The 922,746-nt window shown below is 49.6% G+C and carries 825 protein-coding genes, 19 tRNA genes, 1 other RNA gene and 7 pseudogenes (1 of these 852 running past the window's edge); 519 read left to right on the top strand and 333 right to left on the bottom strand.

Annotation, left to right across the window (positions count from 1 at the left end; all coding sequences use genetic code 11):
- The 11 genes from rpsE to AC6I1F_RS11445 all read left to right on the top strand — a co-directional run.
- On the top strand, positions 1–312 hold the 3' portion of the coding sequence (gene rpsE, locus AC6I1F_RS11495) for a 30S ribosomal protein S5 (protein ID WP_160335515.1). It extends 207 nt beyond the left edge of the window; only the last 312 of its 519 coding nucleotides appear in the window; its start codon lies beyond the left edge, outside the window; the stop codon is at positions 310–312.
- Between the two features lie 13 nt (positions 313–325).
- Positions 326–505, top strand: a complete 180-nt coding sequence (rpmD, locus tag AC6I1F_RS11490) for a 50S ribosomal protein L30 (protein ID WP_160335516.1) — start codon at positions 326–328, stop codon at positions 503–505.
- Positions 506–518: 13 nt separating this feature from the next.
- The gene (gene rplO, locus AC6I1F_RS11485; RefSeq protein ID WP_160335517.1) at positions 519–965 is read left to right on the top strand and encodes a 50S ribosomal protein L15; all 447 of its coding nucleotides are present in this window, start codon (positions 519–521) and stop codon (positions 963–965) included.
- Positions 966–985: 20 nt separating this feature from the next.
- Complete coding sequence (gene secY / locus AC6I1F_RS11480; protein ID WP_160335518.1) at positions 986–2,314, top strand: preprotein translocase subunit SecY; 1,329 nt, start codon at positions 986–988, stop codon at positions 2,312–2,314.
- A gap of 152 nt (positions 2,315–2,466) precedes the next feature.
- Entirely contained in the window at positions 2,467–2,580 is a 114-nt protein-coding gene (rpmJ, locus tag AC6I1F_RS11475; RefSeq protein WP_008810441.1) for a 50S ribosomal protein L36, read from the top strand.
- A gap of 11 nt (positions 2,581–2,591) precedes the next feature.
- On the top strand, positions 2,592–2,957 hold the full coding sequence (gene rpsM / locus AC6I1F_RS11470; protein WP_160335519.1) for a 30S ribosomal protein S13: 366 nt from the start codon (positions 2,592–2,594) through the stop codon (positions 2,955–2,957).
- Positions 2,958–2,971: 14 nt separating this feature from the next.
- Positions 2,972–3,385 carry a 30S ribosomal protein S11 gene (gene rpsK / locus AC6I1F_RS11465; protein WP_008810443.1) on the top strand — a complete coding sequence of 138 codons (414 nt, stop codon included), beginning with the start codon at positions 2,972–2,974 and terminating at the stop codon, positions 3,383–3,385.
- 68 nt (positions 3,386–3,453) lie between these two features.
- A complete protein-coding gene (rpsD, locus tag AC6I1F_RS11460; protein ID WP_160335520.1) occupies positions 3,454–4,077 on the top strand; it encodes a 30S ribosomal protein S4 in 624 nt (207 codons plus the stop codon).
- Positions 4,078–4,230: 153 nt separating this feature from the next.
- Positions 4,231–5,268, top strand: a complete 1,038-nt coding sequence (locus AC6I1F_RS11455) for a DNA-directed RNA polymerase subunit alpha (protein ID WP_160335521.1) — start codon at positions 4,231–4,233, stop codon at positions 5,266–5,268.
- A 155-nt stretch (positions 5,269–5,423) separates the two neighbouring features.
- A complete protein-coding gene (rplQ, locus tag AC6I1F_RS11450; protein ID WP_251452020.1) occupies positions 5,424–5,822 on the top strand; it encodes a 50S ribosomal protein L17 in 399 nt (132 codons plus the stop codon).
- Between the two features lie 71 nt (positions 5,823–5,893).
- Positions 5,894–6,313, top strand: a complete 420-nt coding sequence (locus tag AC6I1F_RS11445) for an RNA-binding S4 domain-containing protein (protein WP_160335523.1) — start codon at positions 5,894–5,896, stop codon at positions 6,311–6,313.
- Between the two features lie 58 nt (positions 6,314–6,371).
- Here AC6I1F_RS11445 and AC6I1F_RS11440 read toward each other — a convergent pair.
- Positions 6,372–6,485, bottom strand: a pseudogene (locus AC6I1F_RS11440) (porphobilinogen synthase); the annotation flags it as partial.
- A 66-nt stretch (positions 6,486–6,551) separates the two neighbouring features.
- On the bottom strand, positions 6,552–7,226 hold the full coding sequence (locus tag AC6I1F_RS11435; RefSeq protein WP_497801784.1) for an IS1634 family transposase: 675 nt from the start codon (positions 7,224–7,226) through the stop codon (positions 6,552–6,554).
- A gap of 65 nt (positions 7,227–7,291) precedes the next feature.
- On the opposite strand from AC6I1F_RS11435, the gene AC6I1F_RS11430 reads away from it, so the two are divergent.
- The 4 genes from AC6I1F_RS11430 (at position 7,292) to istB (AC6I1F_RS11415) (ending at position 11,336) form a co-directional block, all read left to right on the top strand.
- A complete protein-coding gene (locus AC6I1F_RS11430) occupies positions 7,292–7,720 on the top strand; it encodes a helix-turn-helix domain-containing protein (protein WP_160336441.1) in 429 nt (142 codons plus the stop codon).
- Positions 7,702–8,664: an IS3 family transposase gene (locus AC6I1F_RS11425; protein WP_353653788.1), complete on the top strand. Its 963-nt coding sequence runs from the start codon at positions 7,702–7,704 to the stop codon at positions 8,662–8,664. Before AC6I1F_RS11430 ends, AC6I1F_RS11425 begins: the two co-directional genes overlap by 19 nt.
- Before the next feature lie 343 nt (positions 8,665–9,007).
- Positions 9,008–10,579 (top strand): IS21 family transposase, encoded by a 1,572-nt coding sequence (gene istA / locus AC6I1F_RS11420; protein ID WP_497801711.1) that lies wholly within the window; start codon positions 9,008–9,010, stop codon positions 10,577–10,579.
- Positions 10,551–11,336 (top strand): IS21-like element helper ATPase IstB, encoded by a 786-nt coding sequence (gene istB, locus AC6I1F_RS11415; RefSeq protein ID WP_281523620.1) that lies wholly within the window; start codon positions 10,551–10,553, stop codon positions 11,334–11,336. Before istA (AC6I1F_RS11420) ends, istB (AC6I1F_RS11415) begins: the two co-directional genes overlap by 29 nt.
- A 421-nt stretch (positions 11,337–11,757) precedes the next feature.
- Here the strand turns inward: istB (AC6I1F_RS11415) and AC6I1F_RS11410 are convergent, their stop codons facing one another.
- The gene (locus AC6I1F_RS11410) at positions 11,758–12,888 is read right to left on the bottom strand and encodes an IS1634 family transposase (protein WP_497801783.1); all 1,131 of its coding nucleotides are present in this window, start codon (positions 12,886–12,888) and stop codon (positions 11,758–11,760) included.
- 140 nt (positions 12,889–13,028) lie between these two features.
- Between AC6I1F_RS11410 and AC6I1F_RS11405 the strand changes: the two genes are divergently transcribed.
- Positions 13,029–14,825: an IS1634 family transposase gene (locus tag AC6I1F_RS11405; RefSeq protein ID WP_497801627.1), complete on the top strand. Its 1,797-nt coding sequence runs from the start codon at positions 13,029–13,031 to the stop codon at positions 14,823–14,825.
- Positions 14,826–15,063: 238 nt separating this feature from the next.
- On the opposite strand, the gene hemB is transcribed toward AC6I1F_RS11405, so the two are convergent.
- The 6 genes from hemB to lptM form a co-directional block, all read right to left on the bottom strand.
- Positions 15,064–16,077 (bottom strand): porphobilinogen synthase, encoded by a 1,014-nt coding sequence (hemB, locus tag AC6I1F_RS11400; RefSeq protein ID WP_289163078.1) that lies wholly within the window; start codon positions 16,075–16,077, stop codon positions 15,064–15,066.
- Between the two features lie 68 nt (positions 16,078–16,145).
- A complete protein-coding gene (gene yihA / locus AC6I1F_RS11395) occupies positions 16,146–16,784 on the bottom strand; it encodes a ribosome biogenesis GTP-binding protein YihA/YsxC (RefSeq protein ID WP_160335525.1) in 639 nt (212 codons plus the stop codon).
- Positions 16,785–16,905: 121 nt separating this feature from the next.
- Positions 16,906–18,039 carry a polyphosphate kinase 2 gene (ppk2, locus tag AC6I1F_RS11390; RefSeq protein WP_251569755.1) on the bottom strand — a complete coding sequence of 378 codons (1,134 nt, stop codon included), beginning with the start codon at positions 18,037–18,039 and terminating at the stop codon, positions 16,906–16,908.
- A gap of 138 nt (positions 18,040–18,177) precedes the next feature.
- Positions 18,178–19,218 carry a GMP reductase gene (locus AC6I1F_RS11385; protein ID WP_289163080.1) on the bottom strand — a complete coding sequence of 347 codons (1,041 nt, stop codon included), beginning with the start codon at positions 19,216–19,218 and terminating at the stop codon, positions 18,178–18,180.
- Between the two features lie 135 nt (positions 19,219–19,353).
- Entirely contained in the window at positions 19,354–20,634 is a 1,281-nt protein-coding gene (lysA, locus tag AC6I1F_RS11380) for a diaminopimelate decarboxylase (protein ID WP_289077393.1), read from the bottom strand.
- Between the two features lie 42 nt (positions 20,635–20,676).
- Positions 20,677–21,078 carry an LPS translocon maturation chaperone LptM gene (lptM, locus tag AC6I1F_RS11375; RefSeq protein ID WP_289163083.1) on the bottom strand — a complete coding sequence of 134 codons (402 nt, stop codon included), beginning with the start codon at positions 21,076–21,078 and terminating at the stop codon, positions 20,677–20,679.
- Between the two features lie 16 nt (positions 21,079–21,094).
- Here lptM and cyaY point away from each other — a divergent pair, with 16 nt between their 5' ends.
- The 9 genes from cyaY (at position 21,095) to AC6I1F_RS11330 (ending at position 26,261) form a co-directional block, all read left to right on the top strand.
- The gene (gene cyaY, locus AC6I1F_RS11370) at positions 21,095–21,388 is read left to right on the top strand and encodes an iron donor protein CyaY (protein ID WP_160335528.1); all 294 of its coding nucleotides are present in this window, start codon (positions 21,095–21,097) and stop codon (positions 21,386–21,388) included.
- The gene (folP, locus tag AC6I1F_RS11365; RefSeq protein ID WP_289077395.1) at positions 21,385–22,230 is read left to right on the top strand and encodes a dihydropteroate synthase; all 846 of its coding nucleotides are present in this window, start codon (positions 21,385–21,387) and stop codon (positions 22,228–22,230) included. Before cyaY ends, folP begins: the two co-directional genes overlap by 4 nt.
- Complete coding sequence (glmM, locus tag AC6I1F_RS11360) at positions 22,227–23,564, top strand: phosphoglucosamine mutase (protein WP_289163086.1); 1,338 nt, start codon at positions 22,227–22,229, stop codon at positions 23,562–23,564. The genes folP and glmM overlap by 4 nt, the downstream gene beginning before the upstream one ends.
- A 20-nt stretch (positions 23,565–23,584) precedes the next feature.
- The gene (locus AC6I1F_RS11355) at positions 23,585–24,292 is read left to right on the top strand and encodes a response regulator (protein ID WP_160335531.1); all 708 of its coding nucleotides are present in this window, start codon (positions 23,585–23,587) and stop codon (positions 24,290–24,292) included.
- The gene (phoR, locus tag AC6I1F_RS11350; protein WP_251451976.1) at positions 24,289–25,653 is read left to right on the top strand and encodes a phosphate regulon sensor histidine kinase PhoR; all 1,365 of its coding nucleotides are present in this window, start codon (positions 24,289–24,291) and stop codon (positions 25,651–25,653) included. The genes AC6I1F_RS11355 and phoR overlap by 4 nt, the downstream gene beginning before the upstream one ends.
- 15 nt (positions 25,654–25,668) lie before the next feature.
- On the top strand, positions 25,669–25,818 hold the full coding sequence (locus AC6I1F_RS11345; RefSeq protein ID WP_290432609.1) for a hypothetical protein: 150 nt from the start codon (positions 25,669–25,671) through the stop codon (positions 25,816–25,818).
- A gap of 179 nt (positions 25,819–25,997) precedes the next feature.
- Positions 25,998–26,074 (top strand) — tRNA-Pro (locus AC6I1F_RS11340).
- Positions 26,075–26,098: 24 nt separating this feature from the next.
- Positions 26,099–26,175 (top strand) — tRNA-Arg (locus tag AC6I1F_RS11335).
- Positions 26,176–26,185: 10 nt separating this feature from the next.
- Positions 26,186–26,261 (top strand) — tRNA-His (locus tag AC6I1F_RS11330).
- 199 nt (positions 26,262–26,460) lie between these two features.
- Here AC6I1F_RS11330 and AC6I1F_RS11325 read toward each other — a convergent pair.
- The 7 genes from AC6I1F_RS11325 to AC6I1F_RS11295 all read right to left on the bottom strand — a co-directional run bounded on the left by AC6I1F_RS11325 (position 26,461) and on the right by AC6I1F_RS11295 (position 36,716).
- The gene (locus tag AC6I1F_RS11325) at positions 26,461–27,033 is read right to left on the bottom strand and encodes a hypothetical protein (protein ID WP_251569760.1); all 573 of its coding nucleotides are present in this window, start codon (positions 27,031–27,033) and stop codon (positions 26,461–26,463) included.
- A 1-nt stretch (position 27,034) separates the two neighbouring features.
- A complete protein-coding gene (locus AC6I1F_RS11320; protein WP_251569761.1) occupies positions 27,035–29,194 on the bottom strand; it encodes an AAA family ATPase in 2,160 nt (719 codons plus the stop codon).
- Position 29,195: 1 nt separating this feature from the next.
- Complete coding sequence (locus AC6I1F_RS11315; RefSeq protein WP_251569762.1) at positions 29,196–29,441, bottom strand: hypothetical protein; 246 nt, start codon at positions 29,439–29,441, stop codon at positions 29,196–29,198.
- Entirely contained in the window at positions 29,434–31,458 is a 2,025-nt protein-coding gene (locus tag AC6I1F_RS11310; RefSeq protein ID WP_353956747.1) for a DEAD/DEAH box helicase family protein, read from the bottom strand. The genes AC6I1F_RS11315 and AC6I1F_RS11310 overlap by 8 nt, the downstream gene beginning before the upstream one ends.
- 227 nt (positions 31,459–31,685) lie before the next feature.
- Positions 31,686–32,528: a phosphoadenosine phosphosulfate reductase family protein gene (locus AC6I1F_RS11305; protein WP_251569764.1), complete on the bottom strand. Its 843-nt coding sequence runs from the start codon at positions 32,526–32,528 to the stop codon at positions 31,686–31,688.
- A complete protein-coding gene (locus AC6I1F_RS11300) occupies positions 32,518–35,763 on the bottom strand; it encodes a hypothetical protein (RefSeq protein ID WP_251569765.1) in 3,246 nt (1,081 codons plus the stop codon). Before AC6I1F_RS11300 ends, AC6I1F_RS11305 begins: the two co-directional genes overlap by 11 nt.
- A gap of 2 nt (positions 35,764–35,765) precedes the next feature.
- Complete coding sequence (locus tag AC6I1F_RS11295; protein ID WP_251569766.1) at positions 35,766–36,716, bottom strand: DUF4007 family protein; 951 nt, start codon at positions 36,714–36,716, stop codon at positions 35,766–35,768.
- A gap of 299 nt (positions 36,717–37,015) precedes the next feature.
- Here AC6I1F_RS11295 and AC6I1F_RS11290 point away from each other — a divergent pair, with 299 nt between their 5' ends.
- From AC6I1F_RS11290 to AC6I1F_RS11260, 7 genes are all read left to right on the top strand, one after another.
- A complete protein-coding gene (locus AC6I1F_RS11290) occupies positions 37,016–37,816 on the top strand; it encodes a 2,3-bisphosphoglycerate-dependent phosphoglycerate mutase (RefSeq protein ID WP_251569767.1) in 801 nt (266 codons plus the stop codon).
- Positions 37,817–37,935: 119 nt separating this feature from the next.
- A complete protein-coding gene (locus AC6I1F_RS11285; protein WP_251569768.1) occupies positions 37,936–39,138 on the top strand; it encodes an MFS transporter in 1,203 nt (400 codons plus the stop codon).
- A gap of 342 nt (positions 39,139–39,480) precedes the next feature.
- A complete protein-coding gene (locus AC6I1F_RS11280) occupies positions 39,481–40,188 on the top strand; it encodes a GDSL-type esterase/lipase family protein (protein ID WP_237178840.1) in 708 nt (235 codons plus the stop codon).
- A 14-nt stretch (positions 40,189–40,202) separates the two neighbouring features.
- On the top strand, positions 40,203–40,622 hold the full coding sequence (locus tag AC6I1F_RS11275) for a cyclophilin-like fold protein (RefSeq protein ID WP_160336348.1): 420 nt from the start codon (positions 40,203–40,205) through the stop codon (positions 40,620–40,622).
- Between the two features lies 1 nt (position 40,623).
- Positions 40,624–41,574, top strand: a complete 951-nt coding sequence (locus AC6I1F_RS11270) for a DUF362 domain-containing protein (protein WP_160336349.1) — start codon at positions 40,624–40,626, stop codon at positions 41,572–41,574.
- Positions 41,575–41,609: 35 nt separating this feature from the next.
- Positions 41,610–42,185, top strand: coding sequence for a flavodoxin family protein (locus AC6I1F_RS11265; protein ID WP_160336350.1), 576 nt, complete (start codon positions 41,610–41,612; stop codon positions 42,183–42,185).
- A 28-nt stretch (positions 42,186–42,213) separates the two neighbouring features.
- Positions 42,214–42,552 (top strand): carboxymuconolactone decarboxylase family protein, encoded by a 339-nt coding sequence (locus AC6I1F_RS11260; RefSeq protein WP_237178841.1) that lies wholly within the window; start codon positions 42,214–42,216, stop codon positions 42,550–42,552.
- Between the two features lie 30 nt (positions 42,553–42,582).
- On the opposite strand, the gene AC6I1F_RS11255 is transcribed toward AC6I1F_RS11260, so the two are convergent.
- Complete coding sequence (locus tag AC6I1F_RS11255) at positions 42,583–43,059, bottom strand: AEC family transporter (RefSeq protein ID WP_160336351.1); 477 nt, start codon at positions 43,057–43,059, stop codon at positions 42,583–42,585.
- Between the two features lie 4 nt (positions 43,060–43,063).
- Between AC6I1F_RS11255 and AC6I1F_RS11250 the strand changes: the two genes are divergently transcribed.
- The gene (locus AC6I1F_RS11250) at positions 43,064–43,402 is read left to right on the top strand and encodes a type 2 periplasmic-binding domain-containing protein (protein ID WP_251569773.1); all 339 of its coding nucleotides are present in this window, start codon (positions 43,064–43,066) and stop codon (positions 43,400–43,402) included.
- Positions 43,380–43,505: a hypothetical protein gene (locus tag AC6I1F_RS11245; protein ID WP_255453170.1), complete on the top strand. Its 126-nt coding sequence runs from the start codon at positions 43,380–43,382 to the stop codon at positions 43,503–43,505. The genes AC6I1F_RS11250 and AC6I1F_RS11245 overlap by 23 nt, the downstream gene beginning before the upstream one ends.
- Positions 43,506–43,551: 46 nt before the next feature.
- On the opposite strand, the gene AC6I1F_RS11240 is transcribed toward AC6I1F_RS11245, so the two are convergent.
- The 3 genes from AC6I1F_RS11240 to AC6I1F_RS11230 all read right to left on the bottom strand — a co-directional run bounded on the left by AC6I1F_RS11240 (position 43,552) and on the right by AC6I1F_RS11230 (position 46,948).
- The gene (locus AC6I1F_RS11240) at positions 43,552–45,012 is read right to left on the bottom strand and encodes an FAD-dependent oxidoreductase (RefSeq protein ID WP_251569774.1); all 1,461 of its coding nucleotides are present in this window, start codon (positions 45,010–45,012) and stop codon (positions 43,552–43,554) included.
- A 365-nt stretch (positions 45,013–45,377) separates the two neighbouring features.
- Positions 45,378–46,202: an SGNH/GDSL hydrolase family protein gene (locus tag AC6I1F_RS11235; protein ID WP_237178770.1), complete on the bottom strand. Its 825-nt coding sequence runs from the start codon at positions 46,200–46,202 to the stop codon at positions 45,378–45,380.
- Between the two features lie 131 nt (positions 46,203–46,333).
- Positions 46,334–46,948: a hypothetical protein gene (locus AC6I1F_RS11230; RefSeq protein WP_160335571.1), complete on the bottom strand. Its 615-nt coding sequence runs from the start codon at positions 46,946–46,948 to the stop codon at positions 46,334–46,336.
- Between the two features lie 178 nt (positions 46,949–47,126).
- Here AC6I1F_RS11230 and AC6I1F_RS11225 point away from each other — a divergent pair, with 178 nt between their 5' ends.
- Positions 47,127–47,582: a MerR family transcriptional regulator gene (locus AC6I1F_RS11225; RefSeq protein WP_160335572.1), complete on the top strand. Its 456-nt coding sequence runs from the start codon at positions 47,127–47,129 to the stop codon at positions 47,580–47,582.
- 19 nt (positions 47,583–47,601) lie between these two features.
- Positions 47,602–48,564, top strand: a complete 963-nt coding sequence (locus tag AC6I1F_RS11220) for an NAD(P)-dependent oxidoreductase (protein ID WP_160335573.1) — start codon at positions 47,602–47,604, stop codon at positions 48,562–48,564.
- A gap of 48 nt (positions 48,565–48,612) precedes the next feature.
- On the opposite strand, the gene AC6I1F_RS11215 is transcribed toward AC6I1F_RS11220, so the two are convergent.
- From AC6I1F_RS11215 to AC6I1F_RS11205, 3 genes are read right to left on the bottom strand one after another with little or no spacing between them, the layout of a single operon-like run.
- Entirely contained in the window at positions 48,613–49,470 is an 858-nt protein-coding gene (locus AC6I1F_RS11215; RefSeq protein WP_255453150.1) for a GntR family transcriptional regulator, read from the bottom strand.
- Positions 49,451–50,734: an amidohydrolase gene (locus AC6I1F_RS11210; protein ID WP_160335575.1), complete on the bottom strand. Its 1,284-nt coding sequence runs from the start codon at positions 50,732–50,734 to the stop codon at positions 49,451–49,453. The genes AC6I1F_RS11215 and AC6I1F_RS11210 overlap by 20 nt, the downstream gene beginning before the upstream one ends.
- A gap of 11 nt (positions 50,735–50,745) precedes the next feature.
- Positions 50,746–52,005 (bottom strand): OFA family MFS transporter, encoded by a 1,260-nt coding sequence (locus AC6I1F_RS11205; protein ID WP_160335576.1) that lies wholly within the window; start codon positions 52,003–52,005, stop codon positions 50,746–50,748.
- Positions 52,006–52,229: 224 nt separating this feature from the next.
- On the opposite strand from AC6I1F_RS11205, the gene dcuC (AC6I1F_RS11200) reads away from it, so the two are divergent.
- Both dcuC (AC6I1F_RS11200) and AC6I1F_RS11195 read left to right on the top strand, forming a co-directional pair.
- A complete protein-coding gene (dcuC, locus tag AC6I1F_RS11200; RefSeq protein ID WP_160335577.1) occupies positions 52,230–53,492 on the top strand; it encodes a C4-dicarboxylate transporter DcuC in 1,263 nt (420 codons plus the stop codon).
- Between the two features lie 28 nt (positions 53,493–53,520).
- Entirely contained in the window at positions 53,521–54,618 is a 1,098-nt protein-coding gene (locus tag AC6I1F_RS11195; protein WP_160335578.1) for a porin, read from the top strand.
- Positions 54,619–54,822: 204 nt separating this feature from the next.
- Here the strand turns inward: AC6I1F_RS11195 and AC6I1F_RS11190 are convergent, their stop codons facing one another.
- A complete protein-coding gene (locus AC6I1F_RS11190) occupies positions 54,823–55,533 on the bottom strand; it encodes a dihydrofolate reductase family protein (protein ID WP_160335579.1) in 711 nt (236 codons plus the stop codon).
- A gap of 307 nt (positions 55,534–55,840) precedes the next feature.
- On the opposite strand from AC6I1F_RS11190, the gene AC6I1F_RS11185 reads away from it, so the two are divergent.
- The 3 genes from AC6I1F_RS11185 (at position 55,841) to AC6I1F_RS11175 (ending at position 58,364) form a co-directional block, all read left to right on the top strand.
- The gene (locus AC6I1F_RS11185; protein ID WP_160335580.1) at positions 55,841–56,179 is read left to right on the top strand and encodes a P-II family nitrogen regulator; all 339 of its coding nucleotides are present in this window, start codon (positions 55,841–55,843) and stop codon (positions 56,177–56,179) included.
- Positions 56,176–57,438 carry an ammonium transporter gene (locus AC6I1F_RS11180; protein WP_277612583.1) on the top strand — a complete coding sequence of 421 codons (1,263 nt, stop codon included), beginning with the start codon at positions 56,176–56,178 and terminating at the stop codon, positions 57,436–57,438. The genes AC6I1F_RS11185 and AC6I1F_RS11180 overlap by 4 nt, the downstream gene beginning before the upstream one ends.
- A 164-nt stretch (positions 57,439–57,602) precedes the next feature.
- The gene (locus AC6I1F_RS11175) at positions 57,603–58,364 is read left to right on the top strand and encodes a basic amino acid ABC transporter substrate-binding protein (RefSeq protein ID WP_251569778.1); all 762 of its coding nucleotides are present in this window, start codon (positions 57,603–57,605) and stop codon (positions 58,362–58,364) included.
- 45 nt (positions 58,365–58,409) lie between these two features.
- On the opposite strand, the gene AC6I1F_RS11170 is transcribed toward AC6I1F_RS11175, so the two are convergent.
- On the bottom strand, positions 58,410–59,387 hold the full coding sequence (locus AC6I1F_RS11170; protein ID WP_160335583.1) for a LysR family transcriptional regulator: 978 nt from the start codon (positions 59,385–59,387) through the stop codon (positions 58,410–58,412).
- A 598-nt stretch (positions 59,388–59,985) separates the two neighbouring features.
- On the opposite strand from AC6I1F_RS11170, the gene AC6I1F_RS11165 reads away from it, so the two are divergent.
- Genes AC6I1F_RS11165 through AC6I1F_RS11145 form a run of 5 tightly spaced genes read left to right on the top strand, consistent with a single transcriptional unit; the run spans position 59,986 to position 65,854 of the window.
- Positions 59,986–61,059 (top strand): porin, encoded by a 1,074-nt coding sequence (locus AC6I1F_RS11165; RefSeq protein ID WP_202074588.1) that lies wholly within the window; start codon positions 59,986–59,988, stop codon positions 61,057–61,059.
- A 38-nt stretch (positions 61,060–61,097) separates the two neighbouring features.
- Positions 61,098–63,800, top strand: coding sequence for a molybdopterin-containing oxidoreductase family protein (locus tag AC6I1F_RS11160; RefSeq protein WP_160335584.1), 2,703 nt, complete (start codon positions 61,098–61,100; stop codon positions 63,798–63,800).
- 2 nt (positions 63,801–63,802) lie between these two features.
- The gene (locus AC6I1F_RS11155) at positions 63,803–64,399 is read left to right on the top strand and encodes a 4Fe-4S dicluster domain-containing protein (RefSeq protein WP_160335585.1); all 597 of its coding nucleotides are present in this window, start codon (positions 63,803–63,805) and stop codon (positions 64,397–64,399) included.
- A gap of 12 nt (positions 64,400–64,411) precedes the next feature.
- Positions 64,412–65,194, top strand: a complete 783-nt coding sequence (locus tag AC6I1F_RS11150) for a hypothetical protein (RefSeq protein WP_160335586.1) — start codon at positions 64,412–64,414, stop codon at positions 65,192–65,194.
- An 18-nt stretch (positions 65,195–65,212) separates the two neighbouring features.
- The gene (locus tag AC6I1F_RS11145) at positions 65,213–65,854 is read left to right on the top strand and encodes a TorD/DmsD family molecular chaperone (RefSeq protein WP_160335587.1); all 642 of its coding nucleotides are present in this window, start codon (positions 65,213–65,215) and stop codon (positions 65,852–65,854) included.
- Between the two features lie 62 nt (positions 65,855–65,916).
- On the opposite strand, the gene AC6I1F_RS11140 is transcribed toward AC6I1F_RS11145, so the two are convergent.
- Positions 65,917–68,244: a penicillin-binding protein 1A gene (locus AC6I1F_RS11140; RefSeq protein ID WP_370528059.1), complete on the bottom strand. Its 2,328-nt coding sequence runs from the start codon at positions 68,242–68,244 to the stop codon at positions 65,917–65,919.
- A gap of 261 nt (positions 68,245–68,505) precedes the next feature.
- Here AC6I1F_RS11140 and AC6I1F_RS11135 point away from each other — a divergent pair, with 261 nt between their 5' ends.
- The 4 genes from AC6I1F_RS11135 to AC6I1F_RS11120 all read left to right on the top strand — a co-directional run bounded on the left by AC6I1F_RS11135 (position 68,506) and on the right by AC6I1F_RS11120 (position 71,767).
- Entirely contained in the window at positions 68,506–68,931 is a 426-nt protein-coding gene (locus tag AC6I1F_RS11135) for a DMT family transporter (protein WP_160335589.1), read from the top strand.
- A 78-nt stretch (positions 68,932–69,009) separates the two neighbouring features.
- Positions 69,010–69,546: a shikimate kinase gene (locus AC6I1F_RS11130; RefSeq protein WP_289163103.1), complete on the top strand. Its 537-nt coding sequence runs from the start codon at positions 69,010–69,012 to the stop codon at positions 69,544–69,546.
- Positions 69,543–70,625, top strand: a complete 1,083-nt coding sequence (gene aroB, locus AC6I1F_RS11125; RefSeq protein ID WP_160335591.1) for a 3-dehydroquinate synthase — start codon at positions 69,543–69,545, stop codon at positions 70,623–70,625. Before AC6I1F_RS11130 ends, aroB begins: the two co-directional genes overlap by 4 nt.
- A complete protein-coding gene (locus tag AC6I1F_RS11120) occupies positions 70,622–71,767 on the top strand; it encodes a deoxyguanosinetriphosphate triphosphohydrolase (protein WP_160335592.1) in 1,146 nt (381 codons plus the stop codon). Before aroB ends, AC6I1F_RS11120 begins: the two co-directional genes overlap by 4 nt.
- 50 nt (positions 71,768–71,817) lie before the next feature.
- Here the strand turns inward: AC6I1F_RS11120 and AC6I1F_RS11115 are convergent, their stop codons facing one another.
- Positions 71,818–71,973 (bottom strand): hypothetical protein, encoded by a 156-nt coding sequence (locus AC6I1F_RS11115; RefSeq protein ID WP_237178771.1) that lies wholly within the window; start codon positions 71,971–71,973, stop codon positions 71,818–71,820.
- 15 nt (positions 71,974–71,988) lie between these two features.
- Positions 71,989–72,198, bottom strand: coding sequence for an NrfD/PsrC family molybdoenzyme membrane anchor subunit (gene nrfD / locus AC6I1F_RS11110; protein WP_237178772.1), 210 nt, complete (start codon positions 72,196–72,198; stop codon positions 71,989–71,991).
- Here nrfD (AC6I1F_RS11110) and AC6I1F_RS11105 point away from each other — a divergent pair.
- The 11 genes from AC6I1F_RS11105 (at position 72,137) to AC6I1F_RS11055 (ending at position 84,010) form a co-directional block, all read left to right on the top strand.
- The gene (locus AC6I1F_RS11105) at positions 72,137–72,601 is read left to right on the top strand and encodes a molybdopterin-binding domain-containing protein (RefSeq protein ID WP_160335593.1); all 465 of its coding nucleotides are present in this window, start codon (positions 72,137–72,139) and stop codon (positions 72,599–72,601) included. The two genes, nrfD (AC6I1F_RS11110) and AC6I1F_RS11105, sit on opposite strands and share 62 nt — an antisense overlap.
- Positions 72,602–72,673: 72 nt before the next feature.
- Positions 72,674–73,387, top strand: a complete 714-nt coding sequence (locus AC6I1F_RS11100) for a transposase (RefSeq protein ID WP_160335594.1) — start codon at positions 72,674–72,676, stop codon at positions 73,385–73,387.
- A 131-nt stretch (positions 73,388–73,518) separates the two neighbouring features.
- Entirely contained in the window at positions 73,519–78,210 is a 4,692-nt protein-coding gene (locus tag AC6I1F_RS11095; RefSeq protein WP_160335595.1) for a glutamate synthase-related protein, read from the top strand.
- Positions 78,210–79,691 carry a glutamate synthase subunit beta gene (locus AC6I1F_RS11090; protein WP_160335596.1) on the top strand — a complete coding sequence of 494 codons (1,482 nt, stop codon included), beginning with the start codon at positions 78,210–78,212 and terminating at the stop codon, positions 79,689–79,691. Before AC6I1F_RS11095 ends, AC6I1F_RS11090 begins: the two co-directional genes overlap by 1 nt.
- Positions 79,692–79,714: 23 nt before the next feature.
- Entirely contained in the window at positions 79,715–80,170 is a 456-nt protein-coding gene (locus AC6I1F_RS11085) for an acyl-CoA thioesterase (RefSeq protein WP_160335597.1), read from the top strand.
- A 73-nt stretch (positions 80,171–80,243) separates the two neighbouring features.
- Positions 80,244–81,053, top strand: a complete 810-nt coding sequence (locus AC6I1F_RS11080; RefSeq protein WP_160335598.1) for an ABC transporter ATP-binding protein — start codon at positions 80,244–80,246, stop codon at positions 81,051–81,053.
- Positions 81,050–81,838 (top strand): lipid asymmetry maintenance ABC transporter permease subunit MlaE, encoded by a 789-nt coding sequence (gene mlaE, locus AC6I1F_RS11075; RefSeq protein WP_160335599.1) that lies wholly within the window; start codon positions 81,050–81,052, stop codon positions 81,836–81,838. The genes AC6I1F_RS11080 and mlaE overlap by 4 nt, the downstream gene beginning before the upstream one ends.
- A 14-nt stretch (positions 81,839–81,852) precedes the next feature.
- Entirely contained in the window at positions 81,853–82,338 is a 486-nt protein-coding gene (gene mlaD, locus AC6I1F_RS11070; RefSeq protein ID WP_160335600.1) for an outer membrane lipid asymmetry maintenance protein MlaD, read from the top strand.
- A 14-nt stretch (positions 82,339–82,352) separates the two neighbouring features.
- The gene (locus tag AC6I1F_RS11065; RefSeq protein ID WP_160335601.1) at positions 82,353–83,126 is read left to right on the top strand and encodes an MlaA family lipoprotein; all 774 of its coding nucleotides are present in this window, start codon (positions 82,353–82,355) and stop codon (positions 83,124–83,126) included.
- Positions 83,123–83,749 carry an MlaC/ttg2D family ABC transporter substrate-binding protein gene (locus AC6I1F_RS11060; RefSeq protein ID WP_160335602.1) on the top strand — a complete coding sequence of 209 codons (627 nt, stop codon included), beginning with the start codon at positions 83,123–83,125 and terminating at the stop codon, positions 83,747–83,749. Before AC6I1F_RS11065 ends, AC6I1F_RS11060 begins: the two co-directional genes overlap by 4 nt.
- Positions 83,750–84,010, top strand: coding sequence for an STAS domain-containing protein (locus tag AC6I1F_RS11055; protein WP_160335603.1), 261 nt, complete (start codon positions 83,750–83,752; stop codon positions 84,008–84,010).
- 43 nt (positions 84,011–84,053) lie between these two features.
- Here the strand turns inward: AC6I1F_RS11055 and AC6I1F_RS11050 are convergent, their stop codons facing one another.
- Positions 84,054–84,536, bottom strand: coding sequence for a hypothetical protein (locus AC6I1F_RS11050; RefSeq protein ID WP_160335604.1), 483 nt, complete (start codon positions 84,534–84,536; stop codon positions 84,054–84,056).
- A gap of 21 nt (positions 84,537–84,557) precedes the next feature.
- Positions 84,558–85,073, bottom strand: a complete 516-nt coding sequence (locus AC6I1F_RS11045; RefSeq protein WP_160335605.1) for a glycine zipper 2TM domain-containing protein — start codon at positions 85,071–85,073, stop codon at positions 84,558–84,560.
- A gap of 795 nt (positions 85,074–85,868) precedes the next feature.
- On the opposite strand from AC6I1F_RS11045, the gene AC6I1F_RS11040 reads away from it, so the two are divergent.
- The 27 genes from AC6I1F_RS11040 (at position 85,869) to AC6I1F_RS10910 (ending at position 116,611) form a co-directional block, all read left to right on the top strand.
- Positions 85,869–89,615, top strand: coding sequence for an autotransporter outer membrane beta-barrel domain-containing protein (locus AC6I1F_RS11040; RefSeq protein ID WP_497801782.1), 3,747 nt, complete (start codon positions 85,869–85,871; stop codon positions 89,613–89,615).
- A 46-nt stretch (positions 89,616–89,661) separates the two neighbouring features.
- Positions 89,662–90,126, top strand: a complete 465-nt coding sequence (locus AC6I1F_RS11035) for a hypothetical protein (protein WP_251452740.1) — start codon at positions 89,662–89,664, stop codon at positions 90,124–90,126.
- Entirely contained in the window at positions 90,127–90,408 is a 282-nt protein-coding gene (locus AC6I1F_RS11030; RefSeq protein WP_251569785.1) for a hypothetical protein, read from the top strand. It begins immediately after the preceding gene.
- A gap of 224 nt (positions 90,409–90,632) precedes the next feature.
- The gene (locus AC6I1F_RS11025) at positions 90,633–92,309 is read left to right on the top strand and encodes an IS1634 family transposase (RefSeq protein ID WP_251569786.1); all 1,677 of its coding nucleotides are present in this window, start codon (positions 90,633–90,635) and stop codon (positions 92,307–92,309) included.
- An 822-nt stretch (positions 92,310–93,131) separates the two neighbouring features.
- Entirely contained in the window at positions 93,132–95,804 is a 2,673-nt protein-coding gene (gene bcsA, locus AC6I1F_RS11020; RefSeq protein WP_160335828.1) for a UDP-forming cellulose synthase catalytic subunit, read from the top strand.
- Between the two features lie 87 nt (positions 95,805–95,891).
- The gene (bcsB, locus tag AC6I1F_RS11015) at positions 95,892–98,162 is read left to right on the top strand and encodes a cellulose biosynthesis cyclic di-GMP-binding regulatory protein BcsB (protein ID WP_160335829.1); all 2,271 of its coding nucleotides are present in this window, start codon (positions 95,892–95,894) and stop codon (positions 98,160–98,162) included.
- A gap of 13 nt (positions 98,163–98,175) precedes the next feature.
- Positions 98,176–99,267 carry a cellulose synthase complex periplasmic endoglucanase BcsZ gene (gene bcsZ, locus AC6I1F_RS11010; protein ID WP_160335830.1) on the top strand — a complete coding sequence of 364 codons (1,092 nt, stop codon included), beginning with the start codon at positions 98,176–98,178 and terminating at the stop codon, positions 99,265–99,267.
- A gap of 14 nt (positions 99,268–99,281) precedes the next feature.
- The gene (gene bcsG, locus AC6I1F_RS11005; RefSeq protein ID WP_160335831.1) at positions 99,282–100,916 is read left to right on the top strand and encodes a cellulose biosynthesis protein BcsG; all 1,635 of its coding nucleotides are present in this window, start codon (positions 99,282–99,284) and stop codon (positions 100,914–100,916) included.
- A gap of 197 nt (positions 100,917–101,113) precedes the next feature.
- Positions 101,114–102,367, top strand: coding sequence for a UDP-N-acetylglucosamine 1-carboxyvinyltransferase (gene murA / locus AC6I1F_RS11000; protein ID WP_251569788.1), 1,254 nt, complete (start codon positions 101,114–101,116; stop codon positions 102,365–102,367).
- Positions 102,364–103,002 carry an ATP phosphoribosyltransferase gene (hisG, locus tag AC6I1F_RS10995; RefSeq protein ID WP_160335833.1) on the top strand — a complete coding sequence of 213 codons (639 nt, stop codon included), beginning with the start codon at positions 102,364–102,366 and terminating at the stop codon, positions 103,000–103,002. Before murA ends, hisG begins: the two co-directional genes overlap by 4 nt.
- Positions 102,999–104,309: a histidinol dehydrogenase gene (gene hisD, locus AC6I1F_RS10990; RefSeq protein WP_160335834.1), complete on the top strand. Its 1,311-nt coding sequence runs from the start codon at positions 102,999–103,001 to the stop codon at positions 104,307–104,309. Before hisG ends, hisD begins: the two co-directional genes overlap by 4 nt.
- Before the next feature lie 8 nt (positions 104,310–104,317).
- Entirely contained in the window at positions 104,318–104,908 is a 591-nt protein-coding gene (gene hisB, locus AC6I1F_RS10985) for an imidazoleglycerol-phosphate dehydratase HisB (protein ID WP_160335835.1), read from the top strand.
- Positions 104,905–105,543, top strand: a complete 639-nt coding sequence (gene hisH, locus AC6I1F_RS10980; RefSeq protein ID WP_160335836.1) for an imidazole glycerol phosphate synthase subunit HisH — start codon at positions 104,905–104,907, stop codon at positions 105,541–105,543. Before hisB ends, hisH begins: the two co-directional genes overlap by 4 nt.
- A gap of 17 nt (positions 105,544–105,560) precedes the next feature.
- Positions 105,561–106,313, top strand: a complete 753-nt coding sequence (gene hisA / locus AC6I1F_RS10975; RefSeq protein WP_160335837.1) for a 1-(5-phosphoribosyl)-5-[(5-phosphoribosylamino)methylideneamino]imidazole-4-carboxamide isomerase — start codon at positions 105,561–105,563, stop codon at positions 106,311–106,313.
- Between the two features lie 5 nt (positions 106,314–106,318).
- Complete coding sequence (gene hisF, locus AC6I1F_RS10970; protein ID WP_251569789.1) at positions 106,319–107,080, top strand: imidazole glycerol phosphate synthase subunit HisF; 762 nt, start codon at positions 106,319–106,321, stop codon at positions 107,078–107,080.
- Between the two features lie 2 nt (positions 107,081–107,082).
- Entirely contained in the window at positions 107,083–107,469 is a 387-nt protein-coding gene (gene hisI / locus AC6I1F_RS10965) for a phosphoribosyl-AMP cyclohydrolase (RefSeq protein WP_202074611.1), read from the top strand.
- A gap of 10 nt (positions 107,470–107,479) precedes the next feature.
- Positions 107,480–107,806: a phosphoribosyl-ATP diphosphatase gene (locus AC6I1F_RS10960; protein WP_251452527.1), complete on the top strand. Its 327-nt coding sequence runs from the start codon at positions 107,480–107,482 to the stop codon at positions 107,804–107,806.
- Positions 107,807–107,898: 92 nt separating this feature from the next.
- The gene (locus AC6I1F_RS10955; protein WP_160335840.1) at positions 107,899–108,243 is read left to right on the top strand and encodes a histidine triad nucleotide-binding protein; all 345 of its coding nucleotides are present in this window, start codon (positions 107,899–107,901) and stop codon (positions 108,241–108,243) included.
- A 9-nt stretch (positions 108,244–108,252) separates the two neighbouring features.
- Positions 108,253–108,483: a Sec-independent protein translocase subunit TatA gene (gene tatA / locus AC6I1F_RS10950; RefSeq protein ID WP_160335841.1), complete on the top strand. Its 231-nt coding sequence runs from the start codon at positions 108,253–108,255 to the stop codon at positions 108,481–108,483.
- Positions 108,484–108,498: 15 nt separating this feature from the next.
- Positions 108,499–109,320 carry a Sec-independent protein translocase protein TatB gene (gene tatB, locus AC6I1F_RS10945; protein ID WP_160335842.1) on the top strand — a complete coding sequence of 274 codons (822 nt, stop codon included), beginning with the start codon at positions 108,499–108,501 and terminating at the stop codon, positions 109,318–109,320.
- The gene (tatC, locus tag AC6I1F_RS10940; RefSeq protein ID WP_160335843.1) at positions 109,317–110,102 is read left to right on the top strand and encodes a twin-arginine translocase subunit TatC; all 786 of its coding nucleotides are present in this window, start codon (positions 109,317–109,319) and stop codon (positions 110,100–110,102) included. The genes tatB and tatC overlap by 4 nt, the downstream gene beginning before the upstream one ends.
- Positions 110,103–110,153: 51 nt before the next feature.
- Positions 110,154–110,843 carry a BUD32 family EKC/KEOPS complex subunit gene (locus AC6I1F_RS10935; RefSeq protein WP_160335844.1) on the top strand — a complete coding sequence of 230 codons (690 nt, stop codon included), beginning with the start codon at positions 110,154–110,156 and terminating at the stop codon, positions 110,841–110,843.
- Between the two features lie 29 nt (positions 110,844–110,872).
- On the top strand, positions 110,873–112,534 hold the full coding sequence (gene ettA, locus AC6I1F_RS10930; RefSeq protein WP_160335845.1) for an energy-dependent translational throttle protein EttA: 1,662 nt from the start codon (positions 110,873–110,875) through the stop codon (positions 112,532–112,534).
- Entirely contained in the window at positions 112,534–114,369 is a 1,836-nt protein-coding gene (mnmC2, locus tag AC6I1F_RS10925; protein WP_290432851.1) for a tRNA (5-methylaminomethyl-2-thiouridine)(34)-methyltransferase MnmC2, read from the top strand. Before ettA ends, mnmC2 begins: the two co-directional genes overlap by 1 nt.
- Positions 114,370–114,428: 59 nt before the next feature.
- Positions 114,429–115,334 carry an EamA family transporter RarD gene (gene rarD / locus AC6I1F_RS10920; protein WP_251569790.1) on the top strand — a complete coding sequence of 302 codons (906 nt, stop codon included), beginning with the start codon at positions 114,429–114,431 and terminating at the stop codon, positions 115,332–115,334.
- A gap of 84 nt (positions 115,335–115,418) precedes the next feature.
- Positions 115,419–115,766: a hypothetical protein gene (locus AC6I1F_RS10915; protein ID WP_160335847.1), complete on the top strand. Its 348-nt coding sequence runs from the start codon at positions 115,419–115,421 to the stop codon at positions 115,764–115,766.
- A 17-nt stretch (positions 115,767–115,783) separates the two neighbouring features.
- Positions 115,784–116,611 carry an undecaprenyl-diphosphate phosphatase gene (locus tag AC6I1F_RS10910; RefSeq protein ID WP_160335848.1) on the top strand — a complete coding sequence of 276 codons (828 nt, stop codon included), beginning with the start codon at positions 115,784–115,786 and terminating at the stop codon, positions 116,609–116,611.
- Here the strand turns inward: AC6I1F_RS10910 and AC6I1F_RS10905 are convergent.
- From AC6I1F_RS10905 to AC6I1F_RS10880, 6 genes are all read right to left on the bottom strand, one after another.
- Entirely contained in the window at positions 116,602–116,994 is a 393-nt protein-coding gene (locus AC6I1F_RS10905) for a fluoride efflux transporter FluC (RefSeq protein WP_160335849.1), read from the bottom strand. The two genes, AC6I1F_RS10910 and AC6I1F_RS10905, sit on opposite strands and share 10 nt — an antisense overlap.
- A complete protein-coding gene (locus tag AC6I1F_RS10900; RefSeq protein ID WP_160335850.1) occupies positions 116,991–117,359 on the bottom strand; it encodes a fluoride efflux transporter FluC in 369 nt (122 codons plus the stop codon). Before AC6I1F_RS10900 ends, AC6I1F_RS10905 begins: the two co-directional genes overlap by 4 nt.
- Positions 117,360–117,365: 6 nt before the next feature.
- Complete coding sequence (gene trmB, locus AC6I1F_RS10895) at positions 117,366–118,085, bottom strand: tRNA (guanosine(46)-N7)-methyltransferase TrmB (RefSeq protein WP_160335851.1); 720 nt, start codon at positions 118,083–118,085, stop codon at positions 117,366–117,368.
- Between the two features lie 126 nt (positions 118,086–118,211).
- Positions 118,212–118,285: transfer RNA gene (locus AC6I1F_RS10890), tRNA-Gly, on the bottom strand.
- A 107-nt stretch (positions 118,286–118,392) separates the two neighbouring features.
- Positions 118,393–119,298 carry a LysR family transcriptional regulator gene (locus AC6I1F_RS10885; RefSeq protein WP_160335852.1) on the bottom strand — a complete coding sequence of 302 codons (906 nt, stop codon included), beginning with the start codon at positions 119,296–119,298 and terminating at the stop codon, positions 118,393–118,395.
- A gap of 1 nt (position 119,299) precedes the next feature.
- The gene (locus tag AC6I1F_RS10880; RefSeq protein ID WP_160335853.1) at positions 119,300–120,226 is read right to left on the bottom strand and encodes a LysR family transcriptional regulator; all 927 of its coding nucleotides are present in this window, start codon (positions 120,224–120,226) and stop codon (positions 119,300–119,302) included.
- 102 nt (positions 120,227–120,328) lie between these two features.
- On the opposite strand from AC6I1F_RS10880, the gene dcuC (AC6I1F_RS10875) reads away from it, so the two are divergent.
- Together dcuC (AC6I1F_RS10875) and AC6I1F_RS10870 are read left to right on the top strand one after the other, a co-directional pair.
- Positions 120,329–121,597, top strand: coding sequence for a C4-dicarboxylate transporter DcuC (dcuC, locus tag AC6I1F_RS10875; protein ID WP_160335854.1), 1,269 nt, complete (start codon positions 120,329–120,331; stop codon positions 121,595–121,597).
- A 17-nt stretch (positions 121,598–121,614) separates the two neighbouring features.
- A complete protein-coding gene (locus tag AC6I1F_RS10870) occupies positions 121,615–122,883 on the top strand; it encodes an amidohydrolase (protein WP_290432850.1) in 1,269 nt (422 codons plus the stop codon).
- 484 nt (positions 122,884–123,367) lie between these two features.
- On the opposite strand, the gene AC6I1F_RS10865 is transcribed toward AC6I1F_RS10870, so the two are convergent.
- Together AC6I1F_RS10865 and AC6I1F_RS10860 are read right to left on the bottom strand one after the other, a co-directional pair.
- A complete protein-coding gene (locus tag AC6I1F_RS10865; RefSeq protein WP_160335856.1) occupies positions 123,368–124,021 on the bottom strand; it encodes a methionine ABC transporter permease in 654 nt (217 codons plus the stop codon).
- On the bottom strand, positions 124,011–125,069 hold the full coding sequence (locus AC6I1F_RS10860; RefSeq protein ID WP_160335857.1) for a methionine ABC transporter ATP-binding protein: 1,059 nt from the start codon (positions 125,067–125,069) through the stop codon (positions 124,011–124,013). Before AC6I1F_RS10860 ends, AC6I1F_RS10865 begins: the two co-directional genes overlap by 11 nt.
- Positions 125,070–125,570: 501 nt before the next feature.
- On the opposite strand from AC6I1F_RS10860, the gene AC6I1F_RS10855 reads away from it, so the two are divergent.
- Positions 125,571–127,367 (top strand): IS1634 family transposase, encoded by a 1,797-nt coding sequence (locus AC6I1F_RS10855; RefSeq protein ID WP_497801781.1) that lies wholly within the window; start codon positions 125,571–125,573, stop codon positions 127,365–127,367.
- Positions 127,368–127,498: 131 nt separating this feature from the next.
- Here the strand turns inward: AC6I1F_RS10855 and AC6I1F_RS10850 are convergent.
- Positions 127,499–127,574: transfer RNA gene (locus tag AC6I1F_RS10850), tRNA-Lys, on the bottom strand.
- Between the two features lie 4 nt (positions 127,575–127,578).
- Positions 127,579–127,654: transfer RNA gene (locus AC6I1F_RS10845), tRNA-Lys, on the bottom strand.
- A 252-nt stretch (positions 127,655–127,906) separates the two neighbouring features.
- Between AC6I1F_RS10845 and recA the strand changes: the two genes are divergently transcribed.
- The 5 genes from recA (at position 127,907) to AC6I1F_RS10820 (ending at position 132,354) form a co-directional block, all read left to right on the top strand.
- Positions 127,907–129,016 carry a recombinase RecA gene (gene recA / locus AC6I1F_RS10840; protein ID WP_160336299.1) on the top strand — a complete coding sequence of 370 codons (1,110 nt, stop codon included), beginning with the start codon at positions 127,907–127,909 and terminating at the stop codon, positions 129,014–129,016.
- Positions 129,013–129,489 (top strand): regulatory protein RecX, encoded by a 477-nt coding sequence (locus AC6I1F_RS10835; RefSeq protein WP_288319423.1) that lies wholly within the window; start codon positions 129,013–129,015, stop codon positions 129,487–129,489. Before recA ends, AC6I1F_RS10835 begins: the two co-directional genes overlap by 4 nt.
- An 87-nt stretch (positions 129,490–129,576) precedes the next feature.
- Positions 129,577–130,740 (top strand): ADP-forming succinate--CoA ligase subunit beta, encoded by a 1,164-nt coding sequence (gene sucC / locus AC6I1F_RS10830; RefSeq protein WP_160336300.1) that lies wholly within the window; start codon positions 129,577–129,579, stop codon positions 130,738–130,740.
- 3 nt (positions 130,741–130,743) lie between these two features.
- Positions 130,744–131,640 (top strand): succinate--CoA ligase subunit alpha, encoded by an 897-nt coding sequence (gene sucD / locus AC6I1F_RS10825; protein WP_160336301.1) that lies wholly within the window; start codon positions 130,744–130,746, stop codon positions 131,638–131,640.
- 6 nt (positions 131,641–131,646) lie between these two features.
- A complete protein-coding gene (locus AC6I1F_RS10820) occupies positions 131,647–132,354 on the top strand; it encodes a TerC family protein (RefSeq protein ID WP_160336302.1) in 708 nt (235 codons plus the stop codon).
- A 48-nt stretch (positions 132,355–132,402) separates the two neighbouring features.
- On the opposite strand, the gene mnmA is transcribed toward AC6I1F_RS10820, so the two are convergent.
- Positions 132,403–133,488 carry a tRNA 2-thiouridine(34) synthase MnmA gene (gene mnmA, locus AC6I1F_RS10815; RefSeq protein WP_160336303.1) on the bottom strand — a complete coding sequence of 362 codons (1,086 nt, stop codon included), beginning with the start codon at positions 133,486–133,488 and terminating at the stop codon, positions 132,403–132,405.
- A 173-nt stretch (positions 133,489–133,661) separates the two neighbouring features.
- Here mnmA and AC6I1F_RS10810 point away from each other — a divergent pair, with 173 nt between their 5' ends.
- Together AC6I1F_RS10810 and pncA are read left to right on the top strand one after the other, a co-directional pair.
- Positions 133,662–134,732, top strand: a complete 1,071-nt coding sequence (locus AC6I1F_RS10810) for an NAD(P)H-dependent flavin oxidoreductase (RefSeq protein WP_160336304.1) — start codon at positions 133,662–133,664, stop codon at positions 134,730–134,732.
- Entirely contained in the window at positions 134,733–135,353 is a 621-nt protein-coding gene (gene pncA, locus AC6I1F_RS10805; RefSeq protein ID WP_160336305.1) for a bifunctional nicotinamidase/pyrazinamidase, read from the top strand.
- Here pncA and AC6I1F_RS10800 read toward each other — a convergent pair whose 3' ends face one another.
- A complete protein-coding gene (locus AC6I1F_RS10800) occupies positions 135,354–136,082 on the bottom strand; it encodes an LrgB family protein (protein ID WP_160336306.1) in 729 nt (242 codons plus the stop codon).
- Complete coding sequence (locus AC6I1F_RS10795; RefSeq protein ID WP_160336307.1) at positions 136,075–136,455, bottom strand: CidA/LrgA family protein; 381 nt, start codon at positions 136,453–136,455, stop codon at positions 136,075–136,077. Before AC6I1F_RS10795 ends, AC6I1F_RS10800 begins: the two co-directional genes overlap by 8 nt.
- 196 nt (positions 136,456–136,651) lie before the next feature.
- Here AC6I1F_RS10795 and AC6I1F_RS10790 point away from each other — a divergent pair, with 196 nt between their 5' ends.
- Together AC6I1F_RS10790 and AC6I1F_RS10785 are read left to right on the top strand one after the other, a co-directional pair.
- Positions 136,652–137,767 carry a M20 family metallopeptidase gene (locus AC6I1F_RS10790; protein WP_160336308.1) on the top strand — a complete coding sequence of 372 codons (1,116 nt, stop codon included), beginning with the start codon at positions 136,652–136,654 and terminating at the stop codon, positions 137,765–137,767.
- A 140-nt stretch (positions 137,768–137,907) separates the two neighbouring features.
- Positions 137,908–138,123: an RNA-binding S4 domain-containing protein gene (locus AC6I1F_RS10785; protein WP_160336309.1), complete on the top strand. Its 216-nt coding sequence runs from the start codon at positions 137,908–137,910 to the stop codon at positions 138,121–138,123.
- 124 nt (positions 138,124–138,247) lie between these two features.
- Here the strand turns inward: AC6I1F_RS10785 and AC6I1F_RS10780 are convergent, their stop codons facing one another.
- On the bottom strand, positions 138,248–139,657 hold the full coding sequence (locus tag AC6I1F_RS10780) for an ISAs1 family transposase (RefSeq protein ID WP_160336432.1): 1,410 nt from the start codon (positions 139,655–139,657) through the stop codon (positions 138,248–138,250).
- A 194-nt stretch (positions 139,658–139,851) separates the two neighbouring features.
- Here AC6I1F_RS10780 and AC6I1F_RS10775 point away from each other — a divergent pair, with 194 nt between their 5' ends.
- A complete protein-coding gene (locus tag AC6I1F_RS10775; RefSeq protein WP_497801780.1) occupies positions 139,852–141,528 on the top strand; it encodes an IS1634 family transposase in 1,677 nt (558 codons plus the stop codon).
- Positions 141,529–141,702: 174 nt separating this feature from the next.
- Here the strand turns inward: AC6I1F_RS10775 and infA are convergent, their stop codons facing one another.
- Entirely contained in the window at positions 141,703–141,960 is a 258-nt protein-coding gene (gene infA / locus AC6I1F_RS10770) for a translation initiation factor IF-1 (RefSeq protein WP_160336248.1), read from the bottom strand.
- Between the two features lie 250 nt (positions 141,961–142,210).
- Between infA and hemG the strand changes: the two genes are divergently transcribed.
- The 9 genes from hemG to AC6I1F_RS10725 all read left to right on the top strand — a co-directional run bounded on the left by hemG (position 142,211) and on the right by AC6I1F_RS10725 (position 155,307).
- Positions 142,211–142,756, top strand: a complete 546-nt coding sequence (gene hemG / locus AC6I1F_RS10765) for a menaquinone-dependent protoporphyrinogen IX dehydrogenase (protein ID WP_160336247.1) — start codon at positions 142,211–142,213, stop codon at positions 142,754–142,756.
- A gap of 80 nt (positions 142,757–142,836) precedes the next feature.
- Positions 142,837–144,543 (top strand): AMP-binding protein, encoded by a 1,707-nt coding sequence (locus AC6I1F_RS10760; RefSeq protein ID WP_290432608.1) that lies wholly within the window; start codon positions 142,837–142,839, stop codon positions 144,541–144,543.
- A 290-nt stretch (positions 144,544–144,833) separates the two neighbouring features.
- Positions 144,834–146,099, top strand: coding sequence for a C4-dicarboxylate transporter DcuC (gene dcuC, locus AC6I1F_RS10755; RefSeq protein ID WP_160336245.1), 1,266 nt, complete (start codon positions 144,834–144,836; stop codon positions 146,097–146,099).
- Between the two features lie 14 nt (positions 146,100–146,113).
- Positions 146,114–147,361: a M20/M25/M40 family metallo-hydrolase gene (locus tag AC6I1F_RS10750; RefSeq protein ID WP_160336244.1), complete on the top strand. Its 1,248-nt coding sequence runs from the start codon at positions 146,114–146,116 to the stop codon at positions 147,359–147,361.
- Positions 147,362–147,682: 321 nt separating this feature from the next.
- A complete protein-coding gene (locus tag AC6I1F_RS10745) occupies positions 147,683–148,849 on the top strand; it encodes an efflux RND transporter periplasmic adaptor subunit (protein WP_160336243.1) in 1,167 nt (388 codons plus the stop codon).
- 15 nt (positions 148,850–148,864) lie between these two features.
- Positions 148,865–151,993 carry an efflux RND transporter permease subunit gene (locus AC6I1F_RS10740; RefSeq protein ID WP_160336242.1) on the top strand — a complete coding sequence of 1,043 codons (3,129 nt, stop codon included), beginning with the start codon at positions 148,865–148,867 and terminating at the stop codon, positions 151,991–151,993.
- A complete protein-coding gene (locus AC6I1F_RS10735; protein ID WP_160336241.1) occupies positions 151,990–153,438 on the top strand; it encodes an efflux transporter outer membrane subunit in 1,449 nt (482 codons plus the stop codon). The genes AC6I1F_RS10740 and AC6I1F_RS10735 overlap by 4 nt, the downstream gene beginning before the upstream one ends.
- Positions 153,438–154,046, top strand: a complete 609-nt coding sequence (locus AC6I1F_RS10730; RefSeq protein WP_160336240.1) for a TetR/AcrR family transcriptional regulator — start codon at positions 153,438–153,440, stop codon at positions 154,044–154,046. Before AC6I1F_RS10735 ends, AC6I1F_RS10730 begins: the two co-directional genes overlap by 1 nt.
- A complete protein-coding gene (locus AC6I1F_RS10725; protein ID WP_160336239.1) occupies positions 154,036–155,307 on the top strand; it encodes an amidohydrolase in 1,272 nt (423 codons plus the stop codon). The genes AC6I1F_RS10730 and AC6I1F_RS10725 overlap by 11 nt, the downstream gene beginning before the upstream one ends.
- 68 nt (positions 155,308–155,375) lie before the next feature.
- On the opposite strand, the gene aroG is transcribed toward AC6I1F_RS10725, so the two are convergent.
- Together aroG and AC6I1F_RS10715 are read right to left on the bottom strand one after the other, a co-directional pair.
- Positions 155,376–156,446, bottom strand: a complete 1,071-nt coding sequence (gene aroG / locus AC6I1F_RS10720) for a 3-deoxy-7-phosphoheptulonate synthase AroG (RefSeq protein ID WP_277612792.1) — start codon at positions 156,444–156,446, stop codon at positions 155,376–155,378.
- Positions 156,447–157,077: 631 nt separating this feature from the next.
- Positions 157,078–158,190, bottom strand: a complete 1,113-nt coding sequence (locus AC6I1F_RS10715; RefSeq protein ID WP_290432607.1) for an IS110 family RNA-guided transposase — start codon at positions 158,188–158,190, stop codon at positions 157,078–157,080.
- Between the two features lie 549 nt (positions 158,191–158,739).
- Here AC6I1F_RS10715 and AC6I1F_RS10710 point away from each other — a divergent pair.
- Entirely contained in the window at positions 158,740–163,500 is a 4,761-nt protein-coding gene (locus AC6I1F_RS10710) for an autotransporter outer membrane beta-barrel domain-containing protein (RefSeq protein WP_290432606.1), read from the top strand.
- 62 nt (positions 163,501–163,562) lie between these two features.
- Entirely contained in the window at positions 163,563–164,255 is a 693-nt protein-coding gene (locus AC6I1F_RS10705) for a hypothetical protein (RefSeq protein WP_251450923.1), read from the top strand.
- 423 nt (positions 164,256–164,678) lie between these two features.
- Here AC6I1F_RS10705 and AC6I1F_RS10700 read toward each other — a convergent pair whose 3' ends face one another.
- The 4 genes from AC6I1F_RS10700 to AC6I1F_RS10685 are packed head-to-tail and all read right to left on the bottom strand — an operon-like array spanning position 164,679 to position 169,329.
- The gene (locus AC6I1F_RS10700; protein WP_497801779.1) at positions 164,679–165,725 is read right to left on the bottom strand and encodes a porin; all 1,047 of its coding nucleotides are present in this window, start codon (positions 165,723–165,725) and stop codon (positions 164,679–164,681) included.
- 18 nt (positions 165,726–165,743) lie between these two features.
- Positions 165,744–167,384 (bottom strand): HAL/PAL/TAL family ammonia-lyase, encoded by a 1,641-nt coding sequence (locus tag AC6I1F_RS10695; RefSeq protein ID WP_251450928.1) that lies wholly within the window; start codon positions 167,382–167,384, stop codon positions 165,744–165,746.
- A gap of 38 nt (positions 167,385–167,422) precedes the next feature.
- Entirely contained in the window at positions 167,423–167,785 is a 363-nt protein-coding gene (locus tag AC6I1F_RS10690) for a cytochrome c3 family protein (RefSeq protein ID WP_251450930.1), read from the bottom strand.
- A gap of 23 nt (positions 167,786–167,808) precedes the next feature.
- On the bottom strand, positions 167,809–169,329 hold the full coding sequence (locus tag AC6I1F_RS10685; RefSeq protein WP_251450932.1) for a flavocytochrome c: 1,521 nt from the start codon (positions 169,327–169,329) through the stop codon (positions 167,809–167,811).
- A 184-nt stretch (positions 169,330–169,513) separates the two neighbouring features.
- On the opposite strand from AC6I1F_RS10685, the gene AC6I1F_RS10680 reads away from it, so the two are divergent.
- On the top strand, positions 169,514–171,049 hold the full coding sequence (locus AC6I1F_RS10680; RefSeq protein ID WP_289163041.1) for a sigma-54-dependent Fis family transcriptional regulator: 1,536 nt from the start codon (positions 169,514–169,516) through the stop codon (positions 171,047–171,049).
- Between the two features lie 45 nt (positions 171,050–171,094).
- Here AC6I1F_RS10680 and AC6I1F_RS10675 read toward each other — a convergent pair whose 3' ends face one another.
- The gene (locus AC6I1F_RS10675; protein ID WP_160335346.1) at positions 171,095–172,051 is read right to left on the bottom strand and encodes a phosphatidate cytidylyltransferase; all 957 of its coding nucleotides are present in this window, start codon (positions 172,049–172,051) and stop codon (positions 171,095–171,097) included.
- A 2-nt stretch (positions 172,052–172,053) separates the two neighbouring features.
- A complete protein-coding gene (locus tag AC6I1F_RS10670) occupies positions 172,054–172,647 on the bottom strand; it encodes a lysophospholipid acyltransferase family protein (RefSeq protein WP_160335386.1) in 594 nt (197 codons plus the stop codon).
- Positions 172,648–172,922: 275 nt separating this feature from the next.
- Here AC6I1F_RS10670 and AC6I1F_RS10665 point away from each other — a divergent pair, with 275 nt between their 5' ends.
- Complete coding sequence (locus AC6I1F_RS10665) at positions 172,923–174,089, top strand: MFS transporter (protein ID WP_290432604.1); 1,167 nt, start codon at positions 172,923–172,925, stop codon at positions 174,087–174,089.
- Here AC6I1F_RS10665 and tldD read toward each other — a convergent pair.
- From tldD to AC6I1F_RS10650, 3 genes are read right to left on the bottom strand one after another with little or no spacing between them, the layout of a single operon-like run.
- Positions 174,079–175,527, bottom strand: a complete 1,449-nt coding sequence (gene tldD, locus AC6I1F_RS10660; RefSeq protein WP_251450938.1) for a metalloprotease TldD — start codon at positions 175,525–175,527, stop codon at positions 174,079–174,081. The genes AC6I1F_RS10665 and tldD overlap by 11 nt on opposite strands.
- On the bottom strand, positions 175,517–176,341 hold the full coding sequence (locus AC6I1F_RS10655; protein ID WP_160335349.1) for a carbon-nitrogen hydrolase family protein: 825 nt from the start codon (positions 176,339–176,341) through the stop codon (positions 175,517–175,519). Before AC6I1F_RS10655 ends, tldD begins: the two co-directional genes overlap by 11 nt.
- Positions 176,342–176,359: 18 nt before the next feature.
- The gene (locus tag AC6I1F_RS10650; protein ID WP_290432603.1) at positions 176,360–180,346 is read right to left on the bottom strand and encodes a YhdP family protein; all 3,987 of its coding nucleotides are present in this window, start codon (positions 180,344–180,346) and stop codon (positions 176,360–176,362) included.
- Between the two features lie 283 nt (positions 180,347–180,629).
- On the opposite strand from AC6I1F_RS10650, the gene glnE reads away from it, so the two are divergent.
- The 9 genes from glnE (at position 180,630) to AC6I1F_RS10605 (ending at position 191,952) form a co-directional block, all read left to right on the top strand.
- The gene (glnE, locus tag AC6I1F_RS10645; RefSeq protein WP_290432602.1) at positions 180,630–183,509 is read left to right on the top strand and encodes a bifunctional [glutamate--ammonia ligase]-adenylyl-L-tyrosine phosphorylase/[glutamate--ammonia-ligase] adenylyltransferase; all 2,880 of its coding nucleotides are present in this window, start codon (positions 180,630–180,632) and stop codon (positions 183,507–183,509) included.
- Positions 183,509–184,486, top strand: a complete 978-nt coding sequence (locus AC6I1F_RS10640) for a YheT family hydrolase (RefSeq protein WP_160335352.1) — start codon at positions 183,509–183,511, stop codon at positions 184,484–184,486. The genes glnE and AC6I1F_RS10640 overlap by 1 nt, the downstream gene beginning before the upstream one ends.
- A 44-nt stretch (positions 184,487–184,530) precedes the next feature.
- Complete coding sequence (locus AC6I1F_RS10635; protein ID WP_160335353.1) at positions 184,531–185,109, top strand: VUT family protein; 579 nt, start codon at positions 184,531–184,533, stop codon at positions 185,107–185,109.
- A 9-nt stretch (positions 185,110–185,118) separates the two neighbouring features.
- Complete coding sequence (gene hemH, locus AC6I1F_RS10630) at positions 185,119–186,105, top strand: ferrochelatase (RefSeq protein ID WP_290432601.1); 987 nt, start codon at positions 185,119–185,121, stop codon at positions 186,103–186,105.
- 121 nt (positions 186,106–186,226) lie between these two features.
- Positions 186,227–186,874 carry a nucleotide exchange factor GrpE gene (gene grpE / locus AC6I1F_RS10625; protein ID WP_289184229.1) on the top strand — a complete coding sequence of 216 codons (648 nt, stop codon included), beginning with the start codon at positions 186,227–186,229 and terminating at the stop codon, positions 186,872–186,874.
- An 87-nt stretch (positions 186,875–186,961) separates the two neighbouring features.
- On the top strand, positions 186,962–188,869 hold the full coding sequence (gene dnaK / locus AC6I1F_RS10620) for a molecular chaperone DnaK (RefSeq protein ID WP_290164408.1): 1,908 nt from the start codon (positions 186,962–186,964) through the stop codon (positions 188,867–188,869).
- 141 nt (positions 188,870–189,010) lie between these two features.
- Positions 189,011–190,159: a molecular chaperone DnaJ gene (gene dnaJ / locus AC6I1F_RS10615; protein WP_289184228.1), complete on the top strand. Its 1,149-nt coding sequence runs from the start codon at positions 189,011–189,013 to the stop codon at positions 190,157–190,159.
- 40 nt (positions 190,160–190,199) lie between these two features.
- Positions 190,200–190,931, top strand: a complete 732-nt coding sequence (locus AC6I1F_RS10610; RefSeq protein ID WP_290432600.1) for a pseudouridine synthase — start codon at positions 190,200–190,202, stop codon at positions 190,929–190,931.
- Between the two features lie 232 nt (positions 190,932–191,163).
- Entirely contained in the window at positions 191,164–191,952 is a 789-nt protein-coding gene (locus tag AC6I1F_RS10605) for a transporter substrate-binding domain-containing protein (protein ID WP_289185182.1), read from the top strand.
- Positions 191,953–192,006: 54 nt separating this feature from the next.
- Here the strand turns inward: AC6I1F_RS10605 and AC6I1F_RS10600 are convergent.
- A pseudogene (locus AC6I1F_RS10600) lies at positions 192,007–192,321 on the bottom strand (efflux RND transporter permease subunit); the annotation flags it as partial.
- Positions 192,322–192,450: 129 nt separating this feature from the next.
- On the opposite strand from AC6I1F_RS10600, the gene AC6I1F_RS10595 reads away from it, so the two are divergent.
- On the top strand, positions 192,451–194,493 hold the full coding sequence (locus AC6I1F_RS10595; RefSeq protein ID WP_251570937.1) for an IS1634 family transposase: 2,043 nt from the start codon (positions 192,451–192,453) through the stop codon (positions 194,491–194,493).
- Between the two features lie 220 nt (positions 194,494–194,713).
- Here AC6I1F_RS10595 and AC6I1F_RS10590 read toward each other — a convergent pair whose 3' ends face one another.
- The 8 genes from AC6I1F_RS10590 to AC6I1F_RS10555 form a co-directional block, all read right to left on the bottom strand.
- Positions 194,714–197,803 (bottom strand): efflux RND transporter permease subunit, encoded by a 3,090-nt coding sequence (locus AC6I1F_RS10590; protein ID WP_290432599.1) that lies wholly within the window; start codon positions 197,801–197,803, stop codon positions 194,714–194,716.
- A gap of 33 nt (positions 197,804–197,836) precedes the next feature.
- The gene (locus AC6I1F_RS10585; RefSeq protein ID WP_290432598.1) at positions 197,837–198,937 is read right to left on the bottom strand and encodes an efflux RND transporter periplasmic adaptor subunit; all 1,101 of its coding nucleotides are present in this window, start codon (positions 198,935–198,937) and stop codon (positions 197,837–197,839) included.
- A 124-nt stretch (positions 198,938–199,061) separates the two neighbouring features.
- Positions 199,062–200,279, bottom strand: coding sequence for a multidrug effflux MFS transporter (locus AC6I1F_RS10580; RefSeq protein ID WP_290432597.1), 1,218 nt, complete (start codon positions 200,277–200,279; stop codon positions 199,062–199,064).
- A gap of 99 nt (positions 200,280–200,378) precedes the next feature.
- The gene (locus AC6I1F_RS10575; RefSeq protein ID WP_290432596.1) at positions 200,379–201,398 is read right to left on the bottom strand and encodes a YeiH family protein; all 1,020 of its coding nucleotides are present in this window, start codon (positions 201,396–201,398) and stop codon (positions 200,379–200,381) included.
- Positions 201,377–203,206 (bottom strand): aminopeptidase P family protein, encoded by a 1,830-nt coding sequence (locus AC6I1F_RS10570; protein WP_202074575.1) that lies wholly within the window; start codon positions 203,204–203,206, stop codon positions 201,377–201,379. Before AC6I1F_RS10570 ends, AC6I1F_RS10575 begins: the two co-directional genes overlap by 22 nt.
- A 30-nt stretch (positions 203,207–203,236) precedes the next feature.
- Positions 203,237–203,593: a hypothetical protein gene (locus AC6I1F_RS10565; RefSeq protein ID WP_160335364.1), complete on the bottom strand. Its 357-nt coding sequence runs from the start codon at positions 203,591–203,593 to the stop codon at positions 203,237–203,239.
- Positions 203,586–204,686 carry a 3-deoxy-7-phosphoheptulonate synthase gene (locus tag AC6I1F_RS10560; protein ID WP_202074572.1) on the bottom strand — a complete coding sequence of 367 codons (1,101 nt, stop codon included), beginning with the start codon at positions 204,684–204,686 and terminating at the stop codon, positions 203,586–203,588. Before AC6I1F_RS10560 ends, AC6I1F_RS10565 begins: the two co-directional genes overlap by 8 nt.
- A gap of 87 nt (positions 204,687–204,773) precedes the next feature.
- On the bottom strand, positions 204,774–206,036 hold the full coding sequence (locus AC6I1F_RS10555; RefSeq protein WP_290432595.1) for a DEAD/DEAH box helicase: 1,263 nt from the start codon (positions 206,034–206,036) through the stop codon (positions 204,774–204,776).
- Between the two features lie 133 nt (positions 206,037–206,169).
- Between AC6I1F_RS10555 and AC6I1F_RS10550 the strand changes: the two are divergent.
- Positions 206,170–206,514: pseudogene (locus tag AC6I1F_RS10550) on the top strand (FKBP-type peptidyl-prolyl cis-trans isomerase); the annotation flags it as partial.
- Between the two features lie 135 nt (positions 206,515–206,649).
- Here AC6I1F_RS10550 and pdxY read toward each other — a convergent pair.
- From pdxY to rsfS, 6 genes and pseudogenes are all read right to left on the bottom strand, one after another.
- Positions 206,650–207,513 (bottom strand): pyridoxal kinase PdxY, encoded by an 864-nt coding sequence (gene pdxY, locus AC6I1F_RS10545; protein WP_289163054.1) that lies wholly within the window; start codon positions 207,511–207,513, stop codon positions 206,650–206,652.
- A gap of 88 nt (positions 207,514–207,601) precedes the next feature.
- On the bottom strand, positions 207,602–208,135 hold the full coding sequence (locus tag AC6I1F_RS10540) for a chromate transporter (RefSeq protein WP_251450945.1): 534 nt from the start codon (positions 208,133–208,135) through the stop codon (positions 207,602–207,604).
- Positions 208,132–208,734 (bottom strand): chromate transporter, encoded by a 603-nt coding sequence (locus AC6I1F_RS10535; protein ID WP_289163056.1) that lies wholly within the window; start codon positions 208,732–208,734, stop codon positions 208,132–208,134. Before AC6I1F_RS10535 ends, AC6I1F_RS10540 begins: the two co-directional genes overlap by 4 nt.
- Before the next feature lie 70 nt (positions 208,735–208,804).
- The gene (locus AC6I1F_RS10530; RefSeq protein ID WP_308645412.1) at positions 208,805–209,404 is read right to left on the bottom strand and encodes a Maf family protein; all 600 of its coding nucleotides are present in this window, start codon (positions 209,402–209,404) and stop codon (positions 208,805–208,807) included.
- Between the two features lie 5 nt (positions 209,405–209,409).
- Positions 209,410–209,877, bottom strand: a complete 468-nt coding sequence (gene rlmH / locus AC6I1F_RS10525) for a 23S rRNA (pseudouridine(1915)-N(3))-methyltransferase RlmH (protein ID WP_251450947.1) — start codon at positions 209,875–209,877, stop codon at positions 209,410–209,412.
- 50 nt (positions 209,878–209,927) lie between these two features.
- Positions 209,928–210,266: pseudogene (rsfS, locus tag AC6I1F_RS10520) on the bottom strand (ribosome silencing factor); the annotation flags it as partial.
- A 215-nt stretch (positions 210,267–210,481) separates the two neighbouring features.
- Between rsfS and AC6I1F_RS10515 the strand changes: the two are divergent.
- Positions 210,482–211,606: a metallophosphoesterase gene (locus AC6I1F_RS10515; protein WP_160335371.1), complete on the top strand. Its 1,125-nt coding sequence runs from the start codon at positions 210,482–210,484 to the stop codon at positions 211,604–211,606.
- A 45-nt stretch (positions 211,607–211,651) separates the two neighbouring features.
- Here the strand turns inward: AC6I1F_RS10515 and nadD are convergent, their stop codons facing one another.
- Genes nadD through AC6I1F_RS10495 form a run of 4 tightly spaced genes read right to left on the bottom strand, consistent with a single transcriptional unit; the run spans position 211,652 to position 215,059 of the window.
- Positions 211,652–212,290, bottom strand: a complete 639-nt coding sequence (gene nadD / locus AC6I1F_RS10510) for a nicotinate (nicotinamide) nucleotide adenylyltransferase (protein WP_289163059.1) — start codon at positions 212,288–212,290, stop codon at positions 211,652–211,654.
- A 2-nt stretch (positions 212,291–212,292) separates the two neighbouring features.
- Positions 212,293–213,018 (bottom strand): hypothetical protein, encoded by a 726-nt coding sequence (locus AC6I1F_RS10505; RefSeq protein ID WP_160335373.1) that lies wholly within the window; start codon positions 213,016–213,018, stop codon positions 212,293–212,295.
- Positions 213,019–213,023: 5 nt separating this feature from the next.
- Complete coding sequence (purD, locus tag AC6I1F_RS10500) at positions 213,024–214,301, bottom strand: phosphoribosylamine--glycine ligase (protein WP_160335374.1); 1,278 nt, start codon at positions 214,299–214,301, stop codon at positions 213,024–213,026.
- 35 nt (positions 214,302–214,336) lie between these two features.
- Positions 214,337–215,059 carry a YebC/PmpR family DNA-binding transcriptional regulator gene (locus tag AC6I1F_RS10495; protein WP_160335375.1) on the bottom strand — a complete coding sequence of 241 codons (723 nt, stop codon included), beginning with the start codon at positions 215,057–215,059 and terminating at the stop codon, positions 214,337–214,339.
- A gap of 601 nt (positions 215,060–215,660) precedes the next feature.
- Between AC6I1F_RS10495 and AC6I1F_RS10490 the strand changes: the two genes are divergently transcribed.
- Complete coding sequence (locus AC6I1F_RS10490; protein ID WP_290432594.1) at positions 215,661–216,932, top strand: nickel-dependent lactate racemase family protein; 1,272 nt, start codon at positions 215,661–215,663, stop codon at positions 216,930–216,932.
- Between the two features lie 44 nt (positions 216,933–216,976).
- On the opposite strand, the gene larE is transcribed toward AC6I1F_RS10490, so the two are convergent.
- Genes larE through larB form a run of 3 tightly spaced genes read right to left on the bottom strand, consistent with a single transcriptional unit; the run spans position 216,977 to position 219,299 of the window.
- Positions 216,977–217,798 (bottom strand): ATP-dependent sacrificial sulfur transferase LarE, encoded by an 822-nt coding sequence (larE, locus tag AC6I1F_RS10485; protein WP_237178758.1) that lies wholly within the window; start codon positions 217,796–217,798, stop codon positions 216,977–216,979.
- Positions 217,788–218,630: a nickel pincer cofactor biosynthesis protein LarC gene (gene larC, locus AC6I1F_RS10480; RefSeq protein WP_160335378.1), complete on the bottom strand. Its 843-nt coding sequence runs from the start codon at positions 218,628–218,630 to the stop codon at positions 217,788–217,790. Before larC ends, larE begins: the two co-directional genes overlap by 11 nt.
- 6 nt (positions 218,631–218,636) lie before the next feature.
- Entirely contained in the window at positions 218,637–219,299 is a 663-nt protein-coding gene (larB, locus tag AC6I1F_RS10475; protein WP_251569342.1) for a nickel pincer cofactor biosynthesis protein LarB, read from the bottom strand.
- A 377-nt stretch (positions 219,300–219,676) separates the two neighbouring features.
- Between larB and AC6I1F_RS10470 the strand changes: the two genes are divergently transcribed.
- A complete protein-coding gene (locus AC6I1F_RS10470; RefSeq protein WP_160335380.1) occupies positions 219,677–221,038 on the top strand; it encodes an anaerobic C4-dicarboxylate transporter in 1,362 nt (453 codons plus the stop codon).
- 44 nt (positions 221,039–221,082) lie between these two features.
- Here AC6I1F_RS10470 and AC6I1F_RS10465 read toward each other — a convergent pair whose 3' ends face one another.
- The 4 genes from AC6I1F_RS10465 to tyrS all read right to left on the bottom strand — a co-directional run bounded on the left by AC6I1F_RS10465 (position 221,083) and on the right by tyrS (position 225,391).
- Entirely contained in the window at positions 221,083–222,873 is a 1,791-nt protein-coding gene (locus AC6I1F_RS10465; RefSeq protein WP_497801579.1) for an IS1634 family transposase, read from the bottom strand.
- Between the two features lie 164 nt (positions 222,874–223,037).
- A complete protein-coding gene (locus AC6I1F_RS10460; RefSeq protein ID WP_160334569.1) occupies positions 223,038–223,682 on the bottom strand; it encodes a YbhB/YbcL family Raf kinase inhibitor-like protein in 645 nt (214 codons plus the stop codon).
- Positions 223,683–223,686: 4 nt separating this feature from the next.
- Positions 223,687–224,136, bottom strand: coding sequence for a D-aminoacyl-tRNA deacylase (gene dtd / locus AC6I1F_RS10455; RefSeq protein ID WP_160334570.1), 450 nt, complete (start codon positions 224,134–224,136; stop codon positions 223,687–223,689).
- Positions 224,137–224,146: 10 nt separating this feature from the next.
- Positions 224,147–225,391 carry a tyrosine--tRNA ligase gene (gene tyrS, locus AC6I1F_RS10450; RefSeq protein WP_497801778.1) on the bottom strand — a complete coding sequence of 415 codons (1,245 nt, stop codon included), beginning with the start codon at positions 225,389–225,391 and terminating at the stop codon, positions 224,147–224,149.
- Between the two features lie 205 nt (positions 225,392–225,596).
- Between tyrS and AC6I1F_RS10445 the strand changes: the two genes are divergently transcribed.
- Both AC6I1F_RS10445 and AC6I1F_RS10440 read left to right on the top strand, forming a co-directional pair.
- Positions 225,597–226,922, top strand: coding sequence for a M23 family metallopeptidase (locus AC6I1F_RS10445; protein ID WP_288319247.1), 1,326 nt, complete (start codon positions 225,597–225,599; stop codon positions 226,920–226,922).
- 41 nt (positions 226,923–226,963) lie between these two features.
- Complete coding sequence (locus AC6I1F_RS10440) at positions 226,964–228,070, top strand: anhydro-N-acetylmuramic acid kinase (RefSeq protein WP_202074532.1); 1,107 nt, start codon at positions 226,964–226,966, stop codon at positions 228,068–228,070.
- Between the two features lie 70 nt (positions 228,071–228,140).
- On the opposite strand, the gene erpA is transcribed toward AC6I1F_RS10440, so the two are convergent.
- On the bottom strand, positions 228,141–228,494 hold the full coding sequence (gene erpA, locus AC6I1F_RS10435; RefSeq protein ID WP_160334572.1) for an iron-sulfur cluster insertion protein ErpA: 354 nt from the start codon (positions 228,492–228,494) through the stop codon (positions 228,141–228,143).
- Between the two features lie 175 nt (positions 228,495–228,669).
- Between erpA and glyA the strand changes: the two genes are divergently transcribed.
- The 10 genes from glyA (at position 228,670) to AC6I1F_RS10385 (ending at position 236,572) form a co-directional block, all read left to right on the top strand.
- Positions 228,670–229,938 carry a serine hydroxymethyltransferase gene (glyA, locus tag AC6I1F_RS10430; RefSeq protein WP_277612588.1) on the top strand — a complete coding sequence of 423 codons (1,269 nt, stop codon included), beginning with the start codon at positions 228,670–228,672 and terminating at the stop codon, positions 229,936–229,938.
- Positions 229,939–229,953: 15 nt separating this feature from the next.
- Positions 229,954–230,409, top strand: a complete 456-nt coding sequence (nrdR, locus tag AC6I1F_RS10425; protein WP_160334574.1) for a transcriptional regulator NrdR — start codon at positions 229,954–229,956, stop codon at positions 230,407–230,409.
- Positions 230,410–230,422: 13 nt separating this feature from the next.
- Positions 230,423–231,514 carry a bifunctional diaminohydroxyphosphoribosylaminopyrimidine deaminase/5-amino-6-(5-phosphoribosylamino)uracil reductase RibD gene (gene ribD / locus AC6I1F_RS10420; RefSeq protein ID WP_237178703.1) on the top strand — a complete coding sequence of 364 codons (1,092 nt, stop codon included), beginning with the start codon at positions 230,423–230,425 and terminating at the stop codon, positions 231,512–231,514.
- An 18-nt stretch (positions 231,515–231,532) separates the two neighbouring features.
- On the top strand, positions 231,533–232,138 hold the full coding sequence (locus tag AC6I1F_RS10415; RefSeq protein WP_251452826.1) for a riboflavin synthase: 606 nt from the start codon (positions 231,533–231,535) through the stop codon (positions 232,136–232,138).
- Between the two features lie 90 nt (positions 232,139–232,228).
- Positions 232,229–232,723, top strand: a complete 495-nt coding sequence (gene ribH, locus AC6I1F_RS10410; protein ID WP_160334576.1) for a 6,7-dimethyl-8-ribityllumazine synthase — start codon at positions 232,229–232,231, stop codon at positions 232,721–232,723.
- Between the two features lie 4 nt (positions 232,724–232,727).
- Positions 232,728–233,210 (top strand): transcription antitermination factor NusB, encoded by a 483-nt coding sequence (gene nusB, locus AC6I1F_RS10405; RefSeq protein ID WP_290432622.1) that lies wholly within the window; start codon positions 232,728–232,730, stop codon positions 233,208–233,210.
- A complete protein-coding gene (thiL, locus tag AC6I1F_RS10400; RefSeq protein WP_290432623.1) occupies positions 233,200–234,234 on the top strand; it encodes a thiamine-phosphate kinase in 1,035 nt (344 codons plus the stop codon). The genes nusB and thiL overlap by 11 nt, the downstream gene beginning before the upstream one ends.
- The gene (locus tag AC6I1F_RS10395; RefSeq protein WP_160334579.1) at positions 234,221–234,754 is read left to right on the top strand and encodes a phosphatidylglycerophosphatase A family protein; all 534 of its coding nucleotides are present in this window, start codon (positions 234,221–234,223) and stop codon (positions 234,752–234,754) included. Before thiL ends, AC6I1F_RS10395 begins: the two co-directional genes overlap by 14 nt.
- Positions 234,755–235,249, top strand: a complete 495-nt coding sequence (locus AC6I1F_RS10390) for a CinA family protein (RefSeq protein ID WP_290432624.1) — start codon at positions 234,755–234,757, stop codon at positions 235,247–235,249.
- Between the two features lie 3 nt (positions 235,250–235,252).
- Positions 235,253–236,572, top strand: a complete 1,320-nt coding sequence (locus AC6I1F_RS10385) for a hemolysin family protein (RefSeq protein WP_160334581.1) — start codon at positions 235,253–235,255, stop codon at positions 236,570–236,572.
- A 288-nt stretch (positions 236,573–236,860) separates the two neighbouring features.
- On the opposite strand, the gene AC6I1F_RS10380 is transcribed toward AC6I1F_RS10385, so the two are convergent.
- The 6 genes from AC6I1F_RS10380 to dacB form a co-directional block, all read right to left on the bottom strand.
- Positions 236,861–237,844: a LysR family transcriptional regulator gene (locus tag AC6I1F_RS10380; RefSeq protein WP_160334582.1), complete on the bottom strand. Its 984-nt coding sequence runs from the start codon at positions 237,842–237,844 to the stop codon at positions 236,861–236,863.
- 113 nt (positions 237,845–237,957) lie between these two features.
- Complete coding sequence (locus AC6I1F_RS10375; RefSeq protein WP_160334583.1) at positions 237,958–238,614, bottom strand: carbonic anhydrase; 657 nt, start codon at positions 238,612–238,614, stop codon at positions 237,958–237,960.
- A 137-nt stretch (positions 238,615–238,751) separates the two neighbouring features.
- Entirely contained in the window at positions 238,752–239,135 is a 384-nt protein-coding gene (locus AC6I1F_RS10370; RefSeq protein WP_160334584.1) for a hypothetical protein, read from the bottom strand.
- Complete coding sequence (locus AC6I1F_RS10365; RefSeq protein ID WP_251452863.1) at positions 239,122–239,589, bottom strand: phage holin family protein; 468 nt, start codon at positions 239,587–239,589, stop codon at positions 239,122–239,124. The genes AC6I1F_RS10370 and AC6I1F_RS10365 overlap by 14 nt, the downstream gene beginning before the upstream one ends.
- Before the next feature lie 27 nt (positions 239,590–239,616).
- Positions 239,617–239,919: an ElaB/YgaM/YqjD family protein gene (locus tag AC6I1F_RS10360; RefSeq protein ID WP_160334586.1), complete on the bottom strand. Its 303-nt coding sequence runs from the start codon at positions 239,917–239,919 to the stop codon at positions 239,617–239,619.
- A 44-nt stretch (positions 239,920–239,963) separates the two neighbouring features.
- The gene (gene dacB, locus AC6I1F_RS10355) at positions 239,964–241,397 is read right to left on the bottom strand and encodes a D-alanyl-D-alanine carboxypeptidase/D-alanyl-D-alanine endopeptidase (protein ID WP_160334587.1); all 1,434 of its coding nucleotides are present in this window, start codon (positions 241,395–241,397) and stop codon (positions 239,964–239,966) included.
- 212 nt (positions 241,398–241,609) lie between these two features.
- Between dacB and AC6I1F_RS10350 the strand changes: the two genes are divergently transcribed.
- From AC6I1F_RS10350 to pyrF, 4 genes are all read left to right on the top strand, one after another.
- Entirely contained in the window at positions 241,610–241,897 is a 288-nt protein-coding gene (locus tag AC6I1F_RS10350) for a co-chaperone GroES (protein ID WP_160334588.1), read from the top strand.
- Between the two features lie 47 nt (positions 241,898–241,944).
- Positions 241,945–243,585 (top strand): chaperonin GroEL, encoded by a 1,641-nt coding sequence (gene groL / locus AC6I1F_RS10345; RefSeq protein ID WP_160334589.1) that lies wholly within the window; start codon positions 241,945–241,947, stop codon positions 243,583–243,585.
- A gap of 109 nt (positions 243,586–243,694) precedes the next feature.
- Positions 243,695–244,897 (top strand): MFS transporter, encoded by a 1,203-nt coding sequence (locus AC6I1F_RS10340; protein WP_289077013.1) that lies wholly within the window; start codon positions 243,695–243,697, stop codon positions 244,895–244,897.
- 70 nt (positions 244,898–244,967) lie between these two features.
- A complete protein-coding gene (gene pyrF, locus AC6I1F_RS10335; protein WP_289077014.1) occupies positions 244,968–245,780 on the top strand; it encodes an orotidine-5'-phosphate decarboxylase in 813 nt (270 codons plus the stop codon).
- Here the strand turns inward: pyrF and AC6I1F_RS10330 are convergent.
- The gene (locus AC6I1F_RS10330) at positions 245,777–246,745 is read right to left on the bottom strand and encodes a LysR family transcriptional regulator (protein WP_289077015.1); all 969 of its coding nucleotides are present in this window, start codon (positions 246,743–246,745) and stop codon (positions 245,777–245,779) included. The two genes, pyrF and AC6I1F_RS10330, sit on opposite strands and share 4 nt — an antisense overlap.
- Before the next feature lie 177 nt (positions 246,746–246,922).
- Here AC6I1F_RS10330 and AC6I1F_RS10325 point away from each other — a divergent pair, with 177 nt between their 5' ends.
- Genes AC6I1F_RS10325 through AC6I1F_RS10315 form a run of 3 tightly spaced genes read left to right on the top strand, consistent with a single transcriptional unit; the run spans position 246,923 to position 250,588 of the window.
- Positions 246,923–248,353 carry a lyase family protein gene (locus AC6I1F_RS10325; RefSeq protein WP_251569851.1) on the top strand — a complete coding sequence of 477 codons (1,431 nt, stop codon included), beginning with the start codon at positions 246,923–246,925 and terminating at the stop codon, positions 248,351–248,353.
- Between the two features lie 2 nt (positions 248,354–248,355).
- Positions 248,356–249,726, top strand: coding sequence for a C4-dicarboxylate transporter DcuC (dcuC, locus tag AC6I1F_RS10320; RefSeq protein WP_160334594.1), 1,371 nt, complete (start codon positions 248,356–248,358; stop codon positions 249,724–249,726).
- Between the two features lie 52 nt (positions 249,727–249,778).
- A complete protein-coding gene (locus AC6I1F_RS10315) occupies positions 249,779–250,588 on the top strand; it encodes an SGNH/GDSL hydrolase family protein (protein WP_160334595.1) in 810 nt (269 codons plus the stop codon).
- 55 nt (positions 250,589–250,643) lie between these two features.
- On the opposite strand, the gene AC6I1F_RS10310 is transcribed toward AC6I1F_RS10315, so the two are convergent.
- From AC6I1F_RS10310 to AC6I1F_RS10290, 5 genes are all read right to left on the bottom strand, one after another.
- A complete protein-coding gene (locus tag AC6I1F_RS10310) occupies positions 250,644–250,937 on the bottom strand; it encodes a hypothetical protein (RefSeq protein WP_160334596.1) in 294 nt (97 codons plus the stop codon).
- Positions 250,938–251,024: 87 nt separating this feature from the next.
- Entirely contained in the window at positions 251,025–251,663 is a 639-nt protein-coding gene (locus tag AC6I1F_RS10305; RefSeq protein WP_290432625.1) for a serine/threonine protein kinase, read from the bottom strand.
- 103 nt (positions 251,664–251,766) lie between these two features.
- Positions 251,767–253,833: a protein-disulfide reductase DsbD family protein gene (locus AC6I1F_RS10300; protein ID WP_251569849.1), complete on the bottom strand. Its 2,067-nt coding sequence runs from the start codon at positions 253,831–253,833 to the stop codon at positions 251,767–251,769.
- A 47-nt stretch (positions 253,834–253,880) separates the two neighbouring features.
- Entirely contained in the window at positions 253,881–255,173 is a 1,293-nt protein-coding gene (hemL, locus tag AC6I1F_RS10295; protein WP_251569848.1) for a glutamate-1-semialdehyde 2,1-aminomutase, read from the bottom strand.
- 95 nt (positions 255,174–255,268) lie between these two features.
- Complete coding sequence (locus AC6I1F_RS10290; RefSeq protein ID WP_497801777.1) at positions 255,269–256,441, bottom strand: outer membrane beta-barrel protein; 1,173 nt, start codon at positions 256,439–256,441, stop codon at positions 255,269–255,271.
- Between the two features lie 159 nt (positions 256,442–256,600).
- On the opposite strand from AC6I1F_RS10290, the gene rnpB reads away from it, so the two are divergent.
- The 18 genes from rnpB to lpxC all read left to right on the top strand — a co-directional run bounded on the left by rnpB (position 256,601) and on the right by lpxC (position 276,749).
- Positions 256,601–256,905: RNase P RNA component class A (rnpB, locus tag AC6I1F_RS10285), an RNA gene on the top strand.
- Positions 256,906–257,056: 151 nt separating this feature from the next.
- Positions 257,057–257,485 carry a division/cell wall cluster transcriptional repressor MraZ gene (gene mraZ / locus AC6I1F_RS10280; protein ID WP_160334601.1) on the top strand — a complete coding sequence of 143 codons (429 nt, stop codon included), beginning with the start codon at positions 257,057–257,059 and terminating at the stop codon, positions 257,483–257,485.
- Positions 257,486–257,500: 15 nt separating this feature from the next.
- Positions 257,501–258,463, top strand: a complete 963-nt coding sequence (rsmH, locus tag AC6I1F_RS10275) for a 16S rRNA (cytosine(1402)-N(4))-methyltransferase RsmH (protein WP_160334602.1) — start codon at positions 257,501–257,503, stop codon at positions 258,461–258,463.
- Between the two features lie 2 nt (positions 258,464–258,465).
- Complete coding sequence (ftsL, locus tag AC6I1F_RS10270) at positions 258,466–258,771, top strand: cell division protein FtsL (protein ID WP_160334603.1); 306 nt, start codon at positions 258,466–258,468, stop codon at positions 258,769–258,771.
- Positions 258,768–260,663, top strand: a complete 1,896-nt coding sequence (locus tag AC6I1F_RS10265; protein WP_160334604.1) for a peptidoglycan D,D-transpeptidase FtsI family protein — start codon at positions 258,768–258,770, stop codon at positions 260,661–260,663. The genes ftsL and AC6I1F_RS10265 overlap by 4 nt, the downstream gene beginning before the upstream one ends.
- Positions 260,656–262,122, top strand: a complete 1,467-nt coding sequence (locus AC6I1F_RS10260) for a UDP-N-acetylmuramoyl-L-alanyl-D-glutamate--2,6-diaminopimelate ligase (protein ID WP_497801776.1) — start codon at positions 260,656–260,658, stop codon at positions 262,120–262,122. Before AC6I1F_RS10265 ends, AC6I1F_RS10260 begins: the two co-directional genes overlap by 8 nt.
- A complete protein-coding gene (locus AC6I1F_RS10255; RefSeq protein ID WP_288319249.1) occupies positions 262,115–263,488 on the top strand; it encodes a UDP-N-acetylmuramoyl-tripeptide--D-alanyl-D-alanine ligase in 1,374 nt (457 codons plus the stop codon). Before AC6I1F_RS10260 ends, AC6I1F_RS10255 begins: the two co-directional genes overlap by 8 nt.
- Before the next feature lie 2 nt (positions 263,489–263,490).
- Positions 263,491–264,654, top strand: coding sequence for a phospho-N-acetylmuramoyl-pentapeptide-transferase (mraY, locus tag AC6I1F_RS10250; protein ID WP_497801775.1), 1,164 nt, complete (start codon positions 263,491–263,493; stop codon positions 264,652–264,654).
- A 4-nt stretch (positions 264,655–264,658) separates the two neighbouring features.
- Positions 264,659–266,092 carry a UDP-N-acetylmuramoyl-L-alanine--D-glutamate ligase gene (gene murD / locus AC6I1F_RS10245; protein ID WP_288319250.1) on the top strand — a complete coding sequence of 478 codons (1,434 nt, stop codon included), beginning with the start codon at positions 264,659–264,661 and terminating at the stop codon, positions 266,090–266,092.
- Positions 266,086–267,315, top strand: coding sequence for a putative lipid II flippase FtsW (gene ftsW / locus AC6I1F_RS10240; RefSeq protein ID WP_160334609.1), 1,230 nt, complete (start codon positions 266,086–266,088; stop codon positions 267,313–267,315). Before murD ends, ftsW begins: the two co-directional genes overlap by 7 nt.
- Positions 267,312–268,400, top strand: coding sequence for an undecaprenyldiphospho-muramoylpentapeptide beta-N-acetylglucosaminyltransferase (gene murG, locus AC6I1F_RS10235; RefSeq protein ID WP_497801774.1), 1,089 nt, complete (start codon positions 267,312–267,314; stop codon positions 268,398–268,400). The genes ftsW and murG overlap by 4 nt, the downstream gene beginning before the upstream one ends.
- The gene (gene murC / locus AC6I1F_RS10230; RefSeq protein ID WP_289077025.1) at positions 268,397–269,791 is read left to right on the top strand and encodes a UDP-N-acetylmuramate--L-alanine ligase; all 1,395 of its coding nucleotides are present in this window, start codon (positions 268,397–268,399) and stop codon (positions 269,789–269,791) included. Before murG ends, murC begins: the two co-directional genes overlap by 4 nt.
- On the top strand, positions 269,788–270,741 hold the full coding sequence (locus AC6I1F_RS10225; protein WP_289163845.1) for a D-alanine--D-alanine ligase: 954 nt from the start codon (positions 269,788–269,790) through the stop codon (positions 270,739–270,741). The genes murC and AC6I1F_RS10225 overlap by 4 nt, the downstream gene beginning before the upstream one ends.
- A 2-nt stretch (positions 270,742–270,743) precedes the next feature.
- Positions 270,744–271,547, top strand: coding sequence for a cell division protein FtsQ/DivIB (locus tag AC6I1F_RS10220; protein WP_289163844.1), 804 nt, complete (start codon positions 270,744–270,746; stop codon positions 271,545–271,547).
- Complete coding sequence (ftsA, locus tag AC6I1F_RS10215; protein WP_160334614.1) at positions 271,537–272,859, top strand: cell division protein FtsA; 1,323 nt, start codon at positions 271,537–271,539, stop codon at positions 272,857–272,859. Before AC6I1F_RS10220 ends, ftsA begins: the two co-directional genes overlap by 11 nt.
- A gap of 43 nt (positions 272,860–272,902) precedes the next feature.
- Positions 272,903–274,039 carry a cell division protein FtsZ gene (gene ftsZ / locus AC6I1F_RS10210; RefSeq protein WP_290432628.1) on the top strand — a complete coding sequence of 379 codons (1,137 nt, stop codon included), beginning with the start codon at positions 272,903–272,905 and terminating at the stop codon, positions 274,037–274,039.
- Between the two features lie 190 nt (positions 274,040–274,229).
- The gene (gene ftsZ / locus AC6I1F_RS10205) at positions 274,230–275,834 is read left to right on the top strand and encodes a cell division protein FtsZ (protein WP_497801773.1); all 1,605 of its coding nucleotides are present in this window, start codon (positions 274,230–274,232) and stop codon (positions 275,832–275,834) included.
- Between the two features lie 9 nt (positions 275,835–275,843).
- The gene (gene lpxC / locus AC6I1F_RS10200) at positions 275,844–276,749 is read left to right on the top strand and encodes a UDP-3-O-acyl-N-acetylglucosamine deacetylase (RefSeq protein ID WP_289163842.1); all 906 of its coding nucleotides are present in this window, start codon (positions 275,844–275,846) and stop codon (positions 276,747–276,749) included.
- Positions 276,750–276,784: 35 nt separating this feature from the next.
- Here lpxC and AC6I1F_RS10195 read toward each other — a convergent pair whose 3' ends face one another.
- A complete protein-coding gene (locus AC6I1F_RS10195) occupies positions 276,785–277,360 on the bottom strand; it encodes an orotate phosphoribosyltransferase (protein ID WP_160334616.1) in 576 nt (191 codons plus the stop codon).
- A gap of 244 nt (positions 277,361–277,604) precedes the next feature.
- On the opposite strand from AC6I1F_RS10195, the gene secA reads away from it, so the two are divergent.
- The 4 genes from secA (at position 277,605) to AC6I1F_RS10175 (ending at position 282,868) form a co-directional block, all read left to right on the top strand.
- Positions 277,605–280,274 carry a preprotein translocase subunit SecA gene (gene secA, locus AC6I1F_RS10190; protein WP_289185287.1) on the top strand — a complete coding sequence of 890 codons (2,670 nt, stop codon included), beginning with the start codon at positions 277,605–277,607 and terminating at the stop codon, positions 280,272–280,274.
- 86 nt (positions 280,275–280,360) lie between these two features.
- Positions 280,361–281,590, top strand: coding sequence for a bifunctional glutamate N-acetyltransferase/amino-acid acetyltransferase ArgJ (gene argJ, locus AC6I1F_RS10185; protein WP_289171960.1), 1,230 nt, complete (start codon positions 280,361–280,363; stop codon positions 281,588–281,590).
- Between the two features lie 4 nt (positions 281,591–281,594).
- The gene (locus AC6I1F_RS10180) at positions 281,595–282,476 is read left to right on the top strand and encodes an ATP-binding protein (RefSeq protein WP_160334619.1); all 882 of its coding nucleotides are present in this window, start codon (positions 281,595–281,597) and stop codon (positions 282,474–282,476) included.
- The gene (locus AC6I1F_RS10175; protein WP_160334620.1) at positions 282,473–282,868 is read left to right on the top strand and encodes a (deoxy)nucleoside triphosphate pyrophosphohydrolase; all 396 of its coding nucleotides are present in this window, start codon (positions 282,473–282,475) and stop codon (positions 282,866–282,868) included. Before AC6I1F_RS10180 ends, AC6I1F_RS10175 begins: the two co-directional genes overlap by 4 nt.
- Before the next feature lie 44 nt (positions 282,869–282,912).
- On the opposite strand, the gene AC6I1F_RS10170 is transcribed toward AC6I1F_RS10175, so the two are convergent.
- The 8 genes from AC6I1F_RS10170 to istA (AC6I1F_RS10135) form a co-directional block, all read right to left on the bottom strand.
- Positions 282,913–283,149, bottom strand: coding sequence for a DNA gyrase inhibitor YacG (locus AC6I1F_RS10170; RefSeq protein WP_160334621.1), 237 nt, complete (start codon positions 283,147–283,149; stop codon positions 282,913–282,915).
- A 15-nt stretch (positions 283,150–283,164) separates the two neighbouring features.
- Positions 283,165–283,938 (bottom strand): cell division protein ZapD, encoded by a 774-nt coding sequence (gene zapD, locus AC6I1F_RS10165; RefSeq protein ID WP_160334622.1) that lies wholly within the window; start codon positions 283,936–283,938, stop codon positions 283,165–283,167.
- 229 nt (positions 283,939–284,167) lie between these two features.
- Positions 284,168–284,788 (bottom strand): dephospho-CoA kinase, encoded by a 621-nt coding sequence (coaE, locus tag AC6I1F_RS10160; protein WP_289171959.1) that lies wholly within the window; start codon positions 284,786–284,788, stop codon positions 284,168–284,170.
- Between the two features lie 5 nt (positions 284,789–284,793).
- Positions 284,794–285,792 carry an ABC transporter substrate-binding protein gene (locus AC6I1F_RS10155; protein ID WP_160334624.1) on the bottom strand — a complete coding sequence of 333 codons (999 nt, stop codon included), beginning with the start codon at positions 285,790–285,792 and terminating at the stop codon, positions 284,794–284,796.
- Positions 285,793–285,965: 173 nt separating this feature from the next.
- Positions 285,966–290,942 (bottom strand): type ISP restriction/modification enzyme, encoded by a 4,977-nt coding sequence (locus tag AC6I1F_RS10150; protein WP_497801772.1) that lies wholly within the window; start codon positions 290,940–290,942, stop codon positions 285,966–285,968.
- A gap of 208 nt (positions 290,943–291,150) precedes the next feature.
- Complete coding sequence (locus AC6I1F_RS10145) at positions 291,151–291,864, bottom strand: GIY-YIG nuclease family protein (RefSeq protein WP_497801771.1); 714 nt, start codon at positions 291,862–291,864, stop codon at positions 291,151–291,153.
- A 457-nt stretch (positions 291,865–292,321) separates the two neighbouring features.
- On the bottom strand, positions 292,322–293,107 hold the full coding sequence (istB, locus tag AC6I1F_RS10140; protein WP_281523620.1) for an IS21-like element helper ATPase IstB: 786 nt from the start codon (positions 293,105–293,107) through the stop codon (positions 292,322–292,324).
- A complete protein-coding gene (gene istA / locus AC6I1F_RS10135; RefSeq protein WP_497801770.1) occupies positions 293,079–294,650 on the bottom strand; it encodes an IS21 family transposase in 1,572 nt (523 codons plus the stop codon). Before istA (AC6I1F_RS10135) ends, istB (AC6I1F_RS10140) begins: the two co-directional genes overlap by 29 nt.
- Positions 294,651–295,105: 455 nt before the next feature.
- Here istA (AC6I1F_RS10135) and AC6I1F_RS10130 point away from each other — a divergent pair, with 455 nt between their 5' ends.
- A complete protein-coding gene (locus AC6I1F_RS10130) occupies positions 295,106–296,902 on the top strand; it encodes an IS1634 family transposase (RefSeq protein ID WP_497801627.1) in 1,797 nt (598 codons plus the stop codon).
- A 145-nt stretch (positions 296,903–297,047) separates the two neighbouring features.
- Here the strand turns inward: AC6I1F_RS10130 and AC6I1F_RS10125 are convergent.
- A tRNA-Pro gene (locus AC6I1F_RS10125) sits at positions 297,048–297,124 on the bottom strand.
- An 18-nt stretch (positions 297,125–297,142) separates the two neighbouring features.
- Positions 297,143–298,123: a polyprenyl synthetase family protein gene (locus tag AC6I1F_RS10120; RefSeq protein WP_160335825.1), complete on the bottom strand. Its 981-nt coding sequence runs from the start codon at positions 298,121–298,123 to the stop codon at positions 297,143–297,145.
- A 436-nt stretch (positions 298,124–298,559) separates the two neighbouring features.
- Between AC6I1F_RS10120 and rplU the strand changes: the two genes are divergently transcribed.
- The 4 genes from rplU (at position 298,560) to proB (ending at position 301,589) form a co-directional block, all read left to right on the top strand.
- The gene (rplU, locus tag AC6I1F_RS10115; RefSeq protein ID WP_160335824.1) at positions 298,560–298,871 is read left to right on the top strand and encodes a 50S ribosomal protein L21; all 312 of its coding nucleotides are present in this window, start codon (positions 298,560–298,562) and stop codon (positions 298,869–298,871) included.
- A 28-nt stretch (positions 298,872–298,899) separates the two neighbouring features.
- Entirely contained in the window at positions 298,900–299,157 is a 258-nt protein-coding gene (gene rpmA / locus AC6I1F_RS10110; RefSeq protein ID WP_160335823.1) for a 50S ribosomal protein L27, read from the top strand.
- A 119-nt stretch (positions 299,158–299,276) separates the two neighbouring features.
- On the top strand, positions 299,277–300,374 hold the full coding sequence (gene obgE / locus AC6I1F_RS10105) for a GTPase ObgE (RefSeq protein ID WP_160335822.1): 1,098 nt from the start codon (positions 299,277–299,279) through the stop codon (positions 300,372–300,374).
- An 84-nt stretch (positions 300,375–300,458) separates the two neighbouring features.
- A complete protein-coding gene (gene proB / locus AC6I1F_RS10100) occupies positions 300,459–301,589 on the top strand; it encodes a glutamate 5-kinase (RefSeq protein WP_160335821.1) in 1,131 nt (376 codons plus the stop codon).
- 156 nt (positions 301,590–301,745) lie between these two features.
- Here proB and AC6I1F_RS10095 read toward each other — a convergent pair whose 3' ends face one another.
- Together AC6I1F_RS10095 and AC6I1F_RS10090 are read right to left on the bottom strand one after the other, a co-directional pair.
- On the bottom strand, positions 301,746–303,557 hold the full coding sequence (locus AC6I1F_RS10095; RefSeq protein ID WP_497801769.1) for an IS1634 family transposase: 1,812 nt from the start codon (positions 303,555–303,557) through the stop codon (positions 301,746–301,748).
- A 194-nt stretch (positions 303,558–303,751) separates the two neighbouring features.
- Entirely contained in the window at positions 303,752–304,300 is a 549-nt protein-coding gene (locus tag AC6I1F_RS10090; protein ID WP_160335820.1) for an RNA pyrophosphohydrolase, read from the bottom strand.
- Between the two features lie 119 nt (positions 304,301–304,419).
- Here AC6I1F_RS10090 and AC6I1F_RS10085 point away from each other — a divergent pair, with 119 nt between their 5' ends.
- Positions 304,420–306,168 carry a proline--tRNA ligase gene (locus tag AC6I1F_RS10085; RefSeq protein ID WP_160335819.1) on the top strand — a complete coding sequence of 583 codons (1,749 nt, stop codon included), beginning with the start codon at positions 304,420–304,422 and terminating at the stop codon, positions 306,166–306,168.
- Positions 306,169–306,264: 96 nt separating this feature from the next.
- Here AC6I1F_RS10085 and AC6I1F_RS10080 read toward each other — a convergent pair whose 3' ends face one another.
- From AC6I1F_RS10080 to ybgC, 5 genes are read right to left on the bottom strand one after another with little or no spacing between them, the layout of a single operon-like run.
- Positions 306,265–307,770 carry a mechanosensitive ion channel family protein gene (locus AC6I1F_RS10080; protein WP_160335818.1) on the bottom strand — a complete coding sequence of 502 codons (1,506 nt, stop codon included), beginning with the start codon at positions 307,768–307,770 and terminating at the stop codon, positions 306,265–306,267.
- Between the two features lie 22 nt (positions 307,771–307,792).
- Positions 307,793–309,004, bottom strand: a complete 1,212-nt coding sequence (gene tolA / locus AC6I1F_RS10075) for a cell envelope integrity protein TolA (protein WP_251570490.1) — start codon at positions 309,002–309,004, stop codon at positions 307,793–307,795.
- On the bottom strand, positions 309,004–309,429 hold the full coding sequence (locus tag AC6I1F_RS10070; RefSeq protein WP_160335816.1) for a biopolymer transporter ExbD: 426 nt from the start codon (positions 309,427–309,429) through the stop codon (positions 309,004–309,006). The genes tolA and AC6I1F_RS10070 overlap by 1 nt, the downstream gene beginning before the upstream one ends.
- Positions 309,430–309,438: 9 nt before the next feature.
- A complete protein-coding gene (gene tolQ, locus AC6I1F_RS10065; protein WP_160335815.1) occupies positions 309,439–310,122 on the bottom strand; it encodes a protein TolQ in 684 nt (227 codons plus the stop codon).
- A gap of 9 nt (positions 310,123–310,131) precedes the next feature.
- Positions 310,132–310,548 (bottom strand): tol-pal system-associated acyl-CoA thioesterase, encoded by a 417-nt coding sequence (gene ybgC, locus AC6I1F_RS10060; protein WP_160335814.1) that lies wholly within the window; start codon positions 310,546–310,548, stop codon positions 310,132–310,134.
- A gap of 312 nt (positions 310,549–310,860) precedes the next feature.
- On the opposite strand from ybgC, the gene AC6I1F_RS10055 reads away from it, so the two are divergent.
- The 4 genes from AC6I1F_RS10055 to AC6I1F_RS10040 are packed head-to-tail and all read left to right on the top strand — an operon-like array spanning position 310,861 to position 317,274.
- Positions 310,861–313,059: an ABC transporter substrate-binding protein gene (locus AC6I1F_RS10055; protein ID WP_160335827.1), complete on the top strand. Its 2,199-nt coding sequence runs from the start codon at positions 310,861–310,863 to the stop codon at positions 313,057–313,059.
- Positions 313,056–314,033, top strand: a complete 978-nt coding sequence (locus AC6I1F_RS10050) for an ABC transporter permease (protein ID WP_160335813.1) — start codon at positions 313,056–313,058, stop codon at positions 314,031–314,033. Before AC6I1F_RS10055 ends, AC6I1F_RS10050 begins: the two co-directional genes overlap by 4 nt.
- Complete coding sequence (locus AC6I1F_RS10045; RefSeq protein ID WP_160335826.1) at positions 314,033–315,448, top strand: ABC transporter permease; 1,416 nt, start codon at positions 314,033–314,035, stop codon at positions 315,446–315,448. Before AC6I1F_RS10050 ends, AC6I1F_RS10045 begins: the two co-directional genes overlap by 1 nt.
- The gene (locus AC6I1F_RS10040; protein ID WP_160335812.1) at positions 315,448–317,274 is read left to right on the top strand and encodes an ABC transporter ATP-binding protein; all 1,827 of its coding nucleotides are present in this window, start codon (positions 315,448–315,450) and stop codon (positions 317,272–317,274) included. The genes AC6I1F_RS10045 and AC6I1F_RS10040 overlap by 1 nt, the downstream gene beginning before the upstream one ends.
- A gap of 49 nt (positions 317,275–317,323) precedes the next feature.
- Here the strand turns inward: AC6I1F_RS10040 and AC6I1F_RS10035 are convergent, their stop codons facing one another.
- The 10 genes from AC6I1F_RS10035 to ffh all read right to left on the bottom strand — a co-directional run bounded on the left by AC6I1F_RS10035 (position 317,324) and on the right by ffh (position 332,385).
- A complete protein-coding gene (locus tag AC6I1F_RS10035; protein WP_160335811.1) occupies positions 317,324–318,484 on the bottom strand; it encodes a UxaA family hydrolase in 1,161 nt (386 codons plus the stop codon).
- A 2-nt stretch (positions 318,485–318,486) separates the two neighbouring features.
- Positions 318,487–318,795 carry a UxaA family hydrolase gene (locus AC6I1F_RS10030; protein ID WP_160335810.1) on the bottom strand — a complete coding sequence of 103 codons (309 nt, stop codon included), beginning with the start codon at positions 318,793–318,795 and terminating at the stop codon, positions 318,487–318,489.
- 92 nt (positions 318,796–318,887) lie between these two features.
- Complete coding sequence (locus AC6I1F_RS10025) at positions 318,888–320,810, bottom strand: ATP-dependent DNA helicase (protein WP_160335809.1); 1,923 nt, start codon at positions 320,808–320,810, stop codon at positions 318,888–318,890.
- Positions 320,807–324,388 (bottom strand): UvrD-helicase domain-containing protein, encoded by a 3,582-nt coding sequence (locus AC6I1F_RS10020; RefSeq protein ID WP_497801768.1) that lies wholly within the window; start codon positions 324,386–324,388, stop codon positions 320,807–320,809. The genes AC6I1F_RS10025 and AC6I1F_RS10020 overlap by 4 nt, the downstream gene beginning before the upstream one ends.
- Positions 324,381–328,013: an exodeoxyribonuclease V subunit gamma gene (locus AC6I1F_RS10015; protein ID WP_497801767.1), complete on the bottom strand. Its 3,633-nt coding sequence runs from the start codon at positions 328,011–328,013 to the stop codon at positions 324,381–324,383. Before AC6I1F_RS10015 ends, AC6I1F_RS10020 begins: the two co-directional genes overlap by 8 nt.
- Positions 328,014–328,062: 49 nt before the next feature.
- Complete coding sequence (locus tag AC6I1F_RS10010; RefSeq protein ID WP_160335806.1) at positions 328,063–328,785, bottom strand: hypothetical protein; 723 nt, start codon at positions 328,783–328,785, stop codon at positions 328,063–328,065.
- Positions 328,778–329,809, bottom strand: a complete 1,032-nt coding sequence (gene ruvB, locus AC6I1F_RS10005; protein ID WP_160335805.1) for a Holliday junction branch migration DNA helicase RuvB — start codon at positions 329,807–329,809, stop codon at positions 328,778–328,780. Before ruvB ends, AC6I1F_RS10010 begins: the two co-directional genes overlap by 8 nt.
- Before the next feature lie 6 nt (positions 329,810–329,815).
- Positions 329,816–330,388 (bottom strand): Holliday junction branch migration protein RuvA, encoded by a 573-nt coding sequence (gene ruvA / locus AC6I1F_RS10000; RefSeq protein WP_160335804.1) that lies wholly within the window; start codon positions 330,386–330,388, stop codon positions 329,816–329,818.
- Positions 330,385–330,999, bottom strand: coding sequence for a crossover junction endodeoxyribonuclease RuvC (ruvC, locus tag AC6I1F_RS09995; protein WP_160335803.1), 615 nt, complete (start codon positions 330,997–330,999; stop codon positions 330,385–330,387). Before ruvC ends, ruvA begins: the two co-directional genes overlap by 4 nt.
- Before the next feature lie 3 nt (positions 331,000–331,002).
- Entirely contained in the window at positions 331,003–332,385 is a 1,383-nt protein-coding gene (ffh, locus tag AC6I1F_RS09990; protein WP_160335802.1) for a signal recognition particle protein, read from the bottom strand.
- A gap of 63 nt (positions 332,386–332,448) precedes the next feature.
- Here ffh and AC6I1F_RS09985 point away from each other — a divergent pair, with 63 nt between their 5' ends.
- From AC6I1F_RS09985 to AC6I1F_RS09970, 4 genes are read left to right on the top strand one after another with little or no spacing between them, the layout of a single operon-like run.
- Complete coding sequence (locus AC6I1F_RS09985; protein WP_160335801.1) at positions 332,449–333,276, top strand: cytochrome C assembly family protein; 828 nt, start codon at positions 332,449–332,451, stop codon at positions 333,274–333,276.
- Between the two features lie 9 nt (positions 333,277–333,285).
- Complete coding sequence (locus AC6I1F_RS09980) at positions 333,286–333,540, top strand: PP0621 family protein (protein WP_160335800.1); 255 nt, start codon at positions 333,286–333,288, stop codon at positions 333,538–333,540.
- Between the two features lie 5 nt (positions 333,541–333,545).
- Positions 333,546–334,112 carry a 1,6-anhydro-N-acetylmuramyl-L-alanine amidase AmpD gene (gene ampD / locus AC6I1F_RS09975; RefSeq protein WP_497801766.1) on the top strand — a complete coding sequence of 189 codons (567 nt, stop codon included), beginning with the start codon at positions 333,546–333,548 and terminating at the stop codon, positions 334,110–334,112.
- A gap of 51 nt (positions 334,113–334,163) precedes the next feature.
- Positions 334,164–334,694: a YggT family protein gene (locus AC6I1F_RS09970; protein ID WP_160335798.1), complete on the top strand. Its 531-nt coding sequence runs from the start codon at positions 334,164–334,166 to the stop codon at positions 334,692–334,694.
- Between the two features lie 169 nt (positions 334,695–334,863).
- Here AC6I1F_RS09970 and AC6I1F_RS09965 read toward each other — a convergent pair whose 3' ends face one another.
- Positions 334,864–336,660, bottom strand: a complete 1,797-nt coding sequence (locus AC6I1F_RS09965) for an IS1634 family transposase (RefSeq protein ID WP_497801765.1) — start codon at positions 336,658–336,660, stop codon at positions 334,864–334,866.
- A gap of 82 nt (positions 336,661–336,742) precedes the next feature.
- Here AC6I1F_RS09965 and AC6I1F_RS09960 point away from each other — a divergent pair, with 82 nt between their 5' ends.
- Both AC6I1F_RS09960 and AC6I1F_RS09955 read left to right on the top strand, forming a co-directional pair.
- Positions 336,743–336,967, top strand: a complete 225-nt coding sequence (locus tag AC6I1F_RS09960; RefSeq protein ID WP_497801794.1) for a YggT family protein — start codon at positions 336,743–336,745, stop codon at positions 336,965–336,967.
- A 53-nt stretch (positions 336,968–337,020) separates the two neighbouring features.
- Positions 337,021–337,242: a hypothetical protein gene (locus AC6I1F_RS09955; RefSeq protein WP_497801764.1), complete on the top strand. Its 222-nt coding sequence runs from the start codon at positions 337,021–337,023 to the stop codon at positions 337,240–337,242.
- A 187-nt stretch (positions 337,243–337,429) separates the two neighbouring features.
- On the opposite strand, the gene AC6I1F_RS09950 is transcribed toward AC6I1F_RS09955, so the two are convergent.
- The 6 genes from AC6I1F_RS09950 to AC6I1F_RS09925 form a co-directional block, all read right to left on the bottom strand.
- Positions 337,430–339,070, bottom strand: a complete 1,641-nt coding sequence (locus AC6I1F_RS09950) for a carbon starvation CstA family protein (RefSeq protein WP_160335796.1) — start codon at positions 339,068–339,070, stop codon at positions 337,430–337,432.
- A gap of 40 nt (positions 339,071–339,110) precedes the next feature.
- Positions 339,111–339,608, bottom strand: coding sequence for a DUF8052 family protein (locus AC6I1F_RS09945; protein ID WP_160335795.1), 498 nt, complete (start codon positions 339,606–339,608; stop codon positions 339,111–339,113).
- Positions 339,609–339,938: 330 nt separating this feature from the next.
- Positions 339,939–340,014, bottom strand: a tRNA-Asn gene (locus AC6I1F_RS09940).
- A gap of 53 nt (positions 340,015–340,067) precedes the next feature.
- Positions 340,068–340,143, bottom strand: a tRNA-Asn gene (locus AC6I1F_RS09935).
- Between the two features lie 54 nt (positions 340,144–340,197).
- Positions 340,198–340,273 (bottom strand) — tRNA-Asn (locus AC6I1F_RS09930).
- 163 nt (positions 340,274–340,436) lie between these two features.
- Positions 340,437–341,639 (bottom strand): amino acid aminotransferase, encoded by a 1,203-nt coding sequence (locus tag AC6I1F_RS09925; RefSeq protein WP_160335790.1) that lies wholly within the window; start codon positions 341,637–341,639, stop codon positions 340,437–340,439.
- Positions 341,640–341,891: 252 nt separating this feature from the next.
- Between AC6I1F_RS09925 and AC6I1F_RS09920 the strand changes: the two genes are divergently transcribed.
- Positions 341,892–342,137 (top strand): hypothetical protein, encoded by a 246-nt coding sequence (locus AC6I1F_RS09920; RefSeq protein ID WP_251452299.1) that lies wholly within the window; start codon positions 341,892–341,894, stop codon positions 342,135–342,137.
- 185 nt (positions 342,138–342,322) lie between these two features.
- Here the strand turns inward: AC6I1F_RS09920 and potE are convergent, their stop codons facing one another.
- Together potE and speF are read right to left on the bottom strand one after the other, a co-directional pair.
- Entirely contained in the window at positions 342,323–343,630 is a 1,308-nt protein-coding gene (gene potE / locus AC6I1F_RS09915; RefSeq protein ID WP_160335788.1) for a putrescine-ornithine antiporter, read from the bottom strand.
- Between the two features lie 63 nt (positions 343,631–343,693).
- On the bottom strand, positions 343,694–345,883 hold the full coding sequence (speF, locus tag AC6I1F_RS09910) for an ornithine decarboxylase SpeF (RefSeq protein ID WP_160335787.1): 2,190 nt from the start codon (positions 345,881–345,883) through the stop codon (positions 343,694–343,696).
- 519 nt (positions 345,884–346,402) lie between these two features.
- Between speF and uvrB the strand changes: the two genes are divergently transcribed.
- The 10 genes from uvrB to iscX all read left to right on the top strand — a co-directional run bounded on the left by uvrB (position 346,403) and on the right by iscX (position 354,621).
- Positions 346,403–348,451, top strand: a complete 2,049-nt coding sequence (gene uvrB, locus AC6I1F_RS09905; RefSeq protein ID WP_251452303.1) for an excinuclease ABC subunit UvrB — start codon at positions 346,403–346,405, stop codon at positions 348,449–348,451.
- A gap of 153 nt (positions 348,452–348,604) precedes the next feature.
- The gene (locus AC6I1F_RS09900; protein WP_160335785.1) at positions 348,605–349,102 is read left to right on the top strand and encodes a low molecular weight protein-tyrosine-phosphatase; all 498 of its coding nucleotides are present in this window, start codon (positions 348,605–348,607) and stop codon (positions 349,100–349,102) included.
- Between the two features lie 150 nt (positions 349,103–349,252).
- The gene (locus AC6I1F_RS09895; RefSeq protein ID WP_160335784.1) at positions 349,253–349,732 is read left to right on the top strand and encodes an Rrf2 family transcriptional regulator; all 480 of its coding nucleotides are present in this window, start codon (positions 349,253–349,255) and stop codon (positions 349,730–349,732) included.
- 24 nt (positions 349,733–349,756) lie between these two features.
- Positions 349,757–350,965 carry an IscS subfamily cysteine desulfurase gene (locus AC6I1F_RS09890; RefSeq protein WP_160335783.1) on the top strand — a complete coding sequence of 403 codons (1,209 nt, stop codon included), beginning with the start codon at positions 349,757–349,759 and terminating at the stop codon, positions 350,963–350,965.
- Positions 350,966–350,983: 18 nt separating this feature from the next.
- Complete coding sequence (iscU, locus tag AC6I1F_RS09885) at positions 350,984–351,379, top strand: Fe-S cluster assembly scaffold IscU (RefSeq protein ID WP_160335782.1); 396 nt, start codon at positions 350,984–350,986, stop codon at positions 351,377–351,379.
- On the top strand, positions 351,379–351,702 hold the full coding sequence (iscA, locus tag AC6I1F_RS09880; protein ID WP_289163129.1) for an iron-sulfur cluster assembly protein IscA: 324 nt from the start codon (positions 351,379–351,381) through the stop codon (positions 351,700–351,702). The genes iscU and iscA overlap by 1 nt, the downstream gene beginning before the upstream one ends.
- Before the next feature lie 17 nt (positions 351,703–351,719).
- Entirely contained in the window at positions 351,720–352,220 is a 501-nt protein-coding gene (gene hscB / locus AC6I1F_RS09875) for a Fe-S protein assembly co-chaperone HscB (RefSeq protein ID WP_251452305.1), read from the top strand.
- Complete coding sequence (gene hscA / locus AC6I1F_RS09870; RefSeq protein WP_289185220.1) at positions 352,220–354,079, top strand: Fe-S protein assembly chaperone HscA; 1,860 nt, start codon at positions 352,220–352,222, stop codon at positions 354,077–354,079. Before hscB ends, hscA begins: the two co-directional genes overlap by 1 nt.
- 3 nt (positions 354,080–354,082) lie before the next feature.
- Positions 354,083–354,421 (top strand): ISC system 2Fe-2S type ferredoxin, encoded by a 339-nt coding sequence (fdx, locus tag AC6I1F_RS09865; RefSeq protein WP_160335778.1) that lies wholly within the window; start codon positions 354,083–354,085, stop codon positions 354,419–354,421.
- Positions 354,421–354,621, top strand: a complete 201-nt coding sequence (gene iscX / locus AC6I1F_RS09860; RefSeq protein ID WP_160335777.1) for a Fe-S cluster assembly protein IscX — start codon at positions 354,421–354,423, stop codon at positions 354,619–354,621. Before fdx ends, iscX begins: the two co-directional genes overlap by 1 nt.
- Positions 354,622–354,682: 61 nt before the next feature.
- On the opposite strand, the gene AC6I1F_RS09855 is transcribed toward iscX, so the two are convergent.
- The 6 genes from AC6I1F_RS09855 to AC6I1F_RS09830 form a co-directional block, all read right to left on the bottom strand.
- Complete coding sequence (locus AC6I1F_RS09855) at positions 354,683–355,513, bottom strand: NUDIX hydrolase (protein WP_289163132.1); 831 nt, start codon at positions 355,511–355,513, stop codon at positions 354,683–354,685.
- 11 nt (positions 355,514–355,524) lie between these two features.
- The gene (gene lysS / locus AC6I1F_RS09850; RefSeq protein ID WP_160335775.1) at positions 355,525–357,060 is read right to left on the bottom strand and encodes a lysine--tRNA ligase; all 1,536 of its coding nucleotides are present in this window, start codon (positions 357,058–357,060) and stop codon (positions 355,525–355,527) included.
- Positions 357,041–357,814: an SDR family NAD(P)-dependent oxidoreductase gene (locus AC6I1F_RS09845; RefSeq protein ID WP_160335774.1), complete on the bottom strand. Its 774-nt coding sequence runs from the start codon at positions 357,812–357,814 to the stop codon at positions 357,041–357,043. Before AC6I1F_RS09845 ends, lysS begins: the two co-directional genes overlap by 20 nt.
- Positions 357,815–357,817: 3 nt before the next feature.
- A protein-coding gene (prfB, locus tag AC6I1F_RS09840) for a peptide chain release factor 2 (protein ID WP_160335773.1) occupies positions 357,818–358,922 on the bottom strand; the annotation gives its coding sequence in 2 pieces (ribosomal slippage) (positions 357,818–358,840 and positions 358,842–358,922; 1,104 coding nt in all).
- 48 nt (positions 358,923–358,970) lie between these two features.
- Positions 358,971–360,689 (bottom strand): single-stranded-DNA-specific exonuclease RecJ, encoded by a 1,719-nt coding sequence (recJ, locus tag AC6I1F_RS09835; RefSeq protein ID WP_160335772.1) that lies wholly within the window; start codon positions 360,687–360,689, stop codon positions 358,971–358,973.
- A gap of 15 nt (positions 360,690–360,704) precedes the next feature.
- A complete protein-coding gene (locus AC6I1F_RS09830; RefSeq protein WP_160335771.1) occupies positions 360,705–361,751 on the bottom strand; it encodes a hypothetical protein in 1,047 nt (348 codons plus the stop codon).
- Positions 361,752–361,858: 107 nt separating this feature from the next.
- Here AC6I1F_RS09830 and AC6I1F_RS09825 point away from each other — a divergent pair, with 107 nt between their 5' ends.
- The 9 genes from AC6I1F_RS09825 to AC6I1F_RS09785 all read left to right on the top strand — a co-directional run bounded on the left by AC6I1F_RS09825 (position 361,859) and on the right by AC6I1F_RS09785 (position 369,923).
- Positions 361,859–363,094: a lipoprotein-releasing ABC transporter permease subunit gene (locus tag AC6I1F_RS09825; RefSeq protein WP_160335793.1), complete on the top strand. Its 1,236-nt coding sequence runs from the start codon at positions 361,859–361,861 to the stop codon at positions 363,092–363,094.
- Positions 363,087–363,773, top strand: coding sequence for an ABC transporter ATP-binding protein (locus AC6I1F_RS09820; RefSeq protein ID WP_160335770.1), 687 nt, complete (start codon positions 363,087–363,089; stop codon positions 363,771–363,773). Before AC6I1F_RS09825 ends, AC6I1F_RS09820 begins: the two co-directional genes overlap by 8 nt.
- 3 nt (positions 363,774–363,776) lie before the next feature.
- A complete protein-coding gene (locus AC6I1F_RS09815; RefSeq protein WP_160335769.1) occupies positions 363,777–364,595 on the top strand; it encodes a TatD family hydrolase in 819 nt (272 codons plus the stop codon).
- Positions 364,596–364,768: 173 nt separating this feature from the next.
- The gene (locus tag AC6I1F_RS09810) at positions 364,769–365,356 is read left to right on the top strand and encodes an ACT domain-containing protein (RefSeq protein ID WP_251570480.1); all 588 of its coding nucleotides are present in this window, start codon (positions 364,769–364,771) and stop codon (positions 365,354–365,356) included.
- A gap of 25 nt (positions 365,357–365,381) precedes the next feature.
- Entirely contained in the window at positions 365,382–366,755 is a 1,374-nt protein-coding gene (locus AC6I1F_RS09805) for a PFL family protein (protein ID WP_160335768.1), read from the top strand.
- 9 nt (positions 366,756–366,764) lie between these two features.
- Positions 366,765–367,115: a RidA family protein gene (locus AC6I1F_RS09800; protein ID WP_289163140.1), complete on the top strand. Its 351-nt coding sequence runs from the start codon at positions 366,765–366,767 to the stop codon at positions 367,113–367,115.
- Positions 367,116–367,566: 451 nt separating this feature from the next.
- The gene (locus AC6I1F_RS09795) at positions 367,567–369,669 is read left to right on the top strand and encodes a RelA/SpoT family protein (RefSeq protein ID WP_289163142.1); all 2,103 of its coding nucleotides are present in this window, start codon (positions 367,567–367,569) and stop codon (positions 369,667–369,669) included.
- Positions 369,670–369,736: 67 nt separating this feature from the next.
- Positions 369,737–369,813 (top strand) — tRNA-Val (locus AC6I1F_RS09790).
- A gap of 33 nt (positions 369,814–369,846) precedes the next feature.
- Positions 369,847–369,923, top strand: a tRNA-Val gene (locus AC6I1F_RS09785).
- Positions 369,924–369,973: 50 nt separating this feature from the next.
- On the opposite strand, the gene AC6I1F_RS09780 is transcribed toward AC6I1F_RS09785, so the two are convergent.
- The 3 genes from AC6I1F_RS09780 to AC6I1F_RS09770 are packed head-to-tail and all read right to left on the bottom strand — an operon-like array spanning position 369,974 to position 372,628.
- Positions 369,974–370,918, bottom strand: coding sequence for an SPFH domain-containing protein (locus AC6I1F_RS09780; RefSeq protein ID WP_160335765.1), 945 nt, complete (start codon positions 370,916–370,918; stop codon positions 369,974–369,976).
- On the bottom strand, positions 370,918–371,355 hold the full coding sequence (locus AC6I1F_RS09775; RefSeq protein WP_160335764.1) for an NfeD family protein: 438 nt from the start codon (positions 371,353–371,355) through the stop codon (positions 370,918–370,920). Before AC6I1F_RS09775 ends, AC6I1F_RS09780 begins: the two co-directional genes overlap by 1 nt.
- 16 nt (positions 371,356–371,371) lie before the next feature.
- Complete coding sequence (locus AC6I1F_RS09770; protein ID WP_290432741.1) at positions 371,372–372,628, bottom strand: M20/M25/M40 family metallo-hydrolase; 1,257 nt, start codon at positions 372,626–372,628, stop codon at positions 371,372–371,374.
- 78 nt (positions 372,629–372,706) lie between these two features.
- Between AC6I1F_RS09770 and AC6I1F_RS09765 the strand changes: the two genes are divergently transcribed.
- The 9 genes from AC6I1F_RS09765 (at position 372,707) to AC6I1F_RS09725 (ending at position 380,596) form a co-directional block, all read left to right on the top strand.
- Complete coding sequence (locus tag AC6I1F_RS09765; protein ID WP_160335762.1) at positions 372,707–372,991, top strand: hypothetical protein; 285 nt, start codon at positions 372,707–372,709, stop codon at positions 372,989–372,991.
- 176 nt (positions 372,992–373,167) lie between these two features.
- Complete coding sequence (thrS, locus tag AC6I1F_RS09760) at positions 373,168–375,093, top strand: threonine--tRNA ligase (protein ID WP_290432742.1); 1,926 nt, start codon at positions 373,168–373,170, stop codon at positions 375,091–375,093.
- A gap of 4 nt (positions 375,094–375,097) precedes the next feature.
- Positions 375,098–375,631 carry a translation initiation factor IF-3 gene (gene infC, locus AC6I1F_RS09755; protein WP_251452339.1) on the top strand — a complete coding sequence of 178 codons (534 nt, stop codon included), beginning with the start codon at positions 375,098–375,100 and terminating at the stop codon, positions 375,629–375,631.
- A gap of 145 nt (positions 375,632–375,776) precedes the next feature.
- Entirely contained in the window at positions 375,777–375,974 is a 198-nt protein-coding gene (gene rpmI, locus AC6I1F_RS09750) for a 50S ribosomal protein L35 (protein WP_160335760.1), read from the top strand.
- A gap of 17 nt (positions 375,975–375,991) precedes the next feature.
- The gene (gene rplT / locus AC6I1F_RS09745) at positions 375,992–376,348 is read left to right on the top strand and encodes a 50S ribosomal protein L20 (protein WP_160335759.1); all 357 of its coding nucleotides are present in this window, start codon (positions 375,992–375,994) and stop codon (positions 376,346–376,348) included.
- Positions 376,349–376,460: 112 nt separating this feature from the next.
- Complete coding sequence (pheS, locus tag AC6I1F_RS09740) at positions 376,461–377,477, top strand: phenylalanine--tRNA ligase subunit alpha (RefSeq protein WP_160335758.1); 1,017 nt, start codon at positions 376,461–376,463, stop codon at positions 377,475–377,477.
- Between the two features lie 16 nt (positions 377,478–377,493).
- Positions 377,494–379,899 (top strand): phenylalanine--tRNA ligase subunit beta, encoded by a 2,406-nt coding sequence (pheT, locus tag AC6I1F_RS09735; protein WP_290432743.1) that lies wholly within the window; start codon positions 377,494–377,496, stop codon positions 379,897–379,899.
- 181 nt (positions 379,900–380,080) lie between these two features.
- The gene (locus tag AC6I1F_RS09730; protein WP_289163149.1) at positions 380,081–380,488 is read left to right on the top strand and encodes a MerR family transcriptional regulator; all 408 of its coding nucleotides are present in this window, start codon (positions 380,081–380,083) and stop codon (positions 380,486–380,488) included.
- A 31-nt stretch (positions 380,489–380,519) separates the two neighbouring features.
- A tRNA-Pro gene (locus AC6I1F_RS09725) sits at positions 380,520–380,596 on the top strand.
- A 254-nt stretch (positions 380,597–380,850) separates the two neighbouring features.
- On the opposite strand, the gene AC6I1F_RS09720 is transcribed toward AC6I1F_RS09725, so the two are convergent.
- On the bottom strand, positions 380,851–382,659 hold the full coding sequence (locus AC6I1F_RS09720; RefSeq protein ID WP_290432744.1) for an IS1634 family transposase: 1,809 nt from the start codon (positions 382,657–382,659) through the stop codon (positions 380,851–380,853).
- A gap of 701 nt (positions 382,660–383,360) precedes the next feature.
- Between AC6I1F_RS09720 and AC6I1F_RS09715 the strand changes: the two genes are divergently transcribed.
- From AC6I1F_RS09715 to AC6I1F_RS09705, 3 genes are all read left to right on the top strand, one after another.
- The gene (locus tag AC6I1F_RS09715) at positions 383,361–386,765 is read left to right on the top strand and encodes an autotransporter outer membrane beta-barrel domain-containing protein (protein ID WP_290432745.1); all 3,405 of its coding nucleotides are present in this window, start codon (positions 383,361–383,363) and stop codon (positions 386,763–386,765) included.
- A gap of 52 nt (positions 386,766–386,817) precedes the next feature.
- The gene (locus tag AC6I1F_RS09710) at positions 386,818–387,312 is read left to right on the top strand and encodes a hypothetical protein (RefSeq protein ID WP_160336333.1); all 495 of its coding nucleotides are present in this window, start codon (positions 386,818–386,820) and stop codon (positions 387,310–387,312) included.
- Positions 387,313–387,646: 334 nt separating this feature from the next.
- On the top strand, positions 387,647–387,886 hold the full coding sequence (locus tag AC6I1F_RS09705) for a hypothetical protein (RefSeq protein WP_497801763.1): 240 nt from the start codon (positions 387,647–387,649) through the stop codon (positions 387,884–387,886).
- Between the two features lie 320 nt (positions 387,887–388,206).
- Here AC6I1F_RS09705 and istB (AC6I1F_RS09700) read toward each other — a convergent pair whose 3' ends face one another.
- Together istB (AC6I1F_RS09700) and istA (AC6I1F_RS09695) are read right to left on the bottom strand one after the other, a co-directional pair.
- The gene (gene istB / locus AC6I1F_RS09700; protein ID WP_277612818.1) at positions 388,207–388,992 is read right to left on the bottom strand and encodes an IS21-like element helper ATPase IstB; all 786 of its coding nucleotides are present in this window, start codon (positions 388,990–388,992) and stop codon (positions 388,207–388,209) included.
- Positions 388,964–390,535, bottom strand: a complete 1,572-nt coding sequence (gene istA / locus AC6I1F_RS09695; protein ID WP_251453080.1) for an IS21 family transposase — start codon at positions 390,533–390,535, stop codon at positions 388,964–388,966. The genes istB (AC6I1F_RS09700) and istA (AC6I1F_RS09695) overlap by 29 nt, the downstream gene beginning before the upstream one ends.
- 146 nt (positions 390,536–390,681) lie before the next feature.
- Between istA (AC6I1F_RS09695) and AC6I1F_RS09690 the strand changes: the two genes are divergently transcribed.
- The gene (locus AC6I1F_RS09690; RefSeq protein WP_497801762.1) at positions 390,682–391,272 is read left to right on the top strand and encodes a Fic family protein; all 591 of its coding nucleotides are present in this window, start codon (positions 390,682–390,684) and stop codon (positions 391,270–391,272) included.
- Positions 391,273–391,324: 52 nt separating this feature from the next.
- On the opposite strand, the gene AC6I1F_RS09685 is transcribed toward AC6I1F_RS09690, so the two are convergent.
- The 4 genes from AC6I1F_RS09685 to istA (AC6I1F_RS09670) form a co-directional block, all read right to left on the bottom strand.
- Entirely contained in the window at positions 391,325–392,707 is a 1,383-nt protein-coding gene (locus AC6I1F_RS09685; RefSeq protein WP_160336431.1) for an ISAs1 family transposase, read from the bottom strand.
- A 292-nt stretch (positions 392,708–392,999) separates the two neighbouring features.
- A complete protein-coding gene (locus tag AC6I1F_RS09680; RefSeq protein ID WP_497801761.1) occupies positions 393,000–394,193 on the bottom strand; it encodes an IS4 family transposase in 1,194 nt (397 codons plus the stop codon).
- A gap of 367 nt (positions 394,194–394,560) precedes the next feature.
- The gene (locus AC6I1F_RS09675) at positions 394,561–395,313 is read right to left on the bottom strand and encodes an ATP-binding protein (protein ID WP_290432945.1); all 753 of its coding nucleotides are present in this window, start codon (positions 395,311–395,313) and stop codon (positions 394,561–394,563) included.
- Positions 395,306–396,895, bottom strand: coding sequence for an IS21 family transposase (gene istA / locus AC6I1F_RS09670; protein ID WP_290432946.1), 1,590 nt, complete (start codon positions 396,893–396,895; stop codon positions 395,306–395,308). The genes AC6I1F_RS09675 and istA (AC6I1F_RS09670) overlap by 8 nt, the downstream gene beginning before the upstream one ends.
- A gap of 716 nt (positions 396,896–397,611) precedes the next feature.
- Between istA (AC6I1F_RS09670) and AC6I1F_RS09665 the strand changes: the two genes are divergently transcribed.
- Both AC6I1F_RS09665 and AC6I1F_RS09660 read left to right on the top strand, forming a co-directional pair.
- Positions 397,612–398,388 (top strand): radical SAM protein, encoded by a 777-nt coding sequence (locus AC6I1F_RS09665; RefSeq protein WP_290448832.1) that lies wholly within the window; start codon positions 397,612–397,614, stop codon positions 398,386–398,388.
- 74 nt (positions 398,389–398,462) lie between these two features.
- A complete protein-coding gene (locus AC6I1F_RS09660) occupies positions 398,463–398,609 on the top strand; it encodes a hypothetical protein (RefSeq protein WP_290448831.1) in 147 nt (48 codons plus the stop codon).
- A gap of 168 nt (positions 398,610–398,777) precedes the next feature.
- Here AC6I1F_RS09660 and AC6I1F_RS09655 read toward each other — a convergent pair.
- Positions 398,778–399,344 (bottom strand): annotated as a pseudogene (locus AC6I1F_RS09655) (IS1634 family transposase); the annotation flags it as partial.
- 45 nt (positions 399,345–399,389) lie between these two features.
- Between AC6I1F_RS09655 and AC6I1F_RS09650 the strand changes: the two are divergent.
- Both AC6I1F_RS09650 and AC6I1F_RS09645 read left to right on the top strand, forming a co-directional pair.
- Complete coding sequence (locus AC6I1F_RS09650; protein WP_160336441.1) at positions 399,390–399,818, top strand: helix-turn-helix domain-containing protein; 429 nt, start codon at positions 399,390–399,392, stop codon at positions 399,816–399,818.
- Positions 399,800–400,762 (top strand): IS3 family transposase, encoded by a 963-nt coding sequence (locus AC6I1F_RS09645; RefSeq protein WP_353653788.1) that lies wholly within the window; start codon positions 399,800–399,802, stop codon positions 400,760–400,762. Before AC6I1F_RS09650 ends, AC6I1F_RS09645 begins: the two co-directional genes overlap by 19 nt.
- A gap of 152 nt (positions 400,763–400,914) precedes the next feature.
- On the opposite strand, the gene AC6I1F_RS09640 is transcribed toward AC6I1F_RS09645, so the two are convergent.
- Complete coding sequence (locus AC6I1F_RS09640; RefSeq protein WP_497801760.1) at positions 400,915–402,165, bottom strand: IS1634 family transposase; 1,251 nt, start codon at positions 402,163–402,165, stop codon at positions 400,915–400,917.
- Between the two features lie 154 nt (positions 402,166–402,319).
- Here AC6I1F_RS09640 and AC6I1F_RS09635 point away from each other — a divergent pair, with 154 nt between their 5' ends.
- The 20 genes from AC6I1F_RS09635 to hflX all read left to right on the top strand — a co-directional run bounded on the left by AC6I1F_RS09635 (position 402,320) and on the right by hflX (position 419,889).
- Positions 402,320–402,469 (top strand): hypothetical protein, encoded by a 150-nt coding sequence (locus tag AC6I1F_RS09635; RefSeq protein WP_497801759.1) that lies wholly within the window; start codon positions 402,320–402,322, stop codon positions 402,467–402,469.
- 74 nt (positions 402,470–402,543) lie between these two features.
- Positions 402,544–402,690 carry a hypothetical protein gene (locus AC6I1F_RS09630; RefSeq protein WP_290448831.1) on the top strand — a complete coding sequence of 49 codons (147 nt, stop codon included), beginning with the start codon at positions 402,544–402,546 and terminating at the stop codon, positions 402,688–402,690.
- Between the two features lie 191 nt (positions 402,691–402,881).
- Positions 402,882–404,288 carry a 3-isopropylmalate dehydratase large subunit gene (gene leuC, locus AC6I1F_RS09625; protein ID WP_290432620.1) on the top strand — a complete coding sequence of 469 codons (1,407 nt, stop codon included), beginning with the start codon at positions 402,882–402,884 and terminating at the stop codon, positions 404,286–404,288.
- Between the two features lie 2 nt (positions 404,289–404,290).
- Positions 404,291–404,908, top strand: a complete 618-nt coding sequence (leuD, locus tag AC6I1F_RS09620; RefSeq protein WP_290432619.1) for a 3-isopropylmalate dehydratase small subunit — start codon at positions 404,291–404,293, stop codon at positions 404,906–404,908.
- A gap of 6 nt (positions 404,909–404,914) precedes the next feature.
- A complete protein-coding gene (gene surE / locus AC6I1F_RS09615) occupies positions 404,915–405,667 on the top strand; it encodes a 5'/3'-nucleotidase SurE (RefSeq protein ID WP_289163009.1) in 753 nt (250 codons plus the stop codon).
- Positions 405,668–405,747: 80 nt separating this feature from the next.
- Positions 405,748–406,521: a M23 family metallopeptidase gene (locus tag AC6I1F_RS09610; protein ID WP_289163007.1), complete on the top strand. Its 774-nt coding sequence runs from the start codon at positions 405,748–405,750 to the stop codon at positions 406,519–406,521.
- 24 nt (positions 406,522–406,545) lie between these two features.
- Positions 406,546–407,994, top strand: coding sequence for a 23S rRNA (uracil(1939)-C(5))-methyltransferase RlmD (gene rlmD / locus AC6I1F_RS09605; protein ID WP_290432618.1), 1,449 nt, complete (start codon positions 406,546–406,548; stop codon positions 407,992–407,994).
- A gap of 5 nt (positions 407,995–407,999) precedes the next feature.
- Complete coding sequence (locus tag AC6I1F_RS09600) at positions 408,000–408,557, top strand: hypothetical protein (RefSeq protein WP_289163004.1); 558 nt, start codon at positions 408,000–408,002, stop codon at positions 408,555–408,557.
- Between the two features lies 1 nt (position 408,558).
- Complete coding sequence (locus AC6I1F_RS09595; RefSeq protein ID WP_289163002.1) at positions 408,559–409,161, top strand: hypothetical protein; 603 nt, start codon at positions 408,559–408,561, stop codon at positions 409,159–409,161.
- Between the two features lie 104 nt (positions 409,162–409,265).
- The gene (locus tag AC6I1F_RS09590; protein ID WP_289163001.1) at positions 409,266–409,682 is read left to right on the top strand and encodes a hypothetical protein; all 417 of its coding nucleotides are present in this window, start codon (positions 409,266–409,268) and stop codon (positions 409,680–409,682) included.
- 146 nt (positions 409,683–409,828) lie between these two features.
- The gene (gene ndk / locus AC6I1F_RS09585) at positions 409,829–410,257 is read left to right on the top strand and encodes a nucleoside-diphosphate kinase (protein WP_160335693.1); all 429 of its coding nucleotides are present in this window, start codon (positions 409,829–409,831) and stop codon (positions 410,255–410,257) included.
- A gap of 26 nt (positions 410,258–410,283) precedes the next feature.
- Entirely contained in the window at positions 410,284–411,465 is a 1,182-nt protein-coding gene (gene rlmN / locus AC6I1F_RS09580; RefSeq protein ID WP_251452352.1) for a dual-specificity RNA methyltransferase RlmN, read from the top strand.
- Positions 411,422–412,525, top strand: coding sequence for a helix-turn-helix domain-containing protein (locus AC6I1F_RS09575; protein ID WP_289162998.1), 1,104 nt, complete (start codon positions 411,422–411,424; stop codon positions 412,523–412,525). Before rlmN ends, AC6I1F_RS09575 begins: the two co-directional genes overlap by 44 nt.
- Before the next feature lie 4 nt (positions 412,526–412,529).
- Complete coding sequence (gene ispG, locus AC6I1F_RS09570; protein ID WP_289168523.1) at positions 412,530–413,753, top strand: flavodoxin-dependent (E)-4-hydroxy-3-methylbut-2-enyl-diphosphate synthase; 1,224 nt, start codon at positions 412,530–412,532, stop codon at positions 413,751–413,753.
- A 2-nt stretch (positions 413,754–413,755) separates the two neighbouring features.
- Positions 413,756–415,033 (top strand): histidine--tRNA ligase, encoded by a 1,278-nt coding sequence (hisS, locus tag AC6I1F_RS09565; RefSeq protein ID WP_290173007.1) that lies wholly within the window; start codon positions 413,756–413,758, stop codon positions 415,031–415,033.
- An 82-nt stretch (positions 415,034–415,115) separates the two neighbouring features.
- On the top strand, positions 415,116–415,757 hold the full coding sequence (locus AC6I1F_RS09560) for a YfgM family protein (protein ID WP_160335697.1): 642 nt from the start codon (positions 415,116–415,118) through the stop codon (positions 415,755–415,757).
- Between the two features lie 2 nt (positions 415,758–415,759).
- Positions 415,760–416,878: an outer membrane protein assembly factor BamB gene (gene bamB, locus AC6I1F_RS09555; RefSeq protein ID WP_290432617.1), complete on the top strand. Its 1,119-nt coding sequence runs from the start codon at positions 415,760–415,762 to the stop codon at positions 416,876–416,878.
- Positions 416,879–416,884: 6 nt separating this feature from the next.
- Positions 416,885–418,216 (top strand): ribosome biogenesis GTPase Der, encoded by a 1,332-nt coding sequence (gene der / locus AC6I1F_RS09550; RefSeq protein ID WP_289162993.1) that lies wholly within the window; start codon positions 416,885–416,887, stop codon positions 418,214–418,216.
- A gap of 251 nt (positions 418,217–418,467) precedes the next feature.
- Complete coding sequence (hfq, locus tag AC6I1F_RS09545; RefSeq protein WP_251452376.1) at positions 418,468–418,716, top strand: RNA chaperone Hfq; 249 nt, start codon at positions 418,468–418,470, stop codon at positions 418,714–418,716.
- Positions 418,717–419,889, top strand: a complete 1,173-nt coding sequence (hflX, locus tag AC6I1F_RS09540; protein ID WP_289162991.1) for a GTPase HflX — start codon at positions 418,717–418,719, stop codon at positions 419,887–419,889. It begins immediately after the preceding gene.
- Positions 419,890–419,982: 93 nt separating this feature from the next.
- On the opposite strand, the gene AC6I1F_RS09535 is transcribed toward hflX, so the two are convergent.
- Positions 419,983–420,360, bottom strand: coding sequence for a lysozyme inhibitor LprI family protein (locus tag AC6I1F_RS09535; protein ID WP_289162990.1), 378 nt, complete (start codon positions 420,358–420,360; stop codon positions 419,983–419,985).
- 206 nt (positions 420,361–420,566) lie between these two features.
- Here AC6I1F_RS09535 and rnr point away from each other — a divergent pair, with 206 nt between their 5' ends.
- The 17 genes from rnr (at position 420,567) to AC6I1F_RS09450 (ending at position 439,581) form a co-directional block, all read left to right on the top strand.
- On the top strand, positions 420,567–422,921 hold the full coding sequence (gene rnr, locus AC6I1F_RS09530) for a ribonuclease R (protein WP_290432616.1): 2,355 nt from the start codon (positions 420,567–420,569) through the stop codon (positions 422,919–422,921).
- On the top strand, positions 422,918–423,661 hold the full coding sequence (gene rlmB / locus AC6I1F_RS09525) for a 23S rRNA (guanosine(2251)-2'-O)-methyltransferase RlmB (RefSeq protein ID WP_277612806.1): 744 nt from the start codon (positions 422,918–422,920) through the stop codon (positions 423,659–423,661). The genes rnr and rlmB overlap by 4 nt, the downstream gene beginning before the upstream one ends.
- A 139-nt stretch (positions 423,662–423,800) precedes the next feature.
- On the top strand, positions 423,801–424,211 hold the full coding sequence (gene rpsF, locus AC6I1F_RS09520) for a 30S ribosomal protein S6 (RefSeq protein ID WP_160335704.1): 411 nt from the start codon (positions 423,801–423,803) through the stop codon (positions 424,209–424,211).
- Positions 424,212–424,223: 12 nt separating this feature from the next.
- Complete coding sequence (locus AC6I1F_RS09515) at positions 424,224–424,511, top strand: single stranded DNA-binding domain-containing protein (RefSeq protein WP_251452366.1); 288 nt, start codon at positions 424,224–424,226, stop codon at positions 424,509–424,511.
- A gap of 11 nt (positions 424,512–424,522) precedes the next feature.
- The gene (rpsR, locus tag AC6I1F_RS09510; protein ID WP_160335705.1) at positions 424,523–424,795 is read left to right on the top strand and encodes a 30S ribosomal protein S18; all 273 of its coding nucleotides are present in this window, start codon (positions 424,523–424,525) and stop codon (positions 424,793–424,795) included.
- 14 nt (positions 424,796–424,809) lie between these two features.
- A complete protein-coding gene (gene rplI / locus AC6I1F_RS09505; RefSeq protein WP_160335706.1) occupies positions 424,810–425,259 on the top strand; it encodes a 50S ribosomal protein L9 in 450 nt (149 codons plus the stop codon).
- A 127-nt stretch (positions 425,260–425,386) separates the two neighbouring features.
- On the top strand, positions 425,387–426,835 hold the full coding sequence (gene dnaB / locus AC6I1F_RS09500) for a replicative DNA helicase (protein WP_160335707.1): 1,449 nt from the start codon (positions 425,387–425,389) through the stop codon (positions 426,833–426,835).
- Positions 426,836–426,839: 4 nt separating this feature from the next.
- On the top strand, positions 426,840–427,322 hold the full coding sequence (locus AC6I1F_RS09495) for a DUF456 domain-containing protein (protein ID WP_290432615.1): 483 nt from the start codon (positions 426,840–426,842) through the stop codon (positions 427,320–427,322).
- A 45-nt stretch (positions 427,323–427,367) separates the two neighbouring features.
- Positions 427,368–429,035 carry a PhoH family protein gene (locus tag AC6I1F_RS09490; RefSeq protein ID WP_289162985.1) on the top strand — a complete coding sequence of 556 codons (1,668 nt, stop codon included), beginning with the start codon at positions 427,368–427,370 and terminating at the stop codon, positions 429,033–429,035.
- Positions 429,036–429,203: 168 nt separating this feature from the next.
- Entirely contained in the window at positions 429,204–430,553 is a 1,350-nt protein-coding gene (alaC, locus tag AC6I1F_RS09485) for an alanine transaminase (protein WP_160335710.1), read from the top strand.
- Between the two features lie 18 nt (positions 430,554–430,571).
- Positions 430,572–431,882 carry a homoserine dehydrogenase gene (locus AC6I1F_RS09480; RefSeq protein ID WP_289162983.1) on the top strand — a complete coding sequence of 437 codons (1,311 nt, stop codon included), beginning with the start codon at positions 430,572–430,574 and terminating at the stop codon, positions 431,880–431,882.
- Positions 431,882–433,318 carry a threonine synthase gene (gene thrC / locus AC6I1F_RS09475; protein ID WP_289162981.1) on the top strand — a complete coding sequence of 479 codons (1,437 nt, stop codon included), beginning with the start codon at positions 431,882–431,884 and terminating at the stop codon, positions 433,316–433,318. The genes AC6I1F_RS09480 and thrC overlap by 1 nt, the downstream gene beginning before the upstream one ends.
- Positions 433,319–433,362: 44 nt before the next feature.
- Positions 433,363–433,884 (top strand): molybdopterin-guanine dinucleotide biosynthesis protein B, encoded by a 522-nt coding sequence (gene mobB, locus AC6I1F_RS09470; RefSeq protein ID WP_251452370.1) that lies wholly within the window; start codon positions 433,363–433,365, stop codon positions 433,882–433,884.
- Positions 433,878–435,071, top strand: coding sequence for a molybdopterin molybdotransferase MoeA (locus AC6I1F_RS09465; RefSeq protein WP_251452371.1), 1,194 nt, complete (start codon positions 433,878–433,880; stop codon positions 435,069–435,071). The genes mobB and AC6I1F_RS09465 overlap by 7 nt, the downstream gene beginning before the upstream one ends.
- Before the next feature lie 8 nt (positions 435,072–435,079).
- Positions 435,080–435,526 carry a molybdopterin synthase catalytic subunit MoaE gene (gene moaE / locus AC6I1F_RS09460; RefSeq protein ID WP_289162979.1) on the top strand — a complete coding sequence of 149 codons (447 nt, stop codon included), beginning with the start codon at positions 435,080–435,082 and terminating at the stop codon, positions 435,524–435,526.
- 123 nt (positions 435,527–435,649) lie between these two features.
- Positions 435,650–438,241, top strand: coding sequence for an ATP-dependent chaperone ClpB (gene clpB, locus AC6I1F_RS09455; RefSeq protein ID WP_289168516.1), 2,592 nt, complete (start codon positions 435,650–435,652; stop codon positions 438,239–438,241).
- 104 nt (positions 438,242–438,345) lie between these two features.
- The gene (locus tag AC6I1F_RS09450) at positions 438,346–439,581 is read left to right on the top strand and encodes an MFS transporter (protein ID WP_289162975.1); all 1,236 of its coding nucleotides are present in this window, start codon (positions 438,346–438,348) and stop codon (positions 439,579–439,581) included.
- On the opposite strand, the gene dinB is transcribed toward AC6I1F_RS09450, so the two are convergent.
- Positions 439,578–440,678, bottom strand: a complete 1,101-nt coding sequence (dinB, locus tag AC6I1F_RS09445) for a DNA polymerase IV (protein WP_289162972.1) — start codon at positions 440,676–440,678, stop codon at positions 439,578–439,580. The two genes, AC6I1F_RS09450 and dinB, sit on opposite strands and share 4 nt — an antisense overlap.
- Positions 440,679–440,862: 184 nt before the next feature.
- On the opposite strand from dinB, the gene AC6I1F_RS09440 reads away from it, so the two are divergent.
- A tRNA-Leu gene (locus AC6I1F_RS09440) sits at positions 440,863–440,947 on the top strand.
- Positions 440,948–441,207: 260 nt separating this feature from the next.
- On the opposite strand, the gene AC6I1F_RS09435 is transcribed toward AC6I1F_RS09440, so the two are convergent.
- The gene (locus AC6I1F_RS09435) at positions 441,208–441,516 is read right to left on the bottom strand and encodes a hypothetical protein (protein ID WP_289168515.1); all 309 of its coding nucleotides are present in this window, start codon (positions 441,514–441,516) and stop codon (positions 441,208–441,210) included.
- A gap of 447 nt (positions 441,517–441,963) precedes the next feature.
- Between AC6I1F_RS09435 and AC6I1F_RS09430 the strand changes: the two genes are divergently transcribed.
- From AC6I1F_RS09430 to AC6I1F_RS09370, 13 genes are all read left to right on the top strand, one after another.
- The gene (locus tag AC6I1F_RS09430; protein ID WP_289162969.1) at positions 441,964–442,851 is read left to right on the top strand and encodes a hypothetical protein; all 888 of its coding nucleotides are present in this window, start codon (positions 441,964–441,966) and stop codon (positions 442,849–442,851) included.
- Positions 442,852–442,860: 9 nt separating this feature from the next.
- A complete protein-coding gene (locus AC6I1F_RS09425) occupies positions 442,861–444,105 on the top strand; it encodes a hypothetical protein (protein ID WP_497801758.1) in 1,245 nt (414 codons plus the stop codon).
- Positions 444,106–444,111: 6 nt separating this feature from the next.
- Entirely contained in the window at positions 444,112–445,587 is a 1,476-nt protein-coding gene (locus tag AC6I1F_RS09420; protein WP_289162968.1) for a DUF6844 domain-containing protein, read from the top strand.
- A gap of 24 nt (positions 445,588–445,611) precedes the next feature.
- Complete coding sequence (locus tag AC6I1F_RS09415) at positions 445,612–447,150, top strand: COG3014 family protein (RefSeq protein ID WP_289162966.1); 1,539 nt, start codon at positions 445,612–445,614, stop codon at positions 447,148–447,150.
- Positions 447,150–447,650: a DUF1425 domain-containing protein gene (locus AC6I1F_RS09410; protein ID WP_251570116.1), complete on the top strand. Its 501-nt coding sequence runs from the start codon at positions 447,150–447,152 to the stop codon at positions 447,648–447,650. Before AC6I1F_RS09415 ends, AC6I1F_RS09410 begins: the two co-directional genes overlap by 1 nt.
- A 21-nt stretch (positions 447,651–447,671) precedes the next feature.
- Positions 447,672–448,208: an LpoB-related protein gene (locus AC6I1F_RS09405; RefSeq protein WP_160334916.1), complete on the top strand. Its 537-nt coding sequence runs from the start codon at positions 447,672–447,674 to the stop codon at positions 448,206–448,208.
- 521 nt (positions 448,209–448,729) lie between these two features.
- Complete coding sequence (locus AC6I1F_RS09400) at positions 448,730–448,942, top strand: AbrB/MazE/SpoVT family DNA-binding domain-containing protein (protein WP_160334917.1); 213 nt, start codon at positions 448,730–448,732, stop codon at positions 448,940–448,942.
- A 221-nt stretch (positions 448,943–449,163) separates the two neighbouring features.
- Positions 449,164–450,477 (top strand): circularly permuted type 2 ATP-grasp protein, encoded by a 1,314-nt coding sequence (locus tag AC6I1F_RS09395; RefSeq protein WP_289162964.1) that lies wholly within the window; start codon positions 449,164–449,166, stop codon positions 450,475–450,477.
- Positions 450,459–451,133 (top strand): alpha-E domain-containing protein, encoded by a 675-nt coding sequence (locus AC6I1F_RS09390; RefSeq protein ID WP_289162962.1) that lies wholly within the window; start codon positions 450,459–450,461, stop codon positions 451,131–451,133. The genes AC6I1F_RS09395 and AC6I1F_RS09390 overlap by 19 nt, the downstream gene beginning before the upstream one ends.
- Before the next feature lie 3 nt (positions 451,134–451,136).
- Positions 451,137–451,907: a transglutaminase family protein gene (locus AC6I1F_RS09385; RefSeq protein WP_251570113.1), complete on the top strand. Its 771-nt coding sequence runs from the start codon at positions 451,137–451,139 to the stop codon at positions 451,905–451,907.
- 1 nt (position 451,908) lies between these two features.
- Positions 451,909–452,850 carry a M14 family metallopeptidase gene (locus AC6I1F_RS09380; protein ID WP_160334921.1) on the top strand — a complete coding sequence of 314 codons (942 nt, stop codon included), beginning with the start codon at positions 451,909–451,911 and terminating at the stop codon, positions 452,848–452,850.
- Positions 452,847–453,782, top strand: coding sequence for a M14 family metallopeptidase (locus AC6I1F_RS09375; protein ID WP_160334922.1), 936 nt, complete (start codon positions 452,847–452,849; stop codon positions 453,780–453,782). Before AC6I1F_RS09380 ends, AC6I1F_RS09375 begins: the two co-directional genes overlap by 4 nt.
- A gap of 12 nt (positions 453,783–453,794) precedes the next feature.
- On the top strand, positions 453,795–454,436 hold the full coding sequence (locus AC6I1F_RS09370; RefSeq protein ID WP_160334923.1) for a YigZ family protein: 642 nt from the start codon (positions 453,795–453,797) through the stop codon (positions 454,434–454,436).
- A gap of 46 nt (positions 454,437–454,482) precedes the next feature.
- Here the strand turns inward: AC6I1F_RS09370 and AC6I1F_RS09365 are convergent, their stop codons facing one another.
- The 3 genes from AC6I1F_RS09365 to AC6I1F_RS09355 all read right to left on the bottom strand — a co-directional run bounded on the left by AC6I1F_RS09365 (position 454,483) and on the right by AC6I1F_RS09355 (position 458,747).
- A complete protein-coding gene (locus AC6I1F_RS09365) occupies positions 454,483–457,908 on the bottom strand; it encodes a coiled-coil domain-containing protein (protein ID WP_160334924.1) in 3,426 nt (1,141 codons plus the stop codon).
- A 21-nt stretch (positions 457,909–457,929) separates the two neighbouring features.
- On the bottom strand, positions 457,930–458,208 hold the full coding sequence (locus tag AC6I1F_RS09360) for a lysine transporter (protein ID WP_160334925.1): 279 nt from the start codon (positions 458,206–458,208) through the stop codon (positions 457,930–457,932).
- A 125-nt stretch (positions 458,209–458,333) separates the two neighbouring features.
- Positions 458,334–458,747, bottom strand: a complete 414-nt coding sequence (locus tag AC6I1F_RS09355; RefSeq protein WP_160334926.1) for a DUF3597 domain-containing protein — start codon at positions 458,745–458,747, stop codon at positions 458,334–458,336.
- A gap of 242 nt (positions 458,748–458,989) precedes the next feature.
- On the opposite strand from AC6I1F_RS09355, the gene AC6I1F_RS09350 reads away from it, so the two are divergent.
- The 4 genes from AC6I1F_RS09350 (at position 458,990) to AC6I1F_RS09335 (ending at position 463,691) form a co-directional block, all read left to right on the top strand.
- Positions 458,990–459,643 (top strand): tetratricopeptide repeat protein, encoded by a 654-nt coding sequence (locus tag AC6I1F_RS09350; RefSeq protein WP_160334927.1) that lies wholly within the window; start codon positions 458,990–458,992, stop codon positions 459,641–459,643.
- Positions 459,644–459,687: 44 nt separating this feature from the next.
- Entirely contained in the window at positions 459,688–461,559 is a 1,872-nt protein-coding gene (locus AC6I1F_RS09345; protein ID WP_290149155.1) for a heme lyase CcmF/NrfE family subunit, read from the top strand.
- Positions 461,556–461,945 (top strand): cytochrome c-type biogenesis protein, encoded by a 390-nt coding sequence (locus tag AC6I1F_RS09340; RefSeq protein WP_160334929.1) that lies wholly within the window; start codon positions 461,556–461,558, stop codon positions 461,943–461,945. Before AC6I1F_RS09345 ends, AC6I1F_RS09340 begins: the two co-directional genes overlap by 4 nt.
- Positions 461,946–462,044: 99 nt before the next feature.
- Positions 462,045–463,691, top strand: a complete 1,647-nt coding sequence (locus AC6I1F_RS09335; protein ID WP_160334930.1) for a M20/M25/M40 family metallo-hydrolase — start codon at positions 462,045–462,047, stop codon at positions 463,689–463,691.
- Between the two features lie 85 nt (positions 463,692–463,776).
- Here AC6I1F_RS09335 and AC6I1F_RS09330 read toward each other — a convergent pair whose 3' ends face one another.
- From AC6I1F_RS09330 to AC6I1F_RS09310, 5 genes are all read right to left on the bottom strand, one after another.
- Entirely contained in the window at positions 463,777–465,846 is a 2,070-nt protein-coding gene (locus tag AC6I1F_RS09330; RefSeq protein WP_160334931.1) for a glutamine--tRNA ligase, read from the bottom strand.
- Positions 465,847–465,909: 63 nt separating this feature from the next.
- Entirely contained in the window at positions 465,910–467,418 is a 1,509-nt protein-coding gene (locus AC6I1F_RS09325) for a tripartite tricarboxylate transporter permease (protein WP_160334932.1), read from the bottom strand.
- A 15-nt stretch (positions 467,419–467,433) separates the two neighbouring features.
- The gene (locus AC6I1F_RS09320) at positions 467,434–467,904 is read right to left on the bottom strand and encodes a tripartite tricarboxylate transporter TctB family protein (RefSeq protein ID WP_160334933.1); all 471 of its coding nucleotides are present in this window, start codon (positions 467,902–467,904) and stop codon (positions 467,434–467,436) included.
- Between the two features lie 59 nt (positions 467,905–467,963).
- A complete protein-coding gene (locus tag AC6I1F_RS09315; RefSeq protein ID WP_160334934.1) occupies positions 467,964–468,944 on the bottom strand; it encodes a Bug family tripartite tricarboxylate transporter substrate binding protein in 981 nt (326 codons plus the stop codon).
- Positions 468,945–469,318: 374 nt separating this feature from the next.
- A complete protein-coding gene (locus AC6I1F_RS09310; RefSeq protein WP_160334935.1) occupies positions 469,319–470,056 on the bottom strand; it encodes a cyclic nucleotide-binding domain-containing protein in 738 nt (245 codons plus the stop codon).
- A 142-nt stretch (positions 470,057–470,198) separates the two neighbouring features.
- Between AC6I1F_RS09310 and hemN the strand changes: the two genes are divergently transcribed.
- Positions 470,199–471,590 (top strand): oxygen-independent coproporphyrinogen III oxidase, encoded by a 1,392-nt coding sequence (gene hemN, locus AC6I1F_RS09305; RefSeq protein WP_160334936.1) that lies wholly within the window; start codon positions 470,199–470,201, stop codon positions 471,588–471,590.
- Between the two features lie 238 nt (positions 471,591–471,828).
- Positions 471,829–474,456: an alanine--tRNA ligase gene (alaS, locus tag AC6I1F_RS09300; RefSeq protein WP_160334937.1), complete on the top strand. Its 2,628-nt coding sequence runs from the start codon at positions 471,829–471,831 to the stop codon at positions 474,454–474,456.
- A 774-nt stretch (positions 474,457–475,230) separates the two neighbouring features.
- Here alaS and AC6I1F_RS09295 read toward each other — a convergent pair.
- The 21 genes from AC6I1F_RS09295 to AC6I1F_RS09195 form a co-directional block, all read right to left on the bottom strand.
- Positions 475,231–477,297, bottom strand: a complete 2,067-nt coding sequence (locus AC6I1F_RS09295; protein ID WP_497801595.1) for an IS1634 family transposase — start codon at positions 477,295–477,297, stop codon at positions 475,231–475,233.
- Between the two features lie 206 nt (positions 477,298–477,503).
- Positions 477,504–478,085 (bottom strand): cyclase family protein, encoded by a 582-nt coding sequence (locus AC6I1F_RS09290; protein WP_160334410.1) that lies wholly within the window; start codon positions 478,083–478,085, stop codon positions 477,504–477,506.
- A 213-nt stretch (positions 478,086–478,298) separates the two neighbouring features.
- Entirely contained in the window at positions 478,299–478,961 is a 663-nt protein-coding gene (locus AC6I1F_RS09285) for a response regulator (RefSeq protein WP_251449958.1), read from the bottom strand.
- Positions 478,962–479,039: 78 nt separating this feature from the next.
- Positions 479,040–480,089: a hydrogenase expression/formation protein HypE gene (hypE, locus tag AC6I1F_RS09280; protein ID WP_160334408.1), complete on the bottom strand. Its 1,050-nt coding sequence runs from the start codon at positions 480,087–480,089 to the stop codon at positions 479,040–479,042.
- Positions 480,090–480,104: 15 nt separating this feature from the next.
- Positions 480,105–481,214 (bottom strand): hydrogenase formation protein HypD, encoded by a 1,110-nt coding sequence (gene hypD / locus AC6I1F_RS09275; RefSeq protein ID WP_160334407.1) that lies wholly within the window; start codon positions 481,212–481,214, stop codon positions 480,105–480,107.
- Between the two features lie 12 nt (positions 481,215–481,226).
- Positions 481,227–481,448, bottom strand: a complete 222-nt coding sequence (locus AC6I1F_RS09270; RefSeq protein ID WP_160334406.1) for a HypC/HybG/HupF family hydrogenase formation chaperone — start codon at positions 481,446–481,448, stop codon at positions 481,227–481,229.
- A gap of 2 nt (positions 481,449–481,450) precedes the next feature.
- Positions 481,451–483,757, bottom strand: coding sequence for a carbamoyltransferase HypF (hypF, locus tag AC6I1F_RS09265; RefSeq protein WP_160334405.1), 2,307 nt, complete (start codon positions 483,755–483,757; stop codon positions 481,451–481,453).
- 23 nt (positions 483,758–483,780) lie between these two features.
- Positions 483,781–484,452, bottom strand: a complete 672-nt coding sequence (hypB, locus tag AC6I1F_RS09260; RefSeq protein WP_160334404.1) for a hydrogenase nickel incorporation protein HypB — start codon at positions 484,450–484,452, stop codon at positions 483,781–483,783.
- A gap of 63 nt (positions 484,453–484,515) precedes the next feature.
- Complete coding sequence (locus AC6I1F_RS09255; RefSeq protein ID WP_160334403.1) at positions 484,516–484,719, bottom strand: hypothetical protein; 204 nt, start codon at positions 484,717–484,719, stop codon at positions 484,516–484,518.
- Between the two features lie 32 nt (positions 484,720–484,751).
- Positions 484,752–485,102, bottom strand: a complete 351-nt coding sequence (hypA, locus tag AC6I1F_RS09250) for a hydrogenase maturation nickel metallochaperone HypA (RefSeq protein ID WP_160334402.1) — start codon at positions 485,100–485,102, stop codon at positions 484,752–484,754.
- Entirely contained in the window at positions 485,095–486,204 is a 1,110-nt protein-coding gene (locus AC6I1F_RS09245) for a hypothetical protein (RefSeq protein ID WP_160334401.1), read from the bottom strand. The genes hypA and AC6I1F_RS09245 overlap by 8 nt, the downstream gene beginning before the upstream one ends.
- Positions 486,201–486,791 carry a [NiFe]-hydrogenase assembly chaperone HybE gene (gene hybE / locus AC6I1F_RS09240; RefSeq protein ID WP_160334400.1) on the bottom strand — a complete coding sequence of 197 codons (591 nt, stop codon included), beginning with the start codon at positions 486,789–486,791 and terminating at the stop codon, positions 486,201–486,203. The genes AC6I1F_RS09245 and hybE overlap by 4 nt, the downstream gene beginning before the upstream one ends.
- Positions 486,754–487,011, bottom strand: a complete 258-nt coding sequence (locus AC6I1F_RS09235) for a rubredoxin (RefSeq protein WP_237178684.1) — start codon at positions 487,009–487,011, stop codon at positions 486,754–486,756. Before AC6I1F_RS09235 ends, hybE begins: the two co-directional genes overlap by 38 nt.
- On the bottom strand, positions 487,008–487,916 hold the full coding sequence (locus AC6I1F_RS09230) for a hydrogenase expression/formation protein (protein ID WP_160334399.1): 909 nt from the start codon (positions 487,914–487,916) through the stop codon (positions 487,008–487,010). Before AC6I1F_RS09230 ends, AC6I1F_RS09235 begins: the two co-directional genes overlap by 4 nt.
- 27 nt (positions 487,917–487,943) lie before the next feature.
- Positions 487,944–488,390, bottom strand: coding sequence for a thioredoxin domain-containing protein (locus AC6I1F_RS09225; RefSeq protein ID WP_160334398.1), 447 nt, complete (start codon positions 488,388–488,390; stop codon positions 487,944–487,946).
- Positions 488,390–488,710, bottom strand: a complete 321-nt coding sequence (locus AC6I1F_RS09220) for a HypC/HybG/HupF family hydrogenase formation chaperone (RefSeq protein WP_160334397.1) — start codon at positions 488,708–488,710, stop codon at positions 488,390–488,392. The genes AC6I1F_RS09225 and AC6I1F_RS09220 overlap by 1 nt, the downstream gene beginning before the upstream one ends.
- Entirely contained in the window at positions 488,710–489,351 is a 642-nt protein-coding gene (locus AC6I1F_RS09215; protein WP_160334396.1) for a HyaD/HybD family hydrogenase maturation endopeptidase, read from the bottom strand. Before AC6I1F_RS09215 ends, AC6I1F_RS09220 begins: the two co-directional genes overlap by 1 nt.
- A 229-nt stretch (positions 489,352–489,580) precedes the next feature.
- Entirely contained in the window at positions 489,581–489,940 is a 360-nt protein-coding gene (locus AC6I1F_RS09210) for a HigA family addiction module antitoxin (RefSeq protein WP_160334395.1), read from the bottom strand.
- 18 nt (positions 489,941–489,958) lie between these two features.
- Complete coding sequence (gene cybH / locus AC6I1F_RS09205; RefSeq protein ID WP_160334394.1) at positions 489,959–490,705, bottom strand: Ni/Fe-hydrogenase, b-type cytochrome subunit; 747 nt, start codon at positions 490,703–490,705, stop codon at positions 489,959–489,961.
- A 12-nt stretch (positions 490,706–490,717) separates the two neighbouring features.
- The gene (locus AC6I1F_RS09200) at positions 490,718–492,490 is read right to left on the bottom strand and encodes a nickel-dependent hydrogenase large subunit (protein ID WP_160334393.1); all 1,773 of its coding nucleotides are present in this window, start codon (positions 492,488–492,490) and stop codon (positions 490,718–490,720) included.
- On the bottom strand, positions 492,490–493,590 hold the full coding sequence (locus AC6I1F_RS09195; protein ID WP_160334392.1) for a hydrogenase small subunit: 1,101 nt from the start codon (positions 493,588–493,590) through the stop codon (positions 492,490–492,492). The genes AC6I1F_RS09200 and AC6I1F_RS09195 overlap by 1 nt, the downstream gene beginning before the upstream one ends.
- Positions 493,591–493,951: 361 nt before the next feature.
- Here AC6I1F_RS09195 and ccmA point away from each other — a divergent pair, with 361 nt between their 5' ends.
- The 10 genes from ccmA to AC6I1F_RS09145 all read left to right on the top strand — a co-directional run bounded on the left by ccmA (position 493,952) and on the right by AC6I1F_RS09145 (position 501,679).
- Positions 493,952–494,614, top strand: a complete 663-nt coding sequence (gene ccmA, locus AC6I1F_RS09190) for a cytochrome c biogenesis heme-transporting ATPase CcmA (protein ID WP_290373199.1) — start codon at positions 493,952–493,954, stop codon at positions 494,612–494,614.
- A 2-nt stretch (positions 494,615–494,616) separates the two neighbouring features.
- Entirely contained in the window at positions 494,617–495,285 is a 669-nt protein-coding gene (ccmB, locus tag AC6I1F_RS09185) for a heme exporter protein CcmB (RefSeq protein WP_160334390.1), read from the top strand.
- 19 nt (positions 495,286–495,304) lie between these two features.
- The gene (gene ccmC, locus AC6I1F_RS09180) at positions 495,305–496,042 is read left to right on the top strand and encodes a heme ABC transporter permease CcmC (protein WP_160334389.1); all 738 of its coding nucleotides are present in this window, start codon (positions 495,305–495,307) and stop codon (positions 496,040–496,042) included.
- A complete protein-coding gene (gene ccmD / locus AC6I1F_RS09175) occupies positions 496,042–496,230 on the top strand; it encodes a heme exporter protein CcmD (RefSeq protein WP_160334388.1) in 189 nt (62 codons plus the stop codon). Before ccmC ends, ccmD begins: the two co-directional genes overlap by 1 nt.
- Positions 496,227–496,685 carry a cytochrome c maturation protein CcmE gene (gene ccmE / locus AC6I1F_RS09170; RefSeq protein WP_160334387.1) on the top strand — a complete coding sequence of 153 codons (459 nt, stop codon included), beginning with the start codon at positions 496,227–496,229 and terminating at the stop codon, positions 496,683–496,685. Before ccmD ends, ccmE begins: the two co-directional genes overlap by 4 nt.
- A gap of 3 nt (positions 496,686–496,688) precedes the next feature.
- Complete coding sequence (locus AC6I1F_RS09165) at positions 496,689–498,638, top strand: heme lyase CcmF/NrfE family subunit (protein ID WP_160334386.1); 1,950 nt, start codon at positions 496,689–496,691, stop codon at positions 498,636–498,638.
- Between the two features lie 15 nt (positions 498,639–498,653).
- A complete protein-coding gene (locus tag AC6I1F_RS09160) occupies positions 498,654–499,190 on the top strand; it encodes a DsbE family thiol:disulfide interchange protein (protein WP_160334385.1) in 537 nt (178 codons plus the stop codon).
- Positions 499,187–499,684: a cytochrome c-type biogenesis protein gene (locus AC6I1F_RS09155; protein ID WP_251569731.1), complete on the top strand. Its 498-nt coding sequence runs from the start codon at positions 499,187–499,189 to the stop codon at positions 499,682–499,684. Before AC6I1F_RS09160 ends, AC6I1F_RS09155 begins: the two co-directional genes overlap by 4 nt.
- Positions 499,684–501,066, top strand: a complete 1,383-nt coding sequence (ccmI, locus tag AC6I1F_RS09150) for a c-type cytochrome biogenesis protein CcmI (protein WP_251449982.1) — start codon at positions 499,684–499,686, stop codon at positions 501,064–501,066. The genes AC6I1F_RS09155 and ccmI (AC6I1F_RS09150) overlap by 1 nt, the downstream gene beginning before the upstream one ends.
- Before the next feature lie 109 nt (positions 501,067–501,175).
- Positions 501,176–501,679: a Tat pathway signal protein gene (locus AC6I1F_RS09145; protein WP_251569732.1), complete on the top strand. Its 504-nt coding sequence runs from the start codon at positions 501,176–501,178 to the stop codon at positions 501,677–501,679.
- 46 nt (positions 501,680–501,725) lie between these two features.
- Here AC6I1F_RS09145 and AC6I1F_RS09140 read toward each other — a convergent pair whose 3' ends face one another.
- From AC6I1F_RS09140 to AC6I1F_RS09110, 7 genes are all read right to left on the bottom strand, one after another.
- Positions 501,726–502,253: an energy transducer TonB family protein gene (locus tag AC6I1F_RS09140; protein WP_160334381.1), complete on the bottom strand. Its 528-nt coding sequence runs from the start codon at positions 502,251–502,253 to the stop codon at positions 501,726–501,728.
- On the bottom strand, positions 502,250–502,663 hold the full coding sequence (locus AC6I1F_RS09135) for an ExbD/TolR family protein (RefSeq protein WP_160334380.1): 414 nt from the start codon (positions 502,661–502,663) through the stop codon (positions 502,250–502,252). Before AC6I1F_RS09135 ends, AC6I1F_RS09140 begins: the two co-directional genes overlap by 4 nt.
- A 19-nt stretch (positions 502,664–502,682) precedes the next feature.
- Positions 502,683–503,279 carry a MotA/TolQ/ExbB proton channel family protein gene (locus tag AC6I1F_RS09130; protein WP_160334379.1) on the bottom strand — a complete coding sequence of 199 codons (597 nt, stop codon included), beginning with the start codon at positions 503,277–503,279 and terminating at the stop codon, positions 502,683–502,685.
- A complete protein-coding gene (locus AC6I1F_RS09125) occupies positions 503,270–504,973 on the bottom strand; it encodes a CobW family GTP-binding protein (RefSeq protein WP_251569733.1) in 1,704 nt (567 codons plus the stop codon). Before AC6I1F_RS09125 ends, AC6I1F_RS09130 begins: the two co-directional genes overlap by 10 nt.
- Before the next feature lie 45 nt (positions 504,974–505,018).
- The gene (locus tag AC6I1F_RS09120) at positions 505,019–506,167 is read right to left on the bottom strand and encodes an MBL fold metallo-hydrolase (protein WP_160334377.1); all 1,149 of its coding nucleotides are present in this window, start codon (positions 506,165–506,167) and stop codon (positions 505,019–505,021) included.
- Between the two features lie 18 nt (positions 506,168–506,185).
- A complete protein-coding gene (locus AC6I1F_RS09115) occupies positions 506,186–507,586 on the bottom strand; it encodes a hypothetical protein (protein ID WP_160334376.1) in 1,401 nt (466 codons plus the stop codon).
- Between the two features lie 598 nt (positions 507,587–508,184).
- Entirely contained in the window at positions 508,185–508,967 is a 783-nt protein-coding gene (locus tag AC6I1F_RS09110; protein ID WP_251449988.1) for a peptidylprolyl isomerase, read from the bottom strand.
- A 452-nt stretch (positions 508,968–509,419) separates the two neighbouring features.
- On the opposite strand from AC6I1F_RS09110, the gene AC6I1F_RS09105 reads away from it, so the two are divergent.
- Together AC6I1F_RS09105 and ccmI (AC6I1F_RS09100) are read left to right on the top strand one after the other, a co-directional pair.
- Entirely contained in the window at positions 509,420–511,042 is a 1,623-nt protein-coding gene (locus AC6I1F_RS09105) for an ammonia-forming cytochrome c nitrite reductase subunit c552 (protein ID WP_251449990.1), read from the top strand.
- A 60-nt stretch (positions 511,043–511,102) separates the two neighbouring features.
- On the top strand, positions 511,103–511,999 hold the full coding sequence (ccmI, locus tag AC6I1F_RS09100) for a c-type cytochrome biogenesis protein CcmI (RefSeq protein WP_251569738.1): 897 nt from the start codon (positions 511,103–511,105) through the stop codon (positions 511,997–511,999).
- On the opposite strand, the gene AC6I1F_RS09095 is transcribed toward ccmI (AC6I1F_RS09100), so the two are convergent.
- From AC6I1F_RS09095 to AC6I1F_RS09065, 7 genes are all read right to left on the bottom strand, one after another.
- Complete coding sequence (locus tag AC6I1F_RS09095) at positions 511,989–513,854, bottom strand: peptidase U32 family protein (RefSeq protein ID WP_251449994.1); 1,866 nt, start codon at positions 513,852–513,854, stop codon at positions 511,989–511,991. The two genes, ccmI (AC6I1F_RS09100) and AC6I1F_RS09095, sit on opposite strands and share 11 nt — an antisense overlap.
- 41 nt (positions 513,855–513,895) lie before the next feature.
- A complete protein-coding gene (locus AC6I1F_RS09090; RefSeq protein WP_251569739.1) occupies positions 513,896–514,543 on the bottom strand; it encodes an ankyrin repeat domain-containing protein in 648 nt (215 codons plus the stop codon).
- A complete protein-coding gene (locus AC6I1F_RS09085; RefSeq protein ID WP_251569740.1) occupies positions 514,540–515,313 on the bottom strand; it encodes a TatD family hydrolase in 774 nt (257 codons plus the stop codon). The genes AC6I1F_RS09090 and AC6I1F_RS09085 overlap by 4 nt, the downstream gene beginning before the upstream one ends.
- A 1-nt stretch (position 515,314) precedes the next feature.
- The gene (locus AC6I1F_RS09080; RefSeq protein ID WP_251450001.1) at positions 515,315–516,103 is read right to left on the bottom strand and encodes a UDP-2,3-diacylglucosamine diphosphatase; all 789 of its coding nucleotides are present in this window, start codon (positions 516,101–516,103) and stop codon (positions 515,315–515,317) included.
- The gene (locus AC6I1F_RS09075) at positions 516,104–516,595 is read right to left on the bottom strand and encodes a peptidylprolyl isomerase (protein ID WP_497801757.1); all 492 of its coding nucleotides are present in this window, start codon (positions 516,593–516,595) and stop codon (positions 516,104–516,106) included. It abuts the gene before it with no gap.
- Positions 516,596–516,615: 20 nt separating this feature from the next.
- On the bottom strand, positions 516,616–517,173 hold the full coding sequence (locus AC6I1F_RS09070; RefSeq protein WP_290432735.1) for a peptidylprolyl isomerase: 558 nt from the start codon (positions 517,171–517,173) through the stop codon (positions 516,616–516,618).
- Between the two features lie 78 nt (positions 517,174–517,251).
- On the bottom strand, positions 517,252–517,800 hold the full coding sequence (locus tag AC6I1F_RS09065; RefSeq protein ID WP_251569742.1) for a tetratricopeptide repeat protein: 549 nt from the start codon (positions 517,798–517,800) through the stop codon (positions 517,252–517,254).
- A 366-nt stretch (positions 517,801–518,166) separates the two neighbouring features.
- Here AC6I1F_RS09065 and cysS point away from each other — a divergent pair, with 366 nt between their 5' ends.
- The 4 genes from cysS to tilS are packed head-to-tail and all read left to right on the top strand — an operon-like array spanning position 518,167 to position 522,641.
- Positions 518,167–519,573 carry a cysteine--tRNA ligase gene (gene cysS / locus AC6I1F_RS09060; RefSeq protein WP_251569743.1) on the top strand — a complete coding sequence of 469 codons (1,407 nt, stop codon included), beginning with the start codon at positions 518,167–518,169 and terminating at the stop codon, positions 519,571–519,573.
- 10 nt (positions 519,574–519,583) lie between these two features.
- Positions 519,584–520,237 (top strand): DNA-3-methyladenine glycosylase family protein, encoded by a 654-nt coding sequence (locus tag AC6I1F_RS09055; RefSeq protein ID WP_160336178.1) that lies wholly within the window; start codon positions 519,584–519,586, stop codon positions 520,235–520,237.
- A gap of 9 nt (positions 520,238–520,246) precedes the next feature.
- Entirely contained in the window at positions 520,247–521,215 is a 969-nt protein-coding gene (locus AC6I1F_RS09050; RefSeq protein ID WP_289168605.1) for an acetyl-CoA carboxylase carboxyltransferase subunit alpha, read from the top strand.
- Positions 521,199–522,641, top strand: a complete 1,443-nt coding sequence (gene tilS / locus AC6I1F_RS09045) for a tRNA lysidine(34) synthetase TilS (RefSeq protein WP_290432736.1) — start codon at positions 521,199–521,201, stop codon at positions 522,639–522,641. Before AC6I1F_RS09050 ends, tilS begins: the two co-directional genes overlap by 17 nt.
- A gap of 30 nt (positions 522,642–522,671) precedes the next feature.
- Here tilS and AC6I1F_RS09040 read toward each other — a convergent pair whose 3' ends face one another.
- The 6 genes from AC6I1F_RS09040 to AC6I1F_RS09015 all read right to left on the bottom strand — a co-directional run bounded on the left by AC6I1F_RS09040 (position 522,672) and on the right by AC6I1F_RS09015 (position 527,792).
- The gene (locus AC6I1F_RS09040) at positions 522,672–523,469 is read right to left on the bottom strand and encodes an ABC transporter ATP-binding protein (protein WP_251450015.1); all 798 of its coding nucleotides are present in this window, start codon (positions 523,467–523,469) and stop codon (positions 522,672–522,674) included.
- Positions 523,456–524,355 (bottom strand): ABC transporter permease, encoded by a 900-nt coding sequence (locus AC6I1F_RS09035; RefSeq protein ID WP_160336182.1) that lies wholly within the window; start codon positions 524,353–524,355, stop codon positions 523,456–523,458. The genes AC6I1F_RS09040 and AC6I1F_RS09035 overlap by 14 nt, the downstream gene beginning before the upstream one ends.
- Positions 524,356–524,369: 14 nt before the next feature.
- Complete coding sequence (locus AC6I1F_RS09030; protein WP_289168604.1) at positions 524,370–525,371, bottom strand: ABC transporter substrate-binding protein; 1,002 nt, start codon at positions 525,369–525,371, stop codon at positions 524,370–524,372.
- 131 nt (positions 525,372–525,502) lie between these two features.
- Positions 525,503–526,222 carry an amino acid ABC transporter ATP-binding protein gene (locus AC6I1F_RS09025; RefSeq protein WP_160336192.1) on the bottom strand — a complete coding sequence of 240 codons (720 nt, stop codon included), beginning with the start codon at positions 526,220–526,222 and terminating at the stop codon, positions 525,503–525,505.
- A 38-nt stretch (positions 526,223–526,260) separates the two neighbouring features.
- Positions 526,261–526,932 carry an amino acid ABC transporter permease gene (locus AC6I1F_RS09020; RefSeq protein ID WP_160336184.1) on the bottom strand — a complete coding sequence of 224 codons (672 nt, stop codon included), beginning with the start codon at positions 526,930–526,932 and terminating at the stop codon, positions 526,261–526,263.
- 77 nt (positions 526,933–527,009) lie between these two features.
- Positions 527,010–527,792: a basic amino acid ABC transporter substrate-binding protein gene (locus AC6I1F_RS09015; RefSeq protein ID WP_304625213.1), complete on the bottom strand. Its 783-nt coding sequence runs from the start codon at positions 527,790–527,792 to the stop codon at positions 527,010–527,012.
- A 188-nt stretch (positions 527,793–527,980) separates the two neighbouring features.
- Between AC6I1F_RS09015 and AC6I1F_RS09010 the strand changes: the two genes are divergently transcribed.
- Complete coding sequence (locus AC6I1F_RS09010; protein ID WP_497801756.1) at positions 527,981–528,934, top strand: DMT family transporter; 954 nt, start codon at positions 527,981–527,983, stop codon at positions 528,932–528,934.
- Here AC6I1F_RS09010 and rbr read toward each other — a convergent pair.
- On the bottom strand, positions 528,924–529,463 hold the full coding sequence (gene rbr / locus AC6I1F_RS09005) for a rubrerythrin (RefSeq protein ID WP_160336187.1): 540 nt from the start codon (positions 529,461–529,463) through the stop codon (positions 528,924–528,926). The two genes, AC6I1F_RS09010 and rbr, sit on opposite strands and share 11 nt — an antisense overlap.
- A gap of 145 nt (positions 529,464–529,608) precedes the next feature.
- On the opposite strand from rbr, the gene AC6I1F_RS09000 reads away from it, so the two are divergent.
- The 5 genes from AC6I1F_RS09000 (at position 529,609) to AC6I1F_RS08980 (ending at position 535,927) form a co-directional block, all read left to right on the top strand.
- Complete coding sequence (locus AC6I1F_RS09000) at positions 529,609–529,914, top strand: hypothetical protein (RefSeq protein WP_160336188.1); 306 nt, start codon at positions 529,609–529,611, stop codon at positions 529,912–529,914.
- 81 nt (positions 529,915–529,995) lie between these two features.
- Positions 529,996–530,089, top strand: a tRNA-Ser gene (locus AC6I1F_RS08995).
- Between the two features lie 216 nt (positions 530,090–530,305).
- On the top strand, positions 530,306–531,610 hold the full coding sequence (locus AC6I1F_RS08990) for a tyrosine-type recombinase/integrase (protein ID WP_497801755.1): 1,305 nt from the start codon (positions 530,306–530,308) through the stop codon (positions 531,608–531,610).
- Positions 531,611–533,306: 1,696 nt separating this feature from the next.
- Positions 533,307–533,873, top strand: a complete 567-nt coding sequence (locus AC6I1F_RS08985) for a hypothetical protein (protein ID WP_497801754.1) — start codon at positions 533,307–533,309, stop codon at positions 533,871–533,873.
- Positions 533,874–533,935: 62 nt separating this feature from the next.
- A complete protein-coding gene (locus AC6I1F_RS08980; RefSeq protein WP_497801753.1) occupies positions 533,936–535,927 on the top strand; it encodes a restriction endonuclease subunit S in 1,992 nt (663 codons plus the stop codon).
- A gap of 71 nt (positions 535,928–535,998) precedes the next feature.
- Here the strand turns inward: AC6I1F_RS08980 and AC6I1F_RS08975 are convergent, their stop codons facing one another.
- Genes AC6I1F_RS08975 through AC6I1F_RS08930 form a run of 10 tightly spaced genes read right to left on the bottom strand, consistent with a single transcriptional unit; the run spans position 535,999 to position 544,031 of the window.
- Positions 535,999–536,691 carry a nucleotidyl transferase AbiEii/AbiGii toxin family protein gene (locus AC6I1F_RS08975; protein ID WP_237178761.1) on the bottom strand — a complete coding sequence of 231 codons (693 nt, stop codon included), beginning with the start codon at positions 536,689–536,691 and terminating at the stop codon, positions 535,999–536,001.
- Positions 536,684–537,094: a hypothetical protein gene (locus tag AC6I1F_RS08970; RefSeq protein ID WP_160335436.1), complete on the bottom strand. Its 411-nt coding sequence runs from the start codon at positions 537,092–537,094 to the stop codon at positions 536,684–536,686. The genes AC6I1F_RS08975 and AC6I1F_RS08970 overlap by 8 nt, the downstream gene beginning before the upstream one ends.
- Positions 537,091–537,657 (bottom strand): plasmid mobilization relaxosome protein MobC, encoded by a 567-nt coding sequence (locus AC6I1F_RS08965; RefSeq protein WP_160335437.1) that lies wholly within the window; start codon positions 537,655–537,657, stop codon positions 537,091–537,093. The genes AC6I1F_RS08970 and AC6I1F_RS08965 overlap by 4 nt, the downstream gene beginning before the upstream one ends.
- A gap of 46 nt (positions 537,658–537,703) precedes the next feature.
- Complete coding sequence (locus AC6I1F_RS08960; protein WP_160335438.1) at positions 537,704–538,873, bottom strand: ParB/RepB/Spo0J family partition protein; 1,170 nt, start codon at positions 538,871–538,873, stop codon at positions 537,704–537,706.
- Entirely contained in the window at positions 538,870–539,736 is an 867-nt protein-coding gene (locus AC6I1F_RS08955; RefSeq protein ID WP_160335439.1) for a ParA family protein, read from the bottom strand. Before AC6I1F_RS08955 ends, AC6I1F_RS08960 begins: the two co-directional genes overlap by 4 nt.
- A 24-nt stretch (positions 539,737–539,760) precedes the next feature.
- Positions 539,761–540,387 (bottom strand): hypothetical protein, encoded by a 627-nt coding sequence (locus AC6I1F_RS08950; RefSeq protein WP_160335440.1) that lies wholly within the window; start codon positions 540,385–540,387, stop codon positions 539,761–539,763.
- A complete protein-coding gene (locus AC6I1F_RS08945) occupies positions 540,384–540,671 on the bottom strand; it encodes a hypothetical protein (protein WP_289164138.1) in 288 nt (95 codons plus the stop codon). Before AC6I1F_RS08945 ends, AC6I1F_RS08950 begins: the two co-directional genes overlap by 4 nt.
- Positions 540,659–541,987 (bottom strand): hypothetical protein, encoded by a 1,329-nt coding sequence (locus AC6I1F_RS08940; protein ID WP_497801752.1) that lies wholly within the window; start codon positions 541,985–541,987, stop codon positions 540,659–540,661. Before AC6I1F_RS08940 ends, AC6I1F_RS08945 begins: the two co-directional genes overlap by 13 nt.
- The gene (locus AC6I1F_RS08935; protein ID WP_497801751.1) at positions 541,984–542,751 is read right to left on the bottom strand and encodes an ATP-binding protein; all 768 of its coding nucleotides are present in this window, start codon (positions 542,749–542,751) and stop codon (positions 541,984–541,986) included. The genes AC6I1F_RS08940 and AC6I1F_RS08935 overlap by 4 nt, the downstream gene beginning before the upstream one ends.
- Positions 542,748–544,031 carry a hypothetical protein gene (locus AC6I1F_RS08930; protein ID WP_497801750.1) on the bottom strand — a complete coding sequence of 428 codons (1,284 nt, stop codon included), beginning with the start codon at positions 544,029–544,031 and terminating at the stop codon, positions 542,748–542,750. The genes AC6I1F_RS08935 and AC6I1F_RS08930 overlap by 4 nt, the downstream gene beginning before the upstream one ends.
- Before the next feature lie 197 nt (positions 544,032–544,228).
- On the opposite strand from AC6I1F_RS08930, the gene AC6I1F_RS08925 reads away from it, so the two are divergent.
- Positions 544,229–544,531, top strand: a complete 303-nt coding sequence (locus AC6I1F_RS08925) for a hypothetical protein (protein ID WP_288319314.1) — start codon at positions 544,229–544,231, stop codon at positions 544,529–544,531.
- Between the two features lie 9 nt (positions 544,532–544,540).
- Here the strand turns inward: AC6I1F_RS08925 and AC6I1F_RS08920 are convergent, their stop codons facing one another.
- A complete protein-coding gene (locus AC6I1F_RS08920) occupies positions 544,541–545,233 on the bottom strand; it encodes a S24 family peptidase (RefSeq protein ID WP_288319315.1) in 693 nt (230 codons plus the stop codon).
- Between the two features lie 148 nt (positions 545,234–545,381).
- Here AC6I1F_RS08920 and AC6I1F_RS08915 point away from each other — a divergent pair, with 148 nt between their 5' ends.
- Together AC6I1F_RS08915 and AC6I1F_RS08910 are read left to right on the top strand one after the other, a co-directional pair.
- Positions 545,382–545,663 carry a transcriptional regulator gene (locus AC6I1F_RS08915; protein ID WP_304855481.1) on the top strand — a complete coding sequence of 94 codons (282 nt, stop codon included), beginning with the start codon at positions 545,382–545,384 and terminating at the stop codon, positions 545,661–545,663.
- A gap of 13 nt (positions 545,664–545,676) precedes the next feature.
- Positions 545,677–545,964, top strand: a complete 288-nt coding sequence (locus AC6I1F_RS08910; protein WP_290149956.1) for a helix-turn-helix transcriptional regulator — start codon at positions 545,677–545,679, stop codon at positions 545,962–545,964.
- A 1,117-nt stretch (positions 545,965–547,081) separates the two neighbouring features.
- On the opposite strand, the gene AC6I1F_RS08905 is transcribed toward AC6I1F_RS08910, so the two are convergent.
- Entirely contained in the window at positions 547,082–547,411 is a 330-nt protein-coding gene (locus AC6I1F_RS08905) for a hypothetical protein (protein WP_160335449.1), read from the bottom strand.
- A gap of 86 nt (positions 547,412–547,497) precedes the next feature.
- Here AC6I1F_RS08905 and AC6I1F_RS08900 point away from each other — a divergent pair, with 86 nt between their 5' ends.
- Both AC6I1F_RS08900 and AC6I1F_RS08895 read left to right on the top strand, forming a co-directional pair.
- Entirely contained in the window at positions 547,498–547,683 is a 186-nt protein-coding gene (locus AC6I1F_RS08900) for a hypothetical protein (protein ID WP_160335450.1), read from the top strand.
- Position 547,684: 1 nt separating this feature from the next.
- Positions 547,685–548,026, top strand: coding sequence for a hypothetical protein (locus AC6I1F_RS08895; protein WP_290149954.1), 342 nt, complete (start codon positions 547,685–547,687; stop codon positions 548,024–548,026).
- Positions 548,027–548,149: 123 nt separating this feature from the next.
- On the opposite strand, the gene AC6I1F_RS08890 is transcribed toward AC6I1F_RS08895, so the two are convergent.
- Positions 548,150–548,620, bottom strand: a complete 471-nt coding sequence (locus AC6I1F_RS08890; protein ID WP_290149952.1) for a hypothetical protein — start codon at positions 548,618–548,620, stop codon at positions 548,150–548,152.
- Between the two features lie 98 nt (positions 548,621–548,718).
- Here AC6I1F_RS08890 and AC6I1F_RS08885 point away from each other — a divergent pair, with 98 nt between their 5' ends.
- The gene (locus AC6I1F_RS08885; protein WP_497801749.1) at positions 548,719–549,453 is read left to right on the top strand and encodes a hypothetical protein; all 735 of its coding nucleotides are present in this window, start codon (positions 548,719–548,721) and stop codon (positions 549,451–549,453) included.
- Between the two features lie 373 nt (positions 549,454–549,826).
- On the top strand, positions 549,827–550,360 hold the full coding sequence (locus tag AC6I1F_RS08880; protein ID WP_290448955.1) for a hypothetical protein: 534 nt from the start codon (positions 549,827–549,829) through the stop codon (positions 550,358–550,360).
- Here AC6I1F_RS08880 and AC6I1F_RS08875 read toward each other — a convergent pair.
- Entirely contained in the window at positions 550,338–550,553 is a 216-nt protein-coding gene (locus AC6I1F_RS08875) for a hypothetical protein (RefSeq protein WP_118631491.1), read from the bottom strand. The two genes, AC6I1F_RS08880 and AC6I1F_RS08875, sit on opposite strands and share 23 nt — an antisense overlap.
- Before the next feature lie 167 nt (positions 550,554–550,720).
- On the opposite strand from AC6I1F_RS08875, the gene AC6I1F_RS08870 reads away from it, so the two are divergent.
- From AC6I1F_RS08870 to AC6I1F_RS08855, 4 genes are all read left to right on the top strand, one after another.
- Entirely contained in the window at positions 550,721–551,773 is a 1,053-nt protein-coding gene (locus tag AC6I1F_RS08870; protein ID WP_290448954.1) for a hypothetical protein, read from the top strand.
- Positions 551,770–551,967 carry a hypothetical protein gene (locus AC6I1F_RS08865; protein WP_008865049.1) on the top strand — a complete coding sequence of 66 codons (198 nt, stop codon included), beginning with the start codon at positions 551,770–551,772 and terminating at the stop codon, positions 551,965–551,967. The genes AC6I1F_RS08870 and AC6I1F_RS08865 overlap by 4 nt, the downstream gene beginning before the upstream one ends.
- Before the next feature lie 210 nt (positions 551,968–552,177).
- Complete coding sequence (locus tag AC6I1F_RS08860; RefSeq protein ID WP_290448953.1) at positions 552,178–553,746, top strand: ESPR-type extended signal peptide-containing protein; 1,569 nt, start codon at positions 552,178–552,180, stop codon at positions 553,744–553,746.
- Between the two features lie 30 nt (positions 553,747–553,776).
- Entirely contained in the window at positions 553,777–560,004 is a 6,228-nt protein-coding gene (locus AC6I1F_RS08855; protein WP_497801748.1) for an autotransporter domain-containing protein, read from the top strand.
- 78 nt (positions 560,005–560,082) lie between these two features.
- On the opposite strand, the gene AC6I1F_RS08850 is transcribed toward AC6I1F_RS08855, so the two are convergent.
- Both AC6I1F_RS08850 and AC6I1F_RS08845 read right to left on the bottom strand, forming a co-directional pair.
- Positions 560,083–560,358 carry a type II toxin-antitoxin system RelE/ParE family toxin gene (locus AC6I1F_RS08850; protein WP_251451594.1) on the bottom strand — a complete coding sequence of 92 codons (276 nt, stop codon included), beginning with the start codon at positions 560,356–560,358 and terminating at the stop codon, positions 560,083–560,085.
- Positions 560,355–560,627 carry a type II toxin-antitoxin system RelB/DinJ family antitoxin gene (locus AC6I1F_RS08845; protein ID WP_290432781.1) on the bottom strand — a complete coding sequence of 91 codons (273 nt, stop codon included), beginning with the start codon at positions 560,625–560,627 and terminating at the stop codon, positions 560,355–560,357. Before AC6I1F_RS08845 ends, AC6I1F_RS08850 begins: the two co-directional genes overlap by 4 nt.
- Positions 560,628–560,698: 71 nt before the next feature.
- Between AC6I1F_RS08845 and AC6I1F_RS08840 the strand changes: the two genes are divergently transcribed.
- The gene (locus tag AC6I1F_RS08840; protein WP_160335461.1) at positions 560,699–561,076 is read left to right on the top strand and encodes a hypothetical protein; all 378 of its coding nucleotides are present in this window, start codon (positions 560,699–560,701) and stop codon (positions 561,074–561,076) included.
- A 4-nt stretch (positions 561,077–561,080) separates the two neighbouring features.
- On the opposite strand, the gene AC6I1F_RS08835 is transcribed toward AC6I1F_RS08840, so the two are convergent.
- From AC6I1F_RS08835 to AC6I1F_RS08825, 3 genes are read right to left on the bottom strand one after another with little or no spacing between them, the layout of a single operon-like run.
- Positions 561,081–561,377 (bottom strand): addiction module antidote protein, encoded by a 297-nt coding sequence (locus AC6I1F_RS08835; protein ID WP_160335462.1) that lies wholly within the window; start codon positions 561,375–561,377, stop codon positions 561,081–561,083.
- Between the two features lie 24 nt (positions 561,378–561,401).
- Complete coding sequence (locus AC6I1F_RS08830) at positions 561,402–561,740, bottom strand: type II toxin-antitoxin system HicB family antitoxin (RefSeq protein ID WP_160335463.1); 339 nt, start codon at positions 561,738–561,740, stop codon at positions 561,402–561,404.
- On the bottom strand, positions 561,737–561,916 hold the full coding sequence (locus AC6I1F_RS08825) for a type II toxin-antitoxin system HicA family toxin (protein ID WP_356899748.1): 180 nt from the start codon (positions 561,914–561,916) through the stop codon (positions 561,737–561,739). The genes AC6I1F_RS08830 and AC6I1F_RS08825 overlap by 4 nt, the downstream gene beginning before the upstream one ends.
- Before the next feature lie 13 nt (positions 561,917–561,929).
- On the opposite strand from AC6I1F_RS08825, the gene AC6I1F_RS08820 reads away from it, so the two are divergent.
- Genes AC6I1F_RS08820 through AC6I1F_RS08790 form a run of 7 tightly spaced genes read left to right on the top strand, consistent with a single transcriptional unit; the run spans position 561,930 to position 568,768 of the window.
- Positions 561,930–562,643 carry a lytic transglycosylase domain-containing protein gene (locus AC6I1F_RS08820; protein WP_497801747.1) on the top strand — a complete coding sequence of 238 codons (714 nt, stop codon included), beginning with the start codon at positions 561,930–561,932 and terminating at the stop codon, positions 562,641–562,643.
- 35 nt (positions 562,644–562,678) lie between these two features.
- The gene (locus tag AC6I1F_RS08815; protein ID WP_160335466.1) at positions 562,679–562,960 is read left to right on the top strand and encodes a TrbC/VirB2 family protein; all 282 of its coding nucleotides are present in this window, start codon (positions 562,679–562,681) and stop codon (positions 562,958–562,960) included.
- Positions 562,961–563,290, top strand: a complete 330-nt coding sequence (locus AC6I1F_RS08810) for a VirB3 family type IV secretion system protein (RefSeq protein WP_160335467.1) — start codon at positions 562,961–562,963, stop codon at positions 563,288–563,290.
- Positions 563,283–565,745 (top strand): VirB4 family type IV secretion/conjugal transfer ATPase, encoded by a 2,463-nt coding sequence (locus tag AC6I1F_RS08805; RefSeq protein WP_290432782.1) that lies wholly within the window; start codon positions 563,283–563,285, stop codon positions 565,743–565,745. Before AC6I1F_RS08810 ends, AC6I1F_RS08805 begins: the two co-directional genes overlap by 8 nt.
- Positions 565,742–566,341, top strand: a complete 600-nt coding sequence (locus AC6I1F_RS08800; RefSeq protein ID WP_497801746.1) for a hypothetical protein — start codon at positions 565,742–565,744, stop codon at positions 566,339–566,341. The genes AC6I1F_RS08805 and AC6I1F_RS08800 overlap by 4 nt, the downstream gene beginning before the upstream one ends.
- Positions 566,342–567,061: a TrbJ/VirB5 family protein gene (locus AC6I1F_RS08795; RefSeq protein ID WP_497801745.1), complete on the top strand. Its 720-nt coding sequence runs from the start codon at positions 566,342–566,344 to the stop codon at positions 567,059–567,061. It begins immediately after the preceding gene.
- Between the two features lie 9 nt (positions 567,062–567,070).
- Positions 567,071–568,768: a type IV secretion system protein gene (locus AC6I1F_RS08790; RefSeq protein WP_497801744.1), complete on the top strand. Its 1,698-nt coding sequence runs from the start codon at positions 567,071–567,073 to the stop codon at positions 568,766–568,768.
- Between the two features lie 6 nt (positions 568,769–568,774).
- On the opposite strand, the gene AC6I1F_RS08785 is transcribed toward AC6I1F_RS08790, so the two are convergent.
- The 4 genes from AC6I1F_RS08785 to AC6I1F_RS08770 all read right to left on the bottom strand — a co-directional run bounded on the left by AC6I1F_RS08785 (position 568,775) and on the right by AC6I1F_RS08770 (position 570,324).
- On the bottom strand, positions 568,775–569,065 hold the full coding sequence (locus tag AC6I1F_RS08785; protein ID WP_288319331.1) for a helix-turn-helix domain-containing protein: 291 nt from the start codon (positions 569,063–569,065) through the stop codon (positions 568,775–568,777).
- Positions 569,052–569,435, bottom strand: a complete 384-nt coding sequence (locus AC6I1F_RS08780; protein WP_160335474.1) for a type II toxin-antitoxin system RelE/ParE family toxin — start codon at positions 569,433–569,435, stop codon at positions 569,052–569,054. Before AC6I1F_RS08780 ends, AC6I1F_RS08785 begins: the two co-directional genes overlap by 14 nt.
- A gap of 266 nt (positions 569,436–569,701) precedes the next feature.
- Positions 569,702–570,055 (bottom strand): type II toxin-antitoxin system PemK/MazF family toxin, encoded by a 354-nt coding sequence (locus tag AC6I1F_RS08775; RefSeq protein WP_160335475.1) that lies wholly within the window; start codon positions 570,053–570,055, stop codon positions 569,702–569,704.
- Positions 570,052–570,324, bottom strand: a complete 273-nt coding sequence (locus tag AC6I1F_RS08770) for an AbrB/MazE/SpoVT family DNA-binding domain-containing protein (protein WP_290432784.1) — start codon at positions 570,322–570,324, stop codon at positions 570,052–570,054. The genes AC6I1F_RS08775 and AC6I1F_RS08770 overlap by 4 nt, the downstream gene beginning before the upstream one ends.
- Before the next feature lie 66 nt (positions 570,325–570,390).
- Here AC6I1F_RS08770 and AC6I1F_RS08765 point away from each other — a divergent pair, with 66 nt between their 5' ends.
- Genes AC6I1F_RS08765 through virB10 form a run of 4 tightly spaced genes read left to right on the top strand, consistent with a single transcriptional unit; the run spans position 570,391 to position 573,151 of the window.
- Positions 570,391–571,041 (top strand): VirB8 family type IV secretion system protein, encoded by a 651-nt coding sequence (locus AC6I1F_RS08765; protein ID WP_497801743.1) that lies wholly within the window; start codon positions 570,391–570,393, stop codon positions 571,039–571,041.
- Positions 571,038–571,124 (top strand): VirB8/TrbF family protein, encoded by an 87-nt coding sequence (locus AC6I1F_RS08760; RefSeq protein ID WP_497801793.1) that lies wholly within the window; start codon positions 571,038–571,040, stop codon positions 571,122–571,124. Before AC6I1F_RS08765 ends, AC6I1F_RS08760 begins: the two co-directional genes overlap by 4 nt.
- Complete coding sequence (locus tag AC6I1F_RS08755; RefSeq protein ID WP_237178763.1) at positions 571,121–571,966, top strand: TrbG/VirB9 family P-type conjugative transfer protein; 846 nt, start codon at positions 571,121–571,123, stop codon at positions 571,964–571,966. Before AC6I1F_RS08760 ends, AC6I1F_RS08755 begins: the two co-directional genes overlap by 4 nt.
- Positions 571,967–573,151 carry a type IV secretion system protein VirB10 gene (gene virB10, locus AC6I1F_RS08750; RefSeq protein WP_288319332.1) on the top strand — a complete coding sequence of 395 codons (1,185 nt, stop codon included), beginning with the start codon at positions 571,967–571,969 and terminating at the stop codon, positions 573,149–573,151.
- A gap of 4 nt (positions 573,152–573,155) precedes the next feature.
- Here virB10 and AC6I1F_RS08745 read toward each other — a convergent pair whose 3' ends face one another.
- A complete protein-coding gene (locus tag AC6I1F_RS08745; RefSeq protein ID WP_202074582.1) occupies positions 573,156–573,455 on the bottom strand; it encodes a helix-turn-helix domain-containing protein in 300 nt (99 codons plus the stop codon).
- Positions 573,448–573,762 carry a transcriptional regulator gene (locus AC6I1F_RS08740; protein ID WP_160335479.1) on the bottom strand — a complete coding sequence of 105 codons (315 nt, stop codon included), beginning with the start codon at positions 573,760–573,762 and terminating at the stop codon, positions 573,448–573,450. The genes AC6I1F_RS08745 and AC6I1F_RS08740 overlap by 8 nt, the downstream gene beginning before the upstream one ends.
- A gap of 95 nt (positions 573,763–573,857) precedes the next feature.
- Between AC6I1F_RS08740 and AC6I1F_RS08735 the strand changes: the two genes are divergently transcribed.
- The 19 genes from AC6I1F_RS08735 (at position 573,858) to AC6I1F_RS08645 (ending at position 599,259) form a co-directional block, all read left to right on the top strand.
- Entirely contained in the window at positions 573,858–576,560 is a 2,703-nt protein-coding gene (locus tag AC6I1F_RS08735; RefSeq protein ID WP_497801742.1) for a hypothetical protein, read from the top strand.
- 1 nt (position 576,561) lies between these two features.
- A complete protein-coding gene (locus tag AC6I1F_RS08730; protein WP_160335481.1) occupies positions 576,562–577,077 on the top strand; it encodes a hypothetical protein in 516 nt (171 codons plus the stop codon).
- Between the two features lie 2 nt (positions 577,078–577,079).
- A complete protein-coding gene (locus tag AC6I1F_RS08725) occupies positions 577,080–580,478 on the top strand; it encodes an LPD1 domain-containing protein (RefSeq protein ID WP_497801741.1) in 3,399 nt (1,132 codons plus the stop codon).
- Entirely contained in the window at positions 580,475–581,656 is a 1,182-nt protein-coding gene (locus AC6I1F_RS08720; RefSeq protein WP_251451627.1) for an LPD3 domain-containing protein, read from the top strand. Before AC6I1F_RS08725 ends, AC6I1F_RS08720 begins: the two co-directional genes overlap by 4 nt.
- Positions 581,657–581,671: 15 nt before the next feature.
- A complete protein-coding gene (virB11, locus tag AC6I1F_RS08715; protein ID WP_290432789.1) occupies positions 581,672–582,730 on the top strand; it encodes a P-type DNA transfer ATPase VirB11 in 1,059 nt (352 codons plus the stop codon).
- Complete coding sequence (locus AC6I1F_RS08710; RefSeq protein ID WP_497801740.1) at positions 582,727–585,231, top strand: type IV secretory system conjugative DNA transfer family protein; 2,505 nt, start codon at positions 582,727–582,729, stop codon at positions 585,229–585,231. The genes virB11 and AC6I1F_RS08710 overlap by 4 nt, the downstream gene beginning before the upstream one ends.
- Before the next feature lie 24 nt (positions 585,232–585,255).
- On the top strand, positions 585,256–585,678 hold the full coding sequence (locus AC6I1F_RS08705; RefSeq protein WP_290432791.1) for a hypothetical protein: 423 nt from the start codon (positions 585,256–585,258) through the stop codon (positions 585,676–585,678).
- Positions 585,679–585,739: 61 nt separating this feature from the next.
- Complete coding sequence (locus AC6I1F_RS08700) at positions 585,740–585,973, top strand: hypothetical protein (RefSeq protein ID WP_160336195.1); 234 nt, start codon at positions 585,740–585,742, stop codon at positions 585,971–585,973.
- Positions 585,957–587,054 (top strand): ArdC family protein, encoded by a 1,098-nt coding sequence (locus tag AC6I1F_RS08695; protein WP_290432792.1) that lies wholly within the window; start codon positions 585,957–585,959, stop codon positions 587,052–587,054. The genes AC6I1F_RS08700 and AC6I1F_RS08695 overlap by 17 nt, the downstream gene beginning before the upstream one ends.
- On the top strand, positions 587,051–588,916 hold the full coding sequence (locus tag AC6I1F_RS08690) for a DNA topoisomerase 3 (protein ID WP_290432793.1): 1,866 nt from the start codon (positions 587,051–587,053) through the stop codon (positions 588,914–588,916). The genes AC6I1F_RS08695 and AC6I1F_RS08690 overlap by 4 nt, the downstream gene beginning before the upstream one ends.
- Complete coding sequence (locus AC6I1F_RS08685; RefSeq protein ID WP_290432794.1) at positions 588,913–590,022, top strand: relaxase/mobilization nuclease domain-containing protein; 1,110 nt, start codon at positions 588,913–588,915, stop codon at positions 590,020–590,022. The genes AC6I1F_RS08690 and AC6I1F_RS08685 overlap by 4 nt, the downstream gene beginning before the upstream one ends.
- Positions 590,023–590,055: 33 nt before the next feature.
- Entirely contained in the window at positions 590,056–590,814 is a 759-nt protein-coding gene (locus tag AC6I1F_RS08680) for a Fic family protein (protein WP_290432795.1), read from the top strand.
- Positions 590,815–590,823: 9 nt separating this feature from the next.
- Positions 590,824–591,111, top strand: coding sequence for a hypothetical protein (locus tag AC6I1F_RS08675; protein ID WP_160336200.1), 288 nt, complete (start codon positions 590,824–590,826; stop codon positions 591,109–591,111).
- Positions 591,089–591,364, top strand: coding sequence for an HU family DNA-binding protein (locus AC6I1F_RS08670; protein WP_290432796.1), 276 nt, complete (start codon positions 591,089–591,091; stop codon positions 591,362–591,364). Before AC6I1F_RS08675 ends, AC6I1F_RS08670 begins: the two co-directional genes overlap by 23 nt.
- 549 nt (positions 591,365–591,913) lie before the next feature.
- Positions 591,914–593,629: an IS1634 family transposase gene (locus AC6I1F_RS08665; RefSeq protein ID WP_497801739.1), complete on the top strand. Its 1,716-nt coding sequence runs from the start codon at positions 591,914–591,916 to the stop codon at positions 593,627–593,629.
- Between the two features lie 193 nt (positions 593,630–593,822).
- Positions 593,823–595,622: a sensor histidine kinase gene (locus tag AC6I1F_RS08660; protein WP_289175535.1), complete on the top strand. Its 1,800-nt coding sequence runs from the start codon at positions 593,823–593,825 to the stop codon at positions 595,620–595,622.
- Positions 595,623–596,270, top strand: coding sequence for a response regulator transcription factor (locus AC6I1F_RS08655; protein ID WP_290150002.1), 648 nt, complete (start codon positions 595,623–595,625; stop codon positions 596,268–596,270).
- A complete protein-coding gene (locus AC6I1F_RS08650) occupies positions 596,260–597,690 on the top strand; it encodes an FAD-dependent oxidoreductase (protein WP_290174337.1) in 1,431 nt (476 codons plus the stop codon). The genes AC6I1F_RS08655 and AC6I1F_RS08650 overlap by 11 nt, the downstream gene beginning before the upstream one ends.
- Before the next feature lie 90 nt (positions 597,691–597,780).
- Positions 597,781–599,259 carry a flavocytochrome c gene (locus AC6I1F_RS08645; RefSeq protein WP_289184836.1) on the top strand — a complete coding sequence of 493 codons (1,479 nt, stop codon included), beginning with the start codon at positions 597,781–597,783 and terminating at the stop codon, positions 599,257–599,259.
- Between the two features lie 161 nt (positions 599,260–599,420).
- Here AC6I1F_RS08645 and AC6I1F_RS08640 read toward each other — a convergent pair whose 3' ends face one another.
- The 5 genes from AC6I1F_RS08640 to AC6I1F_RS08620 all read right to left on the bottom strand — a co-directional run bounded on the left by AC6I1F_RS08640 (position 599,421) and on the right by AC6I1F_RS08620 (position 605,700).
- On the bottom strand, positions 599,421–600,128 hold the full coding sequence (locus AC6I1F_RS08640; RefSeq protein WP_290150004.1) for a nucleotidyl transferase AbiEii/AbiGii toxin family protein: 708 nt from the start codon (positions 600,126–600,128) through the stop codon (positions 599,421–599,423).
- Entirely contained in the window at positions 600,118–600,447 is a 330-nt protein-coding gene (locus tag AC6I1F_RS08635; protein WP_290150005.1) for a hypothetical protein, read from the bottom strand. Before AC6I1F_RS08635 ends, AC6I1F_RS08640 begins: the two co-directional genes overlap by 11 nt.
- A gap of 848 nt (positions 600,448–601,295) precedes the next feature.
- Positions 601,296–602,081, bottom strand: coding sequence for an IS21-like element helper ATPase IstB (istB, locus tag AC6I1F_RS08630; RefSeq protein WP_277612818.1), 786 nt, complete (start codon positions 602,079–602,081; stop codon positions 601,296–601,298).
- On the bottom strand, positions 602,053–603,624 hold the full coding sequence (gene istA, locus AC6I1F_RS08625) for an IS21 family transposase (RefSeq protein ID WP_251453080.1): 1,572 nt from the start codon (positions 603,622–603,624) through the stop codon (positions 602,053–602,055). The genes istB (AC6I1F_RS08630) and istA (AC6I1F_RS08625) overlap by 29 nt, the downstream gene beginning before the upstream one ends.
- Before the next feature lie 969 nt (positions 603,625–604,593).
- A complete protein-coding gene (locus AC6I1F_RS08620) occupies positions 604,594–605,700 on the bottom strand; it encodes an amidohydrolase (protein ID WP_289174437.1) in 1,107 nt (368 codons plus the stop codon).
- Between the two features lie 897 nt (positions 605,701–606,597).
- Between AC6I1F_RS08620 and AC6I1F_RS08615 the strand changes: the two genes are divergently transcribed.
- The 3 genes from AC6I1F_RS08615 (at position 606,598) to AC6I1F_RS08605 (ending at position 609,526) form a co-directional block, all read left to right on the top strand.
- Positions 606,598–607,662: a porin gene (locus AC6I1F_RS08615; RefSeq protein WP_290432610.1), complete on the top strand. Its 1,065-nt coding sequence runs from the start codon at positions 606,598–606,600 to the stop codon at positions 607,660–607,662.
- A 295-nt stretch (positions 607,663–607,957) separates the two neighbouring features.
- Positions 607,958–608,884, top strand: coding sequence for a ketopantoate reductase family protein (locus AC6I1F_RS08610; RefSeq protein WP_289187331.1), 927 nt, complete (start codon positions 607,958–607,960; stop codon positions 608,882–608,884).
- Positions 608,885–608,947: 63 nt separating this feature from the next.
- On the top strand, positions 608,948–609,526 hold the full coding sequence (locus AC6I1F_RS08605; protein WP_251450889.1) for an NAD(P)H-dependent oxidoreductase: 579 nt from the start codon (positions 608,948–608,950) through the stop codon (positions 609,524–609,526).
- A gap of 66 nt (positions 609,527–609,592) precedes the next feature.
- Here AC6I1F_RS08605 and AC6I1F_RS08600 read toward each other — a convergent pair whose 3' ends face one another.
- The 3 genes from AC6I1F_RS08600 to AC6I1F_RS08590 form a co-directional block, all read right to left on the bottom strand.
- A complete protein-coding gene (locus tag AC6I1F_RS08600; RefSeq protein WP_251450887.1) occupies positions 609,593–610,861 on the bottom strand; it encodes an aspartate kinase in 1,269 nt (422 codons plus the stop codon).
- Between the two features lie 146 nt (positions 610,862–611,007).
- A complete protein-coding gene (locus AC6I1F_RS08595; protein WP_160334353.1) occupies positions 611,008–611,421 on the bottom strand; it encodes a hypothetical protein in 414 nt (137 codons plus the stop codon).
- Positions 611,405–612,085 carry a VOC family protein gene (locus AC6I1F_RS08590; RefSeq protein WP_160334352.1) on the bottom strand — a complete coding sequence of 227 codons (681 nt, stop codon included), beginning with the start codon at positions 612,083–612,085 and terminating at the stop codon, positions 611,405–611,407. The genes AC6I1F_RS08595 and AC6I1F_RS08590 overlap by 17 nt, the downstream gene beginning before the upstream one ends.
- Positions 612,086–612,219: 134 nt before the next feature.
- On the opposite strand from AC6I1F_RS08590, the gene AC6I1F_RS08585 reads away from it, so the two are divergent.
- Complete coding sequence (locus tag AC6I1F_RS08585) at positions 612,220–612,354, top strand: hypothetical protein (RefSeq protein ID WP_255453126.1); 135 nt, start codon at positions 612,220–612,222, stop codon at positions 612,352–612,354.
- Positions 612,355–612,446: 92 nt separating this feature from the next.
- On the opposite strand, the gene AC6I1F_RS08580 is transcribed toward AC6I1F_RS08585, so the two are convergent.
- Positions 612,447–613,022: a flavin reductase gene (locus AC6I1F_RS08580; protein ID WP_160334351.1), complete on the bottom strand. Its 576-nt coding sequence runs from the start codon at positions 613,020–613,022 to the stop codon at positions 612,447–612,449.
- Positions 613,023–613,375: 353 nt separating this feature from the next.
- Between AC6I1F_RS08580 and AC6I1F_RS08575 the strand changes: the two genes are divergently transcribed.
- Both AC6I1F_RS08575 and AC6I1F_RS08570 read left to right on the top strand, forming a co-directional pair.
- On the top strand, positions 613,376–614,347 hold the full coding sequence (locus AC6I1F_RS08575) for a TAXI family TRAP transporter solute-binding subunit (protein WP_251450880.1): 972 nt from the start codon (positions 613,376–613,378) through the stop codon (positions 614,345–614,347).
- Between the two features lie 85 nt (positions 614,348–614,432).
- Positions 614,433–616,625: a TRAP transporter permease gene (locus AC6I1F_RS08570; protein WP_289163726.1), complete on the top strand. Its 2,193-nt coding sequence runs from the start codon at positions 614,433–614,435 to the stop codon at positions 616,623–616,625.
- A gap of 126 nt (positions 616,626–616,751) precedes the next feature.
- On the opposite strand, the gene AC6I1F_RS08565 is transcribed toward AC6I1F_RS08570, so the two are convergent.
- From AC6I1F_RS08565 to argA, 3 genes are all read right to left on the bottom strand, one after another.
- The gene (locus tag AC6I1F_RS08565) at positions 616,752–617,900 is read right to left on the bottom strand and encodes a pyridoxal phosphate-dependent aminotransferase (protein ID WP_160334348.1); all 1,149 of its coding nucleotides are present in this window, start codon (positions 617,898–617,900) and stop codon (positions 616,752–616,754) included.
- Positions 617,901–618,129: 229 nt separating this feature from the next.
- The gene (locus AC6I1F_RS08560) at positions 618,130–618,408 is read right to left on the bottom strand and encodes an oxidative damage protection protein (RefSeq protein ID WP_160334347.1); all 279 of its coding nucleotides are present in this window, start codon (positions 618,406–618,408) and stop codon (positions 618,130–618,132) included.
- 55 nt (positions 618,409–618,463) lie between these two features.
- Positions 618,464–619,795 (bottom strand): amino-acid N-acetyltransferase, encoded by a 1,332-nt coding sequence (gene argA, locus AC6I1F_RS08555; RefSeq protein ID WP_289078015.1) that lies wholly within the window; start codon positions 619,793–619,795, stop codon positions 618,464–618,466.
- A gap of 293 nt (positions 619,796–620,088) precedes the next feature.
- On the opposite strand from argA, the gene hrpA reads away from it, so the two are divergent.
- From hrpA to dusA, 12 genes are all read left to right on the top strand, one after another.
- The gene (gene hrpA, locus AC6I1F_RS08550; RefSeq protein WP_497801738.1) at positions 620,089–624,210 is read left to right on the top strand and encodes an ATP-dependent RNA helicase HrpA; all 4,122 of its coding nucleotides are present in this window, start codon (positions 620,089–620,091) and stop codon (positions 624,208–624,210) included.
- A gap of 150 nt (positions 624,211–624,360) precedes the next feature.
- Positions 624,361–625,461: a D-alanyl-D-alanine carboxypeptidase family protein gene (locus AC6I1F_RS08545; RefSeq protein ID WP_251450874.1), complete on the top strand. Its 1,101-nt coding sequence runs from the start codon at positions 624,361–624,363 to the stop codon at positions 625,459–625,461.
- A gap of 170 nt (positions 625,462–625,631) precedes the next feature.
- Entirely contained in the window at positions 625,632–626,414 is a 783-nt protein-coding gene (gene dnaQ / locus AC6I1F_RS08540; RefSeq protein ID WP_289077521.1) for a DNA polymerase III subunit epsilon, read from the top strand.
- A gap of 143 nt (positions 626,415–626,557) precedes the next feature.
- Positions 626,558–627,628, top strand: a complete 1,071-nt coding sequence (gene rluB, locus AC6I1F_RS08535; protein WP_497801737.1) for a 23S rRNA pseudouridine(2605) synthase RluB — start codon at positions 626,558–626,560, stop codon at positions 627,626–627,628.
- A 188-nt stretch (positions 627,629–627,816) separates the two neighbouring features.
- The gene (gene rimP, locus AC6I1F_RS08530) at positions 627,817–628,380 is read left to right on the top strand and encodes a ribosome maturation factor RimP (RefSeq protein ID WP_497801736.1); all 564 of its coding nucleotides are present in this window, start codon (positions 627,817–627,819) and stop codon (positions 628,378–628,380) included.
- Complete coding sequence (gene nusA, locus AC6I1F_RS08525; RefSeq protein WP_289162840.1) at positions 628,381–629,883, top strand: transcription termination factor NusA; 1,503 nt, start codon at positions 628,381–628,383, stop codon at positions 629,881–629,883.
- A 20-nt stretch (positions 629,884–629,903) separates the two neighbouring features.
- Positions 629,904–632,600, top strand: coding sequence for a translation initiation factor IF-2 (infB, locus tag AC6I1F_RS08520; protein ID WP_497801735.1), 2,697 nt, complete (start codon positions 629,904–629,906; stop codon positions 632,598–632,600).
- Positions 632,601–632,672: 72 nt separating this feature from the next.
- A complete protein-coding gene (rbfA, locus tag AC6I1F_RS08515) occupies positions 632,673–633,047 on the top strand; it encodes a 30S ribosome-binding factor RbfA (RefSeq protein ID WP_160334339.1) in 375 nt (124 codons plus the stop codon).
- On the top strand, positions 633,048–633,968 hold the full coding sequence (gene truB / locus AC6I1F_RS08510) for a tRNA pseudouridine(55) synthase TruB (protein WP_251450868.1): 921 nt from the start codon (positions 633,048–633,050) through the stop codon (positions 633,966–633,968).
- An 18-nt stretch (positions 633,969–633,986) separates the two neighbouring features.
- Entirely contained in the window at positions 633,987–635,837 is a 1,851-nt protein-coding gene (gene typA / locus AC6I1F_RS08505) for a translational GTPase TypA (RefSeq protein ID WP_160334337.1), read from the top strand.
- On the top strand, positions 635,821–636,210 hold the full coding sequence (locus tag AC6I1F_RS08500; RefSeq protein ID WP_289162843.1) for a YchJ family protein: 390 nt from the start codon (positions 635,821–635,823) through the stop codon (positions 636,208–636,210). The genes typA and AC6I1F_RS08500 overlap by 17 nt, the downstream gene beginning before the upstream one ends.
- Positions 636,207–637,244 carry a tRNA dihydrouridine(20/20a) synthase DusA gene (dusA, locus tag AC6I1F_RS08495; RefSeq protein ID WP_370455735.1) on the top strand — a complete coding sequence of 346 codons (1,038 nt, stop codon included), beginning with the start codon at positions 636,207–636,209 and terminating at the stop codon, positions 637,242–637,244. Before AC6I1F_RS08500 ends, dusA begins: the two co-directional genes overlap by 4 nt.
- A 112-nt stretch (positions 637,245–637,356) precedes the next feature.
- Here dusA and AC6I1F_RS08490 read toward each other — a convergent pair whose 3' ends face one another.
- A complete protein-coding gene (locus tag AC6I1F_RS08490) occupies positions 637,357–638,409 on the bottom strand; it encodes a hypothetical protein (protein ID WP_497801734.1) in 1,053 nt (350 codons plus the stop codon).
- Positions 638,410–638,670: 261 nt separating this feature from the next.
- On the opposite strand from AC6I1F_RS08490, the gene AC6I1F_RS08485 reads away from it, so the two are divergent.
- From AC6I1F_RS08485 to nrfD (AC6I1F_RS08470), 4 genes are all read left to right on the top strand, one after another.
- On the top strand, positions 638,671–640,962 hold the full coding sequence (locus AC6I1F_RS08485; RefSeq protein WP_160334335.1) for an inorganic phosphate transporter: 2,292 nt from the start codon (positions 638,671–638,673) through the stop codon (positions 640,960–640,962).
- Positions 640,963–641,272: 310 nt separating this feature from the next.
- Positions 641,273–643,849 (top strand): molybdopterin-containing oxidoreductase family protein, encoded by a 2,577-nt coding sequence (locus AC6I1F_RS08480; protein ID WP_304643103.1) that lies wholly within the window; start codon positions 641,273–641,275, stop codon positions 643,847–643,849.
- A 5-nt stretch (positions 643,850–643,854) separates the two neighbouring features.
- Positions 643,855–644,427: a 4Fe-4S dicluster domain-containing protein gene (locus AC6I1F_RS08475; RefSeq protein WP_251450857.1), complete on the top strand. Its 573-nt coding sequence runs from the start codon at positions 643,855–643,857 to the stop codon at positions 644,425–644,427.
- A 2-nt stretch (positions 644,428–644,429) separates the two neighbouring features.
- Positions 644,430–645,326, top strand: a complete 897-nt coding sequence (gene nrfD, locus AC6I1F_RS08470; protein ID WP_202074519.1) for an NrfD/PsrC family molybdoenzyme membrane anchor subunit — start codon at positions 644,430–644,432, stop codon at positions 645,324–645,326.
- A 243-nt stretch (positions 645,327–645,569) separates the two neighbouring features.
- Here nrfD (AC6I1F_RS08470) and AC6I1F_RS08465 read toward each other — a convergent pair whose 3' ends face one another.
- Positions 645,570–648,548: an Rne/Rng family ribonuclease gene (locus AC6I1F_RS08465; protein ID WP_160334332.1), complete on the bottom strand. Its 2,979-nt coding sequence runs from the start codon at positions 648,546–648,548 to the stop codon at positions 645,570–645,572.
- Positions 648,549–649,282: 734 nt separating this feature from the next.
- On the opposite strand from AC6I1F_RS08465, the gene AC6I1F_RS08460 reads away from it, so the two are divergent.
- Positions 649,283–650,314: an RluA family pseudouridine synthase gene (locus AC6I1F_RS08460; RefSeq protein WP_370528063.1), complete on the top strand. Its 1,032-nt coding sequence runs from the start codon at positions 649,283–649,285 to the stop codon at positions 650,312–650,314.
- Entirely contained in the window at positions 650,301–650,954 is a 654-nt protein-coding gene (locus AC6I1F_RS08455; protein ID WP_160334330.1) for an HAD family hydrolase, read from the top strand. The genes AC6I1F_RS08460 and AC6I1F_RS08455 overlap by 14 nt, the downstream gene beginning before the upstream one ends.
- Here AC6I1F_RS08455 and AC6I1F_RS08450 read toward each other — a convergent pair.
- Together AC6I1F_RS08450 and AC6I1F_RS08445 are read right to left on the bottom strand one after the other, a co-directional pair.
- On the bottom strand, positions 650,932–651,666 hold the full coding sequence (locus tag AC6I1F_RS08450; protein WP_160334329.1) for an SAM-dependent methyltransferase: 735 nt from the start codon (positions 651,664–651,666) through the stop codon (positions 650,932–650,934). The two genes, AC6I1F_RS08455 and AC6I1F_RS08450, sit on opposite strands and share 23 nt — an antisense overlap.
- Positions 651,666–652,262 carry a Maf family protein gene (locus AC6I1F_RS08445; protein ID WP_160334328.1) on the bottom strand — a complete coding sequence of 199 codons (597 nt, stop codon included), beginning with the start codon at positions 652,260–652,262 and terminating at the stop codon, positions 651,666–651,668. The genes AC6I1F_RS08450 and AC6I1F_RS08445 overlap by 1 nt, the downstream gene beginning before the upstream one ends.
- A gap of 79 nt (positions 652,263–652,341) precedes the next feature.
- Between AC6I1F_RS08445 and AC6I1F_RS08440 the strand changes: the two genes are divergently transcribed.
- Both AC6I1F_RS08440 and rpmF read left to right on the top strand, forming a co-directional pair.
- Positions 652,342–652,866 carry a YceD family protein gene (locus AC6I1F_RS08440; protein ID WP_251569919.1) on the top strand — a complete coding sequence of 175 codons (525 nt, stop codon included), beginning with the start codon at positions 652,342–652,344 and terminating at the stop codon, positions 652,864–652,866.
- 92 nt (positions 652,867–652,958) lie between these two features.
- Positions 652,959–653,147 (top strand): 50S ribosomal protein L32, encoded by a 189-nt coding sequence (rpmF, locus tag AC6I1F_RS08435; RefSeq protein ID WP_160334326.1) that lies wholly within the window; start codon positions 652,959–652,961, stop codon positions 653,145–653,147.
- Positions 653,148–653,276: 129 nt separating this feature from the next.
- Here rpmF and AC6I1F_RS08430 read toward each other — a convergent pair whose 3' ends face one another.
- Positions 653,277–653,891: a LysR family transcriptional regulator substrate-binding protein gene (locus tag AC6I1F_RS08430; RefSeq protein WP_497801733.1), complete on the bottom strand. Its 615-nt coding sequence runs from the start codon at positions 653,889–653,891 to the stop codon at positions 653,277–653,279.
- On the opposite strand from AC6I1F_RS08430, the gene AC6I1F_RS08425 reads away from it, so the two are divergent.
- The 12 genes from AC6I1F_RS08425 (at position 653,856) to AC6I1F_RS08370 (ending at position 665,070) form a co-directional block, all read left to right on the top strand.
- Complete coding sequence (locus AC6I1F_RS08425; RefSeq protein ID WP_251569917.1) at positions 653,856–654,185, top strand: carboxymuconolactone decarboxylase family protein; 330 nt, start codon at positions 653,856–653,858, stop codon at positions 654,183–654,185. The two genes, AC6I1F_RS08430 and AC6I1F_RS08425, sit on opposite strands and share 36 nt — an antisense overlap.
- A 231-nt stretch (positions 654,186–654,416) precedes the next feature.
- Positions 654,417–655,403 (top strand): beta-ketoacyl-ACP synthase III, encoded by a 987-nt coding sequence (locus AC6I1F_RS08420; RefSeq protein WP_251569916.1) that lies wholly within the window; start codon positions 654,417–654,419, stop codon positions 655,401–655,403.
- Positions 655,404–655,423: 20 nt separating this feature from the next.
- On the top strand, positions 655,424–656,365 hold the full coding sequence (fabD, locus tag AC6I1F_RS08415) for an ACP S-malonyltransferase (RefSeq protein WP_497801732.1): 942 nt from the start codon (positions 655,424–655,426) through the stop codon (positions 656,363–656,365).
- Positions 656,366–656,370: 5 nt separating this feature from the next.
- Complete coding sequence (gene fabG, locus AC6I1F_RS08410) at positions 656,371–657,132, top strand: 3-oxoacyl-ACP reductase FabG (protein ID WP_289162853.1); 762 nt, start codon at positions 656,371–656,373, stop codon at positions 657,130–657,132.
- Between the two features lie 94 nt (positions 657,133–657,226).
- Positions 657,227–657,466, top strand: a complete 240-nt coding sequence (acpP, locus tag AC6I1F_RS08405; protein ID WP_160334321.1) for an acyl carrier protein — start codon at positions 657,227–657,229, stop codon at positions 657,464–657,466.
- 25 nt (positions 657,467–657,491) lie between these two features.
- Entirely contained in the window at positions 657,492–658,718 is a 1,227-nt protein-coding gene (fabF, locus tag AC6I1F_RS08400) for a beta-ketoacyl-ACP synthase II (RefSeq protein ID WP_251569912.1), read from the top strand.
- Between the two features lie 129 nt (positions 658,719–658,847).
- On the top strand, positions 658,848–660,641 hold the full coding sequence (gene lepA, locus AC6I1F_RS08395) for a translation elongation factor 4 (RefSeq protein WP_289162855.1): 1,794 nt from the start codon (positions 658,848–658,850) through the stop codon (positions 660,639–660,641).
- A 21-nt stretch (positions 660,642–660,662) separates the two neighbouring features.
- Positions 660,663–661,553: a signal peptidase I gene (lepB, locus tag AC6I1F_RS08390; RefSeq protein ID WP_160334318.1), complete on the top strand. Its 891-nt coding sequence runs from the start codon at positions 660,663–660,665 to the stop codon at positions 661,551–661,553.
- Positions 661,554–661,561: 8 nt separating this feature from the next.
- Positions 661,562–662,248: a ribonuclease III gene (gene rnc, locus AC6I1F_RS08385; protein ID WP_160334317.1), complete on the top strand. Its 687-nt coding sequence runs from the start codon at positions 661,562–661,564 to the stop codon at positions 662,246–662,248.
- A gap of 3 nt (positions 662,249–662,251) precedes the next feature.
- Entirely contained in the window at positions 662,252–663,169 is a 918-nt protein-coding gene (era, locus tag AC6I1F_RS08380; RefSeq protein ID WP_251450818.1) for a GTPase Era, read from the top strand.
- A gap of 172 nt (positions 663,170–663,341) precedes the next feature.
- Positions 663,342–663,758 carry a hypothetical protein gene (locus AC6I1F_RS08375; protein WP_251450816.1) on the top strand — a complete coding sequence of 139 codons (417 nt, stop codon included), beginning with the start codon at positions 663,342–663,344 and terminating at the stop codon, positions 663,756–663,758.
- A 136-nt stretch (positions 663,759–663,894) separates the two neighbouring features.
- A complete protein-coding gene (locus AC6I1F_RS08370; RefSeq protein ID WP_251569909.1) occupies positions 663,895–665,070 on the top strand; it encodes a C45 family autoproteolytic acyltransferase/hydrolase in 1,176 nt (391 codons plus the stop codon).
- On the opposite strand, the gene AC6I1F_RS08365 is transcribed toward AC6I1F_RS08370, so the two are convergent.
- Positions 665,067–666,437, bottom strand: a complete 1,371-nt coding sequence (locus tag AC6I1F_RS08365; protein WP_290432613.1) for a dicarboxylate/amino acid:cation symporter — start codon at positions 666,435–666,437, stop codon at positions 665,067–665,069. The genes AC6I1F_RS08370 and AC6I1F_RS08365 overlap by 4 nt on opposite strands.
- A gap of 249 nt (positions 666,438–666,686) precedes the next feature.
- On the opposite strand from AC6I1F_RS08365, the gene recO reads away from it, so the two are divergent.
- The 4 genes from recO to nagZ are packed head-to-tail and all read left to right on the top strand — an operon-like array spanning position 666,687 to position 669,365.
- Positions 666,687–667,391, top strand: coding sequence for a DNA repair protein RecO (recO, locus tag AC6I1F_RS08360; RefSeq protein ID WP_289162861.1), 705 nt, complete (start codon positions 666,687–666,689; stop codon positions 667,389–667,391).
- A gap of 5 nt (positions 667,392–667,396) precedes the next feature.
- Positions 667,397–667,903, top strand: coding sequence for a DUF805 domain-containing protein (locus AC6I1F_RS08355; protein WP_160334311.1), 507 nt, complete (start codon positions 667,397–667,399; stop codon positions 667,901–667,903).
- Complete coding sequence (acpS, locus tag AC6I1F_RS08350; RefSeq protein ID WP_251450809.1) at positions 667,900–668,292, top strand: holo-ACP synthase; 393 nt, start codon at positions 667,900–667,902, stop codon at positions 668,290–668,292. Before AC6I1F_RS08355 ends, acpS begins: the two co-directional genes overlap by 4 nt.
- Positions 668,292–669,365: a beta-N-acetylhexosaminidase gene (gene nagZ / locus AC6I1F_RS08345; protein WP_289162863.1), complete on the top strand. Its 1,074-nt coding sequence runs from the start codon at positions 668,292–668,294 to the stop codon at positions 669,363–669,365. The genes acpS and nagZ overlap by 1 nt, the downstream gene beginning before the upstream one ends.
- Here nagZ and AC6I1F_RS08340 read toward each other — a convergent pair.
- Both AC6I1F_RS08340 and AC6I1F_RS08335 read right to left on the bottom strand, forming a co-directional pair.
- On the bottom strand, positions 669,319–669,783 hold the full coding sequence (locus AC6I1F_RS08340; RefSeq protein ID WP_289162864.1) for a putative toxin-antitoxin system toxin component, PIN family: 465 nt from the start codon (positions 669,781–669,783) through the stop codon (positions 669,319–669,321). The two genes, nagZ and AC6I1F_RS08340, sit on opposite strands and share 47 nt — an antisense overlap.
- 41 nt (positions 669,784–669,824) lie before the next feature.
- Positions 669,825–670,814 carry a malate dehydrogenase gene (locus AC6I1F_RS08335; protein WP_289162865.1) on the bottom strand — a complete coding sequence of 330 codons (990 nt, stop codon included), beginning with the start codon at positions 670,812–670,814 and terminating at the stop codon, positions 669,825–669,827.
- Positions 670,815–670,949: 135 nt separating this feature from the next.
- Between AC6I1F_RS08335 and AC6I1F_RS08330 the strand changes: the two genes are divergently transcribed.
- The 8 genes from AC6I1F_RS08330 (at position 670,950) to yoaA (ending at position 683,594) form a co-directional block, all read left to right on the top strand.
- Positions 670,950–672,761: a sensor histidine kinase gene (locus tag AC6I1F_RS08330; protein ID WP_497801731.1), complete on the top strand. Its 1,812-nt coding sequence runs from the start codon at positions 670,950–670,952 to the stop codon at positions 672,759–672,761.
- Positions 672,721–673,344 (top strand): response regulator transcription factor, encoded by a 624-nt coding sequence (locus AC6I1F_RS08325; protein ID WP_160334305.1) that lies wholly within the window; start codon positions 672,721–672,723, stop codon positions 673,342–673,344. The genes AC6I1F_RS08330 and AC6I1F_RS08325 overlap by 41 nt, the downstream gene beginning before the upstream one ends.
- 100 nt (positions 673,345–673,444) lie before the next feature.
- Positions 673,445–674,851, top strand: a complete 1,407-nt coding sequence (locus AC6I1F_RS08320) for a flavocytochrome c (protein WP_251450801.1) — start codon at positions 673,445–673,447, stop codon at positions 674,849–674,851.
- Positions 674,852–675,099: 248 nt separating this feature from the next.
- Positions 675,100–677,958: a 2-oxoglutarate dehydrogenase E1 component gene (locus AC6I1F_RS08315; protein WP_289162872.1), complete on the top strand. Its 2,859-nt coding sequence runs from the start codon at positions 675,100–675,102 to the stop codon at positions 677,956–677,958.
- Positions 677,959–677,996: 38 nt separating this feature from the next.
- Positions 677,997–679,238 carry a 2-oxoglutarate dehydrogenase complex dihydrolipoyllysine-residue succinyltransferase gene (gene odhB, locus AC6I1F_RS08310; RefSeq protein WP_289162873.1) on the top strand — a complete coding sequence of 414 codons (1,242 nt, stop codon included), beginning with the start codon at positions 677,997–677,999 and terminating at the stop codon, positions 679,236–679,238.
- A 9-nt stretch (positions 679,239–679,247) separates the two neighbouring features.
- Complete coding sequence (lpdA, locus tag AC6I1F_RS08305) at positions 679,248–680,681, top strand: dihydrolipoyl dehydrogenase (RefSeq protein WP_289162875.1); 1,434 nt, start codon at positions 679,248–679,250, stop codon at positions 680,679–680,681.
- Positions 680,682–680,802: 121 nt separating this feature from the next.
- Positions 680,803–681,567, top strand: a complete 765-nt coding sequence (locus AC6I1F_RS08300) for a hypothetical protein (protein ID WP_160334300.1) — start codon at positions 680,803–680,805, stop codon at positions 681,565–681,567.
- 26 nt (positions 681,568–681,593) lie between these two features.
- Positions 681,594–683,594, top strand: a complete 2,001-nt coding sequence (gene yoaA / locus AC6I1F_RS08295) for a DNA repair helicase YoaA (protein ID WP_289162877.1) — start codon at positions 681,594–681,596, stop codon at positions 683,592–683,594.
- On the opposite strand, the gene AC6I1F_RS08290 is transcribed toward yoaA, so the two are convergent.
- Positions 683,591–684,142 carry a hypothetical protein gene (locus AC6I1F_RS08290; protein ID WP_202074517.1) on the bottom strand — a complete coding sequence of 184 codons (552 nt, stop codon included), beginning with the start codon at positions 684,140–684,142 and terminating at the stop codon, positions 683,591–683,593. The two genes, yoaA and AC6I1F_RS08290, sit on opposite strands and share 4 nt — an antisense overlap.
- Positions 684,143–684,205: 63 nt before the next feature.
- Positions 684,206–685,036, bottom strand: a complete 831-nt coding sequence (locus AC6I1F_RS08285; protein ID WP_277612608.1) for an outer membrane protein assembly factor BamD — start codon at positions 685,034–685,036, stop codon at positions 684,206–684,208.
- Between the two features lie 17 nt (positions 685,037–685,053).
- On the opposite strand from AC6I1F_RS08285, the gene AC6I1F_RS08280 reads away from it, so the two are divergent.
- The 10 genes from AC6I1F_RS08280 (at position 685,054) to AC6I1F_RS08235 (ending at position 694,436) form a co-directional block, all read left to right on the top strand.
- Complete coding sequence (locus tag AC6I1F_RS08280; RefSeq protein ID WP_289162880.1) at positions 685,054–686,232, top strand: RluA family pseudouridine synthase; 1,179 nt, start codon at positions 685,054–685,056, stop codon at positions 686,230–686,232.
- A 4-nt stretch (positions 686,233–686,236) separates the two neighbouring features.
- The gene (gene pgeF / locus AC6I1F_RS08275; RefSeq protein WP_289162883.1) at positions 686,237–687,013 is read left to right on the top strand and encodes a peptidoglycan editing factor PgeF; all 777 of its coding nucleotides are present in this window, start codon (positions 686,237–686,239) and stop codon (positions 687,011–687,013) included.
- The gene (locus AC6I1F_RS08270) at positions 686,988–687,572 is read left to right on the top strand and encodes a hypothetical protein (RefSeq protein WP_289077591.1); all 585 of its coding nucleotides are present in this window, start codon (positions 686,988–686,990) and stop codon (positions 687,570–687,572) included. Before pgeF ends, AC6I1F_RS08270 begins: the two co-directional genes overlap by 26 nt.
- Complete coding sequence (locus tag AC6I1F_RS08265) at positions 687,565–687,900, top strand: rhodanese-like domain-containing protein (protein WP_160334294.1); 336 nt, start codon at positions 687,565–687,567, stop codon at positions 687,898–687,900. The genes AC6I1F_RS08270 and AC6I1F_RS08265 overlap by 8 nt, the downstream gene beginning before the upstream one ends.
- A gap of 7 nt (positions 687,901–687,907) precedes the next feature.
- Positions 687,908–689,257 carry a 30S ribosomal protein S12 methylthiotransferase RimO gene (gene rimO / locus AC6I1F_RS08260; protein ID WP_289162886.1) on the top strand — a complete coding sequence of 450 codons (1,350 nt, stop codon included), beginning with the start codon at positions 687,908–687,910 and terminating at the stop codon, positions 689,255–689,257.
- A gap of 1,008 nt (positions 689,258–690,265) precedes the next feature.
- The gene (locus AC6I1F_RS08255) at positions 690,266–692,275 is read left to right on the top strand and encodes a YadA family autotransporter adhesin (protein ID WP_497801730.1); all 2,010 of its coding nucleotides are present in this window, start codon (positions 690,266–690,268) and stop codon (positions 692,273–692,275) included.
- A 186-nt stretch (positions 692,276–692,461) separates the two neighbouring features.
- Positions 692,462–693,250 (top strand): peptidylprolyl isomerase, encoded by a 789-nt coding sequence (locus AC6I1F_RS08250; RefSeq protein WP_497801729.1) that lies wholly within the window; start codon positions 692,462–692,464, stop codon positions 693,248–693,250.
- A 7-nt stretch (positions 693,251–693,257) separates the two neighbouring features.
- Complete coding sequence (locus tag AC6I1F_RS08245; protein ID WP_497801728.1) at positions 693,258–693,548, top strand: hypothetical protein; 291 nt, start codon at positions 693,258–693,260, stop codon at positions 693,546–693,548.
- A gap of 254 nt (positions 693,549–693,802) precedes the next feature.
- On the top strand, positions 693,803–694,063 hold the full coding sequence (locus AC6I1F_RS08240) for a hypothetical protein (protein WP_289187737.1): 261 nt from the start codon (positions 693,803–693,805) through the stop codon (positions 694,061–694,063).
- Positions 694,064–694,256: 193 nt separating this feature from the next.
- Complete coding sequence (locus AC6I1F_RS08235) at positions 694,257–694,436, top strand: hypothetical protein (RefSeq protein WP_289163595.1); 180 nt, start codon at positions 694,257–694,259, stop codon at positions 694,434–694,436.
- A gap of 118 nt (positions 694,437–694,554) precedes the next feature.
- Here AC6I1F_RS08235 and AC6I1F_RS08230 read toward each other — a convergent pair whose 3' ends face one another.
- From AC6I1F_RS08230 to AC6I1F_RS08215, 4 genes are read right to left on the bottom strand one after another with little or no spacing between them, the layout of a single operon-like run.
- Positions 694,555–695,832, bottom strand: a complete 1,278-nt coding sequence (locus tag AC6I1F_RS08230) for an ABC transporter permease (RefSeq protein WP_289163593.1) — start codon at positions 695,830–695,832, stop codon at positions 694,555–694,557.
- Entirely contained in the window at positions 695,822–697,036 is a 1,215-nt protein-coding gene (locus tag AC6I1F_RS08225) for an ABC transporter permease (protein WP_289163591.1), read from the bottom strand. The genes AC6I1F_RS08230 and AC6I1F_RS08225 overlap by 11 nt, the downstream gene beginning before the upstream one ends.
- Positions 697,037–697,042: 6 nt before the next feature.
- Entirely contained in the window at positions 697,043–698,113 is a 1,071-nt protein-coding gene (locus tag AC6I1F_RS08220; RefSeq protein ID WP_289163589.1) for an HlyD family secretion protein, read from the bottom strand.
- A 5-nt stretch (positions 698,114–698,118) separates the two neighbouring features.
- Positions 698,119–699,486 carry a TolC family protein gene (locus tag AC6I1F_RS08215; protein ID WP_160334283.1) on the bottom strand — a complete coding sequence of 456 codons (1,368 nt, stop codon included), beginning with the start codon at positions 699,484–699,486 and terminating at the stop codon, positions 698,119–698,121.
- A gap of 215 nt (positions 699,487–699,701) precedes the next feature.
- On the opposite strand from AC6I1F_RS08215, the gene AC6I1F_RS08210 reads away from it, so the two are divergent.
- Complete coding sequence (locus AC6I1F_RS08210; RefSeq protein ID WP_289077378.1) at positions 699,702–700,661, top strand: LysR family transcriptional regulator; 960 nt, start codon at positions 699,702–699,704, stop codon at positions 700,659–700,661.
- A 79-nt stretch (positions 700,662–700,740) separates the two neighbouring features.
- Here the strand turns inward: AC6I1F_RS08210 and AC6I1F_RS08205 are convergent, their stop codons facing one another.
- From AC6I1F_RS08205 to tnpA (AC6I1F_RS08140), 14 genes are all read right to left on the bottom strand, one after another.
- Complete coding sequence (locus AC6I1F_RS08205) at positions 700,741–701,073, bottom strand: cytochrome c3 family protein (protein ID WP_251450764.1); 333 nt, start codon at positions 701,071–701,073, stop codon at positions 700,741–700,743.
- Positions 701,074–701,088: 15 nt separating this feature from the next.
- Positions 701,089–702,498 carry an FAD-dependent oxidoreductase gene (locus AC6I1F_RS08200; RefSeq protein ID WP_251450762.1) on the bottom strand — a complete coding sequence of 470 codons (1,410 nt, stop codon included), beginning with the start codon at positions 702,496–702,498 and terminating at the stop codon, positions 701,089–701,091.
- Positions 702,499–702,616: 118 nt separating this feature from the next.
- A complete protein-coding gene (locus AC6I1F_RS08195) occupies positions 702,617–703,855 on the bottom strand; it encodes an FAD-dependent oxidoreductase (RefSeq protein WP_289163583.1) in 1,239 nt (412 codons plus the stop codon).
- Positions 703,737–704,021, bottom strand: a complete 285-nt coding sequence (locus AC6I1F_RS08190; RefSeq protein WP_289163581.1) for an FAD-dependent oxidoreductase — start codon at positions 704,019–704,021, stop codon at positions 703,737–703,739. The genes AC6I1F_RS08195 and AC6I1F_RS08190 overlap by 119 nt, the downstream gene beginning before the upstream one ends.
- Complete coding sequence (locus AC6I1F_RS08185; protein ID WP_251450752.1) at positions 704,014–704,628, bottom strand: response regulator transcription factor; 615 nt, start codon at positions 704,626–704,628, stop codon at positions 704,014–704,016. Before AC6I1F_RS08185 ends, AC6I1F_RS08190 begins: the two co-directional genes overlap by 8 nt.
- Entirely contained in the window at positions 704,609–706,411 is a 1,803-nt protein-coding gene (locus tag AC6I1F_RS08180) for a sensor histidine kinase (protein WP_289163578.1), read from the bottom strand. The genes AC6I1F_RS08185 and AC6I1F_RS08180 overlap by 20 nt, the downstream gene beginning before the upstream one ends.
- Before the next feature lie 170 nt (positions 706,412–706,581).
- On the bottom strand, positions 706,582–707,913 hold the full coding sequence (dcuC, locus tag AC6I1F_RS08175) for a C4-dicarboxylate transporter DcuC (RefSeq protein ID WP_289163576.1): 1,332 nt from the start codon (positions 707,911–707,913) through the stop codon (positions 706,582–706,584).
- Positions 707,914–707,923: 10 nt separating this feature from the next.
- Positions 707,924–709,414, bottom strand: coding sequence for a lyase family protein (locus AC6I1F_RS08170; protein WP_289163574.1), 1,491 nt, complete (start codon positions 709,412–709,414; stop codon positions 707,924–707,926).
- A gap of 260 nt (positions 709,415–709,674) precedes the next feature.
- Positions 709,675–710,532, bottom strand: coding sequence for a phosphoserine phosphatase SerB (serB, locus tag AC6I1F_RS08165; protein WP_160334276.1), 858 nt, complete (start codon positions 710,530–710,532; stop codon positions 709,675–709,677).
- Complete coding sequence (mfd, locus tag AC6I1F_RS08160; protein ID WP_289163572.1) at positions 710,529–714,005, bottom strand: transcription-repair coupling factor; 3,477 nt, start codon at positions 714,003–714,005, stop codon at positions 710,529–710,531. The genes serB and mfd overlap by 4 nt, the downstream gene beginning before the upstream one ends.
- The gene (locus AC6I1F_RS08155) at positions 713,983–714,945 is read right to left on the bottom strand and encodes a uracil-DNA glycosylase (protein WP_160334274.1); all 963 of its coding nucleotides are present in this window, start codon (positions 714,943–714,945) and stop codon (positions 713,983–713,985) included. Before AC6I1F_RS08155 ends, mfd begins: the two co-directional genes overlap by 23 nt.
- A gap of 4 nt (positions 714,946–714,949) precedes the next feature.
- Positions 714,950–715,402, bottom strand: coding sequence for a ribosomal protein S18-alanine N-acetyltransferase (gene rimI, locus AC6I1F_RS08150; RefSeq protein WP_160334273.1), 453 nt, complete (start codon positions 715,400–715,402; stop codon positions 714,950–714,952).
- Positions 715,403–715,411: 9 nt separating this feature from the next.
- Positions 715,412–716,119 carry a tRNA (adenosine(37)-N6)-threonylcarbamoyltransferase complex dimerization subunit type 1 TsaB gene (gene tsaB, locus AC6I1F_RS08145; protein ID WP_289163569.1) on the bottom strand — a complete coding sequence of 236 codons (708 nt, stop codon included), beginning with the start codon at positions 716,117–716,119 and terminating at the stop codon, positions 715,412–715,414.
- 87 nt (positions 716,120–716,206) lie between these two features.
- A complete protein-coding gene (gene tnpA, locus AC6I1F_RS08140; protein ID WP_497801727.1) occupies positions 716,207–716,611 on the bottom strand; it encodes an IS200/IS605 family transposase in 405 nt (134 codons plus the stop codon).
- On the opposite strand from tnpA (AC6I1F_RS08140), the gene AC6I1F_RS08135 reads away from it, so the two are divergent.
- Positions 716,612–717,970 carry an RNA-guided endonuclease InsQ/TnpB family protein gene (locus AC6I1F_RS08135; RefSeq protein ID WP_497801726.1) on the top strand — a complete coding sequence of 453 codons (1,359 nt, stop codon included), beginning with the start codon at positions 716,612–716,614 and terminating at the stop codon, positions 717,968–717,970.
- A 1-nt stretch (position 717,971) separates the two neighbouring features.
- On the opposite strand, the gene AC6I1F_RS08130 is transcribed toward AC6I1F_RS08135, so the two are convergent.
- Positions 717,972–718,673 carry a hypothetical protein gene (locus AC6I1F_RS08130; protein ID WP_251452885.1) on the bottom strand — a complete coding sequence of 234 codons (702 nt, stop codon included), beginning with the start codon at positions 718,671–718,673 and terminating at the stop codon, positions 717,972–717,974.
- A gap of 139 nt (positions 718,674–718,812) precedes the next feature.
- On the opposite strand from AC6I1F_RS08130, the gene ompR reads away from it, so the two are divergent.
- Together ompR and AC6I1F_RS08120 are read left to right on the top strand one after the other, a co-directional pair.
- Positions 718,813–719,586 carry an osmolarity response regulator transcription factor OmpR gene (gene ompR / locus AC6I1F_RS08125; protein ID WP_289163655.1) on the top strand — a complete coding sequence of 258 codons (774 nt, stop codon included), beginning with the start codon at positions 718,813–718,815 and terminating at the stop codon, positions 719,584–719,586.
- 24 nt (positions 719,587–719,610) lie between these two features.
- A complete protein-coding gene (locus AC6I1F_RS08120) occupies positions 719,611–721,026 on the top strand; it encodes an ATP-binding protein (RefSeq protein ID WP_160336131.1) in 1,416 nt (471 codons plus the stop codon).
- Here AC6I1F_RS08120 and ispF read toward each other — a convergent pair.
- From ispF to AC6I1F_RS08090, 6 genes are all read right to left on the bottom strand, one after another.
- Positions 721,023–721,511 (bottom strand): 2-C-methyl-D-erythritol 2,4-cyclodiphosphate synthase, encoded by a 489-nt coding sequence (gene ispF, locus AC6I1F_RS08115; RefSeq protein ID WP_370267564.1) that lies wholly within the window; start codon positions 721,509–721,511, stop codon positions 721,023–721,025. The two genes, AC6I1F_RS08120 and ispF, sit on opposite strands and share 4 nt — an antisense overlap.
- Positions 721,512–721,532: 21 nt before the next feature.
- Complete coding sequence (ispD, locus tag AC6I1F_RS08110; RefSeq protein WP_251452907.1) at positions 721,533–722,243, bottom strand: 2-C-methyl-D-erythritol 4-phosphate cytidylyltransferase; 711 nt, start codon at positions 722,241–722,243, stop codon at positions 721,533–721,535.
- A 47-nt stretch (positions 722,244–722,290) separates the two neighbouring features.
- Positions 722,291–723,727, bottom strand: a complete 1,437-nt coding sequence (locus AC6I1F_RS08105; protein WP_289185587.1) for an FAD-dependent oxidoreductase — start codon at positions 723,725–723,727, stop codon at positions 722,291–722,293.
- Entirely contained in the window at positions 723,720–724,352 is a 633-nt protein-coding gene (locus tag AC6I1F_RS08100; protein WP_160336127.1) for a response regulator transcription factor, read from the bottom strand. Before AC6I1F_RS08100 ends, AC6I1F_RS08105 begins: the two co-directional genes overlap by 8 nt.
- The gene (locus AC6I1F_RS08095; RefSeq protein ID WP_288319858.1) at positions 724,345–726,153 is read right to left on the bottom strand and encodes a sensor histidine kinase; all 1,809 of its coding nucleotides are present in this window, start codon (positions 726,151–726,153) and stop codon (positions 724,345–724,347) included. Before AC6I1F_RS08095 ends, AC6I1F_RS08100 begins: the two co-directional genes overlap by 8 nt.
- Before the next feature lie 166 nt (positions 726,154–726,319).
- A complete protein-coding gene (locus AC6I1F_RS08090) occupies positions 726,320–726,976 on the bottom strand; it encodes a nitroreductase family protein (RefSeq protein WP_160336126.1) in 657 nt (218 codons plus the stop codon).
- A gap of 216 nt (positions 726,977–727,192) precedes the next feature.
- Here AC6I1F_RS08090 and AC6I1F_RS08085 point away from each other — a divergent pair, with 216 nt between their 5' ends.
- Together AC6I1F_RS08085 and AC6I1F_RS08080 are read left to right on the top strand one after the other, a co-directional pair.
- On the top strand, positions 727,193–728,176 hold the full coding sequence (locus AC6I1F_RS08085) for an NAD-dependent epimerase/dehydratase family protein (RefSeq protein ID WP_160336125.1): 984 nt from the start codon (positions 727,193–727,195) through the stop codon (positions 728,174–728,176).
- 71 nt (positions 728,177–728,247) lie between these two features.
- Positions 728,248–729,027 carry a ZIP family metal transporter gene (locus tag AC6I1F_RS08080; protein WP_160336124.1) on the top strand — a complete coding sequence of 260 codons (780 nt, stop codon included), beginning with the start codon at positions 728,248–728,250 and terminating at the stop codon, positions 729,025–729,027.
- Positions 729,028–729,118: 91 nt separating this feature from the next.
- Here the strand turns inward: AC6I1F_RS08080 and AC6I1F_RS08075 are convergent, their stop codons facing one another.
- Positions 729,119–729,985: a sulfurtransferase gene (locus tag AC6I1F_RS08075; RefSeq protein ID WP_160336123.1), complete on the bottom strand. Its 867-nt coding sequence runs from the start codon at positions 729,983–729,985 to the stop codon at positions 729,119–729,121.
- A 283-nt stretch (positions 729,986–730,268) separates the two neighbouring features.
- Here AC6I1F_RS08075 and xseB point away from each other — a divergent pair, with 283 nt between their 5' ends.
- The 6 genes from xseB to AC6I1F_RS08045 all read left to right on the top strand — a co-directional run bounded on the left by xseB (position 730,269) and on the right by AC6I1F_RS08045 (position 737,080).
- Positions 730,269–730,538, top strand: a complete 270-nt coding sequence (gene xseB, locus AC6I1F_RS08070; protein WP_237178818.1) for an exodeoxyribonuclease VII small subunit — start codon at positions 730,269–730,271, stop codon at positions 730,536–730,538.
- A 9-nt stretch (positions 730,539–730,547) separates the two neighbouring features.
- Positions 730,548–731,450: a polyprenyl synthetase family protein gene (locus AC6I1F_RS08065; protein ID WP_160336135.1), complete on the top strand. Its 903-nt coding sequence runs from the start codon at positions 730,548–730,550 to the stop codon at positions 731,448–731,450.
- Positions 731,451–731,461: 11 nt separating this feature from the next.
- The gene (dxs, locus tag AC6I1F_RS08060) at positions 731,462–733,342 is read left to right on the top strand and encodes a 1-deoxy-D-xylulose-5-phosphate synthase (RefSeq protein WP_160336122.1); all 1,881 of its coding nucleotides are present in this window, start codon (positions 731,462–731,464) and stop codon (positions 733,340–733,342) included.
- Positions 733,343–734,362: a UDP-N-acetylmuramate dehydrogenase gene (gene murB, locus AC6I1F_RS08055; protein WP_160336121.1), complete on the top strand. Its 1,020-nt coding sequence runs from the start codon at positions 733,343–733,345 to the stop codon at positions 734,360–734,362.
- Between the two features lie 261 nt (positions 734,363–734,623).
- The gene (locus AC6I1F_RS08050) at positions 734,624–736,429 is read left to right on the top strand and encodes a sensor histidine kinase (protein WP_160336120.1); all 1,806 of its coding nucleotides are present in this window, start codon (positions 734,624–734,626) and stop codon (positions 736,427–736,429) included.
- Positions 736,430–737,080: a response regulator transcription factor gene (locus AC6I1F_RS08045; RefSeq protein ID WP_160336119.1), complete on the top strand. Its 651-nt coding sequence runs from the start codon at positions 736,430–736,432 to the stop codon at positions 737,078–737,080.
- A 37-nt stretch (positions 737,081–737,117) separates the two neighbouring features.
- Here the strand turns inward: AC6I1F_RS08045 and argF are convergent, their stop codons facing one another.
- The 3 genes and pseudogenes from argF to tnpA (AC6I1F_RS08030) all read right to left on the bottom strand — a co-directional run.
- Complete coding sequence (gene argF, locus AC6I1F_RS08040; protein WP_160336118.1) at positions 737,118–738,032, bottom strand: ornithine carbamoyltransferase; 915 nt, start codon at positions 738,030–738,032, stop codon at positions 737,118–737,120.
- Positions 738,033–738,043: 11 nt separating this feature from the next.
- Positions 738,044–739,222 carry an aspartate aminotransferase family protein gene (locus AC6I1F_RS08035; protein WP_160336117.1) on the bottom strand — a complete coding sequence of 393 codons (1,179 nt, stop codon included), beginning with the start codon at positions 739,220–739,222 and terminating at the stop codon, positions 738,044–738,046.
- A gap of 140 nt (positions 739,223–739,362) precedes the next feature.
- A pseudogene (gene tnpA, locus AC6I1F_RS08030) lies at positions 739,363–739,647 on the bottom strand (IS200/IS605 family transposase); the annotation flags it as partial.
- A 100-nt stretch (positions 739,648–739,747) separates the two neighbouring features.
- Between tnpA (AC6I1F_RS08030) and AC6I1F_RS08025 the strand changes: the two are divergent.
- Positions 739,748–741,106: an RNA-guided endonuclease InsQ/TnpB family protein gene (locus AC6I1F_RS08025; RefSeq protein ID WP_497801725.1), complete on the top strand. Its 1,359-nt coding sequence runs from the start codon at positions 739,748–739,750 to the stop codon at positions 741,104–741,106.
- Between the two features lie 237 nt (positions 741,107–741,343).
- On the top strand, positions 741,344–742,201 hold the full coding sequence (locus AC6I1F_RS08020; RefSeq protein ID WP_497801724.1) for an NAD(P)H-dependent oxidoreductase: 858 nt from the start codon (positions 741,344–741,346) through the stop codon (positions 742,199–742,201).
- Between the two features lie 208 nt (positions 742,202–742,409).
- Here AC6I1F_RS08020 and AC6I1F_RS08015 read toward each other — a convergent pair whose 3' ends face one another.
- Positions 742,410–743,045 (bottom strand): 4Fe-4S dicluster domain-containing protein, encoded by a 636-nt coding sequence (locus tag AC6I1F_RS08015; protein WP_497801723.1) that lies wholly within the window; start codon positions 743,043–743,045, stop codon positions 742,410–742,412.
- Between the two features lie 2 nt (positions 743,046–743,047).
- Positions 743,048–745,255, bottom strand: coding sequence for a molybdopterin-containing oxidoreductase family protein (locus tag AC6I1F_RS08010; protein ID WP_160336343.1), 2,208 nt, complete (start codon positions 745,253–745,255; stop codon positions 743,048–743,050).
- Positions 745,256–745,714: 459 nt separating this feature from the next.
- Between AC6I1F_RS08010 and AC6I1F_RS08005 the strand changes: the two genes are divergently transcribed.
- Positions 745,715–745,981, top strand: coding sequence for a hypothetical protein (locus AC6I1F_RS08005; protein ID WP_160336342.1), 267 nt, complete (start codon positions 745,715–745,717; stop codon positions 745,979–745,981).
- Between the two features lie 32 nt (positions 745,982–746,013).
- On the top strand, positions 746,014–747,309 hold the full coding sequence (locus AC6I1F_RS08000) for an NCS2 family permease (RefSeq protein ID WP_160336341.1): 1,296 nt from the start codon (positions 746,014–746,016) through the stop codon (positions 747,307–747,309).
- Between the two features lie 800 nt (positions 747,310–748,109).
- On the opposite strand, the gene rpsT is transcribed toward AC6I1F_RS08000, so the two are convergent.
- On the bottom strand, positions 748,110–748,373 hold the full coding sequence (rpsT, locus tag AC6I1F_RS07995) for a 30S ribosomal protein S20 (RefSeq protein ID WP_160335754.1): 264 nt from the start codon (positions 748,371–748,373) through the stop codon (positions 748,110–748,112).
- Positions 748,374–749,045: 672 nt separating this feature from the next.
- Here rpsT and murJ point away from each other — a divergent pair.
- Complete coding sequence (gene murJ / locus AC6I1F_RS07990; RefSeq protein WP_160335753.1) at positions 749,046–750,596, top strand: murein biosynthesis integral membrane protein MurJ; 1,551 nt, start codon at positions 749,046–749,048, stop codon at positions 750,594–750,596.
- A 14-nt stretch (positions 750,597–750,610) separates the two neighbouring features.
- On the opposite strand, the gene AC6I1F_RS07985 is transcribed toward murJ, so the two are convergent.
- Positions 750,611–750,892, bottom strand: coding sequence for a hypothetical protein (locus AC6I1F_RS07985; protein WP_160335752.1), 282 nt, complete (start codon positions 750,890–750,892; stop codon positions 750,611–750,613).
- A 35-nt stretch (positions 750,893–750,927) separates the two neighbouring features.
- Positions 750,928–751,470 carry a GNAT family N-acetyltransferase gene (locus AC6I1F_RS07980; RefSeq protein WP_277612585.1) on the bottom strand — a complete coding sequence of 181 codons (543 nt, stop codon included), beginning with the start codon at positions 751,468–751,470 and terminating at the stop codon, positions 750,928–750,930.
- A 78-nt stretch (positions 751,471–751,548) separates the two neighbouring features.
- On the opposite strand from AC6I1F_RS07980, the gene aroC reads away from it, so the two are divergent.
- A complete protein-coding gene (aroC, locus tag AC6I1F_RS07975; protein ID WP_160335750.1) occupies positions 751,549–752,625 on the top strand; it encodes a chorismate synthase in 1,077 nt (358 codons plus the stop codon).
- Between the two features lie 447 nt (positions 752,626–753,072).
- Here aroC and AC6I1F_RS07970 read toward each other — a convergent pair whose 3' ends face one another.
- From AC6I1F_RS07970 to AC6I1F_RS07930, 9 genes are all read right to left on the bottom strand, one after another.
- Positions 753,073–753,366 (bottom strand): hypothetical protein, encoded by a 294-nt coding sequence (locus AC6I1F_RS07970; RefSeq protein ID WP_160335749.1) that lies wholly within the window; start codon positions 753,364–753,366, stop codon positions 753,073–753,075.
- Between the two features lie 153 nt (positions 753,367–753,519).
- Complete coding sequence (locus AC6I1F_RS07965; protein WP_160335748.1) at positions 753,520–753,708, bottom strand: hypothetical protein; 189 nt, start codon at positions 753,706–753,708, stop codon at positions 753,520–753,522.
- 262 nt (positions 753,709–753,970) lie between these two features.
- A complete protein-coding gene (locus tag AC6I1F_RS07960) occupies positions 753,971–755,380 on the bottom strand; it encodes an alanine/glycine:cation symporter family protein (RefSeq protein WP_160335747.1) in 1,410 nt (469 codons plus the stop codon).
- A gap of 324 nt (positions 755,381–755,704) precedes the next feature.
- On the bottom strand, positions 755,705–757,126 hold the full coding sequence (locus AC6I1F_RS07955; RefSeq protein WP_251569804.1) for a hypothetical protein: 1,422 nt from the start codon (positions 757,124–757,126) through the stop codon (positions 755,705–755,707).
- Between the two features lie 87 nt (positions 757,127–757,213).
- Positions 757,214–758,713: an SLC13 family permease gene (locus AC6I1F_RS07950; RefSeq protein ID WP_497801722.1), complete on the bottom strand. Its 1,500-nt coding sequence runs from the start codon at positions 758,711–758,713 to the stop codon at positions 757,214–757,216.
- 5 nt (positions 758,714–758,718) lie between these two features.
- The gene (locus AC6I1F_RS07945) at positions 758,719–760,617 is read right to left on the bottom strand and encodes an IS1634 family transposase (RefSeq protein ID WP_497801721.1); all 1,899 of its coding nucleotides are present in this window, start codon (positions 760,615–760,617) and stop codon (positions 758,719–758,721) included.
- Between the two features lie 273 nt (positions 760,618–760,890).
- The gene (locus AC6I1F_RS07940; protein WP_160335744.1) at positions 760,891–761,529 is read right to left on the bottom strand and encodes a hypothetical protein; all 639 of its coding nucleotides are present in this window, start codon (positions 761,527–761,529) and stop codon (positions 760,891–760,893) included.
- An 8-nt stretch (positions 761,530–761,537) separates the two neighbouring features.
- Positions 761,538–762,011 (bottom strand): CYTH domain-containing protein, encoded by a 474-nt coding sequence (locus tag AC6I1F_RS07935; protein ID WP_160335743.1) that lies wholly within the window; start codon positions 762,009–762,011, stop codon positions 761,538–761,540.
- Between the two features lie 112 nt (positions 762,012–762,123).
- A complete protein-coding gene (locus tag AC6I1F_RS07930; protein ID WP_497801720.1) occupies positions 762,124–763,080 on the bottom strand; it encodes a LysR family transcriptional regulator in 957 nt (318 codons plus the stop codon).
- 253 nt (positions 763,081–763,333) lie between these two features.
- Here AC6I1F_RS07930 and AC6I1F_RS07925 point away from each other — a divergent pair, with 253 nt between their 5' ends.
- From AC6I1F_RS07925 to AC6I1F_RS07915, 3 genes are all read left to right on the top strand, one after another.
- Positions 763,334–763,828 (top strand): tyrosine-type recombinase/integrase, encoded by a 495-nt coding sequence (locus AC6I1F_RS07925; protein WP_160335741.1) that lies wholly within the window; start codon positions 763,334–763,336, stop codon positions 763,826–763,828.
- 69 nt (positions 763,829–763,897) lie between these two features.
- Positions 763,898–764,506, top strand: a complete 609-nt coding sequence (locus AC6I1F_RS07920) for a master DNA invertase Mpi family serine-type recombinase (protein ID WP_160335740.1) — start codon at positions 763,898–763,900, stop codon at positions 764,504–764,506.
- A complete protein-coding gene (locus AC6I1F_RS07915; RefSeq protein WP_251569806.1) occupies positions 764,507–765,313 on the top strand; it encodes a TaqI-like C-terminal specificity domain-containing protein in 807 nt (268 codons plus the stop codon).
- On the opposite strand, the gene AC6I1F_RS07910 is transcribed toward AC6I1F_RS07915, so the two are convergent.
- Together AC6I1F_RS07910 and AC6I1F_RS07905 are read right to left on the bottom strand one after the other, a co-directional pair.
- Positions 765,297–768,743, bottom strand: coding sequence for an Eco57I restriction-modification methylase domain-containing protein (locus AC6I1F_RS07910; RefSeq protein WP_497801719.1), 3,447 nt, complete (start codon positions 768,741–768,743; stop codon positions 765,297–765,299). The genes AC6I1F_RS07915 and AC6I1F_RS07910 overlap by 17 nt on opposite strands.
- Before the next feature lie 2 nt (positions 768,744–768,745).
- Positions 768,746–772,060, bottom strand: coding sequence for a helicase-related protein (locus tag AC6I1F_RS07905; RefSeq protein ID WP_497801718.1), 3,315 nt, complete (start codon positions 772,058–772,060; stop codon positions 768,746–768,748).
- Between the two features lie 362 nt (positions 772,061–772,422).
- Between AC6I1F_RS07905 and AC6I1F_RS07900 the strand changes: the two are divergent.
- The 18 genes and pseudogenes from AC6I1F_RS07900 to AC6I1F_RS07815 all read left to right on the top strand — a co-directional run.
- Positions 772,423–772,992 (top strand): annotated as a pseudogene (locus AC6I1F_RS07900) (transposase); the annotation flags it as partial.
- A 138-nt stretch (positions 772,993–773,130) separates the two neighbouring features.
- On the top strand, positions 773,131–773,313 hold the full coding sequence (locus AC6I1F_RS07895; RefSeq protein ID WP_160335736.1) for a hypothetical protein: 183 nt from the start codon (positions 773,131–773,133) through the stop codon (positions 773,311–773,313).
- A 3-nt stretch (positions 773,314–773,316) separates the two neighbouring features.
- Positions 773,317–774,129: a DUF362 domain-containing protein gene (locus tag AC6I1F_RS07890; RefSeq protein WP_160335735.1), complete on the top strand. Its 813-nt coding sequence runs from the start codon at positions 773,317–773,319 to the stop codon at positions 774,127–774,129.
- A 174-nt stretch (positions 774,130–774,303) separates the two neighbouring features.
- Positions 774,304–775,737, top strand: a complete 1,434-nt coding sequence (leuC, locus tag AC6I1F_RS07885; RefSeq protein WP_251569810.1) for a 3-isopropylmalate dehydratase large subunit — start codon at positions 774,304–774,306, stop codon at positions 775,735–775,737.
- 12 nt (positions 775,738–775,749) lie between these two features.
- On the top strand, positions 775,750–776,397 hold the full coding sequence (gene leuD, locus AC6I1F_RS07880; RefSeq protein ID WP_289168677.1) for a 3-isopropylmalate dehydratase small subunit: 648 nt from the start codon (positions 775,750–775,752) through the stop codon (positions 776,395–776,397).
- A 50-nt stretch (positions 776,398–776,447) separates the two neighbouring features.
- Entirely contained in the window at positions 776,448–777,518 is a 1,071-nt protein-coding gene (gene leuB, locus AC6I1F_RS07875; protein WP_289163395.1) for a 3-isopropylmalate dehydrogenase, read from the top strand.
- Positions 777,519–777,555: 37 nt separating this feature from the next.
- On the top strand, positions 777,556–778,683 hold the full coding sequence (gene asd / locus AC6I1F_RS07870) for an aspartate-semialdehyde dehydrogenase (protein ID WP_251451893.1): 1,128 nt from the start codon (positions 777,556–777,558) through the stop codon (positions 778,681–778,683).
- A gap of 9 nt (positions 778,684–778,692) precedes the next feature.
- Positions 778,693–779,466, top strand: a complete 774-nt coding sequence (gene truA / locus AC6I1F_RS07865; protein WP_251569812.1) for a tRNA pseudouridine(38-40) synthase TruA — start codon at positions 778,693–778,695, stop codon at positions 779,464–779,466.
- 63 nt (positions 779,467–779,529) lie between these two features.
- The gene (gene accD, locus AC6I1F_RS07860) at positions 779,530–780,405 is read left to right on the top strand and encodes an acetyl-CoA carboxylase, carboxyltransferase subunit beta (protein WP_160335730.1); all 876 of its coding nucleotides are present in this window, start codon (positions 779,530–779,532) and stop codon (positions 780,403–780,405) included.
- Between the two features lie 59 nt (positions 780,406–780,464).
- A complete protein-coding gene (gene folC, locus AC6I1F_RS07855) occupies positions 780,465–781,745 on the top strand; it encodes a bifunctional tetrahydrofolate synthase/dihydrofolate synthase (RefSeq protein ID WP_160335729.1) in 1,281 nt (426 codons plus the stop codon).
- Between the two features lie 13 nt (positions 781,746–781,758).
- Positions 781,759–782,865, top strand: a complete 1,107-nt coding sequence (locus tag AC6I1F_RS07850) for an SPOR domain-containing protein (protein WP_160335728.1) — start codon at positions 781,759–781,761, stop codon at positions 782,863–782,865.
- A gap of 1 nt (position 782,866) precedes the next feature.
- A complete protein-coding gene (locus AC6I1F_RS07845) occupies positions 782,867–783,382 on the top strand; it encodes a CvpA family protein (protein ID WP_160335727.1) in 516 nt (171 codons plus the stop codon).
- Positions 783,383–783,409: 27 nt separating this feature from the next.
- Positions 783,410–784,909, top strand: coding sequence for an amidophosphoribosyltransferase (gene purF / locus AC6I1F_RS07840; RefSeq protein ID WP_160335726.1), 1,500 nt, complete (start codon positions 783,410–783,412; stop codon positions 784,907–784,909).
- Positions 784,910–785,015: 106 nt separating this feature from the next.
- Positions 785,016–786,764, top strand: a complete 1,749-nt coding sequence (locus AC6I1F_RS07835; protein ID WP_497801717.1) for a sensor histidine kinase — start codon at positions 785,016–785,018, stop codon at positions 786,762–786,764.
- The gene (locus AC6I1F_RS07830) at positions 786,761–787,387 is read left to right on the top strand and encodes a response regulator transcription factor (protein WP_160335724.1); all 627 of its coding nucleotides are present in this window, start codon (positions 786,761–786,763) and stop codon (positions 787,385–787,387) included. The genes AC6I1F_RS07835 and AC6I1F_RS07830 overlap by 4 nt, the downstream gene beginning before the upstream one ends.
- The gene (locus tag AC6I1F_RS07825) at positions 787,384–788,757 is read left to right on the top strand and encodes an FAD-dependent oxidoreductase (protein WP_160335723.1); all 1,374 of its coding nucleotides are present in this window, start codon (positions 787,384–787,386) and stop codon (positions 788,755–788,757) included. Before AC6I1F_RS07830 ends, AC6I1F_RS07825 begins: the two co-directional genes overlap by 4 nt.
- 130 nt (positions 788,758–788,887) lie before the next feature.
- Entirely contained in the window at positions 788,888–790,606 is a 1,719-nt protein-coding gene (locus AC6I1F_RS07820; protein ID WP_160335722.1) for an FAD-dependent oxidoreductase, read from the top strand.
- Positions 790,607–790,668: 62 nt separating this feature from the next.
- Positions 790,669–791,010 carry a cytochrome c3 family protein gene (locus tag AC6I1F_RS07815; RefSeq protein WP_160335721.1) on the top strand — a complete coding sequence of 114 codons (342 nt, stop codon included), beginning with the start codon at positions 790,669–790,671 and terminating at the stop codon, positions 791,008–791,010.
- A gap of 104 nt (positions 791,011–791,114) precedes the next feature.
- On the opposite strand, the gene AC6I1F_RS07810 is transcribed toward AC6I1F_RS07815, so the two are convergent.
- The 4 genes from AC6I1F_RS07810 to AC6I1F_RS07795 all read right to left on the bottom strand — a co-directional run bounded on the left by AC6I1F_RS07810 (position 791,115) and on the right by AC6I1F_RS07795 (position 793,697).
- Positions 791,115–791,369 carry a DUF1829 domain-containing protein gene (locus tag AC6I1F_RS07810; protein WP_353889787.1) on the bottom strand — a complete coding sequence of 85 codons (255 nt, stop codon included), beginning with the start codon at positions 791,367–791,369 and terminating at the stop codon, positions 791,115–791,117.
- The gene (locus tag AC6I1F_RS07805) at positions 791,324–791,896 is read right to left on the bottom strand and encodes a DUF1828 domain-containing protein (protein WP_289077708.1); all 573 of its coding nucleotides are present in this window, start codon (positions 791,894–791,896) and stop codon (positions 791,324–791,326) included. The genes AC6I1F_RS07810 and AC6I1F_RS07805 overlap by 46 nt, the downstream gene beginning before the upstream one ends.
- 106 nt (positions 791,897–792,002) lie before the next feature.
- Entirely contained in the window at positions 792,003–792,317 is a 315-nt protein-coding gene (locus tag AC6I1F_RS07800; RefSeq protein ID WP_289171420.1) for a DUF6978 family protein, read from the bottom strand.
- Positions 792,318–792,548: 231 nt separating this feature from the next.
- Positions 792,549–793,697: a hypothetical protein gene (locus AC6I1F_RS07795; protein WP_497801716.1), complete on the bottom strand. Its 1,149-nt coding sequence runs from the start codon at positions 793,695–793,697 to the stop codon at positions 792,549–792,551.
- A gap of 221 nt (positions 793,698–793,918) precedes the next feature.
- On the opposite strand from AC6I1F_RS07795, the gene AC6I1F_RS07790 reads away from it, so the two are divergent.
- From AC6I1F_RS07790 to AC6I1F_RS07780, 3 genes are read left to right on the top strand one after another with little or no spacing between them, the layout of a single operon-like run.
- Positions 793,919–795,115 (top strand): efflux RND transporter periplasmic adaptor subunit, encoded by a 1,197-nt coding sequence (locus AC6I1F_RS07790; protein WP_251451808.1) that lies wholly within the window; start codon positions 793,919–793,921, stop codon positions 795,113–795,115.
- Between the two features lie 17 nt (positions 795,116–795,132).
- On the top strand, positions 795,133–798,639 hold the full coding sequence (locus AC6I1F_RS07785; RefSeq protein ID WP_497801715.1) for an efflux RND transporter permease subunit: 3,507 nt from the start codon (positions 795,133–795,135) through the stop codon (positions 798,637–798,639).
- The gene (locus AC6I1F_RS07780) at positions 798,636–800,237 is read left to right on the top strand and encodes an efflux transporter outer membrane subunit (protein ID WP_290150525.1); all 1,602 of its coding nucleotides are present in this window, start codon (positions 798,636–798,638) and stop codon (positions 800,235–800,237) included. The genes AC6I1F_RS07785 and AC6I1F_RS07780 overlap by 4 nt, the downstream gene beginning before the upstream one ends.
- A gap of 53 nt (positions 800,238–800,290) precedes the next feature.
- Here AC6I1F_RS07780 and AC6I1F_RS07775 read toward each other — a convergent pair whose 3' ends face one another.
- Entirely contained in the window at positions 800,291–801,241 is a 951-nt protein-coding gene (locus AC6I1F_RS07775) for a LysR family transcriptional regulator (RefSeq protein WP_289168668.1), read from the bottom strand.
- A gap of 168 nt (positions 801,242–801,409) precedes the next feature.
- On the opposite strand from AC6I1F_RS07775, the gene argH (AC6I1F_RS07770) reads away from it, so the two are divergent.
- The 6 genes from argH (AC6I1F_RS07770) (at position 801,410) to AC6I1F_RS07745 (ending at position 809,968) form a co-directional block, all read left to right on the top strand.
- A complete protein-coding gene (gene argH, locus AC6I1F_RS07770) occupies positions 801,410–802,921 on the top strand; it encodes an argininosuccinate lyase (RefSeq protein WP_289168667.1) in 1,512 nt (503 codons plus the stop codon).
- A gap of 285 nt (positions 802,922–803,206) precedes the next feature.
- On the top strand, positions 803,207–804,661 hold the full coding sequence (locus AC6I1F_RS07765; protein WP_251569823.1) for a lyase family protein: 1,455 nt from the start codon (positions 803,207–803,209) through the stop codon (positions 804,659–804,661).
- Positions 804,662–804,677: 16 nt separating this feature from the next.
- Positions 804,678–806,045 carry a lyase family protein gene (locus AC6I1F_RS07760; protein ID WP_289168666.1) on the top strand — a complete coding sequence of 456 codons (1,368 nt, stop codon included), beginning with the start codon at positions 804,678–804,680 and terminating at the stop codon, positions 806,043–806,045.
- Between the two features lie 43 nt (positions 806,046–806,088).
- Positions 806,089–807,135, top strand: coding sequence for a threonine aldolase family protein (locus AC6I1F_RS07755; RefSeq protein ID WP_289168665.1), 1,047 nt, complete (start codon positions 806,089–806,091; stop codon positions 807,133–807,135).
- On the top strand, positions 807,135–808,100 hold the full coding sequence (locus AC6I1F_RS07750) for a LysR family transcriptional regulator (RefSeq protein WP_251569826.1): 966 nt from the start codon (positions 807,135–807,137) through the stop codon (positions 808,098–808,100). Before AC6I1F_RS07755 ends, AC6I1F_RS07750 begins: the two co-directional genes overlap by 1 nt.
- Before the next feature lie 557 nt (positions 808,101–808,657).
- A complete protein-coding gene (locus tag AC6I1F_RS07745) occupies positions 808,658–809,968 on the top strand; it encodes an anaerobic C4-dicarboxylate transporter family protein (protein ID WP_251569828.1) in 1,311 nt (436 codons plus the stop codon).
- A 16-nt stretch (positions 809,969–809,984) separates the two neighbouring features.
- On the opposite strand, the gene AC6I1F_RS07740 is transcribed toward AC6I1F_RS07745, so the two are convergent.
- Both AC6I1F_RS07740 and AC6I1F_RS07735 read right to left on the bottom strand, forming a co-directional pair.
- Positions 809,985–810,779 (bottom strand): alpha/beta fold hydrolase, encoded by a 795-nt coding sequence (locus AC6I1F_RS07740; RefSeq protein WP_251569829.1) that lies wholly within the window; start codon positions 810,777–810,779, stop codon positions 809,985–809,987.
- Positions 810,748–811,806 carry a LysR family transcriptional regulator gene (locus AC6I1F_RS07735; RefSeq protein WP_304625106.1) on the bottom strand — a complete coding sequence of 353 codons (1,059 nt, stop codon included), beginning with the start codon at positions 811,804–811,806 and terminating at the stop codon, positions 810,748–810,750. The genes AC6I1F_RS07740 and AC6I1F_RS07735 overlap by 32 nt, the downstream gene beginning before the upstream one ends.
- Positions 811,807–811,960: 154 nt before the next feature.
- Between AC6I1F_RS07735 and argH (AC6I1F_RS07730) the strand changes: the two genes are divergently transcribed.
- The 4 genes from argH (AC6I1F_RS07730) (at position 811,961) to nfsA (ending at position 817,115) form a co-directional block, all read left to right on the top strand.
- Positions 811,961–813,469, top strand: coding sequence for an argininosuccinate lyase (argH, locus tag AC6I1F_RS07730; RefSeq protein ID WP_497801714.1), 1,509 nt, complete (start codon positions 811,961–811,963; stop codon positions 813,467–813,469).
- Between the two features lie 52 nt (positions 813,470–813,521).
- Complete coding sequence (locus tag AC6I1F_RS07725; protein WP_289168662.1) at positions 813,522–814,850, top strand: lyase family protein; 1,329 nt, start codon at positions 813,522–813,524, stop codon at positions 814,848–814,850.
- 16 nt (positions 814,851–814,866) lie between these two features.
- The gene (locus AC6I1F_RS07720; protein ID WP_251569833.1) at positions 814,867–816,288 is read left to right on the top strand and encodes a lyase family protein; all 1,422 of its coding nucleotides are present in this window, start codon (positions 814,867–814,869) and stop codon (positions 816,286–816,288) included.
- 89 nt (positions 816,289–816,377) lie between these two features.
- Positions 816,378–817,115: an oxygen-insensitive NADPH nitroreductase gene (gene nfsA / locus AC6I1F_RS07715; protein WP_289168661.1), complete on the top strand. Its 738-nt coding sequence runs from the start codon at positions 816,378–816,380 to the stop codon at positions 817,113–817,115.
- 859 nt (positions 817,116–817,974) lie between these two features.
- Here the strand turns inward: nfsA and AC6I1F_RS07710 are convergent.
- A complete protein-coding gene (locus AC6I1F_RS07710; RefSeq protein WP_160334694.1) occupies positions 817,975–819,780 on the bottom strand; it encodes an FAD-dependent oxidoreductase in 1,806 nt (601 codons plus the stop codon).
- A gap of 270 nt (positions 819,781–820,050) precedes the next feature.
- Between AC6I1F_RS07710 and AC6I1F_RS07705 the strand changes: the two genes are divergently transcribed.
- The 3 genes from AC6I1F_RS07705 (at position 820,051) to AC6I1F_RS07695 (ending at position 822,586) form a co-directional block, all read left to right on the top strand.
- Positions 820,051–820,653, top strand: a complete 603-nt coding sequence (locus AC6I1F_RS07705; protein ID WP_290150523.1) for a DUF2939 domain-containing protein — start codon at positions 820,051–820,053, stop codon at positions 820,651–820,653.
- 32 nt (positions 820,654–820,685) lie between these two features.
- Positions 820,686–821,399: a fumarylacetoacetate hydrolase family protein gene (locus AC6I1F_RS07700; protein ID WP_160334692.1), complete on the top strand. Its 714-nt coding sequence runs from the start codon at positions 820,686–820,688 to the stop codon at positions 821,397–821,399.
- A gap of 134 nt (positions 821,400–821,533) precedes the next feature.
- The gene (locus tag AC6I1F_RS07695; protein ID WP_160334691.1) at positions 821,534–822,586 is read left to right on the top strand and encodes a type II asparaginase; all 1,053 of its coding nucleotides are present in this window, start codon (positions 821,534–821,536) and stop codon (positions 822,584–822,586) included.
- A 62-nt stretch (positions 822,587–822,648) separates the two neighbouring features.
- Here the strand turns inward: AC6I1F_RS07695 and mltB are convergent, their stop codons facing one another.
- On the bottom strand, positions 822,649–823,833 hold the full coding sequence (mltB, locus tag AC6I1F_RS07690; RefSeq protein WP_160334690.1) for a lytic murein transglycosylase B: 1,185 nt from the start codon (positions 823,831–823,833) through the stop codon (positions 822,649–822,651).
- Positions 823,834–824,009: 176 nt separating this feature from the next.
- On the opposite strand from mltB, the gene AC6I1F_RS07685 reads away from it, so the two are divergent.
- Both AC6I1F_RS07685 and AC6I1F_RS07680 read left to right on the top strand, forming a co-directional pair.
- Positions 824,010–824,945 carry a histone deacetylase family protein gene (locus AC6I1F_RS07685; RefSeq protein ID WP_160334689.1) on the top strand — a complete coding sequence of 312 codons (936 nt, stop codon included), beginning with the start codon at positions 824,010–824,012 and terminating at the stop codon, positions 824,943–824,945.
- Between the two features lies 1 nt (position 824,946).
- Positions 824,947–826,251: an MFS transporter gene (locus tag AC6I1F_RS07680; RefSeq protein ID WP_160334688.1), complete on the top strand. Its 1,305-nt coding sequence runs from the start codon at positions 824,947–824,949 to the stop codon at positions 826,249–826,251.
- Positions 826,252–826,270: 19 nt separating this feature from the next.
- On the opposite strand, the gene AC6I1F_RS07675 is transcribed toward AC6I1F_RS07680, so the two are convergent.
- Both AC6I1F_RS07675 and AC6I1F_RS07670 read right to left on the bottom strand, forming a co-directional pair.
- Positions 826,271–827,920, bottom strand: coding sequence for a formate--tetrahydrofolate ligase (locus AC6I1F_RS07675; RefSeq protein ID WP_160334687.1), 1,650 nt, complete (start codon positions 827,918–827,920; stop codon positions 826,271–826,273).
- A gap of 101 nt (positions 827,921–828,021) precedes the next feature.
- Entirely contained in the window at positions 828,022–828,660 is a 639-nt protein-coding gene (locus AC6I1F_RS07670) for a hypothetical protein (RefSeq protein ID WP_160334686.1), read from the bottom strand.
- A gap of 69 nt (positions 828,661–828,729) precedes the next feature.
- On the opposite strand from AC6I1F_RS07670, the gene AC6I1F_RS07665 reads away from it, so the two are divergent.
- From AC6I1F_RS07665 to AC6I1F_RS07650, 4 genes are all read left to right on the top strand, one after another.
- Positions 828,730–829,140, top strand: coding sequence for a YqaA family protein (locus AC6I1F_RS07665; RefSeq protein WP_160334685.1), 411 nt, complete (start codon positions 828,730–828,732; stop codon positions 829,138–829,140).
- Positions 829,141–829,237: 97 nt separating this feature from the next.
- A complete protein-coding gene (locus tag AC6I1F_RS07660; RefSeq protein ID WP_160334684.1) occupies positions 829,238–830,908 on the top strand; it encodes a putative transporter in 1,671 nt (556 codons plus the stop codon).
- Positions 830,909–830,995: 87 nt separating this feature from the next.
- Complete coding sequence (locus AC6I1F_RS07655; protein ID WP_160334683.1) at positions 830,996–831,421, top strand: hypothetical protein; 426 nt, start codon at positions 830,996–830,998, stop codon at positions 831,419–831,421.
- Positions 831,422–831,494: 73 nt separating this feature from the next.
- Positions 831,495–831,842: a DUF805 domain-containing protein gene (locus AC6I1F_RS07650; RefSeq protein ID WP_160334682.1), complete on the top strand. Its 348-nt coding sequence runs from the start codon at positions 831,495–831,497 to the stop codon at positions 831,840–831,842.
- 67 nt (positions 831,843–831,909) lie between these two features.
- Here the strand turns inward: AC6I1F_RS07650 and AC6I1F_RS07645 are convergent, their stop codons facing one another.
- Positions 831,910–833,427, bottom strand: a complete 1,518-nt coding sequence (locus AC6I1F_RS07645; protein ID WP_160334681.1) for an FAD-dependent oxidoreductase — start codon at positions 833,425–833,427, stop codon at positions 831,910–831,912.
- 194 nt (positions 833,428–833,621) lie between these two features.
- On the opposite strand from AC6I1F_RS07645, the gene AC6I1F_RS07640 reads away from it, so the two are divergent.
- From AC6I1F_RS07640 to rplS, 6 genes are all read left to right on the top strand, one after another.
- Positions 833,622–834,374 carry an electron transfer flavoprotein subunit beta/FixA family protein gene (locus tag AC6I1F_RS07640; protein ID WP_160334680.1) on the top strand — a complete coding sequence of 251 codons (753 nt, stop codon included), beginning with the start codon at positions 833,622–833,624 and terminating at the stop codon, positions 834,372–834,374.
- Between the two features lie 12 nt (positions 834,375–834,386).
- Positions 834,387–835,316 carry an electron transfer flavoprotein subunit alpha/FixB family protein gene (locus tag AC6I1F_RS07635; RefSeq protein WP_160334679.1) on the top strand — a complete coding sequence of 310 codons (930 nt, stop codon included), beginning with the start codon at positions 834,387–834,389 and terminating at the stop codon, positions 835,314–835,316.
- A 189-nt stretch (positions 835,317–835,505) separates the two neighbouring features.
- The gene (gene rpsP, locus AC6I1F_RS07630) at positions 835,506–835,766 is read left to right on the top strand and encodes a 30S ribosomal protein S16 (protein ID WP_160334678.1); all 261 of its coding nucleotides are present in this window, start codon (positions 835,506–835,508) and stop codon (positions 835,764–835,766) included.
- A 15-nt stretch (positions 835,767–835,781) separates the two neighbouring features.
- Entirely contained in the window at positions 835,782–836,306 is a 525-nt protein-coding gene (rimM, locus tag AC6I1F_RS07625) for a ribosome maturation factor RimM (RefSeq protein WP_160334677.1), read from the top strand.
- 7 nt (positions 836,307–836,313) lie between these two features.
- On the top strand, positions 836,314–837,072 hold the full coding sequence (gene trmD, locus AC6I1F_RS07620; protein ID WP_160334676.1) for a tRNA (guanosine(37)-N1)-methyltransferase TrmD: 759 nt from the start codon (positions 836,314–836,316) through the stop codon (positions 837,070–837,072).
- Between the two features lie 64 nt (positions 837,073–837,136).
- Positions 837,137–837,505 (top strand): 50S ribosomal protein L19, encoded by a 369-nt coding sequence (gene rplS, locus AC6I1F_RS07615; protein WP_160334675.1) that lies wholly within the window; start codon positions 837,137–837,139, stop codon positions 837,503–837,505.
- Positions 837,506–837,663: 158 nt separating this feature from the next.
- Here rplS and AC6I1F_RS07610 read toward each other — a convergent pair whose 3' ends face one another.
- The 3 genes from AC6I1F_RS07610 to AC6I1F_RS07600 form a co-directional block, all read right to left on the bottom strand.
- Positions 837,664–838,182, bottom strand: coding sequence for a Crp/Fnr family transcriptional regulator (locus tag AC6I1F_RS07610; RefSeq protein ID WP_160334674.1), 519 nt, complete (start codon positions 838,180–838,182; stop codon positions 837,664–837,666).
- A gap of 603 nt (positions 838,183–838,785) precedes the next feature.
- Positions 838,786–839,694, bottom strand: a complete 909-nt coding sequence (gene rsgA, locus AC6I1F_RS07605; protein WP_160334673.1) for a ribosome small subunit-dependent GTPase A — start codon at positions 839,692–839,694, stop codon at positions 838,786–838,788.
- A 13-nt stretch (positions 839,695–839,707) separates the two neighbouring features.
- Entirely contained in the window at positions 839,708–840,988 is a 1,281-nt protein-coding gene (locus AC6I1F_RS07600; RefSeq protein WP_160334672.1) for a M48 family metallopeptidase, read from the bottom strand.
- A 166-nt stretch (positions 840,989–841,154) separates the two neighbouring features.
- Between AC6I1F_RS07600 and AC6I1F_RS07595 the strand changes: the two genes are divergently transcribed.
- Both AC6I1F_RS07595 and orn read left to right on the top strand, forming a co-directional pair.
- Positions 841,155–841,604 carry a hypothetical protein gene (locus AC6I1F_RS07595; protein WP_160334671.1) on the top strand — a complete coding sequence of 150 codons (450 nt, stop codon included), beginning with the start codon at positions 841,155–841,157 and terminating at the stop codon, positions 841,602–841,604.
- Positions 841,605–841,671: 67 nt separating this feature from the next.
- A complete protein-coding gene (gene orn / locus AC6I1F_RS07590) occupies positions 841,672–842,250 on the top strand; it encodes an oligoribonuclease (RefSeq protein WP_160334670.1) in 579 nt (192 codons plus the stop codon).
- A gap of 30 nt (positions 842,251–842,280) precedes the next feature.
- On the opposite strand, the gene AC6I1F_RS07585 is transcribed toward orn, so the two are convergent.
- Both AC6I1F_RS07585 and cuyB read right to left on the bottom strand, forming a co-directional pair.
- Complete coding sequence (locus tag AC6I1F_RS07585; RefSeq protein ID WP_497801713.1) at positions 842,281–843,201, bottom strand: NAD(P)-dependent oxidoreductase; 921 nt, start codon at positions 843,199–843,201, stop codon at positions 842,281–842,283.
- 53 nt (positions 843,202–843,254) lie between these two features.
- A complete protein-coding gene (gene cuyB / locus AC6I1F_RS07580) occupies positions 843,255–844,718 on the bottom strand; it encodes a cysteate racemase (protein ID WP_289163303.1) in 1,464 nt (487 codons plus the stop codon).
- Between the two features lie 220 nt (positions 844,719–844,938).
- On the opposite strand from cuyB, the gene AC6I1F_RS07575 reads away from it, so the two are divergent.
- From AC6I1F_RS07575 to AC6I1F_RS07565, 3 genes are all read left to right on the top strand, one after another.
- Positions 844,939–846,807 carry a phosphoethanolamine transferase family protein gene (locus AC6I1F_RS07575; RefSeq protein WP_289163304.1) on the top strand — a complete coding sequence of 623 codons (1,869 nt, stop codon included), beginning with the start codon at positions 844,939–844,941 and terminating at the stop codon, positions 846,805–846,807.
- Complete coding sequence (locus AC6I1F_RS07570; protein WP_497801712.1) at positions 846,804–847,544, top strand: hypothetical protein; 741 nt, start codon at positions 846,804–846,806, stop codon at positions 847,542–847,544. The genes AC6I1F_RS07575 and AC6I1F_RS07570 overlap by 4 nt, the downstream gene beginning before the upstream one ends.
- Before the next feature lie 334 nt (positions 847,545–847,878).
- On the top strand, positions 847,879–849,117 hold the full coding sequence (locus AC6I1F_RS07565; protein ID WP_160334665.1) for an O-antigen ligase family protein: 1,239 nt from the start codon (positions 847,879–847,881) through the stop codon (positions 849,115–849,117).
- A 71-nt stretch (positions 849,118–849,188) separates the two neighbouring features.
- Here the strand turns inward: AC6I1F_RS07565 and AC6I1F_RS07560 are convergent, their stop codons facing one another.
- Positions 849,189–850,349 (bottom strand): AI-2E family transporter, encoded by a 1,161-nt coding sequence (locus AC6I1F_RS07560; RefSeq protein WP_251450097.1) that lies wholly within the window; start codon positions 850,347–850,349, stop codon positions 849,189–849,191.
- 113 nt (positions 850,350–850,462) lie between these two features.
- Positions 850,463–850,822, bottom strand: a complete 360-nt coding sequence (locus AC6I1F_RS07555; RefSeq protein WP_290432568.1) for a winged helix-turn-helix transcriptional regulator — start codon at positions 850,820–850,822, stop codon at positions 850,463–850,465.
- 90 nt (positions 850,823–850,912) lie between these two features.
- Between AC6I1F_RS07555 and AC6I1F_RS07550 the strand changes: the two genes are divergently transcribed.
- From AC6I1F_RS07550 to AC6I1F_RS07540, 3 genes are all read left to right on the top strand, one after another.
- On the top strand, positions 850,913–853,699 hold the full coding sequence (locus AC6I1F_RS07550) for a heavy metal translocating P-type ATPase (RefSeq protein ID WP_290432569.1): 2,787 nt from the start codon (positions 850,913–850,915) through the stop codon (positions 853,697–853,699).
- 153 nt (positions 853,700–853,852) lie between these two features.
- Positions 853,853–854,638 (top strand): glycosyltransferase family 2 protein, encoded by a 786-nt coding sequence (locus tag AC6I1F_RS07545; RefSeq protein WP_290432570.1) that lies wholly within the window; start codon positions 853,853–853,855, stop codon positions 854,636–854,638.
- A gap of 79 nt (positions 854,639–854,717) precedes the next feature.
- Positions 854,718–855,479, top strand: coding sequence for an endonuclease (locus AC6I1F_RS07540; RefSeq protein WP_290432571.1), 762 nt, complete (start codon positions 854,718–854,720; stop codon positions 855,477–855,479).
- 42 nt (positions 855,480–855,521) lie between these two features.
- Here AC6I1F_RS07540 and AC6I1F_RS07535 read toward each other — a convergent pair whose 3' ends face one another.
- From AC6I1F_RS07535 to AC6I1F_RS07515, 5 genes are read right to left on the bottom strand one after another with little or no spacing between them, the layout of a single operon-like run.
- Positions 855,522–857,159: an NAD(P)-binding protein gene (locus AC6I1F_RS07535; RefSeq protein ID WP_290432584.1), complete on the bottom strand. Its 1,638-nt coding sequence runs from the start codon at positions 857,157–857,159 to the stop codon at positions 855,522–855,524.
- Between the two features lie 5 nt (positions 857,160–857,164).
- The gene (locus tag AC6I1F_RS07530) at positions 857,165–858,226 is read right to left on the bottom strand and encodes a thiamine pyrophosphate-dependent enzyme (RefSeq protein WP_290432572.1); all 1,062 of its coding nucleotides are present in this window, start codon (positions 858,224–858,226) and stop codon (positions 857,165–857,167) included.
- 3 nt (positions 858,227–858,229) lie between these two features.
- Complete coding sequence (gene porA, locus AC6I1F_RS07525) at positions 858,230–859,486, bottom strand: pyruvate ferredoxin oxidoreductase (RefSeq protein ID WP_290432573.1); 1,257 nt, start codon at positions 859,484–859,486, stop codon at positions 858,230–858,232.
- A gap of 11 nt (positions 859,487–859,497) precedes the next feature.
- Entirely contained in the window at positions 859,498–860,070 is a 573-nt protein-coding gene (locus AC6I1F_RS07520; RefSeq protein WP_290432574.1) for a 2-oxoacid:acceptor oxidoreductase family protein, read from the bottom strand.
- Between the two features lie 42 nt (positions 860,071–860,112).
- Entirely contained in the window at positions 860,113–862,221 is a 2,109-nt protein-coding gene (locus tag AC6I1F_RS07515; RefSeq protein ID WP_290432575.1) for an acetate--CoA ligase family protein, read from the bottom strand.
- A 345-nt stretch (positions 862,222–862,566) separates the two neighbouring features.
- On the opposite strand from AC6I1F_RS07515, the gene AC6I1F_RS07510 reads away from it, so the two are divergent.
- From AC6I1F_RS07510 to AC6I1F_RS07460, 11 genes are all read left to right on the top strand, one after another.
- Positions 862,567–862,881 carry an HU family DNA-binding protein gene (locus AC6I1F_RS07510; protein ID WP_290432576.1) on the top strand — a complete coding sequence of 105 codons (315 nt, stop codon included), beginning with the start codon at positions 862,567–862,569 and terminating at the stop codon, positions 862,879–862,881.
- Between the two features lie 142 nt (positions 862,882–863,023).
- Positions 863,024–864,031, top strand: a complete 1,008-nt coding sequence (locus tag AC6I1F_RS07505; RefSeq protein ID WP_290432577.1) for a glycosyltransferase family 8 protein — start codon at positions 863,024–863,026, stop codon at positions 864,029–864,031.
- Between the two features lie 96 nt (positions 864,032–864,127).
- The gene (locus tag AC6I1F_RS07500; RefSeq protein ID WP_290432578.1) at positions 864,128–865,375 is read left to right on the top strand and encodes an O-antigen ligase family protein; all 1,248 of its coding nucleotides are present in this window, start codon (positions 864,128–864,130) and stop codon (positions 865,373–865,375) included.
- A gap of 18 nt (positions 865,376–865,393) precedes the next feature.
- Positions 865,394–866,485: a glycosyltransferase family 4 protein gene (locus tag AC6I1F_RS07495; protein ID WP_290432579.1), complete on the top strand. Its 1,092-nt coding sequence runs from the start codon at positions 865,394–865,396 to the stop codon at positions 866,483–866,485.
- A 404-nt stretch (positions 866,486–866,889) separates the two neighbouring features.
- Positions 866,890–867,516 (top strand): YrbL family protein, encoded by a 627-nt coding sequence (locus AC6I1F_RS07490; RefSeq protein WP_290432580.1) that lies wholly within the window; start codon positions 866,890–866,892, stop codon positions 867,514–867,516.
- Positions 867,517–867,655: 139 nt separating this feature from the next.
- Positions 867,656–868,438: an LTA synthase family protein gene (locus tag AC6I1F_RS07485; RefSeq protein ID WP_290432581.1), complete on the top strand. Its 783-nt coding sequence runs from the start codon at positions 867,656–867,658 to the stop codon at positions 868,436–868,438.
- Between the two features lie 146 nt (positions 868,439–868,584).
- Positions 868,585–870,417, top strand: a complete 1,833-nt coding sequence (locus tag AC6I1F_RS07480; protein ID WP_290432582.1) for a sulfatase-like hydrolase/transferase — start codon at positions 868,585–868,587, stop codon at positions 870,415–870,417.
- A gap of 281 nt (positions 870,418–870,698) precedes the next feature.
- Positions 870,699–872,270, top strand: coding sequence for an IS21 family transposase (gene istA / locus AC6I1F_RS07475; RefSeq protein WP_497801711.1), 1,572 nt, complete (start codon positions 870,699–870,701; stop codon positions 872,268–872,270).
- Positions 872,242–873,027: an IS21-like element helper ATPase IstB gene (gene istB / locus AC6I1F_RS07470; protein ID WP_281523620.1), complete on the top strand. Its 786-nt coding sequence runs from the start codon at positions 872,242–872,244 to the stop codon at positions 873,025–873,027. Before istA (AC6I1F_RS07475) ends, istB (AC6I1F_RS07470) begins: the two co-directional genes overlap by 29 nt.
- A gap of 638 nt (positions 873,028–873,665) precedes the next feature.
- Positions 873,666–875,633 (top strand): LTA synthase family protein, encoded by a 1,968-nt coding sequence (locus AC6I1F_RS07465; RefSeq protein WP_290448907.1) that lies wholly within the window; start codon positions 873,666–873,668, stop codon positions 875,631–875,633.
- A gap of 514 nt (positions 875,634–876,147) precedes the next feature.
- Entirely contained in the window at positions 876,148–877,488 is a 1,341-nt protein-coding gene (locus AC6I1F_RS07460; RefSeq protein ID WP_497801710.1) for a phosphoethanolamine transferase, read from the top strand.
- On the opposite strand, the gene rfbD is transcribed toward AC6I1F_RS07460, so the two are convergent.
- Genes rfbD through wbaP form a run of 4 tightly spaced genes read right to left on the bottom strand, consistent with a single transcriptional unit; the run spans position 877,485 to position 881,412 of the window.
- Positions 877,485–878,339 (bottom strand): dTDP-4-dehydrorhamnose reductase, encoded by an 855-nt coding sequence (rfbD, locus tag AC6I1F_RS07455; RefSeq protein ID WP_290448905.1) that lies wholly within the window; start codon positions 878,337–878,339, stop codon positions 877,485–877,487. The two genes, AC6I1F_RS07460 and rfbD, sit on opposite strands and share 4 nt — an antisense overlap.
- Positions 878,336–878,878 (bottom strand): dTDP-4-dehydrorhamnose 3,5-epimerase, encoded by a 543-nt coding sequence (rfbC, locus tag AC6I1F_RS07450; RefSeq protein ID WP_160334648.1) that lies wholly within the window; start codon positions 878,876–878,878, stop codon positions 878,336–878,338. Before rfbC ends, rfbD begins: the two co-directional genes overlap by 4 nt.
- Positions 878,875–879,954, bottom strand: coding sequence for a dTDP-glucose 4,6-dehydratase (rfbB, locus tag AC6I1F_RS07445; protein ID WP_497801709.1), 1,080 nt, complete (start codon positions 879,952–879,954; stop codon positions 878,875–878,877). Before rfbB ends, rfbC begins: the two co-directional genes overlap by 4 nt.
- 6 nt (positions 879,955–879,960) lie before the next feature.
- Entirely contained in the window at positions 879,961–881,412 is a 1,452-nt protein-coding gene (wbaP, locus tag AC6I1F_RS07440; RefSeq protein ID WP_497801708.1) for an undecaprenyl-phosphate galactose phosphotransferase WbaP, read from the bottom strand.
- A gap of 163 nt (positions 881,413–881,575) precedes the next feature.
- On the opposite strand from wbaP, the gene radA reads away from it, so the two are divergent.
- Complete coding sequence (radA, locus tag AC6I1F_RS07435; RefSeq protein ID WP_289171624.1) at positions 881,576–883,030, top strand: DNA repair protein RadA; 1,455 nt, start codon at positions 881,576–881,578, stop codon at positions 883,028–883,030.
- 23 nt (positions 883,031–883,053) lie between these two features.
- Here radA and AC6I1F_RS07430 read toward each other — a convergent pair whose 3' ends face one another.
- Positions 883,054–883,890, bottom strand: coding sequence for a DUF805 domain-containing protein (locus tag AC6I1F_RS07430; protein ID WP_289163807.1), 837 nt, complete (start codon positions 883,888–883,890; stop codon positions 883,054–883,056).
- Between the two features lie 187 nt (positions 883,891–884,077).
- Between AC6I1F_RS07430 and AC6I1F_RS07425 the strand changes: the two genes are divergently transcribed.
- On the top strand, positions 884,078–884,740 hold the full coding sequence (locus tag AC6I1F_RS07425) for a hypothetical protein (RefSeq protein WP_251450162.1): 663 nt from the start codon (positions 884,078–884,080) through the stop codon (positions 884,738–884,740).
- A gap of 54 nt (positions 884,741–884,794) precedes the next feature.
- Here the strand turns inward: AC6I1F_RS07425 and AC6I1F_RS07420 are convergent, their stop codons facing one another.
- The gene (locus tag AC6I1F_RS07420) at positions 884,795–885,781 is read right to left on the bottom strand and encodes an NAD-dependent epimerase/dehydratase family protein (RefSeq protein ID WP_289163809.1); all 987 of its coding nucleotides are present in this window, start codon (positions 885,779–885,781) and stop codon (positions 884,795–884,797) included.
- 380 nt (positions 885,782–886,161) lie between these two features.
- Here AC6I1F_RS07420 and AC6I1F_RS07415 point away from each other — a divergent pair, with 380 nt between their 5' ends.
- From AC6I1F_RS07415 to AC6I1F_RS07350, 14 genes are all read left to right on the top strand, one after another.
- Positions 886,162–886,908, top strand: a complete 747-nt coding sequence (locus AC6I1F_RS07415; protein ID WP_289163811.1) for an SIMPL domain-containing protein — start codon at positions 886,162–886,164, stop codon at positions 886,906–886,908.
- A 119-nt stretch (positions 886,909–887,027) separates the two neighbouring features.
- Complete coding sequence (locus AC6I1F_RS07410) at positions 887,028–887,789, top strand: phosphatidylserine decarboxylase (RefSeq protein ID WP_289163812.1); 762 nt, start codon at positions 887,028–887,030, stop codon at positions 887,787–887,789.
- 14 nt (positions 887,790–887,803) lie between these two features.
- The gene (gene pssA / locus AC6I1F_RS07405; protein ID WP_289163814.1) at positions 887,804–888,676 is read left to right on the top strand and encodes a CDP-diacylglycerol--serine O-phosphatidyltransferase; all 873 of its coding nucleotides are present in this window, start codon (positions 887,804–887,806) and stop codon (positions 888,674–888,676) included.
- Positions 888,677–888,820: 144 nt separating this feature from the next.
- The gene (locus AC6I1F_RS07400; RefSeq protein ID WP_289163816.1) at positions 888,821–890,380 is read left to right on the top strand and encodes a 2-isopropylmalate synthase; all 1,560 of its coding nucleotides are present in this window, start codon (positions 888,821–888,823) and stop codon (positions 890,378–890,380) included.
- 377 nt (positions 890,381–890,757) lie between these two features.
- Positions 890,758–891,027 carry a 30S ribosomal protein S15 gene (gene rpsO / locus AC6I1F_RS07395; protein WP_160334638.1) on the top strand — a complete coding sequence of 90 codons (270 nt, stop codon included), beginning with the start codon at positions 890,758–890,760 and terminating at the stop codon, positions 891,025–891,027.
- Positions 891,028–891,206: 179 nt separating this feature from the next.
- On the top strand, positions 891,207–893,375 hold the full coding sequence (pnp, locus tag AC6I1F_RS07390; protein ID WP_251450170.1) for a polyribonucleotide nucleotidyltransferase: 2,169 nt from the start codon (positions 891,207–891,209) through the stop codon (positions 893,373–893,375).
- 185 nt (positions 893,376–893,560) lie between these two features.
- Positions 893,561–894,721: a [FeFe] hydrogenase H-cluster radical SAM maturase HydE gene (gene hydE, locus AC6I1F_RS07385; protein ID WP_290448901.1), complete on the top strand. Its 1,161-nt coding sequence runs from the start codon at positions 893,561–893,563 to the stop codon at positions 894,719–894,721.
- Between the two features lie 56 nt (positions 894,722–894,777).
- Positions 894,778–895,545 (top strand): triose-phosphate isomerase, encoded by a 768-nt coding sequence (gene tpiA / locus AC6I1F_RS07380; RefSeq protein ID WP_289077743.1) that lies wholly within the window; start codon positions 894,778–894,780, stop codon positions 895,543–895,545.
- 13 nt (positions 895,546–895,558) lie between these two features.
- Positions 895,559–895,927, top strand: coding sequence for a preprotein translocase subunit SecG (gene secG, locus AC6I1F_RS07375; protein WP_289077744.1), 369 nt, complete (start codon positions 895,559–895,561; stop codon positions 895,925–895,927).
- A 46-nt stretch (positions 895,928–895,973) separates the two neighbouring features.
- A tRNA-Leu gene (locus tag AC6I1F_RS07370) sits at positions 895,974–896,058 on the top strand.
- Between the two features lie 806 nt (positions 896,059–896,864).
- Positions 896,865–897,422 carry a hypothetical protein gene (locus AC6I1F_RS07365; RefSeq protein WP_497801707.1) on the top strand — a complete coding sequence of 186 codons (558 nt, stop codon included), beginning with the start codon at positions 896,865–896,867 and terminating at the stop codon, positions 897,420–897,422.
- A 4-nt stretch (positions 897,423–897,426) separates the two neighbouring features.
- A complete protein-coding gene (locus tag AC6I1F_RS07360) occupies positions 897,427–898,539 on the top strand; it encodes an IS110 family RNA-guided transposase (protein WP_290432607.1) in 1,113 nt (370 codons plus the stop codon).
- 423 nt (positions 898,540–898,962) lie between these two features.
- Complete coding sequence (locus AC6I1F_RS07355) at positions 898,963–900,075, top strand: IS110 family RNA-guided transposase (RefSeq protein WP_290432607.1); 1,113 nt, start codon at positions 898,963–898,965, stop codon at positions 900,073–900,075.
- A gap of 276 nt (positions 900,076–900,351) precedes the next feature.
- Positions 900,352–901,725, top strand: a complete 1,374-nt coding sequence (locus AC6I1F_RS07350; protein WP_497801706.1) for an IS1634 family transposase — start codon at positions 900,352–900,354, stop codon at positions 901,723–901,725.
- 157 nt (positions 901,726–901,882) lie between these two features.
- Here the strand turns inward: AC6I1F_RS07350 and AC6I1F_RS07345 are convergent.
- Positions 901,883–901,967 (bottom strand) — tRNA-Leu (locus AC6I1F_RS07345).
- Between the two features lie 640 nt (positions 901,968–902,607).
- Positions 902,608–902,692: transfer RNA gene (locus AC6I1F_RS07340), tRNA-Leu, on the bottom strand.
- A gap of 402 nt (positions 902,693–903,094) precedes the next feature.
- Between AC6I1F_RS07340 and AC6I1F_RS07335 the strand changes: the two genes are divergently transcribed.
- Entirely contained in the window at positions 903,095–904,111 is a 1,017-nt protein-coding gene (locus AC6I1F_RS07335; RefSeq protein WP_497801705.1) for a DUF362 domain-containing protein, read from the top strand.
- A gap of 283 nt (positions 904,112–904,394) precedes the next feature.
- A complete protein-coding gene (locus tag AC6I1F_RS07330; RefSeq protein WP_160336073.1) occupies positions 904,395–904,724 on the top strand; it encodes a hypothetical protein in 330 nt (109 codons plus the stop codon).
- A 265-nt stretch (positions 904,725–904,989) separates the two neighbouring features.
- On the opposite strand, the gene AC6I1F_RS07325 is transcribed toward AC6I1F_RS07330, so the two are convergent.
- Positions 904,990–905,583, bottom strand: a complete 594-nt coding sequence (locus AC6I1F_RS07325) for a thioredoxin fold domain-containing protein (protein ID WP_251450182.1) — start codon at positions 905,581–905,583, stop codon at positions 904,990–904,992.
- A 155-nt stretch (positions 905,584–905,738) separates the two neighbouring features.
- Between AC6I1F_RS07325 and AC6I1F_RS07320 the strand changes: the two genes are divergently transcribed.
- Positions 905,739–906,635 carry a formate dehydrogenase accessory protein FdhE gene (locus tag AC6I1F_RS07320; protein WP_290149349.1) on the top strand — a complete coding sequence of 299 codons (897 nt, stop codon included), beginning with the start codon at positions 905,739–905,741 and terminating at the stop codon, positions 906,633–906,635.
- A gap of 42 nt (positions 906,636–906,677) precedes the next feature.
- Here the strand turns inward: AC6I1F_RS07320 and mtgA are convergent, their stop codons facing one another.
- Complete coding sequence (gene mtgA, locus AC6I1F_RS07315) at positions 906,678–907,349, bottom strand: monofunctional biosynthetic peptidoglycan transglycosylase (RefSeq protein WP_251450186.1); 672 nt, start codon at positions 907,347–907,349, stop codon at positions 906,678–906,680.
- A 155-nt stretch (positions 907,350–907,504) separates the two neighbouring features.
- Between mtgA and AC6I1F_RS07310 the strand changes: the two genes are divergently transcribed.
- Both AC6I1F_RS07310 and AC6I1F_RS07305 read left to right on the top strand, forming a co-directional pair.
- Positions 907,505–907,580: transfer RNA gene (locus AC6I1F_RS07310), tRNA-Glu, on the top strand.
- Positions 907,581–907,772: 192 nt separating this feature from the next.
- Positions 907,773–907,955 carry a hypothetical protein gene (locus AC6I1F_RS07305; RefSeq protein WP_251570919.1) on the top strand — a complete coding sequence of 61 codons (183 nt, stop codon included), beginning with the start codon at positions 907,773–907,775 and terminating at the stop codon, positions 907,953–907,955.
- 1,263 nt (positions 907,956–909,218) lie between these two features.
- Here the strand turns inward: AC6I1F_RS07305 and AC6I1F_RS07300 are convergent.
- From AC6I1F_RS07300 to AC6I1F_RS07290, 3 genes are read right to left on the bottom strand one after another with little or no spacing between them, the layout of a single operon-like run.
- Positions 909,219–909,665: a hypothetical protein gene (locus tag AC6I1F_RS07300; protein ID WP_251450192.1), complete on the bottom strand. Its 447-nt coding sequence runs from the start codon at positions 909,663–909,665 to the stop codon at positions 909,219–909,221.
- A complete protein-coding gene (locus AC6I1F_RS07295) occupies positions 909,662–910,213 on the bottom strand; it encodes a hypothetical protein (RefSeq protein WP_290449009.1) in 552 nt (183 codons plus the stop codon). Before AC6I1F_RS07295 ends, AC6I1F_RS07300 begins: the two co-directional genes overlap by 4 nt.
- Positions 910,206–910,442 carry a hypothetical protein gene (locus AC6I1F_RS07290; RefSeq protein WP_251450196.1) on the bottom strand — a complete coding sequence of 79 codons (237 nt, stop codon included), beginning with the start codon at positions 910,440–910,442 and terminating at the stop codon, positions 910,206–910,208. The genes AC6I1F_RS07295 and AC6I1F_RS07290 overlap by 8 nt, the downstream gene beginning before the upstream one ends.
- Positions 910,443–911,549: 1,107 nt before the next feature.
- On the opposite strand from AC6I1F_RS07290, the gene AC6I1F_RS07285 reads away from it, so the two are divergent.
- The 3 genes from AC6I1F_RS07285 to AC6I1F_RS07275 are packed head-to-tail and all read left to right on the top strand — an operon-like array spanning position 911,550 to position 914,113.
- Positions 911,550–912,320 carry a creatininase family protein gene (locus tag AC6I1F_RS07285; protein ID WP_251450198.1) on the top strand — a complete coding sequence of 257 codons (771 nt, stop codon included), beginning with the start codon at positions 911,550–911,552 and terminating at the stop codon, positions 912,318–912,320.
- A 14-nt stretch (positions 912,321–912,334) separates the two neighbouring features.
- Positions 912,335–912,595 (top strand): hypothetical protein, encoded by a 261-nt coding sequence (locus AC6I1F_RS07280; protein ID WP_251450200.1) that lies wholly within the window; start codon positions 912,335–912,337, stop codon positions 912,593–912,595.
- A gap of 12 nt (positions 912,596–912,607) precedes the next feature.
- On the top strand, positions 912,608–914,113 hold the full coding sequence (locus tag AC6I1F_RS07275; RefSeq protein ID WP_251450201.1) for a sodium:solute symporter family protein: 1,506 nt from the start codon (positions 912,608–912,610) through the stop codon (positions 914,111–914,113).
- A 306-nt stretch (positions 914,114–914,419) separates the two neighbouring features.
- Here the strand turns inward: AC6I1F_RS07275 and AC6I1F_RS07270 are convergent, their stop codons facing one another.
- Entirely contained in the window at positions 914,420–915,001 is a 582-nt protein-coding gene (locus AC6I1F_RS07270; RefSeq protein ID WP_251450203.1) for a rubrerythrin family protein, read from the bottom strand.
- A gap of 490 nt (positions 915,002–915,491) precedes the next feature.
- Here AC6I1F_RS07270 and AC6I1F_RS07265 point away from each other — a divergent pair, with 490 nt between their 5' ends.
- From AC6I1F_RS07265 to AC6I1F_RS07240, 6 genes are all read left to right on the top strand, one after another.
- Positions 915,492–916,481 carry a DUF7146 domain-containing protein gene (locus AC6I1F_RS07265; protein WP_289163684.1) on the top strand — a complete coding sequence of 330 codons (990 nt, stop codon included), beginning with the start codon at positions 915,492–915,494 and terminating at the stop codon, positions 916,479–916,481.
- Positions 916,482–916,667: 186 nt separating this feature from the next.
- Positions 916,668–917,690 (top strand): AAA family ATPase, encoded by a 1,023-nt coding sequence (locus AC6I1F_RS07260; protein WP_251450208.1) that lies wholly within the window; start codon positions 916,668–916,670, stop codon positions 917,688–917,690.
- 145 nt (positions 917,691–917,835) lie between these two features.
- Positions 917,836–918,774, top strand: a complete 939-nt coding sequence (locus tag AC6I1F_RS07255; protein WP_289163682.1) for a DUF3150 domain-containing protein — start codon at positions 917,836–917,838, stop codon at positions 918,772–918,774.
- A gap of 64 nt (positions 918,775–918,838) precedes the next feature.
- Positions 918,839–920,473: a vWA domain-containing protein gene (locus tag AC6I1F_RS07250; protein ID WP_290448966.1), complete on the top strand. Its 1,635-nt coding sequence runs from the start codon at positions 918,839–918,841 to the stop codon at positions 920,471–920,473.
- Positions 920,474–920,604: 131 nt separating this feature from the next.
- The gene (locus AC6I1F_RS07245; RefSeq protein WP_160336093.1) at positions 920,605–920,976 is read left to right on the top strand and encodes a hypothetical protein; all 372 of its coding nucleotides are present in this window, start codon (positions 920,605–920,607) and stop codon (positions 920,974–920,976) included.
- A gap of 145 nt (positions 920,977–921,121) precedes the next feature.
- On the top strand, positions 921,122–922,393 hold the full coding sequence (locus AC6I1F_RS07240) for an MFS transporter (RefSeq protein ID WP_289163678.1): 1,272 nt from the start codon (positions 921,122–921,124) through the stop codon (positions 922,391–922,393).
- Positions 922,394–922,746 lie beyond the last annotated feature (353 nt).

Here is a 922,746-nt window from a genome sequence, read left to right as displayed (position 1 = left end):
ATGGATCAGGCTCGCCGCAGCATGGAAAAGATTCCTCTTCGTGACGGAACCATTTACCACGCTGTTGAAGGCCATCACGGCGCTTCCCGCGTGATGCTTCTTCCGGCTCCCGAAGGTACCGGCGTTATTGCCGGCGGTCCGATGCGTGCTATTTTCGACGTAATGGGTATTCGCAACATTGTTGCCAAGTCTCATGGTTCCTCGAACCCCTACAACATGGTTCGTGCCACCATTGACGCTCTCAACAATCTGCGCACCCCGAGCGAAATTGCTGCTAAGCGCGGCAAGACCGTTGAAGAAATCATCGGTTAATCAGGAGTGTTAAATGGAAAAGAAAACAGTTAAAGTGACTCTGGTCAAGAGCCCGATCGGCTGCAAGAAAGCCCATCGCCAGACTGTTCTTGGTCTCGGTCTGAAGAAGATTCGTCAGACACGCGAACTTGAGGACACTCCTGCCGTACGCGGCATGATCAGCACTGTCTCTTACCTTGTTCGTGCTGAATAATTGAGGATTAGAAATGAAACTTAATACCATTCAGCCGGCTGCAGGTTCCAAGAGCGCAGCCCATCGCGTTGGTCGCGGTGTTGGAAGCGGTTGGGGCAAGACTGCCGGCCGCGGTCACAAAGGTCAGAAGTCTCGTGCCGGCGGATTCCACAAAGTTGGTTTCGAAGGCGGCCAGATGCCTCTGCATCGTCGTCTGCCGAAGCGCGGCTTCACTTCCTGGACTCATGAATTCGTTGCTGAAGTTCGCTTGAGCGAACTTGAAAAGCTGGGTCTGGAAGAGATCAACCTCGGCGATCTGATCAATGCAAATGTGATCAAATCCAATTCGAAGGATGCTCGCGTTATTCTCTCCGGAGAAATCAAGCGCAAAGTTATTCTTCGCGGCATTACCGCTACTAAGGGTGCGAAGGCTGCTATTGAAGCTGCCGGCGGATCCGTTGTTGTGGAAGCTGATAAATAATTTGAGATAAGGAATTAAACGTGGCCAAGAACATTCCGGCGAAAGCCAGCAGCAAGTACGGCGATTTATATCGACGAGTAATTTTTCTTGTATTGGCTCTCGTTGTTTATCGTATCGGCACGCATATTCCGGTTCCCGGTATCGATCCAGATACCTTAAAAGAGCTGTTTAATCAGCAGCAGGGCGGCATCTTAGGGCTGTTTAACATGTTCTCGGGCGGCGCCCTGTCCCGTTTCTCCGTTTTCGCGCTTGGTATCATGCCGTACATTTCGGCATCGATTATCATGCAGATGCTTTCTTACGTACTTCCCTCTCTGGAGAGTCTGCGTAAGGAAGGCGAATCCGGAAGAAGAAAGATCACGCAGTACACTCGTTACGGCACACTTCTTTTGGGCACATTCCAGGCGTTAGGTATTGCCGTCGCTTTGGAAACGCAGCCCGGCCTGGTCATTGATCCGGGCTTCTTCTTCCGCTTTGTCTGTGTTGTTTCTCTCGTTACCGGCACCATGTTCCTCATGTGGCTTGGCGAGCAAATTACAGAGCGCGGAATCGGCAACGGCATTTCGATCATCATTTTCGCAGGTATCGTTGCGGGTCTGCCCGCTGCGGTAAGCGGTCTTTTCCAGTTGGTTTCCACCGGCGCGATCGGACCTCTGTCTGCGATTTTCATCATTGCGATCGTGATGCTCGTTACGGCATTTGTGGTCTTTATGGAAAGAGGCCAGCGCCGTATTACAGTTAACTATGCCAAGCGTCAGGTCGGCAACAAGATTTACGGCGGTCAGAGTTCGTATCTTCCTTTGAAGATCAACATGGCCAACGTGATTCCTCCGATCTTTGCTTCTTCGCTGATTCTCTTCCCGGCTACCTTAGCCAGTTGGTTTACCAGCGGAGAGAGCACACGCTGGATTCGTGACCTTGCGGCTTCTCTTTCCCCGGGTCAACCGATTTATACACTGCTCTATGCAGCTCTGATTGTATTCTTTGCTTACTTCTACACGGCTTTGGTTTTCAATCCGCGTGAGACAGCTGAGAATCTTAAGAAGAGCGGTGCCTTTGTACCGGGTATTCGTCCGGGTGAACAGACATCCCGCTATATTGACAAAGTTCTGCTTCGTCTGACACTTGCGGGTTCCATCTATCTGGTCTTTGTCTGTTTGGTTCCTGAGTTCCTCAATCTGCGCTTTAACGTTCCGTTCTATTTCGGCGGCACATCACTTCTGATCGTTGTCGTCGTGACGATGGACTTTATGAGTCAGGTTCAGGCTTATCTCATGAGTCATCAATACGAATCGCTGCTGAAGAAGACAAACTTCCGAGGCTTCGGTCCCGGTTCACTTCCCCGTTAACGGGTTGTAACCAGTCGATAATTTGCAGAAAAGAGCGGGATTAGATATAATCCCGCTCCTTATGCATTACTCTGCGATTTGCACTACATTTTGCAGGGACAGTTCTGTATGAGGTTCTTCGCGAGAGGCCTCGTGCACTTTTGGAGATAACTATGAAAGTAAACGCTTCGGTCAAAAAAATGTGCCGCAAGTGCAAGATCATCAAGCGCAAAGGCGTGGTCCGCGTGATCTGCTCGGATCCTCGTCATAAACAGCGCCAAGGCTAAAGAGGTAAATAATGGCTCGTATCGCCGGTATTAACATTCCGCCGAATCAGCACGCTGAAATCGGCTTAACCGCCATCTATGGCATCGGTCGTCCCCGTGCCCGTGAAATTTTGAATGCGGTTGGTGTTGACACAACTAAGAAGGTCAAAGACCTGACAGACGCAGAACTTGAAAAAATTCGTGATGCGATCAGCAAGCTGACTGTCGAAGGCGACCTTCGTCGTGAAGTTCAATTGTCAATTAAGCGCCTTATTGACTTAGGTACCTACAGAGGTATGCGTCATCGTCGCGGTCTGCCCGTTCGCGGTCAGCGCACCCGTACGAATGCTCGTACCCGCAAGGGACCGAAGAAAGCTGGCGTCGCACTTAAGAAATAAGGTAAAGGACGACTATGGCAGGAAAGATTCCTAACGCGCAGCAGATTGCTGCTCAGCGCGCTCGCAGAAAAGTTAAGAAAGTCGTGACAGAAGGCATTGCCCACGTTCACGCTTCCTTCAACAATACAATCATCACAATTACTGACCGTCAGGGCAACGCGATTGCCGCGTCCAGCTCCGGCGCTCAGGGTTTCAAAGGCTCTCGTAAGTCCACTCCGTTTGCAGCTCAGGTTGCAGCAGAGCAGGCCGGCCGTCATGCCCTTGAATATGGCTTAAAGAACGTTGAAGTCCGTATTACCGGACCCGGACCCGGCCGCGAATCCAGTGTTCGTGCGCTCAACGCTCTTGGTATTCGCGTCACTTCCATTCAGGACGTTACTCCCGTTCCTCACAACGGTGTTCGTCCTTCGAAGCGTCGCCGTGTTTAATAACTAATTCCCGCGTTAATCAGCAAACTGATTAACTGAATGTGGAAGACACAGGATAAGAGAAAAAAATGGCTCGTTATACCGGACCTAAAGAAAAGCTCGCACGCCGTGAAGGCTGCGACTTGAATCTCAAGAGCGCTGTTCGCTCTTTTGATTCCAAATGCAAACACGAATATGCCCCGGGTCAGCATGGCCGCACCTCCGGTGCTCGTCTCTCTGACTACGGTGCTCAGCTTCGTGAAAAGCAGAAAGTTAAACGTATGTACGGCGTTCTCGAACGTCAGTTCAGACTTTATTTCGCTAAAGCCGCCAGAAAACGCGGCAACACCGGCGAGCAGCTCCTCAGCCTGCTTGAAAGACGTCTGGACAATGTTGTCTATCGTATGGGCTTCGGCTGCACACGTGCTGAAGCACGTCAGCTGGTTTCCCACTGCGCTATCAGCGTCAACGGCAACAAAGTCAATATTCCTTCTTACTTAGTTAAAGAAGGCGACGTCATCGCCGTCCGTGAAAAAGCCAAGAATCAGGAACGTATTGTTAACAGCCTGAAACTGGCAGAAACCGGTGGTTTCCCGGACTGGGTTTCCGTTGATGTAAACAAGAAGGAAGGAACATTCAAGCATGTTCCGGCCCGTGACGAAATCGCTCACGACGTCAACGAATCTCTGATTGTTGAATTGTATTCTCGCTAAACTTGCAGTACCGCGGCAGTGTAGTGCGCTGCCGCATAGTTTCACCACGCGATCTCATCCTTTGGGGCTGAGATCGTCGTGTCGTTTAAGGCCCCAACATTCCTACAGCCTTATCGGTGTAACGAGCCGAGGGTATTGTTAAAAGGAAAACTAATGTCTGTTAATGCTCTGCTTAAGCCGCGCAGCATCGAAGTCGAAGCTGTTGACGGCAATCCTTATTCCGCCACCGTAACGATGGAACCGTTTGAAACCGGTTACGCCCATACGCTTGGCAACGCGCTTCGCCGTGTTCTTCTCAGCTCCATGGTCGGCTTTGCTCCGACTGAAGCTCAGATTGCCGGTGTTGTTCACGAATACAGCCAGATTGACGGTGTTAAGGAAGACGTTGTTGACATTCTTCTTAACGTCAAGGGCGTGATTTTCAAACTCGAGAACCGTGATGAAGTCACCGTAACGCTGCGTCGTGAAGGCCAGGGTGTTGTGACAGCGGCCGACTTTGATCTGCCTCATGACTGCACGATTCTCAACCCTGACCATGTGATTGCAAATCTTTCCGGCGGAAAGATCGACATGCAGCTCAAGGTTGAAAAAGGCCGCGGCTATCAGCCGGGCGACATGAGAGCTCTGAAAGACGACTACAGCAAGGGAACGATTGGCCGCATCATTATGGATGCTTCCTTCTCCCCGATTCTTCGCGTCGCCTATAAGGTTGAAAACGCTCGTGTTGAACAGCGTACTGACCTTGACAAGCTCGTTATGTCCATTGAAACGAACGGCGCTATTCTTCCGGAAGAAGCCCTTCGTCAGGCCGCTCACATTCTTCAGGATCAGCTTTCCGTCTTTGGCGGACTGCCGACCATTGGCGCCGAGCCTCCCGCTCCCGCGCCCATCTTCAGCAACACCAGCGGTGTCACTGTTGAAGAGCCTGTTGTCAAACCTCAGCCTCCGGTTGATCCGATCCTTCGCCGTCCGGTTGACGATCTTGAACTCACCGTTCGTTCTGCGAACTGCCTGAAAGCCGAAAACATTTACTACATCGGCGATCTGATCCAAAGAACAGAAAACGAACTTCTCAAGACTCCGAACCTCGGACGCAAGTCGCTCAATGAGATTAAGGAAGTCCTGGCTGCGCACGGTCTGACACTCGGCATGAAGCTTGAGAACTGGCCTCCTGTTGGTCTCGACCACTAAGAACATTTTGTAGTATTTGTTTTACTTCGATATTTTTAAATTTTATTCAGCTCGGCTATAATGCCGAGCTCACCCGCCCGCTCCGAAAGGAGATAGAAGAGACGGGAGATGCCCAAGCGGCACCCTAACTAGACTTTTTATTAAGGAATTTGAAAATGCGTCATAAACTCGGTCTTCGCAAACTGAATCGTACATCTGCCCATCGTCTGGCCATGCTCCGCAACATGACCAATTCTCTGCTGCGTCATGAAGCCATCAAGACAACTCTGCCGAAAGCCAAAGAGCTTCGTCGTGTTGTTGAGCCGATGATCACTCTTGCCAAAGAGCCGACAGTTGCGAACAAGCGTCTCGCATTTAACCGTCTTCGTGATCGCGAAATCGTTGTCAAGCTGTTCAACGAAATCGGACCGATGTTCAAGGATCGTAAGGGCGGCTACACTCGTATCCTGAAGATGGGCTATCGCGTTGGCGACAATGCTCCTCTCGCTTACGTTGAACTCGTTCAGAAGACAACCGACGCTGCTCCTGCCAAGGAAGAAGCCAAGGCTGAATAATCTCTGACATAGAGACGGAACAAGGTAAAGGCTCGCAAATGCGGGCCTTTGCTGTACCTGCAGGATAGAAAATGAAGAAAAACGAGATTGAAGACAGTGACGTTCGCCTGGACAAATGGCTTTGGGCCGCGCGTTTTTACAAGACACGCACGCTGTCTCAGGACAATATTGAGCTTGGCCGCGTACGGATGAACGGCGTACGGCTGAAAGCGAGCAAGACGGTCAAGGTCGGCGAGAAGCTGGAGATTATTCGGGGCGAGGAGCGTTTTGAAGTGATCGTTAAGGCTCTGTCCGGAAAGCGCGGAAACGCAGCCGCAGCGCAGGCACTTTATGAAGAAACGCCGGGAAGCCTCCAAAAACGACTTCTGATACGCGAAAACAGCAAGATGATGCCGATGCCAGGCAGTGACTATCACGGCCGTCCTACGAAGCGTGACGGGCGGAAAATCAGGAAATTCATTGAAGGCTTTAATCCTTCAAAGGACATTTAAAAGAAAAGGAGCGAATCCGTTTTGGACCGCTCCTTAATTTTTTACTGCGCTTGTCGGCTTACCTTCTGCCTTCTTCGGCGAGCCAGCGGGCTGCCTGCGGAGCAAAGTACGTCAGGATGCCGTCTGCGCCTGCACGCTTGAAGCAGACGAGAGACTCCATGATGGCTTTCTCCCGAGTTTTACAGTTTACGACTGCATAAAATCCCTGGAAGCCCCGTGTAGCGGGGCTTCTCCGATCTTACGATTTCCACGCCGTGGTAGCTACAACATTCAGCCCCGGTAAATGAAGTTTCTTTTTTAGGCCTACGGGCTTCTCTACGCGACTTAGGACCTTCAGACCAAAGTGCTTACTCATTTCATCAAACAGCCCCGGTTCGTATAACCTTAGAAATAACGGCAGCTGTGGATTGATATCATCGTAGACGACTTGGGACTGACGTAAGGCAGAGCACATCTTCCCATGAGTGACTTGATCTCCGAGTTCCTGCTTGAGGCTGTAAAGCATATATTTTTCCAGCACCAAGCTTATGAAGCAGCTCAAGAAATGGCCATATATGTGAGAATCTGTCCATACAAAGCATGGCCGAGTCTCCAATTGAGATTTGCTGACCCGGAAACAATCTTCAATTTGCCAGAGCTTTCGATAAATCTCAGTGGCTCTCTCAGGTGATATTTCAAGATTCGTGCAAATAACGTAATACCCATCCCATTGAGATTGTTCTTCTATTTTTTCGGTATCTAATTGCGGTGCACCGTCTTTTCTTGGCATTTTAACCAATGACTTATAGCCGGTTAGACGTAGTTTGCCCGGATTCTTAATTGCATCAAGCGCCTTATCAATCGCTCTATCTCTGTCTGCCCTATCTTTTTTTGCTCTGCGCGGACTGTAAGAGACGATCCAATGCAAATTCATAGTGTCAATTGAATTCTCTCAACCTGTCTTGTCCTGAAAAAAGTTGACTACTTAGGGAGTCAACAATGAAAGTTGAAGAACAGATATCTACACTAATGAAACAAGCAGAGGCAAGAAGGCTTGTTTCGGATTTGTACAATCAGGGGATGCCAATAAAAGAAATTGCAAAGCATGTGCCAGTTTGTTTGGCAACAGTTTATAGGTGGATAGATTTGCCAAAAAGAACGCCGGTTGTTGGGAAAGACCTTGATAGGAAGGGCCTTGATGGAAAACTCCTTAATGCAAGAGCCTGCCCTTCTTCAGATGAGGCTAAACCCGAGAATTTAGATTTGAATAAAGTAAGCGAAATCGCCTTATTGAAAGCTCAAATCAAAGAGCTCAAGGCGCAACTGCGAGCACAAAGCCTAAAAGCACAGGCCTATGAAACAATGGTCCAGCTAGCAGAAGAGCGCTTTGGCATACCTATAAGAAAAAAATCTGGCGCCAAACAATAGAAGTCCTGCAACAGCAGAGCTGTCCGTACGGAAGTGTAACGGCCCTGTGTAAGTTGTTTGGCGTCAGCAAGCAGGCGTACTACAAGGTTCAGAAAAGAGGCTCTTCAGAGGCAGAATCGAGGTATCTAACCGAGGAGATAATCATCGAGTACTGCAAAGAAGTACGCAGTGTTGACCCGAATATAGGCGGAAAAAAGCTGTGGGCGATGTACTCTCAAAACTTTCCCGGAAGATTGCATGTCGGACGAGACCGGTTCGCAGACATTCTTGCAGACAATCATTTAAAGCTGCGACAGAAGAAAAGAAAACCGAGGACAACCGATTCACAGCATAATCTGCCAACTTATCCAAACTTAATTAAGGACCTAATACCATATCGGGCGAACCAGATATGGGTTAGCGATATTACTTACGTACCAATTAAAGTAACGGATTGGGAATCGGAGTTTACATATTTAGCGCTAATCACAGATGCATACAGCCACGAGATTGTAGGCTGGAAACTAGGCTCTGACCTGAGCAATAGAACAGCAATCAGCGCACTAAAAATGGCACTCAGTCTATGCCAAGCAAGAGGGATAGATGTTAAAAAAGAAGGCTTGATCCACCACTCAGATCGGGGGGTTCAGTATGCAAGTAAAGAATATGTTGAATTGCTTCGAGCATCGGGCATATGTATAAGCATGACTGAAAACGGAGATCCAAAAGAAAACGCAATAGCTGAGCGAATCAATTCGACAATCAAAAATGAAATGTTGGGGAGTCGTAGGTTTGAAACCCACGAGCAATTAGAGCAAGCATTGTTTGAAGTGGTCTCTTTCTACAACGAGTGCCGACCGCATTTAAGCAATAACTTACTAACTCCGGCAAAGGCAGCAGCTTTAAGAGGGGAGTTAAAGAAGCATTGGAGATCACGTAGGGAGGAGTATCTAAGAGCTAGATAGTGAAGTAAAATTTGTTTATTCCTGCTTTCGGTTGCCAGTAGGCAACACCTCCTGGCAACCGAAAGCAGGAATAAGATCAACAAGAGGTAAACTAATTTCAGGGATTACTCTTTAAACAGTAAACTTTAACTAGGTTTAACAACATCAAGTAGTCAACCGATTTCAGGAAATGACACCATTCGAACGGTGTTCTCAAGTGTTCGAACGCCCCCTCTCATAATAGTAGCTAGCTAATTGTCCTGCCAGTTGAGTACGGTGTTCTCACTGGTTCGAACGCTTAGCATGTTTCAGTTTTTTCCGTTGGATTGTAGTCTGATGTCCTTAAATTTTTTAGGGACAATTTATGGAACAATCTTCAATGGAAAAGATCAAGAAAATTGCAGCTCTGCTGAACTTGAATCAACCGTATTCGAAAATTGCAGCTTCCGTCAGCGTATCGAAGTCAACTGTCTCAAAATACGCAAACCAGATCAAAGCATCCGGCTTGACGTACACGGAGATCGAAAAGACTGATTCAGCCGTATTGGAAGAGCTGCTGTGTTCTCACATTGACGCAAAGTACCGAGAAATCGATACAGATCAAGTCATAACTCAGCTTGCAAACGTCAAGTATGCAACCAGACAGCTTCTTTACGAAGCATACAAGGCATCTGACCCTAGCAGCGCCTGCTCGTATCCGACGTTCTGCCGTCAAATAGATAAGGCAATGAAAGCTAAAGCTCCGAAGGAGGTTTATACCAACTTGGAGCGAGTACCCGGCGGCTCGATGGAAATCGATTTTGCCGGCGAGCTTATCAATTGGGTCGACAAGCATGGGAAAAGCCGCAAATCCAAACTGTTTGTTGCCACAATGACATTTAGTCAGAAGATGTTTGCCTGCGCTTTTGACGATGAAAAACAGCACTCCTGGATGCAAGGGATTGTCAAAGCCTTGGAGTTCTTCGGCGGCATTCCAAAGACGCTTATAGTCGACAACGCCAGGAGCCTTGTCATGTCGCATAAGCAAAGCAGAATCGATTACTCTCCAATCCTGACCAATCTGTGCGAATACTACCGGATCAACACCTTTGCTTGTCGGCCGCGAAGTCCAAAGGGCAAGAACCGCGTAGAAAACAGCGTTTTACACTTCTATCGGCATGTGATAGCGCCTCTGTCGATGCAGGGTCCGATAAGAGCGTTTGATCTGTCTGATCTGAACGAGCAGATTCTTGAGAAGGTACGTCAGTTCAACGAGCGTCCGTTCACAAAGAATCGCCAAAGCAGTCGCGAAATTGAATTTGCGGCGCACGAGAAAAAAGCGCTGGCAAGTCTTCCCATCCTTGCCTTTGAAGTCGGCAGCTGGAAGTACTTAAAGGTTGACAAAGGGCACTGTATCAGGCTCACTGAGGACTGTGGTCATCGTTACAGCGTTCCTGCCAGCCACGTAGGTAAAAGAGTCTCCGTGCTGAAGACAGCCGAAAATGTCTTCATTTACGACATTGAGACCGCCGTCTGCATTGGCAAGCACAAGAGATTGCTTGAAGCTTCAGGCCAGAAGACGCACATTCTGCCTGAGCATCTGACGGCAAAGGAAAAGCACCAACGGCTCAGTAAGGATGAATGGGCACAAGAGCTGATCGACTGCGGCTACAACGAAAGTACGGTTGTAAACGTCTTGGAGATCAAGTGGGAATCCGATCAAATGAACGCCCGCAGATTCTGCTCCTGCCTAAGGCGGCTTGCAAAAATAGGATCGATCCGGCTCGCCAATGAAGCCCTCGGCGTTGCGCTCGAACAAAAGTTCCTGAGCTACAGCTTTATCGAGAACTTTGTGAATATGCGAAAGAAAGAGCTGCTTATGGGCTTAGATAATTCCGACAAAGACCAGGACTATAGGACTGTTGAACATGAAAACATCAGAAATAACTACTCATGATAAAAAAATTCTGCGTCTCAGCGAGTTGTGCAAGAGGCTGAAAATGCGTGCCGCTTATGAGCGCTTCAGTGCGATTCTTACTGACCCTGACGCCTGTCAAATGCCTTTGCTTGACTGCGTCATCGAAGGGCTGGAATATGAGGTTGAAAAGCGAGACTCGAATGCACTAAACCGTCGTCTTAAAGAAGCAAAAATCTGCTTGCCAAACGCTCGTCCTGACACAATCGACTTCAGCATTGAAAGAGGATTAGATAGAAATCAGGCAGAGGCGCTCCTCACGATGCAGTGGATGGAAAGGCACCAAAACATCATTATTACCGGAGCTGCCGGATGCGGTAAAACCTTCCTTGCGTGCGCCTTAACTAATCAGGCCTGCATGAAAGGGAAAACAGCAAGGGTAGTCAGAATACCCCTGCTGCTTAACCAAATGTCTGCGTCACATCAGATCGTCGAAACATACTTCAAAAAACTCAAGGAGTATAAAAATGTTGATCTGCTAGTCCTCGATGACTGGGGCATCGGACAGTTAGACGCCAGATCCAGAGAGGATCTGCTGGAAATAATAAACGAAAGATACATGTACGCAAGTACTATCGTCACAAGCGTACTGCCGGTCAGTAAATGGGCTGAATATATCAACGACCCGACTTACTCCGACGCAATCCTGGACAGACTCGTCAGTGTCTCCCACAGAATCGAAATGTACGGTGCCTCAGTCAGGCAAATGGAACAATATGGAGGCGTGCAGAAATCCTAAAGGTCAATAGAAGAAGTTAATTGCAGGGCCAAACGCGTTTTAACGCTTGTCGCCGCCTGTTTTTAAGGCCGTTAAGCAGTGTGCTTAACGGCCTTTGTACAGCGTATTAAAGAAGAACGGCGTCAAGCCACTTTCGCGGCATAATGCTGTAACCTCGCTGGCGCTCCGTTACAACTTATCCCACGTTGGCTTGACACCGTACGTGCTCGCAAAATCACTGCAAACAACTATAAAAATAGCTATCACAAAATCTTGTAAACTACAGGTCGGCCCAACGGTTAAAACTGAGCGTTCGAACCTGTGAGAATTTGATTTACCTATCAACGTTGACGCATCAGCCGACACTGAAAATTAGCTCCGTTCGAACGCTGAGAATCGTCGTTCGAACCATTGAGAATACCGTTCGAATCGTTGAGAGAAATCAGTCAATTACTTTTTTTGTCTTGTAGTTGAGTTTTGTCGTAGGGCTGGTTCTGGTTTCGTATAGCGGTTTATTAACCTCTATCGTCTTATAGCGGCAAAATATCTCTCCGTTTTCGTCGCATGTACTCTTCTGCCAATTGTTTTGGTCTAGGATTGCCTTTTTCTCATCGGCTGAGGCATTCTTAAACTTTTGTGCAATTACGAAATCACAGCCTATTTGTCTGAGCGCAAATAGGTTCTCACTTGAATTTAACCCTCGGTCAGCAACTACTATCAATTGATCGATCCCGTAAGTCGTTTTGATCTTCTTAATCAACGGCACCATGGTTCCGAATTCATTAGTGCTTCCGTTGAAGAGCTCATAATCAATGGGAATGCCATTCTCATCCATAACCAGTCCAAGCACCACTTGGACCTCATTGACCTTATGATCCTTGCTCAGACCAAAGTCTTTGTAATCAGAAATGTTGCGGCTTTCAAAACTGTAGGTGGTTACATCGTAGAAGGCGGCAGTGATCTTCCTTTTTGTCCTCTTTTGAATTTCTCGGTTGAGGTGTTTGACGACGCTCTCTTTGTCCTCTTTCAATAGATCAAGAACTCGATACAAATCCTGAAGATGATCAATCTCGGAGTGATCAATAATGCTTGAGTCCTTATTCTTGAAATTCTGAAGCTTGCTGGCCGGAGCCAACAACCGCTGCTCGGTGAGTAGATAGGCAGCTTTGTCATACGAATAGCCAATGTTACGATCCTTTTGAAGATACCGAAAAAACTCCGGCATCTTTAAGTCGCACCAAACTTTACGGATAATCGCGGCTCCAACGTTGTAGAGATGGAAACAACCCGGCAAATCATTGTTTGATCGAGCCAATTCAGAAAGTTTGTCCATCCTTTTACGAGCCTGCAATTCGAGCTCTCGGTCTTTAGCCAACTGTTCCAGACGGTTCTCTTCAGCAATACGAGCCTTGAGCTTGTCAAGAAACTCCGGGTCTTTTTCTAAAACAGTTTCGAGCCTGCCGTGGTTTTCAATTACCCGAGTCCGTGGTTTGCCTTCGGCATTGCGGTAACTGGAGCACACGCGAATGTACTTGTGATTCTTAACAGACACTATGGACACATGCATTGGCATAAGGAACTCCTCATAAGCTGAAAAATTGCAGAACTAGAGAACTAAAAATTTAAAAATCACAAAAAATCATTTTATTTCAGTGGAATAAAATGATTTTTCGTGTTATACTAGATTACCTAATTAGATAATCGATTGTAATTATGAATACGCCAAAACTGCCTCCGCTCATTATTAAAAAGAGCCCTTCGGCTTATTACGTTTACACCTATAAAAATAAGTGGGATTCCGAGAAAAAGAGAAGTTATCGAGTTAGCTTCAAGAAGGTCGGTACTGTTACCTCCGGCCAGAAGGAAGGCCGAATCCGCTGGGACGAACACTTTTTAGCTGAGCGCCCTGAATTAAGGGATTTTATTTGCCAACGCAAGGGCAAAGACTATATCTTCACTGCGGTGAGTGAAGGCGGTTTTACTCTTTCTCAAGCAATGGATGTCAAACAACTGCATGCGGGAGCCACGTGGGCGCTGGATCAGCTCGTTGCGCAATCTCCTATCGGAGAAGCTCTTAAAAGGGCCTTTCCACAGCGCCGAGACTATCTAAAAGTTTTGTCGATTGCCTACTTCATAATCCTCAATCAGGACAACAATATTTCTAAATATCCGACCTTTGCCGAGGCGACTCGTCTTCCATGGGGCGGGGCTTTGCATCCTTCCTCAATAGGCAGAGTTTTTAGGAAAATCAAAAAACAACAAATAGAAAATTACTTTTCTGCCATCCAGGAGGGATTAATAGAGCAGAAGAAAAAAAATGGGGACGACGACAGGCTGACATTGGCTTTAGATTCGACCTCCATTTCGAGCTACGCAAATAAGCTGCCAAATGTAGAAAGAGGCAGGAATAAAGACGAGGACAACCTTCCTCAAATTAATCTGCTGATGTTGGTCGAGTCCAAAAGCGGACTGCCTATCTTCTATCGAGCCTACGACGGAAACGTTCCGGACGTACAAACCGTCAGGCAGGTCATTGCTGACAACTCCAGACTAGGCATCCAAAACGTTGTTCTTGTGTCTGACCGAGGTTACAGCGGTACAAAAAACATCAATGACTGCCTGAGAAATAAAGTTGGCTTTCTGTTCAACATGAAGTGCGGGATATCAGGCAGCCTTACCCAAGAGCTCATTGATGAAGAAAGAGTTAACCTCCAGGACTTAAATCGAATGGATTGGTTTACTCAGGTCTTTCAGGTGACAAAGAAGATCAGCTGGATTTATGAACCTAATCCTGTAACGGGTCAGAGATCCACAAAAAAGACGCAGGAAACTGCGGAGCTTTACTGGCATATCTATTTCGATCGACAAATTGCTGAGAATGCCAGACAAGGGATGTTTGAGAGAATCATTCGTATACGCGAAAAGATGGCCGCCGGTAAGTCTCTCGATGAAAACGAACAAACATTACTAGAAGAGGTGTTTGTAAAACATGAGAAAGACGGCACGGTCAGCTACAGCGTCGACAATAAAAAAGTGGATCAAAAGCTCCGCTACAAAGGCTACCGGGTACTGGTAAGCGACGAAATATCCGATGCTAGAAAAGCTTGGTGCGCTTACCAGGAACGCTGGATAGTCGAAGATACATTTAAAACACTCAAATCCCGCTTGGGCTGCTCAAGAAATCGAGTCTCGGACAACGAATCATTGACTGGTAAAACGTTTGTACAGTTCCTGGCAACCTCTATTGCGATGATTGTCAGAACCAGGCTGAGAAAATACAGTGAGGAGTGCAAAAAGAATAATAGTCTGCCGATGGTGTATGACAGTGACTGCAGAGTTCTGGACTCTTTGAACAATGTAATGCAGACCAGATTCTGCGGAGGTTACTACTTCGGTGAAATCGCAGGGAAAAGACGGATGTTATTTGAAGCCCTCGGGGTTCCGGTTCCTGATGCAGAGCCCGAAAAGGCGCAGGTCTACGAAGACGACGAAGAAGAGACAGACTTCTAAAGAAGATGCCTTCAGATTAAAAGCTGAGCCTCTGCTAGAGGCTCTAGATTCTGCAATATTTCAGCATAAGGTTCTCAATTATACCATAATGTACTACATTAGTGTTACTTAGGTGTTAAAAAAATTTGGCTGTTAAGCCAATGTGGGCCGAGCTTTATTCAAAATTTAACTGTAAAACTCGGGAAAAGGAGCGAATCCGTTTTGGACCGCTCCTTAATTTTTTACTGCGCTTGTCGGCTTACCTTCTGCCTTCTTCGGCGAGCCAGCGGGCTGCCTGCGGAGCAAAGTACGTCAGGATGCCGTCTGCGCCTGCACGCTTGAAGCAGACGAGAGACTCCATGATGGCTTTCTTTTCGTCGAGCCAGCCGTTCTGGATGGCAGCCATCAGCATGGCGTATTCTCCGCTCACCTGATAGACGTAAGTCGGGGCGAGGAACTCCTGTTTGACGCGCCAAAGAACATCAAGGTACGGCATACCGGGTTTCACCATGACCATATCGGCGCCTTCAGCCAGATCAAGACCAACTTCCCAAAGCGCTTCGTTGGTGTTTGCCGGATCCTGCTGATAAACCGCTTTATTGCTTCTTCCAAGGTTGGAAGAGGAGCCGACGGCGTCGCGGAAAGGACTGTAGAAGCAGGAAGCGTATTTGGCGGAGTAAGCCATAATCTTGGTGTAGATCAAACCTCTCTTTTCCAGCTCCTGACGGATGATGCCGATACGGCCGTCCATCATGTCGGACGGAGCAACGATATCGGCTCCGGCTTCTGCCTGAGCGAGGGACTGACGAACCAGCATTTCGATGGTTTCGTCATTGAGGATGAATCCGGTTTCGTCAATCAGGCCGTCCTGCCCGTGTGTTGTGTAAGGATCAAGTGCCACATCGCACATAACGCCGAGTTCCGGGAAATGTTCTTTGAGCGCCCGCACTGTGCGCGGAATTAAACCGTCAGGGTTGGCAGCTTCGGAACCGTCCGGTGTCTTGAGACTGTCTTCTATTGAAGGGAAAAGCGCCATGACGGGAATGCCGAGCTTGACGCATTCTTCAGCCTGTTTCAGCAGAAGATCGATAGAAAGACGTTCCACTCCGGGAAGAGAGGGAACTTTTACGCGGGTGTTTGTCCCCTCTGTGACGAAAACGGGATAGATAAGGTCGTCAACACTCAGCCGGCTTTCACGCATCAGTCGTCTGGAGAAATCGTCGTGGCGCATTCTGCGCATTCTTACGGAAGGAAACTGTCCTAATGTCTGCATAATTTCGAATGAGTTGAAGTTAGAAATAATCTACTCGGTGATCATAGAACCGCTGAGTGAAATGAAAATTAAGGGTAGGGCTGATTAAGCCAGCCGCTCAGGACTTTTTGCAGCTGCTCGACGCCTTCTTTCTTGAGACCGGAGAAAAGCTGTACGGAGACTTGAGGGCCGATTTCCGCGGCTCGTTTCTGAGCGATATTTAAAGCGGCGCGTCTTTCCATGTTCTTGAGCTGATCCGCTTTATTCAGAAGGAAGTGGAGTTTAAGCTCCGGACGGAACGAGATGAAGTCGAGCAGGAATTCGTCGGCCGGCATAAAGGGTCTTCTGGCATCCATCACGACAACCATGCCGGTGAGCTGAGGACGCTGCTGTACGTAGCCGCCGACGAGTCCTTCCCAATTTTTACGTGTTTCCGGAGACGCTTTTGCAAAGCCGTAGCCGGGGAGGTCCACAAAGAAGCCGACCGGTTTTCTTTCTCGCGGCTTAAGTCCTTTGACGGACAGCTCAAAAAAATTCAGCAGCTGAGTGCGTCCCGGAGTTTTAGAAGAGAACGCAAGGCGCACCTGACGTGTTAAGACATTAATCGCTGTCGATTTACCGGCGTTGGAACGACCTGCGAATGCGATTTCCGGAAGATCCGTGTCCGGAAGTCCGTCGAGCTCGGAGACGGACATGACGAACTTTGCGGAATCAAACAAAGCGCTCATAAAAACAAAATTCCTTCTGAAGAGTTGAAGCTCTGCGGCGGTCATGCAGGCAGAGCTTCGATTGATAAATTAGGGAGAGTGTAATTCCAAATTCGGCTTAAAGTCCCATTTACTGCGTAAGCTACTTTTCAATAGAGCCTGTGATGGAATTTGTGCGGTAGACGATTCTCGGATCCACTTCTCCGATGACGCTCAGATCGCGTCCGGTGTAGTCGATATTGCTCAGTACTAATCGGATGGCATTGATACGCGCGCGCATTTTGTCGTCACTTTCAATAACGGTCCAGGGAGCGTCCTGAGTGTCGGTCTCGAAGAACATCTTATGAATGGCTTTGGTGTAGTCATCCCATTTGGAAAGAGAAGCAAGATCGACCGGAGAAAGCTTCCACTGTTTGAGCGGGTCTTTTCTGCGCTGTTTGAAGCGGCGTTTTTGTTCCTTGCGGGAAACGTCGAGCCAGAACTTGAAAAGAATAATTCCGCTCGAAAGGATATTTTTCTCAAAGCTTGGCACTTCCTTGATGAACGTCTCGTACTGATCCTGAGTGCAGAAACCCATTACCGGTTCAACGACGGCTCGGTTGTACCAGGAGCGGTCGAAGAAAACCATTTCTCCGTTGGTTGGGAGATGCGCGACATAGCGCTGGAAGTACCATTGGCCGGATTCCGTTTCTGTCGGTTTAGGCAGAGCCGCGACGCGCGCAAAGCGCGGGTTGAGATGCTCAATGAAACGCTGAATGGTGCCGCCTTTGCCCGCGGCGTCACGTCCTTCGAAGATGAGGACAATTTTTTTGCCTTTTTTCTGTACCCAATTCTGCAGCTTGATCAGTTCAATCTGCAGCTGACGAATCTGTTTGTTGTACAGATCTCTGTTGTAGCCGTTCAGATAAGGATATTCACCGGGTTTGAGATCCGGCTTGAGCGCGTCCATTTCTTTGACGCTGCTGATTTTCTTGTCAAAGCGTTTGGCCTCATGCTGAATCAGGGCGGTTAGAAGCCGCTCTTTTCCTTCCTGAGTTAATTGCTCAAGCAGGTCGTTGGAAAGTTTGTATGCGTCGTTTGTCTGAGTGGTGCGCAGGTACTGCTTGAGGTACTGATAGGGATCCTCGTAGCCTCCGAAGTCGAACCTAGAATCTTCCAGAGAGACGTCGGCCTTTTCCAGCACCTGCGGCGACTCTCCGCCGACGGATTCCTGTGTCGGAGCGTCTTTTGTTTTCGGTGCGGAACGAAAGATTTTGCGTTTAGAAATTTTTACCACGATAGTCCTCTCTCACTATGCTGAGGCGTAATGTGCTGAGCTTAACCTGTGAGAGAGGATCTGCGGGGGCATCTCCCATCAAATCAGGCAGTTAAAAAAAGCGGCCGCATGAATCGGCCGCTCGGGATTCGGAAAGGATTATGACTTACCGAAGACTTCGTTGAGTTGCTGCGTGACGCGTACGAACGTAGTACGTTTGGTCAGCTCCTTGAGTCGGCGCGCCCCGACGTAAGTGCAGGCGGAGCGGACGCCGCCGAGGATATCCTGCACGGCGTGTTCGACCGGGCCGCGGTCTTCGAGCAGAACGGTTTTGCCTTCGGCAGCTCTGTACTTTGCGACGCCGCCGGAGTATTTATCCATTGCGGATTTGCTGCTCATGCCGTAGAAGGCGCGGTAGATTTTGCCGTCTTTTTCGATCGTTTCGCCGCCGCTTTCCGTGTGTCCGGCGAGCATACCGCCGAGCATGACGAAGTCAGCGCCGCCTCCGAACGCCTTAGCGATGTCACCCGGGGTGGTGCATCCGCCGTCGGCGCAGATCAGGCCGCCGAGGCCGTGCGCGGCATCCGCGCATTCGATGATGGCTGACAGCTGAGGATAGCCGACGCCGGTCATTTTGCGTGTGGTGCAGACGGAGCCGGGACCGATGCCGACTTTAACGATGTCGGCTCCGGCGAGAATCAGCTCTTCGGTCATATCACCCGTAACGACGTTGCCGGCCATGATGGCGATGTGCGGGAACTTCTCACGGATTTTGGAGACGAAGTCGACGAAGATTTCCGTATAGCCGTTTGCCACGTCGATACAGAGGTACTGGATCGCGTCCGGAGCTTTTTCCATAACAAAGCTGAATTTTTCCATATCGGCAGCGGTAATGCCCATGGAGTAAAAGGCAGCCGACTTTCTTTTCAGACCATTAAAGAAGGAGATGTACTCTTCCGGTTGGTAATGCTTATGCAGCGCGACGGAAAGGCCGTGTTTTTCAAGGGCTTCGGCCATTTTGAAGGTTCCGGTGGTGTCCATGTTGGCCGCGATGATCGGAATGCCGCTGTATTCCACATGGCTGTTGCGCAGTGTGAAGGGACGGGTCAGATCGACATTGGAGCGGCTGGAAAGCGTGGAACGTTTGGGGCGGATAAGAACATCTTTGAAGTCAAGCTTAACTTCGTTTTCGATATGCATTGGTTAGATCCTTTTAAACCGTTTTTTACGATTCATTTTGTCATTTTTAGGGCCGCCGATACGCTTGAGCGAATCCGGAAAAGATAACAAACGTAACCAAAAAAAGGCAGGTAACTGCGCCTGCCTTTTGCTTTTTTATCGGGTAAGAAGGATTTCGTCCCGGTAAAGATCTTCGTAGTTTTGCCGTCTTCGGATGAGATGCGCTTCTTCTCCGTTTACAAGCACTTCAGCGGGCAGGCAGCGGGAGTTGTAGTTAGAAGCCATGGTCATACCGTAGGCACCCGCGCTCAGCATGGCGAGGATATCTCCCTGTCTGACGGACAGCAGGCGGTCTTTGCCGAGCCAGTCTCCTGTTTCGCAAACGGGGCCGACCACGTCATAGAAAGCCGCGGATTTATCGTTGGAGGGCGTTACCGGAACGATCTGCATCCATGCCTGGTAAAGGGTGGGACGGATCATATCGTTCATGGCCGCGTCGACCATGATGAAATTTTTAAGCTGACCGCTTTTGAGGAATTCGACTTCCGTGAGGAGGGCGCCGGAGTTGCCGACAAGTGAGCGGCCCGCCTCGAAAATCATTTCCAGATCTCCGTAGCCGCGTCTGACGAGCACTCTTCTGAGCGCGGCCATGAGTTCTTTAGCGGTAGGGGGCGTTTCCGTCCCGTATTTGATTCCCAAGCCGCCTCCGAAATCGATATGTTTGAGATTGATTCCGTGCTCGGCGAGCTGATCAAGCAGAGTGCAGAGTTTTTCGCAGGCATCGGCAAACGGCGTTGTTTCCGTGATCTGAGATCCGATATGGCAGTCGATGCCGACGACTTCAAGTTCAGGGGCCTGCGAGGCTTTAATGTAAAGGCTGACCGCGTCCTCGTAGGCGATACCGAATTTATTCTTTTTTAAGCCGGTAGAAATATAAGGATGAGTTTTAGCATCCACATCTGGGTTGACGCGGAAGGAGACTCTTGCGCGCAGTTTAAGTTCGGATGCGACCGCGATGATACGGTCGAGTTCCGCGGGCGATTCGATGTTGAAGCATTTGATATCGGCAAGCAGCGCTTCACGAATTTCGCGAACGGTTTTACCGACGCCCGAGAAGATGACTTTACGGGTGTCGCAGCCCGCGGCCTTGACGCGCTGCAGTTCTCCGCCCGAGACGATATCGAATCCGGAGCCGAGTTCTCCGAAAAGTTTAATGATAGAGAGATTGGAGTTCGCTTTAAGGGCGAAGCAGACCAGATGAGGGTAGTCTGCAAGCGCGGACTGATAGGCATTGAACGCGCTCACGAGCGCGTGTTTGGAGTAAACGTAGAGCGGTGTTCCGAATTTACGGGCCAGTGTCTCAAGCGAGACGCCCTCGCACCAGAGCGAGCCGTCTTTCCAATAGAAATCCTGATCGTTAGGCAAAGTTAAGTTCATGGCGAATTCTCCGAAAGCGATTTGCAGTGATGATGTTTCGCTTTAGATTGGTTTTGTTGTTTCGCTACTTTCAGTTTCGCCGCTTTCCTCGGAAGGTTTTGTTTTAGTTTCCGAGTCGGTGTTTTTCGGGGCGTCTTCCTGAATTTGTTCATCCGCGCTTAAAGAGACGGGTGAGGCAGAAGCGGAGGCACCGCTTTCGCTGTCCTCGGAGGGCTGCAGCTCTTTTTCAGAGGTGCTGCCTTCAGTGCGAAGGGGCTGCTGACGTTCTTCAACCGGAGCGGGCGTCGGGCCGACCATATCCTGTCCCGTCCACTCGTTAATTTGTTTACCGATACGGGAGAGGTACGAGTCATCCGGGTCCGGAGGGAGATATAACGGACCTTTAATACCGCAGCCTGTCAGGAAAAGGCACGGAAAGAATAGAATTAAGAATCTTTTATGCATAATGGATAAATCTAGCATGATAGAAAGTGATTTTCTGCAGTTGACGGAAAAAACCTTCGAAGAAGCGGAGGCGTTTGCCGACGCGAATTATCCGAACAGTGACTCCTACAGAGAGGGCAATGTTTTGACGATTGAGCTTGAAGACGGTCCTTCTGTGGTCATTAATCGGCAGGAGGCGATGCAGGAGATGTGGCTTGCGGCTCCAAGCGGCGGTTTCCATTTCAAACATGACGCGGACGGCTCGCTTCGCTGCACGCGTGACGGCGTGCTGTTTGAGACGTATCTGCAGCGCGCACTGGAGGGCAGATGAAGCGTGTTTGGTTATGCAGAGGCCGAGAGATTGACCTCAGCAGTCCGGTGATCATGGGCATAGTGAATGTGACGCCGGATTCATTTAGTGACGGCGGGAAGTATTACGATCCGCAGCGTGCGATTGAGCATGGCTTTCGTCTGTTAGAGGACGGCGCGTCGATTTTGGATGTAGGCGGCGAGTCCACTCGTCCCGGGGCGCCGGAAGTTTCGACGGAAGAAGAGCTTGAGCGAGTGATTCCCGTGATTGAGGCGCTTGCGGATGCCGGGGCTGCGGTTTCCGTTGACACGAGCAAAGCGGAAGTCATGCGGCAGGCGGCGGAGGCCGGCGCGATCATTATCAATGACGTTTACGCGCTGAGGCAGAAAGGATCTCTGCAGACGGCGGCCGAGAGCGGCTGCGGCGTTTGTCTGATGCATATGCAGGGTGTTCCGAGAACGATGCAGGCTGCGCCCTCCTATCAGAATCTGATTGAAGAGGTTCGTTTATTTCTCAAGGAACGCGCGGATGCGGCGCTTGCGGCGGGCATTGCGGCCAAATCGATTGTTTTGGATCCGGGCTTTGGGTTTGGAAAGACGGTCGGGCAGAACTTTGAGCTGCTTGCGCGCACGCAAGACTTTTTATCGCTTGGCTACTCTCTGCTGTACGGGATGAGCCGCAAATCGAGTCTGGGGGCCGTGACCGGAAAGGCGTCTGCCTCTGAACGCGTCGTTTCGTCGGTCGCCGCGCATCTGTTGGCGGCCGAGCGCGGCGCCTCGATACTGCGGGTGCATGACGCAGCGGAAATGAGAGAAGCGCTGCTGGTTTACGAAGCAATGAAAAACTACAAGGAATGGAAATGAGCAGAAAATATTTCGGGACGGACGGCGTAAGAGGCCGAGTCGGCAATACACCTATTACACCGGAGTTCGCGATGCTTTTAGCGCAGGCCGCAGGAAGAGTGCTGAAGCGCTGGACGCATGACGGAGAAGTCGGTGTATTTATCGGTAAAGACACACGAGTTTCCGGTTATATGCTGGAAGCGGCCATGCAGGCCGGATTTTTAAGTGCGGGTGTCGATGTGATGCTGGGCGGTCCGCTGCCGACGCCAGCAGTTGCCTATTTAACTCGGGCTCAGAGGCTGAACGCCGGTGTTGTGATTTCTGCCTCCCACAATCCTTTTTACGATAACGGCATTAAGTTCTTCTCTTCTAAGGGCACGAAGCTGCCTGATGAGCTGGAGCTGCAGATTGAAAAAGAGATGGACCGCGGCTATCAGTGCGTAGACAGTGCTCAGCTTGGCAAAGCGCGTCGTCTGGATGACGCCTCGGGGCGCTATGTGGAATTCTGCAAGAGTACGTTCCCGAGTGACCGTGATTTGAAAGGACTCAAGATTTATGTTGACTGCGCCAACGGCGCCGCCTATCACATTGCGCCCGATGTTTATCACGAACTTGGCGCGACGGTTGTCTGTGACGGCGATCATCCGGACGGCTTCAACATTAATGAAGGGGTCGGGGCGACGCATACCGATACGCTTCCGCAGCGCGTCGCGAAGGCGGGCTGCGATATCGGCATCGCGCTGGACGGCGACGCTGACCGTCTGATCATGGCGGACTCCGAGAAAGTCTACAACGGTGATCAGCTGCTGTATCTCATCGCCAAGGACCGTTTAGTGAGAAGAGGTCTTGCGGGCGTTGTCGGCACGCTGATGACCAATTTCGCGGTTGAGAAGAAGCTGAAGAGCTTAGGCGTTGCGTTCCACCGCGCCAAGGTCGGTGACCGTTATGTGCTGGAGACGCTGCAGAAAGAAGGTCTGCAGCTGGGCGGCGAGGGTTCCGGCCACCTGATTATTTTAGATAAGCAGACGACGGGCGACGGTATTGTGTCGAGTCTGCAGGTGCTTGCCGTACTGGTTCGCAACCGCACGACGCTTCGGGACGCGCTGGCGGAGGTTTCTCTGACGCCTCAGGTTCTGATTAACCGCAGATATCCGAAAGGTTATGTCTGGACTGATGACGAAAATCTTCAGAGAGCAATTGCCGAGGTGTCTGCCAGGCTTGAAGGCAGGGGCCGTGTTCTGGTGCGCGCCTCCGGAACCGAGCCGCTGGTGCGCGTGATGGTTGAATGCGAAGACGCATCTGAGGCTAAACAGGTTTGCGAGGTGCTTGCCGGACTGATTCCGGCGGGGCAATAAATTTTTATTGAGTCACAGACATGTCGATATCGGTACTGATTGTTGAAGACGAGCCGGCGATTCTCGAGTTGATTTCCTATACGTGTCGTACCTCAGGGTTTCAGGTTCAGAAAGCCTCCAACGTCGGAGAGGCGAGAAGGGCCATTGCGGAGAAGCGTCCGGATTTGATTCTTCTTGACTGGATGCTTCCGGACTGTTCGGGGCTTGACTGGCTGAAGGAGCTGAAGGCGAATCCGACGACGGATAATTTTCCCGTGATCATGCTGACCGCCCGAGGTCAGGAGGATGATCGTGTTAACGGTTTAGAGGCCGGGGCGGACGACTATATTGTCAAACCTTTTTCTCCGCGCGAGCTGATTGCTCGCATTAAAGCGGTGATTCGGCGTAAAGGCGGCAAAGAGGAAGGAGAGGTCATCCGGATTGGGCCGCTTGTCATTGATATTGACCGCTTTGAAGCCCGGGTGAGCGGCGAGCCGCTGCGTTTATCCGCGGTGGAATTTCGGTTTTTAGCGTTATTTGCCAAGCACCCGGGACGTGTTTATTCACGGGCACAGCTTATTGAGCGTATTTGGGGTTTTAGCGCCGACATTGATGAGCGTACCGTTGACGTTCACATGCTGCGGCTTCGCAAGCAGCTTTCGGGAACGGAAGCTGCTGACTTCATTGAAACTGTCCGAGGTTTAGGCTACCGAGCCGCAGCACTTAAATCGTCTCAGGCGAACTCATGATCAACGACTTTTTAAAGTTCGGCTATGCTGCCATTCTGACCGTCATTGTGATTGCTCTGGCGGTGGACTTGGTTTGGGGGTTGGCTGCTGGTCTGGCGGTTGCGCTGTTAGGTCTTTTAGGGCTCTTTCTGCTGCATTTGCGGCGCTTCAAGCGTTTCGTGCTGTGGCTTGAGGGTACGGAGTTGGAAGATTGGCCGAAGTCTGAAGGCGTTTGGGAGAGCATTTACCGCAAGGTATATACCGCACGCAAGAAGACGGAGAAGAATCAAGCGAAGTTGGAAGAAAAAGAGCTCCGCTTTCGCTCCACGCTGAATGATCTTCCGGACGGCGTGGTTCTGATGCGCAAGGACTTTGAGATTCAGTGGATCAATCGCATCGCGGTGCGGGATTTATCTTTAAACAAGCGCCAAGACATCGGGCGCAAGCTTGCTGACGTGATTCATTCGGAAGAGCTGATGACGCATATTCGTTCGGAGAAATGGGGTGAGAGTCTGATGCTTTCTCTTCCGGACGGGCGTACTTTGGAAGTTCGTGTGATTTCCGCCGGGAGCAAGTATACGGTCGTGGTGACGCGCGACATTACAGAGAGCAAGCGCATTGATGATTTCCGGCGGGACTTTGTCGCGAACGTTTCGCATGAACTTCGCACGCCGCTGACGGTCATCAAAGGTTTTCTGGAATTAACGGAGGAGAACTCGACGCTTTCTCAGGAAGATCGTCTGCATTTGAAGATGATGAGCGAGCAGGCTGAGCGCATGAGTTCGCTGGTGGATGATCTTTTGACGCTGTCACGCCTGGAGCGGGACAGTGCGCCCGCGGGGCGAGATCCGATTGACATGCTGGAAGTGATGACGGATGCCGTTGCGGAGGGCCGTATGGTTTCGGGCGGCCGTCATGAGATTCGGATTGACAAAGTTGCCTGTGAGTGGGTTTTAGGCGATCGCAAAGAGCTTCGCAGCGCGGTTACGAATTTAGTGACGAACGCGGTGCGCTATACACCGGAGCATGGCAAAGTTTCCCTCAGCTGGGAGGTGACGGATCAAGGCGGCGTGTTATCGGTTTCTGACAATGGGATTGGCATTGCGCCGGAGGATATTCCGCGCGTGACGGAGCGTTTTTACCGTGTTGACAAGTCGCGTTCGCGCGAGACCGGGGGCACCGGGCTTGGTTTAGCGATTGTGAAGCATGTACTTTTCCGGCATCAGGCTCAGCTGCAGATTGAATCTGAGATTGGCAAAGGCTCCACCTTTAAGATTGTGATTCCGAAGGTTCGTCTTCTTGACGAGGAGGAGGAGCTTTTAGGAGCTCCCGCTGGAGCGGCGGAGCGTTCAGTGATCTCCAAGAGTGATCTGATTCATTAAGAAGGGGACTGAGACATGCCGGATGCAGGCGACATGATTCCATTATCCGACGTTGCGGGTGCGGTTAAGCTTGGTCAGGTGTTTCGGCGCATGGCACTATCAAATGTGCTTGAGACAAGTCTGATTACATTTTTTTCTATCGAGATTTATCCTTCCTTCGAGTAGTACAAAGGGGGAATTCATTCTCAAATAAGGCTATATTTAAGTTTCTTCATTTTTTATTAACATGGTGCTGGCGTAAATTTTTTATATACTGTAGAATAACGCCTCTGCGCTGAAGTTTATTTAGAAGCAGATCTTGAAGCAGATCGAGAAGTTTTGTGTTATAGTCTCGTTTCACTCAACGGGGTGTAGCGTAGCCTGGTAGCGCGCCTGCTTTGGGAGCAGGATGTCGGGAGTTCAAATCTCTCCACCCCGACCAAAAGATTTTAGTCCGCAGGAAAATCTGCCCGTAGCTCAGTTGGATAGAGCATCGGCCTTCTAAGCCGAGGGTCACAGGTTCGAATCCTGTCGGGCAGGCCAAGTTTTAGTGGTACGAGTAGCTCAGTTGGTAGAGTCCAGGATTGTGATTCCTGTTGTCGTGGGTTCGAGCCCCATCTCGTACCCCACCGAATTCGGTGGGAAAAGCCGTCTCAGTTTTGGGACGGCTTTTCTGCATTAGGGCTACTACACAGCGGCATGTTTTGGGATGTGCCTGATTAGTGTAGGAGAGCTAACTTGATGGTTAATAAAAAACGAACTAATTGTCCAAGGGTAAAAAACAAAGAGGCAACCCTCTTCGTTTTAGGACTGCCTCAAAGGCTATATCTAGTCTAGAGGGGGTGGAACAATCTCTTCATTCGTATCTGTAGTTTCAGGGGAAACTATTCGATTAATTACTTTGAAAAAAGCGTCATTTTGAAAGAAATAGCCTGGAGTTTCTTCCTGTAAATCATTAAGGACATAGAATCCATAGTTTGCGTACTCTTCCATTTTAGAGATTAGAATATCGACGGCTTTTCTAAGGGTTATTTCACCTTTATCTAAGGCTAAAAAGTCTATATCTGTTCTTGCAATTAAAGCTGCAAACATATACTCCCGGAGTTTTGAGTATTCTCTCCTTTTACCTCTATCCCCGACATTGCCCCAATACTGAATTGGTTGTCCGAAGTCTGTCACTTTGTCGGGATTTTCGTTTAAGGCTCTGGTTTGCCTTGAATAAAGACCGATGAAGAATGCAATAATGAAAATTTCATATCCACCACCGTATACTTTCGCACGCCGCTCCGCTGAAGCTCCGGATCCATAACGGTAGTTTGTAAATTCTTCAATTATGGGCTCTTGAAATTTTGTTTCCCATTTAGGTGTTCTTCTAGCCCACACATCGTATAGTTTTTCCATTTTAAGCCCTTATAACTTTAATTTCTGATTCGATAGTCGCCAAATCACCAGGTATAAAGTCTGGCTTTTTCTGAATTCTTAGCACACTACAAGTTAATTTTTTGATACGTTCTAGGTCAGGAGAGCCGTCAACGGTCAGTAAATCCTTTGTGAGGATAAGGCACTGCTTATTGAAGTTGGTAACTATTTCATAGAAATTAGATTCTCTTCCCGAGCTGAAGGAAGAAGTCGGAGCATCAAATATTAACGGGTAAAGATCGTCATTTTTCTTTTGTCTAAGTTCAGCGATGGCAAAAAGGATAGCTAGACATTCTGAAGTCTTTTGCGCTCCATTTGGATTTGTAATGATGCCTCCAAGGTTATCTTGCAGTTCAACTATAACTTCATCTTCATTATTTGGCGTTTTATTACGGATTAACTTAATGAAACCATAGAAGTCGTGAGCGCTTAATTTTGAGAGATACTCATTAGATTTTTTTTCTAGCCTTGCTATTAATTGGTCTGCGTTTGCTTCTCTGCCCTCTACAAAAGCTCTTTGTATATCAGATAGAATTTCGTAAACTCTTCTTAGAAATTCTACGTTAGGATCGTCTTTTGTAAGCGAAGATAATTCTTTGTCATAGCCTTCTATTTCGGCGATAACTTTTTCTTTTCGCTTGTTTAGTTGCTCTAGTATTCCCTCTAAACGGTTAGCTTGGCCATATGCATCAAAGAGAGTTTCCTGCATTTTAAGAATGCTCTGTACTGATTCATTAAGGGAATTACGAATAAAAAGGTTTTTAATTTCGCCTTCGATATCCGCCAGTGTCACTGTTTCTTGTTCTAGCTCTTTGCGTTCCGCGATTAATTTTTTCATTCGCTTATCAACTCTGTCCATATTTACGTTGAGTTCTCGCTGAGTTTCGCCAGTGAGTGAGTTGTATATAGCATTGATTTCTTCCGTATGCTTTGAACAGAATAACTGTTTAGAAATTGATGGCTCTTTCTCGCGACCTTCAAGAGCTTTCTTCAATTCCTTCAATCTGTCGCACATGTGCTGATAAGCTTCGGTTCCTTTTTTTGCATCCCTTCCGCATACTTCGCAACGTTCTGCCTTGATTAAGTTTTCGAGCGCAGATTCGTCAGGAGTAAGTATAGAAAGTACAGACTCCTTTGCCTCCTTCATTGCCTCTTCTTTGGCTTCTTCTTTTGCTTTAGCCTCAACACGTGCTGCTCTTTTTTCAGAGTTCCAATAATCAGCTTTTTTGCGGAACTCCTCAAAGACAGGACTAAAACCTTTAAGAATCCATAAATCATCAAGGAGGGAAATGTTTGGATTAATAGAGGTCGTTGATACTTGTAAGCGGTCAAGCTTTTCGACTGTCTCTTCTCTCTGCTTGTTTAACTCGTCAAGCGCCTGAAATACATCTTGATTGGCTTTGAGCCTGTTATATAAAGATTCATATGCTTCATGATTTATTTGAGTGCTAGTGATTTCCTCATCCAAATACTTGAGTTTTTTCTTTGCCTCATCTCTATTTGCATGTATTTTTCCAATTTCAGCGCTATTTTTTTTGCATTTCCTCTCTTCACCTTTAAGCCTTTTGCCCGCAGTGGTTGAGAGTTCATCGACATATTTCTTGAAATCATCAAAAGAAGCGATGTCAGACAAAGTTTTTAAGAGCTCTCCGAAGGCGCCAGCCTTGCTGATTGCATCTAACTCGGACTCTCCTTTGAATAAACAGAATTGTCGTAGTGATGTATCAAATATGCGCTCAATTAGTTTTGAGGCATCCCAATCTACCCTCTCTCCAGAATCTCGCTCAACAAGTGCAGTGTGCAAAATCGTGTCGGGAACACTGAGTACTCCATTCTGCCGAGAAAAAACACAGGATTTTTTTAGTTGGAACTCTTGTCCTTTATGTTCGAAGAACAGCTCCAAAGACATTTCTTTAGAGTCTCCATCCTGAAGCTCCCTTTCGGCTTTTTTTGAAAATCTACTGATAAATAAATTTTTTTGTTCATTACCTTGGTGCTGTAACAATGCACTAAGGGCCTCGAATATGGTTGTTTTTCCGTCCCCGTTGTCACCTATGATAAGAGTGAGGGTAGGACTAAAGGTAATTTCGTGAATCCCAGGGAAACAACCAAAATTTTCTATGACAAGTTTTTTAAGCAGCATCCTATTTCACCGATCTTAAGCTTGAATTGACTTTATCTAATGTTAGAGTTGCTGATCTATCATTTAGCTTTCCAGAAACAACATCATAAAGTACCTTGAGATAAGGGTTATTGCTTTGTGTAAGAAGAGACTCAGAGTAATTATCAAATTTAGCAACTTCTTCCGGAGAGAGATGCTTTTGCATTTCGGGAGTCCTTATTACGGCTTTAATAATCTTCTCGTCTTTTGTTTCGAAGGGTTTAAACATGATCAACATCCAATGGAACGTTATATTTTCTTAACATAGGTAAAATAATTTCGTTGAGAATGGGGTATTTATTCTCTGCTAGTGATGCAAAGTTGTAAACACGCTTCAATTCTGATTTGATTATATTTTTTTCTAATTCCGAAGCTGTGGCGTCTAAGCAATCTGGATCTACCACTAAATCATAAATGACCGCCTGTTTCTTATCAGCACATTTTCTTAAAATTCTTCCTCTTCGCTGAATATATTGCCTAGGATTTCCTGTGCTGGCGCAAAATATTGCAATTTTCGCTTGAGGAACATCTACCCCTTCATCAAGACATTTCATAGAGGTGAGGACTTGTATGGTTCCGTCAGCAAATTTTTTAATTGTTTCCTCACGATTTTCACTTTCACCGGTAAATTGAACCACTGTAATGTCACGGTTTAGATCCCTTACGCTGCGGGTGAATTTATCTATTAAGCGTCTCGAGGAACTTGCATCGTCTGTGTCTGTGAATCCTTCCGGTGTATAAACGAACGTGTGCTTCAGGTCGCCGTTTCTTTTATAAAGTTCCTGAAGAATTTCATTAAAAGCATCTAATTTATTCGCTGCATTATGAATAATCCGTTTTCTCTTAATTAGCAATAGCTCAAGATTTCGATTTTGGGAATCTCCTTCAGTGGAGCTTGAACTTGAAGAAATAGCTGCCGCCTTAGCGATTTGTTTCGAGATTTCCTTGTAATCTTCTAATTCTTCACAAGTTAAATTAACAATTCTTGGATAGTATGTGTAGCGACATAATATTCCATTCTCTATTGCTTCTTTCATGGAATAAGTGAAAGTGGAATTTTTTTCTGCTCCAAAGAACTCTAGTAGTTTTTTTGTCTCTTCGCTTTGAAACTGTCTTTCAGGAGTAGCAGATAAGCCTATTCTGCGAGCGAAATTTATTCGATGCATGTTTTTGATGAGGCAGGGCGCTCCAAAATTATGCGCCTCATCAGCTATTAACAAGATTCTGGAAAGGTCTTTTCTCGAGAAGGAGGTGAGCTCAAAAAACTTGCCTTCCTTTCCAAATGATTGATAGGTACAAATAACTATGAAGGAGGAGCTGAGCCCTCCTATCCCATAATCAGATAAATCTTTATTGTTTTGAAGCTCTCTTTGCCAGGATGAATTATCGCTAACTTGGATGATGTGTTTGAAATTAAAAGCTCTACATTCTTTTTCCCATTGCTCAGCTAAAGCTTTTGAAGGAACAAGAATAATAGCCTTATATGCTTTTTCTCTTTTATAAATTTCTAAGAGGCAATTTAGAGCGGTGATAGTTTTTCCCGTTCCTGTTGCCATCTCGAACAACCCTTTCTGCTTATTGTCTTTCCAGTTGTTGAAAGCTTTTACTTGATAGTCGCGAGGTTCTGAGCCAAACGGGAAACGGGGTTCCGATATCAATTGGTTAAGAAGGACTTTAGATTTCTCAAACACATCAGGTGGGAGCTGAATGTCAGAGGCATTTCTTTCAAACTCTGATTCCTGAATTAATAGCTCTTCTACCTCTTTTGGAGGAAAATTCGCAACAATAGAGTTCTTAAACTCTTTAGCATCAAGCGTTGTCAGAGCTGAGTCTAGGCCACTAAATGCTAGTTCAAAATCTCCCTGTATGTTATCGATCCATTGTTTTGTCCCGGTTTTCCAATCTGGATACACAGAGATGCTTTCAATGTTCTCCAACATTGCATGTCGAGAGAAATTGCAGGAACCCTCAAATGCAACTTTATTTGCTCTATCCGAAAATATTCCGCATTTTGAATGACTAATTCCTGTTTTTCCTTTAGGGGTAACTATTCGAATTTCTATTCTTTTTTTTGCAATCAAAAAGCTTAAGCACTCAAAAAAATGTCTGTCCCTCTTAGACAGAGTTTTGGCGAGTTTACTGATATCTCCAATATCAAAGTCACGTTTCGGGAAAAAACTAGACTTTTCGCCCAAAAAAGCCTCTCCGTCCTCCTTCATAATCGCAGTATTTACTACTAAGCGCATGCGGCCGCCTCTGTATAAAAATACAGCAAAGCCGTTCGCTAGCAGCGAGATGGCGGAAGACGAGAAAAATCCTAGAAATAGATCAAAAGAGAGCGATGAACAGAGAGCTTCTGAAAAGAAACTTATAGGTTCGTCGTCATTCCCAGTTCTGTACCGAAGCGAGCTAGGCAAGCCCAAAAAATTTTTTAGCATTGGAGTCATAACGTAGTTATCGCGCAGTAATAAATCTATTTGGTACAGATTGAACAAGCTCCGTTTCCCTCATCTTCTCCGTATATATCGTCAAAGTCAACAAGCGAAGTAAGACCGGAATGTAACGCATTAAGATCTTTTTTCACTTTGGCGCGTTTTTTTCTTTTTTCATAGTCTTTTTTTATTTCAATGATTCTTTTTGGCGCAGACAGTTCCGCTAGAGATTCTCCCTGAGACCAGGTAAAGGGAGAGCCGCTTTCAATAGCAGTCTTCTCATAGCTCATTGCTTCTCTGAACTTATCCGGGTGCCGTTCCAGAAGATGAATCCACTCGATCTTTTGTTGGAAAAAGCAGAATGAGCAGCCGGAGCGACTTCTCCACTCGTAGTACGAAGGAAGGCCGATGCCCGCATCCTCAAGAATATCTAAGACTCCCGCCTTGTCAATCCCGTCTTCGCGGAATGGAAGCACTACATGAACACCAGGGTCGTTTGTCTGCATAGCAGTTCTATATTCTTCATCTGCCCTTATTGCTACATAGCTATAGACTTCATCACCATTTTGACGGATTTTTGAAATCCAGTTTTTCAAAGGGATGAGTTTTAGCATTCTTGTACACCATCTCGTTTGAGGCGATGGAAGAAAATTATTGTAAAGCTTCAGGTAGAAATCAAAATCCCTAATAGGATTTACTTCATGAATTTCCTTGCCTAAATATCCTTCGAGTCGAGCTAAGAATTCATAGACTTCAGGAAGCTCTTTCCCCGTATCTGTAAAGAAATATTCTATGTCTAGCTCCGGATGATGATTTTTCATGTAGACAGCCAGAGCTGCGGAATCCTTGCCTCCGGAAATTCCTAGAAGATGTCTAATTGCCATTCTTTTCCCCAGCCTTACTGATGCTATCAATCAAAAGCGCTATGGCTTCTTCTTTAGATAAACCTTGCAAAAGGACGTCGATTTTTGGAATAAGAGCCGACACTCTAGAGGATTGTTCGGATGAAATATCGACAATCCATTCTTTCCTTCCAGGAACTCCAGCAGTTACTATTCCCAATAGTTTCCGACCTGGTTCCTCGAGATTTCCTGCTGACAGCGCTTCAAGATGTCTGAATTTGAATGCAAGGTCGCTAATTACTGTTTTTGCACGAATCAGATCTGAGTCATTCCATCGGCCCTTTTGCTTACCAGTGACAAAGGAAAGGAGTTTCTCTATGCATTCATCTTCGTTTTGGGCAATTGAAGAGATGGTATTGATAAAACCCTCTAATTGAAGATTACCCGACCGATTTTTGACGAAACTTGACCTTGCTTTGACCTCTTCTGCATTAGATGCATCGAGCTCTTTCAGTAAAAGGATCTTAATTTCTTCATATAACGAGTTAGTTAAGAGCTCAAGCTCGTTAAAACATCCAATTATTTTCGGAAGAAGTTCTTTTGAAGTTCTTGCATTAAGAAGTTCAGGTATTGAGTTAAAAAGCAACTCGATGGGGTCGGACGCTCTCAGAACAACCTCACAAAATTTCTTGCTTTCGGCCGAGGCTCTCGAAGTCGAGAAGAGCCACTTCGGTAGGAGAAAAACCTTTTTGACTAGAGCTCGCGCGACTGCCAAAGGTGTTTTATCGGTCAGGGTCTTATCGCACTTTTGCAGATATTCAAATAAAGCATTCGTAATATCGGAGTCTTTGGCATTGCTTATATAGTTCTTTATTTGAATCAGCTCCGGCCTAGCTAATAAAAGCTCAATTAATTCGGTAGTAATCTCAGCTTGGTAATTATTTTCAATATAAAAAGTCAAGCTGTTTTTATTCAAACAGTAAAAGAAGAATAAAAGGACCGGCATCAAGCCTTTCTTTATTCCGAAGGGCTCTTGTCCCCACAAGGAGTAAAGGCTTGTGAGTTCCACAGGATTGGAAGCTGATAAAAATTCCGAGGAGGTTTTCCAAAGCTCATTTAAGGAAACGCATTCCTGCGGCAGCGCAAAAGAAAACCGGTCATGTGAATTTCTAACATGCAGTCCCTTTTCCTTGAAAAGAGAAAGGAAAATCATCGCTTCAGCCGGCATGCCTTCAAAACCGAGATCATCTTCCCCCTCATGCGCTAACATGCGATGGATTAAATTTTTTCTCGCAGTTTTAATATTCGGGGAAAGCTCCTCTCTGTTGATGAGTTCATTGTTCAATGCCAGCGCAAATTTATAATGCTCATCACAAAGATCGCTCAGTAATTTGTTGAGTTCAGTTACATCCTTGACCGTTCGAAGGTATTCTCCGCCGATATACCACTTTGAATTATCGAAAGCCTTATCGATAAGAGAATTTAATCGCTCTTTCGCAGAATTAAATATAGCGTCTACTTCTAGGCGTGCAATTCGATCTCCTTCCAGTGCTGGTTCTTGACGCAATTGATTAATCCTTTGCGTTTCAATACTCATCGAAAGGATTTCATCCTTATTGGAGGGGATTCCGATTAAATTAATGCCGGTAGTACCTTCTTTGACGGAACGAAGAGAACGTTTTATTTCGTCCTCTGAGCCTTGTCCCAGCCAAAAAATCAGTTTGCCTGAGGCGCCTTTAGCCGGAGCTTCTAATTCATCAGATACAGTTGCTGCGTCAGCTAATCGACACGGGAACCAATGTAGATTTCCAGTTTTAACGTAGTTTCTTCTTGCTACTAAAACAGGAAGATTCACTAACTCATTAGCGACAGTAGGATTTATTTCGGCAATACTTACTTTTTCATAACTTTGATCAAAGTCAAAATCACTTCCTTCGAATAAGGAGAAAGATTCGGAGTGCCTTTTTTCGACGATAATTTTTCGTTCTTTGAGTAGTTCCAATAGGCTCGATATTTCCTGCTCTTCTAGCTGAGGGAAAGAAGCTTTCAGGACAAGCAAGCTTGGTTTTATTCCCGACGTTCCTGCAAAAATAAACAAAAGTGAGATTGCCTTCACAAGGTTTACTGCATTTTTTTGGTCGAGGGCTTCAGTTCGGGCGATGCAGTCTAATGCTACGGACCAATTTCTACGCTCTGTGGAGTCAGAAGCGATGATGAAGCCATAATTTGCTTCTAGATAGTTCCAAAGCTCAACAGGGCCATAAAGATCTGGGGAATCTTGACTCGTAGTGCCCAAAAAATCTTGAAATCCGAAGGGCTCCTGAGATGTCAGGAAATTGAAAACTGAACGGTTGTTTTGCCAAAAGCCTCGCTTAGCAATGGGACCAAGAATTAAACATACAACAGGATTTAGAGGCCAGCTTTCCCTAAATGTCTGGAGATACTTCTTTTTATCAATCTTTCTCTGAGAAGATAAAAATTTCAGGGTGGAGTTGATTGATTTATCAGAGTAAGCTCGGTTTCCTGAGTTTGGTGAGACAAGAGCTAGCGCAGAAGACAGCATTTTCAAAGTCTCTTCCGAATGTGATACTAAGGGGGTGTCTAGGAAGCGTCCTTGAACTTTTTGCCATTCAAGTTTGTGGACCTCCGGAGATAACTGAGCGTAGGCCGTAAAGTTTTGGTGAAGGATTCCTATGAATACTATTTTTGATCCTTCCTGATTTATTGCTTCGGCAAAATTCTGCAGAGCGGCGCAATTATCAAAAAGATTTTCTGATAAGTATCGTCCCATCTCGTCAAGTATGACGAGTTTATCTTTCTTCTTCGATTTGTTGAATGACTCTATGTTTTCGATTAAAGAACCAGTGGCAGAGGATCCAAATAAAGAATTATTTAGATCGTCCTCTATTGAACCTTGTCTGCCGGTAAGAACATGCAAATCATATCTTCTATCCGAAAACACTGACTTAATTTCAGAATATTCGGAGTATCTCTCTAATTTAGCCAAGGCTTGTTTTTTTATGGCCTCAGTTCTAGAAGCTAAACAGCAAAGATATAGGCCCAATGCAGACTTACCAGAACCAAATGCTCCGGTAATTGTGAAAGCTCTTTGGTTTGTTTGTGATATGTGTTCTGCAATATTGTTTAAAACATTTACTCCGGATGTAAGGAGCTGATACCCCTCAAGTGAGTCTTTGCCTGAGGAGATGTCAGAATTAATGTTTACAGAGCGTTGAAAGCGGCGTTTGACTTCAACTAGAGATTTTAAATTTGACATTTTTATCCTTTAAACGCTCTAATCAGCATGTCTTTTTTGAGTTTGTCAAAATCCACGCTTGCAGTAGAACAAATTAAATTTTTTATCCCGAGTTGGTCGGTCCAAATGGCTTTTCCAGCAGTGAGTTGTTCGAATTGTTCAAGTCTTTCGTTTAAGTCTGATTCACTCAATTTGAAAACTCTGCCAGGGCTGTTTGCAGCAAAGGAAATCTCGTACCAATCAAGTGTTTTCGAAGGGCTTACTTCATTAATACGCTGCCAATGATCTAGCACTGCCCATACGAATAGTGGGGTTGGAAGAGTAGGTCTTTTGGTTCGACAAATTTCAAAATTAGCCGTGGAATCGTCTCGAAGAGCAATTAGGCCCAGACTACCGAAGAAAGAATCAACCTTATCTTCGAAGTTTTCTTTACGATTTTTACCTCCGAAGCAGTAAGCGCGAAATATAACTTCGACGTCCCTTCTAATAGAGGTCTCTGCGACCCTAATATTGTTTTCTTCAGCAAATGCCTCAACCCTTTTTTGGAGAATTTCCCTCGTAACGGTCTGATCGTTATAAATATTGAACAGGTACCAGAGCGCAGTTAACCTATTTGCCTGAGAGCAAAGATTCCAATGCGCTATCCAGGCAGTGGTAAGAGTTTCTCCGAAGGGATCAAGCGGCTCTTTATCAGAGAAAGGAGAACCGAAGATTAGGTTAGCAAGTTCCGTAGGGACTGTCTTGTTATCAATGTTTTCAAGAAAACCTGTTTGATAACCCCACCATTTCATGGAACTGACCATGTTCTTGCCTACACCCAATGAAACAACGGTGTGGCTGTCGTTGAAGTGAACCTGCTTATTCTTTTTTAATGCTTCGTTGCAGAACGTTACGACTTTATAAATCCAATTTTGTCTGAGGGTAAATGTTTCATGTCCTGAAAATTGGAAGTCTCTTTTTTTTACCGAACTCATATTTAATCCTGGATCTTTATTCCAGTTATTTTACTAGATTACGGTCTACAGTGAGGAAGAAAGCGCATAAAGCAACGAATTTCGCGATCATTGATTAGTAAGAAGGAGCCGTTAGTAATACTTAAAATAAGGTATAGCTGCTAATAAGGGGTGATTCGTGCTAATTTGTTTAATTCCTCGAGATAAATCTTTTAAAAACAGTTTGATATAACGAATTTAAAAGGAGATATTTCGTTCTTTAGAGATTTACAATATTGGAGCTGTTCTTTCTTCTAATAACTCAAACCTCGGAGAAGATAATGAAGATTAAGTTCATTTCTGCAGTTATCGGCGCAGCAGTTGGTTTTTCGTGTCTTACTTTTTCCTATGCTGTTCAGGCCGAAGAGGCGGCGTACAAGCTGATTCTTCTGCGTCACGGCGAAAGCCAATGGAATCTTGAAAAGCGTTTTACCGGATGGTCCGACATTGACCTTACGGACAAGGGACGCGCCGGAGCGCTGAAAGCCGGAGAACTTCTCAAGAAAGAAGGAGTCGCCATTGACGAAGTTCACACTTCCAAGCTGAAACGCGCGATCGAAACAGCCCAGCTTGCACAGAAAGGAATGTCTGCAGAATGGCTCCCGATGAGCAAATATTGGCGCTTGAATGAGCGCTGCTATGGCGATCTCGAAGGCAAGAAGCGCGCAGATGTTGCCAAGGAATTCGGTGATGATCAGGTCAAGGTCTGGCGAAGAAGCTTTGATGTTCCGCCGCCCGCATTGTCTATTGAAGATCCTCGCTCTCCGGTGAAAGATCCTCGTTACTCCGACTTAGATCCGCGTGTCATTCCTGCCGGTGAAAGTCTTAAAGACGTGATTGCGCGTGTAGGACCTTATTGGGCGGATCAGCTTTATCCTGCGATCAAATCCGGAAAGACGGTTCTTGTGGTGGGTCACAGCACAAACCTTCGTGCGCTCTCCAGCTGGATCGAACCGAATCTTGACGAAAAGGCTCTGCAGAAACTTGAGATCGGCAACAGCAGGCCGATTGTTTATGAGCTTGATAAGAACATGAAGGTGCTGAGCCGTAAGGTTCTCAAAGACTCTGAAGAGAAGAAATAAGGAAACTCAGGTCCTCTTCTGAACGGGTGCCCAAAACCCTCTGCTTCTGCCTGAATTGAACCCCTTTGAGGAGTGTTCAGCTTATTGGTTTCCTATAGTTAAGGAAAAAAGGAATCAATATGTTCGGACTAACTCAACTAGGTGTAGAAGCTTTCCTTGCGGCAATGGGCATCCAGTTTGTCTCCTCTCTGATGGGGACTGCGGTGGCGAGTATTGCGCCGGAGATTGCTCGCTCGCTTCAGGCCAACAGTACATTTGCGGGTCTTTACATCGGCTTCATGTATGTGGGCGCCTGTATCTCTTCTCTTGTCGGCGGAAATTTTATTCGCCGATACGGCCCGGCGCACATCACTGAATTTGCGCTTGCTTTTGCTGCGGCCGCCGTTATCCTGTGTATGGCGCCGCTGGAATCCATCGTTATCTTTTCCGCCTTTCTTCTTGGTTTAGCCAAGGGACCTCTGATGCCGGCTATCAATACAATGCTGGGTCGTCAGGTCGAGAAAGGCAGATACAACATTATCTTTTCTCTGAAGCAGTGTGCCGGACCGGTCGGCATGGCCGCTTCCGGTCTTGTGATTCCCTTTCTCACGACTCATTTCGGCTGGCGCGTCGGTTTATCCTTCGTCGCGGTGCTGTGCGTGCTGACGGCTTTGTGGAGCCAGTGGATTAAAAAAGATCAGGACAGTTCATTCCAGTTCAAAGATGAACCGATATCGCTCACGCACTTGGCCGACAGTCTGAAATTGGTGCTTGATAATCCGCTGCTGCGCAGACTCTCAGTACTGAGCATTATCTACAAGGGACTGCAGATGTCGGTCCTTGCGTATATGGTCGTATTTCTGGCGGACATGAAGTTTTCTTTGGTGTTCGCCGGTTTGGCGCTGGCTGTGAGCAATTTTGGGGCAATATTCGGAAGAATTTTTTGGGGCGCTTTGGCCGATAAGATCCATTCCTCGAGAGTTGTGCTTGCGATTTGCGGAATTCTCATGGGCATCTTTACGGTTGTGCTGAGTTTTACCCAGGCAGACTGGCCCAAATTTGTTGTTCTAATCGTCAGTTTCCTTTTAGGCATTAACTCGCTGGGCTGGAGCGGCGTGTTTTTTGCGCAGATCGCCGCAGCGGCACCGCATGGCAAGGTTGCCGAAGCGACCGGCGGAGTGGACTTCTTCTCGTTCGTCGGTGCGATCTTTGTCCCGATGGCGTTTGGCTTCCTTGGGCACCATCTGGGTGAATTTACAACCGGTTTTTGGATTGTGTCTGCCGTGACAATGCTTTGCGCGGCTTATCTCCTGCTGGTAAAGGATATTCAGCCTTCTTCATAATTTAATCTGAAGCAAATCGGAAAACACCGCCTCCCGGATTCCACGAAAAGATCAAACAATCCGGGAGGTTTTCTTTTTGCTGCGCGGCGGGATTCAGTCTTTGCCGCCTGTGAGTTTTCGTCTTCAACTCAGCTTTAACTCTCGATTTTTGCAGCCGGCAGAGGTATGAATATTTGTAAGGATTAGGTTGATTTATGCCTAAATTATATGGTGTCCGATGAAGAAATAGTATTGGATTTTGGGCGGCCTCTTTTCTAAGATGAAAGTCTCTTGGAGAAGAAGATGACAATTAATAGAAGATCCTTTCTGCAGTTTCCCTGACTTGCAGCGCTTTGCGCCGCGATGCCGGCAGTATCAGCGGAGTCAGTCCGTCCTAAACGCATCCTTGTTTACGGAGACTCGAACACTTTCGGATGGATTTATGACCCTAAAGTCGGCGTAACCCGTCTTCCGGTTGAGAAGACCTGGGTTCGAGTAATGGCCGAGAAACTCGGCGCCGGCTATGAAGTTGAAGTGAATGCGCTCGGCGGACGGACAATTTGTCGGGACCAACGGACCGGAATTGGAGCCGGAAGCCGGATTCCCTGTCCGCTCTTTAACGGTATGACGTCCCTGCCGGCAGTTCTGTCAGAGAATCTTCCGCTGGATCTGGTCATCGTCATGCTGGGTACAAACGATGCGAAGGCAGCGTTCAAGACGGTAGCCGATCAGCTCGCAGACGATTTAGGTCGTATGACAGAGCTGATTCGCGGGGAAGGGTGGGGCGGAAACACACCGTACCCGAGTCCTCAGGTGCTTCTCATTGCACCGATCTATCAGCCGGACGATACCGCCTACGGAGAGTTTTTTAAGGGCGCCGACGCGATTACGAAAGCATTGCCCGAAGCCTTGCGCAGGAAAACCGCAGAAATCGGAGCGGAATATTTGAATGCCGGAGACTTTGTCACAGGAGTACCCGCTCAGATGGACCGAGTACACATGTCAGAAGAGCAGCACCGTTTGCTTGGGCTCGGTGCGGCAGACAAAGTTAAGGCAATTATGGAGCGATAGATCAGGAGAGCGAGATGAAACTGAAAGCATCAGCCGCAGCAATCGGCCTTATGGCTTGCGGCGTACTCTCAGCCCAAACGATAGAAGTTCAGCTGGGAGAAAAGGCTGGCACAATAGAACTCAATGTAAATGATGCAGCCTGCTCTCTTTTGGAGCAGATGCCGCTGAGGCTTAAGTTCGAGGATTTCGGTTCTGCAGAAAGAATCGCCTATCTGCCTCAAAAACTTAAGTTGGGCTCATCACCTACGTCGTGTGCTCCTTCAGAAGGAGATTTGACCTATTACATCCCTTGGGGGAATCTTGCGGTGTTTGTCAAGGGTTGGCGTCCGTCAAACGATCTGGTTCCTCTTGGCAAACTCAGCGATCAGGCGCTGGAAATTATCAAGTCTAGTTCGAATAGGACGATTGAAATCAGAGCTGTGAGGAGTAAATAAAATGCCGGTTCTTTCGAGAAGAGCAGTTCTTCTTTCCGTCTTAGCCCTTTCTGCAGCACTCAAACAGACTTTGGCTCAAACTCAAGCAGCATCTTCTGATATTTCAGAAGCACGGGTTTACTTTCTAAAAGACATTACGCCGGAGAATTTTATTCGGATGTATGACCGTTTACGGGAGGATTCGGGGATTGAAGTGTCTGGGAAGCGGACCGGAATTAAATTGCATGGGGACGATGTGGATACAAATCGAACGCTTTGGGAGGCACTTCAGGCGCATATTCTCAACAGTCGATTTGTCGAGTGCAACTATGCGTCTATTTATCCTGCGGGCCGCGGCAATACAGAAGGTAATTACAAAGCGATTACTTCTCAAGGTGTGGATCGAAACAAGCTCGATATCCTAGACAGAGATCATGAGTTTACGGAAGTAACAATCACCGGCGGTCAAGAGCTTCGAAAGATATCCGTTCCCACCGCACTGCTTAATGAATACGGCATTGTTGCGGTAACGGCCAACTTTAGGATTCCGAGTTTTGCTGGTTTTTCAGGCGCCTGCAAGAACGTGGGAATCGGTTTGGCAAGCGGGGTTGGCAAAACCCAAGTGCATGGAGAAGGCGTACATCGAGACGCAGGCTTCTTTCGCCGCTTAGCCGATGCGACCAAGGGCATACATGATGCGATGGGAAGCCGTCTTCTCTTCATCAATGTGGTTTCCGGTATTCGGGTTGGGCAGCTGCAAGGGGCCAAGGTGCGTCAGGGCAATCTGGGCATCGTCGGTTCGCTTGATCCCTTGGCGGCGGATCAGGCTGCAACGGACCTTATTTACGGTTTAACGCCGCAACAGTATGACGCTTATTCACCGCGCATCAAGATTGACCGAGGCTTTCAGCAGCTAGAAGACCTGGAAAAAATCGGTGGCGGCAATCGCCGTTACCGTCTCATCGAACTCTAAATTTTTAGAAATAATCTTATTAAAAGGAGAGCACTATGTGGAAAACCGTTGCAGCTTGCGCCTTAGGACTTGGCATGACAGCCGTCTGCGCGAAAACATTAGTTGTCAGTTACAGCTTTACCGGCAATGCAGATCGCATCGCCGCAGCGCTGGTTAAAGAAATTAAGGCGGATCAGATCAAGATTGAACCGGCGCAAAAAGGCATTGATTACGCGGCGAACAACTACTCGATCGGCAGTGACCTTGTCGGGGAGATTCGTCAAAAGCCCGATAGTGAGGCTTCATATCCGAAGATTGATCCGGTTAAGGTTGACTGGTCTCAATACAGCACTGTGATAATCGCGACGCCGCTCTGGTGGAGCAATATGGCGGCTTCCATGCAGACGTTCCTTTTTGAGAACGGAAAAGATATGTCGGGCAAGAAAATCGGCCTCATTGTTACCAGCGCAAGCAGCGGCATCAGCGGTGTAGAGCGTGACGCAAAGCGCCTGATCCCGGGCGGTGACTTCTATTCTCCCAGTCTTTGGATTCGTTCGTCTCAGTCCTCCTCGGCCGGCTCAATGATCGCCGATTGGCTCAAGCGTATTCATTACGATGAAGCGGCAAAGTAGACGGTCTATGACACAAACAGAGGGAATCATGGCAGGAAAAAAGATTGTTCAAACAGCAGGTCGCCAAGCGCTCGGTTCATTTGCGCTGGAATTTGCGCACCTGAATGACGATATTCTTTTCGGTGAGGTTTGGAGCCGCAATGATTTGCTGTCACTGCGCGACAGAAGCCTTGTGACGATCGTTTGTCTTATTGCCCAGGGGATTACGGATAATTCGCTCGTGTATCACTTAAAAACCGCGAAAGAGAACGGCATCACGCAAAAGGAAATCGCAGAGATTCTGACGCATGCGGCCTTTTATGCGGGGTGGCCTAAAGCTTGGGTCGCCTTTAATTTGGCAAAGACCGTCTGGACGGAAGAAGAATAATTTAATTTGAGGCGGCGATGCGGCTTCTTCCTATTGAATCAGGCCGGAGGCCGGCAGAAGAACATAGGCGGTCCAAATCGGAAGCGTCAGCATCGCCGAGAGTGTCTGCATTGTGGTGACATTGGCGACAGCGGGCGCATCGCCGCCCATCGAGGCGGTCATCACATAACAGGATTGGGCCGTCGGGAGTGCGGCAAAAAGAACCAGAACGCCTAAAGACAATTTATCCAGTCCGAACACAAGAGCGGCCGTCCAGGCGATAAGCGGCACGATCAGAAGTCTTTGTACGATGCATGCGGAAATCAAAGCGAACTTCGCTTTCAGATCACGGAGCGTTAAAGAAGCGCCGATGCAGAGAAGCCCTGCCGCAAGAGAGGCGTTTTCCAGGCTTTTAAGCGACGCAGTCAGAAAAACAGGAAGACGAAGACCGAAGACATTGAATAAGAGCCCCAAAAGTGTCGCGATGATGAGCGGATTCTTAAAGACTTGAAGCAGCACTTTCTGCATCCTCTTGCCCAAACTCTTTTCGATTGAATTTGCTTCTCAACGAACAGCGATTCCGTTCCTTTCCTACGAAGAAGATTCGTATGACAGGAGAAAAACGCAGAAGATCCTGAGGCTCTTATCTATGCCGTCCTCAGTCAGTTATCAGCTCGAGAATACCCGCGCTTTGGCGAGCGCTGTATCAAACGGCTTAGGCTGGACGATTGTTCCGCTGATGAGTCTGTGGAGCGTGCGCGAGTGTTTTGATCGATTGAATTTCTTTCCGGTTGAAGGCGTTCATGAGGTTAAACGTCTGGGCATCGGAGTCCGCAGTCCGCAGTCCGATGTATCGATCTCTTGCCAATGACATTAAGGCGCTCTATGCGGGGCGCTGGAAGCAGAAATACGGCCGCAAGATGCAGGAGAGAGCTCCTTCATTAGCGACGCATCTGTGGCCTCTTTTTGCATAAAAATGCCCGCCGTCGGGCGGGCACTCAGCTTACGCTTTAGCGAGGATTATTTACCTTCAACAGCAGCTTTTTCTGCGTCTTCCGGTTTCTGTCCGCGCGGAACGATCACGCCTGTCGGCTGTTCAGCAGCGTTGCGTCCGGCGATACGGCCGAATGTAACGATGTCGGCCATAGCGTTGCCGCCGAGGCGGTTGGCACCGTGAACACCGCCTGTGACTTCACCGGCAGCGAAGAGACCCGGGATAACGTGACCCTTCTTATCGAGAACCTGAGCTTCAGTGTTGATTCTCAGACCGCCCATTGTGTGGTGGACAGCCGGAGTCACCTGAACAGCGAACCAGGGGCCTTCTGTCAGAGGACGCGGCATGTCGGCGCGGCCGAATTCAGCGTCTTTCTTGTCAGCCTGGAACTTAGCATACTGTTCCATTGTGGCCTTCAGGTTGGCAGCGTTGATCTTGAGCTTGTCGGCGAGTTCGTCAAGTGTGGCGCCTTCTGTAACGAGGCCCTTCTTGATGTATGTTTCGATTGCTTTCAGGCTCTTGCGAGTGGCTGTATCGAAAACGAGGTAGCCGACTTTGCCGGGCTGTTTGAGCTCAGCAGCGGAAACAACGTCACGAGTCTGCAGTTCGTTGATGAAGCGCTTGCCGTCCTGGTTGACGAGGATGGCGCCGTTGCCGCGAACCGCTTCAGTGATCATTTCGCCGTTGTTGGGAACTACGGTCGGGTGAGTCTGGATCTGGGACATGTCGACTGTGTCGGCACCGGCCTTTTCACCAAGAGTGATACCGTCACCGGTAGCGCCCGGATGGTTGGTTGTGCCAAAGCCCTTGAGCTTGGGATTGATCTTTGTCAGCAGATCCTGATTGGCGCCGAAACCGCCCGCAGCGATAACGACAGCCTTAGCATTGATGGTCTTAACGCCGTTCTTGCCTTTGTACTGAATACCGACAACCTTGCCGTTCTTAACGATAAGTTTTTCAACTTTGGCGTTGGTTCTGACGTCAATGCCTTTGTCCTTAGCGGCAGTGGCAAGAGCCTTAACAACGTTGGCACCGACGAAGCCTCCGCCCACGGGACGGTGAGCGCGTTTGTTGGTGGCGCCGGCGAGCATGCCGACGTCAGTCAGATCGCCTTCTTTCAGGCTGTTGATGAAGTCAACAGAGTATTTGGCGTTGTCTGTGAGGACGTGTACGAGATCCGGATTGTTCAGGTACTTGCCGCCCTTCATTGTGTCGTTGAAGTGTGTCTCGATGGAGTCTTTGATTCCGGCCTTTTCCTGCGGTTTGGTTTCAGCAGCGTTCAGACCGCCGGCTGCGCGGTTTGTGTTGCCGCCGACAAAAGCCATTTTTTCAAGAACGATGACTTTTTTGCCCAGATCATGAGCAGTTACAGCGGCAGAAAGACCTGCGCCGCCTGCACCGACAACGACGACGTCCGCGTTTTCAGCGGCGACGGCGGGTACAGCGAAAACAGCAGATACAGCAGCAGCCAGAATTACCTTTTTCATTGTTTCTCCTCTTTGAGAATGTGTTGAGAATGGTAATGATTTTAATTACCGCGCTGAGATTAATCCATATGCAGATTGTTGAAAAAACAACAGTTACAGAAGGAATTAGAAGAAAATTTTTGAGAAAAAACGAATATCACGAGGCGGGTGTCATTTACTTTGTGTTCCTCTCATGAGAGGGAGGGTGTTTCTTTTTTGAGACTGAAAAGCGCATCCGCTGCGGCCCTGCTGAGCGGATTGGCGTCGGAAAATAATCAGATAGGATTATTGCTGAGTAGACTGACTGAGCTGCTGAGCAGAAGACATGAAAAAAAGCCGCACTCTGGAGGATAAGTGCGGCTTAATCGGCTGTATCGGATTAAGTGTTACTTTTGCCAGCCGAAGTACTCACAAACCGTGTCCCAAGCCACGTTCTGGAGAAATCTTGCCGTTTTTTCATCGACTTTTTCGATGCCGAAGAAATTCAGCCCGACCGGAGAGCGGTGGTACATAGAAGCAAAGACGACGCAGGCTTCAAGGTAGGTACCTTCCGGAGACGGATGAGTTTTATCCGCGCGGTAGAGTTCCAGTTTCGGATCCTGTTTAATCGCTTCGGCAAAAGCTAGGCCAACCGGGATGACCATGGCGTTAGCCTCGTTGCCGACCTTGGTCGTAGCATCCGCAAGCTGCTGAGTCATTTCCGGCTTGTTCTTGCGCGCCCAAGTCATCATTAAGAGCGGCTGAATGCCGATGCACTGCAGATCATAGGAATGCTGCTTGGCATATTTTTCGAAAATGTCTTTGCGCTGCGGGTTAATCGGTCCGGTGCTGTTGTCCTGAAGCACAACGGCGTCAAAGACTTTTTCCTTGCGGAAATCAAAGGTTTTGATCTTGCCGCCGTCGCTGTGGTCAACATAGGTAGACGCCATGCCGGAGGGACGAACGAGTTCCCAGACATTGAACCAGCCGAGATCGGCTGCACCGATGGTTACCATGCGGTTTCTGCGGACCTTTAAGCCGGCGGCCTTGATCAGTCCGTTAACGTTGCCGGACAGGCCGCTTGAGTAATAGGTATAGGAATTGCCGACAAGCATGTAGCTTTCGGGCGCTTTGATCTCTGTGACTTTAGGTTTAATAGAGCATTCCAGAGATTGTGCGGAAAAAGGCAGAATGCAGGCAAAAGCAACCGCTGCGGCTGTTAGGATTCTCATCATCGCTCCTTAGGAAAGTGTAAGCAGTATGATTGTCGTCACGACAGCCGCGGCAGAAAAGGTCTGATTCACAAACTGATTTTGCAAAGCATGCAAAATTTCAGATCTTTTCGCAAAATATAAAAATCCGGTTATTTTCCGAAAATAATTTTTTCCAAGCCCTTGGTATCCGTTCCGGAGAAGATGGGCAGATATTTGCCGTCGTTGTTTTTGAAGACGCCGAGCGGCACAACTGTCAGACCGCTCCATCGTGCGATTTTGGCATTTGACCATACTTCAGCGCGGAACTTCTTGTCGACCTCTTTGCCGGCAGGATTAATGCCGCGGAAGTCCGGATCCTTAAAGTGTTCTTCATGTTCGGCAAGAGCTGCCCAAGGATTCTTTGAGGAGAGAATCAGCGCGGCCTGATCAAGGCTCAGATCGTTCAGCACGGGAATCGGGAACCAAACAAAATTGACGTTGCCCTGCAGAGGCAGAGAGGCATGCCACAGCTTTGAACACCAGGGACACTGTGTGTCGGACACGATAACGACAGTAGGTTCGTCGGGTTTGGCATCCGGATTTTTGATGCCGAAGCCGTTGGCAAGCATGGACTCGTAGAGATGTTCAATCTGAGTGCCCGCCCTTAACTCTTCGTATTCGGGATGAGACGGCACGCTGTTCGGACGAATACCGACTTTTTCTTCAGCCAAAGCGAAGGGTGATAACAATAGAGATGAAGCAAAAAGACAAGTACGACGAAGCATGGTATTCCTCCAAAAACTGCCTTCATTGTATGCGTATGACCTGACAAAAGACGGGTCGGCGGGTGAAATTTGGGACATCCCAAGGGAAATATTCTTCGATATATGTTTCGTCGGATATTTATTGAAGTAAAAGCTAGCTACAATGCAAAGGTTAAAGTGCGCTTGAGCAGAGGAAAAAATGAGCTATTCCATTGGAGAACTTTCAAAAAAATTTAATATCGCGCCGTCTACACTTCGTTACTACGAAAAGGAAGGGCTCCTGTCTCAAGTGAAGCGCAAAGCATCCGGTGTTCGCGAATTTGGCGTGGAAGACTGCAGAACACTGCTCTTGGTGGACTGCCTTAAACAAAGCGGCATGTCGATCAGAGAGATTTCGCAGTTTTCCGAACTTATGCGATGCGGCGACAGAACACTTCCAGAACGAAACGCGACGCTGCAGACTGTGACGGAAACTGTCAAAGAAAATCTGAAGCGGCAGAAACAAAACCTGAAACGACTGCGCTATGAAGCATGGCTTTACGAAAAAGCCTGCCAATACGGGAGTATGGAGAAAGCGAAAAATCTGCCGCTTTCAGCTATGCCGAAGAAGATTCGCAAAGTGAAGCAGGAGCTTGACGAGCTCCTTGAAGACTAATCGGTTCGGAGACATCAATATGAAAATTGTCATCACCATCGCCAACTTTTGTGACGACGCTTTAAATTACCTCAAGGATAAAGGGTTTGATGTACACCACTACAGCGGGCCTTCGCTCGGTGCGGGCGTCGCTGACGACACGCTCTTTGAAGTCGTGAAGGACGCGGATGTCATTATTGCCGGAACCGAAACGTATCGTCCGTCTCTGCTTGCTCGTCTGCCCAAGCTGAAACTGATTTCCAGAAACGGTATCGGCTATGACGCAATTGATCAGGAGGGTCTTAAGACCAACGGCATTGGACTCACGCACACCAGAGGGTTTGTAGAAGGAGCGGTTGCCGAGCAGATCATGGCTTACATCCTGTATTTTGCGCGCCGCATTGATCAGCAGAATGCACTGATGCACGCGCATCAGTGGAAGAGCAAGCTCGAGCCCGGTGCAAAAAACCATACGCTTGGTCTGGTCGGGTTCGGCGGAATCGGTACTGAAACCGCTAAACGCGCGGTTCCTTTCGGCATGAAGGTGCTTTATTACTGTCGCCATCCCAATCCGCAGGAGCCGACCTACGGAGCTGAGTATGCTGAGCTCGACGAGCTGCTTGCACAAAGTGACTATGTCGCGGCCTGTGTTCCGCTGACGGATGAGACGTATCACTTTTTTGATGCGAAGAAAATCGCGAAGATGAAAAAAGGCGCCTGCCTGATCAATATCGCCAGAGGTCCGGTTGTGGATGAACACGCCCTGGCTGATTCGCTCAAGTCCGGACATTTATCTTCCTGCGCGGTGGATGTCTATCCGAAGGAGCCCTGTACGGATTCTCCGCTCGCTGACTGTCCGACTGCGGTTCTGACGCCGCACACTGCCTCATCGACCGTGGAGAACATGCGTGAAATGAATTTTGCGGCCGCTGACAACGTGATTAATTATCTGAACGGCGCATTAGATCCTAAATATCTGGTGGTGCAGGGCAGTCGCGCGTAAAATCTGTTCTGCGGCACGGGAATAAATGACAGTCCGAGAAAACGTTCGTTAGAACTCGACGTTGTCTTCAAACTGTCCGCTCACTGTGTAGTGGTATTTCCGTGTGACGCAGAGCTGGTGTCGATATTCAATCGGCTTATCATTGACAGAGTAGGCAAGACGATTGATTTCGATGACCGGAGTCGGATCCGGGAGCTTAAACATGAAGCATAGATTGCTTGGCAGCAGCGCTGCCTTGATTGTTTCTTCGACCCTTCCGATTGAGACGCCGAGTTCGCTTTGATAGAAGGAATAAAGCAGTTTCTCTTCGTGCTTCATTAAGTTTTCTTCTGTCAATTTGGAAAATACGGTTTCCGAAGCCCAAATTTCATCAAAAGTCACCAAACCGGAAGACGCAAGAAGTGCTCTGCCGGCGTGTATCACCATATCCTGAGGCTCAAGACAGAGTTTGCTTTGAATTTCAAGCGGCGGTGAAACTTTCACAAAGAATAAAAGTTTTGAGGTTGTCGGCAACGCTTCATCAGTTAGGGGATCATCAGGAACAAATTTGACATAGCGGCGTTGGAAGAGCTTCTCATTTCTCTTGAAATCCGAAACAAAAGTGCCTCGTCCCTGGCGTCGAATCAATATGCCTTTTTCAACAAGAAGATTTAAGGCTCTGCGCATGGTTCCCTGGCTTACAGAGAACTCTTTTGCGAGTTCGGTCTCGCTTGGGAGCATCTCCCCGGGAGTCCACTTTTCCTCAGAAATGAGTTGAGACAAGGCATTGCTGACTTGTAAAAAAAGCGTTTGTTTTTGAGGACTGAAAAAAATATTTTCATTGAGCGAAGTGTTGTTCACATTGTCCTCCCGGGGCAAGGATTGTCGTACGAGGGCTGAATCTATTCTACAAAGCGGCCGCTCCATTGACAATTAGCGCAGTTTCCCTATAGATATCAAACCCGATGGGGAGGCTTTTCTCATCCTGAATATCAAAATTCGAGCGGTGGTGACCTCCGTGGTTGCAGCCGTAAAGGACAAAAGCAGCTTTGCCTCCGTTGTCGATCACACGCTTAAGGAATAGAGCGCAGTCTTCTGATCCCGACGGGCAGTGAACTCTATCCATGACTTTGGTTCCGGGGACTTTTTGCATCGCGCCTTCCAGTGTTTCGAAAAATTCCGGACACGGAGTCAGGCTGGTTGACTCTCCTGCCAGTGTGATGGTGGACTGAACGCCGTAAGCTTTATCAATGCCTTCGAAGATGTTCTGCACTGAGTTTTTCAAAAACTCGTTGATTTCATGGGTTTCGCCGCGTACTTCCATCTGTAGTTTGGCGGTTGCCGGAATCACGTTTCTGCCTTCTCCTGCGTGCAGGGTTCCGACGCAGATGCGGGTTGCGCCTTCTCCGTGTCTGGAAATTCCCTGAATCATCATCGATGCAGCGCACGCTGCCATGAGTGCGTTATTTCCAAGTTCAGGGCAGTTCCCGGCATGAGCCGCTCTGCCTTTGATGGAAACGTCAAATTTTGAAGAGGCGAGGAAACCACCGTCCATAATGGCGATTTCGCCGAGTTTAAGAACGCCGCCGATGTGTCCTCCGACAAAGTAGTCAACATCGTCAACAATTCCGGCAGCGGTCATTGCACGGGCACCTCTGACGCCTTCTTCTGCCGGTTGGAAAATGATTTTGATTTTGCCACAGAATTTATCCTTGTGATCATTGATCCAGTGTGCCAGGGTGAGCCCGACAGCAGTGTGGGCGTCATGTCCGCAGGCATGCATAAATCCGGGGCGTTCGGAACGGAAGCCTAATTTGTTCGGCAGATGCTCCGGGTCGTCAGTTTCGCGAACAAGTACGCAGTCAATGTCGCATCTAAAGGCAGTAGTTGGCCCCGGTCTGCCGGTGTCAATGACTGTGACGGCGCCGGTGTAGCCGCCGCATTCATCGATAAAGGACTGAGGAACTCCGGCTTTAAGCGCACGTTCGATAGCGTCTTTTACCAACGTTTCATCTCGACCGAGCACCTCTTTTTCATTGACGTTGGCGATGCCGACAGTAACTGGCAGTCCAAGTTCGCGCAGAAATTTTGTGATGAAGTAGGTTGTTTCAAATTCAGTCCATCCCTCTTCAGGGCGTTTGTGAAGCTGTCTGCGAATTGCAATCAGTTCTTTTTTATACAGTTCTTCCATTTTTAGTTCCTTTAAGAAAATGAAGCAGCCGAAAGCTGGTGCTTCTTGATGAGCAGATAGATGACGCCGCAGATAATTCCGAGCGCTGCGGCTGTGATACAGATCAAATAGGCTCTGTCGTAAGAGCCGGCCTGCTGAGCCCACTTGAGCAGCTGCGGGCCGCCGAAACCTCCAATGCTGTAGCCGAGCATCATTACGGAGAAATTGACACTGTTGTTCTTATTGCCGTACTCATCAGCTACGAGGCTTGGGTATGTGCCGATAAACGAGCCGTAGCAGATTCCGACGAAGATGGTCCCAGTAAAGAACAGCCATGCACTTGTCGGTGAAGCCCAAAGTAAAAGGACAAATCCGGCAATTGCCAATAGAAGCATGAACATTAAAGTAGGGACTCTTCCGAACTTATCGGAGGCGGTTCCGGAAATAAAGCGGCCAAGGGTATTGGCGATCGAGATGACGGATACAGCCATTGCAGAAGCGGTCATGCCCAGACCGATTTGGTGATTGGCAATGCCGGAAATGCTCGAAATCAGCATGAGCCCCATGGTTGAACCGGTTACAAAGAGAACGAAGAGCGGAATGAAAAGAGTGGACTTAATCATTCCGATCCAGTTTGTTTCAATGCCGGAGACAGATGCTGCTTTTGGAGAGTCGCAGAACTCGTTAGCGAAATCATCAGGGCACTTTGCTGTGAAAAGAGTCAGCAGGCAGATCAGGATGGCGGAGCCCAGTCCAAAGATGATGCATGCGTCACTAATGCCAATGCTGACAACCAGCGCATTGACAAGGAAAGGCAGCGCAGCAGCGCCAATGCCGAGGGAGGCGGTGACGAGTCCGCCGGCAAATCCTCGTCTGTCAGGGAAGAATTTCACGGCGCTGTTGATTGTGCAGCCGTTGACCATCCCGGTGCCGACACCGACAAAGAATCCGTATCCGATATAAAGCAGAGAAGGTGAATCAGCATATCCGCAGATGAGATAGCCGACTCCGATGGCAAGGCCGCCAAGCGCGACGACAAGTTTGGGCCCCATGCGATCGTTTATGTAGCCGCCTGCGAGCATCAGAAATGGAGTTAATCCTGCCGCTAAGCCGAAAACCGAACTTAAGTCCGAAGAGGTCAGCTCAGTTCCGTTGAGCTGATTGAAGTAAGACGCGAACGGAGCAGCGAAAACGCTCCAAATATAAAGCGCTCCGGAAATAAAGTTGATGAGACAGAAAGACAAAAGATAAATCCATCTTTTGTTTTTTAATTGAACGGGGTTATTAGACATTAAATTCTTCCTTTTTATTTTCAGATTGAATTTTGATCTAAAACCTGCTCAAAAATAATCTTGAATTTCCCTGAAAAAGCAATACGTTAAAAGTTATCTTATATCCGATATCCGACATAGGACAAAGATTTTGACGCTTTTCCGAATAGGACTGACACATTTGTTTACCTAGACTGATGAGGATTCTTAATCAATCACTCACCCTCATTCAATCAGGTTTAATTATGTCCTTAAATATTGCATTCGCATTGGTTACAGTGCTGGTGACTATCTATGCCTTGATAAAAAGGTATGAAACTCGCTGCGTGCTTATTGTTGCGGGCTTTGCTATGGCGATCTTTTCGTTAAAGCCCATGATTGCTTTTCAGCAATTCGACGCATCTATGACAAAAGCGTCGCTGATTATCGCGATCTGTTCAGCGATGGGTTTTGCCGCAGCGATTTCGTTAACGAAATGCGACGTTCATTTAGTTGCATTGCTGACAAGACCGTTAAAAAGTTTAGGTGTCTTTCTTTTGCCGGCCTGTATGGCTGTTACCGGCATTTGCGCTGTGGCGATCCCCTCGACTGCAGGTTTGTGTGCAGCGGTTGGTCCTTCGATGATCCCGATCCTGATTCGCTCGGGCTTTAGGCCTGCAATCGCCGCAACTGCTATTGTGTGTTCAACCACCCCAGCGCTTCTTAATCCCGGTGTTGCGCACAATGTGTTTGTGTCCAAGCTCGCCAATATGGAAGTGATGGAATTCATCGGTCAGTTCACACTGCCGCTTGTTTTATTTGCGGCAGCGACGATTGCCGGACTAATGATTGTCTGCGTGGCATATCGCGACTATAAAAAACCCCAGGTTCAAGAGAAAGGAGAGATGCAGACCGCATCAAATCTGCCGGAAAAGGTGAATATCTTCTACGCAATCGCACCGCTCGTTCCGGTTGTCATTCTTCTTTATGTTTCTCTTTACACAACGATGAAGATGAGTGTTGCTACCGCAATGCTTATTGGAACAGCCTATGCTCTGGCTGTCACACGTTCCAACCCGGCTGAAGTTACCAAGAAATTCTTTGACGGCATGGGCAAGGGCTATGCCAACATCTTGGGCATCATCATTGCCGCAGGTGTATTTGCTGCCGGTTTGAAAGCGGCAGGCATCATCGATTTAGTGGTTGAGTCACTGACCTCGGCTAATCATCTCGCACGCATCGGCGGAGCGTTTGGTCCCTACATTATGGGCGTTCTTACCGGTTCGGGAGATGCGGCAGCCTTCGCGTTTAATGAAGCCGTCACGCCGAACGCACCCAATTTTGGACTTCAGATTGCAGACCTCGGCTGGCTGGCCGTCATCTGCGGCTCCTTCGGGCGCCTCTCTTCTCCGCTTGCCGGCGGTGTAATTCTCGTAGCGGGCATGGCAGGCGTCAATCCGATGGAAGTGGTTAAAAGAAGTGCGCCGGTGATGGTCTGTCTGCTGTTTGCTGCTTATTTCCTTCTGTAATTTTCCCTTCTTACCCAAAGAGTAAAAAATGAAAAAATCCCACATCTTTCTTCTCTCGTCCGCTGCGTTATTGTCGATGTCCTCTGCCTGGGCCGGTCCGATTATGATTTACGGCCGTATTGATACCGGCATTGCTTATAACAACTATGGCGGCGATACGCACAAAGACAACACAATTTCCATGAATTCCGGTCTCAATACCGCGTCACGAATCGGTATTCGAGGCTCTGAAGAGATTACCTCTGACTTTTCCGTCGGTTTCCGTTTGGAGAATCGTTTTGATTCCACAACCGGTGAACTTAAAGGCGGTTCCTCCGGCAATAAATTATTTGAAGGTTGTTCATATCTGAGCATGACGAGCAAGAAATTCGGTGAGCTCTCAGCCGGCCGTATCTCAGGTATTGTTTCCGGCTCCGGCGCGTATGACTTGGAGTTCTTTATGGATTCATTCGGAGGCGGCACATACGGTACAGGTCTGGCGCCGGTGAAATCATCCCGCATTGACAATATGTTTACCTATCGTTCTCCCATGCTTTCGGGTGTGCAGGCGACTCTTCAGTACTCCATGAAGACGGAGTCGAGCGAAGAGGGAAATGAAGCAACGAGTGAAGTTGATCGTTTTTATGCCGGCGGACTGAGATACAACCTGGGTAAACTAAACCTGATTGCCGCCTATGAGGAAACTGATTGGGGCTCTAAGCAGAAGGCCAAAGCGACAACAAGCAAAAAGATTGTGACACTTGGCGGAAGCTATCGCTGGGAACCGGTGACTGTTTATCTTCAGGCGCAGTACTTTAACGGTGTGAACAAGCTCGACGGATTCTCATCGGCCGGCAATATTAAAGGCTATGGCTTATACGGAGGCACGCAGTTCTGGTTTGGGCTTTCGTCCTGGCAGTCGATGGTTTACTACCGCGACTACAAAGTCGATACAGATAACGGCATTAAGAATCACAGCGCGTCAATGATTGGTTTTGCAACGAAGTATCTCTATCGTCCGTCTAAGAGTGTTGATATTTATATCGGCGGCGGTATTTCTCGTTGGGACGGCCAGAATAAATCAACGAAGAAATTTACCAAAGACCATGCTTTTAACATTATTACCGGCGTTACCAAGTACTTTTAATTGTGCATTGGCAGCCTAAATAATATTTAATAATTTCATACCCTTCTCCTCCGGGCACTCACAAATCCGATGATTTGTGAGTTTTTTTTGCATGGACGCTAGTCCGGATAAAAGAAACGGCCGAAATTGATTCGGCCTCAAGGTCTTATCCACATGACAAGAGGAAAGCCTCCGTTTCGGAGGCTTTAGCGTTAAGTTCGCGCTTTAGCGGTGCATCTTATAGCGCAGCCACACAAAACCGGAACCTACGGTTTCACAATCAATCAGCTCGAGGCGATTGTTTTTGAGAGGAGACGGCTCTTCGGTACGGCATTCGATAACAGAAGGATGAGCGCTGTTTCCGTCGAGTCCCGGATAAATAATCAGGCTCAGTTCGTCTACAAGGCCCATACCGATGAATGTACCGCAGGTAAGGGCGCCGCCTTCAAGGAGGAGATGCTTGGCATTGAAGTCGGATTCAAGATGTTTTAATGCACTTTCGGTTTCTTCTTTCTTAGTGCCGGGCGTGCGCATGATGTAAGAGACGCCTACGTCTTCAAGTTCTTTCTGATAAGCGCGTGTGACATGGCTGCCCAAAATCGCGACGATATGTTCGCCGCTCGGAAGGGTCGGGGATTTGTAATGGAGGCGTCCCTGAACGTCAAAAACGACTGCGAGCGGGCGGCCTTCGCGTTTGCCGACGAAAGTCATGGTGTGCATGGTCTTCGGACCTTCCATCGGTTCGCGTTCTTCGATCAGATCCTCACCATATTCGGCCATCGTGTTGCGGCCTACGATCCATCCGTCAGCGGGCATCTTGGCAGCGGTCGCTTCGTAAACATCGCCGACGCCGCAAGCGTCGTTATAAAGGGGGCTCCAATATTTAGATAAGAGACGTCCGTCGGCGGACATGATCATGTGGCAGGTAATTTTCATTTTCGGTCTCCTCAATATGCTTGATTGCGCAGGACCTACAAGATAAGCAATTCCGGCTAGGAACTGCGGGGCAGATCCCTATCCTTAGTATGCTCCAAATAGGTTCATAAAGGAAGAGAAAAAAACGCTGAGATCGGTCTTTTTACGGCATTGAGCGCCAGGATGGTGCGTCTTTTCAGTGTGATTTGTTGAGAAATATTTCTAAGAAAGAAAAAAGCTCCTGATTTTCAGTCTTTCCTGAGTTGGCACGGTTTATGCGTGTGAGTGGTTAAGCCCTTACGGGAAACTATAACCATCAGGAGAAATTATGAAACTCATCATTGCGGTGATTAAGCCGTTCAAACTCGACGAGGTGCGCGAAGCGCTGACCGATATCGGTATTACCGGTATGACCGTCTCGGAGGTCAAAGGATTCGGCCGTCAGAAAGGACACACGGAACTGTATCGAGGCGCCGAATATGTGGTGGATTTTCTGCCGAAGATGCAGATTATGGCCGCAGTGCCGGACAATCTTTTGGATCTTGCCTCGGAGGCGATTTCCAAAGCCGCCTACACAGGAAAAATCGGCGACGGAAAAATATTTGTTCTGCCGCTTGAAGAAATCATCAGAATCCGTACAAGTGAAACCGGGGAGGCTGCGATATGAAATGCTTGATTTTCTCTCTAATGCTTCTTTCAAGCCCCGCGGTAATGGCAGAAGAAACAGCGATGAATGCCGCGGATGTGTCCTGGATGCTGGTTGCGACCACGCTGGTGCTATTTATGACAATCCCGGGCATTGCACTCTTTTACGCCGGCATGGTCCGTAAAAAGAATGTACTTTCGGTCGCGATGCAGAGTTTTGCGATTTGCTGCGCATGCACCATTGTTTGGTATGTGTGCGGTTACTCACTTGCATTTACAGAAGGAAGTTTCTTTATCGGCGGTTTAGATCAGGTATTTCTGAAAGGAATCGGCATTAAAACGATGCACGGCTCCATTCCCGAAATGCTGTTTATGATTTTTCAGATGACATTTGCGATTCTGACGCCTGCGCTGATGTGCGGCGCCTTTGCCGAACGAATGAAATTCTCCGCGCTGTTTCTATTCATGGTTCTTTGGTCGCTCTTTTGCTATGTGCCGGTCTGTCATTGGGTATGGGGACCGGACGGCTGGCTTGCTTTGGCGGGAGCACTTGATTATGCGGGCGGTACGGTTGTTCATATCAATGCCGGCGTCGCGGGTCTGGTCGCCTGTATTGTTCTTGGCAAGCGTGTTGGTTACGGACGGGAGGCGATGGCGCCGCACAACCTCATCATTGCATTAGTCGGCGCCTGCTTCCTCTGGATCGGCTGGTTCGGCTTTAATGGCGGAAGCGGTTTGGCTGCGGATGAAAGAGCGGTAATGGCGATTGTGGTTTCTCAGATTGCCGCGGCGGCTGCGGCGCTTACTTGGATGGCCTGTGAGTATGTCCAGAATCGCCGCTTCACCGTTCTTGGCGCGATTTCGGGTGCAATCGCCGGGCTCGTGGCGATTACTCCGGCCTCAGGCTTTGTAGAACCGATGGCAGCTCTCTTAATCGGCATCTGCGGAGGTTTCGTGTGCTATTTCGGTGCAACCTGGCTCAAATTTAAGCTTGGCTATGACGACTCATTAGACGCTTTCGGTGTGCATGGCGTGGGCGGAATTGTAGGTGCGATTCTCTCCGGAGTGTTTGCCACGGAAAGCATTACCGGAGAGGCCATGCGTCCGATGCTTGAGCAGGTCTGGATTCAGGCAGAAAGCGTTATCGCGACGATGGTTTATGCAGCGATCGTAACTTATGTTCTGCTGAAGATCGTTGACAAGCTGATTGGAATTCGAGTTTCTCTCGAAGAGGAACGCATCGGTCTTGACCTTAGCCTTCACGGAGAGCGGGTTGAGTAACTGAGGCGTGGAAATCCGGGGTGCCTTGGGTGCCTCGGATTTCATCCGTTTGTATGAAGTAATTCGTTGGAGGAAAAAGAGTTTTTTTTAATTTTTTTTTCTACACTTTATTTATGCCCTCATTTTTAATCGGGAAAAACCTAACCACAAATTCGGAGATTTAGATGTTTAGAAGAAATTTACTTGCCTGTGTTTCTGCGGCGCTGCTTTTATCCTTCTCTGCGGTACAGGCAAAGTCGCCGACACTTGAAGATGGTGTGCTTCTTGTCGGTACCGATTCAAGCTTTGCACCGTTTGAATTCCTGGCTGAAGACGGCAAAGAATTTACCGGTTTTGACATGGAGTTGATCCGTGCGATCGGCAAGCAGCTCGGCTATAAAGTTGTGATTCAAAACATGGGTTTTGACGCCACGGTTCCCGCGCTGCGCACAGGCATTGTCGACGCGGTGATCGCGGGCATGACAATCAATGAAAAACGTAAAAAATTCGTTGACTTCTCAGACCCGTACTACACCTCCGGTCTGATTATCATGGTTCCGACGACAGACACAACAACAAAGTCGATTAAAGATCTGGAAGGAAAGAAGATTGGCGCTCAGATCGGCACAACCGGCATGTTCCGCGCCGAACAGGTCCCCAACGCCAAGGTCGTCACTTTTGCGAACGCCGCGGAAACTTTCCTGGAATTCCAGAACGGCGGTGTTGACGCCGTGATTCAGGACTTCCCGGTTGTCGCCTATTACGTCGCTCAGGGCGGAAACCGCGGCAGACTGGTCGGACCGAAGATGCAGGCTGAAGAATATGGAATCGCAGTTCCCAAAGGCAATGCAGAGCTTCTGAAGCAAATCAACGGTGCGCTTGCCGAATTGAAGAAGAACGGCGAGTTCGGCCGCATTTATAAGAAGTGGTTTGGTGACGAACAGTAAGCGTTAAACGTTCAGGCGGCTCCTTAATCGGAGCCGTTTCTGTTTTTAAGTCAATAATTCATCCGTCATTCGTCGGACGGCTTCATCGATAATTTTTCTGCCGTTAAAAACTCTCTCAAGCGCTGATGAGGCTTCGCTTTTATTCCACCACAGCGCGAAATTTTTGAGCTCCGCATTCTGAAGTTCCTGATCCTGCCTTGTGACCATTGCCATTACCCAGGGCTCACGCTCCCAGCCGGGCAGAATCGGAACAATATCGCCGCGTTTGATTTCTTCCAGAACGTGTCCGAAATACAAATCAACGGTAATCCCCTGATGGTTCAGTAAAAGACGCTTCAGTGTCAGCTGATCGTGACTCAGAAAGAGCGTTTTCCATTTCAGGATTCCGGATTCTTCTCCTCCTTTGTACAGAAACTGCGTGTTGTGTCGGTTTGCAGTTTTAAGAAGAAGTCCTGTGTGTCTCACCAGATCCGAAGGAGATTTCGGCAGCCCAAAACGGCGGATGTATTCCGGTGTGCAAAGTACCGGCGTTGCGGTCTGCATAAAGGGTCGAATGATGAGATTTGTAGTGTCGGTCGGCCACTGATTGACTACGGCAAGATCCGCTTCGCCCCGCAGCAGTGCGTTGGCAGAGTGCTCCGGAATGATTTCAAACTGTACGCTTGGGTGCGTGCGCGAGTAGGCGAGCAGTTTTTCGCTGTAAAACTCCTGCGCGATTTCAATCGGGGAAGAAATTCGGAAGAGCTGCTTTTGAGCGGTACCTTCTGAAAATTCGATCATCTGTCGAAATCCGCGCACGAGCGGTGTTGCGACACTGACGAGCTGTGCGCCCTTGCGTGTGGGTTTAAAGGGACGGCAGTTTTTTTGAAGCAGGGCGTAGCCGAGTTCTTTTTCCAAGCCGGAAATTAAACGTGAAACTTTTGCGATATCCAAGTCCATTAAAAGCGCTGTCTGCGAAATATTGCCCGATTTTGCCGTATGCAGAAAGGCTTCCCAAGCCTGAAGGTTTTCTAAGTTTCGCATGATGTCGAAGAGATGCCGGATGGTTTTCAAAAACTGCAAGGTCTTCACATTTTATAAAGAATCCCTATTTGTCTCAAAATTTCAATAAATATAGATAAAACCACTAAAACAATGATTTTTAAAGGCATGCCAGATGCCTTGACCGATTTCCGAGGGGCGCAATTTAGACGAAAAAATCCGAGACTCAATTTAAAGATGTCTTAGAAACAAAGTGGTTTTATCTAATATCTATTTGATTATCAATTATTTTGTAGAAACTGAAAATTTCTTTTCAGAAATGCCGGCGGTGGAAAGACGAAATTTCAAGAGAATGGAATTAAAGCTTAAATTTCATCCCACACCTAAGGCTATAAAAATGAAGAACATCAAGAGACATCTGGCCGAACACACACGGACTCTACTCGCCATTTCTCATGAGAAGAAGGCCGCTCTCGGATTCTGATTAAAAGAGGGAGCGTCGCCGCTGAAATCAGCGCAGGGCTAACGCGGCTGAAATCAGCTTTTTTTACACACAACGCAGAGAGCTACGCGCACGCGACTGCTCCCAGTATCCATTGTACGTTGCGCGAGCCTCAACATCTCATGGAGAACTCTCATCATGAAAAAACTTTTAGCTTTGCCGATTCTTTTCGCGGCAGGCACAGTTAGCGCCGCTTCCAGCGTAACGCTTTACGGAATTATTGAAGAAGGCGCCATGGTTATGAAGCCTAAGCACGCTGATACAACCGTGCAGCTTAAAGACGCGTTTGACCTCGGTTCCCGCTGGGGCATTAAAGGCGTAGAAGAATTAGGCTCCGGCACCAGCGTTGGTTTTAACCTGGAAGCGGGGTTCCATCCCGAAGACGGCTCTATTGCCAACAATACGTACGGAGCAAATGCCTTCGGACGAGAATCCGTGCTTTGGATTCAGAATGAAAAGCTCGGACGTTTAGCGATGGGTCGTGCAGCAGCGCTGGGTTCCGGCCTTGGCAGCTATGACATGCAGACCGGTTATGCTTTCATGAACGGCTACGGCCTGATCGGCTGGGACAACTGCATGAATAACTTCCTGCGCGTGAACAACGCCGTCATCTATATGTCTCCGAACATAGCCGGATGGACACTCGGTCTGATGTACAGCAACGGTATCTCAGGCGATACCAACAGATGGTCTCATGATCGTCATTACTGGGGCGCAGGCCTCAAGTATCAGGCGGGCGCGATCAAGTCTTCTCTTATCTTGGAAGCGGAAAACAAAGCGACCTATGCGACGGTGAACGGCGTGCAGGTAAAAGAAGCGCCGATCACAGCTAAATACACAGTGAACTACGGCCTTGAATACAACACCGGCAGCTGGACGCCGATGTTCACTTATCGCTATGTCACACAGGATGAAGGCGTTAAAGCGCATAAATTCGGTTTAAGCGCCCTGATCCCGTATGCGGGCGGAAGATTTAAAGTTGCCGCAGCCTACATGTTCGGCAAGGACGAAAGCATCAAGGCGGGTGAAGACAAGATCAACCATTGGCAGGTCGGCGCAGCGTACGAATATCCGCTCTCCAAGAGAACCGTTATTAAACCCTTTATCGGCTATGCGGGAAGCGGCAAAGGCTGGAAGAACCTCGGATATGCCAACGACGGCAATATCTACAACGCCTGGCAGGCCTACATCGGCATGCACCATTTCTTCTAAACGATCAACACTGATTTTCACCTCTTAGGGAGAATCTCATGGATTTATCTAAATTAACTCGACGAAGCTTCACCAAGAGCTTAGCGGCTGCGGTCGGATCGATTCCTGTTGCCAAACTTGGCGGCGGACTCGTCCGCGACGCTAAAGCTCAGGCACCGCAGGCAGCCGATAAAGATGAAGTCAAGATTGTAAAGACAAGCTGCCGGGCCTGTATTCACAACTGCGGCGTGCTTGCGCATGTTCGCAACGGACGCGTTGTCAAACTTGAAGGCAACCCTGAATATCCGATGACCAAAGGCGCAATGTGCCTGAAGGGTCTTTCCGGAATTAACGCGCTGTACCATCCCAATCGCAACAAGTATCCGATGATTCGTGTCGGCAGCAAGGACGAGAATAAGTGGAAACGCATTTCCTGGGAAGAAGCGATTGACACGATCGCCCGCAAGCTGATGGATACACGCGCCAAGTACGGCGCCGAAGCGGTCTTCTGTTCGACCGGAGGCGGCGGCAACCCTGCGTTCCGCAGTATTTCGCGCTTCTGCAATATCTTCGGCACACCGAACTGGTACGAGCCGGGATGTGCGCAGTGCTATCTTCCGAGAACTCTGGCTTACGGCATTATGTACGGCGGTCCCTCAACGTCAATTGCCGACGAAAGCGCTTTGGAAATCTATGTGCCCAACACGCCGATGAAGTCCTTTGTCTGCTGGGGTACCGATCCGTCTTACAGCTGCCCGGCCGGCGGCGGCCGAGCCCTTGCCGACTTGCGCGCCCGGGGCGCCCGCTCTGTCGTGATTGATCCTCGTCTGACACCGGATGCCGCACGAGCGGATGTTTGGCTGCCGATTCGTCCGGGTACAGACGTAGCGCTGATGCTTGCCTGGATCAAATACATTATTGACAACGACATGTACGACAAGGATTTCGTCATGAAGTGGACGAATCTGCCGTATCTAGTGGATGTCAAGACGAAGATGTTTGTTCGCCCCAATGAATTATTTGACGGCGCTAACCCGAAAGAATACGTGGTCTGGGACGCAAAGACCAATGCACCTAAGACAATGAAGTATCCGTGGGATGACGCGCTGGATCCGAAGCTTGAAGGTGCGTTTAAGCATAACGGCCGCACCTTTAAGACGGGCTTTACGATGCTTCGCGAACAGTGCGAACCGTACACAATTGAGAAAGCCGCAGAAATCTGCTGGCTGGATCCGAAGAAGATCGTTGAAGGCATTAAGATTTTCGCGGACGGTCCTTCAGGCCTTTCTCTCGGCGTTGCGACAGACCAATTCCCGAATTCTGTTGAAGCGGCGATGGGCAGCGTGATTCTGAACAGCATCATGGGCTACGTTGAAAAACCGGGCACGATGATGCAGCGCTTCCCGAATGGCGGTACGGCGCCGGCGGGTTCTCTTGCCCCGCGCGCTCAGAAGTGTCTGCCTCCGAGCCAGCTCGCAAAACGCTTAGGTGGTCGTGAGTTCAAGGGTCTGCTTCAGTGGGATGCGGCTTCGCCTCAGTCTATTCTGAATGCGATTCTGACGGAAAAGCCTTATCCGCTGAAAGTTTGGATTGAACGCTCGGGCAACAAGTTCGGTGTGCTTGGCAACGCTTCTTCGTGGGAGCCTGCAATCAAGAAGCTCGACTTTGTGGTGCATATGTACATGTATCCCACATCGTTTACGACTTATGCCGATATGATTCTGCCGACGACCGAGTGGCTTGAGACCAACATGCTGATCGACTGCTGTAATTACGTCTTTGCCCGTCAGGCGGTCACTCATACCTATGAGACACAGGACGAGACGCTGATTTGGTCGTGGATTCTGCGCCGCTGCGGCGAGCTTGGCCACGAAATGTGCCAAAAAGCGATGGATCCGGAATTCATGGGCGACGATCTGCCGCTTTGGAAGACGATGGAAGAGCTGCTTGACGCCAAACTCAAGCGCCACAATGTCACCTGGGAAGAAGTCAAGAACGGTCATAATCCGATCAAGTTTATGCCGGATGACAAATGGGCCGGTTATTACGTCTACAAAAAGACTGATTCGAAGACCGGTCTGCCGAGAGGCTTCAGCACACCCTCCAAGAAGCTCGAACTTTACGGAGAGGTATTTATCAATCTCGGAAGAACCGGAGCTCCGTATGCTAAGCAGCCGCTCGCGCCCGCAGATAAGGATTACTCGCCTCTGCCGTTCTATATGGAACCGGTAGAAAATCCGAAAGCTGAGATCGCCAAGAAGTATCCGCTTGTGATGACTAACGGTCGTCTTCCGATCTACCACCACGGCACGCTCAGAAACAATCCGTATTCCCGCGAGGTTTATCCGCTTCCGGAAATCTGGGTCAACCCGAAAGACGCCGAGAAGTACGGTGTTTCTCACGGTGACTGGACCTGGGTGGAAAACGATCGGGGCAAGATTCGCGCAATCTGCCGCGTCACGGAAGGTATTCCTCAGGGCATTGTCTATCAGGAGCGCTTCTGGAATCCGGAAACGCTGAATACTCCGACCCGCGGCTGGAAGGAAATGAACGTTAACGTTCTGACAAAGAATACGCCTCCATACAACGATGTTGTCGGAACTTACACGCTGCGCGGCTTCCAGGTCGCTATTTCCAAAGCTGACAAGGGACCGGAAGGTGTGCTGAGAAAACCGGAAGACTTCAGTATTTGGATGCCGGACGCGACCGTCACGGAAAGCGCTGAACCAGTCTATCCCACCTATAAGAACGAGGGCAAATAATCATGACACAGAAGACACTCGTTATCGATTTAGACCGCTGTATCGGCTGTCACGCCTGCGAAGCGGCCTGCAAGCTCGAGAATAATGTGCCGATGGGCGTGTATTACAACAAAGTGCTGACCATCGGTCCTGTCGGGAAGTATCCCGACATGAAGCAGTATTTCCTTCCGACCGTCTGCCAGAACTGCAGAGACGCGCCCTGCGTGAAGGTCTGTCCGACCGGCGCCTCCTATAAGACAGAGGACGGTCAGGTTCTGGTCAACAAAGAGAAGTGTATCGGCTGCAAGATGTGCATTGCGGCATGCCCTTACGGCGCGAGATCGTTCAATCCGGAGAATAAAGTTGTCGAGAAATGCACGCTCTGCCGTCATCTACAGGAGGTTAATGAAGAGCCTGCCTGTGTGAAGGCGTGCTGTGCCGGCGCTCGCTTCTTTGGTGATATTGATGATCCTGAGAGCAAGGCAGCCAAGGCTGTTGCCGCGGCCGGCGAAGAAAACGTTCATTCGATGCCGGATGCGGGCAACCACCCGAGCGTTCGCTACATTCTTCACGCGAAGAACGGGGAGTGGCTTGCTCGTCAGCCGAAGATGATCGAGTAAGGAGGAACTCAGATGGGTACAGAAGCAACGATAGTTTTATTTACCGCCTTCGCCTGTCTGAGCGCCGAGCTGTTCTGTGCGCTCGCAGCGGCTGAGTTTGGGGATCAGCCGCACGGGCGCCGGTTTGCAATGGCTGCTGCCGGAGCTGTTTCTCTTGCAGCAGCGGCCGTTTCCGGTCTGATTAACCTCGGGCGCCCGGAAATGTTCTTTGCGGCGCTCGGCCACCCGGGTACGGGAATTTTTTGGGAACTGACAGGCGCGCTTATTGCTCTCTTTGGCGTAATCGGCTATGCGGCTGCTCAATATCGACAGCTGGAAGGTTCGGCATTGAAGATTTTTGCGTGTCTGGCGGCTGCGGGGTCGGTTTTAATCCTGTTTGGCGTCGGACGAAATTTTTGGATGCCTTGGCGCCCCGCGCTCGACTGCTTTTTAATCCCTGTGATTTTTGTACTTTGGGCTGTGCCCGGCGCTTCTCTTTTGGGCTTTGAGAAAAAGCCGCGGGCTGCCGCTGTGTCTGCGCTGGCTTTGGCAATCGTTATCGCCACTTATCTTATCCGGCTGCAGTGCATGTCGGATCTCTCGTACGCGGTGGATGCGGTGCTGTTGGGAAGTGCCTCGTTTTACTTCTGGAGCAGCGTAGTTTTAGGTGCAGTCATTCCATTTGCCGCCTCCATCCTTCCGCAGAATCTTTTTAAAGGATGGGTTTGCGCGGTCCTTTCCGCTGTCGGGTGTGCCGCTTTCCAATGGGTGATTTATTTCCTTGGGACACCTGCTTGGCAGTTCTTTGAACAATAAAAATCAGGAGAAGAATCCATGGAGAAAACAGAATTAGCTGAAATGATGCAGGCGCGGTCAAACATTTACCGTCTGCTTGATCGTTTGTTCAGACGAGAAATTGACGAAACCTTCCTTGAGGTGCTGCGAAGCATTGCGGCAGAGGATGCGCACTTGCCAGACACAGCCGCAGCCCGGGCTTCTCTCAGGAAAGCGCTCAGCAGCGACTCTCAGGATATCCTGACGGACTTTGCGGTTGATTTTGCCCGCATCTTTTTAGGGGCGGGTATCGCTCAAGGCACGGTCGCGTATCCCTATGAATCCGTCTACACCAGCCGAGATCAGTTAGTGATGCAGGATGCTTATGAAAAAGTTCTGAAGATTTATCGCCGCCACGGAATTACAAAGACGGAAGCCGATTTGTATGAAGATCATATTTCACTGGAGTTGGAATTTATGGCCTTCCTTTGCGATGAGGCCGTGGCTTTTCTGGAGAAGGATGGTCAGGCGTCTTTTGAGGAGAATCTCAAGGAGCAGAGAAATTTCTTTAAGGAGCACCTTGCCAATTGGGTATTTAATTTCACAGCAACGATCCGTGAGGTTGCAGGCGATTCGATATACAGTTCGGCTGCCGACATTCTGGACGGATTCATTGAAGAAGAAAAACAGCTTCTATCTTAATTTCTAAGTAGAGTAAACAAAAAAATCGGGCCCCTCGGGGCCCGGTTTTTTTGCAGAGCCGATTAGAAAATCTGTCCGCGAACGTTCGTGTTCTGGATGATGTTTCCGATCGGATCATCAGCAGACGAATTGTCGTCAACGCCAAGACTCGGGATCGCGTCCTTACGGTTTGTGTAGTACAGGTTGCCGTTGGACTCGGTGACGCCGGCCGGCGCCTTGCGTACGACGTTAGGCTCGTTTTTGATCGCGTCCTTCATATAGTCGATCCACACGGGGAGCGCCAAACCGGCGCCCTGAGCCCTGCGGCCGAGCGTTCTCGGCTGGTCAAAACCCATCCAGACCGCCGCGCACTGATCGCCGCCGTAGCCGACAAACCAAACGTCAAACGAGTCGTTGCTGGTGCCGGTCTTGCCCGCGAGGTCGGTGCGTTTGAGCATCGCGGTCGCTCTTGCGGCAGTGCCGCCCGTGGCGACGCCGTGCAGCATGGAATGCATGATGTAGGCGTTGCGGGGATCGAGTGCTTCAACGCCGGCGACCTTTTCGGCTTCCGCGGTGGACTGCATCAGAACTTTGCCGGACTGATCCGTGACCTTGGAAATCAAATACGGTTCCGTACGGCGTCCGAGGTTGGCGAAAACAGAGAAGCCCTCCACCATCTGCCACGGAGTGACAGAGCCCGCGCCAAGCGCAAGGGAAAGGTGCGGAGGATGCTTGTCCGCGTCAAAGCCGAATCTCTGGATAAAGTCGACCGCATAGCGAGGCGTAATGGCCTGAAGAATGCGGATGGAAACCAAGTTCAGGGATTTTTTGAGCGCGTCCTTCATCATGATCGGGCCGTGGAACGTACGCGAGTAGTTCTTCGGATCCCACTTCTTAAAGCCGGTTTCCGCCGGATCAAGAACGATCGGCGCGTCGTTGATGATGGTCTGCGGGGAGAAGCCCTTTTCAATCGCGGCCGAGTAGATAAACGGCTTAAAGGAGGAGCCGGGCTGACGCCAGGCCTGTGTAACATGGTTGAACTTGTTCAGCGCGAAGTCATAGCCGCCGACGAGCGCCTGAATGGCGCCGGTATCGTATTTCGTCGCGACGAAAGCGGCTTCAGCCTGAGGAATCTGCGTGATTTCCCATGAGCCGTCTTTGTTTGCGGCAATGCGCAGGACCGAACCCGGAACGATCTTCAGATCTTCCTTAGCTTTGGGCTGGAGCGCCTTCTTAACAAAGTCGAGTCCCTTTCCTGTGATGGAGACGACTTTGCCGTGCGCCATCTGCACTTTAACTTCCGTCGGAGAAACGGAGAGCGCGACCACAGCCGGCATGTCGGTTGCGATTAAAGCTTCCTGTAGGGCGTTCTTGATGTTTTGCTCGCGTGTCTGAGGATTGGAGATGTCAACCTTAGCTTCGGGGCCGCGGTAGCCCTGAGAGCGGTCGTACTGCTGCAGGTGCGAGCGAAGCGCGCGGTAGGCATAGCCCTGATCTTCAGAATTGATTGTCGTATAAACGTTCAGACCTCTGGTGTAGGTTTCCTGCTGGAAGATGTCGAACATGAGCGTTCTGACGAGTTCGGCCACGTATTCCGCGTGCAGCGAAGCGTTCATGCGGGTCGGCGTGCCGACCTTTTCCGCGGCGACCGTCAGTCGGGTCTTGATCGGCTCATTGACCTCATGCTCATACTCTTCGTTCGTGATATAGCCGAGATCTCTCATGCGGCCGAGCACGTAGTCGCGGCGAATCTTCGCGCGCTTCGGGCTGGCAAAGGGGTTGTAGACGGAGGGCGCAGCCGGAAGTCCTGCGAGCGTGGCGGCTTCGCCGACCGTGAGCTGCTGAATATTTTTACCGTAATAAGTTCTGCCCGCGGCGGCAAAACCGTAAGCTCGGTTGCCTAAGAAAATCTGATTCATGTAGATCTGAAGAATCTCATCCTTGCTGAGATTGGCTTCGATCTTGAAGGCCATGGCGACTTCATAAAGCTTGCGGATGTAGCTTCGTTCGCTCGAGAGGAAGAAGTTTCGCGCCACCTGCATCGTGATGGTGGAAGCGCCTTGACTTTTCTTGCCGGAGGCAAGATTAGCCAGCGCAGCTCGTACAAAGCCTTTGGGCTCAATGCCGCTGTGCTTGTAAAAACCGTCGTCCTCGGCGGAGATAACCGCCTGCTTAACCCGATCGGGAATTTCGTCAATCGTGACGAAGTCTCGTCTTTCTTCGCCGAATTCGGCAATGAGTTTGCCGTCAGCCGTCCACACACGCATCGGAACTTTCGGTTTGTAGTCAACGACGGTGTCAATCGGAGGCAGCTGCGAATAAACCAGCGCAAATACAAACAGCGCTAAAAATCCGCCGCACAAAAAGAGTGCGATGCACGTCGCGATGACTCCTTTAAACAGGGAGCCGATAAAGCTTCCTGAGGATTTTTTTACCGGCGCTTTGCGTGCCGGACGTTTCGTGCTCTTAGCTGCAGGCTTTTCAGAGGTTGCCACGTTTCTCTCTCAAAATACATACGGGATGGGAACATTAGATTTTACATTTCTGAGTGCGCGATTTCCTTCTTAACTCGGCCTCGTCTTAGAGAATGTCACAAATATGGGCAGAAAACAGTCCTTTTATAAACCGATTTAGTGCATTGGGTTGGATATCATAAAAAGACGGAGGAAAATATGTGGGCGCTTATTTGGCCGATTGCCTTAATCACATTAGGAAACTGTCTTTATAATGTTTGCGCGAAATCGACGCCTCTTCAGGCGGACGCGTACCTTTCCATGTCAGTGAGCTATCTCACGGGGGCGCTCGTTTCTTTCTTCATTTTCTTTTTCTTTCAGCCAAAAGAGGCTTTTTCCTTGGAGCTTTCCAAACTGAATTGGACGGCGCCGGCGCTCGGTTTTTCCATCGTTGCGCTCGAGGTCGGCTATATCTTCGCATACCGAGCGGGCTGGAAAATCAACACGGCTTCACTGGTGACGAATATCGCCTTGGCGATCATTCTGCTTTTCATCGGTCTGATTTTCTATCACGAACCGGTGACTCCGACCAAGCTTGTCGGCGTGGTCATCTGCTGTATCGGACTCTTCTTTCTGGTCAAATAAACTTTTTTCTCCTTCTTTGAAGTCCTTTCATTACAGATGATTAGTTAAAATCAATGAGTTGTAATTGGAAGGATATCCATGTCGAATAAAGAGGCCAATCCGATTTTTCTAGTCGGCATGATGGGCGCCGGAAAATCCACCGTCGGCAGGTGCCTTGCCGAGCGTCTGGGAATGGATTTCGTTGATTTGGACGAAGAGCTCGAACGCCGCTGCGGCGTATCGATTCCGTTTATCTTCCGCGAGGAAGGAGAGGAAGGTTTTCGCCGCCGTGAAAGCGCCCTGATCGAGGAATTTACCCGAGCCAAAGGACTGGTTGTCGCGACCGGCGGCGGAGCGGTCACACAGGAGAAAAATCGGACTCTGCTGAAAAACGCACCGATTTTCACCGTTCATCTCAAGGTCAGCGCCGAGCAGTGCTATCGAAGAACTAAGAATTCAGATCGTCCGCTGCTTCAGTGCGAGAACCCGCTTGAAAAAATAACGCTTCTGCTTGAATCAAGAAACCCGCTCTACGGCGAGGTTGCTTCGCTTACCGTCGATACCGACGGGAAAGCTTCTAAACGTGTGGCAGAAGAACTTAACCAAACGCTCATCAATCTGCAGGTAATCAAATGATCAAAGTTGCTGTAAAAGCTAAATCCCATAGCTACGATATTTTTCTCGGAGAAGGATGCGTCGGTTTGCTTGCAGAAGAGCTGAAGCGGCTTAATCCTTCCTCGGTTCTGATTGTGACGAACGCGACGGTCGGACCGCTTTATCTCCAAGAGGTGAGCAGAATCTGCGCCGAAGCGGCTTCAGTCAGCAGCGTGATTCTGCCCGACGGAGAAAAGTACAAAGACTGGCAGAGCGTCTCTTTGATTTTGGAAAAGCTTGCGGCAAGCGGCGCGGACCGCAAGTCTGTCGTGATCGCGCTTGGCGGCGGCGTGGTTGGCGATTTGGCCGGTTTTGCGGCCGCGATTTACATGCGCGGCATCCGTTTTATTCAGGTTCCGACGACGCTGCTCGCACTTGTGGATTCTTCGGTCGGTGGCAAGACCGGAATGAACATGCGCGCAGGTAAGAATCTGGTCGGCGCGTTTCATCAGCCCGAAGCGGTCATCGCCGATACCGCCTTTTTAAAAACGCTGCCGAAGCGGGAGGTCGCCGCTGGTATCGGAGAAATTATCAAGCACGGCGTTCTTGCCGATAAAGCGTATTTTGAGCGTCTTGAGCGGGATATCGAGAAGCTCTCTGCGCTGGATCATCAGACGGTAGCGGAAGTTGTGGCGCGCTCATGCGAAATTAAAGCCGATGTGGTTTCACGAGACGAAACTGAAAAAGGCGAAAGAGCCAAACTGAATTTAGGCCACACGTTTGGTCATGCGATTGAAAAGCTCTGCGGTTTCGGAACATGGCTGCACGGCGAAGCCGTCGGAGCGGGACTTGTTCTTGCCGCGCAGACCTCAGTGGCGCTCGGAAAAATGAGCGAAGCGGATGCATTAAGAGTTGAAAAGTTAGTTCAGTGCGCGCATCTGCCTGTGAGAATACCCGGTTTATCCGCTCAGGCCGCTATTGATGCGATGAAGGGTGATAAAAAGAGCACGAAGGGCGTTCCTAAATTTATTCTTCCTGAGGGCATCGGGAGCGCTGTAATTCAGGAAGTCCCGGAAGAGGTTATCCGGGAAGTGCTTCTGAAAGAAGGATATGAACCATGATTACTGAAGGCTTTGAGCTTGCCGATTATGCATGTCGGTCCGCCCAGTCGCGCGGACGAGCGATTAAGGAGCAGAACAGTACCTCCCGCACCGAATTCCAGCGCGATCGCGACAGAATTATTCACAGCTCCGCGTTTCGTCGGCTCGAATATAAAACTCAGGTCTTTGTGAACCATGAAGGCGACTTGTTTCGCACGCGGCTGACGCATACGCTGGAAGTTGCTCAGATCGGAAGAACGACCGCCTCTCTTTTAAAGATCAATCCGGATTTAACTGAGGCGATGGCGCTTGCGCACGATCTCGGACATACGCCGTTCGGACACGCGGGTCAGACGGCCCTCAACCGCTGCATGCAGGACTGGGGCGGCTTTGAGCATAACCTTCAGTCGCTCAGAATTGTGGATCTGCTGGAAGAACAGTACCCGACATTTGACGGGCTGAATCTGACTTGGGAGACCCGTGAAGGTATTCTCAAGCATTGCAGCCGGGAGAACGCACTTCGGCTCGGCGCGCTCGGTGAGCGCTTCCTAAAGGGCGAGCAGCCTTCGCTTGAAGCGCAGCTGGTGAACATCGCGGACGCGATCGCGTACAGCACGCATGATATCGATGACGGTCTGCGTGTCGGCTACCTGGATGCGGCCGGTCTCGAATCTTCGGTTCCGCTTTATGAGCGCTTTGCCAAAGAGGTCAGAGCCGAGTACCCGAATATCGCCGAGAGGCGTGTACAGAAAGAAATCGTGCGCCGAATCATCGGCTGCATGGTCGATGATCTGGTGACGCAGAGTCAGAAAAATATCGATGAGGCCTCTCCCAAGAGCGTTGATGAAGTAAGAGCGCTCAGCGAACCGCTTGTTTCCTTCTCGGAGGATATGCTTCAGCAGGTTAGAGGACTCAAGAGTTATCTCATGGACAACCTCTATCGGCACTACAAGGTGCTTAGAGTGACCAACAAGTCGGCAAAGCTGATTAAAGACTTATTTGACGTGTTTTACGCGCATCCGGAGCTGCTTCCGCCCGCGTATCAGAAAAAGGTTAAAGAGCAGGGCGCGCCCCGCGTCATTGCCGACTATATCGCCGGTATGACGGACCGCTACGCTCAGCTTGAATACAGCCGAGTGCTTGATCCGACATTCGAAATGTAAGAAAAAGGCCGAGACCCAAACGGGATCGGCCTTTTAAGTCAGAGAGTCGACTAAACGATCGTGTTCATTTGTCCTGCGTAAAGAATGAACAGACGCAGACACATCATGCCCGCGATGGCGCAGAAGCCGGCAAAGTAGAAGGACATCTTCGACTCTTCCCCTTTTCCTGCGATGATCGACGCGACAAGCGGGATACCAAAGCCCACGAGGACCGCGCCGCCTCAGAACACGACAGCCCAGACGCCGTCCGTAAACGCGCTGAAAGCGAGTTTGGCGGATTCATTGCCGCTCAGAAGCGCGATGGCGATCATGAAGAGACAGAAAGTTTCTGCCGCCATGACGGGCCATTCGGCTTTATGCAGCGCATGCATGTCCGGATCGGACTCTTTCGCGCCGAAGCAGGCTGCGGCCAGAATCTTCGCGGCCGCCATACCGGCAGATGACGGAGCTGCGTTCAGTTCTTCTCTTCCGTTTGTCTGCGCAAGACTTGGAAAATCCTCACTTCAGGGGCTTCCCGGAAATCCGCTCGGGTTTACCGCGCTCTCTCAGCGTCTTGCGCTTCCCCTGGTGTGGCAGGCGTTTCGTACCGCCCCTTATCCCAGACGCTTTGTCTCCGTCATCATGGGGTTTGACGCCGAAGCAAAGGCCGGTGATATCTGCGTGCAGCTTGCGCCGCACGGCGCGGATATCGTTGCGCTGCCGATCCAAAAGGCGACAGGGCGCAGCTGCGTTTTTCGGGACATGCGGGATTTTATCCCGAATGCGGGAGGGCAGGCGCTGCCTGCGGGCGCACGCGTGCAGGCCGAGCTCTTCTTTAACAGTCTTTTGTTCTGAAAATTAGTGACAATATAGTTTTCTGAAAGCGTCGTGTTTTAAACTTCTTCGGACAAACGCCCAAAAATCCCTATGACACGATTAACCCGTTTATCTATCGCAGGACAAGCTCATTACGTTGTGCTTCGCAGCGTTAAAGACATATCGCTGATTCCGTCTGAGCAGGATATTGCCGCGCTTTTTCGGCTTTTTGGCTTTGCTTCTGAGCGCTGCTATGTGGACGTAAATGCCTACGCGCTCTTTACCGAACAGATTCATATGCTTCTGACGCCGCGTGAAAGCGGCGACGATCTCTCGCGATTCGTTCAGATGGTCAGCCGGCTCTACGGCAGATATTTCAATGACGCCTATTCGCGGGACGGAAAAATCTGGCAGAGCCGATTCGAATCCGCGGTACTTCAGGGCGAGGGACGCCTCCTCAAGGCCGTCGTATACATGGAGTGGCTGCCCTTTATTCTGGGTTTTGGAGAACCGCAGTTTTACCATTGGTCGAGTTACTCGCACCACAGCGGCTATCGCAGCGATATCTTCATGATGCCTGTCAGAGAATATTGGCAGCTGGGCAATACGCCTTTTGAACGGCAAAAAAAATATCGGGATATTTTTGAACAGGGACCGGATAAGGCATTTGGTGAGCAGCTGCTTGCGGCGGTGAAGCGAGGCTGGCCGGTCGCTGACAGCGACTTTCTGGATTACTGCGACATCTCCGCTGAAAGGCGCGCGCCCCTCAGAGGCAAGGGAAGACCTAAGAAGACACCATCTGCACATTTATCTGACACTAATTAAATTTTAGGTGAGAAATTTATTTTCTTAATTAGTGTCAGTTTAGAAAAAATATTCTATTTTGTTCGGTTATTTCGCTTTATAAATATCTTCAGTCACTTCATTTTTATAAATCAAATCCTACTGGAGATGTTATGAACGAGCTTTCTCGAGCAAGAGAAAAAGCTTCAGAACTCGGCCTTTATGATCCGGCATATGAACATGATGCCTGCGGCCTGGGTTTTGTGGCGAGCGTAAAAGGGCTGCCCAGCCACGAAATCGTGCAGCAGGGGCTGCAGATCCTGAAGAATTTGGATCATCGCGGCGCGGTTGGCGCCGATCCGCTCTGCGGCGACGGAGCGGGCATTATGGTGCAGGTTCCGGACGAATTCTTCCGCGCCGAAATGGCAAAACAAAATGTCAGTCTCCCGCCGCCCGGCGACTACGGCGTCGGCATGGTATTCCTGCCGCGAGAACATGCTTCAAGGCGAGCATGCGAACAGGAGCTGGAAAGAACCATTAAAGCCGAAGGCCAGATCCTTCTCGGCTGGCGCGATGTTCCCGTAGACAACAATATCAAAATGTCGGGAACCGTCAGAAAAACGGTTCCGGTGATTCGTCAGGTATTTATCGGACGAGGCCCTGACGTCATGGTTCCGAACGCGCTCGAGAGAAAGCTCTATGTGATCCGCAAATACGCGGGTCATAAGATTCAGGCTCTGAAACTCAAGCACGGCAAGGAATTTTACGTGCCGTCCATGTCCACCAAAACTCTGGTTTACAAAGGTCTGCTGTTAGCCGATCAGGTTGGTGCTTATTACAAGGATTTGTCGGACCCGCGCTTTGTCAGCGCGATCGCGCTCGTTCATCAGAGATTTTCAACCAATACGTTCCCGAGCTGGGAACTTGCGCATCCCTATCGCATGGTGGCGCATAACGGTGAAATTAATACGGTTAAAGGAAACTTTAATTGGCTCAGAGCCAGAGAACGCGCGGTGGAAACCGCGGTGCTCGGTGACGATGTCAGAAAACTTCTTCCGATTATTTACGAGGGTCAGAGCGACACTGCCTGCCTGGACAATATGCTCGAACTGCTGGTGATGAGCGGCTATCCGCTGGCCCAGGCCGTCATGCTGGTGATTCCGGAAGCGTGGGAGCAGGCTAAAGAGTCGATGGATCCGTCTCAGCGCGCCTTCTATGAGTATTACGCGGCAATGCTTGAACCTTGGGACGGTCCGGCTGCTATCGGGTTTACCGACGGTGTTCGAATCGGCGCGACGCTTGACAGAAACGGACTGCGTCCTGCCCGATATATTCTGACCAACGACGATATCGTGATTCTGGCTTCCGAGAGCGGCACGCTGCCGGTCCCGCAGAGCCGTATCAAAAAGAAATGGCGCCTGCAGCCCGGGAAAATGCTGCTGATTGATACAGAACAGGGCAGAATTATTCCGGACGAAGAAATCAAACGGACATTGGCGCTCGGCAATCCCTATAAGGAATGGACTAAGAGACTGAACGTGCATCTCTCGGACATCTCGGTTCCGCCGCTCACGCAGAGCGATAATCCGGTTCCGCTTTTAAGACGTCAGCAGGCCTTCGGTTATGGTGAGGACGACATCAAGTTTATTCTTCGTCCGATGGCTGAAAAAGCGACCGAGGCCGTGGGGTCTATGGGCAACGATACGCCTTTGGCGATGCTTTCTCATCGAGCTAAACCGTTCTATCAGTACTTCCGTCAGCTCTTTGCGCAGGTGACCAATCCGCCGATCGACCCCATTCGAGAGCAGCTCGTGATGTCGCTCGTCTCCTTTGTCGGCCCGCGCCCCAACCTGCTGGACATTAATAACGTCAACCCGCCGCTTCGTCTTGAGCTCTCGCAGCCGATCCTCGGATTCGAAGAGATGGCCAAGATGCGCAGTATCGAAAGGTACACGGATGAGAAATTCCGCTCTTACGAGATCGACATCACGTACCGCGCCGAATGGGGGGAAGAAGGCGTTGAGGCTCGTCTTGCCTCGCTGTGCGCCCGTGCGGTGGATGCGATCAAGGACGGCTACAACATTCTTATTCTGACCGACCGCAAAATGAGTAAAGAGCGTGTCGCGATTCCCGCGCCGCTTGCCATCAGCGCGATTCATCAGCATCTGATCGCCAACGGCCTGCGTACCAACGCGGGCATTATCGTAGAAACCGGAAGCGCTCTGCAGACGCACCATATGGCGGTTCTTGCAGCCTACGGCGCTGAGGCGATCCATCCGTATCTGGCGCTCGAAACCATCAAGGAACTCTATCGTGACGGACGTCATGAAGGGCTTGATGTGGAAACCGCGACCAGAAACTACATCACCGCGATCGGCAAGTCCTTCAAGAAGGTGATGAGTAAGATGGGCATCTCCACTTATATGAGTTACCGCGGTGCTCAGATTTTTGAAGCGCTCGGCCTGAAAAAGGAATTTGTGGACCGCTATTTCCAGGGTACCAGCTGCAAAGTCGGCGGATTGGACATCTTTGACGTCATGCGCGAAGCGATCGAGCAGCACCGTGCAGCCTTTGACGAAGAAAATCATCGGCAGAAGCTTCTGCCCACACTTGGCGAGTACCAGTGGAGAGCCAGAGGCGAAGAGCATATGTGGACGCCGGAGGCGATCTCCAAGCTGCAGCATGCGACGCGCGGAAATTCTTACCAGACTTATAAGGAATATGCGGAGATCATCAATGATCAGAGCGAGCGTCAGATGACGCTGCGCGGACTGATGGAGTTCGCGGTGGATCCGACAAAAGCGATTCCGCTTGAAGAAGTGGAGCCCGCAAAGGAAATCGTCAAGCGCTTTGCGACCGGTGCGATGTCACTCGGCTCGATTTCAGCTGAAGCGCACGCGGTTCTTGCTGTCGCAATGAACCGTATCGGCGGAAAGAGTAATACCGGCGAGGGCGGAGAAGATCCGAAACGCTATCGTGAAGAAATGCGTCTCGGTCACTCTCCGATCAAAGCGGGCGATACGCTCAAAGACATTCTCGGCAGCGACCGTATTGTCGCGGACGTCGCGCTTGAGGCGGGCGACTCTCTGCGCTCCAAGATTAAGCAGGTCGCCAGCGGACGCTTCGGTGTGACAGAAGAGTACCTCGCGAGTGCCGATCAGATCCAGATTAAGATGGCTCAGGGCGCTAAACCCGGTGAAGGCGGCCAGCTGCCGGGCCATAAAGTGAGTGAGTACATCGCTCAGCTGCGTTACTCGATCCCTGGCGTCGGTCTGATTTCGCCTCCGCCGCATCACGACATTTACTCCATTGAGGACTTGGCTCAGCTTATTCGCGACCTAAAGATGTCCAATGACAAAGCCGACATCAGCGTGAAGCTCGTGAGTGAACAGGGTGTAGGCACGGTGGCAGCCGGTGTTGCCAAGGCAAAAGCGGATCATATTGTGATCGCGGGCCACGACGGCGGTACAGGCGCCTCTCCGCTTTCTTCAATCAAGTTTGCGGGTACACCTTGGGAGCAGGGGCTTTCGGAAACGCAGCAGACTCTTGTGATCAACAGTCTCAGAGACCGAGTTCGCGTCCAGGTGGACGGTCAGATTAAGACCGGCCGAGATGTTGTGGTCGGCGCGCTCCTTGGCGCGGACGAGTTCGGCTTTGCCACGGCACCGCTCGTTGTCGAAGGCTGCCTCATGATGCGCAAGTGCCATCTGAACACCTGCCCGGTGGGCATTGCCACACAGGATCCGGAACTGCGCAAACGCTTTAAAGGCGAACCCAAGCATGTGGTCAACTACTTCTTCTTTGTTGCTGAAGAAGTTCGTGAAATCATGGCGAGCCTCGGATTCAGAAAATTTGAAGACATGGTGGGCCGTACCGATCTGCTCCGACAGAAGAAAATGCACCCGGCCAAGTGCGGCTATGTTGATCTTTCCCGTGTGCTTTATATGCCAGAGACAGAATCCGCTGAGCTTCGCCGCAACAGCACTGTGCAGAACCATGCGCTGGAAAAAGAGCTCGATTACCAGCTTCTCGATCTCTGCCGCAGCGCGATCGAAAAGGGAGAGCCGGTCAGTTTCCTTTCTCCGATTAAGAACATCCACCGTACGGTCGGTACCAAGATTTCTTCGGAAATCGTCCGCCGCTGGGGCGCTCAGGGACTCAAGGACGATACGCTGCATATTCAGCTGACCGGCACAGCCGGACAGTCCTTCGGCGCGTTCCTGGTGAACGGCGTCACTTTGGATCTGATTGGCGAGGCCAATGACTATGTGGGCAAAGGTCTTTCCGGCGGCCGCATCATTGTGCGCTGTCCGACGGATTTCAGAGGCCGAGGCGACGAAAACATCATTGCAGGCAATACCGTACTTTACGGCGCGACAAGCGGTGAGGCCTTCTTTAACGGCGTCACCGGCGAGCGTTTTGCGGTTCGTCTGTCCGGAGCGAGTGTTGTTGCCGAAGGCTGCGGAGACCACGGCTGCGAATACATGACCGGAGGTACTGCGGTGGTTCTCGGCTCTGTCGGCCGTAATTTCGGCGCCGGCATGTCAGGCGGTATCGCCTTCGTCTATGACGAGGACGGAACGTTTGCCGGACGATGCAACCGAGAAGGCGTTGAACTCGAATCAGTGCCTGAGGATAGAGAGCAGGCCGCGGCCGGTGACCATGCGTCATGGCATCTGGGACGCACCGACGAGAGTCTGCTCAAAGAGCTGGTGGAAAAACATTTCCGCTACACCGGAAGTCTGCGCGCAAGAGAACTGCTCGACGATTGGCCGCACGCTCTGAAGAAATTTGTGAAGGTCTTCCCGAAAGAATATAAGCAGGCGCTCCTTAAGGGACTGACACGCACCGCCGGAGAACAGTAATGGGAAAAATTACAGGATTTATGGAATTTGAACGTCTTGAGCAGGCGCATGAGCCGGTCAAGCAGCGCAAGACGCATTTTCGCGAATTTATTACGCCGCTGAATCCTCAGCAGGCGAAAAAACAGGCAGCCCGCTGCATGGACTGCGGAACACCCTTCTGCACATTCAGCTGTCCGCTGAATAATGTCGCGCCGGAATTTAACGATTTGATCTACAACGAGAAGTGGGAAGAGGCCTACCGCGTTTTAGCCGCTACCAACAACTTCCCGGAATTCACGTCCCGCGTCTGTCCCGCACTTTGCGAAAACGGCTGTGTGATGAATTACACCAATGTCGCGATGGGTGTGAAGTCGATTGAGCGCGCCATTATTACCAATGCGTGGAATCAGGGCTGGGTTAAACCGGAACCGGCAGCCGGCAGCCGCGAAAAGTCCGTCGCGGTGATCGGCAGCGGCCCTGCGGGGCTCGCCTGCGCTCAGCAGCTGGCACGAAAAGGATATGCCGTCACGGTGTTCGAAAAGAACAAACGCCCGGGCGGACTCCTGCGCTACGGCATTCCGGATTTCAAGCTGGATAAGAGCCTGATCGATCGTCGTATCGCGCAAATGGAAGCCGAAGGCGTGCGCTTTAACTGCGGAACCTCAATCGGCATCAAGGAGCACCCGGACGGTGTTTGGTCGGATGCAGAGCGCGTGATCGACCCGCAGGAGCTGCTACGCGACTTCTCCGCGGTGGTTCTTGCGATCGGTTCTGAAACGCCCCGCGATTTGAAGGTAGCCGGGCGCGAACTCAAGGGCGTTCACTTCGCGATGGAGTATCTGCCGTCTCAGAACAAAATTAATGCGGACGAGGCCGCGCACAAAGAGATTTCGGCTCAGGACAAAAAAGTGCTGATCATCGGCGGCGGCGATACTGGCAGCGACTGCTTAGGTACCGCGATTCGTCAGGGTGCTTCTAAAGTTCTGCAGATCGATCTGGGGCCGAAGCCTCCGGAAACTTACGATAAGTCTTCCGTCTGGCCCAATTGGCCTAATGTGTATCGTGTCTCCACTTCCCAGGAAGAAGGCGGAGAGCGTGCTTATGCGATCAGCACAACGGAATTTATCTCCAATAAGAAAGGCTCGGTAAAGGGCGTGAAAGCCGTACGCCTTGAGTGGACATCGGATCCGATCACCGGACGCCGCATGAAAAAAGAAATTCCGGGAAGCGAGTTCGAGATTGAGGCGGACTTGGTTCTTCTCGCGATGGGTTTTGTGCAGCCGAGCGAGCCGGTGCTGAAGGCGTTTGGCGTGCAGACCGATATTCGCGGCAACGCGAAAGCGGCTTATGAAGGAGTCGACGCGTTTAAGACAAATGTGCCGAAAGTCTTTGCCGCGGGCGACTGCCGCCGCGGACAGAGCCTGGTTGTCAGGGCTTTGGCAGAAGGCCGCCGCTGCGCCGAAGCTGTCGACAAATACTTGGAGGAGGAAGATAATCTCTAAGTTTTTTAACTGAGATCAGACCAATGCTGAGAATTTACCGCCTGCCGATTACTGTGACTGAGGACTGCATCGATGTGCTCGGTCACACGAACAACAAAGAGTATCTTCGCTGGATGGAAGAGGCGGCGATTTCTCATTCGGACGCGCTCGGCTGGAATATGGAACGCTACCTGAAGCTGGGCGCGGCCTTCGCAGCAACGGTTCATAAAATTCACTATCTTCGTCCGACGCATGTGGGCGACGAGCTCATCATGAATACATGGGTCGAGACCCTTGAAAAGACAATCAGCCGCCGTGCCTTTTATCTGACACGCGGCGGCAAAGTCTGCATGAACGGGACAACGGAATGGACTTTTATTAATTTGAAGACCGGCCGGGCCGAAGAAATCCCTCCGGAGGTTGCCGAGGCATTCCCAATTGTTCCGAAAGGAGACCCCTTATTGAGGGAAAACGGTATTCGATGGCTGGAAATTCCTTAAATTCTGAACGCCCGGCCGCTGTGGCATAATCAATTATTTAATGGGAACTTATCCCAGGCTGGGTTTTATTTATATGGGAAGCAGCGATTACATTGTCGAAATAAAGGATATGAGTTTTGCCTACGACACGGGCAGACTCATTCTGGACGACGTAAGCCTGAATTTCCGCAGAGGACAGGTAATCGCCATTATGGGCGGATCGGGTATGGGCAAAACCACACTGCTCAAGCTGATCGGCGGCCTTCTTTCCCCGGATAAAGGCTCCGTGACGATTAACGGACAAAAGCTGGATCCGAAGAACCTTCAGTCGCTTTACCGCATCAGACGAAAAATGGGCATGCTGTTTCAGTTCGGCGCCCTTTTTACCGATATGACGGTTTTTGAGAATGTGGCTTTTCCGCTACGCGAGCACACGGATCTTCCGGAAGAGTTAATTCGGGATTTGGTGCTTCTGAAACTCGACGCGGTGGGATTGAGAGGCGCAGCTCCTCTGTACCCGTCAGAGATTTCCGGCGGCATGAGCCGCAGAGTGGCGCTTGCGCGTACCGTTGCGCTGGACCCGGACCTGATTATGTATGACGAGCCGTTTGCGGGCCTTGACCCGATTTCGATGGGCGTGACCGCGCAGCTGATTCGAAATCTTAACGATGTGCTCGGCTCAACGAGTGTCATCGTGACGCACGATGTGCAGGAAACATTCACCATTGCCGATTACGTTTATATGGTGTCGAGCGGCAAGATCGCGGCACAGGGGACTCCGGATGAACTTCGCCAAAGCAAGGACCCGTTTGTGGTTCAGTTTGTGAACGGACTGCCTGACGGTCCTGTGAAGTTCCAATATCCGGCGCCGTCTCTAAATGAAGAACTTGGAATCAAACCATGAATGTCTATGAATTAATCAGCGCGTTTGGCGCATGGTTCCTTGACGTCGTTCGCTCGCTCGGAGCGTTCGGACGGTTCTTCTGCCGGCTTTGCCTGAATTTAGGACCTTCGTTTACGCGATTTCAGGCGACGATCAAGCAGCTCTTTTTTGTCGGCAACTACTCTTTAGTCATTATCCTTGTCAGCGGACTTTTTGTCGGCTTTGTGCTTGGCCTGCAGGGCGACTATGTGCTTTCGAGCTACGGCAGCGAGCAGGCGCTCGGCGTTCTGGTGGCGCTGTCTCTTTTGCGCGAGCTCGGTCCGGTCATAACCGCGCTTTTGTTTGCGGGTCGGGCCGGTACGTCGCTCACTGCGGAAATCGGTCTGATGAACGCCGGAGAGCAGCTCTCCGCGCTCGAGATGATGGGTGTTGATCCAGTTCGCCGAATCCTCGGACCGAGATTCTTGGCCTGCGTGATCGCGATGCCGATTCTTGCGACGCTTTTCTCAGCGGTCGGTATTTTCGGCGGCTGGGTGGTCGCCGTCCCGATGATCGGACTGGATACCGGTGCTTTCTGGGCGCAGATGCAGTCCGGCGTCGAAGTGGTACAGGATATTGGAAACGGACTTCTGAAGGCCTTCTTCTTCGGAATTGCCGTCGGCGCAATCGCGCTCTATCAGGGCTATACGGCTCGTTCGACGCCTGAAGGCGTCTCTAATGCGACGACTAAGACCGTCGTGGTTTCATCACTTGTTGTTTTAGGGTTGGATTTCATTCTGACCGCCATTATGTTTACGAACGGTTAGGAAGGAAAACAGTCATGGAAAATAATAATTCGAGAACTAATTTTTTCGTCGGCCTGTTCGTCCTGGCCGGTATCATCGCGCTGCTTTTTCTGGCTCTTAAAGCCGCGAATTTGAGTACTGTCGGCTCCTCAGGCAATTACGAAGTGTCGGCTTACTTTGACAACATTGGCGGCCTGAAAGCGAGAGCTCCGGTTCGAAGCGCCGGAGTTTTAGTGGGCCGTGTGAAATCGATTACTTACGACAACAATACATTTCAGGCCAAAGTTGTTATGGCCTTGTCCGATAAATACAAATTCCCTGCTGACTCCTCCGTCAAAATTCTGACCGCCGGCCTGATCGGCGAGCAGTACATCGGCCTTCAGCCGGGCGGAGACGATAAGGACTTAAAGGACGGAAGCAGAATAGAATTTACCCAAAGCGCGATCGTTCTTGAGAACTTGATCAGCCAGTTCCTGTTTAACAAGGCCGAGGATAATAATTTCGAAGGCGGAAATAAATAATTTAGAGAATCCCCATGAAAAAAAAGCTTTTAACTTTAGCGGCGGCCGCATCAATTGCGCTCCTTTCCGGCTGCGCTTCTGTTCCTAATGACTCCGGCAAGAATCCTGCGGACCCTTGGGAGTCGTTCAATCGTCAGACATTCGCATTCAATCAGGGACTGGATTTCATTCTGTTCCGTCCGATTGCCAAAGGCTACGAATTTGTGACGCCCAAACCCGTTAGAGAAGGCGTGACACGCGTTTTTAAGAATACGATGGAACCCGCTAACGCGGTTAATAATATCCTGCAGGGCAAAGTAGAAGACGGTATTCTTTCTCTGTTCCGTCTCATGATTAACTCGACCGTCGGCGTGGTCGGTATCTTTGATGTTGCCAAGCAGGTCGATATTCCTCGAATGGAGGAAGACTTCGGACAGACGCTTGCTGTCTGGGGCGTACCTTCAGGCCCGTACTTTGTTATTCCGGTTCTCGGCCCGTCAACGGTTCGTGACACAGCCGGACTGGTTCCGGAACTGTTCCTCGACCCCAATACCTATGTGGGCGAAGCTTGGTTCACATGGCCGTGGTGGGGCGCGAAGTTCATCAACGCCCGCGCAAATCTGCTGCCTGTGACCGACATGCTCGACAACACGGTCGACCCGTATGTGGCAACCCGAAATGCGTACCTGCAGCAGCGTCAAAGCGCGCTTCAGGACGGAGACGGTCCTGCTATGATTCAGGAGCCGACGCTGAACCCGTTCGATGACGAACCAAGTGCAGATGCGGCTAAAAAGGAGAACGCTCAATGAAAAAAATTCTGAATCTCATCTGCTCGGCTGCTGCCGCACTGATGATCAGCGGTACAGCGATGGCCGCTGATATGAACCTTCCGCCGGAGCAGCTGGTTGAGTCGGTTTCTGTTGAAGTTCTGGAACAGATCAAAAAGGATCCGGAACTGAGCAAAGCGGATCCGATGCATGTGAACCGTCTGGTGGACGAAAACATCCTGCCGTATACGGATTTTGAGACCATGACCCGCATGGCGGTCGGTCCGTCCTGGCGCAAAGCGACAGCCGAAGAAAGAAAAGGGATCATGACTTCTTTCCGCAAGCTGCTGACAAACGTCTATTCGGGAGCGCTGAAAGAGGCTTCCGGCTACAGCGTTAAGATGGGTACTGCTCAGAAGGGCGGAGACCCGCGTTTAGTGATCGTCCGTACTCAGCTTGTTTCCTCCTCACACGATCCGATCAAGCTCGATTATCGCCTGATGGATAAGAACGGTCAGTGGAAAATTTTCGATGTGAATGTTGGCGGCGTCTGGCTCGTAGAAAACTATCGTTCACAGTTCGCGTCCGTGATCAGCAACTCCGGGATTAAGGGATTGATCGCGCAGCTCAGTGAGCGAGCATCCAAGGTCGGAACAGGCAAATAAATGATTCTTTCCGAAACAGAAATTCGTTTTGAAAACGCCGGGACGGTTTTAAAGACTGGTCTTAGCGCGATTTCGAACGGCGATACCGTCATTGACATGAAGAATGTCCGCAGGGCAGACAGCTCGGCGGTCGCGGTTGTGCTCGACTGGATACGCAGCGCGCAGAAATCCGGTCAGCCGCTTCATGTGATCAACCGGCCGGGCTCATTTGACAAGCTCGTCAGGCTGTACGGTCTTAGCGGTATCGTTCGGATTGACTAAAAAATAAGCCCGGGAGCAGCCCGGGCTTTTTCTTGCGCTCAAATTACTGTTTTGCTTCTGCTGCGTCTTTCTGCAGCGTCTCTACGGCCTGCTGCTGACGAACTTTGTTCAGCTCGATCTGAGTCTGAACGTTAGAACGCTTAGCTTCAAGATCGAGTCGTTTGCTCTCGAGTTCGATCTGACGCATCTCATCCTGATACTGTTCGGCTTTCAGCTGTTTTGCCTTAGCTTCGGCCTCTGCGGCTTCCTGTTTGTTTTTTTTCTCGGCTGCGGCTTTGGCTCTGGCTTTTGCCTGACGGCTTTCAGCTGCGGCTTTTGCCTTAGCGGCCTGCTGAGCCTGACGCGCCTTTTCGAGAGCGACGGCCTGCTCATTTGCCTGAATCTGCTGCTCTGCGGCTCGGACGTTATAGATCTGCTGGTCAGCCGGAGAGACCGGAGTGAGGGGTGTCACGGTTTCCGTAATCTGTGCGGAAGCGGCTCCGCTAAATGCGAGCGCGCATGCAAACGAAAGTATGCTGAGTTTCATCTGAGGCTCCCGATAAGAGAATTATTTGCATCCGTAAGGATTGTTCGGCTGGATTCGTGTGCTGGAAGGGCCCGTGGAAGTCATGATGGCCGGGCCGTATTTGAATTCACACATCTGGCCGACCTGAGCGGAGTTGAAAATACGCCCGTTCAGTTTAAATGTCAGCTGAACACCGTCCACAAGTGCGTTATCCGGAGAGGCCGCGCTGGAAGCGCCCGCACCGAGCGCCGCGCCTGCGATTGCGCCGATTGTTGTGCCTGAGGAGCCGTGGTGTGTTACCTGATTTCCGATGACAGCGCCCAAGATCCCGCCAAGTGCGGTGCCGACAAGCTGAGAAACCTGGCGGTCAGACTGATTGTTTACTGCGACGCGCGCAGGCTGAATCGCGATAATGTCAACGGTCTGAACCTGCTGGGCCTGGTTGACTTGATTGCTGCCGTACACGTCGGAGCGATATATGTCTCCGCTCGTCTGGCAGCCGGAGAGGATAAGGGCGGATGCCGCGATGGCGGGCAGCAAGATTCTGACTTTTTTCATGATCCCTCTTTCATAAAGATTTTATTTACGACAAGGGAACATGATAAATGAACCCTTAATTAATTCTTCAGGCTAATGCCCCGCCTTGATCATGTGAATTGTTAAAGTGTTCGAATTTGTTATGCAGAATTCCTTTTAGATGTTTGAGTTAGAGCTAAAGGTTCGGTTCACTTCCTCGTTCTCAAGGGCAGTAGCTGCGACTCTATCGTCTAAAAATATTTGGTTTTGATTATCTCTATGAAGTTTCAATAGATTTTAATTGAACAGCTAATAATGGTAGACACTCATTGGGATATCTTCTGGATGAAGCGTTGTTTTATTCTTTATCAGATGACGAATGAAAAATAAGAATTAAGGGTTTCTATGGAGTCATTTGTTTGTTATATGAGTACTTTTTTTTGGTTCGTCAGTAGCATAATACTAACAGAATAAGGCTAAGGAACCCGAGGATAGAATGAAAGGCTTTTCTTTTGATAGTTTCTCGACTCACTTTATACATAGTCATCGATACATTAGTTCATATGGTTAAGGTCGTGGGCTAGCACCTAACCTCAATAAGTTTCTTAGAAAACATAAAGACGTTCGTTATATCTACCGTCATTGAAATTAGTTATCTCAAATTACAGGAAGCCAATTATGTTATGCAATTCTTTCTCAAGAATTGGTACTGTTCGAGTTGCATTACCAAAACGAAATACTAGGTCCTCCGAATCTTCTTTTTATAGATCGCCTTTGCGCAAAAGGGCTGTCACCTGCTCTGCGACATTGTATAGTACAAAAAAAATCCGAGCTGGAATGAAGAAGGGTTATAGTTTTAGCAGAGGTGAGGGGGGGGGTGTTTTGATTATAGCAGCCTCTTTGCTCCCTTTTCTTTCAACACCGGCTATTTCGGCCGAGTTGACTGTAGATAAGCAGATAGAAGAATCCTCTGAAAGCTTTAGGGATTTAGAAAATCTGACAGGAACAATGTCATCGGGAAGTTTTTTCTATTGGAAGAAACCAGGTCAGCAAAATTTAGAATTTGATAATGTTAAGGCAATTGAGTGCACAAATCTAAAGAATACTGCCTCGGAATCAATCTTTAAGACACTTTCATCGGGGAAAACGGAATCTCAAACTCAATTGATTTCTTTTAAAAATTTTGCTCCATCTATTTATTCTTCTTCTGGCGTGATATTTAGCGCTTCAGGAATTCAAGACTCTGTTATAAAAGTACACCAGATCGTCGAGGGGGATATGGGCGATTTAACAGTGCTTGGGAATACGTACACCGCTTCAATAGAGTCCATAGTTAGCCTAAATCCACCTCAAATGGGCGTATTTAATGTAACTCAGGGAAGCGCTCAGTACATCAGAGGAAATATTAGATCAATTACCCCTAAAAATAATGGCAAAGGAACAGTTATCTTATTAAGAGGGGACAATACAGACAGCAATGCATATCCTTATCCTACAGAACAAGCTTTCCTGGGTGCGATTGGAGATGTCGGCGATGATGAACATAGGTTTTATCAAGGAATTGTAATGGTTAGACAGGGGGATCAGTACATAGAAAAAATGGGAACATTGTACGCGACCCTCTACGGGATCAGAACTTCTGAATCAGAAAACGGGAGCGATGAAAAACTAACCTCTCTTGGACTGCCAACGGGGCAATACATAAAGTCGATTGAAAAGATAGACCTGAAAAGTACTGATAGTAGGAATGCGTCGTACGGCATCTACAGTTGGACAGATAATGGAAATAAAGGTTCTGGACGCTCGTATGTAGGTATTCGAGGAAAGAAAAATACAGCGGGTGAATATGTAGGTATTGAGATCAACAACCCTAATCATCTGCAGCCTATTGCAGTACTTAACATGGGAGGAGTGCAAGAGGTAGAAGCACTAAACAGTGAAGGAGTATCCATAATAGCAAAAGGAAAACCTAAAACAGAAGTTGGGAAACCTGATGTAGACTTGGCTTTAACAGCACGCATTCAAGGACAAATCCACAAAGACAGAGCGGTCAGGTCTTCTATTCTTACAAAAACTAAGTTTATCGGTCCCTTCATAATTAACAATAGGGTTCTTGTGCAAGCTTCTGTTCTTCAAGGGAGTGTGACGAACCCGCCGTTAGAAAAAGGTGTCTCAGTCGTAGAATTCTCCTCAAATAGCTATGGAACGGGGAGTGTCTTCAATCCTGGCTCATACATTGAGGTTCAGGCAGGAACCAATAAGACAGCATTAGATGGAGATGTGAATCCGTACAATAACACTCGGTTGCTTTTAACAAACACTAAACTGACTTGGACTTATAACACCTATATTTCCAATCTCGGAGTATTGCGCAGTTCTCCTTTGGTTAATCCTTCGTTAAGCACATCCTATGCAACCTCTGCTTTCGAATTTAATACAGTTCACGTTTCGGATAGACATGTTAGTCCCGAAAACGAACCTAAAAAAGAGTTTGACCCTGTGAAACCTGATCCTGATAAACCAGACCCAGATACACCAGACTCAGAAGATAAAGAGCCAAGTAAAGATATATCCTTGATTACTCCGATTGCTCTGGCTAGCGGTAGCTCTTGGATTAATGCGTCTGCTGGAACTTCATCCATGAACGAGGCGAGTTCTTGGAGTGTTCTTGATAAGCGAGCCCTAACCGATATAACAGATCCAACGAATCCCGATTTGGTTAGCCCAGGCCCGACCGATCCTGATCCGGTTGATCCTGATATTGATAAGCCGGATCAACCGGATGAGCTACCCTATAAGTATCCTTATGGTAATGGTCCATACATGAATTACTGGGCAATAGGATCCACCGATAAGGCTGCTCCATACTTTTATTTTGCAAAAATTGAAACTTCTGATGGTAAAGCCATTCAGTCAGATCGCTCTAATGCATCTTCTCTCGACTTCTACGTCAAACCTACGAATTTTTATCGAAACGGAACTAAGATTACAACCCTTTCCAGCTTAAATGCAGATAACCTCTGTGCAGGAGATAGTTGTGAAGGAGGCGACAGGGAAATTCCACCAGGTTGGAAAGGAGCCCGAAACGATAAACGACTGGCCGCTGCATTTTGGCTTCTTAGAAGTGCTGCCAATTCTATCTATGCAAAGGAAGGTATAGAAAATGTTGGTTCTCAAAGCGATATTATGATTAAAGATGACTTTGAGGACGGTTACAACAAAGGGTTATCCAAAGGAACCAAATGGCACATCCTTAAAGATGCAGACGGTAATGAGTTAAAAGACGATAGTGGAAATCCCATTATTCGCCGCTGGGATCCAAACGATCCGGATGCTGAGTTTGCTAAAGCTGCCGGTTGGGTAGTTATTCCAGAAGGTGTTGTTAATCATGCTCTGAGAGCTCAATGGTATTTCGAAGATATCGAATTAGTGCAGGATTCTGCGAGTGATGTGCCCTCTAGCGTGATCGGAGAAGGCGCCAAATACAGAGGAGAAATTATTGATTTGGCTACTTGGTTCCCGCAGTATCCTTTGGAACCGGGTTTTACTCATCCTCTTCCCTTGTTTCCTGCTACACCAATTCCAAAGCCGAATCCACAGCCGACACCTACAATGAAGTCAATAGAGGCAGTTTCACTCAGTCATTATTTTACATGGCGACAAGAAATTGACACGCTTCATCAAAGATTAGGGGAGGTCAGAGATAATTATGAGCTGGAAGGTCTTTGGGCAAGAGGCTATGCCGGACGTAACCGAATTAATTCGAACGGCTACTATTTCAGAGATAATTACAAGGGGATTCAGATCGGTTTAGATCGGAATTATTACGAATATAAGGACTCATATCGTTGTCGTGAGAAAGATGGAGAAAATTTTCCGTGCAAGCGTGAAAAGAAACATGATTGGACTTACGGAACAGGTTTGTCATATACAGAAGGAGATCTGAAGCTCAGCAGAGGGGGAAACGCTGATAACTGGATGGCAAGCTGGTGGCTGTATGGTGTTAGAAAGTTTTCCAACGGTGGTTATCTAGATCTTGTAGGCAAAGTTAGTCGATTCTCCAACGAATTCTCGGCATGGAGCAGTGACTACTTATTGAATACGAAAGGCCGCGATAAAACTTGGGGCTATACACTAAGTGCAGAGTATGGCAATAAGCACTATCTTTTTGAGAATAAAGACTGGTATTTAGATCCTCAGCTGCAGATCGTCTACGGAAGGATCTTTGGTTCCAGCTTTAGAACCAATAATGATGTGAATGTTCATCACAACGCGGTTAACAGTTTAATCGGTCGGGCAGGTGTCGCTCTTGGGTATGAAGGGAAGAAGGGCTCAGCCTTTGTCAAGGTCGATGGCCTGCGAGAATTCAAAGGGAAACTGGTTACGACTTATAAGCTTGACGACGGTTCCTTCAATGCTTCCCGCTTTAATCTTAAAGAGACGTGGGGAGAGGTTTCCGCCGGAGGAACTTATACCTTCTCACGTAAGAAAGATAAGTTAGCTCACTTTTATGTGAAAAGAAGTTTTGCGTCTAAGCTGAAGACTGACTACAGAGTCGATATCGGATTTGAATACATTTTCTAAGGAGAGACCGCTCTTGCATAAAGTGTAGGGGCGGTCGAAATCTACCATGAGCAATAAATCAATAATATCAATACTGAGTATTATCATTTTTATCGGTCTATCTGGTTGTGCGTCTATTGCAGAAAAGGATATCCAGGAATTGGAGATTACAACGACACCGGAAAGCTGCTCGATTACGGTTACGGATAAAAACGGCGAAAACATCTATCAAGGAAAAACTCCTTTTAAGCAAACTCTCTCAAAAGCAGAGGGTTACTTTACAGGCCAAATCTATAACATTCATATAGAGAAAGGCGGATGTCGTCCTGCTGATTTGGTTGTTAAATCAAAAAATAATCTTTGGTACGTTTTCGGCAACACTGCAAATGCATTTATTCCGGGCTGGATTGGAGTAGATGCGAAAACACATGCGATGTATGAGCTTTCCTCTTCAAAGATTCATGTGAGACTCGTTTGCAGTGATGAAGACGGTTTCCCAGGCGTTGTCAAAAAAGAGGTGTTGGAGAAGTAAATGAAAAAAGCTGTTTGGTTGATGTCACTGCTGTTCTTGATCAGCGGATGCAGTGCAACGGTTGAAAAATCTGCCGTGGAAGAGCAGAAAGACGGTACATTTAAAATCGACTGTATCAAGGAAAATGAGTGGTCCGGTGCATTTTTGTCCTCTGAATTGATAAGAGAGGCGGAAGAGTTCTGCCTTAACAAAGGTAAAAAATTTGAAAGAGTAGAACTGAAAAGTGAAAATGATGGAAGATTCAACTATACGAATGTACACTTGATCTTTAGATGTAACTGAGCTTTCACAGTATATTCACCATCAAGGGGAAGGGAGCGATCACTTCTCCGTGCAGTGTTTGAGTGGACATAAACCTAAATTCTAACCTGAATTCCCAAAAACTAGATCATAAATATTACTAGTAGTTACACACAGTGCCCAAATTGCCCGTAAACCGGGCATTGGGCATTATTTTTAACTGATTTAATAGATTATAATTATATAATCTACCTGGAGGGATTCATATGCTTGCGAAGACCATTGAGCATGTCATCAAGGTAAATATCAAGGGCAAGGACTATCTGTACCAATTTCAAAATGCTTGGGATCCGGTCAAACAGCGTTCTTATAGCAAACACCGAATTACCCTTGGGCGCCTGATTGACGGCAAGGTGGAATTGGGAAGGAAATTTCTTCGAGACAATCCTCAATACAAGGATGTTGAACTAACTTTTACCGATAACAAACTCTGTCCGGTTGGTATTGAAGAAGTCAGCCTTCCGGTGGCACAAATTGTTTTGAACCGGTCGGAAGCACTCAATGCCGGAGCCAGCTATGTATTAGAGCAAATTGCCAAGCAATCGGGAATAACTAAAGCCTTAAAGGTCGTCTTTCCTGAGCATTGGAAAGAGTTACTATCCTTAGCGATATTCTTAGTTATCCATCCTGACGCCACCGTCTCCAACTACGATGTAATAGCGCAAAACTCTCTCTATCCGACTGCCGCTATACCCTCTCAAAGAATCTCCGAAATATTTGAATCCATCGATTATCAACCCTCTGTCGAGCAATATCTGAAGCTGCGTCTTGCCTCCAATAAAGCATTGGACAAGAACAGTTACTGGGCATTTGATACCACTTCAGTGTCTTCTTTCTCACAAACCATTCATAAGGTTGCCTATGGGCATAACAAAGAAGACCCTGACATGGCCACGCTAAAGCTGGCGCTGCTGATCGATGAGAAGACAGCCGAGCCGCTTTACTACAAGGTGCTGGACGGTTCTATTGCTGATGTTGTTTTATTGAAGAACCTGTTTATCCAGCTGGCTAAACTTGATGCGGAAGATGTCAACCTGGTGTTGGATAGAGGGTTCTGCTCTGAACATAATCTGCAAATTATGTTCCGCAATCACGTAGGCTTTGTCTGTGGACTTCGTTCAGAGCTAAAAATTGTTGAGCAAACTTTTAAGGAGGTGGCAGGATCACTCAGACTATGCTTGCCGGCAGCATTTAAAAATAGTGTTAACTGCTTTTGTGCAACGCGCGAAATTCAATGGTATTCCAACACAAGAAAATATGGCGCCGAACAGGACAAGTTGTTTATCCATATCTATTACAGCAAAGAAAGAGAAGCTGACTATGTCATGAATATGACTCAATTAGTCGAAAGTTTTAAGTTGCGTCTGAAAAATGGGAAAGTGCCTAACTCTCCGTATTTCAGGCAATTCTTCAAACGCGGAAAAGATGACGACGGCAAGGTCAAATATGATTTTAATGTTCCGGCTTGGGCTCAGTTCTGCCAGAGTTGTGGTTTCTTCTTTCTTGGTTCTGACAGAATTTCCTTACCGGATGAAGCTCTAAACATTTACCGTCAAAAGGACACCGTCGAAAAAGCGTTTAATAACTACAAAGATAGATGCGGCGGCAGAAGATTGAGGTGTTTGCAGAGAGCTTTAGATGGAAAGGTCTTTGTCACGTATTTAGCTCTGAGTTTAAGACTGATGCTGCATAAGCGGATGCAGGACGCCAACATTGACCCTGAGCAAGCTCCACGCCTGATAAGTGAACTTAATGCATTAACCGTCTATAAGTTCGCTCCTGAGGGCCAAGTCACATATCTCTGGCACGAGATCCCAAAGCGTTACAAGGAACTTATGCAGAAGTTGAAAATAAAAATCCCCGCCCCGATTTTTGTAATCTAGGAGCGGGAATTCAGGTTCTAAATTCGGTATCAACCATTCAAGAAAACGTCGGTATGCGGTTGGTTGGAGGGAAGTAACAAAATCTGAATTATTTCTTACTTTTGTAAAGTTACTCGATATCACATTATGGAAGATAACTTATTGTATTTTATAACTTTATAATGAATGAGTTGGTGTGTGATCTTCAATGTAGGTGATGAATTCTCAGTTCCATTCTTGGATTAAAGGGCGTACACTAGAACAGATGTAATCGAGTAGCGTACATGCCCGTCTTCGGGTCTTTTGTTATCCCAGCTGTTGCATGTCTTTTGTATTCGGGTTTAACTTACCGATGAATTGAACGAGATTCCAGGCCATAGAACTCAGCTGCCTATACTGCGGATCGGAACTTCTCTGTTTCGCAATAGAACTTGCGAAAGTTCGTGACGAAGACTTGCTTAACTATTCCTTCTCTTTCACTGATGGGAAGAGAGGATGGTGCTCTTCGGAAGCAATCCAATCTTTAGTTATGCGAGATTAGCCTTCTCTAAACGCAGAATATCTTTCGGAACCCCCGATAGTTGCTCAATTTCTCGATACTCCTCCATTCCATTGAATAAGTATTGAACCAATCTCTTAGTCTCAAGTGAATGTATCTATCTCACCACGGAACCTTCTTGCCATGTGATGCATTTTTAGAGGTAAGTTCATTGAATAGAATAGGGGCAGAAGAAATATGGTATTTGTGAGCTTGAAACAGTGCAGAGCAACACAGATTTGATTTCTTATACCTCTCAGCACTTATACTTATTAACTAACAAATAACAAAACTTACCGCCTGCTATGCTTCTTTTTGACCTGATTAACGGAGCCAAAGACCGAATATCGCGAGTCTCTAACTATTTGCGGTCAAACACGACCGGCGGCGTCAGTTATTTTATTAACTTGTTGGCTTTGGGAGCCGCCTGGTTGCTTTTTCCAATCGAGTCGCCGGTTTTTCAGAGGCTTAAACGTGGCAAAGATTTCTATTTTCCGCAGATTAACTTTCATCGGCTTCGTCCTCTGGATTCCGTCAGGGTGTTTATCCAGCTGATATTCTTGATGCTTTTTGCATCAAGTAAAGAAGAAACCGCGCTTCGGCAGTCTAAGAATAGTCACTTTTCTACCTTTTTTCTTTTCCGCTGGACCGTCATGGCGGCAAAGAAAGCGAACCGCCTTGTCCGCCGTGTTTCCGAGCGTCTTTCTAAGTCACTGGTATCGGAAAAAATCGATTTGCCTGAGCATAGAGACTCCGCCGGGAAGATTTCTCTGGGGAAAAAAATATTTATTGGCTTCCTTCTTATTGTCGGACTCTTTCTCTATGTGCTCTGCGTGACACAGCCCTTTAGTCTGGACGAACAAATTATCTTTTTGCTGATTCTTGGAACAATCGCGCTCACGCTTTTTCAAGCGCATACTCGTTTGACGCTGCTTATGCTGATCGTGATCTCCGTGATCGTTTCCTCTCGCTATATTTGGTGGCGTTATAGCGAAACTATCAATCCCAACAGCTATACGTCGGTGATTTTCACTTGGCTTCTGATTTTGGCGGAGACTTACGCTTTTATTGTGATGCTTCTGGGCTACTTCCAAGTCTGCTGGGTGTTGGATAGAAAACCCGCTCCGATACCTAAAGAGCCGTCACAGTGGCCGACAGTCGATATTTTTATTCCTACATATAATGAACCGTTGGATGTGGTGAAGCCAACTGTCTACGCGGCGCTCTGTCAGGATTGGGAAAAATCTAAGCTCAACGTGCATATTCTTGATGACGGAAGCCGTAAAGAATTTGAGGATTTTGCTGCCGAAGTGGGCGCTCACTACATTAAACGGGAAAAGCATAATCATGCTAAGGCAGGAAACATCAATCATGCGATGAGCATTACCAATGGGGAATTTATCGCCATTTTTGACTGTGACCATGTCCCTGTGCGTACGTTTCTGCAAAAGACCATGGGCTGGTTTATCAAGGATCCGAAAGTTGCGCTGGTTCAGACGCCGCATCATTTCTATTCTCAGGATCCGTTTGAGAAAAACTTGCACCTGAAAGACAACGTTCCGAATGAGAATTCACTCTTTCATGACTTCATTCAGAAAGGCAATGACACATGGAACGCTACGATGTTTTGCGGCTCTTGCGCTATCATGCGCCGCAAAGCGCTCGAAGAGGTGGGCGGCATTGCGGTAGAAACTGTGACGGAGGATGCTCATACTTCACTGAAGCTCAACCGTAAGGGCTGGAGCTCGGCTTTCCTCAGCACGCCGCTTTCAGCAGGGCTGAGTACGGAGACGCTTGCTGCGCATATCGGTCAGCGCATCCGCTGGGCCAGAGGCATGGTTCAGATTTTCCGACTGGATAATCCGTTGTTTGGGAAAGGTCTCTCGATACCGCAGCGTCTGTGCTTTCTGAATGCGATGATCCACTTTCTGCACGGTCTGCCGAGAATTATTTTCCTGATTGCACCGCTCCCGTTCCTTTTTGCCGATGTCTACGTGATCTATGCAAGCGCAATCGCAATCTTCGTCTATCTGGTCCCACACATGGTGCATTCAACTATGACGACGTACGCGATTCACCGAGGTTACCGTTTTCCTTTTGTCAGCGCACTCTACGAAACCATTCTGTCCTGGTACATCTTTGTGCCGACCCTGGTTGCACTCATTGCGCCGCACAAAGGAAAATTCAACGTAACAGCAAAGGGCGGCGTTATTGATAAAGCGTATCTGGATTGGGCAGTCTCGAAACCGTATCTGCTTTTGCTTTCTTTGAATATGTTGGGTTTCCTGATCGGTATATATCGAATGATCGGCGCGAGCTCCTATGAGGTCATGATGATTCTGATCAACTTAGTCTGGATCGCATACAACCTGGTCATCCTTTTTGCAGCGATGGCTGTTTGCGTGGAAAGCGTTCAGAAGCGAAAGTTCCCGCGTATTGCGTTTAAGACGTCGGTTCAGCTCAAAGTCGGGGAGAAGAATATATCGGCCAAGCTTGCTGCCTTTTCCCAGAAGGACTGTGTGATTACGATCAACCCGCAGGATGTTCAGTTCTTTGAACCGAATCAGGAAATCACGATGACATTTGGTACTAAACATCATCCGGGATACTCATTTCATTGCGTGGTCGACGCGGTATTTGATAAAGGTGTTTTGGAAGTTATCGTTCGACAGGATACACGAGTTGAGGAAATGCACTATGTGAGTGCGACGTTCGGGACGCCGGATATTTGGATTCAGAAGCAGTCGGAAGTCAAGCCCTATGGCATGCTCTCGGGCGCAGAATCGCTCCTGCAGATAGCTAAACTTGGGGCAATTTCTTTTGCAAATTATTCTTCCAACTCCGTCGGTTGGTTCTTTAAGTCTGTCAGCTGGTGCGTGCGCGAAGTGATTAGTTTTATTCCCCGCTTCCCCGAGTTCCGCAAGGACAGTAAAAACTCTCCTTTTGAGGACTCGGAGCATACCCAATTAATGCGCTAAGAAGGGAAGAAACAGGTGAAAACGATAAGAAAGACGTACAATCTTTAAAACATATATAGATAAACCACAGTTCTAGGCCAGAAAAATATGAATTTTACGCAAAGGCTACATTTATCCCTGAAAGGCGCAACGCTTTGTGTTCTCAGTGCGGTCATCGGCTCATTAGGCAACCCCGCCTTCTCCGCCCAGCTCGAGCCGACCTATATTAGAGATGTTCAGCCGAACTTTAGAGTGGATCAGATTCCGGTCATTCGCCGCGATACTCCGCTCTTTAGCTACTCCACCGAGGGCATGATCGATCAGATCAAGATGACGGGCATCTACAACGAGCGCTCCTTTCGTTTTTATTCGCCTAAAAACGAAGTGATTTCCAAGGCGTCTGTAACTCTGCGCTACACCCCGTCGCCGGCACTGATCCCTCAGCAGAGTCAACTGAATGTCTATCTGAACGGTCAGCTTCAGAAGTCTCTGCCCGTGACAAAGGAACAGCTTGGCAGTCAGGTTTCAGCAACCGTTGATTTCAATCCGAAGCAGATTGAGGAGACTAACCGCATTACGCTGGAATTTGTAGGGGCCTATACGAACGTCTGCGGTTCGGTTTCCAACCCCTCGCTTTGGCTGACTGTGGATTCGTCAAGTTTCCTTACGCTCAGCACTCAGATGGTTCGTCTTGCGAATGATCTTTCGCTTATTCCGACACCGTTTGTCAACACGCTGAGCCCGTCGGCTACAACACTGCCGGTTGTGTTTGCTTCGGCTCCAAATAATCTGATGAAGCAGGCTGCCGCAGTGGTCGCTTCCTGGGCAGGTGTTAAGGCGGAATGGCGCGGCATTGACTTTCCGGTTTATTACAACGAGCAGCCGTCGGATCAGAATTTTGTTGCCTTTGTCACCAACGACAGTCGTCCGGACTTTCTGAAGTTCCTGCCGAAGGTTAATGCGCCGACAGTTTCTGTTGTGGACGCGCCCAACACTATGTTCGCCAAGATTCTTGTGATCGCGGGGCGCAATGAGGACGATCTGCTGACGGCCGCGCGCTACCTCGCTGCGCAAGATAAGGGGATCGCTGGCGGTCTTGTGACAATCGAAGGCTTCAGTGCGCTTCCCGATAGAAAAGCGTATGACGCGCCCGCATGGATTCCGACCGGCGAAAAAGTCAGCTTTGACAAAATTGCTAAGTATCGCGGTCAGTTGACAAGCACTGGACTGCACCCGGCTCCCATTAAGCTCGAAGTTAAGCTTCCGCCGGACCTGTTTATGGTGACTAGCAGCAACGTTAATCTCGATCTTCGTTACCGCTACACCAAGCCCACGAACCGCGAAGCGGCTCAGATGCGCTTTTTACTGAACGATCAGCTGGTGGAATCCTACGAGCTGAAGCCGGATACCAACAGCAATTCCTTCGCCTCTCAGTTCTCTATGCTGAACGGATTGGCGAATCTGTGGAATAACACATCGATTCCGAGCCGTCTGCTTTCGGCAGAGAACATGATGACGTTTGATTTCCAGTACGCGCTTAGCGTCTCCGGAGGTACGACGGAAAACTGCAAGAGTGTCGCACTGATTCCGAATCAGGTGGAAATCGATCCGAACTCGACCATTGATTTTTCTGGGTTCTACCACTTTGCGCGCCTGCCGGATTTGAAGCTTTTCACCGTCAGCGGCTTCCCATTCTCCAAGTACGCGGATCTTTCCCAGACGCTTGTTCTGATTCGAGATCAGGCGCCGGCAAACGTTGTTTCAACTATGCTGAACACAATGGGGCGAATCGGTGCTCAGATCGGCTATCCAGCTACGAAAGTCACAGTTGATTCCGCAGTACGCAACGGCAACGCAAAAGATAAGGATATTTTAGTTTTTGCCGAAACCAGTCAGGATCTCTCCGGACTGGAAAAACTTGAGCCGGAGGTGCTTCTTGAAAAGATGCGCGGCAACGACAAAAATCAATTCAGCGAGAAAGCGGACAATACGGGTCGAACACTTGTGACCGAGGATACTGGTATCGCCGCGATGGCGCAGTATGAATCGCCATACAGTAGCGGCCGCTCCGTCGTTACTTTGATGGGAGACGGACAGGACGGAAGTTTTATTCTCAATAAACGTCTGATGAATCCCGGGGATCTCAAGGTTGTCGGCGGGAGTGTCGCAATTTTCAGACCCAACGCAGTGCCCTCAAGCTTTGAGGCGGGCCCCTCTTATTACACCGGGTCGCTCCCTTGGCATCAGCGTGTTTGGTACTCGCTGCTGGATCAGCCACTTCTGCTGGTTCTTTTCACATTACTTTGCGCCCTCCTGTTTGCAGGCGGAATCTACTATCTGATGCACTCAATTATCAGATACCGCAGCCGGCGTCATTAAGGAGCAGATCGACATGAAAAGAAAATTACTTATCGCCTGCCTGCTGTCAGCCGCGTTTTCGACACAGGCTCTGGCTTGGGATCTTTGGGACGAATTTAAGTCGACTAATGTTACGGAAGAAGGCCGTGTCGTTGATTACAGTGAGAAGAACCTGATCACGACTTCGGAAGGTCAGTCCTACGCCATGTTCTACGCGCTTGTCGCCAATGATCGTAAGACGTTTGATCAGGTCTTTGCATGGTCTGAAAACAATCTAGGAAAGGATCAGCCATCCTGGCTTTGGGGCATTCCGGATGGGAAGATGGAAAATCCCGGCAAGATTATGGATACAAATAACGCGACCGACTCCGATATGTGGATTGCGTATTCACTGCTTGAAGCGGCCCGTATTTGGAACGCGCCTGAGTATGAAGCGCGCGCGAACGACTACCTCGCAAAGCTCAAGGAGCTTGTTCGTGATATTCCCAATGTCGGCAAAGTCATCCTGCCGGGGCGGGTCGGTTTTGAAGATAAAGGCATCATCACGATCAACCCGAGCTACTATCCGCCGCAGATCCTTCGTCGCTTTGCCGAGCACGATCCTTATTGGCAGCCGGTTCTGGAAGGGCTGATTAACGCGATGATCCGCAGCTCCCCGGACGGAGCCGCACCCGACTGGGCAAAATTTGACAGCAGCGGCCGCCTGGTCGATCCGAACAAAATGGAAGGCAGCTACAACGCAATCCGCACTTACCTGTGGGCGTCCATGCTTTCTCCGAAAGATCAGAACTACGAACTTCTGGCCAAGCACTACGGTCCTATGATTGATGCGGTCAGACGCACGAATCTGCCGCCTGAAAAGGTGAATCTCGGCGATATGACTTTCAGCGGCTGGGAAGTGGACGCTTTCGGAGCGTGCTTCCTTCCTTACGTCAGCAGCGACAAAGCGGGCGCCATTATTCGCACGGTACTCACATCGACTAAAATGACAGGCGTGAACTACTATCGCAACTGCCTGATTATGTTCGGTCTCGGCTTCGATTACCGAGCGTTTGCTTTTGACGAGAAGGGCCGTCTGATTATTCCGAGCAACGATCTCGTTATCGATACCAAGACTCCGAATTAATTTGAGAAGACAACATGGCGTCGACGGGTAATAAAAAGGAAAAGTGGAAAGGTCTCGGCCTTTGGAACGTCTTTTTCATCGGAGAATTTCTTCTTGCGGGATTCGGCTATCTCACGCTGAATCTTCTGCATAACGTTCTTCTGCTGATTTTTGTCATGTTCCCGCTGCAGAACCGCTGGCTGAGATGGCTTAGAACTCTTGCGGCTGTCTGCGCGGCATTCGCGCTGGTTTACAGCGAGAGCTGGCTGCCGGGACTTGAAAGCATCAAGGGAAACTTCCACAATGTCGCGGCGATGGAGACCGGCTACATTGTGGATTCACTGCTGAACTTCCTTAATTTCGAGATGATCGGTATCGGCTTGGTGCTGATTGTGGTCTATTATGCGATCCGCGATTATGTGCGCGTCACGACCTTCACAATCGGCTATCTGGTGATTTTGCTGCTCGCACCGGTATGGCAGCCGCTGTTTCAGCGGCCCGCTCCGGTGCCGGCGGAAACCGTGGCTGCAGCCGACAGCGCTAAAAAAGAAGGCGCAGAAGAGGTTAAGAGCGATCTGATTCCGCAGACGCTTGATCCGACATCCCGCAATCTTGACGAGTGGCTTAAGACGTTCCACGACACTGAGAAGGATCGCCGTGCGGTATGGCCTGACTCTTTGCCGAAGACCGATACTCCGTTTGATATTCTTCTTCTGAATATCTGTTCGCTCTCCAATTCGGATTTGAAAGCGGTGGGCCTGGACAATCATGAAGTGCTGCAGAAGTTCAATATTCGATTTGAGAACTTTAATTCGGCAACTTCGTACTCAGGTCCTGCAGCGCTTCGTCTGCTGAAGTCCGCCTGCGGACAGCCCTCGCACGAGGATTTGTATGAAGGGCGCAATCCCGACTGCGAAATCATGAGCCGACTCGGTCATCTCGGCTACAACCAGTATGTGTTCATGGATCACAGCGGCAAATACGACAACTTCTATCAGAGCCTCAGACACTTGGCCGGTCTGACGCCGCGTCTTGAAGAAATGAAGTATCCCAAGCGCTATGACTCCTTTGATGAGGAACCGATCGGAGACGCCAGAGCGGTCTTTAAAGACTGGGAAAAGACAGCTGAGAGCAGCGATCATAAGAGCGCGACTTTCGTGAATCTGATTGCGCTGCATGACGGCAACCGTTTTGCCGGCAAACGCCGTCTTGCACCGTTTAAGCCGCGTGCCAAAGCGATGCTGGATGATTTGGATACGCTGATTTCCGATATTGAAAAGAGCGGCCGCAAAGTCATGCTGGTGGTTGTGCCCGAGCATGGCGCCGCCGAGCAGGGCGACAAGGTTCAGGTCGCACATCTTCGCGATATCCCGAGCCCGTCCATTACACATGTGCCCGCGCTCGTGAAGTTCATCGGCATCCAGCCTCAGGGCGGACCGGTCAATGTGACGCAAAAGACCAGTTATCTTGCGATCAGCACGCTGATCGGACGCGTGCTTGAGACGAACTTCTTTGGCAAACCGGAGGGCTCTGAGACGCTCGAAGAGCTGGTGAAGGGGCTTCCTCAGACGCATTCTGTCTCTGAGAACGCCAATGCGAAGGTCATCAATTACAACGGAAAAGACTACGTTAAGCTCGACAGCGGAGACTGGAGAGAATACGCGAAGTAGAAGATCGGGTGAGACCGCGGGATTGGCGGAAAAAAGCTGTCCCGCGGTTTTTCATGTCTTGCTCCCGAGATAAATAAATCTTGAAAAAAAAGCGCTGCAAAGCGCCAATTCGCTTTGCTATCGCTATAAACTCAATGTGTTATGGGTGTGACCGTATTTGTTCGGCGCACTCGAACTGTTTTGTTTGGAGTTGCTCAGTGCAAAAACTAGTTATCACCGGCGGAAAACCGCTGCGCGGGGAAATCAGAGCCTCCGGCGCAAAGAATGCGGCGCTTCCTTTGCTCGCCGCATCGCTTTTAACGGAAGAGCCGATGGTTTTCCATAATCTTCCGGATTTGGCCGATGTCAAAACCATGCTCAGACTTTTGGAAGATCTGGGCTGCAAAGTGACGCGCTCGGACCACGCGGTTACGATCGAAGCGTCGAACATTACATCCACTGAAGCTTCATACGATCTGGTGAAGACCATGCGGGCATCTATTCTTGTGCTCTGCCCGCTTGTCGCGCGCTTTGGCAAGGCCAAGGTATCGCTGCCCGGCGGCTGCTCGATCGGCGCAAGACCGGTTGATCAGCACATCAAAGGCCTGAAAGCGCTTGGAACCGAGGTGACTATTGACCACGGCTATGTCAGCGCCTCGGCCGACAAGCTTAAAGGCACTCTTATCGTGACCGATATGGTGACGGTGACCGGAACGGAAAACCTGATGATGGCCGCGGTGCTCGCCGAAGGTACAACGGTACTGGAAAACGCGGCACGTGAGCCGGAAGTGGTCGACCTGGCCGACTGTCTGAACGCCATGGGCGCAAAGATTCAGGGCGCGGGCACCGATCGAATCATTATTGAAGGCGTTGAGAAGCTGCACGGCACGACGCATACGGTCATGAGCGACCGCATTGAAGTCGGAAGCTTCCTGGTTGCCGCGGTCGCCACCGGCGGAAAAGCCCGTGTGACGCACTGCAATCCGAGAGATCTTGCCGTGGTCATCGACAAACTGAGAGAGTCGGGCGCCGAAGTTACTTTCGGGGACGATTGGATTGAAGCGGGCGCCGGAAAAACTCTGAAAGCGGTTGATATTCGTACTGCGCCGTATCCGGCTTTTCCGACTGATATGCAGGCGCAGTTTATGGCGCTTGACACCATCGCTGAAGGGGCCGCCCGTGTGGACGAAACCATTTTTGAGAATCGATTCATGCATGTGCCCGAGCTGCAGAGACTCGGTGCCGACATAACAATTGACGGACACACCGCGACGGTTCGTGGCGTATCCAGACTTTCCGGGGCGCCCCTTATGGCGACGGATCTGCGCGCGAGCGCGGCGTTAGTCATCGCGGCGCTTGCCGCAGACGGAGAATCCACCGTCGATCGAATTTACCATCTGGACCGCGGATACGAAAAGATGGAGGAAAAGCTCAGAGCGCTCGGAGCTGATATCAAGAGAGTCAAAGAATGATTACGCTCGCACTATCTAAAGGAAGAATTTTTACGGAAACGCTGCCCTTTTTGGCGGCGGCCGGCATCTACCCTCTGGAAGACCCGGAAACTTCCCGCAAACTGATTATTGGAACCAATAACCCGGATCTGCGCATCGTGGTTGTCCGCGCAAGCGACGTGCCGACTTACGTGCAGTACGGCGCGGCGGACATGGGTGTCGCGGGAAAGGATTCACTGTATGAACACGGCGGCTCCGGACTTTATATTCCGCTCGATCTGAATATCGCGAAATGCCGCATGTGCGTTGCCTGTCCCCGCGATTTTGATTACCGAAGCAAGGTCAGACGCGGAGCGCGCCTCAGAATTGCGACGAAGTATATGAAGTATTCGCGTGACTACTACGCGCGAATCGGCGTTCATGTGGATTTGATCAAGCTGTACGGCTCGATGGAGCTTGCGCCGATCGCGGGTCTTTCCGACGCGATTGTTGATTTGGTCAGCACCGGCGCGACGCTCAAAGCGAATGATTTGGTGGAAGTGGAAACAATCGATCACGTGTCTTCTCGACTGATTGTCGGACAGACGGCAATGAAATTAAAGCGGCAGGAGATTTTGCCGCTGATTGAAATTTTCGAAAAAACGGTGAAAAAATGATCATTAGAAGACTGAATACAAAGGATGCGGACTTCGCTGCGAAGTTCTCCGAACTGGTCGCTGTGGACTCCTCGGTTGATCCGGAGATTACGCGCAGAGCCGAGGCGATTGTCGAGGATGTGCGTAAAAGAGGCGACGAGGCGGTGCTTGAATACACCAATCGCTTCGATCATATGGACGCCAAAAGCATGGAAGAGTTCCTTCTGACCGAAGAGGATCTTAAAAAAGCGCTCGAGACGCTTCCTGAAGATCAGAAACAGGCGCTTAAGACCGCCGCTCAGCGAATTCGTTCTTTCCATGAGCATGAAATCGGTCAGAGCTGGTCGATCACCGAAAAAGACGGAACCAAGCTCGGTATTCGTTATATCCCGTTGGACTCTGTCGGTCTGTACGTCCCGGGCGGTAAGGCCGCTTACCCGTCTTCCGTTCTGATGAACGCTATGCCGGCTCACGTGGCCGGTGTCGGCAGAATCGTGATGGTGGTTCCGACTCCGGGCGGCAAACCCAATCAGCTGGTTTTGGCTGCTGCTGCGCTTGCCGGCGTTAAGGAGTGCTACACCATCGGCGGAGCTCAGGCGGTCGCCGCAATGGCCTACGGTACTAAAACGATTCCTGCGGTTGATAAGATTGTCGGACCGGGCAACGCCTATGTCGCTGCTGCCAAACGTTATGTGTTCGGTACGGTCGGCATCGATATGATCGCGGGCCCCTCTGAAATTCTCGTGATTTGCGACGGTAAGACCAACCCCGACTGGATTGCGATGGATCTGTTCAGTCAGGCCGAGCATGACGAGCTGGCTCAGGCGATTCTGCTCACGCCGGACGCCGAATTTGCCGACAAGGTGGAAGAGTCTATTAAACGTCAGCTTCCGAATATGAGCCGTAAGGAAATCATTGAAGCCAGCCTGAAGAATCGCGGCGCCATCATTGTGACGGACTCTATTGATGAGGCCTGCCGTGTCGCCGATACGATTGCTCCGGAGCATCTTGAGCTTTCCGTCGAAGAACCGGAAAAATACGCCGACAAGATTCACCACGCCGGCGCGCTCTTCCTTGGCGCCTACACCTGTGAAGCGCTCGGCGACTACTGTGCCGGCCCGAACCATGTTCTGCCGACATCAAGAACCGCCCGTTATTCTTCCCCGCTTGGTGTTTGGGATTTCCAGAAGCGCATGAGCGTGCTTCAGGTCAGCAAAGAGGGCGCGGAAAAACTTGGTCATGTTGCCGACGTTCTGGCCCGCGGCGAATTCCTCACAGCGCACTCTGCAAGCTCGATGTACCGCGTCAGCGAACTTGAAAAGAAATAGGACGGATTATGAACAGAGCAGCCGAGGTTGAACGCAGGACAGCGGAAACCGAAATTATTGTGAAGATGGACCTGGATGGCTCCGGACAGGCCGACATCCACACCGGTATCGGTTTTTTTGATCATATGCTCCATCAGATCGCCCGTCACGGCATGATCGATTTGTACGTCAAGTGCGAAGGCGATCTGTGGATTGACGGTCACCACTCGATTGAAGATATCGGCATCGCGATGGGCCAGTGTCTTGCTCAGGCGATCGGCAATAAAGTCGGCATCACGCGCTTCGGCCAAAGCTGTGTGCCCCTTGATGAGGCGCTTTCCCGCGTCGTTATGGATTTCTCGGGACGTCCCTATTTGGTCTGGAACGTGGACTTTACCGCTCCGATGATCGGAGAGATGGATACGCAGCTGCCGCGTGAATTTTTCTTTGCGCTCGTCAACAACGCGAAGATTACGCTGCACATTGACAACCTGCGGGGCGTGAACGCGCACCATCAGTGTGAGTCCGTCTTTAAAGCTTTCGGACGCGCGCTGCGTACTGCCGCTGCCCCGGACGAACGAGCAATGGGCCGTGTTCCCTCGACGAAAGGCGTTTTATGAGAATAGCGATTGTTGATTATGGTTCAGGAAATCTGCGCAGCGTCAGCAAGGTGGTCGAAAAAGTTGCGCCGCTTGGCACCACGATTGAAGTGACTGCGCTGCCTGAGAATGTGATGAAGGCCGACCGCGTGATTTTCCCGGGCCAGGGCGCGATGCCCGACTGCATTGCGAATCTTCGCCGCACCGGTCTTGAAGAAGCGGTTCGCGATGCTGTAAAAAACAAACCTTTCTTTGCGGTCTGCATCGGAGAGCAGATGCTCTTCACGCACAGCGAGGAAGGCGATGTCGGCGGTTTGGACATTTTCAAAGGAAACGTGGTTCGTTTTCCTTCTAATCAAACCGACCTGAGCGGAGCTCGTCTTAAAGTTCCGCAGATGGGATGGAACCGAGTTTCTCAGAGAATACCGCACCGCATGTGGAACGGCATTAGTGACGGCGCTTGGTTTTATTTCGTCCACAGCTATTATGTAGTACCCGAAGATCCGAGTCTGATCGCGGGCGTTACTTTCTACGGAAAAGAGGTCACTGTTGCGGTGGCTAAGGACAATGTGTTTGCCACACAGTTCCACCCGGAGAAAAGCGCCGCGGCCGGTCTCGCTCTTTATGCAAATTTCCTGACTTGGAATCCTGACTAAATCTTGAAAGAAATACCATGTTATTAATTCCCGCAATTGATATTAAAGGCGGCCAGTGTGTTCGTCTTCGCCAGGGTGACCTGACTTCCAATATCACCGTGTTTAACACCGACCCGGTCGCACAGGCCAAGCACTGGGTTGATCTTGGCGCGCAGCGGCTTCACTTGGTGGACTTGGATGCCGCTAAGAGCGGCAAACCGGTTAATCTTGCCGTGATCAAGAAAATCATTTCCGAATTCTCCGACGATGTGGAGATCGAGATCGGCGGCGGCATGCGTACGCTTGAGAGAGTTGAGCAGGTACTGGATTTCGGTGCCGACTATGTCGTTATCGGCACAGCCGCGGTTAAAGCGCCGGGTTTCCTTCATGACGTCTGCTGCCAGTTTGGCGGCAGCGTCATTGTTTCCCTGGACGCTAAGGACGGCATGGTCATGACGGACGGCTGGACAAAGACTACCGGTCACAGCGCAGTGGATCTTGCCCAGAGATTCGAGGGCTACGGCGTTGACGCGATTCTCTATACCGACATCAGCCGTGACGGCATGCTGACCGGCTGCAATGTTGATGCGACAGCCGATCTTGCGCGTCATCTTTCGATCCCCGTGATCGCCTCCGGCGGTATTCGTGATTTGGAAGATATTCGCAAACTTCTTGCGGTTGAGGACGACGGCGTCACGATGGCGATTCTCGGCCGTTCACTTTATGAAGGAACTTTGGACTTTACAGAGGCGCTCAAGCTTGTTGAAGAGTCTGAAGGCTCTGAGGACTAACAGTTATGCTCGCGAAGCGAATCATTCCGTGTCTGGATGTGACCGGCGGCCGTGTTGTTAAGGGAACTAATTTTGTTGATCTTCGCGATGCGGGAGATCCGGTGGAAATCGCGCGCCGTTATGATGAACAGGGCGCAGATGAACTGACCTTTCTGGACATTACCGCCACATCCGACGAACGCGATTTAATTCTTAAAGTGATTGAAGACGTGGCCGCCCAAGTCTTCATTCCGCTGACGGTCGGCGGAGGCGTGCGTAAGGTTTCCGACGTGCGCCGCTTGTTAAACAGCGGAGCCGACAAGGTTTCGATTAACTCCGCGGGCGTCAACAATCCCGATCTCATTGGGGAGTGTTCCGCGACCTACGGCAGTCAGGCGATTGTGGTCGCGATCGACGCGAAAGCCCGAGGAGACGGAACGTGGGAAGTCTACACTCGGGGCGGACGCACGCCGACCGGGATTGACGCGGTCGAGTGGGCAAAGAAAGTGCAGGCGCTTGGCGCCGGTGAAATTCTTTTAACCAGCATGGACGGCGACGGGACAAAGCAGGGCTTTGATCTTGCGCTGACGCGCGCGGTCAGCGACTCAGTGACTATTCCGGTTATTGCTTCAGGCGGCGTCGGCAATCTGCAGCACTTGGTGGACGGCATTGTGCAGGGACACGCGGACGCGGTGCTCGCGGCTTCCATTTTCCATTTCGACGAATATACCATTGAGCAGGCCAAGCGCTATATGCAGGCGCAGGGCATTACCGTGAGGCTGGATTAAAGATGAGCATTGCCGACAGTGTTAAGTTCAACGATGCCGGGCTGGTGCCTGTCATCGCTCAGGACGCAGAGGACGGGACGGTGCTCATGCTGGCCTGGGCCAATCGCGAGGCGCTTGAAGAGACCGCGCAGACCGGATACGGAACGTATTTTTCCCGCTCCCGCTCTCGTCTTTGGCGCAAAGGCGAAGAGAGCGGAAACCGTCAGAAGATTGTTCAGATTCTGCTTGACTGCGACGCAGACGCCGTGATTTACCGTGTTGAGCAAATCGGTGGTATTGCCTGCCATACGGGTCACCGAAGCTGTTTTTACCGAACCTGGGAAGCGGACAGCTGGAAAGAGAACTCCGACGTGATTCGCAGCGCCGAAGAGATGTACGGTAAGAAATAAGGAATACAAGATGGAAAGAGTTGCAGTACTGAGCGATGTTGCCGATGTGATTGACAGCCGCAAAGGCGGAGATCCGAAGACCTCCTATGTCGCCAAATTATTTTCCAAAGCTCCGGACGGAGCGCTGAAAAAAGTCGGGGAGGAAGCTGCCGAAGTGATTATGGCCGCCAAAGACGGAAATCGGGATCACCTGATCTACGAGACGGCGGACTTATGGTTTCACTGCATGGTCGTGCTTTCTCAGGCCGGTATTCGTCCGGAAGAAGTGCTTGCCGAACTGGCTCGGCGCGAGGGCACTTCCGGCCTTGTTGAAAAGGCAAATCGTAAAGAATCGTGAAAAAAGAAGAAAAGCAGAGTGTTTCTAAGGGTTATCAAGGTTGAGCCGCTTTGATTTTTCTTGAACAATAATAGAAGTTAACGGAGTAGTGTATGCAAAAGGAAGATTGTCTTTTCTGCAAAATCGCCCGAGGAGAGATTCCCTCTCAGAAGGTTTATGAAGATGATGACGTGGTAGCGTTCAAGGATATTCATCCTGCGGCTCCGGTTCATCTTTTAATTATTCCGAAACAGCATTTTGATTCTTTGGCGGTCATGGGCAAGTCAGAAGAGCCGCTTTTAGGTAAAATGCTGGCCTTAGCGCCTGTTCTGGCTAAAGAAGCCGGTGCAAATAATGGATTCCGCGTTGTCATCAACACCGGTCATGACGGCGGTCAGGAAATAAATCACATTCACGTACATGTCTTGGGCGGCCCGCGCCCCTGGCAGAAACTCTAGGAGTTAAACATGGGTTCCCTCTCTATTTGGCATTGGCTTGTTGTTCTGGTCATTGTTGTTCTGATTTTCGGTACGAGCAAGCTTAAGAACATGGGTAAAGACCTCGGCGGTGCGGTCAAAGGCTTCAAGGAAGGTATGAAAGAAGCTCAGGACGAACCGCAGAAACCGCAGCAGGTTGAACAGAAGGCTGATGCCGCTGCAGCTAAAGAGACTGCTCCTGCCGATCAGAAACAGGCCTAATGGGATTGAGCGCTTATGCTTGATTTCAGTATGGGGGAAATCGGGCTGATTGCGGCTGTTGCTTTAGTCGTACTCGGTCCCGATAAGCTTCCTCAGGTAGCAAAAACCGCTGGCACACTGATGGGGCGTGCTCAGCGTTTTGTTTCACAGGTAAAGAACGACATCGATAAAGAGGTCGAGCTTTCCGAGCTGAAAAAAATTCAGGAAGACGCCCGCAAGATGGCGGCAGATCTTCAATCTAATCTGAAGAACACGACAGATCAGATTGAAAAGCAGGTCAAAGAAGTATCCGACTCTGTGAACAATGCAGGTCAGGATCTTAAGTCGCAGGTGGATTCCGCAACCAAAGACATTAAAGACAGCTGGATGGACTCCACGTCTCCCAAGGCAGAACTCTCGATGGAAAACATTATTGAGCAGAAGCCCGAAGAGGCTGTAAAGCCTGCAGAAGTCGGAGATTGGGGCGATCTGGATCGTCAGATCGATACTTCTTCGCTTGAGAGCGCGTTCAATTGGCATGAAACCGGAATCGAGCAGACTCAGGCCGTGCCTCAGGAGCTGCAGGGTCCTGCGCCGAAGGCGGAAGATATCCAGCCCGTGGCCGCCGCTCAGCCGTCGGAAGATGCGCTTGCCGAACTGAGACGCGAGCTTGCGGATCTGAAGAAACAAATTTCCGCTCGTGCGTCTTTTGCTCCGGCTCAGCGTGTCAGACGCGGTTATTCCCGTGTTGAATCAGAACCGCGCCGCAGGACTCATCCGCGTCTTAACCCCAGAATTCATACGGCCGGACGTTTCGCTCCGAACAGCCACACTAATAGAACTCGCATTTCGTCATGAGTGATAAGGATTTAGCTGAACTGCCGGACGGTCCGGAGGACGACAAAGAGCAGACACTTGTCGCCCATTTGGTAGAACTTCGTTCCCGCCTAGTGCGCATGGCGATTGCTATTCTGCTGGTTTTCGCATGTCTGTCGCCCTTTATGAAGCAGATTTTTGACTATTTGAGCAAACCGCTCATGGTCGCGCTGCCTCAGGGCGCCAAACTTCTGGCAACGGGCGTTATTGCGCCGTTCATGGTCCCGCTGAAGGTCACGCTTTTCGTCGCCTTTGTTATCGCGCTTCCCTACGTGCTTTGGCAACTGTGGGGATTTGTGGCGCCGGGGCTTTACAGAAAAGAAAAGAAACTTGCCGCGCCGATTATTATTTCGAGCCTGGTCATGTTCTTCCTTGGAATGGCTTATTGCTATTTCATTGTTTTCCGTATGGTCTTCCAGTTCATCGCTGGCTTCTCTCCGAACTCGGTGAACTTCGCGCCGGATATTGATTCTTATTTCAGTTTCGTTTTAGCGCTGTTCCTGGCTTTCGGCGTTACCTTTGAGGTTCCGATTGTGGTGGTTGTGCTCAATCGTATGGGCATCACTTCGATTGATAAGCTCAAGAAGGCTCGCCCCTATATGGTGGTCGGCGCGTTTGTTATCGCCGCGATTTTCACGCCGCCGGATGTTCTGTCGCAGATGCTTCTGGCGCTGCCGCTGGTGATTCTTTACCAAGTCGGTATATGGCTGTGTGCCATCTTCGGTAAACCGAAGAGTGAAGAAGATAACGAAGAAACCGCATAAATCAAAAGGAGCAGGCTGTCGAGCTTGCTCTTTTGAATTAATTGGATACGAATGTCAAGCAAGAAAAACTTACCGTTTACCCGTGAGGATCTTAAAAAAGCCGACGTAAAGCTTTTAAGAGACGGCCGTTGGGGAAACGCCTGCGTTTCTGTTGCAGAGGTCAACGGAGAGCGCTGGACAATCAAAGATTTTTCTAATCGGCACTGGCTGGTCAAAAACAGCTTTGCCAAGCTGGTCCTGTGGCGAGAGCTCAAGGCGATCAAAAAGCTGGCGGGTTTGGAAGGCGTTCCCAACAAAGCTTTTATGCTGGACGACTACACGCTTGCGGTACAGTACATCCCCGGAAGAGTGCTTGCCCGCGTGCCGGAAGAAGAAGTCACTGCTGAATATCTTGAGCAGTGCGAAGCGATTATCAATGCGATTCATCAGCGGGATTTGGTACACCTCGATACCCGCGGAACGAGCAATTGGGTCATGACGCCCGACGGGAAACCCGCTCTGATCGATTTTCAGGCGAGTGTGCACACCAACGGCCTGCCTAAAAAACTCCGTTCATTCATGGAAGACATGGATATGGGCGGCGTGTACAAAAAATGGAAGAAATATCTGCCCAAAGAGATGGGCGAGTTTCGAGAAAAGGAAAACGAGCGAATTTCAAAGCTTCGCAAACTTTGGGTCCTCAAGGGATACATGGGCGTCAAAAAACGCCATGCCAAGCACGGCAAGCCGATTGACGACTAATCACGAATTACACAATTAACTTTTTAGATATGGCACAGTTTGTTTACACCATGAACAGGGTCGGAAAGATTGTTCCGCCCAAACGAGAGATTCTGAAAGACATTTCTCTGTCTTTTTTCCCCGGAGCCAAGATCGGCGTGCTCGGTCTGAACGGCGCGGGTAAATCCACTCTGCTGAAAATTATGGCAGGCGTGGACACGGAGATCGAAGGCGAAGCCATCCCGATGCCGGGTCTCAATATCGGATATCTCCCGCAGGAGCCGGTACTGGATCCGGAGAAAACCGTCCGTGAGACGGTTGAAGAGGGTCTTGGCGACGTATTTTCCGCTCAGGAAAAACTCAACAAGATTTACGACGCTTATGCAGAACCGGATGCGGATTTTGACGCGCTAGCCGCTGAGCAGGCCCGTTTGGAAGCCATTATCGCTTCTGCCGGCACAAATGCGGAAACCCAGATGGAAATCGCCGCCGACGCGCTTCGTCTTCCGCCCTGGGACGCAAAGATCGGAAACCTCTCCGGCGGTGAAAAGCGCCGTGTCGCGCTCTGCCGTCTGCTTCTGTCCAAGCCCGACATGCTGCTTCTTGATGAGCCGACGAACCATTTAGACGCGGAAAGCGTGGATTGGCTCGAGCAGTTCCTGCAACACTTCCCGGGAACGGTGGTCGCTGTCACGCACGACCGCTACTTCCTTGATAACGCCGCAGAGTGGATTCTTGAACTGGACCGCGGTCACGGTATTCCTTGGAAAGGCAATTACTCTTCCTGGCTTGATCAGAAGGAACAGCGCCTAGAACTTGAACAGCGCAAGGAAGACGCCCGCATCAAGGCGATGAAGCACGAATTGGAATGGGTCCGTCAGAACGCCAAGGGCCGTCAGGCAAAGAGCAAAGCTCGTCTGAATCGCTTTGAAGAGATGTCGAGCTACGAATATCAGAGACGCAATGAAACCAATGAAATCTTTATTCCGGTGGCAGACCGCCTCGGCGATAAAGTTATTGAGTTCAAGCATGTTTCCAAGGGCTTTGGCGATCGTCTCCTGATTGACGATCTGAGCTTTACGATTCCGCCCGGAGCGATTGTCGGCGTGATCGGCCCGAACGGTGCCGGTAAGTCCACGCTCTTCAAGATGATTCTCGGACAGGAAAAGCCGGATTCCGGTGAAATTGATATCGGACCGACCGTTAAGATCAGCGCAGTTTCTCAGACGCGTGAATCCCTGCCGAACGATAAGACGGTTTGGGAAGCGGTATCCGACGGACTGGATATTCTGAAGGTCGGCAAGTTTGAAATGCCGAGCCGCGCCTATCTCGGCCGCTTTAACTTCAAGGGCGGCGATCAGCAGAAGATTGTCGGTACGCTTTCGGGCGGCGAGCGCGGAAGACTGCATATGGCCAAGACACTTCTTGCGGGCGGCAATGTGCTTCTGCTTGACGAACCGTCAAACGACCTGGACGTGGAAACACTGCGTGCGCTGGAAGAAGCTCTGCTGGAATTTGCGGGCTGCGCGATGGTTATTTCTCATGACCGCTGGTTCCTTGACCGAATCGCTACGCACATTCTCGCGTTTGAAGGAGACTCTAAGGTTGAATTCTTCGCCGGCAACTACACCGAGTATGAAGAAGACAAGAAGCGTCGTCTTGGTGATGACGCGATACCGCATCGTCTGCGCTTTAAACCCTTAAAGAGCTGATGATTTCCTCAGGGAAAATTCAGAGAGATAATCGGGGCTGTCCGTACAGCCCCGAGTTCTCGGATATTTATGCTTCAAGAGACGGTGCCTATCAGCAGGCCCGTTTTGTTTTTTTGGGCGGGTGCGGTCTTCCCGAGCGTTGGCAGGGCAAGGATCAGTTCGTCATATTGGAAAACGGTTTTGGCCTGGGCACGAATTTTCTTACCGTATTAAGAGCTTGGAGAGAAGACCCTCAGCGATGCGAAAGACTGCTCTACACAGCGATTGAAGGCTTTCCGCTTTCCGCGCAGGATTTAGAGCGCTACTGCTCTGTCGAACTTAAGACGGAAGCCAAGGAGCTTGCAGAAAAATGGCCCGTACTCACGCCCGGCGTGCATCAGATTTTCTTTGACGAAGGCAAAGTTGTTCTGACGCTGTATTTTTCTGAAGCGCTTCAGACCGCAAAGCAGCTTGCCTGCAGTTTTGATGCGTTTTTCCCGGATGGTTTCTCTCCCAAAAAGAATCCTGCCATGTGGCAGCCGAAGCTTTTGAAGTCTCTTGCCGCTCATGCGAGAGAGGGTTCAGTGCTGTCTACCTGGTGCGTCGCTTCCGACGTACGTCGAAGCTTTATGGAGTCCGGTTTTGATGTTCAAAAGACGGTCGGATTCGGACATAAGTCGCAGATGACGGTAGGGAGGTATGCGCCGCGTTTTTCGTATCGCCGAGCGGCACTGCCCTTTGATCGTCCGAAGCGTGTACCGCGCTCTGTTCTGGTGATTGGTGCCGGACTTGCGGGCGCTGCCGCCGCTGAACGGCTGCATGCGCGCGGATTGAATGTCACGATTATCGATACGTCTTTCGTGCCCGCGGGCGGCGCATCTGCGATCCGCTGGGGTGTGGCGCACGCGCAGCCTTCGGCAGACGATAACTTTTTGTTCAGACTGTCCCGCAGCGGGCTGTTTATGCTTCAGGACACGTTAAAACGCTATCCTGGCTACAGCGAACTGAACGGACTCTTTCAGATGGCGCGTGACGTAGAAGAGCTTGCGCGCTGGCAGCATTGGTTCGAGCGCGGCAAACCGTTTCATTTTCCGAGAACTTTTCTGCGTTTAGCGGATACGGAAGAAGTCCTTGAGCGGCTCGGTTATCAGCCGCGCTTCGGCGGACTGATGCATGGCGGAGCCGGTATTGTGTCGATCGCAACCTGGGTGCGTGAGCGCGTAAATCGCCTCAGAACTCCGGTGATCTTAAATATGCGTGTTGATCGTTTAGAGCGTCAAAACGGTCTGTGGACCGCCTTTGACACTTTTGGCGCACCGATTGCTTCAGCGGAAAGTGCGGTTTTATGCGCGGCTCATGATTCTGCCCGTTTGTCGGGTCTTCCGATTTCTCTTGATCAGTGGAAAGGAAGACTCACACTTCTTAGCCCCGAGGCGACAGCCGGATTTGAAGGCGCTGTCACCGGTCCCGGTTACCTAATTCATGCGCCGGACGGATGGTGCGGCATCGGGGCGACCTATGAAAGCGCGGATAAGCAGCTTGAGGCGGCTCAGGCGCATTCCAAAAACCTTTCTCATATGCAGGGGCTGTTCCCACAGATACCGAAGGCGCAGGGGCTGGGCTTTTACGAAGGCTTTCGCTGTGTCGCCTCAGACCGCAGACCGGTGATCGGAAAAGTTCCGCATGCGGAAGATTTGTATATGAGCTGCGCGATGGGTTCACGCGGATCCGTCTTTTGCGAGATCGGAGCCCGTCTGATTGAAGCTGAAATGTTCGGTGAACCCGCTCCGATTGAAGCGGATCTGATCAAAGGCCTGCAGCCTGAGCGGCTCTTGTCCGAAGAGAAAAACGTTTAAGCGAACGTTAGGTTGTTAGACTAAGCACAGCTTCAAATCCACCACAGTCTGCGACCCATATGAATAATCAGGTAAAAGGTCTTGCCGCATCGTTCGGCGCTTATCTATGCTGGGGCTTCATGCCTCTGTACTGGGCGCTCTTCGGACATGTCCGAGGCTGGGAAGTCATCGGACACCGCGTTCTTTGGTCGCTTTTAATTATTTCTGCGCTTTTGCTTCTGCTCGGCCGTTTGGAAGTGATTAAAAGTACGGTTAGAGGAGTTGTCCGCAGCAAGATTCAGCTCTTTAACCTCTTTATGGCTGCGGTTCTGGCTGCGGTGAACTGGTGGATCAATGTCTATTCCGTCAGCATTAATCAGGTGGTGGAGCTCGGCATCGGTATGTTTCTTACGCCCCTGATTTCCGTAGTACTCGGCGTCATCTTTTTCCGCGAGACGCTTTCCCGACTTAAATGGGTCAGCGTAATTCTGCCTGCGATCGGAGTGCTCCTTATGATTTACATGTTCGGACGCATTCCCTGGATCGCTCTTGGCGTCTCTTCCACGTGGGCGCTTTATGGTGTATTTAAAAAGCGTCTCGGTATCGATCCGTGGGTCAGCAATTTATTGGAAGCTTCTCTCATGCTTCCGTTTGCGTGCGCATATTTGTACTACCTATGGACGACAGGTCAGGGCGCTTTTATTGCGGGCGGAACGCAGATCACCTGGCTTTTGATCAGTGTCGGTCTTGTCACATCAGTCCCCATGATCTTATTTTCGGCGGCCGCCAATTATCTGCCGATGTCGATCCTCGGGTTTACTCAGTACTTAAATCCGATTCTGACGCTTTTAGTCGGCCTGGTTTTCTTTAATGAACCGTTTGACGAAAGCAGGCTGATTCCGCTGTGTTTCATTTGGAGCGGCATTGTCCTGTTTATTTATGCGGAGCTTCGTTCGCGTCCGAAGGCGGCTTTCCGGATCAGATAACGTACTCTTTGTGACGTTTCTTGTCTCAAGGACGCGATGAGCGCTGTTATCATAGCGGCCTGTATTAATTAGCCGTGTTTTTCCATGCTTATCTTTTCCCGCAGCCGATCCCCATGGGTCGCTTTTGCATTTATTCTCGTTGTTGCCGTGGGCGCCTTCATGCGTTTTCAGCAGAGTGCGGAAAACGAAGAAGCGCAGCTGAAGATTGATCAGGCAGGGTTTGTCGAATTTAAGCAGGACCTGACTGCTTTGAAAATTCCGGAAAAGACCCTGAATTCTCGCACGCTCTTTGAGGTATATCGCTGCGGCATGGGTTCAATTACGGAACGAAACTACTGCGCTCATCTTGGCGATGAGTTCTTCGGTTCTCTCACCGATGAGCAGAAGAAGGCGATTCGGCCGATTCTTGAAAAACACTTCAATAAGCACTGATTAAAGGCTTTGCAGCAATGGACTGGATTCTTTATCTTAAGGCCGTGATTCTCGGCGTTGTGGAAGGTCTTACCGAGTTTCTTCCTGTTTCATCTACCGGACACTTGATTGTCGCAGGCAGTCTTCTGGATTACACCGGAGCGGAGGCCGATACTTTTTATATCGCTATTCAGGCAGGCGCTATATTTGCGGTGTGCTGGCATTATCGCCGTCGTCTGATCGACATTTGTCTCGGTCTCTTTTCCGAAAAAGTGCAGCAGAGGCTTGCCGCCAATACGGTTATTGCGTTCCTGCCTGCGGCTGTAATCGGGGTTTTGGTTGCTAAGTACATCAAAGCCTGGCTCTTCAATCCGGTTTCCGTTGCCGCGGCTCTTGTGATTGGCGGCGTCATCATTTTGATTGTTGAGCGCTATCAGGATAAGAAATCGTATCGTCCGCGCGTCGCTTCAATGGATGACATGAGCTGGAGAGACGCCTTGAAGGTCGGTTTCTTACAGTGCTTAGCCATGATCCCGGGTACCAGTCGTTCCGGAGCCACAATTATCGGTGGTCTTGTGATCGGTCTGTCCAGGACAGCTGCGACCGAGTTTTCCTTCTTCCTCGCGATTCCGACGATCTTCGGCGCGACGGTTTATGAGCTTTGGGAGTCTCGTGAATTATTAACCGCTCAGAGCCTGCCGACGATTGGCGTCGGTTTTGTTGTGTCTTTTTTCTCGGCACTTGCCGTGGTCCGTTGGCTTCTGCACTACGTTGCCAAACATGATTTCTCCGCGTTCGGTTGGTACCGAATCCTCTTTGGCGGTGTCATTCTTCTGACTTGGTGGACCGGGCTGGTTCAGTGGTAGGTGTTCTGCAGCAGCCGCTTTGAGAGCCGCATTGCGGCAAGAGCGGCAGCTGCTCCGAGTGTGATGCTCAGCGCCATATAGCAGGTGCCTGAAACGAAGTCGTGATTCAGGCAGAGCAGTGATAAGGCGGAAAACGTTGTAAAGGAACCGAGCAGTCCGGTGCCGACGCCTTTATTCAGCAAAAAGTTCAGACAAGAGGCAGGTCTTTCTTCGCAATAGACTGTAATGGCGCCGAGGCAGGCAGATCCGACCACATTGATGAGGATGAGCGCGGCTTCGGAAGAAAAGTCTGAGAGCAGATCGTTTTCTGTAAAAACCCGAAGCGCGGCACCGAGCGCGCCGAACAGGGCCGCTGTCAATAAAGTTAAAACACGCAGCTTCATAACGCGCCTGCCCACAATCCGATAAATACAGCCGCAGGGCAAAGCGCTGCGTTAAGGAGCGTCTCGGCTGAAGCGATTTTCCAATTACCTTTGAGGATCGCTTTCGCAAGATCGACCGCGAAGGTGGAGAAAGTCGTCAAACTTGCGCAAAATCCGGCCTGAAGCGCCGCTAAATGATTTTGCGGCAGATCTTCTGCATGAGCAAGAATCCATCCAAGCAGCAGACATCCGATGATGTTGACCGTCAGAGTGGCGGTCGCAAATCCGTTTTTCGGCGTTTTGATCAGCATGTAGGCGAGCGCTCGGCAGCCTGCGCCGAGCGCGCCGCCCGCAAATATGCAGAGCAGAGAGGCGCAGGAGAGCATTTTTCTTTACTGTTTGATGAACACGAAGTCCCAGCAGCCGTGTCCGAGGCGATTTCCGCGCTCATTGAATTTGGTTGTCGGACGGTCGATCAGCGGATTCTTGGGTTCCGGCGCAGCGCCCTCGTGCAGGTTTTTGAGTCCTTCAGTGCGGCTCAAAACCTCCAGCATCTGTTCGGCATAATTTTCCCAGTCGGTGGCGCTGTGGAAGTAACCGCCCGTCTTAATTTTGGGAACAAGCAGTTTCATGAACGCATCGTTGATGAGTCTGCGCTTGTGGTGACGAGCCTTGCGCCAGGGATCCGGGAAGAAGATATGCACGCCTGCGAGCGTGTTGTCTTCAATCATGTCTCTGACGACTTCAACCGCGTCGTGTCGGAAGATACGGATGTTCTTGAGGTCCATGTCGCGGATGCGTTTGGAGAGCGCGCCGACTCCGGCGGCAAAAACTTCGCAGCCGATGAAGTTGATTTCCGGGTGCGCCTGGGCGATTGCGGCGGTCGTTTCGCCCATACCGCAGCCGATTTCAAGAACAACAGGATTGTCGTTGCCGAAAATCTCTTTAGAGGACAGCTTGGTATTCGGATCGTACTGAATTTGGTAGAGCGGCAGGAGTTCTTCTAGAGCTTTTTCCTGTGCGCTGCTGATATGTCCGCGTCTCATACAGAAACTGCGGATATGTTTTTTCTTTAATTCTTCGATTTGTTCAGGCGTCAGCGGTGTTTTCATATTCGGATGCTAAAAATAACTGCGCTCCAATTTTAGGCAATATTTGAAATTAATTACGGTCGGAACGCCTTTGGAAACACAATTTGTGCTCAAAAGCAGAAATTTAAAGGAGGATGCGCAAGAGACTGGAGCGGGTGAGGGGAATCGAACCCCCGTCGTAAGCTTGGGAAGCTTCTGCTCTACCATTGAGCTACACCCGCAAATGACGTGCAGAGGATTGTAACGGATTTTTAAAGCGGAGGAAACGGAAGGAAGTACGAAGAAACGTTTAGTCCGCCGCTCCCTGGCTCGAAAGCACAGCGGAAGGTTAGCGCAGGCGGGCTAATTCCGGTTTTATGCTCCAAATATCCTTGAGAAACGGAATAAGTTTTTCCAGTTGGCTGTCCTGTTTGCCAGGATGTCTCAGAATCCATACTTTTGAGCTTGGCATTTTCCAATCGGGAAGCATACGAACCAACTTTTTCTGCTGGACGAACTCGGCGGCTGCCCAGAGCGGAATGCCGACAGCGACGCCAAGTCCTTCGGCGGCTGAACTGATCATGGCCTGAAGCGAATTCACCAGGATCTGGGGTTCGATTCGAAGACCGATACTTTCTCCAGTGCTCTGAAGCAGAATCTGCGAGCTTTTACTGCCGTGGATCAGGGGAAGCGTTTCCAGAGCCTCCGGTTCGGTTAGAGCGCCGCGCACGGAGATGAACTTCGGAGACGCAAAAATACCGTACTGAATTTCGGCGGCTTCATAAGCGACGAAGTGAACATTGGGCAGATCGTCGATACAGAAAATCAGATCGAAGCTTTCGAGTTCAATGTCGCTGATGCGCATATAAGTTTCGAGTTCGACGCGAAGCCGGGAAGCCGTGCTTCCTTTTTCGAATTCGGCCAGACGTCGAAGAACAAGTCCCGAGAGCGTTGTCGGAATTGCAATTCGGATAGCAGGAGACGCGGCTCCTTCGCCGCTCCGTTGAGAAAGCAGTTCGTCAAAATCCGAAAGAAGCGCTTTTGCCTCCACGTATTTTCTTTCTCCAAGCCAGGTCGGGCGCACACCGCTGGGAGAGCGTTCTAAAAGGGGTTCGCCCAGAACGTGCTCGAGCGCTCGGATTTCTTTTCCGACCTGTGTCACATCTGTTTCGAGGATAGAGGCCGCCGCGAGCATGCTTCCTTTTTCAACCGAGCAGACGAAGTATTTCCATTGCAGCAGAGTGGCTTTTTTCATATCAGTCTGTTGTTGAGAACGTTAGATTTGGATTGGACTGCCATTTTTCCACGATGAAATGACAGAGCGCGATTGTGACCGCTGAAGCTTCCTTCTTGGTCGGAAGAAGCAGGCTCACGGGAGAAGAAGACGGTTCCCACTCGGGCAGTACATGAATGAGCAGTCCTCTTCTGACGAGATCAAGCGTGTCATAGCGGAAGGCGTGTACGGAGATTCCCGCGCCGCAAAGAGCAGCTGTCCTTGCGGCGGTATGGTCCTTCAGCTTCAGTCTTGGGCGGTATGGAATGATCGCTCGTTCATTACCCTTTAGAAGAACCAGAGGAGAGCCGCCGCAGAGGTCGTTGCCTCCGAGAAGTTCATGTCGTTCCAGATCTTTCGGACTTTTGGGATAGCCGTATTTGGAGAGATAGCTGACTGAGGCGACCATCATCCTTCTCATGTCTCCTAGTTTGAGGATTCGGGCGTTCGAGCAGGGATAAAGGCCGTGGTTGATGCGGACATCGCACTCGGGCGGAATGATGTGCATCGGCCCAAGCGTCAGCGTCAGATCCAGAGAGACTTCCGGGTTGATTCTTCGAAATTGGGTGAGCCACGGAATCAGAAGTCCGTTTCCGATCGCGCAGGGGGCGGAGACCCGAATCGTTCCCCTTAGACGGGGACTCTCCTCATCCGGAGCGGCTGAGAGCTTTTGAAACCGGGAAAGCAGAGCGGAGGTTTTCTCAAGAAGCGAGATGCCGGAAGGCGATAAAACCGTTCCGACCGAGCTTCGAACAAAAAGCTTTGTGCCGAGCATGCTCTCAAGCGCGGCAATGCGTCTTGAGACCGTTGCTTTTGAAATTTGAAGTTCTTCCGCCGCCTTTCGGTAACCGCCTAAAACCGCGGTGCGCTCGAAGGTTTCAAGAAGTTCGGCTTTATCTAAGAATCTCATGGTGTTTCGTTATAAACAAAACAATGTCCTGTTTAAATATCTTACCGTAACGATGGTTGAGGATGAGAATAAAACTATAAAAATCACCTCAAGGAGAAATCTATGACCTGGACTTGCTGGGCTGCGGTAGTCATTGTTATTTTGACTGTAGCGGCACTTGTTAAACGGTATGAGACACGGCTGGTACTGATTGCGGCCGGTCTGCTGATGACTTGTTTGGCGCTGGAGCCGATGCAGGCACTTAACGCCTTTGCCAAATCGATGACCAACGGCGGTCTCATTATGGCAATCTGTTCGGCGATGGGTTTTGCTTATGTTGTTCAGATGACCAAATGCGATGTGCATTTGGTGAAACTTCTGGCGGCTCCTCTGAGTAAGCTCGGCTGGTTTTTGATTCCCTGCACGACTGCGATCACATACTTTATTTGTATCGCGATTCCGTCAGCCGCGGGCTGCGCGGCCGCGGTCGGTCCGACCATGATTCCGCTTCTGCGCAAAGCGGGCGTCAGTCCTCAGGGAACCGCCGCAGCAATTCTCGGCGGAACATTCGGATCCATGCTGTCTCCGGGCTTATCTCATAACGCCTATGTCGCCAAAATGGCCAATCTTGACGTTCTTCAGACGATTGCCGTGCACATGAACTACACATTGATTTGCGGTGCTATTGCGGCGGTCGGCATCACGGTTATGTGTCTGCTGCTTGGCGACTACAAACCCGGTTCCGGAAGTCAGGTTGAAACAGAAATCGCCCAGGGCGACGTGGTCAGCGTCAATCCTCTTAAGGCTCTTGCGCCGATCGTCCCGGTTGTCATTCTGGTTGTCGGCAATATGTGGGTTCCGCTCATCAAGATGGGCGTTGCGCAGGCCATGCTGGTCGGTGTTCTTTATACGCTTTTGGTTTCTCTTGCCGATCCCCAGCAACTCTCCAAACGATTTTTCGCGGGCATGGGCAACGGCTACGGCGAAGTGCTCGGCATCATTATCGCTGCGGGTGTTTTTGCTGCCGGCCTTAAGTCCTCCGGTCTTATTTCCGTCTTTATCGATATGCTCCGCGAGTCCAACGAAATCGCGCGCTGGGGCGGCTCTATCGGCCCGTTCGTCATGGGCGTGATTATGGGTTCCGGAGACGCGGCGGCGTTCGCTTTCAATGAGGCTGTCACGCCGCATGCGGAAAGCTTCGGCATGCAGATCCCGACACTCGGAACAATGGCTGCGTTAGCCGGCGCGCTCGGCCGCACGATGAGCCCGATCTCCGGTGTTGCGATCGTGATCTGCGGTCTGACCGGCGTTACTAATCCGATTGAACTGAGTAAACGTCTTGCGCTTCCGATGGTGGTTTCGGTCATCTTTGTTGCGCTGGCAATGGTTTAACAAGTAAGGAGCAGAACATGAACTATGTTGAGAAAGCGGTTTGTCTGAGAAGGGCGCTTCATAAGATCCCGGAGCTCGGATGGGGCGAATTCTGCACGACGGCAAAGATCATTGAGAATCTTGAGCCTCTTGGCTGGAAGCTTTATGTCGGCAGACAGCAGATTTCTGAAGAAGCGGTAATGGGCCGCTCTGAGGAATTCGTGCAGAAGAGTATTGAAAGAGCGCTTTCCGAAGGCGTAGACAAGGCGCTGATTGAGCGGATGGAAGGTTATACCGGCTGCGTCGCGGAATTTGATACCAGAAGACCGGGCCCGGTAACCGCGCTTCGTTTTGATATTGACTGCGTGGGAGTTGAAGAAACCGACAGAAAAGATCATCTGCCGAATTTGGAAGGCTTCAGGTCTCAGCACGAAGGCGCGATGCATTCCTGCGGACATGACGGACACACTGCGGTCGGACTCTCTGTTGCGCAGTGGATCATGGACCATAAGGACGAATTAAACGGCCGGATTAAACTGATTTTCCAGCCGGCCGAAGAGGGCGTACGAGGCGGCGCCGCTCAGGCCGCATCCGGTCTGCTTGACGATGTGAACTATCTGCTTGGTGCGCATTTAGCTATGATGTGCAAGACAGGAGAAGTCTGCATCTATCCGGGCGGAGTTCTCTGCACGACAAAGCTCGATGTTCGTCTTAAAGGCAAGCCCGCTCATCCAACCATGAGTCCTCAGCTTGGCCGCAACGCGCTGGCATGCGCCTGCACCATTGTTTCCGAACTTTTAGGCATGGCGCGTCACGGCAACGGTTTAGGATGCATTAACGTGGGACTCATGCAGGCGGGTGAATGTCGAAATGTGATTCCGGTACATGCTTCCATTCAGCTGGAAGTCAGAGGCGAAACCGCAGAGATCAACGATTTCATGGTTGATCAGGCGAACCGCATTGTTAAGGGAACCGCGCTTGCTTATGACGTTGAATACGAGGTTGAGAAAGTCGGCGAGGCAGGGGAGCTGCTCAATGATCCGGAACTTGCGGATCTCGTCAAAGAGGTTTCCGAAAAGGTGCCGAGCTGCCGCAAAGTGATTGATCACAAAAAACTCGGCTGTTCGGAGGACTTTACGATGCTTGCCGCACGTGTCAGAGCGGTTGGCGGAAAGACGGAGTTCTTTGTTATCGGAGCGGACCGCACGGCAGCGCATCATCAGCGTGAGTTTGATTTTGATGAAAAGGGACTGGAAACCGCGTTTGATATCTTCACCGGATGTCTGCGTCGTCTTAACGGCAAATAATTAAGCGATTCTCATCGCAAAGAGGTGTCCCTAAGGACACCTTTTTTATGGCGAAAAAAAAGCGGCCCAGAGACTGAGCCGCTTCAAAAATTTCACCCCATTTTTCAAGGTTAGACCTTGGAGATATCGACAGAAGAACTATCAACGTGATGACACTGTAACATAAATGAAAATGATTATCAATAACTATAAACATAAAAATGCAAACTAAAAAAAACGGCCGATTTTATCGGCCGTTTGAAATTTCACCCCATTAGCTCTATGAACTATGTCCAAGGAGACATCGATAAGTAACTATCAATATGTGCACTTTAACATAAACAATAATGATTCTCAATATCAGATATAGATTTTACATTTTGTTTCATGAAGCGAGCTCTGTGCGGCGAGGTATTTAAAGCCGGACCGATGATGCTGAACGGTTATCAGGCGTTTTGAAACAAAAGAAAACGGGCCGATAAGGCCCGCCTTAATGACTTCCGGGTTAGCGGTGCGACGCTCTTCTCACTGCCCAATCGCCAAAGCTCTGAAGACTCTGTACGAAAACAATGAGGATGATGACAACCGCGGCCATGACTTCAGGCATGAAGCGCTGATAACCGTAGCGGATGCCCATATCGCCGAGTCCGCCTCCGCCGACGGCGCCGGCCATAGCGGAGCTTCCGACCAGAGCAACAAACGCGATCGTCAGGCCGGCGAGAATGCCGGGCATCGCTTCGGGAAGCAGTACCTTAGTGATGATTTGGACGTTGGTCGCGCCCATGGACTGAGCCGCTTCAACCAGGCCCTTATCGACTTCACGCAGGCTTGTTTCTACCAAACGAGCGATCAACGGAGCGGCCGCTATAGTCAGCGGAACGATCGCCGCGACGGTGCCGATGGAGGAGCCGACGATCAAACGGGTAAACGGGATAATCGCGACAAGAAGAATGATGAACGGTGTTGAGCGAATCGCGTTAACGATCGTGCCGATCACTCGATTCATGAAAGGTTTCGGCATGATGCCTTTCGGAGAAGTCACAAAAAGGAAGACCCCGAGCGGGATACCGATGACTGCGCCGAGTCCGCCGCTGATACCGACCATCAGAAGGGTTTCTAAAAAGGATTCCCAGAGAAGATTGATGATATTAGATGACATTGGTCAGTTCCTCCACGCGTACACCCTTGGATGCAATGTAGTCGACGGCTTGTTTGAAGTTTTCCGGAGTGCCTTCTATGACAAGCGTCAAGGTACCGTAACTTTCATTTTGAATCTCGTCGATCTGCCCGAGGAGGATGTTGAAATCGAGGTTAAACAGGCTGCAGGCCTTTGAAAGAACAGGGTCGGTAGTCGAATTGCCGACGAAGGTCAGACGCATGAGATGCAGTTTGCGGCCGTCGGGGCGTTCCGTCTGAAGCAGCTTTTTCACTCTTGCGATCATCGGCTGCGGGAGCGATCGCGCGGCAAGCGCGCTGCCGAGCATCGCCTGAGTGACTTCGCTCTTGGGGTCGCGGAAGACGTCGATGACGTCGCCTTCTTCAACCACCACACCCTTATTCATGACAACGACGCGATTGCAGATTTGCTTCACCACGTCCATTTCGTGCGTAATCATGACGATGGTAAGGCCGAGTTCCTTATTAATTTTTTTCAAAAGCTGAAGAGTGGCCTGTGTGGTTTCCGGGTCCAACGCGGAAGTTGCTTCGTCGCTTAGGAGAATCTTCGGGTCGGAGGAAAGGGCGCGCGCAATGCCGACGCGTTGTTTTTGCCCGCCGGAGAGCTGAGACGGATATTTATTCGCGTGTTCTGTCAGGCCCACCAGTTCAAGCAGGGGCATGACCTTTTCGCGGGTTTTATCTTTCGGCGTATTCACGAGTTCGAGTGGCAGCGCGACGTTGTCGTAGACCGTGCGGGAGGACAGCAGGTTGAAGTGCTGAAAGATCATGCCTATTTGTCTGCGTTCGGCTCTGAGTTCCGCGTCAGACATCTGAGTGAGGTCTTTGCCGTCAACGATGACTTTGCCCTGAGTCGGGCGGTTCAGAAGGTTGATGCAGCGGACAAGCGTGCTTTTGCCGGCACCGCTTCGGCCGATAATTCCGAAAATGTCGCCAGGCCGGATATGGACGTTTACGTCTTTACAGGCGTAAAACGTGCCTTTTCCATCGCTGGTTTTATATTCCTGCGTGATGTGCTGTAAATCAATCATTTTGTTTCGTTCCCATGAGCGAGGTGCTGAGCCTCGAGGTCCCGCCCTGCGGCAGGACAAATCATTTCTATGCGGACTCGGAAGAGTCAAAGGGACATAATGTGTTGTCTCCAAGCAAAAATTATCCATGATTTTTTAGATATAAACAGGAACTTTCTCAAGAAAATTAAGTCGTAAAAACGATGGAAATTGTTGTGCAGGAGCGTTTATATGTGATTGTTCTGTGATTTCTGGTTATTTTCGGTATTGACAGCGTCTATCGGCTGTACGTCAATAAAATTTCCTTTGGAATTGCTATACGTCAATCTATACGTCAATAAAAATTCCATTGGGAGCCGTTAATTGTCAGCAGGGAAAAACCGCAAAGGCCTCGTACTTCTGAAAAATTGCAGAACTAGAGAACTAAAAATTTAAAAATCACAAAAAATCCATTTATTTCAGTGGAATAAAAGGATTTTTTGTGTTATACTAGATTACCTAATTAGATAATCGATTGTAATTATGAATACACCAAAACTTCCTCCGCTCATTATTAAAAAGAGCCCTTCGGCTTATTACGTTTACACCTATAAAAATAAGTGGGATTCCGAGAAAAAGAGAAGTTATCGAGTTAGCTTCAAGAAGGTCGGTACTGTTACCTCCGGTCAGAAGGAAGGCCGAATCCGCTGGGACGAACACTTTTTAGCTGAGCGCCCTGAATTAAGGGATTTTATTTGCCAACGCAAGGGCAAAGCCTATATCTTCACTGCGGTGAGTGAAGGCGGTTTTACTCTTTCTCAAGCAATGGCTGTCAAACAACTGCATGCGGGAGCCACGTGGGCGCTGGATCAGCTCGTTGCGCAATCTCCTATCGGAGAAGCTCTTAAAAGGGCCTTCCCACAGCGCCGAGACTATCTAAAAGTTTTGTCGATTGCCTACTTCATAATCCTCAATCAAGACAACAATATTTCTAAATATCCGACCTTTGCCGAGGCGACTCGTCTTCCATGGGGCGGGGCTTTGCATCCTTCCTCAATAGGCAGAGTTTTTAGGAAAATCAAAAAACAGCAAATAGAGAATTACTTTTCTGCCATCCAGGAGGGATTAATAGAGCAGAAGAAAAAAAATGGGGATGACGACAAGCTGACATTGGCTTTAGATTCGACCTCCATTTCGAGCTACGCAAATAAACTGCCAAATGTAGAAAGAGGCAGAAACAAAGACGAGGACAACCTTCCTCAAATTAATCTGCTGATGTTGGTCGAGTCCAAAAGCGGACTGCCTATCTTCTATCGAACCTACGACGGAAACGTTCCGGACGTACAAACCGTCAGACGGGTCATCGCTGACAACTCCAGACTAGGTATCCAAAACGTTGTTCTTGTGTCTGACCGAGGTTACAGCGGTACAAAAAACATCAATGACTGCCTGAGAAATAAAGTTGGCTTTCTGTTCAACATGAAGTGCGGGATATCAGGCAGCCTTACCCAAGAGCTCATTGATGAAGAAAGAGTTAACCTCCAGGACTTAAATCGAATGGATTGGTTTACCCAGGTCTTTCAGGTGACAAAGAAGATCAGCTGGATTTATGAACCTAATCCTGTAACGGGTCAGAGATCCACAAAAAAGACGCAGGAAACTGCGGAGCTTTACTGGCATAGCTATTTCGATCGACAAATTGCTGAGAATGCCAGACAAGGGATGTTTGAGAGAATCATTCGTATACGCGAAAAAATGGCCACCGGTAAGTCTCTCGATGAAAACGAACAAACATTACTAGAAGAGGTGTTTGTAAAACATGAGAAAGACGGCACGGTCAGCTACAGCGTCGACAATAAAAAAGTGGATCAAAAGCTCCGCTACAAAGGCTACCGGGTACTGGTAAGCGACGAAATATCCGATGCCAGAAAAGCCTGGTGCGCTTACCAGGAACGCTGGATAGTCGAAGATACATTTAAAACACTCAAATCCCGCTTGGGCTGCTCAAGAAATCGAGTCTCGGACAACGAATCATTGACTGGTAAAACGTTTGTACAGTTCCTGGCAACCTCTATTGCGATGATTGTCAGAACCAGGCTGAGAAAATACAGTGAGGAGTGCAAAAAGAATAATAGTCTGCCAATAGTGTATGACAGTGACTGCAGAGTTCTGGACTCTTTGAACAATGTAATGCAGACCAGATTCTGCGGAGGTTACTACTTCGGTGAAATCGCAGGGAAAAGACGGATGTTATTTGAAGCCCTCGGGGTTCCGGTTCCTGATGCAGAGCCTGAAAAGGCGCAGGTCTACGAAGACGACGAAGAAGAGACAGACTTCTAAAGAAGATGCCTTCAGATTAAAAGCTGAGCCTCTGCTAGAGGCTCTAGATTCTGCAATATTTCAGATTTCAGGTACTTATTGGTCCGGGCAAAAAAATATCCGAGAGTCTTGGAGACTCTCGGATGGTAACTTGGTGGGGGCACAGGGATTCGAACCCGGGACCTACGGATTAAGAGTCCGCTGCTCTACCAACTGAGCTATACCCCCTATTTGGTGGGCTGTGCAGGACTCGAACCTGCGACCAATGGATTAAAAGTCCACTGCTCTACCAACTGAGCTAACAACCCTTTGTCGATCAAGACTTGCGTCTCAATCAATCGAGAAGTGAATACTACACACGTTTTTTTTAATCGTCAAATCAAGTGGACCCAATCCGAAACTGTTACCGTCGAGTAAGACATAAATTGTCGCACTAATTTTTAGAATAACTTCCAACAAGAAAATAATCTGAAATTGAAATCTGCCTTGTCAAATCTGATTTTTTCGCTACTATTACAGAACTTATGCGGCTTGAGCCGCCAAAATTTAGGAAGAATTAAATGGCTGAAAAGAAAAAAGTGAAACCGCCCGTAGAACAGATTGTTGATACGGATGCCCGCAAGAAAGCGCTCAAGGTCGCGTTGGATCAGATTACAAAGCAGTTTGGTAAGGACGCGATCCTAAATATGGGCGACGGTCCGGCCGAGCAGAACCTTGATGTCGTCTCCACCGGCTCTTTCACTCTGGATATGGCGCTTGGCGTCGGCGGTCTTCCCCGCGGACGTATCGTTGAGATTTACGGACCGGAATCTTCCGGTAAAACAACGCTGACGCTGCACATCCTTGCAGAAATGCAGAAACTTGGCGGAACCTGCGCGTTTATCGACGCCGAGCACGCTCTGGATATTAAATATGCTCAGGCGCTCGGCGTGCATATTGAAGATCTGCTCTTGTCTCAGCCGGACAGCGGAGAACAGGCTCTGGAAATCACAGATGCGTTGGTTCGTTCCGGAGCGGTTGACCTCGTCGTCATCGACTCTGTCGCAGCTCTTGTGCCCCGTTCTGAAATCGAAGGCGAAATGGGCGAAGCTCTCCCCGGTCTGCAGGCCAGACTGATGAGCCAGGCGCTGCGCAAGCTCACATCCAGTATTAAAAAATCCAACACACTCGTAGTCTTTATTAACCAGGTTCGTCAGAAGATCGGCATCACTTACGGTTCTCCCGAGACAACGACCGGCGGCAATGCGCTGAAGTTCTACGCCACGATCCGTATGGATATCCGCAGAATCGGCGGCATCAAGAAGGGCGACGAAGTACTCGGCAACGAGACACGCGTTAAAGTTGTGAAAAACAAAGTTGCGCCTCCCTTCAAACAGGCTGAGTTTGAAATCATCTACGGCGAAGGCATCTCCCGCGAAGGCGAAGTCATCGATCTCGGTACCGATATGGATATCTTCGGCAAGTCTGGCGCTTGGTACTCCTATCAGGGCAATAAGATTGGCCAAGGCAAGGCGGCTGCCAGAGAGTGGCTCAAAGAACATCCTGAAGAAATGAAGCTCATCGAAGATCAGATTCGCGCCAAGATCAGCGGTGAAAACGAAAAACATAAGAACGATCCGGTTACAGAGACTTCATCCGTGACCGAAGAGGTCTATGAAGACGCACCATGATGAGTGAGTCTGACGAGCGCAGACAGCAAATCAAATTCAAGGCGGTAGCGGCTCTTGCAGCAAAAGAGCGCTCTCGCCTTGGTCTTTTTAAGAAGCTGTCGGACCAATTTGAAGAGCCCGGAGATGCCGAACTGATTAATTCGGTACTCGATGAGCTTGAGAAACGTAAATATCTTTCAGACGAGCGCTTTGCAAAAAGCCAGGTCATGATCAAAAACTCACGCTTTGGCGATCAGAAGCTTCGCTGGGAACTTCGTAGACAAGGCGTGTCAAGCGAATTGGCTGATGAGGCAATTCGCGAAAACGAAGTGTCCGAACTGGATCGGGCAAGAGTTCTGTGGGAGCGCCGCTTTGGTGAGCCTCCTCAGGATCCGAAAGAAAGAGCCAGACAGGTTCGATTCCTCGCGTATCGGGGATTTTCTTTCAGAACAATCGAAAAGGTTCTTCGCTGTCGACTCGATGAAGAAGAGTAATGCCCGGCAATGCTTAGAGCGGCTCTGGGTTTATACTCGTAAGATTGCTTTTGGAACAATCTCACAATCTCTTTTTCATTTACGCCGATGAAAATTCATGAATATCAAGCGCGTCGTATTCTTCAGAATTTCGACGTGCCCGTTCCCGTTGCGGAAGTTGCCTCCAGTGCTGAAGAGGCAGAACAGATAGCTAAAGAAATCGGAGGCCGCGTTTGGGCTGTCAAGGCTCAGGTTCATGCGGGCGGCAGGGGAAAAGCGGGCGGCGTGAAGCTTGCCCGAAGCCTCGGGGACATCTCCGCTCTGGCTTCCTCCTTAATCGGTTCCCGCCTTGTGACCAAACAAACCGGCGCGCACGGCGCTCCGGTCAGCAAGGTTCTGATTCAGGAAGGGCTTAATATCGCTCAGGAATTCTATGTTGGACTCCTGATTGACCGTCAGGCGCAAAAACCGATTCTCATCGCTTCTGCAGAGGGCGGAGTCGAGATCGAACGCGTTGCGGCCGAATCTCCTGAAAAAATTATCAACACCTATATCGATCCGGAAAGCGGACTGAGCAGAGAACAGGCGCTTGAAGTCGCCACTAAGCTCGGTGTGGAGCCGGCGGTTTGCCCGGAGTGCGCCGATGTTTTGGTGAAACTCTGGAACACGTTCAATTCAATGGACTGCTCGCTTCTGGAAATTAATCCGCTGATCGTAACTGCCGAACATAAGGTCTATCCGCTGGACGTGAAGATGACCTTTGATGACAACGCGCTGATGCGCCATCCGGAACTCGAAAGCCTGCACGATCCCGAACAGGAAGATCCGACGGAACTTACTGCGCATCAGGCCGGACTTCAGTACATTCAGCTTGACGGCAATATTGCGTGCTTGGTAAACGGCGCCGGCTTGGCCATGGCCACAATGGACACCATCAAGCTCTTCGGAGGCGAACCTGCCAACTTCCTTGATATTGGAGGCGGCGCCTCGGTTGAAAAGGTGACGGCCGCTTTCGAAATCATGCTCTCCCGCCCCGAAGTCAAGGTGATTTTGGTCAATATCTTCGGCGGCATTATGAAGTGCGACATTATCGCCGAGGGCATCGTTCAGGCCTGCCATAAAGTCAAACTGACGGTGCCGCTCGTCGTTCGCATGAAAGGAACGCACGAGGAACTTGGCAAACAGATTCTCAAAGACAGCGGACTGCCGATTCTTTCTGCCGAATCACTCGGCGAGGCAGCAAAACTTGCAGTAGAAAAGTCTCGGGAGTAAGCGATGAGTATTTTGGTTAATAAAGATTCCCGTGTGATTACTCAGGGTATGACCGGGAAAACCGGACAGTTCCATACACGTCTGTGCAGAGAGTACGGATTTGGCAAAGACTGCTTTGTGGGCGGCGTGAATCCGCGTAAAGCGGGCCAGGTATGGGAAGGTCTGCCGATTTTTGCCTCGGTGAAAGAGGCTAAAGAAGCTACCGGAGCAAACGTCTCCGTGATTTATGTTCCGCCCGCGGGCGCGGCTGCCGCAATTCAGGAAGCGAGCGACGCAGGAATCGAACTGATTATCTGCATCACGGAAGGAATTCCCGTTCTCGATATGGTCCGCGTTCGTGACCATATGAAGAAGACCGGCTCCAAATCACTGCTTCTCGGACCGAACTGCCCGGGCGTCATGACGCCGGGAGAAATTAATGTTGGCATTATGCCTGAGCACATCCATCGCAAGGGTCATATCGGTGTGGTTTCCCGCTCCGGAACTCTGACATACGAAGCGGTTGCGCAGCTTACCGCGCTCGGTTACGGACAGTCCACCGCCATCGGTATCGGCGGCGATCCGATTAACGGAATCAAGCACATCGACGCGCTCAAACTGTTCAATGACGATCCAGATACAGAGGCCGTGGTCATGATCGGAGAGATCGGCGGAAGCGACGAAGAGACCGCCGCAGAATGGGTGCGTGACAATATGAAGAAGCCCGTAGTGGGCTTTATTGCCGGTGTGACAGCGCCAGCGGGTAAGAGAATGGGGCATGCGGGCGCCATTATCTCGGGCGGCAGGGGAACAGCCGAAGGCAAACTCGCGGCGCTGGAAGCCTGCGGGATTCGTACGACGCGCAATCCCTCCGAGATCGGCGAGCTTCTTAAATCTGTGCTGACATCCGTCAAGGAGTAATTTATTTTGGAAACATTGATTGTCTGGTTTAACGAAATACACTGGGTCGCCGTTCTTCAGATCATTATGATTGACATCCTGCTTGGCGGAGACAACGCCGTGGTCATTGCATTGGCCTGCAGAGATTTGGATCCACATCTGAGACGGAAAGGGATTTTCTACGGCGCGGGCGGTGCGATTGCGCTTCGGGTGATTCTGATCGCGTTTGCCGTGACGATCATGACGATCCCATACCTGAAGTTCTGCGGCGGACTCCTTCTTCTTTGGATCGGTATCAAACTGATCGTTCCTCATGACGAAGGAGATCAGGAGGTACACGCAAGTAAAAAACTTTGGGGCGCGGTTAAGACAATTATTATCGCCGATCTGGTGATGAGTATCGACAATGTCATCGCGATCGCAGGCGCAGCCGAACAGGCACCGGGGCATCATCAGATGGCGCTGGTTATTTTCGGTCTGCTTGTCAGTGTTCCGTTTATTCTCGGCGGAAGCCAGTTTATCTTGAAAATTCTGGATCGCTTCCCGATCATTGTGTATGCGGGTGGCGCGCTGCTCGGCTGGATTGCCGGCACGCTGATGGTAGACGATCCGGGAATTTCTCCGCATTTCCCGAATCTGCCGGAGCTTCACATGGAGGGTGGAATCGCGGGAATTGTGTTCGTTCTCGGGGTTGCGCTGCTGATTAAGTTCTTCAAGAGTCGCAAGTCATCTTAAGGCATTTACTTAAAAAAAGAGGCGGTGATCTGTTCACCGCCTTTTCCTTTATGCGCAGGAGGAAATAATGGCGCCTCCGAGACAGACATCACCGTCATAAAGTACGGCGCTTTGTCCCGGTGTTACCGCCCACATGGGTTCTTCGGAAGCGAGCATCAGGCTTTCGCTGTCGGCCGATAAAATTTCACAGGCCTGATCCGGCATGCGGTAGCGCGTTTTCAGCCCGAGCTTTGTTCCGGCAAGCGGGGCTGAGCCGCTGATCCAGTTGGGACGAGTCGCCGTCAGCGTGTAAGACTTGAGCCAGGGATGATCATGTCCCTGAACAATGTAGAGCGTGTTATCCGGAATATCTTTGCGGGCAACAAACCAAGGTTCACCGTTTCCTTCTTTAGAGCCGCCTACGCCGATGCCTTTTCTCTGGCCGATGGTGTAGTAGGAAAGACCGATGTGTTCCCCGACGACCTTCCCGTCAGCGGTTTTCATCGGACCGGGTTTGTTGGCAAGATAGCGGCGCAGGAATTCGCGGAAAGGTCTCTCTCCGATAAAGCAGATACCCGTGCTGTCTTTTTTACGTGCGTTGGGCAGGCCGATTTCTTCAGCGATTCTGCGGACTTCCGTCTTGCAAAGCTCTCCTACCGGGAAAATGCTTTTGGAGAGCTGATACTGATTCAGACGATTAAGGAAGTAGCTTTGATCCTTGGCCGGATCAAGCCCCTTTAACAGTTTGAACAGACCGTTGTCTTCCGTAACACGTGCATAGTGGCCGGTCGCGATTTTGTCCGCGCCAAGCCGCAGAGCGTGGTCAAGGAAGGCCTTGAATTTGATTTCGGAGTTGCACAGCACGTCAGGATTCGGCGTGCGTCCTGCCTCGTACTCACTGAGGAACTCGGAAAACACGCGTTCCTTATATTCCTTGGCAAAGTTGACTGCTTCAATATCAATGCCGATCACATCGGCGACGGCCGTCGCATCAATCAGATCCTGACGGGAGGAACAGTATTCGCTGTCATCATCGTCTTCCCAGTTTTTCATGAAGAGGCCGATGACTTCATAGCCCTGCTGTTTGAGCAGGTACGCGCTGACCGCAGAGTCGACTCCGCCGGACAGCCCGACGACAACAGTTTTTGTGCTCACTTATAACTCCTTTTTGAGCTCCTAATTTTAGCCAACTCAAAGCGGTGTCGGACGATTTAGTTGTGACAGAACGGGTCAAAGAAAGGATTAAAAACAATTGATTGGGAAGCGATAGTTGACGCAGTAATAGAATGACGTATTGTTTAAGCCTGAGTCGTAAAGAAGGAGACCGCATGCCAGAATTTGTCTACACCGAAAACAAAAAATCACAGATTTTTTTAAATGATTTCGGCATTGAAATTCCCATCATCGGGCTTCCCGGCTTTGGCTGGGGAACGCCTGAGCTGACAGCCGCAGTCTCTAACGCCGGAGGCCTCGGTGTTTTAAATGTCGGATTCATGAATGAAGACGAGATTGAGAAATCGGTCGCAGCGGTTCGCAAACTGACCGATCGGCCCTTTGCAGCCATGCTGTTCCCGCCGAAAAAAACACTTTTGGACAGTCGGAAACTAAAGCTTCTGAATATGGCGCTTTCTCCGCTTCGCGAGGATTTGGGACTTGAGACAAGCGCTGAAACACTGCAGCTTCCTGATTTTGACCGGCAGTTCAAGAAAATCATTGACCTGAGAGTGCCTGCGGTCGGGCTTCGTTTGGGTGGTCTTCGCGAACCTTACATGGAGAAGCTGGAAAGGTGCTGTATGCCGATCTTTGGACTTGCTTCAAATTTGCGCGACGCCAAAGTTCTGGTCTCTAGCGGGGTGAAGGCGGTCGTTGCGGTTTCGTGGGCTGAAGGCGGACTGCTTTCTTATGAAGAAGTTCCGGCTTACGGTGCGGAAGTGGATTCTCTTGCGTTGTGGCCTGAGTGCGCACGAGCCTTGAAAGTTCCGGTTATCGCGGCGGGCTCTGTAATGACCGAGGCGCACGCAGAGGCGGCAAAACTTTTTGGCTGCGCGGGCCTCATGCTCACAGATGCGCTGCTGTGCGCAGATGAGTCACCGCTTCCGGAAGCCTGGCGCACGAAGCTCTGCTACACAACGGACGCTTCAACTGAAATGTCCTCTGTTTATTTGGGACGTCCCGCCCGATTCCTTGCCAACGGTCTCTCTCGCACGATTCAGGAAAACGAACTTCCGGTTCTTGATTTCCCGTTCCAGTATTTTGCGCTCAGGGATATTTTTGATTCAGCGCTGAAGCAGAACCGAATTGATCTTGCTTATCTGGAAATCGGTCAGAATGCCTTCCGAGCCCAAAGTCTTCCGGTTCGTAGTATCGTAGAAACTTTTACAGACTACTGGAAGCGTTAAATGAAGAAGAATCAAGCCCTGGTTGTTGTTGATGTGCAGAATGATTTTTTGGAGAAGGGAGCGCTTCCTGTCCCGGCTGCAAGTGAGGTTGTTCCCGTTATTAATAAGATTGCTCCACTGTTTGACACCGTAGTTTTTACTCAGGACTGGCATCCTCAAAACCATATTTCTTTTGCTTCTCAGCATGAGGGCGGCCGCGTTTATGAGCTCGTTGACGTATCTTACGGGAAACAGGTTTTATGGCCGGATCACTGCGTTCAGGAAACGGTCGGATCTGAGCTTGCCCCGGGACTCGATACAAGTAGGTGTGCCCTTAATATAAAAAAAGGAACCAATCCCGAGCTTGATAGCTATTCAGCCTTTATTGAAGCAGATCGAAGTACTCTCACAGGTCTTGCCGAGCAGCTGAAGGAGCGGGGAATTGACGAGGTGTTTGTCTGCGGTCTTGCGACGGATTTCTGTGTTTATTGGTCGGCTTTGGACGCGGTAAAGCTCGGTTTCAAGACGAATCTCGTGGAAGACGCCTGCCGCGGCATCGATATTGACGGCTCGATTCAAAAAGCGATCGAGGACATGAAAGCGCGCGGCATTCATATCCTCACATCCGCAGAGCTTAGTTGATCAGAAGAAGAGCTTCATCAGAAGCGGTGTCAGAGCCGGCGCGAGCAACGCGGTTGTCAAGCCGGTTAATCCGATCGCGAGACTCGCGTAGGCGCCGGCGTCCGCATCGATCTGGAATGCTCTGGACGTGCCCATGCCGTGCGCTGAGAGCCCAAGCGCGAAGCCCTGAGCGGCTGCACCGTTAATATTTAGGAACTTGAAGAGCGGGCCCGCGGTGATAGAGCCGAGTACGCCGGTTAGAACCACAAGAGCGGCTGAAAGCGCGGGCAGACCGCCGAGCTTTTCTGCTACCGACATGGCGATCGGAGTGGTTACGCTCTTAGGCGCAAGACTGATGATCGTTTCCGGTGACGCGCCAAGTGCGCCTGCAATCAGTACGGTCGATACGATTGCTGTAAAAGCGCCCGCAAATAATCCGAGGATAACCGGAAGCCAGTTTTTAGCCAGCTGAATTCTTAGGTCGTACAGAGGAATAGCCAGTGCAACGGTCGTCGGCCCTAAAAGAAAATGAATAAACTGCGCACCTTGGAAATACGTCTGGTAGGGCGTTTTTGTCGCAAGCAGCAGCGAGACAACCAGAATAATCGACACCGCCACGGGATTGAGCAAAGAATTCCAATTGCTCCAGGCGTAAAGCTTCTGCGCAATCAGATAGGCAAGCAGCGTGACCGTGAGCCACAGCAGTGACGAGGTCGAAAGCGAAGCCCAGATTTCATTGACTTCATTCATGGCACTGCTCCTCAGATTTACGTATCCTGCGTTTCTCAAGCCAAATTCCGGAATATTTGATCACAAGTCCGGTAACCGCAATCGTAAGGATGGTGCTGAGCACCAGTGAGACACCAATCGGCAGCGCTTCATTTTTGATTCGCTCAAAGTGAAGGATGATGCCGACGCCGGCAGGGACAAAGAGTACGGCGAGGTAAGAAATCAGTACGAGCGAAATCGGTCGGGCATATGCGGCGAGCTTATCGTAGCTGATGAGTGCGATCAGAAGCAGGAACATTCCGAGAACAGGACCGGGTACAGGCAAATGGAAATACATTTCTGCCACATTCCCAAGAATCTGGAATATTAGAAGCAACACTAAACCGGCAATCATGATGAAAAAAATTATGGGTGAAAAGGAGGAGTCATAATTTATGACTAATTTTTTCAAAAAAAAGAAAAACGAGTACTTTTTTTCTCAAAATGGAAAATATGTTCGGTGTTAACTCGAATATAAAGAGATAGGGCGGTTCATTAAAATTTTTCAAAATCATTCGGCTAACAGCCGCTTTACTATCTAAGGAGTTCTAATGAGCGTACTTGAGTCTTATATGAAGGATCTTGCAGAATTGGTCAACTTGGACTGCGGATCCCACAACGTCGCCGGTGTTACCAAAGTCGCAGAAATCATGAAAAAGCACTTTGAATCGATCGGATTCAAAGCTGAGCTGGTTGATCTTGGTCCGGGAGCTGGAAACGGCATGTTCGCCTGCAACAAGCCTGACGCGGATCATTACGACGTTCTGTTCAATGCGCACATGGACACAGTCTTCCCTGACGGTGAAGCCGCAGCTCGTCCCCTTACCGTAAAAGGCGACAGAGCCTATGGTCCCGGCTGCAGCGACTGCAAGAGCGGTGTTCTGGCTATTTACTACGCACTCAAAGCCGCTCGTCCGGAAGATCTTGAAAGACTTTCCATCGCTGTTGCGCTGAATCCGGATGAAGAAACCGGTTCCCGTGCTTCGAGCGCCTGGCTCAGAGGCATTGCCGCCAAGTCTTCCCGCGCTCTGGTTTTTGAAGCCGCTCGCGAAGGCGGTCAGCTGGTTCGCTCCAGAAAGGGTTCTTCCAACTACGTTGTCACATTCAAGGGCGTTTCTTCTCACGCCGGCAATGCTCCGTATCGCGGTGCCAACGCCAATATCGCCGCCATGCGCTTTGCTCTGGCTGCCGCAGGCCTGGCTGATGTAGAAAAAGGCACAACAGTGAACCCCGGTGTTATCGAAGGCGGAAAAGCTCCGAACATTATTTCCGACTGCTGCGTCGTCAAACTGGACACCCGTTATTGGAACAATGAAGACGACAGGGCTCTTCATGAAGGCATCATGAAGCTTGCTGATGCGGTTTGGGCTCCGCGCGTAACTCAGACCATTGAACGCGTCAGCCACAGCAACTCCATGCCGCTTTCCGAAGCAACTAAGGAACTCGTTGCTCAGATCACTGAAGCCGCCAAGCTGGAAGGCTTTGACATTGACTGGGTTGACGCGGGCGGTGCTTCCGACGGCAACCACATGGCTGAAGCCGGTCTGCCCGTTATTGACGGATGCGGCCCTGCCGGCGGTGAATTCCACTGCGATCGCGAATTCCTTCGTATCGATACGATTGAAGAACGCATTCGCATGATCACTCGCTTCCTGACGCTGATCTAATCGATCTTTCTTCTCTGCCTGAGCTGCCGTTCTCTTTAAGAGCCGGCGGCTCTTTCGCATTTTCAGCGCCTAAATTTAGGATCGCGGCGGAATTCTCTCGGAAAGAGGCCGATAATGGCAGGAATCGAAAAGGAGCAGTTATGAAATTTGAACTGGAAAACGAAGAATATATTCGTCTTGGAGATCTTCTGAAAGCGGCCGGTGTGCTTCAGACGGGAGGCGAAGCCAAGCAGGTGATTCAAGCCGGAGAGGTAAAAGTGGACGGAGCCGTGCGTACGGAACGCGGCGCCAAAATCCGAGCCGGACAGATCGTGACTTACGCTGGCAAAGAGATTCAGGTTGAGGCTAAAGCCTAATCTTTTGCAATTCTCGGCGAAAACAAAAACCTGAATTCCCAAAAACTAGATCATAAATATTACTAGTAGTTACACACAGTGTCCAAATTGCCCGTAAACCGGGCATCAGGGCGTACGCATGAATTTATTTGTTAATTAGTGAGGTTAACGCCTCCAGAGCTGCTGTCGGAGACTGCAGCTTAGCCATGATTCGCTTCACGCTTTTAGCCTCTTTGCCGGTTTCGGTTTCCTCTTCTTTTTGAAGTTTTCTGATCATCCCGAGCGCCCATTTATTCAAGAGGACTCTGTTTTGCAGATAGTTGGCGTTTTTGCACTGTGTTCTATCTTGGTAGAAGTTAACATCCAGGACGTAGTGGAGGTCATTTTCAATTCCCCAGTGACGTCTAACGGCTCTGGCACATTGTTCTGCGATATGGGCATTCAAGAAGTTCAGGGAGCTAATGTAGTAGCGATCAAGAGAACTGATCTCGCCGGTTGTCTTGTTAACGCTCTCTGTTGTAGCTTTAATGATCGTGCCCTCATCCAGCCCTATCCACTTCTTCAATAAGGCTGCGGGCAGGCAACTTCCGGGAAGGACCGAAATCTTTCTTGTCTCGATTCTTCCATGTCCGAGTTCAACTTTTTCGGTCTCCAGCGTACGGGTTTCGGTGCGGTCCACGAAGCTTAACTGCATGTCATAAAACAACGATTTGTGGTTCTGTTTCACCGCAAGGCAGTAGTCTGCCTTTCTTTGGATTAAAGCTGAAGCAAACTTTTCCTGCGTATTGAGTGCATCGGCCGTAACAATACATCCTGCCAAATCGAGTCCCTCAACCATGGAGGCGGCGTGCGTGATCTCATTTTCCTTGCTCCCGATGAGCTTTTGTCCTAAAGCAATTCCATTTTCAGTGTCATAGAAGGTAAGGATGTATTTACCGGCTCTTTCTGCGCTTTTTCTGGAGGCTTTGACCGCTTGACCGTCCACTGCAACAATTCGAGAAGTAAATTTATGAAGCAGAGGTTCTACAAGTCTGCCGTAAAAGCTTTGGAATTGTTCAGGATCTATCAGCATAAGAAGACGCCGAACGGTATCGTGAGAAATATCCTGCTTAGGAAAGTCTTCAAATGCTGTTTCCAGGGCTGCCCGATGGTTGCTCCAATAATCTGCGATTTGCACACAACTTGTCTGCCCGGACAAGGAGCTGAGCAAAGCGACTAAATACACGTACGCCAAAGGATATTGAACCTTCGCAGCCTGACGAGGGTCAACGACTTCATTGGACAGAATTTCAGAGGTTTTGTTAACGATTTCTGCAGTTGAAGACTTAACCTCCTGCTTCAAGTCCTTGATTTGTTGTTTGAGAAGGTAGCTTTTGGCATAAGTAAATACGCCGTTAACGATCGTACCGACCTGGGTGCGCTGTTCACGAGATCTTTTGTGTTCCTTACTGTAGTAATAAGTGGACTTATAAACATAGAAGCGTTGTTGTTTCTCGTTCCAGTTGACCTTGCAGCCTTGCGGGATAAGGTCGAGGATTTCCTTGCTGACAGCCATCATACCACCTATTAAATTGTAGACATATATATTATATGCTATATTTCAAAAAAAGTCAACCGTTTTTGTCGACTTTTTAACGAGTTAAGGATGTTTTGTTAAAAATTTTGTGCGTTCGCCCTGACCGGGCATTGGGCATTATTTTTAACTGATTTAATAGATTATAATTATATAATCTACCTGGAGGGATTCATATGCTTGCGAAGACCATTGAGCATGTCATCAAGGTAAATATCAAGGGCAAGGACTATCTGTACCAATTTCAAAATGCTTGGGATCCGGTCAAACAGCGTTCTTATAGCAAACACCGAATTACCCTTGGGCGCCTGATTGACGGCAAGGTGGAATTGGGAAGGAAATTTCTTCGAGACAATCCTCAATACAAGGATGTTGAACTAACTTTTACCGATAACAAACTCTGTCCGGTTGGTATTGAAGAAGTCAGCCTTCCGGTGGCACAAATTGTTTTGAACCGGTCGGAAGCACTCAATGCCGGAGCCAGCTATGTATTAGAGCAAATTGCCAAGCAATCGGGAATAACTAAAGCCTTAAAGGTCGTCTTTCCTGAGCATTGGAAAGAGTTACTATCCTTAGCGATATTCTTAGTTATCCATCCTGACGCCACCGTCTCCAACTACGATGTAATAGCGCAAAACTCTCTCTATCCGACTGCCGCTATACCCTCTCAAAGAATCTCCGAAATATTTGAATCCATCGATTATCAACCCTCTGTCGAGCAATATCTGAAGCTGCGTCTTGCCTCCAATAAAGCATTGGACAAGAACAGTTACTGGGCATTTGATACCACTTCAGTGTCTTCTTTCTCACAAACCATTCATAAGGTTGCCTATGGGCATAACAAAGAAGACCCTGACATGGCCACGCTAAAGCTGGCGCTGCTGATCGATGAGAAGACAGCCGAGCCGCTTTACTACAAGGTGCTGGACGGTTCTATTGCTGATGTTGTTTTATTGAAGAACCTGTTTATCCAGCTGGCTAAACTTGATGCGGAAGATGTCAACCTGGTGTTGGATAGAGGGTTCTGCTCTGAACATAATCTGCAAATTATGTTCCGCAATCACGTAGGCTTTGTCTGTGGACTTCGTTCAGAGCTAAAAATTGTTGAGCAAACTTTTAAGGAGGTGGCAGGATCACTCAGACTATGCTTGCCGGCAGCATTTAAAAATAGTGTTAACTGCTTTTGTGCAACGCGCGAAATTCAATGGTATTCCAACACAAGAAAATATGGCGCCGAACAGGACAAGTTGTTTATCCATATCTATTACAGCAAAGAAAGAGAAGCTGACTATGTCATGAATATGACTCAATTAGTCGAAAGTTTTAAGTTGCGTCTGAAAAATGGGAAAGTGCCTAACTCACCGTATTTCAAGCGATTCTTCAAACGCGGAAAAGGTGACGACGGCAAGGTCAAATATGATTTTAATGTTCCGGCTTGGGCTCAGTTCTGCCAGAGTTGTGGTTTCTTCTTTCTTGGTTCTGACAGAATTTCCTTACCGGATGAGGCTCTAAACATTTACCGTCAAAAGGACACCGTCGAAAAAGCGTTTAATAACTACAAAGATAGATGCGGCGGCAGAAGATTGAGGTGTTTGCAGAGAGCTTTAGATGGAAAGGTCTTTGTCACGTATTTAGCTCTGAGTTTAAGACTGATGCTGCATAAGCGGATGCAGGACGCCAACATTGACCCGGAGCAAGCTCCACGCCTGATAAGTGAACTTAATGCATTAACCGTCTATAAGTTCGCTCCTGAGGGCCAAGTCACATATCTCTGGCACGAGATCCCAAAGCGTTACAAGGAACTTATGCAGAAGTTGAAAATAAAAATCCCCGCCCCGATTTTTGTAATCTAGGAGCGGGAATTCAGGCAAAAAAAGCCTCTTGCGAGGCTGGCAGCTGCTTTCGTTCCATCAGCAAACAGAACTCGGGCTACTCGGATCTTGTACTTTGCGCGTCAGGCAACAGCGACAGCTCTGACAATGCCGCAGCGCATTCTCAGAGCTTTTATGCTGCTTTGACTTTAATAATTACTTGCGCTTGTTCTGAGGCGCTGCAGGCGGACGTCCTTCAATATGACGGAATGTGATGCGTCCTTTGGTCATATCGTAGGGAGAAATTTCAAGAGAAACTTTATCGCCGGCGAGAATGCGAATGTGATGTTTGCGCATTTTACCGTTGGTGTAAGCGATAAGTTCATAGCCGTTGTCGAGTTGAACGCGATAGCGGGCGTCTGGGAGCACTTCTGTAACAGTTGCGCTGGCTTCAATCAGGTCTTCTTTTGCCATATAAATGTAAATGAGTTCCTTTGTTTTTTCAGAACTGAGTTTTAAACGCTGTGATTCTACCTTAGGCGGGGCGCAAGATTCTGATTAATTGCTAGGTAACCGCCGATACTGGGTAACAAAAATCGATTTATGCCGCTTCAGATTGTTAAGAATGCGGCATCAGGATTGTGTTTAAGCGTAATTTGCTACAATCGGAACTTCGAAAAAATAACGAATCGCCCCGGGAAACGGCCGGGCCTTGGAGTCAGCCATGAAGAATATCCTGATTGTTTACTATTCTCGTATGGGCCATACTGCCCGTATCGTCCGCCGTATCGCTGAACAGCTTGAAGCAAAGGGCGATTCTGTCGAACTCATGCCGGTGGCCGAAGCGCTGCGCGAAGGTGTGGACTGGGACAAGCATGATTTTGTTCTCTGCGGTTTCCCGGTCGTTTACGGCACCTATCATCCGAACGTTTATGAGTTTGTCCGCAATAACTGCACGCGTCTTGACCACAAACCCAACGCAATGTTCAATGTGACGGTGGTCGCGCGCACGCCTTTTAAAGCAACGGTGGAAGGCAACCGCTACATGCAGAACTTCCTGAACCGCTCTCCGTGGCGCCCTCGTGATCTGAAGTGCTTTGCCGGCAAGATCGACTATCCCAACCTGAATTTCTTTGATAAGAAATGCATTCAGCTCATTATGAAGATCACAAACGGGCCGACCGATCCGTCCATGTGCATCGACTTTACCGATTGGGATGACGTCAAAGCTTATGCGGATCATATCCACGAGCTTGCAAATCAAGCCTAAGGTCACGTTTTTTAGACTGTTTTTATCACAGCTAACCCGCTAAAATTAGCGGGTTAAGATTTTTTTGGGAAGAGCAAAAAATGACAGATGCTCAGCAATATCCGTGGCTGAGGAATTACCCGGAAGGGGTCCCGGCCGAGATTAATCCCGATATCTACGAGTCTCTTGTGGATTTCCAGGAAAAAATGTGTGAGGAGTACGCCACTGCTCCGGCGTTTTCAAATCTGGGCTCCAACATGAGCTATCGGGACTTTGGTGCGAAGGTCACGGCGCTTGCCGCGTATCTGCAGTCTCTCCCGGGCGTCGAGCAGGGCGACCGAGTCGCGCTGATGATGCCGAATTTGTTCCAGTATCCGGTGGCTTTATTTGCCGTACTGAAAGCCGGACTGATTGTTGTGAACGTCAATCCGCTCTACACAAGCCGTGAGCTTGGCGGAGTACTGAAGGATTCGGAAGCGAAAGTTCTGATCATCATCGAGAACTTTGCCAAGACCTTTGAGAGAATCCAGAAGGAAACTTCGGTCGAGCATGTGATCACGACTCAGGTTGGCGACCTGCTCCCGACTCCTAAGCGCATGCTGGTCAACTTCATGGTGAAGCGTGTCAAGAAGATGGTGCCAGAATTCCATCTCGAGCATGCGGTTATGTTTACCGAAGCGCTTGCAAAAGGCGCCTCTCTGGAATACAAGAAACCCAAGATTGATCGCTATGACATCGCGCTTCTGCAGTACACGGGCGGCACAACCGGCGTCTCTAAGGGCGCCATGCTGACACACCGCAATGTGCTGGCCAATCTGCAGCAGACCGGTATTTGGATTTCTTCCGACTTCAAGAAGGCAAGTGAAGTCGTGATGACAGCGCTTCCGCTTTACCATATCTTTTCACTTACAGCGATGTGCAGCTTCATGCAGTGGGGCGCCCGTATGGTGCTTATCACGAATCCCCGCGACATGAAGGGCCTCGTTAAAGAATGCGCAAAGCAGCACTTTACTGTTATTTGCGGCGTCAACACGCTCTTTAACGGACTGCTGAACACGCCGGGCTTTGATCAGGTTGATTTCTCTATGCTGAAGCTCACTGTCGGCGGCGGCACTCAGGTGCAGAAAACCGTGGCAGAGCGCTGGAAGAATGTGACAGGAGGAGCTATCAGCGAGGCTTACGGTTTAACGGAAGCTTCTCCGGGTGTGGCCGCAAATCCGCTGAACACCCCGTGGAACGGCTCAGTCGGCTTTCCGTTCCCCTCAACGATCGTGACCATCCGAGGCGAAGGATTTAAGGATCTCGGGCAGTGGACAACTCCGCAGGAGATTGAGGAGCACACCGGCGAAATCTGTGTCAAAGGTCCGCAGGTCATGCGCGGCTACTGGAATCGCCCGGAAGAAACGGCCGCCACGCTGCGCGACGGCTGGATGCGTACCGGAGATATCGGCAATATGGACAGCAACGGCCGTATTACGATTACCGACCGTCAGAAGGACATGATTCTGGTTTCCGGATTCAATGTTTATCCGAATGAGGTCGAAGCGGTGCTGCAGAGCATGCCGGAAATTCTTGAGTGCGGCGTCGTGGGTGTGCCGAGCGAAAAATCCGGTGAAATGGTCAAGGCTGTGATCGTTAAGAAAGATCCGTCCCTGACGGCGGATCAGGTTAAAGCTTACTGCCGCCAAAACCTGACCGGTTACAAGATGCCGCGTGAAATCGTATTCGTGGAATCGATCCCGAAGACACCTGTCGGCAAGATTCTGCGCAGAGAACTTAAAGATATCGTGAATCCGAAGAGTGAATAAACTCTGATCGCGCACAAAAGAGGCCCGCTTCACCGCGGGTTTTCTTTTATTCGGAGTCTTTAATGAGCTGCAGGCCTACTGGTTCAGGATAAATTGCGAAGCGATAGGGTGTTTTTTTCAAACGCGGCCTAGGCTAGAGAATAAAAATAAGGGTTTATGCGATGGGGGATTGAGCAATTTTTGCTCTCCTGATATTGTTTGATCTCAAATAGATTTGCAGTGAAGTATGAACGGGCAATGAACATGGACGTTCGTTCATACCGCTTTTATCTTTACCCAAGGAGAATTCTATGTCCTGGACCGTGTGGGCGGCCGTCGTTGTGGTTATCGCAACGGTTTATGCCCTGATTAAACGATATGAAACACGTCTTGTCCTTCTGACATCCGGTTTCGTAATGGCTTTTATTTCACTTCAGCCGATGGTGGCTTTTAAGCAGTTTGATAAGTCGATGACCAACGGCAGTCTGATCATCGCTATCTGTTCAGCGCTCGGCTTTGCGGCTGTGATCTCACTGACAAAGTGCGACGTGCATTTAGTGAGTCTTCTGATGAAGCCGCTCAAGAGATTGGGTGTCTTTCTTCTGCCCTCATGCATGATCGTCACCAGCGTGATCTCGACAGCGATCCCTTCGATGGCAGGCCTTTCGGCAGCGGTCGGTCCGACCATGATTCCGATCATGATTCGCTCCGGTTTCAAACCGGCGATTGCCGCTGCGGCAGTCGGCGGCTGCATGATGCCCGCCTACCTCAACCCCGGTGTTTCTCACAATCCGTTCATCTCTAAACTCGCCTCGATGGAGATTATGCAGTTTATCGGCGCGCATGCGGTGACAACGGTCACGTTAGGCGCGATCAGTATTCTCATCATTACGATTACGTGCTTCGCTTACGGCGACTTTAAGAAAAACGACACCGCAGTTAAAGAAGCCGTGGAAGAGGCAAGCAATGAGATTGCCCGTCCGAATATTTTCTTTGCGATTGCTCCGCTGGTTCCGGTGGTTCTTCTTGTCTGCGCTTCGCTTTGGGCCCCTCAGCTCAAGATGTCGGTGGCGACCGCGATGCTGATCGGAACGTTCTACGCGCTTGCTGTCACACGTTCCAACCCTGAGGAAGTCACAAAGAAATTCTTTGCGGGCATGGGCAACGGTTACGCCAAGATTCTCGGCATCATTATCGCAGCGGGTGTATTTGCGGCAGGTTTACGTGCCGCTGGCGTCATTGACGTTTTTGTTCAGTATCTGACCCATACCAATGAAGTGGCGAAAATCGGCGGCGCCTTCGGCCCGTTTATTTTGGCCGTGCTGACCGGCTCCGGCGACGCAGCGGCGTTCGCTTTCAACGAAGCGGTGACTCCCCATGCTCCGACATTCGGTATGACGATTGACGGACTCGGGTATATCGCCATGATGGCGGCCGGTATCGGCAGACAGGCTTCTCCGCTTGCAGGCGGCATCATTCTTCTGTCCGGCATTGCCGGCGTCTCTCCGGTGGAGGTTGTGAAGCGCACGGCACCCGCGGCTGTCGTCATGGTTATTTGCCTCTACTTCTTGGTTTAAGGAGCTCTTGATTTATGAAGAATATTCCTCAGGTCAATGAGAAAGTTCTGGAACTCGTTCAAACAGTCGCCAAGGAGCCTGCAGTAGCGGACGCGCTGAAACTTATCGCCGATCAGACGGAAATAGCGATGCAGGAACAAATCGAGCTCTGCGAAATAGAAGCGCCGACTTTTCATGAAGAAAAGCGCGCGGCTTCTGTTGCGGAGCGTATGAAACGCTATGGACTGTCTAACGTTCATATTGACGAAATCGGCAATGTGATTGGGGTTCGCAAAGGCAGTGGAAACGGCCCTGTACTTGCGCTTGGAGCGCACATGGACAGCGTTTTCCCGGCCGGTACCGACGTTAAGGTTCGGCAGGAAGGCAATATTTACCGCGCGCCGGGAATCGGCGACAACTGCTCCGGACTGCGGGCGATTCTGCAGGTGCTTCGTGCGCTTGAAGCTCAGAAGATCGAAACGGTCGGAGACATCTGGTTTGTCGGAACCGTGGGCGAAGAAGGAAACGGCGATATCCGCGGCTCTAAGCATTTATGTGCCAACAATAAGCTTGACGGCTTTATCGCAGTTGACAGCACCGACGTCGGCCGTGTTCTTTACGGCGCGGTTGGCTCTCATCGCTGGCGCCTTTCGATTGACGGCCCCGGAGGACATTCCTTTGCCGAATTCGGCAAAGCGCCGAGCGCGATTCACGCGGTGTGCCGTGCCGGCGACAAGGTCGCGGATATTCAGGTTCCTGCAGATCCGAAAACAACCTTCACTATCGGCACCATTAAAGGCGGAACAACCGTGAACACCATTGCCGCGCACTGTGAGGTTGATGTGGATATCCGCAGCGTCTCCAATGAGGAGCTTCTGCGCGTTGAAGCGGAAATTCTCAGCGCCTTTGAAGGAGCGGTTAAAGCGGAAAACGCTCGCTGGGGCGTGACCGATGAGACTAAGAAGCTCAGACTGACAAAAACTCAGATCGGCAATCGACCGGGCGGCATGCGTCCGCATGATTGTCCGGTTCTTCAGGCCGCACGCAGCGCTCAGAAAGTTCTGGGTATTGAACTGACTAATTACGGCATGTCTTCAACCGATGCGAATGCCCCTATGAGTCGGAATATTCCGGCCACATGTCTTTGCTCAGGCGGTAAGGGTATCGGAGCGCACACTGTCAACGAATATTTCGTTATGGAGCATACGGAGCTTGGGCCGCAGCTGATTATGCTGGCTGCACTCTCGCTTGCTGGTACGAAGAACACAGAGCCGCTTTTGTAAGCAGTCACTTTTTTCCCAAGGCCCCCGCTCTCTTAATGCGGGGGTTTTTTGTATGGTTGTAACGGAAAGAGGTTATAGGGATTGCATACTTACCTATGCTTAGGTCTATTGGGTCGAAGCTCCGTGCAGAGCAGGAAAGACAACGAACACAAGAGATAGGAAATACTTTTGTGTTCATTTATCGATACAAGAAAGCTATTTAATATCTAAGGGAAAACCCTTGAATATAAAAATAAAATACTTCTCTGAATGAATGTTCATTCAGAAAATCGTCTAGAATCTTTAAGTCTCATTAGTAAGCAAAAATAAATTGAGGATCCCATGATTTTTCAGAAGGTAAAAACCATAACGGTAGTCTCTGTTTTGGCGCTGGCCGCATTAACGGGATGCGACGACCAGAAGAAGGGCGGCGCCCCTGCCAACGCTATGGTCCCTCAGGTATCGGTGGTTGAAATTCAGCCTGATACAAGGGCGCAAACCACAATTCTTCAAGGAAGAACAGCTCCTTTCCTTGTTGCTGAAGTTCGTCCTCAGGTTTCAGGCATTCTGCAAAAGCGTCTGTTTAAAGAGGGCGAGGAAGTCAAAGAAGGCCAACCGCTTTATCAGATTGATCCGGCGGTTTATAAGGCTGCAGTCGAAAGCGCAAAAGCTGAAGTTGAAAGAGCCAAATCTTTGGTCATGCAGACTCGCAATAGTGCGAATCGCTATGCGCAGCTTGTTAAGACTGAAGCAGTGAGCAAACAGATGAACGAGGATGCTCAGGCAGCCTACAAGCAGGCGCAGGCTTCTTTGCTCGCTGCCCAGGCTCAGCTTAAGAATGCTGAGATTAACTTCGGCTATACCACGATCACTTCACCGATTACTGGAAAGATCGGTCGTTCTCTTGTGACGCCCGGCGCACTTTTGAGCGGCTATCAGGCCAACAACATGGCAGTCGTTCAGACGCTTGACCCGATTTATGTCGATGTCAATGAATCGAGCCGTGATCTTCTGAAGCTGAAGAAAGAGATTGCCGAGGGCCGCATCAAAGTGAATGAAGGTGCCATTCCCGTCTCTCTGACTCTTGAAGACGGAAGTGTCTATCCTCTTGAAGGCAAACTTGAACTTTCAGAAGTTTCTGTTGATGAAGGTACCGGAACAATCACACTCAGAGCGGTTTTTCCGAACCCTAATCAGACACTGCTCCCCGGTATGTATGTTCGCACGAAGCTTCCGCAGGGTCTGCGTGAAAATGCGATTTTTGTTCCGCAACGCGCAGTGCTTCGTGAATCCAACGGCTCTCCTTACGTCTATGTTGTTCAGGACGGAAAGATCGCCATTAAGAAAATTAAGACAATTAAGACTGAAGGTACTGACTGGCTTCTGGAAAGCGGACTGGAGCCCGGCGACAAGGTCGTCATAGAAGGCCTGCAGCGCATTCGCCCCGGAGTTCCGGTCAACATCGTTCCGACTATGGCCGAACAGGCAGCTCAGCAACAGAAGAAGTAACCGCAGGGTAGCAAGATGGCAAAGTTTTTTATTAATCGTCCGATTTTTGCTTGGGTGATTGCAATTGTGATCATGCTTGCCGGCACACTCTCGATTCTAAATTTGCCGGTTTCCATGTATCCGCAGATTGCTCCGCCTCAGGTGAGTATTTCCGCAACCTATCCGGGTGCATCTGCCAAGACTATTGAAGATACTGTCGTTCAGATTATTGAACAGAAGATGACTGGTCTTGACGGGTATCTGTACATGAGCTCAACCAGTGAGTCGAGCGGAAGAATCAATATTACGCTGACTTTCGCTGCCGGAACCAATCCCGATATGGCTCAGGTTCAGGTGCAGAACCGATTGGCGCAGGCACAGTCCTCGCTGCCGGAAGTGGTCCAGCGACTTGGTATTACCGTTATCAAGACGACCGCGAGCTTTCTGAAAGTTGTCGGTCTGACGTCTAAGAGCGGCAAGGTTTCTGAAGCCGAACTCGGCGACTATTTGGTCTCGCGAGTGCAGGAGCCGCTGAGTCGTGTTGAAGGTGTCGGTGAAGTTCAGGTGTTTGGTTCGGCCTTTGCGATGCGTATCTGGCTGAATCCGGAAAAGCTCTATGAATACGGATTGACACCGTCGGATGTGACAGCCGCGATTCAGGCACAAAACGTTCAGATTTCTTCCGGTCAGGTGGGCGGTCTGCCAGCTGCCAAAGGGACGGAACTGAACGCGACCATTACTTCGAGTTCGCTCCTAGAGACGCCTGAGCAGTTCGGCAATATTTTTCTGAAGACTCAGTCGAGTGGAGCTCAGGTATTCCTGAAGGATGTCGCCCGAATTGAAAAAGGCCCGCAGATGTACGAGGCGACAGCCTTTTTTAACGGTAAACCTTCTTCAGCTATCGCAATTAAGCTTGCTTCCGGCGCAAATGCTTTGAGAACTTCCGAGCTCGTCGACGAGAAGATGAAAGAGCTCTCGCAGTACTTCCCGCAGGACTACGAATACATTATTCCGTTTGACACTACTCCGTTCGTTCGTATCTCCATTAAGGGCGTGATTCAGACGCTGATGGAAGCGATTGTGCTGGTGGTTCTGGTTATGTATCTTTTCCTTCAGAACTTCCGCGCGACACTTATTCCGACGATTGCTGTGCCGGTGGTTGTACTTGGTACGTTCGGTGTACTCGGAGCTATGGGCTACTCGATCAACATGCTGACGATGTTCGCCATGGTGCTCGCGATCGGTCTGTTGGTAGATGATGCGATTGTTGTGGTGGAAAATGTTGAGCGTGTGATGGATGAAGAGCGTCTCTCGCCGCATGACGCAACAGAAAAATCAATGAAGCAGATCACGGGTGCGCTGGTCGGTATTGCGATGGTGCTTTCTGCCGTGTTCGTTCCGATGGCCTTCTTTGGAGGCTCTACCGGTGTCATTTACCGTCAATTCTCTGTCACGATCGTGGCGGCAATGGGTTTGTCTGTACTAGTTGCTCTGACGCTGACTCCGGCTCTGTGCGCGACAATTCTTCGTCCGATTAAGCACGATAAAAAACAAACAGGTTTCTTCGGCTGGTTCAATCGCGTGTTTAATTCCGGCGCGCAGTCCGCGACACATGCCGTCGGCTACATGACCGGCCGATGGAAGCGTTTCATTGTGATTTACGGTGTCATTATTGCGGGCGTGGTTTTTGGCTTTTTAAAGATTCCGACTGCATTTATGCCGGATGAGGACCAAGGTTCTTTGATGGTTCAGATTACGCTTCCGGAAGGATCGACTCGCGAACAGACTCTTCCGGTCATTGAGCGAATGCAGAATTACATGCTGACGCAAGAGAAGGAAAATGTGGAAAGCGTGATGACGGTCGCAGGCTTTAGTTTGGCCGGTATGGGCCAGAATTCTGCCATGGCCTTTGTCAAACTGAAGGACTGGAGCGAGCGTAAGCGTCCGGACCAGAAGGCTCAGGCTATTGCCGCACGTGCCAATCGTACGCTGATGAGCTGGAAAGACTCCTTCGCGTTTGGTTTTGCGCTTCCGCCGGTTCCCGAGCTTGGTATGGCTGACGGTTTTGACCTTTATTTGCAGGATCTGGGGGGCGCCGGTCATGCCGCTCTGATGGATGCCAGAAATCAGATGTTGGGTATGGCTCAGCAGAATCCGCTGCTCTATAACGTGCGTCCGAACGGTAAGGAAGATGCGCCGCAGTTACAGCTCAATATTGACTTCAGCAAAGCCGCGGCGCTTGGAGTGAGCGTTTCCGCTGTCAATAGCGCGCTTTCTACGGCTTGGGGTTCGACTTACGTTAATGACTTCTATGACAACGGCCGTATTAAGCAGGTTTATGTTCAGGGCGACGCCGATTATCGTCAGAGACCCGAGGATTTAGACAAGTGGTATGTGCGCAATGATCAGGGCAAGATGGTTCCGTTCTCCGCTTTCAGTTCTGCTGAGTGGAAGTTCGGTTCCTCCAAACTTGAACGTTTCAACGGGTTAGGTGCAGTGAACATCCAGGGCGCGCCCGCTGCAGGATTTACGACCGGTCAGGCAATGCTGGCGATGGAAGAGATCGCCAAGAGTCTGCCTTACGGATTCGGACTTGCCTGGAACGGCATTTCTTTCCAGGAACGTCAGGCCGGAGCTCAGGCCGGAGCGCTTTACGCACTGTCTATTTTGATCGTGTTCCTCTGCTTGGCCGCGCTTTATGAAAGCTGGTCAATTCCGATTGCGGTCATTATGGTGGTGCCGCTCGGTGTTATTGGAGCGCTTGGTATGACCGGCGCATTCGGAATGAATAACGATATTTACTTCCAGGTTGGTCTTTTGACAACAATCGGTTTGGTTAGTAAGAACGCGATTTTGATTGTGGAGTTTGCTAAAGAGCTCCATGAGAAAGGCATGTCGATCGTAGAGGCAGCAGCTCAGGCCGTTAAGCTCAGACTTCGACCGATTCTGATGACCTCTCTTGCGTTCGGTCTCGGCGTTCTTCCGCTTGCTAAAGCGGCTGGCGCAGGTTCAGGTGCGCAGAACGCGATCGGTATCGGTGTTCTCGGCGGTATGCTTACGGGTACTTTCCTGTGTATTTTCTTCGTACCGCTTTTCTACGTATTGATTATTAAACTGTTTGGCGACAAGACGCATAAACCTCAGACCGACGGAGAATCCAAATGAGAATCATAAAAGTTACAACATTGGCTTGCGCAGTTCTGCTTGCGTCGGGCTGTACGATGGCGCCCAAGTATGAGCGTCCCGAAGCGCCGGTTGCTCAAACGTTCCCGAGCGGAGATGCGTATGCCGATGTTGAAAAAACGGCTGCGCCGCTGCCGCTTTGGGAGGATTTCATTACTAATCCCAAGGCTCGCCAGGTTGTTCGCCTCGCGCTTGAAAACAACCGAGATCTTCGTGTTGCGCTGTTCAATGTTGAAAAGGCCTATGCCGCTTACGGCATTCAGCGCGCGCAGCTTCTTCCGTCAGTTGCGGGCGGTTTAAACGAGACGGCGGGAAGAACTCCTCGTTCTGTTTCTGCGACTGGATCCGGCTATGTTTCTCACACCTATCAGGCCAATCTTTCATCCACCGCTTGGGAGCTTGATCTCTTCGGTCGAGTAAGGAGTCTCTCTGAAGCGGCATTACAGAGCTACTTTGCTGTAGAGGAAAACAGAAGTGCTGCACAAAATACGCTGATTGCCTCTGTGGCTAACGCTTGGATTAACCTTGGCGCGCAGAAGGAGCTTTTACGTCTGCAGAAGATTACGCTTGAGAGTCAGGAAAAGAGCTATAAGCTGATGGAGCAGAGTCACCGTCTAGGCGCAAGCTCGCTTCTTGAACTCGAGCAGGCCAAAACAACGGTTGCGACCGCAAGAGCAGCGGTCGCAAGCTACGAGCGCACAGTGGCTCAAGCGAGAAATGCATTGAATCTTCTCGTAGGCGCTGATGTGCCAGCGATGTTGGAGCCGGAAAAGCTCGAAGATGCGACGAACTTCGGAGCGATCGCTCCAGAAGGACTCTCAAGTGACATTCTTCTCAATCGACCAGATATTCGTGCGGCGGAAAATAATTTGAAAGCAGCAAATGCCAACATTGGCGCAGCTCGTGCAAACTTTTTTCCGAGAATTTCTCTGACGGCGGGCATCGGTTCCACGTCTCGTCATCTGAGTGATTTATTTGATGCCGGTACAGGTCTTTGGACATTTGCGCCTTCAATTTCACTTCCGATCTTTACGGGCGGAGCGAACTTGTCTACGTTGCGCCAGGCTGAAGCTCAGCAGAAGATCATGGTCGCGACTTACGAGCAGACCATTCAGCAGGCCTTTGCCGAAGTTAGTGACGCGCTTGCGACAGTAGGTACCGTGAAACAGCAGACTGCTGCGTTAAAAGATTTGGTGACGGCGACAGAACGAGCCTATACGCTATCTCAGAACCGTTACAAGAACGGTCTTGACGGATTCCTGACGGTTCTTGAAAGTCAGCGTCAGATGGTTGCAGCACAGACTAATTTCATCAGCGCTGAGTCTATGCGCCTGAGCAGCGGCATCAATCTTTACCGTGCGCTCGGAGGCGGAGCTGTTCGTGAAGAACAGACCGTCGCGGCAGCTTCTGTGAAGGGAGAGTCTTAATGGGCAGCCCTCTCAACTTAACACGTCAGGATGAGAAAAGACTGAAAATTCTCGCGGCTGCGGAGGAGACCTTTTTAGAAAAAGGTTTCCACGCTGCGAGCATGAGCGACATTGCTCGTAAAGCAGGCATCAGCACGCCGCATTTATATAACTTTTATGAGAATAAAGCGGCGATTGCGTTGTCAGTTCAGGAAAAGATGGCTGAAGAGACCTTCACGCTTTTGACCGGAGCAATGAATTCTGAACCGGAAGAGCAGGAAAAGTTTATCAAGCACCTGCTTGATCCTCGTCGAGCCTCGCTGACTCTGACGATGATGACGGAAGCGACTAGAAATCCTGTTGTCATGGAGCGTGTCGTTGAAAACGGCGAGAAACTCATGACTCAGCTTAGGGAGCACTATCACATTAAAGAGGATGACGAGGATCGACTTTTCCGTCTTGAGGTGTCGATGAGGCTGTTTCTTGGAATCAGCATTGGCAGCGTTTTTTGCGGAATCGTCGAAGGGGGAAAGCTTCGTAATATTCTTATGGAAATCAATCGTTGGCTCGTGGATAATAAATCTGAGACTAATTGTTTAAATGGTGAGGAGAAAACGAATGCTGTCTAGTCAGGAGCTCGTCCAATTTCGTCGTGATCTTCACTCCTATCCGGAGACCGGATGGTGTGAATTTGTGACAACTTTCAAGGTTGTCCAAAAATTGAGATCGTTTGGAATTGAACCTAAGTTTGGCCGTCAGATTATTAATCCGGAGTTTGTTGCAGGCCGCAATGAAAAGGCTGTAGAAGCGGCACAGAAGGCAGCGCTTGACAAAGGCGTTTCCGCAGAATTTCTGGAGCAGATGGGCGGTTATACAGGCGTACTTGCAACGATTGAAACTGGCCGTCCCGGCCCCGTACTTGCCGTTCGATTCGATATGGACTGTGTGGACGTACAGGAAGCTCTGGAAGCAGGCCATAGACCGTTTGATGAAGGCTGGGCCAGCACCAACCCGGGCCACATGCATTCCTGTGGGCATGATGGTCACACAACGATGGGTATCGGCCTTTGTTCTTGGCTTGTTGAGAACAAGGATAAGTTGTGCGGTACGATCAAGGTTCTTTTCCAGCCTGCGGAAGAGGGTGTAAGAGGTGCTCGGCCGGTTGCTGAATCAGGTGTCCTGGATGACGCGGATTACTTTTTCGGTAACCACTTGGGATTTAATCTGCCCACCGGCACGATTTCACCTGAGCCCGGACTTTTTCTAGCTTCTACCAAGCTGGATGCGGAGTTCGTTGGTTTAGCCGCGCATTCAGGTGCGGACCCGCACAAAGGAAAGAATGCGCTTTTGGCTGCCGCAACTGCTACATTAGCGGTACATGGTATCATTCGACCGGTTCAGGAAACAACTGCGCTGAACGTGGGGACGCTGCATGCTGGTCAAGGCCGCAACGTGGTTGCGCCGAATGCTTTTATGCAGCTTGAGGTTCGCGGGGAAACCGAAGAAGTCAACAGTTACATGCGTGAGGAAGCTATTCGCAAGATCAAAGCGAGCGCAGATATGTATGACTGCGAGGTGAAGATCGTTAAGGCCGGAGAAGCGACCGAATTTAAACCGGATCGTAAAGCCATTGATTTGGTTTACGAAGCGGCGATTCCGGTTGTCGGCGAAGAGATGATTAAGAAGATGGATCTGAAGCTTGGCAGCGAAGACTGTACGATTCTGCTTCGCAGAGTTCAGCAGAGGGGCGGAGTCGGTACGTTCATCATCTTTGGATGCGAGACCAAAGCAGGACATCATCAGAGGCTCTTTGACTTTGACGAGCGGGTTCTGGATATTGCAGTGTCCTTCTATAAGAATCTGGTACCGATGATTTGCGGTTTTAAATAGACTACTTATTTAAACCATAGCAAGAAGCCTTGCTCTTTGCGGAGCAAGGCTTCTTCTATATTCTCGTATTAGCGGTTGCGGTCCCTGCGGTCTTTAACCGCATGTGCGAGAGACTCAACTGCTTTAACCGTGTCGTCCCATCCAAGGCAGGCGTCCGTAATAGACTGACCGTAAACCAGTTCCTGTTCTTTGCCTTTGACGAGAGGCTGGTTGCCTTCGACAAGATTAGACTCGAGCATAACGCCCATGATGTGGCAGCTGCCGGAAGAAATTTGCCGGCAGATATCCTGTACGACGGCCAGCTGTTCCTTATGTTTCTTATGGCTGTTGGAGTGGCTTGCATCGATCATGACGGAGGGTCTCAGTCCTGCAGCCTGAAGTTTTTCGCAGCACTCGGACACGCTCTTTTCGTCGTAATTGGTTGTTTTACCGCCGCGAAGAATCACGTGGCAGTCTTCATTTCCGCCCGTAACGACAATAGCGGAGTGGCCTCCCTTGGTTACAGAAAGGAAAACATGCTCATGGGAAGCGGCATTAATCGCGTCGATAGCAATTTTCACGTTGCCATCGGTTCCGTTTTTGAATCCCACCGGGCAGGAAAGGCCGCTGGCGAGTTCGCGGTGTACTTGGCTTTCTGTTGTTCTTGCTCCGATCGCGCCCCAGGAGATTAAGTCAGCGATGTACTGAGGCGTGATCATGTCGAGGTATTCGGTGCCTGCGGGGACGCCGAGTTCGTTGATATCGAGCAGCAGCTCCCGCGCAACGCGCAGTCCGTGGTTGATGTGGTAGCTGCAGTCCAGGTCCGGGTCGTTGATCAGGCCTTTCCAACCGATTGTGGTTCTCGGTTTTTCGAAATATACGCGCATGATGATTTCGAGATCATCAGCAAACTGTCTGCGAAGGTCGACGAGTTTTTCTGTATATTCGACCGCCGCTTTCGGGTCATGGATTGAGCACGGACCAACGATGACTAGCAGGCGGTCGTCCAAGCCGTGAATGATTTCATGGCCCGCGGTACGGGCAAGGTGTACGGTTGTTGAAGCAAGCTGTCCGCAGGGAAATTCTCTGATCAGGTAAGAAGGTGGAGTAAGTTCTCTTATTTCTTTGATTCTGACGTCATCGGTATTGAAAGCCATTATTTATTCTCCGTTTATCCGCGATATCCGAGGTTGGCAATAAAAAACCGCCGGGACCTTTTGGTACGGCGGTTAAGTTTAAGTGACTCCTGATTATGCGTGCAGAGTATCCTTTTCCGCCGACAGCGAAAAATAAAAGCTAAAGTAATAAAAGAAAAACTGTGCTGCACGCATGATTCAGTATTCAATGATTGAAAAATGATTGATATAGATAAAATTTACTTCAAAAATTGCTGTTATGCGGAATTATTTGCAGACTTTTTTAAAGACATATCGTTTCCCCTACAGTCGGATCTCTGGAACCCCGACGGTTGTCAAGTATGTTTGAGTAAATCTTGCCCTTAATCTTGCGAAGCAAGACTATTGCTTATTTTTTTAGTTGGTTTGTCCGAGTAAAAAGGAGGCTATTGTTGATACATACAGAAGAGGCCAATCTACAAATCTCTCCAGGCTGTTTTAAGGACCCTTTTGGATCCTATTTGCCTACCATGAAATTCAAGATCAGTCCGTTCGTGCCTTATAAGGAAGACTGGTTGTAACCAATTGGCTGTAGCAGGCTGTGGAACGGGCCTTTCGGCTTTCTCATGCTTAGTTAAAGTCGATTTTGCTCGAACTGTATCATTAAGTTAAACCCTTATGCTCCTTTGGGTAATGAGCATTTAGCGATTCCGGCTATTTTGGGATCGTATGCCTTACGGCTTATGAGAACGGCCCTAACGATCCGTAACAGTTTAGCTGCAACGGCACATACCAGTTTTCCCCACGGCATTTTTTCTTTTTGCTTCTTTAAAATCCACTTCGTTAACTGTTTGGATTCCAATTTTCCTCTATTGGCCATGTTAATCACGCTCCCGGCCCCTTGCACCATTAAAGACCTCATTGTTTTGTCTCCTCGATGGGTGATTTTTCCTTTCTTCTCGTTGTGCCCCGTAGCAAAGCTTCTTGGTACCAAACCATAATAGGCAGGAAAATCTTTGGGATTTTTAAATCTCTTTATGTCTCCAATCGTTGCACGAAGTCTGCAGCAGCTGATTAAACCCAGCCCCGGAATCGTTTGAATTAGCTGGCAAACTTTATCGTTCTTAGCTAGCACCTCAAGGGTTTTGGTGATTTTATTCAAGGCCCTTTGAACTGTTTGAGCGTGTGTGACCATGTCAACGAGACTTTCCTTGAGTTCCTCCGGAAAAGCTGCGTGATTTTCAATCAGATCTTTCAATCGAGCTTTCCCGCTGATTCCTTTCGATATATTCAATCCCCAGGCTTGGCAAATCCCTTTTAAAGACACAATGCTCTGTCTATATTGCTTGATATATTGTTCCCGCAGCGTTGTTAAGCTCGCGTACTTTTGTTGCTCCATATCTTTGGCTTTGATCGTTCGTAACTGTGTATCCCGTGTAAGGAACGCCAGCGCCTGAGCATCATTTAAATCGGTTTTTTGATTTGAAAAATGAGACTCAATGTAATCCCTTACATTCTTGCCGCCGATAACCAGGCAGCGATGTCCCCACCCTTCTAACCTTTGAACTAAGTAATTCATTTCAGTACAAGGCTCCATAGCGAACGTCGTAGGACTAAGCTCCTGTGCATTTTTTTCAAGCTCTTGATAGTCCAGGCGATCGATACCAACAATTTCTCCATCCGTTGTTATCAGAACAGCACTGACGCAATTCTTGGCTAAATCAAGGCCGATAACTTCATATTCGAGGTTTGTGTCGATTGACTTTGCGAGTATCCTTCTAATTGACATGGGATCACCTTCTTAAAGATTTTGTCACTTTGATTTTGCTCCCTGCATCGGACTGGGAGCAAAGGGGTTCCATGTCATTAGGAAACAGATTTATGACTAGAATAAATGCCTGGGGGGATTTTCCCGTAGCGCTAATTGGCAGGATCAGGGAAGAAAATTAATAGAGGGGTGAGTTATTGGTTTGGGTGAGATATCCTCGCTAACTTTATTTGTGAGTATGTGTTTTTTAGAAACGAATCATCAGGGACGGAAATCGAGAGATACCTTCGAGGATGAAATTTCTTATTGTGTGTTTATATGTAGCCTATAATTTTTAGTTGAAATATGAAGGTAGATTTTTATAATAAGTCATACAAAATAAAGAAACCTCGAGGATAAAATGTCTAGAATGCAACCCCCCCCTATATAGGATCCCAACGGAAATATAACAACAATCCCCATAGCAATCATAGATTAGGCTTCGGTAGCTTTGGCCATTTTTTGTTGACTGGGAAAAAATCTCATCATTCTATACATCCCCTCGCAATAGCTGTACTTGCGACGTGTGGTTTGGCTGTCACTGCTCCGAATGTGATTGATCCAGTTTTTGCCGCGGACTGGGACGGTACTAATCCCGATGTGCTCCAAATCGTTACTCCCAATCTGGGTGACGTTCACTCCGTCGTCAAGGACGTCGGAACTACTGGGGATCGTTACGATTTGGACACTGGCAACCATAACTGGTTGTGGACAGTGCAGGGAACGGAGGTTGAGAATCCGCAACTTGAAATAATTGTCAAGGATGTTGTAACAGACACGCAGAATGAGAATAAATTCTCTGACACCTATGGTAAAACTAAGGCATTATGGATTACAGCAAGTTTACAAACGATTTTAACTGACACTAAATATGAGAATTATGGGCAGTACATGACGTTAGCAAACGCAACGTCGGCAGGGCCAAATTACAGTTCAACAACAAACAAATCTAGTGTAATTCTTAATTTTAAGAAAGGGTCTGCTATTCTGGCTAAAGTATATGGCGCTAGAAATGATCTTGGCGGAGGAACTTCGCTAGATGGTTACGATGTGGACGCGGGTAATGCGAACGATAACTCTGTTGTCGTGAATATGGCTGAGAGTTCGAAGTTCTATGCGAAATTAGTTTTTGGGGGTCGATCTTCCCAGCTTGATTGTGTTCAGAATGTAGTACATGCAGGGTTTGAGACAAATCGCAATTCCGTTCAAATCAATGGCACTATTGTAGAGGGGGGTGCGCGAACCCTAGAAACGAATAATGCATCTTTGGGTTTGGTCATTACGAAGGGAATTTTTGGTGCCGAGGGATACCAGGCAAATAACAATCGAGTAAATCTGAATAATGTTGCCGTAGTAGCAGGGATGGCAGATGCGCGTAAGCTGGGCTTGGTAGGCGGCCGTGGGCTCTATTACTACCGAATTAATTCAACTGATACCGGTGAATATAAAGAAGTCGTTTACGGATCAGATGAATTTTACAAAGATGATGGGGATAGGTCTGGTCAAAGGGTTTCTGCTATCGCGAATAACAACATAGTTACTATAAAAAATAGTTATTTAGGTTATTATGTTGACGCAAAAAACAACGATATGTCGTGGCACGATTATCCCGATGAAGAAGGATCTGGCGTCGGTTTTAGTGTGTACGGAGGTTGGTCTACAGGTGTTGCAGCTGACAACATAGTTGCAGCAGAAGGCTCAGTAATTAATGGCAATGTCATTGGAGGCCTGGAATTTCAGGATCAGCTCAAGATTCAAGAAGAGGATGGTGTATATCAATTCAGAGATCTGCATGCTAATCTGGTTTCATTGAAAGATACGACAATTAAAGCTGGAGCCATATACGGCACTACAACGGCGGAGGGTGAGTTACAACCAGATAGTGCCACAAGTTATTATCAGACGAACTCTCTTAATGAGAAGACAACACAGGCAGTCAATCGTAGGCGGGGTGTTGCGTATATTGCCGGAGATGTTGAAGCTGATTCCGCATATGTTCGGTATATCACTTTTGGACAGTATGTAGACACTAAGGCTTTGGATGGAACTTTTGATGTTTTCCGAAACTATTATCCTGGTTCAAACACTGAAGGGGTTGACGGAGTAGGAATTCCATTGGATGAAGATCCACTTGAAAAGGCAACTCGTCGCTTTGCAGAGGATGCGAAAGAAAGTATCCATCTTGGTCAACAGGTTGCTGGTTCCTACCTTATCAATAGGAAAGGATATCATTCCAGCTTAAAAGCGACTGATAGCTCTCAAAGTAATGTTACAGATAAGCTGCACAACTTCTGGGTAGGCGCTTACGCAAATTTATCAGATGGAATCTCTGGGGACGGGAAATCTTTTAATACAAAGGTAAGTCTGTTTAATAAAGATGACGGAAGCGTTAATCATGGTTATGTAGGCGGAGAATTATCTCTTCTGACTCATGACGACGGCATGTGGTATAGCTACGTCACCGATACTAGTGTTGGGGGTGAAGTTTCCAACCACAGACCGGCATTAATGCACCAGTTTAGGTATCACTACCAAGGTCTTGTACTTTATTTAGGTATGAACGATGGTAGTGGTGACGTCCCGGCGGTCCAAATTTCTTTTGATGAAATTGCTAACTTCAGGGAGAGTCAGGGACAAAACACCAACGCATTTGGAAACACTTTTGTCGGAATTATCAAAGATGGCATTGTGTATCAAAAAGTGTCAGTAGAAGATGGCGATAGCTCCGTCAAAGCGAGTGAAATGACGTTTGACGTCCCGTTTACAATCTATCAAAGCAAGCCAAAAGACAAAGCTTCGGAGGAGACAGTGCCTGTCGCTGTTGCAAAAGCTACTTATGGCTTCTATAAATATCTACATTTTGACGGGCACGACGGTGTACTCGATGACGGGACAATAGGTAAGGTTTCAGATCTGGGAACGGAAGCAGGTATCGGGCTAAAGTACTGGCTAAAGAGCCTGGATATTACTAAGGGCGAAAGTCTTGTTTTGAACGGTTGGAATAAAGAGGTTGATCCCAATGGTCTCGTTATTGAAAATTTCGAGTCAGGAGATACCTCAAAACCCAAGCAGGAACTCTTTACTTTATCAGCTGAACTTACTGGTGAGGGAGGTGTCACTATCGCAAAGGACTCTACGGTGATTATCGGTAGTCCTAATACTATTTACAATATTGATACTGAAAAAACAGACACTAAACCAAAAGTTCCCGGAGAGGGAAAAGCGCTTTATGAAGTCGTATACAAGACACCTCAGCCAAACTCCTACACAGGGGCTACGATAGTCTCAGAAGGTGCGATGCTGGTTCTCGGTATCGATGGAGCTTTAGGGAAAAATGATACTAAATATACCTCACAACTTCATATAGGCTCTCCTGAAGCAGGTACTAAACCTGCAAACGTATATCTGCAGGGGCATGTACAGACAGTAGGTGCCTTGCAGGTTCAAGCGGGATCAGTGCTTGACTTTAACCAAGCTGCTGCGATTTCATTTGGAGAAACTGATCCAGACGAATATCAGGCGAATATGGGCTCAACAGGCGGGGAACTTACAGTCAAGAATCAAGCTGGTAGTGTAGTGAGTAACGATAATATTGCCGGCAGTCTTAAGGGCAGTGCTTCTTCGAAACTGACATTTATCGACAGAGCATCTTATATTCGATCTAATAACCCAGATTTCAGTGGCACAGTTGAGCTGAAATCTTCGAGTATCTATCTTACTTCTCCGGAAGCTTTGATTGGCGCAGCCGTTCATGTAGATAAAGATTCTTCTTTGTATTTTGATATTACGAAGAATGTAGGCGCGCGAGCAAGTGCTTTAGGTGCCGCAGAGAAAGTCGTTGATGAAAATATTTATACGGCATCTATAAAGACAATTGCGAATAACGGATCTGTGTATTTGTCTCATCAGGTCAGAGGAGATGCTGCAATACCGTTGAATGTTTCGTTAAATAAGGTTCATATAGGTACTTACACCGGAGGATCAGATTCAAAATTGTTCTATCAAGGTTTTGTACAAGGGTTGATGAACTCTGATGTTGACGTAGTTTATGCGGATACGGCCTCTGGTAAGTCAACCGTTTACTTTACCAATGAACAGGGGGGATTTGGAGCGCTCAATAATTCGAGAGGAGAGTATGTTGGTAAAGACGGGATTCTGATTTTCGAGGTTAAGGATCCAGTTGCGAAAGTCACGCTTTCTTTTCCGGCGGAAAAAGGAGAAGTTCTCAGAGTGGTCGCCAGAGATAATGAAAAATTTGTATGGGGATATCATCTTGTGGAACAAGGAGAAGATGGTAACGACTGGTACCTGGTGAATAGCCACGAGGATCTAAAGCCTAAAGATGACCTGCGCCCCGAGGGCGGGGCCTATATGGCTAACTCTCAGTCTTGGGCGAAGATGCATATGCGTCTGCATGATCGATTCGGTCAGGCTTATTACCTTGATCCGTTCGATGGCAAGGAAAAACCAGCGGCGGCTTGGGTTCGTCAGGTCGGAAGTCATTCTCACTTTAAGTCCGGCGGCGGAGCAAGCAAGACACATGCCCGCACTGCAGTTACTCAGATCGGCTCGGACTTGATTCGCAATGAGATTAACGAGGACTGGAAGTACATTGGCGGCGTCTTTGCAGGCGGTCTGTATCACAGAGCTGATACGAGAACATTTGATGTTGCTAAATCACGATCAGACGGTTATGCGACCGGTATCTACGGAACCCTTTATACAGGCAACAGTCCGGATGATGGCTTTTATGTAGACACATGGCTGCTGTACGGTCGCTATGACAACAAGCTGTGGGGCGGGATGACGTCGACGTTTGATTACAAGTCTCATGGCTGGGTTTGGTCGGTGGAAAGTGGGTACACGATTCCTATTGGCGAATCCGGCACAAAGGATTTCAATAAGGTGATTTGGACCTTCCAGCCAGAAGTACAGTTGGTGTGGGACGGAGTTAAAGCCAAAGACGGCTATGATTCAACCGATACTAAGTACAAGCAGCTTGGTAAGGACAATGTGTCGATTAGAGTTGGCGCAAGAGTTCACGGTAATTACATGAACAAAGGTCTTGGATTCATCGAAGGGAACTGGATCCACAACACTAAGAAGACCGGTGTTCAGATGGGCAGCTCGAAGACTTACATGGACGGCGGCCGTGATCTGGGCGAATTCCGTATGGGTCTTGAAGGGCATATAACGCGTAATACGCTTGGTTGGGCGAGTGTCGGGGTTCAGGCCGGTAAAGCCGGATACCACAACGAAACCGCGCAAATTGGTATCAAGTACATGTTCTGATCTTTGGGAAGCTAAGGAGGATTCCTTCTCCTTCTCCCGGAACATCTAACGGAATCCATATCATGAAAAAAGAAAGCAAAATATTTGGAATTATCATTCTGTCAGCGGCTGTACTTGGTCTGAGCGCCTGTGCTTCTTATGATCATAAGGACTACCCGCGAGAGAGCTGGTTTGCGCAGCCGACTCAGGTTATCGAGGCAGATCAGTTTAAAAAGGCTGAAGAACCCCTGAAAGTCTCTCTGGTTGTTAACTACCTCTGGGAGGGACGCCCTATCGTGACAGAGCCCTTTGAGGAGCGTCCTGCTGACTGGCGTGAACAGTACGGATTGTGGTTCGCGGCAGAACGCTATTTAGAGGAAACTGGCCTCTTTAAGATCGTTAAGGAGGACGATAAGGAAAAACAGGGCGTGATGACGATTGACGTGACTCGCGCCATGAGTGGGAAGACGAAAGCGGCAGTTGCGGCTAAAAAAGCGGATCCGGATAACCATCCTGAGAAGATTGTCTACGAGTACGACATGACGATGAAGATGGACCTTTCGCTTGCGGACGGCAAGAAGTTTGAAGCTGTGCCCAAGACGGACCATATGTTTGTCGGCCACGAAGATTCGAAGGAAAAAGAATTAGGTCAGGATCCGAAACGCTTTACGTTCTCGTACTTTAACAACATGGACTTCCATACAGAGTTTGTCCGTCGTTTCTACAAACAGATGATTTTTGAAGGGGTTAAAAAGCTGGAAAACAAATTGCCTTGATGGAACAAGGCAGTTGAAAGATTTTATCTTTTGTAGTACTTAGACCATCCAAATGTGAAGTCATTCCTCAGTAGGCTTCGCTGGTCGGCTCCTCGTTTCTTTTAAAGATCGAGGAGCAATTTTTATTATAGAGACGAACGAAGCCAAGGGATAGAGCTTTTAGAACAGACGGATGATCGCAAATACAGTAGGAATCGTTCGGGCTTACCCGGTAAAACTGTAGATCCATCTGCCGAAGTTCTCTTTGAGTACGTCAGCTATAAAAAGAACTCCGGCGCCGTTTGAGGCGCCGAAGTGTTCGGAAAAATCTTCAGAAGGTTAAAGCCCGGATTCTTCGAGGAGCTGAAGGATTTACTTTTGACGTTTGCCGAAGAGACTGTCTGAGTGCTTCAGGCTCCTTTGTATGAAGAACCAATCCCCGATTTAGAAGTTGTGACTTAATCCGCTGCTGATTGTCCAGCTGTTGTAGTTATCCACCGAGCAGACCGCTTTCTTACCTCTGCCGTAGCCTGCGTACGTGCGCTTGCTGATCGGATATTCGTACGCAGTCGCAACGGACCAAAGACGATAATCGTCGTCTTCCGCGCCTTTAATCTTGCCGATGCCGTAGTTGCCCTGCAGCTTGGCTGTGCCGCCTGCGGCCGGAATGCCGATAGAAGCGGAGAAGCCGTGCTGGTTGGCACCGTCCTTGCCCATGCTGTCCGGTCTGACGTAGTCAGAAAGACGGGAAGAATGGTTGGCATACTGGTAAGCGCCGTAGAGCGTCGCCCATCCGAAATCGTAAGAACCGCCGACTGTGAAGACGTTGGAAGCTTTATAGCCCAAGGTCTTGTTGTCGTACATTTCCCAAATCGCGCTAAAGAGCGCTTTGCCGGCAGCATACTCATAGCCGACACCGTAGTAGTGATCGTTCCTGGACCATTTTTCACTGTCTCCTCCGATGCCGTTCGAGTACATCAGAGTGACAGTGGAGCCGTTGAAAGACGGAGTCTTGTAAACGGCCATATTGTCATAACGGTCGGAGAGAATGAATGTCCCGTAAATATTGCCGTTGTTGTAGTACGAGGTCCAGAGGGAAGAGCCGTGAAGGATGGTGTAGGTGCCGCAGTCAGAAGAAAGACCGCCGGTGCGGCCGAAAGCGGCTTCACCAAAAGGAGCAGTGATGGAAAGCGTGGACTGACGGGCAAATGCTTTGCTCAAATTCATCGCTTCGCCGCTGAAGGTCTTAAAGCCCTGCTCCAGGATAAAGCCGATGCTGTAGCCGCTGCCAAGATCTTCTGTTTCGCGGATGCCGAAGCGGGACCCCGCCCAGATGCCGTTGTCAAAGCCGATGCGTGTGTCGCCGCCTCTGACTTTGGAGACCGCAATCGCGCCGTCAATGACACCGTAAAGCGTGACATTGGACTGAGCGTAAGCTGCCGGAACTGAAAAGGCGCACAGCAGAGCAGACATGATGAGTGATTTTTTCATGATTTGTCTCCTCCCTGATCAGCGCTTTTCGCCCATGATGAGTTTCTTGCCGTTTTCAATGTCGGTCGTGTAGACGCGGTCGACATTGACGTACGGAACGATCGAGCGGTAGTCTTTATAGAGCTTTTCAGATCCTTTACCCATCTTGAAGTCGCCCTTCAGATTCTTTCTGAGGTCGATTGCTTGGGCGGCGTGAAGCAGTTCAAGACTGTAGATGTAGCCCATGTTGTCTGCGATCTTGCCGAGACGCTCTGCAACCAGAGGAAGATTGGTGTAAGTGTCTTCAATGTCGCCGGCGACCGGAGTACCGAGAACGGATACAGGGTTGCTGAGCGCGATGTTTTCAGAGTGCAGCGCGACAAACGGTTTCTGGATGGCGCCGAATGCGTGTCCTTTGTTGCTCGGGTCACTCAGAAAACGAGTCAGACCGGTGAAGTGGTCATCAGAGAGATGAATGGTTCTCTGAACACTGTTGTGAGACAGATGGCTCATTGCCATGCCAAGTCTCTGGGCAGCGATCGCGACCGGCAGCGGCTCGAAGTTGGCTGTCGGAATAATGGCGCCGGCAGCTTTCTTGTCACCGACGAAATACTGAGCAACCTGATCATGCTCAGCGTAGTCTTTGTCCGCATTCAGGATTGTGGCGGGATTGTCGTCGGAAGAGTTGATCTGAACAGCGAGTTCTCGGTCAAGATGGTTAAGTGCGTTTCTGGCTTCACGAATCGTGTATACGGTGGTTCTGAAGGAGAGCGGATCCTGCAGCGCGCGGGAAGCGTCTTTCTTCCAAAGGTAGGAACCTTCAAGATTAGTGCGGATTTTTTCCGCTTCTTTATCTAGTCCGTCAAAAGGATGTACTTTGACAGCCTGAGGGAGTACCGGAGCGATGTTGCCGTTAAGACCTTCAAGGCTCAGCGCAAAGACAGTCGGAGAAACGTCGATAACGCGTCTTGCGTCCTTGGCGGCTTTCATAATCTGCGCAGCCGCGGCCGCATTGGTAGAAAGAATGGCGAGCGCATCCTTGCCTTCCGGATCAAGCGGCTTGATGCCGGCTTTATCAAGCGCTTCCTTGCCGGAGACTTCTTTTCCGTTCACTTTGGCTTTCCACTCGCCCATCATGACCGCACCGATGTGCGAGGAGAGTGTGATGTCGGCTTCACCAACCGAACCGCGGGAAGGAATCTGAGGCGTAATGCCTTTATTCAGGAATTCTTTATAGAGTTCGGCGACATAAGGCTGAGCACCGGTCTGGCCGGCAAGCAGCGTGTTCAGGCGAATAACCATCTGCAGACGAGTCAGTTCATCCGACATCATCGGTCCGATGCCTGCAGAGTGACTTCTTAAAGCGTTGCGGTTAAAGGCCTTGGAGGCGTCAATAACCTCTTGGGAGAGTTCTCCATGAGAGTTAAAGAGCGGCTTGTCTTTGTTGAGACCGACGCCTACCGTCAGACCGTAGACCGGAGTACCGCGCTTGGCAGCCGCAAGTACAAGCTCATGGGCGTCTTTAAGACGCTGCATGGCTTCCGGAGCAATTGCAACAGTATCTTTGCCTTCAGCGATGGCCCAGGCTTGATCCTGAGTAAGGTGCGCACCGTCAAGAGTGACGACGCCTGCGTTGGCGGTAGCTGACATAACAAGGAGAGCAAGAAGAGAATATTTCATGATTGTACCTTTGAGACTGAGTTTGATTTTGTCGGTGACTACTTCTGCTGATACTTGAAGGAGTGGCAGTTGTTGCAGTAAGCCTGCTGTGCCGGTTTATGTTCGCTGTGGCAGGCAGTGCAGGAAATGCCGCTTCCGTAATGATGACTTGCATGCGGATTAGGTTCTCCGTTGGGTAGCTTGGCCGTTCTCTGTGCGAGAGCTTCATAGCTCTGATGACAGGTTAAGCAGGCCTTATTGTCCGGAGTGACAAAAGCGTTTCCATTGACGGCGTTTCCCCGTGTATGGCAGACGGCGCAGTCTTTAGCAGCGGCCTGATGCTGCGGTTTGAGCTGCTGAGCGCCGGCAAACGCACCGGACAGCGAGAAGGCGATAAGAAGAGCGGAGATGATTTTTTTCATGTTCGTTTCCTTGAGTTGAGTTCTTAGAGGTCAGCGGCAGGAGCTTTAGCAGCAGCGGCACCTGCGACGCGTCCGGTGACAAGACCGTCAGCGATGGCGCATCCGCCGAGACGGCTTGCACCGTGCGTTCCGCCTGTCACTTCACCTGCGGCATAAAGACCGGGGATCGGCTGCTGAGTGCGAACATTGATGACTTCAGCGTCCTTAGTGATACCGACACCGCCCATGCAGTAGTGCACTTTTGGCCAGACGCGGGCGGCATAGAACGGAGCCGTTTTAATTTCAATGGCGATATCAAGAGGACGGCCGCACTGGGCGTCTTTCTTAGCGCGGATATAACCGTTGAATTCTTCAACTTGCTTAATAAGCGCTTCTTTGGGAATTCCGTAGTGGTCGGCGAGTTCTCCGATCGTGTTGAATTTCTTGATCACGCCGTATTTGAGACCGTTGGGCAGTGTCTGGGCGAGTTTGGCGCCTTCGCTGTCTGTAAAACAGATCGGATAGACTGGTTTTCCGTTTTCATCCAGTTGCTGAAGGATTGCGTCTGCGCGGGCCTTGCGGTCGGCAAGCTCGTCCACAAAGCGGCGGCCGGTACGTTTATCAACCATGATGCCTTTCGGGAAGCCGGCAATAGTGTTGAACTGAGAGACCAGGCCGAAACCTCTTTCGTCGGGAGAAGACCATGGTCCGAGCTGAATCTGATCAAGCTGAACAGGCAGAGCGCCAAGTGCGAGCATGGCCTGAAGCACTTCACCGGTGGCGCCGGGATGGTTGGTCGATTCAAGGTTCGGCCCGAGCAGCGGGTCCTGCTGCATGCGGAAAGCGACGTTCTGAGAGAAGCCGCCCGCGGCTGCGATGATGCCGCGTCTAGCGCCGTAGACTTGGGCAATGCCGGAACTCGGTTTTTCATAATTGTGGCGCTCAAGCACTTTGACACCGATCACTCGGCCGTCTTTGTCCTGGACGAAATCCGTTACGGCGCAGTTTAAATGCATGTCCACGCCGAGTTTGCGCGCGGCTTCGACAAGCGGACGGGTAATGCCGCCGCCGGTACTTTCAATGGTCTGCATAATGCGCGGAACGCTGTGGCCGCCGAAATGCTGAACAAACGGCTTGTACTGCACTCCGTACTTCACGGTAAAGTCAAAAGCGGGACGTGTGCCGTAAACAATGTTCTTGAGAAGATCAACGTGACTTAGGCCGCGGCCGGACTTGATCATGTCCTGAAGCATCAGTTCGGGAGAGTCTTTAATGCCTTCTTTTGCCTGAAGGGGAGAACCTGCGACAGCGAATGCTCCTCCGTTAATGGCAGAGTTGCCGCCAAAAGCGGGCATTTTTTCGAGCAGCATGACGGAGCGTCCCTGCTCAACCGCTTCCAGAGCGGCGGCAAGACCGGCAAAGCCGCTTCCGATGACGATGACGTCGGCGACTTTGTTAAATTGCGGTTTGTTTCCCTGTGCGCGAAGCGGAGCGGCCATACAGGCAAGAGCGGAACCACCTAAAGCCGAAAGCTTGAGAAAAGAGCGGCGGGATTGTTGTTTCATATTTTCTCCAAGGATTAATGTATTGGGATTACTTGGGAATATGCAAACACCGTGCCAACTTTTTCGATGACATATAACCTATTGATAAATAAGAGATAAAGTTTATATCAGTATTTTCCGCATTTTGCATTCACGATATTTCGGAGAATAAAATTAACGAAATATCATAAAAAAACGAAATGTCGTGAAAGAAGATCTCTATCTCAAGTGCATTCTGTCGATGATTTCGACATTGGACGCCAACGTGTCGCTCAAGAACGTGTTTAACGAACTGAATCCGTATTTTCATGCGGACGGAGCGTTTATCAATGTTTTTGACCAGCAGAAGCGCGAGGTTGTGTTCGTAGCACATTGCCGTGAGGACGGAGAGACAGCTCCGCTCGGCTCTGTGAAGCCTCCGCCGGGGCTTGTTTCGCTTCGAGCGGACCGCTCCGCCTATATCGGAAGCGATATTGAAACCGATCCGTTTACCAAATATGTGGTGCAGGCAAAGGTCGGAACAGTGAAATCTTTTTTGATGCTGAGTCTCGATCAGGACGGAGCTCATTTGGGCGTCGTCTGCTTTTACAGCCGCTTCCTGGATAATTTCAGCGAGGAGCAGCGAGTGTTCCTGGCGCGCCTTCATGACATGTTCTGCTTGGTGACGAGCAATGCCCTGAACAAAATTCTCTTTTGCAACAATGCCGAGCTTGAGTACGAGAACAGTGCTCTTAAAACCTCAGAAGAGCAGGGCCGCAGGAACCTTATCCGAGCCTTCGAAGAAACCACGCCGGCTCTCTCGCCGCTCGCAGCAAAGATTCGGCAGATCGGGCCGACCGAGGTCACGGTGCTGATTCTCGGCGAGACCGGCACCGGTAAGGAAGTCATCGCGGATTTAGTGCACCGCTTGTCTAAACGCAGGAACGCCCCGTTTATTAAGGTTAACTGCGGCGCGATCGCTGAGACATTGATGGATGCCGAGTTCTTCGGTTACGAGAAAGGCGCTTTTACGGACGCTAAGGCGGCAAAAGCGGGAATTTTTGAGCAGGCAGACGGCGGTACGCTCTTTTTGGATGAAATCGGAGAACTCTCTCCAGCCTCTCAGGTTCGCCTGCTTCGCGTGCTTCAGCAGCGGGTGGTACGCCGGCTTGGTTCGGAAAAAGATAAGAAAGTGGACTTCCGCCTGATCGCAGCGACGAATCGAGATTTATCGGCGATGGCGCAGGAGGGATCTTTTCGACAGGACCTCCTCTATCGCCTGAATTTGTTTCCGCTCGAAGTGCCTCCGCTTCGGGAGCGCAGGGCAGATATCGCTCCGCTTTCCAAGCTGTTTCTCTCTCGGCTTGTCGGCAAATACGGTTTAACGCAAAAGCCGCTCCTTTCCGAGCAAAGCGTTCTGACAATGACTTCCTATGACTGGCCCGGAAATGTGCGTGAATTAGAAAACACGCTGGAGCGCTCGCTTCTGCTTTCTAATGATTCGCGAGAAATAGAGGTTGTGCTGTCTTCGGTGTCAGAGCCCGCTTTCAGGCGCGTGCCTGCCGACGGTATCGGCGGAGCGAGGACGCTTCCCGATTTTGAGACCATGCAGAAGGACTACTTTGTCCGATTGCTTCGGTCATGTTCCGGCCGTATTTCCGGTGAACATGGAGCAGCAAAAGCCGCAGGCCTTCACCCGAATACCTTGAGAAGCCGCCTGGAAAAACTCGGGATCGATTTTAAAAACGTCGGACACGAATAAAAAATCCCGGGTTTTAAACCCGGGATCGTAAAGCGTTTCGAGCGTTTAGACGTCCATAAAGAAGAAAATGATCGAGTGATAGAAGACCGGAGCGGAGAAGAAGAGCATCTCCATGCGGTCCAGAGCACCACGAGTCAGAACCATGCTGGTGTCAAGCCGTTTGGCGCCCAGCGAGCGTTTAATACTGGACATCACCAGGGCGCCAAGGGTCCCTGAAATAATAATAACGAGCGACATCAAAGGAGCCTGCCAGGCGCGGAACGGTGTCATCCAGAAAAGTGCTGAGCCCATGATCAGAGCTCCCACACTGCCGATAATGATGCCTTTGTAAGTCTTATACTGATTACTCCAGCTTGGTCTGCCGCCCCAGATCGCAGATGCCATGATTTGGAACAAGTCCGCAAAATACAGGACTAAGAGGAAATACAGCATCATAAGCGGTCCGCTCGAATTAAAGCGGGAGAGATTCAGTGTCGCGATTGCGGGCGCGTGACTCACACAGAAGATCGCGATCATAATGCCCCACTGTACTTTGGCGACACGGTCAAGGAAACGGTCCGTATCTTTAGCAAGCGCCATGACAACCGGAAGCAGAAGGAATAAATAAACCGGGATAAAGAGTGTGAAAAATCCGATTTCTTTGAAGCCCAGCAGCAGGTACTGCACCGGAATCGCGATGTAAAAGGCAATGATCAGAATCAGGTGGTCGAGCCTTCGCGTTGGAGTCAAGGAAATAAATTCCCGCAGCGCAAAGAACGATGCAAGCGCAAAGAAAAGCAAGAGCGCGGCGTCCCCAAGCCAGAAAGCAATAACAAATACGAAGATTAGCGGCCAGGACGCGCGAACGCGAGAGTTGACGACCTGAAGACTGTTGAGTCTTGCTTCATTGCCTTCGGCTTTTTTAACGAGCAGGTTGCCAATAACGGTGCCTGCCGCCGACAAGAAGATCAAGACCGCCAGGATCGTGAAATAAGCTTCATTGGTAGAAAATCCCCATCTCATTTTTATAACTCCCTGGCTAAGCTGATAACGGACGCTCTGGCCTTTTCTAGAAACTCTTCCTTGCCTTCGTCAGGCGAATGAGGCAAAGGCGCGCCAAAGCGCACGGAACATAAGGTCGGTACCGGAAGCAGGGCTCCCTTTGGCATCGAGCGGTGCAGATTTTCTAAGTAGACGGGAATCAGTTCCACCTCCGGGAACTCTCGCATCAGTCTCCAAATTCCGCTCTTAAAAGGTCCGGGAAGCGGCTGAGGTGTTCTTGTGCCTTCGGGGAAAATGATGAGGGAGGAGCCATCTGCAAGTGCTTGTCTCATTGGATCCAGCGGATCGCTGCCTTCTCTGCGCTTACGGTCCACCAGAACGACGTTGAGTTCGTCAACAGCGATGCGTCTTCGAATACCGGTTTCCCAATAATCTTTAGCGGCGACCGGACGGGTGAGCGGTCGCAGGGCCCGAGGAAGCGCCGACCAAATCACAATCGTGTCCAGGTGACTGGAATGATTGGCGAAATAGATTCGCTGTTTTTTCTCCGGTGAACAGCCGATCCACTGAGGATAAGCGCCGACGAGCAGACGTGTCATCCAGACCATCGGTGTCATGAATTTGAATGCGTGTTTCACTTGAGATCCAAAATAAAAGAGATATCCGTTAATTATGCCTCTATAACTACGGCTCGTGCAGAGCAAAAATACAGAGAAATACGGAATTTCGTATGGAAGAGAAGAGGTGGAGGATCCTGGATACAGCCTGCTATTTCTTGATTTTTAAAAGAAAAGGGACAATATTTTGCAGTGATTTGGAGATATTTGTCCGCCAACTTAGTTAGACTGATCGCTTCTTGTAAGCACTCATTTTCTGGAAAGAATCGGAATTTATGTTTCACCCGCTGCGCTCCAAGGCGGCTTGCGCCGTTTTCTTCTTTCTGCCGGGACTCTATTACGGCCTTATCGTTTCTCGTCTGCCGGCAATCAAGATGCATGTCGGTCTCAGTGATTCTCAGATCGGCCTCTGCCTCTTTATGTTCGGCTGCTTTGGTTTGCTCGGTCTGCTTTTCAGTCCCAAGCTGATCAGCCGCTTCTCCAGCCGGATGGTGCTTTGCGTCAATGCGGTTTTATGCTTCCTCGGTCTTTTAGGCATCGGCTTTGCGCAGACGGTCCCGCAGATTTTTGTCGCTTTCGGGATATGCGGATTCTCAGTCAGTCTGCTTGACGGAGCGATGAACACGCAGGGTGTTCTTTACGAGAAAGCGTCCAAGCGTCCCACTTTGAATCTGTTCCATGCTTTTTACAGTCTTGGAGCGGTATTTGCGTCTGCAGCCGGGTCTGTGTGTGCTGCGCTTGCCATCGGCAGCGGCATCAACTTTCTTGTCGCTTCTGCCGCGTTCGTGGTGCTGAGTCTTTCTCTCAGCGGCTATCTCCTTTCGGACCGTACAGCTTTAACCTCGGCCTCGACGGGTTCAAAGAAGCATCGTCTGCCTGCGGTTGTGATGATCTGCGCGGTTTGCTCTCTGCTCGCTTACGCGTCTGAAGGCACCGTAGGAGAGTGGGGCGGCCTGTACCTTACGGGCGACAAAGGCGCGGATCAGTCTGTAGCGGCGCTCGTGTACGGATTGTTTTCGATTGTGACCTTCTTTGCGCGTTTGGCGGGAGACCCGCTTCGCACGAAGTTTGGCGAAAACAATCTGATGCTATGCGGTCTTGCGCTGGCACTTGCCGCAATGGGTGTTATCCTGAAAGCCGATTCCGCTTATACGGTACTTGCGGCATATGCGGTCATGGGACTTGGTTTCGCGCATGTGATTCCGACGCTTTTCAGCATCGCGGGTCGCAACGGCATAATTCCGGCTGCAAGCGCAACGGCGGCAGTCGCGTTTATGTCCTACGCCGGCCTTCTTTTTGTTCCGCCCTGCATCGGCTGGGTCGCGCAGCATTTCTCGCTGCACGCGGCGCTCTGCCTTGTGCCCGTGATGATCGCGGTCACTTTTATTCTCACGCTGAGACTCAGATCGCTCTCAGTCCGGAATTCCGAGCTTACGCCGTAGCGGTTCCGCCGACGGTCAGACCGTCAATACGCAGTGTCGGCATACCGACACCCGTCGGTACGTGCTGACCGTTCTTGCCGCAGACACCGTTGCCCTGATCAAGCTTCAGGTCCGAGCCGACCAAAACAATCTTGGTGAGCGCGTCCGCGCCGTTTCCGGTCAGAGTCGCGCCTTTGACCGGAGCCGTGAGCCTGCCTTTTTCAATGAGCCAGGCTTCACTCATGGAGAATACAAAATTGCCGTTGGTGATATCGACCTGGCCGCCGCCGAAATTAGACGCGTAAATGCCGTAGTCAACGCTTTCGATAATTTCCTGCGGATCGGTCTCGCCTTCGAGCATGTAGGTGTTGGTCATACGCGGCATCGGAAGGTGCGCAAAGCTTTCTCTTCGGCCGTTTCCGGTAAGCGGAAGATTCATGAGACGGGCGCTCATTTCGTCATGCATAAAGCCGCGCAGCACACCTTCGTCGATCAGCGTCGTGCAGGCGGCGAGGTTGCCTTCGTCATCAATCGCCAGAGAGCCTCTGCGGCCAACAATGGTGCCGTCGTCAATTACTGTCACAAGCGGCGAAGCAACGCGCTCGCTCACTCGGCCGGTGAATACGCTCGTGCCCTTGCGAATGAAATCCGCTTCAAGTCCGTGTCCGACCGCTTCGTGAAGCAGTACACCCGGCCAGCCGCTTCCGAGCACCACCGGGAAGGAGCCCGCCGGAGCAGCGATCGCTTCGAGATTGCGCACCGCCGCGTCAACCGCCTGAGCGGCGTAATTGCCGAGAATCGAATCCGTGAAGTAGGACAGGCCGAATCGGCCTCCGCCGCCCGCAAATCCGGTCTGCGTGTTGTCGCCCTTGCGGACAATGACCTGAAGTCCCATACGCACAAGCGGACGAATATCGCCGATCAGCGTGCCGTCCATCTTGGCGATAAGAATCATGTCGTGCGAAGAGGCGACATGCGCGGTCACCTGCGTGATAAGCGGGCTTCTTGCGCGCGCAAACTGCTCAAGCCGCTTAACGAGCTCAATCTTCTCGGAGGTTTGCGCAAGTTCAATTGGGTTGATTGGCTCATAGAGATGACGTTCGGCTTCCTTGGGAGTGACTTTGACCGTCGTCTCACGCTCAGCAGAGGCGCCGATAGCCCGCACCGTCTTTATCGCCTCAAAAAGCGCTTCTTTACTGATGACATCCGAATACGCAAGTGCATGCTTTTCTCCCGAAACGGCTCTTACGCCGACACCGATATCCGTACTGTAGTCGCCCGTCTTGATAATGCTTTCCTCAAGCACATAAGACTCGGCAACGGTGCGCTGAAAATAGAAATCGGCGTAATCGATGTCAAAACCGGAAAAAAGCGCAAAGGCTTCTTTCAGCATGTTCTCATCAATTCCATTGGCGTAAAGCAGTTCTTTGACTGCGGTGGAAGTATTCTCAAAGCTCATATTCAACACGATGGTTTAAAGCGGGCAGGGACTCGCGGACCCGACGCAGAAAAAGCGGATCGACCGTAGAGCATAACACTCCGGTTTCGTGTCCGTTGAGCTGTCCGATGACCGTTCCCCATGGGTCAACCGCGGTGGAGTGGCCCCAGAACGCCCGACCGCATGAGGAGCGGCCGGCCTGAGCCGAAGCAAAGACATAACTGAGGTTTTCAATGGCGCGGGCGCGCAGCAGAACTTCCCAATGCACCTTGCCGGTTGTGGTCGTAAAGGCGGCCGGAAGAAGGAAACAATCCACGCCCGACTGCAGGCGGAAAAGCTGAGGGAATCTCAAGTCATAACAGACCGCAAGCCCGACTCGGACGTCGGTGCCGTTGTCAAGCGGAATCGTAAAGGAGACCGGCTTGTGTCCGGGCGTGTAGAGTTCGGACTCGTCGTAGCGCTCGTTTGTTCCTTCGTAAGAGAATAGATGCACTTTGTCGTAGCGGGCTGCTTCCTGACCAAACGCGTCGTAAACCAAAAGCGAGTTTGTCACATGATTGGGTTCCGGGCTCTTCAGGGGGAGGGTGCCGGCGGCAATCCAAATGCCTAAGCTGCGGGCAAGCGCGGACATCACGCTTTGAATCGGACCGTCCTGGTAAGTTTCAGCGTTTTTAAGCACCTCTTCACTGCTGCCGGTCACCAGAGAAAACAGTTCAGGTAAAACAACCAGATTGGCGCCCTCGCGCGCGGCCCTGCGGATCAGCATTTCTGCGGTCTGTAGGTTCGCCGCGGTATCTGGCCCTGAAGTCATCTGGCAAGTTGCGATGCGAAGCATAGTTAAATAAACCTAAATTTAAAACTTATGAGAGTCGACTTTGGTCACAATCGGATCAGCCCACGTGCCTGTGACGTTGTATTCAAAGGAGAAAAGCTTGCTGAGCGGATCCTTGAAGATCAGCTGCGCGAGGAAGCTGCCGATGCCTGCAATCGGATTGGCGATGGCGAGCGCGATCGAGGCGCCTGCGGCGTTGACATCCGGAAGGACCAGCAGATGGAGATTTTCCGTCTCCTTCTGTGTATTGATGGTGCCGTTCATGACCACAGTCGCGCTTCCGCCGACGAGCGTGAGTCCCTTGATGTTCATGAGGCCGTTGTTAATGTCCGCTTTGCCCTGAATCGTCGTGAAGTTAAAGCCGGAAGAGTAGAAATCGCGGAAATCAAGCGTCAGATAGCGTGTCAGCGACTGAAGCGAGAGCAGCGAGAGCAGCTTGGCCGCGGGGCCCGGCTGGATCTTCAGGATTTCTCCTCGGCGCAGATCGATATTGAGGGTGCCGTCGAAACTTTCCGTATTGAAGCCGAGCGGCGTGCCCTCCCAGGACAGATCGCCTTTGATGGAACCGCTTCCGGCGCTGATCAGGTTAGGCATGTCCAGTCTTGTCAGCATTCCGCCAAGACTCTTGATTTCATTGTCGAGCAGCAGATGCGTTTCGTTAAATCCGTCAAAGCGTTTGAGCCAGCTTCCGGAAGATTTCAGCGTCGCGGCCGGATTTGTGACGTTGAGCTTCTGAATCTGCCAGAGGTGTCCGTTGGCCGCAACTGTGTTGCGTGCGACGAGCTCAACGTGTCCGAGGCGTCTCTTGCCGTAAGTCAGATCTCCGATAACCGCATTAATGGCAGGCCATCCGCCTTGAATTTCAACCGGCTTGGTTTCTTCCGCAACGGTCTCAGCCGCGTCCGGAATATAAAGCTTGGAGAGGTTGGCGGTGAGATGAGGCTCAACTCCTTTGCCGCCCTTTCTCCAGTTAATCGCGCCCTGGATCTGATTGCTTCGAATTGAAGCCGAGAGCTGGCCGTTGACGCTCTTACCGATGATCGTCAGATTGTTCTGATTGAAGTTCTCCAGTTCAAGCTCTCCGATCGAGATGCGCGCCGACGCGATATCGGGCAGCTTGATGACCTTGTTCTTTTGATTGGCATTGCTTTCAGTTTTATCAAGCGCGTCAAAAACTTTGGTCCAGGCAGCCGCCGATAGGAACGACGTGTCAAAAGCGACGGCATAACCATGCTGCGGAAGAGACGGAAGGGACTTATTGCCGATGGCGCAGCGATCGATCTCTCCGTTTTTCAGGATAAATTCCGTGCTGAGGTAGTCATCGACCATGACGGAAACGTCGGTCAGACTTCCGGAGGAGTTAATCGTCAGATGAAGCGGGGAAGTCTGCGCGGCCGGTTTTGTCATCGGAGAGGGCAGTGCACTCTCAAGACCCTTGAGCGGGCTCTTGATATCAACGTTCACATCGCTGCCGTCGATTTTGATGTTCGCAGCGAAGGTCGCTGAGCCGCGGAAGTACTCTTTGGAAATGAGTGCGAGCTCTTCATTCGGAATGATCTGCGGAAGCGCTTTCGCAGGGACCGTTCCCGAGGCTTTGACTTCGATCGCGCCTTTGCTGTTGGTTACGATCGAAGCAGTAACCGGTTCGTCAAAACAGAGTGCTTTAATGTTCTGCGCATTCGCGCCTTTTTCAGAGAACTGAACCGTACCGGAAACCTGTGTCAGATCGGGAATCTGATAGTGACGGAAATTGATGCTGTCGTTTTCTGCCGTGAAGGCGCCGTTCACGGCGACGCTGCCCGGACCGTCAAGCGGGATTTTCAGTCCGAGCTGAAGAGTTCCGCTGCCGCTTCCCTCCGCCTTGCTGAAGAGCTCAGCGGTATAGCCGTTTACCGGCGAGGCTTTAACGTAAGCCAGATAGCTTGGGATGTCGCCCTTGGCGGACGCGTCCACATCCAGCCATACGGTATCGGCGCTGAAGGACGGAATATCCACCTTCGCGGAAATCAAAGAAGCGTTCTTGTAGGAGCCTTTATCGGCCGTGATATGCATTCCGTCGCCGACGAAGCGCACCACGCCTCCGACCTTGGTGAATACCGGCCAGATGCCGCCCGCTTTGTTCTGAGCGGACGGTTTGTCAAACTTGAGCGGATAAACGTCCAGCGTGACGTCGTCGGCATTGACCGTGACTTCAAATTTTTCGTTTTCCGAGCCTTCGAACGGGAAGTTGTGGAGCTGACCGAGGATACGCGCAGAGCCGCCGGTCGCTTTCCCTTTCAGCAGGCCGTAACGAAGCCAGTTGATCGTGTCGGTACCGACGATAAGCGGCATGTATTTCCACACGGCAGCCGCGTTGCCGCGATTGATACCGGCCGTGATATCCATAAAGCCGAAGGGGGATCCGTCTGTGCGGTAGGTGCCGTTTACTGTGACGGAAGCGTCCGCGTTTTCCAGCGTGACGTCTTTCAGGTTTATAGAGAAGCGATCCTGCGTGCTCCATTCAACCGTGCCGGTGAGATTGTCCAAACGGAAAGCGGCTGAAGAGAACAGTCCCGGGAACGCGAAATCCGCGCCCTTTGTCTGCAGAACCGCGGTCCCGACACCGTTCTTCATCGAGATGTCGGCCGTCATGTTCTGAAAGCCCGGAAGCCACAATGTATTGTTTTTGCCCTGGGCGCCGAAAGAGCTGAAATTAACAATCTTGAGCGAACCGTTGTATTCCTTCGGGGCGTCAGGAGAGCCCTGCCAGCTGATATCGACATTGCTCAGGTTTCCGGAGAGCCTGCGCGCTGCGATGAAGGACTTGAATTCTTTCGGAAGCGGCAGAGACGGCAGAAGAGCCGAGAGGCTCTTGAAGTCAACTTCGTCCGCCTTAAAAGAGCCGCCCGAGAATGAATTGTTTTCCGTACGATTGAGCTTAACCGCTAAATTCAGGGGCGGAAGCACTTCGCCGCTTTCAAGCTCGAATCCGAAATCTTCGGTAGAGACCGAGTAATCCTGCGGACTCATAGCGCCGGAGATTTTGCCTTTGACGTATTTTAGCTTCAGCGGCTCCATATCCGGAAGCTGCACGTCCACGTTGGAGAGCGCGCCGATAAACGAAGCCGAAGAGGGTTTCCATTTGGCGAGCGTGAGCCAGGCAGAGCCTGAGCCGATGCCGCGGTATTTGACCTGGAAGTCCGGGAACCATTTGGCAAGTTCGCCGAAGTTCAGATAATCCGTCTGCGCGAAAAATTCCGCATCCCAGTTGGCCAGAACAGCGGCATCCAGCAGCGGCGGCTTCAGCGTCGCTTTAACTGTGATGGGCGAACCGATAAAAGAGGGCGGCGTAAGCGTAAAGGCAAAGAGCTTCTCGCCGGAGCTGCTCTCAAACGCAGCGTTGAAATCTTTAATTTCCAGAGTGTTTCCGGAAGCGTCGTCCACTAATCTAATCGTGCCGTCCTTAATTTCCAGAAGACGCTGTTTTAAAAGAAGCTGAATATCTTTAGGAAGCTTTGCCGATGCGCTCTCAAGATCAGCCTCCCCTGAGAGAAGTTTGTTGAGATCAATGGTTTTTCCAAGAATCGAAAACTTCATCGGTCCCTTGCGTTCCACAGTGACAACCGGTTTGTCCAAAGTGACCGTTTCAAAAATCGGTTCCATGGAAGGGATGGAGCGCAAAGAGAGTTTTGCGCTGAGGGATTCGACTTCGATCGGGTTCTGCCCGGAGCCGCCCAGCTGAATATTTTTGAGCGTCACCTCAGGCTGAAGTCCGGACCAGCCCGCGTCAACACTTCCGAAAGTGACCGGAGCGGAGACGGTTTCAGAGATCTTGTTTTCGATTTGAGCCTTATGCCCCTCTATATAAGGAGCAAGAAAATATCGAGCGGCCAGCCATGCGCACCCTAATATTAGATAGACAATGACGATGAACCAGATGATCCATCGAAGCAGTTTTCTCAGAAAACTCTCGCTTTTCGGCGTGCCGGGCTCTTCTGCAGGAGCGGCGTTATTCGAAATATCACTCATTTGTCGGCTAGGCTCATTTTTCAGCTGTAGTTTCCTAGTATGCAGCAAAAACAACGATCCTTGAAACGATTCTGACAAGCTTATTGAAAAATTTTCCTGCGCACGCGGCCAAGCGGGACGGTACGGCGTTCATGATTCGGGATTGTTCTTAATCGCTCCTTCGCCTGCGCCGTCGACGTCATGTCTAAGATTAAAATATTCCTCACGTTACAGAACAAAAACAGGCGACTGCCCGCGGCTTGCGCACAGCGTTCCGGAGAGCAGCCGAAAGAGCGAAACAACTATGACAGCGAACCAATCCCAGAGCGCACTTTCTCCCCATTCCAGCCGAATCGGTATTGAAGAGGTTCCGAAGCTTTCTCAGTTTGTGAAACGGTCCCTTCAGGCGTTGTTTTCGGACGCCGAGAGCGCAGAAGCAGCAGAATTCCTAAAGCAGCTGACGTTAGAGACGTGGAATAAAGAAAAGATGTACGAGCGGCTAGCCTCAGCGGATACGCCCGAGACGCTCGCAAGCGGAGTACGCAGGCTTCGCCGTGAGGTGCTTCTGACGCTGGCGGCTAAGGATATGACAGGAGCTGCCGACTTCGAGGAGGTGGTTTCTGCGATGACGGCTCTCGCTGAAGCGGTGGTGGATCGAACCGTGAGTGTGCATGCGAAAGAGCTCGCAAAGCGATTCGGTGTACCTCATTCTCCGTTAGGTGTTCCGCAGGATCTTCTGGTTGTCGGCATGGGCAAGCTCGGAGGGGCTGAACTCAATGTTTCCAGCGATATCGATCTCATTTTCTTTTATGACGAAGACGGAGAGTGCCGAGCGACCGAGCAGTTCCCTTCGGCCCGCAAAATCATCAGCAATAAAGAATTCTATGAGCGGCTGGCAAAAAAGATCATTCCGGCGATCTCCGAACTCACTTGGGAAGGTTTTGCGTTTCGGGTGGACATGAGACTGAGACCGAACGGAGACTCCGGTCCGATCGTCGGCTCAAGCGAGATGCTGGAAGAGTACCTGATGATGCAGGGCAGGGAGTGGGAACGGTTTGCGTGGCTCAAGGGCCGCATTGTAAACGGTCCGGTGTTTGCGTCTCAGGAAGAATTTGATATCCAGAAAAAAAATCTCTGGGACATCGTGCGTCCGTTTGTTTACCGCAAATATTTGGATTTCGGCGCGATCAGCTCTCTTACGGATCTGCATGCGAAAATCCGTCTGGCCGCGCAAAAGCGGGAAGCGTCCGCGCTTACCGAAGGCAGAAATATCAAGCTTGGCCGCGGCGGGATTCGTGAAATTGAATTTATCGCGCAGACCTTTCAGGTGATCCGCGGCGGAAGAAATCCGTTTCTGAGAGAACGATCAACGCTGAAAGCGCTTTCTGCGCTCGCCTCTGAAGGCGTACTCGCGCCGGAAAAAGCAAAGCGGCTATCAGAAATCTATGTCTTTCTGCGCAATGTGGAGCATGCGCTGCAGTACGAGAACGATCAGCAGACGCAGCTTCTCCCGGAGGATGAGGCGCAGCAGGCCAAAATCGCCCGCATGCTCGGGCTAAAGCGCGGGGAGCTTTTGTCCTGCCTGAGCGAAAGTTCGGAGTACGTCGCCGCGCGTTTTGATGAAATCTTTCAGACCAAGGCCGAAGCGGTGTCCGAGGATTGGCCGCTCGGCTGGGAGTCCGGTTCCGTACAGGTGCTTCCCGCGGTGGCGGATCTTCTGCGAAGGAAAGGTTTTGCCGACTGCGAGGGACTCGCAGGCGCGGTTCTTAACCTGATGTCTCTGAGGCCGCTTCGCCTGATCAAAGCGGGCGCAAGAGATCGAATGATTCTTCTTGTGAAAAAGACGTTGGACAAGCTCGGCGCGCTCGAGCTTAAGGAGGATGCGCTCATTAGTAAAGATCTTCTGCTTGAGCGCTACCTGCACTTTTTGGAAGTTATCGCGGGGCGCCCGACTTATGTCTCGCTTCTGCTTCAGTATCCGTCCGCGGCCGAGCGCCTGATCCATGTGCTTGGCGCCGGCAAGTGGGCAGCCGAGTATCTGAATCGCCATCCGCTGCTGCTTGATGAGCTTTGGGATGAGCGCCTCAGCCAGATTGACGACTACACACCGGTGGATTTCTCAGGCTATATCGAGAGAACCCGAGCGCGCCTTGCCGATATTGAAGAGGACGATCAGGAGACGCGGATGAATTTGATCCGCGAAGTGCATCATGCGCGGCTTTTCCGCTTGTTCCTCGCTGACTTGGCCGGCCGCCTGACCGTCGAGCGCCTGGCCGACCAGCTCTCAGCTCTGGCAGACGCGACGCTGGAACTTGCGATGGAAGAGAGCTGGAAGACCGTTCCGGGGCGCCATCTGGAGCGGCCGAATTTCGCGGTCATCGCCTATGGCAAACTCGGTGGCAAAGAGCTCGCTTATGCGAGCGATTTGGACTTGGTGTTCATTTACGAAGACGACGCGCCGGAGGCGGAAAAGATTTACGTTCGCTTTGCGCGCCGCCTGATTAATTGGCTTACTGTCACGACGAGCTCGGGCACGCTCTTTGATGTGGATCTGCGGCTGCGTCCGAACGGTGAATCCGGAATGCTGGTGAGCAGCCTTGAAAGCTTTAAAAAGTATGAGCGCAATGACGATGGTACAGGCGCTTGGCTTTGGGAGCATCAGGCGCTCACGAGAGCGCGCTTCAGTGCGGGAGATCCCGCGATCGGCGCAGAATTTGAAAAGCTGCGCGAAGAGATTCTGAGACGCGACAGAGATCCCTCCGTTACGGCCGAAGAAGTGCTGAAGATGCGCGAGCGCATGCATGAGGGACACGTCAATAAGACGGATCTTTTTGATCTGAAGCATGATGCGGGCGGCATGGTGGATGTTGAATTTATTGTTCAGTATCTGGTGCTTCGATATGCGGCCGAGTATCCGCAGCTCGTCAACAACTTCGGAAATATCAAACTGCTGGAAATGAGCGCTGAGGCAGGCCTCATTCCTAAGGAAGACGCTCTTGAAACCGTTAAGATTTATCGACGCTATCGAAAGGTGCAGCATGAATTCCGTCTGAATTCGCCGAGCCTTCCGGTACGGCGCCCCGCTCAGGAGTACGAGCAGGACGTTGAACGCGTGAAATCTCTTTGGCAAACGGTATTTGGAGATCGGGCCGCATCTGAGATAAGCGGCACGACAGAAGGTTAATGAGTCTTATTGAATCGGAATACAGAGCTCCATGGTGGCTGCCGGGAGGGCATCTGCAGACCATTGTGCCCGCGGAGTTTATGCCGTCCCCTAAAGTCGATTATCGGCGGGAAATATGGGATACGCCCGACGGAGATATCATCGCGGTGGATTTTTCCACACCGGAGCCTGCGGATATCGCCGCGCCTGTCATGGTGCACTTTCACGGACTTGAAGGCTCGTCTCAGAGCCATTACGCCCGAAAACTGATGGCGAAATGCGCAGCTGAAGGCGTCAGAGGCATGGTGGTCCACTATCGCGGCTGCGGCGGAATCAATAACCGAAAGCCGAGGGCGTACTTTGCGGGCGACGCCTGCGAACTCGACTGGATCTTTGCAAGAATCAAAGAGCGCTATCCGCTGTCTCGGATTTACTCTATGGCGGTTTCTCTCGGCGCAAATAATCTGCTTTTCTGGGCGGGAACCCGCGGCTCAAAAGCGGCCTCATATGTCGATCGAATGGTCGCGGTTTGCTCGCCCCTGGATTTGGTTCGCTCAAGTGAGGTCATTTCCAAGGGCTTCAGTCGGGTGTACGAACTCAATTTTGTGATCACGCTTAAACAGAAGGCGCTTCAGAAGGCGAAGGAGTATCCGGAGCTCTTTGACGCCGAACGCATCAGAAAAGTTAAACGGCTGAACGAGTACGACGATGTGGTTACCGCGCCGATGCACGGCTTCAAGAACGCACTGGATTACTGGACGAAATGCTCGAGTCTGCCGGTTCTGTCCTCAGTGACGATTCCGACGTTATTGCTGAACGCGCGCAACGATCCGATTGTCGGCTACGAAATCTTACCGAAAGTTTGCGATGTGCCCGCCTGTATGGCATTAGAATATCCGGACACTGGAGGTCACTGCGGTTTTCCGCAGCGGAAATATGAAGGCAGCTTCGGATATCTTTCGAAACGCACCTTCGATTTCTGTTTCAACGACCGTTAATTAACTTTATTTCCCCCGATCTGTGATGTCGGAAAGGAGAAAATATGCCGCTTCGCGTTTCAAAGAATTATTCCCTCGGACTGCTTTACTTCGTTCTTTTCATTTTGACGATTCCGGTCATGAACTGGGTCGTGATGAATGTCGGAACCGTCTGCACTCCGGACGGCCCGTGCCTTATTCCGGTTGCTCCGGGACTGATGGCGCCGAGCGGCGTTTTAATGGCGGGCATCGCGCTCGTTCTTCGTGACGGTCTTCAATCCAAACTCGGCGTTCGCTGGTCGCTCTACGCGATTATTCTCGGCGCCGGTCTTTCCGCGTTTTTTGCCGAGCCTTCACTTGTGATCGCCTCTGTCATGGCTTTCTTCTTTTCCGAGCTCGCCGACCTCGTGGTCTACACGCCGATGAGAAAGCGTTATCCGGCTTGGGCTATTATGGTAAGCGGCCTGGTCGGCTCTTTTGTCGACAGTGCGATCTTCCTTTCGCTTGCCTTCGGATCCATAGAATTTATTTTCGGACAGGTTCTCGGCAAGTTCTGGATGTCGCTCGCCGTCGCGCTTCTGATCGGCTTTATGCACTATCGCCGCAGCCGCGCTTCCGATCATCATCAGGAACTGCTTAACTAATACGCTATCGTGAATAAGACAAAAACTGCCGTTCTGCTCATTAACCTCGGTTCTCCGAGTGCTCCGACTGTTCAGGCGGTTCGCCCTTATCTGCGGCAGTTTTTATCGGATCGCCGTGTGGTTGAAGTAAATCCGATTCTCTGGAATCTGATACTGCGTCTTGCGATTCTCCCCTTTAGAAGCCCTGTCTCCGCTAAGCGCTACGAGTCCGTTTGGCTTCCCGAGGGCTCTCCTCTGATTGTGTACACCGAGCGCTTGGCGAAGAAACTTCAGAAGGCCTTTGATGAGGAAGGCAGGGCGGTCAAAGTCGCTTTTGCCATGCGTTACGGAGAGCCGGATCAGGATCGCATCTTCCGAGAGCTGCATGAGAAAGAGGGTTTTGACAATATTGTTGTTCTTCCGCTTTATCCGCAGTATTCCGCGACGACGACCGCTTCTGTCGCCGATATCCTCGGCGCGTCTCTTGCCAAAATGAGAAGCCAGCCGCACTGGCATCTGATTCGTGATTATCACGACAATCCCGAGTACGCGCGCGCGATCGCCGCTTCAATTAAAGCGCATTGGAAAACGAAGGGTGAGCTTGGAGAAAAGGATCGCCTCGTTCTTTCTTTTCACGGGATGCCGAAGCGTTACTGCGATTTAGGCGACCCTTATGACCGTCAGGTCAGAAAATCGGCTCAGATGATTATTGATGAGCTCGGTATTGCGCCGGAAAAAGCGGTCATCGCCTATCAGTCCCGATTCGGCAAAGAAGAGTGGCTTCAGCCGTATCTGACGCCGCAGCTTGAGCGTCTGGCTGCGGAAGGCGTTGAGCGGGTTGACATCCTCTGTCCGGGATTTTCCATTGACTGTCTGGAGACTTTGGAAGAGGTTTCAGACGAAGCTCGTCAGACGTTTTTATCCAAGGGTGGTAAAGAATATAACTACATCGAATGTCTTAACGATTCCTCGGATGCGGTATCACTCATTAAAAATCTTGTATCCAAACATCTCTAAAACCTGAATTTAGGTGGGTAGGAAACAGCGGTCGAATTGAATTTTCGACCGTTTTTGTTTTTCCGGGCAACATACTTAAATCGGGGCATTCTTATTCACGTTTCTACCTATATTTTTCATAATGCTCGACAGAGAGGTTGAAAAAAGGTCGTGCGACCTCATATCAATCAATAAGGGGCGCGGAACGGCAAAGCGCTCTGATTCTCGAAAAGATAAGGAAAGCTTGATGCAAGAGAATGATTTGAAAAAGGAAATGAATCTCGGTGAAGACGCCGAGGTTCAGACAGCACAGGAGGAGACGCCGGAATTGCCGGATCAGAGTCTCTCGGATGAACTCGCAAAAGCCCAGGCGAAGGCCAATGAAAATTATGACCTTTATGTCAGAGCCGTCGCGGAAGCCGAAAATGTGCGTCGCCGTTCAGCCGAAGATGTGGCCAAAGCTCGCAAGTTCGGTATTGAGAAATTTGCAGAAGCTATGCTGCCCGTGGTCGACAGCATGGAAAAGGCGCTTGAAGCGTCAGCAAATGAAAGCGGCCCTCTCAAAGAGGGTCTGGAGATTACCTACCGTCAGCTGCTCAGCGCACTTGAACACAACGGAATGAAATGCGAGAACCCTGTGGGCCTCAAATTTGATCCGAATTCAATGCAGGCGATCACTATGGTGAAGGATCCCTCGGTCCAGCCCGGATGTGTCGCTCAGGTATTCCAGCGCGGCTGGAAAATTGCCGATCGGGTTCTTCGTCCGGCAATGGTTGCGGTAGCTCAGTAGCCGGGCCTTGTTTTTTCAAGAATCGACTCAATATACATACTTAACAGCATGGCGGAATGATCCGCCTGCAAGAGAGGAAAATTTAAAATGGCAAAAATCATTGGCATTGACCTTGGAACAACAAACTCCGCGGTTGCGGTCGTTGAAGGCGACAAGGTTCGAGTAATTGAAAACAGCGAAGGCGCCCGCACAACTCCTTCCGTCGTCGCTTACCTTGAAAAAGAAGTTCTTGTCGGCGCTCCGGCAAAACGTCAGGCTGTAACCAACCCGGCCAACACGCTTTTCGCGATCAAACGTCTGATCGGCCGCCGCTATGACGATAAGGAAGTCCAGAAGGACATTTCCCTGATGCCGTACAAGATTATTAAGGCCGCTAACGGTGACGCCTGGGTTCAGGTTCTCGGCGACAAAGACCTCGCTCCGCAGCAGGTTTCCGCTGAAATTCTCCGCAAGATGAAGAAGACCGCTGAAGATTATCTCGGCGAAGAAGTCAAAGAAGCGGTTATTACAGTTCCTGCTTACTTCAATGACTCTCAGCGTCAGGCTACTAAGGACGCCGGCAAGATCGCAGGTTTGGACGTTCGCCGTATCATTAACGAACCGACTGCAGCTGCTCTGGCTTTCGGCCTTGACAAAGGCGGCAAAGGCGACCGAAAGATCGCTGTGTATGACCTCGGCGGCGGCACATTCGATATCTCCATCATCGACCTGGCTGACGTAGACGGTGAAAAACAGTTCGAAGTACTCTCCACCAACGGCGATACATTCCTTGGCGGCGAAGACTTTGACCAGAGAATCGTTGACTACATCATCAAAGAATTCAAGAAGGATACCGGTATTGATCTGAGCACCGACATTTTGGCTCTGCAGCGTCTGAAGGACGCCGCTGAAAAGGCCAAGATCGAACTGTCGAGCCGTCAGGAAACCGAAATCAACCTTCCTTACATCACAGCCGACGCTACCGGTCCGAAACACCTGAATATCACTCTGACTCGCTCTAAGCTCGAAAGCTTGGTTGAAGATCTGATTGAAAGAACCATCGAACCGTGCCGCAAGGCTCTGAAGGACGCAAACGCCACAACTTCCGATATTTCCGACGTTATTCTCGTTGGCGGCCAGACACGTATGCCGGCTGTTCAGGAAGCTGTAAAGAAGTTCTTCGGCAAGGATCCTCGCAAGGACGTTAACCCGGATGAAGCTGTCGCTATGGGCGCTGCGATTCAGGGTGCTGTTCTCTCGGGCGACCGCAGCGACGTTCTTCTGCTCGACGTCACACCGCTTACCCTCGGTATCGAAACTCTGGGCGGCGTGATGACTCCGATGATCAAACGCAACACGACGATCCCGACAAAACACTCTCAGGTGTTCTCTACAGCTGAAGACAATCAGCCTGCTGTGACCATTAAGGTTTACCAGGGTGAACGTGAAATGGCTGCAGACAACAAGCTGCTCGGTGAATTCAACCTTGAAGGCATCGCTCCGGCTCCGAGAGGACTGCCGCAGATCGAAGTGACATTCGATATTGACGCTAACGGTATTCTCCACGTTTCCGCTAAGGATAAGAACACCGGCAAAGAAAACCAGATCACCATTAAGGCGAACTCCGGTCTGACCGACGCTGACGTGGAAAGAATGGTTGCCGATGCTGAAGCCAACAAGGAAGAAGACCGCCGCCGCGCTGAACTGGCTCAGGCCCGCAACGCTGCCGACACCAGCATCCATCAGGTTCAGAAGACTCTGAAGGATCTGGGAGACAAGGTTGACGGTTCTGACCGCGCTGCCTGCGAATCCGCGATTAAAGACCTTGAGGACGCTCTGAAGGGCGAAGACAAGGATCTGATCACAAAACGCACAGACGCTCTGATGACCGCTGCCCAGAAGATTGGTGAAAAACTCAATCAGCAGCAGGCTCAGCCGGGCGCACAGCAGCAGGGTGCTCAGCAGTCTCAGAAGAAAGATGACGACGTCGTCGACGCTGACTTCAAAGAAGTCTAATCAGTCATCTGACGCTGATCAGTAAAAGAGCGTTAAGCTTTGACACAAAAATAGGGTCGCCTTTGAAAAAGGGCGGCCCTATTGAATAATTGATTTATTAAACTCTAGGGTTATCACTAGATTCACGAAACAACGAAAAGTATGGCTGAAGAGGAACTTGATTACTACGAGGTTCTTGGCGTAGAGCGGACTGCAACTCAGGAAGAGATTAAGAAGGGCTATCGCCGTATGGCGATGAAGTACCACCCTGACCGCAATAAGGGAGACGAGAGCGCTGAAGAAAAATTCAAGCAGGTCGGAGAAGCATATTCCGTACTCGGAGACGAGCAGAAGCGCGCTGCCTACGATCGCTATGGCCGTTCAGCCTTTGAGTCCGGCGGTGCCGGCGGATTTGGCGGAGGGTTCGGCTCCTTCGATCCGTCGCAGTTTGGTGAATTCAGTGATATTTTCGCGGAGATTTTCGGTGCTCGCGCGGGCGGCAGAGCCGGCGGCAACAAGCAGATGTTCCGAGGTGAGGATCTGGTTTATGACCTGGATATCACGCTTGAGCAGGCCTCCGAAGGTCTCAAGACAAAGATCAAGGTTCCCTCTTGGTCCAAGTGCGAAGCATGCGAGGGGACCGGAGCGGAAAAGGGCACGCATCCTGAAACCTGCCCGACCTGCCACGGAAGCGGCTTTGTTCGCGCCGGTCAGGGCTTCTTCCAGATTCAGCAGACTTGCCCGCGCTGTCACGGCACCGGCAAGATTATTCGCCACCCCTGCAAGGTTTGCGGGGGCACCGGTATGAAAGAAGAGAGAAAGGAAATTGAAATTTCGATTCCTGCAGGTGTGGACGACGGCAACCGTATGCGCATTTCCGGCCGCGGCGCGCCCGGACAGAACGGCGGCCCCGCCGGCGACCTTTATGTCCGCATCCATGTGAAGAGACACGATCTCTTTGAACGTGACGGACAGGACCTGCACATCGAGATGCCGATGAGCTTCACGATGGCGGCTTTGGGCGGCGAGCTTGAAGTGCCGACGCTCACCGGAAAAGTCAAACTCAGAATTCCGGAGGGCACTCAGACGGGACGCACATTCCGTCTGAAAGGACACGGCATTGTCGGCCTGCGTACCACAGACAAGGGCGACTTGTACGTGCACACCAATGTCGAAGTTCCGGTCAATATGACGGCAAAACAGAAGGAGCTGCTGCAGCAGTTTGAAGAATCATTGCTTGGCAGTAAGCGAAGCCATCATGCGCCGGAGAAACAGGGTTTCTTCGATAAACTCGGCAAACTCTTTCAATAAACGCTAGTGTTTCGGCTCTCTTAGGAGAGCCTTTTTTCTTATGTGCACTGATCAAAAACCGCTCTTGAAGGTCCTATATCAGGACGACTGCCTTGCGGTTGTCTCAAAGCCGGAGAAGCTGCTGACGCACCGCACGGAGATCGCCAACGGAGACCAATATTTCGCGCTGCAGCTTGCGCGGGATTTGTTTGGGAAACGGGTCTGGCCGCTCTACCGACTGGATCGGGGCACTTCTGGCGCTTTGATGTTCGCCTTTGATCCGCAGACTGTTTCAGCGCTCGCTCAGCAGACGCATGAGACGTTTCAGAAGCAGTATTTTGCGATTGTGCGAGGCACTTCCGAAAAAACAATGCTGATTGATCACGCGCTGAAGCCGCCCGTGGACCCGTATCTTCGTGTTCAGAAAACTGAAGCGCAGGAGGCGAAGACGCTTTTGACAACGCTTGCGAGCGCAGAAGTCCCGGTTTCAAGCGGCAAATACGAAACCACGCGGCTTTCATTGGTGAAACTTGAACTTTTGACCGGGCGGCGACATCAGATTCGACGTCATATGAAATTTATCGCGCATCCGATTATCGGTGATGCGACATACGGTAAAGGTCCTCTGAATCGCGCTCTTGCAGAGTATTTCGGAAGGGATCGACTGTATCTTCACTGCTGCGGGATTTCATTTCTGCACCCGCGGACCAGAACGCGTGTCAGCATTACCGATCGTCTTGACGGAGACTTTGCTGAAACGGTAAAACAACTTAGGTGGGTAAACTACATTTAAACCATACTTAAAAATCTTTCTTCTTTATATTTATATTGACTCGTTTGATAGAATATTCGGCTGTTTTGAGATAACTCTGAGAGATTCTTTAATTTAATCGATAACAGTCAGATTTGAGCGAATAAACGGGAATTAATCCCTGTTTAGATATAAAAATAGGGAAATATTCTATTTTCGGCGTTTGATTCGTTATACTGAATGGTCTCAGCCGAATGATAGGGAGAATGATTTTATGAAACACAAGAAGGTAGTAACCGCCGTTCTGGTCAGCTCGCTTGCAGCCGTGACCCTGACATTTGCCGGCTTGTCCGAAGCTCGTTCTCTTCAGGAAATTAAAGCGTCGGGCGAACTGCGTGTCGGTTCAACCGGCGATTACAAACCGATGAGCTACCTCAACAAAGAAACCGGAAAATATGAAGGCTTTGACGCCGAGATGGCAGATTCTCTTGCCAAGTACCTTGGCGTGAAACTGGTCTATGTTCCGACAAGCTGGCGTACGCTGCAGGATGATACTCAGGCCGACAAATTTGACGTCGCGATGAGCGGTATTACTGTGACAGACGCGCGAAAGAAAGTCATGACTATGTCCGACGGTTATCTGACGTTTGGCAAGACAGTGCTTGTCACCAAGACGAAAGCCGACAAGATTCGCGGTCTGGATGACATCAATAAGCCGACGGTTCGTGTGATGTACAACCCAGGCGGAACGAATGAGAAGTTCGCCAAAGAAATGACACCGAAGGCCGAACTCATTATGCATGAGCATAATGCGGAGATTCCGGGCCTGGTCGGCGAAGGCAAAGCCGACGTCATGATTACCGAGACGATGGAAGCTCGTCGCTATGTCAAAGATAATCCCAAGCTTGCCGCACCTCTGGTTGACAAACCCTTTACCGAGAACCACTTCGGCGTTCTGATGAAACAGGGTTATCCGCACCTGGAAGCCAGCGTTAACGACTGGATGAAGAAGATCAAAGCAGACGGAACCATGGACAACTGGGAAAACAAGTACATCAAGTAAACTGCTTTGATTCATAAGCAAAAGGCGCCGAATCGGCGCCTTTTGCGTTAGTTCTTATTGACGTCTCTTTGAGTTCTTGGCAACAAACCAGGTAAAGAAGACCGGGATGAAGATTGTCGCGATAAAGGTGGCCGCAATCATGCCGCCCAATACGCCGGTACCCATGGACTGACGGGCGGCAGCGCCCGCGCCTGTCGCCGTAGCAAGCGGAATCACGCCGAGAATGAAGGCGAGCGACGTCATCACAATCGGGCGTAAACGCAGCTTGGCGGCTTCCAGAGCTGCGTCTTTAAGCGCCAGACCTTCCTCAAGCTTCTGAGCCGCAAATTCCACAATCAGAATGGCGTTCTTCGCGGTCAGACCCCTGAGTTTGGCAGATTCTAACTGACCTCTTGGTCGTCAACGGCCATGGGGTCTGTTTTTTGGCCTTTTTATTCATTATTCGCTTGTAGATATGTAGTAGGTATGTTATAATTAGATCATTATTGGAGGTGGTCTATGTTTGTTTCTACTTGCAAGGGTGGCGCCAAAGGACAGTACACTTATGTCCGGCTGATGGAGTCTTATCGAGACAAAGACGGGAAGGTAAAACACAAAGTTGTCCAAAATCTTGGGCGGCTTGATGTTCTTTCTCAGTCGAATCCAAACTATCTGGAAGATCTGAAGAAGAAATACCAAGATAGTTATGCAGAAAAGAGTCGTCTTCAGTCGCTCAATCGACTCGCACAAGCTCAGACTCTGCTGAACTTTGAAAACAGTGTTTCTGCGGGCGGTCCGCTTCCTCTTTTGCAGTACGGGCACTACGTTTTAAAAAAGCTCTGGGATGATCATCTGCATTTAGATCGGAAGTTCAAAGACATACAACAGCGACAAACAAAAGCAAAATTCGATTTGAACGCTGTTGTCTCTTATCTCTGTTTTTTAAAAATCCTTGATCCGCACTCTGTTTTTTACTCATTCGGCGACCAGGACGGATTTCTAGGTGCGCCTGTGCAGGGTATCGGTTTAGACAGTTACTACAATTCTTACGATTATTTGTTTGAGCACAAAGACTCGATCATGAGATTCTTTAACCGCTCAGTCAATAAACAGCTCGGAAAAACAAAGGCCACCTTGATTTTTTATGACGTTACCAACGTCTACTTTGAAACTGCGCTGAGTGACTTGGAGTGCGGCAGACAACAGATAGATTTCCAAGACCGGCTTCAGCAAGAACTGGAATTGGCCTATGAAAGCGGTGAATTGGATTCCTCGTGCTTTGACGATGAAGGAAGACTACGGCCTTGTCCGAAGGCTGATGACTTCATCAAGAAAATCCAGGAGCAAAAGATCGAATACCTGCGAATGAGAGGCCCCTCAAAAGAGCACCGCTTCGACCTGCCTTTAGCCTCCATCGCCTTGGTCATTAACGAAGAAGGAATACCGATTGACTTTTACGTCTACGCCGGAAACGCATCCGAATTTAAGACGATGAGTTCTTCGATTGAGTCTCTGAAACAAAAATACAACGTTAAAGAGAGCATCGTCGTTGCCGACCGAGGACTAAATTCTGCGGCAAATTTAAAGATGCTGCAGACAAATGATCTTGGATTTCTGATGGCGCAGAAAGTAAGTAATCTGGATCAGAAGACAACAAAAGCGATGTTCGATCCCGAAGGATATGTCCCAATCATCAGACAAGGAGAGGAAATCGGACGCTTTAAAGTCATAAAAGACTGGGTTAAAAAAGGAAAGGTAAAAGAAGAAGATACTCACTGCACCTTGGTTCTGACCTTTGATAAAAAGAGACAGAAACGGGACTTAGCAGTGCTCGAAGTGTGGAAAGAGCTGGTACTAAAGAAACAGGCGCAAGGCATAAAAGTTAAACCTAAGAGCTCCGGGTGGGCCTGCATTGCAAAGACTTCGGAAAAAGTAGAGGCGAAAATCGAAGGCGTTGATGAAGAGGTCCTCGAAGCTAAACGCCGCCTTGCCGGATATGCAGCCCTCATCTACAAAAATGCTCCGGACTGTGTGGAGCAAAGCGCTTTACCGGACGGACACCTAGCCGCAGCCTACCACGAACTTAACCAGATCGAGAGCTGCTTCAGAGTTATGAAGTCTCACTTAGGTTTACGGCCTATGTACGTGAGAAACTCGAATCATATTAAAGGCCACATACTCATTTGTGTAATTGCGCTGGGCATTCTGAAACTACTGCAGTGGAAGCTGAAAGAAGCCGGAACTCCTCTGAGCATCTCGGAAATAGTCCGAGCACTAAACTCGGCGACGACCGTACCAATAAAAAGTGCTAATGAACTCATGTTCCTGCAGTGCTCGAGACCACAGAATATTAGAAAGGGCTTAGAGCGGCTGACTCAGGAAGAACTTAAAGCTGAGCTATCAGGGCGCAGGCTGCAGCCAAGTCAGCTCGAAATACTCTTCAAAACGGTCGGACTCGTACCGCCGGCTCGCTTAGTCAATATCAAAGAAATGGGTCGTTGTTTAGGAGTAAGACTTACAGCGGAGGACTCGATACCGGAATTGCTCAAAGATATGCTCTAGCATACCTACAAGACAATAATTTTAAAAAGCTCTCAACTCCCTGATAATCAAAGGACTGAGAGCTTTTTTATTTGATAAATTCTGCCAAACTCAGGTTAACGACTGGATGAAGAAGATCAAAGCAGACGGAACCATGGACAACTGGGAAAACAAGTACATCAAGTAAACTGCTTTGATTCATAAGCAAAAGGCGCCGAATCGGCGCCTTTTGCGTTAGTTCTTATTGACGTCTCTTTGAGTTCTTGGCAACAAACCAGGTAAAGAAGACCGGGATGAAGATTGTCGCGATAAAGGTGGCCGCAATCATGCCGCCCAATACGCCGGTACCCATGGACTGACGGGCGGCAGCGCCCGCGCCTGTCGCCGTAGCAAGCGGAATCACGCCGAGAATGAAGGCGAGCGACGTCATCACAATCGGGCGTAAACGCAGCTTGGCGGCTTCCAGAGCTGCGTCTTTAAGCGCCAGACCTTCCTCAAGCTTCTGAGCCGCAAATTCCACAATCAGAATGGCGTTCTTCGCGGTCAGACCGACAAGGACCAGCAGACCGATCTGGAAGTAAATGTCGTTGGTGAATCCTCGGAAATAAATCGCGATTAAGGCGCCGAGAATAGCGTAAGGCACCGCAAGCACGACTGCGATCGGCAGCGACCAGCGTTCAAACTGCGCGGCAAGAATCAGGAACACGATAATCAGACCGAATGCAAAGGCGTAGGCCGATGTGGTACCGATGCGTTTTTCGTGGAAGGCCTGACCGGTCCAGTCGACGTAGTAGCCGTCCGGAAGTTCCTCCGCGCTTTGTTCAACCGCGCGGATCACGTCGCCCGTCGAATAGCCGTGCGCCGCGTTCGCGGTCATAGAGGCGGCAAGGAAGCCGTTTTCTCGTTTCAGAGATTCAGGTCCGGAAATACGGGTAATGTGGGTCAGAGAGGAGAGCGGCACCATTTTTCCGGAGTCGGAGCGAACATAGAGTTCACCGATGGATTCGGGTGTCATGCGGAACTGATCGTCCGCCTGAATAATGACTCGGAAAATCTTGCCGATACGCGTGAAGTCATTCACGTATTTACTGCCCATGAAGTATCCGATCGTGTTGTAGACGTCGGAAATCGCAACGCCCATGGCAAGTGCTTTGGCTTCGTCAACCGTGAGATAAAGCTGAGGCGCGTCTGCCTGGAACATGGCTCGGCTTGAAGAAATCTCCGGCAGGCTTTCAAGCTTTTCCTTGAAGTCCTGAGAGACCTGCTGCAGCTGGATCGGATCGTCCGATTCGCGGGACTGGATGTAAAAATCCAAGCCGCCCGAACGTCCTAAACCGCGGATCGGAGGCGGATTGACCGACTGACCGACAAGGTCGGTTCTCTTGTTGAGCAGTTTCTGGATTTTCTGACGAACCTCTTCTGCGGTCTCGGTGCGCTCTTTCCAAGGCTTGAGCTGTACAACCATGGAAGCCGCGTTGGACTTGGTGTCGTTTGCGACCGTGTCATTGGCGACCAGAGCGGTTACGTTATCGACAGACTCCAGATCTCGAATTTCTTTATTTAACTCCGCAACCGCTTTGCCGGTGCGGACCAAAGAAGAGCCTTCGGGCAGCTGCATGGAAACACGAAGCAGACCTTGGTCTTCGCGCGGAACAAATGAGGTCGGGATAATATCCATGAGTTTCCAGCATCCCACAAGAACGACAGCCAGAAGTACTGCGGTAATCCAGCGGTTGTTCAGATTAAAGTGCACGCCCCGGATGAAGAATTCCCGGAAATGATCAAACCCAAGATTAAACAGCTTGAAGACCGCCATCTTCTTTTCATTCTTACGCAGCAGAATGGCACAGAGGGCGGGAGTCAGCGTCAGGGCGACAAAGCCCGAAAGAATAACCGAGATACCGATGGTGACCGCAAACTGACGATAAAGTTCGCCCGCGATGCCGCCGAGGAAGGCGACCGGCGTAAATACCGTCGTCAGTACGAGTACGATTGCGATCAGCGCGCTGCCGACTTCTTTCATGGCTTTCTGAGACGCTTCATACGGATCAAGATCATCGTCTGACATGATTCGTTCGATGTTTTCAAGTACCACAATCGCATCGTCGACGACGATACCGATGGCGAGCGTCATTGCAAACAGCGTCAGGGTATTGATCGAGAAGTTCAGAACCCAGAGACCCGCCATTGTGCCGATCAGCGATACGGGAACTGCCAGCATCGGAATGAGTGTCGCGCGCCAGCTCTGCAGGAAAACAAACACGACGATGAGCACCAGGAGTCCCGCCTCAAAGAGTGTATGAAGGACTTCATTCAGCGCGGCTTCAACAAATCGTGAGTTGTCGTCTGTGATGACATAGGCCAGGTCATCCGGAAAGTGCTGAGAGAGTTCGGTCAGACGTTTTTTTACATCAATCGCGGTCTGCATGGCGTTGGCGCCGGACTGCAGATAAACCGCGAATGTGATTGAAGGTCTTTCGTTCAGTTGGTTGTACGCTTCATAGCTGCGGTTGCCGACTTCCACGCGCGCAATATCTCGGATGCGTACGATACCGTCAGCGCCCTTGGATCGAACGGTAATATTGCCGAACTCGTCCGGTGTGAGAAGTTGTCCCTTGGTGCGGATGGTGTAGACGAGCTGCTGTTCTTCAGGGGTCGGCGCAACACCGACTTTACCGGTCGCATACTGGTAGTTCTGTTCCTCAATCGCCTTTCTGACGTCGATTGCTGTGACGCCGAGTTTGGCCATTTTCTTCGGGTCAAGCCAGATACGCATCGCGCTCTGCGAGTTGCCAAAGACTTCCGCGTCTCCGACACCGTGCACGCGTTTAATCGCGTCAATAACGTTCTGATTGACGTAGTCGGCCAGCTGAATCGGTTTATATTTGCCGTTCGGAGAGTAAAACGGCACCAGCATCAGTGTCTCTTCGCTTCGTTTGCGAACGTTGACGCCGTTCTGACGAACCGAGTCGGGAAGCCTGCGTTCAGCGGACCGAACTCGGTTGTTGATTTCAAGCATCGCATCGTTCGGGTTGGTCCCCACTTCGAACGTGCAGGTAATGCGGACCATACCGTTGGAGCGGATGGCGGTTTCATAGTAGAGCAGCCCGTCAATACCGGAGAGCTGATCTTCGATCGGAGCCGCGACCGTCTTTGCCAGAGTTTCGGCATCCGCGCCCTCATAAGAGGCGGTCACGAAAACAGTCGGCGGAGTAATTTCCGGATACTGCGAAATCGGAAGTGCACGCCAGGCTAAAAGACCCGCGATGACGATAAGGATGGATAAGACCGAAGCGAAGATGGGACGTTTGATACAAAATTGCGAAAGCATGAACTTCTCTCCGAGGGATTTTGAACGCGGGTTTTATTTTTTCTGAGCCGCTTCTTTTTTATTGACGGCGGCTTTATCTCGAAGTTTCTGTATCTGGTCAATAATTACTTCGTCTCCGTCATTCAGGCCGGATGTGATAATCCAGTCAGTACCCTGCCAGCGGCCAACCGTAACCGGTCTCTGACGCGCTTTTCCGTCACTGTAGACATAAACGCTGTAGGTGCCGTCCGAAAGCTGTCGAACCGCGCTCTGAGGAACGAGAAAGACGCCGTCCTGTTCACCGAGCGTGAGATGAACTGTGACGTATTGTCCCGGAAGTAAACCGTTGCTTTGCGGAATCACAGCGCTTAGAGAACGCGCACCGGTTTCCGGGTCGATCTGCGTGGCGGTGAATTCAATAACGGCCGGTGTCTCCTGCCCGTTTCTGTCATCAACGACAGAAACCGGAGAATGATCATTCACGGAGTATCCGTGCAGATCGTTGTCACTCAGAGAGAATCGAACTTTAAGCAAATTGTCCTGTGTGATATCGGTAAGCGCAGTGGAGTTGGCGCTTACTAACGCACCCGGATTCACTAAGGCTCGGCCTGCAATACCGTCGACAGGGGCCTTAACCTCTGTATATCCAAGCGTGATTTCCGCCTCTCTTTGTTTGGCCTGAGCCGCCCGCAGATTCGCTTTGCACAAAGCGAGTTCGCTGACAGCGTCGGTATATTCCTTCTCGCTGACCGCTTCCGATTTATGCAGCTTGGTGTAGCGGGCGGCTTCTCGAGAAGCCTTTGCCAGACTGACCTCAGCCTGAGCAACCGCGGCTTTTGCGCTTTGCAGCGCGGCATCAAAGGGTGCCGGATCAATCGTGAAGAGTTTGTCGCCTTTTTTTACGAGCGCGCCTTCCGTATAGTCTCTGGAAATAATCGGCCCTGTTACCTGAGGATAAACAATCACGGCCTGCTGACCTTCCGTCTGGCCGAAAAGATCGACGACATAGGGCTGGCTGCCTGAGACTGCCGTGAGCGTGGTCACGGTCAGCTGAGTCTGCTTAGGGGCACTCGCTTTTTTTTCTCCGCAGCCGCCGAGCGCGAACAGAACGGCTAGGGAACAAAGAATGATTGAGGTCGGCTTGAGAAAATGCATTTTTTATTTCGGATCCATCCTGATAGTTTAAAGATAACCGAAAGCCGTAGAACTTTGTACTGAAGCTCTCGGGATATCCCCAACAACATTCTGAAATATAAACATTATTTTTCAAAAAAATCGCTTATTCGACGACGTCGGCGTGGCGGATCTGTCCCGTCAGGCGGCTGAGAATCCAGAAAGCGATGGAGACGGCGGTGCAGATTGCAAGAGAGACGGACATTTTCACGAGTGAGCCGAAGAGCAGCGGAGCGATCAGACCTGAGATCACGGCAAAGACGACCGTCTGGCAGAACGCTACGAGCGAGCTTGCCAGACCAAGGGTCTTGGGACGCATGCTGAGTGACATGATCGTCATGCCCGGACGGGCAATGGACATGCCGAAAATGCACAGCGTGACTGGGAAGAACATGTAAGGTACGCCCAAATAGTCGTCCAGCCAAATCGAACAGGCCAGGTCGGCAGCTGCGCCGATGGTCATAAAGGTCAGACCGAGGTTGACAATCAGGGGCGTCGAGAATTTACGCGCGAGTCGGCCCGAAAGCCAGCTGCCGAAAACCGTACCGGAAATCATTGGGATGAACAGCCAGCCGAACTGCGTGACCGGCATGCCGAGGATTTTGACAATGATGTTACTTGCGCAGGCGATATAGGTTGCCTGACCGCCAAAGGAAAGTCCGGTGCTGAAAGCGGCAAACATGAAGGACTTGTCTTTTAACGTATCCCGATACTGTTCGGCAAGATTTTTGAAATTCACCGGCTGACGTTTCTCAGGCGGAAGGCTCTCAGGAAGTGCGCGCCAGGTCAGCAAGATCATAGAGGCGGCGTACAGCATTATGAACACGAAAACAAAACGCCAGCCTAAGTGGTCCGCGATAGCGCCGCCGAGAATCGGAGCGATCGCAGGCGCAAGCGAGAAAACCATCGCAATATTAGCCATGAGCTGCTGAGCGGTTGATCCGCCGTACAAGTCCCGCACGACGGCTTGTCCGATCACAATACCGGCTCCCGCGGTCAGTCCCTGCAGCCCTCGGGCAATCAGCAGACATTTGAAATTCGGCGCGCAGGCCGCAAAAAGAGACGAGCCGAAAAACAGCATGAGTCCGCCGATGATAATCGGCTTGCGGCCGAACATATCGGAGAGCGTTCCGTAGATGAGCGTCATGACCGCAAAGGTAATCAGATAGATGGAAAGCGTCTGCTGAACCAGCGCCTCCGGTGTGCCGAACTCGGCTTCAATTTCCTGAAAGCTCGGCAGATAAGTGTCTGTAGCAAAAGGGCCGATCATACCGAGACTGGCCAGCGTAATAGTGACAAGCCAAATAGAGTTCTTTTTATTCATATGCGTAGTTTGAGATTTATGGTGAGAATTGTAATCGTTACGGACAGGGATAAAAAAAGACCCGAATAATTTCGGGTCTCTGTACTGCACGGGTTTAAATCAGCCTCTGATTAAGAAGATGCCGATGATGACCCAGAGGAGAAGGAAGATCGTGTCGATGGACATGAGAACGATCGGAGTCCAGCCGACTTCTTTCAGTTTGCCGAGCGAGGTCTTAAGGCCGAGGGCGGAAATTGAAATCAGAATAAAGAGTCTGGAGATTTCGCCCAGCGCGTTGGAAACTTTGACCGGAATAACGCCAAAGCAGTTCAAAGCGGCAAGTGCGATAAAGCCGAGCAGGAACATCGGAATATTCTTGTACCAGGGCTTTGCCTTTTCCTCTTCTTCACGGTGCTGTTTATTTGCGAAGATAAACATGAAGATAATCAGGATCGGGATCAAAAGCGCGACACGAATCATCTTCGTCAGACTCGCGATCTCAAGCGCGTCCGGTCCGATCATGGCGCCCGCACCGACCACCTGGGCGACGTCATGAATGGTGCCGCCGAGGAAAATACCCGCGTCCACATGATTGAATCCGCACCACTGGGAAATGAACGGATAAAGCACCATCGCAAGCGTTGAGAGCGCAGTCACGGTAACAACAATCGCAAGAAGCGCCTGTTCACGAAGCTGTTTTTTATCCAGCGTCGCCGAAAGCGCAATCGCGGCGGAGGCGCCGCAAATCGCAGTAGCGGCAGCCGCTAAGGTACCTTCGGTAATCGGCCACTTGGAAAAGCGTGTGGTAAACGCGCCGAAAAGCAGGGTGGCAAAGACGCCTCCGATAATCATACAGAGCAGCGCGGGCGAGAGAAGTCCGAGTTGGTCGGCGGTGATTTTGGCGCCGAGCAGACCGACACCCCAGCGCAAAATCGTGGTGGAGCTGAAATTGATGCCGGCAAGCGTTCTCTTATCCTCAGAAAGGAAATGAAAAGCCATACCGATCAAAAGCGCGAAAAGAACTGCAGGACCGCCGTAGTGCTCAGAGACAAACAGCGATGCAGCGCCGATGATGACGGCCATCAGGGTCCCGCGCCAACGGGTTTCCAACCAGGTTTTTAAATTTGTTTTTTCAGACATTCGCATAAATCCTTAGTCTTGCCCTCCAACCATTGCGCTGTTCTCTCGTCGAGGAAGGGAGACAAAGTGTCTCGAACAGTCTGATGGTAGGAGTTGAGCCAACGTACTTCTTCGGGTGAAAGAGCTCCGACATTGACAGCCCGGAGATCTATCGGGCAAAGGGTCAGAGTCCTGAACCTGAGGAAACGGCCGAACTCATTTTCGGCGGTCAGCTCATTGGCAAGGAGGTTTTCTATGCGGATACCCCATTTTCCGGGACGGTAGAGTCCGGGCTCATCGCTCGTGACCATTCCCGGGAGCATGGCGCTGTATCTGGATATCAAGCTGTCCCCGACATTGATTCTCGGATAACTAATCCTTTGCGGTCCCTCGTGTACATTAAGGAAAAAACCTACACCGTGTCCTGTCCCATGCCCAAAATCGGCAGTATTTTGCCAAATCGGACGACGGGCGATCGCGTCAATTGCCTGTGAGGAAACGCCTTCGGGGAAAATTGTTGTTGCAAGACAAATAGTTGCACGCAAAACAGATGTGTAGTCTGCTTTCATCTGTTCGCCCGCTTCACCGACCAAAATGGTACGGGTGATATCAGTGGTTCCTTCAGCGAACTGAGCGCCCGAGTCAATCAAAAGGAAACCGCTGCCTTCGATTTTCGCACCTCTGCCCTCAGGCTGATAGTGCGGCAGAGCGGCATTGGGGCCGAATGCTGAAATCGTCTCGAAGCTGAGCGAAACAAAGCCCTCAAGCTCGCTTCGGAATTCATTTAACTTCTCAGCCGCGTCCGCTTCAGTCAGACCCTCATGGATGTGATCGTCAAGCCAGGCGTAAAAGCGCACGAGTGCAACGCCGTCTTTAATCATGGCTTTTTGAATCAGCTCAATCTCCTCGGGTGTCTTTTGGGCTTTAAGAAGTTCAATGGGATTGATATCCTCAATCACCCTGACGTGCTCCGGAAAGATTTCAAAGAGCGAAGCATTGAGTTCTTCAGGATCGGCTAAAACGGTACACGGATCAGAGTTCGAGAGAATTTTTTCGATTTCTTCAATCGCGCCCTGATAATTGCAGAGGGTTACGCCGTCCTGCTCGAGTTTTGTGCGCAGCTCCGGTTTGATTTTGTTCAGCGCGGCAAAGAGAAAGGCTTTTTGATCGCTTCCGATCAGCGCGTAGGAATAGAAGACCGGATTGCAGGGGACGTCAGAGCCTCTGAGATTAAAAACCCAAGCGATATCGTCGAGTTTGGACGTTAAAAGCCAATCGGCGTTTTTTTCTTTGAGGGCTTTTGCGGCAGCGGCAAGTTTCTGAGCGCGGTTTCTCGGAGAGACGGAGTGCTCGTAAATTTCCGTGCAGGCCGCCTGAGGCCGGTTATCCCAAATCACGGCCGCAGGATCCGAGTGCAGAATTGAAAGAAAGAGCTTCTTTTCTCTGAGTTCCGAGGATAATTTGTTCACAGCTGCTTTCGAGATGTTTTCTCCGAAGATGCCGATCACGCAGTCGCTTGCGCAGTTTTGAGCAAGCCAATCGGCGATCGCCTTTGCATAGGAGCAGTTCAGACGAACTAATTCGATTTCTGTCCCTTCGAGCTGCCTTTGCGCCTGCTCCCAATAGCGGGAGTCTGTCAAAAGCGCGCAGCGATCCGATGTGACCACAAGGGTGCCGGCGGAACCCGTAAATCCGGAGAGCCACTTGCGCAGCGCATAATGTTCGCCCACATACTCGGAAGCATGCGGGTCGGCTGTGGGAACGATCCAGCCGTTAAGCCCTAAGTTCTGAAAAAAAGAACGAAGTTTGCTGAGCCGCACGGCTGTCATGCTGTCCACTGCCGGATCCTCCTAAAACAATTAATAGACTTTGCGCATGGTCACGGTCAGCTGAGAGCCGCTTTCTTCACTATCGACTTCCTGATGACCGATACGGATGGTTTCCACTCTCCAGCCCGCGTCGCGAAGCTCGTTCATGGTCGCGACCACGTCCAGGTCGGGGCATTCAAATGAGAAACCGCCGAGCTTCATGCCGGCGGAGAACAACCCGGTTCCTTTGCAGACGGCCTGAGTTCTCAGCGGCGCGTCAATCAGAGGGTCGAGTCCATCTCTATCGGCTTTCGCTTCAAAAGGGGAGCGGTGCGACGGAGCAGAGGTACAGCCTGCGAGAATCGCCGCGGCAAGCGCCGCGGTGAGAAGAAGAATGCGTTTAACCATTTAATTTCTTATCCAAAAGACGACGGTGCGTGGTTCTTAAAGCATGTTCCGTGGCCTCCCAGTCAATACACGCATCGGTCACGGACACGCCGTATTTCAGCTGACTCAGATCATCCGGAATCTTCTGATTGCCGGCAAAGAGGTTGCTTTCCAGCATAACGCCGCAAATCGCCCGGCTGCCGTTGATGACCTGTGTGATGACGTCGCGCAGCACGAAGGGCTGCAGGTCCGGATTCTTCATGCTGTTGGCGTGAGAGCAGTCGATAATGAGGCGCGATGCGACGCCCGCTTTCTTCAAAGCCTCTTCGGCAAGCATGACGCTCACCGTGTCAAAGTTCGGACGTCCGCCGCCGCCTCTGAGAACGAGGTGGCTGTAGCGATTGCCCTTAGTGCGGACGATGGAACTTCTGCCGTCTTCATAAATACCCAGGAAGAAATGGCCCTGACGACTCGCTTTGACCGCATTAATTGAGGAATCAAGCTGACCGTCGGTGCCGTTTTTAAAGCCGACCGGTGCGGAAAGCCCGCTCGCCATTTCTCTGTGCGTCTGACTTTCTGTGGTTCGCGCGCCGATAGCATACCAGCTGACCAGCTCGCCGAGGTACTGCGGACCGAACGGATCGAGCGCTTCAGTGGCGACCGGAAGACCCATTTCATTGATCTTGATCATCAGTTCGCGTGCCCGCAGCATGCCTTCGGCCATCTGGAACGAGTTGTCCATGTGCGGATCATTGATAAAGCCTTTCCATCCGGTGACGGTACGCGGCTTTTCAAAGTAGACGCGCATCACAGGCAGAATGGTTTCGGAAACATGCTCGGACAGCTTCAGAAGTCTCTCCGCATATTCGAGCGCGGCCTTCGGGTCGTGGATCGAGCACGGACCGGTAATGACAAGAAGCCGATCGTCGATATTGTCGAGAATCTTCTTAATGTCTGTTCTGCTTCTATTGACGGTTTCAGCTGCCGCCTCGGTCAAAGGAGCAAGACGCTTGATTTCTGCGGGAGAGGGCATCGGAGAAAATCCTTCAATATTGATGTCTTCTAAAGAAAATCCCGCTTGAATTTTTACTTCGTTCAGATCTGGAGTCTTCATAACCTATTGTTCGTCGATTTGTCTTTTAGCTGAACTTCAATTCTAAGAGGATAGGCACACCCTGCCCGAATTCTGAAGAAGGAATTGTTAAATTTGCTGTTTTCCTGACTTTCTCGGAGCGGACCTGCGAGAATTCTTTGCGGGACGACGCTTCTGGGACGCACGCTTAATCGCTTTTTTCTTGGGCGGATCCTGCTGAGGTTCGTTCTCTTTCGAGTAGTCCATTCCGGGAAAATCGGTCAGGCGAAGCGGCTTCTTAATGAATTTCTCGATCGCTTTAAGGCGGTCAAGCTCTTCGGAGGACACAAGAGAGAAAGCCTGTCCGCTTTCTCCCGCGCGTCCGGTTCGGCCGATTCTGTGGACATAGTCTTCTGCCTGCTGAGGCAGCTCATAATTTACAACCTGAGGCAGCTTTTCAATATCGAGACCTCTGGCAGCGATATCGGTCGCGACCAGAATCGGCAGTTCGTGATTCTTGAATTCTTTCAGCGCGGTGGTTCTTGCCGCCTGAGACTTATCGCCGTGAATCGCGCGCGCCTTCAGGCCGTCTTTGGTGAGCTGCCGGCAGAGTTTATCTGCGCCGTACTTCGTGCGTGTGAAAACCAGCATCTGATCCAAGCCGTTGTCGACGATCAGATCGCGGAGCGCAGTATGCTTTTCTGATTTGGGAACGCGGTAGAGCGTCTGATGAACTGAGGCGGCATCCTGATTTCTTGCGATTTCAACTGATCTCGGCTCTTTCAGGAAGTCGCCTGCGAGTTTGCGGATTTCCAGAGAGAACGTTGCGGAAAACAGCAGTGTCTGACGATCTTGCGGGAGCGCTTTGACGATTCTCTTCAGATCCGGCAGAAACCCCATGTCGAGCATGCGATCCGCTTCATCAAGAATCAGTGTATGCGTCTGAGAGAGATCTGCCATTTTCTGGCTCATCAGATCAAGGAGTCGGCCCGGGGTAGCCACGAGAAAGTCGAGCCCTTTAGCGATAGCGGCTTTCTGCGGGTTGATGCCGACCCCGCCAAAGACAACGGCCGATCGAATGTTCATGTGCGCGCCGAGCTGGTCAATCGTCTCAAGCACCTGAGCGGCAAGCTCACGAGTCGGAGTGAGAATCAGAACTCGAGCAGACTTCTTTTGATACTTTGTGGGATTTTCCGCGATATCCTGAAGAAGCGGCAGAACAAACGCGGCGGTTTTCCCGGTTCCGGTCTGAGCTGCCGCAAGAAGATCGTGTCCGTCTCGGACTAAAGGGATCGCCTTAACTTGGATCGGCGTCGGTTTTGTGAAACCGCTGTCTTCGATCGCCCGGACAATCAGCGGATGGAAATTAAATGCTTTAAATGAGTCTGACAATTGAACACCTCCAAACGCATTGGAGTGTATCGCAGCGGGAGGGGCTCAAACTGAGGGAGACCCCGAGTTCGGGTAATAAGAAAGGTATAGATTGGTAAAACTAAATAACCGAAATCAATTGGAGGTTAGGTAAATGTTTGGTATTGATACGCAAGATCTGAAAGAGCTGAAGATTGTGGACGTAAAAGTCGGTACCGGCGCTGTTGCGACACCCGGTGAACTGGTTCGCGTTCACTACACTGGCTGGCTGGAAGACGGAACAAAGTTTGATTCGAGCGTCGACCGCAATCAGCCGTTTGAATTTCCGCTCGGCGCCGGATATGTGATCCAGGGCTGGGATAAGGGCGTTGACGGAATGAGAGTCGGCGGAATCCGCCGTCTGTTTATTCCGGCTCAGTACGGATACGGCTCCAGAGGCGCCGGTGATGTGATTCCGCCGAATGCGACTCTGATTTTTGAAGTTCAGCTTCTTGGCGTCAAAGACAAAGGCAAATGGCAGCTGGCAGAAGACGTGATTGAGCCGGTTTCCGCTCCGAACGTCGCTAAGTAACTATTTACTTTCAACAAAAAATCCCGGTCGCGCGCCGGGATTTTTTCGTTAGGGCCTGATGAGCTAGATTTCTTCAGCCTTAAAGATAGAGCTCGGTGTGAGGATTTCCTTCTGAGCGTCAATGAGCGGCAGATCTAAGTCATTGTCAGGCGCGGCGCTGACCAGACCGTAAAGCGTACTGACAGCGCCTTCAAGGGCCGCTTTGGCGGAATGCGTGTTGAGATAGATACCGAAAGAAGAAGCGGCGAAGACATCTCCCTGGCCGTTGGGCACGGCCTTCTGAGAGATAAACGGCGTGCGCACTGTCCAGGCTTTGTCAGCCGTGACGGCAAGCGTCTCAATGAACCCCTGCGGAACGTCCTTGGTCAGCAGGCTGGTCACAAAAACGACTTTGCATCCTTTTTCAATAAACAGATTTCTTGCCGCTTCCACTGCATCCTGACGCGAAACAACGGGGCGTCCAAGCAGAAGCTCCAATTCAAACTGGTTCGGCGTAGTGATGTCTGCAAGTCCGTTCAGGAAATGCGCTTTCATGAATTCCGGAATTCCGGGACGAACAAACACGCCCGAGTCCGTGTCGCCCATCACAGGGTCGCACAGCCATATGGCGTTCGGATTCGCTCGTTTGATCTCTTCGGCTAAATGAAGGACAACTTTGCCGATGCCTGCGTCACCTAAGTAGCCCGAGAGCAGTCCTTCGCATTTTGGCAGTACGCCAAGCTCTCTGACACCTTCAATGACTTCTTCAATCATTTCGGCGGTAAACACCTGACCTCTCGTCTGAGGATGACCGGTGTGATTGGAAAATTCGACCGTGTTGATGACGATCGGTGTAAATCCTCTCAGCTGCAGAGGGAAGACTGCGGCGGAATTTCCGACAAAGCCGAAGGCGACATGGGACTGAATGGTGAGTACAAAACGCGGCATCTTGAACAACTATGGAGTAATTGAATCTATAGGAATCATATAGACAATACCTAGGTTGTTTCGCATTTTCCGTACAATTTTCCGCAAGTTAGGCAAAGACGCCTAATGCACCCAACACGCCGCCCGCGGCGATCAGAAGGATGAGCGGAAACTTTGTGCGCCACACGATCAGTGTCACGACGGCTGCCCAGCAGACGGACTTCCAGTTGGTCAGATCTCCGCTGAGGAGCAGATAGGCGGTTGCAAAGAGCAGGCCGATGGCGACGGGTGCCATGCCGGACTTGTAGGCGCGGACAAGATAACTTGTCTTGTGTTCGCGCACGTAACGGCCGGCCGCAACCGCGATCAAAGAAAAAGGAATTGCTGTTCCGCTGAGCGTAGCAAGCGCGCCGAGAGGTCCGCACGCCGCCCATCCGAGTACGCCCGCGATCAGCATATTGGGGCCGGGAAGCGACTGCCCGAAAGCGACCGTCTTGGCAAACTGCTCCGGTGTGAGCAGCGCGGCAGTGTCGACAAGGTACGAATACATACCGGGAAGTGTGGCCATGAAGCCGCCGATCGCCATTATGGAGATGAGCGCAAAGTGAATGAACAGTCCAGCAAAAAGAGAGGCGGGAATCATTTGTGATGCTCCTCGACTTTAAGGAAACGGTACCAGGCCCAAAGCGAGAGCGGAATACCGAGAATCGGCAGAATGAAAAGCATGGAGATTTTCATGACGCCGACCGTGACGAATGTCAGTACAAGGCCGAGGATCCAGACAGGCGGTGTAATGATATTTTCCCGACAGTTATAGACGAGCTTGAGCGCGGCTCCCGCGACCATTCCGGCAGCGGAAGCGGCCATGCCGACAAGCGCCTGAGAGACAAGAGGGTTGTCGGAAAACTGCTGATAAAAAACGAAGACGCTCAGCATCAGCGTGCCGGGGACTGAGACCATGCCGAGAAAAGAGGCGAGCGCGCCTTTCCAGCCGAAATTGCGGTCACCGATCAGGATGGTCAGAATCATGATGTTCGGCCCGGGAAGTACCTGCGAGACGGTCAGCAGATCCAGGAACTGCGACTGGGTGAGCCATTTTTTCTGATCCACGAGAAACTGCTGAGCGATTGCAGTTGATCCGCCGAAGGCCTGAAGCGCCATCAGCGTGAAAGAGATATAGAGGTCCCAGCAGTTTTTGGGGCGGCAGACGAGACTGTCGGGACTAATGTCGGAATCGGACATATCAATAGGACTGTTTGGAAGAGAGCCTATTATTATGGTTCGCGCTAAACACTAAAAAAGAATTTGACGTTTAAAAATATGGGAATCCTGCGGCCTGCAGCAGCTGTACAGTTTCCATTTGAGGCAGCCCCATGATGCCGGAATAACTTCCGCAGATCTTTTCTACAAACGCGCCGGCTTTGCCCTGTATGCCGTAGGCGCCGGCTTTATCCATCGGTTCTCCGGTTGCGATGTAGGCAAGAATCTCCGCTTTTGTCAGCGGTCTGAATGTGACGTATGAGCGGGAAAGCGCTTCAAGCTTCATGTCATGCGAGACCGCGATCGCAACGGCGGTCAGCACTTCATGGGTTTTACCGCTGAACGCGGATAGAAAATCGTACGCCTGCTGCGTGTTTTCCGGCTTACCGTAAATGATGCCGTCCATGACGACGGTAGTATCGGCAGCGAGCACCGGGTGTACCGGCAGGCCGAGCCGGCTGAGTTCCTTAAAGCCCCATACAGACTTTTCCGAAGCGATTCTCTGAACGTAGTGATCCGCGCTTTCGTGTTCCAGCACATTTTCATCCACCGAGTCCGGCTGATCGCTCAGAAGCGTTTCAAAGCGATAGCCCCAGCGGGTGAGCAGCTCCTTTCTGCGGGGAGACTTGGACGCTAAATAGAAGTACGTCACGATCGTTAAGCTCGATGATAGGGATGGTTATGCAGAAGCGACCAGCTGCGGTAGAGCTGCTCGAGCAGCAGAACCCGCGCCATGGCGTGCGGAAGCGTGAGAGAAGAAAGCCGCAGCATGTATGAGCACTCGGCTTTCAGATTTGGATCGATCCCGTCAGCGCCTCCGATAATGAAAGCGATAGGGCGTCCCTGATCTCCCCATTTATTAATTTGCTGCGCAAGTTTCTGACTGGTCAGGTCGTGACCTCGCTCGTCCATGATTACGATAATCGCGTCACGCGGAATCGACGCGCGGATTCTCTCGGCTTCGGCTTCCATTACCTTAGGAATGGATTTGGTGTTTCGGTCTTCCGCCTTTACGGTTTTCAATTCAACCTTCCAGTCCGAGGGGAAGCGATGCAGATAGTCTTCGGAGGCCTCGGAAGCCCAGGCGGGCATTTTCAGGCCGACGGCGATAACGGTGATTTTCATGGTTGGACGCGATTCGGACGAAATTAAGCCTGAGCGCTTTCTTCTTCGAGGAGCTTCATGCGAACGGGATTGCCGCCCCAGAGTTCCTCCAGGTTGTAATAAGCGCGCAGCGTCGGCTGCATGATGTGAACGATGGCGCTTCCGCAGTCAACAAGCACCCATTCTCCGGTTTCAAGACCTTCGATGCCGACTGCTTCGCCGCCGTTCTCCTTCACTTCCATGAACACATGATGGCCGAGGGCGCGGGTCTGACGGTTCGAGTTGGCCGTAGCGACAATAACACGGTCAAAGAGAGCTGTCTGCTTGGAGGTGTTGAAGACCTTGATGTCCTGAGCTTTAACGTCCTCTAAAGCGTTGACAATGACTCTCTGAAGTTTGCGAATATCCATATATAAGTAGCCTTTTCTATTGACGAGGTTTCGTGTTTGTCGGGCAGAAACTGCTCGTCTTATTAATTCTGAACATAAACGAGATATTCTAAACATAGGCGGTCGAACGAAACGCCGGAATTGAAACAAAAACTAAAATTCTCTGAATAATCAGACAAGTACCCGGAAATTCGCATTGATATAATTTTCAGCCTAAACACCATAACGCTCAGACCATGTTTTTACTTTTTCCTTCGCTTTTTCTGGCGATTTATTCTATATGCAGCGGCGTTCTGCCTCTGAAAGTCTCTTGGCTGTGGAAGGCTGTGCTTTCGCTCATCATTTTGGCGATCGCTCTGAAATATCAGGCCTACTCCATCGGAGGAGGAACGTTTTTTGAGCCCTTTGTTAAGGGTAAGGCGCTGCTTATTTATGAAGCGCTTTACGGCGCCTTAGTTGTTTTGACGGCTCTTCTTTTCTTCAAAGACGTTTGCTCTCTTGCACTGTGGCTCTTGAAAAAGTGGGGTGTTTCGGTCGGTTTCAGCTTTAACAACAACACGATGCTTGCTGTGCTGATGGCCGTATCGGCAGCTGCGGGCTTTTGGGGTATGTGGGAAGCGATTCGCGTTCCCGATGTAAGAGCAGTCACACTTAAAGTTAAAGGGCTGCCGGATGCCTGGAAGGGTACAAAGATCGTTCAGCTGAGCGATCTGCACATCGGACCCGTGCAGGGTGCTGAGTGGCTGAGCGAAGTGGTGAAGAAAACCAACGCACTTCACCCAGACATGGTACTGATTACCGGAGACTTTATCGACGGAAGCGTGCCGAAAACTCTTTTTAAGCTCGAGCCTTTAAAGGAGCTGAAAACCAAGTACGGTGTTTACGCGATCCCGGGCAACCATGAATACTATTCCGGTTACGCCAACTGGATGAAAGCACTGTCTCAGCTGGGGCTGAATATGCTTCAGAATCAGAGTGCGGTTTTGAAGAAAAACGAGGCGGCTCTGATTGTGGGAGGAACGACAGACCTGGGTGCCTCCCGATTCGGATTAGAGGGGCCTGATTTGAAAAAGACGTTTGCCGGCACACCCGAGAATGCGACTAGAATTTTGCTGACGCATCAGCCGAAAACGACCAGCGGCAGCAGCGAGCGCGTGGACTTGCAGCTTTCGGGACATACGCACGGCGGGCATATTTTCTTCATGTATCCGATCCTTGCCTACTTTAATGACGGCATGGTTTCCGGCGCATACCAAAGATCCGATAAATTGGTTTACGTCAATCGCGGAACCGGCTTATGGAACGGCTTTTCGATTCGTATCGGTGTTCCCTCGGAAATCACCGACATAACTTTGGAGTAGTTCAGTCAAATAGAACGAAGAACAGACCCGCGTCAAGCGGGGCTCTTAGTTTTCGGCGCGGTAAAGGCCGTGTTCAAGAATGTATTGGTGAATTTGAGCGCTGAGGCCGGGAATCGGCCGATCGCGGGTCATTTCATTTGCGAGGGCTCTGCGGATTTGAGTGGAAGAGTAGGCGGCCGGTTCAAATTTTGCGACGCAGATTGAACCGGACGGCTCTTCAGAGCAGGCCGCGTCACTTGGCGGAACAATGGGAAATTTATCTCCGTAGGGATTCTCGCCCAAGCTGCCGTCCCGGGTGACAACAAATAAATTGGCCAGCAAAGGAAACTTTTGCCAGAGAATCCACGTCGTGAGGTTTTTCCACTGATCGCTGCCCATGACAAAAAAGATAGGAGTTTGCTCTCCGTATTCCCGTCTGAATGAGTAGAGCGTGTCAATGCTGTAGGAAGGGCCGCCTCGGGTCAGCTCTCTTGTGTCGGCGACCAGCTGATCTCTATAAGGTTCAAGCGCGGTCTCAAGCATGCGGAGTCGGTCTTCTTCGCATGCTCTGGCGGTTTTTTGCCAGGGACGCGTCGGAACATAGAAGAGTTTGTCGAGCGAGAGCTCACGTACGGCATCGAGTCCCATTTCAACATGGGACTCATGAATCGGATCAAAGGTACCGCCGAAAATTCCGATGCGCAAAGCTATTTATCCTTGAATTCAATTTCAACAGAGAACAGCTTAAGGATTTTCTGTTTGTCGTTGAGCTCGGCGCCTAAAAAACCGTAACGAAGATTAAAACGATCCTGAGCTTTGTTCGCAAACCAGAACTTCCAGGGAGAGTCTTCCTCAGAGGCGCTCATCTGAGGAAGATTTTCTTTCTTCATTGCTGCCGCTGAAAGCGTGGTCCCGATCCGCAGGGGGCCGAAAGAGACATCCTGAAAGTTTTCCGCAAGAGCCGGACAAAGCTCACCGTCTTCTGTTACTGCTTCAGCTCGGGCTTCGGAAATCTGTCCGCGGGGGCCGACAATCAGCCAGATATTCTGTCCGATATAAACCGGTTCCTGTTCTTCGTCCGCCTTCTTTCTGCGCTTTGGTTTCGGAGCGTACGGATCGCTCTGAAGAGGAGCCGAGTAGCAGAGATAGTCCGTTCTATCGGGCAGGTGGTGCAGTTCTCCGCCGAACACTTTGGTGACAACTGAGAGCGGCGTTTGATCGAGAATGACCGGGAAATCGCCGAAGTTAATGACCGCTGCGGGATTTTCTTCGAGCGTAAATGTAGGAGAGTTAAGGCCCTCCGGGTAATTGAAGGGCCTCGGCGTGTTGTCCTGCGGATAAGGGGCGGGCAGAGGCGATGTGGTCTGCGCGAAGCAGGCCGCAGCCGAGCCCGCGATCAATGAAGCAGCAAGGGCAAACGTTGCAAATTTCATAAAGATTAGAGCGCTCTGTATCCGATGTCTTTGCGGTACTGCATTCCGTCGAAACGGATCTTTTCCGCGGCGCTGTAGGCTTTGTCCTTAGCGCTGCGAAGCGTATCGCCGAGACCGACGACGCAGAGTACGCGGCCGCCGCTTGTCAGCAGGTTGCCGTTTTCATCGAGTTTTGTGCCCGCATGGAACGTCATGCTGTCCTCGGTCGGCGCTTCGATGCCTGTGATGACATCGCCCTTGCGCGGAGATACCGGATAGCCGTGAGAGGCAAGTACGACTCCGAGCGCGCTGCGCGGATCCCACTCGGCAATGACTTTGTCGAGCGTGCCGTTAATGCCGGCTTCAACAAGCGCCGGGAAATCGCTCTTTAAGCGCGACATGATCGGCTGTGTTTCAGGATCACCGAAACGGCAGTTGAATTCAAGCGTTTTGACTGTTGGTTTACCGTCAGAATCGCGGTCAATCATGAGGCCGGCGTAAAGGAAGCCTGTAAAGACGATGCCGTCTTCCTTCATACCTCGGACGGTCGGAAGAATGATCTGATCCATCACGAGTTGGTAGACTTCGTCGGTTACGACCGGTGCGGGAGAGTAGGCGCCCATGCCGCCGGTATTGGGGCCTTCGTCGGCGTCAAGCAGGCGTTTGTGGTCTTGGCTTGTCGCCATCGGAAGCACGTGCTCTCCGTCCACCATCACGATAAAGCTCGCTTCCTCGCCGGTGAGGTATTCCTCGATAACGATGCGGGCGCCGGCAGAACCGAGTTTGTTGTCCTGAAGCATGAAATCAACAGCTTCATGGGCATCCTCCTCAGTCATTGCGACAACGACGCCTTTTCCGGCGGCAAGGCCGTCGGCTTTAATGACGATCGGAGCGCCTTTTGCACGCACATACGCATGTGCGGCTTCCGCGTCTGTGAAGGTTTCATAATCAGCCGTCGGAATCCCGTGGCGTTTCATGAAAGCTTTGGCAAAATCCTTGGAGGATTCGAGCTGAGCGGCTTCTTTTGTCGGTCCGAAGATCGGCAGGTTTTTCTCTCTGAAGAGATTGACAACGCCTTTAGCCAAAGGAGCTTCCGGCCCGACGAGGGTGAAAGCGATGTCGTTGGAAGCGGCGAATTCTGCCAATTCATTCAAGTCGGTGACCGCGAGGTTTTGGAGTTTTTTCGTCCGCGCGGTGCCGGCGTTGCCGGGCGCTACATAGACCGTCTCTACACGAGGCGATTGGGCAAGCCGCCATGCGAGTGCATGTTCACGGCCGCCGCTGCCAATTACCAATAGCTTCATAAGGGATTCTCTCGGTTGATTATTGAGGGATTTATTTATTCGATGACGGCGGTGGTGTACACCTGCTGAACGTCGTCCAGATCTTCAAGCGCGTCAAGCAGGCGCTGCATGCGTTCGCCTTCGTCGCCAGTAAGGACGGTTTCAGTGTCGCTGCGCCACGTGACTTCAGCTACTTCGGGTGTCCAGCCTTTATCTGCAAACGCTTTGTTCAGCGCTTCAAAAGCGGAAGGATCGCAGATGACTTCGATAGAGCCTTCATCTTCTTTGATTACGTCATCAGCTCCGGCGTCCAGAGCGACTTCCATGACTTCGTCTTCGTTCAGACCAGGCGCAAAAAGAAAGTAGCCGCAGTGCTTGAACATGAAAGAGACGCTGCCGTCTGTACCGAGATTGCCGCCGTTTTTGGAAAGGATATGGCGAACATCGGCAACGGTACGTGTACGGTTGTCGGTTGTGCAGTCAATGATGAGCGCAGCGCCGCCGACTCCGTATCCTTCGTAGCGAATTTCTTCGTAATTGGCGCCTTCGAGCTGGCCAGTACCCTTAAGGATGGCATTTTTAACGGTATCCTTCGGAACGTTGGCTCCGCGTGCCTTCAAAAGAGCAAGTCTGAGACGCGGATTCATGTCCGGGTCTCCGCCGCCCAAACGAGCGGCAACAATGATTTCACGAATTAATTTGGTCCAGATATTGGAACGTTTTGCATCCTGACGGCCTTTTCTATGCTGAATATTGGCCCACTTGGAATGTCCTGACATTATTGAGTCCTTAAAGCTATAAAAGACAATCCTCCATTTTAGCAAATGGAGCCCTTATTCCTGTGTTTTTGCCGCTCGGGTCAGGCTCGAAACATCAGAAATTGAGTAACAAGCCGCGATGCAGCTCTCCTTTTGGAGAGAATTCATCTAACGAGCCCGCTAAAACCTGGTAGAGCCATTCATTGCGACCGGCATATCCCCGGCCTGCCTAAAGCACCGGTTTAGTCGGCGCCTCTTAGCCTGTTGTCTCTTCCAAGCGGGTTTGAATTTGCGCCGTACAGTTACGTCATCTGGTTAAGCAGCGATTTTTCGGCCGGATACTGAATGTTTGTGTACTGAAGTCTGTCCCGATTAAAGGCTATATCTATCGTCCGATGTCCTTTTAATCGATACTCTGCGGGCCGGTTTGTCGAATGAAGCTATCGGCCGAAAGTGTCTGCGAAGACGTGCAGGAAAAGATGTGAGTTTTGCGACGCCCAAGATGGTTTAGCTAATTTCAATGATCATATAGGAATTAACCCTGACTAATAATGCAAAATCCTGTTACTAGTGTCATGATTCACATTCGGTTACGTTTACTTAGCCGTGTCAGGAGAAATCAATGAAGAAATATGAATTTGCCTACGGAAAAGGCAAGAAAGAGATCGAGCTTGACGAGTCTCTCGTTCTCAAAGAAGTTAGAACTAATGATTTTGAGACCATTAAGGACATCCCTTATGAAGTACTCGAAGCGATCTACCATCCGATTGGATGTGCCCCGATCAATGAAATCGTTAAACCGGGACAGAAGATAGCCTTTATCTGTAACGATCCGACTCGAGTAGCAAATTCCTATGACTTTATGCCTGTGCTGGTCAACGAGATGAATAAGCTCGGCGTGAAAGACGAAGACATGCACATTGTTTTCGCACTGGGTACGCATCGTGAGATGACGCATGAGGAAATGGTTCAGGCCGTCGGAGAAAACGTCGCCTCGCGCCTCAGAATGTATAACAGCGTCAGCACCAATCAGGAGGACTTTAAATATTTCGGTACAACCTCTCGCGGTACGCCCGTGTGGATTAATCGCCATCTCTGTGATGTTGACCATGTCATTCTGACCGGTACTATTGTTCACCATTACTTCAGCGGATACGGCGGCGGAAGAAAGGCGATTCTTCCGGGCTGTGCTGCAATGGAAACAGTTCGCGTCAACCACAGTTTCATGCTTGATCCGCACGCCGGTCTTGGCAAGACCGAAGGCAATCCCTGCTACGAGGATCAGATGGAAGGTGTTGCTCTATTTGCAAAAGGACGCTCTCTCTTTCTTTTCAATGCAGTACTTAACGCCAAACATCAGTTCCTCAAGATGTTTGCAGGTGATTATGTGAAAGCGCATCAAGTTGCCTGTAAATTCGTGGATGAGGTTTACGGCAGTGTCATTCCGAAAGAAGCCGATCTAGTGATCGCTTCCTGCGGCGGCTGGCCGAAAGACATTAATGTTTATCAAATGCAGAAGACGATGGATAATGCGGCCTGCGCGGTGAGAAAGGGTGGCGCTGTGATTATGGTGGCCGAATGTGTCGAAGGCAGTGGGTCGGCTGTTCTTGAACAGGCCTGCCGCAGACTCGGTTCTCCTCAGGCGATTCGCGCCGAGCTTGAAAAGGATTTCCGTATTGGCGCAAATAAGGCTTATGCCGTGACGCGCCTGATGGAAAAAGCGAAGTACTACCTCGTGACCAAGCTTGACCGCGATATGGCCCGCGATATGCTTTTCTCCGGTGCTTTTGACACGATCGAAGAAGCGCTTGCCGCCGCAAAAAGCGAAATCGGCAAAGTTGAAAGCATGATTCTGATGCCGGAGGGTTCTCTCACCGTTCCGCGCGTGGAATAACAGGCTGAAAGCTGAATAAACAAGGGCGCCCGCGGCGCCCTTTATCATTTGCGGTCAAAAAATCCGGAAAGTTTGTCCATGGGGACGATCGGAACCGGACCGAAGTTATTCTGCCGCTCTTTAACGAGCCGCTCTAATAGTGAGCGCTCTTCAGAAGATAAACGTTCATACTCCTGCGCCTGTACGTGCAGCTCGTACGCTTTGCCTCCAACCTTGCGGAGACGAAATGCGATCTGCGGATTCGAAGACTCAGCGAACGCTTCAAAAATTTCTCTCTCAGTTTCCGCGATATTTTTCAGGTCTTCGGCCGACACGGCTGTGTCATAGGGCAGTCGGGTCAGTATGCAGGGGCGGGCCACCTGATCAGGGTTGTCAAAGCCGAGCGCTCTGCCGAGCTCTCGGATTTCCGGTTTGGAAATCTGCGCCATTGCCAGCGGCGAATTGATCTTGAGTTCGCGCAGCGCAAGAAGCCCGGGGCGATAATTGCCGAGGTCGGAATGGTTGGTTCCGTCGCACAGCGGAAATGACGCGATTCGAAGGAGTTCTGTAAACAGCATGCGTTTGCAGAAGTAGCATCTTTCCCGACAGTTGCGGCTGACTTCAGGAGCTTGAAGCGGATTTAATTCGACAATTTTAAGTTTGAATCCGTGTGAATCGGCCCATGCCCGAGCTTCAAGCGTTTCCTGTTCGCTGACGTGCGGACCGTGCACGTGCAGAAGTTCGATCTCAAAGTCCAGGCGCAGAGCAAAGAAACTCAGAAAGCGGCTGTCGAGGCCGCCGGAAAACGCGATGGAAACACGCCGACCAGGCGCGGCCGTTAAAAGAGCGTTTTTAAGCCGCTCAATTCTTGCTTCATCAGGCTCCAAGCTCTTCTCCAAAGGCAAAAGTGGCTCCGTTGGGGACGCCTTCATAAACATATGTGCCGTAAACTGTTTCGATAGTCTTAACCGTCATTGCGGGCCAAGGGCCGAATTCTGCGTCAAACGCCTTGAGAAGCGCCAGACCGGTTGGCGTCACGGTTTCTCCTTCTGCGAGGAAGGGACGAACGGGGACGTCTTCTAAAAGCGCTTTAACGGCAGGTGCCGGAGACGGGATAACGCCGTGCGCGCAGACAATGCTGCCGTCAGCGATCGGGAGAGGGCTTACGATCAGACGATCAGGGTTCAGACGTGTGTAGAGCTCGCAGGTAAAACAGATGTCAAGAATACTGTCGAGCGCGCCAACTTCATGGAAATGCACTTGTGTGAAGGGCAGACCGTGAACTCGGCCTTCCGCCTCCGCAATTAAAGTAAAGGCTTTTTCCGCATAACGTTTAGCGTTGTCTGATATGTCCGCGTTTCTGATAATGGCGAACACATCGGCAAGATTTCGGTGCTCATGCTCGTGCGGCAGCTCGACGCTGCAGTGAGCGCCTCGAATCCCGTTGACAAACTTATCCGTGAGCTTGATGCTGCCTTTCAGTGCTGGAAGGATTCCGTTGAGGATTTCTTCGGCCTGTTCATTGTTCATTTTCAGCATGCACATGAGACCGCAGAGAAACATGTCGCCGGCGATCCCGGAATGCAAACGAATAGTAAGGACCTTAGCTCCGGCTCTTGTGTGTCGGCAGTGCGAATGCTCGTGATGATGACCGCAGCCGCAATGGTCATGACCGTGCTCATGGCCGTGGTCGTGATGATGTTCCTGATGGTTGTTCATTGGCTTTTACTGATTGGAAAAAGAAGAGAGAATCTTATAGGCGAAGCAGGCCGCGCCGAACCCGTTGTCAATATTTACCGCTGAGACGCCCGGCGCGCAGGAAGCGAGAATGCAGTTCAAAGCGGTTTTACCGCCTTCACAGACGCCATAGCCGTTTGAGACCGGAACGCCGATGATAGGGCGGCTGGATAGTCCCGCAAGCACACTGATGAGAGCGGCTTCCATGCCGGCGGCCGCGATGATGACATTGTGGCGGTTGATTCCGTCAAGCGCTTTTTGCAGGCGCCACAGTCCGGCAACGCCGCAATCCTCGAACATTTCAAATTCTGTGTTCATGAATTTCAGCGTGGCGGCGGCCTCGTAGAGAACACGAGCGTCCGAGGTTCCTGCTGAAACCAAAGCGACGGAGCCTGCGACTTTATGTTCTACCGGACGATTGAAGGCGCAGCGGGAAACGGGGCAGTACTGATATTTTGCCGCGGCCTCGGCGCTGAGACCGGAGAAAAGTGTTTGATCCAAACGCGTGAATAAAACAGGATCAGCGTCTTTAGCAGCGAATTGTGCTAGCAGAGAAAGGACTGTATCCGAAGGCTTGCCTTCGCAAAATACGGCCTCCGGAACCGAAGTTCGGTTCCGTCTTTCGTGATCGAATTTAACAGTGAGAGACATAATTTGTAAGAACTGCGCAAACTCGGCGGAGAGATTTTTAGCGATGAATTTACATGAAAAAAAATCAATGATGGCCGAAAAATCTGAATTTTATTTCAGATAGGTCTAGCCGGTGTTACATTTTTTTAAGATTTAAATTAGCGAAAACCCTAACATTTTAAATAATTGTTGTATTTCAGCAAAAACCCGAAATTTCTATCAAATAATCGTTGAATAACAATATGTTATTTGAAGCACTGATTTATTTAAAAATAGGTGTTTTCACCAATAATGAATAAAATTTTGTATTTCCCCTTGTTTCAATACGTAAAAAAGAACATTATTCATATGTCTTACGACAATCAAATCAGAGTTTTACAACAAACGGGGATATTCAAATGAGTATTTACTTTTGGTTTCAGTTCTTTTTACTGATTGCCTTCTTATTCGTATCCGCCCCGAGAGGCGGTATGTTCCTCGGCCTGTTCAGTGGTATTGGTCTTATCGTTATTATGTTCGGACCGAAGCCCTGGCTTGGTCTGCCCCCGGGCAAACCTCCGGTCGACGTTATTCTGACGATTATCGCGGTTGTAGCCGCAGGCGCCACTCTCCAGGCTTCCGGCGGTCTTGACTGCATGCTTCAGATTGCTGAAAAAGTCCTACGTAAACGTCCGAAGATGGTGACATTCCTTGCACCGCTTTGCACATTCACGCTGACAATTCTTTGCGGTACAGGCCACACTGTTTACACGATGCTGCCGATTATTTATGACGTAGCGATCAAGACCGGTGTTCGTCCGGAACGTCCGATGGCAGCTTCCTCTATCGCTGCTCAGATGGGCGTTATCTGCTCTCCGGTGTCTGTTGCCTGCGTTTCCATGGTTGCTCTTATCGCCGGCCACCCGATGGCCAACGGTACAGATGTCGGCCTCGTTGAACTGCTCAGCCTGACAATTCCTGCCGGCCTGATCGGTCTTCTCGTTATGGCCACATACTCCAACTTCCGCGGTAAAGACCTCGACAAAGATCCTGTCTTCCAGGCTCTTATCGCTGATCCGGAAGCTAAGAAGTATGTTTACGGCGACTCTCTCACTCTCCTTGGCAAGAAGCTTCCCGCCAGACAGTGGACCGCTATGTGGATCTTCCTTGGCGTGGTTGCTGTCGTTGCCCTGCTTGGTGCCTTCAGTGATCTTCGTCCGATGGTTGGCAAGAAACCGCTGTCCATGACTCTGGTTATTCAGATGTTCATGCTCGCCTGCGGTGCCCTGATCTGCTTCTTCACAAAGACTCCTCCGAAGTCCGTCGGCGGTACAGCAGTGTTCCGCTCCGGTATGGTTGCTGTGGTCTGCGTGTTCGGTGTTGCTTGGATGTCCGACACAATCTTTAAGGCTCACCTCAACGAACTGAAAGAAGTTCTCGTTGAATACGTCAGGCTTTATCCGTGGGCATTCGCCATCGTTCTGCTCCTCGTTTCCAAGCTGGTTAACTCCCAGGCTGCTTCTGTCGCGATCGTTGTTCCGGTTGCTCTGAGCATCGGTACACCGGCCGGTGTTGTCGTCGGCTGCATCTCCGCTTGCTACGGCTACTACATCATCCCGACATACCCGTCTGACCTGGCTTCTATCGAATTCGACCGCTCCGGTACAACCCACATCGGTAAATTCGTTATTAACCACTCGTTCATCCTCCCGGGCTTGATCGGCGTTATCACTGCGACTATCGCCGGCTACTTCATGGCCCTGGCTAGAGGCTGGATCTAATTAGATCGCTTAGCATCTAACTAATATCCTGAATTCCGTGCCTTCTAGGTGATAAATCTTGGAGGCACGGGTATCTTCAGAGCTTCCAACGTCGCTCTTAGTTTCTTAGGGATTAGGTCCCAGTAAAAAGAGTTTTCTTCGTCAGATTTCCTGCTGGTTACGTCAACAGCGCCCATCATTCTTAGGAAGTCCGGTGTATCGTTTGGCAAGTACTTTGACGATGCGTCCTGCTTCGCTTCGGTTCTCTTTGCTAAGGTAAATCTCATCTTCAGATTCATTAGAAGAATCAGGCTTAAAAATAAAACGAAGACTTTTCCTTCAAGAGCTCTTTCCTGGCAGCGCATCCGACGGCCTGAGCAACGTTCTTTGAGATTGTTGAAGTTTTTTTCGATGATATCTCTCTGTCGATATATTCTGAGAGCTTCATTTGCTGAGCCAACAGTGTTCGAGACAAGAACGAACAGCCCGAAGCTGTGTACCTTGTTTTCCCATTTCTTCGGACTGTAACTCCATCCCTGAGAGCTCTTTATGAAGAAACGTTTGATTAAATCCTTATCTGAGTCCTTGAGAGCGATTTTCTCTGCAAGTTTGTCTTGAACTTTCTTAATTTGTCTGAGAAGAGACTCATTTTCACTGGCAGCTCGCTCCGAATCCAAATAGACATGAATGTAAAGAGGTCGCGTTTCTAAATATCCGGTTGCAGGGTCTCTGTAAGACCACGTTGTTGACGAAGTTTTAGCCTGGACGCCAAATTCCTCTAAGAATGTATCAACGCTTCCGAATCGGAGCTGGGGTTCGAAGCTGCTCAGAACAGATTTGCAGTAATTCAGATTAGTTTTAGAGCCACAAATAAATCCTAAATTCTGCTCGTAGAGCCGGTCGAGCAAGGTAGGAGAACTGAAGGCTCTATCCATCACTAAGTTCACCTGAGAGCTTCTTAAATCGGCGGCGTCCGCAAGCATTTGTCTTAAGGCTAATGGGTCACTCAGAGAACCCTCCAACACTTTGTAGTAGAGAGGTTCTCCAGAATATTCCGAGACAATCAACCCTAAATTTAATTGAGGCAATTCCGAGTTTTCTTTGCTATAGCCGTAAGCGACTTTGCGGATCGTTTCGGAATAAGACGATATTGATGTCGTATCAAAGCTCCAATAGACATCTCCTTTAGTCTCAAGCTGCGAGTACAGCAGCCGTTTCCTCAGAAAAGACATTATCTCCGGGTTGGAGACTTGCTCAAAGAGATCAGAAACATGCTGAGAGTCGGTCGGCGTACAGGGAAGCCATGTTTGGGCGCTGTAAATCTCAAACTCAGAAGCAACTGCACCTGGGTCTGCTGCAAAAAATATAGCTAAAGAAAGAAGATAAGCAGCCCTGTCTTTACCGAAAACCGCTTCCAAATCAGCTTGCAGATGGTTTTGCTTAGCAATTTCCCATAAAACATATGAGGCACCGGCCGACAAACGTGTATTTTGATCAAGTTCATCAAGAAAAGCCTTCCTTTGCTCTGCATTTGGAACCAAAGGCGGCAAAGGACATGCGGCGCCGCCAGACAACCGAACCTTCCTTCCAACAAGTTTTGCCTTGCAGTCTTTTAAGGCTGGATATTCAGCGAGAAACTTCCTTCCCAACTCAATTGAATCATCTTCTAAAAGTCTTCCAACAGTCTTTTGGAAAACCTTTTCACATTTATTGTTGCTCCAGCGGTTCTTGTAGAAAATCGCATAACGAATCCCATGATTGTTCTTTACAAACACAGGATGTATGAAACCTGTTTCTAGGAAGCTCTGTTCCTGAGTTTTGCTATCCATATTTGTAGGGTGATTGCTTGCTTTCATAGGTTATAATTATCGCCTATGAAGTTAAAAAAGTCCATCCCTACATTGCTCAAAAGGAGCATAAAATCAATTGGTTAAATTGAAGATGAGACTATTTGTAAAAATAGCTCCTAGAATTTTGGGAATTCAGGATGGAAGAATCAGAGGCTTAAATTTTTAGCGGCCTATTTACGCACGAGTTTCGGATTCAAGGTGTAAAGACCCGAGACGGAGGCGGATGCGAGAATATGTCCCTGCATCGCTTCGAGCACTTCCGGACCGGTGAAGCTTCCGCTCAGCGGCAGCAGCGGGAAGTCGACCGCATAGACAGTAAAGACGTAGCGGTGCATTCTCTCATCATTCCACGGAGGGCAGGGACCGTCATAGCCGTAGTGCTTGCCGGTTTCCTCCGGTTTCTCGAAGTTGGTGTAGTCGTTCAGTCCCTGACGCATGCCGTTAGCGCATGCGGGCCCTTTCTTGCCTTTCGGGGTCACGCCTTTTGAGAGGGTGCCCACGTCAATACAGGGTTCTTCCGGCACGATATCCACCAGAATCCAGTGGAAGAAGTCTCTTCTCGGCGCATCTTCCGCAATGACTGCGTCCTCACGGTTAGCCATAGAGAAATCCTGCGGCACGTCGTGATCCTGGCAGATGACTACCAACGACTGTGTGCCCGCGGGCGGATTTGACCATGCAATCTGAGGATTGCGGTTCCCAGCGGGAACAGTATGTTCGCGCCCCATCGGATCTAATTTCGCGTAGGCGTAGCCTTCCGGAATCATTGCGCCTTCGTCAAAAGAATCGCTCCATACTCTGAAGATACTTTCCATAGACTTACCTCTTTTTCGGGTATCTTAGCCAAAATGTGACCGGACCGTCGTTGACCAGTTCAACCGCCATATGCGCGCCGAACACGCCGGTGACAGGCGAAAAACCTTCAGCTTCCAGTTTTTTAACAAAACGTTCGTACAGTTTCTCGCCGAGCTTCGGCTCCGCTGCGGGCGTGAAGCTCGGTCGATTGCCGCTGTTGGTGTCGGCGGCGAGTGTGAACTGAGAGACCGCCATGATTTGGCCTTTGATGTCGCGAAGGCTCAGATTCATTTTGCCGTTCTCGTCGCTGAACACCCGATAGTTCAGCACGCGTTCGGCAAGCGCGTCCGCGTCCTTTTCGCTGTCATCTCTTTCGGCGCAGGCCAGTGCGACCAAGCCCTGATCGATACGGCCGCGAAAAACACCGTCGGCGGTCAGGGATGCTTTGGAAACCCGCTGAATCAACGCGATCATTTTGTCTCTCTTACTTCAAATGAATCTTGGCCCACTTTCTCTTGCCGACCTGAAGGACGTAATCGCCGGGAGCGACTTCAGTCTTTTTATCGGTGACCTTTTCGCCGTCGAAGCGCACGCCGCCCTGATCAATATTGCGGTTGGCGTCGCTTGTTGAAGCGCACAGGCCGGCTTCTTTAATCAGTTTGGCAAGAAGCATCGGCTCGCCGGAGTTGTCGACGCTGATTTCGGGAACATCGCTCGGCATCGCGCCTTTGCGGAAGCGGTTGACGAATTCCTGTTCCGCGGCGTCTGCTGCGGCCGCGTCATGGAATCGAGTCACGATTTCCTTAGCGAGCAGAACCTTCGCGTCGCGCGGATTGCGTCCGTTTTCGCATTCCTTCTTCAGCTGAGCGATTTCCTCGTTGCTGCGCATGGAAAGCAAATCAAACCAGTTCCACATCAGATCATCGGACAGGGACATGACTTTGCCGAACATATCGTTCGGATTTTCGGTAATGCCGATGTAGTTATGTTTGGACTTGCTCATCTTGTTGACGCCGTCCAGGCCGACCAGCAGCGGCATTGTGATGATGCACTGCGCTTCCTGGCCGTACTGGCGCTGCAGTTCGCGGCCTACGAGCAGGTTGAATCTCTGATCGGAACCGCCAAGTTCCACATCGGCCTCAAGGGCGACGGAGTCGTAGCCCTGCATCAGCGGGTAAAGCAGCTCATGCATGGCGATCGGTGCCTGTTCGGCAAAACGCTTGGCAAAGTCGTCGCGCTCAAGCAGACGAGCGAGCGTATAGCGGGACGCTAAGCGAATCATGCCTTCGGAACCGAGTTTGTTGCACCATTCGGAGTTGTAGCGAATTTCGGTTTTATCCGGATCCAGGACATGGTAGGCCTGATCAAGATAAGTCTTCGCATTTGTTTCAATTTGTTCTCTCGTTAACGGAGGGCGTGTTGTATTGCGGCCGGAGGGGTCGCCGATGGCACTTGTAAAGTCTCCTACGAGGAAGATAACGGTATGTCCGAGATCCTGAAACTGACGCAGTTTGTTCAGAACGACAGTGTGTCCGAGATGGATGTCGGGAGCGGTAGGATCGAGACCGAGTTTGACACGAAGAGGCTTGCCCGTCGCTTCGGCGCGAGCGAGCTTCTGCTCAAGCTCCTGCTCAATCAGAAGTGTGTCGGTGCCGCGTTTGATTAGGGCCATTGCGTCCTTAATCTTCTGGCTCACCGGGAATTTTTTTTGTTCGACACTTTCAGTCATTTTTAGAAACAATCCTAAAATCGTAGTAGTAAAACCCCTTGCAGACGTCAATGTTTAAATCCAATATAATTGACGCACTTGACGGTAGGGGCGTAATCAAAGCCATCCCCATATTCTATATTCTCTTTCAGCGTTTATCCTTTCTGCGTTGGGGGATTTGTTTTCGTCAAGCGAATTGAGAGTGAGAACGAAGAGAGACAGAAAAGTGAATACTGCAGCAGGCAAATTAACCAAGATTTTTAAGTCAGTGACATTTGCGGCTGCTCTCGTTCTGCCTTTCGCCTCCTTTAATTCTCTGCACGCAGCGGAAGAAAAGACGCCGGTCATTATGGAAAAGGCCGGCGAAATTGATCTTAGCGTTCTGATTCAGCAGTGGGCAAGCGAAATGGACGATGTCTACGCTGAGACCCACATTGAACCGAAAGACACCTCCAAGAAGATTTTCGAGCGCCTTGGTATCCAGGACAAAGCCTTTACTCGTTACGTGACGACAATCAAAGGCAAAGAAAATCCGTTTGCGCGTCTCTCCCGAGGACGTCTTATCCAGGCTCGTCTGACGACTGGCGGAGAAGTGATTTCTCTGAGAGTGTTCCGTCCGATTGACTCACAGTCCAAAGATATTTCTTTCTTTGAGGTCAGCAAAAATAAAGACGGGAAATTCATGCATGCCGAGAAAACCAGCGGGTTTGATGCGCTTCCGATCGCTGCTTCGGGCGTTATTACCTCCAACTTGGATAAAGCGGCTGTCGAAGCGAATATTCCTGCCGGAGTTCTCAAGCAGATCAAAGATCGTTTGTCGACGGAGCTGAACCTCTCCAAGGACGTCTCTAAGGGCGACACATTCAGCGTGATTTATGAGCGCCGTCAGCTTGACGGAGCTGACATCGGAACCGGGAAACTGCTCGCGATTGAGTACTACGCCAAGAATAAGACGATTGAGTCGTATTGGTATGAAGGCGAAGGAATCGAAGGTTATTACGATTCCGAAGGAAAAAACAACGATGTGACTTTCCTTCGCATGCCCTGCGAGGCGCGTGTCACCTCGACTTTTAACCGAGTTCGTCGACATCCCGTGACCGGACGTTTGCGACCGCACTGGGGTGTGGATTTAGGCGCGCCCAAAGGAACGCCTATCTATGCAGCCAGTGACGGCACGGTGACGACGAAGCGTTATCAGCGACGCGGCTACGGCTATTGGCTGGAGATTTCGCACTCCTCGGGCTATACCTCCCTTTACGCACACATGAGCAAGTACGCTCCGGGGATTGAACCCGGAACAAAAGTGAAAAAAGGTCAGCTCATCGGTTATGTCGGTGCGACCGGCATGGCAACAGGACCTCATCTGCACTATGAACTTAAGAAGGACGGCCAGCAGGTCAACCCGCTGATTGCTGATTTGCGTACCGGTGAAAACCTTCGAGATGAGGCCGCTGAAGATTTTAAAGTGGCGATTGCTCCGATGCGCCGTCAGATCGCGATGCTCAGTCGAATTCAGCTCGCTCAGAATCAGCCTCGTACAGCCGCGCATTAACATCCATTAGAATTGAGGTCTTGTAAACAAGACCATTTTCTATGTCAGAACCGCAAATTCCTATTTATGTCGGAATGATGTCCGGCACCAGCATGGACGGCGTCGACGCGGTCGCAGCCGTGTTTACTAACGGTCGATATCAATTTATCGGCCGAAGTTCGGAGTCCTATTCTACACATCTGCGCTCCTCTCTGATCAGTCTCTGTTCGAGCGGTCCGGACGAGGTCCTGCGCTGTCAGGAGTGCGGCAACGAAGTCGCCAAAATCTACGCTAAAGTTTTTAACAAGCTGCTGGAAGGAACCGGTCTGGAAACCTCAAACATTTGCGCTATCGGCGCGCACGGTCAGACGATTCGTCACAGCCCGCAGATGGGCGCGAGCACGCAGCTGATCAACGGGGCGCTGCTTGCGGAGCTTACGAAGACGGATGTGGTGACGGATTTTCGCAGTCGGGATTTAGCCGCGGGCGGTGAAGGCGCGCCGCTAGTGCCGCTGTTTCATAAATGCGTGTTCAGCGGCAGTGTGCCGCGCGGCATTCTCAACATCGGCGGCATCAGCAATCTGACATATCTGCCTGCTTTAGGTTCCGACGCAGATGTTTTTGGTTTTGACTGCGGTCCGGGCAATGTTCTGATGGATGGCTGGACTGAGAAAATCAACGGCACGCCCTACGATCACGATGGAATGTGGGCTAGAAGCGGTAAGGTTAGTGAGAAGCTTCTGGCGCTGCTGAAGAAAGAAGCGTTTTTTGATCTGACGCCGCCGAAAAGCACCGGCCGTGAGCTTTTTAACTTAGGCTGGCTTGAATCAAAACTTTCCGATGAGTCTGTAGAAGACGTGCAGAGGACGCTGGTAGCCCTGACGGCGGGCACGATTACTGAAGCGATTGAGCGCTTTGCCCCGGACATTCAGGAGTTGTTTGTATGCGGCGGCGGAGCGAAAAATTCGCTTTTAATGCAGGAGCTTACGGCAATGAATCCCGCAAGGGCGGTAAAAACGACGGCGGCTCTGGGCATGGACGCTCAGGACGTGGAAGGCGCGGCCTTTGCGTGGCTCGCAAAACGATTCGTTGAGCGGCAGCCGGGGAATCTTCCGAGCGTCACGGGCGCAGAAGGCGGAAGGATTTTAGGCGCGCTTTATCCGGCGTAAAAAATAATAAGGCCCGATTCGAAAGAATCGGGCAGAATTCTTATTACGTCAAGAAGCGCGAATTTTACCGTTATACGGAGAAGCTGGAGCCGCAGCTGCAGGTTGTCGTCGCATTCGGGTTTTTGATGACGAACTGAGCGCCTTCAAGGTCTTCTTTGTAGTCGATTTCAGCGCCGACTAAATACTGATAGCTCATCGAATCGATGAGGAGCATGACGCCGTTGCGTTCCATGGTCGCGTCGTCTTCATTGACTTCTTCATCAAAGGTGAAGCCATACTGGAAGCCGGAGCATCCGCCGCCCTGAACAAAAACGCGAAGTTTCAGGTTGGGGTTGCCTTCCTCGTCGATCAGTTCTTTAACTTTCATGCTGGCCGCATCGGTGAAAATGATCGGATCGGGAAGCTTGACCTGTTCTTCAGACATATTGATTCCTCATAATTAACTAATTTGGTGACTCGATTATATAGATGCAGTCAATATCCTTTCGTATTAATTGAAAAAATTAGTTTGGAAAGTTGTTCTTTACAGCGGCGTATCATTTAAGCTTATGCACATTCGGCACCCACCAGGTGTTGTATTTATTAGAGAGGATTTCGGAATGTTTAGTAAAGCCGACAAAGTCGAAATGACGGATCCCGCTATTTGGGAAGTTATTCGCAAAGAAGGGCAGAGACAGGAAGATCAGATCGAGCTGATCGCAAGCGAAAATTATGCTTCTCCTGCGGTAATGGAAGTTCAGGGGTCTGTCTTAACCAATAAATACGCTGAAGGTTATCCCGGCAAGCGTTATTACGGCGGTTGCGAATTTGTGGATCAGGCTGAGGCCTTGGCAAAAGAGCGCGCTCTGGAGCTTTTCTGCAAACCCTGCGGCGTGGAGATGGCGGTTAATGTTCAGCCGCATTCCGGCGCTCAGGCCAATATGGCGGTGTTTTTCGGACTTCTGAATCCGGGCGACACCGTCATGGGAATGTCGCTCGCTGAAGGCGGCCATTTATCGCACGGCATGAAACTGAACATGTCCGGCAAATGGTTCAATATCGTCAGCTACGGCCTGAATGAAAAAGAAGAAATTGATTACGACGCCGTTGAGAAGCTCGCATTGGCAAATAAGCCGAAGCTGATTATCGCCGGAGCGTCTGCCTATTCTCTGCGCATTGATTTCAAGCGTTTCGGAGAAATCGCGCATAAAGTCGGCGCCTATCTGATGGTCGACATGGCCCACTACGCCGGTCTTGTGGCCGCAGGCGTTTATCCGAGTCCATTCCCTTACGCCGATATCGTCACAACGACGACGCATAAGACGCTGCGCGGTCCACGCGGCGGCATGATTTTCTGCCGTCCCGATCTCGAAAAATCGATCAACATGGCGGTCTTCCCCGGAATTCAAGGCGGTCCTCTGATGCATGTGATCGCCGCGAAAGCGGTCGCGCTCCATGAAGCGCTTCAGCCCGCATACAAGGAATATCAGAAGCAAGTCATCCGCAACGCCGCCGTGATGGCCGAAGAGCTCAGCAAGCGCGGTCTTCGCATTGTTTCAGGCAGAACTGAAAGCCACGTCATGCTCGTTGACCTGAGATCGAAGAACATCACTGGCAAGGAAGCCGAAAACATTCTTCATGAGATCGGCATTACCGTAAACAAAAACTCTATTCCGAATGATCCGCAGAAGCCTTTTGTGACCAGCGGCATCCGTATCGGTTCGCCCGCAATGACGACTCGCGGCTTTAAAGAGGAAGAAGCAAGAGAAGTCGCAAGTCTGATTGCCGACGTTTTAGATCATCCGCATGACGAAGCGGTTCTTGCCAATGTGAAAGACGCGGTTGCTTCCCTTGTCGCCCGCTTCCCGGTTTATCGCCAGACTGTTTAAGTAAAGAGGCCGCCTATGCTGTGTCCGTACTGCAAAGAGCCCAATACGCAGGTCATTGATTCGCGCACCAGCGAAGAGGGCAGTGTCATTCGCCGCCGCAGAAAGTGTCCCGCTTGCGGAGGACGCTTTACCACTTACGAGAAAGCGGCGCTGTCGATGCCGCAGATCATCAAGAACAACGGCAGTGTGCGTGAGCCTTTCAGCTCGGAAAAATTGAGAAGATCGATGGAAATCGCGCTTCGCAAACGTCCGGTCAAGGCCGCACTTGTGGACGAAGCGGTCAACAGCATTGAGCGGCAGCTGAGACTTCGCGGCGAGAAAGAAGTCTCCTCTAAAGAGGTTGGCGATTTGGTGCTTGCCGAACTGAAGTGTTTGGATATGGTTGCTTATATTCGCTACGGTTCCGTTTATCTGAATTTCCAGACTCTGGAGGACTTTGTCAGTCTCGTTGAGCAAACCCGTAAGCTCTGATCAAGAGAAAAAAATGAGTTTTTCTGATATTTCCTACATGCGCCGCGCTCTGGAACTTGCGCGCGAGGCTCGTATGATCTGCCCCCCGAATCCGGCCGTCGGCTGTGTGATTGTCAAAGACCGTCGGGTCATCGGCGAGGGACATACTCAGCGCACGGGCGAGGCCCATGCTGAAGTGATGGCGCTTCGTGACGCGGAGCGTCGAGGCGAATCGGTTGAGGGCGCGACTGTTTATGTGACGCTTGAACCCTGTTCGCATTACGGCAGAACGCCGCCCTGCGCGCTTGCGCTCAAAAATGCGAAAGTCGCCCGAGTGGTTGCGGCGCTCAAAGATCCGAATCCTCTGGTTTCCGGACGCGGCCTGAAAATGCTGGAAGAGGCTGGAATTGAGGTGGAGTGCGGTGTCGGCGCAAGAGAGGCGGAAGACATTAATAAAGGCTTTCTGAAGCGTCAGCGCACCGGTATGCCTTGGGTGCGCTCTAAATTCGCGATGAGTTTGGACGGAAATACCGCGCTTTCAAACGGCGTCAGCAAATGGATTACCGGCGAAGATGCTCGAAGAGACGGTCATTTCTGGCGAGCGATCTCGGGCGCCGTGCTGACCGGTTCCGGCACAGTGGAAGCTGATGACCCGCTCATGAACGCCCGAATTGAAGGCGCGGAGCGTCAGCCGCTTAAGGTGGTGGTGGATTCGCAGCTTCGTCTCAGCCCGGATCTGAAGATATTTAAAGAAGGCAAAGTGCTCTTGGTATGCGCTTTCTATGACATTGTCCGCGCTCAGATGTTTGAAGCGCAGGGCGTGGAAGTGATTGAGCTGCGCGGCGCTGACGGTAAAGTTGACTTGAAGGCGCTGTGCGCTGAACTCGGACGGCGCGAAATCAACGAGGTTCATGTTGAGGCGGGCGCTCGTCTGAACGGCGCGCTCGCGATGCAGGGGCTGATCGACGAGTATTTGATCTATGCGGCACCTCTGTTGCTCGGACAAGGACGAAAACTGCTTGATTTGCCAATGCTTCAGAACCTTTCTGAAGGTATAGCGCTAGAATTTATCGATGTTGAAAAAGTAGGACCGGATCTGCGCCTTTTACTGCGTCCGGCCGGTTAGATTACAGGAGAGCTAGAGATGTTTACAGGAATTATTCAGGCCGTCGGTCGCATTCGTGATAATGAAGAGATCGGAGACGGTCTGCGCATTCATGTCGAGGCGCCTGAACTGGGTCTGGATACAGTTAAAATCGGCGATTCGATCGCGATCAACGGTGCCTGCATGACCGTTGTGGAGGTCGACGAAAAAATGTTTAAGGTCGAAGTCTCCGCCGAGTCTTTAGATAAGACCGCCGGTTTGGACGGCTGGGGTCATGTGAACTTGGAAAAGGCGATGCGTCTGGGAGATCGTCTTGACGGTCACATTGTCAGCGGACATGTGGACGGCGTAGGCGAAGTCGACGCTTTTGAAAAGAAAGCGGAGTCCTATCATCTGGTGGTGCGCTGCCCGATGAAGCTGGGCAAGTTCCTTGCCTATAAAGGCTCGATCGCGATCAACGGAGTATCGCTTACGATTAACGAAGTTGAAGATACGCCCGCAGGCACACGTGTTTCGATTAACCTGATCCCTCATACGTTTGAGCACACATCCTTCAAGTACACCAAGGTCCGTGATCTGGTGAATGTCGAGGTGGATACTGTTGCTCGCTATATTGAGCGCATGTATTCGCTCATTCAGCGCTAAGCTGAAATCTTTGCGCTCATCACGGCGCAGGAATTCGGGAGGATGCGGCTGCTTTGCTAAAATTCCGAAGATTTAAGTTAGGAGATAAAATTGGCTATCAACTTTATTCAGTCGAAATTAGACGGTACTGATCTGAAAATTGGTATTGTCAGTGCTCGCTTTAACGACTGGGTTTGCAAAGGCTTGTTTCAGTCCTGCTATGAGGAGCTGAAGGCCAACGGTGTTAAGGACGAAAACATTGTTGTCACAACCGTCCCGGGCGCTTTGGAAATTCCCTATGCGCTCACAATGCTCTTTGAGCGTTATCCGGATCTGGACGCGATGATCGCGATCGGCTGCGTGATTCGCGGTGAGACCTATCATTTTGAGCTGGTCGCAAACGAATCTTCCCGCGGCATTACGGATATTGTCGTCAGAGAGGCGATTTCCATCGCAAACTGCATTCTGACTGTTGAGAACGAAGAGCAGGCCAGAGTAAGAATGCAGGAAAAAGGCAGAGACGCCGCTCGTGTCGCTCTGGAAATGGGCAATCTCGGCAGAATCTGCGCTGTGTCGTTTGACGACGATACAGATTCGCAAGAGTAAAAATATGTCAAAAGAAACTACATCGATTAAAGCGCCGGCGAAGAAACGCGGCGGCCGCAGTGCCCGCAGACGTTCGCGCGAATTTGCGCTGCAGGGTGTTTATCAGTGGCTTATCAGTCATACCGACCCTGTTGAAATAGATGCGGCCGCACTGGAAGCGGAAGATTTTGATAAGGCGGACGCGGAGTTTTACCGCAGTCTGCTGCACGGCGTAATTGATGATTTTGTCGCGACGGAAGATGCGTATAAACCTTTTGTCGACCGCGACGTCACGACTCTGTCTCCGATCGAAAGAGGCATTCTTCTGATTGGAACTTATGAACTGAAGAATACCGCGACGCCGTATCGCGTCGTGATCAACGAAGCGGTTGAGCTCGCTAAGAGCTTTGGCGGTACTGACGGATTCCGTTATGTGAACGGTGTTCTTGATAAGCTCGTATCGAAGCTTAGACCGTATGAGGCCTCCGGCAGCAAAGATGCCAGATAAGCCGCACAGTACGAGGACCCCGAATTCGCTGGACGAGTTTGGGGTCATATCCGAATTCTTCACCGATAAAGGCGCTCATCCCAACGCTTGGCCTTCGCAAGGAGTTGGAGATGACTGCGCCTTTTTGGATATTGGAGATAAAAGAATTGCCGTCACGACGGATATGATGGCCTTGGGAACGCATTTTTTTGATAACGCGGATCCCTACACCGTGGGCAGAAAGTCTCTTGCGGTTAATCTCTCGGATCTGGCTGCCGCTGGCGCCGTTCCGAAAGCGTTTTTTCTGTCGATTTCTTTTCCTTCAATTGATGAGAAGTGGCTTAAAGCTTACTCTAAGGGGCTGATGGAAGAGTCGTTCCGCTACGGCTGCCCGCTTCGCGGAGGCGATACAGTCAAGGCGCCGGTCATTGACGGCAAACCATCCAAGACCACAATTTCCATTACTGCGCTTGGCGAGCTGCCTGCGGGCAAAGGTCTGACAAGAAGCGGAGCGCGGCCCGGAGATGATATTTGGGTGAGCGGCACGCCCGGAGACGCATTTGCCGCTTTAGGAGACATTTTGGGATACTGGAAGTGCGCGCCGTCTGACTACCGCTACTTCAAATCCCGAATGGATAAGCCCACAGCGCGGGTTGCGCTGGGCACGGGGCTCTTAAACCTCGCAAGTTCTGCCTGCGACATCTCGGACGGTCTGATCGGAGATCTTCAGCATATTCTGGATCGATCCGGCGTTTCCGCGGTGCTTCACTGGAAGGATTTCCCGCTCTCGGAGGCCATGCGCAATATGCCGGAGGACGTTCGCCGCCGTTGTGTGCTTTCCGGCGGAGACGATTATGAACTTCTCTTTACCGCCTCGGCCGAACAGAGCGCGCGGATATTAGAACTATCTCAGCGGCTTAGCGTTCCTGTCACACGAATCGGCGAGATCACGGGCGCGGGAGAATCGCTTCTCATTGATGACGGCGAAGGCGGAGTTCTGTCGCCTCAGCCATCCTTTAATCATTTCACAAATGAAGTCGTATAAAACCGAGGCGCCTGCCTTTTCTTTAGTGCTCCGTCATCCCTGGCTGATGATTTCGACATTTTTCGGAGCCGGCTGCATTACGCCTGCACCGGGGACGTGGGGTTCCTTTGCGGCATGGCTCGCATTTTGGCTGATGCAGAGCGCATTCGGAAGAGCGCCGATTTGGTTCGCCTCAGCGCTCGCGTTTATTTTGGGCTGCATCGCTGTCGGTCGATCCGAGACCTATCTGTATAAAACGGATCACGGATCCATTGTCATCGATGAAGTCGTCGCGGTTTGGCTGACGCTTTTGGTGACGCCTATAGGGTTTTTCTGGCAGTTAGCCTCCGTGATCGCATTCCGTTTCTTTGATATCGTCAAGCTCCCGCCCGTATCGGTTTTGGATTCGATGCGGCAAAACGGTTTTACTGTCATGCTTGATGATGTGTTCGCGGCTGTATACGCGATCATTCTTATTAATGCGGCGGCTTATGTACTTGAGGTTTCGGGGTTCGCCGCTCCTATTTGGACTTTCTTTTAAATGACTGCAAATATTGAAAGCTTAGTTAAAACGCTCAGTGACCGCATCAGCGGCACAGGCGAGGTAATTGTGACTGCCGAATCTCTGACGGGCGGGATGATCAGTGCCGCGCTGACCTCGGTTTCGGGTTCAAGCGCTTGGTTTGAAAGAGGCTTTGTCACATATACCAACGAAGCTAAGTATCAGATGCTTGATGTTCCGCAGGGAATTTTGGATCGTTTTACAGCGGTAAGCGCAGAGACGGTTACTCATATGCTTATTGGCGCGCTGAAGCATTCTGGCGCGTCGGTCGCGGTCGCGGTCAGCGGAATCGCGGGCCCCACGGGCGCACTGCCCGGCAAACCTGTTGGCACCGTGTTTATCGGATGGATGAGACGAGATGAGATTGCCGAAGTTGTGCGCTGCCAGTTTGACGGTGATCGTGCTGCAGTTCGCGAGCAGACCGTGGAAAAAGCACTGAACGGACTCCTCGGTTATTTTGACGAAAGGCCATAAAAAATGAGTGTCTGGTTTGACGTTATTTGTTTAATCATTTTGATTTTGATGAATGGTTTTTTCGCGATGAGCGAAATCTCCATCGTTACTGCCCGCAAGAGCAAGCTGCAGGTTTTGTCCGAGCAGGGCGCTTCCGGGGCAAAACTGGCGCTCAGCCTTTCTGAAAATCCGACGAGAGCGCTTTCGACGATTCAGGTTGGCATCACCTCCATCGGCATTCTCTCAGGTATTGTCGGCGAATCTGCTTTGGTGGATCCGTTCTCTAACTTTATGGTGAGCGTGACCGGCATATCCATGGCGACGGCCAGAGTTGCCTCGATGGTGATTGTCGTCATCCTCATTACTTATTTTTCCATTGTTGTCGGTGAGCTTGTGCCGAAGCGCATCGGTCTTTTAGGCGCGGACGCGATTGCGCGTTTTGTCGCTAAGCCGATCCATTGGCTTTCTCTGATCGCATTGCCTTTTGTGAAACTGCTGTCCTTTTCGACCGAGTTTGTTATGAAGCTGATCGGTACGAAAGAAAACGACCAGAAGATTACGGAAGAAGAAATTCATTCAATGATTGATGAAGGCGGATTGGCCGGCGTGATCGATGCTCAGGAGCACGTCATGGTGAAGAATATTTTCCGCCTGGACGACCGCAGCATTTCTTCTCTGATGATCCCTCGCGGTGAGGTTGAGTACATTGACCTGGACGATTCCAGAGAAGTCAATATGAAGAAGGTTCTGGAATCGAACCACTCAAGGCTTCCGGTCTGCAAGGGCGGTCTCGATGATGTTGTGGGTGTGGTTACCACTCGACAGCTTCTGAAACAGATCGTCTCTGTCGGCAAACCGAATTTTAAGGTTGAGTATGATCCGCCGTTGTACGTGCCGGAGTCACTTACCGGCATGGAGCTTTTGGAGAACTTTAGAGCGAGCGACGCTGCTTTGGCGCTGGTCGTTGATGAATACGGCGCGATTTTAGGTTTGGTGACGCCGCATGATGTTCTGGAAGCGATTGCCGGAGAATTTAAGCCTGAAACGCCGGAAGATGCGCAGATCATTAAAAAGTCAGACACCTGCTATGAAGTTGACGGACTGCTGCCGATTCCGGAGCTCAAGGATTTGCTTGCGCTGCATGAAGTTCCCGAGGAAATGGAGGATCGCTATACGACGGCTGCCGGCATGGTGATTTTCCTTCTGGAAAAACTTCCGCGTCCGGGAGATCGAGTCAGCTGGGGCGGATGGGAGTTTACGGTCCGTCAGATGGACGGCCGAAGACTTGATCGAATTCTCATTACAAAGCTTCCTGAGGCTAAGGAAGAAGAGGAAGAGAGTTAATTTGTTTTCTTAAAGCGCAGATTGCCAAGAAGCGTCAGCCGCTCAGATATTTCGCGAAAAGGCCGGGAATTTCTCGGCTTTTTTCGTACTTGCCGTGAGCGAGGCTAAGGCTGTATTGAATGTGTACGCAATACAGCCGAAGTAGTAGACGACAGGTTGCGCTGCAAAATCGACGGTGTCAGAGCCGGAGCGCGCTTTTGCTTTAAGAAGAAATTGCTGTCCCCACGCACATGCCGAATTATGGAGCGGTGCCGGTGACTTATTTATAACTTCACGCGCTTAACGAGATTATTCTGAGAGGTCCTTACGCAGGTTGGAAGGGCTATCGTCAAAAGGCAGTTTCCATACGGGAGCTGCCTTTGTTTCAATTGCCTCAAAGAAGGCGAGAAAACTCTCCTGCAGGTACTTAATGAAAACGCGGTTGAGCTTATTGCGCCAAGCGGACTGCGTGCAGGCGACATATGTCGGCGCCGGTTCACAGGCCCATCCGGGAAGAACCGGAACCAGCTTTTTCTCAAGGAGCTCATCGATACAGAGAAACAGCGGCATATCCAAGCAGAAGCCATAATCCTCAAGAACAAAATCTTTAATCCCAAGAATGCTTCCGATGACCATAACGTGTTTTTGATCAATTTCGACCGTGCGGTCTGCGCTCCTCATGGTTTTAAAACGGGAGCGGGTTGCGCCGTCAAACTGAAGTGCCTTGAAATTCGTTAAGTCCGACGGGTCGGTCGGCATGCCGAATTTTTTAATATAAGAAGGAGTCGCGACAGGAACATAGATATTTCGGCCGCGAGGCAGGAGCATCAGATCCTTTCCTTCGTGCATCCCGCTGACGCAGGCGATGTCCGCTTTGTACGAGGTCACATCGTTGATGCTGCCGGAACCGGCAATGGTGAAGCTGACATTGGGATAAAGCTTGTTGAAATCCTCCAGAAAGGGTCTCAAATGCCGAGTGGCTACGCCGTGAGAAACCGAAAGACGAATACCGCCTTCAAGCAGACTGTTATTTTTCAGAATTCGGTCAATGGCGTCAGTGTGCTGGTGAATGACCGGTTCAATGATGCTGAGAATTTTCTCGCCTTCCCTCGTGAGCTTAAGCGGCCTTGTTCTTTGGAATAAGCTTTGCCCGACGGTCTTTTCCAACTGGGAAAGATTGCGGGAAACAGTGGAGACCTCGACATCAAGTTCTGCGGCCGTGTAAGAGAAATTACGCGTCCCGCATAAACTCAGAAAGACACGCCAAAGATTCATATCATCAAGTTTGGACATAGGTCGAGGCCCCGAAAAGAAAAAAGTGCGAAAAAGCTTCAGCTCATATCGTCCGATTCTAATCGAGTCGCAGAGATGACTATTGATAATAAGAGGATTTCTCAGTAAAAATCCTACTTAGTAGATTTCTTTGGTGTTTTGAGAGCAAGCGGCAGGAAGTCCTCTTTTTCCGGGCTGAATCGGTACAGTTCTCCCTCGCCGAGATCGTAGTAAAGCGCATGAAGCTTCAGCGATCCTTCTTCGACTTTAGAGGAGATCCAGGGATACGAAAGCAGATTATCCAAGGACAGAAGAACAGCGCCTTCCTCACAATGGCGGGCTCTGACTTCCGGCGGTTCATCATCTGTGAGATCGTCCAGCCGATCCAGAGCCGGCGCAGCGATGCTGACCCACTGCCAAATGTATTTTTCATTGCAGATAGTCTCCGGATGCATCAGTCCGTGGATCCCGCCGCATCTGGAGTGGCCCAGAACGACGATATGCTCGACGCTGAGATGCTTGACGCCGTACTCGATGGCGGCCATGACAGCACTGGGGGAGTCCGCCTGATCCGAGGACGGAATCAGAGCCGCGACATTGCGAATGACAAAAAGTTCACCGGGCTTGCAGTGCAGAAGAATTGCCGGATCAACACGCGAATCACAGCAGGCAACAACCAGTGTTTTGGGATTCTGGGATTTCTCCAGAGACTCGAAATACTCGCGCTCTTTGAGAAAATACTTCTGTTTGAAATTATGAAAGCCTTGGAGAAGCTGGTGAAAGTTATCCATGTCCGTGCAGTTAGGTGAGGATTTGAATAGAAATTCGACAGAGTGTCATTATGGCAAAAGTGAAGCCTCAGACAAAAGAAGCGCCGGACAAAATCCGGCGCGCCAATTTGATTGATTAGATCCGTAACGGACTGCGTTCAGTCTTTATTCGGAGTTGTAAGCTGATCTGATTTCTTCGCGTGCTGTTCGGCGTCATACTCCATTCCTTTGAAGATTCCGAACGAACTTGCCGCGATAAGCGCAGCTCCGAGATATCTGCGGGGACTGCCGTTTTTCAGAACAAGCCTTGCGATAGCAAGCGCCGCAGGAATAAAGACGGTACGGGCAAGCGGGATCGCGACTTTAGGATCTGTAAGTCCCAAAGCCTTTGCCGCTTTCAGCGCGTCCTTTCCTACAGACTGTGCGGCTGTAGCAGGACGGCTACGCATCATCTCAATTTCGTTATGAATCTGAGCGCGCTGCTCGCCGGCGCGTACGGTCAGTTGGGCAAGTCTGCGCGCGACTTCGTCATTTGCCTGCATTATCGGCCTCCTTTGTCTGAACCGTGGCCCCCGCTGCAGGAGCCTCTTCGGGCGTGCCTTGCGAGCGCTTCAGCGCACCCCGGAAAGAGTTCACATCCGCCTGCATAATTTGTTTCGATTCTGCGAATGAATAGGGCAGTGTGGAAGCAAAATTGCGAGCTCGGCCCAGTAAATAGAGGAATATGACCGTGTAAAAGACCGCAAGCGCGCAGGCAACAAATACACGGTGCTCATCCCAGAAAACGACCAGCAGGGCAATTGAAATGAAAACTAAGGAAAACAGTCCGAAAAACCCCGCAAGTATGCCGTAGAAAGCGGCTTTGCCCGCATTGTCTCTGGCGACCGAAAGTTCGATAGAGGCAATCTGCAGACGAGTCGACAGTCCGTCGGCGATCTGGCCGAGCAGCGTATAGAGCCCGGGTGAGGATCTTTCCTGATTTGTTCCGTTAGCCATAATGGCCTCTGCGTGTAAAAGCCAAAATTATTTGCGGGCGATCAGAAGGCCGAGTAGCAGACCGCCGACAGCAGCGATACCGACAGCGCGCCACGGATTGTCATGGACGCAGTCATTGACTTCACCGGCAATCTGCTTGCTTTCCGCGCCGGACTTTTCAAAAAACGTCTTCATGCCGCCGCGAGCACGCAGCAGGCATTTCTTGGCTTTTTCCTGAAGTTCCTTAGCTTCGTCGCCGGTTGTTTCGGCAGCGCGCTGCAGAAGTTCATCAGCCTGCTCAAGGGCGTTATCAACGTTTTCACGTACAACTTCGTTTAAATTGGTGTCCATAAATAAACCTCCAAAAAATCTTTTTCGGCAATGAAAAAAGTCTATCACCTGCTGTGAACCCAGCTGATTACAGCGTCCAATACGGGTACTGATCCGAGGGCGGACGGTCCGTTGACAATAGCCGCGACGGCATAGCGTTTACCGTCTTTGGCCTGCACGTAGCCCGCGACAGAACGGGCGCCAGAGATGTAACCGGTTTTAATGTGCGCGTAACCGTCCGCGGCATGACGCTTGCGCATGGTGCCGTCTACACCGGAGATCGGCATGCTCGACATGTATTCCGGCATCCTCGGTGTGTTCCACATATGCGCCAGCACTGATGCGAGCGCTCCGGCTGAAATTCGCGATTTTCTGGAAAGTCCGCTGCCGTTGTCCAAAGACAGTTCGTCGGCCGGAAGTTTGTTTTCAAGGGCCCAGGCTTTGATTGTTTTCCGGCTTTGCGCCAAAGTCTTCGGCTCTCCGGCTTCCGTCTTGCCTAATTCCAGGAAAAGCTGCCGAGCGGCCGGATTCAGACTGTGTTTATTCATGTCGTAGATGATTTTTGCCAGAGGCTCCGAACTTGTACTGCTCAGTATGTTCATGTCTTTTAAAGAGCTCGAGGCTTTTCCGCTGACAAGTTTGCCCTTCCAGCTTCCGCCCGCTTTCTTCCAAAATTCAGAAAAGAGCAGCGTGAGGTATTCATCCGCACCAAGAGAGGTGTAGAAGAAATCTTTGTTTCCGCAGGAGGCGGGGAAGGAGCCGAGGAATTTCGGTGCTAACGGGTTGGAAAAATCCGGTTTTATCTGTTTGCGCCAAGCGCTGCACGCTTCCTTGCTCAGAGGGATGGTTTTCGGAAGTGCTAAGCCGTTGAGGTGCGGAACGGAGTACAGATAAGCGACGCCTTCTTTCCGATCGGGGCGTATCTGCATAAATAACGCGCGGGAGTTGACAAGCAGCGCGTCGGCTCCTGTGTTGTAAGGACGGTTGCCTTCGCCGTCAAAGGCAAACGGATCGTGCGGCGGAATATCGAATCGGGAACGATCGACAATGATGTTTCCTTCGATACTCTGAATGCCCCTGCTTCGAAGTCCTTCGATCATGTCTCTGAAGTCAGAAAGAGACAGTTCGGGGTTGCCCGAGCCGATGAGGTAGATGTCGCCTTTAAGCACGCCGGCGCTGTTGGGTTCGGTCTGCGACACCATTCGGGTGTGCCAGACTTTGGCCGGTCCGAGCAGTTCAAGCGCCGCAGCCGAGGTCACAATTTTTTCTACGGAAGCGGGCATTCTGGGAACGGACGCATTGATGAATACCGGTTTTTCTTTTGCCGAGAGCGGAATCACCGCCATAGAGAAGTCGGCTGTCGGCACTTTGTATTTGGTCATCGCCTTTTTAATCGGCGCCGGAATCGGAGCAGCTTTTTCGGCTGCGTATGAAACGGACAAGGCCGAAAGAATGGAAATCAGTGCGGCTTTCCGCAGCAATGAGAGGTAAGACTTCATAAAAACAGAACAGACCTGCCTAAGAAATAGACAGGTTAAGGGTTAACGATTACACAATGTTAATAAAAAAGAAATAGCTCTTCTTTAAACCTTCGGATGAAGTTGTTAGTATAAACACCTATTTATCTGAGGGGTTGAAAAATCGATTCGAATCCCAACATAAGGAATATTGAAACACAACTTGTTTGTTTACCAAGAATAGGAGTTTAAAGATGAACATTCGTCCTTTGCATGACCGCGTTATCGTAAAGCGCGTAGATGCCGAAACGCGTACAGCCAGCGGCATTTATCTTCCCGAAGCCGCAGGTGAAAAACCTGATCAGGGTCAGGTTTTGGCTGTCGGTCCCGGTAAGCGCGACGACGCCGGCAAGCTTATTCCGATGGACGTTAAGGTAGGCGACCGTGTTCTCTTCGGCAAGTACTCCGGTCAGACGGTCAAGGTTGACGGAGATGAATATCTCGTGATGCGTGAAGAAGACATCATGGGCGTTCTTGAATAACAGAACTGCCGAACTACGAAAGAATTTAGAAATAGGAGATTTAATAAATGGCTTCTAAGCAGGTTTTATTTGGTGATGACGCCCGCGTACGCATGGTTCGCGGCGTTAATGTTCTCGCTGACGCGGTAAAAGTAACTCTCGGCCCGAAAGGTCGTAATGTTGTGCTTGAACGCGCATTCGGCGGCCCGACAATCACTAAGGACGGTGTTTCCGTCGCTAAGGAAGTTGAGCTGAAGGACAAGTTCGAAAACATGGGCGCTCAGATGGTTAAGGAAGTTGCTTCCAAGACCAGCGACAACGCCGGTGACGGTACAACTACTGCGACCGTTCTTGCTCAGGCGATCGTTGACGAAGGCATGAAGTTTGTTGCCGCCGGCATGAGCCCGATGGATCTGAAACGCGGTATCGATAAGGCTGTCGGTGCTGCAATCGCTGAACTGCACACACTCAGCAAGCCGACAACAACCAGCAAGGAAGTTGCTCAGGTCGGCGCTATTTCCGCTAACTCCGATCATGAAATCGGCGACATCATTGCTCAGGCGATGGAAAAGGTCGGCAAAGAAGGCGTGATCACCGTTGAAGACGGCAAGAGCCTGCAGAATGAACTTGAAGTGGTTGAAGGTATGCAGTTTGACCGCGGCTATCTGTCTCCGTACTTCATCAACAACCCCGACAAACAGGTAGCCCTTCTTGAAAACCCCTACATCCTTCTTGTTGAGAAGAAAGTCAGCAACATCCGCGATCTTCTCCCGATTCTCGAGCAGGTTGCCAAGTCCGGCCGTCCGCTTCTGATTATCGCTGAAGATATCGAAGGCGAAGCGCTTGCTACTCTGGTTGTCAACAGCATCCGCGGCATCCTCAAGACTGTTGCCGTCAAGGCTCCCGGCTTTGGCGACCGTCGCAAGGCAATGCTTGAAGATATCGCCATCCTCACCGGCGGTACAGTCATCAGCTCCGATGTCGGCCTGACTCTTGAAAAGGCCACACTGAACGAACTCGGCTCCGCTAAGAAGGTTGAGGTCAATAAGGAAAGCACCACGATTATTGACGGCGCCGGCAAGGAAGATCAGATCGAAGCCCGCGTAAAACAGATTCGTAAGCAGATGGAAGAAACATCCAGCGATTACGACCGTGAAAAACTTCAGGAACGTGTTGCCAAACTGGCAGGCGGTGTTGCGCTGATCAAGGTTGGTGCTGCAACTGAAGTTGAAATGAAGGAAAAGAAGGCTCGTGTTGAAGATGCTCTGCACGCTACACGTGCTGCTGTTGAAGAAGGCGTCGTCGCCGGCGGCGGTGTCGCGCTGATTCGTGCAAAACAGGCCATTAAGGAACTGAAGGGCGAAAACGCCGAACAGGACGCCGGTATCAAGATCGTTCTGCGCGCTATGGAAGAACCGATGCGTCAGATCGTCCGCAACGCCGGTGACGAACCGAGCGTCGTAGTTGACCGCGTCGCCAACGGCAAGGGCAACTTCGGTTTCAACGCTCAGACCGGTGAATACGGCGACATGATTGAAATGGGTGTTCTTGACCCGACTAAGGTCACACGTACGGCTCTGCAGAATGCGGCTTCTGTTGCCAGCCTGATCCTGACAACCGAATGCATGATCGCAGATCTGCCGGAAGACAAACCTGCTGTTCCTCCGATGGGAATGGGCGGCATGGGCGGAATGCCCGGCATGATGTAATCATCCGCTGATTGATTAGAACGAAAGGCCCTCAGTGAAAGCTGAGGGCCTTTTAGTTTTTTAAGCTTAGAATATTAGGGAAAACATCCAAAACAACAGAGCTCGAACCATGAAGTGGAAATTCGTCCTAGCCCTGCTCACGACGTGTGCGATTCTGATGTCGATGAGCTACACAATGCTTATCCCGTTCCTCCCGATGTATTTAATTCAGGATCTTGGCGTCAAGCAGGCGGATGTGGACATGTGGTCGGGCGCGATCTTCGCGGTGACCTTCCTCGTGAGCGGTATCATGGCGCCGATTTGGGGCGCGCTCGCCGATAAAAAGAGCCGCAAACTGATGGCGATTCGAGCAGGTTTCTGTTTAGCGATTACCTATTTGCTCGGCGGCTTGGTTTCCAATCCGTGGGAACTTTTCGGGGTACGAATTGTTCAGGGGCTTTCCGCGGGTTTGTGGCCGGCGCTTCTTGCGATCATCAGTGCCGAATCTCCCAAACTAAAGCTCGGCTTCTGCATGGGCGTCATGCAGGGCGGCATGACTGCGGGCGGCGTGCTCGGACCTCTGTTCGGCGGCCTGCTTGCGGACCAGTTCGGCATGCGAAGCGCATTTTTTATCGCGGCAGGTGCACTCTTTCTAATCACCCTGGCGCTTGTCTTCTTCATTAAAGAAAAACCGAGAGTTCCGGATCCCGATGCCAAACCGGTTCGTATTTGGGACTTTTCGCTTCTGAAAATTCCTGCAGTGAAGCGCATGCTGATCTGCGCGGGTGTAGTTCAGCTCACCATCCTTCTGCAGCAGCCGGTTATGCCGCTGTACGTCGCAGAACTTCAGGGTTCAATGGACCGCATTGTTCTGGTTTCCGGCATTGTCTTTTCGATTACGGGTGTCTCCGGAGTTCTGGCTTCGCCGGTTTGGGGCATCATGGGACAGAATATCGGCTATCGTCCCGTTCTGTATTTATCTTTGCTGGGCGCGGGCATATTGGGCGTCATACAGATCTTTCCGAACTCTCTTGAATGGTTTACCGGCTGGCGCTTTATCGGCGGTTTGGCCTTTGCGGGAATTTTCCCCGCGATTAACGCGGTTCTTACCGTTTCCACCTCTGCCAATGACAAGGGAAGGGTATTCGGACTGTCTTATCTTGCCCAGCAGCTCGGCGCGGTTTTCGGGCCGATCATCGGCGGGGCGATGGCGGCTTGGTTCTCTTATAAATTTATTATCGGACTTTCGGGCTTTATTCTGCTGCCGCTCGTTCTTTATCTGTATCTGAAAAGACCTGCGAGCAGTGAAGGAAGCGGCACGACACTTACCTAGCAAACGGTTAATTTCGGAATGCGGCCGCTACAATGCATCTCCACATATTCACTATTGAGGAAGAAGACGGATGAAATTCACAGAAATGCTCCAGCAGCGCTGGGATAAGAACAACACTCTTTTATGCGTCGGACTGGATCCGGATCTCAAACGTTTTCCCGATAAATTCGCCTCTTGCCGTCATCCGTACCTTGATTTCTGCTGGGAGATTGTGCAGGCAACCGCCGACACAGTCTGCGCATTTAAGCCGCAGATCGCGTATTTCGCCTCAGTCGGCGCGGAGGATCAGCTCACTGAACTCATCAGACGCATTCACTCCGAATTCTCGGGTATCCCTGTGATTTTGGACGCGAAACGCGGAGATATCGGATCCACTGCCAAGCATTACGCTAAGGAAGCGTTTGAGCGGTTCGGAGCCGACTGCGTGACACTTTCTCCGTACATGGGACGAGACTCGGTCGAGCCGTATCTGGAGTATGAAGACAAAGGCGCATTCATACTTTGCAGGACCAGCAATAAAGGCGGAGACGATCTTCAGATGCTCGACTGCGGCGGAAAGCCACTCTATCACGTCGTTGCGGAAAAAGTTGCCGAATGGAACACAACCGGTCAGCTTGGTTTGGTGATCGGCGCGACCTATCCGAATGAGCTGAAAAGCGTGCGCGCGATCACGCCGGAGTTGAATTTTCTGGTACCGGGTATTGGCGCTCAGGGTGGAGATGTGAACGCGAGCGTCAAAAGCGGTATGAATGCCGAGAAAACCGGCATGATAATCAATTCAAGCCGGGCAATTCTTTATGCGTCTCAGGGCGACGACTTTGCGCAGAAAGCAAGATTTGCCGCACTGAGGACCCGCGACGAAATTAATAAGGCGCGCGGCTAAAGTTCCTTAACCAACGTCTTTGTGGGCAGGCGCCAGAACGGAGCGACCAGCTCTTCCTGCTCACGGAAGAACGCCTGCAGTCTCGGCTGGAACCACTGCAGGAAGATGCGGTGCCGTCTCATGCGCCAGTTGGATTTCGTTGTTACGATAAAGCACTCGACCGGAGGGTGGTACCAGCCGGGGAGAATCGGTATCAGCTGTCCAGAGGCAATTTCTTGGGCACAGTGCAGAAGAGGGAGGTCAACCGCAATTCCGAGGCCGTCCAGAACGGAACGCTTAATCGCGAGAATATTCCCGACGCGCACGACTTTCTGCCATTTTATTTCTGTTTCTTCTTCTCCGTTCGAGAGCGTTTTAGTCGCATGACGGACAGTCCCGTCATAAAGCAGCACGGTATGCTGACTCAGCTCGCTCGGGTGCTGAGGCATACCGTATTTTTCTATGTATTGGGGCGAAGCGACCGGAACATAGACGTTTCTGCCGCGTGAGAATGAAATAAGTCGGGAATCGGTCGGTTTAAAGCTCACGACAGCGATGTCTGCTTTGTACTGAAGCACGTCAGCAAGGTTTCCGCCGCCGACAATATCAAACGAGATTTCCGGATACATGGAATTGAATTCCATCAGCATCGGCATCATGTAGCGTGTCACAAAGCCCGGCGCAAGAGAAAGGCGGATTTTGCCGTCGATTTGCGCGGAGCGCTGCGTCAGCTCGGCAATCATCTCCTGATGAAGCCGAATGACGTGAATCGCGCTCTCATAAGCGGCGCTGCCGACTTCAGTGAGCTGAAGCGGCCGCATATTGCGTTTAATCAGATCCTGCCCCAGAGCCGTTTCAAGCGATGAGACCGCCCGTGAAACGGTAGAAACTTCGACATCAAACTCTGCAGCGGTATCAGAGAAGTTTCTGGTTTTGCAAAGACTGCAAAACATACGCCATGCGCTGAGATCATCCAGTTTTGACATTTACTTTCCTCTAGTTAGGTAAAAGAATGACAAAACATGCAGTTGCGAGCAATCATGATAAATACGCAATTACTTTGCGAATTACGCAAAATTCAATTTCTCTTTTTGCATAGGCTTGTCAAAGAAAAAATTTCAGAATGTAAATAAGAAAATCAAATCAAACCCGGAGAAAACAGAATGTCCCTTAGAGACGAATTTTTCTGGCTTGGAGAAATTAACAAAGCCACGCTTGTTATTAATTCACGCCAGGGTCTTCTTCCCATGCCGATCGCGCTGGAAGCCGCCAAGGCTTTGTGCGAAGTACTTGCAGACGGGGAGGCCGATCCGACAAAACGCGCAAAGACATATATCACCTTTGAGCCGCTGATGCTGAAGAAAGCCGGTCCTGAGATCACTTTGATGCATGCCGGCCGTTCAAGTCAGGATATGCACGCGACTTACAGATCGGCTCTTCTGAGAGATCACGTTCTTGAAGTCTATAACGCGCTCGACACTGTCAAAGAAACACTGACAGCGCTTGCTGACAAGAACCGCGAAACAGTGGTTCCAAACTACACCAACGGTGTTGCCGCTCAGCCCAACAGCCTTGCGCATTATTTCCTTGCGTTCCTCGCCGGATTCAATCGTGACGCAGAAAAGATGAGACAGTTCTACGCACGCCTTGACCGCTGCCCGATGGGAAGCACGGTGCTCAACGGCACCTGCTGGCCGCTTGACCGTAAAGCGATGGCTGAACGTCTTGGCTTTGCCGCTGTCGCGGAAAACGCTTATGACGCGACACAGGTTGGTCAGAGCGATCTGCCCTGCGAATTCGCTTCTATCCTTGCGGGCATCTGCCTGCACATCAATGTCTTCCTTGAAGACCTGATGGTTCAGTATGCTCAGGCTCGTCCCTGGATGCTGCTTCAGGAAGGCGGAGACAACACTTACGTTTCTTCCGCGATGCCGCAGAAACGCAATCCGGGTCTGGTCAACAACTGCAGAACCGAAGCTTCAAGCGTTATCGGTGAAGCTCAGGCTGAAATTTTCCGCGCTCATAACCTGCAGAGCGGCATGATTGACCCGAAGACACAGGGTCACAACGGTGCACTTGCTCAGCATGCGGTTAAGACGCTCACGATGTTCAACCGTGTCCTTAACGCTCTGGTCATCAACAAAGACCGCGCTCTGGAAGAGCTGAACAGTGACTGGACCGCCAGTCAGGAAGTTGCCGACCGTCTGATGAAAGAGTACGGCGTGCCCTTCCGCATCGGTCACCACGTCGCGAGCAAGATGGTGGGCTACGCGAGAGCCCACAACATTCTTCCGCTTCAGTTCCCGCATGAAAAGATGCGTGAAATCTACCGCGAAGTTATTGAAACCGAATATCCGGAAGGCAATCCCGAACTTCCGATGAGTGAACAGGAGTTCAAGGATGCGTTAAATCCTGTCTCTATCGTTCACAACAGAAAGACTTTAGGCGGTCCGCAGCCTGAAGAGCTCCAGCGCATGCTTGCCGAACAAGCAGCCGAAAACAAGCTCAGCAGCGACTGGGCGGAGCAAAAATCCCAAGCTATTGCAACAAGCCTCTCAAATCTGGATCAAGAATTTAACAAACTAGGAGAATAAACATGACTGCCTTACTCCCTTGGTTCGCCCTAGTAGTGACACTGCTAGCAGGCTGGGCTATTATTAAACGAATGTCGACCTCAATGGTTCTGCTTTTTGCAGGTCTCGCGATGATTGGTTTCGCTGTTGTCTGCGGCGTTACCGGTTTCCTTCCCAAAGGTGTCAAACCGTCGGGCTTCGTCCTTTTCGACATTTTTGACCTGCTTCGCTCGATCGCGACCAAACAGGTTTCCGGCATCGGCTTCCTGATTATGGTTGCCGGCGGCTACGCTGCCTACATGGACCGCATCGGCGCTGCCCGTGCTCTGGTTAAGGTCTGCGTCAAACCGCTTAACGCGCTGTCCTCTCCGTACCTCGTTCTGGTTATGGGTTACTTCATCGGCCAGTGTCTGGTTACCGTGATTCCAAGTGCTGCCGGCCTGGCGATGCTTCTCCTGGTTGCGCTCTTCCCGATTCTTACTGGTGTCGGCTGCTCGCCGGCTGCCGCATCTGCTGTCATCGGCACATCCGCCGGTATGACCTTAGGGCCGGCCGCGGGTACTGCAAACCTTGCAGCTAAAGTTGCTGATCTTGATCCGATCATTTACTTCGTTCAATGCCAGCTTCCCGTTGCGATTCCGACTCTGATTGTTGTTGCTATCTGCCACTATTTTGTTCAGAAGTACTACGACAAGAAGAACGACGACGTCTATACTGAAGCCATCCTGACTAAGAAAGACGACGATCGCCATGTTCCCGCTTGGTATGCGATTCTTCCGGCTCTGCCCATCTTCCTGATGATTATCTTCAGCAAGCTGGTTTATTCCGCTGTCAAACTGAACACGATCTCCGCTCTCCTTCTGGTTTGGGTTTTCGCAATCCTTGTAGAACTTATCCGTCGTCGCGATGTTAAGGCAGTCCTTGCTGACGGTGCCTTCATCTTCAAAGCCATGGGCGGTATGTTTGCATCCATCGTCGCGCTGATCATCTGTGCCGAATTCTTCGCTACAGGTCTGAAAGTGACAGGTCTGATCGGTGCTCTGATTGCTCACGCTCAGAACCTTGGTCTCGGCGCCAATGGTATGACAGCTGTTCTGACTGCTGTTGTCGGTATCGTGACATTCCTCACAGGTTCCGGTGTCGGCGCGTTCTCGAGCTTCGCTGCTCTCGGACCTGAAGTTGCCGGCGGCTTAGGCGGAACAGTCTCTGCCTTCGTTACTCCGATGCAGTTCGCTTCCGGCATGCTTCGCGCCATGTCTCCGGTTGCAGGCGTTATCATCGCGGTTGCCGGTGCTGCCGGTGTCTCCCCGATGGCTATCGTACGCCGCACATGGATCCCGATGATCGCCGGCATGATCACCGTCATGATCGCCGACTTCGTCTTCCTGAGCTAACTCCGTTACTCCAAGGCCCCGTAAGGGGCCTAAATTAAATAAGGATCGAACTATGAAGAAACTTTTAATCTCTGCGCTTTTCCTGGCAGCTGCCTCAATGAGCGTTAACGCGCTGGAAACGGATGTTAAGCCGACAGTCACCGACATTAAAAATCACAATCCTAAAACCGGCTTAATCGTCGGAAACTCCTACAGCTTCTACAACTGCGGCGTTCACGGCTATCTGCGCGGTCTGACCAGAGAAGATAAACGCGATTGGAAAGCCAGAATCATTACGATCAGTTCCGGCAGACTTTCCTATCATGACGTTCCGCAGTACATGGGTCCGCACGAGATGGATCCGTACGCAAAATTTGATGATAAGAAAGAGCTGATCAACCCGATGTTTGACGTCGTTGTCCTGCAGGGCATGTCGTCCGAACCGATCGCTGCTAAGAGCATCCCCACTTTCAAGAAGTATCTGAAGGAACATGTTGAGACCATTAAAGCGAAAGGCGCAGAACCGATCGTTGTCGTGACATGGGCCCGTCAGGACAAGCCGGAAGACACAAAGCGTCTTGCCGATTCCATCATTTCCGAAGCGAACGCCAACGGCGCAATCGCTCTGCCTGTCGGACTTGCTTTTGCTGAAAGTCTGAAGCGCCGCCCCGATCTTCTGATGCATCAGAAGGATAAGAGCCATCCGACAGCTGCCGGTTCTTACCTGTACGGCGCAATGCTCTACGGTCTTCTGTTCAAGAAGAGCCCGGTGGGCATGAAGTATCCCGGCGAATGCGAAAAGCCGCTCAAGCCTGAAGACGCAAAGCACCTGCAGCAGGTTGCTTGGGACGTTCTGACAGAGTTCTACGGCTGGAAAAAATAAGGAATCCCCTTAAAAATTAACTCCTCCTAACGAGTTTCGGTCTTTAGGCGCAAGTCTAAAGACCGTTTTTTAATGCGCATTGGGGAAGATCGACGGTATCAGGCAGGGAAGTCTTTTTTGCAAGCGAGAGGTGAACAAGGCTCATTGCAGTTGAAGGCCAGATGAGGGAGAGCCACTTCGGAGGTTCCTTGTGAAAAACAGCGTCGTAATCTTTCAGCGCGCTTCTAAGGCCTTTTTTGCTGTTGTCTGAAGTGTATCCGTTCTGCTGCAGCATTCTTGTCAGCATTTCATTGAAATCCAAACCGGAAGAGATGCGATTTGCAAAGCCGGCTTCATCAAGTTCCTGCATATTTAATTCCTCACAAGAGAATCACATCATAAAAGAAAGCCTCCGCAAAAAGCGGAGGCCGGACCTAGTTTGAACGTTTAGGCGTGATTACTGCTGCTGAGCCGGAGCATTCTGCGCAGGCGCTGTGTTTTGCTGAATCGGAGCCTGCGGAGCAACTGTCTGCGGCACCATCATCATGCCGCCCATCATCGGGACCTGAATCATAGGAATTGCGTCAGGCGGCATCGGAGCTGACTGAGCCGCGGCAGGAGCCTGGGGCATAGGCTGTGTCAGTGGAGCAGGCTGAACCTGAGGCATGGGCTGAACCTGAGGTGCAGCTTGTTCCGGAGCAGGAGTCTGCGCCTGCGGCATAGACGGTGTTATCGGTGCTGCCTGAACCGGAGCGGCGGGCGCAGCGGCATTAGGAACATGGTGAGCGGCCTCACTCGGCAGCTGCATCAGCACGCCAAGCTGGCCGGAAATATAGCCTAAGGCGATCAGAGACTGATCTCTTGACATCGGAATGCCGTACTGCTGTGCTCGATTCATTAGGAAATTTGAGGCGCTGTTAATTTCAGCCTGATCGACCGGAAATTCACCAAACTTCATCTGTCCCATAGATGCGAGCTTTGCAATCGTAGACGTAGCAGGATAAAGCGTAATAGGCGCTTCTTGAGCGTTTACGGAGAAGGTCATAGTAAGAGCCGCGGCGCAAAGGCAAGCGGCTGTAAGTTTTCTAAAAGACATACAATCCTCCATATCAGATGGTACGGACTGTACTCCGTAGAAACCCTAACGCAATAGACCGGACGTCGAATTTACCCAAAGTGATATTGCAAATTTATAAAAATCAATTAGATGGAAGTTTATCTAAAGCCCCAATCACAATGTTTTTTGTAAGCAATTCCGGCAAAACCGTCGTTTTTCCGTCAGGTGAGTAGAGGATATAAAGAGGGACTCCGCTTCGGCCGAAACTTTCGAGCGCCTGTGTGATATCCGGGTTTTGATTGGTCCAATCGGCAACGAGAAAGACGACGCCGTGCTGTTTAAAGGCTTCGCGAATGTCCTCACGATCGAGTACAGCAATCTTGTTTGCCTGGCACGTGACGCACCAGGAGGCAGTAAAGTCCACGAAAACAGGTTTGCCTGCTTCCAGAGCGTTTTCGACTGCCTGAGGCGACCAGGCGTCTGCGGCCTGAACCGCGGCATCGGGCTGCCTAAAGAGCGAAGAGGATGCGGCTGCAAAGAGAAGTACGGCGCAGGCAGCGCTCAGAACGATCGGCAGTTTGGCCGTTAAAAGTGAGAACTGCAGTTTTCCATACAGGAAAAGACAGACGCAAAGAGAGATGACGGCCGCGATGTACAGCACAAGCGCAGTGAAGCTGACCTGCTGGGAGAGAACCCACAAAAGCCAGATCATCGTCAGAAGCATCGGGATCGCCATCAGCTTTCTGAAGACGTTCATCCATGCGCCCGGTTTCGGCATCCAGGCGGTAAGCACCGGGAAGAGAGAAAGCACAAGCCAAGGCAGGCTCATGCCAAGCCCAAGCGCAAGGAATACAAAAATAGATTCCCGGATCGAAGCGGTAAGCGCGTAACCGAGCGCAGCGCCCATGAAAGGAGCGGTACAGGGAGAGGCTGCGACAACCGCCAGAACGCCGGTCGCGAAACAGTTCAATAAAGAGTTGGAGTAACTTCCGCCGCTGACGCGGACGCCAGAAAATTCAAACCAGCCGAGCAGATTGACGCTAATGGCCGCAAAAATCACGGCAAGCGAAGCGACAAAGATCGGAGACTGCAGCTGGAAGCCCCAGCCGACAGAAATACCGGCGCTCTTGACCGCAATGAGTACGCCCGCAAGAACCAGCATGGTGAGCAGAACACCGAGTGTGAAAACCACGCCGTGAAGCGGCAGATTGATGCGCTGACGATCCTGTACCAGACTGAGAATTTTGAGCGAGAGTACCGGAAAGACGCACGGCATGACGTTAAGGATCAGACCGCCGATAAAAGCCATGGCGACTGCGAGCCAAGAAGAAAGGCCGGTCTGCAGGGTGTCGTCTGAAACAGTAGGGGCGGCAACCGTACCGCTTTCAAGAGGGACGGAAAAAGATCCGGCCCAGCCGCCTTTTCGGGGACCTCCGTCGGCAGCGAACACGCCGGAGAATTGAGAACCGGCTTTGAGCTCATCCGTACCTTGAAGCGTCACGGAGATTTTGTCAGCAGAGCGGGATACGGACTGCGGAGCGCCGTATACAACAGAGTCGTCGCCCTCGGCGAAGACATAAAAATGATGAAACGGTTCTGTGGATTTGAAAGTTACGCGCACCGCATGCGTCTTGGGGTCGAAAACGCCGGAGGCGTCTGAGAGAGGGCTCGGCATTGCGGTATGAGACGCCTCAAAGAGCGTGCTTGCCTTTGTTGCACCGCCGTCTTTGTCCGCGACCTGAACGGCAAGCGTCAGACTCGCTTTGCCGGGAACACACTGGTCTGCACACATCAGCCACGAAACTTCGGCTTTAATGTCCTGAACGGAACCGACTTTTGCGCTTGCGGGAACAGAGATACGGACCGGCAGAAGCACTTCATCGCCGTAGCCGTAATTGACGAGATCGCCGATCTTAAAGACGGCAGGTGTCGGCCAAAGAATCTCAGAGGCGTTCCATCCCTGCGGGAGCGACCATTGAATTCGGGTAGGAAGTCCGGTGTCGCCGGTGCTCTTCCAATAAGTGTGCCATTTGCTGTCATGCCTGAGTAAAAGGCCGATTTCGAATTCTGTGCCCGGAACGGCGTCGTGAAAACGACTGACCAGTTCGGCCTGAACGGGCTCCGGTTTTTTCCACGGCTGGGCCTGAACGCTCAGACCAATGAAGAAAAGGGATAAAAACAGAAGTCTAAGGAGGCGAAGAAATGACATACAAAAGACAGGAAGCCGCGGGGCGGGGCCCCGCGGAGAGTGTGAGATTAACCGTGGACGCGCTTGACTTCAGCAAAGGCTTTGTCAGCGGCCTCAAGTGTGCGGGCAATGACGGAATCGTCATGCGTAATGGAGACAAATCCAGCCTCGTAGATGCTCGGGGCTAAATAAACTCCGTTATCAAGCATGGCGTGGAAGAACGTTTTGAAGCGTTCGCCGTCGCATTCCATCACTTCTTTAAAGGAAGTGGGGCAGGAGCCGCGGAAATAAATACCAAACATGCCGCCCATGCTCTGAGCAGAGAACTGCACGCCGTGTTTTTTGGCGGCTTCGCCGAGACCGCGGACTAACTTGGCTGCCTGAGCGGAAAGGCGCTTGTAGAAGTCAGGAGCCTGAATTTCCTTGAGAGTTGCAAGACCGCAGGCAACCGCGACCGGGTTTCCGGAGAGAGTTCCTGCCTGATAGACGGCGCCGAGCGGAGCGACACAGTTCATGATGTCACGTTTGCCGCCGAAAGCCGCGACGGGCATACCGCCGCCGATGACTTTGCCAAACATAGTGATGTCCGGATCAATACCGTAAACTGACTGAGCGCCTCCCAGCGCGACTCGGAAACCGGTCATGACTTCGTCAACGATAAGAACCGCGCCGTGCTTAGCGGTCTCTTCACGCATCGCGTTGAGGAATTCCTGCGTGGCGGGAACCATGTTCATGTTGCCGGCAACGGCTTCGACAATCACGCAGGCGATTTCGTCGCCCTGCTTGTCAAAGAGTTCTCGAATCATCTGCGGATTGTTGTATTCGAGGACGATGGTGTCGTTTGTGACGGCTTCAGGCACGCCGGCTGAGCTCGGAGTGCCGAAGGTGAGCTGACCGGATCCGCCCTTAACCAGTAAAGAGTCGCTATGGCCGTGGTAGCAGCCTTCGAATTTCACGATCTTATTTCTGCCGGTGTAGCCGCGGGCGAGACGAATCGCGCTCATACCGGCTTCCGTGCCGGAAGAAACCAAACGAACTTCCTCAATGGAAGGAATCAGTTTTTTAATTTCTTCAGCGATCAGGACTTCGGCCTTGGTCGGTGCGCCGAAACTTAAACCGTTATCGACGGCGTGTTTGACGGCTTCAATTACCTTAGGATTGTTATGACCGAGAATCATGGGGCCCCAAGAGCCGATGTAGTCGATATAACGTTTGCCTTCAATGTCAAACATATGCGGTCCGAGCGCCTTTTCAATAAAACGCGGCGCGCCGCCAACCGAACGGAATGCGCGAACAGGTGAGTTCACGCCGCCGGGAATTGATTCTTGGGCTCTGTCAAAAAGAACCTCGTTCTGGTCCATAACGCTTCTCCAGTGCATTGATTAAATAAAAAATAGCGTCCTTGTGTGGACGCTATCCTAAATGAAAAAGATAAAGATATCCTTAAAAAAAATCTTTAGAAGGCCAGACCGACCGCAATTTTGAATGTCGCGGGCGAGGGCCTCATTGAGTAGGAAGAATCCGCCGTGTGTGTTTCATAGCGCGGGAACGCTAAGTCCACACCGCCGGTGATATGCAGGTTCTTAGTGATAGCGTAAGTGCCGCCCGCCTGCACCACGGGAGAGAAATCTCCTTTGTGGTAGCTGGTTCCTGCTTCAAATTTAGAACCCTGAAGTCGGAAATAGCCGGCGCCGATGCCCGCATAGAGCTTGACGGAATCGGAAGCCTGCATATGGTACTGAGCGGTGAGCTGGTAGCCTCTGAGCTTGAAGCTGCCGATTTGGCGTCCCTGAGAGCGCACCTTTTGCTCTGCCGACTGTGTAATGCCGAAGTCGAGTGCCCAATGCGGCGTTACAAAGAATCTGATACCGCCGCTGTAGGCGCCTTCGGAAGTGGTTGTCGCGTTATGCGGCATTCCCTTCATGTCGTTTTTCTGATAGCCGCCGCCCGCATAAATCAGGAAACGGTTGGAGAACAGATTGTTGCTCGAGAAATCCAGACTCTTGTTTCCCTTGGTGTCGGTCGCGTAGTTGGCAAAGAAAAAAAAGATGTTGCTGAACGGAACATACGTGCCGTAGATAGAAAAAGCGTCGGTACCGAAACCGAGGAGCGGCAGCGGGGCCGGGAACGGGATCCACTTATAGTCACCGCGGGCGGTAATGCCGAGAGTGTAGCCGGCTTCAGCGTAGAAGTCCGAATTTCCGAGCCGCCATCTTGAGAGCCATCCGTAACCGAGGAACGGCTCGATATTGCTGTGCGAATCGGAAAACGCCATCGCGTAAACAATTCTGCGGTTGCCGCGATCATCAATGAAATTCCGTGTGACGCCGCCGCCCCAGGTATAGCCGTTTTCGTTGCGGCGTTTTGGTGTCTTATAGGCCCAGCCCGGGTGAATGGTATAGGCAGGCAGAATGAGGCCATCGGTGCCTTCAAAGAAGATCTTCTTAAATCCGCTCCAGCTGTCCGAGACGTAGCTGTCGGTTCTGTCCTCTGCTGACAGGGCGCCCGCAGGGAGCGTATCCAGAATCGCGTCCCAGGCAGAACGGTCTGCAGCGCCTGCGGGAAAAACTACACCCGCCAATAAAGCGCCGAAAAGATAGTTAGAAATTTTATTTTTCAGTTCAGGCATTTAGTAATGCAGTTATTTATGGGGTCACAAGCTTTGATAATTCTAATAAAAAAAAGCGTATCAACTCGTTTTTTCAGCCGATGGAAAGCATTTTGAGTGTTTATTTATTGACAAACCGGTTGCAAAAAAAACAAAAGGTCTCTAAAGTGTCTTGCGCGCGAAGTCTGTCGGGCGATCGCAGGGGAGAAAGACCTCGGAGGAAAGTCCGGACTCCATAGGACGGTGTAGGAGGTAACGCCTCTCCGCCGCAAGGCGAGGATTAGAGCTACAGAGACGAGCCGATTTAGTTCGGGTGAAACGAGCAATCTCTACACGGAGCAACATCAAATAGGCAGCTGCTGACCCTGTCCGGCGAGGCTGCGGGTAGATGGCTCGATCCCAAGGGTGACTTTGGGACTAGATGAATGACCGCCAAGGCGTTTTTCAACGCTGAACAGAATCCGGCTTATAGACGGACTTCGCGCTCTCTTCTCTCTTTAATTCGTCTCATTCTTTCTCATTAATTAGGCGAGGAAAATCCAGTTTGAGCGTAGGTCTCCAATAAGTGGAGAAAAGTGGGAAAAAGTGGCTAAAATTATGCTTACATATTTGCAGTTAATTTAGACGAATTTTTTCGTGTTCCAAGGCTCGCCACACCTCTCTCTTGACGCAAAAGGGCGTCTGTCTGTGCCTTCTCGTTTTCGGAAGACACTGGCCGAGCTGTGTGCCGGGCAAATGACATTTACCCGCCATCCGGACGGCTGCGTGCTGCTGTATCCCAGACCGATTTGGGAGCAGAAAAAGAAAGAACTTCTGGCGCTGCCTTACGGGGCCCGTTTCTTCCAGCGCATTGTAATGGGCAGTGCCGTTGACGTGGATATGGATGCGAGCGGGCGCCTTCTGGTGCCTTCCGAACTTCGTTCGGTCTGCGGTTTGTCAAAAGAGATCGTGCTTGTCGGGTTGGGTTCTCATTTTGAGCTTTGGGATGCTGAAAAGCTGGAGCAGTGCGAGAAGCAGGCTCTGAACGAGGATATGTCTGCGATTACTGCCGCTTTTAATTTTTAAAGAGTCAGCGAAATCGTGCAGTTAAAGGAGTTTAAGCATCAGCCTGTTCTGGCAAAGGAATCTCCGGACGCTTTGGTGACGCAGCCGGATGGAGTGTATATCGACGGGACTTTCGGTCGAGGCGGACACTCGCGCCTGATTCTCGAAAAGCTTAGCAGCAAAGGCCGGCTGATCGCATTTGACAGGGACCCGCAGGCGGTTGAGGCGGCAAGAGAGATCGCTGATGAACGGTTTTCTATTATCCATGCGCCTTTTGCGCAGATGAAAGAGGAACTTGCCAAGATTGGCGTTGAACGTGTGGACGGCGTGTTTTTAGATATCGGAGTCTCGAGCCCTCAGATCGATGATCCGGAGCGCGGCTTTTCGTTCCGCTTTGACGGTCCTTTGGACATGCGTATGGACACATCGAGCGGTCAGACCGCGGCTGAATGGATCGCAAAAGCCGATGTCGGAGAAATGACCCGCGTATTTAAGGAATACGGCGAGGAGAAATTCGCAACCAAAGCGGCCCGAGCGATTGCGGCCGCTCGAGACGCAAAACCGATTGAAACCACAAAGCAGCTTGCCGACATCATTGCGCAGGCTTTGCCAAGAAATAAAAAGGATTTAGGACAGCACCCTGCGACACGTATCTTCCAGGCGATACGCATTCAGGTGAATCAGGAACTCACACAGCTTCGCGAAGCTTTGGAAGCGGCTGGTTCTCTGCTGAATCCCGAAGGTGTGCTCGCGGTCATTTCGTTTCATTCGCTCGAAGACAGAATCGTAAAGCGTTTCTTTGAGGCGGCGCACAACCCCGCATCCAAACTTGATCCGAGGCTGCCGCTGCTTCCCGAGCAAATGCCCGCACCGCTCTTTGAGCGCCCCAAACGCGTCCTTCCGTCCAAGGAAGAATGCGAGGAGAATCCGCGCACCCGAAGTTCAGTGCTTCGCTTTGCCGTCAGAACGGAAGCTCCTTGGCCCGAGGGAGGCGTCTGAAGATGAAAGAGTTTAAGTTTTTGATCTTTGTGATCGTCCTTCTGGAGCTCACTCTGTTTGTCTGCGGCTTTATGGTTGTGGACAACCGTCACAACGCGCGCAGGCTTTTCATTGAGCTTGAGCGCGAACAGCAGATTCATCATTCGCTCAGAGATGAAGAGGCCCGTCTGCGCCTTGAAGTCTCAACACTTGAGCAGAGCCGACAGATAGAAACCAAGGCCAAGGAAAAAGGATTGGCGCCGGTCACCAACGAACAGGTCGTGATTTTGGAACACGGCTCGTCCGAGCATAAAGGAGGCGGCCGGTGAAAATTACTCAATGGTTCAGGGATCTGTGGGACAACATCTTTCTGCCCACCGAAGAAAGACGCGGCAATGATGACAGCGTCAAGGATCTCCTGCGCCTGCGAATTCCGCCCGGCCGAAGCAAGTTCCTGCACTTTGTTCTGCTGTCGCTTTTTTTAGTACTGGGCGCCCGACTGGCATATCTCCAGCTCGGATTTAACACGGAGTTCCTGCAGAAGCAGGGCGCGATGCGCTTTCAGAGAACGATCGAGGTGCCTGCCCGCCGCGGTCTGATCTTGGATAGAAACGGCTCGGTACTTGCGACGAGCGTTCCGGCAAAAGCATTGTGGATCATCCCTCAGGATGTGAAGATTACGGCCGAGCAAAAGAAAGAGCTCAGCAAAACCTTAGGGGTCCCGCTCTCGGAACTCACGAAGAAAATCAATTCCAAGCGAACTTTTGTGTATATCAAACGTCAGGTCCCGCTTGATGTCGCAGACCGTCTTCTCGCAATGAAAATTCCGGGGCTGCACTCGACACGCGAATTTCTGCGCAGCTATCCGGACGGCGAGTCCGCGGCTCAGATTGTCGGTTTGACCGGTCTGGAAGGCAACGGTATCGAGGGAATTGAATTGGCGGCTGAAAAACGCTTGGCCGGGACGGCCGGCTCACGCCGCGTGCTCAAGGACCGTCTCGGACGAATTATCGAGGATGCATGGATTAAAGAGCCGCAAAACGGCGAAGACATCATGCTTACCATCGATTCGAGACTGCAGACCATGGCCTATGAGGCACTTGCGCGTCAAGTCACCGCGCTCCAGGCAAAGGGCGGTGCGATCGTGATCGCCGATCCGAAGACGGGCGATATTCTGGCGCTCGCCAACTATCCGAGCTTTGACCCGAACTCCCGCTCTAAGATTACGCGCGCCGGTGTCCGCAACCGCGCGATCGTCGATACCTATGAGCCGGGTTCAACAATGAAGCCGTTCTCTGTCGCGGCGGGTCTCGAAGAGAAGAAGGTCACGCCGAACACTCTGTTCCAAATCGGTCGATCCATGTCCTTCGGACGACACTCAATCGGCGACTCGCATTACAGCAAAGAGCTGACGGTATCGGGAATTATTCAGCAGTCAAGCAATATCGGAACGTCTAAGATCGCGCTGCTGATGCCGCCGCAGACTATGTGGAACTACTACGACAAACTCGGATTCGGTCATGCGCCGCATATCGGATTTCCGGGCGCGGTCGCAGGCAGACTTCGTCCGCCAAAGAGCTGGAAGCCGATTGAGCAGGCTACGATGTCCTACGGACATGGCGTCACAGTGTCTCTTCTGCAGCAGGTCCGCGCATACACCGCGTTCGCGCGCAACGGAGACATGATCGAGCTTTCCATCTATAAGAATCGGGAGAGCAAAGAGCCGCAGCAGGTTTTCAGTCCGAAAACGACTCAGGAAATGCGTAAGATGCTCGCGACCGTTGTGGAAAAGGGCGGTACCGGCGTGCGTGCCCGAGTCAAGGGATATACAGCCGCAGGCAAAACCGGCACCGCGTACAAGGTTGAAGGCGGTCTCTACGTCAAAAAATATGTCGCCGGATTTGCGGGTTACGCTCCGGCGCACGATCCGAAGATCGTTGTCGGCATCATGGTTGACGAACCGATGAAGGGAAAGCACTACGGCTCTACCGCCGCGGCTCCGCTCTTCTCGGAAATGGTTTCAAAAACGATGCATTTGATGGGCGTTATTCCGGATCGTCCCGAGGATTTTGCAGTGGCGATCGGAAAACCGACAGGAAAAGTTAAAACCGCTCAGGCCAAAACGGGCTCAAAAGGCGCGCCGAAAGTAGCGGAAAAGAAGGATAAGAAACGTCAGATCGGCGCTGTCAAACCCGTTTCAGCAGGAAAAGAAAATGGTTGAAGAAGCAGAAGTCTCAAAGTGGATTAAAGAAAAAGCGGGGCCGAAGGCCTCGTTGTATTTAGACAGCCGCCGCATTCAGCCCGGGGACGTGTTCTTCGCGGTTTGCGGCACGCACACCGACGGCCGCAAGTTTGTTGCTAAGGCGGCCGAGCTCGGGGCGAGCTGCGCGGTTGTCGAATCCGTTGCTCACTTCAAGGCCGAGATCCCGTTTACTGAGGTTTGTGACTTATACAAAAAATGTGGCGCAATCGCTTCCGATTACTACGGAAACCCAAGTCAGGCGATGTACGGGTGCGCGGTCACCGGAACGAACGGCAAAACGACAACGGCTAACTGGATTTCCGAGCTTTTTACAAAGCTTGGCAAACCGTCCGGATGCATCGGAACGCTCGGCTGCACCTGTCAGGGAGAGCCTCTGCCGTCGGTGGCAATGACGACACCCGATCCGCTCACGGTACAGAAATTGTTTGCCGAGTTAAGAGACAGAGGCTGTGAGGCGTTTGCGATCGAGGCAAGTTCCATCGGCCTTGAACAGGGGCGTCTCAGAGGAGCCGCTTTCAAGGTCGGCATCTTCACCAATTTAACCCGAGACCACCTGGATTACCACGGCGATATGGAGCACTACGCCGAAGCTAAGGAAATTCTCTTTAGCTGGCCTGGGCTTGAGTATGCTGTGATCAACTTTGGTGATCCTGCTTCTGAACGTATGGCGCAGGCCGCGCTTTGCTCCGGAGTCAAAGTTTTCTCCGTCGGCATCTCGCAGGAAGCGAAATATGATTTGACGGCCTGCAATGTCCGCCATGCGCGTGAAGGACTGAGCTTTGATTTGGTGTTTGAAGGACGCGTGAAGCACGTCACGACACGCCTTCTCGGAACATTTAATATCGAGAACTTTTTGTGCGCGGCGGCCCCCTGTATTTTGAGCGGTTTTGATTTTGAGCTTGTCTGTGAAACGGCTCAGAACTTAAATCCGCCTGCCGGCCGAATGCAGACGGTCACCGCGGAAGACGGCCTGCTTGCGGCGGTGGATTATTCCCATACGCCGGACGCGATTCTCAAGGCGCTTGCCGCATTGAGAGAGCTTGCGGAGGTCAGAGGCGGCAGACTGAAGATTGTTGTCGGCGCCGGCGGCGATCGCGACAGCGGAAAGCGTCCTCTGATGGGACGCGCGGCATGCGAAGCCGATGAAATGTTTTTTACGAGCGACAATCCGCGAAGCGAAGACCCGATGCTTATTTTGCGTGAGGTCTGTGCGGGCGCGGTAAAGCCGTATCGGATGATTGAGGATCGAGCAGAGGCCATACGAGAGGCCGTCCGCAGCTCATCTTCCGACGATGTGATCCTGATAGCCGGGAAAGGGCATGAGGATTACCAGGAGATACAGGGTGTCAAGCACCATTTCTCCGATGCGGAACAAGCCCGCAGCGCAATGATGGAATTTAGGAAAAAGCATGAATGAAGCATTAATGACGATAGGCGAGCTTGCCGAGATGCTCGGCGCCAAAGAGAGTTTGCGCGGCTCGCCTGCGGTGAAGTTTTCATCCGTACATTTTGACTCGCGCAAAATCGAGCCGAACGGACTTTTTTTCGCGATTAAAGGCGAAAATGACGGCCACGAGTATGTGCAGAACGCGGCAGACGCGGGCGCGGCAGCGGCCGTGGTTGACCATTATGTGCCGGTCAGCATCCCTCAGCTGCTGGTGAAGGATACTCGAGCCGCTCTGCTGAAGTCTGCCGCGGGATGGCGTCAGCGCTTTAATATTCCTGTTATCGCGGTCGCCGGCTCCAACGGAAAAACCACGACGACGCAGATGATTCTCTCGATTCTGAAGAATCGATACGAACCCGGAACTTGGGTCGGTACCGAAGGAAACCTCAACAATGACTTAGGCGTTCCTCTGATGCTCTGGCGTCTGCGCAAAGAGCATGAGATCGCCGCGTTTGAAGTCGGCATGAATCACATCGGAGAAATGAAGCCGCTTGTTCAGGCGGTCTCTCCGACTATCGGCACGGTCACAAACACGATGCGGGACCATCAGGAGTTTCTTGCCTCGCTTTCAGAAACCGCCAAGGAAAACGGCGAAGTTTTTGCCCAGCTGCCAAGACAGGGAGTCGCCGTCATTAATGCGACCGACCCCTTTGCGATTGAATGGCGAAAGATGGCGGGCAATCATCGCGTGGTCACGTTCGGAACGGAAGACAGCGATGTTTACGCCATTCCGAAAAGTGAAGACGAATTTTTGCTCGTTACGCCGGTCGGCCGAATCAGCATCAAGCTGAAAGTGAGAGGCGCGCATAACTTCATGAACGCGGTGAATGCTTCGGCGGTTCTGTTTGCGCTTGGGCGTGATCTAGTCGATATCAAGAACGGGCTGGAAAAATTCGAGCCGGTTCGCCACAGAGGTGAAAGCTGTGTCCTTGAGGACGGAACCGTGCTGATCGATGACAGCTACAACGCCAATCCGGATTCCATGCTGGCTGCGGTCCGGCTGCTTAGTCAGTATCCGCAGAAAAAGATCTTTGTCGCGGGCGACATGGGCGAGCTTGGCGCGCAGAGTCCGCAGTTCCATAAGGAGCTCGGAGAGGTGGTTCGGAACGCGGGTATCGCGCATTTCTTCTGTGTCGGCAACCGCATGATGGACGCCGCAGAAGGGTACGGAGAAGGTACCCGTCACTTTGACTCAATTGAAGAGCTTGAAGAAGGACTACGCGAGGAGATTGTCAAAGAACCCTGCGTGGTTCTCTTTAAGGCGTCGAACTTTATGAAGCTTTATCAGCTGGCGGACCGTATTCGTCAGAATCCGCCGAAGAAGGAAGGTGCTTAATTATGCTGCTTGCACTGACGCAATGGATGAACGAGACCCTTGGCTGGGGCTGGCTCAGAGTTTTTAACTATCTGACTTTCAGAGCCGTCTTTGCCGCGCTGACCGCGTTCTTTATCGGACTGCTGCTCGGGCCGAAAGTTATTCGTGAACTGAAACTTCTCAAAATCGGTCAGGCGGTTCGCTCATACGGTCCGAAGTCGCATTTAGTCAAGGACGGAACGCCGACAATGGGCGGCATCCTGATTTTGATTGCTGTGGGCGCTTCCACGCTTTTATGGATGGATTTAACCAACCGATTTGTGTGGGTGGTGCTTTTCGTGACGCTGAGTTTAGGCGCGGTCGGCTGGAGTGACGACTACCGCAAAGTGGTTCATCACAATCCGGAAGGCATGAGTTCAAGAGAGAAGTATTTCTGGCAGTCACTCATCGGTATCACGGCTTCGGTTTACCTCGCTTTTGCGGTCACCGCTCCGGGCAATGACCATATCTGGCGTCTCGTGCTGGATTGGGTTTCGAGCGGTTTTACATCGATACCGCTCCCGGAAAGGAGCGGTCTTTTGATTCCTTTCCTCAAAGGCGTGTCTCTGCCGATCGGAATTTGGGGCTTTATTGTTCTGAGCTACTTTGTGATTGTCGGAACCAGCAACGCGGTCAACCTGACAGACGGTTTGGATGGATTGGCGATTCTGCCGAGCGCGCTCGTCGGTATCGCGCTTGGCATATTTGCTTATGTCGTCGGGCGCGTTGACTATGCCTCTTATTTGAATTTCCCGTATGTTCCGGGCGCCGGAGAAGTGGTGGTGGTCGGAGCCGCGCTGATTGGGGCGGGCTTGGGCTTTCTCTGGTACAACGCCTACCCGGCGCAGGTCTTTATGGGCGACGTCGGCGCGCTCGCCTTGGGCGGCGCTCTGGGGACGATGGCGATCATTACGCGCCAAGAGCTTGTGCTCTTCATCATGGGCGGCGTTTTTGTCATGGAGACCGTCTCCGTGATCCTGCAGGTCGGCTATTTCAAGATGACGCACGGCAAACGAATTTTTTTAATGACGCCGATTCATCACCACTTCGAGATGAAGGGGTGGAAAGAGACACAAGTAGTGGTCCGCTTCTGGATTATTACGATCGTGCTCGTACTTATCGGATTGTCTTCTCTCAAGATCAGGTAGTGTCATGGATACAAAGCGTACAGCGGTAATTCTCGGTGTCGGGGCTTCCGGCAAAACAGCCCTGCGGTTTTTAGCCTCCCGCGGCTGGCGCGTGTGCGCGGCCGACACCCGGACAAATCCTCCGGGATTGGAAGAGCTGAAGAAAGAAATACCCGCACTTGAGTATGTCGGCACGGACTTGAATGAACGCCTGATCGACAAAACAGATCTGGTCGTGATTTCTCCGGGCCTCTCTCCCGAGTATTCGTCCTTTGCGCCATTTATTCGCGCGGCCAAAGACAAAGGCATTGAGGTGGTCGGGGAGATCGAGCTTTTTGCTCGGGAGCTGATTCGTCTTCGTCATTTCCGCGGATACCGTCCGAAGATCATCGCGATTACCGGGACAAACGGAAAGACGACAACAACCATGCTCTGCGCCCATATTGTCGAGGAGGCCGCAAAGAGTGTCTGTTTCGCGGGCAACGTCGGCCCCAACGCGCTCGGCGAATTGGACCGTCTACTGAAAGAGAACAAATTGCCGGAGTACTGGGTGCTTGAGCTCTCGAGTTTCCAGCTGGAGACGACTTCAAGTCTGCACTGCGACAGCGCGGCGCTTTTAAATGTCACGGAAGATCATCTTGACTGGCACGGCTCTATGGAGAAATACGCGGCAGCCAAGAGAAAAATCTTCTCAGAGGATACTGTACGCGTGCTCAACCGTGAGGATCCGCTTTCCATGCTGTCCGCCGAGGGCGTTGACCGCTCGCTGGTCCGCACGTTTGGCGCCGATGAGCCCAAAGCGCTCGGTGAATACGGTATCAGCACTGTGGGCGCGATTGAATGGCTTTGCGCCTGTCAGGATTCGGTAAAGCCGACTCTGATGATTCCTGTCAACGCTTTAAGAATCCGCGGACGGCACAACGCGATGAACGCGCTTGCGGCATCCGCACTGACGGCCGCGGCCGGCATTGACGAGGCGGCGATTTTACGCGCGCTTCGAGACTACAAGGGAGAGCCGCACCGCGTGCAGCTGATGCTGAGCTCCTCCGGCATTGATTATGTGGACGACTCCAAGGGCACGAATGTCGGTGCGACGGCTGCCGCACTGAAGGGATTCGGTCGGGGAAAAGTTGTCATTATTCTTGGCGGCGATGGGAAAGGCCAGGATTTCGCTCCGCTTAAAGAGGCAATCGCCGAGCACGCCAAAGCGGCCGTCTTTATCGGCCGGGACGCCGCTCAGATTGAAAAAGCGATTGATACGCCCGAACTTAAAAAGGCGCACGCCAAAAACATGGAAGAAGCGGTGCGTCTGTGCAGAGGTTTCGCTCAGGCCGGTGACACAATTCTTTTGTCACCCGCATGCGCAAGCTGGGATATGTTTAAAGATTATGCGGATCGGTCTCGTCAGTTTGTCGTGGCCGCTGAAGAAATCGCTCGTGAGGAAGGACAGTTGTGCTGAGAAGAAAAGAGAAGGATCGCGATGAGATCGCTACCCGAATCGGCGACAGCAGTGTCGGGATCATAACCTACGACACCGAGCACAGAATCGGTCCGATATCGACCGATTACGGTATTTTATTTGCCGTTTTCTCGCTGATGGTTATCGGTTCTCTGATGGTTTTTTCCGCGTCCGTCTCTCTTTCCGATTCGCCGAAGTATGCGACGACGGAGACGCACTTCTTTATTCGCCACATGATTTCTCTTGCCGCAGCGCTGATCTGCGGTTATGTCTGCTGGCACATTCCGATGAAAGTTTGGAGAAGGTGCGCGCCAGTTCTGTTTTGTCTGGGCGTTCTGTTGCTCATCGCCGTATTTGTGCCGGGGGTCGGCCGAAAAATTAACGGCGCATCCCGCTGGATTCCGCTGGGAATTCTGAATCTTCAGGTGACCGAGGTCATGAAGATCGCGGTGCTGCTTTACGCCGCGGACTTTACTGTGCGCAAGATTAACTACATGCACAGTATTAAAAAGGGCTTTCTTCCGCTGCTGCTCGTCATGGTCTTGGTCGGGTTTCTTGTTTTGAAGGAACCAGACCTCGGTGCTTACTTCATGATGCTTGCTATTTCGATGGGCATTCTTTTCCTCGGCGGCATTAGCATTTGGATTTTCTTCTCAATCCTGATCGGCGGCTTTGTGCTGATCGCGACCATGATCATGGCGGCCAGTTGGCGCGCGGCTCGTTTCTTCGCATATCTGGATCCTTGGGAAATCTCCAATGCCCAGGGAAAGGCTTATCAGCTTTCGCACTCGCTGATTGCTTTCGGACGAGGAGAAGCCTTTGGCGTCGGTCTCGGCGACGCGATCGAAAAACAGCATTATTTGCCTGAGGCGCATACCGACTTTATTCTTGCGATTATTGGTGAGGAGCTGGGCTTTGTCGGCGTGGTCGTTATTTTGTGCCTCTTCTTCTGGATTGTTCGCCGTGCGATTGAAATCGGAAGACAGGCGATTCATCTGGAGCACTTTTTCTCAGGACTTGTGGCTCAAGGCATCGCGATTTGGTTCGGTATTCAAACCTTTATTAACGTTGGCGTCGCAAGCGGTCTGCTTCCGACTAAGGGCCTGACGCTGCCCTTTGTCAGCTTCGGCGGGTCCGCGCTTTTGTCGTGCACAGCGGCGGTCGCGATTCTGCTTCGCGTCGACTATGAAAACAAGGTGACAATGCAGGGAGGAAAGATATGAGCAAACATCTCGTCATTGCGGCTGCCGGCACCGGCGGTCATGTCATGCCCGGCATTGCGGTAGCTAAAATACTGCGTTCCCGCGGCTGGACCGTTTCCTGGATCGGAACGGAAAAAGGGATGGAGCGGCGCTTAGTTGAGCGCTACGGGATTCCATTTCACGCGTTCGATTTCCAAGGGCTGCGCGGCAAGGGTCTGAAGACAATGCTCTTTGGCGGCTTCAAGCTGCTTTCGTGTATTGGCAAAAGCCGTACGATCCTGAGCGGGGAAAATGCCGATGTCGTTTTTTCGACGGGCGGCTATATTGCGGTTCCGGTTTGTCTTGCCGCAGGTCTCAAGGGCGTTCCGTATGTTTTGATGAACAGTGACGCGGATCCGCTCCTGAGTATCAAGATGGTTCAGGGCAATGCCGCGGGTATCATGTGCGGGTTCGACGGCAAAGCGGCGAAGCTTGCGGGAGATCGAGGCGTCGTGAGCGGCAACCCGGTTCGTCAGGAAATTCTGAACATTCCCGAGCCTCAGGAGCGATATGCGGGCAGAACCGGCAGACTGAATCTGCTTGTCTTCGGCGGCTCTCTGGGCGCGCAGGTCTTTAACGAGCGGATACCACCGGCGATTGCCATGATCCCGCCCGAGGAGCGGCCTAATATTGTGCATCAGTGCGGCATCAAGGCGGTTGAATCGGTGAAGGCGCTCTATAAGGAGCTTGGGGTTGAAGCTGAAGTGGTACCGTTTATTGACGACATGGCTAAAGCGTATCAGCAGGCAGACGCGGTGATTGCGCGGGCCGGCGCGATCTCCGTGAGCGAGCTGACCGCCGCGGGCGTGCCTTCTATTTTGGTGCCGCTTGTGACTAAGACCACATCGCATCAGGTTGGCAACGCCGAATATATGCAGCAGGCGGGAGCGGCGATTTATCTGCCGCAGAGTGAGCTGCAGCCGCAGAAGCTAAAGGACGTCCTTTGCGGATTGAATCGTGAAAAACTGCTGAGCATGGCAGAGAAGGCCAAACGTCTCGGCAAACCGCAGGCGGCGGAAACCGTCGCGGATTTTATTGAATACATTGCTAGAAAGGAAGCAAAGTGAAATTTTCCGTCAAGAAAATGCACTTCGTCGGAATCGGCGGAACCGGAATGAACGGGATCGCCGAGGTGATGATTAATCTCGGATATACCGTTTCAGGCTCAGATCTGAAAGAGAACGCCGCAATTGAACATTTGCGCTCGCTTGGCGCCGAGATTTATATCGGGCATCAGGCTGAAAATGTCGGTGACGCCGGCGTGGTGGTGACTTCCACCGCGGTTCACGCGGAAAACCCCGAAGTCGTCGAGGCAAAAAAACGCAATATTCCGGTGGTCCCCAGAGCCATCATGCTTGCCGAACTGATGCGTCTTCGTCAGGGCATCGCGATCGCGGGCACCCATGGCAAGACCACAACGACATCTCTGATCACCAGTATTCTGAGCAAAGCCGGCATGGATCCGACCTTTGTGATTGGCGGAAGACTTAACGCGGCCGGTTCCAACGCCAAGCTTGGTCAGGGCGCCTATATTGTTGCCGAGGCCGACGAATCCGACGCATCATTTTTGAATCTGAATCCGGTCATTTCCGTTGTCACCAACATTGATCAGGATCACATGGATACTTACCATCACGATTTGGGCGAGCTGAAGAAAGCCTTTACGGATTTCGTGATGCGTCTGCCTTTTTACGGCAGAGCCGTGATGTGTATTGAGAGCGAGAATGTGCGCTCGATTCTGCCCAACATTTCCAAGCCGGTTCTGACGTACGGTTTTCGTCCCGAAGCGCAGATTCGCGCGACGAATATTCGCGCAGAAGGGACGAGTATGGTCTTTACGCTGGAGCGTGACGGGTTTGAAGCTGAAGAGTTCACCGTCAATCTACCCGGCGAGCACAACGTTCTGAACGCGCTTGCCGCGATTGGCGTTGCGCTGACGCTTGACATCAGTCTTGAAGTGGTCAAAGAGGCGCTCAAGGAATTTACCGGTGTCGGCCGTCGTTTTTCTGTTTGGGGCGAAGCGGAATCATCCAAGGGAAGCCGCTTTACGGTTGTTGACGATTACGGTCACCATCCGACCGAAATGGCTGCCACGATTGCGGCGGCCAGAGGCGCATACCCGGGCAGACGTCTCTTTGTGGCGTTTCAGCCTCATCGCTACTCCAGAACTCGGGACTGTTTTGAGGATCTGGTGCGCGTGCTTTCCAAAGCCGACGCTCTGGTTCTTGAATCCGTTTACCCGGCCGGGGAAGAAAGAATTATCGGAGCGGACAGCCGCAGTCTGTGCCGCGCGATTCGTCTCACCGGAAAAGTGGAGCCGATGTTTGCCAATGACAACGAAGAGGCTCTGGAGCTGATTGACAACAATGTTCGTGACGGAGATGTGCTGCTTGCCATCGGCGCCGGAAACATTGGTGAGCTGCCCGCAAGGCTGATGAAGAAAAAGGTTAACAAATGAGAAATATTGATCCGAAAAGTTTAGGTAAGGTCGCGGTCGTTCTCGGCGGCACTTCCGGAGAAAGAGAAGTCTCCCTTATGAGCGGTAGCGGCGTCTATAACGCTTTAATCGAGGAAGGCGTTGACGCGGTCAAATTTGATCCGAAAGAGGAAAGCCTTGAGCGTCTGGCGGAGATGAAGCCCGACAGAGTGTTCATGATTCTGCACGGCAAGGGCGGAGAGGACGGTATTTTCCAGGGCGTTCTCGAATATATGAAGCTGCCCTATACCGGCAGCGGCGTGCTCTCGAGCGCGATTTCGATTGACAAGAACATGACGAAACTCGTCTGGGCGAGCGCGGGAGTTCCGGTTCCGCGCGGCATGATTCTTTCAAACCGAGCCGACTGCGCGCTCGCGCTGAAAAATCTCGGATCGAATTTAGTCATTAAGCCGAACAAAGAAGGCTCGAGCATTGGACTTTATAAGCTGAAGAACGCGGATCTTGCCGCGGTTGAGGACGCATACAGCAAAGCGGCTGAAACTGGCATGCAGGTGCTTGCAGAAGAATTTGTTGAAGGACGCGAGCTGACAGTTGGCGTACTCGATAAAGGTGAAGGCAGAGGCCTTGAAGCAATGCCGATTATTGAGATCAAGGCGCCTAAAGGCGATTACGACTTTGAGCACAAGTATTACTCGGATGAAACGGTTTACGTTTGTCCGGCGGAAATCTCCTCAGAAAAGACAAAAGAGATTCAGGACGCAGTGGTGAAGGCCGCCAATCTGGTACGTGCCTCAGGCTGGAGCCGTATCGATGTCATGCTTCGCGAGGACGGCTCCTTTGCGCTGCTTGAAATCAACACAGCCCCCGGCATGACGCCGCACTCTCTGGTGCCGCTTGCTGCGCGCACGGAAGGCATCTCTTACGGCGAACTCGTGAAACTTGTCGCCTCGGGCGCTTCACTTAAGGGTTAGGGATGAAGCGCATTAGTGCCGGGACCCTGTCGTTCTTTGCGGATATCCTCAGCGTGGTTTTAATCGCGCTGCTGCTTTCCGCCGCGACCTTTTGGTTTATTCAAAGGCCGGTATTTTTGCTACGTCATGTGGATGTGGTTATTGAAGGCAATAAGGAAGCTGTTTCGGTTGAGGAGGTCGCTCAGGCGCTCAAAGGAAATTTGCGCGGGAATTACTTTACGGCAAGTTTGGGGAGCGCAGCGGCGAGTCTGAAGGATATCCCTTGGGTCAAAGATGTCGCAATTGTTCGGGAGTGGCCGAACAGTCTTCAGATAGAGCTGGTGCTGCATGAGCCGATTGCCATCTGGGGAGACGGGAAGCTGCTCGCCAAGGACGGTACGATTTTTGTCGCGAATCCCGATGTGGCGGATCCGAACGGGCAGCTGCCCAGGATTAACGGACCCGAGCAGAAGCGGATGAGGATTTATGATCAGTACCGCAGGTTTGAAGCGGTATGCGAGCAGTACGGCTATCGCGTCGTTTCTTTGGACTTGGAAGATTTCGGCGGCTGGATCGTCAGATTTAAGCGGCCTGACGGAAAGGCCCTTAAACTAACACTGAAAGAGGGCGACAGCCCGGAAGCATTGGACGAAAAATTAAAAGAAGTCATTCTCAGTCTGCCCAGGCTGAAAGATCGTCTGGGAGGCGAGCCGCTTGAGATGGACGCACGCTACGCCAAGGGCGTGGCGGTTGTGAAACCCGCGGCGGAGCAGGAAACAGATGAGGATATGGAACACCTCCCCGGAGAGAGTAAGGATGGCAGATAATTCAAAAGATTTATTGGTCGGATTGGACGTAGGATCGTCGAAAGTCGTATGCGCAGTCGCGTCTTCGATCAGCCCCACTTCTTTCAGAATTGAGGGGCTCGGAGAGTGTCAGAGCCACGGCATTCGAGAGGGAACTGTCGTAGATATTCAGGGCGCGGTGGAATCGATCCGCGCCGCGGTGGACGAAGCCTCGCAGACTGCGCAGACCAATATCCGCAATGTTGTGGCGGGAATTTCAGGAATTCATATCCGCACCGACAATGTGACGCAGCAGCTGATTATTAAATCAAACGAGATTGAACAGCGGGATATTGATCAGCTGATAGAGAACTCGCAGGAGGGTCCTCTTGCGCCTTCGATGCGTTATCTTGACGTGATTCCGCTCGAATACGCGGTCGATTTTAACTGGGGCATTGTTTCTCCGCTCGGCATGGAAGGCAAAAAGCTCGAAGCCAAGCTGCACATGATCACCGCTCAGTCGGGTCCCTGCGTTAACTTAAATAAGGCGATTCGACGCGCGGGACTTGAGCTGATCGACAGCCAGCTTTGCTTTAATCCGCTTGCGGCTGCCTCGGCGCTGCTTTCTCCGGAGGAAAAGAATTTAGGTGTCGCGCTGATCGATATCGGCGCGGATTTGACAGATGTCGCGGTATTTTCGAACGGTGTGGTTCAGTACACCTCTGTCGCTCCTTTCGGCGGTCAGACCATCACGGACGAAGTCGCGATTAAGACTCAGCTGTCCAACGAATCGGCTGAAGAGCTCAAGCATCGTCTCGGACAGGTGAAGTTTGATCCTACAAAGGATGTGGACGGCTCGTTTGTGATGCCGGCCTACCCGGGTCTGGGTCAGGGAAAGGGCAGAGTGCTGACCAAGCAGGCCTTCTCGGACATTATCAACCCGAGGATTCAGGATATGTTTGAGAACATCTATTACAAGATCCGAGACAAAGGTCTGCACAATCAGCTCAGTCACGGTGTTGTGCTGACGGGCGGCGGCGCCTGCCTGCCGGGGATTGACCGAATGGCTAAAGAAGTGTTCAGCATGCACTTGGCCGGAAGAGACATCAATGTTCGAATCGGTCGGCCGCTGATCAGCTTTGAAACCGGAGAGTTTTTTGCTCCGGAGGACTATTCGACCGCTGTGCTTCCGTCTCAGCTTACGGGCTATTCGACGCCGCAGCACGCAGCCGTCATGGGCTATTTGTATGACTTGAACCGCAAGGTTCTGACTCAAGGGTCCCGTATTCGCAGCAAAGGCAAACTTAAGACTGCGGCGGAATATCTTAAAACGTGGTTTTTAGGTAATTTCTAACGATTTTTAATCCGGCTCTAAAGCCGTCAAAGAGTAAATAATCATGCCGTTTATTGAGGAAGACACAGATTCTCTGGGACAGCAGATGCATGAGACCGTCATTAAGGTCATCGGCGTCGGAGGCGCCGGCGGAAACGCTCTGAACACTATGGTGAACAGGATGGGCGGGGCGGAGATCACCTTCATCGCAGCCAATACGGACATACAAGCATTAAACAAGTCCCTGGCTGCTTATAAGCTGCCCTTAGGTTCGAGCGGACTTGGCGCCGGTACCAAACCGGAAGTCGGTTTTCAGTGCGCCAATGAAGCACGCGTTGTGATCGCCAAGATGCTCGACGGAGCCGACATGCTGTTTCTGACGGCGGGCATGGGTGGAGGCACCGGAACCGGGGCCTCTCCGGTCATTGCCGAAGTCGCCCGCGAGATGGGCATTCTGACGGTTGCGATTGTGACCAAACCCTTCAGTTTTGAAGGCTCAAGGCGCATGAGGATTGCGGAAAAGGGGCTGGAGCAGCTCAAAGATCGGGTAGACAGTCTGATTGTTGTTTTGAATGATCGTCTGGAAGAGACGCTTGGAGAGGATGCCTCGCTGAAAGACTGTTTTGAGAAGGCTGACGAAGTTTTATACAACGCCTGCTCGAGCGTGACGGAAATGATCCAAAACTGCGGCATGATGAACGTTGACTTCAGAGACATCAAAACCGTCATGAGCTGCAAAGGAAAAGCGCTGATCGGTTACGGCGAAGCCTCAGGTGCGGATCGAGCGGTGATTGCGGCGTCTCAGGCGATTTCCGCGCCGCTGCTTGACAGCGTCAGAATGCGCGGCGCAAAGGGTCTGCTTCTTAATGTTTTCGCGTCGACCTCTGTTCGCGCATCGGAATACCGAGCCGCGATGGAAACGGCTCAGAATTTTGCCGATCCTGACGCGATTGTAAAAGGCGGTCTCTTTTTTGACGACAGTCTCGGCGATACGCTTCGAGTCAGTTTGATCGCGACCGGCATTGAGGATCCGGATCAGCCGGCCCAGGTCCCGAAAGAGGCGGAGAAGAAGCCTGAAGCGGCGCCGTTTCTTTCTCAGCCGTTCAGTGCCGGCAGCGCAAAGCAGCCTGAGGCTGAACCGCAGCAGTCCGCCAATCAGAGCGGACTTTGGAGCTCGAATCCTCTCGGCTTGAAAAATTAGCGGGCAAGCACCCCCGGGCAGACAAAAAGCCGTGTTTCTTTGAGACGAAGGCGACTGAGGGGTTTAACGGTCTTCGGTGCGTTTTTTTACAAGAGATATTGTGAGAAATCCGAGACGATTTTTTTGATTAACGATAAAATTACGAGTCTGATGGTGGCAGAGCCGCAACGGCCTGAAAATAGAGAAGTACATGGAAAAGGTTATTGAAGAATACAACAGCTCCGATATGGGAGACGGACACCGTGCAACGGTGATTAAAGTTATCGGTGTCGGAGGTGCAGGCGGAAACGCGCTCAACACGATGGTTCGCAAGATGGGCGACAGCGATGTCGAATTCATTGCGGCCAATACGGACCAGCAGGCATTATCCAACTCCCTGGCCAATCAAAAGATTCCGCTTGGCAAGAGCGGACTGGGCGCAGGCATGCGTCCCGAGGTTGGTTTCCAGGCGGCTAATGAAGCGCGCGAAGAGATTGCTGACAAGCTGCGCGGAGCAGACATGGTGTTTATCACCGCCGGTATGGGCGGTGGCACCGGTACAGGCGCTTCTCCCGTTGTAGCTGAAGTTGCTCAGGAGTTGGGTATTCTGACTGTCGCGGTCGTCACGAAACCGTTTAATTTTGAAGGTATGCGCCGCATGAAGACGGCAGAGCAGGGCCTTCAGCAGCTCAAAAACCGAGTTCATTCACTGATTGTTATTCTGAACGATCGTCTTGAGGAAGAGCTCGGAGAAGACGCGACATTCAAAGAATGTTTCGAGAAGGCTGACGAGGTTCTCTACAACGCCTGTTCCGGTATTGCCGAGCTGATTCAGCGCGTCGGCTACATGAACGTTGACTTTGAAGACGTCCGTACGGTTATGGGCGCAAGAGGCACCGCCATGATGGGTATGGGCGAAGCGGAAGGTCCGGACAGAGCGATTGCGGCCGCTTCTCAGGCCATTGCCTGTCCGCTGCTTGAAGGCGTTCAGCTCAAAGGCGCGCGCGGTCTGTTGGTCAACGTTACCGGAAGCACCGGCATGCGTATGTCAGAATTCAGAACCGCTATGGAAACCGTCAAGAATTTTGCCGATCCTGACGCGCTGGTTATCGCCGGTTCTGTCACAGACGATTCTCTTGGCGAAAAACTTCGCGTGACCGTGATTGCCACAGGTCTTGATCAGGACGGTACCGATAATTTCGAGACCGACATGAGGACAGGCCAGAGCGCGAGCCCGGTAAACAATTCTTCTCAGCTTTGGAAGCAGAACACACCGTTCCGCACGGGTGCCGCTGAAACACTGCATTCAACGACGGAACCCGCTGCGCTCGGCGTTGATCTCTTCGGCGCTCCGATGACTGAGACAAAACCGAAGGCCAAGGCTGAACGTAATCCGGAACCGAAGGTCGAGCCGAAGGCTGAACCGCAGGCTCAGGAACCGAAACCGGAAGTTCGTCCCGCAGAGGAAGTGAAAGAAGCGAAGCCTGAAGAAAAGCCCGCTGCCGCGCACACGGAAAATCCGTTCCTTCAGCCTGTCAGCCGTCCGATTTCCACGCCCGACGTGCAGAATCCTTTCCCGCAGAACAGTGCTCGCGACAATACCGTTTTCGGCTCCTTCGGCGGTAAAGAAAGCGTTCGTCCCGCAAGCGATGTTTTTGCAACGCTGAATCCTCAGCAGGGCACCAACAGCGGTCTTTGGACAACCAACGCGCAGACGCCGGCCGCTGAGCCTCGTCCTGCGGCTAATACAGAAGAAACACCGGATCAGCCGCGTTTTGAATACGGCATTCCGACTTTCCTTCGCAAAAAGTCATAAGAATCGTTCATGATTAAGCAAAGAACATTGAGAGAGCCCGTCTCGGCGGTGGGTGTGGGCGTTCATTCGGGTAAAAAGATCCGCCTGACGCTTAGACCCGCGCCGGTTAATACCGGACTTGTGTTTACGCGTACGGATTTGAATCCGCCGGTTGCCATTCAGTCGGAGCCCACACGCGTTAACGACACGCGTATGGCGACGACACTGGATAAGGATGGCGCGCGCATCGCGACGATTGAACACATGATGAGCGCGTTCTCGGGGCTTGCAATTGACAACTGCTTTATTGATGTTGACGCGCCCGAGATTCCGATTATGGACGGTTCGGGCTCCACCTTTGTTTACATGATTCAATCGGCCGGGATTGTTGAACAGGATGCTCCGCGTCGTTTTGTACGCGTACTCAAACCCGTTGAAGTACGTGAAGGCGACAAATGGGCCTCTCTGGTTCCTTACGAAGGCTACAAACTTTCGTTCAGCATTGATTTTGGTCACGAAGCGATTGACAAGACCGCTCAGTTTGTTGAGGTTGACTTTAATAAGCAGAGTTATGTGCGTGACGTTTCGTACGCCCGCACGTTTGGTTTTGTGAAGGACTTGGAGCTTTTGTGGTCGCTCGGCTTAGCCCAAGGCGGCACGATGGACAACGCGATTGTTTTGGACGACAAGCACGTGCTCAATCCGGAAGGACTGCGCGCAGAGGATGAGTTTGCCAAACACAAGCTTTTGGACGCGATGGGCGATTTATACGTGCTTGGACATCCGTTAATCGCGCACTACAGCGCCTTTAAATCCGGTCATGAAATCAACAACAAACTGCTCCGCGCGCTGATCGCTGATCCGCTCAGCTGGGAGTACGTTGAGTATCCGGATCCGGAACTTGCTCCGCGGTCATTTACTGCCGCGGTTGCTTAGCCTGGTAACACAGAGGTCGGAATTTTCCGGCCTTTTTATTTATTTTTAAGTGACGCTGCCAGACGTTCCATTTCTGCTTTAAGAGGAGAGCTCTCAGGGAGTCGCTCAGCAAGTTCCTTTGCGCCTTCGGCGGCTTCTTTGCCGCTTAGTCTCGGATGCATTTCCGTGTGCAGAAACGGTTTGGGAGGAGGCGGAGAAACATCGAGCGCAGCGGCAAGTTTGACAGCGCCGAGTCCGCGCATTGCCATATAGTTCTGCAGCGTCGGAAGAATCTGCTTGAATTTAGTGATCATGGCGTTTGACGGAAGCGACACTTCCGCGCGAACCTCTTCCCTGACTTGCGATAGTGCGTCCGTTTCATAATTCAGCGCGTATGGATCGGCATCTTCAATGCGAACCCTTTTCACGGACACTCGGATCATATTCGGTTCAATAGGCACGCCAAGGCGAAGATCGTCGCACATAGGCGCAATCACAGCGGCGATTTTTTTTGCGGCCCGCATATTTTCAAACTGCCGATAAAGCGCGCCCTTCTGCATGACATTTCGAAGAGGCTGCTGTGGAGACCAACGCACGGCCATGACGATCCTCTGATGATTCAACTTTTCCATTATAGGTCCGGGTGCCTGTAGCGATATGCAGCTTACTAACATCTTGTCGCAAGTCGTTAGTGTTATTACGGCTCAGCCCTAAAAAAGGCATGGAAAATACAAGTTAGTGTTGTAAAATCAACAGTCCGGCGTGTTCACTGCAGTATTAAATCGCATTTTGATTCCCGTGATCGGGACAGAACCGCCTAGGTTAAATATGTGCGCAGCAGCGGTACCCCGTTGCTTTCGTTTTATAAGAGAAGAATTGATGGTCAATTTCCTGACAAAGATTTTTGGAAGCCGCAATGATCGACTGATCCGTCAGTACCGTCGCAAAGTAGCGGTGATTAACAAACTCGAGCCTGAAATGAAGGCGCTCACGGATGAGCAGCTGAAGGCGAAGACTGTGGAATTTCGCCAGCGTCTTGCAGACGGAGCCACTCTTGACTCTCTTTTGCCCGAAGCTTTTGCGGTAGTGCGCGAAGCGAGCTTCCGAGTTCTGGGAATGCGTCACTTTGATGTTCAGCTGATCGGCGGTATGGTCCTGAACGACAACAAGATTGCGGAAATGCGCACCGGTGAAGGTAAGACGCTGACCGCGACACTTGCGGTTTATCTGAATGCTCTGCCCGGCAAAGGCGCCCATGTCGTTACAGTGAATGACTACCTGGCAAGCCGTGACGCGGCATGGATGGGCAAGATTTACAACTTCCTCGGAATGACTGTCGGCACGATTCTTTCAAATCAGCCGAATGATCAGAAAAAAGCAGCGTATGCCGCGGATATTACTTACGGAACCAACAATGAATTTGGTTTCGATTATCTTCGCGACAATATGGAGTACGACACAGAAGCACGTCGTCAGCGCGGCCTTTTCTTTGCGATTGTTGACGAAGTCGACTCCATTCTTATTGACGAAGCCCGTACACCTCTGATTATTTCCGGTCCGGCCGAAGGCGGCACAGACATCTACGTCGCCATTGACAAGATTCCGGATCAGCTGGTTCGCCAGAAAGAAGAGAAGGGAGAAGGAGACTACTGGGTCGATGAGAAGCAGCACTCGGTACAGCTTTCCGAATCCGGTCACGAAAAAGTCGAGAAGATCATGGTGGAGATGGGACTTCTTCCGGAAGGACAGAGCCTTTATTCACCGCAGAACATCATGCTTCTGCACTACCTCAATGCAGCGCTTCGCGCGCATACTCTCTTTGTGAGAGACCAGCACTATGTGGTGCAGAACGGCGAAGTGATTATCGTTGACGAATTTACCGGCCGCTTAATGAAAGGCCGCCGCTGGTCCGACGGTCTTCATCAGGCCGTGGAAGCTAAGGAAGGCGTCAAGATCCAGCAGGAAAACCAGACATTTGCCTCCATCACCTTCCAGAACTACTTCCGTATGTACGAAAAGCTTTCCGGTATGACCGGTACAGCGGATACGGAAGCCTATGAGTTCCAGGAAATTTACGGTCTTGAAACAGTTGTCATTCCGACGCACCGCATGATGATCCGTGACGATCAGCAGGATAAGGTGTATCGCACGGCCAAAGAAAAGTACAAAGCGATTGTTGATGACGTTAAGGAATGCTACGGCAGAGGCCAGCCGGTACTGGTCGGTACAACGTCGATTGAAAACTCCGAGCTCATCAGCCAGATGCTGGACAAGGAAGGAATTCCGCACAACGTGCTGAATGCCAAACAGCATGAAAAAGAAGCTCAGATCGTTCTGGAAGCCGGACGTCCCGGCATGGTGACGATTGCTACGAATATGGCGGGCCGCGGTACCGATATTGTGCTGGGCGGCGGCATTTCCAAGGCGCTTGAAAGCATTGATGAGGATCCGTCTCTCAGTGATGAAGAAAAGACTGCGAAGAAGGACGCTATCAAGGCAGAGTGGCAGAAGGATCACGACAAGGTCGTCGAGCTCGGCGGTCTGCGTATTATCGGTTCCGAACGTCATGAATCCCGTCGTATTGACAACCAGCTTCGCGGCCGTTCCGGCCGTCAGGGCGACCCGGGTTCTTCACGCTTCTACCTCTCGATGGAAGATCCGCTTCTGAGAATTTTCGCCGGTGAGAAGATGCAGGCGTTGATGAACAAGCTGCGTCTGCCTGAAGGCGAAGCGATTGAAGCCGGCATTGTGACGCGCTCTATTGAAACAGCGCAGCGCAAAGTTGAGTCCCGCAACTTCGATATTCGTAAGCAGCTTCTGGAGTATGACGACGTTGCGAACGATCAGCGTAAAGAAATTTATGCGCTTCGTAATGAAATTCTTGAGAACAGGGACGTTTCCGGTCCGGTTAAAGAACTGCGTGACGGCTACTTCACCAGCCTGTTCCATCAGTTTGTTCCGCCGGATACCGTTGAAGAGCAGTGGGATCTGGAGGGTCTTGAGAAAGAGCTGAAAGAGAAATGGAATATTGAAGTTCCGCTTAAAGAAACACTGGAAAAATCTGAAAGCTCCGACGAAGATCAGCTTCTGGATATGCTGATTCAGGCGACGAATAAAGTTTATGACGACAAAGTCGCTCTGGTGGGACGCGAAGCGTTCTCCGAGTTCGAGCGCAATGTTCTTCTGCAGTTCCTTGATCAGCGCTGGAGAGAGCATCTGAGCCAGCTCGATATGCTGCGTCAGGGCATCTATCTGCGCGGATACGCTCAGAAGCAGCCGAAGCAGGAATATAAGCGCGAAGCTTTTGAACTGTTTGCAGCGCTTTTGGAAACGGTTGGCGCCGATGTCACCCGTGTTCTGATGAATGTTCAGATTCGACAGCCGGAGCCTCAGCCCGAGCCTGAACCTGAACCCGCAGCGATTCCGGCCGCTCAGTCTGATGAGCCGGCACCGGAAGCAAATCCGTATGCGGGCGTGGGACGTCACGACTTGTGTCCCTGCGGTAGCGGCAAGAAGTTTAAAGACTGCCACGGCAAGCTGAAATAAAGAAAAAAGACGGTCCGCAACGGACCGTTTTTTTGAGCGGTGCTCTAGAATTTAGAGAAATACTTTAAAAATCGTAAAGGACAAAAATGGCTGTCAATTTATATCCGCCCGAACCTTCGGAAATTTATCCCGTCCCCGGAGTGGTTCTCGGCGTCGCGGAGGCCAATATCCGCAAACCCAATCGTAAAGACGTTCTGGTTGTAGAGCTTGCGCTCGGCTCCCGCGTTGCCGGAGTTTTCACCAGCAATCGTTTTGCAGCCGCGCCGGTTCAGGTCTGCAGAAAGCATTTGAGCGAAACCAATAATATTCGCGCAATTGTCGTGAATACCGGTATCGCTAATGCCGGCACCGGCCTTCAGGGCGTGATCGATGCGGAAGAGACCTGCCAAAAGCTCTCGGAAATTTTGAATTGCTCGCCGACTCAAGTCCTGCCGTTTTCTACCGGTGTGATTATGGAGCCGCTGCCAATGCGCAATCTGCTTAAAGGCGTGGAGGAAGCTGCTAATTCGTTATCGCGCAATAATTGGATTGACGCGGCCGAAGCTATTATGACAACCGACACGGTGCCCAAATGCTATTCGAAGCGGGTGGATCTGGACGGTCATGAAATTACGATCACCGGCATCAGTAAAGGATCGGGCATGATTGAGCCGCATATGGCAACCATGCTGGGATTTATCGCTACGGATATCGGCATTGATGAATCGATCCTTCAGGAAGTCGTTAAGACGGTTGCTGACGCTTCTTACAACCGTGTCACAGTTGACGGCGACACATCAACGAATGATTCCTTTGTTTTAATTTCCACCGGCAGAAATCAGGCCGATCCGATTGCTTCTGCCGACGATCCTCGCTACGACGATCTGCTTGACGCGCTGATCGAAGTGGCCCAGAAGCTTTCTCAGGCCATGGTGAGGGACGGGGAAGGGGCTTCCAAGTTCATTACGATTACAGTAGAAGATGCGCGTGACGAAGAGGAGGCTCTGAAGGTTGCCTATGCTGTAGCTCATTCTCCTTTGGTCAAGACAGCCTTTTACGCTTCCGATCCTAACCTCGGTCGAATCTTAGCGGCAGTCGGCAATTCGAAGATCGCCGATCTTGATCCAGCCAAAGTAACGCTTTGGCTGGATGACGTGCTCGTTGCGAGAAACGGCGGAAGAGCTCAGGAGTATGAAGAAATTCAAGGGCAGACCGTCATGGCTCAGGATGAGATTACGGTTCGCATCAGCCTAGGCAGAGGAGATGCCTCGGAGACGGTTTGGACGACTGATCTGTCGCACGACTACGTATCGATCAACGCCGACTATCGGAGCTAATGAGATGCTGAGCCCCGACTTGGAAACACGTCTTGCAAAGGTTCTTGACCGACTGGACAATTTGCTTCCCAAAACCGAGGCGGAAGTTGATTGGAGCGCTAAAGCATTCCGCTGGAGAAGAAGAAACTATCTTGGCATGTCTGCCGGCGAGCTTGAGCCGGTGGAAAGGATCGCTTTTGTTGAGGAGTCGGTCATTATTAATGCTGATCGGCAGAAAGAGCAGCTTTTTCGCAACACAGAGCAGTTTGTCAAAGGTCTGCCCGCAAACAATGTATTGTTGTCCGGGGCTCGTGGAACCGGTAAATCTTCTTTGATTCGCGCCTGTTTCAGCAAATACTGTAACCAGGGACTTCGTCTTATTGAGGTCGATAAGAGCGATCTGAGAGATCTCGCGGACATCGCACGCATGGTTTCGCATCGTCCGGAGAAGTTTATAGTTTTCTGTGATGACTTGTCTTTTGAGTTTGGTGAAGGCGGATACAAAGAACTAAAAGCGATTCTTGACGGCTCTGTCGCTTCGTCCGGAGACAATCTTTTGGTTTATGCGACATCGAATCGCCGTCATCTGATGCCGGAGAAGATGAGTGACAACCTTGCGAGTTCGATGGATGAAGACGGAGAGCTGCATCCGGCGGAGACGATTGAGGAAAAGATGTCATTGTCCGAGCGTTTTGGTCTGTGGCTTAGTTTCTACCCGTACAGTCAGAAAGAGTATTTGAGTATTGCCAAGGTTTGGACAGAGCACTTTGGCGGCACGATTAACGAAGAGTGGCAGACTGAAGCGCTGCAGTTCGCGCTTCAGCGCGGCTCCCGCTCTGGCCGTGTGGCCTATCAATTCTCCCGAGACTGGGCCGGCCGCACACGTCTGGAAAAGGAAGACGCATGACGAAATTAACTGAGGTCTCTGTTGCGGTCGTTTTTGACGGAAAGGGACGTTTTCTGATGACGTCCCGACCCGAAGGAAAAGTTTATGCGGGTTATTGGGAGTTTCCCGGCGGAAAGATAGAACCCGGCGAGACTGCCGAAGACGCGATACGTCGGGAGATGCGTGAGGAGCTTGGCGCGGAGATTTTTGATTGCAAAGAAGTTAAAACATCGGTTTTTACGTATCCGCATGCGACTGTGCATCTACACTTTATTCAATGTCGACTTAAATCGGGGGCGATTAAAGCCCTTGAAGGCCAGGAATTTAAGTTTGTGACAATGGAAGATCTTCCTGAACCGATTCTTCCCGCAACGGTTCCGGAACTGGAGGTTGTAACGGCCTGCAGGCTCTAAAAAGAAAAGCTTTCCGTTTGGAGAGCTTTTCCTTTACAGGTCAATTACATTTCGTTTTCCGGTTTGACCTTGCTGTGTAATTTGCCGGTTGCAAGCGCTTCTTCTGAAATATCAAGATCATCGTCGGCTTCCTGGTTCTTGCTTTTGATTACATAGGAGCCTTCAGCCCAAGCGCCTAAGTCAATCAGTTTGCAGCGCTCGCAGCAGAAAGGACGAAACGGATTTTTTTCAGAATATTCACATTCCCGACCGCATGTCGGGCACTTTACTTTTAAGGCCATAACAACAATTAGGAGTTACATATTGCAGAGGCCAAGTGTAAACGGAGCGTTTGCAGGAACCAAGTGTTCGGGGCCGTTTTTACCAAAATTAACGGGATTAAATCTGACGGAAAGCAGATATCGGTTTGCCGAAATTTTGGGAACCAATCCAAGCTTGGGATCAACAAAGATCTGCAGCAGTGTGAAAGTCTTACCCTGAAGATCTTTCTGGTAAGCGCCGTTCACCGCGTTTTCAGTTTTGAGTTCCGCGGTACCGCGCAGCAAGTCGAGAATTAAGTCGATTGCGGTTCTGTACGGTTTAAGCGGAGCGATCCATTCCTTGAGGTTCGCTTTTCTTTCCTCTGCCGGAAGATGCAGCCAATGATGGTACATAGGGATATCAAACTCGCAGGTTCCGGCCGGAATTGCCGAGCGCTGTCCTACGGTTTTGAGAAATTCATTCTGTGAGGAAAGATGTGAAATACGCACGCCGACAGTGCTGAGTTCAGCTCTGCTCTTCTGAAGCTGCTCAAGCGTCATTTTGAGAGAGTTCTGATCGACATGCTCATTAAAAGCTAAAGGTTCAAGGCATGATCTGAAGCGGGCAAGTTCATGCAGGAGATCATTTTTCTGATCTCCACGCACCGTGACTTCCTGTATTTCGAAGTACTTAAGGATAGCCGCACGGTGATCGTTTAAATTCTCTTGTTGAGCAAACCATTCCAGCTGAGAAAAGAGATCCGCCAATCGAAGGAACGTGCGAATTTTTTCGTTAGCCGGGAATTCATAGCGAAGCAACCCGTCAGTCATTATTTGGCCTTTTTTAGTTATTAAAATCTACCACAAATATGTGCTAACGGATAGTAATTTTGCTTAGAGCTTGAAGATTATTCTTCTAACTTTCCAAATTGCGTTCTGTTTTTTGCTGAACTGTTCGAGACAGTCAGAGTGATTTTGTTCGTGTGTCCGAGCGCATTTAAAGCGACGAAGCTGCTTATGTATTTCCTTTGCTCTGCATCGGTACTTTTTCCTGCATCGATCAGCATGCTGGGGAAATCGATAATTCTCTGTCTATAGACGAGTATTTGGTATGCAGGCGATGGACCGCTTCTTTTAGCTCTTTAATGGAAAAAACATTTTCGATAATGTCATCAGCGGATTTAAGCCGCTCAGTCCTCGAGGCTTGAGCATTAAGAATTGACATGACCTCTTCACGGGAGAAGCCGTTTCTCTTCATAACGCGGGTGATTTGCATTTCTTCGGGAGTGTCAACGACGAGAAGCCGGCTGATACGCTGCTTCCAAAAAGAATTCTCTGTTAACAGCGGCACACTGATGATGCAGTAGCGGCCTTTTGCTTCGCTGAGCTGCCTGAGGCATTCTTTTTGAATAATCGGATGGAGGATCGACTCGAGTTTTTTTCTCTGCATCGGATCTCTGAAGACTAAATCTCTCATGAATTTGCGATCCATTGACCCGTCGGGCGAGATAGCGTCATTTCCGAAAGCTAGTCGAACCGCATCGATCGCGATGCCGCCGGGAGCGGTCACCGCGCGAGAGACGCAGTCAGCGTCGACTACGGTAACACCGAGGGCAGAGAATTCGTCCGAGACAGTTGTTTTACCGCTGCCGATTCCTCCGGTTAATCCGATAATTCTCATAGCTTTTATTTCTGAAGAACGTTATTGATCCATTTTTCCGTTAATTCGCCGCGATGCTGTCCTTTCCATGCAAGCGGAATATCCAGCACTTTGATGTTGGATAAATTGAGCACAGGATCGTCCGCAGCTACATCGGTACGGGTTGGGGCGTATTGGATTTTATTCTTCAGAATGAAATGCGCAAACTTTGGGCTGGAAGCCCATTCCATAAAAGCTTCTGCTTCTTTTTTATTTTTTGCGCCCTTAACGACAGCAACGGTTTCGATGCCAACCGTAACGCCTTCTTTCGGATAGCTGATGGAGACCGGGTAGCCGAGCTGTTTTATATCCAAAGCGTCGGGAAGGTAGACGATCGCCGCAGCAGCAAGGCCTTCTCCCACGCGCATTGCCGGCCAAGCTCCGCTTTTGGTATACATCTGAACGTTTTTATGAAGCTGCTTTTGGTAATCAATCGAGCCTTTATCTCCAAAAGCCATTTCAAGCGAAAATAGACGTTCGGTTGCGGTTCCGGATGTACGGGCATCGGCAAGAATAATTCCGTTTTTGTATTCCGGTTTAAGCAGATCGAGCCAAGAAGAGGGCGCTTTTAATTTCTGCTTTTCCAAAAACTTGTTATTGGTAATAAAGGCAAGCGGCATGATGCCGACACCGGTCCAATAGCCGTCCGGATCTAAAAACTGCGACGGAATCTTATCCGCATTTTTGGGGCGATAGACGCTAAGAAGGTTGTCCTGTTTTGCGGCTTCCAAAAAGTCAGCGGGACCGCCGAGGACAGCATCGACCTGAGGATTTTTTCTTTCCGCTTTCAGCCGCGTGAGGACTTCTCCGGCGGAAAGCCTCAGGTAATTTACTTTGATGCCGGTATCTTTAGAGAACTGCGCTAACACTTGTGTCGCATATTTTTCCGGCATAGAGGCGTAGAGGTTCAATTCTGCGGCAGTCAAATTTGACGAGAGGCCGGAGAAAAGCAAGGCTTGGGTTAGGAGGAGGCGCTTTAGAAGCATTTTTTCGGTCTCGAATTAGAAGAGGTTATAGTTTGCCATCCAAATGCCGAAAAATTGGGGGAAGCGTCAAAGATTTCACTCAGGGCGGGCAGAACCTTCATTTCCTCGAAAGTGCTCTATGTTTAGTGCATGTCAGCCGGTCCTAAGCGAATGACATGCAGTCTCTCCGAAACTCAATCGCCTTCTATGTCCAGCGGGTGTATTTCCAACGCCGGAAGGTTTTTGACGATCTTCATTGTCTCCACGCTTACGGTAATCACCTTAAGGAACAAATCGTACGGATATGTGGAGTCCCCCATTTCTTCTCCGTACTTATTAAAGTCATTGACAATTCCGCTGTCCTTATCAACTTTGACGCAGCACCTTTCAACGATCCAGTCCAGAGCGCTCTTCTTGTTGACTACGTACTCCTGAGTTCCCAGCGGAATATTTTCTATCGTGATGTCAGAGTTGTAGATCAGTCGAGTTTTATCCTTAGCCGCGTTGCCGGTTTTACCCTTAATCTTGCCCCATTTCATTTGTGTTACATGGAACGAAGCACTCGGTTTCATTTGAATGTTAACGCCTGAGTAACGAGGCTGCTTTTCAAAATTCACATGCAGGTCAGCTAACTTTCTGCCCGCTTCACTGAATGCTTTGAACTGTTCAAATGTGGCAACCCGCGGAATTCTCGGAAGCTCCTTACTCAGATTATTTGCATACTTTGTCCGGTAATCCGGGCTATGCAAAATGCCGTAGATGTAATAGAAGAGGTCATCCTTCGAAATTGTGTTCTCCGGATAAGCTTCCTGAAAATGTTCCAGTGCTTCATCAGTAATTGCGTCTTCTTTGATGAAGTCTCCGGAAGCAGCGGTTTCAGAGTTTTCTTCAGTTGATTTAAATAAATCCGGTTCTTCTTTCTTTGAGTTGTCAGTAGTGTTATAGATGAAGCGAGGGAAGCATTGAGAATCGCCGTTGAAATGGAGATCGGCAATTTGATTGGTCATCAACGCAATGAATCCATCAGTAGCCCTAGCTCCTTGGTTTATGCAAATAACAAGGTTTTCCGCAGATGTGGTAGGGAAAAGTTTAGACATCTGATAAACACAGTTATTCCAATAACGATCAAAGTAAAGCCACTGTCGGTTAAACGGACGATAAAAAGATGGATATTGTTTTTCTTTTGAAAATAGTTGGCTATATTTTCCTTTTAACACATCTCTTTTTTGAGGTCGATCCCATTTAATATAGTGAGGATCGGAGGATGGGATAAAATCTTCCCCCTCCTTTAAACGTCTGTCGACTTCTGCGTTGTAGTGGTTTATTAAATTCGCTATGTTTTGCGCTAGAGTGTCACAGGAAGAGTTATAGGACCAAGCATCTCTGCTTGTGACAATCCCCAACGAAAAATTCTTAAAAATAGAGAGTTCTTCTGTCTTTTTTCCATCTAATCTCATGAAACAAGAGTAAGAATCATCTCTCTGATTTATCCAATCACCATGTTTATCCGGATAGATTCTCTGCCATTTAATCTGAGAAATTGACTTGGCTTTACCTATTTGTGCAAGTTTCTCCTCTCTGGTTAGGTAGTCATCAACGGCATGGAAATAAATCTTGCCTTTTTCAGGATCATCCGGATTCTTGACAAGAAGAACTATTGCAACGGGAGCGCGACTTCCCTCACCAAAAATGTTGTCTTTTTCTTTACGGCGTTGCTCGCCTTGAGTTCTGGCATTTCCCTTCAAATGGAAAATATAGATTGAATTGAACTCCTCAGCCATGCATTTACGCATGCCATCTGCACTGTTAGATTCAATCCAACCAGCATTGGTCACAAAACCGATGACTCCTTTATCTTTAATACGGTCGGATGCCCAGCGGTAAGCACGGATATAAGAATCAAAAAGTTTTCCTTTCAATGTGGAATTTGTTCTTGATACATAGGTAGCAGTTAACCTTTTATCGAGCTTTTCATAGTGTTCATTAGCATTATCATCGTTCTGACTATCTTGCCCAACCGAATAAGGAGGATTGCCAATAATTACTCGAATATCCAACTCATTCGTCTTAGCTAAGCGGGCGTTATTTTCGGATAATGACGTACTGAAAAAGCTTTTAGGATCGTGATCGGCAAAAGTATCCGTCCAAATCATCACGGGGTTGGGCTCATATTCAAGATTTGGTACTAATTCATGCAGCGTACTTTCTAAGTTCATTGAAGCTACGTAATAAGCGAGAGGGACAATCTCGTTGGCATGAATGTCATTTTTGAATTTCTCATTGAGCTTATCTTTTGGAATCAATCCGCTTTGCATGAGTCTTGTCAGAAATGTCCCGGTTCCTGTGAACGGATCAAGGATGTGAACATCAGGAGCGTCAATGGTTGTTCCAAACTCTTTCTTGAGAACGTCCGCAACAGAATTATTGATAAAGTCCACTACTGGGACAGGTGTGTAGACAATGCCGAGTTTATCTCGCAGCTTTGGGAAAGCAGTTTTGAAAAACTTGTCAAAGAGTTCCAGGATTACTGTTTGCCTACCTTCAGAAGTTTTGATGTTCTTGGCACGGAGCTTGACGGAGTTATAGAAGCCCTCTAATAACTTCGTTGCTGATTTCATGCCCTCCTTATCAAGTGATTCCAGCATCGTGCTCATCGCTTTTGAAAGAGGATTTTTCTCCGTGAATGGGAATTTGGAGAAGAGTGCGTCCATCACGGGTTTCGTGACGATGTGCTGGCCCAGCATGTCGAGAATTTCCTCGCGTGAAAGTTCGTCGTTCAGAGTGTTTTTTAGTTCCTTAGAGAACTCATCGAATTTCTTTTGAGATGCTTCGTTTGCCGGATCATCTAAAACGGATTTGATGTGTTTGACCTGTTCTTCGCAAATCCTGCCGACATCTTCGGCCCAATCGCTCCATTCTTTTCGGTTCCCGACTTTCTTTACGATTCTCGCTCTGATGTCTTCTTCCAATATGGAATCTCTTCCGAATGGCAGAGCAAGCTGTGGGTTCGGAACATCATTTCCGCCACGAGGTGGCTTTCTTCTTTTTGGCTTATTCTTGCCATCTCCGCCGCTTGAGGAGTTTTGTCTTGTGAATTTTTTATCCGTAAGGCAAATAACCTCGAGTTTTTCAGAATTGACGGTTTTCAGCTGTCCGTCAACCATGGATCCGAAATCCTCGTCAATTGACTTCAAGGCCCTCAAAACCTGCCAAACCGTCTCGAAGTCCTTATTGTTATCTAATACGGAATCAGCTGGAATTCCCGCGGGTGTAACAATTGGAATAATGACGTAGCCGCGCTCCTTCTTCGTATTCTTGGAAGTACGCATGACCCGTCCGACAGTCTGGACAACGTCAACCATCGACTTGCGAGGCGATAAGAAAAGCACGGCGTCTAACGAAGGAACATCGACGCCCTCAGAAAGACAGCGAACATTAAATAGAATTTTGCAGCGCCCTTCCTCCGTGTCAGCACGAAGCCACTCCAGACGATTGGCTTTTTCTGTTGCATCCATCGATCCATCAATGTGGCGTGTATCGCAAATGAGACCGTTCTGTTCATTAAAGAAAGCTTCATCCAAGGACTTGGTTTCTTTACGGAGTTTGTCTTTGAATCGCTCAATTGTGTTTTGGAATTCAGCCGTAAATTGTTTGGAAGAAACTTTGTCGTATTTGTCGGAAGGATTGATAACCTGTGCAAAACCAACTGCGCGTTTCATCGGCTGAAGGTCATCTCCCAATGATATTTCGCCTTGTAGGTCTCTCTTTGATAAAGCTCTCCAGCAGCCGATGACTTTTGCAGCGTTCGATACAGAGAGACCTCCCTGAGCTCCGAGAGCTAAATCATCCGGATCGTTCTTATCTCCAATCATGGATTCGTTGACCGTCAGAACAATAACCTTGTAGTCAACCAGGCTTCCGAGTCTGACCGCTTGTGTGAAGTTAATCGAGTGGAAGGTTTCTCCATAAACGTCTTTATCGTCCATGGAGTAGAGGACAATGTCGCCTTCCTCGTTTTGCTTTTTCGCATTACTGCCGTAAATTTTCGGCGTTGCCGTCATGTAGAGGCGCTTTTTCGCTTTGACGTAGTCATTGTTGTGAATGCGTGTGAAGACAGCCTCTTTCTCGTCTGTGAAGTGGCCGCCTGCGGTTCTGTGAGCTTCATCACAAACCACTAAATCAAACTCTTTGACAGCGTCGGTCGATAAATTCTGCGCCTGATGAATAACATCGATGGACTGGTAGGTAGAGAAGATGACCGTCATCGCATTCTTATTTTCCAAGGCTTTTGTAACTTCTTTCCCTAATGTCATGGCGTCGGTCGTAGCCGGATAAGAAAGTTCGCTTCCGACTGTCAAAGATTCCAGATCCTCCAGATCGGCTTTGCCAGTGGAAGAATCAGAACAAACCGCAAAAGCCTTGACGGGATAAATGCATTGCTGCTTCCAGTCCGTAAGCGTCTGCGAAAGAAGAGAAAGTGATGGCACTAAGAACAGGACTAATTTTCCTTTTCCGACTTGTTTCTCTGCAATCTTCAAAGAAGTGTAGGTTTTACCGGTACCGCAGGCCATGATCAGTTTCCCGCGGTCGGCTTTTTTAAAGCCGCTGATAACTTGTTTGATTGCCTCTTCCTGATAGTCGCGAGGGGTACGCTTTGCTACTTCCTTTAATTCGCCTCTCTGATAAGCGTCCCAGTCGACGGTAGAACTTGCTAAAGTTTCTCGTGTGATCAGAGTGACCGGAGGAACTTGCCTGTCAAGTTCTTCTCTGACGTTATCGCTCCAGTTTTCATTGGTTGCGACTAAGAAGCGTCTTGTAAAGAACGGTTTACTGGACGAAGCAAGGAATGAGTCGACGCCGCCTTTAGGTACTGTGGCTTTTTTGTCGTAGAACTTGCACTGAATTGCCGTAAATCTGTTGTCATCGGCGTTAACTCCGACCAGGTCTATGCCGATGTCGCGAGAGGAGGATACTAATTCCGGGTGCTTCTGACTCCAATCTTTATAAGTTAAGACCTCAGAAAATAAGTCTCGGTACGTCGGTTCTTTTGTGAGCCAGTCTCGGATAAGCGTTTCAAACCGCGTTCCTTTATCGCGTTTAATGTCGGATGAGGTGTTCTCGAGATTATAAAGTAAACGGTCTAGCGAGAGAGAATTGGGGGGGGTATACATATTTACTGCTTGAACTTTATTTTCTGCCATTTTATATAAAAAGGGGCCTTTTTACCAGGTTAAAAAGGCCCTTGACCACTCTGATTTGGAGAAAGTATTTTAAAGCATGAAGAATGCGTTCTTTCCCATCGTTTAAACGACTCAATCTTTATAAACAACACATCCCGGGGCGGTCGCGCCGACTCATTAACTACCTCAGGAAAAGAGTCTATACATTCAGTCTTTTTCTAATATCCACTAAAGTTTCACCGTTGTAGGCAAAGTACAATCCGCCTTGTATGGCTTTTACTTTCATTAAGTATTTGCCAAGGCCGCTTAGTGAATACGTCTTGCCTTCAAAAGAAACCTTGTTCTTTTTATCAAGAGTTGTACAGGTGATTTTGGCGTCCTTAACAAATGTCAGCGTAGTGCCTACAGGAATGCCAAGGAGTTCAAACGTCAAATTGCCTTTCTTAGGCGGCGTTGTTTTGGATGGGGTAGATTCCGGAGCGCCCTCAATCGGATAGCGAATCAACTGAGCTTCACTGCCGTTGATTTGAGCGATTGCAGATAGGACTTCGTAGGCCTTCTTGGCATCCATTCCGTAAAATTCGCGGTTCTTAGCGTGGCGTAAGGTCGGATCAAGCGTATCAATCAGTCTATGCAGTTCCTTATCTCTCAAACGTTTCTTAACCTTGTAGGCTGCATAACAGTGAAAAGGATCGGGAAGGGCACTGTTTCTATTAAGACTCTTTAATCTTTTCTCTACGTCATCCGCGTAACCAATTTTGACCATGTCCGGAAAGGCAGGATTGACAAGAATATAGATTGAACCCGCGAATTGTTCTTTCTTTTCGCCTCCACAGGTGTAACCACGCTTTTTCAATTCATCTTCGATGAGGTTAATTAAAGCTTCGTCCAAACATTGAGATAAAGTACTCATTTCAATTCCTTTGCGATAGAGGCGGTAATCTCATGATTTCTCTCAACGATTCGAACGGTATTCTCAATGGTTCGAACGACGATTCTCAGCGTTCGAACGGAGCTAATTTTCAGTGTCGGCTGATGCGTCAACGTTGATAGGTAAATCAAATTCTCACAGGTTCGAACGCTCAGTTTTAACCGTTGGGCCGACCTGTAGTTTACAAGATTTTGTGATAGCTATTTTTATAGTTGTTTGCAGTGATTTTGCGAGCACGTACGGTGTCAAGCCAACGTGGGATAAGTTGTAACGGAGCGCCAGCGAGGTTACAGCATTATGCCGCGAAAGTGGCTTGACGCCGTTCTTCTTTAATACGCTGTACAAAGGCCGTTAAGCACACTGCTTAACGGCCTTAAAAACAGGCGGCGACAAGCGTTAAAACGCGTTTGGCCCTGCAATTAACTTCTTCTATTGACCTTTAGGATTTCTGCACGCCTCCATATTGTTCCATTTGCCTGACTGAGGCACCGTACATTTCGATTCTGTGGGAGACACTGACGAGTCTGTCCAGGATTGCGTCGGAGTAAGTCGGGTCGTTGATATATTCAGCCCATTTACTGACCGGCAGTACGCTTGTGACGATAGTACTTGCGTACATGTATCTTTCGTTTATTATTTCCAGCAGATCCTCTCTGGATCTGGCGTCTAACTGTCCGATGCCCCAGTCATCGAGGACTAGCAGATCAACATTTTTATACTCCTTGAGTTTTTTGAAGTATGTTTCGACGATCTGATGTGACGCAGACATTTGGTTAAGCAGCAGGGGTATTCTGACTACCCTTGCTGTTTTCCCTTTCATGCAGGCCTGATTAGTTAAGGCGCACGCAAGGAAGGTTTTACCGCATCCGGCAGCTCCGGTAATAATGATGTTTTGGTGCCTTTCCATCCACTGCATCGTGAGGAGCGCCTCTGCCTGATTTCTATCTAATCCTCTTTCAATGCTGAAGTCGATTGTGTCAGGACGAGCGTTTGGCAAGCAGATTTTTGCTTCTTTAAGACGACGGTTTAGTGCATTCGAGTCTCGCTTTTCAACCTCATATTCCAGCCCTTCGATGACGCAGTCAAGCAAAGGCATTTGACAGGCGTCAGGGTCAGTAAGAATCGCACTGAAGCGCTCATAAGCGGCACGCATTTTCAGCCTCTTGCACAACTCGCTGAGACGCAGAATTTTTTTATCATGAGTAGTTATTTCTGATGTTTTCATGTTCAACAGTCCTATAGTCCTGGTCTTTGTCGGAATTATCTAAGCCCATAAGCAGCTCTTTCTTTCGCATATTCACAAAGTTCTCGATAAAGCTGTAGCTCAGGAACTTTTGTTCGAGCGCAACGCCGAGGGCTTCATTGGCGAGCCGGATCGATCCTATTTTTGCAAGCCGCCTTAGGCAGGAGCAGAATCTGCGGGCGTTCATTTGATCGGATTCCCACTTGATCTCCAAGACGTTTACAACCGTACTTTCGTTGTAGCCGCAGTCGATCAGCTCTTGTGCCCATTCATCCTTACTGAGCCGTTGGTGCTTTTCCTTTGCCGTCAGATGCTCAGGCAGAATGTGCGTCTTCTGGCCTGAAGCTTCAAGCAATCTCTTGTGCTTGCCAATGCAGACGGCGGTCTCAATGTCGTAAATGAAGACATTTTCGGCTGTCTTCAGCACGGAGACTTTTTTACCTACGTGGCTGGCAGGAACGCTGTAACGATGACCACAGTCCTCAGTGAGCCTGATACAGTGCCCTTTGTCAACCTTTAAGTACTTCCAGCTGCCGACTTCAAAGGCAAGGATGGGAAGACTTGCCAGCGCTTTTTTCTCGTGCGCCGCAAATTCAATTTCGCGACTGCTTTGGCGATTCTTTGTGAACGGACGCTCGTTGAACTGACGTACCTTCTCAAGAATCTGCTCGTTCAGATCAGACAGATCAAACGCTCTTATCGGACCCTGCATCGACAGAGGCGCTATCACATGCCGATAGAAGTGTAAAACGCTGTTTTCTACGCGGTTCTTGCCCTTTGGACTTCGCGGCCGACAAGCAAAGGTGTTGATCCGGTAGTATTCGCACAGATTGGTCAGGATTGGAGAGTAATCGATTCTGCTTTGCTTATGCGACATGACAAGGCTCCTGGCGTTGTCGACTATAAGCGTCTTTGGAATGCCGCCGAAGAACTCCAAGGCTTTGACAATCCCTTGCATCCAGGAGTGCTGTTTTTCATCGTCAAAAGCGCAGGCAAACATCTTCTGACTAAATGTCATTGTGGCAACAAACAGTTTGGATTTGCGGCTTTTCCCATGCTTGTCGACCCAATTGATAAGCTCGCCGGCAAAATCGATTTCCATCGAGCCGCCGGGTACTCGCTCCAAGTTGGTATAAACCTCCTTCGGAGCTTTAGCTTTCATTGCCTTATCTATTTGACGGCAGAACGTCGGATACGAGCAGGCGCTGCTAGGGTCAGATGCCTTGTATGCTTCGTAAAGAAGCTGTCTGGTTGCATACTTGACGTTTGCAAGCTGAGTTATGACGTGATCTGTATCGATTTCTCGGTACTTTGCGTCAATGTGAGAACACAGCAGCTCTTCCAATACGGCTGAATCAGTCTTTTCGATCTCCGTGTACGTCAAGCCGGATGCTTTGATCTGGTTTGCGTATTTTGAGACAGTTGACTTCGATACGCTGACGGAAGCTGCAATTTTCGAATACGGTTGATTCAAGTTCAGCAGAGCTGCAATTTTCTTGATCTTTTCCATTGAAGATTGTTCCATAAATTGTCCCTAAAAAATTTAAGGACCTCAGACTACAATCCAACGGAAAAAACTGAAACATGCTAAGCGTTCGAACCAGTGAGAACACCGTACTCAACTGGCAGAACAATTAGCTAGCTACTATTATGAGAGGGGGCGTTCGAACACTTGAGAACACCGTTCGAATGGTTGAGAGAATTCAATCTCAATCTTGCCGCTGCCGGCGTGATGGATTAAAAATTATTTGCAGTTGTTGTTGTGAGATTGTAAATCGATGAGTTTACCCGTCGCTTGATCAACTCTTGTAAAACTGCCTGTCGTTTTTCATTGACGAGGCATTTACGAGCCGCAGGCTGAAAAATTGCAGAACTAGAGAACTAAAAATTTAAAAATCACAAAAAATCATTTTATTTCAGTGGAATAAAATGATTTTTCGTGTTATACTAGATTACCTAATTAGATAATCGATTGTAATTATGAATACGCCAAAACTGCCTCCGCTCATTATTAAAAAGAGCCCTTCGGCTTATTACGTTTACACCTATAAAAATAAGTGGGATTCCGAGAAAAAGAGAAGTTATCGAGTTAGCTTCAAGAAGGTCGGTACTGTTACCTCCGGCCAGAAGGAAGGCCGAATCCGCTGGGACGAACACTTTTTAGCTGAGCGCCCTGAATTAAGGGATTTTATTTGCCAACGCAAGGGCAAAGACTATATCTTCACTGCGGTGAGTGAAGGCGGTTTTACTCTTTCTCAAGCAATGGATGTCAAACAACTGCATGCGGGAGCCACGTGGGCGCTGGATCAGCTCGTTGCGCAATCTCCTATCGGAGAAGCTCTTAAAAGGGCCTTCCCACAGCGCCGAGACTATCTAAAAGTTTTGTCGATTGCCTACTTCATAATCCTCAATCAGGACAACAATATTTCTAAATATCCGACCTTTGCCGAGGCGACTCGTCTTCCATGGGGCGGGGCTTTGCATCCTTCCTCAATAGGCAGAGTTTTTAGGAAAATCAAAAAACAACAAATAGAAAATTACTTTTCTGCCATCCAGGAGGGATTAATAGAGCAGAAGAAAAAAAATGGGGACGACGACAGGCTGACATTGGCTTTAGATTCGACCTCCATTTCGAGCTACGCAAATAAGCTGCCAAATGTAGAAAGAGGCAGGAATAAAGACGAGGACAACCTTCCTCAAATTAATCTGCTGATGTTGGTCGAGTCCAAAAGCGGACTGCCTATCTTCTATCGAGCCTACGACGGAAACGTTCCGGACGTACAAACCGTCAGGCAGGTCATTGCTGACAACTCCAGACTAGGCATCCAAAACGTTGTTCTTGTGTCTGACCGAGGTTACAGCGGTACAAAAAACATCAATGACTGCCTGAGAAATAAAGTTGGCTTTCTGTTCAACATGAAGTGCGGAATATCAGGCAGCCTTACCCAAGAGCTCATTGATGAAGAAAGAGTTAACCTCCAGGACTTAAATCGAATGGATTGGTTTACTCAGGTCTTTCAGGTGACAAAGAAGATCAGCTGGATTTATGAACCTAATCCTGTAACGGGTCAGAGATCCACAAAAAAGACGCAGGAAACTGCGGAGCTTTACTGGCATATCTATTTCGATCGACAAATTGCTGAGAATGCCAGACAAGGGATGTTTGAGAGAATCATTCGTATACGCGAAAAGATGGCCGCCGGTAAGTCTCTCGATGAAAACGAACAAACATTACTAGAAGAGGTGTTTGTAAAACATGAGAAAGACGGCACGGTCAGCTACAGCGTCGACAATAAAAAAGTGGATCAAAAGCTCCGCTACAAAGGCTACCGGGTACTGGTAAGCGACGAAATATCCGATGCTAGAAAAGCTTGGTGCGCTTACCAGGAACGCTGGATAGTCGAAGATACATTTAAAACACTCAAATCCCGCTTGGGCTGCTCAAGAAATCGAGTCTCGGACAACGAATCATTGACTGGTAAAACGTTTGTACAGTTCCTGGCAACCTCTATTGCGATGATTGTCAGAACCAGGCTGAGAAAATACAGTGAGGAGTGCAAAAAGAATAATAGTCTGCCGATGGTGTATGACAGTGACTGCAGAGTTCTGGACTCTTTGAACAATGTAATGCAGACCAGATTCTGCGGAGGTTACTACTTCGGTGAAATCGCAGGGAAAAGACGGATGTTATTTGAAGCCCTCGGGGTTCCGGTTCCTGATGCAGAGCCCGAAAAGGCGCAGGTCTACGAAGACGACGAAGAAGAGACAGACTTCTAAAGAAGATGCCTTCAGATTAAAAGCTGAGCCTCTGCTAGAGGCTCTAGATTCTGCAATATTTCAGCGCAGGGTCGCGTTCGCAGCGGCTCGATTGCGCTTCGGAAAAAGAAAAACCGCGCAGGTTCTGCGCGGTTTTTGCGAATTCTGGTCGGAGTGAGAGGATTCGAACCTCCGACACCTGCGTCCCGAACGCAGTACTCTACCAGGCTGAGCTACACTCCGATTTGACCGTCAAGTGAACTAACTGTCCCTCTCAACTGTCAAGGAAAGCAATTCTATCAGAGAATTTTTGTATGCGCTACTCGGGAGGCAGTCAAGCTGTCGAATTCCGTTCTGAACTTCATTTCTGGCTGCGGAAATGCAGGACTCAATCGCATTAGTTTTCTTGATAATTCCGATAATTGCGTCAAGGTCAGGATCGCTGTGACTGATTGCGTTACGAATTGTTTCAGTGTCCGTCTCTGAGCAGTTTCTCAGCGCATAAATAAGCGGCATTGTCATTTTGCCTTCGCGTAAATCGGTGCCAAGATTCTTTCCGGTATTTCCAGAGACGCCGACATAATCCAGTACGTCATCAATAATCTGGAATGCTCGGCCAAGACACAGCGCATATTCGGCCATAGCGTCTTCTACCGCTTTGTCGGCGCCGGCAGAGACCGCCGCCATGCGGGCAGCCGCTTCAAACAGTACGCCGGTTTTACGCTCAATCACTTCAATGTAGCGCTTCTCGTCCACGGTGGTGTCGTGAATGTTTAAAAGCTGAATGACTTCGCCTTCGGAAACACGGTTTACCGCCCCGGCAACAATTTCACAGATCCTCAGATTCTGTGTTCGGACCATTAACTGGAATGCTCTCGAATACATAAAGTCACCAACCAGAATCGCGCTGGCATTGCCCCACTTGAAGCTGGCCGTGGGCTTGCCGCGTCTTAAATCCGATTCGTCGACCACATCGTCATGGAGAAGACTGGCGGTATGGACATACTCGATCATTGTGGCTAAAAACACAGGATCCTTGTTTTGACATCCGAGCGCTCGGGCGATCAGAAGAAGAACAACAGGACGCATCCGTTTGCCGCCTGCGCTGACAATGTAGTCAGAGATCTTCTTAATAAGAGGGATGTCACTTTGCAAATCAGAAATTACCGCCTTGTCTACCTCGACGAGATCTTCAGCGATCGGTGCAATAACGCGCTGCATCGTTTCTGCTACGTTGGCCATTCTTTTTATTCCTAATAATGCGAACTATTTGTGTTTAATATTAAACAAGATTTCTGAATTAATGGTAATTAGAACAGGAAAGTGTCCGTGACTAGCTTATATACGGCAATAATTCCTGCCCGCTAAGAAAACTGACCCGAATAAGACTCGGCTGTTAAAAACATGGAAGAGGCGGCGGAAAATGAAGCTTTCATATTAATAAAGCGCCATGGAAACTCCTTCGATCAGAGCGCTTTCCTCACTCTGAAGATGAACTGCGGACAGACGCTGCGCAGCAACAAAGTGCTGAGGATGAGGCGGAGAAAAAATAAAACATATAACGGTTTGACTTAATGAGAATTTTCCTCCATAATGCCGAACTCTGCGCAAACTTCTTTCTAGCAAACAAAAAGGCTTCAGCAGGACGCAGACTGCATTGAAGTGTTAAAGGTAAAGCATGTACGCAATTATTAAAACCGGCGGCAAACAGTACACTGTTGCTGTTGGCGATAAAGTAAAAGTCGAAACTCTGCCGGGCGAAGTCGGCTCTCAGATCAAACTCGAGACCGTTCTCGCTGTTAAGACTGATGCCGGTCTTACTCTTGGCAACCCGACAGTTCCGGGCGCTTTTGTTACAGCCACGGTCCTCTCTGAAGGTCGTCACGACAAGGTACGTATCTTCAAGTTCCGTCGCCGCAAGCACTCTATGAAGAGCGGCGGTCATCGTCAGAACTACACCGAACTCAAGATTGACGAGATTTCGGCCTAATTTGAATTTTTGATAAGAGGTATTTGAAATGGCACATAAGAAAGGCGGCGGATCGACACGTAACGGCCGCGATTCCAACGCTCAGCGTCTTGGCGTTAAAGTTTTCGGCTCTGAAATGATCCAGCCGGGCGCCATCATCGTTCGTCAGCGCGGCACGAACTTCCACGCCGGTGAAAACGTCGGTATGGGTCGTGACCACACTCTGTTCGCAAAGGTTGCAGGTAAGGTTGAATTCGTTGTCCACGGACGTCTGAATCGTCACTACGTCAACGTAGTTCCCGTCTAATCTTTACTGACGACACTTTAAAAGAATTGAGGCGCCCCATTCCTAGCAAGGAACGGGGCGCTTAATTATTTACCTGACTATCATCACATAATTAGAACTATTGCCAGCGGCAGGAAAAAATGAAATTCGTAGATGAAGCAAAAATTGAAGTCATGGCTGGAAAGGGCGGCAACGGTGTTGCCTCGTTCCGCCGTGAAAAATTCATTCCTAAAGGCGGTCCTGACGGCGGAGACGGCGGCCGGGGCGGATCGATTTACGCGATTGCAGACCGCAACCTTAATACTCTGATTGACTACCGCTATACCCGTAAGTTCCAAGCTAAAAACGGCGAAAACGGTCGCGGAAGCGACTGCTACGGCAGAGGCGCCCCCGATATTGAACTGCGCGTGCCCGTCGGAACCGTGATTACCGATATCAATACCGGCGAAACCATTGCCGACTTGGATAAAAACGGTGAGAAGGCGCTTTTAGCCCGCGGCGGAAAAGGCGGCCTCGGCAACCTCCATTTCAAGTCTTCGACGAACCGTGCGCCTCGTCAGTGCACGCCCGGAGAACCCGGAGAGGAAAGAGCGCTCAAGCTTGAACTGCGCGTATTGGCCGATGTCGGTTTGCTCGGACTGCCGAATGCGGGCAAGTCCACTCTGATTTCTGCTGTATCCAACGCTAAACCGAGAATTGCGGACTATCCCTTCACAACACTGCATCCGCATCTGGGTGTCGTGCGTGCTGGCCCCGAGTCGAGCTTTGTGATCGCTGATATTCCCGGACTGATCGAGGGTGCCTCTGAAGGCGCCGGACTCGGTCATCAGTTCCTCAGACACCTCTCTCGTACCAGTCTGCTCCTTCATGTGATCGATGTCGCTCCGATGCACGCGGAGGAAGATCCGATCGCGGCGGCTAAAGCTATCGTTGAAGAACTTCGTAAGTTCGATCCTGCTCTGGCAGATAAACCGCGCTGGGTAGTTCTGAACAAGATGGACTTGGTGCCCGAAGAGGAACGCGCTGAAGTTATTGAGAAGTACCGTAAGGAATTCGGTGCGGATACGCCGCTCTTTGCGATCTCGGCAGCGACCCGAGAAGGTACCGATAAACTCGTGAACGCGATCGCGGCAGATATCCATGAGCAGAGAAGACAGCTGCTCGCGGAGTCTGAGCCGGATGTGTGCTTTGACGATCAGGAAGAAGTTTTCCCGCCTGAACCTGAAGAAGAAAAATAAACTGATAAAGACCGCCGTGCACAGCACGGCGGCTTAATATATGCAGTATCTCCCAAACCAACGAATCCCGGATTAGCAGAAGATATGGAAGAAAATCTTAAAGTTTGGCAGGACGCCAAACGCATCGTCGTAAAAGTCGGTTCCTCTTTAGTGACAGACGAAGGCCGCGGAGTGGATCGCGCTGCGATCGATCGCTGGACAAAGCAAATTTCGGAACTCCAGAAACTGGGCAAACAAGTGATTTGGGTGAGCTCAGGTGCCGTGGCCGAAGGCGTGGTACGCCTCGGCTGGAGTAAGCGCCCGAAGAAAATGCATGAACTGCAGGCGGCGGCCGCGGTCGGGCAAATGGGCATTATCGAAGCGTATGAAAAAAGCTTTGAGATCTACGGAATCAAGACCGCTCAGATCCTGCTCACACACGCCGACTTGGCGGACCGGGAAAGATATCTGAATGCTCGTCAGACACTGGTGACGCTCTTAGATCTCGGAGTCGTGCCGATCATCAATGAAAACGACACAGTTGTCACAAACGAAATTAAAGTGGGCGACAACGATACGCTTGGTGCATTGGTGACCAATCTCGTGGAGGCGGACCTTCTCGTCATTCTTACCGACCAGCTTGGGCTCTTTACCGCGGATCCCCGCAGCAATGCCGATGCGCGCCTAGTTCAGGTCGGACGGGCCGGAGATAAAAAATACGAAGAGATGGCGGGCGGCGCCGGCTCCTCAATCGGCAAGGGCGGTATGCTGACCAAAATCTTGGCGGCTAAGCGCGCGGCTCGAAGCGGTGCTTCCACGATTATCGCAAGCGGAAGAATCGAAGACGTGCTGGTAAAACTTGCGCACGGTGAGTCAATCGGCACACTGCTTTATGCCGAAAGTCGGCCGATGTCCGCGCGAAGCCAATGGATCGCCGATCACCTGCAGCTCAAAGGCAAATGCGTGATCGATGAAGGTGCGATTCACGCCGTCAGAGCAGGTAAGAGCCTTCTGCCGGTCGGTGTTAAGGCTGTGGAAGGAGACTTCCTGAGAGGAGAAGTCGTCGCCTGTGTGGATAAGGACGGAAAAGAAATTTGCCGCGGCCTTATTAACTATGGTTCTGCCGAAGCAAAGCGCATCATGGGACATCACACCGACGAAATCTTGGATGAACTCGGTTATATCGAACAGCGTGAACTGATCCATCAGGACAATATGGTCGTCGCTTCAGTCTGATCTTCTGATATCAAAAAAGCCGCTCCTGCGTTTTGCATTGAGAGCGGCTTTTCTTAATTGCGGTACAGTCTGAAGTCTCGTCTTTAGTTTGTAAAAATGAAACAAAACCCTCTTAATTCAGAGGGTTATATCATTTTTTGAGCAGACAAAAGTCACTTATATTGGCAATCTGACTCCGAGACGCTTTGTAATGTCAACCACGGTGGTGAGTGTTGGGAGTGGTTCAACCCCAAAGACAGCCATCACTTTTTCGGCTTCTTGGTTCAGATCCACGCTCTTAGAGTAGCTGCTTTCCGGTTTCTCCAGCTCTTGTTCTCCCGTTTTAAGGTACAGCTTCACCTTGTTTTTTACCCCTTCAATCGGAGAGACTGTCGGAGACATCAGTAATTCAACCATCATCTCCGGAGAGTACTCTATAGCTGCCTCACGAAGCTTAAATGCCATGAACCTCTCCAAAGCCAATGCCAGAACACAAACAACAAAGTGACCCCTGATATGTGCCTCTGTTCTTACATAAATCGGTCTCGTACACAGTACTGACTTCATTACTCGGAAGCAGTTCTCTATCTTCCATAATTCTCTCAGTCTCGAGTAAATCTGCTCATCACTTAAGTCTTCGCAGCAAGTAATCAACCCGTAATAGCCTGCAAATCTTATTTTCCGTTCATAAAGCTCACGGTTTAGTTCATAACGCTCCTCTTGAGCTTTTTTATCCGGATCCGACTGCTTTACTCTTTTCAGAAATTGTCTCGAGCCTCGTTTAAATGAGGCATCAATTCTGCCGCTGCCGGCGCTCATCATCTTCTTGGCTTGCTCCCATTGCAAATTTAATTCCTTCATGTCGTGGGCATACCGCTTAGCCGACCAAGTCACTATCAAACGCGGGTTAACAGCCTCTCGTGATTCTTTTTGTTTAACCGCTTCAGGACAGTCCATTGTCTTCATCTTCCATGACATCTCGCCTGTTTCTGAATCAAATTTATATTTCCAGCCGTCCTCGCTAAACAAGTTATCCAACTCTTTGCTGCTGAGCCGGTGAAGACTGTGCGCCACGATAAAGGCACAGTCGTTTTCAATCAGCTTGGAAAGATTCTCTTTGCTGTTAAGTCCTCTGTCAGCCACAACGATGGGTTTGCCCTGCGGACATTTCTGCCGGAACGACTCAACAACCTTCATTAAAGTTTTAACTTCTGCCGTATTGCCGCGATAGACTTCATAGTCCAGAGGAATGCCGCAGCGATCAATTAATAAACCGAGAAGAACCTGTGTCTCATGAGTCCGGTGCTCTTTACTCATGCCTCTTTCGCGTAAACAATCAGGTTCAAAGCTCTCAAAGTAGAAAGTGGTTACGTCATAAAAGACTAAGGAACAATCCCGCGCAATTTCCTTGGATACAGCTTCATCAAGTTTTTTGATGATGGTCGTTTTAGAAGCAGCAAGAATGTCTAAAGCTTCGTAGTGTTGATCCAGTGATACAGAGTCAAACTTGAACAAATGGCGCGGACATTGTCTTCTCATTCCCCGCCGGCTCATGGGACTGAGAATGCGGCTGGCCACTTGATAGAACACGGCCAAATCTAAATCCCAAGAAAGTTTTCTGTTGTATCCGGCCTTACGGAACCATGCGTTTAAGCCAAGCTTTTCCCAGACTTTTCGTATGGGAGCCATCCCGTAATGCAGCCGAGGAGCTGAGGCAGCTGCCGAAGAATCAGAAACCGCAGGCGCAATCCGCCGAACCGCAGCCTCTTGGAGTTGTTCTGCACGTGAGGCATCCGAGCGCAGAGCTTTGACTCTGTCTTTTAAAGATTGAAGGTAGTTTGGATCCTCCTTCATTTTTTCAGAAATATCTCCTAAAGCTTCCAAAGTCCGAGAAGAGTTCTTGCGGGTAACCGGGTCTCGAAAGGTTTCGATGATGCTGGCGTAGTAGTGAGAACCTCGTTTGTAGTGCTGCAGAGTAATTGTAGGCATAGACTCTCCGGAATCAGATTTTTACTCATTATATCATAAAAGTAAAACCTAAGTATAATATAAAGTAAATATAAGTTAAATCTGTCTTCTAAAAAAATGGGAACAATTAAGCAACCACGGGGGTTGGGGAAGAATTTACGAGGCTAAAGACAGGAAAAAGCCGCTCCTGCGTTTTGCATTGAGAGCGGCTTTTCTTAATTGCGGTACAGTCTGAAGTGATTCGGCCCTTCCGCTCTTTCCCAACGGGGCGGCGGTGTCAGTGATTTCTTATCGGGAAAGATAAGCGGTGCAAGCTCCGTAAGCGCTTCTTTATACACATTGCGCTTGAACTCAATGACCTGACTCAGCGGAACCCAATAGTCATTCCAGCGCCAAGCCTCAAATTCGGGATGATTGGTCGCTTTCAGATTGATGTCTTTGTTCTTGCCCAGAAGCTCAAGTAAAAACCAAATCTGCTTCTGCCCTTTGTAAATACCTCTGAGATCTCTGCGCACCCAGCGGTCCGGGACGTCATAGCGAAGCCAGTCTTCGGTCCTACCGATGATTCTGACCTGATTTTCAAAAAGACCGAGTTCTTCCCACAGCTCTCTGAACATGGCCTCCCTCGGAGATTCCCCGCGGTTGATGCCGCCCTGTGGAAACTGCCACGAGTGCTGACCGAGCCGCTTTCCCCAGAACACCTGTCGGAGAGGATTCGTCAAAATAATGCCGACATTCGGTCGATATCCATGTTGATCAAGCATAAAAACTTTAAAATAACTCTTTTGTGTCCTTACATTATATCGGTACGCCTTGCGGAACTTTTTCGGATTGTTCGAAAGGGGAAGCAGCGCATTCTGCCGGCATTACAAGAGTTGAATAAATGAGAGCAAAACAATTTTTTATTTCCACCATGAAGGAAGCGCCCGCAGACGCTGAAATCGTTAGCCAGAAACTGATGCTTCGCGCCGGCATGATTAAAAAACTGGCCGCTGGCATCTACGACATCATGCCGATGGGTCTTCGCTCCCTCCGTAAAATTGAAAGCATTATCCGCGAAGAAATGGATAGAGCGGGCGCCATTGAACTGCTGATGCCGATCGTGCAGCCGGCTGAACTTTGGCAGGAAACCGGCCGCTGGCAGAAGTACGGAGATGAACTCCTCCGTATTAAGGACCGTCATGACCGTGATTTTGTTCTGCAGCCGACCAGTGAGGAAGTTGTCACGGATATCGCTCGTCAGGAAATTAAGTCCTGGCGTCAGCTTCCTGTGAATTTCTACCAGATCCAGACGAAGTTCAGAGATGAACGCCGCCCTCGCTTCGGCGTGATGCGAGGCCGCGACTTCATCATGAAGGACGCCTACTCATTCGACAGAAACGCTGAAGATGCCGGTAAGAGCTACGACAAGATGTTTGAAGCTTACTGCCGAATCTTTGATCGACTCGGCCTGATGTACCGCGCGGTGCGCGCCGACTCCGGCTCGATCGGCGGCTCCCGCTCTCAGGAATTCCAAGTAATCGCCGACACCGGCGAAGACCTCATCGTGTTCTGCCCGGACAGCGATTACGCGGCAAATATCGAACTCGCTGAGGCGCCCTGCCTGATCGAAAAACGCGAAGAGCCCAAAGAAGCGATGGAAAAAGTTCCGACACCCGGAAAAGATAAATGCGAACTCGTCGTTGAACTGCTGGGCAAGCCGCTCACCGACAGCGTCAAATCCATCGTGCTTGCGGTTGAACAGTACGACGAAAAAGGCAATCCGCTGCCTGCGAAGATTGTTCTGCTGCTGCTGCGCGGAGACCACAGCCTGAATGAAGTGAAAGCGGGCAAACTTGACGCGCTCAAGCCCGGATTCCGCTTCGCGACGGATTCTGAAATCATGAATACTTTCGGCAGTAAACCCGGCTACCTCGGACCTGTCGGTATTCCTAAGAATGTCACGATTGTTGCGGACACCACCGTCGCCAACATGAGCGACTTCATTGTCGGCGCCAACGAAGAGGGCTACCACATTCGCGGCGTGAACTGGGGCCGCGACCTGAGAGAACCGGACGTTGTCGCAGATATTCGCAACGTAGTTGTGGGAGACGCTTCTCCTGACGGCAAAGGCACACTGAAAATGCAGCGCGGCATCGAGGTCGGCCATGTCTTCTTCTTAGGCGACAAGTATTCTTCCGCGATGAAGGCGACTTATCTGGATGAAAACGGCAAACCGCAGGTCCTTCAGATGGGCTGCTACGGTATTGGCGTTTCCCGTCTGCTCGGCGCTGCGATTGAACAGGGTCATGATGACAAGGGCATTATTTGGCCCGACAGCATCGCGCCCTTTACCGTCGTTATCTGCGCGGTCGGCTACGACAAGAGCGAAGAGGTTCAGAAGGTTTCCAATGAACTGTACGGCCGCCTGAAAGAGGCCGGTATTGATGTCATTCTTGACGATAGAGGACTGCGCCCCGGCGTAATGTTCGCTGAGTGGGAACTGATCGGTGTACCGCACCGCGTCACGATCGGCGACCGTGGCCTCAAAAACGGTGAAGTTGAATACACGCACCGCAGAGATCTGAAGAATGAGACGGTGCCTGTCGCGGATATTGCAGATAAACTGATCGGCTTGATCAATAATAGATAATCTCTGATCATTGATTCAAAAAACCGACCGGGAGCTAAAGTTCCCGACCGGTTTTTCATTAAGCGAAGCACTGCAAAAGAAGCGCCTTTTAAAGGATTACACGCGTTCTGCGGAAGTATCAAGCGGCGCAGGCCCCTGTGCCGCATCCGCAGCTTTCGGAGCCGGATCGGATTCTACGCGGCAGATAATTTCCGGTGTCCCGATAAGATGAAGATCTCTTTGCGGGAAGGGTATGTTGATCTTGCGCTCGTTGAATTCACGCAGCATTTCTCTGCTGATATTTGAGCGCAGCACGGTAGTGCCCTTTTCCGGATCGGAAATCCAGAAGTAGGAAGTTAAATCGATACCGTCCGCGCCGAAGTTGGACAAAATCGTGTAAGGAGGAGGGCTGATCAGCACACGAGGCTGTCTGCGGACAATGTCCGTCATAAGTTCAATCACCTCTTCGACGTCAGTGCTGTAGTCGACACTCATAGTCACGGTGGTGCGGCCCGGTCCCTGCAGATACGAGGTATTTTTCACGTTTCCGGTGACAAACGCCTCATTCGGGATAATCGTGACGCTGCCGTCAAAGGCACGGATAACGGTGTAGCGCGTTTTAATGTCATTGACGATGCCTTCCACGCCCGCAACTGAAACCAGATCGCCGATTTTGATGCTTCTGTCGAGCAGAATGATAAAGCCGCTCACATAGTTGGAGGTAATTTTCTGCAGGCCAAAGCCGAGACCCACACCGACCGCGCCGCCGAATACGCCGAGCACGGTAATGTCAATGCCGACCGAGGAAAGACCGACCAGAATCGCAATGAAGGTAAGCAGAACTTTCACGACGCGAATCAGAACAACCCTAAGACTCGACTGCATCGTCGGAATACTGTTGAGCCAGCGCTCAATGAACTGTCCGACCCATTTGGCGACAATCAGCGCGAGCGCGATGGAGAAGATCGCGAGAAGCAAAGACCAAAGCGTGAAGTTGTCCTTGCCAAGCGGTATCTTGGTGGACTGCATGAAGCTGACGGCCTTCGGCAGAACGCCGACGACCTGCAGCGCAACGCCGCCCCAGATGGCCCATGTCAGGAAATTATCCAGACTGTTCGAGAGTTTGCCCCGGCTGACCGTTTGGTGAATGATAAAGATGACGGTGCGGATAACAACGTAGGCGCCAAGGATGAGCCAAATAATGGATTCCAGCGGCAGCGCGTGCTTGGGCAGCACGTTGAACAGCCGGATCGTAAACGTTGTCACCGCGATGAACACCATAGAGATGAGCGGGAAACTGAGCCGCAGAAGCAGCGTCTGAATTCGTCTGCGCACGAGACTCCAAAACGCCTGCTCTCTTTGTTTAGGGTTCTTCTCTTCTTCGGCCTGTGTTTGTTCCTCTTCGGCAAAAAGACTGACCGCCCGCTTGTAAAGGTAGCGAGAGAGCAGCCAGCCGAGGATCAGTGAGGTCGCAAGACAGGCGATCTGCCAATATACGACCGGCTGATTCAGCCCCTTTTCAAACATGAGCAGAAGCTCATCAAGGATATTGTTATCAGCGCTGAGGAGCTCCTCGGTTGTAACCGCGGTTTGAGCAACCTTTGCGACTTCGCTGACGGCCATAAATTTTCCTTATAAAACGACGTTAACGACCGACGTCTTCCACCGGATCGAAAGTGAGAAGAATAGAGGAGGGAACGTTTCCGACAGGCGGTTTCGGGAACGGATCACACAACAGGATCGCTTTTTCCACCGCGTTGTCAAAAGCTTTAAGACCGCTCGTCTTCAAAAGTTTCGGAGTTCCGGCTTTCTTGCCGGTCTTCAGAAGCTGTACTTCGAAGCGCGCGACATAGTCGCCGCGTTTGGCGCCTGCCGGGGTATTAAACGTAATATGCGGTCGGATGCAGGCCACGATACGATTGTTGTACTGAGCCTGCTGGAAGCTCGTCATGCTCGAGGAGCCGCTGCTGCCCATGCTGGATCCGCTCTGTCCGGAAAGACGGCTGAGCATTTCTTTTCTGCGTGCGGCGTTGGCCTGAGCTTCAGCTCTTTGACGATTCAGCTCTTCCTGAGCTTTCTTTTTCTCAGCAAGTTCTTTTTCGCGTTTGGCTTTCTGCTCGGCGATCTGCTTTTCACGCTCCTGAGCCTGACGTTTGAGCTCTTCCTGACGAGCCTTGCGTTCCGCTTCGGCTTTCTGCTGCTCAAGGCGTTTTTGTTCCGCAAGCTGACGCTGCTCTTCCTGACGTTTTAATTCCTGCTGCTTGAGCTCTTCCTGGCGTTTCAGCTCCTGCTGTCTGAGCTCTTCCTGTCGTTTAGCTTCTTCCGCTTTGCGTCGTTCTTCCGCCTGTCGGGCTTCTTCGGCTTTACGCTGCTCTTCAGCTCTGCGGGCTTCTTCTAACTGACGCTCGCGCTCCAGAATGCGCTGCTTTTCTTCTTCCTGCTTTTTCGCTTCGCGATCCAGCCGCTCCTGAACGATGTCCGGGTCTTCAAGCATATTGGCCTGACGATCCAAGTCGGTCTGTGCAATCGGCGGCGGTGGCGGCGGAAGCTGCGGCTCCGGCGCGCTCTGCGGTTCGGGAGCCGGCGGTTCAGGTTCAGGCTGCGGCTCGGGTTCCGGTTCGGGCTCAGGCTCAGGTTCCGGGGCCGGTTCCGGCTGAGTATCGGCCATTTGAGCCGCCTCGTCTCCCGTCCAGAGTTCGGCGTATACCGGACCGGTCGGCTCCGCTCTCCACTGCATTGACACAAACAAAAGCACAAACAGCACGCCGTGGGCGATTAGGGCAAGCACAAAGGCGACACCCCAGAAGCCTTGGCCGTCTGTTACTTTATTCGGCTGATTGGGAGAATAGTCATCCATTACTTAGCTCCGGACCCTTCCAGTTTGAGGGATAAACCGATGCGTGTGATGTTGGCTTTCTGCAGATTGCGCATGACATCGATCACTTTTTCATAGGCGACCGTTTTGTCCGCCGCGATGACGACAGGCACATTGGCGCCGTCAGCGCGCAGAGATTCAACGGTTGACACGAGCTGCGGGAAGTCCACCGGTACGACTTTCTTAGCGCTGTCACGAATAGAAAGCTGGCCGTCGGGTGCGACAATGACTTCAACGACTTTATCAGGCTGCTTGGCGGCCTTGTTGACGGTCGGCAAATCAACCATTGAGGGATTGACGTAAGGAGCCGCCACCATCAGGATGACGACCAGCACCAGCATCACGTCAATATAGGGAACGACGTTCATCTCTGCGAGAAGACGTCTTCTGCTTCCGTTGCGGGGCATGTTCTTTCCTTAGGCCTGACGACTCAAAATATTTTGGAATTCCTGCATGTAGCTTTCATACTGGTTCGCAAGACGATCCAGGCTGTAAGCAAAGCGGTTGTATCCGATCACGGCAGGAATCGCGGCGAACAGACCGATCGCGGTTGCGACCAGAGCTTCGGCAATACCGGGGGCTACAACAGCGAGCGAGGCGCTTTCCAGGTTGCCCAGTCCGGTGAAGGCGTCCATGATGCCCCAAACCGTACCGAACAAACCGATGTAGGGAGAAACCGAACCAATCGTGGCAAGCACCGAAAGACCGGATTCCAGAATGTCCAGCTCTCTCTGGAAGCGGGCGCGCATGGCGCGCGAGACGCTGTCAATGAGCCCGAATGTGCCGGCTTTCTGCTCTAGATGGCTCGCTCTGCCGCGCAGAAACTCAGTCATGCCGGAATAGAAAATGCCTTCCTGAGGTCCGATGGAATCGCGGCGTTCGGCTGCCGATTCATAGAGCTTGTTCAGATCGGCTCCGCCCCAGAAACGCTTGTCGAAGCTTGCGGCTTCTCGTCTGGCGCGGCTCATCTGAAACCATTTCTGGAAAATAATCGTCCAGCTCACCAGTGAAAAAATGAGAAGAATGCACAAAACAATCTGCACTACGGCACTGGCTTGTGTGACTAAAGTGATAATGGATAAATCAGCGGATGCTTCCATCACGATCCCTTACGAAATTAAAAGTTCTTTAAATTTTGCAGACATCTCTTCCGGCATTGCAGTCGGACGGAAAGTATCCGCGTTCAGTACGCCGCAGCGAATCTCACCTGAGGCAAGCTTCTCGCCGGCTCTTAATATCTCCTGTGTGAAGCAGAAAGAGGCCCTTCGGCAGTCGGAGATTCTCGCCCGGACAATGAGCTCGTCATCAAGATGCGCGGGCCGAATGTAGCGGACCTTTGCCTCGGCGACGACAAATACGATTCGATGCCGCTGATACAGCTCCTCCTGAGACCAGCCGAGCGCTCTCAGCCATTCCGTACGCGCCCGCTCCATGAATTTAAGGTAGTTGGCGTAATAGACGACCCGAGCACAGTCCGTATCTTCATAATACACACGCACGGGTAAGTCAAAGTAAGCCTCAGTCATTTAAGAATATCGCTCCCTGCCGAATATCGGTCAATACACACAGAAGTCCAAAGCAAGATTTTATCAAGCTGATTCTGATAAATAGTTTTTTTGGCTGGCTGTGTATCCAAATCAAGCGCTTTCTGACATCCTTGGAAACAAAGCTTAAACTGAGATAATGTGTTGGTAAATGTTTCATTTCTTTGGGTTTTTAATCAAACTGATAAGATATTGCGTCCCAAAATAGGTGAAAGGATAAAAGTGAAAAGAAATACGGCAAACCCAAGGTCTCGAGCGAGAGCGCTGCTCTGCCTTTCGTCGCTTTTGGGCTGCATGTTTTTGCTTTCTTCATGCCGAGAAATTCCCAATGCCGTGCACAGCGAACAGGAACTTTCCGCAAACACTTTATTTACGCCTTTTTCAGGCCGCAGCCCTAAGCATCTGGATCCGACCAGTTCTTACTCGTCGGATGAAACACCTTATACCTACAATATTTACGAACCGCTTTATCAGTATCACTACCTCAAAAGGCCCTATGAGCTGATCCCCCGAGCGGCTGAAAGAATTGTTCAGCCGGTTTATTTCGATAAGAACGGAAATAAGCTTGGTAAAGACGCAGACCCTGAAGAGGTCGCGCTCAGTGTGTACGAAATTCCGCTGAAGAAAGGCATCATGTATGCGCCGCATCCCGCTTTCGCGAGGGACGCGGAGGGTCGCTACGTGAATCATCATCTTGCGCCCGAGGTCATTGACGGGCTGCGCAATCCGCTCGATCTGCCGCAAAAAGGAACTCGGGAGCTCGAGGCGGAAGATTATGTCTATGCGATTAAGCGTATGGCGAACCCGCGCATTATCTCTCCGATCTTCGGAACGATGGCTAATCATCTTCCGGGACTGAACGAATACGCGGTCCTGGTTCGAGCAGAAGATGAGCGGCTCAGACGCGGACTTTCGCCTACGGACCGCGATCTGCCGTTTCTGGATTTCAGAAAAATTCCTCTGAAGGGTGTCAGCGCGCCCGATAAGTACACGCTGCGCCTGGAGGTCAAAGGCAAATATCCTCAGTTTTCCAATTGGCTTGCAATGACCTTTTTTTCTCCCATCCCTTGGGAAGCAGAAGCGTTCTACGCGCAGAAGGGCATGGCAAAGAACAATCTTTCTCTGAATTACTGGCCGGTCGGAACCGGGCCCTATATGCTGGTCGAATCGATTGAAAACCGCAGACATGTCATGGAGCGCAACCCGAACTACAGAAAAACGGAACTTTATCCGTGCGAAGGCGAGGAGCTTGACGAGTCAAAGGGCTATCTGCAGGACTGCGGCAAGCCGATGCCTTTTATTGATCGAATTGAAATCAGCGCGGAAAAAGAAAGCGTGCCTCTGCAGACGAAATTTCTACAGGGCTATTACGATTCTCCGCAGATTGAGCGTCTGGACAACGGTCAGGGTTTTCTGATCGGCATGGCCGACAGCGCCAAGAAAGAAAAAGAATATCGCGAAAAGAAACTGCAGTTCCCGAAGACGGTAGAAGCTCAGAATACTTACTTCGGATTTAACTGGCTCGATCCTGTGATCGGCCGAGGCGATACGCCCGAGCAGCAGGAGCGCAACCGTAAGCTTCGTCAGGCGATCTCTATCGCGATGGACTGGGAAGAGTACATTCAGATTTTCCAGAAAGGGCTCGCATCTCCTGCGCACGGTCCGCTGCCGCCGGGATTGTTCGGTTACAGCAAAGACGGCGCGGCGGCATTTAACCCCTATGTTTACGAGAAAGGCGAGGACGGACAGATCCGCCGCAAATCTCTGGCTGAAGCGAAAAAACTTCTGAGCGAGGCCGGTTATCCGGACGGACGGGATCAGAAAACGGGAGAACCGCTTGTATTGAATCTGGACTTTCAGGCGGCTGCGTCTCCTGCGACAAAATCCGTGCTGGACTGGTATCAGAAGCAGTTTGCCAAGATCGGAATTCAGCTCGATATCCGCGCGACGGACTACAACCGCTTCCAGGATAAAGTCATTACCGGAAATCATCAGCTGTTCCTTTGGGGCTGGCTCGCAGACTACCCGGATGCGGAGAATTTCTTATTTCTGCTTTACGGACCCAACGCGAAGTCGAGCACGGGCGGTTCTGGAGAAAACGCTTCGAACTATCAGAACGATGACTATGACCGGATTTACGCCAAGATGCGCTACTTGGATGAGGGTCCGGAAAAGGCTGCCGCCATTGAAGAGCTGATCCGCATTGTGCAGAAAGACGCTCCGTGGTCGTTCGGATACTTCCCGACGAGCGCCGCGGCTTTTCATCAGTGGGTGCATAACGGTAAACCGACACAGATTGTCCGCAACCATATCCAGTATTTGAGGCTTGACCCCGCGACCCGAGTCGAGCGCGTTAAAGAGTGGAATAAACCGATCTACTGGCCGCTCTTTATTCTGGCTGCGCTTCTGGGTTCACTGGTTGTTCCGGCCGTGATTCTGCACCGTAGAAGAGAGCGCATGACCGCCCGTACTGCACAGGAGTCCTTGAAATGATTCGATATCTTTTAAGACGCATCGGCTACGGCTTTTTAATTCTCATCGGCGTGAATCTGCTGACGTTCGTTTTGTTTTTTACCGTCAACACGCCGGATGATATGGCGCGGCTCAATATCGGCGGAAAACGCGTGACGGCTGAAGCGATTGAAAGCTGGAAGAAATTCCACGGCTACGACAGGCCGCTTCTGTGGAACGAGAGTGCTGAAGGAGCAAAAAAAGCGACAGAAACCATTTTTTGGGAGCACAGCGCCCGAATGATGGTCGGTGACTTAGGCGCGTCCGATACCGGCCGCGATATTGCCTATGAGATTAAAAACCGCATGGGCCCTTCGATCGCGCTTGCGCTGCCGACATTTTTACTCGGTGTCTTCGTCATCGTGGTGTTCTCTCTGGGGCTGGTGTTTTTTCGGCATACGAAGCTCGAGATCGGCGGCGTGATTCTTGCGATCGTCATGATGTCGATTTCCGGGCTTTTCTACATTATTTTCGGACAGTGGCTGTTTTCCAAGATTCTCAAGCTCGTGCCGATTTCCGGTTTTGAAAGCGGCACAGCGATGGCGGCTTTTCTCATTCTTCCGGTCGCGATCGGCGTTTTCTCCCGCATTGGCGGAGACGCGCTCCTTTACCGATCCATGTTTTTAGAGGAGATCAGCAAAGATTATGTCCGCACGGCCCGCGCCAAAGGGCTGCCGGAGTCAGCCGTGCTCTTTAAGCATGTTCTGCGCAACGCAAGTCTTCCGATCCTCACCTCGACGGTGGCGGTTCTTCCGATGCTGTTCTTAGGCTCACTGGTGATGGAGAGTTTCTTCGGCATTCCGGGACTGGGCAGCTTTACGATTGACGCGATTAACAGTCAAGATTTTGCGATTGTGCGCACCATGGTGTTTGTCGGAACCGTTCTTTATGTGATCGGTCTGATTTTGACGGATGTGGCCTACACGATTGCCGACCCGAGGATTCGACTCAAATGATGATGCCTAAATTTGTTCTTCTGCCGACGGACATTGTGGTCATTGTCTTGGTTGCGGCACTCGGTTTTTATCTCTGGCATGCGCTGCGCAGCGATGAGCTGCGCGCCCGATGGCGCTATGTGATGGGCTCGGCGGCCGCGCTTTGCTCATTGACACTGCTCGGTTTTTTCCTTTTGACTGCCGTTTTGGATTCGGTGCATTTCCGTCCGGTTATCGCGGTGCAGGATCAGCACGCGGTTTATGACGTTAAGACGTATTCTCTGCTGGACAAAGCGTTTGGCAAGGCGCATCTTGCCGAAGAAAAGTCTTACTCGGAGCCGCTGGCGACGCGCACCTTTGAAAAAAATTCACGCTTTGAAAACGGTCGTCCGATTCGTGATTACGAGCCGCTGAAAGCGGGCGGCGCGCATCTGAAGGACGAGAGCGATCACGTTAGGGATGTTCTTGTCAGATGCGCTTTTGCGCTTGCTATTGGTCTTGCCGCCTGCGCTGCGCTTTGGGTCATTTGCGTTCTCTGCGCCGCGCGCGCCAAAGGAAGGACCTTTGCCGAGGAGGCGGGCAGGCTCTTTAAGCGGCGAGACGAGGTGCCCTATGAAGCCGTTCTTTCGACCGTTTCGATTTTGGTGCTCCTCGGATCTCTTATCGCGTTTCTCTGGCCCTTCTACCACGTGATGGGCACTGATCAGACCGGCAACGATGTGCTTTTCCAGGCGTTTAAATCGATTCGTACCGCGCTGGTTATCGGAACGCTTGCCACGCTGACAACGCTGCCTTTCGCCGTGGTGCTCGGCATCAGCGCCGGTTTTTTCAAGGGTTGGGTTGATGACTTGATTCAGTACCTGTACACCACGCTCTCTTCGATTCCGAGTGTGCTGCTGATTGCCGCTTCCGTGCTGATGATTCAGGTGTTTATTGACGCGCATCCCGGCATGTACGCCACCGGCATTGAGCGGGCGGATCTAAGGCTCTTTATGCTGAGCGTCATTATCGGTCTTACAGGCTGGGCGACGCTTGCGCGTTTGCTGCGCGCGGAGACGCTCAAGATTTCTCAGCTTGATTACATCCAGGCGGCAAGAGCGTTCGGTGTCGGACCGTTCCGTATTATGCGCCGCCACGTGCTTCCGAATGTGCTTCACATCGTATTGATTGTGGCGGTTTTGGATTTCTCGGGCATCGTGCTGTATGAGGCCGTGCTCTCCTATGTGGGCGTTGGGGTCGACCCGACCACATACAGTTTCGGTTCGATGATCAACGCGGGCAGACTCGAACTTTCTAGAACCCCTGTGGTTTGGTGGAATCTCTGTACGGCGTTTGTTTTTATGCTGACGCTGGTTCTTTCGGCAAATCTTCTGGCTTCTTCCGTGCGGGAAGCGTTTGATCCGCGTTTGGCAATTAAAGTGAAGAGAGGAAAGTAATGCTGCAGATATCGAACATGGTGACTGACATCCTCACTTCCGAGGATACGGTGCGCGTGGTTGACGGTTTGAGCTTAGAGCTCAGCCCCGGAGAGTTCTGCGCTTTAGTAGGCGAATCCGGCTGCGGAAAATCGATGACGGCGTTTTCTCTGCTGCGTCTTTTGCCGAGTACGGGCCGTGTCACATCAGGCGTCGTCACGGTTGACGGCACCGAGATTATGGGGCTGCCCGAGTCAATGATGCGTCATATTCGTTCCTCAAAGATCAGCCTGATTTTTCAGGAACCGGCGACGTCGCTGAACCCAGTTATGACGGTCGGCGATCAGATCGTAGAGACAATTGAACTGCATACGGCGCTTAGAGGCGTAAAGGCCCGCGCTAAGGCGCTTGAATGGCTGAAAAAAGTCGGCATTCCGGAGCCCGAGAGACGTATTGACTCTTTCCCGCATGAGCTTTCCGGCGGACAAAGGCAGCGCGTCATGATCGCGATCGCGCTGGCGGCGCAGCCGAAATACTTAATCGCGGACGAGCCGACGACCGCGCTTGATGTGACCATTCAGGCGCAGATTCTTGATCTCATTAAGAGTCTTCGCGATTCGGAAAACATTGGCGTTCTGCTGATCACGCATGATTTGACGGTAGTTGCTCAGGTGGCGGACCGTGTGGGTCTGATGTATGCCGGAGAGCTTGTGGAAGAGGCCAGCGCTCAGGATTTCTTCTCGAGCCCCTACCATCCGTACGCGCGCAATTTGCTCAAAGCACTCCCGGAAGGCAAAGATAAATCGCACCCGCTTCAGGCGATTCCCGGGATGGTGCCCCGCTTGAACCGAAAGTTTGTCGGATGCCGTTTTGCCGATCGCTGTACTGAAGCAAGAGCAGAGTGCAGGCGAGGCGACGTCCCTCTGACGGATTTCGGTACTCGGCGCGTTCGCTGTTTGTTTCCGATTAAATCGAAAGTAGAGCTTCCGAGAAGTGACGCCGCGGTGGAAAGCGAAGCGACGGAAGCGGGCGCTTTGCTGCAGGTGCGTGACTATAACGTTTGGTTTCCTACGCACGGCGGCTTCCTGCGCCGGCCGGATTATGTGAAAGCGGTTCAGGACGTATCTTTTGATGTGCTTCGGGGCCGCACCACCGCGCTGGTCGGAGAAAGCGGAAGCGGCAAGACGACTGTCGCGCGAGGCGTTCTGCAGCTGCTTCGCAGCGCGGCGCATATCAACGGTTCGGCGCGGCTTGACGGCACCGAGCTCAGTGAGCTCAAAGGACAGGCGCTCTTAGAAGCAAGACGACGAATACAGGTGATTTTCCAAGACCCGTTCTCAAGCCTTAATCCGCGCATGCGCGTTAAAGAGATTCTTTTAGAGGGGCTCGAAAGTCTGAGATCGGGCACTTCAGCTTCAGAAGCGATCGATCGGGCGGAATCCGCAGTCAATCTCTGCGGTCTGCGTTCGGATTCACTTTACCGCTACCCGCATGAGTTTTCCGGCGGACAGCGTCAGCGTTTGGCGATTGCCCGGGCGCTTCTGGTGGAGCCGGAATTGCTGATTTGTGATGAGCCGACTTCTGCGCTTGACGTATCGGTACAGGCCCAGATTCTGAATTTGTTAAACGAGATCCAGAAAAACAGAGGGATTTCGTACCTTTTTATCACGCACAACTTCAGCGTGGTGCGTTACCTCGCCGATGACGTCATTGTGATGAAGGACGGACGTGTCGTTGAGTCTGGAACCGCGGCGGAGGTTTTAAATACGCCCAGAGAAGTCTATACGCAGAATCTTTTGAACGCGGTGCCGAATTTTGACGCGCTGCGCCAAAAGCTCGGAAAATAAAAAAGAGCCTTTCTTTTTTGCGTAAGAAAGGCTCTGATTGACTCAGCGACTAGATAAAGCGGCAGACGTGATCGACTGCGATATCGGAGAATCCGAGCGCTTCGGCTTTCGTCATCTTGCCGGAGGCGACCTCGACGACATCCTCGAGGATCCGCTCGCCCGCTTCGTTGATCGTTTCTTCGCCCTCCAAAATGCCCGAGACATCAATGTCCATGTTGTCTTTCATGCGTTTGGCGGTAATCGGGTTGGCGGTGACCTTGATGACCGGCGCTAAGGCGTGACCGGTCGGTGTGCCGCGGCCGGTGGTAAAGACAACCACGGTCGCGCCGCCCGCGATCATGCTGGTGACCGAAGAGATGTCATATCCCGGAGTGTCCATGATCAGAGCGCCTTTCTTAGTCGAGCGTGCCGCTTCGGCAAGCACTTCAACCACCGGTCGGGTTCCGCCTTTGTGGATGCAGCCGAGGCTCTTTTCTTCGATTGTGGAGAGCCCGCCCGCTTTATTGCCGGGGGTCGGCTGTCCGGTACGGCAGTCCTGGCCGGCAAGCGCGAGATGCTTCTCGTAATCCTCGCAGATGCGGATGATCTGATCATGAATCTCAGGCGTGGCGCCTCTTCTGGCAAGCACATGCTCGGCACCGATGAATTCGACCGTTTCGCTCATCATTGTGGTTGCGCCGAGATCAACAAGCCGATCGGCCATATTGCCGACCGCGGGGTTGGAGGCGATGCCGCTGGTCGCGTCGGATCCGCCGCATTCGATCGCGACGAAGAGATCCGAGACCGGACACTTGGTCCGCTGCATCTGACTGGCCTCGGCGACCATCTGACGCGCGGCTCGGACCGCCAAAGCGGCGGTTCCCACAGTGCCGCCTTCTTCCTGAATGCCAAAAGAGACAACCGGCTTATCGGTCAGAGCGCGGATTTTGTCTGCGAGCTGGCGATGACCGACTGTTTCGCAGCCGAGACCGATGATAATCACGCCGTAAACATTCGCGTTGAGCGCGAAACCGGTGAGCACGCGCTGCGTGAGTTCGGTGTTGGCGGCAACGTCAGAGCAGCCGACGTTGATGATGACGTTTTTTGTACCGCGCACCTGAGAGGCGACAACGCGGCAGGTTTCGGAAGCGCAGGCGCAGGAAGGAAGAATCAGTACATGATTTCTCACGCCGACGGAACCGTCAGATCTTTTGTATCCTAAAAATTCCATCGTTATTCTCCTTTCTGAATGTATTCGTCGGCATAGGATCTCGGACAGCTTCTGATGTTCAGGTGGCTGACCATGGTGCCTTTGAGGATCTTTTGCGTGGCTTTGCCGATGACTTCTCCGTATTTCAGGATATCTTCTTCGGGTTCAATGTCGCGCAGTGCAATCTTGTTGCAGAAAGCGACGGCGCCGACCGCTGTGATTGAGCTGCGGCTGCCGTCGGAGTCGATGATTTCTACTTCATCGGCCGGCTTGACTTCGCTTGTGCAGACGGCGACATTGTCACTGGGATGAATGTGAAGCGCCTTGGGCATTTCGTCTCCTGTTGTTTAATTTTTCTCAGCCAATTATCTTAGTCCTACCGTCGGCAAACATTAATCCGTGATAACAGTTAGAGAGGTGATCCCTAAGGATTTGCGGAGTTTTTGAATTTCTCACGAAGCCGATCCTGAAGTCCGCCGGTGCGCTCGGTGACGCGGCTTAATGAGAGTTCAACAGAAGCGGGACTTCCAAAAATGAGACAGCTCTTTTTCGCGCGTGTAAAGCCGGTGTACAGAAGCTCTCGAGTGCAGAGAGAGACCGCACCGTTTTCGGGATCCTCAAGCTCCTTGTTAGTGATCGGCGGAAGAAATACCGCGACATCATCAAAACCGGAGCCTTGCGACTGATGGATGGTGATGCCGAAAGCTGTGTCGTATGAGGGAAGCAGCATCGCGGGATACAGTCTGTCGAGATCTCCGACATATGCGTACCAAGAAGGTTGGTCCTCGTTCTTGAACCAAATCGGGAGCAGAATGCAGACATCTCCGTTCGAGATGCCGCTCGGATCATTTTTACGGACAATGATGACTTTTCCGACGTAAAACTCGTCTTCGTTCCTGCAGTTCAGCTTTTTACGAAGCACCTGATCACAGAAGCGGTTCACAGCGTCTAAACTGAATGCGCCCCTGCGCTGAGCGCAGATGGGTCGGAAGCCGCTAAGACTGTTCCAGGCGACCTTTAAAGCATCATGCAGCGGCTGAGGCAGTTTTTGGGTGTCGGTTTCTTCCGCATCATCAAGCTTGATTGTGCTGAGTGTTTGACGAAGGGACTTGACCGCTGCAGCGTAGCCATTAATCTTTTCTTCCAGCCATTTTTTCGCGGTTGCGCTGAGCCCGCTTTCCTTATTCGGTTTGTCGTAGAAGAGTCCGACCGCGCCGAATGCTCCGTTTGTCTCCGCGCCTTCAAAGAGTGCTTCGAATTCATGCAGATCCGCGGTTTTGTTTTCCAGATTCAGAATATGTGTCGCGACTTTGTGGATGAGACTGTCTTTTTTAAAGCGTTTGCTTTCGGTGAGTTCGCAGCTGAAGCGGCTGAGCGGTCCGCTGCTGTTGGAGATATCGGCAAAAACAGAACCCGGGCCGACCGCCGCAAGCTGATGCTTATCTCCGAGCACGACCGTCTTAGTTGTGTGCGGATCGATGACGCTAAAGAGACTGTCCGCCAAATGTTCGTCCACCATGGAACCTTCGTCGATAATCAAAATCCGCGTTTCCAGAGGATTGGTCCGGGAAGGCCGTTCTCCGTTGGAAAGCGGTGTTCCGAGCAGTTTATGAATCGTCAGACTCTGAATTCGTTCTTCATCGGCGGCTTTTTTGACCAGCGGATAGAGATTGGGGCGCTCCTGCGCGGAGTAAATGACGGATTCATTCAGGCGGCTTTTAGCCTTTCCGGTCGGAGCGCAGAGTGTGACCGACGCTTCGGGGCAATTCTGAAGCGCGACCTCCAGAAAGCGAACGACTGAGGTGGTTTTACCGGTACCGGGGCCGCCGCAGATAACCGAGAAGTTGTTCTGAAGCGCAAGAGAAGCGGCTTGCCTCTGGCCGTCGTTCAGCTGGAACGCGCCCATTTCTTTTGCTTTTGCTTCCAAAGCGTCCAATTTATCGACGCAGGCGGCGCCGGAACTCGGTGCCTTTGCGAGTGCGGCGATATTTGCCGCCAAACGGCTCTCCCCGAAGAACGATCTGTGCGAATAAATGCGCACCTTACCGGGCTCCGAGCGGTCCGCAACGAAGAGACAGACGTTTCTCATCTGATACGGATGCGCGGTGTCCAGATCGGCGCCTTCAGCGATCAGTCCGGCGCTTTTAAGAATATCGATGCAGCGGAGCTTCTCATCGTCACTCTTCCATTCAAGGCAGAGACCACCTTTGTTCTCGATCTCCGTCAGCTCCTGAAGAAGCACGGTGAGCGCGCCGCGCAGCTGCGGGTCGCTGCTGCCTGTTTTCGCTTCGGTCAGCCCGAGAATAATTTCCGTGAGGGCTTCGTAGGAAGTATCCTGTTCGATCATGAGGCGCTTTCCTCCGCTCTTTTCTGAGCATACATTTCTAATACTTGGTCGCTGTAGCCGTTTTTAAAAAAGTCATCCAGGCATTCGATAAGCGTTTCTGAGGGCCGATCGATTTCAATGCCCTGAGCGGGCTTGTCTTTGCGAACGCCGCGCACAAAGAAGTACGCCGCTCCTCCGATGAGGCGGTATCCGCTGCTTGTTCCTGTTCGGCTTTCCAGAAGACGCTTAAACGCGACGAGATAAAGGATGTACTGCAGACGGTAGAGATTCTCGTCCATCTTTGCGCTGACCGCCTGCGGCGTGTAGTCCGAGGCTTTTGTACCGAGTCGGTTGGTTTTCCAGTCGATAATCCAGTACTTGCCGCCAACCTCGAACGCAAAGTCGATCGATCCGGTGAGATAGCCTTTCATATCAGCGTCCGAAAGGCTGAGTCCGCTTAATCTCGGTTCAAGCGTTTTAACGGTGCGTTCCAGAAGATGCGCGGTTAACGGGATGCGTCCGGGCTTGGGCGTATTCCCAACCGTGATTAAAAACCTCATTTCCGACATTCTGCGCTCGGGCCGATCGATGAGTTCTCTCAGGCAGAAATCTTTATTGTCTTTCAGAAACGGCACGGAAAGAATGTGATCAAGGACCAACTTCAGATCGGCATCCATTTTTTCTTCCAGCTCCTTCGGATTTTCCGTGTCGGCAGGGATTTTCTTTGTGATTTTAGCCATCGACCTGTTGATGAGCAGCTCGGGGCTGTAATGCACCTTAGGCGGGAAAATTGTCTCCATCACTTTATGGAAATCCGTGCCGAATTCTGCAGCGCCTCGATTCAGCTGCAGGGACGCAAGAAGGTCCCGATCCGGGTTGTCCTCTGCGGGGACTTTTTTTGCGGTTTCCTCGACAATGTCCCCCGGCTCGGTATCCTCTTCATCCGAGATCAGACGGCTTCGCGGCGTATCCGAGTTCTTAACGAGTCCTGAGAAGCTCGAAGTGCGCCACGCGGCAGAGGTTCTGATGCAGCTGCCGGCTTCAAGATCATCCTGAGCGGCAGAAACATACGGAGCGTTAGGCGGTGGAACGCTGCAAATATCGAGTTCTATGTTAAAGGGTTCATAAGCGTCGATGGCCGCCTGAGAGCACGGTACAGATTTGCTTATGACATAGTCTTTGAGTGCTCGGCGGATTTCATCTTTGAGAGACTTTTGACTCAGAATATTTCGAAGATCATCAATCGCTTTTATGGCGCCCGCTCCTTTTTCGTTTCCGGTCAGCGCGGCGCCAAGATAGGCCTTGCCACCGCTGCTTCCGTGAAGTCCGCCGCTTTTGGTCATGCGGCTGAAGAACGGAACGACTAGTCTGGCTGCGGCTCGGGTCAGCGCGACGTAGACGAGGCGAACGCCTTCCTGCTTGTCTCCAAGCGGATTAGGAGACGCCTCTTCAAGAGAAAGAAGCAGTCCTTTGTCTGCGTTCGGATTGTTCGAGATGTTTTCTCGGAACGCGACCGACTTCTGTGAACCCGGACCGAACTGACTTTCCGGCAGGTAGACGACCGGGTACTGCAGACCTTTGCTGCTGTGGATCGTCACGACTCTGACAACGTCGGAATCGGTTTCTTTTCGCTGATTGAATTTGCTTTCGCTGTCTTCATCAACGTCAAGATTCGGTTCGTCCATCCAGCGAATCAGTCCCTGAAGCGTGTGAATTTGTTTGCTTGCTTCATGCAGCAGCTCAAAAAGATGCTGGTAATTGGTGAGAATGCGCTCCGGATCATCCTCAATAGGATAGTTGAGGATTCGATCTTCCGTCCTGCATCGCTCGAATATGAGTGAGAGAGCCGCGGTGATTCCGCTTCGTTCGTATACTTCCGCGGCTTGTTCAAGAAGCAGTTTGATCTCGATGGCGCCCTGTGTATCCGAAAGAATCGCGTTCAGAGAGTCTCCGACAATTCTTGTTGCGCGTACGGTGTTCAGGACCTTGCGCTCCGCAGGATTCGACATACCGAGAATTAGACTTCGGATTTCCGCGCATTCTTCGGACCCCATGACGCTCGAGCCGTCGCTTAAAGAAACCTTGATTCCGGCAGCCTTAAGCGCAGAAATATAGTTGTCTGCGTGTGTGCGGTTTCTGACCAATATGCAGATATCACTCGGACGAAGCGGTTTCCCCTTGTAGTACACATCGCCGCTCAGCATCTCTTTGATGTCCTGCGTGAGAAGGGATTTTTTGATTTCTCTAATCTCATCGGCGCTGATTTCGTTCTTGCCGCTTTCCACATTCGACCAAAAATCAAAAGAGGAGAGCGGCACGAAGGAGCCGTCCTCGTTTTTCCTCATGAGGGGCGGATTTTTGTAGGACGAATCAACGCCCGAGAATTGAATGGTCTTATCAAGGAACGCACCCGGAGACTTCGGACTCGTCCTTGCGCCGATTTGGAAGAGCTCATTGAGCGCGATCACAATACCCGGCGTGGATCGAAAGTTGGTTTTGAGTTCCTGCGTATTTGAAACGGCGGTTCTTGCTTTTACGTAGGTATCAAGATCGGCGTTTCTAAAGGAATAAATCGATTGTTTTGGATCACCGACAAAAATTACCGGGCGATTGGGATTTTCTTTGTCCTTAATGAAAAGCGCTTCAAAGATGGAGTACTGAAGGGGGTCCGTATCCTGAAACTCATCAATCAGCGCGGCCTGAAAGAGAGATCGAACTTCTTTGACGAAGTTTTTCGAGGCTTCGGTGCTGAGCGTGACACGCTCCTCCATTTCCGTAAGCAGGTCGTTAAAGGTATGGATGCGGTTTTGGCGCTTGTACTCTCTGAACCACTGAGGCGCAGTGTCTCTGAATAGAGCCATAAAATCGCGAACGTCATCTTCGAGTTCCACGTCAGCTTTTTCAGTCCGTCTCTGAATAAATTTCACCTGATCGCGGAGCGGAAGAGAGTGCGTCAGAAGGGACATCTTTTCGATGAACGTATTCCAATCCGTGTTTTTCAAAAGGCCGAGCACTTCGGCCTTGTCAAGACTCAGTAGAAGGGGCGGAATATGCGTTCTCAGGAACATCTCAATCGCTTCTGTCTTCTGAGTCTGTCCGTCGCCAAGTCCGAAATCGTAACTGCCGTGCGAAGAGAACACGTAATCACCGAGCATTTTTCGACAGAAGCTGTGGATCGTATAGATCGGTGCGTCGTCGATTGAAGTCAGAGCGGTTGAGAGTCGCCTGTAGACGCATTCATGCAGATCAAGCCCGCTCTGATGCCATTTTTGTACGAGCTGGCAAAACGAGTCCGGATCCTCTTTAACGGCCGATGCGACGGCAGGCAGCTCATTTTTTTTGAAATGATCTGCGTCAAAATTCGCCTGAGAAAGCTTTTCTGTCATAGTGGTGAGCGTCTCTCTCAGTCGGGATTTCAGCTCAAATATTGCCGCTTTTGTGAAGGTGACCACCAGAATAGAGCTGACTGGTATTTCGTTCTCAACTAAGAGACGAAGGATTAGCAGCATGAGCGAGTATGTTTTTCCCGTACCCGCACTGGCTTCAATCAGCATCGGTCCTTTGAGTTCAGCATTGACCGCATCAAAATCTTTAGCCATAAATTTGATCTCCGGACGATGTTTCAATGAGTTTTTTCAAATCCTTGAGCAGCGTAAAGACGTCCATGGGGTCGTCTTTCGCTTTTCTCTTTGGCGGGTTCATGATGCTTAGGATTTTTGTTGAGATTCGAGTGCTTAGGTTCGCCGCCTCCCTTTGAACTTCCTGAGGGTATCCGCGCCAGATGCTCGTTGCTTCGCGATTGGAATCCGAGAGAGGATCGCCGATAAACCCGACAACATGAGTGAGCTGCAGATCGAATATCTTCAGAAAAACAGAAAGCAGGAGATCCGCGCCTGCGACAGGCCAAAAAACCTGGCAGGGACTCGGCTTTTTGACCTTCGATTTAGTGTCTTTAACGGGCAGACAAAGCGAGATGAGTGTGTAAGGGGCATCCAGCGCGGTCCAGATAATCTGCCGCAGGCGCTCGCGCTTCAGCTCGGAATGAGAAGCGGGAATAATGACGCGGATAAGTCCCTCAACCGGCACAGCTTCCGCTGCTCCGGGGAATTTAATTTCCGTTTCCTCTCCCTTGATCCGATAGAAGTCGGAAATGTCGTCCGAGAGGGTTTGGACAAAGCTCTTCAATGAGCTGATGTCTTCACGAAGCTCCTTTTTGAAGGGCCCTTGCGCCAGCGTCGGGAGAATGTTCCTTCTCCACTCATAAGCGCTGTGAAGTTCAAAGCAAAGGTCTTCCGCCGTGGTGTCGCGAACGCAGGGCATCCCAAAGTTCGGGTTGGCGTTTGTGATCAGAGATAAATCGCTGATTCCTGCCCCCTTGTTCAGAAGCTCAACCACATTTTTGCGCACCTTTGAGAGCATAAGCTTGTCCGAGTCGTCGAAGAACAGATCCGAGTGCTCCGCCGCTTGAAATTCATCGTTGAGGCTGAGCAGCTTGCTGACCCAGGCGTCAGGATTGTTGAGAAACTTGACGAATATGCTGACAGGGAGCTCTCTCTGCTTGGAAAGCAGAGGCGGAAGCAGATTAGGCGCAATACCGGTGTCCGCAAATAAAAAGTGCGTTCCTTTTCTGCTCTGATCCTCAATCGTCTGCAGAATGTCTTTTCTCGGGCTTCGCCAAAAGAGATTGTTTTCTCCTTTGCAGAAATTGCGTTCAGAGAAACGATTGAGCGGAATTTTGCTGGTGATTCCATTCCACAGCGCTTTGGCGTCATGACTCTTTCGGGCGTTGGAGATGAAATAACTCTTGAAGTTCTCAACAACAATGGAAGGATTATTTTCGCTTTGCGGTTTAGTTCCGGCGGTGTAGGAAATAATGAGGTTTTCACGCGCGGACATCAGCGTGTCAAAAAACACCGCGTTGTTGTCTTTTCTCGCATCTCGGTCCGCACGGAGCGGAACGGCTTTCATTAAATCGAACTCTTCAAAGCTCGGGGTTCCCGGAAAGCCGCTGAGCTCGTCAAAACCTAAGCATGCAATGACCTTAAAGGGAAGACCGCGCACCGAGCCGATCTGAGCGAACGTTAAAACACCGGTCCCCGTTTGCTTAATTTTCTCTCGGGAAAGTCCGCTGGAAATTTCGTTGAGTATGACGTCAAAAGAGACTGGTTCATTTTCGCCCAAGGACAGAACCAGGGCCTTGCATAATTTATCAAGCTGTTTATCCAGGCGGAATCGGTCGTTTTCATTGGTGCCCGCGATCAGAAGTTCGCTGATCTGGGCGAGTTTGGCGCGCCACTGATCGGCTTCAAGCATGAAATCGGATCCGGCAAGATCGTCACGAACTTTTCTGAGCGCAAGGCAGAATCGGCTGATGACTTTAAAAAGTCTTCCCGCCTCGTCGTTGGTTGTGTCAAAACCCTGAAGTTCGTCTCCGCGTATCGGCAGTACGCCTTGAAACGGCAGATCCAGATCGTCATCGGTGAGATAGCCCACAGTCAGTCGCTCAAGCGCCTCCTGCAGTGAGCAGTCGTCTTCTTCGAGGCCGAGATTTTCGCGATGGACCCTGTCGAAACTGATGCGGTAGCCTGCGGCGGTAAGCCAGTTTTTGATGACGGAGATATCTTCCAAGCCGAATCCGAAACTGTTTTGTACTGCTTCAAGTTCCAGACAGTTAAAGAAGCGATCGGCGCTGAAGTCGGAGTTGAGCAGCTCTCCGAGTCTGATAAAAGCGACCGCGGCTTGGTTGGTTTGGCTTTCGGACTGTCCGAGGATTTTGTAGGGTATGGAAATCGGCAGGTCGCTTCTCTTGGGAAGCGAAGTCATAACGCCTTCGATAATCGGGGCCGCGTCATCGATCTTCGGGAGCACGATCAGGATGTCCGAGAGTTTCAGATCTCGCGTCGGATCGGCAAGCCAGTTTTGAAGAATATCGACTGTCGCTTCGATCTCTCTCGTAAGAGACGGGGCTTTCAGAACCCGCAGCGAGACATCCTCGGGGTCGGGTTTGCTCGGCAGCAGCGTGCTGTCGAGTTTAAGCACCGAGTTCTGGAAGCGGTGCAGGAAAGAATCGTTCGGATAGGTCAGAAAGTACGCTTCAGTTTCCGTCTTCATGGATTCCGAAGGATCTGTTTCCGTAAACGGACGAAGTCCGTTTTCCGTGGTCAGGAAGTGACGCTTTGTTTGACTGACGGGCGCATTTTTACGTCTGTCGAGCTCTTCCTGCTCAGGCTCGCCTTCGGCTAAAGTGCTTTCTTCAGAAGTATGGATAAAGCTGTCGAGTCGGTCGATCGCAGCACGCGTACTCGCCGCGTTGGAGGTGAGATAAACGAGCGGAGCGGCGGCACTCGGTCTTTCCACGTTCTCTTCCGGATTCCAGTCAAAAAGATTGATCGGAAGCGATTCAAACCAGTACTCCGAGCTTGGATTCAGAAAGTAGATATCCACGTCGCGCTGAGCGGATTCCAGAGAGTAGGCCCGAATGATCGGCAGCATAATCGGCGCCAGAGTGAACGGCATAAAGAGATGGATGGAGCTGTGCGCGCTTTCCGCTTTAAAATTGCTCAGACCGTCGATTGTGTTTTCCAGCCAGGACAGAAAGTCGCCTTTTCTTTCTTTGCCATCCTTTGTTTGGCCGTGTTTCGCGCTGAGGACCAGATCCTGCCACAGGTGCTTCTGCCAGAGATAGTCGGGCTGCTCGATGAGTTTAGCCTGCTCATGCGGCTTGATGCGGATGGAGGAGCCGCCCTGTAATTTATTTTCTACTTCTTCGGTCCAGTCTTTGAGCCAATCAAATCGATACGAGCCGTACGTGACAAAGACATTGTTCACGTGACGGCTGAATTCCATGATGCCGCAGTCGTCGAGCCCCTTCAGATAATTGGTGAGCCGTTCTTCAGAAGGACGGCTTTGGTGTTGTCTCTCTTTGAGGAGTTTAAACAGCCGCCAGTCCATCTGATCGGATATGCCCTCTTTGGAGAGCGAAGAGGACAGCTTTTCGTAAAGCCAGCTCGCAATGTTGGTGACATTGATGCCGGGAACGACGCCGAAATGATCCGCGATGCTGCGCTCGAGCGAGTCGCCAACCAGTGGGCTCGGGGCAATGACGGGAATGGTTTCAAAGATTGAGGCTCCGCTGTTTCGCAGATCCTCAATTTCAAAATTTAGGCGTGTAAGCAGAATTCCCCGAAGAACTTCAAAGGAATTGGAATAATACGTACGGATCATCGGATCCTCCGAAGGTTAACTCTTGCGGGACGGTTGGCTCTCTCGTCGGTTACGCCCGATTTTTCGGCGGAACCCGAACGGTGAATGTATAGCAGTAGTCGCCGATCGCGTCGAGCTTGTAACGCTCGCCCTTAATAAGAACGTAGTAGAGACCGTCTTTGACAACCAGGAATGTCGGGTGAACTGAGAAGCCTTCCCCAGAGGCGTACATCACAAAATCACGGCGGCTGTCTTCCACGGTTTTTCCGGGTGTCTGATAAAGACCGACTAAAAAGAATTCTCCGAAATAATCATTGGGCACATCAACCTTGTCGTAGATGGAGACCGCTTCGATACTCTCGATGGTTTGAATCTGAAGTCCGACGAGCGTGTCCTTGGCAATTTTTCCGAGTTTCTCAGGAATTGCCTGAAAGTCTTCGCGTTTACCGATCACAATCAGCGCGACTGTCAGCTCTCCGTCATCGGACTCCACGTCGGTGGAGTAGCGCGGGAAGCACTGAACCTGACGCACGCCGACGCAGGTGAGTTTCATAACAAAGAGGAATTCCTCCGGATAATCAGCCTGCGCGGAGAAGTTCGGATGCATGGTGATTGAGGCCTGAGCCATATTATTCGGGCAGGCCGAGGCCTCAAGGTCTGAAACATCGTTCCAAGTCTGACGAGCCTCTTCTTCGAGTGCAGCGACGTTGTCACTGAAGTCGTAGGGTTTTTCAGCGCGTTCGAGACGCGATTTTCTTTCTTCTGAGTTGAGAATTGAGAAATGATTAGTCATCGAAAGAGAATCCTAGGTTGAAATTTCGTTTATCTATGCCAAAGTGCTGGTAAGCTTTTAAAGTGGCCACTCGGCCTCGGGGGGTTCTCTGAACAAAGCCTTCCTTAATGAGGTAGGGCTCCACCATATCCTGCAGTGTGTCGGACTCTTCGCCGACGGCAGACGCAAGGTTTTCGATTCCGACCGGACCGCCTTCGAACTTATCGATAATCGCCAGAAGGAACTGACAGTCAAGGCTGTCGAGTCCGATCGGGTCGACTTCAAGCATAGTAAGCGCGGCCTGAGCGATTTCTTTGGAGAGTCTGCCCTGATGTTTTACTTCGGAGTAATCGCGGATGCGTCGCAGCAGACGGTTGGCGATACGCGGAGTGCCGCGGGATCGGCGCGCGATTTCTTCGGCCGCGCCTTTATCGTCATCCATGTTCAGAAGACGCATGGAGCGCAGCACGATCGAGGTCAGATCTTCGGGTGAGTAGTACTGAAGCTGTGCACGGATTCCGAATCGATCCTGAAGAGGCTTGGTGAGGGCGCCGGCTCTCGTTGTCGCGCCGACCAAAGTGAAATGCGGCAGGTCGATCTTGATGGAGCGGGCAGCGGGGCCTTCACCGATCATGATGTCGAGCTTGAAATCTTCCAGAGCGGGATAAAGAATTTCTTCGACGACCGGGGAGAGGCGATGAATTTCATCGATAAAAAGGACATCGTGGGGCTCGAGACTTGTCAGCATGGCCGCCAAATCACCGGCCTTTTCCAATACAGGACCTGAGGTTTGACGAAGTTTGACGCCGATCTCGTTGGCGATAATGTTCGCGAGCGTGGTTTTGCCCAGACCCGGAGGTCCGAACAGCAGCACGTGGTCAAGCGCTTCTCCTCGCTTGCGTGCGGCGGTAATGAACAAGTCTAGCTGTTCGCGAATGTTGTCCTGTCCCGCGTAATCCTTGAGACGCGTCGGCCGCAGGGCTTTATCGATTACTTCGTCCTTGCCCGTTTTATGTTCCGACAGGAGGTCTTTATCCGTAGTCATATGTGATTAACCTTTTTGCGCAAGCTGACGCAGGCAGAGTCGAATTCCCTCGGAAGCATCCACGTCGGCGGGCACCTGTTTGGCGGCAAGACGAGCCTCTCGGTCGCTGAAGCCGAGCGCAGTGAGTGCCTGAATAATTTCGCTCTGAACGTTGGAGACGGGCGAGGAAACGGCGGTCACCAGCACTTTGTCCTTGAGTTCGAGCACCATGCGTTCTGCGGTCTTCTTGCCGATTCCGGGAATCTTGGTGAGCAGTCCGACTTCTCCGTTGGCGATCGCGTTCCCGATGTCTTCGGCAGACATGGAGGAAAGAACCGCAAGTGAAATGCGCGGACCGATGCCACTCACCTTCATCAGCAGCTTAAAGAGTTCTTTTTCCTGAGCGGTCAGAAAACCGTAAAGTAGCTGAGCGTCTTCACGCACGATCATAACCGTGGAGAGAAAAACCTCCTCTCCGATGTCGGGCAGGTTGTAAAAGGTTGACATCGGCACATCGATTTCGTAGCCGATACCGCCGCACTCCACAACAATCTGGGGCGGATTTTTCTGAAGAATTTTTCCTCTAACGGATGCAATCACTTTTCTTTTCCTTCGTAAAGCCGCGTCCATTCGTTTCTGGAGCGGCGGGAGCTGGAGCCGCGCCGAGCCGTGCCGGTTCCGCTGGAGCCGACTTTATTAGAAAGAGCAGGGACACGATCAAGCAGGATACTGGAGTTGGCGTAACAAATTGCCGCGGCAAGCGCGTCGGCTTGGTCCGAGGAAAGATCCTCTTCGATATGCAGGTGAAATTTAACGAGTTCCTGCACCTGATCCTTGGTGGCGGCGCCGTATCCGGTTACCGACTTTTTAATTTCACGTGTGCTGAATTCCCGACACGCCAGTCGGTGAACGGCGGCCGCCGTCATTGCCGCGCCTCTTGCGTGGGAAAGCAGCATACTGGACTGAGCGTTGGAGTTCAGAAATGTTTTTTCGATCGTGGAAACCATCGGTGAATAAAGCTCAATCAGTTTTCCGAGTTCGCTGAAAATATAACCGAGCCGCTCTGAAAGTTCTCCTTTAGGCGTCACGATGACGCCTGAGGCGACGTGCCTGAGCACGCCCGGAACATAATCCACAAAACCGTAGCCTGTGAAGTTCAGTCCCGGGTCGATACCCAGAATTCTTACCGCATGTACCGCCTTATCATCCACGTTTTAGAAGCCTCCCATACCGGGGAAGCGGCCTCCCAAGTTTCTGAAAGCGCGCATCATCTTGCCCATGCCGCCTTTTTTCATCATTTTCATCATTTCGCGGCTCTGTTCGAACTGTTTGAGCAGTTTATTGACCTCCTGCACGCTAGTGCCGGCGCCGGCCGCGATTCTGCGCTTGCGGCTTGCCTTGATGATTTCCGGCCTGCGTCTTTCATGCGGCGTCATTGAGTTGATGATGCCTTCGGTTCTGGCGATCTGTTTTTTAGCGGCTTCGTCATCGACCTGGCCTGCGGCCTGAGCGAACTGAGCCGGCAGTTTTTCGATCAGCGAGGAGAAGCTGCCCATGTTTTTAACCTGAGCGAGCTGATCCTTGAAGTCTTCCAGTGTGAAGGAGTCGCCCTTGCGCATTTTTTCAGCAAACTTCTGGGCTTTTTCCACGTCCACGTTCTTACGAACTTCGTCGACCAAGGAGACGATGTCGCCCATGCCGAGAATGCGTCCGGCCATGGCCTGCGGATCAAAGCGCTGGAAGCCGGTGAGTTTTTCGCCGACACCGATGAATTTGATAGGTTTTCCGGTGACCATGCGCACGGAGAGCGCGGCGCCGCCTCTGGAGTCGCCGTCAACCTTGGTGAGGATGACACCCGTGAGCGGAAGTTTCTCGCCAAACGCCTTAGCGGTGTTCACCGCATCCTGACCGACCATCGCGTCAACGACGAAGAATGTTTCAATCGGATGCAGGAAGTTTTCGAGTTCGGCCACTTCGTTCATCATCTGTTCGTCGATGGCAAGGCGGCCGGCCGTATCGACAATCAGCACATCGTAAAAGTGCAGTTTGGCGTAATCGAGCGCTTTCTTTGCGATGTCGAGCGGTTTTTCGTCAGTCGAGCTTGGGAAGAAAGAGATACCGGCCTGTTCGGACACGGTTTTTAACTGTTCGATAGCGGCGGGACGGTATACGTCAGCGGAAACGGTCAGGATTTTTTTCTTCTTTTCTTCGGAGAGCCACTTGCCAAGTTTGCCTGCGGTGGTTGTCTTACCTGCGCCCTGCAGACCGGCTAAAAGAATCACGGCGGGCGGCTGAACGGATAAGTTGATCTCGCGGGCGGATTCCGGGTCTGAACCGCCGATGATCTGCGTCAGTTCGTCGTGAACGATTCCGACCAGAGCTTGTCCCGGAGTAAGGCTGGTTTGAACTTCCGTACCGAGGGCCTTTTCCTTGATTCGGGCAATCAAATCGCGTACGACAGGAATAGCGACGTCGGCCTCAAGCAGGGCGATTCGGATTTCCCGAAGCATTTCCTGCATATTGGATTCCGTCAGGCGAGCCTGTCCGCGGATGGTTTTTACAACTTTACTGAGACGCTGAGTAAGAGAATCTAGCATTACATTAAGTCTTGTTAAAGAGTTAAGTCATACAATACTGAAAACAGATAATGAGTCGTACCTATGACACTAAATGCCATATTTTACGTTTTTGCGGCCTGCTTGTATTTAGCGGCTGCATTCGGAATTTACAAAACGTTGCAAGAGCCGTCGCCCGAGACAAAGATCTGGGTAAAACCGCTGATTACAGGCGGTCTGATGATCCAGACTTATCTCATCTACGAAGCGCTTTTCCTTCACGGAACCCCGCACTTCGGTTTAGCGCTGGCGTTGTCCGTCACACTGGGCACCTGTACGCTTCTGCTGCTTTTGGAAAGTTTCTTTTCTAAAATCGGTTCGATGCTGGTTTTTGTGCTTCCGCTCTCTGCGGTGAGCATGCTGCTTCCGCTGATTATGCCGGGGTCACCCTTGGGGCCGGAAACCTCCACGTTCGCTTTTCGCATGCATCTGCTGCTTGCGATTCTGGCCTATAGCGTCATGACCATGGCGGTTTTAGAGGCTTTGCTTTTAATGGCCGCGCACAAGCGCGTCCGCTCCAAGGCTTTTACGGAGCCGCCTGAAGACGGCAAAGTCAGTATTCTGGACAACATGCCGAGCGTGATGAGTATGGAAAGTACGCTCTTTCGTTTGATCTGGGTCGGTTTTATTGTTCTGACGGCGGCGATTCTTTTCGGCGCGATTTTCTCCAATGAGCTCAGCGGTGAAGCTTTCCGTTTTGACCATAAGACTGTGACCACCTGCATGGCGTGGCTGATATTCGGGATTCTTTTGCTCGGTCATCATGTGTTCGGCTGGAGAGGTCGTTTTGCGGCCCGCTGGACGGTTATAGGATTTGTGGTGCTGATGATTTCCTATATTGGCGTCCGTCTTGTGCTTGAGATCGCACAGTAGGAGAAGTTCATGTTCAAGATTCTGTTTTTTGCTGCGATTGCGGCCGTTATTTATTTCGGCTGGCGTTCTGTTCGTATGAAGCAGATGGAGCTGGAGAAACGTCTGGATCAGCAGGAAAAGTCGGTTCAGAAAACCCAGCAGAGCGGAGAGCGCATGGTGCAGTGCGCCAATTGCGGAGTTTATGTTCCTGAATCGGAAGCGATCAGAATCGGCAGAGACTGCTATTGCTGCCGCGAGCACGCTGAAGCCGGCAGGAGGCGTTAAGCATTATGAAAATTGACTCGGACGGCTGGTGTGATGAGGCCTATATTCGTATTTCACCGCACTTTAACGAGCGGCCTCAGAATGAAAAAATCTCTCTGGTTGTGATTCACAACATCAGCTTGCCGCGCGGTAAGTTTGGTACGGGCTATGTGGACGCTTTATTTCAGAACACTCTGGACTGTGAGGCGGATCCATCCTTTTCGGACTTGGAAGGGCTGCACGTTTCCTCGCATTTTTTTATTGACCGCAAGGGACAGCTCTTTCAGTATGTCTCCTGCTTGGATCGGGCGTGGCACGCCGGAGTTTCGAGATTTGCCGGGCGGGAAGGGTGCAATGATTTTTCGATCGGCATTGAGCTTGAAGGAACCGACGATATTGCGTACACGGACGAACAGTATCAGATGCTTGCGCTTCTGACGGATACGCTTGCGGACACTTATCCGATTACCGATATTACCGGTCACGCCAACATCGCACCGCAGCGCAAGACGGATCCGGGCGCTTCGTTTGATTGGATAAAATTTGAACGTCTTTGTAAAACGGGAAAACTGATTAGTTATCCGTTCGTTTAGACTAATAAGTTAAATACTGAAACACGACTACTAGGGAAAGGTCTATTAACTGTGGCTGGCACATTTCTTTTTACATTAAAACTTCTGTGCTCTGTTTTCGGCAGCCTGCTTCTGCTGAGAGCGTATCTGCGCTATCTCGGAATTCCCGGGAACGATCCGCTCGTGTCGTTTGCTCATTCTCTGACGCAATGGGCGGTTGAGCCGGCATCCAAGTTCATTAAGCGCACCCGCAATATTGAATGGCCGTCAATTTTTGTCTGCTATTTGGTCGCGGTGATTTATCAGTTTTTCCACTGGCTGATGGGTTCCGGCCACGGCGGTGTTTGGCCGTTTGTATTTGGTTCTGCGGTTTTAGTCGTTTATTGGGCGATTGAGCTGGCGATGTGGGCGACGGTGCTCTTTTGTATTTTTTCTTGGGTTAATCAGGCTTCGGCCAACTATCGTACGCTGAGTTATCTCTGTTATCCGATTCTTGCGCCGTTTAAGAAAGTGATTCCGGTTTGGCGCAACATTGATTTTTCCGGGGTCGCATTTATTATTCTCGCCAACATTGTTTTAGCGCTGATTACGCCGCTGACCTAATTTTTAGCATCACACAATATGGAGCTGTCAGAGCTTGGGAAGATTCCGGGCTCATGACAGCTTTCTTTTCCCGACTTTTCCTTGATTTTTAAAACGATTTTGCAGTGTAACCCTTGAGTACCAAGGCTTTAGCTGATTTTAGATTTTAGCAACTTCGTAGTTCAACGATTCATCGGATTTTAAAGTTTCTCCCAAGTTTTCTAACCAAAGAGCCGTGACTCTCAAGACGCGTCAGGGGCTGCAGGCCGCACGACCTCCAGATGTCATTGGCAATTTCCAGAAGAGGTTTGTACTCTCCGCCGGACGTGCTCCCTTCAGAGTTTTCAACCACACACTGATACAGCTGGCTTTTACTTTTTCTTAATGCGTTCAAGGGAGAGACGCTGAGCGCATTGAGGGCTTCTACAACCTGCCTTACAGAGTATTTCAAGGCATCCTCTTTCAGCTGTTTCTGCATTAAACGGATCAGGACAAGGCTGATATAGCACAATACAAAATGACCCCGTATATGCTTGGTTGTCCATACGTAAACCGGCCTGGCTTCAATCGCCGTTTTTAACACTCTAAAGTTATCCTCGATTCTCCAGAGTTGCCGAAGCAGTGCATAAATGACGCTCGGGTCTTGATCTTCGATATTGGTCAGCAAGGCCGTGTAACCGCACCATTTAAGACGCTTGGTGTAAAGCGTTTCATTAAATTGAACTGCTTTAAGCTCTGATTTAATAAAACTCTTGTAGCCGTTGCGATTAGCTGCCTGGACAGCTTTCGCTCCTTTTCGTACGAGCTCTTTCGCACGTGTTGTCTTTTTCTTCAGTTCATCCAAGTCGTGTTTGTAACGTGATAAAGAGAACGTTGCAATGCACTCAGCTCCCAGCTGGATTTTTCTAGATTGCTCACCCTTTGGATAAACGCGCTTGTTGATTGGAAGAGCCATTCGCTTGATACGCCAAGAATCTTCTACGCAGCCATAACTCTCCCATCCGTCCTCTTCCAGAAGAGAATCTTGTTCCTTACGGTTTAGTTTTACGTAAGGAGGATAGCCAACAATATATTTAAATCCGGCCTGTTCAAGGGCTTCCAAGTTGATGAGTTGATTTAAGCCGGCATCGGCTATGATCGTTACGTTGTTTAACTGATAACGTTTTTTAAAGCCTTCCACTACCTCAAGCATTGTGCCGACTTCGGCAGTATTACCTTTAAAGAGCTCGTAGCCGAACGGTATTCCTTCGCTGTCTACAAGTAAGCCCATCACAACCTGCGTTTCTTGGGTTCGATGTTCTTTGCTCATACCTCGAGCACGCAGCTCATCTTCGATAAAACTCTCAAAGTAAAAGGTAGTGACATCATAAAGAGCGATCGTAAGATCTCTCTGATAAAGCTTGTCTATTGCCGCGTTTAACCGATCAATAATCTTTTGCTTGCGTTCGTCAAGTATATCCAGCAAGTTGTACATATCCTTGAGAGAAAGGCTCTCAAAGTCGTATAGATATCTATTCCTGTCAATCCACGTTCCTAGTTTTGATTCAGGCTTGAGTATCCGAGCAGCCGCATTGTAAAAGGCCAATTTATTTAAATCGACCGGAACCTTTCCTCTGTAATTGCGCTCTAGATTTTTGAAGTATTGGTCTAATTCAAGCTTGTTCCAAATCGTTAGAAACGGTGCTGGTGAAACGAGAAATGAACTGCCTAACTCAGTGGAGTTCGCTACGCTGTCAACGATTGAGACTCCGCTGCCGTTCGGCAACTCGGTCGCCTCCGCATAGGCCTGACTTGATTCCCGGAAGAGCTTTAAATCTGAATTGATAAGTTCGAGTCCGTCAGGGTGCTTCTGCAGAAATAACTCCTTGTTCCCGTAGCTTTTGAGCTGACGAGTTGTGGACTTTTTTGTAATTGGATCTCGATATTTCTCAACGATAGAAATATAGACCTTGCCTTTTACCTTTCTTTCCGAAATTGAGATGGACACGACTGACTCCTCCTTATTGATAATTATAACATAATTAGCCTTATTTGAACTACATTGTCGTTAAATTTTCTAGAAAAAATTTCTGATTTATCCTTGTATATTCAGAAGGTTAAAGAAGATTATTGATACATTTTTCTGGAAAAGTCGGGAGGCTTCGGCCAACTATCGTACGCTGAGTTATCTCTGTTATCCGATTCTTGCGCCGTTTAAGAAAGTGATTCCGGTTTGGCGCAACATTGATTTTTCCGGGGTCGCATTTATTATTCTCGCCAACATTGTTTTAGCGCTGATTACGCCGCTGACCTAATTTTTAGCATCACACAATATGGAGCTGTCAGAGCTTGGGAAGATTCCGGGCTCATGACAGCTTTCTTTTTGTCTGATAGTGAGTACGTACTGACTCACGACGGCGACGTGAAATCAGGCGCATCTCAAATGGTGAGCGTTCGAACACTTGAAAACACGTGCAGGATGTCGCAAAAAATCAGCAAAAAATTTGTGCATCTGAACAATTCGCTTGATTGGATTCTCAATGGTTCGAACGATGAAAATACGGAGTTTGACGATCTGCTGTCTTTATAAAAAGTCTTGTGTCGCAAGGATTGTGCTGCATCCGAGGCTCAACTTCCAAATCCAGATGCGCCTCAAACGGTGAGCGTTCGAATGCTTGAGAACACGTACCGAGATGCCGCATAAGGCGGCAAATACACAGAACAAATAAAAACCGCCGAGGCCGATAAGCCGCGGCGGTGAACCGCTCAATTATGAGTTACTGCTGATTCTGCGCTTGTGCAGAGGCATTTATTCTGTTTTCTTCTCCGAAAACGCGGAAAGCTTCGACGGCAAGCGCTGCGGAAAGAACGGCCAGAACAGTGGAAACTCCGACGATCAACCAGTTTTTACCAAGGTTGGCGTAAATGAGTTGGCCGAGCGAGCAGAAAGTGACCGCAAACATGAAATACATCGGAATTGTGATCATGAGGTGGTTGCGCTTGGATTTCTTTAACCAAGCGGCAATTGCGAGCAGCGCAAGAGCGGCAAGCATTTGGTTTGCGGTACCAAAGATCGGCCAAATGGTCAGGTAAGAACCGGTCGACATGATCCAGGCAAGCGCGATGGTGATGCCGGTCGCGACATAACGGTTGGAAACAGCTTTACCAAGAGGAGAGTTCGCTCCGGCTTTGGTTGTGACCATTTCCTGGAAAATGAAGCGGCCAAGTCGTGTCGCAGTATCCAGAGTGGTCAGCGCAAAGGCGGAAATGGTCAGAGCGACAAACTCCTTGGAGAGATTGAAGTCCAGACCAATCGCAGTCATGAAGGTGGCAGTACCCTGAGAGAAGGCGTTGACAGGGCCGCCGTTTTTAAGCAGTTCGGGCAGCTTGTCAGCCGAAACATAAGCGACGGAAATAATCGCGCAGATGGCGAGCAGACCTTCAATCAGCATCGAACCGTAGCCGATGAGCTTGGCGTTGCGTTCATTGTCGAGCTGCTTGGAGCTGGTTCCGGAACTGACCAGAGAGTGGAAGCCGGAAATAGCGCCGCATGCGACAGTGACAAAAAGAACCGGGAAGAGCCACTGTCCGCCGCCTAAATCAAATCCGACAAAAGGAGAAATTTCCATTTCAGGCTGATACAGACAGATACCGATAAACGCGGCGGCAATCATGATGTAAAGCAGGAAGGAATTCAGATAGTCGCGCGGCTGCAGAAGAATCCAAACCGGAGCGATGGACGCAACAAAAATATAGCCCATCATCAGAAGCAGCCACACGTCCTTTGAAAGCGTGATCGGGAAAATGTGACCCAGCCAAAAAGCGGCGGCCATACCGATGAGACCAATGACAGTGCCGACGGCAAGAGACATGCCGGAGCGATAAACGAGCAGGCCGAATGCAACGGCTAAGACAATAAAGAGCAGAGATGATGATCCGGCGCCGGGGTTGGCGACAAAAGTCGCAGCAACAATGTTGGCAAAAGCCGCAATAATGACCAGAAGCGTCACCCATGCAAAAATTGCGAACAGAAGTTTTGCGCGTTCACCGATGTTCGAGTCAATAATCTGACCGATACTCTGTCCTTTATGACGCAAAGAGGCAACGAGAGAGCCGTAATCGTGGACGCCGCCGAAGAAAATGCTTCCGACAATAATCCAGAGTGTGACTGGGACCCAGCCGAAAACCGCTGCGGTAATGGGGCCGACAATTGGGCCCGCGCCGGCGATTGAGGAGAAGTGGTGGCCGAGCAGTACCGCAGGCCGTGTAGGAAGATAATCAATCCCGTCCTTTTCTGTTTCGGCAGGAGTTTTCCTGCTGGGGTCTACGCCCCACTGTTTGGCCAGCCATGAGCCGTAAGTGAGATAAGCGATTAAAAAGATAACCGCTGACCCCAATAAAATGGTAACGCCATTCATTTATGCACCTTAGAATTGTTCGTCAGTTGAATTAGAGAAGTCATGAAAGAACGAAATTTTTCTTGATCTTCTTTCCAAAGGGATTTGAGTAAATATCTCCTTTGGAGAGATCGATCAAAATAATCGCAAGATCGGCCCATCCGCGAAGCGTGAACCAAAAGTCCTTGTGATATTTCGTTTTTTCAAGCTTACGGATTACTTCGGTCGGAATCTCTTTTTCAGAGATAAGAGCCGCCGTAAAAATAGAGGACATGTGTGATTCGTCCGCCGGAAGTCTGTCAATCAGTCTTTTGAACCGATTGAAACAGGTTTGAATGTCTTCTTCACGGATTCCGTCTGGGAAGACTTCAAGCCCGACATATTCATCATTGTTGATCGTATACAGCGAAACGCTTTTGGCTAGAAAATATTTCTGCGAGGTTCGATTGTGTTCAGCCCATACCGCCAACGATGAGAGCTCATCCGATGGCGGCTGCTTAAAATCAAACGACGCGGTCAGTCTCTGTTCCATAAGGCTGACGTATTCTGAAGCGTTCATTGCATCTCGCGGTATTACAGATGAATTTATTTTATCTTCAGGAAAAATTCATAAAGCGGTTTCTCTCTAGATATTTCCCTGATAAAAAGTGAGTCGGCTGCTCGTATGGATACCCTTGAGCGGGCGGCGGTTCGTAGATTGGAGACACTGGAAGACAAAGCTTGCGCAGAGTGGCAGAAGATCCGTCGGCAGAGCGCTGCAGAATATTTTCGATTCAGTCACAAGCTCAAAACGGGCTTCGCAATTGAAAGGAAAGAGCAAAAAGGCTTCGTGCGCAAAAACGCCGCGGAAAAAGAAAAACGCCGTCAAAAAACGGCGTTTCGAGAATTCTGGCTCCCCGAGTTGGACTTGAACCAACGACCTGCGGATTAACAGTCCGTCGCTCTACCGACTGAGCTATCGGGGAATCGCACGGAGCCTTGCGGCACCGGAAATAAAACCGCTTTCGCGGCCTGAGTATGGCTCCCCGAGTTGGACTTGAACCAACGACCTGCGGATTAACAGTCCGTCGCTCTACCGACTGAGCTATCGGGGAATCACGCGGAGCCTTGCGGCACCGAAAATAAAACCGCTCGCGCGGCTTGAGTATTGGCTCCCCGAGTTGGACTTGAACCAACGACCTGCGGATTAACAGTCCGTCGCTCTACCGACTGAGCTATCGGGGAATCAATAGACCGTAACTATACACAAACAAAGTCACTCGTGCAAATGAAAAGAGAAATTTTTTTCAATTTTTCGCTTGGATCGTACTCATCGACAGAACGCAAACAAAGAGACAAAAAAGACGCCGCGGTGCGCGGCGTCTGAAACTTTGCTTTGGCCTAAGTTTTAGAGGACTTCTTTAATGGCCTCGGCTGTGTATTTGACGTTTCCTTTATTGAGAGAGGCGACGCAGATACGTCCGCTCTTGACCGCGTAAACGCCGAATTCGTCCTTCAGGCGCTGAACCTGTTCGGGAGTCAGACCGGAGAAGGAGAACATGCCTTTCTGACGTGTCACAAATTCGAAGTCTTTCTTGGCGCCTAACGCTTTGAGTTCATCAGCGAGATCACGGCGCATCTCTTTGATGCGTTCGCGCATTTCTTTCAGGTCTGCGTGCCACTGAGCAAGAAGCTCCGGATCGTTAAGAACCTGACCGACAATCTTGGCGCCATGGGCGGGCGGGTTGGAGTAGTTGGCGCGGATGACCGCTTTAAGCGCACTCATAACTCTGGAGGCTTCTTCCGAGTTGTGGCAGACAACAGTCAGAGCACCGATACGTTCGCCATACAGGGAGAAGGACTTCGAGAAGGAATTCGCAACAAGGAATGTGATGCCCGAAGCGGCAAACTGACGGATGGCGCCTGCGTCTTCTTCAAGACCGTCGCCAAAGCCCTGATAGGCGATATCAAGGAAAGGAATCAGTTTGTGTGCGGCGCATACGTCAACAACCTGTGCCCACTGTTCCTGCGTCAGATCAAGACCTGTCGGGTTGTGGCAGCAGGCGTGAAGAATCACAACAGTGTTTTCTTTGAGGCCTTTCAGCGATTCAAGCATCGCGGGGAAGTTAATCTCGCCGCTTGCCTTGTCATAGTACGGGTAGGAGCCGACTTCGAAACCGGCCTGTTCAAAAATAGCAACGTGATTCTGCCAGGTCGGAGCGCTCACAATCGCTTCCGGATTCGGAAGTACCTGAGCGAGGAAGTCTGCGCCGACTTTCAGTGCGCCGGTGCCCCCAAGCGACTGGACTGTCACGGCTTTCTTGTCTTTGATCAGAGCGGAGTCCTCTCCGAAGAGGAGCTTCTGAACGCCGCTCGTGAATGAAGGCAGACCGGAAATGGGAAGGTAAGTATGGGGAGCACCCTCTTCAAGAATCTTCTGCTCGGCCTTTTCAACAACATTCAGCAGAGGAACCTTTCCTTCTTCTGTGCAGTACACGCCAATACTTAAATTGACTTTCTTTTCGCGCGGGTCAGTCTTGAAGGCTTCATTCAGACCGAGAATGGGGTCTTCGGGGGCTTGCGCAACAACATCAAAAATAGATTCAGACATCATTTCCTCTTGAGAGTTTGGATAAAAGGTATGACTCAAGATTAATCCAAAAGGTGACAGGATTTATTGTTTTTTTCTATCAATTGCGAAATTCGTACCAAACCCTCATACAGAACTTGTGCCTGACGGGTTTTCTCGTATTTCCAAATCATTGGAGATGTTTATAGTGGAGGGTGAAGGTGAAAATTTTTCAATTGAGCCTTCCGGTTAATGACTTGCCTTGAGTTAACATGAAGCAACAAGGAGAAAGAAATGAAAGTTGGAATTTGTGTACTCGCCGCGTGTCTTCTCGCCGCCTCCGCTGCGGCTAATGCGAAGATTGTGCATCGCTGGAGTCCCGAGGCCCTTGCTCAGGGAAAGTTTGTGGCTGAGAAAACTGCTTTTGTCCGTAAGGAAGTGAAGCAGGGGGGAATTCAGGTCGAGAATAAACATATTCTCGTCAAAGTTGACTACACAGGCAAACTCTTCCAAGAGCCCTATATGGTCGCCAAGAAATAAATCGGGAATAAACGGCGGCTTATTCCGGGTAAAAGCTCGGAAGTACCGCTCCCGAAACCAAAGGCCGATGCGAGCCGGTTATGCAAATAACCAATCTCCGTCGGCCTTTCCTATTGGTGAAACGAAAAGGCCCGCTTCCGATAACCGGAAGCGAGCCCTTTAAAAGAGACTTTCAGCTTTATTGATTAGGCTTCATCTTTTGAAAAACGCGGTGCGATGAATCCCCAAAGTGTCCAGCCTAAGAATGTGACCAGAGAGCCGTAGAAGACTTCATTGATGCCTGTGGAGAAGAGAGCGTAGAAGCTGTAGACTGCACCGATAAATCCGATGAACACATAGAACTTCGCTTTTGAAGCTTCAACCTTGGCAGCCTTCATGATGACTGCGACGGCAGCCATGGACAGGATGTACGGCATGATGTTTGTCACAACTGCAAGGTCAACCAGCGTGTTGAACTGTTTGAAGAGTTCGGGGCTGATGGTCATGAAGCAGAAGCAGGTCTGGATCGCAACGATGATCAGCATGCCGGCAACCGGAGCTTCCCACTTGTTCACTTTGGCGAAAACCTTCGGGAAGAAACCGTCAACAGCAGACTGCTGGAAAACTTTGGCGATCGTGAACTGCCAGCCGAGTGTGGAACCGGCGCAGGACAGAACGAGCAGCATCATGACGATCTTGCCGATCGTGGAGTTGAACATCATGGTGAAGGTCAGACCGAAAGGCGCATTGGATTTAACCAGTTCAGCGTTCGGAACAATACCGGCGATGATATTGGTGGAGACGATGTAGATGATCGCCACGCCGATCGTCGCAGCCATAACCGCAATCGGAACGTTCTTTTCAGGATTATCGACAGCGTCACTGTTGGCACAGGCGCTTTCCAGGCCGAGGAAGGCCCACAGCGTCATGGAGATGGAAGCGCCGACAGCACTGAAGAAGGGTTCATTGTGCGGGTTCCATGCTTCAACGTACATGGTGGGGCTGAACCAGAACCAGCCGATAACGGACAGAGCGAGAACCGGAAGAATGGCACACCAGACAGCGACGGAAGAGAACTTGCCGGTGATGGAGGCGCCCATGAAGTTGGCCGCTGTACAGACCCAGAGAACTGCGATGGTGGAAACGCATACAGCAACCGGAGAAAGCTCGATGCCTAAGAATTCAGAGCCGTAGCCGACACAGGTGATCGCAATCGCGATATTGGCGAAAAGCAGCGAGACGCCGTATGTGTAGTTGGCCATGAAGTTGCCGGCCTTGCCAAAGGCGTATTCGGTATAGCCGCCCATGCCGGGACGCTTACTGAACATACCGCATTTCGCGAAAGCATAGGCTAAGCACAGAGAACCGAGCGCGGTAATCAGCCAGGACAGAATGGAAATGGTTCCGACTTCAGCGAGTTTTGTCGGGAGCATGACAATACCGGAACCCATCATATTGATCGCAGTCAGCAGTGTGAGCTGCGTTACAGACATTTTTGCACGATTTTCAGACATTTTTTTCCTCTCAGGCCTTCGGCGCCGGGGCGCCGAAGGAAGATTGACTTGGGATCTTTTTATTTACTTGGACTGCATCAGTTTGTTGGCAACGTCTTCTTTGAGAACGTAGCAGTAGACGCGCTTCTTACCGTTCTCATCCTTGACGTAAACACCCTGAAGTTCAGGTGCGAAGCCCGGCATGCGGGTCATCGCTTCTTCCCAAGCGAGGAAGTATTCCAGAACCGGACCGCCCCAGACTTCGCCCGGGAAGCAGCAGAGAACTCCTGGAGGATAGGGAAGAGCACCTTCTGCGGCAACACGGCCTTCGGCCTGATCAAGCGGAATCAATTCAGCGTCGCCTCTGATGAAAGCAAAGTGAGCGGCCTGCGGATTGATAACGGATTTCGGGAAATAGTCCTTGCGGAACATTCTCTTTTGCAGCTCTTTAATGTTTCTGTCTTTATAGAAATCGTGCATTTCCTGACAGAGCTGACGAATCGTGTAACCCTTGTAGCGTTCTTCATTGGCTTTATAAATAGCCGGAAGAGCTTCTTCAAGCGGAGCGTCATCGTCAAGCAGACGTTCGAATCTGGCGATCTGCGTTACGAGATGATCCATCTTCTCTTTGTCTTCGGCAGGAGTCATCAGGAAGAGAATGGAGTTAAGGTCATTCTTTTCGGGGATGATGCCGTTTTCGCGGAGATAGTTGGCAAGAATTGTGGCCGGTACGCCAAATTCTTCATACTCACCGGTTTCAGTATTGATGCCCGGTGTGGTAAGCATGAACTTGCACGGATCAACGAAATACTGATTTGTGCCGTAGCCTTCGAAAGCATGCCATTTTTCACCCGGGACAAACTTGAAGAAGTTCAGATCGGTTGCGATCTGAGCGGTCGGATAATCCTGCCACGGTGTACCGTTGACTCTTGTCGGGATGAAGGGCTTAATGTAATGGCAAGTCGCAAGAAGCAGCTTTCTGGCTTCAATCGTTGTGCGTACGCAGTCGGCCCACAGATTTCTTCCGGCTTCGCCTTCCTGCATCTTCGCGTTGACGTCCAAAGCGGCAAAGAGCGGATAGAAGGGGCTGGTGGAAGCATGCATCATAAAGGCGTTGTTCACAACCTTGTGCGGGATGTATCTTGCCTGACCCTTAATGTGAGAGTCCTTCTTGTGAATCTGAGAAGTCTGAGAGAAACCGGCCTGCTGTTTATGTACAGACTGTGTGACGAAAATGCCGGGGTCTTCAGGTCCGAGGTCCAAGAGCAGCGGAGAGGAGTCGCGCATCATCGGAATGAACTGTTCATATCCGACCCAAGCGGAGTCAAACAGAATGTAGTCGCATAGATGACCGATACGGTCAACAACCTGACGAGCATTGTAAATAGTGCCGTCGTATGTGCCGAGCTGAATAACGGCAAGACGGAACGGACGCTTTGCGTCAGCTTTTTCAGGAGCGACTTCACGAACTAAGTCGCGCAGATATTTTTCGTCAAAGCAGTGTTCGTCAATACCGCCGATGAAGCCGTAAGGATTGCGGCTTGTTTCAAGGTAGACCGGAGTGGCGCCGGCCTGTAAAAGAGCACCGTGGTTGACGGACTTGTGATTGTTGCGGTCGTAAAGAACCAGATCGCCCGGGGTCAAGGCGGCGTTCAGAACGACTTTGTTGGAAGCGGATGTGCCGTTTAAGACGAAGTAAGTTTTGTCCGCGTTGTAAATCTTGGCTGCGGCTTTCTGTGCTGCGAGCGGAGCGCCTTCGTGAATCAGAAGGTCACCCATGGAAACGTCGGCGTTGCACAGGTCGGAGCGGAAGATTTCTTCACCGAAGAAATCATAGAACGCGCGGCCAGCCGGGTGTCTGCGGTAATAAGCACCGCCCTGATGTCCCGGACAGTCGAACTGGGCCTTGCCTTGACGAACATATTTGTTCAGGGAGTCAAAGAACGGGGGAAGAACTTTGCTTTCATAACGGAGCGCGGCTTCGTCAATCTGGCGGGCGTACAGACGGCGGTTGGTGGGTTCGTCATTAATGACGCCGACGATACGGCCGATCAGCTCTTTCGGGGTTTCCTCATTTGCGTTCAGCATAAGGAAAATTGGAAGACCGAAAGCAGAAGCGTCTACTCGTTTAAGACGACCGTTGCGGTAGTCTTCCAAATCAATGACGACAGCGGAAATCTCAGTTAAGTCTGCAGAGCTTAAATCCAGAACTTCGCGTTCAACGTCAAGGATGTTTCTGATCTTCGGGGATGCTGCTACTTTAAGTTTTTGCATAATAAAAGTCCTCGCCGCTTAATTTATAAATAATGAGCGGTTATTAAATTTAGGAATCGATCTCTGTGTTTTGGCGATAAAAATCCTGTCCTGTATTCGTTAAGGACATAGAACCCCATGCTCGAAATTAACGAGCAGCCAAATTTAGAGATGTGATAGGAAAAAATAAGCGCGTTTCTTTTTCAAACAAAAAAGAAACGGAAGGACTAGCAGCCGGAAGAGGAAAACTTGTCAAACGAGAAGCATTCACGCATTAAAAACTGCGTGAGATGACGCGTGCGTCTCATGCCTATGTTAAATAGGCACTTGCCGATATTAAATACACACATGGCAGTATTCCTAATGGATAAAGATGATCGTGCTTGATCTTCTCAAGCACGGGTTTATTCTAGGCTTTGTCTTACAAAATGGCAACATTTCGTAAACCTATTTCGGAGAAGCGAATAGTTGCAAAAAATATTTTTTAAGTAGCAAACTGCATAGTATTTTTAATAAAACTATTCATTCGGAGCGCTCCACTTGAAAATTATTAAATATCCAAATTCACCCTTTGAACTTCATCAGCCTTTCGATGCGGCGGGCGATCAGCCCAATGCGATTAAAGAGCTGGTGGAAGGGATTGAGGACGGACTGACTGCTCAGACTTTGCTCGGTGTAACCGGAAGCGGTAAGACCTATACCATGGCAAATGTGATTGCCCAAACTGGGCTGCCCACTTTAATCATGGCTCCGAATAAAACTTTGGCGGCTCAGCTGTACGCCGAAATGCGGGACTTCTTCCCTAAAAATGCAGTTGAATACTTCGTCAGTTACTACGACTACTACCAACCGGAAGCCTATGTGCCGCAGCGCGACCTCTTTATTGAGAAGGATTCTGCCGTCAATGAGCATATCGAACAGATGAGACTTTCGGCTTCAAAGAGTGTGCTCGAGCGAAGAGACGTCATCATTGTGGCAACCGTGTCGGCCATTTACGGCATCGGCAGCCCCGAGTCATATACGGAGATGCGCCTCATCCTCAAAGTCGGAGAACAAATCGAGCAGAGAGACCTGATCTCCCACTTGGTGCGTATTCAGTACGATCGAAATGATATGGAATTCACGCGCGGAACTTTCCGTGTCAGAGGCGATACGATCGACGTTTTCCCGGCTGAGCATTCCGAAATGGCGCTTCGAATCCAGCTTTTTGATGATGAAATCGAAGCGATGTACTTCTTTGACCCGCTGACCGGAAAGGTGCGCCAGAAAGTGGATCGATTCGCGATTTACCCGACATCGAACTACGTCACGCCGAGAGCGGAGATTCTCAGAGCGATTGAAGCGATCAAGCAGGAACTCAAGGAGCAGGAAGCAAAGTTTATTGCCGAGGGCAAGCTGCTTGAGGCCCAGAGAATCCGCGAGCGCACGCACTTTGACTTGGAAATGCTCAATGAGGTCGGTTTCTGCAAAGGTATTGAAAATTACAGCCGCCACCTCGAAGGAACGAAAGAAGGCGAGCCGCCCGCGACGCTCATCGATTATCTGCCGAAAGATTCATTGATGTTTTTTGATGAATCCCACGTGCTTCTCGGGCAGATCGGCGGTATGTACCGCGGAGACAATGCGCGAAAGTCGACTCTGGTGAATTACGGATTCCGTCTGCCGAGCGCTAAAGACAACCGCCCGCTCAGATTTGACGAGTTCGAGCGCAAAATGCGCCGCTCTGTGTTTGTGTCGGCAACGCCCGCCGACTATGAGCTGAATCATTCTTCCCAGATTGTCGAGCAGGTGGTGCGCCCGACCGGGCTGCTCGATCCGGAAGTGGAGGTGCGGCCTGCTGCGACGCAGGTTGACGACGTGCTCGGAGAAATCAAAACCCGAGTGGCTAAAGGACAGCGTGTCCTGATCACCACGCTGACAAAAAGAATGTCGGAAGATTTAACCGAATTCCTGCAGGATAACGATGTGAAGGTTCGCTATCTGCATTCGGACATTGATACGGTCGAGCGTGTTGAGATTATTCGCGATCTGCGAGCGGGTGTTTTTGATGTGCTGGTGGGCATTAACCTGCTGCGTGAAGGCCTGGATATTCCGGAAGTCACGCTGGTGGCCATTCTGGACGCGGATAAGGAGGGGTTCCTGAGAAGCGAACGCTCCCTGATCCAGACGATCGGACGAGCGGCGAGAAACGCGGAAGGCAAGGCGATTCTGTATGCGGATCACATCACGGATTCTATGCGGCGGGCAATCGACGAGACGGCTCGCCGACGTGAAAAACAGCACGCGTACAACGTCGCGCACCACATCACGCCAAAGAGCGTGAAAAAAGAAATCCGAGACATTATTGACGGTGTATATAAAGAAGATATCCTGGAAGATGATTTTTCACGAATCGATGGTGATGATTACCAGGCGATGGATCCGAAGCAGCTCGCAAAAGAACTTAAGCGGCTCGAAAATGAAATGTTCGAATACGCTAAAAACTTAGAGTTCGAAAAGGCATCTCAGGTTCGAGACAAAATCGCCCTCATTAAGAGGCAGGTTTTCGGTGCGAGCGTGGATGGCGAGGAATCCGGAGCAAAGAATTAGGCAGAAACAAAAAAATAGTTTGCGTTATTAAGGATTACCCTTATAATTTTGCAAATGGTCGGTTTGCGCTATATCCTTATTGTATAAGCGCGTATTGCACCTTTGCGGTATGTGTGAAAAAAATTAAGTTCGACAATTAATCAAGAAATAAAAATGGTCAAAGTATTGTTTGTATGTATGGGGAACATTTGTCGTTCTCCTACGGCGGAAGCTGTCTTTAAAAAGATGGTGAAAGAGGCCGGCCTCTCTGACAAAGTATTGGTGGATTCGGCCGGTACGCACGGCTATCATGTGGGCGAAGCGCCTGACGTGCGTGCGCAGATCGCGGGACGCAAGCGCGGATACGACCTCTCTGAGCTGAGAGCCCGCCAGATTACCGCAGATGATTTCAGAGAATGCGATTTTATTCTCGCTATGGATTGGGAAAATCTGACCGCGATGCAGCAGATTTGCCCGCCTATGTATAAACACAAACTCGCGCTGCTGATGAGATACGCGAGTGAATACGATACCGCGGTGGTGCCTGATCCGTACTACGGAGGCAACGAAGGGTTCAACACCGTCCTTGATTACTGCGAGGACGCCTGCGAAGGACTTTTGGAAGTCGTCAAAAAACGCGCTTCAATGTACGTTCCCGGCTCATCCCTTTAAGTCGGAAATGACCGCCGCTTAGTTGTCGATTCGATAATCTGATGACGGAGACCTCATTCTGAGGCCTCCGTTTATTTTTCTCTTATTTCCTACAGTTGCGGTCGGAAATTATTAAGAGTATTATTTCCGACGTATTAGATCGGAAATAGTATGAAGCTTACAACCAAAGGACGTTTTGCCGTAACTGCGATGCTTGATATCGCGCTCCATGACCCGGAGCAGTATGTGACGATCGCGGCGATTGGCGAGCGCCGTCATCTTTCAAGCGCTTATCTCGAGCAGATTTTTGGAAAACTGCGTCGGGCCGGGCTGCTTGAAGGAATCCGCGGACCCACGGGCGGCTACCGCCTGTCCAAGCCTGCGGATCAAATCACGGTGATGCAGATTCTCGACGCGGTGGACGCCTCTCTTGAGAAGTCAGTCTGCGAGAAGGATCGAGACTGTTGCGACGGAGAAGGCGAGTGCATTACTTTTGATCTTTGGGACAGGCTCAACGAGGAAATGAGACGCTTCCTCAGCGGGATTACGCTGAAAGGACTTGCAGAGCAAAAACTTCTGAAAGACCAAGGCATCCAGAAGATTTCGATCGTCAGAAATTTAACCGAAAAATCACAGACAACCCCTCATTAAAGGCTCAGCCTTTTGGAGACACAAATGAAGTTCCCTATTTACCTTGATTATTCTGCGACCACACCGGTTGATCCGAGAGTTGTCGACAAGATGATTCCGTGGCTCTATGAAAACTTCGGCAACGCCGCAAGTACCAGCCATGAGTACGGCTGGAAAGCCAAAGAAGCGGTAGAAAACGCACGCGCCGAAGTGGCTAAGCTCATCAACGCTGATCCGAAGGAAATCGTTTGGACAAGCGGTGCGACAGAAAGCGACAACCTTGCGCTTAAGGGCGCCGCGCGCTTCCACAAAGACAAAGGCAAGCATCTGATCACCGTCAAAACAGAACACAAAGCAGTGCTCGACTCCATGCGCGAACTCGAGAGAGAAGGCTTTGAAGTGACGTATATGGACGTCAAGGAAGACGGTCTTCTCGATCTGGACGAACTGGCCAAAGCAATGCGTCCGGACACGACTCTGGTTTCCGTTATGGCGATCAACAATGAGATTGGCGTCATTCAGGATATCGAGAAGATCGGAGAAATGTGCCGCGAAAGAGGCATCCTTTTCCACGTGGACGCCACTCAGGCTGTCGGCAAGATGCCGCTTGACATGCAGAAGATGAAAATTGACCTGATGAGCCTTTCCGCTCATAAAGTCTACGGTCCGAAAGGCATGGGCGCGCTCTATGTTCGCCGTAAACCGCGTGTTCGTATCGAAGCCATCATTCACGGCGGCGGCCATGAAAGAGGCATGCGCAGCGGCACACTCGCGACTCATCAGATCGTCGGTATGGGCGAGGCTTATCGTCTGGCTCGCCTTGAGATGGATGAAGAATGCGCCCGTATCAAGAAGCTTCGCGACAAACTGCTCAAGGGCCTTTCGGAGATCGAGGCTGTTCATGTCAACGGAAGCATGGAACACAGAGCTTGCTTTAACCTCAATATGAGTTTTGCCTTTGTCGAAGGTGAAGCGCTGATGGCAAGTTGCAAAGATATCGCCGTCTCTTCCGGTTCTGCCTGCACATCCGCAAGCCTTGAACCTTCCTACGTTCTGAGAGCGCTCGGTATTGACGATGAGCTTGCGCACAGCTCGATCCGTTTCAGCCTCGGCCGCTTCACAACGGAAGAAGAGATTGACTACACCGTCAAACTGATCAAGGAAAAAGTCGCCGAACTCAGAGAAATGTCTCCGCTGTGGGAGATGTACAAGGAAGGCGTTGACCTGAAACAGGTTAAATGGACAGATCACTAAAAAGTAAAGGAATTTCAGATGCAATACAGCGATAAAGTCATGGACCATTTCAACCATCCGAGAAATGTCGGCCGGATGGATAAAAACGATCCCAATGTTGGTACCGGAACACGCGGCGCACCTGCCTGCGGCGATGTGCTGAGCCTGCAGATCAAAGTGAATGACAAGGGCGTCATTGAAGACGCAAAGTTCAAAACCTACGGCTGCACAAGCGCGATCGCTTCAAGCTCTTTGGTGACAGAACTGATTAAGGGCAAAACCATTGAAGAGGCTGAACAGCTGAAGAACTCGGCGATCGCTGAAGAGCTTGAGCTGCCTCCCGTGAAGATCCACTGTTCAATTTTGGCTGAAGACGCGATCAAGGCGGCCGTTGAAGACTATCGCAGCAAACAGGCGAAAAAGGAGCAGAAATAATGGCCGTTACGCTGACAGAAAAAGCCGCGCAGCACGTTTCCGAATTTCTGGCTAGGCGCGGTAAGGGGCTCGGTCTCAGAGTCGGAGTGAAAACCAGCGGATGCTCGGGCATGGCCTACGCCCTGGAGTTCGCAGACAAGCTTGAACCGGAAGACAACGTTTACGAAAGCTTCGGCATCAAAGTGATCGTGGATCCGAAGAGCCTTCCCTACATTGACGGAACAGAACTTGACTTCGTTCGTGAGGGCTTGAACACCGGCTTTAAGTTCAAAAATCCTAACGAAAAGGAAAGCTGCGGCTGCGGCAAGTCCTTCCACGTTTAATTCTGATTGGAGGCGGCATGGCGGCTTTGAATCCGTTTGAAATTTTTGGTCTTGCACCGAAATTTGATCTGGACGAGGATCAGCTTCAGAAGAAGTATCTGGAAGTTCAGCGCAAAGTTCATCCCGACCGGTTCGCCTCCGCGTCCGATGCCGAGAAACGTGTCGCTGAGCAATGGGCGGCACTGATCAACGACGCCTACCACAAGCTTAATGACCCGGTTGAGCGCGGCAAACTGCTGTGCTCAATGAAGGGCGTCGTGGTGGACGGAGAAAGAAGCGGAACTCTTGATGAAACTTTCCTCTTTGATCAGCTCGAGCGCCGGGAGGCGATCGCAGATGCGAAAGCGGCCGCTGACAGTGCAGAGCTGGATCGGCTTAAAAAGGAAATTGAGTCCGAGAGGCAGGATCTGATCCGCCGCGTCAAAGAGGCGCTTGATGATAAGTCCGATGCTGCGCTGGCGGCTGAGGAAATTAAAAAAATCATGTTCTTAAATCGCCAGCTTCAGGATTTTTCATAATGTCCCTTTTACAAATTGCTGAACCGGGCATGTCAACCGCTCCTCACGAGGAGCGGTTCGCTGTTGGTATTGACCTCGGAACCACAAATTCTCTTGTCGCGACGGTGCGTAACGGTGCGGCCGAAGTGCTCCTTGATGAGAGTGATCGGAAACTTCTCCCGTCGGTTGTTCATTACGGAGAAGACGGAAGCATTACGGTCGGCGAGGGCGCTAAAGAATTCGCCCGTACCGACCCGGTGAACACGATCGCGAGCGTAAAGCGCTTAATGGGGCGAGGCTCGGAAGAGCTTAAAAATCATCGCTATATGCCGTACGACTTTGTTCACGGTGAAGGGATGGTTCAGCTTAAGACCGCTCAGGGCGTCAAGAGCCCGGTAGAAATTTCCGCAGACATACTGAAGACGCTCAAGGCCCGCGCCGAGCAGACGCTTGGCGGTGAACTGGTAGGCGCGGTCGTCACGGTGCCGGCGTATTTTGATGACGCTCAGCGTCAGGCAACCAAAGACGCGGCCAAACTTGCGGGACTGAACGTTTTACGTCTGCTGAGCGAGCCGACCGCCGCAGCGCTGGCGTACGGATTGGACAACAGCGCCGAAGGTCTCTACGTCGTGTACGATCTCGGCGGCGGTACCTTTGATGTGTCCGTGCTTCGACTGACGAAGGGCGTTTTTGAGGTGCTTGCCACCGGCGGCAACAGTCAGCTCGGCGGCGACGATTTTGACCAGCGCCTGTACTGCTGGGTGCTTGATCAGCTGGGTAATCCGCTGCTGACAAGAGCTGACAGCCGCATGCTGATGGCAAAGTCCAAGGCCGCTAAAGAAAATCTAACCGGTGAAACGAAAACGACAATTCACGCCAAACTGTCCGGCGACCGAATTGTTAACCTGACGATTTCGCGCGAAGTCTTCAATTCGATTACGCATCATCTGGTTGAGCGCACCATTGAAGCGACACGCCGGACACTGAAGGACGCGAAGTTAAAGCGCGATGAAGTCAAGGGCGTGGTGCTTGTCGGCGGATCTACTCGTATGCCTTGTATTCGCAAGGCTGTGGCCGATTACTTTGAGCGCGAACCGCTGACCAATATCGACCCGGATGAGGTCGTAGCGATCGGCGCGGCGCTTCAGGCGAATCTTCTGGCGGGCAACCGCTCCGGCGACGATTGGCTTCTTCTTGATGTGACGCCGCTTTCGCTCGGCCTGGAAACGATGGGCGGTTTGGTCGAGAAGATTATTCCGCGCAATACGCCGATTCCGGTCGCGATGGCTCAGGACTTTACGACCTTTAAGGACGGACAGACTGCGATGTCTTTCCATGTCCTGCAGGGCGAGCGTGACCTTGCCGAAGACTGCCGCTCGCTCGCTAAATTCGCACTGCACGGAATTCCTCCGAATGTCGCCGGCGCAGCGCGTATTCGCGTCACATTCCAGGTTGACGCTGACGGTCTGCTTTCCGTCACCGCTCGTGAACAGAAAACCGGAGTGGAAGCCGCGGTATCTGTTAAACCGTCCTATGGACTCTCTGAGGACGAGATTACACGCATGCTGAAAGACTCCTACGGTCATGCGCAGGAAGATATGAAGACACGCGAACTTCGCGAGCAGAAGGTCGAGGCGGCGCGTCTGTTGGAAAGTGTATATTCCGCGCTCAGCCAGGACGGCGATCTTCTGAACGAGGAGGAACGTGCTCGAATCGACGCGATGATCGCTAGGCTTGAGTCCGATAGAGCGCAAGATGATGTACAGGCCCTGAAGCTGTCGATTAAGCTTCTTTCTGACGGAACCCAGGATTTCGCGGCAAGAAGAATGAATCGAACCATTCTTGCAGCGCTTCAGGGAAAAACAGTTGACGAGGTTTAAATAATGCCGAAAATTACAGTTCTGCCCCATCCGACAATCTGCCCGAACGGCGCAGAGTTTGAAGCGCCTGAAGGTGCCAATCTCGCCCGCAGTCTGATTGCCAACGGTGTCAATATCGATCACGCATGCGAGTTCTCCTGCGCCTGCACGACCTGCCACTGCTATATCACGAAGGGCTTTGACAGCCTACCGCCGGCGGAAGACGCAGAGGAAGATCTGCTGGACGAAGCATGGGCGCTTCAGAACAATTCCCGTCTGACCTGCCAAACCAAGGTCGGCAGTGAAGATATTGCTGTTGAAATTCCCAAATACTCGCGTAACCATGCAAGAGAGAACGGCTGATGACGCTGACTTGGAAAGACACTCAGGACATCGCGATTGAGCTTGCGGATACGTACCCCGATACAGATCCGCTCACGCTCGGTTTCGAAAAGATGCACGCGATGATCTGCTCTCTGCCGGTTTTTAAGGATGATCCTCAGGCGAGCAATGAAAAGATTCTTGAAGCGATTTTGATGGCTTGGCTTGAAGAACGCGAATAGCTCAGGCGCTTTACAGAAAAAAACGGCCGAAAATTTCGGCCGTTTTTTGTCTGCTTCGGATTTAGTAGAGATCCAGCTCTGTAGGCATGCCTTCCTTGGCGGCTAAACCGACCAGAATTGAGAGCGAAGACTCAAAGGTGAAGAGTCCCGCTTCCATCCGATCAAGAATATCGTCCGGTGTCATGAGTTCAAATTTTTCCACTTCACCGTCAACGTTGTGCGGACGGAATGAATCCGAAACATCAGCGTTGAAAAGGATTGTATTCTCCCGCATCCAGCCTTCGTGTACCGGGCGCGAAATCAGATGGCGGGAACAGAAATAAAACGCGATAGTACCCGGCTCAATGCCGGCTTCTTCATAAGCTTCGCGAGCCATCGCCGAAGGGAAACTCTCGTTCAGAGGCACCATGCCCGCCGCACAGTTATCCCAGTAGCCCGGCCCGATCGCTTTCTTAAAGGAGCGCTGGGCGACCCACAGTCTGCCGTCCTCTGTGAACGGATTCAGGTGTACGGCAAACGTGGAAAAAGCGAACGGACGGCACATTGCCCGTTCAATCGCGGCCAATGTGCAGGCTCTGCCGAGATCGTGCATCGGAACGACGGGCAGCAGCTCATCGCGCCAAGCGAACACCTTGCGTTCAGCTTTAAAAATCTGAGAAACCGCGGCAAGCCTGCGTGAGGCCTGTGCGGAATCCTGAGCACTAAAAAGCAGAGCGTCTTCGCGAATCTCAAAAAAACGGAACCGCCGAACCAGAAACAGAGCGTCCTGACGCAGAAGATGACCGACCTGAACCCCGTTAGAGACAAAGGGGATTCGCTCGTCCGGGATCGGTACCGCGGCTTCTGCGCGCTTTTGCGCGATTAATTCGGCAATTCTCGTTTTTCTATCCATGGCAGCTCCGATTAGGCTTCAGGACGCATGTGCGGGAACAGCAGTACGTCACGAATGCTCGCGGAGTCTGTCAGAAGCATGACAAAGCGGTCAAGACCGACGCCGCAGCCGCCTGTCGGAGGCAGGCCGTATTCGAGCGCGCGGACATAGTCGGCGTCGTAATACATGGCTTCATCATCGCCTTTGGCTTTCAGATCGGCCTGAGCTTTGAATCGAGCCGCCTGATCCTGCGGATCATTCAGTTCGGAGAATCCGTTGGCAGTTTCGCGTCCGGCCATGAAGAGCTCAAATCTTTCCGTAATGCCTTTGCGAGTATCGGAGGCGCGGGCAAGCGGAGAGATTTCAACCGGATAGTCGATGATGTATGTCGGCTGAATCAGCTTGGCTTCAGTCGTGGCTTCGAACATCGCCATCTGAAGCGCGCCGATGCCGGCGTCTTCTTTGGCTGGTTCGCCCAAACGGACCAGTTCCTTGCGCATAAAGTCCGCGTCTTCAAGCTGCTCGGATGTGTATTGAGGCGCATATTTGAGAACCGCGTCTTTGGCGGTCAGACGATCAAACGGTTTGGTCAGATCGATCTCGTGGCCCTGATAGGAAATCTTCGCGGTGCCGATCGTGTTGACGGCGACGGTTCTCAGAAGCTCTTCCGTGTAGTCCATCAGCCAGTGGTATTCCTTGTAGGCGGCGTAGAACTCCATCATAGTGAATTCAGGATTGTGACGGACGTCAACACCTTCATTTCGGAAGGAGCGGTTCAGCTCGAACACGCGTTCAAAACCGCCGACCACGAGTCTCTTCAGATAAAGCTCCGGAGCGATTCTGAGGTACATGTCCATGTCGAGCGCGTTGTGGTGCGTGATGAACGGTTTGGCGTTTGCGCCGCCCGGGATCGGATGCAGCATCGGAGTTTCCACTTCCATGAAGAAGTGCTCCATCATGAATTTGCGGGTTTCTGCGATGGCCTTGGAACGAATGATGAATGTTCTGCGGGTGTCCTCATTCATGATGAGATCCACATAACGCTGTCTGTAGCGCATTTCCGGATCAGACAGACCGTGGAACTTGTCGGGCAGGGGACGAATGTTCTTGGTCAGGAGACGAAGTGTCTTGACGCGAACGGTCAGTTCTCCTGTCTTTGTAAGGAAGAGATCGCCGCTGACACCGATGATGTCGCCGATATCAATCATCTTTTTGAAGAAATCGTAGACTTCTTCGCCAACTTCCGTTTTAGTCAGGAAAAGCTGAATGTGACCGGTGCCGTCTTTGAGCGTCATGAAGCTTGCTTTGCCCATGACACGCTTCAGCATCACACGGCCTGCGAGAGTAACTTCAACCGGAGAAGCTTCGAGCTCTTCAGCAGATTTTTCTCCGTGAAGACGACGGACGTCACCTGTGCGGTCCTTCTGCACGAAGTCGTTCGGATAAGCGACGCCGGCGGCTCTGAGCTTATCGAGTTTTGCCAGACGTTCGGCAATCAGATGGTTTTCCTGAACGGCAGACTCTTCTGTCTGCTGTTCGGCTTTTTCGTTAGACACTTTTTCCTCCATTAATAATTCGGATATCTGTAATAGGCTCTTTCCCAAAGTCACTGCTGTTCAGGTATTCAAGCAGTTTGCGCGCGGTCTCTTCCGCGCTGACCAAGCCGCCCTCCGATTTGAGCTTTTTAAAGCGATCGACGCCGGGGAAGGCGTCCGGAGAGCTTTCGCGGATGCGCGCCTGCATATCGGTATCGACAACACCGGGAGCGGTCGAGGCAAGTTTTGCGCCGTTCACGAGACGCGCCTGATCTTCCGCGGTGACAGCGGTAAATCGGTCAAGCGCCGCTTTGGTTGAGCAGTACATGGCCCAGCCGGGGACGGATTTGCGTGCGGCGCCCGAAGAAATGTTCAGAACGCGCCGATCGGCTTTCCAGTCCCTTGTGTCGGCCAGAAACGCTTGGGTAAGAAGCACCGGAATTTCAAAATTAATGCGAATGCAGTCCACCGCGGCCTGCGGTGTTTGGTATTCAATCGGACCGACAGGGCCGAGAACTCCGGCGTTGTTGATGAGGTTAACGCGCTCGAAATCCTTGTATTCCTCACCCGAAAGCCACCAGCTCAAAAGTTCTACCGCGCCTTTTCTGTCAAGCAGGTCGGCGGAGAACTGCACAAATTCGCAGTCAATTTCTTTGGCCTGATTGACGAGTTCGGGGTTCGGCTTGCGCTCCATCGTGACGACACAGTCGCCTTTTTTCAGAGACTGACGAGCGAGCTCAAAGCCCAAACCTCGTGAGGCTCCGGTAATAATCGTTAAAGTACGCACGCTTTAGACTCCCTGTTTAAGGCTTGCTTCGATAAAGTTTTCAAGCGCGCCGTCCAGAACCGCAGAGGTATTGCCAGTTTCAACATTGGTTCTCAGATCTTTGACGCGGGACTGATCCAGTACATAAGAGCGTATCTGATGTCCCCACGAAATGTCGCTCTTATTGTCTTCCAATTCCTTCTGAGAGGCCTGACGCTTGCGAAGCTCTGCTTCATACAGACGGCTTTTCAGCACGTTCATCGCTTCTTCACGGTTCTGATGCTGACTTCTGCTTGTCTGGCAGGTCGCGACAATGCCGGTAGGAATATGCGTGATTCGAATCGCGGAATCCGTTTTCTGAATGTGCTGACCGCCCGCGCCCGAGGCTCGGAAAGTGTCAACACGCAGATCCGCAGGGTTGATTTCGATTTCAAAGGAATCGTCGATTTCGGGGACCACAAACACGGATGCGAATGATGTGTGGCGGCGGGCGTTGGAGTCAAACGGACTCTTGCGGACTAAGCGATGAATGCCGGTCTCGGTGCGAAGCCATCCGTAAGCGTAGTCTCCGCTGATTTTGATAGTGCACCCTTTGATGCCTGCGACGTCGCCTTCCGTCTCTTCAATGATTTCAGCATCAAAGCCCTGACGTTCCGCAAATTTCAGATACATGCGCTCAAGCATGCTCGCCCAGTCCTGGGCTTCGGTACCGCCGGCACCGGCCTGAATTTCAAGGAAGCAGTTCGCGGAGTCGTGTTCCTGATTGAACATCCTCTGAAATTCGAGGTGTTCGACCTTCTTTCTGAATTCGGCGACGTCCGATTCAACGGATTCAAGCGTACCGTCGTCGTTTTCTTCTTTAGCCATCTCGAAGAGTTCAAGCGCGTCCTGAAGGCCGCCTGTCAGCTCTTTGAGCGTGAGAACAATGTTTTCGAGATGCTTCTTTTCTTTACTGAGCTTTTGTGCTCTTTCCTGATCCTGCCAAACGTCAGGATCCTCTAGTGCCTGAGTGACTTCCTCAAGCTGGCGTTCTTTTTGATCGTAGTCAAAGATACCTCCGAAGCTCGCTCGTGCGGGCAAGGAGGTCTTCGGCAGTCGTGCCGATTAGATTTAGTCGTTCAACTTCCATTTGCTGCAGTTTAGTTTTTGATGGTAAAAAATGAAATTATAGAAGAGGTTAGGCCCCCCAATCGTCGACCTCGTCTTCCATGCTCTCTACAATGAGCTGTACGGAGGTTCGCCCGGCCCATTCATTCAAATCCAGCTTATAGGCCAAGTGCACGTTTTCGGGAATCTCGCGTCTTCTGCGGAACCAGATCGCGTTCAGCGTGCGGCCGTCTGTTTCCAACACAAGCTTTAGGTGCTGATCTTTGAGAATCTTTTGAGAGAGCACGCGGAAGTGGTTGGCAAAAAGCGGTTCGGTAAAGCCCTGTCCCCACACGTTGGAACGGATTTCCCGAACTAATTCCGCATTAAAGTCTCCCGCGCTGAGCTCGCCATCGGTCAGGACATTCTTTTCAAAGGCGCCGGGCTGCGCGGTGTCGGTGATCGCCGCTTCAAAAGCTTCCTTAAAGAGTTCGAATTTGTCCGCGTGTATGGTGAGGCCTGCCGCCATGGCGTGGCCGCCGAATTTAACAATCATCCCCGGGTTGCGCTTATCAACCAGATCCAGTACATCGCGAAGATGAATGCCGGGGATAGAGCGGCCCGAACCCTTCAGATACTGCACGCCGTTTTCTTCCGAAGGCGCAAACGCAATGGTCGGACGATAGGTCTTCTCCTTGATGCGGGAGGCGACAATGCCGACAACTCCGCTGTGCCAGTTATCGCCCTTGATGGCGATGGAGTTGGTTTCTCCGACCGCAATTGTTTGCGTTTCAATGAGCGCTTCTGCCTGCATATCATCTTCAATGCTTCGTCTTTTCTTGTTGAAGCTTTCCAGCTGATCGGCAATGTCCAGCGCATGGCCGTAATCGGAAGTGCAGAGACACTCCACACCCAGTTCAATCGAATCTAATCGGCCTGCGGCATTGATGCGAGGACCGATTAAAAAGCCTAAATCCGACGCGTTTAAAAAGAGCGTGTTTTTACGGCTCTTTGTCAGGAGCGCCGAGATGCCGGGCTGCATGCGGCCTTCACGCATGCGCTCAAGGCCTTTAGAGACCAAAATGCGGTTATTGCGGTCCAAGGGAACCACGTCAGCCACGGTGCCGAGAGAAACCAGATCGATGAAATTCAGCAGGTTGGGCTGTTTGCCGCCCGCAAAAGCGTTTCGTTTTCTGAGTTCTGCGCGCGTAGCAAGCAAAACGTAAAACATGACGCCGACACCCGCAAGCGACTTGCTCGGGAACGTGTCGCCGTGCTGATTTGGATTCACGATTAGGGTGTCCGGGACGCGGCTTCCGGGAAGATGGTGGTCTGTGACGATCACATCAATGCCCAGAGACTTCGCATACTCAACGGCATCGTAGGAAGAAATGCCGTTGTCAACCGTGATGATCAAATCGGGTTTTCTTTCCGCCGCTCTTTTAACCAGGGGCGTTGAAAGGCCATAGCCGTCTTTTTCCCGATCCGGGATCAGATAGTCGACGTTTTTAGCGCCGAGCGCGCGAAGGCCGAGGCGGGCAAGCGAAACGGAGGTCGCTCCGTCGCAGTCATAGTCGCCGATGATCATGATCTTCTTCTGCGCTTGGATCGCGTCGGCAAGACGGGCGCCGGCGGCTTCACAGTTTAAAAGCTGATCCGGCGCAAGCATATTGTGAAGATCGTAGTTCATGTCTTCGGGAGACTTGACGCCGCGGGCGGAGAGGGCGCGCGCGAGCGGTTCCGAATAACCGCGGTTAATCAGCGCCTGTACGGTGTTGTGGTCAAAACGACGTGTTGAGAATTTTGTCATGTGTCCAATCCGGTGTTAGAGATTGCCGGCGCTAAGCCAATCAGCGGCGTGGTCGTATTTTTTTCTGAAGAGAGAAAAACCTTTTGCGGGCTCCTTGGTTCGCTCAACAATGCTGACACGCATGCCCGAGCACGCCACAAGACGCGGATGATACTTTTCAAATCCGACGCAGCCCTCCATGTAGGTGCGGAGTTTTTCAATGGTCTGATCCCAAGTCTTGGTCCACAGTTCAGAGTCCTCTTTAACGCGAGGGTCCTCAAAATCGGTCATGACGCAGAGCCGATCGCCTTCCGGACAATCCGGCCAGCCTTTTTTCGGGCTGACGATGTAATTTTTTGAGATGCCTGCCGCTTCAGCCACGCCTTTCGCATACGGATCGTCCGAGAGCAGACAGCGAATTTGGGTGTAAGGCAGCAGCTGTTCATCAAAACCTCCGCCGCTTACCCAGAACCCGTCAAGTCTCGGTTTGCCTTCTTGGTTTCTTCTGCGGTTCAGCTCACTTGAAGCAAGCGCGCTTTCAATTTCCTGATGAAGCTCTTCCCACTGCGATGCGTTTTCGCCGTCGGCGGGCGTTTTGAGCTTGCCTCTTTGCGCTTCCCACGGCACACAAATCGTGTTCCATGCCTGCTTGCGAACAAAGAAGAAGCGTCCGTCAAGGACCTGTACGTCAAAATTAAACCGTCTGGCAAGCGGAGAGAAAAGATCTCTCAGATCGCACTCGTCATCAATGTCAAAGGTGTCAGACGAAGATTCCAGCCGCCCGTCTTCAAACCGATAGCCGTTCAGAGACCAAAATTCCTGATCGACTTTAGGGCCGCCGAGTCCTTTCCACGTGTAGGGGGCGGTAGGCGCAAGCGTATCGCGCTGGCTCAGCAGCATCCAGAGCCATTGGGAGGCGGTAAAACCGGAAAGCGCCGGATTGGCGAACACGTCAGTGCAGCGAAAACTGTCACAGTTGGCTAAGAACTCGCGAAGCGAGGCGGGGGCGACGGCTTTGCCGAGCCGTTTTGTCTGCTCGGACGAAAGAACCAAATTTGGGAATAAAAATATTGTGGCTGGCATAACCTTGCCATTTTAATAGTCGATGCGCGACAGCTAAAATAATTCGACTAACTTATTGGATAAGATTTGTGAAAAATAAACCGCTTTCGTCTCTGCCGTTTGAGTGGATGATCGGCTTGAGATACACGTTTTCCAGACGTAAGGGAAAGAGAGACGGATTTGTCTCTTTTATTTCCGGCATGTCCATGGCGTCGATTGCGCTCGGAGTGATGGCGCTCATCATCGTGCTCTCTGTTATGAACGGCTTCCAAAAAGAGGTCAGAGACAAGATGCTTTCCGTGCTTTCTCATGCGGAAGTAGTCTCCCTCGGTCTGCCGATGAAGGATTGGCAGAAAACCGCGGAAACGCTTGAAAAGAATAATCCGGAAATCGTCGGGGTGGCGCCTTTTGTCCGCGGTCAGGGACTGCTTTCGAGTGGCCGCAATGTCAAAGGCGTGCAGATCAGCGGAATTGATCCGGAGCGGGAAAAATCCGTCAGCGACGTCGCGCAGGCTATGACAGCGGGTTCCCTCAGTGATTTGAAGAGCGGCGAATTCAAAATCGTTATCGGTACGGATTTGGCCAGACAGCTTGGCGTTGTCCCGGGAGATCAGATCACAGTGATGATTCCGCAGGGGCAGTTTACGCCCGCAGGAACGATGCCGAGAATGCGGCAGTTTACCGTCGCGGGTGTCTTTAATTCCGGCCACTATGAATTTGACAGCGCGATGAGCTTTATCAATCTTGAGGACGCGGAAAAACTTTTTAGAACCTCCGCTCCGAACGGCCTGCGCATCAAGCTTGAAGATATGCAGGAGGCGCCCGCTGTAGCGGCCAAACTCAACGGTACAATGCCGAGCGGGCTGATTGCGATGGATTGGTCGCGCCAGAACCGTACATGGTTTGCCGCCGTGCAGGTGGAAAAACGCATGATGAGCATCATTCTTTTTCTGATTGTGCTCGTAGGCGCTTTTGGTTTGGTGTCTTCCCTTGTGATGACGGTTAACGCAAAACGCAGCGATATCGCGATTCTGAGAACTCAGGGCGCGACGCGTCAGTCCATCATGAAAATTTTCATGGTGCAGGGCGCCTTTATCGGCTGCATGGGCGTTTTAATCGGCGTCGGAGCGGGACTTTTAATCGCCTGCAACGTGGGCGCAATCGTCGGATTTATCGAGCATCTCTTCGGAGTGCAGTTCCTGCCGAAAGAAATCTACTTTATTTCTTCAATGCCAAGCGATCCTCGGGCTTCCGACATTGTTCCGATCGCGATTTTCTCTTTTGTTCTTGCGTTGGCCGCCACGGTATACCCGAGCTGGCGTGCCGCCAATATTGAACCGGCGGAGGCGCTCAGATATGAATAACAAAGTTGTGCTGAAAGTCAAAGGCCTGACAAAAATCTTCAAAGAAGGCAAAGACTCTTTGGAAGTGCTCAAGGGCATTGATTTAGAAGTTGAAGAAGGCGTCTCCGTGGCGATTGTGGGTACCTCGGGCAGCGGCAAGTCCACTTTGCTCCAGTGCTTGGGCGCGCTCGATACCTTTGATGCCGGCAGCGTAGAAATTGACGGAGAAAATATTGCCGATCTGAGCGAAAAGCAGCGGACGCAGATGCGCAACCGAAAACTCGGTTTTGTGTATCAGTTCCACCATCTGCTGCCGGAATTCACATCGCTGGAAAACACGGCGATGCCGCTCAAGATCAGACGGGTTCCGGCCGCTGAGGCGCAAAAGCGTGCGGAGCATCTGCTGGCTGCGATGGGACTTGAAGAACGCGTGGATCACCTTCCGAGTCAGCTCTCGGGCGGAGAGCGTCAGCGTGTCGCGATCGCGCGCGCCGTGTGCGGCTCTCCGGTTTGTCTGCTCGCCGATGAACCTACCGGAAACCTTGACCGGGAGACCGCGGTTTCAGTGTTTGATTATTTGGTGCGTTTAACGCGAGATGAGAAACTCACGCTGATTATCGTGACCCACGACCCGGAGCTTGCCGCGCGCTGCGACCGCATCTATCGGCTGAAAGCGGGCCGACTGATCGCGGAGAAGTAAATCATGAAGCCGCGCTGGATCGATACTCATAATCACCTCTTTGTTCTGCCGCACGAGCAGCAGAAGGCGGAAGTGACAGACGCCCGCGCCTGCGGAGTGGCAGCGGGTTTGGTATGCGCGGGAGGAACGGATAATTTTGAAGCTGCGATCCGGTGCGCTCACGAGTGGGATTCCTGCTATGCGCTCGCGCTGCACCCGCTATACCTGCGCGAAAGCTGGCGTTCAGATCTTCAGGTTTTGGAGGATGCGCTCTTAAAAAATCGAGAGGATCCGCGTCTTGCGGCGGTGGGCGAGTGCGGTCTGGACTTTTCCGATGACTGTTCCGTGCCTCGGGATATTCAGGAAGCGGTTTTCTCCGAGCATCTGAAACTCGCCCGAAGGTTAAAGCTTCCTTTAAGTCTGCACGGCCGAGGCGCTATGGATATCGTGCTCAAGCATTTGAGACGCATTCAGCCGCTCTGCGGCGTGATTCACGCTTTCAACGGAAGCGCGGCACAGGCTGAGCAGTTTATTAAGCTCGGATTCAAAATCGGATACGGCGGCGCGATGACGTACAACGGCTCAAAGCGGATACGCGCGCTGCTTGCTGCGCTCCCCGAGCATGCCTGGGTGCTTGAGACGGACTGTCCGGATATTCCGCCGAGCCGAACCCGTGAGCGGGAAGAAAATCCGCAGAGCGTTCTTGCCGATATCGCTGATTACGGCTTGGAGGCCGCAGAACTGCGCTCTATCAGTCCTGAAGAATCGTCACGGCAGTCGCAGAGAAACACGCTTGAGGTTTTTCCCGCGTTCAGCGCGATACTGGCTGCCGCGCCTCAATAGCGGAAATTAGGGGTTGGCTGGGCATTTTTCCTTAACCGGAAAAATTGTGCCCGTTATCGGCAAATAGCAGAGGGCGGTTGATTAAGATTATGAGAAGCTGTTGAATTTATCTATGTTTTTCCGAATCAATACGGCTTTCGGAGCCGATATTTATCAATAAAAAGGACTAGGAAGTGAAACAAATTTTACTGGCTGTAACCGGCCCTGACAGTTTCGGCGTGGTGTACACGACCGCCAGCGCGCTCAGCAAACTCGGCTGCAACTTTATCAACATGAATCAGACAACTCTCTGCAATCAGTTTTCTTCTCTGATGATTGTTGAAAAGCCCGAGGATTTGTCTAATGAAGACATTCAGCAGTCGGTTAAGAAAGAACTTTGCGAAAAGGGCTTTGACATGTCCGTTACGACTCGGGATATTGTCAGGGGAGAAGAGACGCTCACGGAGGGCGAACCTTTTGTGATCACGGTTGACGGACCGCAGGAAGGCTCAAAAGATATTCTGACCGCGTTCACGCATGTCTTTTACGAGGGCCGTATCAACATTGACAGCTTCCGCTCGATCGAGCAGCCGACTGATGAAGATGGCAAACCGCTTGAAAAGGCCCGTGTGCTTTTAGTCTTTGAAGTGACGGTTCCTTTTGACGCGGACCGCAAGGCGCTTCATCGCACGCTTGCCGATATCGCTCATGATCGTCATTTATCCATGAGCATGCAGCACAGAAGAATTTTTGAGGCGATTCACCGCATTATCGTCGGGTAATCAAATACGGAATGGAATATTAGAAATGCTTACAGAACGCGAAGTAACCTCCACTATTGATATGCTGAGAAGCGAACATCTGGATGTTCGCACCATCACACTCGGCCTTAATCTTTTTGACTGCGCCAGCGACAATTTCGACACATTTGCCTACAGAGTCCGTTCCAAGATCAACCGCCATGCGAAAAACCTGGTATCGATCTGCAACGAAGTCGGTGACCGCTACGGCATTCCGGTGGTCAATAAACGCATTACGGTTTCTCCGATCGGCACTGTCTGCGCCGGCTACAGCAGAGATCAGATGGTTAAAGTCTGCAAGCTGCTGGATGAATGCGCAGAAGACGCGGGTGTTGATTTCCTCGGCGGTTTCGGTGCCTTGGTGGAAAAAGGCATTACTCCGGGAGAGAAGAATCTAATCGACGCACTTCCTGAAGCGCTCAATATCACTAATCATGTCTGCTCGTCCATTAACGTCGGACGTACCAGAACCGGCATCAACATGGATGCGGTCAAGCTGATGGGTCAGCGAGTTTTGGATGTAGCCAACATGACCGCCGACAGAGACGGATTAGGCTGCTGCAAACTGGTGATCTTCTGCAATATCCCCGAAGACGTTCCCTTTATGGCGGGCGGCTATCTCGGCGTCGGCGAAGCCGATGCAGTGATCAGCGTCGGCGTCTCCGGCCCCGGCGTGGTGAAAAAGGCGATTGACCGAGCCGTCAGAAGAAGAGGCGAAAAAGTCTCTATCACTGAAATTGCGGAAATTATCAAGAACACGGCCTTCAAAGTGACGCGCGTCGGTGAATTGATTGGAACCGAAGTCGCTCAGCGTATGAACCTGCCTTTCGGTGTGGCTGACCTTTCTCTTGCGCCGACTCCTGAAGTTGGCGATTCCGTGGGCGAAATTTTCCAGAGCGTCGGACTTTCCTCTATCGGCGCGCCCGGTTCAACAGCTGTTTTAGCCATGCTGAACGATGCGGTGAAAAAAGGCGGCGTGTTTGCTTCTTCTTCCGTCGGCGGTCTCTCGGGCGCTTTCATTCCGGTGAGCGAGGATGCAGCGATCGCCTCCGCAGCCGCTTCAGGACGCCTGACGCTTGAAAAATTGGAAGCTATGACCTGCGTCTGCTCCGTCGGTCTGGACATGATCGCGATTCCGGGCGACACTCCCGCGGACGTGATTTCCGGAATCATCGCCGACGAATGCGCGATCGGCATGATTAATGCGAAGACGACAGCGGTTCGCCTGATCCCGGTTCCGGGCAAGAAGGTCGGAGAGCGCGCGGAATTTGGAGGCCTCCTCGGAGGGGCTGATATTATGCCGGTTCAGCAGGGCAGCGCCGCCGGCTTTATTAATCGCGGCGGTCGCATCCCCGCACCGATTCACAGCTTTAAGAACTAAAGGTATTTGATGATTACACGCATTGATAAAAATAATCGATTCAGTGAGGCGGTCGTTTGCGACGGCGTTGTTTATATTTCGGGCCAAGTCGATTTGAAGCGCGTGAGAAGCGCCGAAGAACAGACGCAAAATGTGCTCGAGATTATTGACGATCTGCTTGCGCGCAGCGGCTCCGACAAGGAACATATTCTTCGCTGTACGGTTTATTTATCCAATATGGGCTACTTCCATGAAATGAATCTTGCGTGGGAGAAATGGGTCAGCAAAGAGAATCCGCCGGCTCGTTCGGTGATCGAATCCGCTCTGCCTGATCCGTCATGGAAAGTGCAGATCTCAACGGTGGCAGTGGTTCGAGACTAACCTAAAGAAAAAAGAGACATTATTGACGGATTGGGTAAAATAATACCCCTGCGATCTTGAAGGCAGATTCTGTTTCAGGACTGCCTTTTTTCATCGGACAGGCCCTAAAAACACCGCCCTTGGGACGGAGGTTTTTAGGCCTTTTTTAGTTTGTTTTTTTATTGCCTTGTATACTTGCTGAATGTCGGAGTTTGCGTCCGCAGAGAGTGGAAAATCTCAGCTGTCGTCAGCTTAGCGCTGATGCGGTCGAGGCAGTAAATGTATTGATGGCCGGACAGGCTCGGTTAGCCTGTGAAATGAACGGAGAGATCCGTTAATCGGCGCGCTAAAGGCGCTGTCAGCAGGAAACCGTCCGAACCTTCTGCCGCAGCGGCTGAGGCCGTCGCCGTGGTCCGGAATTTCCGTCACTCGTGACGGGAAGAATGTCAAAGTTTCATCGTTGAAAGAAAGAATGGACGAGGATAAGAAAGTAATTAACCTGGCCGACGTTCGACGTATTATCGAGCCTCTATATGAGGGTCAGGTTCTGTACACGGGTGAGCCTGTGTTAGCGCATGCCGAAGGCGTTGTTGATATTCTCAGAGGAATTCGCGACGACGATGATTTGCTCGCGGCCGCCTATCTTTTCTGTGTTTGGAATCAGCTCAAGAACCCGAAGGAATGGCTGACCGGCCACTTTGGCAAACAAGTCTGCGAGCTCGTTGAGAATCTCAAAGTCGTGATTGACGTGAGTGAGAAGGCGAGAAAAAGAGAGGGCGACGCCAAAATCAGCGAGCAGCCCGATGCGGTCAGACGTCTTCTGCTGGCTCTCTGCCAAGACCTGCGTGTCGTACTGCTTCGTTTGGCTTCTCGTCTTCAGACGCTTCGCTACTTTGCCGCTTCTAAGGCGCCCGGAGCGAAAGAATACGGGGCGGAGACGCTTGCGCTTTACGCACCGCTTGCCAACCGTCTTGGTATTTGGCAGATGAAGTGGGAGCTTGAGGACTTATCTCTGCGCTTTACCGAACCGGAAGTCTTCCATTCCATTGCGAACGCGCTTGAGGAAACGCGCGAAGAACGTGTCGCTTCGATTCAGGATGCAGTCCGAGGCATTCAAAATCTTCTCGCCTCCCACGGCATCCAGGCTTCCGTTTCGGGACGCCCAAAGCACATCTATTCCATCTGGAAGAAGATGGTAAAGAAAAATCTGAAATTCGAGCAGCTCTTTGACGTCCGTGCGGTGCGAATCATCGTGGACACCGTGGAAAAGTGCTATGAGACGCTGTCTCTTATTCAGGGTACGAGCGAAGTTCTTTCCAAAGAGTTTGACGATTACATCGCAAAGCCTAAACCCAACGGATATCAGTCGCTGCACACCGTGATTCTCGGCTCCAGAGGCAAACCTCTGGAGATTCAGATCAGAACCCGGGCGATGCATGAATTTGCTGAACTTGGCGTAGCGGCGCACTGGAGATACAAGGAAGGCTCAAAGCGTAAAGCCGGAGAGCACGAAGAAGACCGCGTGGCGTGGCTTCGACAGATGCTCGCATGGAAGAGCGACATTCAGCACTCCCCGACTCCAGAGAGCGTCAAAGATCAGAATATCTATGTTCTGACGCCTCAGGGCAAGGTTCTGGATTTGGTTGCGGGCAGCACACCGATCGACTTTGCCTACCATCTGCACACGGAACTCGGTCACCGCTGCCGCGGTGCGAAAGTCGACGGCGTGATGGTGCCCCTGAACACACCGCTGCAGAGCGGACAAACCGTAGAGATTATTACCGCCAAAACCGGGGCGCCCAGCCGCGACTGGCTGAATCCGGACCTTGGTTTTACCGCTTCTCCGCGTTCAAGAACTAAAGTTCGTCAGTGGTTCAATGCGCAGGAAATGCAGCAGGCCTTGGCGAGCGGACGCGAAAAAATTGACAAGGATCTCGCAAGAATCGGTAAAACCGCTGTCAAGCTGGAAGATTTAGCCAAACGTCTGGGTTTTACCTCGGTTGATGATCTTTGTCTTGCCGCCGGGAAGGATGAGCTCGGACAGAGAGCGATTGAAAATGTTCTCATGCCCAGAGCTGAGGCGCCCGAGCATGAGGATGTTCTCACGACGGTTAAGAAGCCCGGGCACAGTGAAAAAGGCAAGGTGCTGGTGGTTGGCGTGGACTCCCTGCTCACGCAGCTTGCCCGCTGCTGTCATCCGGTTCCCCCGGACGAGATCGTGGGCTTTGTCACACGCGGCAGAGGCGTGACGGTTCATCGGGCCGACTGCCCGAATATCCGCTCGCTGGATGAATCCGGACGCGACCGTTTGATTGAGGTCTCCTGGACGCATGATCAGACAGCGGTGTTCCCGGTTGAGATTTTGGTGATCAGTCAGGACCGTGTCGGTCTTCTCAAGGACATTACGGAAGTGTTCTCGAGAGAAAAGGAAAGTATCGTTGCGATGCAGTCCGCAAAAGTCAAAGGTGATGTGCACACCACATTTACGATTGAGATTCGCGGAAAAGACGATCTGGCCCGTACACTGAGCGCGATTCGGGAGGTTCGCGGGGTTTACAGCGCAAGAAGAAAGTAAAAAATTGCTTCAGTTTTACTTTTGACTTGTCAAAGTAAAAAAATACTTGTATAGTCACGTCTTCCTTAGGCACGTAGCTCAGCTGGTTAGAGCATCACCTTGACATGGTGGGGGTCGTTGGTTCGAGTCCAATCGTGCCTACCAAGGAAACACAATTCGATTACGCGGTAACGCGACAGGCACGTAGCTCAGCTGGTTAGAGCATCACCTTGACATGGTGGGGGTCGTTGGTTCGAGTCCAATCGTGCCTACCAGAATTCTAAAAAAGCCCCGATTTTCGGGGCTTTTTCTATATCTGCGGTGGTTAGGCTTTCGGTTTTTCCGTGTTCTTTACGATTGCCATCGCGCTCGCCACCATGGAACTGATATCGGCGAGGTTGGCAGGAAGCAGCAGTGTGCTGCTCTTCTGAGCGATATTGCCAAACGCTTCCACGTATTTTTCTGCAACCTGCAGGTTGACAGCCTCAAGGCCCTTGTTCTGAGCGATTGCCTCTGCGACCAATCGGATCGCTTCAGCCTGAGCTTTTGCGACGGCTTCGATCGCTCTGGCTTCGCCTTCGGCCCGATTAATCGCCGCCTGCATTTCACCTTCAGACTGAGCAATCATGGAAGCGCGTTCGCCTTCGGCAACGTTGATTTCTTTCTGTCTCTGACCTTCGGATGTCGCGATCACAGCGCGTTTTTCCCGTTCAGCCGTAATCTGAAGCTGCATCGCGCGGAGAATTTCTTTCGGCGGCGTCAGATCCTTGATCTCGTAGCGAAGAACTTTTACGCCCCATGTCTGGGCCGCTTCGTCAACGGCCTGAACAACACGGGCATTGATTTCCTCACGTTCTTCAAACGTTTTATCGAGCGACATGGTGCCGATCACGCTTCTGAGCGATGTCTGAGCAAGCTGAGTAATGGCCATGACAAAGTCGGATGTTCCGTAGCTCGCAAGCTCGGGATTGGTGACCTGGAAATACAGAACACCGTCTACCTGCAGCTGAGTATTGTCTTTTGTGATGCAGATCTGACTTGAAGTGTCCATCGGAATTTCCTTCAGTGTCTGTTTATAGGCGACCTTATCGATCAGCGGGACGATAAAGTTAAGGCCCGGCTCGAGCACGCTGTGGAATTTACCGAAGCGCTCGACCACCCAGGCTTCCTGCTGCGGAACGACCTTGACGGCGTCGCGGATAAAGATAACCGCGAAGACGGCAAGTAAAAGAATAAAAAAGCTAAAGCCTCCTAATGCGATTTCCTGCATTACTTCTCCTTGTGAAATTTAATAATTAAAGTGTTTGCGTTCATACCCGTGATCGACCAGAGACCGGGCTTTAAAGTCTGACCTTTTTCTGCAGCCGCCTGCCAATGAGTGCCTCGGAAAAAAACGTCGGCCGTGCCGTCTTCTTTCCAGTGCTCGACGGTGACAATTTGGCCGTCATTCAGATTCTGAATCTGAGCGGCGTCCAGGGTTTTACGGCCTGTGTCATTTTTCTTTTTAAGAGAAAGCAGCACGCAGCCGATAATGCCGAAAAGGGCGAAGCCGAGCAGCTGAGCCGTAAAGCTCAGGCCGACAACTGCAATCACAAAGGCAGCGATGGCAGACAGCCCGAGTATCAGCAGATAGAAGGTGCCGAGCAGCATGTCGGCGCCTGCGAGCACGACAGCGACAATGAGCCAGAGAAAATATAAATCAAACACGTTTTCTCCTTAAAAACTAGAGTGTTTCGCCGAGCGGTTTAAGCGTACCTTCAATCCCGGCGATGACACCAAGAAGGATAAGCGACTTCTGCTCACAGCAGAAGACATCTTTGGGATTAAACCATTCATTGAGCGTATGGGTGCCGTATTCTTCGCCGCCGCGGCCCAAAGTCACAGCCGGAATGTTTCTCGCGATGGCCATATTGGTATTGGTACAGCCGCCCGGAAGGAAGTTCGGCTCTCTGCCGACCGCGAGTGTGGCCAGTTTTGTAAGCTGAATAATTCGCGCGTTATCCGGCTGAGATCCCGCAGGCACGTCCAGGATTTTGCGGTAAGTGACGCTGATGCGGCCGCTGCAGCTGTCTTTTGGGTTTTCCGCTTCAGCTCCCGCTTCAAAAGCACGAATGAATTCATCATCGAGTCGGTTCAATTCTTCCTGACTGTTCGAGCGGGCGTTGATTTTAAAGGTCGCTTTCTGAGCAATCCCGTGGATTGCCTGACCGCCTTCAATCAGGCTGACTGTGAAGGTGGTTTTCGGATCCGTCGGAACTTTGATTTTGGTCATCTCGGCGATCGCGAGAGCGGCGGCGTGAATCGCGCTCGGTCTCTCGCAGGCGGTCCAAGCGTGCCCTCCGGGCCCTTCGAATGTGGCTTCCCAGTCGACGATTCCGGTCGCGTTTGCATAAAAAGTTTCTCCGCTCGGTCCGTCAATGGAAAGCGTGGCTAAAAGCTCGGTTTTCTCTTTAAGTTCATCGAGTACCCAGGCCATGCCCTGCATACCGCCAAGTCCTTCTTCGCGCACGGTGCCGGCAAAGTAAATATCATGCACGGGCTTCAGACCGGCGTCTTTCAGCGCGCGCAGCACGGCAAGGTTTGCGGCAAGCGCACGTGTGTCATCGCAGATGCCGGGGCAGTGCAGACGTCCTTCTTCGTCTTCCCGGATTTCCTTGACATCGCCAAAGGAGAAAACCGTGTCAAGGTGTCCTTCAAGCAAGACAGACTTTCCGGAGTTGGCGCTTCCCGTGACTTTGCCGAACACATTGAAATGCTCATCCATGACGACATCGGTTAAGCCGGCCTCCTCGAGCATCTGCATGTAGCGGCGCGCTTTCTTTTCTTCATGCCCGGTCGGAGCTTCAATCAGCGTGAGTTCCTTTTGGTCGCAAATTGTCTCGGGGAGGCGGTCTTTGACGTAGGCAAGCGCATGACAAAAGCGGGTGTCTTCAGTAAGTGTCTGAACGGCGGCTTTGAGGTCCTGAGCAAGAGTTTCCATTGTGGGTTCCTTTATATAATTTGAGGCTGCGATTTCTTTATCTTATGCCATAAGTTAGAAACTCTTGTAGGAGTTTTTGTGCTCATCTCATTTTTTACATTGATATTGGCTTTTTGTGTCGGAATCCTTTCCGGACTTTACTTTCGAAAACGCGTCAGCGGTTTTATCGGGATAGTTCTGTCATGGGTTATCGGAGCCTTTGTCGCGGTTCTTCTGACATACGGCTGTCTCAAAGTGCTTCTTTGGACGGATGTGATCACAAGTGTGAATACCGCCTGGTTTATTCGACAGTGTGTCTGGCTTTCCGTACTTGCGCTGATTGGTGTTTTCCTGAGCGGCAAGGCGCTGAATAAATCGGAGTAACGTTTCGTGCGCCTTAAATGGTAGAAACAATCGCTCAAGAGCACCTCTGAGCTGATAAAATCGATGTTTTGCGGATTTCGGCGCCGTTGCCTAGGATGCCGTTTCCTGCGGGATCGCTGTTCGTTTGTGCAAAAAGCCCGCATTAAAACTGAAAAGAATTTTTGGAGATTAGGTTAATGATAGAAGTTACACTGCCTGACGGATCCAAGCGCGAATTTGACGCGCAGGTTACCGTCGGAGATGTTGCGGCCTCAATTGGCGCCGGGCTTGCCCGTGCAGCCCTCGCCGGAAAGGTAAATGGAAAACTGGTCGATCTTTCGACTCCGATTACTGAAAACAGCACAGTAGCTATCATCACGGACAAGGATCCGGAAGGCCTTGAGATTATCCGTCACTCTACCTCCCATCTGATGGCGCAGGCAGTCAAGGAACTGTTCCCGGACGCTCAGGTCACAATCGGACCGGTTATTGAAAACGCTTTCTATTATGACTTCTCGATGCCGCATTCTCTGACGCTTGAAGATCTGCCCAAAATCGAAAAGAAAATGGATGAGATCGTCAAGCGCGATTTGAAGATCGAGCGTGAAGAAATGGACCGTGATGAAGCGGTCAAGTTCTTCAAGTCTATCGGCGAAAACTACAAAGCCGAGATCATTGAATCCATTCCTTCCGGTGAAACGATTTCTCTGTACCGTCAGGGCGACTACGTGGATCTCTGCCGCGGTCCTCACGTGCCGAACACCGGACGTCTTAAAGTTCACAAGCTGATGAAGATCGCAGGCGCCTATTGGAGAGGCGACAGCAAGAACGAGATGCTTCAGCGCATTTACGGTACCGCCTTTGCGAAGAAGGACGAGCTTGCTCAGTACCTTCATATGCTTGAAGAAGCTGAAAAGCGCGACCATCGCCGCCTCGGCAAAGAACTCGATCTCTTCCACTTCCAGGAAGAAGCTCCGGGTCTGGTTTTCTGGCATGCTCGCGGCTGGGCTCTTTGGCAGCAGGTCGAGCAGTACATGCGCAAGGTGTATCAGGACAACGGCTACATGGAAGTCAAGGCTCCTCAGCTGCTTGACAGAACGCTGTGGGAGAAATCCGGCCACTGGTCCAAATACAAAGAGAATATGTTCACGACAGAGTCGGAGAATCGCTACTATGCGCTCAAGCCGATGAACTGCCCGGGTCATATTCAGATTTTCAACAGTGCCGTTCGCTCTTATCGCGATCTGCCGATCCGCTACGGTGAATTCGGCGCCTGCCATCGCAACGAACCGTCCGGCTCTCTGCACGGTCTGATGCGTGTCCGCGGCTTCACTCAGGACGACGGACATATTTTCTGTACTGAAGATCAGATTCTTTCCGAATGCACGGAATACACCAAACTGGTCCAGAAGGTTTATGACCATTTCGGCTTCCATGACATTTCCTACAAAGTGGCCACTCGTCCCGAAAAACGAATCGGTGACGATGCGACATGGGATAAAGCTGAAAAGGCTTTGATGGACGCGCTTGATTCCGCGGGCATCAAGTACGAAATCCTTCCGGGCGAAGGCGCTTTCTACGGTCCGAAGATTGAATATCATCTGAGAGACTCGCTCGGCCGCGGCTGGCAGTGCGGAACAATTCAGGTCGACTTCCAGATGCCGGGCCGACTCGGTGCCGAATATGTGACCGAATCGAACGGACGTGCGACACCGGTGATGCTGCACCGTGCGATTGTCGGCAGTTTGGAACGCTTTATCGGCATGCTGATCGAGCACTATGCCGGCCAGCTCCCGCCCTGGCTTGCTCCGGTTCAGGTCGGTGTGGCCAACATTACCGACGATCAGGCTGACTATGCTCAGGAAGTCGTCGCAATGCTTAAAAAGGCCGGACTCAGATCGGAAGCGGATTTGCGGAATGGCAAAATTACATATAAGATTCGCGAACTTAGCTTGCAAAAACTGCCTTACATCCTGGTCGTAGGCGCCAAAGAAAAGGCAGAAGGCAAGGTCGCGGTACGCGTTCGTGGCGGCAAGGATCTTGGCACCATAAGCGTAGAAGATTTTATTAAGCTTGTTCAGGAAGACGTGGAAACACGCCGCAACGTGAACAAAATCGATTAATTAACTGGAGACAAACATAGCTCAGGAACGCACACACCGGATCAATGGCGAGATCCGAGTGCCAGAAGTACGCTTGACCGGTCTTGACGGTGAGATGATTGGCATCGTCAAGACTTCTCAGGCATTAGCCATGGCTGAAGAGGCAGATGTTGATTTAGTAGAGGTCGCGCCGAATGCGAGACCTCCGGTCTGCCGTCTGATGGATTACGGCAAGTTCCGTTATCAGGAACAAAAAAAGGCTCAGGAAGCCAAGGCCAAACAGAAGGTTATTCAGATCAAGGAAGTTAAGTTCCGTCCTCAGACGGACAAGAACGACTACGATACGAAGATCCGCGCGTTGACCCGCTTCATCACCGACGGCAATAAAGCCAAGGTGACTCTGAGATACCGCGGCCGTGAAATGGCCCATCAGGAATTCGGAACCGATCTTCTGAACCGAGTCAAAGAGGATCTGGCGGAAATCGCACAGGTCGAGTCTTTCCCGAAATTGGAAGGACGTCAGATGATTATGGTTCTTGCTCCGAAGAAAAAGAAGTAACAAATCTAACGCTTAAATTTGTTGACTCTTTTTTGTAGTATCATTACGCCCTGCTCTCGAGCAGGGCAATAAGTGAAACCAGGCTGTCAAGTTTTCCAGTGTTTGGAAACGCCTGCAATCATCTAAAAATAAGGACTTAGGCAAAATGCCCAAGATGAAAACCAAAAAAGCCGCAGCGAAGCGCTTCAAAGTTCGCTCCGGCGGTTCTATCAAGCGTGCACACGCTACAAAACGTCATATTCTCACAAAGCGCACGACTAAGAATAAACGTCAGCTGCGCGGCATGTTAACCATCTGCGAACAGGACGTTAAAGAAGTCCGTCGCATGTTGCCTTACGCTTAATTTAGAGGAGATTTAAGATGCCCCGAGTAAAACGTGGTGTAACGGCGCGTGCCCGTCATAAAAAAGTTTTTAAGCTGTCCAAGGGTTTTTCCCTTCGCCGCAATAATGTTTACCGTGTTGCCAAGCAGGCTGTTATGCGTGCCGGTCAGTACGCATATCGTGACCGCCGCAACAAGAAACGCGTGTTCCGCCGTCTGTGGATCGCTCGTATCAACGCCGGTGCTCGTGCCAACGGCATGAACTACAGCCAGTTCATGAACGGCCTCAAGAAAGCCGGTATTGAACTCGACCGTAAAGTTCTTTCCAACATGGCTATTTTCGACAAAGAAGGCTTTGCCGCTGTTGTCGCTAAGGCCAAAGCAAGTCTTGCTTAGTACGGAAACAACACAGTTTTAGCGGTCCTTACCGTTTAAACTGATAAAATATTACAAGAGCCTGGTTTTATGCCAGGCTTTTGTTTTTTATCCTTCATCGCTGTCGACAAAAATGGAAGATCTAAGTCAAATTATCGAGTCTGCCCGTCTAAGCTTCGCACAGGCTCAGACTCCGGCCGCACTGGAAGACGCTAAAGCCGTCTACCTTGGCAAAAGCGGCTCTTTAACAGCGCTCTTAAAAGGGATGGCAAAGCTTTCCCACGAAGAAAAACGTGAAAGAGGCGCACAAATTAATAAAGCCAAGCAGCAGGTAGAAGCGCTACTTAATGAGCGCCGCCGCCAGATGGCTGACGAAGAGCTGAACCGCAAACTGGCGAGCGAAGCTGTGGATATTACGCTTCCCGGCAGAAACTTCGGTACAGGCGGGATTCATCCTGTGATGAAGACCTGGATGCGTGTCGAAGAAATTTTCAAAACCATCGGCTTTGATGTGGCCGACGGTCCCGAAGTTGAAAACGATTGGTATACGTTTACCGCTCTGAATAATCCGCCCAATCATCCGGCTCGAAGCATGCAGGATACCTTCTATGTGGATATGAAGGATGAGACCGGCAAACAGCTGCCGCTTCGCCCGCATACCTCTCCGATGCAGGTGCGCTATGCGCGCCAGCACAAGCCGCCGATCAAGGTGATTGCTCCGGGGAGAACCTATCGAGTTGACTCTGATGCGACTCACTCGCCGATGTTCCATCAGGTTGAAGGGTTGTGGATTGACGAAAACATCAGCTTTGCCGACCTCAAAGGCGTCTATGTTGATTTCCTGAAGCGTTTCTTTGAAACAGACGATTTGATCGTCCGTTTCCGTCCGAGTTACTTCCCGTTCACAGAACCGAGCGCTGAAGTGGACATGATGTTCACCAGCGGTCCGAGAAAAGGCAAGTGGCTTGAAATCAGCGGCTCAGGCGAAGTTCATCCGAATGTGGTCAGAAATTTCGGCCTTGATCCGGAAAAGTATGTCGGTTTTGCTTTCGGTTCCGGACTTGAACGTCTGACAATGCTTCGCTACGGTATTGACGATCTGCGCCTTTTCTTCGAAGGCGATCTTCGCTTCCTTCAACAATTCAAATAATCGGCTAAGGTAAAAAATGTTATTTTCAGAAGAATGGCTTCGCCACTACATTAATCCGCCCCTTTCAAGCGAAGCGCTTTGCGAAACACTGACAATGGGCGGTCTGGAAGTGGAGGGATCCGAACCGATCGCGCCCGCCTTTACAGGAATCGTTGTTGCGCAGGTTCTGACAGTGGAAAATCATCCTAACGCCGACAAACTGCACGTATGCACGGTTGATGTCGGGGAAGGGGATCCGGTTCAGATCGTTTGCGGCGCTCCGAACGTTGCACCCGGAATTAAAGTACCCTGCGCGAAAATCGGCGCAGTTCTCCCGGGCGACTTCAAAATTAAGAAGGCCAAGCTGCGCGGCGTTGAAAGCAACGGCATGCTTTGCTCGAGCAGAGAGCTTGGCATCTCCGAAGATCATTCGGGACTTTGGATTCTGCCTGCGGACGCTCCGGTCGGAGAAGATATCCGTACTTACGAACGTCTTGACGACAGAAAGATTGAAATTAAATTAACACCGAACCGCGGTGACGCGCTGAGCATTATCGGTGTCGGCCGTGATCTTCGCGCGATGACCGGCGCTGAACTTGCTCAGCCGGATATGTCTCCGGTCGAAGCAAACTGCGACGCCGTTCATAACGTCAAAATTGAAGCGCCAGATCTCTGCGGCCGTTTCTCCGGCCGTGTGATTAAAGGTCTGAATTCGAACGCACCGACTCCCGACTGGATGAAGTCTCGTTTAGAAAGATCCGGCCAGAGATCGATTTCCGCTCTGGTGGATATTTCCAACTACGTTCTGCTTGAGCTCGGTCGACCGACTCACATCTTTGATCTGGATAAGCTTGACGGAACCCTGACGGTTCGCTGGGGCAAGGAAGGCGAAAAGGCGGAGCTGCTGAACGGAAAGATCGTCGATATCGATCCGTATTTCGGCGTGATTTCTGACAACAACGGCATCGAAGCGATCGGCGGCATCATGGGAGGCGCTCATGCGGCGGTTTCCGATGACACTGTGAACATTTTCATTGAGTCCGCTTTCTGGTGGCCTGTTTCTATTCAGGGACGCTGCAGAAAGCTGAACTTCTCCACCGATGCGGCCTACAGATTCGAACGCGGTGTTGATTTCGGCACCACCGTTGAACATCTCGAGTACATTACTCGTCTGATCAAGGATATCTGCGGTACAGCAGAAACACAGATCGGACCGGTTGTCGATATGGTAGAAAGTCTGCCGGAGCGCAAGCCGGTCAAGATGAGAATTGAACGCTGCCGTAAGATCATCGGTGCGGATATTTCCGAAGACAAGATGGCTGAATGCTTCACACGTCTTGGCTTTAATTTCGAAAAGAAGGGCGGCGCTTTCCTGGTTGAACCGCCGACATACCGCTTCGATATCGAAATTGAAGAGGACCTGATTGAAGAAGTTGCACGTCTTTACGGCTATCAGAACCTCACAGAGATTCCGCCGCTTGCTCGTGTTTCCATGCTCGAGAGAAACGAGGACACGCTCGATCGTCATGAATTAAGAAAGAAGATGGCGGCGCTTGGTTTCCAAGAGCAGATCAGCTACTCATTTGTGGCCGAGGAAGAAGAAGCGGATTTCTCTGCGGTGAGAAATCCGATTAAGGTTCTGAATCCGATCGCTTCTCAGATGGCGGTCATGCGTACTCAGCTGATTGCGGGTCTTGTGAATACGCTCAAATACAATCTGAACCGCAAGACGGAACGCGCGGCGCTCTTTGAGTACGGCCGCGTATTCTTCAGAGACGAGACCGTTAAGGGATCGGACTTTGCGGTTGAGGGCGTTCGTCAGCCAGTCCATTTGGGTGCCCTGGTTTACGGTTCTGCTTTCCCGGCTCAGTGGGGCGAGAAGGTTCGTCCGTATGATTTCTTCGACCTGAAAGGCGTTGTTGAACAGCTGACTGCAGGCAGAAAACTGCGTTTTGAGAAATCGAAGAACCCGGCTCTGCATCCGGGCCGCTCAGCAGACGTCTATTTGGACGGCGATCTCATCGGTGTGATCGGTGAGCTGCATCCTGCTCTGGCTCAGAAGTATGATCTGCCGCACTCGCCGGTTGTCTTTGAGCTTGACGCTGAACCGCTTCTCAAACAGGGCCTGCCGGTTCATAAACCGATTTCCAAGTTCCAGCCGGTTTCCAGAGACATTTCTGTTTCGATGGCTTCTGACATTGCGCTTCGGAAGCTGACCGACGCGGTCGCAAAGGCTGCGAAGAAAGATCCTCGTCTGTTCATTCTGAGCTCCTTCAAACTCTTCGATGTTTACCAGCCGAAGGATGATGCCGGACAGAAGAGCCTTGCCTTTAGTGCTCGCTTCCAGCGCATGGACAGCCAGGTTTCTGACGCAGAAGCCGATGAGGCCGTACAGACGATTCTGGACGTTCTTGCCGACCAAGGCGCTGTTCTGAGACAGTGATGAATCTGCCTGCGGAACGCTCGTGTTGTGCGGGCGGTTCTGCAGGCGGCAGGTTCGTCTTTGATCGATTTGAAGAGAGTCGATCAAAGAAGACTCTGCTTTGCGCGTACTCTTCTGCGCGCGGCGAAAGGTCCGATGGGACGGACAGACTGTTAAGCCCAAATTTAAAGGTCTTATACCGATGAAGAAGAAACTAGCAGCATTGCCGGAAATTCCGAATAAACGATATTTTCCGATCCGTGAAGCCTCAGATTTATGCGGCGTAAAGGATTATGTTCTGCGTTTTTGGGAGAAAGAGTTTTCACAGCTTAGGCCCTTAAAGCGAGGCGCTCATCGGGCCTATAGAAAAAAAGACATAGAGATTGCGCGGCGTATCAGAGAGCTCGTCCATGGGGAAGGCTATAAGCTTTCCGCCGCACGGCAGATTCTGACTCAGGAGCTTGAAGCGCTGAAAAATAACAAGCCGGTACAAGAGCCGGAAGCGCCTGCCGAAACAAAGATTTCTCGAGAAGCGGTAATCGCCGATATTGGAGAGCTCGAAGAAATTATTTCAAATCTTGAAAAAATCGCGGATTTCTTGCATACATAAAAAAAATAGTGTATATTCTCGATTCTTGAGTCGGGGCGTAGCGCAGCCTGGTAGCGCACTTGCATGGGGTGCAAGGGGTCGCGAGTTCGAATCCCGCCGCCCCGACCATTTCTTAAATTAGCTCGTTGAACGAGCTTTTTTAATGCCTATTTGCTAGGTAAGCCCACCGAAATATTTCAGAATTTAGAGTGCCCGGAAGAGGCTTAGCCCTTGATCTGAAGGCGGCCTTTCTAGAAGTCAGCCTCTTCTTCGTCGTCTTCATAGTCCCGTATCTTTTCCGGCTCTGCATCAGGAACCGGGACTCCAAGAGCTTCAAATAGCATCCGCCTGAAATTTTGCGTTTTTGAGGTATCTATCAAACCCTACACTACGAGATCAGATTGAAGCTCTTCCTGGTCATCGATATCTTCCTCGCCGTCGTAGTCCTCAGAGAGCTGAGCCCCGGCTACAGGGACAGGAACTCCAAGAGCTTCAAAATAGCGGCGCCTTTTACCGGCGACCTCGCCAAAGTAATTCCCCTCATTGAACCGTATCAGCTGGACATTGTTTAACAAGGCGAGAATTGCTCCGTCACTCTCGTAGACTACGTTGATCTTTTGATTTTTGTTCGCGTTAAAGGCATATTGCTTTATCCGACAGCGCACCATCATGGAAATAGCTGTCGCCAAGAACTGCACAAAGATCTTACCGGCTAGTGTCCCGTTTCTCGAAGTACGATTCCTCGAGCAGCCCAGGCGATACTTGAGAGTTTTAAAGGCATCTTCCACTATCCAACGTTCTTTGTAGGCGATCCAGGCCTTGCGGGTGTCTTTTTCAGTGTCGCTCACAAGCACTCTGTATCCCTTGAAGGCGAGATACTGCTGCACCTTGCTGTTGACGACGCAGTAGCGGCCGTCATCGGCCTGCGTAAAGAACTTCTCCAGAAGAGTAGTTTCATTGTCTTCAAGTGCTTTGCCTTGATCCAGCTTGCGGCGTACCGTACCAAGCCGCTCCAGAAGCGTTTCGGAAGCTTCCTCTGCGCACCGGCGGTCAAAGAAGATATGCCAGTAGAGTTTTCGTCTTTCGTCGTTTCGCGCTTTTTTCCCTTCTATCGGGTATGGGTCGAAGCGCCACCCCAGCTCTTGGGTAACGCAAGCCGTACGTGTGAACCAATCACGACGATTAAGGTCTTCAAGGGCGCTGCGGGACTGTTCAATTAACTCCTGAGCGAGGCTTCCCTTTGCCCCACACCGCATATTGAAGATAAAACTCACGCCATTTCTCAGGCAATCATTGATGTTGTTGGTGCTGCAATAACCTTTATCCGACACCAACATCACATTTTCCAGTTTCAATCGGGCATTGTCTGCTATGACCCTTCTTACGGTACTGACATCAGGCACATTACCATCGTAATAACGGTAGTAAACAGGTAATCCGGTTTCCTGGTCAACGAGAAGGAGAAGATTGATCTGCGGTAGATTGTCTTCGTCCTTGTTGAAGCCGTATTCCACATTTGCAAGCTTTTTCGAGTAGCTTGAAATAGATGTTGAGTCCAGTGCAAGAACAATCCTGCGACCTTTTCCTCCGGCTTGCATCTCTTCAAGCCAAGCGCGGTGCATCGCCCGAAAGAATACCTCTATGCGCTCCTCTCCAATGCGGTCAAAGAGCCGACTCAATGCTGAGGAACTCAAGGGGCGCTGCCACGGAAGCCTTGTCGTTTCGGCAAAAGAAGCATAACGACTGACGTTATTGTCTGCGTTGAGAATGATGAAATAGGCGAGTGAGAGAATCTTACGGTAGTCGTTGAAACGCGGAAACGCTTCCCGCAGAGCGCCTCCCAGAGGGGACGCCTGAACTATCCTGTCCAGCGCCCAGGTCGCTCCGGCATGGAGTGTCTTGACTGAAAGAGCCTGAGTTAGTGTGAGACCATTTTCCCCGAGCGGCGTGAAAACATATTCCTTGCCTTTGCGCTCGCAAACAAAGTTTGCAAGTTCCGGTTTTTGTTTCAGAAATTCATCGTTCCACTTAATACGTCCTTCCTTATTTCCGGAAATGATGACTCCAACCTTGCGGCTTTCTGTGCGGCGCGAGCGTTTCTTGAGAGGATCCCATACGTTTTTGTACGTAAACAGGTAGTAATTCGAATGACCTGATTTCAAGATCAAGGGAGGAAGTTTTGGATATTTCATGATTGATACCATAAAAAGAGTATCTATATTTTACATGAAAAAGACTATTTGGGAGAAAATTTCGTTAAATTTCAATAAGTTTTTTATACTTTGACTTGGTTGATTAAATTTGAAGTATCAAGAAACGCAAAAATTCAGCTGCGGCTGACGCCGTAATCCTTTGCTAATTCCCATAATTAAGGGGTTGGCGTAGGTTTCGAGGGCGAGGACTTCGGATGAAGGCACTTCCTTTTGTGGTCAAAGGATTGTACCTTGGCCTGATAGTTTTATGCTAGTGGCGACAGATTTAGAACGATGCGTTTTATCTGTTCCTTAAAGCGGCCTCGGAGTGCGAATCCTTGGCCGTTTTGCTTTGTTATTTACCGATGCGGTTGACTGAATTCTCAAAACAAACCGGTCAATTCCAGTTCAAAAATCGCACAAATCGGGTCAGTGGCGAAATTTTAGCAAACTATCTATTAAATTAGCGGGATATATATCCAAGTTAACTTATGGGTAACGTTAGACTCTAGGAAAAATGATTACACGTTATTACTAATCAAATAAACCCTAAAACAAGAGAAGTACTATTTCTCAGGAGTTTTATTTAGAGGGAAAATGTAAGCGTATTACATAAATAAATCCCGAGGTAAGAAATATGCATGATTTAATCCTTAAATCGTTATTACGCAGGTGGGGGGGGGTATAAGACTTTAGCCCTTTTGCTTATTTCCCCCTTTTCTTTCAATACATTAGCTTCTGAACTTATTGGCGATCTAGGAAGTGTCGAAAACCTAGGGGCCGGCTACCAAATTATCGGAGATATCTCCTCTTCTATTAGTTTGACAGAAAGAAATAACCGGACGATGGCTTTGTTTCGTTCTTCATTGGAACAAAATATTTTTTCTACTGTGCCTCAATTGCACATCTCCGCTAAAGGCGGAAAGGTTTTTAAAAGCGCGGGAAAACAAACTATTGCTTTAACAGGCCAAACAATTATCTCATCTGAAACGGGAAATATATTTCATACTGATGGGGTTGGATCTTCCCAAATTATCACTGGTAATTTTAAAGAACTGTTAGCTAATGTTGGAGCCAATAAGCCCTCACGCCCAGGATTTTTGTTATTCGGCTATGGCGTTTCAGGAAGTGATGGAGGCGTTATTTACAATTCGCACGGTGAACAGATTTTAGGTAAATCACCCACCGAACCCGAAGGTGTAATTGAGAAGATTTCAATTAACTGTTCTTTAACAGGAACTCAAAGTTCAACTGGTAGGGGAGTTGCTGTCAGGAATTTTGAAGCTGAAGCTCGACAAATGATCTATATGCCTATTGAACAGATAGGAGATGAAGATCAGCCTTTTACAGCAGGAGTTGAAGATGTATATGGGAAGCAGCAATACATCCATAGAATCGGAACAATCTATGCTACTAATTTTGGAATAGCCGGCGGAACTATTGCAATGACCTCCGATAGAGGAGAGCAAAGAATTAATTCTGTCGACAGAATTCTTGTCAGTGACGCAGTTAGTAATATCTCAGGAGGCGCTTGGACTCCCGAGGGAGATTATGTCTCTACGATTTTGCCGGTTGTAGGAATTTACAACTGGAGCGATAGCGGAGCTGCAAGAGGAGACGAACGAGACATTGGAACACAGTACATAGGATTAACTCAGGAGATTAGAGTTCAAGCTTCAAAGGTTAATGAGAGCTATGGAATCTACAACCGCGGCGGAGTCCAAACTATAGAATCCAAACCAACCGGTACAGGTTTACGGGAATATGTGGATATACATGTAGATAATTCCAAAGCAGGCAGCAGCGCTTTTTCTGTATTCGTTAATCCATTAATGGACGGGGATGCATTTGAAAAAGCAGAGACATCAACCTGGCTAAAAGGCAATTTTCGTATTCTGAAAGGAGATGTCGTAGTAGCTAATACAACCACATCTCAAAATTTATATCCAAGTAATTCGACCTTATATTTGATAGCCGACGATTCCCACAGGAACCAATTGATTTTAAGCGATAACGTTAACCTTATCGTAAGCAAAGGCGCAAAGGATGTTGAGCTTTCTAAACTAACGACCCAATTAGTGTTGGGGGATGATAGACACGAAACAACTGAAACATACAACGTTGCGTTGGGAAAGTACAGTTCCATTAATGATCAAGGTGTATTTCGCGGTAGAGGACTGATTTCGGCTTATTTTGATAAAGATAGTTTCGAGGCAGCTAAAGCAAACGACACTGAAAATACAAGTGGAGAGGGTAATTTAAGATGGAATTTCGTTGGTAAAGGTTACGGAATCATAAGCGGAGGGGTTCTTCTGAAGAACGTGGAAAAAACTCTAGCCAATAATAATTCCCATTTAGATGTTCAGATTCCTATTTCAGCCGATGATGTTCCTGATGAGCACTTTGCATATCAGATCATGCGTTCAGCCGTGAATAATCTATTTGTCAATGAGGGTATTGATAATATACGAGAGCGTGTAGATTTAGAAAAATGGGAAGACGATAAGGGAGTCTACGAAAAATATAAGTACATAGCCGGTAAAGTCTATATTAATGAAGGCAAAATCAATGGCGGATATGAAGAAGAGTATTACTATGAAGATCCTGAAATAGTTGGCAATCAAAACAATATTCGGGACCCTCTAGACTTAGTTACTCTTAAATTGGTTCCCACTGATGGCCGGTTGGTAGACGAAAACGGAAACTTTACTTCTTACACGGCGTCCGATAGAAAAGTCACTTTAGCTCTTGAGTCAAATCCTCGCACAAGTTATAACGCTGTATATTTAGAAAACGAACCCAAAGACCCTGACTCGGCCGGAGGATCTACAGAAGAGCCTAGCGACTCTCCCTTAGATACCAACATTGCGGCTGGCGGGGCAGGAGATTTGGATAATTCAAACCCAGATGATCCAAACGATGAGATACCTGCGGCAGGAACTCCTCTGACCTTGGTAGTACAGGACGGTAAACTCGGATATACAAACAAAGCTGGAGATTTCAAAGAAATAACAGTTAATGAAGAAGGTCAGTTCGTGGATGAAAATGGCTTTCCTTTAGCTATCACAGTTACCACCGATAATGCCAAAGCACTTTATGCTTGGGAAGGAGAAATAGGCGAAAAAATCTTTGAAGAGACTGTGCAGGAAAAAGATCCTCCTAAAGATCCCCCTAAAGACCCTCCTAAAGAACCATCGTCTACTGTCAATGCTATCGACTCTGTAGCTTTGTCAGACTATTACCTTTGGCGTTTAGAAAATGAAACTTTGTACCAGCGAATGGGTGAGGTGCGAGATAGAGCTGATCTTGAAGGCGGTTGGTTTCGAGTATTAGGCGGGAAAAATACATTAGACAAAGGAAATCACTACTTTAAGCATAAGTACTATGGTATTCAACTTGGTTTTGATCATGTCTTTAATAAAGAAGACGGCGGAAGTTGGATATTAGGTGGCGGATTAACTTATACGCGCGGTAAAACAGACCTAAGAAATAGTGGCAGCGGGAAAAATTGGCTTGGCTCAGTCTCTCTGTACGGAGTAAAAAAATTTAATAACAATGCCTACTTAGACTTAATTTTTAAAGCAAGCAGAATTCATCATGACTATACAGCGATAAGCAATAAGATGAGATACCTTTCGAAAGGAAAATATCATACATATGCTTATCAGATTGGAGCGGAGTTTGGCAAAAAGTTCATGGTGAATGATGAGTGGTACATTGATCCACAGTTGCAATTAAATTACGGCCATATTAAAGGGGCAAAATGCAGAACTAGTTCAGATATAAACGTCAGAACTTCCGGACTCAATAGTCTGATTGGGCGCGCGGGCGTTTCAGTCGGACGTGAATTTAAAGAAGGAAGTGCCTTCGTAAAAGTTGACGCTTTGAGGGAGTTTTCAGCGAAGTACAAAGGTACTTACTCACTAGATTCAGGAACCAAAAACAAAACCGAAATAAGCCTGAAAGATACATGGGGCGAGATAACAGTCGGCGGTAGTTACAACTTCCGCAAAGATGTGTTTGGTTTTGCTCAAGTAAAACGTTCTTTCGCTTCCGATGTCAAGCAAGAATATCGAGCAGACATAGGATTGCGTTATGTTTTCTAATTCCAAATAATGTTAGAGGGGTTGGAGTCTACAACTCCAACCTGAGAAGCTTATGAAAAGAAAATTGTACTTTTTATGTCTGATGGCCAGTTTGTCTTCTGTAGCTCTGGCTCAAACAAACAGTGTCCAAGATGAATTAAAGCCCGTTCCTGAAAACAGAATTTTTATTCCACACTCTCAGGAATCAGGAACTTTCCCATTGTATCTAGAGACGGGAGAAGCAACAGGAGAATGCGGTATAGGATTATGGCTGGACGGCCAATTAACTATGGTTCTATATCCTCGAGAACGTTCTGTACTTTATCTTTCTTCTGGTTCTCATGAGCTGAGAGCATCTTTTGAACCGCTTCCAGAAAATCCTCAAAGTGAAGAGGAGAAAAAGCACTTTAAATACTGTAAGAAGAATAAACCGGAGACCTTAGGGTTCGTTAAAACAATTGAGAGCAAGCGCGGAGAACGAATTGTTGCAAAAGTTCGATCTAATCAGGGTTATCTATACCGCATAAAAACAGAAAGAAAAGACAACCAAGAAAAACTGGGAAATTGAGTTTTTCCCCTATCCCACTTTAGCATTCTGAAGATAGGATTGCGTTGGGATTAATGGAAACAAAAGTTGTAGTTATTGTCTTATTTGGATCATAAAAATTTTGAAAGTTTCCTCGGTTTATAGATGGTCTGGGATGTAGCAAAATTGATATCAATTTTGCTACATCCCCTTCTTTTTTCAGGCAATATTTGTTTGAGTATTTATCGGTTAGCGGGTTTCAGCTGATAAACCTTGGAAAAGTCCACGTCTCTGGCAACAAAGATACCGACACGTTCGCCCTGTTTCAGCATCACGTAAAGATGACGTCCAAGAGGTATTGAACTATCGAGATGCTATGCTTGATGGTCTGGATGAAATTATCAATAAAAACAGGAATATCTCTTTATCCTTTGTGAAGGGCTTGCATTCCAAGCTGCTAGATGGAGCAAGAGGCATGTATAAAACTCCAGGTGAGCCAAGAAAAGTACAGGTGATTTCTCTCAACGATTCGAACGGTATTCTCAATGGTTCGAACGACGATTCTCAGCGTTCGAACGGAGCTAATTTTCAGTGTCGGCTGATGCGTCAACGTTGATAGGTAAATCAAATTCTCACAGGTTCGAACGCTCAGTTTTAACCGTTGGGCCGACCTGTAGTTTACAAGATTTTGTGATAGCTATTTTTATAGTTGTTTGCAGTGATTTTGCGAGCACGTACGGTGTCAAGCCAACGTGGGATAAGTTGTAACGGAGCGCCAGCGAGGTTACAGCATTATGCCGCGAAAGTGACTTGACGCCGTTCTTCTTTAATACGCTGTACAAAGGCCGTTAAGCACACTGCTTAACGGCCTTAAAAACAGGCGGCTACAAGCGTTAAAACGCGTTTGGCCCTGCAATTAACTTCTTCTATTGACCTTTAGGATTTCTGCACGCCTCCATATTGTTCCATTTGCCTGACTGAGGCACCGTACATTTCGATTCTGTGGGAGACACTGACGAGTCTGTCCAGGATTGCGTCGGAGTAAGTCGGGTCGTTGATATATTCAGCCCATTTACTGACCGGCAGCACGCTTGTGACGATAGTACTTGCGTACATGTATCTTTCGTTTATTATTTCCAGCAGATCCTCTCTGGATCTGGCGTCTAACTGTCCGATGCCCCAGTCATCGAGGACTAGCAGATCAACATTTTTATACTCCTTGAGTTTTTTGAAGTATGTTTCGACGATCTGATGTGACGCAGACATTTGGTTAAGCAGCAGGGGTATTCTGACTACCCTTGCTGTTTTCCCTTTCATGCAGGCCTGATTAGTTAAGGCGCACGCAAGGAAGGTTTTACCGCATCCGGCAGCTCCGGTAATAATGATGTTTTGGTGCCTTTCCATCCACTGCATCGTGAGGAGCGCCTCTGCCTGATTTCTATCTAATCCTCTTTCAATGCTGAAGTCGATTGTGTCAGGACGAGCGTTTGGCAAGCAGATTTTTGCTTCTTTAAGACGACGGTTTAGTGCATTCGAGTCTCGCTTTTCAACCTCATATTCCAACCCTTCGATGACGCAGTCAAGCAAAGGCATTTGACAGGCGTCAGGATCAGTAAGAATCGCACAGAAGCGCTCATAAGCGGCACGCATTTTCAGCCTCTTGCACAACTCGCTGAGACGCAGAATTTTTTTATCATGAGTAGTTATTTCTGATGTTTTCATGTTCAACAGTCCTATAGTCCTGGTCTTTGTCGGAATTATCTAAGCCCATAAGCAGCTCTTTCTTTCGCATATTCACAAAGTTCTCGATAAAGCTGTAGCTCAGGAACTTTTGTTCGAGCGCAACGCCGAGGGCTTCATTGGCAAGCCGGTTCGATCCTATTTTTGCAAGCCGCCTTAGGCAGGAGCAGAATCTGCGGGCGTTCATTTGATCGGATTCCCACTTGATCTCCAAGACGTTTACAACCGTACTTTCGTTGTAGCCGCAGTCGATCAGCTCTTGTGCCCATTCATCCTTACTGAGCCGTTGGTGCTTTTCCTTTGCCGTCAGATGCTCAGGCAGAATGTGCGTCTTCTGGCCTGAAGCTTCAAGCAATCTCTTGTGCTTGCCAATGCAGACGGCGGTCTCAATGTCGTAAATGAAGACATTTTCGGCTGTCTTCAGCACAGAGACTTTTTTACCTACGTGGCTGGCAGGAACGCTGTAACGATGACCACAGTCCTCAGTGAGCCTGATACAGTGCCCTTTGTCAACCTTTAAGTACTTCCAGCTGCCGACTTCAAAGGCAAGGATGGGAAGACTTGCCAGCGCTTTTTTCTCGTGCGCCGCAAATTCAATTTCGCGACTGCTTTGGCGATTCTTTGTGAACGGACGCTCGTTGAACTGACGTACCTTCTCAAGAATCTGCTCGTTCAGATCAGACAGATCAAACGCTCTTATCGGACCCTGCATCGACAGAGGCGCTATCACATGCCGATAGAAGTGTAAAACGCTGTTTTCTACGCGGTTCTTGCCCTTTGGACTTCGCGGCCGACAAGCAAAGGTGTTGATCCGGTAGTATTCGCACAGATTGGTCAGGATTGGAGAGTAATCGATTCTGCTTTGCTTATGCGACATGACAAGGCTCCTGGCGTTGTCGACTATAAGCGTCTTTGGAATGCCGCCGAAGAACTCCAAGGCTTTGACAATCCCTTGCATCCAGGAGTGCTGTTTTTCATCGTCAAAAGCGCAGGCAAACATCTTCTGACTAAATGTCATTGTGGCAACAAACAGTTTGGATTTGCGGCTTTTCCCATGCTTGTCGACCCAATTGATAAGCTCGCCGGCAAAATCGATTTCCATCGAGCCGCCGGGTACTCGCTCCAAGTTGGTATAAACCTCCTTCGGAGCTTTAGCTTTCATTGCCTTATCTATTTGACGGCAGAACGTCGGATACGAGCAGGCGCTGCTAGGGTCAGATGCCTTGTATGCTTCGTAAAGAAGCTGTCTGGTTGCATACTTGACGTTTGCAAGCTGAGTTATGACGTGATCTGTATCGATTTCTCGGTACTTTGCGTCAATGTGAGAACACAGCAGCTCTTCCAATACGGCTGAATCAGTCTTTTCGATCTCCGTGTACGTCAAGCCGGATGCTTTGATCTGGTTTGCGTATTTTGAGACAGTTGACTTCGATACGCTGACGGAAGCTGCAATTTTCGAATACGGTTGATTCAAGTTCAGCAGAGCTGCAATTTTCTTGATCTTTTCCATTGAAGATTGTTCCATAAATTGTCCCTAAAAAATTTAAGGACATCAGACTACAATCCAACGGAAAAAACTGAAACATGCTAAGCATTCGAACCAGTGAGAACACCGTACTCAACTGGCAGAACAATTAGCTAGCTACTATTATGAGAGGGGCGTTCGAACACTTGAGAACACCGTTCGAATGGTTGAGAGAATTCATACAGGTACACATTGGGCGCCCTGGAGATGGAATTGAGAAGGCAATTTATATTCCGCCAAATCCATTTTTATTGCAATCTTTGTTAGACAATTGGCTTTCATTTCTCTCACGAAATGATTTGAACCCAATTGTTCAGGCAGCTGTAATGCATGCTCAATTTGAAATGATCCACCCATTTCTGGACGGCAATGGAAGAATGGGAAGATTATTAATTACTTTGTTTTTAGCAGATAAAAAGATTTTAAGCACACCTTGTTTCTATATGAGCGCATACCTTCAATCTCATAGTGACAGGTATTACGAAACCATAGGAATGATTTCTAAAGATGGCGATTGGAATCCCTGGATAGAATTTTTCTTGAACGGTGTTATAGAACACTGCACAGCGAATGTTAACCTGTTAATTAACATGACAAGATTGTACGAAGAATCAAAAGAAAAGTTTGTAAATGCCACGAACTCCTTATTTGCGATAAATTCTTTAGATTACATTTTCGCTAATCCAATATTTTCCATCCCAGGTCTCAGCAGGTCGGACGCATCAGAAATTAAATAGAAGACCACGATAAGGGTTTCCTTTTGAAGGGAGACCTTAGCCCAGGGAGCCGCTAGATGCGTATGCAATCATTCATTGCAGCCAGCATATCCTCAATTTTATTCAGCCTCGCCCTGATCACCGGTTTGGACGGCGCCTCTTTGCCCGTTGTCTCTTCCAAGCGTGTTTGGATTTTCGTCGTGAAGTTTAGGGCGATCTTGTTAAGCAGTGTTCTTCCGGCCAGATACTGAGCGTTTGTGCACTGCAGCCGATCCTGATTAAAGGCCATATCTAACGCCCAATGGCCTTTGTTTTCAATTGCCCAGTGCTGACGAATGGCACGATGCAGAACCTGCTCCACATTCGGGGCATCGTACCTTAATGATGAGATGTAATAGCGGACCTGAGGCCCAAGAATTTCTCCGGTGTTTTTCTTCACCGTGTCAGTGACGGCTTCCACGATCGATCCTTCATCGAGGCCAACCCATTTATTAAGAATTTCTTCCGGTAAAAGAGCTCCCGGAAGAACTCGAGTTTTTCTTTTCGTAATTTTGCCGCCTTGGTCTGTTACCGAAGGCCGCGCAATTTTGTACTCATGTGTTCCCAGTTCGAAGAATCCGCGCACCTGTTCATATGTAAGATCCTGATTAGCCTTCAGAGCCAAACAGTAGTCGGCCTTTTCGGCAATGATCTTTGCGGCGAACTCGGTTTGTGTATTTAAAGCATCTGCTGTGACGATTGCCCCTCGAATGTCTAAAGTGTCGATGAGCTTTGAGGCATGGGTAATTTCGTTGTTCTTTTCACCGATGACTTGCTGAGCCAGAATCAACTCGTTGTCTGCATCCATGATGTTTAAAACATACGGGGAGTGCTGAGAAGAATCCCGGGAAGCCCTGATAGCCTGTCCGTCGACAGCAATTACCGGGTGAGACAGTCTGCTGCGCAGCATCTCAACGAACCGTTCGATCAGAGCGGCATTTTTGTCTTTGCCGATAATCATCGTGATGCGCCTGACGGTATCGTGAGATATTTCCTCATCAGGAAAGTTGGGGAAGGTCTTGCTCAGCAAGGGGCGGCATTGATGCCAGAACTCTGCAATTTCCGTGCAGGAAGTTTTGCCTTGCATCGCAGCAAGAAGAATGACGCAAAAGACAATATCCAATGGGTAAATGATCCGTCCGGGATCTCTGGGATCAATCACTTCTTGGGCAGGTGCGGCAATCTTAGCCGCTTGAAGTGAACCTTTTCTTCTGCGCGGTTCCAGAGTAACCAATTTCTCCAAATCAGTTTCACCGGGCGGAAGTTTTCCCAAAGTCTCCGTTGAAATTCTTCTGCTGTTTTTAATCTTTGGATCGTAAACGCTGACGACTCTTTGAACATAAGTCCAACCGTCTTTTCGTTTCGCACGAATGATAGAAGTGTGCTCTTTTGGGTTATCAGATCTTGGTCTTGACATAGCAATCACCTTATATTGATCTCTAATATTATACTATTCATCACGATAAAGGGCAAGCACTTTTCCTAATAAATTCATGCAATTATCAGAAATTTTCGCAGATATTATTCAGATTTTTTATTAATATCGTGCGTCGAACCTGAGGTCTCAGGAAAAAATATAAACAGAATCTATCGCAGCAAGTTGCCTCTCACTTAGTAAATAAATTCACTGCTGTCCAAAATAATTTGATTTTAAAACTTGCCATCTGAATTTATCGGGGTTTACCGTCGCCGGAGTCTAAATGGTGAAATCAACCCCCTCTCCAAGAAAATAGACAGCCCTGTGACGATTCCGGAGGACTCTCCCATTCCTTTATATCCGGCTTGTTAAGCCAATGTTCTAGCGATTTACAGGTCATAAGGTTTAACTTGAAGTATCTGGCTAATCTGCAAAACGTCCAGTTATACCTGGAACGGCGCCTCAATAGCTCCAGCAGAAGTATGGCTATGGCAGCTGTCCAAATCTGTGTCATAACTGCGTTCTCTGTTGTCCCTACGAACGATTTAATGACCAGATTCTGTTTTATGCGTTTAAAGAACAACTCAATTTGCCAACGGTCCTTATACAAGTCGGCAACTTCGGGAGCAGTTAACTCCTTGCTGTTGGTGAGGAACTCAAACCAACGATCGGTTTTTTCGTCATACCATTGGACCACTCTGAATCGCATATCTTCGCAATGCTTTCGTGCTTGAGTACCGGTAAAGCTCATCTCGTAGAGTCCCCATTTCTTATCAGGATCCTCTTGTATAAGACCTTTCCTCAAAGGTGTATGTACGGCATTATCTTTAAGGCGAGTTACAAAAGTTACGCCTTTTTCACTGAGCCTTTTAAACAGGCTGTAATCGTTGTAGCCTCGATCCATCACTACGATGGATCCCTTTGGAATATTTTCCAGAATGCTCTTTGCACCTTTAATGTCGCTTACTTTGGCCGGGGTCTCAGCAATGACCTCCGGTAAGCATAGGTCGTTGTTCAAAAGCGTATGAAGCTTTATTCCGCCTTTTCTTCTGCGATGGTGCGCCCACTCAAACAAACGCAGACACAAGCTTATTGTCGTTGAATCCAGCGAATAAACGGGCTTTGTAAAACGTTCGCTAAGGCGCCCTTGGATTTCATGACGGAATTTATCCGGTAATACGTAATAGAAGTCCTCGTAAAGCTTGTAAGGGCGATTCTGGTTAGCGTAGCCTAAAGTAGAGCGGCATGCCGCTTTTGCTCCGATATGATTAAGTTTACCTAGACTCGAAAAAAGACCGTCAGAAATTTCCCTAAGTGACTCTGCCCCCGTCAGTTGGCAAAAAAGCATTGCAATAAATTGACTCCAGCTTGAGAAGCCTTTGGATGCCTTGTCTGACTGATGCTTGTTGACTAAATGTTGAAATTCAAGTTTGCAACCCATTGACTGGACAAGTTGCGCAAACATGGATATTGTTGCTCTTTGCATGCCGAATCCTTCGATTTTTTATTGCTGGGAACTTTAAATTTATCGAAGATTCGGCATCTTTGCATCTAGACGTTCCGAAAAAATTTATTTTGGACAATAGTGAAATAAATTAGTTTCTGCGAACCTAATCGAAAAGGTATATTCGGGGGTTGGCAGGCGTCCGTCTGTCTATAGATTCCCCGCTTTGCTTAAATTGTTATCTTAAAATCTAAATTCGTCTTCATTTAAATGGAAATTATCCGCAGTGTGGACACCATAATCCTTATCGTGGACACTTGAGTTTAAAAAAAAATTTACGGCGACGAACTTGATTTTTCATTGTCGTTAATTCCTCATAATCCTTATCGTGGACACGCTGCGTTTTTCCTTATTTAACTCCTGTTCTCATGGACGGACCTTTCACCTCAATTCTTATTACATTTTGCAGAAAGCGGTCCATAAATGCATCTGCAAATGTTGCATCGGCGATGTAATCACTCCAGCAATTAACTGGAAGAACCGTCGTGACCAACGTACTCGCCTTGCCTGACCTAGCCTCAATTAGTTCAACCAAGTGTCCTTTGCACCTTGGATCAAGTTTTCCGAGCCCCCAGTCATCCAAGATAAGCAAGTTGAACTTGGCATATCTGTTTATAAACTCGGGGATAGAAGTCTGCGTTAGCTCAGTAGCTCTAATTTCATCTAAAAGCAGAGGCATCCGGACCATCTTGACGTTCATTCCGGCGCAGCAAGCTGAGTTACCCAGAGCCGAAGCAATCCATGTTTTCCCCACGCCGGCTTTGCCAACGATTAGACAGTTTTGAGATGCACGTATCCAATCACAAGTGGCCATAGAGTTCAGAACCTTCTTATCCAGCCCTCTGGTCGGTTTATATTCAATCTTGGACACTAGAGTATCTTTGTGCCTTAGCTGAGCGTTTTTTAATCTGCGGTCTAAGCTCCTAGTATTACGGCCACTATCTTCTCTTCTTAAAGCTCTGCCCGTCCATTCCAGCTGAGACAAGTTTAGATTTTCTGGGTTTGACAGCAGTTCATCGATTTCCTGCGCCACGCCCGGAAGACGAAGTGTTTTGCAGAGTCGTTTAATTTCTTCTTGGGTATTAGCGATTGGGTTATTCATATTTCCTCACGTTGTTATGGCTTGGGGTTACGTAGTCGTACTCTTCAGAGGGATTACCGCTAAAATTAAAGTTGGTTTGGCGTAATCGCTGTTGTTCCTTCAACTCAACTAACTCTTTCAGGAATTTGTAGGAGAACTGACGGAACTCGATTGCCTCTGCCATTGCTTCGGTTAGTATCTCGGGGCAGTACATATATAAAAGTTTTCGGGTGACTGCGTGTAGCCGTTGACGGCTCACAAAGTTACCCGAATTTGTCCAGAGTTCGTCGACATAGTTTCTGGCAACGGCTTCTTGCACACCCTTTTTAACAAACTGAGACACAAAGTATTGGGGCTCACGCCTTCTATTCTTCTCACTTTCTGTCAAATGTGCTTCAAGTATGTGAGTCTTACAGCCTCGTTCTTCATAACAACGTTGGTGGCTGCCAATCTCTTTATGGGTATCCGCATCAAAGATCCGGACTTCTTCGTCTGAGAGCCTTACGTTTACTTTTTTATGCACGTAACTGGCCGGAACGCTATAACGATGCCCTTTATCGCGATGGATCTTTATGCAGTGAGACTTGTCCACGACGAGGATAAGCCAATCACAAACTTCATACTTTGTCTCGGGCAACGGATTTAGCAGAGGTAATTCCTCCTCTAAAAAACGTTTTTCTCTGCTGATTTGCTTGGCCGCAGATAGTGGTCTGGCGTTTAGTTCTACAACTTTTTCTAAGATTCTTTTGTTGAGATGCATTAGGTTCTTAGTAAACACGGGACCAGCGCTCTCTAACTGGCCTTGAACCCACGTTTGTACAAGCCTTACTGATGCTTCAACTCGATTCTTTTCTTTAGGGCTGTAGGGCTTACAGCTCCACGGAGTAATGTTGTAATGATCACATAGATCCTTAACAATGGCTGTTACAGTGCCTTCTTCTTTACTCGCCGTTCGAACTAAGGCCTTCGCATTGTCAACAACAAGAACTTTCGGACAGCCACCGCAGAAATCAAAGTCTGCAATGACGCCTTCAACCCAACTGGCGGTTTCCTCATCTGCTGTGGCATAAGCAAATAAATAACCGCTGTATGGCAAACATGCTACAAATATGTGGGCTTTGTGTATTTCTCCATGTTCATCAATCCAAGGTAAAAGATCTCCGGAGTAGTCGATTTCCATCTTCTCCCCTGCAATGTAAGTGTTATTTGTGATGACGGGAGCGCCTTTGTTTTCTTTACGCCATTCTCGATACTTACGGCAGAAATACGGATAGGAAATGTCAAATGATGGCTTCTGCGATAGAAGCGGTTCGTAAGCAACAAGAAGATTCACATGCTTGTTGTTCAGCCACTGACAAATACTTTCCCAATCAACATCTTTGAGATTTTTAAGTGCCTTTTTGCGAGGATAGAGCTTTAGAAGAAGAGCTTTATCGCTTAGAGCACACAGCTCATCAACGCTTTGAGCACTAGCATGAATTCTTTTGTTTAGCTTATTAACAACGCTTTTTGAAATTCCAATAGTGGAGGCGATAAATCGACAAGATTTTTTCTGCTGAAGCAGGGTAAGGATTGCACGGATTATTGATACAGGTAGTCGCATAAAAGCTCCTTTAATGTTAAGGAGCTTTCAGGGTAGCTAAACAAAATATCAGGTGTCCACGATTAGGATGCCGCCGTATTATTTTTTAGCTTGCGAAGTTAATTTTTTAAGGTGTCCACGCTTAAGATTACGTGTCCACGATTAGGATAATTCCCAATTTAAATCCTCGGAAAAATCCAAGGCTTTGCCTTTTCTGGCCGTCCACACAGTGGCTTTTTTATTTCAGGACGCAGCTAAAATTAGAGGTAGAGATTAACGGGTCAGAAGAGCTGATTTCGAGAACTTCCGGCTAGGCGTGCCCGACGGAAACCCTCAGCTGAAGGCCGAGTGCACTTAGAACCGTGAAAGGTGTTGCTATCATGGCGTCTATTGAAAGTTAAAACTTACACGAAAAGAAATTAGAATGTTCAGTGCTCCGCTCAGCGGATCAAAAAATTCAAACGTGCCAATAAATGTACCAATTTGATTTATGCGTACATTAACCTATTGATTTATTAGTGTCGTTCGAATCCTGCCGCCCGAGCACTTTTTAAATTAGCTCGTTAAACGATCTTTTTAGTGCCAACATTTTCATAAATTATTTAAAATCAGATGGATAAATTGTTCTATCTTTCTGGTTTCAAAATTTTCTCCAGAGTTGTTTCCCAAAGCAACGCTCATAACTGAAATACTCGGCCCGGAACGTGCTAGCCTCAAGCATCGTTTTGGAGGTATTCATGTCCTGCATTCTTTTCCCGTCGCCGATTTTTGGGCCGATTCATTCTAGAAGACTCGGACTGTCTTTAGGCGTTAATCTTCTTCCGCCGTCGGCAAAGGTCTGTTCCTTTGACTGTGTGTACTGCGAGTGCGGTTTAAACGCTAAGAATGAGACCAAGCCGAAGCTTCCGACCAGGGAAGAGGTCAAGACTGCGCTTGAAAAGAAACTGGCTGCACTCTTGTCAAAAAACATGATCCCGGATGTCATTACATTTGCCGGAAACGGTGAGCCGACCTCGCATCCGAAGTTCCTCGAGATCATCAGCGATACGATTGAACTCAGAGACAAATATGTACCGAACGCCAAAATATCGGTCCTATCGAATTCCACCTTTGTGAATCGCCCTTCGGTTATGGAGGCGCTTCAATTGGTCGACAATCCGATTATGAAGCTCGATACTGTGAATGAGGATTTCATTCATCTGGTGGATCGGCCTAATGCGAAGTATGACGTCGAGGAGATCATTCGATGCTTGGAAAACTTCAAAGGGGATGTGATCGTTCAGACCATGTTCCTCAAAGGCAGTGTCTACGGAAAAGAAATCAACAACACGACGGATGAATACGTTCAGCCGTGGCTGAAGGTTTTGGATCAAATCAAACCCCGCGAGGTGATGATCTATACGATCGATCGTGAGACACCGCTGAAAACTTTGAAAAAAGCTTCTCCGCAGGAGCTGGATCGGATTAAAGATATTTTGGAGTCAAAAGGTTACAAGACGTTGGTGGCCTATTAGCGTTTATGCTAAATGTCATAAAGCTGTCATAAAGCAAGTTTAAATTACCCTCATAGAATTTTTATGAGGTGTTTATGTCTGAATCGCTTCCAATTAAGACGAGACTCTTATTGGCGGGAGCTTCTTTGCAGCTGATCTCTCTGGCTAAAAAAGCCGAGGAGTCGAAAAAAGAACAGGTCAAGCCGGCTATGTCGACAAATATGAAGCTCGCGAAAGCATAAAAGAAAGCGTTCAATACGCTGTTTCGATAAGTAAGCCGTAAGGTGTTGTGCCTTGCGGTTTGTTTTTTCCCGACTTTTCCTTGATTTTTAAAACGATTTCGCGGTACAACCCGTGAGTACCAAGCCTTTAGCTGATTTTATATTTTAGCGACTTCGTAGTTCAACGATTCATCGGATTTTAAAGTTTCTTCCAAGTTTCCTAACTAAAGAGCCGTGACTCTCAAGACGCGTCAGGGGCTCCAAGCCGCACGATTTCCAGATGTCATTGGCAATTTCCAGAAGAGGTTTGTACTCTCCGGAGGACGTGCTCCCTTCAGAGTTTTCAACCACACACTGATATAGCTGACTTTTACTTTTTCTTAATGCATTCAAGGGGGAGACGCTGAGCGCATTGAGGGCTTCTACAACCTGCCTTACAGAGTATTTCAAGGCATCCTCTTTCAGCTGTTTCTGCATTAAACGAGTCAGGACAAGGCTGATATAGCACAGTACAAAATGACCCCGTATATGCTTGGTTGTCCATACGTAGACCGGCCTGGCTTCAATCGCCGTTTTTAACACTCTAAAGTTATCCTCGATTCTCCAGAGTTGTCGAAGCAGTGCATAAATGACGCTCGGATCTTGATCTTCGATATTGGTCAGCAAGGCCGTGTAACCGCACCATTTAAGACGCTTGGTGTAAAGCGTTTCATTAAATTGAACTTCTTTAAGCTCTGATTTAATAAAACTCTTATAGCCGTGTCTTGTCCTGAAAAAAGTTGACTACTTAGGGAGTCAACAATGAAAGTTGAAGAACAGATATCTACACTAATGAAACAAGCAGAGGCAAGAAGGCTTGTTTCGGATTTGTACAATCAGGGGATGCCAATAAAAGAAATTGCAAAGCATGTGCCAGTTTGTTTGGCAACAGTTTATAGGTGGATAGATTTGCCAAAAAGAACGCCGGTTGTTGGGAAAGACCTTGATAGGAAGGGCCTTGATGGAAAACTCCTTAATGCAAGAGCCTGCCCTTCTTCAGATGAGGCTAAACCCGAGAATTTAGATTTGAATAAAGTAAGCGAAATCGCCTTATTGAAAGCTCAAATCAAAGAGCTCAAGGCGCAACTGCGAGCACAAAGCCTAAAAGCACAGGCCTATGAAACAATGGTCCAGCTAGCAGAAGAGCGCTTTGGCATACCTATAAGAAAAAAATCTGGCGCCAAACAATAGAAGTCCTGCAACAGCAGAGCTGTCCGTACGGAAGTGTAACGGCCCTGTGTAAGTTGTTTGGCGTCAGCAAGCAGGCGTACTACAAGGTTCAGAAAAGAGGCTCTTCAGAGGCAGAATCGAGGTATCTAACCGAGGAGATAATCATCGAGTACTGCAAAGAAGTACGCAGTGTTGACCCGAATATAGGCGGAAAAAAGCTGTGGGCGATGTACTCTCAAAACTTTCCCGGAAGATTGCATGTCGGACGAGACCGGTTCGCAGACATTCTTGCAGACAATCATTTAAAGCTGCGACAGAAGAAAAGAAAACCGAGGACAACCGATTCACAGCATAATCTGCCAACTTATCCAAACTTAATTAAGGACCTAATACCATATCGGGCGAACCAGATATGGGTTAGCGATATTACTTACGTACCAATTAAAGTAACGGATTGGGAATCGGAGTTTACATATTTAGCGCTAATCACAGATGCATACAGCCACGAGATTGTAGGCTGGAAACTAGGCTCTGACCTGAGCAATAGAACAGCAATCAGCGCACTAAAAATGGCACTCAGTCTATGCCAAGCAAGAGGGATAGATGTTAAAAAAGAAGGCTTGATCCACCACTCAGATCGGGGGGTTCAGTATGCAAGTAAAGAATATGTTGAATTGCTTCGAGCATCGGGCATATGTATAAGCATGACTGAAAACGGAGATCCAAAAGAAAACGCAATAGCTGAGCGAATCAATTCGACAATCAAAAATGAAATGTTGGGGAGTCGTAGGTTTGAAACCCACGAGCAATTAGAGCAAGCATTGTTTGAAGTGGTCTCTTTCTACAACGAGTGCCGACCGCATTTAAGCAATAACTTACTAACTCCGGCAAAGGCAGCAGCTTTAAGAGGGGAGTTAAAGAAGCATTGGAGATCACGTAGGGAGGAGTATCTAAGAGCTAGATAGTGAAGTAAAATTTGTTTATTCCTGCTTTCGGTTGCCAGTAGGCAACACCTCCTGGCAACCGAAAGCAGGAATAAGATCAACAAGAGGTAAACTAATTTCAGGGATTACCCTTTAAACAGTAAACTTTAACTAGGTTTAACAACATCAAGTAGTCAACCGATTTCAGGAAATGACACGTTGCGATTAGCTGCCTGGACAGCTTTCGCTCCTTTTCGTACGAGTTCTTTCGCACGTGTTGTCTTTTTTCTCAGTTCATCCAAGTCGTGCTTATAACGTGATAAAGAGAACGTTGCAATGCACTCAGCCTCCAGCTGGATTTTTCTCGATTGCTCACCCTTTGGATAAACGCGCTTGTTGATTGGAAGAGCCATTCGCTTGATGCGCCAAGAATCTTCTACGCAGTCATAACTCTCCCATCCGTCCTCTTCCAGAAGAGAATCTTGTTCTGTACGGTTTAGTTTTACGTAGGGAGGATAGCCAACAATATATTTAAACCCGGCCTGTTCAAGGGATTCCAAGTTGATGAGTTGGTTTAACCCGGCATCGGCTATGATCGTTACGTTGTTTAACTGGTAACGTTTTTTAAAGCCTTCCACCACCTCAAGCATTGAGCCGACTTCGGCAGTATTACCTCTAAAGAGCTCGTAGCCAAACGGTATTCCTTCGCTGTCTACAAGTAAGCCCATCACTACCTGTGTTTCTTGGGTTCGATGTTCTTTGCTCATACCTCGAGCACGAAGCTCATCTTCGATAAAACTCTCAAAGTAAAAGGTGGTGACATCATAAAGAGCGATCGTAAGATCCCTCTGATAAAGCTTGTCTATTGCCGCGTTTAACCGATCAATGATCTTTTGCTTGCGTTCGTCAAGTATATCCAGCAAGTTGTACATATCCTTGAGAGAAAGGCTCTCAAAGTCGTATAGATATCTATTCCTGTCAATCCACGTTCCTAGTTTTGATTCAGGCCTGAGTATCCGAGCAACCGCATTGTAAAAGGCCAGTTTATTTAAATCGACCGGAACCTTTCCTCTGTAATTGCGCTCTAGATTCTTGAAGTATTGGTCTAATTCAAGCTTGTTCCAAATCGTTAGAAACGGTGCTGGTGAAACGAGAAATGAACTGCCTAACTCAGTGGAGTTCGCTGCGCTGTCAACGATTGAGACTCCGCTGCCGTTCGGCAGCTCGGTCGCCTCCGCATAGGCCTGAGTTGATTCCCGGAAGAGCTTTAAATCTGAATTGATAAGTTCGAGTCCGTCAGGGTGCTTCTGCAGAAATAGTTCCTTGTTCCCGTAGCTTTTGAGCTGACGAGTTGTGGACCTTTTTGTAATTGGATCTCGATACTTCTCGACGATAGAGATATAGACCTTGCCTTTTACCTTTCTTTCCGAAATTGAGATGGACACGACTCACTCCTCCTTATTGATAATTATATCATAATTAGCCTTGATTGAACTACATTGTCGTTAAATTTTCTAGAAAAATTTCGAATTTATCGTTGAATATTCAGAAGGTTAAAGAAGCTTATTGATACATTTTTCTGGAAAAGTCGGGAAGGTTTTGGATCAAATCAAACCCCGCGAGGTGATGATCTATACGATCGATCGTGAGACACCGCTGAAAACTTTGAAAAAAGCTTCTCCGCAGGAGCTGGATCGGATTAAAGATATTTTGGAGTCAAAAGGTTACAAGACGTTGGTGGCCTATTAGCGTTTATGCTAAATGTCATAAAGCTGTCATAAAGCAAGTTTAAATTACCCTCATAGAATTTTTATGAGGTGTTTATGTCTGAATCGCTTCCAATTAAGACGAGACTCTTATTGGCGGGAGCTTCTTTGCAGCTGATCTCTCTGGCTAAAAAAGCCGAGGAGTCGAAAAAAGAACAGGTCAAGCCGGCTATGTCGACAAATATGAAGCTCGCGAAAGCATAAAAGAAAGCGTTCAATACGCTGTTTCGATAAGTAAGCCGTAAGGTGTTGTGCCTTGCGGTTTGTTTTTTTCTGCACCCAAAAATACGGCTTCCGTATTGCGCCTAATAGAAAAAAGTGTTTTAGCGGTTAAAATTATCCGAATGTGCGCCCCGCAAGCGGACCACAGCAATAATAAAATTCCGGGAGTATCCATGAATCCGCGAACGCTATACGAGAAACTGCTCGATACACACACTATCCGCAAATACGACGAAGACGGCAGCGAACGTCTGCTGTTTATCGATCGGACAGTGGTCAATGAATACACATCCCCTCAGGCCTTTACGCTGCTTCGGGAGAACAAACTTAAAGTTCGTCGGCCCTCTGCGACACTCGGCACGATTGATCACGTGAATCCTTCCGCCGCGGATCGCCCGATTTATCCGACCGAAGAAAACGCAAGAAAACAAGTACAGTACCTCGAGGAAAACGGTCAGACATTTGGTCTCGAGGTTTACAACAACGACAGTCCGAATCAGGGGATTGAGCACGTCGTCATGGTTGAGCAGGGCAGAGTACAGCCCGGCATGGCCATCGGCGCCGGCGACAGCCACACCGCGATGTACGGCGCGTTCGGATGTCTGGGCTTCGGCATCGGCACATCCGACATTTACCATTACCTTGCGACGTCCGCTCTGAATTACAAACGTCTAAAAAATATGCGCGTGCATCTGGTCGGTAAAAAGCCCTCAGATGTCAGTGCCAAGGATTTGATCATTCATGTCGTGCGCGAACTCGGTGCGGGAGGATGCGGCGGCTGCTGTGTGGAATTCACCGGCGAGGCGGTCCGTGAATTGAGTCCCGAAGGACGTCTGACGTTCTGCAATATGGCGGTTGAATGCGGAGCACGCTCTTCTTTGATCGCGCCCGATGAAGAGATTTTTGAATATCTTAGAGGCCGTCCGTACGCGCCTAAAGGCGAGAATTGGGACAAGGCGGTTGAATACTGGCGGACCTTGAAGTCCGACGAAGGCGCGGTGTTTGATAAAGAGGCTGTGATCGATGTCTCCGGCGCAAAACCGATGGTGACATGGGGAACCAGCCCTGATCAGGCTGTCTCGATCGACGAAGTGATCCCGGATCCGATGCTTGAACAAAATCCGGACAGAAGAGCCGATATGCAGCGAGCGCTCTCCTACATGGGACTGAAAGCCGGAGAAAAAATTGCCGGCATCCCGATCACCCACGCGTTTATCGGTTCCTGCACGAATTCCCGAATCGAAGATCTTCGCGCAGCGGCCTTCGTACTCAAAGGCAGAAAGGTACACCCCGGTGTCACCGCCGCGGTTGTGCCGGGTTCGATGCAGATTCGAAAGCAGGCCGAAGAAGAGGGCTTGGACCAAATCTTTAAAGACGCGGGATGGCAGTGGAGGAAATCCGGCTGTTCGCTCTGCCTGGCGATGAACGGCGATATCCTTCAGGCAAACGATCGTTGCGTGTCGGCGACCAACCGTAATTTTGAGGGCCGCCAGGGCGTCGGTACGCGTACGCACCTTGCCTCGCCTCAAATTGTGGCGAGCTCAAGTATTAACGGCTGCATCGCGGATTTCAGGAGCTAACCATGGATAAATTTATACAGCTGACGGCCGCGGCGGCTCCTATGCCTACGGCAAATATCGATACAGATGTGATAATGCCGAAGGCTTTTCTCAAAAGAATTGATAAGGACGGCGTCCTTGAAGGACTCTTTCATGACGTTCGTCTGAATCCTGACGGAACGGGAAATCCGGATTTTGTACTGAATCAGACTCCGTATCGACAGGCCGAAATTATCGTCACGGGACCGAACTTCGGATGCGGATCTTCTCGTGAACACGCGGTTTGGGGACTGAGAAAACGCGGCATCCGTGCGCTGATCGGCTCCTCTTTTGCCGGAATTTTCTTTGACAACTGCGCAAATAACGGACTGCTGTGCGTGGTGCTTCCGCAGGCGCAGGTCGATGAACTTCTGCGGGTTTTGGAAAACTCGGATAATAAGACGGTCTCAATCGATTTGGTTCATCAGACCGTGACGACTCCGGGCGGGAAAAATCTGAGTTTCGAGATAGAACCGCTTCGAAAAGATAAACTATTGAACGGATTGGACGCTGCGGCTGAAACGCTCAGACGCGAGAATGAAATTGAAGCGTTCGAAAAACAGTATTACAGCAGCTTCCCGTGGCTTGCAGAATCGGAGTAATTGCGAATGAACATTTTGATATCGAATGATGACGGATACTTGGCGCCGGGCATCCAGGAACTTGCCCGTCACATGAAACGCTTCGGACATGTGACGGTCGTGGCCCCGGAACAGAATCACAGCGGCGCAAGCAACTCTCTGACGCTAACCCGTCCTCTTTCGATTCGGCAGGTTCAGGACGATGTCTATTTCATTAACGGTACGCCAAGCGACTGCGTACATATTGCACTGACGGGGCTTTTGAAAGAAAAACCGGACCTGGTGCTGAGCGGCATTAACTGCGGTCAGAATATGGGCGACGATGTCCTGTACTCGGGAACTGTGGCCGCAGCCATGGAAGGTTATCTGTTCGGCTGCCCCTCGTTCGCGTTTTCTCAGGTGAAATCCGGCTGGTCTTACTTGGATTCGGCCGCTCAGACGGTAGAGCGGATTATTGAGAATTATCTGGATAATCCGCTTCCTGCGCCTTTCCTTTTGAATGTGAATATTCCCAACACGACGATTGATCGCTTAAACGGTGTTGTCGTAACGAGACTTGGACGCCGCCATTCGGCGCAGTCTGTGATTGAACAGATTAACCCGAGAGGAGAAAAAATCTATTGGCTCGGGGCGGCAGGAGATGCTAAAGATGACGCGCAGGGGACGGATTTCTGGGCGACGTCACACGGTTATGTCAGTATGACGCCCCTGCAGGTCGATATGACAAATTATGCGACTTTAGACAGCGTTAAAAATTGGTGGAACAAATTCCCGGCGTAATGAAGGTAAACAGATCGCGCATTTGCGTTTAAACTTTATCCTTTTGCGGCGTGCATTAGAAGTTGGTTAATGGAGGAAGAATGAGTTGGTTGAAAGTTTTAGCCCCGGCTGCTGTAGCTCTTATTGCGGCGGGATGTTCCTTTACCGGGGGAAACGCTCCGATTTCAAACGGACCGACGACAACAACTGTATATACCGTAAAGCCCGGTGACACGCTCTACGCGGTGGCTCGCCGCTACTCTTTGGACCCGGTCGCGGTGGCCCGTGAAAATGGTCTGTCAGACCCAAGCAAACTGAGAGTGGGTCAGCAGATCAAACTCTCGATTTCTTCCGGCGTGCAGCAGGATATCGAAAGAATTCAGGCGCATCAGCAGGAAAAAACTTCCGCTTCGGCCTCAGCCGCGGCAGCGGCCCCCGCAGCAGCTAAACATGTGACGGCTCAGAAGACAGAAACTCAAACGTCTTCTAATTCTTCAGCTGCGGAATCTTCCTCCTCATCTGCGTTTATCTGGCCGGTCAAGGGCAGAATCGTCCAGCCGTTCAGTACGCTTAATAAAGGCATCGATATTGCAGCCTCTGCCGGCACTCCGGTGAAAGCAGCCGCGGACGGCGATGTGGTCTTTGTCGGCAACGTCAAGGGCTACGGCAATCTCGTGATCCTTCGCCATACCAAAGAGCTCGTGACTGCATACGGACGCAACGGTACCATTACTGTGAAACAGGGTCAGAAAGTGACTAAGGGACAAAAGATTGCGGACGTGGGAGCATCTGATGACAAAGAGTCTCGTGTCCACTTTGAAGTACGTCGCAACGGAAAATCTCTGGATCCCACTACAATCCTCCCTAAACAGTAATTCGTCATTGGAAAGGATTGTCTGATGGTCCGCGCAAGAAAAGAAAGAGAAAAATTTACCGTCATTGTTGAAACACTCGATCAGGAAGGCAGAGGTGTTTCCCATCGCGACGGCAAGGTCGTTTTTATCGAGGGAGCCCTTCCGGGCGAAGAAGTGACTTACGAGCGGTATCGCAATAAGCCTTCTTTTGAACTCGGTCTCGCAACGGATCTTTTGACCGAGTCTCCGCTCAGAGTTACACCCAAGTGCCCTTATTTCGGCGTCAAGGACGGCAGCTGCGGCGGATGCGCTATGCAGCACATCGAGCCGCGCGCGCAAGTTGCGGTGAAACAGAAAGTTTTAATGGATGCGCTTTGGCATATCGGTCGAGTACGCCCTGAACAGGTGATCCCGCCGATCTTCGGACTGACCTGGCATTATCGACACCGCGCAAGACTCTCAGTGCGTGACGTCGCGAAAAAAGGTACGGTGCTCGTCGGGTTTCATGAAAAACGCTCCAGCTATATCGCGGATATGAAAAGCTGTGAGATCCTGCCGAAAAAAGTCAGTGATCTCCTTGTTCCTCTTCGTGATCTGATCGCCTCTTTAACCATTCGTCAGAAACTCGCGCAGATTGAGGTCGCCTGCACGGAAGACTGTACCGCTTTTGTGTTCCGTATTCTGGAGCAGCCAAGCGCGGAGGACGAGGCAAAAATCAAAGCCTTTGAAAAAGAGCACGACGTCGTTGTTTGGTATCAGCCTAAGGGCCCGGACAGTATTTATCCGCTTGAGCTGGAAAATGCGGATCGACTCAAGCTTCGCCACCGCGAAATGAATGTTGCCATTACATTCAAACCGACAGACTTCACTCAGGTGAATCACGTCCTCAACGAACTGATGGTTTCCCGTGCGCTGAGAATGCTGAAGCTGGATCATGACTGCAAGGTTGTCGATTTCTTCTGCGGACTGGGCAATTTCACACTGCCGATCGCGACAAAAGTCAAACAAGTCATCGGTGTTGAAGGCAGTCAGGCGCTCGTTGATCGGGCTAAAGAAGGTGCTGAGCAAAACGGCCTCGCTGATAAGACAGACTTTGTCGCAAGAAACCTCTTTGACTGGAAGGACGAAGACTGGGACGCAATTTGGAAGTCTATAGGCGGAATTGATCGGGTGCTGATTGATCCGCCGCGAGAAGGCGCAATGGCAGTCTGTCAGTCCTTTGCTAATACCGAGCAGAGACCGAAACGTCTGGTCTACGTTTCCTGCAACCCCGCGACGCTTGCAAGAGATGCCGCGATCCTCGTCAGAGAGGGCGGATGGCATTTGAGAAGCGCTGGCGTCATGAATATGTTCCCGCATACGGCGCATGTAGAAAGCATTGCAGTCTTTGAACCCGGTCCTAAACCGGTACAGCAGGATCCCATCGAAGAAATGGAACTGCAGGAGATCAGCGAAGGAGCTCAGGCTGAAGACGCTCAGACCAACGGAAGTTGATCGGAATGTCTTTGTCGCTGTTTCTCTTACTGTTATGGCCGCTTATAAAGGCGATTCTGATTCTGCTCTCATGCGTTTTCACTATCGCTTGGCTGCTTAAGATCTCGAGCAAAGATCTGACATGGGGAATCAGCGCTGTAGTAACAGTTACGCTGATGCTTCTGCCGATTTGGTCCTACAGCATGAATCGGGATACAACCGAGATTCTGAAGCTTACGTTTTCAGGATGGTCGGTCCCGGGTATTCCTGTCTTTACGCAGATCAGCTGGGCTCTGACGGGCGGAGCAATCGCATCCTCACTGTTTGTGAGTCTGATGCTGTATTTTCTGCGTGACAGAACTGTTAAGCCGCTCTCGGTCCTGTTTCTTTGGATCGGTCTGGGACTGAATCTGCTTGCGCAGGCGGCTCTTCCGGTCCTCATATTCGGCTCCTACGGCTACACGATGATTTCGGATGCTTTTGTACCGCTTCTCATGCAGCTGGTTATGACGATTGCCTGCACGATCGCACTGTGTTTCGATGAATCGATGAATCGCATCTACACTAAAACGCCACCCAAATAAAATGGAAGAAAGCAGTTTTTTTAATTATTGGTTTACATTTTTCTTTGCGCTCGGATTTTGTTTCTGGTTCCCAATGTACGTGGTTAAGACACGCGGAAAAGGATTGCCCGACTGGGGACTGGCCTGCTGTATCGTTCTGCTTTTTCTTTTCCTGCCGCTGCTCTCGCTGAGTTTTATCCGTGATGTGTTCCCGGCTTTATGGCTTGGAGTGGAAAACGGCGGCTTGGACGCCGTTAATACGGATATGCTCTCTGAGTCGCTTTCTCAAATGAGCACCCTTGAACAAACCTTTATCGGTCTGTCCGTTCTCGGCATCATCGGTTCAATGATTCTCAACGGGTTTTCGGCTTGGATGCTTTATATCCGAAGAGTCCGCCGCGGGCTCCTGACCGCGTTCCGACTGATGTGGATTTCCGCGCTGGTAATTGTTGTCTCAGTCGGGGTGCTTCCGCTTATTCTTCTCGGCGCTCAGGGCTTCGATTTGGTCCGTCAGAGTGCCCTTGCGCTTGCCGGATACTTTGTCCTCTTATTGGGTATCACTGCCTACTTAAAAACGAATAAAAATATAGCCTCTTACTATCCGTTGGAAAGAGACGATAAGTAGACGACATGGAATATTTTCTCAGTATGCGGGGCGCGGCCGCATTTCTATTATTGGGTCTTTTCAGCCTGTGGCTGGCGAGGACGCTGAAGATCAGAAGACCCGGAATGCCATCATGGGTCGCACTGGTGCTGGCTTTTATTCTGCTTTTTGAACCTTCGCAGCTTGCCTTTATCCTCTGGGACGTGCATGAGAAACTCGCGGAAAACGGAGCGCTGATGATTAAGGCCTATACGTTCCTGAAGGCCGGTGCTCTTTTATACGTCCTCTTTATTGTCACGTCGATATTCTTTTCGTGGCAGTTCTACCTGAGACCAAGCCCTCTGACGCTGCGCTCTCTTCGATTCGGACTTTTTCTTCCTATCGCCTTTGCGGCAGTCACCTTCCTTGAAGCGCCGAAAATGATTTGGGGAGAACGCGCTTACTTGGTGGTTCTGGAGACGGATTGGATTGTTATCTGGGTAGCGGTTCTGAATTTAATTGTCCTGGCGCTCACTTTTATTCAGCCCGGAAAAAGTAAGTAAGAAGCCGTTTCCGTGAAAAATGCGGACTCGGTGGAAACTTTGAGCATGATAAAATTAAAAGATTGCCGTAAGGCAGAGACGGAGGGGAGGCGGATTGGTCCGCTTTTCCTTGTTTTATTTTTTTTATAACTCTTTAAGAGATTGAAATGGCAGTTGAACGCACACTTTCTATTATCAAACCCGACGCAGTTGCGAAGAATGTAATCGGACAGATTTACAGCCGCTTTGAATCCAACAATCTGAAGATCGTTGCTTCCAAGATGAAATGGCTCTCCCGTCAGGAAGCCGAAGCTTTCTACGCTGTTCACCGCGAACGCCCCTTCTTCAAAGACCTCGTTGACTTCATGGTTTCCGGTCCTGTCCAGATTCAGGTTCTTGAAGGCGAAAACGCCATTATGAAAAACCGCGAACTGATGGGCGCAACCGATCCGAAGAAGGCTGCTAAGGGCACAATCCGCGCTGACTTCGCTCAGTCCATCGACGCCAACGCCGTTCACGGTTCCGACAGCCCCGAAACAGCCGCTGTTGAAATCGCGTTCTTCTTCCCGCAGATGGACATCTACGCAGGACGCTAATCCAAATGACAGTTTCGGAAAAGGATATGCAAAAGGTTAATCTGCTCAACTTTGATGCTGAGGGATTAAAGAAATTCTGCGAGGATTTGGGCGAAAAACCCTTCCGCGCAAAACAGCTCGAGCGATGGATTCATCGCCGGGGCGCCTCTGACTTTTCCGAAATGACGGACCTCGCAAAATCTTTTCGGGCAAAGCTCGAGAAGGTCGCCGAGGTCCGCGGCCCTGAAATCATCCGGGATAAAACGGCTTCTGACGGAACGCGCAAGTGGCTGCTTTCGGTCGGAAACGGCAATGCGGTGGAAATGGTGTACATCCCGCAGGACAATCGCGGAACGCTTTGTGTTTCTTCACAGGCCGGATGCGCGATGAACTGCCTCTTTTGTTCAACCGGAAAACAGGGTTTTAATCGTAATCTGAAAACGTCGGAAATCATTGGTCAGCTCTGGCACGCAGAACATACGCTGCGCAGAGATCTGGGAATTACCGATGAAAACGAACGAGTGATTTCCAACGTTGTCATGATGGGCATGGGAGAGCCGCTTCAGAATTTGGACGCGGTGATTCCGTCGCTGCGCCTGATGCTCGACGATAACGCCTACGGCTTGTCCCGCAGAAGAGTAACCGTTTCTACATCAGGCCTTGTCCGTCAAATCGACAAACTCGGCGAACTTTGTCCTGTCGCACTGGCTGTCAGCCTGCATGCGCCTAACGACGTGCTGCGCGACAAAATTATGCCGATCAATAGAAAACATAATATTGAATCTCTTCTGGAGGCTTGCAAGCGCTACTTAAAGGTCGCGCCAAGAGACTTTATAACGTTCGAGTACATCCTGATCGGCGGCGTTAACGATTCCGTCGCGCAGGCTAAAGAACTGATTACTCTGGTGCAGGATGTCCCGTGCAAGTTTAATCTGATCCCTTTCAATCCGTTCCCAGGGTCCGGACTGAAACGCAGTGAGCCGGAGGCGGTGCAGGCCTTTGCCGATCGATTGAACGGCGCCGGCATTGTCACAACCGTGAGAAAGGTGCGCGGAGACGATATCGACGCAGCCTGCGGACAGCTCGCGGGTGAGATTAAAGACCGCACAAGACTCGCCGAAAAGAGGGCAAACAGAGAGATAATTATCAAAGAGATTTCGCAAGAAAAGGAAAAAGAGGAGCATCATGCCCGAAGGAATCCAAAATCAGGAAACGAACGTCGGGAGTGATCTCCCTCCCGAAGCGACGACTTACGGCGGACTGCTGAGAATTGCCCGTGAGGGAAAAGGACTCACGGTTGATCAGGTCGCCTCTCAGCTTCGCATCTCTCCGGCTCAGATCGAAGGGCTGGAGGCAGATGACTATAAAGTTTTTCCGACCCCTGTTTATGCTCGGGCCCATTTGAGAAGCTATGCCCGCCTGCTCGGCGTCGATGACAATAAAGTCATCGATATGTTTAATGTTGCGTTGCGCCCGGAAGATCGTGATCCCCGCACGTTTATTCGTAAAACGACCCAGGATTTGGCGCCGTATCAGGACGCTCAGCCGAAAAATGTCGGCGGTAAGGTGGTCGCGGGACTTCTTTTCCTCGCCGTGCTGATCGCGGCGGGCTATTTCGGTTATCAGTACATCCCGTCCATGCTGGCCAACTCTGACTCGGAAACTCAGACAGCCGCGGCTCCTGCAGCTTCTGCGCCTGCGGCGCCCGAGGCCAAGGAGCAGGAGGTGCCGGCTGCAAAACAGGAAGTTAAGACAGAACCTGAAGCTGAAAAGAAGGCTGAAGTCGCTGCGCCGTCTTCCGAAGCTGCTGCGGCAGCCGCTGCTGAAGAAGCAAAAGCAAAGCAGGAAGCTGAGCTGAAAGAGCGTCTGCAGAAGGAAGCTGAAGAAAAAGCAAAACAGAAGGCTGAAGAAGAACGCAAGGCTGCTGAAGCTAAAGCTGCTGAAGAGAAGGAAGCCGCTGCTCAGACAGTTGACACTTCCGAGCCGATGAGACTTGAGTACAACAAGACGGAAGATCGCTGGGAACTTCCGTACTCCGCTAAGGGCGAAGTTAAGATTAAGCTCGAAGGCAAAAACGGCGAATGCTGGTTTGGTATCTATAAAGACAATAAGCTGGAATTCAATACTCAGCTCAAAGCCGGACAGAGCAGAGAGTACTCCGTTGCGCTTCCCTTTAAGGTCTCTGTAGGCAACCGCCAGAACGGCGCAGTGCATTTGGACGGCCGTGCGGTTAACCTCGATGCAAGACCGAACAGTACTTCTACTGTGTTTACGGCTTACCAGAAGTAATTAAATGAATACGGAAGCAAAAGAACCGATGAAGGTTCAGTGGCTCGGCAATGTCGTTGAAATCGGCGCCGGCCGCCCAGTCGTCGTTCAGTCTATGACCAACACGGATACGGCCGATGTTGAGCGTTCCGTCGCGCAGGTTCAGGAATTGGCCCGGGCCGGAAGTGAACTTGTCCGTCTGACGGTCAACACTCCGGCTGCCGCGAAGGCAATTCCCGAAATTCGCAGACGTTTGGATGCGGCCGGATGCTTTGTTCCGCTTGTCGGCGATTTTCATTACAACGGACATAAGCTGCTGAGCGAATACCCCGAATGCGCTCAGGCCCTTTCGAAATACCGTATTAACCCGGGAAATGTCGGTAAAGGGGAGAAGCACGCTGAGAATTTCGAGACCATGATCCGGCTCGTGCTGAAGTATGATAAACCGATACGCATCGGCGTGAATTGGGGCTCTTTGGATCAGGATCTGCTCGCGCGCATGATGAGCGAAAACCAGAAATTGGAAAATCCTCTAAGCGCAAAGGCGGTTCTGCGTGAAGCGCTGGTTCAGAGTGCTGTTCAGAGCGCGGATGCTGCTGTGGCCCTCGGTATGAAACCGAGCCAAATCGCGATTTCTGCGAAAGTCAGCGGTGTCACGGATCTGATCGCGGTTTACCGCGAACTTAAAAAACGCTGCGGCTATATTCTGCACCTTGGCTTGACCGAGGCAGGAATGGGACTGAAGGGTACGGTCAGCAGTACCGCCGCGCTTTCCGTTCTTTTGCTTGAAGGCATCGGAGACACGATCAGAGTTTCTCTGACGCCGGAACCGGATCAGCCCCGAAGCGCTGAGGTTGAACTCGCCTGTGAAATTCTGCAGGCGCTCGGAATGCGCAGCTTCACGCCCCAGGTCGTTTCATGTCCCGGCTGCGGACGCACCAGCAGCTGTCTGTTTCAGGAACTTGCTAAACAGACTCAGACTTATATCAAGTCCCGTCTTCCGCAGTGGCGCAAGTCTTATCCGGGCGTAGAAAACATGACGGTTGCAGTAATGGGATGCGTGGTGAACGGCCCCGGCGAAAGCAGGCATGCCAATATCGGTATTTCGCTGCCGGGCGCAGGCGAGAGCCCGGTCTCGCCCGTCTATATGGACGGTAAGAAGTGGGGCTCGCTCAAAGGTCCGACGCTTTCTTCGGATTTCCACGCACTTCTGGAAGATTACGTTAAAAGAACTTACGGAAAAGAATAGAAATGGCACAAGAGAAAATTCAAGCGATCCGCGGTATGAGCGATATGCTCCCTTCGGACGCGCCGCTTTGGCACTTCTTTGAGAAAAAAGCGATCGGACTGGCTAATCTCTACGGTTATCAGCAGATCCGCACTCCGATTGTTGAACAGACTCGTCTGTTTAAACGCGGTATCGGCGAAGTGACCGATATCGTAGAAAAAGAGATGTATTCCTTTGTGGACTCTCTGAACGGAGATAACCTTTCGCTTCGTCCTGAGAACACCGCGTCCGTCGTGCGCGCCTGTATCGAACACAACCTGCTTTACGATGCACCGCGTCGTCTCTGGTACATGGGGCCGATGTTCCGTCACGAAAGACCTCAGAGAGGCCGCTATCGCCAGTTCCACCAGTTCGGTATGGAAGCGATGGGCTTTAAGGGTCCGGATACAGACGCTGAACAGCTTCTGATGCTGAACCGGCTTTGGAAAGAACTCGGTATCGCGCCGGTACGTCTTGAACTGAACTGCTTGGGTCAGCTTGAAGAAAGAAAGGCCTATCGTGAAATCCTAATTCGCTACTTTGAAGAACACAAGGAAATTCTTGACGAAGACGCGCAGCGCCGTCTTTACAGCAATCCGCTCAGAATTCTCGATACAAAGAATCCGGATATGCAGGATTTGGTCAATAACGCTCCGAAACTTTATGATTCGCTCGGCGAAGAATCCAAAGCGTTCCTTTCTTCTCTTGAAGATATTCTGAAAGCAGAAGGCGTGGACTACACAATTAATCCGCGCTTAGTCAGAGGTCTTGATTACTACAATCTGACCGTGTTCGAATGGGTAACCGATAAACTGGGCGCTCAGGGAACCATCTGCGGCGGCGGCCGTTACGACCCGCTGATCGGCATGCTCGGCGGCAGAGATGCGCCCGCCTGCGGCTTTGCGATGGGCATTGAACGCGTGCTCGAACTGATGAAAGAGTGCGGCGTACATCCCGAAGAAAGAGAATGCGATGTCTACGTAGTTTGGGACAAGGCCCTCTATCTGAACGCGATCGGTGCAGCTGAAAAACTCAGAGACGCCGGAATCCGCGTGATCGTCCACTCGGGCAGCATGAAGTTTGCCAACCAGTTGAAGAGAGCTGACGCTTCAGGCGCGCTCTATGCGCTTGTCATCGGCAGCGACGAAGCCGCTGCCGGTAAGGTCGGCCTTAAAGCTTTGCGTGAAGGTATTGCCGGCTACGGTGAACAGAAAACGCTGACCATTGAAGAAGCTTTGGAATTTGTCAGCAAAAACATATAATTGCGTTGTTCTTCCGAATTCTTGTATTTGAGGGTTCGGAAGATTCGTATTGAAAATTAATAGACCCGGAGATACATCGATAATGGCCTATGATTTAGAAGAACAAGAGTCCCTTGCCGAGATTAAAGCGTGGTGGGATAAGTGGGGAACGCTGATCCTTTCAGTGGTTACCGCGGTTTGCTTAGCGGCTGCTGCGATGCAGGGCTGGAGATGGTATCAGGCCAAGGAATCGGCTGATGCCGGGACACTTTATGCCCAGATGATTCAGGCGGTGAACGCAAAGGACAACGGAAGAGCTCAGGCAATTAATGAGCGTCTTCATACGGACTACGCCTCCACGGCTTATGCCGGAATGGGCGCACTTCTTGCCGCCCGCTCCGCCGAAGAAGCCGGCAAGAAAGACGAAGCCGTTAAATCTCTGACTTGGATCACGGATTCCGATAAGTATCCCGAACTTAAGACGATTGCAGCGGTTCGTTTAGCCGGTGTTTACCTTGATGAAGGCAAATACGACGAAGGAATTAAGCTGCTTGACAGCCTGAAAGACCTGAAGGATGAAGCAGCGCTTGTTGCAGATCGTAAGGGAGATCTTCTGCTGGCAAAAGGCGATATCGCCGCGGCTCGTCAGAGCTGGGAAGACGGCCTCAAAAAGACAGCCGCTACAAATCCTCTCGTCAACGTTATTCAAACAAAACTTAGCGCTACGCTTCAGCCCAAAGAGTAATCATGGTCAGTAAATTAACAAAGTTTTTTGTTCTCACAGCAGCGGCGGCAGCCCTGGCAGGCTGTTCAACTTCAAAACATGAACCGATGCCGCTCGTGAAAATCACGCAGGCAATCTCCGCCGACACCGTTTGGTCTAAGAGTCTCTCTTCTGCGGACGGCTTCTTGGTTCCGGCCGTCTATGACGATGTCGTTTTTGCGGCAGGCGGCAAGACGCTTTCGCGTATGAATGCGCGCAGCGGCGAAGTGGAATGGTCCGTTTCTTTTGATTCTCCGATTACGGCAGGCGTCGGCAGCGACGGCTATGTCACCGCGGTGGGCCTTGAAGACGGAACACTTCAGGTCGTTGACGCTGAGGGCAAAGTGAGCTGGAGCAAGAAACTCACAACTGATTTGGCTTCTCCTCCGGTTGTTGCGCAAGGTCTCGTGATCGTCAGAACGCTCGATACGCGAGTTTCCGCATTTGAAGCGTCCAGCGGAGATGAAGAGTGGATTTATCAGAAGAATCAGCCCGCTTTGACAGTCAGACTGCCCACAGGCATGCTCGCGCATGATACGGTTCTTTTTGTCGGACAGCCTAACGGTCATGTCGTGATTCTGGATATTCCGACCGGTAAAGCGGTATTTGAATTCTCTATCGCTCAGTCCAAAGGCATTACGGAAGTCGAACGTTTGGTTGACGTAGTCGGATATCCGGCATTCAGCCAGGATCTGGTGTGCGCGGCGGCTTATCAGGGCGCAGTGACCTGCATCGACAGTCAGAACGGACAGACCCGCTGGTCTCAGCCGCTTGATGCGGTTGCAGGACCTGCCATTGACGAAGACAATGTTTATGGAGTCGCGGTCAACGGCGAAGTCAAAGCGTTCTATCGCGAAAGCGGAGAGGAGCGCTGGACGAATAAGGAAATGCTCTACCGCAGACTTTCTGCCCCGGTCGTTGTGCCGGGTGCGGTTGCCGTCGGTGACGCCGAAGGCTATGTGCACTTGCTTTCTCCGAGAACCGGAGAAGAGATCGGAAGACTTCGTCTGAGCGGTCCGGTGGTTACCGCGGCGCAGCCGTTCAGCTCTGGCGCGATTTTCCAGACAAGTAAAGGAGATGTGGCGTATATCGCTACACGATAAAAGAATATGGTTCCAGTCATTGCTTTAGTTGGCAGACCGAATGTCGGCAAGTCAACATTATTTAACCGATTAACCCGTTCTCGTGACGCGTTGGTCGCGGATTTCCCCGGCCTGACGAGAGATCGGCACTACGGAGACGGCCGTATCGGAGATAAACCTTATCTGGTCATTGATACCGGCGGTTTTGAGCCGATCAGAACCGAGGGCATCGTTAAGGCGATGACTGGACAGGCTCAGCTTGCGATTACCGAAGCCGATGCCGTCCTCTTTCTGGTGGACGGCCGCACCGGTCTGACGCCTCAGGACAGCCGAATCGCGCAAAGTCTGCGAGAGTCCGGAAAAACGGTTTATTTGGTCGTGAATAAGGCCGAAGGCCTCTCTGAATCCATGAAGGCGGAGTTCTACGAACTTGCGCTCGGAGAGCCTTATCCGATTTCCGCTGCGCAGGGCGAGGGGGTTCGCCCGCTCATGAACCTCGTTCTAGAACCTTTCCCGACCGAAGAAGAGATCGACGAAGAAGAGGATTTCCAGCATAAGATCAAAGTCGCGATCGTCGGACGCCCGAATGCCGGCAAGAGCACGCTGATCAACGCGCTGATCGGTGAAGACCGTTTGATCGCATACGATATGCCCGGTACAACGCGCGACGCGATTGAGGTTGAGTTCAATTACAAAGACCGCGAGTACACGCTTATCGATACCGCCGGCCTGCGCAGAAAAGGCAAGGTGTTTGAAGCGATCGAGAAATTCTCGGTCGTTAAGACGCTGCAGGCGATTGAAAGCTCGAACGTTGTAGTGCTCCTTTTGGATGCGCATGCGGGAATTGCCGAACAGGATGCCAATATTGCGGGTTACGTTCTTGAGAGCGGACGAGCTTTGGTCGTCGGCGTCAATAAATGGGACGATCTGGACGACTACGAAAGAAGTCGGGTGAAAGAAGAGCTCGAACATAAGCTGCACTTCTTACGCTGGGCGAAGATTCTCTACCTTTCCGCGCTTCATAAACGCGGACTTCATCATCTGCTCAACGCGGTCAATGAGGCGCACGCTGCGGCTTTCATGAAGCTTTCTACGCCGAAACTGACAAGAGCGCTGATCGAAGCCACGTCTCGGCAGCTTCCTCCGCGAGCCGGCGGGGGACGTCCCAAGATGCGCTATGCGCATCAGGGCGGTATGAATCCTCCGGTGATCGTGGTCCACGGCAACGCGCTCGAAGATGTGCCTGAGAGCTACCGACGTTACCTTGAAGGATGGTTTAGAACGAAATTTAATCTGGCGGGGACGCCGCTTCGCATCGAATTCAGAACCAATAAGAATCCGTACGTCCAAAAAAGTTAGATAGGACGCATCTCAAAACGGCAAACTTGTAAGCGTCGTTTGCCTGATTTTGGGATTGTCTGAAGTAAAATGTAAACGCAGCCGTGGAATAAAGTTAATTCCGTTTTTTGTTTTATTCCCTCTGCACAGTCGTTGCGGCGCATCGGATTTAAGCTAAGGCGCCCAAAATGATTGCATGGTATTTATTGTAGAGTTTTTCTTATCTACAATGCATTGAAGAGTATTTTGGCACTTTAGCCAGTTGGAGAAATATAATGACAAAGGGGCAACTTCTACAAGACCCGTTCTTGAACAGCCTTCGCAAAGGCCGTATTCCTGTATCGATTTACCTTGTAAACGGAATTAAACTTCAAGGCCAAATCGAATCCTTCGACCAGTATGTTGTTTTGCTTCGCAACACAGTGACTCAGATGGTTTACAAACATGCGATCAGCACGGTTGTGCCGGCTCGCGCAGTGCCGCTTGGAAACGAAGCTCAGACGCCTGAAGCTGAAGAATAAGTGACACTCGAAAATTATGAACAAAGGGACGAGCATGCCTTGAAGGTGTGGCTCGTCTCTGTTTTAATCGGACGTGATATTTATCGTGATGCGGCTCAGGAGCTTTCCGAACTGGCTTCCTCCTGCGGTTACGATGTGCTTGGTCTCACAGAAGCCAAGAGAGATCGTCCGGATCCTAAGACATTTCTCGGCAGCGGAAAAATTGAGGAGATAAAGGAGGAAGCGACCGCATGCGGCGCTCAGGCCCTGATCTTTGGCGTTGCACTGTCTCCGGCCCAGCAGAGAAATATCGAAAAAGCCACCAATCTCCTCGTTTGGGATCGAACCAATTTAATTCTGGAAATTTTCCGCCAGCGTGCGAAAACCAGAGAAGGCCGATTGCAGGTTGAATTGGCTCGCCTGACGCACCTGTCCACCCGACTCGTCCGAGGCTGGAGCCATTTGGAGCGCCAAAGAGGCGGCCTGTCCAAGACCGGCGGCCCGGGTGAAAAACAGTTGGAACTTGACCGCCGAATGCTCGGTTCGCGAGTGAAGGCGCTTAAGGAACAGCTCAAGAAACTGGAAAAACAGCGAAACACCCAAAGAAAGTCACGTCAGAAAGGCGATCTTCTCACAGTGGCGCTAGTCGGCTATACCAATGCCGGTAAATCCACGCTGTTTAATCGCCTGACACGAAGCGGTGTGTATGCGGCTGACCAGTTGTTTGCCACATTGGATACAACAGCCCGGCGCTGCTACGTCGGAGAAGATACCGAGGTGGTTCTCAGCGATACGGTCGGATTTATTCGCGGTCTGCCTCACCAGCTGATCGAAGCCTTCAAGTCCACATTGGATGAGGCGGCTCAGGCGGATTTGCTTCTGCATGTGATTGACTCCTCGAATATCGCTCAGGAAGAACAAATCTCTGAAGTGAATAAGGTTCTGGAGGAGATCGGCGCAAAAGATATTCCGCGAATTCTGGTTTACAACAAGCTGGATGCGAGCGGTAAACCGCCGTTTCTGACATCCGATGACAGCGGTCGGCCGATCGCTGTAGGTGTCAGCGCGCAGACCGGGGAGGGTCTCGATTTGCTTAAAGACGCGATTCGTGAAATCGCAGTTGCCGAGCACGAAAAAGTTCAAACCGAGGAAGAGCCGGACAACGAGGACTGGCTTGCGGAATTCGAACGCTAAACGTCATACAGCTGAGAAGCGCTTCTGCTTCTCAGCTTTTTAACCAAAGAAAGCACGACTTGTGCTAAGGCCTTTAGAGAAACAGCCTACGGACTAAAGCCCGCTTTTCATTGCAGCGAGCTCATCGGCGCGCTTTTTCGTCCACTCCTTTAGACAGCTGACATGGTTCAGCTCTGCAGCCTGTCCTCCGTCCTCTTCAAGTTTGCAGTCCGCGTCACGGTCTTTAATCCATTTCCTTTGCACGGAACGAAGCTCTTTCTTCTGCTTTGCATCAAGTTTAGCCATGACGGCTTTGTACTCGGCGTTAAGACGCTTGTCCTGCGCTTCCAGTTCCATAGAGCTGCATTCTGTCATGCCGGGCATGTTGCCGATAGCGAAGGCTTCCTTGCAGTAGTCGTGATCGGCAGCGTGTGCGGCAGAAAGAATAAAGAGGGCGGTCAGTAATGTTGCAGACCCGGCAGACTTGATCATTTGATTTCTCCAAATAAGCAGTAGTGATGAAGATTGTAGAGACGGATACGTCAATGGATGTCGTACCGAAGTCGTCCTCTTGAAACTTCTGTTCGTCTTAGGCGCTTCAAGCTCTCCACTATGAGCGAAAAGAGAGGAAGCTTTGCATCTTAAACAATTACAATCCATCAGATATTAATTCAGATATGACTGAATGAGAGAACTATATGGCTGTACAACAAAAATTATCTCGTCGGGTTTCCGCTGCCCGGGACAAGATACTGTCCAAATTGACGCTTAATTCAGGCGCAATGCCGCTGGCGCAATTAAAAAAGCAACTCGTCGGGGATGACAAATCAATGACGGAACAAGCGTTCGACAGCGCGCTTGCCGAAATCACCAAAGCCAAAAAAGCGGTTACACAGAAGGACGGGACGGTTATGCTTAAAAAACGAGCTGAAGCGCACGTATATCGGGGCGTTGTTCAGGGACACCGGGACGGCTACGGATTTCTGATTTGCGACGAAGATGTTCCCGATCTCTTCATAACGGAAGAGGAAATGACTAAGGTTCTTCCCGGCGATGTTGTTGAGGCGATTTCCCTGTCCTCCGATGCGCGGGGAAGACAGATTGCGGAAATTCAGAAGCTGATCAAGCGCAGAATGACCAAGATTGTGGGACGCCTAGCGCTGGGCCGCAATAAACTTGGCAGGATTATCAGCGCGGTTGTGACCGCGGAGGATATCCGCATCACACATCGCTTCACGCTTGAACCGAATACCGTCAGCAAAGAGATGGACGGTAAGATTGTCGTGGTAGAGCCGAATGAAACCGGGCTTTTCGAGGATGATGCCAAGTGGAGTGACATCAAGTCTAAACTCGTCGAAGTCCTCGGTGATATCGAAGATCCGGGAATGGAAATTGAAATTGCGGTGCGTAAATTCAATCTTCCTCATCAATTCTCGGAAGCCAACAAAGCGGAAATCGCCAAGTTCTCGGATCATGTGACAAAAGCCGATTTGCGCAATCGTGTGGACCTGCGCGACATTCCGTTTGTCACAATCGACGGCGCCGACGCGAGAGACTTTGATGATGCGGTATTCTGTCTGCCGGTCGAAAGAAAAAAGGGCTGGTACCGACTGCTCGTCGCGATCGCCGATGTCTCTCATTACGTGAAGCCGGGCAGCGCAATCGATAAGGATGCACAGCTGAGAACGACCAGCGTGTATTTCCCGCGCCGCGTCATCCCGATGCTCCCTGAAGAACTCTCTAACGGACTCTGCTCACTAAATCCGCACGTCGATCGCTGCACAATGGTTTGTGACTCGGTCATCAGTCCGGAAGGCGAGGTGACGGCCTATCAGTTCTATCCGGCAGTGATTCGCTCGGCAGCTCGTCTGATCTATGACGACGTTTGGGCGGCTCTGCAGGACCCGAACGGACCGGCTGCTGCCGCTATGGATCATGTGCTCGGTAATGTTCAGGATCTGTATGACCTGTTCAAGATTTTGTTAAAGAGCCGAACATTGCGCGGGGCTATGGATTTTGAAACGGTGGAAACCTACATCGTCGCAAATGAACAGGGCAAAATCGAAAAGATTCTTCCGCGAGAAAGAAACGATGCGCATCGACTGATCGAAGAGATGATGCTGGTCGCCAATACCTGCGCCGCCGATTTTCTCTTGAAGAACAAAGCGCCTTGTCTCTTCCGTATTCATGAACCGCCTTCTGAGGATCGCCTGGAGAAGGCCAGAGCGGCGCTCGCTCAGTTCAATGTCGGGCTCGGAGGCGGGAGCACCCCGTCGCCTTCTGATTACTGCGAAGCGCTCAATCAGATCCGTGATCGACCGGATAAGGCGGCGATCCAGATGATTCTTCTGCGCTCGATGCAGCAGGCGGTGTATTCGCCGCACAATGTCGGTCACTTCGGATTGGCCTACGAAGCGTATATGCACTTTACTTCTCCGATCCGCCGTTATCCGGATTTGCTCGTGCACCGCGCTATCAGAGGCGTGCTCAGAGGACGCAAGTACGTACCGAAGATCCTGGTCTCTCCCGACGAAGTGGATGTCCCGATCCAGACACGCGAACTGATTGTGAAAGAAGGCGAAGACAAACCCAAAGTGCCGCATATCGAAGTATGGGAAAAACTCGGACTTCTGTGCTCAGCCAATGAGCGCAGAGCTGATGAGGCAAGCTACGATGTGATGGGCTGGTTGAAAACTTATTACATGGAACAGCATATCGGCGAGGTTTACAAGGGTATTATCAGCGGAGTCAGCCCGTTCGGTATTTATGTCACGCTCGACGATCTTTATGTGGACGGCGCGATTCATGTCTCAAATCTCGGAAGAGAATATTTTGAATACAGCGAATCTGCAAACGCGTTGATCGGTCAGGATAGCGGCCAAAGATACAGCGTCGGAACGCCGGTTGTGGTTAAGGTAGTGCGCTGCGACTTGGATGCAAGACGAATCGAGTTCTCCATCGAAGAGGCTGTACGGGGAAGAAGAGTGAAAAAACAAAGGGCTGCGGGCAGAGAAACATTCGGCAGAGCGGCCGGTAAAAGGAAATCAAAGTGACGAAAAAAGACGTGGTACTGGCGGGTTTTCATTCGGTGATGAGCCGCCTCAAAAGAGATGCGGGATCGATTCGATCCGTCTATGTGGATCCGAAAAGACGGGATCAGAGAATGCGCAGAATGCTGGAAGCGCTGGAAAAAGAAGGCGTGCGCATTATGCAGGCGGACCATCGAAGACTGGAGGGCCTGGCGGGCGAAATCCCGCATCAGGGCATCGTCGCGCTTGCCGCTCCGGTGGATATCGGAATGAGCTTTGACGATTTGATGAATGATCTCTCCGGCAGTCCGCTTCTCCTGATTTTGGACGGTGTGACGGACCCGAGAAATTTCGGAGCTTGTCTGCGTGTCGCGGATGCCGCCGGTGTGGCCGCGATGGTTGTTCCTAAAGATCGCTCGGCGGATCTCACGCCTGCAGCGATTAAAGCGAGCGCGGGCGCGTCAGAAACCGTACCTGTGGTGCGTGTCACCAATCTTGCGGGCTCCATCGTCGAACTGGTGGATGCAGGAGTCCCGGTCGTAGGTACAGCGGGCGAGGCCCAGAAGTCCATCTATGAATTTGATCAGACCGGTCCCTTTGCCTGGGTGCTCGGCAACGAAGGCGACGGCCTGCGTCAGCTCACGCGCAGACGATGCTCGGATCTGGCAAAAATCCCGATGCTCGGCACGGTGGAAAGTCTGAATGTTTCCGTGGCCGCGGGCATTTGTCTATTTGAAACAGTGCGCCAAAGAATCGGCCGCTAAATCGAAATCTTGAGTAAAAAGCGCGGTAACTGCTTTCCAACATTGGAAATTTTCCAAAAAAGGGAGTAGAATCGCGCTCTTTCTAGTCCTTGTCACACCGGAAGACGCTCCGGGCGACTATTTCCCATAAGGAGGTTCAATGCGTCACTATGAGATTTGCTTCATCGTCCATCCTGATCAGAGCGAACAGGTCCCGGCGATGATTGAGCGTTACAAAGCTGCTGTGGAAAGCCACGGCGGAAAGATTCATCGTCTTGAAGACTGGGGTCGCCGCCAGCTCGCTTATCCGATCGAGAAACTGGTTAAGGCCCACTATGTTCTGATGAACATCGAATGCGGTCCTGAAGTTCTTGATGAACTCGAAAATAATTTCCGTTACAACGATGCCGTTCTTCGTCACCTCACAGTGAAGATGAAAAAGGCTGAAACAGAACCTTCTCCGATGATGAAGGCTGTTGAAAAGGAAGAAGCCCGTAAGGCCGCCAGCGCTGCAGCTGAAGCCGCTGCTGCACAGGCAGAGGAAAAAGCTCCGGCTTCTGCCGAGGCTTAATTCGGAATATTTGTGCTGAACTCGGTAGAGCTTGAGGGAGAACTGGAAAAGAAAGAGGCTTTGCGATATTCGCTGGCCGGCGTTCCGATCCTCGAATTCACGATCCGATACAAGGGCATTGTTCAGGAAGGCGGTGCCGAGAGAGTTTTAAACTTCTCCGCCGCCGCTATGGCAGTCGGTGAGACTGCGAAAAAAGTCTCTGAACTTGAACTTGGCTCAGAAAGAATCTTCAAGGGTTTTGTCTCCACCACCTCCGCTCGTTCATCCAAATTAATCCTGCACATAACGGAATACATTTAAGGAGTTACATCATGGCTTTTGGTGCCAAAGGAAAGGGTCGCTCTCGCAACCCGAATCAGCAGAACGCTCTCTTCAAGCGTAAAAAATTCTGCCGCTTCACAGCTGATCATGTTGATCAGATCGATTACAAAGATATCGACACACTTCGTGATTTCATTCAGGAAAACGGCAAGATCATGCCGGCTCGCCTGACCGGAACGAAGGCTCACTACCAGCGTCAGCTCGACACAGCAATCAAGCGTGCCCGCTTCCTTGCTCTGCTTGCTTACACAGATAATCAGTAATCGGGGGAAACAACATGCAAATCATTCTGCTTGAATCCATTCCTCACGTTGGTCAGCTCGGCGATGTGGTTAAAGTTAAAGACGGTTTCGCCCGTAACTACCTCATCCCCACAAAGCGTGCTAAACGCGCTACTGAAGCTGCGATCGAAGAATTCAAAGCCCACAAGGCTGAACTCGAACGCGCTCAGGCTGAACGTCTTGCTAAGGCTCAGGAACTGAAGACTAAGATCGACGGTATCGTTCTTACAATCGCTTCCAAGGCCGGCGTTGACGGCCGTCTGTTCGGCTCTGTCACCAACATGGACGTTGCTGAAGCTCTGGCTAAACTTGGCTACGATATTCATAAGAGCCAGGTTCGCACCCCGCTCGGCGCGATCAAGGCTATCGGTGAATATCCGCTGCAGATCGACCTTCACCACGACATCGTCGCCGACGTCGTTGTTCAGGTCGTCGCTGAAGCCTAATCGATAGGAATGCGCGAGGGCCTCAGGCCCTCTGAAAATCCCAAAAGGTCCTCGGACTGTTTTGGGATTTTTTTTTCAGCAGCGAGCACTCGAATCCGCTATAGTTTTCTTTCCACCAGAGGAAAAAATGCCAGATAACTATTCAAAAAATGATGCTGAAATTCAGCAGTACCGTACCCCGCCTGCTGCTAAAGAAGCCGAAGACGCGGTCCTCGGCGCGCTCCTTCTCGACAATAAGGTCTTCGACCTGATCGGCGGCCGTATCGATGTTGAGGATTTTTATGATTACGGCAACCGCCTGATCTTTGAAAACATTAAAAAACTCATCGGAGAGGGCAGGCCCGCGGATATCCTGACCGTGCATGACCTGCTGCGCGAGGCGGGTCTGGAAACAGAAACCGGCGGTATGGAATACCTCAACCGCATCGCCGATTACAGCCCGGGCGCGGCCAATATCGTGCGTTACGCCGAAATTATCCGTGACCGCTCAACGAGACGCCGCCTCATTACCGCAGGCAACGAAATTGTCAGCGACGCTTTAAATCCCGGAGCTCGCGAAGCGAAAGATCTGCTTGATGAGGCTCAGGCAAAAATGCTCCGTATCAACGAAGAATTGGCTAAAAGCGGCAGCGGCTTCCAAAAGATTGACTCCGTTCTGGCCGATTACACGACACACCTGCGCGAGCTCTCCGAAATGGATAATCCGGGTATGGTCTACGGCGTCGGAACGGGTTTCCCGGACTTGGACCGCATGACCAACGGCATGCACGAAGGCGAACTGATTATCGTCGCCGGCCGTCCAGCGATGGGCAAGACCGCTTTTGCTCTGAATATCGCGCTGCACGTCGGCGCCAATCAGGCGCTGCCTGTCGGTATCTTTTCGATGGAAATGTCGGCTGAACAGATCGCGGGCCGACTGCTCAGCGCGCTCGGAGAAATCCCCGCCGGAGATCTGAAAACCGGTCAGCTCGGCAATAATTGGCGATCTTTCTATAACGCGGCCGAACAGCTCGAAAAATCTCCGATCTTTATCGATGACACCAGCGGACTCTCAATTCTCAGTCTGCGAAGCAGAGCGCGTCAGCTTTTAAACCGCGTCGGCGGCAAACTCGGACTGATCGTTGTGGATTACCTGCAGCTGATGTCGGGTGAAAGCTCTTCGCGCGGCGGAGATCAGAACCGAGCTTCCGAAATTGCGGAAATCTCGCGCGGTCTCAAAGGTCTCGCAAGAGAGCTGAAGGTTCCGATTATCGCGCTGTCTCAGATTAAGCGTGATGTGGACAATCGTCCTAATAAACGTCCTTTAATGAGTGACTTGAGAGAATCCGGTTCTATTGAGCAGGATGCGGACGTCATTATGTTCCTGTATCGGCCGGCCGCATACCAGCGCAAAGAAGATTCCGATGATCCGGATGCACCGGCACCGGCTGAGGAACCGGCAAACGCGTCGGAAGCCGAGCTGATTATCGGTAAACAGCGCAGCGGTCCGACCGGAACAATCCCTCTGATCTTCCAGGGGGCTTATACGAGATTTGTCAGTCGGGCAACCGACATGCAGATGCAGGCTGGATATTAACTAGATGCTGGATATTATTCTTTGGATCGCAGCAGTCCTTCTTATGGGTGTGGGAATACTCGGTACCGTCATTCCGATGATTCCTGGACTGCCGATGATCTTTGCCGGAGCTTGGCTCGCGGCCTTTATCGATCACTATGACAAGATCAATGTCTGGGTCGTCGTGCTTCTTGGGGTGCTGATGCTCTTCGGTCTGGCAGTCGACTGGATCGCACAAACGATGGGCGCAAAAAAGGCCGGGGCGACCAAGCTCGGGATCGTCGGCTCCCTGATCGGTACCTTTGTCGGTATCTTTACCGGACTCTGGGGTTTGATTTTTATGCCGCTCCTCGGAGCGGCGATCGGCGAGTTTATTGATCATCAGGACATGCTGCGCAGCGGTAAGGTCGGTTTTGCGACATGGCTCGGAATGATCATCGGCACCGTTGTTAAGCTTGCGCTCGCTTTTACCATGATCGGTATTGTGATTGCCGATATTCTGATTTAGTCCGTGAAACGGACAGCGCAACAGAAATCGTAAGGATTTAAAAATATGCCATTACCAAAAATGCCTTCCGGCAAAGCAAGCAGATTGACGGATATCGCCGCCTCTCTGCCTCTCGAGGGCCCGACAGAGCAGGATAAAAAGACGGTTCGCCGTGCCAGAAAAAATAAAACGACTGAACTGCCGAAAAAGGAAGCGGCCTTGCTGAAACCCGTCGCCGCAAAAGAAGCAGTCAGGGAAGTTAAAGCGGAGATGAGCAAAGAAGCCGCCGCGGCCAAGAAGGAAGCCTGCGCGCCCGTTTCGCATCGCCGAAACAAAAATATTCCGGACGACGGGAAAAAGCGCCTTTATGTGCTGGATACCAATGTCCTCATGCACGATCCGACAAGTATCTTCCGCTTTGAAGAGCACGACGTTTATCTGCCGATGATCACGCTTGAAGAGCTCGATAACCATAAGAGCGGCATGACCGATGTCGCAAGAAACGTGCGTCAGGTCAGCCGCACGCTCGATCAGATCATGCAGCATCTTGAGGGCAGCATCGAGCACGGTGTTCCTTTGAATGTGCTCGGCAATAAAGAGGCTTTGGGAAGACTCTTTATTCAGACAACTCCATACCTGAATGATTTGAATATGCTTGAGAGCGGAAAGGCGGACAACCGTATTCTTTCCGTGGTCAAGGGGGTGGAAAAACAGCGCTCGGACCGCACGGTCGTTTTAGTTTCCAAAGACATCAATATTCGATTGAAGGCGGCAGCGCTCGGTCTGCTCGCGGAGGATTACTACAACGACAAGATGATCGAGGACTGCGATCTTCTGTATACCGGCTTGCTTAAACTCCCGGCGAATTTCTGGGAACAGCACGGCAAGGATCTGAAATCCTGGCAGAAGGACGGCAGAACTTGGTACCAAATCAAGGGCCCGATGGTCAGGCAATTCCTCATCAATCAGTTCATTTGGTACGAAGCTCCCGACGCCACTCCGTTCTATGGGGAAGTCAAGTCGATCGAAGGCGATACCGCGGTCGTCCGTGTTATTGATGACTACACCAACCCGAAACATCAGGTTTGGGGCATCAATGCGAGGAACCGTGAGCAGAGTTTCGCTTTGAATCTTCTTCTGGATCCGGAAATTGATTTCGTGACGCTGCTCGGTCAGGCGGGCACCGGCAAGACGCTGCTGACGCTTGCCGCCGCTTTGACTCAGACAATGGAGATGCGCCGCTTTAATGAAATCATCATTACGCGCGCGACCATTTCCGTCGGCGAAGATATCGGCTTTTTGCCGGGCACTGAGGAAGAGAAGATGGCCCCGTGGCTTGGCGCGATTGACGACAACCTCGAGGTGCTGAATCGAGGCGGAAACGGAACCGAGTGGGGTAGAAGAGCCTCCGAGGATCTGATCCGTTCCAGAATCCGAATCAAGTCAATGAGCTTCATGCGCGGCCGCACGTTCCTGAATAAGTTCGTCATCATCGATGAGGCGCAGAACCTGACGCCGAAACAGATGAAAACGCTGATTACGCGCGCGGGTCCGGGCTCCAAGATCGTCTGCCTCGGCAATATCGCGCAGATCGATACGCCTTATCTGACGGAAGGCTCATCCGGTCTGACGTATGTCGTCGACCGATTTAAGAATTGGCTGCATTCCGGACATATCACAATGCAGCGAGGCGAACGCTCAAGACTCGCGGATTACGCAAGCGAAGCTCTTTAATCCTTATGCGCTCTCTGATCGGGAGCGCTTTTTCGTTTCCGACTGAAGATATTTGCGTTTCTGCCGCTGAAAGCGATAAAAAAGAACCTGTCTCACGTAAGGAGCGGGGAGAAATTTCGTAAAATCTTAAGTTAACTGTTTTTGAATTTACCTAGATAAAGGTTCCGTATGAATAACGATTTTCCTCGAATTAAACGTCTGCCGCCGTACGTCTTTAATATTACTAATGAACTTAAAATGGCAGCGCGTCACCGCGGAGAGGATATCATCGACTTGAGCATGGGCAATCCCGACGGGGATACTCCCAAGCACATTGTGGACAAAATGGTTGAAGTCGCAGAGAGAACAGGAACTCACGGCTATTCAGCCTCCAGAGGTATCCCGAGACTGCGCAAAGCGATCAGCGATTGGTACAAACGCCGCTGGGACGTGGATATCGATCCGGACAAAGAAGCGATCGTTACCATCGGCTCTAAGGAAGGTATCGCGCATCTGATGCTTGCAACGCTTGACCGAGGTGACACTATTCTCGTTCCGAATCCGAGCTACCCGATCCACATTTACGGCGCCATCATCGCCGGTGCCGACGTCCGCAGCGTTCGTATGGGCCCGGGCCTTGATTTCTTCGCAGAGTTCGAGCGCGCTGTTGTGGAAACAACACCTAAGCCCAAACTCATGATCCTGGGCTTCCCGAGCAATCCGACTGCTCAGTGCGTTGATCTGGAATTCTTCAAAAAGCTGGTTGATCTGGCTAAGAAACACGGTATTTATATCGTGCACGATTTGGCCTACGCCGACATCGTTTATGACGACTACAAAGCGCCTTCCATCATGGAAGTTCCGGGTGCCAAGGACGTTGCTGTTGAATTCTTCACTATGAGCAAGAGCTACAACATGGCCGGATGGCGTATCGGCTTCATGGTCGGAAATCAAGAGCTCGTGCATGCGCTGACTCGTATCAAGAGCTATCACGATTACGGCACCTTCACTCCGATTCAGGTCGGCGCGATTGAGGCGCTGAACGGACCTCAGGAGTGCGTGGAAGAAGTTCGCAAAGAATATCAGCACCGCCGCGACATTATGGTCAAAGGTTTGCATGACATTGGCTGGAATGTAGAAAATCCGAAGGCGAGTATGTACATCTGGGCCGAACTGCCCGAATTCTATAAGCCGATGGGTAGCGTGGAATTCTCCAAGCGTCTTCTGGAAGTCGCTAAGGTCGCGGTTTCTCCCGGTGTTGGTTTCGGTGAATACGGCGAAGGCTTTGTTCGTATCGCTCTGATCGAAAACGCCGATCGTATCCGTCAGGCGCTTCGCGGCATTCGCAAGATGTTCAAGGAAGACGGTCTGATTGAACCGAAGAGCAAGAAATTTCACCGTCACTGGAAGGGAGAACCGGCCCCTGCGCCGATTTCTGCAAAGAAAAAAGAAATTGAATTTAAAGGCGTCTCTAATCTGCCGACGAAAGCAAAACCTAAGGCAAAGTCCAAGGCTAAGCCTGCGAAAAAGAAAGCTTAATTTAAACGAGGGAGAATAATGGCAACACCGATCAAGGTTGGCCTGGCGGGCTTCGGCAACGTCGGCAGCGGAACATACAGCATCTTAAAACGTAACCACTCGCTGATTACTCAGCGAGCCGGTGCTCCGATTACCGTTAAACGCGTGGCCGTCCGCAATGTTGACCGCGTCAGAAAACTTGTGGATGAAGACGTGGCGGTCAGCAGCGATTGGCACGACTTGGTGACGGATCCCGAGATTAACGTGGTGGTCGAGGCGATCGGCGGTATTGAGCCCGCGAGATCTCTGATTCTTGCCGCAATCGACGCAGGCAAACACGTTGTTACGGCCAATAAGGCGCTGCTTGCCGAGCACGGTAATGAAATTTTTAAGGCGGCTGAAGAAAAAGGCGTAAACGTTGCGCTTGAAGCGGCAGTCGCCGGCTCTATTCCGATTGTGAAAGCGCTGCGTGAAGGCTTGGCCGCAAACCGCGTCTCAAGCATCGCGGGCATCATTAACGGAACCTGCAACTTTATTCTCTCGACAATGCGCGATACCGGCAGAAGCTTTGATGATGTGCTCGCTGAAGCGCAGCGTCTCGGTTACGCTGAAGCGGACCCGACGTTCGATATCGAAGGCATTGACTCCGCCCACAAGCTGGTGCTGCTTTCTTCGATTGCTTTCGGCGTGCCCGTCAATATGGATAAAGTGCATATCGAAGGCATCAGCCGTCTTGAAGCGAAAGACATTAAATTTGCCGAGGAGCTCGGCTATCGCGTCAAGCTGCTCGGCATTACGAAATATACCGATTACGGTATTGAACTGCGCGTCCATCCGGCACTGGTGCCGATGCGCCGGCTGCTTGCCAACGTTGAGGGTGCGATGAATGCCGTCGTGGTGAAAGGCGATGCAGCGGAAAGCTCTCTTTACTACGGTAAAGGAGCGGGCTCTGAGCCGACCGGTTCCGCTGTTGTTGCCGACCTGATCGATATTGCCCGCACCGCCGACGCCAACGTCAGCGAAAGACCGAAAATGCCGACTACGCAGCATAATCCGGGCGCAAAGGATTTTGCCGATTTCGGCGACACCGTTTGCTCCTATTACCTGCGTATCCCGGTGGACGATCGCCCCGGTGTCTTAGCGGACCTCGCCCGTATCATCGCGGACAACAACATCTCTATCGAGTCGCTTATCCAGAGAGAAGCACCGCAGAAAGAGGATTCCACAGAAGTTATTTTGATGACGCACAGCACAATTGAATCGCTTATGCAGCGTGCGATCCGCACTATGCAGCAGCTCAAGAGCGTTCGCGGACCGATTGTCGTGCTTCGCAAGGAAGAATTACAGTAATGCAGTACGTATCGACTCGAGGCGGCGTTCCTGCCGCCACATACAGTGAAATCGTTCTTCAGGGACTCGCAAAAGACGGCGGCCTCTTTGTCCCTAAAGAATATCCTCAGGTCTCACGCGAAACGCTTGAAAGCTGGCGCGGCCTCAATTACGCGCAGCTTGCGACCGCGGTTACTTCGCTTTTTGCGAAGGATATGAACCGCTCGACGATCGCGCATCTGTGCGAAAGCACATATACGTCCGAAGTCTACTGCCACGGCAGAGAAGGTACCGACTTTTCAAAGATCGTGCCGCTCGTTTGGCTTGAAAAAGATCTGGCGATTCTGGAACTTTCCAACGGTCCGACGCTCGCTTTTAAAGACATGGCGATGCAGTATTTGGGCGCGCTCTTTGAGTACATTTTGTCCCGCAAAGAGAGCCGACTGAATATCCTCGGCGCGACAAGCGGCGATACGGGCAGCGCTGCGGAATACGCTATGCGCGGCCGCAAAGGCATTCAGGTGTTTATGCTTTCGCCGGCAGGCCGCATGAGCGCTTTCCAGAAAGCGCAGATGTACTCGATTGAAGACAAGAACATCTTCAATATCGCGGTCCGAGGCAGTTTCGATGACGCTCAGGACGTGGTCAAGGCGGTTTCGCGCGATCTGGACTTTAAGGCCGAGCATCATATCGGCGCCGTCAATTCGATTAACTGGGCGCGAATCGCCGCTCAGGTGGTCTATTACTTCAGTGCTTGGCTTCAGGCGACAGAAAGCCCTGACGAAGAAGTCGCTTTCTCGGTGCCGTCCGGCAACTTCGGCGACATTCTCGCAGGATGGATCGCTAAGAACATGGGTCTGCCCGTCAAACAGCTGATTGTCGCGACCAACGAGAACGATGTGCTCTATGAGTTCTTCCGTTCGGGCCGCTACCGCGTGCGTGACTCCGCGCATACTTTTGTGACCAGTTCGCCTTCGATGGATATCTCCAAGGCGTCGAATTTTGAACGCTATATCTACGATATCTGCGGCAAAAATCCGAACCGCGTGACAGAACTCTGGGACGAACTCGGACAGAAGGGAGAATTCCTTCTGGACAGCGACGAATGGAATCGCGTAAAAGAAAGCGGATTCACCGCGGCCCGCAGCACGCATGCTGATCGAATCCGCAGAATTCGTGAAACGTGGGAAAAGCATCAGTTCCTCGTCGATCCGCATACGGCTGACGGCCTCAACGCGGCTGAGCAGATGCGTCTTCCGGGCGTCAAGACGATTTGTCTGGAAACAGCGCTTCCGGCGAAGTTCGCAGCGACGATTAAAGAAGCCGTGGGCTTTGAGCCTCCGATTCCCGCGGGCTACGAAGCGCTGCTGTCGCTTCCTCAGCGAGTCACGGACATGGATCCGAATGTCGAGGAAATTAAAGCCTTCCTCAGCAGCCGAGATCGGGACGCAGAGTAACTTAAACAGAATAGGCCCGCTGAGTCGGGCCGTATTTTTATCACATGAAGATTGTTAATTTTGTCGGCTATTCCGGAAGCGGCAAGACGACGCTCATAGAGAAGCTGATTCCTATTTTCTGCGCTCAGGGTCTGCGGGTTGCCGCAATTAAAAATGCGCACCATAACTTTGATATGGATAAGCCCGGAAAAGACTCTTACCGTTATCGCAGGGCAGGGGCCTCTCAGGTCATTGTCCGCAACGCAGAGCGTTGGGCCATGTTTTCGGAAACGCCTCAGGGCGCTCCGCATTTGTCAGAATTGATTGCGCATCTTGATCCGGCGGATTTAATCGTGGTAGAAGGCTTTAAATCGGAAGATAGCGACGCGCTCAGATTGGAAGTCTTTAGAGAGATCGGCAGAGGCGAGCCTCCGATCTGTCAGAGTGACGAAAGTATCTGTGCCGTTGTCTCTGACAAAGCGCGAGAAGCGTTTCCCGCGCTGCCTGTGCTGGATATCAATAGTCCGGAAAAAGTCGCAGCCTGGATTACAGAAAAACTTCAGATAAAAGGGATTGAGAAATGCTGACAGTTGAAGAAGCAAAAGAAAAAATTTTAGAAGGCGCCGAAGTAGCCTCCGATGTTGAAGAGGTGGTGACGCTTTATGCCCCCGGAAGGATTCTGGCTGAAGATATTGTTTCTCAGATTCAGGTCCCCCCGATGGACAATTCGCAGATGGACGGCTATGCGGTACGCGCCGCGGAGCTCGTTGACGGCAGACGCGTCTTTTCGGTTTCGCAGAAGATTTTTGCAGGACACGTCGGCACAAAGCTTGAAAACGGCACCTGCGCCCGCATTTTTACCGGAGCGCCCATTCCCGAAGGGGCAGACGCGGTGATTCCTCAGGAAGAGGCGGTTGAACTCGAAGACGGAACGGTGGAATTCAAGAACGCGCCCAAAGCAGGTGACTGGATTCGTCGAGCCGGATGCGACATTGATATCGGCGACACAGTGCTTCGCAAAGGTGACCGTCTGACGCCGCCCGCACTTGGTGTGGCGGCAAGTATCGGAAGAGCGACGGTTAAGGTTTACCGTCCGATTCGTGTTTCCCTGTTTTTCACAGGCGACGAACTTGCGATGCCCGGTGAAGAGCGAGTCGAAGGCGGAATCTACAACTCCAACCGCTTTGTTCTGCGCGCGCTCTTGCATCAGCTCGGCTGCGACGTCGTGGACTACGGCAATATTCCGGACTCTTTCGAGGATACGCTTGAAGCGTTCCGCAAGGCTGCAAGAAAATCCGATCTGATCATTACCAGCGGCGGTATCAGCGTGGGAGAAGCCGATTACACGAAGAGAGCCGTGGACTCTTTAGGCAGCATGCAGATGTGGCGCATTGCTGTTAAGCCCGGAAAACCGGTAGGTAAGGGCAGCGTCCTTGGCGTACCTTTCATCGGCCTGCCCGGAAACCCCGTCTCCGGCTTTGTCACGTTCCTGCTTTTTGCTCAGCCTTTGATCCTGAGACTTTCGGGCAGAAATCAGGTGGACGTGAAAGGGTACATGCTCCCGCTGAACTTTGATCTTAAAGGCGGAAGCCGCAGAGAGTTTATCCGTGTCCGCCGCAACGCCGAGGGCTCCCTTGAGAACTACCGGACACAAAACTCTGCGGTTCTCTCCTCCTGTACCTGGGCGGACGGTCTCGCGGATATCCCGGCGGAAGCTCAGCTGAAGAAAGGAGATTTGGTGCGCTACATTCCTTTCAGCGAATTTAATCTGTAGGTCGTGTTATGAAGATATTGGTTCAGAAAGAAGACTTTGATTTGGATGCAGAAGTTCGCGAGCTTCGCAAAAATTCTTCCGTTGGCGCGGTCGTCACTTTCCTTGGCACGGTGCGCGATCTGAATGACGGAAAGGATGTGAGCGGCATGACGCTTGAGTATTATCCCGGCATGACGGAAAAGGCGCTGACAAAAATTGCAAAGCAGGCGCTTGAGCGCTGGGATATTGAAGATGTGACGGTGATTCATCGTGTTGGCGAACTGCGCGTTACCGATCAGATTGTGCTCGTTGGCATCTCAGGTAAGCATCGCGGCGAAGCCTTTGACGCCTGCGAATTTGTGATTGATTACCTTAAGACGGAAGCGCCGTTTTGGAAGAAGGAAACGCTTCCCGAAGGCGAGCGCTGGGTTGAAGCGCGCGACAGTGACGAGACCGCTAAGGAGCGGTGGAACTAAATTTCCTATTCCCAAATTAAGGGCTCGGCAGAGCCCTTAATTTATTTTCTTGTCACAATACAAAGTCATGAGTTTGCCGGAGATTCATCGGCGAACTCTTGAAAAAAGGAGATTTAAACCTTTATGCGTCAAGACAAACTAACCACACGGTTTCAGGAGCTGTTAGCTCAAGCGCAGTCTATGGCGGCTGAGAATTCCCAGCAGTATATCGACCCGCTGCATGTGCTCCTTGCGGTTCTTCACGATGATGAGGGAACCGGCCGCACGCTTCTGGAACGATCGGGAGTTCGAGTTCAGCAGCTCGAACACAAGGTCAGGGAGGCGATTCGCAAGATTCCGGAGGTGTCTGGAGCGGCGAACAATATTCAGGTCAGCCGAGAGCTAATGTCGATCCTTAACGCGACAGAGCGTGAAGCGCAAAGACTCGGCGACGAGTACATCTCGACAGATCTGTTCCTTTTGGCTTTGTGTGACAGCAGCTGTGATGCTGCCCGTCTTGCGAAAGAAGAAGGCTTAAATAAGGAATCGCTTGAAAGAGCCATACTATCTGTTCGTGGAGGAGAGAAAGTGGACAATCCCGATGCTGAGAACAACCGCGAAGCTCTGAAAAAGTACACGGTTGATTTAACTGAAAGAGCGCGTCAGGGCAAGCTTGATCCGGTTATCGGACGCGATGATGAAATTCGTCGCGCAATGCAGATCCTGCAGCGCCGCAGCAAGAACAATCCCGTTTTAATCGGTGAGCCAGGCGTTGGTAAGACCGCAGTCGTTGAAGGTCTTGCTCAGCGTATTGTTAACGGTGAGGTTCCCGATACGCTGCGCAATAAACGCGTTTTAAGCCTTGATATGGCCGGCCTGGTCGCCGGTGCTAAATATCGCGGTGAATTTGAGGAGCGCCTGAAAGCGCTTCTGAAAGAAGTGGTCGCCGAAGAAGGGCGCATCATTCTCTTTATTGATGAAATTCACACAGTGGTCGGCGCCGGTAAAACCGAAGGCGCGATGGACGCGGGCAATATGCTCAAACCTGCGCTCTCTCGCGGCGAGCTGCATGTCATCGGTGCAACAACGCTTGATGAATACCGCAAATACATTGAAAAAGATCCGGCTCTTGAGCGCCGCTTCCAGAAAGTGATCGTTGACGAACCGAGCGTTGAAGACACGATTGCGATTCTGCGCGGACTTCAGGAAAAGTATGAAGTCCACCATGGTGTCGAAATTACCGACCCGGCAATTGTTGCGGCGGCTGAACTTTCCGCACGCTACATAACGGATCGATTCCTCCCGGATAAAGCAATTGACCTGATTGATGAAGCGGCAGCCAGAATCAAGATGGAAATTGATTCCAAGCCGGAAGAGCTCGATAAGCTTGACCGTCGTCTGATCCAGCTGAAGATCGAAAGAGAAGCAGTCAAGAAAGAGAAGGACGAAGCAAGTCAGAAACGTCTCGCGGCTTTGGAAGACGAGATTCAGAAACTGAGCCGCGAATATTCCGATCTTGAAGAGATCTGGAAGAAAGAAAAGAACGCCGCAATCGGATCGAAAGAAATTCGTGACGAGATCGACCGTCTTAAGACAAAGATGGATGAACTTCGCCGTCAGGGCAAGTATGAAGAGCTCGCGGAGATCCAGTACGGCGAACTGCCCGAGCTTGAACGCCGCCTGATCAAAGAAGAGGATCGTGAGGAAAAAGTTCATGAAGAGAAACCGAAACTTCTGAGAACACAGGTTGGCGCAGAAGAAATTGCTGAAGTGGTGTCGAGAGCGACCGGAATTCCGGTTTCCAAGATGATGGAAGGCGAACGCCAGAAGCTCTTGGATATGTCCAAATACATCGGCAAGCGGGTTGTCGGCCAGAAAGAAGCGGTCAATAAGGTCGTTGACGCGATTCTGCGTTCACGCGCCGGATTGTCTGATCCGAACCGCCCCTACGGCTCATTCCTCTTCCTCGGCCCGACAGGCGTTGGTAAGACTGAGCTGACAAAGGCCTTGGCGGAATTCCTGTTTGATACGGAAGACGCGATGATTCGTATCGATATGAGCGAGTTCATGGAAAAGCACTCCGTAGCTCGTCTGATCGGTGCGCCTCCGGGATATGTCGGCTATGAAGAAGGCGGCTATCTGACAGAGGCCGTCCGCCGCAAACCTTACAGCGTTATTCTGCTTGATGAGGTCGAAAAGGCTCACCCGGACGTATTCAATATTCTTCTGCAGGTTCTTGACGACGGCCGTATGACCGACGGACAGGGCCGCACGGTGGACTTCAAGAATACGGTCATCATCATGACTTCGAACCTTGGCTCGCATGAAATCATGAATCGTCAGGGCGAAGATTCTGCGGTGATCAAGGACGCGGTCATGGAGCAGGTTAAACAGCACTTCCGTCCTGAATTCATTAATCGTATTGATGAAATCGTGGTCTTCAATGCACTGGACGAAAAGGCGATTCGTGAGATTGCAAGAATTCAGATTCGCAAACTCGCAAAACGCATGGAAGCTCAGAACATTGGTCTTGAAGTGACAGACGCGGCTCTGGATGAAATCGGCAAAGTCGGCTTTGATCCGCTCTTTGGCGCTCGCCCGCTCCGTCGCGCGGTTCAGGATTATCTTGAAAACAGCATCGCGGTCAACCTGCTCAAAGGCAAGTATGCGCCCGGAGATACGGTTTTCGTAGATTACAAGGACGATAAGTTCATTTTTGAGGACAAAAAGAACTGAGTTAAGTAACCATTAATTGGTTGACGGGGCGCTTCGGCGCCCTAATTTTTATCGCTTGGGCGCTAGAATTGATAAAAACAAATTTTCGTCCCGAGAGATCATTTATGCAGGATCAAACCACCAGAGCGCACGACATTTTGGCCATATTTTTGGTTTCCATCGCGCATGCGAGCTCCCACTTTTATCATCTTGTCATTCCGTCTCTTTTCCCTTGGATACTTCCGCACTTTAATCTGAATTACCTTCAGGGCGGGACATTGGTTTCGACCTTCTTTGTCACTAGCGCGCTTGGGCAGTCCGCGACCGGTTTTTTGGTGGATAAAATCGGCCCTCGTCTGTCGATGTATCTCGGGCTGATTTGTTTGGCATCAAGCGCTTTTGTTTTAGGTCTTGCTGACAATGTGCCCATGCTGTTTGCGGCTTCGATTCTCGCCGGTCTCGGCAATTCCGTCTTTCATCCGGCCGATTACAGCCTGATGAATTACAACATTTCTCAGCGCTATCTCGGACATGCATTTGCTTGGCACAACATTACCGGTAATATCGGCTGGGCTATTTGTCCCTTCTTCATGGTTCTCATGGCTGAGAATGTCGGCTGGAGAGAGGCCGCTTTTGCGGCTTCGAGCGTGGCATTGATTGTTTTAGGGTTCCAGCTCTTTTTCAGGGATGTGTTCTCAATCGATCAGAGTTCCAAGAAATTCGTTTCTGAAGAAAAGGATAGCGGCGGCGCATTCAGCTTTCTTGCGGTTCCCTCCGTATGGATGTGCTTTTTCTTCTTTTTCTTTACTTCCGGTGCCTTTGGCGTACTGCAAAGTTTCTCGCAATCGATCTTTAGAAATGCTTACGGACTGAACTTGGCCGGAGCTTCGGCCGCGCTGACGGCGTACCTGATTGGTGCGGGCGCCGGAGCACTTGTGGGCGGCTTCATTGCCGGTCAGTCCCGCTTTTCTTCGAATCGTGTTGTCGCGGTCTGTATTGCTTCCTCTGCTCTGATGGCGGTGGTTTTGGCATCCGAGATTCTTGTCGGATACTGGGCTGTTGTTTTGATGTTCCTGATGGGTGCGGGCACAGGAGTTGCCGCGCCGAGTCGGGACATTATGATTCGATCGGCCACGGTGGCAAAGCTTGGTCAGCGATCATTCGGCCGTGTTTACGGATTTACTTACTGCGGAATGGATGTCGGGCAGTCTCTGTCGCCCTTAGTCTTCGGCCCGCTTCTTGATAAGGGCATGTTTTCTCTGGTTCTCTTTGGCGTGGCAGCGCTTCAGACAGCGGCTATTTTCACAGCGCTTCAGGTGTCAGACGGAGAAAAGAAAGCGGATGTTCCGAGTGGGGCCTAGAGCGGCAGTTCGGTTTGCTCTCCGATAGAAAGCGGGAGGAGTGTTTCCGGATTTTCTTCTTCTACCCGGTTTCCGATGGAAACGCCCAGGAGACGGACAGTTTGTCCGCCTCTATCCACGTTCTCGAGCAGTTTTTTCGCCAGTTCAAGGATATGAGGTTTATCGGCCAGAATCCTGTCGGTTGTTTCGGAGCGGGTTATGGTCTTGAAGTTATGGAATCTGACTTTCAGCGTCAGGGAGGTTCCGGAGAAGTTATTCTTTTCAAGCCGGGTTATCAGCCGATCGACGATGCCTTCGAGCGCTTCTTCGAGTTTCTGCAGATTTCCTTCGTCGTGGCTGAAAGTGACTTCGGCCGAGACTTGTTTACGGATTCGGCTTGTCGTGACTTCTCGATTATCGATGCCCCGGGCAAAGTTGTAGAAAGAGATTCCAGCTTTTCCGAACTGCTGATTCAGAAAAGAGATATCTTGTTCTCGTAAGTCTTTTCCGGTTCTGATGCCGAGAGATTCCATTTTCTTTTGCGTCACCGGTCCGACGCCCCAGATGGCTTTAACCGGCAGGCGGTCAATAAAAGCGGCGGCGCGGTCGGGATGAATGACGCAGAGCCCGTCCGGTTTTCTCCAATCGCTGGCGATTTTGGCTAGGAATTTGTTGTAAGAAACACCGGCGGAAACGACCAATCCGACTTCTTCCCGAACATTTTTGCGAATCAGTTTAGCGATCTCCATGGCGTATGTGTATTTCTCATATACGTCGGTCACGTCAAGGAACGCCTCATCGATGGAGACCGGTTCGATGATGTCTGTGTATCTGGCGAAGATCGCAAAGATTTCCTGAGAGATTTTTTTGTACTCTTCCATTCTTCCCTTGACAAAGATCAGGTCAGGACAGAGTTTGAGTGCCTGAGAGGAGGGCATAGCGGATCGCACTCCGAACTTTCTGGCCTCGTATGAAGCAGACGCGACCACGCCTCTGACCGCGTTAAGGCCGACGGCGATGGGTTTGCCGCGTAATTCAGGGAAGTCCCGCTGTTCGACGGAAGCGAAGAAAGCGTCAACGTCGATATGGAGAATTCGGCGGTATCCGTCTTGGCTCATACGGTTTCGTTTCTATAGTTCAAGCGTAGCGACAGAATGGAGTACATCCTTCAATGTTAGGGCCAAGCTCTGTGTTCATCAATGGAGGAGTGAAATTTTTTCGTTAAGATTTTTCGCAGAGGAATCTGTGGTTCATTTAGTTCAGCAAAAAAATCGTTTTTAGATTAAAATTCAACTCCTGTCTGGCCCGATGGTGAAATTGGTAGACACAAGGGACTTAAAATCCCTCGGCGCAAGCTGTACCGGTTCAAGTCCGGTTCGGGCCACCAAATTCATATTTTTCCTAGTTGTGAAAACAATGGAATTTAGAGGAAAAGAAAGTAAATTTCCCTGATGGACACGCTCTTCGGTCCAAACCTCCGCGACATAGCTCTACATTGACTTGAAGGTCATAGACGGTTTAGGGAGATCTAAAAGCTCAAGCATGTCCTGGGCTTTTTTCGATAGCGGCTCTACAACCCAAGTTGCTCTAGTTGGAGCCCTTACAGCTCTCACTCGCTTTAATGCGGATAGTAATTTCTCCACCGAGTCATCGGGAAACTTTAATTCCGAGGTTTCTCTTCTTTTGGCTTGTACGTTTATGGCCATCCTGAGGGATTGGGCAATTATGTGGACCATTATCTCCCATATAGGAAGTTCGAGCTGCCTGCAGCCGATCTCCGTCATTGAGGACTTTAAATTGTCTAAAAGCGATTTCAACAATATTTCTCCGCCGGTAGATTTTCAATGCCTCGATCGGGTCTTCGAGCCAATCGCTGCGGATAACAAAGCGGCCGGCAGTACGCTCCCATAAACGAAGAGCCTCAAAATTCTTCTTCCATGCCTTCTTTTTCTTCACGGGCCTCCTAGCTAAGAGTGAATTTTTAGAGTTGGTATATTGGATAAATAATTTAAAAAACTTATACAAAATCAAATAGTTCAATCGACCAGATCTTATGTTTATACGTTTTACAGGTGTATTTCTATGAAAGAAGAGCGAAAGAATATTGCTTCGAGATCTTAATGACACGAGAGAGATTGCATATTCCTGCGAAGAGCATCCCGAAAGCACTTCATTTTTGTTCAAATCATTAAAACATACAGCCGAGAATATATTTAAATAAATATCGTTTATTTTCAAATAGATAATATGTAGATATATAGATAGCTGATTTAATAATCAGGAATTTTCTTTATTCCAGCCTAGAGAAAAATTACAACCACTCAAAAATGTGAAGGGTTTTACCTAATTTTATACCCCCTGCGAAATAGTAGTATCCAAGGCAATGTATCCCAAGCTATTACTATGTTAAAAAATATCGTATCAGTCCTGCTCTCGTTGTCTTTTGTCTCGTTTTCTGCCTTGGCACAGGATGCTAAGTACAGAGTCGCAGTTTCAGATTTGATTGTCAGTGAAGCAATTCCTGCAAAACAGCAGGAAATTGTCCGAAAATCATCTTTAATTTCAGATGTCGAAAACGCGATTCGTAACGGAAGAAAGTTTGAACTGCTTACCCGACGAGCTGCTCATCTGCAGGCGATTCGAAAAGAACAGGAGTTCGCTCAGTCGGATCTTGCTGCCGGCGATGCGGCTAATAAAGGTGAGTTTTCAAACGCTCAGTCCTTAGTACAGATTGAAGTTTTAGATTTCAATTTCGGCCGATCTGCCAGTAAAGTTCCGAACATCAGCAATAAATACAAAGTTCAGGACGGAGCTCGTATCGAATTGTCCGTTCAGATTATTGACACGAGCAAAGGCACTGTCGTCGCTTCATTCCCGATTAAAGCATCCAACTCCGGCGGTTCCTTTATCGCAAATGGAGTCGGTAGCCCTTCCAGAGCCGTTTTGGATAAAACATTTGAGACTGTTGCCGGTCAATTGGCCAACCAATTGTCCGATACAGTTTTTCCCATCACAGTGCTTCGAGTTCAGGGCAAAAAACTTTTCATAAATCGCGGCAATGACAGCGGTTTAAAAGTCGGAGAGAAATTCATCATTTTTGAACCGGGCGAAGAATTAGTGGATCCGCAGACCGGTGAAAGTCTTGGTTCCGCTGAAACAGAGGTCGGTGAATGCACGGTCTCCAGAATCAACCCTAAGTTTAGCGTTGTTGATGTCACCAGCGGTGATCCTGCCTCGTTTGCTGCGGGATTCATTCTCCGTCGGCCGGTAGCAAACAATAAAAAGAAGTAAGAAATCAAAATGAATCTGAAGAAATTTAAACGTCTGACACTTTCCTTGTTGGTCAGCGCCGCTTTTAGCGCTGAGGTACTGGCCGCGGGAGTAATCACGAAAACGGTTCAAGCTATTGGTACTGGGTCAACTCGACCGGTTGCGGTCCAGGCCGCATTGACTGAAGCGGTTTCTCAAGTTTCCGGTATTTCTCTGAAGGCGCAGATCGCATCGGTCAGTGCCGCGGCTTCGGCTGCGACTATTGAAGAGGATTCCAAAGGAAGATCAGAAGAGTCCAGGTCGTCTGTCAGCGATGCCCTAGCGAGCTCGACAGAAACAAAGACTAAAGGTCATGTGAAATCATTCTCTGTAGTGGATGTCACTGAGGAGCCGAATGGCTTGTTTAAGGCTGTGGTTGATGCGGATATCAGTGTTTATAAAGACGATTCACAGTCCACTAGAAGACGAATCGCTGTTATTCCTTTTTATTACAGAGGAAACACAAAACTTGTTGAGGACTTTGATCAGCGTCTGAGACAGAGTCTGGTGGATTATTTAACCGGAACTAGACATTTTGCAGTTCTGGACAGAGATTTCCAAGGCGATCGACTTGGAGAACTGGCCGGACTTTTGAATCCCGATGTCAAACCCGAGGAAAGGGCGAGGATTGGAAATAGCTTGGGCTCTGACTATGTCCTTGTCGGTCAAATTAATAACTTTGTACTGAAGCAGAACAACAAGCAGGACCCGTATACCAAAGAAATCAGCAAGGTTATCGAGGGACATGTGAGTTTGAGCTGGAGGTTGATTGAAGCGGCCACAGGTCAGATTGCAGCATCCGGCACAGAAGATAAGATCGTAAAACTTAAAAAGCCTGAAGATGTGTATGAACAGGGTGCTGAGGACGGCTATGCCATTGGAGCGAAACTTTCAAACATCATCTATCCGATTATGGCGCTTGCCTACAACAACGGTACTCTGACTTTATCTCAAGGCGGAGACACGGTTAAGGTAGGAGACGTATACAACTTGGTTAAATACGGCAAGGTTCTGGAGGATCCCTATACGGGAGAACCTTTGGCTCGAGATGAAATTAAAGTCGGGCAGGTCCGTATCAGTGACGTTTCTCCGAAAATTTCTCATGCTTCTGTCATTAAGTCGAACGTAGATCTGGTCGGTCTGGTGCCTCGTGAATACATCCTCAGAGCGCTGCCCCGGGAAGAAGCTCAACAGACAAAGAAGAAAGTTGTTAAAACCCAGCAACCTAAGTGGTAATTTCCAATGAATAACTTTAAAAAAATAGCGTTATGCGCGGCCGTCTCGCTTGCAGCTGGTTTATCTGCTCCGGTGGCAATCTCCCAACAGGCGGCTGACGTCAACGTCAGCTCTTCAGCCGCTGCCGCTGCTGTTTCTCACGGTGCAACGGCAATTGTGGCCGCCGACGTTAAAGACGTTAACGAGTCAGCGGACAATAAAGTAAAACGTGCGTACAAGGTTTCTAAAAACCCGCATTTTGAGCTGGAGAAACAGGTCAAGGCTTATCTCAAGGAAAAGAATCTTCGCGCTGGCGGAACAACAAATGCCCGCGGTAAGGTCATCTTTTATAAGGTTATTGATGTTGACGGGAACAAAGCCTCTTCTGATTTTTTCCGCCAGGTTGAATTGGCCTATGAAAAAGCATACTTAAGTGCCCTGAAAGATTTCTCTAATTTCCTGGTGAATAAGACATCCTCGGAAATTTCTTCGGAATTTTTCAATGATGACAGCTCGAACGCCGGTGAATTTAAGAATGAAAAAGCAGAGGGCGTATCTAAGATTCAGGCGATCGGAGAAAAAATACTAGCTCTGTCTGAAGCACACCTCGACCAAGCTTTGCAAAAAGCGGGCGTGGATCCGTCGCAGTACTCGTCAAGACCTAAAGATGAAAAAATTCGTCTCTTAAATGACGTGCTTATTGCTAGGACAAAATCAGCGACGAGTATTCAGATGAGCGGCATCACAATTCTGGATAACTTCATTACTGTTAATGAAGACGGCAAGGCCGCGGTAGCCGTGGTTCTCATGCAGTCTCCAGTCACGCAGGATCTTGCTCTTTGCTTAAAGAACAGAGTTCCGCCGAATCTTAAGGCAGTAGGGGCTCCCCTTGAAGAGCAGCTGCCGGTGAACGATGACGAGAAACTGTCCGAACTCTACGGATCGCGTCTGTTGATAGATGAAAACGGCCCTGCAGTTGTGTCTTTCGGATTCTGGTCTGTTAAGAAGTCCAATAATCCTACAATTCAAAGCCGTCATATCGAAGCCGCTCAGAAACAGGCTTCCGCAATTGCAAGAGCGAACCTTGCACAATTCTTGTCATTGTCCTTCTCTTCTGAAGAGAACGCTTCACGCGGAACTAAAACAGAAGAATACGCAGTGAAAGATGGAAAGACCGGCATGATCGATCCGAGTGTTGTAGAAGCTGCGGTCGAATCTATTGTTGATGAAAAATCTCGTCTTAAAGCCAGCGCTAATCTCTCCGGAGCCAGAAATATTGTTGATTGGCAGTATGAAGATCCTGAAGACGGCCAAATTGTCGTCGGTGTGGTTTTAGCTTTCAGCATGGACAGCATCAGCGCTGCAGCCGGATTAAAAGCTAACCAAAACAAGAGAGTCGCCTCCTCAGCCGTTGAAAAGAATTCCGAATCGAGTGAATCACAAAAGAGCAGAGATGCCGTTTCTAAGAAATCGGCAGTCACCTCTGCGCTAGATGTTTTTTAAACCTACAAAGTCCAGGGAAATCCCATGAAATTAAAAAGAAAACTTCTTATAACAGCAATTTTGGTTTCCGTTGCTGCGATGTCCGGTTGTGCGACGCACAGCGACCGCATCGGAATGACCGGAGAGGCTGAAAGTACGCAAACTTATGCTCAGGCATACCAGCCGGCACGAGAAATGCTGAACTCCGGGAAGGTTGAGGACCTGAGAGCCAAGATGCTGGAAAATGATAAGACTGCTGACGGCAAAGTTCTGACAAATGAAGAAATGAAAGAAAAGCTTCTTGAAACAGCAGGAGAGCTTGCTATTTTGGAAAGAGCTCTTTTGGCTTTGAATGCAGGAAGTCCTGAACGTGCCCGTTTCTTCTTTGATGTTGCAGAAGAGAAGCAGGCTAAAACAGAAAGCAGCGGCGTAACAGGAGCATTAAGTTCGTTCGGCAAGAGCGGCGCGGCAGTTCTGACCGGCGCAGAAGAGATGCGCAATTATGAATTAAGAGGCTATGAAAAAGTCATGCTTCTTAACTACAAGTCGCTCACCTACCTGCTTACCGGAGATACGGAAAAAGCATATAACGTAGCTCGACGCGCTATTGACGTACAGCAGGAAGAGCATGAGAAGTTTGAAAAAGAATTAGCCACTCTCAAAGAAAAAGGAGAAGAGGCTAAAGAATCCGGAACAGAAGTCACCAAAGAACTGGGTAAATACAAGAACGAGATTCTTAAGGACGCTAACAGCACTATGAGCTCCGCAGACGTCAAGAAAGCGAAACTTGTTAAATCCGCGTACGTCAATCCGTTTGGCGACTACATGGACGCGCTTATTCTTGAATTAGACGCAATCGGACAGCAGGCGGCCGATCTTGGCAGCGCGAAGACAGCTTATAAAAAAGCTCTGGAAAATAATCCTTCCTGCGGCGCGGCAAAAGAAGGTGTAAACAATGTAGAGAAGAGAGTTCCGGAAGGAAAGAAAATCGTTCAGGTTATCTTGTCTGACGGCTTCTCACCGGTAAGAGAGGAAAAGACGGCTAAGTTCAAGGTCGGCACTTATGCAGGCGAAATTCATTACGCCGATCTTGAATCTCAGCCGACAAACTTTGGTTCCGCAAGCGTTTCCGTTGGCGGACAGACGAAGAAGATGTCGAGTTTAACCAAGATGGAAAGTTTGATCTATCGTGATGAACTCGATCGTATGCCTTGGCGCCAGGCCATGTTCTTTGCGGCCTTTGCTCGTCATGTCGCTGCCGGCATCGCTCAGGCTGCCGCAGAGAAGAAGGCTGGTGTTTTCGGAACACTGGCAGGAAATATGGTTAGTAAGACGATCGGCGCGGCTCAGCATCCGGACACCCGTTCTTGGATGACTCTGCCGAATCAGATCATGGTTGCTCGCTTTATCGTTCCGGCCAATCAGCAGTCTCTGACGATTACTACCTATAACAAGGCTGGCGGAAAGCTCGCTTCTAAGTCGGTGAAACTGGAAGGCACTGACTCGACAGTGGTTTATGCCACGAGTTACAACAAGAACTTAACGGTTTCCGAGTTCCAGAAAAAAAGTAAGCAGGAAAACTAATGAAAAATATCTCTAGAAAAATTGTGCTGGTTTTGAGCCTGAGTGCAGTTCTGGGCCTTTCAGCCTGTGCAACTCAGGAACCGCCGCAGCCGGTTGCTCTTGAAGATACTTCTGTTTCTGGTTTAACGATCATCTACGGAACAGAGCCTTTGGCCAGATCCGTAGGATTTCTCGGCGGCAAGGTTTATCAGGACGGCAGCCTCAAACGAATGAGCGGCTCTATTAAAAACCTGACGCAAGCGACCTTCCCGGTAGAGTATCAGGTAACGTGGCACGACGTGAATGGTGCTCCGCTGCCGAATGCTTCATCCTGGACCCGTGTTACGTTAAATCCGAGAGCTCAGAAACCGATTTCCAGCTTTGCAAAGGGCACTGAAGGGCAGAGCGCTGTCCTGACGTTTAAGGTTCCTGCCGATGTCGAAATTTTTATTCCGGAGCCTGATCCGGTCGAAGTGATGAGATATCAGCAGGAGCAGGCAGCCAGAAATGCCGCTCAATAAAAATTCAAGGAATTAACTTATATGAAATTAAAACTTTTATCGTTGGTGTTGGCGACTGCTGCTTTAACCGGATGCGCAACAAGCGACAGTTCCAACACCGGATCTTTCCTGCCTATTGGGCGGACTCAAACAGTGTCCATTCAGGATTCTTCTGCAAGAATTCATTTAGATACCAAGGTAGCATTGAATGACATCATTGCTTTTTCTGAGAATCTGACCAACAAGATGCTTGCATCTCCGGTGTTTAAAAACGCCAAAAACAAACCCAAGATTGTGGTTGGCAAACTTAGAAATACTACACACGATGAGAACATTCGAATCCAGGATATTCACGACAGAATTCAAGAAACCCTTTTCAATTCCGGAGTCGTGAGAGTTTTGGACGGATCTGCAACGAATTTCAACTACATTATGCAGACTGAAATTACAGACACCGTGCAGCGTGCACCTGACGGCCAAAAGATGGTCGACTACTCCATGAAAATCAAACTTTTCAACGTGAGCGGCGAACTGGTCGGACAGTGGAGTGATGATCTGTCTTTATTTAAGTCACGGTAACAAGTCATTCGGTCTCTTTTGTGTGAAAAGCGGTTTTACTACTGCAGCAAAAGGGACTGAGCTTGTTATTGGCAGGGATGGATGTGAGTCCGTCCCTATGACTGATGAGAAAAATCGAAGGTCTCTAAATCATTAAGAGCTCGCTTAATGTGGGCTTTTCTCATAACTGGATTTAATAAACGAATTCAGATCATGATTGCCGGAAGGCATGCGGTTTTCGTTATCACGGTCTTCAGAACGAATGTGCAGCGAGCAGATTCCTCGCTGGCGGTACGGTCTTACAAATAAGCCGCAGAATGGCAGCAATCATAGAGCTCACGTCGTTTTCGGACTGTATTTTTAAATACAAAACTGTGCCGAAGATTGAGCTTCAAGGTCTGTTGCTCACATTAGGGAAATCCCTTATTAAGATCAAAACTAAATAGTAAAATCAAATCATGGAAGTTGATTTGATCGCAGGGTTCTGCTAACGCAAATAAGAACGGACGCAGTCAAAGAAGTTGAGAACATAGGAGGCTTTTATGTCGAACAGTTTTTCTTCTAATTCTGTTGTTTGGGTGGACGGCCAGGTAACTCTTCCGAAACACATTCTTAAAGCGCTGGGTATCGAGAGCGGCCGCCGTTCAAATGTCACGTTTATTGTCGAAGACGGTCAGGTGCGCATCGTCAATAGTGCGGAATTCGCAATGAGCAACCTTAAGAAATATCAGCAGGACAGCAAAGAAGCTGCATAAGCAGCTGTCTTCATTCACCCGCATAATTGAGCGCCGTTTCGAGCGCTCGCCCCTTTAAGTTTAGCCTCTGGACCTTATCTTCTGGATGAGGATTACAGGGGCTGTAATTTTTTATGCCGCAGATAAATAATTCCCTGAGAAACTGAATAAAAGCTGTAATTTCATATAATGAAAGAAGAATAAAAAATCCCTCAACTGTCCATTACCCACAAGGAGCTGATATGGATGCATTACTGTCCAATACTGCGGCAATTAATCAGCTGTTGGCACGTTACGGAGTGAAATTCGGAATTTATAAAGATGGGCAGTTCCATGAACAGCTTTTCCCTTTCGATTCACTTCCTCGCGTCATAAGTGCTGAGGAGTTCGCAGAACTGGAGAAAGGCCTTATTCAGCGCGTTGACGCGCTCAACGCGTTTCTCAGAGATATTTACAGCAAAAAGCAGATTGTGGCCGACGGAGTTATTCCCGAAGACTTTGTGTTTTCCTCCGGAGGCTTTTTGCCGGCTTGCGACCAGTTTACCCCTCCTGCGGGCATCTTCTCTCATATCTCCGGGATCGATCTGGTTCAGGCAAAAGATAAGACATGGTATGTCCTCGAAGACAACCTGCGGATTCCTTCCGGGGCTTCCTATCCGTTGATCGCTAGAAGACTTTCACGCATGGCTTCTCCCGAAACCTTTAAAAACAATGCGGTTTCGAGCAACAGCAATTACGGACTCCTGCTTCGTGAAGCAATGGAAAGCGTCAATCCCGGCGGAAAGTGTGTCATTATGACGCCCGGACGCTATAACGCCGCTTTCTTTGAACACAGCTATCTTGCTGAAGTCACCGGTTATCCCCTTGTCATGCACAATGATTTGTTCGTTCAGGACAATAAGCTCTATTTCAAGGGACGTTACGGCGTGCAGCAGGTCGGCGCGGTTTACCGCCGCATCTCCGATGATTTCCTTGATCCGCTGACTTTCCGAGCGGACTCACTCATCGGCGTGCCAGGAATTATGAATGCTTATCGCGCCGGCAATGTCGCGATCATTAACGCGCCCGGCAACGGAGTCGCGGACGATAAAGGCATCTATTACTTCGTGCCGAAGATGATTGAATACTATCTTCACGAAAAGCCGATTCTCAAAAACGCTCCGACTTATCTGCCTTTCTACGAGGAAGACCGCAAGTACGGCCTCGAGAACCTCGAAAAGCTGGTTATTAAAGATGTGGCAGAAGCGGGCGGCTACGGAGTGCTCTTTGGAAAAGATCTTTCTGCTGAAGAGCTTGAAGACTGGAAAGTGCGTCTGCAGACGGAATCTCGACGCTTCATTCTGCAGGAAGTTATCGATTTTATTGACCTTCCGGTATTGGAAGGCGCTGAAGTGAAGGACAGAAAGGCTGATTTGAGAGCCTTTGTCATCACTTCGGCAAACGGAACAAAAGTTTGGCACAGCGGTTTGACACGCTTCTCCCGCGTCGCGGATTCTTTTGTCGTCAACTCTTCACAAGGCGGAGGCTTTAAAGACACATGGGTTTTATCTCGATAGAACAAAGCGATAACCTCTTCTGGTTAGGCCGGTATGCTGAACGTGTATACCGCACAATTCGCTGCTTCGAAGCCTTATGCGACGTGATGCTTGATATTGATGAACAGGCATACAAACCGTTCTGCGCTGCGCTGAATATCCCGAATATCTATAAAGACTCCCTCGACTTCATCGACAGCTATCTGTATGAGCCGCAGAATCCGGATTCTTTATACAGCAATCTGTCGCGCGCTTACGACAATGGATTGGTGCTTCGCAACACCATTTCGTCTCCGAGCCTTTCCTATCTTCAGCTCGCGATGAACTGCATGGAAGAGGGAAGAAGAAATCGGGCAAACGCGCTGGTCGGACGACAGGTTATGGATTACCTGCTCGCGTTCTGGGGTAGTATCGATGAATACGTCGCGTCAGGACAGGAGCGCTGTCTGATCAAGGCAGGACGTTACCTTGAGCGCTTGGATATGCAGATTCGTCTTGGCGAAAGCTGGGAAAGCATCGGAGTGACGCTGGGCAAACTGGAAAGACGCCTTATCGGCGCGAAACTTCTTTACGATACGAATAAATTCAGACTCCTGCTCAACTTCGCTCAGTTGGCAGACGATGATGAAGAAGTAAGAGAAATTGCTTTAGAAAATATAAGAACACTTCTGCTCTAAACAATGAAAAAATACCTCTATATGCTGCGCGCGGATTTGTTTTTTTCCGAGCCGGTCACCGAACATACTTTTGTGCTTCGTGCGCTCCCCGTGAGCGACGTGACTCAGGAAATTACCCGAGCATCACTGACTTGCCAGCCAAACGCGCGCCTCTCCAACGGAACCGACAGCCAGGGAAATAATATTTCCCTCGGCTATATCGCGGAAAAACATTCGACGTTCTCCTTCTGCTCAACCGGAGAAGTGCAGCTGAATCCGCAGCTTCGAAGCCGCGAAGGCGCCTATCCGTATTATCGGTACCCGACAGCGCTGACCCGTCTGAGCGGCGGCTTGGAAGACTATTATCTGACGAATCAGATTTCGGGGACTCCGACAGAAAAGGCCTACCACTGGATGGATCTTCTTTCACGCGATCTTCGCTACGAAAAGGGTGTGACAACCACCGAGACGAATGCGGCGGCCTGCTGGGAAATCGGCGCCGGTGTCTGTCAGGATTTTACGCATGTCATGCTTTCGCTCTTACGCGCTGACGGGATTGTCTGCCGATATGTGGCCGGCCTTCTCAAGGGTGAGGGCGCGACACATGCGTGGGCTGAATATTTCGACGGAGAGTGCTGGATTCCGATTGACCCAACACACAACCGAGTCTGCGGCAATGAATATATGAAAATCTCTCATGGATTGGACTTTAGCTGCTGTGCGCTTGAAAGAGGAATTTTCCACGGAGGCGCTCATCAAAGCATGTTCTCAAAGTGCGCGTTGACAGAGATCTGAAATGATTGAAAACGTTGTGACGGTCAAACTCCCCGTGGGTGAGTCTTTGGTGATTCGTAAAAACCGACATGAGCCGGCCGCTGCGGGAACTAAAAAACTCAAAAGACTCTGCATAGTCTCGGGCACCCACGGCGACGAGCTTGAAGGCCAGTGCGTCTGCTACTTTCTCAATAGAATTCTGAAGGAAAATCCTCAGCACCTTAATGGGATTGTCGATATTTATCCTGCGCTCAATCCGATGGGTATTGATACGATTCAACGGGGCTTCCCCGGGTTCGATCTGGATATGAACCGAATCTTCCCGGGAAGCGCTGACGGAGCGCCGACCGAGTGGGTCGCGAGTCGTTTGATGGATGAATTTGCCGGTGCGGATTTTGCGATCGATATACATGCAAGCAATATCTTTCTCCGAGAAATTCCTCAGGTCAGAGTCAATATCACGACGGCTGACTCACTGGTTCGTTACGCCAAAATGCTCGACGTGGATTTTGTGTGGGTACATCAGGCCTCAACCGTTTTGGAGTCGACACTGGCCCACAGTCTGAATTCGATCGGAGTGAAGACTCTGGTAGTAGAGGCAGGCGTCGGTATGCGCATTACAGTCGATTACTGCCAACGGCTCACAAACGGCATACTGAATCTGATGAAAAACGAGGGCATGTGGACTGGTCCGGTGCGCCCCGTAAGCGCTCCGATTATTTCCTTGGACCGTGCGGTCAGTTTTGTTAACGCTTCTGTCCCGGGTGTGTTTATTCCGAGTGTCCGACACAGTGACAATGTGAAAAGAGGCGAAGAATTCGGAACAATTGTGGATCCGCTGACAGGAGAAGTTCGTCAAAAATGCGTCTCCGAAGTTGACGGGCTGCTGTTTACTTTGCGTGAGTATCCGATCGTTAATGAGGGCTCGCTTATCGCAAGAATTCTTCAGGAGGCGTCGCGATGAGAGAAGAACTTCTTTATCGAATGGAGTCAGCCTATCGGGAGGACTTCGAAATTAAGGCCTTCCATTTCGGAGGAACAGAAAAGACGCTTTGTATCGTCGGCAGCCTTCGCGGCAATGAAATCCAGCAGCTCTATATTGCCGGCTGTCTGGTTAAGAGATTCAGAAAGCTGGAGGAAGAAGGCAGGATCTGCCGAAAACACGGTCTCACGGTTGTTCCCTGTGGTAATCCTTACTCTTTAAATGTCCGCAAGCGATTCTGGGCGATGGACAACTCCGATATTAATCGGATGTTCCCCGGTTATGACAAGGGTGAGACGACACAGCGTATCGCCGCGGGCCTTTTTAATAAGATCCAGGGATACAAGTACGGTGTGCAGCTTTCATCCTTTTATTTGCCGGGGGACTTTGTTCCGCATGTTCGCATGATGCGCACAGACTATCAGGATATCGGTCTGGCTCAGCTCTTCGGTCTTCCGTTTGCGGTGCTGCGCAAACCGATACCGTTTGATACCACAACGCTGAATTTTAACTGGCAGGTTTGGGACACAAAGGCGTTTTCTCTTTACAGCCGCTCAACGGATCGGATCGATCCACAGGGTGCAGAGCTTGCGGTATCAGCGGTCTGCCGCTTCCTTGCGCGAATGAATGTGATTACGGACAACGTTTACGGCGGTTATGAATCAACCGTACTCTTAGAGGAAGAACTGCTGACCGTCAAGTCTCAGGCTTCCGGATTGTTTGTGCCGCTCGTCAGTTCATTCACTTCCGTGGAGAAGGGCCAGCCGCTCGCCAATATCATTGATCCGCTGAGCGGAGAAATTATTTCTCAAGCCGTTTCTCCGGATGTGGGCATAATCTTTTTTGCTAAGGACGACTCTCTGGTCATGGAGAATGAAATTCTCTTTAAAATTGTGGGCAAGCTTCACAAGTAACAGAGAGAATCAATGGCTGATGAAAGTTATAACGTTCCGAACCTCGCCGACGGCGAGGTTTTTCGGGTTGAGCAGACTATCAAGCGCAGCCGTTTCATAACTTCAGTCGGCCGTACTGACAGTGTGGAATCAGCCAAAGCTTTTATCGAAAAAATTAAAACGGAATTCGCGGACGCCCGCCATAACTGCTGGGCCTATTGCGCTGGCGCAGCCGGTTCCTCCGATCGTGTCGGCGCAAGCGACGACGGAGAACCGCACGGAACCGCAGGGCGTCCGATGCTGACCATCGTGACGCACAGCGGAATCGGAGAACTTACGGTGGTTGTGACACGTTATTTCGGCGGCATCCTTTTAGGAACGGGCGGCTTGGTTAAAGCCTATCAGTCAAGCGTCAAGATGGCGCTTGAAACGCTCCCGATTCGTAAAAAAGTGCCGGTAGAAGTAATCACGCTCAGTATTGAACACCGATTTATCAACCAGTTTCTAAGACTCCTTGAAGACTTCGAGGGGCGTGTCCTCAGTAAAGAATTCGCGATGGATGCGGAGTTCTCTTTAGAAGTGCCGAGAGACCGCGCTGATGATTTTTGCAAAAAAATCGAAGAAGTCACAGCGGGCTCTCTCCTGCTTGAGCGGGAAAAGAGAGCGGAATCCTAGTCTGTCAAAGCGGTCGCCGAATTGAACTTCGGCGGCCGGACGCTGTTTAACTGACGAGAAGACGAATGTTGTTTGCGGAAAGCTTATCCGCAATATCTCGGTAAGCGCTCTTATTTTCAGAAGATGATTTCACCAGAACAAATCCTTCCGTTATGGCCTGCGGAGCAATGAGCTGCGTGCGGGCAAGCTGAAGTGCCATGGCAAGCCTTGATCGTTCTTGTTCAGAAAGTGCGGAAATCGGAGAAATCGTCGGACCGTTTAAAGTGGAACTGGTTTTGACGAGCAGACTGCTGCCTTGGAAACGAAGCTTAAAGCCGGCCTCTAAGAGTCCGAGATACTCGTTAGCGAACTGAACCAGTAGTTTGCGGGCCAGTTCAACCGGGTTTTCAGGATGCTCGGACGTACCGATCAGAGACTTCCAGCCCTGAATTTGTTCACTAAGGGAAGTAGATTCTTTTTCTTCGCGTCTTCTTCTGTTTCTGTTGTTAAGATTGCTGGCGACTTTCTCCCGCAGAACTGCGGCTTGCCCGCTTACGACGTGGAACTGATCGCTCTTCTGATTCAGAATTTCATCGAGCTGAGATCGTGTGAGATGCGTCAGTTCAAGTTTTTCAAGTCCCGCAAGCTCTTCTTTCTTTTGATCGAGCTGCGTCTCGTAAGTTTTAAGCCTTTCGCTGAGTTCAGTGCTCTGACGTTCAAGTTCGCTGAGCTGTGTAGACGAAATCACGGAAGAGAGGAAAGTGACTTCGTTCGGGAAACCGTATTTGTTCAGGTTCAGCACAAAGTTAGCGGAAAGCTCAGCCACCTTCAGCTGAATCTCGTTTCGCTCACCTTCAAGTGAATCAATTTTTTCCAGGTTTTCATTTAAGGCGTTCTGTCTGGCTTCGTAGACGGTCTGAGCCTCGTCTTTAAGCCGCTTCGCGTTCTCGCACTCGGACTCTATCGCACCGATAAATTCGTCCGGGCTGTGGTTGGCGATGGCTTCGTGACGATCCTTCTGCAGTTTTTTGAGTTTCTCTGCAATTGCTTCGAGGTTCGTTTCGATGTCTCCCACAGTCTTTTTCTGGACGGTATAAAGCTCGTTCTCACTGCGAAGCTGCTCCGCATCTTTAGCGATAGCCGCAGAGAGCTCTTCATGCTCGCTACTCCACGCAAGCCACTGTTCGCGCCGTTTCACCAATGTCGGGAAGTTCTGCTTCTGCATGGCCGGCGTCGAGGCTTTAAGGCCGTAGCGGGCAAAGGTGCGCTCTAAAAGTCGGGTTGTGTTGACGCGGGCAAGCTCGGATTCTTTTTCTTTTTTGTAGAGCTGCTGGAGTGAATCCGAATCATTTTTAATGGTCAGTTCCAAAGAGTCGCAGCTTTGACGAAGTTTGCGAAGTTCTTCTGACGTTTCGGAAAGCGCTTCTTCTAAAGCGGCTATCTGCTCTAAACCTGCGTCAATTTTTTCTAACCGGGTTTTGAGATCATCGCGCCGATTGACAAGTGCTGTCTGCTTCTGGCGAATGAGCGGTCCCCATACGATGGGCTTTTTCTCTCTTAATCCGGTCAGTCCGAGCTCAGCGGTTTCGCTCAAAATAAAATCTTTTTCGCTTTCGAGTTTTTTCGTCAGATCGCTGAGCCTGGTTTCGTGCTCGTTTAAGCTCTGCTGCAAAGCGAGGTGATCTGCCTCTAAAGATTCTTTGGTTTGTTTTGCGGCAGCCGCTTCAGCTTTTGCTTTTTCAAGTTTCTCAGCGGTGTTGGTGTCGAAATGAAGACCGGAGGCATAAGGATGATGAATCGCGCCGCAAAGCGGACATGGTTTTCCGTTCATGAGCTCGCTTCTGGCCTTTTCATAAGAGAGGACCTGAAGATAGAACGCATGGGCTGAGGAGGTTGCTTCAACCAGAGCCTGCTTATCCCGCAATGTCTGGATTGCCGCGGACAGTGAGAGCGACGAGATGCGAAGGGCATGCTTGGTTCCCTCGAGCAGCTCTTTCTCCTTAACTTGTTCTTCGTGATCCATGGCCAGAAGAGAAATTCGTTCGACCATTTCATTGACCTTGGCAAGATGCGCTTCACGCTCGGCGAGTAGGACATGAAGCGATTCGGGGGAGTCATGTCCGACCGTTTTAATGAGAATTCGCTTTTTTGTCGTGAGTTCGCTCTGCAGCGAAAGTTCTTTCGCTTTTTGCTGAGACAGTGCGGCTTGTGTTGCGGTCAGCTGAGAGCGGTTGAGTTCGATTGTTTTCTGAAGTTTGCGCTGATCTTCCTGAAATTTTTCAATATTGCTGTTTTCATCCTCGATGATCAGGAGCTCTCTTTCATATTCGTCGAGCTCGGAGACAAGCAGCGAGTCGCTGCTCTGTTCATTCATCTTTTTAGCAAGCAGCTGCTCGCGCATATTGGCTTGAGAAAGCAAAGCTTTCAGTCGGTTAACGTTTTCCTGAATCAGACGCAGTGCGGTTTGTTCGCGAACCAAACTGTCTTTGGTGTTCTTCTGTTCAATTGAAAAAGAAGAAATATCCTCATCAAGCGTACGCACTCTTTCGACAATCGTGCGCTTTTCATGGAATTCTTTTAGCGTGAGCTGGTAGTTCTTATCCGCTTCGTTCAGTGCTGAGGCGGCCGAACGAACTTTTTCCGACAGAAACGGCGTAGTTTTCTTCAGGTCGGATAGATCTTTCTGGATTTCTTTTTCATGCTCCCTCTGCTGAACGATAACGTCGTATTCGGGCTGGAGCTTGTCCGCTTTCCTGGCCTTCTCGAGGACGGTTTGCTTGACGCGGAATCGGGCGATGTCCGCATCAACGACGGCCTTCTGTTTGGAGAGCTTAGAGATTTCCTCCTTGAGTAGAGCAATTTTTCCAACCCATTCAATTTGGGACTGATTTTTTTGAACGTCGCGCTGAAGCGCGGCAAGTTCCTGTTCCGTTCGCACGAGCATCTGGCTGAGGTTTTGCTCTTCCTCCTGAGAAACCGCGGGAATGGAGGCGATGACTTTCTCGGAAGCCTGAAGCATCGCTTCTTTTTGTTTCACGATGCCTTCTGCCGCGAGCTGTAGTCGCTGAGTGTCAGTGTTTGGCGCGCTCAGGCATGATCCAAAAGCAAAAATGCCGTCACTGGCAGAAAGTTTATGGTTCCAGTGTTTCGCGTCTAAGAAAATTGCGCTGAAAAATTCTTCTGAAGAGAGGCTGGTCAGCTGTGAAATTTTCCATTTGGCTGAAGAGTCGTCTTTTTTTGTCAAAACGGCTTCCGAGCCGTTCCATTCAGCATCGAAAATTCCCTCTGAGGATTCGAGCTCAGCCCGCACTGACTTAAATTCAGTGCCGCCGTCTTGATCGGAGCGTCCGAATAGGGCGAGCCTCAGGGCGCGTGCCGCGGATTCCGCATCCGCGCTCTTTTCGGCGAAGTAATTTTCCTCAACCGTGAAATCAACATGAAAAGGAGATCCCGAAAAATCTGAGGGAACTGCCTCTAAAGAAAGAATTTTCATGCTTACCTTGATATTTTTTCGTTAGTAGGTGACTTTAGTCAGACCGTAGCCAAGTACAAAGAAAATCACAGACAGAATGATCCACATGATCGTGAGGATGCGTGTTGTCTGCAGAATTTTTTCACGCTGATATGCGGAAAGATCAGGGGTCAGAAGAAGTCTTCCGAACTTGCTGAAGTAGCTGCCGCAGAAGCCGCCGATGAGCACAGGGATAATGCCCCACCAGTAACTGAATCCGATCCAGCCGATTAAAGCTCCTGAACCGACAAGAAAAGCAATAAGAATTGGGTACGCAAACATTGAATATAACCTCCACACAGCACTTTACCGCAATCGACCGATGTACACAAAACGGAGATTTCAAGGAGTACAAAAATGCCATAAAAAAACGCCGCGAAAAGCGGCGCTTTGGTGGTTAAATCAGTTTACTTGGTTAGATCGGCCGGTACTTTGCCGCCGTTCTCAGCAAGCTTCTGCATCACGGCTTTGTGAAGCCAAACATTCATTTGAGCATAGTCTCCGCCGATGAGATCTTTCGGGCATCCGAGCTCTTCAGCCAATGTTTTGCGATTAGCTAGAGAGGAATCAATACCGAGAAGCTTCATCAAGTCAACGATAGAAGTTTTCCAGTTCAGATTTGCCCCGTTCTTGCTTGCAATCTCTTCGCATACTGCAATGACGTCAACGGTCTGGGGAGCTTCAGAAGCAGAGACCTCGGGCGCAGCGGGTTCAGCTGCGGCTGGGGCTTCCGCGGCTGCGGCTTCAGTGCCGGCAACAGCTTCAACTGCCTTATCTTTCACTAAACCGAGTTTTTCCATGATTGTATTGAAAATGCCCATATGGCCTCCTGTATCTCAATGACTAATTAAACGGAACTACCGTGTTCTTAATTCTGAATATTACTCTCAGCCTCAAAAACGGATTGGTACAAACCCCGATTTAGGCAAAGGAAGCTGATTGCCTGAGATTAGATATTTATCGCAGGTCGGCTAAAAAGAAAATCAGCCGGAATAAACAATCGGTAAACTTAGAGTCGGATCACGAAAATATCCAAAAAGAAGTTAATCTAAGGAGAATTCGCTTGTTTACGCTAACTCTGCTCATGGCTGCGGCATCTGTCTTTACAGCGGCAGTGTTTATCTATTGCTTTAAGAAGCAGAACGCGGGGCGGATTTCCTTTTCGATACTTCTTTTGACGGGCGTAATCCTTATTGCCGCATCTGCCCTGTATGCGGGACTCGGCCGCTTCAGTGATTGGCAGGACGCTAAGGTTGAGACGCATATCGATCCTCGGCTTGCGGCAAAAATCACCGAAGCAAGAAGAGAAGTGCTGCGGTTTCCGGACAGTGCGGATAAGAAAATCGAACTTGGAAGACTGCTGCTTCAGGGCGGACGCTTTAGTGATTCGGCACAGGTATTTGAGCAGGCGATTGCCCAATATCCGCAAAGAGCTGATCTGTACGGCCTAAAGGCAAGAGCGCTTTATTACGCAAACGGAAGAAAAATCACGGACGATGTTCGGGAGAGCATTGATGCGGCCCGGGCGTTAAAACCCGCGGAAGCTGAAAGCACGATGCTCGTTGCAGAAGACGCTTATCGAAGAGGAGAGTACAGGGTCGCTGTTGAAGAGTGGCAGAAAGTGCTGAAATCCGGTTCAGCCGGGATCAATCGAGAGGCGGTCGCAAATGCGGTTAGAAGCGCACAGACAAAGCTTCAGAAGTCGGAGCAACAATAACAGACCGTTTGGATATCGGTGAAAGCGACAAAGAGGAGAATCACGTGTTACCTGAGTTCGGACATTTTCTTTTAATCCTTGCGGCAGTGATCGCTTTCGTTTTTCCATGGACAATACTCTACGGCGTTCTGAGGAAGCCTCCTGCATTCACAGGGCTCTGGCGTCCTGCGGTTCTGACGGTGTTTTCCGGTCTGACGCTTTCGCTCTTTTCACTCGCATACGCTTTCCTGACCAATGACTTCTCCGTCACTTATGTTTCAGAGAACTCAAATTCGTACTTGGAGACTTTTTATAAAATCGCGGCGGTTTGGAGCAGCCACGAAGGTTCCATGCTGCTCTGGATTTGGCTGATTTCCTGCTGGACAACCTTGTTTGCGCTTCTGACGAACGAATCCGAAGAAGTGAAAGCGCCAGCCGTCGCTTCAGCGCTGCTGATTATCGGTCTGCTGTCTCTTTTTCTCGTTTTTACTTCGAATCCGTTTGCGCGTCAGCTCCCGATGGTACCTGCCGAAGGCAAGGATCTGAATCCGATTCTTCAGGACATCGGAATGATTTTTCATCCGCCGCTTTTATTTTTGGGTTACGCAGGGATTTCTCTCTCGTTTGCTTTCTCAATCGGCTGTCTTCTTCGCAGGCAGCTGACTCCGACTTCTCTGAATTCACTGACTAAAATTTCGAGCATAGCCTGGGGCTTCTTGACGGCGGGCAATGTTCTCGGTTCCTGGTGGGCTTATAACGAGCTCGGCTGGGGCGGCTGGTGGTTCTGGGATCCGGTTGAGAACTCCTCATTTATCCCGTGGCTGCTTGCAAGTGCTCAGCTTCATGCGCTTTTGCTTGCCCGTAAACGCCACAAACTCTGCAAGAGCGTGCTTTTTATCCCGATTGCCGCTTTTACCGTTTCACTCATCGGCACCTTTATTGTGCGCTCAGGCGTGATCCAGTCGGTTCACGCCTTCGCTTCCGATCCGAATAAGGGGCTCTTCCTGATTGCAATAACGGTGCTCATGGCACTGCCTGCGCTGATTCTTTTTGCCAGAAACGCGGTCTTTTTTAAAGGCGATACTTCAGAAATCAATGCTTATGATGCCGCCGTATCCGTGGCTGTCATGATTCTTAGCGCGGCTGCGGCAGTGGTTTTATTCGGAACCGTGTTCCCGCTTATTTATCAGGGGTTCGGACTCGGAAGTCTGTCTGTCGGGGCTCCGTACTTTAATTCTATCTTCGCGCCGCTGACGATTGCCGCGGCTTTGCTGATCAGCGGCTTTACGCTGTTTAGACAAAGAGCAGCCTCTGCCGCCGCGGTTATTGCGGTAAGCGCTGCCTCATCGGTTGCGATCGCTTTTTTCCTGCATCCGAAGGATCCGATTATGACGGCCTTCGCGGTCTTTTCCTGTGCAATGCTGTTTCTGAGCCTTATCACAGAGGCGCTGACAAAACGCGCCGGACAAAATTGGTTTGCGTTTCTCGCTCATTTGGGCATCGCGGTATCAATGGTCGGTGTGATCGGCGATACGCAGTTTCAGCAGGAGGCGCTGGTCCGAATGGGGCCGGGCTACGGAAGACCGCTTGGCGACGTTATCTTTGTCTACGACAGAACGGATAAAGTTGACAGCAAGTCTTTTTATGCGGACGAGGGTCGCATCATTGTGCTTGATAAGAATGAAAAAGAAATTACCGAGCTTCGCCCGCAGCGTCAGACGTTTAAGAGCAACGGGATGCAGATGACGCATGCCGGCATCAGTCATGGCCTGTTCCGTGATTTGTACGTTTCAATGGGCAATCAGCTTTCCGCGGAAGAGTATCTGATGCGTCTGAATATTAAACCGATGATGATATGGCTTTGGCTTGGCGGACTCTTGATGATATTCGGTCTTTTCTTTGCTCGGACGTTTAGAAGAGAAAAGGATCTCTCATGAAAAAAATTATCTATGTCCTGACATGCTGTTTGGCTTTGTGTTTCGCATCCCTGTCGTTAGCGGCGGTCTCAAGTGCTGATATCCGCACTCAGGCGATAGAGATATCCAAAGAGCTGAGATGTCCCTCCTCAATGACTCAGTCTCTTTATGAGTCGGAAGCGCCTATCGCGGCTGAGCTGAAAGGGCTTATCTATAAAAAGTTAGCGGCAGGGGAATCAAAAGAGCAGATTCTTACGTTTCTAAGCGAGCGCTATGGTGAGCAGATTCGATATGAACCAGCGATGAACGCTTCTACTGCAATGCTGTGGCTCTTTCCGGCGTTTTTATTTTTAACGATTTTCTTCTGGTTTGTCATCGCAGTCCTGCTCAGGAAAAAATTAAAGTAAGCGGGTTAATAAATCATGGGCGAAGTTCTGTGAAGAGAACGCAGAAAGCGGGATAATCATAGATTCGCACTATCTGTTTTTACTGTGAATATATAGAAAATGAAAACGCCCGATTCCGCGCGCATTCTCGAAATTCTAAAGCAGCTTTGCGCAATTGCTTCTGTTTCCGGTCGAGCCGAACAGGAGAACCGCTGCGCTCAATATATTGCCGATTTTCTTAATCGTCTCATCCCGGAATCCGAAGGCCGCCTCTCGGTCAGATTGGTTCCCTGTGAGGGAGACGCGCTGGGACGAAATGCGGTGATTGCCCTTTTGAGGGCTTCGCGGGCAACCGACAAGACGATTATTCTGACCGGCCATTTTGATGTTGTGGATACAGCGGTCTGCGGCGAACTTCGCGAGCAGGCTTTTAATCCCGACGCTTACACAGAATCTCTGAAAGGCTTCGCGATTTCTCAGGAAGCGAAGAAAGATCTGGAAAGCGGCAACTGGCTCTTCGGACGCGGAACGATGGATATGAAGGCGGGACTTGCTCTTTTTCTTGCCTCAATGGAGCAATGGATCAGAGACCGAGATCTCGCAGTCAACATTCTCTTTTGGGCGGTTCCGGATGAGGAAGCCAACAGCGCGGGCATGATCGGAAGTCTGAGAGCTTTCAGTGATTTATGCCGCAGCGAACATTTAAAGTGTGTTGCTGCGCTGACCGGAGAACCGTGTTTCTGGACTTCCGAGACGGAAATGACCGAAGCGGTTCGTCCATATTATTTGGGGACTACCGGAAAACTCATGCCGTTTTTCTATGCACTCGGGAAACCCGCACATGTCGGCAATTATTTCGAAGGCTTGAATGCCGCTCTCATGCTGAGTGAAATCGTTACCGAAGCGGAGACGGATATCAAACTCTTTGAAGGTGAGGGGCTTGATTTGCTTGCTCCGCCGACCTGTCTGTATATGCAGGTCAGACGCGAAAGCTATTCGGTCACGCTGCCCGAAGCGGCAGTGGCGTACTTCAACGTTTTAACCGCCCGAAAAGATGTCGAAGACATTATGCGCTGGGCATGCCTGACAGCGGCGAGCGGAACCGCAAAGACCAGAAGAAGAATCGAAGAAGCGCGCCTCTTTGCCCTCACAAAAGGCGCGGATTATCCGGATTGCCCGCAGGTGAATATTCTTCAGTACAAGCTTTTGAGAAAAATGGCGGCAGCCAAATGCAAAGAGCGTTTTGAGGAGGAACTGGCCGGTTTCTGGAAGAGTGTTCCTTCAGACATCGATGCCCGGGAAGCGGCGATCAAAGAATGCGAATGGCTGATCAGCAAAGCGAATCCGCCTCGTCCCGCGATCATTGTGGGACTTCTGCCTCCGTACTATCCCGCCAGAGTCAACCGCAGCGCCTCGGAAGAAGAGCGCGAGCTCAGAAGCCGGATGGAAGAAGTGGTGGCGCAGGCCAAAGAGATGAGTTCCGACGGTGCGGTGCGCATGCATGAGGTATTCGGAGGAATTTCCGATCTCTCGTTCCTCGGCTTTAAAACGTTGAACGAACAGGCCTTGAGAGCGGCGCCAAACATGGCCGGCTGGGGCAGAGTATTCCATCTTCCGACCGACATTGATTTCAGTGAAGAGATTCCGGTCGCGAATATGGGCCCCGCGGGCAGGGACGCGCATCAGATGACTGAAAGACTTGAGCTGGATTATTCGCTCAATATCGCGCCGAAACTGCTTTTGGAATTAATCCGCAAACTCTCCTAAAAACACCAAAGCCCGCTTGTTGCGGGCTTTAGTGACTGAGGACTGCGGAATTTACTGCGGCGCATCCCGCACCGCAGTAAACCGACTATTTGCCGAAGCTGTCCTTAAGGGCAACGGCAAGGTTGAATACAAGATTATCTGCGGAGAAGTCCTTCTGATCGGCGACATAGTAGCCGTTGCGCTCAAACTGGAAGCGATCTTCTGGTTTGGCAAGCTTCAGAGAGGGTTCAACGTAGGATTTGCAGACTGTCTTGCTGTCCTTATTGATGAGTGTGCGGAAATCTTCCTCTCCGCTGTCAGGTTTCGGAACGCTGAATAAGCGGTCGTACAGTCTGATCTCGGCAGGCAGCGCCTCCTTACAGGAGAGCCAATGGATTGCAGCCTTCGTCTTGACGTTGTTGGCGCCGGCCGAACCGCTGCGGGTTTCCGGATAGTACTTGGCGTGGACTGTGACGACTTTGCCGTCCGCATCTTTTTCCACAGAGGTGGCTTCAACCACGTAGGCATGACGCAGACGGACCGGTATTGCGGGCTTCTCTGCAGTTGCCAGAGTAAGACGGCGATAGCCTTTCGGAGGATTTTCCGAGAAGTCGGAGCGCTCAATCCAAAGTTCCTTAGAGAACATCAGGCTGCGCGAGCCTCTTTCAGGATGCTGCGGATGATTCGGCGTTTCAACCTCTTCGGTCTGATCTTCCGGATAGTTGTCGATGACCAGTTTGATCGGGTCTTGCACGGCAATTCTTCTGTCGGCCTGAGCGTCAAGAACTTCTCTGAGGGCACCTTCCAGCACAGAGTGGTCAATCCATGCACCGGTCTGTTTAGAAACTCCGATTCTTTCACAGAAGAGTCGGATCGCCTCAGGTGAGTAGCCGCGGCGGCGAAGACCGACGAGTGTCGGCATGCGCGGGTCATCCCAGCCGTCGACCAGACCTTCTTTGACGAGCGCGATCAGTTTGCGCTTGCTCATGACCACATAAGTTAAGTTCAGGCGATTGAATTCGTACTGATGCGGAAGCAGGAAGTAGTTAGCTTTGACCGTCTGACTCAGAACATCCTGAAGCAGCGGAGTGAAGACGGCCGGGTTTGCGCTGACCGCATCAAGAACTGTTTTAGCGGTTTCCGCGCTGAGTTTCGCCGGGTCTTCTTTGATCGCCGTCAGAATTTCAAAGACCTTTCTTTCATCAGCGGTCTGTCCGAGTTTCCACTTGAATTTAACCGCGGCTTCCATAAAGGGCTTCTGCGCTTCAAAGTCTTTGCCAGCAAGCTCACCGATATAAGCGGCGGCTTTTTCAAAAAGCGGAGCTCGGGTGATTGGAACTGAGCGTTCGGTAGCCCAATTGTAGAAAGCACGCTGATCTTCGAATTCCAGCGTGCAGATCGAGTGCGTAATATTTTCCAGAACGTCTTCGAGCGGATGCGCGAAGGTATACATCGGATAGATGCACCACTTATTGCCTGTGCGGTGGTGTTCGGCAAAACGAATACGATAGATCGCCGGGTCACGCAGATTGATATTGCGGGAAGCCATATCGATCTTGCTGCGGACAACCATGCTGCCTTCAGGATGTTTGCCTTCTCTCATCTCGCGGAAAATGCGAAGATTTTCTTCCGGAGAACGGTCGCGGTACGGAGAGTTGACACCGGGAGACTTGAGCGTGCCGCGGTTTTCACGAATTTCGTCTGCGCTCTGTTCGTCAACATAAGCGCAGCCGATCTTGATTAAATGCTCCGCGATCTCATACATGTAATCAAAGTAATCGCTCGCGAAGTAGTAGTTGATTTCTTTATCGTCTTTCCAATCAAAGCCGAGCCAATTGACAGAGCCTAAGATGGAGTCGACATACTCCTGATCTTCTTTGACGGGGTTCGTATCGTCAAAGCGCATGTGGCAGCGGCCCTGATAGTCTTTGGCTAAACCGAAGTTAATGCAAATACTTTTGGCGTGACCGATGTGAAGATAACCGTTGGGTTCCGGCGGGAAACGCAGACGAACTTTGGCTTCGTCAACCGGTCCTTCCATTTGCTCGGTGTAGGTGCCGGGAGCGCCCCTCCAGTGACGGGGTTCATTTGTCCCCTGTTCCAGATCTTCGTTAATGATATTGCGAAGAAAATTTGTAATGTGGCTGGATGCCGTCTTTTCTGTAGTATCGCTCATTGTTTTCAATCGGTTTGAATAGATTCAGACTTTTTATTTTACCGTTTTAAAGACTGAATCGCCTTAATCTTCCTGGAATGCGGTTTCTCTGGTCTTCTTAATGCTCGGAAGCAGAATCAGAAGAAGCAGGAAGAGCGCGAACATCAGAAGCACAAGTGAGATCGGACGTGTCAGGAAGGTCGTCGGGTCACCGCGGGAGAGCAGCATGGCTCGGCGAAGGTTTTCTTCCATCATGGGTCCGAGGATGAAGCCTAAGATCAGAGGCGCCGGTTCGCATTTCAGTTTGTAGAAGAGGTAGCCGAGGGCGCCGCAGACAATCGTGATGTAAACGTCAAACGGATTGTTATTGATGGAGTACACGCCGATGCAGCAGAAAGTCAGAATCATCGGGTAGAGCAGACTGTAAGGAATTCTGAGCAGCTGCACCCAGATGCCGATCAGCGGAAGATTCAAAATGACAAGCATCAGGTTGCCAATCCACATGGAGACAACCAGCCCCCAGAAGAGGGAGGGGTTGGAGCTCATCACCTGCGGGCCCGGTGTGATGTTGTGAATCATCAGGGCGCCGATCATCAGCGCCATTGTGGCGTTGCAGGGAATGCCCAGCGTCAGCATCGGAATAAAGCTGGTCTGCGCTCCGGCGTTGTTCGCGGATTCGGGGCCCGCGACGCCGGCAATGTTGCCATGGCCGAAAGGCGGTTTCGCGTTCTCGCCTGCGACTTTCTTTTCCAGTGTGTAAGACGCGAAAGACGCAAGCAGAGCGCCCCCGCCGGGAAGGATGCCGAGGAAAGAACCGAGCAGGGTTCCGCGTGTAATGGCGGGCGCAGCTGCCATCAGCTCCTTAAACGAAGGCCAAATAGAGCCCACTTTCTCTGTTAAAGATTCTCGGGTTTCACCTTTGGAAAGGTTCACGATAATTTCGGTGAATCCGAAGAGACCCATGGAGATTGCGACGAAGTCGATGCCGTCCTGAAGCTCGGGCACGCCAAAGTCAAAGCGGAACGCGCCGGAGTTGACGTCAGCGCCGATAATGCCGAGCAGCAGACCGAGGATGATCATGGCAAACGCCTTGAGAACCGAGCCGTTGGCAAGAACAACCGCTCCGACAAGGCCGAGCACCATCAGACTGAAGTATTCCGCAGGGCCGAATTTAAAGGCAAGTTCGATCAGCGGGGGAGCGAATGCGGCAACGAGAACCGTAGCAAAGCAGCCTGCGATAAATGATCCGATGGCCGAGAGCCCGAGGGCGGTGCCGGCCTTGCCTTGACGCGCCATCTGATACCCGTCAAGACAGGTCACGACAGAAGCAGATTCTCCTGGGAGGTTGACGAGAATAGCTGTTGTGGAACCGCCGTACTGAGAACCGTAATAAATGCCCGCGAGCATAATCAGCGCGGAAGTCGGATCGAGAGAGTAGGTGATCGGGAGCAGCATCGCGAGAGTTGCGACGGGACCAAGACCCGGCAGAACCCCGATCAGCGTACCGAGCGTGACGCCGATGAAACAGTAAAGAAGATTGTGCAGTGAGAGGGCGGTTGTGAAGCCGATCGCAAGATTATTAATTAAATCCATCTCAGACCTCTCGAATTATTGAACCAGGAAGGCGGGCCAAATCGGTACCATAAGGTTGAGCCCGAAAACGAAAATAAGCCAGACAAGCGCGCTGAGAAATACGCAGAGAATCAGCGTCGGCTTCCAGCGGAAAGGCAGATTGCCGAAGGAGGACAGAAATACCATGATCGCGGTCGCCGGAATCAGTCCGGCCGGCCGCAGCAGTACCGCAAAAATAGCGACGGAGCCGAGAATGACGATAAAACTGTACCAGTCAAATCGGCCGAACTTTCCGCCGTCATCTTCTTCGCTTTTGAAAAGAAGCGATTTCAGCGTGATTAAGAGACCAAGGAGGAACAGAAATCCGCCGAGGAGCATCGGAAAATATCCCGGCCCCATTCGAGAGGCGGATCCGAGTTCGTAATGCGTGATGGAATATAAACAGAAGAATGCGCCGAAACCCATAAATAAAAGGCCGGCCCAAAAATCTCTTTGGTCTTTAATCATGGCTGCAAAATAAAGAAGAAGGCTGCAAAACAGCCTTCTGAGGTTAAAGATAAAAATGGTTAGTCGATTTTAGCGCCGCTTGCCGCAACGATCTTCTTATACTTAGCCATTTCTTCTTTGACAAAGCTGCCAAGTTCGGCCGGTGTTCCGGCTTTTTCCTGTGCGCCCATGGTTTCAAAGCGCTTGGCCATGGACTGAGACTTGATAGCTTTGACAAATGCTTTGTTCAGCTTATCGAGCTCTTTCTGGTTCAGACCTGCGGGAGCGAAGAAAGCGTACCAAGTGGAGATATCAAATCTGGGAACTCCGGCTTCAGCCATTGTCGGAACATCCGGCAGGGCAGGCGCTCTGAAGCTTGTTGTGACGGCAAGCGGAATGAGTTTGCCGGCTTTGATGTCCGCGGAAGCGGAGGCAAGATTGTCAAAAATGAGGTCGGTATCACCGGCGAGAACACTCATTCTCGCAGCGGCTGCGCCCTTGAACGGAATATGGACGAGCTTGATGCCGGAATCGGCTTTCAGCAGTTCGCCCGACATGTGGCCGGCTGAGCCGTTGCCGCCAGAGGCGTAATTGAGTTTGTCCGGGTTCTTTTTAGCGTAAGCGATCAGGTCTTTGACGTTCTTGATACCGGTTTCTTTAGAGAACTTGGGTGTAATGACAAGAACGTTCGGAGTCTGAGCGATCAGAGTGATCGGAGTGAAGTCCTTAATCGGGTCGTAAGGAAGCTTACTGAAGAGATTCGGGTTCACCGCGTGTGTGGCCAGGGCGCCCATGACAATGGTCTTGCCGTCCGGAGACTGTTTGGCGACATAGTCAACACCGATGTTGCCGCCGGCACCCGGCTTGTTTTCAACAATAATATTTCCGAGATCGGCGCGGGCTTCTTCTGCAACAGCTCGGGCGGTCACGTCAAGCGGTCCTCCGGGAGGATAAGGAACGATGATGCGGATCGGATCGTCCGCGAAGGAAATTCCCGGGATAAGAGCGGAGCCCATGGCGGCAGCGCCCATGAGGCAGATTTTTCTTCTAGTAAATGTCATTTCTCACCTATTAGTAGGAAGATTTGTTAAAAAGCAGATACAAGCCTACATTCTCAACATTCTAAGAAAAAAATACCTCTCTATCTGAAATATTAATGAAAAGACACTCGGCTACTAGGGTAAAACAGTACATTTTCCCTTTTCTATTCCGTATTTCGGTAAAAATTCTCGTTACTGCGGATTTTTGTGACTGATTTTTGCTGAAAAGAAAGGGTACGAGAGCTTTTCTCATTGCGCACAGCTTGTTGTTTTGCGTTCTAGTGATCAGAGAAGGAGGGAGCTGCGCTCATTTACTTATGCGCGCAGTGTGTTTCAGGCGCATTTAAGGAGAAGAAATTAATATTTTAGCGTCAGGAGAGATGCGGTACTTAGCTTTAAATCCGCTTGTGCTCTTGGAGGATGGAGCGTAGTCCTTTCGGGTTGACGATATGGACGTGCTTTTGATGGATTTCAATTAGTCCGAGTTCTGTGAATTTGGAAAGAGCACGGCTGATGGTTTCCAGTTTTAAACCTAAGAAGCTGCCGATATCGGCGCGCGTCATTCTCAGGACAAACTCTGTGCGTGAGAAACCTCTGGTTTCAAAGCGCTTGGACAGGCTGAGAAGAAAAGCGGCAAGCCGCTCAGTGGAGCTCATGGAGCCGAGCATCAGCAGATTATGGTGCTGCAGAACGATTTCCCGGCTGAAGAGTCGGCGCACATGCGAATCAATCGCCGGGCTTTGTCCGCAGAGGGCTTCAAGGTCTTCATAGGGCATGACGCAAACTTCGCTGTCCTCCAGCGCGGTTGCGGTGCATGTATGAAAGCCGTGGTATATGCCGTCAATGCCGAGCATTTCGCCGGACATATTGAATCCGATGACCTGCTCTCGGCCTTCGTCGGTGACAATGGAGCTTTTGACGGAACCGAGCTTGACGATATACAGAAAGCGGAGCGGATCGCCGGCATGGAAGAGTCGGCTGCCCTTACTGATTTTTTTGTTGAAGGTGACGATGTTTGAACAGTTAACGAATTCTTCGTTCGAGAGGCCTTCGGGCAGACAGAGCGTTTTTTGTTTGCAGGCGCTGCAATCGGGCGGCAGGAAGGGTGTTTCGTTAAGTTCGGTTAAATTCATCACTTGTATGATTGCTGTGCCGAGGTTTGTCTTAAACTCACGGAATTTATAAACAATCCGCTGGATAGTCTGCAATAGACTGATGCGGTGATGATATCAGAACTTAGTTAATTTCAATAGCCTTTAGAGGCGAAGGAAAACGATGAAAAAAAACTCACTCCTATCGGTAGAATTTCCTGATCTGGAATTGCTGCAGCGATTCGATGTTCCGGGTCCGCGCTATACGTCATATCCGACTGCGGACCGTTTCAGCAAAGACTTCGGCGCAAAGGATTTTGAGTCGGTTTTAGCTGCTCGTCCCGAAGGCAGAGACCTGTCCATCTACGTGCATATCCCCTTCTGCTCGAACATCTGCTATTTCTGCGGATGCAATAAGGAAGTCACGAAAGACCATTCCCGTTCCAAGGAATACATTGAAGTGCTCGCTATGGAATGCGACAACGTCGCGAAGGTCCTCGGCGGAAGCAGAAAAGTTGAACAGCTTCATTTCGGCGGCGGCTCTCCGACTTTCCTGAATAACGATGAAATTCTCGAGGTCATGCGCGTCATTACGGAGCGTTTTCCTCTGGCCGAAGGAGCGGAAGTTTCGGTTGAAGTCGATCCGAGAACGACTCCGGTCGATAAAGTCGCCGCGCTTGCCAAGGCCGGCTTTAACCGCATGAGCGTGGGTGTTCAGGATTTCAACGAACGTGTTCAGATTGCGATTAACCGTGTTCAGCCGTTTGAGCAGACTAAGGCGGTTTTTGACGCGGCAAGAGCCAACGGTTTCCACTCTATTAATATGGACCTTATCTACGGTCTTCCCTTCCAGAGCAGAGAAACCTTTGCGCACACGCTTGACAAAGTAATTGAGCTGAGCCCTGATCGTATTGCGCTGTACCACTATGCGCACCTGCCCGAACATTTCAAGGCGCAGAGAAGAATTAACGCGGCGGACCTGCCTCCCTCTCCGGAGAAAGTCGGCATTATGATGGATGCGATCACCCGTCTGTCCGAATCCGGCTACCACTATATCGGCATGGATCATTTTGCCAAACGCACTGATGAGCTTGCAAAAGCTCAGGAAGAGGGCACTCTGCAGAGAAATTTCCAGGGCTACTCCACAAAACCTGAGTGTGACATGGTTGCGCTCGGCGTTTCTTCGATCAGCAAGGTTCACGGCTGCTATGCGGCAAATCCCCGCGATCTGCCTTCTTACTATGAAAAAGTCCGTTCCGGCGCTCTTGCGACGGTACGCGGCTATCTTCTCAATGACGACGACAAACTGCGCTCAAAAGTCATCATGGAATTGATGTGCCAGTTCAGAGTTGTGAAAGCGGACATTGAGAAGCAGTTCGGCATCAATTTCAACGAATACTTCGATTTTGAGCTGAATAATCTCAAGCATTTTGAGAAAGAAGGATTGGTAACGCTCGCCGAAGACGCCGTCTCGGTGACTCCAAAGGGCAAACTGCTTGTCCGTGCTGTGGCGATGAATTTCGACCGCTATCTGCGCGAGGATGAACGAGTCAGACGTTACTCCCGTATTGTCTAGGTCAGCTGATCACAGGAAAGAGCCGCTTCGAGCGGCTCTCTTTAATTCTTCTGTGCAAAGCCGTCTTTCTTTATAGATTGTCAGCAGCCGTTCTGATCGGATGTGTCCGTGTTTACAGCGGCAGCTTATTATTTTGAGCTCTGAGATTGTCGCCTTAAAGACGGTGATGCAGAAGGCTGTCTGATAAAATATATAAATTGTGTTGCTGAAAAATTCAGCTTTTTTTGAGAAATTACAAATGTTCACTGCATCAGAAATTCGATCGACATTTCTGAAGTTTATGGAGTCCAAGGGGCATACGATTGTTGCCTCCAGCCCTGTTGTTCCCGGAGATGATCCGACTCTGCTCTTCACGAATGCCGGTATGAACCAGTTCAAGGATGTTTTCCTTGGATTTGACAAGCGTCCCTACAAACGTGCGACGACCAGTCAGAAGTGTGTTCGCGCAGGCGGAAAACATAATGACTTGGAAAACGTCGGCTATACCGCCCGTCACCATACTTTCTTTGAAATGCTCGGCAATTTCAGCTTTGGTGATTATTTCAAGCGCGATGCGATTAAGAACGCATGGGAGCTGCTGACACAGCACTTTATGCTTCCGCCGGAAAAGCTTTGGGTCACCGTGTACGCGGAAGACGATGAAGCCTATGACATTTGGAACAAGGAAGTCGGCGTTCCTGCTGAACGAATCGTTCGTATCGGCGACAACAAAGGCGCTCGTTACGCTTCCGACAACTTCTGGATGATGGGCGACACAGGTCCATGCGGCCCTTGCTCTGAAATTTTCTACGACCACGGTGAGGATGTCGCCGGAGGTCCTCCGGGAAGCCCCGACGAAGACGGCGACCGTTACATTGAAATTTGGAACCTCGTGTTCATGCAGTTCAATCGTGATGAAAAAGGCGAAATGCATCCGCTGCCCCGTCCGAGCGTTGATACCGGCATGGGACTTGAGCGTATTTCTGCGGTTCTGCAGCATGTTCATTCCAACTATGACATTGACCTTTTCCAGAACCTGATGCGTGCGGTGGTTAAGGCGGTTGAAGAAGCGGGCGGTGAAAACGTCGATCCGAATTCGCCTTCTGTCAAAGTCATTGCTGACCACATTCGTGCTTGTACCTTTATCATTGCTGACGGAATTCTTCCCGGCAATGAAGGCCGCAGCTACGTGCTTCGCCGTATTGCTCGCCGCGGTATGCGTCACGGCTTCAAACTTGGCGCCCGTGATCTCTTCTTCAGCAAGCTGGTTAAAGCGGTCGCCAAAGAAATGGGCGATCAGTATCCTGAAACCCGTAATCCTCATATCGAAGAAGTCCTGCGTCAGGAAGAAGTTCGCTTCTCCCAGACGCTTGCCAAGGGTCTTGATATTCTTAACGAAGCTCTTGCTGACGGAACCAAGGTTCTCGGAGGCGATGTCGCGTTTAAGCTTCACGACACCTATGGCTTCCCGGTTGACCTGACTGCGGACGTCTGCCGTGAAAGAGGCGTGACGGTTGACTTCGAAGGCTTTGACGCGGCGATGGAAAAACAGCGTGAAAAAGCCAGAGCGACCGGTAAATTCAAGATGGCTCAGGGCCTTGAATATGAAGGCAGCCCGACGGAATTCCTCGGCTACGAAACCCTCGCGGTTCACGCCTGTCGTGTAGAAGCAATCTACAAAGACGGCGAGCCGGTGAAAGACGCAGATGCCGGAGATGAAGTTGTTGTTGTCTTTGACAAAACTCCTTTCTACGCTGAAAGCGGCGGTCAGATGGGCGACAAGGGCGTCTTTAAAAACAATACAACTATTCTGAAAGTTGACGACACCTTCAAGATCAAAGCGGATGTGTTTGGTCATATGAGCTATGTCGCCGAAGGCAGTGTCAAAGTCGGTGATCTTTTCAGCGCCAAAGTTGATGAAGAAAACCGAGAAGCGACAGCCAGAAACCACTCTGTGACGCACCTGATGCACAAGGCGCTGCGTGAAGTGCTCGGTCAGCACGTTCAGCAGAGAGGCTCGATGGTTAACGGCGATCGTACCCGCTTTGACTTTGTTCACACCAGCCCGATGACTGCAGAACAAATTTGCGAGGTCGAAGACATCGTTAACAAAGAGATTCTGCGCAACACAGCGACACACGTACGCGTCATGCCTCTAGATGAAGCCAAGAAGACAGAAGCGGTCATGCTGTTCGGTGAGAAATACGGCGAAAACGTTCGTGTTTTAAACATTGGTTCCAGCTGTGAGCTCTGCGGCGGTACTCACGTCCAGAGAACCGGCGACATCGGCATGTTCAAGATTGTTTCCGAGTCCGGTATTTCCGCCGGCGTCAGACGTGTAGAGGCTGTGACCGGTATGTCCGCGCTGCGTTATACACAGAAGCAGGAAGCCATCATTCATGAAGTCGCCGAAGAGTTCAAAGCGCCGACAGACGAAGTGGTCTCCAAAGTTGTTGAAACCGTTGACCACCTCAAGCGTGCGGAAAAAGAACTCGACACCATCAAGGTTCAGCTTGCACAGGCAGGCGCTTCCAGCGTTGCAGCCAAGGCTGAAGATATCGGCGGCGCCAAGCTGCTGGTGACGGAAATGAAGGGCGTTGAGACCAAAGCGCTTCGTGATTCTGTTGACAGTCTTAAAGATCAGCTCAAGAGTGCTGCGGTTGTGCTTGTTAAGGTTGAAGACGGCAAAGCAAGTATTGCGGTCGGCGTGACCAAGGACCTGGTTTCCAAGGTCAAGGCCGGCGATGTCGTTAAGTTCATCGCTGAAAAACTTGGCGGTAAGGGCGGCGGTCGTCCTGACTTTGCTCAGGGCGGCGGGAACGCTCCGGCCGATTTAAGCGCGCTGCTTGCTCAGACTAAGGCGTTTGTCGCTGAAAAACTGCAGTAAGCATTAGAGCTTTAAAGACCCGCTTCGGCGGGTTTTTTTATGTCTTGAAAGTTTAGAAAACAGTTTCGGCCTGTACTGAATAAACTTTTGAATATGTCCTAAACAGTCCATCGACTGCTTAGGATTACCTGAGGCCTCCAGGGCATTTTTTCACGGAGGCAGAGTTGGCAGCTTCTTAAAGCGAAGGCAAAAACTTATTTACAGAGCCTCGACGTCCGTCTCGTCGCTGAACAAGGCTGAACATCTCTCGGAAGCAGAGAAAACCTAAGTGCTGGAAACTGGTTTCAATGGATTAAGCCTAAACGTAAATAAATATGTCTAATTTAAATATGCACTGTTTGAAGGCAACCCCCTGTACCACAAGGTGTTGTTAATATATTGAAAAATATACAACCCTGAAATCTAATAAAATAGTTATATATAGAAAATTAGATAAATCGAAAACTGAAGAGGTTTCATTTGTTAACAATGAAAATAATAAAAATCAAGTGTTGAAGCGTGTTATCCCATGTATTTCATAGGGAAATCATCTTAATTAATAAATAATTAATTCTTTTGCGAATATTAATTGTTTGAAAAATATACCAATAACTAATTGAATATAAATGAATATTAATATTATATCGAACAAATAACACGAATATTGGGGAATACCCGTTTTTTGACTGGGATATTTAACCAGTATCACCCGACTTTAGGAGAATCTCGTAAATAAAAAAAGCCCTCATCCCTTGTGTTACTTAGGTTGAGGGCAGTTTAAGAATTATTCCTGCGTCATAATAAATCCAACCTCTTTAGAGCCGGAACAGCGCTGTTAAAGTCCGGGAACTTTGTCTTTAGACTTCTGGCAAGCTCATGTAAGGAACAGAACCTATTTGGCATTTTTAATCCGCAAGCCTCTAAGATCTCCGGTGTCTTCGATGTTTTTATCTTCCCGCTTTTAATCATTTCTACAAGTTCAGAAGTGCTTTGCCGCTCAAGACCTTTTCTGAGATTGCTGCATTGCTCTACAGTTGCAAAGACTGACCTTTCTTCACTTAGCAGTAGTGGGGCAACGTTTGCCTCTCGAAGACAAGTGGAGATTTCCTCAGCTGTCACGTGTACGGAACTTTTTTCAGCACGATTTTGTATAAGCCGGACAGTGATAAGCGCAAGGTAAACCAGCAGACAATGCGCAATGATGTGCTTTGAGTTAAACACATACATCGGGCGCAGACCGAGATTGGACTTCATAACCCTGAAGCAGTCCTCAATGCAGTTAAGACGATGATACATACCGGCGATTTCGGCATCTTTGAGGATCGGATTTTCTCTTTCAGAGACCACTCCGTCTTTGTCTGCTTGTATCGGCGATTCCTTATACACAACGGCAACATAACCGCATAGAGCCAGTTTGTTTTGCAAGACCTTTTCATCAATTCCAAGAATTGGCTGATCCTTGCCGTTTTCTGTTTTTGCCAAACAGGCCCAACCGGTTTTTCTCGGTCCGATTTTGACTCCCGCCTGTTTCTTCGCAAGAACGATTCCCTGCCAGAGTTTCAAGATGGCCTGATCACGCTTTTGTCGTTTTTTGTTAAACGTAAAGACTAATGTACAGTTGATTTTTGAACCGTTCCCACCCGATTTCTCCCAATCGGAGACCACTTGATAAAGATTGTCATCTGGAACTTCACTGTTTAGCGGCTGATAACGTGACCGGTCCAGCATCTTTTTCGTTAGCGTTTCACCGAGCTTGGTGACTTTTTGAGCCATCAGAAAGCCCATATTGTTCCCGTTCAGCATCGTTAAATTTTCAACCGAGTTCAGGCCTCTGTCAGCTACAACTACCGCTTCTTCAACATCGTATTTTTCTTTGAGTTTGCGGATTGATTCCGGCATTTTTGCAAACTCTGAGGCATTACCGGCATAAACCTGGAAATCCAGAGGAATGCCGTTTTGATCAATGACTAAAGCAATAGAGACAAGCGGTAAGTCAAAGCGATGTTCTTTTGAGGGTCCCCGCATTCTGAAATAGCGATACTTATCGTCCGTAAGCTTTTCAATGAACGCTGCCGGAAGATTCTCGACGATGACATTTCCTTCTCGATCAAGACAATCGACTGGAAGCTCTTCGCTTATAACAGCCTGCTTAACCGTATCGATTAAAACCTCCGCAAAGTCAGACCTCTCATAGTCCTTCTCTTTATCCGACATGGTGGTTTCGAAATAAGTGTTCGTTACGTCATAAAAGAGCAGACGAGTTCTTCCGGTACCGAAGGATTGATTCATCCGGCGATTGACCCACTTAATAATTTCTTCTTTGAGATCGAACAGGTAGGTATAGGCGTCATAACAATTGTCTAAAGTTATGTCTTTGATCGGGTCGCCTAAGTACTCGTCTTTTCGCCTAAAGGTTTTCTCAATAGAGCCCGGTTCAAGAATCTTTCCGGCCACCAAGTAACGGACCAGGCTGTTCAGATCAAACTTTAGCTTGCTTGTTTGCTGCACATACTTGAACTTTCGGTCTAAAGCCAGGTCTTCTTCCCAAATCTGTTTGACAGCAAAGTGCCCGTAATTAAGCAGCGGCAGAGGACTTTGAACACGAGATTGGTCCACTTGGAAGGCTAATGTTTCTTCAAGATCTTTTAGACGCTGCTTTTGCTGCAGCTCGAGTTTTTCTTTGTGCTGACCGTTGTACTTGGCTTTGAGTTTATTAACTGCTTCCGGATCCTCTTTCAGAAGAACATCGAGTCTTCCAAATGTTTTGACAACACGATTTCTTGTCTTGCCGTTTTCATCTCTATATCCCTCAAGCAGCTTGACGTATTTATATTTGCCGCCGGTAACGATACCGATAAACATAGTAGTCCCTCACAAAGAAATCACTACAACATTATAACATAGAAATAAAGTAAAAACAAGTGAAAAAATAAGAACCACGTGGGTTCTCGAAAAAATTTAGAGAATTATTCTCCTAAAGTCGGGAGAAGAAGAGAAGCCTCAGGCTTAATTCGCAAAAGAGCCTCGAGTTTCGGGGCATTTCTATTTATAAGTGAGCAAACACTTGCTTACCGTTTAATAAGATAGGCACGAACCGGTGATGCTTCGATGCCTTCCCATTTCAGCGGGACTGCGTGAAGTTCGTAAAGGCCGGCCTCGACGTCCTGCAGGCAGATGTTTTCTAGAATGCAGATGTCGTGCGAAAGCAGTGCATGGTGAGCTTCAAAGTGAATACTAACTTTCGGATCAATAGATGCGGTGGAAATGCCGATCAAACGGACATCATGCCCGGTCAGTTTGTTCGCAAGTTCCTTTGAGATACCGGCTTCAGGATGATTAGTTTTCAGTAGAATTCGCTGATAATTAAAAGCAGAAGCAGGCATATCTTGGATATTGATTAATTTTCCTGCCTGAGAGACATCTGCAATATACGCTAAACCGACAAAAGTCTCGATGGAATAATTCTGTGCGCCGGGCTGCTCGTAGCCAAAGTGATACGGCAAATCGACGTGAGTGCCCACATGCGGTGTGAACTTAATTTCGGAAGTGTTGATTTGGCCAAACGAAAGATAATCGATACACAGCGGCGTGTCGCCTTCGAATACCGGAGTATTTCGGTTAACCGTCATGGAAATGTCGATAACTTTCATTATTTTTGCTTATTCCCGTAAATCTGTATGCGCAAAACAATTTGAATCCGTCGACTCTGTCCGTAAAATTGTAACTTGAAAAGTTTTAATAAGTAAGGACTCACCTTCGGTAATGAATTTTGAAAACCCGGAGCTTCTTATCTTGAGTTTTCAGGCATCGAAGAGAGGGTACAAAAAAGCCGGCATGGCGCCGGCATATTGCTTATAGGACTTCTATTCCACGTTGAATCCGTTCCTTCTTGCGGCAATCAGCGCTTCAGTGCGGTTTCTCGCGTCAAAGGCACGGTAAATCGCAGTGACGTGCGTTTTAATGGTGCCTTCGGAAAGATCAAGTTTGCGGCAGATCGATTTAATCGAGTCGCCCTGGCTCAGCAGTTTTAAGACCTGACACTGACGAGTGGTCAGATGTACCGTCGAGGAAGGATTGACCGACGGTTGCTGCGGGCTCATACCGATCGACTGCTGCTGTGTCAGTATCTTCGATGGTATGTAAACACCGCCTTCTAAAACGAAGTTCACGGCACCCTTGAGCAGATTCGCATCCAGAGACTTCGGAATAAAACCGGCTGCGCCCGCTGACAGTGTTTTCAAAATACTGTCCGAGTCAACTAAGCCGGAAAGAACCAAAATCTTCAGTGCCGGGTATTCAAGGAGCAGCCTTTCCAGAAGTTCCGTTCCGGTAGAGTCCGGCAGACCTAAATCTAAAATCATGAGATCAGCGGAGTCCCCATACTTGGAGGCGAGTTCCAATGCTTCCTTCGCAGTGGCGCCGACGTGAATGGAAACGCCCGGGTACATGCTTTTCAGAAGTGCGGAGAGCGCGGTTGTGATGAGTGAGTGGTCATCAACTAACAGGATTGTCTGGGGCTGTATCAAAACATTTCTCCTTTATTAACCATGCTAAGGTAAATCGATCCGAGCCTTCCGTCAATATACTCAGGTAAATATGGGCAATCAGCAGATTCTCGGCAGCTGTTCACCCGTTAGCCAGTCCACCATACGCACACCGCCAAAGCCGGTTTCCATCTGCACAAAGTGATTTTCGTCTTCAATACAGCGTCCGATCAGCTGAGCGTTCTGTCCTAAAGGATCCTCCCGCATGATGGCAAGCATCTTTTCTGCATCCTCAGCCGCGCAAATCGCGATCAATTTCCCTTCATTTGCAACGTACAGCGGATCAAGCCCTAAAAATTCACAGGCGGCTTCCACGCTTTCCTTAACCGGAATCCTGTCTTCTTCCAGTACCATTCCGATATTGGACTGTGAAGCGATTTCATTGAGCGTAGTGCCCAGACCGCCGCGTGTCGGATCTCGCATGCAGCGCAGAGAAGGAACGCCTTTGACGAGCTTTTCCGTCAGACGGTTAAGACTTGCTGAGTCACTCTCGACATTGGTCTCAAAGCCTAGATTGACGCGCTGACTCATAACGGCGACACCATGATCGCCAATGTCTCCGGAAATGGCGATCACGTCTCCGGGCTTACAGAATGAGCCGGAAAGACGAACGCCTTTAGGAAGCACCCCGACACCGCAGGTGTTGATATAGATGCCGTCGGCTTTTCCTCGCTCTACGACCTTTGTGTCGCCGGTCACGATATAGACGCCGGCTTCTTTAGCGGCTTCAGCCATGCTTTCAACAATGCGCTTGAGATCCGACAAGGGGAAGCCTTCCTCAAGAATAAAACCGGCCGACAGATACTTCGGAACAGCGCCGCAGACCGCAACGTCATTGACGGTGCCGTGCACGGACAGCGCGCCGATATCTCCGCCTGCAAAAAAGATGGGACTCACAACGTGAGAGTCGGTCGCCATGATAAGTTCGCCCTCCGGGCACGGAAGGCGGGCACCGTCGTCACCCTGATCAAGATATTCATTGCTGAAGTACTTCGCAAACAGTTCGGAAATCAGCTGTGCGCTGGCTTTGCCGCCGGCACCGAAATTCATTTCGACTTTGCCGGTCTTGAAATTCACAGGACGCTGATAGTGTTTCTTTTCGCTTGTCATACTCTTCTCCGCTGTCTATGCGCGTTTATGTCTTCCATAGTTGAAGTAGGCGGCGCATGCCCCTTCACTCGAAACCATGCAGGAGCCGATCGGATTTTCCGGTGTGCAGACGGTGCCGAACGCTCTGCAGTCGGAGGGATGCTTCTCTCCGCGTAAAATGGCGCCGCATTCGCAGGCTTTATTGTCCGGAACCCGACGATATTTAAGTCCGAAGCGCTTTTCCGCATCGAACTCGCTATAGGCGTCTGAAAGCTTCAGTGCGGAATTCGGAACGCTGCCTAATCCTCGCCATTCGAAAGAATCTCTGAGCGCAAAAACTTCATGAACCATCTTCAGCGCTTTGGTGTTGCCTTCAGGTTTGACGGCTCGAATAAATTCGTTTTCGACTTTGGCTTCACCTTTGTTAATCTGACGGATCAGCATGAGAATCGACTGCAGCATGTCCAGGGGCTCAAAGCCTGCGATAACCACCGGTTTATGATGGTCCCGGGCAAAGGTTTCATAGGGTTCGCTGCCGATAATCGTAGAAACGTGCGCAGGACCGACGAATCCGTCAATATGAACCTTTTCGTCATTCTGCAGGATATGGTTCATCGCAGCCGGTGTCAGAACATGATTGCAGAAGACAAAGAAGTTCTTAAGGCCTTCGGCTTTTGCCTGCTTGAGTACAACGGCTGTCGCAGGCGTTGTGGTTTCAAAGCCGATCGCAAAGAAAACGACGTTTTTATCGGGATTGGCCCTTGCGATCTCCAGGCAGTCAGAGGCGGAATAAACCATGCGAATGTCGCCGCCCTGAGCTTTGGCCTTCATCATGGAAAGACCTCCGGAAGCCGGTACTCGCATACAGTCGGCATAGGTGCAGACCGTCGCGCCGTGTTCCAGCGCAAGCTCAATAGCAGAATCAATTCGGCCGATTGGCATGACGCAGACGGGGCAACCGGGTCCGTGAATCATTCGCACGTTCTCAGGAAGCACGCCCTCCAAACCATAGCGGCTGATGACATGAGTGTGGCCGCCGCAGAATTCCATCAGGCGATAACTTTTGTCGCTTTGTACTTCCGCCTTAATGTCCTTAATGATCTTTTTGGCAAGTTCCGTGTCACGGTATTCGGTAATGTATTTCATCGATCCGGTTCCTTAGGCAGGTTGGGAGGCTTGCGCAAAAAGTTCAAGCGTTTTCTGCGCCTCAATCGGATCGATTTTCTGAAGCGCGTATCCCACATGAAGAATCACGTAGTCGCCAACTCTCACATCGTCAATCAGCGCGGTGGAAATTGTTTTTTTAAGACCGGAGATTTCAACAACGGCGGTCTCGTCGTCGATGATTTCTTTGACCTGAACAGGAATGGCTAAACACATAACTAAACTCCGTTATTCGAATGAAGCTTCATCAGCACGGCATAAGCCTGACCGAGAGAGACGCCTCCGTCATTGGGCGGAATGCGAAGCCCTTCATAAACGCTGAGAGAGCCTTCTTCCAAATAATTTCTGAGGCTTCTGCTGAGTCTGGTATTCAGACAGCATCCGCCTGATAAACATACTTTTCTAATCTTGTTTTTTTCTGCGACAGCCAGCGCTAGTCGGCTGAGCGCGAAAGCGACGGTTTCATGGAAGTCAGCCGAGGCTTCAGCCGCAGAACTGTATTGAGTTAAATTTAATAGGAGCGGCACAAAATTGACGCCGCTCTCGCTGAATTCGAGCAGATCCTCGCGCACGCGTCCCTTTGTCCCGTAACCGGCTGCTTGGAAAAGAACCGGTGCTTCTCCTTCATAGGAAGAATGGGTCTTGACACCGGTAAGAGCGGCAGCGGTATCAAAAATCCTTCCTAAACTGGAACTCTCCGGAATCGGCAGGTCCGAGGCAAGCATGCGCTCAATGATCGAAGCGCCTTTGAACGGGAAGAGTCGTTTAGCATTTTCTGCCAAACCGTTTTGGCATAGCAGCGCGTAGGCCATTCTCCAGCCCTCGCGCGCGCATTTGTCGCCGCCGGGAAGAAGAATCGGCGATAGAGACTTCAGGCGCTCAAAACCCAGGGGATCAACTTTCAGCAGCTCGCCGCCCCAGGATTTTCCGTCAGTGCCGAGTCCGACTCCGTCAAGCGCGAGACCCAGCACCGCTTCTTTAAGCCCGTGTTCGGCCATCACCGCGGCAATATGCGCATGATGGTGCTGTACGGCAATGAGTTCGACATCAAACTCATTGGCAAGCTTTTCTGCCAGCACCGTGGAATAAAAATCCGGATGAAGATCGCATGCAATATAGTCGGGCCTGATCTCAAAAACTTCCGACAGATGCCGAATCGCTTTTTCAAGCGTGCGGTCGTTGCTCACTCTGTCTAGGTCACCAATGTGCTGCGTCAAATAAGCATGAGTGCCTTTTGTCAGACACGCGGTGTTCTTTAACCACGCGCCTGCAGCAATGACGGACGGACCTGAGAATGGGAGTGCGATTGCCTGAGGAACGAGACCTCTGGCGCGGCGAATGTACTGAACGTCATTGTCTTTGGCCTGCGCGACCGAATCATCACAGCGGATCAGGATGTCGCGGTTGTGTACAAGGAAACAGTCACAGATGCCTTCCAACAGACGTACCGCCTCGGCGTTGCTGATTACAAGCGGCTCGCCGCCAGCGTTCGCACTCGTCATAACAAGTGTCAAATCGTTGGGTTTCTCATGCCAGAGCGGATCCTCGCTTCGATCGGCCGCTTCAAAAAAGAGCAGCCAGTGAATCGGAGTGTAGGGAAGCATCAGGCCGATGTGCGTCAAATTCGGCGCGATACCGACTAAATGATCGTCTGCGCCGGGTTTCTTCGGCAGAAGCACAATGGGCGCTGCAGAGGACTCGAGAAGCTTCTGAGCTTCTTCGGAAACCTCGGCGATTCTGCGCGCGGACGCGGTATTCTGAACCATTAAGGCAAAGGGCTTGCTCGGTCGCTTTTTGCGTTCGCGAAGACGAGAGACCGCTTGAGCGTTTTTTGCGTCGCAAACCAGATGAAAGCCGCCAAGACCTTTGATTGCGGCAATTTCACCGGCCTTAATCCGTCTCATGACTTCAGCGAGCGGATCATCGGTATTGATCGGAAGCCCGGCTTTGTCAAGCAGCGTGACGTGAGGTCCGCAGACCGGACACGCGTTCGGCTGGGCATGAAATCTTCGATCCAGAGGATCGGTATATTCCTCAAGACAGTCCGAACACATCGGAAAATCTTTCATGCTCGTCTGCGGCCGATCATAGGGAAGATGCGCTGTGATGGTGTAGCGCGGCCCGCAGTGCGTGCAATTGATAAAAGGATAGCGATAGCGGCGATTGTTCTTGTCCGTAAGTTCGGAAAGGCACGCTCTGCAAACCGCCGCATCAGCAGGAATGACGGTGCTGACCGCGTCGCTGTGGCTTTCGAGAATCTTGAATTCGGTAAAGCCGCTCGGTTCGATCTCTTCGGAAACTATAGTTTCGATACTGGCAAGCGGCGGAAGTTCTGTCGTAAGACGCTTCATGAAGCGCGCGATGGAGGCCTCTTCGCCTTCCACTACAGTTTCAACGCCCTGACCGTCGTTTAAGACAGTTCCGTTCAGGTTTTCGTCAGTTGCTAAAACATAAACAAAAGGCCTGAACCCGACTCCCTGGACGGTTCCGTTGATCCTGAGACGACGCGCGCTTATCCTGCTCATGGACAAAACTCCCGATTCACCGATCAGGCTAAACGGCTGAAGCGGTTTTTAAGCCAGCCGATCCATTCGTTCATGCCGGTGCCTTTAGTGGCAGACACTTCGATAATCTCGATGTCGGGATTGACGCGCTTTGCATATTCCTTGCATTTTTCAACGTCAAAATCCAAATACGGCAGCAGATCGATTTTGTTCAGAAGCATCACTGAGCTTGCCGCGAACATGTCCGGATACTTGATGGGTTTGTCTTCACCTTCGGTAACGGAAAGGACGACAACTTTGCAGTCTTCTCCGAGATCGAATGCGGCGGGGCAGACGAGATTGCCGACATTCTCGATAAAGAGAATAGAGCGATCTTCCGGTTTGATCTTTTCGCAGGCTTCATCAATCATTTCCGCGTCAAGATGGCAGCCTTCGCCGGTGTTGATTTGAATCGCGCGGCATCCGGTCGCTCGAATGCGTTCGGCGTCGTTGAGTGTCTGCTGATCGCCTTCAATAACGGCGAGTTTAAAGTCTTTGGAAATACGCTCAATTGTTTTGCAAAGAAGCGTGGTTTTGCCGCTTCCGGGACTTGATACCAGATTCAGAGCAAGAATGTGTTTATTTAAAAACTTCTCGCGGTTCTGCTGGGCTTTTTTGTCGTTTGCGTTCAGTACGTCAATTTCGAGCTGGACGAGACGATCGTTAACTTTTTCCATTTGTTTGGCTTCAAGAGTACGGCACTTCGGTCGGCTGAGAAGCCGTCGAAGCGCCAAATAAAATTATTCGTGATGATGGTGGCCGGCGTCGCCGTGTTCGTGATGGCCGGCATCGTGGTGATGGCGGTGCTGGTCATTGTCGCGATGATGATGGCCGTCTTCATCATGAGGATGTTCATGAGTATGCTGGCAGGCGCCGTGATCATGAGTATGGTCTAAATCTTCAATCTTGGCGCTCTTTCCGCCGCATCCGCAGGTTACGCACATAATGGCTCTCCTTATTAAGTTAACTGCAAAAATTATTCATCGTCTCCAAGCTCAAGCTCGGACACTCTGAATTCCGTTCCGCCGTTGATCGACAGCTGATAGCTCCCGCATTCGGGACAAGCGTCTCCGCGTCGATGCAGAGGTACGGTCTTTTGGCACATCATGCACCAGGCCGTGCCCTGCGGGCGTTCTATTTCAATCTCGGCGCCTTCCATAGGCGTTTCTTGCGAGGCAATTTTGAGGCCCTGCATCAGAGCGTGCATCTCCACTCCGGCAAGCTCTCCGACAATCAGTTTGACTTTTGAGACCTTCCGGGTGTTGTTGGCCTCGGCTGTGTTTTCAACAATCTCGACAATGCTTTGCGCGAGCGACATCTCATGCATGGCACACCTCGACTTCAAAGGCGGTACACGGATCAAAGGAAAGGATGGTGAATTCGGCCGCCTCTTTAAGCGCGGCGGCGTCATCAAACTTCAGAGACATGAGCGCCTGTTTAAACCATTTGGAGCGCACGACGTTGATATCGGTCGGAGTGAGGATGCTATAGTCCTTAATCTTCGCATCCGCTCCGCGGCCTTCGAGCCTTACCGTATGCAGAAGGATTCCGCGTGAATTCTGAACCAGGGAGGCGGCTGCTCCGTTGCTCAGCCTGATCGCGCTGACTGTTTCAAATGGGATGCGTACCAAATCCGCGGCGCTCAGTACTTCCATAAATCGAGCGACAATGCGTGTGTAATTAGTGTTGCCGTCCTGAGCGAGCAGACCGGCCTCAGACGGTCTGTGGGACATGCGGGCAACCGGTCCGGTCAGCGCGTCAACTTCGATGTTCCATGGCTCCTTATCCCAGCATCCTTTTTCTTTCAGCGCCTGCAGAATAAAAGTCGGACTTTTGGTCAGAAGCGGAGCCGGGCACCAGCCTTTTGTACGCTGTGTTTTTGAGATTTTGGCAAAGAAACCGGATAGGCTCTCGGGTTTCGTTTCAATCGTTCCGTTGTAAAGATCCTGTTCCCAATCATTGGAAAAACCGTCAAGCAGCAGATAGGACACCTCGCTTCGAAGCGAAGCCCAGAGTTTCTCGCGCTCTCGAAGATTGTTGTAGGGCAGCTCTTTCAGCTCTTCACAAAGAGCGCGAACATTAATGAGCGACTGAGATTTTGTGCTCAGAAAGTCGCGGCCCGCGCAGCGCATCGCGAAAAAAAGAGTCCCTTCTCGGATGATTTCTAAATGATTGGCAAAGCGGCACTGGGCAATCAGCTCCTGATCCGGATCTTCGTCCGTCGCGGCCGCGCAGGCAAGCTTCGCTGCGGCAAGCTGAGAGTTGGGACAAAGCGCAAAAATAGTCTGGAAAATGTCAAAGGCTTCCTGAGGAGAACGGCCGCGAACCAAATCTTCGACTTTGATTTCTTTCGGCAGTTTGATCTCAACGTCCGTGACGCGATGGTCTCGAACTTTAAGGACAAACTTCATAGAGCCCAAAAAACTCATGATTCTTCCTCCTCTTTTTTTCGGGGGCTCAGAAAAGCCCTTCTAGAGATAGGTCTCTCAATTGCCGCGGAGACCGCTTTTTCAATCGCTTCCGGATCCGTTTCCTTTTCAAACGCCGGAATCGGCGTTCCGAGCTCCGGCTCACCCGCGGGCTTCATCAGCTCATCAAGCGAATACTTGGCGATTTCGACAGCCATTTCATGATCGGCGACAACTTCATCAAGCGGCGACATGAGTGAGCACATTTGGTATTCACCGAGAATGCGGTCGCGGACGCAGATAAAGTCATAGAGCCCCGCGGGAAACGGATAGTTCAGCCTTCTGCCCTCGGCAACGGACTTCCATTTTGAAGGCTGTCCTTTGCTGAGGATCAGGTTCATGCACCAGGGTGTGACAATGACTCCGAGCCAGAAATACTTCCAGCGCCGGAACCCGACCGCCTGGACTCGGACACGCGGATGAAGCATCGGCAGGCCCATCATGCGGGTCTTCCAAATGCGTTCAAATCCGCGTTCCAGCCTCAAAGCCGGATTAGGTTCCCACGGCTCCTCATTTTGCGGAGTAGCCGGAGTCTTTGTCTCGTTCATAATTCTTGGGTACCACTAAAAATAAATCTCTCTCGCAGCCGCATACTGGACAGTTCCAGTACTCGGGCAGCTGAGAAAACGGTGTTCCCGGCATGATGTTCTGATCAATATCGCCGATTTTCGGGTCGTAGACGTAATGACAGACTTTGCACTCAAGGCAGTCGTCGTCCTTGAGTTTGGAGTTGTCTCCGAGGAAAGTTCCGTCAAAAGTGTGCATCATGACTGAAGCTCCACAGCAGGAAGTTCCCAGCTCTGAGTGACCCATTCAATGAGCTCTTTGATTCGAGCGACGGAATCCTCCAAGTCTTCGCTTGCTGCCATTGCCTCTTCAGGAAGTCCTGAAACGACGAGTGTGTTCAGAATCATGAGGCGCGTCGGCGCGTTGTTCAGATACTGAACACGCCAGAGATGACGAACATCGGTAGAAGAGATTCTGCAGTTGCCGAATCCTCTGGAAATGATGTAGACGGCGCCTTCTCCGACCGCTTTGTCAATGACCTGATGGTCTTCAGCCGACATGGGAAGATGACTGAGGTTGACGGTAAAGGCAGGCGAGCCCGGTGCCCAATCCTTGAGCGCGGTCTTTAGTTCCGCCAAAATCGCAGGACTGTTCATCGCTTCCGGACCGGGTTCGACGGGAAGCAGTCCGGGTCTGCTTGTGGCGTAAGCGGCTTCTGCGACACAGGATGGAATCGCGCTCACTTCAACCTGATCGGCAATCGGTCTTCCTTCGCGGAAATAACGCACGCGCCAAACACCTACGTAGACGGACTCCTGAATGCGGATTTCGTCGAACGTGTCATTGGGGATTGTGATGCGGATCGAGACTTCGCCTTCGCCAAGCATCTGATTGATAAGACCGATCGTCTGGGTATCGAACTGATTCAGTGCGAAAGCAGGGCCGGCGTCTCCGCTGTCCGTGTTCCACAGACGCATTTCGTCATACAGATCGATAAAGAACTGACGGCATTTAATCGCGGTTTCCTTATCGGCAATTTCCGGAGTCAGCGGAGCGCTGAAGGTGTCAACTGTGTCGGGCACGCCGATTGTGTTCGCGACAGAGCGATCGGGCTGAGAGCCCGGGCCGACCAAATTGATAGGAATGGATATTGGACTGATGGACATAGTTCTGTACGGTTTAAAGCAAAATGGTTAAATAGAACGAACGGGAATGCCGATGGAAGGCGGATAAGAGGGTTCGCTGTGAATGATTTCATCGGTTTCTTTCACCAGATCGGCCCAAAGGCGCAGACCGTCAACCGCGCCGAGGTATTTACCGTCGCGGAAAAAGACCATCGCGGGCCAGCGCTTGAAACCGTATTTCACGGCGATGCGGCGTGCATTGGGAGGTCCGACGATCGCCCGATGCTCAATCAGCGCGCAGGATTTGGCAAGTTCGGGTCCGATGACCAGCGCGTCCATCGTTTCTTTCATGCGGTTGGGGTCTTCGACAAAGACGACCATGGAAAGACCGGGCTTCTCTAAAAAGTTCGGCAGCGTTTCCGCGTCGCAGGCTTCGAATCCGTGTTCATTGATCATCCGCAGATAAAGCGGGTGGCTGTATAAATCGATTTTTGGGGAAACGGCAAAGAGTTCCATTATTTTTTCCCTTCCAGTTGTTTCTGCAGGTGCGGAGGAAGTTTTCCGGTATTTGCGACAATGTCGGCAAATGCGTCATTGACATCTGGAGTTCCTCCGTTCATCGCGGCCTCCACCGCGTCAAGCGCTTTGTCAACCTGTACCGCTCTTTCGGGCGTGATTTTTTTTACGGCCATGCCGTTCCAGGCAAGGACCCAGTCGCCCGCTTCGACATTGCCGAGCAGCATGACGTCAAGATTTTCCGTCTGACCTCGTCCGACGCAGACGGCTCTTCCTTCAGAGGGAAGAGATTTCACTTGCATAGGAATTCCGACGCACATTATTCGCTCCGTTTTACATTCAGATGCGCAAAACGAATATCGCCTTCACGGCAGGCTTCCTCCGGAGTCGGTCTGCCTTCTTCATAATTTTTAATATTGAGACACTCGGCGTCCATCAGAGCGGGGACGGTTTCGTTTTCACTGCGCTCGCGTACACCGACGTCCCATTCGCGAAGAATGTGATAGCCGTCTGCGACCGCCTGAGGGATGACATCTTTGGCTTTCTGAGATAGGGATCCGCCGTAGTCGTCAAGCAGAACCGGCTGGAATCCGACGACGGCGATTTCTTTAGGTTCGCATCCGCGAAGCATGGCCGCGGCGAGCAGATCATTCATTCCGTCCTGATGCGGAGAAATTTTGGTCGAGGTCCAGATGCGGATGTCGTCATTGCGCAGTACGGTCAGTTCGCCCGGCGCACCGTGGAAGTCGCAGCAGTCAAAAACCAGAAGATTTTCTGTGCGGCAGATTCGATCGAACAAATACATGCCGAGCGTACCGCCGTCCGCAACAAGATTATTGACATCGGTCAGCGCATATTTACTGTTGAACTGTTCAACCGCTCTGACGCCGAAACCCTCGTCGGCCCAGAGAATATTGCCGATGCCAAGAACTAAACAAGGGATGTCTTTTACTGTGTTCATGTAATCCTCTTTAATCTGCCACCGATCTAGTTACTTTTCAGGATAAATCAGACAGAACGTAGTGTAAACCCTTGTATCGAGGAATTTAAAAATGTAACTAAATTGAGCTGTGTTTTTACGGATTAATCCGAAAAGCTTTATGGGAGGGCAATTAAAAAAGAAGCGTTAAGGAAATGCGTCAAAAGGAAGATTTTAGGCAGTCGGAAACAAGATAAAATGCCGAAATCCATTAATGCGCCGATTCTTTGTTCTCTTTGATTTGCAAGGATTCTTCCGCTTCTTTTTCAAGCGCGACATGAAGGTCCCAGCGCATCTGCAGCATCAGCCAGAATTCAGGCTCCGTTTTAAAGAAACAGGCAAGCCGGATGGCGGTATCTGTTGTAATGGAGCGCTTGCCTACAATGAGCTCATTAATTCGTCGTCTGGAGACGCCTAGGGCGAGGGCAAGCTGAGACTGTGTGATATTGAGCGGTTCTAAAAAACGTGACTCAAGAAAGGCTCCGGGGTGCGGAGCACTTCTTGAGGAACGCGAAAAACGACCGCGGAGCGGAATGGAATTTTCCTTCACACGGTCGTTTTTGTTTGTCATAACACTATCGCTGTAAGGTTAGGCTTTCTTCTGAGCCGGGGCAACATTGTTGCCGGGCTGCGGAATCGGCTCCTTAAAGAAGCGAATGCCGTTAATCATCGTTGAGACCTGAGTACCGCCGCCCATGATGTCTTCACGGAAGCTCATGTAAAGGTGAGCGCAGAGGAAGATCAAGAGGTAGTACATCAGCAGATGGTGTGTGGTACGAACGACCTGAGGGCCGCCCATCCAGGCAGTAACCCATCCGAACCAGCTCATCCAGCCGGTGTCCCATCCCCACTGTTCGGCATAAAGACCGAAACCGGTGATGATGATGGCGATAGAACCAAGCACATACATTAAGCACATTGCTGTCTGAGCAAGCGGGTTGTGGCCCACGTACTCTTTCGGGTGCTTATTGAGGAACAGATAATAGAAAGCCGTTCCGAAGATGCCCTTGATCCACTGCATGTCCCAGAAGGGCAGCAGGAAGATCATGCGGGAATACTTGTTGCCGACAAATGCCCAGTAAATACGGTAGAGCATCAGTACGGAGAAAAGCATACCGAAGACAAAGTGCAGGAGGAGTATGTGCCCGAAGAAGTAAGTATTCCATGTCTCGGCATAGTTCGGAATAGGCGGCCAGCCGATTAGGAATCCGGTGACTACGAGCATGAAAAAGGCGAGACACTGGGCCCAATGCCAGAAGCGTACAGGAGCTTCATACACATATACGGGCTCGATCGGGCCTTCTTCGATTTCGTAAGACCATTTCGAGATTTTCATAAAACCTCCCAATTAACGGACTTGAACTGTACAGAGTTCTTCGCCGTCTTTAGACATAACGTGTGTGGCGCAGGCCAGGCACGGGTCAAAACTGTGGATCGTACGGAGGATTTCCAGCGGCTGGTCAGGAATACCAACCGGTGTGCCGAGCAGAGCGGCTTCATAAGCGCCGAGCTGGCCCTTCGGATCACGCGGGCTGGCGTTCCAAGTGGAGGGAACAACCGCCTGCCAGTTTTCGATAACGCCGTCTTTAATGACGCACCAGTGGCCAAGCGCACCGCGGGGAGCTTCGGCCGGGCCGACGCCTTTAAGGGCGCCCTGAGGCCATGTGCTCGGTTCCCACTTGCTCATATCGGCAGCGACTTCATCACCCGCTTTAATGTTGGCTTCGAGGTCGTTGATGAATTCGAGCATCATGTCGGCAGCCATTCTGCATTCCAGGCCTCTGGCAAGCGTACGGCCGAGGGTGGAGAAGAGGGCTTCGACAGGAACGCCGGCTTGCTTGAGCGCCTGATCAACCAAGTCTTTCTGACGCGGCATGCCCTTCGCATAAGCGACGACCATACGTGCAAGAGGACCGGTTTCCATCGCGTGACCGTTCCAGCGCGGAGCTTTAATCCAGGAGTAGCGGCCTTCAGCACCGAGCCACTTGATGTCGGTCTTGGTGCCTTCGTAGTCAACACCGGCTTTGCCGAGATCAAAGTTCGGATCGGTGATACCGTCCCACGGATGCAGACCGGCGTCAGGCTGCGGATATTTGTACCAGGCGTGATCAACGAATTCCTTGATCTGTTCCGGATCCTTAAGGTCAACCGGATGGATTTCGTTGAGCTTGCCGTCGATGATGGCGCCGTTCGGCATGAGCAGGCTCTTTTCAGAGAGGTCATTGGCATACAGCGGGAAATCGCCGTAGCAAAGCAGATTCTGATTGGAGAGTCCGCCGCCGATCTTGAACCAATCTCTGTAGTAGTGGGCCATAGCCATCAAATCAGGGTAATAGACTTCATTGATGAATTTGATGGTGGACTTAGCCACATCGCGCATGAAGTTCATCCAGACCTGGTTGATCATGATGCCCTGGGCGCCGGTGTCGTTCATATTAATCGGGCAGGGAACACCGCCGACCAGATAGTTCGGATGCGGGTTCTTGCCGCCGAGGATCGCGTGAACTTTAACGATCTCGCGCTGGAAGTCCAAGCTTTCGAGATAGTGGGTTACGCCGAGCAGGTTCACTTCCGGAGGAAGCTTGTATGCGGGGTTGCCCCAGTAAGCGTTAGCGAAGATACCAAGCTGGCCGCTGGCAACGAATTTCTTCAGACGGTCCTGAACTTCTTTGAAGTAAGCCGGAGAAGAAAGTGCGTGGCTGGAGATGGACTGCTGCAGTTCGCTGGTCTTTTTCGGGTCGGCGCTCAAAGCGTTGACAACGTCGATCCAGTCAAGGCCGTGAAGCTGATAGAAGTGTGTCAGATGGTCCTGAGCGTAAAGGGTCGCATTCATCAGGTTGCGGATGATGTTTGCGTTCTTAGGAATCTTGATTCCGAGAGCGTCTTCAACCGCACGAACCGCAGAAAGGGCGTGAACGCCGGTACAGACACCGCAGACACGTTCCACAAAAGCCCATGCATCGCGCGGATCGCGTCCTTTAAGAATAACTTCGAGGCCGCGCCACATTGTGCCGGTAGACATTGCGTCGACAATGACATTGTTTTCATCGAGGACGGCTTGCATACGTAAGTGACCTTCGATTCGGGTGATCGGGTCAACAACAACTTTCTTGTTTGCCATTATTCATTTACTCCCATGTCCTTGTTGACTTCTTTTGATTTGGCACGAGCAACCGCACTGGCAGCGGCGTGAACTGCGACGGCAGCGCCGACGACGCCCAAAGCGGCCAAGCCGACTCTGTCAGCTGTGGCTTGGATACCCAGACCCCAGCTCGGCGGAAGGATAGTCGGTTCGTGAGCATAGAAACTGCCCTTATCCCAGAAGTTGTCTTCGGAACAGGCGATGCAGGGATGGCCGGATTCAACAGGCCAAGAGAGCATATCGTTCCAGCGGATTGAAGAGCAGGAGTTGTATGTGATCGGGCCCTTGCATCCGACTTTGTAGAGGCAGTAGCCGAGTTTGGCGCCCATATCGTCGAATTTTTCAACGAACTGGCCGGCGTCAAAGTGCGCGCGGCGATAGCATTTATCGTGGTTGCGCTGGCCGTAGAACATCTTCGGACGAAGCTGAGCATCCACCGGAGGCAGACGGTCATAGGTGAGCATGTAAGTGATCACGCCCGTCATGACTTCAGGAATCGGGGGACAGCCCGGAACACGGATGATCGGTTTGTCTTTGATCACGTCAGTGATCGGGACAGACTTAGTCGGATTCGGTTTGGCCGTGTTGATGCAGCCCCAGGAAGAGCAGGAGCCCCAAGCGATAATGGCTTTAGCGCCTTTAGCGACATGGAGGAGTTTTTCGAGGAAGGGTTTGCCGCCGGGCAGACAGAACATGCCGTCTTCGCCAAGGCAGGGAGAACCTTCAACAGCAAGGATGTAGTTGCCGTAGAACTTTTTCATCACATCTTCAAGGGCCTGATGGTCCTGTTCACCGGCGGCAGCCATCAGGGTGTCGTCGTAAGCAAGAGAAATCATCGAAAGGATGACGTCTTTTGTCAGCGGATGGTAAGAACGGATGAAGGATTCGGTACAGCAAGTGCATTCGAGGCCATGAAGCCAGATCACAGGTGTTCTGGGTTTAGTTTCCATCGCATGAGCGATGTCCGCTGCGCCGTTGGCTCCGAGCCCGAGGGAAGCGGCTGTCAGAGAGCAGAATTTAAGGAAACTGCGTCTCGAGACTCCTTGCCGCCGCATCAATTGATAATTAGTTTCTGTCATAGAAGCATCTTCTCTTTAGTTGCAGGGGCTGCCTTAAGCAGGCAGGGTTTAGATACACACGTATAAAAACTGTTTACCATTCTAAGCGTTTAACCTTATATTTGATAGTTGGCATTTAAAAGCAAAATTATTTTTTAATCATATAGTTATATAAAAAGCCTGGAATTAAATGTAACGCATTCCGTTACATAAAGTTAGAAGATAGACCGTTTTGGGAATAGGTATGAAGCGTGGTCTTCTGAGCTCCAATGGATCGATCTTTTAGCTCTAGTACTCATAAGGTTGGTTTAATCGCGGATTCATAAAATTTAGCCTAACCCGTATTCAACTCATTTCATTCATGCCCAAGGACACTTCCAATTTGGAGCTCAGAGGTATTCGCTGCATCCGAGGGGAACGGCTTTTATTTTCTAAGCTTAGTTTCCGCTGCTCTGCAGGGACTCTGGTCAGGATCGCCGGTCCGAACGGAACCGGAAAGACGACGCTTCTGCGTCTGCTTGTCGGACTTATGCAGCCTCAGGAGGGCGAAATTCTTTGGAATGGGAAGGCGATTCTGAAACTTAAGGAAGAGTTCTGGCAGAACCTGATTTATATCGGTCATTTGAACGGCGTCAAGGACGAGCTGACCGCTCGTGAAAATCTCCTGGTGAACTGCGAGATCGGAGAGCATCCCATTACGGCGGAGCAGGCTGATGAGGCGCTGGAGAAAGTCGGGCTTGCCGGTTTTGAAAACAATTTAACTCGGCATCTTTCACAGGGACAGAGAAGAAGGGTTGCGCTTGCGCGTCTTTATGTCAGCCGGCATGCGCCGTTTTGGGTTTTGGATGAACCCTTTACCGCTCTGGATGTGAAGGCCGTGGACAATCTAGCCAATCTGATTGCTCAGCATGTCAACGAAGGCGGCATTGTCGCTTTCACGACGCATCAAGAAGTGCCGATCGCGGCAAACCGATCCGAGCGGATCGATCTTACAGGCGGACGCTGGCTGAACGCCTCCATAGGCAAAGGCCGTAAAGAGGTTTGATCATGCTGAGGTTATTTATCGCCATTGTCCGACGCGACCTGAAACTTGCACTTCGACTTAAGTCGGACGTACTGAACACGATTTTCTTTTTCATTGTTGTGGTCACGCTGGTGCCGCTTGGCATCGGTCCGGATCAGCAGCTGCTTCGCATGATCGCGCCCGGCGTTGTTTGGGTCGCCGCTCTTTTGGCTGCGCTTCTGTCTCTTCCGCGCCTCTTTAATAATGACTATGCGGACGGAACGCTCGAGCAGATGCTGCTTTCGGGAGAACCCCTGACCATTATTGTGATTGCCAAAGTTTTCGCACACTGGCTGACGACCGGTATCCCGCTGACTGTCATTTCCGGTCTGTTGGCACTGATGTTTGACTTGGAAACGGACGTGGCTTTGGTACTTATGAGCGCGCTTTTCATCGGAACTCCGGTTCTGAGTTTGGTCGGAAGTGTGGGCGCGGCGCTTACGCTGGGCCTGAGAGGCGGCAGTGTTCTGACATCTCTTCTGGTTCTGCCGCTTTATGTTCCGGTTCTTATTTTCGGCGCGGGTGCCGCTGAAGCAGTCTCGGTCGGAATTTCCGCGACCGCTTATTTCCTTATCGTCGGCGCGCTGACGCTGTTTTCGCTTGTGGTCATGCCGATTGCGACTGCGGCAGCCCTGAGGATCGCATCAGATTGATAATTTAGAGTGTATTGAGATGACTAAACCCTTATCACTTTTCACAACCGAGCGCATGTACGCGTTTGCCGGAAAAATGGTGAAACCGTGTTTTATTTTGGCGCTGATGGTGATTCTGGCCGCGCTGACCGTCGGCTTCATTATTGCGCCGGTGGATGCCACACAAGGCAACTCGTACCGAATTCTTTACATTCATGTTGCGTGCGCCTGGATGGCGATGCTGCTTTATGTCGTCATGGCGGTGTACTGCGCGCTGGGTCTGATTACCCAGAACCGTCTTTGGCCGATGATTGCTGCGGCTTTAGCGCCGACCGGCTGCCTGATGGCATTCCTTTCGCTCTGGACAGGTTCTCTTTGGGGCCGTCCCACATGGGGCGCCTACTGGGTTTGGGACGCGCGTCTCACAAGCGCTCTGATCCTCTTCTTTTTCTATCTCGGCTACATTGCTCTGCAGAACGCAATTCCCGATTGGCGCCGTGCCGATAAGGCCTGCGCGGTCATCGGCGTCGTCGGCGTGATCAACGTACCGATCGTTTATTTTTCCGTTCAGTGGTGGAACACGCTGCATCAGGGCGCGTCGATCACCTCTTCAGGCTCCTCGATTCATCCCATGATGCTTACCGCACTTTTGCTGATGGTCGCAGGATTCTGGCTTTATACATTCGCTGTTACCTTTGCCCGTCTTCGCTCGATTATTTTGGAGCGGGATAAAAACCAGCCATGGGCTCAGGAACTCGCAATTAAAGGAGAACTCTGATGGGACAGTGGGAAAGCATTTCAGCCTTTATCTCCATGGGAGGTTACGGACAGTATGTCTGGGGTAGCTACGGCATGGTTTTATTTTGTTTTATCTGTGAAATTGTCGGTTTAGTCAGGCGCCGCCAGAAAGCAGCCAGAGAGCTGCTGATGGAAGCCAGAGCGCATCAGTCGGAGGAAGATCTATGAACTCGAGCCAGAAGAAACGTCTGAGTTTGGTCGCGGGAGGCGTCGTTATCTGCGGCGCTGCTGTCGCATTGGTTATGAACGCGTTTGAGGAAAACCTTGTGTTCTTCTTCTCGCCGTCGCAGGTTGCGGCGCATGAGGCGCCCGAGGGCAGAGCTTTTCGTATCGGCGGCTTTGTTCAGGAGGGCTCGGTGGTTCGACAGCAGGACGGCGTGACCGTACGTTTTGAAGTGACCGACACCGCGCACAGCGTTCCTGTGACCTACAAAGGCAGCCTGCCGGATCTGTTTAAGGAAGGAAAAGGCGTGGTTGCGCAGGGCAAGCTGATGAATGGTACTTTTGTTGCCGATCAGGTGCTTGCCAAGCATGACGAGAACTATATGCCTCCGGAAGCTGAAAAAGCCGTGAAAGAGGCGCATGAGAAAGCTCATGCCAAGAATGCAAAAAAGGAGCTCTAATAAATGATTCCGGAGTTAGGACACTTTTCCCTGATTTTGGCGCTGATCGCCGCGATGATTCAGGGAATTCTGCCGCTTGCCGGCACAGCGTTCGGCGTTAGAAGCTGGATTAATGTTGCGCGCCCGGCGGTTTTTGCCAACGCTTTATTCTGTCTGATCGCTTTCCTGTGCCTTGGCTGGAGTTTTTATGTGAGCGACTTTTCCGTGATGAACGTCGCAAACAATTCCAACAGCATGCTGCCGTGGTTCTATCGGCTGTCGGCGACATGGGGCTCTCACGAAGGTTCAATCCTTTTATGGACGCTTCTTCTTGCGCTTTGGGGCTTGGCGATCGCGCTCTTCTCGCGTCGTCTCCCTGACGAAGTCATGGCTCGCGTCATCGGCGTTATGGGTCTCATATCTGTTGGTCTGACACTCTTTATGCTTTTGACGAGTGATCCGTTTATTCGTCTTTTCCCGGCCGCCCATGAAGGCCGCGACCTGAATCCTCTGCTGCAGGACCCGGGTATGGTATTCCATCCGCCGCTGCTTTATATGGGTTATGTCGGTATGGTTGTTCCTTTTGCCTTCGCGGTCGCAGCGCTTTTAGGCGGCAGACTTGACGCGGCTTGGGCAAGATGGACGCGTCCCTGGACAAGCGTCGCCTGGATTTTCCTGACGCTCGGCATCGCCCTGGGTTCCTGGTGGGCTTACTACGAGCTCGGCTGGGGCGGATGGTGGTTCTGGGATCCGGTTGAAAACGCTTCTTTCATGCCTTGGCTGACGGCGACGGCTCTGCTTCACTCTTTAGCGGTTACCGAAAAGCGCGGAAGTTTCAAAATTTGGACAGTGCTGCTTGCGCTGATCACATTCTCGCTTTCGCTGCTTGGAACTTTCCTGGTTCGTTCCGGTGTGCTGACATCCGTGCACGCTTTCGCAACCGATCCGCAGCGCGGTCTCTTTATTCTTGCACTGCTTGTTCTTGTCATTGGCGGATCTCTTCTTCTTTTCGCTTGGAGAGCGCCGAAGGTCGGCACCGGCGGTTCCTTTGAACTCTTTTCACGCGAAGCGATGCTGCTCGTGAACAACGTGCTTCTGGTTGTTGCGATGGCCGCTGTTCTTCTCGGCACGCTTTATCCGTTATTCATCGACGCGCTGAACGCAGGCAAGATTTCTGTCGGACCTCCGTACTTTGATTCCGTTTTCGGACCGATCATGATCCCCGTCATTTTGCTGATGGGTGTTGGACCGCTGGTACGCTGGAAAGACGCCAATGTGACAGATCTGGTCAAACGCGTGGCATGGTGCTTTATCGCAGCATTGGTCTGCGGCGCGGCGATTCCTCTTGCTCTGGGCTGGCACACCTGGACATTTATCGGTCTCTCACTCGCTTTCTGGGTTCTCTTCACCTTTATTGAAAGCCTGAGAGAGGGTATTCGCAATTTCAAAGGAAACTTCTTCGGCAAACTGTTTAAGCTTTCCCGCGCCTGGTGGGGCATGTCGATCGCTCATTTAGGCGTCGGCGTCTTCATTGTCGGTGCCGCAATGGTCATGACCTACGCGCTGGAGCGTGATGTTACGATGACACCGGGGCACGATGTTTCTGTTGGCGAATACGTCTTCAAATTTAATGACGTCAAGACCGGCATTCGCGGACCTAACTTCCTCGCTGACGAAGGACAGTTTACGGTTTACAAGAACGACAAAGAAGTTGCGCAGCTGAGTCCTCAGAAACGCAAATATTTCTCGAGCGAAATGCCGATGACTGAAGCGGCAATCTCCTCAAGCATTACCGGTGATCTTTACGTTTCCATGGGCGCACAAACCGCCGAAGGCGCTTGGGTTGTTCGTGTGTATGACAAACCTTTCGTCACATGGATTTGGTGGGGCTGTCTGATTATGTCGCTCGGCGCGCTGATCGCAATCTTGGACAGACGTTACCGCGCACGTTCGCGACGCGCCAAACAGGCATAAAGGCAGGATTGAATTATGAAAATGAAATACATTATTCCGCTGGTTATTTTTCTGGCGCTTGCCGGCTTCCTTATGGTCGGTCTTCAGCATGATCCGAGAGAAGTTCCCTCTCCGCTGATCGGCAAACCCGCACCTGAATTTTCTCTGCCGAGATTGGACGATCCTTCTAAGAAGGTCACCAAGCAGGACATGCTGGGCAAGGTTTGGCTTATGAACGTTTGGTCCTCCTGGTGCGGCTCCTGCCGTCAGGAACATCCCATCATGGTCAAAATCGGAAAAGACGGACAGAAGATCGTGCCGATCATCGGTCTGGATTACAAAGACAAAGATGCTGACGGTTTGAGATTCCTTCGTCAGGGCGGAGATCCCTATGACTTTTCTATTAAGGATCCGACCGGCGAAGTCGGCATTGAGTTCGGCGTGTACGGCGTGCCTGAGACTTTCGTGATCGATAAGAAAGGCGTGATTCGCTACAAACAGATCGGTCCGATCACTCAGCAAGCCTGGGATAAGACCATTCATCCTCTCATCAAGGAGCTTAAAGCAGAATGATTAGAAAGTTTTTACTTGCCCTGATGCTGGTCGTGAGCGCAGCTTCCTGCGTCTTTGCCCAGCAGAGCACGCCCGCTCCTGATGTCAAACCGACAATTTTGGATCCGGTCGCCAATAAGCGTGTTGCGGAAATCTCCTCGCAGCTGCGCTGTCTGGTCTGTCAGAACCAGTCTATTGCGGACAGCAACGCTGAACTGGCTATGGATTTAAAGAAACAGGTCGTCAAACAAATCGCTGAAGGCAAAAGCAATCAGCAGATTATTGACTTCATGGTTGATCGATACGGAGATTTCGTTCTTTACAACCCGCCCTTTAAGCTCAGCACTCTGCTTCTGTGGGTCGGACCGGCGCTTTTCTTTGTTCTTGCGCTTACCGCATTATTCTGGACTTTGGCAAAGCGCAAAAAACAGAAAGCAGTTCCGCTGACTGAAGAGCAGCGCAAGCGGGCAGAGGCCTTGCTTAAAGGTCAAATCAATAAAAAAGGAGACCATTAATGCTGACCTTTATTCTTTCTGCGGCCGGTATGACTCTGGTCCTTCTTTTGATTATTGCGATTCCGCTGATTGTGAACAACAAGCGGAACAAGGATGCCGATGAGCTGCCGCAGGTTAATCTGTCCATCTATCGCGATCAGTTCAAAGAGCTTGAAGATGAGAGAGCGCGCGGCGCGATTTCTCAGCATGAATTTGATGAGAGCCGCTCCGAGCTTGAGCGTCGTGTTTTGGAAGAGTCTGTTCCGGAACAGCTCGCTGAGAGTGGAAATTCCAAGATCGGCACATATACGGCGATTGGACTCTTCCTTTTGATTCCGCTTTTTGCCGCAAGTCTCTGGGCGGCTACGCAGCATATCGGCGATTTCCGTCTTGACGGAGGCCGCAACGAAGGAGTCGCGGACTACACCACCGGTCAGATGATTCGTCAGCCCGGTGAAATGCATGACATGAATTCTGCGCTTGAGAAACTGAAGGCGCATCTCAGAGAAAATCCCGGTGATCTCAACGGCTGGATGATGCTCGGCCGCAGCATGCTCACGATGAAGAACTACGGAGAGGCTGCCAGTGCGTTTGAGCGCGCCAATCAGATCGCTCCCGGAAACCCTGTCGTGATGACTGACCTTGCAGACGCGATCGCTATGGTTCAGGGTCAGGATCTGAGCGGCCGTCCCTGGGAGCTGATCAACGCGGTCCTTAAGAAGGATCCGACCAATTGGAAAGCTCTGATGATGGCCGGTTCCGATTACTTCAACCACGGCGACTACAGAAAAGCCGTGATGTATTGGGAGTTCCTGCTGAACAACATGCCGTCCAATGATGGACGTCGCGACGGTGTGATCGCAAGCATTCAGGAAGCGCGCCATCTGGGCAATATTGTCGGACCGGTTAAAAACACACTGGGTCTCGGCGCAGCTTCTGAAGACATGGAAAATCACATTCCTCTTATGAGCCAGATGACTAAGAACGGTACGGCGCCTCTCAGCCAGAGTCCGGTGCCTGCAAAGCAGGAAACGACAAAACCGACACATCGCATTTCCGGCGTAGTGGAAATTTCTGAAGCGCTGCATGAGAAGATGGGCGGCCTGGACACCCTGTATGTGACGGCTCGTCCCGCTAGCGGAGGCAGAATGCCGATCGCGCAGCTGAAGATAAAAGTGCTTAGCTTCCCGGTTCACTTCACTCTGGACAATACAATGCTCCCGCCGATGGACATGGGCGGTGGTACGCTCGATCAGCATGAAACAGTTATGGTGACTGCGCGCTTAGGAAAAGCCAATCAGACAATGCCCGCAAACGGAAACTTTGAAGGCAGCAGTGGTCAGCCGGTCAAAGTAGGCGATGAGAATGTCAAAATCACACTTGACTCTATCCTAGCCCGCTAATAAAGACGAGCATTGCAAAAACCAGGACGGCTTTACCTAAAGCTCTTCCAGTTTTATTATTCCTTATCTTCCGTTTTTTTATATTTTTTATTTTTTGCAGAGAGAAAAAATGCTTAGGAGAAAATTAATTCAAATCATCGGAGCTGGCGCTATTGCAGCCTCTCTGTATATGCCAAGTGCATTTGCGGCTCAACTGAGCACACCTTCTTTTACCATTGAGCTCAGTGGCGATTGGGAAAGCCAAAAGCTTCCCGCCAATATGGCTCAGCCTGGAGTTGAAACTTATCTGCTCGCAAGCAAAAAAGCCGGTGTCGGTATTCTCTTCAATATCATGAAATCCGATATGAAGCCAAAAGAAGCGATTCAGGTAATGGCAGACAATTTGAAAAAACAAGGAATGAGATTCACGATGAATCCGATCCAGCTTCCCGGTCAGGATGCCTACCAAATGGCTTACACCACCCGAAATGCCCGTATGAAGAGCACGGCTTATGTCGCCGGAAATGGAAAGCGTTTATCCAATATCACAATCATGGGACCGAAGCAGTCCGAAGCGCTTGAGGTTTTAAAGACATTGACGCCGAAAGAACAAGGCGTATTCCCGAAGTTCTAATTCGGAACTCTATAAAGAGGCAGGGTGCACAGGCGCTCTGCCTTTATTACTTAAGCTTGTACTGATAACGTACTTCCTGATAAATATTCATCGGCTCTACGCCTGTGGAGTGGGGTCTTTTGACGAGTCCGCTGCAGGCCTTGACCGCGTAGAGCGCGGCCTCGTCAAGTTTAGATGAGCCGGAACTCTTATAGAGCGAGGTATGTGTAAATACGCCGTTGGCGTCGACCTGAATTTTGTAGAGTGCGATACCGATAAGCCTTGCCGAATCCGGCATGAGAAATCGTCTCGCATGTATGCAGAGTGAAACGTCCTCTAGGTACTGTAGGTAAATCTCACGCTTCTTATCTGCAATTTTCTTTTCCGTCAGATTGTTTTCGGAGAGTGATTCCATTCCGATGGATTCGCCGCTTGGGGAAGCAGCGGCTGTAGAGGTTTCCAGTTTGACAATGACGTTCAGCGGCACATCTTCGGTCTCATATTTGGGAGAAGGAAAAAATATGAGGCCGAAACAATGTACGGCGATCGCGCAGGCGATACCGATCTTCAGAGTGTCGCTTGCCGTTTCATTCATTTTTCTGCCCTCGGAGCTGTGGCAACATGCAGTTTTTCTCCGCCGTGCTGACGCACTGTGTCCACAAGATAAATCATCTCGCCCGCAGGCGCTTTTGGATCAGCCATCAGAACGATCTGACCGGGTCTGGCTTTGAACTGCATAATAATTGAGGCGAGCCGTTCATCAAGTTCTTCTTTTTTCGTGGGAACGCCGTCACAGAGAAATGTTCCGTCCCGGTTGAGTCTGATTTCAACGACGCGTCCGGAAAGCGCTTTGGAAGTGCGGGCTGCCGGTAAATCAAAGTCAATAGAATGGACCGCGAAGCTAGCCGCGAGAATAAAGAAAATTAATAGAATGAAGACAACATCGATCAAAGAGGTGAGATCTGTTGTACCGTCCTGGTCCGCTTGCGGTTTAACTCGAAGCATAGAGTCCTCCTTGTCGTCTTCAGTCCTGTGATTCCTTAAGAAGGATCGCTGTGTTGGAGAGTCGATTGAAGAAATCCAAGCGTTCAGCTTCGATCGATAAGAAGACTCGGTAGCAGAGAATTGCGAGAATAGCGATGATGAGGCCTGTCGCGGTCGTGATGAGCGCCTGCCAAATTCCGTCAGCGAGCAGTTCCATGTCGATGCCGCTTCTTGACTGAGCGACCACTGCGAAAGTCTGGATCATGCCGATGATCGTGCCAAGCAGACCGAGAAGCGGAGAGACGCGTCCTAATGTGGCAAGAAGGGCGCAGCGCCTTTCTAAAAACGCGGCTATATCGGTGACGGCTTCCGTTAGGTATCCTTCGTAAAGAGCGGCTTTCTTTTCGCTTTGGAGCGCGTTTGCGTAGGATTTAAGCCAATCGGTTTCGCGGAGGATTTCAGCGGCCTGAGCGTTGTTTCCAGAGCGAACCGCTTCGGAGATTTTTTCGCGCTGAGTCTTATCCGGCATCGGATTCCAGATCAGTGTCAGAGAGCGGTCAATAATGAGCGCGAGCACAATAACAGAGATGAGAAGCAGCGGGATCATGACCCAGCCGCCGGCATAGATCAGAGACATTTTTGTTTCCTTATCGCGGTAGAACCGGCCTGAGGCTTAAGTCCTTTTCCAATAATAGTAAGCCAGCGGTCACATGCGAGTAAATCTTCTCGAGCTTCGCTTACCGTCAGCATCCCGTCCGTATACTGAACCTCGCAGCATCCTTTTTCGCGGACGTCAACAATTCCTTTGGCTCGGAAAATCTTTCGTCCGGACTGCCGAATGATGGTTTCTATTTGATCTAATTCCACGGGTTCGCCGAGCATGACGGAACAAGTTTCATAGACGCTCGCGCCCGGTTTCATCGCAAAGCCCGCGTTGCTGAGAAGCATGGTGTCTTCGCCGGGATTATGTTTTCTCGAAGTAAAGAGACCGTATTTTTTGTCAATCCAGAGATTGAAGAAATGATCGAGCGCGGCGAAGTTGGCGTTTCCGTTGGCGGAAATCACGGTGAGCGCTTTTTTATTCATTGCCCGAAGGCTGTGAACAAGGCCTTCAAGACTATCGTCACAAACCAAATCCGCTTTGCTGATTACGAGCACGTCGGCTCGTTCGATCTGGGCTTTTCTCAGTTTATCGCCGAGGTATTCCGGATGAGAAATCAGGTTTGGAGCGTCCGCGACGGAGACGACGAGACCAATCTTGCAAATGTCGGAGAGTTCTTCAAGTGAGTGCACCACGTTATCAGGATTAGCAAGTCCTGTGGTTTCAAGAATCATTTGATTTGCGGGTGTGCTTTCGATTAAGCGTAGGATGCCGGGACGAAGACTGTCCGACAGAGAGCAGCAGACGCAGCCGTCATTGAGTGCTTCTACACAGGTTTCGTCTCCGATCAGCGCGGTGTCCAGATCGATGTCGCCGAATTCATTTTGAATCACGCCGGTAAAGCGTTCACGGGTATGCAGAAAATTCAGCCAGTTCTGAAGAAATGTGGTTTTGCCGGAACCGAGAAATCCGCAAAGGATATGGATTAAAGGCTGTTCGGCTAAATCAATCTCATCGGGCCGATAGGACAGAGGAGGAGCTTTTAGAGAAATGAAGTCTGAGCCGGTATCCTCTTCTTCGTCTTCAAAGACGGAAAGCCCGAATTCGGCTTCGATGAAATAATTATTTCTATCCGGTGCCGCTCGGCTCTTTAAGACATGCAGCCGGCCTTCTGTCTTGAAGACTTCTGCAAAAGAATGGTACAGAGCGGCAAAAAGCGCTGACAGCATGCGTGCGGGACGCATGGGTCGTTCGGTAAAGCGCGGGTTGCGTTTTGCGGTCCGCATGGAAAGATTAAACCCTTCTTTGTCACGCCTGAAAATCAGGCTGAGTGTTCCGACTCGGAAATCTTCGAATTCTTCGACATATTTGGAAAGTTCCCGAATCTTTGGAATATGGGCGTCGTTTTCGTAAAGCGCTTTCATATCTTCGGTCAGATATGAAAGGGTAGTGTCTTCAACAGGGAAGGCGTATAAGGAGCATGTGGATGCGATCGCCTCATCGTCATACTCTTCTCCGTCGAAGACAATACCGTAGACAAGATCGCTGTTTGCCAGCCTCATGGTCCAGGAAAACTTCCCGGCGTTTGAAGGTAAAAAACCTCGCCATCCCAGACTTCTTGCAACTCTGCGTTCAAGGTGAATCTGCATGAAGAGGTTGTGAAGAAGCGTCGAACCTTCGTTTTGCGACGCAGGGGAAAGATCTCTTGGAATTAAGCAGTCTAACAGCATATTATTTTCTTTCCCCGCCCTCTGCGGGGTGGGTGTTTAAGTCAATCAGCTCGGGAAGACGAGGGTGTCTCCGTTGCCTAAGTAGTTAGTGGTCTTGGAGCGGAACCGAGCCGTGCCCTGCACAACCGGATAGCCGGCGTCCACGAACTTCTGGGCGGTGATGAGGCCGGTACAGTGGTTGCAGCCGACCTTCTCGAGTTCCCACTTCTTCAGACCGATAACAAGGTCGTCATACTTCGGATCCCAGTCATCGAACGGCGAGATGTGCAGACCGCCGTAGAGGCCGTAGAACTTGTCTTTTTCATAGGCAATTTCTTTGTAGGCCGTGTCCGCAAAGAGGATGATGCCCTGATGGCAGCATCCGGTGATGGATACCAGGCCGACATCCTTCACGTTGCAGTACATCGAGAGTTCGCCGTACACCTTGAAGATAATCGGGCATTCGAACTGATAAAGCGCGACACCTTCCTGGATCTTATGGAGTCCCTTCGGAACGTCTGTAACCTTGCCGACGTGACCGCAGTTGGCCATGTAGTGCTTGCCGGAAGGATAGAAAGTTGACGGGCGATAGACCGGGATGTTGGGGCCGTATTTAGCTACAACAGGGAATCCGAAGTAATGGTCCATGTGTTCGTGCGTGGAAATGAAGGCTGCGATCTCGTTGTTGGCGAGCATCTTGTCAATGCCCTCGCGCTTGAAGCACTGGTCCATCCACTGATAGTTCCAGCCGCAGTCAAAGAGATACTTTGTCTTTGTACCATCAAGCGCTTCAATTTCAACGAGGCAGGAATAACCGCCTGCATTGTCTGCGTGTTCGCTCAGTTCACGAGTGATTTCCCATGCTTTGTCCAGATCTTTGGGCAGATACGGAGCGATGTTTTTCATGCCTTCTTCATAGGTGCCTTTGCCCGGACCTTTGCCGTTGCCGAACGGCGGCCAGTTGTACGTGTACTGGTCCACCAGCAGGCCGCCTGAAGCGGTTACGTCCTGCATGAAGATACTGTTGTCGAACCAGCTGGTTTCGGAAATATTGGTGATTTTGACAGACTTGCATACGCCGATGTCTGCGGTGCCGCGATTCACATCGGGAAGGAACGCGGTACGAGCCGGAGAGTAGGAGTATGCGCCCATGGCACCGACTGTGCCAACGCCTGCTCCGAGCGCTAAGCCCTGGATAAAGTTACGTCGTTTCATAATGTGTTCCTTTCTTATTTAATCGACCAATGTGAAGATCTTGCTGCAGATCGGCAGTACCCAGACCACTGCGAAGTAGAACGCGATACCGCAGGCGATGCCGCATACGAGACCGGGGATCATGTCGCCTCTCCAGACAGCGCGTTCTTCAACTTCTTTTTCAAGCAGCTTCACTTCTTCAGCTGTGCGCATGGTTAACTTCCATCCCGGCCAACCGTCCATGAACCACCAGTTGATGAGCCAGATGTCGATGAGCCAAATCATCGGAATCATCGGGAACTGCTGCGGGTGAGAGAAGCCCTTCTGTGTTCCGAGGAAGAAATGACCGTACTTGTAGTACAGGCAGTAAATCGCGATACCGCCGAGCAGAACGATCGTGGAGCGAATCAGAACGTTGACGGGGGTGCTGAATTTACGAGGCCAGTTGCCGCAGTAGAACTGCAGGAAGAGCGCCGGAACGAGGAAGAAGATCGCTGTTTCGCCAACGTGCAGCCAGCGCCAGTCGGGAGCTGCGTCGCGTCTGTGACCGCGAATTGCTTCGCCCCAGGTCAGCTCCTGCATGTACCAGAAGAAGAAGCACAGAGCCCAGGAGATGGCGATGATGCCGAAGAAAAGGGCCAGTCTGCGCAGCCAAGGAGTCTTGATCATTGTGAAGGGATAGCGTTCCCAGATGCCTTCCATGAACCAAACGACGACGGTACAGCACATAATCCAGGCGACGTGGAAGTTTGCGGACACGGTCTGAGCAAATTCTTCCCAGTACGGAGGCGCGATAGAAGTGAAGTACTGCCACGGATAGTAAAGGATGCCCATGTGGTTGTGCATCGTCATGAAGTAAATGACGAAGCTCAGGCAGAATGTGCCGAGCCAAATGGAGAAGCCTCTTGCCGGCTGCTGAAGGTTCTGCCAGGGACGTCCTTCAAGGGCGACGACCCAAGCCGGGGAGATCCAGGAGGCGATCACGGCGAACATCATGCAGGCCTGAGCGGCGTATTCCGTCGCATAGAACTCTGTCAAGCCTTTGAGCTTAAGAAGCTGCTGAGGATTGAAGTACGCAAACGCGGTGTTGCCGAGTACGGCTTGGAAGAAGCCGTGAATCATCATGATCATGATGGCGACCGAGATGAAGGACAGCACCAGACCTTTCTGAAGCGGATGAGCTTTTTCGAGCCAATTGCGCTTGAAGGGCCAGAAGTCAAAAATGTAGGCCATCCAAATTAGGATGATCAGCCACCAGCGGCAGTAGTTATAACCCACATACGGTGTGTAAAAACGCATCACGCCCCGCGGATCCTGGAAGATCCACCAGGTGATGGCAAATATGATGAGAGTGAAGATGAGGTTAGCGATGGGAGCGATGGGACCCGACCACCGCTTGACTAGCTTTCGCTGCTCAAGATAAGGCAATGGATGTGTCATCTTATTTTCCCCTTAGGTTTTAGGTGAACGTACCGTTTAAGGAGACGGTTATTTTTATGTGAGAAGACACGAGCGAAAAAGCTGAAATGTCAGGTCAATAATAGGAGGTCCTACGAATAAATCGTCCCTTTTACTGAGTACACCCCCAGTCTACAAAGCGCACTTGGGTGGGGATATTAGCGTAAACACGCTAGGGAAAACACTTGAGTTTAGGGGATAAACGATTGGAACTGACAAGAATGCTCAAAAATCAGGGAATTCGAGAACGGGAAACTTGGATTTTTTTATCACATCCAAAAGGAAAAATAAAAAAGATATTGGGTGAATATCCTAAACAAATATTTTCATTTATTTACAAATGGGGAGGGGTGTGTTAAAATAAAAAGATATCTTTTGAAAATATGTAGTTAATATTCAAACAGATAAACCTCCTCTTGCTCATGGGCGTGTTCAATAATTATTTCGCCTTCGATTCAATTCTGCTTCCGCAAGATTTTCGGACAAAAGCGTTCTTGATACAAAAGAAATACCTTCCGGCGCAAAATGAAAAAGGCCCGGAAAACCGGGCCTGTCGGACAAATTAAAGCGCTAACGAAAATTATTCGTAAACAACCTTATTGTTCTTCATGAGGGACTGCAGATATTCCTGCTGCTTCTTTAATTCAAGACCTTCCTTTATTTGATTTTTGACGCTGTCAAAGTCGGGGAAGGAAGCGTTGCGAATGTCATTGACTTTGATAATGTGCCAGCCGAATTCGCTCTGAACGGGCTGCTTGCTGACTTCGCCTTTCTTCATGCCTTTAACCGCGTTGGCAAAGGAAGAGACAAACACGGCAGGACGGTTCCAGCCAAGCTCGCCGCCGTTGTCCTTAGCGCCCGGGTCAATTGAGTACTCTTTGGCAAGAGCAGCAAAGTCGCCGCCTTTAGCAAGTTTGTCCTCAATCATTTTCGCGGTCTTCTCGTCTTTGACAAGAATATGGCTTACGTCGAATTCCTGGCTGCCTAAAGCGGCTTTTTCCCGGTCATAACGGTCTTTAACTTCTTTGTCTGTGACCGGATGCTTTGCAAGTTCATCACGCAGAACCGCTTCCTGAAGAATACGGAAGCGAGCATAGTCAAGCGCGAACTGAACTTTCGGATCTTTGGTGATGCCGCGTTTATCCGCTTCCTGTTCTACCAGCGCGTTTGCGACTAGGTTTTCTGTGATCTGCTTGCGTGCCTCAGGAGTGTCTTTACCGCCGTTAGCAATGAGCTGAGCGATCCACTGATCCTGCAGGCTCTTTGGAATCGGTTTGCCGTTAACAGTTGCGATATTCTGAGCGGATACCGTAAATGCAGCACAAGCCAGCACAGAGGCAATAAAAAGTTTTGTTTTAATCATTTCAAGTTCACCGATGAATTAATAGCAACTCGATTCTAGGACGGTTGCAGGATAAATGCTGAGGAGTCATGCCCAAATAGGATTAACTATCAAATTATTTTCAGCAAATGACAATTTTTTTCATTTTTCTCGCCAACGAAACCGCAAAAGTTTGGCCGACTTCGGACGGAGATTGATTTGTTTGAGCTTCAGAGATGGAAGCCGGCAGGAGAGCGAAGTTTGTTCATTTGTCATTTTCTTTGAATAGCGATCTGTAGATGACCTCCAAGACGAACAGCATAGAAGAAATTTTTTAAGAGACGTAATGATCAGACAAATAGGAGGATATACATCTATTACTAAGGAGGTACCCGTCGGTTATTTGTGGGTATTCCTCTTTTCATTATTCAATTCTTACGAGAAACTTAAACCTGCAGTAGCCCCTTTTGTTGCATACATCCTAAGGCCTAACTATGAGAAAACTACAATTTCTACCCCTTGCGGCCGCCCTTTCACTGCTCGGTTTCTTTGGCAGCGCATACGCGGCTCCGGCAGCAGATGCCAACTGTACAGCATGTCATGCCAATATCGGCGCAATGCACAGCGGATCCAAACATGAACAGCTGGCCTGCACAACCTGCCATGATGGTACTGCCGAACATCTGAAGAATCAGAAACAGCATCCGACCGTTTCGATGAACCCGCAGCAGTGCGGCACCTGTCATCAGAACCAGTTCGATTCGATGTACAAAGTTAATTATCACCGCACTGCGCGTGACTCCAAGAAGAATTACGGCAACATCGCGCCGAACCCCTTCTTTGACGAAGCGCTCGGAGCGCACGGCTTTGTGAAGGAGCATGATCTGCCGAGATCTCATGCGTTTGCCGCCGTCGACCAGTTCATTTGCGACCGCGCTTTCGGCGGACGTTTTGAGCCCAAAGAAGGCTGGCTCTTCAGCGGTGACGAAGGCGGATTCTTCGGCGTATGGGAAAAGCTGAACGACACCGTCGAAGGCAACGCTCAGAAGCCGCATAAGCCCGGTACAGCCGCAGCCGCCAATCCCGTCTGCTGGACCTGTAAATCGACTGACGTCATGATGGACTGGGCCTACCTTGGTGATCCTAAAGCCGGAGCCAAGTGGAGCAGAGCTTCCAATCCGGTCGATCTGGTACACAACATCAATCACTCTGTGAACTGCAATATGTGTCATGATCCGCACAGCGCTAAACCGCGTGTTGTTCGAGACGCTTTGATCCAGGCGATGACACGCACCGACTATCCGACTCTGTATTCGGAATCGGCTAACAAGACACCGATCGAAGTGAAGGATATGGGTCTGCGCGGCTTTACCCGCAAGATTGCTATCCTCGGAAAGTCTGACAGCAAATTGATGTGCGCTCAGTGCCACGTTGAATACAACTGCAACCCGGGTACAGATCCCTCGACCGGCAAGCCCATTAAGATGGATGATCCGCGTACGAATCTCTTCCCGCTGGTTGACGTCACGAAGATCGATGATTTCTACAAACACGCTTCTTTCAAGGACTTCAAGCACAATCAGACCGGTGCGCTTCTGACAAAGATGCAGCATCCGGATGCTGAAATCTTCTGGAATTCCAAGCATGACAAACTCGGTATCGGCTGCGCTGCCTGCCATATGCCGAAGGTCAAAGATGCGAACGGAAACGCCTATACATCTCACTGGGCAACGACTCCGAGAGCTTATATCCAGGAAACCTGCCTGCAGTGCCACAAAGATAAGAGCGAAGCTCAGATGAACCGCGTGCTTGACTCCATGAACGCTCATTACATGGGCAAACTGCGCGAAGCCGAAGGTTCGATGAATCAGATGTTCATCGCGTTCCGTCAGGCTAAAGACGCCGGCGTCAGCCCCGATGTCATCAAACAGGCTCAGGATCTGCACTCTGTTGCGCACACCAACTGGGAATGGTGGACTGCCGCCAACGGCGCTTGGTTCCACAATATGCCTCAGGCGAAGGCTTCTTTAGCTAAGTCTGTTCAGGCTTCTCAGCAGGCAACGAAACTTCTTCGCGACGCGGTCGCTGCTAAAACAGCTCCCGCAGCCGCCAAGTAAGCTTCTGCATTAACCCACAGCATTGTCCCGCCCGAGCGGGACAGTGCTCAGGAGAAAACTATGACCGACAACATGTCCCAAATTTTGTTTTACGGAGCGGCTGTCGGTCTTTTACTTATTTTGGAAGCCGCCGTCTGGCGCGGCTTTAAATCTTCGGCAAAGCGCCGCAGCGACTCAGCTTCCGACGCGCTTACGCTGAACCGAATCGTCTATCGCGACGAACTAAACGAACTTAACGCCGATCTCGCTTGCGGCCGCATTACTCAGATGCAGTTTGAAAGCGCTGTGCGTGAGGTTGAACGCAGAGCGCTTGAAGAAAACGCCACAGATGATGCTCTCTCGGTAACCGCTCCGATATGGTCCGACTGCGCATCAAAAGCAATTCTTTTGCTGCTTCCGATTCTTGCGCTGAGCCTCTATTTTCTATTTGCCAATCCGTCGCTAAATAACTACTGCGGAACACCGAACGCGCAGAAGACAGAACAATATGACGCGTCGTACGCCAAAACGGTTCAAAAATATCTTAAAGAATCTCCTAAGGACGTCCGCGCCTGGGTGTTCTTATCAAACTATCATGCTTCCCGACAAGAGCCGAGCAAGGCGCTGGAAGCGATGAACAAGGCCTTTGAATATTCTCCCCGAGGCGTTGCGTCTGAGCCCGGTCACATTCTTCAGAGAGCGCTTCTGATGCTTGACACGCATGACCCGATGCAAAGCGGCAATGCAATGAAAGAAATTGAACGAGCGCTCACGATTGCGCCTGAAGACACGCATATTCTTGAGATTGGCGGAAGCGCGGCTTACACATTAGGTGATTACCGTACCGCAGTGCGGTATTGGAGCACGCTTCTTGAACTGATCGGACGAGAGTCCCCCCGAGCCGCTCAAATCCTCGACGCGATATCGGATGCCCGCAATCGGGAATCTATGAGTTTCGGTTCGATGTTTATTCGCTGACATGCGCTCTGAGCGACATCTCACAGCGCTTGCAGTCAAAGTAGGCGGTCATCTTAATTTTTCCGCTTTTTAGAACAAGAGGTGTCGGCTTAATCTTCTCGCCTCTGGCTTTGGCCTGCTTCGGACAGATATTCATTTCGTGCCGTATGCAGTAGCGGCAGCGCATAACTTCTGCCTCCGTGTCGCCGAGTCCTTTTTCAAAAGCTTCCTGATTCATATGCGCGCCGTGTTTCTCGTAAAACTCACGTGCTTTGCTATTCATCACATTGGCGTGATAGTCGAGTTCCTGAATCGGATATTGGGCGCTGTTTTCAGAAGCCTTCTGAAGGATCGGACGCTTGGCAAGGCGTTCCTTTTCCAGCTTTTTAATTAAATCTCGTCTGAGCTGATTCATGGCGGAGGCGGGGAGGAACTTCACCGCTTCGCACTGAAGCGAAACATCAGAGGCAGTAAAGTCGGAGTTTCCGAGTTTCTTTAACGAGCTGAGCAGCTGCTCCTTGGCCCGTTCTTCGTTTTTTGCGTCCGCAAGATCCGCGTCACTTCGGATTTCAGCCCGATGGTGCTGACCGTCTTCAGCGCAAAGCGTAAGTCCCCTGTCATCCATCTTGGCTTCAATACGGATCGGGATTTTGCGAAGCGCGGTTTCTGCATTCATCTTTTTGACCCACTGCGCGTCCTTATTGCGCATGAGTTTGAGACCGGGTTTTAATCCCGGAATGGAGACGCAGGGTTCGCGCGTAAATACCTCCCAGAGGCCTTCGTCGATAAATTCGGCTCGATTAATCAGGAAACCGGAAAGTTCGCCCGTGTCGCTGAAGAAGGTTAAACCGTCTCCGTTATGAAGTTCTTCTTTGGTTTTTACAGTAAATGAGTTTCTGGATACGGATTTCACCGAACCAATCACAGAACCAGAATTTTTCGGTGTATCCGCGGCACTCATCCTGTCGCTTCTGCCGTTTGTAAAGTAGTCGGTCGCGCCTCGATTAAAAGCGCTCTCGAGTGACGGCTCGAAATTTAAGGTTACGCGGCCGTCGCTTTCCTGTTCAAATTCCGGATGCGTTTCGATAAAACGGTCGATTTCTCTGCGATAGAAAGCGGTAGTGTTTTTAACGTAGGAGAGATCTTTGTAGCGTCCTTCGATTTTGAAGCTTCTGACGCCCGCTCTGATCAGCGCTTCGAGGTTGCCTGACTGATTGTTGTCTTTCAGGGAAAGAACGTGTCTGGAGCGGCACAGCGTCTCTCCGTTCTCTTCCTGTACATCAAAGGGGAGTCTGCAGATTTGCGCGCAGTCGCCTCGGTTGGCGCTTCTGCCTTTAAAGGCCTGGCTGGCGTAGCATTGACCGCTGTAGCTGACGCAGAGCGCGCCGTGAATAAAGAATTCGATCCTCGCATGGGTGAGCGCCTGTGACATCTCTTGGATTTCTTCAAGCGTGAGCTCCCGCGCCGGCACGATCTGAGAGAAGCCGACAGATTCGAGAAACTGCGCTTTTTCCACCGTACGAATATCGCACTGAGTGGACGCATGCAGCTGAATCGGCGGAAGATCACACATGAGCAGACCCATATCCTGAACAATCAGGGCGTCAACGCCTGCGTCGTATGCCTCATGCGCAAGCCGGGCCGCTTCTTCGAGCTCCCTGTCGCTGAAAATAGTGTTCAGCGCCATATAGACGCGGCCGTTAAAGCGGTGTGCGAAAGCGCACAGCCGTTCAATTTCCGAGATGCTGTTGCCGGCGTTGGCTCTCGCGCTGAAAAGCGGGCCGCCGATATAGACGGCGTCAGCTCCGTGTTTGAAGGCTTCAATACCGATGTCCGCGGTTTTACACGGCGCGAGAAGTTCGAGGATATTGTTCATAAGAAACGAGCCCGCATGCGGGCTCCGTAAAAAGATGGTTTTTAACGGCAGTGATCGTATTCGAGCAGTTTCAGCACTTCTTCCGAATTACGGCGCTGTTTAGCGATGTCGTACGGCGCGAGTTCGTCATTGGTGCAGAAATCCTTGCGAGCGCCGGCCTGTAGAAGCATTTGGACGGTTTTAGCGTCGGCTTCGCGCGCTGCCATGTAGAGCGGCGTGATGCCGCGCAGGGTACGCGCGTTAACGTCCGCGCCCTTGCTGATCAGATAGGCGACCATATCTTTATTGCCGGCAGAGGCGGCATAGTGAAGCGGAGACCAATGACGCGGATTATTAACGTTCGCGCCTCTGGCGATCAGCTTCTTGGCGAGCGGGTTGTCTTTTAAGAAGACCGCGATCATAAGCGGCGTCTCGTTCAGCGCGTTGCCCTGATCAATCTTCAGATTTTTTTGCTTCAAAAGCAGATCGACCACTTTCCCGGAATGGTTGCGAATCGCAAGCATAAGCAACGGCTCACCTGTTCCGCCAGTCGTTGCCGTGTTGGGATCCAGGCCTTTTTCTAAAAGGGGCGCAAGTGTGTCTGCGTCGTTGGTGACGGCTGCTGTTATCGCTTCATCATAGCTGCCGGCATAAGCCGACACGCTGAATAAAAGGGCGGCAGCTGCCGCAGAAAAATGCTTCAAAATCATAATTTAGCTCTGCTGAAAAGCTTAAAAAAGTTTCTCGTCGAGGCGTCAGCGACCTCGTCAAGTGAAACACCTCTGAGTGAGGCGACCTTCTCGGCGACCAATCTGACGTAGGAAGGTTCATTTTGTTTGCCGCGATACGGGATCGGAGCAAGATACGGACAATCGGTTTCCACAAGGAAGCGATCCTCCGGTACCCAGGAGGCGACATCCTGGATTTGAGCGGCGTTCTTAAAGGTGACAATGCCGGAGAAAGAGATATATCCGCCAAGGTCAAGCGCCGCCCGCGCCATTTCTTTGTCACCGGTGAAGCAGTGAAGTACAAAGCCGCATTGATCGGCGCCGTGCGAACGAAGAATGTCCATCGTGTCTTCTTTCGCGTCTCTTGAGTGGATGATCAGGGGCAGTTTCGCGATTTTTGCGGCCTCTACGTGCCGCGCAAAGCGCTCCTTCTGATCGTCATACGGCGCTTCTTCGTAGTAGTAATCAAGACCGCATTCACCGATCGCGACGATTTTCTCCGGTTTGGACAATTCGACGAGTTCTTCAATTGACGCCTCATGAGGATCGTCATGCGTACTCGGATGAACGCCGACCGCATACCAAGTATTGGCATGCTCCTGCGTGAATTTCAGACCGCGTTCATATTCGTGAAGCGAACAGCCCGCGATCAGAGTTCCAGCGACATCCGCTTTCTTCATGCGCTCAAAGAGCTCGGGCAGCATGTCCGCAAAGCAGTCGCTGTCAATGTGAGAGTGTGAATCGATCAGCATTTCAGCTCAGGTGTCCGAAATGAATATAGTTGTTTTCAAAGCTCAGATAGCCGCCGCGCTGATTGCCGTTCTCGAAGTCCCAATCGGGAAGTACCCAGCGGTCAAAACGCGAGTCCTCGTTCACATGCGTATGGTGAGCGGGCTTATGCGTATGGCCGTGGATGACGACTTTGCATCCTGCGGAGCGAAGTGACTTCGCGACTTCGGAAACGACCACATCCATATATGCGGCGTCTTTCTTTTGGTTATCGGCTTTGCTTTGTGAGCGAAGTCCGTTGGCCAGTTCGACGCGATACTTCAGCTCTTCCTTGAGGATTTGCTTCTGTACCGCCGGATCGCGCAGCGTGCTTCGGAACTGCTGATAATCATGATCAAGCGTGCACCAGGCATCGCCGTGAGACAAGAGGACTTTTTCCCGACCGATCTGAACCGTGATCGGGTCGCAGAGAATCTGCGCGCCGATCGAAGCGGCGAAATCCGCGCCGAGCAGAAAATCGCGGTTGCCGTGCATGAGATAAATTCGATGTCCGTCGCTGAAGTACTGCTTCAGCGCGCTGATCACGTCGACATACTGCTCAGCCATATCATCTCCGGCCCAGAACTCAAAGAGATCTCCGAGAATGACAAGCTCGCTGAAGCGAGCGGCGTCCGTTTTAAGAAACTTTAGAAAAGCTTCCTTAGTCGCCGGTTTGTCGTTCGAGAGATGAAGGTCCGCGATAAACACCGGGTTCAGAAGAACAGGAATCTTGGAAACACAAATTTCCGAAGGTGCCGCTGCGCTTAATGCCACTTAGATAACCTCAGCTTTTTTGATAATGACGTCTTCGTTGGGAACATCGTCGTAGTAGCCGACGCGGCCGGTACGGACAGCAGCGATTTTATCGACTGCGTCAAAACCGGCGACAACTTTGCCGAATACGGCGTAGCCCCAGCCGTTCATGGTTTCGCTCTTGAAGTCAAGGAACTTGTTGTCAGCCACATTGATGAAGAACTGAGCGGAAGCGGAGTGCGGATCCATTGTACAGGCCATGGAGATGGTGTACTTCTCGTTGGAAAGACCGTTGTTGGCTTCGTTGCGGATCGGATCACGTGTCGGGACTTCATCCATGCCGGGCTTGAAGCCGCCGCCCTGGATCATGAAGCCGGGGATGACGCGGTGGAAAATCAGACCGTCATAGTGACCGTCTTTGACGTACTGCTCGAAGTTTTCCGCAGTGACCGGTGCATTCTTGTAATCGAGTTCGATGTCGATGTTGCCGAAATTTGTTTCTAAACGAATCATTTCTTTTTCCTTATAAATAATTACTTAAGAACTTTAACGCTTTCGATAATAACGGGTCTGGAAGGAACGTCATCATAGAATCCGCGGCTGGTGGTCGGCGTGCGGCCGATTTTGCGGACTACGTCCATGCCCTGAACAACTTTTCCGAAAACTGAATAGCCGTCCTTAGAAGAGTCGCCGTTTAAAAAGTCGTTGTCCTTCAGATTGATGAAGAACTGACTTGTCGCGGAGTTCGGGTCATTGGTTCTTGCCATCGCGATAGAGCCGACGGTGTTTTTAAGACCGTTCTTGTCTTCGAGTTTGATCGGGGCGCCGGTTTTCTTCTGGTTCATGTCTTTGGTAAAGCCGCCGCCCTGAATCATGAAGTTATTGATGACTCTGTGGAAGATGGTTCCGTTGTAAAAACCGGAATTGGCGTATTTCAGGAAATTATCGACCGTGACCGGAGCCGCTTTGCTGTTGAGGTCAACGACAATTTTTCCTTCCGTGGTGTTGATTTCAACCATCGGAGCGGCAAAGGACGCAGCAGAGGCTGCACTCAGCAGGACGGCTGCGACGATTTTTTTTGTTGCGTTCATATTTCTTTTGTCCAAATCAAAAATTCTGAGTCGGTATTGACTCTCTGGTAATTCATTGCACCCGTAGCAGGCAAAGGCTTATTCGTCTATCTCTTTGAGTGCCTTTATTTTCTTTTTCAGAGTGGCATTTTTCGGATTCAGTCTTGAGGATTTCTCAAACATCTGAAGCGCCTTAGCCTGATAGATATCGCCAAGGTTTTGGTATGTTGTAGCGTTCATCGCGCTGTTCTGGATCGCTCTTTCAAGAAGTTTCTGCGCATAGCCGAGGTTTCCTTCGCTCGCATAAATCACGGCAAGGTTGTTGTAGGGTTCGGCGACTTCGGGGTACTCACGCGTGAGCTGCTCGAATACCGTTTTTGCTTCCTCTGTTCTGTTCGTATCAGCGAAGATAACGCCGCGCAGGAAGCGAAGATTCAGGTTCTGGGGGTTGGTTGCGAGTTCCTTATCGGCCAGCTCGAGCGCATCCTTATATTTACCGCGGGAAATGAGCTGATTAACCGAGCGGGCCGGATTAATAATTTCAGGCGTACTGTCTCCGAAAAGCGGCACGGCATCCTGAGCATAAGCCGCAGCGGAAAATAATCCGAGGGAAAGAGCGGAAGTGACCAATAATTTTGCCAAGCGCATTACTTAACCTTATTGAATTAAATGCCAAGAATTTTAATGTTAGACGGATTTTTTAGCCAAAATCTCAAGCTCGGCTGAAAACAAATTTTGTTAACAAAAGAATATGATTTTTTGCTTTTGAGGCGCTCTTCATCAAGCGGCCTTCTCACAGTAAAGATTAATAGCGGCTCCGTGCATGGAAACTTGAGTCATTCTGGTCTTTCCGCAGTGACTTTTGTCAATTGTCGAATTTATTGAGCGAACGGATTCCGAAGACGCCTGAAATTGCATTTCTCACGCGGAGAGTTACGGACCTGTCTGATAAAATCAAAAAATTATCCTGGGCGGACTGCAGACTGTCCGTTGACAACCTTAAAGAAGGTAAAGATGGCATTAAAAATCTACAACACACTGACGCGCAAGCAAGAACCGTTTCAATCGATCGAACCCGGAAAAGTCGGGATGTATGTCTGCGGCGTGACGGTGTATGACGACTGCCATATCGGACACGGCAGAACATTTATCGCGTTTGACGTGATTCGCCGCTGGCTGCAGGCAAGCGGCTATGACGTCAAGTTCATCCGCAACGTGACCGATATCGACGACAAGATTATTAAACGCGCAGCTGAGCGCGGCGTGCTTCCTGAAGAACTGGCTAAGAAATATACAGAGCGCATGCAGGAAGACTTCAGAAATCTCGGCTGCTTGGGCCCGACGGTAGAACCGAGAGCGACACAGTACATTCCTAAGATGCTTGCTCTGATCGAGACGTTGGAAGAAAAAGGCTACGCGTATCAGGATAAAAACGGCGACGTGGATTACTCCGTTCGCAAGTTTGCTCCGTACGGACGCCTCTCCGGCAAGAAAGTCGACGAGCTTCAGCCCGGAGAACGCGTGCAGGTTGACGCGGCTAAGAAAGATCCGCTGGACTTTGCGCTTTGGAAGAGCGCTAAACCCGGTGAGCCGATGTGGGATTCTAAGTGGGGCAAGGGACGTCCCGGCTGGCATATCGAATGCTCGGCGATGAGCTGCGACCTGCTTGGAGAAACGTTCGATATTCACGGCGGCGGTCCGGATCTGCTTTTCCCGCACCATGAAAATGAAATCGCTCAGAGCGAAGCCGCAAACGGTAAGAAGTTTGTCAACACCTGGATGCATTCCGGTCCGCTTCGTGTGAATGGCGAGAAAATGAGCAAGTCTCTCGGTAACTTCTGGACGATTCGCGACGCGATGAAGGAAACCAATGAGCACTACGGCGAAAAGAACGGCAGCGAAACACTGCGCTTCTTCCTTTTGAAGTCTCATTACCGCAGCCCGATTGACTTCTCCGCGGCGCTTGTCGAGGACTCTCACGCAGGTCTGATGCGCCTTTACAACGCGCTCAAGAGCACCGCTGCGGATGATCAGCCGCTTGACTGGAATGAAGAGCACGCCAAGCGTTTCAAAGAAGCGATGGACGAGGATTTCAACACCGCCGGCGCGGTGGCTGTTCTCTTTGAACTCGCTAACGCAGTGAACGCGACGAAGTCTTCCGCTCTTGCTAGACAGCTTAAAGAACTTGGCAAAGTTCTCGGTATTCTTCAGCTGGATCCGGAAGTGTTTGTGAAAGGCGCTGTGGCCGAAGTCGACGAGGCTTGGGTCGAATCCATGATTCAAGAGCGTAAAGAAGCCAAAGCGGCAAAAAACTGGGCGCGCGCCGATGAGATTCGTAAAGAGCTCAGCGATAAAGGCATCATTCTTGAAGATGCGCCCGGAGGCGTGACCACATGGCGTAAGGGTCAGCCTTCCGCATAGGTCGTGTTTTATGGCAGCGACAGACGATAAGCCGCAGTGGTGGGATCAGGCTAAGAGAGAACTCTCGGCCGCCGATCCGGTGATGGCCGCGCTCATTGAATCGAGTCCGGACGTTCACCTGATCTGCCGCGGCGATCCGTTTGAGACGCTCTTGCGCTCGGTGGTCGGTCAGCAGATATCAGTAAAAGCCGCGGCGAACATTTGGAATCGCTTTGCCGCGGCCTGTCCGAATCTAGACCCGGAAGTCATTCGCAGAAAGCATCGCAGAACGCTGCGCGCTGCCGGTCTTTCCGAACGTAAAACAGATTTTATTTATGACATATGCCGCTATTTTTCCGAGCGGCAGGACGTAGTCAATCATTTTGAAGAGTTTTCCGATGAAGAGCTGATAAAGGAGCTCTGCACCATTAAGGGAATCGGCCGATGGACTGCAGAAATGTTTCTAATTTTTGCGCTTCGGCGTCCGAACGTTTCGCCTCTTTTAGACTACGGCTTTGTAAAAGCAATCGGCAGAGCTTACTTCGCAGGCGAAGAATTTGACAGTCTTTCAGCGTCAGAACGTCAGAATAAAATTCTTCCCGTTGTGCAGCGTTGGGAGCCATGGAAAACCGCGGCGACGTGGTATCTGTGGCGAAGTCTGAATAACGCTCCGGTTCAGTATTAAAGGCAAAAAATGACAAAAATTACTTATTTGGAATTTGAAAAACCCGTAGCTCAGCTCGAAGAAAAAATTCAGGAGCTTCGGGAAATGAATGAAAAATCCGAAGGCATGGAGCTTCAGAGCGATATCAATCGACTGGAGAAAAAGAAGCTCAAACTGCTCAAGGATATCTTTGCCAAGCTTTCGCCCTGGGATATTTCACTCCTTGCGCGTCATCCGCAGCGCCCTTATACGCTCGACTATATTCGCATGCTCTTCACCGATTTTCATGAGCTGCACGGAGACAGAGCTTATGCGGACGACGCTTCGATCGTCGGCGGGATGGCGCGCTTTAACGGTGAACCCGTGATGGTGATCGGTCATCAGAAAGGCAGAGACACCAAAGAGCGTACGCTGAGAAACTTTGGTATGAGCCGACCTGAAGGCTATCGTAAGGCACTTCGCCTGATGCAGACCGCAGAGAAGTTCCGCATGCCGATTTTCACCTTTGTGGATACCCCGGGTGCTTATCCCGGCATTGGTGCCGAAGAGCGCGGACAGTCGGAAGCGATCGGACACAACCTCTATGTGATGAGTCAGCTGAAGACGCCGATTATTACAACGATCATCGGTGAAGGCGGCTCAGGCGGCGCGCTTGCAATCGCGGTCGCCGACATCGTCCAGATGCTTCAGTATTCCACATACTCCGTTATTTCGCCCGAGGGCTGCGCCTCAATTCTGTGGAAGAGCGCCGCAAAGGCGCCGGACGCGGCCAAAGCGCTCGGACTGACCGCGCCTCAGCTTTTTGAAGGTCGGCTCATTGATAAAATCGTAGAGGAGCCGCTCGGCGGCGCGCACCGTGATCCTGAACTGATGGCGCAGAATCTGAAGCGCTCGCTGAATGATTCGCTTCGCACGCTCAAACATCTGAGTGTGGAGGAACTCCTTGAAAAACGCCATCAGAAGCTGATGGATTACGGGAAATATGTCACCGAAGCCTGATATCAAAACTGCTAAACGACACAGAACGCCGGCGATTACCACTCGAGTGAGTGAGTCGCTGGCAGCAATTTCCGGGAAACTGTCTGATAAAGACAGAAGGCTTGAGATCGCAAGCCAAAACCCGCTTCCCAATGTGGTGGTCGCCTTTTCCGGCGGCCTTGATTCCACGGTCCTTCTTCACGCGGTCACTCGTCTTAAAGATAAGAAATTCGGACGCATTACCGCGGTCCACGTTCATCACGGTCTCTCTAAGAATGCCGGAGCATGGGCAGAATTCTGCCAAGATACCGCGAAAAAATTCGGCGCGGAATTTGTCCTGCGCAAGGTCAAAGTTGTGTCTTCCGGCGAAGGTATAGAAGCCGCTGCCAGAAAAGAGCGCTATCGAGTCCTCGAAGAAGTTCTTAAAGAGCAGGGTGCTTCAGCACTATTAACCGCGCATCATCTCGACGATCAGATTGAAACCTTCCTCATTCAGTGGATGCGGGGCGCGGGTCCCGAAGGTTTATCCGCAATGCCCGCTCTCAAGGCGGACAGCGGCGTAGTTATCGCACGTCCTTTTTTGGCGTTCACGCGCAAAGAACTCGAAGAGTACGCCGCCAAGAAACATCTCCAATGGGTGGAAGACGAAAGCAATGAAGATACGGCTTATCTGCGTAACGCTCTGAGAAACATTGTGATTCCGGAGATGGAAAAGGCTCGTCCCGGCTTTAAGACGGCCGCCCAGCGCAGCATAGAACTCGTAGCGGAAGCCTCACAGATATTAAGGGAGACAGCGGCGGAAGATCTGAAAGAGGTGAGCGAGCATGAGACCGGATTCATTTTGCTTGATCGTTTCTTCAAACTGTCTGCTGCTCGTCAGACAAGACTGCTTCGCTTATGGATCAGTCTTCATGGACTTAAGCCGCTGCAGAGAAATCGACTTCTGGAAATTCTGAGACAAATTAAAGAGACGGACAAACAGAGCGTGCTCCTTTTTACGTCTAATGATAAAGAGGTGCGCCGCTACGGAGCCCGACTGATGATTACGGCAAAGGAAAAGCAGGAAACGATTCCGGAGCTCGTTATTCAATGGCAGGGAGAAGAAAGTATTGATCTTCCAGGTTTTGACGGCAGGCTGGTATTAAAAAAAAATCCCAAAGGCTTTAATGAAACGTATTTAAAGGCTATGCCGCTGACGGTTAAAACGAGAAGCGGCAGCGCGAAATTAAAGATTCATCCGTTCCGTCCGTCTAAAAAAATCAAGGTTCTCTACAAAGAAGCCAAGATCCCGGATTTTGAAAGAGCTCATCTTCCTCTGATATGGCGTAACGGAAAACTCATCTTTGCCGCCCGACTCGGAGAAGAAATCCGAGAAAAACTAGATGATGACGGAAGTGAGAAGTACAGCATGGAGTTCGTAAAAAATCCCGAACTCAGTCTTTTATAAAGAAACAGCCGGCGTTCGCCGGCTGTACTGTTAAGGCGTCAGCAGCGCCTCAGGATTGTCGAATTCTGCTCCGCTTGCCTTCTCAAAGAGCTCAAGAAGCGATTGGATGGTCAGATTCTTTTTCTTTTCTCCGCCGACATCTACGACGACACGGCCTTCGTGCATCATGATGAGACGGTTGCCAAAGCGCAGCGCGTCCCTCATGTTATGCGTGATCATAAGTGTCGTGAGGTGTCCCTCGGAGACACGTTTCTGCGTGAGTTCAAGAACCTTTTCCGCGGTTTTCGGATCCAAGGCCGCCGTGTGTTCATCAAGCAGCAAAAGTTTCGGACGAACCAGAGTTGCCATAAGCAGCGTGATGGACTGTCTTTGACCGCCTGAAAGCGTTCCGATACGCGTTTCGAGACGGTTCTCCAAACCAAGATCAAGCTCCCTGAGCAGTTCTTTGAACTCCTCAATCTGATTGGCGCTTGAACTCCAGCGAAGCGAAAGCGGTTTGCCGCGTCTGCTTGCCATGGCAAGGTTTTCGGCAATCTGCATTTCTGCGGCTGTACCCTTCATCGGGTCTTGAAAGACGCGACCGATGTAGCGTGCTCGAATATGTTCCGGCATGCGTGTGACATCGTCTCCGTTGATTCGGATCGAACCTTTATCCGGGAAGAACACGCCTGCGATGCAGTTCATCAGTGTAGATTTGCCGGAACCGTTGGAGCCGATAACTGTGACGAAGTCACCTTCCTCGAGTGTCAGATTGACGCCGCGGAGCGCTTTTTTCTCGTTTGGCGTATGCGGAAAAAACGTTTTTCTCAGATCTTTAATCTCTAGCATCGTTTTCTCCTTTTTTCAGAATGGCGAATTTGCCTTTTACCAGCGGCAGAGAAAGTGCGATCGCAACAAGTACGGCGGTAAAGAGTTTGAGATCGTTCGGCGGCATACCAAGCTCCAGAACAACCGCAATGACGATACGGTAGATAATGGAGCCGAGAACAACAGAGATCAGCCAGTTCTTAAAGCTTCTTGTGCCGAAAAGCACTTCACCGATAATGACGGAAGCCAAACCGATGACGATGGTACCCGTTCCCATGCCGACGTCCGCAAAGCCGTTGCTTTGAGCGACGAGCGCGCCGGAGAGCGCGACCAGCGCATTACTGATCAGCAGGCCGAGAATGACCATGATATCGGTATTGACGCCCTGGGCTCTTGCCATCTGGGCATTGCAGCCGGTGGCACGGATCGCGGTACCGAGGACGGTGCCGAAGAACCAGTACATGACAAAGCCGACAGCGGCGGTTGCCACAATCCCGACAATAAGAGTCGCTACTGTCTGAGAGACGCCGAAAGCGTCCATTGTCATCGTAAAGACAGTATCAGCGCGAAGCAGCGGTACGTTCGCTTTGCCCATAACCATTAAGTTGACCGAGTAGAGTCCGATCATGGTCAGAATACCGGCGAGAAGGGCCGGAATTTTAAGCTTTGTTGTGAGCAGCGCGGTTACCGTTCCGCCAATAGCGCCGGCAATGATCGCCATAAGCATTGCGAGCCAGACGGAGTGACCTGCATCGATCAGGGTTGCCGCGACCGCCGCACCGAGCGGGAACGTTCCTTCCACACTCAGGTCGGCGATATCAAGAACTCTGAAGGTCAGGAACACGCCAAGCGCCATGATGGCCCAGAGCAGTCCCTGAGAGACTGTCGAAATAATTAAATCCTGCATTCAAAAACCTTCTACTACTTAACGATCTCGTGGCTAACATCCGCGGGAATCTTCAGATCAAGATTCTTAACGGAAGTTTCGTTAAAGAGCGTTTTGAAATCCTTCTGGAAGCGGATCGGCATTGATTCGGGCTTAGCCTTTCCTTCGAGGATGTCGGCGGCCATGTCACCGGCGATCTTGCCGAGTTCATAGTAGTCAACCGCAATAGCGGCGGTGGCGCCGGATTTAACCATGCCGCCTTCACCGGCAAATACCGGAAGCTTAGCGGGTTCAGTGATCTTAATCAGCGCGGGGACTGCCGAAGCGATGGTGTTGTCCGTCGGGGAGTAGAGGACATCGACTTTGCCGACCAAGCTCTGTGTGGCCTGCTGAATATCGTTCACGCTGGACACTGTTGCCTCACGCACGTTGAGTCCGCGTTTTTTTGCTTCATCTTTAAAGATACCGACTTGGCGTTCGGAATTAATTTCGCTTGAAGAGTAGATAGCGCCGACGTTTTTAGTGTTCGGATAAATCTTGATAATGAGATCCGCTAAATCACCGATCGGGGCCATGTCGGAAGAACCGGTCACGTTGGCGCCGGGCTTGTCGTTGGATTTAACGAGCTTTGCGATTTCGAAGTCTGTCACGGCGGTTGCGACGATCGGAATCGTACGGGTAGCGTTCGCCATTGTCTGAGCGGCCGGCGTCGCGATCGCGCCGATCAGATCAACTTTATTGCTGACAAATCGCTGAGCAATATTTCTCAGATTGGACTGATCAGCCTGTGCGTTTTGGAAGTCAAACTTCACGTTCTTTCCTTCTTCGAAGCCGCGGGTCTTTAATGCGTCCACAAAGCCTTTATTTGCCGCATCAAGGGCTTTGTGTTCTACGAGCTGAACAACGCCGATGCTGTAAGTCTTAGCGGCAGGTGTGCTGCCGGCGGCCGCAGGGGCTGCTTTCTTGTCATCACAAGCTGTGAGCATGAAGGCGGCAGTGAGGGATGCCGCCAAAAGGCATAAACGAGAAATTTTCATTTTTTGACTCTATTTTGGGAGTTTTTGCGAAATATTGAACTAATTTTAACTATTTTATTTCACGGCTCAAAAAGGACAGATATAAAAAAGCGGAAATCGCCGTGGATTTCCGCCTTTATGTCCGGCACGGATTAAAGAATCTTGGAAAGGAAATCCTTGGTTCTCTGATTCTTCGGATTCGTAAAGAATTCTTCCGGAGAAGCTTCTTCCAAGATGACGCCTTTATCGACGAAAAGAACACGGTCTCCGACTTCTTTAGCAAATCCCATTTCATGCGTGACAACGACCATTGTCATGCCTTCACGGGCAAGCGACTTCATGACGTCGAGAACTTCCTTAACCATTTCCGGGTCAAGCGCGCTGGTCGGTTCATCAAAAAGAAGGACCTGAGGATTCATGGCGAGTGCTCGGGCGATCGCGACTCGCTGTTGCTGACCGCCGGAGAGCTCATCAGGCATTGAGTCGGCTTTATTTTCAAGACCGACTCGTTTGAGAAGCGCCATTGCTTTTGCCTTGGCTTCTTCCTTTGTTTTTCCTCTGACCTGCATCGGAGCGAGCATGATGTTCTCGAGGACCGACATATTCGGGAAGAGGTTAAAGCGCTGGAAAACCATCCCGACCTCGCGGCGGATGGCGTTCAGGTTTGCTCCTTCCTCGAGCACAATCCCGTCGATTGTGATTTTGCCGCCGCTGGGCACTTCGAGATGGTTCAGGCAGCGCAGGATGGTACTTTTACCGCTTCCGGAAGGTCCGATAATTACAACGACTTCTTTTTCCTTAACTTCGAGGTTGACGTCGTGAAGGACCGTGACATCGCCGAACTTCTTACTGAGGTGTTCGACTTTAATCATTGTGCGCGGTTCAGATGTTGTCTGGGTTGTACTCATAATTAATTCTTTCTGCCTTTGTTAAAGCGTTTCTCAAGAAGAGCAACTAATCTGGAGATAGCTATTGTCATGACCAAGTAGATGATCGCAACGGCCGTCCAAATTTCGAAGGACGCATATGTTCTGGAAATAATCAGCTGACCGGTTCTTGTCAGTTCCTCGAAGCCGATCACAGAAACAAGAGACGAGTCTTTCAGCATGGCGATGAATTCATTGCCGAGCGGCGGAATAATGCGTTTAAACGCCTGCGGCATGATGACAAAGCGCATTGCTTTGAACCAGCTGAGACCGAGTGCGCGGGACGCTTCCATTTGTCCTTTGTCGATACTTTGGATACCGGCTCTGAAGATTTCTGCGACATAGGCGCCGCTGTTAATGGAACAGGCTCCGACGGCGGCCATAAACGGGTCGATACGGTGGCCGATAAGCTGAGGCAGGGCAAAGTAGACGATGAAAATCTGTACCAGCAGAGGAGTGCCTCGGATACAGTCAACGTAGACAGCGGCGAGTCCGCGGATCAGTCTATTGTTTGCAAGTCTGGCGACACCGACGAACATACCGATCAGAAGACCGAGTCCGACAGCAAGTGCGGTGATTTCGAGTGTAACGCCTGCGCCTTTTAGGAGGAGAGGCAGGTTGTCTGTAATAATGCTTAGGTTCAGATCCACAGCCATTGTTATTATTTCAAATCAAAGATGAAGATATGAGAACGGCAGGAACATAGGTTCCTGCCACTGTCAGACTTTTCGGATTAAGCGCCGAACCACTTCTTGTAAATCTTGTCGTATTCGCCGGATTTCTTCAGTGCGGCAAGGGCTTCATTGACCTGTTTGATCAAAGCCTGGTTGCCTTTCTTAGCGGCTATGCCGTAAAGTTCAGCTTCCATGATTTCACCGACCATCTTACCTTTGCCTTCGCCGCCCTGGCTGACCAGATAGTAAGCGATAACCGGCTGGTCATTGATCACAGCGTCCACGCCTTTATTGGCAAGCTCAAGGTTGGGTTCATCAGCGTTGTTGAACTGTTTGACTTCAGCTCCTTTGATAGTCAGCGCCTTGTTAGCGCCGGTGGTACCGATCTGTACGCCGATCTTCTTGCCCTGCAGGTCATTGATGCCTTTAATGCGGTTGTCATCAGGACGAACCATGATGATCAGACCGGCGGTGTAATAGGGGTCGGAGAAATCGACAGCGTTCTTGCGAGCTTCGGTAATTGTCATACCGGAGATTGCAAGGTCAATGTTGCCTGCGCCGAGAGCAGGGATCAGACCGTCAAAACCGAGATTGACGAGCTCAACCTTACGGCCCATTTCTTTTCCGAGCGCACGAGCTAAATCCATGTCAAAACCAGTCAGTTCGCTGGAATTGGGGCTTTGGAATTCAAACGGCGCGAAAGTCGGGTTCGTACCGATGCGGAGAACCTGCTGCTGAGCAGGCGCAGATGCAGTCTCAGCTTTTTTGTCACCGCATCCGGAAAGGAGCGAGGCGCCCAAAACTGCGGCCAGGGGTAAGGTCAAGAGTGTTCTTTTAAACATCACAATCCTAATAAATTAATAAATGTTCCCTTGGAGGGGAACGAGTACACATTGTCCCTAGTTTAATTTAATAAGACGTTATTTGATGACAAATGATTAGATAATTCGATAGGTTTATGCTGCTCCGGAGGATTTTCCGGACCAGAAGTCAGGTGATCGCAGATTAGGGACGGACTTGGGAGGTTTCTGTGTGGCTTGGTGTTTTTTACGGTGTCGCGGGCTGTGCGCTCTGGGGGCTGATTTATATCATTCCTCTTTTGCTGCCGAGCTATGATCCTATCTCTCTTGCAATGTCACGGTTTGCAGTATTTGGGGCTGCGAGCCTTGTGATGATTTACTGCTTTCGCCGCTATCTTGGGCAGCTCACGCTCAGGGACTGGCTATGGGCGTTTTGTCTTTCCTTTTTCGGGAATGCGGTTTATTACGCCTTTTTGACTCAAGGCATCCGCATGGCAGGCGTTCCTACTTCCGGAATGCTGATGGCGCTTATTCCGCTTAACGTTGCGCTGCTTTCCAACCGTGCGGGCAACGGGATCGTGCTTCCCTGGAAAAAGCTGATTCCGCCGCTTCTTCTGATTCTTCTCGGTTTGTGGGTTGGAAACATAGAAGAGTTTTCGATGGTTCGGGACAGTATGTCGGCGAGCGATTACTGGATCGGCTTTACTTTCAGTTTTATTTCCATGCTGTTATGGACTTGGTTTCCGATTAAGAACGGGCAGTGGCTGATTCTTCATCCCAAGGTTCCGCCTGTCGTTTGGACAACGGTTCAGGGAGCAAGCATTTTTCCCGCGACGCTGCTGATCTTTTTGGTGATGAGTGCTGAGCGGATTGAGGCTGGGGAGTCGCTGCTCGGGCCGACTCCCGGGCTGTTTATTTTCCTTCTTCTTGTTGCCGGGATTGCGTGCGGATGGGGCGGCATGGCGCTCTGGAATCTGATGAGCGCTCGGCTTCCTGTTGCGCTCAGCGGTCAGATGATTGTCTTTGAGACAATCTTTTCGGTGATTTACACACTCATATATAGAAAACAAGCGCCCGATTGGACGCTTGTTCTGGGTCTTATCATTCTTCTAGTCGGCGTATCGCTGTCACTGAAGTGTTTCAGAGACGCGGAAGCCGAGCATAAAGCGAAGATTAGAAGTTAGTGGCCTGCAGCTGGAAGTAAGCCTGCGGGTGAGAGCAGACAGGGCAGACTTCAGGAGCACGGGGGCCGATGACAAGGTTGCCGCACTCACGGCACTGCCACATAACGATTTCACTCTTTTCGAAGACTTTCTGCATTTCGATGTTATTCAGAAGCTTGAGATAGCGTTCTTCGTGATGTTTTTCGATTGCGCCGACGCCGCGGAATTTAGCAGCGAGTTCGGGGAAGCCTTCTTCTTCAGCGTCCTTAGCGAATGTTTCGTACATGTCGGTCCATTCGTAGTGTTCGCCGCCGGCAGCTGCTTTCAGATTTTCTGCTGTGTTGCCGATACCCTGAAGTTCCTTGAACCAAATTTTGGCGTGTGCTTTTTCGTTAGCAGCGGTTTCTTCGAAGATTGCCGCGATCTGCTGGAAGCCTTCTTTCTTGGCTACGCCGGCGAAGTAGTCGTATTTATTACGAGCCTGAGATTCACCAGCGAACGCTGTCCAAAGATTTTTCTCGGTTTTTGTACCGGCTAAAGGTTTTGTCATTTGATGACTCCTTTTTATAGATAAGGGGATGAAATATAAAAAATCTTTGAGCGTTATAAACCAAAAAGGGCGTTTTAACAATAAGAGACAAATCAGTTTGCTCAATAATAGGATGCGGCATCACAATTTACGGACATTTTCAAAAATGCGGAGAAATATTTTTTTACTCTTTTGCGCGGCGGTCAGTTTATGCGCCTGCAGCTGGTCGACTCAGCAGATTGGTCAGAATGACTATGAGATATCCGGATATTTCGACTTTACGATGAAAGGCGAGGTTGTTGTACAAGGGTTAAAGGATCAGGCTGCTCTTTACTGCAAAGGAATAAAAGAGGGTCTCGTGCCTCAGGTGTATTACGTGACGGACAAGAACAGGATCTTTGATTATCAGGCGCAGAGAGCTTCGGCCGTGATACGGTTTCACTGTGTAGAAGGCGGCCAGGCACAGAAGTAGAAATCAAAAAGTTCGGAGGGTTTGCAAAAAATAAAAATTGCCTATAGAATACGGCTCTCTTGATCGTTCGATCAGTTGTGCGGAGAAGTGGCCGAGTGGCTGAAGGCACACCCCTGCTAAGGGTGCAGACTGGCAAAAACCGGTCTCGAGGGTTCGAATCCCTCCTTCTCCGCCATCACGTTATTTCATAAGCCCTCATTGACTATCATTGAATATCTATAATGCCAATAACGACGGGCGTTTCCTCCTGTTCCGTTATGTCATTGGATATCATTGGATGTCATAGATATTCATTGAATCGCGAACAAAATGGTTCCTATTTAGGAACCAATTTTGGTTCCTAAATAACACCTGAGAAACGCAAAAAACACTTTAGAATTTAAGGGTAAAAATGATTCTGACAAGTGCGATTGCAATTAAAAAAATTAAGGACGACGGTCGCTTCACAGTTTCCGGCTGCAAGGGCCTACAGTTGCGCATTGAAAAAGGAATAAAGAAATTTTTTCTTCGTTATAGCGTTAACGGTCAACGAAAAACGATTTCATTAGGTTCCGCTGACTCATTGTCTTTAGCTGATGCTAGAGCCTTGGCAAATGATCTTCTCAAAAGGATTGCTTTAGGCGAGGACCCTGCTGAAGAAAAACGATTGGCTCGAAAAAAGGCTGCTGAAGAAAAGAAAAGAAAGCAATTAACGTTTTCCGATGCTGCCACCCAATGGGTTGCTGAAAGAAAAGCCGGAAACTATTGGCGATATAACCAAAAAGGTGAGACCAACACGCTCAGTCGTTTTCACAACCATGTTTTCCCACATATAGGAGAAATGAAAATTGATGAAATTGAGCCGGAGGATATTAGAAATATGCTGCTTCCGATTTGGAACAGGAGCCCCTCAACTTCATCAAAAGTTCTTGCTGATGTACGTGCCGTTTTCCGCTGGTCTATTGCTTTGCGTCTCAGACAAAACAGAGAAAATCCTGCTGATTGGAATGGCGCACTGGGCGTCCTTATGGAGCCGTATGAAAAAACTCGCAAGGAAGAAGAAAATTTTTCCGGGTTGGACTTCCACGAAATTCCCCACTTCGTCCAGGAAATTTCAGCTTTACACAGCCGGTCGTCAGAAATGCTTCTTCTATCAATTTTCCTGGCAGCACGATCAAAGGCTATCAGAAATGCAAAATGGGACGATTTTGATTTAGAAAAACGAATCTGGAACATTCCTCTCGAAGACGATAAGGCAAAAGATTTAAACCGGGAACGAACTATCTACCTCAATTCTGCCGCCGTCCAACTTATCAAAGGAGTTCCAAGATTTTCTGAAAGCCCATATGTTTTTTGCAACGCCTACGGGAAGCCTTATTCGGATATGGCTATGAATCAAGTCATCCGCAAAGCACACGTTCGGAGAAAAATGATTGATCAGATCGGCTGGATTGATAAAGAAAAATCCTCAAGAACCGGGAAAGAGTGCATCGTCACTCAACACGGTACCGCTCGATCTGCTTTCAGAACATGGGCAAAGGACGACGAGCTAGGAAATAACAAGAAGTTCGATCAGGAAGCCGTTGAGCGCTGTCTACTGCATGATCGGGCTGATCCGTACAAGGGTGCTTACGATCGCAGCAAAATGGAACACGAACGACGCAGGATTATGGAGGAATGGGGAGAGTTTTGCTGTAGTTTTCTTCCGAAAAAATAACGTCACTTTACAACCCCGAAACCGCAGGTTTCGACCGCGAAGCGGTGGGCAGGATAAACCCAAACTTTAGTTTGACCGCGCGAAGTGCGGTGGTTGGCCTTTGGGTCAAATTCTAGTCTCTAGAATTTGCACCCGAAGGCGATCCTGCATTAACTGTTTTTCTGTCTTTCGTCTGGGGAAATAATTTCCCCAGACCCCTTTGAAAATCCTTAAGGATTTTCAACTCGCTTTGCCTTCGGCTTTGAAAAGCTGTGAGCAGCTTTTCGGGAGGTTTTGCTTTGCAAAACCTGATTTGAAGCCTTCGGCTTTTGGACTTCGGTGTTGTCCACAGCCGGGCTTCGCCTAACGGCTTGTGGTCAACACCGCACACTGCGAGAAGCTGTGCACATTTCACGCCCGAACGCTTGCGTCAGAACTGGCTGTAGTGAGTGGTGTCTGAAATCGTGCTCAGGTTCGAGCGCTTTTTAGGAGGGTAAAAAATCGTCCTATTGAGAAGAAGTTGTTTGCAAACAACTTAAGTGTTGATTTCGATGTATTTTACCCTCCCAAAAATGATAGTTTGCTGCGCAAACTCAGAGCTTTGCTTTTTAGAAGCAAAGCCGGATATTCGCCTTCGGCGTCTCTACCTCGGTGTTGTCCACAGCCGGGCTTCGGCTAACGGCTTGTGGTCAACGCTGCACGCTGCGAGAAGCTGTGCACATTTCACGCCCGAACGCTTGCGTCAGAACTGGCTGTAGTGAGCGGTGTCTGAAATCGTGCTCAGGTTCGAGCGCTTTTTTAGGAGGGTAAAAAATCTCTGTATTGAGAAAAAGTTGTTTGCAAACAACTTAAGTATTGATTTCGATGTATTTTACCCTCCCGAAAAGGATAGTTTGCTGCGCAAACTCAGAGCTTTGCTTTTTAGAAGCAAAGCCGGATTTTCGCCTTCGGCGTCTCTACCTCGGTGTTGTCCACAGCCGGGCTTCGCCTAACGGCTTGTGGTCAACACCGCACACTGCGAGAAGCTGTGCACATTTCACGCCCGAACGCTTGCGTAAAACTGGCTGTAGTGAGCGGTGTCAGAAATCGTGCTCAGGTTCGAGCGCTTTTTAGGAGGGTAAAAAATCGTTGTATTGAGAAAAAGTTGTTTGCAAACAACTTAAGTGTTGATTTCGATGTATTTTACCCTTCCGAAAAGGATAGTTTGCTGCGCAAACTCAGAGCTTTGCTTTTTAGAAGCAAAGCCGGATTTTCGCCTTCGGCGTCTCTACCTCGGTGTCGTCCACAGCCGGGCTTCGCCTAACGGCTTGTGGTCAACACCGCACACTGCGAGAAGCTGTACACATTTCACGCCCGAACGCTTGCGTAAAACTGGCTGTAGTGAGCGGTGTCAGAAATCGTGCTCAGGTTCGAGCGCTTTTTAGGAGGGTAAAAAATCGTTGTATTGAGAAAAAGTTGTTTGCAAACAACTTAAGTGTTGATTTCGATGTATTTTACCCTCCCGAAAAGGATAGTTTGCTGCGCAAACTCAGAGCGTTGCTTTTTAGAAGCAAAGCCGGATTTTCGCCTTCGGCGTCTCTACCTCGGTGTCGTCCACAGCCGGGCTTCGCCTAACGGCTTGTGGTCAACACCGCACACTGCGAGAAGCTGTGCACATTGCGCTTAGGTTCGATTAATATTGTCAGCAAAACATTAAATATTCCCCATCAAGAAATTTATGAAAACAAAATCTGTTGAACCTAATATTGCTGATCTGGCTAACGGCTGGTTGAAATCTTATGGACTTGACTACAAGTTGGAACAAGAAAGTCTTAACTCCGAGATAGATAACGCCTTAGATGAATACTTGTCAAAAAGCGGCGGAAAAGGAGGTAACCGGCCCGACGCAAAACTGCTTTTACAAGACAAGGAATTAAACTACTGGCCTATCCTTATCGAATACAAGGGTTATAAAGACAAACTAGTGAAGCTTGATGCTGCCGGAAACGTTGACAACACAAAAAGCAAAGGAGAACCTAATTACCAAAATATTAAATCTTACGCTGTCAACGGGGCCGTTCATTATGCGAATGCGCTGCTTCATCACACAAGCTATACGGATGTTATTGCCATCGGCATGACCGGATTCCGTGATGAACTCGGACAGTTACAGCATCAAATTTCGGTTTATTACGTTTCAAAGAAAAATTTAGGTGTCGGACAAAAAGTCGGTGAATATACTGACTTGTCATTTCTACCCCCCCCCCCGACTTCAATAATTTTATTGAAGGAATTAGACAGTTAAGTTTAAGCCCCGAGCAAATCGAGCGACTAAGGGAACTAAAAGAACAAGAAATTCAGGCCAGCTTGACCAAGTTAAACAATGATATTTACCAAAATGAAAAAGGGTTGAGTGAAGATGACCGAGTTTATCTTGTTGCCTCATCTATCATTGCAACTCTGGGAGTTCCAGGCAAGGTCAAACCTCTTGAAAAAGATGATTTGAAGTGTTCTCAAGAACCTGAAAACACTGACGGGGAGATTATTCTTAGAAAGATTCGATCATTTCTGAAAGAGAAATCTTTACCAAGCAGTAAAAGAGACCTCATCATCAGAACCCTTCAGAACACGCTTACTAGCGACAACCTGAACAAAGTGACTGCCGGTGAAACTCAGCTTAAAAGAGTATTTAATAAGATTGTTGACGATCTGGGCCGTTATTACAAAATCGGTTTGACAACTGACTTTACCGGCAAATTATTCAATGAAATGTACAGCTGGCTTGGTTTCTCACAGGACAAGCTTAATGATGTTGTTCTGACTCCTTCTTATGTTGCGAAGCTTTTGGCAAAATTAGCCCGAGTTGACAGAAATTCCTATGTTTGGGATTTTGCTACCGGCTCTGCCGGTCTTCTTGTGGCAGCGATGAATGAGATGCTGATTGATGCCAAAAACAATATCAAATCACCTCAAGCACTGGCAGCAAAAGAGGTACAAATCAAAGCGGAACAGCTCCTTGGTTTGGAAGTGCTTCCGAGTGTCTACATGCTTGCCATTTTGAACATGATTCTTATTGGAGACGGCAGCTCCAACATCATCAATAAAGATTCATTAAATGATTTTGATGGCAAATACGGTTTTGGAAGAACTCAAGAAGACTTTCCGGCAACTGCTTTTATTCTTAATCCTCCGTACTCTGCTGATGGAAACGGAATGATTTTTGTTGAGAAAGCTCTTGGAATGATGACAAAAGGTTACGCTGCAATCATTATTCAGGGTTCGGCAGGGTCCGGGAAAGCGGCTGATTACAATCGCAGAATTTTAGAAAAACATACACTGCTGGCGAGCATTAAGATGCCCGATGACCTTTTTATAGGCAAATCCAGCGTCCAGACTTACGTCTATGTTTTCCGCGTCAATGAAACGCATCATCCTGATGATAAGGTTAAGTTTATTGATTTTTCAAATGACGGGTACACTCGAACAAGCCGTAAAAAGGCAAGTGTAAATCTTAGGGATACCAATCATGCTAAAGAAAGATATGAAGAAGTCGTACAGCTTGTTCGCTTTGGAGAAAGTAAGTTAAAGCTTCTGACAAAGAAAGAATACTACGAGGGAACCATCGACCCTACCAACGGAGCTGACTGGAACCAAACCGCCCCGATCGACACAAAACCTACTCTCGAAGATTTCAAAAAGACCGTCGCGGACTATTTAGCTTGGGAGGTTTCTACCCTACTCAAGCATCAGGCCAGAGAGGATGATTCTTTGAGAAAACTCACCCCTCTTAACATGAAACTGGAACATGTTAAATGGAGCGAGTTTAAATTAGGAGATTTGTTTGATATACAAAAAACCACAAGTTTCGATTCAGACGAGCTAACCGATGGAGATGCGTATGATTATGTAACCCGTACTTCCAATAACCAAGGGATATTAAGAAAGACAGGGTTTGTTAACCAGTCAAATATAAATAAAGCCGGAGGATGGAGTTTAGGGCTGCTTCAAATGGATTTTTTTTATCGTGAAAGACCATGGTATGCCGGGCAATTTGTCAGACATATCGTTCCAAAAATTGAACTGACAAGGTCATCCATTCTCTTTTTTACTACTGTACTAAATAAACTGAAACCTAAATTGTTATCTGTTTTGGTGCGCCATGTTAATGAAGTCTTTATCAATAGCAAAGTAACACTTCCAATAACAGCCAATGGGAAAATTGATTTTGAGTTTATTGACACTCTCGTGAAGGAATTGGAGACAGAACGAGTGGCGAAGCTGGAGGCATATTTAACTGTCGCAAATTTGAAGGATTTTGATAAGAAAAGAACAGCCGCAAAACAAACAATCGGAGAATAAAAGAAGCTGCGTTGGCCACAAGTCGTAAGCTAAGGTTCGGCTGGGTCAACGTTAAAAATACGTTTTCTGCCTCACCGGGAGCGTTCATTATCTTGTTTTTTCTTTTCTGGAAACTGATCCATGAGAAGTCCTAATTTTTCGTGCATCTTCAGAAAACCATCTGCTAATTTATCTTTGTCGATTAAAGGATCGTTCTGAGTTGCCACAAGGTAATCAAACTGTTCTATCCCTTTATAGGATAATGTGTCTCGGATCGTTGCTCTGGTTGGATAAGACAGCTTCTCGTAATAGTTATTGCAGATGAACGACAGGTCATATAAATCACGAATTTTGTCACGGCCTTGATAGGCCATTGCCTTCATTCTTGCAAGTGCATCGATTGTGTAAACGTTGATCCCGTTAATTTTCGTCCAGTCCTTCGCCGCTTCGCTAATATCGAGGTCTCTATTTCTGTAGGAAACTTCAATTTTTAACGGGTGCAGAGGATTCCCGTAATCCATAAGACACCGTTTCACTGTCGGCGTATCTTTTGCGATTCTAAATTTAATGTTGTGCTGTGTGGAGAAACGCCTGACAATCTCTTTGATGTCCTGCTTTCTGCCGTCTAAATCGATGTCTTCGGAAAAACGATTCAAGCCATAGCAAATCGATAAAGCAGTCCCTCCCTTTAAAACAAATTGATCTGTTTGCTTGTTAAGAAGCAAAAGAAAACTATGAATAAACCTTCCGTGAAGTAACTGCCATTTATCGGTTTCATTATTCATTTTCATGCTCCTTTAAAAACCTCAGCCACGAAACACCATATTCTTTGCCTATGAAATCTTTAATTTTTTCCCATATATGAGATTTTTTCAGCAACAGTAATTTAGAAAAAACTTCTTCAGTGTATATATCGTTGCAAATGAAGTCTTTGTTCATGCCCTGGGCATAACCAAAGTTGCCTTCTGAGACAAGATCGAGTAATGCTCTAATGTGGTTTGCTACCTTGTGCGTACCCGGATGATCCGGCACGAGGCTGTTGTCCTCAATGCCGTAATCTCCGAAAACCGAATCTTCCGACTCTCTAATCGTTAAGTTTTTCCACTGGATTCCCGGTTGGTGCCAGTCTCCGCAAGTCTCTAAACTACACCTTAAATTCAATGCGTGAATGCCAGTGATGTATTTCATGATTTTTCTCGCTCGTCGATCTTGGATCGATAATAATGTTCCTTCAGAAGGGTTTCAATAAATTTCATGTGATTGAGAACCTTTCTGTTTACTCCGTTGACTGAGCTCACGGCGGTTTCGATTACTTCGGAAGTGATTGAACCGCCTTTGTTCTGAGCGTTCAGAACTCTGGCAACTTGGTTCAGATTTGTTCCGACTTTGTTAATCGCCAAAGTGCTGTCAACTATCTGCTTTTTTGTCTTCTCATCAATCTGCGGTTTGCTCAGCAAAAATTCTCTGATGGCTGCTATGACAACGGTTTGAACGTTCTGGCCTCGCTGCAAAGAGACTCTCTTCAAAGCCTCTGCTTCGCTTTCAGTTGTGCAGATTTTGATCGGACGCGTCTTCTCCTCGATTTCATCCAAAACTGTCAGCTTCGGACTCCAATCCTCCTTAAGCGGTCCCTCTAAAACGAATTTGACATAGGCACTCAGTGACATTCCCTTTGAAAAGGCTAACTCCTTCAGTCGGAGTTTTTCCTTTTGGGACACCCAACAGGAAACAGATTCTTTTCGTTCTCTCATGCGTACTCTTCGGTTTTAAAAGGGCGGCTAATTGCCGCCCAAATCATTAAGCTTCAATGATTCTGTTGATTTGAACATCTTCCGCAGGAATTTCTTCTTCAACACCGTCGTCCCATTTCACGAAGACTCCAAAAGAAGATTTCCTCTTATATAAAAGTTCACATTCGCGCCCCTCAACCAAGCAAAGGATAAGGGGTTTTTTGAAAAGCAAGTTCGGTTCATTTGCTTCCAAAAAATCATCTGTGGCCTTTTCCACATCGTTTGAAAATTCTTCTGACCCGAAATTCTCAAGCGGTTCAGTCTCTGTGGTCTTTTCTTCATCGTTAAAAGCCTCGTCGTCAGAACCAACTTCAGAACTATCATCAGCGTTGTTATCATCCTGAGGATCCGCTTCAACCTTGCTCTCTGTCTCAGAGTCATCTTCAAAATCAATGTCGGTATCGGACCCGGTTTCTGTTTTCGTGGTCTCTTCGGTCTCCAGAGAAGACTCTTCTATGGCTCCTTGTTCTTCTTGCCTTTGCTCCTGTATTTCTTCGACAGGAGACTCTTCCTCAGCCGGCTTGCGGCTTGGATCAAAGCTGTTTGCGTCCGATTGAGTGATGGTTTCCTTTGATTCAATGAACTGCTGAGTTTCCTCGGGATGTGTCAGAAAATTCTTAAATAGGAGATATGCCGTCTGGATGCTGTTAATTTTTTTAGAACTTACAGCTTCTCTAATACAGGGAGGCATTTCTGCCCAAGCAGCCAACTTTGAAATCTGTTCTTTTCTTATCCCTAAGTTTTTAGCAATATATGTTTGGGACTCGCCTAATTCGATTCTGCCGCACACAAATTCAGCTAATTCATTGACGTTCAGGTCCGCTCGTTTAAGGTTTTCTGCTACCTGCAAATAGCCAAGTTCTTTTTCGTCGGTATTGTTCTTAACGATTGCTTTGATCGTGTTTGAGCCGTTGAGCGAAACTGCTCTTAACCGCCGTTCCCCGGCAATGACGACGTATTGGTCAGCGGTGATTTTTCTGAGCACGATCGGCTGAATCAAACCGTGCTCTTTGATGCTTTCTGCAAGCTCTGACAGCTGCTCAGGATCGAACTCCTTTCTCGGCTGGTTTGGGTCAGGAATGATTTTTTTGAGTTCAATTTCCTGAATCGTCAGTTCTGAGTTCACTACTCGGTGAGTGAAATTTGAACTGTTTCGTTTTAACGCTTCTAAATTCATTCATTTTCTCCCTTTATCTCAAACAATTTTTTAGTTTCCGGGTTCTGTCCAATTCGTAACGGTTTATGAATCGGAAGGCCTAGTTTGTGAACAAGTGAAATCCATACTCTTGCCAGTTCCGCCGCTTCTTTTCTCGGTTTCCCGCCTTCGGAGAAAAAAACAGGTCGGTGAAACTGCTGCGCGGCTGTGAACTCGCTGCGCTCTGGAATGAAGCAGAAATCCTTCTCTTCCTTCGTTCTTGGGTCGAATTTCTTTAGGAGAAGATTCCCCGTGCTCTTCATAATTTGTTCAAAATTTTCTTTCTGGATGCCCTGCATTTTGACCATGGAGAGAAGCAAACCGACAAGCTCCAGTTCAGTGTTGATCTCCTGAGAAATAATGGAGGCTCGTGTCATGGTTTTGTCAACACCACTGATGCTTTCTGCTTTTGCCTGGAATGGGATTAAATAATTAGTTGACACCGAAAGGGCCGCCAGCTGACGCACATCAGCGCTCGGCGGGCAGTCGATAATGCACAGATCAAAGTTGTCTGCAACGGTTTCAAGCGCGTTGTTAAGGTTCATCGCAACTCGTGCTTCTTCATTGAGACTTTCCAACTCCAACAGAGTGTCATCGCCTGGAACCACTAGGAATTCAGAATCAGTTGAAATTGATTCACCGTCACGCAAAATTTGACCGCTGGAGGCGGGGTTCAGTGAGCATAGGCCCGATTGAGACAGGATTTCTCCGGTGTTGTTCTGTTGATCCAGATCGACCACGAGAACACGATTTCCCAGTTTGTATCGACAAAAATACCCAAGCTGCGTTGTGACAAACGTTTTACCGACACCGCCTTTTTCATTGATTACAGATAAGATTTTCATTTTTGCTCCTTGAACATTGAACAGTTATTTGATTTTTTTAAACGCAACGATTTCTTTTGCATAAAAGGTCCAGATATGAGTGCTGTGCCAAGTAACAGCTCTTTGTCTGCCGTCAGACAGCAGAACTTCGAATGTTTCTTCAGTTTCCGGTTTGAATCGAGGAAAAGCGTTCCAATCGTCAGAAGCTGGTTCCGTTTGGCTTTCAAGCCATTGCTCACTAGGGGGAGGAGAAAACTCTCGAAACGCCTGAATCATGAACTCGGGAATTTGAATCCAATTTTTTTGACTCGTCAGTTTGCCTGTCACAAAGCGACCGTTTTTCAACCTAAGCAGCCAGTAGTCACATTCCAGAGGTTTTCCGTCTATGAATGGTTCTGTGTTCAGACGAGGTGGAATAACGTCCGGCCAATCGTTCCAAACTCCGGGCTCGTACTGGCGTGTCTCCCGAAGGTGTTCTCTGCCTGCGACAATTGCTAATTGTTTGTTGGTCACACTCTGTTCGGCAGAGATCGCAAAAACAATGTCGTTCGCATTGCGACTCTCATAAGCGGCTCTCAGAATGGAGTCCAGGTCTGCGTGATTCTTTAGAGCGCTTTGGATGATCTCTAAAAGCTGCGGATGAAATTTTGATTCGAGATCAACTTCAATCATTCGTTTTCTCCTGTGGATGTTGTTTCAAGAGGCTCCCACGCAACCACATTGCGCGAGGCATATTCGGAAAATCCTTTATGGGTTAGGCAGTCAATAGTGAAGCAGACATCATCAAAAAATGTCCAATTCCAGTAACCTTTGGTTGTTTTGAAACCGACGTCACTGTCGGATTTAACGGCGACTGAAACAAGTTCATAAGGCTGCGGCAAAGAACTGAGATCATTTTCAGATACCCTTGCCCAATCGATTTTTACCCGATGGTGAGCGAGGTTTAAACGAGACATATCGCCTCCTGAAATCGGATAGAATCGCAGAGCAGAATAATCGGCACCTGCCTATCTTCAAGTGATTTCCTTGCTTGCTTAAAACAGATTGGATCGTTGCCGGTAAAGGATTCTCGCCGGGGATTTCTTTTTAAGAATGAAAGGCGGTACGGGTGTTTATTTTGGCCCCGTAAAACGGCAACGGTCCAACTGCTGATAACAGTCGAGCCGAAGGTAGAATTTCCCGCAATCTCTTTATTGGAATTGCTTCTTTCTGAAGCATAGGCCCCGCCAGAAATGAGAACTTCTAAATTTCTGGAGGGAAGAAAAACACGGGACTCAAACCACACTGGCCGGTGTGGAAAGAGTCCCTGATTAATAAGGAGATTTGTCGTGCGAGCACGTGAAACTACACGACTACTTCTGCTCCTTATCGTGTTGAGGGAATTATCCGTCAATGCTGACTTTGTTGTCAACTTTGAAGGCTCAATTTCCTTTGCGATCATTGGAGCAGCGGCGCTATTGCTTTTGATTAAGCAATAGCGTTGTGCGATGCCGGGACGGTTGTTTTGTTCCGGCATTTTTCTTTGCAAAAGACGGGTAGAATTCCCCGCAATCTCTTTATTGGAATTGCTTCTTTCTGAAGCATAGGCCCCGCCAGAAATGAGAACTTCTAAATTTCTGGAGGGAAGAAAAACACGGGACTCAACCCGCACTTGCCGGTGCGGGAAGAGTCCCTGATTAATAAGGAGATTTGTCGTGCCAACACTCAAAACAACACGACTACTTCTGCTCCTTATCGTGTTGAGGGAATTATCCGTCAATGCTGACTTTGTTGTCAACTTTGAAGGCTCAATTTCCTTTGCGATCATTGGAGCAGCGGCGCTTTTGCTTTTGATTAAGCAATAGCGTTGTGCGATGCCGGGACGGTTGTTTTGTTCCGGCATTTTTCTTTGCAAAAGACGGGTAGAATTCCCCGCGATCTCTTTATTGGAATTGCTTCTTTTTGAAGCATAGGCCCCGCCAGAAATGAGAACTTCTAAATTTCTGGAGGGATGAAAAACACGGGACTCAACCCGCACTTGCCGGTGCGGGAAGAGCCCCTGATTAATAAGGAGATTAGTCGTGCAAACTCTCAAGAAAATACGACTACTTCTGCTCCTTATCGTGTTGAGGGAATTATCCGTCAATGCTGACTTTGTTGTCAACTTTGAAGGCTCAATTTCCTTTGCGATCATTGGAGCAGCGGCGCTTTTGCTTTTGATTAAGCAATAGCGTTGTGCGATGCCGGGACGGTTGTTTTGTTCCGGTATTTTTTTAAGATTTTTTGAGTTCACAGGGATTTCCTCCGAAAACTCGGCCAATTGAACACAACAATCTGAGAAGATTCACAGACACGATCAAACGACCGTTCTTCCAGATATTCCTCGATTGAATCTGCACCTGTGAGGTTCAGGTTTGAGACAAAAATCGTCGGACGCAATGACTCGTATCGGTTGTTGATCACCTCAAAAAGTAAATCCCGATCCCTGGAGGAAGCACTTCGGTAAGCTCCGATTTCGTCAAGAACGAGCAGATCGACTGCGGTGAATCGTCTAATCATTTCTTCCTGGGTCGTTCCTGTTCCCGCCCAAGTTGATTTGATTTTGCACAACAGTTTGTCCACAGAGGTGAAAAATCCGGAATGCCCGGCTCGAATGACTTGAGAAAGAGTGGCACACGCCAAATGAGTTTTTCCTGTCCCGCATGTGCCGATCAACAGAAGTCCACGCCCATCTGCCAGAGAATTGGTGAAATTATCTGCAAAGTTTTGACAGGATTCGAGCGCAAGTTTCTGATTGGCCGCAGCCACTACGTAATTCTCGAAATTTCTTTCAGCGAAACGACGAGGAATTTGACTCTCGCCAAAAATTTTCCGGATGCGGCTTTCTTCTCGGCAAACAGGACATTCAGCCGATAAAACGATGCCCCCGCCGATTAGACCTTCGTTGCGAAGCATTGATGCAAACCATCCGTGCTTTTCACAGCATTTTGCTATGTAGCGGCTTTCGTCGATTTTTTCTCTTGGGGTGAAGTTGTTCATGACTACCTTGATTCTCATTTTTTGTAATTCGGATCGATCTTCCAGGTTCCATCAGGCAGTTGGATCAAGCCCTTCGTGTAATCACGCTGCGGCCCTTGTTTGGGTGCGGCTCGAAGCGTTCCGTCCGGAAGTCTGACCACGCCGGCGTAATAATCGCGCTCGGCGAATTTCTTTGGTGCTGTGGGTTTGCTTCGGTTTCTCAGTGCGGCGGATTCTCTCTGGAGAGATTTCACAACAAAGGCGATTGCTGAGCTGAGCGGTTTGTTTTCCTTGTCCTTGGCTGCCTGACAGCGAGAGAAAACAGCCTGAAAAGTTTCTAAATCAAAGTTTTTAAAGTCCCGAACGAGATCGTCAATCGCCTGCTGATTCTCCGCTTTTCGTCTCATCCAGCCTTTCAGATTTTTTTCGTCCAGACCGAAATACTTCAAAATCGATAGAAATTCATCTACCGAACATTCCCGATTTTCTTGCGCGAAAAGTTGTTCAACTTGTTTATCCGATACGGATTCCGATACCGATTTATTTTTAATATTTTTTTTATTAATAAAATTATCCGAATCAGAATCGGACGCGCGTGCATATGTGTGTGCGCTCGCGTGAGGAGCAGGGACGGCGGTTTCATCGGCGGTTTCGGTCAAATCCTCAGAATCCCCGTGAATATTGGGTTTAACAACGGAATTGGGCGAATTTAATGCAATATATTCTTCCGAATTAATTAAGCATTTGCCATCCCCTCCATTGGCATTTGAAATGTAATTGTTATCTGATTGAATAATATTTTCTATGCAATTGACATTGCTATGAATTGAACTTGTTATGCAATTGCTATCTAAGTTTGTATCATTTGCTATGGAAATGCTATTGTTTTGTGTTGCATTTGCCATAGTATTTTTAGTGCTTTCTAAGATAGGTAAGTGCTCTTTAGGCGTTTTTTCTTTCCAACGATTATTTGCGCCAGCTCTGCCAGCCGATGCTCTTTTTTTGGAAATTATTTTTTCTTGCTCTTCCCGCGCTTTTCTTGAAGCGAGAAGTTGTTCGTATTCATCTTTTTTCCACAACCCATTGTCGAAGTAGAAAAACTTATTTAAAACTGCTTGCAATGCTTTTTTGTGTTCTATGTCTATGGTTGGACATAAGCCTGCAATATCGAGCGCGTCTAATGCTCCATTTTTTATGAAATACCCACACCGCAAGGAAAACAAAATTCCTCTATGAAGTAAAGGTAATGGCATGAAATCGAATAAAAATTCTTCTTGTGTGATTCCGTATATGTCGTTTGTCCGATAACCTGTTCTCATATCAATCACTAGCCTTTAAGCGAAGAATTTGTGTTTCGAGATTTTTTTGTTTCTGTATGAATAGAATTCATAATGTGATGAAGCAAAATTTGTCTACGATGTACAAATCATACTCGTACAAACTTAATTTGTACAGTTTGTACAAACAAAATTTTATTTGGTGTAAAATTAGAGATATGGGATCAAAGGAATAAATTATGAGTAATACGAACCGTTTTATTGTTTTATGTTTATTTAGTCTTTGCTGCGAGGCGAATGCTGGTACCCTTGATCTCTACCAAGATGCTTCGACATTGAGCTATGCCGAGATTTCCAAGGTTGTTGAAAAACTTGAAATCAAAAAAGAAGACTGCAATTCTTCGTACTTACATAGCTTAATGGCAAAGTTGTCAAAATTGCAGCAAGAAGGTGTTATTACATTCGATCAAAAGCGGGCCCTGAGGAGTCCGCTCGTTAAACAGATTGAACAGTGCAGAAAGAACCGTCTACTACACCGTTAGTCCGAAACTTTAAATTCTCGTACCGGAACAGACATAAATACCCTGGGCAAGAATTTTTATTTTAGAAATGTCGGACAACGTCTGCGAATAATCATCTGTTCTAATGATGTAACCTCCCTCATAGTTGATGGAGATGAATCTGATCATCTCCTTTCCTCCGATTTTAATTAAATAGACTCCATCCTTCTTAAAGTCATTAACGCCAAAATCTACGATCAAAGCATCTCCCTCTTTTACAATCGACTTCAATGAGTTATCAGTTATTGGAATAAATCTCAGATTTTCTTCTGAAGTCGGGTTTAAAACAGATTTAATGAAAAAGTCACTCAATTTCATTTCTCCTTCGAATATATGATTCAAAACACTCGAAGGAGGGTTATCGCTTATGCCGTAAGATTTGATTCTGTTGATTGTTGATTTCAGGTATGAATCTGAACTTTTCAACTCCGTCTCTTCGCTGCCGAGGTGAGAGACATCCATCCAACCTGGAGGAAGGTGTAGTTTTATTTCTATATTTCGCGCAATTTCAGCTCCCATGGTCCTCTCTCTTGAAGAACTCGGGGTTTTGGTCCTGTTTTTTATTTGATGCAATGTGCCGTCATAACGTTTCCTTCCTAATACCTCATTAAGTTTTGCTACTGAACCATAGATATTGACAAGTGACAGTAAGTTCTGTCTGCGAGTTTCATAAACGTCAGGCATTTTGGTCTCCTATGCCATAGGTATAGCAGACAGTACAAATTTGCTTGTCTAAATATGTACAATTCAAATTTGTACTTTAGGTAAAAATTCATTTGTTATATGTACAAATTATTGATAAAATCTTGTACATGAATGCAGAGATGAAGTTATGGACCTTAAGGCTTATTGTGAATTTTTGAAGAAGTTAGGTATCCCTGATCCAAGAGGTTTTGTTGCTTCTCAGTTGGAAGTAACTAAAGGAACTATTAATTCCTACATTTGCGGACGCAGGTGTATTCCTATTGAGCAGTGTCTTCATTTTGAGAAGTCAACGAATCGACTTCTTCAGTGTGAAGACCTTCGTCCAGACTTTGATTGGTCCTTTTTTCGAGAAAGTAAAAACATGAGAAAAAGGGATGAAAACCTTGAAACCCTTTTTATGAAGCGGTAGGAGCGCAGAAAAAATGCCTAATGTATATACGCAGCTCAGAGCAGAACAGGTTGCAGATCGTCTGGGGATTTCTCTCTCCACGTTCAACCGTTTAATCAAAACTGAAACAAGCTTTCCCAAACCAATCAAGTATTCATCTCGGTGGGTGGCTTGGTTTGAGCTTGAGGTCAATGATTGGATTTTGCGTAAAGCAGCGGAACAAAGGGGAGTCGAGCCGGAAGTTCTGCTGAGTCATTTGCGTGAAATCGCTCCGCAGTCTGAACAACAATCGGAACAATTCAATCAGATAGGGGCAGCTTAAAAAAATAAAAACTCACTCCCCCGATAAAAAATGACGAACTTCTTTGAAATATTGGCGAACTTTTTTGAAAGTCATTTGGCGCTGATAATTGCGAGTTTATGGATTTTCAACATTGGATTCCTGGTCTACGCCGCTTTCTATAAAGTTAAATGGGATGATGACAAACGGGTTATTGCAGCTTTTCTCTTGGCTCTTCTGAATTTTTATGTAACCGGAATGTATATAGGTATTGCAGAAAGACAACCAACCTCTGAGTCATCTGTCAGACCATTTTCTTCATTTGCTCAACCGCTTCATAAACAGGAACTACGTACAAGACATACGGTGACTTCCTCAAGGATGTATAGATGGAAATCCTTATCACTCCTTCAGTTTCAATGTTCCTTTTTAAAGGCGGCAGGAGGATGCTATGACTAATTTCCTTAGCGTCATCCAGAATAAAAGGGATATTCCTGTAAAGAATCCTTTCTCGCTTCGAATCGGACTCGAACAATCCGAAAGGTTCAGTTCTCACGGAATACAGAACAAAAGGAGCAGATGCTCTAACGATTCTAAGGCTCAGACAGCAAAACTCTCTTGTGATTACAAATGTGGGTTCTATAACTGGCTGATAGCAGTCGTGGGATGTACGGTATTGCAATATTGCCACGAACGAGTAAGTGACTGTGGCTATTACCATTACCGCATTAAAAAAAGCAATTGCCTTATCTTGACTGAGGGCGATGAGGCCAAAAAAAATTGGCCCATAAACAATGAGAGTAGCAACTCCAAACCAAATCAAAAACAAATAATCCGCACGATTAGCTCTTTCCGGTCTGTACAACAGTGTTTTCTTTATCAACTTTTCCTCCGCGTATTGGGTTGGGATTTTTTATTGGATTTTCAAATTCTACCCAGTACTGCGGAGGCCTCAGCCAGGGGAAGACGAGAGAATGACATTAGTAGGATTAGCGTCAATTACGATAGCCGTCTCTCTATCCGTTCTACTAAAGAAGAATATAGCTTGGATCGTCTCGCTGTTTCAGGGAACGATACCGTGCCTAGTGTACTTTACGATAAAAGATTATGTCCCTCTAATAATAGAGGCGACATTGCTATTCGCTTTATTTGCTTATTCCTATGGTTTTCTGCGACCATTTTTTTCACGCAGATTTCGAGAATGGACAGACATAGAATTTATTCTATATTTTCTGCTAATGCTCCTTCTTTGCGCCCTTGTATTCATTCTCTTCGAAGTGTTCGAATCCGGTTTAGAACTCTTTTGCTCGGTCTGACTTTTTTCATTCCTCATTTCAGCAACAGTCATCGCCGAAAACAAAGCGCAAAACATAGACATTGCAGTGCACAAGAAATCAGTCATTTTGGGTTCTTTATACCAACAAACAATCAGCGCGATAAGGCTGGCAGACGACCAGAACATAAATTTATCGACGGAATCAACTTTCATTTTTTACTCCGCGTATTGGGTTGGGATTTTTTTAGGGATAGTCAAATTCTACCCAGTACCGCGGAGGTCTTAGCCAGGAGGATCGGATGATGCCTGAACTGTTTTTCTTCATCATTCTCGGCCTGTGCTGCCTGACTATTGCGCCTCTGTTTTTGTTCCAAAACGATGGAGACCCAGTGTCCTTCACTGCACCGGGACTAATGCTGATCGGCATTATGTTTGTCCTCATTGGCTGCTGCGGATTTGTAGGGCTGGAGAGTTACGGGAGCTGATGTGATGAAAACTTTCAATTATCCGATAGGAGACATGGTTATTCCCTATGTCAACTCTATTATTCCTGACATTTTGTTCTTCTTTGTTTTGTGTTTTTTGTTGCTCTCAGTATTTGAAACTTTCTATTGTTTTTTTCTTTTGCAATCAGAAAATGCGGAAAGGGTCAAGAAAGAATTTTTAAAGTTGCTGGTTGTCACCACATTCCTGCTACAAAGCGTTGGAGCCTACTTTCTCTTTAAAGCAATTCTTTCGCCAGCGCCTTCGTGTGCTTATTTACACAATGACGGCTGCAATCTTAATAGAGCGCTGTTTCTTAAAGCTGCGATAGGTATGGGAGGCTAAAGATGGAATGTCTTTATTACTTGCTCGGAGCTTTTGCGCCACTAGCCATAGCTTTCTTCTTATGGTCGATAGGAAGAGACTATCTAATCGAATCATTTTTAAAAGCATGGGCTCTTATCTGCTTTATTGCTCTTGTTGTTTTAGCTCTGAAAGAACCTTGTGAACCTCTGACAACTGAAACTCCTGCAAAGAAAAATAACAGCGAAAGTTCATGCTGGTTTCAGCTTGAACAAAAACATCTATCCGGCCCACTTTTTGGGTTTCCCACCTATCGGGTAGGTAATCCACTACAAATTGCCAAGCAGGAGAATGAGTTATGAGAGTTTTATTCAGTTCTATCCGCTTGACAATTTCACCGGTGTTTGAAAGGAACCTTCCTGAGATACTTGTAATGGACAGCACAATGACCTGTTCGTCTTTGGCTGACATGGATAAAAGAACTTTTCGGTGCCATTTTCCGATATTTTTATCAGCCATTGCAGAGACTCTAAACATATTTCTGCGAATTTCATATCCGCCTTTAAAACTATTAAAAAATAGTGTAACCAATGCAGCAATACCACCGACAGAAATAACGGTTGAGAGTTCACTCATTTTTCTCCTCCGAGGGTTGATTAGTAATTTAAGTGTGCAAACTAAATTCTATTCTTCCCCTCGGAGACCACTACCTATCGCGTTTTGAGGACTCAATAATGAAAACAATCCATCAAATCCCAAAACTTAAAACACTTTTGAGTGCAGCTGTTGTCAGTTCTGCGCTGTTTGCATACGGCTTCCATGCGTTGGCTGAAGACCTGACGGATTACTCGTCGATTCCGGGAATGCCAAAAATTGATCTTTTGAGCGGGGATGATCGCTGGGGCTGTGAAGTGCTTTTATGCCTGGCTAATCCGAACGGTCCTCGTGCGGTTTCGGAATGCAGACCTCCGATTGACAAGCTTTTTGACTGCCTCTCCTGGAGACATCCCTGCAAATTTCCGTCCTGCCCGATGGCTGGCGATGGCAATTATGCCAAGCAGCTTAGTGACGGCTTTGATCCATGCTCTTTGCAAGGCATGGAGGATGCTCCTCAAGGGTTCTTAACTGAGGGGAACTTAAACGATGCTAAGAAGTTCAAGACGACTCGTGGAAATAGGAAATTTTTAACGCACGGTCACTCTTCCTATAACTGGGGCGGTGAGCACTGGTTCAAAGCGACAGAGGATTCGCCCGGTTATTGGGGCGGAACAAAAGCATGCGTACGGGGCTATCAAGGCATCGCTTACGAGCCCTATACATGCCAAGAAGATTCCGGGGACAGCTCCTACACGACAACTTGTTATCGACCTGTGAAGGTCTATGAAGAAGTTGTTTGGCAGAAATACCAATCCAGACGCGCTATCGACGTTTTTATCAACGGGAAAAATTGGACTCGCGTGCATTGGTAGAGCGTCTAATTAGAAGGAATGAGCATGATTGAAATCACAGCTTCAGATATTTTTTGGATCGGCGCAATGGACAAAATATCGCTGGGCTTAATGTTAACGAGTCTGTTTTGTCTCTTGTTAATAGTAATTGCCGTTGAAAGCAGTTCCGTCGGACTTTTGCTTTTCGCTCTGTTACTTGGCATCTTTTCATTATCTTTTCATTTACCGCTTGGGTCCTCACTCCGAGTTCTCAAACGTACGCTGCCATGAAAGTTCTTCCGGCAATCGTAAACAATCAGCGAATACAAGGTGTCGCCGAAAATGCTTTGGAACTGACAGAACGTTTCCTTAAGGAGCATCTGGAAAGTCAACTCGGCACAATGAAGGAGAAAAAATGAAACAACAGAAATTTGAAAAAGCTTTTAGACAAGCTGTAAACAAGGTCATTACGGACGATTCTCGTGAGTCAGAGCTTTTGAAGCAAAAAAAAATTATTGCAGGCTGCAAAAACAAGCTTGCGGCTTCCGGCATGCTCCTTTACTACTTTTCTTGTTGCGGCGATGACCAGAGCGAAGCTAAAAGAGTGGCCCTTGCGAATGATATTTCTGAAAAGCTCTTTGTCAACAAGAGCCCGGAAGAAGAATTCTGGAGCCTTTCCGCCAAAGATTTATTTGAAACACTTCTCATGCTTTTGGCTCAAGAATGCGGAAACAACAATCCGGTTAAGGAGTTTTACAACCTTCTGGCAATGACCCAGGATATTCAAAAATTTAGCAATAAGTTAGAGCAATTCAGCCAAAGCGATAAAGGGCAACAATTTTCGAAGATTATTCAGCGCTTTCTGAGTAATTCGGAGGCCACCAAGACAGGAATTGTCGCCCATATGAACAATCAATTGCTCGGCTTTATGCGTTTTGATCTAGTTTGAGAGAAGACATGTACAACTTTAAGACTTGGACTGCTCCGGAAAGTTCTCGATCAAGCACTGCAACGTTTTCGCGATCCTTTTCATACCCTTGCATGAGTTCTGGAACTGTAACTTTTACCTTACCAGAAACCATCAATGCAGCCATGAGGGCTAAGATTTTCAGTTCGTTGTACGTAAATGTCGTTTCGTTCATTTTTATGCTCCTAAAGAGGTTAAGGTTAAGTAATTTATCAGTGAGCAGTGTTGATTTTGGCAAAAATATTGCACTGCTCACCAATCATTCTACCCCTCTTTAGGAGCACCAAAAACACCATGTATATCAAAGAGTTAGAGAAATAACAATAAAAAGAGATAGGCAAAATGGAAGATCGCGTTAGAACGATGAGCTGCAATCTCAGCAACCGTTACTTGAATCCCGGTTTTAAAGAGTTGCGCAGCACTATTGCAGATCATCAAGCTCCTTCTTGGGGCCAGATGCATTTTTTGGTTGAGTTGTGCAAAAAAACAATTGAAGAACTGGAGAAAAATCCTCCGGAAGAAAAGGAGTATTACAGCTGCTATATTCTTTGCACCTGCGGACCAAAAGACTTTTTAATAGGCGTTCTTGAGGTCATTGAAGAAACAGAAGAGTACGACTTTTGGCTTCCGCGCATTGTGATGGAATGGGAAGAGAGGGAGCTATTCTTAACCGCTCTTCAGATTATCGGTAAATATCTCGGGCTGATCTCACATAAGGAAATACCAATTGTTAACCGCTCTGAGTACCGTATAACCATTGATCCATACTCATATTCCTCAAATTTCGATCAGCTAGGGCAAGTAGGTTCCAACCTTGTCCGAATCGGTTCTTTTGTCCGAAGGGAAAACCTATACAGTTCATTGGATGTATTGTCCTCCGTCATTGATGAGCTTGAAGCAGAATACAGACGCTTGAGTGGTTTTCTCGACTGGTTCCAGCAGTGTATTGGAGACAGCGGGCGCCTCTATAGAGATAAAAAGAACTTCCGATTCTTGCAAAAAGCCGCTCCGGCAGCAGAGTCCAACAGCGTGAGACTTGCAAATGGGCTTAGAGAATGCGGATCAAAAATCCAATGTATAAAACGTGGATTATCAAACCTGGGACAGGAGGCCAAACTGTTTCAAAAAGAAGATCCGAAAAATTTGGAGATTGTCGATGATCTACACGGGTATTTAGGAGGTCTTGAATATGCGATAAGGCGGCTGAAAGAGCATCTTTCTGAAAAAGAAAAGGCCGAACAAGCCCGAAAATACTGGACTGATGAAGATATAGCTAAATTTTTAGCAGAACTCTCGGAACCTAACGATGATCCGGAGCCGGTTCTGTTAGGTCAACCTAGGCTTTGCCCTAAGTCGGAACTTCCAGAGCATCCCGACAAGGAGAACAGACAATGAGAATCAACAATCAAGAAATCAAAAACGCGGAAATTTCTGTGGTATCTGAACGGAAAGTCCAAGGACTCAAAGGACTCAAAGCAATTTTTACTTACGAGGCCCGGATAAAGAAAAAAGGTCGGACGTATAAAAAACAGTCTGAAGATTTGGGATTCCTTCAGAACTGGCTGCTCTCTCAATTAGAGGCTGCATAGATATGTAGTCGCAAAGTTTATGTCCGGGACAGCGACCTTCTTCTCAGTAGAAGCTGGTTAATGTTCTTGGCAGGACACATTAACCGTCCCGGACACCCCAATTTTAAGTCCTGCCCCGCAAGGAAAGAGCGGTGAGTGTTTTATCTTTCCAACTGATGTTCATGATGGGTCGCGCAAAAGTCCTGCCAGATTTTTTGATCAAAACACGTTATGAACAAAATATTCAAAAAGGTATTCAACCGCTCCCGAGGCGTATTTGTTGCTGTGTCAGAGGCTGTTAGCTCGGCATCTCAGCAAAACAAAAAGTCCGTTTTAGTCGCGGCAGCCGTTTTAAGTGTCATTGCGTCACCTGCTGCTGCGCTGACGACCATTGACGGGGATGTATTCGGGAAGGATTCTAGAATTCCCTTCCAAAGTCGAGGAACTGTCCTTTCGGACAGCACTACGATCAATGGGAATTACACATGGAATATTGATAGAAGCGAAGGCTTTCGACATGGCGTACTGACCATTTCGATTGGTGCTGATTACTATAGTTCCCTCAGTAATACATTGACCGTTGAAAAAAACTTTCGAGTTACAAACAACGGCAGCGTCAACATCGCACACAACGGCGATAAAGGCGGAGACATCTATTCAAGTTTGGTCGTAAAGGGTGATGCGACCATTGATTCCGGTTCAGACCTTAGTCTGATTACGAGCGGAGACAGCGGTAACGATCCGACGATGCACGTTAGCTTGATCGTAAACGGAACGCTCTATAACAACGGCAGTCTCTATTCCATCGGAGGTAATGAAGCAAGAAAAACCTACGGATCTTTCGCTATTAACAACTTTGTCAACAACGGCTCTTTTTGGTTCGATTCACCGAATGATCTAAACGGTACTTTCAATAACGTAACTCAAGCCGGAGGCTCTTTTCAGCAACTGGCAATAAATGATTTCCATATCAACGGAACGCTGACTGTTTCCGGTGGAACGATCATCAATAACGACACAATTGTTGTCGGCACTGATTCCGGAAAATTCTCTGTAGGTCAAGTATTGAACCTGGCAGGCGGTTCGGTCAGCAATTTATCTGTCCTTACCCATGTGGGCGGTTCGGTCTTGGCCTCGAGCGGCTCTTACGGGATCGGAACACTCAATAAATCCAACGGTTCATTAACGAACCAAGCCACTCTAGCTATTACTAACTTCAACCAGTCAAACGGTACTGCGGCAAACTCCGGCAATTTGACCATTGGCAATGCCAATCTTTATGGGAGTTTGACAAATACAGGCACGTTGTCCCTGACCGGGACGGTGACCTCTCGCGGAAACCTGACAAGCTCAGGCACACTGAACAACCGGGGAAACTGGACTGAAACTGCTCACTATGCAATTTCCGGCAGCCTCAACAACAGCGGTTCAGTGAACTTTCAAAACGGCTTTGATTTTGGCTCCAACGGGCGTCTGAATTCGTCCGGCACGCTTCAGACGAATAATGCAGCCAACGTTTTTGATTCATTAGGCAGCCAAGGCCAAACCGCTCTATCGACTGTCAGTTTGCAAGCAGCTCTGCCGGAGGAAACCAAAACTGCGTTGACCGATCTCTTCAGACACTACGTTCCCGGAACCGTTGCTCAGTCTTTGATTGACCACGCAACATTTACCGGCGGAAAAGTGATCGTGACCGGAGTCAATCTCACGACCACGCAGCGTGACGATTTGCTTCAGGCATTCAAAGCAAAGTTTTTTCTCCCGGATGCTTTCACCAGTGCTGTTTCTCAACAGTGCTGATTAAAGCATCAGATCCCGAGGAGGAGAAAAATGAATCATGTTTATAAAAAAGTATGGAGCAGAGTTCGCGGGTGCTTCGTCGCCGTCTCTGAAGCGATGACTTCGGCCTGTCAATCCTGCGGAAAGACGACAGCAGTGATAGCAGCAAGCGTTGCTCTGGTTCCTTCCTGTGTGTTTGCTACAACAGTCGATGGTGAGACAAATTGGAACAACATTGCGTTCTCATTTCATGACAACGGTTCCAGCATGATCCATTCGGATTATGTGATTAACGGTAGTCTTACTGTGCCTGATCGGGGATCAGGCTGGACTTTCATAGCCTTTGATTGTTCACACGGTGATACAGGACGGCCTATTCAGTCCCTGACTGTCAGGGACAACATGACGATTGACAATCCGACGATCTTCATATTAGCCGGACACGGATCTGGAAGAGGAGGATCGAACGGCACGCTTTCAGTCGGTGGAAATTTAAATGTTAACGGTTCTCTGTATTTTGCCGGAGACCGCGGAGGTGAAACCGGCTCTGTCCAAGTAAACGGAGTTTTAAAGGTAGGACAATCAGGAACCCTAGGCGATAGTGTCTATGGGAATGCCAGTCCCAACATCTCATTATCCGCGAATGTTTTAGATACTTCCGGAACCGTCGATTTTAAAACAGGCAGCGGAACGGTCAATTTTGGGAAGGTCATTGTTCGCGGCGGAAGCTACGTTGAAAGTACCGCTGTACCAATGGCAATTTCTCAGGGACTCGAACTGCTCGGCGGAACGTACGTTAATTTAAACCCCATCGTTGTGGGACAAAACGTTGGAAACAATCTGGTTTTAGGAGGCGGACAGTTTAGTAATTCCCCAACACTAACCGTCAAGAATAATGGTTCATTGTCTGTTACAGGGGGCAGCTATAGTTTCAGTACATTAACGAAAGAAAATGGCACACTCACTAATGCCGGAACGCTTTCAGTATCGAACTTTAACCAAAGCAACGGGACAGCTTCAAACTCCGGCAATTTGACTATTGGGAGCGCCGATCTAGGCGGGAGTTTGGCAAATACCGGGACGCTGACCCTAACTGGCAATGTCACCAGCAGAGGCAATCTTACTTCTACCGGCATACTGAACAACCGGGGAAACTGGACTGAAACTGCTCACTATGCAATTTCCGGCAGCCTCAACAACAGCGGTGCACTGAACTTTCAAAACGGATTTGAATTTGCCTCTGATGGACGCCTGAATTCGTCCGGCACGCTACAGACAAATAACGCAGCCAACGTTTTTGATTCATTAGGCAGCCAAGGCCAAACAGCTTTGTCAACGGTCAGTCTGCAAACTGCTTTACCGGAAGAAGTCAAAACTTCTTTAACGGATCTCTTCAGACACTATGTTCCCGGAACCGTTGCTCAGTCTTTGATTGACCACGCAACACTTTCCGGAGGAAAAGTTGTCATTCGCGGAGTCAACCTCACAGAAACTCAGAGGGATGACCTCACAAAAGCATTCAAGGAACAGTTCGGAAACGTTGAACTAGAACTACTTGGCAACATTTCCGGGGTCTCAAGCGACGACAAACTAACAGTTGCTAAGGTCAACGAACTTTATAGCAACGTTGGCGAGCTCCGTGATGTGACGATTCTCAGCCATAGCCTCGAAGGTGAAGGTAAAGCCATTGAAATAGGAGGCAGCGGAGTTCAGCACTCATCCGGTTTCAAAGGTATTAACGATGCAGCCTCCATCACGGTAAAGGACGGCAAGACTCTTGAGCTTGTTGGTGAAAAAGGAGAGAACTCAACCTTCGTGATGACGGCGGTGAACACTGTCGTTGACGGACTTTCAAAACTCGTTTTCGGCTCCAAAGGTTTAAGTGAAACATATTCCGGAAAAGCAGCCGAAGTGCAGCTTACCGAGACAAACGCCTCACTGCTTGCGGCTGCCGGTGTGTACGAAGTGCAAAAAATTACGGGTTCTGGTTCTGTAGAGATTGATGAAGGAGCAAAACTTGCCGTCAACGCAGCTGATCAGACGGGAGAGCTTAACGTTAAAGGAACATTAGAAGTCAAAGGCGATGCCGCTTTAGGTCAAGCAGACCTTGCTGCCGGTTCCACTTTAAACAATTCTTCTAATTTGCATCTTGCATCTATTAATCAATCCGAAGGCGCAGTCTATAACCAGACTGGCGGTTCTATCCAATCCGATTCAGGTTGGTTTGAAAATGCTACGCTGAATATCAGCGGAGGCCGCCTAGACGGTTCCCTGATTAAAGACTCAGAAGGCAATTCAGCCGGTCTGGGAAACAATACGATCAATATCAGCGGCTCAGGCAAAAATCCAATTATCGTTACAACTGATCCAGCTGAAAGCAAAAAAGGCTGGAAAGATCATTTAACACTTGTCTATGTCCCTGAATTGACGAGTGAAACTACAGTCAATATTTACGAAGGCGGTGTACTGCAAGCAGATAAATTAAGTTTTGACGGTACAACTAAAGACTCGGTCGTTCTTGCCGGCGGCGCACTCGAAACCAAGCTCGATCAAATATTTAACGACGTTAAACGTGACTTGCTCACCATCGACGGAACTGATTCCAGTGGACAAATTGGCGTCCCAACTCAGGTCCTTGGTGCAACCAGCGTCGGTTCTTTGCGCGAGGACGTTAAAACCGCTGTGAAAGGCGGCAGCGGACTTGTCGTTTTCAACGATGAGTACCTAAAGATGTCCGGTGTTGTTCAGGCAATGCTGCATTTTGCACTGGAGGCAGAGAACCCGGGAAATATTGATCTCGATAATCCGAGTTCTCCTTCAGACACCTCCAACGGTCTCTATCTTGCTTTCACAGGACAAGTCGACGGGAAGCTGACGGTTGATTTAGCTAATCAATTTGATACAGAACAAACCGGCGGCGGTGCTTTAACCGGTGTCGTCTTGAGCCACACCAAGCTTTATAACGAATCAGTCAATGATCCGGACGGCAATAATAAAGATCTTGTTATCGGCTTTAATGAACACAACCACGAGAATGCAAACGTTATTGATGTCAATAACGGCATTGGTTTTCTCAGTGTCGAAGGAGCAAACCAAGTCCATATTGAAAACGGAAAGGAATTCACCCTTGTCGGTAATCACGATGACGACGATATCAGAACCGATGAAGACCGCAACAATGTCCATAGTGTGCCCGACAGCGTCCTCTTTAATGAAAACACGGCGCTTATCAAGAATGACAACAATGACGGCGGTCATGTAGAAGTCTCCGGCAAATTCACTTACGGCAGCTTTGCTGCTCATACTCCGACTATTGGCTGGATTGGTTCCATACAGATCCATGAGTCTGGAGAGGTAGAAGCAAAAAATGGTGAATTTGCGGTCTGGGACATTGAAAACAACGGGAAAATCCACATCAATAAGGATTCAATTCTCCATTCCCACAATTACACGGGCACGGGAGACTGGCTCAATGAGGGGCAAATTTGGTTAGGAAACTCTCATTCCGGACAAGTTGCCGATAAAGACCATATCCCGTTTGACATCAAAGGTAAGTTTGAAAATGCTGAAGGAGCTATTTTCAGCTCTGCTAATAAAACCAATCTTATTGTCAGCAACGAACTTTTGAATAAAGGCACCGGGCTTTATTCAGTCTTGACGGTTGCTAAAGACGGTTCTTCACACAATAAAGGTGAAGAAAGCGGTAAAGCAATTGATGTCCAAGAAGGAGGCAAACACGTCAATGAAGGCAGCTCTTTCTTTAAGAAAGTCTCTGTTGCCGGTTTGATCCAGAACTTCAAAGACTTCGTTATTGGAAGCGACTCATCAACTTCCACATTAGCTGATCCGGACACGGATGCGGATGCCGATCAGAAAGCTTTTGAAGTAGCTGTCGGAGGCCGATTCGAAAATAAGGGAAATTTAGCAGCGTCTAGTATTCAAACGTCTCAAATCGCCGGTGAATTAGACAATACTGGAGTGGCGAATTACAACGACATGGTTATTGCTGCCACTGGCTCTTCTACCACCTCCAATTATGAAAAAGGAGAATGGCTGACAGTCAACGGTTCTCACAGCAACAGTAAGGTTTCAATTTGGAACCGCATTGATGTTGCAAAGACGGGTAAACAAGAAAACTCGGGGTCTTTAGATGTGGGCTCGAGCTTCAACGTGGCCGGGGAATTTGTCAATACTGCCACCGGAACGCTTGACGCCTCCAAAGTTGAGAGTACAGAGGTCAGCGGTACTTTGAGCAATTCCGGTCAGGCTCAGTACAAAGATATGACCATTTTGGCCGGAGGTAATTCAACCAATAGCGGATATGAAAAAGGTGAATGGCTGACAGTCAACGGCTCGCACTCGAACTCCGGAATTTCAATTTGGAATGAAATCAAAATTGAAGGGGACTTCGTAAACACCGGGAAAGTAGAAACTGACAAGTTAATAATTGATGCCGGCAAGGTTGAGATCGGCGGAGGAGAACTTACTCTCAAAGATGTTGAGTTAAATGGCGGCGATTTAATTATCGGCAACGATAAACCATCAGCAGATGAAAACAAGGTTCAGCTAGAACTCAAGACCGACAGTAAACCAATCGACACCAACATTTATGTCAAAAACAACGGCGATCTCGGTTTGGGTGAAGATGCTCTGGATTTTGCTGATGTTAATCATGCATTGGGAATTCCGGATGTTCCTAGCCGCCTTGTGGTAACAGAACCGGTTGTTACGGGCCCCGGCGGTGGGATTGCCGTTGGACCTGAAGTGTGGACGAGTGAAGATGAGCATGTGCAGATAGGCAACGGTGACCTGTATTTTGCAGATGGCAGCTACACGGTAATTAAAGCTCCGATCGCAGCTGATACACCCATCTTTACGACCACCAGCGACATAGCCAAAGTTACAGTGGAGCCCGGAGCTACTCTGGTTCTCGGAGGGCTCGAGGAACCGGGAGATTATTCTATTGTTAGCGGCTTTAACACGGCGGGTAATACTGACGAGGCGGCCTGGATCGGCGGATGGATCGCTAAAGACAATCTTCAAGCGTTAGCCCAAGTCGGCACCGGGTTGGAGTGGATTCTGACACTGCACAATGATCCGAAGAACATTTGGGTCAACGCGCAGCTGGCTGACGTCAGAACGCTGTACCCGGACATTGTCATTCCAAACAATGTGAATAAAGCCCTCAACGGCCCCTGCAGCGGGGGCCCCGATGAACAGCTGATCTGCAAGATCCTTAAAGATAAGACTGCTAGCCGCGGCATGAAGACAAAACTCTTAAATTCCATCGTGATGATAGGACAAGCCAGCGGAGCTTTGTCTATCACGAACGACCTAGCAGACAATGCAACGGACTCAGTTGAAAAGCACCTCTCCTTCCGTGATTACGGCTACTCAAACGGTTATCTGAAGGATTACTCAGGTCTGCATTTGTGGGCTGACATCCTGGGAACGCATCTGAAGACGAAGTCTTTAGACGGAGCCGGAAATATGACCGGAGGCTACAAGGCTGATGCCGGAGGACTGATCCTCGGTGCTGACCATCAGTTTGAAGCTATGCCGTCTGTAAGAGCCGGATTTGCGGCTTCCTTCCAAAAAGGTAAAGCTGACTCCCTCGGTGATTACATCGACACCAAGAACAAGTTCAGTCAGTGGATGCTGCACGGCTATGTTGCCAAGGACTTTGGCAATGATCTGAACTGGATTAGTTCTATCAATGTTGGCCAGAACATCAGCAAAGCTTCGCAAGGGCTGCCTTCTTGGTCTGGTTTCAGCAAAGCGGACGCTCGAATCAAAAATACCGTTGCCAATGTCGCCACAAAGTTGGAGAAGAATCTCAAGCTCACAGACAACTTCCAAGTGATTCCTCATGTCGGTGCCCGTTGGCTGCGCACTCATACTCAAGGCTACACAACCAAGCTCAACGGTCAAAAAGCCTTTAGCTATGGCCAGACTTCCACGAACTTGCTGCAACTCCCGGTTGGAGTCGGAGTTCAAGGCGAAGCGTATTTCGGAAGCTGGACAGTCCGTCCGCAAGCAGATCTGACTCTTACCTACAACATTGGAAATCTGAAGAACACGACCAAGGTCTCCGGTGTTTCTATCGGTGAAATGGACTCTATGAGCAACGAGTTTGCAGGCAGGTTCTCGTCCAAGCTTCAAGCAGGTCTGCAAGTTGAAAGAGGCAATGTAACCGGCGGACTTCAATTGGGTTTGACGAAAGGTTCAGCAGGGAAGCTGGATACCGGATTCAAGCTCGAAGGCCGTTATCGCTTCTAACCATTAAAACGAAGAACGGACTCCGCAAGGAGTCCGCTCAACACCGATCAATCCAAAGAAGAGAAAAGTATGAACGAATTACCTTTTCACTTTATTGAAAAGCTCACTGTGAGAGCCAAGTCTAGACAAAACAATCGCTCCCGCTTCAATTCGGTAAACCAAAAGAAAATCAGAAGCGAGGTGCAGTTCCCTGTGAGGAACCCAGTGCCCTACAAGAGGATGATCCTTCCATTTAGGGTCAAGGCAGCCATTTTGAATCTGGTTAATAACTTCTTCCAAATGTCCAATGCTTCTGCCAGATTTCCTTGCTTTCTTCAAATCCTTTTTAAAGGATGGGGAAATTTTGACTTTCATTCTTTAGAGATTTCTTTGTCAACTTCTTCAATTAAAGCAGAAAAAGAGTCGTATTCGAGTAAGTCTTCGTCTTTGGTATTCATCGCTCGAACAGTCTCCTTATTGGGTACATACGTACTAAAGGGTAGATCTCGTTCGGCAACCAATTTTGTCAAAGTCATCCGCACTAAATCGGATATAGACAGGCCCATAGCAGAAAGAATTTCGCTCGCTTCTGATTTCAATTCTTTGTCGAGTCGGACTCGAATGAAAGAATCAGCTGTTGTCATATCAACCTCCTGTTTTAATTCGCGCCTACATTGTAGCACTTTGAGAGACGCGACTATGGCGGGGTATTGATATGCCAGCAATCCATTGCCCAAAACAAACACATGCTGACCGTTGGCAAAAAATGACTCCGGATGCAGCTGTTCGCCGCTGTATTGCTGAAGCGCTTTTTGCCCATGGTGCAACGCTGAACGAAACCGTTGAGACATTGAATCTCAATCGCCACACTGCCGAAGGCTGGCGCTACGTCTATCTCTGCGGTTTAAACGGCAGCGTTTGCAGATTGTTTGATCGAGCCAGCCAGAGGGAGTTCATTGTGCCTCTGCTCAAAGACGGTTTTGGCTACAAGGTTATTTCAAGAACTTTTGGTCTTGACTTGTGGTTTGTCAGAGACACGGCAAGATCGTTCAGGCGAGGTCTTCTCGATTATGAAGGAGGTCTGCATGAATGAGAAATCAAGCAGGCTGAACGTCCAGCTGAACCCCCAGAGCCTTCAGAATCAGGCTCATTGTTGTAAAGCCGGGATTGCCTTCAGGACTCAGTGCTTTATAAAGTCCATCTCTAGACAGTCCGCTTTTACGGGCAACTTCTGTCATGCCTTGAGCTTTGGCGATGTCGAGAACGGCGGAACGGATCAAAGAACCGTCTCCCGGGTCTTCATCAAAACAGGCTCGAAGATACAGGATGTAGTCTCTTTCGTCCGTCAGATAGTCTGTAGGATCATAGGCCTTGCCAAGTTCTGTCTTTCTCATTTAATCAATTGCGAAAGTAAAAGCCTATTCTTGTACGAATCGGTCGATAGCAGAACGAATCACATCATTAATCTTGATGCCGTGCTTGCGTGCATAGGCAGCAAGAGCTTGATGCCGTTCAGAGCCCAGGCGAATATTGAGGTTCCCGGAAAAAGGTTTTTCCGGACTGATATTTTCGTTTTTACAGTAGGCCAAGTAATCGTCCACAGTTTGATGAAATGCCTTTTGGAGTTCAATCAATGTCTGAGCTTCGTAAACCAAACCGCAACGAACCCCGAGAACTCTTCCCGTCAGAAGATTATCCGAAAAATCGCAGTCAACCGACCCTTCATACCCCTTGTATCTAAGCATATTTACTGTCATAAATACCCCATTGTTCTCAATGATTCAACAATATTACGTATGGTTCCTCTTCCCAAAACATTTCTGGGATGGGGGCGAGCACAAAAAATCACGTCGCTTTTAGAACTGCGTGAAACAAAACGCCCGTGTGAACCACCACGATCGCCTGTCCAATCAAAACCAAGTGAACTAAGCACAGAGCAAAGCTCATTGAAGGTTATATCCGATGCGGTAGGAAATTTGGTTAGACGGATTAGCAATTTGTCGTTTTTAGTCAAAATATTTCCTTCGCTCGTTACTAATTTTAGTAACAAACCAATATTAAAGCAATTTATCTTCGTTCTGTGTGTTGCTGCACCACTGCACCTCGCTCAGGCTGATGAGTTTGCCGATCTTGCTCAGCGCTGCGCTCCGAGTGTTGCCGTTGATACCCTGAGAGCAATTGTGAAGACTGAATCGAACTTCAATCCGTATGCGATCGGCGTTGTCGGCGGCAGCATTCCTCAGCCCAAGTCATTTCACGAGGCAATGGCAGCAATTGCTCGTCTGGAGCTCGCGGGTGCCAACTACTCGGTAGGACTCGGACAAATCAATAAAAGTAATTTTGCAGCCTTTGGCATTGATGCAGCCAAGGCGTTGGACGCCTGCACAAATCTGAGCGTTGCGGCTCAGATTTTGGGCGACTGCTATGCCAGAGCTCAAAAAAACGGCACCACACAATCTAAAAACCTGCATGACGCACTGTCTTGTTATTACAGCGGAAATTTCAAGCAGGGCTACAGCCACGGCTACGTGAACTCTGTTCGCAAAAACGCAGGTTTGAAAAAAATTCCTTCTCTTTCTTCAACAGAAGAAGAGAAGCCTTCAACTCAATCAACTCTGATTGTTTCAACCCAAGACTCTCAAAGAGGCCTCATTTTTTAACTCTCAATTTTTTAACTCTCAAGCAAGGAGAAAACATGCTTAAAACTTTAAAAATCCTTTCCCCCGTTTTGTTCGTTTCGCTCATGATTTGTGAGCCTGCACTGGCAGCCGCTGGGACACAGAGCGTAAACACATTGTTCAACACGATTCTCTCAACCCTTCAGGGCGTATCTCTTGCTGTTGTGACGGTCGCCATTGTGTGGGCAGGCTACAAGGTTTTGTTTATGGGTGTTGCGCTTCAGCAGGTTGCTGGACCGTTCATGGGGGCCGTTGTGATTGCTGCTGCTCCGTGGCTTGCCCAACTGCTGGTGGGTTAAATGCAAACGTCGAGTCCTTTGTTCAAAGGGGCGACGAGGCCCGCGTGCATCGCGGGCGTCCCAATCAAACCTTTTGTTCTGAATCTGGGGATTTGGATTCTGCTTGCAGTATACGTCTGGATTCCACTCATGCTGGTGTGTCCAATCACGCATTTCGTCCTCAGCAAATTTGCTGAAAAGGACGATCAGATTTTCAACCAATTGTTTTCCTACTTCCGGTTGAACATCTTGGGACATAAGAACCGCCTCTTTTGGAACGGAATCAGCTCGTTCAGTCCTCGTCAGCAAAAAGAACTTTTTGTATTTGAAAAAAGAGAAAAGAATGTTTGAAGAAAAACGAAGATTGGCCAACGGGGAACGGTCGCTTTCGCACTACATCCCGTTTAGTGCGGTCATTGACCGCGGTGTCGTAATCTGCAAAAACGGCGATCTGGTAGGAACCGTCCGAATCTCCGGCCGCGTTTTCGAGGCTGTCAGCAACGAGGTTCTCCAGAGAGACGCTGAAAGGCAAAACAACTTTTTGAAGGTGATGGCTGCTTCGTCCAGCACGGACGAAATGAGCATCAAAGTTCATCGTATTCGCAGAATCATTCATGACGAACTTTCAGCTCCGTCGGACCCGAAAACCGAATTTGTCAATGATTTCATCCGGTCCTACAACTCGGGATTGTCAACGGATTCGCTAATGGCAACAGAGCTGTACGTGTCGCTTATCAGCCACAAAGCTACAAGCGTCAGACTCGACAAGGCAAATGTTGACGAAGTCAAGGAAGAAATCCTAGAGCGTCTTTCGATATTCAAAAAGGTCTTTTCGAACCTGGTTGATTCGCTTGCGGATTATGAACCGGAGATTCTGCGTGAATACAAAAAGAACAAAGAAACCTTCAGTCACCAATTAAGTTTCTATAACTTTTTGCTTACGGGTTTTTGGCAGCCTGTCCGAGTGCCGTGCATGCCGTTATCTGAAGTGCTGGGCAATGTCCAAATTTTTTGCGGAGCGGATACGCTTCAGTTTCAGAGCGCACTCTCCACTCAATTTGCTCAGTCAATTGAGCTGAAGGACTTCCCTACAGCCACCTATTCGCGGCTGTTGGATGTGATGCTATACAACAGTGTTCAGCAGGATGCCCCCTATTGTTTCATTGAAACTCAATCTTTTACCTGCATGAGCAAACTGAAGGGGCTGAAGGTCCTCAAACAGCAGCAGAATCAGCTGAAATCTGCCAATGACGACGGTGTTTCCCAAATTCAGCTGCTGTCGTTTGCGCGCGATATGGTTGCAAACGGCGAACTCGTCATGGGTGACTACTCATATTCATTGTTGGTTTTCGGCGAAAACGAGAAAGCCGCGACCAAAAACGCCAACGACTCAATCAAGAAATTGCAGGATGCAGGATTTTTGCCGATCAAATCAACTCTAGCGTTATTTGCGTGTTTCCTGCATCAGCTTCCCGGCAGCAAGGAACGAGCGAGAATCGCAAAAATCACGAGCATGAATTTTGCGCATCTTGCCTCATTTCACAATTTCCCCTGTGGAAAGCGAAACCGAAATCCTTGGGGTGAGGCGGTTGCACTAATGCGCATGCCCTCAAACCAACCCTACTATTTCAATTTTCATTACACCGACCCGAATGTTGACTCAACCGGAGATGTGCCGCTCGGCAACACAGCAATTCTTGGGGCGTCAGGTGCCGGAAAAACGGTTCTTTTGAATTTTTTGCTATTTTCCGCTCAAAAATTCAGAACCGAAGAAAACGATCTGTCAATCATCCTGTTTGACAAAGATAAGGGCGCTGAACTCGCTATTCGTGCAATGGGCGGCGGCTACCTGTCCATCGAAAACGGCAAGCCCTCCGGGATCAATCCGTTCCAGATGGAACCTACGCCGGAAAACATCCAGTTTCTGATCGGATGGACAAAACGGCTCATTGCCAGAGACGGCCTGCCGATTGAACCGCTTGACGAAAAACGCCTTGCGGACGCCGTTCAAACAGTTATGAGTATGCCGAAGCAGTACCGCCGATTAGCAGTTTTGCCGCAATCTCTGCAACAGGGAGATCGGGCTGAGGACGCAAAAAAATCTCTGAAGATTCGCTTAAACAAATGGATCACAACAGGAGCCCTGGCATGGTGCTTTGACAACGAGGAGAACACGCTCGATCTGAACGAATTTAAAAATTTCGGAATCGACGGAACGGATTTTCTTGAAAATGAAGAATGCCGCGGTGCATTCACTGAAATTATTTTGTATCTGATCGAGTCGCAGGTGATGAAGGACAAGCGGCGAACGATCATTGTCATGGACGAGTTCTGGAAGTATTTGGCAGACCCTGCCACCGAGAAGTACGCCTTTGACAAATTGAAAACGATTCGTAAGCAAAACGGGATATTCGTTTTCGCCTCTCAAAGCCCCGAGGACATTCTCAAAAATGAGAGAGGAAGCGCCTTCATCGACAACACGGCAACAAAAATCTACCTGCCGAACCCGGACGCGAACGAACGGGATTATGTCGAGGGATTCAAAACGACGAAGGACGAGTTCAATTTGATCAAAGGCCTGGATCGACAGAGCCGAATGATGCTGGTTAAGCAGGGCTCCGTTTCTGTTCTGCTGAGGCACGACTTGGGGAACTTCCGAAAGGCGCTGAAGGTTTTAAGCGGCTCAGCAGGAACGACAGCCTTTGGGGAAAAGCTGTTTGAGCTCGTCGGAACTGAACCGAACACGTGGATTCCGTATTTTTTCGGTGAGAAAACGCTGCCTGCGCAGCCGAAGGAAGAAGTATGAGTAAAGAAAACCAATCAAAAAAGATCGGAATGAGTTCCGGTACGCACCGCAATGATTTCTTTGTCAGTCTTTTTATAGATCAAAAGCCAGTCAGGTTCCATGTGCAGTTCCCGATGACCTTTCCAATTTCCCTTAAGCGGATGATCACGCAATTGATAAGACAAAGCCTCTTCACAGATAAGGGATTGAAGGACGCGCTCCAATTTTCCAATGTCCTTCCCGCGTTTCTCCATCAAATCCAAATCCTTATCAAAAAGCCCGGTCGTTCCAAAGCGGAGCATTACTTGCCTCGATTTTTAAAGTATGAAGACACACTCTCGTGGTATGTCACGTCCCCATTTTCGGCAGCTTGCATTGCCCGAATCGTTTCTTGGTTTGGAACGTCGATTGAAAAAGGCATTTTCTTTTCATTGACTAATTTGAGAAGAGAAATGCGAAAAAAATCAGAGAAATTTAAACCCATGGAGCTTAAAAGTTCTGAGGCTTCCTTCTTGAGTTCTTTATTAACTCGAATTCGGATTGAGTCATTACAAGCAGTCGTGGGCATTTTTGACCTCCGTTATAACAATGTTGCCACACATTATAAAGGAAGATAAATGAAATACAAGAAATTATTACTCGCAGCGGTTCTTTCTGCCGGATTGACTTCCGGGGCATTTGCCAGCGGCATTCCAACGGTTGACGCCGCAGCTATTGCACAAATGGTCCAGCAATTGACTCAGCTGCAACAAATGTATTCGCAGCTACAGGCGCAGTACAACACTGCCGTCAGTCAGCTGAATGCCATCACGGGCAATCGCGGACTCGGAATGATCCATTACGACTCAAAACTGAGGAATTTGATTCCGCTGGACGCTCAGCTTCGCTTGAACGCGATTGTGCGCGGAACCGGTTCTTTGAGTTCTCTCGGCAAAGAAGTTTTTGACAGGCTGAACCTTGGTCAGGCTTGCGAGAACTACACGGGGGAAGTCAAAGAAAACTGCCTTAAGAGTCAAAGTTTTGTCGCTGAACAGCAGGCAATTCTTGAAGAAACTCAAAAAACTGTGACTCAGAGGCTGGAAAAAGTCGAACTTTTGATGCAGCAGATCAACAGCGCAACAGACGCCAAAGCGATTGCCGATCTTTCCGCTCGCATTCAGGCTGAGCAGGTTGCTCTTTCGTCCTCGAAACTTGCCGCTGAGTTCCAACAGGCTCAAATGAATCAACAAGCTGGGATCGTCAAGGAACAGGCTCGGCAAGAGGCGATGAAGCAAATCTTTCCTGAGCTGACTCAGGAAGATGTGAAAAACGCCCTGAAACCGATAAAGGTGCGATAAGGAGCAAATATGAGCGGGGTTTTCGCGACTTTTGGTGAAGGCATCCGAAGCAGTCTGACTAATATTGCAGAGGCAGCCTCCGGCCAAATCGCCTCAGAAATTGCAATTGTCGTCTACACCGGCGTTCTTCTCTATTTCATGATCCGTGCGTATCTGCTGATGACGGGGCGAATAGAGGGTGCAATTCCTGATTTGGTAACTCAATGCGCAAAGATCGTGCTGATCGCGTTTTTTGCCTTGAATGCAGGGAATTTCGCAACCTATGTCATTCCGGCGGTCTACGGCGTTGAAAACATGCTTCTTGGTGCTCTTTCAACAGCTGCGGGCCTCTCCAGTATGGATAACAGTTGGTCAATTATAGATGTGACATGGGAAACCTTCATGGAGGGTGTTTCGGCAATCCAAAACATCTGGAGCAAATTGAGCTGGGGTGTTTTTGGAGACTCAATGGCACTGATCGCGTTTGTGCTAGCGATGCTCGTGCTCATCTTTTTTGTGTCGATCTACTTCATGTTTTTCGCGGTCGGTTATCTCATGCTGTACGAGATATTTCTTGTGATGGGCCTCTCCTTTGGACCGCTGTTTATTTGCACCCTGATGTTCCCAGCAACACGCAGCTGGTTCGACGGCTGGCTCAGGGCAATCATTTGTTGGGTTTTCACTCTGGTTGCAATTGCCGGGATGCTTTGCTTATTGGATGGAATTTTTACCACCAATATTGATGAGTTAACTTTGGCGGCTGAAGAAGCACAAGCGGCCAAGAATTTTTCCACTCTATCGCTAAAACTTGCGACGTTTTCCGTCATCGTTCTTGCGGTTGCTACGGTTGTCAAATCGATTCCGTCCTTTGCCTCCGGCATTACGGGCGGTGTTGCGCTTCAGGCCGCAAGCGTTGCAGGCATGTTCTCAAGTGTCGGTAGAACCATGGCGGCAGCTACCGGCGGAGCGATTCTCGGCTATGGAGCGGCAACTCACAATGACGAGTTGCGGGAGAAAGCACGAAACATTCTTGGTTCGGGAGGATTGACGAACACCGGGTCTTTTGCCTCCGCAGCTATGGGCTATTCATTGGGCTCTGCAGCGCGTCTTTTCGGCTTTGACCATGCAAATGGAGAAACAAACGGAGCAACAACAGCGCCGCCCTCTCAGCAGCAGACTCCTCAAGAGGAAGCTCAAGCGGCACGAAACGCCGCATCGGTCGGCGTTCCCGGTGCATTTGGAGAGTCGTCCGCTCCTTCAGCCGGAGCAAGCGGTTCTCAAAGCGCGTCCGGACCGGTAGGAGCTCCGGGTACAGCAGGATCAACAGGGGCAGCCGGAGCAACAGGAGCTAGCGGAGCAACAGGAGCCAGCGGAGCGACAGGAGCGAGCGGAGCAGTCGGCGCTAACGGTTCTCAAGGCTCTTCCGGAGCTGTAGGCGCAGCAGGAGCCGCCGGAGTTTCAGGTGTTTCGAGTGCAATGGATAAAGATTCTAATTTCAGCACTGATCACTCACAGTTCGACTACAAGTCCGATTTCAGCGCGTCTGAACACAAGGCTCCGGAGGCTGAAGTGCCTCAATCAGCATCCGGCACATCTGCTTCCCAATCTGTACCAACAGAAGCCGAGCAAGTAGAACAGCAGCAAGAAATCCGCGCTCAGGCCAATGAAAAGGCCGCCGACGAAATTTTGAAGAACTCAAAACAAAAGGGAGAAGGAAATGTTAAATAATCCAAATTACAAAAAGTTAACCACAACTCTTTTACCGAGGGCTTTTGCGTATCGGGTAAGTGAATTATGTGACGGAAGAATCCCTGAAGCTAAATTGCGTTCAAGCCGAGCAACAGCTGATTGCGTTGTTCCCATCAAGACGGCAACTTCACCTTGTGTTAAACCAACGCACTCTCTGGCTTTCACTACATTCTTGAAAGAAATATATTCGCGTTCAGCTTCTTTATATGCCTTTTCAAACTCCGGGTCTTTTCTCTGCTCAGACAGTACCTGGTTAAAAGATTTAATAATTGTCATTGATAAACTCCTTATACCTTTTAAGCGCAATTTCGAGGTTTTTCGCAGGCGTCTTTTGTGTTTTCTTCACGAAAGAATGCAAAATAACAATCCTTTTCTGAACGCAAACGCAGTAAATACATCTGCCAATCCCCTCAAGGGCTTTAGCACGAATTTCAAACAGGGAGCCGGTTCCAGCAATCTTTTTTGTAAAGGGCTCACCGAGATTCGGACCATCCACCTTCATTCGTTCCAAAAGATAGAAACATTTAGCGCGAATCGCTGTAGGCAACATCACAAGCTCGTCCAATGCTTTTTGGTTAGCAAACTCAATCTCAAAGAGTTGCGAACCTTTTTCTGCCTCAATAAGAGAAGTTTTAACTTTATCCATGAAAATTATATCAAAAATGCGATATTGGAATGTACCACGAAGCTCAAATTGATTCTACCTGTAATCCTTTGTGTTTCTTTGCTCGGATGCGGCGCCCCGAAGCCGCCACAGCCAACCGGCCAAAAGGTTTCAATTGAGGCCTTTGCTCAACAGCGTTCAGAGGAAAACCGACTGAAGGTTGCCGCCGCACGAGCAGGACATCAAACCAAGACAAATTTCCGATTCGGTTACGAGGATGGAAATAAGGAGTCAGGGCAATGAAGAACCTACTCGTCTATTCCAAGGATGAGAGCAAGTTTGCCAAGAACTTCATCGACGATGTATTGAGGAGCGGATTCAACAAAAGCAGCCCTTCTAGCTTTGACATCCATCGTTCGGATTTGATCACAAATAATGACTCCGGATGTCTGAAGTCCGGTTCCAATGAGTGGGACCGTGAGGCCATGTTCACGATTAAACGCAGCCCCATTGCTAATGGCGGCAACAATAACTCGATTAGAAAGAGCATTAACCTGTCGAACGCTGACAACGAAAGCAGGACGTACACCCTGCTGTTCCTGTCCCATCGAGGGATCAAAGCCTATGCGAATTATGTCGCCTTGCTGAAGAACTTTGTTCATAACATTTCAGTCCCAACGGGTTTCATTCGATCCCACGCCGCATACTCTTCTTCAAGCAAGGGCATGATTTGCTTGTGTTCTTCAAGCAGCTGGCTCAAGTCATATTTCGGAAGTTTTCTGCGCTTTGGCTTTGAGTCAATGACGAGCTTCCCATTATCAAACGTGTATTCAACGTTGTCCCCGGCTTTTGCATTCAGCAGATCCAGCAGCGTTTTCGGGAGTGTGAGGACAACAGAACCTCCAACCTTTCGCAATGCGAGTGTTGCCATAAGTACCTCTTAACTCAAAAAGTTATTTAAAAGTTAACAAAAATTATATCAATATTAGGAAAAAATATGTTTTTAAGAAAGAAATCAAGTCCCAAGATTGAGGCTAAACCTCAGGAAAAGAACGCTCAGGACTACAAGTATGCGGAAGCATTGGATTGGACCGCCGAGCGCCTCGCTCTGAAGGAGAAGCAGGCCAGGCTTGGTTGGAACGTCGCCAAAATCCTCACTCTTGTGTTGGTTTTGGTGTCCATTGTTGCAATCGTGATTGCGTTCAAAAAGGAAAGCTATCCATTCATTGTTGAGCTCGATAAATCAACCGGAACAACACGAGTCATTGACATTCGCGACCCTCAAAACATTCCGGTTGACGAGATGATGGATAAGTACTGGCTGAACCTCTACACCTTAAGTCGAGAAAGCTACGACTATCGAACACTCGAAAACGATCACGCCAGAGTTCGTCTGATGAGCGTACCCGAGGTTTTTTCGCCGTACGACAACCAATACGGAGTAGACAACAAAAAATCTATTCAAAACCTGCTCAAGGACAAAAAGAAAATCGTCTGCGAAATTGAATCTGTCGTTCCCAATGGCAACGGCATTGCCACCGTCCGATTCACCAAGCGCCTTCTCGACACGTACACAAATCAGGAAGAGGCTCAAAAAATTCTTGGCGTGCAACGATCGGCTACGAGTACAACCCCACCTTTGAAATGAGTGAGTCTCAGCGCCTTATCAATCCGCTGGGATTCACAGTCACTTCTTGGCGTGTTGATCCCATCATGGGAGGTGCACAATGATGAAAAAAATGCTCCTCTCTCTGATGCTTCCCGCCGCATTTCTCACGTTTTTTGAGTGCGACGCTCTTGCTCTTGAAAAAACTCAGGTCAGCAGCCTGGACCGCCGAATCCAGCACACTGAATACAAAGAAGGCCAAGTCTATCCTGTAAATGCGGTAAACGGTGTTATCACCACAATCATTTTTTCCCCCGGTGAAAAGGTCTTGGACTACGGTTCTGGGTACTCCACTGCTTGGGAGTTCATGGCAAGAGAGAACCACTTCTTTCTAAAGCCAAAAGCTTTCAACGGCACAACGAACCTTGTTGTGGTTACCAACAAGCACACCTACTTTTTTGATGTGAGGCTTGTGGGCAACCGCCCGTCCGCCACATACAGTCTTGCATTCAGCTACCCGGCGGAAGAAGCTGCAAAAGCTCAGGAAGAAGCCCGCAAAAAAGTCATCGACTCCTTACTGGATGACAAAACAACTCCTGAAGCCGCAGCAGAAAGCAAGGCAATTAACAGAAGTTACACCGAAAACTTTGGGTCGTCAGAACTGAGCCGTGAAATTGCACCGCTTGAGGTTTATGACGACGGACTCTTTACATATCTGAAATTTGATCGCCAGACAGATTTTCCTGCGGTCTACAGGGTGGCTGAAAACAACGTGGAAACGCTGCTGAACAGTCACGTAAAGGGAGATTGGCTCGTTATTCACGGCGTTTACAAAGAACTCAGGCTGCGCGCCGGGTTTGCCGTCGTCGGAATTTACAACGAGGCCTTCACAGGCGGCGGTCAAAGCAGTGATTCCGGCGTTTCACTGCCCGGGCTCAAACGAGAACTGATAAAGCAGGTGAATTAAATGACAGACACGACAAACAAACCGAATGGAACCGAAGCCGAGAAGACAGAGAGTCTTGGGATTCCAAGCGTCGCAGCTCGAAAGCAAAACAACTCTAGAGTCGGAACTTTCTCTGCACTGCTTCTGATTCTGGTTCTTTTAATCGTTATTGGTTTTGGGTTTTACCAAAAAAACAAAACCAACTCAAAGCCGGATGACAAACCGCAGGTTGAACGAGGTTTTTCGTCAAAATCTTTGACGCTGCTTCCTCTCTCGGAAATTCAGCCGATTGAGGAGCCTAAGCCCGTCATTAAGGAGCCTGAACCGCAGCCGGTTCAGCTTCAGCAGCCAGAGCCTCAAATCGTTCCGCTGAGCGTTCCGGATCGGGCGATAGCGATGAAAGAAGAGAAAAAGGAACCGACTTTGGAAGAAAAGCGGAACATGGCTCCGATGATGGGTCAAGCCAGCTCGATTGCGAGCGATACCGAAACCAAGGGTCTTGCTGCGAGCTTCCGAGAGGAAGGCTACAACTCAGGTCAAGGGGGCGGAGGAAAGCTCGGCAACCTGCTTTCATCCGTCTCGACGCCTGCAACCCGTGCGGCCATGATGCCAGATAGAAATCTTCTTCTGGCCAAAGGCACATTCATTGACTGCATCTTGGAAACGAAGCTGGATACAACAGTTCCCGGGATGACGAGCTGCGTTTTGCCCAGAGACATTTATTCAGCAAACGGAAAAGTGCTGCTTCTGGAAAGAGGTTCTAAAGCAATCGGCGAATACAAAGGGGCAGTTGAAAACGGCCTCAATCGAATTTTCGTGCTTTGGACCCAGATTCAAACGCCTAAAGGCGTGCGAATCAATTTGGACAGTCCGGCAACCGATTCGCTCGGAGGAGCCGGCATGGCTGGAGACATAGATTTCCACTGGTGGGCTCGTTTTGGCAATGCCCTCCTTTTCACATTGGTTCAGGACGCGTTTGAGTTTGGCATGACCAAACAAAGCGAGAACAACGGCGGCGTGAATTACTACCAAAATTCGGAAGACGGCATGAAAGAAATAATCCGTGAGGCGATGCGCCAGAGCGGAAACATTCCGCCGACGCTGACAAAGAATCAAGGCGAGCGCGTGGGAATTTTTGTCGCGCGTGATGTCGATTTCTCCACGGTGTATCGACTGAATCCTATAAAGAACGGAGAACAGCCATGACTTGCTACGCTGATGCTGCTTCCTTCACAATTTTCGGGTACTTTTCGGCAATCTTCAGCAACGTTCTTGCGGCGCCTGAAGGAGTCCGCACTCCTTGCTCCCACGCCGCCAGTGTTTTGACGGAAACTCCCAACAACTGTGCAAATTTTTCCTGTGTCAAACCGGTCTTATTGCGAGTTTCAACAACGGGAATTACAAAAGTTCTTCTTTCAGCCTTCCGAGCCTTCATCTGTTTAACGGATAAGAGAAGGTCTTCAGCGAACCGGTTAACTTCAATATCTGAAGAATATTTCATTTCACTCATTAATAACCTCCATCAAGGATTTATAGAGAGCTGGCGGAAGATCATCAAATTTACTCTTCGAGTAAACCATAAGCAGGTAAATTTCGCCGTCTTCAAGCACGTTGTAATAAATAACTCTGGCGCCACCTCGCCTTCCGTGTCCTTTGGCATTCCAGCGAACTTTTCTGAGGCCTCCGGTGCCCGGTATGACATCTCCGCTCAACGGATTGGAAGCAATCCAAACAATGAACTGTTCGCGTTCAGCATCTGTCCAAACATCCTTTGCCCGCTGGCAAAAAATAGGTGTTTCACAGACCGTATAAAGCATAACAACTCCCACAATGTAGTAGAAGCATATTCCTCTTTTACGAACGTTGTCAATAGCGTTATCGACTCAGCAAAGCCCATAGGAGTAAACAAACAATGACGGAAAAAGACGAATTCATCAAATTTTCAGATGACATTCTGTCCAGACAGGATGAAATTTCTTTGAACACTACCATTGGGCCGGTGTTTGTGGTTGAGGACAACTACTACAACGCCTGGGCAAGCTCCTTGACAGAAGAAGAGCAGAACGCGCTGGATGAAATCGTTCCCTCCGAATTCGTCCTTCCGCAGCAGTTTGACGCAAGAGCTGCTGCCGAGGCACTTGAAAAAATGACCCAGGCCGCGGAACTTCGATTTGAAGATTTCCTCAAAGGCAAATCGGTCAGTGAAGATGAGATTTCCGAGAAGCTCAGCGAGATTCCTGATTTCGGTGCAAACGCCTTCGTCAAATGTGCCGACTTGCGTGTCCGCTTTCCTCTCAATGCAAAGGAGTCTCCTGTCAAGTCCTTTGAGAAGATCGGGAACGAATTTGCGCTCACTCTGAATACACAGAAACTGCATGATCAGGATCGAGACGAACTGATGAATTGGAGAGACCTGGAAGAGCGAGTCCGAGACGGATTTTTAGTGAGAAATCTGTTGGATTTCGACGATTTTTCAAACGAAAAGATCAAAGCATTTTGGCAGGAGCATGTGAAAGCGCCCATCAGAGAGCACTTAGAGAGAGCAGCTCAGCCGGAGTTCAGTCTGAAACTGCACAACAACGAATTTTCACTCTCGGAGGCCGTTTCCAATCGAATTTTTGAACCTGCCAGAGAGTTCTTCAGCAAACACAAAAATGAACTTATGTCAGAAAAAACCGAAAACAAATTGAATGAAATCAATCAGAATTCTTACGAGGAACTCATCAGCAGGTATGCCGAGCAGGATGAGTTCCGTCAGAATCCGAAACTTCTTTCAAGTTTAAAAACGCATCTTCATCTGCTTTTTGAACAGGCACAGGCCAACGGAAAGGAAATCCCGAAGGATATCTTTGACATTGGTTTGAAAGCCGCTCCAGCTGCCGAGCCGGCAATGAATGAAAATGACGTGCCCATCGGATATTTTTCTCTTCACTTTGATCTGAATGCCGACTTTTTAAAAGAGTTTTCGTCCCGGACACAGGCAGCTATCAAAAACGCCTTCGGGCAGGCGTCGATTGAGGACGGGGCAAAGCTTGTTTCCTCCACTCATAATGCGATTGACAAAATCAACGCCTCCATCACTCAGACTGCGACAAAAAATGGCGAAAAACAAGCCGTTGATATTGAAAAACTGATTAAGGACTACCAAATCACAGCGCATCTGGGGAACATGAAGCTGGTTGTCGCCCAAAAGGAACAGAACGGTTTGCGTCCGGAAGGACACAATCCGTTCTACTTGGGCAACGAAACGTTATCAATCAATCAAGCTCGTTTTGACAAAGAAAAAGGCGGTTTTGTTTTCCAGGTGAAGGAAATTTGTTATTTACCAAAGGAATGTCAAAAGATTGAGGCTTTATTTTCAAGTAAAAATCTGCCGCGCCTTGCAGAGAAATTTCGGAGTATGGAGCCTGCATGCTCACAGTTTGATGCAGAGCCCTTAAAGCGAATCCTTACGCATGAGGCCGACAATCTCAACCGACGGCTGAGGACTGATTTCACTAATCCAATCGAACTTATCCTTCCCCCGAAAGCAGAGACTTTCACAGAGTGCGTGGAACACACCTACCTCCAAAACTGCGCAAAAAAAATGAAGGAACTTTGCCGAGATGAAACGGAGTTCATTTTGTCGCATCAACAGAAATTCACTGAAGAGATACAGCGTTGGGGTACTGAGGAGATTCGGGTTGTTAACAACAAACCTCTTAGTACGGAGGGCCTGGATGCTGAAGACCTGGAAGTTGTTCAACAGCTTATTCCTGAGCAATTTGTTTTGCCGAGAGACTACAACAGCATTAACCTCAAAAAGTCTGCTGAAACGTTTGAGCTCATGACTCAGAATGCAGAATTTCAGCTGTATGACCATTTTGAAAAAAAATATTCACCGGAATTTGCAAAAAAGCAGCTCGATATCGTTCCGCTTTTTCTTCTTAATGCCGAGATTCGCTGCGCCGATCTGAGAATCCGCATTGATCCCTACGATCAGGAATACTCGCCGGTTGTTGAGTTCACTCGTCATGGTGATAACAAATTCTCCGTGAACATTGACTGTTCAAATCTCGTTGGCTCCGAGGTTGAACACCTGGCAATGGATAGAGAAATCTCCGATTTGGTTAAGGATCGGTTCATCAGTGAGAAGCTTCTGCGTGAGGAGGATTTTTCAAATCCAAACGTCGAAAAATTCTTCGAGCAGGAGGTCAAAGAGGTCGCAAAAGAGTTGAGTGAAAAAGCCGACCAAGGAGATTGCATCCAATTGGATTTCCACAGAGGCGAAACAACTCTGAGGGAAATCGCGGTCAACCGAATTTTTGAACCTGCCAAAGAACATTTCAATGAGCGAAAACAAGAGCTTCTAGCCGAAGGAAAAGATGCGGCAGGCGGCCTTAACAAAGCCAATCAGCAGGCATTTGACGTTCTTGTCAAAAGTTATGCCGAAAAGAGCGAGTTTCAAAACAACCCCAAACTGCTTTCGAGCCTGAAAACCAACCTCTATCAGTTGTTTGAACAGGCTCAGGCAAACGGTCAAGTTGTTTCGCTTAATCGCTTTGCAATTGACGCTCCGAGCCGCAATACCACAGTGGTTCAGATGAAGCAGCCTGCAAGAGAAAAGGAGAAATAAAATGACGATCGAATACTCGGAACAGCTTGAAAAATTCAGCTTTGATAGCTCCATCTCTCCCCAATACATTCCTTACATAGTCTATGGGCCGGACAGCCTCGGCGACAGTGTTTCCGAAGCCGAAGTCCAGAAAATTGATCAGTTCCTTGAAAAATACGAATTCGTTAGTTTTGACGAGAACAGACTCGAATCACCTGATTTCGGAAGATGCAGCATTTCCGGTATGCAGGGCGAAGTTGTTCCGGCAGTTTTTATCAACAAAGAGGCTGTCAAAGAGGAAGAGCAAAGACGCGCAACTCAAGAAAAAATTTCCGGCATGAGTGCAGAAAACCGAGAAACGTTTGAAAAGGTTTTCCAGGCGCATGTCAATCAGAAGGAATTCAAGGAGCATCCGAAGCTCGTTGAGTCGTTCCGATCAAAACTTGCTGACGTGTTTGTTGATGCCAGTCGCCGTGGAATTCAATTGAAAGCCTCGGAAAAAGAAGCACCGGCAAAAGAAATCAACCGAGAGAGGTGAAAATGTCACTCATTGCTGAACAGCTAGGTTTCGACTTCTTCTTTGCTTCTGAAGTTCAACGCACTGAAGATACTGCGAAGACCGAAAAAATTCATGAAGAAAACAAACAACGCATCAACGACGATTTCAGCACACATCCGATTTATCAATGGGTCAAGCAAAACGCTCCTGCGGTTAAAGAGATCGACGGTGAAAAAATTCTAAAAGCATTTGAAATTCCCGGGCTGCTTAAGCAGTTGGAAACAGAAAATGGGAACTCTCTAAGACAACCTGAACAGCTATACGAAGCAAAGCGGAAAACTTACCAAAATGGTAAGTCTTTGGACGGAGAAGGAGAACGACTTCTTGAGCAGGCTGCCCGTTTGAGCATGCTTAGCGAGATTGTTCATTTTGTAGGATTTGTGAAGCTCCCTACATCAGAACTTTCTTTGCCAAACGATTACGCAAGCAAACTTTTCAATCTGTCATACGAAGCTGACACTGCGTTTTTTTATCACAGAGACACCCTCAAACACAATAAAGACGGTTCTCTAAAGCTAGAAGATTTCGGAGAGGATTTAAACAACACGCGCAAAGGCAGAGGCGCAGGCAAAAGTGCGGATCAAGAGCTGCCATATGACCCGGCAGGCGATTTGGAAAAGCGGCTTGCATCGAACTCACTTGAAAAAGTTTGGCCAAAAGAATCGATCATTGAGCTGCACAAGAAAAATCCCAAAGCTGCAGCCTGTCTCTGGTTGGTTCGTGAATCTCTGGGCGAAAGACGGCCTAAGAAAGGGTCATACCCGTATCGAAGCTATCTGAAGACGGCGGCAGCCGCCATCAATCTGCATCGGCAGGTCGTCACCGGAAAGCTCGCACCGGAAGCTGAAACTGAGGCCTTCGACAGCTTCTACAACGCACGTGACAAATATGAAACGTTTTCACACATCAATCCGAAATACTGGAGGTTCTTTAATTCGAGTCATCTCAACAATGCCAAAGATGTTTGCAAATGGAACCATCTGAATTTATCAGACGGAAGCGACATTAATTCCTACAAATTTCAGTGCATCCTTCCCGGAGCAATGAATCCAGAGAACAATCTGCTCAGTCTAAAGACTCACAAAGGAGTTGTGCTTGACTATTACGCCGTTGCGGTGGGCAATACTGCGGAGGAATTTGAAAAAAATATCGAAAGGCAGCTCAGCGTCACTTTTGCGGATTGGGAGCAAACTGCCGACAAAGCCTCACAGGAAAAGAAACCAAAAACAAAACCGGAACTGCCGATTCGATTGTTCGGACGCGGCAGACGCGACACAAACACCTTTGAAATCTACGGTAAACAGGGATCAATTGAACTTCAGCTTACAGAGAAGATTTCGTTTGAATCGGAAAAGGCTTTCCGCGACTATTTCAAAGATCATAGAGTTGAGCTCGAAAGTAAATACCGCGAATTAAGAGCCGAGTACTCGAAAACTGAAAAAGATTGGAGAAACGGTTCTCCCATTCGCGAGAGAATCGGTCCAGATTGGCGAAACGGCAAAGATGCAACGCCCGACATGTTCATGAACACCTTCGGTTTCAGAGGCGTCGAATTCGGCAACTGGGTGAAACAAGGAAAAAACGGCAGAGAGCGCCAATGGATGCTCAACAATGCATATGATGCACTTTATGATCTCTCCAAGATTTTGAGCATTCCTCCCAAAGCGGTTGCCCTGGACGGAGAGTTGGGACTGTGCTTCGGTTCAAGAGGCTTTGGCAGTGCATCAGCGCACTATGAGCCGGAAAATCGAATCATTAACCTCACTAAAACCAAGGGTTACTCAAGCTTGGCTCATGAATGGTTCCATGCACTGGACCACTACATCGCACGAACAAACTACGAAACCAAATTACAGCAAAAATCCTTCATGAGTGATTTGGCCGATTCCAGGATCGACTATTTCCTGTCCGAAACCGCAAAGAAAAGAATCACAGAAAAAGCAGCCAAGGTGTTTGCTGCTGACGCTCCTCAGAGCGCCGCTACAGAAATTGAGTTCATGCTTAAAACCGATGCGAAAATCCGCAGAGAGCTTGAGCAATTGAATTGCGGCGAAAGATCAAGCGTCGATTTTGAATTCAAGCGCAAAGAGCGCTCAAATTGGCCCGAAAGAGTCATTCCAGTGTCGCTGCGAAACAGTGACTTGATCCTTAGAGAACGCGGAGACAACGGAGTTGTCAGAGAAGTGCTGCATGACGCATGGGCCGATACGATCAACAGCATCAGAAACTCGGATATGCACCGACGAATGCTTAGGAAAAATGACTACTGGCACTCCAAGATCGAAGAAGCTGCCAGAAGCTTCGAGGCCTTTGTGTCGGTAAGAAGCAAAGAGATGAACGTCAGAAACGACTTCCTCACAAACGATACATTTTCTGAGAAAACGTTTGGCAACACCGGGTTTTATCCGTATCTGGACGGAAAGGACGTTCAAACAGTCGCCTCCAAATTTGAGCGCCTTTTTAAAGTACTGAAAACACGGGAAACCGAAAAAGGCATTGCCCTCTACTCAAAATCGAAGTCCGAACCGATTTTCACGAAGAAAAGTGACATTCGCGATGCACTAGTTGAGGCGTTCGGGAAAGAGGGACTTATCAGTCTCGTTGACAGCGATCGCTTTTACCTGGCGCAGACAGAAAAAGAAGCGCTTTCTGCTGCAATGGTTGAACAAAAAGCCAAGTGCGGCATGTCATCGATTTCATTGCCTCAGGATCACCATGTTCTTGGATTCCATGATCCGGTTAACCACAAAACATATTTAATTGCAGACAACCTGACCCGGGAAAGCGCCTGCGCGGTAATGCTGCATGAAATCGGCGTTCACATGGCAAATGATTCAGAGTTGCGCGACCAAACACAAAACCTGATCAAAACGGCAGTGAACCTCTATGAAGCCGGTCTCAAGAAGGGTGAGCCGCTCATGAAGCGAGTGAGCGAGCGGCTTCAGGAGAGCAAAATTTCTCCTCACCACGTTGACTACAAAGAAGAAGTTTGCGGCTACCTGGTTGAAGAGGCCGCAAAACAACATTCAACAGCTCCAGCAGTAATTCGCCTTTTCAATGAGTTCAAATCAACCGTCAATGTCTGGCTGGTCAAACACGGTGTTCGTGATTCGAGCAAACTCACTGCGCTTGACATTGCCACTATTGCGAAGGCCAACGTAAAGGAACTCGCAAAACTGCCGAAACAGTACGAATTAAGCAAAAAAGGCAAGGAAGTTCTGGCAGAGCACGTGAAAACTCTGAGCACGAAATATTCAAAGATTTCCGACGCGGATGCCGAAATCCGATCGCTTTACAAAAGATTCTCCGAGTTGGAACAAGCCGGGAAACCCCTGCCTCAGGCACCGAAACTTTCAAAGAACAAGGAGCATGAAAGATGACAATTATCGGTGAAAAGGATTGGGTATTTGGCACGCAAAAAGCTGATCCTAATGAACAGATTCCTGTACTTTCGATTGAGCCTGAGTGTCACATAAAGTCAAAAAAGGAGGTAATCGACAGATTAAGTTCATGCCTCTCTATTGGGGTCATAAACAAAGACACTGGATTTCTTCTTCAAGCATCAAGAAGCGATGCAAAGAAAACTTTATTCCGGAAAGATATTTCCTCTCCTGTTGTAAAGGCAATATTTAAAAGTGCACAGGTAATCGCATCCTCAGCAGTTTTAATTGAATCTCACGCTGATGTACTGCATGAAAATGAAAAAGTTCAAGCGATTCATATTTTTGCTGTTCCGACTAGAGTGGAAAACACTTTGTATCGGGTTGAGCTCACTGTTCGTGACTACATTGAGAAAGAACACGAAAGGAAAATGATCCATTCTATAGATGGCATCAACATCAAGGAATATGAAAAAGCGTCCGTTTGGGAACCCCCGGTCCAAGAGGTGGCTTCGAAAAGCACTTTGCAAAAAACCGGTCAACCAACCAACGAACGCTATAAAGACATTTTAAATGAAGAAACATCTTCAGTATCCCTAGGGAACCTACTACAGGGATATCAGAGAGCAGACGGAAGAAATTTTTTTGACAAGATTCCTTCGGAAGAGTTCCAGCCGGATGGTGTTTACCAAAGTGATGTTAGACAGCTGTATGTAAATCGTTTTCTCTTCCGCTCTTTCATACATGAGTATGGGCATTTATTGGAGAAGAATAAGTTTTCTCTTTCCGAGAGAAATAGACAGCTCCTATTCTTAAATTTTGAAATTTCTGCGGATGATTTTTGGATCAGTACGAAGGGCCTTACAACAGACAAAAAGAGCTTGGAAAAAATCATTTCCAACAAAGCATCCTACCCAAAGCTAAACCCAGTTGCTCGTAGTGTTTTTGAAGAAGCAAGTCAGGCGGTTGACAAAGGTAATTTTCAGTCCTGTTTGAGCGAAAACGGACAGAAAATATTACGGCTTCATATACAAGCTTTGTCAAAAAAATATTCAAAGATCTCCGACGCGGATGCCGAAATCCGATCGCTTTACAAAAGATTCTCCGAGTTGGAACAAGCCGGAAAACCCCTGCCTCAGGTACCGAAACTTTCAAAAGATCGCGGAAGCGAAAGATGATTAAGAGGAAAAACTATGAGTTCAGATGTTGAAAAAGATTTGTCGGTTCGACTTCAGCTGAACAAGGCACTGCAAAAGTACTTGGACCGCACTGATATCACTGAAATTGCAATCAACCGACCGGGAGAGGTTTGGCTTGAAACAAAAACAGGCTGGGAATGTCTGCGGGATGCAAGTATGTCTTATAAGTATCTCGACGAACTGAGCAACATATGCGCCGTTTACGGCGGAGAAAATAAGGTTTTCGATTCCGCACATCCGATTCTTTCAGTGGAACTTCCGGACGGAGAAAGAGCCCAATTTGTGATGCCGCCCGCCTGTACCGCCGAAACGCTCAGCCTGACGGTAAGAAAAATTTCCAAAAACGTCATTGAACTCTCCGACTATGCAAACAGCGGCTTTTTTTCCAGAGTCCGTGCCAGTGGATCGGTCGATCCGGTCAGCGTGGAGCTGCACTCGCTTTTCGGGAAAATCCACAGCGGGAGCGACAACGAGAAAACCGAGACACGCACAAACTTTCTACGCCGTTGTGTCGAAGCCGGAAAAAACATTGTCATAGCCGGCGGGACCGGAAGCGGGAAAACCACTTTCATGAAAGCCTTAATGCAGTACATCCCGGTTTCACAGCGCATCATCACAATTGAAGACGTTCCGGAACTTGTTTTCGGTTTACCAAAACACAAAAATTTAGTGAATTTATTCTATCCCTCAGAAGCGACGGAACAGTCAACGGTTACGGCTGCAAGTCTAATGAGGTCCTGCCTGAGAATGAAACCGGACAGGATTTTGCTTGCGGAGCTTCGCGGCGGCGAAACATACGATTTTTTGAACATTTGCCTTTCCGGACACTCAGGTTCGATCACGAGCTGTCACGCAGGAAGCTGCGAACAGGTGTTTGATTATTTGGCGCTGAAAGTTCTGCAATCTCCGACCGGACGACAGCTTCCCTACGAGGTCATTCAATCACTGCTTCAGCAGGTGATCGATGTCGTCGTTCACGTTGCAAACGACCGTGTAGTTGGCAGGCACCTGACAGAAATTTTTTACAACGATCCCCTGCGAGACGAAAAATGAAATCTCAGCGTGCAGCGAAAATTGCATTCATTGTGTTGGCGGGCTGTCTCACGATCACGATGCTTTACATGCTGGCCAGCTTCATTCTGATGCGAATTTTCAATCTCCCGATTGAACAGTGCAGACCTTGGACGATCATCCAATATTGGATGGCGTATCGAGGTTCGAGCTCGAAATTCATTCGCATTGCTGTCAATGTGTGCTTTCTGCTTCCTCCCGTTTTACTGGTTTCGGGCGTGATATTTCTCATCGCTCAACGAAACAAACGACCGCTGCACGGAGCCGCCCGCTTTGCCAATGATGCAGAGGTGAAGAAGGCGGGTTTGATCGACCCGCCTAAGGGCCTCGAAAAAACTATTTTGGTCGGAAAATTCAAGAACCAATATTTGACATACGGGGACTTTCAATTCGTTCTGTTGGCGGCTCCGACTCGAAGCGGTAAGGGCGTTGGTGTTGTCGTTCCGAACTGCCTGAATTACAGCGACAGTTTGGTTGTTCTTGACATCAAAGGTGAAAACTTTGACATCACTTCCGGATTCAGAAAGGCATGCGGACAGGAAGTTTTTCTTTTCTCTCCCTATGCTGAAGACGGAAAAACACATCGCTACAATCCTCTGGATTACATCAGCACTTCTCCGTCTGAACGGCTGGGTGACATTGATGCGATCGGGCAAGCCCTGTACGCCGGCGAAGGAAACAACGACAAGTTCTGGAGCGAAAATGCGAAGGACTTTTTCCGTGGCGTTTGTCTGTTCGTGCTTGAATCTCCGGAACTTCCCAACACACTGGGCGAAATCCTAAGACAAGCATCCGGAAAGGGCAAACCGGTAAAAGAACACCTTTTCGAGAAAATTCAGCAGGCTCAGGAAGCCGGAAGACCCTATTCGAGCAACTGCGTTGACGCCCTCAACCGAGTTCTCAGCAACTCGGAAAACACACTGGCCGGTATCGTTGCGACGTTCAACACAGCGCTGCTGTCGTTTCAAAATCCCAAGGTCGATCTCGCGACAAGCGCCTCGGATTTTGATTTGAGAGAGGTTCGGCGAAAACGAATGAGCATCTATTTCAAAATTGAGCCCACGAAGCTCAAGGATGCCAGGGTTTTGATCAATCTATTTTTTGATCAGCTTTTGAACCTGAACACGCGAACCCTCCCCTCTCAGGATAAAACCCTGAAGTATCAGTGCCTCGTTCTGTTGGACGAAATGACATCCATCGGCACTGTCAGCATGATCAAACAGGCTGTTTCGTATATGGCGGGCTACAACATGCGTCTTTTGACGATCATCCAAAACAAGTCACAGCTTGAAGACGTTTATGGAAAAGCCGGTGCCATCACGCTGCTTTCAAACCACGCGCTCATGATTATGTACGCGCCGAGTCCTGCAACTCAATCTGACGCAAACGAATACTCGGAGATGCTCGGCTTCCAGACGGTTAAAAGCAAATCTCGCTCCAGTGGCAAAGGCGGCGGTTCAACGAGTGAGTCTGATCAAAGACGAGCGTTGATGCTTCCGCAGGAAATCCGCGAACTGGGTCAGGATAACGAAATCGTCACACTTGAAAACACGAAACCGATCTTTTGCAAAAAAATTAAGTACTACGAGGACCCTGTTTTCACTAAGCGAGCCAATTGGCAGGTTCCGGAAATTCCTTTCAGGGACGTTGATCTCTTTGTCGCCAAGCTCGAAGCGCGAATCAGAGCAGCCACTGAAAGCGAACTTTCAGATGCAAACATTTCTTCTTCAATCGTCACAGGTGACACTTCGCTTCCCGATGACATGAAGAATCTGCCTGATTCAGCCTGGAGTCAGGATCAAATTGAAGATTATGTGGAAAATCTCATGATCCGCAGCATTCCTCAGTCGATCTCAAATTTTGATGCGCTCAAAAATGTTCGCAGTTCCGTTGGGGAAAATCTGGGGACCCTTGAGAGAATGAACTCCGCTGCTCAGCAAACAGCCGCAGACAGCGAAACGAAAGAATCAGCACAAGAGCCAAAGAGTGAATCCAAAGCACCAAGCGATGATCTTTTGAGTGTTCTGGAAGATTGCGGACTCGATGAGGACGATGAGGAGAGTTCCGATCCGGTTGAAGAGACATCCGAAAAAGAGACTCGGACAGATGCCGATCAAATCTTGATTAATGCCGAGATCACCGCCAATACGGTTTCCACCGTCGAAAAAAACGAAGAAGGCGCAGAGGAGCAGCTCAACGTTCAGAGAACAGTAGAAGCCAATGTCAATGCCAGCATCGAAGCTGCCGACTGGAGCGAGGAAACGTGTGCAAGATTCGTGACGAGTCTGGTTGAGCAAATCAAGAAACAGCTTCACGACTCTCCGAGCTCAGCTGATACAACCGAGTCAGCTGATACATCCGAATCACCCGACACAACCGAGTCATCCGAGCCCCTCGGCCGAGTCGATTTTGCCAACATAAAAAAAATCAGAAATTCATATCGCAGAGCCGGAAAAAACCCGCTTTTCCGACCCTCTGTTTAGTCACTGCGGGATACGAGATTAACTATGGATTACAAACCGTTCAGCAACACCGTCGTCGTGTTCAAAGAGCCGACAGTCAACAAGATCGTTCCCAAGAGCGGTCAGCGCGCCGGAAAAGACACTTTCGTTGTCGAATTCAAAGCCTACCATCCGACTTTTGAAAAAAAGCAGGACGGCTCGTTTGAACGCAAGGATTCTGTTTTTTTCACCGTTCAACAGTTTTTCGGTTCTGAAAAAACAGCCAACACGCTTGCTCAGCATGTCAAGGAAGGCATGACGCTCGAAGTTCGCGGCGATTGCGTTGAGAAAAGTTTCCAAGGCAGGGACGGAGCTTCTAAAACAGAAAACATCATCACTGCTAAGGGGATCGCGGCCTCTTTGACGCAGCCGGGACTTTCTGTCAGCTACGAAAAACCCAAGGCTAAGTCTAAAGGCCAAGAGCGATAAAAGGTTTCATTTGAGCCCAACCCCTCTTTTATGGAGGGAGGGCTCCTTCCCGGGGAAACACATGAGGACCACAACCACTGAAAACATCAAAATCATCATCAATGTTTTCATCAAAAAACTATGCGAAGAGCAAGCGGAAAAACGACTCAGCATGTCGGAGACAGAAGCCGCCGAGTTCGGAGTGTTTGATGAAACGGCGCTGGAAGAGCAGCAAAAGGATAAATTTTACGAATCCTTTGTCTTAAAGAGTTTTGCAAAAGTTCCTTCCGGAGGCGAGTATGAAGAAAGCCAGTAAAGGGAACAACAAATTTTTCAATGACTATGTCCAGAGCGTCGCAGAACTTTTCATTAACGAACTGGAAAAAAACAATGCTCCTTGGCAGAAATCATGGACGGCAGCTGAACTGCCTCAGAGCGCTGTTTCCGGACAGCCCTACAGAGGCGTCAATTTGCTTCATCTCATGGCTGCGCAAATGTCCAACGGGTTTTCAGACCCCCGCTGGATCACATTCAAGCAGGCTAAAGAGCTTGGAGGAAGCGTCAAAAAAGGTGAGCACGGCACCCAATGCATTTTCTGGAAAAAATTGCTGGTAGAAGGTCCGGAAAACAGCACTCAGGAAACGTCTTGCAAACAGACTGAAACCCGGCTGATCCCCTGTCCGTTCACAATTTTCAATGTGGAACAATGTGACGATCTGAAGCTGGAGCCGCTAGCTCCTCAGAATCGTGAATGGACGCCGATAGAAGCTGCTGAAAGGCTGCTCAAAGCCTCAAAGGCAACGATCCTAGAACAGGTCCAGGATCGCGCATTCTACAGCCCGACAGCAGATGTCATTGTTCTGCCCTCGCGCAAACAGTTTAAGAGCGCAGAGGGTTTCTACGACACGGCACTTCACGAACTTGGTCATTGGACAGGACACTCCAGCCGCCTAAACCGGGACATGAGCGGAGGATTCGGCAGCCAAAAATACGCAAGAGAGGAACTTCGGGCCGAGATTTCTTCCTTCATGGTTGGTTCCGCAATTGGTCTTGCGCACGACTGCTCCAGGCATTCCGGTTACGTTTCATCGTGGCTTCAAGTCCTGCGCAAGGACCCGAAAGAGATTTTCCGAGCTTGTGCAGATGCGGAAAAAATCAAGAGTTTCATTTTCGGGCTCGACAAAAATTTAAACCTTGCTGAAGAAACAAAGGAGAGCAGCAAACAACAGAAGACAAAAAACGATCTCTCTCAAATTGCACCGGAATTTTTAAAACTTTCTGAAGCAGAGAGAAAAGGCGTTGCAGCCAGAATTGCAGGGGCTTTGAACATCAGAGAACCTGTGAACGCCTATAGGATTCCCGGAAAAACACCGCAAAGAAAGGAACAGGAAAGATGAAATTATGGATTGCTGAAAAACCAAGCGTGGCTAAAGCGATTTGCGCCGAATTAGGGATTGTCAAAAAAGGAGCCGGTTTCAACGAATGCAAGGGAGGAAACGTTGTGACTTGGTGTTTTGGCCATTTGCTCGAACAGGCTGAACCGGATTTTTATACGGACGCAGACATTCCGGTCAATAAGAAAGGAAAAAAAATCTGGCGAATGAAAGACTTGCCGATTTTCCCGAAAATTTGGAAATTGAACGCGAAGAACGACAAGGGAGTCAAAGCTCAGCTCAAGACAATTAAAGGGCTCCTCGTTCGGGCGGACATTGTTGTCAACTGCGGCGACCCGGACAGGGAGGGACAGCTGCTAGTAGACGAGATTTTAGAGTTTTTTAAATATCGAAAATCTGTTCAGCGTTTCTGGGTGTCCGCACAAGACTCAGCCTCAATTCGCAAGGGCTTAGCTTCACTTCAGCCCAATGCTAAATTCAAAGGAATGAAACTTGCTGCGGAAGGCAGAAGCCGCGCCGATTGGCTTCTGGGGATGAATCTTACAAGAGCTCTCACTCTTGCGCATTCCACAAAGCAACAGAGACGGCTGATTGCCGTCGGTCGCGTTCAAACTCCGACGCTGGCACTGGTTGCGCAAAGAGACGAAAGCGTCAAAAATTTCAAACCGGTGCCGTTCTACAACCTGCGCTCGCTACTTTCCAACGGTTCAGCTTCGTTCACAGCAACTTGGAAACCGTCTGAAGGGCAAATCGGATTGGACAGTGAGAAAAGGCTGATCAGCAACGAAGAAGCGAAAAAACTTTTCAATGAACTCTCAAATGCTCAGAGTGCGACCGTACTGAAAGCTGAGAAGACGGCGAAAAAAACATCTCAGCCAAAAGTTTTCTCATTGGCGGACATCCAGCTTGAAGCCAGTAACCGATTTGGTTTTACAGCGCAGGAAACGCTTGACACTTGCCAGAGTCTGTACGAAGTTCACAAGATTGCGAGCTATCCGAGAAGCGACTGTCAGTTTCTTCCTGAATCGCAGCATTCTGACGCAGCATCTGTGCTCTCCGCTATCGCAAAAACAGACTCTCAGCTTGCGAGCCTGACTCAGAAGGCCAACCCAAACATAAAATCAGCGACTTGGAATGATCAGAAAATTACTGCGCATCACGGAATTATTCCAACCCAGCAATCTGCTGACTGGTCAAAACTGACCGAGAAAGAAAAGAAAATTTATGAACTGATTTCCCGCAGATATTTGGCTCAATTTTTTCCTGAGCATTTATTCGACGCTTCTTCCATTAGCCTCAAAATCAAAAATGAGACTTTTTCCGCAACCGGAAAAGTCACCACCACTGCCGGCTGGAAAGTGGTCTACGGAGATTTTTCCGTCGAAGAGGAAAAAGAGGAAAGTCTGCCCGCTCTTCGGGTAGGCTCAGTGATCCCGGTGAAAAAGATCGAGATCGTTCAGGACAAAACAAAAGCACCGGCCAGCTTCACAGAGGGTTCGTTGATTGCGGCAATGGAGAAAATTCATAATGTCGTCGAAAATCCGGAACACAAAAAACTCTTGAAAGAAGGTGACGGCATTGGAACTCCTGCAACCCGAGCTGCCATCATCACGGAATTAAAAAACAAGGGCTATTTAGAGTCAAAGGGAAAGAAAATCCATGCAACTCAGGAGGGTGTTGCACTTCTTGATCTAGTGCCGGCACTGGTGAAAAATCCGGTTCTCACTGCGATTTTCGAGCGAAAACTGAAAGAAGTTGAAGCCGGAAAAACTGAACTTGAATCTTTTTTAGAAGCTCAGAAAAAGTTCATTCAGCAAGAGGTATCGAAGGCTAAAGCACTGCTGGAAGAGAAATCTGCAAAATGAAAGACAATCCTTTTCTTGACGATTTGTTTCCGGATGCCTTCCGAGCACGTAAAGGTCGAGTTGCTCGCTCATTCGAATACGTTCCGAGTACAGCAGCCTTTCGCTTCTCCGCGCTTTCATCGCGAAAAAAAGCAGAAGGCGTGGCAAACAATCGGACAGAGGTCATGTTGCGCATCGGACCGGCAAATGTGAAAAGCTATTTGCATGTCATTAAGACAGCCGATTACGTTGCGCGTCACGGAAAAATTGAACTGCGAGATCAGGACGGTCAAGTTTTTTTTGATAAAGCCGCTTACCGGCAGAAACTGTATGACTGGAAAATTCTTTCTGCAATGGGTGACGGAGAATCAAAAAAGGGACACGTGCGCCGAATCATCCTTTCAATGCCGTCGGGAACGGATGTTGAGAAATTCAAGGCCGGCTGCAACGACTGGGCAAAAGAGATGCTGAGCGGCTTTGACTATTTGATCGCGTTTCACACCGCGGAAAATGATGAAAAAACAACTCAGCCGCACTGCCACATTCTCGTGCGCACGCTTAACAAGGAAGGAAAAAGATTCCATCTCGACAACGGAGAATTTCAGGCATTTCGTGAGCATTTTGCGAGCTGCTTAATTCGTCATGGGATTGAGGCAAATGCAACTCGTCGTTGGTCGAGAGGAAGGACGGAAAAAGCCGTTTCTCAGGCGGAGCATCATGTTTCAAAGAACCGCAGTTTGAGCAATGAAGATCGAGCCCGCATCTACGCCATGAGCAAAAAACGGGACCTGCTGCGACGACAGAAATCACGCATCGAAAATGTCGTCTCAGCAAGCCGCCGTGGAAAACCCATCGAAGACCACCCGTCAATTGTGAAAGCAAAAAAGACAAGGAAACGAGTCGCCGAACTTGTAAGCAATGCCGTTGAAGTTTTGAACTCTTCGGACGAAACCGACGATCGGATTCTGGCTGAGAAACTTTCCTCCAGATACAAGCATCTCGCTCCCGTCGAAAGCAAGGAACAGCGGATGCTTCGAGAGCTGAACGAAGCTAAGGCCAAAACAATTAAGCGAATGCAGGCAATGAAAAAACGCCAAAGGAAGGCCGATCCGATAAAATATAGATAGATTAAACATCTGACAAATTCTGGACAATCTTCTATGAAGCAACATTTGAACGGGATCTATTGGAAGAGCAACTCTTTCAAGTTTGAGCTGCCGTACATTGGTGATACTTTGAAAAGTTGCTGTATTTTCCGAAAAAACATTGTTGAGATCACATGGAACTCAATGCGGTCCTTGGAAAATAACCCAACAACTCTCCCTCAAACCGCAACTATTCTGTCCGGGCAGTCGGTGGGAGGGATCAGTATCTTTGATCTAATGCAGGTTAAAAATTATGCGGACGGAGCCAAACTTCTCTTAGCGCTGCTTCAGCAGAAAAAATTTGATTTATCGACTTCCACTGCTTGTGCAATCCATAAGTTCGTAGGCAAAGAAGATGCGTTGGAGTGGGGAGTGATTCGTAATAAAGATGTCAGTCTGCACAATATTTCTTTCGTTCCACCAACTCAAAACTTAAGCAGAATTATCGAAGACGGACTCAAGTACCTAAAAACTGAGATTCATAACCCGGTAGAAAGGGCTATTGGCGTGTTTTTGTTTTTAGCAAGAAACCAGCCTTTTTACGATGCAAATAAACGAACTGCCTCTTTAATGATGAACGGTTCATTAATGAACGACGGATATTTTCCGATTACCGTTCTCAATAAAAACTCAGAACAATTTCATGAAAAATTAGGGCAGTTTTATGAGTCCGGCAATGCCAATCCGATGTTTGAATTTTTTAGCATGACTATCAATGAGCTGTACACAAAAAAACAAAGGACAGACTTTCAAAAAAGAGACCTAGAAAAATAGGAACGGAGAATGAATAAGGCAGAAATTGAAAACTGGATAGAATTCATAGATACCCATCGAGGGGTCGAGCTTGAATCAATTGAGCTTTCACTGGAAGATTTTCTGAAAATTTTAAAAACCCTAAACGACCCATTTTGCACTGTGAACTCGGCTGCAAAGCATATGTGCCTCAGCTTGATTTGGCTTTACTCTGAGCAGAAGTTCCAGAAGAAAATGGGCATTTACAACGCTATTAAGCAAAACAACTTCAACCAAATATTGGAGGAATGTAAAAATGAACAAACAGGAATTAGTTGAAAAAGTCGCTGAAAAATCCGGAATCAGCAAAAATCAGGCAGCTAAAACAATCAATGCTGTTTTAGAAACTGTCACCGAAGAGCTGGTTAACGGAGGTTCCGTTAATCTCATCGGTTTCGGGAACTTCAAGGTCACCGATCGCAAATCTCGCCCAGGCCGTAATCCAACAACAGGGGAAGTCATTGAGATTCCTGCTGCAAAAGTACCGCGTTTCACGCCCGGAAAAGCGCTCAAAGACTCTGTCAACAAATAACAATGTCAGGCCCAATTAGGGCTTGTACCTTGCAGGTTGTCATGTGCAGATCAAAACGACAATGATCTGCACGTTTTTTTCTCATATCGTTTGAACGAGCAAATTGGAAGTAGTGTTAAAAAATCGGAAAAATTCGTTTTTAGATGAAATATCCCCAAAAAATATGGTACCTTTCAAGGTTCTTGTTTTTATTAAAATTTATAACTATTTGATTTATAAATAGTATAAACTCTCTCCTTCTCCGCCAACCTTCTCATTATTTTCCCCAGCCTTATTAGTTATCGTTGAATATCTGTAATCCCAATCACAACGGGCGTTTCCCTGTTGCCCTACATCATGGGATTTTATTAGTATTCATTGAATTCGCATTATTGAATTTGCGTTGCTTAGATACGAACCTGAAAGCTGTATAAGTGTTACATGACATTCAATCTGTCGTTTTTAAATTAATCTAACTCTTTGATTTGTTGATCTATTCTATGCAGAATTTCCTTGTTTTTCTATCATGTATCAATTATAATTATTACATGTGATAAATTTATACATGAAATGCAGAAAATTACTGAAAACGATTGCTCTGAAACGATTGTCAGACAAAAGAGAAAAAACGGTGTTACTTACGTTTATAAAAGAATCGTGCGTTATAACCCGGCAAAACGCAATACGGAAGTAATTAGCAGCAAACTATTAGGAAAATTGGACGCGTCCGGTATCCTTATTCCAAATCGCCCTAAGAAAGCTCATGCTCCGGTTACAAATAAACCGGCGCCGACAATAGAGAAAAAGATTGTCGGCATCTCTGATATTTTGAAATTTATTGCCGAGGATTGCGACATTGAAGATGACTTATATGCCTCCTTCAAGGACGATGCCTGCGTCAACAAAATTCTTGATGTCGCAAACTACTGGGTTGCAAACCCGGGCCAATCCCTGAGTAAGTTCGAGGGCTGGCAAAGACTTCATCAAAATCGTTACGGCTACCTGATTACCGAGGACATTTATCACAATCTCTTCTGCGCGGTGGGTGCGGATACGCAAGCCGAGCAGCTTTACTTCAAAGCTCGTTCTAAAAGAGAAGGCAAATGCGTGCTTGCATACGACACCACAACGATTTCTACCTACGGTCAACGAGATGAGTTTGCGCGTTACGGCTTTAACAAAGATGCTGGCGGCCTTCCTGTTATTAAACTTCTGACGCTGTTCTCTCTGCACTCCCATCAACCCATAGCATTCTGGAAGCAGCCCGGTAATTATCCGGATGTTATCAGTTTAACCAATGCGCTTAAAGAGCTGAGTTGGTTGGACATGGATAAGGTGGAACTCGTTATGGACCAAGGGTTTTACAGTGAAAACAACCTCACTGAATTACTGCGCAGGCACGTCAAATTCCTCTGCCTTGCCGATCGTCGAACTAAATGGGTCAGCAAGTTGCTCGATCAGTATAGGGACGAGTTGGACTCCCCGGAAAACTTCAATGGGCTTAACACGTTTGAGAGAGGATACTGCTGCTTCAACAAGAGAACCTTCGGTTTTACCCGCCAAAGAGGGACGGAGTCGGCCAAAGCCGGAGAAGAACAGATGTTCGAAAAGCGCATCTATACCTACCTGTATTTGGACACCGCCAGAGCTGCACAGGAAGAACAAAATTTCTACAGTTCCCTAATGGAGCTTAAAGCTCAGATGGAAGAAAACCGAAAAGAGTTGACCGACGCAGCCTTAGAAAGAGCGGCAAAATTTCTGGTCAGATCCAAACGTCCCTATTGCGGCAAATATAAGTACGCACTCAATAAAGAGTCGTTTAACAAAGAAATCCGTAAATTCGGATGCTTTGCTCTTGTGAGCAATCAGGCAGATTCTACGTTCGAAACCCTCAGAACCTACCGCAGACGCGAGCATATTGAAGACATCTTTGAGCTTGAAAAGGATTGCTTGGACGGCAGAACACCTCGGGTCTGGGAAGCCGCAGCTTTGGAAGGCAGATTCTTTTGCCAGTTCATCGCACTAGGCCTGTATTGTGAGTTATACGAGAGGATCTTCAAAATCAAGGAACAACTCAAAGAAGACAACGCCGCAACAAAAGGTGAAGAACGGGATAACCGATTGTTATTACGCTGGCTGCAATCCAAGTCTCTTAAACAAATTCTCGATTACTTCAGCGTATTGGAGCTAACCGGCTTTAGAGCTGACCGCAATATCGCCATCCGGACAGAAGTTACTAAGCGTGATCAATTGTTTCTTAAACTTCTTGGGATGAAAAATGTTTGAAACATGTATCAATTAGACTGCTTTCAGGATACGAAAACTACTTCACTTTGAAGCTAAGGGCATTGTTCTTTGGATTTGCTGATTGAGTTGCTTAGAGCGTTAGGGTAGAAAGTTTTTTGAGGGAAAATGCGGTTGAATGCTTTACATGCGCCATAGCATAATCCCATAGATAATCTCTCTGCAGAACCTCATAATGCCTTTAGTTCGTTTGAAGACTTCTCTTGTCTGTTCATCAATCCTGTTTTTCAGTTTTGTGACGGTGCAGACTTGTTTAGCTCAGCCTGTATCGCAAAATACACAGGCAGCAGAGATCGTAAGAATTGGCGTTGTACAGCTCGAAGACCCATATTTTTACTTGGATTCTTTCGGTCCGACAATGGCTTTTTTAAGACAAAAGCATCCGGAAATTGTTTTTGAAAGCGAAGAAATTCCGATGGATATTCCAACTGCTGAACTGAGCCGGAAGAATTTTGATTTTTTAATCTCTCCGAGCGGTTTCTATGCGGCGCATAGCTTCTCTGCCGGCCTGAGACAAATCGTGACAAGAAAGCCTGATTCCTCAAGAGATCCCTCTTACTCAGTCGGTTCGTTATTTGTAGTAAGGAATAATTTTGAAGGCGAGAGCCTGGCTTCATTAAAGGGTAAAAGGGCAGTTGCTTATGAGAGTAATTCCCTTGCGGGCTGGCTTAGTGCGATTGCCGAAATAATTAAAGAGGGTTTTGATCATAATCAATTTTTCTCGTCTGTTGTTTTTACCAATTACGGTACGCCTTCTCCCATTAATTATTTACTGAGTGGTCGAGCTGATGTAGCAATACTTCCGACCTGTGAGTATGAAAGATTTCTGTTGTCTCGAAATACAGTCCCGGATGATTTCAAAGTTATCGGATCAAAAGAATCCAGCCTAAGCTGCCAAACCTCCACAGCTCTTTATCCGGATGTGGTTTTTTCGTCATTTCCAAGCGCAAAACCGGAATTAGTCAGGCTGATAACTGTTTCACTGCTTACTAATCCGTCTGGAATGATCAAAGCCAGCTGGAGTATTGCTAACGATTTTTTGGCAGTCAATAGGCTTTTTCAAACTTTAAATATCGGGCCTTATGCTAAACAAGAGATTTCTCTTCTCTCCCTATATGAGCGTTTTAAGCGTGAGATTTTTTTAGCCATTCTGCTTCTGGCTGGTATGTTGTTCCACATTTTGCGAGTCAATCAGCTCGTGCTGAAGCGTACTTCAGAATTAAGGATGGCGATTGCCCAAAGAGACGCTGTTGCTCAAGTGGCAAGGAGTCGTTTAAAGCGATTAAATTACATTGAAAAGAAAGGGATGGTTTCGCAGCTGTCTTCAATAATTGCACATGAATTAAAGCAGCCGTTATCGTCAGTATCAAATTATTCAGCAGGGTTGATCAAATATTTATCTAAAACCGGCAGTAATGATGATAATTTACGCGAGGGCTTATCAGAGATTCACAGGGGAATTAAGAAGGCAGCTTCTATTGTTGATAAGGTCCGAAGTTACTCAAAATACGGGGCATACGGAACGGTTGGAATTGTATCTTTGTCAGAAATAACAGAGAAGGCTCTTTCCTCGATTGAGGCTTATGTAGCCGGGAACTCACCTATTACATGCAAGTTGGAAGGATCTACTTTCATAGAAGCAGATCCTTTGGAATTGGAGTTATTAGTATTTAATGTGCTGAAAAACGCATTAGAAGCGATAGAACCAATGGGCAAAGAAGGCAGGATCTTTTGTAAGGTTTTTTCTTCTCAGCATAGGGTAGTGCTTCAAGTCGATGACAACGGTCCAAAAATTAAAAAAGAAAAACTGGAAAGTATGCGAAAAGCCTTACAAGAATCCATAAAAGCGGAAGGTTTGGGTTTAGGGCTGACGATAATCTTAGGGATTAGTGAAAAATATGACGGAGCTGTGGAGTTTGAACAGCGCGAGCCGCAGGGAATCAGAGTAACAGTCTCATTTCAAAAAAGGGAATAAATGATTAAGCCACACAAAAACTTATCGCCGTTCGTAAGGTTAGTAGACGATGATGAAATGGTTTTAAGAAGTGAGAGTTTCTTACTGAGGATGGACGGCTGGCAGACGGTCGAATACTCGTCTGCGGAGGACTTCCTTGCGTATGACGACACACAAAGACCAGGATGTGTTGTCCTCGATATAAGAATGCCCGGGATGAATGGAATAGAACTCCAGAGGATTATGAAGGAAAAGGGTTTTGATCAGCCAATCATTTTCCTGACGGGGCACGGCGATATTGATATGGCAGTCTCATCATTAAAGAACGGGGCAACGGATTTTTTAGTAAAGCCCGCAGATGAAGAAAAACTACTTCAAGCTGTTCGAAAGGCGGTGGAATCTAATATTGCATTTAGGAAGAGAAAACTTGCAATAGATGAGAGGAAACTAATTTTTAATGGCCTGACAGAAGGAGAAAAACTGATCGCTCCTTTAGTGGCATGCGGCGTTGCAAATAAAGTTATCGCCATAGATATGCAAATCTCGGAGAATGCGGTCAAAAAAAGAAGAGCTTCGCTTATGGAAAAACTCAATACGAAAACGATTGTTGAGTTAACAGATTTCCTTAGGGATATAAATGTAATGGTAGGAAGGCAAAGTGATAGCTAGACGAAAATTCTTATATTCGGTTGGAGCGGCCACTTTGGGAGGAGTGATTTTAACTGCCGCTTACAATCGCTCAAAGGATTTTGAAGAGTCTGCGGATATTGTTGTTGTAGGTGGCGGAGGGGCAGGAGTTGCTGCGGCGGCAAGAGCGTCAGAACTCTTTAAGGGGAGGATCGTTCTTCTCGAAAAGAGAGCCGAGATCGGAGGGAATACTCTCATAAGCGGCGGATTTTTAGGAGTTGTTGACCCTAAACGCCAGATCCCCTTGGGAATAGAAGATTCTGAAGAAAAGCATTTTAAAGATATATTTGAAAACGGGGATCGCTCCGGCAACATTGAACTTATTCACCAACTAGTTTCAAATGCTCCTCGAATGCTGGAGTGGATAGAAAGACAGGGAGTTCAATTTCAGAATTCAGTGATCGAAATTTATGGTTCTCATTTTCCTCGATGCCATCTGCCTAAATCGCCGAACGGGCGTGAGTATATTTCTGTCTTGAGTCAAAAAGCACTGCAAAGGGGAGTAGAAATTAGGACTAATAGTCCGGTAATAAAGCTACTGACCGATAACAATGGCACGGTTACGGGAGCCGAGTACGAGACAGAGGGCAAGATAAGGAAAATTAGGACTCGCAGGGGTGTTATTTTAACGAGCGGAGGATTCGCTTCTAATCCGAAACTCGTAGAAGAGTTTGATCCTCGACTCGTTGCGCTGACGAGCAATAGTTTAAACGGCTCATCTGGAGAAATGCTTTTAGAAGCACAAAGAATAGGGGCCGAGCTCATTGACATGGATAGTATTCAATGTTTGCCGGGGAAATATTCTGGCGGAAAGATAAGAGTTAGATTTCATAATGATGTATCAAGATTTATTTTGATCAATGCATTAGGTGAGCGATTTGTCGACGAGTCTCAACGACGAGATTTTATTAAAGAAGCCGTGTTGGCTCAGCCCAAATCACTTTTCTTCGCAATTATTGACAATGATGGTTTCGAAAGCTACGACCTACTCATGAGGCGTGATGCCGTAAGAGGTATAGAAACCGGAGACGCCTTTTGTTCGGACACATTGGAAGGACTTGCCGAAAAAATAGGTGTACCACCAAAAGCTTTGGTGAAAACGGTTAATCAATATAACGAAAGGGTCTTTGAAAAGGGAAATGGAAACACCGGCTTCCCAATAGTTCAACCTCCTTTTTGGGCAGCTAAATCCGGAATGTCTATTCACTACACAATGGGTGGGATACGAATTAATAAGTTTGCCCAATGTGTTACTACAAGCGGAAAAATAATCAAGGGTTTGTATGCCGCAGGAGAATGCACCGGGGGTATCCATGGGAAAAACAGAATTGGCGGCAATGGTATCTGTGATGCACTGACCTTCGGAATGATTGCCGGAGAATCTATTGCATGCATAATTTAAGGTAAAAATCAATACACCATTAGACCTCTTCTATAAAAAACATCTTGAATAAACTCTTTTCATGACGATTAGTCATACAAGGAGAAAATGATGAGTAAATTATCTAGAAGAAGTTTTTTAGGTGGAGCTGCAACAAGCGCAGCCGGTCTTTTAACCTCCATTGCACTACCGTCTGCAGCACACGCTTCCGACGATATTCCCGCAAAATGGGATCAAACAGTTGATCTCTTGGTGATTGGCGCTGGCGGAGCCGGTTTGGCAACTGCAGTTTCTGCTGCACAAAACGGTGTAAAAAACATCCTTATATTGGAGAAAATGCCGTTTGTAGGTGGCAATACTTCCGTCTCCGGTGGAGGATTTAACTCCGTTGATCCTGTACGTCAAGGAAAACAAAAGATCAAGGATAGTCCTGAATTACATGCTGAGCAAACGCTTGGTGGCGGTGACGGAAGAGGCAATCCTGAACTTGTTAAGACCATGACAGCAAATTCCTATGATGCAGTCAAATGGCTTCAGGACATGGGTATGAAATTCAAAGATGACGTATATCAAATATACGGAGGTCTCTATCCCCGTTGTCATGCTCCTTTCGGTTCTCTTGGCAGCGACTATATCAAAGTGCTTAAACCTCAATGCGATAAAGAAGGAGTTCAGATCCTTACGAATTCTCGTGTTGTAAGACTTTTCCGTGAAAAACAGCTCTCCGGTAAAGTTCTGGGTGCGGAATATGTCGATAAAGACGGCAACCACAAGACAGTTAAGGCTAATCGCGCAGTTGTAGTGGCAACCGGCGGATTTGGCGCTAATCCTGAAATGCGCGCTAAATATGATCCGCGTATGCGCAATTTAACTACTACCAATCTTCCGTGCTCAACCGGAGATTTAATCCCGTTGATGCAAGATATCGGAGCTGATACGGTTGGCATGGACTTTATCCAATGCAACCCGGGCTGCCCTCCGGGAAGAAAGCAGCGCATCATTCTGCACTTATACGCCAAGAACTTTATTTTGGTCGGTCCTGACGGTAAGCGCTTCATTAGAGAAGATGAGAGAAGAGATAACATTCGCGATGCCGTTTTAGGTTTACCTAAGCAGACCGGCTACGCCATTGTTGACTCCAGAGGATTTGGAGATTTGAATCCGGGTCACCAGGATATGGCTAAGAAAGGGTTGGAAACAGGCGACGCTTGGACAGATGACACTATTGAAGGTCTGGCAAAGAAGATGGGGATTGATCCGAAAGCTCTTAGAGCAACGATCGATGAATTCAATGCCGGCGTTGATGCCAAGGCCGATAAACTTGGCAAGGCTCCGCGTAATTTGACAAAGATTGAAAAGGCTCCTTTCTGGGCCGGTTATTCTGGAATGAGCGTTCACCATACGATGGGCGGCGTTGTCATCAATCCGAAGAGCCAGGTTATCGACCGATACAATAAACCGATCGAAGGACTATACGCTGTCGGTGAGGTTACAGGCGGGATTCATGGAACGAATAGACTTGGTGGCAATGCTATTTGCGACATCTTCACATTCGGAAGACTTTGCGGAATTCAAGTTTCCAAGCTGTAATCAAATTACCTTTGCATAAGTAGTAAGTAAAGCCCGTGGGATCCTCCTGCGGGCTTTGTTTTATGTGCATGGTATAGACATGCCCTATCCTGAAAGTGACTTAAGGCGATTTTTCCCGAAGAACTCTTTAGCGGCAAGCGTTCGAACGCTTGAGAACTCCATTAGAAAGCTTGAGAGGGGAGTGTCTCTAATTTTGTGTCTGCCCTAAATTCAGGAGTCTGATCTATGGGAAGCCCTAATTTTCTGTGCATCTTCAGAAAACCAATCGCTAATTTATCCTTGTCGATTAAAGGATCCGTCTGAGTTGCCACAAGGTAATCAAATTGTTCTATCCCTTTATAAGACAAGGCATCTCGGATCGTTGCTCTGGTTGGATAAGACAACTTCTCGTAATAGTTATTGCAGATGAATGACAGGTCATATAAATCACGTATTTTGCCGAGGCCCTGATAGGCAATTGCTTTCGTTCTCGCAAGCGCATCGATCGTGTACACATTGATTCCATTAATTTTCGTCCAGTCCTTCGAAGCTTCGCAGAGATCAATGTTCCTATTTCTGTAGGAGACTTCAATTTTTAGCGGATGAAGAGGATTCCCATAATCCATAAGGCACTGCTTCATTGCGGGCGTATCTTTTAGAATTCGAAATTCAATGTCGTTCTGCATGGAGAAACGCCGGACAATCTCTGTGATGTTCTGCTTTCTGCCGTCTAAAATAATGTCCTCGGAAAAACGATCCAAACCATAGCAAATCGATAAAGCGGTCTCCCCCTTTAAAACAAATTGATCTGTCTGCTTGTTAAGAAGCAAAAGGAAGCTATTAATAAGCTTTCCGTGAAGTAATTGCCAGTTACCTGGTTCATTGTTCATTTTCGTGGTCCTGTAAAAATCTCAGCCACGCAACGCCGTATTCTTTACCGATGAACTCTTTAATTTTTTCCCACATGTAAGACGTTCTAAGCAGCAGTAATTTAGAAAAAACTTCTTCTGTATATTTATTGTTGCAGATGAAGTCCTTGTTCATGCCTTGAGCGTAACCGAAATTGCCTTCGGAGACGAGATCGAGTAATGCTCTAATATGGTTTGCGATCTTGTACGTATCCGGATGATTTGGCACGAAGCTATTGTCTTCAATGCCGTAAATTCCGAAAACAGAATCATCCGGCTCCCTAATCGTTAAATTTTCCACTGTATTCCCGTTTGATGCCAGTCACCGCAAGTCTCTAAACTGCACCTCAGATTCAATGCATGTATGCCTGTGATGTATTTCATGATTTTTCCTGTTCGCTTATCCGAGATGAGAATTATCCTAATCGTGGGCAGTTGTCTATACGGGGAAATATTTTTAGATTTCTTTGTAGATTTTTCCCTAATTATCTCCCTGGTTCAAAGAAAAACCAAAAGGTAAGAAAGTCACACGAAACTCCAAATCCAACTTTCTGGCGCAATGCTTGATATTGAGCTGTGGTTAATCATCGTTTAGCAATGATTATTTTGAATTTGAATAATTTCATTTACATCAATGGCGATAAATTGGTTTGAATAAAAATGAATCGATCAAAAAATGGTTAGGTCGTGTTTTCATGGCTTAGTTTTCTTGTAAAACGTAATAGTGATTTCTCTCAACGATTCGAACGGTATTCTCAATGGTTCGAACGACGATTCTCAGCGTTCGAACGGAGCTAATTTTCAGTGTCGGCTGATGCGTCAACGTTGATAGGTAAATCAAATTCTCACAGGTTCGAACGCTCAGTTTTAACCGTTGGGCCGACCTGTAGTTTACAAGATTTTGTGATAGCTATTTTTATAGTTGTTTGCAGTGATTTTGCGAGCACGTACGGTGTCAAGCCAACGTGGGATAAGTTGTAACGGAGCGCCAGCGAGGTTACAGCATTATGCCGCGAAAGTGACTTGACGCCGTTCTTCTTTAATACGCTGTACAAAGGCCGTTAAGCACACTGCTTAACGGCCTTAAAAACAGGCGGCTACAAGCGTTAAAACGCGTTTGGCCCTGCAATTAACTTCTTCTATTGACCTTTAGGATTTCTGCACGCCTCCATATTGTTCCATTTGCCTGACTGAGGCACCGTACATTTCGATTCTGTGGGAGACACTGACGAGTCTGTCCAGGATTGCGTCGGAGTAAGTCGGGTCGTTGATATATTCAGCCCATTTACTGACCGGCAGCACGCTTGTGACGATAGTACTTGCGTACATGTATCTTTCGTTTATTATTTCCAGCAGATCCTCTCTGGATCTGGCGTCTAACTGTCCGATGCCCCAGTCATCGAGGACTAGCAGATCAACATTTTTATACTCCTTGAGTTTTTTGAAGTATGTTTCGACGATCTGATGTGACGCAGACATTTGGTTAAGCAGCAGGGGTATTCTGACTACCCTTGCTGTTTTCCCTTTCATGCAGGCCTGATTAGTTAAGGCGCACGCAAGGAAGGTTTTACCGCATCCGGCAGCTCCGGTAATAATGATGTTTTGGTGCCTTTCCATCCACTGCATCGTGAGGAGCGCCTCTGCCTGATTTCTATCTAATCCTCTTTCAATGCTGAAGTCGATTGTGTCAGGACGAGCGTTTGGCAAGCAGATTTTTGCTTCTTTAAGACGACGGTTTAGTGCATTCGAGTCTCGCTTTTCAACCTCATATTCCAACCCTTCGATGACGCAGTCAAGCAAAGGCATTTGACAGGCGTCAGGATCAGTAAGAATCGCACAGAAGCGCTCATAAGCGGCACGCATTTTCAGCCTCTTGCACAACTCGCTGAGACGCAGAATTTTTTTATCATGAGTAGTTATTTCTGATGTTTTCATGTTCAACAGTCCTATAGTCCTGGTCTTTGTCGGAATTATCTAAGCCCATAAGCAGCTCTTTCTTTCGCATATTCACAAAGTTCTCGATAAAGCTGTAGCTCAGGAACTTTTGTTCGAGCGCAACGCCGAGGGCTTCATTGGCAAGCCGGTTCGATCCTATTTTTGCAAGCCGCCTTAGGCAGGAGCAGAATCTGCGGGCGTTCATTTGATCGGATTCCCACTTGATCTCCAAGACGTTTACAACCGTACTTTCGTTGTAGCCGCAGTCGATCAGCTCTTGTGCCCATTCATCCTTACTGAGCCGTTGGTGCTTTTCCTTTGCCGTCAGATGCTCAGGCAGAATGTGCGTCTTCTGGCCTGAAGCTTCAAGCAATCTCTTGTGCTTGCCAATGCAGACGGCGGTCTCAATGTCGTAAATGAAGACATTTTCGGCTGTCTTCAGCACAGAGACTTTTTTACCTACGTGGCTGGCAGGAACGCTGTAACGATGACCACAGTCCTCAGTGAGCCTGATACAGTGCCCTTTGTCAACCTTTAAGTACTTCCAGCTGCCGACTTCAAAGGCAAGGATGGGAAGACTTGCCAGCGCTTTTTTCTCGTGCGCCGCAAATTCAATTTCGCGACTGCTTTGGCGATTCTTTGTGAACGGACGCTCGTTGAACTGACGTACCTTCTCAAGAATCTGCTCGTTCAGATCAGACAGATCAAACGCTCTTATCGGACCCTGCATCGACAGAGGCGCTATCACATGCCGATAGAAGTGTAAAACGCTGTTTTCTACGCGGTTCTTGCCCTTTGGACTTCGCGGCCGACAAGCAAAGGTGTTGATCCGGTAGTATTCGCACAGATTGGTCAGGATTGGAGAGTAATCGATTCTGCTTTGCTTATGCGACATGACAAGGCTCCTGGCGTTGTCGACTATAAGCGTCTTTGGAATGCCGCCGAAGAACTCCAAGGCTTTGACAATCCCTTGCATCCAGGAGTGCTGTTTTTCATCGTCAAAAGCGCAGGCAAACATCTTCTGACTAAATGTCATTGTGGCAACAAACAGTTTGGATTTGCGGCTTTTCCCATGCTTGTCGACCCAATTGATAAGCTCGCCGGCAAAATCGATTTCCATCGAGCCGCCGGGTACTCGCTCCAAGTTGGTATAAACCTCCTTCGGAGCTTTAGCTTTCATTGCCTTATCTATTTGACGGCAGAACGTCGGATACGAGCAGGCGCTGCTAGGGTCAGATGCCTTGTATGCTTCGTAAAGAAGCTGTCTGGTTGCATACTTGACGTTTGCAAGCTGAGTTATGACGTGATCTGTATCGATTTCTCGGTACTTTGCGTCAATGTGAGAACACAGCAGCTCTTCCAATACGGCTGAATCAGTCTTTTCGATCTCCGTGTACGTCAAGCCGGATGCTTTGATCTGGTTTGCGTATTTTGAGACAGTTGACTTCGATACGCTGACGGAAGCTGCAATTTTCGAATACGGTTGATTCAAGTTCAGCAGAGCTGCAATTTTCTTGATCTTTTCCATTGAAGATTGTTCCATAAATTGTCCCTAAAAAATTTAAGGACATCAGACTACAATCCAACGGAAAAAACTGAAACATGCTAAGCATTCGAACCAGTGAGAACACCGTACTCAACTGGCAGAACAATTAGCTAGCTACTATTATGAGAGGGGCGTTCGAACACTTGAGAACACCGTTCGAATGGTTGAGAGAATTCATAATAGGGATGAAAATTAAGAAAAGTCTTCAAGAGAAAGGGGCTTGCAGAGTGTCCCCGCTGCGGATAATTTCCAAAATTCCACACTGTAAGATCGGGTTAAATTTCAACGTGTGTTTTTTGCCTGATTGAATTTGAAGTATCAAGAAACGCAAGAATTCTGATAGGTGTCAGAGAAGAAAATAGTGGAGAGTTTCTGAGAAAACCATCGGAAGCCCCGTTATGAGGCTTCCTGCGTTAGTTAAAAACGAAACTGACAGCTAGCGGAGCCAATTGTCAGCGACCGTCGAAATAATTAACACTAGCAGTGCTAGAGGCACGTATGATTACGGCTCGATTGTTAGACAAGTTGAGCCGTTGTCGTTTTACGGGGCCGGAATGGATACCCGTACCCCCTTTCACAAAAATAAATCCCCTGCGAGAATCCTTTACAAGCAACGTTCACTCTGTTTTAAACAATCGAAGGAATCACTAGGAGATAGGCAGATGTAGTCTTTCTGTTCGCTAATTCCGTTCCTCGATTTCAATATGATTTTCATTAAATAGGGGAGGGCGATATATCACGTTTAAATCGCGCTCGACTATGGACAGAGAACGAGCAGGTAGGAGTTCAGAGCCTCAGCGTGCAGATATTTTTAAATCTGCCGGGCCTGAATTAGATGCCGACAGGCGAAAGAACAGACATTTGTCCGGTTGACTCAGGATTCAGTCTGTATTCTGCTTTTTCAAAAAAAACAGCGCTTAAGCTACGAACTTAGGCGCTGTGTCGTATCAGCTTGCGAGTTGTTTATTAGGCCAAAATCTTATTTACAAGGTTGACGAGCAGCTGAGAAGCCTGCGGAAGAATCTCAACGTTAAAGTTCATATTTCTGTCATGCAGACCGGGAGCCGCACCGCTTCCAATGCCATAGTACAAAACGCGAAGCTCGGGCTTAGCTTTTTTGTAGAAATGAAAATCTTCGCCGCCCCCGCCGCAGTTGGCGTGCAGCGCGTCCTTTCCGATTGTTTCAGTAACCGTTTCTCTGAAAAGTTCGTTCAGCGCCGCATCGTACTCGGGCCCCGGACAGTATTCCGTAACCTCACAGGATGCTTTGGCGCCGAAACTTCCTTCCAGACTTGCTGCGGCAAGCTTCATTCTCTCAATAATAGCTTCGAGAGCGACATTGTCCTGAGCACGAAGGTCATAGGCGATTCTTACAAAGCTCGGAATAGAGTTCGTTGCTCCGACTTCGGAGAAGATCTGTGTCGGCTTAACTGACCAGGACTTGTTCGGATCGATCTTGATGAGAGCGATAGAGGCAATGTACTGGGAGGCGGCTTCGATCGGGTTGATGCCGAGGTGCGGTCTGGCGGCGTGAGCCTGCTTCCCGTCAATTCGAACTTCAACCGTTGCGCAGGCAACATGGTTGACAGATGCGCAGTACTTGCCGAAAGGCAGATCCTGAACGGGGCGGATGTGGGAGCCGACAGCGATATCGACACCTTCTAAGGCACCGTCTTTAATCATCGCTAACGCGCCTTGGAGGCTTTCTTCAGCAGGCTGAAATACCAGTCTGACTGTGCCTTTTTTTAGAGAGCTTCTGATTTCGGGAGCTGCAGCAAGAAGGATCGCCGCATGAGCGTCGTGTCCGCAGGCGTGAATGGCTTCAATTTTTTCCGGATCATTGGGATCGGTATAGGGCAGAGCGTCAATATCGGCTCGGAGCATGACGACCGAGCCCTCATTGCCGCTGCTGATATCAACAATCAGACCATGGCCGCCTACGCCGGAGCGAACGGCAAATCCCATATCTTCAAGTTTGTTTTGAATATATTGCGCAGTTTTAATTTCCTCTCCGGACAGCTCAGCAAGCTGGTGCAGTTCTGTCCTGTACTGAATAGCTTCTTGGAATGACATAGATAGAAAAACAGGTGGCGACCGGCCGGTCTCTGTGCGAGCCTAATCCTCCGATCGTTAGATGCCTCGAGAAGAGGTAGGCTGATTTTAGGGTAGAGAGTTCTGTTTGACAATACTCTTTAGTAATAATCACAAGCAGCGCATCGCGGATATTTAATAAGTGATTTTTTTATCGGCGACAAAATTTCTGATCCACTTCGTAAAAGTAAGAAGCTTTGTTTTTATCTTCCAGCGATTTTGTATCCGTTGGTCAGAATAAATACATGATTTCCGACTCTAACTTCTATGCACTGGGATAGCGGTGCTGTCATGGTGGATATCGTATGGAGGAAACGGAATTTTGTGACAAACAAAGGAAACAGTTTGAGCCAGTGGATCTAAAACTGAAGTCTGCCAGGGCGGTTACTTTGCCGCAGCACATAGGAAAGCCTCTGCTCAGATTTTCTTTACGTGTAAATAAAACGGCTTTTTGATTAGCAGGCTAAATGCGGGAAGGCGCCAAGACTTGGGTGTCTGCCCGCTGTCGTTTTTGAGCAGAACGCAAAATTTTTCTGAGCACATTGACTATTCGAAGGAAAAGGTCGTGAGAGACCTAGGCAAAACGCGCAAAGTTTTTGCAAAGCTGGCAAAGTGTATTTGTGAGATATGCGTGGAGTTTTCTCTGACAAAGATGAAAAATAGTCGTGTCGGCAACGACTGCTGAGAAGATGCAAAAGCGGAATTGAGGCATGACGACAGCCGGCAAAACGTTTCAAATTTGTTCCGGTTATTCCATCTGCTGCGACACCGAATACGCCAATTGAAGTTAGTTTTGAGAGAACTGATTTTGAAACATCCTCTTTCGAGAGACGTAAGCATAGTTATAGAGAAACAAATAAGAATCCTAGGAGAAAACTTATGATTAAATTTAAACCGATCGCCCTGATGCTGGCTTTAGGCGCTTTCTATTGCCAGGGCGCTTTTGCTTCTCAGGTTACACTGTACGGCAAAATCGACGAAGGTCTGCTTGTTGGAAAGACTCGTCACGGAGATGCGACTTTTGACGTTAAGTCCGGCTTTACCGCGAGTTCCCGCTGGGGTATCAAGGGCGTTGAAGATTTAGGCAACGGCCTGAAGGTCGGTTTTATTCTTGAACAGGGCTACAACGTAGATGACGGCGCTGCGACTTCTTCGACTCTCGCATTTAACAGAGAGACAGCGCTTTATGTTGACGGCGGATTTGGACGACTGACATTCGGCCGTCTCGGAACCTTAGGCTTCGCACAGAGCACCGGCATTCTTCGCGGCGCAATTTTTGGTGTTACGCACGGTGCCTCCGGCTGGGCTTCCGGCACAACATCCCTCCATTTCAGCCGAGTTGACAACGCTGTTGCCTATAAGACACCGTCTTTTGGCGGAGTAACGTTGCACGCAATGTACTCCAATGGTACTAACACGGATGACTCCAAGAATAAATGGTCTGAAAATAATCACTACTACGGCTTAGGCGCCTTGTATAGCTCCAAGACACTGAGCGGAAGTGTTATTTTTGAAACGATTGACTACAAGTCTTTAACTGGAAATACAAAGCATCCTTTGTACCATGTGACGATGGGCGGCTGGTGGCAGGTTGGTATTTTCCGCCCGATGGCGATTTACCAGTATCAGTGGGGCGAAAACAGATATAAACAGCATGCTGCGCAGATTGGTTCTCAGATCAAGCTTGGCGGCGGCACAGCAAAACTCGGCTTCAAGTATGTGACTCGTAAAATTGACGGCACCGCCTCTAAGATTGAAGGCGAAAAGAAAGGCAATCTCTGGAACGTTGGCGCTGGCTACGAATATCCGCTCTCCAAGAGAACTAAGGTATACGGCTTTGCCGGATACACGGACGGCGGAAAAGGCTGGGGTAAAGGCAAAAACCTCACTACTACCAACTTGAACGGCTATCAGATCGCCGTCGGTATGGTTCACGACTTCTAATACGTAGGAACATTTTCTCTACATAGAGACAATTCCTGGAAGCTTCTGGGCAGCACATCCTCCTAGGCTGGTTTGGCTGCCCGGTTTTTATTTTTCCTTTAAATCTTTTCATTGCGCAGCGCTGAGCAGGCGCTTGATAAGTTCGATATCTCTTTACAGATTTGAAACAGCACAAGTATTCGGCAGAATGACTTTACATGCGTCGCATTACTTTCTCCCGCTCGAAAGATCGATAAAAAGTGATAATCTCAAAAACTTCAAGCGGTTTGATATTGACTAAACGGTTACTCTGCCAATGACAATCCAATCAGCAGCAATTCTCGGAAGAGGCGCGCTTGGCGTGATGTACAGCTCTTTCCTGTCACCTCAGCTTCCTTCTGAACAAACTTATTTCCTGGCGGAACCCCATCGCGTGGAGCGTTATCGTCAGGAAAGAATTACCGTCAACGGAACGCCAGCAAACCTTTGCTTTAAAAGTCCTAAAGAACTCAATAAAGCGCCGGATCTTTTAATCGTGGCTCTTAAGGCGCCGGTCCTGAGACAGGCCCTTCGCTTGGTTAAGGACGCAGTGGATCAAAATACCATCGTGGTCTCGGTCATGAACGGAATCTCCAGCGAAGACATCATTGCTGAAGAGCTCGGACTGAAAAAGATTGTGCATTGTGTGGCGCAGAGGATGGACGCGTTGTTTCAGAACAACACACTGACGTACCGCACGTTTGGAGAACTTGTGATCGGCCTCAGCTCGCAAAATCGATCACAAATCGAAGCTCTGCAGGATACGGTTGAATTCTTCCGCCGAACTCAAATGCCGCATTTGGTCGACAGCAATATTATTCATCGAATGTGGTGCAAATGGATGCTGAATGTCGGTGTGAACCAAACGCTTTCCGTCTACAACGGCTGCTTCGAGATGATTCATAAGCCGGGAGAGGCCAGAGATGTCATGATCGGAGCGATGCGCGAAGTGCTGAAGCTCTCGGAGCTCGAGGGCACGGGGCTTAGCGAGAAGGATTTCAAAGAATATCTGAAAATTATTGACGAGCTGAACCCAAAAGGAATGCCGTCTATGCGGCAGGACCGTTTGGCTAAGCGCCCGACGGAAGTTGAGAGCTTCGCAGGAACAGTGATCGACAAGGCGGCTAGCTTCGGCTTAAACGTGCCGTTTAACGAGAAGCTTTACCGCCAGGTCAGACAGTTTGAGGCGGAATACCTGAAATAAGAAGCGATGGACGGATAAAACGGTTCTATCATTAAAATCGAGCAATTAACTAGGAGTAGTGAGATGCCTAAGCACGTACTGATTATTGACTGCGGCTGCGAGAATTACGGCAGAGGCGGCTGCTTAAACCATTATCTGAGCAATATTGCCGACGAAGAACTTCAGAAGCTGGGCTATAGCACGGAAATCACACTCGTAGACAGTGAGTGGGAACCGGCAGCTGAAGCAGAAAAATTTAAACGCGCTGATTTCGTTATCGTGCAGACACCGGGTTGGTGGATGAGTACGCCTTGGCAGTTTAAACGCTATCTGGATCTTGTCTGGATGCAGCCCGGCATTGCGCACGGAGACGGCCGCCATCACGAAACTCCGACCAAGGGCTATGGCACCGGCGGTATTCTGAATGATAAGAAATACATGCTGAGCTCCACTTGGAATGCGCCGATTCAGGCTTTCACAGAAAAAGATCAGTTCTTTGAAGGAAAAGGCATCGACGGCGTTTTCTTCTGGCTCCACAAGGCGTTTGCCTTTATTGGCATGAAACCGATGGAATCCTTTATTTGCAATGACGTTCTTAAAAATCCCAAGATTGACGAAGACGTCAAACGCTGGAAGGATCACATTAAGAAAAACTTCGGTTAATTAAATTAGAAAGAAAACGGCGCAGAACTAAAAGTCCTGCGCCGATTTGATTTTTAGAGCGAAAGATTAGCCTTCCATAGCGCCTGTCTCTTTGTCAAGACCAAATGCTTTATGGAGAGCGCGAACAGCGAGTTCCATGTACTTCTCATCCACAATGATCGAGGTGCGGATTTCAGAAGTGGAAATCATCTTGATGTTGATGTTTTCCTCTGCGAGAACGCGGAACATCTTGGCTGCGACACCGGCGTGGCTGCGCATGCCGATACCGACGCAGGAAATCTTGGCGATGGAGGCGTCAGTCAGGATACCCTCTTCTCCGAGATAGGGAAGAACATTGTCCTTGAGGACCTGAAGAGTCTTGTCAAGATCGTTGCGGCTTACAGTGAAGCTGAAGTCCGTTAAACCGTTCTTAGCGGCGTTCTGAACAATCATGTCAACTTCAATGTTGGCTTCGGCGACATGACCGAGAATTTTATAAGCGATACCCGGGGTGTCAGGGACGTGCGGCAGAGTGATTTTGGCTTCGTTTCTGCTGAAAGCGATACCGGAAACAACGACTTTTTCCATCTTAGGATCATCCTCAAAAGTAATCAGGGTGCCGGAATTTTGCTCTTCATCCAGCGGAATATCAGGGTCTGTCAGGCTTGAGAGTACACGGGTCGGAATGTGGTACTTGCCTGCGAATTCGACGCTTCGAATCTGAAGAACTTTAGAGCCGAGAGAGGCCATTTCTAAAATTTCTTCAAAGGCAACAATGCTCAGTTTGCGGGCATTGCTGACGACACGGGGGTCGGTGGTGTAAATGCCGTCCACGTCTGTAAAGATCAGACATTCATCGGCTTTCAGAGCGGCGGCAAGCGCAACTGCGGATGTATCAGAGCCGCCGCGGCCGAGTGTTGTAATGTTGCCGTTTTCATCGCAGCCCTGGAAACCGGCGACGATGACAACTTTTCCTTCATCAAGATCCTTCTTAATGCGGTCGCCGTCAATTTCTTTAATGCGGGCTTTTGTGAACGCATCATCCGTAAGGACTCTAACTTGCGGACCGGTATAGCTTTTGGCTTTGAGTCCGATATTCTGAAGAGCCATTGCGAGGAGACCGATCGTGACCTGCTCACCGGTGGAAGCAATTACATCGAGTTCTCTGGGATCGGGATTTTTTTGAATTTCTTTTGCTAATGCGATCAGACGGTTGGTCTCTCCGCTCATCGCGGAAACAACCACCACAACCTGATGGCCGGCATTGTGCCACTTAGCAACTCTTCGGGCGACATTCTTGATTCGGTCAGTAGTGCCGACGGATGTGCCGCCGTATTTTTGAACAATCAGGGCCATGTTATATCTCTAAGTTTGGAGGGACTAGCGGTAACAATTGCTAGCGTTCAGATTTTTATTTTATGGAAAGAAATCGAAAATTCAGGAATGCTCAGAAATTTTTTTAACACTACGCGGTTAGAGATTTCCTGAGTCCTATGCCGTCTTTACATCATCATGCCGATATGGATAAATACAAAGAGTCCGCTAAAGAGCGTGATGAGATAAATGACAAGCGCAAAAAGATACGCGTAACGCGCAAGCGGCTGGGTCTTCAGGCGCCACGCGGCTCTGAATGACAGAACAGAAAACACAAATCCCCAGAGATACAGAATGACGGCGACGATCAAAAGGCAAAGACCTGCCGCGTCATAGTTGGTGTCCGGCCCGTACGAGAAGGCCATGCCGGTGCCGTAAAAGACTAAAAGCCAGAAAATGCTTCCGCAGAGCAGATAACCCCAAAATAATTTATGCACGGAGGCTGACGCCAGAAAATCCCGATTAAGGATTGATGATTTTTTATTTGTGTCCGCGGCAGCCGTCGGTTCTTCTTTAGGAGTATTGTCAGCCTGCTGTGTCATTTTCATTTCCTGTGTAAACAGAGAGTTCTACCAGATTCCGGTCCGGGTCCCTCAGATAAATGGATTGCATCGCTCCTTTGGCGCCACGCCTTTGGAGCGGTCCTTCAACTTCGACGCCCTGGTTCCTGAACGCTTCGGCGATTTTGTGCAGATCGCTTCCGGTTTCAATCTCCAGGCAGAAGTCGCCGCAGCCCGGTGTCGGATTTTCCGCCGCGGGCAAAAGCGGGTCGTTCTCGTCGTGGATATTTATTTTAGAGAACGGAAGATAAACTTCATAACGCCGTGATGTTTTTTCAACGCGTAGACCCAAATCGGAATAAAACTGCGCGAGTACCTGCGGCCGCGGGCTCGTGAGCACAAAGTGGTCGATTGCCCTGACCTTAAAGAGAGAGGAGGGCGCTTCAATCTTCGGTTCATAGGCGGGTTTTCCGTCTTTCAGAACAAAGTCGCCTTGGGCAAGCTGCGGATGACGGGCTAGGTAATCATCATTAATAATGATTTCGTTTCCGATAATTTTTCCAACCGAGATACGGTAAAGCGGTTTGGATCTTTTCTTAATCGGATCCCAAATGTTTTTGTATTCGAAAACGTATCTGGAATTTCTGACTTTCTGAATACCGAACTTCGCTTCTCTCAGATCGGTGACTCGCGCTTCATCTGACATCACAGGGCCTTTTGTGAAGAATGCCTATATTGGTCGTGAAATTTTACCCGTCTTTGCCCGCATGCTTAAACTCAAAAGCATACGGAAAGGCTGTAATCCGTTAAAACAGAAACACAGTATAGGAGATACTAATCATGGCATGTGACTGCAGCAAGACAGACAAAAAACCGGTTGAACAGAAACCCGAAGACAAAAACGTTGAAACTCTGAAGAAGATTGAAGAGGAAATGGTTGAAGTTGTCGATAAGGGCACGGAAGAAGGAGAATAATCTCCGACTTTTCTGAATAAAAAAGGACCTCGATGAGGAGGTCCGCTTTTAGGCGCCGGGTTCGAGAAAATCGGATCCGGCGTTTGCTGTGTTTAGAGCGTGACTTCTACGCTCTTGCCGATTTCATAGAAATGGCCGCCCGCCACGTAATGAAGAGAGCGAAGCTCTTCCGGGCCTTTTTCCAGATGCCAGTGGTTGTCGGAGAAGACACGGCTGTCGGCCCATGCCTTGACAATTTCTCCGACGAACATGTCATAGCTTTTTTCCATATGCGCTTCAGGAATACGCTTGATCAGCGCCCAAGCAGCGCAGCCTTCGGGAAGCGGAAAATCACAGCCTTCAATATTGAAGAACTTCAGACCGCTGTCCTGAATTTTGTTGGGATTGCCGTTCTTGCTGACAGAGCCGAGATAAAGCAGTTCCTTGCGGATGCCGTATCCCGGAACGGTCAGAAGGAAGTATTCAGCCTTATTCAAAATTTTGCGGGAGTAGTGAGTCGAGTCCACCACGACACTCATCTTTGTATAGTCAGCAGGACAGGCCCAGGAAGCAGGCATAACATCGATGTCGTCGCCTTCTTTGACTTCCAAAAACACCGTACCGCCTAAATTGAAGAGACGATAGGGGTTCTCAAGATCAACCGGTTTGACAAATTCTTTTTGACTCAATTTGTTCTCCTAAATGAATAAAAGCACAAGGCTGATATTTTAATTTAGGAACTAAATAATGCTTGCCCAAAAATAGCGCACTAAATCGGTGCATATTGCATCCTCTTAATTCTCTATATCGGTGCATAACTGTGCAGACGGTCGGATAAGGCCGTCTAAAACCGTGCATTTGGCTTACAAATAAAGTTGGCACGCTTCTTGCATGTGTACAAGTAGGAAGAAAAGGTTTGCAGAAGCAAACCCGCATCGGTCTAAAAGACTGAGCCGACTTCCCCGAATACAGCGGCTGTGCGGACGCCACAAGCTGAGCAGCTGCGGCTAATGGTTAATTTTCACTTCGCTTGGAGAATTTTATGTTTACTAAGAAACTTGTTCCGCTCGCTCTGGCCGCTTCTCTTGCGCTCTGCGGCGCATCCGTGTCGGCTAAGACCGAATTCGTCACGATTGGTACCGGCGGCATCACCGGTGTTTACTATCCGACAGGCGGCGCGATTGCCAAAATCGTCAACGCCAAAAAAGATCAGTACGGTGTACGCGCTTCCGTAGAATCCACGGGCGGCTCTAAATTCAATATCAACGCGATCGATTCCAAAGATCTTGACTTCGGTATCGCTCAGGCCGATACACAGTACATGGCCTACAACGGAAAAGGTCCCTGGGAAGGCAAGCCCGTTTCCAAGCTTCGCGCGGTGTTCGCTCTTGCTCCTGAAGCCGTGACATTCGTCGCAGCCGAAGACTCCGGCATCAAGTCGATCAATGACGTCAAAGGCAAAACGATCAACCTTGGCGACCCGGGTTCAGGCAACCGCGTGAACTCTACCGATATTTTCAAATATGCCGGTATCGTTCCGGGCAAAGACTTCAGAGACGAAAAGCTCAAACCGGCTGACGCGCCCCGCGTGCTGCAGGACGGCCGTATTGACGGTTTCTTCTATACCGTCGGACATCCGAACGGCAACATCAAGGAAGCAACCGCAGGCAAACGCAAAGTCCGTATCGTTCCGATCACCGAGGTCGGCGATCTTCTGAAGGATGCGCCTTACTACGCAATGACAGAAATCCCGATGGATCAGTATCCAGACGCGACCAACGCCAAGGACAAGGTGAAAACGGTCGGCATGCTTGCCACGCTCGTGACATCGGCGGATACACCGGATGACGTTGTCTACGCGATCACTAAAGAAGTGATGACCAACCTTGATCAGTTCAAGAAGCTGCATCCTGCGCTCGCCGGTCTGACTCCCCAGAGCATGCTTGAAGGCCTGACCGCTCCGATCCATCCGGGCGCAATGAAGTACTACAAGGAAGCCGGCCTCATTAAATAAGCGCCGCTTCGCTTAAAAATGAAGACCCGCCGGCCTGCGGGTCTTCGCACCCCCGGTAGGGACCACAAAAAAATGAGAGGACGCCATGACGGACAAGAACAAAACAGAAATGCTTCTGCCTCAGGCAGGCATTCCCGGGTATATTCCCAAACCTAAAAAAGACGCGCCCGAAGATGTGATCGGGGAATATAAAAAGCAGGTTCAGCAGCAGGCCGAAAAAGGAATTGTCGGAGATAAGACAGGTCTGTCCGCTAAGCTGACCTATATCGTCGCTCTCGCATGGGCGTTTTTCCAGATGTCCACCGCTTCGTGGCTGCTTCTGGATTCTCTTTACGTGAAGGCGTTTCATTTGGCCTTCGCGCTTGCACTGATTTATCTCAATCTCCCAACGCTCAAATCCAATCTGAATTCGCGCTGGGACCTCCGTATTCTGCTTGCGATGAAACGCGTCACGATTGTCGACTTCATGATCGGCATCGTAGGCGTTATCGCCGCGCTTTATATTGTTATTGATTACGCCGGCATTTCCGAGCGGCCGGGGCAGCCGATCGGACGAGATCTGATATTCGGCGTGCTTCTTGTCGTCCTGATGCTTGAAGCGACAAGACGCGTGCTTGGCCCTGCGCTGCCGGTGATTTGCGGCGCGTTCATGGCCTACGTCTTCTTAGGCCCGTACCTTCCGGATGCAATTGCCTTTAAAGGTGCGACACTTTCCCGTTTCATCTCCCAGATCACTATGGATACGCAGGGTATCTATGGTGTGCCGCTTCATGTTTCCGCAACCGTCGTGTTCCTTTTTGTGATGTTCGGAACTATGCTTGACCGCGCGGGCGGCGGCGCGTTCTTTACTCGTTTGGCGATCTCCGGACTCGGACAGTACCGCGGAGGCGCCGCAAAGGCCGCAGTGGTGAGTTCGGCGCTCTCCGGAATGGTTTCGGGCTCTTCCATCGCCAACGTGGTGACGACCGGTACCTTTACGATTCCTTTGATGAAGCGTCTGGGCTATCCCGCCAAGAAGGCTGCTGCGATCGAGGTTGCTTCTTCGGTGAACGGACAGCTTGCCCCTCCGGTCATGGGCGCGGCCGCATTCATCATCGCCGAATACGTCAATGTTCCTTATGTAGAAGTGGCCAAAGCCGCTGCTGTTCCGGCATTCGCCTCTTATATCGGTCTGCTTTGGATCACGCATATTGAAGCCTGCAAGCTTGGTTTGAGAGGACTTCCCAAGAGCGAGCTTCCTCGATTTCTGATAGAGCTGAAAAACGGTCTGCATTATTTGATCCCGCTTGCCGTGCTTATTTGGGAGTTGGTGGTCGAGATGCATTCTGCAGAGCTCTCCGTTTTCAGAGCGATTCTGGCTCTTGCCATCATTATGGTTCTTCAGCCTGTCGCCATTGCCAGACTGCACAACGCTGATCTTTGGGCCGCCTTCAAGTTTGGTATTAAAAACACACTGAACGCTATGGCAGCCGGCGCCAATAATATGGCGGGCGTCGCGCTTGCCACAGCATCTGCCGGCATTATCGTGGGCTGCGTCTCGCTTGGTCTCGGCCAGCAGATCACATCCTTCGTGGAAGTGATGTCCATGGGCAACATCTTCCTGATGATCCTGATCACGGCTGTCGCGAGTCTGCTTCTTGGCATGGGTCTGCCGACGACAGCCAACTACATCATCATGGCATCGTTAACGGCGCCTGTGATTGTTGAACTTTCCACCGGTCTTTCACTGCACGGTCAGGAAATTGTGATTCCGCTGATCGCCGCCCATCTGTTCTGTCTGTACTTCGGTATTCTCGCCGACGATACGCCGCCCGTGGGTCTTGCCGCCTATGCCGGAGCCGCGATCGCCAAAGAAAACCCGATCTCAGTCGGTATTCAGGGCTTTTTGTACGACATCCGCACAGCGATCATCCCGATCTTCTTCCTCTTTAATTCCGACATTCTCCTTATTGGAATTGACTCCTGGGCAGCGAGCTTCTTTATCTTCGCAATGACCGGTCTCGGCATGGTTACGATGGCTTCTGCGGTGCAGGGCTGGCTGATCGGAAAATGCAATATTATCGAGCGTCTGCTTCTCTTGGCCTCGACCGTGATATTCATGTTCCCGGCGCTGATTTCCGGTTTCGTTCTCCCGCACAGCCAGCGCTGGTGGGGCTACTTAGCTGCGATCGCGCTGCTTGGTCTCGTATTGGTTTGGCAGAAACTCCGGTATGACCCGAAGAAAGTTTCCGAGCGATCTGAAGAAATGATGGAGTCCGAGGAGCTCGCAGCCTCATAACAGTTTGACTACCCTTTCATTGTTCGTCATTTTCCGCAGCCCTAAAACCGCTGCGGTCTTTTTTTTTAGGCATTAAAAAACGGAGCCGTCGCGGCTCCGTTATGTCCTATTCAGCTATGGCAGCGGTTATATCCAGCCTTTCTTACGGAATTCCTTGAGTTTCTCGACGAAGTACGTCATTTCAGCAGGCGTTCCGAGAGAAATACGGCACCACTGCAGAGCAGGCGGGAAGGGACGGCCCACCATGATGTTTTCGTCCTTCATATGTTCGAAGAACGGTTTCAGGGGCGCTTTCAAGTCGATAAATACGAAGTTGGTCTGGCTCGGAAGATACGGAATCTTGAGTTCATCCAAAGCTTTGTACAGAATTTCACGAGCTTTGTCGTTGCTTTCTTTGGATTCGGCAAGGAATTCCTTGTCGTTCATTTCCGCCATCGCTGCTGCCAGCGTGGACTGATTCATCATGACTTCGTAGGCGACGTGATCACGGATCTTGTTGATCACGCTGACGGCACCGATCGCATAGCCGAGACGCATACCGGCCATGGCGAAAATCTTGGAGAAAGTTTTCAGGACGACCAGATTGTCAAAGCCCTGTTTTACAAGTTCTACACCAGACTTGAAAGAAGGGTCATTGACAAATTCGCCGTAAGCTTCATCCAGAACGAAGAAGGTATTTTTCGGCTGAGACTTGATCCATTTGATCAAGAAGCCGCAGTCGGCAATGGTCGAAGTGGGGTTGTTCGGGTTCACCAGATAAACGATTACATGGTGCTTTTTAGCTTCGGAAGCGGCCGCTTTTTTGAGCGCTTCGAGATCGACACTCCAGTTCGGTCCCATCTTAACGTTCTTGATCGGCATGCCGTTGTGTTCGGCAACCATCGCGCCGTCACCGTAAGTCAGTTCCGGCTGAACGAGAACAGTGTTCTTCAGGTTGTAGGCCTCGATTGTGGCGCGAATCGCTTCCGCGGAGCCGTGTGTGAGAAGGACTTCATCGGGTGTGACGCCGACAAATTTAGCCAAGTCTTTCTTAAACTGAACCACCTGCTGGAAAGGGTAGCGGGAACCGTATAAAGCGGCCCTGGCGATGGCTTCTTTAGCCTTTTGGCTCATGCCGAGCGGGTTTTCGTTAAAGGATAAGAGCAAAGGATTTTGTTTAGTCGGTGCGGTAAATTCCGGCTGTTCGGCAAAGGCGGCGGAAGAGCCGGCAGAAACAAGAGCGGTACCAAGAGAGGCGCCGGTCAGACGAAAAAGCTGACGACGATTAAGAGTCATCACATATCTCCTAAATGAGTGAATGCCTTGATGTATAGTACATTATTGAAAAATTTTCCCTGAAATTTATGGATTTTCGATAATATTTTTATTCTCATTTCGAAGGCGCAGGCTGCTGCGAAGTTTTTCTCGCAAATTATTTAAAACGACTGATGCGTATAAGTTGGTATTTGCGTCCGGTAATAAAAAAACTCCGCGCGGGCGGAGTTTGGTGTCGGCGGTGAAAGGCTTAGGCCTTCTTTTCGGGCTCAACGTAGCCTTCGGGATGGGCAACGCCTTCACCGAAGAAATGCGCTTCAATCTGTTCCATCAGCCACTTGCGGGCGCGGGGATCAGCCATAGAAAGGCGGTTTTCGTTAACAATCATGGTCTGAAGATGCTTCCACTGTTCCCAGGCTTCTTTGGAGACGTTGTTGTAAATCTTCATGCCAAGCGCGCCGGGAAGCGGCGGCAGATCGAGGCCTTCTGCCTCATGGCCGAGTTTTACGCACTGAACCATATGTGCCATTTGTATATTTCCTTTAAAAAGTTTCGGGATAGTGTACAGAGATTCTCCAAAATAGCTAGAGATCTTTGATAAAGATTTGTGAACGGCGCTGCCAGTTATAGAGTTTGCGCTTTTCGATCGGAAGGTCCTCGACGCTTGCCGGGCGGAATCCGCGCTTGAGGAACCAATGCATGGTTCGAGTGGTCAGCACGAACAATCGGGTAAGTCCGGCTTTTCTGGCTTCGTTTTCAATATGTTTTAAAAGCCGTTCGCCGTCACCGGAACCCTGATAGGCGGAGTCAACCGTCAGTGCGCCCATTTCTCCGAGCTTCTCGTTGGGGAACGGGTAGAGGGCTGCACTGCCGTAAATAATTCCGTCATGCTCAAGCACATAGAATCGATTGATTTCGCGTTCAAGCTTTTCTCTCGGGCGCTTCACCAAGGTACCGTCTTCTTCAAGCGGTTCAAGCAGTTTGATGAGGCCGGAGACGTCGTCTGCGGTTGCCTGTCTGAGCGACTCGAGATTCTCGGACGTGATCATGGTTCCCACGCCGTCGTGCGTAAAGAACTCTTCAAGAATGCCGCCGTTGAGCGCGTAGGGGACAATGTGCACGCGCGAGACGCCGAGGTTAAGCGCTTTAAGAGCGTAGCGAAGGTTGTAAATATCCTCGTCATCGACAAGTTTTTTGCTCACAAATTCGTTTGCTTCCTGAACCGTCAGTTCGGTGACGACTTCACCGAATCTTCTGACACCGTCGACATTAGTGAGGAAGGCGAGTTTTTCCGCTTTAAGTTCGCCCGCGACAGAGGAGGCAAGATCTTCGCAGGTCAGATTGAACGCCTCTCCGGTCGGAGAGAAGCCGAGCGGAGCGATCAGCACGATATTGCCGAAATCGAGTTCTCTTTTAATCGCTTCCTTATCTACTTTGCGGACAACGCCGGTGAGCTGGTAATCGGTTCCGTCGATAATACCGAGGGGGCGCGCGGTCACGAAGTTTCCGCTGACGACGCGGCACTGGCTGTGCGCCATCGGAGTGTTCGGCAGTCCCTGTGAGAAAGCGGCCTCGATATCCAATCTGACTTCGCCTGCGGCTTCCTTTACGCAGCTGAGCGCCTGAGCGTCGGTGATGCGAATGCCGCTTACGTAGCGGGACTCGACGGCTTTCAGTCCCATGAGTTCTTCGACCTGCGGTCTTACGCCGTAGACGAGCACAATTCTTGCGCCGATCGCGGACATCATGCTGATATCGGCGATGAAGCTGTTGAAGTGATCTTCCCGGATCATTTCACCCGCAAGACAGATTACGACGGTCTTGCCGCGAATGGCGTGAATATAAGGCGCGACGCTTCTGAACCAGTCAACCCATTCAAGGCCCGGCTCTTCCATATCGGATGTGGTGTCAGTCATTGTCGAAATCAAGAATAAAGGTTGTATAAAAATTAGGGACCATTTTAATGATTTTGATGAGCCGAATATTTTCTGCGGATCTTCATTCTGCGGTTTTGAGCGGATTGGTTTAAGAGAAATTCGGGATGGCTGCGGTCTTCTGATTTTTTAGGCGCACCGGTACTTCTTTTGAAACATTTGCGCAGTCTTTAATCGTTTGGATATTCCTTGTCTCGGGCATAATCTTGCCTAACTAATTGAAGAAAAAGTTTTATCCTTACTCGAATTACTTATTGAAAAAGAATTCCACTGCCATGGCAGACAACTTTAAAGATTTAAGAGCAAAACTTGAAAAAGCGGCGGCCGCAAAGAAAACAGAACAACCGAAGGCTGCTGAAAAGAATGTAAAACCGGCGCAGCACAAAAGGCCTAATGTGCCAAAGACGGCTCCTCGAACAGAGAAGAAGACTGAGCAGCCGGAGAAAAAACAAACGCCCCAGAAGAACAAGGTTCCGGTAAAAAAACAGCCCGGAACTTCTTTGAAGGACTTTTCTCAGCTGAAGGCGCTTCGCCATCAGATCGGATCGAGCGCGGAAGCCGAAAAGAAGAAAGAAGTAAAACATAAAACACAGCCGAAGAAGACTGAGACAGCACCGTCTTCAGGCAAAAAGAGCGAAGTCAGAAACGTTCCGCCAAAACTTCAGCTCGAAGAGCAGCTGCCGGTTAGCGAAAGAGCAGATGAAATCGCCGAAGCGATAAAAAATAATCAGGTTGTGATCGTCTCGGGCGAAACCGGTTCCGGTAAAACAACCCAGCTTCCTAAAATCGCAATGATGGTCGGACGCGGCACAAAAGGCCTGATCGGACACACTCAGCCTCGCCGTATCGCGGCAACGTCGATTGCAAAAAGAATTTCTGAGGAAATGGGCGCCGAGCTCGGCTCTGTCGTGGGCTACAAGATTCGGTTCAAAGATGAAATCCAGCCCGGCGCGTCCGTCAAACTGATGACAGACGGCATTCTCCTTGCTGAAACTCAGCACGACCGGCTCTTAAAGGCATATGACACGATCATCATTGACGAGGCGCATGAAAGAAGTCTCAATATCGATTTCCTGCTCGGCTACCTGCGGGAAATTCTGCCTAAGCGCCCCGATCTGAAAGTTATTATCACGTCGGCGACGATCGACTCGGAACGTTTTGCCAAACACTTTGAACCGGTCAACGGAAAACCTGTTCCGATTATTAATGTTTCGGGGCGTCTCTATCCGGTCCAAATCCGCTACCGTCCGATCGAAGATACGGACGAGAGCGACGATAAGATAATGATGAGCGCGATCGCCGATGCCTGCTCGGAACTGATGAGCGCGGGCAGCGGAGATATTCTGGTCTTTCTTCCCGGCGAACGCGAAATCCGTGAAGCTTCTGAAGCACTTTCCGAATTCGCGCAGAAGGGCGTGGAAATTCTTCCGCTGTTTTCTCGCCTGAGTATCGAAGAGCAGGACCGAATTTTCCGGAGCGGCGGCCGAAGAAGGATTGTTCTTTCCACCAATATCGCTGAAACCTCGCTGACGGTTCCCGGGATTCGTTATGTGGTGGACAGCGGTCTGGCTCGTGTCAAACGCTATTCCTACCGCAATAAGGTGGAACAGCTGCAGGTCGAGGCGATCAGTCAGGCGGCCGCTCAGCAGAGAGCCGGTCGATGCGGCCGTGTCGCCAACGGTATCTGTATTCGTCTTTATGACGAGGACGATTTCAATCGCAGACCGGAATTTACTGATCCGGAAATTCTGCGAAGCTCTTTGGCAACCGTTATTCTTCGCATGAAATCACTTCACCTGACGGACGTCAGAGAGTTTCCTTTTGTCGAAGCGCCGCGTCCGAGAGCGATTTCCGACGGTTACGACCTTCTGAGGGAGCTGAATGCCGTGACGGAGCGAGGCGGAGAGCTGACTCAAATCGGCTGGAAACTCGCTCGCCTGCCGCTGGACGCAAGAATTGCGCGCATGCTGCAGGCCGCTGAAGAAAATCAGGCGCTTGCCGAAGTGCTTGTTATTGCTTCGGCGATCTCGATTCAGGATCCGCGCGAGCGACCCTTGGACGCTCAGGAAAAAGCCGCTGAAGCGCATAAAAAATTTGGTGATGATAAGAGTGACTTCAACTCCTGGCTCAAACTCTGGAATTGGACGCAGAACGAAATTGCGAATAAAGAAAGCAATCGACTGCTCGATCAGAAGCTCCGTCAGAATTTTCTTTCGGTCAAACGCCTTCGTGAGTGGCGCGACGTATATCGACAGCTGAAGGATTTGGTCGCGGAACTCGGCTGGCGCGTCAATACGGCGCCCGCAACGTACGAGCAGCTGCACAAGGCGCTGCTTACGGGACTCTTGGGCAACGTCGGCTTTAAGAATTTAGATGCGGATTTCCGCACTCCGCCTTATACAGGTGCCCGAGGCATTAAGTTCTGGCCTTGGCCCGGCTCCTCCATTGCGAAAAAGAGCGGCAAATGGATCATGGCGTCCGAATTAATGGAAACGTCACGCTTATATGCGAGAACGATCGCCAATATCGAGCCGGAATGGCTCGAGAAGGTCGGAGCGTACCTTCTGAAAAAATCCTGGAGTGATCCGCATTGGGAAAAGAAAGCCGGTTATGTGGTCGCGTTTGAAAAAGCGACGCTCTACGGTCTTCCGGTGTACGGACAGAGAAGAGTGGATTTCTCTAAGAAAGATCCTGCGCTCGCAAGAGAACTCTTCATCAGAGAAGCGCTCGTACAGGAGGACTACGAGAGCAGGGCGCCGTTCTGGCAGCACAATATGGCGATGATCCGTGATATTCGTGAGATGGAACACAAGTCACGGCGTCCGGACGTGCTGGTGGACGACAGTCTGATTTATGACTTTTATGACAAACGGATTCCGAAAGAAGTTATCAGTCAGAGCACTTTTGATAAGTGGCGCGCTCAGGTAGAGCAGGACAGCCAGAAACTGCTTTACCTGACAAAAACCGATCTGATGCGCCATGACGCTTCCGGCATTACGATCGAATATTTCCCGAAGAAACTGGAAATCGCCGGCGTCCCGATGGCGCTCAACTATAACTTTGATCCGGGCAGCGTTCGCGACGGCGTCACACTTACGGTGCCGCTCTTTGCGCTGAATCAGCTTGACGCGGAACGACTCGAGTGGCTCGTGCCCGGTATGGTCAAAGAAAAAGTTCAGATGCTCCTCAAGAGTCTTCCGCAGAGGCTGAGACGTCATTTTGTGCCGCTGCCCGATTGGGCGAAAGCCTTTGCTCAGCGTCACGAGGTCCCTAAAGGAGACCTGTTTGAGACGATTATCGCCGAAGCCAAAGAACAGTTCCGAATCGATATCCGTAAGGCGGATTTCAAATTGGAAATGCTGCCGCCGCATCTCAGCATGAATTACAAAGTGGTGGATGAACACGGCAGACAGCTCGATATGTCGCGAAGCATCCCTCAGCTGAGAAGCGCGCTCAGCGCTCAGGCGCGAGAGACCTTTCAGAATATCGCTTCAAAAGACAGCAAAGTTGCAGAAGAGCTGCAGGAGCAAATTACGGAATGGAATTTCGGAGAACTGCCCGAAGTCATGGAAATTAAACGCAAGGGCCTTTCTTTAATCGGACATCCCGCGCTCGTGGATAAAGGAGAATACTGCTCTCTTGAGGTCTTTGACGATCCCCTGCAGGCTCAGGAGCTTCATAAGAAAGGTTTGGTGCGCCTGATTCGAATCGCTCTGAAGGAGCAGATTAAATACCTCGATAAAAATCTGAAGTCGCTTCAGACAACGCAGATACAGGGCGCGTCAATCGTGAGCCTTAGAAAAGCATTTCCGTCATTTGAGGAAATCAAAGCCGACGTGATTGACGCTGCGATTGAAAGCGCCGCGTTTACGGAGGAGCTCCCGATGAATAAAGAACAATTCGGGGAAATGATCGGCAGAGTCAAAGAAAAACTGAATCTGCTCGCACTCGAACTCGGGAGGCTTCTTTCCGCGATTGTTGCCGAAGCCGCGCTCGCTCAGCAAAAGCTTAACGGCATCAAAGCCTACGAAAAAGTGCACGAAGATATCACGCAGCAGCTTTTCGATCTGTTTGAACCGCACTTTATCAGGAAGGTACCGATGGATCGCCTCAAACATTATTCGCGGTATATGAAAGCGATTCAGGTACGCATTGAGCGGCTGAGAAACGATCCGAACAGGGACGCCGAACGCATGGAAAGCATCCATGAACTGACGGTCCCCTATAAGCGTGAGCTTGCTTCGCGTAAGGGCGTCTATGATCCGCAGCTTGCCGAATTCGCCAACATGCTCCAGGAGCTTCGTGTTTCGCTCTTTGCGCAGGAATTGCGAACTCCTGTACCCATTAGTGTGAAAAGACTGAAAAAAATGTGGGAAAGCATCGTAAGAAAATGGTAAGTTTTTAATGCTGTCTGCAGATTTCTGATAGGTAATTTCCCGTATTTTCCTGCCAACTGGCGGATTTTACGTGCTTCTTTATTTGCATCTAAGCATAAATAAAGTCAAAATTTAACTGCGTGCGGCAAATCAAATCATAAGGGGAAGTAAATGCGGCTACTTGCGTCGTTTTTTTGTGCATTTTTTCTTTTAACGGCTTCAGCGGCGCCGGAAGTTCAGGCAGCTCAGAACAAGCGTCCGGCATCGGTTAAGAAAGTGAACACGACAAAAACCGCAAAAGCCCCGGCAAAGAAGGCCGCAAGCGCAAAGAAAGCCTCCAAAGGAAAGAAGAACGTCGCAGCCGCCCGCAAAACGACTAAGAAAGTTTCCTCTTCAGCCTCCCGCAAGTTTGCTTCCTCCAAACATTACGCAAAGAAGAGAAAGACCTACGCACGCCGTCACGTGAGAGGCCCCTCGTACGCTCAGCTGATGGGACTGCGCGGCTCCTCCGATCCGCTCGCGCTCTCGACCACGGCAGTGCTTGCCTATGATATGGAAAATGATCAGATTCTCTATGAGAAGAACGCCGATACCTCGCTTCCGATCGCTTCCATTACCAAGCTGATGACCGCGCTTGTGATCGTGGAGTCCGGTGTTGATCTGGATCAGAAGTTTGCTGTGACGACCGAGGATTTTGTTAAGTCAAGCGCACGCAGCAAGCTGAGAAAAGGCATGGTCCTCTCCCGCAAACAGGCGCTTCATCTGGCTTTAATGAGTTCAGACAACCGCGCAGCGCATTTCCTTGCAAGAACATTCCCGGGCGGAAAAGCCAAGTTCATTTCCGAAATGAACGCAAAGGCGGTTCTGCTTGCGATGGATGACTCGGTTTTTTACGACTCAATCGGTCTCAATAACGGTAACAAGTGTTCCGCGCTTGATCTGTCGCACTTGATCGCGGCGGCTGCCGAGCACGATGTGATTCGTGATCTTTCGACAACACCTGAAGCTTCCTTCAGCGTCGGAAAGCGTTATGTTGTGAGCCGCACAACCAATAGTTTTGTCGCTAATGACAACTGGGATATCGAACTTCAGAAAACCGGTCTGACGACGGCCGCAGGCTACTGCATGGTTATGCAGACCAATATTTCCGGACGTCCCGTGGCGATGATTTTCCTTGACGCGCCCAACAAAGCAGCCCGCAACCACGATATACAGAAGCTGCACGACTGGCTGACTAACGGCAAGATGCTGGAAACGGCCTCGCTGAATTAACAGAAGTTTCAATGATTCATCCCGCGTCCGAATGTCAGAGCATCGGCGCGGGAAAGTTTTTTTAGAGTCGGCATTATTGTCGGAATTTGCAACTGAAGAGAATGCTTGAGCGGATGAAGAGCGGTCGATGCGCTAAACTCGTGCGATATTAAAAACATACGGGAAAAGCTGTGAGAGAGATTTGTCTGGATACCGAAACCACCGGCTTCGCGGTTAAAGAAGGCGACCGCATTATCGAAATCGGCTGCGTGGAGCTGAGTGATCACGGCATCACGGATCGGAACTTTCATACTTATTTAAACCCTGAAAGAAAGATGGAAGCCGACGTGATCGAGGTGCATAAGATCACGAACGAGATGCTGGTCGACAAGCCTAAGTTTGAAGACAAGGCCGACGAATTTATCGATTTCGTCAAAGGCGCTCGTCTGATTATTCATAACGCGGCATTCGACGAGGGCTTCCTGGACGCTGAACTGGAAAAGATCGGCAAACCCAAGCTTCGCGATCTCGGGTGCGAAATTGTGGATTCTTTGGAAATCGCAAGAAGCGTCTATCCGCAGATGCACAATAACCTGGACGCGCTCTGCAAACGCCTCAATATCGATACCTCTCAGCGCGAGAGAGAGGGGCACGGTGCTCTGCTCGACGCGGAACTTCTCGCTCAGGTTTACTTGGTTCTCAAACAGCAGCAGACCTCGTTCGATATGGACGCGGCGTCTGTCGCGTCCGTTGCGCGCCACGAGAGTGTCTCCGTCGGGGAGCTTCCGGTGATCCGCGCTTCAGAAGAAGATTTAAGCGAGCATGAGCGTGTGCTGGAGATGGTCAGAAAATCCGCAAAGGGCCCCGCGCTCTACGATATTGACGAGACGGAATTTGCGCAGAAGCGTGCGGAAGAACAGAAGGAACTGGACGAGAAAGCGGCCAAGATGAAGTCGCTTCTTGAGAAACTCTGATCGGGGCGGTTCCTCGTCCGGGTTTCGCTCAATGCGTTACAGTTCGCGGGAATCAGAAAAGAGATAAAACAGCATATTGAATGTTCCGAATACGGGACACACGGACCGCCAGTATTGGTCCGCAATTGGAAAGGATTAATCGTATGACAGAAAACAGAAGAAGCCGAGGCGGCAGAAATACGCCGTTCAGATCGGCTGCGCCTCGGACAGTTCGTCCTTTGGACGCGCGCGGAATGCCTCGCGGAGAAAATAAGCCGAGGACCGCCTCTTCAGTGCCCGCGGATGTGAAGGGCGAAAAAATTCAAAAAGTACTCGCTGACGCGGGTGTCGGTTCCCGCCGGGATATGGAACAGCGCATTGCCGAGGGCAGAATCTCGGTGAACGGGGAGCCCGCTCATATCGGCCAGCGCGTCTTCCCGACCGATATCATTCGCGTGGACGGTCGAGCAGTGCGCAGAGCGAGCGTTCGCGAGAATAATGTTCCGCGTGTACTTATTTATCACAAGCCCGCAGGCGAAATCGTTTCGCGTGACGATCCGGAGGGCAGACCGACGGTTTTTGATCATCTGCCGCGCATGGGCGGAGCCCGCTGGATTAATGTGGGACGACTCGACTTTAATACCGAAGGCCTTCTTATTTTTACTACGGACGGCGCGCTCGCGAACTATCTGATGCATCCGCGCAACCGTATTGTCCGCGAATACGCGGTTCGTGTTCAAGGGACGATGTCGCCTGAAGCGAAAGAAGCGCTCCTCAAAGGCGTTAAGCTCGAAGACGGAACTGCGAAATTCGCAACGATTGAGGAGGGCGGCGGCAAAGGATTTAACCGCTGGTACAACGTGACGCTCAGCGAGGGAAGAAACCGTGAGGTTCGCCGCATGTTTGACGCGGTGGGTCTGCCGGTCTCGCGCCTGATTCGTGTGAAATACGGAGAACTGGAGCTGCAGCAGAAACTTCCGAGAGGAAAGTTTGAACAGCTGACACCGGAAGAGACTCAGGCCTGGTTTGCCGCGATCGGATATAAAGGCGGCTCAGATTCGCCCAATTCGAGAAACTCAGCCAAGAGCTCTGAAACCGGCGCAAAAGCGAAGACGCGTGCAGTCGATCCGCTGAAAAGCACGGCACACTACCTTTCCGAGGGACGTATCGAAGGGGTTCCCGCAAGACGCAGACCGAGCCGCGGCCGATTTAACTCAAAAGAAAAGTTACGATAATTCCGAATATTAGGGCAAATAAGGGTGTAGAATTACGGCAAATTATGTTAGGGCGATCTGCTGAAACAGCGAATCGGCCCTGACAGCGTGTCCGCTTTGTGTGCGAACACGTCCCTATCATAGTGTTTATAAAGATGGGCTTTGCAGCCCATTTTTTTTTGATTTTTGAAATTTAGGTGTATCGGTAAATGGCAGTTTCAGCACAGTTATTTGAGATGATCGATACCACGGTTGAAGGGTTTGGATACGAGCTTGTCGACGTGGAGAGATTAGCGCGCGGCCTGATCCGTGTCACGATCGACAAGGAAGGCGGTATTTCCCTTGACGACTGCGAACGAGTCAGCAATCAGCTTAATACGATGATGACGGTTGAAAATGTGGATTATGACCGTCTTGAAGTGTCTTCTCCGGGCGTGGAGCGTCCCCTGAAGCGCGCACGTGACTTTGTTCGGTTCGTCGGTCAGATGGTTCATGTTGAGCTGTTTACGCCGCTCATGGCGCCGGGACTTCCGGAAAACGGACGCCGTCGCATGGACGGAACGCTGCTCAGCGTTGAAGGCGAGGAGACCAATCCGGTCCTCACGCTGAAACTGTGCGAAGGACGCCTTGCACGTACACCGAGTGAAAAGAACAGATCCGCGAAGGCCGCGAAGAATAAACCGGCCGAACCGGAAGTTATTGTGAGTTTCCCCTTCAAAGATATCGAAAAAGCCAACTTGATTCCTGAGTTGGATTTCAAAGGATCGAAATAAATGAGCCGAGCTTTATTAGAAATGGTTGAAGTCCTCGCCCATGAAAAAAACGTGGACAAAAGCGTCGTACTCGGCGCACTTGAAAGCGCGCTCGCGAGCGCGGTAAAAAAATCCGAATTCCCCGGAACAGACGCTGACATCGTAGTGAAAGTCGACCCCGAGACCGGCGATCAGCAGGTCTGGCGTCAGTGGAAGATCGTGCCCGATGAGGACGGTCTGCAGGAACCCGATCGTGAAATTCTTCACTGGGAAGCCGAAGAAGACTACAGCGATCAGGGCCCGACAGAAATCGGCGACTACGTTAAAGAGCCCCTTAAAGAAGTCAATGTTACCGGCCGCCGTTTCGCGACTGATGCCAAACAGGTCATTCTCCAGAAGCTGAGAGAAGCGGAGCGTACTCAGCTGCTTAACGAATTCCTTGCCAATTACAAGGACGTTAAGATCGTGACCGGTCAGGTCAAGCGCTTTGATAAGTCCGATATGATCGTTGAAATCGGCCGTGTCGACGCTCGTCTGCCGAGAAGCGAAATGATCCCCAACGAGATCTATCGTATCAACGACCGCATTCGTGCCTACATTCTTAAGATTGATCCGACCTCTCGTCAGCAGCAGATCATCCTCAGCCGTACCTGCAACGAGTTCCTTGCCGAACTGCTTCGTCAGGTTGTGCCGGAATTCAACGAAGGCCTGCTTGAGATGAAGGGCGTAGCGCGTATCCCCGGACGCCGCGCTAAAGTCGCCGTTCAGGTTAAGGATAAGAGAATCGATCCGATCGGCAGCTGCGTCGGTGTTCGCGGCGCTCGCATTCAGAGCGTTTCTTCCGAGCTCTTCAACGAACGAGTCGACATTATCCGCTGGTCGGATCAGCCCGCTGAGTTCGTGATCAGCTCACTTTCTCCGGCAACGATTTCTTCCATCATCGTTCATGAAGATGAAGGCAGAATGGAAGTTGTGACTCCGGATGAAGAAAACACAAGAATCGCCAAGGGCACCGATTACATCAACGTGAAGCTCGCTTCGGCGCTGACCGGCTACGAGATTGACGTGATGGATCACGATCAGGCAGAGAAAAAGCGTGAAGAAGAAATCGCACCGCGCCGCAAAGAACTTATGGACGCGCTGAACGTGGACGAGGAAATCGCGCAGCTTCTGATTGAAAACGGTATTGAAACCGTTGAAGAAGTGGCTTATCTGCCGGAAGAAGAGCTCCTCAGCATCGAACAGTTTGATGAAGACCTCGTCAAGGAACTTCGTTCTGTCGCACGCAACGCTTTGATCACAAAAGCGCTCAAGAGGGAAGAGCTGCTGAAGTGGGCTGATCCCGCTTTGATCGACCTCAGCGGTATGACGACAGAAATCGCAGAGAAGCTGCATCCGGCCGGCATCACGAATCTTGAACAGCTTGCCGACTTGGCCACTGACGAGCTGGTTGAAATGACCGGTATCAGCGAAGAGAAGGCTGCGGAACTTATTACTAAGGCCCGCGAACATTGGAACCAGTAACGACGGGAGAACAATAATATATGGCAAAAAATACAGTAGAGACATTAGCCCAAACCCTTCAGATGCCCGTCAGCGTCCTGCTTGAGCAGCTTAAAGAAGCGGGACTGCCACAGTCCAAAGCGGATGATGAGATCAGTGACTCTGAAAAAGAGAAACTGATTACCGCCCTTCAGGTTGCGCGCGGTAGCGAAAAGGCCGGACAGCGCAAGATTACGCTGACCAAACGCAAAAAAACCGTGATCACTCAGTCCGGAAACGGCGGCCACGCTGTTCAGGTTGAAGTGAGAAGGCGTCATGTCCTTGTGAAGAACCCGGAAGTGGTCAGCAAGGCTCGTGAAGAAGCCGCAAAAGCGATTTCCGAACAAAAGGAAAGAGCGCGCAAAGAAATGGAAGAAGCGGCTGCACGCGCTCGTGAGGAAGCTCAGCGCAAAGCGCGTGAGGAAGCTGAAAAAGCGGCTAAGGAAAAGCTCGAAAGAGAAAAAGCTGAAGCCGCGAAACGCGCAGCTGACGCCGAACAGGCTGCTGCCCGCCGCAAAGCCGCGGAAGAGGCAAAAGCAGCCGAACAGGCTAAAGCCAAACGCGAAGCTCAGGCTAAAGAACAGGAAGTCGCCCGCGAGCGTGATTCCGCTCGTAAGGCTGCTGAAGCTGAAGCCCGCGCTATTCGTGAAATGATGTTGGCACCGAAAAAAGTTTTGAATGCGCCCAAAACCCCGACCGAAGAAAAGAAAGCCGAACCGAAGAAAGCGCATAAGAACAGTGTTAAGAAAGAAAACAAGGTTTCGAAGAAGAACGGAGACTCCTGGGGTGACGAAAACCAGAAGCGCCGTACGCTTAAAACCCGCGGCGGAGATTCCTCCGGAGACGAAAGCAGCGGCTGGAAGAATGACCGCAGATCTAAGCGCCACGCAAAGAATCAGCATCAGAACAGACCGCAGCAGAACGTGCCGCAGGAACCGATCATTCGCGACGTAGTTGTCCCGGAATCCATTACGGTTTCCGATTTGGCCATGAAGATGAGCGTTAAGGCGACCGAAGTCATCAAGACCATGATGAAACTTGGCGACATGGTGACGATCAACCAGGTTCTTGATCAGGATACGGCGATGATCGTTGTGTCGGAAATGGGGCACCGTGCGACGGCAGCTAAACCGGAAGATCCGGAAGCGTTCCTTGCCGAGGAAGAAGCAGAACTGCAGAACAAGTATCCGAAAGAGCCGAGACCTCCGGTTGTGACCATCATGGGCCACGTTGACCACGGCAAGACTTCGCTGCTTGACTACATCCGCAGAACTAAAGTTGCGGCCGGTGAAGCAGGCGGTATCACACAGCACATCGGTGCTTATCATGTGAAGACCCCGCGCGGCATTATTACATTCTTGGATACTCCAGGACACGAAGCGTTTACCGCGATGCGTGCCCGCGGCGCTCAGGCGACCGATATTGTGATTCTGGTGGTTGCGGCCGATGACGGCGTGATGCCGCAGACGAAAGAGGCTATTGCGCACGCCAAAGCGGGCAATGTGCCGATCGTGGTCGCGATCAACAAGATCGATAAGCCGGAAGCTAACCCGGAGCGCGTGAAGCAGGAACTGGTTGCTGCTGACGTTATTCCTGAAGAATACGGCGGCGATGTGCCTTTCATCTGCGTTTCCGCTAAGAGCGGACAGGGCGTGGACGAACTCTTGGAAAACGTACTTTTGCAGGCTGAAATTCTCGAACTGAAAGCCGTCAAAGAGGGCCCGGCCAAGGGTGTTGTGATTGAATCGAGACTTGACCGAGGCAAAGGCGCTGTTGCTTCTGTTCTGGTTCAGTCCGGAACACTCAAGAGAGGCGACATTGTGCTCGCCGGCGCAACATTCGGCCGCGTCAGAGCGATGCTCGATGAAAACGGCAAACAGGTTCAGCACGCAGGTCCTTCGATTCCGGTGGAGATTCAAGGTCTTTCAGGCGTTCCGCAGGCAGGCGACGAAATCCTTGTTCTGCAGGAAGAAAAGAGAGCCCGCGAACTGGCGAACTATCGTCAGGGCAAATACCGTGAAATCAAGCTCAAACACACGGCCGGCGGTCTGGATAAGATCTTTGGAGGTCCGGGAGACGGAGAAATCAAGAGCCTGCCTCTGGTCATCAAGGCCGACGTACAGGGTTCTCAGGAAGCTCTGGTACACGCGCTGACCAAACTTTCTACCAACGAAGTCAAGGTTAGCGTGGTTCATGCGGCGGTTGGCGGTATCAGCGAGTCTGATATCAACCTTGCGATTGCCAGCAATGCGGTTGTGATCGGCTTTAACGTTCGTGCCGACTCTTTGGCAAGAAAACTTGCCGAGGACAACGGTATCGATATTCGTTACTACAACATTATTTACGATGCTGTAGACGACGTGAAAGCGGCGATGGGCGGATTGCTGACGCCGGAACGTCGTGAAAACCATGTCGGTCTGGTGGAAATTCGTCAGGTCATTCACGTGCCCAAAGTGGGCTCCGTGGCAGGCTGTATGGTGCTCGAAGGGGTCGTCAAACGCAGCTCGCACGCACGTCTTTTGCGCAACAATGTCATTAAATGGACGGGAGAAATCAATTCTCTGCGCCGCTTTAAAGACGACGTTAAGGAAGTCAAGGCGGGCGCCGAGTGCGGTATCTCTCTTAAAGGCAATGACGACATTCAGGTGGACGACCGTCTTGAGATCTTTGAGGTCGAAGAGGTGGCCCGTACACTCTGATTGAATTAATCTGAGGCACAGGGAGCCTTCGGGCTCCTTTGTGTTTCGGAAGTTTTAGAAGGAGACTAAGAAATGATTAAATCAGCTAAACCGGGTCGCGCAAATCGCATTGCGGATCAGATTCAGAGAGATGTAGCCGAACTGATTCAAAAGGAAGTCAGTAACCCGAAAGCGGGGCTTGTCACGCTGACCGGCTGCGAAATCACTCCGGATTACGCACATGCGACGATTTATTTCACATCGATCGGTTCGACTCCGGAAGAAGCGACAGAAGCGCTCAACAGCGCCGCTCCGATGCTGCATTCCAGAATTTTTAAACTTCTGAAGATTCACACTGTTCCTCAGCTTCATTTTGTGTACGACAAGAGTGTTGAACGCGGCTTTGAGATGGATAAACTCATTAAAGAAGCCCGTGCTGAAGACAGTGAAAAAATTAAAGGTGAATAAGTGGGGCGCCGAAGAAAAGGTCTGAAAATTGACGGAGTTGTGCTGCTCGATAAACCCGTCGGGCTCTCAAGCAACGCAGCTCTGCAGAAGGTTAGACGAGCTTTGAACGCTCAGAAAGCCGGGCACACCGGAACGCTGGATCCGCTCGCAAGCGGTCTTCTGCCGCTTTGCTTCGGAGACGCGACTAAGTTCTCCGCTGACCTTCTTCATGCGGAAAAAGAATACGAAACGACGATTCGATTCGGTGTGAAGACGACAACCGGAGACGCTGAAGGTGAAGTGGTGAGCGAGAGAGAGCCGACCTTTGACTATCAGACCTTTTCCGAGGTCCTTGAAAACTTCAGAGGCGAAATCGAGCAGGTTCCGCCAATGTACTCCGCCCTGAAAAAGGACGGAGTTCCGCTTTATAAATTAGCAAGAAAAGGCGAGGAGATCGAGAGAAAGCCTCGTAAAGTAGTAATATCCACACTTGACGTTTTGGACTTTAATCCGCCCGAAGCGACTCTTGTGGTGCGCTGCTCTAAGGGCACTTATATTCGTGTGCTTGGAGAGGACATCGGAGAGGCGCTTGGCTGCGGAGCCCATTTGAAATCATTAAGAAGAACCGCCGTTGGTGATCTGAGAATTTCGGAGAGTGTCACGCTCGCGGATTTTGAAGCGATGAGCGAAGAAGAAAGACTAAAAGTGCTTCTGCTGCCGGATCGGCTGCTCAGCACTTTGGTGCGCATCGATTTGGACGAGGCGCAGACCGAGAGATTTAGTCATGGGGGAAAAGTTTTCGTCGACGAGTCCGGACCCGAGGAAAAGGTCCGAGTTTACGGAATTCGTCCGGACGGAGAAAGATTTTTAATGGGCGTCGGCCGACTTGAATCCAATCAGGAGCTGATTCCCGAACGTTTGTGCGCATTTGCAGCAGAATAACTGAACTTAAATTTTTATATGACTCGAGCGATTAGAAATATTGCGATTATTGCCCACGTTGACCACGGCAAAACGACTTTGGTGGACAAACTGCTTCAGCAGTCCGGCACCTTCCGTGAGAACCAGGCGGTGGCCGAACGTGTGATGGATAGTAATGACATTGAACGCGAACGCGGCATTACCATTTTGGCCAAGAACTGTGCGGTTGAATATCAGGGCACCCACATCAACATTATTGACACACCGGGACACGCGGACTTCGGCGGAGAAGTCGAACGTGTGCTTTCTATGGTTGACGGTGTGCTGCTTCTGGTGGACGCGGTCGAAGGCCCGATGCCTCAGACGCGCTTTGTCACGAAGAAGGCTTTGGCCCAGGGTCTCAAGCCGATTGTTGTGATCAACAAGATTGACCGTCCCGGCGCTCGTCCGGATTGGGTCATTAATCAGACGTTTGACCTCTTTGACAAACTCGGCGCAACCGAGGAACAGCTGGATTTCCCGGTCATTTACGCATCTGCTTTGAACGGTTTTGCGGGCTACACCGAAGACGTGGAAGAGCTCAAGAAGATCGGCAATATGAAAGCCGTCTTTGACACTATTATCGAAAAGGTTCCGGTTCGTGACGACGATCCGAACGGTCCGCTTCAGATGCAGATCTCTTCCCTTGACTATTCGAGCTATGTCGGCAAGATCGGCATCGGCCGTATCAAGAGAGGCCGCATCAAACCGCTTCAGGAAGTTCTGATCATGAACGGTCCGGACTCTACGCCTAAGCGCGCTAAAGTCAATCAGGTTCTCAAGTTCCAGGGCCTGGAAAGAAAACTGGTTGATGAAGCTGAAGCAGGTGATATCGTTCTGATCAACGGTATTGATGAGATCGGCATCGGCACCACGCTGTGCGACGTCAACCACCCGGATGCGCTTCCGCTTCTGCATGTTGACGAACCGACGCTCACTATGAACTTCCATGTCAACACTAGTCCGCTTGCCGGCAAAGAAGGCAAGTTCGTGACCAGCCGTCAGATCAGAGAGCGTCTTGAGCGCGAACTGAAGTCCAATGTGGCTCTGCGCATGAAACCGACCGCTAACGAAGGCGTGTTTGAGGTTGCGGGCCGCGGTGAACTTCACCTTACGATTCTGATTGAGAATATGCGCCGCGAAGGTTATGAACTTGCGGTTTCCAGACCGCGCGTGCTTTACAAAGAAGTTGACGGCGTGAAGATGGAACCGTTTGAATCTCTGACCGTGGACGTTGAAGAAACGCATCAGGGCCCCGTGATGGAAGAACTCGGCCGCCGCAAGGGCGACCTGCAGGATATGCAGCCGGACGGAAAAGGCCGTGTGCGTCTAGAGTACAAGATTCCTGCCAGAGGCCTAATCGGCTTCCAGAACGATTTTCTGACCATGACGCGCGGTACCGGCGTGATGAGTCACGTTTTTGACGAATATGCTCCTGTAAAATCCGGCGATCTCGGCGAAAGACGCAACGGCGCTATTATCAGTCAGGACGACGGCAATGCGGTTGCTTACGCCTTGTGGAAGATTCAGGAACGCGGCCGCCTCTTTATCGGCCCGGGAGAACCGATTTACGAAGGTATGGTTATCGGTATCCACTCTCGTGACAACGACATCGTTGTGACCCCGATTAAGGGCAAACAGCTGACCAATATTCGTGCTTCCGGCACTGACGAAGCGATTCGTCTGGTTCCGCCGATTCAGCTCACGCTTGAAAGCGCGGTTGAATTCATTAACGACGACGAACTTGCGGAAATCACTCCGAAGAGCATTCGCATTCGCAAACGCTGGCTCAAAGAGTTCGAAAGACGCCGTGCGGCACGCGGAGACGAACGCGTTGGCCCCGGAATTTAATTCCGACGATCCTTGTCCCTGCGGCAGCGGCAAATGCTTCGGTGTTTGCTGCGGGCCGCTTTTAAAAGGCGCTCCCGCATCTGATGCTCGAGCGCTTATGCGTTCCAGGTACACCGCATTTGTGCTCAAGGATGTCGATTATTTACTGCAAACCTGGCATGAAACCACTCGCCCTAAGAACCTTGAACTTGACGAGACGGTCTGGAAATCTCTGAAAGTATCTGTGTATCTGCCGCTCTCAGAAACAAGCGCCCGCGTGAAGTTCGCAGCCAAAGGTGCTGATCTTGAGGGCCGCGCCTTTACGCTTCGCGAGGACAGCCGTTTTGTTAAGGAAAACGGGCGATGGTATTACGTTGATGGGAAATTTAAATAGTGCCTGATACAACAATTCTGAATCCGCAGGACTGGCGTTTCTGTGTCGCTCCGATGCTTGATTTGACAGATCGCCATTGCCGCTATTTTCATCGCCTTCTGACCAAGCGGGCGCGCCTTTATACAGAAATGGTAACGACCGGTGCTCTGGTGCACGGAGATGTCCCGCATCACTTGGATTTTTCTCCTGAGGAGCATACGGTAGCACTGCAGTTAGGCGGCTCAGACCCGAAGGACTTGGCGCACGGCGCCGCGCTGGCAGAGAAATGGGGCTATGACGAAGTGAATCTTAACTGCGGCTGTCCCTCTGAGCGCGTGCAGAAGGGCTCTTTCGGAGCGTGCCTGATGTCTGAGCCGAACCTTGTCGCAGACTGCGTCAAAGCGATGCAGGACGCCTGCAGCGTTCCCGTCACAGTGAAGCACCGTATTGGAATCGATCAGATTGAAGAGTATGCCTTCGTCAGAGATTTTGTCGGAACGCTCTATGAGGCCGGCGTACGAGTTTTTATTGTTCACTCGAGAAACGCTTGGCTTAAGGGGCTTTCCCCGAAAGAAAATCGAGAAGTGCCGCCGCTTCGCCGTGGAGTTGTTTATCAGCTGAAGAAAGACTTCCCGGATGCAATTATCGTGATCAACGGAGCGATTCCGGATCTCGGAGTCGCAGATGAACAGCTCAAACATGTTGACGGCGTGATGCTTGGCAGAGCGGCCTACTATACGCCTTGGCTGCTTGCGGATGTTGACGCGAGAATTTACGGCGACGAGCATGAACCCGTGACGCGCGAGCAGGTGATTGATGAGATGGAGCGCTATGTTCGTCTGATTAAACCTGACGATCATTCGCTTCGTGCGGCCTGCCGTCACATGCATGGCCTTCTGACCGGATTGGCGGGCGCCAAGGTCTGGAGACGCACGCTGAGCGATGCCGCTCTGATTCGTGAGAAGGGTGCGGATATCTTCCGCTACGCTTACGGTAAGGCCGGCTGGACTGACGTGGATCAGTTTTCGGCTGAGGACAGCGAGTTCTTCTCCTAACCAATAAAGCAAAAACCTCATTCACTGTGAAATGAGGTTTTTGTGTCGGGCAGGTCATATTGAATGGTCTGTCTGATTTTTTTTGAGGGGAATAAATCCTCTCAAAACATAATTACTGAGCAGCTTTCAGGATTGCTTCGGCAGCTGTTGTATTAAAGAAATAGCGGCGGCTTTCAAGGGTTGTGCCCTTAGCGAAGAATTTGCCCGGACGGAAAATCTTGTCGCCTTTAGAAGGAGCAATGAAGGCGAGCTTGGAAACACCGCTTTCGTTGGAATCAATGCCGTATTCAGCCGGAGTGACTTCCTTAGGCATTGTCAGGACAGCCGCATGTGTCTTGGGGCTGTTAACGAGGACCCAGGAGCCTTTTGCAACAGAGGGTTCTCCTGTCGGCGTGCAGAACATGGTGTCGCGTTTGACCGGAGTTACAGAGAATGTGCCGCTCTTAGCCTTCGGATCATTGCCGTCGAACATAATGCCGTAAGCGTGGCCGGAGACGCGCTTCAGGCAGAACGGAATCTTGTTGAAGTTTGTCAGCAGCTCGCTGCTGGTTTTAGCGCTGGTGAAGTTTTCGTTAACCGGCATAACCATTTCGTCGTTCAGGAACGTCGTGTCGGCTTTATAAGCGATGGAGCCCTGAGGGAATGTGGCATTTCCAACTCGTTCGACTTCAGCGAGGTCTCCGCCCTGGCGGTTTTTGAGGAAGGAAGCGATCTTAAGGCCGCTGACATCATAAGCTCTCAGCTTGAACGCAAGCGAGATCGGCTGCTTGCTATTGCCGTATTTCAGAAGCGCATCGCCGTTTTTTTCAAAAGAAACGGAAATCGGCTGAGCCAGAGAAACTTTTGCTGCGGTCGTCGCAACATAGCCAACATCCATCTGAGCAGGGATGAGACCGAGCGTGCCTTTGTCCTGTTTCAGAAGAAGAGGAGTGGCTCCTTTCTTCGGTTTTTTACCTGCAACAACGCTCCATGCTGAAGTATTTTTCCCGTCGATCACCCAAATCGGGGAGGAGGTCATAATGGATTGTGTTGTTTGATTAAGAGCAACGGGTTCTTTATTTGAGGAACCGAACAAATCGGAGAGAAAATCTGCGTGGCTCAATGAGGCAAAGGAAATAAGTGAAAGTGCGACAGCTGACTGTGCCGATAAAAGTTTGAGATTCACGATGACCTCTGAAAATTAACAAAAATAACAAAAAAGAATGCTAGCGCAAATATTCGTAAAACCTAAAGGTTGCACTAACAAAAAACCTAAATGAGGGCCAAATACTGAGATACAAAGTGCCACTTAGGCGGTACAGGGTTTAGGATTACTTTTGAGGCAGTAGTTCTTAGATACAAATGGAAGGGGTGTTTTTGATGGTTTGTAATTATTTCGTCATAAAGCGCTAATAGAATTGCCCCGTTTAAAAATTTGAATTTTAGTATGGATACCTTTTTAACCTGTACGATGCTCTTTCTGATGCTGTTGGCGTGCGTTAATTTGTTCGTTGGCGTCAGTAACGATGCAGTCAATTTTCTGAGTTCAGCGCTTGGCTCTAGAACAGCGCGTTACAACGTGGTGTTGGGTGTAGCTGCCGCCGGCGTACTTTTAGGGTGTACGTTCTCAAGCGGCATGATGGAGATCGCCAGAAGCGGTATTTTCAATCCCCAGCTGTTTACCTTTTGGGATGTCATGCTGATCTTCTTTGCGGTCATGCTGACAGATGTCCTTCTGTTGGATACGTTTAATTCCCTCGGTCTTCCGACCTCCACAACCGTATCGATAGTATTTGAGCTTTTAGGCGCAGCGGTGATTTCCGCAGCCTACAAACTGTGGGTCAGCAGCGGCTCCCTTGCCGGTCTCGGTGCCTATATCAATAATGAAAAGGCATTTACGATTATTACCGCGATTTTGGTTTCAGTTGCCATTGCATTTACCTTCGGCGCTGTGATTCAGTGGCTGATTCGCGTCATTTTCTCTTTTAAATATCAAAAAGTTTATCGATTCTTAGGCGGTATATATTCCGGCCTCTGCATTACTGCGATTTTCTACTTCCTCATCATGAAGGGCGCAAAGGGCGCTTCCTTTATGACGCCTGAGCTGCTCAGCTTCCTTGACAGCAATACTTCAACCATTCTTTGGTCATGTTTCATCGGTGTCTCTGCGGTCTTCCAGCTGCTGATTTGGTTCTTTAACTTTAATGCGCTGCGCGTGGTGATTCTTGCGGGCACTTTCGCGCTGGCGTTCGCGTTCGCGGGCAACGACCTTGTGAACTTCGTCGGCGTTCCGCTTGCCGCGATGCAGTCCGTAGACATTGCGGCGGCAGCTAAGGCCGCGAACGAAGCACTGACACCTCAGACCCTTTACATGGGCGCACTGAAGGAATCCGTACGCACACCGACCATTTACCTGGTTCTCTCGGGTCTTATCATGGTCCTCACACTGTGGTTCAGTCCGAAAGCCAAACGCGTGGTGCAGACTGCGATTAATTTGTCCGCAAGCGAAAGAAGCGACAAGGAGCAGTTCGGTGCGACAACGGGCGGCCGCGTGATGGTGCGCTCCGCGCTCAGCGCAAAGAAGATTCTGAATCAGCTGCTTCCGGACAGTGTGCTGCGCGGCATTGACTCTCGTTTTGAAAAGCCGCGTCTGAAAAAAGGCGAGATCGCGCTGCCCTTTGACGAGGTGCGTGCGTCGGTCAATCTGGTTTTAGCCAGTATCCTGATCGCGGTAGCCACTTCAATGAAGCTTCCTTTGTCCACAACCTATGTGACCTTTATGGTTGCCATGGGTTCTTCTCTTGCCGACGGTGCATGGGACAGAGAGACGGCGGTTTATCGAATTTCCGGCGTTATGGCCGTGATCAGCGGATGGTTCCTGACCGGCTTTACCGCGTTTATTCTTGCCGGTATTGCCGTACTGCTCTGCATTTGGTTCGGGCCGTGGTTTATGGTGCTCGGCGGTATCCTCGTGATCATTCGTCTCTTCAAGAGCAACTTCTTCCCGAAGAAAGAGAAGGTTATTGAGACAGAGGGAATTGAGCCGGGAATGGCTCGTGAGGAACTGAGACTGAAGCTCAATCATGCGATCGCCAACAACTTAGACGACACGGTTTCCATTTTCTCTACGGCCATGACCAACTTCCTTGCCGAGGACTATGAGGAACTGAAGAAAACCCGTCTCAGAGCGCAGGGCCTTCTCGATAAGATTTCTTATATGCGAAGCCAGTACTATCTGATGTTTGTACGAGGCGAGGGTCCGAGCAAGGATTACGACGCTCGAAACTATTATTACCGTACCTTCTCCAACATGAAGGACGTCGCTCAGGATCTGCGCAATACGCTTTCTCAGATGGAGGATCATCTGGCGAATTCTCATTCGGTCTTTAAGGGCGTTCTGCGCAGCAATCTGCTCCAGGCTTTGAACGAGCTGACCGGACTTGAGCATACGCTTTCCAAGTATGTTGAAGCCGGCGAAATTTCAGATGATATCCTGCTGAGACTCTCCGACACCAATCTTGAAGAAGTCAACAAGTTCCAGATCGTGCTGATGAAACAGATTGAAGAGCATCAAATGCCGCTGCACCGCAGTGAGCTTTATCTGAGCATCCTGCAGCTTTATCGCGAAATCGTGAACCGCTATACGGTTATCGTGCTTCTGCAGAGAGAACTGAACTTTGTTCTTTCTGACCCGGATCGTGATAACGGCGCTCCTGAGTACGCCGTAGAACAGAAGTAAGATACTCAGCTCAATCAGCCGCATCTTCAAAAGGGATGCGGCTTTTTTTACGTTGCAGAAAATGAGACAAATAAGATTGGGAATATTGAGAGATTAGTGAAAACTCTAACGCTAGCTCTTGTTGTTACACTTTTTAAAGATTTGACGTAACTATCGCTTTGTCTTTGCTGTAAACCTCAATAAATTTCAAAAAAGATATACAAGAAATATCTATGAGACAGTTTCCTTAGGATATTTATCGGGTTTATCCGTAGATTGAACAGATTAATCTGTCCTTGTTTTGACACCCCAATACAAGGAACAAATGAATATGTCTAAAGGACTAGTCGACTTATCCGTTTCTCGGCGTGTTCTCTTGAAAAACACTGCAGCGACGGCTGCCGCAGCTGCAATGCCCAGCTTGTCTATGACAGCGGCAGCCGAAGAAATTAAGAAACTTGAAAAGGAAGGTTGGAGCAAACATCCGGTCGCCTGCACGATGTGCGGCGCATTTTGCGGTCTTCTGGCGATGAAGAAGGAAGGTGCGGTGGTTTCGGAAAGTACGGTCCGAATTTTCCCAAATCCCGGGCATCCGCAGCAAGGTTACTGCGGACGAGGCGCTGCCGCGATGTGGGTATGGAACCATCCGCTTCGTCTTCGCAAGCCGCTGAAGCGCGTCGGAGAGCGGGGCGAGGGCAAGTTTGAAGAAGTGACTTGGGATGAAGCGCTGGATGCGATCGCCTCTAAACTCAGGAAACTTGTTGAAGAGAACGGAGAAAGCTGCATCAGTACGACATCTCACTCGTTCTCCGGCTTCAGCAAATGGCTGACCTTCCCATTAGGCTCACCCAACGATATCGGGCATCAGTCTACCTGTAATCTCGGCGGCATTGCGGCTCGAGACTGGGTATTTGGAAAAGGCTTCAGCGGCGCAGGAAAACTCGAACCCGATTACGCGCACCTGCGTTATCTTCTGCTGATCGGAAGATCGATGGGAAGCTCCATGGGCGCTCTTCACACGCTGAACGAAGCAAGAGCATGCGGCTGCCACGTTGTGGCGATCGATCCGAGAATGCCGGACATTGCATACGGCAATGCGGATTGGGTCGGTATTCGCCCCGGAACCGATGCCGCGTTTGTCTTAGGTCTTATCAATCAAATGATTGAGAACAAGACATTTGACAAAGAATTTTTAATCCGTCACACCAACGGCGCTTATCTCATTAAATCAAACGGCACGCCGCTTACAGAGGCTGACTTCCGCAAGGACGGAAGTACTTCCGTTTTTGTTGTCGCCAACAGTGCCGGAACACTTTCTCTTCGTTCGGTAAAGAGAGACGAAAAAGGAGCCGCGATTGGTTTTATTGAAGACGAGAACTTTAAACCGGAACTCGAATTCAGCGGCGAAGCGATTCTTGCAAACGGAGAAAAAGAGCCTGTCAGAACCGCTTTTAGCGTGCTTAAAAAGCTTGCGAGCGAATACACACCTGAAAAGGTCCAGGAAATCACTGGCATTCGTCCTGAAGCGCTTAAGGGCATTGCTTTTGACTATGCCAACAATAAGGGCTGTATCGACGATGGCTGGTATACCTCTAAGAACGGAACCGACGTGGAGCTTTATCAGCTTATCTGCATTGCCAACGCGATGAACGGCAATATCGATCAGCCCGGCGGCCTGATCGTAACTGCCGGTGCGGGCTTTAAGGTTCCGAGCGTAGCCGCAGGCAAAGGTCCGAACGGCGAAACCTGGGCTATGGCTAAAGAAAAGCGAATCGATAAGATTGTCTATCCCGAAACGTCCGGTACTTATTCGGTTGCGCTTGACGCAGCGGTTTCCGGAAAACCCTATCCGATTAAAGCGGCCTTCTTTGTCGGCACGACCATGTTCCATCGCCAGGCGGATGCGAAAAAACTCGCGGAAAACCTTAAAAAGCTGGATTTGGTAGTTGTTCAAGACGTGCTGCCTCAGGAACTTGTGGATTACGCCGATTATGTGCTGCCCGCCACGTACTTCATGGAACGCAGAGATATGTCCGGCGTTAAATGGGCTCGAGACGGATCGATTTATCTCTCAGACCCGCAGCTCACTCCGCCTAAAGGCTGTGAAGCGCGTCATGATGTCTGGATTCTTTTGGAGATTTTGCGCAGAGCATATCCCGAAAGAGCCGAGCACGTCGGCTACAAGGGATGCAAAACCGCAGAGGAATTCAACGCTTACTTCGGCGCTTTTGTTGACCGCGGCTACAAGAAGTTCCTGGATGACTGCGAAAAGAAAAAGCCCGGAAGCGCAGAAGCGATTCGTAAGTCGATCAGCGAAAACGGCTGGGCTACGATTAAGACCAAGAAATACGGCGAATATCCTTATTTGAAGCCGTTTGGTACTCCGACCGGCAAAGTTGAGATTTACGGCTTTAAGTCGTTCTCTAAACCCGGATACGCTCAGGCGATCGCTCCGATTTCCGGCTACATCCCGTCTCCGGCTTATACGCAGCCCAAAGCCGATTCCAATGAATTTATTTTGGTTTCCGGCAAGAACTGCGTGACCTGCTCCGGTCTCAATATGTTTACACAGCCCACTCGCTTCATGGGTGACCGTACTGTCTGGATGAATCCGCAAGATGCGGCTCGCCTCGGCATCAGAAACGGCGACATGATTGAAGTGGAGGGCATGGACTCCGGCTATAAAGCCAATACGCAGGTCACGGTCACCAAACGAGTCGTTCCGGGCGCGGTCTTCGCCTATGGTTTTTCCGGCGGTGTCCGAACAAAAACACTGATCAAGGATCCGAACTATCAGTTCGTGAAAGAAGGTATTAATTCGCACTGGTACGACACAGGTTATGCCCAGCCGGTAGTCGGCAATGTCGCCAACAACTCCGCAGTGCGCATCAACAAGGTGAGAGGATAACTATCATGAGTGAATCTAAGAAACAGTTGGCTCATTTGTTTGACGCAACTCAGTGTATCGGCTGCGGTGCGTGCGTGTTGGCCTGTTCTCAGACGAATTTCCCGGAGATGTTGAATCGATCCATTCCGAAACGAAATTGGCCCGCTTCCAATATCCGTAAAGTTCAGTCCGAAGTTCGTCGTCCGGTGACGCTGCTGGTTCAGTGCCAGCAGTGTTCGGATGCACCCTGCGTTAGAACGTGTCCGTTCGGCGCGAACTACTATGACGAAAACGGTTTAGTTCGTACTGATCCGAATAAGTGTGTCGGATGCAATTACTGCATCGCAAGCTGTCCCTATGATGCGCGCTGGTCGCATCCGGACAGCGGACTGCCGATGAAATGTATCGGAGAGGGCTGCATGAAGCTCATTGAGAACGGCGAACAGCCTGCCTGTGTTAAGGCTTGCCCGGCAGGTGCCCGAGCGTTTGGCGACATCAATGATCCGAATTCTTTGATCGCGCAGAGAATCCGTCAGTCCAAAACAGAAACACTGATGCCTCAGAAAGGCACTCGTCCCAACTTCTTCGTAGTGGTGTAAATATGACAAACATCGCCGATTTTAATTTAATGACAACTCAGCTTGAAGCCGCGCACTGGGGCTGGACGATCGCCTTATTCCTCTGGGCGGTCGGACTTTCCGGCATGGGCTTTTTCCTCAACTATTGGGTTCGCCAGAAAAAGTTTGTGTACCTTTTGACGGCGGCCGCCATTATCGGCACGCTGCTCGTGGTCAGCCATCTGGCAAGAATGCTGAACCTTCCGTTTGCGGTTTTAAGTTCCGTCTTTGATATGGCGCTTAACCTCAGCTCCTGGATGTTCATTGGTATTTGTCTGCTGTCGCTGCTCTGCGTCGGTTCGCTCTTTTACTCGATGATCTGTGCCGGGATTTTGTTCAAGGGTGAGAAGTGGCAGCAGATGGCTGATTCCAATTGGTTCAACGGCATCTTTTCCGTGCTTGGCGCGGCCTGCACGGTGTACTCGGGTTTCCTGCTGACTCAGGCCGTAGGTATTCCTTTCTGGAATTCAGCCATTATTCCGATTCTTTGGATTATCTCTGGCATGGCCTGTTCCGTTGGCGCAATTGAGCTTCTGATGGTATTCGGTCAGATTGACGCAAACCGCGTTAAGTGGAGCCGCACAACTTCTATTTGGGTTGAAATCGCCGAGCTTCTGACGATCTTTGCCTTCCTGCATGTATCGCTGTCCTCCAATATGGAAGCGGCAAGAGTGGGCGCAGAGAGCCTCCTTTACGGTCCTAACGCGCTGATGTTCTGGCTTGGCGTGATTCTATTCGGCAGTTTAGTGCCGCTCGTTGCCACGATCCTGACCAGAAGTCATAAGGTATTGGTCTGCACTGCCGTCTTGGGCATTATCGGGGCTCTGCTTCTGAGAGCGTCCGTTCTTTTTGCCGGCTACTATGATCCGATTCTGATGTAACAGTAAGACCGAAACTGCGGTCTGATAAAACCGGAGACTGCCGCAGCGCGGCTCTCCGGTTTTTTGCGCCTTTCGCAGATGTACTTCCGCAAATGGAAGCTGTCAGCCAAGGTCTATGGAAGAGCAGTAAATCCAGGCCTGTGTCTTATCGGTCGATGCAGGAGAAGGGCCGATCATGTTCAGCGCAAAAAAAGGCTCCGCTCGGATAACGAGCGGAGCCGGAGCTTAAAAAGCAATTCAGACTTATTCTTTTTTCGTCTGAACTAATTCAAGCGGCGCGTCATTGACTTCAGCAGCGCGTTTAACACGCTTTCTGCCGAGTTTCGGTTTGCTGACTTCCACCGGTGCGGATGTAGGAGCGGCTTTAGTAGCAACCAGCTCTAAGCCTGCTTCGGCAAGGATCGGTTTGAGATCGTCTGTCGGAGCTTTCACGCTCTTGACTTCAGCAGGCTTTGTCTCGACGGCTGCGGGCTTTGATACAACCGGTTTTGTCTCAGCGGCGGCCGGTTTGACTTCAGGAGCCGGCGCGGCTTTCACTTCTGCAGCCGGTTTTTCTTCACGTACGACAGGAGCCGCGGAAGAAACCGCCTGTACCTCTACCGGTTCAGCTGCCTTAGGCGCTTCCGTCTTTGTCTGAACGAGCTGAAGAGGAGCTTCTTCGGCTGCTTCAGGAGCGCGTCTAGCGCGGCGCGGCTTTCTTGTCTGAGCCTTTGCGGCATCATCAGCGACATGAAGGTTTTCCGGAGCCTTGACTGTCGGCTTGCGGACTTCATTGTTGATTAACGGAGCCTCAGCCTGCGGAACAGTGCGTTCGCTCTGGACAATGTCGTCGATCGCGGCAACGACCGGAGAAACTGCTACGGGCGGCACATCCGTTTTGACGCGGCGCGGCTCATTGCGGTCTCTGCGCAGTCTGCGGCTTCTTCTCTGACGAGGCTGCTCAGGTAGAGTGGACTGAGATTCCTGAGAAGGAACCATCTTCACCGCGACATCCTCGTTCTGCTCAGCGTGGCTTTCCGCAGCCTTAGCAGGCGCGGTTTTCACAGGAGCTTCTGCCTTGGCTTTAGACGCAAATTCAGATTTGGACTTCGGAGCCTGATTTTCAGAAGCCTTGTTTTCTCTGCGTTCGCTGTGCGCGGCGTTTTCTTTCTGAGTTTTGCGCGTACGATCGACTCGTTCACCGGCATTGGGTTTGGAAGAGGTGCGGGCAGCCGCTTCGGACTCCTCACGAACCTGCTGACGAATTTCTTCGTTGCGTTCGCTCTTGGCCTGGCGAATCTGTTTGACCGCAGCACTGCGCTCGGCCTTTTCTTTCTTCTGTCTGCGCTGCTCTTCGGCGCGTTCCTGACGGCGGTTCTTGCGCTCGGACGCGTCTTTTCTCTGAGTGCGTTTATCGTTTCTGTCGCGGCGCTGCTTGGCTTCGGGCTTCTCTTCAGAGGAACCGAAGAAGAAACCGAAAATCTTCTGAAGCAGAGATTTTTCGCTCTTGGCTTCAGCCTTGGCTTCTGCGGCGTCAACGTGTTTCGGCGCATTGTCTCTCGGGGGCAGGCCCTTGATCACAGGAACCTGACGGGGACGAGTGGACGGCTGAACATTCTGAGCTCTGGAGTAAGGCTCTTCGGGTTCGGGAGCGAGTTCCTCGACACGCTTGTAACTCGGAGCGCCTTCGGTCAGGAGGTCCTCTTCAGAGCGCAGACGTTCGATCTGATAATGCGGAGTTTCAAGTGTCTGGTTCGGAATCAGGATGACTTCAATGTGATGACGATGTTCGATCTTGGCGATTTCGTCACGTTTTTCATTGAGAAGGAAGGTGGCGACGTCAACCGGAACCTGAGCCTGCAGCGCAGATGTTCCGTCCTTGAAGGCTTCTTCCTGAAGGATACGCAGAACCTGAATCGCGCTGGATTCGGTATCACGGATCGCGCCGATACCGTTGCAGCGCGGGCAGGTGATATGGCTGCCTTCGTAAAGGGAAGGACGCAGTCTCTGACGAGAGAGTTCAAGCAGACCGAAGCGGGAGATCTTTGCGATCTGAACGCGGGCGCGGTCGTAATGGATCGCTTCCTTCATGCGCTGCTCGATCGCTCTCTGATTCTTCGGATCTTCCATATCGATGAAGTCGATCACGATAAGGCCGCCAAGGTCGCGCAGTCTCATCTGACGGGCCACTTCTTCGGCCGCTTCATAGTTGGTTCTGAAAGCGGTTTCTTCGATGTCGCCGCCGCGAGTGGAGCGGGCGGAGTTAACGTCGATCGCAACCAGAGCTTCAGTGTGGTCGATCACAATGGAGCCGCCTGAGGGCAGCGGAACGGTACGGGAGTACGCGGTCTCGATCTGATTTTCGATCTGGAAGCGGGAGAAGAGCGGGACATCGTCCGTGTAGCGTTTTACACGGCTGACCATGTCCGGCATCACATGACCCATGAACTGACGGGCCTGTTCGTAGATATCGTCTGTATCGACGAGAATTTCCGCAATGTCCGGCTGGAAGTAGTCACGGATCGCGCGAATGACCAGATTGCTTTCTTCGACAATGAGGAAAGGAGCGGGATTGACGCGTTTGAGCGGTTCGCCCTTGGGGCCGACGGGAGTGGAAACGTAGTTGCCCTGTTTGTCTTCATACTGGGGAGCAGCCGCCTCGGAGATCGCATCCCAAAGTTTCAGAAGGTAATCCAAGTCCCACTGGAGTTCTTCGACGCTGCGGCCGATGCCGGCGGTACGAGCGATAAGGCTCATGCCTTTAGGCGTGGAGAGCTGAGACATGGCTTCGCGTAGCTCCTGACGTTCTTCGCCTTCGATACGGCGACTGACACCGCCTCCGCGTGGGTTGTTCGGCATAAGGACGAGATAGCGGCCGGCAAGAGAAATAAAGGTTGTCAGCGCAGCGCCTTTATTGCCGCGCTCTTCTTTTTCAACCTGAACAATGAGTTCCATGCCTTCGGTAACAGCCTCCTTGATGGAGGCTGTACGGACATCGACCCCTTCGTTAAAGTAGGCGCGTGAGATTTCCTTGAAGGGCAGGAAACCGTGACGTTCTTCACCGTAATCAACGAAGCAGGCTTCGAGGGAAGGTTCAATGCGTGTGATGACGCCTTTATAGATATTGGACTTTCTTTGCTGACGTTCTGAAGACTCGATATCAATATCGATAAGCTTCTGTCCTTCAACAATACTGACACGCAGCTCTTCAGCGTGCGTGGCATTAAATAACATGCGCTTCATGAAGCACTCCTCGGTCACTTTCGCGGACCATAGACGTGCTGACGGAAAAGACTAGAAATTCGGGCGGCCGAATAGGGATATCAAAGGCATCTCGCTTTTGTAGTGCAGCAATCGGCTGCCGGAGGCTTCATAAGGTCGAAAGATGGAGGCTGCGCGGACTTGCCCCTACCCCGCAAGAGGGTATCAGCAGACAATGTTTTGCCGCGTGCCGTTAAGCTCACTTTCTTTATCCCGATTCCATGGATCCTGCATCAGATCCGTGTTCCAATTTTTGTGCGCGCATCAACCGGATGCTGCGCCCCGTTTCTACTCAATTCTGTACAGCAATGACCGCAAGGGTCATCGGCGAGCTGCGACGATCATGCCTGATCGGAGCACCGCCAAATATTCATTACAAATATCTTCGACGCGAATCGTTTCCGTGAATGAAGCTCGTACTTCCTATGCATCATCGGTTCGCTCTGAGGGAGGAACCCTAGATAGGGAGCCGTTTTCTTTCTTTCGACTGAAAAGATTACAATCGGCGAAGGTCATAAAGAGGCCGTTGAATCGGTGCGAATCAACCGAAACGCGTTTCGGAGCAGAAAATATTTTCTGTCCGACCGATCGCCTCGAGCAGGATTTTAATGCAAATGTCAAAGACACGCCAAAAGTATGAACAATTGAGCCCATCCGGGGCACAATCAGTAACGAAAAAAAACAGAACCCGCAGCGGCAGGGAACTGCTTGCCGCGATGAAGGCCGCTCAGAAGAAAAAGCCGCAGCCTGTAAAAGCAGCCTCTCAGAAGAATTCTTCAGCTCAGAGCGAACAGGTCAGATTTATCAAGGTGAATGCGTCTTCAGACGGACAGCGCTTGGATAACTTTCTGCTCTCTGAGCTCAAGGGCGTTCCGAAATCCATGATTTATCGCGTGATACGCTCGGGTGAGGTTCGCATCAACAAGGGCAGAGTTCATCCGGACAGCCGTGTCAGTGAAGGAGATGAGGTTCGCATTCCGCCGATTCGCGTCAGCGCGCAGCCTCAGGAGAAGAAAGCGCCGCCGCTGAAACTCTCTGAAATTCCGACGATCCTGTACGAGGATGAGCATATTTTGGCAGTGGATAAACCCTCGGGCATGGCCAGCCACGGAGGCAGCGGCATTTCTTTCGGACTGATTGAACGCATGCGCGCTTCTCGTCCTGATCTTCCTTTTCTCGAACTTGTTCATCGATTGGATAGAGGGACATCCGGAGTGTTGGTTCTGGCAAAAACCAGAAAGGCGCTTGTCCGTCTTCACGAAATGATTCGTGAAGGACAAATGCATAAAACGTACAAGACGCTTGTAAAAGGCGACTGGCAGAACGATCGTCAGCATGTCAAGTTTCCGCTCTATAAATATGTCACGGCCTCCGGCGAGCGCAGAGTGCGGGTTGATGAAGAGCAGGGGCTGCCGAGTCACTCAATTTTTCGGCTGATTGAGCGCTTCGGGGCGGTTTCGCTTCTTGAAGTAGATTTGTTGACAGGACGCACGCATCAGATCCGTGTACATGCGGCGCATTTAGGTTTTCCTCTTGTCGGAGATGAGAAGTACGGAGATTTTGAATTCAACGGCGAGGTTGAACACGGTCTTCTGGGATATCCTTTCAAAAGAATGTTTCTGCATGCCGGATCAATCGCATTTCACCATCCGGTGAGCGGAATTGATCTGAAAATCGAGGCACCGCTTCCGAAAGAGTGCCGGGAACTGTTGGACGCATTGGAAAGGAAAAAGCGTGACGCCCTATAAATTCGCGGTTTTTGATTTTGACGGAACACTTGTAGATTCCGTGGACGCAATCGCAAAAGGAATACAGAAAGCGAATCAGACGATCGGGATTAAACCGGTCAGCTACGAAACAGCAAAAAGCGTTATAGGCCTTGGGTTCAAAGACATTATTCCGATTGTCGCTTCAGATCTTGATCCGGCTCGTTATGAGGAATACAAAAATATTTACGTCGGATACTTTCTGCAGAGCGACCCGTATCTGAAGCTCTTTCCGAAGGTGCTCGATCTGATGGATCGGCTGCATGAAGCCGGTATTAAAACTGCGATTGCCACAGGTAAAAGCCGCAAGGGACTTTCCAGAATTGTGAACCGCATGGGGATCGAAGCTTATTTTGATGACTCGGTGACTTCGGACGAAGCCAAGCCGAAGCCTGATCCGCTCATGCTTCATATGCTGATGGAGCGCGGCGGATTTAAGCCTTCGGATATGGTTATGGTCGGCGACACCGAACACGACATCAGACTTGCAAAAGCAGCCGGAGTGGATGCGATTGCGGTTTCGTGGGGTGCCGCCCCGAGGCTGAGGCTTGAAGAGTATCAGCCCAAGCACATTGCCAACACGATGGACGAGCTTGCTTCTATGCTCGGCGTCCGCGTTTAGAGGCGAGGATTCCGAACACCGTCGGAAGTTTCGGCAGGTTCAGATCCTTTGATTTCCATTGAGCGGCCGAGAAGGTTCTGATTTTTTCAGCCTCTCCCGTAATGTCTGTGGCCGCCATAATCAGCGTTGTCGGTGCGCAGACTCTCATTAAATCGGCGAGCATGCCGCTGTTGCGATAGGGCGTTTCGATAAATAGCTGAGTTTCGCCCTCGGCGCTCGCACTCTTTCTTTCCAGATCTCTGATCGCGTTCGTGCGCTGAGGCTCTTTAATCGGCAGGTAGCCGCAGAAACGAAAGTGCTGTCCGTCCATTCCGGAGGCCATGAGTGCCAGAAGAATGGAGCTCGGTCCGACAAGCGGCACGACGCGTATGCCCAGACGATGAGCTTGCTCAGCGATTTGAGCACCGGGATCTGCGATGCCCGGGCAGCCCGCTTCGCTCACGATACCGATGTCAAAACCCTCCAGAGCGGGTTTCAGCCAGGTTTTAATCAGATTGACATCCGGGCGGTGTCCGATCTCTTCAATAGAGAGAGAAGCGATCGGGAGCGGATGCTCGGCCGCTTTGAGAAAAGCTCGGGCCGATTTAGCGTTTTCCGCCAGAAAATATTTGAGCTCGCGCGCGACATGAATCGAGCTTTCGGGCAGGGAAGCCGAGACGCTTCCCTGTGAAATCGGCACGGGGAGCATAAAAAGCCTGCCGAGCTGCGTCATTATCTGAGCTCCGGAAGAACGCTGATGCCTGCCTTAGCGAGCATGGTGGTGAGTTCAATCAGCGGCAGTCCGATAATTGCTGTCGGGTCGGAGGAGCGGCATTCAGCGATGAGCGCGATACCGAGTTTCTCGATTTTGGCGCTTCCAGCGCATCTGAAAGGTTTCTCGATTTCAAGATAGCGGCGAATGGCCTCAGGCGGAAGATCGCGCATCTTGATTTCGGTGGGAACAACGGTCGAAGAGACGTTGCCTTTTGCGTCGATGACGGTCATTGCGGAGTGAAACACAACTTCTTTGCCGCTCATCGCAGAGAGCTGCTCAAACGCCTTTTCGAAGCATCCGGGTTTGCCAAGCGGTTTGCCGTCAAGTTCGAGTACCTGATCGCAGCCGATCACGACGCAGTCGGGGTGCTGAGCGGCGACCGCCTGTGCTTTAAGAATTGAGAGTCTTAGGGACAGGTCTTTAGGCTTTTCGTCCTTGAGCGGTGTTTCGTCAACTTCGGGCGAACAAGTTGTAAAGGGCAGCTGCAGGCGTTCGAGCAATTCTTTTCTAAACGGAGAGCTCGAACCGAGAATGAGTTGTAATCTATTATCCATTTTTGGGTTATCGCATCCACAGAAATAAATGAATGCGACTATTCTAGTTCAGTGCTAGGTATTAACAAGAAGGATCCGAATGTCTGAGTATCTAAAATCGACAGACTATGTAAACGCATATGATCTTGCCCGTGACAGACGTGTCATTTCGGGGAAGGTTCGGCTTACCGATATGCCGAGACTGCGTGAAGAGATCTGTCCGACGGACGCTGAATGCGTTTTTGAGATCAAAGGGATGACCGCCAAAAAGGGCTGGCCCGGAGCTGTCATGACGCTCGCCGCTAAAGTGCCGCTTATTTGCAATCACTGCGGCAAACCGATGGAGTTCCCGATTGAAAGCGACGTGCTTTTCCGTTTCGCCAGAGACGAAAAAGAAGCCGATTCCATTCCGATTGACGACGAAGACGACACAGAAGTGATTGTCGGCAGTGAGAAGCTCAATCTGATGGAATGGATTGAAGAGGAGATTCTGCTTTCGCTTCCTTATGTTCCGGTTCACGACTACGCGTGCAAATCCGACATTGAAGCGCCTAAGCAAGAAGAGCCGAAGAAAGAAAATCCCTTTGCAAAACTTAAAGATCTGCAAGGTTTGCGAAAGAATTAACGTTAGTGTAGAATCCGATGTTTCCCGAGAGCGGAAGTGTTTGTGTTGTCCGCTCGTTTTTAAGATTTAGATATTATTTTCGTGGGGTTACCATGGCTGTTCAGCAAAATAAGAAGTCGACCAATAAGCGCGGCAATCACCGTGCTCACGATTTCCTGACCAATCCTCCGCTCGCTGTCGAACCGACAACAGGCGAAGCACATCGTCGTCATCACATTTCTGCTTCCGGTTTCTACCGTGGCAAGAAAGTCATCGCCACTAAGAACGACGATCAGGAATAAGTTCTTCCCTGAGGACTGCTCTCATTCGAGACCCACGGCGGACGATGCGGCAGGAATTATGAAAGAATTTGTATCTTAGGCTTAAGCCTAAAGATCAAGAAAGCTCGAGGTCAAACTCGGGCTTTTGTTTTATAGGCCTGCAGATTTTGTCCGCCGACCGCCGAGCTTTTTCAGAACCTCATCTGCGGTTTCCGCTGAATCCAGCGCGCAGAGCGTCTCCCAAAAGATTGCCGCGGCTTTAGCGATAGGACGGTTTTTCTTTTTTACAGCGACGTGACCGGAAACTCGTTCGGGCGTAATCGGAACAAATCTCAAACCGCTTTTACTGCGATTGGTAAAAGAGCCTTCCACACACAATAGAGCGCCCATGCCGGAGCTGACCAGGTCAAGGGCGTTGGAGGGCAGGTTGTGGTAAGCCGTTACCTTTAAATCCTTATCGGAAACTTTGAGCCAGCTGCTGATCTCTTCCAGCACAATGAATCTTCTAGGCAAAATCAAAGGAGTGGCGACGACTTCGCTGAAAGGCATCTCTTTTCGATCGCTCGGAAAGTCTGCCTTTCGAACGACAAGCCCCCGGCGATCTTTTGCCGGAATCGATGTTTTATCGTATTTTGCGCTCTCAACCGGCTCCAGAAGAATGGCTAAATCCAGTTTGTTCTCGTCCATTGAACGCTTTAAATCATCACTGTCGGCAGAATAGATTTCAAAGTGGACGTGCGGATACTGCGCTGTAAATTTCTGCATTTCCCGTGTGAGAATCCGCATGGCAGAAGTTTCGACAATGCCGATGCGGATGATGCCGAGAAGGAACTCCCCTTTTTCCGAGAGCTCCATTTTCGCCTGGTTCGCGAGCTCGTTGTCTTTGCCGCGATTGCCGCGCTTGGCGGATGCGAGTCTCAGTTAAAGGCGCACACGGGAGCTAATCTCAAAGAAGAAAACACGAAGCAGAATCTCGCTGACGCGCTGCAGATCGCTATTCCGCTCAACGGATTCCCGAGAACTTTGAATGCGCTCGCGGTCGTGAATTCGTTTAAATAATCTTATAAGCCGTAATATTTTTGCAGGGAAGGCCATAAGCGGGCCTTCCTTTTTTATTGGGCACCGCACAGGTGTCTTTCAGAAGTACAGGAGTGAGTGTTGCGATTTTTCCCGGATAGTTTTTACGGATTTTAGAAATTGTTTTTTCTTGTAATGCTGAAAAAGCGGTTCGCACAGAACCCCAGAATAAAGTAATCTCTCGTTTATCTGTTTGTAATGGAAACGAAATTCGTGTCTGAAAAAATTTATTCCCGAATCGCTTCTACAGGAAGTTTCCTGCCGGAGAAGATCGTCAGCAATGATGAACTTGCGGCCAAGCTTGCCGAAAGAGGCGTAGAAACCAGTGACGAGTGGATTCGTACCCGCACCGGTATTGAGCAGAGATATTTTGCCGAAGGCGCGGGCTCCACGACCGCTATGGCCTTTGAGGCCGCAAAGCGTGCCTTGGAAAACGGCGGCTTTACACCTGACGAGATTGATCTGATTATCGTCGCGACGACGACGCCTGACTCCGTTTTCCCGAGCACGGCGTGTCAGGTGCAGGCGCTCCTTCAGGCCAGCAGCGCCGGCGCTTTTGATATTCAGGCGGTTTGCTCCGGATTTGTTTACGCGCTCTCAATCGCCGATTCAATGATCCGCGCAGGATCCGCCGAGCGCGTCTTGGTGATCGGTTCAGAAAGCCTTTCGCGCGTTTTGGATTGGGATGATCGTACAACCTGCGTTCTCTTCGGTGACGGAGCTGGCGCTGCGGTGCTCGAAAAGAGCAGCGAACCCGGAATTCTCGCAACAGAACTTAAAGCCGACGGCACGCGCGGTGTGCACGTGCTTGCTGCCGACAGCCATATTGACAACGGCAAGATTGTCGGAGACCCCTATATTCGTATGGAAGGGCGCCTCGTATTTAAGGCCGCGGTGGAAAAAATGACGGAAAGCGCGCTGAATGTGCTTGCGGCGGCAAATCTCGCGCCCGGTGATGTCGATGTCTACATTCCGCATCAGGCAAATCTTCGCATCATGAATATGGTTCGCGGCAAGTTAAATATTCCTGAGAGCAATCTTGTGGTTTCCGTCACTAAGCACGGAAACACGTCGGCGGCAAGTGTTCCGCTTGCGCTCGATAAGGCCCGTCAGAGCGGACAGCTCAAACGCGGCGACATTGTTCTGCTTCAGGGCGTCGGGGGCGGCTTCACCTGGGCTTCCGCACTGCTTAAATTCTAATAAAACAACTTATAACGCAAATGTCAGAAAAGAAAATTGCTTTTGTATTTCCGGGACAGGGCAGTCAGTCCGTTGGAATGCTTTCAACCCTTAAGGACGAACCGATTGTGCAGCAGACGCTTGAAGAAGCGAATGAAGTACTTGGATTTGATTTAGCGAAACTCATTGCCGAAGGTCCGTCTGAGGAGCTGAGCCTCACTGTCAATACGCAGCCCGCATTGGTCACCGCAAGCACCGCGATGTATTGCTACTATCTTTCCAAAGGCGGCCGACGCCCCGACGTAGCGGCCGGCCACAGCCTCGGAGAATACTCCGCGCTGGTCGCTGCCGGTGCGCTTGAATTTAAGGATGCCGTTAAGCTCGTGCGCTTCCGCGCCGAGAAAATGCAGGAGGCGGTCCCCGTCGGTGAAGGCACGATGGCCGCGATTCTTGGTCTCGATGACGACAAAGTTAAATCCGTCTGCCTTGAGTGCGCCGCCAACGGCGTCGTCGAAGCGGTGAACTTTAATACACCGGGACAGGTCGTGATTGCCGGCACCGTTGCCGCAGTGGAAGCCGCAATGAGCAAAAGTCTTGAAGCGGGTGCAAAACGCGCGATCCGTCTTAATGTCTCCGGCCCCTTCCATTCTTCACTGATGAAGCCCGCCGCGATTGCGATGGAAGAGCGCCTGCGCACAGTTGAACTACGCTCGCCTGAAATTCCGGTTCTGCACAATGTGGACGTCCGTCTCAGAAGCGAAGCCGACGATATTCGCGGCGCGCTCTCCGCTCAGGTTTCTTCGGCTGTTCTTTGGGCCGATACCGTCCGCGAAATGGAAAAGATGGGCTGTACCGAACTCTATGAAGTCGGCCCCGGCGCTGCGCTTACCGGTATGACCAAGAGAATTACCAAGGGTATCGCGGCAAAAGCATTGAACAGCAAAGAAGCGCTTGAAGAAGCGGCTTCTAATAATCAGGAGTAAGAAGATTGACCACAAATAATGTATTCAGCGCTGAAGCGCTTAAAGGCGAAATTGTTTTGGTGACAGGCGCTTCCCGCGGTATCGGTGCCGCGATTTTTGACGCGTGCCTCAAAGCGGGCGCCACCGTAATCGGCACGGCAACAAGCGAAGCCGGCGCAGCCAAAATTACAGAAAGAGCTCAGGGCGCAAAGGGATTCGGCCGTGTGCTTAACGTGGCCGACCGCGAAGCGAGCGACGCCTTTATGAAAGCGATTGAAGCCGAATTCGGCGCGGTCACGGTTTTGGTGAACAACGCCGGCATCACACGCGATACGCTTTCGATGCGCATGAAGGACGAACAGTGGGATGAAGTGATTGAAACCAATCTGACAGGCGGATTCCGTCTTGCCCGCGCATGCCTTCGCGGCATGATGAAGGCGCGTCACGGCAGAATTATCAGCATCGCCTCCATCGTCGGCATGACGGGCAACGCGGGCCAGGCTAACTACGCAGCGGCCAAAGCGGGCACAATCGCGATGAGCAAATCGATCGCGCGCGAGATCGGTGCGAGAGGTGTTACGGTCAACTGTGTCGCGCCCGGATTTATTGCGACCGATATGACTGACGCGCTCAGCGAAGCTCAGAAAGCCGCGCTTTTAGCGCAGATTCCGATGGCTCGCTTAGGCAAGCCGGAGGATATCGCAGACGCTGTCGTCTTCCTTGCGTCCGCTGCCGCAGACTACATCACCGGACAGGTGATCGAGGTCAACGGCGGTATGAGAATGTAAATCCGCCTTTTTTGGCTAGTTTAAACATCGGCGGCTCGGATATAATTCGAGATTAGCCTAATCATGCAGTACATATTTTTTTAAGAGGTTACAAATGGACAATATCGAACAGCAAGTTAAGAAAGTAGTTGCCGAACAGCTCAGCATCAACGAAGCAGACATCAAGAATGAAAGCTCTTTCATTGGCGATCTGGGTGCCGACTCTCTGGACACAGTTGAGCTCGTTATGGCTCTTGAAGACGCTTTCGGCATTGAAATCCCTGACGATCAGCAGGAAAAGATTCAGACTGTTCAGCAGGCTATCGACTTCATCAAAGCCAATCAGAAGGCCTAATTTTTAAGCATTAACGGAGCAATTAATGCGTCGAGTAGTCGTTACCGGCTTGGGCATGATCAGCCCGATTGGCAACACGGTAGAGGAGAGTTGGGAGAATGCGCTGGCGGGTAAATCCGGCATCGCTGCGGTGACGCACTTTGATGCGTCCGCTTTCGGCTCCCGCATCGCCGGTGAAGTCAAGAATTTTGAAGTGGAGAAGTATCTTCCGGCGAAAGAAGCGCGTCGTTTTGACCGCTTTATTCAGTACGGAGTGGCGGCTTCTCTTCAGGCTCTGGATGACAGCGGACTTCAGATTGATGAAGAAACCGCGGTGAGAGCGGGCTGCGCTGTCGGCAGCGGAATCGGCGGATTGGAAACAATCTGCGTCAACAACGGTTCCTATCTGGAAAAAGGACCTCGTCGAATTTCGCCGTTCCTGATTCCGGGCAGTATCGCCAATATGGTTGCCGGTCAGGTTTCCATTATGCGCAATCTCAAGGGACCGAGTCTTGCCTATTCGACGGCCTGCACGACCGGCCTGCACAGTATCGGCGAGTCCGTCTGGCTCATCCGCCGCGGTGACGCGGATGTGATGGTCGCCGGCGGCGCTGAAGCCGGTGTCTGCCCGCTCGGTCTCGGAGGCTTTGACTCCATGCACGCGCTTTCCCGCCGCAATGACGATCCGCAGACCGCGTCCCGTCCCTTTGACAAGGACCGAGACGGATTTGTCTTGGGCGAGGGCGCCGGTGTGCTGGTGCTTGAAGAGTACGAGCACGCGAAAAAACGCGGAGCGAAGATCTACGCCGAAGTGGTTGGCTACGGTCTTTCTGCAGACGCGCATCACATCACGACGCCGAGTGCGGAAGGTCCGATGCGCTGTATGCAGGCTGCCCTCAGACAGGCGGGGATCAACGCTTCCGATGTTCAGTACCTGAACGCGCACGGAACCAGTACGCACGTTGGCGATATCAATGAGACCAAGGCGATTAAGCTCGCTTTTGGCGACGCGGCCAAGGATTTGGTGGTTAATTCCACGAAGTCTATGACGGGTCACCTTCTCGGAGGCGCCGGCGGTATCGAGTCCGTGTTTACCGTTCTGGCTCTGAAAAACCAAGTTTCACCGCCGACCATTAACATTTTTGAACAAGATCCGGAGTGTGATTTGGATTATTGTGCGAACGAAGCGCGCAAAATGCGAATACGCTACGCGATGAAAAACTCGTTCGGTTTCGGCGGAACCAACGGTTCTCTTGTTTTCGGTCAGGTTTGATCTCAATCCGACTGAACAGCAGCAGGGGTCGCGCAAGCGCCCCCTTTATGTTTTTTTGAACCGCCTTGTCCGCATCCATTCGAAACAATTCTGATGGATGCGGACAAGCAAACATCCATTTAGGAATGTATGAAGCAGATCAGAAACTTTTCTATTATCGCTCATATCGACCACGGCAAATCCACGCTCGCTGATCGTTTGATTCAGCGCTGCGGCGGTCTTTCCGAGCGAGAGATGGAATCTCAGGTCCTGGACTCCATGGATCTGGAAAAAGAGCGCGGCATTACTATTAAGGCTCAGACCGCCTCTCTCAATTACAAGGCTAAAGACGGCCAAACGTACTTATTAAATCTTATTGATACCCCGGGACACGTTGACTTCAGCTACGAAGTCAGCCGTTCGCTTTCAGCCTGCGAAGGTGCGCTGCTTGTTGTGGACGCCACGCAGGGTGTGGAAGCTCAGACAGTTGCCAACTGCTATACCGCCATTGAGCTCGGCGTCGAAGTGCTTCCGATTCTCAATAAGATGGATCTTCAGAGCGCAAATCCTGATGAAGCCCGTGAAGAAATCGAAGAAGTCATCGGAATTGACGCGACGGACGCGGTTGAAGCCTCTGCAAAGACTGGTCTTGGCATCGATGAAATTCTTGAACGCATTGTGGAGCGTGTCCCTGCGCCTAAGGGCGACCCGAAAGCGCCGCTGCAGGCGCTAATTATCGACTCCTGGTTCGATAACTATGTCGGCGTTGTGATGCTGGTGCGTGTTGTGAACGGAACACTTCGTCCGAAAGATAAGATTCGTCTGATGGCGACCGGTGCAAACCATTTGGTTGAACAGGTCGGCATCTTTACACCGAAATCTCAGACGAAGACCGAGCTCAGCGCAGGGCAGGTGGGCTTTGTGATTTCCGGAATCAAAGAATTGAAAGACGCCCGAGTCGGTGATACGGTCACAAGCGCTCAGAATCCGGCTTCGGAGCCGCTTCCCGGCTTTAAGGAAGTTAAGAGTCAGGTGTTTGCGGGCCTTTACCCGGTGGAATCAAACCAGTACGAAGCGCTTCGCGATGCGCTCACGAAGCTGCAGCTTAACGACGCGGCTCTGCACTTTGAACCGGAAGTTTCTCAGGCGCTCGGTTTCGGTTTCAGAGCGGGCTTTCTCGGGCTGCTGCACATGGATATTGTGCAGGAGCGTCTCGAGCGCGAATACAACATGGATTTGATTACGACCGCGCCGAGCGTGGTCTACGAAGTACTGCTGCGCAACGGCGATGTTATCCATGTTGAGAATCCTTCAAAGTTGCCGCCGGTGGATAAGATCGCGGAAATCCGCGAACCTATCGATTCAGTGACCATTTTTGTGCCGGACGAGTATGTCGGCGCGGTCATGACGCTCTGCAACCAGAAGCGCGGTATTCAGACGAACCTCGCCTATCACGGCAGACAAGTGCATCTGCACTATGACCTTCCGCTCGCGGAAATCGTTTTGGACTTCTTCGACAAGCTTAAGTCACTGACCCGCGGCTATGCTTCTATGGATTACGAGTTCAAAGAGTACAGAGCCTCTGATGTCGTCAAGATCGATATCATGATTAACGGTGATAAGGTGGACGCGCTCTCAAGCATTGTGCACCGAGCCAACTCGGTTTCCCGCGGCCGTGAAATTGTTTCCAAGATGCGCGGCATTATTCCGAGACAGATGTATGACGTCGCCATTCAGGCGGCCATCGGCGCAAACATTATCGCGCGTGAAAACGTGAAAGCGCTTCGTAAGAACGTGCTTGCCAAGTGTTACGGCGGTGACATTACGCGTAAACGCAAACTGCTGGAAAAACAGAAAGCTGGTAAGAAACGCATGAAGCAGGTCGGTACCGTCGAGATTCCGCAGGAAGCCTTCCTTGCAATTCTTCAGCAAGACGACAAATAACCCTCATCGAGGAGCATCACTATGACTTTTTCTCTCATTCTTTTCCTCCTGACCGTTTTTACAGGCGTGCTGTGGGTTCTTGATGTATTTGTCTGGAAACCTAAACGCGTCAAAGTCATGTCTGATGAACTGCAGCAGTTCGACAGAAGCAACGAAGATGCGCTGCGCAGAGGCGTACAGTCCGTGGTGGCAGCTCGCTCTGCGATGGTCACGCGCATGAATGAGCGTCCCAAGTGGCTTGAATATACTGCCGGTTTCTTTCCGGTAATTTTCTTTATTTTCATTCTGCGCTCATTCATTTTTGAGCCTTTCAGAATCCCGAGCGGATCTATGATGCCGACGCTTGAAAGCGGCGACATGATTTTAGTGAACAAATATAACTACGGTCTGCGTCTGCCGGTGCTGAACACCAAGATTGTTCCGATCGGTGAGCCTGAAAGAGGCGATGTGATTGTCTTCCGTTATCCCGCGGATGAAAAAATTGACTACATCAAGCGTGTTGTCGGTTTGCCTGGCGACAAGATTGAATACATCAACAAGCGGCTGACCATTAATGGGAAGCCTGTGCCCGTCACCGCTGACGGTAAGTATTACGATGAAGCCAAGATGCAGGAGCTTGATCAGTTTGTCGAGCAGCTCGGTAAGAAGGATCACCGTATTCTCAACAATCGCGCGGCCCCTGCCGGCGCTTATCCGCTTCCGATTCACAACAACCCCGACGCTTGTGATTACGTGAGAGGCGGATTGATCTGCACCGTGCCCAAGGACACATATTTCGTCCTTGGTGATAACCGCGACAACTCCGAAGACAGCCGCTACTGGGGTTTTGTGCCGGAGAAAAATTTAGTCGGACGGGCCAATATGATTTGGATGAATCTTTCGAAGCCGAGCCGCATCGGTTTCTTTGACTAGGAGCAAATATGCTGCCTCTCAGTGAACTTGAAAATAGAATCGGTTATAAGTTCAAAAACGAATCGCTTTTGAAGCGCGCGATGACACACCGCTCTTTTTCTTCGGAAAACAACGAGCGTTTGGAGTTTCTCGGAGACTCCGTGCTGAACTGCGTCATCGGCAACGCCTTATTTTTGAAGGACAAGCATTTTGACGAGGGTTCTCTTTCACGCGTTCGCAGCAACCTTGTCAAACAGTCCGCCCTTGCGGAAATCGCAGAACGCATCGGTATTTCCGAATTCCTTCGCGTTGGCGAGGGTGAGCTGCATACCGGAGGAAATCGTCGTCCGTCAACCATTGCGGATGCAGTAGAAGCCATATTTGGGGCGGTTTTCACCGACTCCGGCTTCGAATCGGCGCAAACTGTCATCATTCGCTTATATGAGCCGATGCTGAGCAAGCTGACGCCGGATACGCTGGGCAAAGACCCGAAGACCCGCCTGCAGGAAGTACTGCAGGGCCATCATTACGGTCTGCCGGTGTATGAAGTACTGGAGGTTCGCGGACTGCCGCACGATCAGGAGTTCCTGGTGAGCGTGAGCGTTCCAAAACTGGACATTAACCTTCAAGGCGTCGGCCGTTCCCGCAGACAGGCGGAACAGGAAGCCGCGCAGAAAGCTCTGGACAGCGAAGCCGTTAAGAAATTGAAAGGCTAAGTTATGACAGAAAACACAGTTACAGAAGAAACTAAAGAATTCCGCAGCGGATATGTTGCCGTGATCGGCCGTCCGAACGTCGGCAAGAGCACTCTGATCAACGCACTTGTCGGCGAGAAGGTCAGCATCACGAGCAAGAAACCGCAGACCACACGAGACCGCATCATGGGTGTATTAACCACCGACGACACCCAGTATATCTTTGTGGACACACCGGGTTTCCAAACGAAACATTCTTCTGAACTTTTGTCCAGAATGAATCAGTCAGTTAAATCGAGCCTTGCGGACGTTGATGCGGTGGTTCTCGTCATTGAAGCGACCGGCTGGCGTCCCGAAGACCTGACGGTTCTCTCGCTTCTTTCAAAAGAAGCAAAGAATGTCATTCTTGCGATCAACAAGACCGATGAAGTTAAGGAAAGCGAGGCGATGCTTCCTCTCATTACCGAGTCGATGCAGAAGTTCCCGTTTGCCGAAGTCGTCCCTGTGAGCGCAGAGAAGGGTCGTCAGCTCAAGGTACTTCTTGAAGTGATCAGAAAGTTCCTTCCGGAAGGCGACAAACTGTTTGAAGACGACATTTATACGGATAAATCTCCGCGCTTCCTGGCTGCGGAAATTATTCGTGAGAAGGCTTTCCGCCTCTTGGGCGATGAGCTGCCGTACGGTGTCGCCGTCATGATCGATAAGTGGGAAGAAACCGACAAGCTTGCGCGAATCTTTGCGACACTGATCGTTAACCGCGAAAGCCATAAAGGCATCGTGATCGGCGAAAAAGGCGCGAAACTTCGTGAAATTTCCAGACTGGCGCGCGAAGATATTGAAGAAATGCTTGGCAAGAAAGTTTATCTGGAAGTCTGGGTTCGAGTTCGCAAGGGCTGGGGCGACGATGCCGGTGTTCTCAAGTCTCTCGGCTATGGTCAGTAATCTGTAAGCTTTTTAGGACATTAAGCCTCCGACTCAAGATTGGGTTCGGAGGTTTTTCTTATGCCTGAAAAACGGGAAAGGTGCTCAAAAAGGTCAGGGTAATTACTTATTATCGTGTAAGTTCGTTAGGATGCACGGATTACAGATATATCGTCAGATACGGAGGCGTAAATTGAATAAGCAATACACTCTCGAACGTGAGAACGTCCGTTATCAGAAGAACCTCGCAGACAGCCGTAAAGCTCTGGTTAAGAACATTCGCGCATTTGAAAAACTCAGCAAGAAGGATCGTCTGGACATTGTCAAGAGAGGCGAGTATTTCGCTGTGTATATTTGGGACGATGCGATGCATTTCATCCCTGCAAGATGGATTGCATACGGCTCGGGTACCAAGAGCAATGACAAGACTGTCATTGCGGTCAACCGTATCAACAAGCTTCTCGGAGTTGAAGGCCCGGAAGCAAAGAAATCGCTTGAAAAAGCTTTGGACCTTTACTGCGAAAGCCTCGGCGGAGAGCCTGTGCGCAAGAACCATCTCTTCTGGCGCCGTGACTGCATCACCAAACTGACAAGACTCCTGACTAAGTAAAAGTCTTGCAAACAAAATAAATCGGGACGTCGAGTCCCGATTTTTTTTTGTATGCTAAAAATATCTACGGACGGGCGGGTATTTCAAGCAATAAACGGTCATAATTCCAAGATCGAACTTACAAATACTTGAACAAATGATCATCCGAAGAAAATTTATCGCCGCGCTTGTCAGCAGCGCTTTCTGTGGTTTTGCTGCGCAGGCGAAAGTCGCCTCGGAGCTGTCGGTCCCTAACATTCATTCGCCTGAAATTGAAAAGCAGCCCTTCTATCCTTTTATCGAATTGAAAGGTTCCGCGCAGCAAAGGGGCGTCACGTACGGTCAAAGTGCCGCTGAGCAGATAGACAGAAACATTAAGTTTTATGCATCGGTCTTTCAGTCATCCGCAGGCATTGACTGGGAGAAAGCGAAGTCGCTGGCGGCAAAATTTTTACCGGTCATTCAAAAGTACAGTCCTGAGTCCATTGAGGAAATGAAGGGAATCGCACAGGGAAGCGGAAAATCTTTTGAAGACATTCTCACGCTGAATTGCCGAAGCGAAGTTTTGTTTGCAAACTCGGACGCATGTACCTGCATTATGGTTCCGGCTGAATTAGGTGAAGGCGGCAATGTGTTCATGGGGCAAACCTGGGACTGGCTTGCAAAGGCAAGATCCAACTCCGTGATTCTGAAAGTGGAGCAGGAAGGCCGCCCTGAGATTCTGATGGTCTGCGAGGCCGGTTTGGTCGGAGGCAAGGGGCTGAATTCCGAGGGTCTTGGCGTCTGTCTCAATGCCGCTTCCGTCGGCAAAGGCAAAATCGGCATGCCGCTGCATCTGATGATGCGCAATATTCTGAATTCAAGCCTGCCGACAGAAGCTCTAAAGGCGGTTTCGGCTGTTCCTAGGGCTGGTTCCGGAGTCTTTAATATCGCTTCGCGCAGCAATTATGAGATGCAGGTTGAATTTTCTCCGGACGCATTTGATGTGATCATGAGTAAAGGCGAGGCGCTCGTTCACACCAATCATTATCTGTCCGCTCTGATTGCGCCTAAAGACGTTTCCAAGAGTTTTATTTCCTCAACCTATACGCGGCTGAACGGGGTGCAGAGACAGCTCTCCAAGATGAAGGGACCGATCGGCATGAAAGGACTTTTCCGACTGCTGAGCGATCATGAACTTTATCCGGAATCCGTTTGTTATCACGAAGATCCTCGCCAGAGCGGAGAGCGCTACTGCACGGTTTACGCCATGGTGATGGACGTGACTTCGGGTATTCTGTGGATTAGCGCAGGATACCCGTGTGAAGGGAAAATTTCCGAATACCGACTCTAATCGTTTAGGCCTTTTGCGGGCAGCAGGGCTGTTTCGTTAACAGCGGAAGTGAGCTCGCCCCCTAATTTCTCTTCGACTTTCCCGAGGTCGGCTTCCAGATCCGCGATGATGTCGCGTTTGGCGGTAAGCATCTTGGTGAGCCGCGCTTTATCCAGCTCACCTACGCAGCGGCCGACGACGACACAGGCGATGCCGTTTCCGATCATGTTGGTGATGGAACGTGCTTCGCTCATGAAACGATCTACGCCAAGGATAAGCGCAAGTCCGGCGACTGGGACATCACCGACTGCGCTCAATGTTGCTGCAAGTACGATGAAGCCGGAACCCGAGACACCGGCTGCTCCTTTACTTGTCAGAAGGAGCACCAGAAGCAGCGTGATCTGCTGGCTGAGCGTCATTTGAATATCGCAGGCCTGTGCGATAAAGACTGCGGCAATTGTCAGATAGATCGCTGTACCGTCAAGGTTGAACGAGTAACCGGTCGGAATGACAAGGCCGCTTACGGATTTACTGACGCCAGCTTGTTCCATTTTCTTCATCATCTGCGGAAGAACCGCCTCGGATGAAGACGTGCCGAGCACAATTAAAAGTTCCTCTTTAATGTAGGCAAGATATTTAAAAAGAGAAAACCCACAGCTTCGACAGATCGCGCCGAGAATAAAGATAATGAAAAACAGACAGGTGGCGTAAAAAACCAACATCAGTTTACCGAGCGGGATCAGTGTATGAATACCATATTTGCCGATGGTAAACGCCATAGCGCCGAATGCACCGATCGGAGCGACTTTCATGATCCATCCGATCATGGTGAAAAGGATGTCGGATCCTTTCTTAATCAGACTGTAGACCGGATGGTTAACGCCGCCCAGATGCTGCAGAGCGAACCCGAAGATGACCGAGAAGAATAAAACCTGGAGGATTTCTCCTTCGGCAAAGGCGCCGACAACGGTAGACGGAATAATGTGAAATATGAAATCAAGTGTTGACTGCGGCTTTTCTGAGGCCGCGTACATTGATACCGAACTCATGTCGAGTGTGGACGGGTCCACATGCATGCCGCTTCCCGGCTGAAAGAGATTCACCATGAGAAGACCGATGATCAGTGCGAGCGTCGTCACCGCCTCGAAGTAGAGAAGAGCTAAGCCTCCGACCTTGCCGACTTTCTTCATGTTTTCCATACCGGCGATGCCGGTGACGACAGTGCAGAAAATGACCGGAGCGATGAGCATTTTAATTAGCTTGATGAAGCCGTCTCCAAGCGGCTTCATCTTCGCACCAAGTTCCGGCCAAAAGAAGCCTAGCAGGACGCCGAGAGCGATAGCAGCAAGCACCTGTACATAAAGGACCTTGTAAAAAGGTTTTTTCATTGTTCCGCTCCTAAAAACCAAATAACGTATTTGTAATTAGTAAAAGCACTTAACTACAGGTATTTATATCTAATATATACGATGAATTAGAGGTTACCCTTATAAAGTCCGTGACTAAATGTTTCTGATCCCCGGAAACCGTTGACAGAGGTGAGAGATGCATATGCGTAACAGAGAGTTCTCGATTTGAGCCGTGCCGTCTGCAGCCGCTAAAATAGTCGGACCACTGATGAAAGGATATTGTTTTAAATGGCAGAAAAAGCTCGTTCGGACTTTCGCGTCAACGGGCAGCCCGCTTTTGTGCTGCACACGTATCCCTGGAAGGAGACCAGTCTGATCGTGGAGTTTTTTACGCGCGATTTCGGCCGCATGTCGCTTGTTGCAAGAGGCGCAAAGCGCCCGATGTCCCAATACAGGGGTTTGTTAAATCCCTTTTGTCCGCTTGCGATTTCTTACTCCGGCAAAGGCGAGATTAAGAATCTGATTCGTGCGGAATGGTACGGCACGATTCCCCTCGGAGAAAAGTTTCTGATGTCGGCGTTTTATATCAATGAGCTTCTGGTGCGGCTTTTGCCCAGAGGAGTTCCGGAGCAGGTGCTGTTTAAATCCTACTACGAGACACTGAAGAAACTCGCTTCGGGCGAAGAGCCGCTTGTGACGCTGCGCTACTTTGAGCTTGATTTTCTGAACGCACTTGGTTACGGCCTGCCTGAGGGTCCCTTTCCGGCATCGAGATATCGCTTTGTGGTGGGGGATCTGATCGCTTCGGACAACACCGCTTTGGAAAACGCCGGAGTCTCTTCCGATACGCTGAGCGCGCTGATTTCCAGAACTCTGCAGCCCGGAGAGCAGGAGAGGGAAGCCCGAATGTTAACCCGTGACCTTATCGGTTATTATCTCGAGGAAATTCCGCTGAACACCCGGCGGATCCTTAATGAACTTAAAAAGATTTAGCAGTTATGAAAAATCCGACACCCGGAAAAAATCCTTTTGAACTGGCTTCCTACGTCGACAAAATGCCGCCTGTGATTCGAGATCTTTATCTTGATATGACGATCGGCTATACCGATTTCGGAGGGCGCACGGGCAGAGCTCGTTTTTATCGCTTTTGGATTTTTACCGTACTTTATTTAGCCGTCCTGATGTGGATCAGCGATACCGCGACAGATACGGTTTTAGTATTTCTCGGACTTCTGATCTGCGGCTGGCTTTACATTGCGGTACCGTCCGCAGCGATTTCGGTGCGTCGTCTTCACGACGCCAACAAATCCGCGCTGTGGGCATGGATGCCGCAGATTCTGATCTTTTACTGCCTTGCGGAATTCGCGATGATGCAGAGCTACAACTGGTTTATTTGGGCGCCGTTAGGCGCGCTCACCGCGGTTTCATTCGGCGTGATGAGTCTTCCGAGTTTTCCGGAGGATAATCGCTGGGGTAAGTACAGCGGCAGCGGAGAGGACAAATGATCGGCGGCTTGGGCTGCGATATCGTAGAAATCGCCCGAATAGAGAAAGCCTGCACAAGACAGCCTAATTTTGCCCGTACGGTGTTGTCTGAAGACGAGCGGGTTGTATATGATCATAGAAATTCGCTATCGCGTGTCCGAGGTCTGCGCTACCTAGCCTCCCGCTGGGCGGCGAAGGAAGCGTTTTCAAAGGCGATGGGCACCGGTTTCAGAGGAAGCGTCAATTTTGGCGATATCAGTGTGCTGAACAATGAGCTCGGGGCGCCGTACCTGAAGTTTGGAGGCGCGCTTGCCGAGGAAATAGAAAGCCGCGCGATGCGGTTTCACATCTCGCTGAGCGATTGTGAAACTACGGCGATCGCCGTAGTGATTTGCGAAAGGAAAGATTAATGGAAAAAGTAGATCGTCCGCTTGGACCCTTGGTGGTTGATATTGCCGGAACGGAACTGACGGATGAAGAAATCAAGCTTCTTCAGCATCCGATGGTCGGCATGGTGATTTTGTTCACACGCAATTTCGAGAATATCGATCAGCTGCACAATCTGACGCATGACATTCACGCGCTGCGCAATCCCCCGCTGATTATCGGCGTGGACCATGAAGGCGGCAGAATTCAGAGATTCCGTGAGGGTTTTACCCGCATTCCTTCGATGAATTCACTTGGTCGGCTTTATGATAAAGAGCCGCAGCGCGCACATAGTCTGGCGGCAGCCTGCGGTTTGGTTATGGCTGCTGAACTTCGTGCCTGCGGTGTGGATTTCACCTTTGCGCCCTGTCTGGACTTGGACTACGGTCAGAGCGCGGTTATCGGCACGCGTTCATTCCATCGCAATCCGAGAGTTGTGAGCATTCTTGCGACCGCGCTGATCGGCGGAATGTCCCAGGCCGGAATGGCCTGCTGCGGCAAGCATTTCCCGGGACACGGCTATGCGTCTGCGGATTCTCATGTTGAGCTTCCGGTGGATGACAGGCCCTTATCGGATATTCGCAGCAATGATGAAGTTCCGTATAAATCTCTGGGCGTACTCCTGACATCAGTGATGCCCGCGCACGTGACCTATTCTCAGGTCGATTCCGCTCCTGCAGGCTTTTCTAAGAAATGGCTTCAGGAAGAGCTTCGGACAAGACTTGGATTCACAGGTTTGATTTTCAGTGACGACCTGAGCATGAAGGGCGCGGCGGAGATCGGTGAGATTACCGCCCGCAGTGACGCGGCGTTTGCTGCCGGATGCGACATGATCCTGATCTGCAACGATCCGGACGGAGTTCAGCAGGTTCTCGCCAACCAGCGCTGGATTCGCACAAAACTCTTTGATGAGCGTTTGGCCAGAATTCTTCCGCGCGGCAAATTCCCGAGCCGTGACGGGCTTGAACTGAATGCCAACTACAAGACGTGTGTGGAGATGATTGAGGCGTTTAACGCTGAACTGAATCAGAAAGCGGAGACGGCTGCGGCGTTTTAACGAGATCGGGATTCAGTAAGGCCGTGCTTGGTGAGCAAATCACTGAGCCGGTCTTTTTTATTCTTTTCGCGCAGCGAAGCACCAATTTATCTTTGGTGATGAGAACGGCAGGCGCCTCGCTCACTGCGAGATCGATGAATTTCTGATCCAAAGGGTCTCTGCACCGTGCCTGTGCTTCAGTTGTGACTGCCACGTTTTCTGCGACGGATAAAAAGTCTTTAAGCGCTTCTTCCTGAGCCTTTTGCGTCAGATTAAAAGCCGGTCTGGTCAGTACATCTCTGAACTCATCAATCGCCTCCTGTGTTGTGACGGTTCGGAATTGTCCCGCGCAGGCAGCCTCCCAAAGCGGAGCGGTTGTTTTATCGCGGAAAACAAAGAAATCAAGCAGGAGATTGGTATCAAAGATTACGGTCTGCATAAAAGGAAAGGGCCGCTTTCGCGGCCCGATATCAGAGTCGGTTAGGCCTGTGCAATGATCTGATCGACGATTTCTCTTTCTTCGGTCAGTGCTTTGACATTCTTAGCGATTCTTTCTTTCTGGAAGTCGGAAAGTTCAAGACCTTTAACGATTTCATAGTCACCGTCTTTGCAGACGACCGGGAAGCCGAAGGTGAGACCTTCAGGAACGCCGTAAGAGCCGTCAGAAGGAACAGCCATTGTGACCCAGCGGCCGTTGGAGCCGTTGACCCAGTCACGGACATGGTCGATCGCCGCGTTCGCGGCAGAAGCGGCGGAAGAGTGGCCGCGTGCTTTAATAATTGCGCTTCCGCGGGAAGCGACAGTCGGGATTAAATCTTCTGTGTACCAAGTCTGGTCGATGAGGTTCATGACCGCTTCGCCGCGAACCGTGGCGTTGGTAAGGTCAGGGAACATTGTGCCGCCGTGATTGCCCCATACAGGAAGCTTTTCAATATCGGTGACTTTGCAGTCCAGCTTGTGTGCAATTTGAGAGAAAGTGCGGTTCTGGTCCAAGCGCATCATTGCTGTGAAGTTGCGCGGATTCAGATTCGGAGCGCAGCGGCGGGCAATATAAGCGTTGGTGTTGCAGGGGTTGCCGACGACGAGAACCTTAATGTTGGGGTCAGCGACTTCGTTCATGGCGCGGCCCTGTTCAACGAAAATCTGAGCGTTGGCGGCAAGCAGATCGGAGCGCTGCATGTCGGCGGAACGAGGACGGGCGCCGACGAGCAATGCGATCTGAGCATCGGCGAAGCACTCTTTAGCGCAGCAGGAGGAGCTGACGCTGTTAAGGAGCGGGAAAGCACAGTCGTCCAATTCCATGATGACTCCGCGGGAGGCGGCCATGGAAGCTTCGTTGTTGCGTTCGAGCAGCATAAGATCGATAGGCTGATCCTTTCCGAGCATGTCGCCTGAGCAAATACGGAAGAGTAGCGAATATCCGATCTGGCCCGCAGCTCCTGTGACGGCGACCTTAATTGGTTTTTTCATTTGGAGTATCTCCTTAGTTCTATAAAGATTTAATTGAACACAACCTAATTATTTTATCAGCTGGGTTTGAGGAGAACGCTTTTTAGGCGGATACCGCGGATTTAGTTTCATTCGTATGTTCGATAGAATTTCCTCATGAAGCCTTTTATCCTGATTTCTCTGATCGCTGTCGAGCTTTTGTGTGCGCCGGTTGCTTTTGCCGAAGTAAAAGCGCATCCGCCGCTTGTGTTCGTTATTAATTCTGCAGTTAATCCGCTGCTGAATCAGGCATTCGTTAACAAAACGATTGAAACCATTCGTCGGAATGTATACCCGCGCAGGCTGGAAGTGAAATACGCCGAGCTTCCGGAAATCGAAGAGATGATGGAGAAGAAGACGGCGGATTTTTATCTCGCAACGAGCAGCACGGTTCGCCGGTTTCAGGATATCGGGCTGCGCGACATGGTGACCGCCTCATCGCCGTTTTCCAAAGATCCGAATAAAAGCGAAGGTTCGCTCATCATCGTGAATGCCGATCGAAAGGACTTGAACACGATTGACGATTTAAAAGGAAAAAAGGCGGCGGCCGGCAGAGTGACTGCGTTCGGAATGTATCTTGCGGCGATGGGCGAAGTGGCTAAAGCCGGCTACAACCCTCAGCAGTTCTTTTCCGGGACCTCTTTTTACGGGCTTGACCGAGACAAGATCATCGAAGATGTGCTGACAGGAAAAGCAGATGTCGGCATTCTTAGAGTTTGTTATTTGGAAGATGCCGTCAATCGAAAAGTTGTGGATCCGACTCGATTGAAATTTATTAACCTTCAGCCGGAAGACGAACATATCTGCCTGCATTCGACTGCGCTGTATCCTAATTGGAGTATTGGTTCAAGCCCGAATCTTCCGGCGGCTTATGTTTCGGCGGTAACAGCCGCGCTTATTCATCAGAAACCGACCGCGCTTGGGATTCATTGGTCGGTCGCGAACGACTACACTGAACTTGATACGCTCCTTCGCGCGCTGAATCTCGGTGCTTACCAACGATTCAGCAGGCTTTGGTTTGGGCGGATGCTTCACGAATACAAGTACGTCTTGTTAGGCGCCGGCGCAATGCTTCTTCTTTTGCTCACTTACACGTACTTAGTCTCCAAACTTGTAGAGCGGCGGACTCGACAGCTCAGAGTCTCTCTTGAGCGGGAGAATAAGACGTTTCAAGAGGCAAAAGCTGCTAACGAAAGACTTTTAAGAATGCAGAGAGCCGGGGTTGTCGGTCAGGTCTCCGGACTGATCGCGCATGAACTGAATCAGCCTTTAGCGAGTATTAAGTTATACGCCAGAGCGCTTCAGCGCGCCTCTGAAGCCGGCACGCTCACGGAAGCGAAGATGAAGGAGGTACTTGAAGAGATGCGTGCAGACGCGGATATGGCATCCGCAATTGTCGATCGGGTAAGACAATACGCTAAAGGTCGGGACAGCGGAAGACAGACATTGGCGCTGAGTGAGCTCGCGGCAAAGTCTATTCGTGAATTTAATCGACAGACAGGCTCAGAGTCCGGGATTGTGACACGCTTTAACAGTAGGGCGATAGTAGACGTCAATGCCTTGGAAATAGAACTTTGTATTGTCAACCTGCTGAGAAACGCGTCCGAGGCGCTCACCAGACAGAATATCAAGCACCCGAAGATTACCGTCAGTATCTTTGAAGATGCAAAGCGCGCAGAGCTAAGGATCTGTGACAATGGAAATTTATCGGAAGAAAAGCTGAGTCTTTTCAATGAACCGGCACAGTCTGACAAATCCACCGGGTTAGGGCTCGGACTGCAGATTGTTCGCGGAATAGTTGAAAACCACGGCGGAAAGATCTCTTTTAGTCGAAATAACGTCGGCGGTCTTAGTGTTTTAATCACTTTGCCGCTTCATGAGGCGAATCATGGAAAAAAGGCTGCAGAAAACGCTCATACGAATCGTTGATGATGACACATCGTTCTCCGGTGCTCTGAAGTTTCTTCTGGAAACGGATGGTTGGTGCGTAGAGTGTTATTCAGGCGGGAGAGACTTCCTCGTCGGCGACAGCCCGTCCGTGCTCGGCTGCGTGATTTTAGACGTAGCGATGCCCGGGATGAGCGGTCTTGAAGTGCTGGAAGAAATGCGTTCTCGCGGATACGCGACTCCTGTTATTTTTCTGACCGGGCACGGGGACTTGGACATGGCGGTGCAGGCCATGAAGGACGGCGCGGTGGACTTTATTCAGAAGCCGCTTAATGAGTCAAGACTTTTGGAAGCGGTTGCCAAGGCGGTGAAGTGGGATGAAAGTCACCGAGGCTGGACGATTGAATCAACCGATGAGATTAAACGGTTTGAAACGCTGACCAACCGGGAGAAACAGGTGATTCGTCTTGTGGCGTCCGGTCTGATCAATAAGGAAATTGCCGAGAGGCTGTCGCTGTCTGAGAGAACCGTGGAAGTACATCGGCAGAACGCCTCGAGAAAGCTGAAACTTCAGTCGGTCTCCGACATTACGCGTCTTTTGTCGCACATTGACGAAAAAAATTGAAGAACATTTGATTTTTGTCTTCCTACTTAAGTACCGATTTACCGGATACTCCTTTCATCGAACATCGTTTTGCAACTAATCTGATCTCAGGAGAAAGGCAATGAATAAATTATCTTTAGCGGTTATTTGTGCACTCGGTCTCGGTATGACTGCTGTCAGCGCCGAAGAGGCGGATGTCGTCGTGGTGGGTTCCGGCGGCGCCGGCCTCTCTGCGGCTGTTACAGCAGCTCAAGCCGGTAAGAATGTCATCGTGCTCGAAAAAATGCCGATTATCGGCGGCAACACGCTCAGAGCCGAAGGCGGTATGAATGCCGCAGGCACGCTCCAGCAGCTTGAGCACGGAATTACAAACGATTCAGCTCAGATTATGAGCTTAGACGCTCAGAAGAGCGGCCATTATCTGAACAATCCCGAACTGACCCTGACTTTAGCTGAGAACGCCAAGGACGCCGAACAGTGGCTTCTGTCTTTAGGCGCTCCGTTCTGCCATCGTATGGGCCGCGGCGGCGGTCAGACCAGAGCGCGCGGACACGGCCCCTGTGACGGAGCTCCGGTTGGCGCGGCAGTGGTAAAAGCTCTGTATAGCACCGCATCAAAACTTCCGTCGGTACAGATTCGTCCCTCCAGCAAAGTCACGCAGCTGATTGAAAAAGACGGTAAGGTGGTCGGCGTCAAAGTTGAAGGCAAAGACAAAAAGGAATACACGATTGACGCAAAAGCTGTCGTTCTTGCGACCGGCGGATTTGGCGCAAACGCCAAACTGATTTCTTCTCTGAGACCGGAATACAAAGGCTTTGCGACCACAAATCAGCCGGGCGCTCTTGGTGAGGGTTTGGAGTTGGCAAAGGGCGTTGGTTCTACTTTTGTCGATCTCCGTGAAATTCAGGCTCATCCGACCGTTATTCCGGTTAAAGGTATCCTGATTTCAGAATCTATGCGTGCCAGAGGCGGTTACCTGATCAATCAGGAAGGCAAACGATTTGTCAACGAACTTCTCCCCCGTGACGTCGTTGCCGCCGCCGTGCTCGCGCAGCCTACCGGAAAAGCATGGCTTCTGATTGACGACAAACTCGTCAAGTCCAACAAACTGGCCGCCGGCTATGTGGCCCAGAAACTTGCAGTTTCCGGAAATAACGTATCCGAACTCGCTAAAGCGATGGGTGTTCCCGAAGCCAATCTGAAAGCCGCAATGGCGCAGTACGATGAAGCTTACAAGACGAAAAAAGATACCGCCTTTGATCGTCCTGAAATGATCGCGGCAAACAATGTCTGGCCGATGTACGCGTTCCAGATTACTCCGGCGATCCATCATACGATGGGCGGTGTAAGAATCAATAAGAATGCGGAAGTCATTGGCGTAACCGCAAAACCGATTCCCGGACTGTTCGCAGCGGGTGAAGTCACAGGCGGCGTACATGGCGGTAACCGTGTTGGCGGCAACGCCGTTGCGGATATCGTGACATTCGGAAGAATTGCAGGCGCTAACGCCGCTAAAGCAGCAAACTAATCTGACCGAATAGGTCAAATCGCAGCAGCCCGAGGCTCTCCGGAACCTCGGGCTGATTTTTCTGCTTACCCAGCATTTTTTTGCTGAATCGGCACGCATTTTTTCTTCTCTGTAAACATAAAGAAACCTATAATTTAAGTTTGTGTTGCCTCTTAAACACGAAGACTCTCGGGAAACCCGAGGCGTCTGTAGGTCCGCTCACGACCGACGAACCCTAACGCGGCAAGAAATTTGTCCAAGGTGAAATTGTGATAAAAGAATTAATTCAGACTTCTTACCTCTTCGGCAGCAACGCTCCTTATGTCGAAGACCTCTACGAGCAGTATCTCGAAGATCCTGCTTCCATCGATGAGAAATGGCGCCAATTCTTTGACCGCCTTCAGCAGACTCCGGCTTCCGACGGACGCGTGGAAACACCTGATGTGCCGCACGCTCCGATCATTGAGGCATTCGCTCAGCGTGCTATGCAGCCAAGAGGCGTCAGCTGCCCGGTCAGCGAAGGTGATCTCGAAATCGCAAGAAAACAGGTTGCCGTTCAGTCCATCATCGGTGCATACCGATTCCTCGGCGCCCGATGGGCAAATCTTGACCCTTTGCACCGCAGAGAACGTCCTAAGATTCCGGAACTTGAGCCGTCTTTCTACGGACTCTCCGACGCGGATATGGACACCGTCTTCTCCGCCGCAAATACGTACTTCGGCGCCGATAAGATGACGCTTCGTGATCTGATCGCGGCATTGCGCCAGACATACTGCGGAGACCTCGGCATTGAATTTATGTACATCAGCGATCCGGTGATTAAGCGCTGGTGGCAGCAGAAACTAGAACCGAACCGTTCGGTTCCTTCCTACGACAACGCAGCCAAAAAACGCATCCTTCAGCGCCTCACGGCGGCCGAAGGTTTGGAGCGCTATCTGCATACTAAATATGTCGGTCAGAAGCGCTTCTCTCTCGAGGGCGGCGAAAGCTTTATCGTTTCTATCGACGAAGTTGTAGAAGCGGGTGCCGAACAGGGCATCGAAGAAATGGTCATCGGTATGGCCCATCGCGGACGTCTGAATGTTCTGGTCAATACGCTTGGTAAATCTCCGAGCGAACTCTTTGCAGAGTTTGAGGGCAAATATAAGAGCAAGGATTTACCAGCCGGTGACGTTAAGTATCACAACGGCTTCTCGAGCGATGTTGTCACTGCGGCCGGCCCGATTCATTTAGCACTTGCGTTCAATCCCTCACACTTGGAAATTGTTGATCCGGTGGTCGTCGGCAGTGTGCGCGCCCGTCAGGACAGACGAGATGATCCGAAGGGACGCCGAGTGATGGGTGTTATGGTTCATGGTGACGCCGCGTTCGCCGGTCAGGGCGTGGTTATGGAAACGCTCAATTTAGCCGATACCCGCGGTTACGGCACGGGCGGCACGATGCATATCGTCATTAACAATCAGATCGGCTTCACAACGTCGGACCCGCGCGATAAGGGTTCGATGACTTACTGTACGGATCCGGCAAAACTGATTGAGGCGCCGGTCCTTCATGTGAATGGTGACGACCCGGAAGCAGTGGCCTACGCGACGCGTCTTGCTATGGAATTCCGCAAGAGCTTTAACCGCGACGTGGTCGTGGATATCGTCTGCTTCCGCCGCCTCGGACACAACGAACAGGATACTCCGAGCCTAACACAGCCTCTGATGTACAAGAAGATCAATGTTCATCCGGGCACGCGTCAGGTTTATGCCGACAAACTAGCGCTTCAGGGCGTGGTTTCTCAGGAAGAAGCCAAAGAGCTTGTTGCTCAGTTCCGTAAGAATTTGGAAGAGGGTAGAACGCCGAGAGAAATGCCGCTCATTACCTCTAAGAATCCTTATGCGGTGGATTGGTCAAGCTTTAACGGGCTTTGGAGCGAAGAAGTCCGTACCGGAGTGCCGGTTGATGAACTGAAGCGTCTTGCAGACATCATCACAACAATTCCGGAAGGATTCAAACTGCATCCGCTGCTGCAGAAAGTCATCGGAGATCGTCGTCAGATGAAGGACGGTGCACTGCGTGTGGACTGGGGGCTTGCCGAACACCTCGCCTTTGCGACGCTTCTCGTGAGCGGCTATTCCGTTCGTATTTCGGGTGAAGATTCCGGCCGCGGCACATTCAGTCATCGTCATGCGGTTTGGCACGATCAGAACCGCGATCGCTGGGATTCCGGTATCTGGGTCCCGCTTGAGCACCTCTCTGAGCATCAGGCGAAATTTACCGTTATCGACTCAGTGCTGTCGGAAGAATCTGTTCTGGCGTTTGAATACGGCTACGCGAGCTCTTCTCCGAAGTGCCTGACGATTTGGGAAGCGCAGTTCGGCGATTTCGCAAACGGCGCTCAGGTCGTGATCGACCAGTTCATCAGTTCCGGCGAAGCGAAATGGGGCCGCAAGAGCGGACTGACCATGCTGCTTCCTCACGGTTACGAAGGTCAGGGCCCGGAACATTCTTCAGCCCGCGTGGAGCGCTATCTGCAGCTTGCCGCCGATACCAATATGCTGATCTGTCAGCCGACAACGGCCGCGCAGATTTTCCATCTGCTTCGCCGCCAAATGGTGGGTTCTGTTCGCAAACCTCTGATCGTTTTCTCTCCGAAGAGCTTATTGAGAAACAAACTTGCGACAAGCGAGCTCTCCGAGCTTGCCGAAGGAAGCTTCAAGATGGTGATCGGTGAATCCGAACCGATTGAGCCTGATAACGTTCGCCGCGTTTTAATCTGTACCGGCAAGGTTTATTACGACCTGATTAAATATCGCGCCGATCATCAGATCGACAATGTCGCGGTGATTCGTATCGAACAGCTTTATCCGTTCCCGCACAAGACACTCGGAGATGAGCTTAAGCGCTATCCGTTTGCTTCTGAAGTGGTCTGGTGTCAGGACGAGCCTCAGAATCAGGGCGCATGGTTCTATGTCCAGCATCATCTGCTGGAAGAAATGGTTCCGGGAGCCAGACTCGGATACGCAGGACGTCCCGCTTCGTCGTCTCCGGCGGTCGGCTATGCCGGCAAACATGCCGAGCAGCTTAAAGAGCTTCTTGAGAATGCCTTTGGCCGCCTGAAAGGTTTTATCCAGACGAAGTAGTTTGTACAGAGAACAGTAAAGAATTCGGAGTAAAAAAAATGTCAATTGTTGAAGTTAAAGTTCCCGAACTGTCGGAGTCCGTTTCCGAGGCGAGCCTGATTGAATGGAAAAAGAAGGTTGGCGAGCCGGTGAAGGCCGATGAAATTCTTATCGAGATCGAAACCGACAAAATCGTTTTAGAAATTCCCTCTCCGGCTGACGGAGTGCTCTCAAGTATCGAGCGGCCCAACGGTGCTTCCGTATTGAGTGATCAGCTGATTGCGACGGTTGATACCGAGGCTGTCGCATCCGCTCCCAAGGAGGAGGCACCGAAGGCCGAGGAGGCCGCTCCCGTTCGGCCCGCAGCGCAGACTGCGGCAGCCCCGAAGGCGCCGACCGTGATGCCCGCGGCTGAGAAACTGATGGCCAACAGCGGTATTGATGCGGCGGCAGTCGCGGGAACCGGTTTGGGCGGAAGAATCACAAAGCAGGATGTGCTTTCAATGCTGAAGACACCCGCTCCGGCTGCAAAACCGGAAGTTAAGCCGGCAGCAAAACCCGCAGCCGCACCCCGCGCAGAACTTTCTCCCGCGTTCGGCGATCGTCCTGAACAGCGCGTGCCGATGTCCCGTCTGCGTGTTCGCGTTGCAGAACGCCTTGTTCAGTCTCAGTCCGACTGTGCCATTCTGACGACATTCAATGAAGTGAACATGGCGCCGGTGATGGCGCTGAGAGCGAAGTACAAAGAAAGCTTTGAAAAGAAATACGGCATCAAGCTCGGCTTTATGAGCTTCTTTGTTAAGGCCGCGGTACACGCGTTAAAGCAGTTCCCGATTATCAACGCTTCGATCGAAGACAGCGATATTATCTATCACGGCTACATTGATATCGGCATTGCAGTGGGTTCCCCGCGAGGTCTTGTCGTGCCGGTTCTTCGTGACGCCGATCAGAAGAGTTTTGCGCAGATTGAGAGAGAAATCGCCGACTTTGCTGCACGCGCCAAGTCCGGCAAGCTGACGCTTGAAGAGTTAACAGGCGGCACATTCACGATTTCCAACGGCGGTGTGTACGGATCCCTGTTCTCAACGCCGATCATCAATCCGCCGCAGTCTGCGATTCTGGGTGTGCACGGCACGAAGCCGAGACCCGTCGCTGAGAACGGCGAAGTCGTGATTCGGCCGATGAATTATCTGGCGATGAGTTATGACCATCGTCTGATTGACGGCAAAGAAGCCGTATTAGCGCTTGTTGCCATGCGCGACGCGCTTGAAGATCCCGCTCGTCTGCTGCTGGATCTGTAGGAGAATTCAATGAGAGAAGATGTTCAGGTTTTTGATGTCGTTGTCATCGGCGCCGGTCCCGGCGGCTATGTTGCGGCGATCCGAGCCGCGCAGCTCGGACTCTCCGTTTGCTGCATTGATGACTGGGTGAAGGAAGGTAAAGCCGCGCCCGGGGGCACATGCACCAATGTCGGCTGCATTCCTTCTAAAGCGCTGTTGGCGACGGCCGCGCTTTTTGAAGAGATTGAACTTAAAGCGGGTGAGCACGGAATCGAAGTGGATTGTCCCGCGATCGATGTTGCCAAGATGATGGCCCGTAAGGATAAGATTATTCGTCAGACCAATGACGGTATTCTGTATCTTTTCAAGAAGAATAAGATCACCTTCCTTAACGGCAGAGGATCTTTCGCGACTGCAGACGCGGACGGGTATCTGATCAACGTCGACGCGCCGGCAGAGACGAAAGTCATGGCTAAGAGCGTGATTCTTGCAACCGGAAGCAAGCCTCGTGCCCTGCCGAACGTTCCCTTTGATGAAGACCGCATGCTTTCCAACAGCGGAGCTCTCGCGCTGAAAAAAGTTCCGACCACCCTCGGCATTATCGGAGCGGGCGTCATCGGACTGGAAATCGGCAGTATTTGGAAGAAGTTCGGAGCCGATGTCAAAGTTCTTGAGGCGATGCCGGATCTGCTGACGTTTGCAGACTCTTCCGTCACCAAGGAAGCAAAGAAAATCTTTGAGAAGCAGGGGCTTTCCATGGAATTTGGTGTTCGTATCGATCACATTGAAGACAATGGCGAACGCGTCTCTGTTTCTTACACCGACAAGGACGGCAAGAAGTGCGAGATGTGGGTGGAACGCCTTCTTATTTCGATCGGACGCGTGCCGTTCACAGCTTCCCTTGACGCGCCGGTCGTCGGCTTAAAACTCGATGAACGCGGTTTTGTCGAAGTGGACGAAGAGTGCCGTACCAATCTTCCGAATGTCTGGGCAATCGGGGATCTCGTGAGAGGTCCGATGCTTGCGCACAAAGCTGAAGAAGAGGGCGTTGCGGTAGCCGAAAGAATTGCAGGCCGTAAAGCGTTTGTTCATTTGGAGCGCGTCCCCTCCGTGATTTACACCGAACCGGAAATCGCCTGGGTCGGTAAAACGGAAGACGAACTGAAGAAAGCGGGACGAGAGTATAAAGTCGGGCAGTTCCCCTTTATGGCCAACGGCCGCGCACGCGCAGTCGGAGAAACTCAGGGTTTTGTGAAGATGCTTGCGGACGCTCAGACCGATGAAATTCTCGGCGTTCATATCATCGGACCTCAGGCCGGAGAGCTGATCGGCCAGGCCTGTGAAGCGCTTGCATTCGGAGCGACTGCCGAAGATCTCTCACTGATTTGTGAACCGCATCCTTCTTTCAGCGAAGCACTGAAGGAAGCGGCTCTCGCAGTGAATAAAGAAGCGATAAACTTCTGATAATCAGATAAGGGCGGCGCTTGCGCCGTCTTTACTCTTTTTTACGCAACCGAGCAGCTGTATTCGTGCACAATATCGGTTGATTTTTATAAATAATGTATTCGGATCCATCGGAGAGAAGATGAAGATAGCCCACTTACTGCTTTTGCTCGGAAGCTTATGTCTGAACGCTCATGCGGCAGACTATCCGACCAACACACCATTTGCGGACCGCTATCCTCCCGATACGATTACAAACGCACAGAGAGCTCGTGAGGTCATTCAGGCTTACGAGCATGAAAAAAACCTTTGGGACGACTGGTACGAAGCCGAAAAAAAGGCCTGCTACCGGAATTTTTTTGTGACCTACTGCCTCGACAGCGTTCGTGAGGAGCGTTACACGCATATTCAGGAAGCGAGGCAGGTTTGGCTCGTTGCGCGCGATTTCTTACGCAAGGAACGATCCGACGAAGCGGTAAAGACACGCAAAGAAAATGAGGCGAAACAGGCCGCGAAGAACGAGCGCATTGAAGCTGAAGCGGCCGAGCGGGCAAAAGCGAAGAAAAAACAGCCGGTAAAAACAACACCGTCCTCGAGAAAACCGGCTGAAGCCCGACCGGACAGAACGCTGAGCGCGGAAGAAGAAAAGGCCAACGAAGAGGCTTTTGAACAGAAACAAATCAAGCATCAGGAACGTGTTGCAGAGCAGGAAGAGAAGGCTCCGACACCGCCCTCCGAGACCGAACAGGAACGTATTGACGAGCGCGCAAAACGCCGAGCCGAAGCCGAGAAACGCAAGATTGAAAATATTCGCAAGCGTGAAGCCAAGGCCGCTGAATATGAACGTCAGCTCAAACTGCGTGAAGAGCAGAAAGCTCAGGGACTGGTTAATCAGCTCAATCCCTAAGAAACATCTAAAGGAGTATTGCCTCAATGGAAGGGCAGTTTAGTAAGCAAGTTGAGGCGGTTTTCGCTAAGGACGGTCCTCTGTCAAAAGCGACGGAGAATTATGTTCCGAGAGAATCTCAGATAGAGTACGCGTGTTCCGTGGCCGAAGCGCTTGAAACCGGAGAAAGTTTGGTTGCGGAAGCGGGTACCGGAACCGGGAAAACCTTTGCTTATCTTGTTCCCGCGCTGCTGCACAGCGGCCGAGTGTTGGTTTCCACTGCGGGAAAGACGCTTCAGGATCAGCTTTATTTCAAGGATATTCCTGCGATTTTAAAAGCGCTCGGCATGGGTGCGCGTATCGCGCTTTTGAAGGGCCGCGCGAACTATATCTGCAAACTTCGTTTAGAACACGCCTGTGAAGAGAATGCCGCCAAATCGCGCGAAGAGGTGGTGCATCTGCAGAAGATTCAGCGCTTTGCGCAGCAGTCCGAAACCGGAGAAAGAGGCGATATTGTCGACGTACCGGAAGACTCCGGTATTTGGCCGGAAGTGACGAGTACCGCGGATAATTGTCTTGGCAACAAGTGCGAACATTACGAAGACTGCTTTGTGATGAAGGCCCGAGAAAAAGCCAAGGAAGCCGATATTCTGGTGATCAATCACCATCTGTTCCTCTCGGACATCGCCCTTAAGGACAATCAGATCACAGATTTTCTGCCGGACTTTGATTTGGTTGTGATTGACGAAGCGCACCAGCTTCTGAACATCTGCAGTGATTTTTTCGCGGAGAAGCTTTCGTTATCTGAGATCAACTCTTTTTTGAAAGATGTGTTGGTTGCAGCGGGTACTCTTTCCGGAGAAATCGTTGTTCAGTGGAAAGAGCTGACCAAGAGTGTCGATCAAAGCATGAAAGACTTGCTTCTGACCTCAACCAATATCCTGCAAGATACGGATAAGCCGATCGCGATAAGCAAGTTCTCGGACGCCCGTTTACTCGTTGAACCGATGCAGAGGCTCCTGTCATCGATGGCGGACTTGTCAGACGCTCTTCTGCAGAGCAAAGACGCATCTGCGGAAGCGGAGTCCTGTTATGAGCGTTCCGCTAAATTTGTCGAAAGTCTGCAGTACTGGACGGACGTTTTTTCCAGTAAAAAGACCGACAGTAAAGTTCCCATTATTCATTGGTTCACGCTTCGAAAAAGCACCATGAACTTCAACGCGACTCCGATTTCTTTTTCTGAGAAACTGAACTCGGCGCGCGACAGTCAGGGCAAGCCTTGGGTGCTGACATCCGCGACTCTTTCGATGAACGGAAACTTTGATCATTTCGTCGAAGAAATGGGTCTGGAAGATGCGAAAACAAAGCATTGGGACAGTCCCTTTGATTACAAGAGTCAGGCGCTCTTATATATCCCGGATGACATTCCTCAGCCGGGTGTGCAGGATTTTCCGGATAAAGTCGCCGCAAAAATCTGGCCGTTTATCAAAGAGAATCAAGGCAGAGCGTTTGTTTTGTGCACGACGCTTCGCGCCATGGAGACGATCGGTAAACATTTGCGCTACTACGCCGAGCGTGACGATCTCCCTTTAAAGATTCTGGTTCAGAAAGAGGCGCCTAAGCAGGAGCTTCTGCGGCAGTTCAAAGAGTCGGGCAGCGCCGTGTTAGTCGGTTCCATGAGCTTCTGGGAAGGAGTGGATATTAAAGGAGACGCGCTGTCTCTTGTGATCATCGACAAAATTCCCTTCCCGCCTCCGGGCGACCCGGTATTTGACGGTAAATGCGATTTCGTGACCGCTAAGGGAGAAGATCCGTTCAAAAAGATTTCTATTCCCCAGGCGACCATGCACCTGATGCAGGGAGCGGGGCGCCTGATCAGAGATCATAAAGATTTAGGCATGCTGATGATTTGTGATTCGCGGCTGACCAGACGAAATTACGGGAAAGTGATTTGGCAGAGTCTTCCGGATTTTGCGCGCACCACGAGGATGGATGTCGCCTTTGATTTCGTTAAAGAGATGGCGGCAATGCGCAAGGAAAAATCTTAATTCTTCGGCTGTCGGCACTGAAGCCAGCGCTGAGCCATTTCCTGTTCCCGGTCGACATCCGGAAGCTTTTGGTAGCCGCAGACAAGGCGGCCGAGATAATCCTGCGGCTCCTGACCTGTGAAGCTGAAGGGAACCTTTTGGGAGAATTTGCCCGGCGCGTCTTTAAGATAGTTGATCAGAAGAAGTTCTCCCTGAGGCTTCTTAGACGCGTCACGGCAGGTATTTACAAGAACCCGCACACGATATGGCGTTTGATCGTTGATGTTGTCGCCGACTTCAAGAATTTCCATCTGAAGATAGTCTTTCCTAAGTTCGCGAACCTGTTTTCGGCTGCCTTCCTGAATCCAGCGATTAGGAGCATAGGGCCGCCAATCTCCGGGATACTTAACCTGCGTCGTGAAAAACGGAAGACGATTGGACTTCATTGCCTGCTCGGCAAGATAATCCAAGTCATCGCAGGTCATTTGCGAGGGGATTTCGGGGATGGTTCTGCATCCGGAAACAAGCACCGCGGCGATCGCCGCAAAAATCAAACTTCTATTCAGCAAAATATTAAACAGAGAGCGCGTCAGGACACGCTCTCTGATATCGATAATAAGTTCAGAAAAATTTTAGTCCTGAACAGGAACACCTGCGGCCTTATATTCTTCGGCTCGCTGGTAGGTTTCAAACGAAGCGCGGTTTTGGTTCGCGTCAATCACGCGTTCCACGTCCTTGACCTTATCTTCCATGCCGAGCTTCTCATAAGAGTTCTTCATGATAAGCAGAGCTTCGTTGGCCTGGGGAGAAGTCTGGAAATCTCTCAGCACGATTTGGGCACGGTTAATTGCTGCGATATAGGCCTGACGATCGTAGTAGAACTTAGCGGTATTGACTTCGTATTTAGCCTGAGCTTCTACGAGTTCATGCATTCTTTCGCGCGCGTCACGGGCGTAACGGCTGTTCGGGAAGCGCAGGACAAGGTCTTTGAAGATATCAAAGGCGTCTCTGGCAGCCTGAGCGTCGCGCTTGGAAAGGTCCTGACGGTTGAGGAAGCTCATCCAGCCTGTGTCTTCGTCAAGCGTGGCAAGACCCTTGATGTATAACGCGTAGGGTGAGAGCGGGTGTTCCGGATACTGTCTGAGGAAGCGGTCGCAGTTGGCGATCGCTTCTGTCGGTTCGTTTTCGCGATAGTAGGAATAAGCGACTTCAACCATGGCCTGCTGTGAATAACGTCCGTAAGGATAGCGGGCCTCAAGTTTCTGGTAGTAGTCGCGGGCGGTTTCGTAGTTTCCTTCATTGAGGTTATCGCGCGCTTCTACATAAAGCTTGTCGGCTGTCCAGCCTTCCGTAGGATCTTCAATTCCTTTAAACATACCGCATGAAGCAGTCGTTAAAATAACGGAACCAAGACAGACACATGCGAGGGTGCGTCTAAGCAAAGACTGACGAGTACGAGACATAGGTTTAGATATTAATTATGGATACTGAATTAACAGATTATAGACAGAGTGAGGCCTCTGACGAACAAGAAGCGGGAAAAATCTCAAAAATAAAAACACTTGAGGTTGGAATTGATCAGGACGGAGAGCGCTTAGACAAAGTGCTCGCCGCCAATCTTCCGGAGGTTTCTAGGTCGCGTCTAAAAACTCTGATTGAAGAGGGTTCGGTCCAAGTGAACGGCGAAGCGGTTATCAAGCCCCGTCATAAGCTGGTTTTCTCGGACTCTGTCCGGGTGGAGCTGACACCGAGAGCGGAGGATCTTGCGTTCAAAGCGGTTCCGATGGACCTTGATATCGTTTACGAGGACGAGGACATTCTCGTCATCAACAAGCCGGCTGGTCTCGTGGTTCATCCGGCAGCCGGGCACTGGGACGATACACTTCTCAACGGCCTGCTTGCCTACGATCCGATTTTCAGATCGCTGCCGCGTGCGGGTATCGTGCACAGATTGGACCGAGATACCACCGGTCTGATGGTCGTGGCTAAGAATGAGAACGCTCAGCTTGATTTGGTGCGCCAGCTGCAAGAGCGGACCGTTAAGCGCGAATATTGGGCGCTGACCCGAGGTATTGCGCCAAAAGATAAAGTGATCGACAGCGCGATTGAACGCGATCCGCGTAATCCGCTGCGTTTCAGCGTAGGCGCGGGCGGTCGCGCTAAACCCGCAAGCACACACATCAAGTGCATTCAGAGTACAGAAATTAAAGGTAAGCCGTTCTCTTGGGTCGCCTGCCGTCTTAAGACCGGAAGGACCCATCAGATCCGAGTTCATATGGAATCTATAGGTTTCCCTTTAATCGGAGATCCGCTTTACCGCAATAAGCTTCCGAAGCCGAAGGAAGACGGTTCAGTGCTTAATTCATTTAATCGTCAGGCCCTGCATGCGAGTCGGCTTGGCTTAATTCATCCGCGTACCGGCGAGCCTCAGGAGTGGTTTGCAGAGCCGCCGCAGGACTTTATCGCGCTGATGGAGGAGCTTCAGTTCGGGCCTTGGGATGAACCTTCGCAGGTGTTTGGCGATCCGGTGTGGCAGGCAGAAGAAGAAACAGCCGCCTCTGAGGAAATCGGAAGAATCTCTTCCTGGGATGATTTTGATTTCGGGGATGAAGACGAAGAGGATTCTGATCTCTGGAAGATTGAAAGAACAAACGAGTAGAAGTATGAGAAGCAAACCCGAATTAGATGTGCTGGTGCCGCAGTGGCCCGCACCCGCAAATGTGAAAGCTTTTTTCACGCTGAGAAGCGGCGGTTTATCAGCCGGCGCGTACGGCGCAGAGGACGGTTTTAACGGTCTCAATCTCGGTGATCATGTCGAGGACAGTCCTTACGCGGTTAAGGCCAACCGTGCGATGGTGACTGAAATGATCGGATCGGAAGCCGCCTGGCTTCGTCAGATTCATTCGACAATCGTTCTTGAGGCGGATCAGGTTAAAGACGCCCCGCAGGCTGATGCCGCGTTCACGACACATTCCAAGGTTCCCTGCGTTGTCATGACCGCGGACTGCGTTCCCGTGCTTTTCTGCGAGAAGAATGGAAAAGCGGTCGCAGCGGCGCACGCCGGCTGGAGAGGTTTGGCCGACGGCGTGCTTCAGGCTTGTGTCGAAGCGATGAGCGGCAAGCTGGAGGACAGCAGTGCGGAGATTATGGCTTGGATCGGACCGCATATTCGTAAGGAAAGTTTTGAGATTCGCGAGGATGTCGCGGATTATTATAGGAATTCAAAATTAAGCGGCGTTTGCGGCGAAGCGATTGAGAAAAAAGCAGACGGCTCGATGCGTTTGGATCTCTCTATCTTTGTTCGGGAGGCGCTCAGGCTAAGCGGAGTCAGCGAGGTATACGACTGCGGTCTCGACACTTTCAGCGATCCGAAACGTTTTTACAGCTACCGCAGAAGCGGCAGGACAGGCAGACATGGGGCATTCATCTACAAACTTTAATACTCGAAACGCTTCCGAGGAACTGACGTGGTATTACGTTCAGCCCGGATTTAAGCTCATAACGCCTATCAAATTTTTCCTGGCAGTTTTGGCTTTTGTCTTGATTCTGGTGCTTTTGGCTCTCTTAAACCCGCAGCTGGTATTGGATTCTTATTGGACGCTTCTGATTGTTCCGCTGGATGCGCTTTTTGTGGGCTGGATGCTTCTTACGCTTCAGCCGCATCGTCAGATCTATTACCAGCTGGATTCAGAAGGTGTTTCAAGTGAGTTTCGATCCACAGCTTCTCCGCTGGCGGGGCTCGTCAGTTTTCTGCTTGGAACTTTCTGCACGATGATTGGGCTGAAGAAGTCGCTTTATTTGAATAACCATTCTTCCCGAAGCCGAGTTCTCGATTGGGGGGAAATTGTTTCTGTTCAAAGTTCTCCGAATATGAGAAGGATTGTGCTTCAGGCAGGACTTCACGGTCAGCTAACGCTCTGGACGAATGCCGAGAACTTCAATCATGTACTCACTCTAGTGAAAACTTATATCGATGAAGCGAGGAAACACTATGATTAGAAAGCTTGTTTTGTTTGCATTGTTATCGGGAGCCATGATGGCAGCTGAAGCTAAAACATTTACGATTGACATTCGCACGCCTGCTGAAATTCAGGAAACCGGGCGTGTCGAAGGCTCACTTACGGACGATTTCAGATCGCCCGACTTTATTGAAAAGTTCAAAGCGATGAATATCGCCAAAGACGATGAAGTTCAGCTGTACTGCCGATCCGGCGCTCGAGCAGGCAGAGCAAAACTGATGCTCGAAGAGATGGGTTATAAGAACGTCAAAAATCTTGGCGGTTATGAAGCCGCTTCAAAAACTCTGAACCGACCTTTAGTGAAGTAATAAATTAATGAACATTAAACGTCCGCCCCGTGTGGGGTTTGTTTCTTTGGGCTGTCCGAAAGCCTTGGTTGACAGCGAGAGAATTGTCACCGAACTTCGGGCAGAGGGTTATCTGATTAGTTCCACATACAAAGATTCCGATCTTGTGGTTGTGAACACCTGTGGTTTTATTGATGCGGCGGTTCAGGAATCGCTTGAAGCGATTTCGGAGGCACTCAGTGAAAACGGAAAGGTGATCGTGACCGGCTGTTTAGGCGGCAAGCAGACGGAAGAGGGAAATTTTATTGCGAATAAATTTCCGAAGCTTCTGGGTGTTACAGGTCCTGAGCAGACCGATGAGGTGCTTAGACTGGTGCATGAAAACCTCGAGCGTCCTCATGAACCGTTTGGCGATTTAGTTCCCGCGGGCGGAGTTCTTCTTACGCCGAAGCATTATGCCTATCTAAAAATCGCCGAAGGATGCAATCATCACTGCACCTTCTGTATTATTCCGTCGCTTCGCGGCCCCTTAGTGTCTCGTCCGATCGGTTCGGTTATTCGCGAGGCTCAGAATCTTGTTAAAAGCGGCGTTAAAGAGCTTTTGGTGATCGCGCAGGATACTGCTGCTTACGGCCAGGATGTGAAATACAAGCTTGATTTCATTGGCGGCCGTGCGGTTAAAACCAATATCAAGGTGCTGTTTGAGGAATTAGGCAAGTTTGGCGTGTGGGTCCGACCGCATTATATGTATCCCTATGCGTCGGTTGACGAGATTGTTCCGCTGATGGCCGAAGGGAAGATTCTTCCTTATCTGGACGTTCCGTTCCAGCATGCGCATCCGAGGATTTTGAAAGCGATGAAGCGTCCCGGAAGCGAGTACAACATGGAACGCATTAATGCATGGAGAGCGATCTGTCCGGATATCACCATCCGTTCGACGTTTATTACCGGGTTCCCCGGTGAGACGGAAGAGGAATTCCAATATCTTTTGGACTTCTTGAAAGAAGCTCGATTAAACCGAGTCGGCTGCTTTGCTTATTCTCCGGTTGAAGGCGCCGCGGCAAATGATTTGCCTGGGGCTCTGCCCAAGGAAGTCAGAGAGGAGAGAAGGGCGCGCTTCATGGAAGTTCAGGAGCAGATATCTCGTGAACTTTTAGCTGAGAAGGTAGGCCGCACGATTCGGGTGCTGGTCGATGAAGCGGCGGACGAAGACGGCATAGCCATAGCCCGTTCGACGGCGGATGCTCCGGACATTGACGGTTTGGTCTTCATAGAAGGCAATCCGAGCGTTAAGCCTGGTGACTTCGTTGATGTGCGTGTTACAGATTCTTCCGACTATGACCTGTTTGCAGAGATAGCTGACGGCGAACAGCGATAATCCGGAAATCCAATATGGGTTTTATATAGGTACCGGGTGGTGCCTTTCTTTTGTAACTTATTGGTTAAGTTACAGTAATGGTCAACTATGTACTTTATATATGGGAGAGGTAGTCGGAGAACAGGCAAATAGATGGCTAAGTTAGTAAAGAGCGACTTTGTGCATGGAGTCGTAAGAACTTATAAGTGTCTTGCTTTTGTCCTAGAAAAATTGCAGGAAGCTTGAGCGGAATACCTAAAAGGACTCTTGAAGACACGCGAGTTAGATTCGTGTGCAAGGTCAACAGACAGATAAAACTGCCAGGAGGAGATATTGAGAATAAGATGATTGTGAGCTAAAGGGGTAGGACTCCCGTACTTGGGAGCATCTTCAGCAGAGCGATAGTAAATTATAAATAACCCTATACTAAAAAATATAATTATAAAAAGGGGAATAAAATTTAAATATTTTTTAACGAAGGTATACGGAGGCAAGTAGAGGTGCGTTTTGTTTTGTTATGGAAAATCCTAATCAAATTTGCTTGAACAACGGTCAGAAGTATGTTTAAAATTATTTCATCAAACTAAAAACGAGAAAGAAATGCGAAATAGCAACCTCGAAAAAACCATCTACCCCCCCCCAACAGCGTTGCGCTGATTGTGGTATAGCTTCTTCTTTTACAGAGAAAAATTCGTGTAGTGTTTTAGACCGTCGTCTCAATTCTGAGGACGGTTTTGCTGTACCTGTAATCGCTTTAAATACGACATTTCAAGCTTCAGAAAACGATAGAAGCGCTTGGAATGACACAAAAAGACCTCTGATAGGTTCGTCCATTCAAAAGGATCGAATTGTCGGAGGTTTTTGTTTATTCAGCTTTGGTTCGAATTTGAGAATTGGTGCGTTAGTTCAGCACTGAAAGAATCCCGTGCGAACGGGTTTGTTAATCAGTAGCCGAAAGAGCACCTATCAGATTAAAGAACTGAGGAAAGATGTTCTTAGGCTGCTTTTCATTCCTAGGAGTATTTTTATATGAATAAATTTAAAGTTACATTGTTGGCATCAATGACTTTGGCAGCAGCTTTGGCTAGCGGTCAGGCTTGGGCTCTTACAGAGGGAAGTGCAGCTGGATGGGCCGCGATTGCAATCGGACAACAATCGACAGCCAACGGATCGGGTGCTGTATCAATTGGCTATGATACGAGTGGTGCAGACGGAGGTGTGGCTATTGGTAACGATGCTGACGCTGTTGGGGCTTATGGTATGGCTGTGGGTATGAAGGCAAAAGCAAACGCTGAATATTCAATAGCCCTTGGCACTAGAAGTGAAGCCAATCGTGCCGCCGGTACTTTTGGCACAGCGAGTGAAGCAGTCTCCTTCGGCAGCGTTGAGAAAACCGGATCAACATGGGTTTCAACTTCTGGTGTAGCCTCTATTGGTTCCGACACTGCGAGCCGTCAGTTGACAGGTGTTGCCGCCGGTTCTCAGGACAACGACGCGGTTAACGTCGCTCAGCTGAAATCTCTGCAGCAGTCTTCTGTTTTTGGTCAGGGTTCAAGCATTGAGATTCCGGCCAGCGAAGACGGCTCCACCCCCGCGGTTAATGCAGTCAATGCCTCAGTGTTAGGTGACAGCGGCAAGGTGATGGCTGACGCAGGATCGGCCTTTGGTGCGAATTCTCAGGTTCAGATAGGAGCTAAGGGAGCGGTGGCAATCGGCGCTAACTCAATTGCCACATCCAGACTTGACGCGAATGGAGCCGCTCCTACCGGATATCTTATGCCAAGTGAAGGCGTAACGGATCAATCTGTTTGGCAGGCAGATGCGAATCATGGCGTAGTTTCCTTTGGCGGCAGCTACGAAGCTACAGTAACAGCAGAAGACGGTACAGAAAGCACTCAGACTGTAACCTTCAACCGCCAGCTCACAGGTGTAGCCGCCGGTTCTGAAGACAACGACGCAGTCAACGTTGCTCAGTTGAAAGCGGTTAACGCACAGGTTGAACAAGCTAATACCACACTCAACGGCCTGATGACCGGTGAGACGAAAGTCAGCACTATTCAGTTGACATCCGATCCTGACAACGAAAATGCTCCGACTATCGGTTTGAGATATCAGATGGCAGATGCGACCCCGGCAGCCCAGGCTGATGGAGACGCAGTCACACCGACCAGCTCTCAGGGCCGTCTTGTTTATAACAACATTGACTCGACCGGAGCTGTGACTGGTACCGAAACTATTGCTACGTTGAGCGACGGTATCTTCCTCAGCGGCGGTACAACGACATCGGGCGGAGCAGCGGTTGAATCAGTTAAGGTTGGTCTCGATCAGGGAATCTCCTTCCTTGGTGAAGATGGTTATCTCACAACTGAAGTAACCGCCGATGAGAACGGCGGAGCAGTTGTGAAGATCGCAACGACTCAGGAACTGAAGAACCTTTTAGCTAATTCCGGAAACACGGGAGACACAGGCAACACTGGCGGTTCAACCGGTGGCTCGACAGGTGGTTCTACTGGCGCTTCGACAGGTGGTACATCGGGCGGCTCCAGCGGCTGGACTCCGACTGCTGCTCAGCAGGCGGCCATGAACGGTACTTTCGAAAACGGTATCAATGTCGGTGCCAGCGGCGCTGTGACAATTGCTGCCGGAGAAGGTAATCAGGCGATCACTCTTCAGCAGAACAACGTCAACATGGGCGGAAACCGCATTCAGAACGTTGGCGCTCCGATCGCGGCAACAGACGCGGCCAACAAACAGTATGTTGACAGCACAGCCAACAGCCTCAGAAGCAAGATTCATGATGTGGATCGTGATCTGAGAGCCGGTGTTGCAATGGCAATGGCTGTGGGCAACCTGCCTCAGGCGTATATGCCCGGTAAGTCGATTCTTGCGATGTCCGCAGGTACTTACCACGGTCAGGGCGGTTTTGCGCTCGGTCTGTCGCACGCCACAAATGACCGCAACTGGGTCTTCAAGGGCGCAGCCTCTGTGGATACACGCGGAAACTTTGGCGGCACACTCTCTGCCGGCTATCAGTTCTAAAGAGAACTAAGTGAAACGGCGTCAGTGCGGAGTTTATCCGCACTGCGCCGCTCCGTAGAGGAAATTCAATACAAAATTCGCGGCTATCCCTAAGGTGGAATCTTTGACATTCTTCTGAGGATGCTGTCTGTCAAAGGAATAAAGATTATGAAAAAAGTGGTCATGTTATGTTTACTCGCAGCGAGTATGTCAACGGCGTTGGCGCAGACAGCGCTGAAAATAAACGGTCAGACGATATCGGCGGCAGAACAGAAAGAGCTGATGGAGCTGCTGGCCAAAGAGAAAGGTATAAAGGGTCAGGAGGCTCAGCTGACAATGGCAAGACAGATTCTGTCGGAGGAGAAGATTATCGGCCAGGCGGCTTGGCGTCAGAAGCTGGAGCGAGATCCGCTGGTTAAGAGAAAGATTGCCGAGAGCAAGAACCGAATTTATAGAGAAGCTCTGGTGAATAGCTACTTATCGAAGCATCCGGTAACGGATCAGGAGCTGTCAGCGGCTTATGAAGCGCTGAAACGACAGCACGATCCCAATGAGGTGCAGATTCGCTACATTCTTGTGGACTCGGAAAAGGAAGCCAAGGACCTTCTGTATTTAATCGAGATCGGAGAGAAGATGGACAAGCTAGCCAAAGAGAAGTCTTTGGATAAGGCGAGCGCCGCTGACGGAGGTCTTTTGCCGTTTACCGCGGTAAGTAAATTCAATATCCCGGGCTTTGCCAATGCGGTTAAAGGATTGAAGAAGGGTCAGCTGTACAGGCAGCCGATCAAGAGTCAGCACGGGTATCAGATTTTCCGCTTGGAGGATAGCCGAGTGGTGCCGATGCCGCCTCTTGATCAGATAAAGACTCAGGTTCAGGCGACAGCGGTACAGCAAAAGAGCACAGCGTACCTGAACAGCTTGTTCCGCGGAGCAAAAATAGAGCAGGCATCATCCGAGAAGAGAAAAGCGAAGACGGTTCTTCCTGCCAGAAAGTAGGTCACATATGCAGGAACTTAAATTGCTGATGAGAAACGGCCAGACGCTCTGCGTTTGCAATAGCAGTGAGAGCGATCGTGTGGTATCGGAGTTTGGCCGCTTTCTGGATGAGTTTCGTCTGAGCGAGGGCGCATCAAAAGAAAAATTGTTCATATTTTCGGATCCTCTGCTGATAGTGCGTCTTTCTGAGGTTGCAGCGGTCTCTCTGGTATTTAAGACGACAGAGAGTGAGCAGAGGCAGAAAGAGCAGAAGAAGCGTTTGAGCAGGAAACCGTCAGAAACAAAGGCATTGAATTAGAGATTGAGAAGGCAGTCGGTTCAAAGTCTGAAGCAAAAAGAGTTTGATTTGTTTCTCGTGTAGTACTTAGGCCGTACGTTTCTGTAAATATATCCTCAGGTATTTAGAAGGCCGGAGCTTGTTTCCACTAGGACGGAGGCAAGCTCATTTTTTTGCGGCCTCGGAAATTTAAATATTGAGGCCTAAGGGTATCAGAGCGAAGAATAGAAATGGACCGCCTCCTCGCAGTAACACATTCTAAAAGGAATCATCTTATGGCACGTCCAAAAACATTACCGGATGATCATTATCGTCTTTCCACATACAAAAGGGGCTCGAAGCGTTACGTATATGGCTATCGCAATGTATGGGATCCTGTACGTCGTCAGTCTCGGTCGGCAAAGCGCTTCTATGTTGGCGTTCTTAATGAAGTCACGCGTCAGGTGAGGCTTTGTCAGCGGTTTCTTGCGAATCATCCTGAATATGAAGGTAAAGTCCTCTACTACGAAAATCACGAACTGATTGAAAAACGATAGGCTGCGGATCTTCGAATAAATTTTTTTCAAAACAATTAGATGTCGAACGTTGACGACAGATATAGAAGTTTGCCTTAGTACCGACGAAACCTTGATTTGGCTCTTCTGTCAGTGCTTAATTTGATTATCTTTTTGATTCTGTTCTTAATGATCTGACTAAACTGAGTCAATAGGTATTTAGGAGGCGGGTGTTATGAACATCGTATTTACAATCCTGTGGGCTGTCGTGTGTCTTTGCTGCTTTGTATGGCTTATTTTCCAGGTCGTCACAAAGCGCATGCGGGTTGTTACATTCGTGCTGTTGCTTATTCTGTTTGTCGTGATGGCTTTGGGTGTTTGCGATCTCCTCGGATTAGGACTAGAAATGGGCTAGTGCTCGAAGAGAGTGTTTTTTGTATCTGATTTGACCGAGAGGTCTTCAGAAAAGCAGAAGAGCGGCTTTGGTGGTTTCATTGATTACCAAAGCCGGTCTTTTTGCGTTCGCTGATACATTAGGCGTCGGGAACATGGCCGAGAATTTTTCCAAGCTGTTTGGGTGTCAGCTCTTTCTCAAGCCTCTCATTCTGTATTCCGTCTCTCAGATCTTTAATCTGAGCCAGAGACTGCTCATCGTTTGCATAGCGCCTGAGAATCAATACTGCGGCTGTGAAAAATATCATGCCGAGTAACAGCAAGTGGGCGAGGTAGGGGAATACGACTTCCGAGATCGTTGCACCCGCCTGCGAAGCGCGAAGCATGGCGTCTACCGCCGGCGTCGAGGGCAGAAGCTTGCTGAAGAACAAAATCGGTTCCGGAAAATTCTGCCAGGGGAAAAGGTTGCCGGATAGAAATACGCATGGAATGGAAGTCGGAACAATAATCTGAACGATATATCTCAGGCGTTTGCACAGCGCTGCGATCATTACTGCCATTGACGTAATCGCAAAGCTAAAGACCGCTGCGACGGCGAGCGTAGCTGGCACATTTCTGAAGGCGTTGACGCCGTGGAAGGCAAATGACGCTCCCTCGATATACATAGTCCAAAGAAAGGCCAGAATAAAGAAAGGCAGATACATCGCAATAAAATGCGGGAAGCTTCGCATCGCAAGCGCCAGTGCGTAAGGGTACTTTCGGCGCCAGAACCAATCGTTGAGCAGCATGCCGATGCCCGCGGTAAAGACGGTCTGAATGATGATGACAAAGACAATCGGTACCGTGAAGTTCAAATAGCCGTTAACCGTATTGAACATCGGCTGGAAAACAAACGCCGGTGCACGATTTTTAACTTGGGCAAGCTTATCAAGCGGTATTCCGTGCTCGAGCAGATGCCCGGCTATTGCGCCGGTCACAACTTCCTGAAGGGGACCTGCCGCACCGTTCATAGACACCCTGGCTTTGACGATAAACGCGCCGTTGGAAACGAGCACAAGTGCCGTCGGAATGTCGCGGACTGTGTCACGCTCAAAATTCGGAGGAATGATCAGAATCGCACTGACGCCGCCCTGGCGCATAATGCGTTCTGCCTCCTTCTGATCGGCAGCTTGAAACTCCACATGAACGGAGGGAGAGGCTTTTAGCTCTTGGATGAGCCTGCGGGAAAGAGGCGTCATGTCCTCATCGACCGCCACAATGTTCAGGTGATCGGGGAGCTGCTCCATGTAAGGCCAGCAGTAATAGAAGGAATAGAAGAAGATTGCAAAACAAAAGAAAGGCGCGCAGGCTAAATTACTGACGCACTGTCTGAGCGTAAAGAGAAAACTGTCAAAGAGGCTTGGATGTTTAGCTGACATGATCGGCCTCCGCCTCTAATTCTCGTTTTGCAAATATCCGGTATTTCCATCTGAAGACCGGAATACCCAGAATCAGAGGAATAAATATCATCAGAAGAAAAACACCGAACGTGGTTCCCATATCCCAAATGTCTGCACCGAGAGTCCATTGCTGCGTCTGACCTTCGATGAACCAAGTCAGCGGAAGACACTTAGAGAACGTCCTTGCAATGTCGCTCATGGAGTCAAGCGGCATCGAAAAGCCGGTAAAAGGCAGTGCGGGTGCGGCAAAGCCGGAAGCCACCACCAGCGAAAAACGCCAGGTCGGAGCAATCCCGCAGATCAGAATGGCGCATGTCAGCATAACCAGCAGACAGGCCGCACCGCAGATAAACCAAATAAATAAACTTGAGGCTTTCAGCGCAGTAAATCCGCTTACTCCGGCAAATAATCCGATGTAGGCGAGAATGACCAGACAATAGAAGAAATAGTGGGGCAGGAGTTTGCCGCAAAGCGCTGCGGTCACATAGTGCTGCGCGGTATCCATCCACTCATTGATTCGGTAAAGGTAGACTTCCCGAACGATAGCCGTTACAAAGGAGAGAACCGCAGCAAGCATAATCACGCCGGGCATCAGGTTGCTGCCTAAAAAGGCGAGGAAGCTGAACTGCATATTGCCGAGCGCGTAAAAGTCCGAATGAACACCCGAAACAATTCGCTCTGCGCCGCTTACGCCGCTTCCCGTAAGAAGCGTCACCTTGGCCATATTCTGCAGCGTCATTGCACTCATAATCGTGGCTATGGAGGTTTGGATTGTGCCTGCGACCGCATAGCGGTTTTCGTCCAGATAAACCGACAGCGAGGAGCCGGTTCCTTTGTACTGCTCCTTCATGTAGCCCTCAGGGACTTCAATGATGCCGTAAACGGAGCCGTGCTTCAGTGCGGCAAGCGCTTCATCGTGACTGTTGTACGTGACGAGTCCCATGGTTCTGTCCGCATCCAGCGCTCTTCCGATTTCACGGCTCATCGATGTATTGTCGTGGTCGATATAAGCGACGGGTACATCGGTAATGACGCCGTTGTACAAGAGGCCCCAGACAATCAGAACCCAAATGACTGGCATAAAACCGCAAAAAATAATTTCCTGCGGTCTGCTGATGAGCTGTCTGACCTCTCGGGCCGCTACCGCGGCGACAAGTTCGAACCATTTAATCGGAGAAATCATGATGATCTACTTGTAATCGTCTACAAGAACACTCATGCCGGGACGCAGTCCCTCGACTTTTTTAAGAGGACGGGCTCTGACTTCAAAAGTCTTCATGTCGTAGCCCGAGTCCATGCGTGTGCTTCTCCATGTGGCGTAATTGGCCCGCGGACTGATGTAATAAATTTCGTAGTCGATTTTTTCGTCGCCAAGCGCAGGGACATACGCTTTAAAGACCTTGCCGATCTTGATGTCGGGCATGTTTTCTTCGCGAATGTTGAAGCTTGCCCATTGATCGTTCAGATCAACCAGGGTCACGACCGGGAAACCCGCTGCGGCGATTTCGCCTTCGATCAGTATGACCTTATCGACTTCTGCACCGATTGGCGCGTAAAGTGTTTTGTCAGCGGTGAGGGATTCAACTTGTTTGACGCCGGCCTGTGCTTCCGCGGTCAGATCCGATACAGCGGACTTTTCCTGTTCTCTTGCACCGATCAGAGCGATTTCGTACTGTTGCTTGGCGGCATTGGCCTGCTGGCTTGCCGCTTTCCAGTTGGTTTGAACTTCGTCGTACTTCTGTTTGGACACCAGACCGTCCTTGTAAAGGGCGGAAATTCGGTTGTATGTTTTAAGCGCTAAGTCGGCCGCGGCCTGAGCTCTTTCCCATTGAGCCTTAGTGGCTTCTTTTTCCTGAGGACGGGCGCCTTCGTCAACAAGGCTCTGTTTGGCCTGAGCGGCGCGTTTCTGAGCTTCGAGCTGCTGAAGTTTGGCTTCAAGTTCAGGCAGATGCATTTCTGCGACCGGCTGCCCCGCGGCCACAGTGTCTCCTTCCTTCACGAGAACTTTCGCAACGCGTCCGGGAACTTTTGATGCGACGGTGACCGTTCTTGATTCCATTTGTCCTTGTAGTGGCGGAAGAGGCGGAAAGGCCGCACGATAGACGCCGTACACCAGGAAAATTATCAGTGCGGAAAGCAAAATGAGCAGAAGGAGAATGCCGATCTTTGACTTATTGGATACTTTGAGATCAGCATTTTGATCCGTCTGCGCCGCCGCTTGATTCTGAGCGGGAGAGGGTTTGTTCGTGGACTCTGACATAACGATTACTGTTCGATAATGACTTGACGGTTGTTAACGGCGTTCATAAATTCACTCATTTGTCCCGCGATCGCGTGCAGCATGGCGTAATTGGAGACAAATTCAAAGGCGGCGAGACGTCGGCCGACTTCTGCCTGCAGAAGCTGATTGCGCGCTTCGTTGACATCGAGCGCGGTCGCAAGTCCCTCGCCGAAACTCTTGGACTTCAGGCGAAGGTTTTCGCTCGCAAGTTTGACGGTTGAAGCGCTGAGTTTGTACTGCTCAATCGCGTTCTTAGTTTTAAGCCATGCGACTTCAACACCGGTTCTTACCTGATTGATGGCTTCGGCTTTGCCGGCTTCAGCCTGGCGAACCGTCGCCTCGGCGCTTCGGATGCTCGCTCGTCTGTCCTTAGCGTCCCAAAGCGTGAAATTGACGCCGATACCCGCGATCCAGTTCGGTTCGACAAGCGTCTGATAGTGTTTGATGAAGTTATAAGTGCCAAATGCGAACACCTGAGGGTGCCATGCGCCTTTCTGAGCTTTGACGCCTTCGCTTGCCTGATCGGCTTTGGCCTGAATGACGGCAATCTGAGGGTTGGCCGCAAGAGCTGTATCCACCCAGTATTTAAGCGGCTGAAGCGGAACGTTCAAGACAAACAGAGGTGTTGAGAGATCCCCGAAGTCGTCATCTCTGAGCAGTCTCGCAAGCTGCAGTTTGGCGACTTTAGCGTTGTCTTTGGCTTTCAGGTATTCGCGATGACGATTGTCTCTCTGAACCTGTACGGACATACGCTCAATCTTGCTGATCATGCCCTGTTTTTCAAACTTTTTGGCTTTCGCAAGTTCCTGATCCTGATGAGCCAGCATGTCTTTTTGGAGTTTCTCGATGGAAACCGCAAGCTGTGTGCCGAAGTAGTAGCCCGCAAGCTGAGCATCTAAATCTTCAACATCGGCTCGTTTCTGAGCCATCGCTTCATCGACCGCGTATTTGCTTGCTTCCTGTGCCGCGGAGATCTTACCGCCCGTGTAAATTGGCCAAGTCGCTGTCGCAGACGCTCTTGGACCGTTCAGCGACATTTTTTCATGAAGGCCGACATTGAATGATGTCAGACCGGGCAGCGGAATCGGTGAAGGGACTTGCGTGTTAATGTCGATTTTCTTCTGCCCAGCGATTTGGAAGGCCTGAACAGTTACTGTCGGACCGCCGAGCATTTCGAGCGATTTCTGAGTTTCCTGCTTACTCTGAACATTGGCTTCGCTCGACTTGATTTTGTCGCTGCGTTCGTACAGCCAGTCTCTTGCGACTGTGAAACTGAGCGGCATTGCTGCCGAAGCGAAGTCAGCCGCCGCGAGTGCAAGCAGAAGACAGGTGCAGATCTTTGTCTTAAACATTTGTATGAGTATCTGTCGTCAGGATATGAAGGTCATCCCGGTTATTTATGTTTCACCTTAAAGGAGGAGAAAAGCAAGGCTTCCTCCGCCCCATAGGCTATCTGTATTCTAAATTCAATTGTTTTAAAATTGTCCGATACGGGCGCTTCGCAGGCTAAATTAGTTTGCCGTCCAAATACACATTAAGGCTCATCGGCGGATTAAGGATTCTCTTCATGCTTTCAAATCAATGGAAAAGTCTGCACCTCGGTCTTTGGGAACTGGTTTTCAAGGTTATGGACGAAGGTTCGATCACACGGGTGGCAGATATGAATTCTATCCAGAGAAGCCGTCTTTCGCGATTGATTTCTTCGCTCGAGGAAGAGACCGGGCATCGGCTTTTAGAGCGACAGGGCAGGAAGCTTGAACCGACAATGGCCGCTCTGGAGCTTCGCGCAAAGATTGAGCCGATGATTTCGGACATCAGAAAGACGCTGGAAGCCGAGAAAGAAAACGCGGACTCAGATAAAGGCGGCATTCGGTTTGGTGCGATGCCGGGATTTCTGCAGACTCAGGTTGTGCCTTTGATTGCGGAATTCCAAAAGCGCCATCCGCAGGTTTCCTTTGACGTGATCGGAGATGATGATCCTAAAGCGTTCATGGGCGGTCAGACCGATCTCATGCTTTATTACGGTCCGGTCAACAGTGCCAATCTTGTGGAGAACTGGGTCACCAGATCGCTTTTTGTGCCGTGCGCCTCTCCCAAATATCTTAAAGAAGCGGGCTCTCCGACTTCTCCCGAAGAACTTGTCAATCATTCGGGCGTCATCTACACGGGCCGCGTTCGACCGCACTCGGATGTGATGGAGAAGAACGGCCGTGTTCAGACATTCCGCTGGAAATCCATGATTCGGTTCAACAACATCCTGCTTGCAAAAACCGCGGCGGTGGAAGGCTGCGGCATTGTGCTTGATATGCCGCTGCATCACTGTTTTGACGAGATTATGGAAGGCAAGCTGGTTCCCGTGCTTAACGGCTGGCGCATTCCTAATTTGGACAACTATATCGGCGCAACGCTTGCCGCCTCTAAACTTCGCCGCGTGCAGATGTTTATCGATTTTTATGTTCGCAGACGAAGAGAAATCGAAGGCGAGCAGAAGCGTCGTCTGCAGGAAAAATATTCTTTTATTGTGTAGTTTTTTCTCCGAAAAAAACGGCCCGAAACTTTGTGTTTCGGGCCGACCCAAGGAGAACTATCAAAAAACTAAATCCGAATTACTTGCCGTGGCAGCCGGCGCAGAAGTTTTCCTGCGGCGCATGACCTTTGTGGCACTCCATGCAGCTCAGATCTTCGAAGTGCGGTGCATGCGGATTCAGACCGTCAAACTTAGGCTTAATCTTTTCGCCTGCCGTTTTCAGCTGATCCGGGTTGTGACACTGAACGCATTTTGTGTATTCCACATCCTGACCGCCTGTCGGAGCCTGGTGGCAGACCGTGCAGGGCATATTCTTCGCTGCGTGCTTTTCAGCGACTCCTGCCGCCTCAGCGCAGCTGAATGAGAACAGAGCAGCTGCGGCGAGGCCTATAAATAGGGGTGATAATTTCATATAGGCCTCCACAGATTATTTAGCGAGATTTGCTGCCTGCTGACCGGCGATGCGGCCGAAGACGAAGTTGTCAATCAGAGCGTTGCCGCCGGCACGGTTCGTACCGTGGATACCGCCGGTGGTTTCGCCGGCTGCGTAGAGGCCCGGAATGACTTTGCCGTTCACATCCACAACTTCAGCGTTCGGTGTGATTCTGAGACCGCCGCAGGAGAAGTGAACGTCCTGAGTTTCTTTACCGAAGAAATACGGCGGCTTGTTGATGAGCTGAGTGAATGTGGTCTTGCCGAAGTCCGGGTCTTCCTTCTTGGCTGCAAATTCGTTGTAGCGGTCGAGTGTGGCCTGAAGAACCTTCGGATCAACGCCCATCTTCTGAGCCATTTCTTCGACGGTGTCGGCCTTAAAGACGATGCCTTTCTTCAGCTTGCCTTCAACGGAGGCGCCCTTCAGAGACTGGTCGTCCGTGATGACCCACATTGTTCTGCCGGGAAGAGCGAGAACAGCGTCAGCGATGGCGTCGCGTCTTCCGCCTTCATTGACGAAGCGCTTGCCCTGAGGATCTACGAAGATGTCACCGCCTACGTAGTCGATGCAGCGGCCGCCGACGAACGGAATCAGCTGGATGTAGTTCATGCCGTCAGTATCAGCGCCGATCTTTGTAGCCATGTTGATACCGTCACCGGTAGAGCCGTCAAAGGATTTGCCGGTCGGGTTGGCGGTTGTTTTGAAGGAGGCGTCTAAGCGTCTGTCATAGCGCATACGCATCGGAACGTTCGCGGTGAAGCCGCCGGTTGCCAGAACAACTGCTTTGGCCTGATAAGTAATCTTTTCGCCGTTCTTTGTCTGAGCGACGACGCCTTCAACCGGAGATTTGTCGTCTTTGCGGATCAGCTCAATTGCGCGTGTATTGGTCTTAACCTGTACACCGTGTTCTTTAGCTGCTTTGTTGAGAACGCGGATGTAATCGTGTCCGGCGTTCTTGTCTCCGGAGTTGTGAGAACGAGCGAAGAGGCCGCCCCAAGCTTCGAAGACACGCGGGTTCCACTGTACGCCGAGTTTTTCCATCCATTTAATGGCCGCTTCGGAATTGTCGGCAAGTGTTTTAACCAGTTCGGGATTGGCGCGGAAGTCGCCGGCTTTCATTGTCTGAGCAGCCATCTTTTCTGCGGAGTCTTCAATGCCGAGCGCTTTCTGACGTTCGTGGTCAACCGCGTTCACGGAACCGCCGGAGATGACGGTATGGCCGCCGACAACAGGATTCTTTTCAAGAAGAACAATGTTTTTTGCACCGGCTTCGGCAGCGGAGACGGCGGCTGAGAAACCGGCACCGCCCGCGCCGACGATGACAACGTCAGCCTGAACAGTCTGGTCGGCCCAAGCGGCGGAAACTGCGAGTGCTAAAGCGGAAGCAACGATAATTTTCTGCATTTTTAATCTCCATCAAGAAGTTGAGTTTTAAAAGTGAAACCTTGTTGATGGATATTTTGTCGTGTCCGGCTTTTGGCCATAATGTACCTTCGTGCATATGCACCAAGGTGCATACTCGTTATCGCCGATTGAGTTCTTCGGCGATTTTGAGTCCGGCGATTCGGCCAAACACAAAGCAGGAGATTAGCGAGTCGCCTCCTAAGCGATCCGCGCCATGGATACCGCCCGTGACTTCGCCTGCCGCATAAAGGTTTTTAATCGGACGGTCCGCCTGATCCAGGACTTGGGCTGAAGGATTGATTTTGAGACCGCCGCAGCTGAAGTGCGCGTCAAAGCGTTCTTTTCCGAAATAAAAGGGCGGTTTCTCGATTTTCTGAGTAAATGTGGTTTTACCGAAGTCCTCGTCCCTTCCTTGTTCAGCAAACTTGTTGTAGCGGTCAATCGTGTATTTCAGGACTGCGCGGTCGACACCCATTTTGTCCGCAAGTTCTTGGATGCTGCCCGCTGTGTCGACAACGCCCGTCAGAAGTTTTGCTTCTAAGCCGGAATTCTTGGTTGACTGAGCGTCAGTCACCACCCACATGACGCGGTCGGGAAGATTCAGAAACGCTTCCGAGACAAAGCGCACTTCAGCGCTTTCATCCACAAATCTTTTTCCGGATGAATCAAGGAAGATGTCGCCTCCGACGTAGTCAAGAAGGCGGCCGCCCTGAAGCGGAATGAGCTGTATCGCATCCATATCCACGGTTTTCGCGCCGATTGTCTCAGCCATAAGAATGCCGTCACCGGATGCGCTGTCGTATCCTGTTCCGTTGGGATCGGCGGTACTGCGGATGTTGCCGTCGAGCCTCTGGTCGTAGCGCATCCGCATGGAAAGGTTCCCGGTAAAGCCTCCGGTTGCGATAAGGACCGCTTTAGCTCGAATCAGTCTCTGCCGCTTGTTTTTATCAATGACGCTGATGCCTTGGACTCTTCCATCCTCAAAAATCAGGCGTTCAGCTTTGGTGTTGAGCAGCATCTGCACGCCCAAATCCCGGGCATGGCGATTGAGGGTGCGCAGATACAGCATGCCGTTCCGTTTGGCTCCGGCAGAATGCGCTCGTCTATGCTTGCCGGACCAGGCTTCAAAAACCTCTTCCTGGAAAGGGATTCCAAGTCCGGAGAGCCATTGGAAAGTTGGGTAGGCATTGCTGACAAGCGTTCTTACCAGTGCCGGATCGTTACGATATGCGCCGGTTTCAAGAATCTGCTGCTCCCCTGTCTTTAATGCCTTGGCGCAGCTGCATTTCCGGATCCACGGCGTTGACGCTTCCGCCCGAGAGCGCGGAGTGTCCGCCGATGAAGGGAGCTTTTTCAATGACAAGGATATCTTTTAAACCGGTTTCCGCGGCAGCGGCCGCAGCGGAAAGCCCTGCGGCGCCGGACCCGATGATGATCAGACTGTATTCTTTTTCAGATGCGGCTGAAAGCGTAGGAACGTAGCTCAGCAGCAGCGAGCCCAAAAGAAAAAAGCGTCTATTCATACGATACCTGCAGTTCGTTAAGGAAGGCTGCCAGCTCCACGGCTGAGGCTACATTAAGTTTTGCGCAGACGTTTGAGCGATGCATCTTTACCGTACGCTCGCTAATGCCTAAGTCATAAGCAATGACCTTATTGAGTTCCCCTTTAGCTACACGCAGTGCAACCTCTTTTTCTCTTGGCGTTAGAGACTCAAAGACCGATTTCAGCTTCTCGCGGGATTCGATGCTTTCTGTCAGTGCAACACTTTCTTTGACCGCTTTGCAGACGGCAGCCTGAAGCCGCTCGGGTTTGGAAGTTTTTTCAAGGAAGTCAGAGGCGCCGCGCTTGAGCGCGTGCACCGCCATATCCAAATCTCCATGACCTGATAGAAAGATAATAGGAAGGCGGCAGTCCTTTTGATTTAATTTGACCTGCAGCTCCATGCCTGTCATCTCAGGCATACGCACATCAAGCACCAGACAGCCCGGTCTTGAAAGATCGTCGGTTTCAAGGAAGTGAACGGCGCTTTCGTATTCTTTGATTTCCCAGCCCATCACGCTGAGGAAGAACGAGGTGGAGCTTCGAGCGTCTGCGTCGTCGTCAATAATTCTAACCAGCGGGTGCTTCATTTTCCTTATCCTTTTCAATGGTGAACTTCGCGCTTATGCCGTTTGGCTGAAGGCGGCTGAATTCCAGCGTGCCGCCGTGACTGTCAGCGATTCCTCTCACAAGAGAAAGACCGATGCCCATTCCGTTGGGCTTAATGCTGTCGCCAAGAGATTTAAGTCTGGCAAATCCGGCATCGTCGAGCGCCGGGCCGTTGTCTTCCACCTCAATACAAAAGTGATCGGTGTCGGCGTCGGTAATCGTAAGAGAAACGGCCGGCTGACTTTGAGATTCTGCGGCGCTGCAGGCGTTGCGCATCAGATTGATCATCAGCAGTTCCAGTTCCAGAGGTTCGCCGCTGACATAAGCGTGTTGGGGTCCCTGGTATTTAATCGGAATATTTTTGTACTGTCCTGAAGCGAGAACGGTAAGTGCGCTTTCTGCGATCTGAGTTAAATCACATCTTTTGAGTGTGCCGCGTTTGCGTTTGGCGTAATTGCGCACGCGGATGATGATGTCGCCGATCCTCTCGCTGTTGGATTCCAGATTTGAGATGGCTTTTGCGGTCAGCGCGTCCGAGCGGCCTTCTTTTTGGAGGTGATACTTGAGGCCTGCCAAGTAGTTGTTGATCGCCATCAGCGGCTGCTGGCATTCGTGAGCCAGCATCCCGGACATCTGGGAGATCACGCCGAATTTTTCCAGCTGAGCGAGTCGGAGTCTGGATTCGCGCTGCTCTTTTTCCAGCTGAATTTGTCTTTCAAGCGTTCGCTTGACCTGAGCCGTCCGTTTGGCAACGGTCTTTCTGAGATAGAACCAGTTGCCGATGAGCATGAGAAGCAGTAAAGCGGCGACTCCGATCTCTGTTCCGAAGCGGCTGATGACTCCGTTTAGGCTCCAGTCTTTGAGATAAGCGTAGGGACCGATCTGAAGGTCGCGATACAAGTCGCTGACTTTGGAGAAGCGGTTGGCAATCGTCCATTCGTAGTCGTTGGTCGCTCCTATGGAAATGAGTGCGGAAGTTACTTCCCAGGCCAATTTCGGAGAGGTCTGTTCCACGGAGGCAAAGACAATGCCGGGATAGAGATCCGTTGAATGCGCGCAATGAAGTGTTGTATTGGATTTTGGCGCGACAACCTTGAATTCGCTTAGGTCCAGCAGGCCTTCATCCGCCATTTTCTCAAGCAGGCAGGCTGATAAGATCGCGACATCCGCTTTCCTTTCGACGAGCGCCATCAGCGCGTCCGGAAATTGAAAATGCGAGAAGAGGGCCTTTGAGAAAAAGTTGTCCGGGTTAAAGCCGAGCTTATGTATTTCATGGAGTGCGATGAGCCAGCCGTCAAAGGAGTTCGGCTGAGAGGCGACAACGGTCTTTCCTTTCAGCGACGCCAGGGAGTCCAGATCTTTTCGATCGGCGAGCGTCACAAACGTGCTTGCTTCGGATGCAGACGGATCCTCAGAGAGGACGGTCTTTCTAGTCGCGATGTGCATCGCACCCTGCAGGAGACTGAGCTCGTGAAATGTTCCTGCAGAGCAGATAAAGAAACTGACATCCTGCCTTTTGAGATCTTCGGCCGGATTGATCGAATTCACCGGAACAAATTTGAACTGATGCTGCGGAAGTTTTTGGTTTAGATAATCCAATGTCGGGCTGAGTGTTTCTGAAAACAGGCCCGGATTGAAAGAGTCAATGATGCCGATTTTGATCTCATCGGCATGAGCGTAGGTACAAAAGGTCAGCGCTGCGAACACAGAGGCTGCAGCGTTAAATATCTTTCTAACTCTGTTCACCGTTGACCACTTCATCATTTTTAAATTTTTTGGGCCATTGTTACATATTCTCGGGTGGGTGCATAGAGAGGTTTTTACCCGAGAGGATTAGCAAATAAACGGTAATTCCAAAAGTCGAAAGAATACTGAGTGTCAGGAACGCGCAGATAAAAAAATGGGCGGCCGAAGCCGCCCGGGGGAAGGGCCTATTAGTTCAGGATGAACATTAAGGCGGTTACAACAACCAGTGCGAGAATGACCGGGATCGCTGTGCGTTTGACGATTTCCATCGGATTCACGCCGGCGATACCTGCGAGAATGATGACGCCGCCTGCGACCGGAGACATTGTGCGGCCAAGGCCCGCGGCAATCTGAGCGACTGCGCCGAGCTGAACGACGGTCAGACCGAAATCAGCCGCGTTCGGAGTAATGGCTTCGTTAAAGGCAAGTGCAGCGGCATTGCCGGAACCGCAGATCGCGGCCATAACAAAGGGACCGACAGCGGCGGCGAACATGGCGACCGACTGAGAACCTTTCATGGCGTCAACGAGCGTGCCGGTTAAACCGATCGACTTCATGCCGGCGGCAAAGAGCGCGGCAGCGGCGATCAGGATCACGACATCACAGAAGCCGTCGCCGGCACCGCGGCAGAAACGCTTGGAGACGTCGCCGACTTTCTGCTTATTAAAGATCGCGACAACGATGCCGATTGCGGTACCGATCAGCATGCAGACCGGAACGGAGAACGCTTTAGTCGGAAGAAGACCGACCTGCTTGGACGCAAGGACCAGAAGCGCGAGCGGAATAATCGGAACAATCGCTTTGATCGGATTAACTTTGAAATCTTTCTGAATTTCTTCGCCTTCGGGCAACTCTTTGGTGATCTCTGTCGAGCCCACGCCTTCCTTTAAGAACGCGCAGATCACGGCAAGAACGATCGCGGCGACGACGGCACCCACGGCGCACGGAAGCGCTTCCTGCATAATCACGATCATGGCGTCAGCGGACGGGATTTCTTTAGCTTTGAAAGCGATAGAAGCAATCTGCGGATTGAACATCAGGCCCGGGCTGACCACTGAACCCCAAGTTCCGACAAACACGGCGGCAGCCGCCATGACAGGACGAACTTTGAGCGCGATCAGTGCAGGAATCAGCAGAACACCGACCGCGGCCGCAATACCGGCCGCTGACGGCAGAATGATGTTGAGAACCCAGGTAATCAGCGCGGCGCCGGGGATGACTATGAACGGTACATGTGTCAGCGGTTTAACCAGCATGTTGACTAAATGATCTGAACATTTGGTATACGTCATGACATAACCAAAGCCCATGACGGTCACAATAGTCGGAACCAAGCCGCCGTTAACGAGCTGTTTGACAAATGCGTCTACTGCGGCGGACACCGTTGTGGATGATCCCGCGAATACCTGGCCGATGAAAGCCATGATTAAACCGGAGCAGGCGAGCACCAGACGGGCTTCATAGTTTTTATAAATGAGGTAGAAAGTTAGAACAACAATTGCTAAGCCAATCCAAATCATAATGAGTTCCTTAGGGTTGAGAGAGAAGGTTTTCGAAGGCTTTATCCAGCATTTCGTCACTTTGCTGAAGTTTGTCACGAAGGGTCTTGACGGTGTCGGTGTCTAAAGCGATGCGCTCTTCAAGCTCTTCAATAGATGTGCGAACGTTTTCGGGGGAAGGGGAACCGGCTCCGACCGTATTTTTAACCGCGTGTACCGGAGAAAGCGCCTCGCGCAGCTGGGATTCCGTGAGCTTGAATTCCTGCGCTTTTCCGTCGAGACGCTCTGTGACTTTACCGAAGATCTCGGCGGCTAGCTCATACGGGAAGTTATCGGGATAAAGCTCTTTTTGACGGGCGACTGTCACGATTTCGCTGGCGAAGGTGTGGCCGATTCTAAAGGGAAGGCCGAACTTTCTCTGCAGCGCTTCAGCAAGCGCCATCGTTGTGGTCCAGTCGGAATTTAATTCTTCCAGGCTGCGTTTGGCGTTCACACGAAGCTGAGAGAAGGCAAGATCGGTCAGCTGAAGCATTTCAACGCCCTTAACAAAGACGCCGGAACAGTCTTCAAGCACCGTTTCCTTATTGTCGTACATGCCAAGCTGCAGGTTGTGCGCCCGAAGGAAAGATGTCTGCATCGCGCCGACCACGTCAGAGGCAACCGCACGGGTTTTATTTAGGACGCCCGGGTTGCGCTTCTGCGGCATCGCGGACGAGCCGTAGGCAGCAGACTGATCAAGCAGCAGCCAGGGCCGAGTCTGTGAATACTGCTGAGCCAAGTCCTGCATCAGCACTCCGATGCGGATCGCCACGTTCGCGGAAATCGAGGCGGCTTCAAGCGGTACGTCAAAGAGACTGATCTGAGCGGCGTCCAGACCGTTTTTTATGGGGCTGTCAAACCCTAAAAGCGAAGCAAGCTTCTCGCGGTTGAGCGGCCAGCTCGAGCAGGCGAGAACCGCAGCGCCAAGGGCGCTTCGGTTGATACGCTGATAAGCTTCATTGATACGGTCCGCGTCGCGCTCGAACGATTCCAAAAATCCGCACAGATAGAAGGCAAGCGTGATCGGCATCGCCTGAACGCCGTTGGTGTAGGCAGGGATGTAAGTCTCGACGTTGTCTTTGGCAATTTTCAGCAGTCGGGTGCGAAGCGCATTGAAAGCGTCATAGAAATCGAGAACCGCCAGACGCAGTCTTGCCTGATTGAGCGTAGTGAACATGTCCTGACGGCTGCGTCCGGAGTGGATCAGAGTGGCGGATTCGCCGCAGGCCTCAATCAGAAGCTTTTCCAGAGGCATGATGTCCGTAAGGCGTTCCCTGCCCGGTTCATCCTGAATCCCTTCGGCTCTTTTCTGCGCGCGTGCAATTTTGACCGCGGTCTCATGATCAATGATGCGCTCGCTCTCGAGCATAACCAGCGAGGCTCGGTTCATGCGGTTCTGCCAATAAGCCCAGTCTTTTTTCTTGGCTTCGGGGCTTGTCGCGTCAAATGCGTCATGTCCCCATGGCGTCACACGAATAGTCATTATTTCTCCCGGTGATTGAGTATTGAATACGCTTACAGTCTATTCTTTGCTGGGAGAAGCGACGTTCTAATTTTGCACGGATACTTGTATTATCATTGATCTATTTCTAACTGTAACAGTCGATGTTCTTCGAAAATAAATCAAAAGATTGAATGAAAGGATTTTATTTATTTAAAATTTGACACGAATATTCGTGCAAAAATTGATCATATAAGGGAAAATTCTAAGATAGGAATCGAAAAAATTCCTTAATAAGCGAACTAACTAAAAAGGGCGAGCAGTCCGGAGAGCGGCGCGAAATCGAACGCCTGTTTCGCATGCGGACGAACCTTGGGTTTGGCATGCCAGGCGATGGAAAGGCCGGCCGCCTCCAGCATCGGAATATCGTTGGAGCCGTCGCCCATCGTGATGAGCTGGGAGAGTTCAATGCCGTGCTGCAGAGCGTAGGCTGACACATAGGAAATCTTGCCGCGGCCGTCAATAATCGGCGTGCCGAAAGGTCCGGTCACGCGGCCCGTCAATTTACCGTCGATGATTTCAAGTTCGTTGCTGATGACGTGTGTAAAGCCGTAGCGGGCTTTGACCACTTCCGTGACGCAGCTGAATCCGCCCGAGACAAGAAGCATCGGAATTCCGGCTTCTTTAAGCGCAGAGACCAGTTTCTCCGCTCCGGGATTTGGCCTGATGTGACGATCAATCAGACGATCCACGATAGAGGCGTCGGCGCCGGCGAGCAGTTTGACGCGGGCTGTGAGACTCTCAGCGTAGTTATGAATTTTGCCCTGCATCGCCAGTTCGGTAATTTTGGCGACATCTTCGCCTTTGCCGACAAAGGATGCCATCTCATCGAGTGTTTCCAGATTCAGAAACGTGGAATCCATATCGGTCGCAAAAAGCTTGAACTGACTCAGCTTCAAACTCGGTTCAATCCAATTGGCGTCGATTTGAAGCGCGCGGCATTTGCCTGCCCATCGCGTCTCAAATTCCTCTCGATTCATTCGCTGAAGACGAACCGCGCAGGGCTCTTTTATGACTCCCTTCCGGCCGATGGTATGCAGAAATTTTTGCAGAGTCTCTTCATGTCCGATCTTGGTTTGGAGAACTAGATCCTGGTTCACGTCAGCTCCTTGAGAATTCTGAGAATGGCATCCCCTCGTTTATCAGGGGTCTCGTTATAAGCCTCTAATCGTAACCGATTCGGTCCCATCATGCGCATATTTCTATTCTTTTGAAGCATGAAAAAGAATTTTTGAGGATCAAAACTAGGGTTATCCACAAATGTCATGATGATGGCTTCATCGGCCGCATCGATTTTTTTAACGCCGAGCGGCTTAGCTTCAATACGAATGCGATGGGTAAGAATGAGATTCTTTGCCTCTTCGGTCAGTTTGCCGTAGCGGTCAACGATTTCTTCCTGAATTTCGTACAGATCTTCACGTGTCTTGACCTGCGCAAGACGCTTGTAGAACATCAGACGGTTATGGACGTCCGGCACGTAGTCCGAACGCAGCAGGGCAGGCGAGTGCAGGTTGATTTCCGTGGTCGCTTCCAGCGGCGAAAGCAGATCAGGTTCACGTCCTTCTTTAAGCGCGGTCACCGCCGAGTCAAGCATTTGGGTGTAGAGGTCAAAGCCCACACCCGTCATGCTCCCGCTTTGATGCTCTCCCAAGACCTCGCCGGCTCCTCGGATTTCCAAGTCATGCATCGCCAGATAGAAACCGCTTCCGAGCTCTTCCATTTCCTTAATCGCTTCAAGCCGCTTGCCGGCGTTTTTGGTAATTGCGCCTTCGCCCGGCGTCATTAAATACGCGTAAGCCTGATGGTGCGAGCGGCCGACACGGCCTCTCAGCTGATGCAGCTGCGCCAAACCGAATTTATCCGCACGGTGCATGATGATCGTGTTGGCGTTCGGGATGTCGATGCCGGTTTCAATAATGGTCGTGCACAGAAGCACATTGGTACGCTGTGCATAGAAGTCCCTCATGACGCGTTCAAGTTCACGCTCATTCATCTGTCCGTGGGCGACGCCGATACGAGCTTCGGGAAGCAGCTTTTCGAGTCGAGCCCGAGCGTTCTCAATTGTTTCCACTTCGTTATGCAGGAAATAGACCTGACCGCCGCGTTTAAGTTCACGCAGCACAGCCTCACGAATCAGAGAGTCGCTTTCGCGCTGAACGAATGTCTTGATCGCAAGACGTTTCTGCGGCGCCGTCGCAATCACAGAGAAGTCGCGAATGCCTTCAAGCGACATGGAAAGCGTTCTCGGTATCGGGGTCGCGGTCAGCGTCAGAATGTCCACCTCCGAACGAAGCGATTTCAGCTGCTCTTTCTGCCGCACGCCAAATCTGTGTTCTTCATCAATGACGACTAAACCGAGATCTTTGAATTCGACCTTGTCGGAAAGAATCTTGTGCGTGCCGACCACAATGTCAATAGAGCCGTCCTTCAGGCCGTTGATCGCAGCCTGAGTCTCCTTAGTCGAGCGGAAGCGGGAGAGTTCGGCGATGCGGACCGGAAAATCCGCGAAGCGGTCCTTAAATGTCTGAGCGTGCTGCTCGGCAAGCAGGGTGGTCGGACAAAGAACTGCGACTTGTTTGCCGCCCATAACTGCCATGAACGCCGCTCGCAGCGCGACTTCAGTCTTGCCGAAGCCGACGTCGCCGCAGACGAGTCTGTCCATCGGCTTATCGGAAATCATGTCTTCATAAACCGCTCGGATCGCAGCACTCTGATCGGCGGTTTCTTCAAACGGGAAAGCCTCGGAAAATGCTTCGTAATCGGCCAGACTGAACTTAAAGGCGAAACCCTTGCGGGACTCTCTCAGCGCGTAGATATTGAGCAGTTCGGCCGCAGTATCACGGACCTGTTTTGCGGCTTTCTTACGAGCCTTTTCCCACTCGCCGCGTCCGAGCGAATGAAGCGGAGCGGTTTCCGGATCCGAGCCCGAATATCTGGAAATTAAGTGCAGCTGCGCGACAGGAACGTAAAGCTTGGCTTCGTTGGCATAATCGATCTGAAGGAACTCAGCCGGGCCGTCCGGCGTATCCATTGTGGAAAGACCGCGATAGCGGCCGATGCCGTGCTCCAAGTGCACCACCGGATCACCGACTTTCAGCTCCGACAGATCACGGATCATCATGTCGATGTTGCTTTCGCGTTCGGTGCGTCTGCGCTTTCTTCTGACCGAGCGCTCGCTGCCCGCATAAAGTTCGGTTTCCGTCAGAATGGAGATCGCCGGATCCTCAAGATGCATTCCGTCATAGAGAGGTCCGTAGCAGAGCACGAAATCCTTGCCGCTTTCAAGGAAAGACTCGAAATTCTTCGTGGTAGGAATCGCAAGTTTGTTTTCTTTCAGGACTTCGGAAATGGTTTCAAGGCGTCCTGCGGAATTGGCCATGATCAGGAGCCTGCGGCCTCTAACCTTGGAAAGATCCCGGTAGGCTCTGAGACCTTCAAGCGGATCGTCCTTGCGTCTTTCGATGGAAACATTCGGAAGATCGGGTGCCTCGTGCAGTCCGTCAAGAAGCACCAAGCGCGGATATTCTCCCGCGTGTTCGAAAAATTCTGTTGCCGTCAGATAAAGCTCTTTCAAATCAAGAAGCGGGCGTTCTCCGTCAGCCCGAAGAAAACGGGCGCGCTCCTCGGTTTCTTTATCGAACTGAATAATCGCTTCGTTGACATCTCCGAGCAGCATCAAAGTGCAGTCTTCGCCGATGTAGTCAAAGAGGGTTTCCGTCTTATCAAAAAAGAGCGGAAGATAGTTCTCAATTCCGGCGGGCGCAATCCCGTTTTCGATGTCTTTGTAGAGTGAAACTTTGGAAGGGTCGCCGTCAAATTTTTCTCTCCAGCGTCCGCAGAATCGGCTTCTCGCATCCTTGTCCATCGGAAATTCGTGCGCGGGAAGCAGACGAATTTCATCGACCTTTTCGACTGAGCGCTGATTATCTGGATCAAAGATGCGGATTTCGTCGATCTCGTCGTCAAAGAAATCCAGTCGGTACGGTTTTTTGGCGCCCATCGGGAATAAGTCAAGAAGTCCGCCGCGAACGGCGAACTCACCTTGCGCGACTACTTGTGAGACATGTTCGTAGCCGCGGGCGACCAGATCCCTGCGAAGTTTGGTCGGATCAACGCGCTGGCCCTTTTGGAAGAAGAATGTCGTTGCGCCGATAAATTCCCGAGGAGAGAGCCTTTGAGAAGCGGTGCTCGCGGAAATCAGCAGCACATCGACGCCATCCTTGACAGAATGGCGGTTGAGAAGTTTAAAGAGGGTCTGAAGTCGCTCGCCCACCAAATCGGCATGCGGGCTGAGAACGTCGTAGGGAAGTGTCTCCCAATCCGGAAAAACGCTCAGGCGAAGTGAGGGATCGAACCAGCGGACTTCTTCGGCAAGACGAATCACATCTCCCGGATCGGAGCAAATGACGGTGAGAAGCCGACCGGAAGCTTTCAGGCGGGCGCCGTTCTGAGCGACGGAAAGCGCTAGCGCGCTTCCTGCAGGTGCTTTCTCTTTGTATCTTTCTTTAGGTTTCAGATCCGCGGCGGACTTGCCGACGACGGGAAGTGCGTTAAAGGCTGTTTCTTTCGACATTTGAAGTTAAACCTTCCAGCGTGTCGAGGATAAGACACCAGTCGAGCCATGCTTTGCGCTTTTCTCCGGGCGAGCGAAGCAGGTAGGACGGATGGAAAGTCACAATGACTTTACGGTTTCTTCCCCCGACATTAAATTCGTGTACTTTGCCGCGCAGCGGGTTAAGCGCCTTAGCTTCACCAAAGAAGCGGGATGCGGCGGGTTTGCCCATCGCGACAATCAGATCAGGATCGATCAGCTCGATCTGCCGATCAAGGAACGGCTGACAGGCGATTTTTTCAGATTTTTCGGGCGTCGCGTTCATCGGCGGACGACATTTGAGCATATTGAAAATGCCGAGATCCTTTTGACGATCGAGTCCGCAGGCTTCCAGAATATGATCAAGCAGCTTTCCCGAGGGGCCGACAAAAGGCTTACCCTGACTGTCTTCTTCCCGACCGGGCGCCTCGCCGATCAGCATCAGGCGCCGCTTCGGTTCACCCTCGCCGAAAACCGGCTGAATTCTTTGACGGCTGATCGCGCAGACTTTGCAGTCATGCACCAATTGTTTCAGCTCAGTCCAATCCGCATGGAGAATTTTTTCCTGTCTTTCAGAAGAAAAGCCTTCCGCGGAGACGCTTCTGTCGTTCATGCCGTGCGCAGTGTTCTGCGGTTCAGCTGCCGCTTTACGAACAGGCTGAGGGGGCGTGCGGTGCGGCATTTCGCGCGGAACGCTATGAGCGGAAGCGGTACGCAGAGTTGCCTGCGGCGCATCTTTCTGCACTGCTTCAGAGCGTACAGGCGCACGATTCTCGGGCGCGGGTTTTGGCGCTTCGGTCAGCGCGGGAGCGGCTTCAGGCTCCTCCGCTTGCTCTGCGAGACTGAGCAGTTCACCTCTTTCTACCCATTGAGGTCCGAGATTAAGGGCGTTCCAGAGTTCGGTTTTTCTTTTATCGAGCACGATGTCAGCTTCCGTTCAGGTGCATGGTTATGGCGTCTTCTTTGCCGTGCGGGCCTTTGTAATAGCTTTTTCTTCGTCCCATCACGGTAAAGCCGAACTTCTCATAGATGCGGATGGCGGGAGAGTTGCTTGCGCGCACTTCAAGAAACCAATGTTTAATATTGCGCGCTTTCGCTTCATTAAGCATTTGACGAATCAGAAGGGATGCGATGCCTTTGCGTTTATGCAGAGGATGCACCGCGATGCGTAAAAGTTCGCCTTCGTCAAAGATATAGCTGAAGATCAAATATCCGACAACCGTATCGGATGAATCTACCGCGACGAAGCATCCGTCTTTATTTAAAGAGGATTCGACGGAAGCGCTGCTCCAAGGTTCGTAAAAGGAGAGCGCTTCAATGCGGACGACCTCGTCAAGGTGCGCCGCCGTCATCGGGAGAACTTTAAACAAGTCCGTCATTGTGTCTGCCTAGAGAAATAATCCGGCTTCTCTTTCTTTGATTGTCATCGCGACATGGTCGCGGACATAAAGGGGAGAGGCGTTTTCCGCGCTTGTGAGCCGGCCCTCGGCAAATGCCTGCTGCGCAAGCGGCATCAGCATGGAGGCGTTCACGTCTTCTGCAGAAAGGAGTTTTACGGAGCCGAGCGAACCGATTTCTTTTTCGTATACGCGAAACGCGTTACCGCAGACATATTCAATACTGTAGTCGTCGCACAGCGCTGTAATTTCTTCGGGCTTGCGGGTGCAGGGAGCCAGGATTTCGACAAACTCGCCGTTTTCATAGCGGTAGGCCGCGCAGTAAGTTTCATGCATGCGCGCGTCGATCGCCGAAAGCAGTCGACATCCGTCGGCAATGACATTGCGGTGGCAGTAGGCGAGCGCCGTAAGGGTTCCGATAGGAATAAGCGGCAGGTTAAGCGCCCAGCCGATGCCTTGTGCAAGGCCGCACGCCACGCGGACGCCCGTAAAGGCGCCCGGACCGTTGCCGAAGGCGACCGCGTCAAGTTTATCGGCGGATCCGCCTGCGGATTCGAGCGCTCTGCGAACCATTCCGATAAATACTTCGGTATGTTTCTGATCGACTTCCGACTGAATAAAGATTTCCGAATTGAAACCGGAAACCGCCGCTGAGCAAAGCGTTCCCGAAGATTCCAAACATAATATCGCAGCACACATAAAACGACTCCTTATTGGCGTCTATTTTAACGAATTCCGCGGAATTCCCCGAGCGTAAGCGCGGGATGGATAGCGGCCGGCCGAATGTCAATTCAGCCGATGATTTTTGATATATCTCTCAATAATTTCAGTTGTTGCTCCGTCTCCAACTGAAATTACACAGTAACTTTTTGTCCAAAAGCGTTTGCCCCAAAGCATCCTTCGAATCTGATTGAAGAATTCGTGACGAATTTTCAGAGATGATATGGTTTTTAGTTTACGTACCGGATTTGAAAGGCAAATTGTCGGAGGGTAAGAGATCAATAGATGAACATGATCTTCTTCTCCCGAGCACTCCAAAAGCCTGACTTGATCCCGTTGACACAAGTCAGCAAAAATTTCTTTGAGTCTTTCCAAGATCGTTGATGAAATAACTTTTCGTCTGTAAGCTACTACGAAGATCAAGTGAGCTTTGAGATTGAAAACACAATGAGAACCGGTAGATAACTGCATATGATTCAAAAAGTCGAGCGACACGTTATTCGTAAAAACAATGCTAACTGGCAAGCCTGCCACAAGCTTTGTTCATTGTCGCGCAAGCTCGGCAACTGCGCAGTCTATCTGCTTAGACATCGTGTCTTTGAAAAGGCGCCTGTGCTGACACGCAAAGAACTGGATACTGAACTCAGGCATCAATACGGCAGTGACTATCGAGCCATGCCGTCGGCGGCTTCCGCGCAGAGGCAAGGACAAGTCATAGCCAAACAGTTCAAAAGTTTCTCCAAGGCGGCCGTTGAATACTCGAAGCACCCTGAGAAGTTTCAGGGGAAGCCTCGGCTGCCGGGCTATAGGAGGAGATATCGAACGTTCTATGTCGGCCGCAACGGCTATCAAATCCGTGATTATCAACTGACAATCACGGGCGGGAAAGATATCGATTTTTCTCCCATTCGTGTAGTTTGCTGTAAACATCAGGAGTTCAACGCCAAAGCGGAGGAAGCAGTTACGGGCGATCTGAGAATTATTCCGATGGGAAATACATTTATTGTGGAGCTGACTTATCGTGTCGGTAAGGATGAATGTAAAACTTCAAAAAGCGTCACTTTGAATCCGAATGAAGCTTTGTGCTGTGATTTAGGTATTGATAATTTTGCAACTTTCGTTTCGACCAAACCCGGAATCAGGCCTTTTTTGGTCAAAGGCAAAATACTGAAGAGCATCAATCAGCAGTACAACAAACAAGTCGCTGAATTGAGAAGTAAGAAACACTATGAGCACATTCGAATAAAAGGAGTCAAACGTTATTGTCAGCTCCAAGACTTGATGCACAAGGCCAGCCGTTTGGCTGTCAACTTTTGTCTTGCGCATGATTTAGGTCGCATTGTCATTGGTACCAATAGAAACTGGAAACAGAGTGTGAACCTCGGCAAGCGGAACAATCAGAATTTTGTCATGCTCCCGCATGCTAAGTTTATTGAGATGATCCGGTATAAGGCTGAAGAATACGGCATTCAAGTGACAGTGCGGGAGGAAAGCTACACCTCTAAGGCCAGTGCGCTAGACATGGATGTCATTGCTGATTTCGACCCGAAGCAAGGCAAGACAAAGCCGGTATTTTCGGGAAAGAGAATCAAGCGCGGCCTCTATCGATCGTCAGACGGACATTTGATCAATGCCGATATCAATGGCGCAGCCAATATTGGTCGAAAAGAACTCGGGGATGAGTGGCTCAAAAAGCTGCTCGAACTCGATGGGGGCGTATTTGTGGACACGCCCGCAATTGTACGAAACCTGCATGCATGTGTGGGTGTTCGCCAATTGCTAGAAATGGGAGCACGCTCCCATGAAACCTCGCACGTGAGTGCGAGGTAGTTCATTGTTCTAATTGCTTAACTGTATTGTCCGGCACCAGTTCGTCGGAGGATTTTGGAAGCGCTTCAGCTGCGTTGACCGGTTCGTCAGGTTTGATTTTGCACAGTTCCGGTCCGTTGTCCTGAATTGTGATGATCAGCATCTGATGCGTCTGGTCATTCATCTTGGCAAGTGAGGAGAGGAACTGGTCCTCGTACTCAATTTGAGCAGGCGTTTTGAGCATGCCCGCAAGGACCTGCTGACGGTGCGCCTGACGCACCTGTTCACGCAGGTGAATCAGTTCATCTTTGGTAAGCCGCTTGTAAAGGACATAAGGTTTGTCGCGATAGCCGTCGTGCTGCATCAGAAAGCGTTCGCGAAGCGCCTTTTTCTCTTCCATAGAAAGATGCTTGCGAAGCTCGGTGCGCTCTTCGTGCGTCATTCTTCGCCAGTGATAATCGCGGTGCCGCGCGGAAAGCTTCGACCACACCTGGGCTCGGGCTCTCATATCCAGGCTGTCCCAGGGGCAGGCCTGTACCTGCGTCTCTCCCTTAGGGCTGTGCGGGTTATTGTGCTTGTGCCGATAAAACGGACTCTGCTGCTGCACAGTTGCTGTCGTCGTCTGAGCAGAAAAAGAAATGACCGTTTCGGCGGCAGCGTCAAGTGCTGCAAACGCCGGTACGAGCAAAAGTGCGAAGTACGTGAAACGGCAAATCATAGTCAATAAGAGTCCCGGGAGTCATTTATAGTTACTAATGCTATAAAAGTTAATGCCCAAAAGGAAGAGAAATCAGTAGTATTCTTAGCAGAAAAGCGATAAATTTTGTTGCATCGTGTAATTTGAATTTTCAATAGGAGACGTAATGCAAGAAACAGAGAACATTAGAAAGGAGTCATCGACCCTGAGCTCTAAGCGTCCTCCCCGAATTCTCGTGGTGGATGACGACGGCCGCCTGCGTGATCTGCTGAGACAATTTTTAACGAATAACGGTTTTCACGTTTCGGTCGCAGAAGACGCCAATCAGATGAATCGTCTCTGGATGCGCGAACGTTTCGACGCGGTCATTCTTGACGTCATGATGCCGGGCGAAGACGGCATTTCCATTCTCAAGCGCATCCGCGCGTCAAACGACAACACTCCTATCCTGATGCTGACCGCTAAAGGCGAGGATATTGACCGTATTCTCGGTCTGGAGTTCGGTGCGGACGACTATCTGCCTAAACCCTACAATCCGCGTGAGCTGCTTGCCCGTCTGCACGCCATTCTGCGCAGACGCGAACCGGTTGATCCTCCGGGAGCTCCGAGCAAAGAAGACGAAACGGTTTCCTTCGGCAATTTCACACTGGATCTCGGTACACGCAAACTGAAGAAGGGCGACGAAGAGATTCCGCTCACAACCGGCGAATTTGCGGTGCTCAAGGCCTTTGCGCGTCATCCGAGAGTGCCGCTTTCACGCGACAAACTGATGGAAATGGCCCGCGGCAGAGAATACGAAGCCTTTGACCGTTCATTGGACGTTCAGGTTTCCCGTCTGCGCAAGATCATTGAAGTCGATCCTTCCAAACCGCGCTATCTGCAGACGGTTTGGGGCTTAGGCTACGTGTTTATTCCCGACGGACAGTCCGACGGTAAGTAAAGCGATATAAAGGCTAAGTGCGGCATGGCGGATTCAAAAGACAAAGAGAGTGCGGCATCTCAATTCTTTTCCGGTTTGTTCTGGAAAACCTTCGGGATGCTGTTCATCCTTGTTCTTACCAGTGTCGGCGCTTGGCTTTACGGGCTCTCCGTCCTTGACGAAGAGCCTCGGGCGCTGAGCGCGTCTCAGCGCATTACCTCTATTACGACGCTAACCCGTTATGCACTGATCAGCGCGGATACGAGTTATCGATTCGACCTCATCATGGCTCTCGCGCAGCGCGAGGGCCTCAACATTCTTCCCAAAGAACCGAGCGATCGGGTTGAGCCGCTTGAAGGCGACCGACTCAACGATCTGATTCTGGAAAACGTGCGCTCTTCGCTTGGCAAAGATACGATGCTTGCGCGCCGCATCAACGGTATGCCGGGACTTTGGGTCAGTTTTAAAATCGACGAAGACGAGTATTGGCTCCGGTGCGAGCGATCCTCGAATCCGCCTCGTCTCGGAACGAACTGGATTTTTTGGTTCGGCGGAATGCTTTTTGTCTGTACGCTCTTTACCGTATTGCTGACGAATCGTCTGATTGATCCTTTGTCGCGTCTTTCGAGTTATGCGAGACAGCTTGGCCGAGGCATTCTGCCCGAGCCGCTGCCTTTGGACGGCCCGAGAGAAATCCGGGAAGTCAATGAAAGCTTCAACGTGATGGTTTCCGATCTGAAGCGGCTTCAAAGCGACCGCGAACTTCTTCTTGCAGGTGTCAGCCACGATCTTCGGACGCCGATTACACGTCTGCGTCTAGAAGTAGAACTCGCGCCGATTTCTGAAGAAACGCGAAACGCGATGTGCAGCGACCTTGATCAGATGGAAAGCATCGTGAAGCAGTTCATGGCGTATGTTCGTCAGGGTGAAACCGAGCTGAGCGTCGTGGATATTTCTTCTACGCTTCGCGAGGTCATCGCGGCCAACCGCCTTTCGACGCAGCCTGATGTCACGCTGAAAGTATCGATAGACGATAATCTTGAAGTGCGGGCCAATCCGACGGATTTGGCCAGAGCGATTCAAAACATGATTGTGAACGCCGGCAAGTACGGCAGAAGTACGGACGGACGGCTGAATTTAACGATTGTTCTGCGTCATCTGAAGAAGAAGAGTCTTGCCGAACTGATCGTTTCCGACGATGGAAAAGGGCTTCCTGCCAATGATTTGGAGCGTGTGTTAAGGCCGTTTGAACGCGGCGACACCGCCAGAGGCAACGCGAGCGGCACCGGTCTCGGACTTTCCATTGTGACCCGCGTCGCCAAAGCGGGTGGCGGTTCCGTGCGTCTTGTTCAGAATATTCCGAACGGTCTGAGCGTACAAATGATTATGCCGCTCGTTCCGTCCTCTTCCTTAGTTCGGCAGAGCGGCCCAAGCGGCACGGATAATCAATCCAAAGCTTAAGAACGCGCTTTGAGCAGAATCACTGCCTGAGCGACGATACCTTCTTCCCGTCCTTCAAAGCCGAGGAGTTCGTTGGTTTTGGCTTTTACATTCACGCAGTCGATCGGCAGTCTCAGAATAGAGCTAAGCGAAGCGTTGATTTGTTCCATGTAAGGTGCAAGTTTTGGCTTTTGCGCGATGATCGTGCAGTCCGCATTGACCGGCATCCAGCCCTTTTTAAGGACCAATTCCAGAGCTTCGGACAGCAAAAGCGCGCTGTCCGCGCCCTTGTATTTCGGATCGGTGTCCGGGAAATGTCTGCCGATATCGCCGAGCGCCGCAGCGCCAAAGAGCGCGTCGGTTACGGCGTGCAAAAGCACATCCGCGTCGGAGTGGCCGTAAAGGCCTTTGTCATGTTTAATCGTAACGCCGCCGAGAATCAGCGGCCGGCCTTCGACCAGCCGATGGACGTCATAGCCCTGGCCGATACGGTATTCATTGTGCATCATAGTGTTCCAAGATTTGTATTAAATATCGTCGCCCGCGGCTCTAGTCCTGAAGACGGCGCGCGCGAGCGCGAGATCTGCAGGACGCGTCACTTTAAAGTTTGTCGAAGAGCCTTCGATCAGTGCGGGTTTGAAGCCGGAAGCTTCCATTGCACTTGCCTCATCGGTGACGACAGCCTCAGTGTTGGAGAGCGCCTTAGTGAGCGGTCCGACCTTGAAGCACTGAGGCGTCTGAGCTGCCCAGAGTTTGTCTCGAGGAATCGTTTTGCCGATTTTTCCTGCGGCGTTCTGCTGCTTGATCGTGTCACTCACGGGAACCGCAAGGATGCCGCCTTCGTCGGTCTTTAAACAGTAATCAATCAGTTTGGCGACATCTGAGGCTTTAACGCAGGGACGGGCGGCGTCATGCGTGAGGACCCAATCGTTTGCGGAGAGTCCGGAGTATGTGATGCCGTTGCGGATACTGTCGGCTCTGCTTGCGCCGCCGACGCGGGCGATTTTGACGCGCGGGTCGGTGAACTTCAGCTGCTGACCGATTAAGTCCGAAGGAGAAATCACAATAACGAGCTGTTCGATTCTGGGCTCTTCAAGAAGAGCCGAAACGGAGTGCTCGAGCATGGTTTTACCTTCAATTAAAGCGTACTGCTTAGGAAAGTTCGTACCCATCCGGGTTCCAGAACCGGCCGCGACGACGACGGCTGCGAGCCGGAAAGAGGCTTCTTGTGTGTTCATGTGGATTCTCCGTTATCGATGGGATTCTAGCTCAAACGCCGCGATGTCTAGCCTATTTTAAAATTCGCGGCTTCTTTACCCGCGATGCGGCCGAACACCACGCATTCGGTGAGCGCGCCGCCTCCGATTCGATCTTTGCCGTGCAGACCGCCCGTCGCTTCACCCGCTGCATATAAGCCCGCAATCGACGTTCCGTCGTTTCGCAGTACTTCCGCATACTCGTTAAACGCGAGTCCGCCGCAGCAGTAATGAATGCCGAGTTTTTCTCGGCCGATGTAGTAGGGCGGCTTGTCGATCGTCTGCAAAAGAATCGGCTTTGCGAAATCCTCATCCTTTTGGCAACGCACAAACTCGTTATAGCGGTTCAGTGTTTCTTCAATGTTTTCTGCGGGGCAGCCGATCAGTTTGGCGATTTCTGCTGTATCAGCGCATTTATAGACAGATCCGTTCTCGAGTTTTGTCTCTACCGTCAGACTCTTTTTCGACTTGGCGTCCGTGATTGCCCAAAGAGTTCCATTGGACTGCTTTAAAAGTTCTTTCTGTATGACGGCGTGCGCATTGGCTTCATTGACAAAACGTCTGCCTTCCTGGTTGACGTAGATATCGGCTCCGGAGTAATTCAGCATGCGTCCGCCGAGATAGCAGATCAGCTGGATGTGTTCAAGATCTTTGACCATCGCATTCAGCGGTTTCGCAAGCGAGATCGCGTCTCCGGTCGCGCCGTCAAGGCCTCGTCCGGTCGGATTGGCGGTTGAGCGCATGGCAGGGCTGATATTTCGGTTGACAGCGCGGCACATGCTGATGTTTCCCGTAAAGCCTCCGCAGGCAAGAATCACCGCTTTAGAGCGAATGTATTCTACGTTTCCTTCCGGTGTGCGCATCACAACACCTTCGACCGCGCTTCGGTCCGCATAAGTGAGCAGATCGTTCACGCGGTGCGAGAAGATAAACCGCACTCCGAGTTCGCGAGCGCGCTGATTCAGATGCGTGATGTAGTTGAGTCCGTTGGCGCCGCTGTGTGAGATAAAGCTGCAGACACTGAGGGAGCCGACGGGAAGGTAGGGCTCGGGGTTCCAGCGGACACCCATGCTTTCAAGCCAATCCATAGCGGATTCGCTTTCTTTCATCAGAATTTTTAAAAGCTTCGCGTTGGCCTCAGGTCCGCCGATGACCAGGCTTTCTTTGACCGCATCCTCGACGGTGGTTTTAATTCCGTAGGGCTTGAGCCGCTTTTCGGAAACCGCGCAGAAGGATCCGCTTGCGACTCGGGAGTGGCCGCCGAGGATGGGGAGCTTTTCTATCACTAAGACGTTTTCCGCGCCGTTTTCACGAGCCGATACTGCTGCTGAGAGTCCGGCAAGTCCGGAGCCGACAATGACGACGTCCCAAAGGCGAATGCCGAAGGGAGAGGCAGCAGCCGCGCTCGTTGTTACAGCGCCAAGCGCCAGCGAAGCGCCGAGGCTGAGCAGATTTCGCCTACGCATCCTGCTGATCCTCTTCCTGAATTAAGATCAGCGCCCGCGTGATTTCGGCGACAGAGCTGAGTTCAAGCTTTTCTGCCGCATGTCCGCGGTGCATTTTGACCGTTGCCAGAGAAAGTCCTAGTTTGTCGCCGATTTCTTTATTGGTGAGTCCGTTCACGACTAAATGCAGGACTTCTTTTTCACGTGCGGTCAGGTGGCTGTAACGGCGTTTGAGTTCCAATCTTTCTTTTGCTCTGCGGCTTCTGCTGAAGCCGAGTTCCACCGCCTTTTCCACTTCAGCGTTGAGCCGCTCAGGGTCGGCCGGTTTTTCAAGGAATGTCACCGCGCCTTTTGCCATCGCGTTAACTGCCATTTCAATGTCGCCGTGACCGGAAAGGAAAATAATCGGGAAGTGCTTATAGCCGCGTTCAATCATAATCTGCTGAACTTCCAGGCCGGTAAAGTTCGGCATACGAAAGTCCAAGACCAAACATCCCGGAACGTCCAGATCATCCGAGCGCAGGAATTTTCCCGGTGAGTCATAAGCGACAACTTTCCAGCCCATCGTCTGAAGATAAATCTGGGTGGAGAAGAGAAGACTCGCGTCGTCGTCCACCAGGCGGATCAGCGCTTCGCTTTTATTCATTGTTCATTTCCTTTTGTTTTAATCGGTCAATCAGCAGCTCGGCGATGACGCCGCCTTTTGGTCTGCGTTTAAAGTGCAGACTCGCGCCGTGCATGTCTGCGATTTCTCTGACGATCGAGAGACCGAGCCCCAAGCCTTCGGCTTTTGTTGACTCGGCAGCATGTTCGAGCCGCTCGAAAGCGTCTTCATTGAGCTCTTCACCGTTGTTCCAAATCGTGAGATTCCATTTACTGCCTTTTTCCGTCAGTTCAATTCCGACTTTAGGTTTCTTTACGGCTTTGCTCGCGCTCGCCGCATTACGAATGAGATTCAGAATCAGCAGCTCCAAAGACAGCGGGTCGGCCAGCACATGCGCGGAGAGGCCGTTCGTAATGAACGGGACCAGGGTCTGCGCGTCTTCCTGCTGATGGAAGGTACGGATGGCTTTTTCCACGATCAGATTGAGCTGACAGGGCATCTGCGGCGCCTGTTCCTTGCGCGCGAATTTGCGCACTGAATCGACGATCATTGAGATGCGTTTTGTTTCTGCACTGATGTTGTCGATGATCTGCTTGGACAGATCGTCGCTTTCGAGACTGCCCTTCAGTCTGACATTGAGCACCGCGGCGTAATTAAGGAGCGCGCCTAAGGGCTGCTTTAATTCGTGCGCAATGATGTTGGACATCTGAGAAATCACGCCGGATCGTTCGATATGCGAGAGGCGCTTTCGTCCGGCGATTGCTTCTTTCTCCGCTTTTTCCTTCGCTTTAATCGCGCTGCTCAGTTCCAGCGTCCGCTGATCAACCAAGCGGTGAACGCGCAATTCATTTGCGATTAAAAACAGGAGAATCAGTGTGAGGATCAGCAGTTCGGTTTTATAGCGAAGGAGCAGCGCGCCCGGTGATGTGTCGCGCAGATTTTTGTACATACCAAAACGCAGCCGCCTCATTAAGTCGATTGCGCCGATATAGTCACCGGTAGCCGACCACTCGCTTTCCTCGGTCGGCGGCATGGCAAAGAGCGCACGAATAAAGTCTTTGACGACAGCGTCCGGGGTTCCCTTGAGTGAACTTATCACGAAGCCCGGATAAAGATCTTTCGTTGATCGCCTGCAGTAGAGGGATGCGGCGTCATCCGCTTTATAAAGCGCGACCGGTTTTACGGCGCCGGGGGAGAGCAGACCGTCTCCCTCAAGCATTTCGAGGTAACAGGTCGGGAGGATGCCGACGTCGCTCGCGCCCGAAATCACCTCTTCAATAATTTTGAGAGGATGGTCGCGAACGAAACTTGCGGCTTTAAAAAAGTTATCCGAAGAAAATCCGTGCCGCTCGATTTCGCCAAGCGCGGACCACCAGCCGATCAAAGAGGTGGGATTTTGGGCTGTTACAGTTTTATCCCGCATGTCTTCAAGGGTTCGGATATCTGAGCGGTCGCCTCTCGTGATGAAAAGCGCGCCGTTGTCTCCGCCGGAATTATTCGAGTAGATGCTTTTCAGCGTGGCGATGTCATGGCTGCCGTACTGAGGAGAGGTACTGAGCATAAGGTAGATCTCAGCGGGCGCCATGAGAAAATCCGGTTTGAACTGCTGCAGTTCGACCTCAAGATTTGCGGACGATATGGTGATAAGCGAGAGGTTATACCGATCTCCGAGTGTTTTTTTGAGATATTCAAAGGTCGGGAATACGGTTCTCTCTTTAACTTCTTCCGCGACAGAGCCGATATAACCGATTGTGATATCCGTTTTATCGGGTGCAGAAAGTCCCTCAGCGGAGCATACCGCCGAGAGAAGCAAAGACACAATAAAACAGGAAAGTCGTTTCACAAATCAAGGAATTTCGGTTTGATTTGTTATTTTCGCAAAAGCGAAGAATTTTGACCTGCTGGTTTTCCTTGATATTTTTATGAGATATTTCAGAAGAGGTGGGGGTTTTAGGACGAACTGCTAATAAAAAACCGCCCAAAGGCGGTCTTGTCGTGCAATACGTTAATTAACCTCTGTATTTGTCAAGGTCATAGAAAATATCTTCCTGCGGCAGACGGGATTTCGGACGAGTGCGGTTGTGATCGTCTTCAGCGTCATAGCCGAGTGTGACAAGCAGAACAGAGCGGGCGCCGTACATGTCAAGGTTCAGCACTTTGTCCATCGCCGCTTCATCAAAACCTTCGATCGGCGTTGAATCAATGCCCATAGAGGAAGCACCGTAAAGAAGGGCTGTCATTGCGATGTATGCCTGTTTCTTTTCCCAGTTGAGGGTTTCGCCGACCTGCTCACGCAGGTTAATGAAATACTGACGGCCGTCATAGATTTCCTTTGCCGCTTCTTCGTTGGCGACTCTGCCGTCCTTTGTTTCCTGCTCCAGTAGGCGGTGCTGATATTTGTCAGACAGGCCGTTGCGAACAGCGATCAGGACAAAGTGTGAGCACGTATCTAGGCGAGGCCAGTTGAAATCAGCAACTGCGGGACGAATACGTTTTTTTGCTTCTTCCGATGAACCGGTCAGGAAAATCCACGGCTGGCTGTTGACGGAAGAGGGCGCAAGCTGAAGAATTTTTTTAAGCTTGTCGAAATCCTCGGCTGAGATTGACTTGGACGGGTCAAACTTTTTAGCGGTAAATCGCTTTTCAGATAATTCAAGGAAATCCATTATTCGTTTCTCCAACGTTTAAAAGCAGATGACTGAGTATAGACGTCTTTTGCGCTTTGAGCGTATAGAAAAAGTGCAGTCTGTCGGCTATCCGCTGAGATTTATCGGTCGATGTTATTCAGGAGAAGCACTTTGGCATTGGTCAAACAAGCCTGCATTCGTTAGACTTTTCATATGCGAAACAAATGAAAGCTTTTTTCGGCAAAAAAGTCAGCAATGAAAAGAATACTGGTAACAGGAGCAGACGGCTACATCGGCAATGCGATGGTGCTTGCGCTGCTGAACTATACAAAGCAGTTCGTCGTGCGTGCGGCGGCGCAGAAAGAGTTCGTGCTGAACTCAAAATCCTTTGAAACGGTGCGTCTGGCAAGTTTGGAAGATACTCCGGACTGCCAGAAAGAGTTCGCAGACTGTGACGCCCTCATTCATTGCGAGACTTATGAAACGCTTCGCCAAGGCGGTGACTGGCTCGAAGAAAGCGCTCTGCACAGAATTCATGTGCTCGGTTCCGTCCATTTAGCCAGAGAAGCCTATCGTGCAGGTATCCGCCGCTTTATTTTTATCAGCACGGTTGAAGTGAACGGCGCGTCCACACCGGAGGGAAAGAAATTCTTTGCCGATTCGCTGCCGCGCCCGAGAACTTTGTTCGGCCGTTATATGCATCAGACGGAGAAAGCGATTCAGCAGGTCGGAGAGGAGTCCGGTCTTGAAGTCACGATCATTCGCGTACCGATGGTTTACGGGCCGGGCTGCTCCAATCTTTTTAGTTTTGCCCGCAAGCTGGTTGAATACTGCGTGCCGCTGCCTCTGCTGTGGTGTTCCAAGAACAAGCGCTCGCTTTTATCGATTGATAATCTGACGGACTTCGTGATTAAGTCGCTGGTTCATCCCGCGGCAGCCGGTGAGACCTTTCTGGTTAGTGACGGGCATGATTTGTCGGCGGAAGAGTTTTTCTGTCTGCTCGCCAAATCGCATCGCCGTCCGCCGCTTCTTTGGCCGTTCCCTCCGCTTTTTCTTCGTCTCTTCAACAGTTACATCGGTCGCCAGGCCTGGGAGGATTTCCTTTTTAAGAACCTGGTCGTCGATATTAAAAAGAACATGATTCTTCTCGGCTGGGAGCCTCCGCTGAGTGTGGAGCAGTGCTTCCGCAGGTCCTGGGATGAGCGTTCCGTGGCAGGAACCTCGCATCGCTCGAATTAGAGCATTAGGCGCGAGAAGTCTTTCTTCGGCGTGTACTATAGCCTCGACAATCCTTAATTAGACTAGAAGAAATGGGCGTACTGATTCAAATTATGCTGGCGACACTGCTCTCGTCAGTGCTTTCGATTATTTTGGCCGGGCTGATCAGCTTTAAGTTTCTGGACCAGTACATGAGCAAGATGCTGTGTATTTCAACCGGACTTCTGATCACGGTGGCGTTCACGCATCTTCTTCCGGAAGCGTTTGAAATTCATGAGAATGCGGTTTCTATCGGTTGGACGCTTCTCGTGAGTGTCTTATTCCTTTTTGGTATTGAGTATTACTTCAACAGCCACCACAGCCACACTGATCACGAGGGCACGGTGGTCAGCGAAATGATTGAGAACAGTCGTAAAGGCGCAAAGGGCGGCAATGCAATTCTGATCGGAGATGCATTCCACAATCTGACGGACGGCATTTTGATTGCGAGCGCCTTCATGGTGAGCAACAGCCTCGGCTGGATTACGGCATTTGCGATTATGGCGCATGAAATCCCGCAGGAGGTTGGAGATTTTATGGTTCTGCTGCATTCCGGATTTGAGCGCGCCAACGCTCTGATGTGGAACATCATTTCAGGTCTGACGTCTATGGTTGGCGGCTTGTTCGGCTACTTCCTGCTCGATAAAGTGGAGTGGATGGTGCCGTATGCGTTTGCGATCGCGGCCGCGAGCTTTATTTATATTGCGATGTCGGATCTTCTGCCGGAAATCGCCAGAAAAGAAAAGGCAGAAAGTTTTCTGATCCAGATGCTGTTTATTTTGATTGGTGTCGCAATCGCGGTAGCTGCAACCGGTTCAATGCACGCTCATTAATATCGTTCAGCGGGGAAAGAATCATAAAAGCGCAGGAGGGTTTTAGTAATTCTCCTGCGCTTTGCGCATCTGAATCAGCCGTGCGTAAAAATCAATCCGTGACGACCGGGTTCTCTTCAAAATCGATCCACTGACTGAAAGATCCGGGGTAGAGACGAGAGCCGAACAGTCCACAGTAGTCCATGGCAAAAAGATTGACGCTTGCGTTTACGCCGGAACCACAGGAGTGGATGACCTGCTTTGGAGATTTTCCGTTTAAGAGTGCAAGGAATTCTTTGCGCAGCTCCGGAGCGGATTTAAAGAAACCGTTTTCATCAAAACATTCGGATCCGCTTCTGCAGACGGCTCTGGGGATGTGTCCTGCTTTATGGTCGATTGTTTCTCCGATGCCGTGGAATCGTGTTTCAGGACGTGCGTCAATCAGCATGAATTCATGTGTCTTCAGATTATCCTGAACCTCTTTCATTTGGACAGGAACTTCGAGCGCTTCATGCTCCGTGACGGACTCTGAGGGCTGAGGTTCCAACGGAGTGCCGGTAAGCGGCAGGTTTTTCAGTTTCCAGCCTTTAAGGCCGCCGTTCAAAACGGCGACACGTTCATATCCGAGCCAGCGCAGCTCATACCAGAGACGCGTGGAAAAGCCGAGGCCGCCCTGATCATAGATAACGATCTGCTTAGAGGAATCGACGCCGAAAGCCTGCATATTCTTTTCAAACGCGGCCCGATCCGGCATCGGGTGCCGCCCAGTTCCTTTGGCGACTTTGCCGGTCACGTATTTGTCAAAGTCAATAAAGACGGCACCGGGGATGTGTTCGACTGCGTAATTCTTTTTGCCGATATCCGGTTCGGTAATGCTGCAGGAAGCGTCGAGCACAAGCAAATTGTCGGATTTGGAAATTTTCTGATTAACCAGAAGCGCATGAAGTTCATGCGGTTCGATGAGTGTGGTGTAAATCATTGCCTGACCTTTGAATTTAATATTCAGGATTTTATTACCGGCAATTTCTCAGTACAACGCAATGCGAATCGTATTCGGAAGGCAAGTCGTCAGTCTCATTTTGATTTTATGAAGCTGCCGCATCTTCTGAGACTGTTAAATTCATGAAACAGTCTCTAAAACTACCGATTCTTTGGTATTTAGGTGCCATATTGTAAGAATAGGACGATAATCGCAGCAATTTGTCATATTATCTAGCCATATCATCAGTAGAATTTGCATTGATTAAAAAGAACATCGGAATATGAGCAAGCAAAACAGCGCAAACGCGTCGGATGACGACATTAAAGAAATGAGCTTTGAAGCCGCACTCAAGGAGCTCGAATCTCTCTCTGAAAAAATGAGTCAGGGCGGACTTTCTTTGCAGGAGTCTGTCGAGGCCTACTCTCGCGGCGCAAAACTGAAGCAGCATTGTTCGCAGCTTCTGAAGGCAGCTGAAGAAAAAATCCGAGTCATCGACGCTGCGATGAAAGAAGATGACATTGAAGAGCTCGATGACGACGGTCTATTCTAGTTAAATATGATGTCCTCAGCCTTTAATGATTGGGTTAAGACCCGACAGGCGCGTGTAGAAGAGACCGCTTGCAAAAATCTCCCCAAGGCCGACTTATTTCCCGAGCCGCTTCATGAAGCGATGCGTTATTCGGTGCTCGGAGGCGGAAAAAGAGTTCGTCCACTGCTGGTGTATGCCGTCGGCGAAATGCTTGGGGCAAAGTCCTCTGATCTTGATCTGACCGCACTCGCGATTGAATGTGTTCACTCTTACTCATTGATCCATGACGATATGCCGTGCATGGACAACGATATGCTTCGTCACGGCAAACCCACGACGCACGCGCGCTTTGGTGAAGCGATGGCGATGCTTGCGGGTGACGCGCTTCAGCCGGAAGCCTTCTGCATCCTGAGTAAGACCGAACTGCCCGCCGAACGTAAGGTTCTCCTGGTAGAGCACTTGGCGCAGGCCTCATCCACACGAGGAATGTGCGGAGGGCAGGCGATCGATCTCTCGATGGTCGGTAAAAAGATGACGCTTGAAGAGCTTCGCCGCATGCATGCGATGAAAACCGGCGCGCTTCTTCTGTGTTCCGTGCTGATGGGCGCGGCCTGCGGCAAAGAAAGAGCTGACGAAGAGGCGATACTTGCATCGCTGAAGGAATACGGAACCGCGATCGGTCTTGCTTTCCAGATTGTTGACGATATCCTTGATGTCACGGCCGATACGGCGCTTTTAGGAAAGACGGCAGGAAAGGATGCGAAGGAAGATAAACCGACTTATGTCAGTCTGCTCGGGCTCGAATCCGCAAAAGAAATGGCCAAAGAACAGTACGAGAAAGCCTGTCATGCCTTAGAGCAGCTTCCCGACGATCTTCCCGGAAAAGAAAGACTTCGTGAGATCGCGTATTTCATTGTGGGAAGGAATTACTAGCGGGATTAACGATGAGCACACTTTTAGAAAACATCAACAGTCCTGCCGATGTCAAGAAGCTCACGATGCCGGAGCTCAAGCAGCTTGCGCGTGAGCTGCGCGAATTTATTATCGAAAGCGTTTCCAAGACCGGCGGACATCTCTCGTCCTCCTTAGGATGTGTTGAACTCGCGATCGCGATTCATTATGTATTTGAGACGCCGGAGGACAGACTGATTTGGGACGTCGGTCATCAGGCGTACGCGCACAAGATTCTGACGGGAAGAAGAGACCGCATGTTGACGCTTCGTCAGTACAAAGGGCTCTCGGGCTTTCCCAAACGCAGCGAAAGTCCTTATGACGCTTTCGGAGCAGGACACTCTTCAACTTCAATTTCCGCCGCGCTTGGCATGGCGGTAGCCGCTCGAGCGCAGGGCAAAACAGACCGCAGTCATGTGGCTGTCATCGGTGACGGCGCAATGACGGCCGGTATGGTTTTTGAAGCGCTGAACTGTGCCGGAGATATGAAGGATATTCGTCTCCTCGTGATTCTCAACGATAACGACTGCTCGATTTCCGCTCCGGTCGGCGCGCTGAATAAACACTTCACAAAGCTGATGAGCGGAAGGTTTTACGCTCAGGCCCGAGACATCGGCAAAGCCATTGTTCGGCCTTTCCCGAAACTCTTTGATTTAACGAGAAGGGCGGAGGAATACAGTAAAGGCATGGTGTCTCCTCAGTCGACGCTCTTTGAAGAATTCGGACTGAATTACCACGGACCGATTGACGGGCATGATCTTGAGGCCTTGATTCCGGTCCTTCAGAACATGAAGGCGCTTCCCGGTCCGCTTGTTCTGCACGTAGTGACGGAAAAGGGCCGAGGCTATGAACCGGCGGTGCACAATCCGACCAAATATCACGGGATTTCGCCCTTTGATGCCTCCAAAGGACTTGTGAGCTCACCGCACGCAAAAACCTATACGGAAGTGTTCAGTGACTTCCTGATGGACATTGCCAAAGAGGACGAGCGGGTGGTCGCGATTACTCCGGCGATGGAAGAAGGATCCGGATTGGTTGAATTCGCCAGGACTTATCCCAAGCGTTTCTTTGACGTGGCAATTGCCGAGCAGCATGCCGCAACCTTTGCCGCAGGGCTGGCAGCCGAGGGTTTAAAACCGATTTGCTGCTATTACTCGACATTCTCCCAGAGAGCATTTGATCAGATCGTGCATGATGTCGCGCTGCAGAATCTTCCGGTGCTCTTTGCGATGGATCGCGGAGGACTGGTTGGCGCTGACGGCGCAACACACCACGGATCTTTTGATTTGTCGTTCCTGCGCTGCATTCCCAACATCGTGATCATGGCGCCTTCCAACGAAAACGACTGCAGACAGATGCTGTATACGGGTTATATGCTTGATCAGCCGGTTGTTGTGCGCTATCCGAGAGGCAAAGGGCCGGGTGTTCCGATCGAAAAGCAAATGCATGCCATAGAGATAGGAAAAGCTGTGAAAGTCCGCAGCTGCGGGGCTGCCGCAGGCAGGAGATGCGCCATTCTCGCGTTTGGCAGCATGGTTGAAGAAGCGCTTCAGATTGCCGATGAAATTGACGCGACGGTCTATGACATGCGTTTTGTGAAGCCGATTGATCGGCAGGCAGTGACCGAAGCGGTTAAAGAGCATGACTTAGTCGTCACAATGGAGGAGAATGTTGTCATTGGCGGTGCCGGAGACGCATGCCTTGAAACTCTTGCCTCCGAGGGTATTAAAGCGGACGTGCTTCAAATTGGAATTCCGGATCGATTCATTGAGCAGGGTACGCAAATGCAACTCTGGCATGATTGCGGCATGAATAAAGAAAGCGTTTTAAAGCAAATACAGGAAAGACTCAAACTTGAGCAAGCGGAGCCTTAAATGGAATTTTTGAAAGATGCAGATCTGAGAAAGCTGAACACCTTTGGCGTTAACGCCCGTGCGGCCTACTTCGCTGAAGTTAAGTCGATTGACGACTTGATTGCGGTGCGCGAGGAGATGCTGAAAAATCCAGTCGAATCTTTTATGGTGCTCGGCGGAGGCTCCAATGTTTTGTTTAAGGAAGATTATCCGGGTCTGGTTCTGCGGATGATGATTCCCGGCATGGATATTTTCCATGAGGACGCGGACTCTTACGTTGTCAAGGCGGGCGCCGGTGAAGTCTGGCACAGTTTCATTGTTCGTTTGCTGGACGCCGGAATTGCAGGACTTGAGAATCTTGCACTGATTCCGGGCACGGTCGGTGCGGCTCCCATTCAGAATATCGGGGCCTACGGCGCTGAAGCCGCTGAACGGATTGAATCTGTTGAGGTTTTTGATATCAACAGCGGAGAAATCCGAGAGCTGACGACGGAAGAATGTGACTTCGGATATCGCAGCTCGATTTTCAAGAAAAAAGAAAACCATCATCTCATTATCACGGGTGTGACGTTCCGTTTCCCGAAGAAATGGCAGCCCAACATCGGCTATAAAGCTTTGGCTGAAGAAATCGAAATCAACCGTTTCCCCGAATTACGGCCTGAAGACGTGTTTTCCTGTGTAGTCGCACTGCGCAGAAGAAAACTTCCGGATCCTTCGAAGGTTGGCAATGCAGGCAGCTTCTTTAAGAATCCGACTGTCGAGCGCGATCTGTTTTCGAAGCTTCTGAGAACGAATCCCTCCGTGGTTTCTTATCCGCTTGCGGGCGGCAAGTACAAGCTTTCGGCGGCCTGGCTTATTGAACAGGCCGGTCTGCGCGGCTACCGTATGGGCGATGTTGGAGTTTGGGAAAAGCAGCCGCTTGTTCTTGTTAACTACGGACATGCTACCGGTGAAGATATTTATGCACTTGCGCAGGACGTGCGTCTTCGTGTCAAGAACTGCTTCTCGATCAAGCTTGAACCGGAAGTCAATATTATTTAATCAGATTTTGTTCAATTTATTCGGCGCCCATTGCGGCGCCATATTTTTTGAACGAGACTTTGTGATGTCGTCTAAATAATTCCTAGCTCCTTTCCAATGTCCCGTCTATATGGCGTTACGCGGTTTTGGGATCGAGACTCGAACAGCGCCAGCGGCTCCGATTTACGAAGAAAAAACTTAATAAAAACTAAGATAATTTCCCTATATTCATTTGTCATTTTCTTGTGTATTTTGTCCGTTGCCTATGAGATGAATAACTAAATGACCAAAGAACAGCAGACCACACCAGGAGGAATCACCCGCGCAGTATGTGCTTGCGCGTTCGCTTTGTTCCACCTGCTTTCTGCTGAAACTCATGCGTCCGTCAAAAATCAGCCGACCGTGCGTCTGGCGGTAGTGAACACCTTCGGAAATAACTTTTCTGTTCGCTATTTCAACGGTACGGTCAACGCAATCGCGAAATCGCTGGACGGGCGCCGTCTCATCGTCCAGCTCTACAATCAGGACGAATATCTAAAAGCGGCTAAAGAGAACAAATTTGATCTTTCTATTGCTTCGAGCGGTCTGACAGCAGTCATGATGGATACGCTCGGCGGGACTCCGCTTCTGACCCTTGTGCACGCAAGAACGCCGAACCCGAACAAGGCCAACGGCGGCGTCATTATCGCCAACGCGAAGAATGGCAATATCAATAGCATAAGAGACTTAAAGGGCAAGAGTCTTGTTGTGATGAGTAAAAAGGCTTTTGCGGGCTACATGATTCCCATGCACGAGCTTGAGCGGCAGGGTCTGAATCCGGAAAATACCTTCCGCAGCATCACGGAAGCGCGCGAACCAATGACACGCCTTGCGGAGAAGGTGAGGGACAACGAGTTCGATGTCGCCTTTTTAGCCAGCTGCGTACTCGAAAATATGGAGCAGGAAGGCACTCTGAAACCGAACGAGATCAAGGTCATCAATCCTCAAAACAGTGCGGACTTTTACTGTCAGCATTCCACGGAACTGTATCCGGGTTGGATTCTGTCTGCTCGCTCGAGCCTGCCGGCGACAATGGTGCGAAAGATCGTAATTTCGCTTCTGGAAATGCCGGTCGGAAAATCCAACGGCGAATACTGGACCATTGCAAACGATTATCAGGAAATGAACACTCTGCTGCGCCGAATGGAGCAGAGAGAATTCATGGAAAGGGATATTCCCTGGCTGATCAGGCGTTATAAGCACTACATTCTTTCGGCTGTTCTCTTCCTTTTATTTATTTTGGCAAATTGGATGTACCTTGCTTATGCCGTTCGCAAGCGGACGAAAGAGCTGAAGGACACGGTGGAAGAGAACCTCGCCTTTGAAAGAGAAAACTTAAAAATTAAAGATCGATTTGAGTCGTTACAGCGCGTTAACTCGATTGCCATGATTTCCACCATGGTGGCTCATGAACTCAAGCAGCCGCTTGCCGTCATCAACAACTATGCCGAAGGGCTGGGAAGAAGAATCACGAAGGGCCGCTTTAAAACGCCGCAGGAAATTCTGCCGATTATCGAAGAGATTCGCAGCGAGGGGCAACGAGCATCAAGTATTATCGATCTCGTAAGAAGATTCGGAAAAAAGGATAAGCACGAAAGACAGACATTCGATCTGGGTGATTTAACCGCCGAGACTGTTGACATGCTTATTCGTGTCGGAACGCTGACAACCGGCTACGAATTAAAGTGCGGCAAAAACATTCTGGTGACTGCAGATCGTTTAAACATTGAGGTAGTTATCATTAACCTCATTAAAAACGCTGTGGAAGCCTGCCGAGCTGAAGCGAGCCCGATGGTGGTCATCAGTGTTTCCGCCAAAGATCAGGATGCCGAGATCATTGTCGAAGACAACGGTCCAGAAATTTCGGACGAACAGTTTGAAAAAATGAAGTTTGTCGGGAACTCGACTAAAAAAGACGGACTCGGCTTGGGCCTTGCCATTGTGCATGAACTGATTGAAGCGCATGGCGGCTCTCTGGTACTGAAGAGAAAAAAAGAAGGAGGCTTGATTTGTGTCGTTCGGCTTCCGAGATGTGAGGAGAAGGAGTAAATGGATTTAAAACAAATTCAGGAGCAATGTTTAGTTCGCATCGTTGATGATGATGAGGCGATGCGAAAGTCGTGGAATTTCCTCATTGAAGGAGAAGGTTGGAAAACGAGCTGCTATGCAGGCGCTTTCCGCTTCCTGGAGGAAGACGACGACAGCCTTCCGGGGTGCGTGATTCTTGACGTTCGCATGCCGAACATGAGCGGCATTGAACTTCAGCGCATCATGGGCATTCAGAGCAACCACCTTCCGATCATTTTTGTTTCCGCGCACGGCGATATTGATATGGCAGTACAGGCGCTTAAAGACGGAGCATTTGATTTTCTGCCGAAACCGGTGAGCGCGGAGCGTCTGCTCGCGGCTATTGAAAAAGCCTGTTTAATCAGCTGTGAACTGCATGAGAGCGAACAGAGAGAAAAAGCAGCAAGAGATAATTTCAATTCTCTGACGCAGCGCGAGAAAATGGTCGCGCGCAAGGTAGCGCTCGGACTTCTCAATAAACAGATCGCCGACGAGCTTGATATCAGCGAAAAGACCGTTCAGGCGCATCGCGGCGCGGTCTGCCGTAAACTTGGCGTCAAGAGCGCGGTTGGTGTCGCGGCAATTCTTCGCATCATTCACGAAGATGCCGGCGACGGAGAAATCGCAAGATAAAGGAAAGGCCGGGAAGAACCCGGCCTCTGAGTTTGTTTTACTCGTCAAGCTTTCCAAGAAGCAGATATTCCATAATCGCTTTTTGGATATGCATACGGTTTTCAGCTTCATCCCAAACGACCGACTGAGGACCGTCAATCACTTCTGCTGAGACTTCCTGTCCGCGGTAAGCAGGCAGACAGTGCATGAACATAGCGTCCTTTTTTGCGGCGCTCATGACTTCAGGCGTCACTTGCCAGCGGGCAAAGTTGCCTAAACGCTTTTCATTGTCTTCATCGTATCCGGTGGATTTCCAGGTGTCTGTTGTGACGATATCGACACCGGCGGCCGCTTCCATCGGGTCCTGGAAAAACTCCAGGCAGCTTCTGTCCTTAGGCAGCTGAGATGTATTGAGCTTAAAGCCGATCGGGGCCGAGATATTGACCTTGAATCCCAGAATCGAAGCAGCGTTCAGCCAAGAGTACAGCACGTTATTAGCTGCGCCGATCCACGCGACGGTTTTTCCGGTAATCGGACCGCGCTGTTCCATGTACGTCATGATGTCGCCCATGATTTGGCACGGATGCGATTCATTGGTCAGGCCGTTAATCACAGGCACCAGGGAGCAGCTCGCAAACTCTTCCAGTCTCTCATGCATCGCGGTGCGGATCATGACGATGTCGACCATGCGTGAGATGACTCTAGCGGTGTCCTGCATGGATTCCGCGTTGCGCAGCTGCATGTCGGCGCTGTTGAGGTAAATGCAGGTGCCTCCGAGCTGATCGAATCCGGCTTCAAAAGAAACGCGTGTTCGAGTGCTCGCCTTTTCAAAAATCATGGCAAGCACTCGGCCCTTAAAGGGACGGTAGATTTCACCGGATTCGAAGCGGCGTTTTAAGTACAGACCGCGCTTTAAGATGTAATCAAGCTCTTCAGCAGAAAAGTCTTTGATTGCAAGGAAATTTTTGTGCATTCCACACCTGTTTAGATCTTGGGAAGAGCAAGGAAGGCGCGGATGACCGGCGTAATGCGCTTAACGATTTCATCGGCTTCAGCCTCTGTCAGAATCAGCGGCGGAACCAGGCGAATCACGTTGCCTGCTGTCACGCTGAATGTCAGACCGGCTTTAAGAGCGGGTTCTAAAATATCGTGCGCGTCACGATCAAGCACAATGCCGAGCATCAGCCCCTTGCCGCGGATCTCCAGAACACCGGAGAAACCGTTTAAGGATTTGGACAAGGCTTTTTTAAGCTTCTTGCCGACTTCGAAGGCGTTGTCGACGAGCTTTTCTTCTTCAATGATGGAAAGCGTTTCAAGCGCGGCGCGCATGGCAAGCGGGTTGCCGCCGAAGGTGGAGCCGTGGTTGCCGGGTTTGAGGATGTTGGCTTTTTCGCTGACAACAACCGCGCCGACGGGAACGCCGCCCGCAAGACCTTTGGCAAGCGTCATGACATCCGGTTTGACTTCAGCCCACTGATGAGCGAACCATTTGCCGGAGCGTCCGACGCCGGACTGGATTTCGTCGCACATCATAAGGATGTCGTTCTGATCGCAGAGTTCTCTGAGACCGCGCATGTAGCTGAGTTCAAGCGGAATTACGCCGCCTTCGCCGAGAATCGGTTCAAAGAGGATGGCAACGACGTTTTTGTCTTCCTTGACGATCTTCTCGACTTCTTCGAGATTACCTTCTTCAACAGGAATGAAGCCCTCTGTGTAAGGAGAGAAGTCCGCTTTGACCGAGGGGTTGCCTGTCGCCGACAGAGTCGCGATGGAGCGGCCGTGGAAGGCGTGCTTCATGACGATAATGTGGGGTACGTCGATTCCTTTGAGGTGTCCGAATTTACGAGCGATTTTGATGGCGCATTCGTTGGCTTCGAGACCGCTGTTGCAGAAAAAGACGGCGTCCAGACCGGAGTGTTCGACGAGTTTCTCGGCTACCTGTTCCTGAAGATCGATGTTGAAATAGTTCGAGCAGTGGATCAGTTTCGCGGCCTGATCTGAAATCGCTCTGACCAGACGGGGATGAGCATGACCGACCGAATTAACAGCGATTCCGGCAAGGGCGTCAAGATATTTATTTCCTTCCTTATCCCAGAGCCAGACTCCCTGTCCGTGATCAAAAGAAATGGGAAGGCGCCCGTAGTTGTTCATCAAATGCGACATGTCGATGTGTCCTGTCAAAAAGAATTGTTATCGAGATTGAGTTTATCTTTGTATTATAGGTCGAGCATCCTGCGGCGTTTAATGAATTCTGCGGAATTCTCCGTGCGTAAGCGCGGGGGTGGATAGCGGCCGGCCGAATGTCAATTCGGCCGTTGATTTTTGATATATCTCTCGATAATGGCAGTTGTTGCTCCGTCTCCAACTGAAATTACACAGTAACTTTTTGTCCAAAAGCGTTTGCCCCAAAGCATCCTTCGATTCTGATTGAAGAATTCTTGCCGATTTTTCAGAGATGATATGGTTTTTAGTTTATTTGAAAGGCAAATTGTCGGAGGCTAAGAGATCAATAGATGAACATGATCTTCTTCTCCCGAGCACTCCAAAGGCCTGACTTGATCCCGTTGACACAAGTCAGCAAAAATTTCCCTAGATCGTTGATGAAATAACTATTCGCCTGTAAGCTACTACGAAGATCAAGTGAGCTTTGAGATTGAAAACACAATGAGAACCGGTAGATAACTGCATATGATTCAAAGAGTCGAGCGACACGTTATTCGTAAAAACAATGCTAACTGGCAAGCCTGCCACAAGCTTTGTTCATTGTCGCGCAAGCTCGGCAACTGCGCAGTCTATCTGCTTAGACATCGTGTCTTTGAAAAGGCGCCTGTACTGACACGCAAAGAACTGGATGCTGAACTCAGGCATCAATACGGCAGTGACTATCGAGCCATGCCGTCGGCGGCTTCCGCGCAGAGGCAAGGACAAGTCATAGCCAAACAGTTCAAAGGTTTCTCCAAGGCGGCCGTTGAATACTCGAAGCACCCTGAGAAGTTTCAGGGGAAGCCTCGGCTACCGGGCTATAGGAGGGGATATCGAACGTTCTATGTCGGCCGCAACGGCTATCAAATCCGTGATTATCAACTGACAATCACGGGTGGGAAAGATATCGATTTTTCTCCCATTCGTGTAGTTTGCTGTAAACATCAGGAGTTCAACGCCAAAGCGGAGGAAGCAGTTACGGGCGATCTGAGAATTATTCCGATGGGAAATACATTTATTGTGGAGCTGACTTATCGTGTCGGTAAGGATGAGTGTAAAAATTCAAGAAGCGTCGCTTTGAATCCGAATGAAGCTTTGTGCTGTGATTTAGGTATTGATAATTTTGCAACTTTCGTTTCGACCAAACCCGGAATCAGGCCGTTTTTGGTCAAAGGCAAAATACTGAAGAGCATCAATCAGCAGTACAACAAACAAGTCGCTGAACTGAGAAGTAAGAAACACTATGAACACATTCGAATAAAAGGAGTCAAACGTTATTATCAGCTCCAAGACTGGATGCACAAGGCCAGCCGTTTGGCTGTCAACTTTTGTCTGGCGCATGATTTAGGACGCATTGTCATTGGTACCAATAGAAACTGGAAACAGAGTGTGAACCTCGGCAAGCGAAACAATCAGAATTTTGTCATGCTCCCGCATGCTAGGTTTATTGAGATGGTCCGGTATAAGGCTGAAGAATACGGCATTCAAGTGACAGTGCGGGAGGAAAGCTACACCTCTAAGGCCAGTGCGCTAGACATGGATGTCATTGCTGATTTCGACCCGAAGCAAGGCAAGACAAAGCCGGTATTTTCGGGAAAGAGAATCAAGCGCGGCCTCTATCGATCGTCAGACGGACATTTGATCAATGCCGATATCAATGGCGCAGCCAATATCGGCCGAAAAGAACTCGGGGATGAGTGGCTCAAAAAGCTGCTCGAACTCGATGGGGGCGTCTTTGTGGACACGCCCGCAATTGTACGAAACCTGCATGCATGTATGGGTGTTCGCCAATTGCTAGAAATGGGAGCACGCTCCCATGAAACCTCGCACGTGAGTGTGAGGTAGTTCATGAATATTTCACAATCATGCAGTCTGCCTGAGGCTGAATCGGGTTAATACGGATTGAGTGACAAATCTGTTAAGGATAAATTGAAAAAGAAGGATACATTCCTTTTACACAAGTTCATGGCTAGGATTGCGATCCACGCACTCCTTTAACGTTCGCCGTCGTCGTGGGCACTTCAATAACGCAGCAGGCGTCAATAAGTGTTCTGGACGGCCTGTTCATTTTTAGGAGTTGTCATGAAAAAAATAATTGTCGCCGCTCTCTGTTCCGTGTTTTCTCTTCACTGCTACGCAGCCGACAGTGTTTCTCACGCTTCTGCGCCTAAGGGCTCGTCTGTTAAAGAAATTACCAACATTGATGCCGTTACTTCAGCTTCAATTGTTCCGAAGCAGCTTCGTAAACCGATCGTTCAGACAGGCTTTACTGACGGAAGCGCTAAAAAAGTCCTTTTTGTTGTAGGTGATCCTCGTCTGGATTCTTCGCTTGAAGGTTTTCTTGTCGCGACAGCCGCTGAATTTTTCAAGAAGAAAGGTTATGAAGTTGAAGTACGCGACCTATACAAAATAGGTTTTAATCCCGTTCTGACTGCTGAGAATTTCTATCATGCCAAGGACGGATTTGGTAAGACGCCCGATGATATTAAGCCGGAGCAGGCGTTAGTTTCCAAAGCTGACTACATCATTTTCTGTTATCCGAACTGGCATGACAGTCCCAACGCTATTACCAAAGGCTACATGGAGCGAGTTTTCTCCAAACAGTTCGCTTATAGAGACACACCCAAAGGACTGGAAGTCATGCTGAAAGGCAAAGGCGTTTATACCATTATGAACGCCGGATGGCTTGGAGGCGGTCAGGGCGACGTAGGAGACGGCATCGGTAAGCTTGATAAGGTTTGGGACAAGTATCTCGGAGCTTACAAGGTTGTTGACGACGATACGGCAGGTTTTTGGGGCACAGCGAACCTCGGCCGCTTTGTCAACGACCAGAGTCCCTCGAACACGGATCCTCAGTATGCCCAGAAGCTGAAGGCGTTAGGGGAGCTCCTGGATCAGCATCTGCAGAGAGACTTCTTCCAAAGACCTGAGAAGAAGTAAAACGCGCGATTTGAATTCGCACTAAGAGGAGCTTCTGAGGTGGAAGCTCTTCGCTTATGGACTCTTCAAGTGCATTGAGTTCAAGTCCCGAACCTTTCCGCAGCCAGGCAGCGTCTCAATCCGTTGAGAAAGCGATCAAAAGGCATAAGAAAAGGGCAGTGCAATTAACTTTTGCAGCTGCCCTTTGATTAGAGGACTGAATTAACGGCTACCACATCTTTTCCTGAGAACCGGCGATATCGCAGTGCGAAGCGATATAGCGAAGCTTCGGTTTGGTACCGGCTTTCTCATTAAGCGCAACAGACTTAGCCAGCATGGCTTTCTGTTCATCAGTCAGGTTGTCATAATCGACGAAACTCAGCGCTTTAATTGCGCAGGCTTCTACGCACTTAGGCACAAGGCCTTCGGACGTTCTGTGAACACAAAGCGTGCAGCGTTCGGCTTTGCCCGCGGGTCTCTGCTGATGCGCTTTGAGCGGAACGGCAGCGAGGACAGGAGCGTCAAAGTACTCTGTTTTGCCTTCACGATTAAATTTCGGAGCGCCGTACGGGCAGGCAGCTGCGCACATGCCGCAGCCGATGCATTTGGCGGCGTCTACTAAAACTTCGCCGTGCGGACCCTTAAAGATCGCCTTGGCAGGACATACCGGCAGACATGCCGGATTATCGCAGTGCTGGCAGCTGACGCGGAAATAATTGATGATCATTTCCGTCGGGTTTTCGATGCGGTGGATCTGATTCCACTGAATGCCGGGCGCTACTTTGTTTTCTTCCTTGCAAGCCACAAAGCAAGCCTGACAGCCGATACATTTGTCGACATCGACAATCATTCCATATTGACTCATGTTTAGGCCTCCTTAGTGATTTGGACTGTCGTTTCGAAATACGGGGCGTAGCCGGAGAGCTTGTCCCATACACGAGGAATCAGGACCTGAGAGTTCTGATCGCCTCTCCAGCCGTACTGCATGCCTGCAGTGCCCGGAGGAGCGATGATAGAGACTCTGGCCTGAGCTCTTGCCTGGCCATACTGGTTCTTGATCAGAACCTTATCGCCTTCCTTGATGCCTCTTGCTTCAGCATCTTTCGGGTTGATATCGATGGTAGACATCGGCTCGATTTCCAACAGATAGGGAGAATCCGTACGGGTCTTAGAGTGTGTGATGTACGGTTTTCTTGTGCCATTGATGAGTTTGATCGGGTACTCCTGAGTCGGCTGGAACGGTTCCACGTAAATCGGAATGGTTCCGAGATTGTGCATCTTGGTGATGCTGGAGGAGAGTTCAATCTTGCCGGTCGGAGTATCGAAGCCCGGCTGACCGTCGTGACGCAGCAGACCTTTTTCGTATTTGAGCGGCTGCTGTTTCGGACCTTCAACCTTGGTCATGTTCGGAAGATTCTTCTGGCAGTCTGCGTATGTGGTACCCCATTCTTTCAGCATAGAGTCGCAGGCCTTCAGCACGTCTCCGTCAAAGAAGTGCTTCGGATCATCCACGAGACAGCCGATCTGAAGCGCGATCCACCAGTCTTCTTTCGCTTCGCCCATCGGTTTGGTCGGAGTACGGACGGAAACCATGTTGCCGCCGTGGTTGCCGAACGGAGCGTAACGCTCGAAGTTCATCGCCGCGGGCAGAATGATGTCCAGATCACGGTGCGAAATATCTCTGTAGAAATAATCAGTCGCGAACGAGAAATCCATATTCTTAATGGCTTCAGCGTACTGATCGGGCTGCGGCCAAATCATGACGTTGTAGCCGAATCCGCAGAAAGCGCGGATTTTGCCGTTTTTCACATGCTCGGGCAGCTGATTCGGGTTGAACTGAACCTGTGTATGGTTCCAGACCGGCACGAAGTCTTTATCAAGACGATCTTTCTTGTGTTCCTTGAACCACTTGTAATCCACAAAGTCTTCAGTCAGACCGTTGTCATGGACGATATAGCCTTTAGGTCCGACGCCAAAGAGCGCTCCGCCGGGGATATCAACAAAGCCGAGGATGGCCGGGATGTTTAAAAGTGCACGGGCGTTGTTGACGCCGTTCGTACTGTGCGAGAGCGACTGAGAGGTAAGGGCGAAGCTGCCGGGTCCCTGCGCATAGAGACGAGCAGCTTTAACGACGAGCTCAGCGGGAACACCGGTGAGTTCCTCGGTCTTTTCAGGAGTGAAGTCCTTACAGTAATTTCTGTATTCCTCAACGCCATGGACCCACTTGTCGCAAAACTCTTTGTTATAGAGGCCTTCCTCAAACAGAACACGGCAGATGCCTGCACCGAGTGCGGCGTCTGTTCCTTGACGCGGCTGAAGGTGCACTGTGGCAAGTTCAGCTGTTTTAGTTCTTCTCGAGTCAATGACGATAATGTTGACGCCGCGTTTCTTGGCGGCATTGATCATGTTCCACCAGCCGTGCGGTTTGGACCATGCGCCGTTAGTTGCCATGACCATGTAGGATTTTGTCTTCGGACCGCAGCCGCCGCCTGAGTATTCGGAGCCGTAAACCAGCTGTTCAGCCAACAGAGAACCCTTGCGGCAGGCGACAGAGGATTCTGTCGCATAATGATAGGTGCCGAGGTAGCGCGCAAGACGCATAGCGGCCGGACGCGGTTCTTTCGGGTCGCCGCAGAAAACAAGAATTTTTTCCGGTCCGTATTTTTCCTTGATCGCTTTCAGATTTGAAGCGATGGTTGCAAGGGCTTCTTCCCAGCTGATACGGACGAATCCCGGATCCTCGCTTCCTTTGGGATTGGTTCGCTTCATCGGGTAGAGAAGCCGGTTCGGATTGTAAAGTCTTTGCAGTGTGGCAAGACCCTTATTGCACAAAAGTTTACCGTTATGTTCCTTCCAGTTGCCGACAGAAACAACAGTATTGCCTTGTTTTTGGAAACGAATTCCGCACATCGGCATCTGGTTGCAGTTGTCGCAGATAGTGTAGCCAAACTCAAGTCCTTCCTGGGCTTGTGCTGACCCGGTGAAGAATTGTCCGGCAGCGCTGACCGCAGACAGGGCGGGGATGGATTTAAGGATTGTTCGGCGTGTTAAGCCTACTCCTTTTTGATTTGACATTTTGTCGATCTCCTTGGGGTGAGATTGCATAGTAATACCGCTGATGCGGCATGACATTATTTTCTGATTTTTCATTATTCCGAGCTATAGCGAGAAGTTGTTATCAGAGGGTCACTGCATCAGTGATTTCACTTGAAAATATTTTTTAATAATTGGTTGTATGGGTTATTTCTTTGAAAAAAGCTAAATATTTTTATTAGTTCGGAGACAGAACTTTTGATTAGTATTTTTACTACCAAAGCTGTTTGGTAGTTGGATTTCGATCTCTTTGTTAGCTCATCCGAATTTAAATTCTGTTGCGCACTCCTATCAATTTTTTTCGGTCGATGCGGATATCACGATTCATTGGAAGCGGAAATTGGGAACAAGATGGTGAGGTGAAGCCTCAAAGAGATTAAAACGCAGCGGGTAGAGCGGCGGTCCCGTATTGTAGTGGAGCGGCACGGAGATTGGTACCGTTTGTTAGAGAAAGCGGAAATAATGAATTTAGATAATAAAAACATCACGTTATGGATTGGAGAGAAGACGGGAAAGCGAAGTCCTTTACGGTTCACTTCAGAAGAAAAGATAGTTGGATTTACCCTAAATGCGGAGGAAAGCTCCGTCCTTCAGGGCGGAGAGAACGTTAAGTTCCAAGGATTGAGCGGCTTTCCGATGTTTTCTTCTACAATCGTGCTGTGCGCCAAAACTTATTGGAATGGCGTGTTATTTTTAAAAATTTGTTAATTTTCCAGCGCTTCAAACACCGTTTGACAGAAATGAACTCGCTTCTTCAGAGATACTTTGGATTTAACCCGGCAGAGACGACAATCAGGACTGAAATCATTGCCGGCGTCTCAACGTTCCTTACCATGGCCTACATCTTGGCCGTAAACCCGACCATCCTCGGAGTAACCGGGATGGATAAAGGAGCGCTATTTGCAACGACCGCGATTACTTCAGGCATTGCGACTCTTATCATGGCGCTTCACGCCAAAATGCCTTTCGGCTTGGCCCCGGGTATGGGCATCAATGCCTTCTTTGCTTATACGGTTTGCCTGTCAATGGGGCATACGTGGCAATTCGCTCTGACTGCTGTGCTTCTAGAAGGTTTGATATTCATTTTCCTAACTGTCACAAATATCCGAGAAAAGATTGTTTACTCCCTACCGCCGAGTATTCAAAAGGCGATTGGTGTCGGTATCGGTCTTTTTATTGCGTTTATCGGCCTGCAGAATGCCGGAATTTCCGTTAAAAACGATGCGACCTTAGTTGCTTTAGGTCAGATTTTCCAGCCGGGCGTCCTGCTCGTAATTATCGGTTTGATTTCCACCTCTGTTCTTCTGGTCAAGAATATCCCGGGCGCGCTGCTGATCGGAATCGCGATTACGACGATTTGCGGCATACCTTTCGGGCTGACTCATTTAGACGGCATTGTTTCCATGCCGCCTTCGGTTGAACCGATTTTTATGCAGTTCGAATGGCACAACATATTCACTGTGGATATGGTGATGGTTGTATTTTCATTCCTGTTCATGGATCTGTTTGATACTTTAGGCACTCTGGTCAGCCTTTTGTATAAGGGCGGCTACGTTAAAGACGGCAGGATGCCGAGAATGAAGGAGAGTTTTTTTGCCGATGCGGTAGGAACTACGATCGGAGCCTGCTTTGGGACAAGCGCGATCTCTACGTATGTGGAAAGTGCGGCTGGTGTTTCCGTTGGAGGAAAGTCAGGTTTAACCTCTCTCGTTATTGCGGTTTGCTTCTTCCTGTCTCTTTTCCTGGCTCCTCTTTTCTTATCAATTCCTGCTCAGGCGACTGCACCGGTTTTAATTTTGGTAGGCTTCCTGATGATCTCTTGCATCAAAGAGATTGATTTGGAAGACTATGCGGAGGCGATTCCTGCGTTCATCTGTATCATCACGATACCGTTAACTTACAGCATCGCAAACGGAATTGTTTTCGGACTGCTGAGCTACGTACTGATTAACCTGATCTCAGGTAAGTTCAAGAAGATCCGCATCGAGATGTATCTTCTTTCGGTCTTCTTTATTGTGATGCTCTTCCTCCACTAATTTAAAGTTATTGGATTTAGTTATTCGGAAAAATCCTCGCTTTTGTGATGCTTCGCTATTTTGCTGTATACAAAACGGGGATTTTTTCTTATTTTTTTAATGGTTTCTCAATATATCCCTTGAGTACCAAGGCGTTATCAGATATTAGATTCTAGCGGCTTCGTAGTTCAACGATTCATCGGATTTTAAGGCTTCTTCCAAGATCTCTAACTAAAGAGCCGTGACTCTTAAGACGCGTCATTGGCTCCAGGTCTCACGATCTCCAGACATCAGTGTCAATTTCCAGAAGAGGCTTGTATTCTCCGCAAGCTGTGCTTCTTTCTGAGTTTGCAACCATACACTGATACTGATGTATTCAACGGAATGACACGGAACAGAGTGAGGGCTTCTACCGCCCGTTTCACAGAGAATTTCAATGTATTCTCTTTCAGCTGCTTCTGTATCAAACGGGTTAGGATAAGACTGAGACAGCACAATACAAAATGATCTTGTATGTCCACTCGTACACCGCTCGTCTGGCTTCTAAGACACTAAAGTTATTTTCGATTCTCCGGAGCTGTCGAAGCAGCGCATAAATTACGCTCGCATTCTGTTCTTCTAATGTTGGTTAGCAAGGCTGTGTAACTGCTCCATTTATGCAGTCGCTGAAAAGCGTTTCACTAAATTAAGTTCCCTAAGGTTTCCTCCTCGCCAAGGCGAGCAAACTGAGAAGAGCGCAGGGGATGGGACGTAGGACAAAAAAAGCCCGAGTATGTACCCGAGCTTTTTTCCATGCCTTTTATAAGGCAGGTGCTGCAGAATTAGGCCATAGCCTTGATAGCAGCAACGAGGCGGCTCTTATGACGAGCAGCTGCGTTTTTGTGCAGAACGCCTTTGTCAGCCATTGAGTCAATAACGGACTGAGCGGTCTTGTAAGAAACCAGTGCAGCTTCTTTGTCGCCGGTCAGGATGACTTTGCGAACGTTCTTGATAGCTGTACGATAGCGAGAGCGCTGAGCGGAAAGATGCTTGTTGCGAGCAACTGCCTGAATAGCGCGCTTGCGAGCTTGCTTAGTATTTGCCATTGTTTATTTTCCTTGCCTATGCGAGTGGCGTCTTCAATCTTTACCGGTCGCCACTAGCAATACTACGGGCTCGGCCGGTTAGGTTAATCAAATTTGCTCTTTCTCAAATGAAAAAGAACCATACGAAAGAGCAGGATTATATAAAAAAAACCTCCTGTTATCAACCGGGAGGCAATTGTCTGTTAGGCACACAAAACTTTGCGAAGTAGTTCCAACATGGGTTGTTTTACTGCTAGGCACTAAGGTAAAGAACTCTGAGGTGAAAGCTAAGGGATTCAAGTGCTTCCTGACTGAATACAACAAAGAGTTCAAGGTTAATCCTTTAGATGAGCACATGGCGTTCACAGCCCGCTTTCTATAAGCAAAGAATACGTGTTAGAGATAGTACCTTATCCAAGCAACTGACATTCTCATTTTAAGAGGTCAATAATCCAAGTGCTGGGATTTTTAACCTCGCAAAATCGCTTAGGCCTAACCAACAGAGAGACAATTGACTTTTTCGATAACTTCAGCTTCTTGTGTCAGAAGCAGATTTTGGAAGCGCTCTCGCCTATATTGTGGACGGAAGATAGGATTGTTTCTTTCGGGCAGTGCCGTCATAGGCATAGCGTCGCCTGGCTGTCAAGGACTGTTACAATCCTGTTCTTACAGTATTTTTGTTTTGGTACAGACGTGAGCATCTTTCGCAACGCCGCGGTTATATCCGGCATGACACTTTTATCTCGTATCACAGGTCTGATTCGAGACATCCTTATTGCCCGAGTTTTTGGCGTAAGCGGAGATACGGATGCCTACTATGTTGCCTTCAGACTGCCGAATTTATTGCGCAGGCTCTTTGCCGAGGGAGCGTTTCAGCAGGCATTTGTACCGATGCTCGCGGATGTCCGAAGTACACGCTCGCCTCATGAGGCTAAGTCATTTATCGACAAAGTTGCCTCTCTGCTGGCGTTTGTAGTTTTAGTCGTCAGCATACTTGGCGTTTTGGCCGCACCGGTGCTCGTCTGGGTAATTGCCTCAGGTCTCACCGAGGAGCCGACGACTTTTGATACGGCTGTACAGCTTACGCGGTACATGTTTCCGTATATCTTCTTCATGTCAATGGTCGCGCTGAGCTCGTCCATTCTTAATACATGGAAACACTTTGCGATACCGGCGGCGGTTCCGATTCTCTTAAACCTCTCGCTGATTACCGCGACGCTTTTTATTGCGCCTCATTTAGAACGTCCGATTTTTGCACTGGCAATCGGTGTAATGTCCGGCGGATTTCTTCAGCTTTTTGTTCAGATTCCTCAGTTGGTGAAGCTCGGTCTTTTTCCGAGATTCATCAATCCGATAACCGCAGCTAAAGATCCATCCGTTCGCCGCGTGCTCAAATTAATGGTGCCGTCGCTTTTTGGTGTTGGCGTCGCTCAGATTTCCATCCTGATCAACACAAATATCGCGTCTTTTCTTCAGGAAGGGTCGGTGACTTGGCTTGCGTACGCCGATCGCCTCATGGAATTTCCGACTGCGCTTTTAGGAGTCGCCTTGGGTACAGTTCTTCTGCCGAGTCTTTCAGCAGCCTTTTCCAAAGGACTGAAGGAGCGCTACAACGCGCTATTGGATTGGGGGCTTAAATTGGTGGCGGCTTTTGCGATTCCTGCCGCAATTGGTTTGGCGATGCTTGGGGAAGGGCTGGTTGCAGTTCTCTTCCAAAGCGCCCGCTTTAACGCCAATGATGTCTTTCAGACTTCGACGGCGGTGCTCGGCTACTCCTGCGGTCTGATTGGGCTGATCGGCATTAAGATCCTCGCGCCCGGTTTTTACGCGCAGAAAGATATCAAGACACCGGTGAAGATTGCATGTACGGCGCTCGTTGTGACTCAGATTTTCAATTTGATCAATGTTCCGCTGTTTTCTCACGCGGGGCTTGCGCTTTCTGTCGGTATGGGAGCCTGCTTTAATGCGGGTGTGCTGATGCTGACGCTTAGGAAACGAGGCGTTTTCACGCCGCTTGCCGGCTGGAAAAAGCTCTTTATTGCTATCTTTGTCGGCGCCGCGCTGCTCGTTGTTTATTTGGGCGTGATTCAGCACTATGTGGTTTGGACAGAGCTCACCTGCGCCTGGATTCTCAAGGTCGCACTAATTCTTGCGGTGGTTGTCGGTGCGGCGGTGCTGTATCTTGGAACACTCGCCGCTTTCGGTTATCGAATCTCGGATCTGAAAGTCAGTGAAGTCGACTAGATCCGAGAGTCTCGTTATTCTCTGGTGACGTCGACGCCGTGCTTGAAGGGTAGCATGATCGGAAAAGCGACTAAGTCATCGTCGTCCATGGTCATGAGTGCTTCAGGGCCGTCTTTGGCGCTGTTGTATGCGTAATTCAGCTTGGCGTATACATCCTGAATTCCGTCATCAAGTGTTTCCTTGACGGCATCGGGATTGTCTTCAACATAGGCGATTAAATTTTCCAGCGCTTCTTTAGCGTCGTTGAGTGTCGCTAAAACCCATTCGGGATCGTATTCAGTTTTGTAGTCGTCCATAACCGTCTCAATTAAAGTGGATCTGATTAGTTTAGTCAGTTTTGGCTTGCGGATAGCGTTTTTTGCATGAGTACTGAATCCAGCCAGCGGTCAAATTTAAATCCGACGTTTTTCAGAGTGCCGACATGCTCAAAACCGCAGTGTTTATGCAGACCGATTGACGCTTTATTCTCAGAGTCGCCGATGATGGCGATCATCTGAGAGAATCCGCGAATTTCGCACTCAGAGATCAGCGAGGTGAGAAGCTGTGTGCCGACGCCGACGGACCGGCATTCAGGGTGGACGTAAATCGAATCCTGAACGGTAAAGCGATAGGCAGCTCTCGGACGATAGGCGGACGCGTAGGCAAAGCCTAAGATCTGCCCCTCTAATTCGGCGACTAAATAAGGTGCTTTAAAAGCAAAAACCTGCTGCATTCTTCGAAGCATCTCTTTTTCATCAGGCGGATCAATCTCAAAACTTCCAGTTCCTAAAAGCACCGCCTGTTCATAAATGCTTGTAATCGCGTCGATGTCTCTTTCATGCGCGAAACGAATATTGACATCTAAGGAAACCATTTTTCTTCTCTCATAGAATATGGCAGAGATTTTAGTCGATTAAGATACAATTTCTTACAGCGTCCGCCTCTAGGGGCTCAAATAAGGAAAGGAAGTTAAATGGCAGGATCACGCATTGGAGAATACTTTGCCGTCACCAATTTCGGCGAGTCGCACGGACCGGCGATCGGGTGCGTCATTGACGGGTGTCCTCCGGGAATGGAACTCAGCGCGGAGGATATTCAGAAGCAGCTGGATCGAAGACGCCCCGGACAATCGCGGCACGTGACGCAGAGAAAAGAGAGCGACACGGTGGAAATTCTCTCGGGTCTCTACAAAGGCGTTACAACAGGGACGCCGATCGCGCTTTTGATCCGCAATGAAGATCAGCGCAGCAAGGATTATTCTGCGATTGAGAATGTGTTCAGACCGGCGCATGCCGACTATACGTATTACCGTAAGTTCGGCATCCGCGATCCGAGGGGCGGCGGAAGAAGTTCGGCAAGACTGACTGCGCCGACCGTTGCCGCCGGCGCTGTCGCCCGCAAGTGGCTGGAAAAGAACTTAGGTATTCAAATTCGGGCGTGCCTGACTAATTTAGGAGGAATACCGCTTGCTATTAAAGATTGGTCGGCGGTTGACGAAAATCCCTTTTTTACCGCGGATCCGCAGAAGGTTCCTGAGCTTGAAGCTTTTATGGACGCTTTAAGGAAGTCAGGCGATTCAGCGGGCAGTGAGGTTTACGCTGAAGCGCTTGGTGCTCCCGCGGGTCTTGGTGATCCGATCTATCGCAGGCTGGACGCCTGTCTGGCGTACGCCTTTATGGGACTGAACGCGGTCAAGGGAGTATCCATCGGAGACGGTTTTGACGTGATCGGAGCCAGAGGCACGGAAAACGCGGATCAAATGAATACCCGCTGGGAGAATGATTTTGGTTCCAACCACGCTGGCGGCATTCTCGGCGGAATTTCAAACGGTCAGCCGATAACCGCGAGAATCGCAATTAAGCCGACTCCGTCGGTTCGTACGGAACTTGATTCGATGACCGTCGACGGAGAGAACGTGCGCGTGTCGACAAAAGGACGTCATGATCCGTGTGTCGGTATTCGTGCTGCTCCGATTATTGAAGCACTTTTTGCACTGGTGCTGATGGATCAAGTTCTTGCTCAGCGCGGTCAATGCGGAAGAATAGGATGATTCGCTCGGTGAATCAGCTTCAGGCTATTTGGCAAAAGGCCGGTGATCACATTCAATCTCTGCCTCAGAGGAGGTTGTGAAAGGAACCGTTTGGTTTGTTTCGAGTCAAAAGATGCCAAGTAAGCCGGGGTTCCTTCATGCCCAAAGCGCTGAAGGAACCTCTCCGCAAAATATAGATAAGGGCTTCAGGTAATAACACAGGCCTCCGTTGAAGGTCAGTGCAAAGGAGGAGAGGGCCAAGGGATTTTGTAGATTGATTCTCGGCTGAATACCTTCTGAATCAGAGGCGTTAGAAGAGAATATTTTTTGTATTTTTGAGTTGCCCGTGCCGGTATGGCTGCAGGATGTATCAACGAAGTTTGTTGTAGTTGAGAGCGGCGCAAAGAAACAAGAGTTTGACCGGAGAAACTTTAGTCAGACACTTGCCTCTCTTCCAAAAGAAGCGGATTAGGTAAGATTGGTGATGTTGCTCTTAATCTTTTCTAACTCTTCTAAAGAGAGACAGCAGACCTTTGAGATTGTTTCCAAAGGTAGAAGGTTTGCAGCAATGAGTTTTTTGGCACAAGACAATCTCACTTCTCTTCTGCCTTCTTCTATTCCTATAGCTCTGCCTCTTGCGACAGAGCGGGCGTCAACTTCGGATAATTCATCTAGACTATCTCTATCCTTAAAGAGGCGCAGGCGTTCACCTAAAACTTCGTTTTTCATCTCGTCAGCTCCCTTACTGAAAAAATCATTCATTAATCTTCCGATCGGATCATCTCCTCGGAACCGGCCGTTGACAAAGATAATGCGAGTATCGTCTGTTAGTTGGGCTGGTCTGTTTACGGCGCCTTGAGCACGTTTGTTAACGGTTTTTCAGAAGGGTCGCGAACATTGCTGTTAGGAATGACTCTACTCGGTCTCTTTGATTTTCAGAAGTTCTTCGATAGGTAGCCCGCTGACTTCAGAGATCCTTTCTAGGGACATTTGGCCAAGCCGAATCAGTTTAGTTACGATTTCAAGTCTTTCTTCCGCTCTGCCTCTTGCGACGGAGCGGGCATCAACCTCGGATAATTCTTCCAGACCTTTTTCGCTTTCCATGAACTACCTCGCACTCACGTGCGAGGTTTCATGGGAGCGTGCTCCCATTTCTAGCGTTTCTATCGCATTTTAGAGATTCGGATAATCCTCCGCATTAGGAGGCAGCTCAATAATAAAAAGCTCCGGGGTATGGCTAACAAGCTGTATATGCGGACACGCCTACAGATCGAACCGGATTAAGGCGTGTCAGTCGCATCGTTCACAATACCTGTTTGCTCTCTCCAAATTTATGAGTTTAATTTTTCATTGAAGGTCCGTTTGCTTACTTTTTTCTCGGCCAGCAGCTGACGCCTTTTGTGTTCGAAAGAACAGCAGGGTCAAATTCCGGATCCGTGATGCCATTGGCTTTCTGCGCGTTGTAATCTCTGAGCGCTGCAATTGCATACTTCCCGAGGAGAACAATCGCGATTAAGTTGACAATTGCCATAAGCGCCATGAAGAGGTCGGCCAAATCCCAAACAATGGAAAGGGATGCGATGGAGCCGACAAATACCATGACTACGACGCAGGCTCTGAAGATCGGAAGCGCTGCTTTGCTCTTAGAGATAAAGGGCATATTCATTTCGCCGTAGAAATAATTGCCGATAATGGAGCTGAAGGCAAAGAAAAGAACGACGATTGTCATGAAGAAATTTGTCCAGGTGCCGAGCTGACCGGCAACGGATTTCTGAACCAATTCAATACCGGTAATTTTTGCGCTTTCCCATTCCGGCGAGAGCAGAACCAGCATCGCAGAAGCGGTGCAGACGAATAGGGTGTCGAAGTAAACGCCCATGGACTGAATGAGACCCTGTTTGACCGGGTGAGTTGCGTCCGCAGCAGCAGCGGCATTCGGAACAGCACCCATACCGGCTTCGTTGGAGAAGAGACCGCGTTTAATGCCGGTCATCATGGCAGTACCGATTGCGGCGCCGGTTACTGACTCAAAATTGAAGGCTTTGGTGACAATCATGAGAAGCACGCGAGGTACTTCCGTGATGTTCATTAAGGTAATCACAAGCGCGAGCAGAAGATAAGCCCCCGCCATAAAAGGCACAATGTAGCTTGCGACCTTCGCGATGCGTGTCATGCCTCCGAAAATTACAAGTGAAGTCAGAATGGCAACGCCGATGCCGGTGTAGAGCGGGTCAATCTGGAAAGTTGTCGCAATTGAAAGCGACATTGTGTTGGCCTGCACAGAGTTAAAGATCAGACCATATGTGACGGAAATCAGGACCGCAAATACGCCCGCGAAGAAAGGGGAACCCAGCGCGTTCTTGATGTAATAAGCGGGGCCTCCGAGAAAGCCTCCGCCCGGTTTGCGAATTTTATAGATCTGCGCAAGGGTAGATTCGATAAAGCCACTTGCCGCACCGATTGTCGCGATAACCCACATCCAGAAAATAGCGCCGGGACCACCCGTGACAACGGCAATCGCGATACCGGCGATATTGCCGACACCGACTCGGGACGCTGTAGAAATGCAGAAAGCCTGGAAAGGAGAAATATGTCCGTTGGGCGGAGGCGTTCTGGATCCTTCGAGCACGCAGCGGAACATCTCCCGAATATTAGTGATTTGGACAAAACGCGAGGTAAAAGTAAACCAAAGTCCGATGCCAATCAGCATGATGATCAGAACATAAGACCAAAGAACGTCATTAATAGACGCGACAGCAGAAGCGAACCAATTCATTGACTATTAAAAAGGATAAGTATCAGGATTAACCACTAATTGTAGCAATCGCAAATTAGTGATACCGCAAATACGAACAATTTTTGTTCAGCTTTTTGTTTTCAGGGGGATTAATTTTTAAGGGATTGTGTCCTGTTCGATTTTCTTATAGTCCAATTTTCCGTGACGAGGCTCCGGATTTTTTCGACAAAAAACTTCTCGTAATAGAGCAGGTTGGTTTGAGGAGCAGATATCGAAAAAGTTCCGGGCATGCCTGAGCTTTTGAGGTTCCCTAAACATCCTGTGAGCTTTAAGTCGATAAAGAAGTAAGTCTCGGTTATAGCGTTAGGTATAGATAAATTTGCCGCGGTTTTCTATGACGGAATTTCCAACCTCATAAGCTTTAACAATGCTGATTCGACGTACGGATTTAGCGTTTACAGTAATTCTGATCACTTCGGAGTCCATCCTGCCTGCACAGCTGAATATGCGCAGGAGATAAATGTTGTAGAGCTTTTCGCCTTTCGGGCTCTTGCCGTCTTCGCTGAAAAACGGAAGTTCTTCGGATTTGGCGCCGAGGTTATGGAGGAATTCGGAGATATTGAAGCGGACAATATCAATGAGGCACGTTTGCTGAGGCAGTTCGCTGACCGACAATGAAACTTCACGACTGTAACGAAATACGGAGTCAGGCCGGAAAGCAGAAAGTTCAAACCTGCGTGAAGCGTCTCGGATTAAATCCTCAGCGCGCAATGGCAGCTCCTCTGAACGTACAAAGCCGAAATTTTCTTTGGCCGAACCGACGCGCTGATTATTCATGAAAATAAAAAGCCGTCTGTCCGGTATCCATCTTCTAAAAATAACGTTTGAGAGCCAGTCTCTAAAAATTTCTTTGAAGCGATCTTTAAAGATGTAGGCGATTACAAGCGCAAAGAATAGGTTGCGGCTCAGCGAGCCGTAGAGATCCTGGTAGAAGAAGGCGACGATCGTCGCAAACAGCATGGAGAGAGCGGCCGCTGATCCGTAGATGGAATGAGTCAGCAGGGGCGCTCCTGCCTTATATCGGATGTCAAGATAAAGACAGCTGTGCACAAATTTCTTCAGATGAGACCAGCGCAGAAGAAATGCGGATTCTTTGCTTTCTCCTTCAGGAATTTCATAAGGGAAATGCATTTGACGATAGTCTTCGACGTCTCGCCAGTGAGAGAGTATCTTTGTTCGGTTTTCTCCGACGAAGACAGCGCTCAGATCTCTGAGGCAGAAAGCGGTTTCCACCGTGAGAAATTCGTCAAGGCAGTCAAGCAGATGCCCTACATCCTTGTCATGCGTCTGAGAGGATTTAACTTTACGAAATTCTTCAAGGAGCTGCCCGACAGTGCGCAGAAAGTCATCAACTTCGTCAGCTGTCAGTTCCGAGGTTCCCATTAAAGCCCGGCATCTTTCCTGCAGAGCGGATTTAAATCTCAGACCGAACCTTTTATAAGCGGTGCTGAGCTGATTGATGTCGGAGCAGGACTGCAGCGGTTCGGAAAGTTCGTCAAAGAGCGTCTCCAAGCTGGGACTGGTTTCAGAGAGGCTCAGGTAGCACTTCAGATTGCGCTTGAATTCTTCCTTTTTGAAATTGTTTTCTGTGATCTGAAGCGCACCCGGAAAGATAAAGAAATTGTCGACTCGGTATTTGAGCTTCTTGGATTGAGCGGCGATACGGATTTTTTGTTTGATTTCGATTTGTTTTCTGCCGTGCAGTTTGATCGCGTCTGTCAGCATGGCGTGCTCCTTGGCGAGTTGACTGAAGGAGAAGAAAAGCGCCGCAAAGCTTTCTTCGGCTTTGCGGCGCGATCGGGGATTACCTCGTTAGAAGAATCCGGGCGTGATGCCGAGCCATTTGAAGTAGGTAGCTCCTGCGAGCAATAGGCCCAGCCAGTAGAGAATCGACATTACGAAGCCGTAATAGAAGGATTCTCCCATCGTGTATTTGTTGGTGCCGTAAAGCATCGCGTTAGGCTTTGCGTTAAACGGAAGACTCCAGCAGACGTTGATGCAGAGCGCGACCGGGATTGCGAGCGAAAGGATGTCGATCTTTAATTCCTGAGCAATACCGATGACGATCGGCATGAAAATAATGGTTCTCATGTTCTTGCTTTGGAAGATGAAATGACTCGTGATAAAGATGCCGGTCAGGAGCGCATACAGGCTGAAGTAGCTCATTGAAGCCAAACCGAGTCCGTCCATCATCGCCTTGGTGAGCGTGTCCATCAGTTTGGTCGCGGTCAGACCTGCACCCAGCGCATAGGCGCCTGCCGAGAAGATCATCAGGTGCCACGGAATATCCACGTCGTTCCAGTTCAGCAGCTTAAACTGCGGCGCGAGCATGATGACGGCGCCGGTCATGGCAACAACCGTTGCATTGATGCCGTGGATCTTATCGGTTGCCCAAACGAGGAGCACCAGTCCGAAGATCGCGATGGCTTTAAGTTCATTGACTTTGAAGGGACCGAGCTCATCGTAGGCTTTTTGGAGCGACTCCATGCCGCCCTGAAGTTTGGGCTGCGAGTCTTCCTTTGAGACCGGGAAGATGAAGCGCACGCCAAGCGCGTAGCCGATGATGCCGAATCCGATGACAAGCGGCAGACCGGCCATCAGCCAGTCAAAGTAATAAATGGTGCAGCCTGCGCCCGCGAGCAGCGCGATTGCAAGAAGGTTGGCGCCGGATCCGGTCATAAACGCGTTGCAGCTCGCATTGATCATGACGAGGTTATAGAGCACCAGATTACGGGAGAAATTGTTGGTGGAATCGGTGCCGGGCGCTCCGTAAACCGCAGAGATCACCATAAAGAGAGGCATCATGAGTGCGGCTTTTGCGGCTGTCGCGTTTACAAAGGCTGCCAGCAGGACGTTAATGCCGAGGAATGTCAAAAAGATTGCCGAGGCGTTTCGGCCGAATCTCAGAATCAGCCAAAGCGCGACGCGTTTCACGAGCTGCGTCTTAACCAGAGCGCTCGCAAGCACGAACGCGGAAACGTTCAGCCAAATGACCGGATCGCCTAGGGTGGCCATGGCCGGCTTTGCTTTTAAAATCCCGGTCAGCACGAGTCCGCAGATTAAAAGCATTGAGGTCACGTAGTTCGGAAGCGCTTCGCTGATCCAGAGGAAAAGCGCAGTCGCAAAAAGCGCGAACATCACCTGCTGTTTCGCGTTCAGAATAGGAATTTGGAAGACGTACGCGAGAAGGACGAACAGAATTGCGGCGATCGGCAGTCCCCATGTTCTGAAGAAAGCTCCGGTCTTTGTGAGCTTTTTCCTGTTTTCTACACTTTTAGAGTCATAAAAAAACCTTGAAGCCCGTATTATCAATGTTTCTAGGGTTTCTCTTTTTTATTTTTTTTCGTAGTAGAGGTAAATAGGTCTCTCATAGCAGCAAAGACTTTCAGCTTTCTCCTGAGTGTACTGGGCTGTTCAAATGTGTCAGGGACCGTTAACCCGACTACGGACATAATGTCCGCAACTGTCTCATTAAATCCGCTTGTCCCGTAGAACTCAACTTTTGGGGTCGGATTAATCAATGCAATTCTGGCTGAATTTAGGCTATGGACAATTTCATCCGGAGTCCTATGTTTGCCGGCTTCATTCAATTTATGCTCTAAGTATCTACTGATGCACAGCGCCAGATAACAGGTTAAGAAGTGACCTCTGACATGTTCCGGCAGTCGAACATAAACCGGCCTTGCCTGCAGAGAGCTTTTCAGGTTTCTAAAGCTGTTTTCTATACGCCACAGATTCCCATAAATCGCTAAGACTTCTTGTGCGGGAGAGTCCAAGGAAGTTTCCACGACGTGAATTCCGTCAAATTGTTCCTGCTCTTCAATGAGATTACTGTCCAGTCTGGCCGTCTCCAGCTGCATGTCCACAATCACAAAGCTTCTTCCGCCTCGTTTGAAATTGGCTTTTATGTTGGAGGGATACGCTATCAGCAAGTTGGCTTTCCTGATTAGCCTGTCTCGATCCTTTCTATCTTTGGCGGCGCGAGACGGAGTCCACGTGATTATGTATCTGCGTTTGATCGTGCTTTTAACGTTCTTTGCCGACTTAGTTGTTTTGTGATTGAGCTGATTTTCTAAATCCTCCAGCTTTTTCTCATCATTCTGCTCAAAGACATAATTCGGATATCTATAAAGAATCGGCTCCGTAACATGCAGTTCCTTGTACCAGCCTTCTTCAATGACCTCACCGTCACTGCCTGTACGGATCAGCGGCTTGCGCCCCTCAGGGTCAAGTACCTGAGCTTTGATGTCTTCACTGGCGCCTCGGATCTTTGAGGATAGAACGTAGTTATTGCCAAGCTTAACCAGTGCGTCAATGTTGGCTTTGCTGTTTAAGCCTCTGTCGGCGACAATCGTAAAGTTTGATACCTTGAACTTTTTCTTGAGCTCGGATATGAAGGGCACCATGGTTGCCGCCTCCGCCTGATTTCCTTTGAACAGAGAGTAATCCAGCGGTAATCCTTGCTGATCCGTGGCAAGAGCCATCACCACCTGTACCTCGTTGAACTTCTTATCTTTCGAGTATCCAAAGTCACGAAGTGCATCCTGGTCTGTGCTTTCAAATGCGTATGTCGTAATGTCGTACAGGCACACAGCTGTATTTCTTGTCGGGACTTGCTTACCAAACTGCTTATTAACGTAATCAATGATTGCAGATTTGTTCCTGCATAGAACATCTAAGGACTTATAGATGTGGTTGACATTGTCCGAGGAAAAGCCTAAATACTCAGCCGGACCGTGAACGGAGGAACGCAGCTTCGAGGCAGGGTTTAAGACTCTGAGAAGCACCAGATCCTTAGTTATCTTTGCCAAGTCATACTTGAAAGCGGCATCCTTAGAAATGTAGTTCAGTTTGTAATCCAGATTCAATTCATCGTAGATACTCTTGAGGATAAGATACCCGGCGCATCGGTTATCGAATCGAGCATCTTTCATTAGACTTTGGTTTTGCATCAGCTCCGCCAGCTCAGAGTTTAAGTTCTCCAGAGTGGCCGGTGTCGAGACAAATTTCCTGCCTTGGACACCGCGGTTCATCTCGTCGACTTCCAACTGAATCTTCTCAAGTGCGTTTGGATCCTTTTCAAGAAGATCTTTTTTCTTTCCAAGACGTTTAACAATCTCTCGTACCGGGTGGTTGACGCCCGGTTTTCTTACCGAGCATTCAATGTAAACACTGGCGCTTTCTTTCTTAGAGCTGAATCCGATTCTGTAGTGCATGAGTACGTACCTTGATAAAACCTCTATTATTATACTACAGGTAATACGTAGAAGTAAATAGTAAAATAAGCGCAAAAATAAGAGCCCATCGGGGCTCATGAGGCTTTTAGTTAGCTAAAAAGTGTAAAAAACAGGTGAGCTTTTTTTTGGGGAGTCGGTTTAGCGAATAACTGTTCAGATCCAACGGATCGAATTTGGTCTGGACGGTGTTCGTTGTCATAGTTTTTGCGGCGGTCGTTCAAGACCGCCGTTCCGGTTAAATCTGGTAAATCTTTAGTTCATGCCGAGAACTTGTTTGGCCGCCTTTAAGTAATTTGTGTTGGGCAGGTCGGCGATGCCAAGTGCTTCGGTGGCTTTCTTCATGCCTTCATAGTTTTCGCTTTCGCAGCAGGCAGTTTCAACCATAGCGCCGTTGAACCAAACCTGGGCGTATTCGCAGATGATGCCTTCAACGGAGAATCCGTAGCGTTTCTTTTCTACGCGCACAACCGCAAGTTCGGGGTTGTCTTTAGCCATAGCGATGAACTCTTCAAGCGTGTAAACGTCCTTGGTCAGTTCAAGCGGTACCTGCAGATGCTTGAGAATTTCCGCAAGTTCTGCCTGTTTGACCGGGAACTGGAACTTTCCTCTCGGCTGGAAGATTTCGTAGCCTTCGGGTGTTTCACCGACTTTGGTCTTGATGTCGAGCAGTCCGTCACGAACTTTGACGTTGGCTTCGTTGGTGCGGCGGGAGAGGAAATAGACTTCGGTCGGCATTATGCGGGCAGCGTAAAGTGTGGCTTTGCATTTCCACATGTGTTCCTGAACGCCGGAGATGATGTCTTTACCAAAGACACGGAATTCAGCGCGGGGGATGATTTTGGCGGCTTCGTCAGCGCTGATGGCTTTGTTTTTGTCGTAAGGATTTGTCATTTTGAGGCCTACTTGTTCCAGGTGGTGAAAGGATGAGCAACGAGGTTGGAATTGAAATAACGGGGATCAGAAGAAACTTCTTCACCGATCCATTCCGGTTTGACAAACGCAGTGTCTTCCGAGGGAATTTCAATTTCAGCGACAACCAGACCTTCGTTAACGCCGTGGAATTCATCGATTTCCCAAGTCAGGCCGTTCCCGGCAGGAATCTTATAGCGGGTCTTCTCAATGATGGGTTTTTCAGCAAGTTCGTCGAGCATCTTGACGCAGTCGTCATACGGGATCGCATATTCGAACTCGAGACGAGTGCAGCCGACCGTCAGTCCTTTGACTGTGAGGAATGCTTTGTCATTGATGGTGCGGATGCGGACAGTGCGTTCCTTAACGCTGTTCAGATAGCCCTGACGATAATGTGTACCGACAGCGCCCTTACGCCATTCGTCGCCGACGACGAGGAATTTTCTCTCAATTTCTTTTGCCACTTTATGCTCCTTGCTAAATGAATAAGTCATTGGTTAATAACGATGAGTACATTCTGAGCTTGCGGCAGAAAAATAAAAAATTATCAAATCATATACGTCTTATAAGCAATTCTTATGAGTGAATCGATTCACTTTGTTCTTTCGGCTTCATATGGTCCGAGAGAAGAGAAATGAATTCAAACGCGGCGGGCGAGAGTTCACGTTTATCGTTGTAGCCGAGGAAATAATCGGCGGTGACGGAAAAGTTTTCAACGCTGAGAAGGCTCAAAGCCTCTCGTTTGAGTTCGTGACTGACGGTAACGAGCGGGAAGGCTGCGGCGCCGAAGCCGCACGCAATCAGGCGTTTTGAACTTTCAAGACTGTTGACTTCAATGGCAGGCGCCGTGAGAAACTCATAGACGCCGACGCTCTTAAACCACTCTTCAAGTTTGGAGCGCATACGGCTTCCTCTTTGCCGCATGACGAGATAGCTTTCTGCGAATTCTTTTGGGGACAGCGGTCTTTTCAGGGCTGCGAGCGGCGACGAGGGCCTGCAGACGCAGACATAAGGCTCCTTCATAAGCAGCTTCTGCCGACAGTGTTTAAGGCCGCTGACATGACGGCTTAAAGCAACGTCAGCGACACCTTCTTCGACAAGGTGCGTGACATAGGCGGAGTCTCCCATTTCCAAGCGAATGGAAATCAGCGGGTATTTTTTGTAGAACTCGTTAATGACCGAAGAGAGGAAATAGTTGCCCATGACTGCGCTTGCAGCGATTGTCAGTTCACCGGTAAGAAGGTGGTTCAGGTCATTAAAAACGTTTTCGATTTCTCGGAAGATGCCGAAGAGTTTCTGCGTATAGCTAAAAAGGATTTTTCCTTTGGCGGTCAGTCTGATCTGGCGTTTGCTCCGATCAAAAAGCGGGTTGCGCAGTGCGTGTTCGATGCCCTGAATCTGCTGAGAAACCGCGGGCTGAGTCATGTAAAGCGCTTTGGCGGCTTCAGTGAAACTGCCTAAACTTGCGACCACATGAAACGTCTTGAGATGCTCAAGATTCATTCGGGAAATGCTGACCTGTTTATTGTGCATACAGACAACCTTTTGGTGTAAGGAAACTCATTTAAGAAAGAGGTCGGTAATAAGTTTAATTGATCAGCAGTATCGATTTTCAATCGGCAGAAATTATGGTTAGCCAAGAGGTTAGGGGAGGTGTGAGGGCCATGATCCGAATTTGAGTATGCTATTTCTCCGGACGAGACTCGTACTTGATTTCGTGTTTAATGAGGTCGCCAGGTTTTTAACCAGCTCACTTCATCTGCGTGTCACTTTTGAGTGATTTATCATGAAAAATGAAATTAAAAAGCCTCCGACAGAATCCCAAACCTTTGCTGAGTACTACGAATCGTGGTTACGTATCTACAAGAAAGGTGCCGTCAGGGAAGTTACATTTAATAAGTATCAAATGACGCTTCTTTGGGTTAGGCGTTTGATTCCGAATCTTGTTCTTAGGGATTTGACCCGACTTAACTATCAGGACCTATTGAATCGGTATGCGGAATGCCATGAAAAACAGACGACGATTGATTTTCATCATCAGCTTAAAGGCGCAATTTTGGATGCCGTCGACGATGGATTAATTGACCGAGATCCTACTCGCAAAGCCATTATCAAGGGGCGTGCGCCGCGTTCAAAAAAGGCGAAATTTTTAAATCAGTTTGAGTTACACAAGCTTCTTTCCGCTCTGGATTTATCCGCTTCTCTTAATTGGGGCTGGTTTATTCTCCTGGTTGCAAAAACCGGAATGCGTTTTTCAGAAGCTTTGGTGCGCCCCCTGTAATTTGTCGTTTAGCAAGCTTACTTGACTGATTTACCAAAAGCTTCTATAGAGAAACTTTTATAGATTGCCATGATATACGGTTACATTAGGGTCAGTTCTGACAAGCAAACGGTTGAAAACCAGCGGTACGAAATTAATCGCTTCTGCATCGAAAAAAATATGGTTGTTAACGGTTGGATAGAAGAAACAATTTCGGGAACCAAAGCCTATAACAAGCGCGAGCTTGGAAAGTTGCTTAACCGAATAAAGAAAGATGATCTCATTATTTGTGCAGAGTTGTCGCGCCTTGGCCGAAATCTTTTTATGATTATGGAGATCCTTAATTTATGCATGATGAAAGAAGCAAAGGTATGGACCATCAAGGACAATTATCGTCTTGGTGATGATATTCAAAGTAAAGTGTTGGCTTTTGCGTTCGGCCTTTCCGCAGAAATTGAACGCAACCTTATTTCTCAGCGCACTAAAGAAGCTCTAGCCCGGAAAAAATCGGAAGGAGTCATCCTTGGACGTCCTAAAGGAAGGAAGAATTCTCCTGATAAATATAAACTTTCTGGGAAGGAAAGACTCATTCAAGACCTGCTTACCATTGGCACATCTCAAAGACAGATAGCCAAAATCTGCAAAGTTGATCGCAATACACTTGCCAGGTTCATAAAAAATATGACTAGCAATAAATAATTGAGCGTTTTCGTTCAGCAAAATGCCGTCTCCAACAATTTTGCGACGTCTGATTCGTGGGTGATACTCTCGCCCATTGAGCGTAGTATTAAACGGAAAATCGAAAGTATTGGAACCCCACTCAAGGACTGGGATATTCGAATTTACCGTGGAATTCTTACTGGTTGTAACGAGGCCTTCATTATTTCATCTCAAAAACGCAATGAAATACTAGCCAATTGTGCCAATGAGGCTGAGCGCCAAAGAACGGCTGAACTTATCCGACCGATTCTTCGTGGCAGGGATATCAAGAGGTATGGATATATGGACAATGGACTATACCTTATCAATATTCATAACGGCATTCGTGGGCGTATTCCTCGCATCAAAATAGAGGACTATCCTGCTGTAAAGGCTCATCTAGACCAATATTGGGACAAGATTGAAAAGAGAGCAGACCAAGGAGATACTCCATATAATTTAAGAAACTGCGCTTATTTGGAGGATTTTTCCAAACCAAAATTGTTCTACCCCGATATTTCTCAGAACTTAACTTTTGCTTTATGTCAGGAAAAAGTTTTCTGTAATAACACGGTCTATTTTTTCTCCTCAAAATCTGAAAAACTATTAGAGTATTTAGCCTCAGTCTTGAATACTAAGCTTATGGACTGGTACTACCGGACCATTTCCGTGCAATTAGGAAGCTGCGCTGTTCGTATGTTCTCAATTTATGTACTTAATTTGCCGGTCCCCAAAAAAGTTAGCGGGAGCTTATACGAGACATTAAGTCTTACAAAGGAGGAGATCGCCTTTATAGAATCTCAATAAAACCAATCTGTTGACGTTCTTTTTCCGTAAGTTCATAAAGATCAAAAATTAAGGAGTCCAATCTTAGCGCTATTCGCTTGCATGGAACGTCTTGCATTTTGGCTACCAACTCTTTAAATAAGGCTTCTGTTGAATCATCAATTCGAATGACAGGAATCTTTTCGAAAAATATTTTTCGCAACTCTCTTGTTCCTCCTTGTAGTTCTGGGAAGTCATTGACGAAACAATATTTGAAAAGAGAAGAGTTTAGAAATGCTGTCAGAAAGGCCAAATGTTTCCCCGTAATCATGAAAGACTTATCATTTTGGTAAAAACCCCTTTTATCGTAATAAAAAGGCAAATACTTTGTCATGTTTGGGTATACAACTTTTGGCTTAAGAAAATCCTCCCAATAACTGATGCTGTCTTGTATTTCAAACCACCTATTAGGGGTTTTCTTCCGTGCCTTTTCAGGGGCATTTCCGATAACTATTCTTTTTCCTAATATCTCTACAAATTTCCCCGTTTGTGCTAATTTCTGCTGACAGAAATCTGCAAGATAGCCGTTTGCAACCCAATCATAGCCAGCAGTACGGAGATTATTTTCTGCAAAAGATAAAAAGTAATCCTTGACTGCAGGGTAATCTTCAATATCGTAGTGGCGAGCGGGGAATGTGGCAATCAAATATAAATTTGCCCACTCATATCCATATCTCTTGATGTCCCTGCCACGAAGAATCGGTCGGATAAGTTCAGCCGTTCTTTGGCGTTCAGCCTCATTGGCACAATTGGCTAGTATTTCATTACGTTTTTCGGTTGATATGATGAATGCTTCGTTGCTACCAGTCTTTATCCCATAATTAATCTGAATATCCCAGTCCTTGAGCGGGGTTCCAATACTTTCGATTTTCCGTTTAATACTACGCTCAATGGGCGAGAGTATCACCCACGAATCAGACGTCGCAAAATTGTTGGAGACGGCATTTTGCTGAACGAAAACGCTCAAATTTTTTATGCTATTTTTATCCTGTTTACTTGCACATGTACAAAGCGTTTTATGCTGATTTGGCTCCTGAGAGAACAGGAGAATGTTGGTATCAACAGTAGCGCTATCGAACACTTTTACACCTGCAAAATCTATTAACAAAATGGGATTCGTGTTCTTTGCCAAAAAATCGCGAGTTTTTTTACCATATCCCGCCCTCATCCATTTGTTGGAAGTAATAAAACAGAGATGACCTCCTGCTTTTAGCAATTGATGACCGCGTTCATAGAAAAGACAATAAATATCTCCCTTTCGTTCAAATGTTCTATAACCACTCTTTTCATATAAATTAGCCAACTTCCCTGCATTATTTTGAAGTTGTATGTAGGGGGGATTTCCTATAACGATGTCAAAGCCATCAGTGAGGCCGAACATCCATTCCGGATCAAAAAATGAACTAACACTGTTCTGATCATATGGATTCCACGATGCCAGTTGGCATGCGTCCTCCGGCGCGAAATCGTTATTTTCCGCCAGAAGCTTTACGAGGTTGGAACGAAGTAGATGGTCTTCATTGCGAAGGTCACGTTTAGTTTTAGCGGATTTTGCTTCGAAATGAAGCCTACGAACTTGTTTTAATTTTTGCTTAGTAATCTCTATTTCAGGATCCTCGAAAAGATTTCCCTGTTTTCTTCTCTTCACTGTATGCAGAGAGTCTGCAGTAACAAATTTAGTCTCTAAATTTGGAAGTGTTGGAATACCGAAATTAGGCTTGGAAGGATCCTTCTCGCAGTCACAAATAAGAGAGATGAAAAAACGAAGCTTTGTAATCTGGGACGCTATGCTCTGAATGTCACAACCATAAAGGCAATTTTCAATTATTGAAAGTTTAAGGTCATAACTTTTTTCTTCTGGAAGAATTCTCTGCAGTACATCGACTATACGGTTCAGCAACCCCATCGGGAAAGCTCCTGAGCCACACGCAGGATCGAGAACCTTTACGGCCTTTAATTTATTGGCTGTCGCCAGATATCTTTCTTCGAAATTTTCGTCATACTTAAAATTCGAAGCAAACAACGAGCGATTGAAATCGTTATCTCCGAGGTAGGCAATAAGACTTTCATCTACCATGAAGCCAACAATCTCGCGCGGAGTATAGAAAGAACCGCTCATGTTGCGTGCAGTTTCTTTGGTTTCTGGATTATAAGCGCCAAGGAGATTCTCGAATACCTTGCCCAAAAGTTCAGGATCTAATGCGATCTGTTGTTCATTGGGCGTATTTTCTTCGATGGTAAAGTTATAACGATTAAGAATTGAGAATAATCCTTTTTCTGGAGTAAAGAATAGAGCGTTTGGCACAATTGCTCGATATTTGTAGACACCGTCAGCAAGACGACTTGTGTTTTGGCTAAAACCATCAAAGTTATAGCTCGTTATACACACACCGTCAACTACTTTTGTTTTATCAAGACATTCAAAAAGGCCTCCATTGAGGAAAGGAACTTCTGAAAAAACATTTACGACATCTTGCTCCGATATACTAAACATCTCCGCGTATCGGTATAAGGTCTTTACGTCTTCTTGGTCTTCTTTTGCAAAGATTCTTTTCTTGCCATCTTCATCTACAATTGCTCTGTTAAGGGTTGCAAAAAAGAGATTTTGAAGAATCGCGTTGTAATAATTTCCCTCTGTCGTGCTGTTGGGATCAAAATCCTTAAGAATTGTCTTAAGATAATTCTCATCAAAGAGCTGGTTAGGAATAAAAGATTTTTGCTTGATAAACCAGACAAACATTATGCGAGTAATCAATCGAATAATCTTTTCTTCGAGGTCGTCACTAGCTTTTTTTTCTACAGATGCACTTTTTGGGAATGAAATTCCGCTCGACGAATCAACTGCCCAAAGAAACCAATCAAACAAATCGTTGTAGAACTTCTTCGTCAGCGCCTCAACAGAGAACGCCTCTGTGATGTCTTGCAATGTTTGTTTACTATCTCGAAGTTTTATAAACTGATCAATGGCAGTACGGCAACCGCGTCCCTCTCCAAGGAGATAGGTATAACGCATAGTATCGGTGGAGACTCTCTCATATTCTCCCCGCTTATTAAATCCCCATGTTTCACTAACGTAAGAAAATCGAAGAGCGCTCTCATTATGACGATGTGCAAAAATAAAGGCCCCAGCGTGTCCCATATCCCGCCAATCTTTTGTCAACATATCCCGGATGCTACGTTTATTTCGTTCAATGTCCACATTGTCATTAAGTTCAACTTCATAAACTGCTATAGACTCTCCGTCAGCAAGAGATATCTTGCCCAGAAGCAAGGCTTCCTTTGCAATTTTGCTACTAACGTGAACCGGAGAAGGGGCTCGCCAGAACTGAGCCTTACTGCGAAAAATATCGGTTAAAAGTTGTTGCCAAGACTCTCGGTTGTATTTAGATTCAATTATCTCTTGGTAGTTCATAATTAAGCCTTTTGAAAGGACTCAGACAGGATAATTTCCGCCTCAGACTCATGCATTTTAAGCAACGATTCTTCTGCCGTATAGTAAGGAGAATATTTCCTTGCCATTTTGATGACTTCTTCTAAAGCTTCGTCATGTGTCAAACGCGCCTTTCCTGACGTGCGTCTAAGGTCTTTTTGAATTCGTTGCAAACGCTTTGCAATATAGGTTATCACTCCCCTCTCGGCAAGTGTTTTAAGCTGTCTCAACTGAATGAGAAGGTCCGGATCATCAATTTCACGCATGAAGTTAGTAAGAAGATTGAGAGCCGTGCTTATCTGAGACCCTTTGCTTGCGGGATCGTCCTGACCATTCTCTTGAGTCTGGAGTTCACGTTGTTGCATGGAGTGAAAATATTCAACTGCCTTAGCAACTTGTTCGTGGTGTAGGGCTATCAGTCCTTCACTCTTTTCTTTTGGATGCGCCTTAAAGTACTTTAAGGCTTCCAACACTGAGATTTCCTCGGCGGAAGACGACACAAGGAGAAAAACTTTCCTAAGGTTTGTTTTTAAAAATACGACAGTGTCGTTGCTTAAGGTGACCCCGTCAATCTTTCGGGCAGCGCGACCACACCGGCTACGAATAGAGAGTCTAGCGATGCGGTTATACTCTTGTCGATTCTTGAGATAAAGTTCTCTTAGTTCCTCATAGTAAGGAAGTTCAAGATTTGCATCTTCCTTATTTCCTTCGATTGCCTCGTCAAACAGTTTTTCAAGACCTCGATCGACTATTTCATCCTTGGAATAGATTTGATTGTCTTCTCCAAATGTGGAGTGAAATGTCTGAATCTTACTCAGAGCTACCTCATTGAGGTTAATTTCACGATTACCTTCCCGAGAGGGGTAGAAAACATAATTGTAAATATGCTCAGATAACGAACCAATGCGGTTTACGCGACCAATACGCTGCATTAGTCTAGTAGAGTTCCAAGGAGTGTCATAATTTACTATGACATTGGCTCGATGCAGGTTGACTCCTTCTGCTAAGACATCCGTGGTAAGGATGATATTGTATTTGTCCAGCTTGGTTTTATAGTTCGCATCAAAATTTTCTCGAATTGCTTTGAATTGAGAATTTCTATTTTTAGCTGAAACAACAAGAAGATCCGACCGACTAATCCTTCTGGAAAGATATTCTATGGTATCTAAGGATTCTGAAAAAACCACCAATTTTTGCTGTGGGTTTTTATCTGCTTTGAATAATTCGTGCTTCAAGAGCTCCTCAAATTTTGCGAACTTTGAGTCTTCCTCATCAGATATGTTATTCCAGTCTTTCCATATCTCGTCTAGAAGCTGCTGATCTTCTTGAAGCGTTTCAATAAATTCTGGTTCAAAGTCTGACGCCTTAAATATTGCATTTTTAGGGTTGTCTTTGGCCTTTTCATTTATCTTCTCCTCAATTTCCTCCTCGGTCATTCCATTTATGTCTAAATCAGGAGCAATGTAGACCTTGCCTTTTCCTGCATCGAAAGTATCGATCATCTCCTTATTGGCTTCGCGAAAACTATTGATGGAGACTTTAAAAGCATAGAAACTGCTTTCAAGACGCTTTACTAAGCCATTCTTTCTGATTCCTGCAAGAGAGCGAGATACAAGCTCCGCATTGTCATACAAACCCTTTGAAACTTCAGGTTTAAGATAAGCAATCGCCTGATAGCGGGTATATTTTAGCTGCTTGGTAAGTATGCTCACGGTCTTCTCAAAGAGACCGGCAAGGTGCTCATTGAGTTCGTATTGATTTTCGATAGGCCGCTCGACTTTAGGGAACGCTTGAATGTCTTTGCGATAACGCGGTATAAGCTCAATATCAGTGCGAGTACGACGAACGGTGAGTGGTTTTATGATCCTACCTCGAACCCTTTTTGCGAGAGCCTTGAAGTCATCCAAACTACTGTTATGTTCCCTGCGCAATCTTTTGAATTCAGCAATTAGGGGGCTGAAGAAGGCAGTCAAGTTTGTTACTCCATCAATAGTACAGCGACGAGGATCTTGGAAAAGTAAAATCTGATTGTAAATGTCGGCAGGAGTGTTGTTCATTGGCGTTGCGGAAATAAGCATCACCTTCTTCTTATAACCTTGAATTTGACCTGCGTTAACGCGAGGCATTTTACAGATTTCCTGAAGTTGTTCAAATGCGTTTGTAGTATGCGAACGAAATTTGTGTGCTTCGTCAACAAGGATAAGATCGTACTCTTCAGCGTTCCAATAATCGCGCTCCTCCTCATCGAGGACTTTTTTGAGGCTTCCGTTAGTAATGAATTTTGCATACTTATCTATGCCAAAATCATGAAAGGTTGTCTTCCAGTTCTGCTCGACAGCAGGAGGGTATACAACTAATATTTTTGTTTTATCACGACCATTTTCTAGTAAAAACTTCTTTGCAATCATTGTTGCAATGACTGTCTTCCCCAGTCCCACAACATCAGCAAGGAAAAAGCCATCATAGCGAAGCAGTTTTTGGTAACCTTCCACAACTGCGTCAGTTTGGTAATCGTAAGTTGTGTACCCGTCAGGAATTTCCAAGGAATTTCCACTGTCTGATTCTGTAACCCTGTCCGAGAAGTACTCCATAAGCATCTTAACGTATAGTTCGTATGGAGTTACACCCCCTTTGAGATAAGTGCGATTGATACTATCTTTCAAATCATCAGCAGTTATTTCACAATTTTTAGCTTCCTCCCAAAGTTCTTCGAACTCCTTTAAAGCAAAATTTACATCTTCAAACTGAGTCAATTTGACATTAAATTCATATTGTTGTTGCTCTGGAATACCTAGACCATTGCCAGACAGATTACTTGATCCAGTAACAAGAAGCCCTTGTGTATATTGGTTAAAATCATCGGGGTAAAGAATATATATTTTTGCGTGGATTTTCCGGGAAGGATGAGACCTGACTTCAATCTTTCCAGATTTAAGGTCCTCCACCATCTGAAAAATGCCATCTTCTTCTGTTTTTGAATATCCCAAATGTTCAATATCTCTTCGAATTTGTTGGAGCAAATCATCTTTTACGGCTTCGTCCGCCCCGTAAAATAACATTCCTTCCCTAACAGCATGAAGGATATATTTATCTACATCAATACCAATAAGAATTCGAACCTTATTGATGTTATCTAGTAATGGACGTAACCGAAAATAGCCAGAGGCCCTCAAAAACCCTACTACGGCATCGAGATGCTGAATTGAAGGATTATTCGACAGCACTCCTTCGAATTCTTTGATAAGAGTGTTTCCTCTCTTGTTTGTAAATATATGGGAGTTGTTTTGAGAAGAGTGCATAAGTAGTGATTCAGTTAATGTTAAATAAGAAAAACTTTGTTTTCAGCTCCTCGGATAATCTTAACCCAGATAGATTCCGTTTTTTCACGACCTTGTAAACATGGACTCGCATCGTGTCGTTTCCTGAAATGTGTAGTCTACTTGATGTTATTAAACAGGTTGTTCACGATTTTGCGTGAAATTTAGCAAGTAAAGTTTTATTTTTACCTCCTCATTTAGTTTTTAATGCGTTAAGCGTATTGCTTAATGCCTTAAAACAATGTGTATTTGAATAAGCCGTCAAGAAACTTTCGCGGCATAAAGCCGTAACCTCGCCTTGTTCGGTTACGATTTATTCCACGATTCCTTGACTGCGCAAGACTAGGGAGCCGCTTCATGACTTCTTCGCATGTCGTCGATTTGTTAGCCTGGCGATGGATTCAAAATATCCGGATGAGACTACGATTTTGCATTTCCGTCACCTTCTTGAGAAAAACCGCCTAGACAAACAGGTCTTTGATTTGTTCACGCGACAACTTACCAACAGAGGTCTTCTCTTCAGCAAAGGTACGATTGTAGACGGTTCTTTTATTGGAGCGCCGAGTTCGACGAAAAACGCTGACAAGAAGCACGATCTTGAAATGCTCTGAGCAAAGAAAGGGAAGAATTGGCACTTCGGAATGAAGATGCATATTGGTTATGATGTTACGCAAGTGGACGAATTACGCCGCCCGATGACCGGGAAGTCCTTGGAGATTCGGGTATCTCGGAAAGGAAAAGCGCAAGAGTGCCGATCCTGAGCACGTAACCTATACGGCAGCGAAACGCTGTAGCCAAGGGAGAAGCTATCGGTACGGAGAATTACCAGCGAAAAGGTGCTGAGTTCGATTCGATGCAAGGTCGAATACGCCTTTCATCGAATTAAGGTTCAGTTCGGATATAGGAACCTAAAACGTCAGCTCTTATTTAGAGCTATAGGCTATTCATGTATAAAAACGCATCAATATCAATAAAAAAACGGCATTAGACTTTCTTAAATCCACTCCATAAACTCAGTGCTGCACATCGTAAAATTCCTTAGGAGATTCAGTATGAAACGCAGAAGTTTGATGCTTGGAGCGGCGGCAGGGTTCGGCGGTTTGGTTTTATCCCTGCAGGGCTTTGCTTCGAGTAGGGGGCCCGCAGGCACTCCAATCTCAGACATTACACTTCCAAATTTAACCGCGGATGCAGCTGCTCCGGTGGTTTACTATTCACCCTTGGTCAGCTCCTAGGCCATGCTTCTCCTTCTCAAAGCGATTGATCCGGCTCTCAAGGGAAAAGTCGGCATCAAGCTGACATTCGAAAACTACCGGGATCGCGAGGTCAAAATTAATCCTGACTTGATTAAGCCGCTTGTCAGTCAGGTTAAAGGCACGCTGATTGACAGCAATTATTTTGATTCGGCAAGAAACGCCGCCGCTTCACATTTAGAAACTGCTAAACAGAACGGATTTGATAAGGTCGGTCCGATCGATATCCTGGATGCTGAAGGAGAAATCACGCTTTCGGTTCACGGCGGCCTCCATCTTAAGACCTTTATTACCGGTGCTCATCTTGCCAATTACGACTCTTTGATTTCGATTGTTCGGTTCAAAGGTCATAACCTGCCGCGTTACGGCGGAACGATGAAAAATCTTTCCATATGTCTGGGGACGCCGCGCGGTGCAGCACAAATCCACAGCGGCAGCAAGGTGACCGAGTATTACTCATCTGCAGGCGAAAAGACGGCGAGCGAAGCCATGGCTGACGCCGTGAAAGCGGCTCTTGACTACAAGCCCGGAAGATGGATTTTTTTCAATATTATTGACGCGTTGGACCCGCAGAGAAGAGACAGCTGCAAGGAAGCCAAGAATATCGGCGATATCGGCATTTTAGTGAGCCTTGATCCCGTCGCCTGCGATCAGGCCGCCGTCGATATGGTGTATGGTTTTGCGCCAAGCGAAGAAGTCCGCAGGAAATGGGAGGAAGAACATTTCACCGACACGCTTTCGGCAGCTGAGAAAATCGGAGTCGGTTCTACCGCTTACCGTCTTCAGCTCGTGAAGTAGTTCTTTGTTCCTGACAGCTCTAGGTCCCATAGTTTGAGACCTTTTTCATTTATGCGAGGTTTCGGATTAAGTATTTCCCGTACTGTCGGAAAAAGTTCGGTAAAAATATCTAATCAGCCGTTAATCGGTGGCATACTCAAAAGATTACTTCAAAACAATCGACACCAAGAGAAAATGACAGACACATCGCCTAAGACTCTTTACGACAAGATTTTTGACGAACACGTTGTCCGAACCGAAGAAGACGGTACAGCAACGCTTTATATTGACCGCCATCTGGTCCACGAAGTGACCAGCGCTCAGGCCTTTGAAGGTCTGAGAATGAATGACCGCAAGCTGTGGCGCTCGAGCTCGGTGGTAGCGACGGCGGATCACAATACGCCGACGACCGGCTGGGAGCAGGGCCTGGAAGGCATTACTGACCCGGTAGCCAAACTGCAGGTGACGACTCTGGATCAAAATATTCGTAATAACGGCTGTGCCGCGTATTTTCCGTTCCTCTCGAGAGGTCAGGGCGTGATTCATGTCATGGGCCCCGAGGAAGGCGCGATTCTTCCCGGTATGACAGTCGTCTGCGGAGACTCTCACACTAGTACGCACGGCGCCTGCGCAGCTGTGGCGTTTGGCATCGGAACGAGTGAAGTAGAACACGTGATGGCAACGCAGACGCTTCTGACCAAGAAGATGAAGAATATGCGCGTGTACGTTTCCGGAAAACTTTCACCAGGCGTTTTCGCTAAAGACCTCGCTCTTTTTATCATCGGCAGAATCGGCACTGCCGGAGGTACCGGATGCGCGATCGAATTCGCGGGTCCCGCGATCGAGGCGCTCTCCATGGAAGGCCGTATGACGCTCTGCAATATGGCGATTGAAGCAGGTGCCCGCTGCGGTCTTGTCGCGGTTGATGATAAAACCGTCGAATACATGCGCGGACGCACGCTCGCGCCCGAAGGCGAACTCTTTAAACAGGCCGAAGAATACTGGCGGACACTGAAGAGCGACGAGGGCGCTCACTTTAATATTGAGGTGGAAATCGACGGAAACGCCGTTCCTCCGGTAGTCACCTGGGGCACCTCTCCGGAAATGGTCGCGCAGATTACCGACAGAACTCCGGAGCCGTCTGAGCAGCCCGACCCGGTTAAACGCGAAGGCTGGGAGCGCGCTTATGTGTACATGGGGCTTGAACCCAAACAGCCTGTGACCTCCATTGCCCCCGACCATGTCTTCATCGGCTCCTGCACTAACGGACGAATTGAAGATATTCGCGCTGCGGCTTATGTGGTGAAGAAACTGGGCAGGAAGGTTGCGCCGACCATTAAGCAGGCGCTCGTGGTTCCGGGCTCCGGCCTCGTGCGTGAGCAGGCGGAAAAAGAGGGACTGGATCAGATCTTTATTAACGCAGGCTTTGAATGGAGACGCCCGGGCTGCTCCATGTGCCTTGCGATGAACGCCGATAAACTCAATCCGGAAGATCGCTGCGCCTCAACGAGCAACAGAAACTTCGAAGGCCGTCAAGGCAACCGCAGCCGTACACACTTGTGCTCACCCGCGATGGCAGCGGCTGCAGCTATCGAAGGCCGTTTTGTCGATATCCGCAAAATTTTCTAAGGAGCTATCAGCATGAACAAATTCGTTACTTTTACCGGTATTGTCGCTCCGCTTGACCGCTCCAACGTGGATACCGACGCGATTATTCCGAAGCAGTTTTTAAAATCGATTTACAGAACCGGCTACGGCCCGAATCTGTTTGATGAATGGCGTTATCTGGATAAAGGCGAAGTCGGCAAGGACCCGTCGGAACGTACGCCGAATCCCGACTTTGTGCTGAATCAGCCCAGATACCAGGGCGCGGATATTCTGCTTGCCAGAAAAAATTTCGGCTGCGGATCTTCCCGTGAACATGCGGCTTGGGCGCTTTCTCAGTACGGATTCAAAGTCATTATTGCGCCGAGCTTTGCCGATATTTTCTACAACAACTCTTTTAAGAACGGACTGCTTCCGCTGCCGCTTCCCGAGTTTGTTGTGGATCATCTTTTCAACGAAGTGCAGGCCAATAACGGCTATCGCCTGACAGTTGATTTGGAAAAGCAGGTTGTGATTGAGCCTAACGGCACCGCCCACAGCTTTGACGTTCCTGAGTTTCGCCGCTACTGTTTGCTGAACGGTTTGGACGATATCGGCATTACGCTTCAGCACAAGGACGAAATCGCCGCTTTCGAAAGAGCGCGCCTCAAAGCCAAACCCTGGCTCGTCAAAACTATCTACTAAACAATGATCGATGCGCCGCGGATCGCGGCGCGGCTTAATAGGAAAAACAAATGAAAAAAATCGCAGTATTGGCCGGTGACGGCATCGGCCCGGAGATCATGGCACAGGCCCTGAAGGTGCTGACCGCAATGAAGCTTCCTTTCGAATATGAAGAAGCGCTTGTCGGCGGAGCGGCTTATGCGGCTTTCGGTCATCCGCTTCCCAAGGAAGTCGTGGAGCTCGCTAAGAGAAGCGACGCTGTGCTTTTCGGCGCTGTCGGCGACTTCAAATACGACACGCTGCCGCGTCACTTAAGACCCGAGCAGGCGATTTTGGGACTCAGAAAGGCGCTCGGTCTTTTTGTCAATCTTCGTCCTGCGGTTTGCTTCCCTGAGTTGACTGCAGCTTCCTCTTTGAAGCCTGAATTGGTTTCCGGTCTGGATATTCTGCTTGTCCGCGAACTGACGGGCGACGTTTACTTCGGTCAGCCCCGCGGCAAACGCATCAGCCCTGACGGCGCATTTGCCGGCGCAGAAGAAGGCTTTGATACGATGCGCTACGCCGTTCCGGAAGTGGAACGCATCGCTCACGTCGCGTTTAAAGCGGCAATGGGACGCAATAAACACCTTGTCAGCGTGGACAAGGCCAACGTGCTCGAAACCAGCCAGGTTTGGCGTGACACTATGATCCGCGTTTCTAAGGAATATCCGGAAGTCACACTCGAACATATGTACGTGGACAACGCGGCTATGCAGCTCGTGAAAGCGCCTAAGAAGATTGACGTGATGGTCACCGGCAACCTTTTTGGCGACATTCTGTCCGATGAGGCCGCGATGCTGACGGGTTCCATCGGTATGCTGGCTTCTGCGGCGCTGAATGAAAAAGGTCAGGGCCTTTTTGAACCGTCTCACGGTTCCGCTCCGGACATCGCCGGCATGAATATCGCAAATCCTTTAGCTCAAATTCTGTCAGCGGCCATGATGCTCCGTTATTCTTTAGGAATGGAGGAAGAAGCAGTGCGCATTGAGAATGCGGTTAAGACAGTACTTGCGCAAGGCTATAGAACCGGTGACATCTGGAGCGAAGGCTGCAAAAAAGTTTCCTGTTCTGAAATGGGCGACGCGGTTGTCGCGGCTTTGTAATTAACAATACCTAACGAGACAAAGGGGAAAAATAATGCTGAAACTAGGCATGGTTGGTTGGCGCGGAATGGTGGGCTCCGTTTTGATGGACCGCATGAAAGCCGAAGGTGATTTTGAATTTGTGCAGACGACTTTCTTTTCGACCAGCAACGCCGGTGGAAAAGCTCCGGAAGTCGTAAATGCCGATCCGGTTCTGAAAGACGCCGATGACCTCGACGCTTTGGCAGCGTGTGACGTTGTCATTTCGTGTCAGGGCGGCGACTGGACTAAAGCGCATTTCAAACCGCTTCGCGATAAGGGCTGGAACGGCTACTGGATTGACGCAGCCTCTACGCTTCGTATGGAAAAGGACGCCATCATTGTTCTTGATCCGGTCAACATGAGCGTGATTCAGGAAGGTCTTCGCAGCGGCGTTAAAAACTACGTCGGCGGAAACTGCACCGTGAGTCTGATGCTCATGGCGCTTGACGGTCTGATTCGCGCTGATCTGGTCGAATGGATTTCTTCCATGACTTATCAGGCTGCTTCCGGTGCCGGCGCACCCAACATGAGAGAGCTGCTTGAACAGATGGGCGCTCTTTACGGTGTGGCCGCCGAAGATCTGAAGGATCCGCGCTCCGCGATTCTTTCAATCGACCGCAAAGTGACTGAAGAACTTCGTTCTCCGGACTTCCCGGATAAAGCGTTCGGCGTTCCTCTGGCCGGTTCTCTGATTCCCTGGATCGACCGCGAGGTTGAGCACGGACAGAGCCGTGAAGAATGGAAGGGCGGCGCCGAAGCCAACAAGATTCTTGGCAAACCCGCGATCGGTGAACCGGGCTGCATGCCGGTTGACGGCCTGTGCGTACGTGTCGGCTCTATGCGCTGCCACTCTCAGGCGCTTACCATCAAACTCAAGAAAGACGTCTCCTGCGAAGAAATCGAAAGATTGCTCGCCGAAGCCAATCCTTGGGTCAAAGTTATTCCGAATCACAAGGAAGAGACCATTCATGAGCTCACTCCTGCTAAAGTATCGGGCACGCTGTCCGTTCCGATCGGCCGTATTCACAAGATGAATTTCGGTCCGGAATATGTCACCGCTTTCACGGTTGGCGATCAGCTGCTTTGGGGTGCGGCCGAACCGCTTCGCCGCATGCTCAGAATTTTGGTTGATTTCAAGGCATAAAAGGAATACATGAGAGTCGCTTTAGGACTCGAGTACGACGGCCGATATTTCGAGGGCTGGCAAACCCAGCCGTCCGGACAGACAGTCCAGGACTACCTCGAGTCGGCCGTTGTTCAATTTACGGGTGAAAAAATTAAGGCTGTCTGCGCGGGAAGAACCGATGCGAAGGTTCATGCGTGCGGACAGGTTGTTCATTTAGATACGGAAACCGACCGAAAAGAGGTTTCCTGGATTCGCGGGCTTAATTCGTATCTGCCCTCGGAAGTTGCGGTTCGCTGGGCGAAAGTTGTTCCTGAAGAGTTTCATGCGCGCTTTTCAGCTGTGAGCCGTACTTACGAGTATTGGATCGCTAACGAACCGGTTCGCTCCCCGCTCTTGGCAGGACGCGCAGGCTGGGTTTTTAGGCCGCTTGACGAAGTCAAAATGCACGAAGCAGGGCAGCTGCTTTTAGGCGAGCATGACTTCAGCAGCTTTAGAGCGGTCGGATGTCAGAGCAAGACGCCTGTCAAAACCATTGAATTTCTAAACGTTGAACGAAGAGGGCGCATGATCCGTGTCCATATCAAGGCCAACGCGTTTCTTTATCACATGGTGCGCAACATCGTCGGCTGTCTGGTTTATGTGGGACAGGGCGCAAGACCGGTTGAGTGGATGGGGGAAGTGCTTGAGGCGCGCAGCCGACAGGCAGCCGCTCCGACTTTCTATCCTTCCGGACTCTATCTTGCCGGCGTCGGCTATCCTGAAAAGTTCGGACTGCCTGCTGAGGGCAATTCTCCTTTTTAAGCGGTCAGCGCTGAGCGAAAACTTAGATTAAAATCAATCGAATTTAATTGACAAGACAACATCATGAGCTGGTTTGAAAAACTGCTCCCGCCAAAGATCAAGCGTTCGGAAGGCGAAAGCGCCAAAAAGGACATGCCGACAGGCGTCTGGACGAAATGCACAAACTGCGGGACAACGCTTTATTCTCAGGAGCTGAAAGCGAACCTGAATGTCTGCCCGACATGTAATTTCCATATGCGTGTCGGCGCACGAGACCGCATTGACATGATTCTGGATCCGGAAAACCGCGTGAAAATCGGTGAGGACGTTCGCTCGATTGATCCGCTGAATTTCACGGACAGCAAGAAGTATCCGGATCGTCTGAAGCAGGCTCAGTCTGCCACCGGAGAGACAGACGCTCTCGTGGTGGAAGCCGGTTCCATTCACTCCATTCCCGCTGTTGTCGCGGCTTTTGAGTTCAAGTTCATGGGCGGATCCATGGGTTCTGTGGTCGGAGAAAGATTTGTACAGGCGGTTCAGTACGCGATTGACAACCGCTGCGCGTTCATCTGCTTTACGGCTACCGGCGGCGCACGTATGCAGGAAGGTCTCAATTCGCTCATGCAGATGGCTAAGACGACCGGCATGATCGCAAAGCTTGCCGAGCACCGTCTGCCGTTTATTTCTGTTCTGACCGATCCGACAATGGGCGGCGTCTCCGCTAGCTTCGCGTTTATGGGCGACGTTGTTATCGCCGAGCCGAAGGCCCTGGTCGGTTTTGCCGGCCCCCGCGTTATTGAGCAGACCGTTCGCGAAAAGCTTCCCGAAGGCTTCCAGAGAGCCGAGTTCCTTCTCCAGAAGGGCGCGATTGACATGATTGTCGAACGTAAGGACCTTAAATTGGAGATTGCGAAACTCATTGCGCTTTTCCAAAAAGAATCGGCTGATTCCATCATTTAACGAGTTTCTGATAAGGACCGCTTTAGGCGGTCCTTAAGTTTTTTCTGCGGCACTAAACAATGAATTTTGATACTTTGGATCAATGGCTTTCTCACATCGAGAAGCTGCATTCTCAGACCATCGATCTCGGACTTGAGCGCATGAATGAAATGATCAAGCGCCTCGGGATTCATTTTGACTGCCCCGTCTTTACAGTGGGCGGTACAAACGGTAAAGGAAGCACCTGCGCTTTTTTAGAGTCGGCGCTTCTGGAATCGGGCTACAGCGTCGGGGTGCACACTTCTCCGCATCTGATCCGATTTAATGAGCGCGTACGCCTGAACGGCAAAGACGCCAGCGACGAAGACCTGATGCTCATGTTCTCAAAAGTAGAGCAGGCTCGAGGCGAAATGACGCTCTCTTATTTCGAATACACGCTTCTTGGCATTCTGCTCTTGTTCATGGAGAAAAAGCCGGATGCGCTGGTGCTGGAAATCGGCTTGGGCGGAAAACTTGACGCGGTCAACACGATTGAGCCCACGGTCTCGATTATCACAAGTGTCGGCATTGACCACACTGCTTACTTAGGTGAAACAAGAGACAAAATCGGCTGGGAGAAAGCGCATATATACCGTCCCGGCAAATCCGCAGTCTGCGCTGACGACGACCCTCCTGCGTCCTTAGTGAACTATGCGAGGGAAATCGGCGCGAAACTGCTCGTGCGCGGCAAAGATTTTGCTGCGATACACGTTCCGGGCAGAGACACTTGGGACTTTGTCGGCTCAAAAGGAAAACTGAAGGATCTTCCGCTTCCGACCATGCCGGGAGAGCATCAGCTCTCCAACGCGAGCGGTGCGATTGAAGCGCTGCAGTGCGTGAGCGACCGCCTTGAAGTCGGACGTGACTCGATCTGCGCGGCGCTGCTTGCGACTAAAGTCATCGGCCGCTTCTCTAAAGTGAGTACGAAGCCTGATATTTATCTCGACGTCGGCCACAATCCGCATGCGGCCAAAGAGCTCGCTAAAACGCTTCAGCAGATTCCGAGACCAAAAGCAGCTGTGTTCGGGATGCTCTCGGACAAAGACAGAAAGCAGGTCTGCGAGATCATGAAAAACACGTTTGATGTTTGGTATCTGTGTGATTTAGAAGGACCGAGAGGCGGAAAAGCGGAAGATCTTAAGGCCTTTTTGGTGGAAAGCGGCGTGCTTGCCGAGAGAATCAGGACTTTTGACAATGTGAAGACCGCATTGGAGACAGCCGTCAACGAGCGCGGCGGGACTGATAAAATAACCGTTTTCGGATCCTTCCTCACAGTTGCCTCCGCAATTGAAGACTTGAAGGTTCCCGTTGGCCGAGATTAAAGGATGTACCTGAATGCAGTTCTGGAAAAAAGATAAAGCTCCGAAGACGGAACACGTTGAGCCTGGCATGGATCAAAATGCAGCTCCTTCCACTCAACCGATTAAGTTTTCCGATGAGCCGATGTTCGGCTCTCAGTCGATTCCGCTCTCTGAGGCTCAGATTCCCGGAAAGAGAGGAGCGTCTCAGGGCGAGTTTGTAACTTACCCGGCGGTATTTGCAAAGCATCAGGATACGCAGGCAGCCGCGGCCGCTCAGCCGCAGCCTCAGCCGAATGAAGTTCCCCAGCCTGCGAGCGCGCCCGCTCAGCAGCCGAGCGAGCCTCAGCCGCAGGCGACTGAACCTGAAAAGCCGGCAGCCGAAAAGAAACCGCCGCTCTTCAGACGTAAGCCGGAACTCGATTCAAACCGCAGACAGGAAGAGGCGGACGCGGAATTTGCGAAGAAACAGAAATGGATTAAGGCAAGACGCCGCTTTGTCGGTGCTCTGGTGCTTCTTGTTACCGCTGCGATCGCGATTCCTCTGCTTTTTGATAAAGAGCCGCCGCCCGCAAATGTAACGATTCCCCTGAGAATTCCGAAAGAAAATACTGTTGAAGTCTCTAAGATCACGATTCCTTCTGCGATTACGCATGATGCGGCTGAAGCTTCCAAGGCTGAGCCTCAGCAGCCTCAGCAGAACGCGGTTCAGCCGAGCGCAAAACCTGCGGTGAAGCCTGAGCCCAAGAAGGCAGAGGTGAAACCGGCGGAAACGCCTAAGGCCGAAGTGAAAAAGCCTGAGCCGCCTAAAGCGGAAGTTAAGAAGCCTGAGGCTAAGAAACCGGAAGCTCAGAAACCTGAGCCTAAGAAGCCTGAAGCTAAACCGGAAGCGCCCAAGGCGATGCCTAAAGGACAGTTCTACATTCAGGTGGTCGCGCTCTCAAATCAGGACAAGGCCCAGCAGATTGTCAACAGCATGAAAAAGGCCGGTGTCAACGCGTTCCTCTCTCCGGTCTCAACCGCGAACGGCAAGATTTGGAGAGTTCAGTCGGGCCCTTATAAGACAAAGAACGCGGCAACGGAAGCAAGCGCTAAGTTAGGTATGGCCGGTCTCAGCGCCGGAAAGGTTCTACAGGTGAAATAAAGTGGATTTTTCTTCCCTTGGTCTTGGCGAACTCGACTGGCTGTTTGTCATCATCATTGTGATCTCGACACTCCTTGGCGTCAGCCGAGGAATGGTCAGAGAGATATTCGCTCTTGTCGGCTGGATCGCTGCATTCTTTATCTCGATCTACTATTCGGCCGCGCTTGCCGAAGTGCTTCCTTTCCAGAACCATATGGGTCTGATGGTCCGTACTTTTGTCTCGGTGATTCTGATTGTGATCGGATGCGTTTTTGTATCGGGCTTAATCGGTAAAATAATTCGTAATCTATTAGCGTCAATTTCGATCGGAGCAGAGGACCGTCTGCTCGGCTGCCTGTTTGGTTTTCTTCGCGGGGTACTGATTGTCGGTCTTTTGGTTTTCATCGGCGGCACGTCGCATTTTCTTTCGACACAGCCGTGGTGGAAAAATTCTGCTCTGGTGCCCGTAGCGGAAAAGGGGATCGTGTGGTTCTCTCCTTATATTCCTCAGAGCCTTTTGGATTGGCGTAAAGAATAATATTTTTAATCCTTTGGAGAAAAGACAATGTGTGGAATCGTGGCACTGTACGCGTCCGGTCCTGTGAACCAGCGTCTCTATGACGCACTGCTGCTGCTTCAGCATCGGGGTCAGGACGCGGCCGGTATTTGTACCGTGGAAAACCGAACTTTCCATATGCATAAAGGTATGGGACTGGTGCGGGATGTGTTCAGAACCCGAAACATGCGGGATCTGCTTGGCAACTGCGGTATCGGCCAGGTCCGTTACCCGACGCAGGGCAACGCTTCAAGCAACAAAGAGTCTCAGCCTTTCTATGTCAACGCGCCTTACGGAATCGTGCTCGCGCATAACGGTAATCTGACGAATGCGAAAGAGCTTGCCAAAGAGCTTTATGAGCTCGATCGCCGCCACATCAACACCACAAGCGACTCTGAAGTGCTTCTCAACGTGTTTGCCAATGAACTGCAGAACACGACTCAGGGCAACCACCTGACAGAAGACGCACTCTTTGGCGCGGTGGCAAGCATGCACAAACGCCTTAAAGGTTCCTACGCAGTGGTCGCCTGCATTGCCGGTCACGGCATGATCGCCTTCCGCGATCCGCACGGCATTCGTCCTCTGTGCATCGGCTCGAACATCGCCGAAGACGGTACGACCGAATACATGTTCGCAAGTGAATCCGTCGTGCTTGAAGGCAGCGAATTCACGCTGCTTGGCGACGTGGCGCCCGGCGAAGCGGTTTGGGTGGACGAGCTTGGAAAGATCCATAAGCGTCAGTGCGCGGAAAAGGCAGAACTGAATCCCTGCATTTTTGAGTACGTCTATCTCGCTCGTCCTGATTCCGTTCTCGACGGAATTCCGGTTTATGACGCGCGTCTTCGTTTAGGCGAAAACCTCGGCAAGGAAATCAAAAAGCAGATTCCTCTTGAGGATATTGATGTCGTAATGCCGATTCCCGATTCCTCCCGTCCTGCCGCGGCTCAGCTTGCTAAGGCCCTCGGTTTGGAATACCGCGAAGGTTTCATTAAGAACCGTTATGTCGGCAGAACCTTCATCATGCCCGGTCAGGCGATCCGCAAAAAGAGCGTTCGTCAGAAGCTGAACGCCATGAAGGTGGAGTTTGTCGGTAAGAACGTCCTGCTCGTTGACGACTCGATCGTTCGCGGCACCACGATTACGGAAATTGTCCGTATGGCTCGCCAGAGCGGCGCAAGAAAAGTCTTTATCGCCTCCGGCGCGCCTCCCGTCCGCTATCCGAACGTTTACGGCATTGATATGCCGACTTCTTCGGAGCTGATCGCAGGCGACAATCGTCCGACCGAAGAGATTCGTATGGAAATCGGCGCTGACGCGCTGGTCTACCAAACGCTCGAAGGGATGATTGATGCCGTCGGGCACTTTAACCCGAATATCAAGGCGTTTGACTGCTCGTGCTTTGACGGGAAATACGTTACAGGTGATGTAACACCCGAATATATCGCTGAACTCGAGCGAGAAAGACTCGAAAGCAAACAGCAGAAGAAAAAAGCGGAGTCGGAAGACTAAGTCCGAGACTGCAGAAGGAGGCTTCGGCCTCCTTTTCTTTTTAACGTTTTTATCAATACTAAAGTCCTGCTCGGCTGGCTAGAATATTTTTCAATCGGAGAATATTTTGCCAGCGATAAAAACCATAAAAACTTTTGTCCTTGCGGCGGTCTTTATGCTTGCCGCAGCAGCTGACGCATGTGCAAAACCGAGCGTGACGATCGGTCTGATCGATACGTTCGCTCCGGATTTTTATATTTATACCTACTCTCCGACGATTGATCATCTGATTAAGTCTCTGCCCGAATTTGATTTCCGAATCGTTGAAATTAATCCGGAACGCGTGGACGAAGATATCAGGAAATTTGAGCCGGGCTTTATTGTTTCTTCGGCTTCGACTTACGTGTCGCTGATGGAATCCAAGGGCGCGCATCAGGTTGCAACGCGTGAACCTAAGTCCTCGCCTGACGTCAGTCATACAGTCGCTTCCGCTTTTATTGTTCCGACGAGCAGTGAGATCAAGGAGCTTTCCGACGCCAAGGGAAAGGTGGTCGCGGTCACTTCCGCCGACAGTTTTCCCGGTTGGCTCATCGCAAAAGGGGAGCTTGCGCGCTTTGGCAATCCGGAGAAATTTTTCCGGCGCGTGGTGGAGTCCCATCACTTATATCCGGACGTGGTCGCGCTCATTCGGGCTGAAGCCGCGGAAATCGGCGTGCTCGCGGCCTGTGAATTAGAAAATCTGATTATTTCAGGCGCAGTGCGCCCGGGCGAGTTTAGAGTGCTGAATGAATCCAAGAGTCATCTCGGGTGCGCAAAAAGCACGGACTTGTACCCGGATGCGGTGTTTTCTTCGCTGCCCGGGGTTCCTTCGAGTATTTCCCGCAAAGTGGCAGTCGCGCTGCTCACGATGCCTGACGAAGGTCAGGATTTCCAGTGGACGGTCGCCAATGATTTCGTGCCGACTTATCAGCTTTTGCGCAAGCTGGAAATCGGTCCTTTTAAGCCGGTCAGCATCTGGTCTTTAGACGCGTTTCTTGCCCACTATCGCTATCCTCTGCTGATCGGTTTTCTGCTGCTTGCACTTTGGGTTTTACATAGCATCTACATCAACTGGCTGGTGAAAAAGCGAACGGCTCAGCTTCGGTATGCGCTCGTTGAAATGGAACGTTTCCATAGGGAAGCTCAGGAAAATAAGATCAAAGTAGATTCGATGGAGCGCATGAGCATTGTGTCGCAGCTCTCAAGTATGTTCGCGCATGAAATCAAGCAGCCGATCACGAATATCTCCTACTATGCCGGAAGCCTCGTCATGTTTCTGCGCAGAAAAGGCATGCTCGAGGGGCCGGCCAAGGAAATCATTGATGCGATTCAATCCGAGGTTGAGCGCTCTTCAGGCATTATCGAACACGTCCGCAGTTACGCTAAGGCGCGAAAGAAAACGGTTGAGGTGTGCGATCTGAAAGACATTGTCGACCGCGTTCTGCGCTACAGCAGAGATATAAAAATCGTCAGCACAGTTAAAAAGGGCTGTGAAATTCAGGCGGATCCGTTTGAAATTGAATTCATTGTCGTGAATTTCATCAAGAATGCGTCAGCCGCGGCTTCTGCGGTCAGGCGTCCGAAGATCCTCATCAAAGTCGAGGAGGAGCCTGAACGCTGGCGCCTTTCCGTGATTGACAACGGTCCCGAGATATCAGATGAAGATTTCTTAAAGATCGGACAGATCGGCTACAGCTCGAAAGAGGGCGGACTGGGCTGGGGTTTGGCGATTGCATCCGCAATGGCAGAGTCCAACGGTGGGCACTTGGAATTTAGAAAAGTTAAAGGCGGAGGGCTCGAAGCGGTTCTCCTGCTTTCAAAGTACAGGAAAGAATGATGCGCAGTGAACCTATTGTTAGGCTAGTGGATGATGACGCGACCGTTCTGACGGCACAGTCCATGTTTTTAAAGATGGCAGGACTCAAAGTTGTCTGCTACAGCAGCGCGGCCGAATTTTTAGAAAACGACGACAACAGGATTGACGGCTGTCTGGTGCTGGACGTTCGTATGCCGAACATGTCGGGGCTGGAGCTGCAGGACGAAATGATTCGGCGCAAAATCGATCTTCCGATTATTTTCCTATCTGCGCACGGAGACATTGAGATGGCGGTTCAGGCGGTGCATAAAGGCGCAAAAAACTTCCTCGTTAAGCCGCCCAAACTTGAAACGCTGCTTGAAGAAATTGAATCGGCGATCAAGCTCAATATTTCCAATCGTAAAGATCAGGCTTTCGGACGAGCGCTGATGCAGCAGTGGAATCAGCTGACGGAAGCCGAGAAAGAAAACGCCCAAATGGTTGCCAAGGGACTCACGAATCAGGTCATAGCCGAGGTAAGAGGAATTTCCGAGCGTACGGTCCGCTCACAGAGAGCGAGTGTTTACGACAAACTTGAAGTGGAAAACGCCGCTGAGCTGGCAGCGTTTCTGCATGATCTGGATCATTACAAGGGTCTCTTATGAAACGGCGACTGCTGCTGCAATCCGGTTTAATGTGCCTGCCGCTTTCTGCTTTGGCCAGAGGGAACCTGCCGCAGGAGTACTCTGATGTGATCGTTGTCGGCGGCGGCTCCGGCGGTCTTACGGCTGCGCTCAGCTGCAGGGAATACGGTCTGAAGGTCACGCTGCTTGAGAAAATGGCGTTTCTTGGCGGCGATACGCTGCATTCCGGCGGATACTTCAACGCGGTGACCGATGAAGCGGTAAAGCGCGGAGAAGACAGTGTGGAGCTTTTTAAGCAGCAAATTCTGAAATCGGCCGCGGGATACGCGGATGAGGATGTCGTTTCGGTCTATGCGGCAAGCTGCGGCGCCGCGCTTGAATGGCTCAAATCTCAGGGTATGAAATTTTTGCCGGTTCCGCACTTGGTTTACGGAGGCCTCTGGGGACGCTCCTACAAGCCGCTTCAGCCTTCGGGGACCGGCTATGTGCAGGTACTCTCCAACGCCTGTCTGAGAAAGGGCGTGGATATGCGCATTTCTGCCGCGGTGACCGGTCTTGTAACGGACGATGAAACGGGCAGGGTGGTTGGCGTTCGCGTGACGTACCGCGGAGAGCAGCGTCTGCTCTTTGCCAACCGCGGAGTCGTGCTTGCCTCGGGCGGTTTCGGTGCGAACCGTCAGATGCTGGCTCAGTCCTCTCCGCTCTTTGCTGAAATGGGGAGCGACAGCCATCCGGGAGCGACAGGAGAAATGATTTATATCGCTTCAAGTGTTGGCGCTCATCTGAGAAATATGGAGTTTATCGAATGCGTTCCGGGCGGTATTGAGGAAAGCTCGGAGCAGGTTCGGCTTGATTATGATCCGACCGTCGTGATGCTTGTCGATGAGAACGGCAACCGATTCGTGGAGGAAACGAGTCCGAGGTCCGAGATCTTTAGCGCTTACCGCAGCAAAAATATTCGGCGCTGTTTTACGATCGCCGATTCCGATGCGGTGGAGCGGATCGGTTTGGCTCGCAGAAAGAGTCTTTACCGCGGGCTTTACAGCGGTCGTTCATGGCGCTGCGAAACTTTGGAAGCACTAGCCGAGGCGCTGCAGGTGAACCCCGATCATCTGATAGCCTCAGCCGCGGAGCTTCAGGAACGCGGCGTACTCAACAAGCCGCCGTATTGGGCCGTGAGGGTGTTTTTTAAAATTCATACTACGCTCGGCGGCGTCGCGATCGACACAAAGGCACGTGTGCTCGGTGCGCATCGAGCGATTAGCGGTTTGTATGCCTGCGGACAGATGATCGGCAACCTTCACGGGAAAAACAGACTTGGCGGCAACGGCATTAACAGCGCCGTTTGTTTTGGAAGAATCGCCGCGGAATCGATCCTTAAGGATTCTTAAACGAATCTTTAATTTTGTTGCATTGAATTGATTCTGTCAATGGCCGTTTGCTTGTTGAGGGAAAACAGCCGCAAAAACTAAAATTTTCTCATCGCGGCCCATTTTGGGTACGCATCTCAAGGAGAAATCAATGACAAAATCCATCACCGCTTCCCGTCGTTCCTTTATGAAAGGTGCCGTAGCCGGTGCTGCAGCTGCCGCTGTCGCGCCTGCGTTTGCCGCACCCGCAGCCAACCTTCCCGCAAAATGGGACGGTGAAGCCGATGTCGTAGTTGTCGGCTTTGGCGGCGCCGGTGCGACTACCGGTATCGTTGCCGCTCAGAACGGCGCTAAAGTTATCATTCTGGAAAAGAACCCCCAGAACCATCATCTGAGCAACACCCGCATGTCCGGCGGTATCTTCCACTGCCCGTTCAAAGATGGTGATCCGAAAGCTCTGAAGGATTACGCTCAGGCGATGTTCTCCGGTGAAAACATTGACTGGAAAGAAGAAGGCGAAATCCCTGAATACTCTGAAGTTCTGGCTCAGATCTGGGCTGATCTTTCTCCCTCTAACCTGGACTTCCTCCAGTCTCTTGATCCGGCCTTTATCGGCGGCAGCCAGCCCGGTTTCAACAAGGCTTCTTTCCCCAATTTCCCCGGCGCTAAAGAGTGCAAATACAATGCCTATCGTGCGACATATACAAAGCGCATGAAGAACTTCAATCAGAAGTCGGTTGACAGTCCGAAAGAAGAAACCAGCTCCGGCGAAGCTTTCTGGCGCTGCCTGGAAGAAGGCGTCAAGAAGCAGGGCGACAAGATTCAGGTTGTTTGGGAAACTCCCGCTGTTGAACTGCTCAAGAACGCCAAAGGCGAAGTGGTCGGCGTTAAAGCCATGCATAACGGCAAACCGGTCTTCTACCGCGGCAAGAAAGCGGTCGTTCTCTGCTCCGGCGGCTACGAATACAGCAAACCGATGCGTCAGGCTTTCCTTGAAGGTCCGGGCGTTGACGGCTGGGCTTTCTACGGTACGACCTCCAACACCGGCGACGGAATCGCTATGGGTATGGCCGCTGGCGCCGGTCTGCAGAAAGCAGGCAAGTCCGCTGCCCGCGTGATCGTTCCGACTCAGGTTCGCTGCAACGGCATGCGTCTTGGCTCCATTACTCCGGCTGTGGGTTCCGCCAACTCCATCGTGGTTGACAACTACGGCAATCGTTATGAAGCTGAAACCAAGGTGACGGACAATCCGAGCCGCTACTTCTTCTACAAAGCTGCGGTTCACTTCGACATTAATTCTCTGTCCTATCCGAGAACTCCGTCCTGGATGATTTTCGATGAAAAACTGCGCGCTTCCAAACCGCTCGTCGGCCTGGGTATCTCCGTTGTCGGCTACGGTCTGGTTGACTGGGACGAAAAGAATGAAAAACCGATCGCTTCCGGTCTGATTCTCAAAGCCAACAGCATTGAGGAACTCGCCAATCTCATCAAGAACCATCCGGAAAACAAAGGCCGCATGGTCCCTGAAAATCTGACCACGACAGTCACGAAGTTCAACAAGTTCTGCGACGACAAGAAGGACGCCGACTTTGGCCGCAGACCCGCAACGCTTGGCAAGATCGAGCAGGGTCCTTTCTATGCGATGCCGCTTGTTGCCGGCGGCCCGAACACTAAGGGCGGGCTTCTTGCTGACGGCGACAGACGCGTTCTGGCCTGGGACGGCACACCGATTCCGCGCCTCTACAGCGTCGGTGAAATCGCTTCCGCACTGAAGTTCGTTTATCAGGGCGGCGGCAACCTGACAGAATGTCTGGTTTACGGCCGTCACGTCGGTAAGAATGTTGCCGGACTTCCGGACACCACTCTGTAATACGCAGCTGTAATCAAGCCTCGGGCGAATAGCCCGAGGCTCTAAACAAGGATAAAAAGATTATGCGCCTCATTGCTTTTTCCGCCATGATCCTGTCTCTTTTCTGCCTGACTGCTCAGGCTCAGCAGGGACAATTTTTAGCTGACCGCCATGTCGCCCGCGGGATGAAATGCGAGTCCTGCCACACTCCGGACAATAAGGTCAAGACCTCCGGAGACCTGGATGTCTGCGCGACCTGTCACGGAGACTATCCCGCGATGATCCAAAAAACCGAAGGCCGCTATGAAGTTAATCCTCACGCTCAGCATGAAGGCGCGCTTCCGTGCTCAGAATGTCATAAAGGCCACAAGGCCGGAGTGAACTATTGCGGCGGCTGTCATAACTTTGTGTACAAGGTTCCCTAAAGATAGATGATTTTTCCCTCCTTGTAGGACTTAGCTCTGTGATACTTCCTGTTACAGAGCTTTTTTCATGTCCGGATTCCTGTTCGATGGCTCGGAGCGAGGGATTAATTGGCTAAAGCCTCCGAGAATTGATCCCTCTCATCCCATGGGAAAGAAATGGCATCATAGCTGGTGAGCGCTGTTCTAAATTTAGAGTTGTCTTTTGTCGATGAATTTCTATAAATGACATAGAATTTTGCCGATGCCCCCCTTTGAGCTTTGGTGTCAGCCCAAGAGAACAGCGCCAAACGTGCGGCGTCATTTGTAGGATCTTTTACAAGTTTGATAAGTCTTTCTCCGGCATTCTTAGACTTCGGAATTGCGAAATCAAAGTAGTTTTGGAATCTAGACCGACTAAAGAGAGCCTTGGTGTGTATCGAATACCTAAGGAATCCAACCAGGCTGCAGCATCTTCAAAGAAGAAGGGTTCTATATTTGGTTTGGCCGAATAGAAGAGGTCGTCAACGGATAACACAGCCTGTAATAAGGAATGTTTTGCCCAACAAAAGGTTTCCTTTTGTGCTTCAACGTAAAGTTCCTGACCTTTAAGTTTTACACCGAAACCGTTTAACGTTTGGCTTAGAAGAGTAAAGCGATGTCCCTTTAAAACATCACATCCGCACATTTCTAAATCTTGTATTGTTGATCCAAGGTCTGAGAGAGTGAAAGTGTTACTGTTTGCACCAACTACATACAATTGGATAAAGTCGTTGTGTCTATTCAAAAAAGGCGTAGTGACTTCCGTCACGCCTTGAACTGACTTTACAAGAGTGTTTTCCTTGAGCCATCGATAATACTTATCGATAAGACTTTCTATTTCACTGTTCTGGGTTAAATACGAATCCATATTCAAATGGTAGAGTTCCAACTACTTTGCAAAAGCTTAAGAAATCTTGGAATGTTTGTATAGGATTTTCTTTTTTTGAAAAGATCTCCTTTGGTAATTCTATGGCTTATCTATCACCGTATTCCTCCCTGTAAATATGCCGGTGAGGAGAGCCTATTCTCGTTCCATCCGGATTTAAGTGAGGAGCGCCATAATCCAGCCTTGCCAGAACATAGCAATTTCTTGCTCTTGTCTGGAAGGTGTAATAGAGGACAACATTCTTTTGACTTATAGTCAAAATAAACTTCTCCCTTCGATCGTTTGAAAAAAGATCGAGTTCAACTTTTCCGCCGGTTGAAGGAAACTCTGCTAAGTTTTTTTCTTCGCAATGCTTTGGAAGGTTAAGTAAATAATCAGCTAATCCTTGTTCAAGACCATTCATCTTAAATTCGTATTGATTTTGTCGATTGTTGCGTCAACGTGTAGTGCAAGAGCAACTCGAGTATTTTTAAGGCAATATCAATCTTACAAGCTGCAGCGTCAGTTTATGTCACAATGGAAGTTTAGTGTTTGTGCGTCGTTCGCAAAATCTTTACTTTACACAGAACGACGCAAAGATCGGTATTAATAAAAAACCGACTCAGCTGAGTCGGTCCGCAGTTTAGGCTTCTTGTCAGAGTGCGTCGCTCAGACGCTTAAAGAAGCGGTAAGTCGGTGTGCGGTAAAAGTCGTAGGATTTGAAGTAATCCTCGATTTTTTCAAGGCACTTCTTTTCGTTGTAGGGCTGTCCTTCTTGGAACGGCACAAAGCAGGGGCCCTGCATCAGGACGCCTTCGGCGCCCTTGTCGACCGCATAGTGGTGCCGCACCTGCGGGTCTTTAGCTTCTGCCTCTTTTATCCGGCGCGCTTCAAGCAGATCAAGCGCTTCAAGTCTGTCACTGAGCGTCGCCTGAGCGGGTTCAATGGGTGACACCAGTGTGGCGTAAATCTTGCCGCGGTCAACGCTTACGTCTTTGAGCTTCAGAAGACCGACTCGATCCAGCGGGAAGTGTTTCACCATCTTCATATTGGAAAGAAAGATCTGCGTCGAATCCATCACAATGTAATTGGTGTGCCTTTCCCGCAGAATGCCTTTGACGGAACAGCCGTTTTTAGTGATCTCGTGATAACCGGTTTCGTCTTCCCGAGTGATGTCGATCAGTTCAGAAGGTGAGTAGGCCTGCGCATAATCATGCAGCAGAGAGACATTTTTCTCATAATTAAAAATGTGAGAGGCGACCGCCTTGGTTTTGTCCGTCACGTGTCCTTTGGTTTCTGAGCTGCCGCGCAGATTTTCTACGACGACATACTCGCTTCCGGTTAATTTAATTTCGTAGCTGATCCGAGGTGTTTCTTTTTTCCAAACCTTGGAGCTGACGCCGTTTTCCGCAAGGTTGTACTCTTTAAATCCGCCTCCGAGCTGATTTGAAATGGTCTCAAAGAGTTCGGACGCGTCCTGGGTTCCCTCGGCAAGCTTGTAGTAGGCGTGTACCGAAGTCAGCACCTTATCTTTGTTGAAGTTAAAAAGCACAGTTTCAAGCGGTCCGCTGCCTAAACAAGGTCCGAAGACCACCAGCTGGCTTTCATTATTGTCGTAAACGCTTTGGCTTTTAAGCCGGCAGGCATAGTCATCCGAGCGATTGGTCGCCTTGTAAATTGTGCTGTAGGTGTCTTCGCCGAGCTTGAAGCTTTTCCAGTGCGGTGCGCGGTAGGCGGCAGCCGATACCGCGGACGAGAACAGAGCACAGGCAAGGAAAAGAGTTGTTTTTCTTGTGATCATCATAAAAGTCTCTGCGAAAAAATTAAGCGATTTGCTTCAGAAACGAAATTTTAAGACGCATTCGGTGTAGTCGGAATTATCGGATGCCCGCGGTAAGTGAGTAAATAATATCTTTATGGCGAAAATGGGTAGGGAAATCCCGACTAAGTGTAAATTCTGTTACATACTGATCACGATTAAATCGGCCCCTTGCGGTTTATTAGAACAACGTAGAGAGAAAAATCGTGATTAAAACTTTGATAAAACCGACTGTTATGGCAATTCTTATGACGAGCGGTTTCCTGGCGTTATCCGGCTGTGATAAGAAAACCGATGTCGGCAGCTCTGCCGGTCCTAGTCCTGTTGTTGTCGTTAAAGTTTCACGTCATGATGTTCCTGCCGACATGGTTTGGGTCGCAAAAACAGACAGCTCCCGCGCGGTTGAGATCTACAGCCGAGTGAACGGTTTTCTCGACAGCCGCCAATACACGGAGGGCGGCACGGTTAAAGAAGGTCAGGTGCTTTTCCTGATGGATAAAAAACCGTTTGAAGTCCAGCTGAGAGAAGCCGAGGCCTCTCTTGCGTCAAGTGAAGCGGCGCATCAGGTCGCAAAACGCAATTTAGACCGTATCAGACCGCTGGCCAAGCTGAAAGCGCTCAGTCAGACCGACCTTGATCAGGCCGTCGGAAATTTCCAGACGACAAGTGCTGCGGTGTCTAACGCTAAAGCTCAGGTTGAAAGCGCGAAACTGAATCTCTCGTACTGCACGATTACTTCTCCCGTAACCGGTTATGCAAGCTCTGCGCTTCAGACGGACGGGACTTATATCAATACATCAAACGCGCACTTGGCGACCATCTATACCATGTCTCCGATGTGGGTGACATTCTCCATGTCGGAGAACCAGGAAGCGCAGATTCAGAAAGAAGTGAAAGCGGGTATTTTGAAAACACCGCCTAATCATGATTACGAGGTTCAGCTTGAGCTTGCGGGCGGTGAAATTTACGGTCACACCGGCCGTGTCACATTCTCGAGCCCGAACTTCAATCCCGATACCGGAACGTTTGAACTGAGAGCTTCCTTTGACAACCCGGACAATGTTCTGCGTCCTCAGCAGTACGTTCGCGCGATTGTGAAGGGCTCTAAGTACGTCAATGCGATTGTCGTGCCTCAGATTGCGGTTCAGCAGGGCAGTAAGGGACATTTTGTATGGGTCATTACTAAGGATGACAAGGCTCAGCTTCGTCCAGTTGAAGTCGGCAGCTGGATCGGTCAGGACTGGCTGATCACAAACGGTCTGCAGGACGGAGATCGGGTCGTTACCGAAGGGATGATGCTCTTGGCGACAGATGCGCCTGTTAAAGTTCTCAAAGAAGTAGATCAGGCTAAACCGGACACGAGCGTTAAATCCTCTGATTCTGCCTCCGACGCTGTCAACTAATCATCGGGAGGCGGCATATGTTTTCGAACTTCTTCATTAAACGACCGATTTTCGCGATCGTCACCTCTCTGGTGATTGTTATCGCCGGTCTGCTATCAATGTTCCAGCTGCCGATTGAGCAGTATCCGAACATGGCGCCGGTACAGATCACCGTAACGGCTAATTATCCCGGTGCGGACGCCAGAACGGTGGCCGATACGGTCGCCGCTCCGATCGAAACGCAGATCAACGGCGTTGACAACATGATTTACATGCAGAGTACGTCGTCTTCGTCCGGTTCGATGATGCTGACGGTGTTCTTTGAGATCGGGACGGACCCGGATATCGCTCAGGTTCAGGTCCAGAACCGTGTCAACATCGCTCAGCCGTATCTGCCTTCAGAGGTCATTACCAACGGCCTGACGATCGAAAAGCGTTCGTCTTCGATTTTGATGCTGGTTGGTATCTACAGTCCTGATAAGAGGTACTCGCGCGACTACATCAACAATTACGCCAATGTTTACGTAATGGACGCGATCAAGCGCGTGAAGGGCGCCGGACAATCAGCGATTTTGGGTAATGCGGATCAGGCGATGCGTATTTGGCTTAACCCCGATCGAATGGCTTCGCTGGGCATTACAACTTCTGATGTAACATCGGCGATTTCCGAACAGAACAGCCGGTTTGCAGCAGGCAACATCGGTGCTGCTCCCTCTCTGCCCTCAACGATTCAGACCTTCCCGATCATCGCGCCTTCTCCTTCAGTTGATCCGAAGGGCTACGAGGACATCATTGTCCGATCCAATCAGGACGGCAGCGCGATCGTGCGTGTGAAAGACATCGCAAGAGTCGCTGTGGGTTCAAGAAGCTATGAGGCAACCGCCAATATGAACGGCGTGCCGGCGGCGCTGATTGCTGTGTATCAGCAGGCAGGCGCCAACGCGCTCGACGTATCTGACAATGTGCGCAAAGCGTTAACGGAACTCAAGAAGAGTTTCCCGGAAGGGCTTGAATATAAGGTTGCAATGGATACCACGGATTTCGTCCGTATTTCTATTGAAGAGGTGATTAAGACCTTATTTGAAGCTGTTCTGCTGGTTATTGCGGTTATCTATATCTTCCTGCAGAGTTTCAAATCTACAGCGATTGCCTGTACGGCCATTGTGGTCGCTTTGACGGGTACCTTTATCGGTATGCTTGCGCTGGGCTTCAGCATCAACCTGCTGACGCTCTTCGGCTTGGTGCTCGCGATCGGCTTGGTGGTGGACGACGCCATTGTGGTGGTGGAGAACGTCGAGAGAAATATGTCGGAAAAGGCGATGAACCCGGTGGACGCGACGATCGCGGCTATGTCTGAGGTTTCCGGCCCGATTATCGCAACCGTACTGGTTCTCGCGAGCGTCTTTATTCCTGCGGCATTCATGGCGGGAACGACCGGTATGCTCTATAAGCAGTTCGCGATCACGATTGCGATTTCCGTCACGATTTCCGGTTTTGTGGCACTTACGCTGACGCCTGCGCTTTGTGCAAGCTGGCTGAGTCATTCCGAACCGAAGACAAAAGGATTCTTCTATCAATTTAACCGTCTCTTCGGTATTTTGACGGTTAAATACGGCGGCTGGACAAGGGCGCTCTTTAGAAGAACACTTTTAGTGGTGGTGCTTTTTGGCGCGATGATGGTCAGCATTTTCTCGATCTTCCGAGTGCTGCCGACAGGCTTTGTGCCCAGCGAAGACCAAGGTTATGTGGTTGCGGCCATCATGCTTCCGCCGTCAGCGAGTCTGCAGAGAACCTCGACGATGATGGAGACCGTGGATAAAGCTTTCGAACCGATCAAGGGCGTTGAGACCAGAAACTCCGTCTCCGGTTTCTCGCTGATTGACGGCGGTATGAAGACCAACGCCGGTACGTACTTCATGACGCTTTCTCCGTTCTCAGAACGATATAAGAACGCGAAGACAGCGGAAAAGATGAATGCGAACGCGATTATGCAGGATATGCAGCGCATGGGCATGTCTTCTCAGCTTTCCGGTTTGGTGGTCCCGATTAACCCGCCTGCGATTCCGGGTTTGGGTACTACGGGCGGTTTTGAGTTCTGGATTCAGGACACCGCGAGCGGCTCTCCGGTGCAGCTTGGCGAGAACCTGGAAAAATTCCTTGCCGCCGCGCGTCAGCGTCCTGAGCTGACGGGTCTTACTTCGACATTCAGCGCTTCCAATCAGCAGCTAAAGATCACGTACGACAAAGACAAGGCAAAGCTTCTCGGATTGGATACGCAAAGCGTGTTCGACACGCTTCAGAGTCAGTTCGGTTCTGCAATTGCGAGCCAGTTCAGTCAGTTCTCCCGCGTGTGGTTTGTGATTATTCAGGCTGAACCGCGTTATCGCGAAAGCCCGGATGATATTTCCAAGCTCTATGTCAGCAACAACAAGGGCGAGATGATTCCGCTGAGTTCCGTGATTACAACGGAATACACGAGCGGACCGACGCTGTTGCCGCACTTTAACGGATTCCCAGCGGCTCAGGTGATTGGCAATGCGGCTCCGGGCTACTCTTCCGGCCAAGGTATGAAGGCGTTGGAAGAAGTCGCTGCCGAAACACTTCCGCAGGGCTATACCTACGGCTGGAGCGGCATCAGTTATGAACAGCAGTCTTCAGGCTCATCGTCAGCGGTGGTGTTTGCTTTCGGTCTGCTGCTCGTGTTCCTCGTGCTTGCCGCGCAGTATGAAAGCTGGGCGCTTCCGGGCTCCGTCATTCTGGCGGTTCCGTTCGGCGTGATCGGCGCACTGGTTGCGACATGGGCGAGAGGACTTGAGAACGATGTTTACTTCCAAATCGGTATGCTGGTGATGATCGGTTTGGCGGCAAAGAACGCGATTCTTATCGTCGAGTTCGCGGTTGAACTCAGAAACAAGGGTATGGATTTGGTGCGTGCGGCTATTGACGCGGGCGAGCTTCGTTTCCGTCCGATTATCATGACGTCTCTTGCGTTTATCGGCGGCACACTCCCGCTTGCGGTTGCGACAGGCGCGGGCGCCGCTTCGAGACACTCTCTCGGTACCGGTATTGTGGGCGGCATGATTGGCGTGTCTACACTTGCGCTGCTCTTTGTCCCGATCTTCTATGTTTGGTTTGAAGGATGGGCGGAACGCCGCGGCGCTAAGAGCGCGGTGAAACTTGCCGCTAAATTAGCTGAGCGCAATATTCCGATCACTGACAAACTGCGCCTTGCAATCCTCAAAGGACCGGGTACCGTGTATGACCCGAAAGCTGATGTTAAGGTATCACCCGACGGCACTCTGACGATCACCAACTCTCCGGATTTCAATCCGGAAGCAACCGAGGATCAGAAGGTCGGCATTGAATCCCTGACTGACAAGCAGCGCGAGGATAATGTCCATGCCGAAGACGCGGTTTCGGATGAAGAAGCTCAGCGCGCGCTCAAACGCAAGGACAATAAGATCGCGGAAAAACTGGAGCAGGCCAATGAACAGTCGCAAAAGGCTGATGCTAAAGACGACAGCAAAGAAGGAGGGAAACAATGAAAAGAAGATTCCTGATTTTGGCGACGGCCGTGTCGTCCGCTCTGTTTCTCTCCTCCTGCGCGGTCGGTCCCGATTATGAAAGACCGGTTGTGCCGGTTCCTGAGAACTTCAGGAACATCCACGGGCAGGTTGACGCCTCTAACTGGCTGACCGCCCGCTGGTGGCGGCAGTACAACGATCCGGCTTTGGATTACCTGGTATCCAAAGCGATCGCGAACAACCGAACTCTGCAGCAGACTATGGCGAACGTAGAGAAGGCGGCCGCCCAGGTGACCGTATCCCGCTCGAGTCTCTTCCCGCAGCTCTCCTACAGCGGTGACGGCGGAAAGGCCCGCCAAAGTCTCAATACTGTGACGGGCGCCATGATGGACGGTAAAGCGATTACAACCTATGAGGGTTTGGCAAACGCTTCCTGGGAAATTGACCTCTGGGGACGCATCCGCAGACAGACTGAGTCCGCGGTCGCTTCCTATCGGTCCGCACAGGCTGCGCACAAAGCCGCGATCGCTTCTGTGATCGGTTCGGTGGTCAGCACTTATTTTTCAATTCTTGCCGCTGACGAACAGTATCGAATTGACGTCGCGACAGCGGAAAGTTACTTTGAAACGTACAAGCTCTTCAAGCTTCGCTTCCAGTACGGCAATGTTTCCGAGATGGAAGTCGCGCAGGCGCGTTCTCAGTGGGAAAGTGCCATGGTTCAGATTCCTCAGATTCGGCAGAACCGCACGGAACTGATCAATTCTCTATCGATTCTGACCGGTATCGCTCCGAAGGCGATGCCTCAGTTCAAGAAGCTTGATGAACTGAGCACACCGGTGATTGCGGCCGGTATTCCGAGTGATCTTCTGACGCAGCGGCCGGATATTATTGAGGCTGAAGAGACGTTAAAGGCAGCGAACGCGGATATCGGAGCGGCTAAAGCGCTTTATTTCCCGACTATTTCGCTCTCAGCGGGATTGGGCTACGCCAGTGACGAGCTGCATAATTTATTCAAGAGCCCGTCGCACATGTGGAGTTATACCGGTTCGTTTACCGGTCCGATCTTCCGCTGGGGCGCCGTTACGGCAGGTGTAAAGAGTGCTGAAGCGCAGCAGAAAGCGATGTTGGCGGCTTATCAGTTAGCGGTCGCGCAGGCGTTTGCCGATGTGGATAACGCGCTCAGCAGCCGTGAGAACGCGGTCATTGAGCTTCGCACGAAGAGGGCGCTGGTCAAGAGCCTTCAGGAATATCAGAAGCTCGCGACCGCTCAGTATCAGGGCGGCTACACCGGTTACGTGACAGTTCTGCAGGCTGAGCAGTCTCTGCTTCCGCAGGAAATTCAGCTTGCGGAAGTTAAGGCAAGAGCGTTGAGCTCCATCGGTCAGATCTATCAGTCCCTTGGCGGCGGCTGGATTGATCAGGCGCTGATTGAAGAAGAGCAGGCGATCAAAGACTTAGAAGAAGCCGAAAAGCTGAAGAAGGAACAAGCCCAAACGGCTCCGGAGACTTCTTCCTCAGATCCGCTTCCTTTGAGAAAGCCGGATCCTCCGGCGGAGATTTCCAATGCGGAATTGAGTTCCGATGCTGTTGCTATTCCGGTGGCTGAACCGCACAAATAAATATAAATAAGGTGATAAGCCTGATTGTCCTAACCGACGATCAGGCTTTTAATTTATAAAGCGGAAGCGCTTAAGGATGCGGTAAGCCACGGCGCAAGTCTGATAATTTCCGGGTGCAGTGTCTCTTTATAAAAACGATCGCTGATGCTTAAAATTTCGTCCCGCATCTGCGGGTCGATGTCTTTGCGGTATGCGAGAATAAGCTGGCGCTGCATCACAGGGTTGGGCATCGGCAGAATTCTGATGCGCTCAGTAAGTTCCAGGTGCTGAATTAAAGTCGCAGGCCGTATAAAAGACCAGCCGAGGCCTTCAGCGATCAGCTTCAGCATGACGCCGCCGTCATCCACTTCAATTTTGACGGGAAGATCTACGGAAAGAGCGCCCAGCAGTGATTCCGTGATTTTGTGTCCGCCGGAGGAGCGGATATAACGCAGCAGCGGCAGACCGCAGAACTTTAAATCCTGCCAGCTGACAGCCTTTGCGCCAAAATCCATAGACAGAGGAACCGCAAGGACGGAGGGTTCGGAAAACAGTTTCTGCGTCAAAAATTCGGACGCGTCCGGCAGTCTGCTTGTGATCGCCCAATCAATGTCTCGGTGCTTGAGTTTGCTGTAGAGACGCTCCGAGGTTCCGGTGACCATAACGATAGAAGATAAACGCGAGGCGAGATTCTCAATGACAGATGCTCCGAGATTGCGAGCAAGGCTTTCAACAATTCCGAATCGCAATGTCGGCCGAATCGAGGAGCCTGATCTTAGCTTTCCGAGTGTGCGCGCAAGATGCTCTCGCTCCTGCCGAAGCTCTCTGAAAAGCAAAGCGCCTTCTTCCGTCAGATGATTCGGCTTTTGGCTTCGGTCGTAGAGCTGAAAGCCGACTTCTTTTTCAAGCTCCTTTAGGTGATAAGAGACAGAGGATTGGGAGATTTTGAGAACGGAGGCGGCTTCCTGAATATTGCCCTGTTCGACGACGGCAATAAAAACTTTGGCGTGCGTTCCGAAAAGCATGACGATTCTCCGGCTACATAGTTCTTTGCTTCGATAATAAATTTTTGCATAAAACATCGAATAATTAAAAAATTATTATCGAATTTTTCTAAGTTATTTTCCGATTGCCATCGCCTGAGATAAAAATATTTTTGTCTTAATTCAATTAATCAACCAAGGAGAAAAACCATGGACGAGAAACATCGCGGAAAAATTAAGAAGAAACCGGCGGCCGAGGTCGTGAAATACCTCATCGGTCCCGCCATCGCACAGGATTTAGAGAGAAGTTATCAGACGATTCTCGATATCAACAAAGCGCATGTCATTATGCTTGCGGAGCAGGGCATTATTAAGCAGGACGTCGCGGCCTCTATTCTTGAATGCACACAGCGTATTGCCGCGATGCAGGAACATCCGGAATTTGAAATCAATCCCAATGTGGAGGATCTGTATTTCAACCTCGAGCGCTATCTTCTGGAACAGACCGGGCCGGAAATCGGCGGACAGCAGCATACAGCGCGTTCCCGCAATGACCTCTTCGCCTGCGAGCAGAGAATGGATATCAGAGGTTTTTACCTCAAGCTCTGTGCTTCATTTAATGAACTGCGCCAAAGCCTCTTGGATTTAGCCGACAAAAACCGCGACGCTGTCATGTCAGGCTACACCCATATGCAGCCGTCGGAGCCGATTACTTTCGGTCACTACCTTTCGGGTATTCTCAACGCGCTGGAACGCGACTTCAGAAGAATTGAAAACGCTTGGGAATCTCTGAACATCTGCCCGCTTGGCGGCGGTTCCATGGGTTCAACGACCTTCATGATTAATCGCGAAAGAACCGCGGAGCTTCTCGGCTTTGATGAGCCGATGCAGAATTCGATCGACTGTACCGCTTCCCGTGACTACTGCATGGATATTCTTTCTGCTTTCGCGATCGCATCGAACACCCTGTCGCGTTTTGCCTACGACCTTTATATCTGGTCGACACCGGAATATGGCTATGTTGAAGTGGATGACTCCTGCGCGGTCTGCTCTTCGATCATGCCGCAGAAGAAGAATCCGATGACTCTGGAGCATGTCAAAGGCAAAGCCGCGCATCTTGAAGCGTTCTTTGTATCCGTGTTCAGTGTTCTCAAAAATATTCCGTTCACGCACTGCCGCGATTCCTCTACTGAGGCGATGCGCTTTGTCTGGACCGGCATGCAGGAATTTGAAGCCGATATCGCGCTCATCAATGTGACCGTGAAGACACTGACGCTCAAGCGGGAACGTATGCGCGAAAACGCCGTCGGCAATTTCTGTACGGTTACCGAACTTGCAAACTACATGGTGCGCCACGACGGAATTTCTTTCCGTTCCGCGCACGGCGTGGTTGCGATGCTGGTGGGCTATATGCAGGAGAAGCAGAAGTTCGCTAATGAAATTACAACAGATGACCTTAATCCGATTTACCAGACGCTTTTGGGGCGCTCGACTACACTTACTAATGAGCTGATTCAGGAAGCGCTTGATCCGAGTAAGAACGCTCAGGCCAAGAAGACGATCGGCGGCTCCAATACGGATGAAGTGAAACGTCAGCTGGATCGCTTGGCGCTGCACCTTGAAAGAGACAACGCAAAACTCACGCTGAGAAAGACTCAGGTTCAGGAAGCTAAAGAGAATCTGGAGCGTCTCACCAACGAGCTTGCAGCACTGGTTAAATAGAAGCCGGCTTATGTCATGGCGTGTGGCGGCAAAGGGTTATAGATCTATAGTTTGATGCCGCCCATTCTTGTTTTTAGAGCTCTATGAATTTCGCTCCTAACTCAGAATACTAGGTCGCTAATCCTCTCATCAAGGTTTTTCCAACAAACATTTCTCTGGATTTTGAGATTGTTTTTGCTGATGTATCAATAAAAAGATGCATAAAAGTAAAGATCTTTTAGAAAAACACACATCAGTGTGACACTATCGTCAAATAATCCTTTAATTACCCAAACGGAGAAGTCAATGAGATTGGAAAAAGACTCCCTAGGAGAGTTAGAAGTTCCTGATGAAGCGTACTACGGAATCCAGACGGTTCGTTGCTCGAATAATTACTGCGTCGGAACGCATACATACAATGAATATCCTGAGGTGATTACTGCTGTAGCGCAGATTAAAAAGGCCTGTGCTATGACTAATGCTGAAATTGGGGCTCTGCAGCCGGAAAAGGCAAAACTAATTTGTGAAGCCGCCGATGAAGTCATTGCTGGAAAGTTTCATGGCAACTTTCCGGTGAAAGTTTGGCGTTCTCAGGGAACCGGTGTCAACATGAATGTCAATGAAGTCATTGCCAACCGAGCTAATGAACTGCATTGCGGAAAACGTGGCTATGATTTTATTCATCCGAATACCCATGTGAACATGTGTCAATCTTCCAACGACGTATTTCCGACTGCTGAAGCGATCGTTTTTTATCGATTAATCGGTCCGGTATTGGAGGAGACAAAGGAAATTGAGAAAACGCTTCTGAGTAAGGCTGAACAATTTCAAGACGTGGTTCGACTTGGGAGAACTGGACTTCAGGATGCTGTTCCCATGACCTGGGGTCAGGTTTTTGCTGCCTGGCATCGCTCGGTTGAAAGAGCGAGAGAAGAACTTGAAAAAGTACGCTCGAATTTTACGCATGGCGTACTTGGCGGAACGGCGGTAGGAACAGGTATGGGTGTTCTTCCGGGCTACATGGATCATATCTACGAGAATCTGTCTGAAGTGGTCGGCTTCAAAATCTCTCAGAAGCAGCATGAGGACGAACTCATCGCCAACAGCTCTATTTTTGACGGAATGAGAAACACCGATCATCAGGCTGTTTTAATGGAATGCCTGAAAGAGCTGGTTTCTTCAGTAACGCGTATCGCCAATGATCTGCTGCTTTTCTCTTCAGGGCCGAGATCAGGTATCAACGAAGTTCAGCTGCCTAGGGTCGCTGAAGGTACAAGCGGATATGCGTTTGAAGATACCGCCTATCTGTGCGAATTAATGACCGATGTTCTCGGCGAACTTGTAATTGCTGAAGAAATTACATTTTTATCTTCGAACGAAGGACAGCTTGACCACGGTTCTATTAACTCGGGCGGCCTTATTACTGCTGTCGATGCGCTGAAGACGGCAGCGACGGCTTTTAGTTTCTTCAACTCCGAGTGTTTGAAAGGCATTGAAGTGAATCGGGAAGTGTGCGAAGACTACGCAGTGAAATCAACATCGCTCTCGACAATGGTGAGCTCGCTTTTCGGTTATCCCGTTGGTGTCAAACTTGCCAAAAAGGCGCTCGCTGAGGATGCGACATGTAAAGAAATTGCGCTGAAAGAGCAGATGCTCGAAAGAGAGGTCTGCGAGGAAATTTTTGATGTTCTTGGACTAACCAATCGAGAACACACCGTCGCCTTGTTCAAAAAATATAAGTCAATCCGCAATGTTGATTAAAAAGTTGGAGAAAAAAGTGAATAACCATAGTTCCAAGTTCTTTACCGAACATATTGAGGAAAAAGTCGTTTCTCTTTCCTGTGAGAAAATCACCGACTTTCCGGAATATCTCTCCGCTTTGTTAAAAATCCGAAAAGCGGCCGCAGCTGCAAATGAAAAACTTCATTTGATTGAGCACTCCGTCGCTCAGAACATCATTAATGCCTGCAGCCGTGTGGAAGAAAATATCAGAACAAACGGATTAAGTCACTATCCGGTTCTTAGGTTTATTGGAAAACCGGCCCATAGGGCCATCGACGAGGAAATTGCGAAGCATCTGGAATCTGCTGATCCCAATACCGCTAAAGCGATCTCCATAAACCAGTATACGGTTGATGTGACCGGAACAGCAGAAGCTGCGGCTGTTCACATGTGCCTTGCCAACTTAGCTAAAGCTTTGAAAGTGGTTTCTGCGGAAATCAATAAAAAAGGCGCTGAGTTTTCTGATGTCGTCAAATGCGGAAGACTTGGTTTGAAAGACGCTCTGCCAGTGAGAATGGGCGATGAATTCAGAATGTACGCCGCTGCGATTGACAATATCATTCAGGAGTTGGAAGAGGAAAAAGCGTATTGGACGTTCAATCTTCTTGGTCTTTCGGATCAAGGCCTCGGTGTTGGCGTTCATCCGGAATTTAAAGAAACTGTAGCCCAATTTCTTGAGAAGGAAGTCGGATATCCGGTTCGTACGTTAGCCGGGCATGAGGAAATGCTTTTTCAGCAGAGATATCTGATTGCGCATGCCAAGGTGAAGGCCGCTTCAACTTTACTGTGGAAAGCGGCGAGATCGCTGACGCTTTTGGCTTCCGGTCCAAGGGCGGGCATTAGAGAACTGGTGCTCCCCGCGGTGGCCCCGGGATCATCAATCATGCCGGGCAAAATCAATCCGACCGTTTCAGAGCTGATGATGAATATCTGCGATAAGGTTTATGCCAATGATTCCGGCATGAGTATCGGCATTCATTCCGGATGGCTTGGAACCGGCTCTCCGTCTTCGCTACCCCTCAAAACGTTTATCAATTCATGCCAGCTCTTGTCCGATGCCTCTTATGTCTTTAAAGAAAAAGTCCTTTCGGGCATCACCGTCAACAAAGAACGCTGCCGCAGTCAGGCCGCAAGATCGCTCGCATTTGAAACCTTGGTGAGCAGTTTGGTTGGCGAGGCAAAAGCAGACGAGATTCTTCAAATTGCTTTGAAAGAGGATTTAACATTAGAAGCAGCTTCTGCGCTTGTGGAACTGACGGACAGGCAAAAGGTCTCACTGAAAATGGCATTTGATCTTGATCTTATTTCGACGCCCGACGGAGTTTCTCAGCTGATGAGAAACGCATACAGCTCCCAAGTCTAGGAGACTATTTTTAAGTCAAATCTAAAAACCGACAGGTGAAGCTATGTACCAGTTTCAATGTGATTACACAGGCGGCTGCCTTCCCGAGATTCTGAAATTATTGACGGAGACAAATAACGAAGAGCTCCCGGGTTACTGCGAGGATCAGATTTGCAAAGAAGCTTCTTCTTTGATCCTGAATGCCTGCAGTTTGACGCATGACCAAGCCGAGGTGTTTTGGCTTCCGAGCGGTACATTAGCCAACCTTTCGGTTTTAACCACGGTGCTTCGCAGCAACGAATCGGTTATAGCATCCGAAGACGCGCATATCTTTACAGCAGAAGCGGGGGCCGTGGAGGCCCACGGCCATAAAATCGAGACCTCGGCATCAAAAGACGGGAAGATACAGGCGTCTCTCATCGAAAAACTGTGTACCGATTATCTCAGTCATGATCCGATTGGGCAGGCGCATTTAACAAGGCCTGCCGCAGTCTATCTGGCATTTCCGAGTGAATTCGGAACGGTTTATTCGTTGGAGGGGCTTAGACAAATTTCTTCCGTCTGCAGAAAATACGGTCTCTTTTTGTATGTTGATGGGGCACGGCTGGCATACGGCCTGAGTGTTTCTGATGCGGCATTGTCGGATCTGGCTCAGTTGAGTGACGCTTTCTACATTGGCGGCACAAAGTGCGGGGCCCTTATTGGTGAGGCGGTTGTTATAAAGGATGCCGCTGCAAGAAGGCGCTTCTTAGGTACGTTAAGAATGTGTGGGGGGCTGTTGGCCAAGGGGAGACTTGTTGGCGCTGCGTTTAAAGCGTTCTTCACGGATGACCTCTATTTCAGGGTAGGAAAAGAGGCGGTGGATAAAGCGCAGAGGATACAAAAAGCCTTTACAGACTCCGGAGTCGAAATGTATATCGACTCGCCGACAAACCAGATTTTCCCCTTAGTAAACGAGCGGCAGCTCTCTGAACTATCGAAGTGCTGTAGATTTAAAGTTCTTAAACGAACGGAATCCGCAAAATATTTGCTGCGTTTCTGCACGTCATGGTCAACCGAAGAAACCGCAGTTCAGCTCCTTGTCGAAACCATCAAAAAATTGCCGAGATAATGCAGGAATCGATCTACAAAATAGAGTGGAGTTTATTTATTGCAATGTGCGAGAACGCTTCGCTTCAGGAAGCGGCCGAAGCCTATGGACTGAGCGCGTCCGCGGCGTCTCGCGCACTGCGGAGGCTCGAAGACTCTTTAGGCGCCAACCTCTTTGACAGAACCTGCAAACCGATGGTTCTGACGCCTGAGGGGAAGGCGCTTTATCGCAAGATAAAACCAGCGCATGTGATCACGAAAGATGCGCTTGAGGCATTCAAGGAGAGCAATGCCAAACATCCTGATCTTAAGATTGGTTTCCTCGACAGCTTTTCTTTGTCTGTTGTTCCGAAGTTTATTGAAAGAGTTAAGAGTTCCGCCTCTTCAATTACCTGTTTGACCGGCAGCTCTGACCGTCTTTTGGAAAGACTGGCAAAACGGGAAGTTGATGTGATCCTCTCATCCGATCCCAGTCTGGAGAACAGTGAGTACCGAAGATTGCTGCTGATTAGGGAGCCTTCTATTGCGATCTTTCCTAGAAGTATCGAGTTCTACAGTACAGCACCGAGTTGGAATCATTTACTGTTCTGCAATTTCCCGTTTATCAATTCGTACGGGAAAAGCGGAAGAGGCAAACTGTTGCATAGCTTCCTTCTCACGTCTGGGATTGCTTTAACCGGGAACCTAGTTTGCGATAGTCTGATAATCAAACTTCAGCTTGTTTCGGACAATGTTGGTTGGAGTATTACAAGTCCGCTGAGTTTGGTTTGCCATCCGGAATATTTTTCTAAGCTGAATTTTTCTCCGCTGCCGTCCCCGGGGATTGAAAGATCGATTTATCTGCTCGGTCGTGAGGACTTGCCTATAAAACTTTTCAATGAAATTGCGGCGACTATATGCACTGTCTATGAAGACAACATCCTGCCTGAAATGCAGAAAGTGATGCCTAATCTAGCCAAGCAGTGTCATATGCGCAGGCCTGAATGACAGTTTATCGCCTGTCGTTTCGTTTGTATCGCTGCCTTAGTGCGGATACATGATTTCCCTCTGACGGCTGCAGTTATTCTTGCAGCCGCATCTGTTTTCATGTTGTGTATCGATATCGAATTGACAGAAAGGTTCCGAATGGATGCCGATATGTTTGACAATAAGTGATCAACTTTAGTCAACAGACAAAGAATAGAGATCGATTCAACGCCTGTTAAGAACGAATAGGCGCGACTCACGCATAGAGCCGGTGTATCAGCGATTCTCTTCGATGTTGAATCAGCCTTGAGATCTAAGAAACCTAACTTGTCGACTAAGTTCAATGATTTCAGGCGATTATCTGGAAGATTGAAGCAACTCCGAACGTTCCGTTACAGGCAGGATTTTGTCTGATCAATTACAAGAACGGTTCGATCCACCGGAACCGGATTAAACACAGTCGGGCAGAAAAGACTATTTTTGCATAATTAAATTGCGCTATAAGCAATATATATGACCTCAATCTGCAAACGTTGGAAGATTAATCCGAAAAATAAACCTCACACAAGGAGATTCAAATGGATGTATTCCTGCAAGCATTAGTAGTAATAGGAGCAGTAGTATTAGGGGTCCGATTTGGCAATATTGGACTGGGCATTTGCGGCGGTGGCGGCTTGATGGTTTTAAATCTGGTTTTTGGTTTAAAACCGACAGGCGCTCCGGTGGATGTCATTTTGATTATTCTCGCCGTTGTTATTGCAGCTTCAACCATGCAGGCTGCAGGGGGAATTGACTGCATGGTCCGCATTGCTGAAAGAATCATCAGAGCAAATCCAAAAAGAATCGTATTCATTGCGCCTCTTGTTACATGGTTTTTCTCTTTCTTAGCAGGCACCGCAAACATCGTTCAAGCCTTGATGCCTGTTATTTATGAAGTTTCATACTCCTCCAAGGTTCGTCCGGAACGTTCGATGACCGTTTCGGCGGTTGCTGCTCAGCAGTCCTTGGTTGCATCTCCCGTTGCCGCCTGTACGGCCGCGCTGCTCGGTCTTTTGACCTCCAGCGGTTCGACGATGACTCTTGGTCAAATTCTGATGGTTACAGTTCCGGCAACACTGTGCGCTGTTTTGATCACATCCGCTGTCATGTCCTTCTACGGAAAAGAACTGGACGATGACCCTGAATATCAGGAACGCCTGAAAAAAGGTTTAGTTTTACCGCCGGCTCCGATCGAGCATAAAGAGCTTCCAAGAACAGCCGCTTGGTCAGCCGTTATCTTCGTCCTTGGTGTTGTATTCGCTGTAGTTGCAGGCTTCTTCCCGGAAATCAGAACACCATCTACCGGTAAACCGATCGGCATGGGCGTATTCCTTCAGATGTCTATGCTTGCTGCGGCATTCCTCATTCTCGTGATCTGCAGACCGAATATGAAGAAGGCGCTTGAATCATCTGTTCTGCGCGCCGGTATCTCTGCAATCATCGTAATTTTCGGCCTGGCATGGATGGCAGATACTTTTATTTCCGCTCATAAAGCTGCATGGATTGCAAGTATGGGTCAGTATCTCCAGAATTATCCGCTTCTCTTTGCGATTATCTGCTTCTTTGCCTCTTCGTTCCTGGCTTCGCAAGCGGCAACTGTTCGAGCAATTATGCCGATCGGTATCGCTCTCGGTCTCTCTCCGGCTACGATCGTTGGTTTGTACCCGAGCGTTAATGGCACATCATTCTTCCCGGCGAGCGGTCCTGTCATTTCGACAATGCAGTTCGACCAGTCAGGAACAATCAGAATCGGTCAATACGTACTGAACCACTCCTTCATGGTTCCGGTCCTGGTTGCGACAACTTCTGCAACGCTTATCGGATTAGGCCTCTCAAAAATACTTTTATAAAAAGTAAATTAAGCAATTAAGCATCTTTCGACAGATCACCGCTGCTATAAAGCATTTCGGTGATCTGTTTTTTTACGTTTGAGTGATCTTCTGCATTTCTTGAGTCTGAGAGGTCAATGAAAGAAACGGCATCAGCGTAAAGTCGCTTAATCTGCAGAAATTCAGACTTTTGAATCTTCCCGTTAGGCCGGTACGTTACCAAAGTTCGGATGTTGTTAAGAGAAGCCAGCTGCGTAGCCGGGTCTGCAGGCTGTGACATAAGAAAGTTATAAATAAGATGTCCTGCGCCGGGGCCGTATCTGGAAATTAGGTGACTTTTATAACCGGAAAATAGATTGTTGAGAACAAGTCCTCTAACATAACCGGGGTAAAGTGAAGCAATATTTAGCGCTGCGGCCGAACCGATAAAATCGCCGCAAAGAAGGGCAGGCTGAGTTATTTTGCTGCTTGTACACAAATGTTCAAAAAGCTGAGCTGAGTTTTTTAGGTAAGAAGATAGGCTTAGACCGCCATCAATCGCTCCAAAACCGGGAAGATCATAAAGAAGTACTTGAGCTCTAAGTTCTGCAAGTCCGAGAACTTCTGTTAAATGAGTCGACGCGTTTCCAGTTCCGTCATAGAAATATACGATTTGAGGTGCATCATTTGGAGTATCGACTAATGAGACATTCAGAAGCTCCGCATTGAAGCCACAGCATGAGGTCCTTTCTTTTCTGTATTTCAAATTGAAGTGAGCGGGTGACCATGCGACACAATCTGAAGGTTCAAAAAACAGACCGTCAGCTAATTGCTTTATAACATCCAATTTCATCTTTTTGATCAGCGATAAATTCTGAGAATGGTTTCTTTTTTTCGGTAGCAGGGTCGACGATCAACAGATCATCCTTTAACCAAGGAGCCAACGCAATTGTTTTGGGCGCCAAAATATCACGAATCAGCTGAGCCAGGGAGAAATACACCGACTGATAGAGCTCGTAGGAAAAAGATTTCTTGGAAATAAGATAAACTTCTCTTGATAGGAGGGGTTTGGGCATTGGCGCCACTTTGATGTTGTTGAGAAACTTTTTGTGCTGAACGAGTCCGGCCGGTCTGACAATTGACCAGCCCATACCTTCATTTACCAGCTCTAAAAGGACACAAACGCCGTCAACTTTGTACTTCTGGCATATCGGTATGTTATGAGAAAGGATAAAGTTGTCGAACAGCTTTCCTCCGCCGCTCCCGTTGCTTAAACCAATGAATGGAATTCCGCAGAACTGAAGGGTTGACCATTCAATGTTCTTCTCGGGAAACTCCATGGACGCAGGATAAACCAGTAGCGAGGGTTCATTGTAGAGAAATTTCCGTCTGACATTGTCAAAGTTAAAGCAGGGGTCCGAAGAAACAAAAATGTCGAGCTCATCACTCCGGAAACGACTTTGAAGATGATCACTTGTGCCTGAAAGAACCGAACAGTGCTTCAGCTGCTGATCTATTGTTTTAATTAGTTTTGCGCAGATGTCTCGTGTGAAGGAATCCAGAATTCCCAACCGCAGTTCTCTTCTTATTAGGTTTTCTGCCCTCAATGAATCGAGAAGCTCCGGGATGGTGTCGACGAGAGGAGCCAGAGATTTAAGAATTCTTCGCCCTTCCGGAGTCAGACGCACCGGGCGGCTCGAGCGGTCAATTACCGTGCAGCCTAAGCTATCCTCGAAAGCGGACAGTTTTCGCGAGGCCATAGACTGAGATATGCCTAGGGACATGGAGGCTTCCGTGAAGGAGTGCGTTCGTTCCAATTGTATGAGCAGATCAATGGTATCGGTAATGAGATATGACCTGGGGGATTGGGTGGGGCTCATCCTTAAATCCTTCTATGCAAAATAATCATTCCTATTATGAATATATTTAGGCGGTTTTCAGATAAAAGCCGAAAATATTCTCAGCTCTTGGGGTACGTAGAAATACGGAGAGTTCCAACTGACAGTTAAATTCCCAATAGATTAAGGAGAAAAAATGACCGCTAATAAAACAGATTTTTCGCGTGGAAAAATTTCAAAGCCTCTGGCTGCAGAGATTGTAAAGTACATCAATGATCCTATTGCTCGTTCGGACTTTGATCATTCCTATGACACGATGCTTGATATTAATCGAGCCCATGTCCTTATGCTGTGTAAACAAGGCATTATCTCCAAGGAAGTGGCAAAGAAAATCCTCAAGGCGACTGATGAAATTCAGGCAAACCGTATTCTTCCGGATTTCTCGGAAAACATTGAAGATCTGTACACAAATCTTGAAGGTCGTCTGATTAAGATGGTCGGAATGGAAGTGGGCGGTCAGCAGCATACGGCTCGTTCAAGAAACGACTTAGGCGCAACGGTCGTTCGCATGGACACCAGAAAATATTATCTCCAGTTGGCCGGCTTGTTTAACAAGATGAGAAGAACCATCTTGGATCTTGCCAGACAAAATTATGATGCCGTTTTTTCCGGCTACACGCACATGCAGCCGTCTGAGCCGGTTTCTCTGGCGCATTACTTTTCAGCGGTTCTTTCCGGACTTCAGAGAGACTATCAGCGCTATGCCAATGTTTGGGAAGGGCTGAACCTATGTCCGTTAGGCGGCTGTTCAATGGGTTCCACTTCTTACGATATCGACCGAAATTACACAGCGAAGCTCTTGGGTTTTAACGGTCCGATTCAGAATTCTATTGATTGTGTGGCTTCCCGTGACTATGCACTTGAGACTGTCGTGACTCTTGCTATGGCAAGCGATACGATGAGCCGTCTGGCGTTTGACCTCTATATCTGGTCTACACCGGAATACGGATATATTGAAGTTGATGACTCTTGCGCTGTTTGTTCTTCCATCATGCCCCAGAAGAAGAATCCCTTTACTTTAGAACACATGAAGGGACTGGCCGGACATATGGAAGGTTTTGTCGTAGGTATCTACTCCTGTATGAAGAACATTATTTATTCTCATAGCAAGGACACCAGCGTTGAATCGACTCGATATCTTTTCGAGGCGATGCACGACATGGAAATTGACTTTACGCTTGCAACGATTACCATCGGAACGTTAACCGTGCGTAAAGACCGCATGAGAAACAATGCGCTGAGAAACTTCTGTACTGTGACAGAACTTGCCAATTATCTTGTCAGATATGACAACGTCCCGTTTAGAGAAGCTCATCACGTTGTCGCAGCCGTTGTTGCTAAACTCTGTGATAAAGGTCTCGACAGCTCTCATATCAATAGAGAGCTCGTGAATGAAACTGCGCAAGAGTTCTTCAATTTTGAAACGAAACTCAGCGATGAACTGATTAAAGAGGCCCTTGATCCGAGTCGTATCGCAGAAGCTAAGAAGTGCATCGGCGGTACATCGGCAGAAGAAGTTGCACGTCAGCTCGATCTTCTTGAAAAACAGATTGATGCGGATGATGAAGTTTTGGCTACACGTTTGGAACAGCTCGCCAAAGCCAAGAAGAGCCTGGAAGAAGCTGCCGCTACTGTTGAACAATAAGCAATAACATTTTTTGGATTAGCCGGCGACCCTAAAGCCGGCTAATAACCCTATGTCAAACTTAACGCCAAGTTTTACAAGAAGAAGTTTGTTTGATTTTCCTCAGCTGCTGAAAGCCTATGGGGAAATCAAAAAAGCTTCTGCAATTGCCAATCTAAAAATCGGTGAAATAGATGAGGCATCTGTAGAAAAGATCATATCGCTCTGTGATGAATTGATCTGTTGTCCTTCCAAACCTGAATTTCGGCAGATCAAAGCATGGGCTGTTGATGGTTTGTCTTTTAATGAAGCTGTAAATGCTTACTTCGCAGAAAAAAGCGGACTCTCTGCCGATCTTGTCAATAATTGCCAAAGTGCAGAGGATGTTCTTAATACAGCTCAAAATATTGCGATCTTCAGGCAAATTAATGACAGTAAAAAAGGTATAGAGTTCCTCCTTCAAACACTTCGCGATAAGGCTGTCGAGTTTGAAGATATGCTGCATGTCGGTCGACAGCATATGCAGGAAGCACTTCCCGTAACGTGGGGTGCTGTATTCGGAGCAATGTATCTGCGGCTGCGCAGAAGCTATGAAGAATTAAAAAGGGCTCAGCAGGGATTTTTGACAGTCAATTTAGGCGTCACGCCCATTGATCAATTCACGGTCTCCAAACCGGGTTTTGCGAGCAATGCTGTCAACGAATTGAGAAAAATTACCGGCTTGGACCTCCACGGCCCTGAAACTTCGGACGAAGTCGTCGCAAGCTCAGCAGCATTAGAAGTCTTGGAAGGCAATGACAGATATGTGTATCTGATCAGCTGTCTGAGAGCAATTGCGCTAAACATGGCAAGGATTGGCAACGATCTCTATCTTTATTCGTCCGGTCCGAGATGCGGTATAGGAGAGCTGTCTCTTCCGGCGATTGCCCCCGGTTCAACTATCATGCCTGGAAAGATAAACCCGAGTATGCCTGAATTGATGCTTCAGATTTTCCATCAAACAATGGGGACAGATCAGTTTGTTATGTTTTCTGCCATTGAAGAAGATATCGATCTGGGCGCATCTTTGAGCAATGCGTACTTTGCCGCTTCCGAAGTTATAGAGATCATTGGGCGCGGATGTGAGCGTTTTGTTGTTAAATGTGTCTCCGGTGTGTCCGTGAAAGAAGCTCAGTGCGAGGAACATTTGATCAATTCTGCTTCTCTCATCGCACTGGTTCGCGCACGCTTTGGGGAGGAAACAGCATCTCTGGTCAGAGAAATGTCAGAGCGAGAGCAAACATCAATTTCTGAAGCGGCAGAACGCTTAAATATTGCGTCCGCGGAAGAAATACACGACTTATTTAATCTTTCGCGCTTCAAAGATCCGGAAGCCCTTAAAGAATATTTCGGTAAATACTAAGTAACTGGAGAAAAGAATGAGAAAAGAGCATGACTCTCTCGGCTGCATGGATATTGCAGACGAACATTATTATGGTATCCAGACCGAAAGAAATCGACAGGCTTTTGATATTGGTCCGTTAACACTTCAGGATTTTCCTCCGTTTATTGATGCGGTTGTTCAGATCAAGATTGCTTGCGCTCGTGCCAATCTGGAAATCGGAGCTCTGGACGAGGAGAAGGAAAAGGCAATTGAAAAAGCCGGCTGGGAGATGATGAATCGTGAATTTGATTTCAACTTACCGGTCAACATCTTTAGAGGATCCGGCACACCGCTGAATGCGGGCGTCAATGAAATTATCGCGCATCGAGCCAACGAAATTCTGACCGGTAACAAGACGGGAGAAGTGCATCCGAGTACCCATGTCAATATGGCTCAGTCGAGTAATGATGTGATTCCGACAGCAAAAACTCTTGTCGTTTACGACCAGTTAACTCTCATTATTGAGGCGGCAAAAGAACTGATTCGAGTGTTAAAGCAAAAAGGCTGTGAATTTTCCACTGTCATTAAAATGGGCCGTACCGGTATTCAGGATGCTGTTCCGATTACGTTAGGGCAGCAATTTAATGCTTTTGCCCATGGCATGGAAAGATCGCTCAATCGGTTGGAATTTGAGCAGAAACATTGGAATCACTCGTGCTTAGGCGGCACTGCAGTTGGAACCGGCATGGGCTGTCTTCCGGGTTTCCGTCAGAAAATCAATAAACATTTATCTGATGTTCTAGGACGTCCCATTGAAAGCTACGGTGATCTGGTTGACGGTATGATGGCGCTGGATGATCTTATTGCCTGTCACGGTCAAGTGGTCGCATTAAGTTCGCAGTTGTGGAAATTAGCGAGAGACTTAAGGCTTATGGCAAGCGGCCCTAACTCCGGATTAAGAGAGATTTCTTTAAAGAGTTCGGATCAGAAGCAGAAAAATTATCCGCAGCGTTACGCCTACAACGGTTTGGAATCGGTTATTGCGGCCTGCAATCAAGTAAGCGCTAATAATACTGCAATTCTCTATGGTCTAAAGAACGGCTGGCTGGATCTAGGCGCCTGCTCAAGCATCCCACTTCGCTCGATGATTAATAGCAGGGAGCTGATGGTTGATGCGATGAAGACGCTGTCAGAAGAAATTTTGCCGAAGATTGAAGTGAATGCCGAACTTTGCAGACATATGGCTGAGAGCTCAGCATCTAACTCGACGATGATCAGTACAGTGCTGGGTTACGAAGCAGGGACAAAAGTTGCGAAGCTTGCGATTGAGAAAAATATCTCCTGCAAGGAAGCGGCAAAACAACTTCAAGTACTCCCGGATTCGGTACTGGATGAGCTCTTCGATGTTGTGAATCTGACAGATCCAGACAGCATGGAAGCGCTTTTTGAAAAATATAAGTCTTACCGTTCGGTTTAAAATTTTTTCTTAGTTTTAAAGGCTCGGTTTTCGGATCGGGCCTTTTTTCTGTTTAGGATTGAATCGTTCTTAGCGTAAAGGAGAAAAAGATGGAAAAGTACTCTCGAAATCCGACGATCGACACGATGCTGAACCATGCATCATGCCGAAAATTTACTGATGAAAAAGTTTCTGACGAAGATATCGCGGCGATTTTTAAAGCGGCTCAGAGTGCATCTACTTCGTGTTTTCTTCAAGTTACGTCGATCATCCGTATTACGGATCAGGCGCTTAAGGAAAAGATTGCGGTGCTTGCCGGTAACCAGAAACATGTTGCGCAGGTGCCGGAACTCTGGATTTTCTGTGCAGACTACCATCGCAATCAGGTGGAATTTCCCGAATCGGATTTAGGCTGGAATGAACAATTTCTTGTCGGCATTCAGGATGCGGGCATTATGGCGCAGAACGCCTTTGCCGCATTGGAGTCTTTAGGCTTGGGCGGCTGCTACATCGGCGGTATCCGCAACGGCATCCAGGAAATCGATCGTCTCTTAGCGCTGCCGAAAAACGTGTTCCCGGTATTTGGGCTTGCGTTTGGTCATCCGGCTGAGCATGCGGGTCTTAAACCGCGTATGCCGGCTGCCGTCACGTTTATGGAAAACAGCTATCGTGAGCCTGATCCCGAAGTAATGAAGCGCTATAACGAGTTGATGCGCAAATACTACGAATCCAGAAGCTCCAACGCTAAAAACGTGGATTGGACTGAGAATATGATCGGCTATATGAAGAAGGAAAGACGCACGTATATGAAGGATTACGTGCAGGGCAAAGGCTGGGATTTGAAGTAAAAAAATCTCCGGCGTGACGAACACGCCGGAGCAGCTAAACAAAGATGAGAGAGGGAGCACTTCCGCGACATAGGAGGAAAACGCGGTGGCTACAACCTCAGAATCACAAACATTAGCATAAACAGCCAAGCGCCCCTTCTCACGCTTGGCAGGCATGACCTCAATCCAATCAATACCTAGGTGGTACTTTAACCCTGTCGGGTAAATAATTCAGTCATAAACTGTGTCAGTTGTATGGCTTTGTGAATGAGAAGAATACGTACGCCGAGCTCGTTTCTTTAGCGGTATTTACACCGCTCTGAAACCGTTAGAGACGCTGCAAAATTCGACTCGGTGCACAGAAGATGGACTGAAGATTTTTTACAGTGCAGCCATTCCGGTAACTGCGGCTCTTTGTATTCTTAAATTTTCTTGAGCAGGAACCACTGATATCCAAGGATTCTTCGAGCGAAATCGCCGTCAATAAAATGGCGTGAAGTATGAAATTGGGATAAAAAAGAAGGATGGCACTGCGCCGATCGGAGATCTAAGCCCCTGTTACATGTCACCGGACGGCTGGTCAGAGCCGCTACGCTAATAAAGTTTCGGAGTTATCTGTATTAAAAACAATCGAAAGATTAACGCTGCTTCTTTTAATACGGTATTTACAAGCTCAGAACACACGGTTGAAGAAAGAATTCTCTAACTCTGCAAGACAGAAAGAAAGCTGCTTAAAGGTAGTAACGCGGTCAAAGCTCTTAGTAAGGAGAAAATTCTGAATCTGCTTCGCTTGACCTTTTAGGCGCTTTGCTTTGTAAGGCAATAAGAAAGGCCGCTGTCTTTGGGACCGCGGCCTTAATACTAACAGCGAGTCAAAAGATTACTTCTTCTTGCCTTTGATCGCAGCGGTTGCAGCGTCTGCAGCGTCCACGCCGGAAATGATGGCCCAGGAGTTCATCATCGCGGTCATAGAGTCAGCACCGTTGGCGCCGCCCACAACGCAGCCTGCACCGAAGAGGCCCGGAATCGGTTTGCCGCCTTTACCGAGAATCTGCATATCGGCGTTGGCTTTTAAGCCGCCAAGCGTTGTTGCAAAGCGCGGCTTCTGTTCAACGATGTAGTAGGGCGCTTTAAGAATGGCTTTCGGATTAGGACGATTGAATTCCGTATCCTTACCTTCTTCAGCCATCTTGTTCCACTGTTTGACTGTGGCTTCAAGACCCTGAGGATCGATGCCCATGACCTTAGCGGCGTCAGCAAGGCTGTCGGACTCGACCATGATCGGACGGCCGTTGTTTTCAATCTTCAGCCATTTGCGCAGAACATCCTCATTAGGAACGAGTTTGTCCTCAAGGCTCTTATCGAGATAGCGGTCGTAGCCGGTCTTATCCATGACGAGATACATAATCTTGTCGGGCTGAGCGACTGTGATGTCGGTCAGTTCGCCAAGGCTTGCGCGTTCATTGATGATACGTTTGCCTTTGCTGTTCACGTAGATCGCGCCGGTGTCGTTGATTGTCGCTGTAGAGCTTGCGGTTGCAGCCAGACCGTGATTCGGCTCGGTTTCAACGCCCTGCGGATAGACCTTAACGAGGTCCATGTTGATGTTCTGAGCGCCGATCTTGCGTGCCATTTCATAGCCCTGGCCTTCGTCACTGTTGAGGCCGTAGAAGAGATAGCCTTTGAGTGTCGGAGGAAGCATCTTGGTGTTGGCACCGAAGCCGCCGGACGCAAGAATTGTTTCTTTAGCCAGAATGGTGATCTTGTCGCCGTCGGAATTGACGGCAGTAATACCGCGGACGCGGCCGTTCTTATAGATCAGAGAGGTGGCTTTTGTTTCCATCAGGATCTTGCCGCCGTTTTTGGTGAAGATATCCGCCATTGTGCGGATGAAGTTCGGAGAACGGCCGGTGACACCGAGCTGACGGGAAGCGGAGTGATCGGGATACTGAGTGGCGGCAGGTCCATACGGGATCTTCAGGTCATCGATCAGCCAGTCAACAACCTTACCGGCTTTCTTACTGACCATGCCGACGAGAACCGGATCGTTCTTGTTTTTGCCGACATGCATGATGTCTTTGTACGCCAGTTCCGGAGAGTCCTTATCTTCCTTCATGACTTCGCGCTGATAGCGGGAACCCGTGGCGATAAGCGTACCGGCGTTAAGAATAGTGTCGCCGCCCATGTACGGCATTTTTTCAATCAGGATGGTCGGGTTGCCGTTCAGCTGGGAGCGGACAGCGGCAGCCATGCCGCTCGCGCCGGAGCCGACCACGACAACCGCGGTCTTGTACTCGACGTCAATGTTGCTCGCGACTTTCTTTGTCGGTGCTTTGTAGTAATCACTCGGTTTGCCGCCGGCTTCCTTAACGGCGTTGGTGGCGGCTGCCTGGATGGCCATGCTCGTTAAAGTGGCGCCGGAAACATTATTGACGCGAAGAGACTGATTCTTGACGATTTCGGCCGGAACGCGGGCGATCGCGACATCGGAAATCATGGCGGATTCACCGGATTTCACAACTTTAACGTCGGCGATCTTGCCTGCTTTCATCGTAACGGCAACAGTGACAGGACCGTTTTTACCGTTTGCGCTTCCTTCATAAGTGCCGTCTTCGACTGCTGCCTGAGCAACAGAGGAAAGCGCCATAGAAACGGCTGCTGCAGTTACAAGAAATTTGAAATTCATGTTTGTAATCTCCTGTTGGTTGAGTAATGTAATGAATTGTAAAACTATTATTAGTACTTAATCTGTTCGGATGAGAGATAGGTTGGCAGTGCGATGAAAAATTAAAGTAGTCATTTGAAATTAAATCAATTAATAATTTGCTTTCATAGGATTCAGACGGATGTGCGTGCGGAGAGAAGCGAGCATTCATTATTCTTATTTTGAGGTTGTAAAAGTTCCACGGACTCAGGGCTTTATAGAATTTATTCAACGAGCAACAGGGGTCTGATCATGGAATTTATTAAGAGAAATTTTGGAAAACTTCTGCTGATTCTTTTTTGCTGCGGGATGACCGCTTATTGGTTTGCGACACCGTATTTAGCAGCGGACAGAATCCTTGAAGCGGCAGAGCAGGGCAAGGCTGAACAGCTGACTTCGTTTATTGATTTTCCGGCGCTGCGCGCAAACCTTAGCCGGCAGCTCAGAAATCAGATCAATGTGGGTTTAATGGAAAAAGACGGTGCAAACGGAGCGGATGCCGCTAACGATCTTTCTAACCGTCTTGTGGACGAAATTGTTACGTCCCAGGGGATTGCGGCTCTGCTTGGAAGCGGTAAAGTCAGTTCTAAAGAGATGACTGCGGACGGAAAGGCCGCTGAAGCAGCTTTGGCTGCTGCCGGCATCAATATCGACTTGATGAAGCCCTCTGATGTTTCAGGAAAACCGATGGATGCACGCTACAAACTGAGCGAACATTACGGAGACAACCTATATCAGTTCGAAATCGAGCTCCAAAATCGAGATAAATCGGCAGAGAAAGTTCTCATATCGATGGAAAGGATTGGATTTTTCAGCTGGCAGGTAAACAACATTCTGCTTCCTTTTTCGTCTTAGACTAACGCTGTTGGATAAGAAGGAAACAAATCATGCCGTTTTTATTTCCGCAGGCCTTAGTGCCTGCAGTGCCGGTTTCCGGTGAGAAGGACATTTATTTTCCTGTACATCGGGTTTACTGTGTTGGCGCCAATTACGCCGATCATGTCGCAGAGGTCGGTTCGGAAGGCCGTGAAAAGCCGTTCTTTTTTTCTAAGCCTGCAGATGCGTTAGTGGTCTGCCGTGAGGGAAAAGAAGTTGAAATTCCGTATGCCCGAGATACAGATAACCTTTGTCTTGAAGTTGAACTGGTGGTCGCGATTGGAAAGACCGCTCCGAAGGTTGGGAAGATTACACCGGAAGAAGCAGAAAAATATATTTTCGGCTATGCCGCCGGCGTTGAGTTTACGCGCCGCAATTGGCAGAAGTACGTGAGAGAAAACCGTCAGCCGTGGGAAAAAGCGAAGGGTTTTGATTATTCTGCGCTCGTTACTGAGATTAAGGATAAGCGCCGTATGCCGGATCCGGATAATCTTTCGATTTGGCTCTACGTGGATAATCAGGAACGTCAGAGAGGCAATACGGATCGGATGATTTGGAAAATTCCGGAAATTATTTCCGAGCTTTCCGAGTCATGGCGTCTGACCGCAGGCGACCTGATCTATACAGGAACTCCGGCGGGAAGCGGACCGATTAAAGAAGGGCAGAGTTTTGAAGGCGGCATCAACGGCGCCGGAACCTTCAAAGCGAAGATGGTCGCTCCTTAAACACATAAAACCTGATCTTTAAACGGTCAGGTTTTTTCTTGGGTAATTTTTTTAGCTGACCTTGATTTTATTGGGGTTTGCAGTTACGCTTCGCGGGAGGGTTAATTTTTAAAAACTTATATCAAGGAGAGAAAATGTCTTTCAGAAAAATTCTTCTGTCTGCTGCGCTTTTTACTGCTACAGCCGTATTCGCTGCGGACCTTCCTGCGGTTAAGATTCTTGCTACCGGCGGAACGATTGCCGGTACCGCGGCTTCGAACACTCAGACGACAGGTTACAAGGCCGGCGACCTCGGAATCCAGACTCTGATCGAGGCAGTGCCCGCAATGAAGGACTACGCCGATGTGTCCGGAGAGCAGATTGTGAAGATTTCTTCCAACAACATGGATACCAAGACACTTCTCAAGCTCGCAAAGCGCGTCAATGAGCTGCTTGCCGATCCTAAAACAGACGGTATTGTTATTACGCACGGAACCGATACGCTTGAAGAAACCGCTTACTTCCTGAATTTGGTCGCTAAGAGCGATAAACCTGTCATCCTGGTTGGCGCGATGCGTCCTGCGACAGCGATTTCTGCCGACGGTCCGATGAACCTTCTCGAAGCGGTCCGCGTCGCAGCTTCTAAAGAAGCAAAAGGCAAAGGCGTCATGATTGTCATGAATGACGAGATTAACGGTGCTCGCGACGTTACTGAGACCAATACCACCAACGTTTCGACATTTAAATCTCCTGAACTCGGCGCTCTCGGCTATATCAGCGGCGGCAAGATCCGTTTCTACAAAGAGTCAACCAAGCGCCATACCGTCAATAGCGAATTTGATGTTTCCAAGCTCGACACACTGCCGCGCGTGGACATCATCTACTCTCATATCGATGATGATCCGGTTATGGCCGAAGCCGCGCTTAAAGCCGGCGCAAAAGGTATTGTTCACGCAGGTACAGGCAACGGTTCTATCGCCGATCCGACCTTTGAAGCGCTGAAGAAAGCTGCAGCCAATGGCACAGTCGTTGTCAGAAGCGCCCGCGTGCCCAACGGTGCGACGACAGTGTCCGTTCCGAAATACACGGAAGCCGGCCTTCTCGAATCCGATACGCTGAATCCGCAGAAGGCGCGTCTGCTGCTTCAGCTTGCACTGACCAAGACCAGCGATCCGAAAGAAATTCAGAGAATGTTCGAAGAGTACTAATCGGTTATCTGCTTAGCCAAAGAAAAAGCCTCGTAATCTGCAAAAGATTCGAGGCTTTCCTGTTAACCGGCCGTCTTAGGCGGATTCAGCGGCGTAACCGTTTCTTTGATTCCATCTGAAGGATTCGGCGAGGCTGCCGGTTTTAAATGAGGCGGAAGCAGCTTCTCGCCGTCAATCAGCCCCGGGTAGTCCATCAGTTCGGCAATCGCCGTTCCGAGTTCCAGAACAGCGCCTGCATAAAAATAGCTGCTGTTGTAGCGCAGTACCGATGTGAAATTCTTTGTGCCGATTCGATAAAGTTTGGTGTAATCGAGAGAACCCGGAATGTAATAGGGGAAGTCGACGATAAAGACGGGCATATCAGCCGGATAATGCGCGGTTTTATCCAAGGGCTTAACACCGCTCTTGAGAAGCGAGGACCATTTAAAGCGAGGATTTGTGCCGCCTCCGAATTTTGCGGCCTGCTCATCCGTAATGTCCGCTTCAATCACCATGGGCAGACCTTCAACCCAGCCGTGTTTACTCAGGTAGTTGGCGATGGAGCCGATCGTGTCAGCAGTGGAATGGTTGATATCAATCTTGCCGTCTCCGTCAAAGTCCACGCCGAAGCGTTTAATAGAGCTCGGCATGAATTGGGGCAGACCGACTGCGCCTGCGTAAGAGCCTTCAACCTCAAAGGGTTTTAAGTCATTTTTGTGCAGAATGACCAGAAATTCTTCCAGTTCTTTTTTGAAGAAGTCCGCGCGTCTCTTATAGTCAAAACTTAACGTGACCAAAGAGTCAAGCACTTTCCAGGAACCGGTATTTTCGCCGTAGCGGGTTTCAACACCGATAATGCCGATGATGACGGCCGGGTCGACGTGGTAGATTTCCTGAGCCTTATCCAGGTACTGCTTGTTGTCCTGCCAGAATTTCATTCCGAGATTCAGACGGTGCTGACCGAGGAAGATATTTCTGTATTTTTCCCAGTCCTTACGGGAGTCCTTAGTGTTTTTAGGCGCGGGTTTCGGTGTCATCAGCCGCTCGATCTTGGGCTGATAGGTTGCCTGATCCAAGACCGCGGCAACCCATTCTTCATCAAGGCCTCGTCGGGCAGAAACGTCTTTAATGAACTTCTTGACTTCAGGCCGCTGGCTGTACAGCATCCTTTTTTCAGCAGCTGTAGAAGACATAGACTGTGCGAGAGACAAGCTGGAAAAAACGGACATACCCGCTATGCCTGCAAGAATGAAAGGTCGTCTGTACATAAAGTCCTCCGTCAATTTCCTAAGGTTACCCCAAAAAGAGCGGCTGCGGCGTTTGCCGCAGCCTATTGGTTACATACCGAAATGCTTCTTTCAGATATCGCATGTTTATGGAACAAGAAATTTCCATATCGGACTGTATGACCATTAAAATGGAGCAAAAGACCAAGTAAAACTTTATGTCAGATACTGTTCTCTACACGCACGACTCTTTTCTGAAGCATCGGATGGGGCTGACCAATCCGGAAAGCCCGGTGAGACTGGAAAAGATCAACGAGCTGCTTTTTGCGAGCGGCGCGCTGACCCTGCTTGAGCAGAAGCAGGCGCCTGTTGCAGCACTGACGGATCTTTTGGCCGCGCACGACGAGGATTACATCAGATTTCTCTCAAACAAGTCTCCTAAGGAGGGACTTGCGCAGGTGAACGTCGATACTTCCATGAATCCTTTTACATGGGAGGCGGCGCAGCATGCGGCAGGCGCGGCATGCGCGGCAGTCGATGATATTTGCAGAGGCGACTTTAAAAAGGCCTTCTGCGCAGTGCGTCCTCCGGGACACCACGCGCACAGAGACCATTCGGGCGGATTCTGCTTTTTAAACAATGCGGCCGTCGCCGCACTGCATGCGATCGGTCAGTACGGACTTAAGCGCGTTGCGATTGCTGACTTCGATGTCCATCACGCGGACGGTACCTGCAATATTCTCGGCGGAAGAGAAGACGTTCTGATTCTTGACGGGTTCCAGCAGGCACTTTTCCCGTATGCGCATATTCATCACGCGCCGCCGAACGCGATTTATTCACCTTTCCCGGAGGGAACGGAAGGGATCGCGCTCAGAAGAACCATGGATGAAGTCTGGGTGCCGAAACTTCTGGAATACAAACCGGAGCTGCTGATTGTGTCAGCCGGGTTTGACGCGCATCGCGAAGAAGATCAGGCGCAGCTTTTAATGGTGGAGCGTGATTACGCGTTCTTAGGGCGGCGCTTCTCCTGGATATTGGAAGAAATTCCCGAATGCCGCGGAATTGCCGCAGTTCTGGAAGGCGGCTACAACATTTCGTCTTTGGCGCGAAGCTGCGCGGCCTTCATTATGCAGATTGCATCGACGGAAAAATAAATTGACAGCCCAAAAACAAAAGCACAGCTACCTGCGGGACGGTGTCTCCCGCTCGGAGGTGCTCGCTTGGGCTTCCTATGATTTTGCCAATTCCGGCTATACCACGGTTGTGCTTACAGCCGTCTATAACGCGTATTTTGTTTCTGTAGTGGCCGAAAACGCGGTATGGGCAACACTTGCCTGGACGCTTACGATTACGCTTTCAAATATTTTCTCCATACTTGTCATACCAATAGTCAGCTCTGCAGCGGACGCTTCGGCAAATAAGCGCTTCTGGCTCACGGTTATGACTTTGATCTGTGTGATCTGTACCGCAGCGCTTTATTTCACGCACACGGGTTCGCTCGCGCTGGCGGTTCTGCTGATTGTGCTTTCGAATACCGCTTTTAACGCAGGAGTGTCGCTGAATTCCGCATTTCTTTCCGAACTCGCAAAACCGGAAGCGTTCGGAAAAGTGTCCGGCTGGGGATGGGGATTTGGCTACTTAGGCGGTATCCTCAGTCTCGGCGTCTGCCTCATGATTGTTTTTGCCGCACAGGACAGCGGTAAAAGCGCAGAGGATTATGTTCCGCTCTGCATGCTTTCCACGGCGGCTATTTTTATGGCGGTATCGCTTCCGATGCTGCTGTGCGTTAAGGAGCGCTCCAAACCTTCCGGTCTTTCATTTGAGAAGACTGTAAAGAATTTATGGGCGAAGGAGCGAAGCAGTTTTGCGGTGCTTAAAGAAAGTCCGGAATTTCTGAAGTTCTGTCTCTGCGGACTTTTGTATCAGGCAGGTATTGCCGTGGTTGTGACACTGTCAGCGGTTTATGCGGAACTGGTGATGAAGTTCACGACCGCTCAGACGATTACACTGATTCTTGTTGTCAACATCACAGCTGCAGTCGGCGCATTCTTTTTCGGTTATGTACAAGATCGGATCGGGCATCGCAAAACGCTTGCGCTGACCATTTTCCTATGGATTGTCATGGGTGTGACTGCGGCGTTTTCGACTTCTGCCGCTTCTTTCTGGTTTGCTGCGAATTTGGCCGGAATAGCCATGGGTTCGAGCCAGGCGGCGGGCAGGGCAACTGTCGCGGTCTTTGCGCCTGAAGGACAGCTTGCGAAGTTTTACTCTGTTTGGAACATCGCGGTGTGGGGCGCCAATATCCTCGGACCGATTACATACGGTCTCGTGACCTGGCTTACAAACGGGGATCAGCGTACCGCGATTTTGGTGACCACGCTTTATTTTGTCTTCGGTCTTATCGTGCTTCGCATGGTCAGGCTGCCAAAAAAAGCCCCGAACATTAGTTCGGAGCTTTGATCGGCCTATTTAGAAGGAATTAGCTGAGACCTGTGATTTTGCCGTCAACAACGTCGATTGAGTAAGCGGCCGGTTTCTTCGGAAGTCCGGGCATTCTCATGATGGCGCCGGTGGTGACAACGAGGAAGCCCGCGCCGGCGTTCAGAATGACGCGCTGAACCGGAAGCGTAAAGCCCTGCGGAGCGCCCTTCAGATCAGGATCGTGAGACATAGAGAAAGGAGTCTTCGCGATACAGATCGGAAGCTTCTCAAAGCCCATATTCAGTGCTTTGATCTTCGCGATGTCTTTGAGCGCAGCTGAAGAGTAGGAAACATCTTTACCGCCGTAAACCTTGGTATTGATGTCCTGAATCTTTTCTTCGATCGATTCATCGAGACCGTAGGCGAAATTGAGGGGGCCTGAGCCTTCTTTGACCGCAGCCATCACTTCTTTGGCGACGTCAACAGCGCCTTCGCCGCCTTTGGCAAAGCCGTCGGAAACCGCGAAGCGGGCGCCCTGAGCGAGACACTCTTTACGAACAACGTCGATTTCCTCTTCATTGTCATTGGCAAAATGATTGAGAGAAACGACAACCTGCTGACCGAAGCGTTTCAGGTTGCAGATATGCGCTTTCAGGTTGGGCAGTCCGTTGATCAGAGCGTCCATGTTGTCTTTGCCGATTTCAGGAAGGGCGACACCGCCGTGCCACTTGAGGGCGCGGAGCGATGTGACGAGCACGGTGGCGTCCGGGTGCAGGTTGTTCATACGGCATTTGATGTCATAGAACTTTTCTGCGCCGAGGTCGCTGCCGAAGCCTGCTTCCGTGATCGCATAGTCAGCGATGGTCATAGCGGCGCGGGTGGCGGCAACCGAGTTGCAGCCGTGCGCGATGTTGGCAAACGGGCCGCCGTGAACAAAAGCGGGAACGCCTTCAATCGACTGAACGAGGTTCGGCAGCATGGCGTCTTTGAGAAGCGCCATCAGAGCGCCTGTGGCGCCGAGTTCTTTGCAGGTGTATGCCGAGCCGTCTCTCTTGTAGCCGACAACGAGACGGTCAAGTCTGACACGCAGATCTTCTTCCCCGTCGGCAAGACAGATAATCGCCATCAGTTCGGAAGCAGCTGTAATGTCAAAACCGGTTTCCGTCGGGATACCGTTAGCGGAGCCGCCAAGACCTGTGACGATATTCCTAAGCATACGGTCATTGACGTCCAGAACGCGTCTCCAGGAAATTTCTTTGAGATCGGCCTGTCCCTGATGACGGGCATTGTCAATTAATGCGGCCAAGAGGTTGTTCGCGGCGGTAATGGCGTGGAAGTCGCCGGTGAAGTGCAGATTGATGGATTCCATCGGGACAACCTGAGAGTATCCGCCGCCTGCGGCACCGCCCTTCATACCGAAGGATGGTCCGAGAGAGGGTTCTCTGAGCGCAAGGCAGGCTTTTTCTCCGAGTTTCTTAAAGGCCTGAGCAAGCGCGATGGAGGTGGTTGTCTTGCCGGAGCCCGCAGGCATACCGGAAGTCGCAGTCACGAGGATGAGCTTGCCTTTGGCCTTGGAGGTGTCAATGGCGACTTTTGCCTTGTCACGGCCGTAAGGGATGAATTGATCGTCTTTAAGACCGTATTCATGGGCGAGCTTGTCGATCGGGATAAGCGTGGTTTGTTGCGCGATTTCGATATCAGTCAGCATGTCTGTCCTTGAGTCAAGTGGGTTAGCGAAATTTTAAACATTCAAAAGCGGTTAAACGGTAAAACAAAAAGGCCTGAAAACATTCAGACCTCTTTAATCAGTTATTTCACGGATTTCTCCTCAGCGTTTTCGGGCGCATCTTTCGGCTTTTCGGCCTCAGCGGCCGCTGTTTCGGCGGCGGTCGGGATCACAGCAGCGTTGTAGTTCGGATCCTTGATTTTTTCGAGCACAACTCGGGAGCTGCGCGCATACTGATAGAGAATCTTTCCGAGCTGAAATTCGATAGCGACTTGATGACGGTCCGAACTTTGGTTGTACGGATTCGGATCGCTTGAACCCGGTCCGAAAATTTGGAACATGAAGAGGTTGGTGAGCGCAACCGAGATAGCTTTAGGCTCTTCAGGATTAATTTCAAGCTCGCTCTCTATGACGTTCCAGTATTTATCAAAGTCATCTTTATAGACTTTAGGCAGAAGTTTTTCTTTCAGTGCCTCAATCAGTTCGACGTCGGGCGCTCCTTCCATTTTAGCGGTGGTGTTGCGAACACCTTCCAGGAACATCGCGACGCTGAGCGGAATGTACTGAGCATTAAATTCAGCCATGCGTTTTTTTCTTCCGAAAATAAACGGCAGGTAAAAGTCTGAGGCTTTTCTGAGCGTATTGTTGTTGGCTTTGTAATAGAACTGAAAGGCCCTGTTCAGACCGTCAATTTTAGTTTTAAGATCACTTTTCTTCGCCATGAACCAATGCTCTTGTATATTGAGTTTTGAAGAGCCTTAAATTTACACTATCTTTGAGAGGATTTCCTGTTGTCGTATACGACCTTCTTATGGTCGCTCTTTTGCAGCGCCTTTGTTTCTTCGACTTTGCTGCCCGGAGGCAGCGAAGCGCTCGTCGTTTACGGCATGACAGAATACTCGGACAAGCTCTTTTCACTGGTGCTGACCGCAACGATCGGCAATACGTTCGGAGCGATTGTCACTTACGGGATCGGGCGGCTTATTCCCAATAAAAAACAGGACGAGAGATCGTTAGGACTCTTTAAAAAGTGGGGGCCGATCACACTGCTTTTCTCATGGGTTCCGATCGTGGGGGACGGCTTTTGTTTGGCCGCAGGCTGGCTGAGAGTGAATTTCTGTCTGTCCGTCGTTCTCATTCTCATCGGCAAAGCGGCTCGGTATTGGGTTCTCGCGGCCGTAACGCTTGGTATATTAGGGTAAGCGGGACTAAGGGTTATTCCTTTTTTGATTTTCTTTTCCTCGCTAATTAATGCTTAATATCTGATGTCAATCTCAAATTCCAAATCAAATATTAAGAATGAATTGGCTCAGCTCGCTTTTATTCGAATCGGGTTCTTTTTCGCACGGTATTCTTGCCTTTAGTATTGCGATATCGCTTGGTCTTTATCTTGGCAAATTAAAGTTTTTCGGGTTGTCGTTCGGCGCGACCTGTGTTCTTTTTGTCGGTCTGATTATGAGCTGGCTTGGCATCGAAGTGGATGCCTCTATGCTGGGCTTCTTCAGAAATTTCGGCCTGATTCTGTTTGTGTTCTTTATCGGTCTGCAGGTTGGGCCGTCATTTTTTGCGACATTTAAGAGCAGCGGCGCGGGACTCGTCGGTCTGATGGTGCTTGCGGTCGGTTTGAGCTTAGCGGTCACTGTCATTCTTTATTTTCTCTGCGCACCCGCAGTCTCTCTTCCCGAGATGCTCGGCATCATGTTCGGTGCGGTCACAAGCACGCCCGGTCTCGGCGCGACGCAGGAAGCCCTGCAGTCTTTGGGTTCGAAGATCGATATTACGGTCGGATATGCCTGCGCTTATCCGTTTGCGATCCTTTCGACCATGGCGGTCATCATGGGTCTTAAACGATTCTTCAATGTTGATCTTGCAGAAGAAGACAAGAAATGGGATTTAGCGCAGCAGAATATGAACCGCGCCCCGATTTTTTATCATGTCAAGGCAAACAACAAGGCTTTAAGCGGCATTACGCTTCGCGAAATCCGTGCCATTATCGGACGTCCCTTTATTTGTTCCCGAGTGCTCCATGACGGAACAATCACCAGTCCGACCGCGGACAGTCTGATTTATGTCGGAGACCGCCTGCGCATTGTTTCCAACGCGGAGCACAAAACCGCGGTCTGTGCTTTCTGCGGTGAGGAAGATAAAGAGGTGGATTTGGCCACTGCGCATTCTCCGATCAAAAACGAGCGCATTCGTGTGACGGAACCGAATATGCAGGGTGTTCAAATTGAAGATTTGCATTTAAGTCGTTTTGACGGTGTCAATATCACGCGTGTCGCTCGCGCAGGCGTTACGTTCTTCCCCTACAACTCGCTTCGTCTGCAGCTCGGAGATACGCTGATCTGCGTCGGTCCGGCAAACGCGATCAGTCGTTTGGCCGCGCTTGTCGGCAATCGTGAGAAGCAGTTGGAAAAACCCAATGTCATCGCTATCTTTGCGGCGATCGCCTTTGGGGTGCTTCTCGGGTCTGTTCCGATCGCATTTCCGTACATACCGGTGACGATCAAGCTTGGTTTGGCGGGAGGCCCGCTCATCGCCGCGATTCTCTTAGGCTATTACGGTCCGAGGTTCCATCTGGTGACTTATACTACGCATTCGGCGAATCTGATGCTGAGGCAGTGGGGGCAGACATTCTTTTTGGCGAGCGTCGGCTTGGCTTCCGGCAAACCCTTCTTTGAAGCCTTTATCAACGGAAGCGGCTATCTGTACGTGCTTTTGGGAATTCCGATTACCGTGATTCCGCTTGCGATCGCGGGCTTTATCGCACGCACCAAGATGAATATGAACTTCCATTCCATCGCAGGTTTCCTTGCGGGCTGCACCACCAACACATCACTGCTTGGCTTTGCTTCGAGTCTTTCGGAACGCAGTATCGCGCTGATTTCTTATTCAACGGTCTATCCGCTTGCGATGTTCCTGCGAATTATTTCCGGTCAGGTGCTCCTGATGATTCTTTGGGCCGCTTAAATCAGTGTGCTGATCCGTGAACCGGCAGGTCTTTGAAGATTGACTTCCTGCCGGTTTGTGTTTTCTAAAAATTGAACGAAGGAAAAAATGTCAGAACAGTTTGAGCAGGAATCCATTCCTAAAGTCAATAACAATCCGTTTTTACCGGAGGGACGAATTCACAAAATGTCGTTTTTTCTGACGACGCTGGTGCTGAGCCTGATTGCGAGTTGTTTTTACGGTGTGACTGAGGCGGGTGTCGTTTCAGAGGACGCTATGGTCTTTGAAACAGCCGTTAGTGCATCTCTCGGTACCGTGCTTCTTCAGATCTTTGCCTGCATCAAACGCTGCAGAGATGTATTAAAAGCTCTCCGTGGTGCGTACTTCTTCTGTTTATTCCGCTCGTCGGTTTTGTTTACAGTCTTATTCTGCTGTTTAAAGGTCCCCGCTATCCGAATTAAACCGGCAGAGACCAATCAGCCCGCAGATCAATTGCCGATCTTCGGGTTTATTTTTTTGACGAAACCTGCCTAGTTTGGAGGTTATTTCACAGCCTTTGCAATCCTTTCGGGCTACAGTCTTTGAAAACGAAAGCAGAGGTGAAAATATGTCGCAGCAGTTTAATTTGGCAGTGCCGAGAGTCAATAACAATCCGTTTTTGCCGGACGGAAGAATACACAGACTGTCGTTTTTTCTGACGATGCTGGTTCTGTGCTTTATCTCGTCCTGGTTCGTTGATTTTTCTTCGGTCTATAACGCTTCAGCGGGTACAGTCAATGTCAAAGCGATCGGCTGGTTTCCGGTCATTGTTTTAGTGCTTCAGCTCTTTGCCTGTATTAAGCGCTGCCGAGACATACAGTACTCGCCTTGGTCGGTCGTGCTGTTCATCATTCCTATTGTCGGATTCATCTACGGTTTGCTGCTGCTCTTCAAAGGCTCGAAGTATCCCGATTAGACCGATAAATGAAAAATAAACCCGCAGATCATTAAATGAGCTGCGGGCTTATCGCTCTTAGGAGAACTTATTTCATTTCTTTAACAGCGTTGATAGCGGCATGGCGTCCGGAGTAGGAAGCAAAGCCGAAAGCGTGGCCGGAGAAGAAGTCCGGGTAGGTCGGGCCGACCATGTTGGATACTTCAAGACCTGCGGCGTAAAGACCTTTGATCGGACGAGAGTCTTTATCGAGGACCTGATGATCCCGATTGGTGATCAGACCGCCGTAGGCGCTGAAGAAGTAGGATTTCAGTTTCAGCGCATAGAGTTTCTTGCCTTCAATCGGAACTAAGTAGCGGCGATCTTTCAGGAACATCGGATCGCTCTGCAGTTCGCAGTTCTTGTTGTATTCGGCAACCGTCTTTTCCAGTGCTGCGGCAGGGACATTGATGGCTTTAGCGAGCCCTGCGACGGTAGAGGCGCTCTTGAATCCGTCCGAGTCAGCTGCCAGAGCTTCGTCGATGTCCTTCTGCAGGTTGGCGTATTTCGTTCCGATCGGAACTAAAACACCGATGCCGGAAGAGGCGCCTTTTTCCATTAAGTACTTGACGGTATTTTCGTCAAAGATACACCAGCCATAGTGACCCGGCTGAGCGTAGATCGCGTTAGCTGCTTCACTGAAGGCGTTGCACTGGGATTCATCCGTAAAGCGCAGACCGTCACGATTAACCCAAAGGTTAAAGGGCTGCCAGGATGTTCCGTAAAGGTTGCTGAGGAACTTGATGCCTTTGCCCTCGGTGCCGAGATGACCGATAAAGCTGACGGGACCTCTTTCCGCACCGGCTTTCATCGCCATGACAATGCCGTCACCGGTCTTGTTGATAGGCACGGAGCTCTTCCATGCTTCAGGGTCTCTGTGACCCCATTCGGCAACTTTCTTCGGATCGTCGCCAAAGCTTCCGGAAGCGAGAATGACCGCTTTGCCGGAAATGTGATAAGTGTTGCCCTTGTTGTCTTTAGCGATAACGCCAACGACTTTGTCGTCTTTCTTAATCAGATCGACGGCAGGTGTGGCAAGCATGGTCTGCACACCGAGTTTATCGGCGGCATCTTTCATGCCCTTGATAAGACCGGCACCGTGGTTAACACCTTTGTAGTTCTTAATGATGTGCCAGGTGTTGTCCTTGAGCGGTGTTTCGCGAATGACTTCAAACTCAATGCCGTGCTTGGAGAGCCATTCGATGTTTTCAGCGGACCCTTCAACGAAATCCTTGTTTTTATACGGGTCTACGAGGTGGTTTTGGCGTTCGATGAACTGACGATAGGCTTCCTGACGTGTGAGCGGATCGCCTCTAAGACGGTTCCATTCGGAATCCACGGCAAAAAGGCCTTCGGCGTGTTGGGAATTGCCGCCGACATACGGATTCTTTTCAAGCAGAATCACTTTTTTACCGAGTTCAGCGCCCTGAACGGCAGCGGAAAGTCCGGCGGAACCCGCACCGACGACGATAAGGTCAGTGTTCAGATTCTGGTCCGCTGCGAAAGAATGACTGCCGAAACATAAGACGACAGCAGCGCATAATCCGGAAATTTTGATTTGAGACATCTTATTCTCCTGGTCTTTGTAAGGTTATGAAAATGCTAGCAAATCAGCGAAACGTACCCCGTTAAGCAGTTAACACATTTGAACAGCGTGAAATTCCCGAGTAAGAGTAAAAAAAGCGTTTTTTGCGTGAAATCCTTGAAGCCTCGGTGGCTATAATCCCCTGTATTGTTACTTAAAGCACAGAGAAAGAGAAAATGAAGATTCTTGTCCCGGTAAAACGGGTCGTGGATGCGAACATTAAAGTCAAACTCGGTGCGGACGGCACGCTTGATGTGAGTTCGCTCAAGAAATCCATGAACCCGTTTGATGAGATCGCCTTGGAACAGGCGGTTCAGATGAAAGAAAAAGGCATTGCGCATGAAGTTATCGCGGTCTCCGTCGGTGAAGCGCAGTGCGCAGAAACGCTTCGTGTCGCGCTTGCCATGGGCGCCGACAAAGCAGTCCTTTTGCAGACATCTCAGGCCTACGAGCTTGAGCCGCTGAATGTGGCCAAGATTCTGGCCGCTTATGTGAATCAGTCGACTCCTGATTTGATTATCTGCGGCAAGCAGGCCGTGGATGACGATGCGAATCAGGTCGGTCAGATGGTTGCCGCGCTTTGCGGCTACCCGCAGGGTACGCATGCATCTGGCGCGGAAATGAAAGAAGGCCGCCTTGTCGTTACCCGTGAAGTAGACGGAGGTTTTGAGATCGTCGAACTGACGCTGCCCGCGGTGGTGACCGCGGATCTGCGTCTGAACGCACCGCGTTATGTGACGCTGCCGATGATGATGAAGGCAAAGCGCAAGCCGCAGGAAGTCATTGAAGCGGCTTCGCTCGGCGTACAGCTTCGTGCGCACACTGAAGTTGTCGGCTATGAGGCTCCTGCCGCAAGAAAAGTCGGACAGCGTGTTGCCAGTGTCGATGAACTGATCGACAAACTCAAGAACGAGGCTAAGGTACTTTAAGGAGCGAAAACAATGTCTGTATTAATTATTGCTGATCACAATCAGGTCGCTCTGAATCCTGCGGTTTACTCGCTTGTGACCGCCGCTCAGAAAATCGGCGGAGATATCGATGTGTTTATCGCGGCACAGGACGGGTCTAAAGTGCTTGAAGAGGCGAGCTCTATTAAAGGCATCAGACGCGTTCTTCTGACGGAAGCGCCTTATTTTGCCGAAGAACTTCCAGAAAACATGAGCGCCTCTGTATTAGAAGTCAGCTCGGAATATTCCCATATTCTCTTTATCGCCAATCCGAGCGGCAAAGCCGCTGCGCCGCGCGTCGCGGCAAAACTCGATGTCGCACAGATTTCTGAAGTGACCGATGTGGTTGACGGCAAAACGTTTAAGCATCCGATCTACGCAGGCTCCGTGATCGAGACCGTTCGTACGCTTGACGAAAAAGTCGTTCTTACTGTCCGCGCGACCGCTTTTGATCCGGCAGAGAAGGGTGAAACTTCAGTGCAGATTGAGCGTGTGGTTCCGATTTCTCCTGTGATCAAAGTGACTTTCGTCCGTAAAGAGCAGGTTAAGAATGATCGTCCCGATCTGCAGAGCGCGAAGATTGTGCTTGCGGGCGGCAGAGGCTTGGTCGATGAGGCGGAGTTCGCAGAAATGGGCCGCTTAGCCGATAAGCTTGGCGCAGCGGTCGGCACAACGCGCGCGGTTGTGGACGCGGGCATTGCGCCCAATGATTGGCAGATCGGTCAGACCGGCAAGATCATTGCGCCGAACCTTTATATCGGTTTCGGTATTTCAGGCGCGATCCAGCACATTGCCGGCATTAAAGACGCCAAAGTCATTGTTGCGGTCAACAAGGATCCGGAAGCGCCGATCTTCGAAGTAGCTGATTACGGATTGGTGGCTGACGCCATGGCGACAGTCCGCGAATTGGAACAGAAGCTTTAATTTGTGATCCGGGAAAGGACGCGGCGTGCCGCGTTCTTTCGCTTTCCGCTTTTCCGTAACAATTCGGCAACAAATTATCGCTTGTGGATTGTTTAATTAGGAAAAATGGGATAGAATCACGTGTTTTCAGGCGTTATAGCGCCTACTATTTTCATTTTTAAAATATATTTCTATAGAGGTAATTTAACTATGGTCGTTATTCGTCTGGCTCGTGGCGGCTCCAAGAAGCGCCCCTTCTTTAACATCGTCGCGACCGACTCCCGCAATCCCCGTGACGGACGTTTCAATGAACGCATCGGTTTCTACAACCCGATGGCCAGCGGCGCTGCTCAGCGTCTCTCTATCAACGAAGCCAGCCTCAACGCTTGGGTTGCTAACGGCGCAAAGATGAGCGACACAGTTGCCCGTCTTTACAAGGAATTCAAAAAGACAGCCGCTCCCGCTGCCTAATTTTCCTCACCGTTTGTGACAAACGAAAAGAATTTCAGCGCCGAGCCTATACTGCTCGGCGTTTTGCATGGTGCTTACGGCTTGAAGGGCTGGGTTCGCGTTCAGCCTTTTCAGGACACTCAGGCGCTTCTGTCCTCCGAAAACTGGTTAATCTGTGATCGGGAGGGCGGTGTGCGTCCTATTCGCATGGAAAAAGCCAAGGTGCACGGAGCCGGTCTCATTGCCAAGCTCGAAGGGATTGAGACTCCGGAGCAGGCTGCCGAACTTAGAGGCGCTGTCGGCATGTACCGAAAGGATTTTCCGCAGATCGAAGAAGGCGAATTCTACTGGGTGGATCTGATCGGCTGTGAAGCGGTGAACAAGGCAGGCGAGACGATCGGAGTGGTTAAAGGTCTGATCGACAACGGCGTTCATGACATTTTGGATGTTCAGAAGCCTGACGGAAGTTCTGTTTTGATTCCCTTTGTGGACAGCTACTTTGTTGAGGCGGATTTAGAGAACAGAAAGATTGTTCTTGACTGGGATCCCACCTGGAGCTGATCGGCCGATGCGTATTGACGTCGTAACCCTTTTTCCGCAGATGCCGGCACTGATTGCCGAGTGCGGTATTACTTCGAGGGCTGCAAAGCTTGGCCTTTGGCAGCTCAAGATATGGAATCCGCGCAAATTCACGCATGATGCGCACCGCACTGTCGACGATCGTCCCTTCGGGGGCGGCCCCGGCATGGTCATGATGGCTGAGCCTTTAGCTCAGACGATTGACGCGATCCGCGCAGACGGAAACCGGGGACGTGTGTTCGCATTTGCGCCTTCTGGCCGTACGCTTTGCGATGAGCGAGTGCTTGAGCTTGCGGAAAGCGACGAGGACATGATTCTTGTCTGCGGGCGTTATGAAGGCATCGATCAGCGGTTTCTCGACACTTATGTGGACGAGATTATTTCCATCGGCGACTATGTCCTCTCCGGCGGAGAACTAGCGGCAATGGTTCTGATGGACGCGGTTGTGAGGCGTCTTCCCGGAGCCATTAAAGAGCTCTCGGCTTCGGACGAATCTTTCTCCACAGGTCTTTTGGACGCGCCGCACTATACGCGGCCGGAAGAGTGGAGAGGGATGAAAGTGCCGGAAGTGCTGGTCAACGGGCACCATAAGCATATTCAGGACTGGACGAGAAAAATGGCGTTACAAACAACCGCCACAAACCGTCCGGATTTGGTTAAAATAGCGCGCTCGAAGAATCTTCTCTCCGAAGAGGATGAGAAAGTTCTGAGAACGCTTAGTTCGGAGTCTTCGGACTTCTTGGTTTAAAACCCATCCTCTCGGCAGTTTAAGACGAAAAGATCTGCATGATGATGGTCATTGGAGATTACAAATGAATTTGATTGAAACACTTGAAAAGGAAGAGATTGCCCGTCTTTCTGAAGGCAAAACTTTCCCGCAGATCAACCCCGGCGACACCGTTGTTGTTAACGTCAACGTTGTTGAAGGTTCCCGCAAGCGTGTACAGGCCTTTGAAGGCGTTGTGATCGCTAAGCGCAACCGCGGTCTGAATTCCGCTTTCACCGTTCGTAAGATTTCCAGCGGCGAAGGCGTTGAACGTACTTTCCAGCTGTATTCTCCGATGATTGCCAGCATCGAAGTTAAGCGTCACGGCGATGTTCGCCGCGCTAAGCTTTACTACCTGCGCAATCTGTCCGGTAAGGCTGCCCGAATCAAAGAAAAACTGGTTCGCAAGGCCTAATCTTAGGATATGGGCGGTCCTTCCTAAAGCGGGGGACCGAGAAAGAGCTCGGAGCGCATCCGGGCTTTTTCTTTGTCCGGAAGAGATAAAAAAAGACCGCCGATCGGGCGGTCTAAGTATTTCAAGCCTTGGATAATCTGTAAGGCAGTGTCTTTCGGTTAGCTGCGCAGTACATTAGAGATTCTTTCGCTGGTCTTCATCAGATCATATGTCTGGCTGTCATCGAATGCGGCAAAGACGGTGCCGATCTTATCGGTGATGACGTACATGTCTTCGGGTGTCTTCTCGATCCAGCCAAGTTCGACGAGTTTTGCGAGTTTGCGGCGAACGGTTTCGCGAGGAATACCGGTCACGTCCGAAATAGAGAGTGCGTTGCACGGAAGCAGCTGTCTCTGACCGTGTGCGTCAGCCGGCATATAACCGCGGCGCTCGTCATAGAAACGTTCGGTATTGCGCGAAGCGATTTCACCGAGGACCAAACAAAGTGTCAGGTCACCGTCATAGGCCTGGTACATGGCGCGAAGTCTGCTTGTCATGAAACGAAGCAGCAGTACTGAGAGAATATCGCGATGAGAAGCATAAACTTCAGGAGAGACACCGGCCGGAATATGAAGTCCTGTAGGGAGTTCAGTGGGGAAAGCAGCTCTGTCTTTGGGTGTGCGGCGTGTTCTTAACATCTTTATCACTCCTATGTAATTTTTTAACCTCGACCTTTGATGAAATTCTTTTTTGTTTCCATCTAAGTTGAGAACATAATATCGGGAAATCCCGTAATGAGCAAGTGATTACACTAATTACAAGATAACTAGAACACGCTATTTTGAAGAAAATCTATAGGATTTTCTAGGTTTTTAAACCTAGGTATTTCCTCTAATCCCTTGATTGACAGGCACTTCGGGTTACTACTTAAATAAGTTGAGTTGCTTTAAAAATATATGTAATTAATTGTAAATTACTCATTAAGGCGATTAGTCAGCGAAGAATTGATAAACCCAAAATGTTGTGACGCACCAAAATGGTAAGAGCTGCGGTTCAGTGATTCCCAAAGATTACGGTTAGCATATGAAGAGAATTGTCCTGAGCTCTTTGGCAGGAATTGATTTCATTTGTACGAACATTTATTGGGCGGTTTGATCCTTGACAATCAATTTTCTTATTTAATCGAGAACGGATTTCTCTCTAATTTTTCTAAGTCAGACGAGTTTATAGATCACGTGAATGCGTTATATGATAAAAAAATACCGCCCGACGATTCCGTCGGACGGTGTTAAAACGCTGTCTTAGTATCTGCCGCTTTCTCTGGCAATCGCCTCTTCCGCGAGTTCCTTATAGAAGGCGTAGCGCTCGGGATCGATTTCTCCGTCTTCAACCGCCTTCTTCACCGCGCAGCCAGGCTCCTGCAGGTGACGACAGTTCGTAAAGCGGCAATGTTCCACACGATCACGAATTTCCGGCATGCCGCGCATAATATCGTTCAGTGTCAGGTGAGACAGGCCGAACTCTTGAAACCCCGGTGAGTCAACGAGCGCACCGCCCTCGAAGTTAAACCAGCGCGCGGCGGTAGTCGTCTGCTTGCCAAGATCGAGCGCGACGGAGTATTCCTGAGTTCTCTGCGCTGCGCCCGGAATCAGAAGATTAAGGATTGTGGATTTACCCATGCCGGACTGTCCGATCAGAAGCGTGATCTTATCCCTAAAGATCGGCTCTAAGATTTCCCTGGTTTTTTCCGGATCTTTGGTCGCGGAGACTTCAACAACCTCGGCTCCGAGTTCTTTAAGCTGATCGATAAAGGGGCGCACTGCAGCTTCATCCTGTATGTAGTCGCATTTATTGCGGATAATCACGGTCGGAATGTCCGCCGTTTCAGCCGCAAGGAGCGCCTTCCAAATAAAGTGCGGGTTGTAACTCGGTCGTGTGGCAAAGACGACCGCAACCTGATCTATGTTGGCTGCCAGCGGTTTCGTGCGCAGATCGTCGCTTCGATAAAGAAGTGATTTTCTCGGTTCAATCTTTTCAACGGAAACCTGCGTCGGTGAAGTCTGCAGGCACTGCGCAATATCTCCGACCACCACATCGCCTTTTTTGCCTTTACGCGTGGCTTCGAGTACCGTGCCGTCGTTTTTTTCCACAAAACTATGTTTGCCGTGGGTGGACACCACACGAGCATTAAACCGAACAGATTCAGCCATTATCTAGAACACCTTAATGAGACGCAGCTTTGGCTTTTTCGGCTTCTTCGATCGCCTGAATGCGGATTGCCGCGTCCGGGTGCGAAGAATAAAAGGCCGAATAAACCGGATCAGGCGTCAGCGTAGACGCATTGTCAGAAAAAAGCTTAACCAATGCACTAATGAGGGCATGTCCGTTGGAATATTTGACGGCAAAGGCGTCTGCTTCAAATTCATGCTTGCGTGAGAAGTAACTGCTGAGCGGAGCAAGAGGAAACATGAAGACAGGTACTGCGATGGAGAAGAGCACAAGCGCGGTTCCGTGACTTGCGCCTTGAATCAGGTTGACACCGAGTCCTTCATAGAACCATTGACAGTCAGCAAGAACGCTCAGAAGCCAAAAGAAGAGCAGGGAGAAAACGCAGGAGAAGGCGAGCATCTTATAAATGTGATTGAGCTTGTAGTGTCCGAGTTCGTGCGCAAGCACCGTTTCTGTTTCCTCAGGTGTGAGTTTATTCATGAGCGTGTCAAAAAGAACGATGCGTTTGTTCTTTCCAAAGCCGGTCATGTAGGCGTTGCCCTTAGCGCTGCGCTTGGAGGCATCCATGCTGTAAAGCCCGCGGGACGAGAAACCGATTCTGGAGAGCAGGGATTCGAGTCTGTCTTTGAGCTCACCATCGGGAAGCGGAGAGAATTTATTAAAGAGCGGTGCGATCACAGCCGGATACAGCCAAAGAATAATGACATTGAAAAGCATGTAAGCGGCCCAGGCCCAAACCCACCAGTAGGGGCCGGAGACATTCCAGAGCCAGAGAATCAGCGAAACAATGGGCACGCCAAGCACAATGCTGAGCGCAGCTGACATCAGTGTGTCCTTGATAAATCTTGCCGGCGTTGTGGTGTTGAAACCGTACTTTGCTTCAATCTTGAAGGTCTGGTACCAGCTGAAGGGAAGATCAATGAGGCCGGAGATAAAGCCGATCAGAAGGATGATGACGACCTGAGCGAGAATGGTGTTGCCAAGCCAGCCGGTTGTCATGAGATAAATAATTTGGAGCAGCCCGCCCACGGTAAGTATCAGCGTTAGCCCTAGAGAAACCAGTCTGGAGAGTTCTCCGAAGCGGACATTTTCAATTGAGTAATCCGCCGCTTTCTGATGAGCTTCCAGCGTTATTTTTTCTGCAAAGGCCTCCGGGACTTTTCCGCGATTCTCTCGGATACATCGAATTTCACGACAGTCCAAATAATATTTAAGCGCGAAGCCACCGAAAAGGAAGAAAAGAAAAAGAGTTTCAAAAGCAGAGGAATAGTTCATTTTTGGATATTTATAGTCCGATGTAAGAGCAAAGATAGCGCATTTTGCAGAGAAACGGACAGCTGCAGGATTATTAATCGCTAAAACGCTCAGAGTGGTTTGAGCAAAAAGCAGTGACAGACGGAATCTCTATACTTAAAACGAAAAGACATGGAAGGAGCTTCCTATGAATTTCAGAAAAATTTTAAGCGCATGCTGTTTATCAGTTTGTGTACTTCATTTTTCATCACCTATCGCACAAGCCGGTATTCATCTTGATGTAAATGTCGGTGTCGGAGCCCCGGGATATTATGGGATTCTTCCAATTCAGGGTGTCGTGCCTCAGGTTTTTAACAGTAATCCGGTTATTGCAGTAGGGACGGCAATTCCGGGTGTCGGTCCGATTTATCTTACTGTTCCTTTGGAACACAGAAAACATTGGGATAGGTATTGCGACCGCTACGATGCGTGTTCAAGACCTGTGTATTTCGTCCAACGCCCTTGGTACGATAAGCATTACGTGAAACACCACCATCCACATCACCGCCCGCATTTTGACCATGATGATCATCATCATGGGCATGATTTTCATAAGCATAAAAAATGGAAAAAACATCACAAGCATGACGATGATTAAGCGCGATCAAGCAAGCGCATAATTCGATGCATTAAAATGCGTCCATTCGTTTTGTGAGAATTTTGGAATGTCAGTCAATGAATTTAAAAGCGAGAGAAGCCCGCTTTTTAATGAACAGAATTTAATCTGGATGGATCTGGAAATGACAGGCCTGGAGCCTCAGATTAACCGTATTATTGAGCTGGCCGCGATCATCACGGATCCGCAGCTGAATGTGATCGCAGAGGGTCCAGTTATTGCGATTCATCAGGATAAAGCCGTTCTCGATACGATGGACTCGTGGAACACAGCGACACATACAAGAAGCGGATTAGTTGATCGCGTGCTGAAGAGCACGGTTGGTGAAGCCGAAGCCGCGAAAATTTATATTGATTTCTTCTCTCAATATGTACCGGCAGGCAAGAGTCCGCTTTGTGGGAATTCCATTGGTCAGGACAGAAGATTTATGGCGAGATGGATGCCGGATTTGGAGCAGTTTCTTCACTACCGCAATCTGGATGTCTCTTCCTTTAAGGAATGTGTTAAGCGCTGGGCTCCGGAAGTGGGTAAAAAGTATCAGAAGACTTCCAAACATGAGGCTTTGTCAGACATCTACGATTCGATTGAAGAGTTGAGGTTTTATCGGCAGGAAGTGATGAAGATTTAGGGACGGGCCCGCATTTGCGGGCTCTGTTGTTTATTGCTTCGGCTTTTGATTTAGTCGCAGAATGAGGCTTGACGTATCTAATCTTCCGCCGCCCATGTTCTGAATGTCACCATAGAACTGATCCACCAGCGCGGTAAGCGGAAGCGACGCACCGCTGCGTCGAGCCTGACTGAGCGCAATGCCTAAATCCTTGCGCATCCAATCCACGGCAAAACCAAAATTAAATTGGTTCTCAATCATAGATTTTCCTCTGCCGTTCATTTGCCAGGAACCTGCGGCGCCTTTGCCGATAACTTCCAAAACGAGTTCCATATTCAGGTTCGCGGTTTTACCAAAGGCGATCGCTTCAGAGAGTCCCTGCAGGATTCCTGCGATGCAAATCTGGTTGCACATCTTGGCAAGCTGGCCGCTGCCGCTATCTCCGATTCTTTTGACGGAACAGGCAAAAGCGGATGCGATTGGCGTGCAGCGCTCGATAACATCTTCGTCACCGCCGCACATAACAGTCAGAACGCCGTTTTCCGCACCTGCCTGTCCTCCGGAAACCGGAGCGTCTACAAAACTCAGGCCGAGTTGCTGAGCTTTGGCGTACATTTCCTGGGCTACTTCTGCAGAGTCGGTAGTTGCATCCCAAAGAACAGCTCCTTTCTTCATCCCGGAAAATGCGCCGTTTTCTCCTAAAAGTACGCTTCTAAGGTCTTCATCATTGCCGACGCATGTAAAAACGATGTCCGCGTCTTTAGTCGCCTCTGCGGGTGTTAAGGCATATTTTCCGCCGAAGGTTTCAGTCCAGTTTTTTGCTTTTGACGTGGTTCGATTGTAGACCGTCATCTCGCATCCGGCCTCTTTTAAATGCGCGGCCATCGGGCTTCCCATGACACCGAGACCGATAAAAGCGGTTTTAGTTCCTGCCGGAATCGGTGTGTAATCTGTTTTAGGGAAGAAGTTCATAGCTTGCTTACTCCATAAAAATCCCGCCGATAAAGGCGGGAAAATTAAAAACTCTAGCGGCGTCCTCGGATCTTAATGATCTCTTCGGCAACCTTCACAACTCTTCGGGAGAGAGAAGATGTCGGGTCAATAACAGCCGCGCTGCAGTCGCCGAGATCGAGATTGTCTGTCTCATCAAGAATCAGAGGGAGTTCCGTACAGCCGAGTACGAGAACAGTCGCACCTTTTTCCTTAGCGAGGTGGCGGGCTGCCTTCAGAAGAACCTCTTTGCAGTGTCCTTCGGTGTAACCGGCTTTCGCGCCGAGCTCACCGTAAATCGCTTCCATGACAAGCGCCTGATATTCCTTATCCGGCGTGACCATGGAAAGATTCATGCTCTTAGCCTTATTAGAATAAATTCCGGTTTGGATGGTGCCGTCGGTGGCCATAAGGCCGACCACTGCGTTTTTACCGTACTTCTCGATAATCTCTTCGAGTGTGACCTGCTGCATATTGATGAGCGGGACGGACAAATGAGGAAGGATGGTTTCGAAGTAAGCGTGGGCAGTGTTGCAGGCGATCACGATGGCGTCGACGTCATCGTTTTCCAGTCGTTTACAGGCCTGGTATAAGGCAAGTGTCGGGTCAACACCGCCTTCGAGCAGGTATTTCGTGCGGTCAGGAACCTGAGGGTTCTGCTCAACCGCGACTTTAATATGCTTTTGATCGGTTTTAGCCGGTGTAAAGCGCGTAATTTTATCGTACAGGTCAACAGTCGCAGCCGGTCCGAGGCCGCCCACAATACCGATCTTGAAGGGTTTCGGAAGGTTGTGCCACTCGGTGAAGCAGAGATAATCCGCGAAGGCTTTGACGACATCGATAACCGGATAGCCTTTGGCGTTTAAAGCTTCCGAGAGAAGTGCCTGAAGGCCACAGGTCGGAAGGATTTTTTCTGCGCCGCCTCTGACTAACTCGGAGCAGAGCATGGCGAGTTTATCGAGTGCTTCCTTTTCATCGGAAGATTTGCCTTTATGGAGCAGTTCCTGGATTTCTTCAACGATCCGGTCGAAAGACTTGTCAAGATCAACCCACTGCGGCTTGAAGACTTTTTCAACCGCTTCTTTGATCGCAGCTGCCTTCGGAGCGGAAGTGCTTCCCAAATAGCCGAGTTTTAAATTCGGGTTCTCAGAGACGGCATGCGCGCATGCAGTGGGGAAGTCAGTAATCGGTGTTGTGATTTCTTCCTGAAGCTCATTTTTAAAACCGAGAGTGCGGCAGTTTGTCACAGCGGCGACCTTAGCACCAGCGGCTCTCAGTCGGCTGACTTCTTCGAAGGCGCGGATCTTGAAATCTCCGTCGCGTACGAGTTTAGAAGCATCGCTATTTGGGCTCTGCCACTCAAAATCGACGGTTTTGACGATGGCTTTTGTACCGTCGGGTAAGTAGGTATTCGCGATTTTTTCTTTCAGGGCTTTAACAAAGGGGGCAGGGGAACCGACTTGGCAAAGTCCGATGATTGTCTGATCTTTGGCTGACATAGTTTTATCGATCCGGGGAATGTAGATAGAGGAAGTATAGACGCAATAACACATGCAATGGCCAGAAACAGCAATGACGTTCTTGATTTTTTCTCAGCAGATTTCTCCAGTAAAAAGAGGGGAATCAAAAACGGTTCAATTTGAATCGCGTATTTATAATTATGACGTCTAATGCGTTTGCCTAAAAATAGGCTTACCTACTAATACTAAATAAAAATTTATGTCTGTACTAAAAACGATTCTTTCAAGTGTACTGTGGGCGCTCTTAGTTCTTTTTATTCCTATCTTTGGTTTAGAGACAGTGTCTCAGTCCTCCCTTGGTATTGGACTGTTTAAATTTTTTATCCTTGCGCTGATTTCCCTCTTTTGCTTCAGTGGTCTCATAACGTCTATTGAGTCCGCTTTACTCCGGCGTTATCGCCTGAAGCCGCTCTTCTATCTGTCCCTGCTCTTAGGTTTGATACCGGTCATCATTCAAATTTTTGTTGCCGGCTCGATATCTGCTCGACCGCTAACAACAGCTATTTACTGGCTCGCCGGGATTTCAGTTGTTCTCGCGCTAATACCTTATGTTGCCGGGGGTTGCTTTTCAAAGATCGGTAACGACAATGCTGCCCGAGTATTGAGTGCGTTTCTTGTCTTCTTATGCATGGCTATTCCGGCCTTTCTCAGCTTGTCTTTTTTCTCTTATTACTTAGTCTCCGGTTCCGTATTATCTGCAGATACTTTGCTTGCAATCGCCCAGACAAACAACAATGAGGCTTTTGCGTATTTAAAAGAGAATATGACTGTCGGTTCGTCGCTGCTTTTTGTCGTTGCCGCTCTTTTCATTTTCTGTTTAGTTATTTTTCTTGCTAAATCAGTAGTGACACAGCAGACAGATCATGGGACTACAAATAAGGAAACAAGGTCGTATACTGATGCAAAGAAACTAAGGATTAGGCTCTTTGGTACTGCATTTATCTCGCTGCTTGCGATTGTTATTTCTTCCATTTTGATTAGTAAAACTAGTCACAATCTAATCACTAAACCCTTTATAGGTTTAGCTGAAGGCTTGAAACTATATAAAGACTTTAAAGATGCCTCTCTTGAGAGGATTCACAAATTTGGAACACTCGCTATAGAGAAAGACGGATATAAAGGTTTATACATCCTGGTGATAGGAGAGTCTCAGAACAGAAATCACATGTCCGCTTACGGGTATAAGCGAGAGACGACACCGTGGCTATCGAAAATGAAGAATGATCCGAATGCGGTTATCTTTTCTAACGCATATTCCAATCACACCCATACCGTTCCGGCTTTAACGTATGCTCTGACCTCTAAGTCTCAATACGATGACAATCTTCTTCAGGATTGTCCTTCGTTAATTGAATTGGCAAATGCGTCAGGATACGAAACCTATTGGATAAGTAATCAAGTCAAGCTGTCGGCTTGGGATACGCCTGTCACGCTTATAGCCTCGACGGCGGATCATCAGATGTTCATTAATACGAACTTTGGCACGGATACAGGTACTACCTTTTACGACGGAGAATTGGTCAACAGTCTCAAAAATCTGCACAGCAATAGCGACCGTATTTTGATTGTTCTTCATCTAATGGGCAACCATACAGTTTATGAAGAAAGATACCCGGGCTCCTTTAAGAAATTTGGTCGAACTTCAATTGATAAGTACGACAACAGTATGCTTTATAACGATGCTGTAGTAAAAGATATTTATGAATGGGCTAAAAAACAACCTAACTTTATGTCTTTGACATATGTAGCAGATCACTCAGAAGGCGTTGATAGGGGAGTATCTCATGACAGCAGTCAATTTGGCTGGGATTTAACGGAAATTCCTTTCTGGATGGTCTTCTCTGACAAATATGCGAAGGATCACTCGTCTGTTGTTAGGAATCTGAAAAAGAATTCAGATAAGCCGTTCACTAATGACATGCTGTTTGACACGATGTCGAGCGTTCTAGGCATTGAAAGCAAATTCAAAAATGACAACAATGATATTTCCTCCGAAAGCTACGGACGCACTATGAATGAATTGAAGACACTGCACGGCAGGAAATCTTTTGAGGAGAGAAAAGAATGAGGAAAGGGAAAATTACCTTAGGAGTCATAGCGATTCTGCTAGTTCTTGCTCTTGCTTTTGTTGCGTTGCGCAATTCTTATTATTTATGGCTGGTAGGCAAATTTCAGGATATTCCTGAAAAATTTTGGCTGCATCGTGTGAACTCTCCCTTAAAAATGAAAGAGTTTGCGGAGAAATACAGCGGTTTCGAAATGGATGCGCTCTACAACGAGAAAGACAGAATTTTCAATAACTCTCATGATGCAGGAGATGGTCAAGTTCCTTTATCTGAAACGCTGAAGTTTCTTAAGCCATCAAAGGGAGCTTGGTTTGATGTTAAGAATTTAACTGAAGCAAATAGCTTTAACGCAGAGGAAGACCTTTCAAAAATTGTCAAGGAGGCTGGTATTGATAAGAATAAATGCATTGTGGAGAGCCATTGCGTTCCATGTCTTAATTTCTTTGCTTCAAAAGGATGGAAAACAGCTTTTTATCTGATCGGTGAAGGAAAGCGCCAGGAAGATGTAAAAACACAAATTTATGAAGCATATAAATCAAACTGCAAATACCTTTCTATGGACGGTCATATGTATGAGCTTGTTAAAAAGAATGACCTTCTGAAGAATAAGAAGTATTTAGTTTGGTATTACTGGGAACCTTGGTACAAGGTGAACAACAAAAAAATGTACCAGGATGCTGTGAAAAATAAGGATGTTGAAGTTATTCTCGTTAAGGAAAGAGGACATTTTCACAGGTGAATAAAAGAAGCATCAAGGTGCCGGATCCAAATAGCATCTAGGTTGTTTTCTCCCCAATAAGTGTCGGAGGTATTTTTCATAAGTTGTAAGATGCCCATCGATCCTTTTCTGCCGTATTTCTACTCGAGAAATTGAGTCTAATGAGGAGTAACGCGTGAATGTCGTATTGGAAAAGCGACATTAAGTTGTTTTTCATGATTATTCTTCTGTTGAGACTCGCACTGTTCAAGTGCAGACTTGTATTCTCTGATAATATCCTCCGTATCTTCTCTCGGAATGGATATCCTGAGATTTACAAGGACAGCAGCTTCCGCTGTTACTGTGGACAAAAGACATGTTCGGAATTAAAAAAGAAATTCAAAATTTCAGCAGGCTGGAAATCATTTTCTTGTTTGCTTTTTCCCTTTTTATTTTTTTTCAGTGTTTATCAATTGCTGTTGCGAATATTTTCTTAGGAATTTCCATTTTTTTTGCGATTCTTGTTTTGGCAAAAAGAATAAAAGAAAAAAAGATTAATGATATTTATTTAAAAATTAAAAATAATCGAACTTGGTTTCTGATATTTGGCTTTTTCTGGGCAATAATGCTGCTTTCTGCTCTGTTTAGTGGTGAGCCTATAGAAGGCGCTAAAGTATTTTTTAATACCTACGTGTTTAGAACCTTTCCATTTTTTTTCATTCTTCTGTTCTTTGATAAACCTAAATTAGTATTTATTTTTCTAATAATAAGTATTATCTCTTGTGCGCTTGATGTGATCGGAGGGTATATTATTGCGCCGGCCGGAGCAGTGAGACTTAAAGGGCTATTTGGCCACATGATGACCTTGGCGGGTTTTCTTTGTGTGTCTCTTCCGTTGTGTTTATCTCTAATTCTGAATAGAGCTCAAAAATTACCATTCCTAATATTCAACTTAGTTCTATTTTCTATCCTTGCAGTAGGTCTGATGCTAAATGCGACAAGGGGAGCATGGCTTGGAGTAATACCAGCGCTCTTTTTGGTTGGGATGTGGTTTTCTCTCAAATCCGTCAAAAAAACCATGGCATTTATTGTGATCGCCGCGATCTGTGCATCTTTATTTTGTTCGCTTGATCAGGTTCAAAGACGAGTAGATACAATCACAGATATGGCCTATCAATCCAATTCTGAGCGTTTGCTGATGTGGAAGAGCGCCACTAACATGTTCTTAGATCATCCGGTCTTAGGGGTCGGAGTTGGCCAATATGCGGATAAATATCAAAAAGAATACATTCTTCCTGAAGCGAAAGAGAGAAGACAAAAGCATGCGCACAGCAATATTTTTCAGATGCTTGGACAAAGTGGAGCTATTGGGCTGATTTCTTTTGTTCTCCTATTTGGATATATCTTTTGGTTTGGCTTTAAGAGCATGTGGAGGAATAAAAATCTTTATGGGATGCTCATTGTCTCAGTATCAATGTCTTTCTTTATTCAAGGTTTAACTGAATTTAATTTTGGTAATTCTGCTGTTGTGAAATTTTACTGGGTAGCTCTCGCTTCGCTTATTGTGCTCTCGCGTATTAAAGATATGAAAAATAATGAGGCGCGGCCTGCCTAAGAACTTTTAAATGTTTTTTCGCAACGCATTTGTTGAGTTCTGACGGGCAGTCTAACTGCCCGCTCTCCGGTTTACGAATCTTCTTTTTTGGGCGTCACAACAACATCATTTTCAATTGAGTTTCGTGACAGCTTTTCCAAGACGGCCTTGGTCGCTTTAGTTGGATGATTAGAGGAATCAACTGTAGCAGTGATTGACAGCCAGGTTTTACTCATGGCGATTCCCACTGCGATCACAACCGGGCCGAGGATAATGCCCATGAAGCCGAAGGCAATGATGCCGCCGAAAACGCCTAAATAGATCAAAGAAAGCGGCAACGAAGCGCCCTTTGAAATGAGAAGCGGCTTCAGGAAATTATCAACGCTCGATACGGCAAGAGAGCCCCAGAGCACCAGAAAGATCGCCATTCCGACCTCTCCTTTGTAGTAAAGCCAGCAGGCAGCCGGTCCCCAAACAAGAGGAGGTCCGATCGGTACGGCAGATAGCACGAACACAGCAATGCCCAGAGTCAATGCACCGGGAACTCCGGCAATCCAAAAGCCGATTAACGCAACAATCCCTTGGCCTGCTGCGCTGCCGACAATGCCGAACACAACACTTCTGGTAGTGTTGACGATAATATTTCGAACTTCTACAGCAATGTTTCCGCTCATGCGTGTCAGAAGCGCCAGGCACTTCTGGGACAAATATTCACCGTCGCGGTAGAAGAAGAAAATTACAAACAGCATTAAGAAGAGCTGGAAGAGGCCGTCTCCCAACATAACCGCGCCCGCAAGCGCTGCACGGCTAACCGGGTCAAAAAGCTTTTGAGCTAGCGCAGTAAGGTCCTCTTTACTGCCAAGCAAATCATGAGCCTGATCAAAGATCCAATTGCCAATCAGCGGTATCTCTTTGATTTGCTCGGGGATGTTAAAACCGGAGGCAATCCAATCACGGATATAACGAATGAGTGTCGGAATTTCCTGCGCGGAAACAAGAGAAAGAGCCGCGATCGGAAGTACGATCAAAACAGCGAGCAAGCCCACGATAATGCAGGTTGCCAACAGATTACGTCCGCCTACAGCTGAGCGAATTCGTTTGAATAAGGGCCACGAGACCATTGCGATAACTGCCGCAACGGAAATTGCCGTAGCGAAAGGCCAAACGACCAACACGCATCCAATTGCGATGAAGGATCCAAATAAGAATCGCACAACAAAATCGGCGCGATCCATGAATGATGGCAGTTTCATGTCTGATCTGATGTATTAACTGCTTCCAATATTAATTCAAATTCATTGAAGATCACGTCCTTTCCCCAACAATGAGCAGAAAAATTGAGGAAATTAATCCTGACGGCAGTGTGTTAGTCAGCGTGTTCACCCGCTTTATTAAGGCAGGTCATGCCCCAGCTGCAAAGAGCCTGAAGTACCGGCTCCAGCGACTGTCCTTTCGTTGTGAGGGAATATTCTACTTTCGGTGGGACAACTGCATAGACCTGACGGAGCACTAAACCATCCTGTTCCAACTCTCGGAGCTGCTGTGTCAGCATTTTCGGCGTTGCTTTAGGTATTTGTTTACGAAGCTCAGAAAATCTCAGCGTGCGATTCATGAGCTTCCACAAAATAAGTGCTTTGTATTTCCCTCCGATGAGCCGTAACGACGTTTCTATAGGACACGGACAGCGACAGTTATTTTGAATGGAAGAAGACGGATTATCTTTCATAGTATCTTTTATATACTAATAAACAAAATAGTTAGTTCTTGCTAATAAGATAATAATACGTAAAATAATACCGCTACGCAAGGAAAAGATATGCAGAAAAAGAATTTTGATGTGACGGGGATGAGCTGCTCAGCCTGCTCAGCCAGGGTTGAGAAGGCGGTGTCTTCCTTAACCGGGGTTGATAGTGTCAATGTCAATCTCCTGAAAAACAGTATGACCGTCGAGTTTGACGACGCAAAGACAAATGTCGGAGAGATCGTCAAAGCGGTCATAGATGCCGGCTATGGCGCATCTGAAAAAGGCACCTCGGTTCAAACATCAGATCCTGCGCATGATGCTAAAAAAGCTTTGGAGGAAATGAAATTTAGGCTTTGGATATCCTTAATTTTCGCTGGCATCCTTATGATTTTGGCAATGGGACCAATGTTAGGTATGCCCTTGCCGGAGATTCTCCGAGGAACAAGAAGCGCACCAATAAACGCGCTGACACAGTTTTTGCTCACGCTTCCGGTCATTTTTGTGAACTTCAAGTATTTTCGAAATGGTTTTAAGTCCCTTTGGCATCGGGCGCCAAATATGGATTCTCTGGTGGCGATCGGCTCAGCCGCCTCAGTTTTATTCGGACTGTTTGCCCTTTACATGATGCTTTGGGCACTTGCCCAAGGAAATGAGAAACACCTTGCGCATTATGCACACAATCTGTACTTCGACTCAGCCGCAATGATATTGGCACTTATCACATTGGGTAAATATTTTGAGTCGAGAGCAAAGCATAAGACGACAGACGCGATCTCCAAATTGATGGCTTTGGTTCCGGAAAATGCGTTGGTCGAAAGAGATGGTAAGCAGGAAGTTGTGCCTTTGGAGCAAATCGCTGTAGGAGATTTGGTTCTTTTAAAAACCGGTTCAAGGGTTCCGGTTGACGGTGTTGTAGAGGACGGAAGCGGGACAGTAGATGAATCTTCCCTGACCGGAGAGAGTGTTCTGGTAGAAAAAACAGTTGGTTCTCAAATGTCGGCTTCTACGCTTCTGACGAGCGGTTATATCAAAATGAAGGCCACTCGAGTAGGCGGAGATACCGCTCTGGCTCAGATCATCAAACTTGTTGATGAAGCAACATCAACAAAGCCGCCTGTTGCAAGACTTGCTGACAAGATTAGCGGAATCTTTGTTCCGACAGTGATCTCGATTGCGATTGCAGCTTCCCTTGTTTGGCTGCTGCTTGGATATTCGTGGGAATTCGCGCTGATGATCGGCGTTTCAGTTCTTGTGATCTCGTGTCCATGCGCATTGGGTTTGGCGACTCCGACAGCAATCATGGTTGGAAGCGGTCGAGGCGCGCAGAGCGGAATCCTTTTCCGCTCGGCAGAAGCCATTGAAACAACCGAAAAGGTCAATGTCATCGTTCTTGACAAGACGGGAACGGTTACCAGCGGTAAACCTGCATTAACATATGTTGTCAGCTTCAGCCTTCCTCCAAAGGAACTCTTAAGTCTTGTCGCTTCTGTTGAAAATAAGTCGGAGCATCCGCTTGCGGCAGCTATTGTTGACGGTGCGAAGGTCTTAAATATTTCGTTTCAGGAGGCTTCAGCCTTTGCGCAAAATCTGGGTAATGTTTCTGCTCAGGTATCCGGTAAAAATGTGAAAATCGGCAATAAGAGCGTGGTTGTCGGTGAGCTGCCTGAACAAGTTCGTGAATTAGCGGATCAATTAGCAGATCAAGGTAAAACTCCGCTTTATGTTCTGTTGGATGGAAAGCTTTCCGGTTTGATCGTAGCTGCGGATCCAGTACGCGCTGACAGCAAAGACGCAGTTCAAGCGATGCTTAAGCAGGGCAAAGAAGTTTGGATGCTGACTGGGGACAATATTAAGACAGCGCAAGCTGTGGCCGCACAAGTCGGTATCAAAAATATTCGTGCAGAAGTTAAACCCGCTGAAAAAGAAGCTCTTGTCCGTGAACTTCAGGAATCCGGAAAGAAGGTCATGATGGTTGGGGACGGAATTAACGATGCACCGTCCCTTGCAAGAGCGGATGTTGGAGCGGCAATCGGCGCCGGAACAGATGTAGCGATTGAAGCGGCTGATATCGTGATCATGAAGAGCCGCCTTTCTGATGTTGTCAATGCCGGAGCGCTCTCACACTCCTGTATGAACAACATTCGTGAAAATCTTTTCTGGGCATTTATTTACAACATCGTCGGCATTCCGGTTGCCGCAGGTGTCTTTTATATAGTTTTTGGATGGGTGCTTAACCCGATGATTGCAGCGGCCGCCATGAGCATGAGCTCCGTGAGTGTGGTTTCTAATGCACTGAGACTGCGTCGCTGGCGTCCCGTACTTTCGGGAGCAATGGATAATGAAAATCAGAGAATGGAGCCTACACTTATCAACTTAGCCATAGAGGAAACAGCTGCAGAAACGCCTAAGTATGAATACAAGATTCATATCTCCGGCATGATGTGCCAGCACTGTGTAAAAGCAGTAACCGGCATGATTACCGGATTGCCCGGAGTTTTCGACTGCAAAGTCGATTTAGAGAAGGGGACTGCAGATGTACAAAGCTCAGTCCCGATCGACGAGGCAAAATTAAAATCATTGATCGAGGAAGGCGACTACATATTAGAGTCGATTGAATGTATTTCAACGCCTGAACAGACAAAGGGTTTTATTTATTTACTTTGGATTGAAGGCATGATGTGCGGGCATTGCGTTAAGTCGGTAACTAAGAAACTATCAGGACTTGACGGGGTAGTTCATTGTGAGGTGTCTTTGGAGAATAAATCTGCTCAGGTCGAATCCTCTAAACCGATTACGGAATCAGAATTTAAGAAAGCGTTAGAGGAAGAAGGTTACGAGCTGACCGGATTTAAGGAATAAAAATTTGTTTTGGCGGGAGATTTTCCCCCGCTTTTTCGTCGTGCAATCTGAATGCAGCGTCTAAGCAATTTGGAAGGCTCGACGATTCGTCATTTCATAAACTGTGTAAACTAATTCTTTATTCTTTAAAACATCCTGTAATTGGGGCTGTAGATGCAAAACAATAAAGTTGTTGCCTATGTCATGACTAAAAATGAGGAATCCATTATTGGTCAGTGCATAGACGCGCTTAAATGGACTGATGAAATAGTTATTGCTGATACAGGCTCCACAGATAAGACAATTGAAATTGCCAAAGAAAAAGGATGCAGAGTTATCCATGTCGACTTCAAGGGGTTCGGGCCGACAAGAAATGAAATCATCAATCAAATAGATGCGGACTGGATCGTTTGTTTTGACGCCGACGAAATTTGCACTGAAGGGCTTGCAAACGAAATTCAGGAGGTATTAAAAAATCCGCAGGCAGACGCTTATCTTGCCAATCGCTTAACTTATTTACTGGGAAAACCTATTTATCATTCCGGTTGGTATCCGGACTATAGACATGCAGTGCTGTTTAGAAAAAATCGATACCGATATACGGATAGAACAGTACACGAGAGCTATATCTGCGACGGAAGGGTGGAAAAATTCAATGAGGTCTTTGCGCATTTTTCAGTGCGCAGTCTTGATCAGCTGATGAAGAAGGAAGAGCAGTATGCAAGGTTAGGGGCGGATAATTTAAAAGAGAGCAAAGCAACCGTCATGAACGCTCTCAGTCACTCTGCTTGGGCCTTTATCAGACATTTCATTGTAAGAAAAGGATTTTTAGACGGCTGGAGAGGTTTCATTATCGCTGCTTCAAATGCCCATTCCTCCTTGTTTAAATACATGATGGCGATAGAGAAGAAACAAGGCTTAAAGGGTAAAATCGCTTCGGTACCTAAGTCCTATAAGTAAGAGGCGAAGCTTTGTATTGAATGAAGGCCTCGCAGACTGAAGATATAATTTGCATCTTTTCTCTAACCGGTTTCATTCAATGAAGAAAGTATTGTTGTTTCTCTCCCTTCTTTCCTGCTGTTCTTCTGTAGCATTTAGCGCAGCTAACTACAAAGGGAACTATTCAATCGACAGTTTTAACAAAGCTAAGAAGCTGCTGGAACGAAATGTCGTTTACGATCAAAGGACAACGATATATTGCGGAGTGAAGTTCGACGAACATAAAAATACAATTCTTCCGCCCGGCTTTGAATCGCCGGCCCATCCTAAGCGAGCAGGAAAAATAGAGTGGGAACATGTTGTCCCTGCAGAAAATCTCGGTCAGACGTTCTCGGAGTGGCGCAGCGGACATCCTGACTGCGTGGATAGCAAAGGAAAATCCTTTAAGGGCCGTAAATGCGCAGAGAAGGTAAACAAAGAGTTCCGTTATATGCAGAGCGATATGTACAACCTTTATCCTGCGGTTGGTTCTGTGAACGCGGATAGAGGTAATAAAAACTTTGAAGCAATGGCGAAGTCTGTCCCCTCCAAGTTTGGTGTTTGCGAAATGAAGATTATGGGCAACAAAGCAGAGCCGCCTGCGAGAGCCAGAGGTGCTGTCGCAAGAACTTATAAGTACATGGAGTACGCCTACCCTCGATATCAAATGAGTTCGGCTCAGCGCAGACTGATGGACGCATGGGACAAGCAGTATCCCGTTGAACAGTGGGAATGCACGCGTGCACTCAGAATTGAAAGACTCCAGAGAAACGAAAATCCGTTCGTCAAAGAAGCCTGTGTGAATAAGGGAATGTGGAGATAGAAAAAAGAAGCGGTGCCTCGGCACCGCTTCTTCTATGATGGATTAAATGGACTCAGTTTCCATGTTGATTGCGCCGCATGGACATTCCTGAGAACATACGCCGCAGCCCTTGCAATAGTCATAATTGAAAATGTAGGGCACGTTGTCGTCTCCGGTCTTAATGACCGCGTTATCCGGGCAGACACCATAGCAGTTATCGCACTGCAGGCAATTGCCGCAAGACATGCAGCGACGAGCTTCAAAAAGCGCGTTTTCTTCAGTCAGACCGTGCTGGACTTCATCAAACGTGCTCTGTCGGCGAACCAAATCAAGCATCGGACGAACAGTCTTCGGGGCGTCCGAGTAGTACCAAGTATTCAGGTTCTTAAATTCAGCAACCTGTTTCTTCGGATGATCAACAGGTTCTTTGCCGTTCAGGAAGCAGTCAATCGCATAGGCCGCTTTATAGCCGTGACCGATAGCAACCGTTACGTTTCTGTCGCCGGGGACCATGTCGCCGCCCGCATAGATACCGGGAACGTTGGTACGCATGAAACGGTCAACCTGAACAACGCCTTTCTCGATATTAAGATTCGGAATCTTATCAATGAGACTCTGGTCAACGTTCTGACCAAGAGCGAGAACAACGGTATCGGCTTCAACCGTTTCGAATTCACCTGTCGGCTGAGGATTTCCGTTTTCATCAAGTTTCATCTTTTCAATCTTGATTTCTTTCGGATTTCCAGCTTCAGAAATTGTAGAAAGCCACTTCACAGAAACACCTTCCTGAAGGGCTTCTTCAACTTCGAAGTCATGCGCAGGCATCTTGTCGCGTGTTCTGCGATAAATGATGAGCGGTTCTGCGCCAAGTCGTTTTGCCGAGCGAGCAACGTCAATTGCCGTATTGCCGCCGCCGTAAACGACAACTCTGCGTCCAAGCAGCGGTTCTTCTTCACCTTCCATGGAACGAAGAACAGAGACGGCATCCATCATGTGTTTCGCGTCACCTCCCGGAATGTAGGCATTCTTGGCCATACCGGCGCCGACACCGAGGAATACAGCGTCATAACCGAATTTTGCTTTTTCTTCCTCAATGCTCTTGACGGTGTAGTTGAGTTCAATCTTGACACCCAGTTCCGCGATTCGAGCGATTTCCTGATCGAGCACTCGGCGCGGCAGACGATACTTAGGAATACCGTAACGCATCATGCCGCCAGCCTCGGGACTGCCTTCCTTAACAGTGACTTCATGACCTTTGAGTGCAAGCTGATAAGCCGCGGAAAGACCGGCAGGGCCGGATCCGACGATCAGGACTTTCTTACCGGTTTTCTTTGCAGGTTTCTCAAACTTATAGCCGTTTTCCAGAGCATTGTCGCCAAGGAAGCGTTCCACAGAATTGATACCGACGGACTCATCAAGCTGTCCGCGGTTGCAGGCACCTTCGCAGGTGTGATAGCAGACACGACCCATGCAGGAAGGGAAAGGATTGCGTTTGATCAGGTGGCGCCATGCTTTTTCATAATTTCCGCTTTCTGCGTAGAAAAGCCAGCCCTGAATATCTTCACCGGCAGGACATTGTTTATTGCAGGGCGGCAGTTTGTGGACATAAGTCGGACGAAGTGTTCTCCAGCTGCCGGTTCTGTTTTCCAAAGAGGTTCCGACATCCAGCGTAATAGCAAATGGTTTCTTCATAAATGTAATTCCTCTTAGATTCGATCTGCGCGTTCGTCAGCCTGAACAGCAGGTGGAATAATTTCGGGTTCTTCTTCGCCGAGAAGACCGAATCTGCGGATGTTTCTCTCTGATATTGCCTGAATTCTCGTGAGGGCTTCGGTGTCGGCTTTAGCGCCGAACAGATGCGCATAGCGTTTCTGAAGCTTCATGTATTCTTCAACCGGGCGAAGCTGACGAATCTTATGAACGTTTGTGATTTCGCCGTATTCAGCTTCAAATACCGGGAAAAGGCCTGTTTCAGTGGCAAGACGGGCTAAACGTACCGTGTCGGAGGATTTGGCTCCCCAGCCGAGCGGGCAGGGAACCAGAACGTGCAGATAGCGCGCTCCGTGGAATGTCATCGCCTTTTCAACTTTTCTTTCCAGATCACGAAGATCAGCGATTGTGGCAGTTGCCACATAAGGAATGCCGTGAGCCATAGCGATCAGAGGAACATCCTTGCCCTGACCGAATGCGTTTCCGGGGTGGCTGCCGAGAATCTGAGTCGTGGCTGTGCGAACTGCGGGAGGTGTGGCAGAGGAGCGCTGAACACCGGTGTTCATGTAGCCTTCGTTGTCATAGCAGATGTACAGAACGTCGTCGTTGCGTTCGAACATACCGGACAGGCAGCCGAATCCGATATCTGTGGTACCGCCGTCACCGCCTTGAGCGATAACGCGGACCAGCGGTTTGCCGGTCTTTTTGGCTTTAACACGAGCGACAGCGGCCATACCTGTGCCGACGGCCGCAGTATTACCAAAAAGCGAATGGAACCAAGGCAGCTGCCAGCTGGTTTCCGGATAAGGAGTAGAGAACACTTCAAGACAGCCGGTCGCGTTGGCGGCGATCAGGCGGCCGTGAGTGGCGCGCATTGCGGTGTCAACTGCGTAGCGTGCGCCAAGCGCTTCTCCGCAGCCCTGACAGGCGCGATGGCCGGAGTTCAATGAGTTGTAACGTTCGATATTAGCCTGACCGCTTCGCTGATCAGGATTCAGGAGACGGTTGCCGACAGTGAACGTGCCTGTCTGATAAAACTTAATCTGATGCTCGGACATGACTTATACCTCTCCTTTATGGTGATCCGCAACCGCTCGAACAATCGCTTCGGCGGTTGGTCCGATGTGACGCTCTTCCTGCTCGTGTCTCAGCTGATCGTTAACAACTTTTTCTTCAAGATCCAAGAAACTCAGCTCAGGAAGTTCATTTCTAAGCGCGGCATCAAATACTTTGTGCAGGCTTCTCTTGTAAATCGGACGTCCTCCGAGACCCGCGATAACGCCGCAGATATTCAGCTTATACAAGCCTCTGGTAGAACGAATGATGTCGTCAGTTACAACGCCGCCGATGCCGACCTGAAGCGCCCGGTCAATAACAACCGCTGTTTTAACTTTTTCAAGAGCCGCGAAGACTTCCTGCTGCGGGAACGGGCGATAGGCTTTAATACCGAGAAGCCCGACTTTCTTGCTGTCTTCACGCATTTCATCAATAACGTCTTTGATGGTTCCAATTGTGGAGCCAAGCGCGATAACCATGACCTCAGCGTCTTCTGCGCGATAAAGATCGATGAGTCCGCCGGATTTTCTTCCGATGATATCCTCAAATTCTTTAGAAACACGGTCGATGACTTGCAAGGACTGCAGGTGGTGCGCATGCGCAAGGTAGCGAACTTCAGTGAACGCTTCGGGTCCAACCATGGCGCCGATTGAAACAGGGTTTTCCGGATCCAGACTCTGGCGCGGATCGTAGGGCGGAAGGAAGGCGTCAACCTGTTCCTGAGTCGGGATGTCCATTCTTTCGAACGCGTGTGTCAGCACGAAGCCGTCCATACAGACCATAACAGGAAGAGAAACTTCTTCAGCGATTTTGAACGCCTGGATGTGCAGATCCACCGCTTCCTGGTTGTCTTCAGCAAAGAGCTGAATCCATCCGCAGTCACGCTGGCTCAGAGAGTCGGAGTGGTCATTCCAAATATTGATCGGAGCTCCGATTGCTCGGGATGCGACAGTCATCACAATAGGGAGGCCGAGGCCGGAAGCGTTGTATACGGCCTCAGCCATGTACAGCAGACCCTGAGAAGCGGTAGCGGTATAAGCACGGCCGCCTGCGACAGAGCCGCCGATTGCGACACTCATAGCGGCGAATTCACTTTCCACGTTAATGAATTCGCAGTCTGTAAGCGTGCCTTTTTTGACCATGGCGCCCAGATTTTCAACGATATGTGTCTGGGGAGAAATAGGATAAGCACAGACGACTTCAGGACGGCAAAGCGCTACAGCTTCAGCTACGCCCAGTGAGCCTTCGATTTGTTTGAGCATTGAGGCTCTCCTTAAAAGTTTTTCTTAGCGTTAAGAACAAAATTGAAAGCATCGGATGCGACATCGGCATTCGCCTGAGCAACCTTTCCTTTGTAGCGTGTCATGAACGCCTGCTGAACGCTTCCAAGCTTAAGTTTTCCGGTCAGAGCGGCAAAGCCCGCAAGCATCGCGGCGCCGGGAAGGGGGCGTCCGATTCTTTCCATTGCAAACTTGGTGGCGGGCAGCGTAATGACATGTCCCTTGGGAAGACGATTCACAAGATCAGCCAAACCGAGTTCTTCAGGAGTCTGAGAGCTGTTGAGAAGAACATAAGCGTTATCTGTGAGACCGCTAAAGACGTTGACGCTTTCAAGCAGCGTACGGTCCTGGATAAGCACCGCATCCGGCTCTGTAATCGGTTCACGAAGACGGATCTGATGGTCGCTGACTCGAGCAAAGGCGACAACAGGAGCGCCGGTTCGTTCACTTCCGAAACTTGGGAAAGCCTGGGCGTAATGGCCCTCTGTAAAGGCTGCAAGAGAAAGCATTTCCGCACTCGTTACAACACCTTGGCCTCCTCGGCCGTGTAATCTGATCTGGAACACTTTTTTTCCTTATAACTAAATTGTAAACAAGAGATCGAGCGATTAAGTCAGCGAGACTTTGATTCGGCCGTCGACAGCGATGGGTTCACCATTCTTATCACTGATCATCAAGGGGTTGATATCTAATTCTTCAATAGAGGGATAGTCTTCAACAAGCTGAGAAAGTCTCATCAGTGTTTCTTCAACTTTGTCGATTTGAGCCGGAATAGCGCCTCGTGCTCCCTGCAGAAGTTTGTACGCTTTAACGGATGTAATCATGTCATTTGCGTCTTCAGGCGTAAGCGGTGCAAGGCGGAAGGTGACATCTTTCATTACTTCGACAAACACACCGCCAAGACCGAACATCATCATCGGACCGTACTGAGGATCTTTAGCGCAGCCGCAGACCATTTCTCGGTCGCTCTTGACCATTTCCTGAACAATGACGCCTTCAAAACCGTCCATAAGACCTTTGGCTTCAAGCTTCGACACCAGATCAGCGTATTCAGCTCTCAGCTGTTCAGCATCTTTAATCCCAACGCGAACACCGCCAACGTCTGTCTTATGGGAAATTTTCTTTGAGTTGAGCTTCATGACAACGGGATAACCGATTTCTTCAGCCAGTGCGACAGCTTCGTCGGCATTTTTCGCTTCGCCGTCTTTACAGACACGAATTCCGTAGGCAGAAAGAACCTGGAGGGATTCGCCGGTTGTCAGCTGTTCGCGGTTTTCCGCGGCTGCGTCACTGAAAATCTTTGCGGCCTTCTCTGCGTCAACGTCAAAGCGCATCGGTGTCGTGATCGGACGCTCAATCCACTTTCTTTGCTGGTTGAGACGATTCAGACCCATGACCGCTTCTTCCGCAAACATAAAGAACGGTACGTTGACTTCCATATCGGAGAGTTTGGCGAAGAATTCGTTCTTTGTCATGAACACACCGACAATCGGTTTGTTCGGATGCTGAGCTTTGATGTCCATAACCGCTTTGGCGACATCGATATCTTTTAGGCCAAGGAAGGGCAGGTAAATCACAATGACCATATCGACGCCGTCGTCAGAGAGTACTGTCTCGAGCGTTTGCTGATAATGGTCAAGAGGCGCTGAAGCAATCATGTCCACCGGGTTTTTAACAGAAGCCGCGGCCGGCAGGAAAGAGCGCAGTTTTTCTTTAGTCGCTTCGCTCAGTTCTGCCATTTGCATGCCGCATTCAACGACGGTGTCGGTTGCCATAATCCCAGGTCCGCCGGAGTTGGTTACGATAGCGACTCTGTCACCCTTAGGAATAGGACAGTGGCTGAATACTTTAGCTGTATTAAAGAGGTTCTGAAGCGTAAATTCGCGGATAACTCCGGACTGTTTCAGCAAAGCGTCTGCCGCCTTGTCAGCACCTGCAAGCGAACCGGTGTGGGAAGAGGCGGCCGATGCTCCTGCGGCCGAGCGGCCGGCTTTCAGCGCGAGAATCGGTTTTTTCTTCGTGGTGCTGGTTGCGAGTTTTCTGAATTTCTTCGGATCGGCGATGGATTCCATATAGAGGAGAATCTGGCGGACGTCATCCACATTTTCCCAGTATTCAATCGCGGAGTCGGCGTTTACGTCCGCTTGATTGCCGATTGAAATAAACTGAGCAAAGCCGAGGTTCAGGTCTTTGAGAATATTGAGAATTCCGCCTCCAAGCGCGCCAGACTGGGAGACAAAACCTATATCGCCGCGTACGGGGAGCGACTCAGCAAAGCAGGCGTCAAGTCGAACAGCGGGGTCTGTATTGACAACGCCCAGACAGTTTGGGCCAACCAGCGTCATGCCGTATTCCTGAATCTTTGCAGCAAGCTGCTTTTCAAGTTCGGCGCCGGCTGCTCCGGTTTCTTTAAACCCGGCGCTGATAACAACAACTCCTTTAATGCCTTTCTGATGGCACTGATCAATCACCGGGAGAACATACTTCGCATTGATGACGATAAGTGCCATGTCGATGTCATCAGCTACATCGAGAACGGATGGATAAGCTTTGAGTCCGTGAATTTCGGAATCTTTCGGATTGATAGGATAAATATTGCCCGTGTATCCGTACTCGAGCAGACGTTTCATAATATCTGAACCGATTGTGTGTTCCTTGGTTGAGGCGCCGATGACCGCAATGCTGCGGGGACGCATAATCTTATCTAATCCGTGCATATATGACATCCGTTAAAAGGTTTGCATAACCTACTAATTTTAGGTCAGAAAGAGACCCGATACTGTAGCGTGTTTAGAATCTTTTCACATTATGAAAAGTCATTCCAAAAACTTGATTGGCATTGTAGATAAGAGCGGAGAAAAGGCAAGAGTTACAACTTTTTTAAACAAATTATTAGCGTCTGAAAACTCTTTTCCTGTAAATGATTTAACGGGCAGACTGTCGAAGTGTTGTTAATACGCCAAAAACTTGTTGTAATCCTAGAGAGTTACGCCAAAGACATACAAATCAGCGTAATATATTACTGTTATATGATGTCAACTCGGTTTACATAGGAGAGACCAATGAACAAGACAGAAATGATTGACGCAGTTGCTAAAGTGACAGGTGTCACAAAGGCAGATGTCGCCAAAGTCATCAACGCCTACACCGATGAAATCGTCAAAGCTGTTGCAGCCGGTGACGATTACGTTACAGTCGGCTTCGGCAAGTTCTATCAGTCCGAACGTCAGGCTCGCACCGGCCGCAACCCTTCAACCGGCGCCGAGATCAAGATCCCTGCGGCTAAAGTTCCGAAGTTCTCTGCCGGCAAAGCTTTCAAAGATGCTGTCAACGCTCCGAAAAAAGCTACAAAAGGTGCACGTAAGGCGAAGAAATAATTAAGCGGACTTTTATTGGATCGAATGCAGAAGCCCGATAGTTTCGGGCTTCTGCCTTATATAGTCGTTTTTCAATCTGGGAATTCCTCCTTACTTGATACGAATAAGTCATAATTGTCAATATTTAACAATTACAGCACTGATGATTCTTCCAACATATTCAACATCCGTCATTGTTCCTAGAGTTAAGTCATTAAACGAGGAGGAGGAACCGGCACTGAATATTTTTCTATGCTTTGATGACGAGTTTGCCTTTCCAACAGGCGTATGTGCATTTTCAATTCTGAAAAGTAATGTAGATATGCCAGTAAATATTCATTTGGTTGGAGTGAATGTTCAAGATCAGACAATTAATAAATTCAAGGAATTGAACTTTAATCCAAAAGCAGAGGTATACTTTCACAGTATGGATTTTTCCAATTGTGAGGATCTTACTGTTGGAAGAAAAACAAAATTTTTCCCCCTTGCTACTTTTCTAAGGTTACTTTTACCTAATTTATTTCCTAGTTTGGATAAGTTCCTATACCTTGATAGTGATACTTTATGTGTAAATTCGTTGAGAGAACTTCGGGATATAGACTTGAAACAAAATTACGCAGCGGTTGTGAAGGATATTTATCCGAACCGAAAACTAGGTCCTGAAATTGCTTCACATTATTTTAATTCTGGGATGCTCCTCGTTAACGCACGTCTTTGGAGAGAGGTAAATTTACTTCAATTGATTTTTGATATCCTCCGTTCTGGCAAGGAGCTTCCTGCCCCAGATCAGGATGCACTCAATATTGCGTTTGGCGATAAAAAAATTATTCTGCATAAAAAATACAACTATATCCAAGAAAATTTTCTGGCAGAAGAGAGTGATAAAGAGAGAATTGGAGATAGTGTTATTGTTCACTATGCTAACAGAAGCAAGCCGTGGACCGTTATTTACCAGACAACCTTGTATAGCAACTATCGTCTAGCTTCGCCCTGGAAGGATGAGAAGTTGCCTCTTGCATACAAGAATGATCCAAACTCTATTAGGAGATATGCGTTCCATAAGATAAAAGAAGGGAGGCTGTTAGAGGGGGCTCACCTTATTGCCAAATACTTGACTGTTGAATTTACGCGAAAAAGTGAGAGATGGGCAAGACACAAAATAGCTCAGTAACAAGTAAGGAGTTTATCTGTTGCATACAGTGGTGTTTTTTGATGGAAAAATATTCGAGATTTAGAATTGCATACAATCAGATCGCTGGGTACAAAAATGTCAAATGTAGGGGTTAACCTGAAAGAGTTAAGGAATCTGAGTCTGGAAGGGGCTTTGTTCCTATTTTTTAGTTTCTTTGTTTTCTTTCAATGCATCTCTATCGCTGTCGCTAATACATTTTTAGGTCTATCTGTTTTTGTTGCTATATTAATTGTTATAAAAAATTTTAAGACTCCTTCTAATTCAGAACTATTTAAAAACATTTTTGATTCGCGATATTGGCTAGGCCTTTTTTCTGTATTTTGGCTATCAATGTTTTTGTCAGGCTTTTTTTCGTATGAATCAATAGAGGGCTTGAAGAAAGCATTTAATTGGTATGTATACAGAACCGCCCCGTTTTTTATCATTTTATTTTTTTTTAGAGATAGTAGAAAGAGTACTTTTTTCATTTGGCTGGCACTTATTTCTTGTGTTCTTGACATTATCGTCGGTTTATTTCTTGCCCCTGAGGGTTCTACACGATTAAAAGGCATTTTCGGACATCCAATGACACTTGCAGGATTCATAAGTATAAGTATGCCGATACTTTGTTCTTATTTATTTGATTGGAAACAAAAAAAATCGGCTTTACTGCTGAGTTCTGTCCTGTTTTTCATATTCCTAATGGGATTACTTTTAAATGGCACTAGAGGGGCTTGGCTTGCTGTTGCACCAGCTATCTTGCTTGTTGGTTTTTGTTTCTCGATCAAATCTTGGAAGAAACTTGTTTTTTTATCATTTATTTGTGCCTCGACAATAGTTATTTTTTGTTCGAACCAACGTTTTGAAGAAAGGGCGCTTTCAATAGCAAGTACTACCCTTCAATCTAACACGGAACGGCTGTGTATGTGGCAAAGTGCATGGAATATGTTTAAGGATAATCCTATAGTTGGTGTAGGCGTAGGTCAATACGCTCATAAGTATCAAAATGAATACATTCTTCCTCAAGCTAAGGAGAGAAAGCAGAACCATGCACACAGTAATATATTTCAAATGCTAGGACAAAGTGGTGCCGTTGGTTTGTTTGGTTTTCTCACACTTTTTCTGGGAATTTTCTGGTTTGGGTTTAAGACTGTCAGAAAAGATGAAAGTCCGTATGGAATCATGATTCTTGCTTGTTCTTTAAGCTTTTTTATTCAAGGACTGACAGAATTTAATTTTGGAAATTCTGCGGTTTTGAAATATTACTTGGTTGTACTGGGCTGTTTTGTAATTTTAAGTTCTCAAAAAGAGATGCTTAATTTGTGTGTATTTCCAAGACGTTAGGTTGTATCAGGACTAAAAATGACATTAACGATCGGTATTACTTGCAATGCCTTAATGAATAGTGGCGGCATGGAAAGATATACACTAGATCTTATAAACGGGTTTGTGAAAAAAGGAATCAAAGTCGTCATCTTTACTAAGAAAGCTGATTTCAATTTACCCGAAAGTCAAATGGGGAAAGTCATCGTAATTCCTTGTAAATTTATTCCGCAGAAATTGAGAGATAGATATTTTTCTTGGCGAGTGAGGAATCTAAGAAACATATATCCTGTTGATATTATGATAGGCTGTTGCAGATCGGAGCCGACAGACATATATATTTGTGGGGGGACTCATCCAGGCTTTCTAAGAGAGACAAAAAAAACGCTTAGCTATGGTGATAGACTGACCAACGCATTCGAAAAAAGGGTATATGAAAATACTCGAGCAGTTATCGCTCACTCTGAATTGGTAAAAAAAGAAGTAGAAGAGTTTTATCCTTTTTGCAGAAACAAACAAACCCTTCTTTATCCACCGGTTAACCTTGAAAAATTTAAGATACGAACTAAAAATCTCGCTAAAGACATAAGAAAAGAATATGGCTTACCTAAAGATAGACTTTTATATCTTTTTGTTTCTTCAAGTCATAAGAGAAAAGGCTTTACTTTGCTCAAGGAGTTTTTTGAAGAAACAAAGCTTCCAGTGAGTCTTTTAGTTTGTGGGCGTCCTTTACCGAAGGAGAATTATAAAAATATTTATTACCTTGGATATGAAAAAAATTTAGAAGATATCTATTTGCAATGTGATTTCTCTATTCTTGCGTCCACCTATGAACCTTTCGGATTAGTTGGAATTGAGAGTTTGGCTATGAATACCCCTTTGGTCATATCAGATAAACTAGGTTGTACGGAAGTCATTTGGAACGACGTAATGGTTAAATTTGATCCACGTTGTACTGCTTCGCTTTCTGCTGCGATTGAGTATTCTATACAACACGCAGAATTGATGAAGAAAAAAGCCTCTCAGGGCTTGAATGTAAAGTTTAAATGTTCCTTAGAATTGGATGATCATGTTTCTGATCTCATAAATATCTGCCGGAAACTTTGTCAGAATAAGGAAAGCTTTGGCTGAAAAAATGCTCTCATATAAGCATGAGAACATGCGGATCTGACATTTGTTACTTCTATTATCATAAAATCGTGAAAGTCGTGTTTTTGTACGAGTGAGTGAGCATACGAAATACTCGGAAAGATAATTTATGTAATTAAGAAGTCTCATGCTTTTCATTGAAGTTCGTAGGACACTCATTGTAATTTTAAGTATTGCTACATTACGGGCAAACACACTAAAAACAACGAATTGAAGCCCATAGACCGTTTGGTTCGGGTGTAAGATGTTATCAAATGTGGAGTCTCATAACAGGTGATATTACTTGAGTAGTAGTTTGACTGTGTGGAAAGCTTACCCAACCCGTCAGCTCTAGACTAATATTCTTATAATTTTTAAGAAAGAGCAGGAGGAAAACGAGAGTTAAAATGCTTACAACGACTAACGAAGAATTCAGAAAAATCAGGGGCAGGGTAATATCAAGCGGTGCAGAAAGAGAATGCGTCAGGCATAAAAGTAAACCTGGCGTGTGTTTAAAGATTAGTCGAAAAGAGAAGGCGAAAGAAACAAGAAGAGAAATTGCTTATTATCGGTTTTTGGAAAAGCATAAGATTTTTTCAAAGTTTATTCCAGTTTTTTATGGAGCTTATGAAACTGAGGATCTTGTGATTATCGAACAAGAGCTCATAGAAGATAATCCTGATTTAGGGGTTTGTGGACGAAGAGTAGAAGAGTTTATAGGGCAAGCTACTGAGGCACAGATTGAACAACTTGAAAATCTTTTTGAATTGTTATACAACGAAATGGTCAAAAAGAATATTGTAATTTCTGATATGCATCCTGGGAACATGATGGTTTACTATGATGCATCTAGTGGGGAGCTTCAACGTTTGGTTGTCGTAGATGGTCTCGGAAGTCCAGAAGCAATACCTCTTCCAAAATATTTTAGTTTTTTTGGAAGAAAAAAAATCGCCCGGCAATGGGAAAAATTTAAGAAGAATTACCAAGCAACATGGAAGAGACAGAGGAGCGGAGTACCTCCTTTGAAATTTTAATTTTTGGATGAAAAATGCTTTGCAAATAAAAAACTTGTTTGTTTTTCAGTAGAGGTTCCATATCATTAAATTATTTATATCATCTGTCAAACGACAAGGTTAGTTGAACATTTCTCAGGGTGTTTACGGAAGAAATAAATTGGCTTTTTCTCAGATCTTCCACTTTAAGAGGCAAGGCTATAAAACGGTATTTCTCACAGGAGCTCCGGAGTCATGGCGTCAGATTGGTGAAACTTTCCATAATTTTGGATTCGATAAGGTAGTCGGCAGCGCAGCCATATCTGAACAATTCCCAAGCGCTGAGCTTAGTCCGTGGGGAATAGGCGATAAATGGATGTTTAAGTATGCCGAAAAAATCCTTGAGGATGCCGAAAAAAACAAACAACCTGTTTTTATTATGATGCTGTCTACGACAAATCGTTCTCCATTTAAGGTTCCTGACAATGAAAAAGTGAAAGAGACGAACTTCAGTATCCTCCAAGATTACATAAAGAAGGATTCTTCTGAAGAACAGAATAATTTGCTTTTGCAGACGTATCAGTACGCAGCCGATAACCTAGGAAAATTCGTCTTAGATTTAGATAGAAACGGTTGGCTGAAAAATACAATCGTAGCTGCTACTGGCGATCATAACGCTCGTCTGAAATATATAGTTGAAGGTAATTGGCATCATGTTTTTGGGGTTCCTATTATCTTCTGGATCCCCGATGACGAAGTTAAACAGTTTGCTGATACGAGTAGAAGGGCTTCTCACAGAGATATTATCCCTTCCTTGCTTTCTATAGCGACGAATGAAAAAATTGATAGGGTCAAAGGAAGAAACCTTTTTGCTAAGGATATTCCGGACGGTGCTGTCTCTTTTATTACTTGGGATAATGCCGGATTTACGATTGGTGACTCGGGGCTCGTTGTCTTAAAATGAGGTGACTCCTACGAGTGCTATGAATGGAAGGAGGATTCTTTGCAAAGATCTGCAGAGTGTAGTAAAGACCAATTGGAGATGGAAAAATTTGCGCGTGCACAGAGATCTCTCAGTGAACTGATTGTTAGAGAAGGTTTGATTAAGAAATGAAAAAAAAATATCAGACAGCTAACTTGCTTTTATCAAATTCGCTTTTTATTGGTATCTCTGCGATTGTTTTAGGCTATTTGTCTATTCATTCATCTGGGTTACTTCCTTCTTGGAATTCATCCCAAATTTTCTTTTTTACGACTTTAACCGGAGGAACTTACTTTTTTTATTCTTTTGTTATTGTGGGGGTTCTTGCCCTACTACTGAAGGGGGTGCGTCTGTCCTCATTCTTTCCGTGGATTGTCGCAGTTTTTGATTTCTTTGTTGTCGCTTTTTTAGTTGCAGATGCATTTGTCTATCCGATGTATAGAACTCATCTGAATTTAGCGATGCTTCAAATGACCTTCTTTGGCGGAGGAAGAATTGTAAGCTTCTCTCTTCCGATGATCGTTGAAATTATTGGTTATCTTGTAGTCATTTCAATAGTCATTGCATTGTTTTTTAAGGCTGCGAGGAGAGTGTCAGGGACCATAATCGTCGGAACTCTTTCTCTTCTTTGTTTAACGGGTTTTATTTGGTCAAATATTCATTACGCCTGGGCATTCGTTCATTTCGATACGAGCGTCACGACAGTTCCCGAGAAAATTCCTTTAGCTCGGCCTCTGAGAATGAACAATGTTTTTATAAAGCTCGGCCTTGTTAATAGAGATGCTATTAATGCAAATTCCCAGAAAATTCAAGCAGACGGTTCTTCGGATATGAAATATCCGCTGGAACCTCTTACATGCCATGGAGGCAAACGCTACAACATATTATTTCTTTTTGTCGACACGCTTCGGTATGACATGCTGACGGCGGATGTTATGCCTAATACCTATGCGTTCTCAAAGAAGAACATTACTTTCACGAATCATTATTCCAACGGCAACAATACACGGCATGGTATTTTCTCTCTATTTACCGGACTGCCCGGAAGCTATTGGAAGAAAGCACTGACCGGGTCAACTCCCGGAATCCTTATCACCGCTCTGCAGGATGCTCATTACAACATCGGAATATTTGCAGGGGCTCCGTTGGATATGCCGGAATTCCATAAAACCATCTTTTCCTCTATTAAGGGTTTGCGCATCGATCCGAGAGGAGACAATTCAGTCGAATCAGATAAGTTTGCCGTAGAGGATTTTGAAAAGTGGCAGCAATCAATCAAGAACGGAGAACCTTTTTTCGGCTTTATCTTCTTAGATTCAGTGCACGCTTATGATTTTCCAAGAGAGCCAAAGTATGAGGTGTTTAAGCCCTATTGGAAGAACGTCAATCATTTAGAACTGTCTAATTCTTTTGATCCCGCACCGTATTTAGCTCGATATAAGAACGCGGTTCGCTATGCGGACGATCAGATTGAAAATGTCTTGAAGTTCCTTGAAGAAAAGAAACTAATGGACAATACTATTGTCGTTATTAGTTCGGATCACGGAGACGAATTTAACGATAACAAACTGAATTATTGGAGCCATGGTGGAAACTTTACGGATCCTCAGGTCAAGGTGCCTTTAGTCATTCATTGGCCGGGGAAAGAAGCCGGAGAGGTAAATTACCTAACATCACATCTTGATTTGGTTCCGACAATTCTTCCGGAGGTTTTGGGCTGTACAAATCCAACAAAAGGCTACTCAGTAGGACAATCAATTTGGGAGCCTGAAAATAGAAGAGATTGGGTATATGTCAGCGGTTACAGCCTTGACGGATTTGTTGAACCCGATCGTATTGTTCTTATTAATCGAGCCGGAATGCTGGAACACTTGGACAAAACCTTCAGACCCGCTCCTGGTAAAGATATACCGAATTACATGTCAGATGTATTGGAGGAACTAAGACGCTATTCCAAGTAGCAGATGCCGGCTTTGAAGTGAATTCCCATGTTGGAAAAGACAGAGAATTACACCTTACTAGAAACGAAGGGAATAGTGAATGGTTAGTTTAAAAACAAGTTGAATTCTCTCAACCATTCGAACGGTGTTCTCAAGTGTTCGAACGCCCCCTCTCATAATAGTAGCTAGCTAATTGTTCTGCCAGTTGAGTACGGTGTTCTCACTGGTTCGAACGCTTAGCATGTTTCAGTTTTTTCCGTTGGATTGTAGTCTGATGTCCTTAAATTTTTTAGGGACAATTTATGGAACAATCTTCAATGGAAAAGATCAAGAAAATTGCAGCTCTGCTGAACTTGAATCAACCGTATTCGAAAATTGCAGCTTCCGTCAGCGTATCGAAGTCAACTGTCTCAAAATACGCAAACCAGATCAAAGCATCCGGCTTGACGTACACGGAGATCGAAAAGACTGATTCAGCCGTATTGGAAGAGCTGCTGTGTTCTCACATTGACGCAAAGTACCGAGAAATCGATACAGATCAAGTCATAACTCAGCTTGCAAACGTCAAGTATGCAACCAGACAGCTTCTTTACGAAGCATACAAGGCATCTGACCCTAGCAGCGCCTGCTCGTATCCGACGTTCTGCCGTCAAATAGATAAGGCAATGAAAGCTAAAGCTCCGAAGGAGGTTTATACCAACTTGGAGCGAGTACCCGGCGGCTCGATGGAAATCGATTTTGCCGGCGAGCTTATCAATTGGGTCGACAAGCATGGGAAAAGCCGCAAATCCAAACTGTTTGTTGCCACAATGACATTTAGTCAGAAGATGTTTGCCTGCGCTTTTGACGATGAAAAACAGCACTCCTGGATGCAAGGGATTGTCAAAGCCTTGGAGTTCTTCGGCGGCATTCCAAAGACGCTTATAGTCGACAACGCCAGGAGCCTTGTCATGTCGCATAAGCAAAGCAGAATCGATTACTCTCCAATCCTGACCAATCTGTGCGAATACTACCGGATCAACACCTTTGCTTGTCGGCCGCGAAGTCCAAAGGGCAAGAACCGCGTAGAAAACAGCGTTTTACACTTCTATCGGCATGTGATAGCGCCTCTGTCGATGCAGGGTCCGATAAGAGCGTTTGATCTGTCTGATCTGAACGAGCAGATTCTTGAGAAGGTACGTCAGTTCAACGAGCGTCCGTTCACAAAGAATCGCCAAAGCAGTCGCGAAATTGAATTTGCGGCGCACGAGAAAAAAGCGCTGGCAAGTCTTCCCATCCTTGCCTTTGAAGTCGGCAGCTGGAAGTACTTAAAGGTTGACAAAGGGCACTGTATCAGGCTCACTGAGGACTGTGGTCATCGTTACAGCGTTCCTGCCAGCCACGTAGGTAAAAGAGTCTCCGTGCTGAAGACAGCCGAAAATGTCTTCATTTACGACATTGAGACCGCCGTCTGCATTGGCAAGCACAAGAGATTGCTTGAAGCTTCAGGCCAGAAGACGCACATTCTGCCTGAGCATCTGACGGCAAAGGAAAAGCACCAACGGCTCAGTAAGGATGAATGGGCACAAGAGCTGATCGACTGCGGCTACAACGAAAGTACGGTTGTAAACGTCTTGGAGATCAAGTGGGAATCCGATCAAATGAACGCCCGCAGATTCTGCTCCTGCCTAAGGCGGCTTGCAAAAATAGGATCGATCCGGCTCGCCAATGAAGCCCTCGGCGTTGCGCTCGAACAAAAGTTCCTGAGCTACAGCTTTATCGAGAACTTTGTGAATATGCGAAAGAAAGAGCTGCTTATGGGCTTAGATAATTCCGACAAAGACCAGGACTATAGGACTGTTGAACATGAAAACATCAGAAATAACTACTCATGATAAAAAAATTCTGCGTCTCAGCGAGTTGTGCAAGAGGCTGAAAATGCGTGCCGCTTATGAGCGCTTCAGTGCGATTCTTACTGACCCTGACGCCTGTCAAATGCCTTTGCTTGACTGCGTCATCGAAGGGCTGGAATATGAGGTTGAAAAGCGAGACTCGAATGCACTAAACCGTCGTCTTAAAGAAGCAAAAATCTGCTTGCCAAACGCTCGTCCTGACACAATCGACTTCAGCATTGAAAGAGGATTAGATAGAAATCAGGCAGAGGCGCTCCTCACGATGCAGTGGATGGAAAGGCACCAAAACATCATTATTACCGGAGCTGCCGGATGCGGTAAAACCTTCCTTGCGTGCGCCTTAACTAATCAGGCCTGCATGAAAGGGAAAACAGCAAGGGTAGTCAGAATACCCCTGCTGCTTAACCAAATGTCTGCGTCACATCAGATCGTCGAAACATACTTCAAAAAACTCAAGGAGTATAAAAATGTTGATCTGCTAGTCCTCGATGACTGGGGCATCGGACAGTTAGACGCCAGATCCAGAGAGGATCTGCTGGAAATAATAAACGAAAGATACATGTACGCAAGTACTATCGTCACAAGCGTACTGCCGGTCAGTAAATGGGCTGAATATATCAACGACCCGACTTACTCCGACGCAATCCTGGACAGACTCGTCAGTGTCTCCCACAGAATCGAAATGTACGGTGCCTCAGTCAGGCAAATGGAACAATATGGAGGCGTGCAGAAATCCTAAAGGTCAATAGAAGAAGTTAATTGCAGGGCCAAACGCGTTTTAACGCTTGTCGCCGCCTGTTTTTAAGGCCGTTAAGCAGTGTGCTTAACGGCCTTTGTACAGCATATTAAAGAAGAACGGCGTCAAGCCACTTTCGCGGCATAATGCTGTAACCTCGCTGGCGCTCCGTTACAACTTATCCCACGTTGGCTTGACACCGTACGTGCTCGCAAAATCACTGCAAACAACTATAAAAATAGCTATCACAAAATCTTGTAAACTACAGGTCGGCCCAACGGTTAAAACTGAGCGTTCGAACCTGTGAGAATTTGATTTACCTATCAACGTTGACGCATCAGCCGACACTGAAAATTAGCTCCGTTCGAACGCTGAGAATCGTCGTTCGAACCATTGAGAATACCGTTCGAATCGTTGAGAGAAATCAACAAGTTGTTGATTTATTATGATGTGTCCCGTGAGTCGGTATTATTGGGTTATCGGGAAGCTTTTAAAAATCTCGAAAGACTGCGTGACAGCCAGAATGTCCTTATTCATTTAAGGCCCTGAGGTAACCGGAAGATTTTAGAAAAGTTATTGAACAATGTTGTAGAGGCTGAGTGCGGGGCGCCCTCTATTGAACTTTTAATACTGAGAAATATATGGTTTGGCAGACTAAAGTCAAAAAAGCTTGTTTATTTTTTTTGATAGGGCTTGTAATCCTGTCTTTGTACCGTTTTGTTTTCTTTATTTTTTATTCCTCAGGTAATCCGAATATCACCTTAATGGATTTCCTTCCTGCGGTTTGGACGGGAATAAGAGTTGATGCTAAATGGCTTGGCTTAGCCCTAATCCCAGCTTGGTTGGCACTTATCCTTTCCTGTTGGATCAGATCCTTCTACATCATTTCATGCATACTTGCCGGCATCGGATATTTCCTGTTGATTCTTCTGGACGCCGGGAATTTTGGTTTTTACGGATTCTATAAGACTCCGATCAGCGCTCTGGTTTACGGATTGCTTCAAGATGATACTAAGGCGATTATCGAAACGATATGGGAAGATTGGCCTGTAGTTAGTTATTTAATCGTTATATTGGTTTCCGTGGCGATTCCCTTCTTGTGCTGCCGCATGGTTAAAAGTCCGAAAACCTGTCCACCAATGGGTAGGGGCAAGGCATTTGTTTTAGGCTTGTGTATTACTCTTGTATTTGCAATTATTGTTCGGGGATCTTTGACGAAGTTTCCTTTACGCCAAGAGGACTTTTCTGTAAGCAAAATAAGCCTGATTAATTCCTGCGTACCCAATGGAGCTGCGGCATTATATGAAGCAACAAAAGCTTGGAAAAATACACAGATCGCAGGCGATCCAAATCAGGCTCTGCATAAGTTTGGTTATACCTCAAGAGAGGAAGCGGAGAAGAAGCTGACACCCGCATCAAAAGAACCAGTCGCCCCTTCTGATAAGCCTAATGTTGTTTTTGCTGTTATGGAATCGATGAGCGCAGACATCTTTCTTTCTCATAATCCGTCGAAAGGCAACAATACACTAGGAAGTTTGGAAGAAGCATTATCGTCTGCAGTGGTATTTAAGAAGGCCGTCAGTATCATGAACGGGACCTTCCCTTCTTTAGAAGGACTTATTTTTGACACACCTATCACGCCTATTTCACAAGGTATTTACGGAAGAAACAAATTAACGTTTTCTCAGATTTTTGACTTCAAGAAGGCGGGGTATAAGACAATATTTCTTACAGGTTCTCCAGAGTCATGGCGACAAATTAACGAAACCTTTAGAAATTTCGGATTCGATGAAGTCATAGGAAGTGCAGCTATATCCGATAAGTTTCCTGAGGCCGAACTTGGCCCTTGGGGAATTGGGGATAAGTGGATGTTCAAGTATGCTGAGGATATTCTCGATAAAGCGGAAAAAGACAAACAGCCTGTATTCATTATGATGTTGTCTACCACTAATCACCCGCCTTTTAAAGTTCCTGATAATGAAACAGTGCAGGGGACCAATTCCAGTGCTTTGCCGAATTACATTAAGAGAGATTCCTCTGAAGAACAAAACAATTTGCTTTTGCAGACGTATCAGTATGCGGCTGACAACTTAGGAAAATTTGTCTTGAATTTAGACAAAAACGGCTGGCTGAAAAATACAGTTGTCGCAGCTACGGGTGATCATAATGCTCGTTTGAAATATATTGTAGAAGGTAACTGGCACCATGTTTATGGAGTTCCGATTATCTTCTGGATTCCTAATGCGGGAACAAGACAGCTTGCGAACACGGATAAATGGGCTTCGCATAGAGACATAATTCCAACGCTTCTTTCTGCGGCTACGGGTGCAAAATCGGGGATCAGTAAGGGAAGAAATCTTTTTGCAAAAGAGAAAATACCTGATGGCGCAGTTTCCTTCATATCCTGGGATAACAATGGATTTACGATAGGAGATGCCGGTCTCGTGACCTTAAAAGGCGGCAATTCTTACGATTGCTACAAATGGCATGGGGATACTTTACAAAGGTCTGACTCCTGCACTAATGAACAGCTTGAGATGGGCGAGATTGCACGTGCTCAGAGAGCGCTTAGTGAACTGATCGTAAGAGAAGGTTTAATAGCGAAATGAGAAATGGACAATGATTTTGAGTCGGTTGTCATCGGCGATATATGTATGACAGAAACCCCAAAGGGAGAGGTTTTTACACTAAATCTCTGACAGCTAATTGTTTGGGGATAAGTTGTTAACAAAGATGGTTTGGATGCATAGTCTCGCAGGGATTCATATACAATCTGAGCAAGACTAATCATTGCCCTTTCAAGAGTTGAGGTGCGAGAGTTGGAGGACTGAAATTTCTAATGCCGACAAATTAGGTAATGGCGGCTTAATCGGGCTTTATTTGCTCGGCGCTGTTGCAATAGGTTTAATTTTTTCCTCCTGCTGTCTCGGTTTAGTCAGAGGCCTGCAGATCTCTGTCTTTTTTCTGCCGTTTGTCTTTCTCACTGCTCTTTTAAGAAGAAAGGTCCATCGCATACTCAGTTTTATTGCTGCAGTCGTTCTGTCGTTTATTGTTTTTTCTTATTGCGGATTGCAGGGATATTTCTACGAGAACTATGATGCAAGTCTTACTTCGAGGTTCATCGTGGAGTCCATCTCAAACACGAATCAAAAAGAAGCATCAGACTACATTCAAACGAGTCTGCAGGATATTGTTCTTTGGACTTGTCTTGCCATTTTTGCGTACGCTGTTTATGTATACGCTTTGGTTAAATTGCTTGCTGCAAAGCCTGTCGTTTCCAAAATATTAGACGGAGTCGCGTTTCTTCTTCTGCTTCTTTTCTGCTTCTCCTTTTACCAGGATGCATGGCGCAACAGGTTTCCAATCTGCGTGTATATGGACTTGTATCACCAGTTAAGCATTCAAAAAGATTTCTGGGCAAATATTGAAAAGGAAAACGAAAAGTACCTTAACACCGCAGAAAAATACATTACCCAAGCCGGAGATAAGCCGCAGACGATTGTCTTAGTAATAGGCGAAAGCATGAACCGCGAAGACATGAGTTTGTACGGCTACTCCAGAAAGACAACGCCTCGTTTAGAGGAGATTGATAAAAACGAGAGAAATTTCCTCAAAGCAAAAATCGCGTACTCCACTCGATTCAGTACGGTAGCGGCATTTAATACGATGCTTGAGTTCGATCCTGCGCCTTTGCCTGAACACGGTCATGCCCTGGCTTTTTTTAAGAAAGCCGGATTTCATATTGTATGGATCAGTAATCAGGAGGATACGGCGATACATGCGGAATATCAGACTTTTTCCGATGAGAGCGTCAGTTTGAACAGAAAAGGCGGCCGCTCAAGCGCTTCTATGGATGAAAAAGTGCTTCCGGAATTGGCGTCAGCACTGGAAAAAGCACATGGAAAAACACTCATTATTGTGCATTTAATCGGACTTCATCCTCATTTTTCTCTGAGATATCCACATGATCTCAAACCTAATTGGGACGAAAATGATGAAGTGAAACAGATGTTGAAGGATAACGGTCAAAGCTTGAGGAATCAGCTCCTGAAAAGTCAATATGATCTGGCAATGCTGTATCAGGATAGGATCCTCGCGAAGACTTTTGAAATTACAAAAGAGCACTCAGCCGGACAGCCTGTTTCCTGGGTTTACTTATCCGACCATGGCGCAGAGACAGGCCGTCGTGATGATTTGATGGGGCATTCCTCAACAACGTTAGGCGGATATACAATACCGTTTCTCTTTTGGACAAATCGACCGGATGTGAAGCTGATCGCTGAGGATTTGGAAAAGAGGCCGTTCAGGGGCGACTGGCTTTCATATATGCTGCTCGATATCGCAGGAATACAATGTAAATTTCCGTATGCAGAAAAATCTTGGCTGAACGAGAATTACTTGTGGACTGAACCAAAGGAAATTACAGAATTAAAAAAACACGAAAAGAATCAGGAAATTTATTAATCCTCTTTCTTTAAGGAGGTTAGGTACTCTTTGAGCTCCGAACGCCAGTCCGGCATAGGAGATAAACCGTACCGTCGAAGAGCGTTCTTAGACAGACAAGAACTGTTTGGCCTGGGCGCCGGCCTCGGAAACTGCTCAGAGCTGCACGGAACGACCTTTTGCGAAATATTTGCAAGTCTAAAAATTTCTTCAGCAAATTCATATCGAGTTGCCGAACCTTCGCTCGTGACATGAATAGTTCCTTTAATTTCCGGCCGCTGTAATATTTCTCGGATTTTTTCTGCAACGCTGACAGCGCTTGTGGGATTTCCGCGCTGATCGGAAACAACTTTGAGTTCAGGAACTCCTTTCCGAGAAAGTGAAAGCATGGAATCAACAAAGTTTTTTCCGCCGCGGCCGTACAGCCACGCCGTGCGAATAATAACGTGCTTGGGATTTAACGCCCGAATGAACTCCTCTCCGATAAATTTTGAACGTCCGTATACGGAATCTCCGCCGTTTGCCGCATCTTCTTCTCCATACGGTTCGGACTGTTTCCCGTCAAAGACATAATCCGTTGAGATGGAAATGAGTCTTGCTTTAACGAGACGGCTGACGGCTGCAGCGTATCCGCATCCTACGGCGTTGACGAGGTATGCTTGTCTTTTATCCGTTTCGCAGGCGTCGACATCGGTCATGGCAGCACAATGGAGAATGACATCCGGCTTAACTTTAGAGGCGAACTTTTTAAAGTCCTCTAAGTTTGTGACATCGAGCTCGTCTCTGCCGGCTAAAACCGGTCTTTCGTTTTTTAAAGCTTGAGCAAGCGCTTGTCCAAGAAGTCCTTTGGCGCCGGTAATCAGAATTTTCATAGTGATTTAAGGGCTTCACTGAATCTCGGAGCTGCGGCATCCTTCTTGCTGAGAAGGGGAGAATCGCAAATAGGCCAGCTGATCGACAGAGTCGGGTCATTCCAGCAGATGCTGCCTTCGTCTTCAGGATGGTAAAAATCCGTGCACTTATAGATAATGTGCGCAGAAGGAGAGAGCGTTAAAAATCCATGCGCAAATCCGGGCGGAATCCACAGCTGATTGCATCGCTTCTCAGATAACCGAAAAGAACACCAGGAACCAAACGTCGGAGAATCTCTGCGAATGTCTACGACGACATCAAATACTTCGCCGGTGACCGCGTAAATCAGCTTACCTTGCGGAAACTTTTTTTGAAAATGCAGTCCTCTCAGTGTTCCTTTGACTGAAAACGAGTGATTGTCCTGAACGAATCTTTCGGGAAGCCCAAGCGAGCAATAGTGCTCCGACTGCCAGGTTTCAACAAAAAAGCCTCGTTCGTCCGAAAATACCTTCGGCCTTATTTCCAATACTCCGGAAAGGTCTGAAGCAATGACGTTCATTTCTCATCCTCAAAGCGAGGTTCGGCGTAATTCAGTTCATACCAATCTTTGTATGAACGGCTTTGAATGGTCTCAAGCCAGCCGTCATTGGCGAGATACCAGCTGATGGTGTCGTGAAGACCGGAAGCCAAGGAATGCGTCGGTTTCCAACCAAAGTCACGACGGATTTTTTCCGCATTTATCGCATAACGAAAATCATGTCCCGGACGGTCTTTAACGAAAGCAATTTGATCGCTGTAAGACTTTCCGTCTGCTCTTGGCTTGATTTCATCAAGCATACCTGTCACTGCGTACGCTATGTCCAGATTGCTTTTTTCGCAATTGCCGCCGATATTGTAGGTTTCTCCGGGACGAGAACGGGTCAGAACCGTGTCAATCGCCTGACAGTGGTCTTCAACGTAGAGCCAGTCCCGAATATTGGCTCCGTTTCCATAAATGGGCAGCCGTTTTCCCTGCAGTGCATTGATGATTAGCAGCGGTATGAATTTCTCAGGATACTGGCGCGGTCCGTAATTATTCGAGCAGTTTGTGATTAAAGTCGGCAGGCCATATGTTTCATGGAAAGAACGAACATAAAAATCTGCGGCGGCTTTTGAAGCGGAATAAGGACTTCTCGGGCGATATGGACTTTCCTCAGAAAAAGCCGCTTCATCATCAGAGAGCGAGCCAAATACTTCGTCCGTGGAAATGTGCAGGAAACGAAACGATTCCCGCTGTGCTTTTGACAAATTCTTCCACCAGTTTAGTGTTTCGATCAAAAGCGACGCTGTTCCGTACGCATTGGTTTTAAAAAAGGGTGTCGGATCGACTATAGAGCGGTCTACATGCGTTTCAGCGGCGAAATTGACAACTGCGTCCGGACGAAATTCCTGAAGCAGTCCGGAAACCAGAACTCGATCGCCGATATCGCCGTGCGCAAAATAATAATTTGGAGAGCAGGCGGCCGAATATAAATTTTCAGGATTTCCAGCGTAGGAAAGAACATCAAGGTTAAGAACGGTTCTTCCAAGACTGAGCTGCTGAAGGATAAAAGTAGAGCCGATGAAGCCGCAGCCGCCGGTGACAAGAATTCTCATGACTGGTTAATATGCCCCGTTTTTAGAACTGAGAAGAACCCTTATTGTCTTAACAATAAGACTGATGTCAAGCCAAATGTTCCAGTTGCGTACATACCATGCATCAAGCCGGACCCGTCTATCGTAAGAGGTGTCGCTTCTGCCGCTTGTCTGCCATAGACCTGTCATTCCGGGACGAACCATCTTGTAGTCAGAGAAGAACTCACCATACTTTGGAATTTCGGAGTCAACAATCGGTCTTGGTCCCACCAGACTCATTTGCCCGATAATGACATTAAAGAGCTGCGGTAGCTCATCCAGAGAAGTTCTGCGCAGAAACGCGCCGATTTTTGTAACACGCGGGTCATGTTTGAGTTTCTGTGTTTCAGCCCATTCTTTTGCCGCTTTAGGATTGGCTGCCAGATATTGTTTTAACTGCTCATCCGCATTCTGTACCATTGAACGGAACTTGTAGCAGTTAAAGTGCTTCCCGTTTTTTCCGACACGGCGATGAGCATATATCGCAGGCCCGGGACTTGTGCAGACAATAATGAGCGCTATTGCCGCTAAGAAAGGCGAGATCAATAAAGTGCCGAAAAGCGCCGCTAAGAAGTCAAATGCCCGTTTAAAAACCTGGTTGTACCATCTCGAGAGGTTGTTCTTTACCGAAATAACAACCATGTTCTCCGAGTAGAGTCGATGGATCTCCATGTTGGAAACAGGCATGTCCTCAGTACTGGGAACAAACGAGATGTTTTTTACGTAGGGGAAGAGACTGTCCATTAAACTGTGCAGCCTCTGCGATTTCATGTTGGGGGCAAGCACGAGGACATTCTGGACTTTCGTTTTCCTAACGATCTCCTGGGCCTCGGCAAGAGGTCCGAGGAGCGGAAACTTTCCTTCAAGCGCTTTACCTTTTGGACTGTCATCGATAATTCCGACAACCTTAATTCCGAAGAAAGAGTTGCTCGCCGTATAGTTTAAGAGTCTGCGTGCTGTTTGATCCGAACCGATGAGGATGGTCGGCTCCAAAAGCAGATCCCATCGATTGCAGATAAAACGCCAAACCAAGCGGGCAAAGCAGACAAAAATGAAAACAAAAATGCCTAAGAAGGTAATAAAGAGTCGGGAAATAACCGGCGCTTTGCCGGCGAGGAATAAAACCACAATCGAAGCGATAATGGCGTAGAGCACAGAATAAAAAGTTCTGCGTACCATTTCTCCGATGGAAAGCAGCCGAATATAAGTACGTCCCCAGTGAAGGAAGACGAGAAATACCAGAGGAATAAGGACGTAAAAATCCAGATCTTCAATGTCAAAGGCGTCATATTCACGATCAAGAAGCACTAAAACGCATTCACGGAATAAAACGGCAAAAGCTTCCGCCGCAATAATGGAGACATAATCCAAGCACAGCAGAAAAATCGGCTGCAGCGTAGAGCTGAACCGGTCTGAAAATGAGATCTTTACTGGCTTCATCGGTATGCTTGGTAGAGATATTGTCCTGAATTCTACTCTCAGCATCTTCGGACTGTGAATGGTACAGCAATTTGGGATCTGCTATTAATTTTAAGGACATCAATTGTCGCACAATTGCCTACAATAGAATGACTAAAATGCGTAAAACGTTTTTTTAAAGATTATGGCTTCAAAATCAAAAACCAAAACCGCCTGGGTCTGCTCAGAGTGCGGTTATGACGCTCCTAAGTGGTTCGGTCAGTGCCCGTCCTGTAAGGCCTACAACACAATGAAAGAATTTCGTATCGAGGCTGAAAGCACCAATCGATTCGCCAGAGCGGAATCGAAGTCGGCTTCTTCGACCGCGGGCAGAGGCAGAGCTTCTCTTGCGGGCACCTCTGATATCGTTGACTTGTCGGAGATTGAAGCCAAAGAGTCACCGCGGATTCTGATCGGATTCGCCGAACTCGAGCGAGCGCTCGGAGGCGGCTTTGTTCCCGGCTCAGTCGTTCTTATCGGCGGAGATCCGGGTATCGGTAAATCAACACTGCTGCTGCAGTCAATGTGCAAGATGGTCGCTCTGGGCCAAGTCTGTCTTTATGCGAGCGGCGAAGAAAGTCCGACACAGGTCGCGCTCAGAGCTCAGCGTTTGGAAGTCAGTACCAAAGGTTTGAAATTTATCAGTGAAATTCAATTGGAAAAAATTGAAGCCGTCATTGATGATGTCTCTCCGCAGTGGGTTGTTATCGATTCCATTCAGACGCTGTTTTCTGAAGAGTTGTCGGCAGCTCCGGGATCAGTCTCTCAGGTAAAGGAATGCGCGGCGAGACTGACTCGAATCGCCAAAAGAAAAGGCATCGGTGTGATTTTTGTCGGTCATGTCACTAAGGAAGGCGCAATGGCAGGTCCCCGTGTGCTTGAACATATGGTCGACACGGTACTGTATTTCGAGGGTGATCCAGAGTCCAACTACCGCATCCTCAGGGCCTGTAAAAACCGCTTCGGTTCGGTCAATGAGATCGGAGTTTTCGGGATGACGGATAAAGGACTCAGAGGCGTGCGCAATCCTTCCGCTCTGTTTCTCGCTGAGCGGCGCGAAGGTGTCCCCGGCAGCGTCACATTTATTAATTTGGAAGGGACAAGGCCGATTCTGATTGAGATTCAGGCACTCGTGGATAAATCCATGCTACCTAATCCGAAACGACTGACAGTAGGGACGGACGGGCAGCGCCTGACAATGCTTCTTGCCATCCTGCACAGGCATGTGAACCTGCCGACGTATGATCAGGACGTGTTTTTAAACGCAGTCGGCGGTATAAAAATCACGGAAACCGCAAGCGATTTGGCTGTACTGACGGCCATTGTTTCTTCTATGTGCAATCGTCCTGTAAGCAGCAAAACGGCGATCTTCGGAGAAGTCGGTCTGGGCGGGGAAATCAGACCGGTCGCAAGAGGACAGGAGAGAATCCGTGAGGCAGCTAAACTCGGATTCAGCCGCCTGATTGTCCCCCTTAAAAATAAAGCCCAGGATATCCCGGGCGTGGAAATTGTCGGTGTCGACAACCTGAAGGAAGCGATGCGGATTATTTTCGGATCCACCGCCAGAAGACATGACGAAGAAGTCTATCCGGAAGAGTAGCCGCCGCTTCTTAGATGCTGTTGTCAGCTTTTAGAAATCTGATTCAGAAAACCGACCAGATCGGACTGCTGCGGCGTCATCGGACGATGGTTCGACTTATCTGCAGCGGGCTCGACAGCGATACCCGCCTGAGTATCCGCATTGGGCAGATCTTCTTTCATGATCTCGTCTAAGACGGTTTCGTGTGCGGCTTCAGGCGATTTTGCCTGAGCCTTCGCACCGGAAAGTCCTTTGAGAAGAGAGACAATTCCGGATTCATCCGCTTTCATGGGACGATGGTTTGCACTGTTGGTCTGAACTTCGCCCGAGTTTTGCTGTGCCATAGGTGTTCCTTGTGAAGTGGTTTGCCGTGTCGGTTCATACGGATTGTTACTGTCGGAAGTGTATACCACTTGACCGTAGGGACCGTAAATGTTTTGCGCGATATTCGGAACAATATCATCGGGTGTTCTCGGCGCTCTCAGCCCGTATGCGTTCGGACGCGGGCTGGAGGGCAGTAAAAGCATAATCAGTACAACGAGGTTCAGTACCGGAATAAACTGAGCCAGAATCCATAATGCGCTGTGATTTCTGTCGTGCAGTCTGCGCATTGTGACGGCAAATGACGGTATTAAGATCGCCAGAATAAAAATCAGATAAAGCGTTCCGAAGAGAATTGAAAGCACCGGATCTTCCGGAAGCGCATCGGCCTGTCCGACTGCCGCAGGATCCGCGGGCGCGTCCACCACTCGGGAGATCAGCCAGAAGAGTATGAATATCGCGGCATTGATCAGAGTAAAACTCCAATACTCTTTTCTGGAAGCTCTGCCGCCGCCGGAAAAATATTTTTTAAAGCAGTAGCGGTACCAGGCAAAAATCATTTTTTTAGTCTCCTCTTTTGAGTTCTTTCCAATGAGTTTAGTGGAAAGCCTGCAGACTTATACGCTCCGTTCTCCAATTTGCGTCCATAAACCTCCGGAAGAAAGAAATTCATCTTTTGCTCGTACAATAGAGGCGTCTTAAACCCGTGATGTTCAATTGTCTATGCTTAATCGATTCAGGATTTGTTTGCTCTTATCGTCTCTCAGCGCGGTGCTGCTCAGCGGCTGCAGTACGCCTGAGCCTTATGTAACCAACGCCTACGAGCCTAACGCGCAGAACGCGCGAAGTGTTAAACGTCTTCAGGCCGAAGATGTCGCGGTGGCGGAAGTTCGAGTAGCTAAAGCGATGGATCTTGACTGCGCAGGAACGATTTTTCCGATCCCGGGGGAAGAAAAATATAAAAACCTCAATGATGCGTTTGCCGCTTATTGGAAAAACGCCTTTATGGCGGACCTGAAAAACGGCGGCGCTTTGAATCAGGACAAACCGAAGGTCAAAATCTACAACCTGATCGATTCAGTCAAGATTCAAGCTGAGCCGACGATGCTGGCTTGGCGAATCAATATGGAGCTCTTCTCTTCAAACGGCTCCTCCATGAAAGCGGCGGTTGTCTACAACGTGCCTACGGATTCCCTTAAAAACATGCAGGACGGATGCCGCCGTTTAGCCGCAGGGCTGGATAAGGCGGTTCGCTGGTCCATCCTGGAGATTACAAGCGATCCGAGATTCCAAAATCTGGTTCAGCCGGGTCTTGATTTTGTGCCGAGCATGAAGGCGGCAAGCATCCAGAGTGTTTTCCTTGGGGAGGACGAAGAGGAGCGCTGGTCTAAAACCAACAAGATCAAGTAATCCGCTGCACAAAACAGACAAAAGGCCTGAGGAAAATTTTCCAGGCCTTAAGTTTTATGACGATAAAACGTTTTCCGGGTTTTGCCAGAGATAGAAGAACCTTGTATTCGACTGGCTGTACCAGCGATCATTATCCAAGTACCACTTGACTGTGGCAGAAAGCCCTTCGCTCAGCGGTGTTTTAGTAAGGTGACCGAGTCTATCCAGACTCGCTTCATTCTTCGGAATTTCAGGAGCAGGCGGTGTATCCGCGGCGATCTCCTCGATGAGTGCCTGGTAGCGTCCCACCGGCGGAGGAAGGTATTTATTCAGCACTGAACAGATACAGTCGGCCGCTTCGATATTTGTGAAAGAGGGCTGAGTTCCCTCCATCTCGTAATGAACGCCGATTTGACCGCGGTCTTCAACTAAAAGACAGGCCTCCGCGACATCCTTGACGTAGACCAGATCTCCGGCCGGCTCTTCCGGATACATGACCGGAATCGTCTCGCCTTCGATCGCGCGATAGATGATGAGCGGAATCGGGCTGTCGGGCTGCTGAAAAGGCCCGAAAGCAATCGGTACAAAAAGAGATGTGACCGGCAGGCCCTCGGCGACATACTGATCAATAACCGCTTTAATGTCGTCATAGACCTTTTTCAGCTGTTTCTGAGATTTGTGGAACTCAGAAATCACGATCACAATCTTGCTGACCGGAAGAACACGATCGGCAAAGGTTTCCCGCCAGTTTTTAAGTGTCTTTAGAAAGCATTCAAAGGGCTCGAGCGCATTGCTGCTGTCCAGCTTTTTCGGAGTAATGCAGAAAAAGATCGTATCGGGCGCGGCCATGAGCAGCGACTGACGAATCTCTTCGGAGTTTGTCACATCGCAGCGCGCAAAACTATGATTGCTTTGCTGCATGAGCTCGGCAATATTCAGCAGATTTCCTAATCCGGAAAGGTTGTCAAAATTAAAAACTTGACAGCCGTTATCTATCAACCGATAGACCAAGTTTGTACCGATAAAACCGGCACCACCAAAAACTGCGGCTCGCATAACCATTCTTTTTCTCCTGTACAGGCATTCTAGGCGCAGAGGCGATTTAAGAGTATTAGTAATTGTTATTAAGGTAGTTTTCCTAATATCTGAGCTTTCCGCCGCATTTGTCCTTTTTACGAGTCGTTAACTAAACATTTCTCATGGATGATATCAAGAGATTGGACAATTATGACGACGATTGTGCAGGTTTGGCGAAAATTGCCGTGTCTAATTGCCATTCGTATGTGAGTCTAAACTAGGAAAAGCACATAATTTCGGTATATACGTTATTCAAATTTATTAGCGGTATACCGGAAATAGTTACCGATGGACTCATAAGTGATAAGTGATGTGCTAGTTTAACCGGACTTTGATGAAACGATTTGTATAAAGGAGGCTGAACAATGTTTAAATCTGTTGTTGCCGCGACGGTTATGGCAGCTGCGGCCGTCACAAGCTCTGCTGAAGAATTCAATCTGCAGCCTGAGGGCAAAGACGCGCAGATTATGCTCACAGCGACCGCTCAGCTGAGTTTTAAAAATGATCTGGCTACGATACGCCTTTATGCGCAGGCCGAAGAGCATGATCTGGCGGATGCGCAAAGCAAGGTTAACGCGGCTATGGCAAAGGCTCAGGGGACAATCCGAGAGTTTTCTTCAATGGTACGTATTGAAAACGACGGCTACTACACCCAGGCGATTTACACCGAACCGAAAAAAGGAGAGGCGCCCCAAATCGCAGGTTGGAGAGCCAGACAGTCGATTCGCGTGGTGACTGAAGATGTAGACGGAGTAGGTTCTCTCGTGCAGTTAGCGCAGCAGTCCGGCCTTGCTTTAGACGGTGTCTCGTACTCTATGAGCGACGAAGCAAAATCGTCCGCCCGGGATCATCTCTCAAAGGCGGCCGTGCAGGCCCTGAATCAGCAGACCGAATCCGTGGCGCTTGCGATGAAGCTTGCGCCTCAGTCCCTGAAATTCAAAAAACTTGAATTTACAGACGGAGGATTCCCCGAAGGCGTGATGGCTAGAGGCGTTTATATGAGCGCGGCAGCGAACGCAAAAGTCGCGGCTCCGGCATTTGAAGCAGGTTCAACCAAGCTTTCCATGTCGGTTGCAGCGACCCTGACCGTGGACTCCCCATTAACGCCTTAATGCGTTCTCATTAATCGTAAACATTTACAGAAGCTTTTTTTGGCTAAAATAGCCACTTGAGACGGCACGCTCAGCATGTTGCGTGAGCAGTGCTGCCTGAACCAGTAAAGGAGAAAGGCTTGAAATTAAATTCTTCATATCCCATCTTGGCTAAAGAAGGTTGGGGCATTATCGGTGCAGCCATATTCATTGCGCTGTTAGTTTGGTGGCTCATCGGAGGCTTTATCTCCTTTATCTTTTGGGTCATCCTGATTTTTGTTATTCAGTTCTTCCGCGATCCTCCGCGAGAGATCAGCCAGACGCCGCACAGCGTGCTTGCGGGCGCCGACGGCCGCATCTGTAAGATTCAAAAGGTCGAGAATCCTTACACAGGCAAGGAAGAAGTCCTGATTTCGACTTTTATGAATGTCTTTAATATTCACTCCAACCGCAGCCCGATCGGCGGAAAGGTTGAAGCGATCTACTACAAGCCCGGCAAATTCCTCAACGCCGATCTTGACAAGGCCAGCAGCGAAAACGAACGTAATGCGATTGTGATCCAGTCTGACGAAGGCCCTGTGATCACATGCGTGCAGATCGCCGGGCTGATCGCCCGACGCATCGTCTGCCATCTGCATATCGGTCAGGAAGTGACAAGAGGCGAGCGCTTCGGTTTTATCCGCTTCGGTTCTCGTGTGGATATTTATGTTCCGACAGACGCGGAAGTTTTGGTTTTTGTCGGTCAGAAAGTTCGTGCCGCCGATACCGTTCTTGCGCTTTTGAACCCTCAGAAGCCGGAGTCTTCGGAAGAAGCTCCTGAGTTGAATGCTCCTGCCGCCGCAGAAGCTGAAGTTCAGACTGCTGAACAGATGACACCGACTGCAGAGCCGGAAGTCAAATAACCGGAGATGCTCCAATGGCAATTCAAAATAAAAACAGACCGGCGCTCAGAAGAAACTTCAAACCGCGTCCTCGCGTAACGCCGCAGGCTCTTGTGAAAGAGAGAATTGAAACGGTTCGTAAAAAAAGCATTTATTTACTGCCGAATCTTTTTACGCTCTCAAGTCTTTTCTCCGGTTTCTATGCGGTTGTGATCGCTATGGCGGGCGACTTCGAGAAGGCAGCGATCGCGATTTTCGTCTCCATGATTCTGGACGGCTGCGACGGCCGTGTCGCGCGTCTCACACATACTCAGAGTTCATTTGGCGAGCAGTTTGACTCGCTCGCCGATATGTGCGCGTTCGGTATGGCGCCTGCGATGGTGGTTTATCAGTGGGCGCTTCACGATCTCGGACGACTCGGCTGGGCCGCGGCGTTTGTGTATTGCGCGGGCGCAGCACTTCGTCTTGCGCGCTTTAACACGAACATCGGCGTAGTGGATAAGAGCTTCTTCCAGGGACTGCCTTCTCCGGCGGCCGCGGCGTTGGTCGCAGGTTTTGTCTGGCTCGCTGTGGATCAGAGAATGCCGGTGAACAGTGACTGGCTGCCTTGGCTTGCCATGATTATTACGGTTTATGCAGGTCTTACCATGGTCTGCAATGCGCCGTTCTATTCCGGCAAGAGCTTCCATTACGGCAAAAGCGTGCCTTTCTGGGTTCTGATCGCCGCCGTGATTCTGCTCTTTATCCTGTCGACGGATCCGGCCTTGATGGTCTTTATCCTCTTCTGCCTGTACGCGCTTTCCGGTTTTGTTTATCAGTTCTATCTCTGGTACACCGGACAGCCCAACCCGGTCATTCCTCAGCGTTCCGATATTGATTTTGACGAACCAGAGGATGAGCAGCACTAAGCTGTAGATCCGCATAATTCCGCCCGGCATTGTCCGGGCTTTTTTCTTGTTCTCTGCGGTAAAACAATGGCAAAAAACTTGGTGCGAAAGTCTTTGACCTCTATACTTAATAGGTTACGGGCCAAAACCTAAAGAGAAATAAAAATGAACAAAGTACGCGATAAACTCATTATTTTTGATACCACTCTGCGCGACGGAGAACAGAGTCCCGGAGCCGGCATGAGCGCTTCGGACAAACTGAGAATCGCCAAAAAACTGGAATTTTTGGGAGTGGATGTCATTGAGGCCGGTTTCGCGGCCGCTTCACCGGGAGATTTCGAAGCGGTCTGCGCGATTGCAAAATCGATTCGCAATTCTACGGTCTGCTCGCTCGCGCGAGCAAAAGTCGAAGACGTCCGCAAAGCGGGCGAGGCGATTGCCGCAGCTCCGAGAAGACGTATCCATACGTTCATCGCGACTTCTACGCTGCATATGGAGAAGAAACTCCAGATGACGCCTGAGCAGGTTATCGCGCGTGCGGTTGAAGCGATTCGTGTCGCAAAAGAATATACGGACGATATTGAGTTTTCCTGTGAAGACGCTTCGAGATCAGAGCTGGAATTCCTGTATCGCATCATTGAAGCTGCGATCCGCGAAGGCGCGACCACGATCAATATTCCGGACACGGTCGGCTATGCGCTTCCGTCTCAGTTCGGACATTTCATTAAAGATCTGCGCGAGCATGTTTATAACGCGGATCAGGCCGTCTGGTCGGTGCACTGTCATAATGACCTAGGACTTGCGCTTGCCAATTCGCTCTCCGGCGTCATCCACGGCGGCGCCCGTCAGGTGGAATGCTCGATTAACGGTTTGGGAGAAAGAGCCGGCAACTGCGCGCTGGAAGAGCTCGTTATGGCGGTCAAGACCCGCAACGACTACTTTAACCTCGGCGTGGACATTAATACCCAGCAGTTAGTCCCGGCTTCCAAACTGGTTTCTTCCATTACCGGCTTCCCGATTCAGCCTAATAAAGCGATTGTGGGCGCCAACGCCTTTGCTCATGCCTCCGGTATCCATCAGGACGGTGTATTAAAGAGCAAAGAAACTTATGAAATCATGACTCCGGAGTCTGTCGGTTGGAAGAGCAACCGTATGGTGCTGGGAAAACTCTCTGGGCGTTCTGCTTTCCGTCAGCGAGTTCGTGAACTAGCAATTCCGACCAAGAGTGAAACAGAGATTGATGAAGCGTTCGCACGCTTTAAAGATCTGGCAGACCGCAAGTCTGAAATTTTTGATGAAGACATTCAGTCGCTCTTTGATACACGCAATGTAGTGCAGCAGGCGATTCATTTTGTTTCACTGAAACAGTCGAGTGAGACAGGACAGCGTCCTCAGGCGGAGGTTGTTTACATGGACCACGGCGAAGAGCGGGTCGGAAGAGCAGACGGCAACGGTCCGGTTGATGCGACTTTCAGAGCAATTGAAAGCTGCGCCAAGAGCGGGGCAGAGCTGCTTCTTTTCTCGATCAACGCGCTGACGAGCGGAGCGGAGTCTCAGGGCGAAGTTACTGTCAGACTGACTTTAGGCGGACGAGTTGTGAACGGCAACGGTTCAGACCCGGATATTCTTGCCGCGAGTGCTAAAGCTTACCTTGACGCGCTGAATAAGCTCACGAATCAGGCGGAGAGAACCAATCCGCAGTTCGGTCAGGAACCGACTCCTTAATTTTCTTTTTGTTTCGGACGGGCGTATTAACGCCCGTTTTCACTTTTAGGTCTGCCGCGGCTGAGTATGGAAAAGTTTCGGATATTGATTAGAGTCTGATTAGTCTTAATTCAGCTCGTAATGGTTCTATACGGAAGAGGACCTCGAGACCGGCTGAATGCTTTGAATTTAGGATTAAAACAGAGCTTTATTACCTCCTAGATGAATTGGCGGCACGCACCAAATGATTGTCTAAAGTAAATAAAGGTAAGATTTTTATTTGTTTTTAACGGGAAGATCGGGATTTTCCTATATAATTCATGTTCGTTTTTAAACACGTCCCGATGTATTTCCAGCGGGATCGCACGTAACGCCTAAAAGGCAAAGGAAATTTTAAAATGGCACAGTCTACTGCACAGAAAGCTGAAATCATTGCGAAGTACGCCCAGTCTCAGGGTGACACCGGTTCCTCTCAGGTTCAGGTTGCTCTCCTGACAGCTCGTATCAACGAACTCACTGAGCACTTCAAAGCCAACCCGAAAGATCATCACAGCCGTCGCGGCCTTCTGAAGATGGTCTCTCGCCGTCGTAAACTTCTTGATTATCTCAAGAGAACAAACCTCGACGGTTATAAAGCTCTGATCGAATCTCTCGGTCTGCGCAAGTAATTTTGTCGGTAGGGTGATTTTGGCAGCGGTCTTCGGCGTCATAGCCGTGGACCGCTGTGTTTGTTTGTATTGCTGAATTATTGTTTGCCTCGGGCGCGTTGCTGTATGTACGTAAGGCGGCTTAGCCGCCGAGTCGTAGATACCGCAATGTGCCGGGGAGTAAAAAAGGAAAAATCGTCATGACGATGTTTAACAAAGTAGTTAAATCTTTTCAGTACGGCGACCATAAGGTTCGCCTTGAAACCGGTGAAATCGCTCGTCAGGCCACAGGCGCAGTTCTCTGCGACATGGATGACACCGTGGTGCTTGCAACCGTAGTTGCAAAAAAAGAAATCAAACCTGGACAGGATTTCTTCCCTCTGACAGTCGATTACATTGAAAAAACCTATGCTGCGGGAAAAATCCCCGGCGGCTTCTTTAAACGTGAAGGCCGTCCGAGCGAAAAAGAAACTTTGACTTCCCGTCTGATCGACCGTCCGATTCGTCCGCTCTTTCCGGAAGGCTTCTTTAACGAAGTACAGATCATTATTCATGTTCTTTCCGTAAATCCTGAAGTTGATCCGGATATTCCTTCCATGATTGCGGCTTCTGCAGCGCTCGCTGTTTCCGGCGTCCCCTTCAACGGACCGATCGCGGCCGCGCGCGTCGGTTATATCAATAATGAGTATGTTCTCTGCCCGAATCTTTCTCAGATGAAGGACTCCAAGCTGGACTTGGTTGTCGCGGGTACTGAAAGAGCCGTTCTGATGGTGGAATCCGAAGCGGATCAGCTCTCTGAAGAAGTCATGCTCGGCGCCGTTATGTTTGGTCACGAGAAGATGCAGGTCGTTATCGACGCGATTGACGAACTGGTGGAAGAAGGCGGCAAACCGCTGTGGGATTGGCAGCCTGCTCCGAGAGATCCGAAACTCGTCGCCCTCATTACCGAAATCGTCGGCAACCGCATTCATGAAGCGTTTGAACACAGAAGCAAGCAGGATAGAAACGAATGCCTGCGTGCGGTATATGAAGATGTTAACGCGAAGGTTGATGCGGCTGTTGAGGCCGGCGAGCTTAGCGAAATCGGAGAAAACGAAGTCAACAACATCCTCTTTGAGATGGAAGCTCAGCACGTCCGCGGTAAGATCCTTAACGGTGAACCTCGTATTGACGGCCGTGATACCCGCACTGTACGTCCGATTGAAATTCGTACCGGAGTTCTTCCGCGCGCTCATGGTTCTGCGCTCTTTACCCGCGGTGAAACCCAGGCGCTTGTTGTCACTACGCTCGGTACAAAGCAGGACGAACAGGTTGTTGACAGTCTGACCGGCGAACAGCGTGAACGCTTCATGCTTCACTACAACATGCCTCCGTTTGCTACCGGTGAAACCGGCCGCGTCGGTTCTCCGAAGCGCCGTGAAATCGGCCACGGACGTCTTGCAAAACGTGCTCTTCTTGCCGTTCTTCCTAAGGAAGAAGATTTCCAGTACACCATGCGTGTTGTTAGCGAAATCTGCGAATCCAACGGTTCTTCTTCTATGGCCAGCGTCTGCGGCGGTTGCCTCTCTCTGATGGACGCCGGTGTTCCGCTGAGCGATTTCGTTGCCGGCGTCGCAATGGGTCTTATTAAGGAAGGCAATAAGTTTGCAGTTCTGACCGATATTCTTGGTGATGAAGACCACCTTGGCGATATGGACTTTAAGGTTGCCGGTACGGATCACGGCGTGACCGCTCTGCAGATGGATATCAAGATTGAAGGTATCAACAAGGAAATTATGCAGGTCGCTTTGGCTCAGGCTAAAGAAGGCCGTATGCATATTCTTTCTAAGATGCATGAAGCGCTCTCCGCTCCGAAGACAGAGCTTTCTCCATACGCTCCTCGTCTGATCAGCTTCAAGATCAACCCCGAGAAGATTCGTGACGTGATCGGTAAGGGCGGTGCCGTGATCCGCGCGCTGACCGAAGAAACTGGAACAACAATCAACATTGAAGACGACGGTTCTGTGACCATTGCTTCTGTTGATCAGGCTGCCGGCCAGGAAGCCCGCCGCAGAATCGAAGAGATTACTGCTGAAGTTGAAGTTGGTAAGGTTTATGAAGGCACAGTTCAGAAACTTCTCGATTTCGGCGCCATTGTTCAGGTACTGCCAGGAAGAGACGGACTGCTTCATATCAGCCAGATCGCCCATGAGCGTGTCAACCAGGTTGGCGATTATCTAAAGGAAGGTCAGGTTGTCCGCGTTAAGGTACTGGAAATGGATGAAAAAGGCCGTATCCGTCTTTCCATGAAGGCTTTGCTTGAAAAGCCCGTCAAGGAAGAAAAAGCGGAACAGCAGGAAAATGAAAGTCCTGACGTTATCAAAGGCTAATTGATCCTTTAAAAGATAATCCCGGTGGAACGAACATTTCATCGGGATTTTTATAATTCAACACTTACCAAAAATTAAATCATTTGCGTTATATTTGCAGATATTGCAATCCTAAAGTAAATCAATCGTGTCGTCCGGTGATAAGTTTACTGAGCTGAGCGGAACGAGCAGATGAAAGAAAAGATATGAAAAGTTTAGAAACTCTTCTCAAACAAACTGTTTTTTCGGATGAAGAGATTGTTTATCTTTTAGGCCTGAAAGACGAACAGGACTGCCGAGCGCTTCAGAAAGCCGCATACGAGCGGACAACTGAACTGATGGGCAGCAACGTCTATTACCGCGGCCTGATAGAAGTATCAAATGTCTGCACTTCGGATTGCCGCTATTGCGGTATTCGCAAAGACAATCATTCGGTTCCTCGCTTTGAAATGACAAAGGAGGAGATTGTCGGCTGCGCCAAATTTGCGGCTGATCACGGCTACGGCAGCATCTGTCTTCAGGCGGGAGAGAGAAACGATCCTAAATTTATTGAATTTATCGCGGATGCACTTCGCGCGATACATGCTGAAACGATAAGCGAGCAGCTGCCGAACGGCGTTGGTATAACGCTTTCTCTTGGAGATCAGACGAAGGAAGTTTACGAATACTGGGCTCAAAGCAGCGGCAACAGAGATAATCTGCGCTATCTGGCCCGCTTTGAAACCTCAAATCATGAGCTCTTTGATTTTCTTCATCACACGCCAAAGAAGAAGAACAAGCATCTTGAGCATCGCCTGCAGTGTCTGCAGTGGCTGAGAGAATGCGGCTATCAGGTTGGCACAGGCGTTATGATCGGGATTCCGGGTCAGACGCTGCATGATCTTTGTGCGGACATTCGTCTTTTTCAAAAAATTGACGCCGACATGATCGGTATGGGTCCGTACCTGATGAGTGAAGGGGCGGATCTGAAAGAGATCGGACAGATGGAGGCTAAGCAATTATTTCGTCTGACACTGAACATGATTGCAGTCACTCGGCTGGTTCTCGGCAATATCAACGTTGCCGCGGCCACTGCGCTTCAGGTTCTTGATCCGGAAGGGCGAGAGAAGGGGATTGAACACGGGGCCAATGTCATTATGCCGAATTTGACGCCGCTTTGTTATCGAGGTGATTACCAGCTTTACGATAAGAAGCCGAATCTTACGGACGATCCTTCATTTTTTGCAGCCGGCCTGCAGCAGAGAATTGAATCTCGCGGCAGAACTGTTGGATTCAATCAGAGCGGTTCTTCCCGTAAATGGCTTATGCGCAAGGAAGCCGGGCTTCAGCAAAGTGCTGTAAAACAAATTCCGATTAAAGCGGTTTAGTTTTTTCCTCGAGTCAACTAAAATAGTCCGATTATTAATCAGTTCGGAGTTCCCGGATGCGCAGAAATTTGGTTGTAGCGAATTGGAAAATGAACGGTTCCCTTGAAGCGAATCGTAAATGGGTGCAGGAATTTTCAGCTTTTTCTCCGTTAGACACGGAGTTGGTTGTGTGTTCTCCCTTTGTTTATCTCAATGAACTTCAGCAGAGTTTCCTGACTTCGGCGCTTATGATCAACACGGGTGCTCAGGACTGTTCTGCGCACGAGAACGGCGCGTTCACCGGTGAAGTCAGCGCCGCGATGCTGAGAGATATCGGATGTCCCTGGGTTATTGTCGGTCATTCCGAGCGTCGTCACGGTCTTGGAGAAACCAATGAGATCGTTGCGGCCAAGGCAAAGATGGCCGTTCAGTATGGACTGCGTCCGATTGTCTGTGTTGGCGAAACACTGGAAGAAAGAGAGGCCGGAAGAACTTCTGACGTTGTTTTGTCTCAGCTTAACGCGGTTCTGGACGTGATCGGCGCTGAAGCTTTAGCCTCGGGTGCGCTCGCTTATGAGCCTGTTTGGGCGATCGGTACTGGTAAAACCGCGACACCTCAGCAAGCTGAAGTTGTGCACGCTGCGCTCAGGGATAGTGTAGAATCGCGTGATTCGCGTGCCGCGGAAGCGCTGCGTATTTTATACGGCGGTTCCGTAAAGCCTTCGAACGCGAAAGAACTGTTCGCGTGCAATGATATTGACGGAGGCTTAATTGGCGGGGCTTCGCTGAAAGCCAATGAATTTTATGAAATAGCTCAGGCCGCTTGCGGTTCTGACATGATTTAAACGGAAACTTATTATGCAATTATTGATTACGATCGCTGTAGTGCTGCAGGTAATGTCTGCTTTAGCGATTATCGTGCTGGTTCTTCTTCAGCATGGTAAAGGTGCCGACATGGGTGCGGCGTTTGGCGGCGGCGCTTCCGGTTCTTTATTCGGTGCGACCGGCAGTGCAAACTTTTTATCTCGCTCGACTGCGATTGCCTCGACAATTTTCTTCTGCGCGACACTGGCTTTAACTTTCGGCGGTCAGACTGTCCGCAAAGCGCCTGCAGCCGGCGGTGTTCTGAGCACAGTGGTTGAACAGAAAGCTCCTGTTACAACTCCGGCAACGGAAAAGAGCAGTGAACCCACTAATACTCCTGCAAAAAATCAAATTCCGCAGTAGAATATCGATCTTCCGGAGCTGATGGAGATCAGATTCGATAAATAAAGCCTTCGTGGTGAAATTGGTAGACACGCCATCTTGAGGGGGTGGTGACGAAAGTCGTATGAGTTCGAGTCTCATCGAAGGCACCAGAATTCTTGGTTGGCCTGTGTGATTTAACACAGGCCGATCTCTTTTCAGACAGGCGTCGCGTAAAAAAATCCGATCTACGTGCAAAAGCCAACAGATTTCTAAACGAGAGCTTCGGCAACCCCTGACCTGAGTCACACTAACGATCTAATTTAGATTCACTGACATGTTCGGAAGAACGCTCTCGGTTGGTCAGAAATGGATTCTATTCTTGGTGATGGCATCGGCTATATCAGCACCATTCATTGTAAAAACAAACTGGTAAGGGCAGCTTCCTTATTTATCCGGCAATCGTATCGCGGGAGCTGATATCTACGCGAATCTTTATCGGCAAAAACTACCGCTGCAAAAGCCTCTAAGACTATAGGGCCAGATGCGGCAGCTAAAACCTAAGGCACTTGCAAGATGAATATACAAGCTGCATTGTTACCTATCCATCGTCGTCACCAAAATTACTCTTGTGCGAACTCCTTAGGAATGCTTAGGTAGAACCGAATACAGCCCGACGTTAATCAGTCAATTGAATATCCGGAGGGCATCAAACTTGCAATGAATATCCTTTATCCGATAAGACATTCAGGAAAAAACAGTCAACGATTAAGCGAAGAAGTTCAAGGCAAAATTTCCAGATAAGGATTCAATACGCCGGACAAGAAATTTCTTACCGTCAAAGACAACCTGAATTCCCAAAATTCTAGGAGCTATTTTTACAAATAGTCTCATCTTCAATTTAACCAATTGATTTTATACCCCTTTTGAGTAATGCATGGATGGACTTCTTTAACTTCATAGGCGATAATTATAACCTATGAAAGAAACCAATCACCCTACAAATATGGATAGCAAAACTCAGGAACAGTGCTTCTTAGAAACAGGTTTCATACATCCCGTGTTCGTGAAGAACAATCATGGGATTCGTTATGCGATTTTCTACAAGAACCGCTGGAACAACAATAAATGTGAAAAGGTTTTCCAAAAGACTGTTGGAAGACTTTTGGAAGATGATTCAATTGAGTTGGGAAGGAGGTTTCTCGCTGACTATCCGGCTTTAAAAGACTGCAAGGCAAAACTTGTTGGAAGGAAGGTTCGATTGTTTGGCGGCGTCGCATGTCCTTTGCCGCCTTTGGTTCCAAATGCAGAGCAGAGGAAAGCTTTTCTTGATGAACTTGATCAAGATACACGTTTGTCGGCCGGTGCCTCATATGTTTTATGGGAAATTGCTAAGCAAAACCATTTACAAGCTGATTTGGAAGCGGTTTTCGGTAAAGACAGGGCTGCTTATCTTCTTTCTAATGACATGGAACCCCTTTGCTCCCAGTCCGATGCAGGGAGCAAAATCAAAGTGACAAAATCTTTAAGAAGGTGATCCCATGTCAATTAGAAGGATACTCGCAAAGTCAATCGACACAAACCTCGAATATGAAGTTATCGGCCTTGATTTAGCCAAGAATTGCGTCAGTGCTGTTCTGATAACAACGGATGGAGAAATTGTTGGTATCGATCGCCTGGACTATCAAGAGCTTGAAAAAAATGCACAGGAGCTTAGTCCTACGACGTTCGCTATGGAGCCTTGTACTGAAATGAATTACTTAGTTCAAAGGTTAGAAGGGTGGGGACATCGCTGCCTGGTTATCGGCGGCAAGAATGTAAGGGATTACATTGAGTCTCATTTTTCAAATCAAAAAACCGATTTAAATGATGCTCAGGCGCTGGCGTTCCTTACACGGGATACACAGTTACGAACGATCAAAGCCAAAGATATGGAGCAACAAAAGTACGCGAGCTTAACAACGCTGCGGGAACAATATATCAAGCAATATAGACAGAGCATTGTGTCTTTAAAAGGGATTTGCCAAGCCTGGGGATTGAATATATCGAAAGGAATCAGCGGGAAAGCTCGATTGAAAGATCTGATTGAAAATCACGCAGCTTTTCCGGAGGAACTCAAGGAAAGTCTCGTTGACATGGTCACACACGCTCAAACAGTTCAAAGGGCCTTGAATAAAATCACCAAAACCCTTGAGGTGCTAGCTAAGAACGATAAAGTTTGCCAGCTAATTCAAACGATTCCGGGGCTGGGTTTAATCAGCTGCTGCAGACTTCGTGCAACGATTGGAGACATAAAGAGATTTAAAAATCCCAAAGATTTTCCTGCCTATTATGGTTTGGTACCAAGAAGCTTTGCTACGGGGCACAACGAGAAGAAAGGAAAAATCACCCATCGAGGAGACAAAACAATGAGGTCTTTAATGGTGCAAGGGGCCGGGAGCGTGATTAACATGGCCAATAGAGGAAAATTGGAATCCAAACAGTTAACGAAGTGGATTTTAAAGAAGCAAAAAGAAAAAATGCCGTGGGGAAAACTGGTATGTGCCGTTGCAGCTAAACTGTTACGGATCGTTAGGGCCGTTCTCATAAGCCGTAAGGCATACGATCCCAAAATAGCCGGAATCGCTAAATGCTCATTACCCAAAGGAGCATAAGGGTTTAACTTAATGATACAGTTCGAGCAAAATCGACTTTAACTAAGCATGAGAAAGCCGAAAGGCCCGTTCCACAGCCTGCTACAGCCAATTGGTTACAACCAGTCTTCCTTATAAGGCACGAACGGACTGATCTTGAATTTCATGGTAGGCAAATAGGATCCAAAAGGGTCCTTAAAACAGCCTGGAGAGATTTGTAGATTGGCCTCTTCTGTATGTATCAACAATAGCCTCCTTTTTACTCGGACAAACCAACTAAAAAAATAAGCAATAGTCTTGCTTCGCAAGATTAAGGGCAAGATTTACTCAAACATACTTGACAACCGTCGGGGTTCCAGAGATCTAATGACATGGAACCCCTTTGCTCCCAGTCCGATGCAGGGAGCAAAATCAAAGTGACAAAATCTTTAAGAAGGTGATCCCATGTCAATTAGAAGGATACTCGCAAAGTCAATCGACACAAACCTCGAATATGAAGTTATCGGCCTTGATTTAGCCAAGAATTGCGTCAGTGCTGTTCTGATAACAACGGATGGAGAAATTGTTGGTATCGATCGCCTGGACTATCAAGAGCTTGAAAAAAATGCACAGGAGCTTAGTCCTACGACGTTCGCTATGGAGCCTTGTACTGAAATGAATTACTTAGTTCAAAGGTTAGAAGGGTGGGGACATCGCTGCCTGGTTATCGGCGGCAAGAATGTAAGGGATTACATTGAGTCTCATTTTTCAAATCAAAAAACCGATTTAAATGATGCTCAGGCGCTGGCGTTCCTTACACGGGATACACAGTTACGAACGATCAAAGCCAAAGATATGGAGCAACAAAAGTACGCGAGCTTAACAACGCTGCGGGAACAATATATCAAGCAATATAGACAGAGCATTGTGTCTTTAAAAGGGATTTGCCAAGCCTGGGGATTGAATATATCGAAAGGAATCAGCGGGAAAGCTCGATTGAAAGATCTGATTGAAAATCACGCAGCTTTTCCGGAGGAACTCAAGGAAAGTCTCGTTGACATGGTCACACACGCTCAAACAGTTCAAAGGGCCTTGAATAAAATCACCAAAACCCTTGAGGTGCTAGCTAAGAACGATAAAGTTTGCCAGCTAATTCAAACGATTCCGGGGCTGGGTTTAATCAGCTGCTGCAGACTTCGTGCAACGATTGGAGACATAAAGAGATTTAAAAATCCCAAAGATTTTCCTGCCTATTATGGTTTGGTACCAAGAAGCTTTGCTACGGGGCACAACGAGAAGAAAGGAAAAATCACCCATCGAGGAGACAAAACAATGAGGTCTTTAATGGTGCAAGGGGCCGGGAGCGTGATTAACATGGCCAATAGAGGAAAATTGGAATCCAAACAGTTAACGAAGTGGATTTTAAAGAAGCAAAAAGAAAAAATGCCGTGGGGAAAACTGGTATGTGCCGTTGCAGCTAAACTGTTACGGATCGTTAGGGCCGTTCTCATAAGCCGTAAGGCATACGATCCCAAAATAGCCGGAATCGCTAAATGCTCATTACCCAAAGGAGCATAAGGGTTTAACTTAATGATACAGTTCGAGCAAAATCGACTTTAACTAAGCATGAGAAAGCCGAAAGGCCCGTTCCACAGCCTGCTACAGCCAATTGGTTACAACCAGTCTTCCTTATAAGGCACGAACGGACTGATCTTGAATTTCATGGTAGGCAAATAGGATCCAAAAGGGTCCTTAAAACAGCCTGGAGAGATTTGTAGATTGGCCTCTTCTGTATGTATCAACAATAGCCTCCTTTTTACTCGGACAAACCAACTAAAAAAATAAGCAATAGTCTTGCTTCGCAAGATTAAGGGCAAGATTTACTCAAACATACTTGACAACCGTCGGGGTTCCAGAGATTTGGCTATATTTTTTGCAGCAGACCCGGGTGCAGTTGCTTCTGAGTTTGAAATTTACAGCGCCCAAACATGGCTTCCCTGTACGCCGACTACCTCTCAGCATGTTTCTGATCTCTTTGAGCAAGTCTCTAACCCGGAGATAATGTCTTTTCTGAGGAAACGGCTGCTGTACTCGCAGCTGGAGACTAAAGGAGACGTCTATTGGAGCTTTGATACGACATCAATATCGTCTTATTCCGAAACGATCCGCAAAGTCGCTTACGGCTATAGCAAAGAAAACTCGGAATTGCCTCAATTAAATTTAGGGTTGATTGTCTCGGAATATTCTGGAGAACCTCTCTACTACAAAGTGCTGGAGGGTTCTCTGAGTGATCCATTAGCCTTAAGACAAATGCTTGCGGACGCCGCCGATTTAGGAAGCTCTCAGGTGAACTTAGTGATGGATAGAGCTTTCAGTTCTCCTACTTTGCTCGACCGGCTCTACGAACAGAATTTAGGATTTATTTGTGGCTCTAAGACTAATCTGAATTACTGCAAATCTGTTCTGAGCAGCTTCGAACCCCAGCTCCGATTCGGAGGCGTTGATACATTCTTAGAGGAATTTGGCGTCCAGGCTAAAACTTCGTCAACAACGTGGTCTTACAGAGACCCTGCAACTGGATATTTGGAAACGCGGCCTCTTTACATTCATGTCTATTTGGATCCGGCGCGAGCCGCCGCTGAAAATGAGTCTCTTCTCAGACAAATTAAGAAAGTTCAAGACAAACTTGCAGAGAAAATCGCCCTCAAGGACTCAGATAAGGATTTAATTAAACGTTTCTTCATAAAGAGCTCTCAGGGATGGAGTTACAGTCCGAAGAAATGGGAAAACAAGGCGCACAGCCTCGGGCTGTTCGTTCTTGTCTCGAACACCGTAGGCTCAGCAAATGAAGCTCTCAGAATATATCGACAGAGAGATATCATCGAAAAAAACTTCAACAATCTCAAAGAACGGTGCTCAGGCCGTCGAATGCGCTGCCGGGAAAGAGCTCTTGAAGGAAAAGTCTTCGTTTTATTTTTAAGCCTGATCCTTCTAATGAATCTGAAGATGAGATTTACCTTAGCAAAGAGAACCGAAGCGAAGCTGGACGCATCGTCGAAGTACTTGCCGAACGATACACCGGACTTCCTGAGAATGATGGGGGCTGTTGACGTAACCAGCAGGAAATCTGACGAAGAAAACTCTTTTTACTGGGACCTAATCCCCAAGAAACTAAGAGCGACGATGGAAGCTCTGAAGATAGCCGTGCCTCCAAGATTTATCACCTAGAGGGCACGGAATTCAGGAGACAAATTATTGCAGACGCAAAAGTTCCAAGGATGGAATTACAGGTCGCTAGGATATGTAGGGGAAATATAGATTTTGATAAGCGAAATCGGATAATAAAAAAGCCCGTAAACACAGGCCAGTTTCGCTTAGATTTTATTGGTGCCTTCGATGAGACTCGAACTCATACGACTTTCGTCACCACCCCCTCAAGATGGCGTGTCTACCAATTTCACCACGAAGGCGCACCTATATTCATTCAGTCTGAAGCCCTATAGCATCAGAGAATGGTGGCATTATACACAAAAAAATATTCTTGTGTATGCTGCTGTATTACCCACCGTCATTTCTTATAAATTTTTTTTCCGGCAGCAAAAGCGATATCCGTAGAAAACCAGTCTGTTTCTCAAATTCACAAATGTATCCGCTCATTACCTAATAGAGTGTCGCGTTTATTTAGTCTGGATATGAGATGAGCCACTGTTTCCGTCAGCTGCTTTAGCCCGGATATCTAAATTCGCGGCAGAGTTGCTGCCAGCCTGCCTCCCGATCGGATGAATTACAGTCGTTGATTAAAGACGCACCGGATGAAATGAAATACCGAGAATCCGATCTTGTATATTTCTCCGTCCGGTCCGGTCAATGACGATCTCAAGTTCTTTCTCTTCGATCTGACGACATAAAAAGTACTGCCGATGCTTCCGATGACACAATTCAAAAATCACAGTTCGCACAAGGCAGAACTTTACAAACTCATCAAATCAATCTCGTCTCATGAGATTCTTCGTGTTCAGAGAATCGCCTTAAGCCGATTAGGTCCTTCGTGATGTTTCGATGAAAAAAATAAAAAGCCCGTAAAACTAAATTTACGGACTTTTAGAATTTTGGTGCCTTCGATGAGACTCGAACTCATACGACTTTCGTCACCACCCCCTCAAGATGGCGTGTCTACCAATTTCACCACGAAGGCATTCTTTCAATTCATCAGGTCTTGAAGGCCTAAATCATCGAAGAGACGCCATTATACACAAGAAATTATTTTTGTGTAGTCGCAAAAATAAAGTCGCTAAAAAATCTAAAACAATGAAAAGACCGTCGCATTCAGGCTGAAAGATTACGCCTTGTCTAAATATCGGAATTATTGTCAGACGAAACTCGAGGCATTCCCGACAGTGAACTTGTGGAATTTAAAGACGCCTAAATATAAAATTAGGTAGTAGATGTTTGTCTGTAACTATTTCATTTCAGAACGAATGAAAGAAGAATAGACAAGAATTTTTAAGTCCGAACGCATAACATCAACCATGGTCCCTAATTGAAAAAATAGGAGTAATGAATGCAGGACAGCAAAGAAATATCAAGGAGAGCTATCTTGAAATCTGCAATCGTCGCAGGAGCGGCAGCCGCTCCCTGTTTGTCAGCTGAGGCGGTAGCACAGGAAAAAGTCGTAGTCGGAACTGTTAAAACTCCGGTCATTGGTTCAAAACGTGTCGAACCCGGTAGATTTACCGGTTCCTGCGCGAAGGTATATTTTTCACCGGTCATCAGCTCCGAGATGCTGATCAAACTCTATAACTTAGTGAATGAAGGCATTTACGGCAAAGTCGCAATTAAACTTCATACCGGTGAAAAACACGGCCCCAACATCATTCCCCGCGATCTGGTTAAAGCGCTCCAGGCGACCATTCCCAACAGCGTTATTGTTGAAACCAACACTCTTTATGAGGGCGACCGATTCACTACTGCCGGACATCGCGAGGCTCTGAAGGTCAACGGTTGGGACTTTTGTCCGGTTGACATCATGGATGAGCATGGATACGTCAACCTTCCGGTTGACAATGCATTCCATCTGAAAGAAGTAGCAATGGGCAAGAACATTGTTAATTACGATTCAATGCTCGTTCTCACACACTTTAAAGGTCATGCAATGGGCGGCTTCGGCGGTTCTATGAAGAACATCGCTATCGGATGCGCATCCGGACAGGAAGGCAAGAGACAGGTTCACGGCGTTTCGGGAGAACCGCCTGCAGATTGGAACGCATGGCCCGCCAAAGAAGTTCTGATGGAAAATATGGCTGACTCTGCCAAAGCCGTAATCGATCATTTCGGCAAGCGAATCACTTACATCAATGTCCTTCGCAACATGTCCGTTGATTGTGACTGCGCCGGTATCCACGCAGCAAAACCGACAATTAAGAATATCGGTATTCTGGCTTCGACAGACCTTTTGGCGATTGATCAGGCTTCAGTCGACCTTGTCTACGGTCAGACTGCAGATAATCATGATCTTGTCGAGAGAATTGAAACCAGACATGGTTTGCGTCAGCTGTCTGCAATGGCTGAACATCATATGGGCAATACACAGTACGAACTTATTGAGGTGAAGTAATCACACTTCGGAAAGAAATTCGGGTCACTCATAAAATTCTCTAAGTGGCTCGATCGAGTTCTCTCAGGCCGGATAACCTCCGGCCATATTTTTAAGCAGTCCTCCTCCGCAGAATCGGCAGCAAAGCAAAACCCGAAACATACTCTGTCGACGCATCGGTAACCGCATCAATTTTAATTTTCATTTACACATGTAACCTCGAAATTTACACGTATTGGTTAAAACCCGTATATAAATATAAATGAATCACGAAATTAAGTGATGATACTAAGTGAGGTTTATTATGAAATTAGTTCAGGCTGCAATTCTCAGTTCGATAGCTGCTTTTGCTTTTACAGTCAATGCAGCTGAAATAACAGCGCCTTCTGTCGATGCTGCCGATACTGTGACCAAGACCACCACCACGACGACATCAGCCAATTCCGGCGGAAGCATCACCGAAACTGTCGAAACCATTAAGGGAGACGCATCCGCAATTAAGCAGCACGTAAAGGACGGCAGCTATACGGAACTTCCTACAGATAAACAGAAACTTGGTCAGGACGTAGATAATGCCAAGAGTCAGTTAAAGAATAGTTTCTCTTTTGGCAGCGGAGATTCATCAGTTAAGTAGTCGAGAAGTTAGATCTTCACACTGCATGGGGTGGGGCGGTCCTTTTGGCCGCCCTTTTGTATGGGTGTTATTGGTAGCGGTTAACCGAAATCCGTCCAACAGGTTGTAGAGTCCTTTTTTGACCGATCAGAGGATAGAAAAAATCGAGAGAATGCTCAATTTCTTTTTAGCCTTCTTATTTCAGCATCTGTTTCGGCGAGGCTTTATAGTCGAGATCCAAAAAAGCCGGACAGCGAGTCCGGCTTTCAGGTAAAGAATCAGATTCTTAATTCAGTTCAAAAACCTTGCGAAGCTCTTCCGTAGTCAGGTTTTCATCGAAGGGGACGTACTCGCCCTTGCTATTTTTGAAAACACCGTAGGGAACCGCTCTGCAGCCGGCGCGTCTGTGAAGTTTGGTGTTTGTCCAGACTTTGTCTCTTAACTCAACCGGAAGTTTGGAAATGTCGTAGCGAATACCTCTGAAATCCGGATCCTTAAAGTGTTCATGCTGCCGCTCAAATACTTCATAGGGCTTATCAGCCATAAGGATCGTCGTACCCTGAGGCTCGGAATGGATGTTCATGAAAGAGATCGGGTAGAAATTCACCTGAACGTCCTTCAGAAGCGGCTGGAGACGCTGTAAGAGACGCATGCAGTCCGGGCACTGGGTGTCGAACGCCACCACGGCGACAGGAGCACCTTCTTTATGAGGAAAACTAAATCCTGTGCCGTCCTTGAGAAAAGAGTTGTACATCTTTTCTCCGTTCCAAATCGGCGGGATGGATGCGGGAGAAGCCGAAGCGGTCTTCACTCCTGCGGTCATTGCGGCAGCCGCAGACGCAAAAGCGAAAAGAGTGCGTCTGGAAAATTTAGCATTCATTATGGTGTCCTTGAAAAAAAAATAGCGATGATAAAAAGAATAATAATTTTGAAATATTTTTAAACGCTTAAGTTGGAGCGTTTTGTCCGGTCTGAGTATAGTTATGTCTGAAAATCTTATATGCGCCATGGGGCAGAGAAATTTTAGGAAAAGATATGACGGAAAGTTTGAGAGAAAAGGCGATTGAAGGTTACCTGGACAGAGACGACGGTGTGGACTGGATGGGACTCATGACATATGCGAACAGCATGTTTGACGTGAGAGACAGCATCAAGCCGAATCTGCCGGCCTTCAAGTTTGACGGAGAAGAAGCAAGAAGACTCTTTAATGAGCATTCCGCATATCTGAAAGCACATCCTCTGATCATTGACCCGAAAGACTTCCGTGACAACTGCCGTCTGCTTCAGAAGCGTTTTATTGAAACCGGTGTCATCAATGAACCGCACCAAATCGAAATGCTGAATACTCTTGACTGGGACAAACTCTCTGATGAGGCGATCGCATTAGCCGGTAAAGATCCGTCGGAATTGTTTGAACGAGCTTCTTCCGATCTAGGTATCGACGCGGAAGATGGTGAAAGCCAAAGCGTTCTTGCAGGCCTGTTTATCAATATTATCCGCGCTTATCTGAAACCTGTCGGAGAAGCGATGACAGACGCACTCACAAGACTTGATGAAGTTGCTGTGCGCGATAAACCGCTTCTTTGTCCGACATGCGGTTCTGTTCCTGCGATTTCTTCTGTCAGTGAGGTTGCGGGAACTCAGTCTAACGAGCGCAAACTTTTCTGTTCCTGCTGCGGCACGGTTTGGCCGTTTGAACGTGTTCGCTGCGCCTACTGCGGCAATACCAACAGCAACAAACTGAAGTATTTCTATGCCGATGAAGACCCCGCTCATCGTCTGCACGCCTGCAAAGAGTGTGGCGGCGTGATGCCTACCGTATTCCAGAACGTCCTGAAGGGTGAGCTCGATTACGATATTGAGCTGGTAGCAATGGGCGTAGTTCAGAATCTGTATGAGGATCAGATCAAAGATCAGGATACAGAAGCCTAATCACCAAGGTAGAGCATTATCGGCCTCGAGGAAATTCGAGGCTTATTTATTTTTAGGAATATCAACAAGACGCATATCGTTTGCGATTCTGTGAACTCGCCTCTGAATGAGTGAGGAATTGCTGTTGATGTGGTATTTCTTCGGATTGATGAGAATGGAGGCCAATCGGATCGCTTCATTTCGGTTCAGCTGAGAGGCGCTTTTGTGAAAGTAGGCGCGTGAAGCAGCTTCAACACCGAATATTCCGTTTCCGAACTCCGCAATGTTGAGATAGACCTCCAGAATACGTTTTTTGCTCCAGAGCGCTTCAACGATTGGCGCAAGAATAATCTCCTGAATCTTTCTGAAGTAGCTTCGGTCGTGGCTAAGAAAAAGATTTTTAATTGTCTGCTGTGTCAGAGTAGAACCGCCGGGCGCATGGCGTTCGGAAAGGAGATTGCGCTGTGCGGCTGTGAGAATGGCGCCCCACTGCAGACCGTTGTGGTGCATGAAATTGGCATCTTCGGCAGCGACGACCGCGCTTTTCATGTATGGCGAGATTTTGTCGTAATCCACCCAGCTGTAGCGGACCGAGTGCGGAGCATTTTCTGATAGCCTGTCTTCTTCCTGTCGCATATACGGAGTTGAACTCGGGTCAATGAACGCGAAGAGGGCGATTCTTGCGATATAGAAGAGCTCCAGAGCAAAAACCGAAAGCAAAAGAAAGAGAAACATCCTGGTCACTAAAGACCGGATGGAAAATTTTTTTTTCTTTTGTTTTGATGAGTTGAACACAATGGCGCGGAATCCCTAAATGCGATGGAGGTATTTTAGCCGCAGAAAGCGTTTTGTGATTTTTGTTGATGTATACTCTTCCTCACTTTCGGAGAGTCCCGATCGTCTAGAGGCCTAGGACATAACCCTCTCAAGGTTAGAACACGAGTTCGAATCTCGTTCGGGACGCCAGAGACTTCTAGCTTCAACCTACGTCACACTGCACCAGTTATCGCCAAATATCAGTATCCATGCGGGTTTTCAGGATTCTTACCGACTCAACAGCTCGTTTCTTTTAAATTCAGACGCCCCACAATTCCCTCATGCAGACCAAAATGGTCTCTAGCTTTTTGTTCTTTATCGGGCTGCTCAAAGGAAACAATCGTGAATATGAAGGATGTTGTTGACCTGAAGAGCTCTGAGAGGGCTGAAAATAAAGTTCGTCAATTCGTTCAAGGCGTTCGAGATACTATTTGCGGAAAGCGAATGAAAACGTTTGCTGCTTACCGAGGTGGATTAATGGGAAGTCTGATCGGGAAGATATATTTCTTTGCGGAAGAAGTTTAGGCCCTTAATGACAACAATGCATTTATCGCAAAGAAAGAGAAGAAAACAGCAGCCGGGCCCCATCGCTTACGTCCGAAACGCTCCCTGCTCCCCGAGCAGGTGCCACTATGCTCCCAGTCGCCGCATAACTAGTATATCAACTTCAGCGAAAGGAAACGACTCGAATCATCAACGACGTTAGAAAAGGCCTTTTGAAATTTTGGTGCGTTGATGTAAAAAATAACGGCTGAATCATCATGGATGATGTCGGTGTCTCGGACAACGAGGAAAGGCTTATGTACTTCTTTGGTAATTATGTCAAGTGAAACGGTGTTGTTTGTTAATCTGAAAGGGTGGAGTTCAATCTCCCTGTCGATACGCAAAAAAATGGCTTTTGGAGTTCCTTGGTATTTGCTTCATCGACGAAAACAAAGCAGCCGAACTTCTCTGTGATGCTATGAGCGCTTATGGGCGAGATGTCTCGGAGTAATTCAGATTTAAGCGGAAAGAAAGTTTCTTAGAGTACTGCTTGTTAAGAACGGTGAAGGGAAATATGCAAATCCAAACGCAGAAGAACACTCAAGATATGCTGAACCGCTCAGACATGAAGAACCAATAGATTTCAGATAAGAATTTGGACGAAGAGAAGGATAGCAAGAGCCGTCCACCTCGGAAGAATACGATCCGGAGCTGGTGCCGGTGTTCGGGGAGCTACAGTAGCAGTCTTCCTGATCGGAATAAAAACGAAAGAGGGCAAAAGGAATTTTTAAGAAAGAGTGGGTGCCCGGATCATCTTTTAGAGAAGCTTTCAGATTAAACGGAATAGGCGCCTAACTTAAACTAATTACACAAGAGGATATTTGAGTGTTTTTAGGAAAAAGCTGGCCAATGGTAATGCTCCTATTTTAGAAGTGGTTTAGTGGATAGCGGCTTAAGATTACGTGTCCACGATTAGGATAATTCCCCTACAGACATTGCAAAATTGTTGTATCAGGTCTCGCCGAAAGGCCAAAGACTCAAAACCTTAACGATGCTATAAGATGGAAAGGACATTGAAGATAGTCAGGTCAGTGTTCAACTTTCTTCCCTGTAAAAAATGCTTACAAGAATAGACTCAGTGGAATTAATGAGAAAAAAATGTAGATAAGTTATTTAGCTACCAAATAATTGTCTATGGTCGATGTATCTTCAAAAAAAGATTACTGTGAGTTTCGAAAGTGAAAACTCATATCTTTGCGGCGTCGTTGTGGCGAAACCGAGCAACTGTATAAAGGGACTATGTTGCTACTTTGGTAAGGATCTCTTGAAGGCAACAACCGGCTCAAATCTCTCACTGGCAAGCCAAGAGAGGAGTGTTTTTGCTCCTAAAATTTCTTGGCTGGAAACCTGTTTTGAATAATAGAGCCCTAAATGAGGGAGTTGTTGGTCAGAGAACCAGATGACATCGTTACCTTCGTTGATAAGGCTAAGTGCGGTTTCAATGGATATTAGGCAAATAAAACCTGAATCTTTTACGGCTAGCCGAGATTCTGATTGTCGTAGTACATCTTGAAACTTTTCCTCATTTGATCTTCCTCTTGACAGAAAGAAAGATACAAATTCCTCCGGAATGGTTCTATTTAGTCGCAGGTCAAAAGCACAAATGGAAACTTGACCGTTCTCAACATAGCTAGGTTTGAGGTAACGTCCGGCGTCTCCATCAAAAATAAGTTTGGAGGGGAGGGTTGTCATAAATAACCGAGTATTTTTTCGAGATGCTTTAAGTAGTCAGGGGTAGACAGCTTCAAAGTAGAAGATAGGATGAAGGGCAAACGTATTTCCTCTTCGTTGCCGACCCTTGATAAATACAACAATTTTGGAGTTTTTGTGGCTATGGAAATCTTCTGAGTTTTTCGTACATGGAAGGTTACAGCTACGCACGTGAGGTCTGCATCTACATAAAAGGAAGGTTTTTTGTTAAGTAGGAATGGAAAAAGAAACAACATCCCTCGGAAAGAGTCATTTGGAATATCAGGGAGGTTCAGTTTTTTATTTGTTTTTTGTTCGTTTTGGTAAGAGGAACAGACACTGTTGAGCAACTGATATAGCGGCATGTAGATGGAATCTTCTTCAATGCACGGCTTGCAAGAAGTATCGTCTGCTTCAGAACTTTGGATTTGAGCAAACCATTTATCGATAGCTTCCTTCTCTCTATTCAGCTCTACGTCAAAATCTGTGACAGATAAAAGCTCACAAAACGGTGTTTCAGATACGAAAGCATCACAGCTATTCTTAAACATGCTGATTCTCTATTGCAGATAATAATTTTTCAGCGAATAGTTTTGCTCTTTGCTGTGTCAAAGCAACAGAAGCTACGATGTTCTGTTGACCATCACCAGGCTGATCTAAAAAATTTATAACTACCATACCGTCTTGGGTTCCTCCAACAGAGAACCCAAAAGGAAAGAATGTTGGCATATTCTTTTTTAATATAATCTGAGAGGGTTCCTCTTTTCTATCCTTTTCCATTTTCGTCTCCCTTAATCTCCAGTGCATTATAGCAACACGTATATATAACAATTAGTCTCATAGTTTTCCCACAGATGTATGAAGGCACTTACCTATCCGTTTATAAGTAATTTCATCTCTTAAAATTACTAACCAAACGGATGAGTAAAAAATACATGGAAGACCACTGAGACACTAAGCGTATTTCACACTGTTTTGTTCAGTTTTGGGTTGACGGAGTGCATCATCGTGCTCAATAACTGATTGAAGGAAAACCATCAAGCATCCATGGATTTATTTTTGAGATCATTCCTATCCTTTTAGTCTTATTTGATCCTTTAATGCGTTGGAATATTTCAACAACAAAGCAGGGTTACAAAGATTTCGAGAAGCCTTAGCAAATAAGAACTGCTCCTAGAGGTTTGTGTGCTGACTTCGGTGATGGAAAGATTGAGGAAATTGTCACCGACAAATTCATTACTCAAGTCACGATCGCCTTTTCCCGCATCGTAGGCAAGAGGTTTTTAGCAGATAAGCTGAGCCCTGCAACGGTCGACTATGTGTTAATGAAGATGGTATCTGGGCTACCCTTTGAAATTAAGGCATCCACGATGAGGATTATGGTGCTTGCGCTACGGATAATAAACTTAGAACTTAACCTTTCAGGTTGGCTTGGGAAGAGCAATTCGGTCGGATGCACGCATAACTAAAGATACGTGAACCTGCGATAAGAACGTATCTGATCATATAAAAATTGTTGCTGACCAGAAGCTTCTTTTCAAGAGGAGGGAGTGTCTTAAGGCAAGAAAAGTTTACAAAAAGACAGGTGATTCCCAGGAGGCTTCTAACTTTTAAAAATAAGAAAACTGTTTTGTGTTTTTCATTGAGCAGGGAGAAATTGTCGTCACAGCAGTGAGTTACCGGTAGATGTAAACGGTTATGAATTTCAGGAGAAGAATTAACAGTCTGTTCGTAAAGGCGGATACTGCCGGTCCTTTTGAGTTTCAAGCTTTCTACGCTGATTTGTCATCTTTTTAGATTAATGGTTTCCATAACCGCTACGCCCGATTTGAGTACTAATTGCTTATACACTTTGGTTAATAACTCAAATCACGTTAAGGAGACTATATGAGCGTTTATCTGCAGACTAAAAGCTGGGAAGAAGCTCGAGAAGCCATTAAGAAAAGCAAGGGCGTCGCGATCGTACCGATCGGAAGTGTCGAACAGCATAGCTACCATCTTCCGCTTGGTACGGACACGTATGTCGCAATGACCGTCGCAGAAGGCGCTGCGGAAAAAACCGGCGCTGTTCTGACGCCGCCGGTTTGGTTCGGATGGAGCCCGCATCATATGGTGCTTCCCGGCACAATCACAATTCGTCCGGAAGTTCTTTCCGAGATGACATACGACATCATCGAATCCTTGGTCGCACACGGCCTCAACAAAATCATTCTGATCAACGGTCACAGAATCGTAAATGTGGTCTGGATGCAGCTGTGCGCACAGAAAGCTCAGAGCAAACTTGGCTGCATCGTCAAGATTTTTGATCCGGCCTATATGAGCAAAGATATTGTTAAAGAGCTCGGATTCGGACCGGTCGGACACGCCGAAGAAATCGAAACATCACACATGATGGCAAGATTCCCGGACATGGTCCATTTAGAAAAAGCCGTCGATAATCCCATCAAAGACACACCGCTTTATTCAGTCGATCCGACTTATGAACATGACACGCTTTGCTATGTGCCGAGCAGTCTTGCGCACGCCAAGGCGGCTGCGGAGAAGTCCGGCGGATGCACCGGAGAGCCGAGCAACGCCGACGCTGAGCGCGGGAAGATTTATCACGATCACCTGGTCAGCAACTTGGTCAAAGTTGTTGAACAGCTTCAGAGTGAATAGCATCGGAGTCTGCGATGAAATTTAACGGTAAAACCATATTTTTTTCGGTGCTGATCTTCAGCATCATCATGGTCAATCCCCCGGTTGTATTTTGGGTCAATGACTACTGCGTCACACACCCGCTGACCTTTGGCTGGCCGACACTTTATCTTTGGCTTGAATTCTGGTTTGTGGTCATGATCGTCGACTTCATTGTCGCCGCGTTAAAGCTCAAGGCCTGGAACTGCAGCCAGGATGCTAAAGAGATCGAGCAGGTCTCAAGACCCGAGTTCTAAGGAGGGACAATCATGAATTTAGGTCTTGTTATTCTGACTGTATATCTTCTTGTTCTCCTTGGTATCGCGCTTTACGCAGCCAAACAGGATAAGAAAAACATTAAAGACTTCGCAACAGGCGGCGGTCTCGGAATCTTTATCCTTACGCTGACGTTCTCAGCAACATACCACAGCGCATACGCCTTTATGGGTGCGGGTGGTTTTGTATACAACAACGGAATCGGCTGGTGGTGCAACGGTTTATGGACAGTGCTTCCGGGCGTACTTTTCTGGGTCTGGGGACGCCGTTTCTGGTTTATCGGCAAACGCTACGGCTATCTTTCGGTTTCCGACTATGCTTCCGACGTTTACCGTTCTAAGACGGTCGGTGTATTGGTCACACTGATCACAATGGTCTTTACGATTCCTTATGTCGCGATTCAGGCTATCGGATGCAGCTACATCTTCCAGACCATTTCCGGAGGCATGCTTTCTTACACCGCAGGCGCACTGATCTTCTTTGCGATCATGATCATCCTTGTGTTTTTAGGCGGTATGAAGGGCGTTGCAATTACAGATGCGGCGCAAGGTGTTTTTATGTTTGTCGGTCTGCTTGGCGGCTCCCTCTGGGTTATTCTTGCGAACTTCCCGTCGGTTGCTGAGGCCTATCAGGCTGCTTTCAGCCATACTCCGGAATTATTCACACTGCCGGGACCCAAAGGCGTTGTCACGCCTCAGGACTGGGTCTCCCGCTGGGTTGTCATTACCTTTGGCATGATGATGTTCCCGCAGGTGACGCTGAGATTCTTCGCGGGTAAGAACTTGAATGTTATGAAGTGGTCTGCCGTGTTCTCTTCGATCTATCTGACCATGATTTACGTCTTTACACCGTGCGTCGGTATGATCGGTCGTATCCTGATGCCGGATATCGCGGCTCCGGATACCATCTTCCCAGAACTGCTTCTCAAGTACACGCCTGCGGTCTTTGCAGCGCTCATCATCAGCGGTGCGCTTGCTGCCGCGATGTCAACGGGTGACTCTCAGCTCCATGCGACTTCCACAATGCTCGCTACCGACGTTTACAAGAAGTACATCAACAAGAAAGCAGACGAAAACGCGATGTACAACGTCGCTAAGGTCGGTGTCATTATTATCGGTTTGGCCTCTGTCGTTTTCGCGCTCACTCGTCCGACAGCGCTTGCTGATCTTCTGGTGCTTTCCAACGGCGGTGTGGCGGTTTTAGTTCCGGCGGTAATCGGCGGACTTTATTGGAAGAGAGCGACGAGAGAAGCTGCGATTGCTTCGATCGTTATCGGGGAACTTCTGATGATTACGATGACCTTCATTCTGAAGGCCGCTCCGTTCGGTCTTTCAGGAGCGTTCTGGTCCATGATGATTTCTCTGGTGATTTTCGTCGGTGTTTCTCTGGTCACTAAGCCTCAGGAACACACCAAGCAGGTCATTGACTCTATCAATGATTTCTTCGCGGAAGACGAAGAGCCCGCACAGGCTCCTCAGAAGAATCTGGCGCTCGACTAATTGGTGCGCAAATCCCGCGGATAAGAAGGCGGTTTAAAAACCGGTTTTAAGTTTTGCGGGATCATTAAATAAACGAAGAAGCTCGGAAATCAGCCGGGCTTTTTCTTTGGGTTTGCTAGGGCAAATCCATGATAAAAATAGGGCCGGCATCTTTACGGATGTCGGCCACGCGTGTTTGAATCCGCAAACGGCGAGGATTTTCAGGGTAAACCTTGAAAATGCAATGTGCAGGTGCAATACTCAGCCGTTTGCAGAAACTGGCACAAATTCAAATGAAGGAGTTTTTGAGTAAATTGACTTTGAACATTAAAGATCGAGCATGTCCATGCCGATATAGTGCTGATACGGATGATCGCAGGCAGGGCATTTTGTCGGAGGTGTCAGACCTTCATACACAAAGCCGCAAACCAGACACAGCCATTTAATCGGTTTTTCTCTTTTCCAAACTGTACCGTCTTCCACCTGCTTGAGCCAAGCTTGGAAACGAGCCATGTGATGTGCTTCGATGGATGCGATGGCACGGAACTTAGCGGCGATCTCAGGGAAGCCTTCTTCGTCAGCGACATTTGCGTAGGCGAGGTAAGCCTCAACTCCTCCAATCTTTTCTTCTTCAATAGAAATCTTCAGGTTGTCAGCGGTCTTTCCGATAGCGCCGGTATCTGTTTGTACACAGCCTAGGACCTGTCCGTCGGGAAGAAGATTGAGGAAAATCTTGGCGTGGCGAAGTTCGTTCGCAGCGGTTTCGTTAAAGACGCCCTGAAGCGGAAAATAGCTTTCTTTGCCAGCCTGCGCCGCATAAAAAGTGTAGCGTGCGTATGACTGGGATTCATTCAGATAGGAAATTGTCAAATTCTTTTCTGTCTGAGTACCTACCAAACTTTTTGTCATTATCAAACCTCCAAATTGCTTTATCGGGTGATCAGCGTCATTTGCTATAAACACGGTATAGGTTAATTACATACTCAGAGAAGAGCCTCCAAAGCACCTCAAAATAAGCGTAAAGAGTTGAGGCGATTTTTATTTAGAAAAATAAGTTTGTTATGAGTGATTTTCGAATAAAGAGTTACAAATTGGAAATTGCTTTAAACGATATAAAAGTATTTGGATTCAGTGGGTTATAGGAGGTTTTAGTTATTTGTGCGGCAATTTGCCAATGGCGGCTGACCAGGGCCTCCTTATAGTGGGTGATTCAGAGTGTGGCTGCCTTATAAGCCTGCGTGTGAGTGTGAACGCATATTTCTCGGGCGACCGAGAAAATCATGCTCAGCGTCAAAGCGGTTTTCCGCTTTTTTCTTCAATCTTGGCGAACCGCCGTGTTCGCCGAGAGGGGACTGCGGGACGTCTTTTTATTCACCTTTTATTAATGATGATTAAAGATATGCAAACTCGAATTTGTCCTGAAACCGCCGCGCTGATTCTTGAGCGCGCCCAAGGCAATTATCGTGAAATCCTGCAGTATGCCGGTGTCAGCGAGAAGGTTCTTCACAAACCGAACCAGGAATGTCCCTGGTGCGGCGGAGAGGATCGTTTCTCCTTCACCGACAAATTTAGAAAAGGCGATAGCTACTGCCGTCACTGCGGCCATCACAGCGGTGTGGATTTGCTTATGCTGATCCGAAACTTCTCTTATAAGGAAGCGCTTCTGTATATTGCAGACTTTTTCTCGATTCCCGTTGAAGAGTACCGTGCTGTACGTCGCCGCAAACCGATTCAGAGGACTCGAGACTCCGTCGAAAGACTGTGGAGTTCTTCGCGTCCGATTGAAGAGGGAGACGGCGCCTATGTCTATCTTCGCTCAAGAGGAATTCTCGGGAAACTTCCTCCCGCTCTGCGTTCAATCAAGTCTATGCGATATTCGCAGCAGGCTGAAAACGGGCAGGATTGGGAATCGAGCTATTTCGAGGGCCTCATTGCGGAGATCAGCGATATGCACGGAAAACGAGTGAATCTGCACAGAACTTATCTTGAAGGAGGCCGTAAGGCCTATGTTAAGACAGTGAAAAAGGTTCTCTCAAAGGAGCTCTCCGGCTGCTCCATTCGGCTTGGCGAATATCAGCCCGACGGAGTCCTCGGACTTGCTGAAGGAATTGAAACCGCGCTCTCGGCTTCCGAACTTTTTAAAGTTCCGGTTTGGTCGGTGATCGCGGCGTTTAATTTCAAACAATTTGTCCCGCCGGAAGGCGTCAGAAAACTGATCCTTTTTGCGGATGCGGATCTGAACTTTGTGGGACAAAGAGAAGCCTATTGCGCTGCCGCTGTTTTAAAGCAGCGGTATCCCGCGCTTGAAGTTGAAGTACGTCTTCCGGACTTTCCCGGCTGGGATTGGAATGACGTGCTGATGCACAGGCGCGCTCAGAAGGCTTCGTAGCACCAAAGATGCTTAGCGGCACTTCAGGGCGATAGGCTGGCGGAATTAGATTTCCGCCGACAAAGAAAGGCTCCTGCACAAAGCCTTTCTTTGACGGAAAACATTTGTGCAGTTTTTTTATACCCCGCGGGGCTTTCGACCCCGCGGCAGCGGCAGGAAAGCTCCGTTTTTTATTTGGAGTTTTTTATGCAGCAGGTATTTGACGATGTGATTTGCGCGGAAGAGTTTGGTTTTACTTCCGAGCAGAAGGTTCTGGGCTATCAGAGAGAATCATGGGATGTTTCCGAGCATTACCTGATTCCGAAGAAAGACCCGAACTATGTTTTCCGGCAGGAAACACTGGGCATTATGTCCGCATGGTGGGAGATGGGTTCGGGAGAGCCGCTGTTTGTCAGCGGTCCTCACGGATCCGGCAAGACAAGTTTTATCAATCAGTTTTGTGCCCGAGTTCGTGCTCCGGTCATTGCGATGACCGCACGCGCGCGGCTGGATCGAACAGACTTGATCGGTCACTATGTGATTGACAAAGACAAAAGCATGCGCTTTGTTGACGGACCGCTGACGCGGGCCTGGCGGCGCGGTTTTGTGTTTTTGGTTAATGAAATGTCGGCAGCTCCGGGCGATCTCTGGCTTTCGGTCAACGAACTGCTGGAGGGTGCGCCTTTATTTATTGAGGCAACCGGAGAGGTGATTGAGCGTCATCCGCGCACGAGGATTGTCATGACAGACAACATCCGAGGCTTATGTGATGACGAGAAAGGCTCCTACGTGGGGCGTTTCGTTCAGGATCCCGCGGTTATGGACCGCTGCTGGAAAATGCGCATGGACTACATGGACGCGGACTCTGAGATTGCACTCATTCTCAGCAGTACGCCGGAAGTTCAGTGCGTCGGCATTTCTTCATCAGACTGGAAGCGGGAATTTGCGGTGCGTCTGCGCAAATCGGCCGAAAGAGTTCGTGAAGCTTATTGCGGCATGGATCCTACGGTCAGTGTAGACGCGACAATTTCCACGCGTGTTTTGATGAGATTTAGAGATTTGCTGCTTTTGAGTTATCGCTCCAAAGCGATGGGATGCTCTCATCGCGAAGCGGTCAGAAAAGCGCTCCGCATTTCTCTAACTGACTGCCTTGACTCGACAAGCGCCTCAGTCATTGAGAAGCTTGTTGAAGCTGAATTAGGCAATATCGGCGACTATCTCCTCGTGTAGCTGACACGAGGAGGTAAGACAAGAGCTGTCGCAAGTGTTTCTAAACTTTCGTTCGTAAAGAGCGAACAACCCACGGAGATCGAGGGAGTGTTGCCCCTCGATCCTTCGGGTCAGGGCCTCTCCCTTGAATCAAAAGGAGAATTCCATGACCGATTTGTTCCGGGACGCATCTTTCTTTGGCGGATGCGAACCAAAAAATAGTGACAAAACTGATGTTGCCGAGAACAGCCTTGTGCTGGTATCTTTCCGGATTTCCGTTTGGACGGGTATGAGCACAGAGCAGACCTCGGTAGAGGAAGGCGCGGAGAACATGCGTCGAAGACGCATTGTTCCGGCCTCGATGCTGAAAGTATTTTCAGATTTTCGGGTGCGCGCCAAAGCGCTTTGCGCGGAAAGAGGAGAGCCCTATCTGAACGGCTATGTCATGAGGCGATGTGACGCTGTCTCGGTTGAACGAACGCTTGCGATTTGGCGCAGAGAGTTCTGTCGGCAGCGAGACGAAGTGTTTTCGCCGCTTTATGAAAAGAGTGTTTATGACAGGTCGATGGGAGTCATTCCGAAAGGATGCGCTTCGGACGTGATTTGTCCTTCGACGGATTATGTTCTGCGCCGCATTTCTTTTGAGTTCGACGCCTTTACTCTTGCGAGCTTCAGCGGTTCCCGCTCTTCGCTGCAGTCCTTTATCCGAGGTCTTGCTTTGCGATTTGCCGAGGAACTTGATCTCGTTCGCATTGCCGCTGAAAGCGGCGCCATAACGGATGCGCTGCTTTGCCGGCTGGAGACACTTAAAGATCGTCTTTTAGTTTGGCAGGGCTATCGCGAGGAATTCCGTGACGGCGCGCTGCATCTGACTTCGTGCATTTCTCAGGCCATGCGGCTTAAACCGTATTGCCGGGATAAAACCTCGATGCTCAGTGAAATTGAGGCTGCGTTCAAACTTTTGGACGCGGCTTCAAGGACGGAGATTGAGGCTGAGCCGAAAACTGCGGAGCCTATAGCCGAGTCTGCTGAACCGGACTTTTCTATGGCCTGCGGATTGGAAGCCATGCTTGCGCGAGGCAAGTCATTATTTTCTTTTAGCTAACACCGGGCGCGCGGCCGAATCTCTAATGAGATCGGCCGCTCAAGCGGTCCCAGAGGAACAGATTTTGAGAGTCGAAACCTGCAACACCATCAACGTCTATAAGGCGGTCAACAGTATTCTTGCCTCGCTTGCGAACTACAAAGACATTCAGATTGTCTTCGGAGGGGTTCCGAGTACGAACGGTAAAACCGTTTACTTGGGAGAGCCGCCCACGCATTCGCAGGACGCGCTTGACGCTTATCTTGCGCACGGCACCCACGAGATTCATCATGTGCTGTTTACGGATTTTACGAATGTTTCCAAGCTTGGCGGTCTGCATCCGCTGGTAAACGCTTTGGAAGACGTTCGTATCGACGCGATCGGCTATCGTAAAACACCGGGTACTTATTTTTGGCGTGAGACCTACTTAGAGCGGATGCTCAAGAGAGGACGTCTGCCTGAAGTCAACGAAAAAACATCGCCTGCGAAGCTTTTATGCCTGAGCCTTTACTGGCATATGACGGACAAGACGCTTGGCTACAGTTTTACTCATATGCTTTCTCAGAGCTCGCAGAACGAATTTATCCGACGTTTTGGCGAGGATCTCTATGAAGAGCTTTCCGCGCTTGCGTATTCAGCTGTGACTTCCGAATCCACTGATGAAGTTATCGCATATGCCAAATTAATCGCCGAACGTTTTATTAAGGAGCTTTCTTTAGGGAAAAACCGCCGCAAAACTTCCGGCAATTCCGCTAAAAAGCAAGCGGAGCAGGAGGCCGTGCCGGCAAAAAACACTTCTTCTAATTCGACCGGTTCCGATGCGGCAACCGACAGGAAGCTTGAGCAAAAGTTTACGGAGCTCTTTGAAGGAGAAAATCCGGATCAGTTTGATATTCATAAACTGCTCGAGCAGGAGAGCAGAAGCAAAGGGAAGTCTCCCGATTTGGCTCAGGGCAGCAACTCGATTTGGCCTGCGGTCAGAAGTGAGCTTACGCAGAGCATAGACGAGCATTTTGTACAGGATTTAGAGCAATACGAGATTACCGCCTCAGCCCGATTCAGAAAATTTTTAAATTCAAATGTCATGCGGCCGAGACATCTGAGCCGAAGGGGCAAACAGCTCAGTACACCGGCGCTTGCGGGACTGATGGTTGGCGAAGATCGTATTTTTACGACGGAAGATACTGTTAAACAGCCCTCGGCCGCCTTTGCCGTGCTGATCGACCGAAGCGGTTCAATGGATAAAAGAACGATGCGTACGGCGGCGATCTGCGGCGCAGTTCTTTGCCGTCTGATTGACCGCGTCAGCGGATGCAGAGCATCTGCTTATGCGTTTCCGGGAATGGAGCGCAACACGCTTTTAGAGATCAAGCGTTTTGATGAGCGTTCAGAGTCCGTGACAGATCGCTTCGCGGGTATCCGCTCCTTTGGGTATACACCGGTTTGTCAGTCGCTGAATTCGGCAGCCGCGATTCTTTCCAACCGCAAAGAGCGGCGCAAGATTATTTTTATGCTGACAGACGGTTTATGTTCCGAGGAGGAGCTTCTCAAGGAGCGCAGCAAAGTCTTAACAAAGGCCGGTATAGAGGTTGTATGTCTTGGCATCGGCAGGCTCTCTCCGCTTATTTTTGATTTGCAGAAAAACATTGAGGATGCTTTTGATATGCAGGAAGCGTTATATGAGCTGCTTGAAGCGACGATGAAAAAGCATGCGGACTGATTAGGCCTCTGAGAAGTCTGAGAAAAAACTTCTAACATTTAAGCGGTCTGCGTGTCTCAAAACGAACGGAATCGAGAAAGCCATGAAGTCTCAAGCCTATGATGGCTCCATCATTTAGTGGAGGAATTCAAATGATTTCTTTTAAGAAAACACTTTTTGTCGGTTCAATGGCAGCTGCTCTTTTAGGCTTTGGTCTTACAGCCTCCGCTCAGCAGACTCAAGGCCAGCAGGATCCTCAGGATCAGGCCGTTTATTACGGTGCTCCCTGCATGATGGACGGTTTTTATCAAGGTGCTCCTGTTACGAGCCAGTACCCGGTTATGATGGGCTTCTACTGCCCGTATCACGGCATGTATCATTTCCGTCCGGTTTATCTGCCTACTCAGCAGCAACAGCAGATTTACCAGCAGTATCAGCAGGCTCCTCAGACCCAGACACCTCAGGCCGCTGCTCCTCAGACAGCTCCTCAGGCTCCCGCACAGCAGACTCAGCCGCAGAATTAATTTTTTCAAATTGCTGATTCACGCTGTAAGGCGACGCGATTTAAACCGTGCCGCCTAAATTTTTGTTATCAGTCGGGGGTAACAGCAATATTCTTTTTTTCTCGGCTCGATAGAATACTAAAAAGAGAAAATACTTTTATCGACAATGCAGGGAACCGAAAAGATTCGCCTTTATTCCTCGGTGCGGCTATGCGCTGGTGCCTGCTGTGCGCCGCTCATGGACGGATATTTAATTACGTCCGTCGGTTTGGTCTGGTTTCTTTCTGATTTTGTATTCGCTGACAATTCACCTTGGCTGGTGGGATTCAGTGCTTTTGCTTATATTTTCGGTTCTTTTTTTGGTACGCTGTTTGGCGGCTGGATTGGAGACAGGATGGGGCGGCGCGCCTTATATAACTGTTTGCCGTTTTGCCTTGCCGCACTTTGCGCGATGCAGACAGTCTGCACTGCTCCAATTTCTTTAATTGCCGTCCGTTTTCTTCTGGGTTTTGTGACTGGAGCGGATTCCCCTTGTTCTCAGGCGATGGCGGCCGAGAACTCTCCTAAACAGGTTCGCGCCAAGACATTGACATGGCTGATGAATGCTTGGTTCATCGGCGCGATTTTATCTGCCAGTATCGCATGGTTTATTAAAGAAATGTCCTTGAGCTGGATGGTTTATCCGTCGATTGCCGCTGTATTGGCGCTTATCAGCGCCTGGGCACGGATGGGCGCGCCGGAGTCTGTGCTTTGGCTGCTTCATCACGGCAGAGGCGCAGAAGCGGAGTACTCTCTAGCGATTCTCGGTCTCAGCAGTACTTCTGAATTAACGGAAGAGGAGAGTTTGCAGGGCAGTACAAGATTTAACCGTAGGACGATTGGCAAGCTGATTTTTATTTCGGTATTTTGGTTTTGTCAGGCGGCACCCGTTACTGCTGTTCTGATGTTCGGGCCGCTGCTTCTAAGCGCGCCGGACATGAGCGGCGAGACTGAATTCGCATCGACGACTATTGCGTACCTTTTATTTTTCATAGGCAGTTTCGGTGCACTTGGGCTGATCGGACGAACAAAGCGCCGTCCATTGATTCTGTGGACGTTTGCGCTGATGGCTCTGGGCTTTTTGATGCTGTCTCAAGTTCATCTCGGATCGAAGCTGATGCTTTGGGCTGCGTTGGCGTTATATTCGCTGCCTTACGGGATTCAGTCGGTTTTGGATTATGTCTATCCGTCCGAGCTTTTTCCGACTTCGATCCGTGCGACTGCGCTGGGAATTTTGGGTTCTACATCTCGCGTAGGCTCGATGATCAGTTCACTGCTTTTCCCGATTGCTTTTATTTCTTACGGTCAGCAGATGATGTGTTTTGCAGGTGCATTCGTTTTGGCTGTTGGTTTTGCGGTGTCGTATTTTTTCGCGCCGGAGACGTATCGTGCGAAATAAAACCCCTATGGATAGATCCACTTATGTTTTACCAAACTGCAGATGTCTTTTGCAGACAGAAGGTGTGGTGATTTAGAGCTCTGAGTAATATCTTATTTCCTTCCGAACGCAAGAAATATGAGCATTAAAAGATGTATTTATTGCTGAGCTTATTAGGAATACCCCAAGAATATTAACTACGGCAAAAGTATTAATCCCTTTTATTGGTGAGATAAATAAGGTTTAATTTGTTTTAACTAACTGAGTAATTGGCAATAGATACTCATTTCTTGAATGGAGAATTTCGTAATTTCTGCGGGAAAATTCCTATATTTGGATGACATAAAAACAGTCTACATAGACTGTAACTAACG

This window comes from Parasutterella sp. St.1A3 (assembly GCF_059728705.1).
This window is presented reverse-complemented; position numbering and strand designations above follow the sequence as displayed.

Excerpts from the sequence above, each read along its gene's own strand:
- AC6I1F_RS07285 (WP_251450198.1), top strand. The coding sequence starts at position 911,550 with ATGAGCGTTTATCTGCAGACTAAAAGCTGGGAAGAAGCTCGAGAAGCC.
- AC6I1F_RS10810 (WP_160336304.1), top strand. The coding sequence starts at position 133,662 with ATGCCAGAATTTGTCTACACCGAAAACAAAAAATCACAGATTTTTTTA.
- ispD (WP_251452907.1), bottom strand. The coding sequence starts at position 722,243 with ATGAACACACAAGAAGCCTCTTTCCGGCTCGCAGCCGTCGTCGTCGCG.
- AC6I1F_RS11165 (WP_202074588.1), top strand. The coding sequence starts at position 59,986 with ATGAAAAAACTTTTAGCTTTGCCGATTCTTTTCGCGGCAGGCACAGTT.
- AC6I1F_RS08180 (WP_289163578.1), bottom strand. The coding sequence starts at position 706,411 with ATGATGAAGTGGTCAACGGTGAACAGAGTTAGAAAGATATTTAACGCT.
- AC6I1F_RS08340 (WP_289162864.1), bottom strand. The coding sequence starts at position 669,783 with ATGCAGACCGTAATCTTTGATACCAATCTCCTGCTTGATTTCTTTGTT.
- AC6I1F_RS09110 (WP_251449988.1), bottom strand. The coding sequence starts at position 508,967 with ATGATTAAAACAAAACTTTTTATTGCCTCTGTGCTGGCTTGTGCTGCA.
- pncA (WP_160336305.1), top strand. The coding sequence starts at position 134,733 with ATGAAGAAGAATCAAGCCCTGGTTGTTGTTGATGTGCAGAATGATTTT.
- AC6I1F_RS09820 (WP_160335770.1), top strand. The coding sequence starts at position 363,087 with ATGAATAACAAAGTTGTGCTGAAAGTCAAAGGCCTGACAAAAATCTTC.
- AC6I1F_RS08250 (WP_497801729.1), top strand. The coding sequence starts at position 692,462 with ATGTCAACGGCGTTGGCGCAGACAGCGCTGAAAATAAACGGTCAGACG.
- accD (WP_160335730.1), top strand. The coding sequence starts at position 779,530 with ATGAGCTGGTTTGAAAAACTGCTCCCGCCAAAGATCAAGCGTTCGGAA.
- AC6I1F_RS09075 (WP_497801757.1), bottom strand. The coding sequence starts at position 516,595 with ATGATTCGTTTAGAAACAAATTTCGGCAACATCGACATCGAACTCGAT.
- AC6I1F_RS08565 (WP_160334348.1), bottom strand. The coding sequence starts at position 617,900 with ATGACTCTTAATCGTCGTCAGCTTTTTCGTCTGACCGGCGCCTCTCTT.
- AC6I1F_RS10490 (WP_290432594.1), top strand. The coding sequence starts at position 215,661 with ATGAAGAAATATGAATTTGCCTACGGAAAAGGCAAGAAAGAGATCGAG.
- AC6I1F_RS08010 (WP_160336343.1), bottom strand. The coding sequence starts at position 745,255 with ATGTCAAATCAAAAAGGAGTAGGCTTAACACGCCGAACAATCCTTAAA.
- tpiA (WP_289077743.1), top strand. The coding sequence starts at position 894,778 with ATGCGCAGAAATTTGGTTGTAGCGAATTGGAAAATGAACGGTTCCCTT.
- AC6I1F_RS09895 (WP_160335784.1), top strand. The coding sequence starts at position 349,253 with ATGAAGCTTACAACCAAAGGACGTTTTGCCGTAACTGCGATGCTTGAT.
- AC6I1F_RS08460 (WP_370528063.1), top strand. The coding sequence starts at position 649,283 with ATGAAGGCCGCTCAGAAGAAAAAGCCGCAGCCTGTAAAAGCAGCCTCT.
- AC6I1F_RS08740 (WP_160335479.1), bottom strand. The coding sequence starts at position 573,762 with ATGCTTTATACGGTCTGTGAAACACCTATTTTTTGCCAGCGGGCAAAG.
- AC6I1F_RS07355 (WP_290432607.1), top strand. The coding sequence starts at position 898,963 with ATGTCAATTAGAAGGATACTCGCAAAGTCAATCGACACAAACCTCGAA.
- AC6I1F_RS08990 (WP_497801755.1), top strand. The coding sequence starts at position 530,306 with ATGATTCTGACAAGTGCGATTGCAATTAAAAAAATTAAGGACGACGGT.
- xseB (WP_237178818.1), top strand. The coding sequence starts at position 730,269 with ATGAGCAAGCAAAACAGCGCAAACGCGTCGGATGACGACATTAAAGAA.
- istA (WP_497801711.1), top strand. The coding sequence starts at position 870,699 with ATGGAACAATCTTCAATGGAAAAGATCAAGAAAATTGCAGCTCTGCTG.
- AC6I1F_RS10610 (WP_290432600.1), top strand. The coding sequence starts at position 190,200 with ATGTGCACTGATCAAAAACCGCTCTTGAAGGTCCTATATCAGGACGAC.
- AC6I1F_RS07260 (WP_251450208.1), top strand. The coding sequence starts at position 916,668 with ATGCAGCAGGTATTTGACGATGTGATTTGCGCGGAAGAGTTTGGTTTT.
- AC6I1F_RS10120 (WP_160335825.1), bottom strand. The coding sequence starts at position 298,123 with ATGGCCAACGTAGCAGAAACGATGCAGCGCGTTATTGCACCGATCGCT.
- AC6I1F_RS10035 (WP_160335811.1), bottom strand. The coding sequence starts at position 318,484 with ATGGAATTTTTAGGATACAAAAGATCTGACGGTTCCGTCGGCGTGAGA.
- ispF (WP_370267564.1), bottom strand. The coding sequence starts at position 721,511 with ATGCACAATGAATACCGTATCGGCCAGGGCTATGACGTCCATCGGCTG.
- hybE (WP_160334400.1), bottom strand. The coding sequence starts at position 486,791 with ATGAACGAGACAAAGACTCCGGCTACTCCGCAAAATGAGGAGCCGTGG.
- rimP (WP_497801736.1), top strand. The coding sequence starts at position 627,817 with ATGGCAGTTTCAGCACAGTTATTTGAGATGATCGATACCACGGTTGAA.
- AC6I1F_RS09680 (WP_497801761.1), bottom strand. The coding sequence starts at position 394,193 with ATGCAAAGAGCAACAATATCCATGTTTGCGCAACTTGTCCAGTCAATG.
- AC6I1F_RS10025 (WP_160335809.1), bottom strand. The coding sequence starts at position 320,810 with ATGATCGAACAGGATACTTCCTACGAAGCCCTCACGGAAATTATTCTC.
- AC6I1F_RS10300 (WP_251569849.1), bottom strand. The coding sequence starts at position 253,833 with ATGTCATTTCTTCGCCTCCTTAGACTTCTGTTTTTATCCCTTTTCTTC.
- fdx (WP_160335778.1), top strand. The coding sequence starts at position 354,083 with ATGCCGAAAATTACAGTTCTGCCCCATCCGACAATCTGCCCGAACGGC.
- AC6I1F_RS08925 (WP_288319314.1), top strand. The coding sequence starts at position 544,229 with ATGAGTAATACGAACCGTTTTATTGTTTTATGTTTATTTAGTCTTTGC.
- AC6I1F_RS10650 (WP_290432603.1), bottom strand. The coding sequence starts at position 180,346 with ATGAGTGATATTTCGAATAACGCCGCTCCTGCAGAAGAGCCCGGCACG.
- AC6I1F_RS11315 (WP_251569762.1), bottom strand. The coding sequence starts at position 29,441 with ATGTTTAAACCCTTCGAAACAAAAGACGAGAAGATTATTAAAGCCGTA.
- AC6I1F_RS10310 (WP_160334596.1), bottom strand. The coding sequence starts at position 250,937 with ATGCAGGAACTTGATGAAGCCGGCTTTGCAAATCGCATCTCTTCCGGT.
- AC6I1F_RS09025 (WP_160336192.1), bottom strand. The coding sequence starts at position 526,222 with ATGATTAAAGTCGAACACCTCAGTAAGAAGTTCGGCGATGTCACGGTC.
- AC6I1F_RS09770 (WP_290432741.1), bottom strand. The coding sequence starts at position 372,628 with ATGGAAACTCTTGCTCAGGACCTCAAAGCCGCCGTTCAGACACTTACT.
- AC6I1F_RS09125 (WP_251569733.1), bottom strand. The coding sequence starts at position 504,973 with ATGCTGTTAGACTGCTTAATTCCAAGAGATCTTTCCCCTGCGTCGCAA.
- hydE (WP_290448901.1), top strand. The coding sequence starts at position 893,561 with ATGAAAAGTTTAGAAACTCTTCTCAAACAAACTGTTTTTTCGGATGAA.
- AC6I1F_RS08025 (WP_497801725.1), top strand. The coding sequence starts at position 739,748 with ATGATTCAAAGAGTCGAGCGACACGTTATTCGTAAAAACAATGCTAAC.
- AC6I1F_RS09105 (WP_251449990.1), top strand. The coding sequence starts at position 509,420 with ATGAGAAAACTACAATTTCTACCCCTTGCGGCCGCCCTTTCACTGCTC.
- AC6I1F_RS10730 (WP_160336240.1), top strand. The coding sequence starts at position 153,438 with ATGGGCAGCCCTCTCAACTTAACACGTCAGGATGAGAAAAGACTGAAA.
- AC6I1F_RS09270 (WP_160334406.1), bottom strand. The coding sequence starts at position 481,448 with ATGTGTTTAGCCATTCCTGTTCAGGTCAAAGAAATCATCGACGACGAG.
- AC6I1F_RS10225 (WP_289163845.1), top strand. The coding sequence starts at position 269,788 with ATGAGAAATATTGATCCGAAAAGTTTAGGTAAGGTCGCGGTCGTTCTC.
- AC6I1F_RS07265 (WP_289163684.1), top strand. The coding sequence starts at position 915,492 with ATGCAAACTCGAATTTGTCCTGAAACCGCCGCGCTGATTCTTGAGCGC.
- AC6I1F_RS11180 (WP_277612583.1), top strand. The coding sequence starts at position 56,176 with ATGAAATGCTTGATTTTCTCTCTAATGCTTCTTTCAAGCCCCGCGGTA.
- AC6I1F_RS11060 (WP_160335602.1), top strand. The coding sequence starts at position 83,123 with ATGAAAAAAATTCTGAATCTCATCTGCTCGGCTGCTGCCGCACTGATG.
- AC6I1F_RS08725 (WP_497801741.1), top strand. The coding sequence starts at position 577,080 with ATGTCACTCATTGCTGAACAGCTAGGTTTCGACTTCTTCTTTGCTTCT.
- AC6I1F_RS07735 (WP_304625106.1), bottom strand. The coding sequence starts at position 811,806 with ATGAGCCCCACCCAATCCCCCAGGTCATATCTCATTACCGATACCATT.
- AC6I1F_RS07490 (WP_290432580.1), top strand. The coding sequence starts at position 866,890 with ATGCTTACAACGACTAACGAAGAATTCAGAAAAATCAGGGGCAGGGTA.
- AC6I1F_RS09095 (WP_251449994.1), bottom strand. The coding sequence starts at position 513,854 with ATGAACAATATCCTCGAACTTCTCGCGCCGTGTAAAACCGCGGACATC.
- AC6I1F_RS10695 (WP_251450928.1), bottom strand. The coding sequence starts at position 167,384 with ATGAAATATTCTCTTCTTGCTCTCCTTGTTATGTCAGCTACCGCCAAC.
- AC6I1F_RS09200 (WP_160334393.1), bottom strand. The coding sequence starts at position 492,490 with ATGGCAAACAAGAAAGTTGTTGTTGACCCGATCACCCGAATCGAAGGT.
- AC6I1F_RS07720 (WP_251569833.1), top strand. The coding sequence starts at position 814,867 with ATGAGAAAAGAGCATGACTCTCTCGGCTGCATGGATATTGCAGACGAA.
- rlmH (WP_251450947.1), bottom strand. The coding sequence starts at position 209,877 with ATGAAAATCACCGTTATCGCCGTCGGCCTGAAAATGCCCGCCTGGGCT.
- dcuC (WP_160335577.1), top strand. The coding sequence starts at position 52,230 with ATGTCCTTAAATATTGCATTCGCATTGGTTACAGTGCTGGTGACTATC.
- AC6I1F_RS10145 (WP_497801771.1), bottom strand. The coding sequence starts at position 291,864 with ATGAGTACTTTATCTCAATGTTTGGACGAAGCTTTAATTAACCTCATC.
- AC6I1F_RS08100 (WP_160336127.1), bottom strand. The coding sequence starts at position 724,352 with ATGAATAAAAGCGAAGCGCTGATCCGCCTGGTGGACGACGACGCGAGT.
- AC6I1F_RS09050 (WP_289168605.1), top strand. The coding sequence starts at position 520,247 with ATGACAAAAATTACTTATTTGGAATTTGAAAAACCCGTAGCTCAGCTC.
- alaC (WP_160335710.1), top strand. The coding sequence starts at position 429,204 with ATGAATAACGATTTTCCTCGAATTAAACGTCTGCCGCCGTACGTCTTT.
- AC6I1F_RS11260 (WP_237178841.1), top strand. The coding sequence starts at position 42,214 with ATGGCAGGAAAAAAGATTGTTCAAACAGCAGGTCGCCAAGCGCTCGGT.
- AC6I1F_RS07830 (WP_160335724.1), top strand. The coding sequence starts at position 786,761 with ATGATGCGCAGTGAACCTATTGTTAGGCTAGTGGATGATGACGCGACC.
- rplI (WP_160335706.1), top strand. The coding sequence starts at position 424,810 with ATGCAAATCATTCTGCTTGAATCCATTCCTCACGTTGGTCAGCTCGGC.
- AC6I1F_RS07815 (WP_160335721.1), top strand. The coding sequence starts at position 790,669 with ATGCGCCTCATTGCTTTTTCCGCCATGATCCTGTCTCTTTTCTGCCTG.
- AC6I1F_RS09705 (WP_497801763.1), top strand. The coding sequence starts at position 387,647 with ATGCTTGATGGTCTGGATGAAATTATCAATAAAAACAGGAATATCTCT.
- moaE (WP_289162979.1), top strand. The coding sequence starts at position 435,080 with ATGAAGATATTGGTTCAGAAAGAAGACTTTGATTTGGATGCAGAAGTT.
- recJ (WP_160335772.1), bottom strand. The coding sequence starts at position 360,689 with ATGACAAAATTCTCAACACGTCGTTTTGACCACAACACCGTACAGGCG.
- AC6I1F_RS07930 (WP_497801720.1), bottom strand. The coding sequence starts at position 763,080 with ATGCACAATAAACAGGTCAGCATTTCCCGAATGAATCTTGAGCATCTC.
- cyaY (WP_160335528.1), top strand. The coding sequence starts at position 21,095 with ATGATAGAAAGTGATTTTCTGCAGTTGACGGAAAAAACCTTCGAAGAA.
- era (WP_251450818.1), top strand. The coding sequence starts at position 662,252 with ATGACAGAAAACACAGTTACAGAAGAAACTAAAGAATTCCGCAGCGGA.
- larB (WP_251569342.1), bottom strand. The coding sequence starts at position 219,299 with ATGTCTCTCACTGTTAAATTCGATCACGAAAGACGGAACCGAACTTCG.
- AC6I1F_RS08855 (WP_497801748.1), top strand. The coding sequence starts at position 553,777 with ATGAATCATGTTTATAAAAAAGTATGGAGCAGAGTTCGCGGGTGCTTC.
- AC6I1F_RS07480 (WP_290432582.1), top strand. The coding sequence starts at position 868,585 with ATGAAAAAAAAATATCAGACAGCTAACTTGCTTTTATCAAATTCGCTT.
- AC6I1F_RS09395 (WP_289162964.1), top strand. The coding sequence starts at position 449,164 with ATGGATGCATTACTGTCCAATACTGCGGCAATTAATCAGCTGTTGGCA.
- AC6I1F_RS08760 (WP_497801793.1), top strand. The coding sequence starts at position 571,038 with ATGAGTGAGTCTCAGCGCCTTATCAATCCGCTGGGATTCACAGTCACT.
- AC6I1F_RS09015 (WP_304625213.1), bottom strand. The coding sequence starts at position 527,792 with ATGTTTAAAAGAACACTCTTGACCTTACCCCTGGCCGCAGTTTTGGGC.
- AC6I1F_RS11065 (WP_160335601.1), top strand. The coding sequence starts at position 82,353 with ATGAAAAAAAAGCTTTTAACTTTAGCGGCGGCCGCATCAATTGCGCTC.
- AC6I1F_RS10745 (WP_160336243.1), top strand. The coding sequence starts at position 147,683 with ATGATTTTTCAGAAGGTAAAAACCATAACGGTAGTCTCTGTTTTGGCG.
- AC6I1F_RS11085 (WP_160335597.1), top strand. The coding sequence starts at position 79,715 with ATGCTGAGAATTTACCGCCTGCCGATTACTGTGACTGAGGACTGCATC.
- AC6I1F_RS09090 (WP_251569739.1), bottom strand. The coding sequence starts at position 514,543 with ATGATTTTGAAGCATTTTTCTGCGGCAGCTGCCGCCCTTTTATTCAGC.
- AC6I1F_RS10260 (WP_497801776.1), top strand. The coding sequence starts at position 260,656 with ATGGTTGAAGAAGCAGAAGTCTCAAAGTGGATTAAAGAAAAAGCGGGG.
- AC6I1F_RS08960 (WP_160335438.1), bottom strand. The coding sequence starts at position 538,873 with ATGAATTTAGAAGCGTTAAAACGAAACAGTTCAAATTTCACTCACCGA.
- leuD (WP_289168677.1), top strand. The coding sequence starts at position 775,750 with ATGAACAAATTCGTTACTTTTACCGGTATTGTCGCTCCGCTTGACCGC.
- iscU (WP_160335782.1), top strand. The coding sequence starts at position 350,984 with ATGCAATACAGCGATAAAGTCATGGACCATTTCAACCATCCGAGAAAT.
- AC6I1F_RS08620 (WP_289174437.1), bottom strand. The coding sequence starts at position 605,700 with ATGTCATTCCAAGAAGCTATTCAGTACAGGACAGAACTGCACCAGCTT.
- AC6I1F_RS11205 (WP_160335576.1), bottom strand. The coding sequence starts at position 52,005 with ATGTCTAATAACCCCGTTCAATTAAAAAACAAAAGATGGATTTATCTT.
- AC6I1F_RS10385 (WP_160334581.1), top strand. The coding sequence starts at position 235,253 with ATGAGTGTCTGGTTTGACGTTATTTGTTTAATCATTTTGATTTTGATG.
- ccmD (WP_160334388.1), top strand. The coding sequence starts at position 496,042 with ATGGGACAGTGGGAAAGCATTTCAGCCTTTATCTCCATGGGAGGTTAC.
- ampD (WP_497801766.1), top strand. The coding sequence starts at position 333,546 with ATGAAAATTGACTCGGACGGCTGGTGTGATGAGGCCTATATTCGTATT.
- AC6I1F_RS08215 (WP_160334283.1), bottom strand. The coding sequence starts at position 699,486 with ATGTTTAAGACAAAGATCTGCACCTGTCTTCTGCTTGCACTCGCGGCG.
- rnc (WP_160334317.1), top strand. The coding sequence starts at position 661,562 with ATGCTGCCTCTCAGTGAACTTGAAAATAGAATCGGTTATAAGTTCAAA.
- AC6I1F_RS08830 (WP_160335463.1), bottom strand. The coding sequence starts at position 561,740 with ATGACAGTAAATATGCTTAGATACAAGGGGTATGAAGGGTCGGTTGAC.
- AC6I1F_RS08880 (WP_290448955.1), top strand. The coding sequence starts at position 549,827 with ATGAAACAACAGAAATTTGAAAAAGCTTTTAGACAAGCTGTAAACAAG.
- AC6I1F_RS07750 (WP_251569826.1), top strand. The coding sequence starts at position 807,135 with ATGCAGGAATCGATCTACAAAATAGAGTGGAGTTTATTTATTGCAATG.
- AC6I1F_RS10665 (WP_290432604.1), top strand. The coding sequence starts at position 172,923 with ATGTTTCACCCGCTGCGCTCCAAGGCGGCTTGCGCCGTTTTCTTCTTT.
- ftsA (WP_160334614.1), top strand. The coding sequence starts at position 271,537 with ATGGCAGATAATTCAAAAGATTTATTGGTCGGATTGGACGTAGGATCG.
- sucD (WP_160336301.1), top strand. The coding sequence starts at position 130,744 with ATGAGTATTTTGGTTAATAAAGATTCCCGTGTGATTACTCAGGGTATG.
- ettA (WP_160335845.1), top strand. The coding sequence starts at position 110,873 with ATGGCACAGTTTGTTTACACCATGAACAGGGTCGGAAAGATTGTTCCG.
- tatB (WP_160335842.1), top strand. The coding sequence starts at position 108,499 with ATGCTTGATTTCAGTATGGGGGAAATCGGGCTGATTGCGGCTGTTGCT.
- AC6I1F_RS11220 (WP_160335573.1), top strand. The coding sequence starts at position 47,602 with ATGAAAATTGTCATCACCATCGCCAACTTTTGTGACGACGCTTTAAAT.
- AC6I1F_RS10170 (WP_160334621.1), bottom strand. The coding sequence starts at position 283,149 with ATGGCCTTAAAAGTAAAGTGCCCGACATGCGGTCGGGAATGTGAATAT.
- rimO (WP_289162886.1), top strand. The coding sequence starts at position 687,908 with ATGAACATTAAACGTCCGCCCCGTGTGGGGTTTGTTTCTTTGGGCTGT.
- AC6I1F_RS08440 (WP_251569919.1), top strand. The coding sequence starts at position 652,342 with ATGTCTGAGTATCTAAAATCGACAGACTATGTAAACGCATATGATCTT.
- AC6I1F_RS11255 (WP_160336351.1), bottom strand. The coding sequence starts at position 43,059 with ATGCAGAAAGTGCTGCTTCAAGTCTTTAAGAATCCGCTCATCATCGCG.
- AC6I1F_RS10085 (WP_160335819.1), top strand. The coding sequence starts at position 304,420 with ATGAGAGCAAAACAATTTTTTATTTCCACCATGAAGGAAGCGCCCGCA.
- rsgA (WP_160334673.1), bottom strand. The coding sequence starts at position 839,694 with ATGGCTGAATCTGTTCGGTTTAATGCTCGTGTGGTGTCCACCCACGGC.
- AC6I1F_RS10350 (WP_160334588.1), top strand. The coding sequence starts at position 241,610 with ATGAACATTCGTCCTTTGCATGACCGCGTTATCGTAAAGCGCGTAGAT.
- virB10 (WP_288319332.1), top strand. The coding sequence starts at position 571,967 with ATGACAGACACGACAAACAAACCGAATGGAACCGAAGCCGAGAAGACA.
- nusA (WP_289162840.1), top strand. The coding sequence starts at position 628,381 with ATGAGCCGAGCTTTATTAGAAATGGTTGAAGTCCTCGCCCATGAAAAA.
- recA (WP_160336299.1), top strand. The coding sequence starts at position 127,907 with ATGGCTGAAAAGAAAAAAGTGAAACCGCCCGTAGAACAGATTGTTGAT.
- rpmF (WP_160334326.1), top strand. The coding sequence starts at position 652,959 with ATGGCTGTTCAGCAAAATAAGAAGTCGACCAATAAGCGCGGCAATCAC.
- murD (WP_288319250.1), top strand. The coding sequence starts at position 264,659 with ATGGATACAAAGCGTACAGCGGTAATTCTCGGTGTCGGGGCTTCCGGC.
- bcsZ (WP_160335830.1), top strand. The coding sequence starts at position 98,176 with ATGAAAAGAAAATTACTTATCGCCTGCCTGCTGTCAGCCGCGTTTTCG.
- istA (WP_251453080.1), bottom strand. The coding sequence starts at position 603,624 with ATGGAACAATCTTCAATGGAAAAGATCAAGAAAATTGCAGCTCTGCTG.
- AC6I1F_RS11355 (WP_160335531.1), top strand. The coding sequence starts at position 23,585 with ATGTCGATATCGGTACTGATTGTTGAAGACGAGCCGGCGATTCTCGAG.
- AC6I1F_RS09650 (WP_160336441.1), top strand. The coding sequence starts at position 399,390 with ATGAAAGTTGAAGAACAGATATCTACACTAATGAAACAAGCAGAGGCA.
- AC6I1F_RS07510 (WP_290432576.1), top strand. The coding sequence starts at position 862,567 with ATGAACAAGACAGAAATGATTGACGCAGTTGCTAAAGTGACAGGTGTC.
- AC6I1F_RS07895 (WP_160335736.1), top strand. The coding sequence starts at position 773,131 with ATGAAACGCAGAAGTTTGATGCTTGGAGCGGCGGCAGGGTTCGGCGGT.
- AC6I1F_RS08355 (WP_160334311.1), top strand. The coding sequence starts at position 667,397 with ATGAAAAATCCGACACCCGGAAAAAATCCTTTTGAACTGGCTTCCTAC.
- AC6I1F_RS09215 (WP_160334396.1), bottom strand. The coding sequence starts at position 489,351 with ATGAACACAGTAAAAGACATCCCTTGTTTAGTTCTTGGCATCGGCAAT.
- AC6I1F_RS10585 (WP_290432598.1), bottom strand. The coding sequence starts at position 198,937 with ATGCATTTTCTCAAGCCGACCTCAATCATTCTTTGTTCCCTAGCCGTT.
- glyA (WP_277612588.1), top strand. The coding sequence starts at position 228,670 with ATGTTTAGTAAAGCCGACAAAGTCGAAATGACGGATCCCGCTATTTGG.
- AC6I1F_RS08845 (WP_290432781.1), bottom strand. The coding sequence starts at position 560,627 with ATGACAACAGCTGATTCTTTCATTCGAGTCCGACTCGACAAAGAATTG.
- AC6I1F_RS11150 (WP_160335586.1), top strand. The coding sequence starts at position 64,412 with ATGGGTACAGAAGCAACGATAGTTTTATTTACCGCCTTCGCCTGTCTG.
- AC6I1F_RS08920 (WP_288319315.1), bottom strand. The coding sequence starts at position 545,233 with ATGCCTGACGTTTATGAAACTCGCAGACAGAACTTACTGTCACTTGTC.
- rplQ (WP_251452020.1), top strand. The coding sequence starts at position 5,424 with ATGCGTCATAAACTCGGTCTTCGCAAACTGAATCGTACATCTGCCCAT.
- trmD (WP_160334676.1), top strand. The coding sequence starts at position 836,314 with ATGCGTATTGACGTCGTAACCCTTTTTCCGCAGATGCCGGCACTGATT.
- virB11 (WP_290432789.1), top strand. The coding sequence starts at position 581,672 with ATGAGTTCAGATGTTGAAAAAGATTTGTCGGTTCGACTTCAGCTGAAC.
- istA (WP_251453080.1), bottom strand. The coding sequence starts at position 390,535 with ATGGAACAATCTTCAATGGAAAAGATCAAGAAAATTGCAGCTCTGCTG.
- leuC (WP_290432620.1), top strand. The coding sequence starts at position 402,882 with ATGAATCCGCGAACGCTATACGAGAAACTGCTCGATACACACACTATC.
- AC6I1F_RS08220 (WP_289163589.1), bottom strand. The coding sequence starts at position 698,113 with ATGTCAGAGTCCACGAACAAACCCTCTCCCGCTCAGAATCAAGCGGCG.
- AC6I1F_RS11405 (WP_497801627.1), top strand. The coding sequence starts at position 13,029 with ATGAATACGCCAAAACTGCCTCCGCTCATTATTAAAAAGAGCCCTTCG.
- AC6I1F_RS11265 (WP_160336350.1), top strand. The coding sequence starts at position 41,610 with ATGTGGAAAACCGTTGCAGCTTGCGCCTTAGGACTTGGCATGACAGCC.
- rpsR (WP_160335705.1), top strand. The coding sequence starts at position 424,523 with ATGGCTTTTGGTGCCAAAGGAAAGGGTCGCTCTCGCAACCCGAATCAG.
- AC6I1F_RS07365 (WP_497801707.1), top strand. The coding sequence starts at position 896,865 with ATGAAAGAAACCAATCACCCTACAAATATGGATAGCAAAACTCAGGAA.
- AC6I1F_RS08430 (WP_497801733.1), bottom strand. The coding sequence starts at position 653,891 with ATGCAGAAATTTACAGCGCAGTATCCGCACGTCCACTTTGAAATCTAT.
- AC6I1F_RS08655 (WP_290150002.1), top strand. The coding sequence starts at position 595,623 with ATGATTAAGCCACACAAAAACTTATCGCCGTTCGTAAGGTTAGTAGAC.
- AC6I1F_RS09390 (WP_289162962.1), top strand. The coding sequence starts at position 450,459 with ATGGGTTTTATCTCGATAGAACAAAGCGATAACCTCTTCTGGTTAGGC.
- AC6I1F_RS09320 (WP_160334933.1), bottom strand. The coding sequence starts at position 467,904 with ATGATTAAAGACCAAAGAGATTTTTGGGCCGGCCTTTTATTTATGGGT.
- AC6I1F_RS09490 (WP_289162985.1), top strand. The coding sequence starts at position 427,368 with ATGCCATTACCAAAAATGCCTTCCGGCAAAGCAAGCAGATTGACGGAT.
- thiL (WP_290432623.1), top strand. The coding sequence starts at position 233,200 with ATGCCAGATAAGCCGCACAGTACGAGGACCCCGAATTCGCTGGACGAG.
- AC6I1F_RS11045 (WP_160335605.1), bottom strand. The coding sequence starts at position 85,073 with ATGAAAAAAGTCAGAATCTTGCTGCCCGCCATCGCGGCATCCGCCCTT.
- AC6I1F_RS08605 (WP_251450889.1), top strand. The coding sequence starts at position 608,948 with ATGCCTAAGCACGTACTGATTATTGACTGCGGCTGCGAGAATTACGGC.
- lysS (WP_160335775.1), bottom strand. The coding sequence starts at position 357,060 with ATGGAGGAAAAAGTGTCTAACGAAAAAGCCGAACAGCAGACAGAAGAG.
- AC6I1F_RS08970 (WP_160335436.1), bottom strand. The coding sequence starts at position 537,094 with ATGAAATACATCACTGGCATTCACGCATTGAATTTAAGGTGTAGTTTA.
- AC6I1F_RS11430 (WP_160336441.1), top strand. The coding sequence starts at position 7,292 with ATGAAAGTTGAAGAACAGATATCTACACTAATGAAACAAGCAGAGGCA.
- pgeF (WP_289162883.1), top strand. The coding sequence starts at position 686,237 with ATGAGAAGCAAACCCGAATTAGATGTGCTGGTGCCGCAGTGGCCCGCA.
- hemB (WP_289163078.1), bottom strand. The coding sequence starts at position 16,077 with ATGCAGACATTAGGACAGTTTCCTTCCGTAAGAATGCGCAGAATGCGC.
- cuyB (WP_289163303.1), bottom strand. The coding sequence starts at position 844,718 with ATGTCAGCCAAAGATCAGACAATCATCGGACTTTGCCAAGTCGGTTCC.
- AC6I1F_RS09135 (WP_160334380.1), bottom strand. The coding sequence starts at position 502,663 with ATGCTTCGAGTTAAACCGCAAGCGGACCAGGACGGTACAACAGATCTC.
- AC6I1F_RS10565 (WP_160335364.1), bottom strand. The coding sequence starts at position 203,593 with ATGGTTAAACGCATTCTTCTTCTCACCGCGGCGCTTGCCGCGGCGATT.
- AC6I1F_RS07465 (WP_290448907.1), top strand. The coding sequence starts at position 873,666 with ATGGTTTGGCAGACTAAAGTCAAAAAAGCTTGTTTATTTTTTTTGATA.
- ccmC (WP_160334389.1), top strand. The coding sequence starts at position 495,305 with ATGACTAAACCCTTATCACTTTTCACAACCGAGCGCATGTACGCGTTT.
- AC6I1F_RS10010 (WP_160335806.1), bottom strand. The coding sequence starts at position 328,785 with ATGACTAATCATTTCTCAATTCTCAACTCAGAAGAAAGAAAATCGCGT.
- dxs (WP_160336122.1), top strand. The coding sequence starts at position 731,462 with ATGAGCACACTTTTAGAAAACATCAACAGTCCTGCCGATGTCAAGAAG.
- phoR (WP_251451976.1), top strand. The coding sequence starts at position 24,289 with ATGATCAACGACTTTTTAAAGTTCGGCTATGCTGCCATTCTGACCGTC.
- rpsO (WP_160334638.1), top strand. The coding sequence starts at position 890,758 with ATGGCACAGTCTACTGCACAGAAAGCTGAAATCATTGCGAAGTACGCC.
- AC6I1F_RS09815 (WP_160335769.1), top strand. The coding sequence starts at position 363,777 with ATGAAGCCGCGCTGGATCGATACTCATAATCACCTCTTTGTTCTGCCG.
- AC6I1F_RS09040 (WP_251450015.1), bottom strand. The coding sequence starts at position 523,469 with ATGCTAGAGATTAAAGATCTGAGAAAAACGTTTTTTCCGCATACGCCA.
- AC6I1F_RS07740 (WP_251569829.1), bottom strand. The coding sequence starts at position 810,779 with ATGAAATTGGATGTTATAAAGCAATTAGCTGACGGTCTGTTTTTTGAA.
- AC6I1F_RS10090 (WP_160335820.1), bottom strand. The coding sequence starts at position 304,300 with ATGCTTGATCAACATGGATATCGACCGAATGTCGGCATTATTTTGACG.
- aroB (WP_160335591.1), top strand. The coding sequence starts at position 69,543 with ATGATCAAAGTTGCTGTAAAAGCTAAATCCCATAGCTACGATATTTTT.
- rfbD (WP_290448905.1), bottom strand. The coding sequence starts at position 878,339 with ATGAAAATTCTGATTACCGGCGCCAAAGGACTTCTTGGACAAGCGCTT.
- hemN (WP_160334936.1), top strand. The coding sequence starts at position 470,199 with ATGAAAAAAAACTCACTCCTATCGGTAGAATTTCCTGATCTGGAATTG.
- surE (WP_289163009.1), top strand. The coding sequence starts at position 404,915 with ATGAACATTTTGATATCGAATGATGACGGATACTTGGCGCCGGGCATC.
- AC6I1F_RS07555 (WP_290432568.1), bottom strand. The coding sequence starts at position 850,822 with ATGAAAGATAATCCGTCTTCTTCCATTCAAAATAACTGTCGCTGTCCG.
- AC6I1F_RS08645 (WP_289184836.1), top strand. The coding sequence starts at position 597,781 with ATGAGTAAATTATCTAGAAGAAGTTTTTTAGGTGGAGCTGCAACAAGC.
- AC6I1F_RS08245 (WP_497801728.1), top strand. The coding sequence starts at position 693,258 with ATGCAGGAACTTAAATTGCTGATGAGAAACGGCCAGACGCTCTGCGTT.
- AC6I1F_RS09780 (WP_160335765.1), bottom strand. The coding sequence starts at position 370,918 with ATGCAGGAAATCGCATTAGGAGGCTTTAGCTTTTTTATTCTTTTACTT.
- AC6I1F_RS07755 (WP_289168665.1), top strand. The coding sequence starts at position 806,089 with ATGTACCAGTTTCAATGTGATTACACAGGCGGCTGCCTTCCCGAGATT.
- AC6I1F_RS09595 (WP_289163002.1), top strand. The coding sequence starts at position 408,559 with ATGGAAGAAAGCAGTTTTTTTAATTATTGGTTTACATTTTTCTTTGCG.
- AC6I1F_RS09235 (WP_237178684.1), bottom strand. The coding sequence starts at position 487,011 with ATGATGCACACTTTTGACGGAACTTTCCTCGGAGACAACTCCAAACTC.
- AC6I1F_RS09380 (WP_160334921.1), top strand. The coding sequence starts at position 451,909 with ATGATTGAAAACGTTGTGACGGTCAAACTCCCCGTGGGTGAGTCTTTG.
- orn (WP_160334670.1), top strand. The coding sequence starts at position 841,672 with ATGTCAGTCAATGAATTTAAAAGCGAGAGAAGCCCGCTTTTTAATGAA.
- AC6I1F_RS10030 (WP_160335810.1), bottom strand. The coding sequence starts at position 318,795 with ATGCCCAAGGCGCTTCACATTCATCCCAGTGACAATGTCGCCGTCTGC.
- AC6I1F_RS09590 (WP_289163001.1), top strand. The coding sequence starts at position 409,266 with ATGCCATCATGGGTCGCACTGGTGCTGGCTTTTATTCTGCTTTTTGAA.
- yoaA (WP_289162877.1), top strand. The coding sequence starts at position 681,594 with ATGGAAGGGCAGTTTAGTAAGCAAGTTGAGGCGGTTTTCGCTAAGGAC.
- AC6I1F_RS10935 (WP_160335844.1), top strand. The coding sequence starts at position 110,154 with ATGTCAAGCAAGAAAAACTTACCGTTTACCCGTGAGGATCTTAAAAAA.
- AC6I1F_RS10220 (WP_289163844.1), top strand. The coding sequence starts at position 270,744 with ATGAAGCGCATTAGTGCCGGGACCCTGTCGTTCTTTGCGGATATCCTC.
- AC6I1F_RS11035 (WP_251452740.1), top strand. The coding sequence starts at position 89,662 with ATGAGCAATAAATCAATAATATCAATACTGAGTATTATCATTTTTATC.
- AC6I1F_RS08190 (WP_289163581.1), bottom strand. The coding sequence starts at position 704,021 with ATGAATAGACGCTTTTTTCTTTTGGGCTCGCTGCTGCTGAGCTACGTT.
- AC6I1F_RS08320 (WP_251450801.1), top strand. The coding sequence starts at position 673,445 with ATGAATAAATTATCTTTAGCGGTTATTTGTGCACTCGGTCTCGGTATG.
- leuC (WP_251569810.1), top strand. The coding sequence starts at position 774,304 with ATGACAGACACATCGCCTAAGACTCTTTACGACAAGATTTTTGACGAA.
- AC6I1F_RS07610 (WP_160334674.1), bottom strand. The coding sequence starts at position 838,182 with ATGTTAAGAACACGCCGCACACCCAAAGACAGAGCTGCTTTCCCCACT.
- AC6I1F_RS09825 (WP_160335793.1), top strand. The coding sequence starts at position 361,859 with ATGATCGGCTTGAGATACACGTTTTCCAGACGTAAGGGAAAGAGAGAC.
- trmB (WP_160335851.1), bottom strand. The coding sequence starts at position 118,085 with ATGAAAACACCGCTGACGCCTGAACAAATCGAAGAATTAAAGAAAAAA.
- porA (WP_290432573.1), bottom strand. The coding sequence starts at position 859,486 with ATGCTCAAACAAATCGAAGGCTCACTGGGCGTAGCTGAAGCTGTAGCG.
- AC6I1F_RS09720 (WP_290432744.1), bottom strand. The coding sequence starts at position 382,659 with ATGAAATATCCAAAACTTCCTCCCTTGATCTTGAAATCAGGTCATTCG.
- AC6I1F_RS11120 (WP_160335592.1), top strand. The coding sequence starts at position 70,622 with ATGATTACTGAAGGCTTTGAGCTTGCCGATTATGCATGTCGGTCCGCC.
- AC6I1F_RS10790 (WP_160336308.1), top strand. The coding sequence starts at position 136,652 with ATGAGCGTACTTGAGTCTTATATGAAGGATCTTGCAGAATTGGTCAAC.
- ftsL (WP_160334603.1), top strand. The coding sequence starts at position 258,466 with ATGAAAGAGTTTAAGTTTTTGATCTTTGTGATCGTCCTTCTGGAGCTC.
- AC6I1F_RS11270 (WP_160336349.1), top strand. The coding sequence starts at position 40,624 with ATGCCGGTTCTTTCGAGAAGAGCAGTTCTTCTTTCCGTCTTAGCCCTT.
- AC6I1F_RS09430 (WP_289162969.1), top strand. The coding sequence starts at position 441,964 with ATGTTAAAAAATATCGTATCAGTCCTGCTCTCGTTGTCTTTTGTCTCG.
- tldD (WP_251450938.1), bottom strand. The coding sequence starts at position 175,527 with ATGAGCTTTGAGAATACTTCCACCGCAGTCAAAGAACTGCTTTACGCC.
- rarD (WP_251569790.1), top strand. The coding sequence starts at position 114,429 with ATGAATAATCAGGTAAAAGGTCTTGCCGCATCGTTCGGCGCTTATCTA.
- AC6I1F_RS08670 (WP_290432796.1), top strand. The coding sequence starts at position 591,089 with ATGAACAAACAGGAATTAGTTGAAAAAGTCGCTGAAAAATCCGGAATC.
- rpmA (WP_160335823.1), top strand. The coding sequence starts at position 298,900 with ATGGCACATAAGAAAGGCGGCGGATCGACACGTAACGGCCGCGATTCC.
- AC6I1F_RS08610 (WP_289187331.1), top strand. The coding sequence starts at position 607,958 with ATGACAATCCAATCAGCAGCAATTCTCGGAAGAGGCGCGCTTGGCGTG.
- AC6I1F_RS10685 (WP_251450932.1), bottom strand. The coding sequence starts at position 169,329 with ATGAAACAACAATCCCGCCGCTCTTTTCTCAAGCTTTCGGCTTTAGGT.
- AC6I1F_RS08255 (WP_497801730.1), top strand. The coding sequence starts at position 690,266 with ATGAATAAATTTAAAGTTACATTGTTGGCATCAATGACTTTGGCAGCA.
- argH (WP_497801714.1), top strand. The coding sequence starts at position 811,961 with ATGACCGCTAATAAAACAGATTTTTCGCGTGGAAAAATTTCAAAGCCT.
- AC6I1F_RS07820 (WP_160335722.1), top strand. The coding sequence starts at position 788,888 with ATGACAAAATCCATCACCGCTTCCCGTCGTTCCTTTATGAAAGGTGCC.
- AC6I1F_RS09020 (WP_160336184.1), bottom strand. The coding sequence starts at position 526,932 with ATGGCTGTGGATCTGAACCTAAGCATTATTACAGACAACCTGCCTCTC.
- nagZ (WP_289162863.1), top strand. The coding sequence starts at position 668,292 with ATGGAAAAAGTAGATCGTCCGCTTGGACCCTTGGTGGTTGATATTGCC.
- tolA (WP_251570490.1), bottom strand. The coding sequence starts at position 309,004 with ATGGATGACTATTCTCCCAATCAGCCGAATAAAGTAACAGACGGCCAA.
- AC6I1F_RS08485 (WP_160334335.1), top strand. The coding sequence starts at position 638,671 with ATGGATACCTTTTTAACCTGTACGATGCTCTTTCTGATGCTGTTGGCG.
- AC6I1F_RS10595 (WP_251570937.1), top strand. The coding sequence starts at position 192,451 with ATGTTTGTTTCTACTTGCAAGGGTGGCGCCAAAGGACAGTACACTTAT.
- proB (WP_160335821.1), top strand. The coding sequence starts at position 300,459 with ATGGAAGAAAATCTTAAAGTTTGGCAGGACGCCAAACGCATCGTCGTA.
- AC6I1F_RS07705 (WP_290150523.1), top strand. The coding sequence starts at position 820,051 with ATGGAATTTATTAAGAGAAATTTTGGAAAACTTCTGCTGATTCTTTTT.
- AC6I1F_RS07560 (WP_251450097.1), bottom strand. The coding sequence starts at position 850,349 with ATGAAACTGCCATCATTCATGGATCGCGCCGATTTTGTTGTGCGATTC.
- AC6I1F_RS09315 (WP_160334934.1), bottom strand. The coding sequence starts at position 468,944 with ATGACATTTACTAGAAGAAAAATCTGCCTCATGGGCGCTGCCGCCATG.
- AC6I1F_RS07505 (WP_290432577.1), top strand. The coding sequence starts at position 863,024 with ATGATTCTTCCAACATATTCAACATCCGTCATTGTTCCTAGAGTTAAG.
- bcsG (WP_160335831.1), top strand. The coding sequence starts at position 99,282 with ATGGCGTCGACGGGTAATAAAAAGGAAAAGTGGAAAGGTCTCGGCCTT.
- AC6I1F_RS10315 (WP_160334595.1), top strand. The coding sequence starts at position 249,779 with ATGAAGAAACTTTTAATCTCTGCGCTTTTCCTGGCAGCTGCCTCAATG.
- fabD (WP_497801732.1), top strand. The coding sequence starts at position 655,424 with ATGTCAGAAAAGAAAATTGCTTTTGTATTTCCGGGACAGGGCAGTCAG.
- AC6I1F_RS07515 (WP_290432575.1), bottom strand. The coding sequence starts at position 862,221 with ATGCACGGATTAGATAAGATTATGCGTCCCCGCAGCATTGCGGTCATC.
- AC6I1F_RS09340 (WP_160334929.1), top strand. The coding sequence starts at position 461,556 with ATGAAAAAAATTATCTATGTCCTGACATGCTGTTTGGCTTTGTGTTTC.
- AC6I1F_RS10700 (WP_497801779.1), bottom strand. The coding sequence starts at position 165,725 with ATGAAAAAATCACTCATCATGTCTGCTCTGCTGTGCGCCTTTTCAGTT.
- AC6I1F_RS08240 (WP_289187737.1), top strand. The coding sequence starts at position 693,803 with ATGGCACGTCCAAAAACATTACCGGATGATCATTATCGTCTTTCCACA.
- AC6I1F_RS09035 (WP_160336182.1), bottom strand. The coding sequence starts at position 524,355 with ATGCAGGATTTAATTATTTCGACAGTCTCTCAGGGACTGCTCTGGGCC.
- AC6I1F_RS10735 (WP_160336241.1), top strand. The coding sequence starts at position 151,990 with ATGAGAATCATAAAAGTTACAACATTGGCTTGCGCAGTTCTGCTTGCG.
- AC6I1F_RS10050 (WP_160335813.1), top strand. The coding sequence starts at position 313,056 with ATGATTCGATATCTTTTAAGACGCATCGGCTACGGCTTTTTAATTCTC.
- AC6I1F_RS09805 (WP_160335768.1), top strand. The coding sequence starts at position 365,382 with ATGCTTACAGAACGCGAAGTAACCTCCACTATTGATATGCTGAGAAGC.
- AC6I1F_RS08900 (WP_160335450.1), top strand. The coding sequence starts at position 547,498 with ATGATGCCTGAACTGTTTTTCTTCATCATTCTCGGCCTGTGCTGCCTG.
- AC6I1F_RS09800 (WP_289163140.1), top strand. The coding sequence starts at position 366,765 with ATGATTACACGCATTGATAAAAATAATCGATTCAGTGAGGCGGTCGTT.
- ruvB (WP_160335805.1), bottom strand. The coding sequence starts at position 329,809 with ATGACTACGGATAAAGACCTCCTGTCGGAACATAAAACGGGCAAGGAC.
- AC6I1F_RS07800 (WP_289171420.1), bottom strand. The coding sequence starts at position 792,317 with ATGAATGGTCTTGAACAAGGATTAGCTGATTATTTACTTAACCTTCCA.
- AC6I1F_RS09410 (WP_251570116.1), top strand. The coding sequence starts at position 447,150 with ATGAAAAATATCTCTAGAAAAATTGTGCTGGTTTTGAGCCTGAGTGCA.
- AC6I1F_RS09900 (WP_160335785.1), top strand. The coding sequence starts at position 348,605 with ATGGTCAAAGTATTGTTTGTATGTATGGGGAACATTTGTCGTTCTCCT.
- AC6I1F_RS07550 (WP_290432569.1), top strand. The coding sequence starts at position 850,913 with ATGCAGAAAAAGAATTTTGATGTGACGGGGATGAGCTGCTCAGCCTGC.
- AC6I1F_RS10495 (WP_160335375.1), bottom strand. The coding sequence starts at position 215,059 with ATGTCAGGACATTCCAAGTGGGCCAATATTCAGCATAGAAAAGGCCGT.
- AC6I1F_RS09030 (WP_289168604.1), bottom strand. The coding sequence starts at position 525,371 with ATGAAAATTTCTCGTTTATGCCTTTTGGCGGCATCCCTCACTGCCGCC.
- AC6I1F_RS10330 (WP_289077015.1), bottom strand. The coding sequence starts at position 246,745 with ATGTCAAAACTGGATGATCTCAGCGCATGGCGTATGTTTTGCAGTCTT.
- purD (WP_160335374.1), bottom strand. The coding sequence starts at position 214,301 with ATGAAGCTATTGGTAATTGGCAGCGGCGGCCGTGAACATGCACTCGCA.
- AC6I1F_RS11445 (WP_160335523.1), top strand. The coding sequence starts at position 5,894 with ATGAAGAAAAACGAGATTGAAGACAGTGACGTTCGCCTGGACAAATGG.
- AC6I1F_RS07635 (WP_160334679.1), top strand. The coding sequence starts at position 834,387 with ATGTCTGTATTAATTATTGCTGATCACAATCAGGTCGCTCTGAATCCT.
- AC6I1F_RS10885 (WP_160335852.1), bottom strand. The coding sequence starts at position 119,298 with ATGAAAAAAGCCACTCTGCTGCAATGGAAATACTTCGTCTGCTCGGTT.
- AC6I1F_RS08730 (WP_160335481.1), top strand. The coding sequence starts at position 576,562 with ATGACGATCGAATACTCGGAACAGCTTGAAAAATTCAGCTTTGATAGC.
- AC6I1F_RS08685 (WP_290432794.1), top strand. The coding sequence starts at position 588,913 with ATGAAAGACAATCCTTTTCTTGACGATTTGTTTCCGGATGCCTTCCGA.
- hscB (WP_251452305.1), top strand. The coding sequence starts at position 351,720 with ATGGCGGCTTTGAATCCGTTTGAAATTTTTGGTCTTGCACCGAAATTT.
- AC6I1F_RS07700 (WP_160334692.1), top strand. The coding sequence starts at position 820,686 with ATGCCGTTTTTATTTCCGCAGGCCTTAGTGCCTGCAGTGCCGGTTTCC.
- AC6I1F_RS09420 (WP_289162968.1), top strand. The coding sequence starts at position 444,112 with ATGAATAACTTTAAAAAAATAGCGTTATGCGCGGCCGTCTCGCTTGCA.
- AC6I1F_RS11300 (WP_251569765.1), bottom strand. The coding sequence starts at position 35,763 with ATGTCAAATTTAAAATCTCTAGTTGAAGTCAAACGCCGCTTTCAACGC.
- AC6I1F_RS08705 (WP_290432791.1), top strand. The coding sequence starts at position 585,256 with ATGGATTACAAACCGTTCAGCAACACCGTCGTCGTGTTCAAAGAGCCG.
- AC6I1F_RS11435 (WP_497801784.1), bottom strand. The coding sequence starts at position 7,226 with ATGAATTTGCATTGGATCGTCTCTTACAGTCCGCGCAGAGCAAAAAAA.
- rpmD (WP_160335516.1), top strand. The coding sequence starts at position 326 with ATGGAAAAGAAAACAGTTAAAGTGACTCTGGTCAAGAGCCCGATCGGC.
- AC6I1F_RS11145 (WP_160335587.1), top strand. The coding sequence starts at position 65,213 with ATGGAGAAAACAGAATTAGCTGAAATGATGCAGGCGCGGTCAAACATT.
- AC6I1F_RS10440 (WP_202074532.1), top strand. The coding sequence starts at position 226,964 with ATGTCAGAACCGCAAATTCCTATTTATGTCGGAATGATGTCCGGCACC.
- AC6I1F_RS08615 (WP_290432610.1), top strand. The coding sequence starts at position 606,598 with ATGATTAAATTTAAACCGATCGCCCTGATGCTGGCTTTAGGCGCTTTC.
- ccmI (WP_251449982.1), top strand. The coding sequence starts at position 499,684 with ATGCTGACCTTTATTCTTTCTGCGGCCGGTATGACTCTGGTCCTTCTT.
- cysS (WP_251569743.1), top strand. The coding sequence starts at position 518,167 with ATGGCATTAAAAATCTACAACACACTGACGCGCAAGCAAGAACCGTTT.
- argA (WP_289078015.1), bottom strand. The coding sequence starts at position 619,795 with ATGACTGACACCACATCCGATATGGAAGAGCCGGGCCTTGAATGGGTT.
- thrC (WP_289162981.1), top strand. The coding sequence starts at position 431,882 with ATGCAGTACGTATCGACTCGAGGCGGCGTTCCTGCCGCCACATACAGT.
- AC6I1F_RS10690 (WP_251450930.1), bottom strand. The coding sequence starts at position 167,785 with ATGAAAAAAATCATCTCCGCTCTTCTTATCGCCTTCTCGCTGTCCGGT.
- odhB (WP_289162873.1), top strand. The coding sequence starts at position 677,997 with ATGTCAATTGTTGAAGTTAAAGTTCCCGAACTGTCGGAGTCCGTTTCC.
- AC6I1F_RS10515 (WP_160335371.1), top strand. The coding sequence starts at position 210,482 with ATGTTTTTACTTTTTCCTTCGCTTTTTCTGGCGATTTATTCTATATGC.
- AC6I1F_RS10570 (WP_202074575.1), bottom strand. The coding sequence starts at position 203,206 with ATGACAGCCGTGCGGCTCAGCAAACTTCGTTCTTTTTTTCAGAACTTA.
- bamB (WP_290432617.1), top strand. The coding sequence starts at position 415,760 with ATGGTCAGTAAATTAACAAAGTTTTTTGTTCTCACAGCAGCGGCGGCA.
- AC6I1F_RS07710 (WP_160334694.1), bottom strand. The coding sequence starts at position 819,780 with ATGAATTTCAAATTTCTTGTAACTGCAGCAGCCGTTTCTATGGCGCTT.
- potE (WP_160335788.1), bottom strand. The coding sequence starts at position 343,630 with ATGTCTGAAAATCGTGCAAAAATGTCTGTAACGCAGCTCACACTGCTG.
- AC6I1F_RS08105 (WP_289185587.1), bottom strand. The coding sequence starts at position 723,727 with ATGCGTAGGCGAAATCTGCTCAGCCTCGGCGCTTCGCTGGCGCTTGGC.
- obgE (WP_160335822.1), top strand. The coding sequence starts at position 299,277 with ATGAAATTCGTAGATGAAGCAAAAATTGAAGTCATGGCTGGAAAGGGC.
- AC6I1F_RS11135 (WP_160335589.1), top strand. The coding sequence starts at position 68,506 with ATGTGGGCGCTTATTTGGCCGATTGCCTTAATCACATTAGGAAACTGT.
- nfsA (WP_289168661.1), top strand. The coding sequence starts at position 816,378 with ATGGAAAAGTACTCTCGAAATCCGACGATCGACACGATGCTGAACCAT.
- AC6I1F_RS09225 (WP_160334398.1), bottom strand. The coding sequence starts at position 488,390 with ATGGAACTCTTTGCCGTTTCCCCAAAAATCGATTTATACAGCCACCCG.
- radA (WP_289171624.1), top strand. The coding sequence starts at position 881,576 with ATGGCTTCAAAATCAAAAACCAAAACCGCCTGGGTCTGCTCAGAGTGC.
- AC6I1F_RS08450 (WP_160334329.1), bottom strand. The coding sequence starts at position 651,666 with ATGACGCAGCTCGGCAGGCTTTTTATGCTCCCCGTGCCGATTTCACAG.
- hisB (WP_160335835.1), top strand. The coding sequence starts at position 104,318 with ATGAACAGAGCAGCCGAGGTTGAACGCAGGACAGCGGAAACCGAAATT.
- thrS (WP_290432742.1), top strand. The coding sequence starts at position 373,168 with ATGATAGAAGTTACACTGCCTGACGGATCCAAGCGCGAATTTGACGCG.
- AC6I1F_RS08885 (WP_497801749.1), top strand. The coding sequence starts at position 548,719 with ATGAAAACAATCCATCAAATCCCAAAACTTAAAACACTTTTGAGTGCA.
- AC6I1F_RS08810 (WP_160335467.1), top strand. The coding sequence starts at position 562,961 with ATGCAAACGTCGAGTCCTTTGTTCAAAGGGGCGACGAGGCCCGCGTGC.
- AC6I1F_RS07920 (WP_160335740.1), top strand. The coding sequence starts at position 763,898 with ATGATATACGGTTACATTAGGGTCAGTTCTGACAAGCAAACGGTTGAA.
- AC6I1F_RS08975 (WP_237178761.1), bottom strand. The coding sequence starts at position 536,691 with ATGAATAATGAAACCGATAAATGGCAGTTACTTCACGGAAGGTTTATT.
- AC6I1F_RS09660 (WP_290448831.1), top strand. The coding sequence starts at position 398,463 with ATGTCTGAATCGCTTCCAATTAAGACGAGACTCTTATTGGCGGGAGCT.
- AC6I1F_RS11305 (WP_251569764.1), bottom strand. The coding sequence starts at position 32,528 with ATGGCAATTAGACATCTTCTAGGAATTTCCGGAGGCAAGGATTCCGCA.
- AC6I1F_RS10015 (WP_497801767.1), bottom strand. The coding sequence starts at position 328,013 with ATGATCCGTACGTATTATTCCAATTCCTTTGAAGTTCTTCGGGGAATT.
- AC6I1F_RS07320 (WP_290149349.1), top strand. The coding sequence starts at position 905,739 with ATGACGGAAAGTTTGAGAGAAAAGGCGATTGAAGGTTACCTGGACAGA.
- AC6I1F_RS09290 (WP_160334410.1), bottom strand. The coding sequence starts at position 478,085 with ATGAAAGTTATCGACATTTCCATGACGGTTAACCGAAATACTCCGGTA.
- AC6I1F_RS09610 (WP_289163007.1), top strand. The coding sequence starts at position 405,748 with ATGAGTTGGTTGAAAGTTTTAGCCCCGGCTGCTGTAGCTCTTATTGCG.
- AC6I1F_RS08590 (WP_160334352.1), bottom strand. The coding sequence starts at position 612,085 with ATGTCAGATGAAGCGCGAGTCACCGATCTGAGAGAAGCGAAGTTCGGT.
- AC6I1F_RS11210 (WP_160335575.1), bottom strand. The coding sequence starts at position 50,734 with ATGGAAGAACTGTATAAAAAAGAACTGATTGCAATTCGCAGACAGCTT.
- AC6I1F_RS11235 (WP_237178770.1), bottom strand. The coding sequence starts at position 46,202 with ATGAGAATCCTAACAGCCGCAGCGGTTGCTTTTGCCTGCATTCTGCCT.
- AC6I1F_RS07695 (WP_160334691.1), top strand. The coding sequence starts at position 821,534 with ATGTCTTTCAGAAAAATTCTTCTGTCTGCTGCGCTTTTTACTGCTACA.
- AC6I1F_RS10725 (WP_160336239.1), top strand. The coding sequence starts at position 154,036 with ATGCTGTCTAGTCAGGAGCTCGTCCAATTTCGTCGTGATCTTCACTCC.
- AC6I1F_RS08045 (WP_160336119.1), top strand. The coding sequence starts at position 736,430 with ATGGATTTAAAACAAATTCAGGAGCAATGTTTAGTTCGCATCGTTGAT.
- wbaP (WP_497801708.1), bottom strand. The coding sequence starts at position 881,412 with ATGAAGCCAGTAAAGATCTCATTTTCAGACCGGTTCAGCTCTACGCTG.
- AC6I1F_RS10855 (WP_497801781.1), top strand. The coding sequence starts at position 125,571 with ATGAATACACCAAAACTTCCTCCGCTCATTATTAAAAAGAGCCCTTCG.
- hisI (WP_202074611.1), top strand. The coding sequence starts at position 107,083 with ATGAGCATTGCCGACAGTGTTAAGTTCAACGATGCCGGGCTGGTGCCT.
- AC6I1F_RS08270 (WP_289077591.1), top strand. The coding sequence starts at position 686,988 with ATGGGGCATTCATCTACAAACTTTAATACTCGAAACGCTTCCGAGGAA.
- AC6I1F_RS09160 (WP_160334385.1), top strand. The coding sequence starts at position 498,654 with ATGAAAATGAAATACATTATTCCGCTGGTTATTTTTCTGGCGCTTGCC.
- hscA (WP_289185220.1), top strand. The coding sequence starts at position 352,220 with ATGTCCCTTTTACAAATTGCTGAACCGGGCATGTCAACCGCTCCTCAC.
- argH (WP_289168667.1), top strand. The coding sequence starts at position 801,410 with ATGGACGAGAAACATCGCGGAAAAATTAAGAAGAAACCGGCGGCCGAG.
- AC6I1F_RS09115 (WP_160334376.1), bottom strand. The coding sequence starts at position 507,586 with ATGACACATCCATTGCCTTATCTTGAGCAGCGAAAGCTAGTCAAGCGG.
- folP (WP_289077395.1), top strand. The coding sequence starts at position 21,385 with ATGAAGCGTGTTTGGTTATGCAGAGGCCGAGAGATTGACCTCAGCAGT.
- AC6I1F_RS10390 (WP_290432624.1), top strand. The coding sequence starts at position 234,755 with ATGACTGCAAATATTGAAAGCTTAGTTAAAACGCTCAGTGACCGCATC.
- AC6I1F_RS07495 (WP_290432579.1), top strand. The coding sequence starts at position 865,394 with ATGACATTAACGATCGGTATTACTTGCAATGCCTTAATGAATAGTGGC.
- AC6I1F_RS09480 (WP_289162983.1), top strand. The coding sequence starts at position 430,572 with ATGGCAACACCGATCAAGGTTGGCCTGGCGGGCTTCGGCAACGTCGGC.
- AC6I1F_RS08235 (WP_289163595.1), top strand. The coding sequence starts at position 694,257 with ATGAACATCGTATTTACAATCCTGTGGGCTGTCGTGTGTCTTTGCTGC.
- rfbC (WP_160334648.1), bottom strand. The coding sequence starts at position 878,878 with ATGAACGTCATTGCTTCAGACCTTTCCGGAGTATTGGAAATAAGGCCG.
- fabF (WP_251569912.1), top strand. The coding sequence starts at position 657,492 with ATGCGTCGAGTAGTCGTTACCGGCTTGGGCATGATCAGCCCGATTGGC.
- ispG (WP_289168523.1), top strand. The coding sequence starts at position 412,530 with ATGAATACGGAAGCAAAAGAACCGATGAAGGTTCAGTGGCTCGGCAAT.
- AC6I1F_RS08015 (WP_497801723.1), bottom strand. The coding sequence starts at position 743,045 with ATGAGTCAATATGGAATGATTGTCGATGTCGACAAATGTATCGGCTGT.
- pnp (WP_251450170.1), top strand. The coding sequence starts at position 891,207 with ATGACGATGTTTAACAAAGTAGTTAAATCTTTTCAGTACGGCGACCAT.
- AC6I1F_RS10590 (WP_290432599.1), bottom strand. The coding sequence starts at position 197,803 with ATGCTTTCGCAATTTTGTATCAAACGTCCCATCTTCGCTTCGGTCTTA.
- AC6I1F_RS08955 (WP_160335439.1), bottom strand. The coding sequence starts at position 539,736 with ATGAAAATCTTATCTGTAATCAATGAAAAAGGCGGTGTCGGTAAAACG.
- hypF (WP_160334405.1), bottom strand. The coding sequence starts at position 483,757 with ATGAGCAGGATAAGCGCGCGTCGTCTCAGGATCAACGGAACCGTCCAG.
- lpdA (WP_289162875.1), top strand. The coding sequence starts at position 679,248 with ATGAGAGAAGATGTTCAGGTTTTTGATGTCGTTGTCATCGGCGCCGGT.
- lpxC (WP_289163842.1), top strand. The coding sequence starts at position 275,844 with ATGATTAAGCAAAGAACATTGAGAGAGCCCGTCTCGGCGGTGGGTGTG.
- AC6I1F_RS09400 (WP_160334917.1), top strand. The coding sequence starts at position 448,730 with ATGTCGAACAGTTTTTCTTCTAATTCTGTTGTTTGGGTGGACGGCCAG.
- AC6I1F_RS09795 (WP_289163142.1), top strand. The coding sequence starts at position 367,567 with ATGGACGAGGATAAGAAAGTAATTAACCTGGCCGACGTTCGACGTATT.
- AC6I1F_RS09375 (WP_160334922.1), top strand. The coding sequence starts at position 452,847 with ATGAGAGAAGAACTTCTTTATCGAATGGAGTCAGCCTATCGGGAGGAC.
- AC6I1F_RS11320 (WP_251569761.1), bottom strand. The coding sequence starts at position 29,194 with ATGCTGCTTAAAAAACTTGTCATAGAAAATTTTGGTTGTTTCCCTGGG.
- AC6I1F_RS10955 (WP_160335840.1), top strand. The coding sequence starts at position 107,899 with ATGCAAAAGGAAGATTGTCTTTTCTGCAAAATCGCCCGAGGAGAGATT.
- AC6I1F_RS11230 (WP_160335571.1), bottom strand. The coding sequence starts at position 46,948 with ATGCTTCGTCGTACTTGTCTTTTTGCTTCATCTCTATTGTTATCACCC.
- AC6I1F_RS07360 (WP_290432607.1), top strand. The coding sequence starts at position 897,427 with ATGTCAATTAGAAGGATACTCGCAAAGTCAATCGACACAAACCTCGAA.
- AC6I1F_RS11100 (WP_160335594.1), top strand. The coding sequence starts at position 72,674 with ATGACACGATTAACCCGTTTATCTATCGCAGGACAAGCTCATTACGTT.
- dacB (WP_160334587.1), bottom strand. The coding sequence starts at position 241,397 with ATGAAGTCTTACCTCTCATTGCTGCGGAAAGCCGCACTGATTTCCATT.
- AC6I1F_RS11160 (WP_160335584.1), top strand. The coding sequence starts at position 61,098 with ATGGATTTATCTAAATTAACTCGACGAAGCTTCACCAAGAGCTTAGCG.
- AC6I1F_RS08080 (WP_160336124.1), top strand. The coding sequence starts at position 728,248 with ATGGGCGTACTGATTCAAATTATGCTGGCGACACTGCTCTCGTCAGTG.
- AC6I1F_RS10255 (WP_288319249.1), top strand. The coding sequence starts at position 262,115 with ATGAATGAAGCATTAATGACGATAGGCGAGCTTGCCGAGATGCTCGGC.
- ccmB (WP_160334390.1), top strand. The coding sequence starts at position 494,617 with ATGCTGAGGTTATTTATCGCCATTGTCCGACGCGACCTGAAACTTGCA.
- mlaD (WP_160335600.1), top strand. The coding sequence starts at position 81,853 with ATGGAAAATAATAATTCGAGAACTAATTTTTTCGTCGGCCTGTTCGTC.
- AC6I1F_RS09985 (WP_160335801.1), top strand. The coding sequence starts at position 332,449 with ATGACACTAAATGCCATATTTTACGTTTTTGCGGCCTGCTTGTATTTA.
- AC6I1F_RS08465 (WP_160334332.1), bottom strand. The coding sequence starts at position 648,548 with ATGAAGCGCATGTTATTTAATGCCACGCACGCTGAAGAGCTGCGTGTC.
- AC6I1F_RS07430 (WP_289163807.1), bottom strand. The coding sequence starts at position 883,890 with ATGATTTTTGCCTGGTACCGCTACTGCTTTAAAAAATATTTTTCCGGC.
- AC6I1F_RS08000 (WP_160336341.1), top strand. The coding sequence starts at position 746,014 with ATGAACTCGCTTCTTCAGAGATACTTTGGATTTAACCCGGCAGAGACG.
- cybH (WP_160334394.1), bottom strand. The coding sequence starts at position 490,705 with ATGAAAATCTCGAAATGGTCTTACGAAATCGAAGAAGGCCCGATCGAG.
- pheS (WP_160335758.1), top strand. The coding sequence starts at position 376,461 with ATGGAAGATCTAAGTCAAATTATCGAGTCTGCCCGTCTAAGCTTCGCA.
- AC6I1F_RS11245 (WP_255453170.1), top strand. The coding sequence starts at position 43,380 with ATGTATCGATCTCTTGCCAATGACATTAAGGCGCTCTATGCGGGGCGC.
- AC6I1F_RS09855 (WP_289163132.1), bottom strand. The coding sequence starts at position 355,513 with ATGGATAGAAAAACGAGAATTGCCGAATTAATCGCGCAAAAGCGCGCA.
- AC6I1F_RS10155 (WP_160334624.1), bottom strand. The coding sequence starts at position 285,792 with ATGCTTCTAAAGCGCCTCCTCCTAACCCAAGCCTTGCTTTTCTCCGGC.
- AC6I1F_RS11030 (WP_251569785.1), top strand. The coding sequence starts at position 90,127 with ATGAAAAAAGCTGTTTGGTTGATGTCACTGCTGTTCTTGATCAGCGGA.
- AC6I1F_RS07500 (WP_290432578.1), top strand. The coding sequence starts at position 864,128 with ATGTCAAATGTAGGGGTTAACCTGAAAGAGTTAAGGAATCTGAGTCTG.
- AC6I1F_RS11190 (WP_160335579.1), bottom strand. The coding sequence starts at position 55,533 with ATGAAAATTACCTGCCACATGATCATGTCCGCCGACGGACGTCTCTTA.
- AC6I1F_RS10055 (WP_160335827.1), top strand. The coding sequence starts at position 310,861 with ATGTTTTTGCTTTCTTCATGCCGAGAAATTCCCAATGCCGTGCACAGC.
- AC6I1F_RS09600 (WP_289163004.1), top strand. The coding sequence starts at position 408,000 with ATGTCTTTGTCGCTGTTTCTCTTACTGTTATGGCCGCTTATAAAGGCG.
- istA (WP_497801711.1), top strand. The coding sequence starts at position 9,008 with ATGGAACAATCTTCAATGGAAAAGATCAAGAAAATTGCAGCTCTGCTG.
- AC6I1F_RS09085 (WP_251569740.1), bottom strand. The coding sequence starts at position 515,313 with ATGCTGATCGATTCACACTCTCACATTGACAGCGACTGCTTTGCGGAC.
- AC6I1F_RS10020 (WP_497801768.1), bottom strand. The coding sequence starts at position 324,388 with ATGGCTAAAGATTTTGATGCGGTCAATGCTGAACTCAAAGGACCGATG.
- AC6I1F_RS08945 (WP_289164138.1), bottom strand. The coding sequence starts at position 540,671 with ATGTCTCGTTTAAACCTCGCTCACCATCGGGTAAAAATCGATTGGGCA.
- infA (WP_160336248.1), bottom strand. The coding sequence starts at position 141,960 with ATGGCAAAAGAAGACCTGATTGAAGCCAGCGCAACTGTTACAGAAGTG.
- AC6I1F_RS10175 (WP_160334620.1), top strand. The coding sequence starts at position 282,473 with ATGACGAAATTAACTGAGGTCTCTGTTGCGGTCGTTTTTGACGGAAAG.
- AC6I1F_RS08135 (WP_497801726.1), top strand. The coding sequence starts at position 716,612 with ATGATTCAAAAAGTCGAGCGACACGTTATTCGTAAAAACAATGCTAAC.
- AC6I1F_RS11155 (WP_160335585.1), top strand. The coding sequence starts at position 63,803 with ATGACACAGAAGACACTCGTTATCGATTTAGACCGCTGTATCGGCTGT.
- murB (WP_160336121.1), top strand. The coding sequence starts at position 733,343 with ATGGAATTTTTGAAAGATGCAGATCTGAGAAAGCTGAACACCTTTGGC.
- AC6I1F_RS11095 (WP_160335595.1), top strand. The coding sequence starts at position 73,519 with ATGAACGAGCTTTCTCGAGCAAGAGAAAAAGCTTCAGAACTCGGCCTT.
- AC6I1F_RS08835 (WP_160335462.1), bottom strand. The coding sequence starts at position 561,377 with ATGAGAAAGACAGAACTTGGCAAGGCCTATGATCCTACAGACTATCTG.
- AC6I1F_RS10795 (WP_160336307.1), bottom strand. The coding sequence starts at position 136,455 with ATGATTGCCGGTTTAGTGTTGCTTCTAATATTCCAGATTCTTGGGAAT.
- AC6I1F_RS07575 (WP_289163304.1), top strand. The coding sequence starts at position 844,939 with ATGTCTGTACTAAAAACGATTCTTTCAAGTGTACTGTGGGCGCTCTTA.
- zapD (WP_160334622.1), bottom strand. The coding sequence starts at position 283,938 with ATGACTGACGGGTTGCTTCGCTATGAATTCCCGGCTAACGAAAAAATT.
- glmM (WP_289163086.1), top strand. The coding sequence starts at position 22,227 with ATGAGCAGAAAATATTTCGGGACGGACGGCGTAAGAGGCCGAGTCGGC.
- AC6I1F_RS08930 (WP_497801750.1), bottom strand. The coding sequence starts at position 544,031 with ATGAGAACAGGTTATCGGACAAACGACATATACGGAATCACACAAGAA.
- AC6I1F_RS08795 (WP_497801745.1), top strand. The coding sequence starts at position 566,342 with ATGAAATACAAGAAATTATTACTCGCAGCGGTTCTTTCTGCCGGATTG.
- AC6I1F_RS07275 (WP_251450201.1), top strand. The coding sequence starts at position 912,608 with ATGAATTTAGGTCTTGTTATTCTGACTGTATATCTTCTTGTTCTCCTT.
- AC6I1F_RS09070 (WP_290432735.1), bottom strand. The coding sequence starts at position 517,173 with ATGAACGCAACAAAAAAAATCGTCGCAGCCGTCCTGCTGAGTGCAGCC.
- AC6I1F_RS10130 (WP_497801627.1), top strand. The coding sequence starts at position 295,106 with ATGAATACGCCAAAACTGCCTCCGCTCATTATTAAAAAGAGCCCTTCG.
- AC6I1F_RS09465 (WP_251452371.1), top strand. The coding sequence starts at position 433,878 with ATGCTGACAGTTGAAGAAGCAAAAGAAAAAATTTTAGAAGGCGCCGAA.
- AC6I1F_RS11290 (WP_251569767.1), top strand. The coding sequence starts at position 37,016 with ATGAAGATTAAGTTCATTTCTGCAGTTATCGGCGCAGCAGTTGGTTTT.
- aroC (WP_160335750.1), top strand. The coding sequence starts at position 751,549 with ATGGCAGGATCACGCATTGGAGAATACTTTGCCGTCACCAATTTCGGC.
- tyrS (WP_497801778.1), bottom strand. The coding sequence starts at position 225,391 with ATGACTGAAAGTGTCGAACAAAAAAAATTCCCGGTGAGCCAGAAGATT.
- dinB (WP_289162972.1), bottom strand. The coding sequence starts at position 440,678 with ATGAGCCAAGACGGATACCGCCGAATTCTCCATATCGACGTTGACGCT.
- dnaB (WP_160335707.1), top strand. The coding sequence starts at position 425,387 with ATGCCAGATAACTATTCAAAAAATGATGCTGAAATTCAGCAGTACCGT.
- AC6I1F_RS11215 (WP_255453150.1), bottom strand. The coding sequence starts at position 49,470 with ATGGAGCGGCCGCTTTGTAGAATAGATTCAGCCCTCGTACGACAATCC.
- AC6I1F_RS08370 (WP_251569909.1), top strand. The coding sequence starts at position 663,895 with ATGATCATCCGAAGAAAATTTATCGCCGCGCTTGTCAGCAGCGCTTTC.
- AC6I1F_RS10865 (WP_160335856.1), bottom strand. The coding sequence starts at position 124,021 with ATGTCATCTAATATCATCAATCTTCTCTGGGAATCCTTTTTAGAAACC.
- ccmI (WP_251569738.1), top strand. The coding sequence starts at position 511,103 with ATGACCGACAACATGTCCCAAATTTTGTTTTACGGAGCGGCTGTCGGT.
- iscA (WP_289163129.1), top strand. The coding sequence starts at position 351,379 with ATGGCCGTTACGCTGACAGAAAAAGCCGCGCAGCACGTTTCCGAATTT.
- dnaK (WP_290164408.1), top strand. The coding sequence starts at position 186,962 with ATGGCAAAAATCATTGGCATTGACCTTGGAACAACAAACTCCGCGGTT.
- AC6I1F_RS09230 (WP_160334399.1), bottom strand. The coding sequence starts at position 487,916 with ATGTCCATCAGTCCAATATCCATTCCTATCAATTTGGTCGGCCCGGGC.
- lepA (WP_289162855.1), top strand. The coding sequence starts at position 658,848 with ATGAAGCAGATCAGAAACTTTTCTATTATCGCTCATATCGACCACGGC.
- erpA (WP_160334572.1), bottom strand. The coding sequence starts at position 228,494 with ATGTCTGAAGAACAGGTCAAGCTTCCCGATCCGATCATTTTCACCGAT.
- murG (WP_497801774.1), top strand. The coding sequence starts at position 267,312 with ATGAGCAAACATCTCGTCATTGCGGCTGCCGGCACCGGCGGTCATGTC.
- AC6I1F_RS11040 (WP_497801782.1), top strand. The coding sequence starts at position 85,869 with ATGAAGAAGGGTTATAGTTTTAGCAGAGGTGAGGGGGGGGGTGTTTTG.
- AC6I1F_RS09335 (WP_160334930.1), top strand. The coding sequence starts at position 462,045 with ATGAAAACGCCCGATTCCGCGCGCATTCTCGAAATTCTAAAGCAGCTT.
- rpsD (WP_160335520.1), top strand. The coding sequence starts at position 3,454 with ATGGCTCGTTATACCGGACCTAAAGAAAAGCTCGCACGCCGTGAAGGC.
- AC6I1F_RS08200 (WP_251450762.1), bottom strand. The coding sequence starts at position 702,498 with ATGCAGAAAATTATCGTTGCTTCCGCTTTAGCACTCGCAGTTTCCGCC.
- tnpA (WP_497801727.1), bottom strand. The coding sequence starts at position 716,611 with ATGCAGTTATCTACCGGTTCTCATTGTGTTTTCAATCTCAAAGCTCAC.
- AC6I1F_RS09675 (WP_290432945.1), bottom strand. The coding sequence starts at position 395,313 with ATGAATAACCCAATCGCTAATACCCAAGAAGAAATTAAACGACTCTGC.
- AC6I1F_RS10305 (WP_290432625.1), bottom strand. The coding sequence starts at position 251,663 with ATGTCTTTTAGAAAACTTACAGCCGCTTGCCTTTGCGCCGCGGCTCTT.
- AC6I1F_RS07415 (WP_289163811.1), top strand. The coding sequence starts at position 886,162 with ATGTTTAAATCTGTTGTTGCCGCGACGGTTATGGCAGCTGCGGCCGTC.
- istB (WP_277612818.1), bottom strand. The coding sequence starts at position 602,081 with ATGAAAACATCAGAAATAACTACTCATGATAAAAAAATTCTGCGTCTC.
- hypE (WP_160334408.1), bottom strand. The coding sequence starts at position 480,089 with ATGACAAGCGAAAAGAAACACTATCAGCGTCCTGTGAATTTCAAGACC.
- AC6I1F_RS10750 (WP_160336244.1), top strand. The coding sequence starts at position 146,114 with ATGAAGAATATTCCTCAGGTCAATGAGAAAGTTCTGGAACTCGTTCAA.
- rpsF (WP_160335704.1), top strand. The coding sequence starts at position 423,801 with ATGCGTCACTATGAGATTTGCTTCATCGTCCATCCTGATCAGAGCGAA.
- acpP (WP_160334321.1), top strand. The coding sequence starts at position 657,227 with ATGGACAATATCGAACAGCAAGTTAAGAAAGTAGTTGCCGAACAGCTC.
- AC6I1F_RS07725 (WP_289168662.1), top strand. The coding sequence starts at position 813,522 with ATGTCAAACTTAACGCCAAGTTTTACAAGAAGAAGTTTGTTTGATTTT.
- argJ (WP_289171960.1), top strand. The coding sequence starts at position 280,361 with ATGGCTGTCAATTTATATCCGCCCGAACCTTCGGAAATTTATCCCGTC.
- rpsT (WP_160335754.1), bottom strand. The coding sequence starts at position 748,373 with ATGGCAAATACTAAGCAAGCTCGCAAGCGCGCTATTCAGGCAGTTGCT.
- AC6I1F_RS09950 (WP_160335796.1), bottom strand. The coding sequence starts at position 339,070 with ATGAATGGCGTTACCATTTTATTGGGGTCAGCGGTTATCTTTTTAATC.
- AC6I1F_RS07775 (WP_289168668.1), bottom strand. The coding sequence starts at position 801,241 with ATGCTTTTCGGAACGCACGCCAAAGTTTTTATTGCCGTCGTCGAACAG.
- AC6I1F_RS09630 (WP_290448831.1), top strand. The coding sequence starts at position 402,544 with ATGTCTGAATCGCTTCCAATTAAGACGAGACTCTTATTGGCGGGAGCT.
- AC6I1F_RS07910 (WP_497801719.1), bottom strand. The coding sequence starts at position 768,743 with ATGAACTACCAAGAGATAATTGAATCTAAATACAACCGAGAGTCTTGG.
- hisH (WP_160335836.1), top strand. The coding sequence starts at position 104,905 with ATGAGAATAGCGATTGTTGATTATGGTTCAGGAAATCTGCGCAGCGTC.
- dnaJ (WP_289184228.1), top strand. The coding sequence starts at position 189,011 with ATGGCTGAAGAGGAACTTGATTACTACGAGGTTCTTGGCGTAGAGCGG.
- hisD (WP_160335834.1), top strand. The coding sequence starts at position 102,999 with ATGATCATTAGAAGACTGAATACAAAGGATGCGGACTTCGCTGCGAAG.
- AC6I1F_RS10505 (WP_160335373.1), bottom strand. The coding sequence starts at position 213,018 with ATGAAATTTGCAACGTTTGCCCTTGCTGCTTCATTGATCGCGGGCTCG.
- AC6I1F_RS08335 (WP_289162865.1), bottom strand. The coding sequence starts at position 670,814 with ATGAAAAAACCAATTAAGGTCGCCGTCACAGGAGCTGCGGGCCAGATC.
- AC6I1F_RS09195 (WP_160334392.1), bottom strand. The coding sequence starts at position 493,590 with ATGACAGAAACTAATTATCAATTGATGCGGCGGCAAGGAGTCTCGAGA.
- AC6I1F_RS10575 (WP_290432596.1), bottom strand. The coding sequence starts at position 201,398 with ATGTCTGAAAAAACAAATTTAAAAACCTGGTTGGAAACCCGTTGGCGC.
- der (WP_289162993.1), top strand. The coding sequence starts at position 416,885 with ATGGTTCCAGTCATTGCTTTAGTTGGCAGACCGAATGTCGGCAAGTCA.
- AC6I1F_RS10195 (WP_160334616.1), bottom strand. The coding sequence starts at position 277,360 with ATGGAAAAGTTGAATCATCAGAGGATCGTCATGGCCGTGCGTTGGTCT.
- tsaB (WP_289163569.1), bottom strand. The coding sequence starts at position 716,119 with ATGTGTGCTGCGATATTATGTTTGGAATCTTCGGGAACGCTTTGCTCA.
- AC6I1F_RS10290 (WP_497801777.1), bottom strand. The coding sequence starts at position 256,441 with ATGCCTGAACTGAAAAATAAAATTTCTAACTATCTTTTCGGCGCTTTA.
- hypB (WP_160334404.1), bottom strand. The coding sequence starts at position 484,452 with ATGGAAAAAGTTAACGATCGTCTCGTCCAGCTCGAAATTGACGTACTG.
- AC6I1F_RS08785 (WP_288319331.1), bottom strand. The coding sequence starts at position 569,065 with ATGACAATTATTAAATCTTTTAACCAGGTACTGTCTGAGCAGAGAAAA.
- AC6I1F_RS08870 (WP_290448954.1), top strand. The coding sequence starts at position 550,721 with ATGGAAGATCGCGTTAGAACGATGAGCTGCAATCTCAGCAACCGTTAC.
- AC6I1F_RS11055 (WP_160335603.1), top strand. The coding sequence starts at position 83,750 with ATGATTCTTTCCGAAACAGAAATTCGTTTTGAAAACGCCGGGACGGTT.
- bcsA (WP_160335828.1), top strand. The coding sequence starts at position 93,132 with ATGCTTCTTTTTGACCTGATTAACGGAGCCAAAGACCGAATATCGCGA.
- AC6I1F_RS08770 (WP_290432784.1), bottom strand. The coding sequence starts at position 570,324 with ATGGCAACACTCGCATTGCGAAAGGTTGGAGGTTCTGTTGTCCTCACA.
- AC6I1F_RS08765 (WP_497801743.1), top strand. The coding sequence starts at position 570,391 with ATGTTTTTAAGAAAGAAATCAAGTCCCAAGATTGAGGCTAAACCTCAG.
- AC6I1F_RS09355 (WP_160334926.1), bottom strand. The coding sequence starts at position 458,747 with ATGGGCATTTTCAATACAATCATGGAAAAACTCGGTTTAGTGAAAGAT.
- AC6I1F_RS10915 (WP_160335847.1), top strand. The coding sequence starts at position 115,419 with ATGCTTATCTTTTCCCGCAGCCGATCCCCATGGGTCGCTTTTGCATTT.
- istA (WP_290432946.1), bottom strand. The coding sequence starts at position 396,895 with ATGCGACTACCTGTATCAATAATCCGTGCAATCCTTACCCTGCTTCAG.
- AC6I1F_RS11455 (WP_160335521.1), top strand. The coding sequence starts at position 4,231 with ATGTCTGTTAATGCTCTGCTTAAGCCGCGCAGCATCGAAGTCGAAGCT.
- AC6I1F_RS10040 (WP_160335812.1), top strand. The coding sequence starts at position 315,448 with ATGCTGCAGATATCGAACATGGTGACTGACATCCTCACTTCCGAGGAT.
- AC6I1F_RS09130 (WP_160334379.1), bottom strand. The coding sequence starts at position 503,279 with ATGTCTCTGATCTATGCCGGCGGCTGGGTCATGATCCCGCTGCTTCTC.
- AC6I1F_RS07660 (WP_160334684.1), top strand. The coding sequence starts at position 829,238 with ATGAATTGGCTCAGCTCGCTTTTATTCGAATCGGGTTCTTTTTCGCAC.
- AC6I1F_RS08965 (WP_160335437.1), bottom strand. The coding sequence starts at position 537,657 with ATGAGAGAACGAAAAGAATCTGTTTCCTGTTGGGTGTCCCAAAAGGAA.
- iscX (WP_160335777.1), top strand. The coding sequence starts at position 354,421 with ATGACGCTGACTTGGAAAGACACTCAGGACATCGCGATTGAGCTTGCG.
- istB (WP_281523620.1), bottom strand. The coding sequence starts at position 293,107 with ATGAAAACATCAGAAATAACTACTCATGATAAAAAAATTCTGCGTCTC.
- AC6I1F_RS08120 (WP_160336131.1), top strand. The coding sequence starts at position 719,611 with ATGGCGGATTCAAAAGACAAAGAGAGTGCGGCATCTCAATTCTTTTCC.
- AC6I1F_RS10910 (WP_160335848.1), top strand. The coding sequence starts at position 115,784 with ATGGACTGGATTCTTTATCTTAAGGCCGTGATTCTCGGCGTTGTGGAA.
- AC6I1F_RS11225 (WP_160335572.1), top strand. The coding sequence starts at position 47,127 with ATGAGCTATTCCATTGGAGAACTTTCAAAAAAATTTAATATCGCGCCG.
- AC6I1F_RS10800 (WP_160336306.1), bottom strand. The coding sequence starts at position 136,082 with ATGAATGAAGTCAATGAAATCTGGGCTTCGCTTTCGACCTCGTCACTG.
- AC6I1F_RS10095 (WP_497801769.1), bottom strand. The coding sequence starts at position 303,557 with ATGCCTACAATTACTCTGCAGCACTACAAACGAGGTTCTCACTACTAC.
- ftsZ (WP_497801773.1), top strand. The coding sequence starts at position 274,230 with ATGGAAAAGGTTATTGAAGAATACAACAGCTCCGATATGGGAGACGGA.
- AC6I1F_RS08170 (WP_289163574.1), bottom strand. The coding sequence starts at position 709,414 with ATGACTATTCGTGTGACGCCATGGGGACATGACGCATTTGACGCGACA.
- AC6I1F_RS09495 (WP_290432615.1), top strand. The coding sequence starts at position 426,840 with ATGCTGGATATTATTCTTTGGATCGCAGCAGTCCTTCTTATGGGTGTG.
- AC6I1F_RS08665 (WP_497801739.1), top strand. The coding sequence starts at position 591,914 with ATGCAGAAAATTACTGAAAACGATTGCTCTGAAACGATTGTCAGACAA.
- AC6I1F_RS08300 (WP_160334300.1), top strand. The coding sequence starts at position 680,803 with ATGAAGATAGCCCACTTACTGCTTTTGCTCGGAAGCTTATGTCTGAAC.
- AC6I1F_RS11090 (WP_160335596.1), top strand. The coding sequence starts at position 78,210 with ATGGGAAAAATTACAGGATTTATGGAATTTGAACGTCTTGAGCAGGCG.
- AC6I1F_RS08035 (WP_160336117.1), bottom strand. The coding sequence starts at position 739,222 with ATGTCGCATTTGATGAACAACTACGGGCGCCTTCCCATTTCTTTTGAT.
- AC6I1F_RS08710 (WP_497801740.1), top strand. The coding sequence starts at position 582,727 with ATGAAATCTCAGCGTGCAGCGAAAATTGCATTCATTGTGTTGGCGGGC.
- AC6I1F_RS07945 (WP_497801721.1), bottom strand. The coding sequence starts at position 760,617 with ATGCACTACAGAATCGGATTCAGCTCTAAGAAAGAAAGCGCCAGTGTT.
- AC6I1F_RS11170 (WP_160335583.1), bottom strand. The coding sequence starts at position 59,387 with ATGCGAAACTTAGAAAACCTTCAGGCTTGGGAAGCCTTTCTGCATACG.
- AC6I1F_RS07805 (WP_289077708.1), bottom strand. The coding sequence starts at position 791,896 with ATGGATTCGTATTTAACCCAGAACAGTGAAATAGAAAGTCTTATCGAT.
- AC6I1F_RS08225 (WP_289163591.1), bottom strand. The coding sequence starts at position 697,036 with ATGATTTCTCCGATTAAATGGTTCGAACTTGTCGCCGCGGTAGCGGCC.
- AC6I1F_RS08330 (WP_497801731.1), top strand. The coding sequence starts at position 670,950 with ATGAAGCCTTTTATCCTGATTTCTCTGATCGCTGTCGAGCTTTTGTGT.
- AC6I1F_RS08680 (WP_290432795.1), top strand. The coding sequence starts at position 590,056 with ATGAAGCAACATTTGAACGGGATCTATTGGAAGAGCAACTCTTTCAAG.
- AC6I1F_RS08205 (WP_251450764.1), bottom strand. The coding sequence starts at position 701,073 with ATGAAATTATCACCCCTATTTATAGGCCTCGCCGCAGCTGCTCTGTTC.
- AC6I1F_RS08935 (WP_497801751.1), bottom strand. The coding sequence starts at position 542,751 with ATGAGAATCAAGGTAGTCATGAACAACTTCACCCCAAGAGAAAAAATC.
- AC6I1F_RS08775 (WP_160335475.1), bottom strand. The coding sequence starts at position 570,055 with ATGAACAAAGTTCTTCAGCAAGGCGACATAATTCGCATAGGCTTTGAT.
- AC6I1F_RS08065 (WP_160336135.1), top strand. The coding sequence starts at position 730,548 with ATGTCCTCAGCCTTTAATGATTGGGTTAAGACCCGACAGGCGCGTGTA.
- AC6I1F_RS09535 (WP_289162990.1), bottom strand. The coding sequence starts at position 420,360 with ATGATCAAGTCTGCCGGGTCTGCAACATTACTGACCGCCCTCTTTATT.
- AC6I1F_RS07940 (WP_160335744.1), bottom strand. The coding sequence starts at position 761,529 with ATGACAAATCCTTACGACAAAAACAAAGCCATCAGCGCTGACGAAGCC.
- nrdR (WP_160334574.1), top strand. The coding sequence starts at position 229,954 with ATGCTGTGTCCGTACTGCAAAGAGCCCAATACGCAGGTCATTGATTCG.
- AC6I1F_RS09330 (WP_160334931.1), bottom strand. The coding sequence starts at position 465,846 with ATGAGCGATACTACAGAAAAGACGGCATCCAGCCACATTACAAATTTT.
- AC6I1F_RS09245 (WP_160334401.1), bottom strand. The coding sequence starts at position 486,204 with ATGAGTTTTTTGGGCTCTATGAAGTTTGTCCTTAAAGTTCGAGACCAT.
- AC6I1F_RS07570 (WP_497801712.1), top strand. The coding sequence starts at position 846,804 with ATGAGGAAAGGGAAAATTACCTTAGGAGTCATAGCGATTCTGCTAGTT.
- AC6I1F_RS07400 (WP_289163816.1), top strand. The coding sequence starts at position 888,821 with ATGAACAAAGTACGCGATAAACTCATTATTTTTGATACCACTCTGCGC.
- AC6I1F_RS11280 (WP_237178840.1), top strand. The coding sequence starts at position 39,481 with ATGCCGGCAGTATCAGCGGAGTCAGTCCGTCCTAAACGCATCCTTGTT.
- AC6I1F_RS11410 (WP_497801783.1), bottom strand. The coding sequence starts at position 12,888 with ATGCCAATGCATGTGTCCATAGTGTCTGTTAAGAATCACAAGTACATT.
- AC6I1F_RS10785 (WP_160336309.1), top strand. The coding sequence starts at position 137,908 with ATGAAATTTGAACTGGAAAACGAAGAATATATTCGTCTTGGAGATCTT.
- AC6I1F_RS07825 (WP_160335723.1), top strand. The coding sequence starts at position 787,384 with ATGAAACGGCGACTGCTGCTGCAATCCGGTTTAATGTGCCTGCCGCTT.
- mlaE (WP_160335599.1), top strand. The coding sequence starts at position 81,050 with ATGAATGTCTATGAATTAATCAGCGCGTTTGGCGCATGGTTCCTTGAC.
- AC6I1F_RS11345 (WP_290432609.1), top strand. The coding sequence starts at position 25,669 with ATGCCGGATGCAGGCGACATGATTCCATTATCCGACGTTGCGGGTGCG.
- AC6I1F_RS08860 (WP_290448953.1), top strand. The coding sequence starts at position 552,178 with ATGAACAAAATATTCAAAAAGGTATTCAACCGCTCCCGAGGCGTATTT.
- AC6I1F_RS10375 (WP_160334583.1), bottom strand. The coding sequence starts at position 238,614 with ATGGATAACTTTCACCAGCTTCTCCAAGGCTTTCATAATTTCAAACAG.
- AC6I1F_RS10580 (WP_290432597.1), bottom strand. The coding sequence starts at position 200,279 with ATGAATAAAAAGAACTCTATTTGGCTTGTCACTATTACGCTGGCCAGT.
- AC6I1F_RS09425 (WP_497801758.1), top strand. The coding sequence starts at position 442,861 with ATGAATCTGAAGAAATTTAAACGTCTGACACTTTCCTTGTTGGTCAGC.
- ftsZ (WP_290432628.1), top strand. The coding sequence starts at position 272,903 with ATGCCGTTTATTGAGGAAGACACAGATTCTCTGGGACAGCAGATGCAT.
- AC6I1F_RS08660 (WP_289175535.1), top strand. The coding sequence starts at position 593,823 with ATGCCTTTAGTTCGTTTGAAGACTTCTCTTGTCTGTTCATCAATCCTG.
- AC6I1F_RS08910 (WP_290149956.1), top strand. The coding sequence starts at position 545,677 with ATGCCTAATGTATATACGCAGCTCAGAGCAGAACAGGTTGCAGATCGT.
- AC6I1F_RS08445 (WP_160334328.1), bottom strand. The coding sequence starts at position 652,262 with ATGGATAATAGATTACAACTCATTCTCGGTTCGAGCTCTCCGTTTAGA.
- AC6I1F_RS08675 (WP_160336200.1), top strand. The coding sequence starts at position 590,824 with ATGAATAAGGCAGAAATTGAAAACTGGATAGAATTCATAGATACCCAT.
- dcuC (WP_160335854.1), top strand. The coding sequence starts at position 120,329 with ATGACCTGGACTTGCTGGGCTGCGGTAGTCATTGTTATTTTGACTGTA.
- AC6I1F_RS10675 (WP_160335346.1), bottom strand. The coding sequence starts at position 172,051 with ATGAGATGGGGATTTTCTACCAATGAAGCTTATTTCACGATCCTGGCG.
- glnE (WP_290432602.1), top strand. The coding sequence starts at position 180,630 with ATGACAGCGAACCAATCCCAGAGCGCACTTTCTCCCCATTCCAGCCGA.
- rlmD (WP_290432618.1), top strand. The coding sequence starts at position 406,546 with ATGGTCCGCGCAAGAAAAGAAAGAGAAAAATTTACCGTCATTGTTGAA.
- AC6I1F_RS11195 (WP_160335578.1), top strand. The coding sequence starts at position 53,521 with ATGAAAAAATCCCACATCTTTCTTCTCTCGTCCGCTGCGTTATTGTCG.
- istB (WP_277612818.1), bottom strand. The coding sequence starts at position 388,992 with ATGAAAACATCAGAAATAACTACTCATGATAAAAAAATTCTGCGTCTC.
- recO (WP_289162861.1), top strand. The coding sequence starts at position 666,687 with ATGGCAGAAAAAGCTCGTTCGGACTTTCGCGTCAACGGGCAGCCCGCT.
- AC6I1F_RS10715 (WP_290432607.1), bottom strand. The coding sequence starts at position 158,190 with ATGTCAATTAGAAGGATACTCGCAAAGTCAATCGACACAAACCTCGAA.
- rpmI (WP_160335760.1), top strand. The coding sequence starts at position 375,777 with ATGCCCAAGATGAAAACCAAAAAAGCCGCAGCGAAGCGCTTCAAAGTT.
- AC6I1F_RS08745 (WP_202074582.1), bottom strand. The coding sequence starts at position 573,455 with ATGAGTGAAATGAAATATTCTTCAGATATTGAAGTTAACCGGTTCGCT.
- nusB (WP_290432622.1), top strand. The coding sequence starts at position 232,728 with ATGTCAAAAGAAACTACATCGATTAAAGCGCCGGCGAAGAAACGCGGC.
- ybgC (WP_160335814.1), bottom strand. The coding sequence starts at position 310,548 with ATGACTGAGGCTTACTTTGACTTACCCGTGCGTGTGTATTATGAAGAT.
- AC6I1F_RS09165 (WP_160334386.1), top strand. The coding sequence starts at position 496,689 with ATGATTCCGGAGTTAGGACACTTTTCCCTGATTTTGGCGCTGATCGCC.
- AC6I1F_RS10080 (WP_160335818.1), bottom strand. The coding sequence starts at position 307,770 with ATGGCCGTCAGCGAAGTCGCAAAGGTTGCTCAAACCGCGGTTACAACC.
- AC6I1F_RS08805 (WP_290432782.1), top strand. The coding sequence starts at position 563,283 with ATGTTTGAAGAAAAACGAAGATTGGCCAACGGGGAACGGTCGCTTTCG.
- AC6I1F_RS11240 (WP_251569774.1), bottom strand. The coding sequence starts at position 45,012 with ATGAAAAAGGTAATTCTGGCTGCTGCTGTATCTGCTGTTTTCGCTGTA.
- AC6I1F_RS11050 (WP_160335604.1), bottom strand. The coding sequence starts at position 84,536 with ATGAAACTCAGCATACTTTCGTTTGCATGCGCGCTCGCATTTAGCGGA.
- rlmN (WP_251452352.1), top strand. The coding sequence starts at position 410,284 with ATGCAAAAGGTTAATCTGCTCAACTTTGATGCTGAGGGATTAAAGAAA.
- AC6I1F_RS08185 (WP_251450752.1), bottom strand. The coding sequence starts at position 704,628 with ATGAAGCACCCGCTGGTTAGAATTATTGACGACGACGCAGACGCTCGA.
- rplU (WP_160335824.1), top strand. The coding sequence starts at position 298,560 with ATGTACGCAATTATTAAAACCGGCGGCAAACAGTACACTGTTGCTGTT.
- AC6I1F_RS09360 (WP_160334925.1), bottom strand. The coding sequence starts at position 458,208 with ATGTTTGCGTACCCAATTCTTATTGCTTTTCTTGTCGGTTCAGGAGCT.
- AC6I1F_RS08475 (WP_251450857.1), top strand. The coding sequence starts at position 643,855 with ATGAGTGAATCTAAGAAACAGTTGGCTCATTTGTTTGACGCAACTCAG.
- AC6I1F_RS09450 (WP_289162975.1), top strand. The coding sequence starts at position 438,346 with ATGCAGGATCAAACCACCAGAGCGCACGACATTTTGGCCATATTTTTG.
- hypA (WP_160334402.1), bottom strand. The coding sequence starts at position 485,102 with ATGCATGAGATGTCGCTCGCGCAAAGCATTGTCGAGATTGTTGAAAAC.
- AC6I1F_RS10395 (WP_160334579.1), top strand. The coding sequence starts at position 234,221 with ATGAAGTCGTATAAAACCGAGGCGCCTGCCTTTTCTTTAGTGCTCCGT.
- AC6I1F_RS09145 (WP_251569732.1), top strand. The coding sequence starts at position 501,176 with ATGCTTAGGAGAAAATTAATTCAAATCATCGGAGCTGGCGCTATTGCA.
- AC6I1F_RS07240 (WP_289163678.1), top strand. The coding sequence starts at position 921,122 with ATGCAGGGAACCGAAAAGATTCGCCTTTATTCCTCGGTGCGGCTATGC.
- AC6I1F_RS08690 (WP_290432793.1), top strand. The coding sequence starts at position 587,051 with ATGAAATTATGGATTGCTGAAAAACCAAGCGTGGCTAAAGCGATTTGC.
- AC6I1F_RS08790 (WP_497801744.1), top strand. The coding sequence starts at position 567,071 with ATGAGCGGGGTTTTCGCGACTTTTGGTGAAGGCATCCGAAGCAGTCTG.
- AC6I1F_RS07640 (WP_160334680.1), top strand. The coding sequence starts at position 833,622 with ATGAAGATTCTTGTCCCGGTAAAACGGGTCGTGGATGCGAACATTAAA.
- AC6I1F_RS07270 (WP_251450203.1), bottom strand. The coding sequence starts at position 915,001 with ATGACAAAAAGTTTGGTAGGTACTCAGACAGAAAAGAATTTGACAATT.
- AC6I1F_RS10325 (WP_251569851.1), top strand. The coding sequence starts at position 246,923 with ATGTCCCTTAGAGACGAATTTTTCTGGCTTGGAGAAATTAACAAAGCC.
- hisF (WP_251569789.1), top strand. The coding sequence starts at position 106,319 with ATGCTCGCGAAGCGAATCATTCCGTGTCTGGATGTGACCGGCGGCCGT.
- AC6I1F_RS10740 (WP_160336242.1), top strand. The coding sequence starts at position 148,865 with ATGGCAAAGTTTTTTATTAATCGTCCGATTTTTGCTTGGGTGATTGCA.
- AC6I1F_RS10670 (WP_160335386.1), bottom strand. The coding sequence starts at position 172,647 with ATGACACCGATGGTCTGGATGACACGTCTGCTCGTCGGCGCTTATCCT.
- AC6I1F_RS10655 (WP_160335349.1), bottom strand. The coding sequence starts at position 176,341 with ATGCTTCGCATCGCAACTTGCCAGATGACTTCAGGGCCAGATACCGCG.
- mnmC2 (WP_290432851.1), top strand. The coding sequence starts at position 112,534 with ATGATTTCCTCAGGGAAAATTCAGAGAGATAATCGGGGCTGTCCGTAC.
- AC6I1F_RS08700 (WP_160336195.1), top strand. The coding sequence starts at position 585,740 with ATGAGGACCACAACCACTGAAAACATCAAAATCATCATCAATGTTTTC.
- AC6I1F_RS08285 (WP_277612608.1), bottom strand. The coding sequence starts at position 685,036 with ATGTCTCGTACTCGTCAGTCTTTGCTTAGACGCACCCTCGCATGTGTC.
- rplT (WP_160335759.1), top strand. The coding sequence starts at position 375,992 with ATGCCCCGAGTAAAACGTGGTGTAACGGCGCGTGCCCGTCATAAAAAA.
- AC6I1F_RS07970 (WP_160335749.1), bottom strand. The coding sequence starts at position 753,366 with ATGAATGATTTTTTCAGTAAGGGAGCTGACGAGATGAAAAACGAAGTT.
- AC6I1F_RS07985 (WP_160335752.1), bottom strand. The coding sequence starts at position 750,892 with ATGGACGACTACAAAACTGAATACGATCCCGAATGGGTTTTAGCGACA.
- AC6I1F_RS07595 (WP_160334671.1), top strand. The coding sequence starts at position 841,155 with ATGAATTTCAGAAAAATTTTAAGCGCATGCTGTTTATCAGTTTGTGTA.
- AC6I1F_RS10470 (WP_160335380.1), top strand. The coding sequence starts at position 219,677 with ATGAGTATTTACTTTTGGTTTCAGTTCTTTTTACTGATTGCCTTCTTA.
- ompR (WP_289163655.1), top strand. The coding sequence starts at position 718,813 with ATGCAAGAAACAGAGAACATTAGAAAGGAGTCATCGACCCTGAGCTCT.
- AC6I1F_RS08950 (WP_160335440.1), bottom strand. The coding sequence starts at position 540,387 with ATGATTGAAGTTGATCTCGAATCAAAATTTCATCCGCAGCTTTTAGAG.
- AC6I1F_RS07295 (WP_290449009.1), bottom strand. The coding sequence starts at position 910,213 with ATGTTTAAGAATAGCTGTGATGCTTTCGTATCTGAAACACCGTTTTGT.
- folC (WP_160335729.1), top strand. The coding sequence starts at position 780,465 with ATGAATTTTGATACTTTGGATCAATGGCTTTCTCACATCGAGAAGCTG.
- hrpA (WP_497801738.1), top strand. The coding sequence starts at position 620,089 with ATGGCAGACAACTTTAAAGATTTAAGAGCAAAACTTGAAAAAGCGGCG.
- larC (WP_160335378.1), bottom strand. The coding sequence starts at position 218,630 with ATGAACAACCATCAGGAACATCATCACGACCACGGCCATGAGCACGGT.
- typA (WP_160334337.1), top strand. The coding sequence starts at position 633,987 with ATGACTCGAGCGATTAGAAATATTGCGATTATTGCCCACGTTGACCAC.
- AC6I1F_RS10045 (WP_160335826.1), top strand. The coding sequence starts at position 314,033 with ATGATGCCTAAATTTGTTCTTCTGCCGACGGACATTGTGGTCATTGTC.
- AC6I1F_RS08865 (WP_008865049.1), top strand. The coding sequence starts at position 551,770 with ATGAGAATCAACAATCAAGAAATCAAAAACGCGGAAATTTCTGTGGTA.
- nrfD (WP_237178772.1), bottom strand. The coding sequence starts at position 72,198 with ATGGCGGCCGCGAAGATTCTGGCCGCAGCCTGCTTCGGCGCGAAAGAG.
- coaE (WP_289171959.1), bottom strand. The coding sequence starts at position 284,788 with ATGAGAATTATCGGATTAACCGGAGGAATCGGCAGCGGTAAAACAACT.
- mltB (WP_160334690.1), bottom strand. The coding sequence starts at position 823,833 with ATGTACAGACGACCTTTCATTCTTGCAGGCATAGCGGGTATGTCCGTT.
- AC6I1F_RS08570 (WP_289163726.1), top strand. The coding sequence starts at position 614,433 with ATGACGGACAAGAACAAAACAGAAATGCTTCTGCCTCAGGCAGGCATT.
- ndk (WP_160335693.1), top strand. The coding sequence starts at position 409,829 with ATGGCAGTTGAACGCACACTTTCTATTATCAAACCCGACGCAGTTGCG.
- AC6I1F_RS08090 (WP_160336126.1), bottom strand. The coding sequence starts at position 726,976 with ATGGATTTCCTTGAATTATCTGAAAAGCGATTTACCGCTAAAAAGTTT.
- rbfA (WP_160334339.1), top strand. The coding sequence starts at position 632,673 with ATGATTAAATCAGCTAAACCGGGTCGCGCAAATCGCATTGCGGATCAG.
- AC6I1F_RS11275 (WP_160336348.1), top strand. The coding sequence starts at position 40,203 with ATGAAACTGAAAGCATCAGCCGCAGCAATCGGCCTTATGGCTTGCGGC.
- pdxY (WP_289163054.1), bottom strand. The coding sequence starts at position 207,513 with ATGCCGCGTTTTGTACTCACCATTCAGTCCCATGTCGCCTTCGGCTTT.
- clpB (WP_289168516.1), top strand. The coding sequence starts at position 435,650 with ATGCGTCAAGACAAACTAACCACACGGTTTCAGGAGCTGTTAGCTCAA.
- AC6I1F_RS07565 (WP_160334665.1), top strand. The coding sequence starts at position 847,879 with ATGTTCGGAATTAAAAAAGAAATTCAAAATTTCAGCAGGCTGGAAATC.
- AC6I1F_RS08735 (WP_497801742.1), top strand. The coding sequence starts at position 573,858 with ATGACGGAAAAAGACGAATTCATCAAATTTTCAGATGACATTCTGTCC.
- leuD (WP_290432619.1), top strand. The coding sequence starts at position 404,291 with ATGGATAAATTTATACAGCTGACGGCCGCGGCGGCTCCTATGCCTACG.
- AC6I1F_RS07600 (WP_160334672.1), bottom strand. The coding sequence starts at position 840,988 with ATGAACTATTCCTCTGCTTTTGAAACTCTTTTTCTTTTCTTCCTTTTC.
- rfbB (WP_497801709.1), bottom strand. The coding sequence starts at position 879,954 with ATGAGAATTCTTGTCACCGGCGGCTGCGGCTTCATCGGCTCTACTTTT.
- AC6I1F_RS10380 (WP_160334582.1), bottom strand. The coding sequence starts at position 237,844 with ATGTCCAAACTTGATGATATGAATCTTTGGCGTGTCTTTCTGAGTTTA.
- AC6I1F_RS10180 (WP_160334619.1), top strand. The coding sequence starts at position 281,595 with ATGCTGAGCCCCGACTTGGAAACACGTCTTGCAAAGGTTCTTGACCGA.
- AC6I1F_RS07420 (WP_289163809.1), bottom strand. The coding sequence starts at position 885,781 with ATGGTTATGCGAGCCGCAGTTTTTGGTGGTGCCGGTTTTATCGGTACA.
- mfd (WP_289163572.1), bottom strand. The coding sequence starts at position 714,005 with ATGTCGAAAGAAACAGCCTTTAACGCACTTCCCGTCGTCGGCAAGTCC.
- AC6I1F_RS11385 (WP_289163080.1), bottom strand. The coding sequence starts at position 19,218 with ATGCATATCGAAAACGAAGTTAAGCTTGACTTCAAAGATGTTCTTATC.
- hisA (WP_160335837.1), top strand. The coding sequence starts at position 105,561 with ATGTTATTAATTCCCGCAATTGATATTAAAGGCGGCCAGTGTGTTCGT.
- AC6I1F_RS09405 (WP_160334916.1), top strand. The coding sequence starts at position 447,672 with ATGAAATTAAAACTTTTATCGTTGGTGTTGGCGACTGCTGCTTTAACC.
- AC6I1F_RS10880 (WP_160335853.1), bottom strand. The coding sequence starts at position 120,226 with ATGAGATTCTTAGATAAAGCCGAACTTCTTGAAACCTTCGAGCGCACC.
- AC6I1F_RS08780 (WP_160335474.1), bottom strand. The coding sequence starts at position 569,435 with ATGGATAAAGTTAAAACTTCTCTTATTGAGGCAGAAAAAGGTTCGCAA.
- AC6I1F_RS10465 (WP_497801579.1), bottom strand. The coding sequence starts at position 222,873 with ATGAAAGCAAGCAATCACCCTACAAATATGGATAGCAAAACTCAGGAA.
- AC6I1F_RS08815 (WP_160335466.1), top strand. The coding sequence starts at position 562,679 with ATGCTTAAAACTTTAAAAATCCTTTCCCCCGTTTTGTTCGTTTCGCTC.
- AC6I1F_RS07765 (WP_251569823.1), top strand. The coding sequence starts at position 803,207 with ATGAGATTGGAAAAAGACTCCCTAGGAGAGTTAGAAGTTCCTGATGAA.
- AC6I1F_RS08020 (WP_497801724.1), top strand. The coding sequence starts at position 741,344 with ATGAAAAAAATAATTGTCGCCGCTCTCTGTTCCGTGTTTTCTCTTCAC.
- AC6I1F_RS09365 (WP_160334924.1), bottom strand. The coding sequence starts at position 457,908 with ATGAAAATTCTTTCTTTAGAGGCAGTTCCCTCAGATTTTTCGGGATCT.
- AC6I1F_RS09890 (WP_160335783.1), top strand. The coding sequence starts at position 349,757 with ATGAAGTTCCCTATTTACCTTGATTATTCTGCGACCACACCGGTTGAT.
- rpsK (WP_008810443.1), top strand. The coding sequence starts at position 2,972 with ATGGCAGGAAAGATTCCTAACGCGCAGCAGATTGCTGCTCAGCGCGCT.
- AC6I1F_RS08480 (WP_304643103.1), top strand. The coding sequence starts at position 641,273 with ATGTCTAAAGGACTAGTCGACTTATCCGTTTCTCGGCGTGTTCTCTTG.
- AC6I1F_RS08755 (WP_237178763.1), top strand. The coding sequence starts at position 571,121 with ATGATGAAAAAAATGCTCCTCTCTCTGATGCTTCCCGCCGCATTTCTC.
- AC6I1F_RS10540 (WP_251450945.1), bottom strand. The coding sequence starts at position 208,135 with ATGATTCCCGCCTCTCTTTTTGCTGGACTGTTCATTCACTTTGCGCTC.
- AC6I1F_RS11185 (WP_160335580.1), top strand. The coding sequence starts at position 55,841 with ATGAAACTCATCATTGCGGTGATTAAGCCGTTCAAACTCGACGAGGTG.
- AC6I1F_RS09055 (WP_160336178.1), top strand. The coding sequence starts at position 519,584 with ATGGCAGCGACAGACGATAAGCCGCAGTGGTGGGATCAGGCTAAGAGA.
- AC6I1F_RS07585 (WP_497801713.1), bottom strand. The coding sequence starts at position 843,201 with ATGAACTTCTTCCCTAAAACAGATTACACACCGATTCCGGCAGGAACT.
- AC6I1F_RS08800 (WP_497801746.1), top strand. The coding sequence starts at position 565,742 with ATGAGTAAAGAAAACCAATCAAAAAAGATCGGAATGAGTTCCGGTACG.
- AC6I1F_RS08915 (WP_304855481.1), top strand. The coding sequence starts at position 545,382 with ATGGACCTTAAGGCTTATTGTGAATTTTTGAAGAAGTTAGGTATCCCT.
- AC6I1F_RS08560 (WP_160334347.1), bottom strand. The coding sequence starts at position 618,408 with ATGGCACATATGGTTCAGTGCGTAAAACTCGGCCATGAGGCAGAAGGC.
- AC6I1F_RS09575 (WP_289162998.1), top strand. The coding sequence starts at position 411,422 with ATGCCCGAAGGAATCCAAAATCAGGAAACGAACGTCGGGAGTGATCTC.
- AC6I1F_RS10535 (WP_289163056.1), bottom strand. The coding sequence starts at position 208,734 with ATGTCCGATTCCGACATTAGTCCCGACAGTCTCGTCTGCCGCCCCAAA.
- AC6I1F_RS07670 (WP_160334686.1), bottom strand. The coding sequence starts at position 828,660 with ATGGCGAAGAAAAGTGATCTTAAAACTAAAATTGACGGTCTGAACAGG.
- AC6I1F_RS09685 (WP_160336431.1), bottom strand. The coding sequence starts at position 392,707 with ATGTCAAGACCAAGATCTGATAACCCAAAAGAGCACACTTCTATCATT.
- AC6I1F_RS08985 (WP_497801754.1), top strand. The coding sequence starts at position 533,307 with ATGAAAACAAAATCTGTTGAACCTAATATTGCTGATCTGGCTAACGGC.
- AC6I1F_RS08890 (WP_290149952.1), bottom strand. The coding sequence starts at position 548,620 with ATGAGTGAACTCTCAACCGTTATTTCTGTCGGTGGTATTGCTGCATTG.
- AC6I1F_RS08850 (WP_251451594.1), bottom strand. The coding sequence starts at position 560,358 with ATGAAAGTCAAAATTTCCCCATCCTTTAAAAAGGATTTGAAGAAAGCA.
- purF (WP_160335726.1), top strand. The coding sequence starts at position 783,410 with ATGTGTGGAATCGTGGCACTGTACGCGTCCGGTCCTGTGAACCAGCGT.
- AC6I1F_RS07965 (WP_160335748.1), bottom strand. The coding sequence starts at position 753,708 with ATGGAAAGCGAAAAAGGTCTGGAAGAATTATCCGAGGTTGATGCCCGC.
- AC6I1F_RS09370 (WP_160334923.1), top strand. The coding sequence starts at position 453,795 with ATGGCTGATGAAAGTTATAACGTTCCGAACCTCGCCGACGGCGAGGTT.
- AC6I1F_RS10960 (WP_251452527.1), top strand. The coding sequence starts at position 107,480 with ATGGAAAGAGTTGCAGTACTGAGCGATGTTGCCGATGTGATTGACAGC.
- ccmE (WP_160334387.1), top strand. The coding sequence starts at position 496,227 with ATGAACTCGAGCCAGAAGAAACGTCTGAGTTTGGTCGCGGGAGGCGTC.
- tatA (WP_160335841.1), top strand. The coding sequence starts at position 108,253 with ATGGGTTCCCTCTCTATTTGGCATTGGCTTGTTGTTCTGGTCATTGTT.
- hypD (WP_160334407.1), bottom strand. The coding sequence starts at position 481,214 with ATGAAATACATTACCGAATACCGTGACACGGAACTTGCCAAAAAGATC.
- AC6I1F_RS11025 (WP_251569786.1), top strand. The coding sequence starts at position 90,633 with ATGCTTGCGAAGACCATTGAGCATGTCATCAAGGTAAATATCAAGGGC.
- dcuC (WP_289163576.1), bottom strand. The coding sequence starts at position 707,913 with ATGATTTGGATTGGCTTAGCAATTGTTGTTCTAACTTTCTACCTCATT.
- rimI (WP_160334273.1), bottom strand. The coding sequence starts at position 715,402 with ATGACGGACTTGTTTAAAGTTCTCCCGATGACGGCGGCGCACCTTGAC.
- AC6I1F_RS09955 (WP_497801764.1), top strand. The coding sequence starts at position 337,021 with ATGACAGCTTTCTTTTTGTCTGATAGTGAGTACGTACTGACTCACGAC.
- AC6I1F_RS07890 (WP_160335735.1), top strand. The coding sequence starts at position 773,317 with ATGCTTCTCCTTCTCAAAGCGATTGATCCGGCTCTCAAGGGAAAAGTC.
- hemG (WP_160336247.1), top strand. The coding sequence starts at position 142,211 with ATGAAGAATATCCTGATTGTTTACTATTCTCGTATGGGCCATACTGCC.
- rluB (WP_497801737.1), top strand. The coding sequence starts at position 626,558 with ATGACAGAAAACAGAAGAAGCCGAGGCGGCAGAAATACGCCGTTCAGA.
- AC6I1F_RS09920 (WP_251452299.1), top strand. The coding sequence starts at position 341,892 with ATGAAAGTTGGAATTTGTGTACTCGCCGCGTGTCTTCTCGCCGCCTCC.
- AC6I1F_RS08720 (WP_251451627.1), top strand. The coding sequence starts at position 580,475 with ATGACAATTATCGGTGAAAAGGATTGGGTATTTGGCACGCAAAAAGCT.
- AC6I1F_RS09665 (WP_290448832.1), top strand. The coding sequence starts at position 397,612 with ATGTCCTGCATTCTTTTCCCGTCGCCGATTTTTGGGCCGATTCATTCT.
- AC6I1F_RS11105 (WP_160335593.1), top strand. The coding sequence starts at position 72,137 with ATGTCCGGATCGGACTCTTTCGCGCCGAAGCAGGCTGCGGCCAGAATC.
- istA (WP_497801770.1), bottom strand. The coding sequence starts at position 294,650 with ATGGAACAATCTTCAATGGAAAAGATCAAGAAAATTGCAGCTCTGCTG.
- AC6I1F_RS10775 (WP_497801780.1), top strand. The coding sequence starts at position 139,852 with ATGCTTGCGAAGACCATTGAGCATGTCATCAAGGTAAATATCAAGGGC.
- tatC (WP_160335843.1), top strand. The coding sequence starts at position 109,317 with ATGAGTGATAAGGATTTAGCTGAACTGCCGGACGGTCCGGAGGACGAC.
- AC6I1F_RS08085 (WP_160336125.1), top strand. The coding sequence starts at position 727,193 with ATGAAAAGAATACTGGTAACAGGAGCAGACGGCTACATCGGCAATGCG.
- tolQ (WP_160335815.1), bottom strand. The coding sequence starts at position 310,122 with ATGGAAGCATCCGCTGATTTATCCATTATCACTTTAGTCACACAAGCC.
- bcsB (WP_160335829.1), top strand. The coding sequence starts at position 95,892 with ATGAATTTTACGCAAAGGCTACATTTATCCCTGAAAGGCGCAACGCTT.
- AC6I1F_RS09120 (WP_160334377.1), bottom strand. The coding sequence starts at position 506,167 with ATGAAACGACGTAACTTTATCCAGGGCTTAGCGCTCGGAGCAGGCGTT.
- AC6I1F_RS07650 (WP_160334682.1), top strand. The coding sequence starts at position 831,495 with ATGTCGCAGCAGTTTAATTTGGCAGTGCCGAGAGTCAATAACAATCCG.
- AC6I1F_RS08280 (WP_289162880.1), top strand. The coding sequence starts at position 685,054 with ATGGATACTGAATTAACAGATTATAGACAGAGTGAGGCCTCTGACGAA.
- rplS (WP_160334675.1), top strand. The coding sequence starts at position 837,137 with ATGAATTTGATTGAAACACTTGAAAAGGAAGAGATTGCCCGTCTTTCT.
- AC6I1F_RS09730 (WP_289163149.1), top strand. The coding sequence starts at position 380,081 with ATGAAGAAGAAACTAGCAGCATTGCCGGAAATTCCGAATAAACGATAT.
- mtgA (WP_251450186.1), bottom strand. The coding sequence starts at position 907,349 with ATGTTTCTCTTTCTTTTGCTTTCGGTTTTTGCTCTGGAGCTCTTCTAT.
- AC6I1F_RS11285 (WP_251569768.1), top strand. The coding sequence starts at position 37,936 with ATGTTCGGACTAACTCAACTAGGTGTAGAAGCTTTCCTTGCGGCAATG.
- AC6I1F_RS07655 (WP_160334683.1), top strand. The coding sequence starts at position 830,996 with ATGTCAGAACAGTTTGAGCAGGAATCCATTCCTAAAGTCAATAACAAT.
- AC6I1F_RS10780 (WP_160336432.1), bottom strand. The coding sequence starts at position 139,657 with ATGGCTGTCAGCAAGGAAATCCTCGACCTTATCCCGCAAGGCTGCAAG.
- hisS (WP_290173007.1), top strand. The coding sequence starts at position 413,756 with ATGGCACAAGAGAAAATTCAAGCGATCCGCGGTATGAGCGATATGCTC.
- sucC (WP_160336300.1), top strand. The coding sequence starts at position 129,577 with ATGAAAATTCATGAATATCAAGCGCGTCGTATTCTTCAGAATTTCGAC.
- AC6I1F_RS08230 (WP_289163593.1), bottom strand. The coding sequence starts at position 695,832 with ATGTCAGCTAAACATCCAAGCCTCTTTGACAGTTTTCTCTTTACGCTC.
- AC6I1F_RS09140 (WP_160334381.1), bottom strand. The coding sequence starts at position 502,253 with ATGAATGAAACGGCAAGCGACACTCTGAAGATCGGTATCGCCTGCGCG.
- AC6I1F_RS07255 (WP_289163682.1), top strand. The coding sequence starts at position 917,836 with ATGACCGATTTGTTCCGGGACGCATCTTTCTTTGGCGGATGCGAACCA.
- AC6I1F_RS08905 (WP_160335449.1), bottom strand. The coding sequence starts at position 547,411 with ATGAAAGTTGATTCCGTCGATAAATTTATGTTCTGGTCGTCTGCCAGC.
- AC6I1F_RS09830 (WP_160335771.1), bottom strand. The coding sequence starts at position 361,751 with ATGCCAGCCACAATATTTTTATTCCCAAATTTGGTTCTTTCGTCCGAG.
- AC6I1F_RS07290 (WP_251450196.1), bottom strand. The coding sequence starts at position 910,442 with ATGGAAAAGGATAGAAAAGAGGAACCCTCTCAGATTATATTAAAAAAG.
- AC6I1F_RS10460 (WP_160334569.1), bottom strand. The coding sequence starts at position 223,682 with ATGGAAAGTATCTTCAGAGTATGGAGCGATTCTTTTGACGAAGGCGCA.
- AC6I1F_RS08325 (WP_160334305.1), top strand. The coding sequence starts at position 672,721 with ATGGAAAAAAGGCTGCAGAAAACGCTCATACGAATCGTTGATGATGAC.
- AC6I1F_RS09255 (WP_160334403.1), bottom strand. The coding sequence starts at position 484,719 with ATGTGCGTAACCTGCGGATGCGGCGGAAAGAGCGCCAAGATTGAAGAT.
- AC6I1F_RS09065 (WP_251569742.1), bottom strand. The coding sequence starts at position 517,800 with ATGCGCTTGGCAAAATTATTGGTCACTTCCGCTCTTTCCCTCGGATTA.
- AC6I1F_RS07850 (WP_160335728.1), top strand. The coding sequence starts at position 781,759 with ATGCAGTTCTGGAAAAAAGATAAAGCTCCGAAGACGGAACACGTTGAG.
- AC6I1F_RS09000 (WP_160336188.1), top strand. The coding sequence starts at position 529,609 with ATGCGGAGAAATATTTTTTTACTCTTTTGCGCGGCGGTCAGTTTATGC.
- AC6I1F_RS08595 (WP_160334353.1), bottom strand. The coding sequence starts at position 611,421 with ATGACACAGCAGGCTGACAATACTCCTAAAGAAGAACCGACGGCTGCC.
- mraY (WP_497801775.1), top strand. The coding sequence starts at position 263,491 with ATGCTGCTTGCACTGACGCAATGGATGAACGAGACCCTTGGCTGGGGC.
- AC6I1F_RS08575 (WP_251450880.1), top strand. The coding sequence starts at position 613,376 with ATGTTTACTAAGAAACTTGTTCCGCTCGCTCTGGCCGCTTCTCTTGCG.
- dcuC (WP_160334594.1), top strand. The coding sequence starts at position 248,356 with ATGACTGCCTTACTCCCTTGGTTCGCCCTAGTAGTGACACTGCTAGCA.
- AC6I1F_RS07960 (WP_160335747.1), bottom strand. The coding sequence starts at position 755,380 with ATGAATTGGTTCGCTTCTGCTGTCGCGTCTATTAATGACGTTCTTTGG.
- AC6I1F_RS10640 (WP_160335352.1), top strand. The coding sequence starts at position 183,509 with ATGAGTCTTATTGAATCGGAATACAGAGCTCCATGGTGGCTGCCGGGA.
- pheT (WP_290432743.1), top strand. The coding sequence starts at position 377,494 with ATGTTATTTTCAGAAGAATGGCTTCGCCACTACATTAATCCGCCCCTT.
- AC6I1F_RS09155 (WP_251569731.1), top strand. The coding sequence starts at position 499,187 with ATGATTAGAAAGTTTTTACTTGCCCTGATGCTGGTCGTGAGCGCAGCT.
- AC6I1F_RS09945 (WP_160335795.1), bottom strand. The coding sequence starts at position 339,608 with ATGAACGCTTCAGAATACGTCAGCCTTATGGAACAGAGACTGACCGCG.
- rpmJ (WP_008810441.1), top strand. The coding sequence starts at position 2,467 with ATGAAAGTAAACGCTTCGGTCAAAAAAATGTGCCGCAAGTGCAAGATC.
- AC6I1F_RS10605 (WP_289185182.1), top strand. The coding sequence starts at position 191,164 with ATGAAACACAAGAAGGTAGTAACCGCCGTTCTGGTCAGCTCGCTTGCA.
- leuB (WP_289163395.1), top strand. The coding sequence starts at position 776,448 with ATGAAAAAAATCGCAGTATTGGCCGGTGACGGCATCGGCCCGGAGATC.
- AC6I1F_RS10415 (WP_251452826.1), top strand. The coding sequence starts at position 231,533 with ATGTTTACAGGAATTATTCAGGCCGTCGGTCGCATTCGTGATAATGAA.
- AC6I1F_RS10905 (WP_160335849.1), bottom strand. The coding sequence starts at position 116,994 with ATGAAGCTGCGTGTTTTAACTTTATTGACAGCGGCCCTGTTCGGCGCG.
- acpS (WP_251450809.1), top strand. The coding sequence starts at position 667,900 with ATGATCGGCGGCTTGGGCTGCGATATCGTAGAAATCGCCCGAATAGAG.
- AC6I1F_RS07530 (WP_290432572.1), bottom strand. The coding sequence starts at position 858,226 with ATGTCCGAGCATCAGATTAAGTTTTATCAGACAGGCACGTTCACTGTC.
- rbr (WP_160336187.1), bottom strand. The coding sequence starts at position 529,463 with ATGACAAAACCTTTAGCCGGTACAAAAACCGAGAAAAATCTTTGGACA.
- AC6I1F_RS10370 (WP_160334584.1), bottom strand. The coding sequence starts at position 239,135 with ATGCAGGCAAATGACGAAGTCGCGCGCAGACTTGCCCAACTGACCGTA.
- AC6I1F_RS07905 (WP_497801718.1), bottom strand. The coding sequence starts at position 772,060 with ATGCACTCTTCTCAAAACAACTCCCATATATTTACAAACAAGAGAGGA.
- AC6I1F_RS09220 (WP_160334397.1), bottom strand. The coding sequence starts at position 488,710 with ATGTGCGTCGGAATTCCTATGCAAGTGAAATCTCTTCCCTCTGAAGGA.
- grpE (WP_289184229.1), top strand. The coding sequence starts at position 186,227 with ATGCTCGACAGAGAGGTTGAAAAAAGGTCGTGCGACCTCATATCAATC.
- AC6I1F_RS08265 (WP_160334294.1), top strand. The coding sequence starts at position 687,565 with ATGATTAGAAAGCTTGTTTTGTTTGCATTGTTATCGGGAGCCATGATG.
- rplO (WP_160335517.1), top strand. The coding sequence starts at position 519 with ATGAAACTTAATACCATTCAGCCGGCTGCAGGTTCCAAGAGCGCAGCC.
- AC6I1F_RS07545 (WP_290432570.1), top strand. The coding sequence starts at position 853,853 with ATGCAAAACAATAAAGTTGTTGCCTATGTCATGACTAAAAATGAGGAA.
- AC6I1F_RS11310 (WP_353956747.1), bottom strand. The coding sequence starts at position 31,458 with ATGCGCTTAGTAGTAAATACTGCGATTATGAAGGAGGACGGAGAGGCT.
- AC6I1F_RS08695 (WP_290432792.1), top strand. The coding sequence starts at position 585,957 with ATGAAGAAAGCCAGTAAAGGGAACAACAAATTTTTCAATGACTATGTC.
- AC6I1F_RS09310 (WP_160334935.1), bottom strand. The coding sequence starts at position 470,056 with ATGAATTTAACCGAACTTAACGAAACACCCTTCCTGCCGCCCGATTGC.
- AC6I1F_RS09415 (WP_289162966.1), top strand. The coding sequence starts at position 445,612 with ATGAAATTAAAAAGAAAACTTCTTATAACAGCAATTTTGGTTTCCGTT.
- AC6I1F_RS10365 (WP_251452863.1), bottom strand. The coding sequence starts at position 239,589 with ATGGCTAACGGAACAAATCAGGAAAGATCCTCACCCGGGCTCTATACG.
- nrfD (WP_202074519.1), top strand. The coding sequence starts at position 644,430 with ATGACAAACATCGCCGATTTTAATTTAATGACAACTCAGCTTGAAGCC.
- ribD (WP_237178703.1), top strand. The coding sequence starts at position 230,423 with ATGAGTTTTTCTGATATTTCCTACATGCGCCGCGCTCTGGAACTTGCG.
- pyrF (WP_289077014.1), top strand. The coding sequence starts at position 244,968 with ATGAAATTCACAGAAATGCTCCAGCAGCGCTGGGATAAGAACAACACT.
- AC6I1F_RS09710 (WP_160336333.1), top strand. The coding sequence starts at position 386,818 with ATGAAAAGAAAATTGTACTTTTTATGTCTGATGGCCAGTTTGTCTTCT.
- AC6I1F_RS09925 (WP_160335790.1), bottom strand. The coding sequence starts at position 341,639 with ATGTCTGAATCTATTTTTGATGTTGTTGCGCAAGCCCCCGAAGACCCC.
- AC6I1F_RS11080 (WP_160335598.1), top strand. The coding sequence starts at position 80,244 with ATGGGAAGCAGCGATTACATTGTCGAAATAAAGGATATGAGTTTTGCC.
- AC6I1F_RS10360 (WP_160334586.1), bottom strand. The coding sequence starts at position 239,919 with ATGGACACCAATTTAAACGAAGTTGTACGTGAAAACGTTGATAACGCC.
- AC6I1F_RS10835 (WP_288319423.1), top strand. The coding sequence starts at position 129,013 with ATGATGAGTGAGTCTGACGAGCGCAGACAGCAAATCAAATTCAAGGCG.
- AC6I1F_RS08050 (WP_160336120.1), top strand. The coding sequence starts at position 734,624 with ATGACCAAAGAACAGCAGACCACACCAGGAGGAATCACCCGCGCAGTA.
- istB (WP_281523620.1), top strand. The coding sequence starts at position 872,242 with ATGAAAACATCAGAAATAACTACTCATGATAAAAAAATTCTGCGTCTC.
- AC6I1F_RS09385 (WP_251570113.1), top strand. The coding sequence starts at position 451,137 with ATGAAAAAATACCTCTATATGCTGCGCGCGGATTTGTTTTTTTCCGAG.
- truA (WP_251569812.1), top strand. The coding sequence starts at position 778,693 with ATGAGAGTCGCTTTAGGACTCGAGTACGACGGCCGATATTTCGAGGGC.
- AC6I1F_RS10070 (WP_160335816.1), bottom strand. The coding sequence starts at position 309,429 with ATGCCCCGCAACGGAAGCAGAAGACGTCTTCTCGCAGAGATGAACGTC.
- rnr (WP_290432616.1), top strand. The coding sequence starts at position 420,567 with ATGGCTGTACAACAAAAATTATCTCGTCGGGTTTCCGCTGCCCGGGAC.
- hisG (WP_160335833.1), top strand. The coding sequence starts at position 102,364 with ATGATTACGCTCGCACTATCTAAAGGAAGAATTTTTACGGAAACGCTG.
- AC6I1F_RS09295 (WP_497801595.1), bottom strand. The coding sequence starts at position 477,297 with ATGTTTATCGGTATCGTTACCGGCGGCAAATATAAATACGTCAAGCTG.
- AC6I1F_RS07785 (WP_497801715.1), top strand. The coding sequence starts at position 795,133 with ATGTTTTCGAACTTCTTCATTAAACGACCGATTTTCGCGATCGTCACC.
- AC6I1F_RS10870 (WP_290432850.1), top strand. The coding sequence starts at position 121,615 with ATGAACTATGTTGAGAAAGCGGTTTGTCTGAGAAGGGCGCTTCATAAG.
- AC6I1F_RS10760 (WP_290432608.1), top strand. The coding sequence starts at position 142,837 with ATGACAGATGCTCAGCAATATCCGTGGCTGAGGAATTACCCGGAAGGG.
- AC6I1F_RS11175 (WP_251569778.1), top strand. The coding sequence starts at position 57,603 with ATGTTTAGAAGAAATTTACTTGCCTGTGTTTCTGCGGCGCTGCTTTTA.
- AC6I1F_RS09560 (WP_160335697.1), top strand. The coding sequence starts at position 415,116 with ATGGCCTATGATTTAGAAGAACAAGAGTCCCTTGCCGAGATTAAAGCG.
- dcuC (WP_160336245.1), top strand. The coding sequence starts at position 144,834 with ATGTCCTGGACCGTGTGGGCGGCCGTCGTTGTGGTTATCGCAACGGTT.
- istB (WP_281523620.1), top strand. The coding sequence starts at position 10,551 with ATGAAAACATCAGAAATAACTACTCATGATAAAAAAATTCTGCGTCTC.
- AC6I1F_RS07780 (WP_290150525.1), top strand. The coding sequence starts at position 798,636 with ATGAAAAGAAGATTCCTGATTTTGGCGACGGCCGTGTCGTCCGCTCTG.
- mobB (WP_251452370.1), top strand. The coding sequence starts at position 433,363 with ATGAAGATTGTTAATTTTGTCGGCTATTCCGGAAGCGGCAAGACGACG.
- AC6I1F_RS08365 (WP_290432613.1), bottom strand. The coding sequence starts at position 666,437 with ATGAAAAAACCTTTTTACAAGGTCCTTTATGTACAGGTGCTTGCTGCT.
- AC6I1F_RS11325 (WP_251569760.1), bottom strand. The coding sequence starts at position 27,033 with ATGGAAAAACTATACGATGTGTGGGCTAGAAGAACACCTAAATGGGAA.
- AC6I1F_RS07300 (WP_251450192.1), bottom strand. The coding sequence starts at position 909,665 with ATGACAACCCTCCCCTCCAAACTTATTTTTGATGGAGACGCCGGACGT.
- AC6I1F_RS10860 (WP_160335857.1), bottom strand. The coding sequence starts at position 125,069 with ATGATTGATTTACAGCACATCACGCAGGAATATAAAACCAGCGATGGA.
- AC6I1F_RS10150 (WP_497801772.1), bottom strand. The coding sequence starts at position 290,942 with ATGTATACCCCCCCCAATTCTCTCTCGCTAGACCGTTTACTTTATAAT.
- argF (WP_160336118.1), bottom strand. The coding sequence starts at position 738,032 with ATGCACAAAAATTTCCTTGCAATCAAAGACTTTTCTGCTGAAGAGCTT.
- rpsP (WP_160334678.1), top strand. The coding sequence starts at position 835,506 with ATGGTCGTTATTCGTCTGGCTCGTGGCGGCTCCAAGAAGCGCCCCTTC.
- yihA (WP_160335525.1), bottom strand. The coding sequence starts at position 16,784 with ATGAGCGCTTTGTTTGATTCCGCAAAGTTCGTCATGTCCGTCTCCGAG.
- AC6I1F_RS08545 (WP_251450874.1), top strand. The coding sequence starts at position 624,361 with ATGCGGCTACTTGCGTCGTTTTTTTGTGCATTTTTTCTTTTAACGGCT.
- AC6I1F_RS11130 (WP_289163103.1), top strand. The coding sequence starts at position 69,010 with ATGTCGAATAAAGAGGCCAATCCGATTTTTCTAGTCGGCATGATGGGC.
- AC6I1F_RS10705 (WP_251450923.1), top strand. The coding sequence starts at position 163,563 with ATGAAAAAAGAAAGCAAAATATTTGGAATTATCATTCTGTCAGCGGCT.
- AC6I1F_RS07330 (WP_160336073.1), top strand. The coding sequence starts at position 904,395 with ATGAAATTAGTTCAGGCTGCAATTCTCAGTTCGATAGCTGCTTTTGCT.
- dtd (WP_160334570.1), bottom strand. The coding sequence starts at position 224,136 with ATGATCGCGTTGATTCAGCGGGTTTCCAAAGCATCCCTGACCGCCGAC.
- AC6I1F_RS08075 (WP_160336123.1), bottom strand. The coding sequence starts at position 729,985 with ATGATTTACACCACACTCATCGAACCGCATGAACTTCATGCGCTTCTG.
- AC6I1F_RS10560 (WP_202074572.1), bottom strand. The coding sequence starts at position 204,686 with ATGAAGACTCCAGATCTGAACGAAGTAAAAATTCAAGCGGGATTTTCT.
- AC6I1F_RS10635 (WP_160335353.1), top strand. The coding sequence starts at position 184,531 with ATGCCGCTTCGCGTTTCAAAGAATTATTCCCTCGGACTGCTTTACTTC.
- AC6I1F_RS07280 (WP_251450200.1), top strand. The coding sequence starts at position 912,335 with ATGAAATTTAACGGTAAAACCATATTTTTTTCGGTGCTGATCTTCAGC.
- AC6I1F_RS08640 (WP_290150004.1), bottom strand. The coding sequence starts at position 600,128 with ATGAACAATGAACCAGGTAACTGGCAATTACTTCACGGAAAGCTTATT.
- alaS (WP_160334937.1), top strand. The coding sequence starts at position 471,829 with ATGTTCACTGCATCAGAAATTCGATCGACATTTCTGAAGTTTATGGAG.
- AC6I1F_RS07540 (WP_290432571.1), top strand. The coding sequence starts at position 854,718 with ATGAAGAAAGTATTGTTGTTTCTCTCCCTTCTTTCCTGCTGTTCTTCT.
- AC6I1F_RS07685 (WP_160334689.1), top strand. The coding sequence starts at position 824,010 with ATGTCAGATACTGTTCTCTACACGCACGACTCTTTTCTGAAGCATCGG.
- AC6I1F_RS08875 (WP_118631491.1), bottom strand. The coding sequence starts at position 550,553 with ATGAACGAAACGACATTTACGTACAACGAACTGAAAATCTTAGCCCTC.
- AC6I1F_RS09980 (WP_160335800.1), top strand. The coding sequence starts at position 333,286 with ATGTTCAAGATTCTGTTTTTTGCTGCGATTGCGGCCGTTATTTATTTC.
- lptM (WP_289163083.1), bottom strand. The coding sequence starts at position 21,078 with ATGCATAAAAGATTCTTAATTCTATTCTTTCCGTGCCTTTTCCTGACA.
- AC6I1F_RS07745 (WP_251569828.1), top strand. The coding sequence starts at position 808,658 with ATGGATGTATTCCTGCAAGCATTAGTAGTAATAGGAGCAGTAGTATTA.
- lepB (WP_160334318.1), top strand. The coding sequence starts at position 660,663 with ATGACTTTTTCTCTCATTCTTTTCCTCCTGACCGTTTTTACAGGCGTG.
- infB (WP_497801735.1), top strand. The coding sequence starts at position 629,904 with ATGGCAAAAAATACAGTAGAGACATTAGCCCAAACCCTTCAGATGCCC.
- AC6I1F_RS08600 (WP_251450887.1), bottom strand. The coding sequence starts at position 610,861 with ATGGCCCTGATTGTTCAAAAATACGGCGGCACATCCGTCGGCACTACT.
- AC6I1F_RS08840 (WP_160335461.1), top strand. The coding sequence starts at position 560,699 with ATGCCAGCAATCCATTGCCCAAAACAAACACATGCTGACCGTTGGCAA.
- AC6I1F_RS07325 (WP_251450182.1), bottom strand. The coding sequence starts at position 905,583 with ATGAATGCTAAATTTTCCAGACGCACTCTTTTCGCTTTTGCGTCTGCG.
- speF (WP_160335787.1), bottom strand. The coding sequence starts at position 345,883 with ATGCAAAAACTTAAAGTAGCAGCATCCCCGAAGATCAGAAACATCCTT.
- AC6I1F_RS08210 (WP_289077378.1), top strand. The coding sequence starts at position 699,702 with ATGCTTTCAAATCAATGGAAAAGTCTGCACCTCGGTCTTTGGGAACTG.
- rpsM (WP_160335519.1), top strand. The coding sequence starts at position 2,592 with ATGGCTCGTATCGCCGGTATTAACATTCCGCCGAATCAGCACGCTGAA.
- AC6I1F_RS11295 (WP_251569766.1), bottom strand. The coding sequence starts at position 36,716 with ATGAGTTCGGTAAAAAAAAGAGACTTCCAATTTTCAGGACATGAAACA.
- pssA (WP_289163814.1), top strand. The coding sequence starts at position 887,804 with ATGGCAATTCAAAATAAAAACAGACCGGCGCTCAGAAGAAACTTCAAA.
- AC6I1F_RS09210 (WP_160334395.1), bottom strand. The coding sequence starts at position 489,940 with ATGACAAACAAAAACGACCGTGTGAAGGAAAATTCCATTCCGCTCCGC.
- AC6I1F_RS07675 (WP_160334687.1), bottom strand. The coding sequence starts at position 827,920 with ATGCTGACTGATATCGAAATCGCGCAACAAACCACGCTTATCCCGATC.
- AC6I1F_RS08585 (WP_255453126.1), top strand. The coding sequence starts at position 612,220 with ATGGCATGTGACTGCAGCAAGACAGACAAAAAACCGGTTGAACAGAAA.
- AC6I1F_RS07925 (WP_160335741.1), top strand. The coding sequence starts at position 763,334 with ATGAAAAATGAAATTAAAAAGCCTCCGACAGAATCCCAAACCTTTGCT.
- tilS (WP_290432736.1), top strand. The coding sequence starts at position 521,199 with ATGTCACCGAAGCCTGATATCAAAACTGCTAAACGACACAGAACGCCG.
- ffh (WP_160335802.1), bottom strand. The coding sequence starts at position 332,385 with ATGCTAGATTCTCTTACTCAGCGTCTCAGTAAAGTTGTAAAAACCATC.
- lysA (WP_289077393.1), bottom strand. The coding sequence starts at position 20,634 with ATGAACTTAACTTTGCCTAACGATCAGGATTTCTATTGGAAAGACGGC.
- AC6I1F_RS09325 (WP_160334932.1), bottom strand. The coding sequence starts at position 467,418 with ATGGATTTAATTAATAATCTTGCGATCGGCTTCACAACCGCCCTCTCA.
- AC6I1F_RS07955 (WP_251569804.1), bottom strand. The coding sequence starts at position 757,126 with ATGCTGACAGACGCGATCAAACTGCACGGCAGAAAACAAATCGAAATC.
- groL (WP_160334589.1), top strand. The coding sequence starts at position 241,945 with ATGGCTTCTAAGCAGGTTTTATTTGGTGATGACGCCCGCGTACGCATG.
- AC6I1F_RS07795 (WP_497801716.1), bottom strand. The coding sequence starts at position 793,697 with ATGATGATCACAAGAAAAACAACTCTTTTCCTTGCCTGTGCTCTGTTC.
- AC6I1F_RS10900 (WP_160335850.1), bottom strand. The coding sequence starts at position 117,359 with ATGCTCTCCTGCGCCTCTCTGCTCTGCATATTTGCGGGCGGCGCGCTC.
- hemL (WP_251569848.1), bottom strand. The coding sequence starts at position 255,173 with ATGGACCAGAACGAGGTTCTTTTTGACAGAGCCCAAGAATCAATTCCC.
- AC6I1F_RS07245 (WP_160336093.1), top strand. The coding sequence starts at position 920,605 with ATGATTTCTTTTAAGAAAACACTTTTTGTCGGTTCAATGGCAGCTGCT.
- AC6I1F_RS10340 (WP_289077013.1), top strand. The coding sequence starts at position 243,695 with ATGAAGTGGAAATTCGTCCTAGCCCTGCTCACGACGTGTGCGATTCTG.
- AC6I1F_RS07645 (WP_160334681.1), bottom strand. The coding sequence starts at position 833,427 with ATGTCTCAAATCAAAATTTCCGGATTATGCGCTGCTGTCGTCTTATGT.
- secG (WP_289077744.1), top strand. The coding sequence starts at position 895,559 with ATGCAATTATTGATTACGATCGCTGTAGTGCTGCAGGTAATGTCTGCT.